Annotated in this window: 689 protein-coding genes, 25 tRNA genes, 19 pseudogenes, 2 CRISPR repeat arrays, 1 riboswitch and 1 other annotated feature (2 of these 737 only partly in view); of the genes and pseudogenes, 317 read left to right on the forward strand and 416 right to left on the reverse strand. The window is 41.4% G+C overall.

Going from position 1 to position 922746, the window contains the following annotated elements; genetic code table 11:
- Positions 1-272, forward strand: the end of a protein-coding gene (locus FD724_RS27225; protein ID WP_179074759.1) for an AAA family ATPase. It extends 5962 nt beyond the left edge of the window; the window shows 272 of its 6234 coding nt (coding positions 5963-6234); the start codon falls outside the window, past its left edge; its stop codon occupies positions 270-272.
- On the opposite strand, the gene FD724_RS27230 is transcribed toward FD724_RS27225, so the two are convergent.
- Together FD724_RS27230 and FD724_RS27235 are read right to left on the reverse strand one after the other, a co-directional pair.
- A complete protein-coding gene (locus FD724_RS27230) occupies positions 241-4371 on the reverse strand; it encodes a PAS domain-containing protein (protein ID WP_179074760.1) in 4131 nt (1376 codons plus the stop codon). The two genes, FD724_RS27225 and FD724_RS27230, sit on opposite strands and share 32 nt — an antisense overlap.
- Positions 4372-4606: 235 nt before the next feature.
- Positions 4607-5473 carry a WYL domain-containing protein gene (locus tag FD724_RS27235; protein WP_179074761.1) on the reverse strand — a complete coding sequence of 289 codons (867 nt, stop codon included), beginning with the start codon at positions 5471-5473 and terminating at the stop codon, positions 4607-4609.
- A 100-nt stretch (positions 5474-5573) separates the two neighbouring features.
- On the opposite strand from FD724_RS27235, the gene cas3 reads away from it, so the two are divergent.
- The 7 genes from cas3 to cas5d all read left to right on the forward strand — a co-directional run bounded on the left by cas3 (position 5574) and on the right by cas5d (position 14631).
- Positions 5574-7751 (forward strand): type I-D CRISPR-associated helicase Cas3', encoded by a 2178-nt coding sequence (cas3, locus tag FD724_RS27240; RefSeq protein ID WP_179075640.1) that lies wholly within the window; start codon positions 5574-5576, stop codon positions 7749-7751.
- Positions 7752-7995: 244 nt separating this feature from the next.
- Positions 7996-8247, forward strand: a complete 252-nt coding sequence (locus tag FD724_RS27245) for a hypothetical protein (RefSeq protein WP_179074762.1) — start codon at positions 7996-7998, stop codon at positions 8245-8247.
- Between the two features lie 57 nt (positions 8248-8304).
- Complete coding sequence (locus FD724_RS27250; RefSeq protein WP_179074763.1) at positions 8305-8535, forward strand: DUF433 domain-containing protein; 231 nt, start codon at positions 8305-8307, stop codon at positions 8533-8535.
- Entirely contained in the window at positions 8532-9551 is a 1020-nt protein-coding gene (locus FD724_RS27255; RefSeq protein ID WP_179074764.1) for a YhcG family protein, read from the forward strand. The genes FD724_RS27250 and FD724_RS27255 overlap by 4 nt, the downstream gene beginning before the upstream one ends.
- 17 nt (positions 9552-9568) lie before the next feature.
- Entirely contained in the window at positions 9569-12859 is a 3291-nt protein-coding gene (cas10d, locus tag FD724_RS27260; protein ID WP_179074765.1) for a type I-D CRISPR-associated protein Cas10d/Csc3, read from the forward strand.
- A 48-nt stretch (positions 12860-12907) separates the two neighbouring features.
- Positions 12908-13924, forward strand: a complete 1017-nt coding sequence (gene cas7d, locus FD724_RS27265) for a type I-D CRISPR-associated protein Cas7/Csc2 (protein WP_179074766.1) — start codon at positions 12908-12910, stop codon at positions 13922-13924.
- A complete protein-coding gene (gene cas5d / locus FD724_RS27270; protein ID WP_179074767.1) occupies positions 13924-14631 on the forward strand; it encodes a type I-D CRISPR-associated protein Cas5/Csc1 in 708 nt (235 codons plus the stop codon). Before cas7d ends, cas5d begins: the two co-directional genes overlap by 1 nt.
- On the opposite strand, the gene FD724_RS27275 is transcribed toward cas5d, so the two are convergent.
- Complete coding sequence (locus FD724_RS27275) at positions 14632-15042, reverse strand: hypothetical protein (RefSeq protein WP_179074768.1); 411 nt, start codon at positions 15040-15042, stop codon at positions 14632-14634.
- A gap of 109 nt (positions 15043-15151) precedes the next feature.
- Here FD724_RS27275 and FD724_RS27280 point away from each other — a divergent pair, with 109 nt between their 5' ends.
- From FD724_RS27280 to cas2, 6 genes are all read left to right on the forward strand, one after another.
- Positions 15152-15772, forward strand: a complete 621-nt coding sequence (locus FD724_RS27280) for a 2OG-Fe(II) oxygenase (RefSeq protein ID WP_179074769.1) — start codon at positions 15152-15154, stop codon at positions 15770-15772.
- A complete protein-coding gene (gene cas6 / locus FD724_RS27285) occupies positions 15762-16619 on the forward strand; it encodes a CRISPR-associated endoribonuclease Cas6 (protein WP_179074770.1) in 858 nt (285 codons plus the stop codon). Before FD724_RS27280 ends, cas6 begins: the two co-directional genes overlap by 11 nt.
- A gap of 147 nt (positions 16620-16766) precedes the next feature.
- On the forward strand, positions 16767-17132 hold the full coding sequence (locus tag FD724_RS27290) for a four helix bundle protein (RefSeq protein WP_069070565.1): 366 nt from the start codon (positions 16767-16769) through the stop codon (positions 17130-17132).
- Between the two features lie 8 nt (positions 17133-17140).
- Positions 17141-17770 (forward strand): CRISPR-associated protein Cas4, encoded by a 630-nt coding sequence (gene cas4, locus FD724_RS27295; RefSeq protein ID WP_179074771.1) that lies wholly within the window; start codon positions 17141-17143, stop codon positions 17768-17770.
- A 220-nt stretch (positions 17771-17990) separates the two neighbouring features.
- Entirely contained in the window at positions 17991-18995 is a 1005-nt protein-coding gene (cas1d, locus tag FD724_RS27300; RefSeq protein ID WP_179074772.1) for a type I-D CRISPR-associated endonuclease Cas1d, read from the forward strand.
- Positions 18996-19053: 58 nt separating this feature from the next.
- Entirely contained in the window at positions 19054-19341 is a 288-nt protein-coding gene (gene cas2 / locus FD724_RS27305) for a CRISPR-associated endonuclease Cas2 (RefSeq protein ID WP_114082624.1), read from the forward strand.
- 268 nt (positions 19342-19609) lie between these two features.
- Positions 19610-20504: direct repeats of the CRISPR family, unit length 37 nt; unit sequence ATTGCAATTCATTAAAATCCCTATCAGGGATTGAAAC.
- 248 nt (positions 20505-20752) lie between these two features.
- Here cas2 and FD724_RS27310 read toward each other — a convergent pair.
- Complete coding sequence (locus FD724_RS27310) at positions 20753-27373, reverse strand: HAMP domain-containing protein (protein ID WP_179074773.1); 6621 nt, start codon at positions 27371-27373, stop codon at positions 20753-20755.
- Positions 27374-27804: 431 nt separating this feature from the next.
- Between FD724_RS27310 and FD724_RS27315 the strand changes: the two genes are divergently transcribed.
- The gene (locus FD724_RS27315) at positions 27805-28494 is read left to right on the forward strand and encodes a Uma2 family endonuclease (protein ID WP_179074774.1); all 690 of its coding nucleotides are present in this window, start codon (positions 27805-27807) and stop codon (positions 28492-28494) included.
- Between the two features lie 426 nt (positions 28495-28920).
- Here the strand turns inward: FD724_RS27315 and bchH are convergent, their stop codons facing one another.
- Complete coding sequence (bchH, locus tag FD724_RS27320; protein ID WP_179074775.1) at positions 28921-32700, reverse strand: magnesium chelatase subunit H; 3780 nt, start codon at positions 32698-32700, stop codon at positions 28921-28923.
- 715 nt (positions 32701-33415) lie between these two features.
- Between bchH and FD724_RS27325 the strand changes: the two genes are divergently transcribed.
- From FD724_RS27325 to FD724_RS27340, 4 genes are all read left to right on the forward strand, one after another.
- Entirely contained in the window at positions 33416-34357 is a 942-nt protein-coding gene (locus FD724_RS27325; protein WP_179074776.1) for an N-acetylmuramoyl-L-alanine amidase, read from the forward strand.
- A 269-nt stretch (positions 34358-34626) separates the two neighbouring features.
- A complete protein-coding gene (locus tag FD724_RS27330) occupies positions 34627-35604 on the forward strand; it encodes an SDR family NAD(P)-dependent oxidoreductase (RefSeq protein ID WP_179074777.1) in 978 nt (325 codons plus the stop codon).
- Between the two features lie 138 nt (positions 35605-35742).
- On the forward strand, positions 35743-38082 hold the full coding sequence (locus FD724_RS27335) for a cation:proton antiporter (protein ID WP_179074778.1): 2340 nt from the start codon (positions 35743-35745) through the stop codon (positions 38080-38082).
- A 387-nt stretch (positions 38083-38469) separates the two neighbouring features.
- On the forward strand, positions 38470-39168 hold the full coding sequence (locus FD724_RS27340; protein WP_179074779.1) for a PEP-CTERM sorting domain-containing protein: 699 nt from the start codon (positions 38470-38472) through the stop codon (positions 39166-39168).
- Positions 39169-39346: 178 nt separating this feature from the next.
- Here FD724_RS27340 and FD724_RS27345 read toward each other — a convergent pair whose 3' ends face one another.
- Positions 39347-44899, reverse strand: a complete 5553-nt coding sequence (locus FD724_RS27345; protein ID WP_179074780.1) for an ATP-binding sensor histidine kinase — start codon at positions 44897-44899, stop codon at positions 39347-39349.
- Between the two features lie 528 nt (positions 44900-45427).
- Here FD724_RS27345 and FD724_RS27355 point away from each other — a divergent pair.
- Positions 45428-46477 (forward strand): molybdopterin-dependent oxidoreductase, encoded by a 1050-nt coding sequence (locus FD724_RS27355; protein ID WP_179074782.1) that lies wholly within the window; start codon positions 45428-45430, stop codon positions 46475-46477.
- A 20-nt stretch (positions 46478-46497) separates the two neighbouring features.
- Here the strand turns inward: FD724_RS27355 and FD724_RS27360 are convergent, their stop codons facing one another.
- From FD724_RS27360 to FD724_RS41135, 4 genes and pseudogenes are all read right to left on the reverse strand, one after another.
- Positions 46498-47247: a hypothetical protein gene (locus FD724_RS27360; protein WP_256874372.1), complete on the reverse strand. Its 750-nt coding sequence runs from the start codon at positions 47245-47247 to the stop codon at positions 46498-46500.
- A 1603-nt stretch (positions 47248-48850) separates the two neighbouring features.
- Positions 48851-51574, reverse strand: coding sequence for a CHAT domain-containing protein (locus FD724_RS27365; RefSeq protein WP_179074783.1), 2724 nt, complete (start codon positions 51572-51574; stop codon positions 48851-48853).
- 263 nt (positions 51575-51837) lie between these two features.
- Positions 51838-52551, reverse strand: a complete 714-nt coding sequence (locus FD724_RS27370; RefSeq protein ID WP_179074784.1) for a hypothetical protein — start codon at positions 52549-52551, stop codon at positions 51838-51840.
- Between the two features lie 1146 nt (positions 52552-53697).
- Positions 53698-53847 (reverse strand): annotated as a pseudogene (locus FD724_RS41135) (aldo/keto reductase); the annotation flags it as partial.
- Positions 53848-53945: 98 nt separating this feature from the next.
- On the opposite strand from FD724_RS41135, the gene FD724_RS27375 reads away from it, so the two are divergent.
- Positions 53946-54572 carry a DUF1802 family protein gene (locus tag FD724_RS27375; protein ID WP_179074785.1) on the forward strand — a complete coding sequence of 209 codons (627 nt, stop codon included), beginning with the start codon at positions 53946-53948 and terminating at the stop codon, positions 54570-54572.
- A 121-nt stretch (positions 54573-54693) separates the two neighbouring features.
- Here FD724_RS27375 and FD724_RS27380 read toward each other — a convergent pair whose 3' ends face one another.
- Positions 54694-54834: a hypothetical protein gene (locus FD724_RS27380; protein WP_179074786.1), complete on the reverse strand. Its 141-nt coding sequence runs from the start codon at positions 54832-54834 to the stop codon at positions 54694-54696.
- 344 nt (positions 54835-55178) lie between these two features.
- Here FD724_RS27380 and FD724_RS27385 point away from each other — a divergent pair, with 344 nt between their 5' ends.
- A complete protein-coding gene (locus tag FD724_RS27385) occupies positions 55179-55442 on the forward strand; it encodes a hypothetical protein (RefSeq protein WP_179074787.1) in 264 nt (87 codons plus the stop codon).
- Positions 55443-55511: 69 nt separating this feature from the next.
- Here FD724_RS27385 and ggt read toward each other — a convergent pair whose 3' ends face one another.
- Positions 55512-57344 (reverse strand): gamma-glutamyltransferase, encoded by a 1833-nt coding sequence (ggt, locus tag FD724_RS27390; RefSeq protein ID WP_372726530.1) that lies wholly within the window; start codon positions 57342-57344, stop codon positions 55512-55514.
- A gap of 912 nt (positions 57345-58256) precedes the next feature.
- On the opposite strand from ggt, the gene FD724_RS27395 reads away from it, so the two are divergent.
- Complete coding sequence (locus tag FD724_RS27395; RefSeq protein WP_179074788.1) at positions 58257-61337, forward strand: calcium-binding protein; 3081 nt, start codon at positions 58257-58259, stop codon at positions 61335-61337.
- Positions 61338-61557: 220 nt separating this feature from the next.
- Positions 61558-62187 (forward strand): Uma2 family endonuclease, encoded by a 630-nt coding sequence (locus FD724_RS27400; RefSeq protein ID WP_179074789.1) that lies wholly within the window; start codon positions 61558-61560, stop codon positions 62185-62187.
- A gap of 142 nt (positions 62188-62329) precedes the next feature.
- On the opposite strand, the gene FD724_RS27405 is transcribed toward FD724_RS27400, so the two are convergent.
- From FD724_RS27405 to FD724_RS27425, 5 genes are all read right to left on the reverse strand, one after another.
- The gene (locus FD724_RS27405) at positions 62330-63232 is read right to left on the reverse strand and encodes a glycine betaine ABC transporter substrate-binding protein (protein ID WP_179074790.1); all 903 of its coding nucleotides are present in this window, start codon (positions 63230-63232) and stop codon (positions 62330-62332) included.
- Positions 63232-63864 (reverse strand): ABC transporter permease, encoded by a 633-nt coding sequence (locus FD724_RS27410; RefSeq protein WP_179074791.1) that lies wholly within the window; start codon positions 63862-63864, stop codon positions 63232-63234. Before FD724_RS27410 ends, FD724_RS27405 begins: the two co-directional genes overlap by 1 nt.
- Positions 63861-64619 carry an ATP-binding cassette domain-containing protein gene (locus FD724_RS27415; protein WP_179074792.1) on the reverse strand — a complete coding sequence of 253 codons (759 nt, stop codon included), beginning with the start codon at positions 64617-64619 and terminating at the stop codon, positions 63861-63863. Before FD724_RS27415 ends, FD724_RS27410 begins: the two co-directional genes overlap by 4 nt.
- A gap of 105 nt (positions 64620-64724) precedes the next feature.
- The gene (locus tag FD724_RS27420; protein WP_179074793.1) at positions 64725-65120 is read right to left on the reverse strand and encodes a hypothetical protein; all 396 of its coding nucleotides are present in this window, start codon (positions 65118-65120) and stop codon (positions 64725-64727) included.
- 146 nt (positions 65121-65266) lie between these two features.
- Complete coding sequence (locus FD724_RS27425; RefSeq protein WP_179074794.1) at positions 65267-65686, reverse strand: hypothetical protein; 420 nt, start codon at positions 65684-65686, stop codon at positions 65267-65269.
- Between the two features lie 63 nt (positions 65687-65749).
- Here FD724_RS27425 and FD724_RS27430 point away from each other — a divergent pair, with 63 nt between their 5' ends.
- From FD724_RS27430 to FD724_RS27445, 3 genes are all read left to right on the forward strand, one after another.
- Positions 65750-66409, forward strand: a complete 660-nt coding sequence (locus FD724_RS27430; protein WP_179074795.1) for a phytochelatin synthase family protein — start codon at positions 65750-65752, stop codon at positions 66407-66409.
- Between the two features lie 905 nt (positions 66410-67314).
- Positions 67315-67542 (forward strand): antitoxin, encoded by a 228-nt coding sequence (locus FD724_RS27440; protein WP_179074796.1) that lies wholly within the window; start codon positions 67315-67317, stop codon positions 67540-67542.
- Positions 67543-67944, forward strand: coding sequence for a type II toxin-antitoxin system VapC family toxin (locus tag FD724_RS27445; RefSeq protein WP_179074797.1), 402 nt, complete (start codon positions 67543-67545; stop codon positions 67942-67944).
- A 198-nt stretch (positions 67945-68142) separates the two neighbouring features.
- Here FD724_RS27445 and FD724_RS41140 read toward each other — a convergent pair.
- The 5 genes and pseudogenes from FD724_RS41140 to FD724_RS27465 form a co-directional block, all read right to left on the reverse strand.
- A pseudogene (locus tag FD724_RS41140) lies at positions 68143-68565 on the reverse strand (Clp protease N-terminal domain-containing protein); the annotation flags it as partial.
- Between the two features lie 612 nt (positions 68566-69177).
- Positions 69178-69816, reverse strand: a pseudogene (locus FD724_RS41145) (caspase domain-containing protein); the annotation flags it as partial.
- Between the two features lie 278 nt (positions 69817-70094).
- Positions 70095-72026 (reverse strand): ABC-F family ATP-binding cassette domain-containing protein, encoded by a 1932-nt coding sequence (locus tag FD724_RS27455; RefSeq protein ID WP_179074799.1) that lies wholly within the window; start codon positions 72024-72026, stop codon positions 70095-70097.
- Positions 72027-72097: 71 nt separating this feature from the next.
- Complete coding sequence (locus FD724_RS27460) at positions 72098-72514, reverse strand: DUF1824 family protein (RefSeq protein ID WP_114085940.1); 417 nt, start codon at positions 72512-72514, stop codon at positions 72098-72100.
- A gap of 174 nt (positions 72515-72688) precedes the next feature.
- Positions 72689-73537 (reverse strand): prohibitin family protein, encoded by an 849-nt coding sequence (locus FD724_RS27465; RefSeq protein ID WP_179074800.1) that lies wholly within the window; start codon positions 73535-73537, stop codon positions 72689-72691.
- A 212-nt stretch (positions 73538-73749) separates the two neighbouring features.
- Between FD724_RS27465 and FD724_RS27470 the strand changes: the two genes are divergently transcribed.
- Complete coding sequence (locus FD724_RS27470; protein WP_179074801.1) at positions 73750-75291, forward strand: NAD(P)/FAD-dependent oxidoreductase; 1542 nt, start codon at positions 73750-73752, stop codon at positions 75289-75291.
- On the opposite strand, the gene FD724_RS27475 is transcribed toward FD724_RS27470, so the two are convergent.
- From FD724_RS27475 to FD724_RS27490, 4 genes are all read right to left on the reverse strand, one after another.
- Positions 75278-75946, reverse strand: coding sequence for a hypothetical protein (locus tag FD724_RS27475; protein WP_179074802.1), 669 nt, complete (start codon positions 75944-75946; stop codon positions 75278-75280). The two genes, FD724_RS27470 and FD724_RS27475, sit on opposite strands and share 14 nt — an antisense overlap.
- Before the next feature lie 500 nt (positions 75947-76446).
- Positions 76447-76908: a hypothetical protein gene (locus FD724_RS27480; RefSeq protein WP_179074803.1), complete on the reverse strand. Its 462-nt coding sequence runs from the start codon at positions 76906-76908 to the stop codon at positions 76447-76449.
- Between the two features lie 27 nt (positions 76909-76935).
- A complete protein-coding gene (locus FD724_RS27485; RefSeq protein ID WP_179074804.1) occupies positions 76936-78774 on the reverse strand; it encodes a bifunctional serine/threonine-protein kinase/formylglycine-generating enzyme family protein in 1839 nt (612 codons plus the stop codon).
- 319 nt (positions 78775-79093) lie between these two features.
- Positions 79094-79822, reverse strand: a complete 729-nt coding sequence (locus FD724_RS27490; RefSeq protein ID WP_199346144.1) for an ABC transporter permease — start codon at positions 79820-79822, stop codon at positions 79094-79096.
- 771 nt (positions 79823-80593) lie between these two features.
- Here FD724_RS27490 and FD724_RS27495 point away from each other — a divergent pair.
- A complete protein-coding gene (locus tag FD724_RS27495) occupies positions 80594-81679 on the forward strand; it encodes a glycosyltransferase family 4 protein (protein ID WP_179074806.1) in 1086 nt (361 codons plus the stop codon).
- 156 nt (positions 81680-81835) lie between these two features.
- Here FD724_RS27495 and FD724_RS27500 read toward each other — a convergent pair whose 3' ends face one another.
- Positions 81836-83467 carry a DUF655 domain-containing protein gene (locus FD724_RS27500; RefSeq protein ID WP_179074807.1) on the reverse strand — a complete coding sequence of 544 codons (1632 nt, stop codon included), beginning with the start codon at positions 83465-83467 and terminating at the stop codon, positions 81836-81838.
- A 218-nt stretch (positions 83468-83685) separates the two neighbouring features.
- On the opposite strand from FD724_RS27500, the gene FD724_RS27505 reads away from it, so the two are divergent.
- On the forward strand, positions 83686-84855 hold the full coding sequence (locus FD724_RS27505; protein ID WP_179074808.1) for a cysteine desulfurase family protein: 1170 nt from the start codon (positions 83686-83688) through the stop codon (positions 84853-84855).
- A 225-nt stretch (positions 84856-85080) separates the two neighbouring features.
- Complete coding sequence (locus FD724_RS27510; protein ID WP_179074809.1) at positions 85081-86169, forward strand: DNA methyltransferase; 1089 nt, start codon at positions 85081-85083, stop codon at positions 86167-86169.
- Here the strand turns inward: FD724_RS27510 and FD724_RS27515 are convergent.
- Both FD724_RS27515 and FD724_RS27520 read right to left on the reverse strand, forming a co-directional pair.
- Positions 86135-87052: a hypothetical protein gene (locus FD724_RS27515; protein ID WP_179074810.1), complete on the reverse strand. Its 918-nt coding sequence runs from the start codon at positions 87050-87052 to the stop codon at positions 86135-86137. The two genes, FD724_RS27510 and FD724_RS27515, sit on opposite strands and share 35 nt — an antisense overlap.
- A complete protein-coding gene (locus tag FD724_RS27520) occupies positions 87049-87312 on the reverse strand; it encodes a helix-turn-helix domain-containing protein (RefSeq protein ID WP_114084025.1) in 264 nt (87 codons plus the stop codon). The genes FD724_RS27515 and FD724_RS27520 overlap by 4 nt, the downstream gene beginning before the upstream one ends.
- Before the next feature lie 190 nt (positions 87313-87502).
- Here FD724_RS27520 and FD724_RS27525 point away from each other — a divergent pair, with 190 nt between their 5' ends.
- Positions 87503-87679 (forward strand): hypothetical protein, encoded by a 177-nt coding sequence (locus FD724_RS27525; RefSeq protein WP_179074811.1) that lies wholly within the window; start codon positions 87503-87505, stop codon positions 87677-87679.
- Positions 87680-87863: 184 nt separating this feature from the next.
- Positions 87864-88598: a DUF1995 family protein gene (locus tag FD724_RS27530; RefSeq protein ID WP_179074812.1), complete on the forward strand. Its 735-nt coding sequence runs from the start codon at positions 87864-87866 to the stop codon at positions 88596-88598.
- Positions 88599-88727: 129 nt separating this feature from the next.
- Here the strand turns inward: FD724_RS27530 and FD724_RS27535 are convergent, their stop codons facing one another.
- On the reverse strand, positions 88728-91724 hold the full coding sequence (locus tag FD724_RS27535; protein WP_179074813.1) for a zinc-dependent metalloprotease: 2997 nt from the start codon (positions 91722-91724) through the stop codon (positions 88728-88730).
- Positions 91725-92563: 839 nt separating this feature from the next.
- Here FD724_RS27535 and FD724_RS42150 point away from each other — a divergent pair.
- Positions 92564-93196: pseudogene (locus FD724_RS42150) on the forward strand (pentapeptide repeat-containing protein); the annotation flags it as partial.
- On the opposite strand, the gene FD724_RS42155 reads toward FD724_RS42150, so the two are convergent.
- Complete coding sequence (locus FD724_RS42155; RefSeq protein ID WP_372726531.1) at positions 93103-93336, reverse strand: hypothetical protein; 234 nt, start codon at positions 93334-93336, stop codon at positions 93103-93105. The pseudogene FD724_RS42150 and the gene FD724_RS42155 overlap by 94 nt on opposite strands.
- Between FD724_RS42155 and FD724_RS42160 the strand changes: the two are divergent.
- Together FD724_RS42160 and FD724_RS42165 are read left to right on the forward strand one after the other, a co-directional pair.
- Positions 93227-93628 (forward strand): annotated as a pseudogene (locus tag FD724_RS42160) (pentapeptide repeat-containing protein); the annotation flags it as partial. The gene FD724_RS42155 and the pseudogene FD724_RS42160 sit on opposite strands and share 110 nt — an antisense overlap.
- A gap of 15 nt (positions 93629-93643) precedes the next feature.
- Positions 93644-94024 (forward strand): pentapeptide repeat-containing protein, encoded by a 381-nt coding sequence (locus FD724_RS42165; RefSeq protein WP_372726532.1) that lies wholly within the window; start codon positions 93644-93646, stop codon positions 94022-94024.
- 18 nt (positions 94025-94042) lie between these two features.
- Here FD724_RS42165 and FD724_RS27545 read toward each other — a convergent pair whose 3' ends face one another.
- Positions 94043-94219, reverse strand: coding sequence for a hypothetical protein (locus FD724_RS27545; RefSeq protein WP_179074815.1), 177 nt, complete (start codon positions 94217-94219; stop codon positions 94043-94045).
- A gap of 217 nt (positions 94220-94436) precedes the next feature.
- On the opposite strand from FD724_RS27545, the gene FD724_RS27550 reads away from it, so the two are divergent.
- From FD724_RS27550 to FD724_RS27560, 3 genes are all read left to right on the forward strand, one after another.
- Positions 94437-95507 carry an LOG family protein gene (locus tag FD724_RS27550; RefSeq protein WP_179074816.1) on the forward strand — a complete coding sequence of 357 codons (1071 nt, stop codon included), beginning with the start codon at positions 94437-94439 and terminating at the stop codon, positions 95505-95507.
- Between the two features lie 560 nt (positions 95508-96067).
- The gene (locus FD724_RS27555; RefSeq protein WP_179074817.1) at positions 96068-97390 is read left to right on the forward strand and encodes a D-alanyl-D-alanine carboxypeptidase; all 1323 of its coding nucleotides are present in this window, start codon (positions 96068-96070) and stop codon (positions 97388-97390) included.
- A gap of 471 nt (positions 97391-97861) precedes the next feature.
- A complete protein-coding gene (locus FD724_RS27560) occupies positions 97862-99079 on the forward strand; it encodes an HhoA/HhoB/HtrA family serine endopeptidase (protein ID WP_179074818.1) in 1218 nt (405 codons plus the stop codon).
- A 200-nt stretch (positions 99080-99279) separates the two neighbouring features.
- Here the strand turns inward: FD724_RS27560 and FD724_RS27565 are convergent, their stop codons facing one another.
- The 6 genes from FD724_RS27565 to FD724_RS27590 all read right to left on the reverse strand — a co-directional run bounded on the left by FD724_RS27565 (position 99280) and on the right by FD724_RS27590 (position 105167).
- Positions 99280-100185: an MBL fold metallo-hydrolase gene (locus tag FD724_RS27565; protein WP_179074819.1), complete on the reverse strand. Its 906-nt coding sequence runs from the start codon at positions 100183-100185 to the stop codon at positions 99280-99282.
- An 11-nt stretch (positions 100186-100196) separates the two neighbouring features.
- Positions 100197-100580: an aspartate 1-decarboxylase gene (gene panD, locus FD724_RS27570; RefSeq protein WP_012409102.1), complete on the reverse strand. Its 384-nt coding sequence runs from the start codon at positions 100578-100580 to the stop codon at positions 100197-100199.
- Positions 100581-100716: 136 nt separating this feature from the next.
- Positions 100717-101229, reverse strand: coding sequence for an inorganic diphosphatase (locus FD724_RS27575; protein WP_114084032.1), 513 nt, complete (start codon positions 101227-101229; stop codon positions 100717-100719).
- Between the two features lie 361 nt (positions 101230-101590).
- Positions 101591-101779, reverse strand: coding sequence for a hypothetical protein (locus FD724_RS27580; protein WP_114084033.1), 189 nt, complete (start codon positions 101777-101779; stop codon positions 101591-101593).
- 906 nt (positions 101780-102685) lie between these two features.
- A complete protein-coding gene (locus FD724_RS27585) occupies positions 102686-103657 on the reverse strand; it encodes a DUF362 domain-containing protein (RefSeq protein ID WP_179074820.1) in 972 nt (323 codons plus the stop codon).
- An 88-nt stretch (positions 103658-103745) separates the two neighbouring features.
- Positions 103746-105167 (reverse strand): aspartate ammonia-lyase, encoded by a 1422-nt coding sequence (locus FD724_RS27590; RefSeq protein ID WP_179074821.1) that lies wholly within the window; start codon positions 105165-105167, stop codon positions 103746-103748.
- 144 nt (positions 105168-105311) lie between these two features.
- On the opposite strand from FD724_RS27590, the gene pgsA reads away from it, so the two are divergent.
- From pgsA to FD724_RS27605, 3 genes are all read left to right on the forward strand, one after another.
- Complete coding sequence (gene pgsA / locus FD724_RS27595; RefSeq protein ID WP_114084038.1) at positions 105312-105839, forward strand: CDP-diacylglycerol--glycerol-3-phosphate 3-phosphatidyltransferase; 528 nt, start codon at positions 105312-105314, stop codon at positions 105837-105839.
- Entirely contained in the window at positions 105823-106059 is a 237-nt protein-coding gene (locus tag FD724_RS27600) for a type II toxin-antitoxin system HicB family antitoxin (RefSeq protein ID WP_179074822.1), read from the forward strand. Before pgsA ends, FD724_RS27600 begins: the two co-directional genes overlap by 17 nt.
- 131 nt (positions 106060-106190) lie before the next feature.
- The gene (locus FD724_RS27605) at positions 106191-107108 is read left to right on the forward strand and encodes an LD-carboxypeptidase (RefSeq protein WP_179074823.1); all 918 of its coding nucleotides are present in this window, start codon (positions 106191-106193) and stop codon (positions 107106-107108) included.
- A gap of 42 nt (positions 107109-107150) precedes the next feature.
- Here FD724_RS27605 and FD724_RS27610 read toward each other — a convergent pair whose 3' ends face one another.
- From FD724_RS27610 to petH, 3 genes are all read right to left on the reverse strand, one after another.
- Positions 107151-107861 (reverse strand): class I SAM-dependent methyltransferase, encoded by a 711-nt coding sequence (locus tag FD724_RS27610; protein ID WP_179074824.1) that lies wholly within the window; start codon positions 107859-107861, stop codon positions 107151-107153.
- A 173-nt stretch (positions 107862-108034) separates the two neighbouring features.
- Positions 108035-109321, reverse strand: coding sequence for a homoserine dehydrogenase (locus FD724_RS27615; RefSeq protein WP_179075643.1), 1287 nt, complete (start codon positions 109319-109321; stop codon positions 108035-108037).
- A 146-nt stretch (positions 109322-109467) separates the two neighbouring features.
- Positions 109468-110781 carry a ferredoxin--NADP reductase gene (gene petH, locus FD724_RS27620; RefSeq protein WP_114084042.1) on the reverse strand — a complete coding sequence of 438 codons (1314 nt, stop codon included), beginning with the start codon at positions 110779-110781 and terminating at the stop codon, positions 109468-109470.
- Between the two features lie 1208 nt (positions 110782-111989).
- On the opposite strand from petH, the gene FD724_RS27625 reads away from it, so the two are divergent.
- Both FD724_RS27625 and metK read left to right on the forward strand, forming a co-directional pair.
- Complete coding sequence (locus tag FD724_RS27625; RefSeq protein WP_114084043.1) at positions 111990-112994, forward strand: phosphoribulokinase; 1005 nt, start codon at positions 111990-111992, stop codon at positions 112992-112994.
- Between the two features lie 349 nt (positions 112995-113343).
- Positions 113344-114618: a methionine adenosyltransferase gene (gene metK / locus FD724_RS27630; RefSeq protein ID WP_114084044.1), complete on the forward strand. Its 1275-nt coding sequence runs from the start codon at positions 113344-113346 to the stop codon at positions 114616-114618.
- Between the two features lie 382 nt (positions 114619-115000).
- On the opposite strand, the gene FD724_RS27635 is transcribed toward metK, so the two are convergent.
- The 3 genes from FD724_RS27635 to FD724_RS27645 all read right to left on the reverse strand — a co-directional run bounded on the left by FD724_RS27635 (position 115001) and on the right by FD724_RS27645 (position 120305).
- Positions 115001-116407, reverse strand: coding sequence for a family 2B encapsulin nanocompartment shell protein (locus FD724_RS27635; protein ID WP_179074825.1), 1407 nt, complete (start codon positions 116405-116407; stop codon positions 115001-115003).
- A 140-nt stretch (positions 116408-116547) separates the two neighbouring features.
- Positions 116548-117954 (reverse strand): family 2B encapsulin nanocompartment shell protein, encoded by a 1407-nt coding sequence (locus FD724_RS27640; protein ID WP_179074826.1) that lies wholly within the window; start codon positions 117952-117954, stop codon positions 116548-116550.
- A 116-nt stretch (positions 117955-118070) separates the two neighbouring features.
- Positions 118071-120305: a family 2 encapsulin nanocompartment cargo protein terpene cyclase gene (locus FD724_RS27645; protein ID WP_179074827.1), complete on the reverse strand. Its 2235-nt coding sequence runs from the start codon at positions 120303-120305 to the stop codon at positions 118071-118073.
- Between the two features lie 1411 nt (positions 120306-121716).
- Between FD724_RS27645 and FD724_RS27650 the strand changes: the two genes are divergently transcribed.
- Both FD724_RS27650 and FD724_RS27655 read left to right on the forward strand, forming a co-directional pair.
- On the forward strand, positions 121717-122274 hold the full coding sequence (locus tag FD724_RS27650; protein ID WP_179074828.1) for a helix-turn-helix domain-containing protein: 558 nt from the start codon (positions 121717-121719) through the stop codon (positions 122272-122274).
- On the forward strand, positions 122261-122776 hold the full coding sequence (locus FD724_RS27655) for an IS630 family transposase (RefSeq protein WP_256874611.1): 516 nt from the start codon (positions 122261-122263) through the stop codon (positions 122774-122776). The genes FD724_RS27650 and FD724_RS27655 overlap by 14 nt, the downstream gene beginning before the upstream one ends.
- 83 nt (positions 122777-122859) lie before the next feature.
- On the opposite strand, the pseudogene FD724_RS27660 reads toward FD724_RS27655, so the two are convergent.
- Both FD724_RS27660 and FD724_RS27665 read right to left on the reverse strand, forming a co-directional pair.
- Positions 122860-123159, reverse strand: a pseudogene (locus FD724_RS27660) (DUF4231 domain-containing protein); the annotation flags it as partial.
- Positions 123160-123270: 111 nt separating this feature from the next.
- A complete protein-coding gene (locus FD724_RS27665; RefSeq protein WP_179074829.1) occupies positions 123271-123879 on the reverse strand; it encodes an SLATT domain-containing protein in 609 nt (202 codons plus the stop codon).
- Positions 123880-124673: 794 nt separating this feature from the next.
- Between FD724_RS27665 and FD724_RS27670 the strand changes: the two genes are divergently transcribed.
- The gene (locus FD724_RS27670) at positions 124674-125843 is read left to right on the forward strand and encodes a homocysteine biosynthesis protein (protein ID WP_114084048.1); all 1170 of its coding nucleotides are present in this window, start codon (positions 124674-124676) and stop codon (positions 125841-125843) included.
- A gap of 203 nt (positions 125844-126046) precedes the next feature.
- Here the strand turns inward: FD724_RS27670 and FD724_RS27675 are convergent, their stop codons facing one another.
- Positions 126047-127084, reverse strand: a complete 1038-nt coding sequence (locus tag FD724_RS27675; RefSeq protein ID WP_179074830.1) for a hypothetical protein — start codon at positions 127082-127084, stop codon at positions 126047-126049.
- Positions 127085-127462: 378 nt separating this feature from the next.
- Between FD724_RS27675 and FD724_RS27680 the strand changes: the two genes are divergently transcribed.
- The gene (locus FD724_RS27680) at positions 127463-128356 is read left to right on the forward strand and encodes a lipopolysaccharide assembly protein LapB (protein ID WP_179074831.1); all 894 of its coding nucleotides are present in this window, start codon (positions 127463-127465) and stop codon (positions 128354-128356) included.
- Between the two features lie 160 nt (positions 128357-128516).
- On the opposite strand, the gene FD724_RS27685 is transcribed toward FD724_RS27680, so the two are convergent.
- From FD724_RS27685 to FD724_RS27700, 4 genes are all read right to left on the reverse strand, one after another.
- Positions 128517-129137 (reverse strand): TMEM165/GDT1 family protein, encoded by a 621-nt coding sequence (locus FD724_RS27685; protein ID WP_114084050.1) that lies wholly within the window; start codon positions 129135-129137, stop codon positions 128517-128519.
- 387 nt (positions 129138-129524) lie between these two features.
- Positions 129525-130487 carry a protochlorophyllide reductase gene (locus FD724_RS27690; protein WP_163931646.1) on the reverse strand — a complete coding sequence of 321 codons (963 nt, stop codon included), beginning with the start codon at positions 130485-130487 and terminating at the stop codon, positions 129525-129527.
- Positions 130488-130722: 235 nt separating this feature from the next.
- Positions 130723-132450 (reverse strand): succinate dehydrogenase/fumarate reductase flavoprotein subunit, encoded by a 1728-nt coding sequence (locus tag FD724_RS27695; protein ID WP_179074832.1) that lies wholly within the window; start codon positions 132448-132450, stop codon positions 130723-130725.
- Between the two features lie 177 nt (positions 132451-132627).
- Entirely contained in the window at positions 132628-132945 is a 318-nt protein-coding gene (locus FD724_RS27700; RefSeq protein WP_114084056.1) for a hypothetical protein, read from the reverse strand.
- Positions 132946-133381: 436 nt separating this feature from the next.
- Here FD724_RS27700 and FD724_RS27705 point away from each other — a divergent pair, with 436 nt between their 5' ends.
- Positions 133382-134227 (forward strand): hypothetical protein, encoded by an 846-nt coding sequence (locus tag FD724_RS27705; protein ID WP_179074833.1) that lies wholly within the window; start codon positions 133382-133384, stop codon positions 134225-134227.
- A gap of 77 nt (positions 134228-134304) precedes the next feature.
- On the opposite strand, the gene FD724_RS27710 is transcribed toward FD724_RS27705, so the two are convergent.
- From FD724_RS27710 to pds, 4 genes are all read right to left on the reverse strand, one after another.
- Positions 134305-135627: an ABC transporter substrate-binding protein gene (locus FD724_RS27710; RefSeq protein ID WP_179074834.1), complete on the reverse strand. Its 1323-nt coding sequence runs from the start codon at positions 135625-135627 to the stop codon at positions 134305-134307.
- A gap of 182 nt (positions 135628-135809) precedes the next feature.
- A tRNA-Ser gene (locus tag FD724_RS27715) sits at positions 135810-135901 on the reverse strand.
- 126 nt (positions 135902-136027) lie between these two features.
- Complete coding sequence (gene crtB, locus FD724_RS27720) at positions 136028-136960, reverse strand: 15-cis-phytoene synthase CrtB (RefSeq protein WP_012409300.1); 933 nt, start codon at positions 136958-136960, stop codon at positions 136028-136030.
- Positions 136944-138383 carry a 15-cis-phytoene desaturase gene (gene pds, locus FD724_RS27725; RefSeq protein ID WP_163931636.1) on the reverse strand — a complete coding sequence of 480 codons (1440 nt, stop codon included), beginning with the start codon at positions 138381-138383 and terminating at the stop codon, positions 136944-136946. The genes crtB and pds overlap by 17 nt, the downstream gene beginning before the upstream one ends.
- Positions 138384-138745: 362 nt before the next feature.
- Here pds and nagZ point away from each other — a divergent pair, with 362 nt between their 5' ends.
- Positions 138746-139834 carry a beta-N-acetylhexosaminidase gene (gene nagZ / locus FD724_RS27730; protein WP_179074835.1) on the forward strand — a complete coding sequence of 363 codons (1089 nt, stop codon included), beginning with the start codon at positions 138746-138748 and terminating at the stop codon, positions 139832-139834.
- A 102-nt stretch (positions 139835-139936) separates the two neighbouring features.
- On the opposite strand, the gene FD724_RS27735 is transcribed toward nagZ, so the two are convergent.
- The 21 genes from FD724_RS27735 to FD724_RS27835 form a co-directional block, all read right to left on the reverse strand.
- A tRNA-Lys gene (locus tag FD724_RS27735) sits at positions 139937-140007 on the reverse strand.
- A 154-nt stretch (positions 140008-140161) separates the two neighbouring features.
- Positions 140162-140244, reverse strand: a tRNA-Ser gene (locus FD724_RS27740).
- 7 nt (positions 140245-140251) lie between these two features.
- Positions 140252-140325 (reverse strand) — tRNA-His (locus tag FD724_RS27745).
- 6 nt (positions 140326-140331) lie between these two features.
- A tRNA-Ala gene (locus tag FD724_RS27750) sits at positions 140332-140405 on the reverse strand.
- Between the two features lie 5 nt (positions 140406-140410).
- A tRNA-Ala gene (locus FD724_RS27755) sits at positions 140411-140487 on the reverse strand.
- A 5-nt stretch (positions 140488-140492) separates the two neighbouring features.
- Positions 140493-140565: transfer RNA gene (locus tag FD724_RS27760), tRNA-Arg, on the reverse strand.
- A 6-nt stretch (positions 140566-140571) separates the two neighbouring features.
- A tRNA-Val gene (locus FD724_RS27765) sits at positions 140572-140647 on the reverse strand.
- A gap of 124 nt (positions 140648-140771) precedes the next feature.
- Positions 140772-140844, reverse strand: a tRNA-Thr gene (locus FD724_RS27770).
- Between the two features lie 8 nt (positions 140845-140852).
- Positions 140853-140933, reverse strand: a tRNA-Met gene (locus FD724_RS27775).
- Between the two features lie 11 nt (positions 140934-140944).
- Positions 140945-141019: transfer RNA gene (locus tag FD724_RS27780), tRNA-Leu, on the reverse strand.
- A 146-nt stretch (positions 141020-141165) separates the two neighbouring features.
- Positions 141166-141240: transfer RNA gene (locus tag FD724_RS27785), tRNA-Asn, on the reverse strand.
- 6 nt (positions 141241-141246) lie between these two features.
- A tRNA-OTHER gene (locus FD724_RS27790) sits at positions 141247-141344 on the reverse strand.
- 25 nt (positions 141345-141369) lie between these two features.
- A tRNA-Arg gene (locus FD724_RS27795) sits at positions 141370-141444 on the reverse strand.
- Positions 141445-141448: 4 nt separating this feature from the next.
- Positions 141449-141538 (reverse strand) — tRNA-Ser (locus FD724_RS27800).
- 4 nt (positions 141539-141542) lie between these two features.
- Positions 141543-141644, reverse strand: a tRNA-Tyr gene (locus tag FD724_RS27805).
- Positions 141645-141652: 8 nt separating this feature from the next.
- Positions 141653-141723, reverse strand: a tRNA-Glu gene (locus FD724_RS27810).
- 77 nt (positions 141724-141800) lie between these two features.
- Positions 141801-141872: transfer RNA gene (locus tag FD724_RS27815), tRNA-Trp, on the reverse strand.
- 3 nt (positions 141873-141875) lie between these two features.
- Positions 141876-141951: transfer RNA gene (locus FD724_RS27820), tRNA-Met, on the reverse strand.
- A gap of 10 nt (positions 141952-141961) precedes the next feature.
- A tRNA-Cys gene (locus tag FD724_RS27825) sits at positions 141962-142035 on the reverse strand.
- Between the two features lie 3 nt (positions 142036-142038).
- Positions 142039-142115 (reverse strand) — tRNA-Glu (locus FD724_RS27830).
- A gap of 4 nt (positions 142116-142119) precedes the next feature.
- Positions 142120-142193: transfer RNA gene (locus FD724_RS27835), tRNA-Asp, on the reverse strand.
- A 509-nt stretch (positions 142194-142702) separates the two neighbouring features.
- On the opposite strand from FD724_RS27835, the gene FD724_RS27840 reads away from it, so the two are divergent.
- Positions 142703-143551 carry a polysaccharide deacetylase family protein gene (locus FD724_RS27840; RefSeq protein ID WP_179074836.1) on the forward strand — a complete coding sequence of 283 codons (849 nt, stop codon included), beginning with the start codon at positions 142703-142705 and terminating at the stop codon, positions 143549-143551.
- A 31-nt stretch (positions 143552-143582) separates the two neighbouring features.
- Here FD724_RS27840 and FD724_RS27845 read toward each other — a convergent pair whose 3' ends face one another.
- On the reverse strand, positions 143583-143972 hold the full coding sequence (locus FD724_RS27845; protein ID WP_012409304.1) for an alr0857 family protein: 390 nt from the start codon (positions 143970-143972) through the stop codon (positions 143583-143585).
- A 16-nt stretch (positions 143973-143988) separates the two neighbouring features.
- Positions 143989-144495, reverse strand: a complete 507-nt coding sequence (locus tag FD724_RS27850; protein WP_114083778.1) for an HNH endonuclease — start codon at positions 144493-144495, stop codon at positions 143989-143991.
- A gap of 456 nt (positions 144496-144951) precedes the next feature.
- Here FD724_RS27850 and FD724_RS27855 point away from each other — a divergent pair, with 456 nt between their 5' ends.
- The 3 genes from FD724_RS27855 (at position 144952) to FD724_RS27865 (ending at position 149067) form a co-directional block, all read left to right on the forward strand.
- Positions 144952-145287, forward strand: a complete 336-nt coding sequence (locus FD724_RS27855; protein WP_012409307.1) for a hypothetical protein — start codon at positions 144952-144954, stop codon at positions 145285-145287.
- Positions 145288-146428: 1141 nt separating this feature from the next.
- Entirely contained in the window at positions 146429-148450 is a 2022-nt protein-coding gene (locus FD724_RS27860) for a GAF domain-containing protein (protein WP_179074837.1), read from the forward strand.
- An 8-nt stretch (positions 148451-148458) separates the two neighbouring features.
- Entirely contained in the window at positions 148459-149067 is a 609-nt protein-coding gene (locus FD724_RS27865) for an SRPBCC family protein (RefSeq protein WP_114083736.1), read from the forward strand.
- A gap of 81 nt (positions 149068-149148) precedes the next feature.
- On the opposite strand, the gene FD724_RS27870 is transcribed toward FD724_RS27865, so the two are convergent.
- Positions 149149-149221, reverse strand: a tRNA-Glu gene (locus FD724_RS27870).
- A gap of 327 nt (positions 149222-149548) precedes the next feature.
- On the opposite strand from FD724_RS27870, the gene FD724_RS27875 reads away from it, so the two are divergent.
- Entirely contained in the window at positions 149549-151459 is a 1911-nt protein-coding gene (locus tag FD724_RS27875) for a sodium:proton antiporter (RefSeq protein WP_179074838.1), read from the forward strand.
- Positions 151460-151580: 121 nt separating this feature from the next.
- Here FD724_RS27875 and FD724_RS27880 read toward each other — a convergent pair whose 3' ends face one another.
- Together FD724_RS27880 and FD724_RS27885 are read right to left on the reverse strand one after the other, a co-directional pair.
- Positions 151581-152240, reverse strand: coding sequence for a cytochrome b N-terminal domain-containing protein (locus tag FD724_RS27880; RefSeq protein ID WP_179074839.1), 660 nt, complete (start codon positions 152238-152240; stop codon positions 151581-151583).
- A 225-nt stretch (positions 152241-152465) separates the two neighbouring features.
- Positions 152466-153164 carry a triacylglycerol lipase gene (locus FD724_RS27885; RefSeq protein WP_179074840.1) on the reverse strand — a complete coding sequence of 233 codons (699 nt, stop codon included), beginning with the start codon at positions 153162-153164 and terminating at the stop codon, positions 152466-152468.
- 619 nt (positions 153165-153783) lie between these two features.
- Between FD724_RS27885 and FD724_RS27890 the strand changes: the two genes are divergently transcribed.
- Complete coding sequence (locus FD724_RS27890; RefSeq protein WP_179074841.1) at positions 153784-155295, forward strand: hypothetical protein; 1512 nt, start codon at positions 153784-153786, stop codon at positions 155293-155295.
- A 573-nt stretch (positions 155296-155868) separates the two neighbouring features.
- Here the strand turns inward: FD724_RS27890 and petJ (FD724_RS27895) are convergent.
- The 6 genes from petJ (FD724_RS27895) to FD724_RS27920 all read right to left on the reverse strand — a co-directional run bounded on the left by petJ (FD724_RS27895) (position 155869) and on the right by FD724_RS27920 (position 159992).
- On the reverse strand, positions 155869-156213 hold the full coding sequence (gene petJ / locus FD724_RS27895; protein WP_179074842.1) for a cytochrome c6 PetJ: 345 nt from the start codon (positions 156211-156213) through the stop codon (positions 155869-155871).
- Between the two features lie 245 nt (positions 156214-156458).
- Positions 156459-156878 carry a plastocyanin gene (gene petE / locus FD724_RS27900; protein WP_179074843.1) on the reverse strand — a complete coding sequence of 140 codons (420 nt, stop codon included), beginning with the start codon at positions 156876-156878 and terminating at the stop codon, positions 156459-156461.
- 316 nt (positions 156879-157194) lie between these two features.
- Positions 157195-157686, reverse strand: coding sequence for a photosystem II cytochrome c-550 (psbV, locus tag FD724_RS27905; RefSeq protein ID WP_114083743.1), 492 nt, complete (start codon positions 157684-157686; stop codon positions 157195-157197).
- A 132-nt stretch (positions 157687-157818) separates the two neighbouring features.
- Positions 157819-158034: a hypothetical protein gene (locus FD724_RS27910; RefSeq protein WP_012409317.1), complete on the reverse strand. Its 216-nt coding sequence runs from the start codon at positions 158032-158034 to the stop codon at positions 157819-157821.
- A gap of 225 nt (positions 158035-158259) precedes the next feature.
- Positions 158260-159087, reverse strand: a complete 828-nt coding sequence (locus FD724_RS27915; RefSeq protein ID WP_179074844.1) for a carbohydrate ABC transporter permease — start codon at positions 159085-159087, stop codon at positions 158260-158262.
- A complete protein-coding gene (locus FD724_RS27920; protein ID WP_179074845.1) occupies positions 159084-159992 on the reverse strand; it encodes a carbohydrate ABC transporter permease in 909 nt (302 codons plus the stop codon). The genes FD724_RS27915 and FD724_RS27920 overlap by 4 nt, the downstream gene beginning before the upstream one ends.
- A 542-nt stretch (positions 159993-160534) precedes the next feature.
- Here FD724_RS27920 and FD724_RS27925 point away from each other — a divergent pair.
- Positions 160535-162802: a 26S protease regulatory subunit gene (locus tag FD724_RS27925; RefSeq protein ID WP_256874374.1), complete on the forward strand. Its 2268-nt coding sequence runs from the start codon at positions 160535-160537 to the stop codon at positions 162800-162802.
- 170 nt (positions 162803-162972) lie between these two features.
- On the opposite strand, the gene FD724_RS27930 is transcribed toward FD724_RS27925, so the two are convergent.
- The 3 genes from FD724_RS27930 to FD724_RS27940 form a co-directional block, all read right to left on the reverse strand.
- Positions 162973-163272 carry a type II toxin-antitoxin system RelE/ParE family toxin gene (locus tag FD724_RS27930; RefSeq protein WP_179074847.1) on the reverse strand — a complete coding sequence of 100 codons (300 nt, stop codon included), beginning with the start codon at positions 163270-163272 and terminating at the stop codon, positions 162973-162975.
- Positions 163269-163490, reverse strand: a complete 222-nt coding sequence (locus FD724_RS27935) for an addiction module protein (RefSeq protein WP_179074848.1) — start codon at positions 163488-163490, stop codon at positions 163269-163271. The genes FD724_RS27930 and FD724_RS27935 overlap by 4 nt, the downstream gene beginning before the upstream one ends.
- A gap of 202 nt (positions 163491-163692) precedes the next feature.
- On the reverse strand, positions 163693-164913 hold the full coding sequence (locus FD724_RS27940; protein ID WP_179075645.1) for an ABC transporter substrate-binding protein: 1221 nt from the start codon (positions 164911-164913) through the stop codon (positions 163693-163695).
- Between the two features lie 375 nt (positions 164914-165288).
- On the opposite strand from FD724_RS27940, the gene FD724_RS27945 reads away from it, so the two are divergent.
- The gene (locus tag FD724_RS27945; protein WP_179074849.1) at positions 165289-166701 is read left to right on the forward strand and encodes an MFS transporter; all 1413 of its coding nucleotides are present in this window, start codon (positions 165289-165291) and stop codon (positions 166699-166701) included.
- Between the two features lie 140 nt (positions 166702-166841).
- Here the strand turns inward: FD724_RS27945 and accD are convergent, their stop codons facing one another.
- From accD to leuB, 4 genes are all read right to left on the reverse strand, one after another.
- Positions 166842-167792 carry an acetyl-CoA carboxylase, carboxyltransferase subunit beta gene (gene accD / locus FD724_RS27950; protein ID WP_114083749.1) on the reverse strand — a complete coding sequence of 317 codons (951 nt, stop codon included), beginning with the start codon at positions 167790-167792 and terminating at the stop codon, positions 166842-166844.
- Positions 167793-168320: 528 nt separating this feature from the next.
- Entirely contained in the window at positions 168321-169211 is an 891-nt protein-coding gene (locus tag FD724_RS27955; RefSeq protein WP_179074850.1) for an A24 family peptidase, read from the reverse strand.
- Between the two features lie 144 nt (positions 169212-169355).
- Complete coding sequence (locus FD724_RS27960; protein WP_012409327.1) at positions 169356-169616, reverse strand: hypothetical protein; 261 nt, start codon at positions 169614-169616, stop codon at positions 169356-169358.
- A gap of 90 nt (positions 169617-169706) precedes the next feature.
- Positions 169707-170795: a 3-isopropylmalate dehydrogenase gene (gene leuB / locus FD724_RS27965; RefSeq protein ID WP_179074851.1), complete on the reverse strand. Its 1089-nt coding sequence runs from the start codon at positions 170793-170795 to the stop codon at positions 169707-169709.
- Between the two features lie 249 nt (positions 170796-171044).
- Between leuB and FD724_RS27970 the strand changes: the two genes are divergently transcribed.
- The 8 genes from FD724_RS27970 to FD724_RS28005 all read left to right on the forward strand — a co-directional run bounded on the left by FD724_RS27970 (position 171045) and on the right by FD724_RS28005 (position 179438).
- Positions 171045-171899 (forward strand): mechanosensitive ion channel family protein, encoded by an 855-nt coding sequence (locus FD724_RS27970; protein WP_179074852.1) that lies wholly within the window; start codon positions 171045-171047, stop codon positions 171897-171899.
- A 205-nt stretch (positions 171900-172104) separates the two neighbouring features.
- The gene (locus FD724_RS27975; RefSeq protein WP_179075646.1) at positions 172105-173055 is read left to right on the forward strand and encodes an ABC transporter ATP-binding protein; all 951 of its coding nucleotides are present in this window, start codon (positions 172105-172107) and stop codon (positions 173053-173055) included.
- Between the two features lie 44 nt (positions 173056-173099).
- Positions 173100-174869 carry an ABC transporter permease subunit gene (locus tag FD724_RS27980; protein ID WP_179074853.1) on the forward strand — a complete coding sequence of 590 codons (1770 nt, stop codon included), beginning with the start codon at positions 173100-173102 and terminating at the stop codon, positions 174867-174869.
- A 103-nt stretch (positions 174870-174972) separates the two neighbouring features.
- Entirely contained in the window at positions 174973-175455 is a 483-nt protein-coding gene (locus FD724_RS27985; RefSeq protein WP_163935504.1) for a pentapeptide repeat-containing protein, read from the forward strand.
- A 65-nt stretch (positions 175456-175520) separates the two neighbouring features.
- The gene (gene purT / locus FD724_RS27990) at positions 175521-176684 is read left to right on the forward strand and encodes a formate-dependent phosphoribosylglycinamide formyltransferase (protein ID WP_179074854.1); all 1164 of its coding nucleotides are present in this window, start codon (positions 175521-175523) and stop codon (positions 176682-176684) included.
- A 76-nt stretch (positions 176685-176760) separates the two neighbouring features.
- The gene (gene cysK / locus FD724_RS27995) at positions 176761-177723 is read left to right on the forward strand and encodes a cysteine synthase A (RefSeq protein WP_179074855.1); all 963 of its coding nucleotides are present in this window, start codon (positions 176761-176763) and stop codon (positions 177721-177723) included.
- A gap of 15 nt (positions 177724-177738) precedes the next feature.
- Positions 177739-178440: a J domain-containing protein gene (locus FD724_RS28000; RefSeq protein WP_179074856.1), complete on the forward strand. Its 702-nt coding sequence runs from the start codon at positions 177739-177741 to the stop codon at positions 178438-178440.
- A 125-nt stretch (positions 178441-178565) separates the two neighbouring features.
- Positions 178566-179438: a 6-carboxytetrahydropterin synthase gene (locus FD724_RS28005; protein WP_179074857.1), complete on the forward strand. Its 873-nt coding sequence runs from the start codon at positions 178566-178568 to the stop codon at positions 179436-179438.
- 162 nt (positions 179439-179600) lie between these two features.
- On the opposite strand, the gene FD724_RS28010 is transcribed toward FD724_RS28005, so the two are convergent.
- The 3 genes from FD724_RS28010 to FD724_RS28020 are packed head-to-tail and all read right to left on the reverse strand — an operon-like array spanning position 179601 to position 182072.
- Positions 179601-180158, reverse strand: a complete 558-nt coding sequence (locus FD724_RS28010) for a Uma2 family endonuclease (protein ID WP_179074858.1) — start codon at positions 180156-180158, stop codon at positions 179601-179603.
- A gap of 32 nt (positions 180159-180190) precedes the next feature.
- On the reverse strand, positions 180191-181159 hold the full coding sequence (locus FD724_RS28015) for a PrsW family intramembrane metalloprotease (RefSeq protein WP_179074859.1): 969 nt from the start codon (positions 181157-181159) through the stop codon (positions 180191-180193).
- Positions 181152-182072, reverse strand: a complete 921-nt coding sequence (locus tag FD724_RS28020; RefSeq protein ID WP_179074860.1) for a class I SAM-dependent methyltransferase — start codon at positions 182070-182072, stop codon at positions 181152-181154. Before FD724_RS28020 ends, FD724_RS28015 begins: the two co-directional genes overlap by 8 nt.
- Before the next feature lie 255 nt (positions 182073-182327).
- Between FD724_RS28020 and FD724_RS41155 the strand changes: the two genes are divergently transcribed.
- Both FD724_RS41155 and FD724_RS28025 read left to right on the forward strand, forming a co-directional pair.
- The gene (locus FD724_RS41155; protein ID WP_256874375.1) at positions 182328-182462 is read left to right on the forward strand and encodes an MscL family protein; all 135 of its coding nucleotides are present in this window, start codon (positions 182328-182330) and stop codon (positions 182460-182462) included.
- Between the two features lie 10 nt (positions 182463-182472).
- Positions 182473-182760 (forward strand): MscL family protein, encoded by a 288-nt coding sequence (locus tag FD724_RS28025; RefSeq protein WP_256874376.1) that lies wholly within the window; start codon positions 182473-182475, stop codon positions 182758-182760.
- Between the two features lie 76 nt (positions 182761-182836).
- Here the strand turns inward: FD724_RS28025 and FD724_RS28030 are convergent, their stop codons facing one another.
- Positions 182837-184516 (reverse strand): DUF3352 domain-containing protein, encoded by a 1680-nt coding sequence (locus FD724_RS28030; RefSeq protein ID WP_179074861.1) that lies wholly within the window; start codon positions 184514-184516, stop codon positions 182837-182839.
- A gap of 553 nt (positions 184517-185069) precedes the next feature.
- Here FD724_RS28030 and FD724_RS28035 point away from each other — a divergent pair.
- The 4 genes from FD724_RS28035 (at position 185070) to FD724_RS28050 (ending at position 191694) form a co-directional block, all read left to right on the forward strand.
- Positions 185070-187709: a M1 family metallopeptidase gene (locus FD724_RS28035; protein ID WP_179074862.1), complete on the forward strand. Its 2640-nt coding sequence runs from the start codon at positions 185070-185072 to the stop codon at positions 187707-187709.
- 637 nt (positions 187710-188346) lie between these two features.
- Entirely contained in the window at positions 188347-190071 is a 1725-nt protein-coding gene (locus FD724_RS28040) for an AarF/ABC1/UbiB kinase family protein (RefSeq protein WP_179074863.1), read from the forward strand.
- 26 nt (positions 190072-190097) lie between these two features.
- Entirely contained in the window at positions 190098-190472 is a 375-nt protein-coding gene (locus FD724_RS28045) for a hypothetical protein (protein ID WP_114083765.1), read from the forward strand.
- 337 nt (positions 190473-190809) lie between these two features.
- Positions 190810-191694, forward strand: coding sequence for a hypothetical protein (locus FD724_RS28050; RefSeq protein WP_179074864.1), 885 nt, complete (start codon positions 190810-190812; stop codon positions 191692-191694).
- Positions 191695-191746: 52 nt separating this feature from the next.
- Here FD724_RS28050 and FD724_RS28055 read toward each other — a convergent pair whose 3' ends face one another.
- The 8 genes from FD724_RS28055 to FD724_RS28090 form a co-directional block, all read right to left on the reverse strand.
- Positions 191747-192784, reverse strand: coding sequence for an Npun_R2821/Npun_R2822 family protein (locus FD724_RS28055; protein ID WP_179074865.1), 1038 nt, complete (start codon positions 192782-192784; stop codon positions 191747-191749).
- Between the two features lie 16 nt (positions 192785-192800).
- Positions 192801-193691 (reverse strand): Npun_R2821/Npun_R2822 family protein, encoded by an 891-nt coding sequence (locus FD724_RS28060; RefSeq protein WP_114083768.1) that lies wholly within the window; start codon positions 193689-193691, stop codon positions 192801-192803.
- 3 nt (positions 193692-193694) lie between these two features.
- The gene (locus FD724_RS28065; protein WP_179074866.1) at positions 193695-194675 is read right to left on the reverse strand and encodes an Npun_R2821/Npun_R2822 family protein; all 981 of its coding nucleotides are present in this window, start codon (positions 194673-194675) and stop codon (positions 193695-193697) included.
- A 3-nt stretch (positions 194676-194678) separates the two neighbouring features.
- A complete protein-coding gene (locus FD724_RS28070) occupies positions 194679-195638 on the reverse strand; it encodes a glycosyltransferase family 10 domain-containing protein (RefSeq protein WP_114083770.1) in 960 nt (319 codons plus the stop codon).
- A 48-nt stretch (positions 195639-195686) separates the two neighbouring features.
- Positions 195687-196922 (reverse strand): glycosyltransferase family 4 protein, encoded by a 1236-nt coding sequence (locus tag FD724_RS28075; protein ID WP_179075647.1) that lies wholly within the window; start codon positions 196920-196922, stop codon positions 195687-195689.
- 4 nt (positions 196923-196926) lie between these two features.
- Positions 196927-199248 carry an ABC transporter ATP-binding protein gene (locus FD724_RS28080; RefSeq protein WP_179074867.1) on the reverse strand — a complete coding sequence of 774 codons (2322 nt, stop codon included), beginning with the start codon at positions 199246-199248 and terminating at the stop codon, positions 196927-196929.
- A gap of 310 nt (positions 199249-199558) precedes the next feature.
- Positions 199559-200722, reverse strand: coding sequence for a glycosyltransferase family 4 protein (locus tag FD724_RS28085; RefSeq protein ID WP_179074868.1), 1164 nt, complete (start codon positions 200720-200722; stop codon positions 199559-199561).
- A gap of 18 nt (positions 200723-200740) precedes the next feature.
- Positions 200741-201583: a hypothetical protein gene (locus FD724_RS28090; RefSeq protein WP_114083773.1), complete on the reverse strand. Its 843-nt coding sequence runs from the start codon at positions 201581-201583 to the stop codon at positions 200741-200743.
- A 406-nt stretch (positions 201584-201989) separates the two neighbouring features.
- On the opposite strand from FD724_RS28090, the gene gloB reads away from it, so the two are divergent.
- The 3 genes from gloB to dnaB all read left to right on the forward strand — a co-directional run bounded on the left by gloB (position 201990) and on the right by dnaB (position 206240).
- The gene (gene gloB, locus FD724_RS28095) at positions 201990-202763 is read left to right on the forward strand and encodes a hydroxyacylglutathione hydrolase (RefSeq protein ID WP_179075648.1); all 774 of its coding nucleotides are present in this window, start codon (positions 201990-201992) and stop codon (positions 202761-202763) included.
- Positions 202764-203017: 254 nt separating this feature from the next.
- The gene (gene rplI, locus FD724_RS28100; protein WP_114083775.1) at positions 203018-203476 is read left to right on the forward strand and encodes a 50S ribosomal protein L9; all 459 of its coding nucleotides are present in this window, start codon (positions 203018-203020) and stop codon (positions 203474-203476) included.
- Positions 203477-203639: 163 nt separating this feature from the next.
- Positions 203640-206240, forward strand: coding sequence for a replicative DNA helicase (dnaB, locus tag FD724_RS28105; protein WP_179074869.1), 2601 nt, complete (start codon positions 203640-203642; stop codon positions 206238-206240).
- Between the two features lie 75 nt (positions 206241-206315).
- Here the strand turns inward: dnaB and FD724_RS28110 are convergent, their stop codons facing one another.
- Positions 206316-206837 (reverse strand): FKBP-type peptidyl-prolyl cis-trans isomerase, encoded by a 522-nt coding sequence (locus FD724_RS28110; protein WP_041565406.1) that lies wholly within the window; start codon positions 206835-206837, stop codon positions 206316-206318.
- A 78-nt stretch (positions 206838-206915) separates the two neighbouring features.
- Complete coding sequence (locus FD724_RS28115; protein WP_012409359.1) at positions 206916-207239, reverse strand: phasin family protein; 324 nt, start codon at positions 207237-207239, stop codon at positions 206916-206918.
- A 135-nt stretch (positions 207240-207374) separates the two neighbouring features.
- Between FD724_RS28115 and FD724_RS41160 the strand changes: the two are divergent.
- Positions 207375-207521, forward strand: a pseudogene (locus tag FD724_RS41160) (TIGR03792 family protein); the annotation flags it as partial.
- A gap of 253 nt (positions 207522-207774) precedes the next feature.
- Here FD724_RS41160 and FD724_RS28120 read toward each other — a convergent pair.
- From FD724_RS28120 to FD724_RS28175, 12 genes are all read right to left on the reverse strand, one after another.
- Entirely contained in the window at positions 207775-208185 is a 411-nt protein-coding gene (locus FD724_RS28120) for a 2TM domain-containing protein (RefSeq protein ID WP_114083777.1), read from the reverse strand.
- Positions 208186-208584: 399 nt separating this feature from the next.
- A complete protein-coding gene (locus FD724_RS28125) occupies positions 208585-209676 on the reverse strand; it encodes a T3SS effector HopA1 family protein (RefSeq protein ID WP_179074870.1) in 1092 nt (363 codons plus the stop codon).
- A gap of 79 nt (positions 209677-209755) precedes the next feature.
- Positions 209756-210937 carry a phosphotransferase family protein gene (locus FD724_RS28130; RefSeq protein ID WP_179074871.1) on the reverse strand — a complete coding sequence of 394 codons (1182 nt, stop codon included), beginning with the start codon at positions 210935-210937 and terminating at the stop codon, positions 209756-209758.
- A gap of 196 nt (positions 210938-211133) precedes the next feature.
- On the reverse strand, positions 211134-211346 hold the full coding sequence (locus FD724_RS28135; protein ID WP_179074872.1) for a hypothetical protein: 213 nt from the start codon (positions 211344-211346) through the stop codon (positions 211134-211136).
- Between the two features lie 311 nt (positions 211347-211657).
- Positions 211658-211924: a hypothetical protein gene (locus FD724_RS28140; protein ID WP_179074873.1), complete on the reverse strand. Its 267-nt coding sequence runs from the start codon at positions 211922-211924 to the stop codon at positions 211658-211660.
- 126 nt (positions 211925-212050) lie between these two features.
- Positions 212051-212317, reverse strand: a complete 267-nt coding sequence (locus FD724_RS28145) for a hypothetical protein (protein ID WP_179074874.1) — start codon at positions 212315-212317, stop codon at positions 212051-212053.
- A 120-nt stretch (positions 212318-212437) separates the two neighbouring features.
- Positions 212438-212704, reverse strand: a complete 267-nt coding sequence (locus tag FD724_RS28150) for a hypothetical protein (RefSeq protein ID WP_179074875.1) — start codon at positions 212702-212704, stop codon at positions 212438-212440.
- A 120-nt stretch (positions 212705-212824) separates the two neighbouring features.
- Positions 212825-213085, reverse strand: coding sequence for a hypothetical protein (locus FD724_RS28155; protein ID WP_179074876.1), 261 nt, complete (start codon positions 213083-213085; stop codon positions 212825-212827).
- Positions 213086-213205: 120 nt separating this feature from the next.
- Positions 213206-213472, reverse strand: a complete 267-nt coding sequence (locus FD724_RS28160) for a hypothetical protein (protein ID WP_179074877.1) — start codon at positions 213470-213472, stop codon at positions 213206-213208.
- Positions 213473-214290: 818 nt separating this feature from the next.
- A complete protein-coding gene (locus FD724_RS28165) occupies positions 214291-214521 on the reverse strand; it encodes a hypothetical protein (RefSeq protein ID WP_190960615.1) in 231 nt (76 codons plus the stop codon).
- A gap of 261 nt (positions 214522-214782) precedes the next feature.
- Complete coding sequence (locus FD724_RS28170; RefSeq protein ID WP_372726495.1) at positions 214783-216300, reverse strand: M16 family metallopeptidase; 1518 nt, start codon at positions 216298-216300, stop codon at positions 214783-214785.
- A 45-nt stretch (positions 216301-216345) separates the two neighbouring features.
- A complete protein-coding gene (locus tag FD724_RS28175) occupies positions 216346-217950 on the reverse strand; it encodes a pitrilysin family protein (protein ID WP_179074879.1) in 1605 nt (534 codons plus the stop codon).
- Between the two features lie 332 nt (positions 217951-218282).
- Between FD724_RS28175 and FD724_RS28180 the strand changes: the two genes are divergently transcribed.
- A complete protein-coding gene (locus FD724_RS28180) occupies positions 218283-218897 on the forward strand; it encodes a TetR/AcrR family transcriptional regulator (RefSeq protein ID WP_114082517.1) in 615 nt (204 codons plus the stop codon).
- Between the two features lie 129 nt (positions 218898-219026).
- On the opposite strand, the gene FD724_RS28185 is transcribed toward FD724_RS28180, so the two are convergent.
- Positions 219027-219473, reverse strand: coding sequence for a DUF4332 domain-containing protein (locus tag FD724_RS28185; protein ID WP_179074880.1), 447 nt, complete (start codon positions 219471-219473; stop codon positions 219027-219029).
- A 269-nt stretch (positions 219474-219742) separates the two neighbouring features.
- Between FD724_RS28185 and FD724_RS28190 the strand changes: the two are divergent.
- Positions 219743-220207 (forward strand): annotated as a pseudogene (locus FD724_RS28190) (DUF29 domain-containing protein).
- A gap of 7 nt (positions 220208-220214) precedes the next feature.
- On the opposite strand, the gene FD724_RS28195 reads toward FD724_RS28190, so the two are convergent.
- Positions 220215-221015 (reverse strand): PhzF family phenazine biosynthesis protein, encoded by an 801-nt coding sequence (locus FD724_RS28195; protein WP_114082514.1) that lies wholly within the window; start codon positions 221013-221015, stop codon positions 220215-220217.
- Positions 221016-221533: 518 nt separating this feature from the next.
- Between FD724_RS28195 and FD724_RS28200 the strand changes: the two genes are divergently transcribed.
- The 3 genes from FD724_RS28200 (at position 221534) to FD724_RS28210 (ending at position 223869) form a co-directional block, all read left to right on the forward strand.
- Complete coding sequence (locus tag FD724_RS28200) at positions 221534-221770, forward strand: hypothetical protein (RefSeq protein ID WP_179074881.1); 237 nt, start codon at positions 221534-221536, stop codon at positions 221768-221770.
- Between the two features lie 34 nt (positions 221771-221804).
- Positions 221805-223187, forward strand: coding sequence for an aminopeptidase P family protein (locus FD724_RS28205; protein WP_179074882.1), 1383 nt, complete (start codon positions 221805-221807; stop codon positions 223185-223187).
- 196 nt (positions 223188-223383) lie between these two features.
- Complete coding sequence (locus FD724_RS28210; protein ID WP_179074883.1) at positions 223384-223869, forward strand: hypothetical protein; 486 nt, start codon at positions 223384-223386, stop codon at positions 223867-223869.
- Positions 223870-223876: 7 nt separating this feature from the next.
- Here the strand turns inward: FD724_RS28210 and FD724_RS28215 are convergent, their stop codons facing one another.
- Positions 223877-224521 (reverse strand): DsbA family protein, encoded by a 645-nt coding sequence (locus FD724_RS28215; protein ID WP_179074884.1) that lies wholly within the window; start codon positions 224519-224521, stop codon positions 223877-223879.
- 28 nt (positions 224522-224549) lie between these two features.
- A complete protein-coding gene (locus FD724_RS28220; protein WP_256874377.1) occupies positions 224550-225230 on the reverse strand; it encodes a Uma2 family endonuclease in 681 nt (226 codons plus the stop codon).
- A gap of 164 nt (positions 225231-225394) precedes the next feature.
- On the opposite strand from FD724_RS28220, the gene ffh reads away from it, so the two are divergent.
- The 5 genes from ffh (at position 225395) to FD724_RS28245 (ending at position 229504) form a co-directional block, all read left to right on the forward strand.
- Positions 225395-226861, forward strand: a complete 1467-nt coding sequence (gene ffh, locus FD724_RS28225) for a signal recognition particle protein (RefSeq protein WP_114082505.1) — start codon at positions 225395-225397, stop codon at positions 226859-226861.
- A 214-nt stretch (positions 226862-227075) separates the two neighbouring features.
- On the forward strand, positions 227076-227336 hold the full coding sequence (gene rpsP / locus FD724_RS28230; RefSeq protein ID WP_012409382.1) for a 30S ribosomal protein S16: 261 nt from the start codon (positions 227076-227078) through the stop codon (positions 227334-227336).
- Positions 227299-227733, forward strand: coding sequence for a KH domain-containing protein (locus FD724_RS28235; RefSeq protein WP_114082506.1), 435 nt, complete (start codon positions 227299-227301; stop codon positions 227731-227733). The genes rpsP and FD724_RS28235 overlap by 38 nt, the downstream gene beginning before the upstream one ends.
- A 255-nt stretch (positions 227734-227988) precedes the next feature.
- Positions 227989-228942 carry a PhoH family protein gene (locus tag FD724_RS28240; RefSeq protein WP_114082507.1) on the forward strand — a complete coding sequence of 318 codons (954 nt, stop codon included), beginning with the start codon at positions 227989-227991 and terminating at the stop codon, positions 228940-228942.
- Between the two features lie 157 nt (positions 228943-229099).
- Positions 229100-229504, forward strand: coding sequence for a ChuX/HutX family heme-like substrate-binding protein (locus FD724_RS28245; RefSeq protein ID WP_179074885.1), 405 nt, complete (start codon positions 229100-229102; stop codon positions 229502-229504).
- A 39-nt stretch (positions 229505-229543) separates the two neighbouring features.
- Here the strand turns inward: FD724_RS28245 and FD724_RS28250 are convergent, their stop codons facing one another.
- Positions 229544-230659, reverse strand: coding sequence for a toll/interleukin-1 receptor domain-containing protein (locus FD724_RS28250; protein WP_179074886.1), 1116 nt, complete (start codon positions 230657-230659; stop codon positions 229544-229546).
- A 280-nt stretch (positions 230660-230939) separates the two neighbouring features.
- Here FD724_RS28250 and FD724_RS28255 point away from each other — a divergent pair, with 280 nt between their 5' ends.
- From FD724_RS28255 to FD724_RS28295, 8 genes and pseudogenes are all read left to right on the forward strand, one after another.
- Entirely contained in the window at positions 230940-231740 is an 801-nt protein-coding gene (locus FD724_RS28255) for a DUF6816 family protein (protein ID WP_179074887.1), read from the forward strand.
- Between the two features lie 88 nt (positions 231741-231828).
- On the forward strand, positions 231829-233649 hold the full coding sequence (locus FD724_RS28260; protein WP_179074888.1) for an ABC transporter ATP-binding protein: 1821 nt from the start codon (positions 231829-231831) through the stop codon (positions 233647-233649).
- A 355-nt stretch (positions 233650-234004) separates the two neighbouring features.
- Complete coding sequence (locus FD724_RS28265) at positions 234005-235147, forward strand: VWA domain-containing protein (protein WP_179074889.1); 1143 nt, start codon at positions 234005-234007, stop codon at positions 235145-235147.
- A gap of 19 nt (positions 235148-235166) precedes the next feature.
- Positions 235167-238550, forward strand: a pseudogene (locus FD724_RS28275) (tubulin-like doman-containing protein).
- A gap of 38 nt (positions 238551-238588) precedes the next feature.
- Positions 238589-240238 (forward strand): hypothetical protein, encoded by a 1650-nt coding sequence (locus FD724_RS28280; RefSeq protein ID WP_179074890.1) that lies wholly within the window; start codon positions 238589-238591, stop codon positions 240236-240238.
- Positions 240239-240462: 224 nt separating this feature from the next.
- Positions 240463-240849 (forward strand): IS630 transposase-related protein, encoded by a 387-nt coding sequence (locus FD724_RS28285; protein ID WP_179071816.1) that lies wholly within the window; start codon positions 240463-240465, stop codon positions 240847-240849.
- A 59-nt stretch (positions 240850-240908) separates the two neighbouring features.
- A complete protein-coding gene (locus tag FD724_RS28290) occupies positions 240909-241409 on the forward strand; it encodes a transposase (RefSeq protein WP_179071815.1) in 501 nt (166 codons plus the stop codon).
- Positions 241388-241942, forward strand: coding sequence for a flagellar motor protein (locus tag FD724_RS28295; protein ID WP_179074891.1), 555 nt, complete (start codon positions 241388-241390; stop codon positions 241940-241942). Before FD724_RS28290 ends, FD724_RS28295 begins: the two co-directional genes overlap by 22 nt.
- A 59-nt stretch (positions 241943-242001) precedes the next feature.
- On the opposite strand, the gene FD724_RS28300 is transcribed toward FD724_RS28295, so the two are convergent.
- Positions 242002-242958 carry a hypothetical protein gene (locus FD724_RS28300; RefSeq protein WP_256874378.1) on the reverse strand — a complete coding sequence of 319 codons (957 nt, stop codon included), beginning with the start codon at positions 242956-242958 and terminating at the stop codon, positions 242002-242004.
- A 676-nt stretch (positions 242959-243634) separates the two neighbouring features.
- Between FD724_RS28300 and FD724_RS28305 the strand changes: the two genes are divergently transcribed.
- Positions 243635-245746, forward strand: coding sequence for a M3 family metallopeptidase (locus tag FD724_RS28305; protein ID WP_179074892.1), 2112 nt, complete (start codon positions 243635-243637; stop codon positions 245744-245746).
- A gap of 147 nt (positions 245747-245893) precedes the next feature.
- Here FD724_RS28305 and FD724_RS28310 read toward each other — a convergent pair whose 3' ends face one another.
- The gene (locus FD724_RS28310) at positions 245894-246307 is read right to left on the reverse strand and encodes a hypothetical protein (RefSeq protein WP_179074893.1); all 414 of its coding nucleotides are present in this window, start codon (positions 246305-246307) and stop codon (positions 245894-245896) included.
- A gap of 423 nt (positions 246308-246730) precedes the next feature.
- Here FD724_RS28310 and FD724_RS28315 point away from each other — a divergent pair, with 423 nt between their 5' ends.
- Together FD724_RS28315 and FD724_RS28320 are read left to right on the forward strand one after the other, a co-directional pair.
- A complete protein-coding gene (locus tag FD724_RS28315; RefSeq protein WP_179074894.1) occupies positions 246731-247297 on the forward strand; it encodes a PadR family transcriptional regulator in 567 nt (188 codons plus the stop codon).
- Positions 247298-248680 carry a carotenoid oxygenase family protein gene (locus FD724_RS28320; protein ID WP_179074895.1) on the forward strand — a complete coding sequence of 461 codons (1383 nt, stop codon included), beginning with the start codon at positions 247298-247300 and terminating at the stop codon, positions 248678-248680.
- A 134-nt stretch (positions 248681-248814) separates the two neighbouring features.
- Here the strand turns inward: FD724_RS28320 and FD724_RS28325 are convergent, their stop codons facing one another.
- Together FD724_RS28325 and FD724_RS28330 are read right to left on the reverse strand one after the other, a co-directional pair.
- Positions 248815-249522 (reverse strand): CAP domain-containing protein, encoded by a 708-nt coding sequence (locus FD724_RS28325; protein ID WP_179074896.1) that lies wholly within the window; start codon positions 249520-249522, stop codon positions 248815-248817.
- A gap of 551 nt (positions 249523-250073) precedes the next feature.
- Positions 250074-251201, reverse strand: coding sequence for an acyltransferase family protein (locus tag FD724_RS28330; protein WP_179074897.1), 1128 nt, complete (start codon positions 251199-251201; stop codon positions 250074-250076).
- Between the two features lie 118 nt (positions 251202-251319).
- Here FD724_RS28330 and FD724_RS28335 point away from each other — a divergent pair, with 118 nt between their 5' ends.
- On the forward strand, positions 251320-251778 hold the full coding sequence (locus FD724_RS28335) for a peroxiredoxin (protein WP_114082494.1): 459 nt from the start codon (positions 251320-251322) through the stop codon (positions 251776-251778).
- 128 nt (positions 251779-251906) lie between these two features.
- Here the strand turns inward: FD724_RS28335 and hpf are convergent, their stop codons facing one another.
- A complete protein-coding gene (gene hpf, locus FD724_RS28340; RefSeq protein ID WP_179074898.1) occupies positions 251907-252551 on the reverse strand; it encodes a ribosome hibernation-promoting factor, HPF/YfiA family in 645 nt (214 codons plus the stop codon).
- 618 nt (positions 252552-253169) lie between these two features.
- Here hpf and lipB point away from each other — a divergent pair.
- Positions 253170-253862, forward strand: coding sequence for a lipoyl(octanoyl) transferase LipB (gene lipB, locus FD724_RS28345; RefSeq protein WP_179074899.1), 693 nt, complete (start codon positions 253170-253172; stop codon positions 253860-253862).
- 246 nt (positions 253863-254108) lie between these two features.
- Positions 254109-254246, forward strand: a complete 138-nt coding sequence (locus tag FD724_RS28350; protein WP_372726496.1) for a hypothetical protein — start codon at positions 254109-254111, stop codon at positions 254244-254246.
- Between the two features lie 95 nt (positions 254247-254341).
- On the opposite strand, the gene FD724_RS28355 is transcribed toward FD724_RS28350, so the two are convergent.
- Complete coding sequence (locus FD724_RS28355; RefSeq protein WP_114082490.1) at positions 254342-255106, reverse strand: amino acid ABC transporter ATP-binding protein; 765 nt, start codon at positions 255104-255106, stop codon at positions 254342-254344.
- 77 nt (positions 255107-255183) lie between these two features.
- On the opposite strand from FD724_RS28355, the gene FD724_RS28360 reads away from it, so the two are divergent.
- The 5 genes from FD724_RS28360 to FD724_RS28380 all read left to right on the forward strand — a co-directional run bounded on the left by FD724_RS28360 (position 255184) and on the right by FD724_RS28380 (position 261147).
- Positions 255184-256689: an ABC transporter permease subunit gene (locus FD724_RS28360; protein WP_179074900.1), complete on the forward strand. Its 1506-nt coding sequence runs from the start codon at positions 255184-255186 to the stop codon at positions 256687-256689.
- 601 nt (positions 256690-257290) lie between these two features.
- Positions 257291-258175 carry a lipid kinase gene (locus FD724_RS28365; protein ID WP_179074901.1) on the forward strand — a complete coding sequence of 295 codons (885 nt, stop codon included), beginning with the start codon at positions 257291-257293 and terminating at the stop codon, positions 258173-258175.
- A 78-nt stretch (positions 258176-258253) separates the two neighbouring features.
- On the forward strand, positions 258254-258859 hold the full coding sequence (locus tag FD724_RS28370; RefSeq protein ID WP_179074902.1) for an exopolysaccharide biosynthesis protein: 606 nt from the start codon (positions 258254-258256) through the stop codon (positions 258857-258859).
- Between the two features lie 776 nt (positions 258860-259635).
- Positions 259636-260193: a hypothetical protein gene (locus tag FD724_RS28375; RefSeq protein WP_179074903.1), complete on the forward strand. Its 558-nt coding sequence runs from the start codon at positions 259636-259638 to the stop codon at positions 260191-260193.
- A 177-nt stretch (positions 260194-260370) separates the two neighbouring features.
- Positions 260371-261147, forward strand: a complete 777-nt coding sequence (locus FD724_RS28380; RefSeq protein ID WP_179074904.1) for an SDR family oxidoreductase — start codon at positions 260371-260373, stop codon at positions 261145-261147.
- A 215-nt stretch (positions 261148-261362) separates the two neighbouring features.
- Here the strand turns inward: FD724_RS28380 and FD724_RS28385 are convergent, their stop codons facing one another.
- From FD724_RS28385 to FD724_RS28415, 7 genes are all read right to left on the reverse strand, one after another.
- Positions 261363-262142, reverse strand: coding sequence for a photosystem II S4 domain protein (locus FD724_RS28385; protein ID WP_114082484.1), 780 nt, complete (start codon positions 262140-262142; stop codon positions 261363-261365).
- 266 nt (positions 262143-262408) lie between these two features.
- On the reverse strand, positions 262409-262915 hold the full coding sequence (locus tag FD724_RS28390; protein WP_179074905.1) for a hypothetical protein: 507 nt from the start codon (positions 262913-262915) through the stop codon (positions 262409-262411).
- Positions 262916-263391: 476 nt separating this feature from the next.
- Entirely contained in the window at positions 263392-263769 is a 378-nt protein-coding gene (locus FD724_RS28395) for a hypothetical protein (RefSeq protein WP_012409408.1), read from the reverse strand.
- A 479-nt stretch (positions 263770-264248) separates the two neighbouring features.
- Positions 264249-266438 (reverse strand): TolC family protein, encoded by a 2190-nt coding sequence (locus tag FD724_RS28400; RefSeq protein ID WP_179074906.1) that lies wholly within the window; start codon positions 266436-266438, stop codon positions 264249-264251.
- 103 nt (positions 266439-266541) lie between these two features.
- Complete coding sequence (kaiC, locus tag FD724_RS28405) at positions 266542-268104, reverse strand: circadian clock protein KaiC (RefSeq protein ID WP_114082481.1); 1563 nt, start codon at positions 268102-268104, stop codon at positions 266542-266544.
- A gap of 261 nt (positions 268105-268365) precedes the next feature.
- Positions 268366-268680, reverse strand: coding sequence for a circadian clock protein KaiB (kaiB, locus tag FD724_RS28410; protein WP_114082480.1), 315 nt, complete (start codon positions 268678-268680; stop codon positions 268366-268368).
- A gap of 108 nt (positions 268681-268788) precedes the next feature.
- On the reverse strand, positions 268789-269370 hold the full coding sequence (locus FD724_RS28415) for a KaiA family protein (RefSeq protein ID WP_179074907.1): 582 nt from the start codon (positions 269368-269370) through the stop codon (positions 268789-268791).
- 673 nt (positions 269371-270043) lie between these two features.
- Here FD724_RS28415 and FD724_RS28420 point away from each other — a divergent pair.
- Complete coding sequence (locus tag FD724_RS28420; protein ID WP_372726497.1) at positions 270044-273394, forward strand: ATP-binding protein; 3351 nt, start codon at positions 270044-270046, stop codon at positions 273392-273394.
- A gap of 79 nt (positions 273395-273473) precedes the next feature.
- On the opposite strand, the gene FD724_RS28425 is transcribed toward FD724_RS28420, so the two are convergent.
- The gene (locus FD724_RS28425; protein WP_179074908.1) at positions 273474-275405 is read right to left on the reverse strand and encodes a glycosyltransferase family 39 protein; all 1932 of its coding nucleotides are present in this window, start codon (positions 275403-275405) and stop codon (positions 273474-273476) included.
- A 491-nt stretch (positions 275406-275896) separates the two neighbouring features.
- Positions 275897-276133: a hypothetical protein gene (locus tag FD724_RS28430; protein WP_179074909.1), complete on the reverse strand. Its 237-nt coding sequence runs from the start codon at positions 276131-276133 to the stop codon at positions 275897-275899.
- Positions 276134-276346: 213 nt separating this feature from the next.
- On the opposite strand from FD724_RS28430, the gene FD724_RS28435 reads away from it, so the two are divergent.
- Positions 276347-276715, forward strand: coding sequence for a Dethiobiotin synthetase (locus FD724_RS28435; protein WP_114082476.1), 369 nt, complete (start codon positions 276347-276349; stop codon positions 276713-276715).
- Between the two features lie 100 nt (positions 276716-276815).
- Here FD724_RS28435 and FD724_RS28440 read toward each other — a convergent pair whose 3' ends face one another.
- Together FD724_RS28440 and FD724_RS28445 are read right to left on the reverse strand one after the other, a co-directional pair.
- Positions 276816-277427, reverse strand: coding sequence for a hypothetical protein (locus FD724_RS28440; RefSeq protein ID WP_179074910.1), 612 nt, complete (start codon positions 277425-277427; stop codon positions 276816-276818).
- A 627-nt stretch (positions 277428-278054) separates the two neighbouring features.
- The gene (locus FD724_RS28445) at positions 278055-278441 is read right to left on the reverse strand and encodes a hypothetical protein (protein ID WP_114082473.1); all 387 of its coding nucleotides are present in this window, start codon (positions 278439-278441) and stop codon (positions 278055-278057) included.
- Between the two features lie 471 nt (positions 278442-278912).
- On the opposite strand from FD724_RS28445, the gene FD724_RS28450 reads away from it, so the two are divergent.
- Positions 278913-280817, forward strand: coding sequence for a chloride channel protein (locus FD724_RS28450; RefSeq protein ID WP_179074911.1), 1905 nt, complete (start codon positions 278913-278915; stop codon positions 280815-280817).
- 69 nt (positions 280818-280886) lie between these two features.
- On the opposite strand, the gene FD724_RS28455 is transcribed toward FD724_RS28450, so the two are convergent.
- On the reverse strand, positions 280887-281300 hold the full coding sequence (locus tag FD724_RS28455) for an AbrB family transcriptional regulator (protein WP_114082471.1): 414 nt from the start codon (positions 281298-281300) through the stop codon (positions 280887-280889).
- A gap of 394 nt (positions 281301-281694) precedes the next feature.
- On the opposite strand from FD724_RS28455, the gene FD724_RS28460 reads away from it, so the two are divergent.
- From FD724_RS28460 to pyrR, 3 genes are all read left to right on the forward strand, one after another.
- Positions 281695-282135, forward strand: a complete 441-nt coding sequence (locus FD724_RS28460; RefSeq protein WP_012409421.1) for an Rrf2 family transcriptional regulator — start codon at positions 281695-281697, stop codon at positions 282133-282135.
- Positions 282136-282514: 379 nt separating this feature from the next.
- Positions 282515-283486, forward strand: coding sequence for an adenosylcobinamide-phosphate synthase CbiB (gene cbiB, locus FD724_RS28465; protein ID WP_114082470.1), 972 nt, complete (start codon positions 282515-282517; stop codon positions 283484-283486).
- A gap of 63 nt (positions 283487-283549) precedes the next feature.
- Complete coding sequence (gene pyrR, locus FD724_RS28470) at positions 283550-284086, forward strand: bifunctional pyr operon transcriptional regulator/uracil phosphoribosyltransferase PyrR (RefSeq protein ID WP_114082469.1); 537 nt, start codon at positions 283550-283552, stop codon at positions 284084-284086.
- An 80-nt stretch (positions 284087-284166) separates the two neighbouring features.
- Here the strand turns inward: pyrR and FD724_RS28475 are convergent, their stop codons facing one another.
- The 4 genes from FD724_RS28475 to FD724_RS28490 all read right to left on the reverse strand — a co-directional run bounded on the left by FD724_RS28475 (position 284167) and on the right by FD724_RS28490 (position 290685).
- Positions 284167-284550, reverse strand: a complete 384-nt coding sequence (locus tag FD724_RS28475) for a nuclear transport factor 2 family protein (RefSeq protein WP_114082468.1) — start codon at positions 284548-284550, stop codon at positions 284167-284169.
- Positions 284551-284665: 115 nt separating this feature from the next.
- On the reverse strand, positions 284666-286555 hold the full coding sequence (locus FD724_RS28480; RefSeq protein WP_179074912.1) for a response regulator: 1890 nt from the start codon (positions 286553-286555) through the stop codon (positions 284666-284668).
- Positions 286521-286985 (reverse strand): response regulator, encoded by a 465-nt coding sequence (locus FD724_RS28485; protein WP_372726533.1) that lies wholly within the window; start codon positions 286983-286985, stop codon positions 286521-286523. Before FD724_RS28485 ends, FD724_RS28480 begins: the two co-directional genes overlap by 35 nt.
- A gap of 349 nt (positions 286986-287334) precedes the next feature.
- The gene (locus FD724_RS28490) at positions 287335-290685 is read right to left on the reverse strand and encodes a PAS domain-containing protein (protein WP_179074914.1); all 3351 of its coding nucleotides are present in this window, start codon (positions 290683-290685) and stop codon (positions 287335-287337) included.
- 753 nt (positions 290686-291438) lie between these two features.
- Here FD724_RS28490 and FD724_RS28495 point away from each other — a divergent pair.
- Both FD724_RS28495 and FD724_RS28500 read left to right on the forward strand, forming a co-directional pair.
- A complete protein-coding gene (locus FD724_RS28495) occupies positions 291439-292701 on the forward strand; it encodes a DUF4912 domain-containing protein (protein WP_179074915.1) in 1263 nt (420 codons plus the stop codon).
- A 197-nt stretch (positions 292702-292898) separates the two neighbouring features.
- The gene (locus FD724_RS28500; protein ID WP_179074916.1) at positions 292899-293825 is read left to right on the forward strand and encodes a phosphodiester glycosidase family protein; all 927 of its coding nucleotides are present in this window, start codon (positions 292899-292901) and stop codon (positions 293823-293825) included.
- Positions 293826-294059: 234 nt separating this feature from the next.
- Here FD724_RS28500 and FD724_RS28505 read toward each other — a convergent pair whose 3' ends face one another.
- On the reverse strand, positions 294060-294428 hold the full coding sequence (locus FD724_RS28505; protein ID WP_256874379.1) for a hypothetical protein: 369 nt from the start codon (positions 294426-294428) through the stop codon (positions 294060-294062).
- 527 nt (positions 294429-294955) lie between these two features.
- Here FD724_RS28505 and FD724_RS28510 point away from each other — a divergent pair.
- Both FD724_RS28510 and FD724_RS28515 read left to right on the forward strand, forming a co-directional pair.
- Entirely contained in the window at positions 294956-295111 is a 156-nt protein-coding gene (locus FD724_RS28510; RefSeq protein WP_179074917.1) for an XRE family transcriptional regulator, read from the forward strand.
- Positions 295112-295492: 381 nt separating this feature from the next.
- Positions 295493-299728, forward strand: coding sequence for an ATP-binding protein (locus FD724_RS28515; protein ID WP_179074918.1), 4236 nt, complete (start codon positions 295493-295495; stop codon positions 299726-299728).
- Between the two features lie 270 nt (positions 299729-299998).
- On the opposite strand, the gene FD724_RS28520 is transcribed toward FD724_RS28515, so the two are convergent.
- From FD724_RS28520 to xseA, 4 genes are all read right to left on the reverse strand, one after another.
- The gene (locus tag FD724_RS28520) at positions 299999-300472 is read right to left on the reverse strand and encodes a response regulator (RefSeq protein WP_179074919.1); all 474 of its coding nucleotides are present in this window, start codon (positions 300470-300472) and stop codon (positions 299999-300001) included.
- Positions 300469-302727 carry an ATP-binding protein gene (locus FD724_RS28525; RefSeq protein WP_179075654.1) on the reverse strand — a complete coding sequence of 753 codons (2259 nt, stop codon included), beginning with the start codon at positions 302725-302727 and terminating at the stop codon, positions 300469-300471. The genes FD724_RS28520 and FD724_RS28525 overlap by 4 nt, the downstream gene beginning before the upstream one ends.
- A 184-nt stretch (positions 302728-302911) precedes the next feature.
- Entirely contained in the window at positions 302912-303145 is a 234-nt protein-coding gene (xseB, locus tag FD724_RS28530) for an exodeoxyribonuclease VII small subunit (RefSeq protein WP_179074920.1), read from the reverse strand.
- A 42-nt stretch (positions 303146-303187) separates the two neighbouring features.
- Complete coding sequence (gene xseA, locus FD724_RS28535) at positions 303188-304423, reverse strand: exodeoxyribonuclease VII large subunit (RefSeq protein ID WP_179075655.1); 1236 nt, start codon at positions 304421-304423, stop codon at positions 303188-303190.
- A gap of 148 nt (positions 304424-304571) precedes the next feature.
- Here xseA and FD724_RS28540 point away from each other — a divergent pair, with 148 nt between their 5' ends.
- Positions 304572-304820 carry a helix-turn-helix domain-containing protein gene (locus tag FD724_RS28540; RefSeq protein ID WP_179074921.1) on the forward strand — a complete coding sequence of 83 codons (249 nt, stop codon included), beginning with the start codon at positions 304572-304574 and terminating at the stop codon, positions 304818-304820.
- Positions 304821-304864: 44 nt separating this feature from the next.
- Positions 304865-305851 (forward strand): site-specific DNA-methyltransferase, encoded by a 987-nt coding sequence (locus FD724_RS28545; RefSeq protein WP_179074922.1) that lies wholly within the window; start codon positions 304865-304867, stop codon positions 305849-305851.
- A 17-nt stretch (positions 305852-305868) separates the two neighbouring features.
- Here the strand turns inward: FD724_RS28545 and FD724_RS28550 are convergent, their stop codons facing one another.
- On the reverse strand, positions 305869-306462 hold the full coding sequence (locus FD724_RS28550) for a restriction endonuclease (RefSeq protein WP_179074923.1): 594 nt from the start codon (positions 306460-306462) through the stop codon (positions 305869-305871).
- A 366-nt stretch (positions 306463-306828) separates the two neighbouring features.
- Here FD724_RS28550 and recA point away from each other — a divergent pair, with 366 nt between their 5' ends.
- Positions 306829-307908, forward strand: a complete 1080-nt coding sequence (recA, locus tag FD724_RS28555) for a recombinase RecA (RefSeq protein ID WP_179074924.1) — start codon at positions 306829-306831, stop codon at positions 307906-307908.
- A gap of 219 nt (positions 307909-308127) precedes the next feature.
- On the opposite strand, the gene FD724_RS28560 is transcribed toward recA, so the two are convergent.
- From FD724_RS28560 to FD724_RS28590, 7 genes are all read right to left on the reverse strand, one after another.
- On the reverse strand, positions 308128-308850 hold the full coding sequence (locus tag FD724_RS28560; protein ID WP_179074925.1) for an FHA domain-containing protein: 723 nt from the start codon (positions 308848-308850) through the stop codon (positions 308128-308130).
- A gap of 588 nt (positions 308851-309438) precedes the next feature.
- Complete coding sequence (locus FD724_RS28565; RefSeq protein WP_114082453.1) at positions 309439-311043, reverse strand: serine/threonine-protein kinase; 1605 nt, start codon at positions 311041-311043, stop codon at positions 309439-309441.
- A gap of 403 nt (positions 311044-311446) precedes the next feature.
- On the reverse strand, positions 311447-312277 hold the full coding sequence (locus tag FD724_RS28570) for a squalene/phytoene synthase family protein (protein ID WP_179074926.1): 831 nt from the start codon (positions 312275-312277) through the stop codon (positions 311447-311449).
- Between the two features lie 511 nt (positions 312278-312788).
- On the reverse strand, positions 312789-312932 hold the full coding sequence (locus tag FD724_RS28575; protein WP_163937745.1) for a hypothetical protein: 144 nt from the start codon (positions 312930-312932) through the stop codon (positions 312789-312791).
- A 110-nt stretch (positions 312933-313042) separates the two neighbouring features.
- The gene (locus tag FD724_RS28580) at positions 313043-313195 is read right to left on the reverse strand and encodes a hypothetical protein (RefSeq protein WP_179074927.1); all 153 of its coding nucleotides are present in this window, start codon (positions 313193-313195) and stop codon (positions 313043-313045) included.
- Between the two features lie 273 nt (positions 313196-313468).
- Complete coding sequence (locus FD724_RS28585) at positions 313469-317407, reverse strand: S-layer family protein (protein ID WP_179074928.1); 3939 nt, start codon at positions 317405-317407, stop codon at positions 313469-313471.
- Positions 317408-317591: 184 nt separating this feature from the next.
- Positions 317592-317732, reverse strand: coding sequence for a hypothetical protein (locus FD724_RS28590; protein ID WP_179074929.1), 141 nt, complete (start codon positions 317730-317732; stop codon positions 317592-317594).
- 509 nt (positions 317733-318241) lie between these two features.
- Between FD724_RS28590 and FD724_RS41165 the strand changes: the two genes are divergently transcribed.
- The 5 genes from FD724_RS41165 (at position 318242) to FD724_RS28610 (ending at position 326011) form a co-directional block, all read left to right on the forward strand.
- On the forward strand, positions 318242-318364 hold the full coding sequence (locus FD724_RS41165; protein ID WP_256874380.1) for a hypothetical protein: 123 nt from the start codon (positions 318242-318244) through the stop codon (positions 318362-318364).
- Between the two features lie 231 nt (positions 318365-318595).
- Positions 318596-319642: an RNA 3'-terminal phosphate cyclase gene (gene rtcA, locus FD724_RS28595; RefSeq protein WP_179074930.1), complete on the forward strand. Its 1047-nt coding sequence runs from the start codon at positions 318596-318598 to the stop codon at positions 319640-319642.
- 932 nt (positions 319643-320574) lie between these two features.
- Positions 320575-321729: an NAD-dependent epimerase/dehydratase family protein gene (locus FD724_RS28600; protein WP_012409445.1), complete on the forward strand. Its 1155-nt coding sequence runs from the start codon at positions 320575-320577 to the stop codon at positions 321727-321729.
- 334 nt (positions 321730-322063) lie between these two features.
- Positions 322064-323194, forward strand: coding sequence for a glycosyltransferase family 1 protein (locus tag FD724_RS28605; RefSeq protein WP_179074931.1), 1131 nt, complete (start codon positions 322064-322066; stop codon positions 323192-323194).
- Between the two features lie 237 nt (positions 323195-323431).
- Positions 323432-326011 carry a GAF domain-containing protein gene (locus FD724_RS28610; RefSeq protein ID WP_179074932.1) on the forward strand — a complete coding sequence of 860 codons (2580 nt, stop codon included), beginning with the start codon at positions 323432-323434 and terminating at the stop codon, positions 326009-326011.
- 107 nt (positions 326012-326118) lie between these two features.
- Here the strand turns inward: FD724_RS28610 and FD724_RS28615 are convergent, their stop codons facing one another.
- Positions 326119-326394 (reverse strand): hypothetical protein, encoded by a 276-nt coding sequence (locus FD724_RS28615; RefSeq protein WP_114083870.1) that lies wholly within the window; start codon positions 326392-326394, stop codon positions 326119-326121.
- A gap of 700 nt (positions 326395-327094) precedes the next feature.
- On the opposite strand from FD724_RS28615, the gene purC reads away from it, so the two are divergent.
- The 7 genes from purC (at position 327095) to FD724_RS28650 (ending at position 335981) form a co-directional block, all read left to right on the forward strand.
- The gene (purC, locus tag FD724_RS28620; protein WP_114083869.1) at positions 327095-327832 is read left to right on the forward strand and encodes a phosphoribosylaminoimidazolesuccinocarboxamide synthase; all 738 of its coding nucleotides are present in this window, start codon (positions 327095-327097) and stop codon (positions 327830-327832) included.
- 176 nt (positions 327833-328008) lie between these two features.
- On the forward strand, positions 328009-330504 hold the full coding sequence (locus tag FD724_RS28625; protein WP_179074933.1) for a BamA/TamA family outer membrane protein: 2496 nt from the start codon (positions 328009-328011) through the stop codon (positions 330502-330504).
- A 190-nt stretch (positions 330505-330694) separates the two neighbouring features.
- Entirely contained in the window at positions 330695-331543 is an 849-nt protein-coding gene (gene lpxC, locus FD724_RS28630) for a UDP-3-O-acyl-N-acetylglucosamine deacetylase (RefSeq protein ID WP_179074934.1), read from the forward strand.
- Positions 331544-331634: 91 nt separating this feature from the next.
- On the forward strand, positions 331635-332165 hold the full coding sequence (gene fabZ / locus FD724_RS28635; protein WP_179074935.1) for a 3-hydroxyacyl-ACP dehydratase FabZ: 531 nt from the start codon (positions 331635-331637) through the stop codon (positions 332163-332165).
- Between the two features lie 306 nt (positions 332166-332471).
- On the forward strand, positions 332472-333287 hold the full coding sequence (gene lpxA / locus FD724_RS28640) for an acyl-ACP--UDP-N-acetylglucosamine O-acyltransferase (RefSeq protein ID WP_114083880.1): 816 nt from the start codon (positions 332472-332474) through the stop codon (positions 333285-333287).
- A 144-nt stretch (positions 333288-333431) separates the two neighbouring features.
- Entirely contained in the window at positions 333432-334616 is a 1185-nt protein-coding gene (gene lpxB / locus FD724_RS28645; RefSeq protein ID WP_179074936.1) for a lipid-A-disaccharide synthase, read from the forward strand.
- A 99-nt stretch (positions 334617-334715) separates the two neighbouring features.
- A complete protein-coding gene (locus tag FD724_RS28650) occupies positions 334716-335981 on the forward strand; it encodes a DNA cytosine methyltransferase (RefSeq protein WP_179075656.1) in 1266 nt (421 codons plus the stop codon).
- Positions 335982-336012: 31 nt separating this feature from the next.
- On the opposite strand, the gene FD724_RS28655 is transcribed toward FD724_RS28650, so the two are convergent.
- From FD724_RS28655 to FD724_RS28670, 4 genes are all read right to left on the reverse strand, one after another.
- Positions 336013-336978, reverse strand: a complete 966-nt coding sequence (locus FD724_RS28655; RefSeq protein WP_179074937.1) for an aldo/keto reductase — start codon at positions 336976-336978, stop codon at positions 336013-336015.
- Between the two features lie 149 nt (positions 336979-337127).
- The gene (locus FD724_RS28660) at positions 337128-337361 is read right to left on the reverse strand and encodes a hypothetical protein (RefSeq protein WP_179074938.1); all 234 of its coding nucleotides are present in this window, start codon (positions 337359-337361) and stop codon (positions 337128-337130) included.
- Positions 337362-337581: 220 nt separating this feature from the next.
- Complete coding sequence (locus FD724_RS28665; RefSeq protein WP_179074939.1) at positions 337582-338922, reverse strand: hypothetical protein; 1341 nt, start codon at positions 338920-338922, stop codon at positions 337582-337584.
- Positions 338923-339115: 193 nt separating this feature from the next.
- Positions 339116-339637, reverse strand: coding sequence for a hypothetical protein (locus FD724_RS28670; RefSeq protein WP_179074940.1), 522 nt, complete (start codon positions 339635-339637; stop codon positions 339116-339118).
- Positions 339638-339870: 233 nt separating this feature from the next.
- Between FD724_RS28670 and nfi the strand changes: the two genes are divergently transcribed.
- The 9 genes from nfi to FD724_RS41170 all read left to right on the forward strand — a co-directional run bounded on the left by nfi (position 339871) and on the right by FD724_RS41170 (position 351099).
- Entirely contained in the window at positions 339871-340536 is a 666-nt protein-coding gene (gene nfi / locus FD724_RS28675) for a deoxyribonuclease V (RefSeq protein WP_179074941.1), read from the forward strand.
- A gap of 107 nt (positions 340537-340643) precedes the next feature.
- Positions 340644-341183 carry an FHA domain-containing protein gene (locus FD724_RS28680; protein ID WP_179074942.1) on the forward strand — a complete coding sequence of 180 codons (540 nt, stop codon included), beginning with the start codon at positions 340644-340646 and terminating at the stop codon, positions 341181-341183.
- Positions 341184-341272: 89 nt separating this feature from the next.
- Entirely contained in the window at positions 341273-343231 is a 1959-nt protein-coding gene (locus FD724_RS28685) for an FHA domain-containing protein (RefSeq protein WP_179074943.1), read from the forward strand.
- Between the two features lie 872 nt (positions 343232-344103).
- A complete protein-coding gene (locus tag FD724_RS28690; protein WP_179074944.1) occupies positions 344104-348090 on the forward strand; it encodes a magnesium chelatase subunit H in 3987 nt (1328 codons plus the stop codon).
- Between the two features lie 53 nt (positions 348091-348143).
- The gene (locus FD724_RS28695) at positions 348144-348719 is read left to right on the forward strand and encodes a Uma2 family endonuclease (protein ID WP_179074945.1); all 576 of its coding nucleotides are present in this window, start codon (positions 348144-348146) and stop codon (positions 348717-348719) included.
- Positions 348720-348740: 21 nt separating this feature from the next.
- Entirely contained in the window at positions 348741-349748 is a 1008-nt protein-coding gene (locus FD724_RS28700) for a HEPN domain-containing protein (protein ID WP_179074946.1), read from the forward strand.
- A gap of 249 nt (positions 349749-349997) precedes the next feature.
- Positions 349998-350216: a hypothetical protein gene (locus FD724_RS28705; RefSeq protein ID WP_256874381.1), complete on the forward strand. Its 219-nt coding sequence runs from the start codon at positions 349998-350000 to the stop codon at positions 350214-350216.
- On the forward strand, positions 350200-350529 hold the full coding sequence (locus FD724_RS28710) for a type II toxin-antitoxin system PemK/MazF family toxin (protein ID WP_179074947.1): 330 nt from the start codon (positions 350200-350202) through the stop codon (positions 350527-350529). Before FD724_RS28705 ends, FD724_RS28710 begins: the two co-directional genes overlap by 17 nt.
- Complete coding sequence (locus tag FD724_RS41170) at positions 350530-351099, forward strand: addiction module protein (RefSeq protein WP_256874382.1); 570 nt, start codon at positions 350530-350532, stop codon at positions 351097-351099. It abuts the gene before it with no gap.
- A gap of 59 nt (positions 351100-351158) precedes the next feature.
- Here FD724_RS41170 and FD724_RS28725 read toward each other — a convergent pair whose 3' ends face one another.
- Positions 351159-351311 carry a hypothetical protein gene (locus FD724_RS28725; protein ID WP_179074948.1) on the reverse strand — a complete coding sequence of 51 codons (153 nt, stop codon included), beginning with the start codon at positions 351309-351311 and terminating at the stop codon, positions 351159-351161.
- Between the two features lie 56 nt (positions 351312-351367).
- Between FD724_RS28725 and FD724_RS28730 the strand changes: the two genes are divergently transcribed.
- Both FD724_RS28730 and FD724_RS28735 read left to right on the forward strand, forming a co-directional pair.
- The gene (locus FD724_RS28730) at positions 351368-351628 is read left to right on the forward strand and encodes a type II toxin-antitoxin system HicA family toxin (protein ID WP_174711983.1); all 261 of its coding nucleotides are present in this window, start codon (positions 351368-351370) and stop codon (positions 351626-351628) included.
- On the forward strand, positions 351628-351963 hold the full coding sequence (locus FD724_RS28735; protein WP_199346326.1) for a type II toxin-antitoxin system HicB family antitoxin: 336 nt from the start codon (positions 351628-351630) through the stop codon (positions 351961-351963). The genes FD724_RS28730 and FD724_RS28735 overlap by 1 nt, the downstream gene beginning before the upstream one ends.
- A 136-nt stretch (positions 351964-352099) precedes the next feature.
- On the opposite strand, the gene FD724_RS28740 is transcribed toward FD724_RS28735, so the two are convergent.
- The 3 genes from FD724_RS28740 to FD724_RS28750 all read right to left on the reverse strand — a co-directional run bounded on the left by FD724_RS28740 (position 352100) and on the right by FD724_RS28750 (position 354801).
- Positions 352100-352252: a hypothetical protein gene (locus FD724_RS28740; RefSeq protein WP_245246002.1), complete on the reverse strand. Its 153-nt coding sequence runs from the start codon at positions 352250-352252 to the stop codon at positions 352100-352102.
- Between the two features lie 270 nt (positions 352253-352522).
- Positions 352523-353437, reverse strand: coding sequence for a VOC family protein (locus FD724_RS28745; RefSeq protein WP_179074949.1), 915 nt, complete (start codon positions 353435-353437; stop codon positions 352523-352525).
- 44 nt (positions 353438-353481) lie between these two features.
- Positions 353482-354801, reverse strand: a complete 1320-nt coding sequence (locus FD724_RS28750) for an acetyl ornithine aminotransferase family protein (RefSeq protein WP_179074950.1) — start codon at positions 354799-354801, stop codon at positions 353482-353484.
- A 324-nt stretch (positions 354802-355125) separates the two neighbouring features.
- Between FD724_RS28750 and FD724_RS28755 the strand changes: the two genes are divergently transcribed.
- Positions 355126-355455, forward strand: coding sequence for a hypothetical protein (locus FD724_RS28755; protein ID WP_179074951.1), 330 nt, complete (start codon positions 355126-355128; stop codon positions 355453-355455).
- A gap of 203 nt (positions 355456-355658) precedes the next feature.
- Here the strand turns inward: FD724_RS28755 and FD724_RS28760 are convergent, their stop codons facing one another.
- The 4 genes from FD724_RS28760 to FD724_RS28775 all read right to left on the reverse strand — a co-directional run bounded on the left by FD724_RS28760 (position 355659) and on the right by FD724_RS28775 (position 360769).
- Complete coding sequence (locus tag FD724_RS28760; protein ID WP_179074952.1) at positions 355659-356876, reverse strand: M20 family metallopeptidase; 1218 nt, start codon at positions 356874-356876, stop codon at positions 355659-355661.
- A 98-nt stretch (positions 356877-356974) separates the two neighbouring features.
- On the reverse strand, positions 356975-357877 hold the full coding sequence (locus FD724_RS28765; protein ID WP_114083845.1) for an undecaprenyl-diphosphate phosphatase: 903 nt from the start codon (positions 357875-357877) through the stop codon (positions 356975-356977).
- Between the two features lie 475 nt (positions 357878-358352).
- Positions 358353-359033, reverse strand: coding sequence for a dethiobiotin synthase (gene bioD, locus FD724_RS28770; protein ID WP_179074953.1), 681 nt, complete (start codon positions 359031-359033; stop codon positions 358353-358355).
- A complete protein-coding gene (locus tag FD724_RS28775) occupies positions 359033-360769 on the reverse strand; it encodes a serine/threonine-protein kinase (RefSeq protein ID WP_179074954.1) in 1737 nt (578 codons plus the stop codon). The genes bioD and FD724_RS28775 overlap by 1 nt, the downstream gene beginning before the upstream one ends.
- 917 nt (positions 360770-361686) lie before the next feature.
- On the opposite strand from FD724_RS28775, the gene FD724_RS28780 reads away from it, so the two are divergent.
- Complete coding sequence (locus FD724_RS28780; protein WP_114083842.1) at positions 361687-362703, forward strand: ribose-phosphate pyrophosphokinase; 1017 nt, start codon at positions 361687-361689, stop codon at positions 362701-362703.
- A 173-nt stretch (positions 362704-362876) separates the two neighbouring features.
- Here the strand turns inward: FD724_RS28780 and FD724_RS28785 are convergent, their stop codons facing one another.
- The 4 genes from FD724_RS28785 to rsmI form a co-directional block, all read right to left on the reverse strand.
- Positions 362877-366512 carry a response regulator gene (locus FD724_RS28785; RefSeq protein WP_179074955.1) on the reverse strand — a complete coding sequence of 1212 codons (3636 nt, stop codon included), beginning with the start codon at positions 366510-366512 and terminating at the stop codon, positions 362877-362879.
- Between the two features lie 965 nt (positions 366513-367477).
- Entirely contained in the window at positions 367478-368371 is an 894-nt protein-coding gene (locus FD724_RS28790; protein WP_179074956.1) for a hypothetical protein, read from the reverse strand.
- A 58-nt stretch (positions 368372-368429) separates the two neighbouring features.
- Complete coding sequence (locus tag FD724_RS28795; RefSeq protein ID WP_114083839.1) at positions 368430-368708, reverse strand: GlsB/YeaQ/YmgE family stress response membrane protein; 279 nt, start codon at positions 368706-368708, stop codon at positions 368430-368432.
- A 241-nt stretch (positions 368709-368949) separates the two neighbouring features.
- Positions 368950-369810 (reverse strand): 16S rRNA (cytidine(1402)-2'-O)-methyltransferase, encoded by an 861-nt coding sequence (gene rsmI, locus FD724_RS28800; protein WP_179074957.1) that lies wholly within the window; start codon positions 369808-369810, stop codon positions 368950-368952.
- 87 nt (positions 369811-369897) lie between these two features.
- Here rsmI and FD724_RS28805 point away from each other — a divergent pair, with 87 nt between their 5' ends.
- The 3 genes from FD724_RS28805 to FD724_RS28815 all read left to right on the forward strand — a co-directional run bounded on the left by FD724_RS28805 (position 369898) and on the right by FD724_RS28815 (position 372375).
- Positions 369898-370794, forward strand: coding sequence for a sugar kinase (locus tag FD724_RS28805; protein ID WP_179074958.1), 897 nt, complete (start codon positions 369898-369900; stop codon positions 370792-370794).
- Positions 370795-370821: 27 nt separating this feature from the next.
- Entirely contained in the window at positions 370822-371694 is an 873-nt protein-coding gene (locus FD724_RS28810; RefSeq protein ID WP_179074959.1) for a 3'(2'),5'-bisphosphate nucleotidase CysQ, read from the forward strand.
- Between the two features lie 366 nt (positions 371695-372060).
- The gene (locus FD724_RS28815; RefSeq protein ID WP_012408942.1) at positions 372061-372375 is read left to right on the forward strand and encodes an RNA-binding protein; all 315 of its coding nucleotides are present in this window, start codon (positions 372061-372063) and stop codon (positions 372373-372375) included.
- A 283-nt stretch (positions 372376-372658) separates the two neighbouring features.
- On the opposite strand, the gene FD724_RS28820 is transcribed toward FD724_RS28815, so the two are convergent.
- Together FD724_RS28820 and FD724_RS28825 are read right to left on the reverse strand one after the other, a co-directional pair.
- The gene (locus tag FD724_RS28820) at positions 372659-373615 is read right to left on the reverse strand and encodes a HEAT repeat domain-containing protein (protein WP_179074960.1); all 957 of its coding nucleotides are present in this window, start codon (positions 373613-373615) and stop codon (positions 372659-372661) included.
- 19 nt (positions 373616-373634) lie between these two features.
- The gene (locus FD724_RS28825; protein WP_012408944.1) at positions 373635-373862 is read right to left on the reverse strand and encodes a ferredoxin family protein; all 228 of its coding nucleotides are present in this window, start codon (positions 373860-373862) and stop codon (positions 373635-373637) included.
- Positions 373863-373961: 99 nt separating this feature from the next.
- Between FD724_RS28825 and FD724_RS28830 the strand changes: the two genes are divergently transcribed.
- The gene (locus FD724_RS28830) at positions 373962-374504 is read left to right on the forward strand and encodes a transposase (RefSeq protein WP_199346325.1); all 543 of its coding nucleotides are present in this window, start codon (positions 373962-373964) and stop codon (positions 374502-374504) included.
- 270 nt (positions 374505-374774) lie between these two features.
- Positions 374775-375005 (forward strand): annotated as a pseudogene (locus FD724_RS28835) (ISAs1 family transposase); the annotation flags it as partial.
- A 240-nt stretch (positions 375006-375245) separates the two neighbouring features.
- On the opposite strand, the gene FD724_RS28840 reads toward FD724_RS28835, so the two are convergent.
- The 4 genes from FD724_RS28840 to FD724_RS28855 form a co-directional block, all read right to left on the reverse strand.
- Positions 375246-375824, reverse strand: coding sequence for a class I SAM-dependent methyltransferase (locus tag FD724_RS28840; protein ID WP_256874383.1), 579 nt, complete (start codon positions 375822-375824; stop codon positions 375246-375248).
- 48 nt (positions 375825-375872) lie between these two features.
- Entirely contained in the window at positions 375873-376574 is a 702-nt protein-coding gene (locus tag FD724_RS28845; protein ID WP_256874384.1) for an HAD family hydrolase, read from the reverse strand.
- 6 nt (positions 376575-376580) lie between these two features.
- Entirely contained in the window at positions 376581-378290 is a 1710-nt protein-coding gene (locus FD724_RS28850) for a fumarate reductase/succinate dehydrogenase flavoprotein subunit (RefSeq protein ID WP_179074961.1), read from the reverse strand.
- Between the two features lie 132 nt (positions 378291-378422).
- The gene (locus tag FD724_RS28855) at positions 378423-379493 is read right to left on the reverse strand and encodes an Mrp/NBP35 family ATP-binding protein (RefSeq protein WP_179074962.1); all 1071 of its coding nucleotides are present in this window, start codon (positions 379491-379493) and stop codon (positions 378423-378425) included.
- A gap of 540 nt (positions 379494-380033) precedes the next feature.
- Between FD724_RS28855 and FD724_RS28860 the strand changes: the two genes are divergently transcribed.
- The 3 genes from FD724_RS28860 (at position 380034) to FD724_RS28870 (ending at position 384528) form a co-directional block, all read left to right on the forward strand.
- On the forward strand, positions 380034-381032 hold the full coding sequence (locus FD724_RS28860; protein ID WP_179074963.1) for a formylglycine-generating enzyme family protein: 999 nt from the start codon (positions 380034-380036) through the stop codon (positions 381030-381032).
- 88 nt (positions 381033-381120) lie between these two features.
- Positions 381121-383457 carry an arylsulfatase gene (locus tag FD724_RS28865; RefSeq protein WP_179074964.1) on the forward strand — a complete coding sequence of 779 codons (2337 nt, stop codon included), beginning with the start codon at positions 381121-381123 and terminating at the stop codon, positions 383455-383457.
- A 195-nt stretch (positions 383458-383652) separates the two neighbouring features.
- The gene (locus FD724_RS28870; RefSeq protein WP_179074965.1) at positions 383653-384528 is read left to right on the forward strand and encodes a bile acid:sodium symporter family protein; all 876 of its coding nucleotides are present in this window, start codon (positions 383653-383655) and stop codon (positions 384526-384528) included.
- Between the two features lie 144 nt (positions 384529-384672).
- Here FD724_RS28870 and FD724_RS28875 read toward each other — a convergent pair whose 3' ends face one another.
- The 4 genes from FD724_RS28875 to FD724_RS28890 all read right to left on the reverse strand — a co-directional run bounded on the left by FD724_RS28875 (position 384673) and on the right by FD724_RS28890 (position 388817).
- A complete protein-coding gene (locus tag FD724_RS28875; protein ID WP_179074966.1) occupies positions 384673-385233 on the reverse strand; it encodes a DOMON-like domain-containing protein in 561 nt (186 codons plus the stop codon).
- On the reverse strand, positions 385230-386348 hold the full coding sequence (locus FD724_RS28880) for a phosphotransferase enzyme family protein (RefSeq protein WP_179074967.1): 1119 nt from the start codon (positions 386346-386348) through the stop codon (positions 385230-385232). Before FD724_RS28880 ends, FD724_RS28875 begins: the two co-directional genes overlap by 4 nt.
- Before the next feature lie 417 nt (positions 386349-386765).
- A complete protein-coding gene (locus FD724_RS28885; RefSeq protein WP_179074968.1) occupies positions 386766-388076 on the reverse strand; it encodes a Tudor-knot domain-containing protein in 1311 nt (436 codons plus the stop codon).
- Between the two features lie 507 nt (positions 388077-388583).
- Entirely contained in the window at positions 388584-388817 is a 234-nt protein-coding gene (locus FD724_RS28890; protein WP_179074969.1) for a hypothetical protein, read from the reverse strand.
- 52 nt (positions 388818-388869) lie between these two features.
- Here FD724_RS28890 and FD724_RS28895 point away from each other — a divergent pair, with 52 nt between their 5' ends.
- On the forward strand, positions 388870-397065 hold the full coding sequence (locus tag FD724_RS28895) for an SdiA-regulated domain-containing protein (protein ID WP_179074970.1): 8196 nt from the start codon (positions 388870-388872) through the stop codon (positions 397063-397065).
- 444 nt (positions 397066-397509) lie between these two features.
- Here the strand turns inward: FD724_RS28895 and FD724_RS28900 are convergent, their stop codons facing one another.
- The gene (locus tag FD724_RS28900) at positions 397510-398952 is read right to left on the reverse strand and encodes an MlaD family protein (protein WP_179074971.1); all 1443 of its coding nucleotides are present in this window, start codon (positions 398950-398952) and stop codon (positions 397510-397512) included.
- A 114-nt stretch (positions 398953-399066) separates the two neighbouring features.
- The gene (locus FD724_RS28905; RefSeq protein ID WP_163928668.1) at positions 399067-399849 is read right to left on the reverse strand and encodes an ABC transporter ATP-binding protein; all 783 of its coding nucleotides are present in this window, start codon (positions 399847-399849) and stop codon (positions 399067-399069) included.
- Positions 399850-400606: 757 nt separating this feature from the next.
- Between FD724_RS28905 and FD724_RS28910 the strand changes: the two genes are divergently transcribed.
- Complete coding sequence (locus FD724_RS28910; protein WP_179074972.1) at positions 400607-401650, forward strand: low specificity L-threonine aldolase; 1044 nt, start codon at positions 400607-400609, stop codon at positions 401648-401650.
- 101 nt (positions 401651-401751) lie between these two features.
- Here the strand turns inward: FD724_RS28910 and FD724_RS28915 are convergent, their stop codons facing one another.
- The 4 genes from FD724_RS28915 to FD724_RS28930 all read right to left on the reverse strand — a co-directional run bounded on the left by FD724_RS28915 (position 401752) and on the right by FD724_RS28930 (position 405944).
- Entirely contained in the window at positions 401752-402192 is a 441-nt protein-coding gene (locus tag FD724_RS28915; protein WP_256874385.1) for a thermonuclease family protein, read from the reverse strand.
- A gap of 82 nt (positions 402193-402274) precedes the next feature.
- Entirely contained in the window at positions 402275-402838 is a 564-nt protein-coding gene (locus FD724_RS28920) for an HD domain-containing protein (protein ID WP_179074973.1), read from the reverse strand.
- A 96-nt stretch (positions 402839-402934) separates the two neighbouring features.
- On the reverse strand, positions 402935-404203 hold the full coding sequence (locus tag FD724_RS28925) for a GAF domain-containing sensor histidine kinase (protein WP_179074974.1): 1269 nt from the start codon (positions 404201-404203) through the stop codon (positions 402935-402937).
- Between the two features lie 631 nt (positions 404204-404834).
- Positions 404835-405944, reverse strand: a complete 1110-nt coding sequence (locus tag FD724_RS28930) for an S-(hydroxymethyl)glutathione dehydrogenase/class III alcohol dehydrogenase (protein ID WP_179074975.1) — start codon at positions 405942-405944, stop codon at positions 404835-404837.
- A gap of 356 nt (positions 405945-406300) precedes the next feature.
- On the opposite strand from FD724_RS28930, the gene FD724_RS28935 reads away from it, so the two are divergent.
- On the forward strand, positions 406301-407584 hold the full coding sequence (locus FD724_RS28935) for a valine--pyruvate transaminase (RefSeq protein WP_179074976.1): 1284 nt from the start codon (positions 406301-406303) through the stop codon (positions 407582-407584).
- A gap of 128 nt (positions 407585-407712) precedes the next feature.
- Positions 407713-408441: a ribosome maturation factor RimM gene (gene rimM, locus FD724_RS28940; RefSeq protein ID WP_179074977.1), complete on the forward strand. Its 729-nt coding sequence runs from the start codon at positions 407713-407715 to the stop codon at positions 408439-408441.
- Between the two features lie 62 nt (positions 408442-408503).
- Here rimM and FD724_RS28945 read toward each other — a convergent pair whose 3' ends face one another.
- Positions 408504-409418 (reverse strand): hypothetical protein, encoded by a 915-nt coding sequence (locus FD724_RS28945; protein WP_179074978.1) that lies wholly within the window; start codon positions 409416-409418, stop codon positions 408504-408506.
- Between the two features lie 223 nt (positions 409419-409641).
- On the opposite strand from FD724_RS28945, the gene FD724_RS28950 reads away from it, so the two are divergent.
- The 3 genes from FD724_RS28950 to FD724_RS28960 all read left to right on the forward strand — a co-directional run bounded on the left by FD724_RS28950 (position 409642) and on the right by FD724_RS28960 (position 416672).
- Entirely contained in the window at positions 409642-412023 is a 2382-nt protein-coding gene (locus FD724_RS28950) for a phosphoketolase (RefSeq protein WP_179074979.1), read from the forward strand.
- 338 nt (positions 412024-412361) lie between these two features.
- Complete coding sequence (locus tag FD724_RS28955) at positions 412362-414029, forward strand: DUF1565 domain-containing protein (RefSeq protein ID WP_179074980.1); 1668 nt, start codon at positions 412362-412364, stop codon at positions 414027-414029.
- 426 nt (positions 414030-414455) lie between these two features.
- Positions 414456-416672, forward strand: coding sequence for an FUSC family protein (locus tag FD724_RS28960; protein ID WP_179074981.1), 2217 nt, complete (start codon positions 414456-414458; stop codon positions 416670-416672).
- Between the two features lie 78 nt (positions 416673-416750).
- Here FD724_RS28960 and FD724_RS28965 read toward each other — a convergent pair whose 3' ends face one another.
- From FD724_RS28965 to FD724_RS28975, 3 genes are all read right to left on the reverse strand, one after another.
- Positions 416751-419189 (reverse strand): hypothetical protein, encoded by a 2439-nt coding sequence (locus FD724_RS28965; RefSeq protein WP_179074982.1) that lies wholly within the window; start codon positions 419187-419189, stop codon positions 416751-416753.
- A gap of 287 nt (positions 419190-419476) precedes the next feature.
- The gene (gene fghA / locus FD724_RS28970; protein ID WP_179074983.1) at positions 419477-420364 is read right to left on the reverse strand and encodes an S-formylglutathione hydrolase; all 888 of its coding nucleotides are present in this window, start codon (positions 420362-420364) and stop codon (positions 419477-419479) included.
- Between the two features lie 59 nt (positions 420365-420423).
- Positions 420424-421215, reverse strand: a complete 792-nt coding sequence (locus tag FD724_RS28975; RefSeq protein ID WP_179074984.1) for an ion transporter — start codon at positions 421213-421215, stop codon at positions 420424-420426.
- Positions 421216-421303: 88 nt separating this feature from the next.
- Here FD724_RS28975 and FD724_RS28980 point away from each other — a divergent pair, with 88 nt between their 5' ends.
- Complete coding sequence (locus tag FD724_RS28980) at positions 421304-421729, forward strand: nucleoside deaminase (protein WP_179074985.1); 426 nt, start codon at positions 421304-421306, stop codon at positions 421727-421729.
- 523 nt (positions 421730-422252) lie between these two features.
- Here FD724_RS28980 and FD724_RS28985 read toward each other — a convergent pair.
- Positions 422253-422426 (reverse strand): hypothetical protein, encoded by a 174-nt coding sequence (locus FD724_RS28985; RefSeq protein ID WP_179074986.1) that lies wholly within the window; start codon positions 422424-422426, stop codon positions 422253-422255.
- Positions 422427-422452: 26 nt separating this feature from the next.
- On the opposite strand from FD724_RS28985, the gene psbA reads away from it, so the two are divergent.
- A complete protein-coding gene (psbA, locus tag FD724_RS28990) occupies positions 422453-423535 on the forward strand; it encodes a photosystem II q(b) protein (RefSeq protein WP_159402515.1) in 1083 nt (360 codons plus the stop codon).
- A 309-nt stretch (positions 423536-423844) separates the two neighbouring features.
- Here psbA and FD724_RS28995 read toward each other — a convergent pair whose 3' ends face one another.
- On the reverse strand, positions 423845-426145 hold the full coding sequence (locus FD724_RS28995; RefSeq protein ID WP_179074987.1) for an FAD/NAD(P)-binding protein: 2301 nt from the start codon (positions 426143-426145) through the stop codon (positions 423845-423847).
- A 347-nt stretch (positions 426146-426492) separates the two neighbouring features.
- Between FD724_RS28995 and FD724_RS29000 the strand changes: the two genes are divergently transcribed.
- The gene (locus FD724_RS29000; RefSeq protein WP_179074988.1) at positions 426493-427212 is read left to right on the forward strand and encodes a hypothetical protein; all 720 of its coding nucleotides are present in this window, start codon (positions 426493-426495) and stop codon (positions 427210-427212) included.
- Positions 427213-427448: 236 nt separating this feature from the next.
- On the opposite strand, the gene FD724_RS29005 is transcribed toward FD724_RS29000, so the two are convergent.
- The 3 genes from FD724_RS29005 to FD724_RS29015 all read right to left on the reverse strand — a co-directional run bounded on the left by FD724_RS29005 (position 427449) and on the right by FD724_RS29015 (position 429672).
- The gene (locus FD724_RS29005; RefSeq protein ID WP_179074989.1) at positions 427449-428336 is read right to left on the reverse strand and encodes a hypothetical protein; all 888 of its coding nucleotides are present in this window, start codon (positions 428334-428336) and stop codon (positions 427449-427451) included.
- Positions 428337-428385: 49 nt separating this feature from the next.
- Positions 428386-428892, reverse strand: a complete 507-nt coding sequence (locus tag FD724_RS29010; RefSeq protein ID WP_179074990.1) for a hypothetical protein — start codon at positions 428890-428892, stop codon at positions 428386-428388.
- Positions 428893-429321: 429 nt separating this feature from the next.
- Positions 429322-429672: a histidine triad nucleotide-binding protein gene (locus FD724_RS29015; protein ID WP_179074991.1), complete on the reverse strand. Its 351-nt coding sequence runs from the start codon at positions 429670-429672 to the stop codon at positions 429322-429324.
- A 500-nt stretch (positions 429673-430172) separates the two neighbouring features.
- Here FD724_RS29015 and FD724_RS29020 point away from each other — a divergent pair, with 500 nt between their 5' ends.
- Together FD724_RS29020 and FD724_RS29025 are read left to right on the forward strand one after the other, a co-directional pair.
- Complete coding sequence (locus FD724_RS29020) at positions 430173-432119, forward strand: APC family permease (RefSeq protein ID WP_179074992.1); 1947 nt, start codon at positions 430173-430175, stop codon at positions 432117-432119.
- 618 nt (positions 432120-432737) lie between these two features.
- Entirely contained in the window at positions 432738-432962 is a 225-nt protein-coding gene (locus FD724_RS29025) for a hypothetical protein (protein WP_179074993.1), read from the forward strand.
- Here the strand turns inward: FD724_RS29025 and FD724_RS29030 are convergent.
- The 5 genes from FD724_RS29030 to FD724_RS29050 all read right to left on the reverse strand — a co-directional run bounded on the left by FD724_RS29030 (position 432930) and on the right by FD724_RS29050 (position 440104).
- Complete coding sequence (locus FD724_RS29030) at positions 432930-433772, reverse strand: hypothetical protein (protein WP_179074994.1); 843 nt, start codon at positions 433770-433772, stop codon at positions 432930-432932. The genes FD724_RS29025 and FD724_RS29030 overlap by 33 nt on opposite strands.
- A gap of 373 nt (positions 433773-434145) precedes the next feature.
- Positions 434146-434775, reverse strand: a complete 630-nt coding sequence (locus FD724_RS29035; protein WP_218651483.1) for a response regulator transcription factor — start codon at positions 434773-434775, stop codon at positions 434146-434148.
- A 6-nt stretch (positions 434776-434781) separates the two neighbouring features.
- Complete coding sequence (locus tag FD724_RS29040; RefSeq protein ID WP_179074996.1) at positions 434782-437568, reverse strand: PAS domain S-box protein; 2787 nt, start codon at positions 437566-437568, stop codon at positions 434782-434784.
- Between the two features lie 786 nt (positions 437569-438354).
- Entirely contained in the window at positions 438355-439134 is a 780-nt protein-coding gene (locus FD724_RS29045) for an SDR family oxidoreductase (protein WP_179074997.1), read from the reverse strand.
- Positions 439135-439264: 130 nt separating this feature from the next.
- Complete coding sequence (locus tag FD724_RS29050; RefSeq protein ID WP_179074998.1) at positions 439265-440104, reverse strand: nuclear transport factor 2 family protein; 840 nt, start codon at positions 440102-440104, stop codon at positions 439265-439267.
- Positions 440105-440188: 84 nt separating this feature from the next.
- Here FD724_RS29050 and murG point away from each other — a divergent pair, with 84 nt between their 5' ends.
- Positions 440189-441262, forward strand: a complete 1074-nt coding sequence (gene murG / locus FD724_RS29055) for an undecaprenyldiphospho-muramoylpentapeptide beta-N-acetylglucosaminyltransferase (RefSeq protein WP_179074999.1) — start codon at positions 440189-440191, stop codon at positions 441260-441262.
- Positions 441263-441300: 38 nt separating this feature from the next.
- A complete protein-coding gene (locus FD724_RS29060; protein WP_179075000.1) occupies positions 441301-442617 on the forward strand; it encodes a hypothetical protein in 1317 nt (438 codons plus the stop codon).
- 76 nt (positions 442618-442693) lie between these two features.
- On the opposite strand, the gene FD724_RS29065 is transcribed toward FD724_RS29060, so the two are convergent.
- Both FD724_RS29065 and FD724_RS29070 read right to left on the reverse strand, forming a co-directional pair.
- Positions 442694-443347: a response regulator transcription factor gene (locus FD724_RS29065; protein ID WP_179075661.1), complete on the reverse strand. Its 654-nt coding sequence runs from the start codon at positions 443345-443347 to the stop codon at positions 442694-442696.
- Positions 443347-444612 carry a sensor histidine kinase gene (locus FD724_RS29070; protein ID WP_179075001.1) on the reverse strand — a complete coding sequence of 422 codons (1266 nt, stop codon included), beginning with the start codon at positions 444610-444612 and terminating at the stop codon, positions 443347-443349. Before FD724_RS29070 ends, FD724_RS29065 begins: the two co-directional genes overlap by 1 nt.
- Before the next feature lie 376 nt (positions 444613-444988).
- Between FD724_RS29070 and FD724_RS29075 the strand changes: the two genes are divergently transcribed.
- The 4 genes from FD724_RS29075 to FD724_RS29090 all read left to right on the forward strand — a co-directional run bounded on the left by FD724_RS29075 (position 444989) and on the right by FD724_RS29090 (position 447167).
- Positions 444989-445507: a Spy/CpxP family protein refolding chaperone gene (locus tag FD724_RS29075; protein ID WP_179075002.1), complete on the forward strand. Its 519-nt coding sequence runs from the start codon at positions 444989-444991 to the stop codon at positions 445505-445507.
- Positions 445508-445574: 67 nt separating this feature from the next.
- Positions 445575-446096 (forward strand): Coq4 family protein, encoded by a 522-nt coding sequence (locus FD724_RS29080; RefSeq protein WP_256874386.1) that lies wholly within the window; start codon positions 445575-445577, stop codon positions 446094-446096.
- Between the two features lie 213 nt (positions 446097-446309).
- Positions 446310-446552, forward strand: a complete 243-nt coding sequence (gene sipA, locus FD724_RS29085) for a regulatory protein SipA (protein ID WP_114085219.1) — start codon at positions 446310-446312, stop codon at positions 446550-446552.
- Between the two features lie 57 nt (positions 446553-446609).
- Entirely contained in the window at positions 446610-447167 is a 558-nt protein-coding gene (locus FD724_RS29090; RefSeq protein WP_114085211.1) for a peroxiredoxin, read from the forward strand.
- 327 nt (positions 447168-447494) lie between these two features.
- On the opposite strand, the gene FD724_RS29095 is transcribed toward FD724_RS29090, so the two are convergent.
- Positions 447495-451502 carry a DUF2157 domain-containing protein gene (locus FD724_RS29095; RefSeq protein ID WP_179075003.1) on the reverse strand — a complete coding sequence of 1336 codons (4008 nt, stop codon included), beginning with the start codon at positions 451500-451502 and terminating at the stop codon, positions 447495-447497.
- Positions 451503-451959: 457 nt separating this feature from the next.
- Positions 451960-453543, reverse strand: coding sequence for a glycosyltransferase family 39 protein (locus FD724_RS29100; RefSeq protein WP_179075004.1), 1584 nt, complete (start codon positions 453541-453543; stop codon positions 451960-451962).
- 1294 nt (positions 453544-454837) lie between these two features.
- Between FD724_RS29100 and FD724_RS29105 the strand changes: the two genes are divergently transcribed.
- The 3 genes from FD724_RS29105 (at position 454838) to FD724_RS29115 (ending at position 458417) form a co-directional block, all read left to right on the forward strand.
- The gene (locus FD724_RS29105) at positions 454838-456949 is read left to right on the forward strand and encodes a TIGR00300 family protein (RefSeq protein WP_179075005.1); all 2112 of its coding nucleotides are present in this window, start codon (positions 454838-454840) and stop codon (positions 456947-456949) included.
- Positions 456950-456990: 41 nt separating this feature from the next.
- Positions 456991-457515 carry a DUF2085 domain-containing protein gene (locus tag FD724_RS29110; protein ID WP_179075006.1) on the forward strand — a complete coding sequence of 175 codons (525 nt, stop codon included), beginning with the start codon at positions 456991-456993 and terminating at the stop codon, positions 457513-457515.
- A gap of 107 nt (positions 457516-457622) precedes the next feature.
- Positions 457623-458417, forward strand: coding sequence for an IS5 family transposase (locus FD724_RS29115; protein ID WP_179075007.1), 795 nt, complete (start codon positions 457623-457625; stop codon positions 458415-458417).
- 34 nt (positions 458418-458451) lie between these two features.
- Here FD724_RS29115 and FD724_RS29120 read toward each other — a convergent pair whose 3' ends face one another.
- From FD724_RS29120 to FD724_RS29130, 3 genes are all read right to left on the reverse strand, one after another.
- Positions 458452-459660, reverse strand: a complete 1209-nt coding sequence (locus FD724_RS29120; protein ID WP_179075008.1) for a NupC/NupG family nucleoside CNT transporter — start codon at positions 459658-459660, stop codon at positions 458452-458454.
- 225 nt (positions 459661-459885) lie between these two features.
- A complete protein-coding gene (locus tag FD724_RS29125; RefSeq protein WP_179075009.1) occupies positions 459886-460743 on the reverse strand; it encodes a hypothetical protein in 858 nt (285 codons plus the stop codon).
- Between the two features lie 89 nt (positions 460744-460832).
- Positions 460833-462254, reverse strand: coding sequence for an amidohydrolase (locus FD724_RS29130; RefSeq protein WP_179075010.1), 1422 nt, complete (start codon positions 462252-462254; stop codon positions 460833-460835).
- An 81-nt stretch (positions 462255-462335) separates the two neighbouring features.
- On the opposite strand from FD724_RS29130, the gene FD724_RS29135 reads away from it, so the two are divergent.
- Together FD724_RS29135 and FD724_RS29140 are read left to right on the forward strand one after the other, a co-directional pair.
- Complete coding sequence (locus FD724_RS29135) at positions 462336-463115, forward strand: cysteine hydrolase family protein (RefSeq protein ID WP_179075011.1); 780 nt, start codon at positions 462336-462338, stop codon at positions 463113-463115.
- Between the two features lie 272 nt (positions 463116-463387).
- A complete protein-coding gene (locus tag FD724_RS29140) occupies positions 463388-463843 on the forward strand; it encodes a cupin domain-containing protein (protein ID WP_179075012.1) in 456 nt (151 codons plus the stop codon).
- Between the two features lie 281 nt (positions 463844-464124).
- Here FD724_RS29140 and FD724_RS29145 read toward each other — a convergent pair whose 3' ends face one another.
- Positions 464125-465780, reverse strand: coding sequence for a B12-binding domain-containing radical SAM protein (locus tag FD724_RS29145; RefSeq protein ID WP_179075013.1), 1656 nt, complete (start codon positions 465778-465780; stop codon positions 464125-464127).
- Between the two features lie 330 nt (positions 465781-466110).
- Here FD724_RS29145 and modA point away from each other — a divergent pair, with 330 nt between their 5' ends.
- Positions 466111-466905, forward strand: a complete 795-nt coding sequence (gene modA / locus FD724_RS29150; protein WP_179075014.1) for a molybdate ABC transporter substrate-binding protein — start codon at positions 466111-466113, stop codon at positions 466903-466905.
- 249 nt (positions 466906-467154) lie between these two features.
- On the opposite strand, the gene FD724_RS29155 is transcribed toward modA, so the two are convergent.
- The gene (locus FD724_RS29155; RefSeq protein ID WP_179075015.1) at positions 467155-467298 is read right to left on the reverse strand and encodes a hypothetical protein; all 144 of its coding nucleotides are present in this window, start codon (positions 467296-467298) and stop codon (positions 467155-467157) included.
- Between the two features lie 13 nt (positions 467299-467311).
- Positions 467312-468259, reverse strand: a complete 948-nt coding sequence (locus FD724_RS29160) for an NAD-dependent epimerase/dehydratase family protein (RefSeq protein ID WP_179075016.1) — start codon at positions 468257-468259, stop codon at positions 467312-467314.
- A gap of 574 nt (positions 468260-468833) precedes the next feature.
- Between FD724_RS29160 and FD724_RS29165 the strand changes: the two genes are divergently transcribed.
- Together FD724_RS29165 and FD724_RS29170 are read left to right on the forward strand one after the other, a co-directional pair.
- Positions 468834-469331: a quercetin 2,3-dioxygenase gene (locus FD724_RS29165; protein WP_179075017.1), complete on the forward strand. Its 498-nt coding sequence runs from the start codon at positions 468834-468836 to the stop codon at positions 469329-469331.
- A 350-nt stretch (positions 469332-469681) separates the two neighbouring features.
- Positions 469682-470696: pseudogene (locus tag FD724_RS29170) on the forward strand (transposase).
- Here FD724_RS29170 and FD724_RS29175 read toward each other — a convergent pair.
- The gene (locus FD724_RS29175; RefSeq protein WP_179075018.1) at positions 470686-471042 is read right to left on the reverse strand and encodes a hypothetical protein; all 357 of its coding nucleotides are present in this window, start codon (positions 471040-471042) and stop codon (positions 470686-470688) included. The pseudogene FD724_RS29170 and the gene FD724_RS29175 sit on opposite strands and share 11 nt — an antisense overlap.
- A 305-nt stretch (positions 471043-471347) precedes the next feature.
- Between FD724_RS29175 and FD724_RS29180 the strand changes: the two genes are divergently transcribed.
- Complete coding sequence (locus tag FD724_RS29180) at positions 471348-473330, forward strand: amylo-alpha-1,6-glucosidase (protein WP_179075019.1); 1983 nt, start codon at positions 471348-471350, stop codon at positions 473328-473330.
- 30 nt (positions 473331-473360) lie between these two features.
- Here FD724_RS29180 and FD724_RS41175 read toward each other — a convergent pair whose 3' ends face one another.
- Positions 473361-473915 carry an ATP-grasp domain-containing protein gene (locus FD724_RS41175; protein ID WP_256874387.1) on the reverse strand — a complete coding sequence of 185 codons (555 nt, stop codon included), beginning with the start codon at positions 473913-473915 and terminating at the stop codon, positions 473361-473363.
- Positions 473916-474017: 102 nt separating this feature from the next.
- Positions 474018-474281, reverse strand: a complete 264-nt coding sequence (locus FD724_RS29190) for a hypothetical protein (RefSeq protein WP_179075020.1) — start codon at positions 474279-474281, stop codon at positions 474018-474020.
- Positions 474282-474719: 438 nt separating this feature from the next.
- Between FD724_RS29190 and FD724_RS29195 the strand changes: the two genes are divergently transcribed.
- Complete coding sequence (locus FD724_RS29195) at positions 474720-476153, forward strand: cell wall metabolism sensor histidine kinase WalK (RefSeq protein ID WP_179075021.1); 1434 nt, start codon at positions 474720-474722, stop codon at positions 476151-476153.
- A 3-nt stretch (positions 476154-476156) separates the two neighbouring features.
- On the opposite strand, the gene FD724_RS29200 is transcribed toward FD724_RS29195, so the two are convergent.
- The 3 genes from FD724_RS29200 to FD724_RS29210 are packed head-to-tail and all read right to left on the reverse strand — an operon-like array spanning position 476157 to position 478987.
- Positions 476157-476384, reverse strand: a complete 228-nt coding sequence (locus FD724_RS29200) for a hypothetical protein (protein WP_179075022.1) — start codon at positions 476382-476384, stop codon at positions 476157-476159.
- A gap of 19 nt (positions 476385-476403) precedes the next feature.
- Positions 476404-478743 (reverse strand): heavy metal translocating P-type ATPase, encoded by a 2340-nt coding sequence (locus tag FD724_RS29205; RefSeq protein WP_179075023.1) that lies wholly within the window; start codon positions 478741-478743, stop codon positions 476404-476406.
- Between the two features lie 49 nt (positions 478744-478792).
- Positions 478793-478987, reverse strand: a complete 195-nt coding sequence (locus FD724_RS29210; protein WP_114084902.1) for a heavy-metal-associated domain-containing protein — start codon at positions 478985-478987, stop codon at positions 478793-478795.
- A 389-nt stretch (positions 478988-479376) separates the two neighbouring features.
- Between FD724_RS29210 and FD724_RS29215 the strand changes: the two genes are divergently transcribed.
- Together FD724_RS29215 and FD724_RS29220 are read left to right on the forward strand one after the other, a co-directional pair.
- Positions 479377-480840: an RtcB family protein gene (locus FD724_RS29215; protein WP_179075024.1), complete on the forward strand. Its 1464-nt coding sequence runs from the start codon at positions 479377-479379 to the stop codon at positions 480838-480840.
- 2946 nt (positions 480841-483786) lie between these two features.
- Positions 483787-484242 carry a response regulator gene (locus tag FD724_RS29220; RefSeq protein WP_012408171.1) on the forward strand — a complete coding sequence of 152 codons (456 nt, stop codon included), beginning with the start codon at positions 483787-483789 and terminating at the stop codon, positions 484240-484242.
- A 32-nt stretch (positions 484243-484274) separates the two neighbouring features.
- Here the strand turns inward: FD724_RS29220 and FD724_RS29225 are convergent, their stop codons facing one another.
- The 4 genes from FD724_RS29225 to FD724_RS29235 all read right to left on the reverse strand — a co-directional run bounded on the left by FD724_RS29225 (position 484275) and on the right by FD724_RS29235 (position 487818).
- A complete protein-coding gene (locus FD724_RS29225) occupies positions 484275-485399 on the reverse strand; it encodes a hybrid sensor histidine kinase/response regulator (protein ID WP_114084900.1) in 1125 nt (374 codons plus the stop codon).
- Between the two features lie 35 nt (positions 485400-485434).
- Entirely contained in the window at positions 485435-486769 is a 1335-nt protein-coding gene (locus FD724_RS29230) for a hybrid sensor histidine kinase/response regulator (protein ID WP_179075025.1), read from the reverse strand.
- A gap of 123 nt (positions 486770-486892) precedes the next feature.
- Positions 486893-487027 (reverse strand): hypothetical protein, encoded by a 135-nt coding sequence (locus tag FD724_RS41180; protein ID WP_256874388.1) that lies wholly within the window; start codon positions 487025-487027, stop codon positions 486893-486895.
- 404 nt (positions 487028-487431) lie between these two features.
- Entirely contained in the window at positions 487432-487818 is a 387-nt protein-coding gene (locus tag FD724_RS29235) for a hypothetical protein (RefSeq protein WP_179075026.1), read from the reverse strand.
- A gap of 320 nt (positions 487819-488138) precedes the next feature.
- Here FD724_RS29235 and FD724_RS29240 point away from each other — a divergent pair, with 320 nt between their 5' ends.
- Complete coding sequence (locus FD724_RS29240; RefSeq protein ID WP_174710515.1) at positions 488139-488861, forward strand: response regulator transcription factor; 723 nt, start codon at positions 488139-488141, stop codon at positions 488859-488861.
- Positions 488862-488925: 64 nt separating this feature from the next.
- Here FD724_RS29240 and FD724_RS29245 read toward each other — a convergent pair whose 3' ends face one another.
- On the reverse strand, positions 488926-490290 hold the full coding sequence (locus FD724_RS29245) for a lipid-A-disaccharide synthase-related protein (RefSeq protein WP_179075027.1): 1365 nt from the start codon (positions 490288-490290) through the stop codon (positions 488926-488928).
- Between the two features lie 234 nt (positions 490291-490524).
- On the opposite strand from FD724_RS29245, the gene FD724_RS29250 reads away from it, so the two are divergent.
- From FD724_RS29250 to FD724_RS29260, 3 genes are all read left to right on the forward strand, one after another.
- The gene (locus tag FD724_RS29250) at positions 490525-492606 is read left to right on the forward strand and encodes an outer membrane protein assembly factor (protein WP_179075028.1); all 2082 of its coding nucleotides are present in this window, start codon (positions 490525-490527) and stop codon (positions 492604-492606) included.
- 413 nt (positions 492607-493019) lie between these two features.
- Positions 493020-494042 carry an NADP-dependent oxidoreductase gene (locus FD724_RS29255; RefSeq protein WP_179075029.1) on the forward strand — a complete coding sequence of 341 codons (1023 nt, stop codon included), beginning with the start codon at positions 493020-493022 and terminating at the stop codon, positions 494040-494042.
- 87 nt (positions 494043-494129) lie between these two features.
- Positions 494130-495524 (forward strand): collagen-like protein, encoded by a 1395-nt coding sequence (locus FD724_RS29260; protein ID WP_179075030.1) that lies wholly within the window; start codon positions 494130-494132, stop codon positions 495522-495524.
- Positions 495525-495527: 3 nt separating this feature from the next.
- On the opposite strand, the gene FD724_RS29265 is transcribed toward FD724_RS29260, so the two are convergent.
- Positions 495528-496088 (reverse strand): nitrate transporter, encoded by a 561-nt coding sequence (locus FD724_RS29265; RefSeq protein WP_179075031.1) that lies wholly within the window; start codon positions 496086-496088, stop codon positions 495528-495530.
- Positions 496089-497085: 997 nt separating this feature from the next.
- Entirely contained in the window at positions 497086-497661 is a 576-nt protein-coding gene (locus FD724_RS29270) for a TIGR04376 family protein (RefSeq protein ID WP_179075032.1), read from the reverse strand.
- Between the two features lie 149 nt (positions 497662-497810).
- Here FD724_RS29270 and FD724_RS29275 point away from each other — a divergent pair, with 149 nt between their 5' ends.
- The gene (locus FD724_RS29275) at positions 497811-499355 is read left to right on the forward strand and encodes a DUF3131 domain-containing protein (RefSeq protein ID WP_179075033.1); all 1545 of its coding nucleotides are present in this window, start codon (positions 497811-497813) and stop codon (positions 499353-499355) included.
- 89 nt (positions 499356-499444) lie between these two features.
- On the opposite strand, the gene FD724_RS29280 is transcribed toward FD724_RS29275, so the two are convergent.
- Positions 499445-499987, reverse strand: a complete 543-nt coding sequence (locus FD724_RS29280) for a Uma2 family endonuclease (protein WP_179075034.1) — start codon at positions 499985-499987, stop codon at positions 499445-499447.
- Between the two features lie 157 nt (positions 499988-500144).
- A complete protein-coding gene (locus FD724_RS29285; protein ID WP_179075035.1) occupies positions 500145-501008 on the reverse strand; it encodes a GIY-YIG nuclease family protein in 864 nt (287 codons plus the stop codon).
- 149 nt (positions 501009-501157) lie between these two features.
- Between FD724_RS29285 and FD724_RS29290 the strand changes: the two genes are divergently transcribed.
- From FD724_RS29290 to FD724_RS29300, 3 genes are all read left to right on the forward strand, one after another.
- Entirely contained in the window at positions 501158-503959 is a 2802-nt protein-coding gene (locus FD724_RS29290; protein ID WP_179075036.1) for a DUF3131 domain-containing protein, read from the forward strand.
- A gap of 508 nt (positions 503960-504467) precedes the next feature.
- Positions 504468-506474, forward strand: coding sequence for a glycosyltransferase (locus tag FD724_RS29295; RefSeq protein WP_179075037.1), 2007 nt, complete (start codon positions 504468-504470; stop codon positions 506472-506474).
- A 68-nt stretch (positions 506475-506542) separates the two neighbouring features.
- A complete protein-coding gene (locus FD724_RS29300; RefSeq protein WP_179075038.1) occupies positions 506543-507250 on the forward strand; it encodes a PIG-L deacetylase family protein in 708 nt (235 codons plus the stop codon).
- 40 nt (positions 507251-507290) lie between these two features.
- Here the strand turns inward: FD724_RS29300 and FD724_RS29305 are convergent, their stop codons facing one another.
- The 5 genes from FD724_RS29305 to FD724_RS29325 all read right to left on the reverse strand — a co-directional run bounded on the left by FD724_RS29305 (position 507291) and on the right by FD724_RS29325 (position 513456).
- The gene (locus tag FD724_RS29305) at positions 507291-507656 is read right to left on the reverse strand and encodes a Lin0512 family protein (RefSeq protein ID WP_179075039.1); all 366 of its coding nucleotides are present in this window, start codon (positions 507654-507656) and stop codon (positions 507291-507293) included.
- A gap of 155 nt (positions 507657-507811) precedes the next feature.
- The gene (locus tag FD724_RS29310; RefSeq protein ID WP_179075040.1) at positions 507812-508180 is read right to left on the reverse strand and encodes a cyclic nucleotide-binding domain-containing protein; all 369 of its coding nucleotides are present in this window, start codon (positions 508178-508180) and stop codon (positions 507812-507814) included.
- Positions 508181-508759: 579 nt separating this feature from the next.
- Positions 508760-509878 carry a hypothetical protein gene (locus FD724_RS29315; protein WP_179075041.1) on the reverse strand — a complete coding sequence of 373 codons (1119 nt, stop codon included), beginning with the start codon at positions 509876-509878 and terminating at the stop codon, positions 508760-508762.
- A 295-nt stretch (positions 509879-510173) separates the two neighbouring features.
- Positions 510174-511307 (reverse strand): ISAs1 family transposase, encoded by a 1134-nt coding sequence (locus FD724_RS29320; RefSeq protein ID WP_179072797.1) that lies wholly within the window; start codon positions 511305-511307, stop codon positions 510174-510176.
- A 400-nt stretch (positions 511308-511707) separates the two neighbouring features.
- Complete coding sequence (locus FD724_RS29325; protein ID WP_179075042.1) at positions 511708-513456, reverse strand: tetratricopeptide repeat protein; 1749 nt, start codon at positions 513454-513456, stop codon at positions 511708-511710.
- A 316-nt stretch (positions 513457-513772) separates the two neighbouring features.
- On the opposite strand from FD724_RS29325, the gene FD724_RS29330 reads away from it, so the two are divergent.
- Complete coding sequence (locus FD724_RS29330) at positions 513773-514153, forward strand: endonuclease domain-containing protein (RefSeq protein ID WP_179075043.1); 381 nt, start codon at positions 513773-513775, stop codon at positions 514151-514153.
- 145 nt (positions 514154-514298) lie between these two features.
- Here FD724_RS29330 and FD724_RS29335 read toward each other — a convergent pair whose 3' ends face one another.
- Entirely contained in the window at positions 514299-514541 is a 243-nt protein-coding gene (locus FD724_RS29335) for a hypothetical protein (protein ID WP_179075044.1), read from the reverse strand.
- A 182-nt stretch (positions 514542-514723) separates the two neighbouring features.
- Between FD724_RS29335 and FD724_RS29340 the strand changes: the two genes are divergently transcribed.
- From FD724_RS29340 to FD724_RS29350, 3 genes are all read left to right on the forward strand, one after another.
- On the forward strand, positions 514724-515161 hold the full coding sequence (locus FD724_RS29340) for a hypothetical protein (protein WP_114080966.1): 438 nt from the start codon (positions 514724-514726) through the stop codon (positions 515159-515161).
- A 292-nt stretch (positions 515162-515453) separates the two neighbouring features.
- Complete coding sequence (ileS, locus tag FD724_RS29345) at positions 515454-518330, forward strand: isoleucine--tRNA ligase (RefSeq protein WP_179075045.1); 2877 nt, start codon at positions 515454-515456, stop codon at positions 518328-518330.
- Positions 518331-518759: 429 nt separating this feature from the next.
- Entirely contained in the window at positions 518760-519914 is a 1155-nt protein-coding gene (locus FD724_RS29350; RefSeq protein ID WP_179075046.1) for a histidine decarboxylase, read from the forward strand.
- A gap of 74 nt (positions 519915-519988) precedes the next feature.
- On the opposite strand, the gene FD724_RS29355 is transcribed toward FD724_RS29350, so the two are convergent.
- Complete coding sequence (locus FD724_RS29355; RefSeq protein WP_179075047.1) at positions 519989-523372, reverse strand: EAL domain-containing protein; 3384 nt, start codon at positions 523370-523372, stop codon at positions 519989-519991.
- A 234-nt stretch (positions 523373-523606) separates the two neighbouring features.
- The gene (locus tag FD724_RS29360; protein WP_179075664.1) at positions 523607-524491 is read right to left on the reverse strand and encodes a ParA family protein; all 885 of its coding nucleotides are present in this window, start codon (positions 524489-524491) and stop codon (positions 523607-523609) included.
- Between the two features lie 245 nt (positions 524492-524736).
- Between FD724_RS29360 and speY the strand changes: the two genes are divergently transcribed.
- Positions 524737-525909, forward strand: a complete 1173-nt coding sequence (gene speY / locus FD724_RS29365) for a deoxyhypusine synthase (protein ID WP_179075048.1) — start codon at positions 524737-524739, stop codon at positions 525907-525909.
- 115 nt (positions 525910-526024) lie between these two features.
- On the opposite strand, the gene FD724_RS29370 is transcribed toward speY, so the two are convergent.
- A complete protein-coding gene (locus FD724_RS29370; RefSeq protein WP_179075049.1) occupies positions 526025-528376 on the reverse strand; it encodes an adenylate/guanylate cyclase domain-containing protein in 2352 nt (783 codons plus the stop codon).
- Positions 528377-529113: 737 nt separating this feature from the next.
- On the opposite strand from FD724_RS29370, the gene FD724_RS29375 reads away from it, so the two are divergent.
- Entirely contained in the window at positions 529114-530277 is a 1164-nt protein-coding gene (locus FD724_RS29375; RefSeq protein ID WP_179075050.1) for an endo-1,4-beta-xylanase, read from the forward strand.
- Between the two features lie 187 nt (positions 530278-530464).
- Here FD724_RS29375 and FD724_RS29380 read toward each other — a convergent pair whose 3' ends face one another.
- The 10 genes from FD724_RS29380 to FD724_RS29425 all read right to left on the reverse strand — a co-directional run bounded on the left by FD724_RS29380 (position 530465) and on the right by FD724_RS29425 (position 542919).
- Positions 530465-531289 (reverse strand): WecB/TagA/CpsF family glycosyltransferase, encoded by an 825-nt coding sequence (locus FD724_RS29380; RefSeq protein ID WP_179075051.1) that lies wholly within the window; start codon positions 531287-531289, stop codon positions 530465-530467.
- Positions 531290-531433: 144 nt separating this feature from the next.
- On the reverse strand, positions 531434-532585 hold the full coding sequence (locus FD724_RS29385) for a glycosyltransferase (protein WP_179075052.1): 1152 nt from the start codon (positions 532583-532585) through the stop codon (positions 531434-531436).
- Positions 532586-532699: 114 nt separating this feature from the next.
- Complete coding sequence (locus FD724_RS29390; RefSeq protein WP_179075053.1) at positions 532700-533593, reverse strand: glycosyltransferase family 2 protein; 894 nt, start codon at positions 533591-533593, stop codon at positions 532700-532702.
- Positions 533594-533669: 76 nt separating this feature from the next.
- The gene (locus tag FD724_RS29395) at positions 533670-534686 is read right to left on the reverse strand and encodes a hypothetical protein (RefSeq protein ID WP_179075054.1); all 1017 of its coding nucleotides are present in this window, start codon (positions 534684-534686) and stop codon (positions 533670-533672) included.
- Positions 534687-534715: 29 nt separating this feature from the next.
- Positions 534716-535993, reverse strand: a complete 1278-nt coding sequence (locus FD724_RS29400) for a glycosyltransferase family 4 protein (protein WP_179075055.1) — start codon at positions 535991-535993, stop codon at positions 534716-534718.
- Positions 535974-537248: an O-antigen ligase gene (locus FD724_RS29405; protein ID WP_179075056.1), complete on the reverse strand. Its 1275-nt coding sequence runs from the start codon at positions 537246-537248 to the stop codon at positions 535974-535976. The genes FD724_RS29400 and FD724_RS29405 overlap by 20 nt, the downstream gene beginning before the upstream one ends.
- Positions 537249-537280: 32 nt before the next feature.
- Positions 537281-538207, reverse strand: coding sequence for a glycosyltransferase family 2 protein (locus FD724_RS29410; protein WP_179075057.1), 927 nt, complete (start codon positions 538205-538207; stop codon positions 537281-537283).
- A 56-nt stretch (positions 538208-538263) separates the two neighbouring features.
- Positions 538264-539586, reverse strand: coding sequence for a flippase (locus tag FD724_RS29415; protein WP_179075665.1), 1323 nt, complete (start codon positions 539584-539586; stop codon positions 538264-538266).
- A 94-nt stretch (positions 539587-539680) separates the two neighbouring features.
- Positions 539681-540652 carry a glycosyltransferase family A protein gene (locus FD724_RS29420; protein ID WP_179075058.1) on the reverse strand — a complete coding sequence of 324 codons (972 nt, stop codon included), beginning with the start codon at positions 540650-540652 and terminating at the stop codon, positions 539681-539683.
- A gap of 62 nt (positions 540653-540714) precedes the next feature.
- Positions 540715-542919 carry a polysaccharide biosynthesis tyrosine autokinase gene (locus tag FD724_RS29425; RefSeq protein WP_179075059.1) on the reverse strand — a complete coding sequence of 735 codons (2205 nt, stop codon included), beginning with the start codon at positions 542917-542919 and terminating at the stop codon, positions 540715-540717.
- Between the two features lie 596 nt (positions 542920-543515).
- Between FD724_RS29425 and FD724_RS29430 the strand changes: the two genes are divergently transcribed.
- From FD724_RS29430 to FD724_RS29455, 6 genes are all read left to right on the forward strand, one after another.
- Complete coding sequence (locus tag FD724_RS29430; RefSeq protein WP_147262465.1) at positions 543516-543722, forward strand: hypothetical protein; 207 nt, start codon at positions 543516-543518, stop codon at positions 543720-543722.
- Positions 543723-544186: 464 nt separating this feature from the next.
- Positions 544187-544609, forward strand: coding sequence for a hypothetical protein (locus FD724_RS29435; protein WP_179075060.1), 423 nt, complete (start codon positions 544187-544189; stop codon positions 544607-544609).
- 87 nt (positions 544610-544696) lie between these two features.
- A complete protein-coding gene (locus FD724_RS29440) occupies positions 544697-545116 on the forward strand; it encodes a deaminase (RefSeq protein ID WP_256874389.1) in 420 nt (139 codons plus the stop codon).
- A 187-nt stretch (positions 545117-545303) separates the two neighbouring features.
- Positions 545304-545564: a DUF3172 domain-containing protein gene (locus tag FD724_RS29445; RefSeq protein WP_179075062.1), complete on the forward strand. Its 261-nt coding sequence runs from the start codon at positions 545304-545306 to the stop codon at positions 545562-545564.
- A gap of 627 nt (positions 545565-546191) precedes the next feature.
- Positions 546192-547211, forward strand: coding sequence for an RNA polymerase sigma factor, RpoD/SigA family (locus tag FD724_RS29450; RefSeq protein WP_012408212.1), 1020 nt, complete (start codon positions 546192-546194; stop codon positions 547209-547211).
- A gap of 84 nt (positions 547212-547295) precedes the next feature.
- Positions 547296-547793 carry an ureidoglycolate lyase gene (locus tag FD724_RS29455; RefSeq protein WP_179075063.1) on the forward strand — a complete coding sequence of 166 codons (498 nt, stop codon included), beginning with the start codon at positions 547296-547298 and terminating at the stop codon, positions 547791-547793.
- Positions 547794-547922: 129 nt separating this feature from the next.
- Here the strand turns inward: FD724_RS29455 and FD724_RS29460 are convergent, their stop codons facing one another.
- A complete protein-coding gene (locus tag FD724_RS29460) occupies positions 547923-550742 on the reverse strand; it encodes a CHAT domain-containing protein (protein WP_179075064.1) in 2820 nt (939 codons plus the stop codon).
- A 264-nt stretch (positions 550743-551006) separates the two neighbouring features.
- Between FD724_RS29460 and FD724_RS29465 the strand changes: the two genes are divergently transcribed.
- Positions 551007-552629: an IS1634 family transposase gene (locus tag FD724_RS29465; RefSeq protein ID WP_179072411.1), complete on the forward strand. Its 1623-nt coding sequence runs from the start codon at positions 551007-551009 to the stop codon at positions 552627-552629.
- A gap of 132 nt (positions 552630-552761) precedes the next feature.
- Here FD724_RS29465 and FD724_RS29470 read toward each other — a convergent pair whose 3' ends face one another.
- The 3 genes from FD724_RS29470 to ctpB all read right to left on the reverse strand — a co-directional run bounded on the left by FD724_RS29470 (position 552762) and on the right by ctpB (position 557881).
- Positions 552762-554756, reverse strand: coding sequence for an EAL domain-containing protein (locus tag FD724_RS29470; RefSeq protein ID WP_256874390.1), 1995 nt, complete (start codon positions 554754-554756; stop codon positions 552762-552764).
- Between the two features lie 646 nt (positions 554757-555402).
- Entirely contained in the window at positions 555403-556392 is a 990-nt protein-coding gene (locus FD724_RS29480) for a glycosyltransferase family 2 protein (RefSeq protein ID WP_179075065.1), read from the reverse strand.
- 148 nt (positions 556393-556540) lie between these two features.
- Complete coding sequence (gene ctpB, locus FD724_RS29485) at positions 556541-557881, reverse strand: carboxyl-terminal processing protease CtpB (RefSeq protein ID WP_179075066.1); 1341 nt, start codon at positions 557879-557881, stop codon at positions 556541-556543.
- A 310-nt stretch (positions 557882-558191) separates the two neighbouring features.
- Between ctpB and FD724_RS29490 the strand changes: the two genes are divergently transcribed.
- Positions 558192-558890 carry a YdcF family protein gene (locus FD724_RS29490; protein ID WP_179075067.1) on the forward strand — a complete coding sequence of 233 codons (699 nt, stop codon included), beginning with the start codon at positions 558192-558194 and terminating at the stop codon, positions 558888-558890.
- A gap of 398 nt (positions 558891-559288) precedes the next feature.
- On the opposite strand, the gene FD724_RS29495 is transcribed toward FD724_RS29490, so the two are convergent.
- The 9 genes and pseudogenes from FD724_RS29495 to hutH form a co-directional block, all read right to left on the reverse strand.
- Positions 559289-561055: an ABC transporter ATP-binding protein gene (locus tag FD724_RS29495; protein ID WP_179075068.1), complete on the reverse strand. Its 1767-nt coding sequence runs from the start codon at positions 561053-561055 to the stop codon at positions 559289-559291.
- Positions 561056-561376: 321 nt separating this feature from the next.
- Entirely contained in the window at positions 561377-563107 is a 1731-nt protein-coding gene (locus FD724_RS29500) for an ABC transporter ATP-binding protein (protein ID WP_179075069.1), read from the reverse strand.
- Positions 563108-563393: 286 nt separating this feature from the next.
- Positions 563394-563987 (reverse strand): hypothetical protein, encoded by a 594-nt coding sequence (locus FD724_RS29505; protein ID WP_179075070.1) that lies wholly within the window; start codon positions 563985-563987, stop codon positions 563394-563396.
- Between the two features lie 69 nt (positions 563988-564056).
- On the reverse strand, positions 564057-564662 hold the full coding sequence (locus FD724_RS29510; protein WP_179075071.1) for a hypothetical protein: 606 nt from the start codon (positions 564660-564662) through the stop codon (positions 564057-564059).
- Between the two features lie 81 nt (positions 564663-564743).
- Complete coding sequence (locus FD724_RS29515) at positions 564744-565871, reverse strand: 3-oxoacyl-ACP synthase III family protein (RefSeq protein ID WP_179075072.1); 1128 nt, start codon at positions 565869-565871, stop codon at positions 564744-564746.
- Positions 565868-567631, reverse strand: coding sequence for a thiamine pyrophosphate-binding protein (locus tag FD724_RS29520; protein ID WP_179075073.1), 1764 nt, complete (start codon positions 567629-567631; stop codon positions 565868-565870). The genes FD724_RS29515 and FD724_RS29520 overlap by 4 nt, the downstream gene beginning before the upstream one ends.
- 48 nt (positions 567632-567679) lie before the next feature.
- Positions 567680-568729: a methyltransferase gene (locus FD724_RS29525; protein WP_256874391.1), complete on the reverse strand. Its 1050-nt coding sequence runs from the start codon at positions 568727-568729 to the stop codon at positions 567680-567682.
- Positions 568730-568947: 218 nt separating this feature from the next.
- On the reverse strand, positions 568948-570480 hold the full coding sequence (locus FD724_RS29530; RefSeq protein ID WP_179075074.1) for a class I adenylate-forming enzyme family protein: 1533 nt from the start codon (positions 570478-570480) through the stop codon (positions 568948-568950).
- 94 nt (positions 570481-570574) lie between these two features.
- Positions 570575-572419, reverse strand: a pseudogene (hutH, locus tag FD724_RS42170) (histidine ammonia-lyase).
- Positions 572420-572754: 335 nt separating this feature from the next.
- On the opposite strand from hutH, the gene FD724_RS29545 reads away from it, so the two are divergent.
- The 4 genes from FD724_RS29545 (at position 572755) to FD724_RS29560 (ending at position 575454) form a co-directional block, all read left to right on the forward strand.
- Positions 572755-573330, forward strand: a complete 576-nt coding sequence (locus FD724_RS29545) for a filamentous hemagglutinin N-terminal domain-containing protein (RefSeq protein ID WP_179075075.1) — start codon at positions 572755-572757, stop codon at positions 573328-573330.
- 62 nt (positions 573331-573392) lie between these two features.
- Positions 573393-574550, forward strand: a complete 1158-nt coding sequence (locus tag FD724_RS29550) for a transposase (RefSeq protein ID WP_179075668.1) — start codon at positions 573393-573395, stop codon at positions 574548-574550.
- A 112-nt stretch (positions 574551-574662) separates the two neighbouring features.
- Entirely contained in the window at positions 574663-574833 is a 171-nt protein-coding gene (locus FD724_RS29555; RefSeq protein ID WP_179075076.1) for a hypothetical protein, read from the forward strand.
- A 42-nt stretch (positions 574834-574875) separates the two neighbouring features.
- The gene (locus tag FD724_RS29560) at positions 574876-575454 is read left to right on the forward strand and encodes a Uma2 family endonuclease (protein ID WP_179075077.1); all 579 of its coding nucleotides are present in this window, start codon (positions 574876-574878) and stop codon (positions 575452-575454) included.
- A 39-nt stretch (positions 575455-575493) separates the two neighbouring features.
- Here the strand turns inward: FD724_RS29560 and FD724_RS29565 are convergent, their stop codons facing one another.
- Positions 575494-577221, reverse strand: coding sequence for a ShlB/FhaC/HecB family hemolysin secretion/activation protein (locus tag FD724_RS29565; RefSeq protein ID WP_179075078.1), 1728 nt, complete (start codon positions 577219-577221; stop codon positions 575494-575496).
- A 361-nt stretch (positions 577222-577582) separates the two neighbouring features.
- Positions 577583-577969, reverse strand: a complete 387-nt coding sequence (locus FD724_RS29570) for a hypothetical protein (RefSeq protein WP_256874394.1) — start codon at positions 577967-577969, stop codon at positions 577583-577585.
- Positions 577970-578772: 803 nt separating this feature from the next.
- Between FD724_RS29570 and FD724_RS29575 the strand changes: the two genes are divergently transcribed.
- Positions 578773-579468: a response regulator transcription factor gene (locus FD724_RS29575; RefSeq protein ID WP_114081066.1), complete on the forward strand. Its 696-nt coding sequence runs from the start codon at positions 578773-578775 to the stop codon at positions 579466-579468.
- A 578-nt stretch (positions 579469-580046) separates the two neighbouring features.
- On the opposite strand, the gene FD724_RS29580 is transcribed toward FD724_RS29575, so the two are convergent.
- Entirely contained in the window at positions 580047-580331 is a 285-nt protein-coding gene (locus FD724_RS29580) for an Npun_R1517 family heterocyst differentiation transcriptional regulator (protein WP_069070488.1), read from the reverse strand.
- Between the two features lie 881 nt (positions 580332-581212).
- Between FD724_RS29580 and FD724_RS29585 the strand changes: the two genes are divergently transcribed.
- From FD724_RS29585 to FD724_RS29600, 4 genes are all read left to right on the forward strand, one after another.
- The gene (locus FD724_RS29585) at positions 581213-581578 is read left to right on the forward strand and encodes an NAD(P)H-quinone oxidoreductase subunit M (protein WP_012408226.1); all 366 of its coding nucleotides are present in this window, start codon (positions 581213-581215) and stop codon (positions 581576-581578) included.
- A gap of 512 nt (positions 581579-582090) precedes the next feature.
- Positions 582091-584376, forward strand: coding sequence for a protein phosphatase 2C domain-containing protein (locus FD724_RS29590; RefSeq protein WP_179075079.1), 2286 nt, complete (start codon positions 582091-582093; stop codon positions 584374-584376).
- A gap of 278 nt (positions 584377-584654) precedes the next feature.
- Positions 584655-586232, forward strand: a complete 1578-nt coding sequence (locus tag FD724_RS29595) for a CHAT domain-containing protein (RefSeq protein WP_114081063.1) — start codon at positions 584655-584657, stop codon at positions 586230-586232.
- Positions 586233-586379: 147 nt separating this feature from the next.
- Complete coding sequence (locus FD724_RS29600) at positions 586380-587027, forward strand: hypothetical protein (protein WP_179075080.1); 648 nt, start codon at positions 586380-586382, stop codon at positions 587025-587027.
- A 342-nt stretch (positions 587028-587369) separates the two neighbouring features.
- On the opposite strand, the gene FD724_RS29605 is transcribed toward FD724_RS29600, so the two are convergent.
- From FD724_RS29605 to FD724_RS29635, 7 genes are all read right to left on the reverse strand, one after another.
- Positions 587370-588740 (reverse strand): PrsW family glutamic-type intramembrane protease, encoded by a 1371-nt coding sequence (locus FD724_RS29605; protein WP_179075081.1) that lies wholly within the window; start codon positions 588738-588740, stop codon positions 587370-587372.
- A gap of 789 nt (positions 588741-589529) precedes the next feature.
- A complete protein-coding gene (locus FD724_RS29610; protein ID WP_179075082.1) occupies positions 589530-589982 on the reverse strand; it encodes a nitrate reductase associated protein in 453 nt (150 codons plus the stop codon).
- A gap of 251 nt (positions 589983-590233) precedes the next feature.
- Complete coding sequence (locus FD724_RS29615; RefSeq protein WP_114081059.1) at positions 590234-590692, reverse strand: phosphate-starvation-inducible PsiE family protein; 459 nt, start codon at positions 590690-590692, stop codon at positions 590234-590236.
- Positions 590693-590977: 285 nt separating this feature from the next.
- The gene (locus FD724_RS29620) at positions 590978-593263 is read right to left on the reverse strand and encodes a molybdopterin oxidoreductase family protein (RefSeq protein WP_179075083.1); all 2286 of its coding nucleotides are present in this window, start codon (positions 593261-593263) and stop codon (positions 590978-590980) included.
- A gap of 230 nt (positions 593264-593493) precedes the next feature.
- Positions 593494-594996 carry a NarK family nitrate/nitrite MFS transporter gene (locus FD724_RS29625; protein ID WP_179075084.1) on the reverse strand — a complete coding sequence of 501 codons (1503 nt, stop codon included), beginning with the start codon at positions 594994-594996 and terminating at the stop codon, positions 593494-593496.
- Between the two features lie 23 nt (positions 594997-595019).
- Positions 595020-595304 carry a hypothetical protein gene (locus tag FD724_RS29630; protein ID WP_256874395.1) on the reverse strand — a complete coding sequence of 95 codons (285 nt, stop codon included), beginning with the start codon at positions 595302-595304 and terminating at the stop codon, positions 595020-595022.
- Positions 595305-595323: 19 nt separating this feature from the next.
- Entirely contained in the window at positions 595324-596913 is a 1590-nt protein-coding gene (locus tag FD724_RS29635) for a ferredoxin--nitrite reductase (protein WP_179075085.1), read from the reverse strand.
- A gap of 465 nt (positions 596914-597378) precedes the next feature.
- On the opposite strand from FD724_RS29635, the gene FD724_RS29640 reads away from it, so the two are divergent.
- From FD724_RS29640 to FD724_RS29660, 5 genes are all read left to right on the forward strand, one after another.
- The gene (locus FD724_RS29640; RefSeq protein ID WP_179075086.1) at positions 597379-597789 is read left to right on the forward strand and encodes a ubiquinol-cytochrome c reductase iron-sulfur subunit; all 411 of its coding nucleotides are present in this window, start codon (positions 597379-597381) and stop codon (positions 597787-597789) included.
- 17 nt (positions 597790-597806) lie between these two features.
- Positions 597807-599105, forward strand: coding sequence for a HEAT repeat domain-containing protein (locus FD724_RS29645; RefSeq protein WP_179075087.1), 1299 nt, complete (start codon positions 597807-597809; stop codon positions 599103-599105).
- Positions 599106-599192: 87 nt separating this feature from the next.
- Complete coding sequence (locus FD724_RS29650) at positions 599193-599357, forward strand: type II toxin-antitoxin system HicB family antitoxin (RefSeq protein WP_179075088.1); 165 nt, start codon at positions 599193-599195, stop codon at positions 599355-599357.
- 95 nt (positions 599358-599452) lie between these two features.
- Positions 599453-600400 (forward strand): LysR family transcriptional regulator, encoded by a 948-nt coding sequence (locus FD724_RS29655; RefSeq protein WP_012408241.1) that lies wholly within the window; start codon positions 599453-599455, stop codon positions 600398-600400.
- 85 nt (positions 600401-600485) lie between these two features.
- Positions 600486-601559 carry an anthranilate phosphoribosyltransferase family protein gene (locus FD724_RS29660; protein WP_179075089.1) on the forward strand — a complete coding sequence of 358 codons (1074 nt, stop codon included), beginning with the start codon at positions 600486-600488 and terminating at the stop codon, positions 601557-601559.
- A gap of 18 nt (positions 601560-601577) precedes the next feature.
- Here FD724_RS29660 and FD724_RS29665 read toward each other — a convergent pair whose 3' ends face one another.
- Entirely contained in the window at positions 601578-602996 is a 1419-nt protein-coding gene (locus tag FD724_RS29665; RefSeq protein WP_179075090.1) for an LCP family protein, read from the reverse strand.
- A 286-nt stretch (positions 602997-603282) separates the two neighbouring features.
- On the reverse strand, positions 603283-603768 hold the full coding sequence (locus FD724_RS29670) for a hypothetical protein (protein WP_256874396.1): 486 nt from the start codon (positions 603766-603768) through the stop codon (positions 603283-603285).
- Between the two features lie 109 nt (positions 603769-603877).
- Here FD724_RS29670 and FD724_RS29675 point away from each other — a divergent pair, with 109 nt between their 5' ends.
- Positions 603878-605044, forward strand: a complete 1167-nt coding sequence (locus FD724_RS29675) for an AI-2E family transporter (RefSeq protein WP_179075091.1) — start codon at positions 603878-603880, stop codon at positions 605042-605044.
- 24 nt (positions 605045-605068) lie between these two features.
- Here FD724_RS29675 and FD724_RS29680 read toward each other — a convergent pair whose 3' ends face one another.
- Both FD724_RS29680 and FD724_RS29685 read right to left on the reverse strand, forming a co-directional pair.
- Positions 605069-606400, reverse strand: coding sequence for a serpin family protein (locus FD724_RS29680; RefSeq protein ID WP_179075092.1), 1332 nt, complete (start codon positions 606398-606400; stop codon positions 605069-605071).
- 506 nt (positions 606401-606906) lie between these two features.
- Positions 606907-608499: a S8 family serine peptidase gene (locus tag FD724_RS29685; RefSeq protein WP_179075093.1), complete on the reverse strand. Its 1593-nt coding sequence runs from the start codon at positions 608497-608499 to the stop codon at positions 606907-606909.
- A 191-nt stretch (positions 608500-608690) separates the two neighbouring features.
- Between FD724_RS29685 and rpe the strand changes: the two genes are divergently transcribed.
- Positions 608691-609398 carry a ribulose-phosphate 3-epimerase gene (gene rpe / locus FD724_RS29690; protein ID WP_114081048.1) on the forward strand — a complete coding sequence of 236 codons (708 nt, stop codon included), beginning with the start codon at positions 608691-608693 and terminating at the stop codon, positions 609396-609398.
- Positions 609399-610259: 861 nt separating this feature from the next.
- Here the strand turns inward: rpe and FD724_RS29695 are convergent.
- The 3 genes from FD724_RS29695 to FD724_RS29705 all read right to left on the reverse strand — a co-directional run bounded on the left by FD724_RS29695 (position 610260) and on the right by FD724_RS29705 (position 615184).
- A complete protein-coding gene (locus FD724_RS29695; protein WP_242060672.1) occupies positions 610260-610601 on the reverse strand; it encodes a HetP family heterocyst commitment protein in 342 nt (113 codons plus the stop codon).
- Positions 610602-610770: 169 nt separating this feature from the next.
- Entirely contained in the window at positions 610771-610977 is a 207-nt protein-coding gene (locus tag FD724_RS29700; protein ID WP_147262464.1) for a hypothetical protein, read from the reverse strand.
- Between the two features lie 1780 nt (positions 610978-612757).
- Entirely contained in the window at positions 612758-615184 is a 2427-nt protein-coding gene (locus tag FD724_RS29705; RefSeq protein WP_179075094.1) for a GH116 family glycosyl hydrolase, read from the reverse strand.
- An 870-nt stretch (positions 615185-616054) separates the two neighbouring features.
- On the opposite strand from FD724_RS29705, the gene FD724_RS29710 reads away from it, so the two are divergent.
- Positions 616055-617272 carry a peptidase gene (locus FD724_RS29710; protein WP_114081044.1) on the forward strand — a complete coding sequence of 406 codons (1218 nt, stop codon included), beginning with the start codon at positions 616055-616057 and terminating at the stop codon, positions 617270-617272.
- A 195-nt stretch (positions 617273-617467) separates the two neighbouring features.
- Here FD724_RS29710 and FD724_RS29715 read toward each other — a convergent pair whose 3' ends face one another.
- The 3 genes from FD724_RS29715 to FD724_RS29725 all read right to left on the reverse strand — a co-directional run bounded on the left by FD724_RS29715 (position 617468) and on the right by FD724_RS29725 (position 622889).
- The gene (locus tag FD724_RS29715) at positions 617468-619504 is read right to left on the reverse strand and encodes a serine/threonine-protein kinase (RefSeq protein WP_179075095.1); all 2037 of its coding nucleotides are present in this window, start codon (positions 619502-619504) and stop codon (positions 617468-617470) included.
- 557 nt (positions 619505-620061) lie between these two features.
- A complete protein-coding gene (locus FD724_RS29720; protein WP_179075096.1) occupies positions 620062-621114 on the reverse strand; it encodes a serine/threonine-protein kinase in 1053 nt (350 codons plus the stop codon).
- 641 nt (positions 621115-621755) lie between these two features.
- Positions 621756-622889 carry an ISAs1 family transposase gene (locus FD724_RS29725; RefSeq protein WP_179072797.1) on the reverse strand — a complete coding sequence of 378 codons (1134 nt, stop codon included), beginning with the start codon at positions 622887-622889 and terminating at the stop codon, positions 621756-621758.
- A 611-nt stretch (positions 622890-623500) separates the two neighbouring features.
- On the opposite strand from FD724_RS29725, the gene FD724_RS29730 reads away from it, so the two are divergent.
- A complete protein-coding gene (locus FD724_RS29730; RefSeq protein ID WP_372726498.1) occupies positions 623501-623818 on the forward strand; it encodes an STAS domain-containing protein in 318 nt (105 codons plus the stop codon).
- Positions 623819-624034: 216 nt separating this feature from the next.
- On the opposite strand, the pseudogene FD724_RS29735 reads toward FD724_RS29730, so the two are convergent.
- The 5 genes and pseudogenes from FD724_RS29735 to FD724_RS29755 form a co-directional block, all read right to left on the reverse strand.
- A pseudogene (locus FD724_RS29735) lies at positions 624035-625196 on the reverse strand (transposase).
- A 325-nt stretch (positions 625197-625521) separates the two neighbouring features.
- Positions 625522-627750, reverse strand: coding sequence for a glycoside hydrolase (locus FD724_RS29740; protein ID WP_179075098.1), 2229 nt, complete (start codon positions 627748-627750; stop codon positions 625522-625524).
- Positions 627751-627828: 78 nt separating this feature from the next.
- Complete coding sequence (locus FD724_RS29745; RefSeq protein WP_012408256.1) at positions 627829-628059, reverse strand: NifU family protein; 231 nt, start codon at positions 628057-628059, stop codon at positions 627829-627831.
- A gap of 496 nt (positions 628060-628555) precedes the next feature.
- Positions 628556-630343, reverse strand: coding sequence for an ATP-binding protein (locus FD724_RS29750; protein ID WP_114081039.1), 1788 nt, complete (start codon positions 630341-630343; stop codon positions 628556-628558).
- A 172-nt stretch (positions 630344-630515) separates the two neighbouring features.
- The gene (locus FD724_RS29755) at positions 630516-630752 is read right to left on the reverse strand and encodes a hypothetical protein (protein WP_012408258.1); all 237 of its coding nucleotides are present in this window, start codon (positions 630750-630752) and stop codon (positions 630516-630518) included.
- A 617-nt stretch (positions 630753-631369) separates the two neighbouring features.
- Between FD724_RS29755 and lepA the strand changes: the two genes are divergently transcribed.
- The 3 genes from lepA to FD724_RS29770 all read left to right on the forward strand — a co-directional run bounded on the left by lepA (position 631370) and on the right by FD724_RS29770 (position 637643).
- Complete coding sequence (lepA, locus tag FD724_RS29760) at positions 631370-633181, forward strand: translation elongation factor 4 (protein ID WP_012408259.1); 1812 nt, start codon at positions 631370-631372, stop codon at positions 633179-633181.
- A 383-nt stretch (positions 633182-633564) separates the two neighbouring features.
- A complete protein-coding gene (locus tag FD724_RS29765) occupies positions 633565-636231 on the forward strand; it encodes a PAS domain S-box protein (RefSeq protein ID WP_179075099.1) in 2667 nt (888 codons plus the stop codon).
- A gap of 224 nt (positions 636232-636455) precedes the next feature.
- Entirely contained in the window at positions 636456-637643 is a 1188-nt protein-coding gene (locus FD724_RS29770; RefSeq protein ID WP_179075100.1) for a glycosyltransferase family 4 protein, read from the forward strand.
- A gap of 373 nt (positions 637644-638016) precedes the next feature.
- Here the strand turns inward: FD724_RS29770 and FD724_RS29775 are convergent, their stop codons facing one another.
- The 4 genes from FD724_RS29775 to FD724_RS29790 all read right to left on the reverse strand — a co-directional run bounded on the left by FD724_RS29775 (position 638017) and on the right by FD724_RS29790 (position 641671).
- On the reverse strand, positions 638017-638823 hold the full coding sequence (locus FD724_RS29775; RefSeq protein ID WP_179075101.1) for a pentapeptide repeat-containing protein: 807 nt from the start codon (positions 638821-638823) through the stop codon (positions 638017-638019).
- 10 nt (positions 638824-638833) lie between these two features.
- Complete coding sequence (locus FD724_RS29780; protein WP_012408263.1) at positions 638834-639475, reverse strand: microcompartments protein; 642 nt, start codon at positions 639473-639475, stop codon at positions 638834-638836.
- Positions 639476-640097: 622 nt separating this feature from the next.
- Positions 640098-640295: a hypothetical protein gene (locus FD724_RS29785; protein WP_179075102.1), complete on the reverse strand. Its 198-nt coding sequence runs from the start codon at positions 640293-640295 to the stop codon at positions 640098-640100.
- Between the two features lie 104 nt (positions 640296-640399).
- Positions 640400-641671: a glycosyltransferase gene (locus FD724_RS29790; RefSeq protein ID WP_179075103.1), complete on the reverse strand. Its 1272-nt coding sequence runs from the start codon at positions 641669-641671 to the stop codon at positions 640400-640402.
- Between the two features lie 161 nt (positions 641672-641832).
- Positions 641833-642047: riboswitch (cyclic di-AMP (ydaO/yuaA leader) on the reverse strand.
- Positions 642048-643031: 984 nt separating this feature from the next.
- Between FD724_RS29790 and FD724_RS29795 the strand changes: the two genes are divergently transcribed.
- Positions 643032-644030, forward strand: coding sequence for a DUF1350 family protein (locus FD724_RS29795; protein ID WP_179075104.1), 999 nt, complete (start codon positions 643032-643034; stop codon positions 644028-644030).
- Positions 644031-644200: 170 nt separating this feature from the next.
- Here the strand turns inward: FD724_RS29795 and argC are convergent, their stop codons facing one another.
- Positions 644201-645169, reverse strand: a complete 969-nt coding sequence (gene argC, locus FD724_RS29800; RefSeq protein ID WP_179075672.1) for an N-acetyl-gamma-glutamyl-phosphate reductase — start codon at positions 645167-645169, stop codon at positions 644201-644203.
- A 1018-nt stretch (positions 645170-646187) separates the two neighbouring features.
- Here argC and FD724_RS29805 point away from each other — a divergent pair.
- The gene (locus tag FD724_RS29805) at positions 646188-647474 is read left to right on the forward strand and encodes an MFS transporter (protein WP_179075105.1); all 1287 of its coding nucleotides are present in this window, start codon (positions 646188-646190) and stop codon (positions 647472-647474) included.
- 4 nt (positions 647475-647478) lie between these two features.
- Here the strand turns inward: FD724_RS29805 and glpK are convergent, their stop codons facing one another.
- The 3 genes from glpK to FD724_RS29820 all read right to left on the reverse strand — a co-directional run bounded on the left by glpK (position 647479) and on the right by FD724_RS29820 (position 652537).
- Complete coding sequence (glpK, locus tag FD724_RS29810) at positions 647479-648993, reverse strand: glycerol kinase GlpK (RefSeq protein ID WP_179075106.1); 1515 nt, start codon at positions 648991-648993, stop codon at positions 647479-647481.
- Between the two features lie 130 nt (positions 648994-649123).
- Positions 649124-650293 carry a PAS domain-containing protein gene (locus FD724_RS29815; RefSeq protein WP_179075107.1) on the reverse strand — a complete coding sequence of 390 codons (1170 nt, stop codon included), beginning with the start codon at positions 650291-650293 and terminating at the stop codon, positions 649124-649126.
- A gap of 951 nt (positions 650294-651244) precedes the next feature.
- Positions 651245-652537 (reverse strand): hypothetical protein, encoded by a 1293-nt coding sequence (locus FD724_RS29820; protein WP_179075108.1) that lies wholly within the window; start codon positions 652535-652537, stop codon positions 651245-651247.
- A gap of 754 nt (positions 652538-653291) precedes the next feature.
- Here FD724_RS29820 and FD724_RS29825 point away from each other — a divergent pair.
- Positions 653292-653606, forward strand: a complete 315-nt coding sequence (locus tag FD724_RS29825) for a hypothetical protein (protein WP_179075109.1) — start codon at positions 653292-653294, stop codon at positions 653604-653606.
- A gap of 352 nt (positions 653607-653958) precedes the next feature.
- On the opposite strand, the gene egtC is transcribed toward FD724_RS29825, so the two are convergent.
- Positions 653959-654747, reverse strand: a complete 789-nt coding sequence (gene egtC / locus FD724_RS29830) for an ergothioneine biosynthesis protein EgtC (protein WP_179075110.1) — start codon at positions 654745-654747, stop codon at positions 653959-653961.
- 1 nt (position 654748) lies between these two features.
- Between egtC and FD724_RS41185 the strand changes: the two are divergent.
- Positions 654749-655651, forward strand: a pseudogene (locus tag FD724_RS41185) (DNA polymerase beta superfamily protein).
- Between the two features lie 189 nt (positions 655652-655840).
- Here the strand turns inward: FD724_RS41185 and FD724_RS29845 are convergent.
- The 3 genes from FD724_RS29845 to bchM all read right to left on the reverse strand — a co-directional run bounded on the left by FD724_RS29845 (position 655841) and on the right by bchM (position 657734).
- Positions 655841-656221 carry a DUF423 domain-containing protein gene (locus FD724_RS29845; RefSeq protein WP_114081098.1) on the reverse strand — a complete coding sequence of 127 codons (381 nt, stop codon included), beginning with the start codon at positions 656219-656221 and terminating at the stop codon, positions 655841-655843.
- Positions 656222-656315: 94 nt separating this feature from the next.
- A complete protein-coding gene (locus tag FD724_RS29850) occupies positions 656316-656804 on the reverse strand; it encodes a hypothetical protein (protein WP_114081027.1) in 489 nt (162 codons plus the stop codon).
- A 243-nt stretch (positions 656805-657047) separates the two neighbouring features.
- Positions 657048-657734: a magnesium protoporphyrin IX methyltransferase gene (bchM, locus tag FD724_RS29855; RefSeq protein WP_179075111.1), complete on the reverse strand. Its 687-nt coding sequence runs from the start codon at positions 657732-657734 to the stop codon at positions 657048-657050.
- Between the two features lie 417 nt (positions 657735-658151).
- Between bchM and FD724_RS29860 the strand changes: the two genes are divergently transcribed.
- Positions 658152-660233 (forward strand): cation:proton antiporter, encoded by a 2082-nt coding sequence (locus tag FD724_RS29860; RefSeq protein ID WP_179075112.1) that lies wholly within the window; start codon positions 658152-658154, stop codon positions 660231-660233.
- 66 nt (positions 660234-660299) lie between these two features.
- On the opposite strand, the gene FD724_RS29865 is transcribed toward FD724_RS29860, so the two are convergent.
- The gene (locus FD724_RS29865; RefSeq protein WP_179075113.1) at positions 660300-661304 is read right to left on the reverse strand and encodes a DUF4351 domain-containing protein; all 1005 of its coding nucleotides are present in this window, start codon (positions 661302-661304) and stop codon (positions 660300-660302) included.
- Between the two features lie 423 nt (positions 661305-661727).
- Here FD724_RS29865 and sbcC point away from each other — a divergent pair, with 423 nt between their 5' ends.
- Positions 661728-664754, forward strand: a complete 3027-nt coding sequence (gene sbcC / locus FD724_RS29870; protein ID WP_179075114.1) for an exonuclease subunit SbcC — start codon at positions 661728-661730, stop codon at positions 664752-664754.
- Here sbcC and FD724_RS29875 read toward each other — a convergent pair.
- The 3 genes from FD724_RS29875 to FD724_RS29885 all read right to left on the reverse strand — a co-directional run bounded on the left by FD724_RS29875 (position 664751) and on the right by FD724_RS29885 (position 668596).
- On the reverse strand, positions 664751-666232 hold the full coding sequence (locus tag FD724_RS29875) for a peptidoglycan-binding protein (protein WP_218651484.1): 1482 nt from the start codon (positions 666230-666232) through the stop codon (positions 664751-664753). The two genes, sbcC and FD724_RS29875, sit on opposite strands and share 4 nt — an antisense overlap.
- A gap of 184 nt (positions 666233-666416) precedes the next feature.
- On the reverse strand, positions 666417-666965 hold the full coding sequence (locus tag FD724_RS29880) for an SH3 domain-containing protein (protein WP_179075115.1): 549 nt from the start codon (positions 666963-666965) through the stop codon (positions 666417-666419).
- Between the two features lie 119 nt (positions 666966-667084).
- Positions 667085-668596 carry an AAA family ATPase gene (locus FD724_RS29885; RefSeq protein ID WP_179075116.1) on the reverse strand — a complete coding sequence of 504 codons (1512 nt, stop codon included), beginning with the start codon at positions 668594-668596 and terminating at the stop codon, positions 667085-667087.
- A 64-nt stretch (positions 668597-668660) separates the two neighbouring features.
- Between FD724_RS29885 and FD724_RS29890 the strand changes: the two genes are divergently transcribed.
- On the forward strand, positions 668661-669359 hold the full coding sequence (locus tag FD724_RS29890) for a HEAT repeat domain-containing protein (protein WP_179075117.1): 699 nt from the start codon (positions 668661-668663) through the stop codon (positions 669357-669359).
- Between the two features lie 62 nt (positions 669360-669421).
- On the opposite strand, the gene FD724_RS29895 is transcribed toward FD724_RS29890, so the two are convergent.
- The 9 genes from FD724_RS29895 to FD724_RS29935 all read right to left on the reverse strand — a co-directional run bounded on the left by FD724_RS29895 (position 669422) and on the right by FD724_RS29935 (position 675005).
- Entirely contained in the window at positions 669422-670009 is a 588-nt protein-coding gene (locus FD724_RS29895; RefSeq protein WP_179075118.1) for an SMI1/KNR4 family protein, read from the reverse strand.
- A gap of 347 nt (positions 670010-670356) precedes the next feature.
- Positions 670357-670875, reverse strand: a complete 519-nt coding sequence (locus FD724_RS29900; protein WP_179075119.1) for a DUF177 domain-containing protein — start codon at positions 670873-670875, stop codon at positions 670357-670359.
- Positions 670876-671138: 263 nt separating this feature from the next.
- A complete protein-coding gene (locus FD724_RS29905) occupies positions 671139-671666 on the reverse strand; it encodes a R3H domain-containing nucleic acid-binding protein (RefSeq protein WP_179075120.1) in 528 nt (175 codons plus the stop codon).
- A complete protein-coding gene (yidC, locus tag FD724_RS29910; protein WP_114081016.1) occupies positions 671663-672814 on the reverse strand; it encodes a membrane protein insertase YidC in 1152 nt (383 codons plus the stop codon). Before yidC ends, FD724_RS29905 begins: the two co-directional genes overlap by 4 nt.
- 206 nt (positions 672815-673020) lie before the next feature.
- On the reverse strand, positions 673021-673413 hold the full coding sequence (locus tag FD724_RS29915; RefSeq protein WP_012408289.1) for a PH domain-containing protein: 393 nt from the start codon (positions 673411-673413) through the stop codon (positions 673021-673023).
- Complete coding sequence (gene rnpA / locus FD724_RS29920) at positions 673400-673822, reverse strand: ribonuclease P protein component (RefSeq protein ID WP_114081015.1); 423 nt, start codon at positions 673820-673822, stop codon at positions 673400-673402. Before rnpA ends, FD724_RS29915 begins: the two co-directional genes overlap by 14 nt.
- A 26-nt stretch (positions 673823-673848) precedes the next feature.
- The gene (gene rpmH, locus FD724_RS29925) at positions 673849-673983 is read right to left on the reverse strand and encodes a 50S ribosomal protein L34 (RefSeq protein ID WP_012408291.1); all 135 of its coding nucleotides are present in this window, start codon (positions 673981-673983) and stop codon (positions 673849-673851) included.
- A 104-nt stretch (positions 673984-674087) separates the two neighbouring features.
- Positions 674088-674600: a DUF2808 domain-containing protein gene (locus FD724_RS29930; RefSeq protein WP_114081014.1), complete on the reverse strand. Its 513-nt coding sequence runs from the start codon at positions 674598-674600 to the stop codon at positions 674088-674090.
- Between the two features lie 228 nt (positions 674601-674828).
- Positions 674829-675005: a hypothetical protein gene (locus FD724_RS29935; protein WP_159402450.1), complete on the reverse strand. Its 177-nt coding sequence runs from the start codon at positions 675003-675005 to the stop codon at positions 674829-674831.
- A 361-nt stretch (positions 675006-675366) separates the two neighbouring features.
- Here FD724_RS29935 and FD724_RS29940 point away from each other — a divergent pair, with 361 nt between their 5' ends.
- The 4 genes from FD724_RS29940 to FD724_RS29955 all read left to right on the forward strand — a co-directional run bounded on the left by FD724_RS29940 (position 675367) and on the right by FD724_RS29955 (position 679260).
- Positions 675367-676533 carry a Re/Si-specific NAD(P)(+) transhydrogenase subunit alpha gene (locus tag FD724_RS29940; RefSeq protein WP_114081013.1) on the forward strand — a complete coding sequence of 389 codons (1167 nt, stop codon included), beginning with the start codon at positions 675367-675369 and terminating at the stop codon, positions 676531-676533.
- A 31-nt stretch (positions 676534-676564) separates the two neighbouring features.
- Entirely contained in the window at positions 676565-676858 is a 294-nt protein-coding gene (locus FD724_RS29945; protein WP_012408294.1) for an NAD(P) transhydrogenase subunit alpha, read from the forward strand.
- Positions 676855-678261, forward strand: a complete 1407-nt coding sequence (locus FD724_RS29950; protein WP_179075121.1) for an NAD(P)(+) transhydrogenase (Re/Si-specific) subunit beta — start codon at positions 676855-676857, stop codon at positions 678259-678261. Before FD724_RS29945 ends, FD724_RS29950 begins: the two co-directional genes overlap by 4 nt.
- A 249-nt stretch (positions 678262-678510) precedes the next feature.
- Positions 678511-679260: a hypothetical protein gene (locus tag FD724_RS29955; RefSeq protein ID WP_179075122.1), complete on the forward strand. Its 750-nt coding sequence runs from the start codon at positions 678511-678513 to the stop codon at positions 679258-679260.
- A 128-nt stretch (positions 679261-679388) separates the two neighbouring features.
- Here FD724_RS29955 and FD724_RS29960 read toward each other — a convergent pair whose 3' ends face one another.
- The 5 genes from FD724_RS29960 to petN all read right to left on the reverse strand — a co-directional run bounded on the left by FD724_RS29960 (position 679389) and on the right by petN (position 684100).
- Positions 679389-679838 (reverse strand): type II toxin-antitoxin system VapC family toxin, encoded by a 450-nt coding sequence (locus FD724_RS29960; protein ID WP_179075123.1) that lies wholly within the window; start codon positions 679836-679838, stop codon positions 679389-679391.
- Positions 679839-679844: 6 nt separating this feature from the next.
- A complete protein-coding gene (locus FD724_RS29965; protein WP_179075124.1) occupies positions 679845-680171 on the reverse strand; it encodes a hypothetical protein in 327 nt (108 codons plus the stop codon).
- 389 nt (positions 680172-680560) lie between these two features.
- Complete coding sequence (locus FD724_RS29970) at positions 680561-683689, reverse strand: GAF domain-containing protein (RefSeq protein ID WP_179075125.1); 3129 nt, start codon at positions 683687-683689, stop codon at positions 680561-680563.
- 152 nt (positions 683690-683841) lie between these two features.
- The gene (locus FD724_RS29975; RefSeq protein ID WP_012408301.1) at positions 683842-684003 is read right to left on the reverse strand and encodes a hypothetical protein; all 162 of its coding nucleotides are present in this window, start codon (positions 684001-684003) and stop codon (positions 683842-683844) included.
- Positions 684004-684010: 7 nt separating this feature from the next.
- Positions 684011-684100 (reverse strand): cytochrome b6-f complex subunit PetN, encoded by a 90-nt coding sequence (petN, locus tag FD724_RS29980; protein WP_012408302.1) that lies wholly within the window; start codon positions 684098-684100, stop codon positions 684011-684013.
- Between the two features lie 275 nt (positions 684101-684375).
- Here petN and FD724_RS29985 point away from each other — a divergent pair, with 275 nt between their 5' ends.
- The 5 genes from FD724_RS29985 (at position 684376) to FD724_RS30005 (ending at position 690825) form a co-directional block, all read left to right on the forward strand.
- The gene (locus FD724_RS29985; protein ID WP_179075126.1) at positions 684376-686262 is read left to right on the forward strand and encodes an ATP-binding protein; all 1887 of its coding nucleotides are present in this window, start codon (positions 684376-684378) and stop codon (positions 686260-686262) included.
- Between the two features lie 159 nt (positions 686263-686421).
- Positions 686422-687687, forward strand: a complete 1266-nt coding sequence (locus FD724_RS29990; protein ID WP_179075127.1) for a response regulator — start codon at positions 686422-686424, stop codon at positions 687685-687687.
- Positions 687688-687808: 121 nt separating this feature from the next.
- Positions 687809-688243 (forward strand): hypothetical protein, encoded by a 435-nt coding sequence (locus FD724_RS29995; protein ID WP_179075674.1) that lies wholly within the window; start codon positions 687809-687811, stop codon positions 688241-688243.
- Between the two features lie 480 nt (positions 688244-688723).
- Positions 688724-689857, forward strand: coding sequence for an ISAs1 family transposase (locus FD724_RS30000; RefSeq protein ID WP_179072797.1), 1134 nt, complete (start codon positions 688724-688726; stop codon positions 689855-689857).
- Between the two features lie 404 nt (positions 689858-690261).
- Complete coding sequence (locus FD724_RS30005; RefSeq protein WP_179075128.1) at positions 690262-690825, forward strand: 3'-5' exonuclease; 564 nt, start codon at positions 690262-690264, stop codon at positions 690823-690825.
- Between the two features lie 74 nt (positions 690826-690899).
- Here FD724_RS30005 and FD724_RS30010 read toward each other — a convergent pair whose 3' ends face one another.
- Positions 690900-691289 carry a hypothetical protein gene (locus FD724_RS30010; protein WP_179075129.1) on the reverse strand — a complete coding sequence of 130 codons (390 nt, stop codon included), beginning with the start codon at positions 691287-691289 and terminating at the stop codon, positions 690900-690902.
- Positions 691290-691967: 678 nt separating this feature from the next.
- Here FD724_RS30010 and FD724_RS30015 point away from each other — a divergent pair.
- The gene (locus FD724_RS30015) at positions 691968-692765 is read left to right on the forward strand and encodes a superoxide dismutase (protein WP_306297076.1); all 798 of its coding nucleotides are present in this window, start codon (positions 691968-691970) and stop codon (positions 692763-692765) included.
- A 113-nt stretch (positions 692766-692878) separates the two neighbouring features.
- Here the strand turns inward: FD724_RS30015 and FD724_RS30020 are convergent, their stop codons facing one another.
- Positions 692879-694192 carry a hypothetical protein gene (locus FD724_RS30020; protein WP_256874397.1) on the reverse strand — a complete coding sequence of 438 codons (1314 nt, stop codon included), beginning with the start codon at positions 694190-694192 and terminating at the stop codon, positions 692879-692881.
- Positions 694193-694301: 109 nt separating this feature from the next.
- Positions 694302-694943: a hypothetical protein gene (locus tag FD724_RS30025; RefSeq protein WP_179075130.1), complete on the reverse strand. Its 642-nt coding sequence runs from the start codon at positions 694941-694943 to the stop codon at positions 694302-694304.
- 997 nt (positions 694944-695940) lie between these two features.
- On the opposite strand from FD724_RS30025, the gene FD724_RS30030 reads away from it, so the two are divergent.
- From FD724_RS30030 to FD724_RS30060, 7 genes are all read left to right on the forward strand, one after another.
- Positions 695941-696369, forward strand: coding sequence for a hypothetical protein (locus FD724_RS30030; RefSeq protein WP_179075131.1), 429 nt, complete (start codon positions 695941-695943; stop codon positions 696367-696369).
- Positions 696370-696738: 369 nt separating this feature from the next.
- A complete protein-coding gene (locus tag FD724_RS30035; RefSeq protein WP_179075132.1) occupies positions 696739-698097 on the forward strand; it encodes an APC family permease in 1359 nt (452 codons plus the stop codon).
- A 125-nt stretch (positions 698098-698222) separates the two neighbouring features.
- On the forward strand, positions 698223-698882 hold the full coding sequence (locus FD724_RS30040; RefSeq protein ID WP_179075133.1) for a class I SAM-dependent methyltransferase: 660 nt from the start codon (positions 698223-698225) through the stop codon (positions 698880-698882).
- A gap of 391 nt (positions 698883-699273) precedes the next feature.
- Complete coding sequence (locus FD724_RS30045) at positions 699274-700083, forward strand: glucose 1-dehydrogenase (RefSeq protein ID WP_114080999.1); 810 nt, start codon at positions 699274-699276, stop codon at positions 700081-700083.
- A gap of 64 nt (positions 700084-700147) precedes the next feature.
- A complete protein-coding gene (locus FD724_RS30050) occupies positions 700148-701551 on the forward strand; it encodes a glycoside hydrolase 100 family protein (protein WP_179075134.1) in 1404 nt (467 codons plus the stop codon).
- 386 nt (positions 701552-701937) lie between these two features.
- Positions 701938-702240, forward strand: coding sequence for a hypothetical protein (locus tag FD724_RS30055; protein WP_012408314.1), 303 nt, complete (start codon positions 701938-701940; stop codon positions 702238-702240).
- 105 nt (positions 702241-702345) lie between these two features.
- Positions 702346-702819 carry a hypothetical protein gene (locus FD724_RS30060; RefSeq protein WP_179075135.1) on the forward strand — a complete coding sequence of 158 codons (474 nt, stop codon included), beginning with the start codon at positions 702346-702348 and terminating at the stop codon, positions 702817-702819.
- A gap of 57 nt (positions 702820-702876) precedes the next feature.
- Here the strand turns inward: FD724_RS30060 and FD724_RS30065 are convergent, their stop codons facing one another.
- Positions 702877-703059: a hypothetical protein gene (locus tag FD724_RS30065; RefSeq protein WP_118166523.1), complete on the reverse strand. Its 183-nt coding sequence runs from the start codon at positions 703057-703059 to the stop codon at positions 702877-702879.
- Between the two features lie 123 nt (positions 703060-703182).
- Positions 703183-706212, reverse strand: a complete 3030-nt coding sequence (locus FD724_RS30070; protein ID WP_179075136.1) for a UPF0182 family protein — start codon at positions 706210-706212, stop codon at positions 703183-703185.
- Between the two features lie 776 nt (positions 706213-706988).
- Between FD724_RS30070 and FD724_RS30075 the strand changes: the two genes are divergently transcribed.
- The 4 genes from FD724_RS30075 to FD724_RS30090 all read left to right on the forward strand — a co-directional run bounded on the left by FD724_RS30075 (position 706989) and on the right by FD724_RS30090 (position 712956).
- Complete coding sequence (locus FD724_RS30075) at positions 706989-709052, forward strand: serine/threonine-protein kinase (protein WP_179075137.1); 2064 nt, start codon at positions 706989-706991, stop codon at positions 709050-709052.
- A 442-nt stretch (positions 709053-709494) separates the two neighbouring features.
- On the forward strand, positions 709495-709794 hold the full coding sequence (locus tag FD724_RS30080; RefSeq protein ID WP_179075138.1) for a WGxxGxxG family protein: 300 nt from the start codon (positions 709495-709497) through the stop codon (positions 709792-709794).
- Between the two features lie 770 nt (positions 709795-710564).
- Positions 710565-711776 (forward strand): O-antigen ligase, encoded by a 1212-nt coding sequence (locus tag FD724_RS30085; protein WP_179075139.1) that lies wholly within the window; start codon positions 710565-710567, stop codon positions 711774-711776.
- Positions 711777-711795: 19 nt separating this feature from the next.
- On the forward strand, positions 711796-712956 hold the full coding sequence (locus FD724_RS30090; RefSeq protein WP_179075140.1) for a glycosyltransferase family 4 protein: 1161 nt from the start codon (positions 711796-711798) through the stop codon (positions 712954-712956).
- Between the two features lie 265 nt (positions 712957-713221).
- Here the strand turns inward: FD724_RS30090 and FD724_RS30095 are convergent, their stop codons facing one another.
- Positions 713222-715846, reverse strand: a complete 2625-nt coding sequence (locus FD724_RS30095) for a chloride channel protein (protein ID WP_179075141.1) — start codon at positions 715844-715846, stop codon at positions 713222-713224.
- 196 nt (positions 715847-716042) lie between these two features.
- Complete coding sequence (locus FD724_RS30100; RefSeq protein ID WP_179075142.1) at positions 716043-717356, reverse strand: TldD/PmbA family protein; 1314 nt, start codon at positions 717354-717356, stop codon at positions 716043-716045.
- Between FD724_RS30100 and FD724_RS30105 the strand changes: the two genes are divergently transcribed.
- Positions 717355-717522 (forward strand): hypothetical protein, encoded by a 168-nt coding sequence (locus FD724_RS30105; RefSeq protein ID WP_159402452.1) that lies wholly within the window; start codon positions 717355-717357, stop codon positions 717520-717522. The two genes, FD724_RS30100 and FD724_RS30105, sit on opposite strands and share 2 nt — an antisense overlap.
- A 121-nt stretch (positions 717523-717643) precedes the next feature.
- Here the strand turns inward: FD724_RS30105 and FD724_RS30110 are convergent, their stop codons facing one another.
- On the reverse strand, positions 717644-718504 hold the full coding sequence (locus FD724_RS30110) for a Tab2/Atab2 family RNA-binding protein (RefSeq protein WP_179075143.1): 861 nt from the start codon (positions 718502-718504) through the stop codon (positions 717644-717646).
- Positions 718505-718848: 344 nt separating this feature from the next.
- Here FD724_RS30110 and glsA point away from each other — a divergent pair, with 344 nt between their 5' ends.
- Positions 718849-721287: a glutaminase A gene (glsA, locus tag FD724_RS30115; protein WP_179075144.1), complete on the forward strand. Its 2439-nt coding sequence runs from the start codon at positions 718849-718851 to the stop codon at positions 721285-721287.
- 280 nt (positions 721288-721567) lie between these two features.
- Here glsA and FD724_RS30120 read toward each other — a convergent pair whose 3' ends face one another.
- Together FD724_RS30120 and FD724_RS30125 are read right to left on the reverse strand one after the other, a co-directional pair.
- Positions 721568-722212, reverse strand: coding sequence for an HAD family hydrolase (locus FD724_RS30120; protein WP_114080555.1), 645 nt, complete (start codon positions 722210-722212; stop codon positions 721568-721570).
- 200 nt (positions 722213-722412) lie between these two features.
- The gene (locus FD724_RS30125; protein ID WP_179075145.1) at positions 722413-723606 is read right to left on the reverse strand and encodes an NAD(P)/FAD-dependent oxidoreductase; all 1194 of its coding nucleotides are present in this window, start codon (positions 723604-723606) and stop codon (positions 722413-722415) included.
- Positions 723607-723788: 182 nt separating this feature from the next.
- Between FD724_RS30125 and FD724_RS30130 the strand changes: the two genes are divergently transcribed.
- Genes FD724_RS30130 through FD724_RS30140 form a run of 3 tightly spaced genes read left to right on the forward strand, consistent with a single transcriptional unit; the run spans position 723789 to position 725848 of the window.
- Positions 723789-724412 (forward strand): 4Fe-4S single cluster domain-containing protein, encoded by a 624-nt coding sequence (locus FD724_RS30130; RefSeq protein WP_179075146.1) that lies wholly within the window; start codon positions 723789-723791, stop codon positions 724410-724412.
- An 18-nt stretch (positions 724413-724430) separates the two neighbouring features.
- On the forward strand, positions 724431-724811 hold the full coding sequence (locus FD724_RS30135) for a hypothetical protein (protein WP_179075147.1): 381 nt from the start codon (positions 724431-724433) through the stop codon (positions 724809-724811).
- Complete coding sequence (locus tag FD724_RS30140) at positions 724811-725848, forward strand: iron ABC transporter permease (protein ID WP_179075148.1); 1038 nt, start codon at positions 724811-724813, stop codon at positions 725846-725848. The genes FD724_RS30135 and FD724_RS30140 overlap by 1 nt, the downstream gene beginning before the upstream one ends.
- Positions 725849-726356: 508 nt before the next feature.
- On the opposite strand, the gene FD724_RS30145 is transcribed toward FD724_RS30140, so the two are convergent.
- Positions 726357-726677: a multidrug efflux SMR transporter gene (locus FD724_RS30145; RefSeq protein WP_179075149.1), complete on the reverse strand. Its 321-nt coding sequence runs from the start codon at positions 726675-726677 to the stop codon at positions 726357-726359.
- Between the two features lie 513 nt (positions 726678-727190).
- Between FD724_RS30145 and FD724_RS30150 the strand changes: the two genes are divergently transcribed.
- Complete coding sequence (locus FD724_RS30150; protein WP_179075150.1) at positions 727191-727640, forward strand: Hsp20/alpha crystallin family protein; 450 nt, start codon at positions 727191-727193, stop codon at positions 727638-727640.
- Between the two features lie 241 nt (positions 727641-727881).
- On the opposite strand, the gene FD724_RS30155 is transcribed toward FD724_RS30150, so the two are convergent.
- The 6 genes from FD724_RS30155 to FD724_RS30180 all read right to left on the reverse strand — a co-directional run bounded on the left by FD724_RS30155 (position 727882) and on the right by FD724_RS30180 (position 736367).
- Positions 727882-728181 (reverse strand): 2Fe-2S iron-sulfur cluster-binding protein, encoded by a 300-nt coding sequence (locus tag FD724_RS30155; RefSeq protein WP_012408330.1) that lies wholly within the window; start codon positions 728179-728181, stop codon positions 727882-727884.
- 103 nt (positions 728182-728284) lie between these two features.
- Positions 728285-729139, reverse strand: coding sequence for a uroporphyrinogen-III synthase (locus tag FD724_RS30160; RefSeq protein ID WP_179075151.1), 855 nt, complete (start codon positions 729137-729139; stop codon positions 728285-728287).
- 94 nt (positions 729140-729233) lie between these two features.
- Complete coding sequence (locus FD724_RS30165) at positions 729234-732578, reverse strand: filamentous hemagglutinin N-terminal domain-containing protein (RefSeq protein WP_179075152.1); 3345 nt, start codon at positions 732576-732578, stop codon at positions 729234-729236.
- Between the two features lie 100 nt (positions 732579-732678).
- A complete protein-coding gene (locus tag FD724_RS30170; RefSeq protein ID WP_179075153.1) occupies positions 732679-733410 on the reverse strand; it encodes a DUF928 domain-containing protein in 732 nt (243 codons plus the stop codon).
- Between the two features lie 226 nt (positions 733411-733636).
- Entirely contained in the window at positions 733637-735529 is a 1893-nt protein-coding gene (locus tag FD724_RS30175; RefSeq protein ID WP_179075154.1) for a CHASE2 domain-containing protein, read from the reverse strand.
- A gap of 127 nt (positions 735530-735656) precedes the next feature.
- Complete coding sequence (locus tag FD724_RS30180; protein WP_163931303.1) at positions 735657-736367, reverse strand: response regulator transcription factor; 711 nt, start codon at positions 736365-736367, stop codon at positions 735657-735659.
- Between the two features lie 379 nt (positions 736368-736746).
- Between FD724_RS30180 and FD724_RS30185 the strand changes: the two are divergent.
- Together FD724_RS30185 and FD724_RS30190 are read left to right on the forward strand one after the other, a co-directional pair.
- A pseudogene (locus tag FD724_RS30185) lies at positions 736747-736902 on the forward strand (transposase); the annotation flags it as partial.
- 308 nt (positions 736903-737210) lie between these two features.
- Complete coding sequence (locus FD724_RS30190) at positions 737211-737747, forward strand: DUF1772 domain-containing protein (protein WP_179075155.1); 537 nt, start codon at positions 737211-737213, stop codon at positions 737745-737747.
- A gap of 139 nt (positions 737748-737886) precedes the next feature.
- Here the strand turns inward: FD724_RS30190 and FD724_RS30195 are convergent, their stop codons facing one another.
- From FD724_RS30195 to FD724_RS30210, 4 genes are all read right to left on the reverse strand, one after another.
- Positions 737887-738498 (reverse strand): HEAT repeat domain-containing protein, encoded by a 612-nt coding sequence (locus FD724_RS30195; RefSeq protein WP_179075156.1) that lies wholly within the window; start codon positions 738496-738498, stop codon positions 737887-737889.
- Positions 738499-738560: 62 nt separating this feature from the next.
- Positions 738561-740540, reverse strand: coding sequence for a DUF4157 domain-containing protein (locus tag FD724_RS30200; protein ID WP_179075157.1), 1980 nt, complete (start codon positions 740538-740540; stop codon positions 738561-738563).
- A 301-nt stretch (positions 740541-740841) separates the two neighbouring features.
- Positions 740842-742581 (reverse strand): DUF4157 domain-containing protein, encoded by a 1740-nt coding sequence (locus FD724_RS30205; RefSeq protein WP_179075158.1) that lies wholly within the window; start codon positions 742579-742581, stop codon positions 740842-740844.
- A gap of 182 nt (positions 742582-742763) precedes the next feature.
- A complete protein-coding gene (locus FD724_RS30210) occupies positions 742764-742916 on the reverse strand; it encodes a hypothetical protein (RefSeq protein WP_179075159.1) in 153 nt (50 codons plus the stop codon).
- 73 nt (positions 742917-742989) lie between these two features.
- On the opposite strand from FD724_RS30210, the gene FD724_RS30215 reads away from it, so the two are divergent.
- Together FD724_RS30215 and FD724_RS30220 are read left to right on the forward strand one after the other, a co-directional pair.
- Positions 742990-743646 (forward strand): DUF2301 domain-containing membrane protein, encoded by a 657-nt coding sequence (locus FD724_RS30215; RefSeq protein ID WP_114086217.1) that lies wholly within the window; start codon positions 742990-742992, stop codon positions 743644-743646.
- The gene (locus FD724_RS30220; protein ID WP_179075160.1) at positions 743646-744335 is read left to right on the forward strand and encodes an ElyC/SanA/YdcF family protein; all 690 of its coding nucleotides are present in this window, start codon (positions 743646-743648) and stop codon (positions 744333-744335) included. Before FD724_RS30215 ends, FD724_RS30220 begins: the two co-directional genes overlap by 1 nt.
- A gap of 114 nt (positions 744336-744449) precedes the next feature.
- On the opposite strand, the gene FD724_RS30225 is transcribed toward FD724_RS30220, so the two are convergent.
- Complete coding sequence (locus FD724_RS30225; protein ID WP_256874398.1) at positions 744450-745529, reverse strand: alpha/beta hydrolase; 1080 nt, start codon at positions 745527-745529, stop codon at positions 744450-744452.
- A gap of 223 nt (positions 745530-745752) precedes the next feature.
- Here FD724_RS30225 and dprA point away from each other — a divergent pair, with 223 nt between their 5' ends.
- Positions 745753-746868 carry a DNA-processing protein DprA gene (gene dprA / locus FD724_RS30230; RefSeq protein ID WP_179075162.1) on the forward strand — a complete coding sequence of 372 codons (1116 nt, stop codon included), beginning with the start codon at positions 745753-745755 and terminating at the stop codon, positions 746866-746868.
- A 478-nt stretch (positions 746869-747346) separates the two neighbouring features.
- Complete coding sequence (locus FD724_RS30235) at positions 747347-747538, forward strand: hypothetical protein (protein WP_179075163.1); 192 nt, start codon at positions 747347-747349, stop codon at positions 747536-747538.
- Here FD724_RS30235 and FD724_RS30240 read toward each other — a convergent pair.
- Positions 747529-749094, reverse strand: a complete 1566-nt coding sequence (locus tag FD724_RS30240; protein WP_179075164.1) for a serine hydrolase — start codon at positions 749092-749094, stop codon at positions 747529-747531. The two genes, FD724_RS30235 and FD724_RS30240, sit on opposite strands and share 10 nt — an antisense overlap.
- A 173-nt stretch (positions 749095-749267) precedes the next feature.
- On the reverse strand, positions 749268-750008 hold the full coding sequence (locus tag FD724_RS30245) for an RNA methyltransferase (protein ID WP_163931278.1): 741 nt from the start codon (positions 750006-750008) through the stop codon (positions 749268-749270).
- 305 nt (positions 750009-750313) lie between these two features.
- Here FD724_RS30245 and thrB point away from each other — a divergent pair, with 305 nt between their 5' ends.
- Positions 750314-751228: a homoserine kinase gene (gene thrB / locus FD724_RS30250; RefSeq protein ID WP_179075165.1), complete on the forward strand. Its 915-nt coding sequence runs from the start codon at positions 750314-750316 to the stop codon at positions 751226-751228.
- Between the two features lie 43 nt (positions 751229-751271).
- Positions 751272-751781, forward strand: coding sequence for a hypothetical protein (locus tag FD724_RS30255; protein WP_179075166.1), 510 nt, complete (start codon positions 751272-751274; stop codon positions 751779-751781).
- A gap of 379 nt (positions 751782-752160) precedes the next feature.
- Here the strand turns inward: FD724_RS30255 and FD724_RS30260 are convergent, their stop codons facing one another.
- Together FD724_RS30260 and FD724_RS30265 are read right to left on the reverse strand one after the other, a co-directional pair.
- Positions 752161-752595 carry a hypothetical protein gene (locus tag FD724_RS30260; RefSeq protein WP_179075167.1) on the reverse strand — a complete coding sequence of 145 codons (435 nt, stop codon included), beginning with the start codon at positions 752593-752595 and terminating at the stop codon, positions 752161-752163.
- Between the two features lie 118 nt (positions 752596-752713).
- Positions 752714-754369, reverse strand: a pseudogene (locus FD724_RS30265) (IS1182 family transposase).
- A gap of 283 nt (positions 754370-754652) precedes the next feature.
- On the opposite strand from FD724_RS30265, the gene FD724_RS30270 reads away from it, so the two are divergent.
- Both FD724_RS30270 and FD724_RS42175 read left to right on the forward strand, forming a co-directional pair.
- A protein-coding gene (locus FD724_RS30270) for an IS5 family transposase (RefSeq protein WP_179075168.1) occupies positions 754653-755476 on the forward strand; the annotation gives its coding sequence in 2 pieces (ribosomal slippage) (positions 754653-755052 and positions 755052-755476; 825 coding nt in all).
- A gap of 722 nt (positions 755477-756198) precedes the next feature.
- A pseudogene (locus FD724_RS42175) lies at positions 756199-756342 on the forward strand (reverse transcriptase N-terminal domain-containing protein); the annotation flags it as partial.
- A gap of 225 nt (positions 756343-756567) precedes the next feature.
- Here FD724_RS42175 and FD724_RS30280 read toward each other — a convergent pair.
- From FD724_RS30280 to FD724_RS30290, 3 genes are all read right to left on the reverse strand, one after another.
- On the reverse strand, positions 756568-757986 hold the full coding sequence (locus FD724_RS30280; RefSeq protein WP_179075170.1) for an aldehyde dehydrogenase family protein: 1419 nt from the start codon (positions 757984-757986) through the stop codon (positions 756568-756570).
- 123 nt (positions 757987-758109) lie between these two features.
- On the reverse strand, positions 758110-759153 hold the full coding sequence (locus FD724_RS30285) for a nitrilase-related carbon-nitrogen hydrolase (RefSeq protein ID WP_179075171.1): 1044 nt from the start codon (positions 759151-759153) through the stop codon (positions 758110-758112).
- Positions 759154-759178: 25 nt separating this feature from the next.
- The gene (locus tag FD724_RS30290) at positions 759179-759940 is read right to left on the reverse strand and encodes a red chlorophyll catabolite reductase (RefSeq protein ID WP_179075172.1); all 762 of its coding nucleotides are present in this window, start codon (positions 759938-759940) and stop codon (positions 759179-759181) included.
- Positions 759941-760046: 106 nt separating this feature from the next.
- On the opposite strand from FD724_RS30290, the gene FD724_RS30295 reads away from it, so the two are divergent.
- Positions 760047-761060, forward strand: a complete 1014-nt coding sequence (locus tag FD724_RS30295) for an NmrA family NAD(P)-binding protein (RefSeq protein WP_256874399.1) — start codon at positions 760047-760049, stop codon at positions 761058-761060.
- Positions 761061-761191: 131 nt separating this feature from the next.
- Here FD724_RS30295 and FD724_RS30300 read toward each other — a convergent pair whose 3' ends face one another.
- Complete coding sequence (locus FD724_RS30300; RefSeq protein WP_179075173.1) at positions 761192-761968, reverse strand: red chlorophyll catabolite reductase; 777 nt, start codon at positions 761966-761968, stop codon at positions 761192-761194.
- A gap of 588 nt (positions 761969-762556) precedes the next feature.
- Here FD724_RS30300 and FD724_RS30305 point away from each other — a divergent pair.
- Positions 762557-764161, forward strand: a complete 1605-nt coding sequence (locus FD724_RS30305) for a sensor histidine kinase (protein ID WP_179075174.1) — start codon at positions 762557-762559, stop codon at positions 764159-764161.
- Positions 764162-764517: 356 nt separating this feature from the next.
- Here FD724_RS30305 and pbpC read toward each other — a convergent pair whose 3' ends face one another.
- On the reverse strand, positions 764518-766926 hold the full coding sequence (gene pbpC / locus FD724_RS30310; RefSeq protein WP_179075175.1) for a penicillin-binding protein 1C: 2409 nt from the start codon (positions 766924-766926) through the stop codon (positions 764518-764520).
- A gap of 536 nt (positions 766927-767462) precedes the next feature.
- Here pbpC and FD724_RS30315 point away from each other — a divergent pair.
- Positions 767463-773141, forward strand: a complete 5679-nt coding sequence (locus tag FD724_RS30315; protein ID WP_179075678.1) for an alpha-2-macroglobulin — start codon at positions 767463-767465, stop codon at positions 773139-773141.
- A gap of 190 nt (positions 773142-773331) precedes the next feature.
- Here FD724_RS30315 and FD724_RS30320 read toward each other — a convergent pair whose 3' ends face one another.
- Positions 773332-773574, reverse strand: a complete 243-nt coding sequence (locus FD724_RS30320) for a hypothetical protein (RefSeq protein WP_179075176.1) — start codon at positions 773572-773574, stop codon at positions 773332-773334.
- A 73-nt stretch (positions 773575-773647) separates the two neighbouring features.
- Between FD724_RS30320 and FD724_RS40430 the strand changes: the two are divergent.
- Positions 773648-774768, forward strand: a pseudogene (locus FD724_RS40430) (ISAzo13 family transposase).
- Here FD724_RS40430 and FD724_RS30330 read toward each other — a convergent pair.
- The 8 genes from FD724_RS30330 to FD724_RS30365 all read right to left on the reverse strand — a co-directional run bounded on the left by FD724_RS30330 (position 774749) and on the right by FD724_RS30365 (position 785118).
- Positions 774749-774919 (reverse strand): hypothetical protein, encoded by a 171-nt coding sequence (locus tag FD724_RS30330; RefSeq protein WP_179071159.1) that lies wholly within the window; start codon positions 774917-774919, stop codon positions 774749-774751. The pseudogene FD724_RS40430 and the gene FD724_RS30330 overlap by 20 nt on opposite strands.
- Before the next feature lie 456 nt (positions 774920-775375).
- Positions 775376-777397: an ATP-binding protein gene (locus FD724_RS30335; RefSeq protein WP_179075177.1), complete on the reverse strand. Its 2022-nt coding sequence runs from the start codon at positions 777395-777397 to the stop codon at positions 775376-775378.
- A gap of 427 nt (positions 777398-777824) precedes the next feature.
- Positions 777825-779033 carry a precorrin-6y C5,15-methyltransferase (decarboxylating) subunit CbiE gene (gene cbiE, locus FD724_RS30340; RefSeq protein ID WP_179075178.1) on the reverse strand — a complete coding sequence of 403 codons (1209 nt, stop codon included), beginning with the start codon at positions 779031-779033 and terminating at the stop codon, positions 777825-777827.
- Between the two features lie 167 nt (positions 779034-779200).
- Entirely contained in the window at positions 779201-780409 is a 1209-nt protein-coding gene (locus FD724_RS30345) for a 4-hydroxy-3-methylbut-2-enyl diphosphate reductase (protein WP_179075179.1), read from the reverse strand.
- A gap of 131 nt (positions 780410-780540) precedes the next feature.
- The gene (locus FD724_RS30350) at positions 780541-781407 is read right to left on the reverse strand and encodes an SGNH/GDSL hydrolase family protein (protein ID WP_179075180.1); all 867 of its coding nucleotides are present in this window, start codon (positions 781405-781407) and stop codon (positions 780541-780543) included.
- A 200-nt stretch (positions 781408-781607) separates the two neighbouring features.
- Complete coding sequence (locus FD724_RS30355; protein WP_372726534.1) at positions 781608-783035, reverse strand: ammonium transporter; 1428 nt, start codon at positions 783033-783035, stop codon at positions 781608-781610.
- Between the two features lie 594 nt (positions 783036-783629).
- A protein-coding gene (locus FD724_RS30360; RefSeq protein ID WP_256874324.1) for an IS630 family transposase occupies positions 783630-784684 on the reverse strand; the annotation gives its coding sequence in 2 pieces (ribosomal slippage) (positions 783630-784289 and positions 784292-784684; 1053 coding nt in all).
- Between the two features lie 110 nt (positions 784685-784794).
- Positions 784795-785118: a YnfA family protein gene (locus tag FD724_RS30365; protein ID WP_114083153.1), complete on the reverse strand. Its 324-nt coding sequence runs from the start codon at positions 785116-785118 to the stop codon at positions 784795-784797.
- Positions 785119-785329: 211 nt separating this feature from the next.
- Here FD724_RS30365 and FD724_RS30370 point away from each other — a divergent pair, with 211 nt between their 5' ends.
- The 4 genes from FD724_RS30370 to FD724_RS30385 all read left to right on the forward strand — a co-directional run bounded on the left by FD724_RS30370 (position 785330) and on the right by FD724_RS30385 (position 792658).
- Entirely contained in the window at positions 785330-790060 is a 4731-nt protein-coding gene (locus tag FD724_RS30370; RefSeq protein WP_179075182.1) for a GAF domain-containing protein, read from the forward strand.
- Positions 790061-790376: 316 nt separating this feature from the next.
- Positions 790377-790799 (forward strand): DUF4363 domain-containing protein, encoded by a 423-nt coding sequence (locus tag FD724_RS30375; protein ID WP_179075183.1) that lies wholly within the window; start codon positions 790377-790379, stop codon positions 790797-790799.
- Positions 790800-790933: 134 nt separating this feature from the next.
- Positions 790934-791209: a peptidase gene (locus tag FD724_RS30380; RefSeq protein ID WP_179075184.1), complete on the forward strand. Its 276-nt coding sequence runs from the start codon at positions 790934-790936 to the stop codon at positions 791207-791209.
- A 450-nt stretch (positions 791210-791659) separates the two neighbouring features.
- Positions 791660-792658, forward strand: coding sequence for an RNA polymerase sigma factor, RpoD/SigA family (locus FD724_RS30385; protein ID WP_179075185.1), 999 nt, complete (start codon positions 791660-791662; stop codon positions 792656-792658).
- A gap of 106 nt (positions 792659-792764) precedes the next feature.
- Here FD724_RS30385 and FD724_RS30390 read toward each other — a convergent pair whose 3' ends face one another.
- The 11 genes from FD724_RS30390 to FD724_RS30440 all read right to left on the reverse strand — a co-directional run bounded on the left by FD724_RS30390 (position 792765) and on the right by FD724_RS30440 (position 805568).
- The gene (locus FD724_RS30390) at positions 792765-793403 is read right to left on the reverse strand and encodes a ThiF family adenylyltransferase (protein ID WP_179075186.1); all 639 of its coding nucleotides are present in this window, start codon (positions 793401-793403) and stop codon (positions 792765-792767) included.
- 33 nt (positions 793404-793436) lie between these two features.
- Positions 793437-794270, reverse strand: coding sequence for a hypothetical protein (locus FD724_RS30395; protein WP_179075187.1), 834 nt, complete (start codon positions 794268-794270; stop codon positions 793437-793439).
- 155 nt (positions 794271-794425) lie between these two features.
- Positions 794426-794481 (reverse strand) — a sequence feature (23S ribosomal RNA rRNA prediction is too short).
- 243 nt (positions 794482-794724) lie between these two features.
- Entirely contained in the window at positions 794725-795591 is an 867-nt protein-coding gene (locus tag FD724_RS30400; RefSeq protein ID WP_179075188.1) for a MerR family transcriptional regulator, read from the reverse strand.
- A gap of 112 nt (positions 795592-795703) precedes the next feature.
- Entirely contained in the window at positions 795704-797137 is a 1434-nt protein-coding gene (locus FD724_RS30405) for a vWA domain-containing protein (protein ID WP_179075189.1), read from the reverse strand.
- Positions 797138-797817: 680 nt separating this feature from the next.
- Positions 797818-797891, reverse strand: a tRNA-Leu gene (locus FD724_RS30410).
- A 32-nt stretch (positions 797892-797923) separates the two neighbouring features.
- Positions 797924-798646 carry a hypothetical protein gene (locus tag FD724_RS30415; RefSeq protein ID WP_179075190.1) on the reverse strand — a complete coding sequence of 241 codons (723 nt, stop codon included), beginning with the start codon at positions 798644-798646 and terminating at the stop codon, positions 797924-797926.
- A gap of 471 nt (positions 798647-799117) precedes the next feature.
- Positions 799118-799318: a hypothetical protein gene (locus tag FD724_RS30420; RefSeq protein WP_179075191.1), complete on the reverse strand. Its 201-nt coding sequence runs from the start codon at positions 799316-799318 to the stop codon at positions 799118-799120.
- A 212-nt stretch (positions 799319-799530) separates the two neighbouring features.
- Entirely contained in the window at positions 799531-799767 is a 237-nt protein-coding gene (locus FD724_RS30425; protein ID WP_179075192.1) for a hypothetical protein, read from the reverse strand.
- A gap of 237 nt (positions 799768-800004) precedes the next feature.
- A complete protein-coding gene (locus FD724_RS30430; RefSeq protein ID WP_179075679.1) occupies positions 800005-801501 on the reverse strand; it encodes an aldehyde dehydrogenase family protein in 1497 nt (498 codons plus the stop codon).
- Between the two features lie 272 nt (positions 801502-801773).
- Entirely contained in the window at positions 801774-802496 is a 723-nt protein-coding gene (locus tag FD724_RS30435; RefSeq protein ID WP_114083167.1) for a cyclase family protein, read from the reverse strand.
- Between the two features lie 270 nt (positions 802497-802766).
- On the reverse strand, positions 802767-805568 hold the full coding sequence (locus tag FD724_RS30440) for a PAS domain S-box protein (RefSeq protein WP_256874400.1): 2802 nt from the start codon (positions 805566-805568) through the stop codon (positions 802767-802769).
- Between the two features lie 877 nt (positions 805569-806445).
- Here FD724_RS30440 and FD724_RS30445 point away from each other — a divergent pair.
- The 3 genes from FD724_RS30445 (at position 806446) to FD724_RS30455 (ending at position 813379) form a co-directional block, all read left to right on the forward strand.
- Positions 806446-808986, forward strand: coding sequence for a proteasome protein (locus FD724_RS30445; RefSeq protein ID WP_179075193.1), 2541 nt, complete (start codon positions 806446-806448; stop codon positions 808984-808986).
- Positions 808987-809173: 187 nt separating this feature from the next.
- Complete coding sequence (locus FD724_RS30450; RefSeq protein ID WP_256874401.1) at positions 809174-812149, forward strand: molecular chaperone; 2976 nt, start codon at positions 809174-809176, stop codon at positions 812147-812149.
- Positions 812150-812287: 138 nt separating this feature from the next.
- Positions 812288-813379 carry a hypothetical protein gene (locus FD724_RS30455; RefSeq protein ID WP_179075194.1) on the forward strand — a complete coding sequence of 364 codons (1092 nt, stop codon included), beginning with the start codon at positions 812288-812290 and terminating at the stop codon, positions 813377-813379.
- A gap of 100 nt (positions 813380-813479) precedes the next feature.
- Here FD724_RS30455 and FD724_RS30460 read toward each other — a convergent pair whose 3' ends face one another.
- Both FD724_RS30460 and FD724_RS30465 read right to left on the reverse strand, forming a co-directional pair.
- Complete coding sequence (locus FD724_RS30460; RefSeq protein ID WP_069071239.1) at positions 813480-813659, reverse strand: high light inducible protein; 180 nt, start codon at positions 813657-813659, stop codon at positions 813480-813482.
- A 185-nt stretch (positions 813660-813844) separates the two neighbouring features.
- Positions 813845-814573 carry a cytochrome b/b6 domain-containing protein gene (locus FD724_RS30465; RefSeq protein WP_179075195.1) on the reverse strand — a complete coding sequence of 243 codons (729 nt, stop codon included), beginning with the start codon at positions 814571-814573 and terminating at the stop codon, positions 813845-813847.
- Between the two features lie 366 nt (positions 814574-814939).
- Here FD724_RS30465 and FD724_RS30470 point away from each other — a divergent pair, with 366 nt between their 5' ends.
- Complete coding sequence (locus FD724_RS30470) at positions 814940-815821, forward strand: DNA adenine methylase (RefSeq protein WP_179075196.1); 882 nt, start codon at positions 814940-814942, stop codon at positions 815819-815821.
- An 81-nt stretch (positions 815822-815902) separates the two neighbouring features.
- Positions 815903-816970: an anthranilate phosphoribosyltransferase gene (gene trpD, locus FD724_RS30475; protein WP_179075197.1), complete on the forward strand. Its 1068-nt coding sequence runs from the start codon at positions 815903-815905 to the stop codon at positions 816968-816970.
- Here trpD and FD724_RS30480 read toward each other — a convergent pair.
- Positions 816900-817940, reverse strand: coding sequence for a TIGR02281 family clan AA aspartic protease (locus tag FD724_RS30480; protein WP_179075198.1), 1041 nt, complete (start codon positions 817938-817940; stop codon positions 816900-816902). The two genes, trpD and FD724_RS30480, sit on opposite strands and share 71 nt — an antisense overlap.
- 245 nt (positions 817941-818185) lie before the next feature.
- Here FD724_RS30480 and carA point away from each other — a divergent pair, with 245 nt between their 5' ends.
- The 5 genes from carA to FD724_RS30505 all read left to right on the forward strand — a co-directional run bounded on the left by carA (position 818186) and on the right by FD724_RS30505 (position 822489).
- Positions 818186-819352, forward strand: coding sequence for a glutamine-hydrolyzing carbamoyl-phosphate synthase small subunit (gene carA / locus FD724_RS30485; RefSeq protein ID WP_012407939.1), 1167 nt, complete (start codon positions 818186-818188; stop codon positions 819350-819352).
- 142 nt (positions 819353-819494) lie between these two features.
- Positions 819495-819860, forward strand: coding sequence for an STAS domain-containing protein (locus FD724_RS30490; protein ID WP_083782327.1), 366 nt, complete (start codon positions 819495-819497; stop codon positions 819858-819860).
- 579 nt (positions 819861-820439) lie between these two features.
- Entirely contained in the window at positions 820440-820919 is a 480-nt protein-coding gene (locus tag FD724_RS30495; RefSeq protein ID WP_179075199.1) for a Mini-ribonuclease 3, read from the forward strand.
- Between the two features lie 95 nt (positions 820920-821014).
- The gene (gene rlmB, locus FD724_RS30500; RefSeq protein WP_179075200.1) at positions 821015-822100 is read left to right on the forward strand and encodes a 23S rRNA (guanosine(2251)-2'-O)-methyltransferase RlmB; all 1086 of its coding nucleotides are present in this window, start codon (positions 821015-821017) and stop codon (positions 822098-822100) included.
- Positions 822101-822186: 86 nt separating this feature from the next.
- A complete protein-coding gene (locus FD724_RS30505; RefSeq protein ID WP_114083179.1) occupies positions 822187-822489 on the forward strand; it encodes a DUF1816 domain-containing protein in 303 nt (100 codons plus the stop codon).
- A 134-nt stretch (positions 822490-822623) separates the two neighbouring features.
- Here FD724_RS30505 and FD724_RS30510 read toward each other — a convergent pair whose 3' ends face one another.
- Positions 822624-823472 carry an alpha/beta fold hydrolase gene (locus FD724_RS30510; protein ID WP_179075201.1) on the reverse strand — a complete coding sequence of 283 codons (849 nt, stop codon included), beginning with the start codon at positions 823470-823472 and terminating at the stop codon, positions 822624-822626.
- Between the two features lie 161 nt (positions 823473-823633).
- Positions 823634-824518 carry a tRNA pseudouridine(55) synthase TruB gene (gene truB, locus FD724_RS30515; protein ID WP_179075202.1) on the reverse strand — a complete coding sequence of 295 codons (885 nt, stop codon included), beginning with the start codon at positions 824516-824518 and terminating at the stop codon, positions 823634-823636.
- Positions 824519-824787: 269 nt separating this feature from the next.
- Between truB and FD724_RS30520 the strand changes: the two genes are divergently transcribed.
- Entirely contained in the window at positions 824788-825300 is a 513-nt protein-coding gene (locus FD724_RS30520) for a hypothetical protein (RefSeq protein ID WP_179075203.1), read from the forward strand.
- 70 nt (positions 825301-825370) lie between these two features.
- Here FD724_RS30520 and FD724_RS30525 read toward each other — a convergent pair whose 3' ends face one another.
- The 3 genes from FD724_RS30525 to FD724_RS30535 all read right to left on the reverse strand — a co-directional run bounded on the left by FD724_RS30525 (position 825371) and on the right by FD724_RS30535 (position 830270).
- The gene (locus FD724_RS30525) at positions 825371-827122 is read right to left on the reverse strand and encodes an ATP-binding protein (protein ID WP_179075204.1); all 1752 of its coding nucleotides are present in this window, start codon (positions 827120-827122) and stop codon (positions 825371-825373) included.
- Positions 827123-827401: 279 nt separating this feature from the next.
- Positions 827402-827875 carry a response regulator gene (locus FD724_RS30530; protein ID WP_114083184.1) on the reverse strand — a complete coding sequence of 158 codons (474 nt, stop codon included), beginning with the start codon at positions 827873-827875 and terminating at the stop codon, positions 827402-827404.
- A gap of 52 nt (positions 827876-827927) precedes the next feature.
- A complete protein-coding gene (locus FD724_RS30535; protein WP_179075205.1) occupies positions 827928-830270 on the reverse strand; it encodes an ATP-binding protein in 2343 nt (780 codons plus the stop codon).
- 308 nt (positions 830271-830578) lie between these two features.
- On the opposite strand from FD724_RS30535, the gene FD724_RS30540 reads away from it, so the two are divergent.
- Positions 830579-830821: an AbrB/MazE/SpoVT family DNA-binding domain-containing protein gene (locus tag FD724_RS30540; protein WP_114083185.1), complete on the forward strand. Its 243-nt coding sequence runs from the start codon at positions 830579-830581 to the stop codon at positions 830819-830821.
- Positions 830815-831258 (forward strand): type II toxin-antitoxin system PemK/MazF family toxin, encoded by a 444-nt coding sequence (locus FD724_RS30545; RefSeq protein ID WP_179075206.1) that lies wholly within the window; start codon positions 830815-830817, stop codon positions 831256-831258. Before FD724_RS30540 ends, FD724_RS30545 begins: the two co-directional genes overlap by 7 nt.
- A gap of 111 nt (positions 831259-831369) precedes the next feature.
- Here FD724_RS30545 and FD724_RS30550 read toward each other — a convergent pair whose 3' ends face one another.
- Entirely contained in the window at positions 831370-833073 is a 1704-nt protein-coding gene (locus FD724_RS30550) for an alpha/beta hydrolase (RefSeq protein ID WP_179075207.1), read from the reverse strand.
- A 430-nt stretch (positions 833074-833503) separates the two neighbouring features.
- On the reverse strand, positions 833504-834427 hold the full coding sequence (locus tag FD724_RS30555; protein ID WP_179075208.1) for a DMT family transporter: 924 nt from the start codon (positions 834425-834427) through the stop codon (positions 833504-833506).
- A gap of 284 nt (positions 834428-834711) precedes the next feature.
- On the opposite strand from FD724_RS30555, the gene FD724_RS30560 reads away from it, so the two are divergent.
- Complete coding sequence (locus FD724_RS30560; protein WP_179075209.1) at positions 834712-836808, forward strand: cytochrome c peroxidase; 2097 nt, start codon at positions 834712-834714, stop codon at positions 836806-836808.
- A gap of 265 nt (positions 836809-837073) precedes the next feature.
- Here FD724_RS30560 and eis read toward each other — a convergent pair whose 3' ends face one another.
- A complete protein-coding gene (gene eis / locus FD724_RS30565) occupies positions 837074-838252 on the reverse strand; it encodes an enhanced intracellular survival protein Eis (RefSeq protein ID WP_179075210.1) in 1179 nt (392 codons plus the stop codon).
- Positions 838253-838451: 199 nt separating this feature from the next.
- Here eis and FD724_RS30570 point away from each other — a divergent pair.
- The 3 genes and pseudogenes from FD724_RS30570 (at position 838452) to ptsP (ending at position 843221) form a co-directional block, all read left to right on the forward strand.
- Positions 838452-838925 (forward strand): annotated as a pseudogene (locus FD724_RS30570) (hypothetical protein).
- Between the two features lie 491 nt (positions 838926-839416).
- Entirely contained in the window at positions 839417-840613 is a 1197-nt protein-coding gene (locus tag FD724_RS30575) for a phosphodiester glycosidase family protein (RefSeq protein WP_179075211.1), read from the forward strand.
- Between the two features lie 88 nt (positions 840614-840701).
- Positions 840702-843221, forward strand: a complete 2520-nt coding sequence (gene ptsP, locus FD724_RS30580; RefSeq protein WP_179075212.1) for a phosphoenolpyruvate--protein phosphotransferase — start codon at positions 840702-840704, stop codon at positions 843219-843221.
- Here ptsP and FD724_RS30585 read toward each other — a convergent pair whose 3' ends face one another.
- Both FD724_RS30585 and FD724_RS30590 read right to left on the reverse strand, forming a co-directional pair.
- On the reverse strand, positions 843222-843611 hold the full coding sequence (locus tag FD724_RS30585) for a hypothetical protein (RefSeq protein ID WP_114083196.1): 390 nt from the start codon (positions 843609-843611) through the stop codon (positions 843222-843224).
- Between the two features lie 296 nt (positions 843612-843907).
- Complete coding sequence (locus FD724_RS30590; protein WP_179075213.1) at positions 843908-844063, reverse strand: hypothetical protein; 156 nt, start codon at positions 844061-844063, stop codon at positions 843908-843910.
- Positions 844064-844122: 59 nt separating this feature from the next.
- Here FD724_RS30590 and FD724_RS30595 point away from each other — a divergent pair, with 59 nt between their 5' ends.
- Together FD724_RS30595 and cysC are read left to right on the forward strand one after the other, a co-directional pair.
- Positions 844123-844458 carry a hypothetical protein gene (locus FD724_RS30595; RefSeq protein WP_179075214.1) on the forward strand — a complete coding sequence of 112 codons (336 nt, stop codon included), beginning with the start codon at positions 844123-844125 and terminating at the stop codon, positions 844456-844458.
- 64 nt (positions 844459-844522) lie between these two features.
- Positions 844523-845101: an adenylyl-sulfate kinase gene (gene cysC / locus FD724_RS30600; protein WP_114083199.1), complete on the forward strand. Its 579-nt coding sequence runs from the start codon at positions 844523-844525 to the stop codon at positions 845099-845101.
- A 237-nt stretch (positions 845102-845338) separates the two neighbouring features.
- On the opposite strand, the gene FD724_RS30605 is transcribed toward cysC, so the two are convergent.
- Positions 845339-845635, reverse strand: coding sequence for a hypothetical protein (locus FD724_RS30605; RefSeq protein WP_114083200.1), 297 nt, complete (start codon positions 845633-845635; stop codon positions 845339-845341).
- Between the two features lie 190 nt (positions 845636-845825).
- Positions 845826-847907 (reverse strand): TonB-dependent siderophore receptor, encoded by a 2082-nt coding sequence (locus tag FD724_RS30610; RefSeq protein WP_179075215.1) that lies wholly within the window; start codon positions 847905-847907, stop codon positions 845826-845828.
- Positions 847908-848154: 247 nt separating this feature from the next.
- Between FD724_RS30610 and FD724_RS30615 the strand changes: the two genes are divergently transcribed.
- Positions 848155-848781, forward strand: coding sequence for a Uma2 family endonuclease (locus FD724_RS30615; protein ID WP_179075216.1), 627 nt, complete (start codon positions 848155-848157; stop codon positions 848779-848781).
- An 11-nt stretch (positions 848782-848792) separates the two neighbouring features.
- Here the strand turns inward: FD724_RS30615 and FD724_RS30620 are convergent, their stop codons facing one another.
- The 10 genes from FD724_RS30620 to FD724_RS30665 all read right to left on the reverse strand — a co-directional run bounded on the left by FD724_RS30620 (position 848793) and on the right by FD724_RS30665 (position 863289).
- Entirely contained in the window at positions 848793-849716 is a 924-nt protein-coding gene (locus tag FD724_RS30620; RefSeq protein WP_179075217.1) for a tetratricopeptide repeat protein, read from the reverse strand.
- A 286-nt stretch (positions 849717-850002) separates the two neighbouring features.
- Entirely contained in the window at positions 850003-850338 is a 336-nt protein-coding gene (gene petJ / locus FD724_RS30625) for a cytochrome c6 PetJ (RefSeq protein ID WP_179075218.1), read from the reverse strand.
- Between the two features lie 496 nt (positions 850339-850834).
- Entirely contained in the window at positions 850835-856696 is a 5862-nt protein-coding gene (locus FD724_RS30630) for an AAA family ATPase (RefSeq protein ID WP_179075219.1), read from the reverse strand.
- Positions 856697-857616: 920 nt separating this feature from the next.
- Positions 857617-858345, reverse strand: coding sequence for an ABC transporter ATP-binding protein (locus FD724_RS30635; RefSeq protein ID WP_012407914.1), 729 nt, complete (start codon positions 858343-858345; stop codon positions 857617-857619).
- Positions 858346-858648: 303 nt separating this feature from the next.
- Positions 858649-858873, reverse strand: a complete 225-nt coding sequence (locus FD724_RS30640) for a ferredoxin family protein (RefSeq protein WP_012407913.1) — start codon at positions 858871-858873, stop codon at positions 858649-858651.
- Between the two features lie 176 nt (positions 858874-859049).
- Positions 859050-860261: an ATP phosphoribosyltransferase regulatory subunit gene (locus tag FD724_RS30645; protein ID WP_114080719.1), complete on the reverse strand. Its 1212-nt coding sequence runs from the start codon at positions 860259-860261 to the stop codon at positions 859050-859052.
- Entirely contained in the window at positions 860261-861229 is a 969-nt protein-coding gene (locus FD724_RS30650) for a J domain-containing protein (protein WP_179075220.1), read from the reverse strand. The genes FD724_RS30645 and FD724_RS30650 overlap by 1 nt, the downstream gene beginning before the upstream one ends.
- A gap of 80 nt (positions 861230-861309) precedes the next feature.
- Entirely contained in the window at positions 861310-862122 is an 813-nt protein-coding gene (locus FD724_RS30655; RefSeq protein ID WP_179075221.1) for an inositol monophosphatase family protein, read from the reverse strand.
- A 140-nt stretch (positions 862123-862262) separates the two neighbouring features.
- The gene (locus tag FD724_RS30660; RefSeq protein WP_199346343.1) at positions 862263-862931 is read right to left on the reverse strand and encodes a thermonuclease family protein; all 669 of its coding nucleotides are present in this window, start codon (positions 862929-862931) and stop codon (positions 862263-862265) included.
- The gene (locus FD724_RS30665) at positions 862921-863289 is read right to left on the reverse strand and encodes a 2Fe-2S iron-sulfur cluster-binding protein (protein ID WP_114080715.1); all 369 of its coding nucleotides are present in this window, start codon (positions 863287-863289) and stop codon (positions 862921-862923) included. Before FD724_RS30665 ends, FD724_RS30660 begins: the two co-directional genes overlap by 11 nt.
- Before the next feature lie 107 nt (positions 863290-863396).
- On the opposite strand from FD724_RS30665, the gene FD724_RS30670 reads away from it, so the two are divergent.
- The 3 genes from FD724_RS30670 (at position 863397) to FD724_RS30680 (ending at position 865295) form a co-directional block, all read left to right on the forward strand.
- Positions 863397-863481, forward strand: a tRNA-Ser gene (locus FD724_RS30670).
- Between the two features lie 491 nt (positions 863482-863972).
- Complete coding sequence (locus FD724_RS30675) at positions 863973-864653, forward strand: HEAT repeat domain-containing protein (RefSeq protein WP_114080714.1); 681 nt, start codon at positions 863973-863975, stop codon at positions 864651-864653.
- A 75-nt stretch (positions 864654-864728) separates the two neighbouring features.
- Positions 864729-865295, forward strand: a complete 567-nt coding sequence (locus tag FD724_RS30680) for a phycobiliprotein lyase (RefSeq protein WP_114080713.1) — start codon at positions 864729-864731, stop codon at positions 865293-865295.
- Between the two features lie 93 nt (positions 865296-865388).
- Here FD724_RS30680 and FD724_RS30685 read toward each other — a convergent pair whose 3' ends face one another.
- Both FD724_RS30685 and FD724_RS30690 read right to left on the reverse strand, forming a co-directional pair.
- The gene (locus tag FD724_RS30685; RefSeq protein ID WP_179075222.1) at positions 865389-866591 is read right to left on the reverse strand and encodes an MFS transporter; all 1203 of its coding nucleotides are present in this window, start codon (positions 866589-866591) and stop codon (positions 865389-865391) included.
- A gap of 399 nt (positions 866592-866990) precedes the next feature.
- Positions 866991-868514: a site-2 protease family protein gene (locus tag FD724_RS30690; RefSeq protein ID WP_179075223.1), complete on the reverse strand. Its 1524-nt coding sequence runs from the start codon at positions 868512-868514 to the stop codon at positions 866991-866993.
- 172 nt (positions 868515-868686) lie between these two features.
- On the opposite strand from FD724_RS30690, the gene FD724_RS30695 reads away from it, so the two are divergent.
- Together FD724_RS30695 and FD724_RS30700 are read left to right on the forward strand one after the other, a co-directional pair.
- A complete protein-coding gene (locus tag FD724_RS30695; protein WP_179075224.1) occupies positions 868687-869421 on the forward strand; it encodes an MBL fold metallo-hydrolase in 735 nt (244 codons plus the stop codon).
- Positions 869422-869572: 151 nt separating this feature from the next.
- On the forward strand, positions 869573-875938 hold the full coding sequence (locus FD724_RS30700; protein WP_179075225.1) for an AAA family ATPase: 6366 nt from the start codon (positions 869573-869575) through the stop codon (positions 875936-875938).
- Between the two features lie 338 nt (positions 875939-876276).
- On the opposite strand, the gene FD724_RS30705 is transcribed toward FD724_RS30700, so the two are convergent.
- The 8 genes from FD724_RS30705 to FD724_RS30740 all read right to left on the reverse strand — a co-directional run bounded on the left by FD724_RS30705 (position 876277) and on the right by FD724_RS30740 (position 883659).
- Positions 876277-877227, reverse strand: a complete 951-nt coding sequence (locus FD724_RS30705) for an amino acid ABC transporter substrate-binding protein (RefSeq protein ID WP_256874404.1) — start codon at positions 877225-877227, stop codon at positions 876277-876279.
- A 151-nt stretch (positions 877228-877378) separates the two neighbouring features.
- Positions 877379-878746, reverse strand: a complete 1368-nt coding sequence (locus FD724_RS30710; protein ID WP_179075227.1) for an NAD(P)/FAD-dependent oxidoreductase — start codon at positions 878744-878746, stop codon at positions 877379-877381.
- Positions 878747-878790: 44 nt separating this feature from the next.
- Positions 878791-879036, reverse strand: a complete 246-nt coding sequence (locus FD724_RS30715) for a hypothetical protein (RefSeq protein ID WP_179075228.1) — start codon at positions 879034-879036, stop codon at positions 878791-878793.
- A 37-nt stretch (positions 879037-879073) separates the two neighbouring features.
- The gene (locus FD724_RS30720; RefSeq protein ID WP_179075229.1) at positions 879074-879739 is read right to left on the reverse strand and encodes a heme-copper oxidase subunit III; all 666 of its coding nucleotides are present in this window, start codon (positions 879737-879739) and stop codon (positions 879074-879076) included.
- 92 nt (positions 879740-879831) lie between these two features.
- On the reverse strand, positions 879832-881514 hold the full coding sequence (locus tag FD724_RS30725) for a cbb3-type cytochrome c oxidase subunit I (RefSeq protein WP_179075230.1): 1683 nt from the start codon (positions 881512-881514) through the stop codon (positions 879832-879834).
- The gene (locus tag FD724_RS30730) at positions 881504-882418 is read right to left on the reverse strand and encodes a cytochrome c oxidase subunit II (RefSeq protein ID WP_179075231.1); all 915 of its coding nucleotides are present in this window, start codon (positions 882416-882418) and stop codon (positions 881504-881506) included. Before FD724_RS30730 ends, FD724_RS30725 begins: the two co-directional genes overlap by 11 nt.
- 168 nt (positions 882419-882586) lie before the next feature.
- Positions 882587-883168 carry a DUF2231 domain-containing protein gene (locus FD724_RS30735; RefSeq protein ID WP_179075232.1) on the reverse strand — a complete coding sequence of 194 codons (582 nt, stop codon included), beginning with the start codon at positions 883166-883168 and terminating at the stop codon, positions 882587-882589.
- Positions 883165-883659: a DUF2231 domain-containing protein gene (locus tag FD724_RS30740; RefSeq protein ID WP_179075233.1), complete on the reverse strand. Its 495-nt coding sequence runs from the start codon at positions 883657-883659 to the stop codon at positions 883165-883167. Before FD724_RS30740 ends, FD724_RS30735 begins: the two co-directional genes overlap by 4 nt.
- A 624-nt stretch (positions 883660-884283) precedes the next feature.
- Here FD724_RS30740 and FD724_RS30745 point away from each other — a divergent pair.
- The 4 genes from FD724_RS30745 (at position 884284) to FD724_RS30760 (ending at position 890746) form a co-directional block, all read left to right on the forward strand.
- Entirely contained in the window at positions 884284-885096 is an 813-nt protein-coding gene (locus tag FD724_RS30745; protein WP_179075234.1) for an SDR family oxidoreductase, read from the forward strand.
- A 258-nt stretch (positions 885097-885354) separates the two neighbouring features.
- Complete coding sequence (locus tag FD724_RS30750; RefSeq protein ID WP_179075235.1) at positions 885355-886293, forward strand: cation diffusion facilitator family transporter; 939 nt, start codon at positions 885355-885357, stop codon at positions 886291-886293.
- A 75-nt stretch (positions 886294-886368) separates the two neighbouring features.
- Positions 886369-888765 carry a glycoside hydrolase family 15 protein gene (locus FD724_RS30755; RefSeq protein WP_179075236.1) on the forward strand — a complete coding sequence of 799 codons (2397 nt, stop codon included), beginning with the start codon at positions 886369-886371 and terminating at the stop codon, positions 888763-888765.
- Positions 888766-889120: 355 nt separating this feature from the next.
- Positions 889121-890746, forward strand: coding sequence for an alpha/beta hydrolase (locus FD724_RS30760; protein WP_372726535.1), 1626 nt, complete (start codon positions 889121-889123; stop codon positions 890744-890746).
- A gap of 36 nt (positions 890747-890782) precedes the next feature.
- Here FD724_RS30760 and FD724_RS30765 read toward each other — a convergent pair whose 3' ends face one another.
- A complete protein-coding gene (locus tag FD724_RS30765; protein ID WP_179075238.1) occupies positions 890783-894082 on the reverse strand; it encodes an ATP-binding protein in 3300 nt (1099 codons plus the stop codon).
- Between the two features lie 614 nt (positions 894083-894696).
- On the opposite strand from FD724_RS30765, the gene FD724_RS30770 reads away from it, so the two are divergent.
- The 3 genes from FD724_RS30770 to FD724_RS30780 all read left to right on the forward strand — a co-directional run bounded on the left by FD724_RS30770 (position 894697) and on the right by FD724_RS30780 (position 896940).
- Positions 894697-895812 (forward strand): response regulator, encoded by a 1116-nt coding sequence (locus FD724_RS30770; RefSeq protein ID WP_179075239.1) that lies wholly within the window; start codon positions 894697-894699, stop codon positions 895810-895812.
- Positions 895813-896145: 333 nt separating this feature from the next.
- The gene (locus tag FD724_RS30775; RefSeq protein ID WP_012407782.1) at positions 896146-896325 is read left to right on the forward strand and encodes a chlorophyll a/b-binding protein; all 180 of its coding nucleotides are present in this window, start codon (positions 896146-896148) and stop codon (positions 896323-896325) included.
- Between the two features lie 291 nt (positions 896326-896616).
- On the forward strand, positions 896617-896940 hold the full coding sequence (locus FD724_RS30780) for a hypothetical protein (RefSeq protein WP_114080697.1): 324 nt from the start codon (positions 896617-896619) through the stop codon (positions 896938-896940).
- Between the two features lie 366 nt (positions 896941-897306).
- A CRISPR array of direct repeats spans positions 897307-898131; the repeat unit is 37 nt; unit sequence ATTGCAATTATCTTAAATCCCTATTAGGGATTGAAAC.
- An 80-nt stretch (positions 898132-898211) separates the two neighbouring features.
- Here the strand turns inward: FD724_RS30780 and FD724_RS30785 are convergent.
- The 4 genes from FD724_RS30785 to aroA form a co-directional block, all read right to left on the reverse strand.
- Entirely contained in the window at positions 898212-899828 is a 1617-nt protein-coding gene (locus tag FD724_RS30785; protein ID WP_179075240.1) for an alkaline phosphatase, read from the reverse strand.
- 225 nt (positions 899829-900053) lie between these two features.
- Positions 900054-900620, reverse strand: a complete 567-nt coding sequence (locus FD724_RS30790) for a PEP-CTERM sorting domain-containing protein (RefSeq protein ID WP_256874405.1) — start codon at positions 900618-900620, stop codon at positions 900054-900056.
- 452 nt (positions 900621-901072) lie between these two features.
- Entirely contained in the window at positions 901073-902695 is a 1623-nt protein-coding gene (locus FD724_RS30795) for an IS1634 family transposase (protein WP_179075241.1), read from the reverse strand.
- 277 nt (positions 902696-902972) lie between these two features.
- Positions 902973-904253 carry a 3-phosphoshikimate 1-carboxyvinyltransferase gene (gene aroA, locus FD724_RS30800; protein WP_179075242.1) on the reverse strand — a complete coding sequence of 427 codons (1281 nt, stop codon included), beginning with the start codon at positions 904251-904253 and terminating at the stop codon, positions 902973-902975.
- Between the two features lie 341 nt (positions 904254-904594).
- Between aroA and FD724_RS30805 the strand changes: the two genes are divergently transcribed.
- From FD724_RS30805 to FD724_RS30820, 4 genes are all read left to right on the forward strand, one after another.
- Positions 904595-905425, forward strand: coding sequence for a DUF928 domain-containing protein (locus tag FD724_RS30805; protein WP_179075243.1), 831 nt, complete (start codon positions 904595-904597; stop codon positions 905423-905425).
- 5 nt (positions 905426-905430) lie between these two features.
- A complete protein-coding gene (locus FD724_RS30810; RefSeq protein ID WP_179075244.1) occupies positions 905431-907659 on the forward strand; it encodes a CHASE2 domain-containing protein in 2229 nt (742 codons plus the stop codon).
- A 271-nt stretch (positions 907660-907930) separates the two neighbouring features.
- Positions 907931-908236 (forward strand): hypothetical protein, encoded by a 306-nt coding sequence (locus FD724_RS30815; RefSeq protein WP_114080691.1) that lies wholly within the window; start codon positions 907931-907933, stop codon positions 908234-908236.
- Between the two features lie 662 nt (positions 908237-908898).
- Positions 908899-909255, forward strand: a complete 357-nt coding sequence (locus tag FD724_RS30820) for a hypothetical protein (RefSeq protein WP_179075245.1) — start codon at positions 908899-908901, stop codon at positions 909253-909255.
- A 262-nt stretch (positions 909256-909517) separates the two neighbouring features.
- On the opposite strand, the gene FD724_RS30825 is transcribed toward FD724_RS30820, so the two are convergent.
- From FD724_RS30825 to FD724_RS30835, 3 genes are all read right to left on the reverse strand, one after another.
- Positions 909518-909865, reverse strand: a complete 348-nt coding sequence (locus tag FD724_RS30825; RefSeq protein ID WP_179075246.1) for a cupin domain-containing protein — start codon at positions 909863-909865, stop codon at positions 909518-909520.
- Positions 909862-912756 (reverse strand): glycerol-3-phosphate acyltransferase, encoded by a 2895-nt coding sequence (locus tag FD724_RS30830; protein WP_179075247.1) that lies wholly within the window; start codon positions 912754-912756, stop codon positions 909862-909864. Before FD724_RS30830 ends, FD724_RS30825 begins: the two co-directional genes overlap by 4 nt.
- A gap of 352 nt (positions 912757-913108) precedes the next feature.
- Positions 913109-913285: a hypothetical protein gene (locus tag FD724_RS30835; protein ID WP_159402606.1), complete on the reverse strand. Its 177-nt coding sequence runs from the start codon at positions 913283-913285 to the stop codon at positions 913109-913111.
- A 513-nt stretch (positions 913286-913798) separates the two neighbouring features.
- Here FD724_RS30835 and gatA point away from each other — a divergent pair.
- Entirely contained in the window at positions 913799-915259 is a 1461-nt protein-coding gene (gene gatA, locus FD724_RS30840; protein WP_179075248.1) for an Asp-tRNA(Asn)/Glu-tRNA(Gln) amidotransferase subunit GatA, read from the forward strand.
- Positions 915260-915445: 186 nt separating this feature from the next.
- On the opposite strand, the gene FD724_RS30845 is transcribed toward gatA, so the two are convergent.
- The gene (locus FD724_RS30845; RefSeq protein WP_114080686.1) at positions 915446-915925 is read right to left on the reverse strand and encodes a helix-turn-helix transcriptional regulator; all 480 of its coding nucleotides are present in this window, start codon (positions 915923-915925) and stop codon (positions 915446-915448) included.
- Positions 915926-916290: 365 nt separating this feature from the next.
- A complete protein-coding gene (locus FD724_RS30850) occupies positions 916291-917025 on the reverse strand; it encodes an SDR family oxidoreductase (protein WP_179075249.1) in 735 nt (244 codons plus the stop codon).
- A gap of 162 nt (positions 917026-917187) precedes the next feature.
- Here FD724_RS30850 and FD724_RS30855 point away from each other — a divergent pair, with 162 nt between their 5' ends.
- Positions 917188-918123, forward strand: a complete 936-nt coding sequence (locus tag FD724_RS30855) for an AraC family transcriptional regulator (RefSeq protein ID WP_179075682.1) — start codon at positions 917188-917190, stop codon at positions 918121-918123.
- Positions 918124-918469: 346 nt separating this feature from the next.
- Complete coding sequence (locus FD724_RS30860; RefSeq protein WP_179075250.1) at positions 918470-919096, forward strand: PadR family transcriptional regulator; 627 nt, start codon at positions 918470-918472, stop codon at positions 919094-919096.
- Positions 919097-919148: 52 nt separating this feature from the next.
- Here FD724_RS30860 and FD724_RS30865 read toward each other — a convergent pair whose 3' ends face one another.
- Positions 919149-919835 (reverse strand): HAD family phosphatase, encoded by a 687-nt coding sequence (locus FD724_RS30865; protein ID WP_179075251.1) that lies wholly within the window; start codon positions 919833-919835, stop codon positions 919149-919151.
- A gap of 195 nt (positions 919836-920030) precedes the next feature.
- Here FD724_RS30865 and FD724_RS30870 point away from each other — a divergent pair, with 195 nt between their 5' ends.
- Positions 920031-920813 (forward strand): glucosamine-6-phosphate deaminase, encoded by a 783-nt coding sequence (locus tag FD724_RS30870; RefSeq protein ID WP_179075252.1) that lies wholly within the window; start codon positions 920031-920033, stop codon positions 920811-920813.
- 191 nt (positions 920814-921004) lie between these two features.
- A protein-coding gene (locus tag FD724_RS30875) for a TrkA family potassium uptake protein (protein WP_179075253.1) crosses the window boundary here: on the forward strand, positions 921005-922746 show its 5' portion. It continues 322 nt past the right edge of the window; only the first 1742 of its 2064 coding nucleotides appear in the window; it begins with the start codon at positions 921005-921007; the stop codon falls past the right edge of the window.

The raw sequence follows: 922746 nt of genomic DNA on the forward strand, positions 1-922746 counted from the left end.
TAACTCCTACGATTACGATTAGCACTTGCCTGGTAGAAAGCAAACAAGTTGTCATTAAAATTGCAGATAATGGCCCCGGAATTCCTGCTCATATCAAGCAAAAATTATTTGATCCATTCTTTACGACAAAAGCTGTCGGCAAAGGTACAGGAATGGGACTTTCTATTAGTTATCAAATTGTGGCTGAAAAACACAAAGGCACACTACATTGTGTTTCCGAACCGGGACAGGGAGCCACATTCATTGTGATGATTCCGATTTGCCAATCTTGATCTGTGCGAGTGCTACCACAGCTTGAACTAACTCTTCTGGATCGAGGGGCTTGGTAACGTGGCGTTGATAGCCACTGGTTATAGCTCGCTGGTAATCATCAACTCTGGCATAAGCAGTCAAAGCGATCGCGGGAATTTGTCCGCCTTTTTCGGGGGTTAAAGTTCGGATCTGTTGAATCAAGGAATAACCATCGACTTCAGGCATCCCAATATCACTGACTAACACATCGGGTTGAAAGGACTCCAGGTTTGCTAACACTTCTGCGGCAGAAGCAACAGTCAAGACTGTAGCTCCGTATTCAGTAAGCAATACTGTTAATAGCTCACGGGCATCGGGGTCATCATCCACTGTCAGAACTCGAATTCCCGTGAGTTCAAGTCCTGGTTGTGGCAACTCATCTGTCTGCTTGATTTCTGGTTGAAGATTCAGCAGTGGCAACTGGACTGTAAAGGTGGCTCCCAAGCCAACACCCGGACTGTCAGCCATGATGGTGCCGCCGTGAGCCTCAACCAACTGCCGGACGATCGCTAATCCCAATCCTAACCCGCCATACTTGCGAGTAATTGAAACATCTTCTTGACGGAATGACTCAAAAATATACGGGAGAAACTCAAGGTTAATGCCTTTACCAGTGTCACGGACGATAATCTGTGCCTGCTCATCTACTTGCTCTAATCGGATTTCAACCCGTCCTCCCTTGGGGGTAAACTTGATAGCATTGGAAAGTAAATTCCAAACGATCTGTTGTAAGCGGTTGGAATCTCCAGAGACTTGCCCAATATTTGGCAGCACCGGATGCAACGAAATTGATTTGGCAATGGCTGCTGTAGTTACCGTATCGATCGCAGATTCAATAATAAATGCCAGATTCACAGGTGCAGCATCTATGGTGAGTTTGCCGCGCAGAATCTTGGCAACATCCAGCAAGTCATCAATCAGTTGAGTTTGCAGTTTGGCATTGCGTTCAATGGTGGCTAAAGCTTCAGCTGTTTTGGTTTCACTAAATTTACGGGTTTGCAGCAGTTTTGTCCAGCCGAGAATTGGGTTGAGAGGCGATCGCAATTCATGGGAGAGAACCGCCAAAAATTCATCTTTGATCCGATTGGCGCGTTCGGCTTCTGCTCTGGCTGCTTGTTCTAGCTGAAATAGGCGATCGCGTTGGATTTCAGCTTGTTTGCGATCGGTGATATCCTGTACATTACCCACCATCCGTACCGCATTGCCCGCAGCATCATAGAAAACTTGACCTCTAGCCGCTAACCAGCGAATGCCATCAGGATGTATAGTGCGGAAGTCATCTTCATAGTACTCTTCCTGTTGCTGGATGGTGCGACTCACCCCTTCATTAGCTGAGATGCGATCGTCTGGGTGCAGGAGACTTAACCACAGTTCATAGGTGATTTCCTTTGTGGTTGGGTCAAGCCCAAACAGATTGACGTACTCTTCAGATACATGAGCGCTATTGTGGATAATGTCCCAGTCCCATAATCCCGATTGCGTCGCTTTGTACGCCAATTTTAACCGGGCTTCGCTCTCCTGCAAGAGGAGTTCTATCTTTTTGCGATCAGTGATGTCTCGTGAAATCAACAAGATTCGTTCTAGTTGCCCGGAAGCATCCAGAATCGGGCTAACGACCACTTCCCACCATTTGGGAGTGCCTTTTACAGTTGGGCAGTATCCGCGAAAAATGTTGACTTCACCTGTTTTAGCGGCAGCGAGTGCTTGCTCTGCTTGTTGTTGATAGCTGCCTTTCCAGAAACAGAGCCATTCAGTATTGAGATAGGAATTTAAGTCGTCAATTTCCATCAAACATAGTCCACCTGTATTCATATACAGCAGCCGCCCGTCGAGGCTTAATACTTTGATACAGTCAGAACTACTATCTAAAATACGGTTCTTAAATTCTTCACTCTGGCGCAAAGCAAGCTCTGCCTGTTTGCGATCGGTGATATCAAAATGGATGCCTGCCATTCGGAGTGGATTGCCCTGTTGATCACGCAAAACCACTTTTCCGTGGTTGGCAATCCATTTCCACTCCCCAGACTTGGTTAACATCCGATATTCAAATTTGTAAGACACTGAATCGTCCTGAAGATGGGCATTCAACCGTTCCATCACCCAAACTTTATCGTCAGGATGAATCAGTCGCTCCCAACTGTTAAAGTGCCCAGGTAGCTCTCCTTGCTCATATCCCAGCATTTCCAGCCATCGTGAACTTAAATAATCTTCATTGCTAACAATGTTCCAATCCCATAGACCGCCACCAGAACCTTCCAATGCCATTTGCAGGCGTTCTTCACTGTCTCGCAGGGCTTGTTCTGCCTGTTTCCGTTCGCTGATGTCTTCGGCAATACCTGCAAAACGATAAATCTCTCCTGTTTCATCTCGAAGCCCAAAACAGCGATCGTGAACCCAGCGAATACTACCATCGGGTAAAATAATCCGGTATTCTTCATCAAAGTTACCTGCGACAGCTTTTTCATGAAACGCTCTGTCTGTCGCTTCTCGATCTTCTGGGTGGATACGATCGACCCATGCTTGTTGTCCTTGATACAATTCCTGGGGGTTCAATCCCCACAGGCGTTTATATGCAGGACTAACATAGCTGACTCGATTTTCCAACACTTCTTTGATCCAGAACACCACATCAATATTTTCTGCAAGCTGCCGAAAACGTTCCTCACTCTCACGCAGAGTTTCGGCTGACCGTTTGCGTTCGGTGATATCTAGATCGATACCCGCCATCTGAATCGGTTGTCCGTGTTGGTCGTAGAATACCTTACCCTGGCTGAGTGCCCACCGAATCGTACCATTAGGATATACCACTCGAAATTCAATGTCATAGTCTTCTCCGGTGGCGATGGCACGAGCGACGACTGCTAGAACGCGATCGCGATCGTCAGGGTGGACTCGCGCGGCAAACATCTCGAATGAGCCGTCAAACTCTCCTGGCTCCAGTCCAAATGAGGCTTCCAGGTTATCCGACCAGGAAATTTTTCCCGTTTGGATATTCCAGTTCCATGTTCCCATCCGAGAAGCTGATAGTGCTAATCGCAGCTGTTGTTCGCTTTGGCGTAGTTCTGCTTCTACCTGTTGACGTTCTTTTAGCTCACGCTGGGCCTGCTGATACAGTTCTGCCTGTCGTAAGGCGATACTCATCTGAGTTGCCAACTCTTTAAGCAAGTCAATTTCTAAGGGCTGCCAAAATCGCGGGGAGGTACAATGATGAGCAATTAGCAATCCCCAAAACTGGTTGTCTTGCAGAATTGGTACAACCAGATGAGCTTTGACTTGAAACTGTGCCAACAATTCACCGTGGCATGGGTCAATACTGCTGTCATGAATGTCCGATGCTGCCGTTACTTGCCCCTGATAATAGCCTTCGATATAATTCTTGATAAAGGCGGGATCGTAGCTGACAAGTTGCGGTCGATTGGAGGTGATGTAGGTCTCAGCTAAGAAGGGATCTTGGATAGTAGAGGAAAGAAGCGATCGCCACTCTGTCCCAACCGATTCTGCCACTACTGTCCCATCCCCACCAGAATTTAACCGAAAAATCAGGACGCGATCTGTGTGGAGAAACTGCCGCACCTCGGCTACTGTTGCCTGAAGAATTTCATCCAGATTCAGAGATAAGTGAATTTGCTGGGTAATTTGCGCGACTACGCGCTCTCGTTCAATACGCTGTTGCAGTTGGGTGCGTAGCCGCACTGTTTCAATTGCCCCATTGATTGCTATTTGTAGCCCTTGTGCGGTAATTTGCTCTTTGACAATATAATCTTGTGCGCCGGCTTTCATCGCCTGAACTGCGATCGCCTCATTGCCCTGCCCTGTGACAACAATCACAGGTAGGCACTGATTTTGAGTTGAGGTTTGCAATTTAGCCAGAAATTCTAGTCCGTCTATGTCAGGCAGTCGATAATCAAGTAAAATGGCATCTGGTTGGTGTTGCTGGAAAAGTTCTAGCCCTTGCTGTCCCAGGGTTCCTTCTAGGAAAGTGTAAGAATATTCGCGATCGCGCAACAAATACCGCCGATATAGCTCTCGATCTTCTGGGGAATCATCGACAATTAAGAGGGTGCGCTGTTGCTGAGACATCGTGAATTAATTGAGCGGATAGAGTTCAAGCCCACATTCCGCAGGTTATCATAGAGAGATAACTATTTTTGAAATAGCGCTAAAATCCTCATCCATGTAAGAATTTTACCATACCCTCTATTTTATGACTTTAGGAAAAGTCTATGATAAAAGGGCGATTACATATAATACTCCTTCTGTTAGTAGTTTACTTGGACTTGTGTGTACACCGTAGCCGACTCGGAGAGGGAAAGAGTTAAGACCTGGTTTCGATATCGTATAACTGGCATAGGGTGAGGAGTTTTTGTTTAAGGCGATCGCGCACATTTTCAGGTAATATCACAACACAATCTGGCGCATACTGCATAACTTCCCGTATAAACCAAAATGTACTAGATACTCGCCTAATCACTCGTCGAACTTTTGGTTTATCTGGTAGCCATTCATGGATATCATCTTCTGGTTTAGCTTGATAAGCAAAAGCCAAATTTGCTAATAAGTGCATTTCTACTTTTATCTCATCCAAATTAGTACGCCACTCACCGGAAATTGAAATCACCGCCGCATCCGTAATTCGGTCTAATCGTAAACTCCAGTTGTGAACCAGTTCTGGGATATCAAAGTTTCCTTCTGTTTCTTCACACCAGCAATCAAGATATTGTCGCTTTTCGTGGGGTGCTACTTTGGCGTGGCGAACCGTAAAGTTTAATAAACGTCCAGTTGCATCTTGATAGGAAAGCTGAAAGGGCTGTTCGCGCAAGATGTAGCGGTCTATTTCTAAGCGCCAAGATGGGGGCAAATTCTCTAAGAAACGTTCGATTTCGCCTCGCAACGGTAATGATAGTTCGCTGCGTTCGAGAAGTAAGTTTGCAATGATTTGGGCTTGTTCAATTTGCCCGATGTCTGTCAACGCATTGATACATCTGTGTAATGCCCTGATGCGTGGTTCTTTCCAATCGTTATTGTTACCGATGAGTAACTTACGTTGAGCGATCGCTTTAATTAACTTAGAGATGTTAGGGTCTTCTCCCCACATCATACCGAATTCACGAGCGATCGCTTCTAGCTCGGCTTTATCACGTTCTGATATCGACAGTGTAATAGATTGACCTTTTCGACTCATTCAAAATGTCCGTATACTTTGTACAGATTTTCTCTTGTCAACTTCTATTTTGCGTGCCACTATGGATTTTAACAACCAGTTACGGACACTATTTAAGTGTATGTCCGAAAATTACAGAATTACTCTCAAACCTGTTTACTCCCAAACCGTCCCAACACCTGACGGGGTTAAATTACCTAAAGATTGGTTGCTTTCTTGGCATCAAGCCGCAACTTTAGAAGCATTGCGCGATCCAAATATTGATGTCGTGTTCAACACTGCGATGACTGGTGATGGTAAAAGTCTAGCGGCTTACCTAGAAGTTCTTCAGGGTGAATTTTCTGCGATCGGACTTTACCCAACCAATGAACTCGCCCGCGATCAAGAAACGCAGATTAAAGGATATGTTGAGAAATTTCAGCCAGAGAATCAGCCGCGTGTAGTGCGCCTCAGTGGGGCTGATTTAGAGATTTATGCTGAAAATGAAGGATTGAAAAAAGGAGCTGCGATCGCAACTCTCACTAACCAAAGAGAAGCATTATTAACTAACCCTGATATTTTTCACTACCTGCATAGAGGTGCTTATATAATTCGCGGCGATAGTCCAGATAAGCTATGGGGCAGAATTGATAAAGATTTTGACTTATTTATTTTTGATGAATTTCATGTTTTTGCTGCTCCACAAATTGCTAGTGTGATTAACACAATGTTGTTAATTCGCTGTACAAATCGCCGCAAGAAATTTCTGTTTCTCTCAGCCACACCAGATACAAACTTAATTGGGCGATTAGAAAAAGCAGGATTTCGTTGTCAAGAAATTGATCCTCTAAAACAAAATAAATATCAGTTTCCCGATACACCAGAACAAGGGCAGCAACTGCAAACACAGGGCTGGCGACAAGTAGCACGAACAATTACATTGAATTTTATTCCTTTGGAACCGTCCTTTAAAGCTTCGGAAACCTGGCTAAAAGAAAATAGTGATTTGATTTTGGCTCAGTTTCAGCAGTATCCAGGAAGTAAAGCCGCAATCATCCTTAACTCTATAGCAGCAGTCAAACGCCTAACTCAATTTTTTCGGGAAATCTTACAGCCTTACGGATTGAAAGTTGGAGAGAATACAGGGCTATCGGGAAAAGGAGAAAAGGAGCGAAGCCTTTCTGCTGACTTGGTTATTGGTACTAGCACAATTGATGTAGGGGTTGATTTCAAAATCAATTTTTTAATTTTTGAATCATCCGATGCAGGTAACTTTATCCAACGTTTAGGACGCTTAGGAAGACATGACGAATATGAGAAAGATGGCCAAAAAATTAAGTTTGGGAACTTCACAGCTTTTTCTTTAGTTCCTAACTTTTTGGTAGAGCGCTTGTTTAAGGGGGATACTCCACCATTAGAAGTGAATAGTATTTGCGATCGCCCCTTTTTTCACAATACAATTACTGAGAATTATCGACAAATCAACGATTTTCGTGGTTATTATCGTCGATGGGGCGCTGTGCAATCATTTTGGCTGTTTTATCAGTTGAGCGATCGCACAATTAAACAACAGTATGCCCAAAGCCGAGACAAGTTTCAAGAAGCCTGTGAACAAGTATTTGAAACTAGTCTGAAGTCTGCGGCTGGACGTGTTTCGGGATGGGCGAAAGATTGGCAAGCGCTTTCTGGTAAATCAGCAAATCCTATTGCTGAGGATGCTGCTAGTTTTCGAGGTTCAAGTCCTTTGCAATGTGGTTTATATGATTTAACGGAAGACAACGAGGCAGATAGGTTTAAAACCTACGATTTACCGGGTATTTTGGGAAATTTAGAAATTGAAATATGGACAGAAGCGGCATTTATACGGACACTCAAAGAAACCGCAGAACGCACGGGACAACCTATTGCCAAAGGTAGATTTGCTCATTGTCTAGCATTTATGAAGTTGCGTTCTTACCGAGAGGAACGGCTGAACTGGAAGTTTACCTATTCTGGCAACTTGCAGCCAATTGCTGACGCTTGGAAAGTTCAGGTTTTGACAGGTGTGGAAATTTGGCAACCTGATAACCATTGGGTTGGGGAAATTAACAAACGCCTAAAAAAGGAAGGTTTGGTTTGTTACGTGATTCGCCGTCCTCTTGCTGAAGTGCGGATGCGGCTAAGGCTACCGATGAATTTTCAGATTTATGGCATCAGCGATCAGTATAGCTTTCATGATGCTACTGCACCGTATGCGATCGCTTTTGGTCACTCTGCGCTGCTGCTGGATACGCTTGCTTATACGTTTAAAAGCAAAGGAGATGAGATATGGGTTGTTTGAAAATTTTTTAGGAGGGTTTCAGACCGCAAATAGTAGGTCATGTTTCAATCCCTAGTAGGTATTAGTATTATTGCTCAAAATTATGTTGAGTAGATGGCTTACCCTCCCAGCTTTAGCATACCAGAGTAGCAACAGAAGGCTAATTTATTAAATATAAATACTCAAAAATATTTGAGCGCTTTTGCTATGGTCATGACTAACTAATTGCATTACCATGTGAGTAATCCTTGTAAGGTAACTCACCATGCCCAACGAAAACAATAACCCTAATCAAATCATTGTGGTAATAAATGCAGAGTGCAACCAGATTAGTGTGTCGCTGTCTATTCCTCTATCCAACGAGGTGAATCTAGTACAACAGCACAATGCCATTCAAGACCATCAGCTATCTGATCTTGAGAATCGCATCAGTGCTTTAGAGACAAATTTCGGACACCAAGTTTGTCGAAATGAGGATTTACAGGACATAGTGAATTTTTGTTACCCACAAGATTAGGATGCTGTTTGGAGTGTACACACCATAAAACAACCTACCGTCACTACATAGCTAAACATGGACGAACAATATCTAATCACAGTCAACCCTAAAATCTTTGACGGTAAACCAATTATTCGAGGTCGTCGCCTTGCAGTTGAACATATTTTAGAGATGCTGGCGGCGGGAGATACTATTGAAACCTTGCTAGAAGCTTATCTCTGGTTAGAACGGGAAGATGTACAAGCCTGTTTGATCTATGCACCTCGGCTAGTTAGTCATGAACGAGTTGAACCTTTTCCGTTATGAGTAACCCTATTTCAGACAATTACAGACATTTGCTAATGGAAATAAAACAGCGTATTCGTTCAGCCCAGTACGAAGCACTAAAAGCAGTTAATCGGGAAATGATTAACCTCTACTGGGACATTGGACAGATAATTGTTACTCAACAGCAGGGCGCTAGTTGGGGAAAATCCGTAGTCGAACAGTTAGCAAAAGACTTACAAGCAGAGTTTCCAGGAATTAGTGGATTTTCTGCTGCTAACCTCTGGCGGATGAGGCTTTTTTATGAATCCTATGTCAACAATGAAAAACTCGCACCAATGGTGCGAGAAATTGGATGGAGTCACAATCTAGTCATTGTAGAGAAGTGCAAAGATGACCTAGAACGGGAATTCTATATCAGAATGACTCGTAAATTTGGCTGGACAAAGAATGTTTTGATTCACCAAATTGAAAATCAAACCTATGAAAAGACTCTGTTGAATCAGACTAACTTTGATAAAACTGTTCCAGCAGAAATCCGTAACCAATTAAAACTAGCCGTCAAAGATGAATATACTTTTGATTTCTTGGAACTAGCAGATGAACACAGTGAACGCCAGCTAGAACAGGCAATTTTAACAAGAGTTGAACCATTCTTGCAAGAAATGGGTGGGATATTTGCTTTTATCGGTAGTCAATATCGGCTAGAAATTGATGAAGAGGAATATTTTATAGATATTTTATTATATCATCGCCGCTTAAAGTGTTTGGTAGCGATAGAACTGAAAATTGGTAACTTTTTACCTGAATATGTAGGCAAGATGCAGTTTTATTTAGCTGTTTTAGATGACACGGTAAAGCTACCTGATGAAAATCCTTCCATTGGAATTATTCTTTGCAAGTCTAAGCAGAGAACGATTGTTGAATATGCGTTGAGGGAATCTAATAAACCAATTGGTGTAGGTACTTATCAAGTGGTTTCAACATTGCCTCAAGAATTAAAAAATCAGCTTCCGGCTCCAGAGCAAGTTGCCAAGTTGCTAGAAGGCGTGGAGTAAAAAAATGGAGTTTGAAAATGTCTAATGATGATTGGTTATCAGGTGATTTTGGTTTTGATGGTGATTCTTCAGACCGCACTATTGAAACCGAAGGCGAATTATTAACACTCAAGCTATTACGAGAGGCAATTCAGGCTCAAAATCCAGATGATAAAGTAATGGCAGATTTTGGTGAATATGTTTTACCAAATCTGTTGCGGATAGCCATTGGCGTAACTGCAAAAGGCGGTAAGTTTTTTGATGAAATTGACCAACAGCGAGAAGCTGAAGGAAAAACTAAAATCAGACGAGATAATGCTGCTGATCAATCCCTTAATACTCACTTACTCAATGGATTATTCCCAGCAAATTTAATTGAGAAACGTTTAGAAAAACTTAATACCACAGTGCAGCGAGTGGTGAAAGAGCGAGAGCGCAGGTTAGTAATTGCTGGATTTATTTTACATGATTTTGAAAAATTTCCTGATGTACCTGAAAACTGTCGCAAGCTACCGTTAGCAGAACATCGTGAAATTATTGATAAAAAAGTTCATCAGTTAGGACTAGATAACTTTATAAATCCAGAAAATACTGAAGCTTATCGAGAATATCTAGATGATTTGTTGTGCATGGCTTATAATGCTCAACGTCGCTGGGATACTAACTGGAATTTTTCTGAATTTGGGTTGAATCCTCTTCTCAAAGACCGCACGCTTCGCAGTTTATCTGATTTAACTTGTTTGGCTGATTCTCTCGCCTCAATTGTTAAACATCCTCAAGATGCAGAACATCCTAGACTCAAAGAAATCATCCACAGCCTCAGTGATGGACAATTAAAATTTACCTATCACAGCATTGCTGAGAACCGTGGTGTTTTAACTAATGTGGTGAATAATGCTTTAATTCAGGCTCATACTAGTCTTAATACTGATGAGCATACTTACTATGAACCTTTGTTATATCTGCCAACAGGCGTAATTTACTTGGCTTCGCGCAATGCTCCAGCTATCTCGCCGGAAGATTTACCAGACCGTGTAGTTAACAGTATTAAATCGCTTTGTGCAGGTCAATTACGCCTCAGACAAACAGGATTTGGTAGAGATGGTAAAGGCATGAAATATGCCGAATATTACAACTTATTTTTTGATGACATAGGCTTGATGAAAGTAGCCTTAGATGCTACATTACGCATCTTAAACCCTAATAAAGGCTCTGTTGCTAAAAGTCGCAGCGAAAATCTGAATAAGTTTCAGCAACAAAATGTTTTATCTGCGGATTATGACTTCAAATTTGAAGACGATATTCGCATTGACCAAATAGCAGAATTTGGTGATTTAGTTAGCCGGAAGATTTGGGAAGAAACAGTTAATCGCGTTGATTCTGCTCGTAAGAAAGATAAAAAGCTGCCAGCAGTTCCCGATTTTGATTTAACTCACAAAGTTGCAGAATTTTGGAATTTAGCAGAATATTTACCCCAAATTAGAGAAATTCAACACATTAATGAAAGTCTGAAAGAAAACAAGTTAAAGGGGAATACTGGAGGAGTACCTTATGAATGGTATTATCTGGCGGCTAAATATTTAGAACATCATCCAGGAATTGAAGATGTCCGCGAAGCTTGTCAGCAAGTCATTGACTATTTGACAACCTTAATTTCTCCAATAATTTCTCAGTATGAATTACCTGATGGTTGGGATGATTTAAGGATGTGGGTAAAACGAGTTGTGATGTTACCAGGCACTAATCAAGAGCCATCTGTTAAAACTCAAGTTGAAACATTTCTAAATGAGTTAGACAATTACAATGCTGCGAAAAAAGCAGGGCGAGGGAAACAATTAATCTGCTCAATTTCTCATTCTGCTTACACGGTTACTGAGCAAATGGAATCAGCAGTTTTATTTACGCCACAAGTTTATACAAATAAACAAATGTTAGGAGGTTCTAACGCTAAACGCAATATCTCCAGTATTGCAGGTGTGGAGATGATGCTGAGGCAAATCTTGATGAATCAAACTCAAGCTGTAGGTAAGCGATTTGAAGATGGTAAATATCGCTATCTCTACTTTTATCCTACTTATTACTTTACTCCAGAGACTAATAAGTTTTTGCAGAAAGCATACAATGGTATTGCTCAAACTCGCTTTGATACCAGCGTTCGCAATCATTTTATCAGTAAAGATTTACAGGCGGATTTGGGGCGCGATCGCTACCAAAGTGTAGATAGTTTCTTAATCGATGAAAACCTCCAGCGTGATAAGGATCGCACGTTTAAACTTTCCTATCCTGAAGACCAGCCTTTAACATTTTACTTCATGGCACTGCCGCCAGGAAGAGACAGCACCGATACAGAATCATGGGTAATGCCAACTTGGTTAGCGTTTGCTTTCCCGATGATTTTAGATGTTAAAACTGTGGTTTCTGAGTCACCGATTCCACCTTTTAATGATGGGGCTGAGTTTGAGGAAAGCGTTTTCCTTGATAGTGCGCCTCATGCTTTCCGGGCTTTAGTAAGGCGCGATCGCTTCCGTCTTGACTACATCCTCGAAGGCTGGAATGAAAACGGTATTCAATACCCAGCACCTTTAAATGTGCTTACCGCCGCTTATGCCATTCATTTAGATGTGAATGCGCGACAGGGTAAGTCTGGTTACGATGCCAACTGGGGAAGATTTACAGAACTGGCTAAAGATTTTGAAACTAGTCCGTTGTACGTCTTTTCTTATCTCAATCGCTGGGTACGTAACCAGGGTTCGGAAACAGCGCGAATCGAGAAAATTCGGCTTTATGCCTATCATTTTTATCCTTGTTTTGACCCTTGTGTGAAATATGACACTAATATGGAGCAATTAATTGTGGGAGAAGCATCAAGTCTGAATCATCCTAAGAAATTAACAGATTTATACCGCAGATTTTACCGAGCTAATAAGCGTTATAATCCTAAGTCTAATGCTGTGTTGAAACCAGTTGATATTGCGGCTGAAACTATACTCAAAGCTGAGTCAAGTGTGTTTCAGGGAGAAACATTAGTTGTGGCTGTTGCAGCAGAAGTTTTTAAACTCATGGATCGCGTTCATTCTTCTACTGCTGAAGGACGTTGGATTATGAGCAAACGAGAGGAAGAACGGCAAGCTGTTCTAGATTTTGCCAAGTATTTTGTAGTGGAGGTATTTGATAACGCATTTGCAGGCGATCGCGCTCGTTTAGCAGGCCGTCAACTCAACTTAATTAGGGATACTTGCGAATTTCTTTATCGTCTTGAAGATGACAAAGAAAATGCAGGAAAAAATGAAAATATTCCTGTAATAGATGATGTTAAGGAACCGGAATAAATTCTTCTAGAAGTAAACAAGTAGTAAACAATTTTTTGGAGATAAATCATGGCAATTTTAAAAACTGTTGAATCCAAATTCTTTCAAACTGAGATTCCTTACAAACCAATGGGGAAATATGTTCATTTCTTGACTATTCGCATTACTGAATCTTACCCTCTATTTCAAACAGATGCAGAACTGAATAAAGCACGGGTAAGAGCAGGAGTTAAAGACAAAACTACAATTAGCCGTTTGTCAATGTTCAAGCGTAAACAGTCTACTCCAGAGCGTTTAGTTGGTCGGGAATTGCTGCGTAACTATGGCTTAATGACTGCTGAAGAATGCGAATACAATGTAAATTTTGCAATGGATAATCCTGATTGCATCATTTACGGATTTGCTATTGGTGACTCTGGTTCTGAAAAATCGAAAGTTGTGGTAGACACGGCATTCTCAATTACAGCTTTTGATGAATCACACGAAACATTCACCCTCAATGCTCCTTATGAAAATGGTACGATGGCTTCCAAAGGTGAAAATGGTTCTAAACCTGGTGAAGTTACCAGTCGGATCAATCAACAAGACCACATTAGACCGCAAGTTTTCTTTCCTAGTATTGTCACCTTGAAAGACCCCACTGAAGCTAGCTTTCTTTACGTTTTTAATAACATTCTGAGAACTCGTCACTATGGAGCGCAAACTACCCGTACAGGTCGTGTCAGAAATGAGTTAATTGGTGTTGTATTTGCTGACGGAGAAATTACCAGTAATCTGCGTTGGACTCAGGCAATATATGACCAAATGAAGGCTAATAATACTTTGAATGCTCCCGATCCACTAGATGAAGATGATGTGATTACTGCTGCAAAAAATGCTATTGAGGCGTTAATGGCTGATGAGTTTATTGTTCACACAGATTTCATTGGGGATGCTTTTGTATCTCTAATTAATGAAGTCAAAACTTTGACAGGAAGTGAAAAAGGTATTCAGGCAATTTTACACAAAGCTGATGCAGAAGCTAAAGATTACGCCAAGAAGCATATTAGTAAGAAGAAAACGGCTGCTAAAGCGGGGAAGGAGTAATGGTATTTATTTATCGCTGTCAAATAGAACTACATGACAGTCTTTATTACGCAACTCGTGAAATCGGGCGATTATATGAAACAGAGCCAATAATTCATAATTACGCTCTCTGTTATGCACTGGGTTTAGTTGATAGCAAAATCTACTCTACTACTGTTGCTGAAGAACATTCTTATCGCTACTTTTGTCCTGAACAAGTGCCAAAATATGAGGAGCATTTAACGCCGCTCAATCAACAAGGAATTTACGTAACTCCGGCGCGATCGCTCAATCATTCTTCTATCCTCAATACCTGGAAGTATGCTAACAACAACTACCACGTTGAAATGGAGAAAACTCAGAAAAATATCCCCAGTTTTGGGAGAGCGAAAGAAATAGCCGCAGAAAGTAGATTTGAGTTTTTTGTTATTTCCCAAAAAGAACTCAAACTACCAAAGTGGATTCGGTTGGGTAAATGGATGAGCAAGGCTGAAGTGACGGTTGAAAAATTACCGAAACATAAAATTTCTGAAGGTATCTTCACTTGTACACATCCATTAAATCCTTTAGATGTGATGTTCACGAATCAAGTGATTAGCTATGATGTTGTGAATATGCCTCCAGTTAGCTTAATTCAGAATGTCCAAATGCGAGGTCAATACTATCAATTTAATGGCATTCAAAACTTAAAAATTCCAGTTCGGATAGAATATCGGTTTCGGAATTAATCACTTCCCAAAACCTTTACTACGGTTTTTGGTTTTTCGAGGCTCTATCGTCATTAACTCGGCTTTAAAACCTCTAGAATCTTGCAACATTAACTTACGTATTCGCTGACGTTGATAAGTCTGCACTTCAGCAGCTAGAGGATGAGTAGGATCAATCTTTAGGTGAGTAATAGAAGAAACATATTGTTCTTTACTTTCGGGATTATTTGGCTCTTTTAGTCCGCACATAATCCCGCCTTCATCTCCTGAATAACCAACGAAATCAATTTCAAATTCTCTGTCTGGATCGGCGTTTACTCCTTTTTGCTTTAATGTCTTCAAAAACTCCTTCCCGGCTCGTGCTTTAATGGGTAAGTTCTCTTTCAGTTTTTCAGTTAGTGCCTTTGCTGCATTGTAATCATCAATTCTCATTGGTCTTTCTCTCTATGTAGTTTTTCTAACTTAGAAGAATACTACTATCATCACTCGACAGTCTTTAAAATTTTAGATACCACATTCAGCGATCGCTCCTCTATCCCCAGTGAAACACTATCAACAACAAACCAACGCCTTCCCCAGCGAATACCTAAACAACTTGTGGGGAGAAATCCAAGCTTGTCCTTACTTTGCTATCAACAACCTCAACCGCGATTTTGTCGCCACTAAAGGATTTTCTGTAGTATTTCAACGTTCTGGATTAGCAAAAGTAGAACAGCAGTTTCCCTACTTCAAACCTTACCTAGATTTAGCTCTCCAGCCGAATTGTAATGCTTTTTACCTCAATCCTTTACAACTAAAAGAAGGCTCCCGCGTCGATCCGCATATTGATCGCTCCTTACGTTCCTACTCCAAAACCATTGAACCGCCTGCGGTTGTCAGTGTTCTCTATGTGCGAGTACCTGCGGATATGGAAGGGGGAGAACTGGTATTGCGATCGCACAAACGCCAACTTGGGCAAATTAAGCCCCAATTCAATACTTTAGTTTATTTTCAAGGTGATTTAACCCATTCGGTTAACGCAGTCAAAACCCCAGGAAATCGTCTAAGTCTCGTTTGTGAACAGTATAGTTTGAGTGATGCTGAACTCCAGGAAATCCCTGAGTTCACTGTAGAGTCAAGAAGCACTCAGTCTACAACAAAAAAAAGAAAGTATGCCTCATAGTTTAGTGTTGAATTTGCTACCTCAATCGCCCATCCCCCCACAATATCTCACAGGTAGACATCTCCACGCCTTATTTTTAACCCTCGTTAGTTCTGTAGATAGCACATTAGGCGATCGCTTGCACGATTCCACCGCAGATAAAGCTTTCACCCTCTCCCCTTTACAAATTAGTAATACAAACTCTCCCCTTTTAAAGGGTGGTAAAGGGGGATCTAAATTGCAATATTCACATCAACAACCTATTCCCGTCGGAACTCCTTGTTGGTGGCGTATCTCTTTATTAGATGACACTTTATTTGGCAAACTTACCCAACTCTGGCTAAATCTGAATCCCAATCGCCCTTGGCATCTTGGCCCGGCTGATTTGTATATTACCAGCATTCAAGGGACACCCCAATCTATTCAACCTTGGGCGAATGCCAGTTCTTATGCTCAACTATATGAAGAAGCTAGCGATCGCAATTCTTCCATCAACCTTAGCTTTTCCACGCCTACCGCCTTCCGTCAAGGACAGTATGACAGTACCCTTCCTACCAGAGAATCTGTCTTTAATTCCCTACTTTCGCGCTGGAATAAATACAGTGGTATAGAATTCTCTCAGATTGCGATCGAGTCAATATTTCCCTCATTTGTCAACATTCACACAGAAATATTAGCCGACTCTCGCAGCAAATTTATTGGCATTCTTGGCGAAGTTACTTATAAAATTTTAGGGGCAGTTGAACCAATACAAATTAAGCAGATTAATGCTTTAGCTGACTTTGCTTTGTATACTGGTGTCGGCAGAAAAACAACAATGGGTATGGGAATGGCACGTAGGTTACAGGGAGCAGGGGACAGGGGATAGGTTGTAAATAAATCGAAACAATGCCTTAGCCAAAAGATCCCGACACAGAACAGTAGATAGGCTATAAATGATGTACTAAATATAACTAGACGTAATCTGTAACCTATCACCTGTCCCCTGTCCCCTATCACCTCTTTCCTATCACCTATGAAAATAGAATCGCATCGAGATTTGATTGTTTGGCAAAAATCAATGGATATGGTAGTGCAGATATATCAATTAACTGCTAAATTTCCAGCAACAGAAACTTATCGATTGACTTCGCAAATCACTAGAGCAGCAGTATCAGTACCAGCAAATATAGCTGAGGGTCATGCACGAGGAACGAAAAAAGATTATGCAAACTTTTTAGCGATCGCTAAAGGCTCGTTAATGGAAACAGAAACTTTTTTAATGCTGACTGTAAGATTGAATTATATACCTCAATCACAAGCAAACTCCACTTTATTTTTGATTACAGAAATCAGTAAAATGCTTACTACTCTTCGTAATCGACTAATCAATACGCAATGAGTAAAAATATGAAAAATTTTCTGTCCCCTATAACCTCTCACCTATCCCCTTCATTAGAATATATTTCTATTGCGGCATTGAATCAATATGCCTATTGTCCGCATCGCTGTTGGCGGATGTTCTGTGCAGGAGAATTTACCGATAATCAATATACAATTGAAGGCACAACTTTACACGATCGCGTCCACACTACAAGCGATGTACAGCGAGGAGAAACTTGGCAAATTAGAGCAATTTGGTTGAAGTCTGAGCAATACAAACTTATTGGCAAATCCGATTTAATTGAAGCAGAATCAGGTCAAGTTTATCCAGTGGAATACAAACGAGGACGTAAAGGCGAATGGGATAACGATGAGTTGCAAGTTTGTGCCCAAGCCTTATGTTTAGAAGAGATGACAGGAAAACCAGTTAACACTGGATATGTCTATTATGCCCACTCCCATCAACGGCAATTAGTAGAGATTAATGCAGAGTTACGAGAAAGTGCGATCGCAACTATTCAATCTGTCACAAATCTCCTAGAAACAGGAGCAATGCCAAAACCAGTTTACAGCAAACGCTGTCAAGGATGTAGTCTTTATTCGCAATGTTTGCCCAAAGCAACCGATAAAGTCAAAAGTTATCAAGAAGTAAATTAAATCATCCTCTAGTAACTTCTAGTTGAGGACGTATTGACTTTCAACATTGTTCAAATAAGATCCCCCCGCCTGTGGCGACCCCCTTTTTAAGGAGGTAAAGGAGGAAGACAAAGTAGATAAGCCCCCCTTTTTAAGGGGGGTTGGGGGTATCTTTATGTAGTAAATAAGCTAACCAAATTGTATTGAGTTTGATAATTTTCAATTAATTAAGGATTAAATCATGGGAACACTTTACGTAACACAAGCCGATGCTTTTATCGGCAAAGTTGACGAACGCCTCACTGTCAAAGCTGAACAAAAAACTATCATGGATATTCCTTTAATTAAACTAGAAGGAATTGTAGTACTAGGACGGGCTACTATTTCTCCTGCCGTCGTCAGTGAACTTTTAGAACGTCATATCTGTTTAACATTTCTCACACAAAACGGACGATATTTAGGGCGCTTAGAACCAGAAGCTACTAAAAATATCTTTGTTCGTAAAGCCCAATGGCAAGCTGTGGGAGAATCAGAACCAGCAATACATTTAGTCAGAGGATTTGTGCGGGGTAAATTGAAAAATTACCGCCATAGCTTACTTCGCACTCAGCGAGAACATCCTGATACTGAACTGAATAATAACATCACTCGATTGGAAAATGCGATCGCACCAATCGAAAAAACTAACAGTATTGATTCCCTCAGAGGCTTAGAAGGTGCGGGTAGTGCAGCCTATTTCGGTTGTTTTCAACAGCTAATCAAAACCCCAGAATTTCGCTTTGAAGCCAGAAAACGCCGCCCACCAACCGATCCGGTTAATGCCCTACTGAGTTTTGGGTATTCATTGCTACGTCATGATGTGCAAAGCGCTTTAAATATTGTCGGTTTCGATCCTTATCTAGGATACTTACACGTCGAGCGTTATGGTAGACCTTCCCTAGCTTTGGACTTGATGGAAGAATTTCGTCCTTTAATAGTGGATGCTGTAGTGTTGTCGCTGATTAACAAGCGATCGCTAACTTTAACTGACTTTACCACCGAACCGCTCAGTGGTGCTGTGTCTTTAACCAAAGAAGGACTGCATACATTTCTTCGCGCCTACCAACAAAAGAAACTATCGAGTTTCAAACATCCAGTCATGGGAAACAAATGCACCTATCAAGAATCTTTTGAAATTCAGGCAAGGTTATTAAGTAAATACCTAATGAACGAAATCGATAAATATCCCCCTTTAATTCTCAAGTAATTATTCATTCTCCCCCATCTCCCTCATCTCCCTCATCTCCCCACTCCCCACTCCCTTCATGTATATTGTTGTCAGCTACGACATTCCAGAAGATAAGCGTCGGACAAAAATCCATTCGATTCTCAAGTCTTATGGACAATGGATGCAACTGAGTGTGTTTGAGTGCGATATCACTCCTACTCAGTATGCTAAACTGCGATCGCGTTTATCTAAATTGATTAAACCCGATACCGATAGCGTTCGTTTTTATTTTCTCTGTGGCTGCTGTCAGCGAAAAGTCGAACGTATTGGCGGAGAACAGCCACGAGACGAAACAATTTTCTTTGCTGAGTCCCCTTCTGGCTAGGTTTCTGTATTTCAAATGCGCGGAAGGGTAGGTGTACAAATTCCACAGGTCTAAAAAAGTGCTTCTATCCCAAGTACAGTAAGCCTTTCAACCCATTCTTTACCTAATCATCATCCGCGCAATCTCTGAAATGCTTATCAAAATACGATTTCAGCCTTTAAATTTTCTTGGCGCTCTTTCCAAACGAATTCTCTAATGCTATGATTGCCCTTGAATCGCGCAACCGTACCTTGAAAACTAAATACAGCTTGGCTTTCAGCGTCCCGCTATTGCAATTCATTAAAATCCCTATCAGGGATTGAAACAAGTTAGCTGGTGGCATATATCCAGGGCCATATAATTGCAATTCATTAAAATCCCTATCAGGGATTGAAACAAGGATTTTCGGATTGCAAATACTAGGATTTATTTATTGCAATTCATTAAAATCCCTATCAGGGATTGAAACAGTATCTAACAGGCTCAAGAACTTGGGAATCAAGCATTGCAATTCATTAAAATCCCTATCAGGGATTGAAACAACATCCCAAAATTGATTGGACATGATTTTATTAAATTGCAATTCATTAAAATCCCTATCAGGGATTGAAACGCATAAGTTTACCTAGCCTGCCTGATATCGCGTATTGCAATTCATTAAAATCCCTATCAGGGATTGAAACGCGCCATTGTTCGTGATTGCATAATCGGGATAACCAAATTGCAATTCATTAAAATCCCTATCAGGGATTGAAACGCTAGCTTCTTCTGGTGCTGTCGGCATCGGCGCACACATTGCAATTCATTAAAATCCCTATCAGGGATTGAAACCAGCTAACACGTAGTACCCAACAGGGATAGCCCTATTGCAATTCATTAAAATCCCTATCAGGGATTGAAACCACAGTTATTGCAGATGTAGAAAAACAAGCAACATTGCAATTCATTAAAATCCCTATCAGGGATTGAAACTCATAATCATTAAGATAATGAGCGACAATTTGGGATTGCAATTCATTAAAATCCCTATCAGGGATTGAAACTACGCCACTTGCAAGGAATACCTCAAGCTTGCATTGCAATTCATTAAAATCCCTATCAGGGATTGAAACAGAACTGAATTGGAGCAAACTTGCCAGGATATTGAATTGCAATTCATTAAAATCCCTATCAGGCAATACAGTTCAGTTAAGCATCTCTTTCTTCTCTCTGCGTTCTCTGCGCCTTGGCGGTTCGTTAAAAAAACGACTTTGGTAACAGAGTTTTAGCCTTAACTGAACCGTATTGCCCTATCAGGGATTGAAACTATTCCAATGCGAAAACCTATCAGAGGGATACGTAATTGCAATTAATCAAAATCCCTATTAGGGTTGAAATAGTTGCAACGGCTACCTGTCCACTGTCCCCTGTCCCCTGCCTCCTTTAATTTAGCTTAACGGTATAGCCAAACACGCAAGAGTGAAAGCAGTTGTTCAGTATCTACGGGTTTGGTGATGTAGTCTGATGCACCCGCTTCAATACATTTCTCGCGATCGCCTTGCATGGCTTTAGCTGTCAGTGCAATAATCGGCAAAGATTTAAATTGCTCGTTTTGGCGGATTAAGCTTGTTGTTTCGTAACCGTCCATTTCTGGCATCATTACATCCATCAAAACGACATCAATATCTGGTGTATTTTGTAACACGTTAATCCCCTCTCTGCCGTTTTCAGCGTATAACACTTGTATTTGATAACGCTCCAGCATACTTGTCAGCGCGAAAATATTACGCACATCGTCGTCTACAATTAGCGCTTTCTTGCCAGCGAGTAAGTAATCTATGGAATGCAATTGTTCAAGTATTTGTCGTTTGGGTGCAGGTAAATTTGCCTGGACTCGGTGTAAAAATAATGCTGTTTCATCAAGGAGACGTTCGGGCGATCGCACATCTTTAATGATAATTGTTTCGGCAATACGTCTAAGTTCGGTTTCTTGAGCTTTGCTAATGTCTCTACCTGTGTAGACAATGATGGGCAATGTTTTGCCGTGAGGTAGAAGCTTAATCTGGTCGATCAATTCAAACCCGGTCATGTCGGGTAGCCCTAAATCGAGGACGAGGCAATCAAAATGCTGGGTGCGGATGGCTTCTAGGGCTTCTGCACCTGTGGCAACAGCAGTAGTATAAACATCGTTGTTGCCAATTAACTCGACAATACTATGCCGTTGAGTGTCATCATCTTCGACTACCAGTAAATTTTTTACCTGGCGCTCAACAAAACCTTTAATTTTGACCAATGCCTCGGATATGATCTCGCTGCTTAAGGGCTTTTGCAGATATGCGATCGCACCTAGTTGCAAACTGCGTTGTTGCCCTTCTTCAACGGTCATAATGTGTACAGGAATGTGGCGGGTATTTGGGTCATGTTTGAGGCGATCCAATACCGTCCAACCATCCATTTCTGGCATTCGGATATCTAGCAAAACGGCTGAAGGATGGAATTGCTGCGCTAATGCTAAACCTGTACTGCCATTTTGGGCTGTTATCACCTTAAATCCATGCTGTTGCGCCATATCTATGAGGATACGGGCAAAATTCACGTCGTCCTCGACGATTAACAAGACGCGATCGCCCATGCCAATAGTAGCGCGATCGTCATTAATTAGTGGTATTAGCGGTAGCGGGGCGTTTAGCCCGTGCTGAGTGCTGAGTGGGGAGTGGGGAGTGGGGAGTAGGGAGTAGGGAGTAGGGAGTTGTGTTGATGCAGGTTCAGGATTCAATTGGGGGAAAAAGAATGTAAACGTGCTACCTTGACCGGGTTGACTTGTTAGTTTAATTTCGCCGCCAAAGAGACGGGCGATTTCGCGGCTAATTGATAAGCCTAATCCAGTACCGCCATATCTCCGACTGGTAGAGCCATCGGCTTGCTGAAATGCCTCGAAAATAACTTTTTGCTTATCGGGAGCGATGCCAATGCCTGTATCGCTAACTGAGAAGGCGATAACATTTTGAGCGCGATTTAAAGTTACTTGGTCGTTGCTCCATCCCTGTTTCGCCACCGCAATCTGCAACCGGACTTCCCCTTGCTCTGTAAATTTAAAAGCGTTGGAGAGGAGATTTTTTAACACTTGTTGTAAGCGTTTGACATCTGTATAGATGGTTGTGGGTAAGTCGGGAGTAAATTCAATTGTGAATGCAAGTCCTTTGCTCTGAGCGATTTGCCGGAAGGTGCGCTCAATTTGTTCGCCCAACTCTACCAAGGGCATTTGGGTCATGTCAATTGACATGGTTCCCGATTCAATTTTAGCGAGATCCAGAATGTCATTGATTAATGCCAACAAGTCTGTACCGGCTGAGTAAATTGTCTGGCTGTATTCAACTTGCTTGCTGGTGAGGTTGTGATCTATGTTATCTGCTAACAACTTCGCCAAAATTAACAAGCTATTTAGCGGTGTCCGCAGTTCGTGAGACATATTGGCAAGAAATTCTGATTTGTATTTTGAAGAAAGGGCGAGTTGTTCAGCCTTGTCTTCTAAAGACATTCTTGCTTGTTCGATTTCTCGATTTTTGCGCTCGACTTCTTTCTTCTGCATAGCTAACAACTCTGCCTTTTCTTCTAACTCAGCGTTGGTTTGTTGCAGTTCCTCTTGCTGTCCTTTGAGTAAATCTTCTGAAGTTTTGAGCGATTGGGCTTGTTGTTCTAAGCGCTTGTTGGTTTCTCGGAGTTCATTTTGCTGGGTTTGGAGTTCTTCAGCCAAAGATTGTGATTGCTTGAGTAATTCTTCAGTTCGCATGGAAGCTGCGATCGTGTTGAGGACGATCGCTATACTTTCGGTAAGTTGGTCGAAGAATGTCAGATGAATTTCGCTAAAGCGGCGGAAGGATGCTAATTCTATGACTGCTGTCACCTGTCCTTCAAAGAGTACAGGTAATACCACAGCATTAAGTGGAGACGCTTCTCCTAAACCAGAGGCAATTCTGACATAATCACTTGGTACATCTGTCAACAGAATTCGCTCTTTTTCTAAAGCGCATTGTCCCACTAAGCCTTCACCCAAGTGGAAGCGGTTAGCCAAATGTCTGCGTTCGCGGTAAGCGTAGCTACTAATTAGTTTCAAAAACGGTGTATTTTCCCCAGACTCCATCAGGAAGAATACGCCGTGTTGCGCTCCTACCAAGGGTGCTAGTTCTGAGAGAATCAATTTAGATACGGTTTCCAAGTCTCGCTGCCCTTGCAGCATTCGGGTAAATTTAGCTAGGTTAGTTTTCAACCAATCTTGCTCAGTATTTTTCTGCGTTGTCTCCCGCAGATTGGCAATCATCTGGTTGATGTTGTCTTTGAGTATCGCTACTTCCCCTAATGCTTCGACGGCAATTGAACGAGTTAAATCACCTTTCGTTACAGCTGTAGCAACTTCTGCGATCGCTCGCAACTGAGTTGTCAGTGTAGCAGCAAGTTCATTTACATTATCCGTCAAATCTTTCCAAGTTCCAGCCGCGCCAGGGACTCTCGCTTGTCCGCCTAACTTCCCTTCAATTCCTACTTCCCGCGCTACTGTAGTTACCTGATTGGCAAATGTCGCTAGAGTATCAATCATCTCGTTGATTGTCTCTGCCAAGGTTTCAATTTCTCCCTTAGCATCTAACATCAGTTTCCGTTTCAAGTCTCCGTTAGCAACTGCCGTTACAACTCTGGCAATACCGCGCACTTGTGCCGTCAAGTTCCCCGCCATCGAGTTTACGTTATCTGTTAAATCTTTCCAAGTACCCGCAACACCTTGGACTTGCGCTTGTCCGCCTAACTTCCCTTCAGTTCCCACCTCACGGGCTACTCGCGTCACTTCACTTGCAAAGGAACTGAGTTGATCCACCATTGTGTTGGTGGTGTTCTTCAAGTCTAAAATTTCGCCTTTGGCATCGACGGTAATTTTCTTAGATAAGTCGCCATTCGCTACCGCTTTCGTAACTTCCGCGATGTTGCGAACTTGTCCGGTGAGGTTCCCCGCCATCGAGTTAACGTTATCAGTTAAATCTTTCCAAGTCCCAGCAACTCCTCTGACGTAAGCCTGTACGCCCAATTTACCTTCCGTTCCCACCTCACGGGCAACCCTGGTAACTTCTGATGCAAAGGAATTTAGCTGATCCACCATTGTGTTGATGGTGTTTTTAAGTTCCTGAATTTCACCTTTCACATCGACGGTAATTTTCTTGGATAAGTCGCCGTTTGCGACGGCTGTCGTAACTTCAGCAATGTTCCGCACTTGTGCCGTCAAACTTCCCGCCATGAAGTTTACGCTGTCGGTTAAATCCTTCCAAGTGCCGGCTACACCTTTAACTTCTGCTTGTACGCCCAGCTTACCTTCAGTTCCCACCTCACGGGCAACCCGCGTCACTTCACTTGCAAAGGAATTGAGTTGATCCACCATCGTGTTGACGGTATTTTTCAACTCTAAAATTTCACCTTTAACATCAACGGAGATTTTCTTAGATAAGTCGCCATTAGCTACAGCTGTGGTAACGGCGGCAATATTTCGCACCTGTGCCGTTAAACTTCCCGCCATGAAGTTTACGCTGTCGGTTAAGTCTTTCCAAGTGCCAGCCACGCCGCGCACATCTGCTTGCACGCCTAGTTTACCCTCACTTCCCACCTCACGGGCAACTCGCGTCACTTCACTTGCAAAGGAGTTGAGTTGATCCACCATTATATTGATGGTATTCTTGAGTTCCAGAATTTCACCTTTGACGGCAACAGTGATTTTTTTGGATAAGTCACCATTTGCGATCGCAGTTGTCACTTCGGCAATGTTCCGCACCTGCGCCGTCAAGCTTCCCGCCATGAAGTTCACACTGTCGGTTAAATCTTTCCAAGTTCCAGCAACGTCTTTGACTTCCGCTTGTACGCCCAGCTTACCTTCAGTTCCCACCTCACGGGCGACTCGCGTCACTTCACTTGCAAAGGAACTGAGTTGATCCACCATTGTATTAATGGTATTTTTCAACTCCAGAATTTCACCTTTGACATCAACAGTGATTTTCTTGGATAAGTCGCCAGTTGCAACCGCCGTAGTTACTTCGGCAATATTCCGCACCTGTGCCGTTAAACTTCCCGCCATGAAATTCACGCTGTCGGTGAGATCCTTCCACGTACCCGCCACGCCGCGCACTTCTGCTTGCACGCCCAGTTTACCTTCGCTTCCCACCTCACGCGCAACTCTTGTTACTTCTGATGCAAAGGAATTTAGTTGATCCACCATTGTGTTAATGGTATTTTTCAACTCCAGAATTTCACCTTTGACATCGACGGTGATTTTCTTGGATAAGTCACCTGTTGCAACCGCCGTAGTCACTTCAGCAATATTCCGCACCTGTGCCGTTAAACTTCCCGCCATGAAGTTTACGCTGTCAGTTAAATCTTTCCAAGTGCCAGCCACGCCGCGCACATCGGCTTGCACACCCAGTTTACCTTCACTGCCCACCTCACGAGCAACCCTTGTTACTTCACTTGCAAAGGAACTGAGTTGATCTACCATTATATTGATGGTATTTTTGAGTTCAAAAATTTCACCTCTAACATCGACGGTGATTTTTTTAGATAGATCGCCATTTGCGATCGCAGTTGCAACTTCGGCAATATTTCGCACCTGTCCGGTAAGATTACCCGCCATTAAATTAACGTTATCGGTTAAATCTTTCCAAGTCCCCGCAACTCCCCTGACTTCTGCTTGTACGCCCAACTTCCCTTCAGTTCCTACCTCACGGGCAACTCTTGTAACTTCACTTGCAAAGGAATTAAGCTGATCCACCATTGTGTTAATAGTGTTTTTCAACTCCAGAATTTCACCTTTCACATCGACAGTGATTTTCTTGGATAAGTCGCCATTTGCCACAGCCGTAGTTACTTCCGCAATATTCCGCACCTGTGCCGTCAAGCTTCCCGCCATGAAATTCACACTATCGGTAAGGTCTTTCCACGTACCCGCTACCCCGCGAACTTCTGCTTGACCGCCTAATTTTCCTTCTGCACCCACCTCACGGGCAACCCTTGTTACTTCTGATGCAAAGGAATTAAGTTGATCCACCATGATGTTAACGGTGTTTTTCAACTCTAAAATTTCGCCTTTGACATCAACAGTAATTTTCTTAGATAAGTCACCGTTTGCTACCGCCGTTGTCACTTCCGCAATGTTACGGACTTGGGCTGTTAAATTTCCTGCCATCAAGTTAACGTTGTCAGTCAAATCCTTCCAAGTACCTGCAACTCCTTTAACTTCGGCTTGAACGCCTAACTTACCTTCAGTTCCCACCTCACGGGCAACTCGCGTTACTTCTGATGCAAAAGAATTAAGTTGATCCACCATTGTATTGACGGTGTTTTTCAACTCCAGAATTTCGCCTTTCACATCCACAGTGATTTTTTTGGATAAGTCACCATTTGCGATCGCAGTTGCAACTTCGGCAATGTTGCGAACTTGTCCGGTGAGATTACCCGCCATTAAGTTAACGTTATCAGTCAAATCTTTCCAAGTGCCAGCCACACCTTGCACTTCGGCTTGAACGCCCAACTTTCCTTCAGTTCCCACTTCACGGGCAACTCTTGTTACTTCACTCGCAAAGGAACCAAGCCGGTCTACCATCGTGTTGACGATATTAGCAGTTTGGAGAAACTCACCTTGAAGAGGTCTGCCGTCAATTTCTGTTGCGATCGTTTGGGATAAATCACCATTAGCAACCGACCGAATTACCCGCGTAGTTTCAGCTGTTGGTTGAACTAAATCTGTAATTAGAGTATTGACAGAAGTAACGCAATTTGACCAAGAACCACGAACATCTCCCAGAGAAGCACGTTCAGCAATTTTGCCTTCTTTGCCGACAACGTTACCAATTCGCTGTAGCTCCGCCGCCATCCGCTCATTTTGGTCAATAATATCATTGAGCGTGTCAGCTATTTTCCCCGCCACACCAGTATGATCTATGGGCATCCGAGCCGAGAAGTCACCTTGCTTAACAGCATTCAGCGTTCTTAGTAGCTGATTTAAATCGAGATTGTCGCTGTCTCTAGTTAACTGTTCGGTTGCCATAGCCGTATCCTTAATCTTAATTCTTGAGTAATTTTTTGTATTTTTTGCACCCCGTACCTAGTGAGATAACTTTTAGGTAATGCGGATCATAATACAGAGCAGGGAATAGAAAATGGATCAAACTAATTTTTATGGGTGCGAGTGTAAGCAGTTGATAAAGACTGCTAACTAAACGGTATTACCGTCGATGTATCTGGCATACCACTTTACCACTTAGCTAATGATAGCTAGTTGGACGCTGTTATGCAGCATCAATTGTGGGCGATGTCTAACTTGGGCGAGTAAGCGATCGCACAGTAGAATACACGGTGACAATTAACATCACGTTTTTTGATTTTTGGAATTTGAGGCAAGAAGCAAATCAAGAAATTCTAAGTGATAACTGAGGTTTGCTAAAGTCAGAAATATCCGGCAACTCCAAGGATTGGCAAATGGTTAGAGAGTACTCAGCCCAGAAACATCTGCCTCCGCTTGAAAGTGGCGATCGCCTAACTCGCCCTGAATTTGAACGGCGTTATGCGGCTGCACCCCATATCAAGAAAGCAGAACTGATTGAAGGAATCGTTTACGTGGCATCTCCATTAAGACACGAGCAACATGGCAAACCCCACAGTCGGATGATAACTTGGTTAGGAGTTTACCAATCACTGACTCCTGGCGTTGATTTGAGTGATGCCCCAACCGTCAGACTAGATTTAGACAATGAACCCCAGCCAGATGTAGTGCTGTTTATTGAACCAGACGCAGGCGGACAAACCCGTTTAAGCAGCGACGGTTACATTGAAGGATCTCCCGAATTGATTGTTGAAATTGCAGCGAGTAGTGCCGCTATTGATAGAGGCAGTAAAAAGCAGGTTTATCGCCGTAATGGGGTGTTGGAGTACGTAATCTGGCAATCTTACGAGAATAAAATTGAATGGTTTTGCCTAATTGATGGCGACTATCAATCGCTATCTCCCGGTGCAGATGGAATTATTCGCTCTCAGGTGTTTCCGGGTTTGTGGTTAGCGGTGGAGGCGCTGTTAAACAATCAGATGGTGCGAGTGTTGGAGGTAGTGCAAGCAGGGTTGAAGTCGCCGGAACATAATGCGTTTGTGCAGCAATTGAACAAACAGGAATAAGCTGTTCCACATTTAACTTGCATAAATAGGGCGCTCATGTTGCCCACCCCACAAGAAAAGATAAATTCATAAGTTCATTACAACAATTGCTGCAATGATTTAAGCCTTTCTTATATATGGAAGAGTATTTGTTGCAAAGTATTAAACAATTGCTGCAACGGCTTATACATTTGCAAGAAAGGCTTAAGCATTTCTTATACATGGATGAGTATTTGTTGCAAAGTATTAAGCATTTGCTACAACGGCTTATACATTTGCAAGAAAAACTTAAGCCTTTCTTATAAATGAAGTAACATTAGCTGCAAAGGTTTAAATTTTTACAACCTCAAGCGTAAGAGAGATCGTTTTCAATACGGTTCGGTTAAGCAAAGACGCGATAAATCGCCGTCTCTACAATAATTTTTATTAATGGAACGCATCTACTTTCTAAACTGTCACACCCTCCAACTCTTCATCTGTCAACTCATACAACTGACGTAGTTTATCTAACTTATCAGCATCAGCTTCCCAGAAACCCCGCCCATGCGCCTCTAACATTCTCCCTAAAATATTGCGAAAAGCTTCAGGATTTGCCTTCCGTAGCTTATCCGCCATCTCTGCGTCTAACGCATAAGTATCAGCCGCTTGGTCATAAACCCAATCATCGGTAAAATCGGCAGTACCACCCCAACCAATCAACGCCGTCATCCGTTGGGAAATTTCAAAAGCACCACCAGAACCTTGATTTGCCATCGCTTGCGCCCATTTAGGATTTACCAACTTAGTGCGATACTCCATTCGCAGCAAATCATCTAAATTGCGGGGTGTAGTATCCTTCGAGAAACTTTCCACAAAGCTGGTTGTAACCTTCTTACCGCTTTGTTTTTCTGCTGCCTTTTTCAAACCGCCCGTATTGGCGTAATATTCTTGAATATCAGTTAAACCATATTCTACCGAATCGATTTCTTGAACAATGCGATCGCTAGTTTTTAACAAAGTATTCAAAATTTCCGGTCTAGCTTGACCTTTATCCTCTCTCCCGTAGCTGAATACATTGCGGCTTTGCCAAGTATTTCCCAACTCCTCACCAGATTCCCAGTTACCATCAACCACCCTATCATTGACCAAAGAACCAAAATCACCCGCCGGATTAGAAAACAATCTCGCCGAGGCATTTTCCACCCCTTGGGCTTTTAAAGCCAAAGCGTGTTTCCTAACAAAATTCTCATCTTCTGCTTCATCAGCATCAGCCGCCCGTTGAAATAAATCATCCAACAATTCGATAATATTTACAAAACTATCCCGGAAAATCCCAGACAAATTACCCAACACATCAATCCGGGGATGTCCAACCTCCGCCAACGGCTTCAACTCATAACGAACAACTCTACCAGTTCCTTCCTTAACAGGTTCAGCCCCCACCAATTCCAAAAGAATCCCCAAAGATTCACCCTTAGTTTTAATCGCATCCAATCCCCAAAGCATCACCGCCACCGTTTCAGGATATTTCCCATATTCCTCCAAATGCTGGGCAATAATTTTTTGACCAATTTCCCGTCCCCGTTCATACGCAGCAGGTGAAGGCATCCGATAAGGATCTAAAGCATGAATATTCCTCCCCGTAGGCAAAACACCAGCCCCATCCCTTAACAAATCCCCCCCAGGCGCAGGCGGAATATACTCCCCATTCAACCCCCTCAACAAATTCGTCAACTCATCCGTAGATTGCATCAACAAATCCCTTATTAACCTTTCTTCTTCTTCTCTTTCTTCTTTGCGTCCTTTGCGCCTTTGCGGTTCGTTTATTCCTTCCTCCCCCCCAAAATAAGCCTCCAAATACGACTCCAACTCCTCCTCACTCGGCTTTTCCCCCAAAACATGCAACCCCGAAGAAAACAACCGATTTTCTAAAACCTGCAAATATTCATACAACTCCACCAAATAATCATCAAAAGCATGACCGCTAAACATCCGAACATTCTCCGGCGTAAACGCAATCCCCAACTTCTTCGCATCCGCAAACGGACAATCTGCATCCAACCCAGAGTCCACAATTTTTTTACAAATCCCTTCCTTCAAAACATAATTCTTCTGCGGATCTTCCCGATATTCCGCAATCAAATCCCGCAACGCCACCAATTCCTTATACAAACCTGCACGACCATAAGGCGGTACATTATGAGAAATCAACACACCATAACCGCGACGTTTCGCCAACATCGATTCAGACGGATTATTTGCCGCATATATATATAGATTAGGCAAATTTCCTAACAAAATATCCGACCAAGAATAACCCGTATTCCCCAACGGAGAACCAGGCAACCATTCCACCGTCCCATGCATTCCAAAGTGAACTAAAGCATCAGCTTCAAACTCATTTTGCAGCCATTTATAATAAGCAGCATATTGTGGATGTGGCGTTAAATCCCGTTCAAACATTAAGCGCATCGGGTCGCCTTGTATTCCCAAAGGTGGTTGTACACCTATCCACACATTGCCTAATTGCACACCACCAATCTGAAATTCGTCGCCATAAGTTTTAATACCAGTTCCCGTTAAAGATTTCCATTGTTTTTCAATGCGGGAAGTTTGCAGATATCCCAACCATTTTTCTAGAGTACGGAAATTTACAGTACTTGTGGGGTGGGCATCTTGCCCGCCATTATCTAGGGGCAGGCGAGACGACTGCCCTACAAGAGGATTAGCTTCATCAGCTTCTTTCACCCAGCGAATCAATTCTTCGCCATCATCAGGTAAATCCCCAACGGTGTAACCTTGTTCTTTCAGTGCATGGAGAAACTTCAGCAAACTACGCGGCACATTTAATAATGCAGCCGTCCCCGCAGCACCATAACCTGGAGGAAACCCATATAAAATAATGGCAATTTTGCGTTCCGAAGCAGGTTTTTGCCGCAAAGACACCCAGCTTTTCACCCTATCAATTAATCGCTGCACCCGTTCAGGAACCAAATAAATATTTTCGCCCACCAACCCACCGAGAGGAATGGTATCAATAGCCCCATCTAATTCTGGTAAAGCGTACAACACCACACTTTGCAATCCGCCAACACCTTGGCGCGTCCACGAGTGAATATCTTGAATTAATAGTGGTGCAGCAACAATATAAGGTACATTCTTGGCAGTCAGGATGCGCTTTGCTACTTCTATTTGGCGGCCTGCTTCCATTGAACCAGCCGGGCCACCCACGAGAGGAAAGCCAATTGTTGAGACAATCGCATCTACTTTAACTGCTTCACTAGATAGTGAGGGAGTCTCTATATTACCTAGTTTTCGTTGCTGAATTTCATAGTCGGTTGTCATCAAATCTCGTACCGCCACGTGTCCTTCTACGCCGTTGATGAAGATGGGTAAAGGAGTTAAGCCAGCTTCTTCAAAACTGCGAATTAGTTGGGGAATGTAGGGTAGTTTGGTGATGACGTGTTTGCGGTAGAGGAGAATACCGACAACGGGATTTTTACGTTTAGATCCCCCCAACCCCCTTTGAGAAGGGGGGCTAATATTCCTCCCTTTGTAAGGGGGGCTAGGGGGGATCTTCTCATACCATTCCAGATATGCTTTTGGCGATTCAAAAAATCCTGGATAATCGGGATGGAGTAATCCGATGTTGGGGGTTTCGATTAACGGGGGAATGTCGCCGACTTTTAAATTTAAGTATTTTTCTGCCAGTGTCCAGAATAATGAGGCGACGTTTTCTGGGCCGCCAGCATTCCAATAACCATAGATAATTAACCAGTTGCGTAAGTCTTGGACTTTTTGCACTGGGACGTATTTCAGTAGTTTGGGGCCAATTTTTAAGAAGCTGATGTAACCAGCGAGTTTGTCTTCTTCTCGTCCGTTGCTAAATTTGTCAAGAATGAATTTAACTGGTTTGGGCATTCCTTTGGGTTTGTCGCCAATGGCAAAGTCACCCAGCTTGGTTAAACTCATCAATTCCAAAGCTGACTCAAAGACTAGGCGAATGGGAATTTGGGAAACGCGATCGCGCAGCCACATAACCTGGTCATAATCAAATAGTAGACTACCGAAAAATATATCAGCGTTATCAAGTGCTGCTTCTACCTCGGCGCGTTGACTGGTAATATTGCGATCGCTAAATACCCGAATATCCAACTCAGGACAGCGAGAGTTAGCCAAAAAAGCTGCTTTCCTGTACAAGTCAGCGTTGAATGATTCAAACCCAGCAACCAAGACGATGCGTTTCATGCCTGTAAGCTACGAAATATTTCTTTACTTAAATCTTAAACGTGCTTTCAGGTTGATTGTCATATATCTACCCACAGATTCCGGTCAATAATTTCTTGAGGTAGCTAGAACTTCACCATCACCAACGCCTTTAGTACCTCTACACAGCGAACAAATTTCTTGTGCTAACAGGTTTGTGAATGTATGCAACTCGATAATATCTAATCTTCCACAGGTGTGTAGAAAATATCACGTATTCTTTAATACTGTAAAGTATTATGTGTTAAGCTGCTCAGGGTTAACAGCAGAGTCTGTAAATAGTTTACGACTTTATAAGCCCACGTTCATATCAGGAGGTGCGTCTGTTTAGGGATTTGGATATCTAACTAGGTATGTTTTTTATGGCTTTCTACTTTTATAAAGCGCTATTATCTGAATAGTGAAGGCAATTTCTGCATTGAAAATTATTGCAAAAATTAACTTGTTATTCTCGATTTTGATAAATTATAATGGTTGTGTTTTTGGTGACAATCTACCTTTTAATTAAGGTATTTTAGCATATAAATTTGCTGTTCAGGTTCGCAGGAAAACTTATTTTGTCTGCTAGCGTAGTAATGCTTAAAATAATGCGGACATTGCGAACAAGTACTTCAACAAATTTATTAACAAAACTTTGTCTATATAATTGGAAGAGTTTTGAACGAGTGTAAAAAGTAAGTAATTTGAGGATAAAATCATGAAATTTGGAATTGATAGTGGGCACAACTGTCCACCAGACACAGGAGCCAGTGGGATTAAATTTGAGGATAATTTAACTCTCGATGTCGGTAATAGAGTGATAGCGAAGTTAAGAGCTTTGGGCAATGAAGTCGTAGTATGTAGACCGAGTAGTGCCCGTACAGTAACTGAATCACTCTCAAAAAGATGTTCTACAGCCAATGGCAGTAAAGTAGATATTTACGTCTCGATTCATTTTAACTGTTTTAATGGACAGGCTAATGGCACAGAAGTATATGCAACTAGTGAGACAGGGAGAAAAATCGCTAAACCTGTATTAGATGAAATCGTCAAGTTGGGATTTTTTAATCGCGGTGTTAAGAGTGGTTCCCATTTGTATGTTCTGAAAAATACAGATATGCCTGCAATTCTTGTAGAAGGTTGCTTCATCGATTCGCAAAAAGATGTAAATCTTTTTAATCCTGAAGCAATGGCTAATGCGATCGTCAAAGGCTTAACTGGGAAAGTGCCAACTACTCCTGTTAACCCTGTACCAGATGAAGAAGAGAATGTAGATGCTACGATTCTCAGACTGCAAAAATCCTTAAATCGACTCAAAATAGTTGATAAAAATGGTAAGGCGTTAGTAGAAGATGGCTTCACTGGGGCTAACACCAAATCTGCCGTCGAAAAATTTCAGGCTATTATCGGAGTTCAGCCAACTGGAGTTGCCGACGAAGCTACATGGAATGCCATAAATCTAATTTTGGCAAAACGAATTATCAGACCAAACCATGCGGGTGGTGCAGTTGTTAGATATTTACAATACCGTTTAGGTGTTGAGAATGATGGTGTTTACGGGCCGCAAACAGAGGTTGTAGTCAAGAACTTTCAAAAGCAAAATGGTTTAGATGCCGATGGGATTGTTGGGCCTGCTAGCTGGCAGAAATTAATTGGTTAGTAGGTTGGCGCAATTAAAGGTAACTAGCTAGGGCTGTCATTTATCCTTCGTCATTTGTTATTTGGCATTAGTGGGGGTTTTAAGCCTATTTGCGTTTTGTAACATACTTGGTTTTTTCGTGCCAACTTACTTAGATTGAGTGGTAGACATTATTTGTAGTTGTAGATCCTCTAAATCCCCCTTTGCTTAGGGGGACTTTGAGAGGTTTTTGCCTTTTTTAAGGCTGGGTTTTCCGGCTTTAAATAAATTAACCACAGGGAAAAGCGATCGTGAAACACCTTGAGGGAAGAGTGGCATTGGTAACAGGTGCTACGCGGGGAATTGGTAGGGGAATTGCTATTGGTTTAGCTGAGGCTGGGGCAACTGTATACGTCACGGGACGCAGCCTCAACAACTCCTCCAGTGATGCGGTTTCAGGAAGTCTTGGTGAAACCCAATCAACTATAGAAGAAGCTGGTGGTGTGTGTATTCCCGTCCGAGTAGACCACAGCGATGATGAGCAGGTGCGTTTATTGTTTGAGCGCATCCAACATGAGCAGGATGGACAACTTGATCTATTGGTGAATAATGCTTACTCAGGAGTTGAGGCAATAAAAAACGCTTTTGGGCAGCCCTTTTGGGATTGTGAACTAAGTCTGTGGGATGCAAGCAACAACGTTGGTCTTCGTAGCCACTACGTTGCAAGTGTTTTTGCTGCGCGAATGATGACCAAGCGTAACTCTGGACTAATTTGCACCATTTCCTCGTGGGGCAGTATGTCTTATATCTTTAATACAGCTTATGGTGTTGGAAAAGCAGCTTGCGATCGCCTAGCGGCTGATATGGCTGTTGAGTTAAAACCCCATAATGTCGCTTCTGTTTCAATTTGGCCAGGTATTGTTGGTACTGAGCTTTTTTCCCGTTTTGCTGATGAGATGAATCAAACCAATGCTACTGAGCAAAAAAACTCATTAATTAGCGATCGCTACAACTGGGAAACTCCTTTATTAACTGGACGGGTAATTGCTGCACTTGCTTGTGAACCAAATTTAATGCGCCGTACAGGACGTGTGCAGATTGTTGCCGAACTAGCTGATAAATATGGAATTGTCGATGAAAATGGCGATCAGCCCGCATCGCTACGCTCTTTACGTTTTGTGCTACCGGCTGCATTGCCTATATTGAGAAACTACTCATGGCTCATACCCAATATTAAAATGCCGTGGTCACTCCTATTACTGAGTGCCCTTAGCTCACCTAAAATTTAATGGGCATTGGGCAGCAGTTAAAAAACTTCTTGCCCCAATTCCCAATTTCCCATACTCAATTCCCAAACAAGCTGTTTGAGATCGTAAAACTTTGTATCCTGAATTAATAGGTCTTAATAAATAGTTCTTTTAAAACTGGTGCAAGAAGATTTTAGGCTAATTGTTGATTTAGTTTTAGTTTTGGGCGTTGCAGCCTGTGGTGGATTGTTGGCGGCACTTTTACGACAACCCGTGCTGCTAGGCTATCTCATCGGCGGGATAGTCATTGGGCCAACTGGACTGGGATTAATTAAAGAAGTTATTCAAGTAGAGACTCTGGCACAGTTTGGTGTTGCCTTTTTGTTATTCGCCTTGGGTGTAGAATTTTCCTTTGCGGAACTCAAGAAGGTAAAAGCGATCGCTCTTGGTGGAGGTGGACTCCAGATTGCTTTGACAATTTTGGTAACAGTTGTGGTATCAGGGTTAAGCGGGGCCTGGGGAACCTTACCCGCTAAGGGGATGTTTTTGGGATGTATTCTATCCTTGTCTTCCACTGCGGTTGTCCTTAAATGCTTGATGGAACGCAATGAAACAGAAACGCCTCATGGACAAGTGATGTTGGGGATTTTGGTAGTCCAAGACTTGGCACTGGGACTGATGTTAGCAGTTCTACCAGCCCTAAACCAACCAGCAGAAACCATTGGCATCGCCGTGCTAACAGCGCTACTGTGGATTGCTTTATTTGCTGCTGGTGCAGTGGCTGCGGGGATGTGGCTGATACCGCCTTTGTTGCGACTGTTAGCCCGTACTGAAAGCCGAGAACTATTTTTATTAGGAGTTGTAGCTTTATGTTTGGGCATTGCCCTGTTGACAGAGCATTTGGGACTGTCCATTGAAATGGGGGCATTTGTCGCGGGTTTGATGATTTCTGAGGTGGAATACGCCGATCAAACCCTAACTTATGTCGAACCACTGCGAGATATCTTTGCCAGTTTATTTTTTGCAGCCATTGGGATGTTAATTGATCCAGTGTTTTTGTGGAACAACCTGGAATTAATTTTGGGGCTGGTAGCACTAGTTTTCATAGGTAAATTCTTGATTATCACGCCCCTAGTGAAACTATTCCGCTACCCTTTAAAAACAGCCATAATTGCTGGTTTGGGACTGGCGCAAATTGGGGAATTTTCCTTTGTTCTCGCCAGTGAAGGGCAGTCTTTAGGGCTAGTGTCCCGACAGATATACTTATTAATTTTGGGAACCACCGCAGTTACTCTCATGCTGACTCCCTTTGTCTTGCGGTTAGTCCCATTTTTATTTAACTTTGCCGAATCAATGCCTTGGTTGAAACCGTACTTAGAAGAACAAGAGGCGCTGGATGTATCAGAAGATTTACCATTCAAAGACCATGTAGTAGTCTGCGGTTATGGGCGAGTTGGCAAAAATTTAGTGAAGTTGTTGCTGCAACACAACCTGCCTGTGGTGGTAATCGACCAATCAGAAAGTAGAATTCAGCAGTTGCGTGAGGCTGGAGTGTCCTATGTCTATGGCAATTGCGTGAGTTTACACGTTTTAGAAACCGCCGGAGTGAATCATGCCAAAGGAATGGCGATCGCACTTCCAGACCCGATGAGTACTCGTCTTTGCTTGAAACGCGCCTTAGAATTGCGCCCAGAATTAGATTTAGTTGTCCGTGCTACCCAGGATAAAAATATTGAGGTGCTGTATCAATTGGGAGCTAGAGAAGTGGTACAGCCAGAGTTTGAAGCCAGCTTAGAAATGGCAACCTATTTATTAACTGGCTTAGGCTTGTTGTCACCAGCAGTCGTCCAACGGGAAATGCAGCAAATCCGCAACGATCATTATTTAGATTTGCGGCCAGAGCGTTCTGCAACTGAAGTTGCTCGTGATTTGCGCCAAGCCACCCGCGATTTAAATCAGCGCTGGTATCCTCTCCCAGCAGATTCGCCCTTAATTGGTATGAGTATAGAAGAGGCAGATATGCGCTACTTAACAGGAGCGAGTTTGATGGCAATTCGTCGCGCTAACGGCGATGAAATCGATTATCCCAATAATCAAACCAAATTGGAAGATGGCGATCGCTTGCTAGTAGTGGGAGCAGATGAAGAACTGGCAGCTTTGGCAGAATTCGCCAAGGGACAAGCTGCTGTTCCTGGAGAAAATAGTGCTTGCCAGTGGGTTACAGTTAATGCAGATACGCCAACACTAGGTAAAACCCTTGCAGATTTAGATATCAACAAGCAATTTGGAGTACAGGTACAGGCGATCCGGCGCGATGGTAAATTTATTCGCTATCCTGATGGCGGCATGGATTTGCGAATTAGCGACCAAGTATTATTATGTGGTAGCTTGACAGGTCTGAGTCAACTAGAACAATTATTTGCGATCGCAAATTCACTACCCCTGTCTCTTCCAGTATTGAAGGCTGCTCAGGCAGAAGCACTCAAAGAGTTTCTACCTGCGGATAATGTGACTGATTAACTATTCTGGCGTGAGTCCATCACTGAATTAGATATAAACCAATACTGTATAGGACTAGTTTACCCACTACAGGTAGCGATCGCTGTTTACCAATTTTTCCTCTAATAATTTTTTAGGTTGAAGCGATCGCTTTTCGTTCCTGTCTCCGAAAAAATGAAAAATATCAATGATGCCTGTGGTTCTTGCTAGCCTACGTAATGCAGTTTATTTGACCCCATTACTCATGCTCATTTCTAGAAAACAAAAAATTTATCTTATCGCTAAACATTAGTATATATTTTCTTTTTATCTGTATAATTAACATTTTTTTATTATAAAAATAAAAATATAATAATCATGTATTATTTTAAATAACATAATTCGCCTCAAATAATTATAGTTAAAAAAATGAGAAAAATAACAATTGCCACCTTTGGAGCTATTTCAATTTTAGGTATAGGAAGTATTTTTCCAGAATTAGCAAATGCAGCTACTGTAGGAATTTCTTCTTATGATATTACTAATACACAACTGTCAGGATTTGGTTCTTGGAACCATAATTATAATGGAATAATTAACAGTAATAGCAATGGAACCTATAACTACTCTGATGGCTCTGGAACACTAAATGATAGTTTTATAGGAACTGATATAGATAACACTCATCTTTTTTTAAAGTCAGATAACTCGACAATTACTACTTTCCTTGACCAAAAATCAGCAATTGCAAACATCAAGTTATTTTCATTTGGCCCTACTGAAAATGGTATTCCTGGCAACATTGACACTGTAAATATAACAATCAATGGAATAACTGAGAACTTTTCTACTATAGGGTTTGAGCCAGAAGGAATACCTCCTAATAATGTTAATGGACTAGTTAATGAACTAATTGATTTTTCTAATTCAATATTTGCAAACGTTGTAACTGATAAAGTAACCTTCTCCAATTTTCAGACAAGTGGTAACTTCCCAGAGTATTACAGCATTTCAGAAATTGTTTTTGAGCAAACTGCTACTTCTGTCCCTGAACCTATTAGTATGGGAGGCATAGCTGTTGCTGGTGCAATGGGATTGTGGATGAAACGCAAAAAGAAGGCATTTTAAACGGGGGCATCCCAATTTGGAAAAAATATACGGCTCTAATTTTACATCCTCTCACCGCTATATCAGTTACTCTTGATATAGCGGGGGATTCCAAAGAGCGATCTTTGGATTTCCTCTCTGGCTAGTGTAGTGAAGCGGAACTGCGACAGTTACCACACCAAAAACTTTACCAAAATACTCAATGTAAAGGGATAGAAAGAGAAAACTCCGCTCCTTTTCCCGGTTCGGATATTACACTTATTCGTCCCCGATGTTTTTCTACAATCGAGTGGCTAATTGATAATCCTAAACCTGTTCCTGTGCCTATAGGTTTTGTTGTAAAAAATGGGTCAAATAGGCGCTGTTTTACCTCGTCAGACATCCCAGATCCATTATCTGCAATTTGAATAGTTACTGTATCAGCATCAGTCATTTTGGTACGAATTTGGATAGTGGGGATTTTTTTTTGTCTATCCTCATTTGTGAATGATGAATCCAAGGCATCAATAGCATTGTTCAGAATATTCATGAATACTTGATTGATCTGACTGGCGTAGCAACTAACTTCTGGCAACTGTGCATATTCCTTTATCACATCGATTCCGGGGCGGTGTGCTTTCTCTTCTAGACGGTGGTGTAAAATTAACAGGGTGCTGTCAATGCCTTCATGAAGATTGACACTTTTCATTTCAGCCTCATCCAAACGCGAGAAATTGCGGAGAGAAAGGACAATTTCACGAATGCGCTCTGCCCCCACTTTCATTGATTGCAGCAATTTTTGTAAGTCTGGTTTGAGAAAGTTTAAATCTATTGCCTCTAGTTCTTTTTGAATCTCAGGAAACGGTTGAGGATAGTAGTGTTGATAACGCTCAACCAGATGTAGCAAATCTTGGCAATACTCATTGGTATAGGTGAGGTTGCCATAGATAAAGTTAATTGGGTTGTTAATTTCATGGGCAACACCTGCTACCATTTGTCCCAATGAAGACATTTTTTCAGTTTGAATCAGTTGGCTTTGAGTGTGTTGCAGTTCCTCTAAAGTTTCCGAGAGATGCTGATTTTTATCATTCAACTCCAGAGTTCTCTGCTCCACCTTTTGCTCTAAAGTATGGTTGTAATCTTCTAATTGAGCTTTTGCTACAGCTAGATTGTTATACAACATGGCATTTTGCAGCGAGATGGCAGCTTGTGCTGTGAGCAACCGCAAAACCTCAAGACGGTTTTGGGTAAAGGCTCCAGTTGTCAAACTGTTTTCTAAGTATAGGATGCCAATTAGCTGGCCACGATTGTGAATAGGTGTACATAGCAAGCTTTTGGGTTGCCATAGAATTATGTAGGGATCGTTGGCGAAGGTAGTTTCCTTGCGAGCATCATCTAACACTAGGGTTTCGGTGGTGCGCGATACATAATTCACAACCGCTTTGGGAACATCCTGACTCGCTGAAAGAGGGAGGGAGTGCAGGTTTATTATCCCCAAGTTTTCATCAGTAGGCGTAGGGTGTGGCAGAAATTGCTCTTCTTCAAAGATCGCTTGGCTAGTTTTTTGAGCCACAACAACCCAATTATCCTCTTGAAGCAGCAGAAGGACTGATTTATCAGCCCCGGCATTTTCGATTACAACCTGCATTAGGGTTGTCAACAGCTTTTCTAACTCAATTTCTCCAGCCAGTGCATGAGAGGCTTTCATCACCGTTGCTAAATCTAATGCTTCAGTCCCAGTGGAACTACTTTGGTTGAATCCGATTGTAGTAGTAAGGGTTGAAGAAGTAGTTTCATCCTGCTGAAACACCTTAAGCAATAATTGAGAATATTGGCGTTCTAACTGGTTAACTTTGGCGATCGCTCCCCAGCTCAGGTAAATGTAATAGGCATTTTCTAGGTAAATTTGTGCGATCGCTTCTTTGTTCCATTCTAAATAAAATCGGGCAGCCAGTTCATTGGCGAGAGCTTCTTCCTGAAGATATCTATTGGCTTTTGCCTGTGCGATCGCGCGATCGTAATGATCCACTGCCTGGGCCATCCGTCCCAACACTCGGCACTCTTCGGCTTTCACCAGTTCAAATTTGTGCAAATAATTCATCGGTGCGTGGTGCGCCCATGTCTGCATTTTTTCCTGGTTTTCTGTAACCCGTTCTAATAATGTTTCTTGGCGAGAGGCTATAGCTGTGCGATACTCTGCTAAAGCCGTCAGGGAATCATAAAAATAAAACATCGGCACAGTGGCATAGCCCGTTCCCGCAACTAGATATTCTCTAGCTTGGGCGGCTGTTTCCACTGCTTGAGAAAGGTTTTCAAACAGATAACAGAGAATCAATTTGTGGAGGAAGAAATAGTGAAGCCCTGTCAATTCATTGGCTTGAACCAGTTGATTCACAAATTCGGCTTCGTTGAGTGCTTCGCCTGTGATAATACAGGGATTCTCAGCTTTGCCAAGTAAATTCAAAACTGTTTGCCAAAAGATACGACAATAGTTTAGAGTCGTACCTTGCTTAAAATTTTCCAAAACATGACAGTAAGCTCGGATGTCTTCCTCTAACGAGTTCAATTCTCGACCGAGGAAATAGGAATATTGGCAGATATCTTTGGTATTGAAACCTACGTAGTATACATTTCCAGTTTCTAGAGCAATCTTGTAACCATCCAGCATTAACTGCAAAGATTTTTGCAGTGGAGACTTCAAATAGGTGATGAAAGCACCTACCACATAAAATACTGTGGGTTTGATGTCGCTAATATTAAATTTGTCAGTTAGTGCCAAGGCAAGATTGCCAACTCGATCGGCTGTTTCAATATCCTGAAGAATTCCGCTCAACAGAATGCCATAACAGCCATAACAAAAGGCAGAAAATGGAGCATTGCCATACTCAATAGATGCTTGGACTTGAGACAAAACCAGTAGTGGAAACAGATTAGGATCGGCAATGTAAACGGCTGGAGCAACGTTTGCCACAATTCGGGTGACAGCTAGCTTCTCTGCGGCTACCATCACAGGTAAGTCAAGTAATTCTGCAATATCACGACCGTTAATCAGAGTAGCAGTTTCTTGCAAGGCTTGTTGAATGTCCTGTGGGGTAGGTGTTTCGGGGAAAACCACACCGAATTTACTCATTCCCTGAAGCGCGATCGCGATCGCCCCCAGCACATCATTTTTAGCTGTATACGCCTGGATTTTGGTTTCGTAAATGCCGACTTGATCCAGTGGAGTTTTAGCTTGCTGGATGACTGTTTGAGTCAATTGCTCCATCTGTTCATACGCGCCACTAAGATAAGCAGCATCGGCGGCTGATTCGTGCAATGCCAGAGTTAATTCATACTGACTTTGCCAACAGTCACTTCTCAATAAACGAATCCCAGTAGTTAAATATTCAATTGCTACCTGGTAAGCTGTGGAAGATTTGGCTTTTTTTCCTGCCAGCAGGTTGAGTTGTGCCAGTCGATCGCGATCGGATTGAGATGCGATCAGTTCTATGCCAATATTCAATTGATTGACAATTTCAAAAATCAGCAATTCTTGCTCAGTTTCCGGGGTATTGCTCAACAGCAATTGACCAATCTTTAGGTGAGTTGCTGGTTTCTCATAGTCTGGAATTAGTGAATAAGCGGCTTGTTGAATGCGATCGTGGAAAAATTTGTAGGTAATAATTATTGGTGTGTTGTCATTTGTCAAATCATCCATGACAACAGACTCATCCTGAAAAAATGTATACCCTTCCCCACTGGGTAAGATCAATTCATCCTTGAGGGCTGGCCACAAATCTGCTGCTGTTTGAACTGGAGATTTTTCATAGACAACTGATAGGGTTTCTAAATCAAACTGATTGCCGACACAAGCAGCCAGTTTGAGAACATTCTGAGTCTGCTGTGGTAATTTGTGGAGTTGCACCGCCACAAACTCGACAATATCTTCTGTAAAAGATAGCGCCCGGATTTGAACCAGATTGCACTGCCAATCTCCCGTTCTGCTAGCAAAGGCGATTAACCCATCTTCATGCAGCGACTTGAGAAACTGGTTAGTGAAAAATGGATTACCTTTAGTCCTTTGATACACCAGATTGGCGATCGCAGTTGCTTGTTCTGTTGAATATTTTAGGGTATCTGCAATCAGTTGATTTAGGTCGGTTTCGGTAAGGGCAGAAAGAACAATACTACTAACTGTAATCGCTTCTTGACGCATTTCCTCAATGGTCAACATTAGGGGATGGGCTGAGGAAACCTCATTATCCCGATATGCTCCAATCACTAATAAATAAGAGTTGCTGGCTTCACTCATCAACAGATGCATCAATTTTAAAGAAGCCGAGTCTGCCCATTGCAAATCATCAAGGAAAATAACTAGGGGATGTTCTTGGGTTGTGAATACTTGAATGAATTTCTGAAACAGCAAATTGAAGCGGCTTTGGACAGCAGTACTCGATAATTCCGGTAGTGAAGGCTGTTTTCCAATGATTTTTTCGAGTTCTGGAATCACCTCAATAATTACTTGACCACTTTCACCCAAGGTAGATAAAATTTGAGTCTTCCACTGGTCAATTTGAGCATCACTCTCTGTCAGGAGTTGTGCCATTAAGTCCCGAAACGCTTGTACCAAAGCAAAAAAGGGAATATTCCGATTAAATTGATCGAATTTGCCCTTGATAAAGTATCCGCGCTGACGGGTGATTGGTTTGTGAACTTCGTTGACAATTGCCGTTTTTCCAATGCCAGAGGAACCTGCCACCAGCATCATTTCAGAAGTTCCCTGGCGCACCCGTTCAAAAGTTGCTAGCAGCATAGCCACTTCTACTTCCCGTCCATAGAGTTTTTCGGGAATCGCAAAGCGATCGCAAACGTCCCTGTGCCCTAGCTGAAATGGGATAATATTTCCACTTGACTGCAATTGCTCCAAACAAATTTGCAGATCGTGCTTTAGCCCTAATGCACTCTGATAGCGGTCTTCAGCATTCTTCGCCATCAGTTTCATGACGATATCACAGAGAATTTGGGGAATCTCTCCTCTATCATTTAAAAGTGGTGGTTGTTTTGCTATGTGACAATGCACCAATTCCATCAAATCATCCGATTGAAATGGCAATTGCCCAGTTAAGAGTTCATAGAAAGTGACTCCGAGAGAATAGAAGTCAGTGCGATAATCAATCCCCCGATTCATTCGCCCGGTTTGTTCGGGAGAGAGATAGGCGAGGGTTCCTTCTAAAACAGTCGGGCTAGTTGAAAGTTGGTTAACTCTTGGCAGCAGTGAAGCAATGCTAAAGTCAATGATTTTAACCTGCTTTGTGGTAGGGTTTATCAGGATATTGGCGGGTTTAATATCCTTGTGGATGATTTCGTGATGGTAGAGATCAGCCAGAATATCGGCAAGTGCGATCGCAATCTCTAAAAACTCAGTCAAAAAATCAGGATGCAGAGATGAGGGATTTTCTTGATTTCCTGTCTCACCGAGTCCTTTCCTTCTAAAAACAGTGTACTCCTTCAAAGAAATTCCGCCAAAGTCTTCTAAAATCAGGACAGGTCGATTTTGACAACTTTCCAGACTATAGATCCGAACAACCCCAGGAACATTTAAGATTTTCGTAATTGAGTACTGATTCCTGAATTGAGCCAACTCAATCACACTGGGATAAGAATTTTTTAGAAGTTTGATCACAACAGGAGTTTGATCGGCCTCTCGCCAACCTCGGTAAACCAGGGTGCGAGTGCTGGTGTAAATTCTTTCACCAATCCCATAACCGGGAACATCGACTCGATTTTCTACCATAAAACTTGCGACTGGATAACCTGAGTTCAGTTTTCCCTAATTAACTCGAAGTATCACAATTCATGATGTAATTTTCTGAAGGTAAAAAATTGAGAAATTCGGTTGATTTAGCTCAACCCGGTATAGTTCAATACGGTTCAGGTAGCTACAATACTCTGTGGGTTCGCCTTTGGCATTCTTGCAGAGTAGCCGCTTTGCGTCTACTGCGTGTATTTTTATATAAGTACTATTTTGAAGAAGAATTCAGAAGTCAGAATGAAGACGCTCGTTCCTCTCTACGAGACGCTGCGCTATCAGTGGGGGATTCAGACTCGCCACTGAATTATTGCACCACTAAATATGCAGATTTAGTGGGGTCTTAAGGTGATTTCTGATGAAAAAAATACCTATGTTGACGAGTTTCGGCTACGCTCAACTACCGATATTCGTTGTGTCGCACAAAATACCTTTCCTGAATTCTGGCTCCTGACTCCTGAATTCTGTTTCGATAAAAAATGTTTGAAAAATCGTTAATGGCAGGTTGCTTAAATGAATGAGTTCGATCAAACTTTAGAAGATCAGAGCATGAGCTATGTGGGAATGATTGCAAAGTTTCCACTGGGTGTTCACGATCTCAAGTCTTTTATTACTCCTGAAAACCATCTGTTCGTTCTTTGTCATCTGGGAATCCCAGACATTGACATAGAGCAATGGAGGTTGAAAATTTCGGGATTAGTAGAGAAAAGTCTTGAGTTGTCATACCAACATTTGTTGAGTCTAGAATATCGTGAATTAACTGTTTTCCATCAATGTTCAGGTAATCCGCTTGAACCGAAAGTCCCGACAAGAACCATTAGTAATGTTACATGGGGTGGAGTTTCCCTTAGAGAAATTCTTAATCAATTGCAAGTTAAACCCGAAGCCCGTTATGTCTGGTTTGTCGGAACTGATCGCGGTGCTTATGAGGGAGTTGCTAGCGATTCATATATTAAAGATATTCCTATAGAAAAAGCATTGGATAATGATGTACTGCTGGCGTACAAGCTGAACGGTGAATTTCTGTCAGCAGAGCGGGGTTTTCCTTTGCGGCTGGTGGTTCCAGGCTACTATGGCACGAACTTTGTCAAGTGGCTCTCACATATTTATGTCACAGATCAGCGATCGCCAGGGCCCTTTACAACAACTTTCTATAACGATCGAGTTGGAGGCGATGATGCGACTTTAAAACCCGTTTGGGAAGTTGCACCGGAGTCTGTAATTGTTCATCCTTCCCAAAAAGAAGTATTATACCTTCAACCTCAAACACTTTCGGGCTGGGCCTGGGCATCCAAGGGTATCCAGTCGGTGGATGTTAGTACAGATGGTGGTATCACCTGGCAAGCTGCTGAAGTTGAATCACGGTTGCAATATGCTTGGCAACGATTCACGTTTCAATGGACTCCACCAACGCCAGGACAATATAGCTTAATGAGCCGAGCCACTGACTATGATGGAGTAATTCAACCAATTCAGCAAGAGCGCAATGCTATTTATACAGTAGCTGTCACTGTTAAAGAAACGACGATAAAAGGCTTTGACTCTTTTACCGTCGCCGAATGAATGAAAATTGAGCAGATAGCTTAGGCAGATGCTACCGTTCGCTCTGGTTCGTACACTTTAGAAAATGGTTCTTGATAAGAATGAGTCTTAATATAAACTAAAAACTCATTGATCAAGTCTGTAAAATACACAAACGCCACATCAATTAATTCAAGTGCTTGTTGACGAATTTCTTCCGACACCTCAATTTCTTTCATGATTTGCAAAGAAGAGGGAGTATGAAGAGTGTGGGTATTTTCTATATGGTTATGACGCATACCAAAGTAACGGAACTCTGTTTGAGTCATTTCTTGCAGTTGCAAGGCCGCAGACATGGTTGAACGGAAAAAAACATTCGCCGTCACCTCGGATACCTCAATGGCAACCAATTTGATGATAGGATCTGCTCCCCGAGTATACCGCTCAAAGATAGGAAACATCGAACGAGAAACCTTGGTATGATCGCTCCAAAGGAATCGCACGGCATCACTAAACCGCATAGGATAGTCAATCCCCATTTTCTCCATATCTTCTAGTAACCATTGCCAGTGAAAATGTTCTTCGTGCGTGTGCAGATTTACCATCTCTTGAATGTAATTAGTCGTTGGCTCATCTCTAAGAACTCGTTTGCATAACTCACTGAACTCCAGTGCCAGTGGAGCAATCACAGGTGCAAATGCTAGTCTCTGGCGTGGATCAATGGACTCGTCTTTCATATACTCAAAGAACGGTAACTTGGCATATTCCTGGTTCTTCTGCTCAATCAACTCAAGAATTGATTTCATTTTCATTTTCATTTTCCTAACGATAGACAAATGGGTTTGTAACCGACTTGGTTATCCAGTCAGCCATAGCACTACTCAGGCAAAAACCTGAGAGAGTGCTTATTGAGAAAGTCAGAAAGTTTATTAGCTTAAGATGCTGCCACAGCGATTGTAATTGCTATCAGAATAAACAATACAGCACTTCCGGCTATTATGCAATACAGTTTTTCTCCTTGCCCTCTCCTATCAAAGCTTTCAGATTTGAGGATGTACCTTATAGCTGCCGGAAGTGCTGTATACCTCATAAACTATGGCAGAAAATGTTCTGACAACTCTCCTCACATTTGTGTAAAGAGCTAACAAAAACTTAAGCTAAACTATTTTTCGATGGCGCAATAAAGTACATATAAATGTACTGTTGCTTTTACCACCTTGGGTAAGATCGTAACTTTAAATATTAGTCATTAAAAACCGTAAAATTACGACTTAAATAAATTCTTTCTTTGAATTTTATTATTCAAAACTGCTGCAATCTCAGTAGTTAATTTTAAGGGAATGTTTTTATAGCTGGACTTCTTGAAGTAAAGATGGAAATTATTACTGTAAGGTTTTAAGTATAGAAATTTACTTTAAATATCTGTAAAAAAAGAATGTCAGTAATGCTGTAATCACCAGTATAACCATATGGAAAGTTTCACAATATAAATATATTTATGTGGTAATTCAGGTGATTCGGACAATAATAAATGTATCTGATGGCATATTGCAACAGATAATTATTAAAATTTCCTTATTTTTGAGCTAATGTGATAGCTACTTGCCAAAGTTGTAGTATTTTTCATACCTTCATGAGCTTTTGAAATAAGTCAGTAAATCATGTGCAAGTAATGTATCAGTAGCATTTTTCCAATACCGCTATTTGCTCCTGTCACCACAACAATTTGATTAGTGAATTGACCGATCATTTTTTAAACCTCATCTATGTTGAAACCTAGAGTTTCTTAAAAGATATATTCATGTAGGTTGGGTGGAGTGAAACGCAACCCAACATTACCACCTTATTTATGTTGGGTTACGCGATCGCTGCACCCAACCTTGATTTCTCACTTGTGAGAAATCAAGGAGTGTGGGAGGTGTGGGAGGATGGGGAAGAAATCTGACCCCGCACACTTCCTACACTCCCCACACTCCCCAGGGCGAACGCACGGGATTTCTGAAACCCTTGCTGGGCAAGGATCTTGATGAAAAAATAGGCTAAATTAAAAAACGCCAAAACCCTTGCTATTAAAGGATTCTTATACTTTAGATGCGTTTGCCCTGCCACACTCCCCTGCCTACAGTATCGTGAGAAATCCGGGAAAACTACGGTTCTCAAGGTAGACGAGGTTTAGATTATGATGTGTTTTTATTTTTGTTTGGGGACTTTCAGTAATATCATGTCCGTTTAAAGACTTATCATAAAGTCCACAGGGGGCAGGGGGAAAGATAATCATGACTAATTAACCAGACATGATATAAAAAACATCCCATCCCTGCGTTGGGGTAGGGGCGCAAGACCTTGCGCCCCTACTGGAGTCAGCAGCCTTTAATCAGCTATTCCCATGCTCTATATGAGCCAAAAGTGCCTAAATTACAACCAATTGCCAATCAACACATAGGCAGACCAAAAGCTTGGTGCTTTGTAGTTAGGGTGTTGTAACAGTTGTAGCTGGGCACGGTGGACAGCTTCGGCTTTAGTGATTTTGCCACTCTTGAGTTCTCGATAGAAGGCACTAACAAACATTGCCGTTGATTCATCATCAATCTGCCACAGTGAGGCGATGGTACTGCGTGCGCCAGCCCGGACAGCTGCTCCTGCAAGACCCAGTGCTGCACGGCTGTCTCCTGTTGCTGTCTGGCACGCACTCAAAACTAGTAACTCTACTATAGTTTTACCCTGACTGCGAAAAAGAGTATCAAAATCTTTGACATTGATCTGACCATCGAAATCCAAAATAAAAGTGTCTTCAAGGCGAGAACTAAACTGACCGTGAGTTGCTAAATGCACTATGTTGAATGAAGCAGCATTAATTTCACCCTCTAAATTCTTTTTCTTAAAATCTCCATCTAGTAGGCTCGTTGTCGAAACTCCTGCTTTGGTAATGCCGTCAAATTCAGATTTGATCGCAAGCAAAGGAGCAAACTTAGAAAAACCTGGTGGTGGCTGAGTCAGTCCTGCGGTTAGCGCTCTTAGCTGCTGTTTTACCAGTGGTTTAGGATCGAGGAGTTGCAAACCCACACTTAGAGCAATTGCATATTTCTCTACCAAGTATTGCTTGCCATCATATAGAGCTGCCATTGGTAAATTGCGTAAGGGGCCATCCAGGACAAACACTAGGGTATCTACCCCACTGTTTTGCAATTTTGACTCAATGGGTTGAAGCAGCCAATTGTAAACTTCATGCGCCTGGGTTTGGATGGCTTTGGTAGCGGTGGGGTTGACAAGATTTTTTCGCAGTTCTACTAACAATTTCTCTACTTTTGTATGAGAAATCTGAGTAGTGTAGCTTTGCAGGGGTTGTTTGGGAATTTTGACAATTACCTGAAGTTCGTCAGGAAGAATAATTGGATAAAGGATAGCAGCCGTGGGATTATCTTTATCCACCATTTGATCGAGGGCTACTCTCTGTCCTTGTAGGCAAGCTTCTCGAAAGAAGTCGTCCAATTCTGCTAGTTGGAGTGCTTCAATGCGTTGGCGTGCTTTCTCCAATATTGTTTCATCTGGTTTTCCTTCTTGGGATTTTAGCAGTAACTCTACTGATTCTCGGTAGATGGGTTCTACGCTGTCCCGAAAGTTGAATTGTACATCTTGGTTAACTACGTCTTTATTGACTACTAAATCTCTGCGAAGAGACTGGAGAGTGTCCACAGCAGAATCATAGGCTGCGATCGCACCATTCATATCTTTTTCTGCCCGCAGTAATCTACCTAACTGCCACTCTAAGGTGTAGGTGATTTCTGGTGCATTGCTGCTCTGTGCTAAAGCTAATCCTTGCCGAGTAAGCTCTTGCGCGTATGACAATTGTCCGGTTTCTTCATACAAGCCGCCTAAACTCTTTAGTGAGTATGCTTCTGCCCGCTTGTCCCCTAAACTGCGGGATTGTTCAATGGCGCTGGCGAGTAATACTGCTGATTCTTTGGTGCTGAATCCTGAGTAGTAATGCTGACTAGATGCTTGTAATATACCACCCTTGACTTTTGCCAAACTTTGGGAAAAGTTAACATGAGCGTAAATGCTAGCACGGCTAGGAGGAAGTTGAGCCAGTTCGGATTCAATCAATGGTAAGAGAGTTTGAACATTTGCCCATTGTTGATCTTGAATCAGTAGGCTCAGGTGATTGAGTTGGGCTTGGACTTTTATTAAAGGTGGGGGAGATGCTGCAACTGTTTTTTGATAATAGGCGATCGCTAGTAGGTTGTTTTTTTGTTTACGGGCATTATTCCCCAGGCTGAACAGACTAGCTGCAATATCTGCGTTTGATTGCAGATTTTGAGCAATTCTCAGACTTTCTTCTAGCGCCAGGCGTGACTTTTCCAAATCGCCCACTACTAAAAGAGCATCACCGAGCGATCGCAAACTCACTGTCTTTTCTATCGCATCTGGTTGAGATTTTAATGTCTGACTTACCCGATCGAGTGTTTTGACAGCACGGGGGTAAAATCCTTGAGTTCGCCACGCCTGTGATTGATTGATTAGCGATCGCACCACACCACTTTGATTATCTGCTCGTCTGTAAATTTCTTCTGTCTGCTGCCAAGTCGCTAAAGCTGCCTCGGCTTGTCCCATTCTCAGTTGAAGACGACCTTGAATATCCAGTGATTGGGCCAAGATTTGGAGATTTTGGTTTTCATCTTGTCCTTTGAGCAAGTTTAAGCTCTCTGTAATTGCCTGCTGTGCTTGACTCCATAAACCAAGTTGCTGGTAAGCTAGGGAAAGATTACTCAGTGTCGCTGCCTGTCTGAGGCTTTCTCCTTGCTGCTTATATGTTTGGACAGTCTGTTGTAATACTTCTACTGCCTTGGCAAAGTTACCAGAATTGTATAAAAATTTTCCCTGTTCTAGTAGCGAACCTGGGTCATTAACTACAGCCAGCGATGGCAAATTGTTAATTTGTGATTGAGATGAAGAATTAATCGAGCCAGGAACTTTTGCTAGCACGGGTGAACCCAAGATGCATAGCAAAGCTATTAGGAAGTACAAAGGCAAACGTAAAAAGTGAGCCAGTGTGGTTTTATGCCAACGCCCTGGCTGCTTCTGTCTTTTAACTTTTACAGAATTCGCGCCAAAAATCCTAGTTGTTTTAGTCATAACCATGACAGGAGGTAATTGATAACCAGGAACGCACAGGATTTACTGTAGTTTGGGCTACCACAGTAATGTTACCATTCACATCCATTACTCATGCCTGAGCTTCCACAATCTTATTTATCATGGCTTGGATAAGGTTTTACTATCTAAACTGCATTTTCACTGATTCTACATAATTTAGATATCTCCATAAATTAAATATGCGTTGTCCAGAACCCTTGTAGAGATGTATTAGCGTAGCGGGGTCCAATTCAATGCAATAAATCTAATCACTTAAGAACGGATGACTTAATTTCTTGCTCTATCTGATTACTAATAATCTCAGATCCCATAGCAGGTTTATCTAAGTTAACCCTAATAAAATTAGTTTTATCTTTTCCTGTAAATTTTTTATCATTATCTGAGTCTTTGATAATTTTTATAAAAATTGCATTTTGACTTGGAACAACAACCCAATTGATGATTTGAGTATTGTTTGGGGTAATTTGCTGGAGATTCTTACCTGATAAATCAGAAAGATAACCAACAGTAGCATCTTCGCTGTTGAGCTTTGTATCTATGTTTGTGTCTTGTTCAAGGATTTTATAAAACCAAACCCTTGTAGGCGGTTTCTCTACAGCTTTTATCTCTAATAAATCAAAGGAGGCGATAATGGCTTTTTTATTTAATAAAATATGAGATTCACCATCTTGCTTTCGATAAAAGATGATGTTAGACAATTGGTTATTTCTTTCATAAGAACGTGAAAGGCTTAAATCAGTTTTTTTATCTTCATTTTGCTCTGGAAGAACAACGGGAATCATTATATAATCTGATTGTTCTTTAATAATTAAATCTCCATAGACAAGATTCGGATCGGATTTCGATTTATCTGTTGCTTGTGCCTGTTCCGCTTTTGTACTAATAGAAGACTTACAAGAAAAAGAAAGGAGCGTGATAATAATAGCTGTAGTAATTTTATTAAAAAGTCTATTATATTTCATCAATTTTTTTAATCACGATACATTGCTATTTTATTTTCCTCGTTACTTGGAAATTAGTTAGTTAATTTGAGTTTAGAGGTTGTTTGAAAAGTAGTTAGCTGTGATTTTAGGTACTTATTTATCCCCCCTAACCCCCCTTAAAAAGGGGGGAACCAGAATCAAAGTCCCCCTTTTTAAGGGGGATTTAGGGGGATCTAAAACATTTTGCTACCGATAAGAGGACTTTTCAAACATCCTCTTGTATTTTAAAAAACAAGCCCATATTAGTAGGCTTTTTTATATATACAAAATAAATAAAGTAACCCAATCAAAATGTTTTACATTTATTGGACACATTAACTAGCTTTTGTTAAAAAGACTTTAGTTTCCCAACTATCTCTTTAAGCGTCAATTCCTGTGCTATCTGCCGTACCGAAAAAGTATATCACAATAAAATACCAAAAACCTGATCAGGGTTGACCAGGTTTTATCGAGTTCACAGATTTCAAATTGTTAAACTGATTAAGTAATTGAAGGTTAATAACTAGGGTGGACTAGACAACTAACAAACTCAGCATTCTTGCGTTTTTCCGCTTTGGGATTTGGCTTTGCCTTTTACATTAGGTTTTTGCCACTTTTGTCATCTTGATATGCTGAAGTTTGCTTGGGTTGATGACAGGGGACACTAAGTCATTTACCCTTTTCTTTTGGTTTTATTTTGTTTGGTGTCCTACTATTTAAGTTATCACTTCAGTTTCTAAGTTGCAACTCTTAGTTTACTAAAGTTGATGTTTTGTTAAATTTTGCAATCTTGCTCCAGAGATTTGATCCCTGGCTGTCTTTTTAAGATATTTGAGGGGATCTTCGAGAGTTCAGCATAGATAATCAAACTGCATTGTCATCAATTGCACATAATTTGACTGTAATCCAGACAATTGCTAAAAATACGTCCAATTGCCTCAATTTTTACCAATTGACCAGGATAAAGCTTAATTTGGGCGGCTAATGCGTTGTCTAGTACAATACGGCGGAAATAAACCGATCATTCCAAATCAACGAAACCCTTATGCTGTATTCATTTTTAACTTTTAACTTTTAATTTTTAATTCCGCCTTGCGGTACTAGTGCTTGTTGGGGATAACGCGTCCTTGCAATAGCCTTAATTTAAGGTTGGGCAATTAGCCACGGCAAAGCTAACTGAGCAGGGGTACAATTATAAATAAGGGCTATGGGACGTAATTTTTGTAGCGCTTGTTGAGCATGTTCAAAGTTTTCGCATTGAAACAGTTTATTTTTAGTACGATTATCTGCTGGGTTGCTAGCGATCGCTTTTTTATAACTGCTTTCTAATTCATTCCCTTGGACAGTTTCACACTTTATCGGTCTTAGCTTGAATTAAATCAGAGTTACAGTAGATGCTGATGGAATTGACTACAACTTTTCATGCTCTCAAAGAATGGGCAGTCGCCGTAAATGCCTTGGAGAGTGGCAAAACAATTATGTTGCTCCGCAAAGGGGGTATTCATGAACGAAATGGACATTTCCAAGTTGCCCACAAGCAAATTTTGCTTTACCCGACTTATGAACATCAACAAGCTTTCATGCTCAAACCTGAGTATGCTAATCGTGTTTATCCAGTAACATCAGGTTGGCATCCAGAGACAGTTCGCATCGGCAGTTGGGCTGAAATTACAGATATTTTGCCAGTTAGTGACGAATTTCTTGTCAACGCCTTGCTTCCATTCCATATTTGGAACGAGCATTTTATTAGCGATCGCCTGAAATGGAAACCACGTCAGCCCCTTTATATTCTCCTCCTGCGGACATATAACCTAACCCAAGAGCAAGAAATTCCTTATTACCCTAAATACGGCGGTTGCAAATCATGGATTGATTTAGATCAATCATTTAACTTGCAAGAAACAACGCCAGCTTTGTCTGACTTTGCATACACCCAATTAGTACAGACAATTCGCGGCATTGTCGGCGACAAAATGGCCACAAAGATTGATATGCTCAATCACAACTCGACCTTTTGCTAAACCTCGGTTGTATTGCTGCTAAGTTTTTCAATTTACAGAGAAGGCTATGGTATTTGGAAAACCCGATCAAAGCCCAATTTGATCGCAAAAAAAACCCGCCCACCAAATATTTAGAGTTTTTCTACAGCGATCGCACGCTACACTGTCCGCTAATCCCAAGGGGAGTGTGCGGAGTGTGCGCGGTCAGATTTCTTCCCCATCCTCCCACACTCCCCACACCTCCCACACTCCCCACACCTCCCCCACCTCCCACACCTCCCACACCCCCACACCCCCCACACCTCCCACACCTCCCACACCTCCCACACCCCCCACACTCCTTCAACGTAATCAGGAGCCAGAATTTATAACTGAATTTTGGCTCCTGACTTCTGTTTGTTAAAAATAGAGCAGATTGCAAATTCCTAACCTACGCTGAAAACAGTAGTTATTGTTACACACGATCGCAAAAAACGCGGATAACATTAGAAAAATCTCACCCTAATACATAAGGTGAGGCAAATCTGTTTATCTGCCTGTCCAAAAATAGCTCACAAGGGTGAGAAGTAACTTGACAAAAGTCTGATATTATGCGTTAGTTGTTAGCTAAAAGCAAAGGAGTTTGCAATGCATCGACAAATGTGCTGGTTATCTAAGTCTGGTGGCGACGGCGAGAAAATCTTGTATTTGCAGACAGAACCCAATCAGCCTTGGCGACCCTACACGGCTTTTGGACATTTAGCAGTCCCAGATTATCAAATACCAGGTGGTTCTAAAGGTTGGGCAACTTATCAAAAACTTCTCAAAGCAGGTTGGACATTAGTACCTAGCGCACGCGCCAATGAGTTTGGCAGCAGTAGCTACGTAGAGTCAACAATCCAAAATCAATAGTTATTGGTCATTAGTCATTTGTTATTTGTTATTCTGTGCATCCCTATGTCTCGCCAGTCCCTCACTCGCTCATAGACCTCTGGGGGAACCTTCGCCGCGAGGATCTGCCGCGCCTTCTAGAGTTCCATCAGATGTAACCGCGATCGCGTTACCATTACCCCAAGGAGTAGTTTCCTTAATTTTATGCCCCCGACGGCGTAATTCTTGTAGAGTCAGAGCATCTAAACCCCAGGATTCTACACGCAACTCATCTGGAAGCCATTGATGATGTATGCGTGGAACAGAAACAGCTGCGCCAACATCCATGTTGTATTCCAGCACATTTAGGATGACTTGCAAAACCTGAGTGATGATAGTGCTACCACCAGGCGCACCTGTTACCATCCGAAAATGACCATTTTCTGTGACAATTGTGGGAGTCATGCTGGATAAGGGAGTTTTGCGGGGTGCAATACTGTTGGCATCGTTACCAACTAAACCAAAGGCATTAGGCACTCCTGGCGCAGCAGCAAAATCATCCATCTCATTGTTGAGGATAATTCCAGTTCCCGGTGTCACCACACCAGCACCAAAACTGAGGTTAATGGTGAAAGTCAGACTTACAGCGTTGCGTTCTTCATCCACAACAGTAAGATGACTGGTTTCAGTGGATTCATACCGCGTCGTGTGTAGTTTAAGAGACTGATGAGATAAAGGAAAGGTATTTTCTCCTAAACTCCGATTATTAGCCTGACTAAAACGTTGTAGTGTCTTTCTATCTACTGGCTTGACCTTGGTCGAGGGTCTAGCCACTTGCATATTAATCTCTTGACGGCGTTCTTTGGCGTAAGCTGGACTGAGTAGTTCTTGTACAGGAACTTTGACAAAATCAGGATCGCCTAAATATTCTGAGCGATCAGCGTAAGCAATTTTCATTGCCTCTACCATTAAGTGGATAGCGTCAGGATGATGCCATCCCAAAGATTTTAAATCAGTGTCACCAATAATATTTAAAATCTGCAATAGGTGAACACCTCCCGATGATGGGGGTGGCATTGAGCAAACTTTAGCTTTGCGGAAATTGCCACAAATAGGAGTCCGCCAGATTGGTTTGTAGGCTTTCAGGTCTTCTAGAGTAATTAAACCACCATTTTTTACCATATCAGAAGCGATCGCACGAGCAATACTTCCGGTGTAAAGATTTTGGGGATTTTCGGCAACTGCTGTTAAAGTGCGTGCCAAATCATGCTGCACCAATTTCTCCCCTGGTTTATAAAATTCACCGTTGTGAGTGAAAATTTCCCGCATCCCTGGATTTTTGAGAAGTGCTTGCTTGGCGGACTCATTTGTTTGCAAAAAACGCCAAGTTGCAGCATCGCCAAGAATAAAGCCATCTTTAGCGAGTGCGATCGCAGGTTTCATCACCTCTTGCCAAGAAAGCTTACCATAGCGACGATGCACTTCATAAAGTCCCGACACCGTTCCTGGTGTCGCCACTGCTAAATAACCTTTAATACTTGCATTGGGACGCACCTTTCCTTCTGCGTCAAGATACATATTTCTTGTAGCTTTCAGGGGTGCGCGTTCACGGAAATCTAATGCTTTGATGTCGCCAGTTTTTTCAGAGTGCATCAGCAAAAATCCGCCGCCACCAATTCCGGCTGAAAAAGGCTCAACTACAGAAATTGCAAAGGTTGTGGCTACAGCTGCATCCACTGCATTCCCACCTTTGCGTAACATCGAAATTCCCGCTTCACTCGCTAGGGGATGGGCTGAAACCACCATTCCCTTTTTGCTGCGTAGGGGTAAAGTTAAAGCAGCCGAGGCGACTTGGCTATAAACAAAGAGGGTGAAAGAAAAGACTGCGATGGCTGCGTGCGTCGCAGGCATCGCAACTGGCTTGGCTTTAGTAACAGTAAGCATTTTTATACCATTTTTCATAAAAACTTATACATATATAGCATCTGAGTGTACTTAATTTATCAGATTTTGATTACCATTGTTTGCGTAGCTTGCCGCCGTAGGCATGGCTCTCCCCCTTGAAAAAGAGGCAAGGCAGGGAGCAGGGAGCAGGGGGGAATGGTTAGAGCCTATTTATAAAGCAATACAGTTCAGATAAGACCAAAACACTTGTAGAGACGGCGATTTATCGCGTCTCGAAAACCCACAATTTTGTACACTTAGCCCTTAACTGAATCGTATTGATTTATAAAGTAAATATTAAGTAGGGTGTGTTACCTCTGTGTAGGAATTTGAGGGTTTGAGAAAGTCTAATTTAGACGTAACGCACCATATTCCCAGGTGTCGTACTCTCAGCGATAACGCACGCTACAATTTAACATTTACTTTTTAAATAGTCTCTTACAAATATAAAGAGTATGCAAAGATTTTTTTAAAAGATAGACATCTAAGTAAATATTCGATATTTAGTAATTGTTGGGTTATTTTGATGTTTGCTATTTTACAGATAGAAATTCAAGGGCGATGCCTACGGCGGCAAGCTACGCCGACAAAAAATGCATAAAAATTCTCTTTTTTATGCCATCTAAAGTTTTCCCTATTTTTAAACTAGTAAGACTTATGCATTGACAAAGCAACTAAATTTTGTACAGTGCTTAAGACTTAGATAGTTCTCAATCCTGGGATAAGTAATGTTTGAAAGCGAATTAAAGGGGAAATCTTTAATGAACAATTGGCGAGTCCATCTATCTAAAGAGTGAATATTCTATGCCGAAAGCTTTAACTTTTGGCAGATTATTTGTGCCATCAAACAGCACTAACTCGATTATTGACAACTGAAGTTACTCCAAAAATCTATTCAATCAGGAAAAACTTATGGCAATTATCATTGGAACCAGCGGTAACGACACCCTACGGGGCGCTTTTGATTACATCGATTACAACGACACCCTAACTGGTGGCGGTGGCAACGATATATTTTTTTTTGACGGCGGCTCAAACTACATTAATACGATCGCCGATTTCGGTGGAGTAGATAAAGGAACAAACCCCACAGCAGCAGTCATTGCCGAAGTGGATACCCTAAGTTTCCAGTTCAATAGTGCCTTTACTGCCCAAAACTTGCTCCTCACCCAGAACGGCACAAGTTTGGAAATCGGCTTTCAAGGGTTTGGTAGTTACAAATTCATCCTGGAAAACTTTGCCCTGGAAAACCTGGATAACCTCAGCAAATCCACTGGAGCCACTGTAGACTTGGGCAATATTCTATTTTATGGGCAAACTACTATCACCGACAGTTTTGATGTCTTCAATGCCAACTTCACCCAAAGCACTGTTTTTAGAAAAAACACAGTCACATTCTTAAACGAACTCGACAACAATGTTAGTGGCTTTGACAATTCAAATGATGTCATCAATGGTCAGGGAGGTAATGACATTATTGAAGGCTTAAGTGGCAATGACATTTTGAGGGGTGGCGCAGGTAATAATACCCTCAACGGTGGTGTTGGTGACGATAGTCTGTATGCTGACTCCCGCTCAAGCAATAATCTGTTTAATGGTGGCGATGGCAATGATTTTCTCTCCATCTCTGGCGGAGACTACTACAACTCCTACGCACCAGAGTACAACGATCGCTCTTTAGGCAATAATACCCTCAACGGTGGTGCTGGTGATGATACTTTAAATGCTAGCGGTTCATTAGGCGATAACCTCTTAGATGGGGGCGATGGCAATGATTCTCTCTCTATCTCTGGGATTGTAAGGGGTGAGCAGTACACATCGTCTGACTCTGGCTCAGATGGCGATAACACCCTCAATGGTGGTAATGGTGATGATATCTTGAGTGCTAGTGGATCATCAGGCGATAACCTGCTTTTTGGAGGCGATGGCAATGATTTTCTAGACATCTCTGGCTTTTTGTCTATATATCAAGACTCCTACTTCAACTCTATCTCCTCAGGCAATAACCTCCTAGATGGAGGCGATGGCAATGATACTCTAACAGCCTCTGGTGCCACTGGTAATAACACCCTTAACGGTGGTAATGGCGATGATAGCCTCACAGGAGGTAATGGCAATGATAGCCTTACAGGCGGCGGTGGTAAGGATAAATTTGTTTACGACGGCTTATACGACAACGACAACAGCCTATACAGCGACACCATTAATAATGGCACTACTACGATCGCCGATTTTGATGGAGTAGGTAAAGGAACAAACCCCACAGCAGCAGTCATAGCCGAAGTGGACACTCTGATATTCCAGGACGATAGTAGCTTCACTGCCGACAATTTACTTCTCACCCAGAATGATACAAGTTTGGAAATCAGCTTTCAAGGGTATGGTGATACCAGATTCATCCTGGAAAACTTTGCCCTGGAAAACCTAGAAAACCTCACCAAATCCACTGGAGCCACTGTAGATTTGGGCAATATTCTGTTTTATGGGCAAACTGCCATCACCGACAGCTTTGATGTCTTCGATGCCAACTCCACCCAAAGCACTGTCTTTAGAAAAAACACAGTCACCTTCCTAAACGACCTATCCAACAATGTTAGTGGATTTGAAAATTCAAATGATGTCATCAATGGTCAAGGGGGTGATGACATTATTGAAGGCTTAAGTGGCAATGACATTTTGAGGGGTGGCGATGGCAATAATACTCTCAACGGTGGCGATGGCAATGATACTCTCAATGGTGGCACAGGCAATAACACCCTCAATGGTGGCAATGGCAATGATTCCTTAAATTTCCACTCCCTATCTACGTTAGTCACTCAAACAGTAGACGGGGGAACAGGTAACGACACCTTGTCTTTCAGTTATAGCAGTGCTACCACGGGAATTACTTCGACTTTCAATCCTACTACTAATATTGCAGTTATTTCTTCGACGGCGGACACAACAGTGTTTAGCTACAAGAATATCGAACAATTAAATATCACAGGTACAGACTACGATGATTATCTTGTGGGAAGCAATGGTAATGATACGCTCCGCTCAGGTAATGGTAACGATACAATAGATGGCGGCGCTGGTGAAGATTTCTTGGATATTAGTCTTTCGACAGGGGATCACCTTCTCAATGGAGGCAATGGCAATGATTCTTTACAGGCCTTGAGTTTCATTTACGACGAATTCGGTAATTACGTTGGGGGTAGCATATCTGGCGATAACACCCTCAACGGTGGTGCTGGTAACGATACATTGAATGTTTACGGTTCAACAGGCGATAATTTATTAGATGGGGGCGATGGTAATGATTTCCTCTCTGCTGTTAACACCTCTGGTGAGTACACCCTCAACGGTGGTGTTGGTAACGATACATTGAATATTTTTTCAACAGACGATAATTTATTAGATGGGGGCGATGGTAATGATTCCCTGATAGCCTCTGGTAGCTCAGGCAATAACACCCTTAAAGGTGGTGTTGGTAACGATACATTGGATGGTAGCTTTTCAGAAGGCAATAATCTATTAGATGGGGACGATGGTAATGATTCTCTGATAGCCTCTAGTAGCTCAGGCAATAACACCCTTAAAGGTGGTAATGGTGATGATACCCTCAGAGGTGGCGATGGCAATGCTATCCTCATCGGTGGCAAGGGTAATGATAGACTCTTTGGGGAAGGTGGCACTGATACCTTTGTTTTCAATAGTTTCAATGAAGGTCTCGATCTGATAAGTGACTTCGCTACCATTAATGAACTTAATGAACTAATTCAGGTGTCGGCTGCTGGTTTTGGTGGCGGTTTATCAGCAGGTGTACTTAAGACAAGCCAGTTTACACTTGGAGAATCTGCAACCACTAGCACCCAGCGATTTATTTATAACTCCACTACAGGTGCATTGTTTTTTGACCAGGATGGTAGTGCAGGCGCATTTACTCAGGTACAATTTGCAGAATTATCTGCTGGGTTGTCACTAACGAACAACAATTTTGTGGTTGTTTAATCGTTATTAGAGTTCCATCACTTGGCCACAGAGGACAAGAATAAGACTTACGCACTAAAACCTAGATCCCCCTAGCCTCCCGATCAATTTGGGCGAACTTCTAAAGCCCCATTTTTAAGGGGGTTGGGCAAGCTGAGTGCGTAAGTCCTAGAATTTATGAATCCTGCGATCGCCTATCATCCATGTAATACGATCGGCAATATCTACAATGTGAGCTAAGATGGATACCGTAATTACACCACAAAGAATTGAGTTACCACCTGGCGCGGTATTGAAACTGTTAGGAAACTGGCAAGACTATCAAGTATTGAGTCAGCAATTAGGCGATCGCTCTTCGCCTCGCATTAAATATCGACCTGGGGAAATTTTGCTAATGGCACCGCTACCAGAACACGGAAGAGATGCGAGTTTGCTGGCAGATATTGCTAAGGTTTTGCTGGATCATTTAAACCGCATATACGAGTCATTTACGCCCATTACCATGAGCTTGCCAGAAATTAGTGGTATTGAACCAGACTATTCCTTTTACATTGAAAATTGTAGAGCAGTTGTCGGTAAAAAAAGAATTGATTGGGAGTCAGATCCACCACCAGATTTAGCAATTGAAATAGACGTTACAAGCTACACCGATATTAATGATTACTTACCTTATCGAGTGCCAGAAGTTTGGATATTAAAGAATAATCGCCTATTAATTTATAGATTACAGACAGAAAGTTATGTGCTTACAGAAAGTAGTTACTTTCCTAACGTCAGAGAAATTGTGCAGCAATGTCTCCAAATGGCCAATGAACAATCAACAAGTGAAGTCATTAGGTGCTTAAAGAACTTTTTGCATGGACAACATTAGTACAATGTATAACGTAGTTTTAAAAGTTTGTAGTAAGCACTTTAGTGCTTAGAGGATAAGGAATAAAGTCCTTACTACGAACAATTTAAACTTGACAGACTAGTAGGGTGCGTTACACTAACCCTTAATTACGAATTACGAATTATTTTAATCCCTTCGATTTGCGAAACTCCTGGACAACATCTTTAATATCACGTAATTCACCCTCAACCAGATAGTTTAACTGCCGCATTTCATCTGCCGAAATCTTTCCAGCGAGTGAAGCGATCGCTGTTTTTAATTGGGGATATTTTTTTAATATTTCTTGCCGAACAATTGGCACAGTTTCGTAAGGTGGAAAATAATGTTTATCATCCTTTAAGACAACTAAACCCAACCGAGAAATCTGCCCATCAGTGGAGTTACCCGCCACCATATCTACTTGTTTTTGAATCAAAGCACGATATATCAAACCCAAGTCCATGATTTGAGGAGATTTGGCAAAACGTAAATCGTAAGTTTTAGCTAATCCAGGGAAACCATCTTCTCGTTCTAAAAACTCGTAACCAAAACCACCGCGCCACTGAGGTGTATATTGAGTAGCTTCTGAGAGAGTTTGAATATTGTAGCGTTTGGCATCATCTCCCCGAACAATCATCGCAAAAGTATTTTCAAAACCCAAGCTTGGCATCACTTCCAAATTGAATTGCTGAGAGTATGCTTGTTTTAATTTTTCATAAACTTCTTTAGGGTCATTAACTGCTCTTTGCTTTAAAATTCCAGTAAAAGCTGTACCTGTGTACTCAATATAAGCATCAATTTTGCCAGTAGTAATCGCGTTATGACAAACAAAAGAACCACCCAAACGGGGACGACGAGATACTTTTAAATTAGTTGTTGCTTCTATTTGCTGTGCTAGAAGTTCACCTAAAATATCTTGCTCAGTAAAATCTTTAGAAGCAACAATAATATTGCCATCACTGCTGCTATTTACATTTGGTGTACAGCTAGTGATGACTAATAACAAAGCAAAAGTTAAAAAGCAGGATGCTAAAAATCTTTTCATTAACTTTTAATTTTTAATTTATTCTCCAACCAGCCAATTACAAAGTCAGCTAATAATGCAATTACCGCCGCCGGAACTGCACCAGCTAAAATTAACTGATCGTTCACTACTGATATACCGCGAAAAATAAAGACTCCCAAGCCACCAGCACCGATCGCAGCTGCAATGGTTGCAATGCCGATAGCAATTACCGTTGCGACTCGCACACCTGCTAAAATTACCCCCATTGCCAAGGGAATCTCAACTTGCAATAACAATTGTCTATCCGTCATTCCCATACCTCTCCCAGCCTCTCGAATTGCTGGATCTACACCAGTAATCCCTGTGTAAGTGTTACGAATTATCGGCAGCAAAGAATATACAGTCAGAGCAACAATCGCTGGTACAGCACCAATTCCGCCAATTATAGGAACAGGAATAAGTAAACCAAAAAGAGCCAAACTAGGAATAGTTTGCAGGATATTCGCTATGCCGAGAATTGGTTGGCGGAGATAAGTTTTACGTGTAATTAAAATACCTAAAGGAATGCCTATAAGTATGGCAATTCCAATAGCGATGCCTACTAAAAACAAGTGTTCTAGAGTATGCTGAAGAATTTCTGGGGCATACTTAACAAGGAAGAAATTTTTCATAAATTGTCTTGGAAGGAACGCAGACATTTAAGAAAGGCTAGGCTTTCTGGGTGTTGCGATCGCATAAATTCATCTGTTGTCCCCAATACTACCAATTCTCCGCCATACATTAAACCAATTCTCGATGCCAAAACCAAGGCTTCTTGAATATCGTGGGTGACAAACACAACCGTCTTACCTAACTCTTGCTGCAAACGCCGAAACTCTTGTTGCAGTTCTAAGCGCGTAATCGGATCGAGTGCGCCAAAGGGTTCATCCATCAACAACACAGGCGGATCTGCTGCTAAAGCCCTGGCTACCCCGACTCTTTGTCTTTGCCCTCCCGAAAGTTCGTGCGGGTAACGCCCTGCAAATTGTGCTGGTTCTAAACCCACTAATTGCAACAACTCATAAACCCGCGTTTTTATTTGTTTCGATTGCCAACCTTCCAAAGCTGGGACTAAACCCACATTGCGTTCAACTGTAAAATGGGGAAATAAACCAATTTCTTGAATGACGTAACCAATTTTTCGCCGCAGTTTAATTTCATCCCATTGAGTTGTGGGAATACCATCAAATAAAACTTCGCCTTGTGTAGGTGTGAATAGGCGATTAATTAACTTCATTGTGGTGGTTTTGCCGCTACCACTGCGCCCAAGTAATACTAGTGCTTCTCCTTGGCGGATGTTGAAGTTGAGATTTGACACCAAGGGGCGATGATTGCGGCTAAAGGTAACATCGCGGAATTCAATGGCGGTTTGGTTATTTTGCGGCATTAGTAGCTTTTGGTGGACGCTAGCCTTTTATTGACTATATGTATTATGTGCTGATTTTGCTAGCGTGCTAACGTCCAATTTGTCAAACAACAGATTTAAGCCCCTCTATGCAGTTTTAGCATTCTCATCTGATGCTTGGTCTGCAACATTTTTCAAGCGGCTTGATCTGATTTTGCGGATGCGATCGCTATTTCGAACACCACCCGCCATCTCATATTCGCGGCTGTCTTTGCCGTACTTGATTGCAACCACCATCAGCATCTTCTCAGAAAGCTGACTCAAGTTTTTTTCCATCTCTTCAATTTCAGTTTTAGAAGAGTCAACCACAGACAGAGCAGTATTATAAACATCAAGTTTGTTGCGTAACTGCTCAATTGACTCAATCAGTTTTTCCAGATTATAATTTTCGTCAAATTTGATACTTGGAACAATCGATTTCAGTCCGGCGGATCTTAACTGAGCTTTTTCTAAAATGCGGGATGTGCGTTTTTGACGAGACATAAAATTACTCCTTTAAGATGCTGCTAAAGCTAGCTTGGCTTAATTAAACTGCGTTTCGGTTCAGCAGAACTCGCAGTTTTTGCTTATAAAATTTTCAGGTTATATCAATAATTTTTCGGTATTTAATTAATATAAAAAGGTAAAATTTAAACCACTCCCAACACAAGGAAGACCGCTCCCAGCACGAGGAAGACCGTTCCCAGCACGAGGAAGACCGTTCCCGGCACGAGGAAGACCGCTCCCAGCACGAGGAAGACCACTCCCGGCACGAGGAACACCGCTCCCAGCATGAGGAACACCGCTCCCGGCACGAGGAACACCGTTCCTGCCACGAGGAACACCGCTCCCGGCACGAGGAACACCGCTCCCAGCACGAGGAACACTGCTCCCAACACGAGGAACACCGCTCCCAGCACGAGGAACACTGCTCCCAACACGAGGAACACCGCTTCAGTTTGTTGGAGAGTACGTACATGCAAAGCAAAGCGTCTAATGGATGCCTCAAAAATTTGCTTAACTGTCTTAACTGTCCTTGCGTCTTTAATGGCGAGTCCTAGATAATACAAGCACGGTTTTCAAAAAAGCTGTAAATCCTGAGTTAATCGATATATATAAAAAAAGGCGGAAAAATGGATCTTGATAATTTAGCTCAAATTTCTAAACGAGATTTGGAAATCATTCAACTACATCAGTTTCAACAACCCATCTACTGTTGTAATGTCACTGCAATTGCCTATGCCTTTACCGCATTGGGATATCTGACCACTGTTGATGAGATTTTCTATGCTACCCAACTGCCGATCGCATCGGTTTTAGATGATGGCATGACGTTAGCAGAAACCTACGATACTTGTCGAACTTATCTTGAAAAAAAAGGAATACCTGTGTCCATTCGGGTAGAGCATTTTGATAAACCGAGTATGACGCTCGAAGCATTCACCCGTGAAGTTGAAGCTGCCGTTTGTGATGAAACTGATGTCCACATTCTTAACTTCAATACCCGTATTGCCCATGAAAATCCCAGTTTAGAAGGTGGTCACTTTTCCTTATTGGCAGACTATGACCCGAAAACTCAAGAAATAACTATTGCAGATACAAATCCTAAACGGTATACTCGCTTTTGGAAATGCCCAATTCAACGTATATATGCCGCTTGCGTAGATAAAGATTCCTCATCGAATCGCTCTCGTGGCATGATCGTGCTTCGCCGGCTGGAGAAAGCCAATTTAAAAGATAACGGAGTGGTTCACCCCTCAGAAATCGCCTTGAATGCTCTCCATTCTGAATAATTAGTTAGAATCACAGCTAATCATTTTTAAAATAACTTCTGACCAGTGCGTTGGGGGGGTTCCCCGGCTTGTACCCCTACGGGGAAGCAAGCTACGCTCTCAAGCGTTTCCGCAGGGTAGTAACTGGTGCAACACGGAAAAATGAGAGTTTGAGAGAGATTTTGCCTAAGTCTTGTTTTAGTCAGGCTGAGTGGAATCGAATTCGATTTTTTGTGAAACCGCCTCAGTTTGTTGGGGGTGCATAGACGCAAAGCGACTTATTGATGATGAATATGGCTGCGTAGGAACTTTTGTAGGCGATGCCTACGGCGGTAAACTACGCAGTTTTTGAGAGATAGTTAGTAAGGTGTTGTAGAAGTGCGATCGCAGTTTAGACAAATCCAATTGCTGCGCTGACCCCACAAGCGTGAAATACAACCTAAAGACTTTGGGCTTGGCAAAAATATAACTGTTAAAATCAGCATAATGGTGTCAAAATGCGAATAAAACACACCCAATAGGAGAAAAATGCCAGCCATTGTTAAACTACAACCTCCTTAGAAACTTTAGCAGAAGCAATATCTTCTCTTGATTTAACAGAAAAACGTCAACTTCAAGAACTAATTGAGCAACAAATTTTTGAAGCCGAAGAAGCGTTGTATGAAGACGACGCAGAAACACTGGCAGAAATTCAAGCAGTTCGCGCTGAGTATAGCGATGGTGAATCAGTGACTATAGAGGAATATCTTGCTAATCGCTCAGAGCAAAGATAATGAGTTATGCGATCGCTATTTCAAAGTCGGTACAAAAGCAGATTGACAACTTACCAAATAATATTATTGAGCTTGTTATTAAAAGTGTATGACATATAATGGGGAGCGCTATAGTTTAACGATGAGCAACTGCAACAGAATAACAGTAAGATAATGAACACCGCTAAAATCAGCACTGATGGCACTCACCAAGTTGTTATTTTGCCCAAAGATTTTCAACTCACTGGCACAGAAGTCTATATCAAAAAAATTGGTAACGCTATTGTTCTCATTGCCAAAGATAACCCCTGGCAATCTCTCATTGAGAGTCTAGAAAATTTCTCTGATGATTACATGACTACTAGAGACCAGCCACTCATAGACACCAGAGAGAGTTTGTAAATGCAATACCTGCTTGATACCAACATCTGCATTTACATCATCAAGCAAAAACCTCAAAAAGTGCTAAATAAATTTCAAACCCTTAGCATTTCTGATGTGGGTATCTCCTCTATTACTGTTGCGGAACTTGAATACGGAGTAGCCAAGAGCGAACAGCAAGAGAAAAACTGCAATGCCCTACTACAATTTTTGCTACCTCTAGAAATTGTTGATTTCAATCAAGCATCTGCGACAATTTACGGTAGTATTAGAAGCAATCTTGAAAGTAGAGGACTCATCATTGGTGCAATGGATATGCTCATCGCTGCTCATGCTTTAAGTTTAGGAGTTACTCTTGTCACCAATAATATCCGAGAATTTTCTCGTATTCCTACGCTGTTATTAGAGAACTGGGCTGAGTAATTTATTAGGATAACACTTCCTGCGTAGGCGATCGCAGTTTGGAAGAGACAGAGCGATCGCACTTAAATCAACAGCGATATAATCGTCGGCAAAACACTGTCATTGCAAGCAAAGTGTTCGCGCAGCGTTTTGTTAGGGAAGCCTCTTGCAAAGAAGAGAAATAATTGCAAAGGTGTTGGGATTGCTATATTTGGTTTATGTAGATTGTATATTTTTATTTTCAGATAAGTGAATCGTATGCAAAACTTGTTCTCTTAAGTTCTCTAAATTAACACCTAAGTTTTCCAAAACCCTTACTGCTACGCCTTCTTCTAATCTAATAGAACCCAAAAGCAGGTGGCCAGTACTAATATAACTGTGATTAAGTGCCCTAGCTTCTTCTAAAGATAACTCTAAGACTCTTTTTGCATTTTTTGTAAAGGGAATTTCTGGTGGTACAAAACCACCACTACCACGTCCAATAATTTTTTCTACTTCTGTACGGGTATCTGCCAGCTTAATGCCTTTCAATCTCAGCACTTGAGCAGCAACACCAGTTCCTTCTCCAATCAGTCCTAAGAGTATTTGTTCTGTACCAACGGAATTATGACCAAGACGGCGCATTTCTTCCTGCGCTAACATTATTGTCTTAATCGCCTTCTCTGTAAAACGTTCAAAGAAACCTTCGTCTTTGTACTCTGCCCGTTCAGCTAGTTCTATTTCTGTAGATTTAATATCTACTAATTGATTTTTTGCTTCTTTCTGTATTAAGGTCTCAGTAGATTTTCGGCGTGGAGATTTAGATTGTTTGATTGTGTCTTTTTCTATTGCTACAGGCACTTCAATCAGATCGATATCCTCATCTCTAAGTTGCAACAGTTGCTGTAAGCGCTTCAATTCCTCCAATGTATGCTGGCTCAAAATCCCTTCATGTTGTATCGCCTCAGCCAGCGCTTCTTCATATTCCTTGAGATTTTCTTGATACTTGCGGTAAGGTTCCAAAACTTCGTCTTCAATTTGGGTTGCTATCTCAATTGACAAACCCAATTCACTTTGCCGACGTTTGAGAATGCGGCGACCCACAGATGAAATCTTACCATCTCTAGCCCATCGCTCTACTTCTTTACGGTACTCTAATTGAGGATCGCCTAAAGGAGCTTTTGCTAACTTAATTTTAAAGCCTTCTCTAACAGCATAAATTTCTGGCTTCATTGCTGGGGCTGCTTCCTGCACTTTTTTACGGGCATATTCATGCAGTTCATCTACAGAAATCATGCCATCGTTATCAGTGTCAGCCGCGCCTTTCTCAATACCTTCCACAATGTAGCGGGTGTAAACCGATAGGTCTGATCCTACTTGTTCAAAAGAATACTGGGTAGACGTGGAAGAAGTTAGTACCGCTCGTCCCTCGCCTCCTAGTTGATTCTTGATATCTACGCTGTTATCATCTTTTGCTTTCATACCTTCAGCAAAAGCACCGCTAAAGCAACAGTCAAGAATAATTACCTGTCGCCGAGAACGGCTTTTTTCCATCATCCCATGTATAAGGGTGGCAGTAGTAGCGGTAGTTTGAATGAGTTCGCCTTTAAGGTTCTTACGGGTTTGGCTATTTGTCAAAGATAATCTGCCAGCCTCATCTTTAACACCGTGTCCTGAGAAATACAGCAATACTAAGTCATCTTTTTGACGACCAGAAAACAAAGTTTCAATTGCTTCTTCCATTACTTGGCGTGGGGGATTTTCCAGTACTGTAATATCAGCATCGGCAAAACCACCCATTTCTGAGTGCTGTAAGACTCGCTGCATTGCTTTTATATCTTGCACAGCGCCAGGTAAAGCATTTAACCCTGGTTGATAGTCACTAATTCCAATCAGCAATGCTAGCTTTGCCATGTACCTGATAAGTGCGAATAAAAATAACTATATTTCAATGAGGAAGAGGAAAGAAAGATAATCTTTAGTCTTTTGGCTTCTTCGTCTTTTTCCTCTGTATCTAAAGCGAATAGAATTCGCAGCTACACAAGCATAGACGCTTTGCGGCTTCCCGCAGGGTAGTCCGCCTGCGCGGACTAAGAAAAAATTGAGCGTTTGAAACCCACGTAGGTGGGTTTTGTCTGTATAGCCGCGATTTCTAATCGCCCGGTATATTTGCAAACGTGAAATGCTTACTATTAAGACTCCATCTCAGCCAATTCTAACCACCGTTCAGTCGCCACATCGATCGCGTGCTTGAGCTTTTCCACATGATCGTATAATTTCTGAACTTGGCTATAATTCCCCGGTGAGACATTCGCTAGGGTTTTCTCGGTTTCTTCTTTCTCAGCCTCTAACTCGGCAATTTTACCTTCCAACTGCTCAAATTCTTTTTTCTCCCAATTGGATAATCTACGCCGCTTGGTATTCTCTCCATCCTTGGGTGAAGCCGCACCATTATTTTGGACTTCGACATTTTTCGGCTTCTCCTTAGCGTTCGCAGCTTGTTGCTGTGCCTCTTCAGCCTTCTTATAGTCCAGATAAATCGAGTAATTACCTGGATATTGCCGGAGATTACCGCCTTCCTCAAAGGAAAATACTGTGTCGATGGTGCGATCGAGAAAGTAGCGATCGTGAGAAACTACAATCACACAACCGACAAAATCCTCTAAATAATCCTCTAATACTGCCAATGTCTGAACATCTAAATCATTTGTCGGTTCATCTAAAATCAAGACATTGGGCGCACTCATCAAAACCCGCAACAGAAATAAACGGCGTTTTTCACCACCCGAAAGTTTATTAATTGGGGCATACTGTTGATTACCAGGAAACAAAAACCGCTCCAACATTTGCGAAGCAGTAATTTGAGTCCCATCGGTAATTTTGATAAATTCTCCTTCTTCTTTGATGTAGTCAATCACGCGCTGATTTTCGTTTAAGGCTGTGAGCAATTCTTCCGAATGCTGGTCAAAATAACCGATATGAATTGTAGTCCCAATTTCTGCAACACCTGAATCTGGCTGAATCTGACCAGTGATAATATCCATTAAAGTGGATTTACCAGCACCATTCGCGCCGATAATGCCGATGCGGTCTTCTGGACTAAATTCGTAGGTGAAATTATTAATTAGGGTGCGCCCATTGTATGCCTTAGAAATGTTATTTAATTCAATAACCTTTTTGCCAATGCGACGACCAACTGTAGAAATATCAACTTTACCCTGAACTTCTTTAAATTCAGTATCCCGCAGAGCATGAGCGCGGTCAATTCTAGCTTTTTGCTTAGTACTTCTAGCTTTCGGCCCTTTTTTGAGCCATTCTAACTCGCGTCGCAATAAGCCTTGATGTTTTCGTTGACTACTGACGGCAGATTCTTCAGCTAAAGCTTTCTTTTCGAGGTAATATGAGTAGTTACCTGTATAGGTGTAAATGTCGCCTCGGTCAATTTCCACGATCCGATTGGTGACACGATCTAGAAAATAGCGATCGTGGGTGATCAGGAAAAGTGCGCCGCGATAGCGATTTAAATAACTTTGTAACCATTCTACAGAAAGAGCATCAAGATGGTTTGTTGGCTCATCCATAAGCAAAACATCGGGTTCTGCTAGCAATGCTGATGCTAAAGCAATGCGCTTGCGATAGCCTCCAGATAAAGTGCCTATCTTGGCATCAAAGTCAGAAATTCCTAATTTTGTGAGGATGATTTTAGCATTAGTTTCTAGTTCCCAAGCATCATTTGTATCCATCTTTTGCATCACCGCAGAAAGGCGAGACATCAGTTGGTTATCATCTGGATAGTGAGCTAATTTATCTGATAGTTCTTCATACTCACGCACCAAAGCTGTATGTTCACCACTGTCAGCAAAAACTTGCTCTAAAACTGTGTGATTTTCATCTAAATCTGGCTGCTGGGGTAAGTAGATGATTTTAGAACCGGAGTTAATTATAATTTGACCGCTATCAATGGATTCTAACCCGGCAATCATTTTTAATAGGGTTGATTTTCCTGAACCATTAGTACCAATTAAGCCAACTTTATCGGTAGCATCAAGGCTAAAGCTGGCATCTTTTAAAACTTCTTTGATGCCAAAGTCTTTTTTAACCGACTGGAGTGTAATAATACTCATAAAATCTAGTAATTTTTCATTGACCGTTAGTTAGTAGGTAAAGCACATACTCTACCTACATTCGCCGAATTCTATACAAATAAATCCAAAGGTAGATGTCCATACATTTCGTTGATTCCGTCTTCGTGGTAAGACTGACAAGATACTAATACTCCACGATGATGTCCAGCATAAGAATCAAGATAGCACAAGCCATTTTTACCGTTTAATTTGATATAAACTGGCCCTTCAGGTGTCAGCAAATTGTTTGGTGGTTCATAACCCAAAGCCAAAGAATAGGTCTTCATAGCCAGTATTCCTTCTTCTGCTGTATCGGCACAAATTCCTAAAATTTGATAATCAGCAAGTTTAGTTACCAAAATTAGGGCATCACGAATTACTTCTTTTTCTGATGGCTTGAGAATAGGCGCGATGTCTAGACAGTTAAATTTATTCAGTAATTTTTTCGCTTCTTCGGCGGTGAGATTGTGAGGATTGGAGGTTGACATAAACTTTGATTGATGAGCTTGTTGGTTTTTCTGTTGTGTTTGAGTTGGGACTAGCCCAACTTATACTATTTTGGATTTTAGATTTGAGATTGCAAATCGTCCAAGTATTGCAGAATTTGTCTGAAAGTCAGAGCAAATTCCATAATAGAGAGCTTGTTATCTAATGCCAACTCCTTATGGTTGATTTGGGACATTTCCCAGGTTGAATATGAAGGGTACACCGCTTTTTGAGTCTCCACCCATAACGAGGACTTTGGGCATTTGAGCGCCGCCACTTCTCCAAGCTTCAATTGCTTCTTTTTGTAAAACTAACTGTCCTCCTTGCGCTTTGAGTGTCTCTGCTAAAAGCCTTTGAGCTTCTGCCCTACCTTTGGCGCGATTCACATCTGCTTGTGCTTCTTGTTCTGCTTCCCGCGCTACATAAACGGCTCTTTGCGCCCGTTGTTCAGCAATTTGTTTTTCTTCCACTGCTCTGGCAAATTCTGGTGAGAATGCTAAATCAACTACGCTAGTATCTAACACAATTATCCCATATTTGTCTAAGCGATCGCCTAACGCTTGATCGAAGTCTTCTTTTAATTCACTTCTTTTAGTAATTGCTTCTTCTACTGTTCTTCTGGCGGCTGCAATTTTAAATGCTTCTTGCGTCTGAGGTGCAATTATTTTTGATACTATATTTGCTAAGGTTCCTTGTTTTCTTCTAACTTCAACTACCTTAATAGGATCGAGACGAAAGTTGATCGCAAATCTCGCAGATAAATTTTGCAAATCTTTTGTAGAACTCTCGGCTGGCACTTCAAATTTTTGAACAGTTAAATCATACACATCTATCACTGAGATAAAAGGCGGTTTCATGTGAATCCCTTCTAATAAAGCGCCATCTCTAGCTTTACCCAAGATGCTGATGACTCCTGCTTCCCCTGGGTTAATAATAATAAAGGAATTTAGTCCCAAAATCACTAGTGTTGCTAACACAATTCCTAAAACTGTGGTTTGCCAATTTCCTAATTGCTGATTTTTCAAATTCCTTTCTCCAATATGAATTTGTCATTTGTCATTGGTCATTTGTCATTGGTCATAATTATTCCCCTTCTCCCAATTCCCCATTCCCCATTCCCCATTGTCCATCCTTAGTGATGATATTAACCAATTAGAGCGGTTTCTGGATGGGGAAGCGAATGATATTATCCAAGTTTCCACAACTGTTTTAATTTATTGTTGCAAACATCAGGGATATGCAAAACACAGATATAGTTGTTATTGGTAGCGGTATTGGCGGTTTGAGTTGTGCTGCTCTTTTGGCACGATATGGCTTTGATGTGATAGTCTGCGAAAGCCACTCCATTGCTGGGGGCGCTGCTCATGGTTTTGAACGCAATGGTTTCAAGTTCGACTCTGGCCCGTCTCTCTATTCTGGACTATCTTACAGCCCCTCTGCTAACCCTTTGCGACAAGTGTTAGATGCAATTGGTTCTGAATTGCCATGCGTCACCTACGATACTTGGGGTTGTTGTCTACCAGAAGGTGATTTTGACACGGCGGTTGGTGCAGAGCAATTTTGTGAAGTGCTGATGAAATTCTGTGGTGATGATGCTGTTGCTGAATGGCGAGAACTCCAGCGCGTTATGGAACCATTTGCTAGGGCTGCAACTTCCATACCACCGGCCGCATTACGCTTTGATTTTGGTGCAGCTAGAACTGTGGGCCCCTTTGTGCCATCTCTGACAAAAAATGTGGCGAATATAATCAAGCTGACAGGCCCCTTCAGCCGGATTATGGATGGGGTTGTTAAAGACTCGTTTACCCGAAACTGGCTGAATTTGCTGTGTTTTCTCCTTTCTGGATTGCCCGCAGATGGTACTAGTGCCGCAGAGGTAGCATTTATGTTTGCAGACTGGTATCGCCCAGATGCAGTTCTGGAATATCCCATTGGTGGTAGTGGTGCTTTAGTTGACAGCCTTGTACAAGGGTTAGAGCGTCACGGTGGGAAGCTGATGCTAGGTGCTCATGTGGAAGAAGTGCTTGTAGAAGGTAATCGTGCGGTGGGTGTGCGTCTGCGCGATCGCTCCGAAATTCGCGCAAAACGAGCAGTGATTTCTAACGCCTCGGTTTGGGACACGCTGAAGCTCTTACCAGAAAAGGCAATACCCAAACAGTACCGCAGCAAACGACAAGCCACCCCTGAGTGTGATAGCTTTATGCACCTGCATTTAGGCATCGATGCTCAAGGATTACAGTCAAATTTGCGGTGTCATTACATCGTAGTTAATAACTGGGAATTAGGCGTAACAGCACCTCAAAATGTGGTGGTTATCTCCATCCCTTCAGTTCTTGATCCATCTTTAGCGCCAGCAGGTAAACACGTGATTCATGTTTATACACCTGGTAATGAGCCATACTCTATCTGGCAGGGAATGGATAGAAGGAGTCAAGAATATGCCGAACAAAAGCGATCGCGTTCAGAAGTAATGTGGCAAGCTTTAGAGCGGATAATTCCAGATATTCGCTCTCGTTGCGAAGTCACACTTGTCGGTACACCTCTAACTCACGAGCGTTATCTCCGCCGTCACCAAGGTTCTTACGGCCCAGCAATTCAGGCTGGAAGTGGGATGTTTCCTGGCCCCAGCACACCCCTACCAGGATTGATGTGCTGTGGCGACTCAACATTTCCCGGTATTGGTTTACCAGCAGTCGCCGCTAGTGGGCTGATTGCTGCCAATACCCTTGCGCCAGTTAATAAGCATTTAGCTATGCTTCAGGATATCAAGTGTATTTAATTTTATAAAATCTAGTTGCCAAGAGAGCCGCACCCACTGCCAAAACTGCTAGTACACTATCAGGTTCGGGTACGGCAGCAACTTGAGCATCAATTCGTGCAGTTCCAGCAAACAAACCTGTCAATTCAGGTTTTTGCAGTATTTTTGCAAACTCTGGAGAAACCAGCAATTTAACATCAGGAATGGTTAAATTTTGACCATCAAATACCGCAGGTTCTGGAATACTCAAATCAAACAAAATCGTATCTAAAGAAAAAGTGTCTCTTAAAACAAATCCGCTAGCATCTTGAACGGTACGTCCTGGAGCAAAACCAATTGAAAAATCACCAACAGTAATTTGATTATTAAAGGTAACAGTACCAGTATGTTCGATTGTCCCTGATAGCGGAGTAAAGCCGCCCTCGTCGCTAAAGGTAAAGTTAGTAGCTGAATCGATGTCAAAGCCGACTAAATAATTGCTGGGAATTGGTGAAATTGTATTATTGTTGCCTGTCAAGGTTAGCCCGATACTTTTAAGAATATCTTCGTGATCGCGATCGATGCTGGTGACTCCTGATATCACTTTAAAAGTTGCAGCATCTACCTGCATGGGTGCAATTGACATAAAAGCTGCGATCGTACAACCAACAACCCCTGTAAACTGAGAAAAACGCATATATATTCCTGATGATATTTATACTTTATTTTATCGAAAAAACTCTCTTGTTTAATCTAAAAACTTAAGAATTACTGTTAAAAAACTACACTCAAAGTATAAAAACATAGTTTTTGAAAGTTTATATCAAGTTAATACGTACATTTAAGTTTTATAGTTACAAATACAAATTTAATTAGATGGGTAAAAATAAATATCACTGCTCATAATATGTCAGGAGGTATGAGGTATAAGCCATTAGACATAAAACACGAGAAAAATATAGTTACGTTTAATTATGTCGAATGAATTCCAAAACCTCGTTTCCAGCCGAGGCTGGAAATGCTAATCATTGCAGTTCTGCCGCAAGTCTTGAAGCGGAGCATTACATTAAGCATTCCCAGTCGGAGACTAAGAACGAGATAATTCTGTATAGCTTTCATGTTAATTTGAAACCAATAAACTCAGTGGCTCTTGCAAAACAGATAGTTTAATTTATTTTTGCTGACCTACCTACTGCTTCACAAGCTTGTTCTAATCCACCAGCTTATTTTCTCTAAATTAGAATCTATTTCCTGCCAAAAGCTTGCTGATGAGTCTGCTTCTCTTGTTACTGTAAATATTTTATCTATAACGTCAAAGTTTTTTTGGATTACCTGCTTATCTAATTTAGGAATATCTAATTTAAGATATTTCAGACGGTTGGGTAGCTCTACCTTCTCTTTTGCTGGCAAGTTAGTAATCTGTTCAACTTGTTCTAGAATTTTGTCTATTGATACAATTACTTCTTCAATACTCGGCTTTTTAGTTTGTAATTGTAAATCTTTTTCTTCAAAGTTTTCTTCTTGATTACCTAACTTCACTATTACTATTTTCACAAAGAAAATATTGTAATCAACTCCACTAACTTCCCCTACTTGATTATGATATTTTCCAATTTTATTAATAATTACTATGTCACCTTTCTCAATTTTGTCTTTCATAATTACTACAGCCTATAAATTAAATTGCTAAATAATCTCCTCTACAGAAAATACTACTCTAAAGCCACAAACTCTTAGCCCACCGTCTGACTCATTCCAGCTACGGCTGGCGCTGCGACACAGTTCGGCATTGAAACTCCAAGAACCACCACGTAGCACTCGGCGATTAATATCACCGCCAACTTCCCAGGCTGTTCCATCTGAGGGTGCATCGCTGTAATTGTTGTGCCACGAGTCAGCGCACCATTCCCAAACTAGCCCGTGCATATCGTATAATCCAAAGGCGTTGGCGACTTCAAAACTACCGACGTTAGTTGTTTCTCTACGAAATTTGCTTGTTGTTTCGATAGTGCAACTGACTAACTCAGAAGTAATGGTTTCGCCAAAGTGGAAGGATGTTGTAGTTCCAGCCCGACAAGCATATTCCCATTCAGCCTCACTCGGTAAACGATAGTCGCGTCCAGTTCTTTCTGATAGTCTGAGACAGAATTCTACAGCCTCATACCAAGATACATTTTCTACTGGTCTATCTAAACCTTTGAATTTTGACGGATTGGGATTTAAAGCTTGTTTGACTTTGGGTAAAGCTGCGACTACTCTCCACTGTGCTTGAGTTACGGGAAATTTCCCCATAAAAAACGGTTTGACGGTAACTTTATGTCGAGGACGTTCATCAGCATCTCCTTCACATTCCGGTGAACCCATCATGTAAGTACCGCCAGGAATAGATACCATTTCTAAGGTGACAGATTTACCCAATTCTTCGGCAAAGAAGTTGGCATTACCACTCATGCGGTTTACTTCTCTACCACCTGTGTCTACTGTCACTACGTCAAATTCAAAGGTTTCTAAGGGAGGTAATGGTACTATTACTTTCTGTGGTAACGGCGGTAATATAGGTTGAGACATCGAAACAATTTTCAGGGCAACCGGTTCAATGTTCGATGTTGCAAATTTCAAATCGTTGATAACTTCTACTGCTGTTTGATATCTTTCACTGGGTAGATGTTTTAGTAATTTTTCTAAAATTCTCTCTAAGTCTTCGCTGATAGTAATACCTTTTTCTTGTAATCGTTCGCGCCACAACCATTTAGCATTCATGGCATCATAAATAGGGTCATTAACCTGTCCAGAAGCATCTTGCAAAGGCAAACATCGAGTTAAAAGACGCACACAAGTTACACCCAAAGCATACAAATCACTGCCGTGACAAGCAAATCCAGCCATTTGTTCAGTTGGGGCATAACCAAGGGTATAAATTACTGTAGCCTGTCTTCCTAAACTGGTTTGTGTTACTTGTTTAGCACCACCAAAGTCAATTAATACGGGTTTTTCATCACTTGCACGGCGGATAATATTTTCTGGTTTGATATCCCGATGAATGACGTTATGGGTATGAATAAATTCCAGTACTGGCAATAAATCAGCTAAAAGTTCCCAAACCTGTTTTTCACCATAGATTTGCTGCTGAACTTCTTGTAAGAGAGTTTTTCCTTGAATGAATTCTTGGACAAGATACAAACTAGCACCTTGCTCAAAATAAGCTAGTAATCTAGGAATTTGGGTATGATTTTCTCCCAGTTCATACAACCGAAAAGCCTCTTCTTTAAAAAATTCTGCTGCTTTGGTGCGTTGTCCGGTTCCCTGAAATTGAGGGAAAAATTGCTTGATGACGCAAGGCGCGTTTAGTCTGTCTACATCTTCTGTAGCATAGGTTCTACTAAATCCACCTTCACCTAAGAGTCTTAATACGCGGTAACGGCTTCTTAGAAGTTTGCCAAAGCTGCTTTGTCCGCAACTCACGCAAAATCTATTGCTATCAGAGTTGAATGGATTTGAGCAATTGGGATTTTGGCAGATTTGCATAATGAGGGGGAAAGAGCATTTTCTCCAAAGTTAGCCCCAATATTATCTAATTGAAAACAGTTATGTTGAGAAGCGAACACGAAGTTTATTCATGTGCTTAAACTTCTTTTAACATGAGAACAAGAAGATGAATAAATTTTATATATTTATTTATGTTGGGACGTTTTTAACTATGGGTAAATACAAATACATAAGTATGAAGAATGTAGAGGTGTTTACATTGCAACGTCTCTTTGAATATAGCTTTTTTTGCCATCCAAAAAAGTTCATGGAGAACCAAGTTATCCATAATTTTGATTATTAATTACAAGTTTTATTTTTAGCTTTTATTTTCTCCAGAAGCGCGAATTAATTCAGCTATAAATGCAACGATCGCAGATACTGAAATCAACATGACGCTCAAAGCGTTAATATCAGGCTTGACTCCTGTTCTAATCCGGCTAAAAATTTCCATTGGTAGGGTGTTAGAACCGCTACCGGCAGTAAAGCTGGAAATCAGAAAGTCATCTAAGCTGAGGACAAAAGCCAAAAGACAACCAGCCAAAATACCAGGCATTAGTTGAGGTAATAATACTTGCATGAAAGCTTGGATTGGTGTAGCACCTAAATCTAGTGCTGCTTCTTCTAAGTGGGGATCTAAATTGGTAAGTCGGGAAGCAACTACAAGTCCGACATAAGCTAGACAAAACACGATATGCGCTGCAACTATCGTCCACAAACTCAAGGGTATGGCAAAGGCGGCTAAACAAACTAGGGTTGCCACTGCGATCGCAATATCGGGAATAATCAATGGTAAGTAAGCAACACCCCGATACAATTTCTTGCCAGGAAATTCGTAACGCGCTAACCCAACGGCCATCAAGGTTCCCAGCACGGCTGAAACCCCAACTGCACAACCAGCAACGATCATACTGTTTTGCAAGGCTGATAAAATGCGATCGTCGCTGAACAACTTGCGATACCAATCGAGAGTGAATCCTTGCCAAGTTGCGCTATAGGGCGACTGATTGAAGCTATAAAAGCTAAGTACCAGTATAGGTAGATACATGAACACAAATATTACTAGTGAGAAAACCGCCTGCCATGAGACACGCGGTTTTTTGAGAGATGGAGAGATATTCACGTTTATATATATGATTTTTATTGATAGCAATACAAAATATCATATTTAATGTAATAAGTCAATGATTTAACTCTGTTTTCTCCCTTTGGACTACTAGGGAATCTAACTCATGGAGGTAGAAAAATTAAATTATCGTGACTTCTTATTGCCTTTAAATAAGGTTAATAGGAACAGAATTGATTGTTACCTTGAAAAACTTGGATAGAACTTCTAACAAAATTGCTGTTTTTGATTTCAAAATACCTAATTTATCAAAATCTGTCTTTTGGACGGCTACAGTTTATCTTTTAGAGTACGGAAAGCCGCCCAAAGAGTACCTACAGGTTTTATTATTTAATTAATATTTGTAAATTCGAGAATTGATCAGCGAAATTGGATATTTATCGCCTAATATCACTATTAAAAGTGAGTCTTATCAATTTTATAAAATTATTATTCATCAAAAAATCTATATTAAAAATTACACTAAACAACCAAAAATTAAGATATCGGAATAAATTTACCTCTTTAGGAGTGGGTAATTTCCGTACTAAGATAGACAAGGACTATAAAAGAAAGAGCATAAGATTTAAAGGAAATTGTTAATAAATTTAGTATCTGAAGTTACTTTCTGATGCCAAGTCAATCAATTACAAGCACTATGACAACAGAAATAAAAAACTTCTAATTCTAGCTTTATTTTTTAGGAGGTTTGTGATGAGAATTGCTCAAGTAGCTCCATTATGGGAAAGAGTTCCACCTCCAGCTTATGGTGGTATAGAGTTAGTAGTGGGGTTACTAACCGATGAATTAGTCCGACGCGGACACGAAGTAACTTTATTTGCATCGGGAGATTCTATCAGTCTGGCAAAACTTGTATCAGTTCATCCCCGTGCCCTCAGACTCGATAGCAGTATTAAAGATTACAGCGTTTATGAAATGCTGAATCTCGCTTCGGTGTATGAACGCGCAGAAGAGTTTGATATTATTCACTCACATATAGGATGTGGGGCACTGGCTTATACAAATCTCGTCACAACCCCTACGGTTCATACGTTGCACGGTATTTTTACCTCTGACAACGAAAAGATGTTTAGTTTTGGTAAAAAACAACCCTACGTCAGTATTTCTGATGCACAACGAGAACCAAGGTTAGGGTTGAACTATCTAGCAACGGTCTACAACGGAATTGATGTCAGCAGTTATAATTTTCACGCCCAACCAGAAGATCCGCCTTACTTAGCGTTTTTGGGTCGGATGTCTCCTGAAAAGGGAGCGCATTTAGCAATAGAAATTGCAAAACAAGCAGGTTGGTGCTTGAAAATGGCAGGTAAGGTAGATGTTGTTGATGTGGAATATTTTGAGAAGGAAATCAAACCGCACATTGACGGAGAGCAAATTCAGTACTTGGGTGAAGCTAATCATGCTCAAAAAAATGCTCTCATGGGAGGTGCAGTAGCAACTTTATTCCCCATCACTTGGCGGGAACCCTTTGGATTAGTGATGGTTGAGTCAATGGCTTCGGGTACGCCAGTGATTGCGATGAACTTGGGGTCTACTCAAGAGGTAATTTCCCACGGTAAGACGGGTTTCCTCTGCAATAATATTCAAGAGTCCATCAGTGCTATCGATCGGGTAATAGAGTTAGACCGTTATACTTGCCGTCAGTATGTCGAAAACAGTTTCAGCGTTGAGAAAATGACTGATGGCTATGAGGCAGTTTATCAAAAAATAATCGCAGAACGATTTTCTCAAAATGGGCATTCACGCAGTTTGGTTGGTTTAGCTAGCGATCGCATTTAATTTGTGTGCCTCAGAGGTTGTTTGAAAAGAAGTTGGCTGTGATTTTAGATACTCATTGATCCCCCCTAACCCCCCTTAAAAAGAGGGGGGAATCGGAGTCAAAGTCCCCCTTTTTAAGGGGGATTTAGGGGGATCTCATTTTTTAAACAGAGACTGCTACCAAATCACGCGATCGCGCCATTTTTCCAATGTCTTCGCTTTAACCCCTGGAACTCTTTCTAAGTCTTGTAAAGATGTAAATTCTTGCTGTTGACGGCTAAGAATTATCCGTTGTGCTAACTTCTTACCCGCGCCAGGGAGAGTTTCTAATTCTGCCAAATTTGCAGTGTTAATATTTATTTTTTTAATTGCTTGTAGTTCACTAGATGAAGAACTTTTTATCTGGGGACACCGTGTTTGCTCTAATTTAACTTTTTCTTGAATTGCTGGTGGTAAGCCGGGTTTAACTTTGGCATAAAGACGAGCAAATTCTCGCACATAATGAGCCGCAACTATGGGATTTTCAATTACTACAAGTGTCTCATCATTGCCATTATTGGCAGCATCTGACCAATTATGAGAACCCGTAATTACTGTTTGGCTATCTATTACACCAAATTTGTGATGCAATAAATCGCCTTTGGGTAACACAGGTACACCTACAGTAGTAATGGGATTTTGCCAAGGATGGTTATCAACTTCATATTTACATTTATTACTGAGAGCAACTCCCATCATATCTAAGGCTTCACTGTAGGGACGATAGGCAAATTGTGGTTCAATTAAAGCGCGAATTTGCACATTTTGTTGATGGCGAATTTCTAAGATATTGGCAAGTCGCTGATCGGAAAAGACAAATAAGGCCATGTCAACAGATTTGGTTGCTGAATCTAAAGTTTTACCAATTAAGCCATTACTACTGTTACTCCAAGATTGAGTTGGAGAAGTTGGCGAAAATTGCACAGTAATTGTGGTTTGATTTAATGTAATTTTTTTAGGCGATCGCATAGGTTTTTGCAAACCAAATCGACTATCTGGCTTACCTCCTGGCCCATCTCCCCACATAATATTAAACTCTTCTGTAAATAAAGATGCTAATTCTGGGCTGTCAATCTGCAATAAGTTATTGGCATTGCCTAAAGTATTGGAATTTGTAAAATCACCAGATGTATCACTTAGCGTAAAATTCGCTGAAGTGATAATTACAATGCGATTATCTACAATCACAAATTTATGGTGCATCAAGCTGCTACCTGCTGAACCATCTGCTCGATCGTCTATCCAGGGAATTTTAGCATTCTGCAAAATTATTAAAGCATCTCTTTGATTGATTTCTGCTGGGCTGAGTTGATTATCTTGGTTAATATCGATAAATTTGCGAAATTCGTTGTAGCGTTCCTGTTCTCTTTTATCTAACTTACTTACTTCAGCAGATGTTAAACTACTCCAAGGTCTGCTGTAGGTATTTTCTAAAATTATCCTGACTTTTACCCCAGCTTTTTGTCTCTCAACCAGTGCTTGGGCAACTTTGGGTAAACGTAATTCTTGCACCGCCACATCGATCGTAGATTTAGCGTGCATAATAGCATTGACAATTTCTTTTTCTAAATCATCCCCCAAGCGAGTTTGCTGACGGTAAGCTTCTTTGTATTCTGAAGACTCAGAATGGTTAAAGTAAACTTGAACTAAAGGGTCTTGTGGTAGAGGTGCTGGACGCTGATTGAAAGACTGGACTCGTTGACAACCAGTGAGGGAGAATATTAGTAAAAAGATATATGAAAAATATCTTTGTCTAGAGATAAGTTGCACTGTAATCTGTTAAAAGTGGATTGGGAGTGGACAGATTTATCATTCCCAAAATTTTGTATTCTAAATTAATTAGAAAAATAACTTTCCAAACAAAGGGAAAAATCCACTCCTAGAAGCAGAATTACAAAGATTTTTTTCAGGATTTATCCAGGTAAACTGCATCTTCTGAAAAGATCGCCAGCCTATTACCAAAGTGTGTTCTCACCATTATCGGCTATATGCAAATTTATCTAGATTACAGCGCTACTACTCCCACACGAAAAGAAGCGATCGCAGTTATGCAAACAATCCTGACTCAACAGTGGGGCAATCCCTCCAGCTTACATGAGTGGGGACAACGGGCGGCAACGGTTGTAGAACAAGCCAGAGTTCAAGTTGCTGGTTTAATTAACGCTGCTAGTCCTGAATCGATCGTTTTTACCTCCGGCGGCACTGAAGCAGATAATTTAGCGATTATGGGTGTGGCTCGGTTGTATGCTGTTCCTCAACATCTAATTATTTCCAGCGTCGAGCATTCCGCAATTTCAGAAACAGTAAAGTTGCTAGAAATGTGGGGTTGGGAAGTTACGCGCTTGTCTGTAGATGTTAAAGGTAGAGTCAATCCCCTAGATTTAAAGGCGGCGTTGCGACATAACACAGTTTTGGTTTCCATAATTTACGGTCAAAGTGAAGTTGGGACTGTGCAACCGATCGCAGCATTGGGTAAAATTGTGCGATCGCATGGTGCTTTGTTCCATACAGATGCGGTGCAAGCTGCGGGACGTTTATCTATAGATGTGCAACAACTTGCAGTAGACTTAGTTAGCCTTTCTAGTCATAAAATCTATGGCCCCCAAGGTGCGGGGGCGCTGTATGTGCGTCCTGGTGTGGATTTGATGCCGTTACTAAGTGGTGGTGGGCAAGAAATGGGACTGCGTTCTGGTACGCAAGCAGTACCGATAATAGCGGGGTTTGGTGTAGCAGCAGAATTAGCAGCGCAAGAATTGGCTACAGAAACACCACGATTAATTGAGTTACGCGATCGCGCCTTTGCCCAATTAGCTGAGATTCCTGGTTTAATTCCTACAGGGGATGCTTGCGATCGTTTACCTCACCATGTGAGTATGTGCTTAGAAAACGCCGACGGGAAAAAACTTAGCGGTAAAGCCTTGGTACGACAGCTAAACCTTGCTGGCATCGGCATCAGTGCTGGTGCTGCCTGTCACAGTGGCAAACTTAGCCCTAGCCCAATATTGTTAGCGATGGGTTATTCCGAAAAAGCCGCCTTGGGGGGAATTCGCATCACATTGGGGCGTGATACCACTGAAGCTGATATAGATTGGACAGTGATGGTGTTGAAGCAAATTTTGCAAAGGCTGACACCAGATTTATCTTTAGTTAAGCGTTAAATTATTGGCAACGCTACTAAGTTAATAGTTAAATTAAACGCGATAAATGACGTACCTCTGGAAACAGTTAAGGTTCCTGAATCGTTCCAATTGGACAAGGTATATTTAGAAAATATTGCTTATTGAGTATATTTCTAAATAATTTTAGTGTCTATCACTACAAAAATATCCCAAAACGGGATAAAATAACACATAGTCAAGTTTCAGAGCCACACAAAGCAATAAATGAGTCTATCTAACCCAGAACCGATTTCCCCCAAGACTTTAAAAGGCAAGGCTACCAGTACAGTTGGTAGGGGAAAAGTAGTCAACCTCAATACCAAATTAAATTTTTTTGAGTGGAATGATGAAAGTGTTTCTCTATATCTGGGTGATAGTCTCGAACATTACAACAATTGGGAGCAGCCTACAGTAATCGTTTCAGATGGAGCTTACGGTGTTCTTGGTTTTGAAGGAGACACTTCAGATCATATTGATTTACCTAATTGGTATGAGCCTCATATTGAAGCATGGTCAAAAGCAGCTATACCATGCACAACACTCTGGTTTTGGAATTCAGAAATTGGCTGGGCTGTTGTGCATCCAGTTTTAGAAAATTATGGTTGGCGTTATGTTAATTGTAATATTTGGAACAAAGGAAAAGGTCATATAGCAGGAAATGTTAATACAGAGAAAATTCGTAGATTCCCTGTAGTTACAGAAGTGTGTGTTCAATATGTAAGAGAAGTTAAAGTCAACAAACTCACCTTAAAAGAATGGTTGCTAAAAGAGTGGAAACGTTCTGGATTACTACTACGACGGGCAAACGATGCTTGTGGTGTAGCTAATGCAGCAACTAGGAAGTATTTCGATCAAGGACACTTATGGTATTTCCCTCCTCCAGAGATGTTTGAGAGGTTAGTGAACTATGCAAATGAGCATGGTAATCCAGAAGGAAGACCTTATTTTTCTTTGGACGGGAATGAATCTTTAACAAGGCAAGAATGGAGTAAGATGCGCTCTAAATTTAGATGTCCTCATGGTTTTACAAATGTTTGGGATCGTCAAGCTTTACGGGGCGATGAAAGAGTTAAGATTCCTTCTGGAAAAGCACTACATCTCAATCAGAAGCCTCTTGATTTGATGAGCGTTATTATTGAAGCATCAAGTGATGAGAGGGATGTTATATGGGAACCTTTCGGAGGACTATTCAGTGCATCTCTAGCAGCACATAAACTGGCACGGAAAGCTTACTCTTGCGAAATTGATCCAGATTATTTTTACTATGGAGTTCAAAGATTTAATCAAGAAGTTCATCAATACTCTCTTCTCTAATCTCTAGATAATCTTGTAGATATTTTTTTATGCTGTCTTCTCGACGGCTTGATAGAAGCTTATTCCATTGACCAACTGTAATACCAGAAACTTCAATATTATAGACACGCTGCTTAAATTTTTCAATACCTGGATGGACAATTCTATCCATCTTTGCAAAATTAGTATCCAGTCTGTATTTGTACCGGATCAACAGTTCACGCAGAAGATGCTGATATTCTCTAGTTGGTTGATATATTTTTCCTTCGACCCCCCATGAATCAACTATTTTTTGAGCTTCTAACAACTCTGCAACAGAACCTTGAAATTTATAACCGCTAGTGTTTGTTTGCTGTAAATTTGCTGTTCTTTGAGTTGTATCTTCTGGCTCCAAAACAAGATAATCTGGCGGATTATGATAATGTGTATCTCTAGCTAATGCTACTGACAAACCAGAGACAACACATACATCAAGAATACGAGGTTTGCCGTAGATAATTTTTTCAGGCAACCATGCCAGCATCGCAACATAAGTCTGATCGTACTTAAAATGATTTTGGCTATCTTTAAAGCGTGCTGTTATTTCTGTTGCTAAGGGAAACCATGCTTTAATCTCTAATCCTGGTGTCGGTTGAACTCTTCCCACAAAAATAGTATCTGGAAAGCCCGGATCTTGCCTCTGCCATTTCCCAAACTCAGAAAATTCATTTTGTTTATTCAAAAATTCAACTGTGTTAAATTCGATTAAATTTCCGAGTAAGGGTGAAAGCTTTGAGATAACTTTAGCCAAGTTTACTGCTGCATCTACAGTTACAGGCTTAGATATATTTAAAACGTCGAAAGTATGACCTGATAAGTTATCTAAATACTGAGATGCAAGCCTGATTACATCCTGTGTATTCATACCTCTTCCTCACAAGATGCTTCAGATATTCCTTGTTCAACTTTTCTGAGAAGATCGCAAGGATCTACACCGATTAAGCGAGTAACTAACAGAAACTCAATTACATCTAACCGCCGTTCACCGTTTTCATATTTGGCTACGAAAGATTGTGGCTTTTTCAAGGATTTAGCAAGCGTCTCTTGAGTCAGTTTTGCTTCCTTACGAGCCGCAATCATACAGCGACGGAATATTTCATAGTCCTGGCTGAAAACAAATTTCATTGTGCCTTGGCTTTAGCACTATGTATACATTGAACACAATAAACCCATTTTAGGATAATCCCAAAACAGGATATTAAAAGTTATCCCAGCTTCGGTATTGTTAAACGAGTTTTTCCCAAAAGGTAATATTTTGAGTCATAAAGGAGTTCAAGCATGACTTAATTTTTATGACTTTTGAGGCTTTTATTGAATGAATAAATTCATCATTGGGATTGGGATGTTCATTGGCTCTACGATTGGCAGCTACATCCCTGTATTGTGGGGTGGAAGTTTGCTATCGTTCACCTCAATCTTCTTTAGCGTTATCGGTGGGATTGCAGGGATTTTGCTTGCGTATCGCGTATCAAAATATCTAGGTTTTATCTGATCGGCGCTCTATGCGGTTATCGCTGAAAGTTTTAAACGAGTCTTTTTACAACAGGTAAAATTTTAAATGTGTCTTCTATGCGATCGCACTCTAAATTTGGAATGTAAAACAGCTTTGTGTTTACTCCCTCAATCATAGCCAATACTGGAACAATGGAAGTAATGCTAAAGCGACACAAAAAACTATGAGTGAACTTCCTAATACCCTTGAAGATGCGATCGCCCAATCTCGTACAGCCGTCCAAGCTGCCCTTGCAGATGGTTGTACTCGCATACAGGTTGAGTTCCTGTTTCCAGAAATCAAGTTTATGCCGGTGGCGGAACAATTTCTGCCACTGTTTATAGAATATGATTCCCGTTTGAAGATTTTCTTTGCTGACGCGGGGGCTGCGGCTTTAGCCCGCCGCAATTGGATAGATGCACCATTTCAAATTTTGGATATTGGTACGGGAAGGACTGCTTCCTTGCAAACAAAAATTCAGCCAGAGGATGAAATTTTCTTATTCATTGCCCCCACTTCCGTAGAAGTACCGCAGGTGGAAAAGCTATGTCAAGAAATAGGCGATCGCCCTGTAGTCTTTTTAAATCCCCGTTTAGAAGATTCTGGAACTGTGGGCATTGGTTATGCAGCAAGGCAAACTCGCCTGCGTTTCACTAATACCATTGAATCTTGTTATTACCTGCGCCCCATAGATGAGCAAAGCGCCCTATCTCGCTGCTATCCCGGACAGTGGGAAGTTTGGCTGGAAACCGACGGCGAATATCAAAGAATTGCTGAATTACCCACAAAACCATCGGGTGATGATTTGGATCAGATCCTTTTAAAAGGACAACCGCAAACAACAACGGACGCTGCACCTGCGAGAAAGCCCAATGTATTTAAGAGTTTACAACGGTTCTTAAAGGCGTTGAGTAGTTAGGAGAAAGCAGAGGTAGCAGGAGGAAACTCGCTCATCTGCTACCTCATTTTGAGTTTTTTATTTCTAAAACAGAAACTTGATATATTTTGCCAAAGAGACGCGATTAATCGCGTCTCTACAACAACTTTTTTAATTCGCTTGCAACGGTGCATTCAAGACTTTCTCGATGCGATCGCGTGTTTCTAATAAATGCGCTTTGGTGTATTCATCCTCAGAATTAACTCCCTTGAGTTTCTCATCTAGTTGTTTGAGTTTATACCAAGCCAGAGTCCGAGCATCTTCTGGGACATATTCTTTTCGCAACACCATATTAGTCAAAATGTCCAGGTATTGGCGCTGCAACCCTCGCCGTAAACTGGCAATCTTCATTGGTTTACCTTTTGGTTTGATTACTTCTGTCCAGATACCTGATTGCAAAGTGTCAAATAGTTCTGGTAGAGTCAGTGCATTTTCTGCCTTAGTTTTAAGTTCAATATCTTTGAGACGAGAGAGGCGATCGCCTGAGAGTAAATCTCGCAATACAGAACCCTGCATGAGTAGCACTAAGTCATGAATAGGAAAATCCAAACGACCAACTTGGGGAGAACTACCCCAATGTCGCCAACGGGAAGGTGCTAATTTATTCAGTAGTTCTGGTGAAAAGCTCAGAGCATCTTCTGCAAACAAATACTTTTGCAAGGTTTCTAAAGCTTGTCGTTGTTCTTTAACTGGTACTGCTTCAAATGGTAATCGCTTTTGCCCAACTCCAGAGGGGATTTCGCTAGGGTGAATGCGATAAAAAGACTGTCCGCCGATGTATTTAGTGGTGTAATATATTTGCTGAAAATAGTTACCCAATACTGTGCTAAAACGCTCGCTGACATCGCTGTAACTATCACCAGCTAATGGATAACGCTTATCGAGACGCTCCCACATCACCCGCGAATTATTCAACTGCCACTGAGAATAAAGCAGCACATTACCACTGTTATCCCAAGCATCAGCAGTTGGGTCAAGGTCATAGACATCTTCATCCGTAGAATAACTCAACTCTGGCTTATAGGATTGGGCGGCAATTTCTTCCAAAATTGGCTTTTCTGCTATGGGAGTTGATGTCTTAATTGGAATGTAGCCGTACTTAATCGCCCATTCATCATAAGGCCCTACCATACTAGGAAAATAATCTCCCTGTTTTGTCCCTTGAGGGGCAATATTTGGGGGGATGTAGTCCATTACGGAAGTTGTCAGACCTTTATTTTTGGTAATTTCCGTATTATTCATCTCCTCTGGTGCTAGCAGAGTACTACCACGAAAGTTATGACGTAAACCAAGAGTATGTCCAACTTCGTGAGCGATGATTAAACGTAAATATTGATTGATATATTCTTTCACCTGCTCTGGAGTGGCCATGGTATCTGGCAATAGTGACATCGCCAGGGAACCAAGGGCAAACTGGTTAGCAGCTTCCATCCCATAGCATAAATCGTACTCGCCTGCCATTTTAGATAAACGGTTCAACAACTCTTGTTGCCCTGGCATCTGCTTGGGTACAGCATTATTTTTGCCATCTAAACCATTGGCGCAAAGTAGACGATTTTGCATCAAAGCTGATAAGGTCGTCTGGCTTTGTGCTTGGCTGGGTTGGACAATTTTGCGATACTCATTCTTAAGCGCCCGGACAAAGCTGGCATCTACGAGAATGTCTGCATCTAAAATTTCTCCAGTCAACGGATTAACGCGGGATGGCCCCATTGCAAAATAACCATCGACTGTGTTGATCCAGCGAATTGTGTTGTAACGAATATCTGCTGGGTCCCATGTTGCATCATCTGGCATTTGGCGGACTTCAATTGCATCCTTGAATCCTGCTTTCAGAAAGGCTTTGTTCCACATTAGGATGCCTTCTTTCATCGCATCGCGGTACTCTAAGGGCACAGCGTTATCAATCCAGAAGACAATCGGTTTTTTGGGGCGAGAAATTAATGCTTTTGGGTCTTGTTTTTCTAAATCCCAGCGATTTATGTAACGGACAAAAGAATCGCCGCGATCGTCTTTGGATAAATCTTGGTAGGCGGTGATGAAATAGCCAATGCGATCGTCAGCAAGGCGCGGTCGATAATCTTTTTCAGGTAGCTGGGAGAGACTATAGTGGACGCGCAAGGTATAGCCACGGTTATCAGCTAGCGAACCGAAACTTGGTGTTTCACTGTCAGGGGTACCGCCACCAGAGAAATTTAAAACTGACTCAATTTCTAAGTTTTGCGGAAAAGCTTTAGCAGTACCAAAATAGGACTGATCTGTGGTTGCTGGGACTCCTAAACTTGCGGATAATCCGCCTAAATCTGTCAGTAATAAATCGCCCAAATCGATGAGAAGAGTTTTGCGTTGGGGATGAATGCTTTTTATGGAAATGCTGTAGAGTACAGAATCACTAAAAGACCGAGCTAGCGATCGCACTTGAGGATCTCCCTCACGAGTGCGAAAATTGACATTACGGATGACAAAGTTTAATTTATCATCTACCCGTTGGAAATAAAACAAAAAATCTTGTAGAGGCATACCACTGTAAATACCCCGTTCACCAATGCCCGATTCTAGGGTTGCCGTAGCGAGGTAATTTTTATTAAGTTGCTCTGGCTTAATTTCTAGATAAATTTTATTCTTTTCTTTATTGCGATAAAGAGTGAACAGCCCCCCTGACTTTTGGGTGTCTTTCACTACTTCATCAAAAACCTCTAAATCATCCTTTGCTGCTGGTGTTTTGGCAGGCTTAGGCTTTTCTGCGGGTTTTGCAACTTGCAAAAATGGTTGCTGTCCTGCTTTTTTAGAATCTTTTACTACCCAAATAAACGGTTGAGGCTGTACGTGTTTATTTTGATTAACCACCCACACTTGCCCTGACGGTAGCCTCTGTCTCTGAGAAATATTGATACTATTTAGCGATAATGCTGAGATTTTAGTTGAAGAAGTTTCTGCCGTTAACTGATTATTGGCTGTAACTACGCCTTTTACAACCGCCACAGCCTTATGGTTCGCTGAAAACTCTGGAGCAATTCCATTGACAAATGGTGATTTGGCGTTAGCTGTTGTTATTCCTAAAAATAAACCATGTAACAAAATCATATAAAAAGTTAATCTGTTGTTCATCGCATCAATCCCCCAATAACGATTCGGTAGTTAATTTTTAACTTTTGCAAAGTTATGTAGCCTGTTTTTTGCTGATTCTTTTAGCTGCTTTATCTAAAGCAGTAAAGTTTAGACTTCAATTTTAGTTGCCATTTTTCCGCAATGTTCACGCTGTTGTACAGATGGATTTTTCCTAACAATTGCGTCTATTACGATGAGTAAGTATTATTTTTACATCAGACTAGTAAATATCTGGGGAAAAAAGTATAACAAATAAACCAAAATCGGAAAATTACTTGATTTTTGAAAGAATTTTTCCGATCACACTTATTTACATCAAGAGAAGAAGCTTGACGTGACTAAGGGTTAGCGAGAAGCCACCCTTCAAAAACGCCGTCAGTGTAGCCCATCATAGATATCGACAACGCATGATATTTTTCGTGTAGTATTTATTGATACTATTTATTTTTCGCAATGATAAGCAAAGTAACAAAGAAAAAATTTTAGTTCCAGATTATCAAAACAGTAATTTAAATGTAACAACGGACACAGAAATGTCAACATATTTATCTCAAGTTTGGCAACTGCTGAGAAATTATGTGAGGGATATAAGCTTACAAGAGATGCCAAAGACTACATCGGTGGAAACTAAAGTCGGTTTATCTCAAGGAAAAAGTATTAAAGTAAACAAAAGCGTTAAATTTGCTCAAGGTAATTTACAGGAAGATTTATGGTTTCAAAGACTGCAAGAAAGCTTAGAAAAATGGACAATATCAAATAGCAGTTTGACTTCTAAGATAGGCGATCGCATATCGGGCCCGCTAGCATCAGAGTTATGCTTAAGAGTGTGCGATCGCCAGATGCATGAAGAGATTTATGATTTACTAGGCAATGGAGCGCTGAAATCAGAAATAGTCAACCAAATAATAGAATTGGTTGTGACTAGTCAAAAGATTGACCCAGAAGTGCTTTTCTGGCGGCTAGAAGATTTTTATCGTCGCTGGTGTCAGGGAGAATTTATTGATGCTACACCAGATGATAACCTGCCTCAGAAAACAAAATTAAAGCTAGCAACTCAAAATATTGCGATCGGGCTGAGACAGGTAGACATCTATACAGGATTGAACGTACTGATTTTACTGTTAGAGTTACACCGCTACGCTCAAGAGCAAGATGAACTCAAAGAAAAAATTACCTTCTATCCATCAGCCCAACCAGATACAGACAATTTTTTCACATCCCAACTGCTGCGGATCATTAACTATAGCGATGCCCTAGACATTGGCAACTTTAGCAGTATAGTTGGGCAATTCCTCAAAGGTGGTAACTTTCGTAGTGCTTACTTGGGCGATGCCAACCTCACCGGGGCAGACTTTAGCGGTGCTGACCTCAGCCTTGCTTATCTCGGCGATGCCAACTTAACTGGCGTAAACTTCATAGATGCTAACCTTAGCGGTGCCAACTTCGGCGATGCCAACCTCAGTGGGGCTAACCTAAGTGGTGCTAACCTAAGTGGTGCTGACCTCAGCAGCACTAACCTCAGTGGTGCTAACCTTAGCTGTGCCAACCTTAGCCGCGCTGACTTGAATCGCGCCGACCTTAGCAGTACCAACCTCAGCCGCGCCGACCTCAGCCGCGCCGACCTCAGCCGCGCTGACCTCAGCAGCACTAACCTGAATCGCGCCGACCTCAGCAACGCCATCCTTTTTGGTGCGAATTTAAGTGAAGCCAACCTCAGCAATGTCAACCTTAACCATGCTGACCTCTGCCGCGCTGACCTCAGTGGTGCTGATTTGAGTCATGCCATCCTCAACGGTACTAACCTCAGCGACACAATTCTTTTCAGCACCAATCTTAGTGATGCCATCCTCATGGCTGCTGACCTTAGCTATGCCAAACTTAATGGTGCCAAACTAAACAATGCCAGACTTAACGGTGCAATGTTCTTAGGCGCAGACCTTAGCGGTGTAGACCTGAGTCGGGTAAGCCTCAACGAAGCCGACCTCAGTGGGGTAATTCTCAGCGAAGCCGACCTCAGTGGTGCCGATCTCACCGACGCGATCCTTTTCGGTACAGACTTCAGCTATGCCAACCTTAACAGCGCTAACCTCAGTGGCAGTAACCTGAGTGGTGCAATCCTCAATGGCGCGAATCTCAGCCACAGTAACCTAAGTTACGCCATTCTCAGTGGTGCAGACCTCAGTGATGCCAACATGGAAAAAATGACTTGGGGTAAAAAACAGCAATGGGAAGGTGTGCGGGGATTAAAGACAGCAGTTAATGTCCCGGAGGCATTGAAAGAAGAATTGGGGTTGAACTGAGGGAACGTGGTGATATCTTTATCCTTGATTTCTCACAAGTGAGAAATCAAGGAGTGTGGGAGGTGTGGGAGGTGTGGGAGGTGTGGGAGGTGTGGGAGGTGTGGGAGGTGTGGGAGGTGTGGGAGGTGTGGGAGGTGTGGGAGGATGGGGAAGAAATCTTACCCCCCACACTCCCCACACTGCTCTTCTCCCCACACTGCTCTTCTCCCCACACTGCTCTTCTCCCCACACTCCCCTGCCTACAGTATCGTGAGAAATCCGGGTTTATTTATGTCCTTTGCGTCCTCAGCATCTCTGTCGTTTTTAAATTATTCAGATGCTACGGGATATTGATATTCAGGGGGCTATTATTCCGCTTGCTAGAGTGTAAGTCATTCACGTAGAATATAATGCCATTGTTGCGGCAGTTCTCATGACTTCATCTGCGTCGTTTGACACATTAGAGTCTTTACAGGCGGATATCGCTGAATTGGTCGTTCGTCTACCGACATTAAAAAATCGGCAATTTATTCAGCAAGCACTTGCTACTATTGTTCGTCTTGCTGATACCGAAATTGAGCGTCTCGATTGGAAAATATTGTCGGCTGCGTTAGCAGATATGGAGCGAGGTTTCCAGCTTTTTTATGATTACCGACACGTTCGCAAAGTCACCATCTTCGGTTCTGCTCGTCTAGCGCCAGATACGCCAGAGTATCAAATGGCCCTTGAGTTTGCTCGCGCTGTTTCTCAATTAGGATTTATGGTGATGACCGGCGGTGGCGGTGGAATCATGCAGGCGGGTCACGAAGGTGCTGGACGAGAAAATTCCTTTGGATTAAATATTCAATTACCCTTTGAACAAGAAGCAAACCCTTTTATAGAGGGCGATCCCAAGCTAATTATTTTCAAATATTTCTTTACTCGTAAGCTTTTTCTCCTCAAAGAAAGTGATGCTGTAGCCTTATTTCCGGGAGGCTTTGGCACTCAAGATGAAGCTTTTGAATGTATGACATTAAGCCAGAATGGTAAGTTTGGCCCAGTACCTCTAGTTTTAATTGACCATCCTGGTGGTGATTACTGGCGGTCTTGGAGCGAATATATTGATAAGCAATTAGTCCAAAATGGTCTTGTCAGTCCTGAAGACCCTAGCCTTTACACGGTGACAGACAACCTGGATGTGGCTTGTGACGCTATTACTCGTTTTTACCAGGTTTATCATTCCTGTCGATATGTAGGTGAGCAATTAGTCATCCGTCTGAAGACAGATATATCAGACTATCTTGTAGAGCAACTCAATGCTGATTTCAGTGACATTATTGTTAAAGGACGGATTGAAAAAACTCAGGCATTACCTCAAGAAGCACAAGATGAAACGGTTGAACTACCCCGGCTCATTTTGTACTTCAATCAACGCGACTTGGGGCGTTTGTATCAGATGATTGCCACAATTAACCAAATGGGTAATGTTTCATCAGAAGATGCAGCACACCCAGAAAGAAAGTAGAGTTTAGGGGTGGATTTCTCCACCCGTATCCCAATATTTTTGACAGCCTTCACAGGCTTATTGCCAGTTTAATATCTTTGGGATCGCTAAAGATTTGACTCTATGAGAGCGACATAATAACGCAGGTGATCGCAACAAACTTCTCACCACTCCAATGTCCTTTTTTCAGTTTATCTCAGGCTAGATAGACGAAAAAAATGTTGGATGATTTTGATGTCTTCATAATTTAACTTACTGATATGTCTGCTTTAGGATGACTTTGAAAGAGGTATTGAAGAGAAATTTCCAATGTATCTAAATTATTATCAATTTTTTAATAAAAAGTGATGAAATATGAAGAGTCAATTCGCTTTGCCTCCTTTATACTGGCTTTCAAGAGACGTGGCTTTTAGAGTCAGTGTTTTTTTGTAAAAAGTATAACGAAAATCATGTGATTCACCTTACTTTCAGATGTCTAATGCACTAGTTATTGTGACTCAATGCTGATCTGCATAAAAAAGCGTGTATATTAGCACAGGAAATAATATAGAACATCCTAAACACATATAGAGGAATAAAATATGCTGGAATTATTGGGTTCAGGTTTGGTGTCACTCTGGCTGGAAATGGCCGGGGTACAAATCAAGCCTCTAGATGCCTTAGATGCTTTAACTTGGCAAAGTAGCCCTGGTTTAGTTCTTGCCCCCGATCCCAATCCAACTGGGGCAACTACGGTGCAGGAATATCTGAAAAAGCTCATCACATCAAAAGTGGTGGCGCAAAATCTGGCTGAAAGTCAAGGCATTTGGATGCAGTCGGGCCCAATGCTGATGGCAAATCACCAAGGTACGACACCTCTCCCTGCTGCCTCTTTAACCAAAATTGCCACTTCACTAGTTGCTTTGAAAACTTGGGGCCCAGATTACCAATTTGATACTTTGGTGAGTATCACTGGGCCAGTGGTAAATGGAGTTGTGCAGGGCGATTTGGTGATTACAGGCGGTGGCGATCCTTTGTTTGTTTGGGAAGAAGCGATCGCTCTTGGTAATACTCTCAATCAAATGGGCATCAAGCAGGTAAAGGGAAATTTAATCATTAATGGCACTTTTGCCATGAATTTCCAACGGCAGCCGATGCTGGCAGGTATGATGCTCAAGCAAACACTAAATCGTGCAACTTGGGGCCGCCCCGCTATTTATACACACTCCATCATGGCTAAGGGAACGCCCAAGCCTCAAGTAGTCATTTCGGGTACGGTGAAAGTTGAGGCACAACCAAACCCCCAACAAACTTTGTTACTGCGTCATCGCTCGTTACCCTTGAAGCAACTAATCAAGGAAATGAATGTTTACAGTAACAACGATATGGCAGAGATGCTAGCAGATTCAGTGGGAGGAGCAGCTGTAGTCCAATCCACTGCTGCTAACCTTGCGAGGGTGCCACAAGTGGAAATTCAGTTAATCAATGGTTCTGGACTAGGCCCCGAAAATCGCATTTCCCCCAGGGCTGTTTGTGCGATGTTTATGGCCATTCAAAGTGAGGCATCTGCCCATCAGCTAAATCTGAGTGACTTGTTCCCCATGTCTGGGTTTGATCACCGAGGAACAGTACACAGCAGACACATTCCCCTTGCTACTGTGATCAAAACTGGCACTCTTAGAGATGTGAGTGCTTTAGCAGGAGTTATGCCCACACGCGATCGCGGTTTGGTTTGGTTTGCTATTATCAATCGTGGTACAAATGTTTGGGGTTTGCGGACTGGACAAGACCAACTACTGCAAAGTGTTGTAAAACAGTTACAACTACCTTTAACCGTTCCTACTGCTCTCATTCCCCACTCAGCAATCAACTCTTTACCCCAGCTAGGTGCAATCAGTCGGAATGAAATTTTATTCAAAAGTTAGTTCATCATCCGATCGGGTTTTGAACCAAAAGTGAGTATGGGTGTCCCACATCTCCTTTTATCAGTGTCACTACTTTGAAACTTCTAGTTTTATTAGCAATCCAAAAGTTTTATTGATGGGTAAAAACCGAACTTGTAAAGGGTGAATGTCCATAATAGCTTTTGGGTTAAATTTTCCATTAACTTGATTATAGGTAAATCGTAAAATGCCATAACCACACTATTCCCGAATTTCTCACGTATTGTGTGGTTCGGGTGGAGAGTGTGGGAGGTGTGGGAGGCAATGCAGCGTTCATTGATGTGCAGTTATTCAATTCCTCCTCTTTCTCCCCACACTCCCCACACTCACGCTCATTTCTCACTTGTGAGAAATCCAGGAATTGGGAAGGCAGGCGAAACCTGAAGTAAAAATAACTGTAAATAGATTTGTCACGACTAAGCAACAATTAAGCTTATAAATTAGGTTGTGATTATGCGATTTCCCAAATTACCCAGATCCATACGTCAACTCAGTAGTTATGTTTTAGCGATCGCGCTCGGAGTTGTGCTAACGGTTAGCACATTGCAGGTGTTGCCCTCCCAAGCCGAACCCGCACCCCCAATAACAGATGCAGATACTTCACAACTGATTGCCCAACGACAATCACCAGCCACAGGTGCGATCGGTAGTAGTAGCTTTGTCACCGCAGCAGTGAATCGTGTCGGTTCAGCAGTTGTTCGCATTGATACTGAGCGAACAATTACTCGTCGCGTTGATCCATTTATGGAAGACCCATTTTTCCGTCGGTTTTTTGGTGACGGTTTCTCTCAACAAATGCCGCCTTCTGAGCAGTTACGCGGTTTAGGCTCAGGTTTCATTATTGACAAGAGCGGCTTAGTTATGACTAACGCTCATGTGGTCGATAAGGCTGACAAGGTAACAGTCCGACTCAAAGATGGCCGCACCTTTGAAGGGAAAGTTCAAGGCATTGATGAAGTTACAGATTTGGCAGTAGTCAAGATTAACGCTGGTAACGATTTACCAGTTGCACCCTTGGGTTCTTCCACTAATGTCCAAGTCGGAGATTGGGCGATCGCAGTTGGTAATCCTTTAGGATTTGATAACACCGTTACTTTGGGAATTGTCAGTACGCTCAAACGTTCCAGTGCCCAAGTTGGCATTAGCGACAAACGCTTAGACTTCATTCAAACTGATGCCGCTATTAACCCAGGTAACTCTGGCGGGCCGCTATTAAATGGCCAAGGTGAAGTAATTGGCATTAACACAGCAATTCGTCCCGACGCGATGGGTATTGGGTTTGCCATTCCTATTGATAAAGCGAAAGCGATCGCAGCGCAACTGCAACGTGATGGCAAAGTTGCTCACCCCTATTTAGGCGTGCAAATGCTAACTTTAACACCCGATCTTGCCAAGCAAAATAACACCGATCCCAACTCTCCGATTCAAATACCAGAAATTAATGGTGTTTTTGTCATGCGAGTTGTTCCCAATTCTCCAGCTGCATCTGCCGGTATCCGGCGCGGGGATGTAATTCTGCAAGTTGATGGTAAAGCTATTACCAGCGCTGAACAATTGCAGAACGTTGTGGAAGACAGTCGTCTTGGTCAAGTATTACAGGTGAAAGTGCAACGGGGCAATCAGACACAGCAGCTTTCAATCCGTACAGCCGAGTTGCAAAATGCTTCGTAGGAGCAATAGTTAAAAGGGCGGTTATAAACCGCGTCTACACAAACAAAACCCACCTCCGTGGGTTTAAAGCCTTAATTTTTTCTTAGTCCGCGGAGGCGGACTTTGCCTGTGTAGCCAAGCCATTGCGTTGGGCGGCTCTGCCGACTTGTTCGCGCAGCGTCTCCGACAGGAGAAGCAAGTGGCGCGCGAATTCCATTCGCTTAAAGCTTACCAACAGCTAAAACTAGACCTTCATGGGCTAATACTGCTTCAGGAAAGGCAGATTTAATATCGACTTGAACCCTATCAAGAAAATCATCATGGTCATCTGGGTGATGATGAGAAATAGCTAGCCGTTGCACACCAGCATTCAAAGCTGCATTCACCGCAGCTTGCCAGAGTAAATCAGCAGAGTCATGGTTGTGAGACGTAGGGGGAGTGTAAGTGGCATTGGCAATCAGCAAATCAACGCCTTTAATAAACTCTAAAATCCGCTCTCGCTCTACTTGATCGGCATTTTGGTGCAAATCCGTGACGTAGGCAACACTATAATCTTGCCAACTAACTCGGTAGCCAACTGAGCGCTGAGTTTGATTGATTAATGCGGTTGTAATGATGACATCATCTAGCTTTACATCACTGTCTGGAGTCAGATTGTAAAACTGCAACTCCGACTGCATTACCTGTAAAGGATAAGGAAAGTGGGGCTGGAGCATCTGATCGTACAGACATTGTTTGATTGAGGCACTATTTGAGGCAGCTGTGCCGTAAATATGAAAGCAATTTTCTCCAATAAATGCAGGAGCAAAAAAGGGAAACCCTTGAATTCGGTTTGATTGGCAGTTGGTAAAAAATAAATGGGCTTGTATTGGCTGTTGTAGTTCTTGCCAAGTTTTACCCAATATGCGTAAACCAGTGCCACCATCAAAAATCAAGCGTTTTCCACCTACAGCCATTTCTACACAAGCAGTATTACCACCATAGCGGTTGGTGCTGGTGTCTGGGGTAGGAATCAAACCCCGTACACCCCAAAATTGCACAATAAACTCACCTGCTGGGCTACTTGGCAGGGTAGCAGATTTTTCAGGTATGTAGCTTTGGGAATCCGACAACTCAAAATTTGACATTTTCCTTCAAATTAGACCTTAACGAGCAGGTCATCGTAGCGCCGAACTTCCAACAGCCTGTTTTTTTCGTCCACAATGACTACCGTAGGAGAGTAATTTTTTAACTCTTCTGGAGTGAACTGCCCGTAAGTCATTATAATCAAGCGATCGCCAATAATGCCTAGACGTGCCGCACCCCCATTTAGCTCAATTACTCCTGAATGGGCTGGAGCCGGGATCGCATAAGTAATAAAACGCTGACCGTTGGCACTATTAACTACTTGCACTTGCTCATAAGGTAAGATCCCAGCTTTTTCCAAAAGGATTTCATCGATGCTGATACTACCCACGTAGTTGATATTCGCCCCCGTAAGGGTGCAATTATGAATTTTTGCCAAAAGGAGAGTACGCTGCATTTTGGTTTAGGATTTGGTGGCAGTTTCGTAACAAATGAAATTGATGAGTAGAGACGCGATTAATCGCGTCTGTAAAGGAGTTAGGATTGAGGAATAAAAATTTATAACTCTTAACTCCTAACTCCTAACTCTTCTATTATCCTCTATAAGCTTTGACGGATTTTTCTACTAAAGCTGCAACCTTGTCCACATCTTGCCAACCGAGAATTTCAGTCACCTTTTTTTCCAAATTTTTATAACTACGGAAAAATTCGGCAATTTCATCTAAGCGGTGTGGCGCTACGTCTTTCAGGGATTTTACCTGAGTGTAGCGGGGATCTTTGTCAGGAACACAAAGGATTTTTTCATCGCGATCGCCACCGTCAATCATCTCCAAGAAGCCAATTGGTCGCGCAGCAATAATACAGCCTGGAAAGGTTGGCTCGTCAATTATGACCATACCATCCAGAGGATCGCCATCTTCAGCCAAAGTATTGGGCACAAAGCCGTAATCATAAGGATATTTTACCGAGGAATAAAGTACTCGGTCTAGAGCAAAAGCTTCTAGTTCCTTGTCGTATTCGTATTTATTTTTACTTCCGCCAGTAATTTCAATCAGAACGTTGATTAAACCGGGTTTCGGTTGGGCAGGAATACGAGATAAATCCACAAAAAAGTCCTCTGATAACAGTGAATCATGGGGGCACTCAGTCAGCTTCGCTCCCCGTGTAGAATTTTAGGGCAATATGGATCTCTGATGGGGAATTGGGAATGGGGAATGGGGAATAGGGAAGAGAATTGTTCAATAATTCTTCGTCTCCCTTGTCCTCCTCATCTCACCACCCCTCTGAAAAATGGAAAAAGCGTTGCGAAGTTACTTCGCAACGCTTTTTCCAAGAGGGTATTATTTTCTCCCGCCCTTGATTGCTGTTGGAGGGATTTCTGCCCCTACTCTGTCAAGACACCTGAAACCTGGAGTCACACGATACAAATTCAGGTTATTCCTGATGAAATGCTACTGGAAAACTTTATCAATCTTTACTTCCTTGTAGGTTTTGGATCAGGGGTTGCTGGTTATTTTGAACATTAGTTGAAGAATAGTGGGCGATGACAAATACGGGTAGGGTAAGAGTCAACAGAGCGATCGCAGTTCCCACAATGTCTGCCAAACGTTGGGAATATGTGTCGGTAGAATTGGCAGACTGGCTATTTGAATTCATACAAAGTTGAAGTTATTCGTAACACTGTGTAGGTCTACTCTCTAATTGAGAGTCTTAATGCTATGTTAGCTATTTTTAAACTGTAAAATGTGTAGCATCCTACAATCTAAACCAGTTATACAACTGTCATAATAGCCTTTTTATACAGGGAGTTCTTAATACAAAGTTACAACTAAACAAATCATGTTTTATTTTGTAATTAATATTTTCAGATGTTTCCCTGTATGGTGTAATGGTTTGCATACGCAAAACCAACTTTGACAGCATCATAAATTACATTTTTTCGCTGCTTAAAGATTAATTAGCAAAACATATTTGTCTGATACTTCATGATTATAACATCCTAAAATGCCTTTGATAAGGTCATTTTACTGGAATTGTTAATTTGTGATACAGGACACAAAACCGCGAAAGCACTGAATATCTATCAATGGTTTCGATTATTATCCGGTAGTTATACACACAAATATTTGACACTAAAGAAGAAATGGTAGGAATGTTTTTTATAACCAATCATAATTACCGAATAAATACAGATACATTAACTGTGTTAGGCTGCATAGATTCAGTGATAACACTAAACAAATATTTCAGAATTTAAATTTTCAAATCTGTGTAATATCACTGCATTTTTGTCAATCTATATATAGGTAGAGTAAATAATATTTTAGAAGGTGGCGTATCAGCTAAAAAAACCGCCACTAAATATAATAGGGCGGTCTGGTTAAGCAATCGGAGGGTAATTACAGATTACTCTGCTAATAATTGAAATTGCTGTAACGAAGTTTGCATTAGATTGGGCATTGGGCATGGGAAGAGGCAGAGGGAAATGAAGAAGCAGGGGAGCAGGGGGAAAAGGGGAAACTTTCTCCCCTGCTCCCTTGCTTCTTCCTCAGTTACCAGTTCTTAGTTCCTTCCATAAACACTAATTGGTTCTTTGATAAATCGGGTGTAAAGATGCTTAAAGGTAGACTTAATTACACGAGGCATACCAAAATCAATGGGCATCAACTTGTCTGGTAGCCGCCAATCTTCTATTTTTAATAAGTCAGGATTTAAATGTGGAAACTCGATAGCAGCAAGTTCTGGACAAACTCCTAGCCTTTGAGAAGCTGCAACTGTAGGTACTTGTTCAGGAGGAACATTGAGAATTTCTACCATTGCCCGATCTAAGGCAAATATATCTGATGCGGCTGCTAAAATTCCTAGTTGGCGAGGTTCACCATTACTAGGGCCATTTCCTTCATGACCAATGATCCCATCTAATATGGTTAAGTTAGGGTTAATAGCCCTAGCAGTTTCTACTAACATTTCACCAAATCTATTCGCATCTTTTCCGGCTTCCATGTGCCACCAAGCTTTCATTTTGCCAGGGACGCAACCAAACAAGTTTTTTACACCCAGTGTTAATGTCAACTGGGCATGGGATTTAACTTTAGGTAGATTAATTACTACGTCTGCTTCCATTGCTTCTTTAGACAGTCGCAGATGGTTAAAGTTATCACTAATTGTTTGGTAACGCTGACCTTGAAAATCGATGATGGGAAGATTGAGTTCTTTTAAAATAGGCAGATAGCCATTTGCTATTGCTACGCCCTTGGCACTACCAAAAGCAGGACTATCACCCAAAAAGGGCTTACCGCCAACCTCAATTACCATCTGAGCAACTTCGTAAACTAGTTCGGCACGGGTGATACACTCTTTACCAGGACGTGACCCTGTAAGTAAATTAGGTTTGAGTAAAACGCGATCGCCTTTTTTTACAAATGCTGCTATTCCTCCAAAAGGTTCCAGCAGTGTAACTAAAGATTCTCGTAAAGCCTCTCGTTCGTAGGATGTAGCCCGAATGAGACTAACAGATGGTTTTTGAGTCTGCATAGTATGGGTAGGGGATAGGGAATAGGGGACAGAGGACAGGGAACAGGCAATAGAGGCTAGTAACCTGTAACCTGTAACCCATAACCTATTATTCTGTTTTGAGCGGTAAGATACCACTCATTTGTTCTAGATTTAACACTGTGGCTAAGTCTGTTTCACTCATTAATCCCCGTTCTAGAACAATTTGCCGCAGGGATTTACCAGTTTCTAAAGATTCTTTGGCGACAGCAGCAGCGTTTAAGTAACCGATGTGGGTATTTAGTGCGGTTACTAAAGCTAAACTGCCTTCGGCATAAGCTAAACAGCGTTCTTGATTTGCAGTAATTCCCTCGATGCAGCGTTCGGTGAGTGCAGCGATGGTATTGCCGAGAATTTCGATGCTGTGAATTAGGTTATAAGCAATCAGTGGCATCATCACATTTAATTCTAATTGTCCGGCTTGTGCGGCTAATGCGATCGCACTGTCGTAGCCCATCACCTGAAAACACACCATTGATGTCATCTCTGCCATGACTGGGTTATATTTTCCTGGCATAATCGAAGAACCAGGTTGCACTGGAGGGAGTTGAATTTCTTTCAAGCCTGTTTTTGGTCCCGAATCCATCAGCCGCAAATCGTGAGAGATTTTGACTAAATCCTGCGCTAAGTTGCGTAAAGCACCGGAAACATTTACAAATGGAGCCATACTCTGCATGGCTGCCATAAGATGAGGCGCAGGTTCTAAAGGAGTATCAATCAATTCTGAGAGAACTTCTACCACACGGGCGCGATATAGAGGATGAGTATTTAACCCCGTTCCGGCTGCGCTACCTCCCAAACCCAGAACCATTAAATCACCAGAGGCGGTGTAAATCCGGTTTTGATGTTCTGCAATAATTTGCGCCCATGCGCGAAAATTTTCGCCCAAACGCACGGGTACAGCGTCTTGTAAGTGGGTTCTGCCAGATTTGACGATATCTTGAAATTCTACAGCTTTGTTTTCTAAAGATGCGATCGCACTATCTATTGCTGGGTGTAATGTCTTGGATAATGCCAATAATCCACCAATGCGTATTACCGTCGGAATCACATCATTGGTAGACTGCCCATAATTAACGTGATCGTTAGGACTAACACGTTTATAATTGCCCTTTTCTTCACCAAGAATTTCTAAGGCGCGATTTGCGAGAACTTCGTTGATATTCATGTGGTGGGATGTTCCCGCACCAGCCTGATAAACATCTACGACAAATTGATCCCGGAATTTCCCAGCTAGGATTTCATCAGTTGCTTGCACAATAGCCTGACTAATATCTTGGGGAATGCAATTCAGTTCTCCATTCACAATTGCTGTAGCTTTTTTAATGATTAATCCAGCATCTACGTAAGTAGCTAAAGGCTTAATGCCGCTAATAGGAAAGTTTTCGATTGCCCGTAGCGTTTGAATGCCGTAATAAACGCTACTAGCAATTTGGCGATCGCCCATCGAATCGCGTTCGATGCGGAATTGAGAGTCTGTGTGTTCAGTCATAGTATTGTTTTAAGAGAGCTACAGAAAACAGATTTTCCCATGCAGCCACACTCAGATACACTAATCTGCATAGATTTTGCATATTTGCTTGACTGTTTGTTGCTTTACAGTTGTTAATTTTGAAGTTTGATTTTTGAATTCCCTATGACCATACCCAACTGGATTACCTTCTCTCGCCTATTGGGGATACCATTTCTGCTTTATGGTTTATATAATCCCACACCTCAAGCTCAGTGGATATGTTTGGCGATTTTTCTCGTTGCGGCGTTGACTGATTGGTTAGACGGCTATTTGGCGCGGAAACTCAACCAAATTAGCGAGTTGGGTAAGTTTCTCGATCCCTTAGTGGATAAACTTCTGGTACTTGCGCCGTTGCTGGTTTTTATTGAACTAGGAAAAGTGCCGGCTTGGGGAGTGTTTTTGATTTTAGCGCGGGAATTAGCGATCGCTGGTTGGCGGGTGAATCAAACGACGATTACCGGGGCGAATATTTGGGGTAAACTCAAAACTGTTAGTCAAATAGTTGCGATCGCACTTTTGATTGCGCCTCTAGGTGAAGTGTGGCAAACTCCCTCTTTGCTTGCCTTTTGGATTTCTGTCGCCCTGACTTTAATCTCTGGGGGTATTTATCTTTTGCCCCAAAAAGCTAGGACTAATGAAACGGCAATATAGTATTGTAATTCAGTGGTCGATGGAAGATAAAAAGTACATTGTCAGCCTACCTGAGTTTGGCCCCTATGCACACACTCATGGAAATACCTACGCGGATGCTCTCAATAATGGTGAGGAAGTGCTGGAACTTTTGATTGAAGATTACCAAGCGCAAGGAAAACCATTACCAGAGCCTTTGACTGCTAATGTTTACTTTCAGTTTGTGCAATCCTCACCGTAATTATAGGAACACTCGGTAATTTCAAAAATGATTTCAATAAAATTTGATCGGAGTTCTAAGGTATAGTCTTTATTCTTAACCCCTTGTACAGACGCGATGAATCGCGTTTCTGCTCACCCCCAAATATTTTCATGCCATCCAAAATCTTACCACCGCCCCTAAAACCTGGAGACTTACTACGAGTAATTGCCCCTAGTGGTGCTTTGCGAGAATTTGAGGCATTTGAACGAGGTATAGAAATTTGGCGATCGCGTGGTTATCGAGTAGAAATCAGTCCTCAGATAGATGAAAAATGGGGTTATCTCGCCGGAACAGACGAAAGCCGCCGTCAGCAATTAGCAGCAGCATGGCAAGATCCTGATTGTCGCGGTATTCTCTGTTCTAGAGGCGGTTTTGGCAGCACCCGCATTTTAGAAGATTGGAATTGGCAACAAAATTCAGCCCTTCCCAAGTGGCTTATAGGCTTTTCCGATATCACAGCTTTATTATGGAGTCTTTATATAGCAGGAATTTCCGGCGTTCATGCTCCTGTGCTGACAACTTTGGCAGATGAGCCAGATTGGTCAGTTGAGCGATTATTCGATTTAGTAGAAGGTCGTCCTCTCGCACCTCTCAAGGGTCGCGGGTGGGGTGGCGGCGTAGTAAGTGGTACTTTGCTAGCAGGTAATCTCACCGTTGCCACTAATCTTTTAGCTACACCAATCCTGCCACATCTGGATGGTGTAATACTGGCGTTAGAAGATGTCACAGAAGCACCTTATCGCATCGATAGAATGCTGACACAATGGCGTTTGAGTGGTGTTTTATCTCAAGTCTGCGGTATTGCTTTAGGCGGTTTTACTCGCTGTGAAGCGCCGCCAACTGTGTCTAGCTTTAGTGTAGAAGAAGTATTGCGCGATCGCTTGGGTGATTTAGGTATTCCGATTGTCTCTGACTTACCTTTTGGTCACGATAGTCCCAATGCAGCTTTACCAGTGGGTGTAGAGGTAACTTTAGATGCTGATGCGGGAATATTAGCGATGCCTACGGCGGCAAGCTACGCGCCATAAGTGAACGCTAATATTATCCTTTAAGTTCTCATCCAGATTAATCTACTTCTGTATTACAACTAAATAATCCCGATCCAAATAAAAGTTCTTTCCATTTGGACTGGACTCTTTAATTACTTTAAATTGCGCCTTTTCTATTAACCACTTAATTGCTTCTGGTGAAGTGGGCTGATACAATACCTCATCATTATCGTATGCAGCAAACCTTGCCCAACCATTTGGTGTAGTTATATTAGTGGTATGAATAAAAGCTTTTCCACCTGACTTGAGAGTTGCATAAATACCATTTAAGTATTTCCAAATTGTTTGTAAATCTAAATGTACAAATACATCGAATGAATATACAAAATCAAATTTTTCGCTAAACTCAGGTTCAAATTGAGAATTTTTTATTAAACGAAACTCTATTTGAGGATATTCCATAAGCGCTGCTTCAGCATTATCTAGCATTTCTTGTGCTATGTCGAAACAGTATAATTTTTTGACGTTTTTAACCACTTTTGCCGCAATCCTACCACCACCAACACCTATTTCTGCAACTGTACTGTCTTGAGAAATAAACGGTGTAATATACTCACTCACAATATTGACTGCATCTTCTACTGTCGCCCATTCATCACCTAAATAATTGACGTAATTATCTCTTTCATCATCTGTAATTTTTTGATTACCTAGAATAACTTGAGATTTATCCCATGTTTTGGCATAATTGTTCCAGAATTCTTTATTAATTTCAACGTTGGATGGCTGCATTGGTAAATCCTGTTAGTTGTAGCGGTAATATCTAAAGTCATAGGGCTAACCTCACGCATGAGTGAGGTTTGTTCTTGATTTTAGCAAGCACAGACGTAAAAAAAGAGCTAAAAAAATTGCGTATTCTAGCTTATGGGAACCCCTGAAAGCGATCGCTCGCTAAAATATTAATCTCAAAGTACACGCAGTAAGCTGGGAATGCTTTCAATCGCTGACAAATCCCGGATTTCTGCCAAAGCTTGCCTAAAATTGCCTTCCCTCACATCATGGGTAACAACCACAATTTCTGCTAGTTCCCCTTGAAAGCCAGTTTGGACAATTGACTCTAAGCTAACGCCATAGTTACCAAAGCAAGTCCCCAATTTCCCGATAACTCCCGGTTGGTCATTGGTAAGGAAACGGGCATAAAACCGAGTTATCAATTCTACCATCGGCGCAATTTCGCAGTATTCCTGATGCCGACAAGTTAATAATGGATTTGCAACTGCTGTATTGGTTTTGAGGACAGCAACTAAATTCAAAATATCTGATGTCACAGCACTGGCGGTTGCACCAGCACCAGCACCGGGGCCAAAAAACATTACTTGCCCGATGGGTTCTCCTTCGACAAGAATGGCATTATAAACGCCGTTGATGCTAGCCAAAGGGTGAGCTTGGGGCACTAAAGTCGGATGAACTCTGACGGAAAGTGGTGATGAGGGAGTATCACGTTTAGCGATCGCTAACAATTTAATCACAAATCCCAATTTTTCGGCGTAGGCAATATCTGTTTTGCTAACTTGCCGAATGCCTTCAGTATAAACATCTTGTAGGTTGATGCGTCCACCAAAGCTTAATGATGCGAGGATGGCAATTTTATCTGCTGCGTCTAAGCCATCAACATCGGCTGTAGGGTCAGCCTCAGCATAACCCAAACGTTGGGCATCAGCTAACACATCGCTGAAGTTGCTGCCTTCTGTTTGCATCCGCGTCAGGATGTAGTTAGTTGTACCGTTCACGATGCCTGTGACAGTGTGAATGCGGTTAACACTCAAAGACTGCTTTAGGGGTTGAATCACCGGAATCCCGCCACCCACAGCAGCTTCTAGCATGACGTATACGCCAGCTTGATTGGCAGTTGTGAAAATTTCTGCCCCAAAGCGAGCGATCGCTGCTTTGTTGGCGGTGACTACGTGCTTACCATTACTCAAAGCTTTGAGAATTAGCGATCGCGCCGGCTCTAGCCCGCCCATCACCTCGACAACTATATCTACCGCCGGATCGTTGACAATGGATTCTAAATCTGTAGTTAAGACTTCTGTAGATAATTCTACTGCCCGATGTTTATCGAGCGATCGTACTCCCACCCGATAGATTTCTATCTCTTGTAACAACGGGTGCCGTCCAGCCTTATCTTGCAACAACTGCACTGTTCCCGTTCCCACAGTGCCTAATCCGAGTATTCCTAGTTTCACACCCACAATTTTTGCACCCAATTTCACCAAGAACAATTGTAGGTAGAGCGTTTGCCCTACCTACTGATTATCCTGCTTCCTTTGCCATTTGTCCTTCGTCCTTCGTTCTTTGTCTAAAACTAATGACTAATGACTAATGACTAATGACTAAATTAGTAAGTTTCTACGTGCCAGCGACCGGCTTTCTTGAGTTGCTTCTGGTAATCACTCCAGGTTACGCCTTCCTTAGCAGCAGCAGCAGTTAAGGCTGCATCAATACCTTCTTCCATACCCCGCAAACCGCAGATGTAGGTGTGGGTTTTTTCATTTTTAATCAACTGCCACAATTCATCAGCATGTTCTGCTACGCGGTCTTGAATATACATTCTACCGCCTTGGGGATTTTTCTGTTCGCGGCTAATGGCAGCAGTTAGGCGGAAGTTATCAGGATATTTTTGTTGAATTTCTTCCAGTTCTTCCTTATATAAAAGGTTTGGAGTTGTTGGTACACCAAATATCAGCCAAGAGAATCCTTTAAATTGGTATTCTGGGTTAGCGGCTCTTTCCGCATCTTTAAACTGCCGCCACAAGTAAGCCCGCATGGGAGCAATACCTGTTCCGGTTGCCATCATGATGACATTAGCTTCGGGATCTTGGGGTAACAACATTTCCTTACCCACAGGCCCGGTAATTTTTACCTCTTCCCCTGGCTTGAGGAAACACAGGTGCGTAGAGCAAACCCCGTAGACTGTTTCGCTAGTTTCTGGGTGCTTATACTCCAACTGGCGGACGCACAGTGATACTGTCTTATCATCCACATCATCGCCATGACGAGTTGAGGCGATGGAATACAGTCTCAGTTTTTCCGGCTTGCCGTTCTTGTCTACTCCTGGTGGAATAATCCCAATACTTTGACCTTCTATATACTTCAAATCCCCACCAGATAGGTCAAATTTAAGGTGTTGAACAATACCAATACCACCTTCTTTGACTAGCGGTTCATTAGATATTACCTTGCCAATAAACGGAGCATTGGGACGGTAAGTGTTAACAGGAACGTCACCGTGGTCTTTTTTGGCTTTCGCTTGAGTCATGGTGTTGCCTTTCTTGTCCTTGTTCTGTTCTTCAGCACTATGAGCATTTACAGGTGTGGCTTTACCATTCCCTTCACTGTTAGCAGTTTCCCCAGATTTAGCTAATTCGCTGACAACGCTTGTAGCATTCCCAAATGAGGCTTTACCATTAACTGGCTCTAGAGCAGTTATAGGCTGGATGCTAACAATTGTGCCGCCTAGACGAGTGATACGTCGCATTTCTTGATTCATGCGGTTGTAAGGCACTCTGATGAACACACTGCCACTTTTCCGAATTGGGTAGTTAGTTTGATCAGTTTCTTCGCTCTGACGCAAACCCACTACTTCATAAACGAAGATGCGGCTACCTAATTCTGTGTTGGCAGCACCCTCAACAGCACCTTGATTGTACATTCTTTCTACCACTCCGATAATTTACTTAACCGTTTTTCAAAAAAAACTATTCCTATCCCATGCCAGCTTTAGTTTACCGGATTTTCGTTTCACAAAACTGGCTCTCAAGGAAAAACGGCATCATTAAATTAATGCCTTGCTAAGTACACTCACCAAAGACATGCAGGCATAGCAAAAAACACACCTGTTCACCTTTTAAGGTAAATGATAAGTCTTGTGGAGAATGTTAATAATGAGTCAATTTAATCTTTTTTTTGTTAACTACCACCCGCATTAGCGAGATAGTTTTTTACTTGACTACCCAACGAGCAACTCACAATAGCAGATATTGATAGGAGAACTAGTTTGATTGCTGGAAGCTACCACTCAGTTGACCTCCAAAATTTGCCGTTGTGTTTACTTACTTCGAGGACTTAAATCGGGGAATACCAATACCGGAAAGTTTTCTTTTCATTGGTTTTGCTTCACCAAATCTACTGCTCTCTCAAAATGTTGTTAGCTATATTTTATGACCTATTTAAACATAGTTACATGAATATTACAGCTTCAGCTACAAACATAGCAATAGAGAGAAGCGTGATTTAACCAACTATAATCAGTTTTACTTGATGTGAAAAATCTGTCAACCTCTATTCAGTACTTTGCCATAACCCAAACGCTTGTATTTGAGCATATACATAAATTTACAGCCAATAATTTGACTAATGCAAGTTCTTGGCTCATTCGTTGGGTAGATTTTGGCTTTGAATATCTTAAGTATTGTCGAGTAGGAATTACAATTTAAGAAAATTAGGAAATTCGCGGCAATAATAAATTATACCTTATAGTCTTAATTATATAGAGTCACAAGTAGCAGTCTAATAAAGTTGCAACGCTGATGGGCGGTACTGATCCCCATTTTTAAATTAACAACTAAATCATCTAAAAATGATTCATGAACCACGCTAATTCTTCTCGACACTAATCTTGTATGGGATACCCCCTTCTGTTAAAATCAAATATACCACTAGGATTAAATACTTACCGGCACCAACATTCAGGCTAGTCCGACGAGTAGCAACTTAATTACTTTGTTGCCTACCCGCTTGGTGTCTTATAGATGTGCTAGGTAGCAAGAACGCAGGATAAACCAAAGGGGTAAACTCCTGGCTTCAGAATCTGCTGTGTGAAAAAATATTGACACAATTTTAGTATTTTAGAGGGGATTTATGACAAGTAAGCCGGAACGCGTGGTACTGATTGGAGTAGCCGGAGACTCTGGGTGCGGGAAATCTACGTTTTTGCGTCGTTTGATAGATTTGTTTGGTGAAGATTTGATGACAGTCATCTGTTTAGATGATTATCACTCCTTGGATCGCAAACAGCGTAAAGAAACTGGGATAACGGCACTAGACCCCAGAGCGAATAATTTTGACCTAATGTATGAGCAAATTAAAGCGCTCAAAAATGGTCAAGGGATTGATAAGCCGATTTACAACCACGAAACAGGCTTGCTCGATCCGCCAGAGCGGGTAGAGCCGAATCACATTATAGTTGTTGAAGGGCTGCATCCTTTATATGATGAGCGGGTGCGATCGCTAATCGACTTCAGTGTTTATTTTGATATTAGCGATGAAGTCAAAATCGCCTGGAAAATCCAGCGAGACATGGCTGAACGCGGTCATCGCTACGAAGATGTCTTAGCGCAAATCAATTCCCGCAAACCTGACTTTGAAAAGTTTATCGAACCACAAAGAGAATTTGCCGATGTAGTTCTCCAAGTATTACCCACCAACTTGATCAAAAACGACACCGAGCGTCGAGTCCTACGAGTACGTATGCTCCAACGGGAAGGTAAGGAAGGCTTTGATCCAACCTACCTATTTGATGAAGGCTCAACAATTAATTGGACTCCCTGTGGACGCAAGCTGACCTGCTCTTATCCTGGTATGCAACTATACTACGGTTCAGATGTTTACTACGGTCGCTATGTCTCAGTACTAGAGGTAGATGGTCAATTTGACAACTTGGAAGAAGTAATTTATATCGAAACCCATCTCAGCAATACATCCACCAAATATCAGGGTGAATTGACTCATTTGTTACTCCAGCACCGTGAGTATCCAGGTTCTAATAATGGTACTGGTTTCTTCCAAGTACTTACAGGTTTAAAAATGCGTGCTGCCTATGAGCGTTTGACAGCTACGGAAGCAAAGCTAGCGGTTCAGGTTTAAAAGCAGCAGTACTTGTGTCAAAGTTTGTGGGGGCGCTTCTGGGTGTCCCCTTTTTTTGTGTTATTAAATACATTTTGCCCACGAAATAATTACCATAAATTTATTTTTTTTACAGATACTTAGCTTATAATGAGTGGTTTTTATCAATATCAACAAGATACTAACTACTGAAGTATAAATATTGTTATGATTTCATAAATTAATGTGAGTTCGACGGCTCCTAGGAAACTAAATTGTTTCTCTCAAGGCATAACGAATGCCGTTCGTTGGAAGCACACGTTAAATTTAGGTAGTTGAACTGAATACCATATTTAGTCAGCAAAAAAACTCAAGTCAGGAGGAATTTGCTTTGTCTCGTCGATATTTATTTACCTCCGAGTCAGTAACCGAAGGTCATCCAGATAAAATCTGCGATCAGATTTCTGATACCATTCTGGATGCCCTACTGACACAAGACCCTAGCAGCCGTGTCGCTGCTGAAGTAGTAGTTAACACTGGTTTGGTGCTAATCACTGGTGAAATAACCACCAAAGCAAATGTGAATTTCGTCAATCTCGCCCGCAAAAAAATTGCCGAAATTGGCTATACCAATGCTGATAATGGCTTTTCTGCTAACAGCACCAGCGTTCTGCTGGCTTTAGACGAACAATCACCTGATATTGCCCAAGGTGTTAACACCGCCCAAGAAACCCGCCAACAAGATAGTGATGAGCTATTCGACAAAATTGGTGCGGGCGATCAAGGTATAATGTTCGGTTTTGCCAGTAACGAAACACCAGAACTGATGCCCTTACCCATCAGTCTCGCCCACCGCATTGCTCGCCGATTGGCAGCAGTTCGTAAAACAGGCGAATTGTCATACCTGCGTCCTGACGGTAAAACCCAAGTAACTGTGGTCTACGAAGATGGGCGACCAGTAGGTATTGATACTATTCTAATTTCCACCCAGCATACAGCTACTATTGGGGAAATTACGGATGAGGCGGCTGTACAAGCCAAGATTAAACAAGACCTCTGGTCGGCAGTAGTCGAACCTGTTTTTGGCGATATTGACATTAAGCCTAACGATCAGACGCGTTTTTTAGTTAACCCCACTGGCAAATTTGTCGTTGGTGGCCCTCAAGGAGACTCTGGTCTGACAGGACGGAAAATAATTGTTGACACCTACGGTGGTTATTCACGACATGGTGGCGGCGCTTTTTCTGGCAAAGACCCCACGAAGGTAGACCGTTCTGCGGCTTATGCGGCTCGCTATGTGGCGAAAAATATTGTCGCTGCTGGGTTAGCAGAAAAAGTTGAAATCCAGCTATCTTATGCTATTGGTGTAGCGCGACCAACAAGCATTTTGGTAGATACCTTTGGCACTGGCAAAGTTGATGAAGAAACCTTACTGGAATTAATCAACAAACACTTTGAACTGCGTCCAGCAGGGATTATCCATACCTTTAACTTACGCAACTTACCAAGTGAACGAGGCGGACGTTTTTATCAGGACGTCGCGGCTTACGGTCATTTTGGGCGGGCTGATTTAGACTTGCCTTGGGAACAGACCGATAAAGCCGAATTGTTGAAGCAAGCAGCAAACGAATCTCTTTCGGCAGTAGTTGCTAAAGCGCTAACTTAGACTCATACGCGACTACAAAAACTTAGTTTATATATCTGAGGGTATAGGCAATTTATGAAGTTGCCTATACCCTTATTTCTCTTTCAATTGTCGCACGAAAGGCGGGAGTATCCCAACCGTTTTATTTTCAAAGCAGGTTTATTGTGTTGCGTTCAGACAAAAATGAGAGAATGAACAAACGAACCACATTCGCGCAGCGTCTCGTTAGAGAAGAACGCAAAGGTAAGAGGTTTGTAAAGAGTTTTTGCGTCAATTAAGTGGTTTTTGGAAAAATTGGATGCTCTCCGAAATCTGAAATTAATCATGTTAAGGTTTTAAGCTAGCACCTTGGATGCTAACTGGTTTTTGGTCATCTCCTTAGTGTCTATATGCCCGATTCCCCTCAGCGACCGATTTCGACATCTTCGAGGATGCCGAGTGCATCAGGGACAAGGACAGCTGCGGAGTAGTAGTTTGTAACGAGGTAGGAGATAATGGCCTTTTCGCTGATGCCCATGAATCGGACAGACAAACTGGGTTGGTATTCGTCCGGGATACTAGTTTGATGTAAGCCAATCACACCCTGATCTTTCTCACCAGTGCGGAGTACAAGGATAGAACTGGTCTGGTTCTTGGTAATCGGAATCTTGTTACAAGGCAGAATCGGTACATTGCGCCACGTGATTATTTTGCTCCCATCCATATCGATGGTGTCTGGATAGATGCCTTGACGGTTGCACTGGCGACCGAAGGCTGCAATAGTCCGGGGATGAGCTAGGAAGAACCTCGACTTCCGGCGACGAGTGACTAATTCATCCAAGTCATCAGGAGTAGGGGGGCCAGTGCGGGTGTAGATGCGCTGTTTGAGGTCGGCGTTGTGCAACAATCCAAATTCGCGGTTGTTGATCAACTCGTATTCTTGACGTTCCCGCAATGCCTCAATCGTCAGCCGCAATTGTTCTTCCGTCTGGTTGTACGGTTGATTGTACAGATCCGCAACACGAGTATTCACTCGCAACATAGTCTGAGCAATGCTTAACTGATATTCGCGGGGTGAGAGTTCGTAGTCAACAAATGTTCCCGGTAATGTCGTCTCAATGCTATGACTGGTTGATAACGCGATCGCAGCTTCTCCGTATTTGTTTTGTGGAAGTCCTGCGCGAGTTCGAAACTGCTCAACCTGAGCCTGTAACGCTTGCGACTGGTTGAGCAGTTCCCGAAATGCCTGTTGTGGTAGCACTAATACGGTGCATCGGGTCACAGCTTGGACTGTGAACTTCCAATTGCTTTCTGAATCCACCAACACGCGATCGCCAAAATAATCACCGTCAGCTAGCATATCCAATAGAGGCTGCTCGTCATACTTGCCAATACCAATCTTGTTCGCTTTGCCATGTGCGATCAAGAAAAGCTGATTGGCTGGCTGACCTGACTGGACAATGATATCACCAGGTGCGAACTCCTGCTGAACAAACCGACTTGCCAACGCCCTCAGCACCTCGGTGTCGTCAAATCCTCGCAGCAAGGGCAACTCACCAAGTTCCTGGGGAATCACCTGTACCTCGGCTCCGGTGTTAGAGAAACTTAACCGCCCATCACCCACCGTATAGGTCAACCGACGGTTCAGCCGATAAGTGCCACCCTTCGTCTGCACCCACGGCAACATCTTCAACAACCACCGCGAAGTAATTTCCTGCGTCTGCGGTGCAGATTTGGTGGTCGTGGACAAATTACGCGCAGCATCTTTACTCAAACTCAGTTGAGGTTGTCCACTCTCAACATTTAAATTTGATTCAATAAAATCCGTCATCACCCCATCCTCTAGTTACTAATAAAAGTGCCATTCAGTGCTGAGTGCTGAGTTAAAAGACCACCCACTTTTTTGCAGGGTATCAACAGTCAGCCCTAATTTTTACTCACTCAGCACTCAGCACTCAGCACTCCTGATATTTAGCGCCCGATTTCAACATCTTCGAGGATGCCAAGTGCGTCAGGAGTGAGGACGGCTGCGGAGTAATAAGCAGTCACGAGGTAGGAGATGATCGCCTTTTCGCTGATGCCCATGAATCGAACAGACAAACTGGGTTGGTATTCATCGGGGATACCAGTTTGATGTAAGCCGATTACCCCTTGTTTTTCTACACCAGTGCGGAGCAAAAGGATAGAACTGGTACGGTTATTGGTGATGGGGATCTTGTTGGAAGGAAAGATGGGTACGCCTCGCCAAGATGTAACCTGAACCCCGTTCACATCTACACTTTGTGGATAGAGACCCAGGCGGTTGGCCTCACGACCAAAAGCAGCGATCGTCCGGGGGTGAGCCAGGAAGAATCCTGGCTCCTTCCATACTGTCGCCAACAGTTCGTCCAAGTCATCAGGGGTAGGTGCGCCACTACTGCTGTAGATCCGTTGTTTGAGGTCGGCGTTGTGCAGCAACCCGAATTCGCGGTTGTTGAGCAATTCGTGTTCTTGACGTTCCCGCAATGCCTCAATAGTTAGCCGCAGTTGTTCTTCTGTCTGGTTGTACGGTTCGTTGTACAGATCGGCTACCCGCGTACTTACTCGTAATACCGTTTGAGCAATGCTCAACTCATATTCTCTAGGTTTGAGTTCGTAATCGGCGAAGGTTCCCGGCAACTCAGCCTCTTGGGGATGATTAGCTGCTAGCTCAATGGCAGCTTCACCTTGAGGAGTCTGTGGTTGGTTCAAGCGGGTGCGGAACTGTTCAACATGGGTTCCCAACGCCTCAGACTGAGCGATCGCCCTTTCAAAGGCCGCTTGAGGTAGTGACAAAACGATGGTTCTAGTAATCGCCTTGAGGGTGTACTGCCAAGTATCCTCCGACTGCACCACAGTTTCATCGCCGAAATGGTCGCCGTCAGCTAGCACATCGAACACGATCTGCTCGCCATACTTGCCAACACCAATCTTGTTTACCTTGCCACGAGCAATCAGAATGACGCGATCGGCAGGCTGGCCAAGTTCGACGATTACATCATCTGGGGCATACTCCTGCTGAACAAACTGGTTTGCTAACCCGGTCAATACGTCAAGGTTGTTAAACCCTCGCAGTAACGGCAACTCAGTCAGTTCTAGGGGAATCACCTGCACCGTTGCTCCAGTATTGGTGAAAGTCACCCGCCCATCACCGACGGAATAACTCAACCGACGGTTGACCCGATAAGCGCCACCTTTTGTCTGCACCCACGGCAATAACTTCAATAACCACCGCGATGTAATTTCCTGAGTCTGCGGTGCAGATTTGGCCGTTGTCGCCAAATTACGCGCCGCTGCTGTACTCAAGGTTAAATGGGGCTGCTGATCTTCTACCAAATTGGGGTCGTTAGAATACGTCACAACTTAATCCTCCACTTTTTAGTTACTAAAAAAACCGATCTCACGCGATCAAACACTGACCTTGAAAACTCTATTCACAGACAAAAAAACCTGACTTTATTGACCGAGTAATTACCTTAAACCCTCACCGATCCAATCCGCCTAGCAGAAGTACCCAGCCCTCTGGGCCCGCTAAGTAGCCTTCCTGCTAACGAATTACGCAATTCAAACTCCTTATAGCGGTCTACCGTTATATGCCACTTGAGTACACCGCACATCCATTGCTCTAGTTTCTTGACGTATCCGAGCAGTTTCTCGCGGGTACTTGCATCCAGGTTGAAATCATCGAAAAGAACTGGCAGTTCGGTGGCGACGATGAGTTGAAACTGGAGCGCCCTAGAGGTCATCAGATTGTTGACAACTTCAACGGCCTGCGGCAAATTGCAGTTAAGGAAATTCTGAACCACCAGCACACAGTTATGGATTTCGCCCTCGAATTCGATTTCTTTCTGATAGGAAAAGATATCGTTGGTTAAACAGGCGAAGTCGGCGGCCGAGTTATCCAGCGATCGCATCGTTCGGGTGCGGTAAATCTCCTGCGGGATCTCGCTCCCCTGAGCTAGTCGTGACAAGCTCATGGTCAGATCCGAGCCAAAGGTCTTACGGCGCATCTCAACATAATCTATCGGGTCGGGAATCCGATTTTGGATCTGGTTGGCGAGTTCCCACACCCAGCTGTCAGTCATATCCTGGATTGCGCGGCGGAACTGAGTCCGCGCGTTGGCAGACATGGGGCCAGCTGTGCGAGACCAAATATCTGCCAAGCCCGCTTCTACCGGATTGGTCGGAACCTCGCTGGGGGTGGAGTCATCCAGAGGCATAAACGCCGACAGTCGGGCATTGAACACTTTCGCACCAGCCATGTTGCGGTTATTCCCGTAGAGTGCCGGGAAGTAATCGTCGGCATAGGTTCCCCAAACAAGCCAGCACGCGGTCAGATTCAGCTCAGGGCCAGACCCATTCGGATGGATCAACGCACCACAAAGCGCTACATCGGCAACATCAAACTTGTGGTCATCCCAGATGACGGCATCAGGAATCCCAGGTAATGATTCCAGCATCCCCATCTGACGCGCCCATTCCTTGGAATGCTTCCGCGCGGCATCTAGATGGGGATTCAAGCTTGTAGTGAAGGGCATGTAAAACTTCGGCAGTGTTACTGGCCCGACATCCTGGTATGGAACGTGAGTAAAGCTTTTGAACCTTCCTAAACCCAAGGCGGCGTATAGCGATCCAATCCGCGCAGCCGATGTGCCTAGCCCTGTGGGGCCTCCCAGAAATGGCGTGGATGTCTGAGAATTGTCTCCTCCCTTGTTCATGTAACGGCTCGATCGCATATGCCACTCGTGACCGCCCGACTGCCAGTCCTGGAGTCCTTTGATATAAAGGAGAACGTTCACACGAGCCACTGGGTCTAGTCCATACTCCTCAAAGAGGGGGGGCAACTCGGTGACGGCAGTGTTATCAAACTGGTATAACCGCGAGGTTAGCAGTTCGTTGGTGAGGTTAGCCGCCTCCTGGGTACTCACATTCAAGAAGCGCTCCAAGACCAACACGCAGTTGGCATTTTCGCCTTCATCTTCCACTTCTCTCTGGTAGGAGAACAGATCGTTGCGAAGATGTACTCCATCGGCAAATGTGTCTTTGAGTACACGCATCGGTCGAGTAGAGGCAATGTCAGCCGGAATCTCTATAAACACGGCGTGTTCGACGAGATCCGCTGACCACGGAGCGCCGCCAACCTTGCGGCGCATTTCAATGTATTCGATGGGGTTAGCGACTCGATCCTGGTTGATATTGGCAAGTTCCCACAGAGACTCTTCCAGGAGGTTCTTGGTACTCTCAAAGAATCGAAGTCGCCAGTCCACAGATTTAGTAAACGCGGTGCGAGACCACAGGTCGGCCAAGCCGCACTCCACGGGGTTGGTAGGTGCTGGGGGGGTTTCGGTGGGGTAAATTGGCATGAACATTGGTAGTCTGCCGAGATACTCCTTTGCCCCAGCCATGTCTTGGGTACGCTTATAGATTTCAAGGAAGTGATCGTCGAAGAAAAACACCCAAACATACCAGTCGGTCACTAGGTCAAGCTCTGTCCCTGGCGCATCTGGATGGGTATAGGAGCAAAGCAAGGCGTAGTCGTGAGCATCAAATGTGCGCTCGTCCCAGATAACCGAGCTTTCCGCTTCCTCTTCTGAGCCAAGTATCCCCATCTGGTAGGCCCAAGCTTTGGAATGCGATCGCGCCGCTTCCAGGTTTGGGTTCAGCCGCGCGGGCCAAGGCATGTAAAATTCTGGCAGTTCAAAGGGTTGCATGATCTGCGCGTAACCTCCTCTGGAGTCTTCTTGCTGTCTTCATTTCGTGGCTGAGATTGGCAATTGATGAGCATCTTCACCAATCGCACTATGTCCCCACGTATAGTTTTCTGGTGGTGGCTTGTATCAAGAGAATAATTTGAAGAAGAATTCAGAAGTCAGAATTCAGGAGCAAAGCCCAAGATACTCCGCCTTTGGTCATAATCAATCAGTAAGCAATTCAAACCTGCAACTGATAGCGTAGTTTCTCGTAAAAAATTCAAAATGAATTCTAACTCCTGAATTCTGTTTCGATAAAATGCTCTTAGTCCAAATAAAGAACTATGTGAGTTTTAGCTCAAGTTCTCTATACCCAAAAATAGGAGATTTGAAAAATCTGTTTGAGTTATTACTCATTTCAGATGATGGCAAATGAATGTTTAGTAATTTATGGTGTTCTCATAATCTTTCATGGTTATAGAAAAAAAGCAATACGTAGGCTAAAGCATTTAAACAGATAGTTAAATTAAAAATTGAACAATTAGAAGACAGTTAAGACAGTTAAGCGGATAATTAAATTAAAAATTGAACAATTAGAAGACAGTTAAGACAGTTAAGCGGATAATTAAACTATTTAAGACAGTTATTAAACAATAATTACTGATTGTAAATCTTTGCAACTAAAGCGATAAGGCTCGGTTCATCCCCAAACCAAGTAGAAGCTCTAAACCCAAACCTACATAAGTCAGCCCAATGATGATATAAACCTCATCTATGTTGAAACCTAGAGTTTTTTAAAAGATATATTTATGTAGGTTGGGTGGAGTTAAACGCAACCTAACATTACCACCTTATTTATCTTGGGTTACGCGATCGCTGCACCCAACCTACAAAACTACGGTTCTCAAGGTAGACGAGGTTTATATGAAAAAACTGTGGTTTCGCTAGATGCTTTGGACGTGATGTCTTTCTATTAAATTTTGTTTTTGTTTTAGTACACAGAAAGCAAAGAACTTTAAAAATCACAACTGCGATCGCTGCTAGAATCAAAAAAACATTGTAACCAGAACTTTTAACCACAAACCCAGCTAGCAGATTAGATTTATTACATAATTCAGCAAAATGGGAAAGGGCTTTTTATTAACCCTTTCTCTCTCTTGCAAAAGCTGTAATTGTGTGAAATAAAAATAAGATTCCCCGCTTTTTTAATAAGTTGGGAATCTTAGCCTTTTCAGTTAGTCTGAAGAAATCCTATTTGACAATACGGTTCAGTTAAGGACTTCTTTCTTATCTTTGCATCCTTCTCTAACGAGACGCTGCGCGAATGCGGTTCGTTAAAAAAATTGACTTGGGCAAAGAGTTTTAGCCTTATACCAATTTAATATGAAGCTGCATATAATAGAGGAAACAAACTCGATAAATTAAAAGAACCATGAGCCGCCCTTTTAAGATTGAAATCGCAGAGAGCGAAGAAGAACTTAAAAAACGTTTACAAACAGCGAATTTAGGAACCCAGAAAGAAAAGCTTATTATGCTGTGGTGGATAAAAAGCGGGCAGGTTAAAGAGCAGCAAGATATTGGAAAACGCTTGGCAAGAGATACTTCAACGGTCACGAGATGGTTGCAGAAGTACAAAACTGATGGGATATCAGGCTTATTAGAAATCAAAAAAGCACCAGGAGCAAAACGGAAAATCGATGATGCTGCGATCGCAGCACTTGAGGAGGAGTTAAAAACAGGAAAAGGCTTTAGTAGCTATGGTGCAATAGTTGAGTGGTTAAAAGAAGAACATGGACAAGATATAGAGTATGCAACGGTTTATGCGTGGGTTCGATATCGATTGGGGGCAAAACTAAAAGTGCCTCGCCCTCAAAGCCATAAGCAGGACGAAAAGTTGGTATCTGAGTTTAAAAAAACTCGGTATCATACTCAATTGTCTAGAAGAACATTTAGCACCCGGCAAGTGTGTTCGCTACCTGTGCCAGGATGAAACTAGGGTTGGACTCAAAACTCTTACAGGAAAAGTGATTACAGCTTTTGGAGTCAAGCCCACTGTTAAGGTGATATGGCCGAGGGAAAACTTTTGGATTTATGGTGCAATTGAACCATTAACTGGAGACCACTTTCTTTATGAATATCCAAAACTAGATGGCGAGTGTTTTCAACAGTTTTTGGACTGGCTATCTGTGCAATTAGGCTCGGATTATGCAATTTTACAGATTGACCAAGCTACCTACCATACAAGTTCAAAACTCCGTTGGCCAGAAAATATTATTCCTTTGTTTCAACCACCTTCAGCCCCTGAACTCAATCCCATTGAAAGACTTTGGCAACTCCTCAAAAAACCACTCAAAAATCAACTTTTTTCTTCTTTACAAGCTTTACGCGAGCGCATCCAAGAAATATTCGACCAACTTACTTTTGAGCAGGTAATTTCTGTCTCTTCTTACAACTTTATCCTGGAAGCTTTATTCTATGCAGCTTCATATTAAATTGGTATTAGCTGAACTGTATTGTCCTATTTGAACTAATACTCGACTGATTTGCGATCGCAATTAACTAATCAAGTATCTTTCTACTTCGTTACCTCTGCTCGCGCTTTGTTTGACTCATTAGATGAAGAAGTAGATTCTGTCTTCTCTGATTGCGTTTCACTCGTTTGTTGCAATTGGTTGAGATGAATGTTGTTCACTTGAACAACAAAGTATTCTAATGCTTGACTTGCCTTTTGTTGCTGTTGGCTTTCGTCAGAAACATCATAACAACGATAAGGTGGAGTTACACCCAATATAAATTTTTCTTGTTCAGCTTCTAACAATTCAACTGCTGTGTTAGCAGCAAGTAAATTCTTCTGAAAAGGAAAAGAGGTAACTATACAGGGCGAACGCACGGGATTTCTGAAACCCTTGCTGGGCAAGGATCTTGATGAAAAAATAGGCTAAATTAAAAAACGCCAAAACCCTTGCTATTAAAGGATTCTTATACTTTAGATGCGTTTGCCCTGGGTAACTATACTAGCAACTATAGAAGCAATAGCTGGGCAGAGTACAGGCAGCCATTTGAGCCAAGCTTGTCCTGCTTCTAATTTGTCTACCAGAACTAAAATTGGTGTGACTCCTGATAAAATCACTGTCGCAATTTGCAAACTATAGTAAAGGTTCCTTGATACACCCCTAATTTTTTTATAATCGTCAATCAAGTCTTGGCTGTATTGTAAAGCCTTTCCTCTTGTTAAAGTCAGTGTTTCTTTATCCCAAGAATTAGGGTTAGTTAATAGATAACTATACAGTTCAGCTTTTTTGGTGAGTTCTGACTGATAAGCTGCCTTCTTATAGCTCTGGAATACTTGTCTATTGATGAGCAACAAAAAAAATAAGAAAGTTAGAGCTACTGCCCCAGAAATGACAACTGTTTTATCTTCTGAAAGAAAAACAATAAAGAGTGCAGAAGAAACAAAAGCTGCAAGTAATAAATATTCAATTACCTTCAAATTAAATAACTTTTTTTCATCTGATGTCGAGGATAAATTTTCAATCCTATTGGAAACTTTATTTTGGTTTTTTTGATTAAGATTAGGTAATTCAGAAGTAGTCATTGTCATTGCCTCTTACTCAATTCGTTATTGGGTGAAATGTAGCATTGAAGAAGAACTCAGAAGTCAGAATGGGCTAAACCTTAGCTATCCGCTAACAGGAGTCAGAATCAAGACGCGACTCGAAAATACTCGCTATCACGGACTTACTCTAAGAGTTGCTATGCCGCAGGCTTTACGCTGCGCTATCCACCAGTCGCACAGAATACCCAACTGAATTCTGGCTCCTGACTCCTGAATTCTGTTTCGATAAAATGAATAGCAATAAATAGAATTAATTGTGCTGAGGTGTAGAAGTCAGGACAATTTCGCAAATATATAGAGTTCTAACTTTTGCTTAGATATCCGTTGTATAATTGCTCTTAAGTAGCTTCTCCCTTAGCAAAACCTTCTAGCATATACTATTAGCTCCCATTTTGTGATTGACTAGTTGGCTGGGATGCTTTACAAAAGCCAGAAATGTTTCTTTCTGTTCACGTAAAATTATCTAGACCCAGAAAGTCTAATTAATTCTAACCATACATACATTTGATTGATAATGCAAGGCTTTTTTGATAGTAATTTTACGTAGCTGTTAAATTTTTTAATACAGTTGGCGTACTTATCCCAAAAAATATATGATTTGGACTTTGCAATAGTCGAATTGTTTTTTGGGGAATTTTAAGCCTATCGGGGGTGTTAAGCTGTCGTATCGACATTAGCAGACAACTATTTCGACAGGAAATTATGCAAGATTCTCTGATTTATCAAGATATCCTTCAGAGAGGAAGATAGCAGGAAGCGCTAGCACTGATAAGATGCGAACAATTGCAGAAATTAACGAGAAAATCATCCGCCAACGTGCGGTAGTGTTGACAACTGAAGAGTTAAAAGCACGAGTTGTAGAAATTGGTGTTACTAAAGCGGCTAAAGAAGTTGATGTAATTACCACTGGTACATTTGAGCCGATGGAATCAAGCGGTGCAATTATCAATCTCGGACACACTGACCCTCCGATCAAAATTCGTCGTTGCTGGTTAGATGGCGTACCAGCATACTCTGGTTTTGGAGCAGTAGATTTATATTTGGGTGCGAGTTGTGCTGTGGAGACGACGGACGGAGAAGAAGTCCGAGAACGTGGCGGCGGTCATGTAATCGAAGATTTGATCGCTGGTAAAGCTATACACGTAAAAGCGCAAGGACAAGTAACAGATTGTTACCCCAGAGCAAGTTTTGAGACTACAGTTACCCGTGAAACGATAAATCAGTTTTATTTATTCAATCCACGTAATCTTTATCAAAATTTTATTGTTGGTGTAAATGGTGGCGATCGCCCCCTGTTCACCTATCTGGGCCCTTTACAACCGCGTTTGGGGAATGCCGTTTACTCTAATCCCGGTGCTATTTCACCCTTACTCAACGATCCCGATTTACAACTCGTTGGTATAGGGACTCGAATTTTTTTAGGTGGCGGTATTGGTTATGTTGCCTGGGAAGGCACTCAGCACTTCCCCTTACAAAAACGTTTAGCTAATCGTACACCGATTGGGCCTTCTGCGACTTTAGCTTTAATTGGTGATGCCAAACAAATGGATGCTCATTGGGTGCGGGGTTGTTACTTTAAAAGTTATGGCCCCTCATTGATGTTAGGCGTTGGTGTTCCACTCCCTGTATTAAATGAACAAGTAGTTGAACACTGCGCTGTACAGGATAAAGACTTAGTAGCCCCAATCGTAGATTTTTCCATTCCCCGGCGCGTTCGTCCCACTTTTGGTTTGGTGAGTTATGCCCAACTCAAATCTGGGAGGATCACTATTGAGGGCAAAGCTGTACGCTCTGCCCCCTTAGCGAGTTTGTTTTTTTCTAGGCAAGTCGCCCTAGAGTTGAAAAAGTGGATCGAAGCAGGGACATTTACCCTCACAGAACCAGTTTCTCCAATTCCGATGGAGCGATCTTTTCTACCCCAAGACCGTCGAACGGATTTTTGATATTGGGGAATGGGGAATGGGGCAGGGAAGCAGAGGGAGAAGAGGAGTGTGGGGAGTGTGGGGAGTGTGGGGAGTGTGGGGGGTAGGACTTCTTCCCCATCCTCCCACACTTCCCCATCCTCCCACACCCCTTGGATTTCTCACTTGTGAGAAATCCAGGCTAATGCCGAATTCCCAATGCCCAATGCCCAATGCCCCATTCCCTACTCTTGAGTCGGTTTCGGTCGCTTGATGGGTTTAGGAGCAGGCGTTTTTGGTATAGGTTTTGACACCACAGAGGTGTCTCCGCCTGTACCTGTTTTCTTGATGGGACGCGGAGTTTCGCCGCTGCGTCTGGGGGGGAATGGTCTTCTACCACCAGCACCAGCACCACCACCACCGCCACCGCCAGCACGAGGGCCACCTCTGAATGGTGGTTTGCGTTTTTTGGGCAAGTCAGCGATCGCTTCAGCTTTTTCTACGATCAAAACATCAGCTTCTCGCTTGGCTTGGAAATCCCAGAACTTTCCTACCGCTTTGGTGGTCAGGACACCCCTCAATTTCAACTTGAAATACTTGGGTTTGTCAGTTGGTTTGCGTGCAGCCTGCCTAATTTTGACTACCAAACTCTTAGCGTCAAAAGATTGGTATACTACTTCACCACGAACAGAAAAACCACCATCAGCTACTTCTGATGAGGGGATCGTGGGAATTGTGCTTAATTCAGAATTTTCGGATAAGCCATCATCGGGTGTCTGTGACTCTTGCAACTCTAAATCTGATTCGTCCTCATCTGTTGAGCTTTTAGCCAGATTTTCTGGCTCCCAAACTCCGACGATTTGGATGTGCAAGGTGTCATTTTCTTGTCTTGTACGTGGATATACTACCCACAAATGTTCTTTTTCTAAGTCTAGATGATTCTTGACTAAGCTCATAATCCGGCCTAGGAGGACGGCATTGAGTTCTACACCATCTGTGGTTAGTAGCGTACCTTGAGTAAATTGTTCGCTGCTAGCATGATAGCGACCCCGGACTAATCCGATCGCTCGGTACTGCATCGGTTCGCTGGGAGGTGGAATCGGTTGCTGTCGATTGACTAAGTTCCCATTTGAGTCAGTCTCGCTGGGGTTGACAGGCGAATTTTCAAATTTAGAGGGCTTGGGTACTATGTGAACATTAGAGGCAGCCTCTATTTTATTTGGGCCCTGGTTAGAGGCAGAAGAATTGGAGGATTCAGGCAACGGCATCAGGTCGGAATTCATAAAAACTCCTTGCGGCGGAGACACATCCCATTGTGGGATTTTATAAAGGTAGCTGGAAAGAGCATTTGTGCGATTGATGAAAGTATATTGGCTTTTCACAAATTCACACTAGAGTACTCTATACAATCCTAAAGGCGCTAAATTTAGTGTTTGTACATTAAACGTGTAATTTAGCGCCTTTACACTAGTTTCGGAAGCATATCATAGCTACAATTCTGACGGCTCCTCCTAAAGTCATCACTTACTTTAGCAGTGTAAATAGTTAATTGTTATAAAATTCACAGGCAATTGGCGATATTCCGCAAAGTTTTGGAAATTTATAACTTTACGATTTGTGTAAATGATAATGTCATTAGAGTTCAGGAGAAAGACAAAACTGTGTCTCAACCACGCAATCGCTGGATAGTTCAAGTCGTATTGGCGCTGGCAGTTCTTGCTTTTGTGGGTGTTTCGGTGATTCCCATAATTGGAGCATTTAATAATACGCCACCCTCAAACCAGAATACCGCTAGCACCAGAGGCACTTTGCCCTCTGCTGACCAAAAATCAAAATTGGAAGATGAAGTACGGGGTTATGAACTGGTTTTGCAAAGGGAACCAGAAAATCAGACTGCGCTTAAGGGCTTATTGCAGGCGCGTCTACAACTACTGAGTCAAAAAGAAAAAAGTGAGGTTAAACCAGCTGATATCCAAGTTGTCATTGAACCTCTGGAAAAGCTAGCCAAGCTAAATCCCGAACAGTCAGAATATTCAGTGCTACTAGCTCAAGCTAAACAGCAAATAGGCGATCGCGAAGGAGCCGCTCAAGCTTATCGCACAATTTTGTCTACAAAACCTGGCGATTTGAAGGCTTTGCAAGGAATGGTGGCTTTGTTGATCAGTCAGCAACGCCCAGAAGCAGCTATTGGTTTACTGCAAGAAACCCTCTCGAAAGCAGCCCAAGCAAATACAATTCAGCCTGGAAGTGTAGATACAGTAGCCGTGCAGGTGTTGTTAGGTTCTGTTCATGCTTCCCAGAAACGCTACGCTCAAGCTAGCTCTGTATATGACCAAGCAATTAAGAAAGATCCTAAAGATTTTCGCCCCGTTGTGGCAAAAGCGATGCTCTTGAAACAACAGGGCAAAGACGCAGATGCAAAACCCTTATTTGATAGTGCCGCAGCTTTAGCACCTGCTCAGTACAAAGACGAAATTAAAAAGGCAGGAATGACTTCCCCAATTCCTAATTCGGCCGTATCTCCCACGCCTTCATTGAAAAGTACTCCGAAGTAATGGGCATTGGGCATTGGGCATTAGCCTGGATTTCTCACAAGTGAGAAATCCAAGGGGTGTGGGAGGATGGGGAAGTGTGGGAGGATGGGGAAGAAGTCTTACCCCCCACACTCCCCACACTCCCCACACTCCTCTTCTCCCTCTGCTTCCCCTGCTCCCCTTATGCTCCTTCAATGGCAGCTACGACACCAAAGACTAAAAACAGGCATCCGCCAACAAAGGTGAGTTGACGCTCAGAAATGCGTCCGGCAATCATTTTGCCACCAATAACTGCGATCGCAGCACAAATGGCATGTCCTAAAATTGCACCTATTGTCACTCCAATGGGATTATTACCTGCGGCTAGGGCAATAGTGGCAATTTGCGTGCGATCGCCCCACTCTGCCATAAATGTCAATATAAAGGCTTCTATGACAATTGCTAAGGAAGTCTTTTTCTTTGGTAACTCCAAATCTGCTTTTTTCACCGCAGCTTCGGCTTCTTCTATAACTTCCGTATCACAAGCAGCCGAAGACATCTTACTCGCGTCATATAACAGCTTGATACCAAAGGCAAGAAACAAAAATATTTCGGCGTAATGAATATAAGCTTTTGGCAATAAAGATACCGCTTGTCCAAATAGCACCGAAAGGATGGTCATCGCAGCCAAAGCAGCTGTCACACCTATAAATACCAGCCGCCGTGGGTGGTGCATTGCCAAAATCACAGCAATAAAAAATGTTTTATCGCCTAATTCGGAAACTGTAATTAATAATAAACCTGCGGTAAAAGCTGTTAACACTCTCTCAAGCTCCTGAAGAATCCTTTACCGATGTGAAGCTTGATGAGAACCAAAAGACCTCACCAAGTTTACACTTTTCGGTGTGAACTTAGTGAAGGTCTCGCTTTCAAATATTTATTATTCGCCATCTGAACCAGGCTCATCGCCAGTATGTTGACTCAGATGTACTGGCTTTTATTTTTTTGCCAGCAGCTACTCCCCTTCAATGCGAATCTGATTTTACATCTGTTATAGGTAAAAGTCAAGAGTGGGGAATGGAGAGATATAACTTTAGAAAAGCGGCACATACAGCCCGATTCAGGATTACTTTGGTAAAAACCCCTCATCTGTGACTGCTGGACACGATAAGAAGACTCATGCACAAGGATAACGCCAAATCATATCCCATTATGCAAGTCCAACCAACTTAGCACTTAGTTGCCACATGCGATCGCCTTTGTCGTCATCACGGGCTTGAGGAGAAACCTTTTGAACAAAGGATTTACCATCTTCCTTCTGGCGATTTCCCCAACTCCAATACACACCGGATTGATTGTACTCAGGATCGGCAACCACCGCCGCAACTCGTTCTCCCGCCAACTCCTGAGACACATATCCCTTAGTGATGTACTTCTGGAATAATGGGAAGATTTTCTGAAATAGGGGATAGTGGTTTCTAAATAATGGCGTTTCTGCAACACATCCCGGATAGAGAGAGTTGAAGACGATACCAGTTGACTCGTGATAGCGCTGATGCAGTTCCCGCATCGTCAGCACGTTACAAACCTTGCTGTCTTTGTAAGCTTTGACTGGTTCAAATTTTTTGCCATCAATCATTGAGATCGGCTCTTTAAACCCTTCTGCAAAGCCCTGCAAATCGCCCAAATCTGGACGCGGCGGAATCTTTCCACCCAGTTCGTCTGGATTGTGGGTAACAGTTCCCAAAATTACGAGCCTTGGCTCTGAAGATGACTTCTTCAGATCCTCTAGCATCAGGTTACACAAAAGGAAATGTCCCAGGTGATTTGTGGTGACAGTTAACTCGTAACCTTCTGGACTGCGTAAAGGCTCTTTTATTAAGGGCATATAAATTGCGGCGTTGCACACCAAAGCGTCTAGGGAGTGGCCGCTTGCTCGAAAGTTATTCACAAATTGTCGAACGCTATCCAAAGAGCCAAGATCGATATGCATGATAGTGTAGCTGCCCTGATGCGGGATTCCCACAGATTGGGCTGCCAGTTGAGCTTTGGCTACATCCCTACAGGCCATCACTACATACCATCCCCTTTCAGCAAGAGCCTTGGCAGCGTACAAACCGACCCCTGAAGAGGCACCTGTGATTACAACCGTTGACTTCCTATCCTGTACCATTGCTATTCAGACTCTGTTAATCACCTTTTTCTCTCTTCAGGATTTTACATCACTGAGTCACCACCTCTGTTATGGTTGGCGATCGCTTCTCACTAAATAACAGGTTATTTCAAATCTATAGCTGTGATTCAAATACAATTAGGCTCTAAATTAATAACTTAACTATTTATATTTTTAATCGAGGTAGACAAACTTTTTGTAGTCCCCTCGATTTCCCATATAAATTTACCTTTAGCTAATACTTCCGCTCTTTTGGCTCAAACATAGTAATTGCCACCGGACGATATTGAATATCAATTCCGGCTGGTGAATAGTAAGCCATTGTATGTTTCAAAAAGTTTGTATCATCTCGCTCGGAATAATCTTCGCGGAAATGAGCGCCCCGACTTTCTTGACGATTCAGCGCTGATGCCAAAATAGTCTGTCCCACTATCATCAAACTTCGCAATTCCAAAGCTTCCACAAGTTCTGTATTCCAGCAACTACCTTTATCATCTAAATAAATTTGTGGATATCGCTGTTGGATTTCTGCTAATTTGTGTAACCCTTCACTCATTAATGCCTCAGTGCGGAAAACGCCACAGTACTCAGTCATACAATCCTGGAAGGCTTGACGGACTTGGTTAATGCGATACTCTCCTGGTTGTTCTAGCAAAGCTTGGATTTCTTGCTGGGCTTGCATTACATAGCGTTGCTCATCTACAGAGGGCAACTTACGTTTTTGGACAAATTTGGCGATCGCAGCTCCAGTTCTCTTGCCATAAACGACACATTCCAGCAAAGAGTTACTACCAAGGCGATTCGCACCATGTACGGAAACACAAGATGTTTCTCCAGCCGCAAAGAAAGCATCAACTAAACCATCACCACTACTGCGGACTTGCCCATCAGTATTAACTGGAATACCACCCATACAATAGTGAATTGTCGGGCGGACTGGCATCGGTTGAGTTACCGCGTCAACACCCACTAAGCGGTGTGCTTCTTCCCAACAGAAGGGGACGCGACTCATAATTTTTTCTTTACCCAAATGGCGGAGATCCAAATAGACAAAGGGGCCACCGGCGCTACCGTCGAGATGAATACCACGACCGGCGCGGATTTCATAAGCGATCGCGCGTGAGGTAATATCACGAGGAGCTAGTTCCATGCGGCTGGGTGCATAATTCGCCATAAAGCGATCGCCTTCACTATTAATCAGATACGCCCCTTCACCCCGTACCGCTTCTGAAATTAGCACCCCTACGGGATATAAACCAGTGGGATGAAATTGGACAAATTCCATATCTTCGAGGGGCAAACCTGCGATCGCAGTCATTGCCAAACCATCACCTGAAGAGGCGTAATCATTAGAGGTTGTATTATAAACGCGACCATAGCCCCCAGTGGCAAACATCACCGCCTTGGCTCGCACCACCTCTATATGTCCATCCAAAAGATGGAACATCACCACACCTTTCGCCTCATTCTCTTCCAAGATGAGACGCATCACATACCATTCTTCATAAACTTGCACTCCATAACGCCGCAAATTGTTAACCAATTCGTGCAAAATCGCGTGACCGGTCTTATCGGCAGCATAACAAGTGCGGTTGTGGGAATGTCCGCCAAAAGCTCGTTGGGCAATGCGACCATCGGGTAAGCGAGAGAACAAAACGCCTAGATGTTCCAAATCAATTACCACATCTGGCGCTTCTTGGGTGAGAATTGCTACAGCATCTTGGTCTGCCAAATAATCAGAACCCTTGACAGTATCAAAAGCATGTGCTTCCCAACTATCTTGGGAATCAACATTTTTTAGCGACGCAGCCATACCACCTTGAGCCGCCACCGAATGAGAACGAATTGGGTGTGTTTTCGCAACCACAGCAATATTTAAACTAGGATCAGTGCGAGCAATTTCCACCGCCGCACGACATCCCGCCAATCCACCCCCAACAATAATTACATCGTGTTCCAGCATAATTAGTCCCCTGATTGCAAAGCACTGCTGTTCTATTGTAGAGATGTGATTAATCAGGCAGTGCGTTGCGATCGCTGTGGCATCTCTACAAAAAAATTCCCTGCCTATAGACAGGGATGTTATTACAAATTTTTAAATTAAAAGCGAAGAGTTAGGTCTTCATTCCTAATTTTCTCTTTAGCTAGCTGCTTGCACAGGTTGTTGCTGAGACACATTACCTGGTATGGGTTCCATTTTAGTTCCCGGCCCTACAGGAGTGACTTCAATATGATTTAACAAGGTCGTGACAAACGCAAACAACAAGAAAGGTAGCGATAGCAGAACGACCAAACCCGCAGTTGCTAAAGCGTACACAGGACGCTTCGCACCCATCAGCGCCAAGGCAGATGCCAAACTTAGGGTAATTGTAATTAACCAAACAATTATTTGACCGTAGATATCACCAAAAGTCAGCGTACAGACAAACCGATACTTTTGAATATTATTTCCGCTCATCACATTTGCCTCAAGTCTCTCCTATATAGGTTCTACGTTAGAACCATGTTTGCTTTGTAGACAATTTCTAAATATTTTTGCAAAATTCGTAATATTGCTTCACAATTCACTTTTTTTGTTACAAACCGCAATTCATAGTCCTGCATGGCGTAAATAGACCAAGCATACTCGACGGTAAGCCCTTTTCCTATATCTCCATGTTCCCTGTACTACGGTGTATACATAAGTCCTAAAAACCTAGTTTTGTAGGGTGTCTTATCCCGTAGGTTAACGCACTATTCTAGATTTTTGGTGTGTTATGACCATAGATAAATCCAGCAAAGTAAGGATGTGAAATCCGATTTTTTGGTGTTAAATTTTGAGTATTGCCGGAATTTGTTGACTTAAATCAACAAAAATCTTTATTTTTCGTGGCAATGTTGTTTTAGGAGTGAACGTGAATACTATTTTTCTTCGTAAAGGTGTTTTTTGGTTGCCAGGTATAGCTGCTCTTGTAGTTCTGAGTAGCGGCTTATCTGCAAGTGCCCAGACAGTAGACAAGGTAAGCAGTCAGGCATTAACTGACTCTCCCGCAACCGTAGCGTCTCCCAATGAGTTTAGTACAGAACTAGACGCTGTAAGCCAAAATCTTTCTACAGAAACAACTGAAACATTTACAGCCACAAATTTAGCTGAGGTACAGCAGAGCCAAAATCCTGTAATACAGGAAAATAGCAGTGCAACGTCTACACCAGTTCCAGGGACAGTGGCAACCTCGTCTGCGACTCTCACCTCTGAGTTTGTCCAACCGACTTCTCAAACGACTGCTCAACCAGCTGCTACCAAAGTGGCACAATCGGATATTGATTTAGGCAGAACAACCCGTGGTGGCAGTAGCTATATTGGCGTTGCTGCTAACATTGGTTTGAGTGGTGATGGTAGCTCGTCTTTGGGCGATGGTAACTTCGCCGTAGTTAGTAAAGTCGGACTGACAAATTCTATATCGGTACGTCCCTCAGCCGTATTTGGCGACAACACGACAATTTTGCTTCCGATCACCTACGATTTTACCTTCAAATCAGCAGATGCTTTTAGCGAACCGTTAGCGATCGCACCTTACGTTGGAGTTGGTGCAGCTTACAAAACTGGTAATGATTCGCAATTTGCCTTTTTGGTATCTGGTGGCATTGATGTGCCTCTAACTCCTCAATTCACAGCAACAGCCTCTGTCAATGCGGGATTTTTTGATCAAACTGATATTGGCTTATTGTTAGGAGTTGGTTATAACTTCACTGGATTATAAGAGTTAGGAGTTATGAGTTAGGAGTTAAGAGTTAGTAATATTTCATTAATAGCTCTTAACTCCTAATTCCTAACTTTCTACTTGGGGGTAACTTTGTCAATTACTTTGATTTTGCCATCGTCTCCTACTGTCCAAACGTCATATACACCAACGACATCGCCGTTAGCATCAACATCTACGTTGCCGCTAGCTCCTTGATAGTTAATCTTTTTACCATCTTTTAGTAACTTCAGTCCCTCGCAGACATCGGTAACTTCTGTGCCAGGGCCATCAGCTACTTCACGAATTTTACCAGCTATTCCAACGCCTGTATTTTCTTTAGCAGCTTGTGCTGCCAATGTCAATAAAGCAGCCGCATCCCACGCTTGAGGGGCGTATTCCCCTGGTTCATTACCCTTTTTATCCTTCCACAGTTTGTTGAAAGCTGCTAATGCTTTACCATCGGAACCGGGTACTGTACCGATCGCTCCAGTTAAAATATATTTGCCATCACTGCCTTTGCCAACTTGTTCTGGGAAAGTAGGTGATTTCACTCCATCTGTGAGCAGAATCTGCACTCCCTTAGCTACACCTTGCTGATACGCAGCTTTTAAAAACAGACTGCCAGTTTCGGCGTAAAGTACAGCTAGAACTGCATCTGGTTTACCAGCAAAGGCAGCCGCCGCTTCTGTATCAAATGTCTGCGCTTTCGGGTCGTAGCGGACAGGCTTATCTTTATTAACGATGGTTCCACCCAATTTTTCAAAAGTTTGCACAAATGCTTTTTCAAAGCCAACGCCATAGTCGTTATTAATCACGACTGTAGAAACTCGCTTGAAACCTTTTTTTCTGGCAAGTTGAGCTAATGCTAGTGCTTGGTAAGTATCAGGGGGAGCAGTACGCGCCCAAAAGCCTTTAAAGTCGCCTTTCTGTGCTTTTTCAGTAAATACGGGACTGGTACTACCAGGGGAAACCAGCATGACTTTATTCGGCGTGGCAATGGAGACTGCGGCACTAGAAACGCTACTGGCAAAGGAACCAACTACACCTGCGACTTTATCTAAAGTTGCTAGCTTGGTCATACCGGCTGCACCAGCTTTCGGATCGGTTTGGTCGTCTACTTGCACCAAGTTAACTGGTTCACCATTCACCCCACCGCAGGCGTTGACCGTATCGACAAGTAAAGGGACAGAACCTAGCATCTGCTGTCCGACAGAAGCCAAATCGCCTGTTGTCGGTAGTAGGGAACCAATTTTTAGCCCTTTATCACTGCTTGTTGTAGTTGAGTTTGCTGCTGGGGTCGCACTACTTCCGGTGGTAGCTGTACCATTGGGGGTACTACTATCACCACAAGCCCCAACTAGGAATCCTGTTGCTATGGCAGCTAGACTCAAGGTTAAGGCGGCACTAATTTTTATCATAAATCACTTTCACTCCTCAAATATCTAGGAGCCTAAAATTAAGATTCAAACTAAGTTTGTAAGTTAGTTGGATCTTATCAAGACTCCAAAGGATAAATCATATCATCCATCTTTGGGAGTAGAAATATTTACGCCTATATTAGTTTACACAGAAAATATTCTGTGTATTAAAAGCTGGAAAACGGAGAGGGAGGGATTCGAACCCTCGGTACGGAGTTGCCTGCCGTACAACAGATTAGCAATCTGCCGCTTTCGACCACTCAGCCACCTCTCCTGACTCACGAATATCAATGTTACCAGACTTGCTCTTAAGAGTCAATAGTCATTTGTCATTTGTCATTAGCCGTTGGTTATTTATAAACCACTAAGGACTAAGGACTAGGGACAAATGACTGATTTTTTAAAGAACTTGCGATCGCATCCAAGCTAAGGGCAAGGTGCGTAACTTTTTCCACTGGGGAACGAAAGCCCGCCGACTGAACACATCGTAATCGTTGCGTTCAATCACCTCCAAAATCTGGCCGTACAGCATTGATGCTGCCCATACAGGCCAACGGGCATCGGATGCTAGATAAGTTATTCCCTGGTTTGACGTGGTATAGAATTGGCGGGCCCGTTCAATTTGAAAGCGCATCAGCGCCCGCCAGCGATCATCTACCACACCTTTGAAGAAGTCTTGCTCGGTGTAGTTGAATTTTTCCAAGTCCTCAAGGGGAATGTAGATTCGCCCCCGTTTGGCATCTTCTCCCACATCCCGCAGGATGTTGGTGAGTTGATTGGCAATTCCCAGAGCGATCGCTTCTTCTGTGGGAAGATATGGTTGTTTGTTCTGATGCCACGGAGCGGTGTATAGGGTGCTATCTACACCCATCACTTCTGTTGACATTAAGCCAACAGTGCCAGCAACGCGGTAACAGTAGAGGTATAAATCCTCAAAGGTTTCATAACGACTGCGATATAAGTCCATACGCTGACCGGCAATCATATCCCGGAAGGGCTGAATGTCCATCGGAAAGCGCTGGAGGGTATCAACTAAAGCGACATCGTAATTTTCTAATGGTCGTCCCGCAAAAATCGATTCCAGCTGCTGTTCCCATAGGTCTAGGGTTTCTGGCGTGGTAATAGCAGATGCGGGCCCATCCACTAATTCATCTGTACGGCGACACCAAGCGTAAATTGACCAAATAGATTGACGTTTTACCGGACTCATGAGCAAAGTACCCAGGTAAAAAGTCTTGGCATACTTTGCTGTGAGATGTCGGCAAAGTTTGTATGACTCGTCTACAGAGACCAGCGTTTTCATGCGCGGGGGGGAATCAGGCAGTTGCAGCATTCGTTGCGGGCGGTCGGGTGAGCGTTTGCAGGTTTGAGGAATTTGCTACCGGGAGAGCCTCAGAAATTGCCTGCGCTGTCAGCTTACCAGAAAGTACGGCACCTTCCATACTGCCTAAGTAGCGTTGCATGGTATAACTTCCGGCGAGATAGAAGTTGGCAATGGGCGTAACTTGTGCGGGACGGTACTGTTGACGACCAGGGGTCGCTTTGTAAACTGAACGCGGCGTTTTCACCACATGAGATTTTAGCAATGTTGCTGGATTGTCTCCCCCAAAGTGGTCTGGGAAAAGTTTTTCCAATTCAGCAAGCGTTGCAGCCACAATCTCCTCATCGGATTTGGCAATCCAATCTTTTGCCGGAGCTAGAACTAATTCCAGCATTGAGCGATTGGGGTTGGCGTATTCACGGCAGGTATTGCTCATATCAGCATAAACGCTTAGGAGGGGCGATCGCGAAAAAAGTAGGTGATCAATTTCTGTAAGTTTCCGGTCAAACCACAGATGGAGGTTAATCACTGGTACTCCTTCTAAACCTTCTAGCTTTTGAAAAAACTCCATCAGCTTCCAAGGTTTAGGCAACATGACCTTCAAAGGGTCAACTGAGATGGCAGATACATACGAATCAGCTGTAATAACTTCATCTTCTGCCCCATTTAACCCTCGAATCAAGTATCCCTTCACCGTGCCATCGGCGTTGAGCAAAATTTCTTTCAAGGGGGCATTTAGCCGCACTTCTCCACCGCGTTCTGTAATGTAATCTACAATCGGGCTGCATAGACGTTCTGTGGGAGAACCATCTAAAAATGCAATCTTGGAGCCATATCGTTCTTGCAGAAAACGATTTAGTGCAGTTAAGAGAATTGTTGCGGAAACTTCATCAGGATTGATAAAGGTGAGTGCTTTACATGCGGCGATAAAAACGTCACTAGTTACCCGCTCATCAACACCTTGCCTTTTCAACCACTCTAAGAAGCTATATTTGTCCATCTCTTCGACATACTTCTGTCCCCGAACCACTGCGGGAAGTAGACCAACGGCAAATCGAATCTTCTGCTCCCAAGTCAACATGTCTTTGTTGCGAAGAATCGATGCTATGACGTTGAAAGGAGATGGAATATCTGGAACATCAAAACGTGAGAGTGTTCCAGGCTTGTCTGGTTGATTAAAAATCAGTGTATGCTCTTTCCACTGGAGTCTATCTTCAATGCCCAACTCCTTGAGCAATTGGAGCATATTAGGATATGCCCCAAAGAAGGCGTGTAACCCGGTTTCGTACCAGTCGCCGTCAGAGTCTTTCCACGCCGCAACCAGACCACCCAGTACGTCCCGGCTTTCCAAGACAATGGGTGTGTGACCTGCGTCCGTGAGATATTTCGCGCAGGAAAGTCCTGCTAGTCCCGCTCCCGCGATCGCTACTCGCATTTAACCCTAATGCCCTTCAATATTTCTTAACGGTTTTATCGTTCTCATTATACGTTGCAATCTGTTACATTTGACGGTTATTGTGCGATCGCTTCCCCAAAAAACTTTGATCAAAGGGAATTTTACCTACGCACAACTGCCCAACAAAATTACTAATACCATTGTTGGCAATAGGTTTTAGCAAGTATTTTATCTAGATTTAGGTACAGAAAATTTAACGAGACAAAAGTAATTCCTTTGACAGGAAATAGGTAATCTCAAAAGTAGTTGATTTCTTTGGGAATCCGTGCATCTAAATCTGAGAAAATATCTAGGGTACTGGTTATAGATTGCTATTAAACACCTCAGTTAGGTAAAAGATTATGAGTGGTTCACAGGAGCTAAAACACTTTGGAAATCACCTGATTTTAGGTATTTCCGGCACTACACTAAGCGATGACGATAAACGCGTACTCAGTGAATTAAAGCCGATTGGGGTAATATTTTTTGCTAAAAACTTTTTGGATGGCGCTCCATATCAAGTTTGGCTAGAAAGCTTCAAGGATTTAAACAGCCAGATACGAGAATATGCTGAACGTGATTCAATGTTTATGACTGTGGATCATGAAGGAGGTCGTGTCATTCGCACACCAATGCCAATTACGCGATTTCCTCATGCATTGTTGTTGCGATCGCACGCCCGCGAAGTAGCAAAAGCCACAGCTACAGAACTAAAATCATTGGGAATAAATTTATCCTGGGCTCCTGTAGCAGATGTTTTTTCCCATCCCCACAACCCTGTTATAGGGCCTCGCGCCTTCGGTAACACTCCCGAAATAGCCGCAAAAGATGCCCGTGACTACTACCTTGGACTTCAAGAATCAGGAATTTTGGGATGCGCTAAACACTTCCCCGGACATGGAGACACTAGCAAAGACTCTCACATTGAGCTACCAATACTGGATTTAACTTTAGAAGACCTGCGACTTCGAGAACTCATACCTTTCAAAGCCCTAATCGAAGTACAGATTCCTTTAATCATGACTGCCCATATTTTGTTTCCTAGGATAGATGCAGATTTACCAGCAACACTATCCCAGCCTATTCTCAAAACCATACTTAGGGAAGAACTTGGCTTTCAGGGAGTGGTTGTATCTGACGACTTGGATATGAAAGCGATCTCAGATATGTTTATGAAAGCTGGTACTGTGGCGCGATCGTTTCATGCAGGCTGTGACCTGTTCATTGTTTCGCGCAATATCAATTCATCATCTATTGAAAGAACCTATCAAATTGCTGAAGATTTCGTCGATTCTCTTAGCAAGGGTAGTTTAGACGAATCAGTAGTGGAAGCAGCCAGAGAAAGAATTGAGAAACTACTAGCAGTGACACCGCAATATCCCGTAGAAATTTTGGATAGAGATATACTATTGCAACATGCTCAATTAGCGATCGCTAGTTGCTATTCATAACCCAAAACGCATTCAAGTTGCATATTAGCGATTGCCAAAAGGCTAACTAAGATTGCATTTCTTAATTTTGAATTTTGAATTTTAAATTTTTAATTGTTTTAGTGGGTGGTATAGGGGTCGAACCTATTTCTGCGAGTTAAAAGCTCGCTGCACAGCCGATATGCCAACCACCCTAGTTAATTTAAGAAATGAGCAAGTGCGATCGTATATTTTTTACATCGCAAGCCCTACATCAACACTAGATATAAATCCACCAGGGAGGTACTGCCCCTCCTATTTCTGTGTTATCAGCACAGCGCCTCGCTTTTCGGCTCCAGGTGGAAAAAGAGGAAGATGGAGGAATCGAACCCCTACAGTTGCCTGTACTCCAAGGTTCAAGCTTGGTTGCCGTCCATTCAGCAGCATCTTCCATTGAGGGGTATCTGACGGGGCTTGAACCCGCTTTGACTGGTTCCACAAACCAGCGCCTTGACCACTTTGGCTTCAGATACCATCAGTGGAATCAATGGGAATTGAACCCATAACCTCCTGCTTGCAAGGCAGGCGCTCTATCCATTTGAGCTATGACCCCATATTTGGTGGATACTGGTCGGAATCGAACCGACATTTTTCTAACAGCCAGTTAGACGCTTTACCAATTAAGCTACAGACCCATAGACGGGAGTGGTGGACTTGAACCCGCAACTTTCGAGGTAGAAGCTCGAAGCTCTATTCCATTGAGCTACACTCCCAAGATTTGGTAGTCCTGGCAGGATTTGAACCTGCAACCTCTTGCTTGTAAGGCACTTGCTCTACCGTTGAAGCTACAGGACTACGCAAGCGAGTGGAGGGAGTTGTTCTCGTAGCGTTCTCGTTCGCGGAGCGTCCCGGAGGGAAGAGTACACACGTACTGAGTATGGCGTACTCAGATGCTACCGATTACATCACACCCGCATCAAGCTGGTAACAGGAATTGAACCTGCAACCTACTGATTACAAGTCAGTTGCTCTGCCAATTGAGCTACACCAGCACTATTTTTGGTGACAGGGGCAAGGAAGGAGTCGAACCTGCCGATATTCAAGTTATGAGCCTGATGAGCCACCGTTGCTCTATCCCCGCATATTCACCAATACCCCTGACTGGATTTGAACCAGCATCCTCTTTACCCTAAATAAAGTGCCTCGTACCAATTGGGCTACAGGGGCAAAAATTAAAGAATATCAATCACATCTAAAGCTTGGAATATTGTTTTTTTGCCCAATAACCTCTAGGCGGTTTTTCAATACCGTAAGCTTTACACCATTTTTCCACCGCCTTGTCACTTACACCAAAATCTTTTGCTATTAATGAATGGCTGCCTCAGTAGGACTCGAACCTACAACCGCACGGTTAACAGCCGCTTGCTCTACCATTGAGCTATGAGGCAACGAAGCCCCCCAGGTCGGAATCGAACCGACGACCTCCTGTTCTTGTCTTTCAGACACGCTACGCGAACAAACAGGCGCTAACTACCAACTGAGCTACCGAGGGATAGAAGAAGAGATCATGTAACGAGCGAGAGCGGAGGGAATCGAACCCTCAAATCTTCAGTTTCGTAGACTGAGATGTTATCCAGTTACACCACACTCTCAAAACGGAGAGAACAGGATTTGAACCTGCGACGGGTATTAATTACCCGCTTCCTCTTAGCAGGAGGACGCTTTTAGCCACTCAGCCACCTCTCCATAGTGGGTCGAGCAGGATTTGTAGATTGCTTCCCGCAGGGTACCTGCGTGCAAAAAAGAACAGTTTTACGGACTGTCGCCTTCAACCAGACTCGGCCACCGACCCATAAATCATTCCCTCGACGAGAATTGAACTCGCATCTGTGCTTTGAAAGAACACTGACTTAACCATTCGTCCACGAGGGCATAATTGACTGAATTTTAGATTTGGGATTAACTTTTTTAATCTAAAATTGGCAATCTAAAATCCAAAATTGTCTGACACAGGGACTAGGATTTGAACCTAGAACATCGGATTTGGAGTCACGATGTGTTGCCGTTACACCATCCCTGCATTTGGTGGCAGTGGCGGGATTTGCACCCGCATATACCAGGGTATGAACCTGGGGCTTTGCTGGTTAAGCTACACTGCGATCGCACCAGAGGTCAGGGCGGGATTTGAACCCGCGCTAATCGGTTTTGCAAACCAACGCCTTCGACCACTTGGCTACCTGACCATTTGGGAGTCCCGACGAGATTTGCACTCGCAATCTTCAGTTTGAGAAACTGACGGCTTAAACTATTCGCCTACAGGACTACAACCAGGGTGACGGGATTTGAACCCGCAACATTTCCGCAGACAACGGAACGCTCTAGCCAATTGAGCTACACCCCGATTTTTGGGAATCTGTGCCTAAACTTTGAGATTTTTAGGCACAGATTTTGTTGATGAACTTGCCCATTTCTTATTTAGTTTTCAAGGTTCAGAAAATTGACTTTTTACTGTTAAAAACTGTTAGGAAAACAACCGAAACTCTAGGTAGCAAGCCTGTTATGTATTACGGATGTATTCAGTGGTTTTGATGAGTGCAAACTTAGAACTTTTTTCGTTTCTTGCCTCTACTACCGATGGTGTGCAAGTAGAAACAGCTTTTTTGACTGGGGACTTTGGATTATTCCAACGCCTGTCCTTTAGTTGTATGTAGAACATAACTTTGACTCTTGAGAAACTTGTTTTCCGCTCCACTACATTCATACTACAAAATACTACAAAAGGTGTCAAGGGGTTTCAGAAAGTTTTTTTGAAATTGTCTAGAAGAGTTTCTGCACCTAGGTTTGAACTTACTTAGCCCCTCTGAAAATTCAAACTACAGTTATGCTTGGGTGAGTTTTTAAAAGCCTGACGTGACAGACAACTACCTCAAGCGACAAAAAATAATTAGTTTTATTGCGATCGCCTTTAGTATTACAGCTTGTAGTATTGCTCCAGGCACTTCCCCACAATTGGGGTTGAACCAGCCAGTTAGCAAAAGCCACACTGCACAAGTTCAAGATCCAGCAAAGGGCCTAGTTAATGTCCAACTACCGCCATCAGCTAAAGTAGAAAACCCTACATTTACAGTCCCAGCTAAATTTCAAGGAAAAACAGTTTATAAAGTTCAACTCAGCAGCAACGAAAAGGTTATTGCTCTGAGCATTGATGATGGGCCTTGGCCAAAAACAACCCTAGAAATGCTAGATATCCTCAAGCAAAATGATGTTAAAGCAACATTCTTTTGGGTAGGACAAGCTTTGCAAGCAAATCCCGACCTAGCCAAACAAGTGGTAGCCGAGGGACACGCCATTGGCAACCATACTTGGCATCATTGGTATCGGCAAATGGATGAAGCCACAGCTAAGAGTGAGATCGATCGCACATCTGACCTGATATACAAAACTACAGGAGTGAAAACTGCTCTGTTTCGTCCTCCTGGAGGTTTTTTAAACAACGGATTAGCTGCTTATGCGAAAAGCCAGAAAAATGCTGTCATTATGTGGTCGTTAACTTCAGCTGATACCGATCCTCACGCCAAACCGCAAGCATTTGTAAATAATGTCTTGAAAGGCGCGAAACCAGGTTCTATTGTTTTGATGCACGACGGTGGTGGCGATCGCCGAAGAACAGTAGAAGCTTTGCCACAAATCATCAGTGGACTCAAACAGCAAGGCTATCGATTTGTGACAATTCCCGAACTGCTACAAATGGCGCAATAAAGGGTGAGAATTTCTCACCCTACTATTTCGTTTATTCACTCATGACAGAAGCACAAGCTTGAGCTTCCTGCCAAAGTTTGTGCAAAAAGAACTCAGCGCGATCGCTCATAGTGGTGAAAAACACACCTACAGCATCCTTAGAACTATCTGATAGCCAAGAACCTTGCAGAGTGACTTCCATATATTGGGTATCAGAGGCACAGAGAGCAATGATTTCTCTGTCATCCCTTTTTACCTCAGCCTTAAGCACTTCTACTCCTGGCAAATCCACAGGGAGCAAAAAGGAAGCAGTACTGGGTTCAATGCACAAACTTTGCCCAACTCGCAGGGCCAAAATCACTCGCTGCGCTACCCATTCTTCTAGCGACAGAGTGAGACATTCCAAATCAAAACTGCTTTCTGTGTAAGTTAATTTCAGCATTCCTTATGCTCTCCTGCTATTCCAGGCTTCCTTGCATATCTATCCAAAACTGTTCTGCAAAAGAAATCGCGGGGTGAATTGGCGCTTTTGGTTTGGTACGTAATTGCATACCAGACTCAAATAAGGTGCGATCGCCTTTACGGGAGTTACATCTCTCACAAGCTGTGACTACGTTATCCCAAGTGTGAGAACCGCCTCTTGAGCGCGGCATCACATGATCTAGTGTTAGATGCTTGCCGCTACCGCAATATTGGCAACTGTGATGATCTCGCCGTAAAACTTCCCGCCGATTCACTGGCGGAACTTTCCACATCCGCTCATTAGAAGTGATTGTTAAGCGAATATGTTTTGGCACATCAATTACCAAGTTGGGTGAGTGAACTCGCCATCCGCTTTCTGTGGTAAAACCTAACGGTTGAGCTTTGTTGGTTACTAACAGCACAATCGCCCGCTTGATATTGATCCGACACAGTGGCAAGTAATTTTGAGAAAACACCACTACAGATTGCTCTAACACTTGCATTGCGTTCGCACCGCGCATTGTTCGCGTAGCGGACGCACCAGAAGATATCGTCACAGCTTCACTCCTTATAAAAAACCCCCGCTTCCTGTTTGGGTGAAGCGGGGGTTATAATTGACCGGAAAACTTTCTGGTCTCATATTGGTACAGCATTCCTTTGCCTGTACCCCCCGCTTTCTTCATCTAGTTGTGGTTTCGCAATCAACCCACTTATGCTGAGATGTCTAAAATCATAATTACCCTCTGTGATTTGCCCATAATTTCGGCTACCATCGCCCATAAATAAATACTCCACTTCCATAGCAGCTGATTCCCAACTGGCTCGGCAATTGGTAGGGCACAAAATTGAAGTAAATATGGGGAAAATGGATTTCACAGAAAATTTCACCTATTGAACATTCCTTTAAACATACTACACTTGTATTACTATCCTGTCTATAGTTTCAAGGAGAAATAGTGATGCATACGATCGCCCGCACCCCAACCACCGATATGGAAGTTACCAGCATCCGCCTAGAGCGAGAACTCAAAGATAAGCTCAAAGAAATAGCTGGAAATCAGGGATATCAAGCTCTGATTCGAGATATTCTTTGGAATTATGTCCAACAAAAATCAGGTGAATGGAAGCCTCGATTTTCCCGAGCGGACATTCGAGCTAGCATAGCAGCCACAGCCCAGCAAGAAGAACGTTGTGTACTAACAGGTCAACTAATTCAACCCCAAGAACCAATGCTGTTAGGGCTGACGAGAAATGGCGATATGGTTCCTCTGAGTGTCGAGAGTTTGGCTGGATAGTCTTAAATATTCAGGCAATGCAGCCTAGTTATTTTATTTAAGGCTGACGTACAAGAGATGCTCCAACCCCCTTAAAAAGGGGGCTTTTAAGATACCCCCTGTTTAAGGGAAGCCAATTGCTCAACTTAGGATACCCAAGTTGAGCAATTGGTGTTTGTTAGGGGGTAGTGGGGCTACGCAAACGAAGTTTCAGCTTTTCAGTACGTAAGTCTTATTACTGAATAATTGGGCTACATTCAGAATTTAGCTTTATTTTCTCTAATCAGTAAAACTTATTGTTAAGATTTGTAGCTTATTGAAGAAGAATTCAGAAGTCAGAATTCAGGAGTCAGAATAAATCAGTCGGGGATTCAGACCCGCGACTGATTAAAGACCACCAAATCGTAGATTTAGTGGGGGTCTTAAACCCGGCTATTCAGACGCTCGTGGACTCGCTTTAAGCGAAGCCATGCCGTTGGCGCAGCCTCTCGTAGAGAAGGCTTTACGCTGCGCTATCCGCCACTCGCACAGAATTCATTCTGAATTCTGACTCCTGAATTCTGTTCGATAAAAGGAAATTCTGAGGGGATACGAATTTTATATTTTAGATTTTTTGGTTCATACCCCGCTCTGAGCTAAGAGAGTAGTCTCTTTCAATCCAAAATCCCAAATCCAAAATTGGTTTGACGCTCTGGCTTAGTTATATTTGATTGAAAGCAACACAGAGCAAAGGATAGCTGCTTAAAGGACTAAAATAAAAACAAAATTTTACAAAAATCTTAAAATCAATCCAGTGTTTTTACGGTCATGACTGGGGGATTTTCCTGAGATTCCAGAGAATTTACGGTTTATGTATACTTACAGACAGGATATTCTAAATCAAAGTTAGTTAATTATCTCAATATAGAGAAGATAAAGCAGCCAAAAATAATCAGGCTGGGTCATTTTAGAATATCCTAAGTATCTCACTACCTATGTAGCAATTTGCTTTATATAGCAGCAACTTGGCCATCTGCCATAGAAAAGGGCTATAACAGGTGAGAGAAAGTATTCATATAAGATTTGTCAATTATCAAGGTGTCGCAACACAACTAACGGTGAAGAATATGCCAATGGGTTGGGTGCAAAAACAATGGATTTATTATCCAAGGGCGTGCCAAGAATGAAAAAGCCTTTATGGTCGCCGACACAGTACGTAGATGACATAGATCGACTACAAACTTACAAAGTCAAGCTGATGCAGCATCAGGAAGAAACTGCCCACCAGTTGGTACAAAAGATTAACCAAATCATTGCCAATACCTCATCTACGGCTTTGATGTTGCAAGATATTGCCCAATTGCTAGGAACTGCTTTTGAAGTAGATTGTTGCTGCTTAGTTTCAGTAACGAGTGAAACATCTGACGAAGCAAGTACTATGAATTGGTGTGCCGATCAATATATGGGGTTGCCACATCCAGAAGAAATGTTTTCGATGGAACAATTGCTTATGCACTCGCCAGTGCTGCAATGTGCTGCTGAACCATTGACTATTGAAGATATTTCCATCATTCAGAAGAGTTTGGTAATTGGCTGTCAGTATTTACCCCTACCCATAAAAGCTGTTTTGGCAATTCCCACCAGGTTTGGTGGAAATAATAATGGGGTGATTAATCTGATTAAATTCCAACCTTATGATTGGAGTGAATCAGAAAAACAACTGCTAAAAGAAGTAGAGTCTGCTTGTGCGATCGCTTTTTCTCAAGTGGCGCAAGCTAAACTAATTACTCATCAACAACAATATCTTCAAAAAGGCGATCAGTATCAAAGCTTGATCAAGCAATTAACATTACTGAGTCGCAGTAACTTAGAGCTTAATCAAATGCTCCAGTTAGTTATCGCCTCTACTGCCGAATCTCTACAGGCAGATCGAGGTTTACTTATACTACTAAAATATACTGATCCACTATTTAGGACTCAAGCTAAAAAACAAATTCCGAAAGCGAAAGCTAGAGTGGTTGGTGAATGGGCGAAGGCAACACAAATTTGTCGCACTACTAAACCAGAAACCTTAGAACAGCAGTCTTTTTTGCTTTCGGAATGTGGTTTGTGCCAGCGTCCCTTCATAGATACTGGAAAAGCAGTAATCTTTGATAACTATACAGAGCAAAATGATACTTCGGTAGCTGCTCCATTATTTGCGATCGAGCAATTGCCTGCCGTCTTATTAGTGCCGTTAGAAAGTCAAGGTAAAATCTTAGGATTTTTGGTGCTACAGCAAGCTACTACTCGCAGTTGGCAAGCAGCCGAATTAAATCTTGTGGAAATGGTTTGCGCTCAAGTAAGCAACGCCATAATTCAGTCACAGACATTGCGTCAAGTACAAACTTTGGTAGATGAGCGGACAGCGAAACTCCAGAGTAGTCTGGAACTCCAGGCAAAGTTGCATGAAAGAACCCGGCAATATGTTGAGCAACTGCGGAAACTCAATGAACTCAAAGATGAATTTTTGAGCAACATGAGCGATCGCTTGCGCTATCCTTTGACAAATATGCTGATGTCCATTCGGAACTTACGTTTGCCAGGAATCGCACCAGAGCGTCAAATTAGATACATGGATATCCTAGAGCAGGAATGCACAAAGGAAATCAACTTGATTAATGACTTGTTGACACTCCAGAAACTAGAGTCGCCTCACGAAGCTCCACAATTAGAATCTATAGATTTAAATACTAGAATTCAGGATATAACAATAGCTTTTGAGAAGAAACTCGCAGAGAAGGGATTAAAGATTTCTGTAGATTTACCAGAAGAATCGCTAAAACTGCAAACGGAACTGGAGAGTTTTGACCGCATCCTGCAAGAGTTGTTAACTAATGCCTGTAAATACTCGCAGCATGATACCACCGTCCATTTAGAAGCTGTTCACCGAGTCGATCAACAAATCGATCAAGTTATCATAAAGGTGACGAATACAGGACATGCCATCTCCCAAGAAGAAGCAACCTACATCTTTGACAAGTTCCGTCGCGGAAAAGGGCGTTGGACTCCAGGGACTGGCTTGGGACTTGCTCTAGTCAAGTCTTTAGTGCAGCATTTGAATGGAGCGATCGCAGTTGAGAGTCTCCCAATCTCGGATTCTGAACAGAGCGAAATTTGCTTCACCCTGACTCTGCCCCAATTTTCTGACGAAAGCAAACCATAATTCTTAATGTGACTAAAGAACAGAACCCAACAGAGAACCTTGATTTCCAGTCTCCTAGTGATGACACCAATCTTGAAGGAGATTTGAGCGCTGATCTAGTCGCTTTGGCAGCTAAGGTAGAAGTTCAAATTCAGAAAATAGCAGAGCGACAGCGACAAATCAGCGCCAAAGTCCAAATCCCCCAACCGGTGGAAAAAATTTGGAAGGTTTTGACAGATTATGAAGCCTTACCTGACTTTCTCCCCAACCTCGCCAAGAGTCGTCTAATCGAGCATCCCAATGGTGGAATTAGACTGGAGCAAGTAGGCTCCCAGCGCTTACTAAATTTCAACTTTTCGGCGCGGGTGGTTCTGGATTTGGAAGAATGCTTCCCCAAAGAAATTAATTTTCGGATGGTAGAGGGAGATTTTAAAGGTTTTTCTGGTAGCTGGTGTTTAGAGCCTTATTCCCTTGGTGAGTATATAGGAACAAATCTTTGCTACACAATTCAAGTTTGGCCTAAACTCACCATGCCAGTGGGAATCATTGAAAACCGCCTGAGTAAAGACCTACGGTTGAATCTTGTGGCTATTCACCAACGTGTAGAAGAGTTAGCCACCAAAAAACCGTATATATAATTAAACGCTCGTTCAGAAATAATCCTGAACGAGCGTTTTAATTTATCAACTTGTAGAAAGACACGCTTCTACTTTTTTAAGTACCCCCAGGGGAATTCGAATCCCCGTTACCTCCGTGAAAGGGAGGTGTCCTAGGCCTCTAGACGATGGGGGCATCGGACTCAGACCTTTTATAAAATAACTAATTTCCTAGCTGTTGTCAACAGCTTTTGCGAAAAAAAGTTTTTGGCAGCTAAACTGGGTGGTGGCTAAAGCTTGAAAAGGATACAAAGAGATGGAGAAACAAAAAGGATTTCGTAGAAGCTCCTGTGGGAAGCCGCAGGGTGCATCAACGTCTGGTGCTGGTAACTTCGAGAGAAGCTCAGATAGAAAAAACGGTAAATTCTGCCAAGGACAAAAGGGTATGATGTTGTACCCTGTAGAGTTAATATCTACGATTTTTTACCAAAGATTTTGAAATAAATCGCTCAAAATCTACAACATGGAAGCATCTTTTGAAATTACCCTACAGATGGCGATCGCTGTTTTTGCAGGCATTAGCGCTCAAGTGCTGGCTGCATACTTTCGCATACCCAGCATCGTCTTGTTATTGCTGTTAGGCATATTGTTCGGCTCTGATGGCATAGGGCTATTGCATCCCCATTTGCTGGGCACTGGAGTGGAAGTTATTGTCGCCCTAGCAACTGCAATAATTTTGTTTGAAGGCGGACTTAATTTGGATCTGCGAGAGTTAGGCAGGGTTTCAGTCAGCTTACAATTGCTCGTCACTCTCGGAACGCTAATCACACTACTTGGTGGCAGTATGGCTGCTCACTGGCTGGGTGAATTTCCTTGGAATATAGCTTTTCTCTATGCTTCCATCATTGTGGTGACAGGCCCAACCGTCGTTGGCCCTTTGCTTAAACAAATCAATGTAGATCGGCAAGTAGCAACACTTTTGGAAGGTGAAGGGGTTTTAATTGACCCTGTAGGAGCGATTCTCGCCTTCGTTGTCCTCGATACCATTGTGAACGGTGATGCCGATCCAATTAATGCGATCGTTGGTTTATTAATACGCCTGGGTGTTGGTGCAGCAATTGGTGGTGCTGGCGGTTATCTGATGAGCTTGATTTTCAAACGCGCCAGTTTTCTGTCATTCGAGCTAAAAAACTTAGTGGTGTTGGCGATACTTTGGGGTTTGTTTGCCTTATCGCAAATGATCCGCAGTGAATCGGGAGTCATGACAACAGTTGTTGCAGGAGCAGTCTTTGCTAACTCCTCAGTTCCAGAAGAACGTCTGTTACGGAGCTTTAAGGGTCAGCTAACAATTCTCAGCGTCTCGGTGCTATTTATCTTATTAGCTGCCGATCTATCTATTGCCAGTGTGTTTGCTTTGGGCTGGGGTAGCTTATTCACTGTTTTGGTATTAATGTTTGTCGTTCGCCCGATTAATATTTTGTTGTGTACCTGGAACAGTGATTTAAATTGGCGACAGAAACTATTTTTAAGCTGGGTTGCTCCTAGAGGAATTGTTGCGGCTTCTGTAGCTTCTTTTTTTGCAATCTCCCTTACCCAGCGTGGCATTAACGGCGGTGATTCCATTAAAGCTTTAGTTTTCCTGACAATTATCATGACTGTTGTCTGCCAAGGGCTAACAGCTGGCTGGGTTGCCAAATGGCTGCAAATTACCTCCAAGGACGTAACTGGGGTAGTGATTGTGGGTTGTAACCCATTGAGTCTTTTGATTGCCCGGTTCTTTCAAGAACGGGGAGAAAATGTGGTCATGATTGATACTGACCCGGAATGTCTTGTTCAAGCTGAGGCGCAAAATCTGCGAGTGATTGCCAGCAGTGGACTGGATGCTGCTGTTTTGGAAGAGGCGGGACTTGCTTCGATGGGCACTTTTTTGGCGATGACAAGTAATGGCGAGGTGAATTTTGTTTTGGCTCAACGAGCAGCCGAGGAATTTAAGCCGCCGCGCGTTTTAGCTGTTTTCCCCCGCGATCCGCAAGCGAGTATTTCGGTTAGTAATAAAGTTAATCAAGCTTTTATCCCAGACTTAGCGATTAAAACTTGGAATGAATATTTAAATGATGGGCGAGTCAAACTGGGGACAACTACGCTAAATGAGCTAGAATTTTCCACTCAGTGCGATCGCATTCAAGAAAAGATTCGGACTGGGGTGTTGATACCGTTATTGGTAGAACGAGAAGAACGCTTACAGGTAATGCCAGTTAACCAAGATTGGGAAATTGGCGATCGCATTATTTACCTATTACATGACCCCAGACCTAGCCTTTTAAAACGTTTATCTGGTGCTACCCAATCCACTCCCCTCTCTCTAGAAAAGTTAGCGGAGGTTGAAGACCTATCCCTCGTTCAATTGTCCGCTAGTGAGGCTCCTGGGGGATGAGGGAAGAGGACAAGGGGACAAGGGGACAAGGGGTGAGAACTTGAAACAAATCTTTCCCCTTGTCCCCAATTCTCCTTGTCCCCAAGTCCTCTTCCCAATACTCCTCTTCTTTGACCCTTTATTAACTTTGGGAAGGAATAAATTCGCCTTCTGGTGGTTGTTGCAAATTACCAATTTCTGGTCTTGGCGCTTCTTGATACATTTGCCATTCCTGCCACAGTAAAGCAGATAAATGCACGATGGCAAGAATTAGCGTCGCCACCGAAATGAGATAACTATGTATTGTGTAAAGGTGTTCGACAGTAACTGTATTAATCGCTCCACCCCCAGTTAGGATTTCGCGCAGTTGTCCACCAATAAAAGGAATAGCTTCGATGGTTCCCAATTCAATGTTAAAACGCCAGTATCCTTCCTGAGTCCAATCTAGGATCATCGCTGTCCAGTCCAGCCCGATCGCACTTAAGGTCAACAAAATCCCGCTAATCCAAGCAGTCAGCCAACTCTTGCGGAATTGGCGACCTAAAAACATCACCACAATTTGAATTAGAGCGATCGCAATTACCGCATTACCAGCAATGTTATGCGCTCTCCAAAATAACCACCCGTATGGCACTTGTGTATTAATCATCTTTAAGGAGTTATAAGCACCGCCTGCTGTCGGTTCATAGTAAAAAGAAAGCAAAACTCCCGTAGAAACATAAATTAAGCACAAAGTCAGAATCACGACTGACAATATCGTTGCCATTCGTCGCATAATCCTATCGAACTGGGTGCTTTGCATAGCTCACCCCTCCTGTTCTTAACTAGGTATTTATTACTTTCTAATTTTAACTACGAAATATTAATATATGTTGCACTTTTCAAAGAAAAATAAATTTTTTAATATTTCCGATAAGCTAACCAGCTCAATACCTTTCATGAGTGCTGAGTAAGGAGTAAGGAGTAAGGAGTGTGAAGGGATAAACCAATTCTCAATTCCCAATAACTAATGACTAATGACTAATGACTAATGACTCAAATATTGCACCCAAGCTTTTAAGGGTTCTGGTGAGCCATACCAAATTCCAGGACTTCTCGGAGAATGTCTCACACCTTCAATTACCAGATTTTCTGCACCTTCCAGGTGAGCAGCTTCAATTGGTGTGATGCCATCTCCCCAAGTGTTGCCTTTACCACAGGTTAATTGGTAACTACTGTAAGCTAACCAGCTACCACGCCGCCTTTCCCCAAAGATAGTTTTGCCAGCCACACAAACGTAACGAACGTTTTTATAAAAAGCTCCTGGGTAGTTATTGGTGACAAAATCTAGATTTGAGCGTGTCCAGCGTTCTTGGCTAATATGGGGTGTACCCAAGGTGATGAGAGTTGCAACCAAAGGATGCGCTTTCCAAAGCGAGGGTTTAGCGTTACTGCCTACCATATAAGGCTTTTCTCCCATGTAGATGCGGGATATCCAACCTCCGGCTGAGTGACCAATTAAGTTAACTTGGGTAGCATTATATTGCTGCAATGTATGCTTGATTGTCAGGTCGAGTTTTTGTAGAATCGGTGTTACAGGTCTTCCGCCAATAGTTGGTAGCCAGTCGCGCCGTCGCAGTGGAACTGTAACCGTGGGAAAATCTAACTGTTGTAAGGATTGTTCTAGTTGGCGGTAAGCGATGGCGCTTTCTAGATATCCCGGTACAATAACTGTCGGTAACGGCATTTTAAATTTTTGAGGCAATGATTGAAGGTTTGAAACTTTTTTACAAAGAAGTAGTCAAAAATCAAAAGCTATAATTGCGATCGCACAGATGAACTCCTTTTATAAAAACCCAAATAGCTTTGGTGGGGTTTAAGACTAGAATGTCAATAAAATTGTACAATTTACAACAGTTTTCGGGTCTGCTGATGTGGTAGTATTCTCACATAGGGACTAGTCTCGGACAAGCAAATGTGCCATCTGTTACAGAAGCCTAGTTGACTGGAAAAGCGTAAAAAAACAAGGTGACTTCAGCAGATGTTTTGATGTACTCAGACTTGTATCTTGACTTAAACTTTAATAAATATCCCAGATATTAATTTTAATTGTGTGCGTCATAAAAATAACAAATCAAAAGTAGTAATTTTTCAAATATCTCTTTAGCAAGCTTAAATTTGAAGATATGAACCAGCGTTATTAAACAATTACAAACCTGAATAAATGGCAATTTTGGCGTTTTCGTTGCCATGAGCGGAAATTATTATTTCCTTAGAGGGATGCATGTATTGCGATATTTTGCAATATAGTCGGGAAGAGAAAATCGTTAGTCAACTGCAACTGAGCCGAGTGAACGATAACAACTATGTCTTACGTCTCCTTGTTTAAAAATATACCAGAACTGTTAAGCCAGCCAATTGGGATAGCAGCTATAGCTTCTCTTGGCATCCACGGTGCGATCGCTATGATTGTGCCATTGATGCCTATGGATTCTAGCAAACCCAAAGATACAGCATCATCAAAAAGCGTCGGGCTTTTGGAATTGAGCCAAGCGGATCAAAGTCGTTTACCAGAAAGTACCCCCAAAATTGGTTTACAACAACTTCCTCCAATAGCGCCACTTTCTGCGTCTAACTTTAGCACCCAAGCTGGATTGTCCCCATTGGTAGCACCGCCATCCGGCAGCCAGCTAGTACTGCCTCCGCTACCCCCATCATCGAATAACTATCGAGTCTCCTCATTGCCTACAAGACAGTCTTTGCGGATGATTCCTAGTGATAATTTGCGATTTGATGCTTCTAAATTTGACAACTCTAAATTCAATAGCAGCCCCAAATTTACTCCATCAGTTCCTCGTGTAAATGTCACTGATACCAAATACGAGGCATCTAAGCCGTTAGATGTAAATAGGTTGCCGATATTGCAGTCGCAGCAAATACCTAATGATATTCTGCAAAATGCTCAATCTCAGAACCTGTCTAACACTAACCCTATTACACCAGTACAGGGAAATATCGCTCCGCAAATAACGCAGCCGGTTAATAACGCGTCTAAGCCTATGGCTCAAAACCAGCTCATAAATTCTTTAAAACAAGCTCCAAGGGCTGGGGATAGCTTAACCCTAATTAGAGGAACCACGTCACAAGCACCTGATTTATCTCGAAAAGGGACTGAGTTGGCGATCGCACAGCTAGATTCATACGCAAACCTGAGAAAAGAAGTTCAGCAACAATACCCCAACGCAGAACAAAAACCAGTCATCCGCCAAACATTACCCACAGATAAGCCAAATCTTCAAGGCTCTGTTTTGGGTGTATTAGTGGTAGACCCTGATGGTAAAGTTCTAGATATCAAGTTTCAAGACAAGCTAGTTTCCCCGGAATTGCAATTAAAAGCTAGGGAATACTTCAACAAGCAATCCCCCAAGGGAGATAAACGGATCAGTTCCTATCCATTTAACCTAGATTTCCAAAACAGTACTAGCAACAGCAGTGGGACTACTCCATTATCTACACCTGGCATCAATAACAATCAGCTTACCCCTTTACCAGCAGCTACTTCTAAACCATTTCCCGATCTGCGAATCAGAAATAACCAGATATCGCCTTCATCAACAAGTATTCTTAAACCATTAGCTGCACCGGGAGTAAATGGCAATCAGCCTGTCTTAACACCTGCAGCTACCCCCAAACCATTATCTGAATTGCAAATCAGAAATAACCTCACACCTTCATCGGCAGCTAATACTTCGAAACCCTTAGTGCTACCGAGAGTCAATAAGGTTCAGGCTACACCCTCTACTGAATCCGATAAAAAACTAGTAGAACGGTTGCGTGAAGTCAAGGAAAACAGAGACAAGTCTAATCCAGAAAAATAATCACTTGCTGGTGATTTGGGATTAAAAACTAGGTAAAGGGGTGGTTATAAACCGCATCTATACAAATAAAACCCACCTCCGTGGGTTTCAAATTTTCTTTAGTCTGCTTCCTGTAGCTAAGTTTGTGTAGCCGCGAGTTTTATTCACTTTGGTTCTAAGTTGACACGTATGAGTATTGCTGTGCCCCTAAGAGGTTGTTTGAAAAGTATTTCGCTGTGACTTTAGACACTTTTAGATCCCCCCTAACCCCCCTTAAAAAAGCAGGGCTGATTCATTCCCCAAAGAGCTTTAAAAATCAAGGGTTCTAGCGATTAAAAATTAGTTATTTTGTTACTGGCGTGCCGATGAAACCAACTATTTTACTGATATTTCAGTGCTTAAATGTTCATCTCTTCGTCACACTTACTTACAATTTTCTTGCTAACCATCTTGACAAATCCTGTTTGAAATGGAATGAATCAGCCCTGCTTTTTAAGGGGGATTTAGGGGGATCTAGAATGTTTTGCTACCAAGAAGAGGACTTTTCAAACATCCTCTAAGAGTGATCTATATTCCATACAGTTGAGAGCTAGCTTACCAGCCTTGTTCTGCATTCTGAAAAACGTAAGCAGCTACCTCCAATATCTCTTCAGCACTTAACTTTCCTTTAAAGGCAGGCATGGCATTTTTACCATTTTGGACTTGGTGGATAATCGCCTCGATTGAGTCGCTATCATAATTTTCTAGGTATTTTGACAATGCTTCCTTTTTCAAGGTTTTCTGGCTAATAAGGATATTACCGCCACCTATATGGCAAGAAGCGCAGTTAGCCTCGAAAATTTTAGCACCGTTGGATGTTTCGGCAGCTAGTGCTGGACTAATGAATGTCAATTTGAATAGAGCGATCGCTATCATTAAGATTAATAAAAGTATTCTCAAGAGAATTTCCTCGCAACAAGCCTCCAGCAAGAGTATAAACGTGATTAATCCCTGATTAAGTCAAATTTGATCAAAATTGGCGGTAACGAATTCATCCCTCAATCGCTACAGATTGTTTAGCGTTTTAGGGGACGATAAGACTCGTTACCGCCATTTATCCATTGTGTGCGTCACTCTAGGAGCGTGGCGTGTTGCTATGAGGTAATTTCATACAGAGAAATCATCTTCTGTCAACGAGGATGTTTCTAGCCTTGGACAGTAATTTTACCAACCATGCCAGCACCACGGTGAGGTTCGCAATAGAAGGTGTAGTCACCAGCAGGTGCGTCTGCGGGGAAAGTGGTTGTTTCCTTTTTACCAGCACTCATCAGCAAAGTCTTATGAGAAAGAGATTTTGCTAAAGCGGCATCCTTTGCAGGGTTTTTGGCAGAGTCAAACACAACGTTGTGGGGAGGAACTTTATTGTTCACCCATTCAATTGTGTCACCTGGTTTAATTGTCAAGTTTTTCGGTTCAAATGCTAGTAGTCCTTTATCGCTACCCAATTTCACCTGGTAGGTTTCAGCAGAAGCGCTGGGAGTAAAAACTGCAAAACTACTAACAACTAAAATGATTGTCAACACAGCTAAACTAAAGCGTCGCAAGCTTGCCGAAATCAATTTCATGGCTCTCTCCTAACAAACAATTTTTTTTCCTTTCTCATTTTAAATAAAATCAACACCAAATATGACAATCTGTCATAGATACAATTTTTTTTTAATAAATGGGGAGCAATTTATTGCAAAAAGCTGTGAAATCAGTAGGGAATGGGGAATGGGGAAGGGAGCAGGGAGCAAGGGGGAAAAGGGGACAAGAGGTGAGAACTTGAAACAAGTCTTTCCCCTTGTCCCCAATTCTCCTTGTCCCCAAGTCCTCTTCCCAATGCCCAATGCCCAATGCCCTATTCCCAATGCCCTATTCCCAATGACTCAGTTCCAGGATTTAGTAATAGATTTTTCCGCCTCCCCACTTAGTGCCAACGATTTTGGGTTGTATGAGAATATGACCAGCGATCGCTTCCAAGTCTTCATCCGTCAGATTTCGCATTGCTGTGAAAATATCTGCACTCTTGATACTGGGGTGGATTTCGGAAATCTCTTCTTCCCCATCGTAAGTAGTAGGATTTTTGAGATAATCCACCAAGCCTTCAATGTTATTACGGTTGGGTGTTGCCAGTGCCAGATCGTCTGGAGTAAGTCCAACGTTCTGGTTTGTCTTGGTAACTCCCCCAGCATGACATTGGGCACAAGCGTAATTAAATAAGCGTTTGCCTTCTTTTACTTGTTTCAGGCTAAGTACGGTGGTCTCACCCTGAGCATTTAATGGCACTGTTCGGGTAGCTTTGTCTAGTTCCACTGCTGTCGCGCTACCGACAAGCAACTGAAACGAGAGTAAAACAGTGGCCACAACAACGCCAATTAGTCTTCTAAACATGTTTCCCCTTAAAATTTTTGACGCTCAACACAGCTAAGAAAGCGGTTCTCAATCTCCAAGCTGCTAATTGCTAATGACTCATTGTTTTTTGTCATTAGCTATCAATGATTAGCTAAAGCCCAAGATCACCCGTTAGGTGTCCTCGTCATCACCCACCAAGTCGCTAGTACCTTTTGGGTGTGTTTCAAACGATATTTGGGAAATAATTGCCTTTGCATCTTCTAACGCCAAACGGGTCTTTTGGTGTTTGTAGGCGATTCCCAGTTGGTTGCACAGAGAAAACACTTTTTCTACAGGTATACTGTAGTCGGCTGCTATCTCTGCGATCGATAGGTCTGCAAAACCCATAATGCTTGTTAACTGATAGATAGAGATTGAGTCGCTGTAATACCAATATCACGTTAGGAGTGCAATTTGTTGCCCAAAATACTGTTTGGGGAATGGGGAATGGGGCAAAACAGTTCCGAGTTCCGAGTTTCGAGTTCTGAGTAAATCTCAGTAAACAAGTAAGATTCCCCACTCAGCACTCAGCACTTACTACTCAGCACTCCTGAAGGGCATTGGGAATGGGGTTTAACCTTTTCCCCCAGTGAAGGTAACGCTTTGAATAAAGTAACGATTAAAAAAGGCGTAAATACCTAAAGCTGGCAGGGTAAAAACCATAGAAGCTGCCATAATGTAGTTCCAATAGCTAATGTATTGGCCTTTGAAGGTATTCAGCCCCAAAGGGAGGGTAAACATTTCTGGGTCAAACAGGATAACTATCGGCAGTAAAAAATTATTCCAACTTCCCATAAATACAAAAACTGCTTGTGCTGCTAGTGCTGGTTTTGCTAGAGGTAAGACAATATGTCGGAAAATTCCAAAGGTATTTAAGCCATCGAGTTGAGCCGCTTCTTCTAGTTCTTTAGGAAAATTAACAAAAAATTGCCTCATCATAAAGATAAAAGTGGCATTCACCATGCTAGGCACAATCATGCCTTGATAAGAATTCAGCCAGCCGATCGCTTTTAAAATCAAAAATGTCGGAATTAGGGTGATTTGCGCTGGTACTGCCAGCACAGCCAAGATTAGAAAGAACCAAAAGCGCTTACCCACAAAACGCAGTCTTGACAAGGCATAACCAGCCATTGAATTTAACAACAAGTTTAAAAACGTAACGCTGACGGCAATTACCACACTGTTGAACAACCAGCGCCAAAATAACGGTTCTTGGAGAAAGATTTGTCTGTAGTTGTCAAGAGTAAAATTCTTGGGGAGAAAGTTGGGTTCACCACTGACAATCTCTGTTAGCGGCTTAAATGATGCTGAAAGCGCCCAGAGAAAGGGAATTAGGGTAACGATCGCATAGAGTGTCAGCAAGACGTATAGCAAGACTTTTAAGCCAGAGATTTTAGTCAAATCCGTTCGCCTCCAAAAAGTCGCCGTTGAATCAAAGTGATGGCAACGATCGCAGCTGCTAACAAAAATGCGATCGCAGCTGCATATCCCATTTGTAAATTGCGAAACACAGCTTGGTAAATTAGCAGCACCACAGTTAAGGTAGCGTTATTTGGGCCGCCAGTACCCCCAGAAAAGATGTAAGACTGGTCAAAAAGTTGAAAAGTCCCAATCACCCCCACAGCTACCACAAAGAAGGTTACAGGCTTAAGCAAGGGAAGAGTAACGTGGATAAATTGCTGCCACCCATTTGCGCCATCGAGTTCCGCCGCCTCATAAAGTGTTTGGGGTATATCTTGCAAGGCGGCCAGATAAATCACCATGAAAAACGGCGCAGTTGACCAAATGTTCATGATCATAATGCCTTTGAGCGCAACATCTGGATCGCCCAACCAGTTATAAGTAGGTAGCCCTACAAAAGCAAGAAAATCATTTAGTAGCCCATCAGTGTTATAAATCCACATAAAGATCAGCGTCAGCACTGCTGAAGAGGTGACTGTGGGCAAAAAGTAGAGGATGCGCCACCAGTTTTTACCGCGAATCCCAGAATTCAGAGTTACCGCCAGAATTAAAGCTAAGACTGTTTGAGTTGGCACAACAATGGCTACGTATTGTGCTGTGTTTCTTAAAGCAATCCAAACCCTTTCATCTTCAGCTAATCGTGTGAAGTTCCGAAAACCGATGAACTCGTACTCAATACCGCCGAGAAGTCGGACTTTTTGCAAGGAAAGAAAAACGGCGTAGAGAATGGGTAAGACTACAAAAGTCCCCAAAACTAGAATGGTGGGCATCATGAACATATACCCAGCCAAGTTTTCTGTGATATTCCACCTGGGGTTACTCCGCCGCCTGTTGATTGCAAGCACTACAGAACCTCCGTTTAATCCCGCACTACCCGGATTTCTCACGAAGGGGAGTGTGGGGAGTGTGCGAGGTCAGATTTCTTCCCCATCCTCCCACACCTCCCACACCTCCCACACCTCCCACACTCCTTGATTTCTCACTTGTGAGAAATCAAGAACTAACCCGGCTGTAGCGATGGGTTGTGCATGATTATTGATCCTACTCCTGTAATTAAATTAAGTTTCTATTTTTGGAAAGCCTAGACGCAAAACGGCGATTTACGAGATATCAGTTGTATGAGTTAGCTGCTTATGTAATTTAGGGAACTATATATCTAGCTTCCTTGGGGATGCTAATTAACCCGACTCAAGCAAGAGGATACAAAATGTCATATACAGCCTACTTACGTTCGATTAAAAGTGAACTCCAGAGAACTGATAAAACTCAAAAAAGCCTACGGGTAAAAACTATCATAGAACAGTTTGGCTACCAGCGTAGAAGTCAATCATTCATAGATAATTTTAATACTGCTCTTGATGAATTGGGACTTTGTGCAAATCCTTGCTTGGATTTGTATATTCCGCTAGATACAAAAATTGCTATTTCTATTAAAGGTGTAGAAGCAATCAATAAAGTAGCTGAATCTGAATCAATTTCAGTCAAACTACAAGAGGCAATCTCAGTCAAACATGATTTTTTCTACTACTTGTTTGATTTTGGCTCAGAACAAGAATATGAACGATTCCAAGCATGTTTAGATTCTCATCAGCCAGTAGGTATTTTTTTAATTCCACAAGTAGAAGATTTCTTCTCTGATATTGTTGTCAAAATTTTTAATTATGAATTAATTAGAAAATATCAATACGGAGGATATACTAGTACTCCAAAATCTGCCACTAGAAAAATTCCTACAAGTCTTGCCTCAGATAAAGATTGTGACGATGAACAGGAGAGTTCCATTTCTGATGCTAATATTTTTCAGTTTCATCGAGCAACTATGACCAGTATTATACTTGGCAATACTGGTTTAGAGTTGCTTGATTCCGAAAAATTCGATCAGCAGTTTGAACAGATATCTCTATCTGCCAATAAATATAATTCTGAACAGTTTTTTATTTTATTTCATTGTCCATCAGTATTAGAAATCCAAGCTCATCAGCAAGAAGATGCTTTAGGATACTTGGTAGATAGAGTTGCCAGTAAAATTCCTTTTACTTTTACTCTCAGATGTAAATACCCAAATGAAGCCTCTCTTGAGCATAAAGAAGAAGTATATGCTCATTTTCGTCTATTGCTAGAACTTCCATATTATCAAATAGAGGAAGATGATGTATCTTTGCGAGATTATTTTGTAGATTTGCAAAAAGCTCAGATACAGGCTGAATCACAGTTATTTTTAAAGATAAAACCCGAACATTTTTACAGTCTGAAATGGCAGCAAGAAAGTAAAGAATATATCTATCTCAAGTATTTTGCTATTAAAACCTTAGAAAATCTAGGATATGAATTGTCTAATATTGGCTGTGAAGTTGAGTTGACTTCTAAGGATGAAGAAACACCAGATGAAGATACATCAGATGATTATGAAGAGTATCAAAGTGAAATTATAGAAGTCTATGTAAAAAATCAGGTAGTAGTTGAGATAGAAACTCTCAAATACCAAGAATTTCAGGATAACAATCTCTTCTTAGATCCCCTGAAAAGAGTTTTGAGGAAATCAAAAGTATGGCCAAATAAGCTAGAAAGTCTTTGGTTGGTAATTCCCGGTTTTGAGATTGCCCGCAACTATTACCAACTAAAAAAAGCTAAGGAAATCTTAGAATATAAGTTATCTGGATATTATGGCGATCGCTTCCAAGTTGTAATCATGGCTCCTGATTATGAAAAACACCAATTAGTCCCAGTCTCATTTGATTCTATTGAATATCCATCTTTTGAGTATGGGGTTAAAAAACCTAGTTTATTACAGGCATATCCAGTTACTAACCGCGTTAAAGAATTTAAGCTTGACTTTAGCCAAGTAAAAGGACTAAACGAAGAAAAAGACAAACTAGATAAACTTCTCAAGCTGCAATCTAAGGGACACAAGGGTTCAATTGGTGGAATTCTTTTCTATGGATTACCTGGATGCGGTAAAACTCTACTGGCAAATGCTTTTGCTAATGAGTCTGGCAGATATTTCTTTAAATTCTCTCCTGCTGATATTGTCAGTGTTTGGATAGGTCAAAGTCAAAAAAATATTCGAGATATTTTTGCTCAAGCTAAGAAAAAAGCTCCTTCAGTTTTATTTATTGATGAGTTAGACAGTATTGGGTTTAATCGTAATGAAGACAACGCCCACACAGACCAAAAAGCAACTATTAATCAATTGCTCATAGAACTAAATAATCTTCAAAATAGTGACGTGATTGTAATAGCTGCTACTAATTATTTGAGTGGTATTGATAGTGCTTTGAAACGTTCTGGTAGATTGGATTGGAAGATTCCTATCTTTCCACCGTCTCAAACAGAAAGAATAGAACTATTCATACACTACCTGTCAAAAATTGATATGAATCAGCTAGTTAACTTTGAAATGCTGGCAGAGAAAAGTATGAAGTTTACGTCATCAGATATCGAGTTAGTTTGTCGAGAAGTTAGAAATGCTATTCTTCTAGAAGAAATAAGTTCAGCTTTAACAACTTCAGATGTGATTAATTACATCAATAATCTACAAGATGGTGGTTTAAGTCTTAACCAAGAACAAGTCAAGGAATTTATGGAAGAGTGTAAAAGAATGAGTGTGAAGAATCCTAAGCTAGAAACTCTGAAATTAGAATGGGATTTGTATTAGCAATAGCTCAATAAAAATGGCGATCGCTATTTCTACACCCTAATTGATCGTAAAAAATCACCCTGCGTCCGGTTGTGGCGATCGCTTGAACCTGAATTGAGTTAAGTCTCTGGTTTAAGAAAGCGATCGCTTTTTATTGTGTATGGTTTTATTGAGCGATCGGCAGACTTTCAAATATTTCTATTCTGCCATTGTTTAGGGTCACGTTTGACGTGAAAGCAGGCGATAATAGTAATTACATTTTCTTCCACAATATACATCACTCCATAAGGAAATCTACGTATTAAAACTCGTCGTACTTGTCGATAAACTTGAGGATAAGCTAAAGGGTTGCGTCCGATTAATGCCAAACTGCTATCGACAGCACGTACAAATTCTGAACCTAATCCAGAAGTACGTTGCTCGTACCATTCAAAACCATCTTGGATATCAAGCTCTGCTTCTGGGCTAATAATTAACTGATAAATCATTGAGAAAAACCCAGTCTTTGCTTAACCTCTTCCCAGGTTGAACCGTGATTTGGGTTTTGACGATGTGTTTCTAAACGTCTATCCAATTCTTGTTTTTGCTCTTCGCTCAGAATTACTGCATTAGTATCAGTCAGAATGCTATCCCATAAATCCTCTGCAAGTTGTATTCGTTCGGATACGCTTAATTGGGAAATATCAACGTTTAATAGGGGATGCATAGTTATTTACTATTGTTAACTAACATTTACAATTTTAAGTCAATTTTTTGCAAGTTGTTTTGTTTGCTTCATTATGTATCTTCGGTTGAGATAGAGTTATTAATCCCGATTTTAAGTCATTGCTCATTCAGATCCCCAGATTTCTAATTTCTGCAAGAAGTCTGATTTTGATTCGTTACGAGTAGAAAAAACTTGCTATGCATTACTCCATCGCCTTAATTTGCTGATTAGCTTCATTCTGTGCCTTCATCATCGCCTGCTTTAATGGTTGTTGCCCCAACAAGGCGCTGACAAACTGGTTCTCAAAGTTATTGACGATCGCACCTGGATATTTCCCCACCTGCCACGGTGTAGCATAATCCACTCCCGCCACTAATGGCGATCGCAGTGCATCTTGGTCATAGCCCAAATTCTTTGCCACTGATTTACGTGTTGGCAAAGCAAACCCTGTTCCTGTCCACTTCTGCATTCCTTCTTTACCTGTGAGATAAGAAATCAACTCCCAGGCTTCGGCTTTGTGCTGTGCAAGATTATTCATCACGTAAGCAACTGTAAAAACCATCGTGCCTTTTTTGCCATTAATCGTAGGCACTGGTGCAGTCGCAAACTCTACTTGGGGAAAGGTTTCAGTTAAGTAAGGAATTGCCCAATTACCCTCAATCACCATTGCCACTTTACTCTGACCAAACATTTCACTACCTGAGTTTGTCCCTACATCAGATTTTTGGGCAGAGGAACGGTCTTTTTGATACTGGTCTACTACTAACTCTAAACCCTTTAAACCTGCTTCACTGGCAAAGGTAGCATAACCATTTTGATCGATGAGTTGCCCACCAAAGGCTTTGATTTTATAAGCCTGACGTGCCAATTCGGGAATTTCCCCAAAGCCGTATTTGTTAAGTTTGCCTGTCAATTGTTTCGAGTAGTTACGTAATTCATCCCAAGTAGCTGGCGGATTACTCAACCCGGCGGCAGCAAATGCTTTTTTGTTATAAAACAGGGCAAGGGTGGAATAGTCTTTGGGAAGACCATAAATATGATTTTGATATTTGAAACTATCGAGTAGGGTATCTTCAAAATCCGTTAGGTCAAATTCGGGGGTAATGTAACTTTCTAATGGTTCTAGGACATTCTGACTCATCAAGAAAGGAGCTTCTAGCGCATCGAGATAAAAGACATCTGGCGCAGCTTCCCCAACTAAACGAGTTTTAATTACATCCATGTATTGGTCGGAAATTACCTCATATTTGACCTTAATAGTTGGATGTTGTACCTCAAACTCTCGCAATACCTGTCTCAAGAGTTTTTGCTCAACAGGAGAACCTCCCCAGCCACTAAGTTTGATACTAACTGCGTTAGATGCTAAGGGTTTGCTTGGCAATTGTAGACTTTGACAAGCAATAATAGCGATCGCGATCGCCATTACCAATCCCAAAAAATTAAATAGTCTTTTTTTGATCACTTGTACCTTCTGTTGTTAAGGAGTGATATTTTACTTATCTAAAATTTTTGTTGAAAATTGCAAGCTAGAATAACGAAAACTTATTAAAAATGCTATTAAAGAAGAATTCAGAAGTCAGAATTCAGAAGTCAGAATGGGCTAAACGCCCCGCTATCGCGGACTCGCTAATGCTGTGCTATCCACTCTTTCGTGACGCTCGTAGACTCGCTATCGCTGCGCTATCAAAATTCATTCTGAATTCTGGCTCCTGACTCCTGAATTCTATTTCGATAAAAGCATACTGAGTTCTTCGACAACCGGATTTATATCAGGATGCTTTACTCATAAACATACATTATGGATTTTGTTCAGGTTGAAACAACTGCACCACTGGCTCTGGAAATTCCCCAGATTTCTTTACCACCAACAGCACTTTCTCCAACCTCTCGAATTCCCAAGGATGCGATTCGCACAAGTTTAAAAGCCTCCACTGCGGATTCTGTCTTAGCAGCAGTTTACTCTCTTGGAACTGGCGGAATTTTACTCAGCAATTTCTTGGTGGAACTGGGTGCTAGTCCAGTAGTATTTGGGATGCTTTGCTCTATCCCCATGTTGGTCAATCTGATTCAGCCGTTGGGTGCTTACTTGTCTGAACGTAGCACGAGCCGCTTTCAATATTCTCTTCGGACACACGGAATTGGTCGGCTGCTATGGCTGGCTCTAGTAATTGGTATTGTAGGCGTAAGTTTAGAAGCAATCAATACTCACCAATTAGTGATATTGACACTTTTGATTGTCCTATTCAGCAATCTTTTGGGAGGACTAGGAACCGCATCGTGGCTAAGTTGGGTTGCAATGATAGTTCCCCGACGATTGCGAGGCAGGTATTTTGGGACACGCAATAGTGCTGCTAACCTCACTAATTTGGTTTGCGTACCAATGGCTGGTCTAGCTGTATCACATTGGTATGGTGGAACACTGCAAGGCTATGGGGTGATTCTGCTAATAAGCATTGTGTTGGGAATTGCGGGATTGGGGTGTCAGTATTTCCAAGTGGATATGAATCCGCGATCGCAAAATACTTATTATGACAAGTTAACTCAAACAGGTGAGATTCAGCCAGAGGTTGCAAAAGATGAATATTCTGAAGTCACTCAATCAATACAAAACCAATTAACTAATAGTGTTTGGAAAAACTCTAACTTTTTAAGATTTTTGCTGTATTTCAGCTTCTGGAATCTTGCTGTGAACCTCAGCGCTCCTTTTTTCAACCTCTATATGCTAGACACGCTGGATTTGGATGTCAGTTACGTGACTATCTACAACAGCCTTCAGGCCGGGGCAACTTTGTTAATGCTTATTTTGTGGGGAAAATTAGCAGACAAGATAGGCAATCGTCCCATCCTCATCTGTATTGGAATTTTGGTTGCAGCCACACCACTACTATGGCTAGGAATTGGTGCCAATCACCTTGATATCTGGTTGTGGCTACCTCTGTTACATATCTTGGCTGGAGGTACTTGGGCGGCGATTGATTTGTGTAGTAACAATATACAATTGGCGATCGCACCAATTAAAAATCAGTCTATCTATTTTGCGATCGCAGCTGCCGTTGCTGGAGGGAGTGGTGCTTTAGGCGCAACTATAGGCAGCTTCATCGTCCAATTTGCTCAGTTTGGAGGCTTGCTAGGGTTGTTTGCCCTCTCTAGTCTATTTCGACTAGCAGCACTTGTTCCACTCATTTTTGTCAAAGAGCCGATGAGAGGATAAGGGAGCAGGGGGCAGGGGAGCAGGGAGCAGGGGACAAGGGGACAAGGGGACAAGAGGTGAGAACTTGAAACAAGTCTTTCCCCTTGTCCCCAATTCTCCTTGTCCCCTTGTCCTCTTCCCAATTCCCCATTCCCCACGTTCTATTCTGCGGCGGTAGAAGTTAAGGACATTGTTTCCCACAACACCATGTGAGGTGGTGTTAGTACAGGCTGGTGTAGAGCAATTAGCTGGGCTAGGGTGGTCTTTAATTGAGTACGGGGTACGATATCATCAACAAAACCATGCTGGAGCAAATCTTCAGCAGTCTGAAAATTTTCGGGGAGTTTTTCTCGTAGGGTTTGCTCAATCACTCGCCGACCGGCAAAACCAATGGTTGCCTTGGGTTCTGCCAAAATAATATCGCCCAACATTGCAAAACTTGCGGTAACGCCGCCCGTTGTGGGATTGGTCAAAACGGGAATATATAATAGTCGCGCGTCTTTATGACGCTGTAGGGCTGCGGAGATTTTCGCCATCTGCATCAGGGAAAGCATTCCTTCTTGCATTCTCGCGCCGCCGGAGGTGCAAACGATCACTACAGGATACCGCCGTTGAGTGGCTTGCTCAATCATCCGGGTGAGTTTTTCTCCCACAACCGAACCCATACTACCACCCATGAAGCGGAAATCCATAACCCCAAGGGCAATGGGCAAACCATTGATTTGACCTAAACCAGTGTGAACTGCGTCTATTAAGCCAATTTTATCTTGTGTTTCCCGCAGGCGATCGCTGTAGAGTTTGCGATCGCGAAATTCTAGCGGATCAGTTGGACGCAAATGCTCGTCTAGAGGTTTCCAGGTATTATTATCTATCAATTGGCGAATGCGCTCATCGCTGTCTACCCGATTGTGATGACCGCATTCGGCACAAACCATCTGATTAGCTTTCAGGTCTTTTGTATATGCCAAGACACTGCACTTAGAACATTTATGCCATAAACCATCAGCAATTTCACGTTCTTGTCGTTCAAGGCTGGTAGATCCTGATTTCCGTCGATTTGCAAACCAATCAAATAGAGACTTTAAACCACGTGATTCTTCGTTGTTAGCCATTTTTTATTTTATTTTAAGTGGGTATGAGGTCGAAAACATATCAAACCGTATTGGGTTGTCCTTAGTCACGAGTCATTTTTTTTTACTAATGACTAATTACTACATCGTCAAACTACGCTTTTAAGCAATTCAGACCTTAATTTTCATCTTTGGTTGCCAGCTTAACGAAAATACTTATACCAATACAAGTCTCCTGCTCTTTATTTTCAGCAGACTTAATTATATTGACGTACTGACAAAGCCATGAGAATACCAACCTCCAAATAAGATGCTCTTCCTCTCCCACCCAAATCAGTGATTCGTATTGCTAGGTTATGAACGATCGGCATCTGTTGCAATAGTTGTGCTTGCTAACGGTTAATCGTCATCAAGAGGGTAATACAAGTCACAAGCAGAATATTATCAAAATATGAAGGGGCGATGGGGTAATGTTGGTTACAGTCACGAATTATAAATTTTTCTTATGAAAGGGCATTCGATATGGGTTACTCCCCTTATCCCCCTTCTCTCCATACTCGCGACTGCAATTCAAGACGCTGGAAAAAATAACCGCAGATAGGTAGACAAAATTGCTTCGCCACTAAACAGGGTAATCAGAGATCCTAAAGCGAGAAAAGGGCCAAAAGGCATCTTTTGTCCTAACCTGTGTGTCGATGTCTCTTCATTAGCGGCTCCTCTACCAGACGCTGCGCGTAGCTTGCTTCGACCTAAGAGTATCCGTTTATGCATAATAAGACCACTGCCAATTAAGGCTCCCAGCGCACAGGCAATAAAACTAGCTAAGAGCAAATATTTCCAGCCTAACCAGGCTCCCATCATGGCTGCTAACTTAGCATCACCCGCGCCCATTGCAGTTTTCCCAAAGGCAATTGAACCCAATAGGGCGATCGCATTAAATAGCCATAAGCCCAAGACTGCACCTACTATGGCCATCATAAGGTGATTTACCAATGCCACAGAACTTCCTTCTGGTAGATAACCAACCACCATTTGGAATAAAATTCCTACCACTAAACCAGACTGAGTAAGTGGATTAGGTAAGGTCATTGTATCCAGGTCAATCAGCGATAGTGCCAATAACCAACTACAAAAAGCCCAATAGCCTATTGTGAAAGTCGAAACTTGAAATACTAAAAAAACCGCTAAAAAAATTATGCCCGTCACCCCTTCTACCACGGGATAACGGACAGAAATTTTGCTTTTGCAATATCGACACCGCCCTCTTAATGAAATCCAGCCAAATACTGGTACATTGTCGTAAGCTTTTAGCTGGTTTAAGCATTTAGGACAACGAGAAGGCGGCCAAAGAATTGACAATCCAGCAGGTAGCCGATAAACAATAACGTTGAGAAAACTGCCAATAGATGCACCCAAAGCAAAGACCATTACACTCGCTGAAATAGCGAACAAAATGTCCATATAGTCATTAGTCCTTTGTCATTAGTTCTGTGTCATTTGTCGTTTATCTTTTGTCTTTTGTCATTAGTCCTTTGTCGAGAACTAATGACTAATGACCAATGACTAATGACCAATGACTAATGACTAATAACTAATGACCAATGACTAATAGATATGTGATTCAATTTGACTTAAGGGTACAAAACACTCTTGAGGTAAAAGAACTGGTTGGTTAGTAAAAATAACCTTACCTCGATGATTAACACGATTAATTGCTACACCGGAAGGTTGACCCGCGATTTCGGGATGAACTTCACAGTGAGTATAGTATATCTGCCCAGCAGCTCTGATTACAGCAGGATCAATCAAAGGCGATTGGTTCTTTGGGGCGGTGAAATTTACTGGATTCTGTCGTAATGCGTACACTATCGACTGTTATTTGATTGCTAGATTTCCCTTTAGTCTACCCGAAACTTATGGCAAAGGTTGCCAAATTGGCCAGGTTGCACTTTAAAATTATTTTTGTTCAAGAGCCTTAATGAGTGAGTCTCCCATAGCGCGGCAACCCAGGAGGTTTTTTCCTGGAGAAATTATATCCCCAGTGCGATCGCCTTGTTCTAAAACTTGCAATACAGCTTGTTCGATATGATCTGCCGCTTTTGGTTGATCTAAGGCGTAGCGTAGCATCATCGCTGCACTCAAAACCTGTGCTAGAGGATTGGCCTTATCCTGTCCTGCAATATCTGGGGCGGAACCATGAACTGGTTCAAATACACCAGGCCCAGAAGCACCCAAACTCGCTGAGGGTAACATCCCAATACTACCCGTGAGCATGGCAGCAGCATCAGAGAGAATATCGCCAAACAAATTGCCTGTAACAATGGTGTCGAACTGTTTGGGAGCGCGTACTAACTGCATAGCAGCATTATCTACATATAAATGAGAGAGTTCGATATCTGGATACTCCTCAGAAAGTTGGGTGATGCGATCGCGCCACAACTGAGATACTTCTAATACGTTTGCCTTATCCACCGAACAAAGTTTTCCACCGCGTTTTCGGGCTGCTTCAAAGGCCACCCGCCCAATACGTTCAATTTCCGATTCGCTGTAAACCATTGTATTTACACCGCGTTTCTCACCGGTTTCTGTAGCAAAAATCCCTTTAGGTTTACCGAAGTAAATTCCACCAGTGAGTTCACGCACCACCATAATATCCACCCCTTCTACAACTTCGCGTTTCAAAGTCGAGGCATCGATTAGCTGGGGCAAAATTTTCGCTGGGCGCAAATTGGCAAATAAGCCCAAACCTGCGCGTAGCCCTAACAAACCTGCTTCTGGGCGTAAATTGGATGGCAGAGAATCCCACTTGTAACCACCAATTGCTGCAAGTAATACAGCATCACTGTTACGGCAAGTTTCTAGAGTGGCAGATGGTAGAGGTTCGCCTGTAGCATCAATTGCTGCACCACCGATAAGTGCTTCTTGGAATTCAAACTTCAGATCAAATTGCTTCCCTACGACTTTCAGCACATCTACCGCCACTGCCATAATTTCAGGGCCAATGCCATCGCCGGGGAGTAGAGTAATGCGGTAGTTCTGGGTCATAGCTGGTTGTTATTGGGTAAATGCTTGCAGATTAAATATCATACCGAGCAAGTGTACCAATGGAGTTGTTAATTTATTTGCGAGTCGGGAAATTAATCTGGCAAATATTTCGATACTCAGCAAGTATGAGAACTTCTCTCAAAAACTCAGCTATAGAATCTAAAAATTAAAAAAAACTATCTATAGGAATTTTTTGTTGAAATTAGTTGTATGTTTTTATGTTATTAAACGCAAACACAAAACTGGTTTATGAATTTTAATCAAATAGGTCAAGTTGCCCTTCAACTGTTAACTCTGTTTGGACTTAAAGTTTTAGGCGCAATTCTTATATGGCTGATTGCTCAACGCTTGATTGATTTTGCATTGAAGCTAGTACGACGTGCTTTCCGAAGCCAACAAATTGACCCGACACTAATTAACTATCTTCTGAATATCATTGGTGTAACGCTGAAAATTGTTCTAATTGTGGCAATTCTCGGCTTCTTTGGGGTTGAAACAACTTCCTTTGCCGCATTGTTAGCAGCAGCTGGCATTGCAATTGGTGCAGCATGGGGAGGACTACTGGCAAACTTTGCAGCAGGCGCATTTTTAATTGTTTTTCGACCCTTCAAAGTTGGTGATTTCATCACAGCTGGAGGTGTCACAGGCACTGTTACAGAACTTGGACTGTTCACAACTGGTATTAATACACCTGATAACGTCTTGACGATTGTTGCCAATAATAAAATCTTTGCTGATAATATCCAGAATTATTCCGCCAATCCTTACCGTCGGGTTGATTTGGTGGCTCAAATCCATCATGATGTGAAACATAACGAAGCGATCGCACTTTTAAAAGCGAAAATTAGCCAAATTCCTAATGTCCTCGAAAATCCAGCGCCGGATGTAGAAATTCAGGATTTCAACTTTGCAGGGCCTGTACTAGCAGTACGTCCTTATTGCAATAACGATCATTACTGGCAAGTTTATTTCGACACTAATAAAGCTATCCGTGAAACCTTTAGCGAAGCTGGATATCCAGTTCCCGAATACCGTTATGCAATTAGCGGTTCATCTGCTCATGGAATTAATAACGTCATCCCACCACTATCCGAAATAACTTGATACTAGAGCAAAAAGTCAAGATTGTATTTGCAAAGTTTTCCTAAATAGCAGAATAAGAATTAATAAGTAGTTAAGGTTTATGCCTTACCTACTTTTTTATGTCGCCAATTTCCTGAGAGTCAGTTTCAATTTCCGAAACAAGCCTGACAGAAGTTGTAGAAAGAGGTTACGTTAAGTGTTAATTACAAGCCGCACCCCAGCAGCAATGGTAAAAGAATTAGCAATTTGCACCCGTGGACTAACTAAGCAATTTGACCGACACGTTGCTGTCAATGATGTGGATTTAGAAATCCAGGCGGGGGAAGTATATGGACTGATTGGGCCCAATGGCGCAGGTAAAACAACTCTCATCCGCATGTTGGCAACTGCTGAAGAACCAACTACGGGTGAGATTTATATTAATGGCGATCGCCTACTCCGTGACAAGAGTAATCCCAAACTTAAGCGTCGTCTAGGCTACTTACCCGATGACTACCCACTATATGAGGATTTGACAGTCTGGGATTACCTAGATTATTTTGCGCGTCTCTATCGCTTGCGAGAACCGCGCCGCACTCAACGTCTACATGAAGTTTTAGAACTCATCCAACTTGGAAATAAACGCAATAGCCAGATTTCTACTCTGTCGCGGGGGATGAAACAGCGCTTAAGTTTAGCGCGAACCATTATCCACGAACCGATTTTACTACTACTAGATGAGCCTGTTTCTGGGCTTGACCCCATCGCCAGGATGCACTTCCGCGAAATCATTAAAGCTTTGCAAGAAGCTGGGATGACTGTAATTATTTCTTCCCATGTTCTCAGTGATTTAGCGGAACTGTGTACATCTGTGGGAATTATGGAACTTGGCTTCTTGGTAGAAAGTACTTCCCTACAGCAACTTTACCAACGTCTTTCGCACCAGCAAATTGTGATATCCACTCTGGGGAACCTGGAGACACTTTTAAGGGAATTGAAACATCATCATTTAGTAGAAGAGTGGGAGGTGATATCAGGAAAAAACAGCGTGCGGGTAAATTTTTCGGGTAAAGAAGAAGATAGTGCTGAGTTGTTGCGATCGCTCATTAAAGCAGATATTCCTCTGACTGATTTTCACTGCACCCAAGAAGACTTAGAAACTATTTTCTTAAAATTAGGTCACAAACAAGCATCTTAATTTGCCAACAAATATAACTCCCCATTTTTGGAGAATTTTTTCTGATGATGCCCAATTTTATAGACAAAATCGGCGATTGGAATCCGCAACTATTGCGGGAACTCAAAGGAAGGCTGAAATTTTTTAATGTTGCGATCGCAGTTGCAACATCCTTACTACTGCAACTGGTAGTTTTTTTATATCAGTTACGCGAGTTTCCTGACGATCAATACTCACTAACAAACACATATTGTCGTTTAAGTCAAGTATATCAACGGCAACAAAACCAAACTTACCAGCAATCAGATCAATATCAAATTCCTAACTTAAATGATTTACTCACAAAGAATATTTGTCCCCAAAATCAAATTGATTGGCAGTTGTGGTGGCGAGATCATTGGGAATATATATTCCTGACTTTGAGTGTAATTTTTGTATTTACACTATTAGTCGCAGGAACTTATTTATTAATCAACGATTTAGCCAAAGAAGAAAGTCGCGGTACATTGAATTTCATCCGTCTTAGCCCTCAATCAGAAACTAGTATATTAACTGGAAAATTACTAGGAGTTCCGAGTTTAGTTTATCTCGTCATCTTAGTTGCAGTTCCCTTACATCTGTTGGCTGGACGTTCTGCCGAAATTGCCTTTAGTTACATTTTGAGTTACTACGCTATTCTTGTTGCTAGCTGTATTTTCTTCTACAGTTCCGCATTGCTATTTGGTTTAATTAGTCGTTTGTTTAGCGGTTTTCAGCCTTGGTTAGGTAGTGGTGCAGTACTGCTTTTCTTGTTCACAGTAATGGGGTTTGCATCATCGTCTTCTAGCAACATTTTAAATAATTCAACTGCTTGGATAAGGCTTTTCGCTCCTTGGGATACAATAAATTATCTGTTTCCTAACTTGTTACGTGTATACAATGGTTCTCAACTGAAAAACTTAGAGTTTTTCTATTTACCATTAGGGACAAATGTTGTTAGTATTGTTGGTTTACATTTATTAAATTTGGGAGTGTGCAGTTACGGAATCTTACAAGCTCTGAAACGTTCATTCCGTAATCCTCAAGCCTCAATTATTAGCAAGGGACAAAGTTATGTATTAGTAGCTTTTTGTCAGGTAATGATGTGGGGCTTTACCTTACAATCTTGGAACAATAATTCCAACTTTTATGAACAGGTTGGGCAAAATTTAGTTTTTCTGGCAATATACAACTTGGGGTTACTTTTCAGTTTGATTGCCATTATTTCCCCTCATCGTCAAGATGTACAAGATTGGGCAAGATATCGACATCAAGAAGCTTCTAGCCGCAAGAGTGTTTGGCGGGATCTAATCTGGGCTGAAAAAAGCCCTGCACTTGTAGCGATCGCTATTAATCTGGCAATTGTTACTATCCCTTTGCTAGTCTGGATTTCAATTACATCTGTTTTCGATACGGACTATAGCCATAATGGGGCGGGTGACAATTTTAACAGGTTAAAAGTACTTTCATCTGTAGCTTTGTCTATCAGCATAATCATGATTTACGCTACCATTGCCCAATTAATACTTTTGCTGAAAACTCCCAAACGTTCTTTCTGGGCAATAGGTACTATAGGTACGGTAACGTTCTTACCACCGATGATTCTAGAATTTCTTGGCATCTCCTCGTGGAAACATCCTACTGTATGGCTGTTTTCACCCTTTCCGTGGTCAGCGATCCAATATTCTGGGGTGACAACAATTTTTATGGCATTCCTGGCTCAGTTGAGTGTTTTAGCATTGTTAAATTTCCAGTTGACAACGCAGGTAAGATTAGCAGGTGAATCTGCTACGAAAGCATTGTTAGCAGGACAATAAGTAACTTTTTATACATGAGAGCCCCGATTTCTGTGAGAAGTCGGGGTTCTTGTATTAAGGTTAAACTTTTAATTAGCACAAGTATAGTAATAACCTGACAATGATGCTAAATCTGCCGACTCAAGACCTACGCCATACAGCCATCCAGTTTTTAGAACAAAGTCCCCTACAGCGTCTACAAATTCTTAAGCAACTGGGAATTGCTCGTTATGAGTTTTTAACTAAAATCCGCCTAAATGAAGCAAATATCATCTGTATGATGCGGTTTTTTAAATATCCAAGTCAGCTAAAATTTCCAAATCTAATAGGAGCAGATTTATCTGGCTTAATTTTAGATGATGTAAACTTCATCCGAGGAAATTTGTCTGGAGCAAATCTACAAGGTAGTAGTTTAGTCAATGCAGACCTCTTATTTGCAAATTTAATGAAAGCCGATTTGAGAAATGCAGATTTGCGAGGTGCAACTTTGGATGAGACTATTTGGTTAGAGACTCTAGTAGATAAGTGTCACCTGGGTCTAGGTACTGGTTTAACTCTGCTACAACGTCAAGATTTACAACTGCGCGGGGCTAGATTTAACTCCTGAAAAGACGTTAATTGAAACACAAAAAATTATAAGATTATTTGATCGGGATTGGTCTGGATAAGTTGATGAATATTAAGTTGCCCCAAAAATTGATGCTGCTAGGTTCAGGAGAACTAGGGAAAGAATTTGCGATCGCGGCTCAACGTCTTGGTAATTATGTGATTGCCGTTGACCGCTATCCCAATGCTCCCGCTATGCAAGTTGCTGATGCATCTGAAGTGATTTCTATGCTCAGTGCTGATGATTTAGAAGCTGTAGTGACAAAGCACCAGCCAAATATTATCATACCAGAAATTGAAGCTATTAGAACAGAAAAACTGATCGAATTTGAGCAGCGAGGGATTACAGTTATACCAACTGCGGCTGCCACTAACTATACAATGAACCGCGATAGAATTAGGGAACTGGCGCATCAACAATTGGGCATCAGAACGGCTAAATATGGTTATGCAACAACCCTAGAAGAATTGATTACAGTTTCTGATGAAATTGGGTTTAGTAATGTTGTTAAACCTGTGATGTCATCCTCTGGTAAAGGTCAGTCTGTAGTGCAGGATAAGAGTGAAGTTGAGAAAGCTTGGAATTATGCGATCGCAAATTCTAGAGGAGACAGTCAAAAGGTCATCGTAGAAGAATTTATTAATTTTGAAATCGAGATAACATTATTAACAATTAAACAGTGGAATGCACCGACTATTTTCTGTCCTCCGATTGGTCATCGCCAAGAACGAGGAGATTATCAAGAATCGTGGCAACCCGCACTAATTTCTGAAGATAAGATATTAAAATCTCAAGAAATAGCAATAAAAGTTACTGATGCTTTAGGAGGAGCCGGAATTTTTGGCGTTGAATTTTTCATTACCAAAGATGAAGTGATTTTTTCCGAACTTTCTCCCAGACCGCACGATACGGGAATGGTGACATTAATCTCACAAAATCTCAATGAATTTGAACTACATCTAAGAGCAATTTTAGGTTTGCCAATTCCTCATATAGAACAGCTAGGAGCCTCAGCTAGTGCGGTAATTTTAGCTTCGGAAAAATCTGATTCTATTGGTTTTACAGGTGTAGCCGATGCTTTGTCAGAAAAAGATGTCGATATTAGATTATTTGGTAAACCTAATGCTCATCCATATCGACGAATGGGAGTAGCTTTAGCCAAGGGTCTGAATATCCAAGAGGCTAGAGAAAAAGCTACTAAAGCCGCAAGGAAAATCAAAATTATTTAATCAAAAGCTGATGCTCTGCTTCTAAAGCAATAACAAATGACAAATGACAAATGACTAAGGACTAAGGACTATAATTATGCGAATTGCTCGTAACATTACAGAACTTGTTGGTCGTACCCCCCTAGTTCGGTTGAACCGCATTCCTCAAACAGAAGGATGTGTTGCGGAAATTTTGGTGAAACTGGAAAGTCTCAACCCATCGGCATCAGTCAAAGACCGGATTGGGGTCAGCATGATTAACGCCGCCGAAGAGGAGGGACTGATTACTCCTGAGAAGACAATATTAGTAGAACCCACTTCTGGAAACACAGGAATTGCCCTAGCAATGACAGCAGCAGCTAAGGGTTATCGATTAATTTTGACAATGCCAGAGACCATGAGTGGTGAGCGTCGGGCAATGTTGCGGGCTTATGGAGCAGAACTGGAACTAACGCCAGGTATGGAAGGCATGAGTGGGGCAATTAGACGAGCGCAGCAAATAGTTAATAGTACGCCAAATACCTATATGTTGCAGCAGTTCCGCAATCCAGCTAATGCAAAAGTGCATCGGGAAACTACAGCTCTTGAAATTTGGGAAGATACTGATGGACAAGTAGATATAGTTGTGGCGGGTGTGGGCACTGGTGGTACGATCACTGGGGTAGCAGAAGTGATTAAAGCACGCAAACCTAGTTCTAAAGCGATCGCAGTTGAACCAGCCAATAGCCCAGTTTTATCTGGGGGACAGCCAGGGCCACACAAAATCCAAGGAATTGGCGCTGGGTTTATTCCCCAAGTTCTCAAGATAAAATTGATAGATGAAGTGATTACCATCACCGATGACGAAGCGATCGCTTATAGTCGGCGTTTGGCAAAAGAAGAAGGGCTACTATCTGGCATTTCCAGTGGAGCCGCTTTATGTGCAGCAATTTGCGTTGCTCAACGTGAAGAAAACAAAGGGCGTTTAATTGTGATGATTCAGCCCAGCTTTGGTGAGAGGTATCTGAGTACACCGTTGTTCCAAGACCTGGAGGCAAGGTTGCCCGCTAGCGTTGGTTAACGATACATTGAATTAATGGTCAATTCTAAGCACGTTTCTAACCATTACGAAACTCTCAAAGTTAGTCCAAGTGCCAGCCTTGCGGAGATTAAGCAAGCTTATCGCCGCTTGGTTAAGTTATTTCATCCTGACAGTAATCAGGATACAGCCGATCGCGATCAGATTATTCTCATCAATGCAGCTTATGAAATCTTAGGTGACAACCATAATCGCCGCAATTATGACCAACAACTGCAAAATGATTCTCAAAAATTAAATAGCGATCGCCAACAGCGTACAGCATCGGCGCAAAAGCATTACCAGACAAAACGAAAAACCGGACGGGAAGCTGACGAGCAAGTTGAAGAATGGCTGCGTCGAGTTTATCAACCAGTCAATCATCTACTTGATGGTATTCTCTATTCTCTAGAGGAGCAAATAGAGCAATTAGCTGCCGATCCTTTTGATGATGAGTTGTTAGATGAATTTCAGGAATACTTACAAACCTGTCGAAATGACCTCAAACAGGCACAAATTACTTTTCGATCTCTGCCGAATCCTCCTAATTTAGCAGGAACTGCGGCTAACCTCTATTACAGCCTCAATCAAGTAGCAGATGGACTTGACGAGTTGGCTTATTTTCCTTTGAGCTACGATGAGCGTTATTTACACACAGGTCAAGAACTATTCCGCATAGCTACGAGATTACATTGCGAGGCACAAGCATCTGTTATATAGTCATTGGGCATTGGGCATGGTCAAATAACAAATGACTAATGACTAATGACTACTGACAAACAAATTAGTTTATGCTGGAAACAGAAAAAGATTAAGAAATTTTAAATTCTGCTCATAGTGTACTCATGCAATGTATTGTGAATCGCCGCGCCCAGTTTTCGGCAAGTCATCGCTATTGGTTGCCAGAACTGAGTGAAGCCGAAAATATTGAAAAATTTGGTGCTTGCTCTAAATTTCCTGGACACGGACATAACTATGTCTTATTTATCTCCCTTGCGGGGGAATTGGATAAGTATGGTATGGTGCTGAACTTGTCTGATGTCAAACACGTAATCAAACGAGAAGTTACCAGTCAATTGGATTTCTCTTATATCAACGATGCGTGGACAGAATTTCAACAAACTTTACCCACCACTGAGAATATTGCCCGGATTATCTGGCAGAGGTTAGCACCGCATTTGCCTTTAGTCCGTGTGCAGTTATTTGAACATCCTGAACTTTGGGCAGATTATCTAGGAAACGCAATGGAAGCATACCTTACTATCAGTACTCACTTTAGCGCCGCCCATCGGCTAGCTCATCCTCATCTCAGTAACGAAGAAAACACTGAGATTTATGGTAAGTGCGCCCGTCCGCACGGCCACGGACACAACTATCATCTAGAAGTCACCGTCAAAGGAGAAATTGACCCACGCACTGGCATGATTGTCGATTTAGGGGGTTTGAATCAAGTCATAGAAGATTATGTGGTTGAACCATTCGATCACACTTTTTTAAATAAAGACATTCCCTACTTTGCCGAAATTGTGCCCACTGCTGAGAATATCGCACTTTACATTAGTAATTTATTGCGATCGCCCATTCAAGAATTGGGGGCTAAACTTCACAAAGTGAAACTGATTGAAAGTCCCAATAACTCCTGCGAAATTTACTGTACGGAGTCAGAATCAGATTCAGTCAGCGCAGATGTGAATCAGCCAGTATTAGCACGAGTTTAGGTAATTGAAAATCCCGGCATAGGACATTTTTAATAATTCGTAATTCGTAATTATTAAAATTTATTTTATTCTCTTCGGTTCTCTGCGGTTTAAAAGTGATTTATTTAACCGCAGAGGCACAGAGAACACAGAGTAAAGAGGATAATCGAAAAGAATCCAAGTCTAGAAAAGTTTACTCACTAAGCAGGTGAAACCATTTAGCAAAGGACTTGTCAATTCATCTTGACTAAATAAAGTAACTGCTAACTTTAATGCAGCCTGTTCACGACGATAAACTTCAACTTTCTTCTGTATAGAATCGCAAATCCAATATTCCTGAACTCCTTGCACTGAGTACAGCTTTAACTTTGTTTCCTTGTCGCGTTTCTCGTTTTTTTCACCAGGTGAGAGAACCTCTACTACTAACTCTGGTGCGCCCGTGAGGTGTCCAGCTTCATCTAGTAAGTATTTCAACCGTTCATGACTTGCCCACACCACATCAGGGATCACATTGTCAGAATCTGAGAACATAATTCCAGGTGCAATCGCAGCTTTACCTAAACCAGTTTCATCTGACCAATTGTTAAGAACTGTAACAATATTGCCACAGCTTGATTGATGATCCCAACTAGGTGATTTAGTCACAAATAGTTCTCCATCAATAATCTCATAACGATTTCTGCGATCGCCAGCGAATAACTCTAGGTCATCTGTCGTCCAACGCACTGGAGTTGTTTGCATAGAAACCCCCTAGCATTTTCTTAAATCATATTTTAAAAATACCGACGACGGGCGGAATGTCGCAAATAGCGATAAATGCCCCAAGCTAAAATTCCAAAAAAGAGATTTAGCAAAAAGCGACTAAATATAAACCACAAAATATAACTGTCCAAAAGCTTTGACGGACTCAAAGGAATAATTTTATTGGCTAAGAGAAACAGCCCAAAAATAGCATTTCCACCCAGCACGAGGGCAAAAAGCACTAAACCCCTCTGCCAGTAACGGCGTTGGGGTGTACGTTCTGAAATTAGGGTAATTACAGGTTTACCTTGCACTTTTCGCAGTAATTGTTCTAGTCGCCAAAACATCCACAATAAAAACGGAAATAAACCATAATTAAGGAAACATAGCGCTCGTGAGTAACTGCAAGCACTAGATAGAATATTAACTAAGGCATGACAGATTACAGAATTCAGCCAAGCCCAAAGAATGAACTTCCTGTCTTGATGTAACCGATTCTTAGACGAAATATACATTGCCAAGGCATATCCCCAAGGCGCAGAGAACATGGCATGGACTGGCGTGCTAATAGTACGCCCAAGAATTGATCCTGTATTGTGAAAAAGATAAATCCAGTTTTCTTCGGCGGTAAATCCAAGGGCAACGGCTATGGTGAAGAGGAAAACGGTTGAGGGAAGTAATCGATACGTGCGTTGCAAATAGTAGGTTGGCACAACAACCCCTGCTAACTTGCAGCCTTCTTCAATTGAACCTACTTCTACAAGCTGCCGTAAGATTGCACCAGGGAGCGATCGCTTGATCCGTTCCCAGTCTACAACCCAATTGACTACAGTTTCAAAATTCCATTCAAGTCTAAGGGCTAAAAGACCAGATATTGCCCCGATGCCAAAGAACATCAGTAACTTTAACAGAGGTGGGGCAAATGGTACTCGATAGTAGTAGTAGCCTAGCAGCAGCAAGGGTGGTATTGCTGACCACAGCAGTAGAGAAAAATCAACCACTCACCTGAGCAATTACTGTGCGGTGACGGTGGGTATTGTTGGTAATAGTGGGAGTTTGGAAACCTGCCTCAACAAAAGCTTGCTCAATATCCAAAGCAAAATATTCATCTAAATACGGTTCAGTACTTTTGAGCAACGTCAAAATATAGGCTGGCATTTTCTGGTAAACTTCAGACTTGGGATTCATATCCATGATTGCCAAGTAGCCACCTGGACGCAGCACGCGCCGCATTTCAGCAAAAATCTGTCGGGTTGCTGACTGCGGTAATTCGTGACACATCAAGAAAATTGAGACTAAATCAAATGAGGCATCTGGTAGCCCAGTAGATTCTGCTTGGGCATGAAGCCAGTTAATTTTAGCTTGGCGTTGTTGGGCCCGGTAATTGGCAACAGCTAAGAAGTAGGGAGATAAATCCAAGCCTGTAATTTTGGCATGGGGATAAATTTCTTGCATGGTAAATGTACTTAAACCCACACCACAGGCCAAATCTAGGATTTCTTGGGGTTGATTGGGGATTTGCGCTTTGAGGATATCGTGGTAACTTTGGCGCAGTCTAGCATCTCCTTCTGCTCCAGCATCCTGCCAAATTCCAGCATGGACAGTACGAGCAGCAACTTCTAATTCGCAAGCAGCTTTCCAACTGAGGTTTCCACCTTCGTAGGCATGGAATGACCGCAAATAGTATTCTGGGTAGGAAAGCTCAGGATTTTGTACTTGAGCTAGATCAGCCTTCCAATCATGCGCTTGTAGTGTTTCGACTTCTTGCGTCCAAGGTACGCCAATTCTCTCCGCACGTTTAATCATCATTTGACGGGCTTGATGTTTGGCTAGGTTGGCTAAAGGCTTGATTGCCAGTACGCCATTTACCAAGCGGGAAGCGAAGCCAGGAGTAGTTTTTACAGTAGCAGTCATAAATTAATTTGCGTTCACAGCTTTTTTACTTATGACATAATTGCTGGACGGCAGTCTAGAAATGAATTGAATTATATAACGATGTCATGGAATTTTGATATGGAAAATTTTGGTGTGATTTGTTTTTCCAGAGAATCATACTGTTCTCCAATTTATACACTTCATTGAAGATTGACAAAATCTATCTCAACAGAGAGGGAAAAAAGTTGAGTGCCATATAAAAAAAGACTACAACTAACTTATTGAGTCTCAAGTATGGCAAGAGCAAGAAGAACAAGTGGCTTTTTAAGGGATTTTCAAGAATTTGCTTTCAAAGGCAATGTAATTGACTTAGCGATCGCAGTCATCATCGGTACTGCCTTCAGCCGGGGTTATCACCTCCTTTGTTGAGGATGTGATTATGCCATTGATTAACCCTTTGATTAGCGTGAGTGGCAAAGAATGGAGAACAATCGCCATAGGCCCAGGAATTGCGATCGGTCAATTTCTTGGCGCAATCATTGACTTTTTAATCATTGCCTTGATCTTACTTGTAGCAATTCGCACCTTACAAAAATTGAAGAGGCAAGAGGATGTTCCCGTAGAATCCCTACCATCAGACGCTAATGTCATAGCTCAGCAAAGGCTGACTGGGGCGTTGGATAGACTGAGCCAGACATTGGAATCTCGGAATCATGAAGTGTTGTAAGTGGGAGCAGGGAGTAGAAGGGAAAGAGATAATTTTTAATTCTCCCCCTTGCTCCCTGCCCCTTGTGCCCAATTTCCTATTTTGCAGAAGGCTTGAGAGCTAACAACATCTCTAATTCACTGGTGGATTTATCGGGGCTATTAGCAGTAAAACCAAGACCACGAATGGAATTGAGGATGGTGATGGTATTGGCATCAGATGAAATTAAACTATTGACCAGGGGCACAGTTTTAGTTTTATCCATATCCAAGTAGAAATAGCCGCCGTTGGGCTTTTGCAAAGAACCAGTAACGGCTTTGAAAGCGTCGCTATTATTAAGAGATTGATTCTTGCGATCGCTGATTGCGTCAGCAATTGGGCCACCAAGAGCCACAAATACAGTATCTTGATCCAGCCAACCATGCGCCAATAAAGCTCCCTGTTTAGGGATTTGCCATTCAGTTACGTCTTTACCACCAATATTTCTATTGGCAATGTTGATTTGTTGTACTTTGGCCAAAGTATCCAATTTTGTCAAGGTGGCTTCGGCTGTTTTGCGATCGCTAGTGTCAAATACTAAAGCACCGCCAAAACCAACACTGGCTAACACTCCTTGATTGGATGGAATAGCACCAAAGGCAAATTCCCCATTCATCCAACCAAAAATATCTTTATCCAGGTCAATATTGGCAATTTTCACTTGTCCTCGTGCTTGCTCCAGGGCCTGCTTCATTTCTGGATAATCTTTTGACTGTTCTACTAAGGTTTCCCAGCCACGGCTGATGCCATTGCCGCTAATCAGAGCAAAGGTATCAGTCGGAAATTGCCCGACTATATTTCCCGGACTTGATTGATACTGGAATTTATTCAGCTGCGGATCTAAATTAGCGATCGCTTTTACCCGCACTCCCGCATCATCAACACCAACACCCGCTACCACAGATTTGATCTGCTTCAGTTGCGCCAAGGCTTGTGGAGGTAACTGCTTTGCTTGCTGATTTCCGGCAGTTAACTGCTGTACCATACCTGCATAGTCTGGTACATAAATTTGGGCGAGGCTATTTTTAACATCCACTCCTTTACTGAGAATGCTACTTGCACCTTCTTTACTGGCAAAAGAAGACTGTCCCTTAAAGGTGTCAATTGCTTTTTCTACAGCTTGCTTTTCGGGGGCTAATATCAAGTGACTATTATTTAAAACTACGCTATATGTCGGTTTGCCATTTTCTGTAGTTTCAAGAATTTTTTGACCTTGGTAGTCAGATTCTTGGGATTTCACCCCTTTCTGTGACTTCAATTTGTTAGCAAAATTCAAGGCACTGATTTTATCCTTGATTCCCACTACTATCAGGATATTTGATTCCTGCTGTAAATTTGTTGGTACATTAGGTGCGCCGGAGGGCACTTTTAGCTGTGCAGGTTTCACAGAATTTGGTGGTAGTACAGCAATCATCACACCACCAACCCAAGGCTTTAGGTCTTTTTCATAAGAAACGTTACCGTCACTGAACATTTGCTTATTGAAATCTTCCAGACCTTTTGCCACTAACTTTTGTGCTTCTGGAGTGCCAAATTGCTGTAACTTTGCCCAAGCTTGAGGGTCAGTAGTAATATAAGTTGCCATCAATGCTGTTGAAGGTACTAATTTGGCACTGCCGAGAGCGTCTGAGCTACTTCCTGATGGGCCTTTCAAATACATATAAGCCGCGATACTTCCTGCTACAACGAGAGCAGCACCAACCGCAGGAATGAAAAACTTTGATTTACTTTCGGGCATTTTATTATCCTCTTTTGCTCAGATTGTCACCGAGATTTATACAAGTGTCACTGTAGAGTTTTCGGATTTATTAATAATTTCCGCTCATCGATCGGTATTTACTGATAAAATTAGTAGTCCTATAAGCTAGCAGTCTCAAATAATTACCCTAAAAAAGACTCCAAGGGAATGAGGAGCGAATCCGCAAATGATATGCTGTTCATCTCAAATAAAATAGCCTGCTCAACAGCAGCAAGTTATCCTAAGTTATAAGAACAATTAGGAGTATTTGTACTTAATGAGAATCTATCGAGGTGCAAGAGACACTTGACTCGATGACAAAAAAGTGCAAAACATCAGTAAAAGGAAATGCGGGAGGGATATGGAAAAAAGTCCCAGGATCGATAGTCGATCTTCGGAAACTTGGGTGAGATTAATTTCAATCCTCCAATCCCCAATGGGAATCTTAACCCCCATACTGCCCTATTGATTTGGGAAATACAGATACCGCTATTTTGCTTAATTACATCTAGCCAAGCCAGACTTTTCAGGATTACAAGGTCAGTAAGGATCAATGTCGAAGTCTTATTTTGATACAGATAATAACGGACACAAACCTTTTGAGTTACCGGGAGCAAGACCACACTACAATCCCGATCGCCCCGGACAGGTGGAGCATATTTTTCTCGATCTCAGCTTAGATATCCCTAAAAAAAGCTATCAGGGCAGTTGTAGCATTCGCCTCTTGCCAATCCGTAATGGCATTGACCGTTTGACTTTGGATGCTGTCAACCTGAATATCGAGTCTGTGCAGGTGGACGATGTGCCACAAAATTTTGACTACGATGGGGAACAGCTTTCTATCCAACTTTCTGAGACGACTCAGATTGGTAAACGCTTGCTGATTGCGATCGCCTACTCGGTGGAAAAACCACAACGCGGCATTTATTTTATCCAACCAGATAAGCACTATCCAAACAAGCCTACTCAAGTTTGGACTCAGGGAGAAGACGAAGACTCTCGCTTTTGGTTCCCCTGTTTTGACTATCCAGGACAATTGTCTACTTCAGAAATTCGCGTTCGTGTCCCCAACCCTCTGGTGGCGATTTCCAACGGCGAACTGATTGACACCATAGAAGATGGTGATTATAAAATCTACCATTGGTTACAGCAACAAGTTCATCCTACCTACTTGATGACTTTGGCAGTAGGTGACTTTGCCGAAATTCAGGATGAGTGGAAGGGTAAACCAGTCACCTACTACGTAGAAAAGGGGCGGGAGGAAGATGCTAAACGCAGCATGGACAAAACTCCGCGCATGATCGAATTTTTGAGCCAAAAGTATGGTTATCCATATCCTTTCCCGAAATATGCTCAGGTTTGTGTAGATGACTTCATCTTTGGCGGGATGGAAAACACCTCCACAACCTTGTTAACAGATAGATGTTTGCTGGATGAACGCGCCGCTTTAGATAACCGCAACACCGAAAGTTTAGTCGTCCACGAACTCGCCCACCAGTGGTTTGGTGATTTGGTGGTGATTAAGCATTGGTCTCATGCTTGGATTAAGGAAGGAATGGCTTCCTATTCTGAGGTGATGTGGACAGAACAGGAATATAGTCTAGAAGAAGCAGCTTACTATCGTTTTTTAGAAGCTCGTCGTTACATTAGTGAAGATAGCAGCCGCTACCGTCGCCCGATGGTAACACATGTTTACCGCGAAGCTATTGAACTTTACGATCGCCATATCTACGAAAAAGGGTCTTGTGTTTATCACATGATTCGCGCCCAATTGGGAGATGAATTATTTTGGCAGGCTATTCAAACATTTGTCCAAGATAATGCCCACAAAACTGTAGAAACTATAGATTTACTCAGGGCGATTGAAAAAGCTACTGGACATAATCTTTTGTTCCTCTTTGACCAATACGTTTATCGTGGTGGCCATCCCGATTTCAAGGTAGCTTACTCTTGGGATGGAGATGCTAAGTTGGCAAAAATTACGGTAACTCAAACCCAAGCTGCTGAAGGTAACAATAGCAGTAAGGATTTGTTTGATTTAAAAATACCTATTGGTTTTGGCTATACCCAACCAGAAGTCAAAAGTGAGGAGTTAGGAGTTAAAAATAATTCCAAACTCACAACTCCTAACTCACAACTAAAAATCTTTGTAGTACGGGTAAACGAACGAGAACAAAGTTTCTATTTTCCCCTAGAAAATAAGCCCCAATATATCAGCTTTGATGTTGAGAATAATTACCTAAAAACAGTAGCTTTAGAGTATCCAATAGCAGAGTTAAAAGCACAATTAGAATCTGATCCCAACCCAATTTCGCGCATCTATGCAGCAGAAGCTTTAACGAAAAAAGGCGGGTTAGAAGCAACAAAAGCACTATCTGCGTCCCTCAAAAATGACCCATTGTGGGGTGTGCGTGTGGAAGTGGCAAAACAACTAGCCAAAATTAATTTAGACCAAGCTTTTGATGGCTTAGTTCTGGGATTAAAAGATAAAAATGCTTACGTGCGACGATCTGTAGTGGAAGCACTTGCTCAAATCAAAACTGCTGAAAGCTATAAAGTTGTAAGAGGGTTGTTGCAAAAGGGCGATCCTAGCTACTACGTGGAAGCAGCAGCCTCTCGTGTGATTGGCGCGATCGCATCTGCAAACTTGGAAGAAAAACCCAAGGAAGATAAGGTACTAAAGCAACTCAAGGGCATTTTAGAAGAAAAGGCGGGTTGGAATGAAGTAGTGCGGAGTGGTGCGATCGCTGGTTTAGCTGAATTCAAAACCTCGGAAGCAGCTTTAAATCTACTACTCGAATACACCAAAATCGGTGTACCACAACCTCTACGTTTAGCCACAATTCGCGCTTTAGGAAAGATTTCTGTAGGTCAAAGTCCGGTTAATTTGGAACGGATTTTAGAAAAACTAGCAGAACTAGCCAAAGAAACCTTCTTTTTAACGCAAGTGGCGGTAGCAGCAGCATTGGGACAAATGGAAACACCTAAAGCAGTCGGAATTTTGCGATCGCTAGCTGAACAAACAGCCGATGGGCGTGTCCGTCGCAATGCTGAAGAAGAAATTTCCAAGGTGCAAAAGAACATCGGTTCAGAAAAAACCCTCCGTCAATTGCGTGAAGATTTCGACCAACTCAAACAACAAAACCAGGAATTGAGAAGCCGTTTAGAAAACTTGGAGGCCAAATCTAAATAGCAGCAGATGATAATTAAAAGTTGGTAATTGGTAATTGTGGTAAAACCACTACCAATTACCAAAGTTGTATTTAACGTTCTAATTTTTATTATTCAAAAAGCTTCTTAATATACACTCTCTTACAAAAATCGATTTTACTTAAACAGTTATTTTTTACACATATAACCTGATAATTTTCACTTAATTCGATAGGTATAAATAAACATAATATCAAGATTCATGACTTTCCCACATAAGTCGTGAATCCTTATCCTGAGAGGTTTATGTTTAATTTAAGTTTATCTACTTACTACTGTGATGTGTAGCTGAAAGCAAACATGGTTACGGATTTCTCATATCCTAACCAAATTTACAGATACAGGTAGATATTTATATTTATATAAAATAAGGTTAAGAAAAGATAAAATCATCGAAAAGATGGATAAGTAGTTGTAGTTTTATAAAGTATAATTAAGAAAAAGATAAACAAATCTAGGAAGTAATTTAGGCTAAAACTGTCTCGAACAGTACCCCAGAAAGGCAGAGTTCGAGTTGTTTCAGATAAAAAACTACCGCTATCTTTTGCCTACAACTAACTTGTGGGTTTAGTAGAGAAACAATCATTGTAAATTTTTCAGTTGAAGAGGCAAATAAAGGCGTGGGTCAGTATCAACCTACTCAGCTAAAGCTCTATAATCCAGATGCGATCGCTCGCTATTATAGTTACCGTCCTTGGCTAGCCTGGGGGCGACTGCTGAGAATTATCTCCTCTTTTGCAGTATTTATAATCAGTCTCAAGTGGGACGAATGGCAAGACAAAGTTGAGCAGAACAAGGGTAAACGAGCTATCCAGTTGCGAGAACTGCTCACCCGCCTCGGCCCGACTTTTATTAAAGTTGGTCAAGCCCTCTCCACCAGACCTGACTTAATACGTAAAGATTTTCTAGAAGAACTGATCAAGTTACAAGATCAGTTACCACCTTTCGATAATGCGATCGCTTACAAAATTATCGAAACCGAGCTAGATCGTCCAATTGATGAATGTTTTAGCGAACTCTCACCTCACCCAGTCGCAGCAGCTAGCTTGGGTCAAGTATACCGTGGTCGTCTAATCAGTGGCGAAGAAGTCGCAGTGAAGGTGCAACGCCCAAACTTACGCCCAACTCTTACCCGCGACCTCTATTTATTGCGCTGGGGTGCGAGTTGGGTAGCTCCTTGGTTGCCTCTGAATCTCGGTCACGACCTCACTTTAATCGTGGACGAGTTTGGCACGAAGCTATTTGAAGAAATCGACTATATAAATGAAGGCCGCAACGCCGAAAAATTTGCCAGCAATTTCCGTAACGACCCACAAGTTAAAGTTCCAGGAATTTACTGGCGTTATACCAATACCCACGTTTTAACCCTGGAATGGATTAACGGCTTCAAGCTGACGGATACTAAGAGCATCCGCGAAGCAGGTTTAGACCCAGAAGCGATTATCCAAATTGGCGTGACTTCAGGATTGCAACAGCTCCTAGAACACGGCTTCTTTCATGCTGACCCCCATCCGGGTAATTTATTTGCTGTACCCGATGGCCGGATGGCTTATATCGACTTCGGCATGATGGATCAGTTGGAAGAAAACACCAAAGAAACACTGGTAGATGCGCTAGTGCATTTGGTGAATAAAGACTATACCGACTTAGCCGAAGACTTCGTAAAATTAGGATTTCTGACTCCAGACACAAATATTTGCCCGATAGTGCCAGCATTAGAAGCGGTGCTAGGAAATGCCATTGGCAAAAATGTCAAGGATTTTAACTTCAAAACTATTACCGATGAATTTTCGGAACTGATGTACGAATATCCTTTCCGAGTTCCGGCGAAGTTTGCTTTGATTATTCGTTCCTTGGTGACTCAAGAAGGTATTGCCCTGAGCCTCAACCCAGATTTCAAAATTGTGGAAGTGGGTTATCCCTACATAGCACGGCGGTTACTGACAGGGGAATCGCCTGAGTTACGGCGGCGATTATTGAATGTGTTATTCAAAGATGGTAAATTTCAGTGGCAGCGTTTAGAGAATTTAATTGCGATCGCTCGTAGCGATAACAACTTTGATGTATTGCCCACAGCCCAAATGGGTTTCCAATTTTTAATGTCGGAAGAAGGCAAGTTTCTGCGGCGACAGCTGGTGCTGGCTCTCACTGAAGATGACCGCCTCCACACCGAAGATGTCCAACGCCTGTGGAACCTAGTTAAAGATGACTTAAAACCGGATCGTTTATTAAATGCAGCGATCGGCATTTTAACTAATTTATCTAGAGAAGGCGCGGCGGCTATTTTGCCAAAAGCTACATTTCTAGTGCCTTTTACTGGAAACCAGTCAGCAATTAAAAACTAAAAAACTATAAATCAGGAGTTTTAATAATGTACTATTTTCCTTTACAACCACCCTATTTCCTCTTACTCGTTGGCTTTTTGACAGCATTAACATCTGGTTTGGCATTATCTGGCACTTTGAAAGTAATTGTGCAGAATTGGCCAAGCGAAAAAGCAGAAAATACTGAACCACGTTCTTCTCTAAAACAATTACTTGTGCCATTTATCGGTATCACTGGCGGGACTTGTCTATTTCTGTCTTCAGGCTTAGAGATATTTGGCTTTCCCTCCACGTTGGCTTTAGGAGTCGGTCTACCAATTAGTTTGTTTACTTGTTTATTAGTTTGGTTGCAGCTGGGAAGTATGATGACCTTTATAGAACGAGAAGGGATGCAATCTTTAGATTTAGATTCTTTTTCTTAGATTGATAAAATATGTTTAAGTTATTGTTAACTGAACTGTCTTGATATAGGAATAAACTTAAATGCTCACCATAGCTGGTGAGCATTTATACTTTTGTAGTCAGCTTTTTTCAAGGCTTTAGTATAGATGCAATTAATTCATGTCTTAAAATCTTTTAGGGATTGCATAGAATTTTAGTAATTAGAGAAAAATAGGTACTATTACAGTAGTCAGCCCCTATATTATATATGTGAACATAGTGTTTGATTTAAATCGAAACAATTTGCATGATTCTTCTGTCTCTAAACAAATTTTTAATATTAGTCTCAGCCAAATTTTATTTCAACAATAAAATCTTATGAACCAAGAAAAATCAGACATTTGTTTTTGCACTTTAGCTTTAGGGAAAAGATACCGCTGTCATGCTTTCCTATTAGCTCAAGATATCGAAAAACATTCGCCAGGAGTATATTTAATTGTCCTAACAGATAAGCCAGAAGAATTTAAAATATATCCTAACGTTCTAGCATTTCAACATGAACAACATAGCATTGGTTGTTACCACGATAAAAGGTTTGTAATTGCCAAAGCAATATCACTGTTTAATACTTGTATATTTGTCGATGCAGATATCAGAATATTAGATAAGTTACAACCAGATATAAAATGGCTTCCTGGCATAACAGCAAGAAGTTGTACCAGTATTGTCAAACACAATCAAGAATATATTAATTCAGCAAATGATGATTTCAAGGCAAATAGAGTTAGAGATTTGACCATTCTGAGCAAACTAGCACAAAAACTAGACCTGGATTTAGAAGATACTAATATTCAGTTTGTCATGGAAATGTTATTTGTAGTTACAAGGCAAGATGGGCGGGAAATCGAATTTATTAAGCAATGGGAAACTATTGCACTTTACTGTGAGTTAAATGGTTTTTATAGTGCTGAGGGTTATGCAATAGGATTAGCTGCTGCTAAGGCGGGATTACCAGTTCGATGGGATGCTATGGACGGTATTGTTTATTTCAAGGATTGGGTAGAACGGCAGAAAATCAAAAAGGGACAAGCAAATCCAGATAAAACGCTGATATATTTTCAACAGCACGAAGCGATTGAATACCACAAAAATTCACTTTTCCAAAAGCTATTGCATAAGCTAAATAAATTTATTGGTTATTACTATCGGTACTTACGTTTAAGACTTGCGGCATTGAGTAATTTTAATTTTTATCACCGATGAAAATTTTAAAAAATCAACAAGCTGATTTAATTGACATATCTTTGCTGAGTTATTAATAACCACTAATTCTATCCTTGAAGTTACGATACTTTAATTTAATATTGTTTACTCTTTGCTGAATAAAACTACTAGTAGATTTTTGCAAAAGCATTATCTGGCTTGGGCGGGTAAAACTTTGAGGCCGTTTTTCAGGTGATTTTAAATAGCGATAATATAAGAAAACATCACGGTAAGGAATATCTACATCTTCACCTCCACAAAGCCGCACAAAAGCTGAAGAAGACACACTCATATAGTGTAAGTAGGTCAATCTCCGCCCTTGGTCATAGAGGATATTATCTACCACATCAAATTTAGAACTCCAGTGATTACCAGTTGCCTGCTCGCAGTCATCAAAAGCAAAGTTATAATAGGAAATACCACTTCTCAACACCATGTAGTTAAATAAAGATTGGTCAGGTGCTAAAAAAGCCATGACATCTGCCTCACCCGATATTAATTTGCCCATTAAATCGGCTCTTATCGCTGGAGAAAAAATATTTTTCTTGGTTGCAAACCAACCAGCACAAAATACTTTATCTTGCAAGTTTTCTGAATTGAAAATTTGCTGTATTTGCTCTGGTGAACCATCAAAAATAAATTTTAAGTCAGATTTATATTGAAAATCATTGACTACCCAATCAGATGTATCTAATTTTTCATATACATAATCTACTGGCCCCATTAACAAGGTATCTGCATCAAAATAAATAAATCTATCAAAGGGGCCATCCACAGCACAAAATTTGCGGTGCATTGGTAACTCATAGAGTTCTGAAAAACCCCACTCTCGCCAAGTTCTTTGCGCTCTAGGATAATTTTTCCATATCTGAGTCGCAAAGTTATCCCAATAAGCTATGGAATCAGAATCTTCAAATAAGCTAACATTATCTCTAGATGCAATCTCTGCTTTCACCTTATCTAAGCGCTGATTATATGGAAGTATACAAATAGGAATTTTCCTACCAGCATTAGCTTCTATACTGTTGAGCAATGCTACTAGTTGGTCATAGACAACATCATTGGCTAGGATGTAAATACCATCAATCATTGGGATACTCCTAATATTAAGTGCGGGCAGCAACAAAAGGAAATAAACGGCGAGTCAGTTTAGAGATGAAAGCAAATTTACCCTCATGGAGATAGCGATAGTGTTCCCACAATTGCCAATAGGGACTACCAGTTTTCATCCGTGTACCAGCCCAGTGGAGATATTTTAGTCGTTGTCCTCGGTCATAGAGGGCATAATCTTGCTGTTGGAAACTTTGTGAACCCGCCCAGCTACCAGGCCCACCACCAGGAATTTTGACGAGATTTCCTCGTTTGGCAATCAGTTTGAGAACAAGATAATTTAAAATTGGTTGGTCTGTAACTCCTTCAGAAAAATCGAAATATTCACGATGCGCTGCACACTCGCGCAAAGCTTCATCCATTTGTTCTTCGGTAATAACTCCTTTTCTCGAAGCCCAAAAGCCACTATTAAAAACATCTTGAAGTTGAGCATCAGAAAAAATTTGCTGCTCTTTCACAAATGGGGAAAAGATATTTCGTAGTTTGTCATTGGCATGATGGTAATCACAACAGAAGAAATCGACTTCTGAAAGTTTGTCTAAATTGTCGGCGATTTTTTCAAAAACGACAATATCTGTATCAATATAAATAAATTCATCTAAAGGGCCAAACCACGCCACCAGTTTACGCATTTTGTTTGGTAAGGCGAGGAAATCTCGATCAAAAATTTCTCCGATGCGTTTGGTAAATTTATCAATAAGTTCCAAATCGGGGAAAATTTGCACTTTGTGTAAGGTAGAAAGCTGTTCTGCTACCTTGTGATAATTTTCGTTAAATGGTATCAGATAAATGGTTACTTCTGGATCATAGTAACGAATACTATTTAGTAAAGCGATCGCATTATCAATAACACGATCGTTGGCAACAATATAAATTCCCCTACTCATAAATTATCCTTGGTTAATTAACTTAAGTTTTCGCAAAGCTCTTGTAAGTAAATTTGGTACTGGAGCGTCATTATAATTCTTAGGAGGGTTTTGAAAGATGGGACGCTTATCTGGTTCGTTTAAGTAACGATAGTAGAGAAATAAATCTCGATAGGGAAAATCAATATTTTCTCCAGCACAGACTGCTTGATTAATATTAGGAGGGATACCAATATAATGAAGGTAGGTTAGCCGATTCCCTTTGTCATAAAGAAGGTGTTCTCGTTCCTCGAAGTGCTTAGATGTGGCAGAACATCCTGTCTTTGCATTATCTGGTAGTTGACGAGCAAAGTTATAAATAGAAAGATTAGACCTCATTACCATGTAGTTTATCAGTGGTTGTTCTCCAGCACCGCCATACAAAATTTCCGCTTCACCATTTTGTAAATGCGATATCAGTAAATCTCTTTGTTCTGAGTTAAATATTCCTCTTTTTGCGCCATAGAAACCGGAGCAAAAGATTTCAGAGTCAATCCGCTTTTGCTCGAAAACTTCTAGTAATTTTGGCGAGTTAACATTATATATCTTACTAACGTCTTTAAATTGGAAATCATAGACAACAAAATCATAAGTATCTAGCTTTTCAAATACCGATGCCAGAGAATTCATCACCAAGGTGTCTGCATCTAAATAGATAAATTTATCGAATGGCCCATCAAAGGCGCAAAAACGGCGGTGAGCGCCATACAACCGTGATTTACTCCGATTCAATCGCTCTGGTGCTGCTGAGAGCATAAATTGATCCCAACGGTTGATTGATTCTTGATTCTCGTAAATAAATACATTAGGGCGTTTAGCTATTTCATCAGAAATTCGCTGTGTCTGATCGTCGAAAGGATAGATACAAACAGGAGTTTCTGAACCTAAGATAACATCAATACTGTTGAGCAAAGCCACCAGTTGATCGAAAACATAATCATTGCCAAGGGTACAAATACCATTCATAATTTATGAGTGTTGATCAACAAAGTTTGATAACCAGTTAAGTAAGTTTAATTTATGTAAAATGATTTGACGTGCTTCTGCGATCGCATCTTTGGCAGCATACCAAGCATCAGGTGTAGCTGTCACTTCTTTGATGTAGGCAATACCTTTTTCATCTAAACTGGGCAACCGCAAAAAACTACCCGGTGGCAATAATTTATCAGCAGCCGGGCCACCATAGTAAATTGGTAGACACCAGGCAAGTAAACTATCCCAAAGTTTCTCACTGACATACCAATTATTATCAGCATAATTTTCAATTGCCAAATTGTAATAGTATGGTGCCATCCCATACCATTTATTACCTAGTTCTCCCGATTTTTTAGCCGATTCTGGTAAATTACGCCCATATAAATCAAATTTTATGCCACTAGATTGTAGGGACTGCAAAAAGTCTAAACGCTGGCGATGTTTGGCTGTACGACTGATTCCCGAAGTAATCCAACTACATGGGGCAACCTTTTGAGGTGGTGGCATTTCATTTAAATCTTGAAATGAATTTGAATGATACCAAATAGCAGGCATATAGTCAGGAGTTGGGGCAAAATCATCGGGGCCAGAAATGTAGCCGCAATACTTCTGGGCTTGTTGATAATTATGATTAGTTATTTCGACAATTTCATCTAAAGGTGGTTCTCTTAGCAAATAAATAATCCGCTCTTTGTTGACACCACGCAGTAGAGAATCAACATTTACTACTGATTTTTGCTGCCGTTTGCGAAAGCTATCTAACCAAGATTTTTGTGGCGCTGCTTGGGGAAAATCAAATTGATACATCAGTAGAAAATCTGGTTTGGTTGCTAGCGCCTGCATTTGCATATTGCCCCAAACTCCAAATTGATGGGGGGTTTGTTGCCACAGCCAATCGGCTCTAGTTTCTAAACCTCGATAGCCACTAATCATACCTACAGTTTTTATAGTCATTTTAGCTATTTGTCATTTGTCATTTATCACTTGTCTTCTAGATTCTTTTTATGCGATAAATAGGGGTAGCAGAGATTCATCAACATAACTAAGAATTTTTGCGGCTCGATTTTCCCAAGAAAACTGCTTGACAAATTCGATACTATCTGGATAACCTTCTATTCTTCTAGGATGAGTTTCTAAAACCTGCTTCAGACTTTCGGCAAATTTGCTTGGGTTATCTGGTTCACACCAAGCAGCGATGGCTTCGCCAACACCTCCGGTGAACGCTTTTGTATCTTGAAACTCAACTAATGAAGGAATTTCCGTCGAGACAATTGGAGTTCCAGAGGCGAAGTAATCAAACAGCTTTAAAGGAGATGTGAAAGTTGCTGCTTTTCCCGAACAATGAGGGTGAGCTAAAACATCTGCTGCTTGTAGCAAAGATGCTAACTCATTATGCAAGACATAGCCCAAAAATTGAATATTATAAACCTGTTTTTCTTTCACCAATTGCTGATAATATTCTACTTCTGCTGGCTTACCACCTGCACAGACAAATTGCACATTAGGCATTTCATTAGCCACATCAATTAGTACATCAATACCTTTAAATTGCTGTAACGCTCCCGCATAAACTACCAATTTTTGGTTTTCATCTCGCAATAGTTTTTGTCGCCATTCTGCGGCTTTCTCTGGTTGCCTCTGCATAAACAAGCGATTGAAACCATTGTGCAGCTTAATTACTTTTTCTGGCGGCATTCCATTTTTAATCATGCTTTCACGGATTGTTTCTACAACGGTGACAGCTATTTGTAAAAGTGGATTTGTAACAATTTCTTGCTCAAATGGTTTCTCTTCATGGTGATGGTGTTCATAAATTGCCGGAATGCCGTTTTTGACGGCAGCTTTGACAAAATTCCAGTTGCGGCTATGGACAAGTTTAGTAGTTGGAAGTATATGAAATGGTAAATAATACTTGCTTGCAATGGTGTTGGAGTCAGTAAATTTGCTCGCAAAATGGTCAATCGGCCAAGGCATCGGTAATGGAGCAACTTTTAACTTGTCATGGAGATTGTAATATTCAATAAGTTCTGTTGGTGTTTTTCTCGGTTGAAAAGGACGCAATAAATTAATTGGGTTATTAGCTTTCGCTCCTTTTTCAGGGTATACCAAAACTGTTGAGTATCCTAAGTTAGCGGCAGCATTAGCAGCATTGGTAGACTGTACTAGGTGAGCCTCTGGCTGGGGTAATTCTTCACCAATGAAAAAAATGTAGTGTTTTTTTAAAGTATTATTTTTCATAATTTTAGACATTAATACTATCCTCAAATTTTTCTAAATTATTCAGAAGACATATAGTAGATTCATAAGTTTCACTAATTAATTCATTTGGCTCTTGGGGAGTGTCTATCAAATTATCTGCTAGAGAGCGGAGAGAGCTAAGTATGAGATTAAGAGAAGTTCTAAACTCAACGGAGAGATGATTAAAGTTTTGATAATAGTCGCTGATGATATTTTGATTTTGGTCAGAAATTGAGAGAATCTGCCCCCTTATTTGTAAGTTCATCACATCCTCAAAAACATCAATGGTGTTGAGAATTCTCCAGGCTGATTTGTAAGAGTCTTCAATTAATTTGTGCCGTTCTTGAGAATCGTTTTCCAGATCATCAAGCAATAAGCGCAGTAATCCAATCATTGAGTTCAACTGTGTCCGAATTTCGTGAGAGATACGGAGCAAGCTTTGATTGTGTTTAGTAGCGGCTTCAGGACGATCGACAAATTTCTTTGAGTTTAGGCGCATTGCCTTAATAATTTTTGTCTGAATCAAATTTTTATTAGGGCGATCGCTAAATTGCATTGAGTACAGGCGTGAGTAGTAAGCACCTTTTTGCAAAAGTTCTTCATGGGTTCCCACTTCTACTACCTGTCCTTGATCTAACACAGCTATTTGATCGGCTTTTTGGACTGTAGAAAGGCGGTGAGCAATTACTAAGGTGGTGCGATCGCGACTAAGATCGTCAAGTGCAGATTGTACTAATCGTTCGGAAACGGTATCTAAAGCGCTGGTGGCTTCATCTAAAATCAGAATTTCGGGATTTTGGAGGAGGGCGCGGGCGATCGCTAATCTTTGTCTTTGTCCACCAGACAACATTACGCCGCGATCGCCAATTAGGGTGTCAAATCCTTGAGGCAATTTGCTAATAAACTCATAAGCATTTGCCCGCTTTGCTGCCGTTAAAATCTCATCGTCAGTAGCCTCTGCTCGCCCATAGGCGATGTTATTTTGCACCGAGTCATTAAAAAGAAAGGTATCTTGACTGACAATCCCCATCCGCTTCCGTAGGGATACTAGCTCGAACTCCCGTAAATCGGTGCCGTCAATGGTAATACTGCCAGCGATCGGGTCATAAAATCTGGGTAAAAGGTCTGCCAAAGTAGATTTACCAGCCCCAGAACCGCCTACCAATGCTAAGGTCGTACCACGCGGTAAATATAAATTTACATCTTTGAGTACCAACTTTTCATGACCAGGGTAGGCAAAGCAAAGAGAATTAAAAGATACTCCCTCTTCTAATTTTGTGTAGGGAATCTTACCTTTCTCCATGAACGGCTTATCATGCAAGCTTAAAAACTCATTCGTCACATCCACACTAGCTGCGGTACTAGCAAAGTTGCTGCGAATAGTATTTAACTGAGAAATCAATGGCAGCACTCGCAGCAGCACTAATAAATATGTCAGGAGTACGGTAGAAAGAGAAGAAACCTGTTGAGCAAAGAAGGTTTTGCTCAAAAGTACAATCAGCAGTAAAGCTGTAATACCCATTACCTCACTTAGAGGTGTAATGGCTTCCGAATTAACTTGAGATTGGAAATCTGCTAACTCGCGATCGCGAATTAGTTTTTTAATCCGTTGATATTCTTTTTCTTCATTTCCCGTCGATTTTACCAATCGAATTCCGTTCAGAGTTTCCAGTACGGAAACTGAATATGCTCTAGACATCTCACTCAGCTGCTTCCCAAAATTTCTGGACCGGGAAATCGCATACTGATTTACTAACGTCACCAACGATAACAAAAGCGTAGCAGCAATTGTCAACTGCCAAGAAATTGACAGCAACAAACTGACAAAAACTAAAATTGTGATTGCCAGGATAACTATCTTGACGATACTACCTATAGAACTTGCAGACCGGCCAATTTCTCCACCAAGACGGTTGATTAAATCACCAACCTTAGTTTTGGCATAATAATCTATATCAATTTCTAGTAATAGCTTTAACCCAGTTTCGCGCATATCTGATGTTAGCTTTCGGGTTAAAGAACTCGATGCTAAGGAACTGGCATAAGTAGCTAAATTCTTTAAAATAATTGTGAAGATAATTGCTCCAGCCATTACTCCTATTCGGTAAGGTTCTGGAGTATTATCAAAGGGAGATATCATCGTTTTTAGGATAGGAGGAGCAGTACTTAAATCTACTTCTTGTCCCACGATTTTTAAAACCACCGGCACAATTAAAGCGGTGCTAATCCCATTAAATAAAGCTCCAGAAAATCCTAACAATATTGTCAGTATAATCAAACCTGGATAGGGTCTAGCGAATCGTAATAGCAGTTTTCTGGTAGACATTGGGTATTTCTATGCAATTTTCAATTATTAATATTATTCACAAATTACTTGCCAAAATTGATAATATCAAATAGACAAACTAAATAATTTTCAATATCCCAACAAAAGAGGCAGTTATTGCTGGAAGAATATTGCCCTCTCATAGGGGGAGATTACAAGAGCGATTTTTTCCTGCCGCCATCAAAGTGAGCTTGTGATTTGAGTCTTCACAACTTTTGCGTGGTCTCAATTTATCCAAGATTGAACCCCCATCTGAAAAGTTCCTCTACCTCCTACTTTCTTCAATTTACGCTTCCTTACATATTAATATTTACAACCGAGAAATTACCGATTTTAACACCGAAGCCATAGCTTCTATACTATAGTGTTCTACACATCTTTTTCTGGCGTTGATACCTTGCTGGTTTGCTGACTCTAAATTCTGAAAAATCCATTGAATCTGTTCAGCAATCTGTTCAGGACAAGCAGGCTCGACTAAATAACCAGTATCACCTAATATTTTGGGAATATCTCCAACGCGCGTTGATAATACAGGTTTAGCCATTGCCATTCCATCTGTCAACTTCAGGGGAAATTGAGCGCGAGTTTCTGGGGTATCTCGTTGGGGAACAACTACAATGTGAGCTGCTGCTACTAAATCAGGCATCACATTCGCTGGATACTTTGGTAATTTGATAATCCAGCGTCCCCACTTTTGTTGAAGTTGCTGATCGTAATCATCATAAGGACTGCCACCTACAATCACTAGTCTTAAGTCTGGTTGATTGATTTTATCGAGCGCTATGAGAACATCTTCTAGACCTTTGTAGGGTCTTGGCGCACCAGGAAACATTAAAATACGATATTCAGATAAACCATAACGATTTCTGCTGGACTCAGCATCATATCGAGCAGGATCAAATAAAGCCGTATCCTTACCATTGGGAACAAATGTACCCCCAAAACGCTGCTGCAAAAAGTTAGTATGCACCGTCACCGCATCAGCGCTACTTACCAAACCTTCCATCCATTTCACGTACAAAGGATGATAAGGATTCCTGAGTGCGCCATCTGATTTCAACAAATCTCTGGCTAATTGTTTGGGTGTGAAATGATAATGCCAGTCATCGCCACCATACCAACTGAGTTCCCAATCATCTATGTCTAAAATTAAGGCTTTTTGGCTAAATAGTTTCTTTAATAAGGCAACTCCAAAACTCGCTATTTGTGGTTTTATTGCATAAATGATATCTCCATTAATTTTTGGTAATATTTTGTTAATTTCTCCGAAAAAATCGGGGAAATTTTTACCTGGTAAATTATAAACGTTTAATTCTGATGGTAAATTTCGATATAAGTTGTTTCCAAATAAAAACCCCATGATTTCAACTTCATATTCTAAGTTTCTTAGGGCTGTTGCTATTAAGTATGCACGCAAAATAGCTGCACTTGATAAATCTGAAACCAACAGCGATATCTTGGAAAAATTTTTCACTGTTTTTATACTTAATTTTTATTTAATGCGCCAAGGATTTGTAACTTGATTCGGTAAAAATACTTTAGCGAATCTGTCAAAAACCCTTGTATATAAGGAACGACTAATATCTTTAGCATATTGAGGACGATAAGGATAAGTACAGTGAAGAACTTTAATTGTATCCTGAATATCATAAGCATCCTGCCACTTGCTGAGATAATTATAGGTTGGTGGTAAGATTTTTTTATGAGGTTGTACAGATGCGATCGCAGAAGCAAAAGCCCCTTGGTCTTTTAAAAGTAATTTATCTTGATTATTTTTGACAATCTCAAAATAACGTTTAAATTCGTCAAAAAATATCTTGGTTACTTCTGTTTTCCGAAAAGCCATAAAACCGCCATTATACTGCACACTATCTGCTTGTAATGGCAATCCTACCGATTGCAAAATTGGCAAAACATTTGGCAAAAGGTCTTCTTGTTTACCACGTAATAAGTTTGTAGCCTTAAGAATAGAAGGTTGTACATCTTCCGTTAGTAAAAACTCATATTCATCTAAATAGTCAAATACATCATTGATATCCGTAAGTAAACAAATATCCGAATCTAGATAAATCGTTTTATCAAACTCAGAAGCTTCATATAGAGCCAATTTTGCTTGTCGCGATGCCAAAACAGTATTTTCGTTTGCAGGTGCTGGTTTTAAAATTACATTTTTGAATGCCTTTAGCAAGGGATAAAGAACTATTGGAACTTGGTCAATTAAAATAATAATCGGCTCTTGATGAAACTTTCTGACTGCTGCTAAAAAATGAATACAATCTTGAAACGAATAAAGCCCAGTTAGAATTGTAATAAAACCTTTAGTTGGTGTTGACATAAATCAAATGAATAATTTTTGTTGACTTGGAAAATTAGATAGGTATTTATTGTCATAAAATCTTACTCTAGTTTGAGTTATAGTCAAATTCGATAGAGTAGAGATCAGCAAAATATGAATTTGAATATTGATTATGTTTAAGCAAAAAAATATTAAAATAAATTTAACTTTATATTTATAACTATTTCCAGAGAAAATTCACTGATAAATTCATCTAATTTTTACTTTATTTAAGTAAAAATACTGTGTAAACACAGAAGTATAATATCATAGGTAATATTGCACTACAGCTATAATAAACAAAGTATAAACACTTGATATAGCTTGTGAATGTAGCACTATTATTCACTGGAATCTAGGATTGCTACTCAATACCAAACATTTATGTTGTAAGGGAGCAGAGGTAATGCAGGTAATCTGTCTGGAAGCACTCTCAGACAACTACATATTCTTGTTATATGACGACAAACGCAATATCGCGGCTGTTGTCGATCCAGCAGAGGCTCAACCAGTATTAAAGAAACTGGCAGAGTTAAAAGCTGAGTTGGTAGCAATTTTTAACACGCACCACCATAACGATCATGTGGGTGGTAATAAGCAATTAATCGAAAAATTTCCCCAATTGATAGTTTATGGAGGAGCCGAGGATCGTGGTAGAATTCCCGGACAACAGGTCTTTTTGCAACAAGGCGATCGCGTCGAGTTTGCAGACAGCATAGCTGAAGTTATCTTCGTTCCTGGACATACCCGCGCTCACATCGCTTACTATTTTCCACCTCAAAAAGGTAGTGAGACAGGCGATTTATTTTGTGGTGATACCCTATTTTCCGGCGGTTGCGGTCGTTTATTTGAAGGAACACCAACCCAAATGGTAGATTCTTTAAGCAAACTGCGTTCTCTACCTGATAATACACGCATCTGGTGTGCCCACGAATACACCTTAAAAAATCTGCAATTTGCTTTAACTGTGGATGGCGACAACGCTGACTTACAAAGACGCTTCAACGAAGTAAAAGCTTACCGTAGTCGAGGAGAAGCTACCATCCCTTCATTGCTGGGAGTGGAGAAACACACCAATCCATTTTTACGTTGGGATCAGCCATCATTACAATCAACTGTTAAGAGTAGCGATGGAGTGCAAACTTTTGCGCGGATACGGGAAATGAAAAATAACTTTTAGGGATTGGGAATGGGGAATTGGGAATTGAGGAGAATAGCATTAGCTCTTCCCCCTCTGCTCCCTGCCCTCTGCTCCCTTGCTTCTCCCCCATTCGCCATTCCCTTCAACTTTTTAGTGAGAATAGTTGCGATCGCACCCTTCCTTTCGCTACGATCTGTAAGCTTTAGGGTGTAGGCAAAGAAGCTTGGAATACAGCAGTGACATTGTGAGCTATCAAGCCTTACCCAAATTAATCAGATTTTACAGGAAAAACGATGGCGAAACGCGTACAGTTAGTTTTAAATCAAGATATCAGCAAGCTGGGGAAATCTGGCGACTTAGTGGAAGTAGCTCCCGGCTACGCTCGTAATTATCTGATTCCCCAAAAATTGGCAACTAATGCCACTCCTGGTATTCTCAAGCAAGTAGAACGCCGTCGTGAGCAAGAGCGTCAACGGCAATTAGAACTAAGACAACAAGCTCTTGAGCAAAAAGAATCTCTTGAAAAAGTTGGTAGCTTGACAATTGCCAAGCAAGTTGGTGAAAACGAAGCGATTTTCGGTACTATCACCACCCAAGATGTTGTAGATGCAATTAAGGCAGCTACTGGTCAAGAAATTGATCGGCGTGGAATTACCATCCCCGATATTAACCACCTTGGTACTTACCAAGCCGAAATCAAGCTGCATTCTGATGTAGCGGCACAAATCGATATTCAAGTCGTCGCTAGTTAACTCAGAAGGGGGACGAGGGAGCAGGGGTAATAATTCCTAACTCTGCCAATTTTAGATTTGGAATTTTGGATTTTTGATTGAAGAAAAAATCTAAAATCTAAAATCTAAAATTGCATAACTCCCATACTCCCGGCTAGCAAAATCGTCAAAACTAAAATCGTTTATGGCTGAAGAACTGAATTTTAAAGGCGATGGTAGCGATCGCCTCCCCCCACAAAATATTGAGGCCGAAGAAGCGATTTTGGGGGGTATTTTGCTAGATCCAGAAGCGATTAGCCGAGTTAGCGATCGCCTCCTTCCCGAAGCTTTTTACATTAGCGCCCATAAAGATATTTATCAGGCAGCTGTGAGGCTCCACACCCAAGGTAAACCCACAGATTTGCTTTCAGTCACAAGTTGGCTGACTGACCATGAGATGCTTACCCGCATAGGCGGCAGAAATAAATTAGCAACTCTGGTAGACCGCACAGTGTCAGCCGTGAACATCGATGCCCTCGCAGGGTTGGTGATGGAAAAATACCTGCGGCGGCAGTTAATTAAAGCTGGCAATGAAATTGTACATCTTGGTTACGAGACAGAAACCGAGTTACCAACTGTTTTAGATCAGGCAGAACAGAAAGTATTCGGCGTAACCCAAGAGCGTCCCCAATCGGGTTTAGTTCACATTTCTGATACTCTAATTAATAATTTCCAGGATATCGAGGATCGAAATCAAGGCATCGCCTTACCTGGTGTTCCCTGCGGATTTTACGATTTAGATGCCATGACCAGTGGCTTTCAGCGTTCTGATTTGATTATTGTCGCGGGCCGCCCATCAATGGGGAAATGCCTTAGCCATGATTCAGAAATAGTTTTGGCAGATGGAACAATTACCACAATTGAAGAATTATATAAACAACGTCATGCTTCATTATTGACGTTAAATAATGACTGGAAATTTACCTTTACTCAACCCTGTGCATTTGTAGATGATGGTATCAAACCAGTTTTTCGGGTAACAACTCGCTTAGGTAGGTCTATTGAAACTACAATCACCCACCCGTATTTGACTATTAAAGGCTGGCAAAAACTAGAAAATTTGAAAGTTGGTGATAAAATCGCTATCCCGCGAAAAATAGATGTGTTTGGCTCACATTCTATGCGCGAGTGCGAAGTCAAGTTATTAGCTTATTTAATTGGCGATGGCGGATTAACTAACTGCACTCCACGATTTACAAATAGTAATCCGTTATTGCAAACCGATTTTTTGCAAGCAGTTGCGGATTTTGGTGGTTTAACAGGCGAAATTTTACAATTAGAGTCAGAAGAGTTTGTATCTCATGGATTTGCCTGTATGAGCAAATCTCGGAAGAATTCGCTAACGCTTTGGTTAGAAGAATTAGGTTTGTGGGGCAAAGATGCTCATTCTAAAACTATACCAAGCATCATTTTTAAGTTAGAGCGATCGCAAATAGCCTTATTCCTTAATCGTCTCTTTGCTACTGATGGATGGGCTGCACTGCTTACTAGCGGACAATCACAGTTAGGCTATGCAACAGTCAGCGAAAAACTAGCAAGACAAATTCAACATCTTTTATTACGATTTGGCATTATTGCATCTCTCAAAAAACGGTCTGTTAAGTATAAAAATACCCGCAGACCAGCATGGCAATTAGATATTACTGATGCCTTATCTATTAAAACTTTTATCGCAGAAATAGGTATCTTCAGCAAAGAAGAAGCAATAGAAAAAGTTGCAGCAGCAATATCTCAAAAAAGATATCAAACTAATCGTGACTTGATACCTGTAGAGATTTGGGAACAAATAGCATTAGCAAAAGGTAATGAAACTTGGAGTAGTTTAGCTAGACATGCAGGGATTCAAGGCTATACAAATATGCATGTTGGTAAACGTGCCCTAAAGCGGGAAAGACTTTGGATACTAGCTACAGCTTTAGATAATTTACCACTTCAACAGTTAGCAACCAGTGATGTTTATTGGGATGAAATAGTTGCGATTGAGTCGGTGGGTGACAAGCAGGTTTATGACTTAACAATTCCAGAAACACACAATTTTGTTGCTAATGATATCTGTGTACACAATACAGCCTTTTGTTTAAACCTTGCTCATAATATCGCCGCTTCTTATAAATTACCAGTTGCTTTTTTCAGCTTGGAAATGTCCAAAGAGCAATTGACACAACGTTTATTAGCTAGTGAAGCGCAAATTGAAAGTAGTTATCTGCGGACTGGTCGCCTCAGTCAAACACAATGGGAACCTTTAAGCCGTGCTATTGGTATCCTTTCCGAGATGCCAATTTATATTGACGACACGCCGAATATTACAGTTACACAAATGCGTAGTCAATCAAGAAGACTGCAAGCGGAAGTTGGAACTGAATTAGGATTAATTGTAATAGATTACTTACAATTGATGGAAGGAGCAGGCGATAATCGAGTTCAAGAATTGTCAAAAATTACGCGTCAACTCAAAGGTTTAGCGCGGGAATTATCTGTACCAGTTATTGCTTTATCTCAGTTAAGTCGAGGGGTGGAAGCGCGTACTAATAAGCGTCCGATGTTGTCAGATTTGAGAGAATCAGGTTCGATTGAACAAGACGCGGATTTAGTAATAATGTTGTACCGCGATGAATACTACTCTCCCGATACTCCCGATCGCGGCATTGCAGAAGTAATTATAGCTAAACACCGCAACGGGCCTACAGGGACAGCGAAACTTTTGTTTAATCCACAGTTTACAAAGTTTCAAAATTTAAAAATTTAGCCGTTGAATTGGGGACTGGGGATTGGGTACTGAGAAAAGCCAATGCCCCATGCCCAATGCCCAATACCCCAACCTTTATTTAACTCCTAGCAATTCCACATCAAAAATTAGAGTTGCATTGGGTGGAATCACGCCACCAGCACCACGAGCGCCATAGCCTAACTCCGATGGGATGATTAACTTACGACGACCGCCTACTTTAATCGTGCTAACTCCCTCGTCCCAACCTTTGATTACCTGTCCTACGCCAATTTTAAAGCTGAAGGGTTGGCCGCGATCGCGTGAACTATCAAACTTAGTACCATCTTCTAGAGTGCCGACATAGTGAACTTCAACCGTTTGTCCTGGTTGAGGAGTCGCCCCAGTCCCCTCTTTTAACTCCACATACTTCAATCCAGAAGGGGTGGTTACAGCATTAGCGTCAGACATAGTATTACTCGCAATTAAGATATTGTTTTCAGTTACAGTTGTGGCCGCTGGCGGCGTTTGGGTTAACTGGGCAGCAATGGCAGTATTCTGTTTACTGCCTACTTGCCCCACAGCCAAAAGCACAACACACACCAGCATGAACGCCACGCTGAGGAAAATTGGTTTCAAAATCAGTTCTCCTTACTTAAGTATCCTGGCAAAAAGATTACCAATAGGACACAATTAGTTTAAATCAGAAAGGACATCTTAACGCCAAAGCTTATTTTCCAAATCGCGCAATTGCCGCTCTAAACGGTCAATTCTACCCCGTAGTTCGTCCACTTCCGACTGTCGAGCTACGCCTAAATCTTGCATCATATTTCGCATTTGTCGTTGCATTTGGACATCCCAGTTTCCCTGCTCCGACTTTAACTGCTGGGCAATATCATCTATAACTGCCTTTGCTTGCTCAGGATTGAGCTTACCATCTTTAACCAAGTCATCGCTGACTTGGCGCAGTTTTTCTGCTACTAAAGACGTTGTGCCAAGACCCATCATCATTAGCTGTTGTAACCAGTTGTTGTTATCCATATTCCCTTCCTCTTACTTGTGTCAAAGCAGCTGACCCTTGCTCCTGAGTGTAGGCAATGAAGCTATGCGAAAAGCGTAGTATCTTCTAGCCTACATCTCTATTTTGGCAAATTAGCAAACACAGGATCGTAGGGTGTGATTATAGAACTACTCAAGTTTGAGGTTGCCCCGCATTTAAGGGAAAATTTTATCCAGAAGGACACGCAAATTTGAACAACAGCGTTGGCTCAATATCCTGGCTTTCTCGGCAAAGAGGTCTGGATCAACCTCAACTATCCTACATAAGTTATGGCGAACAGTCTCAATTAACCAAAAAAAGGGGCAAAATCCCCTTGTTTGAAGGTAAGTAAAATTCCGTCACAGTCACTAATGAAGTACAGGTAAATTCAGCCACCATCCCAATTAACTAGACAAGTAGGGGCAATACCCTGCGAAAGCCGCTTTGCCCCTACTTGTTAAGGGTAGTTCAACTTTTGTCACAGTGACTAGTGAAGCGATCGCCCCAAAAATTCTCAGAATCCGACTTGAATTTTAGTTAAATTTGTGAACGCCATTTCTGAAAGGCAATCTCGTAATCCTCTGATTTACTCTGATAAACGCCCCACCAATGAAAAAATAATCCTAAACCCCATCCTAATGCTGGGAAAATAGCCCAAAAATAACCAGGACTAGTGATTAAATTCAAGAGAATGAGGAATAAATTCACTGCCAGGAAGGAAACACAATGCCCCAAAAAAGCTCTGCGTCGGAAAGTATTAAATGTGCGTCGTGACCGTTCTTCTTCTTGCTGAACTAACCACTTTTTTTCAGTTTTTTCCAAAATATCAGAAGAAATGCCTAACTCAGATGCCATTTCTATAAGCTGTTCTCGTGAAAATTCACCTTCCTGTTTCCGGGTGAGTGCTATTTCAAGGATTTTTTGCACATCTTCTGAATCGTAAGTCATTTTAACTACCTTATAAGTTTGTGTGTAAATGCGCTTTTGATTTCACGAAGTTTTCAATAGGCTTCGTTCAATTCAGTTAGCGAACGTCTCCACATTTTGCACCCAATACTTAGTGACATTCACAACCTTATTATTTTCTCATAACTGATTTATAGCTACTGTATTTGTCAATACCTAAACCCTTATTTTTGCGTAGGAGCAATTCATGAATTGCCCCTACAACGCATGGTTTTGTGTTGATAAAAGAGGAATAAAACTAAGTGTATTAAGAAGACTTGGAACTTAAGCCCCTTATTAAGAGTTAATGCTTAAATCCCAAGTCTTATTATTTGAAATCTAAAATTCAGTGAGCGAAAATATGATTTTCAATCAGAAATCATGAGTATCATATTCGGCAGTTCAGAGATTTAAGGAAGTGTAGATATCATCCGAGTTTGCATTAAGGTAAGGACGTTGTAATTCAATTTCCCATAATGAGAAATGCCGCAGAATTGCTGCTATCCTATCTTCTGGCGTATTATTCCCTAGATGCCAAGCCTCAAGCAAACCATTAGCAACAATTTGGCATCGATGTGTACCAAAACTTTCTTGGTCGCCAAACTTACGGTCTGGTTCTTCAGCGATCGCTAACCCTGGTGCTATAAGCTTGGTAAATAAAGGTACTTGCTGCTGAAAATGCACTTGATTTTCTTTATATACCCTCTCTAAGACTGGACGAACAAGTTCATAGTCTTTTTTGTCAAAATAAAGCACTGCTGAGTCGTAACGCCCATACTCAGAAGGGTTATATAATGCTTTAAATGAGAAAGCAATCGGTATAGCATTGAGTTGGGTAGTCAAATCGTTCATGACTGCAACTGAGCCTTCAGGAGTCAAATTGAAGTAGACACGTACCAGAGTTTGATAATTTCGAGCCATAGCTGCATTAGCAACTGCCATATAAAATCCGTTTTGTACCAGATTCTTAGGCATTTTGATTGCTACCGAGTCACCGATATTAGCCACTTGTTGTAAGCTATCGGGTTCAATGTGCAGCTTTAAATCGTTCTTATACACTACCAAAGTACCATCGATGTCTTCTTTTATAACCAGCCAATCATGACTCCAGTAGCCTACACCTCTGTTATTTTCATGCAAGCGATCGTAAAAAGCTATATCTACGCCAAATAATGTATTGTTTTCGAGATTTTGATTCAAAGCCAAATTCGTTGCTTCTGCATTGGATGACAAAATACTTTTCGATGAGCCGTTGTAGTAGAGGGCGTAAAGCAAACTACGTAGTTGATAACTCAAAAACTTATTTTGAAAATCTAAAGATAATTGCTGAAAGTGAGAAACCAATGATTCTGGTACTTCCACTAAACCAAAATCTGGATGTCTAATACAGTGGTGAGATTGGATTTCAACCTTATGAGCGATATCTTGTAATGATGTCTGCAATAACTCTGGAATCTCTGACAGTTGATTTCCCAGCGAATCTAATAGTTGCATAAAAACTTGCCTGTCAATAATGTGGAGAGATAGGGACAGACAAACAAAAAATGTTTGCGTCCCCTTGTTGACTTGGAATTTATTTTGAAGCTGGAGATAAGTTAATGGGAGAGAGGGCTGATGCATCTACACCAAAAATTGTTGGTATCGACGCTTCTGGACGGCATAATAAACTCTTAGCAACCTGGAGTATGCAAATACCCTTATTACCAAAAGTTTTTTCGTGCTGGAGTTTAGCTTGAATAGATTTAATCAAAGCGAAACCGCAAAACTGCATAACTCTCTGTAAAAAATCAGGACGATGTTCTATAATTTCGGGGAAAACAGAGAAGTAAGCAATCACCAACTCTCTAATGGAAGGTTGCAGCAAATGTAGAGGAGTTGTTGCTAGACGTAAAGACTCTTGAATCGCCATTGTTTTACTAGTAATCATACTGTGTAGCCAAAGTTGTAGATAGCTGGCTATCAGTGTTCCTAAATCACTAGCTGGATCTCCCCAAGCGCCACGTTCCCAATCAATCAATCGAATAAGACTATCATCTGAGGACGATTCATTAAAAGCAGCTTCTTCCCAACTCAGAGATAGGAGAATATTGTTTAGTTTCAGATCGTTATGGGTTAAACAACAGGGAGTAAATGCATTACTCAACTCTGCGATCGCCTGTCCTAAGCTATCATAACGTTGATAAAGAGACAAAAATTTTAGTCCATCGGTGGGCAACTTGCCAAAAACTGCCGGGGTAACTCTATCTATGCCAAGATTCAGGTTAGGGGTTCCTTGGCTGAATATTTGGAAAAACTCCTGATAGTCTTGACGGCCAATAGATAGGCGATGGACTGATGCTAAAGTAGTTCCAACTACCCTGGCAATCTCTACGGGAAATAAATTCAAATTCTTTTCCACATAAAAATCCATCAAATCCCGATAGTTAGTTAGATAATTGAAAACAAAGATTGAATTTTCAGGATCAAAATGTACTGCATCCGAAAAATATGAGCGAATGTCGGTTAGTTCTGGGAAAGTTTGCAAAAAATTGTGAACTCGCCATTCTTTGAAAAATTCACCAGCAGTCCTTCCCTCTCGTTTGTAAGGCTCTTGCTTAATTAGGAGTTTCCGCTCATCTGGTAAGCTAATTAATAAGTTAAAGTTTTTAGCAGGTTTTAGCTCTATTTTGCTTAAAGACTTTTCATCTTGAGTACATAACCCCTGAAGAATCAGGTAATCAAAAGCATTTTGAGAACTCAATAAGAATGATGTCATAGCTTCAGTTCATCGTCAAAATTAACAACTAAAAATTCTCGCGTAATTAGAAGACATTCTTAATAGATTGATCATCTATTATGTCTACATTGCTATGTGTGTATTTTCATACAATACCTATTGTTTCCGGATGTACGAATCAATCAATAAAATCTTAAAGCAACTCCAGGAGTTTTGCATTTTTTGAATCGATTCACTATTGAGTATTGAATGATTTTGCTAACTCTGCAACTTCATGAATAGTAAATGCCAACAATGCAAATTGAAGATTTTTCAAACCATAGTTAAGAATCTGAGCAAGATCGTCATCTGCACCAGCATATATAGATATGTAATCTATGTTGCTAATATCTATGAGTAAACCTTCTGAATCATCGGCATGAAGATCAGAAATAGTAATTCTTGACATGGATTTCAATTCCCAAAAACATTGATCAATTAGTCAATATGAGCGTAATTAAGCATCAATGACTTAATCATCTCACTCGTAGTCAGGAAAAAATTAATAAAATTGATCAACTACTATGATTGATATTGATGAAGCTGTAAATTGCTTAATCCGATCGGCTATCCTTATTTTTGGTAATAAAGAAAGCTGATTATTAATCATATCGGTTTATTCAAAGCTATTTATTACAGCAGAATCTGGCAGCGATTAAGCTGTGTAGTGCTTAATCGCTAATTCAAAAGTTCTACTGAGCTACATTGCTCTGTAGTCAATTAAAAATGAGTATCAACGTCGCTGAAGGACTTGACGATGTGTGCAGTCAAGCTAGCTCCAAAGGCTAACAATGCAAATTCTTGTCCCTTAATACCGTAAGCTAAAAGTGGGTCTATACCTTCGGCAACACTGGAAACATCACCACCATGACCACCACCATAAATAGTAATGGAATCTACATTGTTCAGGTCGTTGAGGAAGCTTTCAGAATCTTGGAACAGTTCAGAACCAGTGTTATTTAGCTGCGAAAGAGCGATACTAGCCATAATTTTCTCCTAAACCTAAAATAGTTGTCAAAATTGAGCAGATTTGACAGCGATTAAGCTGTGCATTGCTTAATCGCTAATTCAAAAAGTTCCACAGAGCAATGTAGCTCAGTAGTAAACTACAAATTAAAAATGAGTATCACTGTCGCTAAATGACTTGACGATGTGTGCAGTCAAGCTAGCTCCAAAGGCTAACAATGCGAACTCTTGTCCCTTAATACCGTAAGCTAAAAGTGGGTCTATACCTTCGGCAACACTGGAAACATCACCACCATGACCACCACCATAAATAGTGATAGAATCTACATTGTTTAGGTCGTTGAGGAAGCTTTCAGAATCTTGGAACAGTTCAGAACCAGTGGTATTTAGTTGTGAAAGAGCGATACTAGCCATAATTTTCTCCTAAGATAATTGTCACAATTCAGCAGATTTGACAGCGATTAAGCTGTGTATTGCTTAATCGCTAATTCAAAAAGCTCCACAGAGCAATGTAGCTCAGTAGTAAACTACAAATTAAAAATGAGTATCAACGTCGCTGAAGGACTTGACGATGTGTGCAGTCAAGCTAGCTCCGAAGGCTAACAATGCGAACTCTTGTCCCTTAATACCGTAAGCTAATAGTGGGTCTATACCTTCAGCAACACTGGAAACATCACCACCATTACCACCACCATAAATAGTAATGGAATCTACATTGTTTAGGTCGTTGAGGAAGCTTTCAGAATCTTGGAACAGTTCAGAACCAGTGGTATTTAGTTGTGAAAGAGCGATACTAGCCATAATTTTCTCCTAAGATAATTGTCACAATTCAGCAGATTTGACAGCGATTAAGCTGTGTATTGCTTAATCGCTAATTCAACAAGTTCCACAGAACAATGTAGCTAAGTAGTAAACTACAAATTAAAAATGAGTATCAACGTCGCTGAAGGACTTGACGATGTGTGCAGTCAAACTAGCTCCGAAGCCTAACAATGCGAACTCTTGTCCCTTAACACCGTAAGCTAATAGTGGGCCTAAACCACTGGCAACACTGGAAATATCATTACCACCACCATAAACAGTGATAGAATCTACATTGTTTAGGTCGTTGAGGAAGCTTTCAGAATCTTGGAATAGTTCAGAACCAGTGGTATTTAATTGTGAAAGAGCGATACTAGCCATAATTTTCTCCTAAGATAATTGTCACAATTCAGCAGATTTGACAGCGATTAAGCTGTGTATTGCTTAATCGCTAATTCAACAAATTCCACAAAGCAATGTAGCTCAGTAGTAAACTACAAATTAAAGCCAAGGATCAGTATCGCTGAAGGACTTGACGATGTGTGCAGTCAAGCTAGCTCCAAAGGCTAATAATGCAAACTCTTGTCCCTTAATACCGTAAGCTAATAGTGGATCTAAGCCATCGGCAACGCTGGAAACATCACCACCATGACCACCACCATAAATAGTGATAGAATCTACATTGTTCAGGTCGTTGAGGAAGCTTTCAGAATCTTGGAACAGTTCAGAACCAGTGGTATTTAGTTGTGAAAGAGCGATACTAGCCATAACTTTCTCCTACAATAATTCGTCCCATTTGAAGAGACTTTGGCAGCGATTAAGCTGTGTCTTGCTTAACTGCTGATTCCATTTTTATTCATAAAATTTAGAAAGATCAAGCTTGTAAGCCTGATTTGTAAGACATAAATAAATGGGTTGCGTCTTTATTCATGGCTTTATTTTTATTCAAAAAATGTTTATAGCGATTCTCAGTTACGTGAGGTACAGATAATATTTTGAAACGCAAAGGGACGCAAAGTAAAGCGCAGAGGTACGCAGATATTTGTACCTCAGCAGACTAGAAAACGCTATAGAAAACATGCTATATTTTTTGTAAAAATTAGCGATCTAAAGATTACCAACTTCTTTGATAAGTCGAGAGTCTAACTTTTCATAAATTAATACGCTTGGGTTAAGAAGAATAGTAAGTTGGGTTGAGCAACAGTGAAACCCAACATTATCAAGGCTTTCTTGGGTTTCGTTTATCAACCCAACCTACACCATTTTTAGTTTTTAGCCTTAACTGAACCGCATTGGTAGCTGATTAGTATATTTCAAGTTTGTGAAATACAAAAATACTCCACCTGCTCTGTCACGAACCTTGGAGATGAGAAGGGTGTATTTCATCAAAGTACCGTATGAAAATTTTCAGACTTGTGAAATCTTGTGTAGATAGGCATGATATTCGGCAGGGCTAGACTTACTTTAATCGAAGCATATAGTTATGTATTCAATCAATTGCCAAAATCTGTAAACAAAAATCGTGCGCTCTTAGATTAATCAAGAGCGCACGAGCTTAATGACTATAAAATTCTGATTGTTCACAATTATTGTAAACCAGTTAGTTGTTGTCGTAGGTCTACTATTTGCTGTTCTATATTGCTTAACCAATCATTAACAGTCTCTTTTATATTGTCTTTTGAAAGCATGCCAGAAGTATCTTCATCCTCTCTTCTTGATCTTCTTCTTCCACCCTCTACAGTTCTCATTTCCCAATCGGTTAGTTCGGTGAGCAGATTCACGTCACTATTAGGATGCAGGTTAGATATTACGATCATGATTATTGATGTACCTCACAAAATCTAGCGATATTAATTGATTTAGTCTGAGATAACATTAAGCTAAAAATCCAGACTCCATCATTTGTATTTTGCAATAAAATCTTAGTCATTTAACTTTTTAAAGCTAATTTTCAAGACATAACTAAAGGATTTTCGTCTTTAAAAGCGATGATTTATATTCTGATCTTGTTTGTCTCCCTAAATGAGTAGAGACGCGAGATATCGCGTCTCTACTTATCGTTACGATCGCAATTTGGATTAATTCTTCGCCTGTGGTTGCGAACCAGGAATGGTTACATCTATTGGTGTCACCGTTGCTGCTAGCTGCGTCAATGGCGGTTGAATGGCGGTTTGATTCCCCACCACTAGAGTCACAAGCTTTTCTGGCTTGAGGTATTCTCGTGCTACCCGTTGCACGTCAGCAGCTGTAGTGGCGGCGACGGCTTTTTGATAGCGAAAGAGAAAATCAGCCGGATAGCCGTAATATTCGTATCGCATCAACCGTGACAAGGTTTGGCTGGGGTCTTGAAAGTTGAATACAAAGGAGTTGAGTGTAGATTCTTTGGCAAAAGCTAGTTCTTTTGCTGTCACTCTTTGGGTTTGAATGCGTTTGATTTCAGCTTGTAAGGCTTTGACAAACTGCACGGTAGCATCCGATCGCGTTTGTCCACCAGCGACAAACATGCCAGGATAGTCGTAGCGGGGACTCCACTGGCCATAAACAGAGTAAGCTAAACCTTGGCGCGATCGCAATTCATTAAATAAGCGTCCACCAAATCCATTTAACACTCCATTCAAGACATCCAGCGCCGCATAATCGGGACTGTCAAACCGTCCGCCTAAATGGCCGAGAAGCACACTACTTTGAGTTAATTGTGGCTGATTGACAAAAAAGACTCCACCTGTATTAGCTGGTGAAACTGATGGTAATTTGGGTTTGGCAATACCTGGGTTGCGATTCCAGTCGCCAAACTTAGCTTGAATGAGCGATCGCATTTTCTTAGAGTCAAAATCCCCCACAATCCCCAAAATTATATTATTGGGGTGGAAATATTGCTGATAAAACTTGAGCAAATCCTCACGCTCAACTTGATCCACCGTTGCATACTCTATGGTGCGAGAGTATGGACTATCTTTCCCATAGATCAATTTCTTAAATTCTCGATTGGCAATCCCATCTGGGTTATCATTACGACGAGCAATACCACCCTTCGCTTGCGTCTTAGCCAAGTCTAGCTTTTCTTGAGCAAATACTGGCGATCGCAGCACCTCGGCAAATAGCCCAAACACCGTTTCTAAATCTTCACTCAGCGCATCAAAGCTAGCACTACCAGAACCTTCGCCAATACTAGCTTCTACAGATGCCGCCCGTTGTTCCAACATCTCATTGAGTTCATCAGCCGAATGTTGCTTAGTTCCCCCAGTTCGCATCACCGCGCCTGTAAAACCAGCTAACCCAACTTTCTCCATTGGTTCCAAGCGATTTCCTGTTCGCACAAACGCCGTCCCATTCACCAACGGCAATTCGTGATCCTCCATCAAATAGACAACCAAGCCATTTTGAAGCACAAACCGTTCATATTTCGGTATCTTAATCTCAGGTAGCGCTGGCAACTGCAACTCACTATAATGCTTTGCCTCAGTCGTCGCCGCCAGAGAAAAATTACAAGTTAAAAGTAAACACGCAAAAACAGCAACCAAAGCATAAATTAACCCCTTCCCATTTTTGATTTTCAACGCCATCCGCCTTTTACCCTTCACCTTGTACCTCTTCATATCTCTCTTCCTCTGCGCCCTTTGCGCCTCTGCGGTTCGTTTCTCTTATCCTTCTTTCGACAACAACTTACCAATCGTGCGATTTCCCGGCGTAAACGTCTCCTTCGCCACTCTTTGAATATCAGCCGTCGTTACCGCCGAAATATCATCCAACTGCTTAAACAAATTCCGCCAAGAGCCAGTTTTCACCTCATATTCCAACAACTGTTGAGCCATCCCCATATTTGAATCGAGGGTACGCAGCAAACCCGCCCTTGCTTGGGTTTTCACCCGTTCCAAATCAACCGCCGCGACAGGCTCAGTTTTTAATTTGTCAATTTCTTGGCGCAAAGCCACCGCCACTTCATCAACTGTATGACCAGGAGCCGTGAGAGCATAGAAAAAGATCAGATTTGGATACTTATCTCCAGGAAATCCACTGTAACCTTGAGCATTTAGCGCCAAACGCTGTTTTTCTACCAAAGACTTATACAAGCGCGACGTGCGCCCATCACTTAATAAACTACCAATGATTTCATAGGTTGCATTATCTGGATGGGTAACTGCCGGACGATGATAACCTTCTAAATACCAGGGTTGAGAAGGTAGTTGTAAACTAACTTCCCGCGTTTGTTTTTGTGGCGGTTCCACCGGGATTTGTTCAACAGCTTTGGTTTTTGCTTTATAGCGACCAAAATAAGTTTGCGCCAGTTTTTTCACCTCAGCCGGGTTAACATCTCCAACAATAGCGATCGCTAAATTACTTGGTACGTAATGAGTATCAAAGAAATTCTGGACATCATCTGGTGTCAGATTGCGGATATCTTGGTCATAACCAATCACCGGACGCTTGTATGGATGGACTTTGTAAGCAGTACCGATAAACTTTTCCACCATTTGTCCAATGGGTGAATTCTCTATCCGCATCCGTCGTTCTTCTAAAATTACATCTTTCTCTTTGTAAAACTCACGACGAATTACCGGATCAAGAAATCGTTCCGACTCCAACGACATCCACAGTTCCAGCTTATTGGCAGGAAAACTGTAAAAATAACGGGTAGCTTCGGTTGAAGTATTGGCATTTAAACCCACACCTCCCGCTTGTTCGACAATTTGCCCCAATTCGTTTTGCTTGACAAGCTTGCCTGCCTGTGATTCTACTTGCTTAAACTCAGTTTCTAACCGCGCAACCTCATCTTTTTTGCCATCGGCTTTCGCTTTTTTAATTTGAGTATCTAACTGCTGCAATCTCTCTAGTAGCGGTTTTTCTGCTTTGTAGTCTTGTGTACCAATGCGCGTTGTACCTTTAAACGCCAAATGTTCCAGAAAGTGAGCTACACCGGTTTTACCATCTGGCTCATCCACACCACCAACATTTGCATAAGTCAGAAAGGAAACCACAGGCGCTTGATGCCGTTCTAAAACAAGGAATTTTAGACCATTGTCGAGGCGAAACTCCGTTAACTGTTTAATGACTCGATCCAGATAAGGTTGGATCGAACTTTGAACTGGTGGAGTTTGAGTTTTGGTTTCTTGAGGAGGTGCAATTTGAGTTTGAGCTAGAGCAATTTCTGGTAGTAATCCCCACCAGAAAACGACCAAAGCCAACAAAGTGACAAACAACCGCCGTAATATGACAGATACAGAATTTACACAGAAGAGATCCCCCAACCCCCTTAAAAAGGGGGCTTTTGAGATCCCCCCCTTTTTAAGGGGAGCCAGCGCGGTCTTGGGGTCTCCCCAAGTGGAGCGACTGGCGTGGGTTAGGGGGGATCTAAGTTTTAGGCTTTGAGTGCGTAAGTCCTGCAAAATCCCCAATCTAAAATCCAAAAATGACCGACTGATCTGGTTCATAAGCAAAAATTAAGATAAAGTTACACTACCTAAGAAACAGGATACTTAGCAAAAGGACGTTAATGTTGTATTAAGCTTGTTGAGCTTTTTTACTTGACGTTAGACAATAATGCTACAAATCGTGTTCCGCACATTTCACCATAACTGTTATGCGAGTTTTTAATTCTTCCCCACCCTCAGAGGCTCAGACGCGCACCCGAATTTTACAGGCAGCACAACGGTTGTTCGCCTCTCAAGGATTTGACGGCACTACCACCCGTGATTTAGCGCAGGCGGCAGGTGTAGCTGAAGGCACTCTATTTCGTCATTTTCCCAATAAAAAAGCAATTTTAGTAGAAGTAGCCACAAGTGGCTGGGTAGAAATTTTAACAGATTTGCTAACAGAATTAAGTGAAATGGGCAGCTATAAAGCTGTAGCTCAAGTGATGCGTCGCCGGATGTGGAACTTTCAAAAAAATGCCGATTTGATGCGCGTTTGTTTTATGGAGGTGCAGTTTCACCCCGATTTGCGCGATCGCATTCAATTAGAAGTCATTACCAAAATGACTGATGTGGGCGAAGCATTCTTCCAAACAGCAATGGATAAAGGCATCTATCGCAAAACGGATGCAAAGCTAGTTGCTAAAGTTTTCTTGGGAATGTTTGCGATCGCAGGTTTTTCTAACAATACCCTCATCGAACCTGACGCTTCCCCCCAACAAATGCAGGAAATGGCTGAAGGACTCGCTGATATCTTCCTTAATGGTGTCTTGGTTAAAGATTAGGGGATTGGGCATTGGGCATTGGGAAGAGGACTTGGGGACAAGGGGAAAGACTTGTTTCAAGTTCTCACTTCTTGTCCCCTGTCCCTTTGTCCCCTTGTCCCCTTGTCCCTCCGCCCCCTGCCCCATTCCCTATTCCCCATTCAGCAATATTTTCGCCTGCTGACTCCACTGTTGTACTAGCTCAATTGCTGGACACAAGTCTCGTCGCTGCATTGTTGCTACTTGCAAGCGCATAATTTGTTGGTGCAATCGGTGAGTGGGAGTCTGTGCTAACTGTGTCACGGAACCAATACCTGCGTGGAGCAATAAACCACAATATTGTATGCCTACACTAGGAATACGCGCCAAGTCAGCTAAAGCCATCCATTTATTTACATACTGAAGATGAATCTGTAATTTATTTGCTAACGCCAGCCGTGCCTCTAGAGTCTTTCCTTGTTTGACTAGCGCTATTGTGGTATCAATCCCACAATTTTGCAGTTGTGATTGTTCCTCGTGGCTGAGTCCAGGTAATTGCTCGATTGGCCAGTCACGAGATGCGACCAGATTTCGATTATTTGCATTTTTAGCAGACATTTTAAAACTAAATATAGGCTTGTTCACTCACATATACAGCAATCCTAAATCATTCATGAACAACAAGATACCCTCCTTTGATTAGAAGTCGGGTATCTAAGCCTTAAAATTTTGGCGTTTTTTCCTGCCACCCTATGGGAATATTTCATATCTAAATGTGACCTACTACAATGGCATTCTATTGACTGACAATGGCATTGTATCGACTAACATTAAGATGGGCGTAATTGTTAAAATCTAACTTGTTCATAGTGGATTGCAGAAAGCCTATGACACCGATTCCGAAAAGCGCAGCCCAGTTGTATGAAATAGACTTTGTAGCATGGACAGAAAAGACTGTACAACTTATTCGTGCTGAACAATTTGAACAGGTAGACTGGGATAGTGTGATTGAGGAAATTGAGAACTTGGGACGGTCTGAACGGCGGGAATTGAAAAGCCGTTTGTAAGTATTATTACAGCATTTGTTAAAGTGGCAATATCAGTCTAGTTTGCGGAGTGGCTCTTGGTGAAATACGATTAACGAGCAACGTAATCGGATAACAGATTTGTTACAAGAGAGTCCCAGCCTCAAATCATATCCAGAAGAAGTTTTAGCCCAATATTACGATCGCGGATTGAAAGCTGCTAGTAATGAAACTGAACTACCAATAAATACCTTTCCAGTAGAATGTCCTTATCTCATTACCCAAGTTCTCGATGCTGAGTTTTTGCCGGATGCGATTGATTTGTAATACAGGCTTATGTAGTAAATAACTCACCTCGCAGAACAGTTACCGCTTGTCCGGCGAGAAAAACGCGATCGCCTCCGGTATAGCGTACTTTTACCACTCCACCGCGACGGGATGCTTGATAAGCCAATAACTCATCTTTGTGTAAGCGATCGCGCCAGAAGGGAGCAAGACAGCAATGGGTAGCGCCAGTTACAGGGTCTTCATCAATTCCTAAACCCGGTGCAAATAAACGAGAGACGAAATCATATTCAGAATCAGAGTCGGTAAGGCTGGTGACAATGATCTCAGAAATAGGCAAAGTTTTTAATATTTGAAAATTTGGCTGTACTTGCCGTACCAAATCTTCAGATTCCAATTCCACTAAATAGCCAAAAGAATTTAAAAAAACAGATTTGTATGGTACACCCAAAGCAGCCTTAAGTTCTCGTGGGGCGATTGTTTCTTGTGAGTGATTCACAGGAAAATCTAACTCAATCCACTCATCTTGCAAGTTAGCAATCAGCAATCCGCTTTTGGTGTAGAACCGCGCAACTTCATTCTCCGACAAATGCCCCTCTGTCCAAAGTACATGGGCACTAGCTAAGGTTGCGTGACCACAAAGAGGCACTTCTATCGTCGGCGTAAACCAACGCAGATTGAAGCCATCATCCTGTTTAACTAAAAAAGCCGTCTCAGATAAATTCATCTCCTGCGCCACATTCTGCATCCAGCGTTCATTGTGGCGAGTAGGCAAAACACAGACAGCAGCAGGATTTCCTGCGAAAGGTCTATTGGTAAAAGCATCAACTTGAGTAATGATTTGTCCCATTAGAGTCACCCTAAAAATTTAGATAGCAATATACTTATCAGGAGTGTGTTAGAAATTTATGCCGATAGTTAACATTATTTTTAAGCCCATTGCTACGCGTCTATAGCGCACTAAAGTTCATTTAAGCATTTATTGTTTCTCTCTGTATCCTCTGCGCCTTGTTGCAAAAATTGACTTTGACAAAAATTTATAGCTTTAACCCAAACCTATTAGTCTATAGGGATTTTCGATGTGGAATACAGCCACTGGTTTATAAAGACAGACTGCCATGCTGTTACATCAAAATGGAAATCGCCATATACAGTACCTTATAAATTAACGTGAGTTCGACAAGTCTTATTTGACCTCTCCCCCAATCCCTCTCCGACACGGAGAGGGGAGCAAAAAGCTGAATTTTTCGTTGCTCCTCCCTCTCCAAAACGGAAAGGGAGGCTGGGAGGGAGAGGTTCATCGAACTCACGTTAAATTAGGAATACAATCTCCAAAAACTAGGGTCAATGTTCAAGCAAAACGGAAATATGGGGATAAAAATCTTCAAAAGCATCTTTGCTGCTGTCAACTTAGCGCTAATTTCTGGAGGATTAGTTAGTTGTGCTGTTGAAGTACCACAGCCACTTGCACCAACAGAGCAACAAAAACCAGTCGTACAACCTAACCAACAGCCTAACCAGAACGACAAAGATGATGATGACAAAAATAGCGATCGCAAAGATGATAAACACGATGAGAAAGACGAGAAAGATGATAACGACTAAATAAAGGCAAAACTATAACCTTGGATTTCCATTTATGCTTATCCCACAAACTTCTACTTCCTTCGTCGATTGTTTACGCCTCCGCCGGCAAAAATTAGCAAATCTCATTAAGTTTCCCGTAATTCTGTGGTCAGGTAGCAACAGTCCCCGCAACTTTCCAGCAAATCCCTTTCCATTTCGCGCTAACAGTCATTTCCTCTATTTTGCCGGACTACCATTATCAAATGCGGCAATTCGTTTAGAAGGGGGCAAGCTAGAACTATTCATGGACGATCCATCACCTAGTAGCACCCTTTGGCATGGAGAAATGCCAACGCGCAATGAAATAGCCCAGAAGATTGGGGCAGATGTGGCAGGGCCAATGGCAGAATTAGAGTCTTGGGTGGAAGATGCTGTCACACTTGCTGTACAAGATGCAGCGACATGGACGCAACAATCGCAGCTATTAAATAGATGGGTTTTACCCCAAAGTCCTCCGCAAGGAATTGACTTAGATTTAGCTAAAGCGATCGCTTCTATCCGCCTCACTCACGATGAAGCTGCATTAACCGAGTTGCGAAAAGCTGCTGCTGTCACTGTTGAAGCGCACAAAGCTGGGATGGCAGCAACATCTCAAGCCAAACTAGAAGCAGAAGTTCGCGCCGCGATGGAAGGGGTAATTATTGCCCACAATATGACCACCTCTTACAACAGTATTGTCACCGTTCACGGCGAAGTTTTGCATAACGAACACTATCACCACCCCTTGCAACCAGGTGATTTACTACTTGCCGATGTTGGTGCTGAAACTGAGATGGGTTGGGCAGGTGATGTCACTCGTACATGGCCAGTTTCCGGCAAATTTTCATCTACCCAGAGAGATATTTATAATGTAGTGCTGGCGGCTCATGATGCTTGCATTGCCAGAATACAGCCTGGTGTAGAGTATGAGGATATTCATGTATTAGCTGCAACGGTTATAGCTGAAGGTTTAGTAGAGTTAGGCATTTTCCAAGGGAATCCCCAATATTTAGTAGAGATGGATGCCCACGCGCTGTTTTTCCCTCATGGTATCGGTCATCTACTGGGTTTAGATGTCCATGATATGGAAGATTTGGGAGATATAGCTGGGTATGAAGAAGGACGTGAAAGGAGCGATCGCTTTGGCTTAAGCTACCTCCGTTTAAATCGTTCCCTGCGTCCAGGAATGTTGGTAACAATTGAACCTGGTTTTTATCAAGTGCCAGCTATTTTAAATGATGCCAATGTTCGCTCAAAATATCAAAATGTGGTGAACTGGCAACGTTTATCTGAATTTGCCGATGTGCGCGGAATCCGCATCGAAGATGATGTTTTAGTTACGGCAGAAGGTAGCGAAGTTTTAACAGCTGCATTACCGAATGATGCTGATACTATAGAAAATTTAGTAGGTCGTTAATCTAGCCTTTAAAAGTGGTAAAAATTTTGGTCAATAACTCTTTACTCTGTGTCCTCTGCGCCTCTGTGGTTCAAAAAATTATAGAACCGCAGAGTCACAGAGAGCGCTGAGAAAAAATAAGAGATTTTACGAGTCACCTTGAGAGGGCTAGCCGCTAATCTGTCCATAATGCTTTGTTAAGTCAAGATGTTACCTAATGATAAAAAACCCTACAGGATTACTACTCAACGGAGTTATTGTCAGCTTCGGACTATTGCCATTATTAGCTCAAGCACAGCAGCCAGTATTGGTTTCTGATACCCAAGTTGCAGCGATGGTAGAGGCATTGCGACAGGCTGCACCGCAGACAAAAAATCCCAACGATGGATATTACAGCGAATGGCAAGTTAAACCAGAAACCCTCAAAGGCTGGTCAAGAAATTGTCTCAAACGAGAACTAACACCGACGCAGTTTGAAAACAATCCTGCGATCGCTCGCCAAGTTGTCTCTTGCATTACCCGCCGTGAGTTAACCAATCAGTTTCGCGCTACTAATAATAATGAAATTGCATCTGTGCGTGGTGCAGCTTGTTGGTGGATGACTGGTAGCTATAGAGGTTGTAACAAAGGCTTCACTGCTGAGTATGTGCAAAAAGTTGTTCGCTTTTATCAACAACAGCGTTCAAAACCGACGACTCGTTGAGAAAGAGTTAAGATAATTGCTTTACCTTTTCGACAACCCAATCAACGCGATCCTTTCCCCAAAATCTCTCACCGTTGACTACCCAAGTCGGGACTTCGGGACAGCCAAACTGTTCGTATTCAGCCAAAGCTGCCACTGCTGCTTGTTTTGCTGCTTCGTCGTGGATTAACTCAAGAATGCGATCGCCATTCAACCCAACATCATTTGCAATTTTCCTAATCACAGACTCATCGTTAACATCAAGAAGATCGATGTACGACGCTCGAAAAAAAGCTGCATCAAGCAGATGCTCCTTCCCAGTTCCACAAGCAGCGTAATACGCTCTTGCAGGAAGTTCTTCCCGACCAAATTTCATTTTTTCCCAGCGCTTGACCCATCTGCCAAATTCTTCAAATTCCTTGAGCCGAATTTCAATGCCGTACTTTTTCGCCCACCGCAAACAATCTTCTTTGTGATACGAAGATAAAAGGGCGCTTTCACTTCGTCCTTGTAAATCAACTACCTTTATACCTCGCTCTTTCGGTATGTAGATTGGTCTTCGTTCAATATCAACAGGCAAACCCTGCAATGCTTTTTCCGCAAGAGCAATACCAATGTATGAATTTGACGAGTGGTATATTGAGTATGAATATACTTTAATTCGTTGTGACATCTATCTAAATTAACTCGCAATTTCAATATCAAATTTGGCTTTTAACCCATTGGCGAAATTCTTTAACTAATTCCAAATAATCTTTTTCTCCCACCTGCTCTAAAAAATTAGAAATCTCTGTTAATGGCAAATTAGGAAACGCTAAACTTTGGTCAACAGCTATATATTGGTCATTTCGTAAGATATTTATACTAAAAATAGTGCCATCATAACGCCAAATCTCTGGTACACCCATATCAGCATAGACTTGAAAACGATTTTTGGAACTGCTGGTAATATCAATTTCCACTACCAAATCTGGTGGTGGATCTTGTTGCAAATTAATTCTTTTTTTCCCCTTAATGAACTTGACATTTTTAATGTAAAAGCATTCATCTGGTTCTGCACCACTCAGTTCTGGACGCTTGAAAGTAGTAGAACCAAGGGGTTGAATCCTAACTTCTAATTCTTCCGCTAGAGTTTCAACAAATCGACCCAAAACTTTTTTATAATTCTCATGTTCAGGTGAAGGAACCATGATTTCTAAAGTACCTCGATTGTAAGTAAGCCGGAGGCGGCGACTAGCACTAAGTTCAGTTAGCAAGTTTTCGTATGTTTGCCAACTGATACCCGATAGGTGGATGATTTCTGTGGGTTGAAGCAGTGTGTTGCTGGTCATAGCGATATGTAGTGTAGGTTCTCGCTGTCCAATAGCCCTTCTTCGCCTCATTGTACTTTAAGCTCAATCTTCTATAAAGGTAGGTATCTGGTTGCTACAGTCGCCGTGAAAACTACTAAGCTGGTAAATAGCACGTTTAAAATTTAGCGGAAATTCCGAATCGCATTTATCGGCGGTTCAAGATTCCTCATTGGCGAACTACCTGTAATTACATTATGTTTGATGCTCTATCTGACCGTTTAGAAGCCGCCTGGAAAAAACTGCGGGGACAGGACAAAATTTCTCAATCCAACATTCAAGATGCATTGCGCGAAGTGCGCCGCGCCTTGTTGGAGGCAGATGTCAATCTCCAGGTAGTCAAAGATTTTATTAGCGAAGTCGAAGCCAAAGCCCAGGGAGCCGAGGTAGTTACCGGGGTGCGACCTGACCAACAGTTCATCAAAATTGTTCACGATGAACTGGTGGAGGTGATGGGAGAAGAAAATGTTCCCATCGCAGAAGCTAAGGAAAAGCCTACTATTGTGTTGATGGCTGGTTTGCAAGGTACTGGTAAAACCACCGCGACGGCTAAGTTAGCCTTACATCTGAGAAAATTAGATCGTAGCTGTTTGTTAGTGGCGACAGACGTATATCGCCCAGCCGCGATCGACCAGTTGCTGACGTTGGGTAAGCAAATTGATGTACCAGTATTTGAACTAGGAAGCGACGCAGATCCGGTAGAAATTGCTCGACAGGGCGTAGAACGCGCTAGGGCAGAGGGTGTAAACACAGTAATTATTGATACTGCTGGTCGCCTGCAAATTGACGAAGATATGATGGCGGAATTAGCCCGCATCAAAGCAACCGTCCAACCCCACGAAACTCTGTTGGTGGTGGACGCGATGACTGGTCAAGAGGCAGCAAATCTGACCCGCACCTTCCATGAGCAGATCGGAATTACTGGGGCGATTCTCACCAAAATGGATGGTGATAGCCGTGGTGGTGCAGCGCTTTCGGTGCGAAAGATTTCGGGAGCGCCGATTAAATTTGTGGGCGTGGGTGAAAAAGTCGAGGCACTGCAACCCTTTTATCCCGATCGCATGGCATCCCGAATTTTGGGAATGGGCGATGTGCTAACTCTAGTAGAAAAAGCCCAGGAAGAGTTCGATTTAGCCGATGCTGAGAAAATGCAGGAGAAAATCCTGTCAGCAAAGTTTGACTTTACTGATTTTCTCAAGCAGTTGCGGATGCTGAAGAACATGGGTTCTCTGGGAGGCTTCATCAAGATGATTCCAGGGATGAACAAGCTCTCAGACGACCAACTCAAGCAGGGAGAAACCCAGCTGAAACGCTGTGAAGCGATGATTAACTCCATGACTCGCCAAGAACGCCATGACCCAGATTTATTAGCCAGTTCTCCCAGTCGTCGGCGGCGGATTGCTTCAGGCTCCGGCTATAGAGAGTCAGATGTGACTAAACTGGTGGGTGATTTCCAAAAAATGCGATCGCTCATGCAGCAAATGGGTCAAGGTGGCTTCCCTGGAATGCCGGGAATGTTCGGCGGTGGCGGCGGCATGGGCAACGCCTTCGCAGGTGCAGGTAATCGTCCCGCAGCCCCCGGATGGCGGGGTTATGGTGGTGATGCAGGCACGAAAAAGAAAAAAACCAAAGAGAAAAAGAAAAAAGGGTTCGGCAATCTTTAATTATTGGGCATTGAGCATGGGGCATTGGTAATTTACAAATGACAAATGACCAATGACTAATGACTAATAGCAGCAAATGCTAGGCAGTGCTAAAATTAGCATTTCGACCTCAGAATTTATCAGCAGAAGAAACTAACCCTCCATTTCTCGGCAACAGCCAGATTGAGGTTACTTCTTCGGCCACTATATCTAAACAGGAGAATGATTCTTCAACATGATCAAACTGCGCTTGAAGCGATTCGGTAAAAAACGGGAAGCAAGTTACCGCATTGTCGCCATTAACAACCTCGCTCGCCGTGATGGCCGTCCCCTAGAAGAATTGGGATTTTATAACCCCAGAACTGATGAAGTGCGATTAGACGTTCCCGGTATCGTCAAGCGACTACAACAAGGCGCTCAACCCACTGACACCGTACGTCGCATTCTAGTAAAAGCTAATGTTTTTGAACAGGTCAGTGCAACAGCCGCATCATAATTTCGGAACAAAATTGCCAACAGCCAGTCCCAACTATGTTGATCTGGTTCGGTTTTTGGTGCAGCCATTTTTGGAATCTCCAGAGACTTTAAGTGTCGATTGTGAAATTTCTCAGGCCCTCAACCGGGTTTGGGTTCGCATCGCCTTTGAAAGCACAGATAAAGGGAAAGTGTTTGGTCGAGGGGGACGCAATATTCAGGCGATTCGTACAGTAATTGCCGCAGCCGCAGCCGCAGCTGGGCAATCAGCATACCTGGATATCTACGGCAGTACCACTCCGGGCCGCGAAGGTATGTCTTTTGATGAAGACACAGAAGAGCGATCGCCACCGCCAACTAGAAGAGAACCGCGTGGAAATGATGGGCCTAAACCCATTGTTAAACCTCGCCTCCGCTAGGTTAAAACTAGAGAGCAAATCTGAGCGGTTGTAGTTACCTCCGCTCAGAATTTTTGTAAAGATAGAAAGTAGCAAAAAGATTTTTGGATATTTTTTTGAACTATTTAGAACTAGGGACGTACAGATTTACGCCTCTACGGCCGATTCATTTGTTGCAAATATTTTTCTAAAATGTAAGTAAAAAGCGTAATTTCGTTTTTAGCGAAAAAATATTAACCTTTGTCAAAAATAGATCCTTACGAATTAAAAAATACTATGGCAGGTGCTTTCACAATTCAGCTGCCGAACGTTTCCAGTGCGATCGCTCTTGGGGGGGATGGAGAAGAAAATCTCAAAATCCTATCTCGCCAAACAGGAGCCAATTTAGTGCTACGCGGACAGGAATTAGTGATTTCTGGTACTCAAGAGCAAATTGATCTGGCTTCTCGATTAGTGCGATCGCTTGAAGAACTCTGGATTAAAGGCAATACCATCACCAGTGCCGATATTTTAACAGCCCGTCAAGCCATAGATAGCGATCGGCAAGGGGAACTGCAAGATTTACAGCGAGATGTCCTTGCCAAAAGTCGCCGGGGCGAAGAAGTCCGTGCTAAAACCTTCCGCCAGCGTCAATATATCGACGCACTCCGTAGGCGCGATCTCACCTTTGGGATTGGGCCTGCTGGTACTGGCAAAACTTATCTCGCCGTTGTTGTCGCAGTACAAGCACTCTTGGCTAATCAAGTTGAAAAGCTGATTTTAACTCGCCCTGCCGTCGAAGCCGGTGAAAAACTTGGTTTTTTACCTGGAGACTTACAGCAGAAAGTTAATCCCTATCTTCGCCCACTTTACGATGCTATTTATGAATTCATCGACCCAGAAAAAGTACCCAGTTTAATGGAACGCGGTGTGATTGAAGTCGCGCCACTTGCCTATATGCGGGGACGCACCCTCAATAACGCCTTTATCATTGTCGATGAGGCTCAAAATACTACACCCGCTCAGATGAAAATGGTTTTGACTCGTTTGGGCTTCCGTTCGCGGATGGTGATTACAGGCGATATGACACAAACTGATTTACCACTTCACCAACAATCAGGTTTAGGAGTGGCTTTACAAATTTTAAAACACGTTGAAGGTATTGCCTTTTGCGAATTTTCCCAAAAAGATGTCGTGCGCCATCCTCTAGTTCAGCGCATTGTTGCTGCTTATGAACAATACGAAAAATAGGGATTGGGAATTGGGAATTGGGCATTAGTTAGGACTCATCGTTTAACCAACGACAAATAACAAATACTTCGGCTTCTCCTAACGGAGACGCTGCGCGTTAAGCGAAGCTATGCCGTAGGCTTTACGCTCAGTACAAATGACAAAGGACAAATGACAAATGACCACAACATTGAAAGAATTTTTAGAAGCTTGTGAAACTCTTGGAACCTTGCGTTTAATTGTCACTAGCAGTGCGGCTGTATTAGAAGCACGGGGCAAGATTGAAAAGCTATTTTATGCAGAATTACCAAAAGGTAAGTATGCGAATATGCACACTGAAGGCTTTGAATTTCACTTGAATATGGATAGAATTATTCAAGTGAAATTTGAAACTGGTGAAGCGAAAAGAGGCAACTTTACAACCTATGCTATTCGGTTTTTAGATGATAAACATGAGCCTGCTTTAAGCCTATTTTTGCAATGGGGTAAACCAGGAGAATATGAACCAGGCCAGGTAGAAGCTTGGGAGACTCTAAAAGAAAAGTATGGAGAACTTTGGGAACCTTTACCAGCAGAGATTTAATATAGATAAATGGTAATTGGCGAAACCGTCAATCACCATTTATTTAGATAATACAATGTCACGAAATTGAATATCTCTAAGCGATTTAGGTGATTCAAATCCTTCTGCCTCAATATTAAGTACTTGTATTTTATTGACTTGTAAAGGAATTTCGATAAAACTCACACTCAACCTAACATTAGCATTTTGGATAAGTTGTGTACTAACATAATAATTATTTTTAATTGCATCAATTTCAACTGAGTCAGCAGGATATGTAATACCCTCTAAATCCAAAAACTTGCTTCTTTTAGAGGTATAATTACCATATAATCTGAGTTCTCTATCCTTGAGGGTATTTGTTATTAATACATCACATTTTACATTTTCATTTAATCTTTTGCAGCTTTTAAGTTTAAAAATAAACCCTTCTACTTCGACCGATTGTTGAGATCCTATTTCTTGTTGAATACTTGGGTTATTCTTGTCAGTGAGTGTAGGCGCAGGAGTTTTATTTGGTAAAGGATTTTCAATAATAGGCTGAGGTGTTGGTGTTGATTTAATCGGATTTGGCAAATCAGTTTCAGTAGGTGATTGTGAGGTAACTTCAGAAGATTTTATAGTTTTTTTGCTAGATGTATTTTCGGAACATTGGAGTTTGAAAAAACATCTAACTTCTGGAGTTGTAATAGCAATAATTACACTTAATCCTGTTAATACTAGACCTAAAATAGCGATAAATTGATTAAATCCTACTTTTTTACTACGATATTTCAGAACTTTGTCTTGGATGAGTCTCCAAAGTTTGACAATTTGTTCATTTTCGTGATCTCCATCCCAATTTAATAGATAAGCTGGTTGAATATCTAAAAATTCTCCAGGGATTTTAATATTTTCAATTAATACAGGAATCAGAATCTTATTATTTTTTTTTGCTTCTGAAGCCAAGCTTTTTAATAAGGCAGATTTTATAGAATTATTTGACCATAAAACTATGACAAATTTAGCTTTATCTAGCATTTCTGTTGTTTGATTTATGATTTTACTTCCTATAGAAATATTTTGTGCTTGCCATACATTAATACTATAATAATTTAAAGCATCTTCTAGGAGACTTGCTATAGCTTTATCCGATTCAGAGTAGAGCAAACAAACTTCATTTTGACGTGCGTTCATTTATTATTTTCCTAATTTTTCAAATTACCTAGCTCTCACCAAAATTTATGTTATTGATATAATATAAATTAAATAATCAGCATTTTATGGAATTGTACACTAGCAATAATTTACTTTTCAAACACTCAATTATGATAATTGAGCTGAAAATTTTACATACTAGATATCATAGCTCAATATGTGATTAGCTAGCTGGATAATGAGTAATACCTTAAATGCTTTATTTTCCTGGATATAAATTTTTATTCCATAAAAAATAAATATTAAACAAACACTACCGATGCTTACAAAGAAGGCGATTTGGAGTTTTTGCTTAGTTGTTTCGTTCCTACTATGGAGTAGCGAAGCTCTTGCAGGAGAGTTATCTGAACGGTTAGCAAATTTTCCCCAGTGGGAAAAATTAACCTCTGTGCAACCAGCTTCGGGTGATTTAGTTTACCCTGAATGGATGGCTGGTGATTGGCAAGTTACCAGTACTTTAGTAGATTTAGCCGCACCTTTAGCACCAGATATTGTCACACCTGGATTTGAAGGTAATCGCCGACAATTAAATCAGCCTGTGAGTTTTGTAGTAAGATTTGTGAAAGAGAAACCACCTATTACTAGGTTAAAAATATTTCCTCAGATAGATAAAAAATCCCCAATTTTAGTAGCAGATAGAGCGTTTAATAGTTTGAACTTGGCACGGGCTTATTTAGGGGATGAAGCAGTGTTATCAGTCAAAGTAGATCCAGATTCACCTAATCGTCAGATTACATTCTTGCGTAGCAGTCGCCAACTAGTTTCCATTGTGACTGCACGGGCTACAGAAACTCTTCCTGATGGCAAGTTTATCACCACAGAAGTGTTTCAACAATTATTCAAAGGTGGCTCACGCCCCTATTTGAACTCTGTAGAATCTACCACTGCTTATCATAAACTTCCAACAGCTAATCCGGCGATTGAGGGAGATCAAGTTACTGCTGTCTATCTTTCATCTCAAGATCCAGATTACTTTAAAGCTGATTCTCGACCAGTTGCTCTCTATCGCTATCGCCTAGAATTTATCCCAGCACAAATGCTTACTACTCCAAAGGAGTGATTTAAATCTATAGCCCTTGACTACTTTGTAATACGCTTGTAGTATATAAATTCCAAGCTCACGATCGCGCTCTTGGACGGTGTGCATCATGGCCAAATTTCAAGATATTGTCAATTACTTTCGCTCTGACTGGAAGCTGAGTGTTTTCAGTATTACAGCATCTGGCATTTACGAAGTTATTGATTTAGTTGTTCCTTACGCGATTGGGCAGATTTTAAACGTTTTGTCTAATCAACCTTTGGATAAACCACTTCAAAGTGCGATCGCAACTTTTTCTGACATCACCAATTACCCTATTAATAAAACTCTATCTTTGGGTGTATTACTGGGTTTAGTTTTCGTTGTCACCGTAGTCAAAGCGCCAACCCAACCTTGGTTAACCCATTGGTTTCACTGGGATATATCCTTAAGGTTGCGTCGCCAGAAAGCCCAAACAGCCATAGAAAAAATTCTCACTCTCCCACTAGAATTTTATGATGAAAATAACCCAGGACGAATTGCTGGAAGAATAGCAAGAGGTATTTCTAACCACACTTTTACGTATCCTGAAGTTGCCGGACAATTAATTCCTAAACTATTTCGGGTACTGGGAATTTTCTTGTTTATATTGGTGATTGAGTGGCGAATTGCGATTTTATATTTGATTTCCTTTGTAGTTATTCTTGGCTTTAGTTTGAAGGATTTAAAGCACCTGATTTGGCATGAAACTATTCTGGATAAATATTCAGAAGATACGGAAAGTCGTAATTCTGAACTGATCACCAACATAAAAACGGTAAAAGCATTTGCTACTGAAGCTCATGAACTAAAGCGGCAAAAACAACGTTTGGATCGTGAGCTAATGGTGGTTGAGTATCGCGTTCACAAAGGTTATGTGAAACTGGCTACTTGGCAAAGGACTGTAATTCAGTTTTGCGTTTTTACTATCCTGGGTTTGACTTTAGCAGCAACAGTAGACGGTAGAATTTCTCTTGGTCACTTTGTCATGACATTAACTCTTTCTAGCATGGCTTATGCCGAATTAGAACCTATTAGCACATTGGGAGAAATTTTTGCCCGTCGTTATTCTTCTATGCTGCGGTTTCACGAATTTCTCCAAGAGCCAATTCCATCTGATTCAGCTAGTCTTTTAGAAGAGAGCAACCAGACAGAATTACCTTATAAATTTACTGGAAAAGTTGAGTTGTCCCACGTCAGTTTTGGATATGATGCCAACCGTCAAGTTTTGCAAGATATTAACTTGTTGATTGAGCCATATCAAACAGTGGCATTAGTTGGGCGTTCTGGTTCTGGTAAGTCTACTCTAGTTAAATTACTGTTGCGATATTTCGAACCTCAACAAGGCCAAATTTTGATTGATGGTCGAGATATTAGCACTTTGAATGTGGGTAAGTATAGACGAAGGCTAGCGATCGTTCACCAAGAAGTAGACGTTTTCAACGGTACTATCTTGGATAACCTCACCTATGGCAGGCGGGATGCCAGTTTAGAGCAGGTTAAAGAAGCCTGTAGAATTGCCAGAGTCGATGAAGTAGTGCAACACTTACCCCAAGGTTATTACACCGTTGTGGGTGAACGAGGTGTCAGATTATCTGGAGGACAAAGACAACGGTTAGGAATTGCGAGAGCGTTGCTAGTGGAACCAGATGTGCTGATTTTTGACGAAGCCACTTCTAGCTTAGATTATGAATCTGAGCGTTCAATTCAGCTAGCGATGCGATCGATTCAGGGTACTTGCACCACTATTGTGATTGCTCACCGTTTAAGTACAGTGCGGGAAGCAGATAAAATTGTAGTTCTGGAGCAAGGAAAGATTGTAGAAGTGGGTAGCCACGATGAACTCTTGCGTCACGAGGGCATTTATCGCCGCTTACACTCCCTGCAAGAAACAGGAGAACTTCTAAGTTAGGGAACATAGACATTTTGGATTTTGGATTAACCCCATAAATCAATTCCTGTGATTAAATCGACCTTATTGTATTGTCAATAAGGTCGATTTTTTCAATTGTCCCCAACGGTATTTTGTACAAGAATAGAAATTCTGAACCACCAGTCATAATGTATACAATATGTGATAATAGATTTCAGATAAAAATTATAGTCCACTGAACTCTGTCCGCTTAAGTAATGCAAGAAGCGAGGCTTGTAATTTTCGTGTGTTAAGTATATAAACTGAATCTTGCTATTGTCATTTTTATATGGGGACATTTGCTAGGTATCTATGCAATAAGTCTTATTAATTATTTAATTAAATTATATTATTTGTGAATATAACTAAAATTACTCCTGGACAAACACTTACTTCTACACAAAAAGTTGGCTTAGATTTAGTTGCTGTTTTGGATGGCGGACGAGATGTTGTCTTGGCGATTGATTTAACAGAAAGTGTAGGCTTAAATGATGAAGGTCGTATCCGCTTACGTCAGATCATTCAAGATAGCCTTAAGCCTGGAGATACTGTCTACATTATTCCTTTTGCTCAAGATGTAGTTTTAAGTGAAGTTAAATCGGGTGTAAATCCGTTGGGAACACCCATCTACTTTATTAGTAATAATCAAGAAAATATTGACCAAATCTTAGCAAGAATACCTTCGCCAAATTCAAAATACTATGGTACAGATATTCAGCAAGCTGAATTTACTATCTATCAAGGTCTAGCTCAGATTAATCAAAATCGTCTACAAGAAAACCAATCTATAAAACCACAATCAGTAGTTTGGGTTACAGATGCGCCATTATTTACCGAACCAGGAATTACATCGCAAATTTGGATAGAAACACCTGCTGGTAGTCCTTTTCGGATCGCAGATTCTCCCGAAAGTCAACAGCGACAAGCTTGGATTAAAGATTTGCCAATTCAGAAGCGATCGCTATCAATTAAAACACAAAATAATCAAGAGTATAAAATCACAGTAGTCGATATTGCTCCTACAGTCCAAGAATTTTGTACACCAGCGCCAGGTAATCAAGAAACTTGTTTAGTCACACCTTATTTAATTAGAAAATTATGGTTGCCTGGACTAACTTCAATATTAATCCTAATAGGTCTATTCTTAGCTGGACTAAAATTATATCGTCTCCGAAAAAAATGGGAACTTATAGTTGATTTTGAAGCAACTGCAAAACCAGAATACCAGAAATGCAGCTTGCCAAACAATAAACGAATTGCAATTGGTGAATATGACTCTACTTGTGTAGATTCCATTGATTGCCCAGGTGTAGAAATCAGAGGATACTTAGAACGTAAAGGTGAGAAGCTATATTTAGTACCAACTAATTTAATACCCATTTATTACAACGATCAAGAAATTACATCACGTAAACTTATAGATAAATATAAATTTCGGCTCAATTGTCCAGATTCTCGCAAGCGCGATTACGAGATTATTATCAAACTCAAAAAATAATATTATTCAGGTGCATAGGATGAGTCAATCAACTACAAATGAACTTCAATATCGGGGAATCAACCGCACAATTTGCATAGGTTTAGGCGGTACTGGACGTGATGTTTTGATGCGAATCCGGCGATTAATTGTTGATCGTTATGGAGATTTAAGCAATCTCCCAATTGTGAGTTTTGTTCACATAGACACAGATAAAGCCGCAACCCAAGTCACCGGTATTCGTACAGGAAGTACCTATCATGGTGTTGACCTCAGTTTTAAAGAGGCGGAAAAAGTCAGCGCTACAATGTCCTCCAACGAAGTTACCATGTTTGTCGAAGGATTGGAGCGGCGGTCAGAATATACTCGTCATGGCCCATACGACCATATTGGCAGATGCAGGGCAAACGCATCTAAAGTATAAGAATCCTTTAATAGCAAGGGTTTTGGCGTTTTTTAATTTAGCCTATTTTTTCATCAAGATCCTTGCCCAGCAAGGGTTTCAGAAATCCCGTGCGTTCGCCCTGTTGGCAGATGGTTTCCACCACAACTATTGCGAAATATTAAAGCAGTTGAAGAAGGTGCAAAAGGCATTAGACCTGTAGGTAGATTAGCTTTTTTCCACAATTATCAAAAGGTAAAAACAGCAATTGAAAGCGCAGAGAGACGCACCAGAGGACATGATTCTTTATTGCTGAAAGCTGGCTTAAGAGTCGAACCAGGACTAAGCATTTTTGTTGTCGGTTCTCTTTGTGGCGGTACAGGTAGCGGCATGTTTCTGGACATTGCTTATAGCCTCAGACATCTTTATAGCGATCAAAGCGCCAAAATATTTGGTTATTTAGTGATTAGTCCAGAACTGTATGGTAATGCTCCTAGCATGAGCGCTAATACTTATGCTGCTCTCAAAGAATTAAATTATTACAGTACACCAGGTACAAAATTTGAAGCATTTTATGACTTACAAAATTTAGTTTTTATCCAAGAACAGCGTCCACCATTTGACTATACCTATTTAGTATCAAGTCAAACAGGAGGTGAATATTCAATCTTGGTTCAAGGTAAATTATATAATGTTATTGCCCATAAGATTGCTTTAGATTTTTCTAGTGAATTAGCACCAGCAATTAAAGGCAGTAGAGACAACTTTCTACAACACATGATTCAATGTGATAAGCACCCGCGTCCCAATAGTCAACGTTATTTAACATTTGGATTGGCGGCTATCTATTTTCCCCGCGATACTATTGTACAAATAGCTTTAAACCGCGTTAGTTTAGAGCTAGTAAAATTTTGGCTAAACGGCAAAGGTCAAAGTCCAGATCCCGTAAAATTAATTGAACAATTCCTTATTCAGTATCATTGGCACAACGATCCAGAAAATAAAGATAATTTCACAACAAAACTAGCAGAATCAGTTCAAGAGAATAATAAGAGTTTTCGGAATACTATTAGTACTTGGAGAAATAAATTAGAGCGGCAAATTTCGGAATGCCAAAAACGCGAGAATCGCAACGATATTCGCGGACAGTTACCAAGAGAATTTAGAGAGCAATTCCGCAAAGTTCAGCCAGGTGAAACTGAAAGCACTAGAGGGATTTGGCTCACTAGGCTACTACAAATTTCTCCAAGCACTACTAAGGAACTAAAGACTAATATTGATGATTATCTAAGTCAATTACTCACACCCACAGATTCTAATTTCTCCATTAAAAGTACCCGTGACTGGCTAGATGGTTTGCAACATGAATTGCATAACTATCAACTAAACTTGCAAGAAAAAATTACTGCCCGTGGTGGCATGAAAATCTTGGAAGATTTAGAGAGAAAATGGCGAGATACTGAACAAACAATCGAAGATATTGAGCAAAAACCTAGTATTCCCCTCCTAAATAATAAAAATAGCCAATTCCAAGATGAAGCCAAAAAATCAGTACAGGAAATCTGCAAGATTATTCAGCATAATTTTGATGTCACAGTCGTTCAAGAATCCCTAAAAATTGTTAATAACTTACAAAAGCATGTTCAAGAGAGAACAACTCAAGTTGCTGCCTTTAATAGCTTAGTAGAAGATTTACAAAGTTTTTATGAAAAGCAAGATAGGGACTTAAGACAATTAAATTTTGATGAAATGAGTGGTGAAGCAATATTTGATGGTGAGGATATTGACCGATGTTATCAAAATATTTTGCCAGAAGAGGATTTACGTCGCCAGTTTGTGTTAGTTAGTTCGACAATTACAGAACAAACTGGTAGAGGGCAATCTTTGGCAAGTTTTATAGACAGAGAACGCACCACTCCAGATCAGTTACACAAAGAAATTGACTTGAAAGTTGATAAATTATTTGCTTCTCGGAGCATTAATATTGTTAATTCTGTGATTAAACGTTTTATGCAAAACTACTCTTTAGCAGTACGTTCAACTCGTTTAGCACAAGTTATGCAAGAAGCTGAACCTCTCTTGCGTTTGAATTTAAGTGACCCTTATTTTCGGGAAGATCCTGCCAAAAGTAGTAAATTAGTTGGTTTTAAGGATACAGATGAATTAGAAGTACGGCAGTTCAAAACTTTGCTTACACAAGATATAGGAGTGGAACCAAGTGTCTTAAAAGCAACCCAAGCTGAAGACGAAATTTTAATTGTGAATGAGTATGCTGGTTTTCCTCTCAGACTAATTAGTAGTTTATCAAGAATGAGAAACCCCTACCTACGCGAACAGCATTCTGCAACATCTTTTCTTCATAACGACTATAATCTTTCATTCCCTGATATTATTCCACCTGATGCCAGAAAAATAGAAGAGCTGGAAGATATTTTTTATCCTTGTTTAGCATTGGCTTTATTAGAAAAAAATCAGGGAAATCAACAGCTAGAATTTCAATATCACGATCCATTGCGCGATAGTTATACTATTGCTTCTCTAAGTCCAGAGTGGAGTCAAGCTTTGGAGGAACTTGCTAACCGTAAGGATATGACTGAAGCTTTACAACAGCTTTTAGATGATGAGATTGCTGGAATAGAAAGACAACCGGAACTTTGGGAAAATAACTATTTAGTTAAACTGCGGCAATTTGTCAAAGAAGTTGATGAATTTCCAGAAGATAGTGCTAATTATCCATACAAAGCAGCAGTAGTTGGAACTCCTACAAGTACTGATCCTGTAGCTAAAGAGGGAATTATCAATCGTTTTCGGAGAAAGATGAATGAGCGGTTTAAAAGTTCCCAAATTCAAACCAGAGATATAGGAAATAAAAAATCTATTGTTGGTGAGATAGTTGTTGATTTTCCTATAGAATCTACTGATAATTTAGCAAAAAGGCGCTTAGAATTGGAGCGACTAAAACAAGATTTAGCTGACGATTTAATGAGTGAAGAAGAGTACGATCGCCAGAAGCAAAAAATCTTTGCTAAATACCCAATTTAGTCTTTATTAGGAAAAAATATACTATCAAGGTGTTTTTGATGCCACCAATACCAGGTTATTTAATATTTATTACTCTTGTACTCGTAGTTCTCCCATCTATAGCAACGATTCTTATCCGCTTGGCTCTGTATCAACATATATTTTTATTGGAAGAGAAGGTAAGAAGGCTAATTAATAGACAATCACCTGGACAGAAACCAAAAATTATAGAAGAACTAGAACGAAGGTTTAGAGAAACTAGTAAAAACTTAGATCAGGTTAATACAGCAGCGTTAATCGATCAAGTTTATAGCCAAGAAAAAGTTTGGGGATTTACCTGTGAACAAATCGATTACTTTTGTCGTATTCTTCCTAATTTACTCTTAGCCTTTGGCTTACTTGGTACTTTTCTAGGCATCACACTTAATTTAGGCGTACTCAGTCAAACTATCAATCAAACTAATACCAGCAATGTTGGCAACTTAGTTGCTGAATTAAAGAAACCACTAGAAGGAATGAGTATTGCTTTCACTACCAGTTTAACTGGACTTTTTTTTAGTACCTCATTAACACTATTTAACTGGTTGAAAAATACTAGTTTTGCCAAATATAGACTTATTTGTTCTCTTGAAGATTACTTAGATAATATTTATCATCCCCAGATTCAAGGTGATACTCGCCTCGATAAAATCGTTAATAAAATGGTATCTCAGCAGGATGAGTTTTTAACTCGCTTTGGCGATACTGTGCGGGATGCAGTGGAAAAATCTATAGGAAGTGTGGCAAAACAAATTGCTGAAGGGAATAAGGAAGCTACTGATTTAGCCAAACAAGTTTATGAAGGCTTTTATCAAGCTGCTGGCACTATATCTGGTGCTGCTAATGAATTTGAACACACTATTACTGAACTAAATACAAAATCTCACATATTTAAACAGTCTGCTGAAATATTTGCTAATAGTCAGTTTCCTCAGAAATTATCAATAGCTACAACCAACTTGACTACCATGCAAGAAAGATTTTCAGAATCTGCTGCAAGTTTGGCACAGACAACCAAGATAATTGAAACATCAGTGATAGAAGTTCAGCATTGTAGTCAAGAATTGATTAATTTGGCAGGTGATATAAAAAAGGCTAATCAAACTTCAACTCAAGTTTTAGAGTTACATCAAAATAATCAAAATTCTCTTGCTGAGATTATTCCTCAACTCAAGCAAGGAGCTAGTAGTTTTTCAAAAGCGATTAACAAACTGGATAAATTAGAGCAAGGGATTGCTAGTAAAGCTAATAGTTTGACAGAGTTAATAGAAGTTGTTAAAAGCTATACAGAGCAACTTAATTTAGCAATTGAAGCTTTAGGCGAACGCTTGATTTTAAACTTATCTCAGCAGATGGGTTCTAATAACCAACAAGTTAAGGCTGCTATTACTAACTTTGAAGAATATACTAATCAGTTAGGTATTAAATTAGATATGTCTAAGTCAGATTTTATAGATGTCATCCACAAAGATAATGAAACTTTTAATAATGAATATAAAAATGTCAGCGCTCTCATTGTTAAAGGAATTATTCAGCAAACAGAAATAAATAAAAAAGGACTAGAAATGTTAATCAATAATATTCAGGAATTTAATCACGATGTAAATAATATCAAAGATGAAATTTATCGATTGAGGCAGGGAATGGAAAAGCAAGTAGAAAAACTCTAACTAATTACCTTGAATTATTTGAAATTAAAATATTAAATTATGGCTCGTCGTTCACAGCATAGTGACTACAACGAAGATTTAAATATTTGGCCTGCTTTCACAGATTTAATGTCTAATGCTTTCATGATCTTGTTACTATTATTATTAATAGCTACCACAAAGTATACGATACAGCACTTCCGTCTGTTATAAGGTACACTAGATTAAAATATAAATACTTTTAAATGAAGTCATACTCTGTCGAGCTTCGAGAAAAAATAGTTGCGGCACATCTTCAGAAAAACATCTCAATCAGGAAAGTAGCTAATATATTTTCCGTCTCAAATAGTTTAGTCCAAAAGCTTGTAAAACAACAAAAAGTTGAAGGAAATTTACAATCCAAGCCGCGAGGAAAGCCACAATTTAGTCATCTAACAAATGCTGACATAGAGTTGACAGAATTAGTTGCATCACATCCAGATGCAACATTAATAGAATTGTGTGAATTATTTGCAGACAAGACTGGCAATTTCGTAGGTCGAAGTGCAATGTGTCGTGCGTTACAGAAATTAGGATTAAATCGGAAAAAAAAACAAAGCGGAGTACCCAAGCAGGCACGGAGAGAGTCCTGAATTTAAGATTAGATTTTTGGGAAAAGGTCAAACATATAGAGCCAGAAAATTTAGTATTTTTGGACGAAACTGGCGTTCTACTTGGTTTAACAAGGACTCATGCCCGTTCACAAATTGGAACAAGAGCTTACTCTCTTAACCCCTTCTATCGGGTATCAAAAGTTACAGTAATTGGAGCAATTAGTATTAAAAAAGTAGTCGCATTAATGACAATGAATAATTCAATGGATGGCGTTGCAAATGATGTATTTATTGAGAAGTTTTTAGTACCAGAGTTATGGTCAGGAGCAGTCGTAGTGATGGATAATTTATCCGCGCATAAACTCGATTCAATTGTGCCAATGATTGAAGCTGTCGGCGCTTCAGTTCTTTGTTTATCCCCATATTCTCCCGATTTTAATCCAATTGAATTATGGTGGTCACAACTCAAATCTTTCTTACGCAGTTTTGCTCCAACTACAACAGAAATGGTTGATAAACTAATATCAGTTGCACTCGACTTAATAAATCCTCAACATTTAAGAAACTGGTTTGCTAATTGCTGCTACTGTACCTCATAACAGCCGGAAGTGCTGTATCGCAAATATCTAATCCAGGTACACCACCAATTTTGTTGATTAAAGATGAAAATTCAAGGTTTGATCCAGGTAGCGCAGTAATTCCAACGACAATGTTGGATTACATCAAAAATAAACTCGTACCTGATATAGAGAAAAATACAAAATCTTACAACATTAACACTGTTGAAATTATTGGACATACTGACGAGCAACCTATTGGTATTATCAGCAGCAATTTAGACTCTAATTTAGAGCTAGCTGCTAGTCAAGGTGGTTCAGTTAGTACACTTAAGGCAGGTTCTAACGCTGATTTAGGATTGATGCGTTCCCTTGCAGTAGTTAAAGAACTGCTGAAAATCCAGCAACAAAATAAGATGCCAGGAGTTCAATTTCGCGCTTATTCTGCGGCACAATTAATATTACCAACTGGTGAATTTGCTCCTATTCCCCAAGACAAGCGTCACCCAGAATCGAAGCGGCGACGCATTGAAATTCGTTTTACGCGCTTGGGTGAAGTGCGAGAAGTAAAGTAAATAATCTATTCACCACTGCTAGAACACTAATTCAAGAATCGAAGTCTTCTAAAAAAAAACTAAGATTTACTCTTATCTGCTTCTTTTTGTGCCGCCTCACTATATTTCTTATATAGTTGAGTCCGAATTTTAGCTTCCTGATAACGGCTGTGGTTTTGTGGCACTGTACCCATTAAATCTGAAGCTCGTTGCCACTTAGCAGCAATCTCTAGCCACTGAGTTGAGCTTGTGGCTGTTTTACCAGATGCAGAAGCTTGGTTGGCAATTCGCACAGATATTGAAAATGGGTCATCAGATGGCTCATCAAAGCTATTGCTAGGAACACGAGATGGTGTTTGGGCTTTTTTCTGGTTAGTATTTTCTGTAGTTAAAGATTTGGAAGTTTGTGGTTGCATTAGGTTTTTCAGTTTATCACCTAACTGGGCATAAACAATCCAACTAAGTAACAACAGTGAGCATAAACCAGCTGCTGCTAATACCTTGGTTTTAGGTTTATTACTGTGTTTTTCTTTGTTAATAAGTACCAAAGGACGAGAGACTTGAGTTTTAGGAAAATTTGGTTTTCCCAGGTCAGCTTGAGCCTCTGTAAAATCTTTAATTAGTTGCTTTACAATATTAGGCTGAATTAAGGCGATTTCCTGTGACCAGAGCAATTGGTTGTCGCGATCGCTATCTATCTCTTTTAACCATAGTAATTGTTGTTCTCGAACAATCCGACTGTTGATATTGACTCGGCGAATGTGGCGCGGAGCAATAGACTCAAGAATTTGCTGGATTTGTTCTACGAGGGGAGATTGCTCAAGTTGCTCTATCCTAGCCGCCTCACACAGAAGTTGTAAAACACCATCAGAAAAAATGGCTCTAGTTCTGACACCAGATTTGGCTAGCTTTTCATTTAATAACTGAATAATCGCAGCAACGCTCCCTTGGTGAGCTTGCCAACCTATATCGTTTATTCGGTCTACCATCTGAGGTTTGGTGATAACTCTTCCACCCTGACTGATTAACGTATTCATTAATTTAGGGACTCTTTTCTACTGACCTTGATCTTGTCTTCGATTTTACGAGTAAAAAGATGAGTTGCCAAATAAAATCATAAAAGTCAAGCCTCCCTTCTCGGTTCGGTAAAGATGCTCGATCGCGCTCAGTTAATTTAACACTCCCACGCTTAAAAAGTGTAGGATTCTTGAACTGAAACAGCACTTTCAGGTTAACGCCGATGCTGGCGGACGAGCTACCTGTTTGACATACTACATTATGATGTCTTTTGGCGATCGCATAAACTCAAGTTAAGTTAGCTAAATAGTATCAGGATCAACACCAAGGGATGTTTAATGTCTAGCCGCTTCTCTGTAAGAGGCTACGCCGACTCCAACGCCTCTACACAACTAGTTTCTTCAACCTTTACACCTGCGATTCTGCATATCTTGCTTGCTATTGGGTTTATTCCCTCGCTAATCTTTCGTGTTTCAGAGACACTTTCGCTGATATTTCTGGAACTGTCATTCTGTCAGATATCATTCACAAAGGAAACAAAATAGCTGGATGAGGATAAATTTGTCAGTCATTCTCGCTTTTTTTGCCTTTTTATCAGAATGGCAAGACTATTTAGTACAGCGATCGCTACATTAGAAGATATATATAAATAAAAATCATTGTTGATTTTTATTCGTTCGCAGTTCACACAAAACCATGAGTGCAAGTACCATTATTTCCGAAAATCCCTTACTCCAAGGCGTTGGCTTACCTCCCTTTGCAGAGATTAAACCAGAACGAGTAGTACCAGCCTTCAATCAGCTGTTGGCAGAACTTGAGCAGCAACTTGCCACCTTAGAAGCTAGTGTACAGCCTACTTGGAGTAGTTTAGTAGAACCTTTAGAAAAGCTGACAGAACGGCTTACCTGGAGTTGGGGGGTGGTGAATCATTTAATGGGTGTTAAAAATAGCCCGGAACTGCGCGAAGCTCATGAAATCGTACAGCCGCTAGTTGTACAATTTATCAACAAGCTCGGTCAAAGTCAACCTATCTACAATGCTTTTAAAGCACTCCGTACCAGTGACAATTGGGCAACTTTAGAATTAGCCCAACAGCGCATTGTAGAAGCCGCCATTCGAGATGCAGAACTTTCTGGTGTTGGCTTACAAGGAGAGGTAAGAGAGCGTTTCAATGCCATACAGATGGAGTTAGCAGAACTTTCTACCAAATTTTCTAACCATGTACTTGATGCCACGAAAGCCTTCAGCTTAACCCTGACAACACAAGCGGAAATTGAAGGTTTACCACCAAGCTTAGTGAGTCTAGCAGCCCAAGTTGCTCGTGCAGCAGGCGAAAGTAACGCCACACCAGAAAATGGGCCTTGGCGGATTACTTTAGACTTCCCCAGCTATGGCCCTTTCATGCAGCACAGCACCCGGCGAGATTTGCGTGAAAAGCTTTACAAAGCTCATATCACCCGTGCTTCTGCTGGCGATTTGGATAACAACCCCTTAATTGAGCGCATTTTGAAGTTGCGCCAAGAACTCGCAGATATATTAGGTTTTAAAAGTTTTGCCCAATTGAGTCTGGCTAGTAAAATGGCTCCTAATGTTGAGGCAGTCAACGCTCTTTTAGAAGAACTACGCCACGCTAGTTATGATGCTGCTGTCAAAGACTTGGTAGAACTCAAAGCTTTTGCCGCAGCACAGGGAGCAGCAGAAGCTGAGGATTTAAAACACTGGGATATCAGCTTTTGGGCAGAACGCCAGCGAGAAGCAAAATTTGCCTTTACTGCTGAAGAATTGCGTCCCTACTTTCCACTTCCCCAAGTTTTAGACGGCTTATTTGGACTAGTCAAGCGGCTGTTTGGTGTTACTGTCACTTCTGCCGATGGTCAAGCCCCAGTCTGGCATGAGGATGTGCGTTATTTCCAAATTGCTGACGAAACTGGTTCTCCCATAGCCTACTTCTACTTAGATCCTTACAGCCGTCCAGCCGAAAAACGCGGTGGTGCTTGGATGGATGTGTGCATCAATCGGGCTAAAATCACTGAAAATGGTGTCACTGCCATCCGCTTACCTGTAGCTTATTTGGTGTGTAATCAAAGTCCTCCCGTAGATGGTAAACCTAGTTTGATGACCTTCTATGAAGTAGAAACTTTGTTTCACGAGTTTGGTCATGGATTGCACCATCTGCTTACTAAGGTTGATTATCCCGGAGCCGCAGGCATCAATAATGTGGAGTGGGATGCTGTGGAACTACCTAGTCAGTTTATGGAAAACTGGTGCTATGAGCGACCCACTTTGTTTGGTATGGCGAAGCATTATGAAACTGGTGAAGCCCTACCGGAGCATTATTATCAAAAGCTGCTAGCGGCGCGTAATTATATGAGTGGTACTGCTATGTTGCGGCAGATTCACCTAAGCAGTCTTGATTTAGAACTACACTACCGCTATCACCCTGATAGTAATGAAACTCCGTCAGATGTGCGTCATCGCATAGCCAAGACTACTACCGTTTTACAGCCACTTCCAGAAGATGCAATTTTATGTGCTTTTGGACATATTTTTGAGGGTGGTTATGCGGCAGGTTACTACAGTTACAAGTGGGCTGAGGTACTGAGTGCTGATGCTTTTGCCGCTTTTGAAGAAGCTGGTCTAGAAGATGAAGAGGCTATAAAAGCTACAGGTCGGCGTTATCGGGATACGGTACTCGCACTTGGTGGTGGTCAGCATCCAATGGAGGTGTTTAAAACTTTCCGGGGTCGTGAACCAAGTACGATCGCTTTACTCAGGCACAATGGTTTAGTCAGTGCTGCTGTAAACTAAACAATACCACTGTAGGGAGGTTGCAATGCAATCTCCCTACTTGCGTCAAATCTTTGTTATCTAGCATCTAGCGATCGCAAAGCTCGTTATTCTGATACCAGTAGATTTTATCTCAAGTCATGCCCTGTCGGAGTGACAGGGAATGACTTAAACTTTAGACATGAGAAACCTTGATATTTCTGCATGTGCCAACACAGCAGATGGTTCGCGCTGGAGAGCATTGTAATACTTTCTCTCGAAGGTATTACCTGTCTCTAAAGGTACAATCAGCGTGCGGACATCAGTAATCAACTTTTCAAAATCTTCCAAAGATATCGGTTCATCAGCTTCGAGCATTTCATCAACTTGCACAACTACCTCAGAAATGCGATGTAGCCAAGCAAATTGTTCATGAGCGATAACTAACTGAAGTAATTCTCCGCTTGATACTCGTCCACTAACCTGTTCATAGGCAATGCGTTCTGTTTCCAACAACATCTTATGAAGGTGGAGTAATTTATTTCGTAAATCACGCAGATATTGATGTTGACGTATTCTTTGTGAAAGTGTGTTAGAAGTCAATGTTAATCATCCTCTCGTTACAATAGCCTTCAATGGCTTAAATAATTGCTGCATCAGTATTGATCGCCAATAGACTGTAGCGAACAACTGGCTTGTTGAGTGATACCGTAGCGATGCGTAGACGCTTGCCGCTTCAACTTTCTCTTCACGACACTCTATCTAGTAAGATTCCCATCTGGTTACAGGCTCAACACTCAACATACATCGCCACTTCCGCACCGTCTTGTACAAACAGCACCATTAACCATCTGCCCAATCTCAGTTCATGTATTCAGTTTCCTTGTTAAGACGTATGAAAATCAACATATCTTTTTATAAAAGTTGTATCTTATATTGGATTAATCACATATTAGCATAAACTTATAAGAAGTAGATAGTTATAGAACCTAGTGAGAAAATGTCAATTATGGGAAAACAGTCTTAATGTCCCTAGCATACGTAATTCTAGGTCTTCTTCAGCAGCAAGAAATGACGGGCTACGACCTCAAAACCAGCTGCTTTGATCAATGTATTGCCCATTTGTGGCCAGCAGACCAGGCACAAATTTACAGAACTCTCGATAAGCTAGTTGAGCAAGGCTGGATTACCTGTACGGTTGAGATTCAGCACGATCGCCCCAATCGCAAAGTTTACACTGTGACGGAGCTAGGGAAAGCCGAATTTGCCCAATGGCTTGGGACTCATCAGCCGTTACCAACTTTACGAGAACCAATGCTAGTCCAGTTGCATTTTGCAGATCAGTTATCGAATGAAGCAATCATTCACCTACTGGAGCAACAATTGGCGGCTCGAAGCAAAAAGCTTGCTGAATGCGAAATCATTGATTTGCCATCACTTGGTGATGATTCTGCCAACCGTGAGCAGGTAATGCAAAGGCTGGTGCTGGAGTTGTTAATCAGAAGAGAACAGACTTATATTAATTGGTTGAAGACAGCGATTAATGTTATCGCTCACCAAAAACCATATCCATCACATTACCAAATTTTATAAATGCCAACAATAGCAGTAAATCCTTATCTTGATCGCAATTTTGCTCCAATCCGTGAAGAAATCACCACCGACAAATTGCCAGTCATCGGTGAATTACCCCTTGATTTATCAGGGATGTTTGTACGGAATGGCCCTAACCCTCAATGGACACCTATCGGTCAATATCACTGGTTTGACGGAGATGGAATGTTACATGGTGTGCAAATTAGCAACGGCGTAGCCACTTATCGTAACCGCTACGTCCAGACAGCCGGATGGAAAAAAGAACGAGAAGCGGGTGAGGCTCTGTGGAGTGGGTTTTTAGAACCACCACGAATGGATAATCCCCACGGCCCCCGCAAAAACACCGCCAATACTGCCTTAGTATGGCACGCGGGTCAGATGTTGGCGCTGAACGAAAGTGGTAAACCTCACGCCATCAAGCTTCCTGAATTGGAAACCATTGGCGAGTATACCTACAATGGGAAACTAATTTCTGCTTTCACAGCTCATCCCAAGGTAGACCCGGTGACGGGCGAGATGATCTTCTTTGGCTACTCTGTATTTACGCCACCATACCTGCAATATAGTGTTGTCTCAGCACAAGGCGAACTTTTGCGGACAGTGCCAATTGACCTGTCCATAGGAGTGATGATGCACGATTTCGCCATCACTGAAAACTACACCATTTTCATGGATTTGCCTCTGACTTTTAGCGCCGAGCGATCGCAACGAGGAGAACCTGTGATGATGTTCGAGCGCGATCGCCCCAGTCGTTTTGGCATCCTACCACGTCATGGTGACAACAGTAATATCCGATGGTTTGAGAGCCCCTCTTGCTACGTCTTCCATACCCTCAATGCTTACGAAGATGGAGATGAAGTAGTGCTGATCGCCTGTCGTATGAGTTCTACTACCGTGTTGATTTCTGATGATTCGCAACCCGATCCAGAAGGAAATATCCCGCGTTTGTATCGCTGGCGATTTAACCTCAGCACGGGGACAGTGCGTGAAGAATTGTTGGACGATGTAACTTCAGAATTTCCCCGCATCAACGAAAATCTATTGGGGCGGCAAACCCGATATGGCTATACTAACAAAATTGCAAATAGTCCCGTACCATTATTTGAAGGTATAATTAAGTACGATTTCAGCAGTGGAAATTCACAAACCCACAAATTCGGACAGGGACGCTATGGTAGTGAAGCTGTATTTGCGCCGCGTCCTGGTGCAATTGCTGAGGATGATGGCTGGCTTGTGACTTTCGTTCATGATGAGAATTCAAATACTTCAGAATTAGTAGTGGTGAATGCCCAAGATGTGACGGCTGAACCTGTAGCGCGGGTGATAATTCCTCAACGAGTGCCTTATGGATTTCATGGTGCTTGGGTTGCAGGGGAATAGCCGTGTGGGATGTGTGGGAAGTGTGGGAAGTGTGGGAGGATGGGGAAGAAGTCTTACCCCCCACACTCCCCACACTCCTCTTCTCCCTTTGCCTACACTATGCATGAGAAATCCGGGATTAGTGGAACCCACGTTTACGTTTTTTCCCTATAACCTCCAGCGTAGTCAATTACGCAGATTGTTCTATATGATTTGTGAGTTCCATAAGCAACGCCAGACACTTTAAAAGCACCGTTAAATATATTTTTTCTATGGCCGCGATCGCGCACGCCATCATCAATAATTAATTGCATGACGATATCTTGGGCAGTGTTTGGGCCATAGCTGATATTTTCGCCTGCGGTTGTTTCCCATCTACCATAGCGGTTGATGCGATTAAAGGGATTGCTACCATCGCTACCATCATGACCTGTAGCACCTTTTGGCCCTTGGTCTTTAACATGGTCTTTTGCTCCTAAAGACATACCTTTAGAGGCACTCAACGCTCCTACAGGACGTGCAGATTTCAAAAATGCGATCGCTTCATCGACTGCTTTAACTCCTTCTTGAGTTCGCAAATAGGTATTATTAGAAATTTTGACTCGGTTCCCTTCAAAGCGCTTCCTATAGTTTTCTAGAATCGGGAGATATGATTTGGGATTTGTTCGTACCTTATTTGTTTCAATAATTACCTGTTGTTCCAACGGTGAAAGATAACTCGCCGTTGCTAATAAAGTTGGGCTGGTTGGTTGAACTACTGCTGGATTCGAGTTTGCCACAGATGGGCTAGATTGAAACAGTTGATTTGAGCAACCCAATATCAGGGTAACTGGCAAAAGTACCCAAAGTTTAATGCGATGCATTCATTACCTCACAATTTTTTTATGGATTAATTTAGTGAATTAGGAGAAATAATAATTTTCAACACACAGAAAAGTTTCTAGACGCTTCTTTATTCGGAATTTTAGAAACGGCTTGTTGTCAGACATCAGAATTTCTATCAGTTGCCTAATAAGAACGAAAATGAGTTTATTAAGAGTTATAGATAACCCTGCGATCGTCTTTGTTCCTTGAGTGTTAAAAAAGGATTACTTAATACCTGTTGTAACCTAGTTAACACTCAAACGTAAACTACAAAAAAATATTTTTACTTTATTACGGCTGCTTTGAAGTAAATTAATTCAGAATATTGGCTAGTAGAAAATATAAGGCAAATCAAAAATTTGCATATTTGCGTTTAACAGTAAAACGCAGAGTTGATATTGTGTCCGCTCAAACAAGTGTTCTTGCGATCGCTTTTTCTCAGTATTTTCGTAGGCTAGAGTAGCAAACCTAAAAAAACCTGGCGATGGCGTAGGCGATCGCTAATTTTAGTCGCAATTAACTAGTGACGTGTGATTTACCAGATATAGTATTACACTTTGAGAAACCAACGTTGCCGATACATCAGAACACCAACACCCCACCACAACAACACGGTGACTAAGGCAAACAACAGGGAACCATTCAGAAGTCCCGCCCAAGATGCGAAAAAATTCTGGTAAATCCAATTGTAGGTACTGGGAGCGTCTTTAGCTGTGCCGATAGTGGTTTTCACTAAGATTTTAATCAACAAAACCGATGGAACGAAAAGTGCGATCGCATTTAAGCCCATAATTTCAAAAGGTTTACTCCAGCGACGATTCAGCCGGACTTCGATGAGTTCATAACAAGCTGCTAGCAAAATTAACGCCCAACCGCTAGTAAAGACTACATAAGAACTTGTCCACAGCTTTTTATTAATGGGAAATGTCCAGCCCCACGTCCAACCGATAATTAAACAACCAACTCCAAATAATCCTAACCCGATGCTTGTGCGTGATTGTACAGGTTGGCTGCGTATCCATTGACCGGTGAAGTAGCCAGCGAGGACGCTTACTATCGCGGGAATAGTACTGAACAGTCCCTCTGGATCTCCCATAAATTTGAAACCATCTCCTTTATATAGATGTGCTTTGGGAATAATCATCCGGTCAATATAAGCGCCCAAATTACCTTCTCGTGTTAGAACTCCCGCCCCATAATCTGGCACTGGTAGATACATCATCATTAGCCAGTAGCCAATGAGTATCACTGCTGCAAGTATCCATTGACCTTTGCGCGGAAGGTTGAGAACTATCAAGGAAGCCAGGAGATAGGTAATGCTGATGCGCTGCAACACTCCCATGATTCGGATGCTACTCAAATCAAAAGTCCAAACACCTTGATTCCAAAAGCCATTTAGTAACAATCCCAAGGCAAACAGAATAGCGGCGCGGCGGAAGATGCGCCAGTAAATAGCTGAGGTGGGTTTGTTATCTTCGGTGTACTTTGACAGCGAGAAAGTCATCGCTACACCAACAATAAAGAGAAAGAAGGGGAATACCAAATCAGTTGGCGTGCAACCGTGCCAATCGGCATGGGCTAAGGGAGGATATACATCATCTGCGACTCCCGCCATATTGACGAGAATCATAGCAGCGATCGTAATGCCGCGAAAAACATCCAGTGAAGTCAGGCGCATAAAGGGAATTTTTTCTTTGATGAGTATCTAAGCTACCCCGCCTGATGCAGCTAATCAAGCAAAATTTATATACTCGGATACAAGGTAAAATTTTGTTAAGTAATTACCACCACTTGTTATGCCAGTCAAAGTTGGAGATACTGCTCCTAATTTCACTCTACCTGCTCAAAACGGTTCAACAGTGAGCCTCCAAGATTTTCGTGGCACAAAAGCTGTTGTCCTATATTTTTATCCCAAGGATGACACACCCGGATGTACGGCTGAATCCTGCGCCTTTCGCGATCAATATGAAGTGTTTAAAAGTGTTGGTGCTGAAGTTGTCGGTGTAAGTGCTGACTCTAGCGAATCTCACCAAAAATTTGCTGCGAAATATAATCTCCCTTTTACCCTGTTAACTGACAAAGGCGACCAAGTACGGAAGCTATATGGCGCAACAGCAGCCTTTGGCTTATTCCCTGGTCGCGTTACTTACGTCATTGACCAACAGGGAGTTGTGCAATACGTGTTTGATTCAATGTTGAACTTTAAAGGTCATGTTGAGGAAGCATTGAAAACTTTGCAACAAATTGCAAAATAGGGAAATGGTAAATGGGAATTGGGAAAAGGACTTGGGGACAAGGAGAATTGGGGACAAGGGGAAAGATTTGTTTCAAGTTCTCACCTCTTGTCCCCCTGCTCCATTCCCCATTCCCAATTCCCAATTCCTTATTTAGAATGCAACTTTTCCGGCATGACAATATTATTGTGGCTTGACTTGCCATTCTTGCCGTTAGTATGACCGTTACCATTGCGGGGATGAATCACACCATAACCGCCGTGGTTGCGTTCGTAAATTACATTAATCTCTCCAGTTTCAGAATTGCGGAACATATAAAAGTCGTGTCCCACTAGTTGCAGTTGTTCCAGGGCTTCTGCAAGGGTCATCGGTGGCATGGAAAAGTATTTGGTGCGGACGACTTCGTTAGGCAATTCGGGAGTGCGATCGCCAATTAAATCTGGGACTACCGACTCTGCAACAACTACTTCTACTGGTTGGGACTGAGTTTTCTGATCTTGACGGCGTTCTTTATATTTCCGCAGTTGACGGGCAATTTTATCTGCAACTAAGTCAATGCTGGCATATAGATTTTCACTACTTTCCTCGGCACGGATAACGCTACCATTAGCGTAAATAGTTACTTCAGCTGCTTGTCTAGTATTAATTCGAGGATTACGGGCTACGCTAAGATGCACATCCACTTCATTTGTGATGCTCTGAAAGTGACTAGCTGCTTTTTCAATCTTTTGATGTACATATTCCCGAATCGCATCGGTGATTTCAATATTTTTGCTGTGGATGACAAGCTTCATGTAAACTCTCCCACTGAATATTTGATGTGTGAATTTGCTTTGTATGAAAAGAAATTGCGGTAAGGTCTATTACTCCCGCCAAAACAAATTGTGAACTGTTTCTATCTACTGCTGGTAAGCTATTTTTAAGCTTACTGCATCTAAGTTTTTGCTCATTATACCCTTAATTTTCCTCCTCATCTCTGCGCTGATATCCAATTGGATTTCCACATAGAACTATTTGGTGAGGAAATTTGAGCGATCGCTCTCGTAACTGTCTTCTCTATTAAAACAACGCTTACAGAACTGTTGATAGTTGCTCCTTCTGTGTCCGGTTGAGGTTTACTCTCTGTTGATCGACAACACGAGTATTTATAGAAGTTCATCTTGCTTTAATATGCAAACAAGATTATTAGAGTCATCAGCCAGTGCATCCTTCTTAATTGTCTTGGCATGATGCTTATTGCAGAGAATTCCTCCTAAAACCTATTGAGGTTGTATATTCAAACTAGCACTTTGTATTTTCTAATGCATGTTCCCTTGACTTTCCTTTAAAATCCTTTGCAAATCTTGACACTTTTGGACTGCAATCCTGTAAATCGCAATATATTTTATTCCTAATACCAGTTGATTTTTGGCATGATCCGTAGTAAAGAACCACACAACAATCATTGTTTGCTGTATAACCAAGGATTAATGCCTTACTTAGATGCTCATAGATGGCAGCGATCGCTCCTCAATGAACGCATCCATGACCCTAGTCTAGATGACGTGTTAATTTTGCTAGAACATCCACCTGTTTACACTTTGGGGCAAGGAAGCAACTCAGACTTTATCAAATTTGATATTGATCAAGGTGAATATGATGTGCATCGAGTTGAAAGAGGCGGCGAAGTTACTTACCATTGTCCCGGTCAACTAGTGGGGTATCCAATTTTAAATCTGCAACGTTATCGTAAAGACCTGCATTGGTACTTACGCCAACTCGAAGAAGTCATAATTCGCGTATTGAGAGTTTATGGGTTGCAGGGAGAAAGAATTCCGGCTTTTACTGGTGTTTGGTTACAAGGGCGGAAAATTGCGGCTATTGGGATTAAAGTCAGCCGTTGGATTACGATGCACGGCTTTGCATTAAATGTTTGTCCAGATATGAAAGGCTTTGAGCGCATTGTACCCTGCGGTATTTCTGATAAACCTGTAGGCAGTTTAGCCGAGTGGATTCCAGGTATTACTTGCCAAGAAGTCCGTTTTTATGTAGCACAGTGCTTTGCTGAAGTATTTGGAGTGGAATTAGTCGAATCACAGCCTCAAGACTTTTTCCGGTCTGAGTAAATTCAGTCTGTATTTATGTAATAAATACTATAGCAGCCCTATGGAAATTATGAGACACTAATGAGAGTAGCCTATATCTAAGAGTATCAAAATAACTATTTAACTACGGTTGTCAAACCTAAAATCTGATTATTTACAAATTTCTATACTAAATTTTTACGGCTGTCAAGCACAACTTTGCGCGTGAATTACTCAAATAATTTCCAGGTATATACCCCATCGTTAACGTCTCTGAGAGAACGTGATTTGACAGCTTTGATAGAACTATTTGATAGAGACGATGGTGATGAAATTGAAGCCGACATCAGTGCTAGTTTGTTTTGGCTGATACCTGAGCCTTGTTGGGAAGACGATCCCTTTGATTTCTTGCGCGAGTATCTTTAATTAGTGCTGTTAGCGGTAGCGGGGCGTTTAGCCCGTGCTAAGTGGGAAGTAATGAGTAGGAAGTAATGAGTGAGGAGTTTAAAGGAAGCCTTTAATTACGAATTACGAATTACTTGAAGACGACTGAGGAAAATACGCAGGCGATCGCTTTGAGGATTAGTCAGTACTTCATAAGCTGAACCTTTTTCTGTCACAATGCCTTTGTCTAAAAATATCACTTGATGGGCTACTTCTTTTGCAAATTGCATTTCATGGGTGACAACCACCATTGTCATTCCCTCTGCTGCCAATTGTTGCATCACTTGTAAAACTTCGCCGACGAGTTCGGGATCTAGGGCGCTGGTGGGTTCGTCAAATAGCATGATTTGGGGATTCATACATAAGCTACGGGCGATCGCTACTCGTTGCTTTTGTCCGCCAGAAAGTTGTTCGGGATAAGCAGATGCTTTGTCGTGTAAGCCAACTTTCTCTAAATACAATCTCGCTAGTTGGGCGCTTTCCTTGGGTGTTTTACCCAGAACTTTACGCGGTGCAAGTGTCATATTTTCCAGGACGCTGAGATGAGGAAACAGGTTGAACTGTTGAAAAACCATACCTACCTGTGTCCGTAGTTGGCGCAGTTGATTATAGTTGACAGTGGGCCGGGATAAGTTGATACCGTTGATTATTAAACGCCCGTTGTCAATGGTTTCTAAGCGATTAAAGCAGCGTAATAGGGTACTTTTACCACAGCCGGAGGAACCGATAACTGCAACAACTTCTCCCCGGTTGATTTCGCCTGTGATTCCTTTAAGGACTTTTAGGGAACCAAAATTTTTTTCGATATTATCAAAAATAATTGCGGGGATGGTATTGTTCATTACTTGTGCCAAGCTGCTCTACAGTTGATTGTAAGGTTTTAAGGAACCGCAGAGGCGCAGAGGTAAGAGAAAATAATATGGCTAAGTTTGGTTTTGGGGGTTGGCTGCGCTGGTGTGTGGTTGTTAGTTTTGGTTGTTTGTTATTAGCTAGCTGTGCTGTGAACTCTAGTGCGGGGAAAACTTTGCGGGTTGCTACAGAACCAGCATTCCCACCTTTTGAGTTTAAAAAACAAGGTGGTGAGTTACAGGGTTTTTCCATTGATTTGATGAATGCGATCGCAGTTGCAGCTAAATTTAAAGTCGATTTTCAAAGTATGCCTTTTGATGGTATGATACCGGCTTTGGCAGCCAAAACGGTAGATGCGGCGATTAGTTCGATCACGATTACAGAGGAGAGGGCAAAGACAATTTCTTTTTCCCGTCCTTATTTTAAAGCTGGGTTAGCGATCGCAATCCGTGCAGACGATCAAAATATTACTGGCTTTGACAGTCTCAAAAATAAAAAAATTGCAGTTCAAATTGGGACAACTGGAGCTGCAAAAGCTAAGAGTATTCCTGGAGTGCAACTTCGTAGTTTTGATTCAGCACCTGTAGCCCTACAAGAATTGGCCAATGGTAATGTGGATGCGGTAATCAATGATGCGCCAGTGACTTTATATGCTATTAATACGGGCAATCTTCAGGGAATAAAAATAGTACAGCAATTGCTGACGGAGGAGTTCTATGGCATTGCTACAGCTAAAAATTCGCCAAACTTGGCATTAATAAATGATGGTTTGGAGAGAGTGTTAAAAAATGGCACTTATTCTCAAATTTACCAAAAATGGTTTAAAATCAAACCGCCATTACTACCAGCTAAATCACCATTTGAAAACCAGAATAGTACTAGCTCACCTAAAATATTTACTTCAATTGCTGTAATTTTGCAGGCTTTTCCGACTTTATTGCAGGGAGCATTAGTAACGTTACAATTAACGGTAATTTCTGTAGTTTTTGGTTTAATTGGAGGTTCCCTAATTGGTATTGTCCGACTTTCTCGGATTGCACCTGTGCGTTGGCTAGCGAGAGCCTATGTAGATTTTTTTCGGGGAACACCTTTATTGGTGCAAATTTTTATGATTTACTTTGGTTTACCAGCAATTTCGCAAGAACTTGGTTTTACATTTACTTTTGATCGCCTAACTGCTGGAATAATTGCCTTAAGTTTGAATAACGCCGCCTACACTGCCGAAGTTGTGCGTGCAGGGATTCAATCGATTGAAACAGGACAAGCAGAAGCAGCACAATCATTAGGATTGAGTTCTATACAAACGATGAGTTATGTCATTTTTCCCCAAGCTTTTCGCCGAATGATTCCACCTTTGGGTAATGACTTTATCAGTTTGTTGAAGGATACTAGTTTAGTTTCTGTAATTGGGTTGGAAGAATTACTACGTAAAGGACAGTTAATTGTTGCTGATAACTATCGCGCCTTTGAGATTTATGCAGGTGTAGCGGTGGTTTATTTATGTTTAACGTTACTTTTTTCACAGGCATTTAGTCACTTAGAACTGTGGATGAATCCAGTTAAACGGCACAGGTGACTTTTTTATTCATTCGCTCGCCAGTCGTACAGAATCCTTCTAAATTCTGACTCCTGAATTCTATTTTGATAAAGTCTAGTTTAAACAATGTTTTAAAGGGATCTTTTGCTGTCATTCTGTTCTCGTAGCGTTACCGCTTAAAAACTAGAGCTTTTTTCAACAGTCATCTGAGATATGTAGCTTTTGCTATATAAAGTTTGCAGCCAATACTGTAAAAGCTAATGGTTTCAACCTGGATAAAATTTATTTCTATAATTTAATCTATAAATATGTATCTATACAAATAATAAATCTTGCATTGTTTGTAATTATGGTCTGGTTATTATAAAATTGTCATAAATATCGTACTAACAATAAAAATACTCAAATACAGTCATTTAGTGAGTAACAATCATATCTACTGAGTATCAACCCAGCAAGGACTAATAGAGATAAACTAGATAAAAGAGAAATTAAAAGTTGCTTACAATAACATAATAAGTATTGAAAAAATAAAATTTTGATGAATATCATAACAATTTAAACACTTTTTTAGAGCCAACTTAAAGCAGAATACATAGATGCGGATAATTGGACATATCAACTACAAAAGGTACTACCCATGAGTTCCCGCGCCCTGCTGTTAATAAATCGTCATGCCCGCCAAGGGCAAAAGAGTCTGTCGGAAGCGATTGAATATCTGAAAACACTCGGCTTTGATTTAATTGAGGAGTCTACAGAAGACCCAAAACATCTTACTGAAGTTATATTTCGCTATCAGCATCAAGTTGATCTAGTAATCATTGGTGGAGGAGATGGCACTCTCAATGCAGCAGTCGATGCTTTAGTTGAGACTCAGTTGCCCTTGGGAATCTTGCCTTTAGGAACTGCCAACGACCTAGCGAGGACTTTGGAAATCCCGAATTCACTCAGCGAAGCTTGCCAAATTATTGCAAATGGAAATTTACGTCATATCGACTTGGGTTGGGTGAATGGCAAGCACTTCTTTAACGTTGCCAGTCTAGGATTGAGTGTAAAAATTACCCAGCGACTTACCAAAGAAGTCAAACGCCGTTGGGGAATCTTTGCTTATGCCGCCACTGCATTGCAAGTCATTTGGGAAGCTAGACCTTTTACTGCGGAGATTGTAATCAATGGTGAATCAGTTCGTGTAAAAACAGTACAAATTGCTGTAGGTAACGGCCGTTATTACGGCGGTGGTATGGCAGTGGCTGACGATGCCACAATAGATGACCAAAGGCTAGACCTCTATAGCTTGGAAATTAAACACTGGTGGCAGATTATACTATTACTTCCTGATATGCGAGAAGGGCGACATATACATTGGGAGAGTGTACGTTCTCTTCAAGGTCAAGAAATAAAAGTATATACTCGCAAACCCCGGCCTATCAATACAGATGGTGAAATCACTACTTACACACCGGCTCATTTTAGGGTTATACCTAAAGCTATAGCTGTTTTAGCGCCTCCAGAAATTAGGAGTTAGGAGTATTCTCCCTCATCTCCTCCACTTACTGTATTTCCCTCTGCTAAAAATGTGGGAAGTTGCATCAACTCACACCAAATGCATCTGAGATTTTCTCAAGATATAAAGTCCCTGTTACAACGCCTAGCGGAACAACCGCTTACTCTAGGTGATGTTCTGGCAGAAACCTCAGAACGAGGATTCAGCCTGGTGATTACATTATTAGTTTTGCCCTTTTTATTTCCTATGCCACCGGGATTAACTGGCCCTTTTGGTGGTGCTTGTTTACTGTTGTCAGCGCAAATGGTTTTAGGGAGGCGATCGCCTTGGCTGCCGAAAAGAATCGCTAACTACAAGTTTCCTCGTCCCTTTGCTGAGTTACTTTTACAAAATTTGGGACATCTTACCAAAGTTTTACAGAAAATCGCCCGTCCCCGATTGGCCAAAATAGCCCATAATCCTTTGATTTGGCGAATTAATGGGTTTTGTATCTCTTTATTAACAATATTTTTAATATTACCAATTCCGTTTACAAATCCTATCCCCACTATAGGTATTTTACTTTTGACTGTTGCCACCATCGAATCTGACGGTTTATTAATTTGTATCAGCTACGCCGTTACTGTCTTAATTACCTTGCTATTTGGATTTATTGGTTATGCAGTATGGTTAGCTCCTGGTTTGCTGCCATCTATATTTAAATAATAAAAGCCCATAGCGTTAAGCTAAGGGCTGTAATTTATTAGGGTGCATCTACCATTTATTAATCCGCTTTATTAATTCCTATATCCGGGGAAATTAGGTTTTTTAACAGATTTATTTTATCGACACATTAAAAACTATAAGTAACAAAAAAGCCCATAGCGTTAAGCTAAGGGCTGTAATTTATTAGGGTGCATCTACCATTTATTAATCCGCTTTATTAATTCCTATATCCGGGAAAATTAGGTTTTTTAACAAATTTATTTTATCGACACATTAAAAACTATAAGTAATAAAAAAGCCCATAGCGTTAAGCTAAGGGCTGTAATTTATTAAGGTGCATCTACCATTTATTAATCCGCTTTATTAATTGCTATATCCGGGTAAATTACTTTTTTAAACAGATTTATTTTATTTTAAAATTATAAATTTAATTAAAAAAAGCCCTCAACTAAAAGCGGAGGGCTATGATTTAATTAAGGTGCATCTACTATTTATATATCCGCCTTAATTCTTGCTGCATCAGGAAGAATTGAAAAAAATGGATAACTGTGGAATTGATTTCGTTAGCTATAAAACTAGTACTAGTCTGAACGAGACCAACCTGCGGTTTTTGACTAGATAATCATTGACTAACTTCACATTAATTTTATAATTAGCCCCAATTTTACCTAAATACACAAAGTTTTTGTTAATATCTCTGATGCTATATCCGCAATAGTACGAATATAGTTTATTAGTTGGGTATATGACTATGAAAGTTAGACGCACCCAACTTCATGAAGCGATCGCCATTTCTATTAGCCCTTGCTAGCCTTTGTATTGTCGGGGGAAGCTTTTTTATCAGAACAGCTTTTAGCAGTACTAGCGAGCCTAAAATAATAACTGATACATCACGCTACAAAGAAATTCGTAATCAGCTATGGTCTGATAATGATCGAGTAAAACATTTTCCTAATCAGATTCCTACTGATGCCAAAGATGTTCGTATTGCTTACTCTCCAGAATTTTTGCAAGGAAATACTTTTTTTCAAATTAGGCTGAAACAGCCACCAAATAAGATAGAAAAATTACTGTCACAATACAGAAATAGTGCAAAGTACAAATATAGAGGTGGTAACACAAACGACCACATAAATCAACTTAACGGTGTACCGACAACTTTTTTCTACACCAGTGACTCTTCTACAGAATCTTTTCCAGCTACTTATGAAATACTAGTATTAAATGCAGACGACAAAGGCAGACCTGGCTTCAAATGGAATCATGGAGATAGCTATGGTGTCGCTATTAATAGTTCCGCCTCAGAAATAATCTATTGGTCTGAAAAATGGTAGCTAGTAATTCAAAATAAATTTGAATCGCTATGAGAAAAATAATTATTTGGGACATGACCCTTATTCATTACTAAGTGATGGTTTTACCCTTTTGGGTATATCACTTTAGGTAGTTAAAAATTATAGCCAGCATAGTTAAGATTTATAGGCTGATTAAAAACTATCTAAATATTTAGAATGCCAACTGCTTTAATTACTGGTGCCTCTAGTGGTATTGGTAAAGCTTTTGCCCAGGAACTAGCTGCACGCAAGACAAATCTTGTACTCGTAGCTCGTTCCAAAGAGAAACTAAGTCAATTAGCTAAACAACTAGAAGAACAACACAAAATTCAAGTAGACGTTATAATCCAAGACCTCACGGAATCTAATGCAGCTGCTACTGTATTTGATGCCACTAAAGCAAAGGGATTAACTATTGACTTATTAATCAACAATGCTGGTTTTGGTTACTATGGCGACTTTGCCGAAGGGGATGGAGAAAGACAAATTAAAATTGTACAATTAAACGTTTTAGCATTGGTAGATTTAACCCATAAATTTCTACCCTTGATGCGGCAACGACGGTCTGGAAGTATTATTAACGTATCCTCTATTACCGCATTTCAACCAATACCATACCTTTCTGTTTATGCTGCCAGTAAAGCTTTTATTCTTAGTTTTAGTGAAGCACTATGGGCAGAAAATCGTCAATATGGTGTCCGTATTTTGGTTACTTGTCCAGGGCCAATAGAAACAAATTTTTTTGCGGAAGCTAATTTTCCTCCAGCGCTGGCAAGTAGTACGGATAAAGTGTATTCTTCCGAAAAAGTTGTCTGGGAATGTTTAGATGCTTTGGAAAAAGGCTACCCAACTGTTATTAGTTCTGATACTAGCACTCAAATTAGAAGCAAATTATCTCGGCTCGTACCGCGCAAACTTCTGCTGAATATATTAGCAAAACACTTTAAAGCTTAAGAGGTTGTTTTAAAAGTGGTTACTGAGGTATCCAAAACTTAAGATCCTCCTAGATCCTCCTTAAAAAGGAGGACTTTGAGAAGGTTATTGCACCCTTATTAAGGAGGGATAGGGAGGATCTGAATATAAGGGTAGACTTTTCAAAAATCCTCTTAGGAGTTAAGAATTGGGGGATAAAGAAACTGGTGAATTTAAAACTCTTAACTCCTCACTGATTACATATACCTTGTTAATTGAACTCGGTAACGGTCTTTTTTTGTAACTGCGATTTCCCCAACTTCTAAACGCCCTTTAGAGCGAATGGCGATTAAGTCACCTGATTTGACTTGAGAACTAGCTTGTGTAACTTCCTTCCAATTAACGCGAACATCACCAGCATCAATGAAGTCAACCATTTTGCTGCGGGACATACCAAAACCAGCAGATGCGATCGCATCTAACCGCAAAGAAGCCTCCACAGTAGTTAGTTCTTTTTTCTTTGGTTCCCGAACCCTTAATTCAGTTATCTCAATTCGCTGAGTCTTCACAGGAACCGATCGCACCTGCTTAAGACTCATTTCCAAAAATTCTACTAACTCTGGGGCGACAATCGCCTGGGCCCCTCGTTCTCCCAAGACAATAACGTCTCCTGTCTTTTCACGAACAATTCCTGTTCCCAACATTGCGCCTAAAAAGTCGCGGTGAGAGGCGGTATCAAACAAGAAGTTACCAGCAATTTCCACGGCGACAAGGCTGACTTGAGATTGATCTAGGGGAAGTTCTGAACGAGCGATCGCTATTCTTTGGCGTTCAGCTTGGGGATATCCGCCCCACGCAACTAATTCCACTTCTGTTAATCGGTTAAACACCCGTTGAATTTCCGCTAATTCTGGGGGAGATAGAAAATCTGTCAAAACCACTTCCCAAGTTTTGATAGCTTGTTCCGCTTGATCAATTACACGAGCTACACTATCTCGATTTTCAACACCCTTTAAAAGTTCTTCTCGTGGCAACATTCTTAAAATTTATGAGTTAGGAATTGAGAATTAAACTGCTATAACTGTCTTGATTCTAACTTTAATTCCCATTTCAGCAGGTTCCCATTGCTAGGAATTTGTTGCATTCCTAGTTTTTTCAAAATTCAAATCGAGGCAACACGATCGTCTAGAGAATGAGCGATAATTCTTTTAAGTTCTCGCCCAGTAAAGGCAAAATTGACCAGTACTTTTACCGCTTCAAAAGTAAATCCTGTGTGTTGTAATGCGTAAACCAGTATTTTTTGTCACACGCTACTTGTGTCAGCATAACCTTGGATATTTTCTGGATCAAACTGACGTAATATTCGGGTCGCTTGCCGAGTCAGAGTTTCAGAGCCTTGAACGGCAACTAAGTATTTACCCGCGTCTAAGCGGTTTCGATAAGGCAAGGCATCACCACCACCGATGAGTAAACCGACTCCACCACCCACAACCACACCACCCATAGCACCACTAGCAGCACCCAGCAGTCCGCCAACGATGTGATTGCCAACTTCACCCGCCCAGGCAAAAGTATCTAAACCAGTGATGAGGCTGAATGTAAAACCTGCAAAAAAGCCAAATGGTATCAGCCAGGTTGCCATCAGTTGTGCTTGCTTTTTGGCTTGGTCTTTGGGGTCAATTAAGCCAAACTCGTCAGCCGTTTTATAGCCCTTCCCAAGGATAGTACTGTTTATGCCTTCTTCTTCTAAAGCTAAGTAAGCAGCTTCGGCTTGAATGCGGTCTGGTAATACGGCAACAAGGTAATTCATTGATTTTACAATTTGTCTAATATAAGTTTTGCCTTAATTAACAGCGTATCAGTCTTGGTCGAATCGATCTTACATTGGGTAAGAGTTTGGAGTTGGGAAAGGCTTTGATTCTTACTCCAATACTTTTCGGATAAACCCAATAAGGGACTTGCGTAAAAATAAAGTACCAGTAAACCGAGTTTCGACTGCGCTCAACTCTCGATGGCTGAGGGTTGAGCGCAGTCGAAACCCGTCTAGTTGGGATACTATTAACCCGCAGATCCCTAATCTCTCTTTTGGTCTGAGGAAAGGTAAATTCAAACCCTTTGCCTTTCCCCTTTCCCCCAAAACCCAAAAAGTATTGATGCTTACTTCCCTTCCATTGTAGAGAAGGGATTGGGGGTTAGGTCTGTATTAAACTCAACTGCAAATCGCGTAGGCGTAGCCCGCCGCAGGCATCGCGCAAGTTAAGCATTAGTTAAATATATGTGGGCTGCTCACTTGAGCGAATCTAGTGGCTCACAAAAATTGTTTACGCCTTGTTTGAGGACATATATCAAAACTGGCGTTGCCAAAATCTTGGGAAATGTCGGCATTGCTTTTAGATGTTCCATCATCTTTTGAGGTGAAGTATTAAGCAAATCTTCCCGGTATTCTTGTTCGCAAATAACCACACGCCATTTTCTAGCCAAGGCATCTAACCACTCAGAATTTGCTCTTTCTGGTTGTTGTCCTGCTCTAATAGCTAGCGTCATCGCCGCATCTTCTAAATCTCCATCACAGTCTTCAATCAAATCCAGCGCTTCCATATCGCTAGGATCGTCAGCCAATTGAGAGCGAAACTGTGCAATTTCTTGAGATGTTACTTTAGTCATGAGTCTTTGACAAGGCTAGCGAGCGAACATTCAGTTATGCTACATCATTTCACAAAATTCCTGTTATGCGTTTTCGCGGCACTTTCAAAATTCAAAATCCCTGTGGGAAAGTTCAGTTAAGAATTAGACTGTGCCATATTTAATTTTCATCTAGAGAGCGCTCATGTTGCCCACCTCAAAAAGACTAATATTTAATTAAGTTATGCAATTTAACGTGAGTTCGACAAGTCTATTTGACCTCTCCCCCAGCCCCTCTCCGACACGGAGAGGGGAGTAAAAAGCTGAATTTTTCTTTGCTCCTCTCTTTCCGTTTCGGAGAGGGAGAGGTTCGTCGAACTCACGCCAATTTAAATCACTTTCAGATGATCGGTGGGAATTTTAGGCGTGTAGAGAGTTAAAATTCCGGTCTTTTTGACTAAAAAGCCTCATCTTTCAATGAGGCTTTCAGAATTTTTAATTAAGAGATGAAGTCAGCAGTACTAGCGTAGCGCTCTGAGGGTAACAGACCGTTGTAACTGAGCTAAAGCACGGTTGTAATCCAAAATTGCTGTGACTCGATTACCTTCAGCCCTTGTGAGGTCGTTTTCAGAGTTAATGACATCAGTTTGAGTTCCTACACCAGCTTGGAATCGCAAACGCGCTAAACGTAGAGCTTCTCTAGCTTGTTCTAAAGCGGTGTTAGAGGTTTGAACATTCTCCAAACTAGATTGCTGGGTAGAGTAGGCTTGTTCTACCTGAAAGCGAATTTGGTTGCGCTGTTCAGCAAATTGAGTTTCTGCGATCGCAATATTAACACTAGACTGAGCTGCTCTTGCTCTTGCCGCTCCCCCATCATATAAATTGATGGTTGCTCTAACTCCCAATGAATAACCATCAGTAACGCTGACACTATCATTGAACTGGTCTAGTAGGTTGTAACTACCTACTAAACTAACTTGAGGGCCCAGTTCTGCAAGAGCCTGTCTACGCTGTTGTTCGCTGATATTGCGTTGTGCCAACTGCTGTTGCAATTCTGGACGATTTTGATAAGCCAGCACAATACTTTGTTCTAGCGTTGGGTTCCAAAGACCAGCTAATTGTACAGGGTCGGCGGCACTGATATTTATTCCCTGCGGCAAACTTATCCGAGTTGCTAATTGACGACGGGAAATTGCCTGCTGGGATCTAGCATTAGTCAAATCTTGTTGGGCATTTGCTAAATTCACCTGCGATCGCAACACATCGAACCGCGTACCAACCCCAGCTCGCTCTAAAGCTTCCGCATCACGCAAACTAGCCTCGGAGTTTTGCACAGCCGACTGAGCAATACGTACTTGTTCATCCGCCTGTTGCAGATTGTAGTAGTCAGTGGCAACATTCAAACGGATTGTCTCAGACTGAGTTTCTACAGCCAATTCATTGAAACGTACCTGTTCTTCAGCCGCTCTGATGCTAGCTTGCACTCTCCCGGAAGTGTAGATGTTATATGACAGCTGTGCTTGACCGGAAAAAGATGTACCAGCTTCATCTGGCGATGAGATACCCGTCTGTTGTTCTTGGAGTTTCGACGAGAGCTGACTACTGGCAGACTGACTACGAGTAATATCAGCGCTAATTCCTAGAGTTGGCAATAAAGCAGCTTGTGCCTCACGTAGAACCGCTCGATTCCGTTCTAGCTCCAAAATAGACACCTGTAAATCCCGATTGTTACGCCGTGCTAGCTCCAGAGCTTGTGCCAAAGTAATCGGCTGATTTCCCTGAAGTCTCACTTCCTCCGGTTTTGTAGGAAACTGCAAGGGATTTGAGCTAGGAATCAAGTTATCGGGAACTTGCACCGGCCCTGATGGCACAGGAGTTGTGGTTCTCGGCACAGTGGAAGGTTGTACTGAATCTCCTGGTGCAGGAGTTACGGTTCCTGGTACAGTGGGAACCTGTGTCGAATTTGCCGGAATTGAGGTATTATTCTGAGCAATGCGGCCAATAGCATTTTGTTGTAAACAGCTGTTTGAAGCCAGTAGCAAAGCCGCTGAGGAATTAGTCTTGCTTTTCCCTGATTCCTGTGGGCATCTTGTTGCTGACAACAGTTTTGCTGATTCTCCACCTGTAGCTGAAGTTTGTAAAAATGTTTGCAACTCAGTAACAGCATTTTTCTTTTTAACCACTGGCTGCTGTGCAGAAGACAGGGGTAAAATTTTTCTTTGGACAGAAGAAGGTTTTGAAGTGTAGTTGGGAACTACTATGCTCTCTGATTTCTGCCCAGAAATGCTTGAGTTACTCTGTTTTTGGTTATTTTGAGCAGAACGGCTAACATCTAGCTGTTGGGAAGAATTAGAGGTAGGTGTCAAACTGACAAATCTACCTTCATCTTTCTTAAGTACTTGTTTTATTGGCACAACAGTATTTCCAGCCGTAAATACTGGAATACTGTTATTACTTAAAGGCTTCATACTAAGTTTGGTAAAACCAAAACCAGGTAGTAGGGTTGGAACACTAACATTTGCACCATGCGGCAATTGCGTATTCATCATATCCACAACCGAGCTTTGACCATAAGTAGAAGTCAAAACACTAGGAGAAGAAGCCAGCTGTACCCCAGTTAGTTTTACAGTACCAGCCCAAGCAGGCTGAGTTGTTAAAACCGCTGCCGTGACACCAGGCAAGAAGCTATAGAATAATTGCTGTCCTTTCACCGCATCCCTCACACGAAAATCAATCTAGCGGCAGAAAACCTTTCTTCACCACAGAATATAGCACGATACTAAATTTAGGAAAGAATATACTACGATACTAAATTTAGGGTTCGGAACTCTGTTTGTCTTCAAAACGTCTAACAATGCGAGAAAGTTCCGCCTTTTCATCGATACTAACGCGAGTAGGAGCACCGCTGATAATCCGTTCGTAGTTTCTGAAAGAATCTTTAATATCGGGCCCGTCAGCAGTGATATTATACTCGCGAATGCCCTTATCATGCCAAGATCCGCGCATTTTAAATACGTTAATTGCCCGCGACATTTCTCCACGAATTTCTACGTACTGTAACATTAGAATTGTATCGGTAATCGTAGATATATGAGAGTCAGTAATCGAATGCGCTCCTAAAAATTGGTCAGTTGTGTTGGTAAAGAAACCAGTAATTTCTTCTTGTTTAGCATAACCCGTTACACCAATTACAAACTGCCTAAATGCATTATTGCTCACTCCTCTAGCTAATGCTGATAATGAATCAATAGCAATCCGAGCTGGTTTAAAGACAGCAATTTCTGATTTAATAATTTGTAAATGGTCTTCTAAACCAGTTGATTCAGGATAGGTACAAATTATTTTTAGTAAACCTTGCTCTTCTAATTCTTCAAAATCAATTCCCCAAGAAGAAGCATTACGAGATAGTTGGGCGCGTGATTCTTCGTAAGCAAATAATATTGCCTGTTCTCCATTCAGGCAGCCATCTTGAATAAACTTACTTACTAACAAGGTTTTACCAGTACCTGTGGCTCCTGTTGCCAAAATAATAGAATCTTTAAAGAAACCACCACCGCACATTTCATCTAAGGTTTTAACACCAGAAGATACCCTGATATTAGATGAACGCTGAGTTAAACGCATTGCTCCTAGAGGGAAAATGTTAACTCCTTCATTAGTAATTGTGAAGGGATACTCGCCTTTCATGTGAGTTGTGCCACGCAATTTGAGAATTTCAACTGTGCGACGGCGGCGTTCTCCTTCTAAAACGTTGCGAACAATTACTACATTATCAGAAACAAATTCTTCCACTCCAAAAGAAGCAACGGGGCCATATTCTTCACTGCGTTCAGTGGTAATTACAGTGGTGACACTCAGTATTTTGAGACGTGCTACCAAGCGAAAAATCTCGCGTCGTACTACTCCCATCGCTTCATACTGCTGAAATACTGCTGTCATTGAGTCAATTGAAACTCGTTTAGCTTTGTATTTGCGAATGGCATATTGCAAGCGTTCAATGAGTGCAGAAAGATCAAAATTACCAACGATATCTTGACCTTCTGGATCGGGAGATGCATCAAGAATAAATAACTTGCCTTCTTCGATTAGGCGGGGTAAATTCCAACCAAAAACATGGGCGTTTTTAATAATATCACTGGGTGATTCTTCAAAAGTAACAAATACACCTGCTTCATCGAAATAGGTAATACCGTTATACAGAAACTGAAGAGATAATAAAGTTTTACCTGTACCTGAAGTACCACTGACCAAGGTAGTTCTACCAATTGGTAAACCACCATGACTAATATCGTCAAACCCTTCAATCATCGTGCGAATTTTTTCTACACCCCCATTTTTTGGTGTCTTCTTGGGTTCTACTTGCTCGTTTTGACTCATTGCTTGATAATAAAAGGGTATTAAAAACTGTTGTTTTATTAGTAAAATTTGTACTCAATTTTTCCAGACTAATTATAAACTAAATGTTAAGCAAGTAGGGTGTGTTAGGTAACAATCTGACAAAAAAATAGCAAAAATAAATATTTTGCTATAATGCTCTAGGATAAAGGGTAGTAAAGCTATCTGAACTAGAGCAATATAATGGCTACCCTACATAGTTAAAATTTACTTTATAAACGCGATCTTGTATCATTAATTATTTTACTCTTCAAAATCTGCTTCACTCAGTTCTTCATAAAGCAAATCTAGTCCAATCAATACTCTTTCTCGATCTGAGAGATCGCCAATAATTTTGCGAACGGGTGGAGGCAAAATTTTGGATAATGTTGGCGTTGCCAATATTTTATCTTCTTCTGCTAGTTGTGGGCTTTTTAATACATCGATCACTTTTAAAGCATAAACACCTTCAAACTCCTGTTCTAAAATATTTTTGAGTGTTTTCAATGCCCGAACTGAATTAGGGGTATTCCCGGCTACGTAAAGCTTGAGAACGTAGGTTTTTTTGGCTTTAATCATATATTTACAGGCTAGTTACGATAGTAGAAAGACAAGATGTGTTCGCACGTTGGTAATAACTAACAGTGTTAGCTTGTTCTAAGTTAATTATTAATAAATAAACTTATTTTATTTAGGAATCGAACTCCTATAGACTTCACACAAGTGAGCCAATATATCTATCAACGTCAGGCGGTAATCAAGTAAGGTTTCATTGCTTCTTCCTTCTAATTTTAGCTGGATAGAAAATTCTTCAATTACCTCCATGTGAATTTCGATGATTTGGGGCACAGGAATATTAGCATAAAATATAGTATTGATAAATTTATCAATTTTTTCTTTGAGTGTTTTGTCTGTGGTAAAATAATTTAAAAGTATTAGACTGTAATCTGATTTAAGCTGTCTTAATAATCTTTGCCTTTCGGCTGGATTCATCTCGTTAAAATGCTGTTGGCTTTTTTGCATCTGGCTGGCAAATACATAGACGTACTTGCTAGTGTATGCCTTACTTAGGTTTTGTTGCGGCCAATTTGGTAAATAGTTGATTGTTGCAGAGGTCGTTGCAGTAACAGGTAAATAGCAAAATTGGGCGATAATCCCATCAATAAATTTCCATACCCAAGCAATCCAATCTTTTTGCTTGACTAAGTAAACTAGATTATTTAAACATTTGTTAATATCAGGTCGCAGAATCAATATTGGTAATAACATTTACTCTTTAATCTATCTCCTTGATCGCCTTGACCAAGAAACGTGGGCTGATAAGTTTGGCTAACGCTTCTAGGGAAATACTTCTTGATGTGCAGTAAACTGGCGACTTTACCCCAAAATAATGCTCTGTGTTCACAAATACTGCAAGAAGGCAATTCTTGCTGGAGGGGGAAAGTAAGAAAGCTTATGCACTAAACTTAAACTTTTTAGCTTTTTTCAACTGGATATTTATTTATGCCTGCTTGTGCTAGCAACTCAAAAGCTTAATTCAGCGACTAAGTGTTAAGACTTAGTAAATTTTTGATGATGAGGTATTTGTCGCCATAAACAGACACACTACCTAATTTATTGTTTGCTTATCTGTATTTATGTATATAAATAGATATATTTTTTAATTTTTCTCCTTGATAAGATACTTAAACGAACTTAAAGGATTGTCCGATTCTAAATCATTATAATTCCTCAAGGTTCTAAAGCGAATCTTTGGGGCCATAATTGTTGTAGCCGTCACTATCGATCGGGAGTTTAAATACCAGTAAGACGCTGGGGAGGCTAGTTGCTATAAATCAGAAACGTCGCCTCTTGGAAAAATGCACTCGTCCACAAGCAAGTGTCCGTGAGGGGAAATCCCGTTGTTTTATTTAATGACGTTGAAATAACCAGAGTTGCTTATATGAGTCTTCTTAGAGGATATGGCTTCAGGCGAAAAGACCATCAACAGTTGGCAGATGGAGATGCCGGAGGTTCCCACAGGAAGAATGACCCCCAAAGCCCTATGTTAATGCTAGATTACCCGCTTTCTGACTTTCAGGCAACCGTAGCTAGCTGCCTCCAAACATCTTCTTTGGCAGTAGTGCTGGAGATTTTTGAGCAAGAGCAGTGCGATCGCTTGGTAGTAGTGAATCAGCAGCAATGCCCCGTTGGATTGCTGTATTCTGCCCGTTTAATCCAAAAATTATTAGCACATAGTGACAATAAAAATCTAAATTTACATCAACCACTCTCTACATGGGGTCAAGGTCTCATTGAGCCAATACAGACAATATCAGCTTCTGAGCGTGTAGAGCAATTAACCTTGCACTTGGGTTATCCACAAGCCGAAAAACACCAGAACTTAGATTGGGCGCTGATTGACTCTGATGGTCGATATTTGGGTCTGCTGGATAGTTCCCGCCTGTTGCGATCGCTGGCTAAGGAACGCATGGTTGGTTTACAAAGCTCAGGCATCCAGAGGTCGCGCCATGAGCATGATGCTGATGTACAGCCGCCAAATAAAGCAAAATCATTGGGACACCAGCCACTGATACTGTTACTGGAAAGATTGCCTTGGCCTTTAATGTTGCAAACGTCTACTGGCGAAGTGTTAGCCCGAAATCCCGCCTGGTGGCAACAATTAGGAGCCTTAAAAGATCCAGAAGGAGTTAGGCGACAAGTGGAAGCAATACTTGTCCCTAAGCCCTCCGAAAAATCTGAATATGTCACCCAACGAGCAATCAAGGTTCATCCCAATGGCAGGGAGAATGAATATGGTGGTGAAGAGGAACTGACTCAGCAAGAAGCATCACCAGATGCTGTATACAGTCGCTGCTATTTGGATAGTCAAGTGGGTACTTGTACCTGTGTTGTGGAAGTGCAAAATGGTCAGGAGCGAATCTGGCAGTTTGCCAAAATTCCTTTAGATAGTCCTGAGTTTAAAGTCATGAGTGCTGAGTCAGAGGTTTTACTCAGCAATGATTTGTGGTTAGTTTTAGCTACTGATGTAACTGAACAGCAGCAGCTTTGCAAAGAGTTAGCTGCAAAAAATGCCGATTTAATTCAACTAAATCGGTTGAAGGACGAGTTTTTAGCTTGTATTAGTCATGAACTCAAAACTCCCCTAACTGCCGTTTTAGGATTATCGCGTTTGCTGGTGGATCAGCAGTTGGGAGAACTTAACGAGCGTCAAGCCCGTTATGCGGGACTAATCCATCAAAGTGGCCGCCACCTGATGAGTGTGGTTAATGACATTTTAGATTTGACCCGAATGGAAACGGGGCAAATGGATTTGACGCTGACACCAGTGAAAATTAGTGCTGTGTGCGATCGCGCCCTGTCGGAAGCCAAAGCCATCCACACTCAAACTACTAAAACAACATCCCAAACTCAAGAAAGTGCCCGTTCATCTGCTCCCCAATTCTGCCTTTCCATTGAACTAGGTTTAGATGAAATGGTGGCAGATGAGTTGCGCTTGCGCCAGATGCTAGTACACCTACTTTCCAACGCCTTTAAATTCACTGAAATATCCGGCGAAATTGGGCTGCGGGTAAGTCGTTGGGAAGGATGGATTGCCTTTACAATTTGGGATACAGGTATTGGCATTCCAGAACACCAGCAACACCTGATTTTTCAAAAATTCCAACAACTAGAAAATCCTCTCACCCGCCAATTTGAAGGCACTGGTTTGGGGCTAGTATTAACTCGGGCCCTAGCTCGGCTCCACGGAGGAGATGTCAGCTTCTTGTCTCGTGAAGGAAAAGGTAGCCAGTTTACACTACTTCTGCCGCCCAGTCCCCCGAAAACAGGCTTTTCAGAGCCAGATATGGTAATCAGAGCAGACGAGAAGACACGACACCAACAGACACGGGAAAACACCGCAGCCACTCGTCAGCAGATCGTTACGCCTACACAGCATCATCCCGCGAGTTCCCAACGGTTGGTCTTAGTAGTCGAGGCTGTAGCCAGATATATTGAAGACTTGACCGAAAAACTCAAATCTTTAGGATATCGGGTAGTAATTGCGCGATCGGGGACAGAAGCAGTCGAAAAAGCTCGGCGCTTGCAACCAATAGCGATATTTTTGAATCCGTTGCTACCCCTGCTCTCAGGCTGGGATGTGTTGACTTTACTAAAATCTGACACTGCAACCCGTCATATATCTGTAATAGTTACCGCAACGGGGGCCGAAAAGGACAAAGCATTTGCTAACCGAGCCGATGGTTTCTTAAGTTTGCCAGTGGAGCATCAGGTATTGGCACCAGTTCTCGAAAAATTATGTGCTGCCCAAGTAGCTCCGCAGGTAGGGTTGGAAAATAGCGCCATTATCCCACCTAAAACCCCACTACGAATTCTCAGGTTGGTGAATCCCCAGTTGGAATCGGTTAATCCTCACCCTTCACTTCGAGAACATCGGGTGATTGAAGTAGATGATTTAGATCAAGCAGAACTTTTGGCACGGGTATGGCAATTTGATGTCATTTTACTAGATGTCGAAAGTACCACCGCCCAAATTTATCTGCAACAACTAATCCAGCACCCACGTTTGGCGGCTCTACCATTGGTTACTTGCGATGTTGCAACTACCTTAGTGGCTTCTAAAGTACCAGGGTTATCTGTATATCCTTACTTAACACCATTTACCAAAGACAACGGTAGTCGCATCGAAAAAACAGATGCCTTACTATCAGTACTACAAATTGCTTCTGGTATTTGCTGCCCTCCTAACATCTTGGTTGTGGATTTGACAATGCTGCGTGATTTTCCACAGGTAAGACGTAAGCCAGCTAAGGGTTATCGGACAGCAAAAAATTGCTCAATTAGTAGTGAAACTGCTGAAAGGGGGTCTGAGTGGTTCCAAGCTTTAATTCAGTATTTACAAACAGCAGGCTTCAAAGCGGCGATGAGTCCTTGTTGGGCAGAAGTATTACAACAAATTCGCCACCAAAGCGTTGATTTACTACTAATTTGTTTAGGAGAATCCGCTATCCACAAAGATGTGCTAAAAGCCCTGAAAACATTGGGAGATTCACCAGATAAATTACCACCAATTTTGGTACTAAATCAGCGATTAAATCGCCCAGACACCAGTTCTTCGGTTGGGGTAGCTTATAAGGAAATTGACAAGCAGAAGAAGAATAGCTTGGAATCGATAGAGACTGTGGTTGGTGCGATCGCTACCCAAATATTACCGCGATCAATATCAATGGAAGACCTATTAGACCAGATCAATCAAGCCTTAGCAGTCAATGGTTACAATGGCAAATGTTAATTGGGTCATTGGTCATTAGTCATTAGTCATTAGTCATTGGTTATTCGCAAAGGACAAAGGACAAATGACTAATGACAATTTAAGATATGTTTATTTTTTCATTTTTCTTTTTCTTAAAAGGAACCCGAACTAGGTTATAAGCACCTTTGGTAGATAAACTTTTGTAATCATCTGGCTGTAATTCCATTTGTAAAAACTTTTTCTGTTCAGCCAACAGCAACAGTGAAGGAGGTTGTAATCCCTTAGCAGCCTGGTTTTTAATATGCTCTATAGCCTCTTGAGGAAGTCCTAAATAATTTACATGAATGTGGCTGTAAAATACCACACTGGGCTTTTTGAAGCCAAGCATGATCAATTCTTCATTTGGTTGTTTTGCTTCTAGAATGACCGCAGATAATTCCCTTAAGGGTAATTGACGTTCTCGATCAATAAAAAACGAAGCAGGCGTTAAGACAAAAATTATAAACGCCACCAGCCCTAGTAAATTAATTCCAATAATGTAGTTCCATCGGCGGCTCAGTAAGAAACCAGCAACTAAAATTGCACAAATCAACCACATTACGCCAGCTATTACTGGTAAACCAGATTTTTGAATTAGTTCGTGAAAGTTACTGATAGCTGGGTCAGTACCTAATATATGGGTTATGTTAAACAGTGCTGTTGCTAGAACTGATAAAAACATTACATTCAACCAACCACTCACTCGGAGAAAAGTAGGGGAAAGGGGAGGAGTGGGGGAGGAAGAAACACGAGATGTTTGTCTGTCTTCTGTATCCTGGAAAAAGTCGCTCCATAAAAGCGTCACTAGGATCGCTGCTGCTGGCATTAAAGGCAAGACATAACTAGGCAGTTTGGTGACAGCAATGCAGAAAAAGCCAAAGATGCTAGCAAACCAAATCCAGGCGAATAAACCAAACTGCTGAAAACGTTCAAGGGATCGCCAGTGCGATCGCTGCCAAAACTTTAGTCTGATTATAGAAATAGGTAAATACACGGAGTATGGCGCAAAACCCAGCAACACTACTATAAAGTAAAAATACCAAGGTGCTGAGTGACCATTAACTACTTCTGTAAAGCGTTCCAGGTTGTGATAACCAAAAAAGGCATTAATATAATTCCAGCCATTGCGCCAAATTACTAAAGCATACCAGGGCACTGACAAACCTAGAATTATCAGTATACCCACGAAGAGGCGCATTTCCCGCAATACCTCTCTAAACCTTCCCACGTAAAGCAAAAATGCACCAACAATTAGCCCTGGTAAAACAATTCCCACTGGCCCTTTAGTCAAAATTGCGCCAGCAATTAGCACATAACAAGCCAAGTACCACTTATTAGGGAATAGGGCATGGGGCATTGGGGATTGTGCATTGGTTATTAATTCTGCTCCCCCTGCTTCCCCTGCTCCCCTGCTCCCCTGCTCCCTGCTCCCTTCCTTCCCCGCGTAACCTAAAAAGAAACACAACAAAGCTGATGCCATACATCCGGTGAGCAGCATATCTGAGACACCCGTTCTTGCCCAAATAATAGTTTCGGGATTGAGTGCCATGAGCGCTGCTGCGATAAAAGATGTTAAGTAGCGGCGAGTAGGACGTGAAACTTGCTCTAATTCATCTTGTTTAGCGAAATACCACTGTACGGTGTAAAAAGCTAAACAAATTAAGCCAAATGCTGCGATCGCAGAAGGAAGACGTACTGCCCACTCATTTACCCCAAGAATGTAATATGCGATCGCCTGACACCAGTAAATTAAAGCAGGTTTATCGAAACGAGTTTCACCATTGAAAAATGGGGTTATCCAATCACCTGTGACAAACATCTGGCGGGAAGCTTCGGCAAAAAGTGGCTCTGTCTCATCAATCAAGCCAATATTGCCCAAATTCCACCCAAAAGCTATCCAGCCAACCACCATTAACCACAAAACCGACACCGTGGCACTAAGGGCTGGATTCTTTGCTATTTTGTTGAACCACTGATCAACAGTGTGCTTAACACTCAATTTCATGCTCATTAGTCAATAGTCAACAATCACTACTCAATAGTCGTTGATTATCTATCTTTTGTTCTTCCAAGGCTCAAATTCAAATTTTTTTTATTTAACGCTTAACACTTAACACTCTACACTTCTTCGGCTTGGAACAATACCAGTTGCTCGAAGCTGCTAGAAAAACCCAAGAGGTTAACAAATTATCACCGTGGAGCTTGCTCCTAAGTCCTATTTCAGAATTTATTAATTGACAAATTAGACAATAAATGCACTACTGAAAGCAGGATAAAAATAAGCGTAGCTCAACCTGGGCTACGCTTACTCTAGTCGGCAGTGACTTGAAAGACGGATAATTTACGTAATTAGGATTACGCATCAAGTACAAAACCCCGCTTTCAAGAGCAGGGGTTATCTTAACTAGTAACTTCTCAAACATCCTCTAAGCGATCGCTCACCCATAACTTGTATATTTGACTTTTTAAATCTGGCAAACTCATAATTTTTACTTTTACGTATCAGAGGATTTCAGAAATTGCAAATTCATCATTGATTGCAGCAATTTCTGTTGAAATCTTTAGCTCATCAACCATTAATTGCAGTTTTTCTTCCTGATTTGTGACATCAGCAAATTTATCTTTTGTATATTCACTTTCTCTGATTTGTCTAGCAATGCTTTCTAGTAGCCAAAGTTGTTCTTCTACAGACAAGGCACGGATTGAGCGCTCAATTTCTAGTAAATTCAGTGATATCATTTTGCTTCTGATTCCAAGCGGGGCGTATTTTTCAAAGATATTATTATATGTCAGTCTATCTGGTTAACCTATAGCATCGCAAATTCTCCATCATTTTTCCCAAGCTTATCTTTTCACAAATCAAATGAGATTGCTATAAATAACTAGAAGCCAATTTTATGACTTTTTAATTAGGTATTACTGCTGAAGCAAAATGTACGCTAAACTGACTACATGAATTACGAAACAGCTCGGAAACTCCTCATAGATCAGACAATCACAACCGAGGAAAACCCAGATGCGCTGTTAATGCGTATGAAACAGGGGAAACCGCCGGTACCCGGTCAGATCACTTCAATTTTGTTGGCATTGAAAGTGGTGTTTGAAGCCCTTAAAGATGCAAAGACCCTAGACCGAGAACTGGCTTTAGCTCTTTATCAGTTAAGCATTAAGGCACAACAGCTATTTGCCGCAGGGCGTAAAGCTGGCATAGATTGGCCACCACTACTAAAGGAAGATTTGCTACGAATTTCCTTAGCATCTGAAAGTATCTTTTCAGGTATATGGCAAACCCTAGCTCCCATCAGCCTAGGGAAACTATAGAACACCATTTCAGTAACTTGTATGTGGAAAATCAGGGGCAGAGGAAGATGAGGGAGTGAGGAAGAATAATTAATGCCCCATACCCAATGCCCAATGCCCATTACCGAATTTGCAGTTCACCTTCTAACTTGTCTAAGTCAGTTTTGAGCAAAACCGTCATTTGCCCGGTAAAAGCTTTGCCACTCTTGGGTTGAGCAATTTCCACCCAATATACATAGCGATCGCCTACTCGTAATTCTCCCTTTAAAGCTTCCCGAATGGGAGTTTTGGCTAGACGCGCTGAGTTAACTACCTTCTGGTTGGGATACTGGTAAACTACCTGGGCGCGATCGTAGTCTTGATAAATCTCCAAGCCATAAATCACCCGCAAGGATTCCTGGAGACGCGCAAATGTCATGCCGTTAATGGCATCATACATAGAAATGCGCTCACTACGAATTGTGCCACGGTCTTTAGAAAATTGCACCCTACCAGGGGGCAATACCGACGCTTGAAAAGTGAATCGTTGAGCAGCAGTATCAGTCTTTTGCACAAACAATAACTCCCCACTTCTGGGGCGGAGTGTAGGATGTGCTTTAATCCAAGTGCCTACTTCCTCTGTACTTTGCCCTGGTAAAGCATTGACTTGGGAATCAAAAAGCGTTCCCACGCACAGCCAAGGTACTAGAGAAAAAGGCAAAATCAAACAGTTAAGCAGAGATTTTTTCAGCATTTTTCTATTCACGACTTTCATGGAAATTTCTCTATTAGGGAGTAACCATAGTCTTCCCGTTTTTCAGCAAGATTATTTCAATGGGTCGCAGCGATCGCCCAGCAAAGCCAAATCTTTTCTGTTGGCGCTAGCGAGTCATCAAGTATAACGAGTGTTATCAGCGTCGGAGTCTCCGCCATAGCGCTATGAAGGTGCTGGAAGGAACCCCGCTTACTAAAGAAAGTGTGGTTCTATTCAGTAGAAGATCAAGCTTGGAATTATCTGTAGAAAATCTTGTCTTTTAATGTTTGAGCTATTGATTTTTTGGGAACCATACACAAAGCAATTTAGGATGCTGGTAATAGTAAATGTATAAGGCTATCTACCCAGAAAGTGGCATTTTAATACCCAAACATATCAAGCTATGAAAACAAAAATAATTACACGTTCAGCAGCTAGAAAAGGCTAATATCAGTAAATAGAAAAGAGAGCGATCGCCAATATTTTGGTAAATTGAAATACATTTTTTGCTGAAATATATGTAAAACCGCGTCCTATTTGGGGCAATAAGACACGGTTTCATAAAAGTATTTAGTTATAATATTACAAAAATCAAAGTAAGATTTGATTTATACCAAACTAATCCATTTACTGAGATTTATTTCCTGGTTGATTAACTTTCTCTGTTGTAGGAGAGATTTGGCGCTCGTAACTTGTCTTTTCTTGAGTTAGGGCGATCGCACTAAAGAAAATGGCACTTCCTACAGCCAAGGCTACCATCGGACGCTTGAGCAAAACAAAATCTCTGATAATCCTAGCTAAAGGTCGGCTTTGACGACGTAGCGACGAAGCAATCATCAGTTGTCTCCAAGTAAATGGATCGCGGACATAATGACCGCTTTGGCAAACTACTAGCCTTTCCTGGCAATAGGGACAGCAAAACAAGCCCATGCGCGTTTTAACTGGTTTGGGAGTGGCATTTCTTTGGCAAATTGGGCAAGTAACATAATGATTATCAAAGGTGTGTATATTCATTTACCTCGTCCGCCTAGTCCATTTACTCGCTCTATAAGAATAGCTATATTGAATCGATCAATACTTAGCAGACTTCCAAGTATGGTCTGACAACAGCCATAAATCATACATACATTGTATTACTACCAAGGATGGCTCAATGGTCGCAACACGAGTATAGCTAGATTTAGGCAAGGATGACTCCTAGTTAATGTTTGCAGGTGTACCCACCCAGACCACAAAAACTTTGTTGTCTCTAGAAAAAATAGTGTTGGCGCTCACTCGCACCCCACCAGGGATCTTTGCCCCTCAAATAACAATTGTCTCCCATTTAACCATTCTCCCCACAAAAATTTTGCACAATGACATTTTTTGCTAAAGCTTTGTAAATTAAGCAAATAAAGTCTACTTGTCTGGTTGCTAAATAATGGCTCACAATGAGAAGTAACAGATAAAAATTTAAATTTTTTCTTACATTTACCCCGCCTCTCAATGACTCTCCTGCCTCCCACTCAACTGAGGAAGGTAACGGAACAACCTGCATTTCCTACACCTTCTGCTCATTTAGCTCACCTAATTAATCGTTTTCAACCATCCCCAGAAACAGTTGTCCTGTTTTTAGCCATGCTCATTGGCGGTGGTACGGGTATGGGTGTAGTCACCTTTCACTATTTAATCCAGTTGATTCACCAGTTGATGCTGGAAAATTTAATGGGTCAAATCGGTGTCTGGGGTGCTTGGACTTTAGCCTGCGTTCCCACCCTTGGCGGGTTAATCGTTGGCTTGATGCGCTGGCGCACTCAAGACTTTGGCCCTGGACTTTCATCTCTCATCGCTGCCTCTCAGGGGACAGAGATTAAGCGACCACTACGACCAGTTACGAAAATGCTGGCCGCATCTGTTTCTTTGGGGAGCGGTGCTTCTTTGGGGCCAGAGGGGCCGAGTGTAGAAATTGGCGCAAATTTTGGGATGTTGTTCTCTGTAATCCTCAATGTATCTCAAGAGCGACAACGTTTGTTGTTGGGTGCTGGCGCGGCTGCTGGACTGGCGGCGGGATTTAATGCTCCCATTGCTGGAGTATTTTTTGCCTTGGAAGTGGTGATGGGAGCGACATCTTTCGCTACTTCTGCGGTGAGCGTGGTGCTATTAGCGGCGGTGGTAGCAGCATTAATTGCCCAAATTGGTTTGGGGACACAACCTGCTTTTGATTTACCTGCTTACCAAGTTCGCAGTCCTTTGGAATTACCCCTTTATCTTGGTTTGGGTTTAGGGGCCAGCCTTGTTTCTCTGGCTTATACTCAATTAATTCGTTTAGCAAAAGCCTGCTTTGCCGGAAAGGTTCGAGGTTTTGCCTTTTTGGGACGAATTCCTGAGCCAATTCATCCAATTATTGGCGGTGTGATAATTGGCGCAGTTGCTTTGCATTTCCCACAAATTTTGGGTGTGGGTTATGAAACTGTAGAAGCAATGCTTCAAGATGTGGAGTTTCCACTCTCCCTGTTGGTGGTGCTGTTAGTGGTGAAACTACTGATGACTGCAATTAGTGCGGGTAGTGGTTTCATTGGCGGTTTGTTTGCACCAGCCATGTTTTTAGGTGCTTCTTTTGGTTCAGCGTATGCCAAACTTTTAGCTGTGGCATTCCCGACTATTTGCGATCAAATGGCGGCTCCCCCTGCTTACGCAATGGTAGGAATGGCAGCAGTACTAGCTGCTAGTGTCAGAGCGCCGTTAACGGCTATTTTAATGCTGTTTGAATTAACCCGTGACTATCGCATTGTTTTACCGTTGATGGCAGCTGTGGGTTTGAGTGTTTGGCTAGTAGAAAGGATTAAACCAACTTTTAACTCTAACTCTAATCTACAACAAATTGGTCTTTCGGAATTGAAAGATGAACAAGCGGAAATTGTGCAGAAAATTTTGGTAGAAGATGCTATGCACCCCTATCCAAAAAAATTACCTGCAACCCTTGGAGTTTTAGATGCAGCTGTAGAAATGATCCGCGATCGCACCCGGAGTGCTTTAGTAATTGATGCAGCCGAGCAATTAGTTGGTATACTCTCTCTAGAAGATATTAACCGTGCCCTTGCTCTTTGGCAAAGTTACCCGAATTCACTAACTGAAATTCCAGATAATTTATCCAGTCAAACTCTCATAGATATTTGTACTACTGAAATTCTCTATGCATGGCAAGATGAACTATTATCTGAAGCTTTAGATCGTATGAGTCTTCGAGGTTTACATCAATTACCAGTGGTAGCACGAGACAAACCCGATCGCATTTTGGGTTTACTAGAAAAAGAGCAAATTGCCTTAACCTGCAATTTAGCAGTTACGCGCAAGGCACTTCGCCACTATTTACCAGTCTTACCCACTACAGATATAGTTATTAGTCATTAGTGATCGGTCATTGGTCATTAGTCATTGGTTTTCACAAAGGACAAATGACAATTGACTAATGACCATTTATTAAGCTGTGGCTTCTATGGCTTCATCACCTTCCCGATCTTCTGGATCTACCTGTCTCAGACGAATGTGTTTTTTGCCTAAAGTGATGATAAATTCATCTCCTGGTTTCAGATTCATCTGTTTTGTATAAGCTGAACCTATAAGTAAGTTACCATTCGATTGCACACTAATTCTATAGCTAGCACTACGTCCACCACGCCCATTAGCACTTGGTGTACTGTCCAACTGAATTCCTTCAGCATCAATTAGGGCATTTAAGAACTTCATCATATTGACGCGCTCTATACCATTTTTAGTAACGGTATAGTAGCCGCACTTCTTGGCTTTGTCTTCTTTGCTCTCGCTCTCTAGCTCTTTGACTTTTTTGAGCAGTTCTTCACCGAGTAAGGGTTCAATTTTTTTCTGTTTAGGCATCAACTTAGATCAGAAATGGATGTTTGAAGTGTTGGAATCGATTTTATTTTAGCTGAGGTTGAGCTAATAGGAACATAATCCTTTAGTTTTTATCTCAACCTAGCCAAGTATATTACACTCAGATGCACAATTGTTATGCCATTAACAATATTGTCAAGACAATCTATTTTAGAGAATGCTGGCAATGCTGATCGCTATATATATAGTTTGTAAATCACTGCTAAACTATACTTGTTTAAGTTTTCTAAACTAACGCTCAAAAGGTTGTTTATTTGCTGAGGATGATAATTGAGTTACAGAATGATAAGTAAAACTGATCCTTAGTTATTGGTCGTTGGTTATTGGTTATTTACAAAGGACAAATGACAAAGGATAAATAACAAAGCTTGCCAAAATGAAATTAACTACCAGAGGACACTATAGTGTAAAGGCGTTGCTAGATTTGAGTTTACAGCCAAAATATGGGCCTGTATCTGTAAGAGCGATCGCTAAACGTCAAGATATCCCTGCTCCTTATCTCGAAAAACTACTAATAGAAATGCGTCGTGCATCAATAGTTAAATCAATTCGTGGCAGCATCGGCGGATACCAATTGGCAAGAGAGCCTGCACAAATATCTATAGGACAAATTTTAGAAGCAGTTGGCGAGACTAGCCATTTACCTCATCACACCCCAGCACCTACACAAGCTGAAGATTGGGTAACATTTAGCCTTTGGCAAAGACTCAACCAAAAGCTCAAAGAAGCTTTGTACAGTATTACTCTGGCAGACCTTTATTACGATGCTCGTAGCTGGCAAGCTTCACTTGGGGAAGAAGCTAGTTTTGTGGTTTAGTCAAGAGCGGAGCCAGAGACGCTCCGCCTCCGGTCAATAGTTTAAATATTGACTAGGAATTTTAGATTTTTTGGTTGATACCCCACCCGGTAATTAGTCCCACAACGCTTTCGTGAGGGGAACAAATCGAAAATTCTCAATTTCAAATCCGACGCTTCTATGGATGCTCATTCCTCTCTACAAGATGCTGCGCGTAGCTTCCTTCCCCGCAGGAGTACGCTACCGCTAACGCTGCACCATCAGAGCCAAGTACTTGGATTTTGTACGGCTACGTTAACGTGGTCGGGGTCAATCTAAAATCCAAGTTGCTCTGGAAGCGCACCAAAGGTGCGACCCAAAATCCAAAATCCAAAATTGATTGACCCTTGACTCATGACTTATGACTGATAGCATCTATATCTTAATAATTGCTGCATTTTTAGATTACTTAATTGGCGATCCTTGGGATTGGCCTCATCCAGTACAAATTATGGGGTGGGTAATTTCTCGCCTAAGCAAATTTTTTCTCCAATTGTGTAAAAATCCTCTTACACAACGCCTAGCTGGAATTGTACTAGGGATTATTTTAATAATTGGTAGCGGTCTTGTTGGTTTTTTGATTATTCAAAGTGCCAGATGGGTTCATCCGTGGTTGGGAATTGCAATTGATTCCATTCTTTTAGCTAGTTGTTTTGCTGGTAGAAGTTTGCGAACCGCAGCAGTGGCTGTTTTACAACCTTTAACAGCAGGAGATTTGGAGAAAGCTCGAAAGATTTTAAGTAATTACGTTGGTCGAGATACCCAAAACCTCTCACAAGCAGAAATTTTGCGAGCCGTTTTAGAAACGGTTGCAGAAAATGCTACAGATGGAGTCATGGCTCCGCTTTTTTATGCAATTGTTGGTGTCTTTGTGCCAATTGTGGGGCCAACTCCCTTAGCTTTAGCATACAAAGCCAGCAGTACCCTTGATTCAATGGTGGGATACCGAGAAGCACCCTATACTTATTTGGGATGGTTTTGTGCGCGGTTAGAAGATTATTTAACTTGGCTACCTTGTCGGTTAACAGTCGTGACTCTGGCGCTGTTATCGGGTAAACCAATGCAGGTTTGGCGAATTTGTCGTCGGGATGCAATTAACGATCCTAGTCCCAATTCTGGCTGGAGTGAGTGTGTCTATGCTGCTTTTTTGGGTGTGCAGATGGGAGGTACAAATTGGTATCGTGGGGTAGCTAAGTACAAACCACTGCTAGGAGATGCTATTTATCCCATTACTGCAACGTCTATTCAAAATGCTTTGCAGTTAACTCGATATTGTTTTTTGCTATGGTTAGGCATAGCGATCGCAATATTCTTAATACTCCCAAACAAGTAAATTTAGGAGTTAAGAATAAAAGCTTCTAACTTTTAACTCATCATTCCTAACTTATTATTCCCTATGTCTGCCAAAGTCGTTGAAATTCTCTCATCCGAAGAAATCCGTCGTACCTTAACTCGCCTCGCCTCTCAAATTGTGGAAAGGACACGTGATTTGTCTCAACTGGTGCTTCTTGGTATTTATACCAGGGGTGCGTTATTAGCCGAATTGTTGGCGCGTCAGATTGAGACGCTGGAAGGTGTAGCTGTGTCAGTTGGCGCTTTGGATATTACATTTTATCGAGATGACCTCGACAAGATTGGATTGCGGACTCCAACGAAAAGTGAAATTCCTTTTGACCTTACGGGGAAAACGGTTGTACTCGTGGATGATGTGATTTTTAAAGGACGGACAATTCGCGCTGCTTTGAATGCAGTCAACGATTACGGTAGACCAGAGGTGATTCGTTTAGCCGTGTTAGTAGACAGGGGCCATCGAGAATTACCAATCCACCCAGATTTTATTGGAAAGAAGTTACCTACTGCTAAAGAGGAAGTTGTTAAAGTTTACTTACAAAATTACGATGGACGAGATGCAGTAGAGTTGATTAGTCATTAGTCATTAGTCATTTGTCATTTGTCATTTGTCATTTGTCTTGGGTATTGTAAAACTCTTCTCTAGTCCCCATTCCCCATTCCTTAACGCAAAACTGGACTGCCATGATGATGAACTAAATACCACTTTCCACTAAGAAAGTGAAATATATTTGTAGCTGTTGATTGTGCTTCAAGTCTTCTGCCAGCTACTACTTGGAATACATTTTCTCTCAGCACAACATAAGCAATATTGTCAACTATTTCTGTAGCAATTATATCTGTGTTTATTTCGATATAAGCGGTGTTTTTAAATATCTGCTCCCAAGAGATGCGAATCTCCTTCCAACCTCGTAGTATATTACTTCCAGGATGAATACAAAAACTACCAGTTCCTTGTGACCATACGGCACTCATTATCTCAATATCTTTTCTTTCAAAAGCTCGATAAAAAGCTGCATTAGCCGCTAAGACTTCATCCTTTGTCATGGGGAATTTAATAGTTAGGAGTTAGAAGTTAGAAGTTAGGATTCACTAAATTATAACTCTCAAGTTTGACAAATAAATTAGTAATGCCCAATGCCCCATGCCCAATTTGCAATTCCTAAATCTTTTGAACTGTGCTAATAATTTGCAGTAATTGACTAGCTGTATAAGGCTTGGATAAAAAGGCTTTAATACCCATATCATAGGCTGTATTAACTTTATCAGTCGAAGTTAGTCCGCTGACGGCAATAATTTTGACATCTGGATTAATTTTTCGCAGGGTGCGGATAGTAGTTATCCCATCCATAGACGGCATGACCATATCAGTCAAGACAAGAGATATTTTATCTCGATGTTCTGCATATAAGGCTATTGCTTCAATGCCATCACTAGCTGTCATTGCTTTATAATTATGGCTTTCTAAGGATGTTTTTGTCACGTCTCGAATGGCAGCCTCATCATCTACAACTAAAATTAATTCTCCTTGTCCTGAAGGTAGTCTTTGGTCTTCTTCTTCTATAGTTTCCGCCGCTTCTTGTGCTGGCAAATATACCTTAAATTGGCTACCTTTTCTATGTTCGCTACATACGTTGATAAAACCGCCGTGGCTTTTAATAATGCCAAGGACTGTAGAAAGACCAAGACCAGTACCTTTATTGAGTCTTTTGGTAGTAAAAAATGGATCAAATATCCGATCTAATATTTCTGATTTAATGCCAATTCCTGTATCAGTAACAGTAATAACGACATGATGACCAACTTGAGCTTCGATATGCATCTTGGCGTAATTTTCATCAATTAAGAGATTTTCCGCCGAAATTTTCAAAGTTCCACCATTTGGCATAGCGTCACGAGCATTAACACATAAATTCATCAGTACCTGATGCAGTTGGGTGGCATCACCAGATACAGTCCAAAGATGTTGCGAAATTTGAGTGGAAACTTCAATGGATTTGGGAAATGTTTCTCTAATAATTTGCTGAATTTCTATTATTAAATGCTTTAATTGCAATATTGTGCGCTCGCCTTCAAGCCCACGAGTAAAAGATAATACTTGCTTGACTAAATTTGCCCCGCGTTTAGTGTTTGTAATCAATATTGGCAACAGTCGCCGAGAACGCTCATCATGGACTTGTGCTTCTAAGAGTTGGGCTGTCATCAAAATGGGCGCAAGAATATTATTTAAGTCGTGGGCGATACCACTGGCTAAAGTACCAATGCTTTCCAATCGCTGGGCGCGGAGAAATTGCGCTTCAAGTTGTTTTTTTTGTGTGATATCAGTGTTAACAACGAGAAAAGATTGTGCTTTATTGCCGAATTCATGCACTAGTGTCCAACGGCTTTCGACAATAATTTCTTTACCTGATTTTGTTTTTTGCTGTAATTCGCCCTCCCAAGAGCCATTTTTCATCAAAACACTGAGTGCTTCTTGAACTTTAGACGGATATTTTTCATGCCAGAGAGATCGTGTCTTCTTATTAATTACTTCTTCTTTTTTCCAGCCGTACAGACTCTCAGCAGCTTTGTTCCAAAATAAAATTTTATCGTCTAAATCACGCACAAAAATTGCATCGGTGGCAACATCTAGTAAAGCGGCTTGTTCGCGGATTTTCTGTTCTGTCTGTTTGCGCTCGATGGCGTAGCGGATAGAACGCTCTAACAAAGGTGCAGTCAACTGGCTTTTTTCAAGATAATCTGCGGCTCCGGCTTTCATCGCTTCGATATCTATTTCCCAGTCGCCCTGACCAGTTAGTAAAATTATGGGAGAAGAACAGCCGTTGGCAATTGCTTCGCGCAAAAGTTCCAGTCCATTGTGTGGCCCCAAACGGTAGTCTACAAGATAAACGTCATGTTGGTGGCGAGCGATCGCATTTCTTGCTGCTTCATAATTATTCACCCACTCCAACTCGCAGTCTGCTACGTGAAATTCACTGAACCAGTAACGAGTCAAAATATAGTCATCTTCGTCATCATCAATGAACAAAACTTTGATAGGGCTGTTGTCCATGTTTTTCTCCCACTGCTTCTAGTGGTAGTTTCACGATTTCAAACCAGTATTTGACTAGAGTGTCCATGACCTCGACTAATGAGGCAAAAGGCGCTGGCTTAATGATGAAGGAGTTCGCACCTAAGTGGTAAGTATTATATATATCTTCTTCTCTTCGTGATGTTGTCAGTATTACAACTGGAATTTGCCGCAGTTGGGGGTCAGATTTTATCTGTTTAAGTGCCTCAAGACCGTTAATTCTCGGTATATTCAAATCTAATAAAATCAAACCAGGATGTGGTAAATTTCTCCTGTTTACATATTGACCACGATGGTACAAATAATCCATCAACTCTTCACCATTACTCACGATGTATAGTTCAATTGGCAATTGACTCTCTGCCAATGCCTCACGAACCAAGATGCCATCGTCTTCATCGTCATCAGCCATTAAGATGGTGAGATTTCTTTTTCGACCCTCCACATCGTCTCCTTTGCAGTAATTTATTATGAATCAAGTTATTAAGCTGGCATAGATGGTAACTCTTCCGTTGACAAAAATCATTACTTATGCAATTTATTTGTTTAGGATCTGAAAGTTTTATTTCTTTGCTAATAGAAGGCGATGTCTAACAACAAATAGCTGTGGTGGTAGCCAATAGCCTGAAATAATCGAATCTTATTAATAATTAACATTATGGTTGATTTGTACAATACATCAGTCTTAGAAATTACGAGTGGCAATTGTACAATTAAGCTAATTTTGGGATTTATTATTAATCCCTCTCTAGGAATAAAAATCAAGAATGGGAATTAATTGACAATATGATTGTAAATTTTGCTCCTTGCCCAGGTTTGCTTTGGGCTGTGAGATGTCCATGATGACGCTCAATTATTTTTCGGCAAATCGCTAAACCTATACCAGTGCCTTCGTATTCAATGCTACTATGCAAACGTTGAAAAACATTAAAAATCCGGTCGAGATATTTTTCTTCAAAACCAATCCCATTGTCTTCTACGATGATTTGGCAAAGTTCAGAATTACTAGATATGTTATCTGCTTGATTGTTTAATATCTTACTATAGATTTTGATAACTGGTGGTATTTGTGGGCGATGGAATTTGAGGGCGTTACCAATCAGATTTTGCAACAATTGACGCATCTGTATAGGATCAGCTTGAATGGTGGGTAACTGTCCTATTTCTACACTTCCTCCAGTTTGCTGCACATAAATTTCTAAATCAGACAATACCTCATGGGCAATCTTTGTCAGATTTACTGATACAAAAGGTTGCGCTCTGGTAGTAACTCGTGAAAGTGTTAACAAGTCTTCAATTAATATCTGCATTCTTGATGCAGCATTTTGCATTCGTTCTAGATAGTCACGTCCTTGTTCGCTTAAGGTGTCGCCACAGGTGCTTTTGAGCCGATCACCAAAAGTTTTAATTTTACGCAGTGGCTCTTGCAAATCGTGGGAGGCGACAAATGCAAATTGTTTTAGTTCTTCATTAGAACGCGTGAGTTCTTCTCTGTGCCGAGTTTCTTGTTCTAGGATGAGGCTCTGAGTTGAGGCAATGCCTATTTGATCTGCTAGCTGTCGTAAAAGTTCAATTTCCCAGCTAGTCCACTGGCGGGGATGGGCGCACTGATGGGCAATTAGCAGTCCCCACAGCTGATTTTTGAGGAAAATCGGGACTACAAGGTTGGCTTTAACGGCAAATCGTCCCAGTAATTCGACGTGGCAAGGTTGGATATCAGCTTCTTTGATATCGTTAATGACATTAATTCGTCCTTGGCGGTACTGCTCAATATAATCATCGCGAAAGCAAGGGTCGATGATTTGCTGCCCCAGTACAACAGGTAAACCAGGAACTATTGCCTCTTGAACCGCTATGAAAGAGCCATTTGGCTGTAGGCGCAAGATTAATACTCGGTCGGCAAGCAGTAGCTTTTGCACTTCTTTGACACTGGTTTGCAGAATTTCATCGATTTGTAAAGACTGACGAATTTTCAGGGTGATATTAGCGAATAGTTGCGATCGCAAATTTTGGAGTTCTAATGCTGCTTGGGCACGATCGCGATCGCGCAGTACGGCTTGCCGTTCGCTGATATCCATCATCGCGCCCATCATCCGCACTGGTTTACCTGTTTGGTCATGAACGACATAACCGCGATCGAACATATAGGCATAAGAACCATCGCTGCGACGAAAACGGTATTCATTTGACCAGAATTTTTCACCGCTATCTATCAGTGTCCGCGCTTGGGAGGCGATTCTCTGCCTGTCGTCTGGATGTATATGTTCATACCACCAATTAGCGGTAAATGTTATTTGCTCTTTCGAGTAACCCAGAAGTTTTTCTAAAGCTTGATTCCACCACACCTCATCAGTCAGCAAATCCCAGTCCCATAAAAGATCGTTGGTAGCAAGGGCGACTATTTGGAAACGTTCTTCGCTCTGACGCAGTTGTTCTTCTGCCAGTTTCCGTTCAGTGATATCTGTATGGCAACTTGTCATTCGCACAACATTACCATCTTCATCCCACACTGCCTGACCGCGATCCAAAACCCATTTATAGGTGTCATCTTTGCACCGGACTCGATGTTCGCTGATAAAAAACGGGGTAATCTTAGCAAAGTGATCGGCGATCGCTTGTCTGACAAATCCAATATCATCTGGATGTACTCGTGTTGCCCATTCGTCTAAATGATTGGAAATTTCATGTTCTGCGTAACCCAACATTTCTTTCCAGCGAGTTGAGAAATATACTTGATTATTTTTAACGTTCCAGTCCCAAATGCCATCATTATTGCCCTGCACGGCTAACTGGCAGCGTTCTTCACTTTCTTTGAGTGCTTCTTCCACCCGTTGGCGCTCAATGGCTGTAGCGAGAACATTGGCAACAGCTTGGAGAAAAGAAATGTCATCTTTGGTAAAAATGTGGTGTCTGGTTGTGTGTGCCCCAAAGACACCAAAAGGTCGCTCTTTGCCATAAATCACTACGCTAATACCGCTCACCACTTGATGCTGATGTAGCAGTGATGGCCCATTGAATCGCGTTTCGGCACGGAAGTCATCAACAATCACTGGTTCATCGCAAAGCAGAGTGTAACCAGCTTGAGAATTTATCTCCCCGCTCACGATCGCCTTTCCCACAAGTCCAGGTTGCCAACCGACTCCAGCACGTAGCAGCAATTTCCGGTTATCTGGCAGGAGTTCCAAAATTTTGCAAAACTGAACTTTGAGGCATTGGGCAACAATTGTTACAGATGAGTTCATTAGTGTAGTCAAATCTGCACCAGCTAAAGCCATTTGACTTAGTTCTGCCACCATTACTTGCTGGTTAGCATGAACTTCTAGGGCCTCCTCCGCTTGCCTGCGCTTGGTGATATCCATGTATACCCCAGATATTTGCACAGCTGTACCAGACTTATCTACAACGACAACTCCTTTGTTTGCTAAAAAACGAATTTTCCCATTGGGTAAAATAACTCGAAATTCAATTTCATATTTGGCTTTATCCTCAACAGCTTGCTGATGCGATCGCCTGACGAAATCGCGATCGTGGGGATGAATGCAGTGGAGAAAAGTTTCATAAGTGTAGTTGAAAGTGCCTTTCTCTAAGCCAAAAATTGCTTCCAGATTATCTGAGCAAGTAATTTTGTTCGTCAACAGATCCCAGTTGCAGATGCCCATACGAGCAGCATCTAATGCTATCCTGAGTTCGACTTCCCGCAATTGTGCCTGTGTAGCTTGCTGTCTTAATTCCTGTATGGCATGATTAGCTTCCAAAAGACGGCGCAATCTTAGATGTAATATTGGCCATTGAATCGGCTTAGTAATAAAGTCAGTTGCACCCAAAGCAAAAGCTTTATCTACGGTTGCCTGATCGGAAAAAGCAGAAATCATTAACACTGGTGTGTTTTTGCCGTTGGAAAGTGCTTGCAGTTGAGCGCAGCAACTAAACCCATCAATCACCGGCATCATAATATCCAACAGTACTATATCTGGTTGGAGGCGAGTATAGATAGCGATCGCCTCTAGCCCGTTACTTGCTTCTTCCACCTGATACCCTGCATCTGTCAATTGCTTACACAGACGCATTCGCATAAAATTGTCGTCGTCTACAACCAGAATCAGTTTAGTCATTTGAGTTTATCCTGGGAGCGATCGCCCTTCGTTTCACTTTTTCGCATTACTGGGAGGATGTCAACTGATTGTAGCGAGGGGACAGGGGGAATTTAACCCAGCTTGTTGAAGTAGCGGACTCAAACCCATCTTCCGGTTCCATAGCCTACGGTGTACACACAAGTCTGAAAAAGTTCACTCATCTGAGTTTAAGCGTAAGTTTTACCCCTCCCTAACCCTCCCCAATACATACGGGGAGGGAACTGTATTTCTAGTTTCCCCCCTTTCCAAGGGGGGATTAAGGGGGGTAATTCGACTTGTGTGTACACCGTAGGTTCCATAGCAGGAGTCATTTCCCTCTTCCCTCTGCTCCCTTGCCTACAGCTAAATGTCATGGAAACTTGATATTTGTACTAGAGGGCAACACTGTGCTAGCAATAAATGTCATAAAACCATGACATAGCGATCCCAGAAAAGCTTATAAATTCGTAATATAGTCAAAAAAGCTATAGAAAACACTTGATCCCTAGATATGCTTAGTGGTTAATATTGACTTAACAAACAGAACTTCTTCGATCCCAAAGAAATGCTAATTTTGGCATAACCAGGAATTGCCTAGAAGTTACCTCAATTTAAAAACAGATTAAAAAACTTAAAACTGGGCAAAACCAGGAGTCAGGAATAAGAAATTCATCTGGATGTGGATGACCTTTTATATAGCATTCTTTAACCAGGGGAAATCATTTACCGCTTACACTACTGGAGGCCAAATTAATGGCAAAAGAACGCCCGCCCCTAGAGGAGATGACCTTACGGCAACTACGAAGAGTTGCCAGCGAATATAGCATCTCTCGCTATAGCCGAATGCGTAAATCACAATTGCTGGCATCAATTTTAGAAGTCCAGCGAAGCAAAACTTTGCTCAGTCCATCTCGTTCATTGGAGGCACAGGAAACCGTGGAAGCTGCTAAGTTTGAATTAGGTCAGGAAGATCGTACAGGTGGATCTCTAGCTGATGTTGATGAAGGACTCGCAGATTTGCCTTCTGGCTATGGTGAAAGCCGGATTGTCCTCTTACCACGCGATCCACAGTGGGCTTACACTTACTGGGATATCCCCAATGAACATAAAGAGGAACTACGCCGCCAAGGTGGACAACAACTCGCACTACGGATTTATGATGTTACCGACATCAATATCGAATACCAAAGCCCTCACAGCATTCAAGAATATCCTGCTGATGAACTAGCTAGAGAATGGTATCTACCAGTTCCAGTTAGCGATCGCGATTATGTGATAGATATCGGCTATCGTGCTGCTGATGGTCGCTGGTTAGTACTAGCTCGTTCTGCTAGAGTACACATTCCCCCCGTCTATCCTTCAGACTGGATTGAAGATGTCTTCATCACTGTCAACTTTGAAGAAGATTTGCGCGGTAAGACTCAGTACGAACTAGTTCCCCCAGCCAAGAAGATTGCAGCTACAGCTACCGCCAATGGTGGTGTAAACACTAACGGCAATCCTATCTACGACCAAATCTTTGGTTTAGCCGAATCTGCCGAAGCGCTACGAGTTGCTGGTTCTATCTTCGGTTCTCAGCATCAAGTACCAGGTTCAGCGCGTCCTGAACAAGCCCTTAGTTCCTACATTTTCCCATCTGGTGTGGGTATGTGGGCAGTTCCCACTGTCTCAGGCTTAACCGCTTCCGGTGCAGGAATGTCAGGTGCTGGCTTCTCCGCTTCTGCCGTTCCAGTGCGTCCACGTCAGTTCTGGTTAATTGCCGATGCTGAATTGATAGTTTACGGTGCAACCGAACCCGACGCTACCGTAACCATTGGCGGCCGTCCAATTCAGCTAAATCCAGATGGAACATTCCGCTTCCAAATGTCCTTCCAGGATGGTTTAATTGACTATCCAATTCTGGCTGTAGCTGCGGATGGTGAGCAAACTCGGTCAATTCAGATGAAATTTAATCGTGAGACACCATCTCGCAATACTAACACTAAAGAAGAAGCTGTTTTAGAATGGTTCTCTTAAGTTGTAGTTATTCAGATTAATTTCAGACTGAAATTTTAAAGCAAGAATTCAGAATCCAGAATCCAGAAATCATAATTAAGAAGCCATAATATCCTTGATTTTCTAATCATTCTGGATTCTGACTCCTGACTTCTGAATCCTTACATTTTAAATTATTCCCCGCTATAGTAATTCTGTAGCGGTTTTTTTGCATTATTATGTCAACCAAAAAATTATTTTTGTTATTTATCTCGATAATTGGTGCAAGCTTGTTATCAGGTTGTCAACAGATTGAAGCAAATCCAGTCCCCAAAGCATCTAAAACTTGCCCTGGCAAAGATCCTAAATTCAGTATTGATTTTTTTAAAACCAATAATCAAGGTAAAAAAAATTCCAGAGGTATTAACAATGTGATTATTTTTAATCCCAAATCAGCAGAATTAGATTTCAAAGTTAATGTTGGTCTATCTCATCAACTTTACGCCAAAGATGTCAGAGCTAAGCTGCGTAAAGAATACATTCCAAAACAGTTTCATGAACTCATCGGCGATGAGAATGCCAAATTGAACGGACAGCTACCCATTGCCGCAATTAATGCCGACTACATAGATACTGATAATAAGCCACAAGGTTTAAATGTCTCTCGTGGTATAGAATATTCAGGAGCGTTTAAAAATAAACGTTCTTCCTTTGGGATATCAGGAGGTACACCTAACCAGAGGCAGGCTACTATCCAAGCTGGTAGAAGAAAAAACGATATTCTCAATTACAATTTAGTAGGCGGTAATGGCAGATTCTATCGTCAGGGTAAGTTTAAAGATATTTGTCAAGATTTGGGAGAATTTGCTTGTAAAAATGCAACTAATCGCTCTCTGGCTGCTATCACTAATCAAGGCTATGTAATACTATTAGTTAATGACTTGAAAGCTAATTCAGAGATTGAATTATCTCAACTTAATCAAGAGTTACTGCCAGATATGTTTGATAATGTCCTCCAAGGCATTGCTAGCAATAACTGTTTAGGTAATATTCAAGAAGGAATTTTATTTGATGGAGGTATGTCTCCAGGATTGTATTATAACCAGAAAACTTATGTAGAAAATCTTGGGCCAATTGGTTCGGTTTTTTTGATCTATAAAAAATAAAACATTAGAAAATTATTACACTATGGTATGAGATTGGTAGGGGCAATTCATGAATTGCCCCTACCTCTATTATTAGTTGAGATGATAGATGGATTTACGTCTTGCTGTAGTAGGTTTTCTTCCATATAGCTAAAACATTACTTACACAAGATCATGAAAAAACGAACCGCAGAGGGCGCAGAGGACAAGGAGAAATAAGAGTTTCAGAGAGTTATTGCGTAAGTCCTATAAATTTTAAAATACTGACTCTTTGACTTTTTTCAAATTCTCAAGCTTATTTGGATTTACCCAACGATTGACAAATTCGTGGTTATGTTTGTATACCTTGATTTGTACTTGCTTAGAACTTAACTGAACTACTTCGGCAGGAATTCTTTGAACATCGCTAGAATCTGCACGAGCCTTGTAAAGCCAAATGACTTTTTGCCCTACTTGAAAATAGTCAGGATTGTTATTTGAAGAAGGCGTTTTTTCTGCCCAAGAAGGGAAAGCAATTACTAAGTTGATTAAAAGTACTAAGACTACTAGAGTAATTTGGAAAAGTTTCATGATCATTGCGCTTGTCTTGGGTCTGCTGGGGCAATCAATCTGCTGATCTAGCATTTAACAATTCTCCTTATTTGTTTTATCAAAGTTAAAAGATAGGTACACCAAAATTTTTTTGGTAAATTTAGCGTTAGTTTGGTATTTAAATTTTGGCAAGACACGTACTTTTATATCTCATACGCAAAACTACACACTATACGGATAATTACTGCGGGTAGCTTATCTGTTTCTCTAGGTTCCCTACGGGAGGCTACGCAAACGTACACGTGTTGCAGACAGACACTCCGCGTAGCTTGCTTCGACCTAAGAGTATGCGTCTACATAAATTGCCCCTACTGAAAAGAAAGATTTTCAGTATTGTTTGTGTAAGTCTTGTAAAGTTCAAATCTCTACTGATTTCAGGATAAAGCGACTTATAGAATAAAATCAAATAGTCTTGTTTCTTAAAACAATAAATTAAAATTATGATAATGTTGTGATGCTCTGATTTGAGTTCACAATCTCTATCTCAAGAGCAGTAGACGCAAAATAAGATTTTGTCGTAAAAATTGTTAATATATGGTGCTTTATGAACCTTAATATATATGACTCATAGTGTAAGCCGACTTGTGGCAAAGCAACCTAATATTGGCAAACTAATTCGTGCCCTGCGGCAAGAGTTAAATATGTCTAAAGAAAAGTTGGCTGCCGAATTTAGTATTAAGTTCCTAACAATTAACCCTTGGGAAATGGAGATGTAAGACCTTATCCCTTAAGAATAGAGCGAATTAATAATCTACTCAAGGAGTTAAGTGAACGATGTTAAATTCTTAAGAAAATAGACTCCCTAAAAGAAGAGTAGGCATTGTGAGTTATGAATAAAAACTGACCTTGCTTGATAGCTTGGAATATCGGTCATATAAAGTTGACAATAGAAGAGAGCCAAAACAGCAACTTGCCCTAAAAGACGATTTAAATGCTTTGAAAAGTCACGGCAGAGCCTGTATTTAATTGTATATACCTTTGAATATCCTCTAAAATGACTATTTAGGAGCATCAACGTCTAATTTAGAGGGGATTTTGGCAAAAAGACGACCACAGATATAGCCTTTAACCGACGCATGACCAACCGAGAGGAATTAATGAAGAACGAGTCAACGTCAGCAAGCAACGCCGACGTAAATTTCCTTATCGGCGGGGGTGAAATGGGTGCTAGGATGCGAGAATGGGACTGGTCAAAAAGCTCCCTTGGTCCAACACAGCAGTGGCCACAGAGTTTAAAGACTGCCGTGCGAATTATGCTGACTTGCCGCCAACCCATGTTTGTTTGGTGGGGCGAAGAACTCATAAACCTTTATAATGACCCTTATAAGGCTATTATTGGCGGCAAACATCCAGAAGCACTTGGTCAGCCAGCTTCCTGCGTGTGGCGGGAAATATGGGATCAGGTTGGCCCGCGAGCAGAATCAGCGATGTTGAAGAACGAGGGTACTTATGACGAAGCGCTGCTGCTAATTATGGAGCGCAACGGCTATCCAGAAGAAACCTATTATACTTTTTCATACAGCCCAGTTCCTAATGACCAGGGCGACACAGGCGGGATAATCTGTGCCAATACAGACGACACTCAGCGCATTATTGGTGAACGTCAGTTAGCACTTTTGCGCGAACTCGCAGCTAGGACGGCAGACGCGCGGACATTCGATCAAGCCTGTACACTAAGTGCAAATTGTCTGGAAAGCAACCCTTACGATTTGCCTTTCGCAATGATTTATCTGGTTGATCCAGATCAGCAACAAGTTTTTCTGGCTGGAACATGCCGCATCGGGCAGAATCATGTAGCAGCACCTGAAATAGTCGATCTCGATTCTGATTGCGTTTGGCCCTTTGCGGAAGTGATCGAAACGCATCAGGCAAAACTAATTTCTGATTTGGAAGTGTCTTTTAGTAGCTTACCCTGTGGTGTTTGGGAGCGATCGCCCCATCAAGCGATCGCAGTACCAATTGCAGCATCCGGTAAGACGGGAAAAGCTGGTATATTAATTGCTGGGTTGAATCCCTTCAGGTTATTCGACGATAACTATAGAAGATTCATTGATTTAGTTGCGGCTCAAATTGCAGCCAGTATTGCCAACGCCCAAGCTTACGAGGAAGAACGCAAACGCGCCGAAGCCTTGGCAGAAATTGATCGCGCTAAAACTGTATTTTTCAGCAACGTCAGCCACGAGTTTCGTACCCCTCTAACCCTGATGTTGGGGCCATTAGAGGAAACCTTAGCTAATTGTGCCAGCCTACTGCCAGCCCACGAACGAGAGCAGTTAGAAATGGTGCAACGCAATGGACTCCGCCTGCTAAAACTAGTTAACAGTCTGCTAGATTTCTCGCGCATCGAAGCCGGACGGGTTCAAGCTTCTTATGAACCCACCGAGCTGGCCACTTTCACCGCAGAACTAGCTAGTGTATTTCGTTCAGCAGTAGAACGCGCAGGGATGGAATTATTAGTCAATTGTCCTTCCCTTCCAGCACCAGTGTATGTAGATCGGGAAATGTGGGAAAAGATTGTTCTTAACCTGCTCTCCAATGCCTTCAAGTTCACGATGACTGGAAAAATCGCGGTAAGCTTGCAGTGGGGAAACGACCATATTGAGTTTGCAGTCAAAGATACAGGAATTGGTATCCCAGCAGAAGAAATTCCCCATCTTTTTAAACGATTCCATCGTGTCAAAGGGGCGCAAGGACGAACTTTTGAAGGGTCAGGAATTGGATTATCACTGGTGCAAGAATTGGTGCAAATGCATGGTGGAATAGTCAAAGTAACCAGTGTTCTAGGAGCAGGTAGTTGCTTTACTGTATCAATTCCAACGGGATATGCTCATTTGCTTCCAGCCCGGATTAGCGCCCCTCGCACCTTAGCTTCAACTGCATTAGGTACAACCCCCTATCTAGAAGAAGCTTTGCGTTGGCTACCTGAAGAAGGGAATAGGGAACAGGGAATAGGCAATAGGGAGGAATCTTACCTGTCACCTGTCACCTATAACCTGTCACCTTCTTCTCCCCGAATTCTCCTGGCTGATGATAACGCAGACATGCGCGATTATGTTAAGCGGCTGTTAAGTCAGCAGTATGAGGTGGAATCAGTGGCGGACGGTTTAGCGGCTTTGGATTCTGCCCGTGGGCGTGTCCCAGATTTGGTATTGACGGACGTAATGATGCCTGGATTAGATGGCTTTGGACTGCTGCAAGAATTACGGGCCAATCCGCAAACGAAAAAAGTTCCCATCATTCTGCTGTCAGCGCGGGCGGGGGAAGAGGCACGGGTGGAAGGTTTAGAAGCGGGAGCCGATGATTACTTAATTAAACCGTTCTCGGCTCGGGAATTGTTAGCACGGGTGGAGGCAGCCCTAAAAATGGCTCGTCTCCGTGAGGAGGCAATGCAACGAGAGCAAGGGCTACGCATTGAAGCTGAGGTGGCAAAAGCACACTTAGAAACTGTCCTTGCTGGCATCCAAGACCAATTTTTTGTGTTGGATCGGGAGTGGAATTACACCTTTGTCAACGATCGCGTAGCAGAAGTTGTGGGCATCCAAAAGGAAGAGTTGCTAGATCGGATGATTTGGGAAGTGTTTCCAGATATGGCCAAAAGCGAGTTTTATACCCAGGTTCATTGGGCGATGGCAGAACAGACGGTTGTTCAGTTTGAATACTTCTATCCTCCTTGGCAACGCTGGTTTGAGAAGCGCGTCTACCCCTTTGGTGACGGAGTAAGCATCTTTGTTACAGATATCAGCGATCGCAAACAAGCAGAGAAAGCACTTCGTGAAAGCGAAGAACAGTTCCGCAACATGGCTGACAATGCCCCCTTCATGGTTTGGGTAACAGATACCAATAACTATTGCACCTATCTGAGTAAAAGCTGGTATGACTTTACCGGTCAAAGGGAAGAAACGAGTCTAGGATTTGGCTGGTTGAACGCCGTACATCGAGAAGATTACAATGAGGCTAGGAATATTTTTCTGGAAGCTAGCAAGCGTTGTGAGGCTTTCCGCATGGAGTACCGCTTGCAGCGCAAAGACGGCGAGTATCGCTGGACAATCGATGCTGCTAATCCTTGGTTTGGGGTGGACGGTCAATTTAAAGGTTATATTGGCTCAGTGATTGACATTACAGAACGCAAGACAGCAGAAGCCGAACGCGATCGCCTCCTGGAACTTGAACAAGCTGCCAGAACTGAAGCCGAAACAGCCAACCGGATTAAAGATGAGTTTTTGGCGGTGCTTTCCCATGAATTGCGATCGCCTCTCAATCCCATTCTTGGTTGGGCAAGACTCTTACAAACCCGTGAATTTCAGCCAGCAGAGATCAAAAAAGCGATTGCAACCATCGAGCGGAATGCTAAATTACAAGCTCAACTAATTGAAGATTTGCTTGATGTTTCTCGGATCTTACAAGGCAAGCTTAACCTGAAGATGTTTCCCGTCAACCTAGTACTGGTGATTGAGGCGGGATTGGAGACAGTACGTTTGGCAGCAGAGGCTAAAGATATTCAAATTCAGACAATGCTAGATGCTTCTTTGGGGCAAGTTTTGGGTGATTCCGATCGCTTACAACAAGTAATCTGGAATCTTTTATCAAATGCCGTCAAATTCACTCCTGAAGAAGGAAAAATTAATATTCAACTAGAACGAATTGATTCTCAAGCTCAGATTACCGTCAGCGATACAGGTAAAGGGATCAGCCCTGAATTTCTCCCTCATGTATTTGAATATTTTCGTCAAGCTGATGGCACAACAACCCGAAGGTTTGGTGGTTTGGGGTTAGGATTAGCAATTGTCCGTCATTTGATAGAACTACATGGTGGCAGGATTTGGGCAGAAAGTTTAGGGGAAGGGCAAGGAGCTATTTTTAGAGTTAGGCTACCCCTGATCAAAAAAGAGTTAACCTCAAAACAACAGATAAACATTGATCCTTTAAATGCTTCTTCTACAACTGAAATTCTTACAGGCATTCAAATATTAGTTGTAGACGATGACGATGATACCCGTGAGTTTCATACATTTGTCCTAGAACAGGCTGGGGCAAATGTAATTGCTGTAGCATCAGCAAAAGAAGCACTGCAAGCATTGGCAGAGTCAGAACCAGATATTTTGCTCAGTGATATTGGAATGCCAGAGACAGATGGCTATATGCTAATGCGCCAAATTAGAGCATTGCAGCTAAAGCAAGCTAAACAGATTCCCGCGATCGCTTTAACTGCTTATGCGGGAGAAATCAACCAGCAACAAGCGATCGCATCAGGATTTCAAAGGCATCTGTCTAAACCCGTTGAACCAGATGAGTTAGTCAAGGCAATTGCAACTCTGATTGGTAGGAATGGCTGAGTTCCTAACAAGCAGGGGGCAGGGGACAAGGGGACAAGGGGAGAGGGGGAGAGGGGGGAGTGTGGGGAGAGAGGGGAGTGTGGGGAGCCAGATTTCTTCCCCATCCTCCCACACCTCCCACACCTCCCACACCTTCCTCAGACAAAGGTTTCACGTTTTCTTAGTGACATTCGGGACAGGGGGAAAGACACTACAGTTCAGATAAGACTAAAAGACTTGTAGAGACGGCGATTTATCGCGTCTCAAAAACCCAAAATTTTTGCCTTATGACTAATCCTCTAGGAAACCAGGCAGCGTTGTCACTTCAAACCAATATTCCACTAGCATCTGAATATCTCGTTTCAGTTGAGCAAAATTGATTGGCTTAACAATATAGCTGTTGACACCGTATTGATAACATACTTCAATATCTTTGGGATTGTTAGAGGTAGTAAACACCACCACCGGAATCATTTTTAAGCTGTCATCCTGTTTAATCCGGCGCAACACTTCTCGTCCATCGGTTCCGGGCAGGTTCAAATCAAGGACAATCAAGCCGGGACGGGGCGCACTTTCGCGCTCAATATACCTGCCAGTCCGATAAAGAAATGCTAAGGCTTGTTCCCCATTCACACACCGTTGGATGGCGATCGCAACGGAAGATCGTCCGAGAAATCTTTGCAGTGCCTCAAAGTCTTCGTTGCTATCCTCCACAATTAAAAGTAGGGGCGTTTGCTGGATTGGGGAGACTGAAATGCGAGTCATCTATTTGCCTCCGCCGACAGGGTAAAGTAAAATGTGCTGCCAAGAGTTGGGATAGATTCCACCCAAATTCTACCACCGTGCCGTTCCACAATTTTGCGGGCAATGGTTAACCCTACGCCAGTCCCACCTCCAAAGTCGTCCCGCCCATGTAAGCGGCGGAAGATTTGAAAGATTTTGTCAAGATGTTCTTCTGGAATGCCAATGCCGTTATCACGAACGTAGAAAGTCAGAGAAGTGGGAGAAATTTTGCTTTCGCCATTTCCTTCAACGCAACCAATTTCAACCCACTTTTGCGGTTTATCATTGTACTTAATGGCGTTGCTGATTAGGTTGCTGAAGAGTTCATTAATCTGAGCGCGATCGCATTGAACGCTTTTCAGAGGTTGAGGAATGCGAAATTCGACTTCGCTTTGGGGTCGGGCCATGGTCAAAGTGCCGATTACCTGTTGCACTACGTCATTCAGATTCACTGGTTGCCGAATCAGTTCGGCGCGTCCCAAGCGGGAGAAATGGAGGAGTGAGTTGATCAAGTCTTCCATTCGCTGCGTCAGGCGCACCAGAGTTTGGAGTTTGGCAATTCCATTGTCATCCAATACGTCTGCATAGTCTTCCATTAAAAAGTTGGCATAATTGTGAATGCCCCGCAGAGGTTCCTTCAGGTCATGAGAGGCAACGTAGGCAAAGGAATCGAGTTCTTCGTTACTCCGTTGTAATTCAAAATTCATCGATGCTAGTTTGTCTGCTTGGCGCAACACAACACCCACAACCAGGCTTCGCAGTTCAGTAACCGCTTCAACTTCGCAAGGTTTCCAAGGTAGGGCACATCCTTTCACCGTTTCTTGCCACAATGCAAAAGATTTGCGAGGAGACATCCGTAAACTGCCATCTGAGAAAACTTCTACAGGTTTGTTGGGGTTGCCGCCCCAACTCACGCTTTGAATTACTTCTGGACGAAACCAGAGAATGTAATTGTGATGAACTCTAGAAATTTCTAGGGCTAAAACTCCACTGGCGATCGCTTGATATGACTCGGCGGCAGGATAATTTTTCGTGAGCGATCGCGTCTCAAACAAGTTATGATAAAGATGCAGTTTAATCCAATCAAGTAAGGCATGAACCTCTTCTTCAGAGGGCGTTTTACCCACTCGAATACACTGGTCGCCACTGCATATCGCTGCTCCCGTGGCTGTAACCAGATTAAGTAATTGAGATTTTAGTTGCACCATACCATCCAGGTAATACTCAGCCTGAGATAACTCTTCAACAAATTGAGTTTGCAATGATTTCAATTGGCTTTTGTAATCAATGTCTTCACTCGCTTCTTTGTTTGCCAGTTCCACAGACATCACCTGTCCAATGAACTCGCACACAGTGCGAATATTGTAAGAAATATATTTGGGCGAAGAATGATGACAGGCAATCAATCCCCAAAGCTTTTTTTCGTGCATCAGAGAAATAGACATAGAGGCAGTAACGCCCATATTTTGCAGATATTCTAGATGAATCGGAGAAACACTCCGCAACACCGATAGACTCAGATCGAGCGGTTGATTTGTCAAAGGATTGTTCGCTGGAATTAAGGCGACAGGCTGGTAACTGGCATCTGGAATTAGCCGCAGCCAGTTAAGAGTGTATAGCTGTCGGGCTTGCTTGGGAATGTCAGAGGGTGGATAGTGCAAGTCCAGATAGGGCGTTTCCTGATTGGTGTCTTCAGCGATGACGCTGCCTGCCCCTTCTTGATCAAATTTATAGACCATGACGCGTTCAAAGCCAGTGATTCGCCGGACTTCTGTCACCACAATCTGGCACATTTTCAGTAGTGTGGGTGCTTTTTGAATGCGGGTTATTGTTCCTCTTACCTGTTGATAAAAGTTAAAAAAGCTTATTTGTCCCTTCGCTTGTTTCGGCTCCAATTCCAGAATAATGATATTATCTAAACGATGTACAATACCATCAAAATAGATTGATTTGTTTAGGCGCTTGATAGACAAATTGAGGGGATTGATGCTCTCAAAATCTTCCGCCAGACATTGTTGAATCAGCTTAATCTGCTTGACATTGAATAAGTATGACAGAGGCTTGCCCAGCAATTCTTCTGGTTGACGGGCAACAACTTCCTGGCTATTGCTACTTACCTGAATGATTTCCAGGGTGGGAGCTTGCAAAACCAGTAAAACTCCGTGAGGCTGGATCAGATTTGGAATGTGGATCGGTTCGCGATCGCAGTTCGTTAAATCAATCGTTTCATCAGTTATTCTCAACTTCTCAAACTCCTGGTTATAACTCTGAATTGGGTATTGGATATTGGGAAGATTTAAATATGAGTGAAAACGGAGATTTACTAAAAAATATTGATAATAAAAATTATTTCTTTTTAACTAGTTTAGCTGTTTAATTATATTTAAATTCCTAAATAACTTACACTAAAAAGTCTGGCTTCTATTCTTCACTTAATGTTTCTATCAACAAATCCACCTGCTGCTGTCGCTGCTGCAAAAAAGTTTCACACTGACGCAAATACTCAACAGCACTGGCAAATTGGTCAAACACCGCTTCCAATTCTAACTCACCCGCCTCAATGCGAGTAATAATTCCCTCGATTTCAGCAACCTTCGCCTCATAATTCCAACCTTCCATCGAATCAGAACTAGAAGCACTTTTACGTTTAACCATTAATTTCTCCGTGTCCTCTGCGCCTCTGCGGTTCGTTTACTTCTACGGTTCGTTTACTTCTACAACCTTCACTCTAACCCCACCCTGCCCCAACTGAATCAACAAATCTTCTCCCACAGCCAACTCCGCCGCCGAACGAGCGATCGCCCCATCTTCCCTTCTCACCACTGCATAACCACGCTGCAATACAGCTTTCGGGTTAAGAGTTGCCAACTTTTGCCGTAATAATTCTAAATGCTGCCTTGCTTGCTGCGATCGCCCCGTCGTAATTTGCACCAAATGCTGACGCTTCCAAGTTAGCTTTTCCACCTCTTGCTGCACTTGCCGATCTAACCGCAAACGTCGCAAACGATTACGTAATACTTGCAGTTTATTCTTGGCATTTTCTCTAAAGTCATGCACCACCTCATGTAAAGCGACAACTCGCTGCCGATGTTCAGTATACAACTCTGAAAGTGATGGCACAACCATTTCTGCTGCCGCAGTGGGTGTATGCACACATACATCTGCAACTAAATCCGCCAAAGATTCATCTCTTTGATGTCCGATACCAGTAATTACCGGGATAGAACAACTAGCCAGTGATCGCACCACTCGTTCATCATTAAAACAGGCTAACTCTTCCACCGCGCCGCCACCCCGCGATAAAATTAGCACTTCGGCGCGTCCATCTTTTTCCACTCGCTCAATTGCCTTCACGATAGATTCAGGCGCTTGCTCACCTTGTACCGTCGCTGGAGAAAATAAAACGTGTAAACCTGGATACCTTTGATTGAGGGTTTTTTGAATATCACCCCAAGCAGCAGCCGTTGGGGAAGTGACAACAGCGATCGTTTGAGGGTGGATGGGGAGCGATCGCTTTCTTTGCGCGTCGAACAACCCCTCAGCCAGCAAGCGATTTTTGAGTTGTTGATAGCGCAACGCCTGTAAACCAACACCAGCAGGTAGAGTCTGCCAAACTGATAACTGATACTCTCCCCGTTGTGGATATAGGCGAATACTACCCAAAATAATTATTTGCTCACCGGCAACTGGCATTTGGGCGAGTTTTGGCAATTGGCTATTCCATACCACACATTTAATTCCGGCGGTGCGATCGGTATCTTGCAGCGTAAAAAATAAACCACTGCGATGGTGGTTAGCACTGGAAACTTCACCAGTTACCCAAACTTGCCGCAATTGTTCATCTTGCTCTAACAGCAAACGGATATAGTCAGTTAATCCAGAAACTGAAAGCGCTGTATCAAGAATCAGAGAGTCGGGAAGGTCGAAAGTCATCAAAGATGCCTGAAAGCATTTGTGCTGAAGAGATTCTAGCATTTTAATGAAAACCAAAGCTTAACCCAGTAAACGCTTCAATCTTTTGTAGACATCATCATCATTGCGCTTACCGACTAAAATGTAAATCTTGCTCAAGAAAACATGTATGACAGACTCTGCTTCTAACAACAGTTCTGAATTAGTCTCTGTAGCTCAAACTGCCAATTTACTTGGTATAACCCGTCAGCGAGTACACGACTTAATTAAGAATGGTCAGATTATAGCCTGCAAACTAGGGCGTTATTATTACATAGAAGTTGCTGAAGTAGAGAGATATAAGAATCAGCCTATTGGAAAACCCTATCAACCCCGTAGTACAACCTCTCAGAAAAATTCTATTGACAATTGTCAATAGAATTTATAAACTCAAGCTACAATAAAGTACTAAAGGTAAAATTAATGCTCCCTTTTCAACTGATTGCGACTGATGTTGCAACTCAACAAGGATTGCAACAGATTTATAAAAGTGAGTATGGAATTCTCTATCAGGGAGATTGTGTTAAACTCCTTTCAGCATTGCCTAACGAATCTGTGGATCTGGTATTTGCTGACCCACCTTTTAACCTTGGTAAAGAATATGGTGAAGGTGTAAGCGATCAAATGGAGGCAGATAAATATTTAATATGGTCGCAACAGTGGCTTAGTGAGAGCATTCGAGTCCTTAAACCCGGTGGAAGTCTATTTGTATTCAACTTACCCAAATGGTGCATCGAGTATGGTGCATACCTCAATAGGCAAGGGATGTGTTTTCGGCATTGGATTGCTTGTAGAATGCCAAAATCTTTTCCAAGAGGTAAGAAGATGTCTCCTGCTCACTACGGACTAATTTACTACACCAAAGGAGAACCAGCAGTCTTCAACAAAGTTTACACACCCATTCAAGTTTGTCGACATTGCGGTGGAGAAATTCGTGACTATGGTGGACATCGCAAAAAACTTAATGAGAAAGGTATCAACTTAATGGATGTTTGGGATGCGCCAGAAGAAGTTTGGGAAGATGCTTCTGAAGCTGACTCTACTGAAGTTTTATGGACATTAACAGAGGAAATATGGGCTGACATTCCACCAGTTCGGCATCGTCGGCACAAAAAACGAGTTCCCAACGAACTTGCCCCCATTATGCTAGAACGAATTATTGCAATGGCATCTAATCCGGGTCAAATTGTGGTTGATCCATTTGGAGGCTCTGGCACTACATTTTACGCAGCAGAAAAACTACAACGTTACTGGATTGGCTCAGAAATAGGCGATACACATCCAGCACTAGAACGATTAACTGATCTAGCTAATGGCATCATAGAACAATGGGAATCGGCAAGAGGAAGCAAGAAATTAAAACAAAGCAAGCCAACTGCGTTACAACTTCCAATTCCTTATTCTACATAGAATGTATGCAGGAAACTTCAGACCAAGGCACGACCATCAGTACCTTTAGTAAGTGTTGGTACATTGCTATCTAAGCGATCATGTTCAATTACAAAGATTATAAGAAAACCCTCTTGAATTTGAACTGCCCGCCAAACATCAAAGTATGGCTCTAACTCTTCGTAATTCCCAATTCGATCTGTTAGGTAAGGGTAAAGTTTTCTGCTAGGGAGTACCAAGGCAGCACCTAGAAAAATACCACGTAGTAATCCGAGAATCATTTTATTGACTGCTCGATGGCTTGAGGAAATATTACCAGTTTCCCACTCAAGAGCGAAAAGATAATTGTCAATGACCTTTGTTGCATCAACCTTTCCTGGTGATTTAGTTGCATATTTAATTCGAGTTTCAAGACTCCATCCAAACCGATCTCTTAAGGCAATCATGCAAGCTTCTTTAATTGGCTTGACACCATTACCATGCCTTGTTGGATTGATTGTAAAGCTGGATGTACCGGGAGGATAGACAATTAGAGAGATAGCATCACGAATTTCAGTACGAATGATATACCAATCGCTTGATTCTTCAAAACTTCCAACACTAATTAAAGAAACTTCCTGAACAATCTTCATCACTAACTCTCAATTGACTTTTTTCCCACCACTCTAGAAGCCATCTACATCTTCCCTTTACCCGATGATGCTCCTGTCCTATCGATGATATGCTGAATACCATTGCCTGTGTTGCTTAAATAATTTTTCTTTGAAAACCCTTGCTTACCCAGCCAAAAAAAGCTATCTCTGAATGCAAGTTGGTATCATTGTGCAAAACTACCCTAATCTGGTAGCGATCGAGTTACGATCTTGTCACACCCTTTTTTGATTTGAGAAGTCCTATTCCAGAATTTTCTGGTTAAAATAGTATATCTGTTCTACTCAAACTTCGACACCGACACTCCTTAAAACCATATATTTAGATTAGAGGCATTAGAGGCAGAAATGGCTATCAACACCGATACTTCCGGCAAGCAAAAAGCACTGACTATGGTGCTAAACCAGATTGAGCGCAGCTTTGGTAAAGGGGCAATCATGCGCCTGGGCGATGCTACCCGGATGCGGGTGGAAACAATTTCTAGTGGAGCGCTTACCCTAGATTTAGCATTGGGTGGTGGTTTACCCAAGGGGCGGGTCATAGAAATTTATGGGCCGGAAAGTTCCGGTAAAACTACAGTAGCGCTACACGCGCTCGCCGAAGTGCAAAGAAATGGCGGTATTGCTGCCTTCGTTGATGCTGAACACGCCCTTGATCCTACTTATGCTGCGGCATTGGGTGTAGATATTGACAATTTGCTGATTTCCCAACCTGACACTGGCGAATCAGCTTTGGAAATTGTCGATCAGCTTGTACGCTCTGCTGCGGTTGATATTGTAGTCATTGACTCAGTAGCAGCACTGGTTCCCCGTGCTGAAATTGAAGGCGATATGGGTGATATTCACGTTGGTTTGCAAGCGCGGTTGATGAGCCAAGCTCTGCGTAAAATTACGGGCAACATTGGTAAATCTGGTTGTACAGTAATTTTCATTAACCAGTTGCGGCAAAAAATCGGTGTTACCTACGGTAGCCCAGAAACCACGACTGGAGGTAATGCATTGAAATTTTACGCTTCGGTGCGCTTGGATATTCGTCGAATTCAAACCTTGAAGAAAGGTACAGATGAATTTGGTAATCGCGTTAAAGTCAAAGTCGCCAAGAATAAAGTAGCGCCGCCCTTCAGAATAGCGGAATTTGACATAATTTTTGGGAAAGGGATTTCTACCTTGGGTTGTATTGTAGACTTGGCAGAAGAAACTTCCATTATTGTCCGCAAGGGGGCTTGGTATAGTTACAACGGCGATAATATCTCCCAAGGAAGAGACAACGCCATTAAGTATCTAGAAGAAAAGCCTGAATTCGCTGAAGAAATTAAAAAACTGGTGCGTGAAAAGCTAGATAAAGGCGCTGTTGTTTCTGCTAACTCCGTAGCTAAAGCCAGTGAAGAAGATGAAGAGGAAGATGTCGATTTAGAACCAGAAGAATAAGGAATGTGGATTTATTTATCTGCAATTTTGAATGTGTAATGGGTTACAAAAACAGCTAACCCATTTTTTGTAAAAGGTTGATCAGTTATTCGTTAGGCATTTCTAGTTCTAATCAGGTAAAAGTAGGGGCACAACAATTAACATTGTTGTGCCCCTAAGAATTGTATATATTTCACCCAATTGAAAATTATGGCAATTTTCAATTTTTTAACTGGGATTTTATGGTATTTGTCTGCTAAAAAAGCGGTCTAAAATTTCTGATTTCTGTTCTGAACTAAAGTTGTCATAATAATGTTCAAGCTTCTCAAATAGCCGGGAATTTCGGAAAATCTCTAAATTCTCATCTACTTTCTCAGGTATATATTTTTGTTTATCACGCGGAAAAGAAAGTATTTCTACTTGATTGTCATTTTTACGATGCACAAGCTGCATCAATAACTCCATTGCTACAGTTGGCAAAACACGGCACGTATAATTCACAAAAAAATCAAAAGTCATATTGCCTAGACGGATGCGATCGCCATCTTCGAGCTTGATCGGCTCTAAAGCGCGATCGCCATTCACAAATGAGCCATTGGTACTGTTGAAGTCTATGAAGTAGAAGCCTTGATCATCAATATATTGAATAGCCGCGTGGCGACGAGACATATAGTTATCAGCAATGCAAATACCACTGTTCTGATTACGACCTATTGTCCATATCTGCTGTGGCTGTCGTAAACTTTGGGTCTGATTGTCACACAAGTTAGTCATCAAATAAACAGTAGACGTATCCACTACACCATGTACGTAACGTACCTTCATCTTTTTCAACGACGGTTGAGATAGGTTTTCTAGCTGAAGAATTTCATCTAAAAGGCTGCTGTGGTGTTCATACAATTTAAGGAATACTTGATATAAAGTTAATCGCCGTTCTATTTCTGTTTGTGCAAAGTCAGCCATGATATATAAACCTTGTATTGCCTGATTTCGGTTGTGACTATTCTGCTTCAGCCTACAATCAGGGATAATTAATTAATTTTTCACTTTCTACTGCCATCTGAAAACTTGAGTGGCTTAAGAGCGTTAGATTTTACAGCTTTTACTTACCAGAACCCCTGTCGTTTATAGCAATAAAGAGCATATAAATACTAAGGAAAAACTATTGTGATACTTTATTGTTTATTGTAAATAATCATTTGTTATTTGTAACAGATGATTATTATAAAGATTTGATTAAGAATTGCCAATCATCACCGTATTTTTGCTAGACAATGGGATATTTCTTAATATTTGTAAGAGTGATGGCTATCGAACAAAGCAACTATAAAAATTCTGAGCTGTTCATAATAAGACCAATACGCGCTCTGAATAAATCTAAGTTTTATCAAGAAAAATAAGAGTTAATTTATCATGCCAATAAGAAAATCAAAGCCTTGTGAAACAATATAGTTTCAACTAAGACTTGCTCCTCTTTAAACCTCATTAAAAAGTAGGCAAATAGTCTGGAAACCAGTGGCTTGCTCTGGCTCCAAAATCTCAACTTTCAACTTACAATAAGCCTCGTTTACCATTGGGGCGGATGGTCATCCAATTTGTTTTTGCTAGTGCTAGCTGCTCATCAGAAATTTTGGCACTAGTGAGATTAGCACCACATAGATTAGCTCCTCGCAGGTTAGCATTGCTGAGATAAGCATTACTGAGGTCTGCACCTCGCAGGTCTGCCCCTTCTAAATCAGCATGGTTAAAGTATGCTTTGGTCAAATTAGCATCCTTGAGATTTGCTTTACTAAGGCTGGCTCTGCCAAAGTCACTATTGTGAAGATTAGCTCCCTGGAGATTAGTTTTTTGGAATTGAGTGGAATGGAAATTTGTTCCTGATAAGTCAGCACCTTGCAGGTTCAACAAACTTAAATTGTGAAGAGCAAAATCTCGTCTTCCCTTTTGATAGGCGGTTAACAAACTTTGGGTATCTAACTTACGCTCAACTTTAGAATTTTGAACTTGCAAACCATTACTGTTGCTGTTAGCTAAAGTGGTTGATTTGCCCATCCCAGAACCCTGGTGTGATCCAGCAGCTTCTGCTGCCTTAGCTCGTCTGGCACGAATTGCTGCCGCTACCTGTGCCACTCCTGCACTGGTGGCAGCAACAGAAGAGTTGTTACATAAAACAGCAGAATTTTCCAGATAGTTGTGTGTTCGCTCTTTAGAACCAGTATCTGATTTAATCAGTAAACCCTTTGCTAAACTTTCTAAGTATGGTTCTATTTCCAATGCTCTAAGAACTTCTGCGGCTGACTGATAGCGATTACGTACAGAAACTTCTAACATCTTTCGTAATACATTGCTCAAGTGATCGCTCACTTGCACAAGTTGCTCCCACATCATCTCGCCAGTGTTGGGATTGTAATCTAAATCTTTAGGAGTTTTGCTAGTCAGTAAATAAATACATGTCACCCCCAGAGCATAAATATCACTGGCATAGACTGGACGCATAGCCATTTGCTCTGGAGGTGCAAAACCAGGAGTACCAATCGCATAAGCAGTTAATGCTGTTTGCCCTGATTGACTGATCGCGCCTTGAGTGACTTGGTTTTTGACGGCACCAAAATCGATAAGTACCATCCTGGCATCTTGAGTGCGACGAATTAAGTTGGCTGGCTTGATATCACGATGGATCACCTTTTGCTCGTGAATGTATTGGAGGAGTGGTAGAATCTCGCTTAAGAATTGCTTGACTCCAGTTTCGGTCAAGATGCCGTTAAGTTTGACCTCCTCCTGCAATGTATCACCACTGATATATTCTTGAACTAAGTAGAATTGTTCATGATCTTCAAAATAGTCTAGCAACCTTGGTACTTGGGGATGATTGCCAATCTTACCTAGAGTTTTGGCTTCTCGTTCAAAGAGTTCTCTGGCCATCTGTAAAACGTGTGGGGCGCTTCCTGATGGGCGTAATTGTTTGATTACGCAACTCGGTTCTCCTGGTAAGCCTTGATCGTTGGCTAAGAAGGTAGCTCCAAAGCCACCTTGACCTAATGGTTTGATCACCTGATAGCGATCGCGCAACAGTAGTTGCGAGCCACAAGACTGACAACTTTGGCTATTTACCAAATTTTCTGGATTGGGACAGATAGGATTTAAGCAGTAGCTCATGCACTGTCAACTCGCTGCACGAATAATCACGGGGAGCGTTACACTCTCTTTTAATTATTTAGACATTAATCAATTCTTGCCAGGTAATTTTTGCTGGAAATCCTTTGAAGAGTTCCTAAAGTTTACCTGGTATTACGTAAATAGTCGCAAAAATAATGCAATTGATTATACTTGTATTAATAAATGTTTGAGTTACTTGTTTACATTGCTAGAACAGAGTAAAGTCTCAGACTTTGAATTTAAAATCCCAGTTGCACTCGAAACACACCAAAGTTGCCATCCAAAATTCAACCAAAATTGGTATTAGAGGGCAGTGCCCATCCTACAAAAATCGCTGTAGGATTTTGGATGCCCGAATTTGGAGGCAATTTAGAATTATCTCCATTAGTTTTTAACAGACTATTTAGCTGGCTTTCATATTCACACTAATTAGCTGTTCGATAAGTGCAAAAACATCACTGCGGCTGAGTTTCTCTTTACCATTAGCAAGAGCATCAAGGGTGCCATTAGCCAAGGTTAAGGGAATTTGGCAAAAATCTAAGGCTGGGCCGGTAGGAAGGTCTTTGGTGTAAGCTTCTGCCAGAGCTAGATTGCGCCGCGCATACTCTTGCATATTTTCTGCACTCCAGCCTTCTGGAAAAAAGTCTACCCCACGCCTTAAATCTTCAGTGTGGTTACGCAGGATATTAACTGCTTGCAAACCGCGACCAAACCCAATCGCCTGGGTACGGTTCGTTTGTGTTCCATCGTACCAAGTCCATAAGTCCGAAAGTAACAATCCCACTGCGCCTGCAACCCCAAAAGTATAACGATCCAAATCAGATTCTGTATAAATTTCCCAGTTTCTTTCTGCCCAGTAAGCCATTCGGTCTGACATTGCAGCAGTGGCATCCCAAATTCGAGGTGCAATAGTCTCAGGTGCTAGCAGCAACCATTCTCTAATTCTCAGAGTAACTTCTTCTAAGGTATTTTCATACCCATTAAATCCTGTAAAGAAAGCCTCTACTGCGAAGCCATCAACTCCTGCCTGTAATGTCAGGCTAATGCTTCTTAACAGCTTTGCTTTAGTCGCATTATCTATTTCGGGATGATCTTCAATTTCATCAATGGCACGCATACACAAATATGCTGATGCTACTGCTTCTTGTAATCCTGGCGGTAAAAGACTAATTGGGATATAAAAAGTTCGGCTAGTTTCCTTGAGGATTTGCAATGCATCTCTACGTAAATTCATGTTTCCACTCCCCGATTGATTTTGCACCACATGAAGTTTGCAGTTTTTTTGATGATACTGGATATAGTTTTAACTAAACTTTAAAAACTATAGACTATAAGATACGCTAGTATTTCATCTAAAAATTAATAGTTTTTGGTGTTGCAATTAACAAAACTCTCAAATTTATCAAAGTCTAGTCTAGTATATAGGCTTTTGGTTGCAAAAATATCTAAGTGTTCTTTGATATAGCTTTCATAAAGTTTTAGTGTAGATATAAAGAATTATGCTAATATTTGGTTGATGAGCATCAAATTTTCTCCATGAGCAAACATCCCTTTTAGGGATTTATAAAGTGTTTTAAGTCTGCGTTAATCTGACTAACTCAGTGGCTCAAATTGTCCTTGTCTGGGAAAGTGTAGACACACACCTGGATCAAAATCGGTCAACGGTGCTTTCTTCAGGATTTCTACGTTAGTTAGTCTACCCAGGTGTAATACTTCTAACTCCTGCTACATCTTATCTATTGATTTTAGGTCTGGAGGAAAAATATAGCTGTCAAGTAGTTCCAAGTCGCAGTTAATGTTTTCTTGGGTAGCGATCGCCTCTCTTCTGTAGTATCAATTACTGTTGTATAATTTTGGGCAACAAGTTTTACACCCTCTTTGCCTTGCATTTGCTCTAGCTAGTGGTAGCAATAATTCAGTAACCTCGATAAGTGGGCCGTTGCTCTTGCTGTTTGACTGCCATCAATAGGACTATCATCCAGCACGACCATTGATTATTTTACCTGCGTCGGTTAAAGCACTTTGACATCCATGCTATCCCAGCACCGACAACGCACACATCTGCATGAGTATTTTCGGTAAGCACAGCTTGAACTAGGACTGCTGCCGTTGTCATCCCAACATAAATAATTTTACCAGCGTCGTTTTGCATATTTTTTCTGAGTTTTAAGCCTAACTTATCTGCTGTAAATACAGTTATAAAGGTCAGAGTAATGAAAAGGTAATCTTAAACCAAATAATTCTGCACACTTCATTTTGCTGTACTCTACACCGTATTTTTTTTCGCCTTGTTACTGATGGTATTTGGTATTTAAATCGCAAAATTGTAAGGGCACAAATATATTGCGCCCCTATGTGTGTGATCTATTTAATTGAAAGTCGATTAATGTTTGGATTACACTTTCACTTAGTTTACCCAACCCAACTATGCCTGAATGATGAAGTCGGAGGCAGTAAGAGTGGGCGCACCAGTAAGTTGTGCAAATTGACCACCAGTGCCGAAACCAGCAGCGCTACCATTTTGATTGTATAGTAACTGTCCAGTCATAGAGTCGTAGACAATCACAGCATTGCTAAGTGCCCCTAAACTGGTGATTTGAAAATTACTAGCGTTACTAAAACCCGTTCCTACAACAGAAGTAATGGCACTAAAGGTGGTCTTAGACAGGATAATTTTGTCACCTTGAGAGCGATTAAAATCAGCAATGGTATCAGTACCTATAGCAGCACTCGCAAAAGCCGTATTACTGTTGTAGACGAAAGTGTCAGCACCCATACCACCCACAAGAATATCATTGCCTTCTCCACCCACAAGAGTATCATTGCCTTCCCCACCAATAAGAAGATCATTACCTTTACCACCAATGAGAAGATCATTGCCAGTACCACCCCGCAGCAGGTCATCACCGCTTTTCCCATCGATGATGTCATTACCCCCTTGACCGTTAATCACATCGTTGGAGTTGTCAAAACCAACGATGTTATTGTTCAAGTCATTGAGGAAAGTAACGGTGTTTTTGTTGAAAATGCTACTTTGAGTGGAGTTGGCATTAATTACATCAAAGCTGTCAGAAACACTTACTTGTCCGTCGAATATGATATTACCGACGGCGGATTGTGTTGTCGATGCAGCTAAGTTCTCCAGGTTTTCTAACTGAAAGTTTTGCAGAGTGACTTTGGTATTAGCCACATCTTCAAAGGTGACTTCTAAATTATTGCCATTTTGAGTTAATTGCAGATTTCTCGCAGTCAAGCCAGCCCCAATAAATTGCAAGGTATCTACTTTGGCAATTACCGCAGCCGAAGGATTTGAGCTAGTACCTACACCACCAAAATCGCTGATGATGTCATTGCCATTGTTTTTTCGGGTAATAAAGATGTCATTGCCAGCTGTACCATTAATAACTCTGGGTTTAACTACGCCATTAATAGCAAAGTCAAAAGAGCTTTCATCACTATCGTTGTTGCTTAAAATCAGAGTGCCACCATAGGTTCCAGGTGTAGTGGTGTTGAGTGCCACCGTAATCGCGGTGGAAGCATTTGCAGCCACACTTGTTGGCAGAGTTCCCACCAAACTAAATCCGTCGGGAAGTTTGAGATTACTGAGGTTGAGTGCAGCTGTACCTGTGTTCTTGATGGTAAAGGTTTTGCTGAGAGTATTACCAGTAATGACATCACCAAAGTTAATCGCAGTAGTACTACCATCTGCAATGTCAACTGTGCCGTTAAGAACTTGAATTTCGGGAGCAGGAACAGGTTTAACTATGCCATTAATAGCAAAATCAAAAGAGCTTTCATCACTATCGTTGTTGCTTAAAATCAGAGTGCCACCATAGGTTCCAGGTGTAGTGGTGTTGAGTGCCACCGTAATCGCGGTGGAAGCATTTGCAGCCACACTTGTTGGAAGAGTTCCCACCAAACTAAATCCGTCGGGAAGTTTGAGATTACTGAGGTTGAGTGCAGCTGTACCCGTGTTCTTGATGGTAAAGGTTTTGCTGAGAGTATTACCAGTAATGACATCGCCAAAGTTAATCGCAGTAGTACTACCATCTGCAATGTCAACTGTGCCGTTAAGAACTTGAATTTCGGGAGCAGGAACAGGTTTAACTATGCCATTAATAGCAAAATCAAAAGAGCTTTCATCACTATCGTTGTTGCTTAAAATCAGCGTGCCACCATAGGTTCCAGGTTTAGTGGTGTTGAGTGCCACTGTGATGGTGGTGGAAGCATTTGCAGCCACACTTGTTGGAAGAGTTCCCACCAAACTAAATCCGTCGGGAAGTTTGAGATTACTGAGGTTGAGTGCAGCTGTACCTGTGTTCTTGATGGTAAAGGTTTTGCTGAGAGTATTACCAGTAATGACATCGCCAAAGTTAATCGCGGTAGTACTACTATCTGCAATGTCAACTGTGCCATTGAGGACTTGAATTTCGGGAGCAGGAACAGGTTTAACTATGCCATTAATAGCAAAATCAAAAGAGCTTTCATCACTATCGTTGTTGCTTAAAATCAGAGTGCCACCATAGGTTCCAGGTGTAGTGGTGTTGAGTGCCACCGTAATCGCGGTGGAAGCATTTGCAGCCACACTTGTTGGAAGAGTTCCCACCAAACTAAATCCGTCGGGAAGTTTGAGATTACTGAGGTTGAGTGCAGCTGTACCCGTGTTCTTGATGGTAAAGGTTTTGCTGAGAGTATTACCAGTAATGACATCGCCAAAGTTAATCGCGGTAGTACTACTATCTGCAATGTCAACTGTGCCATTGAGGACTTGAATTTCGGGAGCCGGAGCAGGTTTAACTATGCCACTAATAGCAAAGTCAAAAGAGCTTTCATCACTATCGTTGTTGCTTAAAATCAGCGTGCCACCATAGGTTCCAGGTGTAGTGGTGTTGAGTGCCACCGTAATCGCGGTGGAAGCATTTGCAGCCACACTTGTTGGAAGAGTTCCCACCAAACTAAATCCGTCGGGAAGTTTGAGATTACTGAGGTTGAGTGCAGCTGTACCTGTGTTCTTGATGGTAAAGGTTTTGCTGAGAGTATTACCAGTAATGACATCGCCAAAGTTAATCGCAGTAGTACTGCCATCTGCAATATCAACTGTGCCGTTAAGAACTTGAATTTCAGGAGTGGCAATGGTGTTGTGGGGGGCTTCGTATGCACCAATATCAATCACTGCCGTGCTATTCCCATCGCCATCTTGAGGAGTTTTATTAGTTATACTATTGAAAATATTGGAACCAGCATCAATTGCGGGACTACCAGGTTGGAGACTAAAGTTACCATTGGTTGGATTAACAAACAACGGGTCTTTGTTTAAAATATTCCCTGAACCTGTAACGTTCAAAACTCCGTTGTAAGCAAGGTTATTGTTGAATGTAAGATTAGTAGACTTATTGCTGACAATAAGAGACTCCCCCTTGCTTCCATACAGAATATTGTTATAGACTCGAACATTTTTAGCATAGTTAAGGAAAATTTCTCCGTCTGAAAGTACTTTTGAATTTTGGTAAATTGTATTATTAACAATGTCTACAGGGTTTTCTCCTTTTAAAATCTGAATACCTGCCCCGCCATTGTTGTAAGTTAAGTTGTTACTGATTAAAGCTTTACCAGCGTAAGCAACATCTCCAACATAAGAAGTGTCAAGCATTATTCCATGACCTTCAGTTATTTTTCCTACTACCTTCCAAGGAACTAATGATTGATTATCAAAAACAGTATTGCCTTTTATAATTACTTTGTAATCTGTTGTGTTGTTATCGGAATTCCAAAGGTTAAGCATAGTAATACCTTGTGTACCATAAGGTGAGTACCATGCATTTCCAGTAACGACATTATTTTCTACTGTAATGTAGTCTGCTTGTGTTGTTGCAATTCCTCCTCCTGGAAACTTGGAAATATTATTATTACTAATTGTGATATGACTTGAATGTTGATTTGGATTGTCACTGCTGACGGTAACAAAAATACCATTTCCAGATGTTGCTGGATTATTTAAATTGTCTTTTTGGTTAAGTGCATCTTCTAATTTAAGATTGTCCCGATTTCCTACCAATGTTAAGCCTTCAATTGCTATGTAGGTTGAGCCTGTAATTGATATAGCCTGCCAATTTTTTGCGTTTGCTTCTAAAACAGGTGTGTGCCCAGGTAGTGCCTTAAATGTGATCGGTGCATTAGCCGTACCCTGCTTATTTGCAATACTCAAGATATTGGCGTAAGGCGAGGTGTAAGTACCATTCATCACGTAGACTGTATCACCTGCCTTCACCAAGTCGGCAGCTTTTTGGAGGCTGCGAAATGCATCTCCCTGGCTCAAACCATTAGATTTATCATTGCCTGTTCCAGAAACGTAATATGTAGCCATCTATTTACTCCGAATGGGTGTAGGTGGGAATTTGTAGTACAATCTCAGCAACTTTATTCAGTTGCTAAGTAGTTATTTAAATGAGTAATCTATCTAGACTTTTCAGGACAGTCACAGTTGTTCGATCGCAACTGGAAATCGCGTCGATTATAGAAACGCTGTTGTAAAACTGAAATTTTTTCTGTTAACCGTTAATGGTTAAATCGGGGATGTAGATACCGTTGATTATTAGTGTTTTATTAAGAGGAATCGGACGATTAGCACATGAATACGTGGCACAAAGACTGAGATATTTACTATCTTCTTTGAGCTTGTTATTAGACATTCTGTAACTGCTAGAGTTGGATTCGGATTGAATCGTATCTTCATCTATAGCAGCTGCGATCGCTGCTCTTTATGAGCTAGCTTTACTTATCTGCTATATTCAATACAACGATCATAAATTGGCATAATAATTCCTCTAAACTTTATCCGTTGTCTGAGGTCAGGAGGTTGCTAAATGGGTATGGTAAAATGTACCCCTGGCTGATAACTGGGGACTTAAAGTTATAGTGGTCAAAGTTGAATTGGTTGAAACTTCAGTGAGTTGAACCCTTAACTTAAGGGGACTAATGTAACAACTGAGCCGAACCTGTTCTAAGCGGTGTAACTCAATCCTTGTGAACTTGTTTAAAATTAACCTTTACAAATAGTACTTGGTATCAGTAAATGTCCTGAACATAGTAAGTTTTTTTACAACAAATTCAAAAAAACTATGGAGATGGAATGGTGAAGTCCTGTTAATTTGCAGTGATATGGGAATGAAAAGTGCTTTGTGCGAGGATATGATGAAGTTTGTCTAAATATTCGGCAGGCTACGCTTACACCAAAGAACGATTATCTAGTAAACAGGGTAAATCTTTGTTGTTGCGATCGCACATGAGGGAAGAGGGTTTTTCTAAATCGCCAAAATATTAACTAAACTTGCTTATTATTTATAGCGATGATGCCTTTTCTACCGCCTTCACTGCCCGAATATAGTCCTGATCGCAGTTTCTACTGTTGATAAGTCAAATTACTTGGGTACGATTGATTCATAGTTCTCGTAACGCTGTCATACTTTAAGTATTTTTTCTTCTGAGAAGATACCGTTAATGTGGACTCGTTTACTTTTCGGATAACCCAAAATTCAACATCTCCAAATCGCCCATGATTGAAATTGACGGTTCCTACGGAGAGGGAGGCGGACAAGTTCTTCGCACTTCCTTAAGTCTAGCCGCCATTACTGGTGAACCTATACGGATTGCAGGCATTCGCGCTGGACGCAAAAAGCCAGGATTAGCAGCACAACACTTAACAGCCGTTCGGGCTGCGGGTAGAATTTGTAATGCCCAACTACGGGGTGATGCTTTGGGTTCAATGTTGCTGGAATTCATTCCAGGTAGTGCTGTGCAAGCTGGAATTTACACCTTTGATGTGAGTAAAGCACAAGAAGGTGGTTCTGCGGGTGCGATCGCTCTTGTTTTACAGACAATTCTCTTACCTTTAGCACTAGCAACGGGTAATTCTCAGGTAACGCTAAAGGGTGGAACTCATGTAAACTTTAGCCCGACTGTAACCTACATTGAGCAAGTTTATCTGCCAATACTGCAACGTATGGGAGTAGAAGCCCAAGTTAAGTTAGGCGCTTGGGGGTGGTTTCCTCAAGGTGGGGGAGAAATAGAGTTGCAGGTGATTGGTGGTACTCAACTCGGCGGGATCAACTTGCTGGAAAGGGGAGAGTTACAACAGGTGCGAGGAATAGCAGCAGTAACGGAACTACCTTCTCATATTCCGCAACGGATGGCGAATCGTGCGGAGAATTTGTTACGGGAAGCGCATTTGAAAGTTCGTGTACAGACTTTACGAGAAAAAGGTGTGGCACCTGGAGCAGGTATTTTTTTAACTGCTGAGTATCAGAACAGCTTAACTGGCTTTGGTGGATTCGGGCGTTTGCGGTTGTCGGCAGAGACAGTTGCAGAGATTGCTTGTCAGCAACTGCTTGAATTTCATCATACTGGTGCAGCAGTGGATGAACATTTAGCAGATCAGTTATTATTGCCAGCTACTTTAGCGTCACAAGAAAGTCAGTATCGGGTGGCTGAAGTAAGTAGACATTTGACTACGAATGCCGCAGTGATTGAACAGTTTGGGCTAGCGCAAATTACGGTAAATGAAGCTGAGAAGATAGTATCTGTAAAGAGTTTGATTAGTTGAAACAAGTGAGATTATTTTAGTAGTACTGGATAATAAAGTACTTTATAGTACTAACTTAAAATCAAAATTAATACTGTTATATCTTATCTTTTCAACTAAAAACAGCAACGTTGAGCAGATAACTTTAATAAATATAGGACTTACGCAAACAATAGTCAAAACCCTTATTTTCAGGTAGGGACAATTCATGAATTCCCGTTAACGTATGTAGTTTTACGTAAGTCCTAAAATATTAAAAACTACTTTTAAAAAATCGTAAATGTAATCAAATTTGCAATAAATAATAATAAAGTTAATAATTTCAATGATTTTTACATTACTTAACTTAATTTCATTTATTCTCACCTACTTACTTTATGTAGAAAGTTGCATTTGTTGCAATAATAAGCAACTGACCAATTTACAAGGTGACTGCAAGTTTCGTTGAAAATAAGTTCAGTCGTTCCTAATACTTATTACTTACCTAACATAATCGGAAGAGTGGTATCACAAAGATGAGAAGGCGTTTTACACTACCTGCTTTTGGCCCATTCTTCACCCCTGAAGAGGAAGAGTTTGCCCGAACTGGTATTTTCACAGAAACGGCTTAAACATTAATACAGTAATACATTAGGACTTACGCAAAACTACAGCCGTTAGGGGCAATTCATATAGACGCAAAGCGGTGGACGGGTTCGACATCAAGGAACTGGCGATCGCGTACCCTGCGCGTAGGGCTTGTTGCCCCTAAAATAAAATTAGGGTTTCGGCTATTGTTTGCGTAAGTCCTAATCCAGTTCAATTAAAAAATTTGCATAATCGATAATTTGGTGTAGAGACGTTATGTTACAACATCTCTACAGCTCCCTAAATTTACATCTCTCCCAGAATGATGATTGAGAGGGTACAGAAACCTGGTAGATTTAGCTATCAGCGAGTAAAAACTGGTGAAGATGAAAGTCCTGGTTATTGGTGGTGATGGATATTGCGGTTGGGCAACTGCTCTTTACCTTTCCAATCGAGGTTATGAAGTTGGAATTTTAGATAGTTTGGTGCGGCGGCACTGGGATAATGAACTAGGTGTCGAAACTCTCACTCCGATCGCACTAATTCAACAACGTCTCCAGCGCTGGCAAGATTTGACAGGTAAATCTATCGACTTGTTCATCGGCGATATTACAAATTACGAATTTCTTAGCAAAACCTTACATCAATTTCAGCCAAATGCCCTAGTGCATTTTGGTGAACAGCGTTCGGCCCCATTTTCCATGATTGACCGAGAACACGCAGTTCTCACCCAGGTCAATAATGTAGTTGGTACGTTGAACTTGTTGTACGCCATGCGGGAAGATTTCCCCGACTGTCATTTGGTGAAGCTGGGAACGATGGGTGAATACGGTACACCCAACATCGACATCGAAGAAGGGTATATCACCATTGAACACAATGGACGCAAGGATACCTTACCTTATCCCAAGCAGCCTGGTTCGATGTACCATTTAAGCAAAGTTCATGATAGTCATAATATCCACTTTGCTTGCCGGATTTGGGGATTGCGAGCAACTGATTTAAATCAGGGTGTAGTTTATGGTGTCTTAACCGAAGAAACGGGGATGGACGAACTATTGATTAATCGGCTGGATTACGATGGTGTGTTTGGTACAGCACTAAACCGCTTTTGTATTCAAGCAGCAATTGGACATCCCTTAACTGTCTACGGTAAAGGTGGACAAACTCGTGGGTTTTTGGATATTCGGGATACAGTACGATGTGTGGAATTAGCGATCGCTAACCCTGCACAACCTGGTGAATTCCGCGTATTTAACCAATTTACCGAACAATTCAGCGTCGGTGACTTGGCATTGATGGTGAAAAATGCTGGTAACGCTATGGGATTGAAGGTAGAAATCAATCACTTAGATAACCCCAGAGTTGAGAAAGAAGAACATTACTTCAACGCTAAAAACACTAAATTGCTCGATTTAGGTTTACAGCCTCACTTGCTCTCTGATTCTCTACTCGATTCTCTGTTAAACTTTGCTATTAAGTATCAGAAACGAGTCGATCACAAGCAAATTATGCCCAAAGTCTCTTGGCACAGAAATTAGGTAAACCCCAGTAAATCGTGGGTCTAAAATTGGTCGTTATATCTTAGCACAATATGGCGACCAATCAATTATTATTTATCAGGCGCATCATCCAGCTATTAAGCTGTTATATATTTAAATTGCATAAACTGGGCGCTTATGTTGCCCACGCCACAAGAGTTATGTTTAATTCGATTATGCGAATTAGATTCTTTATAGCTTACTAAATTTTCCGTTTAGCACAGTTATTATGACTGTGCAAAATTGATTGCAGCACACGAGACAGTTTATTCTGTGTTTAATCGCAAAATGCACTCTGAAGCTGAGATTATCTGCCTGTACTGAATAGTTTTTTATGAGAATTGCCCTATTTACTGAAACCTTTTTACCCAAGGTTGACGGCATTGTAACACGCTTGCGCCATACTGTTGACCATCTACAGCGTAGTGGTAATCAAGTGCTGGTGATTGCCCCTGATGGAGGCATCACTGAACACAAAGGCGCTAAAGTTTACGGTATTACTGGCTTTCCTCTGCCATTGTATCCAGAATTGAAAATGGCACTTCCCCGCCCAGCCATTGGTTATGCTTTAGAAGAGTTTAAGCCAGATGTGATTCATGTTGTAAATCCAGCCGTTTTGGGTTTAGCTGGCATATTCTACAGCAAAATCCTCAAAATACCCTTAATAGCCTCTTACCATACCCATTTGCCCCAATATCTTCAACATTACGGCTTGGGGATGCTAGAAGGTTTTCTTTGGGAACTGCTCAAAGGCGCTCATAATCAAGCAGCGTTGAATCTGTGTACCTCCACAGCAATGGTGGAGGAACTTACAGGACATGGGATTGAACGTGTAGATTTATGGCAGCGTGGGGTGGATACAGAATTATTTCATCCCGATTTAGCTAATGTAGAGATGCGATCGCGCCTATCCCAAAATCATCCAGAAAGTCCATTGCTACTTTACGTTGGGCGGCTTTCTGCTGAAAAAGAAATTGAGCGCATCAAACCAATTTTAGAAGCAATTCCCGAAGCGCGGTTAGCATTGGTTGGAGATGGCCCACACCGTCAAGCACTGGAAAAACACTTTGCTGGCACAAATACTTATTTTGTTGGATATCTTATGGGACAAGAATTAGGTTCTGCCTTTGCGAGTGCTGATGCCTTTATCTTTCCTTCCCGTACAGAAACACTAGGCTTAGTACTACTAGAAGCGATGGCTGCTGGTTGCCCTGTGGTAGCAGCCCGTTCGGGGGGAATTCCTGATATTGTGACAGACGGGGTAAATGGATATCTTTTTGAGCCAACAGAAGATGTTAAAGGAGCGATCGCTGCTACTGTTCGCCTCTTAGAACAAAAAGAACAACGAGACATCATCCGTCAAAATGCTCGCCAGGAAGCAGAAAGTTGGGGTTGGGCAGCTGCCACCAATCAGCTACAAGATTACTACCAAAAGATAATATTTACTGAAAAGTTGACAAAATAAAAGGTAGGGAGTTGGTAGATGAGGGAGCAGGGGAGGCAGGGAGCAGAGGGGCAAGGGGGTAGGGAGCAGGGGGAGAAGAATTTAATAACCCATGCCCAATTCCCAATGCCCCATGCCCTATGCCCTATGCCCAAAACCTAAAATTCCCACAACCGAAACAGACTCATAATACAAGCCCATTTATTTATGGGGATTATTAATTTTGAATTTTGAATTTTTAATTCGGAGCGAAGCGACGTGACACTCCCCAACCCTGGCAGCGTCTTGGCTACATTAACTGAACTGACTCAAGTTAATCGGACTCACGCCTTATTACGTCGCGTAAAAGATTTATCTGTTAATGAATTTGTTTGCCTACTCGACTTCATAACTGCTGAGTTCCAGCAATTTCTTAGAGCTATTGAACTAATCAATAATGAAGCTCTAGAAACTATGTTAGAGAAGGTACTAGAAGCTATCACACTTAAAATAGGTCAAATCCTGCAAGCAGAAAACACAGCCATTTTTTTAGTTGACCATGACAAAGGTCAACTATGGTCAAAAGTTCCTCAAGATAATAGCCAAAAATTCTTAGAAATTCGTACTCCTATGACTGTGGGTATCCCCGGTCATGTTGCCAGTACAGGTCAATATTTAAATATATCTGAAACTTATACTCATCCTTTATTTAGCCCAGAACTTGAAAAACAAATGGGCTACAAAATCCATAATATTTTATGTATGCCTGTTATCAGCAGCAAAAACCAGATTGTTGCAGTAGTTCAACTGGCTAATAAAACCGGGAATGTTCCGTTTAATCATGATGATGAAGAACGTTTTCGAGACTTCGCCGCTTCTATTGGTATTATTCTGGAAAGCTGCCAATCTTTTTATGTAGCCGCTCGGAATCAACGAGGCGCAACGGCTTTGTTACGGGCAACTCAGACATTGGGGCAAAGTCTCGATTTAGAAGCAACTTTGCAAATAGTCATGGAACAAGCTCGAATTTTAATGCAAGCAGATCGCAGCACGCTGTTTTTATATCGTAAAGAGATGAGCGAACTCTGGACAAAAGTTGCGGCGGCGGCAGATGGCACAAACTTGCTAGAAATTCGTATTCCCGCTAACCGAGGCATTGCTGGCTATGTGGCTTCTACTGGTCAAGCCTTAAATATTTCCGATGCCTACAAAGACCCCCGCTTTGACCCAAGTACAGATAGAAAAACTGGTTATGTGACTCGCAATATTCTATGTTTACCAGTATTTAATTCTGCAAATGAATTAATTGGCGTAACCCAATTAATTAATAAGCAACAAAACAGTTTTACTGCTTCTGATGAAGAGTTTATGCGGGCTTTTAATATTCAGGCAGGAATTGCCTTAGAAAATGCTCGTCTGTTTGAAAATGTATTGTTAGAAAAACAGTATCAAAAAGACATTTTGCAAAGTCTGTCAGATGCGGTGATTTCTACAGATATGGCAGGTAGAATTGTCACGATTAATGATGCAGCTTTGGAGTTATTGGGTTGTCCCGTAAAAAACACCAATACCAAAATTAACAAGCTTTTGTGGGAACAAAATTTGATTGGTCGCTTAGTTTGGGAAGTTGTGCCGATTGAAAATCTCCAAATGCGACTCGAAGATAGTTTAAAAACTGGAGCTAAACATTATGTGCCAGAGCAAACTTTGATGGTGGGAATTTCTCTAGTTAAGAATGCTGTTAGCGGTAGCGGGGCGTTTAGCGCTCAGTACTCAATTTTAGCACTGTGCGATCGCACTAACCCCAATGTGTTCATTCCCTGGAATCTCCCCCTCACACCTGAATCTGAGTTTTTTAGCCCTGATGAGGTGCAAACATTAGAACGCAGTACAAATCTCACTGTCAATCCCCTAACTAACCCAGAAGGCGGCGTTCGGGGTGGTTTGGTGGTGTTGGAAGACATCAGCCAGGAAAAACGGATGAAAACTACCATGTCCCGCTACCTAACGCCTCATGTAGCCGAACAAGTTATGGCTCTGGGAGAAGATGCTTTAATGGTGGGTGAGCGTAAGGACGTAACCATCTTGTTTTCTGATATCCGAGGCTACACAACACTTACAGAAAATATCGGTGCAGCTGAAGTATTATCCTTACTCAATCAGTATTTTGAAACGATGGTGGAGGCGGTTTTTAACTACGAAGGCACGCTCGATAAGTTTATTGGTGATGCGTTAATGGCGGTATTTGGTGCGCCGCTACCTCTGACAGAAAATCATGCTTGGAGGGCTGTGCAGTCAGCGTTAGATATGCGACAACGCTTAGAGGAATTTAACCAGCGACGAATTATCCAGGCGCAGCCACAAATTCGTATTGGCATTGGCATTAGTTCTGGAGAAGTAGTTTCGGGTAATATTGGTTCCCGCAAACGCATGGATTACACCGTAATTGGAGACAGCGTAAATTTGAGTTCGCGCTTGGAAGCGGTAACTAAAGAATACGGGTGTGATATTATTTTAAGCGAATTTACTTACCAGATGTGCAGCGATCGCATTTGGGTGCGCCAGTTAGATAAAATCCGAGTCAAAGGGAAACACCAAGCAGTTAATATCTACGAGTTAATTGGCGATCGCAACACCCCTCTAGATGCCAACACCCAAGAGTTTTTGTATCACTATCATACTGGACGCGCTGCTTATTTATCGCGCGACTTCTCCCAAGCGATCGCTTGTTTTAAAGCCGCCAAATACATCCAACCCAAAGACCAAGGTGTTGATATCCACCTAGAACGTGCGCGTAATTATTTACAAAATCCGCCCCCAGAATCATGGGATGGTATTTGGACAATGCTTACTAAATAGTTATGGGGCATTGGGAATTGGGCATTGGGCATGGTGCATGGGTTATTAATTCTTCTCCCCCTGCTCCCTGTCCCCTTGTCCCCTTGCCCCCTTGCTCCTCCGCCTCCTCAACCTTCAACCTCCCCCTGGTCATCCTGAAACGGATCTTCACCAATTCGCAGTTCTTTCTTTGAGTGTTTCAACTGTTTCCATAGATCCCTTATTTGTTTGTAAGCTTCACCTGGAGGCAGCTTTCCACCTGTTTCTAAGTTGCAAATGTAGCTTACGCGTTGGGCAAATTCCTGTAGATTCGCATTAAAAACCAGGTTTTCTGGCTTTACCTGACCGTAGTAGCGACCACGAGGGTAGAGAAAATCATCCTTATTCACTATTTTGTTCTCCATTTATTAATTCACCTTCTATTTGAATGTCTGAAGCGAAATCACTAGCTACCTTAATATTTATTACTTTCTTCAGACTGGGGAAAAGCAAACCATCCAACTCTTTTTCCAATTCGTTATGCAGGAATTAGTTGATTCAGATTATGAGACTAGAGGATAAAGCTTGAAATGCTTTTGTTGTAAATGTTACAGAAAAAATGTCTCTTAAAGTAACTGCTGCTAAAGTAACTAGAGAGAATGTTTGATTTTCCTCCCGGTCATCAATTGATCTCATCTTAATTTATGAAGTTCAAATTGTAATTAACTTCAGTCCAAACCCTGAATTAAAAACTATTAAAATATATAAGTATATCTCACTAAAGAAGTTTTGCAAAAATAGTTACGTTCTGAACGGTGATACTACTGACAAGAGGATACTAGAACCAGAGTCACTTGTCCTCTGTTAAAAGTTAGAGATTCAATTGTTAATATTTAGCAACTGGCTGATGAGGGCATTGAGTATTGAAAAGATACAGAGGGGCGGAGTGCTGCTCTTGCTGAGGGCAAAATTCTCCCTTGTTTACCTCATACTTTTCTGCTCAATTCTCCGCATCCTTACATCCTCTTCAAAAATCACCGATGGCTAATAGTTAATAACTAAAGATAAAATGGTTAAGCCCGAAAGGACAAAAATCGTCCATCGCCTAGAACTTTAACTGCCACCATGTCTGTGAATTCCAAGTTATACGAAGGCAAAGCAAAAATTCTCTATACAACGGACGATCCGGAAGTCTTGTTGGCTGATTTTAAGGACGATGCCACGGCGTTTAACGCCCAAAAACGTGGCAGTATCCAAGGAAAGGGAAAAATAAATTGTAGCATTTCCAGCCAGCTTTTTAAACAGTTAGAGGCTTATGGTATAAAGACTCACTTTATCGACAGCCCTACCCCGAATCAGATGCTGGTGAAGGCAGTAAAAATTTTACCCTTAGAAGTAGTTATCAGAAATATTGCAGCTGGCAGTCTGTGTCAACAAACAGGCTTGCCAGTGGGTACAATTCTGAAACAGCCTTTGGTTGAGTTTTATTACAAAAACGATCACTTAGGAGATCCTTTGCTCACACGCGATCGCCTTTACCTGCTAGAACTAGCTACTGCGGAACAAGTAGATGCAATTACACATCTAGCATTGCAAATCAATGAATTTCTCAATAAATTTTGGCAGCAATGCGGCATTACCCTAGTAGACTTCAAGCTAGAGTTTGGTTTGGACTCACAACAGCAGTTGCTTTTGGCAGACGAAATTAGCCCCGACACTTGCCGTTTGTGGGATACCACAGAAGAGGACTCAAATCGCCGGGTAATGGACAAAGACCGCTTTCGCCGAGACTTAGGAAATGTAGAGGATGCTTACCAGGAGGTTTTACAAAGAGTGCTAAAAGCAGTAGAAACTACAACTTAAACAGGTAAAAACCAAAAGGTCAGAAGGAATTATATTTAACTTTTGCCTTTTGCCTTTTGCCTTGTAAAGTAAAAAAGCAAAAGAAAAAAATTATATTTTGAATTTTACCTTTGGCATGAGGGCATTATTGCCTTGTGATCGTGTGTGTGTGGTCGTGAAGAGGAATCATAAGTAAAATGCGTTTATCTCCCGTATTGCTGGCAGCAATAGCAATTACAGTCCCTTTGGGCGGCTCATTGAGTGCAAAAGCAGAAACTGCCAAAACTTCAAAACAGACAACAGAAGTTTTGACACTAGAAACAAATCAGCAGCCAGAAAAGGACACTAGTCAGCTTGACTCTAGTAAAAATCTCAAATCTCGATCTAATCTCACAGGGATTATAGAGGCACAGAAATCTCGGATTGTCGCAGTTTACCCTGCTAATCCGACACCAGGGGTAATAGTGCCAACCTCCACAACGCCAAAAACTGCACAACAAACCCCTCAAATCAATCCCAGCCCAACTCAACAGCCCTCTCCAGCCCCAGACATCCCACCGCCAGAAATTCAACAACCAACGCCTTCCCCAACTCCTGAGACGACTCCAGTCCCAGAGAACGTTAATCCACCGACAACAGAACCTTTATTACCTACAACTCCAGAACCATCTACCGCTCCAGACGTTCCATTTCCAGATGGTCAACAACGAACACCTGCTCCAAGACCAGGTGCTACACCCAGTCCGCAGAATGTTAACCCGCCGACAACTCCAGAAAGTACTCAACCCAACACAGTCCCGGAAGCCAATGACCCCCGCGTACTGGTGTCGGAAGTACTCATTAGATCCCAGTCTGGGCAACTATCACCAGAACTGGAAGAACAAGTTTACAGAGTAATTCGTACCCAACCAGGACGAACAACAACTCGCAGCCAACTGCAAGAAGATATTAACGCCATCTTTGGTACTGGCTTCTTCTCCAACGTCCAAGCATCGCCAGAAGATACCCCCTTGGGAGTGCGGGTGAGCTTTGTTGTACAGCCTAACCCCGTCCTGAGCAAAGTAGAAGTGCAAGCCAATCCTGGCACTGGTGTTCCCTCTGTACTCCCACCTACTACTGTGGATGAAGTATTTAAGGAGCAGTATGGCAAAATCCTCAACTTGCGTGACTTGCAAGAAGGCATCAAGCAGTTAAACAAGCGGTATCAAGACCAAGGTTATGTTCTAGCCAACGTCATTGGAGCGCCCCAAGTCTCTGAAAACGGAGTTGTTACCCTACAAGTAGCAGAAGGTGTAGTAGAGAATATTAGAGTCCGGTTCCGCAATAAAGATGGTCAAGAGACAGACGAGAAGGGACAACCAATTCGCGGACGGACACAAGATTACATCATTACCCGAGAATTGGAGTTGAAGCCAGGGCAAACATTCAACCGCAACACGGTGCAAAAAGACCTACAGCGCGTGTATGGACTAGGGCTATTTGAAGATGTGAATGTCTCCCTAGACCCTGGTACTGACCCCAGCAAGGTGGATGTAGTCGTGAATGTAGCGGAACGCAGTAGTGGTTCTATTGCGGCTGGGGCAGGGATTAGTTCTGCTAGCGGACTTTTTGGAACAGTTAGCTATCAACAGCAAAACCTGAACGGTAGAAACCAAAAACTGGGCGCAGAAGTGCAGGTGGGAGAACGGGAACTGTTATTTGACGTGCGATATACAGACCCTTGGATTGCGGGAGATCCTTACCGCACTTCCTACACAACCAATCTTTTTCGCCGCAGTTCCATTTCATTGATTTTTGATGGCAAAGATGAAGATATTAGGACTTTTGACCCAAATAATCCCAGTAATACAGATTCTCAGGATCGCCCCCGCATTCTCCGTCTAGGTGGCGGTGTCACCTTTACCCGTCCTCTTTCCAGCAATCCTTACAAAACTTCCGTTTGGACTGCCTCAGCAGGTTTACAGTATCAACGAGTTTCCGCCCGTGATGCCGATGGCAATCTCAGAAAAACAGGAGCGGTATTCAATGATAATGGAGTTCCGCTGGACGAGAATGGAAACCCCACCGCCACTGGTCAACCACTAGAAATTCCACTTACCTTGTCTCCGGGAGGTGAAGACGATTTACTACTGCTGCAACTGGGGGCACAGCGCGATCTCCGTAATAACCCATTGCAACCCACTAGCGGTTCTTATCTTCGCTTCGGGTTAGATCAGTCGGTTCCTATCGGACTAGGAAACATTCTCCTCACCAGATTGCGGGGTAGCTACAGCCAATATTTACCCATTAAGCTGATTAACCTTACCAAGGGGGCGCAAACCTTAGCATTTAACCTGCAAGCAGGAACCATCCTTGGTGACTTGCCCCCCTACGAAGCCTTTACTCTTGGGGGTAGCAACTCCGTCCGGGGTTACGAAGAAGGAGCATTAGGTAGTGGACGCTCTTACGTGCAAGCATCAGTTGAATATCGGTTCCCAGTTTTTTCAGTAGTCAGTGGCGCACTATTTTTTGATCTCGGCAGCGATCTGGGAACCAGTACCAGGGCGGCTGAAGTATTGAACAAAAATGGTAGTGGCTACGGTTATGGTCTTGGCGTTCGCGTCCAGTCTCCACTGGGGCCAATTCGTATTGACTACGGTGTCAACGATGACGGAGATAGTCGGATTAATTTCGGTATTGGCGAAAGGTTCTAGTTTGTCATTAGTCAGTTGTCATTAGTCATTAGTGGATCACAAAAGACAAATGACAATTAGCTTGCTAATTTTGACATTTACCTCAATACTGTTCCGATAAAGGGATTAATGACTTTTTTAGGGGAATATCAGGGACTTTACCAAAACAGACGATGAACAATACTAAACAAAATATATTGACTTTTCGGCTATGCAACAGCACACTCTAGCAGCCGAAATCACCCAAGTAGGGGTGGGATTGCATAGCGGTGTGAATACCCAGGTGCGGATACTACCAGCTGAAACGGGAAGTGGACGCTACTTTGTGCGGGTGGATTTACCGGATTTGCCGATTATTCCAGCCCAAGTTGCGGCAGTTAGTCACACTGTTCTCTCAACTCAGTTGGGAAAGGGTGAGGTATATGTTCGCACGGTAGAACATTTGTTGGCAGCACTTTCGGGTATGGGTGTGGATAATGCCCGGATTGAAATTGATGGGCCAGAAGTCCCGCTTTTGGATGGTTCCGCAAGTGTGTGGACAGCCAATATTTCCCAAGTGGGCCTAGTATCACAACCCGTTAACAACCAATTTCCCTTGACTGTTACAGAACCAATATGGGTCTATCAAGGGGATGCCTTTGTATGTGCCCTCCCAGCACCAGAAACTCGTTTTAGTTACGGTATTGATTTTGACCTGCCCGCTATTGGTAATCAATGGTATAGTTGGTCACTAACCACTGAACTAGAAAAAGCTTCTGCTAGCTTTGCTGCCGAAATTGCTCCTGCCCGTACTTTTGGATTACTGCATCAAATTGAACACTTACAAAAAACTGGGTTAATTAAAGGTGGTAGTTTGGATAATGCACTTGTTTGCGGGCCAGAAGGGTGGCTAAATCCCCCCTTGAGATTTGCAAATGAACCAGTCCGTCATAAAATCTTGGATTTAGTCGGAGATTTGAGTTTATTAGGAGCTTTTCCTCAAGCTCATTTCTTAGCGTACAGAGCCAGCCATAATTTACACATTCAACTGGCTCAGAAGATTTTGGATTTTAGATTTTGAATTTGCTCTAAAGCTTAAAATTCAGGATTATTAAGGTTTCGATCTACGCTTGCCTGCTAGACTTTCAGATGAAAAATTAACTATAGGGCCAATGTCAATCCTCACTGAAGTGAATACTATCGATCCAACTACATCTACATCTACCGAACTACAGGGTATAAATGAGACTGCGATCGCCTCTGAAATAAAAACAACTTTCACATCTGAAGAAATTCAAAAATTATTACCCCACCGCTACCCATTTTTACTTGTAGATAAAATAATTGACTACGTTCCAGGTAAAAAAGCTGTTGGCGTTAAAAATGTTACTATCAACGAAAACTATTTCCAAGGACATTTCCCCGGCCGTCCACTGATGCCAGGGGTGCTAATTGTCGAAGCAATGGCACAAGTTGGGGGCATTGTTCTCACTCAAATGTCTTCGGTAGAAGGCGGGCTATTTGTTTTCGCTGGTATCGATAAAGTTCGCTTTCGCCGCCAGGTCGTACCGGGGGATCAACTAGTCATGACAGTGGAACTGTTATGGGTAAAACAACGTCGTTTCGGTAAGATGCAAGGTCGTGCCGAAGTTGACGGTCAACTTGCTTGTGAAGGGGAATTAATGTTTTCTCTAGTCAACTAAAAGTTTGCTTTCGTGGTGTGGGCATAGCCGTGAAATGCCCTTACTGAATCCTACAAAAGGATAACAGTAAAAAAAAATCCACAACAGCATCTGATAATTTCTTGATTTTCGATGCCCTCTCTACGAGATGCTACTCGAACACACTTAACTTGCTTTGCCCGACACTTTCGTTCACTGAAATACTTCACGCTCTACCAGTCGCCTTGATGGGGCGGTAGTTTGTATAAATCTCTTAACCAGATTAACACGCTGCCTTAGAAACCCTATTTGGCGCTGACTTATCAAGACAGTTCTGGAGATTCACCCTTGAAAACGCTAATTCATCCAACTGCTGTAATTCATCCGAAATCGGAACTCCACCATACAGTGCAAGTCGGTGCCTATGCTGTGATTGGAGCGCATGTCAAAGTGGGCCCTGAAACAATAATCGGCGCTCATGCTGTGTTAGAGGGGCCTTGTGAGATTGGGGCGCAAAATCAGATTTTTACAGGTGCAGCCATCGGTATGGAACCCCAGGATCTCAAGTTTGTGGGAGAACCAACTTGGGTCAAAATTGGTGATAACAACTTAATTCGTGAGTACGTTACTATTAACCGCGCTACTGGTGCTGGTGAAGCAACAGTAATTGGCGATGGTAACTTGCTGATGGCTTATGTCCATGTGGCTCATAACTGCGTAATTGAAGACCAGGTAGTAATTGCCAACTCTGTAGCGTTGGCGGGTCATGTGCATATTGAATCACGCGCCAGGCTGAGTGGGGTTTTAGGTGTCCATCAATTTGTGCGTATTGGTAGACACGCAATGGTGGGAGGTATGGCACGTATTGACCGAGATGTAGCCCCATATATGCTAGTAGAGGGAAATCCGGCGCGAGTGCGAACCCTCAACCTTGTGGGACTCAAACGGTCTGGTATGGACTCAGCAGATTTGCTTGCGCTGAAAAAAGCCTTCCGCATTCTTTACCGTTCTGATTTGTCCTTTAAAGATGCCTTGGAAAAACTGGAACTTTTAGGGGATAGCGAACAATTACAACATCTGCGTCGCTTCCTGCTACTTTCTCAGATGCCAGGTAGACGTGGCTTGATTCCCGGTAAAGGGAAAAAAAGCACGAGTGATGAATAATCGTGAATTATGAGTTAGGAGAGACGCGATTAATCGCGTCTCTACAGGAGTTATCAATTGATGAATTAAATTTTTAACTCCGCATTCCTAAATATTCACTACTAACTATTTATTCCTAAGTTTTTACTAATTACCAATTATCAAATGCGGATTTTTATCAGCACTGGCGAAGTATCTGGCGATTTACAAGGGTCGCTGCTAATTACAGCGCTGAAGCGTCAAGCTATGGCGATTGGGTTGAAATTAGAGATTGTGGCGCTGGGTGGCGAAAAAATGGTGGAGGCTGGGGCAATCTTATTGGGCAATACTAGTAGTATCGGCTCAATGGGTATTCTAGAAGGGTTGCCTTATGTTTTACCGACTCTCCAGGTACAACGTCAGGCGATCGCTTCTCTAAAACAAAATCCACCTGATTTAGTAGTGCTGATCGATTATATGACTCCCAATCTGGAAATTGGGACTTATATGAAACAGCAGTTACCAGATGTGCCTGTGGTGTATTATATTGCTCCCCAAGAGTGGGCTTGGTCATTAAGTTTACGTAGAACTAACCGAATTGTTGGTTTTACAGATAAGCTGTTGGCAATTTTCCCACAAGAAGCCCATTACTTTCGTGAGAAAGGAGCAAAAGTTACTTGGGTAGGGCATCCTTTGATTGACCGAATGCAAGACGCTCCCAGTCGCCAAGCAGCGCGTGCAACACTGGGGATTGCGCCAGAACAAATTGCGATCGCACTTCTCCCCGCCTCTCGCCGCCAAGAATTAAAATATCTTTTACCAGTAATTTTTCAAGCCGCCCAAACTATTCAAGCTAAATTACCCGAAGTTCATTTCTGGATTCCCCTATCTTTGGAAGTCTATAGACAGCCAATTGAGGAGGCTATTAGGCGTTACGGTTTACGGGCGACAGTTCTATCAGGTCAACAAATGGAAGTTTTTGCTGCGGCTGATTTAGCCATTAGTAAATCTGGTACTGTCAATTTAGAACTTGCTCTGTTAAATGTGCCCCAAGTTGTAGTTTACCGCCTCAGTCGCCTGACTGCTTGGATAGCTCGTAAAATCCTCAAAGGTTCTATCGCCTTTGCATCGCCACCAAATTTAGTTGTGATGAAGCCGATTGTGCCAGAATTTTTACAAGAGCAAGCCACAGCAGAGAATATTATCCAATCCGCGATGGAACTACTACTCAATCCCAGTCGCAGGGAGCAAACTTTGCTAGATTATGAAGAAATGCGGCAAAGTTTAGGAGAAGTTGGAGTGTGCGATCGCGCTGCTCAAGAGATTTTGCAAATGGTGGCGGGGAGTAGGGGACAAGGGGACAAGAGGTGAGAACTTGAAACAAGTCTTTCCCCTTGTCCCCAATTCTCCTTGTCCCCAAGTCCTCTTCCCAATGCCCAATGCCCAATGCCCAATCTTTTTAGCGGTGTCATGGCTTATGAGATGAGAAAACAAAGAGCGATCGCAGTTGATTTGTTCGCTGGCGCGGGTGGTATGACTCTTGGCTTTGAACAAGCTGGTTTTGACGTGCTAGCGTCTGTAGAAATCGACCCTATCCACTGTGCAACACATGAGTTTAACTTTCCTTATTGCTCAGTGTTATGTAAGAGTGTTGTGGATACAACCGGTGAAGAAATTAGGAGTCGGTCTAAAATTGGCGATCGCGAAATTGATGTGGTAATTTGTGGCTCACCATGTCAAGGATTTTCTCTAATTGGTAAACGGGTTGTTGATGATCCGCGAAATTCTTTAGTGTTTCACTTTCATCGCCTGGTTTTTGAGCTAAAACCAAAATTCTTTGTAATGGAAAATGTTCGAGGGATAACGGTTGGTGAACATAAACAAATCCTTCAAACATTAATTAGTGAGTTTAAAATTTACGGTTATAAAGTAGAAGAAAATTACCAAATTCTCAATGCTGCGAATTACGGAGTACCACAGTCACGTGAGAGATTGTTTCTTATAGGTGCAAGGGAGGATGTAGAATTACCGAAATATCCTCAGCCGATTACAAAACCAGCATTACCAAATAATTTAAATTCTAAAAAAATATCTGATATCCCCTTGAGTCCTACGGTATGGGATGCGATTAAAGATTTACCTGAAATAGAAAACTATCCTGAGTTAGTAACAAGAGATTGGGTTGCAGCAGAATACGAAAAGCCTAGTAATTATGCTCGTGTACTTCGCGGTCTTAAATGCCTAAAAAATGATTATTCTTATAAACGTGAATATGATTTGCGAATCCTTTCTTCAAGTTTAAGAACAAAACATTCTGCGGAAACTATTCAACGTTTTCAAGAAACTGAACAAGGTGAAAGAGAAAAAATTAGTCGTTTTCATAAGCTACATCCTAATGGTGTCTGCAATACTTTAAGAGCCGGAACAGATAAGTATAGGGGTTCTTTCACATCTCCTAGACCAATTCATCCATTTACCCCTCGTTGTATTACAGTCAGGGAAGCGGCGAGATTACATTCTTACCCAGATTGGTTTAGATTTCATGTAACTAAATGGCACGGTTTTCGGCAAGTTGGTAACTCTGTACCACCGCTACTAGCCAAAGCTGTGGCGAGTGAAATTATTCGTAGTTTGAATATTTCGCCTTTTAAGCCGAGTTTGCGATACAAGTTGGGAGACGAGAAACTACTACAGTTTAAGATGTCGCAAGCGGAACAATATTATCAACGTGAGTAATAATACACTTTGTAATATGTGCAAGGTTGGGCTAAGTCCAAGCACGGAAAAATGTACTATCTTCCCAGATATTAGCAGTGCGTTGAGCGATCGCAGTCAATTCTTCCTTTTTCAGAGGCACAAAAGCCCGCGCTATCTTGACATTATTCTCTAATTGTGAAACAGTCTCTGCCGCAATTACACAACAATGAACTCCAGGCTGAGACATTGTGTAACCTAAAGCTTGCTCCATACCTGTCAATCCACCTGGTTTAAATAGTCGACCATAAGCTGGGACTTTCATCGCAATCACACCGACATTTTTTTCTTGAGCAACTGGTAGAACCACCGGGATAAATGGATGTGGGTGGTGTTTGTCGGCGGCATTCACAGGTATAAGTGTAGTGTGGAAAGGATAGCGGCGTAAGCCTTCAGCAATCACTTGAGGATCGTGATGTCCGGTAATACCTGCGAAGCGCACCAGTTTTTGTTGTATGGCTTCTTCTAAAGCTTTAATTGCGCCAGATGGACTAAAAATGGTGTCGAGTTCTTCAGAAAAAGAAACGTGATGCAACTGCCACAAATCGAGATAATCTGTATTGAGACGTTTTAGCGATCGCTCTAATTCTCGCCAAGCTCCATCCCGATCTCTTTTATCAGTCTTACTTGTTAGAAACACCTTTGAGCGATGGGGTGGTAGCACTTTACCTAAATAATCTTCACTCGGCCCATAACTAGCGGCTGTATCAAAGTAGCGGATGCCAAGTTCCAGCGCTCTTTGAATAATTGCTGTAGCATCACCCTCTTTTCCTTCCCAGGATAACGGGGTTTGGCCTGCTCCTCCTAACCCGAATATCGGGAGTTTTACTTCCGTGCGTCCCAGTAGCCGTTCTGGCATAGTTGCTGGCGGTGTTGCGGTGTTGGTACTATTTTGCTGTAAAGCATTAGTTGCCACAATCCCTCCAGTTACAGCAATGCTGGTAATTAAGAAATTACGCCGTGTCTTTCCTTCTTTCATGATTGGCTTGGAGGCGAAATTACTTTTATTATCAATTCTAGCTAGGGGGGATTAATGTCAGAAAGCAAAATTACTGATAGTTTAGGAACACTCTAAAGCATAGATCCAAATACTAGTATCGAGGTATACTTGTGTTCCTTGAATAGCATCTAGAATTCCCATGCATCTCGTTCTTGGCGAATAAACTTATCCACTTTTTCCGGTGTGGCAAAATTGCCTTTAACAGATCCGATAAAGCTAGTTAGAGGTTTTTCAGAATGCTCTGGGGATGGTTCCATAAGTACTATTACCTCGACAGTTGCACCTGCTGGAAGTTCTGGAAAACGGATTTTTACTATACCGCCAGGTTTGACTATTGCCTTTTGTCTGAGTCCATTAAGCATGATAGTTTATCCTCGTTAGTGCCGGAATATCGCAGTGCTTTTTCTAGTTTAGCGCTGAGGTGCGATCGCGTTACTTGCCACCGACGGCATTTTTCTGAGCGTAGTTAATATTTTTCTGATACTCTATGATTTTTTGTTGAGCGATTGCATAATTTGGGCTGGAAGATGGCACAGTTTTCATAAGTGCGATCGCAGCTTCCCATTGACTTACAACTGTTTTCTACTCATCTGGAGATTTTGCTAATTGAGTTAATTTGGCAGCACTGATTGCTTTATTAACAGCATCTCTGAATGTATTAGTTTGAGGTATCAGTGCTGCTGAAAATGGAGTTGGCGAAGTAACTTGAGAAGCTATAGAAGTTGTTGGTTGTTCTTCCATTTTTGAAATTGTTGCCAATAAATATATTCCGATCGCAACCAAGGGAATTAACATAATTATCAGCAGCTTTTTATTTAAATTTTTAGGCGTTTGGTAATGATATTGAGATAGTGATTTTATGAGCAAATGCTGTTTTTTGCCTTTCTTTATTTGGGTTAGACCCATATCACCACGCAATCTGTCAATTTCTAAATCTGTGCGATCAACACTGTAGCTTTTAGGTCTAGTTTGCAAGCTTTGTAGTAGAACTTTCAGCTTAGGAATGAAGCGTTTTATTACCAAATGTTCTAATTGATATAGATATGCGGCAGTAAAGATCCAAATCATGAACCAGCGTTGACTCAAAAAATGATTATTTTCAATACTGTAAAAAATTCCGTTTGTTGCGCGTCCTGTTAAATGTCCTGTACAACCATTGAAGTACTCCGGTATTTTATTGTAAAAGTTGCAACTAGAAAAAGCTAATTCTGAAAAGATAGCTAGGATTAGCATAAAAGATAATCCCATTACTAATGTGCTATAGAAACCTGCCCATAAGCTATTGAAAGTAGGCATCCATTTTGGTAATTTATTAGATGAGTTAGGCTTTTGCCAAATAAACCAGAAAATATGATAGACAAAGGCTAAGAAAGCTGTTGGTATTAATAAGCCGAATAAAATAGAAAATATTAATAATATAGGGCTGTTACCGATAACTGATATAAATACTCCAGCCAATCCAAAGACTATTAAACGTGTGCCAGGAAATGCTATGGGAACTAGAATAATTGCCCTGAGCCAAGAACTAGGATAAGGAAACCAAACTGGCCATATTTTAGAGAGAGTTTCATATTTTCCCTGTTTAGCTAGTTCGAAAATACTAGAATGTTTTTTAGTCTCATCATTTACTGAATTCAAATTTAAATTATCTATCCAACTTACTGAGGTGTGTCCTTTCTTTTTCCCATATATTTTTACAGACTTAATAGGTGGAGCTTCCAACTTAATTATTAGTTTATAAATGAAAGTAACTGATGATTCTTGCTCCGGTACTTGAAAAGATTCGAGGATTATCTGTAAGCAGCTATCTTTCAAGATTGCTTTGGCACTAACACCTTTTGGTTGCAAAAGGTAATTGATTACTGAAGCAATTGCTTGTGCATCTCCCTGTTTAGCAAGTTCTAAAAGATTCGGCTGCATCATAACCAATAAATCTGAAAAACTGATAAATTATCGTCTATCTCAGGGTTCCCAATTTATACACAAAAGCAACATTTTTAGAAAGTTCCCAGCCCTACATATCAAACTTGCTTGAATTTATTATATTTTTTACAAAAACCCTAGCTTTAAACTTTTCTTCTGTACCTATGTATCTCTGGATCAGGAAATTTAAATACTAACGTTCTTTTGTAATCACAGAGCTACCATTACTAATACTTACTTTTTGAATAAAAACGTCAGTACAAGATGATAAAATATCAGAGCTTATTTTATTAGCAATAGATTCAAAATCTTGGTTTGTTAATTCCCGCGCAGTATCACCACTTAAATTAATAAAAATAGTTAGAAATTGAGGTTCACTAGAAGACTCTTCATTATCTGCTGCTTCTAGTTCATCTTCTACTATGCCTAGATTAAACTCCTTACTCCAAGCTGGAAACTTCTTACCCGTTTGTTGTCCGTAAATTTTCACGTTTTCAATAGATGCAGCCCCTAAACCAGTTAAACCTTTGCGAATAAATGCAACTAAAATTTGCTGATTTGGTACTTGGGCAGATTCTAGCGTTACCTCTAACCAAGCATCTTTAAAGGCAACTTGTGCAGTGATCCCTTTGGGGTGTAGGTGGCGGTTCATTAGAGATGCGATCGCATCTACATCTCCCTGTTTTGCAAGTTCCAGAATATTCGGCTGTGTCATAACCACTAAAAGAGAAAGTCTAGGAAAATAAACTTATATTCTTAGAATTCCCTCTTAACAGCCTTAAGTAACATTATGATGCAAAATATCAACTAACTTAGGTTAAAATATTTAGTATAAAGATAGTCTTTCATAGACTTTTGTAAAAAATATATTTCCCTGGATAAACATCGGTTTTTGCCCTTGCCAAATTAACAGGATTAATATTAATCAATTTAATTCCCATTTTGAATATGAAGTTTTATCGAGATCATGCTTGGCCTTCAACGCTGGAAGAAGCCATAGTTATCCAAGAAAAGCTGCGAGATCAAGTAATTACTGAAGATCAACTAGAAGAACCGATCCAGTACGTTGCTGGTGTGGATATGGGTTTTGAAGCTGATGGAACAATTAGCCGGGCAGCTGTCGCAGTACTGAGTTTTCCTGATTTGCAAGTAATCGAGACAAGCCTAGCACACCGCCCTACGACCTTTCCTTATGTTCCTGGGTTCCTCTCATTTCGGGAAATTCCAGCTGTTCTCGATGCCCTGGAGAAAATTCAAACAACGCCAGATATTATCCTGTGTGATGGTCAAGGAATTGCCCATCCTCGCAGATTAGGTATAGCTAGCCATTTAGGGTTACTTATAGATATGCCAACAATTGGTGTAGCTAAGTCCAGGTTGGTAGGTAAGTATGAGGAATTGGCAGAAGCCAAAGGCAGCACGCAACCACTGATATATGAGGGTGAAACCGTTGGGGTTGTTTTGCGATCGCGCACCGGAGTAAAACCTCTCTACATCTCCAGTGGCCATCGAATTAGTTTACAGACAGCGATTGACTATGTATTACGCTGTACGCCCAAATATCGACTGCCAGAAACTACACGTATTGCTGATAAATTAGCGTCGGATAGATAAAGCTTGTTGAAGTTTTTTCTAAATACTTGCTTGCGCCTACTTAATCATGTTAGGAATCGCACAGAAAGAAGTTGAAGTAGCTAAATACGATTTACGAAGTTAGAACAATGAACGCACTAACTTTACAGTGGCACGATGCAGGTCAAGATAAAACTCAGAACATTTACGAACAACAACCAAGTCAAAATCCTGGTACTGTCCGCATTGGTCGCGATCCCCTCCGGTGCGATATTATTTTGAGTCATCCTACTGTATCTGGTCTGCACGTTGAAATCTTTTTTCATCACCAGCAACAGCGCTTTTATATCAGAAATTTGCGATCGCAAAATCCCCCCCTTGTCGATGGACGGCAATTAGTCCAAGGTGAAATGCCGTTAACAGAGGGTACTAGTATCTCTTTGGGACAAATAAAACTCAACGTTACTAAAGTTTCCACAGGCAGCATTCCAGCAACAATTTTAATGCCACCACATCCCGGACATCATCACCATTCGCCAACACCTCCCGCGCCAGCGCTAGGAATTTATGGTTTAGAATGCCCCAAATGTCATAAAGTTTCCCCAGGAGAGAATCTGCAAATTGGCTGTCATTGGTGTGGAACATCTTTGGCTGCGGCAGTGAGTGTTTTAGTAGCACCGGGTAGTTAGGAACAAGGGAGATAAGGGAGACAAAAGGGAATTATTGAACAAGTCTAATGACCAATGACAAATGACCAATGACCAATGACAAATGACAAATGACAAATGACTTGCAAATCCAATTAAGTTGGGAAGAACCAGCGACAGGAGAACGGCGAGAACCAAGGTTGAATATACCGATCGCTTTTGGTCGAGAATTCCCTCGCTTACCTGCCGAACTCAGGGGGATGCGCGTTTCTCGGATGCTGCTTAACAGTAACGAAGTTTCTCGCTACCATGCCCTAATTGACAGGGAACAAGACCGGCTAGTGGTGATTGACCAAGGCAGCGTTAACGGTGTATATGTCAACGGTAAACCACAAACGCGCAGTGTTTTGACTAATGGCGATACATTGCAAATTGGCCCTTATATAATCACAGTGAAATTTGGTGCTAGCGCCTCTGAGCCAGATACCAGCCCACCTTCAACGATTCACTTCAACGCAAATACAAATCTTCCAGACCCTACATTACCTGTTGCCCAGCCGCTAACGCCCTTGGCAAGTAATTTCCCGCCACTAGCGTTTCAAGCGGAAAATGTCGCCGTGCAAGCGCTTCATGCTACAGGTCTATCAGTAGATGAATCTGATTATCTAGCGATCGGGGCGGGATTGGGTAGCTTTGTTTGGGCTGATTTACTGCGAATTAGTGGTGTGCGTCCTGACAAGATTGTAGCTTTGGGATTGGAAGCAGAGCCTTATGCTCGTTACAAGCGCCTTTGTTTGAATTCGCAAATTCCCTTATATGAAAGACTGCGTTCTAATTCTGACTCTTGCCCTGATAATATTTGGGGCTGGCCTAGTTATGCCTTGCGTGAGGCTTGGCGTGATTGCAGCAAGGGACAGATAAACTCAGCATTGAAGTATTTATGGCAAGTATTTGCTGAACCAACATTTGCCGAAACTTATACACCCCGTGCGGGTAATGTCTTTGATTCCATAGACCGGGAAGCGAAGCGCATTGGCTGGAATCAAATTTATCGCTATGGGCGAGTTCGGGCAATTCGCAAAACTGATGATGGCAGATATTGCGTAGCCTATTCTCGCGCCCCAGGAAATTATGCTTTTTTAGTTACTCGTTATTTACATTTAGCTACTGGATATCCAGCAATTCAGTTTCTTCCAGATTTGCAAGCTTATAGAGAAAAATATCAAGATTTTAAATCTGTCGTCAATGCTTATGAAGCCCACGATCATGTTTATGAGCAACTAGAGCGACAAGGTGGTACGGTATTGATTCGGGGACGGGGAATTGTGGCTTCGCGGATTATTCAGCGCATTTATGAAGCCAGAAAGCGAAATCGGAATATTGCAGTTTTGCATTTAATGCGATCGCCAAAACCTCAAGGTAACAAATTTCAAAATACCCAGCGCCTAGTCAAAAATCATTACGAATTTCAACCCTTTAACTGGCCAAAAGCCTGTTGGGGCGGCGAACTCCGGGCAATGTTAGAAAAAGCCACCCCCGATGAACGCAAGCGTTTATTAGCAGACTGGGGTGGAACTACCACCGCCGACCGCCAGGACTGGCAGCAAATTACTGCCCAAGGCATCAGCGAAGGCTGGTATCAAATTACCTTTGGTGAGGTGCTAGATGTAGAACGAGATGCCCAAAACCGAACTATTACCAGTATCCGAGAGCAAAGCTTTGGCGAAATAAAATTGCTAGCTGACTTTATTGTTGATGCTACTGGACTGGATGCGAAAGTAGATGCCAATCCTCTGATAGCAGATTTAGTAAAACATTACAATCTTCCAGTGAATCATCTGGGGCGATTGACTGTAGCAAACAATTTTGAACTAGTAGAAATGCGTAGTGGCAAAGGTCAAATGTATGCTGCTGGGGCTATTACTTTAGGTGGCCCTTATGCTGCCGTTGATAGTTTTTTGGGCTTGCAATATGCTGCATTAGTCGCCATTGATGGACTCGCCGCCACCCGTGCTACTGGAGTCCATCGTTTGAATACTATAAATTCCTTTAGCCAGTGGTTGAAGTGGGTGTTAAATCAGTCACCTTAGTTTAATAATGCACTAGGCAGGAGAATTGAAGGAGGCAGGAGGCAGAAGGTTTTACCTCAGTTGGGGATTCAAACCCCTCCTGAAAAAGAGCCACCCTTCGGGTTCGCCAGTCCAACGCCAGTCGCTCATGGGGGAAACCCCCTTGGCGCTAGCCTCTCCCTTTGGGAGAAGACCGCGCTGGCTCCTCTTTGTTGAAACAACAAGACCGGGCTGGCTCACCAAATTTTCAATTTGGAGTTCTTGTCTTAAACCCAAGACCCTATGGTCGCGGCAAGAGGCACCAGCGCTGTTTTCCTCCAGCAAGAGCTGCCCGACGCTCACGGACTCGCTCTAAGCGAAGCCATGCCGAAGGCTTTACGCTCCGCTATCTGCCTCCTGCCTTCCTTGATAAATTATTTAACTGTTGAAAGTTTTGCTGCTTGAAAATTTTTGAGGGGAGATAAGAACGATCCGAAGAAGATTTTGAAAAAGTTAGAAGCTAAACTTTATTCTTAATTAAGAAATTATAGTAATTAGGCGATGTCTACAATCCTCTACGCCTAAGCATTTCGCCAAACATCAAAATTTTACAACCCGCTTGTGCGGGTTTTGTTTTTTAGCTGCAATAATATAGATAAATAGCTATTTAACTATAAAAATATATTACAAAAAGTTTACAAATTTGTGAGCAAGTACTTTTATGTAAAGTCAACAATTACAAAGAAATATTTCGTTTTTTATATCGATTTGTGTCATATAAGGGATAAAATGCCTACTGGGCAAGCGTTTTCTGATAAAAAACAGATATTGCCTAAAGATCACAAGTTACCTGTGGCTGATGATGCCGCTAGGAACTTCCTTCAGAGAACACGCATCAAAGGAGCCGAAGAAGCATGTTCACACACGTCAAGTCCACCATTAGACACATTGCGCCTGATAACTTACGCGGACGTAGTTTAATCAAGGTGGTCTATGTCGTGCTTGAGTCCCAGTACCAGAGCGCATTGTCGCAAGCAGTTCGCACGATTAACGCGAACAATCCCAACTTGGCGATTGAAATCAGCGGGTACTTGATTGAGGAACTCCGCGACCCCGAAAATTACGAGGAGTTCAAACGAGAAATTGAGAATGCGAATATCTTCATCGCTTCCCTCATTTTCATCGAAGACTTAGCACAGAAAGTAGTAGCAGCAGTAGAACCACACCGCGATCATCTGGACGTTTCTGTTGTCTTTCCCTCCATGCCAGAGGTAATGCGCCTGAGTAAAATGGGCAGCTTTTCCTTGGCACAGTTGGGTCAGTCAAAAAGTGCGATCGCCCAATTCATGCGGAAACGCAAAGAAAAATCCGGTGCGGGATTCCAAGATGGGATGCTGAAGCTTTTGCGAACCCTACCGCAAGTTCTGAAGTTCCTTCCAATGGACAAGGCACAGGATGCCCGAAATTTCATGCTCAGTTTTCAGTATTGGCTAGGTGGTTCTCCAGAAAACCTGGAAAACTTCTTGCTGATGCTAGCTGATAAATATGTATTTAAAGGTTTAGAAAAACAAAATTTTGCACCTTCTACATACGAACAGCCGGTGGTTTATCCCGATCTAGGGATTTGGCATCCTTTGGCTCCCAGTATGTTTGAAGATGTCAGAGAGTACCTCAATTGGTATACAGCTCGTAAGGATATTTCTAGCGATCTAAAAGATCCCCTAGCTCCTTGTGTCGGGTTAGTATTGCAACGCACTCACCTAGTTACAGGCGATGATGCCCATTATGTGGCAATGGTGCAGGAGTTGGAAGCACTAGGCGCACGGGTACTACCTGTGTTTGCTGGTGGTTTGGATTTCTCCAAGCCTGTTGAGGCTTACTTTTATGAACCAAATACCAACACACAGTTGGTAGATGCAGTGATATCGCTGACTGGTTTTGCTTTAGTGGGTGGCCCAGCCAGACAAGACCATCCTAAGGCAATTGAAGCACTCAAACGCTTAAATCGTCCTTACATGGTGGCGTTACCCTTAGTATTCCAAACCACAGAAGAGTGGATGGATAGCGATTTAGGGTTACATCCGATTCAAGTAGCTTTGCAAATTGCGATTCCTGAATTGGATGGGGCAATTGAGCCAATAATTTTATCGGGTAGAGATGGGGCTACAGGGAAAGCGATCGCACTGCGCGATCGGGTTGAAGCTGTAGCCGAACGCGCCTTAAAATGGGCTAACCTCCGCCGCAAGCCGAAACTGGATAAAAAAGTCGCCATCACCGTTTTCAGTTTCCCGCCAGATAAAGGCAACGTGGGAACCGCCGCTTACTTGGATGTATTCGGTTCCATCTACGAGGTAATGAAAGCCCTTAAAAATAACGGCTACGACTTACCCGAATTGCCAGAATCAGCCGAAGCGTTGATGCAAGAAGTCATTCATGACGCTCAAGCGCAGTACAACAGCCCAGAACTGAACGTTGCTTATAAAATGTCGGTTCCAGAGTATGAGGCGCTGACCCCATACTCTCACCGCCTAGAGGAAAACTGGGGCCCACCTCCTGGACATCTCAACAGCGACGGGCAAAACTTGCTAATTTATGGTAAGCAATTCGGTAACGTCTTCATCGGTGTCCAACCTACATTTGGTTACGAAGGCGACCCAATGCGGCTGTTATTCTCGCGTTCAGCTAGTCCTCACCACGGTTTTGCTGCTTACTACACTTACCTAGAGCAAGTTTGGAAAGCTGATGCTGTACTGCACTTTGGTACACACGGTTCCTTGGAATTCATGCCCGGTAAACAGATGGGGATGTCTGGAGACTGTTATCCAGATAACTTGATTGGCTCAATTCCCAACCTGTATTACTACGCAGCCAATAATCCGAGTGAAGCGACAATTGCCAAACGCCGGAGTTATGCCGAAACAATTTCTTACTTGACACCGCCGGCAGAAAATGCTGGTTTGTATAAAGGTTTGAAGGAACTCAGCGAGTTAATTGCTTCCTACCAAACCTTGAAAGATAGTGGACGCGGTGTTTCCATTGTCAACAGCATCATGGATAAATGCCGGATCGTGAATCTGGATAAGGATATTCACCTGCCAGAAACCGATGCCAGAGACATGAGTGCTGATGAGCGGGATAATATTGTTGGCAACGTCTACCGCAAGTTGATGGAAATCGAGTCTCGCTTGTTGCCTTGTGGTTTGCACGTCATTGGTAAACCCCCAAGTGCAGAAGAAGCGATCGCAACTCTCGTCAACATTGCTAGTCTAGATCGTCAAGAAGAAGGAATTCAAGGCTTGCCGGGAATTATCGCTAACAGCCTTGGGCGTAACATTGACGATATTTACCAAAATAACGACAGAGGCATTTTAGAAGATGTCCAGTTATTGCAAGATATCACTTTAGCAACCCGTGCAGCAGTTACCGCCCTTGTCCAAGAGCAAATCGACGCGGAAGGACGAGTTTCTTTAGTTTCCCGGTTGAATTTCTTCAACATGGGCAAAAAAGAACCTTGGGTAGAATCATTGCATAAAGCAGGTTATCCCAAAGTCGATAACGCCGCCCTAAAACCCCTATTTGAGTATTTGGAATTCTGCCTAGAGCAAGTTTGTGCCGATAACGAACTCGGAGCATTACTCAGAGGCTTGGAAGGTGAATACATCTTACCTGGCCCTGGTGGCGATCCCATCCGCAACCCGGATGTATTACCCACAGGTAAGAATATCCATGCTTTAGATCCGCAATCCATCCCAACAACAGCAGCAGTCCAATCAGCTAAAATCGTCGTAGACAGGCTTTTGGTACGTAACAAGGCAGAAAACGATGGAAAATGGCCAGAAACCATCGCCTGCGTCCTTTGGGGAACCGATAACATCAAAACTTACGGTGAATCCCTAGCGCAGATTATGTGGATGGTGGGCGTGCGTCCAGTTCCCGATGCCTTGGGACGGGTGAACAAGTTGGAATTGATATCTCTAGAAGAGTTGGGACGACCCAGAATAGATGTGGTAATCAACTGTTCTGGTGTATTCCGCGACTTGTTCATCAACCAAATGAACCTGCTAGACCAAGGCGTGAAGATGGCAGCTGAGGCGGATGAACCCTTAGAAATGAACTTTGTTCGCAAACACGCCTTGCTGCAAGCTGAGGAAATGGGGATTAATCTGCGTCAAGCAGCAACGCGCGTTTTCTCCAACGCTTCTGGTTCCTACTCGTCAAATATCAACTTGGCGGTAGAAAACAGCACTTGGGATAGCGAAGCCGAGTTGCAGGAAATGTATCTCAACCGGAAATCCTTCTCCTTCAATTCCGATAACCCCGGAATTATGGACGAATCCCGGCAGATTTTTGAAAGTACATTGAAAACTGCTGATGCAACTTTCCAAAATTTGGATTCTTCCGAGATTAGCTTAACGGACGTTTCCCACTACTTCGACTCAGATCCCACAAAGCTGGTGGCAAGTCTGCGGGGTGATGGTAAAAAACCAGCATCTTATATTGCAGATACAACCACAGCTAACGCCCAAGTGCGGACATTATCAGAAACCGTGCGTTTGGATGCGCGTACCAAATTGTTAAATCCCAAATGGTACGAGGGGATGCTGTCTCACGGTTACGAAGGTGTGCGCGAACTCTCCAAGCGGTTGGTGAATACAACAGGTTGGAGTGCAACAGCCGGCGCTGTGGATAACTGGATTTATGAGGATACTAACGAAACCTTCATCAAAGATGAAGAAATGCAGAAGCGGTTGCTGAACCTTAATCCCCATTCTTTCCGCAAGATTGTATCAACTTTGTTGGAAGTGAATGGACGCGGTTATTGGGAGACTAGCGAGGATAATTTAGATCGTCTGCGCGAGTTGTACCAAGAAGTTGAAGACCGGATTGAAGGGATAGACTAGGATTAATGGGCAGGCATAAAGCCTGCCTTAACTTTTCAATCTGAGATATGACTATGAATGCTTTAACCGTCAACCTTCAATCAGTATTGGAACTGACAGATGAGCAGTTTTTTAATCTATGTCAGGCAAACCGTGACTTGAGGTTTGAACGCACTGCAACCGGAGAATTAATTATCATGCCACCAACCGGGGGAGAAACCGGAAATCGTAATGGTAGACTAAATCAACAATTATTTAATTGGTCAGATACCGATTTGACTGGCATTGCTTTTGATTCTTCTACTTGTTTTAAATTACCTAATGGTGCAGATCGTTCACCTGATGCTTCTTGGATAAAATTAGAACGATGGGATGCTTTAACTGAAGAAGAAAAACAAAAGTTTCCCCCCATTTCTCCTGATTTTGTAATTGAGTTACTTTCGCCAAGTGATAGTTTGAAAGTTGCTCAGGAAAAAATGAGGGAATACATAGATAATGGTGTGCGTTTGGGTTGGTTAATTAATCGGAAATCGCGGCAAGTGGAGATTTCTCGGCAAGGACAAGAGGTTGAGGTGTTGGAATCGCCTGTTACTTTGTCAGGAGAAGATGTTTTACAGGGGTTTATTTTAAACCTTGAAGCGATTTGGTAACTGAAAAGTAAAACAAGAGTTATGACAAAATTAGACCCCCTAGCACTAGAAATTATTGATGAATTTCTTGCCAATACTGGTTCTGATGTAGCTTCAGACTTAATGGATGATGAGAAAATAACAGGTTTAATATCTATTAGTGGTTCAACGGGTTGGGGATTTGAGACCTACCAAATTGCTGAGTCCTGGTTTATAGAACCTAAAAAAATCAGTTTTTATGCTGATATTTATTTAGATTCAACACCAGATGATGAAACATCAATTCTAGGAACATCAATTTTCGCAGAGATCCATGGCAAAGCTGTTAAAGAAGACGAAAATTGGGAGATATCTGAGTATGAAATAGTAGAAGCTGACTTCTACCCACCTAATGATTATGATGAATACTATTCTTCAATAATTCTATCAAATACTGATTTTCATAAAACTTTTCAAAAAGATTTAGAAAAAATTGAAGCTTTACTTAACGCTGAAGTAACTGCCAACAAATTAGAACCTTTACATCAGATGAGAACACTTGATAAGGATGAGGTACAGCAATATTTGTTTAGATTGCTCTATATCAATGTGATTACCGCTTTAGAGACTTTTTTATCAGATGCTTTTATTAATACGGTTCTAAAGGATCGTGTATTGATTAGAAAATTTGTTGAGTCGAATCCAGAGTTTGTAAAACATAAATTCTCTTTAAATGAGTTATTTGTTAAGGTTGATAATATTGATGAGGAAGTCAAGAAATATCTGTCATCACAATTGTGGCATAACTTGAAAAAAGTTAAACCAATGTACAAAGACACTTTTAATATAGAATTTCCAAAAGATTTGAAGGAGCTTTTTAAAGCAATTGAGAATAGACACCATTTTGTGCATCGTAACGGGAAGTCAAAGGACGGAGAAGAAATAACACTTACTCAGAAGAATATAGAAGAATTAGTGGCAGAGGCTCGAAAGCTTGTAGACGATATTGATAAGCAATTTGGAGACAACAATATAATTGAAAACAACAATATAAATGGTTTTGATTTCTAAAATACAGAATAGGCTGCCTAACAATTTAGTCGCAGTGGACTGTTGAAAGCCTCCAGTAAGCTACGCTAACCCTCCACTCTTCCACAACAGGCGATGTCTAACGACAAGCTGCTACGCTTATACACTTTATTTTTGAGGTTTTCTGCAAGGCGATCGCACTCACTCTTCCACAACAGGCGATCGCTTTATTTTTGAGGTTTTCTACAAGGCGATCACTCCTCATCAACTATAGAAGCATAAAATTAAAGCATGACTATTCATAAAACAGATATGCTAAAAACGCTTTGGGCTACTATTCGGGAAGGAAAAATTGAATTGCTGGAGTCAGAGGAATTACCGGAAGGGACAAGAGTGTTAGTGACGCTGCTTCCTGATGATGAAACTGAATTTTGGCTTCAAACCAGTCAAACATCACTCTCATCAGTTTGGGATAATGCTGAGGATGATATCTATGCCGAACTACTCTAAAAATGACATCATTTTGGTTCAGTATCCCTTTTCAGATTTGTCCAGTTCAAAAGTTAGACCTGCTGTTGTTGTAAGTGCGCCACACGTTTCTCAAGACATTTTAATCACGCCCTTGACGAGCAAAACTGGAGCATTGCTAGAAGGTGAGTTTGTCTTGTCTGAATGGGCAGCAGCAGGGCTAAACGTGGCTACAGCAGTCAAGAGAGGTTTATACACAGTGCATAAAAGCTTAGTTGTAAAAGCAATCGGCAAGTTAGCTGATGCTGATGCTGAATTGTTAGAGCAATCTTTGCGGTGTTGGTTGGGGTTGTGAATGGACAAAATCTTGTCCGCTATATTTAAGGTGTACCAGTTGCTTCCTCACTCCAAGTTAATCAGTATAGATATCACAGCTACTTTGAACGAAATTGCAACTCTCAGTGTTGAAGATAGAATCCGTATTGTACAAGCAATTTGGGATAGCATCGCAGCAGAGCAAGTTTACCCTGATTTAACCGATGCACAGAAGCAAGAGCTTGATCGTCGAACTGCTGACTATGATTCAAATCCAGATAATGTGCTGACTTGGGAGGAAATCAAAGCATCAATTAAGGGGCAGCAACGAATTATGTCCTGGTGTTTCGCCCAGAGGTTCGAGAAGAACCCAGCGGATGCACACAGTTGGTACGAGAGTCAGAAACCCGGTTTGGGTGACGAGTTTTTAGACTGTGTAGACGAAACGGTGAATCTAATTTGCCAGATGCCAGAATCCTATGCAGTTACCTACCGTGATGTTCGACGAGCAATAGTAAGACGATTTCCCTATGCTGTGTACTATCGAATTGTTTCAAGTCGAGTAATTGTCACAGCAATTTTTCATGGTCGCAGAGATCCAAAATCTTAGCAGATGCGAACCTAACAGTGCAAGTTAGTGGACAGACGAAAGCCGCTACGCGTCTAAGCTTAGTTTTTGAGGTTTTCTGTCAAGCGATCGCACTTTGGGAAATTTTGCAGATGTACTATACCCCAGCTACGCCCGTCGTAGACATCGCTTATTGCAAAGTAAGGATAAGCGATCGCTTCTATATTTTTAACGATATCATAATATGATATCATTATATCTGTGGCTATATTCAACTTAACTGTAAGATGGCTGTAATTGTATTGGTTAAATGGATCTCAATAACAAACAACGTCAGATTTTAGAGTTAATTTTTACAAATCCTGTACCATCTAATATTCTTTGGAAAGATATTGAAAGTTTATTTATAGCTCTCGGTGCTGATATTACTCAAGGTAGAGGTTCGCGGGTTCGTGTGAAATTAAATGATGTGAAAGCTGTTTTTCACGAACCGCATCCTCAAAATGAGACAGATAAAGGAGCAGTCAAATCTGTTAGAGAATTTTTAATTAAGGCAGGAATTGAAATATGATGACTTATAAAGGATACACAGCTAGTATAGAAGTAGATGTAGAAGCGGGAATACTTTTTGGCCAAGTCCTAGATATTAATGATGTAATTACCTTTAAGGCAAAAACTGTAGACGAAGCGCGTCAAGAATTTCAAATTTCTGTTGATGATTATCTTGCTTTCTGTGAAGAATTAGGAGAGGAGCCTGATAAACCATTCTCTGGTAAACTTCCATTCCGCACAACTCCAGAACACCACCGCAAAATATTTATTGCTGCTAAAAAGGCTGGCAAAAGCATAAATGCTTGGATGGATGAAATATTAACTGGTGCTGCGGATAAAGTAATCAATACTTAGAGTCAATAATTTTAAATATGTTCTTCAGGAGTTAGGCTTTGAGCTTGCAGATTACCCCACCAACGGCTTCCGTCCGCTACTCTGAAGTGTAAGGTAGCTGGCAACATCAATTGGGATAAAGGAATACCGTTGTGCGTTACGCATAGTCTTGAGTTTTAGCAGCTTGTAGCACTTTTAACATAGTATCTGCGGCTTCAACTGCATTATAAGGCGACCACACAGGATAAGACTGATCGGGCTTAATCAGATCGGTTTCCTGTTGGGCTAACTCTGAGATTAAAACCTGCATAATGTAAAACTTATCTGCTCGACTAAGTTATCGCAAAGTAGAGATTAATTCTGCTGAAACCATGCAAAGTACTCCAGTAAATCAAGTCTGCTTCTCGAGCATAGATTATTCGTTGGGTTTCACTGCGTTTACCCCAAGCTAATCGCATTGTCTTTGAGGTTTTCTGCAAGGCGATACCTACGGTGAGCTACGCTAACGCACTTGACATTTAAGACAGTCGCTACATAAATATATCTTTTAAAAAACTCTAGGTTTCAACATAGATGAGGTTTATTTAGATAGACGAGTCATTTCAAACAATTGCTGGGCATTACTTCCTAAAAAAGCATCGAAAAGTATCTGCTTTCCAGGCTCGATTTCGACTAGATAACGCTGGGCAATTTCATAATAAGCGTAAGTCCAGGGGATCTGAATTTCTGCGCCACTGTTATCATCTAGCACTGTCACCATTTCTGTTACAGCTTGAGTTGCAGTTTGTCGCAAACCACAGGCAACATTTCCCTCTATCTCTGCTTTCATTGGTACACCCAGATGAGCCAAACCACTAGCAGTAGTATCAATGTCTGGATATTTTGGGGTGTTCTGTCCGTTGACGTAGCCTGTAAAATGGTTGACACCATATCCGTGCAGCAACACCCAAGCCCCATACTGAGTAACCTGATTGACCTCTTCGACAACAGAATGCCTGGGAGGTAGCCAAGGACGGGTGAAGACTTGCTGAAGTTGTTTGGCAATGGTTTCAATCTCCGCGTCTTTTTTGAGAAGAGTAACGGGTGAGGTTAGTTGGTGTGGGATTGCAGATACTGTTTTAGAGATGAGTTGAGCAATATTAGCAGGCAGTTCATCAACAATCAACTCGCTAATAAAGAGTTTGGGTAAGTTAAATTCCTCTTGTTGTGGATGGCGATAATGACGGGCATATAGATGAGTTTGAGCAAAATTATACTCTCCAGCCGCCACGTAACCCAAAGCTTCTGCAAATTGTGCGAGATAGTCAATTCCTAAATTAACTTGACCTTGCGGACTATCTACTAATAAACGCAAAGACCGAAAGGCGATGTGGTCGTTGGCTACAATTCCACCCGCAGCAGTTATCATTTGCTGGTAGGTACGGGCATGATTTACTCTGGCGCTGTATTTTTGCCAAAGTAATTTCCATAAATTTAAGGCTATTTCGGGTTTCATATAAATTTTTCATTTTTCATTTTTCATTTGTCATTTGTCATCTTTTAAGAACTTAAAATCTCGCTAATAATCTGAAGGGCGATTTGGATTTGTTCGCTGTCGATAACTAGAGGGGGACAGAAACGAATTGCCGCTTTACCGCAACCTAGTAATAATAAACCGCGTAAAAAAGCTTCTTGAATAATGCGATCGCGCAATTTATGATCGAGATTACCCTGTTCATCCAATAAATCCACGGCTACCATCAAACCTTTACCTCGTGGCGGCGATACTCTCGGAAATCTTTGATGCAACTCGGTAAGACTAGCTTGTAAGAATTCTCCCATCTGGGTAGCGTTGGTCATCAAACCACTTTCCAGCAATTGCAATGTGGCAATACCAGCAGCACAAGCTACGGGATTACCGCCAAATGTAGTAGCGTGAGAACCTGGAGGCCAAGTCATTAACTCTGGTCTGGCAAGTATCGCTCCTAATGGCAGACCACTGGCGATACCTTTAGCAGTAGTAATAATATCAGGCATCACACCCCAATGCTCGATCGCAAATAAGCGACCAGTCCGCCCCATTCCCGCTTGCACTTCATCCACTACCATCAGAATACCGTGGCGATCGCAAATATCCCGAATCCGTTTTAAAAAACCATCCTCTGGTACGATATATCCACCCTCTCCTTGAATCGGCTCAACTACGATCGCGGCTACTTCTTGCGGTGGTAAAATTGTCCCGAATAGCTGTTGTTCCAGGTAATCTAAACTGGCGTGAGTGCCGTAGGGGATATGAGTTACCCCAGGAACTAAAGGCCCAAAATTCGCTCGCTGCACTGCTTTAGAACCCGTGAGAGACATTGCCCCATAAGTGCGTCCGTGAAATGCACCTAAGAAAGCCACAATTAGCGATCGCTTGGTGTAATATCGGGCTAGTTTAATTGCTCCTTCGTTTGACTCTGCCCCGGAATTGGTGAAAAATACTTTTGCTGGGAATGCACTGTTACTCTGTGGTTGAGGAAAAGGGGCGCGAATCGCTAATTGTTCCGCTAATTCCACCATCGGTTCATAATAAAAATCCGTCCCTGACATGTGCAGCAGACGTTCGGATTGTTCTTGAATTGCTTTGACGACTTCCGGGTGGGCGTGTCCGGTGGCGGTAACAGCAATACCTGCGGTCATATCCAGAAATACATTGCCATCTACATCTTCTACCATGCAGCCTTGTCCGCGAGATACAACTAACGGGTAATCGCGGGTGTAAGAAGGGGAAGTTACCGCGCGATCGCGTTGTACAATTGCTTGAGCGCGAGGTCCAGGTAAAGAAGTTATTAAACGGGGTATACGAGGTAAATTTAAGTTAATAGGTATACTTAACATTATTTTTGCAATTTTTTAAAGATTACTGATGATTAAACGCTAAAGCTTGATTGGTTACAGTAGCATTTGATGCCATTGGTATGAAAATTACGCATTTACCGAAAAAGCTTTACAGTAAAAGATTTTTGTATTTTGTAAGACTTTGCCCGTTTTTATAACACAACTTTTGCGATCGCGTCATATTATATTTTTTGAAGCATAACAGCTTCACTATTTAGATATCAGGGTGCAAGCTACAGAACATTTGTTGAGAGAATCTGTATTACGTCCACAGGAGAATTGCTATATGCAAAAATTAATACAAGTCTCTGAGATAATCAACTAATGACTTGGGCATCTGGACAAAAGGCCTGCTACGCCTACGCAATAGTTAGATCAGCAGTCGCATTAGTAGCTTTTGTGACTCCAATAGTTAGTTTTCAAGTCGCATTAGTAGCTTTTGCGACTCCAATAGTTAGTTTTCAAGTCACATTAGTAGCTTTTGCGACTCCAATAGTTGGTTTTCAAGTCGCATTAGTAGCTTTTGCGACTCCAATAGTTGGTTTTCAAGTCGCATTAGTAGCTTTTGCGACTCCAATAGTTGGTTCAGCAGTAGCCAGAAGACCTCAATCTTCCTCTCTGCACCTCTGCGTGAGCTTAGGGACTTCCAAATAAAAAAATATCCCAAAGTCGATAGCAAAATTCTCTCTATTTCCCTTCACTCTGTGTTCTCTGCGTCTCTGTGGTTTGTTTATTTGGATAATTTATTTCTTGGAAATCCCTTATTCAGCTTAAAGACGTGATAAATCGCGTCTCTACATCAGGATTTTGGGCTTATCTGAATTGTATTAAATTAAAAACAGCTAATATACACCCACTCAACTAAAAAACTTCTCCACGCATCTAACAAATATTTCCACACCCATTCCCAACGCCGTTTCGTCAAAATCAAACCGGGGATGATGATGAGGATACGCCAAATCTTTCTCTGGATTCGCAGAACCTAAAAAGAAATAGCAGCCAGGAACCTCTTGCAAGAAAAATGACATATCTTCAGCAGCCATAGTTTGGCATTCTGGTACAATACCCAACGGCGTTTCTACCACTTCTTCTGCTACAGTTCGCACCAATTCCGCTATCTTAATATCATTAATTACTGGTGGATAAAGTGCCCAATATTCTAAGTCATAACTCGCACCATGACTTTGACAAATTCCAGCAATAATCTGCTCAACACGCTGGTTGAAAAAGCCTTTCAAACTAGGATTAAAATATCTAACAGTGGCACTCATTCGCGCTGTATCAGCAATCACATTGCGCTTGGTTCCAGCATGAAGTTCGCCCACTGTCACCACAGCCGAATCAATGGGATTCACATTCCGGGCGACAATGGTTTGCAAGGCATTTACAATTTGGGCAGCAACTACTACGGAGTCAACAGTTTGATGGGGTAGTGCGCCGTGTCCACCTTTGCCCAAAATTGTGCAGTTAAAGCACTCCACAGCTGCCATCAACGCCCCAGCCCGCACGCCCACTGTTCCCAAGGGTAAATTATTCCACAAGTGCAAACCAATAATCGCGTCAACATCAGGATTTTTCAGAACTCCAGCTTCAATCATCGGCTTTGCGCCTCCTGGTGATTCTTCTGCTGGCTGAAAGATAATTTTTACGGTACCGGAGAAGTCTTGACGATGCTGTTGCAGATAGTAAGCTGTACCTAATGCGATCGCAGTATGTCCATCATGTCCACAAGCGTGCATCACTCCATCATGCTGCGATTTGTACGGCACTTCGTTGAGTTCTTGGATTGGCAAAGCATCCATATCCGCCCGAATCGCTAAAACTTTCTCTGCACCTAATTTGTTACCCTTGATAGTGGCAACAATGCCAGTGTGAGCAATGCCAGTTTGATGCTCAATTCCCCACTCTTGCAGCTTTTGTGATACGAACTCAGCAGTCAGTTTTTCTTGAAAACCCAACTCTGGTTGTTGATGCAATCGCCGCCGCCACTCTACCAATTGCGGTTGCAATGAGCGAATTGCCAACCGGATGCGAGATAGATCAACAGAAGAGGAATTGGGAAAGGTAGAAACCATTATGAAGACAAGCTAGTTTAATTACAGCTAACTTAGTCTATCGTAGGAAATGGCGAAGAATCATCATCAGAATCTTCTTAGCCAGTTACCAGGTAAAATCAATTCTGCAACCAACCAGCCATCACAGCAACTATCAAAAATAAACCCATCGCCAAACGGTAGAAAACAAAAATCAAAGTGCTGTGTTTTTCTAGGTAGCGCAGGAGTCCCCAAATTGCAGCAAAAGCGGAAATGCTAGCCGAGATTAAGCCTACCAACAAAGTCAACCAACCAGCTGTACTCAACCCTGCTTTCGTAAGAGTATGGAGTTCTACAGCACCTGCCAAAATCACGGCTGGTAAGCCCAACAAAAAAGAAAATCGGGCTGATGTCTCCCGTTCCATACCCAAAAATAACCCAGCCGTGAGGGTGGAACCAGAACGAGAAACGCCAGGGATTAGGGCAAAAGCTTGAGCAACTCCTACCCAAATGCCATCCCAGAGGTTGAGGTTGTCAAAAGTGCGATCGCGTCCTCCACGTTTTTCGGCGATCGCTAGCAATCCTGACATAATAATTGAAGCTGCACCAATAACTACTAACCCTCGCATCGGTGAGTTGCAAGCGTTCAGAATTGGTTTGAGTAGCACACCAGCCACAGCAATGGGCAAGGTTCCGATCAATAAGCCCAACATCAGTTGCAAAGAACTAGATTGATAATCTTGTCCGCTAATTGCTCTAACTGTCTCTCCTGTTAATTTTTTTAAGTCTTGCCAAAAATAGACTAAAACAGCAGTCAAGCTAGCTAACTGCATTGCTGCTGAAAAAGCAGATCCTGGATCTTTCAGTCCCAGTAGAGTTGGTACTATCCGCAAATGAGCAGTACTGCTAATTGGTAGTAGTTCTGTAATTCCCTGAACGATGCCTAAAATAATCACGTCAATCCAGCTAAGGTTAGCAAAGTCTAGATTCACTTCACTACCGTTGCCACAGACGGCACTCGCCACCACAAAAGAAAGCATCATGATATCAGGCGTAAATAATTTACTTTTAATCAAACACCGACAAAGTAACTTATGTTAGTGACGCTTCTGTGACTAAGACATGGCACTTGGATGACATCTAAATACAAATAAAAATCTCGTGTGTTCGCGCAACGTGTCGTTAGGCAATAAATACCATTTTGTTATTTTAAAAACATCTTTAAATAATCATATTTTGCACATAATAAACCTACTCATGAAGTGTTATTTTAGTCCAAAAATTTAAATAAGGCAGGTAAATCCTGCCTTGTGTGTCACCAAAGTTAGGTTAGCTTCACTTCTCTTACCATTGCACGTCTTATTGACAAAGCTATTACCAAGTTATGTCAGAACTGTGACTGCACCATTTGTAAAAAGTGATTGAACATTCATTCGCTACTTTTTCCCCAATGCCCCTCATCAGTGCTGAGTGAGAAGGGATAGACCAATGCCCCATGCCCAATTCCCAATTCCCAATTCAAAGTGTCAGTGTTTCCCAATCTAAATCTGACGCTATTTGAGCAAGTTTATCTAAATCAGTCAGATTATCTAAATAGGGCAAACAACCTAAAACTGGCGTGTTAGTGAGTGATTGAATCAATTGCTGTGGTGTCCAATCGGCTATTTCTGCATCTGTTCGAGGTTGTATGCAGTTCAGAATAATGCCTTTGAGATTAACGCGCGATTGCCTAGCTAATGCGACGTTTGCCACTGCTTGAGCGATCGCACCCAATCTAACTGGTACGACCAATACCGTTGGTAAACGCCATTCTCCCGCTAAATCCGCTACCGTTAACTCGTCAGTTACAGGCGAACCTAAACCTCCCAAGGCTTCTACAAGTACAAAATCACGTTGCGATCGCAACTTAGACAAAGCTTGCCAAACTATTGCTAAATCGACTTGGCGATTTTCTCGTGCGGCGGCGATGGGAGGGGCTAAAGGTGCTTCAAAGTATAACGGTGTAATTTCCTCTGAAGATTGTTCTAGCGCAAATAGCTTTTGATACCACTCGCGATCGCCAATCCCCGATTGAATCGGTTTCATGATTCCCCAGCTACGCTGCGGGTAATATTTTTGCCAATAGGCTGCTAAGGCTGTTGTTAAAACAGTTTTACCAGCTTCGGTATCAGTTCCAGTAATCAGTAGTGTGTTTAACATTAATTTCTTTGACCAGAAAATGGTTGTGTTTCATTAACTGGCGGCAAGGTTGGCGTTTCACCAGTGGGCGGAGTTGGAATCGGTTTCTCTGTGGGAATTGGGAAGGGTGTTTCTGTAGGAATTGGGAGGGGTGTCTCTGTAGGAATGGGAATCGGTGTCTCTGTGGGAATTGGGAAGGGTGTTTCTGTGGGAATGGGGAAGGGTGTTTCTGTAGGAATGGGGATCGGTGTTTCTGTGGGAATTGGTTTGACTGATTTTTCTAATGAAACATTGAGGTTGTAATTACTTTCGGCAACTCCCGAAGCCAGTGTTAACTCAATAGTATATCTACCAGTAACTAGCAATATGCCTTCATAAGCTGTTATTGGCTGGGTATTCTGAGCAAGTGGTTGTTCATTGGGACTTAAAACTGTGAGCAATACGCTGCTTGTTGGGTCAATCAACGCAGTTAACTTGTCACCTTTCTGCCCAAAAAAAGTATACCGGATGATTTGATTTGTTTTGAGAGTATCTGTAACTGTGGCTGTGTTATTTGCTCCCAGATTGAGCCGCCTAGAAATAGGTTGCTCAGTGGTGGGTGTGGGTGTGGCTGTGAATGTAGTACCACCAGAAATAACCGGTGAAGGGAAATTTTGTGGAAGCGTTTCAGTTGGTGATGGTTTCGACTGACTGCGGATGGAACTTACCAGTGCCCAAGAACCAAATCCGGCGACAAAAACTACAGTAGTTGCAATTGCCGCGATCGCTAACGGATTATCCAAGACTGAACTAGTGGGACTTGGTGGAATCACAGGATCGGGTTGTTTCTTCGGCGAAGCTGGTGGTGGTACTGAGTCAGGACGGCGGCTAACAGCCATTGTCTGCAAATTAGACGCATTCAGGGGAGGAAGACTAACTTGTTCTAAAGGTTGTAGTGCTTGAGATACACTAACAGCACTCTGATAGCGATCGCTCGGTATATGATTCAACATTCGATTCAAAACTTGAGCAAATCGCGGACTCACCTTTACCCATCGCTGCCAATTCCAAATTAGTTGGTTTTCGTCAAATAGATCCCTTGGTTCTTTACCAGTCAGCAAAACAATCGCGCTTACCGCTAAAGCATACAAGTCACTGCTAGGGTAAGCTCCCCCTGTTTGCATTTGTTCGCTAGGAGAGTAGCCTAATTTTCCCACAGTGGTTTCGGGCATGGCGCTCTCTGGCGATCGCAAACGTGTTGCTAGTTCCTTTACCACCCCAAAGTCAATTAACACAGGTTTAGCGTCACTATCGCGCAAAATAATGTTTTCTGGCGAGATATCTCGGTGAATGATCCCTCGGCTGTGAATATGCTCTAAAACAGGCAACAACAACTGTATCAGCTGCAATACTTCCGCCTCTGTGAAGGTTTTACCAACAGCTTGACGTTCAGCCAGCATCGCTCGGTAGGTTTGACCTGCAACATAGTCCTCTACCAAAAATAAGCGTTGGTCTTGCTCAAATCTTTCCCGAAATTTGGGGACTTGTGGATGTTCGATTTGATATAAAATGGCAGCCTCTCGGTGAAAAAGCTCCTTTGCCTTTTCCCAAGCCGAAGCCTCCGTTGCTGTTGAAATCAATTCCTTGATCGCGCACAGTTCGTTAAAGCGTCTCTGATCTTCTGCCAGATAGGTTCTACCAAATCCTCCTTGTCCGAGAATTTGAATTATCCGGTAACGGTTTTGCAAGACAGTGCCAACTGTAATGGGTGGTTGCATGAGCGATTGATTGAGTGTAGGAGCAATTGAGGAAGAAGTCACCCACCAAGATTAAGTCCGAGAGGCGACACAGTTACATGCAGCGATATTCTACCTTACCTAATGGGTATACCCCCAGTTAGGAGTATACGCAAAGTCTCGTTTCAAGTGTCTTATGCAACTTTAGGAACTGTCCACGATATAGGGGGCAGGGGAAGTGTGGGAGGTGTGGGAGGTGTGGGAGGCAATGCAGCGTTCATTGATTGATGTGCAGTTATTCAATTCCTCCTCTTTCTCCCCACACCCCCCACACTCACGCTCATTTCTCACAAGTGAGAAATCCAGGCTACCCTGTTACCCATCTCACTGTTAGAGCATTGCTCCCCAGAAGATGGCTGGGGGAAGAAGAACAAAAATTATCGCAGCTTGGTGCTGTCAGCCTTGCACGAAAACCACACCTATGAGAGTTTGTTTAAATACAACTATTCTGGAATTTTATTGTGTGAATTAAAACTTAAAATTAAATCTGCCAGTTTACTTATTTATTGCTAGTATCGTAGAATATAATAGGATACAACTTAAACACTTAGTTCCAAATGCTCCTTGTCTAAGAACAAACTTCAATACCACTTAAAGTTATAAATACTTTACTGTCAGTAATAAATGATGTATTTAGAAGAAGCAATCTAGTACACCAATCTTTGATAGCTTGAGGTTGTTTGTCTCAACTCAAAAATTTGAATTATACATTTACTGGACGGACTTGATATCAGTTAAGCTATCAATGGTTTGCTTCCAAAGAAAATTAGACAGTTAGCGAATGATAATTTTATGGAGAAATGCTTAAATTTTGTATGGAAGCTTTAATAAAACTCACAGATGTTTTTTTTAGGCTATTTCTCAGTTAAATCTATTAAATCTCTAATGATAATATTGCTATGAATTCAAATAGAGGATCTGCTGTTCTTAGTTCTGCAACTTTCAAAGTGCAAGCATCTACAACAGGAATGACTGATAATCATCGCTTGCGGCTGTTTTCGGGCTCTGCCAATTTACAGCTGTCTCAAGAAGTCGCTCGTTATGTCGGGATGGACTTGGGCCCAATGATTCGCAAAAGATTTGCGGATGGAGAACTTTACGTTCAAATCCAAGAATCCATTCGGGGTTGTGATGTCTATTTAATTCAGCCATGCTGTCAACCCGTGAACGATCATTTGATGGAATTATTGATTATGGTTGATGCCTGTCGTCGAGCTTCGGCGCGACAGGTGACGGCAGTAATTCCCTACTATGGCTATGCTCGTGCCGATCGCAAAACGGCAGGACGAGAGTCTATCACTGCCAAGCTGGTTGCTAACTTGATCACCGAAGCAGGTGCCAACCGCGTTCTAGCAATGGATTTACACTCGGCGCAAATTCAAGGCTATTTTGATATTCCTTTTGACCATGTTTACGGTTCTCCAGTATTGCTGGATTATCTAGCAAGCAAGCAATTGCCCGACCTTGTGGTTGTTTCCCCCGATGTTGGCGGTGTAGCACGAGCCAGAGCATTTGCCAAAAAACTAAATGATGCTCCCCTGGCGATTATTGACAAGCGTCGTCAGGCACATAATGTTGCAGAAGTGTTAAATATCATCGGCGATGTTAAAGGCAAAACGGCAGTGTTGGTGGATGACATGATCGACACTGGCGGCACGATCGCAGAAGGGGCGCGATTATTGCGTGAAGAAGGAGCGCGTCAGGTATACGCCTGTGCAACTCATGCGGTATTTTCCCCACCAGCGATGGAGCGATTATCCAGTGGTTTGTTTGAGGAAGTTATTGTCACCAATACGATCCCCATACCAGAAAACAATCGTTTCCCTCAACTAGTGGTGTTGTCAGTAGCTAATCTCTTAGGAGAAACTATCTGGCGGATTCATGAAGATACTTCAGTCAGCAGTATGTTCCGCTAAACTGTCATTTGTGTTACAGGCATAAATTACCCACGCTGACCCCTTGACCAGGTGCAGTGTGGGCTTTTAGTCGTTTAAAAATTTCTGTACTGAGATTACTACACAAATAGTTTGAGCTTCCAAGCTGGTTTACAGAAAACTTTTTCTCCCCTTATTCACTGCTCCCTGCCTCCTTACCGATACAGCCAAACCCGGAGTAGTGAAAGCAATTGCTCAGTATCTACAGGTTTGGTGATGTAGTCAGAAGCTCCAGCTTCGATGCACTTTTCGCGATCGCCTGGCATAGCTTTAGCAGTCAAAGCAATTATTGGTAGTGAGCGAAACTGTTGTTGCTGGCGGATGGCGCGGGTGGTTTCGTAACCATCCATTTCCGGCATCATGATATCCATCAATACTATATTAATGTCAGGATTATTTTGCAGCCTCTCTATGCCATCTCTGCCATTTTCAGCAAACAGCACTTGCATTTGATAGCTTTCTAAGAAGCTGGTCAGGGCAAAAATATTCCGCAGGTCATCATCTACAATCAAAATTTTCCGATTAGCTAGCACCGGATCATTTTGATGTAGTTGCTCTAGCATTTGACGCTTTGGTTGCGGCAAATTTGCTTGCACTCGATGCAAAAACAGGGCCGTTTCGTCTAATAACCGCTCTGGCGATCGCACATTTTTAATGATAATTGTCTCTGCTAATCCCCGCAGTTGGGTTTCTTCTTGGCGGCTGAGTTCTTTGCCGGTATAAACGATAATTGGCAGTTTTAACAGCCTGGGTTCTTGCTTGATTTGCTCAATTAGTGCAAACCCGCTCATATCGGGCAGACCAAGATCCAGTACCATACAGTCAAAGTGCTGCGATCGCAAAATCAACAGCGCTTCTGCTCCCGTACCCACTGCTGTACTCTGGACATCACCATTACCAATCAATTCGATAATACTTTGGGCTTGTACGGGATCGTCTTCTACGATCAGGAGATTTCTTACCTGACGCTCAATAAAACCTTTAATATCAGTCAATACCTGAGTTAGCGCTTCTGGAGAAACAGGTTTTTGTAGGTAAGTAATTGCTCCTAGCTGTAATCCCCGTTGCTGTCTTTCATCTACGGAAAGTATATGTACTGGTATATGCCTAGTATCTGGCTTATGCTTCAGACGATCCAGCACCGTCCAACCATCCATTTCTGGCATATAAATATCTAGCATAATTGCATCGGGCTTAAACTGTTGCGCGAGTGCTAGACCTTGTTTGCTCTGTAAGGCAACTATAACCTTAAAGCCCTGCTCACGAGCCATATCTAGTAAGATGCGGGCGAATTTATCATCATCCTCGATAATTAGCAAAGTGCGATCGCCAGGTTGAATTATTTCCCGGTCATCTGGAATTTCGTGGGGAGAGGTGGTAAGTACTTTTGTGCTTGGAGAAGTGTCCACAGTTGTGGGTCTGTTTTCTACCAAAGGCACTTCTTTTATAGTCGATGCTTGGCGGATAGTGATTGGTTGAGGGGGTGTAAAAGTACTTTGACTATTCTTTTCTTGTCGTCTGGGTAGGTAGAGAGTGAAGGTGCTTCCCTGCCCTGGTTTGCTGACTATTTCAATTCTTCCTCCCAACAGTTGAGCCAATTCGCGGCTGATGGACAAACCCAAGCCAGTGCCGCCATACTTGCGGCTGGTTGTGCCATCTGCCTGCTGAAATGCCTCGAAAATAATCTTCTGCTTCTCGGCTGGAATGCCTATACCCGTATCGCTAACTGCAAAAGCAATCATCGGATTATCAATTTCGGCTGCGTCAGAATACATACTAATTTCTAACTTCACGCCTCCCTGTTCAGTAAACTTAAAGGCGTTAGCTAGGAGATTTTTCAGCACTTGTTGCAGACGTTTAGAATCGTTATAAATTGTCGGTGGTAACTTACTATCCAGTTCAATAGTAAAACTGAGTTCTTTATTGTGCGCTACTTGCCGGAAAGTCTGCTCTAGAGATGTCGCCAAATCTGCAAAAGCAATTTGCTCAATATCGAGCGACATCGTACCCGACTCAATTTTTGCTAAATCTAGAATGTCATTGATCAATTCCAGCAAATCAGTGCCAGCCGAGTAAATAGTCCGGCTGTACTCTACCTGTTTATCGGTCAAGTTGTTAAGAGAATTATCTGCTAACAGCCTGGCTAAAATTAACAAGCTATTTAAGGGTGTCCGTAATTCGTGGGACATATTCGCCAGAAATTCCGATTTATATTTGGAAGACAAAGCCAGTTGTTCAGCTTTTTCTTCCAAAGACTTCCTCGCCCGCTCAACTTCCTGGTTCTTGCGAGCGACTTCCCGATTTTGAACTTCTAAAAGTTCTGCCTTTTCTTCTAATTCCTCATTTAGTTGCTGTAATTCTTCGTTAGACTGCTTGACAAGAAATTGTGATTCCTCCAACTCGTGCGCCTGTTCTTCTAAACGTTGATTGCTCTGTTGTAGTTCTTCTTGCTGGGTTTGCAGTTCTTCTGTCAAAGCAACTGACTCTTCAAGTAGTTGCTGGGTTTGCAATTGTGAGGCGATATTATTTAAAAATACACCCAGATTTTCACTCAATTGCTCTAAAAATGTCAGATGCAGATGGCTGAAAGCCCCAAAAGAGGCAAGTTCAATCACGGCACTCACCTGCGTCTCAAAGAGTATAGGCAAAACAATAATATTTAGCGGTGGTGATTCTCCCAAGCCGGAACTGATGCGGATATAGTCACTAGGAACTTCTGTGAGGAGGATTCTTTGTTTTTCTAGGGCGCATTGTCCCACCAATCCTTCGCCCAAGCGAAACTGATTTGCTAAGTTTTTTCGTTCTTTGTAAGCATAACTACTCAACAACTTCAGTACTGGCTGATCGTCTATAGAGGCCATTGCATAAAAAACGCCCTGTGATGCCCCAACCAGTGGCGCTAAATTCGACAATATCAAGCTAGACGCAGCTTCCAGATTTCGCTGCCCTTGGAGCATCTGGGTAAATTCAGCTAAGTTAGACTTTAACCAGTTTTGCTCTTCATTTTTTTGAGTTGTATTTCGCAGATTAACGATCATCTGGTTGAAGGTGCGCGTCAACACGCCAATTTCATCGTAGCGATCGCTATCTGGTAAACTCACCGATAAATCCCCATCCGCCATTTTTTCTGCCAAACCAGAGACTTGCTTTAGAGGTGCTGAGATATGTCTGGTCAAGGCAAATCCGATTAAACCTAAGATTAAAGAAAATAAAGGAATACTATAAATAATACTGGCGATCGTTTGTCGGGCAGCTGCTCTTGCTCTCTCAGAGCGCTGTTTCAGGAGTGCATTCTCCTCAGTTTTCATCGCCTGGATAACTTTCTGAATCTGATCCATTAGCTGTTTACCCTGGTCTGTCAGGACAGCTTTCTGAGAAGCTTCTAAACCTTGGCTTTCCCGTAGCTCAATTACATCTTTCATTACAGCCATTCTCTGAGTTAGTAGTGGCTGCAAAGTATCAAGCCGATTTTGTTGGTTGGGATTATCTGCTGTTAACCTTTGAAGTTCCTTGACTTTTTGATTCAATAATTCAATTGCAGCGTTATAAGGTTCTAAATAGCGCTGTTCGCCCGTAATAATGTAACCGCGTTGCCCAGTTTCAGCATTTGTCAGTTGCAGATTGAGGTCTTCAAGCTGACTTAGTACCTGGTAGGTATGGGTTTCTTTGCGCGAAGTTTCAATTAGATCGTTGGTGCTTTGGTAGGAGATCAGACCAATGGTGGTCAGAGTTGCCAAACTCAGGGCAAAACTTACTCCAATCTTGGTTCCAATCTTCAAACGGTTAAACATTATTCCAGGCAAGTATTTAAACTATTTCTGTTTTTAAGACTATTTCGATTATGTTCTAATTATCCAAACTAAATGTATGCTGTTTGGTTGATCTGGGATATGCCTAATTTTTGGCACGCTAAATATTAGCACTTCCAACCTATATATATTTATAAATGTAACGTTATTTTAAATAAATCTCTAAATAAATAATTTTTTCTAACGTTTTTATATTTTAACAAACCTTAAACTTTGAAATAGCATAACCTTTTTCAAAAGAAGCAACCACTTTTTTGGCAATTTAATCTTGCGGTGGATATTTAAACGGTTGTTCTTAGATTATAAATTTAACATCAGACTTTACAAAAACAGGGTGAGTTTTATGATTGCCGTAATTGACATAGCAAGACCAAAATTCTACAAAGGGCAAAAGGTAGAATTTATTGGTGGATTGGGAACCATAAGAGAATGTCATCCTAACTCTGGACACTGGTAGTATCTTGTAGAAATGGAAATGGGCTCAGAACCAAAAATGGGTAGGATTGGTTATGAGACGACTATTTTACTATTTGAAACAGATATTATTTTACTCTAAGGATAACCTCTTGTTGTCGCTTAGATTTAATTTGACATCACCTTTTTATCAAAAAAGCTTGGAGGAAATTAAATAATTTCAGCACATTTTATATTATCTAGTGAAACTTAAAACACTTGGATAATACAATTAAGTAGATAGGATAGAGCAAATGAACTTCATTTTCTATAAACGCTAAACATAGTACTTTTTGCGGATGGATAAAATACAATTACTATTGTACACCACTATCAAGAACAACCTTAACCTTAGTGATTGTAAGCAGTATTATGTTAGAAAGTTAGAGTTTTACAAGGCAATAAATACTTACGTAAAATATTTCATCTATAGAAAAAATATACTTCTCCGATAAATTTCAGGTTATTGAGTTTAACTAGAAGTTAGTAATACTCTAGCGATCGCTTCTAGCCAGATCAAGTTCAGATTGGCTATGTATACTAAAATCTTGGATATTGTTACTCTCTAAAATCGCTCTTGCACCTGCTATGTAGATATCAGTGCCTTTTATGACTATTAGATAATGTCCGCCTGCGACCTGATGCTGATAATATCTGGCGAGATCGTTAGGAATTCCTAAAGTGGGGTAGATATCTTGAGAACTGCTGATATTCACGTCAAGAATATAACTTATATTGCTGGTGATTTTAGCAATTATTGATACTTGACTCATAGGAAAACCAGCAGTTCTCAGTTCAGTAAGCGCTCTTTCTACATTATGATGCGTATAAAAAACACCAATAGCGTTCTTGTAACGACTTTTTGGGGTGGAGTATGGCTCATAAACACCCCAATGTTGAAGATCGCGGCGATTAAAAATCCTCTTGGCTAGACGAATTTCTATGTCTATGCCGGTTATCATCACCAAATGATAACCTTTACACACTAGATCGCTGTAACCCTCTGCTTGCTCTTTAGGAATTCCTAAACTTACCAATACATCCGGTAAACAACTTGCTAGATTGCTAGCGATCGCTATTGCTTGTGCGCCGGCTATCATGACTTGGCCTACACCAGGAACTACCCAGAAGACTAGACCAGCTAATAAGTCATTCAAATCGCCTAAAGCACTACCAGTAAAAGCTCGATCGGTGTCTTCTGAGGATGTATTGCTAGTGCTATCTTTAACTTCAACACCAGCAATATCACTTTGTTCTTCTGCATTTTTTGCAATTACAGAAACTTTGTGCATTGGAAAATTAGAAGCTTTTAGTTCCTGAAGTGCCAATTGTGCGTCGGAACATTTAGCGAAAACTACTATAGTTCTTCGCTCTTTTTCTAATGTCATTTTATCGGTTTATTGCAGTTAGAAGTGATTCCCAAGATTATTAGCTAATTGAAGGTAATTATACAGCTCGGCGAGTCAGTAAACCCCACAGGAAAATCAGCAGCATAGCACCCAGAACAGCAAATAAAATGCTTCCTAAAGATAAAGCTCCTACAGATGCGGCGGCTGCTGAACTACTCCCTAGTAAAACTTGACCCAAATAACCACCGACTACGGCTCCAAGTATTCCTAATATAATTGTGGAAAGAATACCGCCACCTTGGGTTCCTGGATAAAATAACTTAGCTAACGCGCCTGCAATTAAACCCAAAACCAGCCAAGCAATAATGTTAGTCATTGAATCTTTCCTTTGTGAGAATGTGCTTTGTCGTTTCCTTTCGACTATTTCATATTAAAGTTTGCCTCTAAAATTACCGATCTATCTAGAGAACTAAAATCAAAAATCTTTAGATATCATTTGAATATTTACTGATTCTCCGGTAGGGTAAATACCCTACGGAAAGCGTCTCTGTATCTACATAAATCGCCCCTACAGGGTATAATTTTGCGTAAGCCCTAGTAGTATTTTTATTAGTGTTTCAAGACTCAGGAGTAACGACTAAAGAAAGAGCTAGTTGATAAAGTTGGCGACGGGGAAGGGAAGTAAATTTTGCTAACTGACGGCTAGCTTGCGATCGCGATATTCCCTGACTAATTAACATTTTCAATTCGGCTTTCAATTCCTCTTCTGTCAGTTGAGTCTGACTGGCTGGAATTCCTGCCACGACTAATGTATATTCACCTTGGGGTTCTCGTTGGCTGTAGTGAGCGATCGCTTCGGCAATCGTCCCCCGCCAAAATTCCTCATACAATTTTGTTAACTCCCGTCCTAGCACAATTTGGCGATCGCTCCCCCAAACAAAAGCTAAGTCTTGTAAAGTATCTCGCAAGCGGTGAGGCGATTCGTAGAAAATCAATGTGCGAGATTCTGTTTGCAGAGATTCTAAATATTCTTGTCTCTGTTGAGTTTTCGCCGGCAGAAAGCCTTCAAAGACAAACCGATCTGTTGGTAATCCAGATGCACTCAAAGCGGTAATTGCTGCACTAGCGCCAGGAATGGGAACTACTGAAATCCCCGCCTCAATGCAGGCTTTCACCAGTTCATATCCAGGATCGGAAATACCTGGCATTCCCGCATCAGTCACAAGTGCGATCGCTTTATTGTTAACTAAATGCTCTAATAATTCCGGGATGCGACTGGTACGATTGTGTTCGTGGTAACTCACCTGGGGAGTTTTAACTTGAAAATGCTGTAATAATTTCCCTGTGTGCCGGGTGTCTTCCGCAGCAATGATATCCACAGTCTGCAAAATTCGCACCGCCCGAAAGGTTATATCTTCCAGGTTGCCAATGGGTGTACCGACAACGTAAAGTGTTCTTGGTTTTGGATCGGTTTGCATGAGAGATTAGGAGTTTTTGTAGAGACGCGATTCATCGCGTCTGTGCAGGAGTTAAAAATAATTATTTATGCAGCTATACGAACATATATGACAAATGGATCATCGAAAATTCAAAATCCAAAATCGGATCATGGGTTATTTGTCGGTTTAGTAACTTTAGATTTGATTTACCTTGCTGAATCTGCCCCCAAAAATAATCAGAAGATTGTCGCTACTGACTATACTGTAGCGGCAGGTGGCCCAGCAACAAACGCAGCTGTAACTTTCAGGCATTTAGGTAATCAAGCTACAGTCTTAGGTGTAGTGGGTTCTCACCCAATGACACAGCTAATTCGAGGTGATTTGGCAAATTACAAAGTTGCGATCGCAGACCTTGAGCCTACCACTGATTTAGCACCGCCTGTCTCCTCAATCATTGTCACCCAAGCCACAGGTGAAAGAGCCGTGGTTTCCATCAATGCTGTCAAAACTCAAGCCAGTAGCGCATCTATCCCTTCAGATATTTTACAAAATGTCAACATAGTACTAATTGATGGGCATCAGATGGCTGTAAGTTATTTCATAGCCCAAGCAGCTAAAGCCAAAAATATCCCAGTAGTAATCGATGGTGGCAGTTGGAAGCCTGGATTTGAGCAAATTTTGCCGTTTGTAGATTATGCCATCTGTTCAGCTAATTTTTATCCGCCCAACTGTCAGACTGGAGAAGACGTTTTTGCCTATCTGTCCGGCTTTGAGATTCCTTACATTGCCATTACCCACGGACAAAAACCAATTGAATACTTGAGTTGCACTAAAGCTGGTATCGTAGATGTGCCGCAAATATACGCGGTTGATACATTAGGGGCTGGAGATATTTTCCACGGTGCTTTTTGTGATTACATTTTAAGGGAAAGTTTTACTGATGCGCTGGCACTGGCAACTAATATTGCTGCTGATTCTTGTAAATTTTTTGGCACTCGGCGCTGGATGGATTTAAAGTGCTGAGTAATCAGGTTAATAAAGGCAAATTTAATGAAAGACTTACAAGAAATATTAGCGATCGCTCGTGAGATAGGTTGGGGTGCAGCAGATATACTGCGATCGTATTACCACGGCACTGCAAAGGACCCTAACTTGGATGTACAATATAAAGAAAATGAGCCTGTTACCGTTGCCGATGTAGCTGTGAGTCAATATATCTTGCAGAAGCTACAAGGAGCTTTGGGTAATGAAGATTTTGCTTACATCAGCGAAGAAACCTATCAGGCACCAACTACAGGCGCACACCCTTCCGCCCCTTGGGTATGGATAATTGACCCTTTAGATGGTACACGAGACTTTATTGAAAAAACTGGGGATTATGCAGTTCACATTGCTTTAGTCAAGGAAACACGCCCAGTTTTAGCAGTAGTGGCAGTACCAGAGGCAGAAAAGTTATATTACGCTACCAAAGGTGGGGGGACATTTGTAGATACCAGTGATGGCTCTGTTCCTTTACATGTGTCGTCAGGTAAACCAATTGAGGATTTAACCTTAGTGGTTAGTCGCTCTCACCGCAACCAGCGCTTAGATTACTTGCTACAAAATTTACCCTGTCAAAATCAGAAATCTGTGGGTAGTGTCGGCTGCAAAATCGCCACTATTGTCGAGCAACAAGCAGATATCTATATTTCTCTTTCTGGTAAGTCTGCGCCCAAAGATTGGGATATGGCAGCACCAGAACTGATTTTAACAGAAGCTGGTGGTAAGTTTACCCACTTTGACGGCGCTCCGTTGCAATATAACACTGGTGATATCAATCAATGGGGAGGTTTGCTGGCGAGTAATGGTGAATATCACGAAGCACTGTGCCAGCAAGCAGAAAAGATTTTAGCGCAGTTTGACCATAGCGAATTGAGCATTTGAGCATGAATATTTTTTAATTTGCTTTTAAAACAGCTAGTCATGTTATGATTGCACCCACTACCGATAATAATCTTTACCTCTAAGTCCACAGCTTAATTTTCAAAACACTAAATACCTGCGCGATCGCAGATTCAAAGTGTAACTTTTATAGTACAAGTAACAAAAGCCAGCCAATTGAGAAGTCTGCAAACCTGCATAAAGGGTTTGATTTGTGAATAAAATTCACTATTAGACAATATTCAAAGGCTGAAGGCTGTGCTAAACTCATGGACATAAAGATTATTTTCGGTTGAGTAACTAGTTTTGATTTCTAAAAACCGTCTCTCCGAATTTAACTCTCTACACTCCCTGAATTCGGAGATTTCTATGTCAATTTACGTCGGGAACCTGTCATATCAGGTTACAGAAGAGGACCTAAAGCAGGCTTTTGCAGAATACGGAACAGTAAGTCGTGTTCAACTACCCACAGATCGGGAAACAGGCCGGCCTCGTGGGTTCGCTTTTGTGGAAATGGAATCAGACACACAAGAACAAGCTGCCATTGATGCACTTGATGGTGCTGAATGGATGGGACGTGACTTGAAAGTGAACAAAGCTAAACCTCGTGAGGATAGAAGCAGTTCTCCTCGTGGTAGCTGGGGTGGTGGTAATGCCCGCCGCAACAATAACAATCGCTACTAAAGTCGATTCCTAAAAGTTTCACATTTAGAGTCTCCAGCAGATAAAGCCAAAAGCTGCCCTCTGCTGGGATATTTTTTGTATCTAACCTTAAACCATTCATCTATTGCAGCTTCATAAAAAATGGTATTAGCCCGGATTTCTCACCACACCTCTTAAAGCCTGTGCAAGTGCCGGAGAGAAGTAATAAGTAATGAGTAAGAAGTAAGAAGTTTTTACTCATTACTCATTACTCATTACTTCTCTTCTGCTCCATCAAACGCCTGGAGCTTGTGAGAAATGCGGGTTAGGGAAGAAAGTTTTTATCTACTTGAGCCTTTTGAATTGCGCGTTGCGCTTGGATGGAAACTTCTCTATCGGGATCATCTAACGCTTGTTGTAAGGGATTAATAGCATCAGGATGAGCTAAATTACCAAGTGCAATTACTGCTTCTTTGCGTACATCTGCATATTCATCTGTTAATGCTTGAATTAATCTCGGCATAACTTGAATATCTGGGATTTTTTGCAAAGCTTGTGCTGCTGATTTTCGCACTTGCCAATGTTCATCATTTAAAGCTATTTCTAATGCTGAAATTGCTTGATGATTCTCATGAATAGCGAGAGATTTAGCTGCATTCCGACGAACTTGCCAATCACTATCATTTGTGAGTGCTTGACAAAGTATTGTAATCACTTCTGCATCTTGTAAATGTTCTAAAGTTAAAGCAGCAGCACGACGTACACTTGCTTCTCGATCAAAAATTAGATTTAAAGCTTGGGGACATTTTTCTAGTTGATTGATATATCGCAGTGTGGTAACGGCTGCTTCTCTTAACTCAGGATTTTTTGATTCTAAAAATGGTAAAACGTAGGGTAAACATTGAATATCATGTATTTTCCGCAAAAGCACTAAAATATTTAATTGGAGATTTACATCATTATTTTGCAGTTTATCTAGTAAAAGTAACAATTCATCTTGTGTTATTAACTCACTTAATGCTGATACCGCTTCAGTACGAATATCTGTATCCGATGAACTAAGGCATTCAATTAAAGCAGGTATTGCTACAGGATTAGCAATTTCCCAAAGGGCGGATATCGCTATTTTTTGAACAGTAATATGTTCATCTTTCAAAGCTATGATTAAAGCATCTATTGTTTCTTCATCGCCTAAATGCTGCAAGGTTTTTACAGCTACTATACGATCATTTATATCAGGCGATCGCAGCATTTCTAGCCAATGTTTGAGATCATCATTCATTAATTTTTACCACAAATAGTTAACGTAACAAAAAGGGAATTTGCACAGTAATGGCATTAGTTGGACATTCTTTCTCACAAGGTAGACAAAACCAACATTCATCATATTTCATGTAGGCTTTGCCTGTTTCTGGATTTTTTGCCAACACATCCAAGGGACAAACCTCAATACAGGCTGTGCATTTTTCTAAACATTTCGATTCATCAACGATAACAGGAACATCTATTCTTTGATTGATTAAAGCCATAAAATAACTCCATGATTTTGTACTGAAACTGCTAAACAGTAAAACAATTGGGTAAGCTTATATGAATAATTTCACGATTTTAAGTTGTTTATAGGCATTATGGAATATCGCAGAGCCAAGATAGAAGGAGGTACATTTTTCTTTACCGTTGTTACTCATAACCGTCGAGAGTTTCTTTGTAATGCAGAGAATATTTTGCTGTTAAGAAAAGCATTCAGAGAAGTAATAAGCAAATCTCCATTTATTATAGATGCCATTGTCATATTACCAAACCACATACACTGTATTTGGACGTTACCACCAGGGGACAGTAATTTTTCAGTTCGTTGGCGATTAATAAAAAATTATTTTACCCATTATTGTGATATTAAATATCAAGGGAAAATCTCTGTATCACGTCGAAATAAGGGTGAAAAAGCTATTTGGCAACGCAGATTTTGGGAACATCAAATTCTAGATGAAATTGATTTCATTCGTCATGTTGATTATATTCATTATAATCCTGTAAAGCATGGATATGTTAAAGCACCTAAAGATTGGAATTATTCAAGTTTCATGTTGTATGTAAATAAAGGAATTTACGATATAGATTGGGGTTCAGGACTAAAGATAGAATTTGCTGAAGATGTAGGGAATGAATAATCTCTTCGTAGGTTGGGTGGAGGCGCAAGTTAGGAAATTAGCAACACAATGAACAATTTATATTGCGCCGTAACCCAACATCAGGCGATATACATCTTAGTGAGTAATTAAATATATAACATAGGTTTGACATTGATTTTATTCAATAAATTGAGAGATTATGATAGTGTTAATATTTTCTGTTTTCCAGATATCATGTGTTGGGTTCCACTACGTTACACCCAACCTACAGGAGAGAGCGATCGCACTAGACAGTTCGGTAATTCTATTCGCAGTCATTGGGGAATTGAGAATTCATTACATTGGGTATTAGATGTCGCCTTGAGGGAAGATGACTGTCGGATTAGGAAAGATAATGCTCCACAGAATTTTGCAATTCTCAGACATATTGCAGTCAATCTTTTAAATCAAGAGAAGCGTATTAAACGTGGAATTAAAAATAAACAATTTCTCGCTGCGATGGATAACAATTATTTAGCAAGAGTTTTAGCATTAGCTTAAACTCATATATCAAAAGTGGAATTTGAATTTTTAGGAGAAGTGTCTCTTCTTTGCTGATAAACATAGTTTTATAGACTCGAATTTTGAGCTATTTTAGTAATAATAAATAGCAATTCAGCTTCAGATAAGCTAATTCATGATTTTCTGAAATGCATCATTTGCTTTATTTATCATTTTACAATTATCTATATCATTTTGAAATTCCTCTTAGTTTTTATTAGTAAATAAGGTGCGTTTTCCCTACCAGTCTGCTGCTGCGAATAAATCAGATAAATCGTATGGTAATAAAAGGGGTATGGCTTCAACACGCCTTTTAGTATTACTCTGAATTAAATTAATCTGTTCGTTAAGTGGTAAAAATCGTAATGCATCTTCCCACAAAAACGGAAAATATTCATAAAGCCATATCTTCTGAGCTAATCTAATATCAAAAGTTAACAAAATTATTGCCCCATCTCTAATTATTCTGTGCATTTCCTGAAAAGCTTTTTCGAGATGAGAAAAGTGATGAGTTGCCAGGATACTTACAACAGCATCAACAGACTTATCTGGTATAGGTAAATTTTCTGCATAGCCAGTAAACCACTTAATTTGCTGATGTTCTACTGCTTGTTTTTGCATAACTACAGAAGGTTCAACAGCATTAACAAGAAATCCTTTATTAGCTAGCGCTAGACTGTAACCACCAGTACCAGCGCCGATATCAGCAATAATGCTACCTTTGGGTAAATTGAGTAAATCAATTAATTTATTGACAATACGCATATCAGGAACGCGAGTTTTTGAGTATTTTTGACCAATTGAATTATATATAGACATATTAGAAAATTCTTAAAAATAACTTTAGATGAATAAATCAAAAACCTGTTAGTTAAACAATTTCAGCAAATTTAAGAGTTCATTTATCATAAACTTTGGTTTTGCTTCTTTTGGTAAATTTTGATTTTTCCTGTTGTAATAGCAAAAATCAATATTGACTTGTGTTGCTCCTGCATAGTCGTGCTTTAGAGAATCTCCAACATAAATAACTTCTGCTGGTGTTAAATTCAACCTAGATAAAGCATGATGGAATATCTCAGGAGATGGTTTCGCAAAACCAATTGCTTCAGAAATTACAACTTCTTCAAAAAAATACTCAATTCCAGCAGCTTGCATTCTCGATAGTTGCGCTGATACAAACCCGTTCGTAATGACAGCCAAACGATAATTGTGTGCGAGAACAGTTAGCACTTCATTTACATCAGGTTCCATTACGCTCGAATGATTAAAAATATGCCAAAAACTTTGACTAAGATTGCTGATTTGATCTGTTTGTATATCTAATTGAGCAAGTGTACTTCGATAAGACATCTCGATTATCTCACTAGGAGAAAAGATATCTCGCTGTCTCCAATACTTGGAATTATAAGTTTCAAAGACTTGAAGGAAAATAGTCTCACTGACTCCATTTAAATCTAAAGATACTGCACAATCTTCCAATGCTCCTAGAATAGCTTGGCGTTCACATAGCTCAAAATTCAACAGTGTATTATCGAGATCAAAAATTATTGCTTTATAGAGCATTTTCATGGACATTCATTTAACAGCAACATTGTAGACTTCTTTGACTGCATCTACTTCCACGATGTAAGGCTCTACAGGACGCTTAAACAATACCATTTGCTCTAATTTATCTTTCTTTAAATTGACATGACAAAACCATTCTTCATCATTCTTTTCTGGATAATCTAAGCGGTAATGATAAAGGCCCCAACGAGTCTCTTGACGATATAATGATGCTCTAGCTGCCATTTCTGCACAGTCCCGAATAAAGTGAACTTCTAGACTACGCATCAATTCATGAGGGTCACGAGCGCCCATTAAATCTAATGTTTCTTGATATTGCACAAAATGTTTTAAACCAATCTCTATTTTATTGCCTGATTTTGGTGGTTGCAGATAATCATTAACTAAGCGTCTTAATTTATATTCAACCTGGGTATGAGGTACACCATTAGGGCGAGTTAATGGGGCATAAATTCTCGATTTTTCTGCTTCTAAAAAATCTACATCTGGTTCGATAAAATCTAAATCTTGAATATATTCAATGGCATGAGTTCCGGCTATGCGACCGAAAACAAATGCCCCAATCATATAATTATGGGGAACACTGGCCATGTCTCCGGCTGCATATAAACCAGGGACGGTTGTTTGAGCATTTTCATTTACCCACACACCAGAGGCACTATGACCACTACATAAGCCAATTTCGGAAATGTGCATCTCTATGCCGTGAGTGCGGTAATCTTCTTTTCTGCCTTGATGAAAGCGTTCTCTACTCGGTCGTTCATTTGCCCAAAGTATTGATTCAATTTCAGCAATGGTATCTTCATCAAGGTGGGTCATTTTCAGTTGGACTGGCCCTTTTCCAGAGTTTAATTCTTTCCAGATTTCCAACATCATTTGACCACTCCAATAGTCGCAACTAATGAAGCGATTTCCTTCGGCGTTGGCAGTATGAGCGCCAAAAGGCCCGGCGACATAAGCACAAGCAGGGCCGTTATAATCTTTAATTAGAGGATTAACTTGAAAGCATTCAATATTGCTGAGTTCTGCTCCTGCATGATAAGCCATTGAATAGCCATCTCCGGCATTGGTAGGATTTTCGTAAGTGCCGTAGAGATAGCCAGAAGCAGGTAATCCTAATCTGCCGCAAGCACCTGTACACAAGATCACTGCTTTGGCTTGAATGACAATATAATCACCGTTCCTGACATCAAAGCCTACTGCACCAACAGCACGACCTTCTTTAACTAACACCCTTGTTGCCATGACACGATTTGTCACTTTGACTTTGTGGCGTTTGACTTGGCGGGTGAGAATGGTTTTTAAGTCTTTACCTTCTGGCATGGGTAAGACATATTTACCCACGCGATGCACTTGTTTTAAATCATAGTTGCCTTGGACATCTTTTTGAAATTTCACACCCCAACTTTCTAATTCTTGGATGACTTCATAACCTAATTTGCCTGTTTGATATACGGCTTTTTGGTTGAGAATACCGTCGTTAGCTAAGGTGATTTCGCGCACGTATTGTTCTGGGGTAGAATGACCAGGAATGACTGCGGTGTTTACCCCATCCATACCCATTGCGATCGCACCACTCCGTCGGATGTTAGCCTTTTCTAAAATCAGCACCTCTGCATCGGGATTCGCTTGTTTGGCTTTGATACATGCCATTGTTCCGGCTGTACCGCCACCAATGACAAGTACATCAGTTTTTATCCGTTGGGTATTGATGTCCATAAGCTTTTAGAAGTGGGGAGGAACTTTAAGGATTTATTACCGTTCCAAACGATGTCTTTGACCTTCAGAACTATAAGCACATTCAATACTACGCTAAAAAGAGCAATTTACCGTACTTTGCTGATAAAATATTTACATAGAACCAGAAAAAGTAGCATTTAACGCCCCAGCAATTTGCACAAATACTTGACTAGCTTTGGAGTTAGGGTCAACGAGTGTTAGGGGTTCTCCGATATCGCCACCGTTACAGATGAGGGGATCAATGGGAATCTGCCCTAAAAGAGGTGCTTTGAGTTCTTCTACTAACTTTTGACCGCCACCACTACCGAAAATCGAAATTTTTTCGCCACCATTCCCCATGAAATAGCTCATATTTTCGATAATCCCGATAACAGGAACCCCAACTTGGCGAAACATATAAACGCTGCGACGGACATCCGAGATTGCCACATTTTGGGGAGTTGTTACCAATATTACCCCGCAAATCGGGCTTTCTTGCACGATAGTAATTTGAGCATCACCAGTACCAGGAGGAAGGTCAATTAATAAATAATCCAGTTCTCCCCACTCGACTTCATGGATAAACTGGGTGATGATTTTATGTAAAACTGGGCCGCGCCAAGCTAAAGGATGGTCTGCTTCAGCCAATAGTCCTACAGACATAACTTTAATACCGTGAGCTTCTAATGGCACAAACCTTTGACCTTTGGGAGTATCAATAACTTTCACTTCAGATTTACCCAGTCCCAGCATTTGGGGAACATTGGGGCCGTAAACATCAGCATCCAACAGACCGACTTTTGCCCCAGCCAATTGTAAAGCTGCTGCTAAATTAACCGCAGTGGTAGATTTCCCCACACCCCCCTTACCACTAGAAACTGCTAGAGTTGTTCTTACTCCTGAAATGGTGCAGAGTTGAATGTAAGTTTTTTTGCTCCAAGTTAGGGATGATAATACAGTTTGAATCTCGGTTTCTAATTGATGTTGATGGGAACCAATATACAAACGCAAATATATATAATCATCAACTATCCGCAGATTTCGTACCATCCCCAGACTAATAATGTCATTTTTTAGGGTGCGATCGCTAATTTGCTTGAGAAGTTGCACAACTTCTTGTTTCCGGGCGATGGTGAGGGAGTCGCCAGAAGAAGCTTGTACTTCTTCATCGGAACGCTGGAAAGGTAATTGATGGCTTGACATGAAGAACTCCGCAAAGATAATCTATCAAATCTGGCGTGCAAATGAAATATTTGACAGCTTGGGTGCTAGTTTTGTGATGCACATAAATTTTGGACAAGTCTGATTGGGAATACTCCCTCCTATAGGATTGAGCGCCCTGACAATGAACGCGCTACGAAGAGAACTAAGCTATGGACAAGTATTAAATTATGGGGTATTTTGACTCTAAATTTTGAGAAGAAATCTTTGCTGAAATACTTGTTTTTTAGTAAAGACTATGGAATACTCCTGATATAGTACAGCAAATCAATCGACAATTAGTATTTTAACGCTGGTAAGCTTGCCAGTCAAACAATTGGCGTTGCTGAATTCAGGTATGAAAATGATTTTGCGTGATTTGAAAACCTTATATAGAGACGTTCTATTGCAAAGTTTCTCCACCAAGATTTATATATCTAATCAGCAACGCTAAATAATTTAACTAGTAGGAGTGAGTTTATAATTTTACTTTGCAACAGAGATTTTTACGTATTTTGGGTTTAACAGTTTTATCGGCGTAAAATGCGAAAAAAACATTGCTTTTTAACGCTACTGCTGATTCAGCTAGTTGCACTCATATCACTATTGAGCAATTTATCCGCATTAGCAGTTACCGTTAATCTCTGTCCTCCAGAGATGGTACTCATTCCTGGAGGTATTTTCAATATGGGAGCGGATAATTCGGGTTTTGTGGAAGAGCGAACAGCGAAAAATGTTACAGTTACCTCCTTCTGCATTGATAAATACGAGGTGACAAACGCCCAATTTGCTGAGTTTGTCAAATCAACAAAGTATGTAACAGTTGCACAACGCCCTTTGTCAAAAGAACAGTTTCCCGACTTACCAGATGAGCAGAGATTACCAGGTTCTCTGGTGTTTCATCAGCCAAAACAAGGTGTTAAGCAAGTCCAATTTCTCAGTTGGTGGCATTGGACACCTGGCGCTAACTGGCAGCATCCCTTTGGTAGCGATAGCACTGTTGTAGGTAAAGAAAACTACCCAGTTGTGCATATTGCCTACGAGGATGCCCAAGCTTATGCAATATGGGCAGGAAAATCCTTACCAACAGAAGCACAGTGGGAATATGCGGCTCGTGGTGGCTTAGATGGCGCAACTTATACCTGGGGTAATCAATATTCGGAGAAAAAAGCCAACACCTGGCAGGGGATTTTCCCTTTTTTCAATACCAAAGCTGATGGTTATATAGGAACGGCAAAAGTAGGCTCTTTTTCGGCCAATGGTTATGGACTTTACGATATGACCGGTAATGTTTGGGAATGGACTTCCGACTGGTTCAGTTTAGGACATGACAACAACGCTCACAGTGTCAACCCCACAGGAGCAAGTAAAAGTTTTGACCCAAAAAAACCTACAGAGATTGCTCTTCATGTAATCAAAGGCGGCTCTTATCTATGTGCGCCGAACTATTGCAGCCGCTACCGTCCAGCCGCACGAGAATCTCAAGCCCCCGATACAGGAACTAGCCATATCGGGTTTCGCTTGGTGAAGAACCTGGTTTAAAGCAATTTTCATTAGATTGCATTCTTAAGTCCTTTGGAGTGCCTCTGCGTCTCTGCGTGAGAAAAAAATAGCTATAAAAGGTTATTGTATGTTGAGTTTAATTTTTCGGGCAATCGCTCTATCTCTGGTCATCACCTTGTTGATAGTTAGTAACCCTGCCCTAGCAGCTACATCAAAGGTTCTCCCTATTCGTCCACCGTCTTTTGAAGGTGAAATTGGCACAACTTACAAAGAGTCAACACCCGATTTTCCCGCCCCAATCACCGCTCCTAAAAATGCTCCTAATGTCTTATTAGTACTACTGGATGATGTGGGTTTTGGGCAGGCAAGTACTTTTGGTGGTTCTGTAGAAACCCCCAATCTGACTCGTTTAGCGGAAAAAGGATTACGCTACAACCAATTTCACACTACAGCCCTTTGCTCACCTACCAGGGCAGCTTTGTTAACTGGGCGCAATCATCATTCTGTGGGTACAGGTGTAGTGGCAGAGTTAGCAACCGGTTATCCAGGTTACACGACTATTTTACCCAAGAGTGCGACCACTGTGGCGGAAGTACTGCGTCAAAACGGTTATAATACTGCGGCTTTTGGCAAATGGCACAATACACCAGATTATGAAACCAGTGCAGTGGGGCCTTTCGATCGCTGGCCGACAGGTTTAGGATTTGAGTATTTTTACGGTTTTATGGGTGGTGATACTAACCAATGGAGTCCGGCTTTGGTAGAAAATACCAAGCGGGTTGCACCACCAATCAATAATCCTGATTACCATTTAACTCCAGATTTAGTAGACCATGCGATCGCCTGGATTCGTTCTCAACAATCCATTGCTCCTGAAAAACCTTTCTTCACCTATCTGGCTACCGGTGCTACCCATGCACCCCACCACGCCCCCAAAGCCTGGATTGACAAGTATCAAGGCAAATTTGACCAAGGCTGGGATAAATTGCGGGAAGAAACCTTTGTCCGTCAGAAACAACTAGGTGTAATTCCTGCCAATGCCCAGCTTACTCCCCGTGCCAAAGAATTCCCCGCTTGGGATTCTCTATCTCAAGATGAACAAAGAATTTATGCCCATGAAATGGAGGTGTTTGCAGGATTTTTAGCACATACAGACTATGAAGTCGGACGGTTGATTGATGCTATAGACAAACTTGGGGAATTAGATAACACCTTAGTAATCTATATCGTCGGTGATAACGGCGCTAGTGCCGAAGGTGGTTTAACTGGTAGCGTCAATGAACTGAAAGTCTTTAACAGAATACCGGAAAGCCAAGAACAACTTTTAGCTTCCTTGAATGACTTAGGTAGTCCCAAAACCTTTAATCATTATCATGCAGGCTGGGCTTGGGCAGGAACTACACCCTTTCAATGGACAAAACAAATTGCCTCTCACTTTGGTGGTACTCGTAATCCCTTAGTTGTTGCTTGGGGCAACCAAATTAAAGATCGTGGTGGACTCCGCAGCCAATTCCATCATGTCATTGATATTACACCTACAATTCTCGAAGCGACAGGAATTACTGTACCGACTGAAGTTAACGGTGTGAAACAACAGAAAATTGAAGGTACTAGCCTAGTCTACACATTTGATGATCCTGATGCTTCTTCTCAACGCAAAACCCAGTATTTCGAGATGTTCGGAAACCGAGCTATTTATAATAACGGATGGATAGCTGCGGCTCGTCACCCGCGCTTGCCTTGGCAGGGGACAATCAATGCTGATTTCGAGCAAGATCCTTGGGAACTATACAATATTGAGGAAGATTTCAGCGAGGCAAATAACCTAGCAGATAAAAATCCAGAGAAACTGGAAAAACTGCAAAAGTTGTTTTTATCAGAAGCCCGTAAACACAAAGTTTTACCATTAGACGATCGCGTTTCTGAACGGTTTGATGTCAAAATTCGCCCCTCTCTAGACGCAGGACGCACCACATTTATTTACTATCCTGGTGCAGTACCCATCCCCGAAGGTAGCGCCCCAAACCTCAAAAACAGATCATTCACCATCAAGGCTGATGTAGAGATTCCAGAAAATGGTGCTGAGGGTGTCTTGTTAACTCAAGGTGGACGCTTTGCTGGTTGGGGCTTTTTTCTTGAAGATGGTAAACCAACTTATACCTACAATTTTGCAAATGCAGAGCGATACATTATTCAATCTCCTGAAAAGTTACCCCCAGGGAAAGCAACAATAGGATTTGATTTTGATTATGACGGTGGTGTTGGTGCAGGAGGAACTGGAAAATTGTTCATCGACAATCAACAGGTAGCTCAAGGTCGAATTGAAAAAACTATACCTTATCGTGTGGCTTTAGATGAAACCTTTGATGTTGGTCGAGATACAGGTACACCTGTAGTTGACACCTATCAAGTACCGTTTGCTTTTACAGGTAATTTACAGAAAGTTACCCTGAACCTGAAATAAGTTTAGGGGTATAGACGTTACTAGGAACGTCTATACAATACTTCTCGGTTAAGGGGAAAAGGGGAAAGGGAAAAGGGAAAGTAAAACCTTTAACCCTTACCCGATTCTGAGTTAAAAATGTAAAAAACGAGAAGTTTTGCCTCTACATGTACTCTTACAAGATCCATAAAAACGATCGCACGAAAGCAAAAAATTATGAATGAAATTATCTCCATACTTGACAAAATCGCATTCCTGTCGTTTGTCGTTGCAACTATGTTTGGTACAGGGTTGAAGTTAACTTTACAGCAGATTTGGGAACCACTCCGCAATATCCGTTTAGTTATTTTATCACTGGTAGCAAATTTTTTAATTGTACCCCTTTTTATCTATTTACTGTTGCAAGTAGTACCTGTAACTGAACCAGTGAAAGCTGGTTTTATCATTATGGCGTTAGCATCAGGCCCTCCAGCTTTACCTAAACTGGCTCAAATAGTTAAGGGTAATTTAGCTTTTTCCACAGGGTTAATGATGTTACTAATGTTTGGCACAGTATTTTATATGCCGATTGCACTACCGTTAGTTTTACAAGGTGTACAAGTCAATTCTTGGGATATTGCCAAACCTTTAATATTGTTGATGTTAACCCCGTTAGGAATTGGGTTAGTTATTAAGACAAAATCTGAAGACATAGCTGTCAATTTTCAAGCAATTACGTTCAAAATATCTAACTTTGGATTACTTTTAGGTTTAGTAGTAAGACTAGTAGTCCACTTCAACGAGATTATCATTTTATTAAAAACTGGTGTAATCTTTGTTTGTGCTATTTTTATTATCTTCTCTTTTACTGTGGGTTATTTACTGGGTGGGCCTGGTATTGATACTCAAAGAGTTTTAGGAGTAGGAACGGCTCAACGTAATTTTGCTGCTGCTTTATTAATAGGTACGAGCAATTTTGACGATCCTAATGTGGTGAGTACTATTATGGTGACAAGTTTATTAATGATGGTTTCAGTTCTGATTTTGGGGAAAAAGTTAACAGAAGTAGACCAAGGCCAGGGTGCAAAAATAGAGTCGGTAGAAATTTCGTGAGTAACTCTCCATTGCTCCCACTACCAAGTTGAGTAAGCTGTTAAGCATTTAATTTGCACATTGAGATTGCAGGGGGGCAGGGAGCAAGGGAGAGGGTTTGCAGCTTTTATTACCATGAAAATGATGCAATTTAAATTATAGTATTTACAACTCAATGATAAAACTGTCTCGCAGATGAAAGTCAGCCTCTGTGCCTCGATGAGTTAACGCCCAGTAAGTTACTTCACCATCTCTATCTTTAATAACGGTAGTAATGGCAACTTCAATTGCTTGCTCCATAAAAATGATTTTATCTAAATCAATATTTAAGGCTAGTGCTAAACTGTCAGATTGATTTTGAACATTAAAAGGGAGATTTTCAAAAGCTGTTTCCTCTTGCATTCCTTGACGATACGCATCAAGACGATAAACATTCCAGTGTCCACCTGGGGAAAGGTTAAATTCCCAATACTGTTGATAATTTTTGATGCCAAGGAAGAACTCGAAGCAGGTGTCTTTCCACAATTCATGCTTACGTGACGGTGTATTTGATGGTTGGGCAATACCTCCGGTAGGCTTTGCCAACGCAATTTCTTTTAAATCGCCTTCAAGCATATAATGGATGGCAAATTGATTACCATTTCGGCTGATATTGCCTGCAATTTTCAAATTAGGCAGCGATTTAGTAGAAGGGAAGGGTTGTAGAGAAAATGTCTGGTTGTTCATTTCATGTCTTTGATAATGTTACGAATCTGCGTTTCTTGAGATTCAATACTTTCGGTAAGCTTAAACTGTACGATCGCTCTTGCCAAGTTATGTTCTGGGTGCTTAACTTTAAAGTAGACATTCCCGGCTAAATAATCAGCAAAAAATCTCAATCCTAATTCAAAGGCAATGAGACGGATAGCATCATATATATATGCATAGTCATTCTCGGTAAGAAACGCCTTTGCCACAGAGAGATAGCCTTGTAAGATTCCCTGGCAGAGGTCAGTATCGAAATGAACACTTTCCCAATTCTCTGTTTCTTCTCCAGCTTGATTGCAGCCCGATCGCAAACAATCGCCAATATCGTAATGTACCAGACCGGGTTTAACGGTGTCGAGGTCGATGACGCTGACAGCTTGCTGGGTAACAGTGTCGAACATAACGTTATTAATTTTGGGATCGCCGTGCATCAGACGCAGAGGTAGTTTACCCTCAGCTTTGGCATTTTCTAGGATATGTGCAAAGGTTTGGCGATCGCTAACAAACTGTAAACAATAATTAACTTCCGAAGATTGACTCGCACTAGTTTTCGCCAACACTTTTTCGTAATCCTGGAGGTAAAGCGGTGTAATATGGAATCCTTGAAGAGTGTCAGCGAGTTTTTCTGGTGGCAAATCACTGATTAAATTGTGGAACATCCCCAAGGCATAACCGATTTCTTTCGCTTGTGAGCGATCGCGCATAGTATCGAAAGACTGAGAGCCTTCAATAAAGCTAATCGCCCGCCAAAAGGAGCCGTCTGCATCCTGACAGTGGTCTTGAGCATCCTTAGTTAATAGGACGCGCGGTACTTCCCAGCGACGATTGAGGGAGATATGCTGTAACTGTTTATGAACATGCTCAGTGAAGGTACGCATATTCTGCATAATCAGTTTTGGCTGACGAAACACCTGTGTATTGATGCGTTGCAGGACAAAATGTTGTTCTTTTGGGGAATCTAGAGTGACTAAGAAGGTGTCATTGATATTACCACTTCCAAAGGCTTTAACGTCTGTAACCTTTCCCTGTTGGGCAAATTGATCTGCGATCGCAATCAAATTCTCTGCACGTTGTGTATTAAATTCTTCTGTCATCTGTTTAACCTGCTACTCCTCACATACATTGCACGAAGGCAATAGGGGATATGGTAGCGCGTCAAAATAATTCGTAATTCGTAATTCGTAATTCGTAATTTTTAAAGGTAATAATGCTAGCACAGGGTGCGACACCGATAGCGAGTATTCAGCAAGCTACGCGCAGCGTCTCGTCGAGAGGGTAATAACCGAATGGCACTAAGTTAATCGCAAAGCTCTGACATAACTTGCTTTTTGAGTGTGGGGAGTGTGGGAAGTGTGGGAAGTGTGGGGAGAAAGAGGAGAAATTTAATAACTGCATATCAACAAATGCTGCATTGCCTCCCCATCCTCCCACACCTCCCATACTCCTTGATTTCTCACAAGTGAGAAATCAAGGATATTGCTCTTGTCGGCCCTGTGCTGCTAATTCAGTAGTTAAGAAATTTCATCGCTATCAACCCACTCATCATAGGATGAGTCATAACCAATATAGTGAACAAAGTATTGCTGATTTTGGATTTGCTGAATCGTTGCAGAATACCAAGCTTCTTGGTCTTCATCCCAACATTTTACTTTTTGACCAACTGCATATCCATTGTCATCCGCAGCGCGAAGATCGCGAGTCCGAATGTCATCTTCGCCCACCCACTCGTCATAAGATGAACCATAGCCAAGGTAATGAATAAAAAATTGGTCATCTTGAACTTTCTCAATTGTTCCCTGATACCAATCTTCGTCTTCACCATCCCAGACTTCTACTGTTTTGCTGACTTCATACTGAATTTTATCTGACTTGACAGCAGAAGCTGACGAAACATCTTGAATAGGCTTTTGTTGCTCTTGTTTAATTTCCTCTTTTACGAAAGTGTATGCTTCCAAAATCAAGCCGCGAGCGACGCTTTGAGTTCCGGTATGCTCGTAGTAATTGGTAGTTTGATCTAGGAATACTGCGACAAAATCTAAATTATCATCAGCAATCTGAATAAAACTACCTAAATTACTAGAAATTGATTGCGGGGTTACACCTGTCTTAGATACTAAGTTATTCATCCAACCTTGTACTGAGTTAAAACCCTGACTGATAAAACCAACTTTATCAGAGGGATTACTACCTGGCAAAAAGTTATTGACAGCTAAGAAAACCGGATTTTGAGTTATTGCACCAGCATCAGTGCCACTAATAACTCCGTGAATTTTGCTGAGAAAGTCGGGGCCTAATGGCAGAATTCCATCTATACAAACTAAAGCTACCATCCGTATTAAGGAGGCATTTTGATAGTTGTTAGCAAGAGAATTAGCAAACTCTTGGGGGTTAGGTTGAGGAATGCCATTTAGTTTGCAAAAGGCGATGATTTCGACAGCGATTTTTAGCGCCAAGTCAATAGATTGAGTTACATCAGCTTTGGGAGTAATGTTGCCTAAAAAAGACAGAAAGCCGATTTTTTCACTAACTTTATTCGCTAAAGCTGCTGCTGCCATAGCTGTGTCTGCTTTATCAATTGTTTGATAAAGCTTGATTGCGAACTGGTAGCCTTTTTGAGGATCTTCGTATAATGCGACAGCGCGATCGCGGATTCTCTGAATTACCTTAGCATCGGTTTCCCCAGTGATGCTGCGAATACTATTTTCAAACCCCGTCAAATTGCTCCACTCACCTGGCGCTACATAATCAAGAGCCTTTAAAACTTTGACAGTGATATTGTCAGTTGGTAATTCGTCAACCAACTGAATAATTGATTTATCCATCAGCCGATCCTCAAAACTCAAAGTTATGCTTACAACACAGTTCAACTAAAACCACAACAAGTAATACCAGTTGCTTACCTTACGGGAAGCCTTTCTCTGGTCAATGCTGCGCGAATTACTGAACCGTATTAATAGAGTTCCCCGACTTGACCAAAAAATAACAAGTGGCGATCGCTACCAATATTTTTCGGTTAAGGGGGAAAGGGGAAAGGGAAAAGGTTTGAATTTACCTTTCCCCAGACCACACCAGAGATGGAAAGTACTTATCCGAGAAGTATTGGATTGCCTCTTATCTGCTGACTTTTCAATCAGCTGAGTCTAACTCCATGCCAAATATTTGTTTTTTTAACCTTTTGCTAGCTGTTCCTTAAACTTACCGGGATAGGTTGAAGTTGATGAGTACGAATTAATACTAATAAAGTATGTAGCTATTTTTTGCTAGTTACTTCGGTCTTTCATGCCGATCTTGTCTCATGTTCGCCCAAATACTGAAGTAAGTTTTTGCATCTATCCTTTTGTAGTTATGGGAGCGATCGCCCCACAAATCAGTGTGATCTCTCTTTTGGTCTGGGGAAAGGTTAAAGGGCAAAGGGGGAAAGGTAAATTCAAACCCTTTCCTTTTCCCCTTTCCCCCTTAACCAAAAAATATTGGTAGCGATCGCTTTTGGACTGTTTACGAAGTGCGGACAACTTTGGATAAATCCCAAGAGCGATCGCACTTAATACATCGCTTCGGATCATTTGGTTGATTTTTTGAGAATCTGAAACAAACTAAAGAGGTTAAATAATTCCTATGGCTTTAACACAAGGGGATATTGCTTTTATATCCTTCAATGCCGATGAAGATGGCTGGTCTATTGTTACATTTGTAGATATAGACCCGAACACGACGATTTATTTCACTGATAATGAAGCTACTAGCACGACAGCTTTTAACACTGGTGAGTCTTATTTTCAATGGATATCAGGATCTAGTACGATAAATGCTGGTACAGTAATTCGCTTTACTGGAGTTGATGTTGCCACCCTTGCTGCATCAGTTGGAACTCTCTCTCGTGCTACGGTATCAGGTAGCAGTAACTACGGTATTTCTACAAGTGGTGACGTTATCTATGCTTTTCTTGGCTCTAGTGCAGCTGCTCCAACTACGATTTTAACTGCGGTATCATCAGGAGATGTTGTAACATCTGGTGATCCAATTGCAAATGCAGGATTAACGGTTGGAGTTAACGCAATAGTATTAAGAACTAGTGCTGACTATGGTGAATATAGTGGCTCTAGAACTGGACAATCTAGCTTTGCAAACTATAAATCTTCAGTCTTTAATGTTAACAACTGGACGGTTGATCAAACTGATGGTAACTATACTACAACTGCTCCAAATACCACAAATTTTACGATCGCCGCATCAACCCCCACTGTCACGATCGCAGCCCAAGATGCCAACGCCGCCGAAGCTGGTAGTGACCCTGGCATCTTCCGCATCTCTCGCACAGGCAGTACCACCGATGCCTTGACGGTAAATTACAATGTTGCCACAGGTGCTGGACAAGCTACAAGCGCAGATTACACACCAACCCTAACAGGCACAGCAATCATCGCTGCCGGAGAATCTTTTGTCGATGTCACCATTACACCTGTAGATGATCCGACAGTTGAAGGAACTGAAACTGTCACTCTGAATCTGAATAGCAGCGTCAACTATACTCTGGGTGCTACTGCTACCGCAACAGTGGCGATCGCTGACAACGATACGGCGGTAAGTTCCATCGATCTCTCCACCTACGTCCGCATCGGACGTTACGACCTACCCGAACCGACCCGAACCACTCCGCCAACAAACAGCTTGCTGGCTCAAGAAGTCTCGGCAGTTACCTATAATAAGGATACGGACACGCTGTTCGTTGTCGGCGATGGCGGCAGAGCGATCGTGCAAGTATCGAAGACGGGACAATTAATCGATTCAATGACGCTAGCTTCTGGCAGCAGTCCCCAAGGAACGGAATTCTATGATACAGAAGGACTTACCTATGTTGGTGACGGTAAGTTTGTCTTAATCGAGGAGCGAGACAGACAGGCTAATTTATTTACCTATGCTCCAGGAACCACCCTTACCAGAAGTAATGTACAGACAGTAAAACTCGGTACAACGGTTGGAAATATTGGGATTGAAGGTATCTCCTATGACCCACAGACTGGTGGCTTCATCGCAGTTAAGGAGATTACACCCGAAGGAATTTTTCAAACTAATATCGATTTTGCGGCGGGAACTGCAAGTAACGGTTCGCCCACCACAGTCAACTCTACCAACCTTTTCGATCCAGCTTTGGCTGGGCTTGCAGACTTCGCGGATGTTTTCGCATTGTCGAATCTATCAGCCTTGAACGGGCAACCTGACTCCAGCCGCCTGCTGATCTTGAGCCAAGAATCGGGCAAAATCGTCAACATCGATCGCACTGGAAATATCTCTAGCTCATTAACGATTGTCTCCGATGCGGGTAATCCTTTGTCCGTTGTGGATCAGGGGAATGAAGGAATCACGGTGGACAAGAATGGATTGATTTATGTCGTTAACGAGAATGGTGGAGGTGATATCGATCACCCTCAACTTTGGGTCTATGCACCATCCTCATTTACATATACTAATCAAGCCCCTGTAGCCGTCAGCCTTGCAAATACCGTCACCAGCTTGTCAGAAAGCACCAGTACTGCAACTCCCTTTAAAGTCGGCAACATTATCGTCAGTGATGACGCTCTGGGAACAAATACCCTCAGCTTGACTGGTGCAGATGCCAACTCCTTTGAGATTACGGACAATGCTTTGTTCCTGAAAGCGGGAACCACCCTAGATTTTGAAACTAAGACCAGCTACAACGTCAGCGTCAATGTAAATGACACCACCGTTGGCAATAACCCAGACGCAACTACGGCATTTAGCTTATCAGTAACCGATGTAAATGAGAATCCCACCACCAGCAGTATCTTCATCACTGAAGTAGCTCCCTGGAGTAGTGGCAATTCGCCCGTCGCCGCAGACTGGTTTGAACTTACCAACAAGGGTTTGAGCGCCGTGGATATCAACGGCTGGAAAATTGACGACAACTCCAATAGCTTTGCTGCATCTGTCGCCTTGAGCGGTATTACAACTATCGGTGCAGGCGAATCGGTAATCTTCCTCGAAGGAGCTACCGTCAATCCTACTTTCCTATCCAACTGGTTTGGCGCGAACCCACCAGCTGGGTTGAAGATCGGCAACTACTCTGGTTCGGGCGTGGGCTTGGGTACAGGTGGTGATGCCGTAAATATCTATAATTCCACTGGTGCTTTACAGGCTAATGTCGTCTTTGGAGCATCTCCAGCCGCAGCCCCATTTGCCACCTTCGACAATGCCGCCTTGTTAAACAATGCCACGATCGCAACATTGAGCGCTGTGGGAGTTAATGGTGCATTCGTCGCTGTAAATTCAAACGTGGAAATCGGCTCTCCAGGGACTATTGTTTCGTCTCTACCTACAATTGCGATCGCAGCCCAAGATGCCAATGCCGCCGAAGCTGGCAATGACCCTGGCACTTTCCGCATCTCTCGCACAGGCATTACTACCAATGCCCTGACGTTAAATTATACTATTGCCACGGGTGCTGGACAAGCCACAAGCGCAGATTACACACCAACCCTAACAGGCACAGCAACGATCGCTGCCGGACAATCCTTTGTCGATATCACCATTACACCTGTGGATGATACGACAGTTGAAGGAACTGAAACCGTTACTCTGGCTCTCAATAGCAGCGCCAATTATACTCTGGGTACTGCTACTACTGCAACAGTGGCGATCGCTGATAACGATGCCGCTTTTAACTTTAGTAACGCCAACTACAGCGTTATCGAAGGCAATACCCCTGGCTTTACCACCAATGCCACTGTCAGAGTAACTCGTACAGGCAGTACCACTGATACAAACACAGTGCAACTGCAATTGACTGATGGTACAGCTAAAGGTAGTGCTGCTGCTCCTATCCAAGATACAACCAAAGGGCCGAGCAGTTCTGCAACCCCTTACATAATCCCCGCAACATCAGGGTCAGGTGTCAGTTTGACCTCGATCTTGAGCGTAGGTGACAGCATCGGTGGTTATAAAATGGCCGGGATTCCCGATGGTTTGGGAGCTTTCGACAACGGTAATGGTACGTTCACCTTGTTGATGAGCCACGAAATTAGCAATACGCTTGGCGTTACCCGCGCTCACGGTGGTAAAGGTGCATTCGTTTCTAGTTGGGTAATCAACAAGTCCGATTTATCGGTCGTCAACGGTGGCGATCTGATCAAGAACGTCTACAACTGGAACACTGCAACCCAAAGCTCTAATACCACCACCAGCACGATTGACTTTAGCCGATTTTGCTCCGCTGACCTTCCATCTGTGACAGCCTATTACAACGCCGCTACAGGACTCGGCTCTCAAGAGCGTATTTTCATGCACGGTGAAGAAGGCGGTGCTACTGGTTATCAATTAGCCACGATCGCCACTGGTGCTAATAAAGGAAATAGCTATGTCCTTGGCAAGTTCAATCTCAGTACCAATGCCTCCGGTCTTACTGGCGTTGGTGGTTGGGAAAACGCCCTTGCCAATCCCTTAGCCCAAGATAAGACCATTGTCATCGGCAACAACGACGGTGGCACAGGCATTATGAGCCAAGCGGTTGCGGTCTATGTCGGCACTAAAACAAACACTGGCAGTGAGATTGACAAAGCAGGTTTGACCAATGGCACGCTCAAGTTTGTCAATGTAACTGGCAACACTGCGGAAATTGCCAACACCACTACCCGCGCTACAAATATCACTAATGGCGCTGCTTTTACACTTAGTGGTACAGCCTCAACCGCCTTCTCACGTCCCGAAGACGGCGCATGGAATCCCCTCAATCCTAGTCAGTACTTTTTCGCCACCACAGACCGTATTGACCAAGTATCCGATGGCGTTGGTACTCAGGTTGGCCGTAGCCGCCTCTGGCGCTTGAATTTCACCGATATTACCAACCCGGATGCAGGGGGCACAATCGACCTCCTGCTCGATGGTACTGAGGGTGGCAATATGTTTGACAACATCACCCCAGATAAATTTGGTAATATTCTGCTCCAAGAAGATGTGGGGGGCGCTGCTCACAACGGCAAAATTTGGCAGTACAACATCGCTACTGACACCTTGAAACTGCTGGCTAAACACGACCCTGCCCGTTTTGGTGATATTGGCGTTTCTGCAACTGCACCATTCACTAACGATGAGGAGTCCTCTGGGATTATTGATGCTCAAGATATCCTGGGGCCAGGTTGGTTCTTGCTTGACACCCAAGCTCACTACAGCATTCCCGGAGAACTGGTAGAAGGTGGGCAATTACAAGCACTCTTTAATCCAGACACCTACAAAGCTTACCAAGCTGATTACAACAACACCCCAATTACCGTTACCTTCAATCCCGGTGAAACTTTCAAGGATGTACAAATTCCTGTTGCTGGGGATACCAATGTAGAAAGTAATGAAACAGTAAACCTCACCTTGGCTAATCCCAGTGCTGGCACTGTATTGGGAACCACCCAGCCCAACGCCGTGCTGACGATTCAAAATGATGACGCAATTCGGATTCACGACATTCAGGGAGCGGGGCATATCTCATCCTTGAGAGGTCAAACCGTTAGCAATGTAGCGGGAATTGTCACGGCTACAGCTAGTAACGGTTTTTACTTGCAAGACCCCAACCCAGATAGCGACGTTCGCACTTCTGAAGGTATTTTCGTCTTCACCTCAGCAGCACCAACTGTATCCGTTGGCGATTCCATATTAGTCAGTGGAACAGTCACGGAGTTTCGTCCCGGTAATAATGCCAATAACCTGACGGTGACAGAAATTACTAGCCCCACAATTGTCACCATTTCCACTGGCAATGCTTTGCCAACTGCGACAATTCTGGGTAATGGCGGCAGAGCTATCCCAACTACAGTCATCGATAACGATACTACTGGGAATATCGAAACTGGAACGACCACCTTTGACCCTGCTCAAGATGGCATCGACTTCTACGAAAGCTTAGAAGGAATGCGAGTACAGGTTAATAACCCGATCACTACTTCACCCACTGCAAGCTTTGGTACATCGCAGGAAATTTGGGTATTAGCAGACAATGGGGCAAATGCCACTGGACGCACAGCTCGCGGTGGTAGCCTAATTAGTGCCTCAGATTTCAATCCTGAGCGGATTCAGATCGATGATCTCAACAATGCCTTAGTGCTACCTGAAGTGAATGTTGGTACGCAACTTAGCACTGTTACTGGTGTCGTTAACTACGACTTTAGCAACTATGAAGTTTTAGTATCGGCTGCTCCCACAGTAGTACAGAACAGTACCCTGCAAAGAGAAGTTACTAATTTAACTCCCACCACTGACCAATTGACAGTTGCTACCTTCAACGTCGAAAATCTTGACCCAAGTGATGGGGCAACCAAGTTTAACAACCTTGCCAGCCGCATTGTCAATAATTTGAAATCACCAGATATCATTAGTCTGGAAGAAATTCAGGACAATAACGGGGCAACGAATAATGGCGTAGTTGATGCCAGCACCACCTTCCAAACATTAATTAATGCGATCGCTGCTGCTGGTGGCCCCACATATCAATATCGCCAAATTGACCCAGTAAACGGTACAAATGGCGGTGAACCTGGGGGAAATATCCGAGTGGGCTTCTTGTTTAATCCTGCTCGTGTCAACTTTGTAGATCGCCCCGGTGGTACTTCCACCTCCAGCACCACAGTCACCAACGTCTCTGGTGTTCCTACTCTTTCTGATAGTCCTGGTTTGATTGACCCCACCAACTCGGCTTTTACTAGCAGTCGCAAGCCGTTAGTTGGTGAATTTACTTTCAAGGGTGAAACTGTTTATATAATTGGCAACCACTTCAATTCTAAAGGTGGCGACCAACCATTATTTGGCGTGAATCAACCGCCAACTCTCACCAGCGAAGTGCAGCGTCAGCAACAAGCTACCTTGGTGAAAAACTTTGTCCAAAGTATTTTAGCGATCAACCCTAATGCCAATGTAGTAGTAGCGGGTGACTTGAATGACTTTGAGTTTTCCAACCCTGTCAGCACCCTAGAAAGCGCTGGATTGACTTCTTTAATTGAAACTCTGCCAGCAAATGAGCGTTACACCTACAACTTTGAAGGCAATGCCCAAACACTTGACCACATTTTAGTCAGTAGCAACTTACGCAGTAAGCTAGATGCCTATGATGTAGTTCACATCAACTCAGAGTTTGCCGATCAGGATAGCGATCACGACCCTAGTGTGGCTCGATTTAATTTAAATGATGCTCCCACTGAGATATCATTGAGTGCTACAAATGTCAATGAAAATGTGGCTGCCAATACTGTAATTGGTACATTTAGTACTACAGACCCGGACACCGGCAACACTTTCACTTACAGCTTAGTTTCTGGAACTGGTGACACTGATAACGCGGCCTTTGCGATCGCAGACAACACCTTAAAAATCAACGCTTCCCCGAACTTTGAAGCCAAATCTGCTTACAACATTCGGGTACGCAGCACCGATAATGGTGGACTTTCCGTTGACAAGGTGTTGACTATTCAAGTTAACGATGTCAACGAAGCACCTACAGCCGTAGTTGATACAATTAACGTTGCCGAAGACGCAACTACACTTAATCTCCGTAGTATTTTACTGGGTAACGATACTGACCCTGATGCTGGAGACACTAAAAACATCATTGCTGTTAACACGACAGGCACAAAAGGGACAGTCACCTTTAACCCAACCACACAAAACCTGACTTACACAGCCTCCAGTTTTAACTCTCTACCCCAAGGGCAGACTGCAACTGATAGTTTTAGCTATGCGATCGCAGACAGTCAAGGTTTACAATCTACGGCGATCGTTAACGTTAGCGTCACTGGTGTCAACGATGCTCCGACGGTAGTGCAACCCCTTGAAGACAGAATCATCTCCACAAGCAAGCTTTTCTCTTTCAACGTCGGTGACAAATTTACTGACATCGATCAAGGCGACACCCTGACCTACACTGCTACGGGCTTACCCACTGGATCTGATATCGCTAACACGGGTCTGATATTCGGCAATATCTCCCAAGCTGGCATTTTTGCCGTCACTGTTACCGCTGCTGATGGCAAAGGTGGCAGTGTTAGCGATACCTTTGACCTGACTGTTGCCAATAACAAGGCGACATCTGGCAACGACATTATCTTTATCGACCAACTTGTTGGTGTGAGCGTATTCAATGCTCTAGGTGGCAACGATCGCGTGATCGGCACTGATGCCAATGAGACACTCAGTGGTGCAGCAGGCAATGATTACATTGATGCCAAGGGCGGTAATGACTCTCTCTTGGGGAACGATGGCATTGACACACTTTTAGGTGGGGCAGGTAATGACATCCTCGATGGTGGAGCAGCTGATGACATCCTTCTAGGTGAACTTGACAATGACACACTTCTCGGTGAAGGAGGTAATGATAGCCTCGATGGTGGAGCAGGTAATGATAACCTCAATGGTGGAGCAGGTAATGACACCCTTCTAGGTGGACTTGGCAATGACATCCTGGCTGGAGGTGGTGGCAATGACCACCTAATTGGTTGGGGAGGTGGTACAAACGAAATTGACCAACTCAACGGCGCTCAAAGTGCAGATACTTACATTTTGGGTGATGCTAGTTCAGTTTTCTATGCCAAATCTGGCAATGGTGACTACGCCGATATTGTTAGCTTCAAAGCAAGCGATCGGATTCAGCTGAAAGGATCTGCTGACAATTACTTCTTGGGGTCAGCATCAGTATCTGGATTTAGTAGTTCATCTGTGGGCATTTTCGCCAATAATGGGACGCAATTAGAATTAATTGCGGTTGTGGAAAGCGGATTAAACCGCAATTTGGCAACAGATACTCGGTTCGTGTTTGTCTAACTCTACTTTTTCTAAGATAAAAAGGTGCGTTATGCCTTTGCTTAACGTACTGTGACAGGCTAGATCAAAATAATGCGTTACTTCGTTAACGCACCCAATAGCGCAATACTCAAGTTTAAGTCTGTCCCTTTCTGAGTTGGAGAGGGACAGATTTTCCAATACGGTTCGGTTAACGTTTTAATATTTTGAAGATCCGCCCAACCCCCTTAAAAAGAGGGCTTATGACCCTCTTCTACCCCCTTTTTAAGGGGGTCGCCGCAGGCGGGGGGATCTTAACCGAAAGGTATTGGATTTTCTGTAGAGCGATCGCTCAAGAGGCGCGAGGGGTAGTTCAAGCTCACATTAAATTAAAATCTGGTGAAAAAGAATGTAGAGACATTGCAATGCAACATCTCTACAAAAGTTTCAAGTCACGCATCATTAATTTCTGGAGATGTCTGTTGCCTATTTTTCCGTCTCCAGTTGCTCTCGTTGTTTACCATACTCCCGCAGCTGTTTTAACAAAACTTCTTGGGATGAGTTAGGAATAGACGGACTGGGGGTTGGTTGAAGGTTAATATCACTACTTTCAAAATTAGCAGGTGAAGGATTAACTTCATGGACGGGTAGTGACTTGTCATTAGACATTGCTTGTTGGGTTGGTGCTGGGGTAGGAATTATTAGATTATTTGGTTTTCTCACAGCAGCTTTGACCGAATCTAGAGTAGTAGCAACTTGTACTTGTTGCTGCATCTCTTGTGTAGAAGAGACTAAACCACTTAAACCATTCACCAATTGCCGCAAATTTTTTCGGAAATTAGGATCGCCTGTCAATTCATCCAAATCAGATGTAATTTTTTGGGTATTTTCAAAGGTGACTCGTGCTGAATCTAAAGTTTGTTGCAGCAGCACCGCATTTTTGGGATCATTTAAAGTTTTAGAAGCATCGCGTAAATTAGCTGAGGCTTGCGCTGCATTTGCTGAAAGAGCTTCTAAATTGTTGAGTAATTCTCCTTGAGTCAATCGATTGACAGATGGTGATAAGCTACTGACTGTAACACGTAGTTGGTTGCTGGTTTCGGTGATATTATTTAAAGCGCCAACCAGCGAAGAACGATTTGTTGTCAACAGATTATCCAGGTTGTTGAGCAAACGATTTGCTTGAGTTGCAGTTGCACCGAATTTATTTACTGTTTGATTTGCAGATGTATTAAGTTGGTTAGTCGCTCGTTGTACTGAATTAGCAGTGGCTGAAAATGTATTTAATTGTTGTCGCAAGCTTTTAGTCAAACCTTGTAAATCCTGACTTAGCTCAGTAAAACTGGATGCTGCACCTGTGGTAGTTTCTAGAACCCTATTGACATTTCTATAAAATTTGGGGTCATTGTATGATGAGGCCAGATCAGTTGAACTGCGAATTAATTCATCAACACTGATGCCAATTTGACCTTTTAAGCGAGAGCCATTACAGACAATCAGACTGGAATCGCAACTTTTATCTAGGGGTCTAGCAATTACAACCCCAGCAGGTAAAGTTGTTTTTGGTGTAATGTCAATAATACTTTCGCTAATTAATCCACTTTGATTAGCTTCCACCACGACATTCCGGGGGATAATTAAGTCAGTTTGGGCAATTTCAATTTCTATATCAATCGCATTCGCTTTTGGTAGAACCTGAGAAATAGTTCCTACTTTAACACCTCGATAGCGAACTATTGCTCCCTTTTGCATTCCGCCAGCGTTAGCAAATTCCACAATAATTTTGTATGAACGGCCAGCAGCAGTAAATCTATTTAACCACAAAAAGAGTAACCCAAATACTCCTAGTCCTACCAGGAGCAACAACCCCACAGAGCCTTCTCTAAATGTTCGCCCAGACGCGAAGCGGCTTGTCATAAGACCTCGCATATTTTTCCTCTACCCAATAATTAGTTATGAGTTGGGAGTTATGAGTTAGGAGTTATGAATTGAATTTAACTCTCATTCCTCATTTTTCACTCCTCACTTTTCACTTTTCAGTTTCTAACCGACGACTTGAATCGGCCCTTGCACGCTTCCACTCATAAATTGTTTGATCAAGGGATTTTCTGTGTTGTATATCTCACTAACTGTACCCTGCCACTGCACTCTACCTTCATAGAGAAATATAAGTCTATCAGCAGTACGGCGAATAGTACTGTCTTGATGGGTAACAACAGCGTATGTACTACAAACTCCATTCAAACATTGCAAATAGCGGATTAAATCTTCAATTACAGTTGAGGCAATAGGATCGAGTCCGGCTGTTGGTTCATCGTATAATAGAACTTCTGGGCCTTCTGAGGGATTATCGGGGTTAGACATGATTGCACGGGCAAAACTTACCCGTTTTCGCATTCCCCCGGAAAGTTCGGCTGGGTAAAGGTGGCTTATTGATGGCAAACCGACCATCTCCAATTTTTCTTTTACCAAATCTCGAATGCGCGATCGCGGCAGCTTTGAATTTTGATAAAGTAAAAATCCCACATTCTCCTCCACCGTCAGCGAATCAAATAGCGCCGCCTGTTGAAACACCATACCAATGCCAACTGGCTGTCCACCATCCTCAATCAAACCGTCCCGCCGCACTCCTTGCACATAAATTTCTCCTTCATCAGGAGCAAGTAACCCCGCCATTACCCGTAGAATTGTTGATTTACCAGTCCCTGATGGCCCAATAATCCCTAGTGCTTCTCCCCGGTAAATGGTCAAGTCTACATTATCTAGAACTTTATGGCTACCAAAGGACTTAGAAACACCTTTTAGTTCAATCAATGGTTCAGTCATTAGTTATTAGTCATTAGTCATTGGTGAGCCGGTGCCTTGGGCAGGTTCCCCAATTTGTACCCTTACAAGGAAGCAAGCTACTGGCAGGGCATTGTATAGTACATTATAAGTATATGATTGGCATTCTAATTGGCAAACTTTATTTTTTTAGCATAATATTTACTTATTTGCCATTTTCAATGTCCCAAAATTTCCTCAACCCCAAGCTGATAAATACACCGTAGTAACTTAATGTCTCAGTAAAGGGAAACTAAGACTCCAGTTTTCTGTGGACATTAGCAAATCCATTTAATAGTATATTCATCCTATTAGAGGCTATAACTACTCAAACAAAAGCCAATAAATAATTAACCGTTTAATGTAAGATATAACAATTTTATTTTTGAAAATCAAATTTTGCGAACTACTAAGTTATCTTGAAAGCTAGGCTTATAGTTATTTAAAAATAATTTACAATTGCTCTACAAATATAGCGGTTATTGCTTGGGTGCAGTACAGTTTTTACCTCTCTCCTAAAAGGAGAGAGGCTTTGAATCTTACTCCCCTTCCCTTCAAGGGAAGGGGCTGGAGGTTAGGTCTATATTCCATGCAATTGGGAACCGCTATATTTAATTAATTACCATCTGAAGTTATTACCATTAGCAGAGTTATTATCTAATTTGAGATATTCATATTTTTCCTAAATCTTGTAGTTGTCAACTACCAAAATTATTTACTAATATTGTAATAATTACGAAAAAAAATCAAAGTAGAGATTATGAGTAGCAACTTAGAACAGTTTGCAAGTGATAATTCTTCTGGTATTTGTCCAGAAGCACTGGAATATATGATTAGAGCAAATCAGGGTAGTGTTCCAGCTTATGGGAATGATGAATGGACTCAAAAAGCAACAGATTATTTTCGGGAACTCTTTGAAATTGATTGTGAAGTATTTTTCACCTTTAATGGTACAGCCGCAAATTCTTTATCTTTAGCTGCCCTTTGCCAGTCATATCACAGCGTGATTTGCCATGAAACATCTCACATAGAAACAGATGAATGTGGCGCACCTGAATTTGCATCTAATGGTTCTAAACTTTTACTCGCTCAAGGGAAAAATGGCAAGTTAACATCAGAATCTATAGAGGCAATTGTCACTAGACGCACTGATATTCATTATCCAAAGCCTAAAGTTATTAGTATTACCCAATCAACTGAATTAGGAACTTTATATTCTATTGAAGAACTTCTAAAAATTAAAGAAGTAGCGAAAAAGTATAATTTAAAAATTCACATGGATGGCGCTCGTTTTGCAAATGCAGTTGCCGCTATGAATAAAAGCCCTGCTGAAATTACTTGGAAAACTGGAGTAGATGTATTGTGCTTTTGTGGTACTAAGAATGGAATGGCATTAGGTGAAGCAATTCTTTTCTTCAACAAAGAGTTAGCAGAAGATTTTGATTATCGATGTAAGCAAGCAGGTCAGTTAGCTTCAAAAATGCGGTTTATTTCTGCTCCCTGGTTGGGTTTATTAGAAACTGGTGCTTGGCTAAAAAATGCTAGACATGCTAATCAATGTGCTGAATATTTAGAAAATCAACTGTTAAATATAGAAGGCGTTGACTTAATGTTTCCCAGAGAAGCCAACGCCGTATTTGTGAAATTACCTGAACAAGTCATTCACACCTTAAAAGCAAATAACTGGCAGTTTTATACATTTATTGGTGTGGGAGGAGTACGTTTTATGTGTTCTTGGAACACTACACAATCAAGGATTGATGAATTGATTGATGATATTAAAAAAGCAATCATAGCTATCTGATTGGTAAAAATTCGTATTATCCAGATATCCGATTTCTTTAAAAAGTCGGGTATCTGATATCAATTACATCTGGGGTTCCTCCCGAACAACCTGATTTGATATTATTTTTCATGAAACTTCAATTGCATCTTTGATTGCTGCCACAATCCCAGGTGCTTATTTTTAGCATTGGCTTCTGCAATTAAATATTGGGTTTTGCTTTCGTAGCAATTTTGTAAAGATTCTCTGTCAACGACAGCATTACCTGACTCTACCAAAAGGAGATTTACTGACCGATTATCCACAAACACTTCACCAACTGTACGACCATTTTCGAGTTGTTCTATGCTTCTAATCACAACAGGAGTTTTAGGTGGTAGTAGCTGTTTTAACCTTTGTGTCGCTGCTAAAGTATACACCTGTCCAACCGCCTTTGGTGCATTAATGCACGCTAGCTTGACTGGAATTGTTTGTCCGACATTATTTTTAACTAAAATTGTGTTTCCGTCTGTAACACCAACTACTGTAGCTAGCACCAACATTAGTTCAAGTAATTCCATCATTTTGTATGTAAGAATTTATGCATGAATATCATGTTATTGCAGTGCTTAGGTTGCTAGTGTGATTTGACTCACAAAAGACTATTTAATTGATAAATGCTTTGTAATCTTCAATTAATGTTGCCAAGCGGGAAGCAAGAAATGGGCTTGCATCCTGCAAAGCTTCATAAATCTGAATACCTTCTTCTCGATATCGAATAATTTTGTCTTGAGTCCAATAATGTGGTGGTGCTTGCAGGTTAGTAATTCTATCTGCTAATTTCACCATCCATATTTCTTTTGGTTGCTTTTTTATCCTTTGTAAACTATCTGCCATTTGGAGATTTTTTGCTAAATTTTCATCTTTAGTCAGTGCAAGTACACCATTAGCTACTGATTCACCAAATTCAATTCTGATTTCCTCAAACGTTGTATTAGTATCTTCGATTGTGTCATGCAAAATAGCACATTGAATAGCAAGATTTCCATCATGTTCTGTTTCCACACTTAGGGCTGCAATTACTTCCATACTCACAAGATTCAAGTGCATAAGGTAAGGTATTTCTGAACCTGCCATTTTTTGACCTTGATGTGCGTATGCTGCTTTCTTTAAGGCTTTAATGTAAATTTCTTGTGACCAGTTTTTTGGGCTGAGTTGATATTTTTCCATTTATCGATTTTTCTCATGAAGTGATGCAATGCTATGTATCACAATCCTAAATAGGATAACCGTAGCAGAAGAAGTACTTAATATCAATCAAAAGCTCTAAAAAGGAACTACAGGTAATTGAACACTAACGGTAGTGCCTGTTAAGAGGTCAGAACAGATTGACAGTTCTCCATTATGAGCATTGACAATGCGTTTGGTAATAGCAAGCCCTAGCCCAGTTCCACAAGCTTTTGTGGAGAAGAATGGCTGAGAAAGCTTGCTTAGAAATTCTGATGGAATTGGTTCGCCGCCATTGTGGACATTAATATAGACTTTATTTATATGGGAACAATCGACTTTACATTTAACAATATCTCCTGGTGCAACTGCCTCACAAGCATTACGAATAATGTTAATAAATACTTGTTTAAGTTTGTCCTTATCCCCTAAAACTTTTACTATAGGTAACACCGGAACAAATTCAATTTTTCGTTCCAGAGCTTCTGGCATTTCATGAATGTATGCCAGCAACTCATGAATGAATTCATTCACATCTAATTCACAAAGCTGCAATACTTGAGGCTTGGCATATAGCAAAATTTCACTTAGCAGGCGCTCTAAACGACTAGATTCAGTCAATGCCAACGCCAATCGCTCTTGAGCAGATTCTGTTAAAATGCTTTTTCGGAAATACTTTAATCCCATAATCATTGTAGTCAAGGGATTACGAATTTCATGCACAATCATGGCAGCGAATTCACCAATAGCTGCCAATCGTTCCTGTTCTAAAAGCTTGGCTTGGGTTGCTTGTAATTCTGCGGTGCGTTTTTCTACCTCAGCTTCCAAAATATGATTAAATTTGCACTGTTGTTGATAAAGATGATAGTTATCAATTGCTGTTGCGGCTCGTTCAGCAAACAATTCCGCAATTTGAATATCTTCTTTTGTAAAATCACGTGGTTGGTGATTAAAAGAACAGATAGTGCCAATTACCTTGTTTTCAGCAATCCGCAGTGGTATCCCTAAATATGCACAATAACCTTCTGGAGCCTGTCCATATTCTGGGTGTTTTTGAGCATCTTTCACAGCTAATGAGTGACCCATTTGAATAACAGTACCAGTTAATAAACCATGTAGTGAATAAATATGTTCACCCTCGCCCATTTCGAGACTACTGGCTAGAACCGTTTCAAACCCCTCCTGGCAAAAGGTAACAACTGTCCAATCAACTCCAATAAGTTCGCTGACTCCACAGGCAATATTATGCAAATAGCTACCTATTTCACCAGTTCGATAGTTTAAAGAAGACAAACGGATTATAATTTGCCGCTCACGCTGCCAAGTTTGGTTGTGCAACAATATTTCGTCATCACTAGTTTTACTCATGGATACTTATTGCAGGGGTTATGAAAATAATTTCAAAAATCGACTGGATAGTTATTTTGACCAAGCTGTACTATTTTGAGAGAAAGATTCTACTAGACACATTATGCTATTTACATACAACCAACTGATTAATTTTTAGTTGAATAAATGCAAAAATATACAACAATGATATATTGAAAAATAAGTGATGTCATCGTGAGTAAAGTCAAACAATCTCAGAGTGTTATGTAGCGTAATCTATCGGAGATATCGCTTGGCTTGAGTTTACTCGATTTACGATGATATGGTTAAGTTTATTTATATCTAAACCTCATCTATGTTGAAACCTAGAGTTTTTTAAACGATATATTTATGTAGGTTGGGTGGAGTGAAACGCAACCCAACATTACCATCTTATTTATGTTGGGTTACGCGATCGCTGCACCCAACCTACAAAACTACGGTTCTCAAAGTAGACGAGGTTTAGCTCAGAGTTGTTAGCGAAAAAATAAGCTTTAATTTTGGAATTTTGAAATTTTATTTAGGCTAAAACACAAGACAAAATCTTGTGTTTTAGCTTAAGTTAACACAACTGACAGATATACTTCCCTACTGTTAATTTTATTTTGAGAAAAAGCTTTGAATCTAACAGCTAAAAAGTCACTACACTCCGAATTGATTCACCTTTATGCATCAATTCAAAAGCATCATTAATTTGTTCAATCGGCATCACATGGGTAATTAAATCATCAATATTTATTTTGCCTTGCATATACCAATCAACAATTTTCGGCACATCTGTACGCCCTCTCGCACCTCCGAATGCTGAACCTTTCCAAACGCGCCCAGTTACTAATTGAAAAGGACGAGTACTGATTTCCTGTCCAGCGCCAGCAACACCAATAATCACGCTGACACCCCAACCTTTGTGACAGCATTCTAATGCTTGACGCATAATTTTGACATTACCGATACATTCAAAACTGTAATCAGCACCGCCTTTTGTTAAGTCAACCAGATAGGGAACTAAATCACCCTCTACTTCCTGGGGATTGACAAAGTGCGTCATCCCAAACTTTTCCGCCAAAGCGCGTTTGCTGGGATTAATATCCACCCCGACAATCATATTCGCCCCTACCATCCGCGCTCCCTGGATGACATTTAAGCCAATACCACCCAAGCCGAAAACCACTACATTTGCTCCTGGTTCCACTTTGGCAGTATTGATAACTGCGCCAATACCAGTAGTAACACCACAGCCAATGTAACAAACCTTTTCAAATGGGGCATCTTCCCGAATTTTTGCCAGGGCGATTTCCGGCAGCACCGTATAGTTGGCAAAGGTGGATGTACCCATATAATGATGAATCATCTGCCCGTCGATGCTAAAGCGACTGGTGCCATCGGGCATGACACCGCGTCCTTGAGTTAAGCGAATGGCTTGACAAAGATTAGTTTTGAAGCTCAGACAATATTCGCACTGGCGGCATTCGGGAGTATATAGGGGAATCACATGATCCCCTGGTTTGAGACTGGTGACACCAGTGCCTACTTCCACTACTACACCAGCACCTTCATGCCCCAAAATAGCCGGAAACAAACCTTCGGGATCTTCACCAGATAGGGTAAAAGCGTCGGTATGGCAAATCCCACTAGCTTTCACCTCAACTAACACTTCGCCAGCTTGTGGCCCCGATAGTTGAACGGTTTCAATCGTTAACGGCTTACCTGCGCTGTAAGCCACTGCTGCTTTAACTTGCAACCTCAGCCCCTCCTATATATAGTTAATAGTTATTTGACGTTCTCCACCGTGGTTGAAGACGGGAATTCTTTCACTTTTAGGACTTACGCAAAACTACACGCGGTAAGGCAATATCCTGCGGGTACTCGTTGGAGAACTCGTAATGTAGCCGCTTTGCGTCTACATGAATTACCCTATCGGAAAATAAAAGTTTAGGCTATTTTTTGTGTAAGTCCTGACTTTGTTAAAATATCATTCTCTCGCTAGATTGGTTAAGGCGGCGACAGCTGTTTTGGCAACGATGTAAACTAGATGTCAGCAGTAACCCCCAAATAATTTGTCCACCTCTCGATTAATACATTATTTTGTCACAGCTTATGAACCCTGCCCTAACTCAAATTGGCGCTCAAATGTCCAACCTGACTGGCGTAAGAGCAATCATGAAGGATATTATCGAGACATTAAGAGGGGGTGCAGGGCAGCAATTTATTAATTTGAGTGCTGGTAATCCGTTGATTTTGCCAGAAGTAGAGCAGTTATGGCGGGATTGTACTGCACAGCTTTTGGCTAGTCCAGAATATGGTGAGGTAGTTTGTCGTTACGGTTCAAGTCAGGGCTATGCACCATTAATTCAAGCGATCGCTAACGACTTTAACAAACGCTACGGGTTAAACTTAAGCGATCGCAATATTCTCATCACCCCCGGTAGTCAAACCCTCTACTTCTACGCTGTGAATAGCTTCGGTGGCTATACCCCTAGCGGCGAGTTAAAACAAATCGTTTTGCCCCTCAGCCCTGACTACACAGGTTACGGCGGCCTCTCCTTAGTTCCAAAAGCTTTAACTGCCTACAAACCGACTCTCGATATTGATGAAGCCGCCCACCGATTTAAATATCGCCCCGACTTCAGCCAACTGTCGATTTCAGAAAATACGGGTTGTATCCTCTTCTCTCGCCCTTGTAATCCCACTGGTAATGTCCTCACTGAGGATGAGGTGAAAAAGATTGCTGCCCTAGCTGCGCCTTACAATCTGCCCGTGTTAATTGACTCAGCTTATGCGCCTCCCTTTCCAGCATTGAACTTTACCGAAATGACACCAGTGTTTGGTGATAACATCCTCCACTGCATGAGTTTATCGAAAGCCGGATTACCAGGAGAAAGGGTTGGTATTGCCATTGGGGATGAAAAGTGGATTGAGGTACTGGAGTGTTTCCAGGCAAATATTGGTCTCCATTCTTCACGTTACGGCCAAGCGATCGCAGCTTATGCAATCAATTCTGGTGCTTTAGTAGAAATTTCTCACACTGTCATCCGTCCCTTTTACCAAAATAAGTTTACCGTTTTAGAAACCAGCTTAGAACAATCGATGCCCAAGGATTTACCCTGGTTCCTTCATCGCGGTGAAGGGGCAATTTTTGCTTGGTTGTGGTTACAAGATTTACCCATGAGAGACTGGGAATTTTACCAGCTAGTTAAGCAAGTAGGTGTGATTATTGTCCCAGGAAGTAGCTTCTTCCCCGGTTTAGATGAAGAGTGGGCGCACAAGCATCAATGTTTCCGTATCAGCCTCACAGGTACAGATGAAGAGATAGCCACTGCTATGCAACGTTTAGCAAAAGTGGCTGAAGAAGCTTATAAAGGTGCGGCGGTGACTGCCTAGTACTGCAAGGCGGAATTAAAAATTAAAAACTAAAAACTAAAAACTAAAAATGAATACAGTGTAAGCATTTCATTGATTTAGAATGGGTGGTTTATTTCCGCCGTGTTGTACTAGTAGGAAAAATGGAAATGAAACACGAAGAAGCTAATAAAGAGATTGGAGGCAGAGGTGCAGAGGAGCAGAGGACAGAAGGCAGAAGGCAGAGGGGCAAGAGAGTAGGAGGAAATTCAAAAATTCAAAATGTCCAATCTCCAACCCCTAATCCCCAGCCCGTAGTTCCCAGTAACCAATCCCCAGTCCCTAATCTCGATAGTTGGTTAGAAATTGGTAAGATTGTTTCCCCTCAAGGATTGTCTGGAGAATTGAAGGTTTATCCTGTATCTGACTTTCCCGAAAGATTTGAGGTGCCGGGAAAACGTTGGTTGTTGCGTTTAGATGGCACAGAACCACAACCAATCGAATTATTAACAGGACGTTATATCAGTAACAAAAACTTGTATGTAATTAAATTAGCTGGTGTGGAAACTTGCGATCAGGCGGAGGCGTTGCGTGGTTGTAAACTAATGGTGCCAGTGAGCGATCGCCCCCAATTAGGCGAAGATGAATATCATGTCCTCGATTTGATTGGCTTGGAAGTCTTCATGCAAGCATCCGGCGAACTCGTTGGTACGGTGGTAGATATCATCCCGGCTGGGAATGACTTATTAGAAGTAAAGTTGCATGAATCCTTTGCTACTGACAAAAAGCAAAAGACTGTTTTGATTCCATTTGTGGAAGCGATCGCACCAGTTGTAGACTTGAAATCTAATCGGATTGAAATTACGCCACCGCCTGGGTTATTGGAAATTAATAATTAGGTCATTCCGTGATCTGCCTCCATAGCCTCTGATGACCGACCAAGCGACAGATTGATTTGTATTTACTTACGGAAAAATTTGGAACACTTTTTGTTTATATGGGTTTGTAATCTGTCTTTTCTAATACCTTGCTTACAATAAGGACACGAAACATGATTATTTGGCTGATTAAATTTAGTAGAAACAATTTTCTTCTCGTTGGTAATTGCATTTACGCGACTATTTTTTACTACACACTTATTTTTGATGTGTTCTTCTAATCGATCGCTTCTAACATTATGTTTACAATATCGACATGAAACACGGTCATATGGAGATGGAATAAGATTATTTGGTTGATTAGATTTATGAAAAAAAGCTTGCTGCTGATTATTAATTGTATTTGTTTTAACTTTCGATTTTATTATATCTTCTAATTCTTCATCTGAAAAAATCTTGATCCCAGTAGTTTCTTGAATATATAAATGTCCATAAAGATTTCTCAGATGTTGTATAGGAATTTTCATCTGTTTTGCTAGGGATTCTTCTTTTATTTTGTAGATGAGAAATTCTCCAACTATGACATTTGGAATTTGGCGAGCAGCCCCTACAAGTATTAATCGTTTCTGCTGATTGGCTGTCATACCAAAGAAGGCAGATAGTTGATTAATTTCAGACGAGTTTGAATTTGTTTTTAATGAAGCTTTCTTATTTTCCCAATACCTCTTAAAACATTCATGGACTTGCCAAGGATAGCCTAAGCTATCAAAGTAAACCGAATCACCAAACCCGTTGGTATGGTAGAAAACGCTTGCTTTACACCACGGACAGGAAACTGGAAATGTTTTTGCTTCCTCATCTTTTAAAATATTTGAATTACGGCTGCGATTTATCACATTTCCAAGGCTAGGTGAAAGCAAGTTTCCATCGCCGTGAGTCCCATAGGCTCCCCCCCAGCCACAATCACACCCAGGAGCATGATTCCACCCATTACACATATAACCTAATAGCTTATAAAAATATTTACTTATTATAGCAAAGTATCTTTTAATGCTTCAACATAGAGGTAGAAAACAAAATCTTTGTAGAACTCTGTAAAAGACAGAAATTTAGCCACAAAGGCTGAAAAAATCATCATGGGTAGATGGCCATCATTTGGAAAACAAGTATAATTGCTTACTGATGAACCCATCAAAAACCTTTTTGTAATGGAGTGTCGAAATGACATTAGCAACGACTCCACAAACAAAGCCTTTAACAGATGAAGAATTACGGAAGATAAACGCCTACTGGCGTGCAGCTAACTACCTTTCAGTTGGGCAAATATATCTACTAGATAATCCGCTACTAAGAGAACCACTAAAGCTGGAACACGTCAAACCCAGACTCTTAGGGCATTGGGGAACAACGCCAGGGCTGAATTTTATCTATGTTCACCTGAATCGAGTCATCAAAAAATATGACCTCAACACAATCTATATTGCTGGCCCCGGTCATGGAGGCCCTGGACTAGTAGCCAACACTTATCTAGAAGGCACCTACACCGAGTATTACCACAACATCTCTCAGGATGCTGAGGGAATCAAGAAACTCTTTAAACAGTTCTCTTTTCCCGGTGGTATTCCCAGTCACGTAGCACCGGAAACTCCTGGTTCGATCCATGAAGGCGGGGAATTAGGTTATGCACTCGTCCACGCTTATGGTGCTGCCTTTGATAACCCTGACTTAATCGTTGCTGCTGTTGTCGGTGACGGTGAAGCTGAAACAGGCGCTTTAGCAACTAGCTGGCATTCCAACAAGTTTCTTAACCCGGTACGTGATGGCGCTGTACTGCCGATTCTGCACCTGAATGGGTATAAAATTGCTAACCCAACTACACTGGCACGGATTAGCCATGATGAGTTGGAGAGTTTATTTGTAGGCTACGGCTACAAACCATACTTTGTAGAAGGTGAAGATCCCGCAGATGTTCACCAGCAGATGGCGGTGACTCTAGAAACAGCGATCGCAGAAATTCAAAGTATCCAAAGGGAAGCCCGCGTACATGGTTTCACCAAACGTCCTCAGTGGCCGATGATTGTCATGCGAACCCCCAAGGGTTGGACAGGGCCCAAGGAAGTGGATGGTAAAAAAACCGAAGGTTATTGGCGATCGCATCAAGTTCCCTTTGGCAACATCGCCAAACAGCCAGACCACCTGAGACTCCTAGAAGACTGGATGAAGAGTTACAAACCAGAAGAACTCTTCGACGCTAACGGCACACTGATTCCTGAACTAGCAGAACTAGCCCCCAAAAAGCATCGGCGCATGGGTGATAATCCCCACGCTAACGGCGGTATTTTGCTGCATGACCTGAAAATGCCCGATTTTCAAGACTATGCTGTAGATGTTGCTGAACCAGGGAAAGCGATCGCAGAAGCTACCAAAGTGACCGGCAAATTCCTGCGGGATATCATGCGACTTAACCAAGAAAGTAGCAATTTCCGCATCTTCGCCCCCGACGAATTAGCATCGAATCGTCTAGATCCTGTATTGGAAGTTACAGATCGGGTTTGGGAAGCCGAGATTTACCCCGAAGATGTCCACCTTTCCCCCGACGGTCGGGTGATGGAAATTCTCAGCGAAACTTCTTGCCAAGGATGGTTAGAAGGCTACCTTCTCACAGGTCGCCACGGATTTTTCACTTGCTACGAGGCATTCATCCACATCATTGATTCCATGTTCAACCAACACGCCAAATGGTTGAAAACTACCAAACATATTCCCTGGCGTAGACCGATCGCTTCTCTCAATTACTTACTCACCTCTCACGTTTGGCGACAAGACCACAACGGCTTCTCTCACCAAGACCCTGGTTTTATCGACCATGTACTTAACAAAAAAGCCGAGATTGTTCGCGTCTATTTGCCCCCCGATGCCAACACTCTGCTGTCGGTAACTGACCATTGTCTCAAAAGCCGCAACTATGTTAACGTCATCATTGCTGGAAAACAGCCAGCACTGCAATATCTCAACATAGATGCAGCCATCAAGCACTGCACCAAAGGCATCGGCATTTGGGAATGGGCAAGCAACGACGAAGGCGGTGATCCAGATGTAGTGCTAGCTTGTGCTGGGGATGTTCCAACCTTAGAAACCTTGGCGGCTGTAGATATCCTGCGTCAGCACTTCGCAGATTTAAAAGTGCGGGTAGTGAACGTAGTCGATTTGATGACACTCCAGCCAAAAACCGAACATCCTCACGGTTTGAGTGAAAAAGACTTTGACACAATTTTCACCACCGACAAACCCGTTATCTTTGCCTTTCATGGCTATCCCTGGCTGATTCATCGCCTAACCTATCGCCACACTAATCATAAAAACATCCATGTACGTGGCTATAAGGAAGAGGGAACTACCACCACTCCCTTTGATATGGTTGTTCTCAACGATCTAGATCGCTTCCATTTGGTAATTGATGTAATCGATCGCGTACCCAAACTAGGATCTAGCGCAGCTTATGTTAAACAGCAGATGCAAGATAAGCTGATCGAACACAAGCACTACATTGAGAAGTACGGCGACGATGTGCCAGAAATTCGTGACTGGAAGTGGCCCTATTAAGAGGAAATAAGGGGAAAGAGGCAGAGGAGAAAATCTTCTCCCTGCTTCTTGCTTTTTTACGATTTCTCTAGAAATTAAATAATGCGTTATCCAGAACCCTTGTAGAGACGTAGCAGTGCTATGTCTCTACATTCATTTTCGTCATCCCACCTCAGAACTCTTAACTTTCCACTCTCCACCCAGGAATTTTGGGTTGTCGAGTACCAGTGAAACCCAAAAATACTGGCATAATTTTTAAACTTTGCAGTGAGAAGTACTTTAAGTTACTTAATGCATCAATCGCTACCCACCTTTATAGTTAGCGCTAAGATAGCTATGTATTTTTTGGAAGTATAAATATGGCTCAAACTTTTTATGTAAATCCAGTATCAGGAAGCGATACCAACGCTGGTAGCCAACAAGCCCCATTCAAAACTATTACGCAAGCCCTTAAGGTAGCTAATGTTGATACCAAGATTCAACTGGCAGATGGTAATTACAATGCTGCTAGCGGTGAAGTCTTTCCGCTAACGGTTCCATCTGGTGTGACAGTGCTGGGTAATGAAACAAACACTGGCAAGGGGATTTTGATTGAAGGCAGTGGTACTTACTTGAGCCGTACTTTCGCTGGTCAGAATGTCACATTTGTGTTGTTGGATAAAGCCGAACTCAGGGGGGTAACTGTAACAAATCTGGCTAGCCGTGGTAGTGGTGTCTGGATTGAATCAACTGCTCCTACTGTTGCTAATAACACTTTCACCAACTGTAAGCGGGAGGGAGTATTTGCTACAGGTGAGGCGAACCCAATTATTTTAGGTAATTTTTTCAGTGAGAATGCAGCCAATGGAATTGCGATCGCTAAAAATTCCAAAGGTCAAATTCAAGGTAATACCTGCGTCAAAACAGGTTTTGGCATCGCAATTAGTGATACTGCATCACCCATCCTTCGAGATAACAAAATTTACGAAAACCGTTCTGGGATTGTCATCTCTGGTAGTGCCCGTCCTCTATTACGTAACAATGTCAGTGAAAATAACACTGATGATGGTATCACAGTAATTGGAACTGCCCTACCGGATATCGGCAGTACTAATAACTTAGGAGGTAATACTTTACGCAATAACGGTAAATTTGATTTGCAAAATGCCAGTTCCAACAAGCTGGTTTCTATAGGAAATAAAATAGATGCGTCTAAAGTCGCGGGAAGCATAGAGTTTGCAGATAGTTCGGTTCCCACGCCGACACCAACGCCAACACCCACTCCGACCCCAACGCCAACACCCACTCCGACACCAACGCCAACCCCAACGCCAACACCAACCCCAACACCCACACCAACACCAACCCCAACGCCAACGCCAACGCCAACCCCAACACCCACACCAACACCAACCCCAACCCCAACACCAACCCCAACCCCAACACCGACACCAACCCCAACACCTACTATCGAATTAACCGATATTAGTAATCATTGGGCAGGTGGGTTTATTCGAGAATTAGTCAAATTGGGGATAGTTAATGGTTTCCCCGATCGCACATTTAAACCCGATGCTACGATGACACGGGCACAATACGCCGCATTATTGGTAAAAGCTTTCAACCCATCGCCAAACCGTCCCGTGGTGAAATTCAAAGATGTACCCGCAGATTTCTGGGCATCTAAGGTTATTCAGCAGGCATATCAAGGTTTATTTCTCTCTGGTTTTCCTGACAATACTTTCAGCCCGAACAAGAATATTCAGCGCGTGCAAGTGATTGTCTCCCTAGTGAATGGGTTGGGGTTATCTGCTGATGGTACAGCATCTATTAAAGCTTTCGATGACCAAGCCAAGATTCCTGAATATGCCAAGGATGAGGTAGTGAAAGCTATAAACAAGGAGATTATTGTCAATCACCCGAACCTCAAACAACTCAATCCTACCCGTGATGCTACACGCGCTGAGGTAGCGGCGATGGTATACCAAGCTTTGGTAGATGCTGGTCGTGTAGCGGCGATCGACTCGCCTTATATTCTGACTGCTTGATTGTTCAACTAATTTATTTTGCACAATCAGATGATTTTTTTAGGGGCAATTCATGTAGACGCATTTGCAGTTACATGAATTGCCCCTAAAAAATGGTTTTAGATTAGAGACAGATCAAATTCATACTTAATTTCAAAAACGCGGTTTTTAGTTTCTACTCAAATGGGGCAAATTATTCGGGTTACATCAAATTATCTAAAGCATAACTTTGGCTAAAAATGGTTACACAGCCTTAGCAATTTCTGGGACATACACCTGTGAAGCTTAGTTAGCAATCATTCTGTCAGTGATAAATTAGCAAAAGGTGAATCCTAATATTAACTTTCTCGAAAAGCTCTCACTTGCCCACGATGAATTAGAATAAATCTAAATATATAAGAATATTAAAAAAATCCAAATAAAAATTTTGTTTTGTTAACAAAAACAATGCAGTTGAATCGAAGTAATTTTCTCAGGTCTCTGATCCAGCCAGAGCCAGGAAAACCAGCAATATCCAACGGCTTGCGAGCTGCATTAGCGTTGGGAGTTCCGATGCTAATTGGGCAAATCATCAACCAAAGGGAAAGCGGATTATTTGTCGGTTTAATGGCTTACTTTGTCAACTTAGCAAATGTTGGTGGTCCTTACCAGATCAAAGCTAAGGCTATGGTGGCGGCTACTTTGGGAATGGCTGTTTCGGTATTTGTGGGTACTCTAGTCGCTAAAATTCTAGGATTATCTGTAGTACTGACATTTCTTTGGGGACTTGCTTCAGGTTTTGCGTCGATGTATGGTAACGCTGGTGCAAATGTCGGTCTGGTTGTAGGGGTATCATTTATTTCGACGATCGCACAGCCAGGAAATCTGGAAGCTGCACTCATGCGATCGCTGCTATGTCTAATTGCAGGTGGATGGGCGATGTTACTTTCTTTAGTAATGTGGCCTTTTAGACCTTATGACCCGCTACGGATAGCTTTGGCTGGCTGCTTCAGTGGAATCGCCAACTACATTCAGGCATTTCTCGGTAAAGTTACAACACCTGAAAATATTCTCGAAATTAGACAGGCGTTAGAGACAGCACGGACTATTTTAGGTACTGGACGGATCGGAAAGCCGGCTCGGAGTTGGATGGATGAGCAGTTATTGGTACTAATTCAGGATGGCGATCGCTTGCTTGGCTCGGTTATTGCCTTAACAGAGTTACTAGAAACACACTTCAAACAACAGCAATATCAGGCAGTTCAGCAATTAGTAGACGATGCACTCGAACAAATATCAGTGATTCTGCAAGCCATAGCGAAAGTCATATCTCGCAAGCCTGCTAGCATCGATTTGGGAAATCTTAACCGCATTTATGAGGCACTAAAAGAACAAGAAAGTCTGCAAAGAAAAGCAATTGCTGGGAGTGAGACAGACTACACAACCCTCGTTGCTTTCACTAACCTGGTGCTGATGATAGAAAAACTGATTAAGCAGTTGCAATATACAGCTCAGACAGTTAAATCTCTGGTAGAACATAACAAGATGAGTCGCCGAGATGTAGATAAACTTCTTGTAGTTGAAGATGAACAGCGATCGCTCTTAAGTTTACTCAAAGAAAACCTCACTTTAGACTCAGCAATCTTTCGTCATGCTCTCCGCATTAGTGTAACTCTCACTGTAGGCGTAATCCTATATAGCATTACTAATTTACCAATGGGGTATTGGGTGACACTGACAAGCATCCTAGTCCTCAAACCGAACTTGGGTGCAACTTTCCAGAGGTTTTTCCAGCGAGTTGGCGGGACGATCTTGGGAGCCGTGTTAGCAGCTGTTCTAGTCGCAACCATCACCAGTAAGACTGTGTTAGACATCATCATCGTGCTGACAGTATTTTTTGGCATTTCCCTAATCAGTGTCAACTATGGCTATTCAGTGATTTTCTTATCAATATTTGTCTTACTAATTATCGATATTGGTAATCCCATTGGTTGGCAATTTGCTGGCTTTCGCGTCTTGAATACATTAATTGGGGCGGGACTGGCTTTTGCAAGCCATTACTTTATATTGCCAAATCGGGAACGCGATCGCTTACCCAGCCAACTCGCCACTGCACTGCGAGAATGCCACAAATACTTTCAAGATGTGATGGCTGTTTACCAGGGAACAAAAGAGCATGACTCCACCATTATCAGTCAACGGCGACAAACGGGATTGGCAATTGGCAATGCTCAAGCCTCATTTCAAGGATTGCTGCGCGAACCCCAAATGCCCAAAGAATTAGTAGAACCAGTGATGACGCTGTTGGTGTACATGGGACGTTTTACTAACTCCGTGACAGTTTTAGCAGTGCATCTCGAACATTTTCGAGGAACAGTACCACTGCCGGAATTAGAAACTTTTGTCCGCCAAGTTTCGCTAATGTTAGAGCAGTTAGCTGATTCAGTACAACTGGAAATTACCCCACCACCCTTACCTGGCTTGGAAGAAACACTGCAAAAAATCCAACCGCACCTGCAAGCACTACGTACAGCGCGAATACAAGAACTAGCTGTAAATCAAGAGCATACACCTGTTCGTCAAGCAGTCATTGATTACAGCATATTAGATTTGGAGATTGATCAGATTGTCCGGCGGTTGACTACTATGCACTCAGCGATAGAACGGCTAATTTCAACGAAATAAAGCACATTTTTCTCTGCAAGTCCCTATTTTTCCCAAATCAAATAAGACTGCTATATTATTTTGTTCCTTGCTGATGTTTCAAAAATGGATTAATGGCAAAAATTTCATAATGTTTGTTACTTTCCTTAAAGTTTTTAATTCTGGGATATCTGCTTTTAATTGTTCTGCGATCGCTAATTTTTGTTCAGCTTGTGCAGGTTGAAAGTCATATAAATAAACAACAGCTAAATAAAGCCATGCGTAAGGATTTTTAGCATCATATTTAGTTAATTCTATTAAATTTTGGATTAATTCTGGGACTTGGCGCTGTAAAAGTTGTGATAAGACTAGAGTGTAACGCCAATTTAAGTTATTTGGCTCTCTTTGCAGATGATAATTAGCCGCAAATCCAATCTGTTTTAAATAATCTTGAGTAGGATCGTATAGATTGAAATTATCTATCTGTGCAAATATATTATTTAATTTACCCTGTTGTAACTCTTGTGCTAGTTGTGAAGTTCGAGTAACGAAATCTAGAGGTGGGGATTTTTCTGCTGTTCCTACATCTGTCACATCTACAGTAATATCTGGAATATTTAAAGATGTGACTTTATTGGTTATTCTATCTAAATATAGTGCTGATAGCTGATATTTTCCTACTGGTAACGTTTTAGGAATAAATGTGGCTAAGGATTCTTTCACCTGGAAAGTTCCTTCAGGATGACATTTGATACCACAGTATAAATTTCCCAACCCAATGGCATGATCGTGATCCCAAGATGATTGGGTATTTTGCCATTTTAATAGTAAAATACCATTTTGCAAATCATCCCATGAACCTGTTATTTGATATGTTACTGGATTATTTTTATCTAAGATTAATTGTTGAGAAATCGCAACCTTTTCTAGACTAATTACAGACTCAGTATTGCTGATTTTTTGAACAATTACATAAGGATTCTTGCGGTTATATAATCGAAGTTTATCTCCATTAGGCAATATCCAATCGCCCTGTAATTTCAAATCAGTATAAGATTTAACTAAAGAGTTTAGTTTCCGTTTAATCTCTCCATTATCTCCTGGTTGGTTTGGTTCATTATCTCTAGTGACATACCAAGAAAAATATTGTAAATCCTCCTCTGCCTGAGATAAATTATATGTGAATTTTCTGCCATATACGCGGAAATCTGCTAATGCGCCAAAATAATCTAAAGTAAACTCATTTATTTGAGATGTAGAAACAGGAATTACCCCTAAAGTTGACCTTAAATATATATTTTTTTCAATGATTTTATTTATCAGTTGATCCAAGGGATATTTGTTGCCATCATTATTAGGGAAATGTTTACCACCCCATGCTTGAATTATGGGTAAGGGAAACAAATTATTGACTAACAATATACTACTTAATACCAGAGTTGCTAATCTCAGTCTATCAAAATATATATTTTCAATTAAGTTAAATAAATCCGCCAATATTAAACTAATTATAGGGAAGCATGGCAGAATAAATCTAATGTCTTTATTTGTACCTAAAGTACAAATTATATAGCTACTTACTAAGGTAACTAATAACCATATTCGAGCCGATTTATGGAGAGATCCGGGAATTAAATCATTAATAAATTTATATTTAATAAGATAAACTAATAAAATGCCAATACTTACAGATAATATTGGTAAACCAACGCTTTCTGGGATCATCTTTGGATAGAATAACCATCCAGCAATAGTTGTGGCCGAAGGATCGCCTTCTCCTTTTCCGACTTGGTTAGCGTTTAATGCCGATGTAATAATTGTTAACCAATTTAAGCTATACCAAGAACCACAAATTAACCAAGCTATCATCAAAGATAAGCAAGTTTGTATTAGCTTGATAAATTTACGTTTTCTAATAAAGGTAATTAATGTCCAAATACTAGGAACTAAAATAAAAATAAACCCTGTAGGTTTAGTCAACAATATTAAACCTATACCTATGCCCAATATGATAGTTAATCCCCATGATAAAAACCCAATATAACTATCTTTCCAAATTGTCAAAATTGTGAAAGTTACTATAACAATTGCTGTTAGCCCATAATCTAATAAATAATCTGTCCGGATCATTCCTAAAATAGGAAATAACAGACAAAATATGCTGGCAGTTATGCTAGTTTTTCGATTTTTAAATAAAAAGTTACCTAAATGATAAACTGAAAGTATAATCATTGCAGTATATAATAAGTTGACCAAGCTTGCCTGATCATATCCACGCCCAAACAACATCAAGAATGGTACGGTGCAAATATATAAAAAAGGAGCGCGATAACTTGGAGTTAATTGCCACAGAGATAACCACCAATTTCCTGAGAAGATATTAAAGTTTTGAAAAATCCTATAATGATGTAATGCTGTCGTTAAATGTGCGCTTTGATCGTAGGATGGAATCGAATCATCTAATAAAAACCAAGTTCTATCTATAGCTAATGCTATCAGCCAAATTATTAAGAGGATGATATAGTCTTTTCTCCTCTGAGAAGTCACAAAATTATTCATATTTATTGCTCAAAAATAAAGCTCAACTAATTATATATCTGTCATGTATCGCCGTTTAACTAAATATTATTGCCGCTTAACTACTTATTAAATGCCAAGAATACCCCTTGATCCTAGGAAGGATTAAGAGATGGGGTGCAATAATTGTGGGAATCATAACTGCTCTTTTAGAGGATGTTTGAAAAGTCCTCTTGTCGGTATCAAAAGCTCTAAATCCTCCTAAATCCCCCGATAAATTGAGGGACTTTGATTTCGATTCCCCATTTTCTCGTATTCTTGTTCAAAAATCAAAATAGAAACGTGGGGTTTAAATAGATAAAAACTGCTGTAATCAATAAAGCGAACGCATGGTGACGAATATGATCTTCAATAAAACTGGCGATGAAATAATAACTGTGATCATAGCCTTCTTGGTAACGTAAGTTTAGCGGCTGCTTAACATCTGCACAAGCTTTCTCAAACACTTCCGGTAGTAATTGTTCTGCTAAAAATTTATCAGCAGTCCCTTGATCAATAAGAATTGAACTGTGATATCCTACTTGTTTGACTAATTCACTAGCATCATAAGCACGCCAACTTTCTTGATTTTTGCCAAGATAACCACCAAAAGCCTTTTGTCCCCAAGGACAACGCATAGGTGCTGTGATAGGTGCAAAGGCTGATACTGATTTGTAAAGTTTTGGGTTTCTCATTGCACAGACAAGCGCCCCATTTCCCCCCATTGAATGACCAAAAATACCTTGTTTTTCAGGTTGGGTGGGGAAATTTGCGTTAATCAAAGCAGGTAGTTCGTGGACGACATAACTATACATTTGGTAGTTTTTACGCCACGGTTCTTCTGTAGCATCAACATAAAAGCCTGCACCTGTACCAAAATCCCAGTCATCATCCTCGCCTGCAATGCCAGTATTACGCGGACTTGTATCTGGCGCAACCAGCATCAAGCCGTACTCAGCCGCCAAGCGTTGCACTCCCCCCGCCTTAACCATGAAATTCTCTTCCGTGCAAGTCAACCCAGAGAGAAAATAGAGAATTGGCACAGGTTTATGATTTGCTTGTGGTGGTTGATAAACAGCAAAACGCATTTCACCATTACAGGTTGAGGAGAAATGACTGTAAAAGCCGAGTTTGCCACCGAAGCTTTTATATTCCGAAATGACGTTGACGTTAGGCATTGACTATATTCTCGAACTACCCGGTAATTAGCACTATATACCGCCATAGGCATCGCATTTCAATCAACTCTGTGACTAGGTAACTTAGTCCCGCACCTTTTACAAAACCCAGCATCTATATCATGAAAAGCCAATCCACAGTTGGAACAAACCATTTCTACCTGATTAGCAGTTTTCACAACTTGCTTAATTAAATCCCCCACTTGCCAGGGAATCAGTGCAATTCCTGTGAAAATCATCAATACCGTTAGCAAACGTCCTAATTCAGAAATTGGAATAACATCGCCAAATCCCACAGTTGTCATTGTGACAACAGAGAAATAGAATGCATCCAAAAATGTCCCGTAATTTTGAGGATTAACCGGATGCTCTACTTGATATATTAAGCCAGAATAAATAAAAACAATTGCAAATAATGTAAATAATATCCGCGCAAAGATCATGCCATCTTCAGTGCTGATAGTAGCGAATAAAAATCTTCTATCTATAAACCTGATTAATCGTAAAATCCGAAACCATCGCAGTAGCCGGATAAAGCTAATATCCACCATCCCTATAAAAAATGGCAAAATTGCCATTAGGTCAATAATCGAGTAAAAGCTAAAAACATACTGAATTTTGTTTTCTGCACTCCACAAACGGAGTAAATATTCCACCGCGAATATGATGACGATCGCAGTATCGACTAGATGTAATTGAAATCGCACATAATCAGGAATGTTATAAGTTTCTGCGACAAAAATTCCTGATGATAATAGTACCAAAGCGGCAAGTGTTAAATTAATTGCCTTACCTATTGGTGTTTCTAGGTCTTTTAAGTAGAATTCTGTTTCTTGTCTGCTCAATAACATATTTGACTATTAACTAATCTTAATTCCCAGTTATAGCATCAGAAATACGATATTATTAATCACTATCCTTATATTAACCTCACTTTCTATGATTCCAGAATATTTTATGCGTTTAGCTTTGGCGCAAGCAAAAAAAGGAGATACACCTTACGGTGCTGTGATTGTTAAAGATAACGAAGTTGTTGCCGTAGCTCATAATACTGTTATCAGAGACAACGATCCATCAGCCCATGCTGAAATCAATGTTATTCGTAGTTTAACAGCTAAACTTAAAAACCATTTTTTAGAAGGTTATAGTATATATACAACTTGCGAACCTTGTCCCATGTGTGCAACTGCTTGTGTTTGGAGTGGTTTATCAGAAATTGTATATGGTGCTTCAATTCAAGACTTAATCTCGATAAATCAATCACAAATTAATCTATCTTGTGAAGAGGTAATCGCTAAATCATTTAGAAGCATTAAAGTCACCAAAGGCATTTTAAAAAATGAATGTTTGGAGTTATTTAAATAAACTACAACACATTTATAGGAATCCGGTTTGATTCCTGAATTTACTTACGTGGATTGGGAATTGGGAAGAAAAGAGGGATACATCTGTACTGAGTCTTGTTCAAAAATCAAATAGGAGTCCCATAGCTTTTTCATTAGGTAAGCGCAAATCATTGTGGCGATTGTCTTGAAAACCTTTATGGGCATTGCTTGGAATATTTTTTGTCCCCCACGCCGTTATATATAAGGTTGTAATACCCTTGGGACGGTCTACCACTTATTCTAAGATACAAGGTTGAGTTGAGGAACGAAACCCAAGATACGCCAGTTTTAGTTTTTAGTCTTAACCCAAGCGTATTGCTATATAAGCGGCTTCAGCCCCTTTACATTAGACATCTCCAGAAATTAATTATGCTTTACCTGAAACCTTTGTAGAGACGTTGCATTGCAACGTCTCTACAAAGGTTTCGGAGATGTCTAAATATCAAGGTTGGTTTTGTGCAGCTTCATATAGAAATAGTATAAGTAACCGCAATATTGCAGATTTAGGCAAGCGATCGCGGAAATTCATATAAAATCCTCTCGCTTGCTCGTAACTTGGATTTGTGATAAGCAAAGCTGATGAGTTCCATCAGGTTTACAAAAGTGAAATAGTTGATGAAAAATTGTAAAGCATTGTAAAGTGTATTCACAGGCAAAGACAAACGAGCCTGATTCATAAATCACTAACCGCACTTATAAAACAATGACAACAACCTTACAACAGCGCTCAAGCGCTAACGTATGGGATCGATTCTGTGAATGGATCACCAGCACCAACAACCGCATCTATATCGGTTGGTTCGGCGTAGTAATGATCCCCACCTTGCTAGCAGCCACAGCTTGCTTCGTAATCGCTTTCATCGCTGCTCCTCCAGTAGACATCGATGGTATCCGCGAACCAGTAGCAGGTTCCTTGATCTACGGAAACAACATCATCTCTGGTGCAGTAGTACCTTCCTCCAACGCTATCGGCTTGCACTTCTACCCAATTTGGGAAGCAGCATCCTTAGACGAGTGGTTGTACAACGGTGGTCCTTACCAATTGGTAATTTTCCACTTCCTGATTGGCGTATTCTGCTACTTAGGTCGTGAATGGGAACTATCCTACCGCTTAGGTATGCGTCCTTGGATTGCGATCGCATATTCTGCTCCAGTCGCAGCAGCAACCGCAGTCTTCTTGGTATACCCCATCGGACAAGGTTCATTCTCTGACGGTATGCCTTTAGGTATCTCAGGAACATTCAACTTCATGATCGTGTTCCAAGCAGAACACAACATCTTGATGCACCCCTTCCACCAACTAGGTGTAGCTGGTGTATTTGGTGGAAGCTTGTTCTCTGCAATGCACGGTTCACTAGTAACATCTTCACTAGTTCGTGAAACAACTGAAACCGAATCACAAAACTACGGTTACAAATTCGGTCAAGAAGAAGAAACCTACAACATCGTTGCAGCTCACGGCTACTTCGGTCGTCTAATCTTCCAATACGCTTCTTTCAACAACAGCCGTTCACTGCACTTCTTCTTAGCAGCATGGCCTGTAATCGGAATCTGGTTCACCGCCTTGGGTGTAAGCACAATGGCGTTCAACTTGAACGGTTTCAACTTCAACCAATCAATCATTGACTCTGAAGGTCGTGTGATTGCAACTTGGGCTGATGTAATCAACCGCGCTAACCTGGGTATGGAAGTAATGCACGAGCGTAACGCTCACAACTTCCCCTTAGATTTGGCATCTGCTGAATCTGCTCCTGTTGCTCTTTCTGCTCCTGCTATCAACGGTTAATTCTCAAGCATTAACTCTATTAGCTAAATAAGAAAGCGCTCTCCCACTTCGGGAGGGCGCTTTTAATTTAAGTTAGCGACAGATGAGGTATTTACTGGATACCTCACTAAAAGCTGAAACCTCAAAGATTCAGCAGTATGGGTATGGGTAGTACTCAAGTCAGTATGAGCGGGATATCAGATTAGCGAACAACTTTACAACGGTTCAAGAAACCTGGTTTATTGCGGATATAAAGAGACTGACCAACAGCCTGTAGTCATCAAGCTGCTGAAAAACCCTTATCCCAGCTTCACAGAACTCTTGTCGGCTCTAGATATACATAGCAAAGTAATCATTGTAGATTTCCGTATTAGTCATAACTGTGATTTCTATTTGTTTCTTTTCTTCATCTGTAGCTAGACTCATGGCCGGGTTTAAGCTATCTTGGGGGATAAAATCACCACAGTATTCATTAGCCGGTACTGTTGCATTCATCTTTTGGGGATAACTTAATTTGAGATTATTCATGATTGTAATGAATTGACTACGGCTGCGATCGCTAAATCTAGGATTAAAACGCTTTTCTTCGCCAATGCTGGAAACTGTGCGTCCTTTGTAATCATGGGCGGGATATACCAAGGTATCATCTGGCAAGGTGAATAAGCGTTGTGTCACCACATCATATAGGATTCCAGGATCGCCACCTTGAAAATCTGTGCGTCCACAACCACGAATAAATAAGGCATCACCAGTTAATAAGTGGGTTTTGTTTACCAAATATGCTATGTGACTAGCACTGTGACCTGGTGTGAAAATTGCTTCGATCGCTACTGATCCCACATCGATGATTTCGCCACCGACAAGAGAGCGATCGGCTTTCGTGACAGCAGCATTCTGGGGAACGATCACCTGACAGCCTGTTTGTTGCCTAAGTTTGCCTGCTCCTGTGATGTGATCGGCATGAAGATGAGTTTCTAGACAATAGCGTAGCTTTAATCCTAGTTCATCTAATGATTGCAAATCGCGGTCAACTTGCTCTAATACAGGGTCAACTAGAACAGCATCTCCTGTCTGTCGATCGCCAATCAGGTAAGTATAACTACTGGTTTCAGGGTCAAATAATTGCCGAAATAGTAAGCTTGACTGGGGTATCTGTGAGCCACCATCGCCTGTTTCCCTATTTAACAAAAGCATCGTGGGAATCGGACGCACACGTACTGGCAGCGACTGCAATAACGCTTGAGATAATTCCTGCGCCTGTAGCCGTAATTCTGGAACAGCAACAGTTTCCCACAAGTCGCCTTTGCGAGGAGTTCCCAAGGTATAAAGCAGCGTCGAAACATTACTGTCTGCCGTATATAAAGCCCCGTGGGGATCTGCATCTAATCCTAAGCCGATGGCATTGGGGCGAATTAATCCTTGCGATCGCAAATCAGCAATTAGGGGGTGAGGCGATCGGCGATAATCTGCTGCTACCCCGGTACAATTCACTACACAGTTGACGTGTAAGACAGTATTAGCATGGGTTTTGCGCTGGCATACAGTTACGGCTACACCGTCCGGCAAAGCTTGATATTCCCGAATCCGTCCGGCGGAAATGTTAAGTTGACCAGAATCCAACATTTCAGTGAGAACATCTGCCACTTTGGGGGCAATGCGGTGACGATGTACGTCCCAATAGGCTGTTAGATGACGCAAAAAGCGCTGCTGTTCCTTGGTCGGTAGTTTTTGCCAAATTTTCTGAATTATGGGACGCAGAGAATCAATTACCGATCGCCAGTCATAGCCTTGGGCAGCGGCAACTTCCACCTCGGCACGCAGGCGATGCAACCAGCCGCGCACACTTTTTGGTGAAGTCTCTGGGTTCACAAAGCTAGGATAAGGTTTAGCTGCTTGATGTTTTTGGGGAAATAATCCTCGTCGAGATATAGCATAAATTTTGCCCCGATGTTGGCGATCGTGCAGAGATAAAACCATATCCACCATCGTCAGTCCTGTACCAATTAGCAGCACGGGCGCATCAAGATTAAGGTCTGCTAGGGCATCGGCTGACCAGGCATTCCGCAGATAACTTTCATTATTGCTGTCTGCATTTTTGATTGCGGGTGGTGTAGAAGGCGAGTTTCCCAACGCCAACACAACTTTATCTGCGGCAAAACAGCGACCACTACGCAGAGAAACGATCGTCCCTTTTTCTTCAGGCTGTATCCCCACGACTTCATCGGTCAAACGTTCTAGTCGTACATCACTAGGTGCTGTGGCTTCTGCTTCTGCCAAAATCGACTGAATGTACAAACCATAGACCTTGCGGGGAATGAAGGTACTAGCATTGACTTCTTCAGGAAAAAATGCAGCTAATTCGTTGCGATTGTACTGAAGCCAACGCAGCAGATGTCCGGGATCATCAGGAAATGCACTCATGTTTCCGGCCGATACATTCAGCAAATGACAGTTGGTATTGGTGCTGTAAGCAATTCCCTTCCCCATTTGATGACTGCGCTCAATCAGCTTAATGATGAGAGGTTGGCTGGCAGTTTTCAATAAGTGGGTAGCAACTAGAGAACCGCTAAAACCTCCACCAACAATAGCGATCGTGGTTGGAGTCTGGGCAGTCAAAAAACTAGGGTTCATGGCGATTTTAGTTAGAATCGATAATCCCGCCGATTGAATAAAGTCTATTTACTAAGATTAAACATATTTGCAACTCAGATGAAATAATTAGACTTTACTTAACTTTACTTAGTATGATTTTCTATAATACCTTGCTTTCAGGTATTTAACGCCTGGTTGACTGACAAAAGTCTGAGGTCAAGAAATTGAAGCAGAGAAAAAAGGAGGCGCAGACTTCCAGAACAAATAATTTCGTCGGACTCTAACTGTTAGCTAAACACAGATAGAGGAATACAAGCGACCTCCCCCTGTTTAACGTATTGTAGATATCGTTAGTCTGCCATCTTTGACTCCGGATAATCAATAAAATGTTAAGACTTTATCATTTATTACTAGGTTCTATTTTGCTGGTGTCAATACCAGTGGGAGCAAAATTTGTTCTTCCCCAATTTTCTCCACCCAAAGAGGTAAAGTCCTCTGCTGTTGTAAAACTTCCCAACTCTAATGAGGGTAATATCTGGCAGAAAATTCTGGGAAATACTGCTGCTCCAACTAACTGGCAAGTTGCCGCTTGTGAGGGAAATGCACCCCTGTTGTGTATCTCCTCTAAAGGGAAACGTTTGGGTACAGTTGAGATTAACATTTACCCACTAACAAACAATGAGGATTTCCGAAAAAAACTCTTAGCAGCTGGTATTCCAAGTGGTTCTCAAGTGGACTACCAAAGTTCCCAATACCAAACCCAGGTATTACCAGTACTCAAGGCTTGGGTTGCAGACCACTACGCTGCATTTGCGAAAGACCGTCAGAGTGAATATGGAAAAGAGATTACTTTCTCAGCCTACCCACCCCAACCAGTACCGATTGGTAAGCTTCAGGGAATCCGCTATGGATTCGCTGGACTCAAGGAACAAGGTGGAGTAAAAGAGCAACATATCGGTCATGTTGCCTTTGATGGCAGTAAACTTTACGTAATTACCACTGCATTTGATCCAGGTACGCAGACAGGTAAGTTTGAGCAACTGGAAAATTTGGCTATTTTTCAACCTTACTTATATGCGATCGCATCCGATCTGCGTTTACCCTAATGGTCATGGGGTGAAAAGAGGCAGAGGGGAAGGGTGCAAAGAGCAGAGGGGACAACTCTTCTCCCTTGCGGGAAGCAATGCGATTTTGTGAGATGGGTAAGCAGGGGAGGCAGGAGACGAGAAAGAAATAAATGTATAAGCAATCTGTTTCAGTAGTAAAAAGTACTAAAAATGCCTCCTTACTGCCCTACTCCCCCTGCCCCCTGCTCCCTGCCCATTCCCCAGTCCCTATCAACCTAAATCTCAGCCACCGCCCGTTCAATCAAGCGACGTGCTAAAGTTTGTGTGCCAGTGTGTTCATAATAATTTGTAGATACATCCAAGAATGCAGCCAGGTAGTCTAACTTATCATCTGCAATATCGACAAAAGTGTGTAAGTTGCTAACTACCTTGTGTGGCGTTAAATTATTCGCACTGACAATACCACTCATCCAACCTTTAACTGAGTCAAAACTTTCGCCGATAAAGTTGAGTTTACTACCAGCATTGTTGCCTGGAATCACATCTTTGATATTTTGGAAAGTTGAGTTCTGTTCTAATTCATTGGGACTTGTTTGATTAATCCCAGATATGGCTTTGCTGATGAAGTCTGGACCTAGAGGTATTAAACCATCAACACAAACTAATGCCACCATGCGGATGAGTGACTCACCACTATACTCACCTAAAGAGGCGACAAAATCGCCAATGCTGTCTCCAGGAATGCCGTTAATTTGACAGAAAGCTACTAACTCAGCCACTAACTTTAATGTCAAATCGATAGTTTGGGCTTTGTCTGGTTTGGGAGTGACAGAGTTTAAAAAACCCAATAAAGGAATTTTCTCGCCAACTTTGTTAGCTAAAGCGGCTGCACCAAGGGCTTTATCTGTACCATCAACGGTTTGATATAACCACAAAGCTGTTTGGTATCCTTGGGATTTGTCATTGAATAGATAAATCGCTCTTTCACCAATTTGTTGAATTAAATCTTCGTCGTCTTCGCCAGTGACGGTTTTAATGGTGTTGACAAAGCCGACGGTATTTTGCCACTCCCCAGGAGCAACAAAATCGAGGGACTTCAACATAGAAATAGTCAAGCCACCGGTTGGCAATTGATCGACTAAATCAACAATCGATTTGCTCACAAAAATCTCCTTACTTAGGTTTTGTTATCTTCAATCTTGGCAATCCGGCTTATTTCAGTTTAGCCAGACCATTAAGATTAAACTTCTCTAGCCAATCTGCGCGATCGCTAGCTGTAAATGACGAATCGCGGGAAAGTACTTTTACTTGGTACTTACCTACCAAAATTGCAGTTTGCGTCTTACCAACTTCTACTGCGGGATAACCGCCAATTTTCTTGGTGCTTTTCGAGAACTTTGCTGCTGTACTAGGTGTGCTGGTAGTATCAGAAATAGACAGCAATGCTACATCTTTACCACCTTTTTTCAACTTCGCTTCTGCAAAGCCTTTTTTCTCTTGGGTAAAGACACGCTGGTAGCCATCACCTGCACTAGGGAAAAGTTTATTAAACTCGCTACCCTGAGTTGCATTCTTAGCCACCGCAACGTTTTTTTGTTGAGTGCTTTCTTTTTGCGCCTGGTCAAAACGTCCAGGTGCTTTTGGGCTACAGGCTGTTGTCAGTAGTACCACTGACAGCAATAAAGCAGCTACCACCCTACGCCCACGGTTTAAAATCATTCTTGGCTTCTCCCTATACTTGAGCTTTGAGGCAATTATCTGCGCTGCTAGCAATTATTACTCGTAAAATTTACTTTTTGATAATTATTGCTTAAGTGCTTAACATACCAATAAACTCAACGCAAAAATGCTCCCTTTCGGACTACGGTGTACACGCATCTCTATACGAGATACACAACAATGTTAGATCCTCCTAAATCCACCTTAAAAAGGGGGTTAGGGGGATCTAACATTGTTGTGGGACAACTTTAAAAGACTTGTGTGTACACCGTAGCCCAAAGGGAGAGGCTAGCACCAAGCAGGTTCCCCCATGAGCAAGTGGCGTGGATTTAGGAGGATCTAATGTGGGACAACTCTAAAAGATTTGTGTATACACCGTAGCTCTTTCAGGAGAGTGTCTTTGATTTATAGATAAGCATTCAGGTTTGATTAACCAGGGGGCCAGTCTAATTGCCGTCCTCCCAAAATATGCAAATGTAAGTGATAGACAGTCTGACCACCATTATCGCCAGTATTGATGACAACTCGATAACCGTTTTTCAGCCCAGCTTCTTCTGCAACACGTTTGGCTGTTAATAAAAGATGCCCCAACAGAGCATGATCCTGAGATTCAGCATCAGCTAGTGTGGGAATGGGTTTTTTAGGAATGACGAGAATGTGTACAGGCGCTTGGGGGTGGATGTCTTTGAAGGCCAGGGCTAAATTATCCTCATAAACAATATCAACGGGGATTTCCCGACGAATGATTTTGCTGAAAATCGTTTCTGTAGTTTCACTCATACCATCTACCTAATCATCTGCTAGAGATTTTAAAGGTTTTTTTCCCAAAAACCCGATAAGTATTGGTACAGTATCCACCTTTGCTCAGATGAAATTTTGCCTCGTAAAGCGTTAAGTAGAGAAAAAGACATCACCTTTACAAGAGTATGAATATAGCAATTTGGGCGCTAAAAAGCCGTAATTACACTGAGGCTAGCGCCTCAGTACTTTCTATCTTCGGTATTCGTAAATCCATCAGCACCCTTTTTTAGAACTGATGCAGATCAAAAATGCTAAGGGTACGAAAACTTTAATTCCAAAATGTCCGCATACGATATTAATTTTTCCCAATACCGGAAGCTAAACTCGATCTTCATCCACTAGACAACTTATATATTTTGTAAATCGGACAGGATGCTTAACCTACAATAATAATGCTATATATTTGTAGTTAAAAATTTTAATAAACCACGAAGGCTTAAAAATCACAAAGCCGGACTTTTGCAAAACAAGCATATTTGATGAGTAAATCAATTGTTTCAACAAAACGGCTCGGCAGTCAGTTAATCCTCTGGTTGCTTGAAGAAGATCGACGAGAGAAGGAAGGGCCTTACCGCAAGGAAGAAGCACATCGCCAGCATCCTTGGTGGCAGGTAATGTGCTTGACTGGTGTAGATTATTTCTCCACCCTTGGCTATCAACCTGGGATTGCAGCACTGGCGGCTGGCGCTCTTTCTCCTATCGCTACCCTGATTCTAGTTTTGCTGACGCTCTTTGGAGCATTGCCAATCTATCGGCGGATTGCTGCCGAAAGCCCTCATGGTGAAGGGTCGATCGCAATGTTAGAGCGTTTGCTCCCTTGGTGGCAAGGCAAATTACTTGTGCTATGTTTACTCGGCTTTGTGGCAACCGACTTTATTATTACCATTACGCTGTCGGCTGCTGATGCTACAGCCCATATTATCGAAAATCCGCTTACTCCACATTGGTTTCACGAGCAGACGATCGCAATTACTTTAATATTAGTTGCATTACTAGGCGCAGTTTTCTTGAGAGGTTTCCGAGAAGCGATTGGGATTGCAGTAGTTTTGGTGGCAGTTTATCTGCTGTTAAACTTCATTGTCGTTAGCGTCGGTGTGTTCCAGATTTTAACTCACCCAGGAGCGATCGCTAACTGGCAGACTGCACTTTTTGCCCGCCATTCCAATCCTTTTATGTTAATCGGTATAGCTCTTTTGATATTTCCCAAGCTAGCACTGGGATTATCAGGCTTTGAGACTGGCGTAACCGTGATGCCTCTTGTCAAAGGTAACAGCAGTGACACTCTCAAATATTCCAAAGGGCGGATTAGGAATACACGCAAGCTGCTCACCAGTGCTGCTCTAATTATGAGCTTCTTTTTGCTCACCACTAGCTTTATAACCACTCTACTGATTCCAGTCGCAGAATTTGCATCTGGGGGCAAAGCTAACGGACGGGCTCTTGCTTATTTAGCACATTTGTATCTAGGCAACGCCTTTGGCACGATTTACGATCTAAGTACTATTTCTATTTTGTGGTTTGCAGGTGCATCTGCAATGGCGGGACTGCTGAATATTGTGCCTCGCTACCTACCACGCTATGGCATGGCTCCCAATTGGGCACGGGTAACGCGACCTTTGGTGTTAGTCTACACAGCGATCGCATTTGTTGTCACAATTATCTTCAGGGCAAATGTGGAAGCCCAAGGTGGGGCTTATGCAACTGGTGTGCTTGTATTAATTACCTCAGCAGCCTTTGCTGTCACCTTATCAGCCCACCGTCACAGAGAGAAGCGGGCAAAACTGGTTTTTGCTACTATTACACTGTTATTTTTATATACCACTATTGTTAACATCATCGAAAGGCCAGAGGGGATTAGGATCGCTGGGTTTTTCATCGGTGCAATCATTTTTACCTCGCTGGTTTCTCGTGTTTGGCGTTCAACGGAACTGCGAGCAGAGCGGATCGAAGTTGACGAACTTGCTGCCCAATTCCTTGCTGAAGAGAGCCAAGGAGCAATCCGACTGATTGCAAATCGGTTGAATACGGGTGATGTCCTAGAGTATTTTATGAAAGAGAAAGAGGTACGCGAAGATAACCATATTCCCCCCAACGATCCAATCCTTTTTCTAGAGATTCAGGTATCAGATGCTTCAGAATTTGCAGATATCATCAAAGTAAGAGGAGTGCAAGTTGGTGACTATCGCATCTTGCGGGCTGAGAGTGCAGCAGTTCCCAATGCGATCGCAGCTTTACTACTCTATATTCGTGACCAAACAGGTAAGATTCCCCATGCCTACTTCGGTTGGGTTGAGGGCAACCCCATACAATACTTACTGCGTTTTATCTTGTTTGGAGAGGGCGATATTGCTGTAGTTACCCGTGAAGTACTCCGTCGGGCTGAAAAAGATCCCCACAAACGTCCTGGCGTTCATGTCGGGGGTTGAGTAAGGTAACTCGCCGCTTTTGCCTAGTCTTCAACTTCGCTTAGATGACATTCTGCCTCATTAAGTGTAAGTGCAGAAGAAGAGTGAGAAGCTTAGGCGTAGCTCGTCTTAGACAATCGCCTTTACCACAGCTATGAATATTCGGGAGGCGAGATCGCCTGCTTTAACCCTATCACCAGTAGTGCGTGACATAAAGCGGTGAATCAAGAGATATCGCCTCTACGAGAGTTATGTATATAGCAATTTTGGCAGCGAGAAACCGTAATTATGCGTTTTGCGATCGCCTTGATTAGGAAATGAAATAACCTGTAGAAATGCAATTTAGATTTTGGGAAACCCGATCAGAGAACTGGGGAATAGAGCTACGATTGATTTATATAGCTAGATAAGAGAATTTAAAGATGTTGAATGCAGTAGAGTTTTAAGCAAAGATTCAAAATGGGTTAATTCAGATTCTTGATGAGTACAAACAAGAATTTGGAGAAGGAGATGATATTAAAGTAATTGCTTTGGTAAAGAAAAAATCATTTCCAAAAAAGAACATAATTGATGAGTTGGCTGAAAATTCCGTTCAAGTGAATGCTATACTTACCATGAAAAAATTTACATTCGCTAGTTATGACTGATAATACATATTTTCTTGATACAAATGTTTGGCTCTACCTTTTATTTGATGGCAAAAATATAGAAGTGCCAGAAAGAGACAGAAAGCGTAATATTGCTATTTCAATTACATCAAATGAAGAAATAATTATCACTAAGCAGGTTCTAAATGAGGTTTCTGCTAACTTGCTGAAAAAAGCAGCTTTATTACTTTTTAGAATGAGGATCAACACAATATAAGGAATAAGGATCTTTATAATTGTGATGAGTTGGTTTTATTCTGTTTGTCTTTTTTTGTTTCGCTTTGCTCTCGCAATAGGGTTCTAATTTAATGTCTATGGTATATTGATTTCTTCCTTGAAAAGTTTGAGAGTTACCTCCCTTTTTTAGGATTTCGTAAGAACATACCCATCGAAATACAGGGTAAACGTCCTTTTTATTTTCAAGAAGCTTCGGAGCTTTTGGTATGATCTCATCACCTTTTTGATAGTTTCCTTCACTTCTTCCGTGTTCTTGCATTTGTTTAATAATTGTTTCATGAGTACATACATCTTCTAAATTAATTTTTTCTTCAAACTCCTTATTAATATCATTAGTTAAATCAGGAAATAAAGGGTTAAGCTCTATAGAAATTTCTTTGGAACCTAAGTTTTTAGTACCTTCTATTACTGTGTAATCACAAGAAAATGGTAACTGACTTATGCTGCTATTATTCTTATTGTCTATGGGAGCTATCTTGCTTATTGTTTCATTTTCATCCCCTTCGATTTTTAACCTCTCCAGTACCAATTTTTGATAATTCCCACAGACTTTCATTTTGAAATCTTCGTTCATATCTTGAGCGTTTAAAGTATCTGAAGACACTTGTCGAATAATGACCAATGTAAGAGATGCTAATGGTGTTAAGATGAATACAAGGTTGAAAACCAAGGGAGAAATCGTTACGAGATTGGCAAGTTTATCACTAGTTATCAGTATGATAAACTTTTTGAATAAGTTTTTTATATCAAAAGGATTATTGGGTGGAGTAGGAGAGGAAGAGTTTGACATAGAATAACTCAAACTAAGAAAAAAATTAACTATGCTCAACTTTAAAGATTGTCTTGAAAATGGTCGTGTAGCTCACCGATTATTTGCATTATTTTACACAATTATTAGCGTTTACTATAATTTTTATTAAATAAAATTCATAATTCTAAATTTTGTTATAATTTATTATTTTATTCTGGCTAATAAGGCAAAAAATAAGATTTACCATCACGCCAAATTAATCCAGCCTAAATAGAGTGATCGATGCCACTCCTCACAGGTATGCCAATCAAAACTAAGTGAATATTCTGAGCATAGAAAACTATCTCAACTTTGTCACTAGCGAAATGTTGGGTTTTAAACCTATCAAAATGTGAGGTCGAGAAGCTGCAAACTACAGCCTGACAATCCCCCGATTCAGGGCGGTGACTAGGGCTTGAGTCCGATCGCTAACGTTCAACTTGCCGAAAATATTATTGGTATGAAATCTGACGGTACTCTCAGCAATATTAAGGACATTACTAATCTGCTGGTTATTCTTGCCCTTGGCAATCAGGCGCAGCACTTCCAACTCACGATCGCTCAATTCCTCACTACCCATCCGCTCGGCTAGCTTGGCTGCTATAGTGGGCGGAATATACCTTTGTCCTTTATAAACAGTGCGAATCGCATCCAAGAGTTCGTTCGGTTCAGCGCCCTTGAGGAGATAGCCCTTTGCACCCGCCCGTAATCCCCGATAGATATCTTCATCACCATCAAAGGTAGTCAATACAACGATCCGAGCGTGTTTAAACTTAGCACAGATGGCTGCGATCGCATCAGCACCTTCCATCTTTGGCATTCGCAAATCCATTAGCGCTACATCAGGTTGATGTTGGTGGAAAAGTTCTAACGCTTCTCGCCCGTCGCCAGCATGGCCGATTACAGTCATGTCTGGCTCACATTGAAGAAACATTGTTAAAGCTTGTCCCAAGATGGGATGATCGTCAGCAAGCAGGATGCGAATGACATTGGATTGGCTCATAATCATTTACTCTCGGTAGACTAACACTGAAACTTCTGTTCCCTGTCCTGGCGAACTCTGAATTGTTAGTTTTGCCCCAATGCGTTCAGCCCGTTCGCTCATAATTAAAAGACCAAAGCTGTTGATAACAGCTACACTGCCCATGTCAAACCCTTGTCCATCATCTTTGATCCGCAAGCTGCACTGGCTTTCTTGATACGCCAGTTCAATTTGGATTTCTCCAGCTTGGGCATACTTGAAGGCATTGGTTAATGCTTCTTGTCCAATGCGGAGTAGGTTATTTTCAACATCTGGAGACAAGGGGTATATCTCGCCTATTAATTGGCAGACAATATGTGTATTGGTAGAGGAAAACATCTGTGTGGCGAAGCGATTGAGAGCATTAAAAATGTCGCCGTCCTCCAATAATTGCGATCGCATTGCTTTTATCGAACGGCGTGCTTCAGTTAGCCCAGAATGAGCTAAGTCTCGCCCTGCTTTGATTAATTTCTGTGCTAGTTCTATATCTGTTGTCAGTTTTCGTGAGGCGGTGTCTAAGTGGACAATAACAACGGTGAAGGCTTGTGCTAAAGTATCGTGAATTTCCTGTGCCAAGCGGTTACGTTCTGCCAATACGGTTGCTTCTTCAGCCTGCTTGCGACTAGTGATATCCTGTATTGCAGCCATCCTGATGGTACGCCCACGATATGACATGACTCTGGCTTTGATCTCAGCCGGAAACGTGCTTCCATCCTTACGCAGACAAACGGTTTCATAAATTCCTTCATCTCCTGAGCGAATCTTCTGCATCACCTGTTCCCGGTATTCAGGAGCAGTAAAATCCATGACACGCATACCAACTAACTCAGAAAGTTCATAACCAAACATCTCAGCACAGGTTTGGTTAGTATCTAAAAGTATGCCTTGCTCGGTAATAGCGATCGCTTCAAATGTTGCCTCTGCCAATAGCCGAAATCGCGTCTCGCTTTCTAAAAGCGCTACTTCTGCCTGCTTGCGTTCAGCTATTTCCCGTTGTAGTTCCAGAGTACGTTCAGTAACCTGTTGTTCTAAAATCGAATTATAATCAGCTAGAATCTTCTCTGCTTTTTTGCGTTCGGTAATATCAATACAAACGGTAAGCGCATATATTACTTTCCCTGATTCATCAAAAATTGGGGTGCTTAAAACTTCTACAGGGATAGTTTTATTCGGGTGGCGAAACTCAAGATTATCAACATGGACAGTTTTACCAGCTAAAGAATATACAATTGGCAGTTCATCCGCAGGGCATAACTGGTCAGTTCCCGCTAGATAAATTTGATAATATTCTGCTATTTTTTCGTATTGGATAGATGGTAATAACTCTACGTTGACTAACTGTTGTGAAGCTCGATTAGTATAGTAGAGTCGCCCACTACTATCATCTATCGAAACACTCACAGGTATAGCGTCAAGAAATTGTTTCAGGCGGGTTTCACTTTGCAATAAAGCTTTGTTTAAATCCTGCATTTCCGAAAATTTTTCTTGGAGTTGATCCGCCATACTATTAAATGACTTGGCTAATTCCCCCAATTCATCGGAACGCTCTATTTCTATTCTTTTTTCCCATTCACCTTGAGCAAGCGCTAAAGCTGATTTTTTTAAAGCTAGAACTGGTTGAGTAATCCACCGTAAAATTAAAACACCGACAGCTACAGCCACTATCAAAGCAACAATGCACAAGAAAATAGTTGTGCGAGTGTTAGCATTAATTTCCTGCATGAAGTCATCTTCTGGGACTACTACCACAATTAACCAGTCAAGCCCTCGATTATCTTGGAAGGGTACAACTTGAATAAACTGCCGCTTACCATCTATCGAAAAATATAATTGCTTTGAGCTATTAATTGACTTAAATTCATTAAATTTATTTTTTAAATATTTACTAGTAAATTGTGTTTTTTTATCATTACTATCTATAGCCAAAAATGGCTTAATTCTATTTTCTGCTAATTGTGTTTCTAAATTATTTGAGCGGAAGGGCTTTTCATTAGTTGAAGTTGCTACCAATTTTCCAGACTGACGCTCAACAATAAAACTTATTCCTGTTTTACCAATTTTTAAATTTTGCAGAAAAGTGCCAATTTTGGATAAGTTTAAATTTGAGAGTAATACACCTTGCAAATTTCCCTGTTTATCGTAAGCAGGCTGACTAGCAGCGATGTACAAAGCAATTCCAGAATTATGAGGATAAATTTTACTCCAAATTGGTCTTTTTTCTGCTATCGGTTTGTTATACCAATCACGTCTTTGAGTATCATAAGGTTTACCAAAATCCTTTATTCCCGTGCGTGTGCCTTGTTTATTAGTAGTATAAGTCCGTAAATTATATTTAGTTGATTTACCAGATGCTCTGATTGTCAAAGAGCCATCAGGAAATATTTCTGCTGAAATAAACTCTTTGTTTTTATTGGCAAACCCAATTAGACTTACTTGATTAAATATTTTTAATTGCTCAAGAAAATATTTTTCTAAGATAGGAAAATCTTGTATGTTTAATTGGCCAATTTTAATAGTATTAGCATTATTCTGATTAATTTGCTGGGGAGTTTCAAGAAAAGTATGCAGATTCTGCTGAACACGCTGGCTAATTTCACTTAGTAGCCGTGTGGCAATATTATTTACTGCTTTTTGCCCATTTTTGAATGAGAGATAACCCGTTAAACTCACCACCGCTAAGATTTGCAGAATAAAGGGAATAATCAGAACGGTTCGCAGAGAAGGTTTAACGGGAAGAGAAAGAAAATATTGAAGATATGATATTTTGTTAAACAATAAAATATTCCTTTTATTGTCAAAACTATAAAATTTACTTAAGAAATTAAACTTCAGAAAGTTTTAAGTGTCTGAAGCAGAAGTAGTTCAGGCTTTTTTAACTCATCCTGCATTCACTACAGCACTTTTATTTTGATTATGTATAGTCAGCACTTTCCTTTGGATAACATATATGAATTTTATGTAGGAGTAAAAATCATTTTTGCATAATCTAGTTCTAAAAAATGCATACAGAAAGATTAACCATAAAAAATATATCTTAGGATAGATGCTTATTTTATTTTTTAATAAGCAGAAACTATATAACTACAAGACAATTAAAACAATTTCCGCAATCATCTACAGCCAAAAGCTATAAGTTTTTGAGGAAATTGTAATTTCCCGTATTTTCTCAGATTTTCCAACTAGCCTTAAAGGATGTTTGAAAAGTAGTTGCTTGTTATTCCAGGCTCTTATTGATCCCCCCTAACCCACGCCAGCCGCTCCAGTTTGCGAGACCCCTTGGCGCTGGCTCCCCTTTTTAAGACAATACAGTTCACATAAGAGCAAAACACTTGTAGAGACAGCGATTTATCGCGTCTCAAAAACCCACGATTTTGTACAAGTAGCGCTTTAAACCGTATTGCTTTTTAAGGGGGATTTAGCAGGGTAATTTCATACGAAAAAAGAAAAATACATTTAATAAAGTATTTTTAGTAACATCAAAATATTCCAAATCTAACCAACGGTTTTTTGGAAATGACCGTATTACAATTTTCAAAATATGTTTAACCTTCTTAAAATGAATTACTTTTCTGTTCGCCGATTAACCAACGTAGCGCTAGCTTGGTCAACAGGCATCAGCACAACTTCGTTAATATTGACATGGGGCGATCGCGTCACACAGAAAAATATCACATCAGCCACATCATCTGCTGTCAGTGGGGTAACTCCCTGATAGACTGTTTTAGCGCGTTCAGTATTTCCGTGAAACCGCACTTCGCTAAATTCCGTTTCCACCATACCAGGGTCAACGGAAGTTACACGTACTCGCGTTCCCAACAAGTCTTGTTTTAAACCTTCAGAAATTGCTCTCACAGCAGCTTTAGTTGCACAGTAGACATTGCCACCGGGATAAGTTTGATGTCCGGCAATAGAACCTAAATTTACCACATGGCCGCGATCGCGACTCACCATTCCCGGAACAACATAACGGGAAACATAAAGTAAACCCTTAACGTTAGTATCAATCATGTCTTCCCAGTCTTGAAAGCTGGCTTCGTGCAACTTGTCTAAACCACGACTTAGACCAGCATTGTTAATCAGAATGTCGATGTCAGACCAGGCAGGCGGTAGAGTAGAAATGGCAGATTCGACAGCATTGCGATCGCGCACATCTAGCTGTAATAAATGAATTTCAATACCAAATTCTTTAACGAGAGCATCTGCTAGCTGCTGCAAACGTTCTAACCGTCGTGCTGCTAGGATTAGTTTTGCACCCGCACCAGCGAAGATTCTTGCACAAGCAGTACCAATACCACTACTTGCGCCAGTGATTAAAATGATTTGATTTTGTAGAGAAGTCATTAGGATAGTTAGGAGTGAGGAGTTAATAGTTATGAATTATGAATTAGCACAAGTTTCATAGTTCATAATTTATCACCAGTCGCTCCTAACTCCTAACTCCTGTACAGACGAGATTAATCGCGTCTCCTAACTATTTCTTCACCACTTGTAGACGCTGAGTTACCATCGTCATCCCATTACCTCGCAGGATGACAGCAGAAACCCATTGGCTACCAGGGGTGGATGGTGCTTGTCCCGTTTTAAACAATCCACCGGATGTTAATAATTGCAAATCTACGGGTGTGGGGTTGAGAAATTTCTCTGGTTGGATGGTTTCCTCTAGCGCCGTTCCTAGTAGAAAATCATCGCCAAGTGGCTCTTGGACGATCGCATCAAAATTATACTTCTGACCAACCAGTACCTGTTCTGGTAATTTAATATCAATTTTGGGTGGCTTGCTGCCAGAGGTAAGTAGGGTACGTTCTGCCAAAATGTCTTGGCGGACGATTTTACCGCTTTCAATGCGCTGACGCGATTTAATTGTGGCATCGAGAGCCAAATTATTCCCGCTACCGGAGGGTAATCCAGTTATTTTCGTCTCTGTTTCGGCAATAATCCCATTGCCTTCAGATTTTGAAGATAGCAGTTTAGTACTGTATTGTAATTTAGGATATCGTTGCCAAAGTGAAACCAAAGACTTTTCTAGGGTTTGGAGGTTTAATCCATCCCCATGAGTGAAAGAGGGGCTGTAGAACTGCAACACCCCTTTGACATCACCCTTGCTGGCAGCTGCATCGACTTGTGTCAAAAGGTTTTTTAAATCTGTTGGTGCATTTTGAACTGTACCAGTTTGGGCTAATTGCTGTGGTGTCGTCGCTTGAGTGCGTTGCCAACCACTTGTTAAACCAAGGGTTAGCAGGAACGAAACCAGCCAGTATTTGGCTGGAAATTTGAGTTGTTGTTTTACGAAAGCAGTAATAATTTTAGTCATTTGCAAGAGTTTACTGATTTGATGAGAGAAAGTCAGGAAATTGTTTTATCTTAGTTAAGCTAGACGCTAAACGGTAGAGGTTTGATGGCAAACGCACCGATACGATTATTAATAGCTGCCAGTGGCACTGGTGGACACCTGTTTCCAGCGATCGCACTGGCAGAAAAACTTCCAGATTATCAAATCGAATGGCTGGGAGTACCCAATCGGCTAGAAACTCAACTTGTCCCTAAAGAGTATCCCTTGAATACTATTGCAGTTGAAGGGTTTCAGCAAGGGTTTGGACTCTCCTCCATTCGCATTCTGGCTAAACTCGCTGGTTCGATTATAGAAGTCAGACGAATTCTCAAACAGGGAAATTTTCAAGGGGTGTTTACTACCGGGGGTTACATTGCCGGGCCAGCCGTCATTGCGGCACGTTCTCTCGGTTTACCCGTGGTTTTCCACGAATCTAACGCCTTACCAGGTAAAGTAACTCGCTTTTTTGGCCCTTGGTGTAGTGCGGTAGCCTTGGGATTTGAAGTAGCTGCTAAGTATTTGCCTCGTGCCAAAAATGTCTGTGTTGGTACTCCTGTGCGATCGCAATTTCTCAATGGGGAAATTAATTCACCTCTGGATTTAGCCATTCCTGATGGTGTTCCCTTAATTGTCGTCTTTGGTGGTAGCCAAGGTGCAGTTGCGGTTAATAAGTTGGTGCGCGAATCTGCAAAGGCTTGGCTTGATGCTGGTGCTTATGTAGTACATTTAACTGGCGATCGCGATCCCGAAGCAGATAGTCTCAAACATCCACAGTATGTAGCCTTACCTTTTTACAACAATATGGCGGCGTTGCTGCAACGAGCAACTCTTGCCATTAGTCGTTCTGGTGCCGGTAGCTTGACAGAATTAGCAGTGTGTGGAACACCAGCGATTTTGATTCCCTACCCCTTTGCCGCAGAAGACCATCAATCTTACAATGCAGACGTATTTACCAAAGCTGGTGCGGCGTTGACACTGAAACAATCGCAGTTGACGGCGCAAGTATTGCAAAGTAATGTGTTGAATTTGTTGCAGTCACCGCAAGAGTTAGCAAAGATGGGTGAAAACGCTCATGCGATCGCAGTTCCCGATAGTGCCGAAAAATTGGCGCAATTAGTGCGTGAGGTGGTGGAAACATAACGTCGATTATTTAGTATTAGAAATTTAATTTCCAAGTTATGAATATCTTATCCAGCCCAAAATTTCGCTTCATAGTAGGTTGTGCTGCCTTATTATTTGTCAGTTTAGCTAGTAGCCATCTATATAGTCAGTCAAAAAATAAACAGCTAGCCCAACAAAATCAGCCCTTTACTCAGCAAGAAAATTCTGCCCCAGTTCCATCACAGATTTCTCTCACTGCAAATTTTCAAAATCCTTTTGTTGCTCAACAAATATCTGATGAAGTTATCGATAAGCAAAAGGCTTTTTTCTCTCAGCAAAATTTGCTAGCTGCATCTGCACCCTATCCAGTTGTCGATGAGTTCAAAAAATATAAATTTAGTATTAATGGCAGCCAAGTTGTTACCCCAGGAAAACTGCCAAGTAGTAAGGTTAACTTCAACCAAGGAGATTTATTAACTGTTCTAGTTAATACTAGAAAATATTTTCAAGATTACTCTTCAGAAGACCCAGATATTCTCCGTACAGGAATGCTTGCGACTCAAGGAGTAACTATACCAGATGTTCTCAACACTTTGAATTTCATGATTGCTGTCTTAAAGGAGGATATCGCTAATAATCGAGCTACTCGGTTGCAAGATCCTAACTTTATCAATACCAATTTTCGAGTTATTAAATGGTCTCCTTATAACCCAAAGAATAAACAGCAAAAACAATTACGAATTACCAAATATGCTGTCTTTACTCATCCCGGTTCTCGGAAGAAAACCTCTACTTTTAATACACCAATTTATAGCTTAAAAGACAACGCTAATAACGACAAATTCTATACAAAATACACCAAGCAGGATGTTTTATCAGGTATTTATGAACCAGGTGGTAAAGAATTTGGAAAAGTTACCAGTCTCGCTTATCTAACCAGAAATGGTTTAGAAGAAGCAATTATGGAAGGAACAATATTAATTAATTTTACAGATGGTTATAAGGCATTTTTTAATGTAGACAGAAATAATGGAATGTCTTATATTCGCGGATTGAAAGCAACAGCACAAAAACGTTATTGGTATTTTAGAGAAGTTGATGCTATTAAAGGCTATGGATATAAAATAGATGCAAAAATCTCTATCAAACCCGGAGTTACTTTTGCTGGAGATGTTTTGAATATTGGTTTAGGTAAAGTGGTTGTGATTGAGCATACTCAAGGTGGTCGCAAACATCTGCGAATGGGAGTCATTGCCGATACAGGGGGAGCCTTTTTACCCAATCTTTATCAGCTAGATTTTTTGGCAGGTGTATTTAATAATAAAAAAGAATTTGGTCAGAAAATCAGCCAATTGCCTGACTATGCTACAGCATATTTTTTAATTAAAAAGTAAGGTAATTCCAAACAATAGATTATCCAGTAGCTATTGTATTAGAAGCCAATCACAAATTACGAATTATTTAAGTTGGCTAATTCAAATAGGATAAATATGTATTTGCCCAAATCGCCGCTTGAGTGCGATCGCGCAGATTTAACGTGTTTAAAATATTTGTCACATGATTTTTTACCGTCCCCTCAGAAATATAGAGTTCTTGAGCAATTTCTCGGTTACTAGCACCTGTAGCAATTAACCGCAAAACCTCTTTTTCTCTAGGAGTAAGTTCAGTTAAAGTAGATGGTACAGGTGTTGAATGGGTTGGTGTACCATTAGAAAACTGAGTTAACAGCTTTTTAACTATACCTGGGCCTAATTGGGTATATCCTTTATAAACAGCACGAATAGCAACAGCTAATTCTTCTGAGGGCGTATCTTTTAATAAATAACCCATTGCCCCATTTTGTAATGCTGCTGATACATATTCATCATCATCAAAAGTCGTCAGTACTAAAATTTTAGTTTTAGGAAAACGTTTTTGAATTTCTTTCGTCGCTGCAACTCCATCCATAATAGGCATTCTGATATCTAGCAATACTACATCTGGTTGAAATTCTGCAACCAAATTAATCGCCTGTTCACCATTTTCTGCTTCTCCCACGATCTCTAAATCTGGTTCTAATTCTAATAACGCTCTTAATCCTTGACGAATTAAACCTTGGTCATCTACTAACAATACTTTAATCATCATCTCAACCTCATTAAGGGAATATTAACTGTAATTTTGCAACCAGAACCAGGAGTGCTATTAATATTAAAGTCACCCCCTAATGCTAAAGTGCGATCGCGCATACTATGAAGCCCAAAACCAGTAGTATTTTGCCCTAAATCAAAACCTCTACCGTTATCCTGAATTATCAATCGCAAATTTCCTCTGATCGTAGCGAGTTCCAGTTTAACCTCAGTCGCATAAGCATATTTAGTTATATTTGTCAAAGATTCTTGAGTAATTCGGTAAATAGCAGTGTTGATTTCAGGTGGTAGAGGATATTCGAGGTTGATTTGGCAAATTGGTAAAATGCCATTGGAGCGATGAAAATTTTCTGCAAGGCTAGCGATCGCACGTTCTAAAGATTGCTCTTGTAAAGGATTAGAACGCATAGTAGAAACAGATTGGCGGACATCTTTTAGTGCTTTTGAACCTAATTCCTTTGCTGTTGCTAGAAATGTTTCAGCCTTACCTGGGTTAGATTGCCATAGTTTTAAAGCAGTTTCTAATTGCAGATTTAAAGCAGTGAGAGAATGTCCTAATGAATCATGAATTTCACGAGCAATGCGGTTACGTTCTTCTAAGGTAGCTTGATTTTCAATCCGCATCGCATATTCACGGAGTTTTTCATTAGCGATCGCTAGCTTTTCTCGACTGTGCCGTTCAGATAATACCGCATTCATCATTAACAACACAAAAACCAAACTCAAGCCAAATACTAGCGACCAATTCAAGGTAAGAAATCGAAATTTTTCTTGTGCTTGTGATGATGCTTGTAAATTGAACAGTTGGTATTTTAGTTGTGTCGTAAATAGAAATAATGCAAAGGATAGAGATGTAACAAATAAACGCCCCGGCAAGTTAAAGATTAGGCAACTTCGAGTAACTAAAATTATATAAAGGAAAGGAAAAAGACGAGCAAATCTTTCACCAAACAGCCCAGTTATTAAAATTAATAAAATTTCAATAACTGTGTATATCACCTTATAATTCTGGCTACTTCTGGGTAATCTTAAGCCCATTAATGCAAAAAGAATCAAACTATAAATCGATAGTTCAGGTAATAAATTACAAATTGACAAGTCTGGAAATAAACTACAGATTGTTAGTTCTGGAAGTTTAGGACGAAATCTCCGTAAGGGAGGTGGTATAACTGCTGTCAATGCAGTGATTGCCAGTAGTATCCACTCCAGATAAAGTAGAGATGGAAAAGGATGTTTTTTAATTTGAATTGGATAATTCATTGTGGTTTACCTCAAGTTATGGATAAATTATAATTTTGGAGGTAGAAGTTAAAAAGGAAGAATTAAAATTTTGAATATTTAAGTGTGGATTTCGCAGATTTAACTTTTCGTTAAGTCAAAAATTGATAGTAAAAGTTGGCTAGGTAAAAATATGCAATTAGCTAAATAAGGATTTGCAAATCAATCATCATAGAAATGTTCATTATTTATAATATATAACTCCTAACTTCCAACTCCTCACTATTTATTGTTAATCAAATTTGTCAAAATTCAATCATGACTAAAGTCATGGGTAGAACCATGACTTTCTCCTCATGTAACTAGTAAAGATAAGTTCTTATGATGGTGACAACCAACCAGGAAAAACCCACAAGAAATGAAACTCAAAGCATTCTCGCTAGTCGCTGGAGCGATCGCTCTAACTTTAACTGCAACCTCCTTCGCTGTTAATGCCCAAACAGCCTCTCCTTCACCCGTGTTACTGGCACAAACTCCACAAAAAGAAAGAGGCCCTTGGAAAGACTTGGGTTTGACAGATACCCAAAAAACCCAAATTCAGGCAATTCGCCGCGATAGCCGCGCCAAATTTGAAGCAGTTTTGACCCCAGAACAAAAGGCAAAATTAGAAGCAGCTAAACAAGCGCGTCGGGCTGAGTGGCAAGCGCGTAAGGCTCAGGGGCAAACAGGTCAAGGTCAACGCCAACCAGGTCAACGTCGAGGAAAGGGTGGTTATGGTGACTTAAATCTGACTGAAGCACAGAAAACCCAAATGCGACAAATCCGCGAGTCTGAGAAACAACAGATTCAAGCAATCTTAACCCCTGAACAGCGCCAAAAAATAGAGCAATATCGTCAAAACGCTCCTTCTCGTCGTCAACAAGGCAATCCTCAATAATAATCTTTTAAAAAATAATAATTTTGAGATGGACAGCATTGCCCATCTCATTCAACCAAAATAAATTATGATGCAACCCTTGGTCGCTTCTCCAAATCCCGCTCCTCACCTGCAACACGTTTTAGATTTAATCGATCGCATTGCTGTAGCACAAGGACGAGATGTTCCCCAAATTGTGGAAATAGAAAAATTACGTTTCCTCCCTACTGACACTTTTGGCAGAACTTGGGCAAATTTTCTTAATGAACACAATTTTCAACCCTTTACAACTGGTAGCCGTCGTAAACAACTACATGATGGGATTCACGTCCTTACAGGCTATGGTGCTGACTTAATTGGTGAAGCAGAAGTACAGGCATTTTTATTAGGAACAAAATTTAGCATAACTAATTTGATGTTGGGATTAGGACTGTTGCGAGTCATCCATAAAAACCTAAGTTCTCGACAACAATTTAGCTGGGCCAGACTCTGGCAAGCGTACCAATGCGGTTGTAATTCTCAATTTAACCCAGATACTTGGCAACCAGAATTACTATGGCACTTACCGTTGACTAATGTTCAGTCCTTATTTTCCATAGTCAAAAATTAACAAGCTTCTTGCAGAAGATGCGGAAAGGGGAAAAACTTCATCCCCTTTCCCTTTCCCTATTTTAAGACTTACGCATTGACAGAAAAGACTACATCGTAGTGGCAATACCCTACAGGAAGCCGTAAAGCTTGCCACTACGAAAGATGCCCGATTTACTAGACTTTCAAGATAGTTATGAGTTATGAGTTAATCAAAACTCCTAGCTTGATTAAGATGTCTCAAGAATTTGCAATTGGTAGTAAAGTCCGTGTTGTGGCACTACCACCCTTCGTCAAAACTGCTGAACCTATGCCTATGCTGCGTCCCCCTGATGTTATTCACATTGGGGAAGAGGGTATAGTCCTTGACCGCCGTCCTGGTGGATATTGGGGTATTCGCTTCACTAAGGGAGCTTTTCTCTTAGATAGTCAATACATCGAAAGCATAGATAAACCTAGCGAATCTGACTCTAAGTGATATTTGGAGCGACTAAGAATTGTAAACTTGTGTAAAGTTGTAATTCTGGTTTGCGCCATGATTTCCCGCCGCACTTTTTTAAACATATTATTTGCCAGCTGTATTTCTTTCATCAGCTGGCTGAACTTTATACCTGCTGCTGATGCCCTTGGTGGTAAACTTCCGGCAATTAATCAACCCGCACCAGAGTTTACTTTGCCAACTAACACAGGTGATGGCAAAATTTCCCTCTCTGACTTGCGCGGTAAGTGGCTAGTTCTCTACTTTTATCCTAAAGACTTCACCTCTGGTTGTACTATAGAGGCTCGCCGTTTTCAGCAAGACTTACCCCAATACCTCGAAAAAAATGCCCAGATTATTGGCGTAAGTGCTGATGATATTGATTCTCACGCCAAATTTTGTGATTCTGAGGGACTAAAATTCCCACTTTTAGCTGACACTGATGGTTCAGTGAGTAAAGCTTACGGTTCGTGGCTCGGCTTTTTATCGATGCGCCATAGTTTTATCATTGATCCTCAAGGTGTTTTGCGCGAGACTTTTGTCAAAGTCAACCCAACTGTTCATAGTTCAGAAGTGCTGGCACGATTAGAAAAGTTACAGTCTACAGCTTCTTAGATTTCAATAAACGTTAGTTCGGCGAAGGTAAATAGACCACGCTGTAGGGGCAATTCATGAATTGCTCTTACAACAGATGTGCTTCAAATACATGAAAACTGCTGTAACCCAAGCGTATTGTCTCTTATTCCTAAAAATTAATGGGACAGCCCACTAGTAGTCTGTCCCATTAATTTTGCTAGGTTTGTAGTAAGCACTTTAGTGCTTGTAGTGAGGACTAAAGTCCTCACTACAAGCGTATTTACCCCTCAAATTTAATGGGACAGACCACTAGATACTTGTTATCTGATCCTTTAAAACACACAAAAAATTGAATCAATCCTCTCTCTATTGCCATGTTTGAAATTCATCAATGGCGCTACGAATTAAGGAAGTTATTTGAGTGCGACGGGTTTCAAAGTTGGCGGCAATGTAAATCAGGAGGATGCCAACTAGTAAGCCTACAACCCATTTTAAAAAGGAATACTGCAAACTAAAAATTACCGATTGATAGATTGTAGTAATTAAAAAAGTGGCTGTACCAATGTAGAGAAAAGCCCGCACTCGTAAAGCTAATCCGGCAAAAATGGCGATGAGGCTGAAAATTCCAGGTATCCAGGCTGTGTTTTGATTAAATAAAATTGCCCATCCACAAATTAAACCACTACCTAGCAATCTCAAAATATGGCGAGGTGCTTTGTACTCTGGTAGCCTCAGTTGGGTATCTACTTGAGCAATATAAAGCAGTGATAATCCAATTGGCGTTACATACCATAAAATATCAGTCAGGCGTAAGGAATCAAACCATCGGTAAAGTGCCCAATCAATCAACGCGACACTAACATAAGTAAAACGGATGTTCTTACCAATCTTTGCGAGGAAGATGTAGAATCCAGCTGCGAGTACCAAGGTTATGGGGTAAGTTTGCAGCCTGGTTTCCCATAAAATTATCAGTGGTATGATGTAGGCGGCTTGCTGCCAAGGTTTTTTAGACCAACCCCAACTTTCCCAAGGTAGGATGTACAGAAAATAGGCTACCACACAGGCGATCGCACCGTTCCAAGGAACTAACGGCCCAGCCCAAAATTTTCCTACTGCTGTCTCGCGCCAATAAACCCTCATACCGGCTACCTCTAATAAGCCAAGGTAAACCCACATTTCGGCTATGGTGATTCCTCCCAAAATACTGGGGGAAGTGCGCGAATTTCGTCCTTGAAAGATGGCATAACGAATCAAAAATACCCCTGTTGCTAATCCCACCAAACGATTAATTCCAATGGGAAGAGGAATGGCAGCCATTAATAAGCAGCTACTCCAAGCCCAATGAATATGGGCAATTCTTTTCAATTCTTGGGGAGTTAGGCGTAAGTAGTTTACCAGCCAAGGTGACAAAATACGGTAAGCATACATGATACTAGCACCAAGGGCAGACATGGCAATCAATCCATCACCTAATGCTCCTCCTGAAGCTTGTGACATTTGATAGAACAAAAGTTCATAGGCAGAAATCGATACGCCAATAATTCCCAAGTACAGCAGGGGTTTAAAGTTCTCGCGCCGTCGCCCTACGCCAATGATGATTAAAGCTACACCAAAGGAATATAAACCAGTCCACTCGGTAAAGGTGTTCAAACGCAGCAACACACTGAATGCACCATAAATTAAGGGCAAAATGTGAAGGCTGCTAGGAAGTTTTTCTAATTGATGTCTTCGCCGCCACCACTCGCCGACAAGTTGAGTGATTAAACCTAAAGCGATATTTGCCATCGCAATTTTAACAGTTGAGTATTCCCCAAATCCCAACACTTGGGCAATTAACAATTCTAAAGACCACCCGATGCCATAGAATGCCCAATTTGTCGGTTCTCGCCAACTGCGATAAACAATAGCTGTCAAGGTGATTAAAGTAGCAGCTAAGTACAAAAATCCCGAAGTGATAAACCCTGAGTAAATCAGCACTGAGTGTAGTGTCAAACTAAACAACTCAAAACCACACAATGCGATCGCCCATTTATCACTGGCGGCTGCATAATTAAGTGCTAATTCATTTCCGCGTCGGCTCAAAACTGTCCTGGCTAACCATAGAATTAGGATTGCGATCGCGCCTACGAGAAACCAACCTCCGAGAACGAGGTGAGGTAAACCAGGTACACCCGTCCACAGCAGCGCCACAATGAAACTCAGAGCAAATCCTTCTGTAATTACCGCAGATAGTTGGTTTCGTAAATAGCGCGTATTTACGAACATTAGTCCTGTACCTATTGCCAAACCAATTAATCTGGTTCCTGGTAACTGTAGAGTAAGTAGCTGGGCAACTCCCACAGCCAAGACGCTCAAGTAACGGGTAGTAGTCCGACGTTCTGTAGTTGTGCAATTTGCAACACCCGTGAGAGCTATAGGCGTAACTAGCCATAAGGCTCCCAAATAAGCTTGGCTATCAGCGACACCATACCAAGATGATTCTGCATTCATCCACAATAGAAAAAAACTAGCGGCGGCTAGCCCTAAACCGACATCCCAAGCACTACGTTGCCATACTCCTACTTCTACGCTAAATCGCCATTCTGCAACCATCAGAGCTAATAAAATACTTGCCCAGACTTGTTGACTCAGGGTTGGTGCCAGCCAATGAATGGTAGAGCAAAATGTCAGCACCCCGGTGATGTGAGTTAGATATACCAGGGGAAGGGATGCTAAGGAACGGCGTTGAGTAACGAATGCCAGAGTGATGGTAGACAATAATAGATTTAGCGATCGCAATACCGGATTGACAATCGCGATCGTTGTTAAAAAGGCTCCCAGTAAGAGGGTGAGCAGTTCGCCAAATTTAGCTAATTCTCGCTTTTCGGTGCGATGTAGGCTATCTGTAAGCGCCACCATCAAAATTATGTAGGGAAATAAAGCTATACCCAGCAAAGCCCAAGGTTCATTTTGAGAATTAGTGAGTTGAGTACCAGTTGCGATCGCTAATTTCTGTAAGCTATCAGGTACTAATCGCCAACCTAGCCAAATCGTCTGTAAACCGATGACGAAAACCGCAGCGAAGTCTAGCTTTAAACTGTGCCGCCGCAATCGACTTCCCACAAACCACAAACCTAAACCACTTACAGCTATTGCTTGCCAAGGATAATTTACTACCGAAACCAGCCAACCCAAAAACAGTAAAATCCCACCAAGTTTTTCCCAAAGGAAAAGAGATGAGGGGAATGGAGGAGATGAGGATGAGGGGTATATTACAGTTACTTCCTCTGCTCCCCCTGCTCCCCCTGCTCCCTGCTCCCCTGCTTCCCCTGCCCCCCTGCTCCCCTGCCCCCTGCCTCCTCTCTCCTGTACTAGCCAAGTTACTAGCCAGCCGCAAATGCCAATAGCTAATCCCAGCTGAGTGACATTTACCCCAGCAACAAAAATCGCCCGCACTAGCAGCACTATCAAAGCATAAATAATTACGGCGGCAGGTAAACTAATACTTAAGCTGCGGCGTAGGCGTAGCCCGTCGTATACATCGCTTCTATCTTCCCCACTGACAATATTAGGCTGTTGGTAATTGTGATAAATAGTAATTATAGTTGTGCCAATCATTGCCACATAGACGGCAATTAAGGGGAATCCTGGCAATTGCCAACCCCAATGCAGATAACTCAGCCCTAGAATATTGACTAAAGGTAATTTGCCAGTACGTAAATTAGTAAAAATAGTCCGATTTTTGGAGAGTAAGACAGTTATAGCAGTGAGGGTAGGCCAGGCGATCGCAACTGCAACCAAATCCACAGGATTTTGCCACAATTGAAAGCTATCCATTGCCCAAAAGTTCACTGGAACTAACAAAAGGGTGACAATCAGCAAAGTTTGAGCCGTCAATCTCAGGTTGTTTTGCCTAGTCGCCCAAAAGCTTAATCCCCAAAAACTCAGAGTATAAGCAAACAAAACTCCATACTGTCCAGAAGCAGGAAACCTTTCCCACTGACTCGCAGCCAGTACCCCAGAGGATACCACTACCAAAAATACCCCTAGAAAAAGCAGCCAGCGTACACTCAGTTCTGCCCCCAAAGACTGCAACATTGTACTGACAAAGTTGGGTTCGACTGTTTTTTGTTGTTGTCTACGGCGGCTAGATTGTAAAGCTGCTACGGGTAACTCCTGCACGGGATCAGAAGTTAAAAAAACTACCTTTTTTTTAGCTTCAGGCTGGGGTGGCAACACCACCGAACACACCAGAAACTCTTGGCATAGCTGCCTAACTTGGGTATCGGATATTAAACCTAAACGCAGCCATATATCTAGTCCTTCTAGTAACTGAGGATGCGACGATGGCAGTCTAATTTCAAATTTTAGCGGGCGCTCAAGGGGCGATGACATAAGCGGCAGCAGTATCAGTATATACTTTCAGTAGATTTTAATTAAAGTATATTTTGGTTCTAATTGTGCCACTTCTTAGGCTAATTGATGTTAACTTTTAACCTACTAACGATATTCAAATACTAAGGGACTTGCGTAAAAATAAAGTACCAGTAAACCGAGTTTCGACTGCGCTCAACTCTCGATGGCTGAGGGTTGAGCGCAGTCGAAACCCGTCTAGTTGGGATACTATTAACCCGCAGATCCCTTAGCTTTAATTGCACCAACCTAATTAACTGTCTGCTTTTAAAGCCTAGCCCGGATTTCTCACGCATAGTGTAGGCAGAGGGAGAAGAGGAGTGTAGGGAGTGTGGGGGGTAAGACTTCTTCTCCATCCTCCCACACCTCCCACACCTCCCACACCCCTTGGATTTCTCACTTGTGAGAAATCCAGGCTAGGTGCGATCGTTTCCTTGGTTTAGGTGGATTTTGTTAATTTCCATAGTAAGTGGTTTATCTGCTGTAACTTTGAGTTATAAATTTTCTCAATTCCCGCTTTTAAATAATCAGAGCAATTGAACAAGAATATGTCAGTAAAACCATTAGTAACTTCAGGTAAGCTATTCTTTTTGACAATTTGAAACTGCACCTTGGGATCAACTAAATGACCAAGTATTTGAATTGGTGGAATTATGCCACCATCACTAATTAAAAGCGGTTGATTACTTTGACTAATAATGTTAGCTGTTTTCGGATATTCTTGGTATCTTTCAGGGAATTGATTCCACCAAATCTTAGCTTGCGAGTTGAGACTACAAGATATCACTCCGCTCGTAATTATCATAAATAGAACAAGTAGCCAGAGCTTTCTTTGCCAAACTTTAGGAGAAATAGAAGTTAATTTAGTAGTAAGTAAGTAAGCAACAGCTAATTGTATACCTAAAGTTAAGGGAAGGGTATATCGAGTAGTAGCGTAACGCTTTTGAAAGACAAAATCCAATATGAATAGGGGAAGCCCTAGCGATCCAATCAAGGTTAAGACAAATAACCAAACTTTTTTAGGTGTGCTTCGACAAAGAATATAAATTGAATAGAAAATTAGAGCAAAAATAATTATAATCAATGGAATTAATGCAAACTTAATTTTTCCTGAATCACTAGGACTAATACCCAAATCAAGAAACGTGCGGCTCAAGATACCAGCCCATCTTGCAACTGATCCAAATAACGTTTGTTTAGCATTTGCCCAATCTACTGCTTGTGGCTGAGGGTTGGTAATAATAATCCAAAGCCAAGGTACAAAAGTTATAAACCCTGCAAAGAATGAAATTAGGTAATCAATTGTGGTTTTACTCCATCGAAAGCGTTCGATTGTAATTACATAAATTCCCTGTGCAAGAGCAACCAAGGTAAAAAATATATGAGTATAAAACCCTACTACTAATGTTGCTGCATAAATCCACCAACTAACCTTTGTTTTAAGGCGCATGGCTCGCAGCATTGCGAAGCTCGACATTAAGATGGCTACTATCCATAAACTGTATGCTCGTGCTTCTTGTGCATACACGACCTCAACAGGTGAAACAGCTACCAAAGCGATGGCCATCCACCCGATTAGTGAAGACCCAAATAATTCTTCACATAGCAAATAAATAAAAGGAAAAGCGAACAAACTAGTGAATGCCGAAAAACTTCTTACTGCTGCTACAGAATCACCAAAGTGTTGTACCCAAAACCTAGTCATTAAAATGTATAGCGGCAAAATCTGTGAGTCTTCTACAATAATCCCTTTAATTGTATCAATTGTATTTTTTTCAGAATTGGGATATTGGTATTTACTCAAATCTTTTATAGTAAGCAAACTACCATTACTTAACTGCTCATTCATTTCTGACTGCATATAACCCGATATACGTAATGAGGAGAAAACTTCATCACCCCAATAGACTTTTTTGTCAATATTGACGAAACGGAAAAATACACCTATTACTAATAGGATTATGATTAAAAAACGTAACCAAAATAGAGAAGTTAGCCAGCTTTTTGACAATTGCTTTCTCATGTAGTTCTCGATCTCCTCAAAGCATGAATGAACGGGGATAAAATTTTATTCTTATCGCGATAAAAGGTTCCATCTATGTTGAAATCTAGAGTTTTTTAAAAGATATATTTATGTAGGTTGGGTGGAGTGAAACGCAACCCAATATTACCACCTTATTTATGTTGGGTTACGCTATCGCTGTACCCAACCTACAAAACTACGCTTCTTAAGGTAGACTAGGTTTAATATTCAGCTATTAAACTAATAACAAAACTGCCAAATATTTTATTTTTCCTTTTTTACTATTTGTTTTGAACATCTTAGATATAAAACCAACAGTAAATATCTAGATATCCTCTCACAAACTAACACTCAATTAGTGTCAAACAAATTGTTTATAAATATATAAGCTAAAAGTATCCTCTATCCATAGAATGAACTTTAAAAATTTGGCAGATTTTAGCAACAAGATATCATAACAAATGCAATTGGTTATCTTTTGTTTTATAGTATAAATTAAATAATATAGAAATATGGATACAGAGCATCATAGATTTTTAAATTTACTATTGCGCTGCATTAGGACAAGAATAAGAGAATGGATAAACGTACTACATACTCCTAGGTTGAAACAAGCTACGCTCAGTGTCTCGGAGAGAACTGGATTTCCACAAAGGGAAGACATTTATAAAGGGTTTGTGTCTCAGTTTCGTGAATTTTTAAAAAATTGGGATGCTCCCTATACATATATAGCAGTCTGCTTTGATTTTTGAAATTTATTTGCGTGGTGTGCGTTCGCGTTGGCGGAGCGTGTCGCAGACAAGCCTCTCGTAGAGAAGCGCAGCGCAAGAGTTAATAGGCAAGAGCAAAGAAGGCTCTTTAACTTGTACTTTACTTTGCAAAAATCAAATAGGATTCCTACATGATACTTGTAGCGTAGATGTAAAATACTTGTATGAAAAATAAAAATATTTAATAAAGCTAATATTAAGATATTATAAATACACCTTTGAGTAGGATTGAAACCAAAGAGTAGGTTAACGTTTGTTTAAAGCCTCCACATCTTTGGTAAAAACATACTCACTCAGGACTACTGAAACATTTAAGGCCGCCAAAACTATCCTAATTTTGCCACCGACTCTACTTATTACCATCTTCCAGTAATAGAATTAAGGACGAAGCCTTTGTAAAGCTATCAACTATCACAAAGATAGAAGCTGTAGTAGCAAGATTTGGTCAAATGTCAGGAAATCCAAATCTGCATCCCAAAATAGGCCCTTAGTATAGTAGCATATAAAACGCTTGTAAGATTTTTATGACTTCCCGTATTCGCTTTTTGATGTGTCCTCCTGACCACTACGATGTAGACTATGTGATTAACCCCTGGATGGAAGGGAATATTCACAAATCATCGCGCGATCGCGCCGTGGAACAGTGGCAGGGATTACACCAGATCCTTAAACAACACGCCATTGTAGACTTAGTACCACCCCAAAAAGGTTGGCCTGATTTAGTTTTTACCGCCAACGCTGGTTTGGTACTGGGGGAAAATGTCGTACTCAGTCGCTTTTTACATAAAGAACGTCAGGGAGAGGAACCTTTCTTCAAAGAATGGTTTGAGCAAAATGGTTATACAGTCAATGAACTACCTAAAGATTTGCCCTTTGAAGGTGCAGGAGATGCACTGCTAGATCGAGAAGGACGCTGGTTATGGGCGGGATACGGTTTCCGTTCAGAATTAGATTCTCACCCTTATCTAGCAAAATGGCTGGATATTGAGGTTCTCTCTCTGCGACTCATAGATGAACGTTTCTATCACCTGGATACCTGTTTTTGTCCGTTAGCAAATGGCTATTTGCTGTACTATCCAGGCGCTTTTGATTCTTACTCCAACCGCTTAATTGAAATGCGAGTCGCACCAGAAAAGCGAATCGCAATTGCTGAAGCCGATGCAGTTAACTTCGCTTGTAATACAGTGAATGTGGACAGCATTGTGATCATGAACAAAGCGAGTGAAGCTTTGAAAACCCGCCTTGCAGATGTGGGTTTCCAAGTTCTGGAAACACCACTGACGGAATTTCTCAAAGCTGGTGGTGCAGCTAAATGTTTAACCTTGCGGGTAACGGAACCAGTTAGGGATGAAATTCATGCCAATGTCTCGGTAGAAAGCCGTGTCATTCGTATGGAAGGACACTTACTTGATGCTGGCTTAATTAACCGCGCCTTGGATTTGATTATAGATGCCGGGGGAAGTTTCCAAGTTCTGAATTTCAACTTGGGAGAACAACGGCAAAGTACCTCCGCCGCCGAAGTGAAGGTATCAGCACCATCTCATGAGGTGATGGAAGAAATCATCTCTCTATTGATTGATTTAGGTGCAGTAGATTTACCCCATGATGAGCGAGACGCGATCTTGGAACCTGTAATCCAAGATGGTGTAGCGCCTGATGATTTCTACGTCAGTACAATTTATCCTACCGAAGTCCGAATTAATGGGCAGTGGATCAAGGTAGAAAATCAGCGCATGGATGGCGCGATCGCAATTACTCAAACCCCCTCTGGCTTCGTAGCTAGGTGTAAAATACTACGAGATTTAGAAGTTGGCGAACGAGTAATTGTAGATGTACTAGGTATCCGTACTATTCGCAAAACGGAATCGCGCGAACAACGCAGTACCCAAGAATTCAGCTTCATGTCGGCGGGCGTTTCCAGCGAACGGCGCGTGGAATTGGTAGTTGAACAAGTAGCTTGGGAATTACGTAAAATCCGCGATGCTGGTGGTAAGGTAGTTGTCACGGCTGGGCCCGTGGTGATTCACACTGGTGGCGGCGAACACTTGGCCCAACTGGTTCGGGAAGGATACGTACAAGCGCTGCTGGGTGGAAATGCGATCGCAGTTCACGACATCGAGCAAAATATCATGGGCACTTCCTTGGGTGTGGACATGAAGCGGGGTATCGCCGTTCGTGGTGGACACCGCCATCACCTGAAGGTAATTAATAGTATCCGTCGTTATGGCAGCATTTCCAAAGCTGTGCAGGCGGGGGCAATTAAGAGTGGCGTGATGTATGAGTGCGTCCACAATAATGTACCTTTTGTGCTTGCGGGATCGATTCGGGATGATGGGCCTTTACCTGATACCCAAATGGATTTGATTCAGGCACAGGAGGAATATGCTAAACACCTAGAAGGTGCGGAAATGATTTTGATGCTGTCATCAATGCTGCACTCCATTGGCGTGGGAAATATGACTCCGGCGGGGGTGAAGATGGTGTGTGTGGATATTAATCCAGCTGTGGTGACTAAGTTAAGCGATCGCGGTTCTGTAGAATCAGTGGGTGTGGTGACGGATGTGGGATTGTTCCTGAGTCTGTTGATTCAGCAGTTGGATAAGTTGACAAGTCCCTATGTTAATAAGGTAGGTTAAGAGACGAACCGCAGAGGCGCAGAGGACGCAGAGAAAGGGAGATGACAAGAGTAGCTTTTAATGAGGAGTTGCAGGTTAATTGGATCAGTTTAATTGCTGATTTCTTGTTAGTAGGGATGGTTTTTGGCCCGCCAATTGCTCCCTTTTTGGCTGCGTCTGGAGTGTCTTTGCTTCCTGGGATTGCGGACATCATTTATTTCATGGGTAATCATGTGTGTCCGCAACCAACTATGGGGTTAGATTTGGCACCACCATATATTATGGCTGTGTGTATGCGCTGTTACGGCACTGTCACGGGTTTGCTGATTACTCGCCTGCTGTATGGGGTAACTGGTGGTAAAGGATTTTACTGGTTAAGCCAGTATGGATGGAGTGGTATGGCGATCGCTAGTGTGCTGATGATGGCTTATCCTTTAGAATTGGCAGCACAGATTTTCGGTTTGTGGAGTTTTAATAATTATCTGGTTACGCCTTTTGGGTTGATTACGGGTTTAGCGTGGGGATTGTTTACTATGCCCATTTTCCACGGTTGGCGGGTTGCTAAAACTGGCTTGAATCGATTTTAGTCTGACTCCTAAGAGGCTATTTATAAAGTAAATCTAAAAGCCAGGAGAAAGGAGTTATGATAACGATAAAATACTTCATGTGCAGTGTATTTACATAGATAGTCGGTATGGCGCGAAAGTCTTACCCCACAGATTTAACTGATATAGAGTGGGAAATCTTGGCTCCCTTGATTCCACCAGCTAAAGAAGGAGGGCATCCACGCACAACAGATATGCGTGAAATATGCAATGCCATCTATTATCATTTGAAAACTGGATGTCAATGGAATATGCTTCCGGGGGACTTCCCGCCAAGCTCAACGGTATACAGCTATTACCGTAAATGGCAACGCAAGGGAGTTTGGGAAAAATTAAACCATACACTGCGCGATCAAGTTCGCATAAAATTAGGTAGGTCAACACAACCAAGTGCGATCGCAGCAGATAGTCAGTCGGTAAAAACGACTGAAAAAAGGGGGGATGTGTACGGCTTTGATGGTGGCAAGTTAGTCAAAGGAAGAAAACGCCAAACAATCGTTGATAGCCTTGGGCTATTGCTCAAAGTGATTGTGAGCGAAGGCAATGCTCCTGAAAGAGTGCTTGCAGCGTATGCCTTGATGGAACTGGTGGAAGAACGCCCAGAATTATTGGAAAAAGTTGAAGTCATGTGGGTTGACTCGGGGTATGACGGCGATAAGTTTGCGCTGGCTGTTTGGTTGATGATTCAAGCTCATGTTGAGGTCATGCGCCGTACTAATAAAGAATTTGAAGTTTTACCCAAGCGTTGGGTAGTAGAAAGAACATTCGGTTGGTTTAACCAGTACCATCGTTTGAGTAAAGATTACGAACGCCTGACTGAAATGAGTGAAGCTGCCATATATGCCGTTATGACTCGTATTATGTTACGTCGTCTAGCCGTCTAAAGATTTACTTTATAAATGGTCTCTAATTTCTTCTTCAAATCAGCATCCCAGCAATGCAAGCGGTGATAAAACCCGCCAATGATCCGCCAATCATTGATCTTACTCCCATACGAGCTAAATCATGTTGGCGATTAGGTGCTATCCCAGTAATGCCGCCAATGGTGATGCCAATTGAACCTATATTTGCAAAGTTACATAAGGCATAAGTCGCAATAATTACTGCACGTTGGGAAATTTTGCCACTTTCAATTAGTGCCTTCAAATCCAAAAAAGCAATAAACTCATTGAGAATTGTCTTTGTACCCAACAAAGCCCCCACTTGCTGACAATCAGCCCAAGGTACGCCCATTAACCACGCTACAGGAGCCATAAAAATAGACAAAATCAACTGTAATGACAGTTGCGGTAAACTCACAAATGCGCCCAACCATCCCAGCAGTGCATTTAAAGCAGCCAATAATCCTAAAAAAGCGATAATTATTACCCCAACATTAACCGCTAGCTTCACGCCATCAATTGCTCCGGCTGTAGCAGCATCAATTGCATTTACATAATTGGTTTTTACATCTGCCTTTACTTCACCAAGTGTCTCTGATACTTCTGTTTCTGGATACAGCAATTTTGATACTACCAATGATGTGGGAGCAGTCATAAAAAAAGCAGCAATTAGGTGTTCTGCTGGTATCCCAAAAGAAAGATATGCCCCTAGTACTCCACCTGCAATTGTGGCAAAACCACCCGTCATCACGGCATGAAGTTCTGATTGCGTCATCTTCGCTATATAAGGTTTAACCATCAATGCTGACTCTGTTGGCCCTAAAAAGATGTTACCCGCACAGGATAAAGATTCAGAACCCGATGTTTTCAACGTCTTCATCATTACCCACGCCATCACATTTACCACTCGCTGTAAAATGCCGTAGTAATATAAAACACTGATAAAGGCAGAGAAAAAGATAATTGTCGGCAGCACTTGGAAGGCAAAGAAATGATCCTTAAAATTTTCTCCAAAGACAAATTTGGCACCAACATCAGAAAATGCTAAAAATTTGCTGACAAAATCTCCCAGAAATTTAAACACAGTCAAACCCCAAGGAGTTTTAAGAATCACCAGCGCCAATACAAATTCTAATCCCAAACCCCATGCTACTATGCGCCAACGCACCGCTTGACGATTAACCGAAAAAGCGTAGGATATACCGATAAAAACTAAGATTCCTAACGCAGAGATGGCGCGTTCCATATTTACTCCCAAAAAAGTATCGCTAAGGCACTTGGACACAAAGCATACACAAAAATCTGCCTAGTTTTGTGACTTTGTAGTCAATGACTAGAGTTTTGATGCTGTAAACAAGAAATTAGCGATCGCAAATTCATCTTTTGTTACAAAATTATCTCCCAAGCCTTAGAGAAAACCCTGATTGGTTGCAAGTATTTATTCACATTGCTTTGCAAATTGTCTCTAAAATTACCCTACTCTCCGTGGGTAGCCAAAGCTGAGATGACTACCAATGAGTGTGTAGAAATCATTTGGCGCATGTGCTGCACCCCCAGCACAACTCGGAACCTTGCACTTATCGCTAACAGTTTGAGCGATTTTGTCAAGCTTGGTAACGTGTGGTGTCATGTCCCATCCTTCGCCACCATAGCTGCTTGTGATTTTTTCAAAATTATGCAAGACTAACACTTCCAGCTGCCAGCCATTGATTTTGCACTCGCCCAAGCGATAAATTTTAGACAATGCTGGATCTGATAAAGCTAGACGTAACTCTCTTTCTATTTGCACAAAGTCAGGCTTTTCCGGCCTCATCTGCAAGTAAGCAAGCAGTTCTGCGGCTGATGTGCCAGTTCTAAAAAACACCGATGAGTAACCGTCTCCCCCAGAAACGACTCTCCAATCAACTAAGATGAGTTCTGGTGACTGCGCCAGCGCCATAATCAATGAGGTGTCAGCTTGATTATGTGTACCAGTTATCCCACCATAACCACACTCAATGCCAAATTTGCGATCGCAAACACCAATGATTTGCCAGGTATACTGTGCAACAGTAACTATAGGTTCATCTCTTTGTATACCCGACATAACTTCAGCATAATTGCTCTGGTCAACATACAAATCGTAAGAACCTGGAGTATTGGCATCTCCACATGGTGCATTGATTAATTTGCCAACAAAATGGCAGTGTTCAAAACCACAGAGTGGATGCTGGCGCACCAAAGCAGCAAGGTGTTCAGCATCAGATGGAGCAAAAGTAGCGTTGAAATAGTAATGAGGCCCTTGGCCGCACTCATTGATTTCCCAAAACCAATCTTGAAATATACCCATACTAAAGCATCATTTTTTATCAATATAAGGACAAAAAATAATTACTAAAAGTACGAATTTTTTGCCGCATTTCTGCATTTATTTGTCTTTCACAAACCCATAACCGTGCGATAATGCGCTTCAATTTGCGCGACGGTTTCAGACTTGCGCTTTGTCTCCCATTGACTGCGGTTAAATAGTTCTTGCCGCAATTCATCAACATTAATTGTGGTAACTTTACCATCGGCAACAATTTGCTTGCCGTTAACCCAAACACTATCAACAACATTATTAGGACGACCTAAAACTAATAAACCAATAGGATCTGTACGCGGAAGCAATGATAAATTGGTGAGGTCATAAAGTACTAAATCTGCTTGTTTTCCTACAGTAAGGGAACCGAGTTTGTCTGCCAAATTCAGTCCCTTTGCACCTCCTAAAGATGCCATCTCTACTGCTTGCCGGGGTGTAATCCAGTGTTGATAATCTGAGTCTGTAACGTTATGTAAGATAGAACCCATTTTAATGGCTTCTAGCAAATCTTGAGAGTCATTACTTGAAGCACCATCGCAACCAAAAGTTACATTTACTCCAGCTTGGCGATATTTTAAAATAGGGGCGATGCCACTACCTAAACGTAAATTACTTAAAGGATTATGAACAACTGTAGATTGAGTTTCGGCGAGGATGGCGATATCAGCATCATTTAACCAGACGCAATGAGCTAGAGTTGTGCGTTGGCGTAGCCCGCCGCAGGCATCGCTCAAAAACCCGATTCTTTTCAAATGTTCCACAGCAGTACAACCGTACTTTTCTTGAGCGAGTTTTTCCTGTGCCCTAGTTTCGAGTAAATGGGAGTGACGACAAAGATGATAGCGATCGCTTAACTCGATACATCCCGTAAATAAAGCGTCAGTACACAATTGTATTCCCGTTGGTGCGACCAAAATATTTACACCTTCATCTGGGCGATGAAACTGTCTCACCGCCTCTTCGATAATTTCCAATGTTGCCGCAGTTGAGCGATGATAAGGTTCATGAGTTCTTACTGATTCTCCAGATGGAATCCCTGCGCTAAGAGATTCATCTTGAATTAAGGGGGCGATAAAGGCGCGAATCCCAACTTCTCTGTAAGCGCGGGTTGCAGTGGCGATCGTTTCTAACTCAAGCCCTGGAATTAACACCAAGTGATCTACTACACTCGTACCACCAGAAAGTAAGGTTTCTACCGCAGTACCCAAGGCGCTGAGATAAACCTGTTCAGTGTCGAGGGGTGCAAAATCATACAGTTCCGCCAACCATAATTCTAAAGGAAAAACTGACATGATTCCCCGTTGCCACATCTCTGATGAGTGGGTGTGGGCGTTGAAAAAACCAGGTAGCAGCAGTTTATTTTTGCCATCTATGACAGTGCCGATTACTGGTAGATTGGGGGCAATGGCTGCGACCGCCCCATCTACAATATGTACATCTACCGTCGCATAATCATCACTGGCGGCAATTAAAACATTCTGAATAGTGAAATTTACCATATTTAACCTTAATTAAGTAATTGTATTTTCAACTGAATTTCAAGTTACAAGATAGAAAATGGTGTAGGGTATTACAATTTTATGAATTTGCCTTTTCGGACATTGGGAGTCTCACCAAATGCGTGGACAGTGAATGATGCGATCGCAGATATCACTCGTCCTCAAAAACCCCCACAACCCGTTATTTTATCAACAGAAACTAAAACCCTGCGTTTAGACTTGGCAAAAGCCGCTATCCTCGTCATTGATATGCAAAACGACTTCTGTCACCCTGATGGCTGGTTAGCGCATATTGGTGTGGATGTAACTCCAGCGCGTCAGCCGATTAAACCTTTGAATAACCTACTTCCAGAACTTCGTGACGTGGGTGTTCCAGTCATTTGGATAAATTGGGGGAATCGTCCCGACTTGCTCAATATTAGTGCTGGTTCGCGTCATGTCTATAACCCCACGGGGGCAGGCGTGGGATTAGGCGATCCACTACCAAGTAATGGTGCTAGAGTCCTAATGGCGGGTAGTTGGGCTGCGGCAGTAGTAGACGAACTAGAACAGATGCCTGAAGATATTCGTGTAGACAAATATCGCATGAGTGGGTTTTGGGACACTCCATTAGATAGTATATTGCGGAATCTGGGAACCACAACATTATTTTTTGCTGGTGTTAATGCCGATCAGTGCGTGCTAGCTACCTTATGTGATGCCAACTTCTTAGGATATGACTGTGTGTTAGTTAAAGATTGTAGCGCTACTACTTCGCCTGAATATTGTTGGCTAGCAACGTTGTACAATGTTAAACAATGCTTCGGTTTTGTCACTGACTCCCAAGAGATTTTAACAGCGCTGCAAAAAAGTGAAGAGTGATTAGATTTTAGATTTTTCCTTCAATCCAAAATTCAAAATTGGTTGAATGAGGAGTATTTGGTGTTTAACAATTAGTGATTTTTTCATTTATACAACTTAAAGCTTACGCCTAACCCACGCGGTAGGGGCAATTAATTCATGAATTTTTCCTACCTGAAAATCTTTCTTACTGGCTATTGTTTGCGTCAGTTATGACAACTCACAACTTAATATTCAAGACTTGGATTTTAGGAATTTTCATACCCATCGATAACTTTAGAGGGGATAAATAAATGTACGCTACTCGTTGTGTAATTCCGGTTATTAAATCTCCCAAAGATTACCAAGTATATCGCATTAGTCCCAACGACTCTAATCGATTAGCAATTATTTTCGATTCGACAAATGCTAATACTTCCTTAACTTGCTGTATAGAAATTTTTGATGTCGGTGGACAAACACCGCCAAATCGCCATCAATGGGCGGTGGAAATGTTTTTTGTCCTCAAAGGGGAAGCGATCGCTATGTGTGACGGCAAAAGTGCTACGATCAAGGCTGGAGATAGTTTATTAGTGCCTCCGACTGGGACTCATTTGATTAAAAATACTGGTTCTACTCGCTTGTATACGTTGACTGTGATGGTTCCCAACGAAGACTTTTCCGAATTGATTCGCAGTGGCATTCCGACGGAGTTAGATGCAGAAGATATGGCTGTACTGGGGAGATTTAATACTTTGATGCCCTGTTAAAATAATTCGTAATTCGTAATTCGTAATTCGTAATGACACTCGAATACTCGCTAACGCCGTGTGCAACTTTCTCTCAAACCTAACCCCCAACCCCTTCCCTACAAGGGAAGGGGAGAAAGAATCAAAGCCTCTCTCCCTGTGGGGGAGAGGTTTGGAGAGGGGTTCTAAAAATAAGTTGCACATTGCGTCGAATTACGAATTATTTATCGTTAAAAAACTTTAGTTTATTAACCTAGCTCAATGGTTTAAGTCCACGTCACAAAACGTAATTGTGAATTGGTTTAACTACGAACTTTTGTGAGGATTTTTTGCGAATAAAACGAGGCCGATTCTTCGTTTTTGTAACAATCTTGTGCGAACTTAATCAAATGATGCCCGACAAGTCCAACGTGAATCAAGTTTTCAATATCACCTGCTTTCAGTGCTGGCTTGGCCATTTTCCAGAAAGTCTGACGATAGTTACTAAATAAGCCTATCCGCAGCAAAATATTAGTTAAATAAGTTAAACCTTTACGGATATTAGCCCCAGAAGTGCGAGCAGGACTGTTAGGTACTTCGATGCGATTTGGATAGGTGTGTTCCATATTGTAAGCAAACCGCTCATATAAAAATTCCGGCTCATAAGCAGTTGTGATGCAGCGCCGCCACATCTCGACAACTTGCTCGTAGGGCATCAAAAACTCAACATTTGATTCGCGGTTTTCATCAAATACGAGTCGTCCTTCTGCTTCTAACCTCCGCCATAACGGAGTTCTCGGCAAAGCATGAAGTAGATTAATTGTCAACATGGGAATTTGAGATGCCCGAATAAATTCAATAATTCGGTCTGCTGTTTCTGGTGTATCTGTATCTAACCCAATGATGATTCCTGATACTACTTCCATGCCATAGCTATTTAAAACTTGAATTGCTTTTAAGATTGGCATACTCAGATTTTGATCTTTGGAAATAGCATGGAGAGCATCTGGCTCAGGTGTTTCGATACCGCAAAAGATCGTGCAGAAATAGGCTTCGCGCATCATCTCCAGCAGTTTTGGACTTTGGGCTAGGTTGAGAGTTGCTTCACATGCAAACTGGATGGGGTAGCCATTGCGTTTTTGCCAGTCAATCAGGTGAGGAAGTAACTTCATGGCAGCGCGGCGATCGCCAACAAAGTTATCATCAACAAAATACACTGCCCCCAAATTGCCAGATTGTCGCATTGCATCTAGCTCGGCAACCACTTGCTCTGGTGTTTTCATCCGGGGACTGTTGCCATAGAGTTCGGGAATATCACAAAACTCGCAGCGATAAGGGCAACCACTAGAAAACTGCACATTTGCTAAGAAATAATCATCGATATCCAGCAAATGATAAGCTGGAGTTGGAAACTCTGTTAAAGGTAAACGTTCCTTCGTTTCAAAGCGGATTTGCCTTTGAGGACGTTCTAAGTTTTGGTCTAGATACTCGATCATGCGATCGCTAGCATCTCCCAACTCACCCAAATGTAAAATGTCAAATTCAGGATAATATTCTGGACACCCAGATACTGAAGGGCCACCCACCACTGTGATTTTACCGGCTCGATGGGCAAGTTCATTAATTTGATTAATCTGTGGTTTTTGGATATGCATTCCACTCACAATTACCACATCAGCCCATTGGTAATCAGCCCTGGTTGCTGATTTTACATTCTCATCAATAAACCGCACTTCCCATTTTTGAGGTAAGTAGGCAGCCACAATTAAAATACCTTGGGGTGGCATAAAAGCCCGGACATTACCCATCAGTGGGTAGGCGTAATGAAAAGTACCAAAGGAGCGGCTGTACTTAGGAAAGATGCAAAGAATACGTCGATGGTTCGAGGGAACGTAGCTGGTTCTCTTAGTGTTAGAAGCGGTTTTGGAATCGGCCGCTATATAAGTTGGATTCTCTAAAGACTTAAGATTTACGGTCATCGCAAATTTCACCCCAGAAAACTGAGCAGTTAATTTGACAATTTATTGACACAATTCAGTGATAATTCCAACTAGCTTACCGCGATCTTTCAGCAGTTTTTAACTGTAAAATATAAAATTCCTCCTAGAGGGGTATGATTCGCCCTTTCTCAGAATGCAGCTTTGCAATTATGGATGCGTTTGAGTCGCCAGATTCTGGCTTATGAGTTAATTCATCTAGAATGCTTAGGAAAAAAGCAATTACCGATATAGTTGGTTATAAGTTGGTATGTTTGGTATTATTTTACCTAGCATCAATTTTATGGAAGAAATTTCTCAAACGCCTTTTCTATGAAAAGAAGACAAATTTTTGGCTTATTGGGTATAGCAGTTGCTGGTTTGCTCCTGGCAATTGGTTTACCGTTAGTTAATCCTTCTCCGGTAATAGCACAGTCAAACAGCACTATCCTCGTCTCCGCAGCCGCCAGCTTAAAAGAGGCACTAGAAGAAATTAAGCCTTTGTACCAACAAAGTAAATCAGATGTCAACATTAATTATAATTTTGGGGCTTCTGGTGCTTTGCAACAACAGATTGAGCAAGGTGCCCCAGCAGATATCTTTATTTCTGCTGGCAAAAAGCAAGTGGATGCCCTAGAACAAAAAGGACTTTTGGTAACAGGTAGCCGTGCTAACTTGGCAAATAACCGTCTAGTCTTGATTGTGGCTCAGGATGTTTTTGGCATCACTAGTTTCTACAATTTAACAGATAGTAAGATTAAAAAAATTGCGATCGGTGAACCTAGAAGTGTACCCGCCGGTCAATATGGGGAGCAAGTCTTAAAGAAATTGAAACTTTATAATCAGGTAAAGCCCAAATTAGTCTTTGCTAACAACGTGCGTCAAGTTTTGGCAGCAGTAGAAAGTGGTAACGCTGAAGCGGGTTTAGTTTATGCTACTGATGCCAAAATTTCCAACAAGGTAAAAGTCGTAGTTGCTGCTGACGATAAGTTTCACTCACCTATTGTCTATCCAATGGCAGTAATTAAAAGCAGTAAAAATATTCCAGCAGCCAAAGAGTTTATCCAATTTTTATCTGGCAGTGAAGCCAAGACAGTACTCAAAAAATATGGGTTTCTTGTAAGTTAGCAAGAAGCTTAAGAGTTCATTTGAATAAGTTAGGACTTACGCAAGAGTTACGGAATAACTAACCACAGAGGCGCAGAGGACACGGAGAAATAAGAGTTTGAGAGATATTTTGCGTAAGTCCTATAAGTGTTTCGCTGTGACTTGAGGCACTTTTAGATCCCCCTAACCCTTTTTAAAAGGGTTGGGGGATATTTTGTACGTAAGTCCTAAAGGAAAATAACCAATGCCCCATACCCGAATGGCACTAAGTTAATCGCAAAGCCCTGATATAACTTGCTTTTTGAGTGTGGGGAGTGTGGGGGTAAGACTTCTTCCCCGTCCTCCCACACCTCCCACACCTCCCACACCTCCCACACCCTGCCCTGACCAGGTTTCAGCTTTTCTTAGTGCCATTCCCCCATACCCTTTAATACAACGACTTAATCCACTGCCATTCCTGCGTTAAACCCTCTCTTAGAGAGACTTGTGGCTGATATCCCAGAATTTTCTGCGCTTTAGATACATCAGCAGCAGTGTGGCGTGCATCTCCCATCGCTTTTTCTATGTGGTTTCTTTTGATTGGTTTCCCAACGATTTCTTCAATCGTATCTAAGACTTCTGCTAAAACCACCCTGCTACCACCACCGATATTAAAAATTTCTCCCACTGCTTGGGGTGTGGAAGCAGCCGCTAAATTGGCGGCGACGATATCACCAACAAATGTAAACTCCCGCGTTTGCTGTCCATCACCGTAAATAGGAATCGCTTCATCCTGCAAAATGGATTTAAAGAACTTATGAAATGCCATATCTGGGCGTTGTTTAGGGCCATAGACTGTGAAATACCGCAATGATACAGATGGCACACCAAAGTTTTTGTAATACAGTCTGCACAAAGTTTCAGCCGCTAGTTTAGTAATGCCGTAAGGAGAAACAGGTTCAGGACAAATTCCTTCGTGAGTGGGTAAAGTCTCTGCATCACCATATACACTTGACGAAGAAGCAAACACTAATCTTTTCAATTGTTTTGCATCTTTAGCCGCTTCTAGCAGAACTTGCGTAGCATTAATATTTCGTTCTGTGTAACCTCGAAAAGCCTTACCCCAGCTTGCCCTAACACCTGCTTGTGCTGCTTGATGGTAAACGACATCAACATCTTTTAAGAGTTCCTGCCAATCTAAAAACTGAATATCTGCTTCAATTAATGTAAAACTAGGTGAGCTATGTAAGTGTGCAACATTCTTACGCTTTAACATGGGATCGTAATAATCATTGAATTCATCAATCCCAATTACTTCTTCCCCTTGTTGTAGCAAGATGTCTACAAGGTGAGAACCAATAAAGCCGGCTGCTCCAGTAACGATAATTTTAGCCATGTTACCTATTTTTTGCTATTTTCATAAATTTCTATATTCACAGGTTAGTACTTGTAATCAATAATCGTCATTACTTAAGTTTGATTTTTTAATTCATTGTTGTACTGTTTTAAACATAAGCATTACTTAAATAAATATACTTATAATCTAATTAATGAAAGTATATTTATTTGGTTACTGTATGACAAAATTGACTAAGCAAATATACTAGTTGACAGAATTTAATCTTGAGAATGAACGCAGTTGAAATTCCAACCACGAAATGGTCTTAAAACCCAATACGGTTCACTTAGCGATATAAAACCTTAAGCTGCGTAGGTTTGGTTGAGGAACGAAACCCAACATTACCACCTTATTTATGTTGGGTTATGCTATCGCTGCACCCAACCTTGTATCTTAGAAATAGTAGTAGACCGTCCCAACCTTGGTCATTATAGACCGCTTTGTAGCATGGGTCACTACAACAATCTTCTAGACAGAACTCGAACAGTCGCCGGGGTCAAAGCTTTAAAGACTGGAAAATTAGATTTTTATGAGAAATTTGTAATAGAAAACATCTCAAAAGGGAATAACTATGACAGTCAATCTACAAGGAATATTACAGCAACCGGGACAAGGTTCTTCATACTGGGTGCTTGGGGATTTGTATACTTTTAAGGCAGTGGGTGAAGAAACTGGTCAAGCTTATGCTCTAGTTGAGATTACCGTTCAACCACAAAACGGTACACCTCCCCACATTCATAGTCACGAAGACGAAGCTTTTTATATTCAAGAGGGAGAATTGGAATTTCAGCTTGATGAGCAAATTATCTTAGCAACTCCTGGAACTTTTCTTCACTCTCCCAAAGGTCAACTCCATAGGTTTTCAAATATTGGTGCAAAGCCAGCAAAATTACTTTGTTGGTTCACACCAGCAGGGTTAGAGAAGTTTTTTATGGAAGTAGGTGTGCCAGCCTCAGAGAGAATGCAATTACCTAGCGTTAGTCCCCCAGATATGGAAAAAGCGGTGGCAGCTGCTTCAAAATATGGTCTTGAAATTATTCCGCCGTCTGCTGTATCTTTGCAGGTATAAGCGAAATATAACTACAAGCGATCGCAGTTAGACACCAAACATGTTGGAAAGTTTCAGAGGAGCGATCGCTAACTAAGCTAATCTTTCAATATGAAAACGCTTAAATGCTCTAGCTGCTTCTGGAATTAGCTCAATATACCAATGCCCATTGATTTCATCTGCAAACCAACTAATTCAGGACTTACGCAACTGGCACAGTGTGATCGCATTTTTATAGTAGTTATGTACTAGAAGGTGGTGGTGTACTCAGAGAACATTGCTGAAATTAGTAACAGTAATCGGCTGTATTAAGTATTCATCAAATCATGAGAAGATTAGCTGAGGAGGCATAAAATAAATCCTGTAGCTTTATGAGATTTACTAAACTTAACTATTGCCAGTACTTGTTAAGTAGTCAGATTAATTATACGCTGACAAATTTGGCAGAGCATTTAGAGCAGATCAGTCATGATAAAATCAACCGTTATTTAAAGAACGAAAAATTAACACCTCGGATTCTTTGGGATAACGTGAAAGATTTAATAGAAATAAATGATAACGCCTACTTGGTTTTTGATGACACAGTAATTGATAAACGATATGCTATTGAAATAGAGTCAAGTAAACGCCAATATAGTGGCAATGAGCATGGTGTAATTCAAGGGATTGGGCTAGTAAATTGTGTATATGTAAATCATGAACTCGGAAAGTTTTGGGTAGTTGACTATCGCATTTATGACCCAGAACGAGAAAAGAAAAACAAAGATAGACCATGTGATGGAGATGCTGCAAAACCTTGTGTATAATAAGGTTTTACCATTTCAAGCTGTCTTGATGGACACTTGGTATGCGACAAATAAATTGATGTTATATATTGATGGATTAGGAAAATATTATTATTGTCCTCTAAAACGTAATCGACTTGTTGATGATACAGCAGGTGAAGAAGATTATCAAAAAGTTGAATTGTTATCTTGGAATGAAGAGGAGTTGAAATCAGGTAAAATAGTTAAAATAAAAAAGTTTCCTCAAGCGAAAAAAGTGAAACTGTTCCGGGTAATTGTCTCCACCGACAAAACGGATTTTATCGCTACAAACGATTTATCTCAAGATTCTACGGACGTTGTACAAAAAGTGTGTAAGGTACGATGGAAGGTTGAGGAGTTTCATAGAGAATTAAAACAATTGACTGGTATTGAATCATGCCAATGTCGTAAGGGTCGTATTCAAAGAAATCATATTGCCTGCGCTATTTTAGTTTGGCTTAGGCTCAAAAATTTAGCTTATAAAACTGGTCAAACAATCTATCAAATTAAGCATGGATTGTTATCAAATTATTTAGTTCAGCAACTAAAACGTCCGAATGTTCCCATGTTTATTGCCTAGTTGTTTGGCGCACGGCGCGGCTACACCGCGCCATTGCTTGTGACAGTTGCGTAAGTCCTGTAATTATTGCAAGTGCTGGTTGCCCAAATTCATCATCTTTTACTCCAAAAAATTGGCTGAACTTTTCACCTAAGTGACCAATTTGACCAGAAGAGTCATCATCATATCCCGCCGCTTCAGATAACTCCCAAGTGCGTAATCTGCGATTGTCTTCCATAAAGTAACAATGCTGATACAACTTATTCAAGATAGCTTTGTGTCCAGGAGTCAATTCTTCATAAATTGAGTGGAATGCCTCTAAATATTTTTCCTCTGAAGGAATATAACGTTCAACATCTTTCAACACTCTATTCTTCCTCTTTTGATTTGAAAATTCGCTGGCAATGAGTAAAATATTATAGTTTGCGCTCCCTAATTCCTTGAGGGTGGGTGCTTCCGCAATCACGTTAAAGAATCGTTTAGAGGCATTTTAGCCTCTACTTGCAGAAATGTCTTACCAAGAATACCTGTATTTAATATTACCCAATACAATGTATTTTATTTAACCGCGATCGCCAGTTAAGATTTTAGAACTCTTTATACCATTCTCAGCACACTAGAGGATTCATAATCCATAATCCAAATATTGATCCCAAGAAAAAGTGTTGACTTATGTGTATAGAATTTGGGCGGGAAATCTGCGGCAATCTTGACACGGCAGAGTCACGCGAATGGTTAGTTACTAACGGTATTGGTGGTTACGCTTCTGGAACTGTGGCTGGTTTATTGACGCGCCGCTATCACGGACTATTGGTAGCAGCATTGAAACCACCTTTAGGTCGTACCTTACTGCTAGCAAAACTAGATGAAACTATCCTGTATGACAATCGCTCTTATTCTCTAGACACCAATCGTTGGGCTGATGGGACTGTCAGCCCTCACGGTTATCAAAATATTGAACGTTTTTCTCTGGAAGGTACAATTCCCTTATGGCGTTTTGCTGTTGCCGATGCCTTGTTAGAAAAACGGGTGTGGATGCAACAAGGTGCTAACACAACTTATGTCCAATATACTTTGCGTCGTGCCACGCAACCTCTGAAGTTGACCCTCAAAGTAATGGTCAACTACCGCGATTATCACAGCGATACCCAAAGTAATGGCTGGAAGATGTCTATTGAGGAAGTCGAACAAGGGATTTGTGTAACTGCTTATCCGGGTGCTGTACCAATGTATTTACTGAGCGATGGTGGTAGTGCATCTGTTGCCGACAATTGGTATTATGGCTTTGACTTGGCTGTTGAGCGCTATCGGGGATTGAGAGATAGAGAAGACCATCTCCACGCTGCGACTTTTGAAGTTACACTAAATCCTGGGGAAGCTCTTGCATTTGTAGCCAGCACAGAAAAGCAAGCAAATCTCAATGCCGAGGCTGCACTTAAGTTACGTCGCGCTCAAGAGCAGAAGCTAACAGGAATTTGGAAAACTAATCAACCTCTCAAGACGAAGGACTCACCTATCTGGATCAAGCAATTAATACTGGCTGCTGACCAGTTTATTGTTGACCGTCCAATGCCAGAAGACCCCTACGGTAAGACTATCATCGCTGGTTATCACTGGTTTAGCGACTGGGGACGCGACACCATGATTAGTCTACCTGGTTTGACAATTTCCACTGGTCGCCCAGAGGTAGCACGCTCAATTCTTCGCACTTTTGCCAGATACGTAGACCAAGGAATGTTGCCAAATCGCTTTCCCGATGCGGGCGATCAACCAGAATATAATACTGTCGATGCCACTCTCTGGTACTTTGAAGCAGTCCGCGCCTACTACAGCGCTACGGACGATGATACTTTGCTTGGTGAACTCTTTCCCATACTTGCAGACATCATTGATTGGCACTGTCGCGGTACACGCTACAACATCCATCTCGATCCGGCCGATGGCTTACTGTTTGCAGGCGTTGCAGGTGTACAACTGACCTGGATGGATGCCAAAGTTGATGATTGGGTAGTTACGCCCCGAATTGGCAAACCGATTGAAGTTAATGCCCTCTGGTATAATGCTTTAAGGACAATGGCAAAGTTTGCCCGTCACCTTGGTAAACCACACCAAGAATATGAGGCAATGGCAGACCGGGCTAAGTATAGATTTTCTCGCTTCTGGAATGACGAGACAGGTTATTGCTATGACGTTCTAGACAGTCCTGATGGTGATGATGCGGCGTTGCGACCTAACCAAATATTTGCTGTTTCGCTACCAGAAAGCCCGTTAACACTTGCCCAGCAAAAGAGTGTAGTGGAAGTTTGCGGGCGATCGCTGCTGACTTCTCATGGATTGCGATCGCTTACCCCTGACCATCCCCAATATCAGGGTAAATACGGTGGCAATCAGTATCAACGTGATGGCGCTTACCACCAGGGCACAGTTTGGGGTTGGTTGTTGGGGCCATTCGTTCTAGCACACCTGCGCGTCTACAAAAACCCTGAGCAGGCTCGTCAATTTTTAGAACCAATGGCTAATCATCTTACTACACACGGTCTTGGTAGTCTCAGCGAAATTTTTGATGGTGATGCCCCGATGACTGCACGGGGATGTATTGCCCAAGCGTGGACAGTAGCAGAGGTTTTACGCGCTTGGTTTGCAACAGAGAGTTGATGTAGGGAATAACTATCGACTGCTTATCCATCACCCCACCCAAAGTTGAGCGAAACGTTCAGCCGTCCATCCTACAATATCTGATACCTGCCCATCACCAATTTCTACGATCCTCTTAGTACCGTCTCTACGCTCTATTACATCCACAGAAAAAAATTGGCTTCCAATCCGCTTTGCACACTCTTCAACAATCTCTGGAACTTCTTCATCTGGTAAAGCAGCAAAAGCTTTACCAGATACAACAAAGTAACGCCTCTCCGTTTCGGACACAAAATCTTCAATCCGCCGCACACAAATACCTCCCTCAATACTGCCTCGAAACTTCTGCATTTCAGACACTACTGTTCCTATTTCCGAAGGTTTATTAATTATGGAACCAACTGAGGTTTTGAGAGATTTGACATAATCTTTGATAAAAAATCCGTTCCAAGCAAGTCTGTTCAACTCATTCTCTAAATCATCATCAACAGAATAAAATTTAGTCTCTGGAGTTAAATCAGCAATCAGAGGATACCAGTTAGGGAGATAGTGTGTGGCTAAATACTCAGCTTTAGAAGTTAAGAGACTTGCCCCCGTGCTGCCCACAGGGCAAACGCATCTAAAGTATAAGAATCCTTTAATAGCAAGGGTTTTGGCGTTTTTTAATTTAGCCTATTTTTTCATCAAGATCCTTGCCCAGCAAGGGTTTCAGAAATCCCGTGCGTTCGCCCTGGTGCTGCCCACGACCCCAACTAATAACTCATAATCAGAGGGTGAGATTATCCAACCCCGATAGACCACTTTTGAATCTGGATAGGGGACTGGAATAATCTTTGATGAACCAGATGCCAGCAACTCTAAAGAAACAACAGAAGTTGCAAATCCTGCATCTTGCATACAAGCAACTTGTTCCAGGTATGCTGCATCCGCTTTCTTGGGATTAAAGTAGTCACTAGGAAAAAGAAATCTCATAATACTTCAACTGAATGTAAAGCTAACTTGTTATTATGGGAAAAAACTCTGTAGCTCCACTGGCATCAAAATTTTTACCTCCTATGTCTATTAAACAGCAAGAGCTACTTTCCGTCATTGTATTTTTAAAAGAATACAAAGAAAAAACATATAAAAGTACAAAATTTTAAGGTAATTCTCATATTAAATTAATTTAATCAACAGTAAATTAATTTAATTTATTATTAGAGAAAGATTTGCAGGGTTGAGAGGGCGATTAAAGAAAAATCTTTCGCAATTTTTCTGGAATGGCTGCACTTTTCATTGTAGGTATACAACAAAGATAAGTTAAAATCATCTGTAACTAAAAATTTAGCGGTTAATAGCAACTTTACATTTAGCATTCTGATTTTTTTTATTAAAATATCTTTATTAAACACCTAAAACGTACCCATAAAAGTGAAGCAAATCAGAAAAGTTTGGATAAATATAGACCCATTTTCCTTACAGTCACGCCTCACAATTGGTATTGCTGCATTCTCAGGTTTGGTATTAGGTAGCCTTGCTACATGGACTAGTTGGAAAATGCAGCAAATCTTAGTTGATAGTCATAAGTACAATATAGAACAAATCGCCAAACGCTTGCCGCAAGATGTACAAATTTATAGTGAAATGATGCAACCTGAAACCGGGTTGCAAAAGGCGATTAATAACTTGGCAAATACCAACATATTATTATGGTTAAAAAGTCCTGATAATAAAATTTTAGTAAAATCTGCCACTTTAGATTTGGTATCTGATACTAAAGTAGCTGAGTTAATGTCCTTGACTAAGATGCCGATTAAACCACAAGTTTATCAAGTCAACGAAAGCTATTTTGTTTTATGTGGTAGTTCTGTACAAGTGCAGGGTAAGTTATTGGGTGAGTTATTTGTAGTCAAAGATATTACCCGCGAACAGAAAATGTTTCTGGGAATGGTGCAGAGTTTAACTATTATTAGTGTTTTGGCAATTATTATTTTAACTGCTGCGATCGCATTTTACATCCAGCGTTCTCTGCAACCTCTACGCCAGCTAAATCAAATGGCTTCTGTGATTTCGGCTGAAGATTTAGAACAATCGCAGCTATCGGTTGAAAATGCACCCAGCGAAGTTAAAGAATTAGCTCAAACTTTAACTATGCTGTTATCGCGCCTCTCTCAATCTTGGAAGCAAGAACGAGAATTTGTGAGTAATGTTTCTCATGAATTACGCACACCTTTAACCATTGTACATGGTTACTTACAAAGCGTTTTGCGAAGGCAAAATAATTTAACACAAACCCAACAAGAAGCTTTAGAAACTGCGGCATCGGAAGCTGAACGCACTATCCGTCTGCTACAAGATTTACTTGATTTAGCACGAGCAGATAATGGTTACTTATATTTTCAAATGAAATCTTATGTGCTAAATGACTTGGTTGAAGAAGTGGTGGTTATGGCAAAAAAATATAGCGATCACATAATTAAAATTGAGTCCAACGTTGATCGAATTGAGGTGAAAGCAGATTACAGTCGGCTAAAACAAGTATTATTGAACTTAATTGATAATGCTATTAAGTACTCTGAAGCTGATACACCGATACTTTTGGAATTAAATCAACTTGAAGATCGGGCAATTATTCAAGTTTGCGATCGAGGCTATGGAATTCCTTTGCAACAGCAAGCACGGATATTTGAAAGATTTTACCGCGTAGATGAATCCCGCTCTCATACTACCGGGGGTTGTGGTTTGGGTTTATCTATTGTCAAGACACTTGTAGAAGGTATGGGGGGTAGTGTTAGTGTGCAATCAAAGTTAGGGGAAGGAAGTACATTTACAATTAGTTTACCGACGTATAGCAGTGCTATCTGAATTTCAAGAATCAGGGCTTTTATAGAGAAGGAACCACCACAACTCTAGTCCAATAAAGGCTAAACCAGCGATCGCAACACCAACTTTCAAGCCCAAAGGTTGTTCTATGTGGTTAAACTGGGTAGTTTGCTCTGACGAGTGGGCTGGCATTTCTGCTAATGTTACACTTGGTGTCCCGGTGAGAAGCGCTAAAGCTGTAAGGCTTCCCCAAAGCATTTTTTTACTGAACATTTCCTAATTTAACCTGCAATTATGAAGTAGCTTTTGGTTGAAAGTTACGCAATCTGAGGGCATTGCTAACAACAGAGAGTGAAGAAAGAGCCATCGCAGCCCCAGCGATAATTGGATTGAGTAACCAACCAAATATCGGGAACAAGATTCCAGCCGCAATGGGAATACCAATGACGTTGTAAATAAAGGCAAAGAAGAGATTTTGCTTGATATTGTTGATGGTGGCATGGCTGAGTTGAATTGCTGTGACAATGCCTTGCAAATCTCCAGAAATTAGGGTGATATCGCTAGCTGCGATCGCAACATCTGTTCCCGTACCAATAGCAATTCCCACATCAGCCTGCGCTAGGGCTGGTGCATCATTTATACCATCGCCTACCATTGCGACAATTGAGTGCTGAGTTTTGAGTGAGAATTTACGAGAATTCTCTCCCCTTACTCCTCTGCCCCTCTGCCCCTCTGCACCCCTGCCCCTCTGCTCCCCTTGTAGAGATTGGATAATCGCCGCCTTTTGATCTGGACGCACTTCGGCAAAGATTCGCTCAATGCCAACTTCTGCTGCGATCGCATCAGCCGTTTTCCGATTGTCTCCAGTAAGCATCACTACTTCTAAACCTAACTTCTGTAATGCCTTCACCACTGCTGCTGATGAAGGTTTCAGGGCATCGGCAATACCCATTATTCCTTGTAGTTCCCCATCTACAGCAATCAAAATTACTGTTTTACCAGCAGTTTCCCAGGCATCTTTATACTGCTGAAGAGCAATAATGTTAATTCCAAGTTCTGTTAACCAGCGTTGTGTACCAATTTGCACAAGCTGACTTGAAACAACTCCTTGGACACCACTACCTGCATTAGCCTGAAAATTCTGTGCCTCTGTTAAACTCACCTCTTGAGACTGGGCGTATTTCACCACCGCTTCAGCTAAAGGATGCTCAGAATTCCGTTCCACCGTTGCTGCTAACTGTAAAAGCTTGATTTCATTCCCATTAGCTGTACCGTTAACAGTCACAAAGTCTGTAACTGTTGGTTTCCCCTGAGTCAAAGTGCCGGTTTTATCTAGAACGATGGTTTGAATTTTGTGTGCTAGTTCTAGGCTGTCTGCACCCTTAATCAAGATGCCATTTTCTGCACCTTTGCCGGTTCCCACCATTACAGATGTGGGGGTAGCTAAACCTAAAGCACAGGGACAAGCGATAATTAGTACACCCACCGTTGTCATTGTTGCGAGGGTGAGGTTGCCAGTGAAATTAAACCAAATGACGAAAGTGGCGATCGCGATCGCAATCACGCCTGGTACAAACCATCCTGTAACTTGATCTGCCAAACGTTGAATTGGTGCTTTAGAGCCTTGGGCTTGTTGCACTAATTTGACGATTTGAGCCAAAAACGTATCATTTCCGACTCGTGTCACCCGAAACTGAAACGCACCTGCACCGTTAATCGTCGCCCCAATCACCTCATCTCCTGGCTGCTTTTTGACTGGCAAACTTTCACCAGTTACCATCGCTTCATCTACTGTCGAAGCGCCTGCAATCACCTCGCCATCGACTGGAATCTTTTCACCAGGACGTACTAAAATCACATCGTTGATTCTGACTTCGGCGATGGGAACATCAATTTCCACACCATCACGGATAACTCTGGCATCTCTGGCTTGCAATCCGATCAGTTTGCGGATGGCTTCAGAAGTTTGTCCCCTAGCGCGATTTTCCAATAACCGCCCCAATAAAATTAAAGTAATAACAATGGCTGCAACTTCATAATAAACATGAGGTATCAAGCCCTGGGCAATAAAAAATTTCGGGAAAACAGTCACAAACAAAGAATATAGATACGCTGCACTTGTACCCAAAGCAATCAGCGTGTCCATTGTCGCCGTATGGCGCTTGAGGGTTTTCCAGCCATTGCGGTAAAAAGAACCACCACACCAGAAGATGACAGGTGTTGTCAACGCTAACTGTACCCAAGGATTTTGCAAGAAGCTGGGAATTAAGGGGAAGTTTAGCCCAGTCATCATGGGCAACGACCCTAAAAAGAGGAAAATGCTAATTACACCTCCCACAATTACCTTGAGGAAAAGTTCGCGTTGTAATGCTTGTCTACTCGCTTTTTCGGCATCATCTTCTTCAGAGAGCAATTCTTCCTGGAGTGAGTCAGAAGAATATCCCGCAGCTGCGATCGCAGTTTGAATTTTCTCTAAATTTGCTAGAGAGCGATCGTACCTAATGGCGGCTTGTTCTGCTCCAAAGTTAACGTTGCAGTCAATTACCCCAGGAACAGAGCGAATTGCCTTTTCGATGTTGTTGGCGCAACCAGCGCAACTCATACCTCGAAGTTTGAGTGTGAGAGTATCCATAACTAGATGAACCGAACCCCTGTGATTGATGTGGGAGGATCTTTAAAGATTAAGCAACTGGATAGCCAGCAGCAGCCAACGCTTCCTTAATTTCTGTTTCTGATGCTTGAGTTTCTACACTGACAAGCTTGGTTGTTGGATCAGCCTGAACGCTTGCATTGGCATCGACTGCTTGAAGTGTTTTGGTGATAGTGCTTGCACAAACAGAACAAGACATATTGGGAACTGTGAGTTGGAGAGTCATAGATTTACGGGATAAAAATAAACAACCTAGCCAAACCAAGTTGGATGACTGAGGGATAACCGTCAACAATCAGAAATTTCTGGTTGAGAGTCCCCTTGAATTCATACTAGACTCTCTAGTCGGCTGGAGAGTCTAGAGAATTTTAAAAGTTTTTAGCTAAAGTTCTAATTTCTTTACAGATGTAGTATATAAAATGCAAAGAATACAAAATACTACAAAACACTTGTTTTCCAATGCAAGTGTGTGTTATCAAAGCTATATAACCTGTTGTTTTCCCGACAATTCTGGGGAAATAACCCTCCGCACCACTTGAGACGCGGCTGCTGAACCCAAGTCTCCTACTCTCTTCACAACCAAGAGTCTTTTTTAAGGCTCAATTTGGAGTTTTCATGCAGCCAAAAAATTTAAAACGTCTCCTGCGTGCTTTAGAGCGGCAGGGTTTGGATGTAACTTACGATAATCGCACTTATTCTGTCCGTTTAGTTAATTCTCCTGATGCCCCTGTAGCAGAAGTGCTACTGCCAGAAGGCTTCCCCGTAGAAGCTAAGGCACTGAAGCAGCTAGCGAATTTGGCAAGCGTCCGCCACCCATCTGGTGGATGCGTTTGCCGTGCCTGTGCTACCCCTGACTTTCACCCAGGTGATGCGGGTGTTGCCATTGGTTCAATTGTCGAAACTGTGGGTCAGGTTATCCCTGGCGCTGTCGGTTCTGACATCAATTGTGGAATGCGCCTGCACGTTGCTGATTTGACAATCGACGAATTCATGGCAAAGCGCGACCAATTCGTCGAAAAAATGAAGGGGGATTACTTCTTTGGTACGCGTGATGTGACAATGACTGCTGAGGCAATGCGATCGCTATTTCAATACGGAATTCCCGGTTGGCTGGATGCCATGCTAGATCGGCCTACTGGAAGTGTAGTCAAATCTGATTTGCAGCAACTACTCCAAGAGGGCGATGGCTCCGCCAACGCCAGGGGCGAACGCATCTTCTTAGGTGGTTCAATGGATGGTGACTGGAAACTTGCACCTGAAGAATTGGTTCCCGATGCTGGAATGGTACGCGATGGCGGACTGGCAACCATTGGCGGCGGCAATCATTTTGTAGAAGTGCAGCGAGTTGATAAAGTTGAAAATCGCCCACTTGCCCACGCTTGGGGAGTGCGCGAGGGACAACTGGCTTTTATGATTCACTCTGGTTCTCGAAACGTGGGTAAGTATATCGGGGGAATATGGCGAGATAAAGCTAAGGCGACTTGGCAAAAAGGTCTGAAGTACCCTGATTCTCAGATTTTTCCTCTCTCTACCCATTCTCACCCAGAATTAGTCGCCAGTTACCTGCAAGCTGAGGCAACTGCTGCTAACTATGCTTTTATTAATCGCCTGCTATTAGCAGAACTGCTACGTCTGCGTTTGCGAGAAGTATATAAAGATGTGGAAGCACCTCTAGTTTATGATTTGCCGCATAATATCACCTTGCCGGAAGGTAAAGGATGGGTAACACGCAAGGGCGCTTGTCCAGCCCATGCAGGGCAACCAGTGATTATCCCTGGTTCAATGGGTGCTTATTCTTATCTGATGGTGGGTAAAGGCAATCCAGCCTTTTGTAATTCGGCCTCACACGGCGCGGGAAGAATTCGTTCTCGCTTCGACCTCAATCGCAGAGGTGCATCTCAAAATGAGGCAGAACTGGGATTAACCGGGATAGACTGCATTACCTTGCGTGAAGAACGCCGCATTGAAGAAGCACCAGCCGCCTATAAACCGATTCAGTCTGTAATTGATGTGCAGGTTGAGGCAGAAATGGTGGACGTTGTGGCGCGATTGAGTCCGGTATTGACGTTTAAAGCGTAGCCCCTAAATAAAAAGCCCCTGGTCAACGCCAGGGGTATCCATCTTTATTCCCTAACATTTAGAATCGCATCTGTGAAGCTATTATAAATCCGTACCAATGCAATTAACGCATAAGATTGATGATTATTTTGCAATTAATTAGATGGAATTTACCCAGTGTCATCAATGCTACGGTGTACACACAAGTTAGATCCAGTTTTAGTTTTATCCCAATACGCTTGGGATAAGCCAGAAAGCCCTTCTCCGAAAATGAGTGTAGAGACGTAGCAGTGCTACGTCTCTACAAGGATTCTGGATAACGCATATTTAATTTCTGGAGATGTCTAATAAATACTTTATGTATTTTTCTTTTTTCGTATGAAACTGCCCAGCGTAGCCTGCCTCCGCAGGGGTACGCTATCGGCATCGCTCCTTTCTCTTCACTCGATCAGAAAATAGGTTTAGCTCAGTGCTAAACCTATAGATTTAGTGCTTAAGTAGACATTTCAGATTAATTTAGACTGACTTTTTTAGCAGTTCATCTTCCTATAGACTGTATCCAAAATTCTTGAAGACTTGTACATAATAAAAGGCTTGGTTAAACCAAGCCTCTATATATACCAAGCATTTACTACACCAAGATTAATTTAGACTGACTCTTACTTTAGTTCATCTTCCTATAGACTGTATCCAAATATTCTGAAATCTGATAGTACACTTCCTGGTTACTCGTAAAAAAAAGGTTTGGCTGTGAACCAAACCTCAATAATTGCTGTGCTTAACAACGTACAAAATTAATTTAGTTCTACTCTGTACTACAGTTCATCATCCTAGAGGATGTGTATAAATATTCAGAAATTTGGTATTTCATAATTTGATAAAAATCTTAACTAATTTTTTGAAAAAATACACAAAAAATCTACCTAAAGTTAATCCTGTTTAAAGATTTCTGGATTAGGCTAAAGACTCTAATCACCAAGATAGATTCTGATATATCCCCTCTATATTTTTTCTGCTCAACCAGTGTATAAAAATATCGCCCATCAATTTACTTCTAATCTGACGAAAGTCTATCTTTTACTTATAATTTTTCAAAAAAAGACCCTGGAAGAATATCCAGGGTGCATACACGTTTTTCAGGCATTAACAGGCTGAATAATAACTTTGTAAAATAGTTATTTCTACTATCTATAGAATGATACGAATATTGATCTATATATGGTATTGATGGTTTTTTGTTGCTTGTTCTATTGATATATAGTATTTAATAACACCAATAGGCATATTTTGATGAGCTTTTCTATTTCTTTAGGATCATGTTAAACAATGTTTAATATGATATGGATATATTATTATTAGGAAGTTAGAGGATATTTTGAAAGTAACTTTTGATTAATACTCATACATCAAGTACGAAATCTAGGGGCAATATCTTGCGAGTACTCCGTTGAAGAACTTGTAGATCCTCGCCGATGCCTTAGAGAGGATACGCGATAGCATATATGGGCTATTTTTTGCCTCATTAACTGTATGTTTCAGTTGGTTAGTGCCAGTCACAAAAAAGGCATGGCTAAAAGCCATGCCCTATATATACCAAGTGTTTACCATACCTTGCTAATTTATAATTACTTTGATTTCAGTTCATCTGTCTAGAGTGTGTTGACATACTCTAACGATAGGCATGAAAAAAGGTTTAGCACTCAGCTAAACCTTCATTGAAAGCAGTTATTCGACACACCAAAATTAATTTAGAGCTACTCTTAATTCTGGTCATCTTCCTCTAGGATGTGTACAATAATTATAAAATCTGGTACTGATATATATTGATAACATAGAAATTATTTCAACCCCCTTTAGATAGATAAATATTTTAATAGATGTGATTAAAAATAAAATTGATCGTAGATAAAATTAATAGGCATCAATGGTCTAATTTAACAAAGCTTAAATGAAATTATTCTCAAGCTTTTGGTTGTATTAAACTGAATACGTTTCAGTTAAGAAGAATAGTAGTAGTGGTCTGTCTCATTAATTCTGAAGGTTTATAAAAGTTCGTAGTAAGGACTTTAGTCCTTGATTTGAGCGATAAATCGCTCACTACAAACCTAGCAAAATTAATGCGATAGACCAGTAGTAGCGCAGCAAGCTTAATTTGTTGGGTTGAGCAATCATAAAATAATTTTGTTTACGACTTTCTATATTTTTGAACCCAATGTTTTAGCATTGACATGTTAGTAGTGGTTTATACTTTGTAATTACTCAAATGCTTGTCACATATAGCTTTTAGCAGTTTTATACCTGATTTCTATCAGACTTTGTGAGAAATACGGGCCAACCTACGCCAGTTTTAATTTTTAACCTTAACCCAAGCGTATTGACATTAAACTTCAATAAATAATCTAGAAACAAATTTCTGCATAGGTGTAGCCTGTCATAGACATCGCGCTATACTAAAGTAGTAGATAGCCTTGGACAAAAGATGAAAAGCTACTTCTTTTCAGGAATATATCAAAAATAATCTCTTGGTTTAACCTAAACAATCGTGTCTGTACAACTAATAAAGAGTGTGTCTAAATTAGATTAAGCACGTAAACTTCAGTACAAAATTTAACAGTTAATAACTTGAATTACTTGTTTATTTAGTATCTTTAAAATCTCCAAGCATACATAGTTCAAGCCGATACTGTTTTAAATCATCATCTGATCTTTTTATATAAAGTTATGGTGAATTTATTAAGAAAATATTCTGTAATTTTGCGTATAATCGAAAAGTATCCGCTAAACCTCTCAGCTTGAGGTTTTCTTACCTCAGCAATTTTTGCGTGGTTAAGAATCATCAAATAGGCAAAAGTAAAACACATTAGCTAATTCTGACCGAGTACTATTCCATAAGTTCGCGCGAAGCTTCGTCTGTATCTCCCTAATAGAGACAGACGAGGAATCCTAATAAAATCTTCTGGAGAAGAGATGTATTTGGCACATTCATTCATGAGTGATGAAAAGCAGCAAAACTCTCACCAGCCTTTGATTTTGGCAGTGGAAGACCATGATGATAGTCTTTTGCTGATTAGTTATGCTCTTGAGTTAATGGGTTGTAGATTTATTTGTCAAACAGATTGTTCTGCAACAGTGCTGGTGGCTAAAGAATATCAACCGGACTTAATTTTGTTGGATATTTTGTTACCAGGTCTTAGCGGTATCGATGTTGTGCGTCATCTAAAGCAAGAACCCTTAACTTCCAAAATTCCAGCGATCGCAGTCACGGCTTTAGCTACCACGGAGGATAGAGAGCGTATCCTCAAGGCAGGATTTGATGATTATATCAGCAAACCCTATATGATTGAGGACTTAGAGGCTATAATTCGCCGTGTATTGGGAGGAAAATTCTCTCCTTACTCAGCTTTTGAACTTTGTCAAGATTAGCAATCCAGCAGAAAAATGTCCCTGTAAAGAAGTTAAATGTTCTTGGGTAGTTGGACAGTGAACAAAGTACCTTTACCTACTTCAGAAGCAACCTGGATAGTTCCTGCGTGCCCTTCTACAATCCTGTGGGATAAATGTAGTCCTAAGCCACTACCTGAACGTTTATGTTTGCCTTGGCGAAATCGCTCAAAAATTGTTGCCTGATCTTCGGGTGCAATTCCATATCCTGTATCTTGTACCTCAATTGTTACCGAATCTTGATTTCCTGGAAGAGGTGATGTTTCAAAAATGCGGATTGTGATCCCTCCTGTATCCGTAAATTTGATGGCATTGGCGATCAAATTGTTTAGCACTCGGCGTAGTTCTAAGCGATCGCCCATAATAACCCCAGCATTTTTATCCAATGGATCTAATTTACTGGTGTCTGTTGTCAGGGTCAAACCTTTTTCATTAGTTAGAGGGCTTAGTTCGCTCACAACTTCTTCAGATATCTCACGTAAATCACATACTTCCCAATTCAACGTTTTTTTACCTGCCTCGAAGCGATAAACTTCTAGGAGGGTGTTTACCATGTCCATCAAATTTTGGTTACTGCGAATCATAACTGCGATCGCCTGTTTCATTTCCGGCGAGATTTTGCAGAATGTTTCCATTTCAAACAAACTCAACATCCGATCGGCAGCAACTAAAGGAGTTCGCAAATCATGAGTCAGACGGGAAACAAAGTCTTCCCGTTGGCGGGTCATTTTTTGTTGTTCGTCCAGACTGTGCTTGAGACGTAATAGCGATCGCACTCTTGCCAGTAGTTCATCCGTATCAAATGGTTTACGAATAAAATCGTCAGCACCAGCATCTAAACCTTCGACAACGCTAGATTCATGAAAAGCAGTAATCAGCAGAATTGGAATATAACTAATTGCTGGGTTATTCCGAATCCGACGCGTGACTTCATAACCATCCATCCCCGGCATCATTACATCTAACAAAATCAGATCGGGTGGAGATTTTTCAACTTGTCTCAAAGCCTTTATTCCATCTGAAGCCAAATCAATTTCATATCCCTCACTTTCTAAAATCGCTTGAACCAAAATAAGATTATCTCGAGTGTCATCAACTGCGAGAATACGATAAATTTTATTATTTTCAACTACAGACATAATTTATAAATTTTTCTCAGTTTTTTGGAAGTAATTTATAGTTTAAATTTAGGATATCCTATCGGTGCTTGCCTAGCTTGAGAAGATGACTGATGGGGATTTTTTGCTCTACCAAAAATTCCGTCGCTGTCTAATTGTAAATTGGGAGGATCATCTGCCACATTTTGTAATGTGATTTGACGCGGCAATTCAATTTTAAACATTGAACCAATGCCCAATTTGCTCTCCAGAAAAATTTTGCCGCCCATCATTCGCACCAATGAATCTACAATTGCCAAACCCAGACCAGTCCCTGGATATTTGCGAGTAATAGTTTGATCGACTTGCCGAAATGCTTCAAAGATACGTTTAAAATCTCTGGATGCTATACCAATACCTGTATCCCTAACAATAATTACCACTTTATCTGTAGGTAGTTCCTTAACCTCAACCAAAATCTCACCAGACTCTGTGAACTTAATCGCATTGGAGAGTAGGTTAGTTAAAATTTGTCTGATCCGAATAGGATCGTTAAATATAAAAGGATTTTGCAAATCGGTTTGCAGTAACAATGACAGCTTTTTAGCATCAGCGAGTGAACGCATTTCACCTACAGCGAGATTTATGACCTTTGATACATCAAATATTTCCGCCTTTAAGTCTAATCGTCCTATCTCCAGCTTCGAAAAGTCAAGAACTTCATTGAGTAGCATCAGTAAATGCTTCCCATTATTTAAGATGCGCTCAACCATATCTGCTTGCTGGTTACTTAGTTGACCGAACTTAGGACGCAGCAGTATTTGCGAAAAACCAATAATCGCATTCATCGGCGTTCTGAGTTCGTGAGACATAGTGGCCAAAAAATGTGATTTTAACCGTGATGCCTCCAACAGCTTAAAGTTTTGTATTTGAATCTGTTCTTGTTGTCTCTCCAATTCTTGGTTCTTACGAATGAGTTTTTCATTACTTTCTCTAAGCTGCTCTTTTGCCAAAGCTGCCTGCATTTCAGCCCGATAAATCCGAATTGCACTCCGCAAAACTTGTGCCAAGTTTTCTGATGATATCCTAGACTTAGAGAGATAGTCTGTAGCACCAGCTTTAATTAATTGAACAGACATTTGTTCATCTTTTTGACCAGTCAAGACTACTATAGGAACTTGAATTTCCGAAAAACGTAGCCGTTGAATCAAGGTTAGTCCATCCTGGTTTGGTAAATCATAGTCGAGGAAAACACAATCATAAGCAGTAATGCTTAAGGCAGAAAACGCATCATTGCCATTGCCGACTTCAGACAGTTCCATCTGAATACCTGCTATCGTCAGGCCCTGACGGACTACCATCCTGTCTACTTCGTCATCGTCTACAACCAAAATTTTCAGCGTCTCTTCCATCGTTTTTAATTTTTGCCGCCAAACATAGGTTGATGTATAACATTTCTCTTTTGAGATTATCCAATTAAAAAAAATATAAGATTTTCGGAGATTTAAAATCTGTAACTTGATTAACTAAGGCGTTTAGCACAATATCCAATACTTGTTTTGCGTTGCCATCATCTTGACATTAGGCAAGATGAAAGGCTTGAGGATATGTCTGGCTAGATTTAAGTCATCAGCTTTCACTCGGTGTTGATCTTGATTTGAGGTTGTCATTACAATTACAGGAGTTGCTTTTAAAGCTAATTGTTGGGTTAAATTTAGTCTGTTGTATTTTTAATCTGTTTAGTTTGCCAGACTATTGAAATTAAACTCCTAGCAAACTACCAATGGCTTTCAAAAAACTAGCAATTAACAAATCGAAAACTATTGCTCTAGGCACAACAGACAGAACTGATATAAAGTAAAATAAAATACTTTACCAAGCTTAAACCAATTGTAAATGAGTGAGCAAGCGACCGTCGTCAGCCATTGGTGAGAGTTGCATACCATTATCGTGTACCATAAGCTTGAGCAGTTTTAACCATTAGATTTGGTTAGACCAGGTAAATAAGAAAGTGCTTCCTATACCTATTTGTGAATCACAAGTAATCCTACCTCCTGCAATTTCAACAATTTTCTTAACGATCGCAAACTTTCACAGTTTGGAAAATTCCCAAAACCTCCTCGCAAACTTTAGGAAGAATACCAAGTCTTTCTAAGCCTTTTGGCATTAAAAAGATTACTTGCCCACTTTGACTGGCGAAGGGTTTAACTTTTGAGCCATAAGTCGCCCACCATCTGGATGCACGAGTAATTACCCCATGCAGTTGTAGTTGAATTCCTTTTGAGATTGTCCACCATTGAGCCTGACTTTTCACGTGATAGGGAAAACAAGAGGCGAAACCTAAACCCCAAGTCCTCAAACCTTGTAGGGTTGGGGGAGAATTTAAAATCTCTTTCCTATAAGGAAAAAGGAATGGAAGTGAGGTTTTCCAGATCCCGTTAAAAGTCAGAACTTCGTCCATTTTTATAAGCTTTGTTCAAAGCTTTGTACAAGATAATAGGAAATAACTAATGAAAGATGGCAACTAAAAGCTGAATTCTGAGCAAAAGAGAGCAATTTGGCATTCATCTCAATATTTCATACTTTTTGTGCAAGTATCTATATATCTCCAGCTAGATATGTCCTCTATCTAAATATAAAAAAAGAGAAAATTTATTATTTCTAGCGATGGATGCAGACTGGTTAAAATATCATCTATCTTTGGTTTGGGGAAATAAGAGAAAGCGCTAAACGAAAGGTAATACTTTGAAAGATGCAAACAGCGTAAGAGCGGGTATAGCGATGAATGAAATTAGCATTATTTTAATTGAAGATCATGACTTAACACGAATGGGGCTAAGAGCGGCATTACAGTCTCACAGCGCCTTGAAAGTAATAGGCGAAGCAGCAAATGCGACTCAAGGACTAAAACTTTTGGAAACGGCAAAGCCAGATGTAGCTGTTGTAGACATCGGTTTACCTGACATGGATGGCATTGAACTCACCCGTAAATTCAAACGCCATCAAGCTGAAACTGGTCAGACGACAACGAAAATTCTGATCCTAACAATGGATCACACTGAAGACGCTGTACTTGCAGCTTTTGCAGCAGGTGCTGATTCTTATTACATGAAAGAAACAAGCATCAGTAAATTAACTGAGGCGATTCAAGCAACTCACGGCGGTAACTCTTGGATTGATCCGGCGATCGCCAATGTGGTATTGCGGAAAATGCGCCAAGGCATTCCTGGAGAAAGCCAAAGTTCTGATAAGCCGAAGACTGTAAAAATTGAGGCGCTAGCGTCAGAATACGAGCAAGTTTTAGAAACATATCCCCTGACTCAACGGGAATTGGAAATTTTAGAATTGATTGTAGCTGGATGTAGCAATGGGCAAATTGCCGAGAAACTCTATATTACAGTTGGTACTGTAAAGACTCATGTTCGTAATATTCTAAATAAATTATGTGCTGATGATCGTACCCAAGCTGCCGTCAGGGCCTTACGTTCTGGGTTAGTAGCATAAGGAACTGGAAACGAGGGAGATCAGGGAGATTAATTAATAACCAATGCCCAATTCCCAATTCCCATCAACTCAATCGTTCCTGTAAACATTCTGCAATGCGTAGTGCGGCCCCTGGTTTGCCCATACGCCGCAGGCCATTTTCGGCAATAATTTGCAAAATATCAGGATCTTTGAATAGAGACTGGACGATCTCGGCCACTTCAGCTGGTTGCTCGACTAAAATCAAAGATGATCCTAAATGACGGCTTTGAGCTTCAGCAAAGGTAGGGTTATATTGGGGGCCATTGCCGGGAATAGCGATCGCAGGTTTCCCTAAACCGATAAACTGTTCTGTGGCTGTACCTGCCATTGCGATCGCAAAATCTCCCAAATGTAAGCAGTCATTATAGGATTGTTGAGTCAGCAAAAGATACGCATTTCTTTGTTTAAATGCCAATACATTTGGATCGGGAAGTTGGATAGGACATACCGATTCCGCTCGCCAACCTTGGGATTGCACGCTTTGGGATAAAATATTAGAGTCTAAACCAGGAGCGATCGCACCTAAAAATATCACTGTGCCAGAAGTGTAAAACACCGAATCTCGCTCCTGAAAACTTGCCATCAGCGCAGATACAGCAATCATAATTTTTTCCCAGTTGGTGTATGCCTCTGGCGGACGGGAACCAGGAAGAAGAGTCACCATCAAAGGTCTAACCGTTTCTTGCTGATGACTATCCCGACTATAAAATTGTTGGCGTGAAAAGGTCGGTTGTAGACCATCCATCATGGGATTACCCAAATTAAAAGCGGGAATTGGCCATTGTTTTAATGTTTCCGTCGTCAGCACATCTCTAGGAAACACTGCCTTACAACGGCGACGACTCATTAACCAACGTTCCCAAGGATGGTAGACTGAACCAGAAAAGTTTTCCCAACGCGCGTCTTTGGATTTCCGTGGTAATAATCCAGCTTCATCGCGCACATAATATTCAGATTTCGCCGTACCCACAAAGGCATAATTAGCGCCACTAAAAGTTGCAAACAACAGGGGGACAATATCTCCCACAGCTAAAATCGCTCTTTTATTACCTAATTTTTTTTGAGAACTCACCCATCGCCGGACAGCTTTAATCTGGCTGAGGGTAAGTTGTAATAAACCACCGCGTACATCCCGCGCCAACTGGCGGCCATCCATATAAATAAAGCCACCAGAAGGCATAGTGCGAACTGAACCGATAAGAGGGATATCCAACTGTTGGTAAGCACGTCCTTCACCCACCAGAGGTAAAGCAAATATCTCTGGTGGGTTTGATTGTTGTTGGAGTTCTTGCAAAATCCGAACTGCAATTACATCTTCCCCATGACCATTACTTAATACAAGTAATCGTAAAGGAGAAGTTGCAGGTTGGGAGTTAGAAGCTACAGATAAGCGGGATGAATTACTCATAAGAAACAAAATATCAAAATTAACTGTCGTTTGGGTAAGAGGTGTAAATAGGGGAAATCGGCAAATAAGCTGGAAGTTAGTATTATCGCTATTTCTTTGCTTTCCTACAACTAATGCCAAATTCTCAAAGGATGTGTTGTTTAAAATTATTGGAAAAGCTTTTTAATCAAGTCTTTTAATCTAAAATCTAAAATCCAAAATTGTTATAACTCCCTGTTAATTAGGTTAAATATTATGCAAGTTTCTGCTACTGCAATTTTTACTTTAGCTACTTTAGCTGCTGCCAATGTCACTCAGCAAGCAACGGCTGCATCCGCTAAAACCGTTACTCCAACGGCAAAAGCTGGTAACTTGGTAGTGCCGATAATTGAAGACACTCCCACACGGATAGAGACAATTGCTTCTCCAGAAACTATAGTTGCACAACAATTTTCTCAAAATCCCGCCGCCGCACAAACAGGTGCAAGCAAAAATTCTCCAGTAGTCTTAAAGTCAGCGAAAGAATTAATTTCCCAAGCCATCCTCCCTGCCTCCCCTGCTCCCAAAACCCCTGCTACTGAGAGCAATTTGGTAGTCACAGCTACAGACGTACAGGTAGTGGGAGCCAATCAAGAATTGCAGGAGATTATTCGTAAAGTCATTAAAACCCAGGTAGGTGGAGAAACCAGCCAAAGTCAGCTACAAAGAGATGTCGCTGCAATATTGGATACAGGTTTATTTAGCAATGTCAGTGTGAATAGCTTTAGCACACAGGCTGGATTGAATGTAGTTTATCAAGTGCAACCAGTAATTGTGCGTAGGCGCAGCCCGCCGCAGGCATCGCTGCAATTATCTGGCGCTAAAGTCCTCACCTACCAAGTGGCTCAACAAAAGTTGCAATCTCAGATTGGAACCACCATCAGTCCCGTAGCACTCCAGCAAGCAGTAGCACAAATTAACAAGTGGTACGCCGACAATGGTTATAACTTAGCGCGGGTGCTATCAATTAAACCCAGTTCTCAAGGCATTCTGACTGTGAATGTTGCTGAAGGCTTGGTGAGTGATATCAAATTTCGCTTTGTCAACGACGAGGGTAAAACCTTTGATAGCAAAGGCAATCCCGTCGGGGGACGCACCAAACCAGATTATCTACAACAGCAACTCAAGCTAAAACCTGGTCAAATCTTCCAAGAAAATGTCGTCAAGCAAGACATCCAACAGCTATATCGCACTGGTTTATTTGAAACAGTGAATGTTGCCTTAGAAGGAGATGCGACAAAACTTGATTTAGTCTACCAACTCAAAGAAACTGGGGCGCGTGGTGTTAACTTGGGTGGTAGTTACAATGCAGATCAGGGTTTAGTAGGCACAATCAGCTATCAAGATCAGAATGTTGGCGGTGTTAACGATACATTAGGTGTGAATGTTGGCGTAAGTAGCCGAGACTTGCAATTTAATAGCAAATTTGTCAGTCCTTATCGGGCAACAAACCCCGATCGCTTGGGGTACACTGTGAATGGTTTTCGTAATCGGGAACTTTCGGAAACCTTTGATGACAAGATTAAGCTAGCTAACGGCGACAAAGTACGGGAAGGTCAAATTGGTGGGAGTGTCAGCTTACAGAGACCAATTGACAACTGGAATACCTCATTAGGATTAAACTATACCCGAACTAGTATTCGCGATCGCCAAGGTAATATTACCCCAACTGATGCTCAAGGCAATCCTCTCTCTGCGAGTGGAACTGGTGTTGACGACCTAACTACGGTATCCTTCACCGCCACCAAAGACCAACGAGATAATCCCCTCAACCCAACTCAAGGTTCCGTTTTGAGTTTGAGTACAGAACAATCTGTGCCCATCGGTCAAGGTAATATTTCTCTAAATCGCCTCAAAGCCAATTACAGCCAATATCTACCAGTCCAGTTATTTAACACCAAACAGCCACAAGTATTTGCTGTAAACCTGCAAGCTGGTACCGTCATTGGTAATTTACCGCCTTATGAAAGCTTTAATTTAGGTGGTTCCAACTCAGTGCGCGGTTACGATTCCGGCGATGTGGGAAGTGGTCGTAGTTATGTCTTAGCTTCCGCAGAATATCGTTTTCCAGTTTTACCAATCATAGGGGGTGTATTATTTGCCGACTTTGCTTCAGACTTAGGCTCAGGTGATACTGTATTAGGAAATCCGGCGGGTGTGCGAGACAAACCCGGCTATGGTTTTGGTTATGGGGCTGGAGTCCGCTTAAATTCACCACTAGGCTTAATTCGGGCTGACTATGGCATTAATGACCAGGGAGAAAGCAAAGTGCATTTAGGCATAGGTCAGAGGTTTTAAGTATATTCAAACTTTTTTTGTAAGGCTGCGCCAGATTTTTTGACCTACTCTTTCCTGACTTTTCACGGCATCTGGAAAACCTCTCTCTAAATCTCTCTCCTTTTAGGCTACGGTGTACACACAAGTGAATTAGACGTAGGTTGGGTGAAGCGGAGCGCAACCCAACATATATCAGAATGTTGGGTTTGGCAAAGCCTCCAACGCCACTTGCTACAACGCGGGAAACCCGCGCAACGCAGTGGCTCCCCAACCTACTGGTCTATCGCATTAATTTTGCTAGGTTTGTAGTGAGCGATTTATCGCTCAAATCAAGGACTAAAGTCCTTACTACGAACTTTTATAACCCTTCAGAATTAATGAGACAGACCACTACAATTTTTTGCAACATTTTAGGATTTAGAGGAAAATAACTGATGTCTGATTTAATGAACAAACAAATCATCCTCAAAAGTCGTCCAGTCGGCGAACCAAAAGAGAGTGATTTTGCTTTAGTAGAAACACCAACTCCCGAACCGGGTGAAGGCGAAATTCTTAGCCGCACCATTTATCTATCTCTCGACCCTTATATGCGTGGTCGTCTTAGTGCAGGTGAGTCTTATGCTGCATCAGTAGAATTGAATTCTGCGATCGTGGGTGGTACAGTCAGCCAAGTAATTAAATCAAATTATCCTCAATTTCAAGTAGGGGATTTTGTTCTGAGCAATAACGGTTGGCAAACTTATGCTGTATCTAAGGGTGAGACACTGCGTAAACTTGATCCCACTCAAGCACCTTTATCTTATAGCTTAGGTGTACTGGGTATGCCTGGTCTGACTGCTTATGCTGCTTTGCTTGATATTGGTCAACCGAAAGAAGGTGAAACTGTTGTGGTTTCAGCCGCCTCTGGTGCTGTCGGTGCAGTAGCAGGCCAAATTGCCAAAATTAAAGGTGCTAGAGTAGTGGGAATTGTTGGGAGTGACGATAAGCGGGACTATATAGTTAAAGAATTAGGCTTTGATGTTGGCATTAACCGCAAAACCCAAGAACTTGATTCAGCACTCAAAGAAGCTGCACCTAATGGAATTGATGTTTACTATGACAATACAGCAGGTGTGATTTTAGAAACTGTATTGCAGCAGATCAACCTTGGGGCAAGAATTCCACTAGTAGGTTTAATTTCGGAGTATAACGCTACATCTACTCCATCAGGGCCTAATTTAATGTCATTACTAATCAAACGAGCTTTAATCAAAGGTTTCTTAGTTTCCGATTATCAACATCGGTTTAATGATTTTTTGCGTGATGTTTCTGGATGGTTACAGTCTGGTCAGCTTAAGTATAAAGAAGATGTAGTTATGGGTTTAGAAAATGCTCCTCATGCATTCATTGGTTTACTTCGAGGTGATAATTTTGGCAAACTGATTGTTAAGGTAAACGACGATCCAACAGCCAAGTAAAAGGCACAGCACTAGAGACAAGGGAGCAAATTATTAAAAGTCAGCGTCAGTAGTAGTTGAATTAACTCAAGTTTTAGGTGTAACTAAATGCACAATGGTTTTAGGAGTAAACTACCACTACTGCTGACATTTTGCTTATTTACGAGCTTTTTGCCTGCCTCTGGTTCAGTTTTATGCCCAGCTGTTGCCTCTGACGAATATTATAGAGTAGCCAGAAATAATGGCAGAGATGGACGTACAGGAACCGATGGGCGATCGGGTAGAAGCGGTGAAAACCAAAATATTTTTGTTAATGGTTCACCCGTTAATCTTGATTTGTCTGGTAAAGATGGTGAAGATGGAGAAGATGGGGAACATAGCGATCGCCCTGACTGTGGTTATCAACGCAATCACGTCAGCCATGATATAAATGCAGCAAATGGTGGCAATGGCGGTAACGGCGGTAAGGGAGGAGATGGGGGAAATGGTGGTTCCCTCACAGTGTATTACAGCAATTTAGCAGATTTACGAAACATTTCTGTTCGGGCAACTGGTGGGCAAGGTGGACGTGGCGGTAGAGGTGGCAACGGTACGCAGGGTTGTCGCTGTCACAAGCGGAGTTGGGAAGTGAAAACCTGTAAAGGAACTCCCGGTAGCCCGGATTATAAGTGTACTGAAAAGGTTTATCGATGTAGCGACGGTAGCGATGGGCGAGATGGCAGCGATGGTAGTGACGGTAGCCAAGGGCGCTTAGGAACTTTAAGTATTGTAAATAGCAAGGAAGCTTTGGCAGGTGATAATCCAACGGTGCAGCTAGCAATTTCGGAACTGACAAACAAACCGGTAAACCTTTCCAAGAACAAATGGAATCTTCGCAAAGGTGCAGTTTCTCTACTTGCGCCTGGTTCTGCGATCGCAGATGATTACCTTGAGTTTGAACAGCGTCTAGAAGAAACTTTTCAAATAGTTTGGCAAGAAAAACAACCTATTACTAGCTTTGGCAATCAAGCTGTAACACTGAATTTAACTGACAACAAACAAGTAGAAGTTACTTTTGCTGAGGACTTATGGGTTGATGGTAGCATCAAGAATGAAGCTAATTTAACAACATTTACCGTTAACCATGCCATTCCCAAAAAAGATGTCACCCGGTTAGCTGTAGCAGAGTTTGCCGAAGCAGGACAAAACCTCAACTTAAAAATAGTTGATTTGGCAGCGAAATCTGATGCTATTAATACTCAGTTTCGCATCAAATTCCGCGCCCAGGATAACTTGTACGGCTTTTCTGGCTACAAAACTGAATATGAAGGGGATATTCCCAACGAACTTGTGACTCGTGACTACAACCGTTTTACTCTAGCTTTAGGCAAGCTCAAAATTCCTGATTCAGCTTTACGTCCTGGTGTCAACGTTGATATTGAAGTCGTAGCAACTCGTTCCTTGGGAATACGTTCTGCCAAACAAACTATTAGCTGGCAGGGTGCAATCCGCAAGCCTAGATAAAATTTAGGAAGATTTTTTCCCATCTGAAACCATTTGCGAAAGAATATAAGCTGCAAAATCTAGTAACTGATCCAGCAAAAAGCCAATGATACCAATGTAGAGTATCACCTGGATCATATAATCAGCATTGCCAGCTTTATAAGCTTCCCAGAGAGTAAAGCCAAGTCCTTTTGGGCCTGTTAACATTTCTATAGAAATAACTATAAACCAGGCTACCCAAATACTAACTTTCAAGGCATGAAATATATGGAATATAGCTACTCGAAAGTTATTATTCTGCCTACGAAAATGTTGCATACCAATTGCCGTATTAATAATCATCGTCCAGAGAGTTCCTAGAAAAACTACTGTAGTAGCAGCCGAGTCGCTCTCTTGAAACACTATTAATGCAATAGGTAGCAAAGCTATAGGAGGGATACTATGTGGTATCTGGAATATCAGCCTAAATAACTGATAAACCATGCTATTTATGCCTATTAGGTATCCGATAAAACTACCTAACACTGCGGCAGGAATGTAACCCACAAACAACCGTTGCAGGCTAGCTAAAATGTCTAAAAACATATATTCTCTCTGCCTCAGTTCTCATGGAAAAGATTTAGAAAATACTGTGGCAACAACACAAAATAGCAAAGATAAAAATGTGTTAAATTACACGCTCTCTTTGAAAAATATAAGATTGTTTCTATCTTCTCCTTGTTGGGAATTAGTCAAGAAAAGTTAGGTATTATTACGATGTTTTGGTCGTAATGTAAAGAGGGGTAAGGCTTGACTTTAGTAAACTTTATCAGAAAAATAAATCCTGATTAGTAAATTAAATACAATTTCCAAATTTTAATTGTTTGATGATTGTAGTAAGTATGAATATGTAAGATTTTTAATATTACATAAATAACAAAATTTGTTATGAGCAATACAGAATATTTATAAAATATAGCGCTTACCGATCTGGTGAGGTACGTTTTCAAAGCTACTAACCTTACTAACCAAGATTTGGGTGTACCTCAGTTGCTTAGTAAACGCTATAAGGAGTGTCGATATACTTTATTAAGTAAAAACAAAATTACTGTAGGGAAGCCAATGCGTTGCCCGGATTTTTTACCACTGAAAAATCCGGGTGTCTATTTCTTCAAAAATCAACTCTTGTCAGCGTTATTTCAATGCAAACAAAAAGAAAGACATGATTGGCATTCATATAGCGCTGCGATTGGTTATACCATTTCAATCGATGTATGATTACTGTAAAACAAGTAATTATACATTTACGTTATAAATTTCAGGTGTCCTTTTTATCGAACAGAATTCAGGAGTCAGGAGTCAGAATTCAGAATGAATTCTGTGCGAGTGGCGGATAGCGCAGCGTAAAGCCTTCTCTACGAGAGGCTGCGCCAACGGCATGGCTTCGCTTAAAGCGAGTCCACGAGCGTCTGAATAGCCGCGTTTAAGACCCCCACTAAATCTACGATTTGGTGGTCTTTAATCAGTCGCGGGTCTGAATCCCCGACTGATTTATTCTGACTCCTGAATTCTGACTTCTGAATTCTTCTTCAACCAGATGCGATTATTTCCCTAGATTGCGCTTCATTTGTTCTAATTCATCTTGGGTTTCCCAGCTACGGAACTTTTCTTCTAAGTCATCAAACCCACTAGAATAAGTGCTAGTTTTATTTGACCAGCCACTGGTTTCAAAACGCTGTTGAGTTTGTGCTTTATCACGGGCTGTTTGTGCTTCGGCTGCTTTAGCTTGAACCTCTTGTCGCCGTTGCTGGATTTTTCGTAATAGTTCTTGAGATTGGTTAATGCGTTCTTTCAGCCCTTGCATGTGTCCCCAGCGCTGATTTCCTTCGCGCAACAGGGCTGCTTCTCGCTCACCCGCCGCAGTCGCTAAATCTTCTCTGCCGGCGTTTTTGGCTTTTTGAACACGGATATGCCAACGCTGAATTTCTTGAGCGGTGGAGAGAATTTCTTCTTGCGATCGCTTCTCTTGCAATTGTAAATCTGCGATCAGCTTTAATGTGTCTTCTTCTTGCTCACGCAGCTGTTCTAGCAGCGCCTCTAACTCCAAATGTGGATTGTTACGCAAGAATTCTTCTAAACGGTTTTCTAAAAACCGACTCAAATCATCAAATAAGCCCACTGCTAGAACTCCAGAGATCGGGTGCGTGACTATTTTATTGTAGTAGTCAGATGAGCTTCTGGGTGTTAGTTAGATTTCAAAGTTGGGAAGAATGTATGTGGTGAAACTACGTAAACAACGCTGACTTACAAAATAAGGCTTTAATCAGTATGAGTTCTGATTTTCAACCGCCACCTAAGAACTTGTCCATACTAGCTTCTGTAGGAGGGGTAGTTACAGCTGTAATAGCGATCGCAATTTTAAATAGTTGGTCTAAGCAACTTTCCCAGGCTTCCATAGAAAAACCGGAAATCTCAACATCTGAAACTGCTTCACGCCAGTTGGTACAACCAAAGAAACTCCAAAACCCTGCCTCTGCTGCTGAAGCAGCTGAAATCATTGCCCGTCTTGATGCTAAATCTGTAGTTTTACTAGGTCAAGCTATTCCTAAAAACCAACTCACAGTAGCGATAATTCCATACATTGCTCCGGGAGTTGGGAAACTAACTCCACAGGAAATGACAACGGCACGTATTGCTTGGTCATATTTCCAGCGCAACTGGAATGATGAAACTGGTTTGGTAAATTCCGTTGATGGCTTTGCCTCCGTCAGTATGTGGGATCAGACAGCAGCGATCGCAGCCTTAGTTAGTGCTAAAGAACTCAATATCGTGCCTGCGGCTGAATTTGAAGCCAAAATGAGCAAAATGTTGAAAACACTGGCATCAATGCCTTTATATAAAGGGGAACTACCCAACAAGGTTTACAATGCCAAAACCCTCGTACCCGTCAATTATGGTCAACTAGAAAAACGCGAAGAAATTGGTTGGTCAGCTATTGATTTGGGAAGGATGGCAATCTGGTTGAAGATTGTCGAGGCAAAGTATCCAGAAATGCGATCGCTTTCTACAGACGTTTGGAAACATTGGCAAGTCAAGCGTATTACCAAAAATGGAAAAATGTACGGGACTGCGGTTATTAAAGGTAAAGAACAATACAATCAAGAAGGCCGCTTGGGCTATGAGAATTATGCTGCCTACGGATTAAAGCTTTGGGGCTTGAATGTTACACAAGCATTGGATTATCAGTCCAATGTTGCCTTTGTTGATCTTTACGGACAGGGAATTCCTTATGATCGCCGCGACTATAAAAACTCTGGAGCCAATAACTACGTTCTTAGCGAACCCTATATTTTAGATGGTATCGAAACTGGGTTTCAAGCTTTGCCTAAAGCATACGCCGATCGGATTTTAGCTGCTCAAGCAGGGCGTTATGAAGCGACAAAACAATTAACCGCCGTTACCGAAGACAACTTAGATCGTCCTCCATACTTTGTTTACAGCAGCTTGTTTGTCAACGGAGAACCTTGGGCAACCGTCACAGATACCCAACAAAAACACAACGATTTGCGGTTTCTCAGTGCCAAAGCTGCGATCGGCTGGCACGTACTTTATAATACTGATTACACGCAGCAGTTATTTAATTTCGTCCAAGCTAACCTTAACTCTAAAGATGGTTGGTACAACGGCTTTTATGAGTCTATGCGTCAGCCAAATAAAACTCTCACTGCCAACAATAATGGCGTGATTTTAGAGAGTTTGCTGTATAAACAAGTTGGACAACCACTTACCGTTTGGGCAGGAGTTAAAAGTCAGAAGTCAATCAAAAGGGCTATCAGAACACCACAAGTTACAGCTAAGATTATCAGACCATGAAAAAATTGGCGTTGCATGATAGAAGTTATCTACTGTGCAATGTCCATACCGTGTAACTACGGTAATTTGCAATATTAAGTAACGCCACTTTATGGCAAAAGTCTCTGAACAGACACTGAAATATCTGCGAATGCTAATGGTGTAACCGTTCCTTGCGTAAGAGTAAATTCTTCAACATACTTACCATTTTGAGGATTTCTGAACACAATCATCTGTTTAGCAGATAAATTTAAAACCCAATATTCTTGAATCGCAGCCTTAGCATAAATCGCAGCCTTGATCTCCAAGTCCTTGTTTAAGCTGGTTTTAGCAACTTCTACAATCCAGAAGATATCTTGAGGAGCAGGATGGCGATCGCTGTAAGATGACTCTGGAAGTCGAACAATTGCAATATCAGGTTCGGGTTCAGAGTCGGATAGTGTAATGGGCCCATTGAAACGAACATCAGCTTTACCTAATAGCAACTCTTCTAAATATTTTGCACCTCGTTTTGCTGTGGTGTAGTGAATTGGGGTTTCTGGACTCATCTCAACAATTTCGCCTGCTAGCAATTCCAGATGACGACCACGCAGAATGCCCGCCTCAACCATACGGTGATAGTCGTCTACAGACCATTTAGCCAGGGTTTTCATAGCAGAATTGCTCACATTCTTGTGATAGACCTAGTTCAATTTTATGGGTTCTGAGTTGATAAAGTTTATCAAAAATCTAAACTTAACGACTTTAACATCAACAAGCAATCTTAATATGCTTCTGGGGCTGTTTTGCAGGCAAGTCAACTTCTTCATACTACCTTACATCCCCTTGCCCATCAGATTGTTGTGACCTATGTAGCTCCATAAGTTCTCCCAGCTTGAAAAACCTTATGCCATCCTCAGAAATATTTGGCTTGATAGGTTCAACCTCATAACCTTCTTTACTTGGGATTCCAACATCTTCTAAAATCAACTCGTCATAGCCTGAATTACTTACTTCTGGATCATCTCTATAATTTTGGCTGTCAAGTATTATATTGTAGCCAACCTCATATTTATAGGATTTAATAACTAGACTATGTACAATACCGGGCTGATTACGCCATAAAACACGTGTACCGGGAGGATAGTATACTACATTATTTAGTGGTGGAACCTGCTCGATAAAATTCTTGTTTTCTAAAATTTCAATTAGCTCTTCTAGCTTTTCAGGTGGTAACTCAAACCACTCGCTGTTTTCTACTCGATATTCGGCGAAAGCTTCATGTAAAAGCTTTTCAAATCTTGGTGCATCTTCAAAAAAAGAAGAGCAAACAAATAAATGTTTAACTGGATCGCCTGTTTGTAGTTCTCGCATCCTTTTTGCGACATCCTTAGTAATACCTATTTTGTAAGATTCTGTCGACTTTAGAACATAAATAAATCTATTTGAATTAGTTACTTTTTCATCGGATTGAGTATAGAAGGGTAAATGGTTCCAAAACCAGGATTCTCCCTTCTCATCTGGGGGAAATTGGTCAAAGTACTTACCTACAACATTCGCGCATTTTCCCCAATGTGCAGAGACTATTGTACTAGGATATACACCTCTCGAAAAAATACCACCTGTCCCTTTAATCCAATAAGTTCCTTTATTGTCTTTAATCGGTTCTCCACAGAGGTAGCAAATAGGTTCCAATCACTTACTCCTTTGTTGCTAGCTTAAGTTTCAATTGCAATTTGGCGTATCTTCACGAACACAACACCAATCGGTAGTTATTTGCATCCTTACGAATATAACTGTAAAGACGCGCTATGCGCTCCTAACTCCTAATTCCTTTTTTGCGTATGATATACAAACTCCGTCAACAAAAGCTGTTGAGATGGATTGCATTGTTCCTAGTTGGGACATTTCTGCAATTGTTGTTTTACATCCCGACACCAGTCTTATCCCAAAATTCCAATAGCTGTAGCAATATTACAGCCCCTCTGATACCTGAAGAACAAACTTACGCTCGTGGTGCTTGGCAGTATTTTGTCAAAAACTATCAGCCGGCAACAGGATTTACCAATTCTACAGGGGGTTATCCTTCTGGTACACTCTGGGATATGGGTAACTACCTGATGGCGTTGAATGCTGCACGGTGGTTGAATCTCACTGATCAAGCAGATTTTGATGCTCGTCTCAACAAATTTTTAACGACTCTCAGCAGCTTAAAGTTATTTGAAGATGCTTTGCCCAATAAAGTCTATAACGCAGCCAATGCACAAATGGTTGATTATGGAAATAATCCACTGGAGCGAGGTATTGGTTGGTCTGCTTTGGATGTCGGGCGAATCCTGGCGGCGTTTGATGTCATCCGTACCTGTCATCCGCAATATAATGATTGGCTTAAAGGAATTGTCGCGAAGTGGCAAGTGGCGCGATCGCTCAAAGATGGACAACTTTTTGGCGCTACTGTTCTCCCAGACAACAAAACGTTGTTGGTGCAAGAAGGACGACTCGGCTACGAAGAATACGGCGCTAGAGGTTATGGACTTTGGGGTTTCCCCGCACCCAAGGCTATTTCTTTAGAACCGTTTAAGTTAGTCGAAATTAATGGTGTGCAAATTCCTGTTGATACCCGTGACTTTAAAAGCACTAATGCTAATAATTACGTTGTTAGTGAGTCTTATATCCTTGAAGGGATTGAGTTTGGCTTGCAAGGTGAATTAGCTGATTTTGCTGCCAGGGTTTTAGATGTACAAAAACGGCGTTACGATACCACAGGGCAGTTGACTGCGGTTACAGAAGATAATATAGATCAAGCGCCTTATTTTCTCTACAACACCGTCTACGCCAACGGTGCAAACTGGGCAACAATCACGGATGCTAATCAACCTTATCCACAGTTTCGTAGCATCAGCACCAAAGCTGCTTTTGGTTGGCGCTATCTTTTTCCAGAGAATGCTTATGCTCAAAAAGTTTTTGATGCTGTCAAGGATCTCCGCAGCCCTGATGATAGTGGTTACTATGCTGGTATCTATGAAGAATCCAAACAGCCTAATAAAGCTTTGACAGGTAATACTAATGGGCTGATTTTAGAGATTTTATACTACAAAGCTAAGGGAAATCACCCTTTAATTGCTTCTGGTTCTGCGAGTGTGTCTACTGGCAAACCCAGTGAAAACAATCAACAGAATTCTACTGTTACGCCTTCGGCTAAAACATCCTCAAATCAACCTAATTCTACTGTTACACCTCCGATCGCAACGCCTGCGAATACTCCTAAACCAACAGAAGTAACCGTTGCACCTATTCCACCAGTGGATAGTCCCCAATCATCATCTAACCTCAAACTAGATCGATCGCTGTCGGTGATTGAACGGCGTTATGCAGAAGCGGCTTGGCGATACTTTCAAGCGAATTATCACTCCAAAAATGGGCTGATTGACGATCGCAGTGATTTCAAAGGTGCAACCCTCTGGGGACTAGGAGATTACCTCGCAGCGCTCCATGCAGCGCGATCGCTCGATATAATTACTCCCAAGGAATTTGACCAGCGCACCCGACATCTTTTAGGAGCCCTGACAAAGTTACCATTGTTTGCTGGAGAGTTACCCGGTCGGGGTTATGATACGCGATCGCTCCAACCAGTAGATTACGGTGGAAATCCAGCCCCAGAAGGAAACGGCTGGTCAGCTTTGGATTTAGGTAGAATGCTGGCAGCACTTTACAACTTAAAAACTTGTCATCCAGAATACACGGCTGCGGTAGATAAAATTGTGCTGGATTGGTCATACTTGCGTGTGGTGCGCGAGGGTATTCTCTCCAGTGCTACCGTTATCAAAGAGCAAGAGGGGCGATCGCTGATCCGCGTCAACCCAGAAACCCGCTTGGGATATGAAGAATATGCAGCTAGAGCTTTTCAATTATGGGGATTTAATGTTAATGGTTCTGCTGTTGGGGGAGAATATCAAACTGCCTCAGTAGAGGGAGTGAAAGTGCCAATTCAACGCCAACGCATAGATACCAACTCAAAAGTTAACCAATATACAGTTAGTAATCCTTTCTTACTCTATGCACTGGAGTTTGGACTAGATCCAAAAATGCGATCGCTCTTTGAACCAATTTTTCAAGCACAAGCTGAACGTTATCGTCGCACCGGCAACCTCACAGCCTCAGCTACCACCTTGATTGATCGTAAGCCTTACACTGTCCACAGCACAATTACTGGAAAAGGTGAGTCTTGGGTAGCTTTAGGAGATGACGGTCAACCTGTACCAAAGGGGCGATTGGTGAGTACAGCAGTCGCTTTTGCCTATCATGCCCTGCTTCCAGAGAACAAGTACAGTCAAGAGTTACTCCAAGGAACGACTGACTTATATAATCCATTAGCTGGATTTTATGAGGGTTTCTATGAAGCCACAGGTAAAACGGCAGTTGGTTTCACCAGCAGCACCAACAGTATGATTTTGCAATCCTTGCTGTACAAGGTAATGAATCAACAACCTCTAATTCGTCCGACAAATGACATGAAATCTCCCTGGTGGCAAGAAGTTAGTAAGGGAAATTCTGGGCGAGGTCTACCCAACACTGCCACACAACAAACCAAGTTAATTTCTGATAGTTCTAGCAGTTACTGGGTTTCAGCTAGCGATCGACATTAAGATAAGCAGACGCAGAAATGCAAAGATGCGTGCCTGCGTCCTCTAGCAGTAATGTTGGGTTGGTAATAGGTTGTTAGTAATGAATTCAACTAGGGAATACTTATTCTGAAGGAATGCAGATAAAGTGGGAAGCTCCGTCTAGTCTATACGGCAGGGCTTCCCATTTCATCGGGAATAGCCTCCAGGACTCCCTAGTTCTATTGGTCTAACTTTTCCTCCCTTGTCAGAATCCCAAGACCCAAATCTTTTTCTTGCAACATATACCTATCAGCTTGGTTCTCACTTATGGCATTAGACTTCTTGCAGAAGTGGGGTAAAGGGTAAGGGGTAAAAGGGAAAGGGATAGAATTTCCCCAAACCCAGTAACCTTTACCATGCACCCCAACATCTTGGCATTTGTTACTTTTGCAAGATGTCTATTGATGGTTACTGAGCGTAGTCGAATCTAAAATCCAAAATCGTTCGACTGAACGCTCACGACAAGTCCAAAATCTAAAATAGTACTAAGATGAGTTCAGTTTCTATTAGTGATAATTCCTCAAAGTTTTCTGGTAATAGTCGCTCATTACTCAAAAAAAGAACGCTGTTATTTCGCTATCTTGCAGAAATAAATTTAATTTTTGGTATCTGGTATTTGCAATGGCGCGTCACCCATTCCATCAATTTTGATGCACTGTGGATCTCTATTCCTTTGTTGATAGCAGAAATTTATAGCTATTTCGGCGGTGTGATGTTTGTGATTGGGTTATGGCGACCTTTAGTGCGACAGGTTAAGTCTCTCGACCAGATGACCCCACCTTTACCCAGATCGAACTGGCCAACAGTAGATGTCTTTGTAACCTGCTACAACGAACCGCCGAAAATTGTAGAGGAAACTGCCAAAGCTGCTCTGGCAATGGATTATCCGCCAACAAAGTTACGAGTTTATGTTCTAGATGATGGTAACTCGGCTGATATGCGGGCTATGACAGAAAGATTGTGTATTGAAGATTTGCAGTCACCACAACTACAACAAGAAGCAAATCGGATTGATGCAGAACACTCTTCTTTATTGCAGCGCCTAAAGGAACTAGAAAATCTCACACCTAATACTCAGGCCGCAGAACAATGGTTGCAAACATCATCAGAACCCGTGGTTAATCAGTTGGCTACGGAATTTGTGCAAAGCCTGCGACAATTTATTCTTTGGTTATCTCCGGCTCATGAAAGTATTAGTAATTCTTCTGGAGAGACGCTACGCGATCGCCTCACTACCGAACGGAAAGCCCTAGAGGAAACTATTCGTAAGAAAGAACTTGAACTTTTGGAACTCTCTCGGTTTCGGTATATCGCTCGTCCCAAGACACCTGGTGTAGCACATCATGCTAAAGCAGGCAACATTAATTACGCAATTTTTTCTGGACAAACGGCAGGAAATTTTATTGTTACTCTAGATGCCGACCACATTCCCAAGCAAAATTTTCTGAGGCGAGTTATACCTTATTTCTATACATATAATCTTTCAACAGGAAGATACGACCAGAATCAAATTGCTTTTGTACAGACTCGCCAGGATTTTTACAATATTCCTCCAGGCGATCCTTTTGGACATCGATCAAATTTATTTTATGGGCCACTTCAACAAGGTAAAGATGGCATGAATGCTGCCTTCTATACAGGCACAAATGCGATATTGAGGCGTGAAGCACTTGTTAGTGTAGGACTGCAAAATTTTGCTGATGAATTTGCCAAAGATGAAAAACGTTTAGATGAATTTGATTTAGTTGGTGGGGTATCGAGTAATAGTATTACAGAAGATATGAATACAGCTATGCGTCTGCATAGTGCTGGCTGGAAATCTATTTATCACAATGAACTTTTGGCAGAGGGTTTAGCACCAGATGAGCTGAGTTCTACTCTTAAGCAGCGACTACGCTGGGCACAAGGAACGATCCAAGTGCTAGTTAGGGAAAATCCACTCACAAAATCAGGGCTAACATTTTGGCAAAGATTGCAATATTTTAAGACGATGTATAGTTATTTCTCTGGTTTTGCAACTCTGGTGTTTATTTCTTGTCCTATTATTTATTTTTTTACGGACATTGTTCCAGTTAAAACCTACGGATCTGACTTTGCTATACACTTTTTCCCAGCTTTTATTATCAACCGTCTCACCTTCTTAGCAGCTACCTGGGGCATTCCAGCTACAGAAATTTGGCGTTCTGAACAATATGCGATCGCTTTATTCCCCCTGCTAATCCAAGCTGTATGGAGTGTATTCACAGGACAAAAACTCAATTTTCAAGTCACACCTAAGCAGAGGCAGTCTGGTATTTATCTCAGGCTGGTTTGGCCACAGTTAGTTATCTTTATCCTCACTATTCTGGGAATATTATGGAGTCTTTATCGCTTTGCAATTGGTCATCTAAATAATCCTTTGGTTCACCTACTCAATGGTGCATGGGCTATCTATAATTTGTTACTTTTGTCTGCTATCATCCGCGCATCCGTTTGGCAACCTCCAAAAGAAACGTAAGAGAGACATAGGGAGAAGGAAAATAACTCTTAACTCCTTTATAAATTCAATGTAAAAAGAAAACACTAATGAACATTAATTCAGACTCAAAAAACTTTGGTCAACGAACTGTCTTAACAATTTATGCTCATGCTGATGATGAAGTTCTACCTGCTGCTGGTACTCTCAGTCTGATGTCCAAAGCAGGATGGAATATTCGTTGCTTAATTTTGACTGATGGCAGTCTTTCCAGTTCGCCTATTAAGGGTACACGTCATCAAGAAGCGGATGCAGCAGGTAAAATCATCGGTGCAACTTACGAGTTTTATGCACTTGAGGAGTATAATTTTTCAACTCAAGCAGTGATTAAAGTTACTGAAGAAGCTATTGGGCGTTGGCAACCGGATCTAATTATTACTCATGCACCACAACCTGAAAAATATGGACATAGAGATCATGAAGTATGTGCAATAGCAGTTTCTAATGTTGCTACGCGCAAAAACATAACTTTGTGGTATTCAGCCCCGCCTGTTTTTTTGCGTGGTTTTGAACCCAACTTTTTTGTGGATATTACTTCTGTAATTGAGGAAAAAGTTGCAGCTATTAATTGTTATGAATCAGAGGTAAACAAAGCATTTATGCAACTTGATGCCATACTGGTTCTATCTCGTTTTTGGGCACGAGAGTTAGGTCAAAAAGATGGTTACTTTGAAGCTTTTGAAATTTCCCGACAATGTGTAGATGCTAGCTTTTTTTATGCAATAGCTAATAATCACCAAGTAATTAAACACAGCTAATCGTCATTTGATTAAATAAACGTTGCGGTTTTTATCTCAACTACTCATTTTCGATCAAAACTGTAACAGCTGCGATCGCAATCAACATTTCATCATTTTTATCGTTGAGTTCGGGAATCGCCCGCCCTTGGACTATCATCCCCCCAGATTCTACGGTAAGAGTTTTCCGACCAAATGGTAGGACAGCTAGTACCTCTTCTTCTCTAACTTGTTCTGGATATGGCACTGCTACCTGAACTTCTATAATCATTTCATTGGGATGGCTTAAACCTGCCACTTCCCAAACACCAGGTAAGGCATTGTGAGCGATCGCATTCCTTACTGCCCTAGATGCTGCTACTGTTGGTTCTTGTCCATGCTGATCTATTCCCATTCCCATCTCAATAATCAACCGTTTACGCACCATTACTACCTACGGTAAATTCTCCACTTTTCACCACCAAAGGCAGCTATAGTAAGGACAGAAGGCTCAGTTGGAATACTGCATTTCTTCCTTACAAGACCCTTCACGCAGAGTCCTACGATGAGAGCCAAACTTCTGCCTTCTGCCCCCTGCCTTCTTTAGACCAGACGTTGTAAGCGACTAAGACGCTCTGAGTAACTTTTCATCACCTGTATGGCAAACATAGGTGTTTCCTGAACGGCAAAGAGAAACCCTTCTTCATCAAGAAAACCTAGTTTAGTATCCACCTTGGCAATAGCTGTGTAATTTCTATTTTTTATTCCTACAAGTATTCCAGCACCAAAAACTTCGCCCTTCTCAATGGTTTCTACAACCTTGTCGTTGACTACTATATCTACCTCTCCTTCCACAATGCCGTACATACTATCACCAGGCTGTCCTTCTTCAAAGATTACTTTACCTGCTGAAAATGCTTTAGGATCGGGTTGTTTTTGAAAGATACTGACTGTTATTACAGGACTTAGCATTAGAGCGACCCCAAAATTTTTGGTTTTTAGACGAAATTTGTTGATAGCTTTAGACGAACCCAGAAAAGTATACTACTTTATGTCGATTAACTCTCAATCTCCGCAAAATTCCTGATTAGTCTCCTAATCGCCTAAAAACCTTTCCCTGGTTTTACTAGGCAGGCAAAACCGTCCCTCTCTGAGTCGGAGCTACGGTGTAAGTAGAGCGGCGTTAATAATTCAAGGTTTGTAGTGAGGACTTTAGTCCTCTTATGAGGGCTGTTCGCGGAGCGTTCCCATAGGGTAGCCCTCACTACGAACTGATATCAATATACTTAATCTAGTTTGATTTATTCCCACCGACTTACTTATACACAAGTTATCGAATCACCTCACCCTAACCCTCCCCTTATCAAGGCTACGGTGTACACACCAGTCTTCTAGAGTTGCGCCACAGGCTTTTGATTCCCCCAACCCCCCTTAAAAAAGCAGGCAAAAAGCTCTTAAAGTCCCCCAATTTATCGGGGGATTACAGATCAAGTTTTGTAACTGTTATGTGGTCATGTCTTTGATTTGCATCGTTTCTCCGAAAAATTTACTTTATTTACGTTTGGTAATTAGCCAACCTAAAGCGATAAATACCACGGTAGCAATGATGCTTAAAGTTAACGATGCGTAAAGGGGATGTTTTTGTACTAACGGTAGATTAATTTTATCAATGTGTGTTGTGAATACGCCAGAGGCAATCGCACCACCGCCAAAGCCGATACCTAATATCTGGATTGTGTTTTCTAACGAGCGATCGCGCTCAGTTTGTTCTGTTTCTACTATACCTCGAATAGTATCAACCAATTGCCCAAACAATTCTTGACCTGGAGTCAGATAGTTAATATCTGTTTGTATTTGTTCTTGCCATTTTTTACAGTCTTTCTTAATAAAATCTTGCCAGGATTGGGGGCTATTTCCGCCATCAATAGTTTGAATCTTTTCTAAACAAGTTGTGTAATTAGTAATATTCGTAGTAATTGTTGTGTGGTGCGTTTGTAAATCTTGCAAGCATCTGGTGTAATCAAAGCTTTTTTTGGGGATTTCTCCCATTAAGCTTTTTAAGCCAGATAATTGTGTTTGATTTTCAGATATCAGGCTGTTAAATTTTTGAATTTTATTTTCTAAATTACTATAAATTGTTCTCGCTTCTCGGTAGCGTTGACGCGCTAGTTGATAAATGTAAAGTATTTTATGGTAGCTACATAGTAAATTTAGCAACCAGTCATAAGCTTCTGCTGCAAGTCTTGCTGTTGCAACTTGACTATTATTCATGACTATTAAAATATGGCATTGTTTGGCAGGATTATCTGGTTCACCTGGGTCAAGTGCTTGGTATTCAAATAAAAGACTACCAAACAGTTCTCCTTGTTGCGATTGTACAGGATTTAAATTTGTGCCAGCTACTAAGGCTATGGCTAATTTTTCAGCTAGTGTATCACAATCTTCACTTGGATCTACTTCTCCATAAATCGATAATGTTTGTCCTAAAGATGCTTGAATATTAGATGGTAGTAGGGAACTTGGTTTAAAATGTTGCAGTTGTGGTATGTCTATGGAAATATTTGGTGATTCTGAAACCAGAGTTAAATCAACTGCGTAGCTATCGTTAAGCAAGAAAGGCTGAAGATTAGCATTAATTTTAAAGCCTTCTGGTGTGGGGAGACTACCCAAATCTAAATCTTGAGCATCAATTAACCGTTCTGGTATTCTTCCAGGGCAAACGCATCTTATTTACTAATAAAAACTAAGGGAGATTCCAAAATGACATAGATAATTGCAAAAATCGGTGAAATGATAAATAAAATAAATCAAATATTTTTCAAAATTTGAATTAGCTTATCTTCAACTGAATGACTAATCGTCAATACTAAAATAATTCAATTATGAGCTACATAAGAATATATTTACTTAGAGAATAAATAAAACTTTTATGTAAAACATTCAACTCAAGTTTTGATGTACTATTTTAAGCTAACGCTAAAATACTTAGTAAGTATTTGTTATCCATCGCCGCGAGAAACTGTTTATTTTTGATTCCACGTTTGACACGCTTCTCTTGACTTAAAAGATTGACTGCAAGATGTCTGAGAATTGCAAAATTATGTGGGGCATTATCTTTTCTAATTCGACAGTCATCTTCTCTTAAGGCAACATCCAATAGCCAATGCAATGAATTTTCAATTCCCCAATGACTGCGAATAGAATTACCAAACTGTTTAGCATCTGACTCAAGGCTACTGATAAAATACCGAGTTTCAACCGTTGTTTCACCATTGAATGAACGGACAGATTCTACCATGCCAACACTATTAAAATTTGACCAAATTGAATCTGGGTTAAGCCGAGATTCAATTTGAGAGAACATTACGTAATTGCGGATTTCATGACGACCATGCCCTGTTTCTTCTGTTTTATACGTGCTATGTGCAATCCCCTCAAATCCTGTAGCTATGCCTGAAGAGAATAGTTTTTCTACTTCATCATAAAGATTTCCTTGATTCTTCTTTAACCCAATTACATAATCTGCATTTTGCTGTGTGATTAGCTTCACAATCTCCTTCTGGCAGCCAATTGCATCAATGGTCACAATACATCCTGACAGTTCTAATACCTTTAATAATTCTGGAATTGCTGTAATTTCATTTGATTTTTGATCTACTTTTACTTGTCCCAGCACTAATTTATTTGTAGTTGCCCAGGCACTTACCATTATAATTGCGCTTTGGTCACTACTTGTATCATAAGAACCACGTAAAGTTTTCCCATCAAGCGCGACAACTTCACCATCAGTTATCTTCTGTATTGATTTCATCCAGCTCAGAAAACATTCCTGGAACTGTTGAGGATTTATTTGTGCAAATACTCTTGCAAATGTATCGTGGGACGGAATCCCATTTGGTAATTCTAAAAATGTTTTTAACCATTCATACTTTGCACAACCATAAGTCTCTACGGCTACCCAACCATCCGCACCACAAATCACAGCACATACGGCAATGGTCATGATATCGATTAATTTATGTCGTTTGGTGCGATCTACTCGTGGATCTTGTATCACCGCAAAATGGTCAGCAATCGTAATTTTGGGTTTCAGCTTCATAGAGAGGAGAATAAGAACGTAATTCTTCTTTCTGATAAATGTGAGAATACCACGTTCAATGAAGGCCAGCCGTCCTCACTTTCACAGCATCTGTAAAAGTCACTTTGATCGGAAGGGCGATGGTGTAACCGTCCTTCCCGGCGGCGATCGCATAAATTGAGCTTTTCTTTGTGCTGATCTTCTCATAATTCCTAGTCATTAATCTAAAACTATTGAGAATCAGACTGTGAGAAAACCTACGCTAGAAGAGTGGAGAACTGACCGTGAAAGCTCAGGCAGCCGTCGGCTGCCTCTAACTCCCCCCTCGTAATGATTATCATTTTTATAACGAGTGAGATTTAATTTCCTCAAAGCCTTATGTAGTTTGAGTCTTGGTGTATTTCGCCCTGATTCAGGCTCGTCAATATTTAGATGCGTTTGCCCTGACCATGCATCGATAAAGTTGATTCCATTCTTCTGCTTGTTTGCGCTTGGCTTCTTCGCCAGAAACAATTTCACCGCGCAAAGCTTCTACTGTTTCTATTGCCGCAACAAAGGTATTGTAAGCTGAGTCAAACTGTTTTTCGTCTTGGTATAACCTGCCGAGATTTAACAAAGTTTCTGCATGGTTTTGGGGAAAGGCACTCTTGGTTGTAACTTCCAGAGCAGCAGAATAAGCAGCGATCGCCAATTCAATATTCTCGGCTCGTTCTCCTAAAATTCTGTCTTTGTAAGCATTCCCCAGATTATTTTGCGTCGTTGCCCAATTTTTAGGAAAGGCGCTGGAGGTTCTAACTTCCAGTGCAGCAGAGTAAGCAGCGATTGCTAATTCAATATTTTCGGCTCTGTCTCCTAATATTCTCTCAAGGTAAGCATTCCCCAGATTATTTTGCGCCCTTGCCCAATCAAGAGGAAAGGCATTGCGGGTATAAACTTCTAGTGCAGCAGAGTAAGCAGCGATTGCTAATTCAATATTCTGGGCTTTGTCTCCTAATATTCTCTCACGGTAAGCAGCCCCCAGATTATTTTGCGAACCTGCCCAATCAAGAGGAAAGGCATTGCGGGTATAAACTTCTAGTGCAGCAGAGTAAGCAGCGATTGCTAATTCAATATTCTTGGCTCTGTCTCCTAATATTCTCTTAACGTAAGCAATCCCCAGATTATTTTGCGAACCTGCCCAATTTTCAGGAAAGGCATTGCGGGTATAAACTTCTAGTGCAGCAGAGTAAGCAGTGATCGCTAATTCAATATTCTCGGCTCTGTCTCCGAATATTCTGTCCTTGTAAGCATTCCCCAGATTATTTTGCGCCATTGCCCAATTTTCAGGAAAGGCATTGCGGATATAAACTTCTAGTGCAGCATAATAAGCAGCGATCGCCAATTCAATATTCTCGGCTCTGTCTCCTAATATTCTCTCAACGTAAGCATTCCCCAGATTATTTTGCGCCATTGCCCAATTTTCAGGAAAGGCATTGCGGGTATAAACTTCTAGTGCAGCAGAGTAAGCAGCGATCGCTAATTCAATATTCTTGGCTCTGTCTCCTAATATTCTCTCAACGTAAGCAATCCCCAGATTATTTTGCGCCATTGCCCATTGTTCAGGAAAGGCGCTACGGGTATAGAGAGTGACAGCGATTTCGTAACAAGTGATAGCAATTTCCATCTTGTTGGCTTTGCTACCCAAAGGAAAATTGCTAATCTGATTACTCAATATAAGCATCACGTAAGCAACGTCTTCTGCTCTATCTGGTTCCGCTTCTCTCAACATATTTGCTGCCCAATGGCGCAATAATTGAGCAAAAATTTCATTGAGTTTATCGGTATTTGCTGCCAGCAATGGGTAAATTAGTTGAGCATCGCCGTTGCTCTCTATGCTCTCTAGTATTGCTAGCAGCACCTCTCCTAAAAATTGCCTGTAAATCTCTATATCTTCTTGAGTGATGGGGGTGGTTTCTGCGGTAGTGAGATATGTTGCTAAGTTTCTCAACCACTCGGCAGTATTTTCCTCTCCCTGCTGGGCAAAATGCTCTGCTGCTGCTACAACAACCTGCACAAAGTCAGCATCTAGCAATTCTGTATTCGCTGCTAATATCTCTGGTTCTTTCCCGCTAGGGCAATCTAGCAGGGTTTGAATTAGCTGATTATAAGCGTGTAAACGCTGTTCGTTCATGAGCAAGTGTGAGTTAGACGCATCTTGATGAAGCTTCAACAATATTATGCTCAATTTCGGAAAAATTAGGGGTAAAAGGTTTTAGATTCTTCTTAAAAAGGCTACGGTGTACACGCAAGTCGAATTACTACCAGTCCTCGAATTACCCCACCCTAACCCTCCCCTTGTAAAGGGGAGGGAACTAGATAGATTTCTTTTTCCCCCCTTTCTAAGGGGGGATTAAGGGGGGTAATTCGACTTGTGTGTACACCGTAGCTCTTTATAAGGGGGGTAATCCTGGGAATAATAAGCGCAGTCTAGGGATATGAAAACGCTGATGACAAAGCTGTATAACCAAAGCTCAGAAAAGCAAAAACGGCAAACTCTCAGAAACAATATGCCCCCATGTGAAAAAATAGTTTGGGCAAAACTTAGAAATCAACAAATTGAAAGCTATAAATTTCGCAGACAATACAGTATTGACAGATTTGTAGTGGATTTTTATTCTTCAGAATTGAGACTTGCCATAGAAATTGATGGTGATAGTCACTATCAAGATGGAGTTCCAGAATATGACCGCGATCGCCAAGCTTTTTTAGAATCAAAAGGTACGAGGTTTTTGAGATTTACAAATCAAGAGGTTTATCAAGATATTGATGGTGTGGTGGAGAAGATTAGGGAAGTTATTTGTTGCTTGAGGGAAGTTACCCCACCCTAACCCTCCCCTTATAAAGGGGAGGGAACTAGATAGATTTCTTTTCCCCCCTTTCTAAGGGGGGATTAAGGGGGGTAATTCGACTTGTGTGTACACCGTAGCTTATAAAGGGGAGGGAATTAGATGTTCTAGCTTTCCCTTTCTAAGGTTAATTTGGCGTTCGCATTTGTTGATTCGGAGTTCGCATTTGCTGATATGGGGTTCGCATTTGTTGATTCGGAGTTCGCATTTGTTGATTCGGAGTTCGCATTTGCTGATATGGGGTTCGCATTTGTTGATATGGCGATCGCATTTGCTGATATGGGGTTCGCATTTGTTGATTCGGAGTTCGCATTTGCTGATATGGCGATCGCATTTGTTGATTCGGAGTTCGCATTTGTTGATTCGGCATTCGCATTTGCTGATTGCACTTATTCTCAAACAACAAATCGATATGAAAATGAGTAAAAATACAGACAAACTCGTAATTATTTCATTAAAAGTTCAACTAAATAAATCCACAAAACTACCCATCTCAGGCAAAAGGATACTCCACTATGTTGAAAAAGGAATTCTTAAAAAAAAGGATATCTCATGTCTTTAAGAACTCGTGGTTCTGCTGCTGTTGACAAAGCCCAACTTCGTCTCGCCTTGCTTAAATCCATTGATGAGAATCTGGATTTAGGACATGGATTAACCATTGAAGCCTACAACCACCTGGTTAATACTACCCGTGCGACGGTAGAAGCTCACAACACGCTTGTGTCCAATCTTGAAGAATCGCGTAAGACAGTAACCCAGATGGATAAAGCCCTCTCTGAAATGTCTGAACGAATGCTAAGTGGAGTTGCAACTATCTATGGCAGAAACAGTATAGAGTATTCCAAAGCTGGCGGCTCTAATGGAAAAAGAAATAAAAAATCTAGTTCAAAAGTTGCTCCACTTGTAGCGGTTCTTGCTACTCAACCGGCTCAAGCTGCAATTGCGAATGCGTCAACTAACGGTAAAAGCACAACTCCTTTGCTGCAATAATCCGCTTGATTGCATAAATCTAGTGCCGTGTCAAGCTTAAAATTGTGCATTAAATGTAGGTTGGCTTTCGTTACATCAATCCAACCTGCGTTTAATCCATCTGAATTTTAAAGTGGCGATGTCTACGCCTACGCTCTTGTGGAAAAGTCCTATCTTTATATTTGCAACTTTATTAACGAAAATTCAAGGTAGGGAGAGGTCTATCAAACTCGCGTTCAAAAAGCGAATTTTGGTTTTCCTGGCATCTCCTATAATTAATAAAACCTGCACACCTAATTCTAGGCATGAGACTGTGACCGAATCAGGAAGTTACAAAGATACTGTAAACCTACCCAAGACTAGCTTTGATATGCGGGCAAACGCCATCAAGCGCGAGCCTGAAATCCAAAAATTTTGGGAAGAAAATAAAATTTACGATCGCCTTTTTGAAAATAACCCCGGCGAATTATTTATACTGCACGATGGGCCTCCCTACGCTAATGGCTCACTCCATATTGGTCATGCCTTAAATAAAATTCTCAAAGATATTATTAATCGCTACCAAATGTTACGAGGGCGTAAAGTTCGCTACGTTCCTGGTTGGGATTGTCACGGTTTGCCAATTGAGTTGAAAGTTTTGCAGAATATGAAGTCAGCAGAACGGCAAAATTTAACGCCTTTACAACTGCGGCAAAAAGCGAAAGAATTTGCCCTAGCTACGGTAGATAACCAGCGCCAAAATTTTAAACGCTACGGTATTTGGGGTGATTGGGACAACCCTTATCTAACTCTGAAGCCGGAATATGAAGCGGCTCAAATTGGCGTATTTGGTCAGATGTTCTTGAAAGGATACATCTATCGCGGTTTAAAGCCGGTTCACTGGAGTCCGAGTTCTAAAACCGCTTTGGCTGAAGCTGAGTTGGAATATCCTGAAGGTCACGTTTCCCGCAGTATCTATGCAGCTTTTGCAATCACAAGTTTGTCCGAAGCTGTAAAACCACTGTTGGCGGAATATCAGTCAGATTTGGGTGTGGCTGTTTGGACAACTACACCTTGGACAATTCCGGGGAATTTGGCGGTCGCGGTGAATGCAGATTTGAACTATGCAGTGGTGGAAGTTTCCCAGTCAGAGGCGCAGAGTAATTTCAAATACCTAATCGTTGCTGCTGATTTAGTAGAACGTTTATCTTCAACCTTGGGAGTTGAGTTAACTCTCAAAGCCACCTTTAAGGGGAATGACTTAGAACATACTACTTACCGTCATCCTCTGTTTGACCGCGAAAGCCCAATTGTTGTCGGCGGTGATTATATCACTACTGAATCTGGTACTGGGTTGGTACATACCGCACCCGGTCATGGTCAAGAAGATTACATTGTTGGTCAGCGCTATGGCTTACCCATTCTTGCACCAGTGGATGACAATGGCAATTTTACTGAAGAAGCGGGAGAATTTGCGGGGTTAAATGTTCTGGGTGATGGGAATCAGGCGGTGATTGATGCACTGGCTGCGGCTGGTTCTTTGTTGAAAGAAGAAGCATATCCCCACAAATATCCTTATGATTGGCGGACAAAGAAACCGACGATTTTCCGCGCTACTGAACAATGGTTTGCTTCCGTAGAAGGATTTAGAGAAGAAGCACTAAAAGCGATCGCAACGGTAAAATGGATTCCAGCCCAAGGTGAAAATCGCATCACGCCAATGGTGGCGGAACGTTCCGATTGGTGTATCTCTCGTCAACGCGCTTGGGGTGTACCCATTCCCGTTTTCTACGATGAAGCCACCGGAGAAGTACTGCTGAATGAGGAAATTATCAACCACGCTCAAGCAATTATCGCTGAAAAAGGTTCCGATGCTTGGTGGGAATTATCAGTTGAGGAGTTATTACCCGAATCCTATCGTAATAATGGCAAGTCTTACCGCAGAGGTACAGACACAATGGACGTATGGTTTGATTCTGGCTCATCTTGGGCAGCTGTCGTCCAACAGCGTCCAGAGTTACGCTACCCGGCTGATATATATTTGGAAGGTTCCGACCAACATCGCGGTTGGTTCCAGTCAAGCTTGCTGACCAGTGTAGCAGTGAATGACATTGCACCTTACAAAACTGTGCTAACTCACGGCTTCGCTTTGGACGAACAGGGCCGGAAGATGAGCAAGTCAGAAGGAAATGTAGTTGACCCAAATACAATCATTGAAGGTGGGAAAAATCAAAAAGTAGAACCGGCTTACGGTGCAGATGTCTTGCGATTGTGGGTATCATCGGTTGACTACTCCGGCGATGTCCGAATTGGCAAAAACATCATCAAGCAGATGAATGATGTCAGAGGCAAAATTCGCAATACAGCGCGGTTTTTGCTGGGTAGCTTGGATGATTTTGACCCAGAAAAAGATACAGTTCCCTTTGAGGAATTGCCAGAACTTGACCGTTATATGCTGCACCGCATCACCGAGGTATTTGAGGAAGTAACGGAAGCCTTTGATAGTTTCCAGTTCTTCCGCTTTTTCCAAACTGTGCAGAATTTCTGCGTGGTGGATTTATCCAACTTTTATTTGGATGTTGCCAAAGATAGGCTGTACATCAGTGCAAAGGATGCTTTCCGCCGTCGCAGTTGTCAAACGGTGCTGAAAATAGCTTTAGATAATTTAGCACGAGCGATCGCACCAGTGTTATGCCACACCGCCGAAGATATCTGGCAATATCTCCCCTATAAAACACCTTACAAATCAGTGTTTGAAGCCGGTTGGGTAAAGGTTGAAGAAAAATGGCGTAATCCTGAATTGGCAGAATTTTGGGAAGCACTACGACAACTCCGCACCGATGTTAATAAGGTGTTAGAACAAGCCAGGATAGAAAAACTCATTGGTTCTTCCCTGGAAGCGAAAGCTTTGATTCATATCCCTCATAAACAGTTAGGCGATGCTATCAAAGCCTTTAACCCGGTTAAGGGTAACGGTATTGATGAACTGCGGTATCTATTGCTGACTTCCCAAGTGGAATTATTAGATTCTGCTGAGGGTTTGCAAGGATTAAAATATACGGCGCAGACAGAAGACTGGGGAATTGGTGTAGTAAACGCAGAAGGGCAAAAGTGCGATCGCTGTTGGAACTACTCCACCCATGTGGGAGAATCAGCAGAACATCCGTTAATTTGCGAACGATGTGTTGCAGCCTTAGCCGGAGAGTTCTAGTAAATATACTTGAGTTCAACGAACCTCTCTCTACCTTGAAATAAAGTTCAAGCCTTTCCCTCTCCAACTCTGAGAGGGAAAATTTTGTGTACTAAACCAGAGAGAGGTCTTTTCTTTTAGGTAATTATATAGACACTATCTCATCCGTATAATTCACGCTAAATCAGGTTGTAGTCACCGCCTGAAAAAGATATTTTACGTAATACACATTATAGCTATTTTGTAAAGTAAGTAATTTCTAAGGGTAATATACTTGTAAGCAAAAACTCAGGTGTTTTTACTGAAGCCTGCTAAGTACTTTCACCATATCCTTTTCATGTATAGAGCCGAATTACAGTATTGTGAAGAAAACATAAAGGTATGGATTAATACGTAAATTTTCGATTAAAACATCCATTAACTTAATCAAAATTCAAGAGATACAAAGATATGTCAAGTAAAGTTGCTAAAGAGTTGGCAGATTTTTTGCTGCAAATAGAACAGCGATCGCAGTTTCATGCAGGCTATCCCTATAATTTAAGTTGTGATTACAGTGCGATCGGGAAATTTTTCAATCATCTGTTAAATAATGCTGGAGACCCATATATTGAGCCAGATTTTGGTCTCCATTCCCGTAAGTTTGAGCAAGAAGTATTATCTTTTTTTGCTCAACTCTATAAAATTCCAGAAAATCAGTTTTGGGGTTATGTTACAGCTGGTGGAACTGAAGGTAATTTATATGGAATGTTCTTAGCAAGAGAAATCTACCCTAATGGGATTCTTTACTCATCACAAGACTCTCATTACTCAATTCCCAAAGCCGCGAAATTATTCCGCATTCAACATAATGTTGTGAATTCGCAAATTAATGGAGAAATGAATTATGACCATTTTGAACAACAACTTAGCGAAAATCGTCGTTATCCAGCCATCATAAATTTAAATATTGGCACTACTGTCAAAGGTGCAATTGATAACTTAGACAAAGTTCTAGAAATTTTAGAGCGCAATCAGATTAAAGATTACTACATTCATTGTGATGCTGCGCTTTCAGGGTTAATATTACCGTTTCTAGATGGCGCTCCGCAAGTGAATTTTCAAAAACCCATAGATAGTGTAGCTATTTCTGCTAAATTCATTGGTTCTCCCTTACCTTGTGGTGTAGTTTTAACTAAGAAAAAATGGGTAGAAAAAGTTGAAACAGAAATTGAATATATTGGTTCAAAAGATACAACTATTCTGGGATCTAGAAATGGTCATACTCCCCTAATTCTCTGGTATGCAGTACAAACAAGAGGTTATGATGGATTAGCTAAAGAGGCTAAGACCTGTATTCATAATGCTCAATATCTTTTCCAACAACTTCAAATCAGAGAATATCCATGTATGTTAAATAATTTTTCAAACACAGTAGTTTTTCAAAAACCTTCTCAAAGGTTAATTAAAAAGTGGCAGTTAGCAGTTTTTGAAAACTCGGCACACATGATAGTCATGCAGAATATTGGTCGGGAGAAAATTGATATTTTTATTAATGAACTATTGTTAGAAGAAGGGTTAGTTAATAACGCAGAAGATTTTCAGCTACAGCCAGTACTACAACACTAATGTAGATCCTCAAGTATAATTGCTTTATCAATTTTACAAAGTGTTTCTCCAAACATAATTCGATACCAAACAACTTATCTCTTTAAAAAGTTTTTGTAACACAAGTTAGCCGCAAGTAGCATTTCTACTTCTGCGCTTTCCATCGGTGGTAAGAAAAAATACCCTTGTCCGTAATCACATTGTAACGCCTTCAATTGTGCTAATTGTTCTACAGTTTCTATGCCTTCTGCTGTAACAGACATATTGAGATTATGAGCTAATGTCACAATCGCTCTGACAATTTCTAAATTTTCTCCTCGACTACCTATATTAGTGACGAAAGAGCGGTCAATCTTCAGGGTTTTGATAGGTAGGCGGTGTAGATAACTCAAGGATGAATAACCAGTTCCAAAATCATCCATGTGCATCTCGACATTTAGCTCTGTTAACTGAGAAAGCACGGTGGTAGCTAATTCAAAATTATCCATCAACAGGGTTTCAGTAATCTCTAACTTCAAACTGCATGGCTCTAGTCCAGTTTCCTGCAAAATATGTTTAACTTGTTTAAACACATCGGGTTGCGTTATTTGTTTCCCAGAAAAATTTACGCTAATTGTCAGAGATAGTGAGCTAGGAAATTGTTGATGCCATCTGTGCATTTGCTGACAAGCTTCAGAAAGCACCCATTGCCCAATACTAACAATCATTCCAGTTTCCTCAGCCAGAGGAATAAACTCTTGAGGGGAAATAAGACCTCGTTCTGGATGATACCAACGTATCAGGGCCTCAAATCCAATAATTTTGCCAGTTATAAGTGAAATAATTGGCTGGTAATCAAGGCGAAATTCTTCTTGTTTGAGCAGTGCATTTCGCAGAGCAGTTTCTAACTCTAATAGCAAAGATGCACCCTCGTACATCTTTTGGTCAAAGACCTCATAGCGTGCTTTACCAAGTGATTTGGCACGGTACATTGCAACATCGGCATCGCGGAGAATATGCGCTGATTGTTCATAATCTGGCTTACTTAAAGCGATGCCAATACTAGCATTAGTAAATACCAGATGCTCATTTAATTGAAATGGTAAAGCTAGCACCTTTTTAATTCGCTCGGCTACCTGTATGGCGATGTCAATATCCTCAATGTCCTCAATTAAGATGGTGAACTCGTCTCCACCAAAACGGGCAACTATGTCTCCGCCTCGCAGAACTGACTTTAGCCGATGGGAAATTGCAATCAAAAGTTGATTTCCCAGTAGATGTCCCAGACTGTCGTTAACAACTTTAAAGCGGTCTAGGTCTAAGAAGAGTACGGCAAATAAATAATTATTGTGTTGTTTGGTACGTTCTATTGCTTGCTGGACTCGCTCCATAAATAATCGTTGATTAGGTAATCCAGTTAGCCCGTCATGAAGACTATTGTGAAGTAATTGCTCTTGTGCCTGTTGGCGCTTGATAATGTCTTGTTCTAGTTGTTGATTTACTCTGATAAGTTCAACAGTACGTTCTAGAACTAGTTGCTCAAGCTGATAACGATATTGGATTAATTCTTCCTCTACTAACTTCCGCTTAGTGATGTCACGGATAATAACAACATACTCCCGTAGCTGAGAATTAAATGGCTGTGAAATAGTTGATTCAACAATTCTTAGACCTTGGTTTATTTTTAAAGTTTGCTCAGTTCTGATAGACCATTGCTTTGGTTTGCCGTGATAACATACCAAGAGTTGATTCAAGTTTTGCCCAAGCAACTCTTGAGAGTGTGTTTGAAATAATTCTTCAGCCGCAGCATTAGTCTGACAAATTTTACCGTTTTCATCTAAGACTAAAACAGTATCTGGAACGGTATCGAGAGTAGTGATAAATAGGCTTTTTGCTTGTTTGCGTGCTTCATCAATAGCAACGATTTGTGGTAGAGTTGTCCAGCAAGCGATCGCTACTCCAATTAAAGAAAGGGTTACTAACAGAATAGCTAGTAAAGAATTTTGAGGATTATCAGAAACTTTACCTAATAAATCGCGGATAACCCAACTGCTTGTAGCAGTAATACAAATTAATGATACTAGGACAATCACCTGTAGTATCAGAAAGTCTGAATTGTTTGTGCTAGACCGAGTATAGTAACGCTGTGTCCACCATTCCAACTCTAATGGCGCAAATCTTAAGCGACGTAGCCCGACATCTCCTATCATCAGAACAATGGGTAATAATAATCCCACTGAAAAATCTCTCCAATTCCAAGCTAAACCTCCTACTATTAGAACTACCGCTTCTAAACAGAAAAAACCAAGTGACCACCAAGGCCATAACACATGGGGTTTTCCTCGACACAGCCATAATCCCAGATGTAATCCCATAATGGACATTAAATAACAGGTGCCTGCTACTGTGACAAGTTGAGATACATTTCCCAAATTTAGACACAGCAAACTGATTAGAAAGGTTAGGAAGATAGCAGGTCCAAGGACACCTTGACGGGAAACTAATGCAAATATGGGAGAAATCTGTCTGTCCAAGGCAAGTTGATATAATATCCGAGGAGAATTGGAAACTGCCGTAGCAGAACTTAAAAGGCAAGATACAGTAATCAAAAGTGTTGCTAGAAAAGAGGCAGATTCACCCCAAAAAGGCTTAGACGCTGCTACCAAATTTAAGAACGCATCGTCACCTATTGTAGGATTTTGACCCGAACACATTAATACCCAAGAACCACCTAAAAAGACTGGAGGAATTAGCCAAGCAGCTACGGTTAAGAAGCTTAAAGTTTTATAGGGATGATGGCTATCAGCTACAAAAGAAGAAGTGGTTTCACAAGCATAAATTGAATAGCTAGCCAGAAAAAACCACTTAGCCCATTCTTCAAAACTCAGACTATGTGTGCTAGTTGGGATAAATTTAAAACTAGCATTTGAGAAGACTAACCATAAAACGCCTTCAATAGAAAACAAAAGCAGTAATAAAATTGCTGGAAATACAAAAAATAAATGCAAGAGCGCTAAAGCACGAGTGCCACTGAACGCTAAAATAAAAGGAATCGCTGTAAATAAAACTTTTAATAAAGTTTCTGGACAAGAAATACCTAATGTTCCAAAATTGACTTTAATTAAGTCTGTGAGAATAATCGCATACAGTGCCGGTGCTGCTGCCCAGCTAAAAAAGTATCCTAATGCTATGTAACGACCTAAACTAGGAAAATTTTTTAATAGCCTTGTGGTATAATTCGGTGTTCCTCCAGCGACATCTGGCCAATGTCTACCTAGACTTTGCACCTGCAAGTTCAGTAAGAAGGAAATGATCGTGCCAACAAACCAAACTAAAATCGCTTTAGGCCCTAACGCCGCATGAATAATAGGGGCAGTACCAATCCATCCCACATGACCCGTTAAGCCAAAGCCCCAGGTTTCGAGATAACTCAGAGTCCGTGGTAAACGTATTACCAAGTTCTGATTTTTCTCTGTCGGTATAGAATTTTGAGTAAGCATTGTTTCTTAGTAAGATTTACTGACCTTTTCACTCAATAGCCGAATCTCGCTGCATATAGCTTCCGTATAAGTGCTGAACTTATAGAAAAGATAACTTACTTATAGCAATACTATCTAATTTATGAAAATTCGTGCTGTCCAGATCCCCGGCAACTTTTATGAAGTCGGGGATCTAATCTTTAATGAATGATTTAGGACTGCTATATTACCCTCATTAGCTTACTGTTTAGGTCTTTATAGCTTTTGTAATAACTCCTGAGTTAACTGAAAAAACGCTTTTGAACCAGCTGATTGGGGAGCATTTAAAACAGCTGGCATAAAACTATCAACAGCCTTAGCAACATTGACATCAACTGGTATTTGTACTTTACAAATTTTCTCTACCCCGAAATCTTCGACAACGCGGTGCATCACTTGTTTATAGTATCTGCCAGTGAGAAGATTAGCAGTAGACATACTGAATACAATTCCCAGCATTTTTATATCTATTTTGGTTTCATGTCCATGACTATCTTTCAATTGGGCGATGCGTCTTTCTAGTAGTTGAATACCCACCACAGATAAGGGTTCTGGTTTTGCCGGAAGTATGTAGAAATCGCTGGCAGCTAAAGCGCTACGAGTCAATAAATTATATCCAGGGGCACAATCGAGAAGGATAAAATCATATTCTTGACGGACTGGTTTTAAAATGTTATTAATCAGGACTCTTTCAAAGCGATTCCAAATAGTTTCAAAGTCCTGTTCTCCTAACGCAGTTGCTTGTTGATGTAGCATTTCTGATACAACAAATTCATCATACAAGTCTATATCTCCTGGTAATAAATCCAGCCCGGTAAGATTACAAACCTGGGATTGAATGATATCTTGAATTGTGAGTTTTGCTTGTGGATCTGGATTTATAACTTCATCAATCAGATACCTAAATGTCTTGCTTTGTTTACGACGCTTGGCAAAATCTAAAGGCGACATCAAACTGAGTGTGGCACTAATTTGGCTATCTAAATCAAGCACAAGTACCCGCTTGCCATGATTTTTAGCTAAACAGGTAGCTAAGTTGACGGTGAGGGTGGTTTTACCAACGCCACCTTTCATGTTTGCAGTAGCAATTACATATCCCATTGGTTGAGTCCTCTGTTGACGCATTCTTCACATCTAGGTAGCGTACACCTCTCTCGATTTATTAAATCTTCCATTAAATTTAATATTTTCGGAAACTCAACGAACAAGCAGGGGGAAGGGGGAAATAACTACTTCTTCGTGCCGTGGGTAGATTTACCTGCTGCTGTACTATTTAAATTGCTATCACTTTGGTTGAAAGCTAGATAACATTAGATTCGGCGTGTTTACTGTTCGGGAGTGCCAAAATGTCTAAACAGCTGGGTCAAAAAATTGCACCTACACCTATATCAAATGATATCAATGTAGTGGATTTGATCGATCAATATTTCACTGCTTACAACTCAGCGCGGTTGCGGGAAATCTGCCAACTTCTGAGTCGTGATGTGCTAACCGAAGGTGTTACTGTCGGAGTTAGCCTTTCCGGTGCGATGACACCAGCAGGATTTGGGGTTTCAGCGCTTGCACCCTTAATTCGTAATGGCTTTATTGATTGGATGATTAGCACTGGTGCAAATCTTTACCATGATATGCACTACGGTTTGGGTTTTGAACTCTTTGCTGGTAATCCCTTTTTAGATGATGTGAAACTGCGTCAGGAAGGGACTATTCGCATTTATGACATTATCTTTGGTTACGATGTGCTACTAGAAACTGATGCGTTCATCCGCAAGATTTTACAAGGGGAAGCGTTTCAGAAGCGGATGGGAACTGCTGAGTTTCACCATTTACTAGGTAAGTATGTTCGGGAAGTAGAAAAGCAACTGGGTGTGCAGCATTCCTGCTTGCTGGCTACAGCTTATGAGTATGGCGTGCCTATATATACGTCTTCTCCAGGAGATAGCTCTATTGGGATGAACGTGGCGGCTTTGGCTTTGGAAGGTTCGCAGTTGGTGTTAGATCCATCAATTGACGTAAATGAAACGGCTGCGATCGCATATAATGCCCGTGAGTCAGGCGGTAAAAGTGCGGCTGTAATTCTCGGTGGCGGTAGTCCTAAGAACTTTTTACTACAAACTCAGCCGCAACTTCATGAGGTATTAGGCCTAGAAGAACGAGGACACGATTACTTTGTGCAGTTTACCGATGCACGTCCAGATACAGGCGGTTTGTCTGGAGCAACCCCATCAGAAGCCGTTAGCTGGGGTAAGATTGACCCGGAAGAGTTACCTAACACAATTGTTTGTTATACCGATAGTACGATCGCTCTACCACTGGTAACAGCATACGTCTTGAATAAGTGCCAGCCTCGTCCCCTGAAGCGTGTTTACGATAAGCGAGAAGCTATTTTGGATAAACTGCAAAAAGACTATCTAGCAGCCAAAAGCCAACCATCGGATCAGGTTCCCGCAGCAGTGGCTGAAAGTGCCCAAAAGCAAACAGCGACTTATCCCTGTGGGCGGCTGATTCCCAATATGTAGGGAGTAGGGGACAAGAAGACAAGGGAGGGGATAAGGGGACAAGGGGACAACTTGCAACAAGTCTTTCCCCTTGTCCCCAATTCTCCTTGTCCCCTTGTCCTCTTCCCCATGCCCCTCATCCCTTTTGTCCAACCAAAAAATAAGTTGTCATTTTCCCTTTCCCTTTAACTTCAATTTCGCCCCGCTTTTGAAATAAAAATTCATTACACAAGGACTTATAAGTATCTTCTGTAACCTGGATTTTACCAGCAATACCTTGAGATTCCATACAGCTAGCGATGTTTACCGTGTCTCCCCACAGATCGCAAGTAAATTTGTCGAGGTCAATTACTCCCGCTACTACGGAACCACTATGGATGCCAATACGAATATTGAAGTTTTGGTTATTCTCAGTATTAAATAGAGCGATCGCAGTTTGGATATGTAGTGCCATAAGAGCGATCGCTTGAGCATGATCTGGGCGGCGTGTAGGTAAGCCACCAACTACTATATAAGCATCGCCAATGTTCTTGATTCTCTCTAAACCATATTGTTCGGTGAGGCGATCAAAAGTTGAGAAAATCGAGTTAAGTAAGTTTACCACTTGAATTGCACTCATAGAAGCAGCAATTTCGGTAAAGCCGATAATATCTGCAAATAAAACTGTGACATCAGTAAATTCTTCAGCAATGTTAGCTGATTCTTCTTTCAGTTCCTTGGAGATTGCAGTTGGCAAAATATTCAGCAATAAACGTTCGGTTTCTTCTTGCTGATGACGTAGCGCTTCTTCTGCTGCTATTCGCTGGGTGACATTGCGAAATATGCCACGAACTGCAACTGGATGACCTTCAGAAAATTTACAGTTAATATTACCTTCTAAAAAAATTGTTTGACCATCTTTAGTAACGAATGCCGCTTTCACTTGATCGAACTTTTCTCCTGACAGTACGCGATAAAACCTTTGCCAACATTCTTGTTTAAACTCTGGATGTATAATATCGAAAATGGTCATATTCGCAATTTCAGCTTCGCTATATCCTAAAGTTTCTTGCCATGCAAGATTGACATACAAAAAACGACCATAGACATTGACAGATTGAATCAAGTCATTAGCATTTTCAAATAAATCCCGATAGCGTTCTTCGCTTTCTATCAGAGCATCTTCTGCTTGTTTGCGTTTGATAAACTGGGCAATTTGGCTACCAATAGAACCCATCATTTTCAATAGGTCTTTATCTTTTGGTTGTACCTCACGGCTAAAGAAAACCATCACTCCTAAGATTTCACTATCGTCTAAGATAGGGAAACCAAAGGCTGCGTGCAATCCAGCTTCAGCCGCAGGTTGCGATCGCCTTGTGTCTCCATCTTCTGTGATATCTTTAATCCACAAGGGCAAACGTCTAATCCAAATTCGACCAGGTAAGCCAATACCGGGAGTATAGGTAGTTTGCCAGGTGATTGCCTTAAACTCTCGCACAGAAATTACTCGACTTGACCAAATTTCCACACACCTTAATATTGCATTGATGCTGTGTCCCTGTACCGAAGTGCCAATATATTGACTTGGTGCCCAAAGTTCACCTAAATGCCATCCCAAGTTCTGACAAATTGACTGCAAAATTTGCGGAATTGCCTGCTTTACACTCTGGGATTCTGATAATATGCGAGTGATAGCATACTGGGTACTTGTACGCTGTTCTCGGTATTGTCGAGCCGTAATATCCCGACCAATGTAGACAATATCTTCTAATCCTTGTATTTTTTTCGGAATTACTGAACAAGAAAAAGCAATCAACCGCTTTTCTCTAGTTTTAGTTCGACAAACTACCTCTAAATTCTGAAAATTTTGCCGAAAATAATAATTTTTAAAAATTGATTCTATTAAAAAATGGTCGTCATCCATTATCAGAGATAGTGGACGATTAATTAATTCTTCTTCACTAAAACCAAATAATTCTTGAGCAGCATTATTTACTTTTTTAATATTGCCTTTGCTACTAGTTATTAACAAAGCATCTGGCATTGAATTAATAATTTTTTCCATATAAGTATTGTATGCTGTTAAAGCATCCTTTCGCAGTTTTTCTTCATAAGTTTGTTGTGCTAAATTTTGCTTTAAAATAAATTTATTTGTAACATCTTCAATGAAAACGATTAATTTATTTCTAAATTTATTTTCATTGTGATTGCCGAGAATATATATATTCATGTATATATATTTCTGATTTGAACGTCGTCCAATTGCTTCTAAATCAAATAGTTGCTGCTCTCCTCGCAAAATAGCTTGCAAAATCTTTTCAAGTCCGATAAACTCAGGAAAACTTAGCCGGATATCTTTTCCCTGGATCACCTCTTCAGGACTATCTGCAAACCGTTGCACTTGCTCTGATTTATTTATAATGCAAAAATGATCATCCAGTTCCAAATGTTCAAATTTATCTGGTAATGAAGGTTTGTTGAAAATCCGATCTAGTAGTTGGTCTTTCATTGTATTTTTATAAAAAAACTTGATATTTATCTTTAATAGGAAGAGCAAAAAAGGATATTTCAGGGTGTAAAAATAAAAAATTCCAATTAATTATTACTATATAACAGCATAACTCTGTCAATAACTCAGAAATCATAAGTTAGGAATAACAATTGGTAATATAACATCACTGATTAATAATTACCTTAGCTGTGGTTTCAAATGTTTGCTCAGAAGACAAGTCTGTCTAATCAAGATTTGTAGAAGTTGTTAATACTCAGTTTTTTTAATGATATTAATATTAATTTATCAAATATGAGATTTTCATGACTTAACTAAGTGTGGTTGAGCGAAAACGGCTACGAGTAAGCTTTTGATTTGATTAATCAGAATTAAGTAAGCATCAATAATATATGTTATATCTTTTGGAGGATTGACAATTGAATAAAGTTTTGTCTTCAGCAGTTTATACTCAAGAACGTAGTTTATAAGCGATCGCCAGTTTAACAAAACCACTCACAATATGGTTAAGTTCAAGTTTTAATACCCTTTTAAGCCTTGTCGTTACCCACATCTGGGGATATGACATTTTTCTAAAGAGGACTAGTATTTAGATGATTTCAGTCCACTTAAATGGACTTTGGCTATTAGCCTTGCACTTCAGTTTAGGGTGGAATGTCGAGCAAGTGCGATACTTTAAAAAGTATAAAAAATTATTCTGTAATATAATAAATTGTGCTTTTTATTAAATATCGTTTATGCCTTATCGCAGAAAATTTTTAAAAAGAGCAGGATACACAACCCTTTCTGCCTTATTGACTATGGGGTTTTTACAAAAGGATAGGCAGAAGGAAGATGGTACCACAAATGCTGCTACGGCAAATTATCTAAGTGCAAGCGCAAATGTCAATTCTCCCCTTCGACAATTAGCAGCAGCCAAAGGAAAGCGTTATGGCGCAGCAGTTTCTAGTGAATTTTTGCTACAAGAGAAGGGTTACGCTGACCTAATTGCTCGTGAATGTTCGATAGTGACACCAAATGGTGAATTAAAATGGAACGCCACTGAACCACAGCCAGGAAAATTTACTTTTGAGTCAGCAGATGCGATCGCTGGTTTCTGCCAAAAGCATAATATACAATTGCATGGGCATACCCTTTTCTGGCACATGGGAAAACCAGACTGGCTACCTTATCCCCCCACTCTTAAAATGCTCGAACGCCATGTTAAAGGAGTTATGGGACATTATCGCAATAGCCCTGTTTTAAAGTCTTGGGATATTGCCAATGAAATTATAGCTGATAGTGAAAATGAAACTGATAATCCTACCTACGGTTTGCGTAAAGGGGTAAAACGAGAATTAATTCGAGATTTGTTTTTAATTGCGGCTTCAATTGATAACACCAAGAAATTTTACTTAAACGATTTCGGCATCGAAGGCGCTACATGGAAATCAGATCGTTTCTTAAAAATGATCGAATATCTGAAGAATAGTGGCGTTAAAATTGACGGCGCAGGTATCCAATCACATCTATGGTTTTCTACTGCCTATGGTTTTGACCAAAAAGGATTTAATTCTGTCTTAAAACGGCTTAATGATCTTCAAGTTAAACCAATAATCACAGAATTAGATATTATCATTGATGCCCCACTACCTGATAGTATCAAAAAGCTAGACCAGATGGTAGCCGACAGTTACAAGCGATATCTTGACCTCTGCTTTGCGGGTGGAGTTGATACTGTAATTACATGGGGAATTACCGACCGTCATACCTGGATACGTCATCCCGACTGGATGCCAGGAAAAACCTTTAGAAACAATCCAAGTCTCTGGAAATTCCTGCGTCCACTTCCCTTCGATGAAAACCTGCAACCTAAACTTGCTCGCAACGCTATTGCCCAGGCTTTTCAGCAAGCAACTTAATACTTCACCCAGACGTAAATAGCACTTTTAAATGTTATTCTCAACGAAGTATGTGGAGATATTATTCATCATTTACGATGATGAAATATAAAGTGTCTTGAAGTAATTAATGATTAAGCCTTAATACAGTATTTCATAAATTCGTGACAAGTTGAGTGACGTACTGGTGAGGCTTGGCGAAACTCAATCAGGCTACAAACTTGTGGAATCTTGTAGTGAGAAATAGCAGCATTCTATTTTTTTTTTGTTGGCTTGGCATACTCCAAATTTCTCGCAAAAATAATGTAGCTACAAACCAAGGCTCAAGCAAGTAACGTCTCCAAAGTCTTTTCGGTTCAGATAACAAGCGATACAACCATTCCAAGCCAACCCTTCCCATCCAGCGAGGAGGAGTAGGTACTGCTCCTGCTACATAGTCCATACAGGCTCCACTAGTCAAAATAGTGTTGGCATGAATATATTCCAGATTTTCCGAAATCCAATGCTCTTGGCGTGGCATACCCATCCCCACCATTAATACATGAGGTTTGTAAGCATTAATTGCAGCCAGAGTCGCGAGATTTTCTTCACTATCTTTATCCATATCAATATAACCATGAGCGCAAGCAATCTGTAAACCAGGAAATTTCTCGCGCAAAATACTTGCTCCTTGTTCCGCCACTCCTGGCTTTGAACCTAAATAGAATACACGCCAGTCTTTACTAGCGGCTTCTGCCATCAGAGGCCATACCCAGTCAGCATAGGTTACTCTTTGTTCTCGTTTCATTGGAAAACCTAACAACTTTCCAATAAACAATAAAGGCATACCATCAATATGAATATATTCAGCCTTGGCATAAAACGCTTGCATTTTTGGATCGTTATGAAAGATATAAAGACTATGCAAGTTGTGATTAGCAATAATCCATTTCTCGTTTTTATCAATAGATTCTTCAATTAATAAATTTAACTCTGGGATAGAGAGTGCATCAACTTTAACACCAAGAAGTTTATAAGAAAATCGATTTTTCATGACTTAAAAAATTTTTATTTTTAGAATTATGAGAGTTAATTTCAGAAGAAAGGCGATTATTTAAATATTTCAAATCTTCAATACTAAAAAAACTTAAATTTAAATTTTTTAGACGGATATATTCTTTGAAATAAATAAATTTAACTAAGAACAACTTACTTCCATGATAATTTGCGCGATGTTCTGCGCTCTTGCATTCCAAGAATATTTCTCTGTAATTAAGGTATATGCTGTATCTACAATTGATTGATATTTATCAAAATTTGAAGCTGCATCTAGCACTGTATTAGCGACTTCTTCAGTAGAGTATCCTGTTACTAAAAGATGTTCTAAGTGCCGGAATTCTTCTAAACCTCGCAATCCTTCTGGTGTTGATACAACTAATTTTCTACTAGCGAAATAATCTAACGCTTTATTACGAGCGCCACCTGCTACTGCTTGCTTAGAGAATGGCAGCAAAGCAATATCTGCATATTTAACATGTTTAACAAAATCCTCTCTTTTAGGGAAAAATCCCAAAAAAGAAATATTAGAAGGTATTGGTTCTGAAATATCACTGCTATCTCTACCTATAACAACAAAATGTATTTTCTCCTGATGATTTTCAATATGTTTAGCAATCTGAATAGTCATTGACACAGACATATCATTACTTGGAAACTGAAATGTTTTAGGAGCAATAAGAACCACTATCTTTGCTGGTCTAAATGCTTGATAAGGGTCTTGGCTCAAAAATAATTCAGTATTTAGTAAGTCTTCAGTAACTCCATTCCCGATACTATAAATCTGCTGTGGAGTTTTACCATACCACTGGTAAATTAGTTTAGGAATTGAGTCGCCTGCTGCAATAATTGGACTACCAGAAAATATCAGAATTCCCTGAGCAATATATGTCTTAATACATTGTACAAACTCCTTGAAAGGATTGGCAACCGAAAACAAGCGCATCCAATATTCATACGCTGAAAATGTATGAAAATCTAAGACAAGAGAGGATTTTCTGCGTTTTCTAAGCCTCAACGAAATCAAAGCAGCTAATCCAGGTAAAGTTTCTTGAGCATAAACGATATCTGGACAAAACTCATCGATACATTTTTCTATAGTTTGAATATATGACTTTAGGCTTCTTGAGCCAATAGAAATAGAAGGTGCATAATTAACAGATGAACAATCTAATCCTAGCTGAAAAACATCAAAATATCTAGTTAGATATTGTCCTAGATAAAAAGGTCTAGTAAATGCACCAAATGGTTGACTAGAATCAAGTGTTGAGACAATTAGTAAACGTTTGCCCATAATCTATTGATGATTTGAATATTTAAAGAATTGATTGTTGAAAATACATTTTTCACTTATTTAGATAGCTATGAATTATCCAAATATCATTAGTTAATCATCCTGGCAACAGAATCAAACTTCTGAGTTACTTTGGTTAATATCTTCAGAAAATGTGGGAGAAATTGCCAAATTTTTGTAACCAATAATTGCTCTTATATAGGGTAAAAACCAATAAAATATCCATAACGGCCCAGAGTGTCTGATACAAAATATAGTCCAGGGTTTTAATGGAAATCCTTTAATTTGCAACGCCTTTTGTAAGCGCTGTAATATACTTAAATTAGTATCTACCCAACTGTTACGGATAGAGTTTTTAGTACAAGTACCAATATATCCAGGAGCTACCCATATTTGACAACCCAATTTACGCGCTCTGAGGGCATAATCTAAATCTCCTAAACTGTGAATAAAAGCTGTATCAATATTGCCAACTTTTACAGCAACAGTTTTAGGGATTAGTACACAGTTACCATACATAGCATCGCATTTTTGAATAACCGAACTTGGTTCTAAAAATTCAAATTTGTTAGAATACCACTTTTTAGATTTTACTGCTCCTCCATAGGTTGCTTTTCCTGTCATTGGGTCTTTAGTTGAACCAACTACAATGGAGTCTGGATAACCTTGTGCAGTCAAATCTTGATGAATCTGTAATAATTTGCTGACAGCATTGGGTTCTAGAAATGTGTCATCATTCAACCATAGATAATAATCATATTGATTCTTTATCGCCTCATCAAAGGCAAGATGCATTCCTCCCACCCAAAATAAATTACCATTACCCTGAAGAATATGTACGTCTGGATATTCTGCTTTAATAGCTTGTGCAGTCCCGTCAGAGCTACCATCATCAGTTAGGTAAACATCACAATGATGTTTTTGCTCATATAAAGTATGTAGACAGGCAAGAGTTGTATTTCGCCTGTTATGACAGGTCATAACTACAGCTATATTTGCTTTTTTCATCTTATTTACCTCACGTAATTTATATGGAAATGAGCAATACAAATAATAAAGCTATACGTAATTATTTCCATTACGTTTAAAGTTTCGCCATTTTTTCTATCCAGCTACTCAAATTAATATCTAAATTAAAGTTTCGTAATTTTTGTTCCATTCTTCTAACTACCAACATATATCTGTGCAAAACTGATACACGAGGCATTTTTAGTCTGACAACCTCTTGACACAACCATAGATATTTTTCAGAATTGATGTTAAGCTTTCTCAATTTTTTGATTTGTGTATTCCAATCGTTATAGAAGAATAGGTTGAAATAATGAATCGATATAATATCATTCCAATGTTTAATTTGTAATTCTGTTGATAAACGGTTATGTAAAGGTAATGGATAACTATAATTAGCAGGAAGATGTTCGACGTTTTCTTCCAAGGCACATAAAGTTACAGACAAAACAGACTGCTCAACAAAATAAATACCTTGGGGAGGAGTAATATCAAGGCGCATGACTTTTTCAAAGTTCTCTTTCCAAGCTGTAAATATACCCGCACTCCTTCTCACAACGACCAAACCAGAATTCCAGTAAGCTCTAATCCTTTTTTTCCCAATTGGTGTTTCAACAAATACCTCACGTTTTACCCCCAGCACTTCATATAATTTTTGCCAGTACCATTCTTGAGAGTCTCGAAAACCTGTAGAACCAATTCCTTGACCATACTCAGGACGTAAACGAACGTTGCAATTAACAGGCAATAAAAACTCTTTTGGTGCAGAAAAAAAGCATTTGTCACTGTCTAGAAAAACTAATATTTCTGCATCAATATTTTGTTCTGCATAGGCACACGCCAGGGGCTTATTTGCTAAATAATATTCATGGAATTCTTGATTGATAGGGACTTGTTGATGATTTACCTGCAACGCTTCAAATGCTTTTTGGGTTTGCTTTGATATTGGTTCACCTACTCTAGGATGAAAACTATATATAGGTGTATCTTTCAATTCTCCACAGAACTTACGAATACTTTCTGCAAGCATTAACGACTGAGCTTCTAAGCGCCCAGGTTCTGTACAAATTATAAAAGCTATAGGTATTGACATATTATGAAGTATTTATTTATTTACTAAAATTAGTTACTAAATGGAAATGGAGATTTTTTGGCTACCATCAATATTTCCTCAAATAAAGCTGAATAACGACGTGCTTGAAGTTCTAGGGTGAATTCTTGTTCTGCTTTCTTGCGAGCATAGAATGACAGTTTTTCTAACCTCTGCTCATTTTCAAGTATCCAGGCAATTCCTTTGGCGAAATCGTCAACTTCATAAGGGTTCGCTAAATAGCCATTTTGCTGATGATCGACAATATCTTTTAAGCCAGTAGAATTAAATGCAACAACTGGAGTACCACAAGCAAGTGATTCAGAAGCTGTCTGTCCAAAAGATTCTTGCAGAGATGGCACAAGCATCACATCAGCTGCCGAGTAAATAGTTGCTAAAGATAGATCATCATATAAATGCCCTAAATAGTATGTTTTAAAGCCTAAATCGGGTGGGTTTTCCGGTTGAGATGCCCCAAAAATAACCACTTCAAAGTTGTCCTTCCATCCGGCCTTACTCAATTCTTGTAGAGCTGGCTGCAACAAATGAAATCCTTTATTTCGATCGCTTGTTGCTTCTATAGCTCCAAAGAGAATCAGCTTCTTATCTTGAGGTAACTTCAGTGTTTCTCGGGCAAAATGTTGATTAATAGGTCGATATTTTTGAGTATCCAATCCGTGAGGAATCACCTCGATTTGCAAATTCTGGAACAAAGAACTGGAACGAGCGCACTCTGCTAACCAAGAACTTGGGGAAACCAGAGTTAAATTAATATTTTTCCAAGCTTTTACTTTGCGCCGCCATACCCAACGGGATAAATCCCACTCATTAATACTGTTGAGTTGAGGGCAAGCTCCACAGGATACTTTGTAGCGATCACATTCTCCAATAACGTGGCACCCTCCAGTAAACCCCCACATATCATGGAGAGTCCAAACTAGAGGACGCTTTAGCTTAGAGAACGTTTCTATTTGCATAAAAGCTCCGCTAATCCAATGCAAATTGATTATATCTGGATTAATCTGAGCAACTTTAGGAATAACTCTATCTGGCAACCATTGAATAAAAAATGGAGTATTTTTCTTTTGAGTATAAAGCTTTAATGGTAGGCTTTCAAATGTCAATTTAGCTTTGGCGATACCTTGAAACAGTCTAATTTTAGGGGCAATTACTGTTTTATCATTACTAGATTTTTCCTGAACTAGCATTTGTGACTGTAGTCCTATATCTTGCAAACCTGTGTGCAAACGATAGGCAGCCCTTGCAGCACCTCCACCAATATCGTGAGTACTAAGATGTAAAACTTTCATTTTTTTTAACTTCGTAATTACTAACTAAAATATTTTTATGATTTCGTTCATATTCAAGAGTCAAAGATAGCGATGTAGTTACATACATTAACCAATTCCAACTGGGAGTTAATAATCTTGCTTCTGAAAAATTTACTATTACAATGATAATTAGCATCTGCATTGGCCAATAATCTTCCGGCTTTTTAGCAACAGAAATAATTCGAGTTAATGCCATTACAAAGAACCGGAAAAAGCCTGCTGCAAAAGTCAAAAAACCTAAAAATCCTAATTCTAACAATAGTTCTAAAAAACCATTGTGAGCATTACTTGCCCAATCATAAGTAGCTCTTAGATTAGATGCAGAAGTACTAGTCCAAAATCCAGAAAATCCATAACCTAGCCAGGGTCTTTCCCAAATCTTGGACATCACTAGCTCCCAGAGATCAGAACGTCCATTAAAGGTAAGGTCTTTGCCAGAAGTACCAACTACGGTATCGGCATTATTGATAAGTAACATTAAACCGATAATGAGTAACATTAAAGTCGAAGTAATTAGAATAACTTGTAATTTATAATTAGTTTTTTGAAATGATTTATAGACAGGTAAAAGTAATATCATTGTTAATATAATCGTCAAAGATGTTGTGGAACGTGAGAGGATAATTAGACATATAGATATCCCACATATTCCCCACATCAACCAACGATATCGATTGCTACTAAGAGCAAGGTGCAAAAAAACTCCTGTACTCCAAGCCATCATATATCCTAATTCATTTTTATGACCATAAATTCCGCTCCACATACCTACTAATTCTGGTGATTGATGAATATAACCTGGTATGAATGCAGAAAATATCATAGATAATAATGCAGATACACCAAGCGCCCAAGCGATTAGTCTCATTTGTTCGCGGAGAGAATAACGCATTGCCAAATAGATTGCCAGAAAATATAGTCGGATTAAACCTCTCATATAAGTAAGACTAGAACTTAAGTCTCCTGACCACAAAAGAGAAAATATAACTATTGTTATCAAAAGAAACTGTAATGGACTTTTAGTAGTTACATAAAGAAAACCTTTCCAGTATAAAAGTAGGAAATAAAACAGAATTAAATATGAAACTATATTGAATATAGTATCTAGCTTATCGCCTCCAAGGGTAGATATAGAAATTTCTTGTGCAGGGTGTATGGTCAATGCCCCTACAGTAATGAGTAATAGTAAGACAGTTAGTATTTTTTCTGTTAATTTTACCTTAATTTCTGACATTTCATCTGTCTATTAATTTACTAGATGGGTTACTATTTTTTGATTGTTGAATAATTTAATTTTTTCTTCAATTCTTCTTTGAAAATATCCAATGCAGTTGCTTTATAGACTGTTTTCTGCGTAAAAATATCTGCCTCTATATTCCTCACAATAAACGGTGGATGCTTTAAAGGAAACTCTATTGCTTCCATTGACATATTAATGAAAGAAAATTCTTGCTTGGAATTGAAATGAGTTGCGTCTGCACCAACACCAACATTAGAAATTAAATTGACATTGGGAATAATGCTTAAGCTACCCTGCATCCAGCAAGCAAAAGTCCATTGATAATCCCAAGTTATACCTGTAGGATTGTTATAAATAGACTGAAATATTCGTCGCCAATAATTTACTGCTTTTGTATCTATAAGAATGTCGTGTAAAAGGTTTTCTGCTTGCACCTCTTTCCAGAGTTTCATAGTCAAATCATAATGTTGCCAAGCACGTCTCCAACTTGCCCAACCCCAGCAGTGGTTATAACGAGAAAAATAGTAACTGTAATTTGTACGTTTTCGTCCAAATTGAACATTTTGGGCAGATATGGTGCCAATTCTAGTATCATACCTATATTTTTCCAGTAGTTCTTCACTAAATCTGAAAAAAGTCGGGTGAGGTATACAATCATCTTCTAAAATAATTGTTTCTTCAACATTATTAAATACCCAATCTAAACCACTAGATACTCGTTTCGCACAACCTAAGTTGATATCAGCATAATTCTTAATAACTTCACATTCCCAATCAACTCTCTCAATAATTGCCCTAGTTTCTTCACACTTTTCTGCCTCACCTTCGCGGTTGCTGCGGGGGCCATCTGCAATGACAAAAAGCTTTTTTGGCTTGGCTTGGCGAATAGCTTCAAAAACTTTTTCTGTTTTTTGTGAGCGATTAAAAATAATAAAAGTTATTGGTGTTTGCATATTAAATTAATTTTGCTAATGTCAATTTATAGATAAAGGCTAAAGATAGATAATAATCAAAATTTATAAAAAGGAAGTAGCGATCGCATCTGAATTTTGAATATTTTTTGTGTTCTTTTATCAAACCCATTGCATATAAAAGCAGCAGAAGCTTGAGATATTATTGTTGCGATCGCAGCACCAAATCCTGCATATTTAGGAATTAACAATAAATTAAGAATAATATTCAATATTGCCCCAAATAAAGTTTTACCTAAAGAAACATGATTCAAACTTTCAGCAATAAACCACGGTGATGTTGCAAGACCCATAAATACAAATAAAGATGTCCAAATATGAACTGCTAATATAGGCCCTGCTTGTGCATACCCACTTCCAAACATCACCATAATTATCTTGTCAGATAGAAATGTCATTGGCAGAGCAATTGCAAAAGATATATATGTGAGGAGACGGAGTAATTGTCCTATTCGCTGATAATAAAGACTTTCTGATTTTTCCTTAGCTGCGTAAATTGAGGGACCAACCGAAGAGACAATAGCCGCCGGAATAAAATACCAAATTTCAGAAACACGAACCGCAGCAGAATAAATTCCAACCTCCTTATCTCCGATCATTTGACCTAACATTACCTGATCGATTCTCATAAAAATCATGATGGCGAACCCTGAAAAAATTAGAGGTAAACTCTCTTTTAAAAGAGTTTTAGCAGCAGTAAAGTTCCAACGCCATAACAACACCGAGGTACCTCTGGCTTGGTAAACAATCAGCAAGCCAATTGCACTCATTGCAAATTCTGCTAATGTTACCCAGGCAAAAGCTAACAATGGTGCTTTTGTTAAAATTAGTGCTATTTTTATGAGAGTATTTAGCAGAAAAGCTATATTTTTAGCGATTACACTATATTTTGACTGCACCTGTGATTGAAACCACAGTTCAATAGTATCAGCCGCCCTAAAAATCCCTGCCATTCCTAAAATTGCAACTAGCCATATCTTCAGTGTTTCATGCTCACCTAAGAAGAACATACTGCCAACCGCCAATAAGACAGAGGCAATTCCACCGAGCAACTTTAGCCAAAAAGTGGTTCCTAAAATTTCTTCTTTGCTTGATGATTGACGGACAATATGGCGAACTACTACATCGTCTAGTCCAAGAGTAAAAATCGGACTAAATAAGCTAACAAAGGCTAAAACATAGTTAAATAGACCATACTGTTGTACCCCTAAATAGCGTGCTACCCATACTCCTACTACCAAGCTTGCACCCATACGGAGAATGCGGTCAGCAAACAACCAACCTGTATTAGCAATAATTGCACGTAAGCCAGAACGAGATTTTAATTGTGAGAAGCTTTTAAGTCTTAATTTACTTAGCATTACTTTTTTTAACCATGGGACACTATTTATAACAATATGCAAATTTTTACTAGCTTGCTAAATTCATCAAAATAGATTGAATTAAATTAGTGTTTTACATAATCATTGATTGGCTACTATTTTTTAATTTCCCAGCCATCAAGATTTTTAAAAAGTAGTTAAATAACAAAATCATGCCCTTAATTTTCCAATAAATATTAGACTCAAATAAAAATATTATTTTCAAATATGAAATAAAATCTGTAAGTTTCGGACATGGTATTGTTTTTAGCTCATCAAGAGAGGTAAAAGCCAATAATAATGGTAGGCTAAAATGATTTGTTTGAATGATGTAATTAAATAAAGAATTGCGTTTCCAAAATCTTTTATATTCATAGTTTTTGTCTATATCTAAAAATTTCTTATTATGATACTGGTTATTCTGATGTATTCTATACATCACTAAAGGATTAGACATATAAAACTTTTTAGCCCCTACCAAAGAGGCTCCCCATACCAGGCAGTCATCAGCTCTTACACGCCAATCTTCTGTCTTTGGAATAGGTAAAAATTTTCTAATTATTTCTCGGCGTATTGACAATGTTGAAGTTATGGAGCCAATCCATTCACCATTGCATAAAGTTCGGATTACTGAATAACCCAAATCTAAATCAACTTCATCAGCTTGAAATGTTCCTTCTTCTGCTCCAAATTTTTTATATGCACAAAAGAGGAAGTCACATTCACTACGTCTCTTATAAAAATTTAGGGCAGTTTCTAAATATTGAGGTTCATAAATATCATCGGCATCTAAAAAAAATATAATTTCTCCAGTTGCAGCTAAAAAACCTTCGTTAAAGGATGATAATTGTCCTTGATTTTTTTCTTTGAAGATACATTTAACATTCTCTATTTGAGTAAATCTAGCAAGGAGTTCCGCAGAATTATCTGTTGATGCGTCATCAACAACAATAATCTCATCAAATTTAACCGTTTGATTTAAAGCACTATCAATTGCATCTGAAACAAATTCAGCATAATTGTAGTTATTAATTAAACAAGATGTTTTGATTTTGTTTTTATCCATATAAAAATGCCTCCCAAATGCAAAAAAAATAAATTAAGATACTTGCAGTGACACTTATACGATTAATGCTCTTTGGTAAATTTGGTTAAACTGCTAGATACTAAATCTTCTTTAATTTGTCGTTTTTTGCTTTCAGGCAAATAATTATTAGACTCATTTTTAATATTCACACCATTAATGACTATCCCTAACACCTTCTGACCTGACTGATTTAAAAATTCTTTAGCTGCATTGGCACTGTTCAAGTCAACTACTCCAGGGCGAACGACTAATAGGATACCGTCAGTGAGGGTGCTTAAAACAGCTGCATCTGCTATTCCTGACAGAGGTGGTGTATCAAAAATAACTAAGTCGTAATCTCTGCTAAAGTTATTTATCAATGTTGCCATCCGTTGAGAATCTAGCAGCGCTACTGGATTGGGAGGCAAAACTCCAGAAGTAAGAACTTCTAGATTAGGCATCACTTCTTGAACAACTGCATCTAAAGAAACTTGACCAACAATGACATTACTTAGTCCAACTGTATTGTTTAGACCCCAGACATGATGCTGTATGGGATTACGCATATCTGCATCCACTAATAAAACTCGACGACCCGCTTGAGCCATTGTCACAGCTAAGTTTGCAGATACGTCAGACTTTCCTTCTTTACCAACAGAACTGGTGATTACAACGCTTTTGAGCGGTTTATCAGAACAGAGGAACTTCAAGTTTACTTGGAGTATTTGGTAGGCGTTACCAAGAGGAAAATAAGGAATATCTCTGCCAATAATTTTGGGAATAGGTCTATCAATTCCTGCTATGGAAGAATGAGTTTTAGGATTTTTGCTCTGTGTAGGAATTACTCCTAAAACAGTGTATTTCAAGACTTCTTTAGCCTCTTTAACTGTCTTCACTGAGCGGTCTATCAAGTCTAAACTAAAGGCGACAATGATACCCAAGAAAAGACCAACTGCTCCTCCACCAACAATAAACAGGATTTTGCGAGGCCCTTCTGCTTTATCGGGGACTAAAGCTAGAGAAATGACACGAGCATTAGGAATCTTTTGGTTTTGTGCAATATCAATTTCTTGGCGTTTCTTTAAGAGGGTTTCGTAAGTCGTTTGAGCTGCTTGCAGTTTTCGTTCTAGCTCTCGTTGAGTCTGTTCTAGTCTTGGCAAATTATTTGCTCGTTTGATGTAAGCATCTTGCTGTCGCAAGAGGGTGGCAATTTGTCTTTCTAGACCAACGCGTTCTGCTTGAGCGCGAGTAATATCTGCAATTAAGCTTTGGCGCAGTTGCCCAAGCTGTAAACTTCCCTCTGTTATCTGGGCTGTCCCAGCAACTTGTCCTGTCCGCTCTTTCAACAAGTTCTTAAGAGCTACGACTTTTTCTTCTAAGCTAGTAATTGTAGGGTGTTCAGGTGAAAAACGAGTCCGCTCTATTGCTAGTTGACTTTCCGTTTCTTGGAGTTGGATAAGCACTTTTTGAACCCCAGGTGCTTGACTCAAGTCAGATGCGATTACACCTTGCCGTGAATCTAACTGAGCTTCACTGCCTAACTGTTGTAAACGACCTTTGACATCATCTAGTTGAGCTTGAGCTTGAGAAATTTGATTTCCTAGCTTGGAAATTGTATCGACTGCTGCGGTTGCTTCTTGTTGCAGGACAACAACTTTATTTTGTTCTTTAAATACCCGCAGTTTTGATTCAGCTCTCCTGACGACTTCTTCAGCTTTGGGTACTTCTGTTACAAGAACCCCTTTGGCTGTCTTTGCTTCATCCTGATTAGCCTGGATATTTAAATCGATATAACTTTTGATAACTTCATTGACGATTTTGGCAGCCAGTTCAGGATCGTTGTTTTTATAAGAAATTTGTACAACATCAGTACCTTTAATTCCTTCTATTTTTAGTTGGGTCGCTAAGTCGCGAATCGACAGCATTTTGCCTTTATTATCTTTGAGGTTGAGGGTATTAATTGTTCTGTCAATAACTGGATTTGAGCCAATAACTCTCACCTGGGTTTCCAGGGGATTGTCGTTTATATTCAAAGCTTCCAAGCGTCCTATGTCGTCCGGTAAACCTGTGAGTGAGGAAGAGCGATTTGTTTTAATCATCAAACTTCCTTCTGCCTTGTATGAGGGTTTTAGTGAAAAGGCATACAAGCATCCCAAGGTAACAGCTATGCTAAAAATTCCGACTAGAGGTAGCCAACGCCGTTGAATAACTTCTAAGTATTTCTGAATATTTACTTCTTCAAACTGTGGTAAAGATTCCATCGTCATAATAAAAAAGTTTTAAAATAATGACTATTTGTATGTGTAGTAGATTTTTCTCAGTATTTTAGCGCACTAGTACTATAGATTACTTCGTTTTGCTAATGTTTGCTGTATCATATTGATGATTTTGTTAATGTTCAATTGTTTTAAAACCAAAGTATTGTCGGATATACTGTCTTACGGAATATACTCTGACTAAACGACGCACAACCTGTTCGCTGCATATATATTAGAGAGCTTAATAAGTAGCGATTTTAACTTACAGGTATTTATAGTATCCTGGGAAAAACAACAGGATAATTCCTAATTTTCTTCGTAATTTATTTAGCTAGTGTTCTTTTTTTTGGTTAACTCACTTTTGTGTTGATACCGATGTAATTATTGATTAGTAATCTAACATTCAATATCATATTATGTAAGAACACTTAATTGAAGAACTTTACAAAAAATTTATATAAAATACCAGTATATTCCCTGCACATTCGCTAATTTTAAAAAGATGAGAAGAATTAATACCTTAAGGGTAAGGAATATACAATTTTCCCAGCCTACAAGCAATGTAAGGACTTCAGAGGTAGGCTTTTCGTAGTGAAAAGAGACAATTGGAAAGATTGTATGGATATTTACGTAAGCTTTTAAAAAGCTTTCAGCAACAATTAATTCTTACTCTGAATAACAGTAATTTTGGCAATTATCCAGGACTGGCAATACTAAGATTATGTGAGTTGAGTATTGAAGTTGTAATAACTCGTACTTATGTTCAATTTGCCCAGACTGATGAAGCTTTGTTGATGTGGCTTGAGGTGTGAAAATTACAGCACAGTTCCCATCCTTGGGTTTATATCCCAATATTTTAGATTTAACTGTAAACTTGCAATCACCTTGGTTATATTCTGCTATTGATGCAAAATACGCCTTCTAAGATTTATCTAATAGTTTGGATTTTGTCTTATCAGTGTAACTGTATGGTAACACGCTATAGAGATAAACGGCTAGTAATACGGGTAACGAAATATTAATTAGTACAGTTACAACGGAAAATAGATAACACGGTAGTGTCAAATTCAGATGTGTTAGAGGGAGGATGGATTGCTTAACCACCCTCTTCTGGATAAAAATCTATGTACACTTAGACTCCACTATATTTTTAATGAAGTTTAGCCATACTCCATAGTACCTGTGTTAATCTGGAGTACTCAAACTAGACTGCTATTTTTGGGTGTTTGTGTCTAGCGAATTGTAATTATTAGACTGAACATTAAGAGATTGAATTATGAAATCCTCTTTTATCACCTTAGTGGTTGTAATTAGCGCACTCTTTCTACCTCAGAGTGTCTATGCTAATCAAGAGAATGTTCCAATTGTAACAGTTGATGCTGATGCTCCAGAGGAGCCGTTTCACGATCGCAATCAGGCTGGAGTTTTATTGACGGAACCAGCGACGATTACCACTACATGGAGTAATTTTACGGGACAGACCAATAATCCTAAACAAACTGCTGAATCAGTTTCGCTAGTGCAGGAACGAGGATGCCAAAAGATGAGTCCGCTTGAGTTCATCAATAATCCAGACGCTTTCTTTAAGGAATGTCAGAAGCCAACAAATACCCAAAGTTCTCAAACTACTGAACCAATTGAGTATTTTAAGGTTCCTAAACTAGATTCTGGAATTAGTGTGACAGTTACTAAATTTTGATGTAGGAATTTTTTGAGCCAGAGATAACTAATTTTTGGTAGTGTGATTTATCTAGATAATTTACGCTAAAACATGGATAATATATTTATGTTGGCTGCTTTAGCTCAAAGCAGAAAAGCTTTGCCGCAATGTTTGCCAAACCCACCAGTAGGTTGTGTAATCGTAGATGTCCAAGAGATAGTAGCTCAAGGATACACGCAAATACCAGGAAAACACCATGCTGAGGCTGACGCACTTAAACAGATTCAAGGCAAAGCTTTCAAGTTTTTGAAAATGTATGTAACTCTTGAACCTTGTTCTTTTCATGGACGCACACCTGCATGTGCTTTAGCGATCGCAGAAGATTGTCGTATACATGAAATATATGTATCTATAGTTGATCCAGACCCTCGCAATAATGGTCAAGGATTAGACATTCTCAGGAAGGCAGGTAAAACAGTCTATGTCGGGTTATGCGCCAATGAAGTCAATACTTTTCTTAACCAATATCTACTAAGTGATGTTTGAATAGTTCGGTTCAAATTGCAACTTAGTATTATTTTGCTGAAAATCTTTGCGACAAGTCAATCATCTATCTTGATACACGAATATGTAATTGTGTCAAGGAGGTTAGAAAGCTTCAAGATGTTTTCTCCTTAAGAGTCTTCGATGATTTCCGACTGATTGGATAAGTGGAGAATCTTGTTGTTTTAGTATGTTATGCAAGAATCAACTACCCACCTCTAAACGTAAATCTTTTCGTTTCAATAAGATATTAGTAGCGATCGCAGGTGCTACTGTCTTGCCAAGTACTATCCTTGGTGCTAGTGTTACCACTGTTACTACTTTTATTCCAAAAAATGTCTCCAAGAGCAATCAAATTGATGATACCGCATTCAATGCAGATGTCTGCGTGCAGTATGACACAAGTACAATTGTCACAAATACCTGCGTCATCGTCATCCTAAATCCCTAATTATAAATATTGAACCTGACTCCTAAAGGAAGCTGTTCTTGAGCAGGATAAATGCATTCGTTTATATTTCAAAATCGGCTGCTATGTACTCGGCTGGAGATGGTTTTATTATCTAATAAAAAATAGAAGTAAAAAAGGGATATTTTGTATTTAATTAATTTCACTTAATGGGAATTACATAGATGTAAATCCAGACTATGAGAATTTTAAAAACTTTGTAATTTAATAATTCAAAATTGTGTTGGTATTTACTGTTAGTGATTTATCTTGTGGGGATGAAATCGTTGCTCGGTCAAGGTTTCATTTTTCCGTTAACTCCATTGGATAATTTAAGTAGACATAATTGTGTTTGAAAATATGCAATTTTTCAGAATAAAATAGTGGGATTATTTCAAAAGATATAGTGATAATACTTTAGGGTAATTGATTTGTGACTGGTGATAATGTTAGTATTATGGGGTGGGTTGATTTTGGGTTTATTATCTCCAACAATTGACTTGTAATGTATCATAGACCAGAATTCATCAGTATTGCCAATTGATTGATTAGCAGTGTGAAATGGTTGTGGGTCTGAATATCTAGACTTGATACCACTAAATTGATGAGGTTACAGAGGAGCAAATAACCATGAGCAACTTAACATCTCCACCTACCGAAGTTCAAAAAACGAAGAAAAAAAGTTTAGCCGCAGATAAAAAACCTCGAGCTACAGATGATATTGTGCGTAGTTATCTGCAAGAGATCGGGCGTGTAGATTTGTTGACTCGCGAACAAGAGGTTATTTTTGCCCAACAAGTGCAGCTGATGATGAATTTACTAGCTGCTAAAGAAGAATTAGCTGTGAAATTAGACCACGAACCCACACTGCAAGAATGGGCAGATCGAGTGGAGTTAGGTGCTGAGGTGCTAGAGCTACAGTTAAGTCAGGGCCACCAAGCCAAGCAGAAAATGATTCAAGCTAATCTCCGGTTAGTGGTAGCAGTGGCGAAGAAATACCAGCACCGCAATCTGGAATTTATGGATCTAATTCAAGAAGGTACTTTGGGTTTAGAGCGAGGGGTGGATAAATTTGATCCTGCTCTTGGCTATAAGTTTTCTACCTACGCTTACTGGTGGATTCGTCAAGGAATCACGCGAGCGATCGCTCAACAAGGACGGACAATTCGCTTACCGATCCATGTCTTTGAGAAACTGAACAAAATTAAACGGGTACAGCGAGAATTATCTCAACAGCTAGGTCGCGTTCCCACTACTGCTGAAATTGCTAATGCGTTATCTTTGACACCTAGCCAAGTTAGAGAGTGTTTATACTTGGCTCGTCAACCTTTCTCGCTAGAGGCGCGAGTTGGTGAACAACAAGATACAGAATTGCAGGATATCCTAGAGGATGACGGCCCTTCTCCTGAAGACTATGCAGTTGAAGAATCTCTCCACCAAGACTTACAAGACTTGTTGGCAAAGTTGTCTCCGCAACAGCGAGAAATATTAACCTTGCGATTTGGTCTGACTGATGGCTATGAACTTTCTTTAGCACAGATTGGCGATCGCATGGGTATTAGTCGAGAACGGGTACGTCAGATTGAGCAAAAAGCTCTCAGTCTCCTCCGACGACAAAAGGAACAAGTACGTAGTTATTTAGCTAGCTGAGGTTATTTTTCCACAATTTAGAGCAATAAAATTTGGTCATTTTGGGGGAAAATAAACCTAAGCAATCTCTATCAAAGATTTGATATGGGCACATCAAAAACAGTGCAAGAATTGCAAGCGCAATGGGTGAGTTCTGAAAACTTTCGGCGTTATGGACAAGTAATTTTTGCTAGTCTTGATGGCAAAAGTTACGATGTGGAAGATGCCCAGTTAAACCTGCAAAATGGGATTCCACGATTTTATATCATGCGGTTGGAGAAGAGAGGGCGAAAGTTTCACAAAATTACTCGCCATGTACAATGCACTCAATGTCTAGGTTCTTTGGAAGGGAAGGATTGGTTAATTGCTGTTTGTCCTCCTCATAATGATGTGAATGAACCAGTACTAGAAGAGATTGCTGCTTTTCGCATTCCGGGGAATTGTTTTATCAAGCTACATGAGGGTACTTGGCACGCTGGCCCCCATTTTGACCATGAAGCTGTGGATTTTTATAATTTGGAATTAGCTGATACAAATGTGGTGGATCATTTCACTCATGATTTTTTTAAGAGTCATCAATTAGAGTTTGAGATGGTTTCATAAATGTGGTTCTCTTAAACTTGCGATCGCTTCTTGTTTCACTTTCCAAGTATTCGGCAATAAATCTAGAATCGTTGCAGTGCATCCTCTATTCGCCAACTTTATCCTCAAAGGAGTTGGTGATTTGGGCTTTCAAAGCCAATTACCGATCGCAATCATTGGTGCCCAATACGCAGGATTGTCATAGCTGGGATTCATCCCCTCAGATGATAATTTCTTAGCATGAATCATTCTAATTTGAGCTTGTTGCAATGCTTCTGCAATACTCATGCCAGCGTTGCGATAGTTGCTGTAAAATGTTTTGACTAGTTCGGATGTTGATTGATCGCTGACGCTCCACAAAGATGCGATCGCACTTTTAACCCCAACTTGCAATGCAACTCCAGCTAATCCTAGTGTGGCCCGATCGTCGCCAACTGCGGTTTCACAGGCAGTCAATGTGAGTAATTCGACGCTATCCGATTTGCTGGTGAGGTTTCGCAGTGAGTTTTCTAATTGACTAATGGTAAGTTTTTGGTTTTTGCCTGTGACGTTTTTGCCTGTGACAATGAAGGTGTCTTCAGGAATGATCCCAAATTGGGCATGGCTAGCTATGTGGACAATAGGATATGTGGTTTTATCAAGTGTTTTCTCAAAATTTTCAGGGGAAAAGTTTTCATCAATAAGGTCGGTATGATTAGGAAATATACTTTCAACTGCGCTAACTTCATTGGGAACAGCAAAAAGTTGATCAAAAGTCTTCCCGTCAATTGTGGCTTTTTCAGTTAAACCCAAAATTAACGCCTTTTGTGTACTGCGATCGCGGGTTTTGGGTGTGGTAAGTCGTAAACTAGGCGTTGTGGCAATTGCATAAGTTTCGACTAAATATTTCTGTTGTTGGCTGTCGTAAAGCGCTGCCATTGGAACGCTACGCAAAAATCCATCTTGAATAAATACCAGGGTTTTGACTTTCTCCGGTTTGATATCCTCAGCAAAGGGGCGAATTATCCAATCATAAAGCTGTGCCGCCGTTGTTGTATCGTAGTTAAATTCTTCTTGTCCTTTAACTAATCCTGTGCGAAACTCGGCAATTTTTTGCTGTAGGGTGTTGCTGCTAACTATTTTAGTTATACCTTGTTGATTCGGGTCTTCAATCCACTTAAATTTAGTGGCCTGATTGGGTAATTGCAATAACATCCCAGTTTTGCCTTCTAAAATTATCGAACTCAAAAACCCAGTATTCTTAAAGGCTACACTATTATCCTTGAGGAGTTCTCCCACCTGTTTGGGATTCAAGGCACTTAAAATGCAATCATTACCAAAATAATTCTGTAATTCTGCTAGTTTCAAAGCATCGATGGTTTTAACTACTTCTGATAATTCCTTGGCGCGTCGTTCATCGGCGATTGCACCAACTCCTAGCAAATCGAGCCGCGACTGTGCCAAGGTACGATACAATGGTCGCACAACATCGCGGAAGTCAAACTGTACATCTCGTTCGGCGGTTAAAATATCGCTGCGGATATCTTCGAGGGTATCAAATGCTCGTTGATAGGATGCGATCGCTTCTTCTTTTCGATTCTGTCGATCTAAAATTCGTCCCGCTTGCCACTCCCACAAATACAAGCTATCTTTTGCATTCAACTTATTATCTGCTGCTACTATTGCAGTTTGAGTATATTTTAATGCTTCTGTTTCTTGCTTTGATTGGCACTCCCAGAAATGACCCAAAGCGCCGTTAGAATAAGAAAGTAGACGATTATCTTGTAAATTTTGACTTGCTGATACTGACTTTTGTAGCAAGCTTAATACATCTGCATTGGGTAAAATAAATTTATTTGGACAGTAAGTAAAAGGTGAAGTTCCTTTAGCATCTGATTGCAAGTATGCTAAATCAATTGCTCCATAGACTTTTGTCGCTGAATCGGGTAAGAGTTCAAGAACCTTCAAAGCATCGTTAACGGTTTGGTTAAACTCCCGATCGTTAATAACTTTGTTCTTATTTGTCTGGGAACCCAACTGAATTAAATTTAACAATCCTCGCATCTCTGCTAAAGTTTGTTTTTGGTCGCTGGCGAGTTTTGCACTTTTCTGAAAATATTGATGAGCTTGGTTATAGTCTTCTATAGACTTTTGAGTAAATTCATTTTCTTTACTATAAATACCAGCTTTATTTGCAGAATCTGCTTGTAACTCTCGCAATTGAGCGCGACTTTTGTAAGCATTACCCAAACTATTTAACACCAAAAAGTCATAAGCTGGATAAAGTTGTTGTGCTACGTGCAAATACTTAATTGCTTGGTCATAATTGCCGATTAAGCGATATGCTTCACCGAGAATCCCCAAAGCTGCAACTTGACCGCTTTTGTCGTTGTATTTGGTGGCGATTTGTGTAGCACTGTCTAAAGTGCATTCTATTTTTTGACTTTTATCGGCTAGTTGACCACATAAAAGTGCGATCGCTTTGCGGGGTTGTCCCAAATTGCTGTAAACTTGGGCTAGTTCTGACTTCATGCGTCCCACTTGCTGGATATTTGCTACAGCACCATAGTCACGAATTGCTGCTGATAAGGATGCGATCGCTGCTTTATTTTCTCCTAGTTGTTGGTAAGCACGCGCCAAATTTTCATTTACAACCGCCGCAGCTGCTGAATTATTTTTATACTGAATTAATGCATCTTCCCAGTGTTTTACCGCAGTGTGAAAATTTCCGGCATCATAGTCTTTAATTCCTTGTTCAACTAATGCAGTCACATTTGGAGTTTGTGCAGATACGACTTGTCCAAACAAAAGATATGTTAGTAAAGTTGTCAAAAATAATACTTTAATAAATCTATGATGCAGATTTGGTTTTTGGTGTCGCTGAGTAGAGAAATAAATTAGCCTTTTGCAGAAGTTTCCAACCTTCAGCAACATCTGCATCCACCAACGCGCAGAGAATAATATTTTAAGATATTTACTTTTAGCTTTCATATTTTTCCACATAGATAAAATGTTTATTTAGCTTTTATTGTTTAAATTACCAGAAATTAGCAGAAAAAACTGAATTTTTTAAAAGTGTGCAGTTTTCTGCAATTTATCTAAAACAGCAATAAGATTCAGACTTTTACAGGTTTTACTATTGCTCAAGCTAATCTACTATTCTTATTAAATTATTATTCAACCCAGATTCCGCAGGTGCGCTCATAAATGCGGTATTTTTGAGAATGACCTAAATGCTTGCTGCATTTTAGAAGCATGACAGCATCACCATTAGATATCAGGGTACAGGATATTGACCACTGCGGCATAGTCGCAGGCATCTGTGATGAGATGAATCTAGTAGAACAAATTAACCGACTGTTGGGAACTCACTCTCAAGAAATCATTAGTGCAGGTCAAGTTGTCAAAGCAATGATTTTAAATGGATTAGGGTTCGTGAGTGCGCCATTATATTTGTTTGAAAAGTTTTTTGTTGGGAAAGCTACAGAGCATCTGTTAGGAGAAGGAATACGTCCAGAACACCTAAACGATGACCGTTTGGGTCGAGTATTGGACAAATTATATGAGGTCGGACTAACTGAAGTATTTGTGACAGTTGCGCTTTGTGCAGCACGTAAATTCGGGGTAAAAATGGACAGTTTGCACCTCGATTCAAGTTCATTCCACGTTGATGGTGATTACATCAACAAGGCAACACAAGACAAGGCCGAACCAGGAGGAATCGAAATTACCTATGGCTATTCGAGAGACCACCGCCCAGACCTGAAACAATTTATCATAGACTTGATGTGCAGTGGGGATGGAGATATTCCCTTGTACTTAAGAGTCGGAAACGGTAATGAATCGGACTCGGCGATGTTTGCGACCATAATCGCGGACTTCAAACGCCAATGGCAAATAGATGCTTTATTTGTTGCAGATGCCGCACTTTACACCGAAGAAAATTTGCGACAAATGAAACAATTGCGTTGGGTATCGAGAGTCCCAGCTACTCTAACTGCTGCAAAAATGCTGTTAGAAAACATACCAGAAGTTGCATTTAATAACAGCGCAATGCCTGGATATCGAATTGCACCAAATTGTAGTGAATATGGTGGTGTACGACAGTCCTGGTTAGTTGTTGAAAGTCAAGCGAGAAAAGAATCTGACCTCAAGCAGTTGGAAAAACGTTTGATTAAAAAGTTATCACTTGCCCAATCTGAACTTAGGCAGTTATTAAACCAAGAATTTGCTTGCTCAAAAGATGCTCTGATTGCTGCACAACGGCTCAGTTCTAAATTACCCTTACATCAACTGGCTAATATTCAGGTTAAGGAGTTAAAAAAACATACTGGACGTGGTAGACCTAGTATTGATTCTTCCCCCACTTTTTACTACCAAGTTGATGCAACGCTAGAACCCAGGGAAATAGCTATCGACATCGAAACCAAACGCGCTGGAAGATTTATTTTAGCTACCAATGTCCTCAATATTGAAGAACTCAGCGATGACGATGTTTTACGTGAATATAAAGCACAGCAGTCTACTGAGCGTGGTTTCCGATTTCTCAAAGACCCTTTATTTTTTACTTCCAGTGTCTTCCTCAACTCGACTGAGCGAGTTGCTGCATTAGCAATGATTATGGGTTTGTGCTTGCTTGTTTATAGTCTGGGTCAAAGAGCTTTACGTCAAGCCTTAGAACGGGCAAAAAAAACTATTGATAATCAGTTGGGTAAACCAACTTCTACTCCCACCTTGCGTTGGGTGTTTCAATGTTTTATGTCAATTCATTTAGTTACCGTCGCCCAAATCAAGCAAATCGTCAACTTAACCCATGAAAGGCAATGGATTCTCCAGTTTTTGGGCGCTCCTTGTCGAAAATATTATCTTCTTTCTTAACTAACCTGCGGAATGTGGGATTCAAACTTAATTTAATTCAATGGAAAAAAGGCGACCTGATTATTGAACCTTTTTTGGAGTGTAGAATAAGTCGCCCAAAAAGCCAACCAATTTTATTTTCTTTAATAACCGTTACCAATGAGGATTTGCTATTATTAATGCCTCTGCTGATGAACTATTTAATGGAACTGAGAAAAAATGTCCCTGACCATATTCACATTTCAACTTTCTTAAAAATGCTAGTTGCTCTTTTGTCTCTACTCCTTCGGCTAGAACATCCACGCCCAACTTGTGCGCTAACGTGACAATTATTTCAATAATTTCTATATTCTTTTTATTTGCGCTCATCAAGCTGATGAAAGAACGATCAATCTTCAACACACTAATTGGAAAGTTATAAAGATGACTTAATGAGGAGTACCCTGTACCAAAGTCATCAATTGATAACTTAATACCCATCTCTCGAAGTTGCAAAAATGTAGCAGTTACCTTGTCGTCATTCGCCACAATTACGTTTTCAGTAATTTCTAGTGTTAGCGTGTCAGCATCAAGACCAGTTGAGTGTAAAATTTGCCCAATCTGCTCAATCAAATCTGGCTGGGAAAATTGCTTGAGTGAGAGATTGACACTTATTTTTTCTAGCAAGTTGGAATCATGGCACATTCGCCAAGCTTGCATTTGGCGGCAGGCTTCATGCAACACCCATTTCCCAATGTAGAAAATTAGTCCAGTTTCTTCTGCCAGGGAAATAAAATCTGCTGGATTAAGCAAACCACGCTCTGGATGCTGCCAGCGCAACAGAGCCTCAAAACCCAAAATAGAGCCTTTGGTGAGCGAAACAATCGGTTGATAATAAACTCGAAACTCTAGGCGTTCAATTGCTCGGCGTAAATCAGTTTCTAACTGCAATTTCGCCAGAGCATTAGCATACATATCTGAGTTGAATAGTTTATAACGCGCTCTACCTTGCATCTTAGCTTGGTACATTGCTGTATCTGCATCCCTCAATACTTCCTCTGGATGTTTATAATCTAGTGTCGAACTCAAGGCAATACCAATACTTGCTGTTATGAACACTTCTTGTCCTTCAAGCTCAAAGGGTAATGCCAACTCTTGTTGAATCCTTTCAGCTACTATGATGACATCTGACACATCTTGGATTCCCTCAAGCAGAATTGTAAATTCGTCTCCTCCAAGGCGTGCAGCTGTATCTATAGAACGTACACATACTTGTAGCCTACTTGCAGTAGCAAGCAGTAATTGATCTCCATTTAAGTGTCCAAGACTGTCATTGATCACCTTAAATCGATCTAGGTCGATAAATAGCACAGCAAATAAATAATTTGAATGCCGTTTTGAATAATTTATTGCATGGCTTAGGCGGTTCATAAATGCAGCGCGGTTTGCCAGACCTGTCAGTATATCGTGAAACGCCAGGTGCAGCAGTTGTGACTCGGCTCGTTTCCGCTCTGTAATTTCAGTTAGCAATTTCTGATTTGCTTTTACCAGTTCCGCTGTCCGTTCTGCTACTCGTATTTCTAACTCATCGTAAGCTTGATGCAACATTTCTTCAGTTTTTTTGCGTTCACTGATGTTGCACAACAGCCAACGCCAGCCAACCTGCTTCCCTTGGAATTTGTACGCAGCAGATGCCTTAATCATCGCGGGGAAAGGCTTTCCGCCCCGTGGTTGTAGGTTAAGTTCCCAATTCAGTAGCTCTTGAAAATTGTTCATCTGAGAGCAAAAGAACTGACGGTCTTGTTGAGCAATAAATAGAATTAATGGTTTACCTACTAGATACTTTTGATTGACACCCAGTAAGGTTGCTGCTGCATGGTTAGCCTCTTGGATTGTACCTACGATATTAGTTACCAAATAACCATCTGGGGCGAACTCAAACAAATCTTGGTAACGCTGGCGCTCTTTCTCTACTTCCGCTCGTGTTACCTTTAATTCTTCTGAGGCTGTCAATAATTCTTCTATTGCGGTGTTAAGTTCCTCGAAAGCCTCTGTTATGATCTCCTGTTCTGAGTTTGGCTTAGTTGTATTGCATTGCAATAGTTTCTGTATCTGTGAATGCAATTTTTCTATCTGTTGGCTAAATACATCCACGTTCATATTGCTCATTAGAGGATGTTTTAAAAAGGTCTTTTGCTGCCACAGTTAGCACAGAAAGGTATCTCAGTTCTAGGTAAAATCTTGATTTTTTGTTGCAGTCAAGCCAAATCAGAACTACAAAATTATATTTTTTGAAACTTTTTAAACATGCTTTTAAATGCAATTTATTACAGGTAATAGTTTATGCATAATAGCATATTTTCTTTCTGTGTTTTTTAATATACTTCTTAAGATAGATTCAGTAGTTGGATAACTTAGTAAATTTTTAGGGTTCAACCAATGCTATTGGGCTGAGAGGAGCATTTCTTTATCAGTGAAACATCCCATCCGCAATACCTTGATTTTGTGATGTTTTCCGGCGCTGCAATCAATTATGGGTTAGTAGCTCAAGTGGGTTGAAACGCACAGAAATGAAAGAAATTAAGATGGATTAGATATGATGGTTTAGACTACCTCTAAATTTGCCAACAATCTCATATTATATTGATGATTTTTGCGAAGCTAGGTACAAATCAATGAGCCTTCTTTCTCGTTTTCTGTTAAGCCAAGTAAATATGGCTACACCACGCTGCTCGAATAGAAATCAAAGCGGGTTTCTATATGATATGTAGATATGGAAAGAATTGCAGTTATCCTGGCAAACTCCCTAGTATTTTTACAGCCGATCAATTATCTTGGCATTTTCTGGTAATTTGGAGTCTTGTTGCCCAGCAGTACGTGCCCTCGCTGTGAACAAACCAATGGGAGTATTTAATAAATCTACAAGGGTGGCTTGACTCGCGATGCCTGCGGTGGGCTGCGCCAAGGCCTTTTTAATATCTCGTGGTACTTCCTTCAATAACCAACGTGCCAAACGATAGCCACATTCTTTAAGTGTAATTTCTCGCATCAAATCTACGCCGTGTAGTTCGTGCAGATAGCGATTTGAGCGTCCATAGCGCCGCCATTGACTTTGCAGTTCCTTAAGTGTGGCGCGGTGGCGGTGCTGAACGATCGCATTTGGGGCAAATTCCAAACGCCCGATGTTTTCCCCCAAAATCCGCCAGCAAATATCGGCATCGCCACCAGTGGTAAGATAAGGACGAAATAAACCCGCTTTTTCTAAGGCAATGCGTCGAATCGCCAAATTAGCGGTTTGTCCATAAGGACGAAAGGCATGGTTAAGGGTATGCTTTTGCGATAAAGTTTCTTCACGGTCTGCGTGTTGTTCTAGTAGAGTTGTACCTGGTAGCGGCAAAATTTCACCAGCGACAATTACTACTTCTTTATTGACGAAAGGCTGAATTAATGCGTCTAACCATTGAGGTTGTGGGCGACAATCTGCATCGGTAAAAACTATAATTTCGCTCACAGCAGCGCGAATCCCAGTATTACGAGCAGCATAAGAGCTTTGAATTTGGTTTTCGCTCAAGGGGCGAATTGTAATTGGGCAGTTTACGGCAGATGTTTTGAGGATGGTGAGAGTGCGATCGCTACTGTTATTGTCTACCAATAAGTACTCTACCCGGTCTTTTGGGTAAGTTTGAGATAACAGACAATTGATTAACTCTGGTAAATCCGCCTCACCGTTATAAATAGGAACAACCACCGACACCATTGGTAAAGGGCTGGTGGCGGTGGTTGCATCAACTGGCTGATGATTCATAAATCTGAGATTTGAGAGATGGGATTACTAACTAGTATTCCCAAACCAAAATCCTAGAACGGTATATTAAGCAGTTTTCGTAACTCCAAAAATCTGGATTTGGGAATACTACTATATAAACACCTGCGAAGAAATCATTTGCATCAATTTAAAATTTCAGGTTATCGGCGCGGCTCATGGGTCGAGTGGGCTGATTTGCTGGCGGCTGGGCGAAGTTGTTATTTGATAAAATGGCGATCGCTCTGGCATATTGCGGATCGCTCTTAGTCCCGATTAAATCTGGATTAGAAGCTAACTGCCGCTCTTGTGCCTCTGTCAAGTCTAGTTTGACATCTGGGGCAATCCCTTTATGGTTAATATCTGTTCCCGCCGGAGTGTAGTAATGGGCAATGGTGACAGCCAAGCCGGAACCATCTGCAAGTTCATGAACTGATTGGACTAGGGCCTTACCAAAGGTTTGACCACCTACGACTACCGCCCGCTTATTATCCTTGAGTGCCCCTGTGAGAATTTCACTAGCACTAGCTGAATTACCATCCACTAATACTGCCAAGGGACGATTTGTTAAAGCAGTACGATTAGCTTTAGTTTCTTCAGTGCCGCCCACACGGTCTACTGTTTTGACAATTCCGCCGTCATTATACCACATCCGAGCAATTTCAATACTCGCTTGTAACAACCCGCCAGGATTTCCCCGCAAATCTAAGACATAAGAATCAACTTTCTTAGTGTTCAAATCGCGGATGGCTCGTTGCATTTGCTCTGCGGCGTGGGCGCTAAATTCCCGCAAACGGATATAACCAACGCGGCGATTTCCTTCTTGTCTGAGGGTATAACGTACCGTTGGTACTTCAATACTTGCTCTTGTCAGTTTCAACTCGAAGGCATTTTGCCCTGCTCGTCCCAGCCGTAGTTTGATGGGAGTACCCGCTTTGCCACGAATTAACTTAGAAGCGTCATCCACTTTCATTTTGAGAGTGGATTTGCCGTCAATTGCCAAAATTTCATCGCCTCCTTTGATCCCAGCTTTCAGTGCTGGAGAATTTTCTATGGCTTCGACGACAGTTAGGCGCTGAGTTTTTTCGTTTACTTCCATCCGAACGCCAATACCAGAGACTTCCCCAGATGTTTGGCTAGTTAAGGCTTCAAACTGTTTGGGGTCCATGAATCGAGTGTAAGGATCTCCCAACTTTTGTAAAGCTTCGCGGATGGCAGTGTATGCTTCTTCCCGGGAAGAATAGTCTTTGCTCAACAGGCTTTGTCTAGTTGCTTGCCAATCTTGTTGATTAAATTTACCATCAACATATTCATGATTTACCAGTTGCCAAACTTGGTCAACTATCATTTTCGGGCTGTCTTGTAGAGCTAAGGCGGCACGGACACCACGAGTCCAAGCGGAGCCGAATACAGACATCGTAGCAGTCGTAGCGATCGCTCCACCAATCAAGGCTACTTGGAGCGGTGAGTAACTTTTCGCAGATTGGTTCATGTATATTAACTGGAATAATTGTGTTGTTGACAGTTTAGCAATCAGGCTTTCCAGAAATTTTTAAGTTTTTATACCCCAAACTAAGCTATGCTTTCTTCATCATTTTTATCGTTGTAATGATGCCGAAAATACTGCATTATTAACAACCATTTCTCAGCTTTTTAGCCGTCTCCGGAAGGCTATACTGAAGATGTGACACTTTGATTAGCGTCATGTTTGTACTGATTCATTACTTTTATAAGATAGCACTTTGATCGCTTAATTGCAGCCTTGTTAGACAGCTATTAAATCAGGTTTTCTTACCGAAGTCATGAAACGTAAATTTACCATCAAATCGTTAATTTCTATTAAAAAAAAAATTGCTAATCTGTGGCAATTGTTACAAAAACTAACTGGTGTATTGTACTTTGTCTTAGGCACTTGGCTGATTTTTACTACTATAACCTTAGTTTTTGCTTCTTCACAGCCAGTAGATGCCTTCTTCGTGCTTGGTGGCAGTATTCGTCGAGAAACTTATGTGGCCCAACTAGCAAAACAATACCCGCAAACCCCAATTTTAATTTCTCATGGTTCCCCAGACCCTTGTATATGGTTAATTTTTCAGCCGCAATTAGTAGAGTTACAAAACGTTTGGTTAGAAAAGTGCGCGAATTCTACCTTTGAAAATTTTTATTATGGTATTCCAATTTTCCGGCGTTGGGGAGTGCATAAAGTCATGTTGATTACTTCGCCAAGTCACTTACCCAGAGCTAAATGGATGGCACAGATTCTCTTGGGCGCTCATGGTATTTGGGTAGAGCCTGAAATTGTTGAGGAGTCGGGCATTCCTGGTAATAATGAATCTTGGGGCAAAACTGGATTAGATTTAACGCGTAGCCTATTGTGGGCAATTTTAAGTCAAATTATTCAACCGGAATGCTCAAATGTGACAAAGCTTGCTGAAGTAGATATGCAAGCTTGGGAGCATAAAGGTTTTCATTGTGAACACCAGGGGGGATTGGGGAGATGAGGGCGAAGTTTAGTTTAAAGGGTGAAGGAACGAACCACAGAGGCAAGGCAGCGCGGTCTTGGGGGTTTCCCCCATGAGCGACTGCCGCACAGAGAACACAGAGTTGGAGAAAAAATGAGATGTTTAAGGGCTTTAGTCCTTATTTTCTAAGCACTTAAGTGTTTGGTACAAAATCTAGAAACTAGCTTGACTGAATACTAATTCCTAGAACCTATTTTCAAGCTAGTTTTGATATTATTTACTAGTTGTAGAGAATAAAGGTTTGCATATACTCCCCTTTGCTCCATCAATTGTGTATGTGTACCTTGTTCGATGATTTGCAGGGCAAACGCATCTAAAGTATAAGAATCCTTTAATAGCAAGGGTTTTGGCGTTTTTTAATTTAGCCTATTTTTTCATCAAGATCCTTGCCCAGCAAGGGTTTCAGAAATCCCGTGCGTTCGCCCTGCGATGATTTGTCCTTGCTCAATGACTAATACCTTGTCTGCGTTAGTGACTGTAGCCAGACGATGGGCGATGATAAAGCTGGTGCGACCTTGAAGTAAATTAGCGATCGCTTGTTGAACTAAGTTCTCTGTTTGGCTATCAATGTTACTCGTTGCTTCGTCCAAAATCAAGATGCGTGGGTTTACTAAAACTGCGCGGGCGATGCTGATTAACTGTTGTTGTCCTTTGCTGAGATTTATCCCCCGTTCTCCTAATTGCGTTTCATAGCCTTGGGGTAAGGTCAAGATAAAGTCATGAATATTTGCAATCTTTGCCGCCGCTTCAATTTCTGCCGTTGTTGCTTGGGGATTGCCAAAGGCAATATTTTCGGCAACGCTACAGCTAAAAATCATAGTGTCTTGTGAGACAACGCCAATTTGACGACGTAGGCTTGCTTGTGTAACTTTGCGGATATCTATATCGTCAATTTTTATAGCACCGCTTGACACATCATAGAAGCGGGATAGTAGGCTAATTATAGTAGTTTTTCCTGCCCCAGTAGCTCCAACTAATGCGATCGCTTGTCCTGGTTCAGCGTCAAAAGTTACATTTTCTAAAACTTTTTGGCCAGGTTTATACTCAAAATTGACAGATTCAAATTGAACTTTACCCTGAATTGGTGGCATTGCGATGGCGTTGTGCCCACCGGAGGTGATCGCGTCTGTGGTATCTTCAAGTTGGACTGGCTCATCCAAAAGTAGAAAAATTCTTTCTAATCCGGCTAATCCAGATTGTGCTTGAGTATAGAAGTTAGTGATAAGTTGGATGGGTTGAAAAAATTGCTGGACGTAAAACAAAAATGCGGTAACAGCTCCCACAGTCATGATATTTTTATAAACGAGAAAGCCACCATAAGCTAATACAATCCCCCAAGTAAGTGTATTAAATAAGTCTATTGTTGGCAGGAAAGCAGCAGTAATTGCTGTTGCTTGGATATTAGCATTTCGGTTATCTGCATTAAGTTTTTTAAACTCTTGAATGTTGATTTCTGCGCGGTTAAATGCTTGAACTTCTTGAATATTACTAATATTTTCTTCTAATTTAATTGAAAGTTGAGAAATTGTTTGTCTAGTAACGCGAAACTTTACCCTCGCTAATCTGGCAAAAAACGCAGTTGTTAAGAACATAATTGGCACAATCAGGTTAGTAATTAAACCCAATTGCAAGTTGATGGAAAGCATGAATATTGCACTTGCTAATAAGCCAAAAAAGCTTCCAATAACTTGCGGTAGCATAGGGCTAAATACTTGATTTAAAGTATTAACATCACTCAGCAGGCGACTCATTAAATCACCCACTTTACTTTTATCATAAAAGCTAAGGGGTAATGTTTGTAATTTGTTCATGATATCTTGGCGTAATTGCGCGAGTAAATGCTGCATAATTACACCAACTTTAACAATCAAAGTCCGATTGGATAAAAACCCCGTAAGGTATACTATTGTTAATACAACTAGCATCCATAACAGTCCTAACCAATTGCCTTTAAGTATCAAGTTATCTATCGACCAACCAGTAAGCAAAGGTGCTATTGTTTGGGTAATAGAGCTAATAATAATTATTCCCAGAATGATGGGAATCTCTTTGATATATGGACGAAAATATTGACTGAAGCGGCGGATAACAGGTAATGGTGCCAGGGCAAACGCATCTAAAGTATAAGAATCCTTTAATAGCAAGGGTTTTGGCGTTTTTTAATTTAGCCTATTTTTTCATCAAGATCCTTGCCCAGCAAGGGTTTCAGAAATCCCGTGCGTTCGCCCTGGTAATGGTGCATTTACTTGTGATACCGATTCAAAAATATTAATTTTTCTGTTCATGGATGGCAATTTTATGTTAGAGAGTCTAGCAAGGTTGATTTGAGATATAAATAATTTTATAGAGATCAAAAAATAGCATTTCTATAAATAAGCTAATCGTCATTCATTTTTCCAGACTGATTCGCTTGTAGTAAGAGCTTCATCCCTGGTGTTATGCAACTTAAATGCTCATTAGCTTAACTAGTTTTTTAAGATGGCATTTTCAATCAGCTCTGCACCAGAAGATATTTTAACTAATTTACCTCGATCAATTATGAAAATTTGGTCAGCATCATTTACCATATTATTAATCCGTTGAGTGAGAAAAATTATAGTAAATTGACGCTGTTCCATCAGAGCTTTGAAGGCTTCTTGAATTAATGCTCCTGTCTTCGCATCAACAGCAGAAAGACTATCATCTACAATCAGAATTTTGTAATCATTTAGCAATATCCGAGCAATAGTAATTCTTTGCTTCTGCCCTCCCGATAAGCCGATTCCTCGTTCGCCGATAACAGTATCGTAACTATCAGGGAGGCTAATAATAAAATCGTGAATTTGAGCAAACTTAGCTGCTTCAATCACCTTTGAAAGAGGTGCATCTGGTATTCCATAAGCAATATTTTCACGGATAGTTCCAGAAAATAAACTTGCTTCTTGAGAAATCAAACCAATGTGAGAACGTAAACTGACTAAATTTAAAGAGCGGACATCATACCCATCAACCTTTACTATTCCGTTTGTTGCATCATAAAAACGTGGAATTAATTTAGCAAGTGTACTTTTACCTGCTCCCGTCGTACCTAAAATTGCCACTGTTTGCCCTGGCTGGATTTCAAATGAAATACTATTTAAGGTATTATCATTTACTTCTGGGTAGCGAAAATCAACATTTTCAAAAGAAATTTTTCCTTCGCATCTTTGCAAAAAGACTGCATTGGGAGATTCTTTGATGGCAATTTCTGCATCTATCACCTGATAAACTCTAGTGGCTGATGCTGATGCTTGAGCAACAGATTGAAATGCAAAAGTCGTCTGAAAAATTGGTTGGATGATAAATGCTAAATAGGAATTAAAAGCAACTAGTTCGCCAATAGAAAAGCTGTGGCTGATTACCTCTAAACCCCCGTATCCAAAAATAGCAACTGCAAGTAAATTGCTCGCTAAAAAAATTATGGGAAATGTATCTCGCAGTGCATAAATTGTTTTGATACTTGTTGTGCGGAAATCTTCATTAGCAACGGCATAGCGTTTTATTTCTGTTTTTTGACGCACAAAAGCTTTGACTGCACGCACACCGAGTAAATTTTCTTTTAAAATTGCGTTTAAATCATCTAGCTGCCTCTGTGCTTGAGTAAACAAGTAAGTATTTTTTTGAAAAAATCCACCTAATAAAATGAAGGAAATCGGGATAATTGCTAATGCTATAAGTGCCAACTTCCAATTCATGAGTAGCAAAATTGTCGCACTACTGAATAATACGATCGCAGCACCAAAAATTTGCAGCAAGGTTGCGCCAATAAAAACGCGAATTTGTTCGATGTCATTATTAATACGTGTGAGCAGTTGTGATGTGGGCGTGCGATCGTAGTAGCTTAAATCTAAATGCTGGGTTTGACTAAAAAATTTATTCCTGATGTCATAAGCGATACTTTGAGATACTATCTCTGAAAAAAAACTTTGTCCAAAATTGAATAATCCCCGAATTAAAGCCACCAAAACCATCAATCCCCCACAAGTCAAAATCACTTGTAAGTTATTTTTGGCAATACCAGCATCAATTCCCCAGCGTATAATTTGAGGTGCAGCGATATTAGCAACTATCGTCATTAATAAACTAGCGATCGCAGCTAATACCATTACTGGGTATTTTAGCAACATTGTCAAAATTCGCTTTAGTGCATCAATAGGCACATCTGATTTTTGCTTCATATATAATTTTACGTATTTAATGTAGTGAGTGAGCTAATCTGTTGCTGGTAATTGCTAATCGTGCGATCGCATCTCGTCGTGCTTGTGTAGCCAGCATAATATCTACAATCGGCGTAGATTGAGCAATTAAACGGCTAATTATACCAATTTCTTGTTTGTAAATAGGAGTAGTAAAATCTAAGCTGCGTTGTATACTAACATTTTCTGCCGAGAAAAAACACCTAAGCTGAGAGTCGCAAAATTACTAATTGCTTGCACTAACACCACCATATTGATTTTTTGGCAATTAAAAAATATCTTCAATTAAGGTGTTAACAGGTTGTTCAAATTTGACTTTCCCCATAGTTATAGGAAAATTCCAGTAGGGGTGAACAGACATTAATGCCTGATTAGGCACATTTTTTGGTTGAGCTACAGAATTTTGAAAGGTGTTTTCAGGATAGCGAAATCTCACTGATAGCGCATATTTTGATTGACGGGCAACTTTGGGTACAAAAAGGATAAACTCATCATCTTGTGGAGAATCTTTCGGAAGATTGGGAGAAGCTTTGACTAATTCAGGACGGAGTAAAGTTACAATAGTTCGAGCTTCGTCGTGGGTTGCTCTTTCAGGACTTTGAGAACCTTGTTCTGATATTTCATCGCCAATATTTACCGCATATTCAACGACAGAACCGTCGTACTCACTCAACATATCTGGACGAATTGGTGCGCCTCCTCGGATTGAATCATCAAAGATAAAATAGCCGTTGGCTTGCTCGCCGTTAAAACTAAATTTATGTAGGGCTGCATGGGCTGGGAGATGATCAATTATTCCCTGAGTGAAAAAAACTGCGACAGTCAAGATGGATATAATTATTAGTTTCTTCCAAAAGTTCATTATTTTGTCTTTTTTTACAAGTAATAGTTATCGGCTTGTAAAGACGTTGCTATACAACGTCTATACATCTTAATCAGATATCTTTTCTATCTTGGTTTGTACTGATGCTTTAACCAAAGCTTTACCTAATGTTTTGGGAAAATCTACTTTGGAAAATACTTCTATTTCAGCATTTAGGGGAACCTCTGTTGGTAGTCTTGTAGAGCCATTGAAAGTTTCTTGAGGATACTTAAAATAGCTAACTAGGGAATAACTTGACTTTGGCTGTCGTTCAAAGTTACGTACTTGTAAAAGAAAGAGATCGGCAGGTAATAAAACGTTATACTCGTCATCTTTGCCATATTGTTTATCGTGTTGCGCTCGGATTTTTGCTAAGACTTTATCTTCCTCTCTGGGCAAAAAAACAATGGCATTACTAACTGTGCCTTGAAATAATCCTTTGTCTCCTAAATCGACTTTATAATCGCGCCCTCCACCGTAATATTGAGTCATGTAGGGCGATTTTGTTTCACCTTTGGCAGCAGTATCATAAATAAAGTAACCGTTGGCTTTTTCACCAGTGAAAGTGAATTTGTATGTAGCAGCTTGAGCCGAAGATGTGCTGATTGTTCCTTGAAATAGGAAGATTGCGATCGCAATCACAAAGACAACCGATATTTTTTTCCAGAATTTCATAAAAATCTCGCAAATTTGATGAGTATCTGATAGATGAGGGCGCTCAGATCCCCGACTTCTTGAAGAAGTCGAGGATCTCAATTAACTAGGAATGAGAACTTTCTGATTGTGTAGGGAAAGGCTCAAGGGGGGAGCGGGTGGAGTTCCTAAAGCAACATCGCCCCAACGCATGACGCTAGCACCTGCATTGGATGAGGAACCCATTGTATAAACGAGAACTAAATCGTTCTCACGGATTTTACCTGCTTGGGCGGCGTGGTAGAGATTGGCTACGGGGAAAGTAGGGCCGATATTGGCGTAGAAGGGATTCAGGTTAATAGTCCGTTCTGGATTAATCCCTAATGCACGGGTACAAACCTGCGAATACCAAGCGCTGGGTGTGTTAAAAGCAAAAAAGTCAATTTGATCTAAGCTGACATCAGCAGCTGCGATCGCTCCATGACAACATAGACGAATAAATTTCACGGTTGTCTCGTTAAACATCTTACTTGCGCCCTTACCTCCTCGGATGAACATTCTGATGTTCCCCTGTTCATCGGTGGTGAATTCGTTATAAAAGGCTCCACAAGTGGCGGCGGTATTGGCAATTTTAGTTCCCAAAATTCCTTGATTGGGTTGGAGTTCACCCACAATAAATGCTCCAGCTGCATCGCCTGACAAGAAGGCGAGGGTATCATTCTCATCGGTATAACGGGAATATGTAGAGGAAACAACCACTAATACATTGCGATACTCTCCCGTTCGGACTAAAGAACAGGCTGTTTGGAGGGAAACTAATACAGATGTGCAGGTTGATTCTATATTCCAGGCGGCGCTGGTTAATCCTAATTTACCGGCGAGAAAGGCTGCATTTCCTGGTGTGACTTGTTCGGGAAACAACGAAGTTACAAGCATCAAGTCGATATCTTCGGGCTGTAGTTTTGCTGCTTGCAGAACATCAATCGCTGCTTGATATTCTAGAGATAAAGAGGTTTCATCTGGGCTGACTACTCGCCGTTCAACAGTACCGCGAAAGGGATCGGACATATAAGGGGCTACTTCCTGTGACCAGATATCTGTAGAATTATCTGTGACAAACAACCTAGCCAAGGTTTTTTGTTCAGCTTCCGCCACCATCTGGGGAAAATTATTTCTGTAATAATCGTTGGTGCGGATGGTGCGAGGAAAATTCAGGGCGATCGCTCGAATGCCAACTGGTTGTAAAATCATGATTGTTCTCCTTTAGATTCGATTGCTCCTTGTTGAATGAGGCTGCGAATTCTACCGCCAATGGGAGCAGGTTGTTTGGGGTCTAAATTGATGTCAACAACGAAGGGAACAGTAGCCGCCAAAGCTTTTATTAACGCTGCTTCCAATTCCAATTCTGTGGAAACGCGGATACCGTCTGCACCCATTGATTGGGCAAGTTTGACAAAATTGGTACTCGGTATTTCCGTATCTACGCCTTGAAATCCTTGTAAATTCATGCCTTGGGCACACATATTGTAGCGTCCGTCATTCAGTACAATCCAAACGGCGGGAATGTCGAATTTAACGGCGGTGCTAACTTCGCTATTCATTAACATCGCGCCATCTCCCACAATGGCGATCGCTTTACCATTTCCTCCCCAAGTCGCCCCCACGACTCCAGTCACAGCATGACCCATCGCCCCCACACCAGTACTAATGCGGTAGCGTCCTGGTTGAGTAAAGCGCAGTCTGTTAGTCGCCCAAGCGAAGGAATTACCAGCCTCAGCTAGGATCACAGCATTACTATCTTCAACAATGATTTTTTGAATTGCATCCATCAAAACTTCTGGTCTGACTAAACCATCTATATAGGGAGAAGGCGGTTGTAACTCTGGATTGGGCAATATTGGGGAATTCCCTCGACGTTGGGGAAAGTATGCTAGTAGGGACTTGAGGAAAGCTTTTACTTCCGATTGAATTGCGAAAGTTGGTACAGATGGATAGGCTACTCCCGGTACTTCTGGATCTATATCTACATGGATGAAGCCACCAGAAGGAATCATCAAGGGATTCCAGAAAGAAGTTGGTTCACCTAAACGAGTTCCCAAAACTAGGATGCGATGAGGTTGCTGTGACTGCATATATTTGAGGACAGAAGCATGACCACTGAACCCGGTAACGCCGATAAACTGGGGATGATTTTCGGGAAAAATGCCCTTAGCGCGGGGCGAACACATCACCGCAGCCCCGGTGCGTTCTGCTAATTGGCAAACTTCGGCGGCGGCTTCTCTAGCACCAAAACCTACCCAAATGGCAAAGGGTTCTTGAGAAAGCAACCGCACTGATTCAGCGATCGCTTCTTCGCTGGTAACTGACACCGCACGAGTAAATCCAAATTGCGATCGCGCTGTGCATGGTTTGGTTTGAATTGGGGTAGGAATACTGATATGGGCGACAAAACCGCCTGGTTGGGATAATCCTTGCGCCAGTCTGCGGGAAATTTCTGGGATTTCCTCGCCAGTTTCGACGATGGTGGCGTAATTGAATAATACACCTGGGGTAAATATACCTGAAATCGGCAACGTATGAGCGCTGGTTTCTTGACAAGCCCAGCGTCCACGATTTCCAGATGCGGTGGTTGCAGATAATAGAATTACCTTTGCACCTTCGCCTCTGGCAGCCAGCAATCCGGTGAGGGCATTGGTAATACCGGGGCCAGTAGTGACAAACACAACCACTGGGCGATCGCTAGCAAAGTGGGCTTCACAAGCTGCAAAGGCTGCTCCCGATTCGTGGCGAAAGTGTAAAACTTGAATTTTGCTACGGTTGAGGGATGCCCACAGTGGCCCAATTCCACCACCGGAAACACCGAATGCAGATTCGACTCCCATATCTTCTAACATCTTGACTACAGTTTCTCCAACGGTGAGTTCGGTTGATGTTAATTGGGTCAGTTTGCTGTTTGTAGGTGGTGAAAAAATGGAAGATCCAGATATATTTGTAACTGTTTTTGTGTTCATACAAGTAAATTTGATGCGTATAAGTTGGGCAGGATTTCTTGAGCAAAATTAGGGTTTACGACCAGTAATGATGCTCCAGTAACTCGAAGCTGATTTAATTTCAATGTCAATAAAACCTGCTTGTTCCAACATCATTGATAATTCCTGGCCTGAATATTGTTGACCTCCCAGCTTTAAGGATATATTTAGGTTTTTAACTGCTACTGGGAAAGGGCCTGTTTTTTGTTCGTTAAATAGCATTTCATGGAGGATAATCCGCCCTCCACTCAATAAGCTATTAAAGCTTTTTTTTGTGAGGATTTGGCATTTCTCTTGTTGCCAATGATGATAAATAGCACTATAAAAATGAAGATCGCCTACGGGAAAAGGATCACTCCACATATCAAATTCTTGTGTTGCAATCCGATTCTGCAAGCCATAATGTATGATAAATTCCTGAGCTATTTCGCATACTGTAGGTAGTTCGAGAACAATGGCTTGCAAATTCGGCCATTTTGACGTTGCACCAATTGAATGAGCCGCCGAACCTCCACCAATATCAATAAACAATTTATATTCAGATAAATGAATGAGTTCTGGCCAAATTAATGCAGCCGCCATACTTGGCCCATGCATACTAGAGATAAAGCTACGGATAAATTTAACATTATTACCAAAAGTGATAGCACGCATAAAATCATGATTTTTACTCAAAGATTCCATCACCTTTTTACCAGGAAGATTATTGGTAAATAAAGATTTTTTTAAAGTATCAAACGAGGATATATGCTTGCGTTCATCAAAGATCATCATTTCTAATAAAGCACCGAAATAGGTGGGACTACTTTCGACCAAATAGTCTTTGGCAAGAGGAGTAAGTGAGTAATAATTATTTTCTATTTCTACTAATTGAATAGATGCGAGAACTGCTAAAATAGCTTCTGCTGGACGTTGAAAAATTTTTAGTTCCTGACAAATTTCTGCTAAGGTGCATGGTTTTTGAGATAGGAGAGGGAATAGTTTGATGTCATAAGCAACAAGCAATACTTGACGACCTGTATCTGCAAAAATAAGATTCCATAATAGTAGTTCGTCAGTTTTGGGTTTTTGAATTGTCATAGATGTAGTTGTATTCATGATTTTTGGATGTGTTTGATGAGTTAATTGGAGTTTTAGGTAAAGTAGCAATCCTGTCTGATGTTTTTTAATGAACCGCAGATGTATAGATAAACCAGTGCATTGGGCGGGTTCCCTGACTTGAAGCAACTGGAGCGACGCAGAGAGAAGAATGAGGAGAGGTTTCAGTGAATAATTGAGAATTGCTAGATTTATCTTAACTATGTGGGAAAACTTAGAAATTTATTGGATGTACTGGTAAATTCTTCGTCACGTAAAAATCGCTTCATCACCTTGCCTGTAGGATTTTTTGGCAGTGAATTTACAAATTTAATTGTTTGGGGAATCTTGTAAGTTGCTATTTGTTGAGAGCAGAATTTCAGGATTTCTTCTTCTGTAATTTTGTGACCATTTTTAACTACAATATTGGCTTTGACTATCTCTCCTTTTATGGGATCGGGAAGTCCATAGATAGCAACTTCAGCAACAGCATGATGTTTATAAATGATATTTTCTACTTCTGTTGGATATACCTTAAATCCACAGACGTTAATCATATCTTTTAATCGATCGGCGATGTAGAAGAAGCCTTCTTCATCCATACGACCAATATCACCACTGTGCAACCAACCATTTTTAATTACTTTTTGCGTTTCTTGAGGATGATTCCAATAACCAAGCATCACATTGGAACCTTTGATTACTATTTCACCCAATTCTCCTGCTGATACTTGATAACCATTAGCATCTACAATTCGCATTTGGACATTTGTAATTGGGACACCAATGGAACCAAACTTATATTTTAAATTGTGGTTATAGCTAGCGCAGGGTGAAGCTTCGGTTAAACCATATCCTTCATGAATCACCTTTTTATACTTATCTTGCCAAGCTTTGGCAATTTCTACAGGCATTGGGGCAGCAGCGCTAAAGTAATAACGCAGGCTGTTAAAGTTATATTTAGAGGTGTCTTGATTCAGTAATCGAATAAATATAGTCGGTACACCAAAAAACATAGTGGCTTGATATTTTTCGATGCTTTCTAAGACTTGATCTAAATCAAATCTCCTTTGCAAAATGATAGTTGCACAAACATTTAAACCAGCATTGAAAATCGCATTTTGACCAAAGCAATGAAACAGTGGTACATACAGTAGCAATCTATCAGTTCGACTCATCTCGCAACAACGATTGTGTGCAGAGATATTAGAAATGATATTACCGTGGGAAAGTGTTGCACCTTTGGGGAAGCCTGTAGTACCAGAAGTATAGACAATACTAGCTGGAGAGTTCCATTCCATCTCCATAGCGCGAGTGATGGGAGAAGCGTTTGAAATCAAATCTGCAAAATCTATGTCGTTATTAACTGCACCCTCAGCAATGAGAATATGTTGCAAATGGGGTAAATCAGCCTCTGTTAATTGCAAACGACCCGATTCTGTGGTGACAATAGCTTTAGCAGCACAATCATTGAGAATGTAACTAACCTCAGCAGACTTCAGCATGACATTTAGTGAAACTGCGATCGCACCAATTTTCAGAATCCCCAAATAAGCGATCGCAAACTCCGGTATATTGGGTAAAAACAACGCCACGCGATCGCCTTTTACAATGCCCAATCCACGCAAAGCATTGGCTGTACAATTCACTAAACGGTCAAGTTGCCTGTAGGTATAAGACTTATCTTCGTAAACTATGGCGGTCTTGTTAGGATATAGCCGATGACCGCGTTCTACGTGATGTGCGATATTCATAGCTAGGGAATGGGGAATTGGGAATTTGATACTCAGAAAATGCAAAATCTCTCTTAAACTTTCTTCCTTTGCGTCCTCTGCGGTTCGTTTATCTTTATTTCTTCAAACTAGACAAAACTCGACTAACAGCAGTCACAATTTCTCCACCAGCCGCAATATCAACCGCAATCTTACTTATATGTAAATCCAGAGCTTGTTCGTTGTCATCCCATACATAAGGACGCTCCTTAGATGGCGATCGCCCCACCACATTCCGCACCGCCATATATAAATCCCTAGTTGCGGGAGACAAAGTTGCACGCGCATCATAATGTCCTGCGATCGTGTATGTACGCAAATCCACTGATTGCACCCCAAACATCAAAGCCACAGCCATATATTGTTGAAAAACTTCTACACTGGTTCGCGCTAAATTCGCCGAAGCAAACCCTTGACTATTAATATTCTGGTTGTATTGTTCCGCATGGGTAGGATATCTATCAGCAATAGAATTTCCATAGAAAGTTAATAGGGGCATAATTGAATTGCCAGTAATTTGTAACCCCTTCAAACCCATATTTACACGGCGTTGTTGATTCCCAACTAACGACGGGGACAGTCCATTATTAAACTCTGGTGCGACTAAATAAGCGATTTGCACATCCAAATGTTTCGCCAACATCCCAATATAATAACGCAGTCGATCCATTCCTACGCCAATATATTGCCCTAAAAAATTGCCGCCATGATAACTCGCTTGATTCTCAACATCAATCAACGGATTGTCAGTCACAGAGTTGATTTCTACCTCAACCTGTTTAGCAATTTCCTCAATCCCATCCACAATTGGCCCCATATACTGCGCTAAACAACGCAAGGAATAACGGTCTTGAATTGGATGCTCATCTCGATAATTATGGGAACCATCTAACTCATCACGAATTAAATGTGAACCTAATAATAAATCTAGCATTTGTGAAGCAGTCCAAACTTGCCCAGAATGAGGTTTGAGTTTGTGAATGAATGGATGAAACGATTGATTAGTAGCTGATAAACCTTGAATTGCTAAAGCATGGGTAGCTATACTTAAGGCTAATAAAACTTTTGTTTGTTGTACACAATTAGCTGCAATTCCAGTCATTACCGAAGCAGGGCAAACGCATCTAAAGTATAAGAATCCTTTAATAGCAAGGGTTTTGGCGTTTTTTAATTTAGCCTATTTTTTCATCAAGATCCTTGCCCAGCAAGGGTTTCAGAAATCCCGTGCGTTCGCCCTGATTACCGAAGTCCCATTCATCATTGCTAACCCTTCTTTTGGAAGTAATTGCAATGGCTCTAAACCCAACTTTTTCAATGCTGTTGGTGCATCCATTTCTTCACCGTTAAAATCTACGGTGTAGTTAGAATTTAAACCAATCAATGCCCCAGTTATATATGCTAAAGGCGTTAAATCACCACTCGCACCGATTGAGCCAAATTCGCAGACATGGGGCGTAACACCAGCATTTAAAAATACTAGCATCCGCTTGATGAGTTCCAAACGAATCCCCGATGCACCAGTAATATGGGAATTTGCACGGAGAAGCATCGCAGCACGGACATCAGCCAGAGGTAATTTTTTTCCTGCACCCACCTTGTGATACCACATCAAATTATTTTGCAGCAAAGCCGCAGATTCAGGAGAAATCACTACGTTAGCCATACCACCAAAACCAGTTGTCACCCCATAAATCGGCTCGCCAGATTCAACCGCATCGTGAATAAAATCACAGGATGCTTGGACATTGGCTAAACTTTTGAGGTTGTCAGTTAAACGTACCTGTGCCCCATAACGCGCTACACTAATTACTTCTTCGATAGTGAGATAGCGATCGCCTACAAGCACAGCATCATCAGAATTGTGTACAAAAGGAAATGCAGTTTTACCAGCAGTGTTTTTACTTAAGCGAAGCGTATCCATATTTCTGAAAGTTGTGACTAATGAATTGATAATTCAGGCTAAAATATGCAATTAACTTGTAAAAACTTTAAGTTGTGTAATTACTTAGCCTAAAAAGCAAGGGACTAATTAGCGTTCAGTAGTTTTACTGTTGCCGATGAGTTACACAATATCCGACATCTTCATGCTACACATCCACTTTTTCTGCTTGTTTGTGTGCAGTTTTAATACCTGAAGAATGCAGAAATGCGATCGCACCATTGCAGAAAACTGCATAATTAACGAATATTCGCTTATTGATTATCCAAAGGTGCAGTTTTATTAGATACTCAAATAATCTATATAAATAGCACCCAATGACGATCAAATACGGATTAAACAGGTGTTTGCAGTTCGGATTAGCAGGGTTGCTGGGCTGCTTAAGTGTAAGTCTCCTCACTAGCAAAACCCAGGCACAACAAAGCAATATCGTGCCTGACAACACACTTGGGGCTGAGTCCTCTCAAGTTATAGGCAACTTGAACTTACAGGGACAACCGACTGAAGTAATTACAGGTGGTGCAACTCGCGGAATTAATCTTTTTCAAAGCTTTCGAGAATTTAATGTCAGCGAGGGACGTGGGGCTTATTTTTTCAGTCCCAGCGCAGACATTCAGAATATTTTGGCACGGGTGACAGGTAGTAACCGTTCAGAAATTTTGGGGACACTCGGTATATTTAGTAATTCTAGCCCGAATTTATTCTTGATAAATCCCAATGGCATTGTGTTTGGGAAAAATGCCAGTTTAGATGTACAGGGTTCCTTTGTGGGGACAACTGCAAACGGTGTGCAGTTTGGTAATCAAGGGGTTTTTAGTGCCACAAATCCCCAAGCCGTGCCCTTAGTGGTGCAGAAAAGTCCTGAAGGCTTGATATATGGGGAATTTTACTAAGACAAGGGTGACAGAGAGGGGGAAGACATGGGATGCTCAAGTTTCCACACAAAAACTACTCCATGTCAGTCCCCCATCTTTATCGTCAACTGCAAGTTCAACTAAGTCAATGGATTTGTCCCCAAGATCAACGACATCTGCAAGTCTTTTGTGAGAATGTCGCCGCCATTTTGCAAGCTCAAAGCGCCTGTCTGAGCCACTGGTTGCCCTATCTGAGTCATAGGGAGTGCAAAGCTCGCAGCCACATGGAGCGCTTAAACTACTTTGTCCATAATCCCAAAATCACTGCCGAAACCTTCTATTTTCCTATGTTGCAGCAGTTCTTGAACTCCTGGGAGGGCATGGCGATGACACTAACACTTGATACCAGTATGTTATGGGATCAATATTGCTTAATTGAGATCTGTTTAGTTTGGGGTGGACGCTCTATTCCACTTGGTCAAACGGTATTGGAGCATGGCAGTGCCACCGTGGGCTTTGAGGACTACTGCCCCGTGTTAGAAACGACGTTAAGGCTGCTGCCGGCAGAATGTCATGTGACGTTGTTAGCGGATCGAGGATTTGAACATGGTGCGTTGATCCGGTGGTTACGGGAGCATCAATGGTCGTGGTCTATTCGGGCGAAATCGGACTTGAACATTACCCTCTCCAATGGTCAAACGGCTGCGGTTGCAAACTTGCTTCCCCAAGAGGGCGAAGCTTATCTGTTTCGAAAAGTCAAAGTTTTGCAGGACATTGAGTGTCATCTCGCCACCGCTCATTTAGCTCTGGCAAGTGAGGCTTGGGCTGTCCTCTCCGATGTGCCGCCGTCCTTGCAGACTTTTGAGGTTTATGGTCAGCGATTTGGCGGCATTGAGCCACATTTTAAGGATTATAAGTCCGCCGCTTTTGAACTCATCCGCTCCCACTTGCGCGACCCTCAAGCGCTGAATTGTTTGTTGATGTTGCTAGCGCCTGCCACCTTAATTGCTATTGCTGTTGCGGTGGTGGTGGTCGGTGAAGGTCGGCGCAAAATGCTGGATTGGCACAGCCAGAGGGGATTGAGTTTCTTACAATTAGGATTACGCGAAATTGAACGGTTGTGTTATCAACGCCTCCCAATTCCTCTATTAGCTACCTTACCTCGGAAGAGTCCCCCATCTGCCACTGCTTCACTTAAAAAACGAACGCAGATAGAGCAACAAATTGAGTTCTCCCGTGTCACTGTGTTCTCAACTTGAGACTTCGGAAAGTTTTCTGCACCACTAAGCCAATGCACTCATCGCCAATAGTTGCATTTCACGCGGTACTAAACGACAAGAAAACTCTTTTACCATCACAGGTTCTGGTGCTTTGACCCCTAATCGTCCTGGGGTTTTGGTTTCTAACTACACAACTGGCGAGGTGAGAGGTGTTGAAACTACATCCCGTCCTTGGAAGAAAGGCGATGCAATTATCGAACCACAAGGATTATATCGGCTGAATAATGGACAATTGCTATTGAGTCGAGAATGTTCTAATTAGTGTTGATTCGCTAAAATCAAAACAAACTGGAAAAATCTGAATATGGTAGCCATCCCCCAGCAACCTCCAAAAATGACCATTGAGGAATATTTTGCATGGGAACTCCAGCAAGAACTTCGTTACGAATATGTCAACGGCGAAGTTTTTGCAATGACTGGTGGTACAATTCCCCACAATGATATTGCACTTAACTTTTACAGAGCCTTATACCCACATTTACGGGCTAGAGGTTGTCGAGTAAATGTGTCGGATGTGAAAGTACAAGTTACTCCTCAAAGTCCTTATTATTATCCTGATGTTATCGTCAGCTGTGACCCTCAAGACCTGAATGCCCGCAAATTTATTCAAAACCCGAAAATTATTGTCGAAGTCCTCTCCCCCAGTACAAGCGAGAAAGATAGGGGCGAAAAATTCACCAATTACCTGAAAATTCCCTCTTTACAAGAATATTTATTGATAGATTCGGAAAAAATTTCCGTCGAACGCTACTGTCGGGGAGAGGGCAAAATGTGGCTTTATTATCCCTACACTGAGGGAGATATGATTACCCTATCCAGCATCGAATTTGAGTTGGCGATCGCACCACTGTATGAAGGTGTTATTTTTGAAGCAGAAGAATAGCTTGATTTATAGTGCGATCGCTTTTTCTGTAGATGTGGTTCAAAATGGTTGATAGCGGACTGAAAAATTAAAGCCATTATCTTGCAGTGAAGTACCGCGATCGCTTGTGCCCATAAATGGTATACCATAGTCTGCACGCAATACCAAACCGTTTAAAGGTTGCCAGTTTAAGCCTAAACCCAGGCTAGCAATGGTTTGTGGGTCGGCATTAATACCGCGATTGTTCCATGCTGTGCCGATATCAAAAAAGGGTATTAGCTGTAAAGTTTCCACATTCGATGCTAGGGGAATCCGAACTTCCACACCTCCAACTACCCCATTGTCAGCAACAATTTGATTTTGACTATAGCCGCGCACTGTATCTACTCCGCCAATACTTATTTTTTCTAGCGAAAGTAAGGAATCAGGAGTAAGTTGAGTGTTAACTTTGGCCAACATCAAAATGCGGGGAGATAGCCGTTGCACCCATTGAAATTGTCCTACCCAGGAGAAAAAACGCCCATCAGTACCACTATCGTTGATAGTTGGATCAAAAGCATCGATGCCAAAACTAAATTGCGATCGCGCCGCTAAGACACTGTTAGCATTACGTTGTAACCAATCTTGCGAAAAGCGAATTACCGTAACTCTTGATTGCCCATCTTCGGGCCCTTCTGTAAACGAGAAGGGAATATCATTGAGGATGTAGGTTTGACTGCGCCGTAAATCGAATGCGAACGAGAGAGCAAATTCGTTGTTTGGCGTGTGGGTTAGCGGTTGGCGGATGTTAAAAGAAAGGGTTTCGGCTTCGCTGCGAATATTTAAATCACGAAATTCGCTTTCAATAATCCGGCTAGCACTGTTACTATAGCGGACACCAATAGTTCCATCTAGGGCGTTAAAGGGAATAGAATAATTGATATTGTAAATATCTAACCCTTCACTAGCAGCATATTCAGCACTGAATTTATCTCCAAACCCTAAGAAATTATCGTGAGCAATAAAAACACTCCCTTGTTCTGAACCAACGCTAGGTGATTGATTATTTGCAAAGTTCACCCCAGCATGGAATGGTGGGGATTCGGTAATTGTCACCTGTAAAATATTGCTACCTGGGGTGCTACCTGCGGTTAACTCAGCATTGACTCGTTCAATTACGGGGTCAAGTTGTAATAATTGCAGTGCTTCTTCGAGACGTTTTTGGTTTAAAGGCTTACCCGCCAGCCGTGCAATCCGGGAATGCACGTATGCAGTTTGCAATCTTTGTAACCCTAAAATGGAAATTCCTTCAAGTTCGCCTTCTACAACTTGGATTTGCACAACACCGCTAGCGATATCTTGATTGTTGGGAATAAATGCACCACTGCTGATATAGCCATTATCAACATAGAGTTTGGTGATTTGCGATCGCAGTTGCAATAATTGCTCAAATGTAATATTTGTATTTTCTAAGGGTTGTTTTAACTTGATGATTTCATCTTTTAAAACAGAATAGCCTGTAATTTGGACTTCTTTGACAAAGAAACTTTCGCCGCTAGGAAAAGTGTTATTAGGTTGATTTTCCTGCTGGCGTAATGGGAGTATAGGAACAGTTGGTGCAGGTGGAGTGGGAGCAATACTTGGTGATGGTGATGGTTGAGGAATGGTTTCTTCCACTTTCCCTGGAATATCGGGGGGAATTGTGATTCCAGATGGGGGTGTCGATTGGGCAAATACTGCGATTGGAGTGATGTTTATGCAGGAAAATAATATGAAAAAAAGCTTTTGAAATCGAAGGTAGGAACCCATTGTTTATATAATCTGTAAAAGATAGTGTCTAGTGGAATGGCACTAAGAAAAGCTGAAACTTCGTCAGGGCAGGGTGTGGGAGGAGGGGGAAGAAGTCTTACCCCCCACACTCCCCACACTTCCCACACTCAAAAGCCAGTTAAATCATAGGTTTGCGCTTATCTTAGTGCCATTCGTGTCTAGTGCTATATCCGACTTCTGTTTAATAAGTAATCAAGCAGACATGATACTAGTAGAGCCTCTATAATTGTGTTCCCAGACCTCAGCGTGGAAGAGAATATTATTATTTAATTAAAATACCATAATAGATTTCTTGATGATTGCATAAAAGTGCAATCATCAAAATACCATTGGGAAATTCCTAATATTCTTGATAGTCGCCTCCATGACCGTAAAAAGTTATTCCATAGGTGCTGCAAAGATTAGCTTGACGCATGAGATCATAAGTGCCATCGCTATAAATGGCTTTAACATCATAGGTACATTGATTGCTGCTATTGCCAAATGTAATCATATCAAATGAACCGTTAACAATATCTGAATTGAGAATATTATTACCCCAATATCTAGATTTTGCTGATGATACATATAGTTGAGTAATTTCTAACTCATTGTTGTTGTAGACCAAGAAATCACGGATATCATTTCCAAGAGCATTTTGACTGGCTAATGGTACTATTGGGAATGCTAAAGTTGTTACTAAAACTGTATTGCGAACTACCTTAGAAAACATGATTAGCCTCTTCATCTGAGTTAATAAAGATTACAAAATTTTTATCAGAAACGGTTAATAAATTTATGCTTTTTGTGTTTTTCGATTTATGAACCGTTTCTTTAATACTCAGATTAAGGGAAATGATTAGGTAATGCATTCACAATTTATGCACATATACATGCCTAATTTGTATGGTGCGATCGCATAATAGTACCTGCTATTTTGCAGAAAACTGTATGTAGTATTTTGTAGGGTTGCCCATCAAAAATATAAATATGTCTCACGCAGTCGTTCCCGCTTTCTTCGCTCGACTTTATCCAAAATTAAGAACTCGGTTTTCTTTATCCGGCAAAAACCCTGGCTTTTTGGCAAATACTTTTTCCACATAATTATCCAATCTTGTGGGGTGGGCAACATGAGCGCCACATTAACTGGGCGCTCATGTTGCCCACCCCACAATCAATAATTGTATTTTTTTATTTGGAAGTCGCTAAACTTTGCAGTCAGCCCGTCCTTATGAAGGGAGGATGATTACAAAGGTTAAAGGGGTGAAGGAGGCCAAGATGGAATGGCACTAAGATAAGCGCAAACCTATGATTTAACTGGCTTTTGAGTGTGGGAAGTGTGGGGAGAGGGGGGAGTGTGGGGGGTAAGACTTCTTCCCCGTCCTCCTACACCTCCCACACCCTGCCCTGACGAAGTTTCAGCTTTTCTTAGTGCCATTCGGCCAAGATGTCAACTTTAGAAGTTTTAGGGGCTGTAGAGATAAATTCAGAATGTTCAATGACTGTCAACTTTCGCTAAATTGGAAAAAGGAAAACTCAAGGAAATCTTAAATGTCAGCACAATTGTTACTGGTGGATGATGAACCAGGGATACGGGAAGCCGTGAAAGACTATTTGCAAGAGAGCGGTTTCAGCGTTCAAGTCGCCAGTAACGCCCTTGAAGGTTGGGAATGGATGCAGATGAATACACCTGATTTAGTGATATCCGATGTCATGATGCCCCAAGTAGATGGCTATCAGTTCCTCAAGCAGCTGCGAGAAGACCCACGCTTCCAAGCACTGCCGGTAGTATTTTTAACTGCTAAGGGTATGACTGGCGATCGCATCCAAGGCTATCATGCTGGTGTTGATGCCTATTTACCCAAACCCTTCGATCCTGATGAGTTAGTGGCTATAGTCGAAAATTTACTAGCCCGCCGCGATGCTAAGGCTAAAACTACAGGAGATGACGCTGAAACCCCCGATCTTGCTGAACTAGCCAATCAGATTGCCCAAATTAAAGCATTATTAACCCAAAGAAATGCCATTTCCCAATCGCCAGCCCCTTTTAAAATTGATTTGACTCCCAGAGAACAAAGTGTTTTAAACTTGGTCGCTGAAGGGTTGATGAATAAAGAAATCGCCCGTCGTTTGGAAACCAGCGTCCGCAATGTAGAAAAGTACGTCAGTCGTTTGTTTAGTAAAACTGGCACTAATAGCCGTACAGAGTTAGTTCGTTTTGCTCTAGAACACGGTCTGGCTAAATAGGCATTGGGCATGGAGCATTGGGCATGGGGCATGGGGCATTGATTATATTGTTTTCTCCATCCACCTCATTCCCCTCTGCTCCCCTGCTCCCTGCCCTCTGCCTCTAGGTAATTAGTAATAGGTAACTGGCTGCTAAACCATAACCTAATACTGGTAATAGATAAAACATAAGTATTTCGGCAAATCAGGCACTTAGCTAAAGTAAAAAGCTAAAAGCTAAAAGCAAGGTTATTTATGTTTACTTTGGTCTTTTAGGTTTTCATTGGATTTGCGCCTGTTGTCCAATTCCCCATCTGTAAAGACACAGGTTTTTTCTTCCTGCAATTTTTTGATAAAAACTCGGTAAAATGCACCCGGTTGAGTTGACTCTCAGATTCTACCAGTACCCTTTGCTACAAAGTTTTTTAATAGAGGAAACTGTTCCTGGGACTTTGTGCTGCTAAATAAGACTTTCACAAAGTAGAAATCACAATATTTGATGAATTCTACTTGCTGCTTAGTTTTTATTGCAACGCGGCTATAGGATCAACATTTGATTTGATGACCAATTCATGCTTCTCACTACTTAAATTACACTTTTAAGTTTGTGGATTTTCAGCAGCATTACGCAAGCGCATAAGCTGACGGCGCATTTGAGGTGAAGCTTTAAACTCAGACACTTCCTGTGCTTTAACGGACGCTTGTAGCGTCTCTAGAAAGTCATCAGAACCTTCGGTTAAAGCATCAAGTAGCACTTGTAAGAGTTGTTCGCGATCGCTCAATAGACTCTTTTCCTCAATCAACCGGAACTTGAGATGGATTTCGCACTCATAAACACCTACTTCGAGATTATTTATCTGGCGTGGTAATGCTTTGGAGTTCATAACTATTGAGATTCCTTTACTTGGTTGTCATGAGGGTAAGGAGGTAGATGTCCAGCAAAAATTCTTTATATCTCTTTTGAATCCAAAGTGCTTGAATTAAGAATTTTTCTTCATCAATCACTTTTGTAATCCATTTCACTCTCCTGTGTTTTATTTACAAGCTAAATTTTCACTGTCTAGATTTTGATGTTCCTGTGCCAGATGTAGCTTATGGTAAGCCATAACTATTATTCAGTTTTTAAGATTCTACACAATAAAGTTTCTGTAAGAAGTTGTTCAACCTTTTTAAAGCTTTTTACATCAACTTTATGTGAACGTCAATAACAGTTGGACTTGTTACTTTAATTTTGGTGTTTATACGTAAGTAAAATCGCTTAATTTTTTTGAACTTATTACAGCCAGAGGTCGATGTAGCACTATTCAGTGAAATTACTTGATGTACGTTTTTTGCAATAGAAAATTCCGAAGAAATTCGTCAGCAGAATTATTAAGGTAAAAACTTTTGTTCTCCATAAAAAAATGTACACAGATCAAATTATTCCTTGTGAGTGCTTCACCTTACTGGGTTTTAGGCTTTATAAGTAAGAAAATCCTAGCAGTAGTTAAGATTCACACACCACTTTGACTTGTTTGTATACCCTAAATGAAAAAGTAATTTTTACAGAAAAATAATTGGACTACTGACAGTACTAGCTGCTAAATGTGTCTTGAACTCATAACAGAAGGAGTAAGTTAATTCAGTACAGGTGATATTTTTACTTATGCCCATTCAATATACCCTTTTGAAACTGGGTTCAAAGCTTGTAAATTGAGAGCATTCAAGCTTGAATATAGCGTTTACAATAATTTCAGTGTAATCCACCCAAATCTTACACCCTTTTATGGATAACCCGATGCTGCTCAAGTCCACAACCCGTCATGTCCGCATTTTTGCAGGCGAAATTGACCGGGATGGCGACCTAGTTCCAAGTCAACAGGTCTTAACGTTAGATATTGACCCAGATAACGAATTTAACTGGAATGAAGACGCGCTGCAAAAAGTTTATCGAAAATTTGATGAACTAGTAGAAGCATCCAGTGGCGCAGACCTCACGGACTATAATTTGCGCCGTGTGGGGTCAGACTTAGAGCATTATCTGCGATCGCTCCTGCAACTCGGCGAAATCAGCTACAATCTGTCTGCCCGCGTTACCAACTACAGCATGGGAGTCCCCCAAGTTGCAATTGACGACAAACAAGTAAGCTAAAAAGTTGCTAGGAGTCTGGCTGAACCCTTCTGACAATTCAAGCAACTCATCAGCAAAATCCCACGAAAATCCCCCTTCCCGACGTAGGAAGGGGGAATTCATCCGGTACTTTTGCCAAAATTATATTTGCTATTCTTAATTCTTAATTAAAGTTAATTGTTGCTATCCTACTTATAAACTAAATAAATCCCAATATTCTCTGCCTCTTGATGATGCGATAATTCAGCAAAAGCTTGGGGTGCAGTTATGCTTGGGTTATGCTTTGTTAACAGGGTTGGAGCTAGTTGCTTTGGCGATTGAGAGTCACAGAGCAATAGAAGCTATGATGAGGCTGGAGGGTTGACTTAGGAGCGTGTTTTTTAGATAAGTTAAGTATTAGCACCTGCTGATATCCGCCAGCTAAAATCATCATCTAAAGTCTGGGTATGTCAATTTTAAGAAAGATGAGCGGTCTAGATTGTCCCTACTAATGCTGTTAAAGAAATTGCCAATCGCTGATCGGTGCGAAAACTATGGAAAATGACGCGGCAACGCTCTACTGTCCAAACGAAAATTGTCAGGCTGCCAACCCCCTGACTCACAAGTTTTGCCAGCGATGTTCCACGCCCTTACCCAAAAATTATCTCTGGGCTGTGGTAGATGGCCCAAGTGTGGGTAGCCCTGGAGAAATATTAGCCGATCGCTATTTAGTCGTTGATAAATTTATTCTTTTAGACACGAAACCTGGTTTCTTAGCGCTAACACCTGAGTTAGAGAATTTACAGCCTCTAAGAGCTTACCTGAGACTCATTCCCTATCGCTTACACGTACCACAGGTATATGGAGTCATTTTTATAGCTGACGGTTCTTCCCATGAAAGAGAAATATTACTCTTAGAAAAACCGCCACTATTTAAACCGCCATTATTAGTAGATGACACAATCCAAGTGTATTTGGGCAGCGAGTTAACCACCGCTTGGCGTGATGCAACATCGATGCGCCAACTCAATTGGTTATGGCAAATAGCTCATCTGTGGCAACCTCTGGCAAGTGAAGGTGTCGCTTCTAGCTTGCTTGACTCATCTGTATTACGGGTAGAAGGCTCGTTAGTCCGGTTGTTGGATTTGCGTTTCGACAGCGAAATATCACCAGAATTGCCGCAGTTAGGTGAATTTTGGCAGCAGTTGGTTAGTGATAGCAAACCAGCCATCACTGAATTTGTTGAGCAGGTTAGCCTTTCTTTAATTCAGGGAGAGATTAACTCAACTGACCAATTGATTACAGTTTTAGACCAGGGACTGGCACAATTAGGGCGATCGCAAACACCCACGATCAAAATTATCACCAAAACCGACACTGGCCCAAGTCGCCAACGCAATGAAGATGCTTGTAGCCCTCCCAGTGGAACTCTGATCAGCAAACCACCCCAGCCAACAGCTTTAGCAATCGTCTGTGATGGCATCGGTGGTCACGAAGGTGGCAATGTCGCCTCAAATTTAGCCATTGAAACGATCCAGCAGCAGGTACAGCAATTAACAAAAGTTCCCTACGACCACATAGACCCCTCACTACTGCTGAATGACCTAGAAAAAGCAGTGGCAATTGCCAATGACAAAATTAGTCAGCGCAATGACAGTGAAAATCGCCAAGGGCGGCAGCGTATGGGCACGACTTTAGTCATGGCATTGCCTGTTGCACACGAAATGTACATTACCCATGTAGGTGATAGTCGTGCTTACTGGATTACCCGCCAAGGCTGTTATCAAGTTACCCTTGATGATGATGTCGCTTCCCGTGAGGTGCGGCTAGGCTATGCCATTTACCGCGATGCTGTACAACAAAGTTCTGCTGGCTCTCTCGTCCAGGCTTTGGGTATGGGGCCCAGCACTTCATTGCATCCCACCTCGGCACGGTTTATGCTCGACGAAGATGCGATTTTTCTGCTCACATCCGATGGTTTGAGTGATTTTGATCGGGTGGAGGAATACTGGGAAACAGAAATTTTGCCGATTCTACTTGGGGAAGCAAACATCGCCACTGTTGCCGATAGATTAATCGAAATTGCTAATACTAAAAACGGACACGATAATGTCACCATCGCTTTAGTCCATTATCAAGTCCAATACTGGGAACCAGAAATTACGATCAAAGCCTTCATTCCAGAGAGTTATTCTGCCAAAACTGTTGATTTTGCATCCAGGGCAACAGATGCAAGCCTTTTAGGTAGCCCAAACCACAAAACTCAGGTGATTCCCGACACTGAGCCTGCTAAAAATCGCCAATTACCGCTACAGTGGATTGTTCCTTTAATATTTGTGGTGATAGCAGGCTCTTTAGGACTGTTCGTGAAGGAATTGCGATCGCCATCAGGCTTATTTCCATTTCTTCCCAATCCCACAGCAACTCAAAAGCCTACCACCCAAGCAACACCCGTAGCGCGATCGCTTGATAACCTTTCTCCTGGCTGGGTAATTCAAACCACCAAGGAAATCCCCTTGAGAAATAAATCATCGCTTCCTCCTGGAGCATTTTTACAAGTTATCAACACAAATCCAAATCCCAAACCTGCTTCTGGAAATCTTTCGGTTTCTATGCGAGTCTGTCCAAGCAAGAACACGCCAACTCCAGCTAATACCAATAAACCAGCAGTAACTTCCTCAGTTCCACCCAATTTGAAAGCTTTACCGGAAACAGTATTGCTGGACTTATCCCAACTAAAAAGCTTTGGTGTATCTGTTTTACAATCAGATGTACCAAATCCCTGTCCAACCGTTACGCAACCGCCAGCTACTCCATCAGCTAGCACCAGTCCAACTTAATTAAATACTCGATAAACTGGTAAAAACCTGGAATAATAACAAGTAACAATCAAAGTAAAAAACTTACAAGGTCAAAAAATAGAAAATTTTCACCTTGAAGAATTGTTATTTTAAATTATCAAGAAAGGCAGGAGGACGTTCGGCGATCGCTCAGTCGAGCCGCAGAGGGCAGTTCTTCCTGGAGAAAAACTACCTGATGTTCGTGGACTCGCTTGCCGCCGGCGCTATCCTACCTCCTGCCTCCTTCCATTGTTTTTAGCTTTGAGTTTTATGAATCCATGCCATCCCTGAATTTGGCGATCGCCCGTCTCTTAAACACTGGCACTGATAACTTCGCCATTTGGGTGGTCAAGGCTCCCTATCCCAGTGGCTACGTTTTACGTGACTGTGTATGGCCTGTTGAACTCAATCAAGTTTGGCAAGAATGGCAGCAGATGTTTGCTGGCCATAGTCGGCTAGATATTTCCCCAAACTCAACATCTCAAAAGTCGCAATTCTCCATAGATTGGATTTCGCCCTCTTCTGGTCAAACCACTGGGCCTTACAGCAGTCGTCTAATGCAATACTTGGGAATGAATTTATGGCGCTGGGTATTTGACGGGCAAATTCTCGGTAGTCTAGAACGCAGTCGTGGGATTGCTATGGGTCAGCATACACGTTTACGCTTTCGGCTAGAAATTCGTGACCCGGATCTCATCGCTCTCCCTTGGGAAATTATGCAGCGTGAGCCTGGTCAATCGGCAATGTCTCTCTCCCAAGATTTGCTATTTAGTCGTACCAGCAGTGAAGTTGACCCATTACCGTATTTGCGAACTGACCAAGCTTTAAGTATTTTGCTGGTTTTAGGTCATGATGAAAAGCTGCAACTAGAACAAGAAGCGGCTATTTTACAGCAAAGTCTTGTAGATACACCTGTGGGTGGTAATTCTCAAAGATATGCACCTTGTATAGTAAATAAACTCATACAACCAACTCCACAAGAGTTGATTCAAGAATTAGAAACCAAAGCATACAACGTTTTCTTTTACGCTGGACATGGTTTGCCAGGAGCAGACGGAGGATTACTGTTTTTGCGACCAGATATGCCCCTGAATGGGATAGAATTGGCGCAAGTATTGACCCGTACTGGTGTGAAACTAGCACTTTTCAACGCCTGTTGGGGCGCACAACCAGCTGCTATTAATCATCAAGCCATACCTGCCAGTAGTTTAGCCGAAGTACTGATTCGTCATGGAGTGCCTGCTGTTTTGGGGATGCGCGATGAAATCGCCGATCACGAAAGCCACAGTTTTATTCAAGCGTTTACCGAAGCTTTGCGATCGCACAAACCCATAGATGAAGCCGTATCACTGGCTAGGCAAGAGTTATTAACACTGTATAAATTTAATCAACCAGCTTGGACTTTGCCTGTTCTCTACCTGCATCCGGATTTTAATGGTGAACTCATTAAGAATCTAGATGAAGGGATTACCGAACTACCAGACACAGCCATTCCTGATATCGGTTCACCGCTTCCGACTGCTTCGTTGCGATCGCTCACTCCAAAAGGTAAAACCTGGTTGTTGCGTTATGGAGTCACCCGCATTGGCCGGACGAAAGATAATGATATTATCATCGCCGAACCATCTGTATCCAAACGCCACGCCGAAATCTTCTGCCGTAATACTCTTACCGATGCTACATTGGTGCGAACTTATTATTTGCAAGATTTTTCCACATACGGTACAACCTGGTTTTTAGGCCCTAATGGATGGCAACAAATCCTCCGAGAGGAAGTACCCCTGAAATCGGGAATGCAGTTAAAGTTTGGAAGTGCTAGAGGCGAAACCTGGGAGTTTATTATTGAAGACTCCTAGTATAGCTATTGCAGAAATGAATTTTCATGTTTAACATCAGCTTTTAAAATCTATTTTTTCTCTGGAAAAAATCATCTGTTTTTGCGGAAATCTCTTGTAAGGAATTGTAGTTGTCAATACCACCAAATAATCCGGAGAAAATAAAAAATGGCTAAAAAAATTAATGGCTCAGATACCTTCTCTTCTTTGCCATCTCAACTGGATTTAGATTTATTAGAAGCGCTACTAGAACCAGACGATGCTACCTATCCCTGGAATCCAGCTGATGAAGAATCAGAAGCTTATTTTCAGGAATTAGAACAACAGTTCGGAATGCAAGATTTACTTGAGGAAGAACTAACGACGCGATCGCAAGATTTTTATAGCAATCTGGATACACTTTGGTCTAATGTCTCCTTTACGTCAAGCTATAATGACAATCACCAACAGGTATTAGTGCTGAATCTTCAAGAAAGACTACGTACTACTTTTGCCGCATGTGTCCCCCAAACATTGCTCAATACCATCGCCCAGAAAGCTGCTGAGATTTTTGCTGCCCAGCAATCAATTGGTGAACAACTAGTTGAGTGCGTTCAGACAGTACTGCCAACTTGGGGAACTGAGGATCTTTTAGTTTTAGCTCGTCCTTTTGCTTACGCTATGCGAAGTAGCGAATCGAAAAACGCGGCATCTGCCATAAGTAATCTTAACAATAGCGAGTGGACAGCTTTATCAGAAGTAGAGAAAGCAAAGGTCACTTTAGCGATCGCTTCTTATGCTTTTACTCAACTCAACCAGTCTCAGCCTGAACTATAAAATCGGGAATCAGTGACAGTTGATCGGTAACGGGCAATAGAAAAAGTAGAGAAAGCCAAAATTTTCATCATGCGCTGTGTTCGCATAGCCCACGCTTGGTAATCGCTATACGTTTAGAGTCATCTCTTGCAAAGATGTTGATTTACATTATGCAGAGGCGCAAAAAAAGAGTCGAAAATCAAGACTTTTGCAAGAAGTTAAATGATTTTTATTTTTTAGGCATAGTTACCCCAGAATAAATTTACAGTACGCTTATTTTCTAACTACGCCATCTATCCAAAGATATAAATATTCAAATTATTCCCTTGCTCCTCTGCTCCCTAATTCCAGCTTCTTCATCTCTTATTTTGGGCCTAGAAATCGGGTAGCGAAATTTTGCGATCGCGTAGGTGATAGCGCCCGTGCCTTGAGAATTGCCGCCATCAAAAAGGCGTAAGATAACACCCCAACAACTACCAACAGCAAGGCATTAATAGATCCTGTCGCATTCCACAGAGCATGGAGCGCAGCAGCACTAAGATAACCAATAGAAAGAATTTGCCAACTTCTACTGGGCTTGAGAACAGCCAACCCGATAAAATAGCCCAGGTAGCCACTATAAGCCATGTGTCCTGCTACAGAGCCTAAAATTCTCGGAATTAGCAGTTGTAAACCCGCTAGTTGACCAGCAGCGCCTATGCCTACTTGTTGTGCAATATCGGGCACATATTGTCCAAGAGTTTCCAATAGAGTGAAACCCACAGCAGAAGCCGTTCCCAGGAGAATCCCATCTAGGGGTTCCCAAACGCCAATCTTTTCCCGCCAAGGTGAAGATAACATTCTACCGATGGCAAATGCCCCTAACACAGGTAATGCCTTAAGTAATTCCTCCATCAACCCAGCACCAAAAAACATCCGTACCAGTAACTCTGTGAAGGTGGTCGATTCTTGGGGTGAGGGCAAGTTTCCCGGAAGAATACCGCGAAACACGAAAATAAATACATCCAATAGTGGACTGAGTAAAATCAACGTTGTACTCAATGCCGCAGCCATTAGCACCCACCAAGGCTTTTGTTTACCGCAAAGTTGGTAAACAAAATAGTAGGCAGCGAAGGCGATATAAGTTGCAACGATAATTTGATTAGCTTGGGGCTGACCGACTGTAGCAAACATTAATACTACAAAGATTACGGTCAGTATTCCCGGTACGAGGTAAGCTTTCCGAGTTAAATCTTTACCAGTGGAAATAATGGGGAAAAGCTGAGTGAAGCTAACAGAATCTGGCTGCTTTAATTGCGTGTGGCCGTGGTAATTTGTTGCCGAAGGTAATGGTGTAACTTGGTTAACTGTTGTGGCCGGAGCTTGATAAGTATATTCGTACTCAAAAACGTATTGCGGGCCATCAGCACCTAGAGAAATGCGATCGCCTGGGTGCAATTCCTGACATTCATACAAGCGTTGTCCATTCAAATAAGTACCATTAGCACTATTTAAATCACAAAGCACCCAGCTGAATTTGCTATCTGGCGATAAAGAGAGGGGACGAACCACCGCATGACGACGAGATACCATCCGGTACATCATGGCATCCAAGACAACTTGGCAGCTGGGGTCGCGTCCAATTACCATCTCTTTGCTGGGGGGCAGGGAGTAGCGAGATTCTGATCCAGAAGCTGCCCCATTACCAGACACTAGCCGCAGAAATGCATTATGTCTTGCGTTTTTGCCTGTCATCGAGTTAGTGTGCGTTTCTAAACTAATTCTTCTTCATATAATTTGGCAGCAGGACTAACCTTAGCCACATTAACAGCAGCATTGCTAAATCCACTATAGCTTCACTTACTGCTAAGAAATTTAAAATTCTAGAAGGGAAATTTCAAATTGTTTCACCTAATGTTAATAAGTATTCCATGTACTGAGAGTTTGTCCTAAATAAGCTTGTCATGGGGATGAATCAGACTATATGATTTGTCTGCTTTTGACATCCTAGCGGTAAATTTCATCCAAAGCAATTTATCCAAAAACAGTAGTTTTTACTGCATTTAGTTTCATTTAGAAAATATATAATTTCTGGTGGTCTGTTGCGAGCTAGTATGCTCTTCTTCCAAAGGGAGACGGCTAGCGCTTTTTCTTCTCTACGAGAGGCTGCGCCCTAAGCGGAGCTATGCCGCAGGCTTTACGGAACGCTTTGCGAACGCAGAGCGTCTTGCAAAGAAGGGAGTTTCCCCATGAGTAACTGGCCTTAGCAAAGCGGTAGCGAGTAATCAAGCGTTTGTAGGAGCGTCACCTGGAAGGTCAGTTGTTTTTGCCACAGTCTATTTGAAGCACGGAGTAGGTAAAGAAACGTATAGAATCAATATTTATCAGTTGTTTATAAAATAAATATTAATTTAGAGTTGAGTCTATTAGGCGTGAGCAGATCCACGAATTTTTGACACATTACAGCAATAATTCTGCGGTAATGTATCATTTCATGGTGGCAAGTTAACAAAGTGTAATGCACCGAACACATCTGTTCTTTAATTAAAGCAGATTAAATTCTGCGATCGCTATGGGAAAGTTTTTGCTTTCATGTCCTGGGCGGCTGAGTTTAATTAAGGCAAAACGCTGTAAGGGCGTTAAAGCTTCCCAATGTTGCTGTGTCAGGTTTACACCTATTTCTTGAGCTTTTTCCTGGAGGCTAGTTGGTACAGTGCTAGAGTCTAGCCATGCAGGATGTAGCTCAATGGGTAATTCTGTAGCTGGTATACCTGTGCGTTGTAAAATTAATTGTTCGATATGTTCGCGGTAAGACTGAATTTCCGTTTCTGTTGTGCAAGGTAAATCGACTAAAGCTTGACGCTCAGCTGTAGTCATTTGATTCCAATCAGACAATTTTAGCTTAATGCCACAAGTATCTAAATTGCAGCGCACCTGCATGGGGATACAACGCAGCGAATCAACAAAGTCTGCTTCAAATTGAAAAAAATATGTCATAGTCTATTATTCAAAATTCGATTATTTAAAATTAACGATTTTAAACCATCGATAATTTTTTAGATTTTCAGTTACAAAAATTGGTAATTAAAAATAAGACTTAAGTAGTGATCACACACTAATAATTTATCCAAAATGGAGTTTTGGTTGTTCTTAATTATCCAGTATACTCTATTATTTTTGGGTAGATTTAGACAAAACTATATCTCCCTAAATATTATACCCAAAAACATCTTAATCAAGCTCTATTGTTAACGAGTATTTCTGTCATTACTGAGACGAATTATTAAGTAACTAATTGAGAGGGCGAGAATAGCAATTCCTAAACCAATTATATCAATACCTGAAACTTTTTCTAAATCAAGAATGATAATTTTTCTGGCAACAGCAATTAAAGAAGTCACAATAACTAATTCAACTTGAAAAACGTGTTTTCGCAAATAAGCTGTGATATTTTCTAAGATTTCTAAAGCGATTAGAATATTCAAAAATAACCCGAAAATCTTATACAAGGTTGTGTTAAACTTAGCGTAAGGAGCTGTTAATAACTCTTTAAAAATAAAAGCTGCTAAGTCTCCGATCGCAACCAAAATTACAACTACCATAAAAATAGATAGAACTTTAGAAACTAGCACCTCTATATTTTCAATGATGTGCATGAAGTTCTCATCTTTGGTAGCTCCGAGAATTCGCCTCATTAACTTTTTCATTTGTTGCACCTGATTTTTAAATAAAAGAAAATCCCATAGATAAATCTAGAGGATTAAAAAAAGATGATTTGTAAGTTTACTATCTGATTTTTATTCTTTCCCATAGCTTAACTTGGCGCTAGTCAAACCTCTGCTTACTAGCAATTTAGCCTCTTTATATATGGTAATTGCTATGAGTCAAGAGTAGAGAGCCATAAAAAATGATAATAACTATTGGTTATTTATTATTGACTAAATTACTTATTAGTGATTGTTAATTACCTCTTGAGAGATACACTTTGCAGCTTACCATTGTGATGACTGGAATTGATAATCTTTGACTGCAACTTCTACAGAAATTGGAATCAGCTGCACAGCACAGGCTTTTAATTCTGGTTGCAGCGAATCGGGGCAAGATTCTGGATGGGTGAGGGCGTTAGCTTCGGCATTATCAGCCCACAGTGAACCCCAGTGCATGGGGACAAAAACTGTACCAGGTGCGATCGCTTTTGTAACTTTAGCAGGAAACTGAGCTTTACCCCGACGCGATCGCACTTGTACACACTGATTATCTAAAATACCTAACTTCGCAGCATCACGGGGATGAATTTCGATAAACGGTTCGGGGTGCATTTTGCAAATTTTTTCAATGCGACCGGTGCGTGTCTGGGTGTGCCAATGTCCGTAAAGTCTCCCATTAGTTAGCACAAAAGGATAATCTGGGTCTGGTGGTTCTGCCAATCCCTTTGAGTAATATGCCCCAAATTGAGCGCGTCCATCAGGGGTATGAAAGCGTAAATCAGTGTAAAGCCGTTTTCCCATTCTGAGCGTATGGTACTTACGCTTCTTCTCAGCTTCTTTGTCAGAAAAAGTTTCTTCTTCTTCTGGCTGAAAACTTAAGAGTCCTGTTTCAGTATCGATAAATACTGACTCTTCTTTCTTGGCTGGGTAAGGCCATTGAGTCGGGCCTTGTGTCAATTGCTCATGACTGATACCCGTCATATCGCAGGGGCGATTTTGAGTTAATTGGACGAATTCAGCATAAACCTCAGCCGAGTTAGCAAAGGCGAACTCTTTTTCAAAACCTAATCTGCGTCCAACTTCGGCAAAAATTTCCCAATCTGCTTTAGCTTCTCTTGGCGGTTGGCGGAATGCTTGACACAAAGTTACCACCCGTTCGGAGTTTGTCATCACACCAGTTTTTTCACCCCACTGGGCTGCTGGTAGCAAAACGTGGGCGTAAGCAGAGGTTTCTGTGGGATAATAAGCATCTTGGTAAATGGTAAAAGGCGATCGCAACAATGCCTTCTTAGTTCGCTCCAAATCTGGCATACTTACAGCTGGATTAGTAGCCGCAATCCACAATAACCCGACAGCATCATTTTCCAAGCCAGTAATCATATCCCAAGCAGTCAAACCGGGATTGGGTGAAATCTGCCCTGGCTTGAGTCCCCAAAACTCCTCAACTTCTGCCCGATGCTGGGGATTTTTCACTACCCGATAACCTGGTAATAAATGCGCCAAACCTCCGGCTTCCCTTCCTCCCATCGCGTTTGGTTGTCCGGTGAGGGAAAAAGGGCCAGCCCCAGGTTTGCCGATTTGTCCAGTCATCAGGTGCAGGTTGATGATAGTTCTTACCTTGGCCGTCCCTTCTGACGATTGATTCACACCCATTGACCACAAAGACAGTACCCGCCGAGATTCACCCCAGTAGCGTGCTGCTGTTTCTAAATCTTCAATACTGATTCCGCATTGACGGGCCACGACTTCCGGGGGATAGTGGCGAATCACCTCAGCATAAGCCGGAAAGTTGCTGGTGCAGTCGTCCATGAACATGGTATCGATGTAATTCCAGCGCATCAATAAGTGGGCGATGCCGTTTAACAAATCGATATCTGTACCGGGACGAATGGCTAAATGCAAGTCGGCGGCTTCGGCGGTTGGTGTACGCCGGGGGTCTACCACAATCATTTTGACCTTGCGGTTCTTTTTGTGATATTTCTCCAGTCGGTTAAAAACGATGGGATGACATTCGGCTGTATTAGTGCCAATTAAAAATGCACAGTCAGTTAACTCTAGGTCTTCGTAGCAACATGGCGGGCCATCTGCGCCAAAGCTTTGAATGTAGCCAGCCACAGCACTAGACATACATAAACGTGAGTTGGCATCAAAATTATTAGTACCCAGACAGCCTTTCATGAGCTTCTGGGCTATGTAGTAGTCTTCGGTTTGAAACTGACCCGAACCATACATACATAATGCTTCTGGCCCTTGAGTGAAGCGGACTGTTTGAATACGCTGCGTGATAAGACTAAAAGCTTCATCCCAACTAACGCGCCGAAACTCTTGATCTAAAGAGTCTCGCACCATTGGGTAATGTAATCTATTTTTATCTAAAGATTCTGCGATCGTTGCGCCTTTGACACAAACCATTCCTTGGCTAGATGGATGGGCTTTATCGCCGCGTACTCGCCAAGTGGGATTTCCTTGACCATCTCGATTAGTTGCTTTGCCAAGTTGGGCTGGAGGTGAAACTTCTAGTCCACAGCCAACACCACAGTAAGGACAAAGAGTTTTGGTAAATTCACTCATGGCAGTTGTACCATTTTGTTATTTGAATTGTGCAACCTCAGATTTAGCGACTGTTTGAGATATTTGTGTGTTATGCAAAAAGCTTTTCTTTTTATCGAACCGCAGAGACGCAGAGAGCGCAGAGAAAAGAAAAAGAGATTTTCATGAATTAGGATTGCTATAGAAGGATGAAGTGTAAAGTTCCCTAGTTCAGATTTGATAGTGAATTTTCTACTTCATCCTTCATCTGTTTATTCTTCAGTTAAGAAGATAGGGTTTTTCGTTGCGGTTTCTGGTAATTCACCTTCATAAGCGGCGGCAAAGGAACCTTTTGGTTCTTTGAGGAAGAAGGCACACATAAAAGCACAGATTAGTGCAGCTATACCCATTGTGCTAAATAGTGTGGGAGCGTCGGTTAAGCTAAAAATTGTTAGGTAAACCACACCACCAAAATTACCGTAAGCTCCCACATTACCGGCAATTTGTCCAGTGGCTTCCTTCTTAATCATCGGTACGATGCTGTAGGTTGCACCACAACCAGCTTGAGCAAAGTAAGCGGCAAACATTGTAACTGCGATCGCTACCGGAATCGGCCAGCTACTATTAATAAAATGTGCCATCAAATAACTAACACCGATACCAACGCTGATAATTGTCATTGTCCATTTACGTGAGTTAAATTTATCAGAAATTAAGCCACCACTAGGACGAGAAACCAAGTTTAAGAAGGGATAGGTAGCGGCAATCATCCCAGCGACAACATGCTCTAAACCAAAGGTTTTCTCAAAAAATGCTGGGAGCATAGAAACGGCTGCCAGTTCGCTGCCAAAGTTAGTTATGTAAGTGAATTCGAGTAAAGCTACTTGACCAAATTGAAAGCGTTCAGATGCAGGGTAAGTTTTCTTGCCAGTGAGAAGTTCTCGGTTTACCTGCCAAGCTTTATAACTTTGGTAAGCAAACAATCCTGCTAATACCAACCAAGTCAAATACATTTGACTCAAAGTTAAAAAGTGAATTTTCTTTTGTTCTAAGCGCCAAGCTAATAAACCCAAGGCGAAAATCAAACCAAAGTTCGAGAAAATCAGCGCCCAGAAGCTTTTAATACTCGTCACTTCCAGAGAACCATTCTTTTTAGGTTTATTGTAGACTTTGCCTATGGGCGTATCTTGGACAGTGTTGTAATAAATTACGCCATAGATAGCTGCAATGATACCTGTGAGTGCGATCGCAAATCGCCAGTTAGAAGCGCCACCAGAGAAAAAGCTAGTAGAAATTGCAAGTATCGGTAAGGCAAACTCTGCGCCAAAAGCCCCGAAGTTGCCCCAACCGCCATAAATGCCTTGAGCAATTCCCATTTCCTTCGGCTGGAACCATTCTGCCACCATGCGGATACCGACAACAAATCCAGATCCGACAATTCCCATCAGCAAACGACTGATGACTAGTTGATTAAAATCTTGCGCTAGCGCTGTTGCTAAACAAGGAACAACCGCAAACATCAACAAGATTGAGTAGGTGATTCTAGGGCCAAAACGATCCAGAAGCATCCCAATAATTAGCCGTGCAGGGATTGTAAGGGCAAGGTTACAGATACCCAAAGTTTTGATTTGCTCTGGTGCTAAATGTAGTTCTTTGCCAATAGTTGTAGCGAAGGGGGCAAAGTTAAACCAACAAACAAAAGTGAGAAAGAAAGCAAACCAAGTCTGATGTAAGATGCGGTAGCGATCGCTAAATGAAAATAAGTTTTTAAGCATTCCAATCTTTCTAATTGAATAAACTACGGAGAAGATGAGCCTTTTATCTCGGAGGTTGAGCCTTTTATCTCGGAGGTTGAGCCTTTTATCTCGGAGGTTGAGCCTTTTATCTCGGAGGTTGAGTCTTTTATCTCGGAGGTTGAGTCTTTTATCTCGGAGGTTGAGTCTTTTATCTTGAAGGTTGAGCCTTTTATCTCGGAGGTTGCACCTTTTATCTCGGAGGTTGCACCTTTTATCTCGGAGGTTGCACCTTTTAACTCGGAAGTTGCACCTTTAAGGTTGAAGTATGAATTTTGCCCAATGCTCAATGCCCCATACCAATAAGTACTAGCAGTTACTAACTAGTAAGGCTTCTTGCTTGAGTTTTGCCCCAAAGTTTTTGATTAGTAAATCTTGCAATAATGGCTGTAAGTCTTCGCAGGGTATGCCTTTGATAACGCAAGTTCCCAAATGGGCATCTTTGCCGACTTTACCGCCCATATATATATCAACACCTTCCAAGGTTTTGCCATTTTTACGAGTTTTGGTTCCCATCAAGCCGATGTCTGCAACTTGGGGCTGGCCGCAAGAGTTAGGGCAACCTGTCCAGTGAATTCGGACTGGATTGATGAAGGTTAACTCTTCTTCTAAGGCTTTAATCATTGCCAGGGCGCGGTTTTTGGTTTCGATGAGAGCGAAGTTGCAAAATTGTGCGCCTGTGCAAGATACTAGCGATCGCGCCAACAAACCTGGATCAATAGAAAACCTTTCTAGCAACGGTTCTGTTAAAAATGTTGCTAACCGCGAATCAGAAATGTTGGGGATGACGATGTTCTGCTCAACGGTAAAGCGGATCTCACCACTGCCAAAAACTTCCGCTAGACGAGCAATCTCAAACATATCTTCGGCATACAGTCGCCCGACGGGAATATTTAAACCTGCGTAATTTAGCCCCGGTTGTTTTTGTTTATATACTCCGATGTGGTCGCGTTTTTCCCAGTCGATCTCATCTTTTGCGGCTGCGGGTAATAACGATTTACCCAAACGGCTTTCTACTTCTGTCCGAAACTTATCTACACCCCATTCATCAATTAGCCACATCAAGCGGGATTTTTGCCGATTAGCACGCGGGCCATGATCACGAAAGACTTCCAAAACTGCTCTACATACAGCTACCACATCTTCTGGAGCCACCCAAGCATTTAGAGGAATCGCCGCCTCACAACGTTTAGCTGAGAAAAAGCCACCCACAAGGATGTTAAAACCAAATTCTTGCCCTATCCCCTGTCCCCTATCCGCTGTCCCCTCCTTAAATGCTGGAACAAAAGCTAAATCGTTAATTTCAGCGTGAACTGAATTGTCTCTTCCACCTGCGATCGCAATGTTAAATTTCCGTGGTAAGTTGCTAAACTCTGGGTTTCCTTCACCGTTGTTGGTGAGCATATCTTGAATTTGTTGTATCAACTCTCGCGTGTCGTACAACTCATCTGCATCCAAACCCGCCACCGGATCGCCTGTAATATTGCGGATGTTATCCATCCCTGATTGGATAGTGGTTAAACCAACTGCGTGAAATCTATTAAAGATATCTGGTAAATCTTCAATTCTGATTCCCCGTAATTGGATATTCTGTCTGGTGGTAATATCGGCGCACCCATCATCCCCGTAACGCTGCACCACTTGGGCTAAAACACTCATCTGACTGCTGGTGAGAATACCATTAGGCATCCGTAACCGCATCATAAACTTACCTGGGGTAACTGGGCGGAAAAACACGCCTACCCACTTGAGCCGATGATCGCGATCTGTTTCGTCCATTGCTTCCCAGCCCAAGGCGGCAAATTTCTCTATCTCATCCCTGATGGCGAGTCCATCTTTTTGCGCCTTGAATTTCTCGAATTTATTGAGGCTGGTAGTCGTAGTTGTTGTGTCTGTCATGAGGCTGACTCTCGTGAGAATTTGTGCTGCTAATTGCCCTATATAAATCAACCCGTAGTTCCATCAAGTGGTGTATCTACGAGGGTTAGGGAATAAAAATTTAATATTCGATTACGGCTGATTATTGTTACTCAAAAGTATTCCAACGTGAAACTTCAAAACCGTGGTTAGTTAAGGAAAACTTGTCTCCATATACATCTTGGAAATTGTCAAGCAGGTTTAGATAATGTTCATGTAACAATTTCGATACTCATAACTTAAGACGAGATTTCTGTTAAAATCGTATAAATTGTTACGATTTTTTAGTAAAATTGCTGAAAATGGATACGTAATATGCATTTTTTGCATCAATGTCGGCTAATGAGCCACTTAAAGCGCTTGATAAAGAGTGTTTGACATGATCCAAGTGGTTTTGGATTGCCATAAATTAATCCAAAATCCAAAATCCAAAATTGAGTGGCAATTATGAAACGTCGTGATTTTATTAATTGGGTAGGTTTGGGTTTGATAGCGAGTTCTCTACCTGTAGCGATCGCAGCTTGTTCTTCTCAAACACCTTCTGCAACTGGAGATTGGCAAACAGTAGGCACTTCGGCAGAATTAGATAAAACTGGTCAATTGTTGGCTAAAAACTCACCTGCTGGGCCTGTGTTGGTAGTCGGCACATCTAAAGCCGCAATAACAGCTGTCAACCCTACCTGTACTCACGCAGGTTGCACCGTAGCATGGAAAGCTGAGGCAAAAAAATTCGCTTGTCCCTGTCATGGCTCAGAATATGGGGTTGATGGTAAGGTGCTAAAAGGGCCAGCGACAGAAGCGCTTAAAACTTACGCCGCCAAAATTGAAGGTAATTCAGTTGTAGTCAAGCCAACTTAAACAATATAATTCAGGGTATGGTGAGTAATATCAACCAGCTTTTGGTGCAAGCCCAGACAGCATATAATGCAGCTGATTGGTCATCACTGATTCAATATTTACAACAATTAATTTTAGGGTCAGACTCACAACATCCAGAGGTAGTTAAAAATCGAGAATATCTGCTGACATTAGCAATTTCAATGTTAGAGATGGGAGATTTTCAACAACGCTGGGAAATCACCAAAGTTTTGACTCACTTGGGAAATATTGCTATCCCACCACTCATTGACATCTTAGAAGATGAAGATGCAGAGGAAGAATTACGCTGGTATGCAGCGCGAACCTTGGGCGAATTTCAGCACCCAGAAGCGATCGCACCCTTAGTTGAATTGTTGAAAACTGATGAGGATGAAGAACTCAAAGCGATCGCAGCCACAGCACTAGGACAAATGGGTACTGTTGCTATTACTTCACTAACTGAACTTCTAGCAGATGAAGATACACGACTTTTAGCAGTGCGATCGCTTTCCTGTATTCCCCAAACAGAAACCATTGCACCGCTATTGAGTGTAGTACAAGATCCACAAGCCACAATCCGCACTGCTGCAATTGAAGCCCTCAGCAGTTTTCATGACGAACGTATACCACCAATCTTGTTAAATGCTTTGGATGATATTGCTGCTAAAGTTAGGCGTGCAGCAGTGCTTGGTTTAGGTTTTCGCCCCGATTTGCGCGAAGCATTAGATTTAGTGACGAGACTGCAACCCAAGCTTTACGACTTTAATCTTGATGTTTGTTGTGCAGCCGCAGTTTCCCTTTCTCGGATGGGTGGTAATGACGCTGCAAAACATTTATTTGATTTGTTGATTTCACCTCAGACACCAACAAAGCTGCAATTAGAAACCATCCGCGCTTTAAGTTGGGTGGGTACACCATCTAGTTTGGAATATTTGCAAACAGCATTTAATCAAATCACTTCAGAGACACTTTGGCAAGAAATTGTCACTGTTTTGGGGCGAGTCCAAAAGCCGCAAACTACACAAGCAGCAGAAATATTATTGCAAATATTACGCTCGCAACATCCAGCCATAGAGATTGCTAATGTAAAAAGTGCGATCGCCTTGTCTTTAGGACAGCTAGGCGAAATACAAGCAGTTGAACCATTGATTTCACTGCTAGCTGATTCTAATGTATCGGTGAGACTACACGCGATCGCTGCACTCAAAAATTTGGATGGGGAAGTTGCACATCAAAAATTGCAGCAGTTAGCAAATAACGCTGCACTCACACCAGATTTGCAACAAGGAATAGCGATCGCTTTAGCTGAGTGGTAATTTCGTCAAATTGGAGGTCAGATTCCTCTACTATTAACAAGTGATTGTCCGGCTATGATCTAAAGCATATTGCCACTGACCAACTTTATGAAAACCTTTACTGCAATAATTGAGCGAGATTCTGATACTAATCTCTACGTTGGTTATGTGCCTGGATTTCCCGGAGCGCATTCTCAAGGAGAAACCTTAGATGAGTTACAGGAAAATCTACGCGAAGTGATTGAGATGCTTCTAGAAGATGAAGACATGTAAATTAGATAAAAAATACTGTAACAAACTATACTAAATTGCTGATAAAAAACCGTTAACTTAATGAAACTGATAAATGTAATTCAGGCTACATAAAAATGCGCCTAGAGCAGTTGCAAGCCTTTCTAGCGATCGCACAAACCGGCAGCTTTCAACAAGCAGCGCGAACATCTGGTGTTACCCAATCGACGATTAGCCGCCAAATCCAGGCATTAGAAGCAGATTTGGGTGTTGAACTTTTTCATAGAACTACTCACGCCAAATTAACGCTGGGAGGTGAATGTTTACTACCCCGTGTCCGTAAAATTTGCCAAGAATGGGAGACAGCTACACAAGAATTAGCTGATTTAATCGCCGGAAAGCAACCAGAACTTTGCATTGCCGTGATTCACTCATTATGTGGATCTTACTTACCGCCAGTGTTGCAAAAATTTTGTCATGCATATCCAGATGTACAATTGCGCGTGACTTCATTAGGAAGCGATCGCGCCCTGAAAGTCCTCAAAGATGGATTGGTAGATTTAGCAATTGTGATGAATAATCGCTTTTTAACCACTGCTAGGGAAATGGTGGTAGAAGTACTTTATGATGAACCGATAGAAGTTCTCACCGCAGCTAATCATCCCCTGGCACAATATGAATGTGTCCCTTGGTCGGAGCTAATTCTTTATCCCCAAGTGGTTTTTAAAGATGGTTATGGGATGCAGCGCTTAATACAAGATAGATTTGAGCGAATGGAAGCTACACTCCAGGCGGCTTTAGAGGTAAATACCCTAGATGCTTTTCGGGGAGTGGTGCGCCAAGGAGAATTAATCGCTTTGCTACCTCAATCAGCATTACTGGAAGCACGTCTTGACCCTACTTTAGCGGTTCGTTCCTTAGAGAACAATAATATTAGTGGTTTAACAGATGGTTCAAGTTTGACTCGGCGGGTAGTTATGGTGACAACTCAAGACCGACTACAAATTCCCCCCATTAAGTACTTTTGGCAACTCGTGCGGGAAAATATCCCATTACAAATTGACCAGCAGCGATCGGCTTCTTGAGTGTCATTAGTTATTAGTCATTGGTCATTAGTCATTTTCAGAAAGGACAATGGACAAATGACAGTAGACAAAGGACAAAGGACAAATGAGCAATGTATTTAGGGAATTACTGAAAAAAGTAGGTAGCGGAAACCACACAGGCGAAAACTTAACTCGCGCCGAAGCAGCCAGCACCACTAAAATGATGCTGCTGGGTGAAGCTACACCAGCCCAAATCGGAGCGTTTTTGATTGCTCATCGAATCAAGCGTCCTACGGGGGAAGAGTTAGCGGGAATGTTGGATGCTTATGATGAATTGGGGCCAAAGCTGCAACCATTCGACTCTGAACGACCAGCGATCGCTCTTGGCATCCCTTATGATGGCAGAACCCGCACAGCACCAATTAGCCCGGTAACAGCTTTAATACTCGCCGCAGTTGGACAACCAGTGATCATGCACGGAGGCGATCGCCTGCCAACAAAGTACGGCTTACCCCTAATAGATATTTGGCAAGGTTTAGGAGTCGATTGGACTAACCTACCACTGGCAAAAACCCAGCAAGTTTTTGAGCAAACGGGAATTGGCTTTATTTATTTACCACAGCATTTTCCCTTAACTACAAGTATTTGGGAATACCGCGACCAACTTGGCAAACGCCCACCCTTAGCGACAATGGAGCTAATTTGGTGTCCTTATGCTGGGAATGCTCATGTCATTGCTGGATTTGTGCATCCGCCAACAGAAGGGATGTTTAAGATAGCTCTGGGGCTGCGGGGTATAACGAAATTTACATTAGTAAAAGGACTGGAAGGTAGTTGCGACTTACCGCGCGATCGCACTGCAATTATCAGCTTATCTCCATCCCTAGCATCCCAAGAGGTAGAAAGATTGCACCTCGTACCGCGTGATTACGGGTTTACTACCAAGAACGTATCCCTTGGAACTACTGAAGAATTGGTGGCAGATATTCAGGATGTTTTAGCAGGTAAACCAGGCGAACTAATGCAAACAGCCTTGTGGAATGGTGGATTTTACTTATGGCGGAGTGGTATTTGTTCAGATATGCCAGAGGGTTTAGCTAAAGCAGAGGAATTATTAACCAATGGTGCAGTAGCAGCTAAACTCCAAGAACTCAGCCAGTCAGTAAATTCCCTTTCAGCAGCATTTATAACAGTGTAATTAATTACAAATTACGAGTTATTTACTCAGCGACTTCTCCAAAATAGATTTTTGTTGTAACCAATCTTGACCTACTTGAATACTGACATCCGAGCCAAGGTTGCCAGTACTTTCCACACGCACTTCGCCAAATCCCAAAGTTTCACGAATTGATTCGGCGCTGTCACCATCTCCTTGCTGGGCGACGATGTGAGTTACCTCTAAAGGTTCACCCCATGCTTTAGCTATATAAATGTTGCGATATCCAGATTTTTCCAAGGCTCTAATTAATGGTTGGAGATTAGAGCGATCGCCACCTGTACTATCTTGAATTGCTACACGTAAAGAACGTGGATCGGTTGCCTGCTGTTCCTGCTCTGATTCCAAGCCAAAATGTTGAGCCATCAGTTTAGCAATACCATTTTTACTGGGCAACCAATAGCTAGCATCAAACTCGCCTTTCTCGCTAAAGCGACCTGGCAACATTAACATTTGCATATTAGAACGATTAGTCCGCACGCCAAAACCCATTAGCGCCACTAACTCTTCAACCGTCAAATTGGTATCGATGTGGTCTTTAACTACATCCAGAACTTTAGGTAATTGAGCAACAGTAGCTGGATTGAGTGTTTGATCCATCAAGGCCCGAATGACCATTTGCTGGCGTTGAATCCGACCAATATCACCGAGTTCGTCATGGCGAAACCGCAGTAATTGCAATGCCTGCTCACCGTTTAAATGCTGCTTACCCGCCTTCAAATTGATGTACAAATGTTGAGAATCATCTTGATACTTCATATTTTTGGGGACATAAACTGTTACGCCACCCAAAGCATCAATTAGCTTGGCAACTCCTAAAACGTTAATTCGGATATAGCGATCAATTCCCGCCCCACCTAAGAGATTACTGACGGTTCTGGCAGTCAAAGCTGGCCCACCTTCAACATTAGCAGAATTAATTTTTTTCACTCCATACCCCTCTATTTCTGTGCGGGTATCTCTGGGAATGGAGAGCATGATTATTTTTTTCGTCTCTGGATCAAATTTGAGTAAGAGCATTACATCCGAAAGACCATCAAAGGAGTTTACCTGGGGCAGGTATTTGAGGTTTTTGGTGTCTTGGGGAGGGTTTTGGATATCCGGGGGAAGTACGCTCATCCCCATAACCAAGAGATTCACTGGGCGAGTTAATTGTGAGAATCGCATCACACCTCCAGAAATGCGATCGCCATCAAAGGCTGCCTCCTCCTGTGGACTTAGCTGGGCTTGTTGCAAAGGTGTACTGGTTAAAGACACCGCCAAAAGTGCCCCTGCTGTTGCTGACACCATTGCAATCCCACTCATCCCTACCCAAAACCACAGCCAACGCCCAGATTTCGAGTTCTGAGAAATTTTTTTATTGGACTTTGAGGCTTTTCCCGACTGGTTTTCTTCCGCCGAACTTCTTTGAATGGTCACAGACTTCCTCACACTTACTCAATAATCAAATTTGGTAAATTTGCAGACTAAAAATATCCAAACAAATCAACCCATAATAGCTAACTCTTAATTATCAGTGCTAACTTTTTTAATGTAGTGTCAACCACAACACTTATAGCAGCATTTTTTCTGCTTTTGGGTCAACCTAGAGATGTTTTACTGAAGTATGGCAATAATAAACTGGATTTGACTAGATATATAGAGAAATCAACCATAATTTTTTAGGAAATAGGTAAAACTACTGAAAAATCTCCATCCTAAAAAATTAAGATAAGTACTTACTAAACACTCGTTCTGCTAAAGTACTAAAGCCTGGTAAACGTCCAGATTTGCCCTGCATTAAGCGCAACATCAACCAGACACTCACTATAAAATAACCCGACGTGAGAAAACTATTCAGGATAAATAGACGTAGCGAAAAAAAATCTGAAGTTGTGGCTCCGGTACTTAATAATAAATATCCCAACAGCCAAGTAAGTGCCAAAGTGATAGACAGACGGCTAACAGCAAGTTGTTCCCGGCTGGCCTGTCCCCCATAGAGAGTCCACAAAGATGGAAAAAAGCCGATAATCGGAATCAAATATAAAAGCAACTGGGTTTTGGGGATTGGGCATGGGGCATTGGGGAGGCAGTGCGGTCTTGGGGTTTCCTCAAGTGGAGCAACTGCCGTCATGGGGCATTGGGCATTATTATTCTCCACCTGCTCCCCTGCTCCCCACTCCCTGTTCTCTTTTGATTCAAAATTCTCCATTGGGGTTAGTATAACTCCTAAACTAGAAGGATGAATAAGACTCATATAGTTAGAGATAATAAGCTGTAAAGAAAGATTTAACTTAGTTCTATCCCGCAATTAGCTCAAAATGCAGACACGCAAGCTACTCGACTGGTGGCAAACATTCACACCAATAGCGCGAATCGGGGCGATCGCGTTATTCGTTCCACTGCTAGTTCTAAATGGTTGGGCACTTTCGGTATTTTTCAATTATTTCCATTCTCTCATAGTCATTTTAGTCGGAGCCTCAGTCTTAGCATTTCTGCTCAACTACCCCGTGAGTTGGATGGAACATCATGGTGCTAAACGAGAGCAAGTTGCTATCCTAGTGTTTCTCTTGGCTTTATCGATTTTATTGGCGTTGGGTGTGACGCTTGTTCCGTTAGCCCTTACCCAAGCTCAACAACTGGTGGCTCGGTTGCCAGAGTTGATCGACTCTGGACGCTCTCAGCTAATGATATTAAACGAAAAAGCGGAGACTTTTGGCTTACCGATTAATCTCGATGCTCTGGTAGTACAAATCAACGATCGCGTCAAAGGACAATTACAAGCGATCGCTGGGCAAGTTTTAAATCTGGCGGTAGTTACAGTCACTAGTCTGCTAGATATCCTCTTGACGATGGTTTTGACTTTCTACCTTTTACAGCATGGGAGTGAACTCTGGGAAAGTTTAGTAGAATGGCTACCCTCTAAATTTCGCGCTCCTTTCTCTCAAACAGTCCGCCTAAGCTTTCAAAATTTCTTCATCACCCAGTTGATTTTATCTACCTGTATGGCCTCAGCCCTCATTCCTACCTTTTTGTGGCTGAAAGTACCATTTGGACTGCTATTTGGGCTAACTATTGGTCTAATGGCTCTCGTCCCCTTTGGTGGTTCTGTGGGCATTGCTCTGACTACACTATTGGTAGCACTGCAAGATTTCTCAATGGGTGTGAGAGTTTTGATAGCAGCAGTAATCGTACAGCAAATTCTCGAAAACTTAATTGCCCCCCGAATTTTAGGCAGTTTTACGGGTTTAAATCCAGTTTGGATTTTAATTTCAGTTTTAACAGGGGCAAGAATTGGCGGACTGTTGGGTGTAATTGTGGCAGTACCCACCGCTGTTGTCATTAAAACCGCTTTAAGTGCCTTGCGTCTTGGTGGCGAGACAAATGATAGCGGCACGGGGGAAGTAACTGCACCCGTTGCAGCAAACGAGTCCTCGAAAGCAACCGCTAACAACACTCTGAGTATTTCTGAAGCGACATTACCTTAAGGAGGCAGGAGGTTTTCTGCCTCCTCATTGTGGCTCAATGATGGAACCCATAAACAAAACGTTTCCCGTCTGATTATCCCTAATAGTGCAGAAGAAGGGACGGTCAACAATCATTCGGAATGGTTCTGGTTCATCTCTCAAAGATGTTGCGACTATTCCCACTGAAGTAGCCGCAGCCGCTTCGGTTCCTTCTTCGTTTACTTCGACAAAAGTTTTATGCTTAACTTGGCTAATGGCAAAATTTTTACCCATGCCAGAAAAATTGGCTTTGTTACTGAAAGCCTCTTCCATGCCTAAACTTTTCAAGGCATCATTGAGTGTAACTTCATAATCTGTTTTGAAGCGAGGTAGACGAATAAACCCTTTTTGTTTGTTGAACTGAGTCATCCATTTTTCCCAGTTTTCAACATTCAAGTTCTGATAAAAGGCTTTGAGGTTAGAGTTCTGTTTGGGTAGAAAGATATAAAAACTGATTTTCCCATCTTTACCGTAAGGTAAACTAACCGCCTGAAATTGTTCGCTTTCATAGTACCTATAGTCACCTTGTTGTGACATCATTGGGTGTTGCTTTCGCTTACCAGATGTAATGTAAAAAGGGTATTGAGCAGTTTGACTTTTGTCAAATTCGTTACTCCAATTACCTTTAAAATATATGGCATTAATCAGAAACAACACTTGATTTGGTTCAATCGTTTCAACTATTTTAGTAATTTTGCCCTTAGTATTTTCTTTTACCCAGTTATTTATAATATTAGATGCGGCGGCATCTTTAAAGTTTAAATTGCTGACCTTAGCTTGATAGAAATCCTGGGTTCTCTTGAGAAAGTCTGGTGCAAAGCTAACATCTTGATTTGCCCAAAGCGAGTTAGCAATACTCAGTTGGACTTTCGCATCTGGATTTTCTAAAAGCTGCTTTAATACCGCCGCGTAAGAAGAGTTGATTTCTGGTAGATTCATTCCCTGTAATTCCAGGGTTTTTGCCATTGCTTGTTGAGTTGAGCCACTAGCGCCGTTGTAGGTCATGGCTAGAGCGATCGCGACACTCGAAGGTGAGATAAAAATATTATTCTCACCTTTATTATCTTTCAGAACTTCTGAAAATAGTTTGAAGCCAAACTTATTGCTAGACTCAACTATTCTTGTATCAGTGTTGACTGTTTTTTTTTGCAATGGAGTTTCTGGCTGAGGTAAACTAGATTGGGCGAGGGCACTTTTGTTACTCTCGACTTGAGAACAACCTAATACACTGAATAGAACAACACTTGCAGCTGCCAAAGCATAACGTCTGCCCAGACTCACACCATAACGTCTTTGCAGAAAATTTTCTTTTGCATCACTAAACTTTTGCCGATTCATTCTGCTACCTCACTTGCCAAAGATTCCCGATCTGTGCTTATGGTTGACGCAGACACTGTGTCAATGATTTACTATTGCATTTGATCCAATAGAAAATAAGACTGTTACAGTTTTTGTAACAGCAAGTTAATAGTTCAGAGGAATAAAACACAACTCATTAAAGCTGCTAATTCTTACTTGAGGCGGCTATGCAGACGAATTATGAAAAATCTCAATTTTGAGGAACTTTTCTATTTATCAATAACAGTATTGTAGACTACCTAACATAAAATAACCACTTCTATTGGGTTTTTATAGATATAGGATTTACGCCAAACTACAGGAGTTAGAGGTAATTCATCAAATACCCCTAACAGAAAATTTTTCTTTTCGGCTATTGTTTTGCAAGTCCTGAGATAGAATAACATTTTTAGTTGCATGAAATACAGAACTTTCATAGGGACGCACGTCTATGCGCCCCGATAGGAGAGTATTGTTCAAATAGATGAAAATTATGCTGACCTATTTTAATTGATAGGTACACTCCACCAAGCTAAACTATAGGGTTGAGTTGCTTCATTAAGCTTTTGACGAAACTGGACGCGGATTTTGTAATTGCCAGTATCAGGAATGGGGCAGAAAATATGTTCTACACCATCGATTTGGCTGATTGAAGAGCAAACAGCACCAGCATCTGATTGGGCATCAGCTTTTACTAAGTATAGGTCGAGATTATTCAAACCGCGATCGCGAAAATTTTCGCCCACATCATATTGTTGATTTGTATTTTTATCGTTGAGTTCTACCAATCGATCCCAGCTTAGGGTGACAGCAACAAAACTTCCCTGCTTTAACGGTTTTGCTAACACATAGTCAACAGATGCTCCAACATCCACTTTGCGATAATCCCAACCAATAGCCGGCACCGCAGCTGATGGCTGCCATTGGCCAGCACTCAATTGCTGATAAGCGCGAAATGTATTTAAGTGACCTGCTCCCATTTGAGCATCCAAGGGAATCTTTGGATCTTTATAAGCATCAGAATCTAGCCAGTTTTGATTTTGTTTATCAATTAGTGTCCGGCTCATTCCCAACCGCAAGCCATCGCCACTATCTTGGATTTTGTCTGCTGAATTCAGCAATACAGCTTTCATTACTTGATGATGCCGAGAATCAATGCTCCAGTGGGGTTGTTTTGTACGTATCTGTCGGTCAGCAAATTCTTGTAATAGAGCAACAGTAGCCGTAACTTGAGGTGCGGCAAAACTAGTACCTGTAACCTTGTTCAATTTGCCATCTGGATTGAGTAAAGGAATATTATTCCCAGGAGCAACTAAACTGATAGCGCGGCGGCCACCAAGATTAAATTCTCTTCCAGCTAGCCTGCCACTCACTCCTTGGTTAGCACCCGCCAGATTAGCCACATCTACTTTGTTAAAAACTCCCCCACGACGGGATGAAAAAGCCACATTCATTCCGTTAAAATTATCTGTAGGAATAGGAATACCACCTTTACCTTGATTACCTGCGATCGCATACAAAACATCATGAACACGGCTAGACCAGTCAACACATAAAGTTAGTAAAGCATTGCCGTCTAAAATAGCCTCTGGTCTAGGGTCACGACTGAGAGGTTCACCAAAGCTAAAATTAATGGCACGGACATCGCCACCATTTTGTAGCGCTATGTGCTGGGCCGATAAACACTCTTCTGGCTGACCCATGCTTTTAGTAGAACCCACCGCAGACGAATACAATCTCGCTCCCGGAGCAATTCCCGGCAAAGCTTTGTCTTTACTTACCATTACACCAGCAACATTGTAGGCGTGAGGGTCAACACCGCTATTAGACTTAGCTGGCCCATTGCGTAAGAATACTCCCGCTAAAGATATGGCGCGATTTTTAGACACCGCCTTATCCCACCCAAACATTCCCGGCCGACCAATTTCCACTTGACCAATAGCAATCTTACGACCGATTAAATTATAAGGAGCTTGGTGCAGCTTCAAAGCATCAATACCGTTAGTTCCCAAAGCAGATTCTAAAGCCGAAGCAATTACTGGCGCACTCAGACAAGAAGCACTTAATCCCCAAATTATCCAGGTTAGTTTTTTAGTCATTTGTTATTTGTCATTTGTCATTGGTAATGAAATTAGGGGAGAGGTTACAGGTAGCAGGTGATAGGGAATCTGTACCCTGTAACCTGTACCCTATTCCCTATCTTCCAAAAAAGCCGGGATCAAAGTTATGAGTCTTGCTCAATGTTTTGTTACAATGCTTACAGACGAGGACGCTTAAAAACCCACTAGCCATGACCCAAAACCTATCTCAAAAGCCCATTGTAATTTCTCCATCTATCCTATCAGCCGATTTTAGCCGTCTGGGTGACGAAATTCGCGCCGTAGACGCAGCCGGAGCAGATTGGATTCATGTTGATGTAATGGACGGTCGTTTTGTACCTAATATTACGATAGGCCCTCTGATTGTGGAGGCGATTCGTCCGGTTACAACCAAGCCCCTGGATGTCCACTTGATGATTGTGGAGCCAGAAAAGTACGTAGAAGGATTCGCTAAAGCGGGTGCTGATATTATCTCCGTACACTGCGAACATAATGCTTCTCCACATCTGCACCGTACCTTGGGGCAAATTAAAGAGCTTGGTAAGAAAGCTGGAGTTGTACTTAATCCTGGTAGTCCTCTAGAGCTAATTGAATACGTTCTAGATTTGTGCGATTTAGTACTGATTATGAGCGTCAACCCTGGTTTTGGTGGTCAAAGCTTTATCCCTGGTGTGTTACCCAAAATCCGCAAGCTGCGTCAAATGTGTGATGAACGCGGTCTTGACCCTTGGATTGAAGTGGATGGAGGGCTGAAGGCAAATAATACTTGGCAAGTTTTAGAAGCAGGAGCTAATGCAGTTGTCGCCGGTTCAGCTGTATTTAATGCTAAAGATTATGCTGAGGCTATTACATCAATTCGCAACAGCAAGCGTCCTACCCCAGAATTAGCTAAGGTTTAATTCATTGCTGGATTAACCATTCTCTACAAAAAATAGGGTGGGCAAATTGCTCACCCTATTTTTATTTACACATAAAAATACTGAAAGCTCTTCAAGTTTTGAACTTCCAGTATTTAGTATATAAATTGAAAATTTAGAAAGCAGAGATAATCCAGGTTGGGAGGACTAGGATTAAAATAGTTGAAAGAGAAGCGTATGACCTACTAGTTCCACCAGCCAAGACAACGATTTCACCATAACTTTCCTGTTTCTGTCCCTGTTATTGGTGTTAAGCGTTTGCTTTATTAAATAAAGCAACACCAATCACAAGATAGAAAGTTTTCTAAGCATTACTCACATCGTCTGCAGTCAATGAAAGTTGTGTAAAATTTGGATTGGGGGAATCCACCTCCTCAAATTCTTTTCGCTCAGACTTCCTCAGAACAAGAACCACCATTAGCAACGGTTGCATCATTTGCCTTGGGATAGGAGTTATTTACTCCATGAAATGCTGACTACTTTTGTAATCAGTTTGATTTATTTCATAGTCAGAACTAATCATTGATTTTATGTTTTTAAATTAACTTGCTTGCTGCCAATCACCTCTATTGTGGTTGAAATTGCCGTTGTTATTAGTTTACCAATGTCGTCAGTATATATTTGCCATTTTGGCAGATTTTTGCAAAAAAATATCAAATTAATCACTGCGATAGAAAACCTACCATGCAATCAATTTTAAATTAGCATGGCAGGCTTTCAGATACTCAATCAACTCTAGGGCAGAATTTCTTGATTCCAAATTATTTTTTAATTGGCTCCACAGCCTTTCAAGGATATATCTTGAGTTAATGGCGATTTCCTTGATTAATGTTTGTTAATTTTCTATCCCAATTTCTGGTCTAAACTAACGCCGCGGATTTCTGTTTTTTGCTTTCCAACTACTTCAAGATAAGCAGGCCTTGAATCATTAGAATGTTTCAGCATTTTTAGATTTTCACTTTGCTGTTGTTTTGTTCTGTTGGTTTGAGAGTTTTCTTTCAGTAATCGGTTGTAGGTACGGTACGGAATGTAATGGAGAGGATTATAACCAGCAAAACGTAGCATTAAAACACATGCCCAGGAGTACTTTCCAGCAATAATTGCTTCAACTACTTTATCAAATTGTTGAGCCTTTACTGTTGTATCTAAATTACTACTAATACCAGCAATGTCTTGATTCATCATAGTGTTTAATTATTTTGGATGAAGTAAACTAGTTCAGTTTCTGCGATTGTTGTCGTTTCAATTGAGGTTTACAAACTGCATTAATCTTTTTGCAGTTGTTAAATCGCTTTCGGGAAATTATCAGCAATTTGGCGGTGTTGGATGTTGACGAAGGCTAAAAATCCATCTATCAACAGATGCGTACATAACTTTCCCAAGCTCTGATTAGCTCCCGCAGCTTTGAGCGGTAAAGATACAGACTGAAAGTTCTCTGCTGTTTGAGCTTTACCTTGGCGCTATTAAGCAGAGTTTTAGTAATTTTGGCTGATAACTCCCCTAGTAAACTAGTTTGAGCAAGAGCTAGCTTGTAGTAGGGATACAAATTATATAGATTCATTGCTGAACTGTCCCCTTGGCTTGAGGTTTCGACTGCATTTGACCTGATGATTATTTTCATGAACTAACCTTTGATTAAAAACAATCAAGTTTTTAAGCAAGTTTGTTGGCTGCTCATTCCTAATTATCCAGATTCCATCCGATGAATTGAGGAAACTGTAGCTTTTACTTGTTAGTAACTGAAAGGGAAAAATTTATCTTTTGTCTTCTCATTTGACTGGTAGGACAAAAGTCTAGGCGTAGCTCTGGGTAGATGCAGTTTTATCCTCTGAAACTTTATCGACTTTTAATTCAATCAATTTTCTCTGTTAAAACGCCTGTATTTCTTACTACTGGTTAATTAAGCAATTTCCGGCAAGTTTTCATATTTTTTTGAGTAGTGGAAAAAATTTATTTATCCTAGAGCTTTAACAACGTCATTCGTATATATACTATTTTTTGTCGTTAATGTCATCTACTAAGTTAGTAGATTTTTAAGTTAAATTTACTGAATGTATTTCGATACGTACTTGCCTATTGTGCAACTTTTAATTTTGTCCTCCTTTGCTAATTTATGAGGGGTCTGACCCCCCACACAATCTCAATTTAAACCCTTTATTATTGTCGAGTCTCTAGAAAATACTACCATTAACTATGATGTAAAACAACTTCTAAAAATAGTAACTGCTAAAGAATAAAAACATTCGCAGCCATAGCCTTGAGCCTATTTTCTTAATAAGTTCAATTAGTTAATGATATTTATTATTCTGATGGTTCTTGATTTACAAGAACTAGAGATTTAATGTATCTAAATAAAATCGCTGTAAACCAATCGTGAATATTTCATGATTATTAGCTATTAATAACAGCTAGCCTATAGCACCCATATTTTATTTTTGAAAAACTCTTTCCTATTACTTCTTGCCTAACCATGCAAGGAAATATGACTACGCCATGCTGCGCGAACAAAAATCAAAGCGGATTGCTATAGTTTTAATTATTATCAATTGAATAATGCAAAATATCTGTAGTAAGATGCTTTAAATAAAAATATGTATTAGGTTAAATATGTAAAATATTAGAAAGTATAATATTGTCAATTTTATTCAACAGTAACTTCTCTAAGTCTTTATCTTTAAAAAATTTCTCAAGTAGAGATTACGGATGCTGTGACACTTGGGCTAAATGCTAGTAAAAACCATCAATTGCCATGAGTTTGTGATGAGTGCTTTGCTCAACAATAATACCTCGGTCTAGAACAAAGATATAGTCGGCATAGGGTAGTCTAGAGTTCTCACTACTTCAACTCTTACCATTACTGAAATTTTCCTTTGCTTCCGGAAACAGTCGGAAAATAAAATCACAAATTTAAACTCTGCTTTCTCAGATAAAGACAGGCTAATCCTGGCAACGTATATACTATAGCGGTTCTCAATTGCATCGAATACAGACCTAAGCCCCAGTCCCTTCTCCTTGAAGGGAAGGCAGGGTGGTTTCATACGAAAAAAGAAAAATACATAAGTTTTTATTTCTTGTTTTGTGGCATGGCTTTTTACCCCTCTCCAAACCTCTCCCCGAAAGGTCAAGAGGCTTTAAAATCCGATTTTAGTTTTTCTCTGGTTGTATGAAACCACCCTGCTTCTCCTTGAAGGGAAGGGGAGTAAGATTCAAAGCCTCTCTCCTTTTAATAAAGAGGTTTGGAGAGAGGTCAAAGTATATTGCATCCATAGACGCGTAGCGGCTACTCTTACGAGAACGCTTTCAGCGAATCCGCAGGGTATGAGAACCGTTTTGATAGCTAATCAATTAATAACTAAGTAAATGCCCCAGATTGCCATTGCCCGTAAGTAGGTGCTAGCGCGGAAAGTACCAGCTGCGGTGATAGCTTCAGGGGTGCGAAATTGCAGCCCATTTTCATAAATTTGCTCTACTACAGCCTGTGTTAACCTCAACGCTTCATCTTTCATTCCCATTTGCACAAGAAAAGCCGCTAGCCCAAAGTTTATCCCAGTCCAAACTTCTAGGGGATGAGTAGCTTTAGGGTTTTCTGGTGAACCGTCAGGACGAACACCATTCGCAGCACCAAACTCTCCATTGCAGAATTTCAAAAAGCACGCATCATAAACAGTTTTTAGGGCAGAAAGGGCGCGATCGCTCGGTACAATATCTGGTAAGTCCAATAGTCGGGCGTAGAATTGTCCACACAACTGATCTGCCATCACCACATTGGAACCACTTTGACTATCAAGTTGGTAATATTGCCCATTCCAAAGTTTTTCTTGGTAAATAGGAAGAGATTGTGCCAACCAAGCTTCATAAGTGGACTTTTGCGCCGCCAACTCTGCTGTGTTACCTGTCTGGTAAGTTAATAAAATATCGCTAATTGCGATCGCAGCCTCTAGCGCTGCTAACCACAACCCACCACAATAGGCGCTGACACCCTGTAACCGCCAATCATCAAAGGTTTGGTCAGGCGCACCAGAATTTTCGGGAATCCCATCACCATCAAGGTCAAAGGTTTTCAGATAGTCGAGGGTTTGAACGATCGCAGGCCAGCAATCTGCCAAGAATTCTACATCGTCAGCACCCGTAAGCAGAAAATCCCGGTATACTTGCAAGACAAAATCACTACCCAAATCTTTCCACAAATTGCAGTCTTGATAGCTGGTGTAATTGGTTTTCTGCCAAACGTGTTCATTGGGTGCGCCTAAATCGTGGGGTGTTGCACCGACGACTTTGCGAACTGCAATTGGGCTTTCAGCTTTGATTGTCATGTAATAGCCGATGATTCGGGGTGTATCATCACCTTGAGGAATCGCCCGTGCAAATGCCCGCATCACCGACTTCTCCAGTTCGGGAAACAGCATCAACAAGGCAAAAGAGCCATATAATCGCACATCTAGACTTTCATACCAACGATAATCTAGACACTCCAGCACCGAAAACTGACCGATGGGGTCAAGTTCTGATGCTGCACTCCAGAGAGTACCGCCGCTAGTGAGGTCATAAAGCTCATTAAATAGAGCCATTTTAAACCAGTTAGGTAAATCTTCCCGGTCGAGAATGGGTTGTTGCCAACTTTGAATTTGCGATCGCCAGGTTTGGTATTCTTGGAGGGCAGTGGATGCGATCGCCCAAGCATTATTTCCACTTCTATCAAAAAAGTCTGTATATCTGCGATAATAGTTGACTCCGGCGGCAAATTCTGTAATGGGCAAATCCCAAGCGAGGACAAAGGGGATTTCAAGAGTTTCGCCTGGTTGGAGAGTGAAACGGAGTGCGATGCCTGCGGCCGGCGTAGCCATCGCAGCCCCTAACTGTTCACCTTCTCCGACTGGATTAGCATCTATATAATTGGACAAAGAACCATCTTTGGCAAAGCTTTGCCACACCTCATCACCAGTTCCTTCAGCATTCCAGCGAGTGTGGTGAAATACTTCCACTTGAGGATGCTTCAGCGTCGCAATACACCAAGTTCCATCACCTTCTTGCAAAGCATCACTACCAACCCGACTTAAAAGACAGCCAAACTGTTGTGGATTTTCAACTATTTGATTATAGTTTCCTTGACTTTCGCCCCAACGTGGTTGGTATTCGTAAACCGGACTACCATCATCACGCACCCGCACTTCGGGAGATTTGAGGGCATTTGTAAACCAGCCCACCATATTTTGCCAAGTGAGCATAATGCTGAGAGTGATTGGTGCATTTGTGGGGTTGTGGGCATTCCAAAGGAATATTGCTACAGGGTAGCTAGTTTCTTGATAATTACCTGCCCAAACTGGGGAAAATTGCTCACAAGTCAACTGTGCTTGGAATACATTTTCGTACACAAACCAGCTACGTGGGTATAGGGCGTGATAATTACCCGTCCCCTCAGTACTGGGAAGCGTTGGATACCACTGCCAAGCTTTGAGAGTGCCATCATCGGGCCCTTGGGTGGATAAAGCGTAGGCTTGGGTAGATGTGCCATTAGATTCAAATACACTGAATTGACAAGCGGGGACGTTTTTGAAGGTATGCTCACCGCCGTCGATGTGCCACAGGTTAAAATCTCCCCGTGAAGAACGACCGATGCAACCTGCACCAAAGCCACCTAAAGGCATACCATGCCAAGGGCCATCATCGATATTACTTGCGTAGCGGACAGTATAAGGTTTGTCCCAGCCTAAACCGATGGGACGGCTCCAAGTACAAGAGGGAATTTTCGGAGAGAGTTGATTTGTCATCGCCTAATGTTACAGCGTGCAGTTACGTCCATGAAGACTAGCGCGATGTGCGATTTTTCTCAAGGGGCACAAATATCAATACTGGTCGGGTTTTGGGGGAAAGGGAAAAGTTTAAAAGGGAAAAACCTTATATATCAACTCTTCCACTAATTTTGCCCACAAATATGCCTTCTTGATTCAGTAGTCTAAGTAAGTTGGCACAATAAAATCAAACTAGGCTAAAACCCTTATTGCCTATTTCCTTATCCCGCCGATAATTATTTACGCCCACTTACTTAGTAGCATCTGGCTCAGTTTAACAAAAATATCTCGGCAAAAATCCGAAAAGCAGCAATTTCAGCTTGTAGCTCAGTATATACTTACAAAATTAATATTCACTCTAGTACAGCTGCTACCATATCAAACAAGACTTAGAGGATATTTGAAAAGTCCTCTTGTCGGGATCAAAAATTTTAGATCCCCCTAAATCCCCCTTTTTAAGGGGGACTTTGATTCCGGTTCCCCCCCTTTTTAAGGGGGGTTAGGCAGGGTGGATTAATTGTGCGGAGAGAAAATTTGTAATCCCCGTAACCTCGTCAGCCTGCTAACAGGGGAACTGGATTTATGAACGCAAGAATGAGGGTTTTAATTTTTCTCTCTAGACAATTAATCCACCCTGCTTTTTAAGGGGGGTTAGGGGGGATCTCAAAGTGCCTAAAGTCACAGCAAAACACTTTTCAAACAACCTCTTAGAGCAAAATCCTCTTGTTTGATATGGTAGGCAAACTTCCACCACAGTGTATTATGAGTTTCAATAGGAATATAATTTTTTGACTTCAAATTTGTCTATCTGTTAAATACGAAATTATCCGCAAAATTAGGAGCGTAATTATGCTACTAGAAACCAAAAACTATCGCCACAAATTAAGCCGCATTTTAATTTGTTCCTTGGGTAGTAGTTTGTTGATCGCGAGCAATGTGCTACCTATAAATGCTTTGGGGAAACCTCAACATTCTCAAGGCTTCATAATTGCTAAATCACCAGATGAGAGACAACCAGAAGCAGTAAAAAAAGGAATTGAGCAGCTTCCTGCTTCTCAAGCATCAATATCTCCAAGAAAGAAGACATCTTCTGTTGAGTCGCCAATCCAGACTCGTCCTATATCTTCTAATACAGAAACTTCCCAGCCAACCTCGGACGCTTCAAATGATGACTCTACTTCTAGATCATCTAGACGTAGGACTTCTAACTCAAATTCTAATCGTTCCAATAGTAGTGCATCTAGATCGTCTGGAGGTAGGGCTTCTAATTCAAATGGTTCTGGGAGAGTTCGCAAGCCAAGTTCTAATGTAGCTAGAAGTGGCAACCAAAATATCGATCGTCCGGCAGTTTCTGCACCTGCAACACCTACTTATAAAGAGATTAACTTTGTAGATGTCGCATTGGGTATTTTGAGTAAGAGTGACTTTCAATCTCAAGGTAGATATTTTCATTTCTATGAGTTTGAAGGTAGAGAAAATCAACTAGTTCAAATTAGGCTTGTTGGTAGTAAAGATACACGCAGATCAAATAACTTGAGTTTAAATCCTTTGTTATTTCTGCACGATCCTGATGATAATATCATCGTCAAAAAAGGCACTTTGGAAAAAAGCAGTGATGGCGATGATGCCTTCATTTTTGCGCGATTGCCTAAGAATGGCACTTACAAAATTGCAGTTACTAGCCGAGATTCTGGTGAGATCGGTCGCTATAGTTTGGCTTTGAGGAATGACAGAGCTAGCTATACCTTAGATGAAGCAGGACAACTAAGCGCCAATAGCTCAACCTTGAAACAAAATGGAGGCGCTTACAATGTATCTAATTTCCAAGGAAGAAAAAATCAGCTTGTAAGTATTCGTGTAGATAGTGTTGATGAAGAATTTTCTCCTTACGTAGCTTTGCTAAATTCAAAAGGACAGACGATCGCTATAGATAAGGATAAAGATAAAGCTGGCACCTACAGCGCTTTAATTGACCGAGCTAGGTTGCCTGAAGATGACACTTACTATGTAGTTGTCAGTTCCAAAAATCCACAGGAACGCGGTAAATATAGATTGACTATCTTCTGATAATTTAGGTTGTATGAAAACCTCTGCCTGATTTTAATACGCAAAATCCTTGATTTCTCACTTGTGAGAAATCAAGGAGTGTGGGAGGTGTGGGAGGTGTGGGAGGATGGGGAAGAAGTCTTATCCCCCACACTCCCCACACTCCTCTTCTCCCTCTGCCTAAACTATGCGTGAGAAATCCGGGGGGAGAAATTTTTACTGAGACAACCGCCAAATCTTAATGGTGTTGTCTTCACTACCACTGACAAGGGTTTTACTATCAGGACTGAAGGCTACGGATGTAACGGTGTTGGTATGCCCTGTTAATGTGAGAATTTCTTCTCCTGTGGCCGAATTCCAGAGTTTGATGGCGCGATCGCGGCTACCACTGGCAATAATTTTACCATCGGCGCTGAAGGCTACGGTTGTGACTGTGTTGGCGTGTCCTGCCAGTGTGCGAATTTCTTTTCCCGTCAGTAGATCCCAAAGTTTAATGGTGCGATCGCGGCTAGCACTGGCTAAAATTTTCCCATCTGGGCTAATAGCTACAGCTGTTACTGTTTGATAATTTCCCTCTAGTGTGCGGATTGAGTACCCTTTTGTGAGATTCCAGATTTTGATCGTCTTGTCAAAACTGCCACTAGCAAGAATCACGCTATCGGGACTGATGGCTAGCGATCGCACCCAAAATGTATGCCCGACCAATGTCCGAATTTGCTCTCCTGTGGCTAAATCCCAAATTTTGATGGTGTTGTCATCACTACCACTCACCAAAGTCTCGCTATCAGCGCTGATCGCTAGGGCCCGAACAGAGTCAGAATGCCCTGTAAGAGTGCGAATTTGTTTTCCTGTTGCTAAATTCCAAATTTTGATGGTGCTGTCATCACTGGCACTTACCAAAGTTTTCCCATCTGGGCTAATTACTAAGGTATTCACCTGCTGAGAATAGGCGTTTAGTGAAGAAATTTCTTTCCCGGTGGCGAGATTCCAAAGTTTGATTGTGCCATCGCCGCCACTGCTAGCAATGGTTTTACCATCAGGGCTGATGGCGACGGATAAAACCGAGTTTTCATATCCTTGGATGGTGTTAGCTAAGGAAACCCTACCCAAAGTAATCTTTGGTGGTTGACCTAAAAGCACGTCATCTTTGCCAGAATTATTATGCTGACTCAGCCTAGAAACTAAACTGGTTTGAATCCGACGAAAATGTTTATACCAAGATTCCTGGAATCCGAACAATAGAATAAAAGCACTTACCAAAATTAAAGTTCTCAGTAAGGGATAACTTTTTGGCAAAGATGGGGCTTGAGTTGCGGGGATTTTTCCAGATGACTTACCGGCTGGTGGTAGGGCGAGGAGTTGTTTTGGGGTTAAGTCCTTAAGAACTTCATCGGCTGACTGGTAACGTTCATGGATATCTTTTTTTAAAAGTTTGTCGATGACAAAATCCAACTCGGTATTTAATGGACTCCGCAAATATTCCCGCCAATTACTCACCCACGCGTACCCCGATTCCATCCACAACTGAAAGGGGGAAGTTCCCGTTAGTAGATGAAAGCAGGTAGCGCCTAAACCGAACAAGTCACTGGCAGGAAAAGCTTTACCATCTCTAATTTGTTCTAAGGGAGAATAACCATGTGAACCAATGGATGTGCCAGACTTGTGCTGAACTTTGGCGGTGAATTGCTTTGAGGAACCAAAATCAATCAGACTTAATCGCCCATCACTTTTATGACGGATAATATTTTCTGGCTTGATATCCCGATGAATGACTTTGCGATCGTGGATAAATTTCAGGATGGGCAATAAATCTAGCAAAATAGATTGAATATCCCTAGCGTTATAACCCTTGCGCTGTTGCAACTCCTTTAACAAATTATCGCCATTGATAAACTGCTGCACTAAATATAGGCAGCCATCTTGCTCAAAGTAAGCTATTAAAGTTGGAATTTGGGGATGTTCCCCAAGGTCTTGTAGTCGCTGCGCTTCTTCGGCAAACAATTCCATCGCCTTTTTTTGCGACCAAGTTCCTTGGAACTTTGGAGCTAATTGCTTGATAACACAGCGTTCATTGAGTTTATCGACATCTTCTGATAGATAGGTTCTGCCAAATCCCCCCTCATCTGAAAGGACTCGGATGACACGGAAGCGATTTCTTAAAAGTGACACCAACGGGGTGCTACAACTTTGGCAAAACTTCTTTCCATTGGAATTCAGGGGATTTAGGCAATCGGGATTTAAGCAGCAGATCATGATCTGACAGGCGCGACTGCATAACAACTTAGGCTAAGTTTGCCCCGAACTGTCCCTGAAGAAAATTGACTCTCGCTTACTTGTGGTAGAAAACCCTGTTTTGGGGATTGGGGAATTACTTAATATAGTTAGCGTTTGTAAATAGTAGTCAGTCTTCCTTTTCTGTGGAAAACTACGAGAGCCATAAAATTAATTATTCTTCCGATTATATAATAATCTGAATAGAAATATTTCTCTAAACTGCTACCCCTAGTAATTGTGCTTGTATATTGACAAGCACAAATTGACTAAGTATTAAGTAAAACCCTGATTAATTAACCATCACTGACGATGAAATGTAGTCGCAATGGTTACTAGATTTGTTTTTGATATTTTCAATTGCCCATGATAATTGTTAATTTGATACTTTAGGCAATAAAAGGTTATTTGAAAAGGATTTTGCTGTGATTTTAGACACTTTCAAATTCCCCTAATCCCCCTTTTTGATGGAGATTTAGGATAATCTACAATTATTTGATACATCACAAATAACTTTTAACTTAATTTTGCTACCTTGTTTACTTAAGTCTCGCTCTCCATTTCCGAATAGCATTAGCAGTTCTGGTAACTGGTGGCATGTAGACATCTGGAGTTTCGTTAAAGTTTTCGTATTGTGTAATACTTTTATTATTTAATTTTTGGGTAGTTAGACAGTTAGCTAAGGTAGGCAAATAGCTTTCATAACTTAAAGCTTTTATTACTTCATCGACATTCTTAAACCGATCGTCTAATGTAATCTTCACCATTTTGCCTAAAGTTTTGGCGAAACTATCGGTAATATTTACTTCTTTTTGCCAGCATATCTCACCAGTATTTGGGTGGTAATCAAATTCTAAAGGACTTTTACCAGTCAACATATAAATACAAGTTACACCCAGTGCATAAATATCACTGGCATAAACTGGGCGAAGAGAATACTGTTCTGGTGGCGCAAATCCCCTAGTTCCAATAAAGTTGGTATTCACAGCTTGATTGGTAGAGTTTTCACAAGCATCAACTACTTGCTCTTTCACTGCACCAAAATCAATCAGCACTACCCGCTTGTCATACTCACACCGCAATAAATTCTGGGGCTTAATATCCCGATGAATCACATGATGTTTATGAAGATACTGTAATACTGGTAATAATTCCTGTAAGAACTGTTTCACCGAGGCTTCACTTTTGGGCCCACCTCGCCGCACTTCTTGGGCTAAAGTCAAACCCGGTACGTATTCTTGAATTAAAAAAAACTCCTCATTCGCCTGAAAGTAGTCTAGCAGCATGGGAATTTGCGAATGACTACCAAGTTGACCTAAAGTTCTTGCTTCTTTTTCAAAACGCGCACATGCCTTTTGCCAACTTTGGGGACTAGTCACTTTCGGGCAAAGCTGTTTAATGACGCATAGAGGATGCCCAGGTAATACGGCATTTTTGGCTAAAAAAGTGATGCCAAAACCACCTTTACCTAGAACTTGCAATATTTGATAGCGATCGCGGAATAGCTTCTTGGAAGCACACATCTGACCAAGTTGAGTTTGCTGTGAAATGCTCTCTTGAGAATTCGTTATTTTCTGAGAAAAGCGATTCATTAGTATAGAATATCTGCTCTAAAATGTCTCTAATCCTACGACAAATATTCCTTAATAACAGTAATATTACTGGAACTTTGCTAAATCATCATTATTCTTCTTATGACTTACGCAAAAGTACACACAGTATCTACGGTACTCCTCTGGAGAACTCATAGTGAGAGTAGCCGCTTCTCTACGAGACGCTCCGCGAATGCGTCTACATGAATCCCCCTACATTTCTTGATAGCGATTTATGACCGAAGAAGGCAGGAGGAGAAAGAAAAACTGCTTCCCCTGCTCTCTTCGTTGACGGTCGATATTTTGGGGTTAGTCTTGCGAGTCTTTGTTATGGCTGTTAATGTGGATAAGCGCGTTAGCCTTGCAGCAGCTAACTAGGGCTTAAATCAGGGCAAACGCATCTTATTTACTAATAAAAACTAAGGGAGATTCCAAAATGACATAGATAATTGCAAAAATCGGTGAAATGATAAATAAAATAAATCAAATATTTTTCAAAATTTGAATTAGCTTATCTTCAACTGAATGACTAATCGTCAATACTAAAATAATTCAATTATGAGCTACATAAGAATATATTTACTTAGAGAATAAATAAAACTTTTATGTAAAACATTCAACTCAAGTTTTGATGTACTATTTTAAGCTAACGCTAAAATACTTAGTAAGTATTTGTTATCCATCGCCGCGAGAAACTGTTTATTTTTGATTCCACGTTTGACACGCTTCTCTTGACTTAAAAGATTGACTGCAAGATGTCTGAGAATTGCAAAATTATGTGGGGCATTATCTTTTCTAATTCGACAGTCATCTTCTCTTAAGGCAACATCCAATAGCCAATGCAATGAATTTTCAATTCCCCAATGACTGCGAATAGAATTACCAAACTGTTTAGCATCTGACTCAAGGCTACTGATAAAATACCGAGTTTCAACCGTTGTTTCACCATTGAATGAACGGACAGATTCTACCATGCCAACACTATTAAAATTTGACCAAATTGAATCTGGGTTAAGCCGAGATTCAATTTGAGAGAACATTACGTAATTGCGGATTTCATGACGACCATGCCCTGTTTCTTCTGTTTTATACGTGCTATGTGCAATCCCCTCAAATCCTGTAGCTATGCCTGAAGAGAATAGTTTTTCTACTTCATCATAAAGATTTCCTTGATTCTTCTTTAACCCAATTACATAATCTGCATTTTGCTGTGTGATTAGCTTCACAATCTCCTTCTGGCAGCCAATTGCATCAATGGTCACAATACATCCTGACAGTTCTAATACCTTTAATAATTCTGGAATTGCTGTAATTTCATTTGATTTTTGATCTACTTTTACTTGTCCCAGCACTAATTTATTTGTAGTTGCCCAGGCACTTACCATTATAATTGCGCTTTGGTCACTACTTGTATCATAAGAACCACGTAAAGTTTTCCCATCAAGCGCGACAACTTCACCATCAGTTATCTTCTGTATTGATTTCATCCAGCTCAGAAAACATTCCTGGAACTGTTGAGGATTTATTTGTGCAAATACTCTTGCAAATGTATCGTGGGACGGAATCCCATTTGGTAATTCTAAAAATGTTTTTAACCATTCATACTTTGCACAACCATAAGTCTCTACGGCTACCCAACCATCCGCACCACAAATCACAGCACATACGGCAATGGTCATGATATCGATTAATTTATGTCGTTTGGTGCGATCTACTCGTGGATCTTGTATCACCGCAAAATGGTCAGCAATCGTAATTTTGGGTTTCAGCTTCATAGAGAGGAGAATAAGAACGTAATTCTTCTTTCTGATAAATGTGAGAATACCACGTTCAATGAAGGCCAGCCGTCCTCACTTTCACAGCATCTGTAAAAGTCACTTTGATCGGAAGGGCGATGGTGTAACCGTCCTTCCCGGCGGCGATCGCATAAATTGAGCTTTTCTTTGTGCTGATCTTCTCATAATTCCTAGTCATTAATCTAAAACTATTGAGAATCAGACTGTGAGAAAACCTACGCTAGAAGAGTGGAGAACTGACCGTGAAAGCTCAGGCAGCCGTCGGCTGCCTCTAACTCCCCCCTCGTAATGATTATCATTTTTATAACGAGTGAGATTTAATTTCCTCAAAGCCTTATGTAGTTTGAGTCTTGGTGTATTTCGCCCTGATTCAGGCTCGTCAATATTTAGATGCGTTTGCCCTGATATTTAGATGCGTTTGCCCTGGGGCTTAAATGGGCTAAATAGTCTCAAAAACAAGCAGATATATCATTTGAGAACTATCGCTCCTTTATGGCAAATTTGACGGTCAGCCTTATTCCAAAACTCCTAAATTATTTCAATCAAAATAATATTGAAAAAACATGAAAGTGAGCATAATAGTACTACAATTGTCAGGAATTTTAGATAATGTCAGAGGTAATGAACTACGTCGTCAAGTTAGTGGACTTATCACAGGAGGAGCCAATACTTTTTTGCTTGATATGAAAGAGATAAAGCTTATTGATAGCTCTGGTTTAGGTGCTTTAATCTCAGTAATGCAAATAGTGCAAAGTGCTAATGGTAAACTTTTTATCTGTTCTATCAGCGAGCAAGTCAGGATGTTGTTTCAACTTACTAAAGTAGATAGAATTTTTCAAATCTTTGCCGATCAAGAGGAATTCAATCGCCAAATATTGGCAACCTTGGAGGTGGACAAAAAGGGCTAAGATGCAGACAAAATAGTCAATATATAGAAATTCTATTTGATTGCGTGAAAAAACTCCGTACAACTCAAAAAGCCTTCTTTTCTATTGCCTATAGGACTTACGCAAATTATCTCTCAAACTCTGATTTCTCCGTGCCCTCTGTGCCTCTGCGGTTCGTTATTCTGTAACTCGTGCGTAAGTCCTAGCCCTTAGTGGTGCAGAAAACTTTCCGAAGTCTCAAGTTGAGAACACAGTGACACGGGAGAACTCAATTTGTTGCTCTATCTGCGTTCGTTTTTTAAGTGAAGCAGTGGCAGATGGGGGACTCTTCCGAGGTAAGGTAGCTAATAGAGGAATTGGGAGGCGTTGATAACACAACCGTTCAATTTCGCGTAATCCTAATTGTAAGAAACTCAATCCCCTCTGGCTGTGCCAATCCAGCATTTTGCGCCGACCTTCACCGACCACCACCACCGCAACAGCAATAGCAATTAAGGTGGCAGGCGCTAGCAACATCAACAAACAATTCAGCGCTTGAGGGTCGCGCAAGTGGGAGCGGATGAGTTCAAAAGCGGCGGACTTATAATCCTTAAAATGTGGCTCAATGCCGCCAAATCGCTGACCATAAACCTCAAAAGTCTGCAAGGACGGCGGCACATCGGAGAGGACAGCCCAAGCCTCACTTGCCAGAGCTAAATGAGCGGTGGCGAGATGACACTCAATGTCCTGCAAAACTTTGACTTTTCGAAACAGATAAGCTTCGCCCTCTTGGGGAAGCAAGTTTGCAACCGCAGCCGTTTGACCATTGGAGAGGGTAATGTTCAAGTCCGATTTCGCCCGAATAGACCACGACCATTGATGCTCCCGTAACCACCGGATCAACGCACCATGTTCAAATCCTCGATCCGCTAACAACGTCACATGACATTCTGCTTCTAAGCAGCAGCCTTAACGTCGTTTCTAACACGGGGCAGTAGTCCTCAAAGCCCACGGTGGCACTGCCATGCTCCAATACCGTTTGACCAAGTGGAATAGAGCGTCCACCCCAAACTAAACAGATCTCAATTAAGCAATATTGATCCCATAACATACTGGTATCAAGTGTTAGTGTCATCGCCATGCCCTCCCAGGAGTTCAAGAACTGCTGCAACATAGGAAAATAGAAGGTTTCGGCAGTGATTTTGGGATTATGGACAAAGTAGTTTAAGCGCTCCATGTGGCTGCGAGCTTTGCACTCCCTATGACTCAGATAGGGCAACCAGTGGCTCAGACAGGCGCTTTGAGCTTGCAAAATGGCGGCGACATTCTCACAAAAGACTTGCAGATGTCGTTGATCTTGGGGACAAATCCATTGACTTAGTTGAACTTGCAGTTGACGATAAAGATGGGGGACTGACATGGAGTAGTTTTTGTGTGGAAACTTGAGCATCCCATGTCTTCCCCCTCTCTGTCACCCTTGTCTTAGTAAAATTCCCCATATATCAAGCCTTCAGGACTTTTCTGCACCACTAAGGTCCTAGCCTATTGCCTCTTGCCTTCCCACGCAAGTAAGTATGGCTACGCTCCCGTGAGGGATACAAAAACCAAAGCGGATTCCTATATTAGTTCTATAGGCACATAAAAATAATTAACCATAGATGAAAGATATATCCTCGTAGTGGCGTACAGATGTACGCCACTATTCATTCAAATGAGAATGGCTATAAAACCAAGGGTATTGAGTTCTAAGGCACTTCAATAGGAATCAAAGCATTTTCTGGCAAGTAGTTGCAAAAACGCCCTTCATCTGCAAGCACCAAAATCAGACGCAGGGGATAATCTGGCGGAACCTGCAAATCTGCCCACGGTACTGCCAACTCTAAACAACTATTTATTGCTACTTGAGCGCGACTGAAACGGGGCTGCCATTGATAATTGTCTCCAGCTTCCCGAAACTGAATCGATTGCGTCAGTAAGTTAACTTCTAGAAGATGGTGGAAAAGATAATTAAGCGGGGCTGCATCTGGTACATCTGCCAAGGGAACTGGGCTATTAACCATTGTTTTTTCTGGGTAAAACCACAGCAAATTCAACTCTGTAGGAAAATCCCTCCCTGGTGCAACGCCACCTTTAAAGTCCAGCCGCACATAGAAATTGAGGTGATCTACGCCATACCAAAGTCGCTGGATGACACTGCTATTGTGCATCGTCCCCCGCGCCCCGCCGATTTCTATGCGTCCAGCTTTGTCCCAATCTTGCTCATCACCCTTACCATCGATAACAGGATGGATAAATCCTTGTGGGGTGTGGCTTCCCTGTGCTTCGTGGATTTCCACTGGTTGCTTGAGATAGGGCGGTACAGGTTCATTTAACGCCTTGTAAATGCCAAACAGGTGTTCTCGAAATAACTGATCAAATATGGCATCTTGATTTGAAGAATGTCCTGCACCAAACCACCAAAACCAATCTGAACCCTCTGCGGCATACAATGCTTCCCATGCTTCTGGGTTGTTTTCTTCCGTTGCTTCGGGATGACTTGCGAGCATTTCTCTTGCTTCTGTTAAGTAATCCCAAGCCCGATTTTTGGCGCGATCGCCGATCCAGGTGGTGAAGCTGCCATCTACCCAAGAACCACTATGTAGTTGTCCTCCGGGAATGGTGGCTGTGGCGGGGAATTCTTCGAGAAATTCGGAGACAGTGACGAGTTTGAGGTGGGGTTCATCACTCAAACTTTGATACAAAGCTTCTAAGAAGGGTTTGCCATCTTCGGGATAAAATTCCCAACAATTCTCCCCATCCAAGGCGATGGTAACTAGCCAAGGTTGCTCACTTTGACTATCTCTTTGCATTTTTGCGATCGCTTGCAAATGTCCCACTAAGTCTGCTGCTGCCTTTTTTGCTGGCATCGCACTGTAGGTAAAGCCAATCAAATCTGATAATCTGTGGTCACGAAACACAATTGACAAATCACCCTCTGCGGTTTGCAACCGATAGGGTCGGTACAACAGTTCTGGTTGCTGCACATTCCCCGCCCCATCCCGATGAAAAAAGTGTTTCAGCGTCCATCCCAAGACAGCTTCATCTGAGCATATCCACTTAAATCCTTGGTTAATAATGTGTGGAAGTGTTGCCGGACTGACTGACTGTTCTGAAGGCCACAAACCACGAGGTATTTGTCCAAAGCGGTCTTTATAAAAGTTCCAAGCTTTCCGTAAGTGACGAGGAATATCTTCTTCCCACTGAAAGCGCTGCTTAGGTAGTGTCATATTGGGCACAGCTACCCGACCGGAGTTAGTATCAGCGAGTAAGGGTAAAATCGGGTGAGTGTAGGGCGTAGTGGTAATTTCTAGCTGCCCAGCCTCCTGCATTTTGCGATGTTGGGGGATGATGCGGCTGAGGATTTCTCGTTGTTTGGAATAAATGCGCTGGCGATCGCTTAAAGTAAAATTCCGACCCTGTTTTAACCAAGTAGCAATTTCCGGGTCATCCCAAAACAGTGGATCGATCCAAGCTAAATTGTGCCAAGCTAGCAAATCACCATAATCAGGCAATTCCCAATTTGCTAAACACCAGGCTTGCCCCTTCTCCTGCCTTTGCTGATACAACTCGCTATAGCGGGGATGGGGGTCAATCAGCGTATGGTGATTGGCATCGAAAAAGTGTTGGATAACGAATTCCCTCTGTTCCTGGCTGAGTTGTTCATCCGGTGTCAAGCAGGCTGTGAGGTAAGGGTCAAAAGCAGTCCCAGCAATATAATCTTCAAGTTGTAATATCAGCGATGGAACTAAATTCACCGTTTGGTGTAACTTAGGATACCGCTCTAAGAGCAATACCAAATCCAAATAATCTTTAGTCCCATGTAAACGTACCCAAGGTAGGCGGTACTGCTGACTGGGAGATAGGGCACTACCAGGAGATTTGTACAGAGGCTGATGTTGATGCCAGATAAAAGCGATGTAGAGAGGATGGGACATAGGAATAGTTAGGAGTTAAGAATGAGGAGTTAGGAGTTGATTCAAAACTCATAACTCCTAACTCCTAACTCCTAACTTTTACACCACTTGTTCAATTTCCGCAATTTCAGGAATCATTTCTTTTAGGCGGCGCTCAATACCCATTCTCAGGGTCATTGCAGAACTGGGACAAGAACCACAAGCACCTTGCAGGCGCAGCTTTACAACAGGCCCATCGAGTTCTACAAGTTCCACATTGCCGCCATCAGACATGAGATAAGGGCGCATTTCATCTAAGACTGTTTCAACGTTGTCAATTGTGAGTTCCATAGTTTTAGACCTGCTAAGTTAATGGTGGGCATTGGGAATGGGGCATGGGGCATGTGGCATGGGACATTGAATAATAATGATTCCTGTGCCAGATGCGCTATTACTCGTTAACTATTATCCAAAATCTTATTTTCCATGTTGTCTGAACAAAGTTTTCGTGTGAGCCTCCTACTTTACTTTAGCTTTTAGGTTCTGCTTTGCAGTCAGACGGAAGACAGGATTTAATTCTCCAAGTACACGTCACCGTAAAAAGGAGTCAAAAATCTATTTTTTGTAAATTTTGAGTAAAGCGGAGCAAAAGTCAACATTTAGGCGTTTGTTGTGTTCTGTTCTTCAACCCAGCCCATAATTATACAATTTTGTGGTCTAGAGACGGAATTATTTCCAATCTTCCATGCCCAATTTTGTTATTTATTGAATAATAATTACTAAGAAAATTTAAATTATAAAACTTCAAACCCAGTATTGGTAATGTTCCAGATGACCAATGACAAACTCATAACGGGCTAAATGCCCCGCTATCGCTAACAGCACTGTCTGTTGAATCGCTATCAGTAGACGAAACCATGACTGGCTGTTGATATAGTGGCACTGTAAATGTCACTGTTGAACCAAGTCCTTCACCCAGACTATAAAAATGTACCTCGCCGCCCATTGCTTCCACTAGCTTCTGAGATATTGCCAGTCCTAAACCTGTGCCACCATACTGGCGAGTGCGTGAGCCATCCACCTGAGAAAATAATTGAAACAGTTTATCTTGTTTGTCTAGGGAAACACCGATGCCTGTGTCTGCCACACGGACTCTTACCATGCCAGGAAATTGCTGGCCTTGAAGCTTCGATTTTTTGAGTACTAAATCGGCGCTGACGGTGACACCGCCTTCATGAGTAAATTTGATGGCATTACCTAGCAAATTGAGCATCACTTGGAGCAAGCGTTGGTAGTTGCTTTGGACAATGATTTCATCCGAGGTAGCAGGCATTTGCATCCGAAAGCTGAGGTTTCTCATTTCTGCTTGGGGACGCATGAAACTTTCTACATCACTAAATAGCTCATTTAGCTTGACTGGAGCGTAAGCTAGCTCCATTTTACCAGCTTCGATTTTGGCAATGTCCAAAATGTCGTTGATGATATTTAGTAGATGTATCGATAAGTTGTGAGCTTCTGCCAAAAATTGGTTTTGTTCTTCTGGGTCATCTGCCATCCCTTCCAAAATTAGCTTTAAGAAGCCAATCATGCCATTGAGGGGGGTACGAATTTCATGGGATACATTAGCCAGAAACTCGCTTTTGAGACGGGAAGCTTCTTCGGCTTTTTGACGCGCTACTTCTAATTCTTCATATAAAGTAGCATGTGCGATCGCAGTTCCCAATTGATCTGCTGCTTCTTTTGCTAGCTCTAATTCCGATTCTGTTAATGTATAGCATTCATCCTGCCAATTCAAGGCAACCAATCCATTGGCTTGGTCTTGATAGCAAGTCGCAACCACCAAAGTTTTCTGCCGCCCAGACTCTGTGCATCCAGGCACTTCCATCACAACTGGTTCTAGGGTTGTCAAAGCCTGAGCAAAGGCAGGCTCAGAAGCTACATCTATTTCTGAGCCTAGCATTGATCTGAGTTCTGGCTGGCGATACTCAGCCTTCACTTTTACTTTTGAGCTAGAGGGCTGATAAGGACAAATAATACAGCGCTCTAGCCGCAGTGCTTTTCCTAAACTGTCAACTGTTTGCTGCCAAATAATATCTAAATCCAATGTCCGACGAATATTTCTGGTAATCCGATTTACCAGTTTTTGATGTTGCTGTGAACGTAAAGCCAACTCTATTTGTGTGGGCGTTTTGGATGCCACACGCGCTTGTTTTTTGTTGAGTGTCGCTTGCACTAAGCGTCCCATAACTAAAACTGTAGTGGCAGTTGTTCCCAGACTCGGCATAATCGGACTAATCACTAAGTCCAACTCAAATAATTCCTGATGGTAGCTAAACCAACACTGAAACCTTTCTGGCACCAAACTTGTCAAAATTCGGTGCAATCGTTCCACATAATTAACCTTATCCACAGGGGCAAAGGTTTGCGTCTGGTTCAGCTCGTCAACTATTTTTTCGGTATTTAACCCCAGGAGTTCGCTGTGCTGCCAATGAAAGGTCAGATAGCGCCCTGCCCCATCTTGTGTATACACCAACTCGGCTCCTAGAGTTGGTAATGAGCCATCAGTTTTACTGGCAATAGATTCCAGATTTTGGGAAAATACATTCGGCAATTGGGAATTGGCAGTAATAGTCATTAATTGAGTTGGATAGACAAAGGATATCCGACCGTAATTTTACTAAAGCTGCTAAAATTTATACATAATTTTTTACAGCTTTTTTGCTTTTATTGGGTATTTCTTGGTGTTCTGAAATCCAGCTTGGCAAACTTCACCTTTTTTAACTTGCATTAACAGATGACTGATGGCATTAATCGTTCCATTCACCGCGAGGAGGGACGGGGGTACGCACAGGGGTGCGCGTCAGTTCGTCATCTCTGAGGATTTCACCACGCAACCACTGGCGAATTGCTACCTCAATCACTTTACTTGGGTCATTGGTGAGATGCTGAATTTGCTCTAGTAACTCGGAGTCCAGGCGGACGGCAATTTCTACCTTATCGGCTCGTGTGTTTTCCGCTTCGGTAGTTTTCTCTTGCATATTCATAGGTTTGATATACTCTGAATTGGTTTTGTCTAAAGCTTTGTAAAGTAGTTATATTCATCATTTGGGCTAATTCACTGAAAAATCTTCAAGGGGACATTTACATAGTTCCCCGAAATAGCACCAAAGTAACAGCTTTAAGTTTCAAATCGCATTTTTCATATAACTGACTAGACAATGGCTCTAGAAGTTTTGCCGATAAATCAGTGATTATGAGTAATTACGGGTCGTAATTGCCCAAGATCACTACATGATCCCTACATGTACTTATTTACATTTATTGTACGCTCCTAGCTGTTGAATACTAGCAGCGACAAATAGACTTTCATAATATTCTTAAAAGTCCACCTATTTAGATCGAAAGTTAAAGATGGGGTGAAGAGAGCAGGGGAGCAGGGGGCAGGGGGGCAGGGGAGCAGGGGAGCAGGGAAAGAATAATAACTCCTAACTTTTAACTCTTAACTTTTGACTCCTAACTCAGCACGGGCTAAACCCTAGCTATCCGCTAACAGCACTTGGAACTCAGCACTAAAAACGGAGCGTCTTGGCTAAGAAAGCATTAAAATACATTAAGTAAATTGCTCTTTTAACTTTGGTTGCTGCTAAGGCAAAGATAGTATATGACTGACGTTCCCGCAGTTCGCATTCGCAATTTTTGTATTATTGCTCACATCGACCACGGGAAATCAACCCTCGCCGATCGCTTGCTACAAGCAACTGGCACTGTTGAAGACCGAAAGATGAAGGAACAGTTTCTCGACAACATGGATCTGGAACGGGAGCGCGGCATTACGATTAAGCTGCAAGCTGCCCGGATGAACTACACAGCTAAGGATGGTCAGCAGTATGTGCTGAACTTAATTGATACTCCTGGACACGTGGATTTTTCTTATGAAGTCTCCCGCTCTCTTGTTGCTTGTGAAGGAGCGCTATTGGTAGTAGATGCTTCCCAAGGTGTGGAGGCGCAAACTTTGGCAAATGTCTATTTAGCCTTAGAGAATAACCTGGAAATTATTCCGGTTTTGAATAAAATTGATTTGCCTGGGGCAGAACCAGAACGGGTAATTGGCGAAATTGAAGAAATTATCGGTCTAGATTGCAGTGGTGCGATTCTGGCTTCTGCGAAAGAAGGACTTGGTATTGATGAGATTTTAGAAGCAGTTGTCGAGCGGATACCGCCACCGCCCAATACCATAAATGAACGATTACGAGCGTTAATATTTGATAGCTATTACGACAGTTACCGAGGAGTAATTGTGTATTTCCGGGTGATGGATGGCACTGTCAGAAAAGGCGATCGCATTCATTTAATGGCATCCGGTAAAGAATTTGAAATTGATGAGTTAGGTGTGCTTTCTCCCACTCAAAAGCAAGTTGAAGAACTCCACGCTGGGGAAGTAGGCTATTTGGGAGCTGCAATTAGAGCAGTAGCTGATGCACGGGTGGGTGACACAATTACCCTTAGTAAGGCAAAAGCTGAGTCACCCTTACCAGGGTATGCAGAAGCGAACCCAATGGTTTATTGTGGGATGTTCCCCATTGATGCTGACCAATTTGAAGACTTGCGGGAAGCATTAGAAAAGCTGGAACTTAACGACGCAGCCCTGCATTACGAACCAGAAACTTCGAGCGCGATGGGGTTTGGCTTCCGTTGCGGGTTTTTAGGCTTGCTGCACATGGAAATCGTCCAGGAACGCCTAGAGCGGGAGTATAATCTCGATTTAATCATTACAGCCCCCTCGGTGGTTTATAAAGTGATTACTCTCAAAGGAGAGGAACTGTACATCGATAATCCTAGCCGTTTGCCTTCTCCCAACGATCGCCAAAGAATTGAAGAACCATACGTCCAAGTAGAGATGATTACGCCGGAAACTTATGTCGGCAGCTTGATGGAGTTGTCACAAAATCGCCGGGGCATCTTCAAAGATATGAAATATCTCGCCCAAGGACGAACCACCCTGACTTACGAACTCCCCTTGGCGGAAGTTGTAACTGACTTTTTCGATCAGATGAAATCGCGATCGCGCGGTTATGCTAGTATGGAATATCACCTCATTGGCTACCGTGAGAACCCTCTGGTGAAGCTAGATATCATGATTAACGGCGATCCTGTGGATTCCTTGGCGATGATTGTGCATCGAGACAAAGCTTACAACGTTGGGCGGGCAATGGCAGAAAAACTCAAAGAATTAATTCCTCGCCATCAATTCAAAGTCCCAATTCAGGCATCTATTGGCAGTAAAGTTATTGCCAGCGAACACATCCCCGCCTTGCGGAAAGATGTGCTAGCCAAATGCTACGGTGGTGACATCAGCCGGAAGAAGAAACTCTTACAGAAGCAAGCAAAAGGTAAAAAGCGGATGAAATCTGTAGGTACTGTAGATGTACCGCAGGAAGCTTTTATGGCAGTACTGCGCTTGGATCAAAGCTAATAGAATTCAGGAGTCAGGAGTCAGAAGTCAGAAGTCAGAATGAATTTGAGTCCTAATGGCGGATATCGCTACGCAAAGCGAGTCCGCATACTCCTGCAAAGCAGCAAGCTAGCAAAAGTGTCTGAATCTACTATTTTCAGTCCCCCACCAAAATTTTTTATTCTGAATTCTGAATTCTGAATTCTTTTTCAATATCTGTTAATTTTAATTACAAAGGCTGTCAACAGCAGCCTCAAGCGTAAGAGTTTCAGCCTGCTGCTGGTAGGTTTAGCTTTCAGAAAGCCAGAGACTAACTAGCCATTGGCTCAAAAATCCTTGAGCGTGCCTCTAATGCAGGATTTCTAACAGCAAAATATATATTTATTGTAGAAATTCAAAACATCATGAGTCGCAAGCAAGCCCAAGAAGAACTCTCTGAGGCAGAGCAAAAATACCGCACTCTGGTAGAACAAATTCCGGGCGTTGTTTATATTTTACCGATTAATAGCACTGCTCAAGAAGCTTATATTAGTCCGCAACTGCAACAATTGTTAGGCATTGCTCCCGAAGATTGGCATCACGGTTTTTTTAACAGTTGGTTAAATTACACTCATCCAGACGATCGCGATCGCTATTGGCAAGCTGTAAACACGACAATCACCACCGGAGAGCCTTTGAGGGTCGAGTATCGAATGATGAGGCGCGATGGTAGAACAATTTGGGTGCGGGATCAAGCTAATCTTGTTCTCTGTGCGGATGGACAAACTCAGGTACTTCAGGGTTTAGTGTTCGATATTAGCGAACGCAAACAGGCAGAAGCCGCATTGCAAGAGAGCGAAGCGCGTTATCGTGCCATCCTCGAAGATCAAACGGAACTGATTGCTAGAGGCTCACCAGATGGTATTGTTACCTTTGTTAATGAAGCTTTCTGTCGATTTTTTGGGCTGAAGCGAGAAGAGATTATTGCCCAACACTACGAACCTGTTGTCTTTGAGGAAGACCGGGAACGTGTGTTTAGTCTGGTAAATTCCATTAGTTCCGAAAATCCCGTGATTGCCATTGAAAATCGGGCCATAGCAAGCCTTGGCGTGCGGTGGACGCATTGGATTATTCGAGGCATATTTGATGATCAGGGTACTCTTGTAGAACTTCAATCTGTTGGGCGAGATATTACTGACCGCAAACAGGTAGAAGAAGCATTAAGTGAAAATGAGCAAAAATTCCGAGCGATTTTCAATCAAACCAATCAGTTTATCGGATTGCTTCAGCCCAATGGAATTGTATTAGAAGCTAACCAAACAGCACTGGACTTTGCTGGGATTACTCGAGAAGAAGTAGTCGGGAAGCCATTTTGGGAAGCAAAATGGTGGACAATTTCTTCAGAGACACAAGCACAATTAAAAACTGCGATCGCAGCTGCTGCTAATGGTGAATCTATTCGCTATGAAGTTGACGTTTTGGATCGAGACGATGGAGCGATCGCAATTGATTTTTCACTACGTCCCATATTCGATGAAACAGGGTGTGTAACATTACTTATTTCTGAGGGACGAGATATTAGTGAATATCAAGCCGCGCTGTGCGAACGTCAAAAAGCTGAAGAGGCATTGCGCTCAAGTCAAGACTTTCTCCAAAAGGTTGCTAATACCGTACCGCATATTTTGTATTTATTTGACCTCTTAAAAGGAACAAGCATTTATCTTAACCAAAAAAGTCTTAGTATTTTAGGCTACTCTCCAGAGGAATTTTGTAACGCAGATCCGCAGTGGTTCCTAAATTGCTTTCATCCAGACGACCAACACCTCTGCTATGACGTACCAAGTCGCTTCGTCAACCTTAGCGACAACGAAGTTCTTTCCACCGAATACCGATTCCGACACAAAAATGGGGAGTGGCTTTGGCTGAATACACGAGAAGTCGTATTTGCCAGAGATGCTAGCGGCACTCCAATACAGATTCTTGGCTCGGTAGAAGACATTAGCACTCGCAAACAAGCTGAAAAATTGCTGCGACAACAGGCAGAGGGGGAACGGCTAATTACTGAAGTAACTCAACAGATTCGGCAATCACTGAATTTGGAGGAGGTTCTGAATACAACAGTCAACAGTATTCGAGAGTGTTTGGGTTCAGATTCCGTAGCAATCTACCAGTTGGAATCTGACGGAAATGGCTATTTTGCGGCAGAATCGCTGAGTGATGACTACCCGCAGAGATTAGAGCAGACACTGCACCCATTTTCGAGAACACGAGATTTTAGCTACTATTATCAGGGATTACCCACAGTCCTGCATAATATTCAGGAGTCTGATCTTTCAGCCGATGTTTTTGAGTTATTACAACTCTATCAAATCAAGGCTGCGATGGTAGTACCGATTTTGAATGGGGAGCATCTGTGGGGTTTACTCATTGCTCATCAGTGTAGCGCACCTCGTTACTGGCAAGCATTTGAAGTTAATTTGTTGCAGCAGTTAGCCAGTCAGGTAGCGATCGCTATTCATCAATCAGTACTCTACCAGCAATTACAAGCTGCCAATGAAGAACTGCAAAGATTGGCCACGTTAGATGGCTTGACTCAAATAGCCAATCGTCGTCGATTCGATCAGTATCTTGAGAATGAGTGGCATCGACTCAAACGCGAGCAAATGCCGTTGTCTTTAATCTTGTTCGATGTCGATTTTTTTAAACGCTACAACGATACTTACGGGCATTTAGCAGGAGATGATTGTTTGCGGCAATTGGGGAGTGCGCTTAAAAGTGTTATTAAGCGTCCAGCCGATTTAGTAGCTCGTTATGGCGGCGAAGAATTTGCTGTGATTCTGCCTAATACAGAGATTGAAGGAGCAATTTCTGTAGCTCAAACTATTCGACAAGCAGTCTATGACTTGACCATTCCCCATGCTCAATCTAGTGTGTGCGATCACGTTACTGTCAGTCTAGGTGTTGCCAGCATTGTGCCAAATTCCGAAACTTCGCCGCAAGACTTGATTAATGCTGCGGACAAATCACTCTATATAGCCAAACAGCAAGGACGCGATCGAGTTCATACTGTTTGCGTCGTTACCCCTTCTTAAAGCCTGAGTTACAAAACGGGCACTCAAGTGTTTTAAATTACGAATTAGCATCATACATTGCTTCCTATCGATAGCACACAGTTGATAACCTTTGATAAGCTTTAACAAAATAACTGTTAAAAAATCTAAAAATTTAGTAAAAGTACTCACTGCATTCGCCAGACTTGTATTTTTAGGTAAATGTAGTTGTTTAGATATTTGTAAAGTGTCGGGGAGTCTAACAGATGAAGATATTGGTATTGAGTTGGGAGTTTCCGCCAAGGATTGTTGGGGGAATTGCGCGACATGTAGCGGAATTGTACCCGGAACTGGTAAAGCTAGGACATGAAGTCCATCTGATTACGGCGGAGTTTGGTCACGCATCGATGTATGAGGTGGTTGAAGGAGTAAAGGTACATCGGGTGCCAGTGGCACATAGTAACGACTTTTTCCACTGGGTAGTGAATCTCAACTTGAGTATGGGAGATCACGGTGGTAAGTTGATCTTGGAGGAAGGGCCCTTTGATTTAATTCATGCTCACGATTGGTTAGTTGGAGATGCTGCGATCGCTCTCAAGCATAATTTTAAAATACCACTAATTGCCACAATTCATGCTACAGAATACGGACGCTATAACGGTATTCACACAGAGGTTCAAGGCTATATAAATGGCAAAGAAACCTTGCTAGCTTATAATGCTTGGCGAATTATTGTTTGTAGCGACTATATGCGCCAAGAGGTAGAACGAGCATTGTACAGTCCTTGGGACAAAATCGATGTTATCTATAACGGTATCAGAGCCGAAAAGAAACAGCATCACGTAGATTTTCATGCACTAGATTTTCGCCGCCAATTTGCTACAGACAATGAGAAAATCGTTTACTACCTCGGTCGCATGACCTACGAAAAAGGTGTACCGATATTACTTAATGCTGCACCCAAAATCCTTTCGGAAATGGGAGGTAACGTTAAATTTGTCATCGTTGGTGGCGGCAATACTGACCATCTCAAGCGCCAAACCTGGGATTTGGGAATTTGGCATCATTGCTATTTTACAGGTTTTCTCTCTGATGATTACTTAGATAAATTCCAAACTGTTGCTGACTGTGCCGTTTTTCCTAGTCTTTACGAACCCTTTGGAATTGTAGCTTTAGAAAGCTTTGCTTCTCGCGTGCCTGTAGTGGTTTCCGATACAGGTGGTTTTCCCGAAGTAGTGCAACATACCAAAACAGGCATTGTTACTTGGGTGAACAATTCCGACTCTTTAGCTTGGGGAATTTTGGAAGTGTTGAAAAATCCAGGTTATCGACAATGGCTGGTGGATAACGCTTATGAGGATTTAGAGCGGCGGTTTAGCTGGCCGAAATTAGCTAGGCAAACTCAAGAAGTATATCAGCGAGTTGTGCAAGAGCGATCGCAAATTTCCTGGTAAGAGACTTCCAAGAAATAAATTATCCAAATAAACGAACCACAGAGACACAGAGAAGCCAGTGCGTTGGGCGGGTTCCCCGACTTGAAGCAACTGGCGCAACACAGAGGGAGAAGAGATAGAGAGAATTATTTGCGTTAGTTTTGGGATATTGTTTTATTTGGAAGTCCCTAAGAGACTTTTCACAGAGGCGATTTCTTCAATAAGTAGGACTTACGCCCAATAGAGCCTCAAACCCTTTGTAAAGGGGAAGGAACCGGATTTTTCATTTGCCTTTATTACTGCTCACGTCGCTTATATCTCAGTACTGAAGTGACTGAGCTTTACGCTTACCGCCAACCTTGTAACAATCAACACAATTACCTTTTGTTCCTAACTAATCGTGCTTTGAAGCGTCAGGCATAATTGCCTCCTGAAGATTTACGCCACTGAGGTTAGCTCCCCTTATGTCGGCTCCTCTCAGGTTGGCTCCTCTGAGATTTGCCCCTGCCAAATTTGCGCCTCTCAGGTTAGTCCAACTCAAGTCAGCTTGACTCAAGTCAGCTTGACTTAAGTTAGCCCGCAACAGGTAAGCACCACTGAAGCGAGCCTTATTCAAATTAGCTTTGTATAAGTCAGTTTTATAAAGATAAGCCCCCAATACTTCCGCTTCGTACAAGCTTGCTTCGCTGAGGTCAGCCTCAATCAAGTTAGCTTCAATCAGGTTGGCAAAAGATAGATTCGCCCGTATTAGCTTCGCTGCACCTAAATCAGCATCTCTCAAGTTAGCGCCTTTTAGGTCAGTTCCAATTAGATTAGCATGAGCGATCGCAGCGCCTCTCAAATTCGCCTCACTCAAATCGGCTCCAATCAAATTAGCCTGGCTCAAATCTGCCTGCGTAAGTATAGCACCACTCAAGTTAGCAACACTCAAGCTAGCATCACTCAAGTTAGCTTCAATGAGAAACGCTTTGCTGAGGTTGGCACTACTGAGGTCAGCACCACTGAGGTTTGCTCGCACCAGTAAAGCATTACCTAAATCTACCTTTCTCAAATTTACCCCCTGGAGGTTTGCGCCTCTGAGGTTATGCCCTTGCAGATTTGCAGCACTGAGGTCTGGTTCAATCTGAGGATTTCTCTTTCTCCATTCAATCCATGTCACTGCACCTGCTTTGAGTAAAGCTAGATGCTCTCGATTTGCCATTTTCTCTCCTTTACTCCTGACGACCACCTAGAGGATTTGCTCGGCCAGCTACACTTTCAATGGCCGTTAAAGCTCCCGCCGCACCTGCTAGAATATCCTGTTCTTGCCCACCTAAGTAAAGTCGTCCAAAGCTACCTACAGCTTGAACTTCAAGAATGTTAATCCTCGCCGCTTTCTCCGCTTCATTGGCAGCTAGTGCGGCGTAAGCAGCAGGTTCCACTTCTAATACATATAGTGTTTGTCCTGCTAGTAGTAGCTGTCCCCGGCGCGTGCGATTAATCAGTTGTGTTTGATAAGCATCGATGTTGCGGATAATCTGACTAGAAATAACACGCGGTTTCAGACATTCCTCTCTTTTGACTCCTAGTGCCGCCAAAATTGCTTGACCAGCAGCTCGCGTTTCACCTTGGGAGCTAGAATGAACTTCCAATAGTCCGTATAGTCGTTCAACTACCTGTACTCCCGGACGGACAGAGGCAGATTTCAGGGCTATATCCGTAATCTTATTGATTTCGATACCAGGAGAGATTTCAATCCACAGTGATGTATCCCCTGGTAATGGTAAGAAGCCTTGGGCTACTGTTCCCATATATGCTGCATGTTGAGGTTGCAGGTTGTCGAGAAATACGAAACTGCGTAGTTCTATTCCCAAGATTTTGCTCTCCAGTCATAAGGGTAAAAGTTATCTATTGCAAGATATGAGTGCCTAACTTGGGTAATTTTTGCCACAAGTGAAGCATGAAAAAATACAAAGTAGAAAAATTTTGCTGTCGATAAATTTTACACCTGAGAAGTATTCTGGCAGTAAAAACCGCCTTGATAATTGTACAAGCTTTATTACGCACAAATCGCTGCCTGCAATGTCTAAATCGGGCAATGCTTGTTTTGATTTACCGATCGAGTTAATGTGACAAAAAAAGTCTTTAGCTAAACTGAAGCGGGAAAAGTTCACTAAACTTTTCCCGCTATCTTCAAAATACTGCCAAAACCGCAGCCAATTAAATTGACAATGCTACTACTTGTCTATCGCATTAGTTATGAGTGGTAAATACGTTTGTAGTGAGGACTTTAGTCCTCAAATATTCAAGCACTAAAGTGCTTACTACAAACCTATCAAAACTTTTGCGATAGACAACTAGATTTGTTTTTCTGCGTTTAATAGAAAAACAAATCTATTTGTTTAGGGACTTCCAAAAAATAAATTATCCCAAATTATTTGTATGTACGCACAGTTGTGATATTCGGAGATGGGATGTTTTTTCGCTGTAAGTCCCTTATTCTGCCTCTGCCAGTATCCATCTGGAGTAAGCATCTTCGAGAAATCTGCTTTGACGACGAGTTCCTTTATGCTTGCTCACTCTGACTTTGAGGGTAGTTATGTACACTCCATCCATTACCTCATGCCCATAACCGAAAACTTGACCAATTTGCCCTGTTCTTTGATGCAAAGCATAATCCCCGATATGCAACATAATTCTGACTTCCTAATTAACTAGGTTGAGTAGTTTGTCGTTGGCTATTTGGGCGCGGCAAAATCACTCTGATGATATTAGTTCCGCGCACAAAGCTGTAAAAATTAAGCTGCAATTCGGAGTTGGGTATTGGGTGCAGTTTGAGCCAACAAACGAGTGTAAAGCTGAGTCAGTCGGAATCCGACACTGTACCAACTAAAGGCAATTTCTGTCCGTTGTCGAGCCGCTTCACCTAATTGGTCTCGCCAAGCTGGGTTGACAAGAATGCGGTCTATAGCAGCAGCAAAAGCTACTTCATCTTTAGGAGGTGCAAGTAATCCTGTAACTTCTGGTACAACAGTAAACTGTAGCCCACCAACATCACTAGCTACGACTGGTGTCTGACTAGCCATTGCCTCAATAGCAACTAAACCAAAAGGTTCATAGTGGCTAGGGACTACGCAGACATCAGCGGCGGCGTAGTAGAAGGGGAGAGCAGTTTCATCTAGGCGACCGGCAAAGGTTGTACAATTTTCTAATCCGAGTTCAGTCACGATGCTAGCAATGCGATCGCGTTCTATTCCATCACTCTGACCGGGACGGCTACCACCACCAATAACTAGCTGGAGGTTAGCTTCACCTCTTAAACTAGACTTGGCAACGGCTCTTACTAAGGTTTCAATTCCTTTGCGGCGGTCAAAACGACCAACATAGAGAACCATTTTGGCATCTGGGCCAATTCCCAACTTTTCTCGCGCCGCAGTTCGCTGAATTCCCCCAAATTTGTCAGTATCGGTGCCACAGGGAATCATTTCAATGTTTCCCTTGCTAGAAACAAGTACCCGCATGTGTTTCTGCTCTTGCGGACTGGTTGCAACTACACAGTCTATAGTTTCCAAGCAGGCTTTTTCTACAGCTAATCGCTGGGCTGCAATTACGGGAACATCACCAATACTTCTGTATTTAACGGCTCCTAAAGAGTGGTAAGTATGTACCTGAATCAGGGGTTGCTGCTTTTTCAATTCCATACCCACCCAAGATGATAACCAGTAGTTGGTATGAATTAAGGAGTAATGAAACCCTTGGCGCTGCTGAAATTTCTGGAATTCTTCGATGAATTCAGGTAAATGGTCGAACAAGTTATCTCGCCCGATAAACTCAGCTGGGCCAGCTTTTAACCGAATAGTACGACAGTTTGGGCTATGTTGAGCGATCGCAGATTGTTCAGGATTACTACGACGAGTGAACATATCCACTTGCCAACCCTGCTGGGCTAAGGCATAACCTACTTGACGCACATAAACATTTTGACCCCCAGCTTCTTCTTGACCAATTTCAACAGCAGGGTCGCCATCAACAGAAATTAGGGCAATGCGATGTTTCTTATTCTGGAACATAGCTGATTTTCACCTCAAGGCAAATAATCCTGCCTCAAACGCCAGAAATCAAGATATTATTATCCTCTCTCAAGGCCGAGGGCAGGCACAACGAACCGCAAAGTTACCAGCCAAAGGACACTGACGAGAACAAGGCATTACTTGTTAAGAATGCTGCTCGTTCAGTCTCTTCTCAATGCCGACGAAGTTAGCTGACGGGCTAGGACTGAGAGATGTCCTTCTTAAGAAAGTTATGAGTTGTGAGTTTAGTAACTTTTAACTCCTTACTATTAACTATTAACTTTCTTCAAAATACGCCCCAGGTTTGGTTCCTCCGCTCCGGTTTACCCTTTACAAATGTTTGTTGGGAATATAGTGGATTAGGCAGACTGATTTATTTTTCTTAAAGTTTTATAACCTTTAGTCATCAACTATGTCAACAGTATGAACAAAAAAATGGTGATGCTAATCACTTCAAAGCGCTTTGTAACTAGCTTTGAAGAATCAGACTGTAGGGGAAAGTTAGTGTTATTGAGAAGCTCTCAAAAAGATACTTACTGATGTTGATTGCTACATTTTCTTTAGTTTCTGGGAATGAAATAATTTTGAGAGTTTCCAAGAGTTAAATATAGCAATGGCGTACTATTTTGCTAAACCAAGCATCCAACCAGGAAAACCAGCAACGTCAAAATATCGATTTGAGCCAACAGCTTGATACTTCAGGATCATTTTTAATCCATTAGTGCTTGGTTGGGATGTCAAAGTATTAGATTTAAAAGTAACTTTTTTGACTCCTTTGACCAAAGATTCATGTAAAACACGACCCAATACGGTTCGGTTAAAGGGTAAAGGGAAAAGGTTTTGAATACATCCTTTCCCTTTTACCCAGACCACAAGGAAAGTGAAAAATGCTTATCCGAACTGTATTGAAACAAGACCTATAAGTTCTCCTTGATGGGGAATATTCAAATTTAAAATCTTAGCTAAGGTAATAGCCACATCAGCTTGTAGACCAGGTGGCATCATCTAAATTTGGCAATATCAATATTTATACTGGCTATGAAGATATCAACTCCTTGAAGTCTTATAAGTAAATTTTATTAGAGAATCGTAATATCTCTCTTTCATAAATGGTTTGAGAGGTACAAACCTTTACTATGTTATTGAGCCGAGTATCTCAGTTTTGGGAAAATATTTTTTAAAGAATCCGAAAAGCAGCAACATCAGTTTGGAGATTAAGTATAGGACTCCGATTTGATTTCTGAAAACATCCTGAGACTGAAAAGCCTATTTTATCAGGGTTTTATCTGAAATCTTGTTCAAAAATCAGATATGAGTCATATATACACCTATCAAAATGAGATGAACTCGTTGCTAAGTCATGGTTAATACAAATTTAAAACTGAGATTTAAACCCGTTTCTCACAGTTGGGTTGCTCTGCATCCACAGCCTAAAGGAGTAATTCAATTTATTGCAGGGGCTTTCTTTGGTACATTTGGCCCCATGCTTTTTTATCGCTATCTACTTCAGTCTTTATTTAATCAGGGATACACGATTATTCTTCTGCCGTTTAATTTTACTTTCAACCATTATGTAGAAGCTGGTTTTTTGATGAGAGAGCAGTATGAGATTTTGCCAGAGCTTGTAAGGATGGCAAGTGTTGAGAGATATGATTATGAAGCCTATCTAGATGATAAAAACTTTTCTTGGATTGGACATAGCCTTGGCTGTAAATATATTTCCCTCTTAGAAGGATTTACTGCTCTGCCAGATGATATTAAAAAAAGAGAAACTTTTATTCGGAATCTGCTATCTCATACTTCAGATAAGTCCCAAATAGAAAGTGTAATTAAAGATATTAACATTCTCGTTGAGGAACTTAAACGAAAAATTATAGAAGATCAGAAACTAATTTATAGTTACGTAGGTCGGGAAATTAAAATTAATAGTGTCTTTATTAGAGGGCAAGTTTCTATCCTCTTAGCTCCTGATATTAGCGATACAGCCAGCGCAATTCGCCCTCAATTTTTAGCCGATATCATCGATAATCTTGGTTGGGGTGTGAAACCAAACCCTGAAGAAACCAAGAATTTAATCAAGGATAGTGGGTTATTTAATATCATGGGTTTAGTCTGTTTTAAGTCTGATAATATTGCTAAGTTAACCTGTGAATGGTTTACTGATATTTTGAAAAGACCGCCTCAAAAATTTATCGAAACTTTAGACGGTGGGCATTTAAAACCTTTAGGTATTCAATTAGGTAATACTGTCATTAATCTTTTTGATAAACCTTTAATTGAGTCAGTTCAAGATCGAAATAGAGACTTTGAGCATCATGTAATTGAATTACTTGAGGCACTCAAAGAAGAATCAAAATAATGGGCATTGGGCATTGGGAATTGGGAATTGGGAATTGGGAATTGGACATTGGGCAAAACAGTTCCGTTAGCGATAGCGGGGCGTTTAGCCCGTGAAGAGTTAGGAGTTACGAATTCTACCCCTGCTCCCCCTGCTCCCCTGCTTCTTCCCCATTCCCTAATGCTTTTTCATCACAATCCCAATTCTTCAGGAAAGCCCAGCATGATGTTTAGGTTTTGGATTGCGGCTCCTGATGCGCCTTTGCCCAAGTTGTCGAGACGAGCAACTAGCAATGCTTCTTTGGTGGTGTCATTGGCGAATACAAAAACCTGAACAATATTAGTGCCGTTCACTGCAATCGCATCCAAAAATATTCCGTCTCGCAGCAGAGTAGAATCTTGGAATGGAGCAACCTGCACAAACTTTTCACCTTGGTAGTAATCAGCGATCGCTTCATAGATTACCTCACCTGATGGTGGATTATCCAAAGTTCCTAACGGCAAAGGCACTTGAACTAGCATCCCTTGCTCAAAATCCCCTACTGAAGGGACAAATAGTGGCGGCGATGCTAACCCTGAATAATAATGCATTTCCTTGACGTGCTTATGTCCAAACTGCAAACCGTAGATTCCATAAGGATATAGTGACTCACCCCCGGCTTGCTGTTCATGGAAGGTATGGTATTGTTTGATAAGATTCTTTCCGCCACCTGAGTAACCTGATACTGCATTCACGGTGATGGGAAAATTATTTTTTAAAAGTCCCTTAGCAATCAACGGACGGATACAGGCTAAAAATCCTGTGGGATAACAACCTGGATTGCTGACAAACTGAGCGCTGGCGATTTTCTCTCGCTGTCCTGGATTGAGTTCGGGGAACCCATATATCCAGCCATTAGCTGTCCGATGGGCACTACTAGCATCAAGGATTTTAACCGTAGTACTACTTACTAAGCTAACAGCTTCGCGGGCTGCATCATCAGGTAGGCAGAGAATAATAACATCAACGGCATTGATTAGTTTAGCTCGCTCATTTGCATCTTTACGTTTAGATGTCTCAATGCTAACTAACTCGATATCATCCCGTTGATTAAGACGTGAATAAATTTGTAAGCCTGTGGTTCCTGATTCGCCATCAATGAAAATCTTAGGTTTAGTAATCATGCGGGGAGTATCCTTAGATGTCAGTAGTATTTTAAAACAGCTATTAGTTATCAAAGTTTAAGATGGGAATTTACACCCCAAATCAAACTTACCACGCAATAGTTCTGGGGAACTCTGACTCGCAACTGTTTACTCTGCACTTTCTGAAGGATCTTCAAAAAGGCTTTAAATGTCTCTTCTCCTATGCAGAAAACGGATGGTTTCAATCCTTTAATTTATAAAGTGGTAAAAAATTAGATAATTACCGACTGAAAAACTCCGCAGACTTGGCATTAAGAAGTCACACTTTCTTCCCATACTTGGGCTTTACACCAGTATTTTATCGCTTTCTATCTTTTGCGATCGCACGTATGAGTACCACCTCAACTTGGCGTATTCTTCATCTTCACCAGGAATAATTTCCCAAAAGCCTTGTTAATGCAAGGCTTTCAGCTTACCAAGCGTGCCATTCAACCCTTTGATGATCTGTTTCCAAGTTCTACTTTGCCCTCATCCTACTGCTAAATACACCTGGACAATACCTGACTTATTCTCCCCATCTCTCAGTACAATCGCGGTTTACAGTATTTATTCCAAATTGTTGGAGTGTAAATTGCTAAAAACCTTGCAGATTCATAACTTGAGATTTTTTACAAAAATATTTTCCAATTGATGATTTAAGTGCGGCATCTGGGAACAATCTATGGAACTCAGATTTTTGTTCGGTACTTAGCACTTACTAAGCGCTTAAGAAAAGAACATAAACCTGTTTAAAATACTGTCCCAGTTTACCAAAATCACCCGTGAGTAAAAAACTAGAAAATTTAAAAGTATTTATCCTATTTTAGAGAAACAATACCCGAAATAATCTGAACTAAAACAGTAATAAATAACACAGGTATTTATCGCTCTTTCAACTGAGATATAGATTTCTCATAGCTTTATTTTCCCAATTTTTAACACTCTAAATGCGGATTTTTCAAGCCGGATTTTGGTATGGAATAAAAACTTACCTACACTTGCAGTATCTATAAAAATGCCTAACTCTAAAATTCAAAAAGACCTTCGTCATAACTTGACCGTCAATGTTGTTGAAAGTGCATTTTTTGGTTTAGGAGCTGGTTTTGCCTCCTATATCACGATTATCCCTCTATTTGTTAGTGGTTTTACAAATTCTGCATTGCTCATCGGTCTGATCCCAGCTATTCCGCGTTTAGGTTGGCAACTACCTCAGCTATTAACAGCTGATAGAATAGCTCGATTACAGTATTACAAACCAACTGTAATGTGGTTGACAATTCACCAAAAACTTCCTTTTTTAGGATTAGCACTAGTTGCTTTATTAGAGCTACAACTCAATCACCAAACTATCTTATATTTGACATTCGCCATCCTCATTTGGCAGGGACTAGGTAGCGGATTTAGCGCTCCTGCTTGGCAAAGTATGGTTGCTAAAATTGTTCCATCGGGAAGGCTTGGCATTTTTTACGGTGCTTTAGCTGCGGCTGCTAATCTGATGAGTATCATTGGTGCTTTGAGTGCTGGTTTACTACTCAAGCAAATTGCCCAGCCATTTAACTTTGTTCTCTGTTTTTTGTGTGCCAGCGTTGCGATGGCTCTATCTTGGTTTTTTATGTCTAGGACGCGAGAGCCAGTAAACAACTCATTATCGACCATTGAAACTAGACGTGAATTTTGGGACAGTCTTAATGTGATTCTCCGGTGCGATAAGAATTTCCGTTACTTTGCGATCGCACGTATGCTTTCACAATTAGCCCTAATGCCACTTCCCTTTTATACACTTTATGCCGTACACCATCAAGGTATGGGAGAAGCATCTATTGGGTTAATTACTGGCGTGCTGATGGGAACGCAAACTATTGCTGGATTGGTTTTGGGTTGGGTAGGCGATCGCTGGGGTAACAAGTTGGTCTTGGAAGTTGGTTCTGTTGTTTGTGCTTTCAGCGCGATTCTAGCTGGGCTAGCAACAAATGTAAACTGTTTTTACTTGGTATTTATAGGAGCGGGAATAGGTATGAGCGCTCTGCAAAATATTGCTGCGGTAATGACCTTAGAGTTTGGTAATCAGCGTCAACGACCAGCCTATATTGGTCTTGGTAATACCCTTGTTGCCCCTGCTACAATGCTTGCTCCCCTTTTAGGTGGATGGATAGTGGATAATATTGACTATAGAACTGCTTTCTTGGTGGCAGCTATAGGTGGATTAGTTACAGCACTAGTTTTGCACGTAGGAGTGCGCGATCCACGTTATCTGGAACAAAATTTTAATAACCATTCAGTTGAAGTTTTGCCTGAGCAGTAAGCATTTACTCCTCCCAAGCCAGAGTGCGTTTCACTGCTTTTTGCCAAGTATCAAAGTTAGATAATGGCTTATCGCTCCTCGGTTCAAACACACGCTCAATTTGCCGTTGCTGCACCAGCGCTTCGTAGCTCTCCCAAAATCCTATAGCTAAACCTGCTGCAAATGCTGCACCCTGAACGGTCGTATCGCGCATTATCGGCCGTTCAACTGGAATACCTAATACATCAGCCTGGAATTGCATCAAGAAATTATTCTCGCAAGCACCACCATCTACGGTTAATCGACCAACGGGAGTACTGCTAGATGAATTAATCGCCTGTACTACTTCCAGAACTTGATATGCGATCGCTTCCAACACGGCGCGTACTAGATGCTCTGGTTGAACACTGGCGGTAATGCCGAAAAAAGCTCCCCTAGCACTCATATCCCAATATGGTGCGCCCAGTCCACTAAATGCAGGCACAAAGTAGACTCCGCCATTATCTTTCACCTGATTTGCCATCGTTTCACTTTCAGCAGCAGTTTTAATCAGCTTGAGGCGATCGCGCAACCATTGAATACAAGCTCCACTGGTAAACATACTACCTTCTAAGGCATAACCTACATCCAATGCTCCGCTTGGATTTGCTTGTGTCCATGCCACCGTAGAAATAAGTTGATCGTGCGATCGCACAATTCGATTGCCTGTGTGAGCTACCAAAAAGCTACCAGTTCCGTAAGTACATTTCATCAAACCGGGGCGATCGCAACCATGACCAAATAAAGCCGCTTGTTGATCCCCCAATATCGCAGTAATCGGAATTTCAGCGCCCAACAAAGTTGCATCAGTAACTCCAAATACTCCTAAACTCGGCTGAATCTGGGGCAAAATATGAGCCGGAATTTGAAACAGATTTAGTAGATTTTCATCCCAATCACAGGTTTTGAGATTCATCAACATTGTCCGGCTGGCGTTGCTGTGGTCAGTAGCATGGACTTTCCCGCCTGTGAGGTTCCATAGTACCCAGGTATCAATAGTGCCTGCTAAGACATTGTTTAGATCAACATCCGTAAACTTATCTAATAGCCACCTAAGTTTTGTAGCAGAAAAATAGGCATCAATGATTAATCCGGTGCGATCGTAAATTTCATCAGCATAGCCTTGCTCTTTTAACTCGTGACAAAGGGGAGCAGTGCGACGATCTTGCCAAACGATCGCTCTATGGAGTGGTTTACCAGTAGTTTTGTCCCAAATCAAGCAGGTTTCACGCTGTACAGTTAGTCCTAATGCTGCGATCGTAGATGGAGAAATCTGGGCATTCTTAATGGCGGTTTCTATCACCCAACAGGTATCTTGCCAAATTTGTTGAGGGTCATGTTCTAACCATCCAGGCTGAGGATAATACTGAGTTAGTTCTTTGTATGCCTGCCCAACAATCTTACCGTCTGCGTTAAACACAAAGGCGCGGTTGCCTGTTGTACCTAAGTCCAGTGCTAAGATGTAGCCCGATGATAAAGTTGTGTTGCCAAGTGTGTGCATAGCTGCTTTGACATACTGCGTAGGTGTAGCCCAACCTAGGCATAGTGATTTTAGAAATGCGTATTAAATCACATATACATTATTTTGTGTACATTTAGGTCATCTTTTCTCACCAGATCCCCATCTGTAATTAATGGAAATCTCTCAAGATAATGTGTTTTTTTGAATCAAAACTGATAATACCTTCTTCTTGTAATTTGCCCATCAATCGTGTAATTGTTACCCTGGTAGTACAACAGGTGCTAGCAATATCTTCGTGAGTAAAGCGAACACTTAGGCGAGTTCCCTCCGGCACAGTTTCACCCACTTCTCGTTTCAAAAGTTCTAATAGATAGTGCAAGCGCTCTTGTACTCGTCGCCTTCCAGAAATAGCTAAAAAAGATTCTGTTTGCCGTAACCTCTGATTGATTTTTGGTAAAAGCGTATGGCTCAGATTTGGAGAAGCCTCTATCTCTGCCGCATAAATTGATACTAATTTTACATCAGATAAAGCTGTTGCTTGGTAGATATTTAAAGAAGTCAAACTAGAGCCAAAAACCATTCCTGCTGTTGCCAATCCTATCAACACTTCTTCACCCGTTTCACAGTAAGTATTGAGTTTGACCAAACCCTGAGAAACATACCAAATTACTAGTGGATTGAGTGGAATAGTTTCTCCTTTGGAATGTTTATGCACTTGACGATCGTTGAACAAATCGCCGTCATTATTGACTATTCCTGATTCTAAATACTGACGGTCACTAATATTACGCATTATCCAACGCAGAGAGATTGCCTTACCTTGCTGATTGCGGACAACTGTCACTGTCAAAGCTGCATCAAAAAACTCACCATGACGTTTTTGCAAGCGTACCAATAACTCTTTAACTCTGTCTGATTCAGATAACTGGATGAGTTCGCAGCGAACCTGTTGACGTTCTCCTAGAGGAACAAAGTTCATCATTGGTTTACCCACCAAAAAATGCTTTGAAACATTGAGCAACCTCGCTGCGGTATGGTTAGCTTCTTGAATCATTCCTTCTGTATTAGTTACTAAATAGCCGTCCGGCGCAAACTCAAATAAGTCTTGATAATGTTGGCGTTCTGCTTCTAGCCTATTTCGTGTTTCTAATAGTTCCTCATTTTGCTGATACAGTTCTTGTGCCGCTAACTGTACTATCTTTAAGGTGTTATAGAGTTCCTTTAAAGCTTGCGGCAGTAGATCCGTTGGAATCCAAGGTAATACACTAGCAGTTTGGTATAAATCTGCTAAACGCTTGTGCAATATTTCTGTACGTTGGATAAATTTTTCTATGTTCACCTTAAATTGCCGCTACTTATTTGCAGAGGTTGAGCAAAAAAAATCTATTAGTAAGAAATTATAGAGTGTCTATTGATACTTGCAAACATTTGAATACTTTGATACAATTAAGCTTACGGTATTTTGCTAGTTATTACGTCTACCTTTGGTGGGACAATTCGGTAAAATCATCCAATAAGAGAGCCTAACTTGCTGACCTCAAATTAGGCTCATTTATAATCAAGCTAATAAGCCAGTAAAAATTAGGACTAGTATACAAACTTAGATAAGACAGCATAACCAGAAAAACCCCGTTCTCAAACTGAATTTTTCACTATTGTTTAAGCCACTTTGTCATTCCCCCAATGAATGATTTAGTGTTAATGATAATTGTTTTCAATATTACCTAGAATAACTGATAATATTTTCCCCAACTTCCATCACAAGAATCAAGCTACTACTACCAAAGACATATAATCTAAGTTAAGTTTGTTTGTGCTTATAAATACATTTATTGATAACAAATTTCACAACAAGATTTCCAACTTCTGTAAAAAGTAGGGAATCAAAGTCTTTCGATCTTAAAATCAATTATAGAATTCTTTAGCACAGGGCAAAGGAAAACTGAAGTTTGCCAGTCATATAAAATACCAAACGGAATTCTAATTACTTAATTCTGTTTGGTAAATTAAAAATAGGCGTATAGGAAATCACATAACAACTTAACAATTATCCGCCTCTTTAGTTAGAGGATAAATGAAGCTGTCAGCTGATGTAATTTAACAATGCGTAACAGCTAATCAACGCGCAAGTTATGAGGAGTGATGGGTGAGGTGTCAATACTATAAAATCTCGTCACTCCCTTTTATTTGCTTCAATTTACAGCGCTTTTCAAGTAATTGAACTGCACTGTCCGATTCTCAACTCCTCGTCTCAGTTGTGGTGTAAATACCTAAAATATGCTGTATTAACTTAACGGATGCCATCATTATCAATAGCGCTGTAGCTATCGCTGGGGAAAAGCCCTAACCAGGGGTCAGAACTAGGAGTTAAAAAAAGTTGGGCGTATACTTGCTCATTTAGGGCTTCCACACTGCTTGTTTGCTTTGCTTGCATAAACCATTGATGAATTTGGCTGTGTAGCATATATTCATTTCTGACTGTATCTAAAGCCATCGTGGTTTCAAATTTTTTCACTATTATCGGCAAATTATCTTCTTTCGTGTTGACAGGCTGAGACTTTTTAGCTCTGATTAAAGAGATGCTATTTTGATCTAGCTTGACATCGGTGGCATAGAGTTGAGCAATTTTGTTCCAAACTTCCTGGTCGGTAATTTCAGCTAAAGCATTTTGATTCCGTTCAACATCAGACTGAAAAGCAATCAGCATTGGCGTTTCAACTCTCATCTTAGAAACTGCTAGAGAACTTGCTCTTTCTGCTGTAGGTGGCTGACTGGGATTGCTCGGAACTTTCACCAACTTAGGGGGAGACTTAATACCCAGGCGAGATAAATCTGCAACCCATTGGGCTTGGATAGAGTTTAGACGCTCGCTGTGGTATTTTCTTAAAAAAGCCTCGCGATCGCTTTTTGCAAGTTTACTATAATCTTTTACCGCTACTTCAGCCTGCTTTAACTGAAGTAAAAATGCTTTGGGACTATATAATCCTGGAATTGCGTCGATTGGACGACCCGATGCATCTAATATATAGTGAATGCTATTGCCTGTAATTGTCCGCTCCAACTTGCGTCCATCGCCAAAATCAATAGTTACTTTAGGTACAGGGCGCACCGATTGCCAGTGCAAGATAAAGTGGTCTTGAAGCAGCTTAGAAATTTCACTATTAGGATACAGTGCTACCCTGAAAAACCTACTATTGGCACAACTCAAATCCTGATCCAGTCTGCCCAGCAACCGCAGAGATAAAATAGGTTTACCACTAGTTCTAGCAGCAGCTTTGGCTTGTTCTATATCAGTGTACCAGTACAGACGAGAGGCATAACAATCTCGTTGTTGACAGAGTTCATCTAAAGCTACCCGGAGTGCAGATGAAGGTAGAACCGCATCTGAAGAATTAATATTTAACTTATTCGCATGAGATTTGAGAAATAGTTGTAACCCGCTTGGGCCTTGTTTCCGAAGTACAGAAACTTCTTGAGATAGCTTGGAAATTTCAGCTACAGGAGTTTGAGCATCAGCTGTCTGCAAAAAACTGAAGCTGACTAGCATGAGTGCGAAAGGATATTTGAAGGTTCTAAATTTCATATATTTTCAGAAAAATAGGGGCGTGGGTATTGCTATTCCTAACTAGAGAAGTCTAGTCTAACTTGTAAGAATCCCCAGATGCTCTGAAAGTTTCAGATGGGATCGTAAAGCTTAAAATATCGACATAAGCTCAAAAAAATCTCACTTGATTGTTGGCTGGTGAACGGGATGCGTCTTTAGGGTGTATGGAGATAAACAAATAGTATCTATTACTGAACGTATACACGTATTTATTTACATAAGCTACTTCATAAAGCTCAGGTTTTATTAAAAGTTCATATACTTTCTGCTTTAGTTACTTAAATATGCGAGTTAAGAGTTGATCTCCTATAAACTAGCTTTATTAAAAAATCAGTAGTATTCCTCTTTTATTAATAGGTGAAATACAACTAAAGTATAAATGGTTGTGCTGGCTTAGTTGATGAACAAAAACGTCAGCTATTTCAGGTGTATCTATTTGCTATCTCTCTAACAGACTGATTCAGCAGTCTTGAAATAGCCATTCTCTTTTTATTAAAGAGAAATCTACATCACCCTTAATTTATAGGGTATTTAACTCGGTACGCTTAAGCTTTTTCAGATAATTAATTTGCTAGTAAGTGCTAGTACTCATTCACTTATGAAACCCCAAAATCAGGTTTTATAGGACAACATTTCCATGATTTACATCCTATAGCTACGGTTTATTTATAACTAGGAGCAAGCACAACTCCTTGAAAATTTTAATATTTACCAACCCATTTTGCAAATCTCCATGCAACAATATTTTTCTCATTTACTCATACTGGCATTAGGAACAACTTCGACTTTGATGATTACTCCATGTCAAGGTCAAACTCCGGTAAAGCCCAACAATCAAAATACTGAGAATATTAGTTCTGTATCTTCAAATTCACCTTTGGCTATTCCATTGAGTGATTCTCCCAATTCTACTAATAACAAACCAACTATTCTCTCTGAGGTAAGCAATAACTCTTCTGCTGTTAATGCAAATATAGCTGCAACGAAGCCAAAGCCACGGCTTCCTATATTCAGCAGAATTTTTCCCACACCTTCGATGCAGCAATAATCAACGGCTAATATTTACAGGACGTTCAAATTTATTGAGTGAAAATATGACTCCAGCAACAGAGATTCTAATTGTTCTCTTTTGCTGGGGTGAGAAGCATCTCATCAATAGCGGTTCTCGTTTGTATGCAATATACCCTGACTACACTTCCATTTCCCTCTTCTAAAAGAAGAGAAGATTTGAGTGTTATCCCTCAACATAACAAGGTTGGGGCTATGGTCTATATTGAACTCAACTGAGAACCGCTATATATGTTAGGCATACCCTACTTTCCAACATATCTGCATACGCATCAATCAGCTAGTATTGCATGGATAGCCTAGATAAGGTTTGAAAAATAGCTTCTTTTATACTAAATTTGCTCGATTTGGATCTCACAGTCTGCTCCCACAGTAATTATGCTATTTTCTGGAAAAGCATTCCAGTTACCTATAAATAGAGGTTCAGACGCAATAATTACAGAATTTGAAAAAGTCGGATCGTCTCGAATCCAATAAAGAGATGGAGCCGGAGAAGTTGTAGCAAATCGAGAAGCTATTAGGCGATGCCCGTCACTAAAGATTACATTGATTGAGGCTTCTACTTGATAGCGCTTTGCCATCTCTAATAGTGTTAATAATGTAGTACGTAAAGCATACTCTGGAGGCCGATGTTTGTTAATTTGACTTTGTGAAAGTAACAATGCAAAAATGTGTTCAGAGTCAGTATTACCATTAATTTTTTCGTAAAAATCTTGAGTCAAAGTGCTGCGGATTTTTCTGTGTAATGTTTTGTGGAAATTTTCAATCCTTCCATTGTGAATAAATAGCTGTTGTTGATGTTTAAAGGGCTGACAATTAGCAAAATCTACGGCTTGTTCGGATGTAGCACTGCGGACATAAGCAAGCACACACTTGGATTCAATGTAACGGCTGAGACTGGGTAAGTTTATATCATTCCAAATAGGTAGGGTATTTTTGTAGGTAAATGGTTCGATATCTTTTTGGCTATGATACCAACCCACACCAAAACCATCTGCATTTACTACCCCAGAAGTCATTTCGCGGGGTTTATAACCCTGAACTATGAGTGAGTGTTCTGGTTTATACAAAAGATGCTCTAAAGAAACAGGCGAACCAAGGTAAGCAAGTAAACGGCACATGATGAATATTCCACCTTCTATTAACACAATTATTGGGCAACAGCCTTACCCGCTTTTATTCGCCATCATTAGTGGTTCCCACTTATATGGTTTTCCGTCACCTGATTCTGATTATGACTTGCGTGGGGTGCATATTTTACCAGTTGAAAAAGTTGTAGGATTAGAAACTGGGAATGAAACTATTGAAGTTTCAGAAATTCGCGAAGCTTTAGAAATTGATTTAGTAACTCATGATGTCAAAAAATTCTTTTTAATGCTGCTTAAAAAAAATGGTTACGTATTAGAACAGGGCGAACGCACGGGATTTCTGAAACCCTTGCTGGGCAAGGATCTTGATGAAAAAATAGGCTAAATTAAAAAACGCCAAAACCCTTGCTATTAAAGGATTCTTATACTTTAGATGCGTTTGCCCTGCGTATTAGAACAACTATACTCACCTTTAGTATTAACAACTTCACCCGAAGCCGAGGAATTAAAATTTATTGCCAAAGGTTGCATTACTCGTCACCATTATTACCATTATATTGGTTTTGCTGCAACACAATGGAAGCTTTTTGAAAAAGAACACACGTATCGCTTAAAGCCTTTACTTTATGTTTATCGAGTTTTATTGACAGGAATTTATTTGATGCAAACAGGTATAGTTGAAGCTAATCTAATGAAATTAAATGAGGTTTTCAATTTACCATATATTCATGATTTAATTAACCAAAAGCTAGCAGGAAAAGAAAAGTCTGTTGTGTCAAATGTTAATGTAGATTTTCATCAAATAGAATATGAACGTCTGCGTCATAAATTGCAGGAAGCGTACGAATCCAGCCTATTACCTGAAGTGCCTTCAGCGAATGCGGCTTTACATAATTTGCTAGTACGTCTGAGAACTAATGTAAAATTACAGAAATAAGTTTTATTTGTAAATCCTGTTTAAAAATATTCTTCTTGCTTTCAAGACTTCCAACTAAAAAAATATCCAATTTGTAGGATGCGTTAGATAGAACGAGGTAATACACCGCGATATGTAAACTAAAAGCACCCTACAAATATCGGATAATTTATTTTTTGGTATTCCCTTAACTATTAATTTCTAACTTTTTTACAACTTCAAATTCCAAGCAGCAAAAGCTAAGGTACCCCAACCAGCGAGAAAGGCTGCCCCGCCTAGTGGTGCGATCGCTCCCAAGGACTTAATACCAGTTAAGCTAATGGCATACAAGCTACCTGAGAAAATAGCAATGCCAGCGAGAAACAGCCATCCACTAGCGATGAGAGTGGGTTGAGGGGACTCAGCACGACTAATTAGTATTGCTACTAGAAAAAGTGCTAGAGCATGATACATTTGGTAACGAGCGCCAGTTTCAAAAATTTCTAGCGATCGCTCACTAATTTTTTCCCGCAAGGCATGAGAAGCAAAAGCACCAGCAGCAACTGACAAACCGCCTAAAATGGCAGCTATGCTCAAAAAAATCTGCGTCATTAGACCTAGCCGTAAGTTGGTAAAATAGTCATTGGTCATTAGTCATTGGTGAATAACAAAGGACAAATAACAAAGGACTATTGACAAATGACAATTAGACATCAAAATGATATGATACTGCCCCTTCTTCGTTCACCTTAAAGTTTGCATTGAATTCTTTAGCTTTTTCGTCTAAATACTGCCTAGCATGGGCTGCGGGTAGTTGTGACTTCATTGCAAAGCCTAAAACAGTTACACGCCCATGATTTTCTTGTAGCATCCCATAAAAAATCGATTGCAGGCGATCGCTAACTTGTTGATTAAGCGCCTTTTTTTCTTGCCGACTTTGACGATATAATCCCAATGCTAACCATGTGCCCAGCGTTAGGCTAGGAACACCAAAAATTAGACGTTCTACCGCAGTATTATCAATTACAGGGGTATCTGTTGGTGCTACGAACTCAATCGAGCCATCCCAGGATAAGGGTAGGGTAATTGATTTTTCCATAGTCGTTTTATTAAATACCTCTGCTGCTGATAGCATTACAAACATAAATCCAAATGTCAGTAGCCAACCGGCAGCCAATTTTTCAGCAGTTTTCATAGTTCCACTTCAAATTTGAACTTTGCTAGCGATTTTAACCTGACTTTCGTAAAGGTTCTACTATATAAATCTACTCCCGGCGATGGTTTTTTAGCTTTTGTAAGGGAATTTTTGCATACCTTGCTAGTGGTAGCCTGTCAAGAAACAACCGAAAGATACGGCTTGTTCGTAGTTTGCGCTGTCTTTGCTAAGTGCAAACTACGAAACTATCAAATTAAATTTGACAGACTAATAATATTTATCTTACTTGCGTGTAGCTTCTAGTAGGCGAGAAAAATAGAAGCGAGTCTTCGTCATCGCCTTTCGTTGCAATGAAAAACCATTGCTTTCCAAGATTCTCACCACATCAGCTTCACGATGCAAATATGCACGAGTCGCTTTACTTGGCCCAGGAAAGAAACTGCCAATTTTCTTGAGTATAGTCAGGGCACAGGTCTTTGGCGCAAAGCTGAGAATTATCCGTGACTGTGTTAAAGAACAGAGATGAGATATCATCTCATCGGCTTTTTCTTGGGGATAGTGAATGAGAACATCCAAGCAAATAACGGTATGGTAACTACCGCTCAACGATTCCAAATCCTGCACGGCAAAAGTGGGATTTTCCTCATTTCCCAAGGTTTGCTTGGCTCTATCCTTGCCTTCTTCCACCATTTTTTCAGAGATATCGGTGGCATAGACTTTGGCTCCATCTACTGCTAAAGGGATGCTGAGACTACCGACACCACACCCAGCATCGCAGATTGATAGCTCTGGTAAATTGTTATCAGCCTTTAACCAGCTGATAACTGTATCTACGGTTTGCTGGTGTCCATTGCGAATGTCTAATTGGACTTTGTTGACTTCGCCATCGCCGTAGATTCGCTTCCAACGGTCAAACCCTGTGGAATTGAAATACTCACGAACAATCGTTTTATCGTCGGCTGCGTTCATAAACTCTGATTTTTAGGGGTTCCCAATGCTTAAAATTATCATTGATAGGAACTCATAAGTACGGTCTTCCAGATTTTTCTAGATATGGTGCAGAAAAGTAGGGACACAAATATGTGCGCCTCTAATCATTTAAACGAGAACTGCTATATTTGAGTAAATATTACCGTTTTATGACTCATTAACACCATTTACTACTATTTAAACATTCATTCTTTTCTTTACTATAAATTTCATTCTTATTTCAACCTGTAGATGTAGACAACCCCTTCTTTAGGTAGAGTCGTGATTGCGATCGCAACATTTATGCTGTTAACGATTTAGCTTTTTGTAACCAATAAAACTGAATCATAGAAAAGTTTTAAGTAAATTTTCTTAGAGCTATTGTATGTTTTCTATTTAGTCTTAATTATTTTAGACATGGCACTGAACTCGTTAACAGACAGCCCTATTGTTGCATTTACAATTCTCCTAACAGTAATCTTTACTGTACCCCCTATATTTGAGCGACTAAGACTACCTGGATTAGTGGGGTTGTTAGTCGCAGGTATATTATTAGGACAAAATGGACTAAAGTTGTTAAACCCTGAATCTGAAACTATCAATCTGCTCTCGGATATCGGCAAACTTTATTTGATGTTCGTGGCAGGTTTAGAAATTGACTTAGAGCAGTTTCGTAAAACTAGAAATCGCTCAATTGGGTTTGGCATTTTAACATTTTTAGTTCCAATGATTGCTGGTATTGCTACAGGACGATTATTCAATTTTGGTTGGAATACTTCCGTCCTCATTGGTTCTTTACTGGCTTCTCATACTCTCTTAGCATATCCAATTGTGAGTCGTTTGGGAGTGGTCACGAATGAAGCTGTAACCGTCACGATTGGTGCCACAATTTTTACTGACACAGGTGCTTTGCTAGTATTAGCAATTTGTGTTGGAATTCACGGAGGAGAATTCTCCGCCATGAGTTTAGCGATTTTATTGGGAGGATTAGCAATTTACACTGCTGTTGTCCTGTTTGGCTTTGACTGGGCAGGAAAAGAGTTTTTTCGCCGCTCTGGGGATGAACAAAGTAACCAGTTTTTATTTATATTGCTAGCATTATTTTTGGCATCTGTCGGAGCGCAGGTAATTGGAGTTGAGAAAATTGTTGGTGCTTTTTTAGCAGGTTTAGCTGTCAACGATGTTCTAGGACGTAGCCCAGTCAGAGAAAAAATCGAGTTTATTGGTAGTGTTTTATTTATCCCTTGTTTCTTTGTGGACATGGGATTATTGATCAATATTCCTGCATTTATCAAAACCCTCAGTTCAATTTGGCTGACTCTGGTAATTGTAGTAGCTTTGATTGGCAGCAAATTTATAGCAGCATTCTTAGCCAAATTACTGTATCGCTACAACACGGCGGAATTGCTAACGATGTGGTCATTGTCGCTACCACAGGTAGCAGCCACACTAGCAGCAGCCTTAGTTGCATATCAAACGGTAAATCCTGCTGGTGAGCGCTTAATCAGTGAAGGTGTCTTAAACAGTGTGATTGTCCTCATGCTGGTGACTGCTATTTTAGGCCCAGTGATCACATCACGATTTGCTCCTTCCCTACAGCTTTCTCAGACAGATTTTGAAACAGATAGTTTGACAACTTGGTGGCAAGGTAATGAAGATGAGCAAGTAGAAAAAAATCAGTATCCATTTACTGTAGTAGTGCCAATATACAACCCTCAAACCCAGCGCTATCTAATAGAAATGGCAGCACTACTGGCTAGTCATGAATCTGGAAAAATTGTGCCATTGGCTATTACTAGAGCGCATATTCAGATGGATGATCCGCAATTAGTAACTGCACTCGACCAAAGTCGAGAAAGATTGAATTTAGCTAAAGAAATTAGTCAAGAATTTGAGGTAGAAGTATCACCAGCAATTCGGATTGATGATGATGCAGCATTGGGAATTAGCCGTACCAGTCGAGAACAAAACGCTAGCTTAGTAGTGATGGGTTGGTCACGGACAACAGGTTTGCGTGCCCGCTTATTTGGTAGTGTAATTGATAGCGTTTTCTGGTCTTCTCACTGTCCAGTAGCAGTAACACGCCTCTTGAGCAGTCCTAAAACAATCCAAAGAATTCTTGTACCAGTTGGAGACTTAACACGCCAAACCATTGGTGCTTTACGGTTGGCCCAAATTTTGGCTGACGTTAATCAGGCTGAAGTTGTGCTGTTACACGTATGCGATCGCAAAACACCTCAGATTCGAGTAGAAAATTTTGTATCTCAATTGTCTGATATTACCTCTAAAAGCCAATTAGAGGTGAATACAAATATCCAAACAATCAGGGGTGATGATATTGCTAGAGTGATAATTCGGGAGGCTCAGGCGTTTGATTTAGCGGTGTTGCGTTCCGTTCGTTATCGCACAGCCGGCGGATTAGCCGTCAGCGAAGTGACAACGCAGTTAATTCGAGAATTGAAATGCTCAATTGTATTGCTTGGAGAACCCCACTCATGATGTGGGGAGTAGTGTGGGCTAATCTTCATAAATTAATGAAAGATGCGATCGCACGCACTAAACTGTTTAATGAGCTTGTAGCCAATTAAGCAAATCAGCGATCGCACTAAAATCTAACAAAGCCTCACCCAGTGCTTCCAACTGTTCAAGAGAAAGACTTTGAATTCGTTCCCGAACTTCGTCGGGTAACTCTCCTACCCGTTTTTGTAGCTGTCGTAAGACAAGTGCTTGCTCACCTTCCCGTTTTCCTTCCTGTTTTCCTTCCTGTTTTCCTTCCTGTTTTCCTTCCTGTTTTCCTTCTTCCTTTCCTCGCTCGTAGCCAATGCGCTCGCCTGTAGTAATGTAACTCATGGTACGCTCCTGCTCGAATAACTTAAATTCTTGCCAAAATTCTGCTTCTAACGCTTTTGGTAAAATCATAACCCAATCGATAAAACGATAGAGGTTGCGAATATCCCTTTCTTGCAGCCCTTGTTCATATAGTCGCCGAATTAAGCTAAATTTCCAATTTTTCCGTTCTCCTGGCTGTTTACTAGTTTGCTGGGTTTTCAAATGTGCCATTACCACCGTTGCAAACGGATTATCGCTATTCTCTAACTCTGTCCATTGTTGTTGATAATCCAGCAGTTTGATAGTTCCAAATCTAAAATTCAGACCACAATCGGGATAATTGTAGCTGTATTGATTTGGTCTCCAAGTAGAGTCAGCATCACACAAAATTGCTAGGCTAATGGCTGGTTGAGCAAATTTGTCAAAAATTCGCAGGTTGTAAGAAAACATCCTTTGAGCAAAGTCATCTTCCGATTTGGCCTGAACTTCGACATGAATCAACAGCCAAATTTCCTCTCCTTGAATTTGCCAGACTTTGACTAACTTATCTGCATATCTTCTACCAAGTTCAGCGTCCCGTGCTATTTGTTGAAATTCCTTATCGAGAAACTCATGGGGACGTTCCCAATTAATTAATGCTGCTGTTTGGGGGAAGAAAAACTGCATTGCTTGGGGAAAGTAGGCTTCTAAGATTTCTTTCCACGGCGAATCGTTATCGGCTCTTTCTCGTTCCTCGATCATCAGTTGATTGGTAAATTTATGTTCTTAATAGTAAGGTCTGAGCAGCCAATATTTTTCAGGCAGGTTAGAAGTTCCTCTTTTGCGTACATTCCCTTTAGCTTGTAAATAAGTCAAAATGAGACTTGATGCTTAAGATTGTTTTTGGTGCGATCGCTCATCGTCTTTCGAAAATTAGCCACAGTCCTGATAATGTTTTCACCGCAGACGACAGGGAGAAATAACGATCGCTCTCCACGGAAGTTTCATTTTTCTCCGGAAATAGCAAAAATTTTTCATCCAACAAGAGAAATTTGCTCATTTTATTATTAATTTTTGTAAAATTGATGTCTTCAAGACTAGAAACCTGATATCTAGATAGCTAAACTAACAAACAGTGCATCTGTACTGTTAATTATTAAAAGTAGATGTGGCGCTATAGGGTGAATGATCCCAGTACAACTTATCCTCAAAAACTTTCTTAGTTACCGTGATGCAACTTTAGATTTTCGTGGTTTGCATACGGCTTGTATTTCGGGTTCCAATGGTGCGGGTAAATCTTCGCTTCTGGAAGCAATCACTTGGGCAATTTGGGGTGAAAGCCGTGCCACTGCTGAAGATGATGTCATCTATTCTGGCGCGAAAGAAGTTCGGGTTGATTTTACTTTTCAAAGTAACCAGCAAAAATATCGGGTGATTCGTACCCGAATTCGGGGAGGTACTAGCGTTCTTGAATTTCAAATAGAAATTCCATCTGGGTTTCGCTCACTTACTGGCAAAGGGGTAAGAGCAACCCAAGATTTGATTTTAGAACATATCAAGCTCGATTACGATACATTTATTAATTCTGCTTACTTACGTCAAGGCCGTGCCGATGAATTCATGCTCAAACGCCCGACAGAACGTAAAGAAATTTTAGCGGAGTTATTGAAACTCAATCAGTACGATGATTTGGAAGAACGGGCAAAGGAATCTTCTCGTCAGTTCAAAGCACAGGCAGTAGAGTTAGAGCGTTCTTTGGAGTCGATCAAAATTCAGTTGCAACAACGCGAGACAACCCAAGCGCAAAGAGTCGAGTTAGAAGCTGAACTCAACCAACTGCAACAGGTGCAAGCCTTTGATAATATTCAATTACAAAGTTTGCAAGTTGTCCAGCATCAGCGCCAAAATTGGGAACAACAACTTAGTTTTGTAAAGCAGCAATACCAAAATCTTACCCAAGATTGCGATCGCCTCCAACAAGAACAATCAGCTATTGGCTCTCAGCTATCAGATTTAGAAAAAATATTACACCAAGAAGCTGAGATTAAAGCTGGGTATGCCCAATATCAAAGTCTCCAATCTCAAGAAGAAGCCTTTGCTACCAAATTTGAAGAATACACCCGCGCTGGGCAGACTCGCCAACAAAAACAACAACAGCTTACCAAACAAATTCACGAAATCGAACGGCAACTGCAACAAGCCCAAGCGCAGTTAGAAGCTTTGCAGCAACAAGAGCGAGATATTCAACAAACTCTAACTAAATCAGGTGAAGTCGAAGCTGCTTTGGCACAATTAACCGCAGCTCGTCACCATGTTGCTCGCTTAGATGAACTGCAAATGCAAGTGACTCCGTTGTTGCAACAACGATCAACTTTACAAAGCCAACTGGATCGCACTCATGCTGGTTTAGTCGCGCGACTCGAACAACTCCAAAGTACTGAGAACCAATTGCAACGCCAGCAGCACCGCCAACCGCAACTACAACAAGCGGTAATGGATGTGGCAATACAGATTGAGGAACTGGATAAAAAGCGGGTTTATCTGCAACGAGTCCAGGAAAAAGGGCATGAAAGGCGACACTTTATTGAACGTCTGCAAGCTCATCAACGTGACTATGAAAAGCTATTGGGAGAATTAGAGCAGAAATTACAAATGCTGCAAAATCCTGAAGCTCTTTGTCCATTATGTGAGCGTCCTTTAGACGAACATCACTGGAGCCGAGTGGTGGAAAAAACCCAGACTGAGTTAGAGGATACCCAAGGGCAGTTTTGGGTAGTCCGAGAACAAATGGCTGTGTCTGACAGAGAAATTCAGGTACTTAGGCAGGAATATCGGGAAATATCTCAACAATTGGCGGGCTACGATGGTTTACGCGAACAACGGGGACAGTTAGCAGCCCAGTTAGAAGCTACAACTGATGTCCAACAACAGTTACAACAAATTGCTGCGGAAAAGCAACATTTAGAGCGATCGCTCCAAGCTGGTGATTATGCTCCCGATAAACAAGCCGAACTCCGACAGTTAGACCAATATCTGCAACAAGCTAATTATAATGAAAAAGACCATGCCCTCGCCCGGAGCGAAGTTGAGCGGTGGCGATGGGCAGAAATTAAACAAGGGCAGATTAAAGATGCTACTAAGCGGCAAGCGCAACTATTAGCCCGAAAACCAGAATTACAATCCCAAATTGCTCAATTACAAGTCAGAATCCAGCAGGATCAGACAGATTCTGAATGTGCTAAACAAATTGCGGCTCTTGAACGTCACATTACCGAAATTGGCTACAGTTCCGAGCAGCACAATAATTTACGTCTGGCTGTTCGCCAAGCTCAATCTTGGCATTTGCGGTATCAACAACTGCTGTCAGCCCAGCAGCAGTATCCCCAACTCCAGACGAGATTGCAAGAGTTAGAGGAATCCAGAAGCGCCAGAGTAACGGAGCGGCAAAAACTCGGCGGACAAATCGAAAGCATTATCCAGCAACTACAAGCAACAGCTAACCCATCTGCCCAAATTCAAGCTTTAGAGCAGCAGTTAGCAATCCGCAGACGGCAACTCGATGAGCAAATAGCCAAGTTGGGGCGTTTGGAACAGTTGGCGCTTCAACTGGAAACGCTGCAAATTCAGTATGAACAACAGCAGCAGCAATTACAATCTTGCAAGCAGGAATATCGTGTTTATCAGGAATTAGCGCAAGCTTTTGGTAAAAATGGTATCCAAGCACTGATGATTGAGAATGTGTTACCGCAACTGGAAGCCGAGACAAATCAATTGCTTTCGCGGCTGAGTGGTAATCAGTTTCATGTCCAATTTATTACTCAAAAAGCTGGACGTAGTGCTAAGTCTACCAAGAAAAATGCCAAGCTGATAGACACCCTAGATATTTTAATCGCCGATTCTAGAGGAACGCGATCTTATGAAACTTACTCTGGTGGAGAAGCTTTTAGAATTAACTTTGCCATCCGTTTAGCTCTAGCAAAATTATTAGCGCAACGGGCAGGAGCAGCTTTGCAATTGTTGATTGTGGATGAAGGTTTTGGTACACAAGATGCCGAAGGATGCGATCGCTTGATTGCAGCGATTAATGCGATCGCTTCCGATTTTGCTTGCATCCTTACTGTCACCCACATGCCCCACCTCAAAGAAGCTTTCCAAGCCAGGATTGAGGTGAATAAAACTCAAGAAGGTTCGCAGTTGAGTTTGTCAATTTAATTGAATTTTACCCGTGCATCCAGACCATAGGAGCGAAGCATTTTCGTTAGGGTTTCTGCTTGAGCGCGATCGCTAAATGCCCCAGCATTCACATAATCCCCTAGATGGGATTGCTCTGTAACCGCATTGGGTATATATTGTTGCACCTTACTTAGAGTATCGTTATTCGAAATTGGTATTATTACTCTATAAGGATTACTAGCAACTAATGTGTTGCCATTAGTCCCAGGTACAGCATAGCCAGTAGCAGGAGGTAATACATAGCGATTATTTTCAGGTGTAGCATAGCCAGTATTAACAGGTACTAGATAGCGAGTTTCAGGTAATACAGAGCCATTAGCTTCAGTATAATTACCCCTAGTTGAGCTATCCAACCCTAATGCTTGCCAAGTTTGCCAATCTACATTTCCGGTAGCATTAATTCGAGAATATTGCTGGAATGCAATCACGGTTTCTTTGGTAGAATTGCTGAAAAAGCCATCAGGATTGGTATTAGAGAAACCCAACTGCGATAAACGCTCTTGAACTAATGCGACATTATCTCCGCGATCCCCTACAGTCAGATAATCTCTGCTCGGTTGTTGAGTAATAGATCCACCAGTTGAGACTCTACGCACTGCATCTAAAACTTGAGCATTGGCAATGCCATCAACAGGTAGACGATAATTTCGCTGGAATTTGATTACAGCATCTCTAGTTATTGGGCCAATCTTGCCAGTAGGACTAGTATTAAAATAACCTAGCTGCTGCAAACGCCCTTGTAGTTCTCTCACTTGTTGAGTCGAGAGACTCGATCTAGCCTGAGTCGGAGACGAACCTAGTAGTGCGTTCCAAGTTTGTCTATTTACAATTCCGTTCGCAGCTATGCGATAATTTCGCTGGAATTTGATCACAGCATCTCTGGTCATTGGGCCAAAAGTCCCAGTGGCATTAGCATTCAAGTAGCCTAACTGCCGCAGACGCTGTTGTAGCTTTGTGACGGCTGCACCAGTCTTGCCTTGAGAGAGAACAGGATATTGACCACTTGGCGATGCCTGGGTTGGGCTGCGCCTACGCGATGCGCTACTAGTATTCCTACTTTGACATGCTCGTTGTAATGCTTGTTGCGTATTAATACCTACAACCCCATCAGCAGGTATTCTGTTCGCTTGCTGAAATTTAATGACAGCGTTTTGAGTCAAACTAGCAAAATTACCACTTACTGGGCCGTTAAAGTAGCCTAACTTTTTTAAACACCTCTGGCTACTGGTTACTTCCGGCCCATTACTTCCGATTTTTTGAAGTGCCAAAGATTGCCCTGCAATACTCAGAAGCCCCGTAATTATTGCCGCAGACAAAAGACGCATCGTCGCACCGCTAGATAACTTTTTCCAATTCAAAAATTTGAAATTAGCTACGGTAGGAACAACCTTGACGCTTTCAGATGCCTCATAGACTGAGGCAAGCTTGGTTAAATAGCTATCTACCCCTGTTTTCACTTGCTTTTTTTCAAGTTATGACCATACAAGATTATACTGCTTTCTCTGTGTCATGTTTGTTATTTGTATGATTATTTACAAGTAATTTTTCAGAAGAAGCAGGAGGTAGGGGAACTGCTCTGAACAAGGGAGAAAGAATTAATAGAGCCATCACGGTTCCAGAGCAACAAAATTTATGGAATTTTTATTGCTCTGTTTTTTGTGTATCCTCTGGTTTTTCAGGCTTTTGTTCATCAACTTTTTCAGTATTACCTGCTTTCACCCAACCTTCTTGTTCGCTATCTTCCAAACGGATCTTTTGCCAACCTTTGTCCTCGCTTTCTTCCAAAATAATAATTTTTTGATTAAAAGCAACCCCACCAATTTTCTCAGCCTCTTGATTTGGTTGCGATCGCAAACTCAAGCCTTCAGCCCAACTAACACGCCCTCGGTAAGCTCCCGATGGCAATGCTTTTGGTGATGGGGTAGCCTTTGGTGATTCTGTGGGAGTAGGACTTGATTTTGGAGACGATTTAGTAGATGTCCCAGGTGTCAGGCTGGGTTTAGCTCCTCCAGGCTCAGTTCCTTTTGGAGCTTGGGCTTTCACCGAGGGACTATCGTTGGAATAAACAGGTTTGGCAGGGGGTATGCCGGTGCGATTCATAAAATAGAGTGCAATTGCAGCGCCGCCACCTATTAGCACAGCGATCGCTAAGAAAATCCCAAGTATAAATTTTGTTAAGCCAGACAACATAGTTAAAACCCGATCGCCAGTGGTAAATAGTCAATAGTCAATAGTAATTCATGATTAACTGTTGACTATTGACTCAGCAATTATTAACTGATCAATTATTGTAGCTACTGTTAAAGCGTTCACGTAGTGCGCCGGAGGCGTTCGCTTAAAGGATTATGTTTCGACGCTAAACGCGCTCTCCCAGCCGCCGCCCATTCTTGAAGTTGCTGAATTTGCTCTACAGCAGTTCGCGCCAAGGGTACAATCTGACTCGCGGCTTCTAAAATATCGTCAGTAGCAAAGTCGCGGTTTTGGCTAAATCCAATATGCATCGCTTCAATTAAAGTTTGCTCAATTTCTGCCCCAGAAAAATCAGGCGTTTCATAAGCTAACCTTTCGATGTCATAACTTTTCAAGTTATGGGGGCGCAATCGGGATAAATGAACATCATAAATTGCTTTTCTCTCTTCTTGGGTGGGCAATCCCACAAAGAAAATTTCATCAAAACGCCCTTTACGCAGCATTTCCGGCGGTAGGGCTTGGATATCGTTGGCAGTGGCAACGACAAAAACGGGTGAGCTTTTTTCGGCTAGCCAGTTAATAAAAGTACCAAACACACGGCTGGCTGTCCCTGCATCACCTTTGCTACCAATTCCGGCAAAGGCTTTATCTATTTCATCAATCCACAAAATACAGGGAGCAAGGGCTTCAGCTACTTGGATCATTTGCCGAGTCCGAGATTCTGATTCACCTACTAAACCACCAAATAACCTGCCCACATCCAAACGTAGCAAGGGTAAATGCCAGTGATGAGCGATCGCTTTTGCCGTTAACGATTTACCAGTTCCCTGAATACCCACCAACATTAAACCACGGGGGTGCGGTAATCCGTACTGTCGCGCCTTATCTGTAAATGAGCCTCCCCGACGAATCAGCCAGTCTTTCAAGTTATCGAGTCCACCGATATCAGAAATTTGCTCAGTGGCGGGGTAGAAGTCCAAGATTTGGGTTTGGCGGATAGTTTGGCGCTTTTCTTCCAAAACCAGATCCACGTCTTCTGGTTGCAATTCGCCGTGGGTAGCGATCGCTTTTGCCAAAACCCGACGAATCCGTTCCATCGAAAGCCCTTGACAAGAACGCACCAAGTCATCTAAAACTTTGCCAGAAAGTGAGTTACCAGTACTTTGTAGTAAGCGTTCTATCTCAGTTTTAATTTCTGGGGCGGCAGGTAAGGGAAACTCGACGACTGTCAAAACTTCGGTTAAATCGTCAGGAATGGCGATGCGTGGCGACAATAGGACAATATTTTTTGGTTGCGACTTGAGGAGTCGGGCGAGGTTGCGGAGTTTGCGAGCGATCGCTACATCATCTAAAAAGCGATGATAATCTCGGAGAATTAATACCGCAGGTGCGGAAGCTGGTAATTTTTCGATAAATTCTAAAGCTTGCAACGGGTTACGCCGCCCAAACCCAACATCATTGGGGTTTCCCTGGTAGCCATCGACAAAATCCCAGGTATACACTGGGCGATTGCCCTGATTGGTTGCTTCTTCCCGGATAGCTGCTTCTACCCGCTCCTCCTCATAAGTGGGAATATAAATTAAGGGGTAACGGGCGCGTAGCAGCAGTTTAAACTCTTCACGGAAGTTCATATATAGCTGTTATTGGTTAGTTTCTCTTGAACGCAATGTACAACTTTCTTGGTTCAGAAAGCCAATGAGTAACCAGCAAGAACAATACAATATTGCTTTTCTCGTTCAGCAACTATGCACAAGTCAAGATAACGCTATTCTCAAACAGACTGCTAAACATTTGGGGTTTATTGGTGCTAATAACCCGGATGTAATAGCTGCCTTGATCCATGTAGTACGTACCACAATTGATGAACCAACACGCTGGGCAGTAATTCAAAGTTTGAGCGAAATTGGTACTGATAATAATGATGTTATCCAAACTCTGATTGAGCAACTCAACACTGCTCGTATACCTACCCGCAGGATAGCAGCTCAGAATTTGGCAAAAATTGCTGTTGGTAATCAATATGCAATTACTAATGTAATAAGTTTGGCACAAATAACTGAAGAAGAACATACTCGCCAGTATGTTGCTTATAGTTTAGGAATTATTGCAAAAGGTAATAAAGACGCTGTTAATGCTTTAATTGATTTAATATATAAAAGTTCAGATGAATATACTCACAACTTGTGTGTTAACGCTTTTAAAAATCTTCCTGAATGGAATAAAAATATAATTAATGCCTTAATATATGTAGACCAAACAGCAGAATTTCACACTCGTTTGAAAATTCTTATGATGTTAGAAAAAAGAGGGGTAAATATAAATGGTTATACTTCGTATTCTTCATTTCGTCCATTATTAGAACAAATGAAAGAAGAAATTAAGCAACCTGAATAACAGGTCTGACTTTTCACGGTATCTGAAAAAACTCTCCTCTTGTGGGTTAGGTTTCGCGTAATTTATGCTAAAAATTCTGGGTCGTTTAATATTTCCTCCATCATTTCACAAAATGATGAATATCTTGTCGCATCTCCATATTTAGAATCAAAGTACCAAGCTTCCCATTCACCATCACTTTTAATAACTTGAGGATTAAGTAAAACACTCATCCGATAGTCTTCAGTACTAATTTCCAAACACGTTTGTAGATGTTCTACACGAATATGAGATTGTTCATTACCGTAAATAAAATATTCTTCGTCTGGTACTGGTTCAAAATCTTGGTACAGTTCTATCAAATTATCTATAGAGCTTTCTTCGCCTATAATATACCACTCAATCTCTTCAACCGAATAAAATCTGAAGCCATACTCTGAAGTAGAATGCAACCCATTGGAAACTTTGAGAAACTCTCTGTAAGAAGACGGAAAGGTTACACCTAATCTAGCTTCAGCAGCAGAAATTTGCTCTTCAGTTGCGCCTGGATAGCCTAAATATCCAGATTCAATAACTTCTGAAGGCAATTTTTCTTGCTCATACTCTTCAAGTGCTTCTATTCGTTGACGGCTCCATTCTCTAATACGACTTTCCCAGTCAAAAGTCTTCATTATATGATTTCTTATTGAAAGTTAACTAATCAGCAGTTTAACAAAGCAAGCTTTAATAGCATTAACTTATAAATTTTGATGTTGAAAATTAAACATAAGTTAAAAAACTATTAATTTATAAAAACAATCGATATTTTTTATTACATAATGCTTGAAAAATAGATTATTTAATATCTTTAATTAGTTTTAGTAATTGATAAAATACAAGAATTTTTGATATATTTCAGATAGAAATTATGATTATCAACTCATACCAGAAGTATTTAATAAAATATAAAACAATAAGCCTGTGTAGACAGGCCTAGTTAGTGTAAGCGCAGACTTCAGTCTGAGGAATTACCGAATTACTACCCTGGAAGTTGCTTTTTCAGTGCTTCTAGAGAAGCCCAACGGTTATCAACTGGAGTTTCAGGACTATCAGGAGTATCAACAGTACTACTTACAGGAATACCTGGACAATTGCGATCGCACAATTGGCGCTGAGGTACTGCCAAACACATCTGCTCATACAGCCATTCGTTGGGATAAAAATGACCATCGGGTGGCAGGGTTTCAAGCAACTCTTCCATAATCACTTCCCTTTCTAGAGGCAAGTCATTTACTTGATTTGCAGTTTCATCTAACCAGATGATTTCTTTGGTATCAAGCCCTAAGCGGCGATTGTATTGCTGCAAGCAGCGATTGCAGGTACAAGTAATAATTGTTTCTGCCTGAGCAGATACTTCCAGGTAACTGCCATGATGCTGCACGCGCACATGACCGCGAACTGGTGTTAACGTTTCCAGACCAGGCAGAAATTCCTCAACTTGAACTTCCTCTGTCCGCTCCGGGGCTTTAGTTAGCTGCGGAATATAAATTGCGTCCATAGGATTTGTGAGACATCCTCACGAAAATTAATGGTGATTACCAGCAATAATACTGATACTACATCTTTATTTTAGCTTTTAGGAACAAGAGAAATTTTGAAATTATATTGAGCTTTCAATTAACTCCTAACTCCTGTAGAGACGCGATTAAGCTAAAAATATTTTAATTTGCATCCTCAAAAAAATGAATCTTTTGTGGGGTGGGCAATCTTGCCCGCCCTGGTTGTGCAAATTAAATACGCGACAGCTTAATTACGTCTCTCCTAACCCCTAACTTCTTCCAGCGAAGCTGGTCGCACAACCAGATGACGATGCGGCTCTTTACCGCGACTGAAGGTTTCCAAATCTCCAAATTCCTTCAAGAAGGTATGGATTTGTCGCCTTTCAGCAGAACTGAGAGATTTGATTTCCACTTCTCTACCAGAAAAGCGCACTTCATCGGCTGCTGCTTCTGCTAATGCGCGAATTTCAGCTTCTCTTTTGACCCGGTAGCCATTCAACTCAATAGTGTAAGAGGCTTGTTCCTCTGGGGGCTGGCTCAGGTTTAAAACCGAATTTGCTAGATACTGAATCGCATCTAGCACAGAACCATCAGTACCAATTAATATCTGGATTTGTTCTGTCGTCAAATTTGTTTGATCGATTGTCAACCAGTAATTATCTGGTTCTGGGGACTCGCTGTCTTGAGATTGGGGAGTTTCTAAATGACCCTGAATCTCAGCAGGTACTCCAGTGAGTTCCAGCAGGGTTTTTAACCACTGCTGACCTCGCTGCATCGAAATATTGCTCATGATCCCCCTGTAGCCTTTTTCTTAGAACTTTTCGGTTCAAAAGGCAATGCTTTTTGTTCGATGACTGTTGCTTCTTTCTCTTGGGTTTCTACAATTTTTTGCAGTTCTTCTGGTAGAGGTTCGCGGGAAAGAAGATAAGTTTGTGCAGTTTGGAAAATGTTACCAATCACCATATACATCAACACCCCGGCTGGTAGGGGGAAGAACAAAAACATCCCAGAAAATATGACTGGAGTGATTTTGTTAACTGTATCTTGCTGCGGATTGCCACCACTGGAATTCTGCCCAGAAAGCATTTGGCTAACATAAAGGCTGATTCCAAAGAAGACTATCATGGCGACAATATCCCAGTGGATTGTGCCATCTGCATCTTGTGCGCCAACTCTGCCTAAAGCATCAATGAATAGAAAGCCTTTTTCTGCTGCTAGTCCGGGAATTGTTCCTTGAATGCTAACTTCTCCTGGCTGCAAGGCTTCTACATTGCCATCAGCATCAATTTTTATCCGATCTTCGCCTTTGGTTATTTTCCAATCAGGAGTTAGCTTATTTTCTGGGTGTTCTGCTAAAAGTACCTGAAATGGTTTGCCCTCAACAGTCTGATATTGGATCTTAGTTTGTTCTCCCACAGCTAGTTTGTTACCACTGGGAAGGATTGCAGCTACTTTAACGTGTTCCCCATCTGCAACATAAATATTTTGAGGAGCAGTAGCAAAGGCTTGCGGTTGAATCTGCTCGATTTGTTCTGCGGGAACGATTTGCAGGTTAACGCTGTAGTTTGCGCTTGCAAAAGGCGAACCCCGCAAAGTGGCAAACAGCGCTAATAAGACCGGCATTTGCACTAATAACGGAAAACAGCCTGCTAAGGGGTTGCCAAATTCTTTTTGGACATTGACCATTTCCTCTTGCTGCTTTTGCGGTTCATCCTTATAACGCTCTTTAATTTCTGCCATCCGCTTCTGCATCAGAGGTTGTACAATTCGCATCTTCCGCATGTTGCGAATTGAGCCAGCACTCAGGGGATAGAGCGCGAAGCGGACTATCAATGTCAAAGCAACGATCGCCAATCCGTAGCTAGGCACTATACCATAGAAGAAATCTATGATTGGCAGCATCACGTTGTTCGAGAGAAAGCCGATACCAAAATCCATTATTCTGAATTCAACCTGAGGTACTGTAAACTGACTGAATCTAATTTATCTAAATCATAAATTATGTGCGACTACCCTTCGCTACGGATAGCCGCACATGCCAAAAGTAGGGGAGTAGGGAGTGGTATGTATTTTTTGGTAAGTGCGAAGTTCTGAATTTTGTATTTTATCTGAGCAAATTCTGCATTCCCTATTCCCTACTCCCATCACTTATTAGCAGCTACCGTATATTCGGGATTTTTCGCAGCAATTCTTTCGTTAATGTAGTCATAGACTTCCCGAAATTTGGGAATTGCACGCAATTCGAGACGACTGCCGTTTTTTAGGGTTAGTACCATATCTCCCCACAAGCCAATGCCACGCGGGATTGTGACAACTTTGACAATTTCTGAGTAAATTATGTCAGTGCGATCGCGCCCCTGCCAACCTCCAATCACGGTAACTCGGCGATCGGTGATGCGGAAACGCAGCCACAATGCTCTGACAATTGCCCCGACTGTTAATGGTATCCCGACAATGGTTAGCCCAATTAGCACGTTGACAATTAAATCCCCAATATGGGGGCCACCTTCATAATAAACATCTTCACGAATTCCCATCGAACACCTCAGCTTGTGCCAACAACTGCTCTAATTCTTGCAGAAATTGTGGGCTTACGCACTTAGATTCTGCTGCTGTAGGTTTGACAATGAACACTAATCGCCACCCTGGTGATAATTTGGGCAGCAAACTATATAAAGCAGAAGTAATTTGCCGTTTGATTCGGTTGCGAACCACTGCCCTTTTGCTGACTTTTGTGCTTATAGAAATGCCAATGCGTATGCTGGAAATATGCAGTGAGTCAATTGGTTGTGTAGTCTGAGTGGCAGTGTCCAAAGAAGGTTTTCTTGAAGACAACGGCTTTAAGGCTCTCAATGTTAAATAAGAGCCATTACGCCGAATTCCTTCCCGGAAAACTGCCTGAAAATCCTTGCGGGATTTTAGCCGATTTGCTTTAGGCAAAGCCACAGATACTCTTTTAGCTTAAATATGCCCTAAACGCTCAAACGGTGACGGCCCTTTTTTCTCCTAGCTCTAATCACGTTTCTACCATCTGGTGTCCGCATTCTGGCGCGAAAACCAGAGGTTCTTTTTCTCTTACGGCTAGTACCGCCTAGTGTTCTTTTCATACTGTTCTCCTCTTAGGTGATTTTTATAAAAACTCACAATCTCTAATTGTATCACTTTTTTAGTGAATTGGGAACTGGGCATTGGTTACACCCAATCAGCACTCTTAATTGATGCTCAAAATCCATGTTCCCATGTAGCGCAATAATGGCACATCACCAGGGGAAAGCACTTGACAGTTAAAGTAGTAAACTCCGCCAAAGGATGGGTTTTTCACGTTAGATAAGACTACCTCAACTGCACTACCTGCTGGTACTGGCTCTTGGGGAAAAATATTAATTAGCTTACCTTCTTTGTCCCACTTCACCTCAGAAAGGGGAACTGCTTTGCCTTTGACTCGAACTTCAATTTTGTTCTGGTCAAAAGTTCCTTTGTAATATTCAGGGTAGGTAATGGCAAATTGACCAACAGCCAATTTCATTCTTTGGGCTGGAATCCTTAATATATATCGATCCCAACCATTGGCTTGTCCACCAAAATCTAATCGGAAGGGCAGTTGATTTTCGGCTTTAACGCCGCTAAACAGCGTAAATCCAGGTAAACTTTGTGCCCAAGTCAGGGCTGGAAATCCAGTCACTAAACAGCTAGTCACGGCTAAAGCGGAAAGTAAACGTCGCATAATTGAGCTTCCTCTACCAAAAAATAAATCTGTTATCTAAAATAACCGTGTGTTAGTATTCGTTACTAAAGTTTACTACTCACTTCCTGACAATTGACGTTCAGTAACAACAAAAAGTGCCATCCTCCCTGATGTTTAGACGGCAGTAAAATTACTTAGCAATAAATTTTACATGCAACCAACTTACTTCATTACCCTTATAGAGTAATGATTTGATGACTAGGTTGGTCAAATTTTTAACTCAATAGAAACACCGTTGGGATTGGATTGTGTTTCTAAATATGTATAAGTGTATCTAAATTTGAGAATTTTGTTATAAAAATTGAGGCGTGCCATCAGCGATCGCCAGTTAAGTTGGGCTAAATTGATTAAAATAAGTTGGATTGGAATCAAAGTCGTAATCATTAAAATTTGATTTGGAAATTATAAAGCCTTCAAAATTGGGTCAATATTACTCTATAAGACAGAAATACCAAAATTTCTCAATCCCGAAAATAAGCTGAAGATAAAGATGCAAAATTTGGGAATCAATTTAGGATGTGCAATACGTAACCCTGTTTGCAACTATCTGAAAATATGACATCTGCGAACGGCAAAGTCAGGCATTGCCTGAACAGCTAAGAGTTGGAGAGGAAAGTTTCAAGGTTCAATCTACAAGTAAAAGTCATAGCTGATGTTCCTGCCTAAGTACTATGAATACGGGATATCCCTCATCTAGACAATCACTTACTGGGCAGAGATTAGGTATTTATCTTCAGGAGATTTCATGAGAATAGCAGTTGCTAAAGAAATTGAAGTTTGTGAACGTCGTGTGGCATTAATTCCTGACACCGTTGCTCGATTGGTAAAACAAGGTTTGGAAGTCTGGGTAGAAAAGGGTGCAGGAGAGCGATCTTTTTTCAGTGATACTGACTATGAAGCCGCAGGAGCTACAATAATTGGCGATACTGCCAAATTATGGGGCGAAACAGATATTCTTTTGAAAGTCAGCCCACCACAAGAACGAGAAGATGGGCGCTCAGAAGTTGATTTGTTAAAGGAAGGGGCTGTATTACTCAGTTTCCTCAATCCTTTAGGAAATCCTGTTGTAGCACAGCAACTAGCAAATCGGAAAATTACAGCCTTGAGTATGGAAATGATTCCCCGTACTACCAGGGCGCAAAGTATGGATGCTTTGTCCTCGCAAGCTTCATTAGCAGGTTACAAGGCTGTATTAATTGCGGCAGCTGCATTACCGAAATATTTCCCGATGTTAACCACAGCCGCAGGTACGATCGCTCCAGCGAAAGTATTTATTATGGGCGCTGGTGTAGCCGGATTGCAAGCGATCGCTACTGCCAGACGTTTGGGAGCAGTAGTAGAGGCCTTTGATATCCGTCCCGCCGTCAAAGAAGAAGTGCAAAGCTTAGGGGCAAAATTCGTTGAAGTCAAATTAGACGAAGAAACCGTCGCCGCAGGTGGTTACGCCAAAGAAATCTCTGAGGCTAGCAAACAACGTACCCAAGAAGTTGTCGCCGAACACATTAAAAATTCTGATGTCGTAATTACCACCGCCCAAGTGCCTGGGAGACAAGCGCCACGGCTCGTCACAGAAGAAATGGTGGCACAAATGAAACCAGGTTCAGTGATTGTGGATTTAGCTGCTGAACAGGGTGGTAACTGCGCCTGTACAGAACCCGGTAAAGATATTGTCTGGAATGGCGTAACAATTATTGGCCCCATCAATCTCCCATCATCGATGCCAATTCACGCCAGCCAATTGTATGCCAAGAACGTAACTTCGTTGATGCAATTGCTAATTAAAGACAAAGCTTTGCAGGTGGACTTTAGCGACGACATCGTTGATGCAGCTTGCGTTACCCATGCTGGTGAAATTCGCAATCAACGAGTGCGGGATGCGCTACAAGCCTTGAGCGGCGTTGGAGCAGGTTAATAGCCAAATTACCATAAGGAGTTTTGATTTCATGACAGAGGCATTACTTGCTGCTTTGTTTGTATTTGTGTTGGCATCATTTATCGGCTTTGAAGTCATCAACAAAATCCCACCGACTCTACACACGCCCTTAATGTCAGGTTCAAACGCGATTTCTGGGATTGCGGTACTGGGAGCAATAGTTGCTGCTGGTGCGAGAGATACGAGTGTGTCAGTAATTCTCGGTTTGATTGCTGTGGTATTAGCAACAATCAACGTTGTGGGTGGTTTTTTAGTGACAGACAGAATGTTGCAAATGTTCAAGAAGAAGGAGATTAAGGCGTGAGCGACTTTTTACCAACTGGCATTCAGCTGACGTACTTAGTCGCTGCATCGTTATTCATTCTGGGCTTGAAAAAGCTGGGATCGCCTGCTACAGCGAGAAATGGTAATATCGTAGCGGCTGTGGGGATGCTCCTGGCAATTGTGGCGACAATGCTCGATCAACATGTGTTGAATTACGAGATGATATTGTTGGGCTTGGCGATTGGATCGGGAATTGGTGCGATCGTTGCCTACAAAGTCCAAATGACCGAAATGCCCCAAATGGTGGGTTTACTCAACGGTTTGGGTGGTGCGGCTTCGGCATTAGTAGCCGTTGCCGAATTCTGGCGGTTATTAGATAGTTCTCAGCCGATACCCCTAGATGTAAACATTTCCATGTTATTGGACGTGTTAATCGGTGGTGTTACATTCACCGGTAGCTTTTTAGCCTTTGCAAAATTGCAAGGTTTAATTAGCGGTTCCCCGATTACATTTCCATTCCAGCAACCATTTAACCTCTTGCTTTTGGGTGCTTATATAGTAGGTAGTGCCTACTTAATCATCACACCCGATAGCTTACCCATATTCTTGGGAGTGGTTGGCGTTTCTTTAGTGTTGGGTGTGATGTTCGTCATCCCCATTGGCGGTGGCGATATGCCAGTAGTAATCTCGCTGTTGAACTCGTTGTCAGGTGTGGCGGCGGCGGCGGCTGGGTTCGTAGTGATGAACAATATGTTAATCATCGCTGGTGCTTTGGTAGGAGCATCCGGCTTAATCCTCACCGAGATTATGTGTAAAGCGATGAACCGCTCCTTATTTAGTGTGCTGTTCAGCGCTTTTGGTACAGGTTCTAGTTCTGGTGGTGGTGGTGCTAGTGGTGGTGCAACCGATCAAAGCGTCCGCAGCATCGATCCTGAAGAAGGGGCGATGATGTTGGGTTATGCCCGTTCTGTGGTAATTGTGCCTGGTTATGGTATGGCAGTTGCCCAAGCGCAACATAGCGTCCGGGAATTGTCAGATCAGTTAGAAAAAATGGGCGTTGATGTCAAGTATGCCATTCACCCCGTTGCTGGGAGAATGCCGGGGCACATGAATGTGTTACTTGCAGAGGCAAATGTGCCTTATACGCAGTTATACGACATGGATGATATTAATCCCCAGTTTGATCAAGCGGATGTGGCTTTAGTAATTGGGGCAAATGATGTTGTAAATCCGGCGGCGCGGAGTGATACAAGTAGCCCGATTTATGGTATGCCGATTTTGGAAGTAGATCGGGCGAAGCAGACGATTGTAATTAAGCGCGGGATGAGTACGGGTTTTGCCGGTGTAGACAATGAGTTGTTCTACAAGGATAAAACGACGATGCTTTTTGGTAGCGCGAAGGATATGGTGGCGAAGTTGGTTTCGGAAGTGAAGCAACTTTAACGAACCGCAGAGGCGCAGAGAGCGCAGAGTAAAGAATTTAGAGAGTTGGCTTGCCTTGGGGGTGTGATGCTTCTGAGGCAAGTTTTTAGTGGGAAAATTGCCTCATACAAAGGCGCAAAGAATAGAAAGTTTATTTATGAATTGATAATGTCTGAAAATTTTCACTTTAGTTATTTAACTTGACATTCCATGTATGCTCAATTATTTTTGATGAACAAGTTTTAATTTTCTAATTAAAATAATAGAGTTATGTTCAGTCAAGATTTTTTTAATGATGAGCTTCTAGAAAAAATAGTTGATGCATTTTATGGATATGGTAATTATCAAGGAAATTATTGGTTTATTGGTATGGAAGAAGCAGGAGGAGATTTTAACGAAATTAATAACAGAATAAAGAAATGGTCAGAGAGAGAACAGAAGGAAATAGAAGATATTGCAGAATATCATGAAGCTATCGGATATGGGGCGAGTTTTAAACCAGGTGCAAAATTGGATGTGCCAGTCTGGAGGACATTAATTCGTATTATATTGAGTGCTAAAGGAAAAGATAATATTGACCTAGAAGATATTCGTAAATATCAAATAGAGGAACTAGGTAGAAAAGATAAAGAGACTTGTTTATTAGAATTATTACCTTTACCCTCACCATCTCTTAAACATTGGATATATGGTGAATATTCTAAGCTTACTTTTTTATCTAATAGAGATACTTATGAAAAGTATTGTCTTGAAAAGCGAATAAATCATATTAGTCAAAGAATAAAAGAACATCAACCTAAAGCTGTTGTTTTCTATGGTATAGGATATGAATCTTTTTGGAGAAGAATAACTGAAAAAATACCTGATGTTGAGTTTTCACCAAGTTCAGAAGGTTTCTTAATTTGTAAAAATAGTCAGACTGTGTTTGTTATAGCTAAACATCCTGTAAGTAGAGGTTTAACAAATGAATATTTCCATAATATTGGTAGATCAATTGCCGCTAAAATAGCAGAAGAATAATTATTTGTGTAGTTTGTGGTTCCTTAAAAAATGCTCGCTAAAACTCCACAGTGCGATCGCCCTCTTTTTCCTCTGTGTTCTCTGCGCCTCTGTGGTTCGTTAAAAAGAGCGATCGCTCGGTTCATTTTCTAAATTTCTTGCCATTCTCTAGCATCAATAAAAATAGATAGATGTTTTTTATTGCTTGTGGCAATAATAACCTCATGCCCATAATTAGCAACTAAAATAGATTGAGATGCCAAAATTACATCACCATCTAAAGCTTTATTATCTGCTGTAGATTTTCCTTGATTTCTGACTTGTGCCCATAACTCTGCTGCTTTCAACATCACTTCTGTTGTAATAGGAAGATAGAGAATTTCTGACTTTAGTTGATTAAGTTTTCTAATTCCTGATAATTTATTTGCCCTTAATAATTCCCGTCTAATTTCATAATCTATAATTTCTGGTAAAATTACTTCATATCCTCTCTCAAAGAGCGTATAAAACCATTCTTGACATTGCACAGCTAGAGGCGTTGCTTTTGGATTAGTAATTAATCCCACAGGTGCAGAATCTAAGATAATAACCTTACTCATTCTATTTTAAATAGAAATACCTTTCATAGATTCAATAATTTCTAAAGTTTGTTGTTGTTCTTCTTGTTCATCTAACTCATTCCATGAGTCAAATATTTTTTTTATATTTTTTTTTCTTTCTTGTTGTTTGGCGGCATCACTCTGATTAATTTCATTAAGAGCATTTTCCCAGTTATTTAATGATGTCTGTTTCATCGTTACACTTTGACGAAATAGACGTACAATTTGTAGTAATTCTGGTACATATTCTTCTGGAGTTTGTTGAATCTCTAATAATAGTTCAGCGCGGGGTGTAGTTGATGATTGTGCTGTGAGCGGTTGATTATTGTTCATAAATACCTTGCAAGTAGATAATTTAAAAATAACGAGTCAATATTAATCAGTTTTAACACTGGTAGTTATATTATATTTTAGCGTGAATAGCTATTTTAGTTTACTGAGAACGTCCCGCCGCTTACATGGTATTGAACTGATCAAGAATCGGTTCCTAATCGAGTGCGCCTATTCGTGAGATAAAAAAGCGATCACTAACTTTGTATTGAAATGCTTAGGTAAAGCCCGCCACAGGCATCGCCCTCTTCTAACTCTGTGTTCTCTGCGCCTCTGCGGTTCGTTAAAAAGAGCGATCGCTAAAGCTCCACAGTGCGATCCCCACCTTTTTCTCCTTCCTCTATGTCCTCTGGCGTAGCCTCTCGTAGAGAATACATCGCCTGGTTTTTTCCTTAACTAACTATCCCTTTAATCGGAATTTCTATCCAGAACTCACAGCCATTACCAGGTTCAGAAACACATTTGATATTACCGCCGTGTTTTTCTACAATAATTTGGTAGCTAATAGATAACCCCAAACCGATCCCTTGTCCAGGTTGTTTGGTGGTAAAGAAAGGTTCAAAAATTCGCGATCGCATCATCTCTGGAATCCCACAACCATTGTCGGCAATCCAAATCAGAATACTATTCCCTTCGATTATTTCTGTACGAATCCAAATTTTAGGATTGTCAATTTTTTTTCCACAAGTTGCTGAGTTTTCTAGTGCATCGATCGCATTGTTGAGAATATTCATAAACACCTGATTCATCTGCGCTGCATAGCAGACTACTGGGGGCAATTCACCATATTCCTTAATTACCTCAATAGCAAAAGAATTAGTCTGTGGTTGCAGTCGATGTTGTAAAATTAGCAAAGTACTGTCGATACCTTCATGAAGGTTAACGGGTTTTATTCCTGTTTCGTCAAGTCGAGAAAAAATTCGTAACGACAAGACGAGTTGAGAGATTCGCTCTGCCCCCATCTTCATGGAAGTCAAAATTTTGGGCAAGTCATCACTAATAAAATCTAAATCCATTGCTGCTGCTTGCTTTTGAATTTCTCCTGTTCCCTTAGGATACTGTTTCTGATAAAGACGGAGTAATTTAAATAAATTTTCGGCATGTTCCGTAACATAGATTATATTGCCGTAAATGAAACTAATCGGGTTGTTAATTTCATGTGCTATACCAGCAACTAACTGCCCTAAACCTGCCATTTTTTCACTTTGAATCAATTGGCTCTGAGTGTTTTGTAATTCTTTAAGAGTCTGAGTAAGTTCTTCTTTTTGACGTTGAGTTTGTTCAAGTAATTCCGCTTGCTGAAGTCCTACCCCTAATTGAGTACCAATTTGCATCAGCAAATCTACCTCATCTTTTTGCCAATCACGCGGTTTGAGATTTTGATAAGCTGCTAGTAATCCCCAAAGTTTGTCGCCCTGAAAAATCGGCACAATTATATATGCCCTAGCCTCCATTAGCTCAAGCAGAGTAATATGACAGATAGAATAGTTGGCGCTGTAAATATCTTTAATAGCAATACTTTCACCATTAGCAAAATTTCCACCTTGGGTTTGTTGCAAGTAATCATCTGCAACTACAGGTAAAATTTCCTTTACTGGTGTCCAACCTTGGGCTAAAGACTCAGCAACAAATTCGCCACTCCAATCAGTCCTGAATTGATAGATTGTCACTCGATCAACTTCCAATAGCCGTCGGACTTCTTCTGCACTGGTGGCAAAGATGGTATCAATATCAAGAGACTGGCGAATTTTCTCCACTGTCGCAGCTAGGGCCTTTTCCCTTTCGGCTGCTTTCCGTTCTCGTTCGGCGGCTTTAGCCAGTTTTTGGGCTTGTACCTGCATCTGTTTCAAAGACTCAGCTTGCTGTAATGCTACCCCCAATTGAGCGCCAACTTGTGCCAATAAGTTGATTTCCTCATCTTGCCAATAACGGGGCTGGGAGTTTTGATAAGCTACTAACAATCCCCACAGCTTCTCACCCTGAGAAATTGGGACAAAAACTTCATTGCGTGCATACTTACCCGCTTGCTTTCCTTGCACAAGAACGCCTTCTGTCACAGGCTGCGGCTTAACCATTGGTGTCCAGCCATCAACAATAGAATCAGCGACAAACTCGCCACTCCAGTCAGGATAGAAGCGGTAAATTGCGACTCGTTCCACTTCTAATAACCGACGAACTTCTTGAGTTGTGGTTTTAAAGATGGCTTCAATATCAAGAGACTGACGAATTTTTTCTACGGTGTTTGCTAATGCCCTTTGCCTTTCAGCAGCTTTGCTGATATCTGCTGCTTGAATCTGCATTTGTTGGATAAATTCTGCTTGCTGCAAAGCCACACCTAGTTGAGTGCCAACTTGGGTAAGCAAGTAAACCTCATCTTTTTGCCAATCACGGATTCTGGCATTTTGGTATGCTGCTAGCAAGCCCCAGAGCTTCTGACCGTGGTAAATGGCAATAATCACATAAGCTCTTGCTTGATATATCTCTAAGATTTTAATGTAGCAGTCACTAAAGCCTGAATTATAAATATCATTACAAACACGATAAACTTCACAGAGGCTGAAGCTACCACCCTCTGTATCTTGCAAGTAGGTATCAGCGACTGGAGGTTTAGCTAAATCTTTGGCGCTACATTCACTGACATTTTCACTCAATTCCGGTCGCTGTAATTGTTCATCAATGAGGGAAATCCAACCCTCTGCCACTGATTCAAACACGAATTCACCACTCCAATCGGGATTGAAGCGATAAATAGCCACGCGATCAGCATTTAGCAACTGTCTAAGTTCTGCGGTGCTTGTGTGGAAAATGCTTTTTAAGTCTAGAGACTGACGAATTTTCTCAATGGTTATGGCTATGGTTTTCTGCCATTGGGCTGCTTTTTCTCTGGCTTTTGCTTGTGCTAGTTCTGCTGATTGTAGTTTTACTTGTTCTAGGTAGTCTGCTTGCTGTAAAGCAACCCCTAGATGTTCGGCGATTAATTGCACAAACTCAATTTCTGATGCTTCCCATTGTCGAGGACTAGCACACTGATGAATACACAACAATCCCCATAAATCTTTACCTTTGATCAAGGGGGCAGTTATATTGGCACGTACTTGGAATTTTTCTAGAATCTGGATGTAGCAATCACTGGCATTAACTTGATAAATATCAGCCATTGCTTTAATCCGGCCTTGCTGATATAGTTCTGCGAACTCCTCACTAAAGCAGTGGTCGCGCAGTTTGGCTGCTAATGCCGAATCCCATTCTGTTGCCACATCTTCATAGATAAATTCCCCTTCCCATGCCAAATCAGGATAAAAACGAAACACGCCAACTCGATCGCTTTTTAGAAGTTGGCGAACTTCAGTGACTGTAATTTTGAAGATAGTTTCTATGTCTAGAGACTCCCGAATACGGGCAATAACTCCAGATAAGGCTTTTTGTTGCTCATTCTGACGCAAGGAGTATGTCACATCTGAATGAGACTCTTGCTGTTCTGAATTTGGTTCTATGGGTTGAGTAGTAGAGGAGTTTTCCATTCCCAGTGGGACTTTAAATATTGAAAGTCTTCTATCTCATGATTCCCGTTGCGATCGCAAAGGTAACAGTTCTTTCCTGAGAATGCCAAAAAACAATATAGGGACACGATACTATCGTGTCCCTACAAGAACATTTTTCAACCACGAGAAAATTATCGCCGCTTGGGAGTGGCGCTGCGGCTGGTGCGTTTCTCTTCATCTCGGCGACGGCGATCGCGCCAATCTGCCACGGTTAAATAACCAATACCACCGGTGACTACTACAAGCAGCAGTACGGCAACTAAAGCTAAAATACTCAAAAATGGACTTTCCACAATGCCTCTACAGTCCGTTACGTCCCCAAACTACCATTGCAATTGACCAAGTGAACACAACTAACAGTGATACCCAACCTAGTGTCAAAATCTCCATAGTCCCGCTTTTCAAATAATTACAAAAGGTTTCTAATATTTATCATACAGGGATTGGGCAGGCTGAGATTTTTTTATAAATGGCATTGTAACTTTGGCTGTCGATGTCTACGACGGGCTACGTCTACGCAAAATATACACCATTTTTCTTGGTAAGCTAGCACTTCAAGCATTAATAAAGACGAATGTAAAAAAATAGCGATCGCGCTTTCCTACTAGATGGTTTGGGAATACTAGGTTTACGGGTATATTTCAAATCCAACAACCCCTAGTATTATGCCGACATTTTTCAACTATTCTTTCCAATCCAACGGTTTTATTCCCCACGGACATTGTTATCTCTGGCAAAGTGGGTTAGTTTGGCTCCACATTATTTCTGATGCCACGATCGCTCTGGCTTATTATTCTATTCCCTTTCTACTGATTTACTTTATTTACAAGCGCAAAGACGTTCCTTTTAATGGAGTTTTTTTGTTATTTGGTGCTTTTATCATTGCCTGCGGTACTGGACACTTAATGGATATTTGGACGCTTTGGTATCCAGACTATTGGATTGCAGGTGGTTTAAAAGCTTTAACTGCTATTATTTCAATATACACGGCATTTGCGTTATTTTACCTCATGCCTCAAGCTCTGACACTACCCAGCCCAGCCCAGTTAGAGGCTATTAATCAAGTCCTTTCAACAGAAATTGTCGAGCGCAAGCGTATTGAGAAAGAACTACGTCAAGCAGAAGAAGTTGCTCAAAACTCCAGCCAAGCTAAGAGTGAATTTCTGGCCAACATGAGTCATGAACTACGCACACCTCTTAACGGCATCCTGGGCTATACACAAATTCTCCAACGCACAGAATCTTTAAGTGAAAAAGGACGCAAAGGACTCAGCGTTATTTATCAATGTGGTTCTCATCTTTTAACCTTAATTAATGATGTCCTGGATCTCTCCAAGATCGAAGCCCGAAAGTTGGAATTGTATCCTGTTGATTTCTATTTGCCTGCTTTTATAGATAGCGTGACTGAAATTTGCCGCATCAGGGCAGAACAAAAAGTCATCGCATTTCACATTGAAATCGATCCTGATTTACCAACGGGTATTCATGCTGATGAAAAACGCTTGCGGCAAGTATTGATTAACTTGCTTAGTAATGCCATGAAGTTTACTCATCAAGGCAGTGTCACTTTCAAAACTCAGGTTATTAATCAAGAATCAAATACTAATGGAAAAACTAACTACAAAATTCGCTTTGAGGTAGTAGATACTGGCACTGGCATAACCCCTGAACAAGCCGAAAAAATCTTCCAGCCCTTTGAGCAAGCGGGAAGTCAGAAACGACAATCTGAAGGTACAGGCTTAGGATTAGCAATCAGTCAAAAAATTGTTTTGTTGATGGGTGGTCAAATTCAAGTGCAAAGTGAATTTGGCAAAGGTAGCACTTTTTGGTTTGAGGCAAACTTGTCAGAATCTAAAGACTGGGCAAAGGTTTCTAGAGTAGTTGAGCAGGGAACTATTATTGGTTATCAAGGGCAAAGGCGCACCATTTTGATTGCGGATGATAAATGGGAAAACCGATCGGTAATTGTAAATTTACTAGAGCCGGTTGGGTTTACTGTTGTAGAAGCTAGTAATGGTCAGGAGGCATGGGTACAGTCTCTAGCCCACAAACCGGATATGATTATCACTGACTTAGTGATGCCGATATTGGATGGATTTGAGTTAATTAGTCGTTTGCGCCAGTCCGGGCCATTTAAAGAGATTCCTGTCATCGCGTCCTCAGCAAGTGTATTTGCAGTAGACCAGCACAAGAGTATTGATGTAGGTGCAGATGCCTTTTTACCAAAGCCTGTAGAAGCTGAAAATCTGCTGGAAATGCTACGACAGTTTTTGCAACTAGAATGGATTTTTGACGCTAAGGTAGATGCTATCAAAAAAATCTCTAAAGATGGTTCTAATCAACAAAATGAGATGATTCATCCTAGCAAAGATGTTTTGCAAGAGTTACTCGAACTATCACAAGACGGCGACATTCAAAATATTTTAGAACTGGCTGAAAAACTTTCTGCATCTGATGAGAAGCTAAACATGTTTTCCCAGCAGCTCATGCAGCTTGCTAGTAATTTCCAACTCAAACGTTTGGAAACTTTTATTGAAAAATACATCAATTAAGTAAGTTGGCGCAATTAAAGCTAATTGGCAAGGGCTGTCATTTGTCCTTTGTCATTGGTCATTAGTAAGAACTTTCAGACTATTTACGTTTTTTAACATAATTTGGTTTATTTCTACCAACTTACTTAATTTCAGTTAAATTCCAATTTCCAATTCATCATGATCAAACTTCTAGATAACGGATTTATTTTAATTGTGGATGATAATCCCACAAATTTATCTGTCCTGTGTGCAGCGCTTAATAGTGAGGGTTTTCGTTTCCGTGTTGCAGTGGATGGAGAAACTGCGATCGCTCAGGCTGAACGCAATCAGCCAGAGTTGATTTTGCTGGATGTACAAATGCCGGGTATTGATGGATTTGAAACTTGTCGTCGTCTCAAAGCCAATCCTGCCACCCAAAACATTCCGATTATTTTCACCACTGCCTTAGCGGATACGGAAAGCAAAACGAAGGGATTTTCCCTTGGCGCAGTAGATTATATCCCTAAACCGTTTGCACAAGAGGAAGTCATTGCTAGAGTGCGCGTACATTTGCAACTCAAAAAATTGACTGAATCTTTGGAACAACAAGTTAGCGATCGCACCAAGGCTTTGCAACAAGCTCAAGTCCAACTGGTACAGCAAGAAAAACTATCAACACTCGGAGAGTTAATCGCTGGTATTGGCCATGAAATCAACAACCCCATCAATTTTATTTCCAGCAATATTCCACCCTTGGAAGAATATATTGCAGGAGTAACCGAGTTGCTCCTACTGTATGAACAAGAGTATCCTAACCCAACAGCTAAAATTACCACTGCGATTGAGAACTTGGATTTGAACTTCGTTCTCGAAGATATGGTAAAAATTGTGAACTCGCTCCAGCTAGGAAGTGAACGAATTCAAAACCTTTCCAATTCACTCCGCAACTTCTCTCGCTCGGATAGTGATATAAAAATACCTGCTGATTTGCACCAAGGACTAGATAGTACACTAATGATTTTACAACACCGCCTCAAAGCTAACGGCGAGCGTCCCGGTATTGAAGTTATTAAAAGTTATGGAGTATTGCCAGAGGTACACTGCTATTTAGGTCAAATGAATCAAGTATTTATGAACATTCTGGCAAATGCAATTGATGCCCTTGATGAAGCTATAATGCAAGGCAAAATGAGCAATCTAATTCCTGAGATTAAAATTGCAACAGAAATAGATTCTGAACAATTGGTTATAATTCGGATTGCTGATAACGGGATTGGTATTCCTGAACGGCTTAAACAACGCTTGTTTGAGCCGTTGTTTACCACAAAAACCGTTGGGAAAGGCACTGGACTTGGCTTGTCGATCGCTTATGAAATAGTTGTAGAAAAACACAAAGGTGTATTAGATGTAAATTCTCAACCAGGTAAGGGAACCGAATTTATCATCAAAATTCCCATAGAATAGAAACATTTAATTAATTACAAAGTTGCTCTAGCATTTATCATACTGGAGACAAGGAAAAATTTCTCCAATACCTAATCACTAATTTATATATAGAGTGAATCCAATTTTAGATCCTCAATTAATGGCAGAACGCATAGAATCCCTCAAAGCTGGAATACTGGGAGGTTTCTCTGTGTGTTTTGCTTTTGTACTTGTCAGTCTTTTGAATACTTTTGTACTAGCAAAGTATTTTCAGATCCTTGCAAGTCTGCACAGTGATATTAACTGGCACTTGTGGGTGAGTGGTGCAATCGCAACTTTTAGTGGCTTACTATTTGGTGTCACCTACCGCTATATCATCCGCTCAGATAAAAATCCCCAACTTAAAGCTGGTGGGGTTCTGGCCTTTGGTTTGGTGCGTGGATTGACTCAGATAGAGCTTGGGTTGAATTTAGACATCACAATTTGGTCTTTTTTGGTATTAGCGGCAGAAAGTTTATTGTGGTTTGCATTTGCTGCGATCGCTCTTGATCTTGCGATTAAACTCCGTTGGGTTAAACCTTTTTCATCAATCTAAATTTCCTTTCTCTAAGTATAGTAGTCGCATATAGATGTGAAATCCTACAAGGGATCAGGGCAAACGCATCTAAATATTGACGAGCCTGAATCAGGGCGAAATACACCAAGACTCAAACTACATAAGGCTTTGAGGAAATTAAATCTCACTCGTTATAAAAATGATAATCATTACGAGGGGGGAGTTAGAGGCAGCCGACGGCTGCCTGAGCTTTCACGGTCAGTTCTCCACTCTTCTAGCGTAGGTTTTCTCACAGTCTGATTCTCAATAGTTTTAGATTAATGACTAGGAATTATGAGAAGATCAGCACAAAGAAAAGCTCAATTTATGCGATCGCCGCCGGGAAGGACGGTTACACCATCGCCCTTCCGATCAAAGTGACTTTTACAGATGCTGTGAAAGTGAGGACGGCTGGCCTTCATTGAACGTGGTATTCTCACATTTATCAGAAAGAAGAATTACGTTCTTATTCTCCTCTCTATGAAGCTGAAACCCAAAATTACGATTGCTGACCATTTTGCGGTGATACAAGATCCACGAGTAGATCGCACCAAACGACATAAATTAATCGATATCATGACCATTGCCGTATGTGCTGTGATTTGTGGTGCGGATGGTTGGGTAGCCGTAGAGACTTATGGTTGTGCAAAGTATGAATGGTTAAAAACATTTTTAGAATTACCAAATGGGATTCCGTCCCACGATACATTTGCAAGAGTATTTGCACAAATAAATCCTCAACAGTTCCAGGAATGTTTTCTGAGCTGGATGAAATCAATACAGAAGATAACTGATGGTGAAGTTGTCGCGCTTGATGGGAAAACTTTACGTGGTTCTTATGATACAAGTAGTGACCAAAGCGCAATTATAATGGTAAGTGCCTGGGCAACTACAAATAAATTAGTGCTGGGACAAGTAAAAGTAGATCAAAAATCAAATGAAATTACAGCAATTCCAGAATTATTAAAGGTATTAGAACTGTCAGGATGTATTGTGACCATTGATGCAATTGGCTGCCAGAAGGAGATTGTGAAGCTAATCACACAGCAAAATGCAGATTATGTAATTGGGTTAAAGAAGAATCAAGGAAATCTTTATGATGAAGTAGAAAAACTATTCTCTTCAGGCATAGCTACAGGATTTGAGGGGATTGCACATAGCACGTATAAAACAGAAGAAACAGGGCATGGTCGTCATGAAATCCGCAATTACGTAATGTTCTCTCAAATTGAATCTCGGCTTAACCCAGATTCAATTTGGTCAAATTTTAATAGTGTTGGCATGGTAGAATCTGTCCGTTCATTCAATGGTGAAACAACGGTTGAAACTCGGTATTTTATCAGTAGCCTTGAGTCAGATGCTAAACAGTTTGGTAATTCTATTCGCAGTCATTGGGGAATTGAAAATTCATTGCATTGGCTATTGGATGTTGCCTTAAGAGAAGATGACTGTCGAATTAGAAAAGATAATGCCCCACATAATTTTGCAATTCTCAGACATCTTGCAGTCAATCTTTTAAGTCAAGAGAAGCGTGTCAAACGTGGAATCAAAAATAAACAGTTTCTCGCGGCGATGGATAACAAATACTTACTAAGTATTTTAGCGTTAGCTTAAAATAGTACATCAAAACTTGAGTTGAATGTTTTACATAAAAGTTTTATTTATTCTCTAAGTAAATATATTCTTATGTAGCTCATAATTGAATTATTTTAGTATTGACGATTAGTCATTCAGTTGAAGATAAGCTAATTCAAATTTTGAAAAATATTTGATTTATTTTATTTATCATTTCACCGATTTTTGCAATTATCTATGTCATTTTGGAATCTCCCTTAGTTTTTATTAGTAAATAAGATGCGTTTGCCCTGTACAAGGGATTGTGGCGCAAATAGATAAAAAGCTGGAAGCATTACGCTTTTGTAGTATACTTAATACAATTAGATCACAAGTACTAATTGTGTCATTTTTCAAAAACAAGTATAAATAATTACTAATATTCCCCGAATTTGTTACTTAATATGCAAACTCAAATATCCCACTATTATTTGATAGTCGATCTGGAGGCTACGTGCTGTGACAAGAAGACTATTCCTCGTCACGAAATGGAAATCATTGAAATCGGTGCGGTGATGCTCAATCGAGCAACATGGGAAATTGATTCTGAGTTTCAGCAATTCATCCAACCTGTGAGACATCCACAACTGACAGATTTTTGTACCGAACTGACTAGTATTCGGCAGCAAGATGTTGATGAAGCACCAAAATTCATTGAGGCAATTTCTCGATTTAAAGAATGGATTTATTCATTTCCCAATCATATTTTTTGTTCTTGGGGTAATTATGACAAAAAGCAATTTATTCAAGATTGCGCGTTTCATAATTTCCCTTATCCTTTTACTTCAGAACACATAAATATCAAAGAGGAATTTTCAGAATATCTTGGCGTATCTAAAAAATTTGGTATGGCACAAGCTCTCAATGAGCTAGGGATAGAATTGAAAGGTACACATCATCGCGGCATTGATGATGCTCACAATATTGCATCTATCTACAGACAGATTAAAGGCATCAAAATAAACTGAATAATAGAAAATTCGTAACATACCATCTTAAAGTGTTGCGGTAGATTACGAAGATTGTTACTACAAAATTATATCTAGTCAAAAGGATTTTTGGAGGAACCTTTTTTGCTATTGGGTGAGTATTCAGAACAATTCATGGCTTCTCCGGTAAGAACAACAGAAGGATTGACTGCACATTTTAGATAATGATTATTTGAATAAAATCGACACTTTTTACAGGGAAGTTTGTGTAACCCGTTAATAGATATAACCATTTTTTCATCTAAAAATGCCCGGATTTTTTGCAATATTAGAAAAAAAACTACCCAACCAATTAGAAAGCCAACAGGAGATAAGGATATCGCTAGATCGGGGATGCTTAATTCATGCGTTTGTGCTTGCTCATTTCTTGCTTCACTCAAGTTTCTTTGATGTAAATTACTATTGGCTACTACAGTTTTTTGCAAAATTAGATCGTGATACATATTATTTACCTTTTCCTATATGTATTTACTAACTTGATTTTTGATAGTCGGCTAACTAGAAATTTAGAACCATAACAAACTTAAAAATTATCCATATTTGTTCATATTAGATATGTAGATATCAAAAATCTTTGAACAATAAGGGTATTTATGGATTAGATTGTTTAATGTGTATTTTAATTAACTAACAACCACTACACAACTGTCAGTAGCACATATTTTAATGTTTACAATGGTTTAATTATAGGTGTAGCAAAATAAGACTTCGCCTATATCTGCCAAGAGTTTTGCTTGTTATTTTAAGTTATATACCCAAGGGAATAAATTAGAGAATGGACTTATAACTGGATATTTCTATGTTAAGATAAATATAAAAATACTCTTAAAATTTTCTAGACATTAAAGCTATATCACTTTCCAGTTATTTTTTTATAAAAATCTTGAATGCAATGATGGTTGTATTAGAAATTTATTTATTAAATAATTTTCGCTGGCAATGGAGATTTTGAGTTGTGTTAAATAGCCCTATACACTTGTAGTAATTAATTCTATTATTTTGATAATTTTTTGCTCTAATTACCTGATAAAGTAGTATATGTATCTGGGTTAAGTGGGCTATTAAAGAATAGCCTCTCATCAGATTGCAAGCCAATAATATTGATTTTGAGGCTACAATTTATGATAAGATTTTTGCGAAAAAAAATAGTTTTTTTCTTCACAACAATTGTGCTGGCAATTCTGCTAATTTCTCATCAACCAGTACTAATAGCTGAGGCACAATCTTCTACACCAACACCAACGCCTGCTAGGTCATTTCCCCCTGTAGCTTATCCTAATAGGTCACTAAGCGCTTTTCCTGCACAGCTACCACCATTGCCTTATGGTTATGGGGCATTAGGAAAAGCTATTGATACTGAAACGATGAAATTGCATCATGATGCACACCACGCTAGCTACGTCAAGAACTTAAATGATGCATTAAAGCAGTACCCAGATTTGCAAAAAAGAAGTGTTGAAGCTTTATTAGTGGATTTGAATAGTGTACCTGAAGATATTCGGACAAAAGTACGTAATAACGGTGGTGGTCATCTCAACCACACGATTTTTTGGCAACTGATGAGTCCCGACAGTGGTGGACAACCAACGGGAGCGATCGCTCAAGAAATTAACCAAACTTTTGGCAGTTTTGATGCCTTTAAAAAACAGTTTAACGCAGCAGGTGCCGCTCGCTTTGGTAGTGGTTGGGTTTGGCTAGTACGCAATCCTCAAAATCAACTCCAGATTGTTACTACAGCAAATCAGGATAACCCAATAATGGATGGTTTCTATCCGATTATGGGTAACGATCTATGGGAACATGCTTATTACCTTAAATATCGCAACCGTCGGGCTGAGTATTTGAATAATTGGTGGAATGTTGTGAATTGGCCGCAGATTAACAGGCGATGGCAACTTTCATCACAACAACCTCGTTAGCAATACCATCAAGGATATCAAACCGCTTATAGAAATCTTTATAAAGCTACCTCTAGAGGTAGCTTTATTCATAGCGCTGCTACCCCTATACATTCTTTTTTACAGATGTCTAATTATGAATTACGGATTTTTAAAGACCGATGTTTAGAACGAACTATGTATAGTAGAACGATTAGCAATACAAGCGCTTTGATCATTGATGGCTCCACTACCTTCTTCACTTCCGTAGGGGGTTTAGGAGTAACATTACACGGAATCTCAATGATCTGTGTGTGATCGGAGCCACTACCACTAGGAGTCAGATCGCATTCGCCTTTGCTGGTGAGAGACAAAGGTGTAGGTGGAGGTGTAAGTGTAGGTATAGGTGTATTTTCTGGAGGAATAGATGTTTCGCCTGAAGAAGTATCGCCCATTAATAGAATCATCGCTATAACAAGAGCTCCAATTCCTAGTGGCCAGAGTGGAAAGGAATCAGGGCTGTCTGCTACGAAGACTTCTCCCTCAGAGCCAGGGATATCAAAGGCTATTGTTTCTCCATCCAACGGTACTGGACTGTCACTAACCAACATATCTCCTGGGATATCTTCTCCCAAAAGCTGATTAAATTCTTCTGGAATCGCGTTGTTGGGTCGTCCGAGTTCCCCACCATCTTCGGAGTATGGGTAGGATAGTAGCTCAAAAACCCTCTTTTCGAGTTGGTTTGGATCTCCAGAATTCAACGCATCTAAGCCTGTAGAGATTTTATTTATATAAAAATTCGTCATCTCTGGCGACAGACCTAAAGATTGAATTTGCTCCTTAATGTTGGAAATTTTTGAGGCTTCTTCAAACAGCAGTCGTCCGTATGAGAATTTCAAGTCTAGTAGTCCATCACGGAGGCTGACCGAGTTATTGCCTCCTGAGTATGGAGACCAGTAGAACTGGTTTGTTACCAGTCCGAGTCCTTCTACTGGATTGCGACCAAAATGTTGTCCAAGAAGGTATTGAGAGCTATCCATGATTGCGGGGGATTCGTTTCTCCAAAAAGAGGCGAAAGGTACCGCAGAGAGATTGGGATTGTTACCGTAAAAACTAGCGAAATTCTGGAAATTTTTCTCCCCACCGGCTGCTCGGATCAGGAGGTTTTGATAAGTACTCCCACCATTTAATTCCACTAATCGTTGGATTACCGATCCAGTTTTATTGCAGGTCAGACCAAATCCCACCTCACATCCAGGAATGACTCGCATCTGGTTCAAATTCTGGTTATTGATTTGGTACTGGAGATACTCAGGCTCCAATCCTTGTTGGATACCATAGCGTCCAATATTGAGTTGTCCAAAAGCAGACTGACACGTAGTGAGTCCTACTGCAAGAGATGAGAATGCGATCGTTGCAAAACGAACCGCTTTCGATATTGCAATTCTTTGAAAAATTGATTTAGGCAAGATGCACCTCCAGTAAACACAGCAATTTAATTGGGTTGAGAATTCGGTATTGGTTCTTCTCCCCAATCTCCAGTCCCCAACCCTAAGTCACGAATCCCCACACCCGAATTCAACTCTTAGGTAAATAAATGTTGATCGTGATTCCGGTACCTTTGAGATTTCCTGATGAGAGTGTGTGATATAAGACCATTCCCCGATTTGGTTGATCGAAAAGAAACGCACGACGTGTAGGTTTGATCTTCCCTTGCTTTACTAAGGAAACGAAGGCTTCTAAATATCTACGTATACCTTTGCGGTTCTCTTGAGTCGTATTCAAATGATGCTCGATCAGCATCATAAAGAAGTTCAAGCTACGATTTTCTTGCCCCTCAATCAGACTGCCCTCATCTAGAAAGGAACTTGCTATGAGCCTGTTATCAACTCGTTTAACCTTAAACAGAGTAAAGTAACGCCCTTCTTTTTTCGGATCGTTCGCATAACAGACCCAAGAACCCTCTTTATTTTGGGTAAAACCTTGTTCAGCAAGGTAAGAAAGCAAAGAATTATTGCCCTTAGTCTGTGGTGGAGGTAATAAATCTTCAATGGGATCTAAAGAGCAAATCCTCTGTGTTGTTTTCCGTTGAGACACAGCAGCAGCCTCCTGGATACGGAGGCGCAGGGGCTTGTCAGCAGACATTGCCATGCTAGACATTGCAGCCAATACAGACGCTTGGAGAGCGATCGCTCCAATCAAACGAACAATGATATTCATGTTTTACCTGTTACTTTTACTTACGTTGTCAATAATCAAGTCGTTACTAAATCAGGATTGATTTAGCAGTCCTAAACCATTTGTTAAATTTAAGTGTTTGCTTCATTTGATCGAGGTCGCTTAAGTTTTCACCAGTCAAATAGGAATTTTATATATAGGTAACTAAACACAAAGATAATCAGTATCTAAAGAAAAGACACAATCTTAATGTTTTCTTGGCAACAAAAAATTTGCTTTCTGTTACTTTTACGTATACAAAAAACCCTTGACATTGCGTCAACACTTTTATATTTACTGTTGTCTAAATTTTTGCCGATGCTAAGAGGTTTTTATGCCTTCTTCACTGGCTATCATGATTCCTAAAAAAGGGCTTTTTTAGCTCTTTAGTATCTTATATAAGCAGAGTTTCAAAAGCTCTGTGCTTTGCACATTGATGCTTTTGGTGATTTCCTTGCTGGGTTGAATAACTTTTTGTTTTTTGGAGGTAGCACGCCTGACTAGCTGTTTCAGCATGGTCGTAAGTTGATGTATAAATAATATCTCCTGACAGTAAAATAATATTACCATGAGCTTGAGACATGCAACTGTATTGTGGACAGTTATCAAAGTTGTACACAGTGAATCGTAACTACCTCTCTATGAAATTTCATCGCAAATAGCTGAGAGTCAAAGTCCATTTACTTATATATCGTTAGTATTTTTAAAATATAGTACTGTTGTTCTTAGACTATTCAATTTTTTGTCTTAAATATAACTTGTATTTAAAAGGCATACGTATATCAAGATATTCTTATTGCTGGATAAGCTTGATTATCTGAACTTTAAGCTAGAAGCGATCGCATCATATCCTGACTTTTCACGGCATCTGGAAAACCTCTCTCCTCTTAGGAGAGAGACTTTGAATTTTCCCCCTTCCCAATACATCAAGAGGAGAAAAAAAGCGTATCTTTGACTACAATTAAGATATTAACTTGGTATTTTTATAAGCCTTGACAGTATGAATGTGGAATTTTTTAACAGGATTCCTTTTATGCCTTTAGTATTACTATGGCTAGCTTACACTCTCCTGGGATGGTATCTTGCTGCTAATCATATTGTTTGGTTAGTAGGAGCTTTTGTGGCTGCTATGGTTATAGTTATTGTGCGAAAGAGTACTTCTTGGTTAGAGCGTTTAGTTGAATTTGGATCTCAAACTTTAGCTGTCATATTATTTTTAAGTATATCAATTGCTTTTGTAGCAACTTGGTCACTATTATTAAGGCTTTTTCTCATACCTTTAGCAACTACTATTTTAGCTGATTTGGAAATGCGCTTTTCTGGCTTTAACAAGCTAGATTCTTTCTGGATTTTAACAGTTATAGCAGTATTAGGTTTGGTTATAGGTGAATTAATCGATATTCTACTTTTTCCCAGTAGTAGATACTAAAAAATTAAGAGTAAAAAAATATTTTTATGATTTATTTCTCGCTAATCCCTACTAATCTCAAATTTTAGGTGATTACTAGATCATCTACCTGCTTATCGAAGCAAGGCATGATTAACCACTATTAGTCAATCATTCTCTAGATTAATTTGACATTCTCCCCACCTTGCTATGAAAAGCAAAATTGAAGCGATCGCTGTAGGTATATTGATCTGAATGTGGCGAGATGGATATTACCGCTTGAAGACATATCACTGATGATTGTCATTTTTGAGTCACATTTGTTTTTAACCATAGAGATATAGGTAAAACAGTGCAAAAAAAGATGAAACAAAGCGGAGAGTTCCCACTCAACACTAGTAAGGAAGTGACGTGAGTAGACGTAAAGACTACAGTTTGCTTCAGCAGACAGCAACAACTGAAGTAGCAACACCCAAGCCATCGTTGACATTACCAGATGCAGTGGCTCTGATTGTCGGTATTGTCATCGGGGCAGGGATTTTTGAAACCCCGGCTTTAGTGGCAAATCAAGCAGGTAGTAATATTGCTGTACTGCTTTTTTGGCTAATTGGCGGTGTGGTATCTCTGGTAGGAGCGCTGTGCTATGCAGAGTTGGCAACTGTCTATCCCGATGTTGGTGGTACTTACTATTATTTGAAACGTGCATTCGGGCGGGGAGTTGCCTTTTTATTTGCCTGGGCGCGGATGACAGTAATTCAAACTGGTTCCATTGCTCTGTTGGCATTTGTTTTTGGCGATTATGTTTCTCAGATATGGCGGCTAGGAACGTTTTCGTCTTCTATTTATGCAGCCATCGCGATCGCACTTTTAACTGCTTTGAACATCATCGGTTTGCAGCAGGGGAAGTGGACGCAAAACTTGCTAAGTGCAGCAAAAGTTCTGGGTTTGTTGCTGGTAGTGATTCTTGGGCTTACCGCCATTCCTAATTCTGTTCCCCCTGTAGAATCTGCATCATCAGGAACCTGGGGATTAGCGATGGTGTTTGTGTTGTTGTCTTACGGCGGTTGGAATGAAGCGGCTTACATCTCGGCAGAAATTCAAGATGGACGACGTAACATTGTGCGATCGCTAATGTGGAGTATTGGGATCATCACAGCCATTTATTTGCTAATCAATCTGGCTTACCTACGGGGACTAGGATTAGCAAACATGGCCCAGTCGGAAGCAGTAGCCGCAGATTTAATGCGCTCTCTTTGGGGCGCACCGGGAGCCTTGTTTATTAGTGTATTGATTGCGATCGCTACTTTAGGAGCAACCAACGCCACAATCTTTACCGGAGCGCGTACCAACTACGCACTGGGACAGGATTTTTCGCTATTTGCTTTTATGGGACACTGGAAACAGCGTCCAAGTAGTCCCACCTATGCCTTATTCTTGCAAGCAGCGATCGCTTTAGCACTGGTTCTTTTAGGCACGCTCACCCGCAAAGGTTTTCAAACAATGGTGGATTATACCGCCCCAATATTTTGGTTCTTTTTCTTGCTTTCTGGCATATCTCTGCTGGTGTTGCGAATCCGTGAACCCCACATAGCACGACCATTCCGTGTGCCATTTTATCCTTTTACACCATTGCTCTTTTGTGCCGTCTGCGGTTACTTGCTTTATTCCAGCTTGGTTTATACAGGCGTGGGAGCAATTGCAGGTGTTTTAGTTGTCGCAGCAGGTATCCCCCTGTTGTTCTGGAATAACTATCGCCAAGGTAGGACTTAATACAATTTTGGATTTTGGGTCGCACTTTGGTGTGCTTCCAGCGCAACTTGGATTTTCGATTTTGCAACCTAAATCTGATGTGAGTTGTTTTACTAACTACAACTACTGAATCAAGGAAAAAACTTATGAACTTCAAAAAAATTCTGGTTTTACTGGTTACAGGCGTTAGTATCAGCAGTTTGGGAATTGCTGGGTGTACGCCAACACAGCAAGATTTGGAAGCTGGGATACAACCTTCTACTTTAACGGGTCAGACCGAAACTGAAACACCATCTGCAACAACTCCTACAACTCAACCACAAGAACGCCCCGGCGATGTTCCTTATGTACCTACACCACAACCAGTAGTAGATGCAATGTTGCAAGTGGCAAAAGTGGGTAAGAATGATGTGCTTTATGACCTTGGTAGTGGTGACGGAAGAATTGTCAACACTGCGGCACAAAAGTTTGGTACGCGTGGTGTTGGCATAGATATCAATCCTGAACGCATTAAAGAAGCTAATGATAATGCTCAGAAAGCAGGAGTAACCGATCGCGTCAAGTTTGTGCAACAAGACTTGTTCACCACTGATTTTAGTGAAGCAACAGTAGTTACACTTTACTTACTGCCAGAGGTTAATGCTAAACTCCGTCCGAAGCTGTTGAAAGAACTCAAACCTGGTAGTCGCATTGTCTCCCACGCCTTCGATATGGGCGATTGGAAACCACAGCAGACTCTAAATGTAGAGGGAAAAACTATTTATTACTGGGTAGTTCCTGAACAAGTACCAGCGAATTTGCGATAGGAACTAACGAATTCGTAATTCGTGATTAAGAGGCATCAGATTCAAGTTGAGTTTCTATTTCTTGGATCTGTAGCCTAATTTTTAAGAATTGATTTCTTGAAGAAGAATTCAGAATTCAGAAGTCAGAATTCAGGAGTCAGAACCAAGACGCTCGTTCCTTGCTAATAGCGTTGCTATGCCGCAGGGTTTACGCTGCGTTATCCACCAGTCGTACAGAATACCCAACTGAATTCTGGCTCCTGACTCCTGAATTCTGTTTCGATAAATTCAAATTTTTTTAACTTTAAATTACCTCCATTAGGGGTTGACAAAACAATTTTAGATATTTAAAAGAATAATCTAAAATTCAAAATTGTTTGACTAAGTTCAAATTCAAGCAAGGTCAGGAAATATGATAGGGTTAAAGGGAAAGAATGCTTTAATTACAGGTGCAACTTCAGGAATTGGTCAGGCGATCGCTATCAGACTCGCTCAAGAAGGGTGCAACATCGCCATCAATTACCGCAAAAGCCCAGAAGCGGCGGTAGACACAGAAGAAATGGCATTGCAAAAAGCCTGCGGAAATATCGAAAATTGTGGTGTGAAGTCACTACTACTTCAGGGTGATGTCTCCCAAGAATCAGACATTATCGAGATGGTCAACACCGTAGTAAAGGAATTTGGCAGTTTAGATATTCTAATTAACAATGCTGGCATTCAAATAGAAAGTCCATCTCACGAAGTTACGACAGCAGACTTTGACCGAGTAATTGCAGTCAATCTCCGGGGTGCTTATCTCTGCGCCCGTGAAACTATTAAACACCTCCTATCTCTAAATCGTTCGGGGGTGATTATTAATATTTCCAGCGTTCACGAAATTATTCCGCGACCGATGTATATCAGTTATTCCATTAGCAAAGGCGGTATGGAAAACCTGACTAAAACCTTAGCTTTGGAATATGCCAACCGAGGTATTCGTGTCAATGCTATTGCCCCCGGAGCAACAATCACACCAATAAATCAAGACTGGATAGATAACCCTGAAAAAAAGGCGATTGTGGAAAGTCACATCCCAATGGGACGTGCCGGCTCTTCAGAGGAGATGGCAGCCGCAGCAGCTTTTTTAGCTTCGGATGAAGCCGCCTACATCACTGGACAAACGCTATTTGTAGATGGCGGATTGACTCTATATGCTGACTTCCGGGAAACTTGGTCAGCTTGAGGTTAGGCTGGCGCGTGCTTTCCACAATTAAGCCGATACATACCATTAGTGGAATTAAATACCCATGACTAGCGCCATCGATAAGAACAGTCAACTGGAAGCAGAAGCTTGGGAATTATTGGAAGAGTCGATAATTTATTACCAGGGAAAACCCATTGGGACTGTAGCCGCTCACGATCCAGAGGCAGATGCACTCAATTATGACCAGTGCTTTCTCCGCGATTTTGTCCCTTCTGCCTTAGTGTTTCTCATGTATGGGAAACCAGAGATTGTGCGTAACTTCTTAGTAGAAACACTGAAATTACAAAGTCATGAAAAGCAGATAGACTGCTTTGAACCGGGAGCGGGATTAATGCCTGCCAGTTTCAAAGTACATTCTAGGGGGAATGAGGAATTTTTGGTCGCTGATTTTGGTGAATTGGCGATCGCTCGTGTTCCCCCAATTGATTCTTGTATGTGGTGGATTCTCTTGCTACGAGCTTATGAAAAAGCTACAGGCGATTTGTCACTAGCGCGTCAGCCAGATTTTCAAGCCGGAATCAAACTAATTTTGGATCTTTGCTTAGTACATCGGTTTTCCATGTACCCAACAATGTTAGTTCCCGATGGCGCGTTTATGATTGACCGTCGGATGGGAGTCTACGAACATCCTCTAGAAATTCAGGTGTTATTTTATGCGTCCTTGAGGGCTGCTAGTGAATTGCTTTTACCAGATGGAGATGGCGATAGCTACCTTAGCAAAGTCAATAGGCGATTGGGATCTTTGAAATATCATATCCGCAACTATTATTGGCTAGACTTGAAGCGATTGGGGGAAATCTATCGTTACAAAGATAACGAATTTGGTAAAGAAATTGTTAATAAATTCAACATCAATTCAGAATCAATTCCTGGTTGGTTGACCGAGTGGTTGCCAGAAACGGGAGGATATTTAGCGGGAAATCTGGGGCCGGGACGGATTGATTTTCGCTTTTTTGCTCTGGGAAATCTGATGGCAATCTTAACTTCCTTAGCAAGCGAAAAAGAATCTCAAAGCATTATGAATTTATTCGCCCAACGTTGGCAAGACTTGATCGGCTATATGCCTGTTAAAATTTGCTTTCCCGCTTTAGAAGGGTTAGAGTGGAGAATTGTTACAGGATGTGACTCTAAAAACAGGGCTTGGTCTTATCACAACGGTGGCAACTGGCCAGTTTTACTGTGGTTATTTGCGTCGGCGGCGCAGAAAGCAGGTCGAACAGAACTTGCTCAAGCTGCGATCGCTATTGCCGAAAGGCGTTTATTGAAGGATAAATTCCCTGAATACTACGATGGCAACAATGGCCGTTTAATTGGCAAAGAAGCCAGAATTTATCAAACTTGGAGCATTGCTGGATTGCTAGCTGCTAAAAAGTTTGTAGAAAATCCAGAGTATTTGGAATTAATCAGTTTTGCAGAAGGTCTTGAAGTTCCAGGCTGTAGCCTGTAGGTATTTACCCGAATTTCTCACGTATTGTGTGGTTCGGGTGGGAGGTGTGGGAGGCAATGCAGCGTTCATTGATGTGCAGTTATTCAATTCCTCCTCTTTCTCCCCGCACTCCCCACACCCCCCACACTCACGCTCATTTCTCACAAGTGAGAAATCCAGGTTTAGCGGTGTCATTATCAGGGTGTCTCTACTAACTATTTTCCCAGTCCCCAGTCCCCAGTCCCCCCTAAACCTCTTATCTAAATCATGAGAACGGATAAGTAACCTCAAATTCTCAAAGACTCGATAACTGATACACTATATTGTAAGAGGTATCTGAAGTGTCATACTTAGTAATATCATCAGATAGTCTTTGCATCCTTAACACGTTTTAACGTGTATAACACATGAAAACTACTTCAGATTTAATTTCAGAATTTGAACAACTATTCAGACAAAAATTACAACTAAATAATTGTAAACTCAGAAAAAAAAGACAAGAGAATAATTATGAAATTATTACTCCAGCTAAAGACATTTTTTTGATGTATTGGTCTGAATTCCCAGAAGTAAGCTTAATATACCAGGCTGTAGGTGTACGCACTCAGCAAACTAGTGTTTATGAACGTGCTATCCGCTTGCACATTAGTTCTTGTTTGAGTAGTATTCAAGAAAATCCTACCTCTGAAACACCATTATTGGTGAAATAACTAATACTTAGATAATCCACATAATATTTACTAAACTCTCGCCAGTTTTTATAATATAACTGACGAGGGTTTTTCACCCAAAATCTGTTGATCGTAGAGATAAAAATGCAATCTGAAAAAAATCAAGATCCAGATCAGCTAGATTATAAAACCTTGTTAGCCAATGCAAAGCAAGCCTTAAAACTTGAATATCATAAATCAGCCGCATTAGCGTCCCAACTGCAAACCATAAAAACTCAGTTAGAGCAAATTCAGGCTGAAAACAAAATTCTCAGGGAAAGTGCTTATGAAGATGTAGTTAAGCACTTTGAGGCGCGGACTCAAGCAGCAGAAGCACTCGCATTAAAAACAGAAGTACACCGAAGATTCCTTGAAGCCAATGGTTGCAAGGATGATGAGAGCTTTGATACTCTATGGGATAGCATTAAAAATAAGATTCAGATCCAAGACGGCGAAGTGAGAATCGTTGCTCCAAATGGTACTCCCAAATTCACCTTAACGGGCAGCATGATGAATTTGAGGGATTTTATTGAATCCCTCAAAAAAGACCCAATCTCTGAAAAATTTTTCTTGAGCTAGAGAGCCAAATTAATCAAAGGCGATCGCTATAAGTAGACTAAAAATTGTAGCAGAAAGCTATTCATCTTCGTCTCCTGGCGGTCTTTCGCTCTCGCTTTGTTGGGCATCCCACTCCAAAATAATCCGTTCTAACATTTCAGACTGCGTACAGTTATTAACATCCGCATACATTTTAATCAACTGCCTCACTTCAGGACTAATGTGGCGGATTTCTAGTTGGTTATTTTGTAGCATGTCCATTAACTTTTAGTGTCTATTACATTATGTTGAACCATTAAACTATGTCTGTTGCAATAAATTTTGTTAATGGCGATCGCTGTCTATCCCCTGCTATGTAATTATTTTTACTTTATAAATAACCTCTTAACCAGGAGGGGCTGCTTCTTCAAAGGGACGAATAATTGCAGGGGCTGGTGTAACTTCTGGTTTAAAAATTCCCTGTAAGGCTTGTTCTAAGGTTTGGGCCATGACAATCCGGTTTTCGTAAGCCACAACTACCCGCACCAGAGTTGGTAGACTATTCTGTGTGGCTTCTAGATAGATTGGCTCAACATAAAGCAGCGATTGCTCAATGGGAATTACTAATAGATTGCCTTGAATGGCTTTCGATCCTTGGCGATTCCACAGGGAAATTTGCTGAGAAATTACCGGGTCTTGGTTGATCCGCGCCTCGATTTGCTCTGTACCGTAGACCAGCCTTTCTTTTGGAAAAGTATATAACAATAACTTACCGTAATTAACACCATCCGATCGCGCCGCTAACCAAGCGATTAAATTAGTCCGTTGCCTAGGAGTATAGGGTAGAAACAGAATAAACTCTTCTGTACGAGAGGTTGCGCCAACAACAGGTGCAGTGGGTAGACTAGTAATCAAATAGTATGGCTCTACCGGACGAGTTTCACTGCCATAGATTTCATTAGGAATCTGCCACTGGTCTTCCCGATTGTAAAATACCTGGGGATCGGTCATGTGATAGGTCATCAACCGCTCAGATTGAATTTTGAAAAAATCCACCGGATAGCGGGTATGACTGCGGAGATTAACAGGCATTGTACTGAGCGGTTTAAACATTTGGGGAAATATCCCCGACCAAGTGGCAATGATTGGATCGCTTGGATCGGCAATATAAAAATTGACAGTACCGTTGTAGGCATCAATTACTACTTTGATAGAATTGCGAATGTAGTTGATCCCATCGCTACCAGTATCTGAGTAAGGATAGTGATCGCTCGTCGTGTAGGCATCAATAATCCAGTAAAGATAACTGGGATTACTGGGGAAATCTTCATTAGCAGCAGCAGCTACTAAATAGGGATCGCTGTCAAATTTCAAAAAAGGTGCGATCGCTTGAATTCTTTGCTTGACATTTCGCCGCAGTAGCAATTTTGTCTCTGGTAAAAAGTCCTGCGTCAGCACCATCTGCCAATCTTTCAAATGCATGGCAAATAACCACCGTCGCCATGCTGAACCGATTTCAATCCCACCTAGACCCTCGTAAGAGTTGTAAACATTATCACTACCACTAGGGTAATCTAACTCTCTAACTCTTGTGCCAGTCATTACATAAGTATTGTCTATTTCACCATAATAGATTCGGGGTTGCCCAATGGGAATACTTTCCCGAATGGCTGGACTGGAAGTTGTGAGGGCGCTACTATTACCACTAATATCTTTGACAAAATATTCTGGTAGACCACCCGGCCCAACTGTATTAACTGGGCTAACAGTAAACCCGAAACCGTGGGTATAAATTAAATGACGGTTAACCCATGTTTGAGCTTCCTGTGGTACGCCAGTGTAGTCTAATTCTCGTGCGGCAATCAGTACCTGCCGCCGTTCTGTTGCTTCATCCGCTTCCTGCTTAGGTTCTGGTGGGTTTTGCGGCGCTGATGGTCGCCGTGAAGTTACATCTGTTTTTAGAGTATACCGATCAATATCGGCATCGGGGAACCGATAATATGGCCGAATTTGTTGCAGCTGACGGTTAGTTTGTAACAGAGGTCGCTGATCCCAAAGGCGGATATTCCGAATTGTCAAGTCATTCTTTTGAATATCAGCTTCAGTCAGTGTTCCTTGAGGGTTGAAGCCTCTAGAATCGATCGCTTCTAAATCGAATGCTTGACGAGTCAAGGCGATAGTCCGCTGAATGTAGGGTTGCTCTCGCTGCAACTCATTAGGTTGGACAATTAAATATTGGACTATCGTTGGTAAAACAACGTCAGCCGCTACGACTAATATTAAATAAATCCCCAACCCGTAAAATACCAAGGAACGATACCGAGATTTGGGTTTCCAGAAAAGCGTTCGCCAAAGTAGATAAAATGCGATCGCTACAGCCACAACACATAAAAAGGTATAAGCTGGCAACTGGGCTGTCACATCTGTATAGCTAGCACCATAACTTACACCACGGGTAGAATACACAAGTTCATAGCGACTTTGCCAATAACTCAGAGCCACTACCAGCATTAATAAACCACCCATACCGAATAAATGACGCTGCTGCTGGGGCGAAAAACCAGGAAAAATCCCCTGACTTAAACTATCCGCCGACAAAAGATAAGTAAGGGTAACGGCGACGAAACCATACAAACATAATCCCATCAGCCACAGTTCTAGCAGTTCCCAAAGGGGTAAAGAAAATATGTAAAAGCTGATATCTCGACCAAATAAAGGGTCAGTGCTGTTGAAAGGGGTGGGGTGGAAATATTGCAGCACCTTTGGCCAGTGTTGGAATAGGATGAATGCAAAAATGGGGCTGAGTATAAGCGCGATCGCAGTTAATAAAAATTGGGGATAGATTAAGATTGCGATCGCTACTCCCCCCATTAAACCGAGATACCAAACTTGAGATAAAATCTGCCTCAAGAGTTGCCAGATTGTCTCTGGCCGAAATAGGGCGGGAATGGGTAGACTAGCTTGATTAACTGGAGAATTCCAGTAAGAAAAAGCAATTTGACCATAGTGAACCAACATCACCCCGATCAACAAGCTTAATATCAGGGTTAGGGGTAATAACCCGCGCAATCTCAATTTTTTAAAGCGTTGCGGTGTAAGTATCCGGGTTTCGTCGCGTCTTGAATAATGAGGGCTGAGAAAATTGGTTAATTCACTTGTGAGTTTTGCTTCTTCACGCCTAACTTCCTCAATCTTCAGAGACTGGGAATATTTGAGCCGTTGTGCTAAACCCAGATTTAGCAGTAGATAGACAGCAGTTATCCCAGCGACTGCTACCCACAAAACACCACGAGTCATCACCCTCAACAAAAATACTTGCAGGTAGCCGACTTCCTGAAACCAAAAAATCTCTGCCCCGACGCGGGAACCGAGATCCAACAGTAACCCCAGCCCCAAGAATAAAATTAATAGTCTAAAGCCCCATTTCCAGATCATTCCTTGGCAGCCAAACTATCTGCAAAGCCAACCTTACCGCATCAACGAAGGTATTTGATGCTTTCCCAAAAATTATTACTACTTTCCACGATAGCTGAATTCAGCGACACCTTAAAATTTATATCAGAAAGTCAAAGTTTAGTTTACGCACTTTACAAAAGAATCATGTTGTGTATAAGGAAGTGGGCGTAAATAATTGTCGTTGGGATAAGGCAATAGGCAATAAGTATAAGGCTTTTAGCCTAGTTCATTTTTTTAAAACCCCTCTCCAAACCTCTCCCCGAAAGGTCGATAGGCTTTGATTATTGCTCCCCTTCCTTGTAGGGAAGGGGTTGGGGGTTAGGTCTGAGAGAAAGTTGCACACGGCATATTTTTTGATAGGAAATACACTCAGGCGCTAGAGGTAATTCATGTAGATGCAAAGGGGTGAGCCATTTAGGTGAACGGGTTCTTTGGCATCAAGGAACTGACATTAGCATACCCCTGCGCGTAGGGCTTACCGATTGCCCTGACGACAAATATGATTTTAAAAATCATCCATATTTGGTATTTCCTATCAATGCGTAAGTATTATATTATTGTTTATTTTATGCAAATAAATTCTTCAAAAGGTATCGCTTAAGCACAACTTTTTTCAAATTATTTAAATTCTTCAATACCTGATGAGGTAAGGAAATTGGGGATATGTATAGGTTCTTAGTGAGATTAACTAAGAACAGAGATAATACTGCATGACTTAAGATGAATATATACTCCCATTCAAATGGATTCCCAGTATGCTCTGTTGCGTGAATCCCGATTGCCAAAAACCCCTAAATCCTGATAAAAACAACTATTGCCATAGTTGTAGAGCAGAATTAATACCCCTGCTGGGAGGTCGCTATCGTCCCACTCAGGTGTTATCAGATGAGGGCGGATTTGGTAGAACCTATTTGGCAGAAGATGTACACAAGCTGAATGAATGCTGTGTTGTTAAGCAATTTGCCCCAAAACTTCAGGGAACTGGGCCACTAACAAAGGCAATTGAACTATTTAAACAAGAAGCAAGCCGGCTCCAAGAACTCGCCGAACATCCACAAATTCCAACTTTATTGGCTTATTTTGAGCAAAATGGCTATCTGTTTTTAGTACAGCAATTTATCGATGGGCAAAACTTGCTTAAGGAATGGGAAAGGCGCGGAAACTATAATGAAACAGAGATTCGCGAACTTTTGCTAGATTTACTGCCCGTACTGAAGTTTATCCATCTTCGGGGAGTGATTCATCGGGATATCAAACCACAAAATATTATTCGTCGTCAAAGTGACGGGCGATTAGTGCTAATTGATTTTGGAGCCTCTAAGCAGCTGACAGCAACAGTACAGACTAAAATGGGTACTGTTATTGGCTCACACGGTTACACTGCACTTGAACAGATGCAAGATGGCAAAGCTTACCCAGCCAGTGATTTATTCAGTTTGGGGGCGACTTGTTTTCATCTACTGACTGGGGTTCGCCCATCTCAACTGTGGATACAACAAGGCTATAGTTGGGTTGGGTCTTGGCGACAATATGTAATCAGTCCAGGTAGGGATGGGGTTTCTGTGTCTATAGAGTTGGGTGAAGTTTTGGATAAGCTGTTGCAACTAGATATCCAAAAGCGTTACCAATCGGCTGATGAAGTCATCGCTGACTTGACACCTGGGCTATCATCATTTTCATCACTGCCCGTAACTCTACTTACACCAACATTTGCATCTACTCCAGCAAACAAAAGGCCAGTTTCACCAAAACTAAATAACACGTTAAAAAGTCAACTGCTGTTAATTTCTAGCATTTTGGTATTCGGATTGGGGGGAGTTTGGTATTTCCAGACTCGCCCCCATACAATGAGCGAATATTCTCCGTCTAATTCTCCGCCTACTTCTTTGCCTATTTCTTTGCCCTCAAAAAGCGATTTTCTACCCAAAGCCTTCAAAGGGCATTCCAGCGATGTGAATTCTGTAGCTTTTAGTCCTGATGGCACAACTCTTGGTAGTGCCAGTGATGATAAGACAATCAAGCTATGGAATCTGGCCAGTGGAGAGGAAATCCACACTTTAGAAGGACATTCCAATTGGATTTGGACTGTGGCCTTTAGTCCCGATAGTAAAACCCTTGCCAGTGGTAGTGCAGACAAGACAATCAAACTGTGGAATGTGGAGACAGGAAAGTTAGTCCGCACCCTAGAGGGAAATACCGACGGAGTTACTTCTGTAGCTTTCAGTCCTGATGGCAAAACTCTCGCCAGTGGTACTGCTAGTAAGGATATAAAAATCAAACTGTGGAATCTGGAGACAGGAAAGTTAATCCGCACTTTAGATGGACATACTGATGGTGTTCCATCTGTGGCTTTTAGTCCTGATGGCAAAACCCTAGCTAGTGGTAGCTGGGATAAGACAATTAAATTGTGGAATCTCAATACAGGAAAGGAAATCCGCACTTTAAAAGGAAATGCAGAGTCGATTCTTTCAGTCGCTTTTGCACCTGATGGCAAAACCCTTGCTAGTGGCAGTAAAGACAAAACAATTAAATTGTGGAATCTAAATACAGGAAAAGAAATCCGCACTTTAAAGGGACATAAAGATAAGGTTAATTCTGTTGCCTTTTTGCCCAGTGGAACTCAAAATGGCCTTACCCTTGTCAGTGGTAGTAGTGACAAGACAATTAAACTGTGGAATCCTTTAACAGGTAAGGAAATTCGCACTCTAGATACAGGTTCTGGATATATTTATGCGATCGCCATCAGCCCCGATGGAGAAACTATTGCTGGTGGTGGGAGTGGTGAAAATATTCTCAAGATTTGGCAGCCGATTCACTGAAAAATGCAATGATTTGTAGAGCAATTGATAGATAACGCAATACAAGTTTTAGTATAAATATTAATTATGGGTATGCACATTTGCCACATCAAATTCCCACACAAAAATGCCAAGTAAAATCTATAAAATCATCACCCATTTATTTATTAAGCCCACCACTGACCAGAATTACTGTATTTTCTGCCTTTAATATCAACATCTGTCATAGCTGAAGAGGTAATTTTTTCTTCTGTAATCGAGCTAGTTTTAATGCGATCGCTGACTTTATTATTGTCTAATTTAATAGTCTCGGTAATATAACCTATACCAAAATGCTTATTTAATAAATCGCAAATGCAACTTTAAGCTGATTTATATTTGCAGCTAAAGATTGATGCTGGCGTTGTCAAAAATTAATATGCTTTAACTATTAGTTGTAGAAATTCAATTGAGGAATGTGATCGTGAAACGCTTTAATGTCTCTAAAATTATAGGAAGTACTGTTCTAGCTCTAAGTTTGGCTACTTTACCCACAGTTATACCTGCTTCTGCTCAGACAACAGCAGCTCCTGATGGTACTGCTACAAATACTACTACAGACCGTGCTGCTACCGATCGAAATTATCGAGATGGGGATTGGGGTTTGTTGGGCTTGCTCGGTTTATTTGGTTTATTGGGTCGCAAGAACCGCAAAGCTGATGATAATGTAGCTTATCGTGATCCTAATGTGGTAGGTACCCCTGGCTCCCGTTCTAACTATTAATAATAAGTTGCATTCTAATTTTGCATAAGTCTTAAAAATTATTACGGGTAAAGCCTGCTGATGCAGGCTTTGTTTATATGTTTATAAGAAGAATTCAGAACTCAGGAGTCAGAATGGGCTAAACCTTAGCTATCCGCTAACAGAATTGAATTCTGTACGAGTAGATGATAGCTTCGGCGGCAAGCATAGCCTGCGTACCCCTACGGGGAAGCAAACTACGCTTTTAGCGTCTCGTAGAGAGCGTCTGAATATTGGTTAAAACCGTACTTCGTCCCGCTACGCGCTTTCGCCCGTAGTCAAGCGAAAAAAACTAAAATATTCTTGCTTTTAAACTCTATCCCTTTATGGGTAGAGTATTCTGCATTTTTTTAGCGTAGCGGGGCGAAGCCCATTCTGAATTTTGACTCCTGTTTTATATACAGCACTTTGCAACTAAATGAGGTACAGAAGCAAGGATTCAAAAATCAAATTATTCTTCTCCCTCCTGCCTCCTGCCTTCTGCCTCCTGCCTCCTGCCTCCTGCCTCAAAACCAGTGACTTTGTACCTCATGCAAAAGAAAACTGCTGTAAATAGCACATTTTGGTTGGCTGAAATCTCAGCTTACTCATAGCTTTAAGACATAATATTGTCAACGACAGTAATTATGATAATATTTTTTATGTGTTTATAATTTTAGCTGGAAAAAATATCAAAATCTCTGCTTAGACCTCAGATTGTGGGTTTAATCTAGGTTTTCTGTTGTCAAACAACTGTCCCTAACTACAAAGTTATGATTAATATATTTTTCCTGCTCATACTATTCTCTTCACTTTTAGGACGAATTAAATTTCCTGGACTCAATATTGGTATTCATTATTTATTACTTCCTGCATTTAGCCTTGGTGTAATTACTTTATCTGTAAAATCAATCCCCGAAGTTTTAAAAAAGCATAGAATCATTTTGATATCTATGGCTTTAATTTATTGTGGAATGTGGGTATCCTCATTGATTAGCCCATTTCCAAATACCGCTATTGCTTATAGTATAAAATATACTACTTACTTCATAATATTTTTTGCTTTTTTAGTTTTAACTTTTAAACAATCACAAAAACCATTTTTAATATTTTATTATCGTTGTATATTGTATCTCTTACAAATAATTGGGGTCTTTGGTTTTTTAGAAGCTTTATCTCCCGATAGTTGGATTTTTAAATTATTAAAATTTCCAAGTTATTATCCTCAAATTGGTTCAATCATGCAAAATCCTAATCAGTTTGGGGTAATAATATCTGTGGGATTATGTTTAAGCCTGATTTTAGAAAAACAGAAAAATATAGCTAAACTGGAATTATATATAAGCGAATTTATTTTTTTTATTTCCCTAGCTCTGTCTGCTAGTAGAAATTCTTGGTTAGTTTTTATTCTCGGAATGTTTCTTTTATTAATATATAAAATTATTAGTATTAGACAAATGATTGCGATCTTGAGCGTCTGGCTTTTATGTATTATATCCATACCGGTATCTACATATAGAATTGGTTTAGGAAATAGTAAAATATTTCCCTTAATTAATTTATTTTCAACCAATCCCAGCGAAATAGTGCTTCCTAGCCCTGTAGGTACAGCCTTATCAAGGTTCGCGCTTTGGCACGCAGCTATTATTGAAACTATTAAAAGACCGATAATTGGTATAGGTGTAGGAGTTTTTGCAGAACATATAGGAGTAAAAGTTTTTGGAGTGAAAGGTTATCACGCCCATAATATATTTTTAAATGTGTTAGTAGAACAAGGCGTTACTGGATTATTCCTATTTATAAACTTTTTAGTACAAATAACATATAAAGTTAAATATGCTAATCCCGTAATTATCATTCCGATTATTATGTTTTTAGCATCTCAATTGCCAGATGTTTTTGTTGAAGACTATACTTTCACAACTATTGAGTTTTATTTTCTGGCAGTAGCTATCAATTCTCGGAAAGATGTTGTCATGCAATGATAAGCTGAGATTATTTACTATGTTCAAAACATCTGCAATAAATAAAGGTCATTTTTACTTAATATTTCCGAATATATTTGATTTTAAGGGAGGTATTCAAGTTTACTCAATGTTTTTGCTCAAAGCGTTACAAGATGTATATCCTGAAGCTGATTATGATGTATTTCTCAAGTATGATAAGCAGAATTTAAAAACCCAGCAAAACTTACAATTTTTAAGTTCAACAAAATTTCATTATTTTGGAAACTTGCCAAAATTATTGCAAACAATTTTATTTGCTGCTAAAATAATTATCTTGGCTATTTTCCAACGCCCGACTGTAGTTATATCAACTCACGTTAACTACGCTACTGCTTGTTATATTTTAAAACTTCTAACTGGGATTCCTTATTGGGTAGTTGCTCATGGCTTAGAAGTTTGGGAAATAGAAAACAATTTTATAAAACTAGCATTACAAAAAGCAGATAAAATTATTAGTGTTAGTAATTATACCCGCCAGCGTTTGCTTGAAGGCAAAAATATTGATTCAGAGAAACTATTTGTTTTACCTAATACGTTTGATGCTAATCAATTTAAAATAAATCCTAAACCTAGTTACTTACTCAAGCGATATAACTTAACAAATGAACAGCCTGTAATTCTAACAGTAACGCGCATGGGACGTATGGCAAAATACAAGGGTTATGACCAAATGCTTCATGCTTTAGTTAAAGTACGGTTGTGTGTTCCTGATGTTCATTTCATTCTCGCAGGTAAGGGAGATGATATACCTAGAATAAAAGCTTTAGTTGCTAAGTTAAATCTCCAAGATTGTGTGACTATTGCGGGATTTGTCCCAGATGAAGAATTGTGCGCTCATTACAATCTCTGCGATGTTTTTGCTTTGCCTAGTAAAGGAGAGGGATTTGGAATTGTTTATCTAGAAGCTTTAGCTTGTGGTAAACCTGTATTGGCAGGTAATCAAGATGGTTCTATAGATCCCTTGGCTGAAGGGAAGTTGGGATGTTTGGTTGATCCTGATAACGTTGAAGAAATAGCCTATAATTTAATAAAAATCCTACAAGGCGATTGTTCTAATCCAGTAATTTACCAACCAAAATACTTGCAACAAAAAACTATTGACGCTTTTGATTTTAATCAGTTTCGTGCAAACTTAGTAAAGTTAGTTAATGGTCATTAGTTATAATTTAAATAAAAATGGAAGACTCAGTATTTATTATATTTCTTTCCTTTGGGTTTATTTGGGTTTTGATGGGAGTTGTAGGTTGGATTGCGTTTCTAAAATCTGAGGGTGAAGAAATTAAGTTTGGAAAATGGGGACTGATAGTTGCTATTCCAATCTTAATTCCAATAATTTTTACTTTGATTATTGGTGTTCTTTATTATAGGTAAAAACAGTAATTCTATCGTAATATTTATGTCAACCGCAGGTAAGCCTAAGTAGTTCACTTGTGAATTGCACCCCTGACCAAAATCACTGTACTTTCTACACCAGAGGCGATCGCTTCGGGAATATTACCTTGAATTGCCTGCTGCAATAATCCCTCGCGTGATGCTCCCAAAACTACAACATCGTAACCTTCGGTTTTCACTAGGTTAATCACACCTTCCGCTACTGAATCAGCTTGCACTGGGAGCGCAACTACAGTACTAGATAATTTTTGCCGTCGCATCAAATGGCGAATAGCTTGTTCTGAAATTGACATATCCGGCTTGAATTCAAATGCCTTAAACACCTGTGTCAAGTGAATTTGCGGTTCATTCCCCAATGTAATTAAAGCAGGTAATAACTTAATTGCTAGCGGAGAATTGGGGCCACCAGCCATTGGTACTAACCAGCGATTGAACTGGGGGCTGGAAATTAGGGAGTGCCCAGTTGTGCCTAATTTTACTAACACGACTTCGCAGGTGGCTTGGCGAATTATGTTGTCGACAACGCTGCCAAAAATCCGACCAGGGGTAGATGTGTTACCTTTCCATCCCATTAGAATTAGGTCGATGTGTTGTTCGTTGATTGTTTCTAAAATTGCTTGGGCGACATCGTGGGTAACTCGAATCTGCGTGTGCAAGGGGATTTTCCACTTTTTTGCTAAAACTTCTGCCTGTCTTAGCAAGCGGCGACTTTTTGCCGTTCTTACCTGTGTTTCTGATGGGGAACTGTGGCGGGGTATGAGCATAACTTGCACGCAATCTATTTCATAATGGCGATCGCGGGCAATAGCTGCTGCCATTTGTAATAAAATACCTGCGGTTTCGGGATTAGCTACTGGTACTAATAATCTACCGCTACCGGTGCTAGGCGATCGCGTTTGGTAAACTATGTATGAAGGTTCTGGTTGCAGCTTAGGAGTTCCATTTCCACAATTGAGATGATCTACTTCCGCCCGAATAATATCTGCACGGGTAATAATCCCGATCAGTTTCCGTCCATTCACCACTGGTAAGCGACTGATTTGATAGCGATCGAGTAAATACAACACATTGGCCAGAGTGTGAGTCGGTGTTACCGTCATCGGGACAGGTGTCATAATTTCTTTTAAGAAAATATCGGCTAAATTGCGATCGCGGAGCGTGTGCTTTGCACTCTCACGAATTTTCAGCAAATCTGATTGCGTCACAATCCCTACTAACTTGCTATCTTCTACCACAGGAAAACCGCGATGATGGGAACGAGCAAAGGACTGCATGGCTTCTTCTAAGCTCATCTCTGCATCCAGAGTTTCCACTCGTTCTTGCATCACATCTTTTGCAGTTAACTTAGTTAATGCTCCCTCCATTGGAAGTTGTTTGGTGAGAGTAATACCTTTTAACTCCAAAAGTTTCTCATAAAGCGAACCAGGTACTACCTTATCCGCAACCAGATAAGCTGCTACAGAAACAATCATTAAAGGTAGTACCAGATTGAAATCTGTAGTCATTTCAAACACAATCACAATTGCTGTGATTGGCACTTTGGAAACGGCGCTAAAAAATCCCCCCATCCCCGCTAGGGCGTAAGTAGTTGGAGAACCAACTCCAGTGATATATAACTCAGCTACACCGATGATATGTCCTAAACAAGAACCCAAAATCAAACTGGGAGCGAATAATCCCCCCGGCGCTCCCGAACCAAATGCTATGAGTGTGAGGATGAATTGGGCGGTAAAGGCGATCGCTGCTACTGTAGGTTGTGAATCTCCAGTAATGAAGGACTCCCGTAATCCTGTATTATCACGGAAGGATGCAGGGAGCATAGCCACGACAACACCAGAGATAAATCCAGCTAAAGCTACCCGCAGGGGTAAGCTGATGTGTAATCTTCTATAAAATTTAATACTAAATATTAAGCCACTATGAAAGAATGCACCCAACAACCCTGCCAAGATCCCTAACAGTACGAAAAAGGGTATTTCTGGGATAGAAAATTGGCTGGAAGATTGCGTTAATTGCAGGTTAAGGTCAAAAGAGCCACCACCTAAGAGTCGGGATATAACTCCACCAATAAAGGAGGCGATAATGGCAGTTCCCAGAGTTAATCCTGATAAATCTTGGAGTAACTCTTCAACGATAAATAATACACCTGCGATCGGAGCATTGAAAGCAGCAGCCAAACCCGCACCCGCACCGGCTGCAATCATTTGCCGTCGATGATCGGGCGAAGTGGGAACCCAACGACTCATCCCTGCTGCCAAACCTGCCCCTACTTGGACAGTAGGGCCTTGCCGTCCGAGAGTCATGCCCGAACCGATGGCGATGATAGCACTGAGTAACTTTACACCTGCTACCCGCCAGGATAAATTCACAGGCACATTGGCTAGACTTGCTTTGACTTGCGGAATACCGCTACCAGCAGCCTCTGGTGCCAATCTATCCACCATCCATCCAGCGAGAAATCCCAGGACAAGACCAATTACAGGTAATACCAGCCATGCCGGAAAAAGGTGGGTTGTATGCACTCGCCATGTCCCCAGCCATCCCGATCCTACTTTTAGGAACACCGCAGATAGGGCAGCAACCAAACCGATAACACAAGCTTCGGCGATCGCTAAACCTCTTCTAGGCTGCCACCAGGTGCGAAAACGCTGATTCATACCAATTTTGGATTTTAAATCTTGGATTACAAATCTTTCCTAAAAAGCTGTTTAGTGGAATCTTAGAGGATGGTTTAAAAGTTTATCTCAAGGCTCATATCTCCGACTTCTTTAAGAAGTCGGGGATATTGTTATTCACAAATAATTTAGGATCGCTATACAAAAGCACTCTCCCCAATTACGAATTACGAATTATTTAATTGCTTCTCCCCGTGGTGGATAGCCCTTCTACTATCAGAGATGGAGTATAACAAGAACCATTCCAGTCACCATCATTGCCCAGTGCAACCAATTGCCTCAGGGCTGTGTAAACATTACCTGCAACCATAGTATCCTTAACGCGCCCAATTACTTGACCATTTTGGACGCGGTAGCCTAAATCGACATTGATCGAAAAATCTCCAGAAATACTGCCACCATCACCCAGCATTTGATCCACAATCAAGCCATCATCTAGTTGTTGAATCAAATCTGGTAGTGATGCCGAACCTGGCTGGATGAGAAAATTAAATAAACCAGGGGTGGGATAGCTGCCTAAACCAGGGCGAAAACCATTTCCAGTAGTGTCAGTACCCAGTTGGCGGCCGGTGGTGCGATCGCCATAGAAATGCTGTAAAATCCCATTTTGGATAAATACTAAAGATTGAGTCGGAGTACCTTCATCATCAAAAGGGCAACTGTAAGGGCCAGCTTCTGGATCTTGGTAGAGAGTGAGACTGGGGGCAACAACTGGGTTCCCTAAACGTTCTGCCCAAGGTGAAGATACTTCTAAGACTTGCTTACCATTCAAAGCGGCTTGCACAGTACCCCAAAGCATATCAGCAGCTTTAGAAGTGAACAAAATTGGGACACGACCAGTAGGGGGCGAGACATTTTCTCTGGCCCAAATTAACCGTTGTAAAATTTGGTTAGCTAATCTCTCAGGGTGAAGTTCTCCCCGCTTGGTTTGACCATCAGCAACACTTAAAAAATCATCGCCACGTACCCATTCTGCTGATACATAGCAGTTGAGGGTAGTATCAGTGTAGTAACAATCTAAACCTTTAGTGTTGACTATTCTGGTAGTTTCAATATCACATTCCCAGTCACCATTGCACACAACATCGGGATAGACATCGCGGATGAGTGCGATCGCTTCTTTGCCCCAGTCTACCAAAATCTCTATCGGTACACTTTCTCCTAAATCTGGGTAGGAGGGCTGAAAGTTAGAGCCTAATTCTACAGTTTCCGGTTCATTCAGATGGCTTAATGCCAGAGCTTTTTCCACCATCACTTCGGCTAAGACAGAACCGTAAGCCACCGTCAGCCCCGGACGACCGTTTCGCCAAAGCCGTAGTGCTGTACCTTCAGATTGGTTGGTTTCTAGCTGTTTGAGTCGGTTTGCCTCAAAAAACACTGGACGAGAAAGCGATCGCGACTGATACACCTCAGCAGCTTCTGCTCCAGATTTTATAGCTAGTTCCAGCAACTGTTCGGCTAGTGTATCTTGTGACAAATTTTCAGAACCCATGACCCTTAGTGAATTGTGGATTTTGAACCGCATATCAACGCACCTTGGAGAAAGTGCGATCGCTAAAAACCAACGATCGGGCTTTCTGCCAATGGACGCAGATAACTATCCAAAAATCATCAGCGTTTCCTTACAGTTACGATTTGGAACCGCAGATCAAAACTGATGGACGCAGTTAATTATCCCAAATCATTGTCATGTCTCAACGGATCTAGTCATTTGTCATTTGTCATTTGTCATTAGTCCCCAATTTCCAATTCCCAATCACCCATTCCCAATCCCCATCTTCAAAGATTAACCTCTTGCAAAAGCCAAAAACCAGCAAAAGATTCTGCTTTGGGATCAGACTGTATACCAATAAAATGCACTCCGTTAGCTTTTTGCTTGGCTTCTTCAAAACCTTTAGCCTCTGCCAAGACTTGAGGTTTTTTGATATTTGCCACAATCCAGCTTTCATTAACACCCGTTTCTAAAAGCAATCTCGGCTCTTCACTGGTGTCAAATCTTAAGAAAGCTAACTCCAAACCAGACATCCAGCCAGCCAAGGGTAAGGCTCTCGGTGAGAAAACCAAAATACCAGGAATACGGGCTTCGGGTGAAACTTTTGCCAATTCTAAAGGGAAAGCTTCACCAAAGCCAATTTCCCACTCTGGCATTTCAGCCAAATCCGCAGCATCCAAGGTAACAAATACCCACTGTTGCCCTTCCAAAGCATCTGGTAAACGTTGCGGCAAAGGTTTCTCCAAGCGGACTGAGGGATTAGTCCCCCCTTGATACCCCGGTTCTTGAGGATACACTTCCTTCATCCGCTCTTCTAGCCATTGGTTAAGAACCAGAGTGCGGCGGCTAGGCTGGGCGGGAATGCTTATATCTTGACAGGCTTTTGTAATCATGTTGTTCATTTGGCGGCGGAAAAAGCGGATTTTAATTGGTGCTTTTCCAGCTTGGTTAATAGCCTCTTGCAATGCTGTCCGCAACCAGCCCGAGTTTACCTGGGTACTGGGACAATATTGAGCATAGCGAAACAAAGAATCTGGTTTTGTGTCAATATCCAAGGGGCTTTCGCAGACTAAGACTTCCCAAATTTTTTTCTGATTATCGTCCAAAATCGGACGGGAGTAAAAATCGATTTCCCAAATACTGCCCATGTTTTGCGGTAAAAATCTGGCTGTTATGTTTTCCTGATATGTTGATCATACGAGTCTTGGGGCAGCATGGAGAAATGGTGAAGACAAGAAGGAGATGAATCGCAAGACAAGCTAAAGGAATAAATAACTATCAGCCCATACTAGGCTGGAACACATTGCTAAGTTTGCCTTAGAAATTAAGCCCTTAATTGAGGGTGGAGCGATGTCAGGCAATAAAGTTAGTTTAAAAAAATGGCCCTACACTAATTCTGATTACCGAATTCAGTGAGGCTTAGGGCGAAATAGTTAGTTAAAAGTGGTAATTTTATCCCTGAAACTCCAAATTTCTTAACCGAGTATCGCAGATGACAAATGCTGAGAAAATTCTTTGCAAGCAGTGGCAAGGTGGATATGAGCTTTACGGACGAGACGGCTTTTTGAGCGGGGAAGCTGCGGGTCGTATTGTTCGTGCCGTGCTTGACCTTCCCTGCACGTTTACAGACTTCGACTGTAAGACACCCAGTGACCCACTCTCCTTTGAGCGTTTCGAACGCATTGCCGATCGCATCACCAGTCGCGCGGTGGGGGTTGACCCAATTCTCAAAGAGATATTTGATACAGTTGGCGGACAGCCAGACTCACTATTTGTCACCCCCCACCAAATTCGCCAAGCCATAGAAGCTGTCGGAATTCGCCCCGATGACCCACGTCTTGGCGACCTCGGCACCCGATTGGTTAATGGCGACCTTGACGAACGGCTCTCTCCGTCTCGCTTTCTCGCACTAGTAGCATCGAATGTTTTTCTGATCAGCCGCATTCTCCGTCGCGATCTAGCCGTACCCGATTTTGATGAATTCCGTAGAGACTTGGATAGCCTCTATGAGCTAGTTGAGCCAAATCACTCCGGTGCTAATGCCGATTACATTCCCGTGCTGCGTGACGCTGATCCAGAGCGGTGGGGAGTTGCCTTTTGCTCGGTAGACGGACAGCGATATGCACGCGGTCACGTCAATGATTTTTTTTCTATTCAAAGTACCTCTAAACCAATCACCTACGGTTTAGCACTGAGGGAAATTGGTTCTGTCCGCACTCATGAATGGATTGGCATGGAGCCAAGCGGACGACCCTTTAACCACCCCGAACTACTGCCAGATCAGCGACCTTACAATCCGATGGTCAACGCTGGCGCAATCATGAGCTGCTCGGTACTCGCTTCAGCATTTGAAGGTGTCTTACCCAGGGAAATCATTGATTATGTCGCTAGCATTTGGGAGCGGATGTGCGGCTCCTTAGTGCGGTTATCTGAAGAGACGATGCTTTCGGAAAAAGCAACTGCCGATAACAATTTTGCTTTAGCCTACCTGATGCGTGGGCGTAAAGGGCTGCCCGCACCACTGGAAAACACGCTCGATATCTACTTCGGATTGTGTTCGTTAGAGTTAACCTGCGATTCAATGGCAGTCGCAGCCTCAACGCTAGCTAACGGCGGTGTTTGCCCAATCACAGGAGAGCGCGTTTTCAGTGCTGAGGTTGTTAAGTCTGTACTGTCGCTCATGGCTAGCAGTGGTATGTATAACAACGCGGGCGAATTCTTTTACCACATCGGCATCCCTGCTAAGAGTGGCGTGAGCGGCGTGGTGATGGTCGTGATACCCAATTTCGGCGGCTTCGCTACGTTTTCACCCCGACTGGATGCCTTTGGCAATTCGGTGCGCGGCGTGGAGTTCTTCCGTAAACTTGTAGCTAACTTTACCTTTCATACCTTTGATAATATCAGTGGCGGATTCAACGGCTTCAAGAAAGATCCAACCCGCGTTGGTTCGCCCCAAAATAATAGCCGGTTGATCCGTTGGGCTGCCGATCTGGGGGATATCGAGATGCAAAAGCTGCACGCCCTGTTTGTGCGATCGCTGGCTGCGGTAGCATTGACCTGCGGCGGCTTAGATGAGGCAGGTGTTCGTCGGGTGCAAACAATCTACGCTGGGTGTATGTGCGGTTTCCTCACACGAGACGAACTGACCGCCTCTGCCGTATTTTCCAATTCTGTGACTGCGATTGATGAGTTGTGCGAGGAGATAGCCAAAGCACGCGATCGCTTAGATACGAGAGCTGGTGAACTGCTGTTTGAGGGCGCGTTGCTGCTGCTGTCGCGCACAGGTGCAAAGGTGAGTGAGCAGGCGCGACTGCTGCAACGCCTCGCTCACAGCTTTGATTTGTCTGAGGAAACAACGGAGTTTCTTGTTGCTCGGTGGGACAAAATGAATCTTGAAGAAGTTCTCGCTGCACGCGGTGTTGATCTCTCGACTCCGGTAGAACCTGAAGTGAGCGGTACGGACGAGATGGTAAACAAAACTAACACTGACAAATTGCATTTGTCGCGGGAAGAGATGGTTTTCTATGTCCGCGACTCATGGGAATTTGCTAGCCGCCACCGGGAACAGGTAGCCAAGCAAATGTATGCACGCCTGCTGTGGACGGATGAATCGGCGGCAGTACTGTTCATTCGCACTGATATGGAGCAGCAGTCCGCGCTGCTGACGCACATGCTTGATGTTGCAGTGTCTAAACTTGATGTTCTTGACGAGATTACCGACACGGTGCGCGAACTGGGACGGCGGCACGTCTCCTACAGCATCCTCCCCGAACACTACTCGACGGTGGGAGCAAGCTTACTTTGGGCGCTGGAGCAGACGCTAGGGCCGCAACGCTGGACAGATAAAGTCGAAGCAGCATGGAAATCAGTTTACACAATACTCATGAGCGTGATGCTTGAAGGCGATCAACAAGCTCGTGATGGGGTGTAATCAGCCAAAAACACTTATTGCTTAACCGTTAGCAGTGACTGCTAACGGTTGCCGAATCTGAAGAGCAAAAAATTTCGGGGTGTTTGGGCGACAATTCAATAACCTTTTAAGCCGTTTGGTGTGGTGACATAAAATTAGTATTACCTGATATATCCGATCATCATTTACTAGATCAAGACCTATAACTTGCTCTAATAATTTGTGAAGAATACGAACCGCAGGCATCGCGTCCATTTTAGGGGCGATAAAAAATAGTGCGATCGCTAAAGTATCTCCTTAATTAACCACGATTGATCCAAACACCTCTGAGTCCTGCTGCTTTAGCGGCGTAGTAGTCTTCTACAACGCTATCGCCAATATGCCATGCTGCTGAAGGGGAACATTTATGTTTATCTAAGGCAATAGCAAAAATTTGAGGATCGGGTTTAGCTGCACGTACCTGGGTAGCAATGGTGACGGAGGTAAAAAACTCTCTCAATCCCAAACTTTGCAATACTGAATAAATCCGGGAATCAAAATTGGATAGCACCCCCAAGGTAACTCCCAACCGCCGCCAGTTGATTAAAGCTGGTAAGACATCGGGATAGACAAACCACGGTTCGCCAGTGCCAAAGTGAATGTAAAGTTCGCTAAAAAAAGCCGAAAAGTCAGAAAATTCCTTGAGAACACCTGCACTTTCAAAAGTGTTCAGGGCAATTATCCGCCACCAATCAAACTCGCGTTGGGGAATATCTTGGAGTTCTGCATCTGGAAATATCGGCGGCGGGGCTGCTTTAAAGCTTTTGATGAAGGCTGTATTTAATGTTTCGGCTGGAACCGTCACACCAAATTCCTCGGCTATCTGACTATAAACTTTACCCACACTGCCTTTAACATCGAAGAGTGTACCCACAGCATCTAAAAAAATAACTTTCGGTTGTTCCATCGAAGTTTGAAGATTTTGAATGTTAGATTTTGGCTCGTTAGAGAGGTTCTGTGGGTAGAGTCTAGCATCTGCTAAGTAGCTTGACGAAAATAAAGTAAATCATTGTCATTTGTCATTTGTCATTTGTCATTGGTCATTAGTCTCCATCCCCTATTTCCAATTCCCCATTCCCAATTCCCAATTCCCAATTCCCAATTAAGTTACTTAGAAAGTGTCTCGATGATTGGACGCACTAGCCAATTAAAACCAACTTTGAGTTGATGGTCTAAAGTTGGCAACCTATATAAATAGGCAATCCGACGGGCGACGGATGCCAAGGGGCCATCTAGTTTAATTCCCAAACCAGTAAGGGTGGCGTTGTTTTTACCCAATGTCATCATTTCTCCTAACTGTTGGTAGTGGAAGGGAAGGAGAGGACGATTAGTGAGACTTGCCCAAATATTCCAAGCAGTATAATCAGCTTGTTGAAAAGCTGCTTGTGCAGTGGCGGGGACTTGCTGTCCTTCAACATCATGAGAGTCTGCTAAATCTCCCAAGGCAAAGATTTCTGGATGATCAATCACTTGTAAATTAGATGTAGTGCTGATTTGACCGCGCTGATTTTGCTTGAGGGGAAGAGATTTCACTACGGGCGCAACCTTATTTCCCACAGTCCAAATAACCAAATCTACGGGAATCGTGTCTAACTGGTTTTTGTACTCTAGGGTGATGCTATTTTGCTCTATTAATTCGACTTTGGTTTCTAAATCTAGAAATACGCCACGAGCTTCTAGAGCTTTTTTTGCTGCTTCGCGGTTAAATTCTGGAGAAGTACGCAAAATTTGATCGGCGATTTCAACGATCCGAAAGCGTCCTCTTTCACCGAGTCTGTCGGCTAACTTACAGGCTAACTCTACACCACTGTAGCCAGCTCCAATAATTGCCACCCGAATTTTATCAGCATCCGATTCTTCTAAAAATCGCAGGCGTTCTTCCAAGCGATAGGCATCAGAGATGGTGCGGAATGGGTAGCCGTAGGTTGCCGCACCGGGGACTAAATCTAGCGGTGTCTCACCTCCTAGTGCCAGCACTAAGCGATCGTAAGGGATTTCTGGCCCTTCATGTATATTTACCCGTTGCTGGTCGATGTCAATTCCAGACACAACTCCTTGATAAAAACGCACCCCTGTGCCTTGTAAAAGTTCTTCAAAGGGTGGGGCAATTTCCCAGGTTTGCAGTTCGCCAGTGAGTAATTCGTAAAGTAAAGGGGAGAATAGGAAGCGATCGCTTTGATCTACCAAAACAATTTCGGGTTTTTGCGTAGATTCCCAAGGTAACTGGCTTAAGCGTAAGGCTGTGTAGAGACCACCAAAGCCTCCGCCAAGGATACAAATTCTAGAACTTTGTTCAGTCATCGATTTTATCTATAAAAGGATCAATACAAGCTGGGCAACTAACTTCAGTCTAGTCAGTTAAAGCGGACTTTTCAAAATCACATCAAGTTTTTGAGAAATTAATCATTAATGGTCACAGTTATCTAACGGTCGATTCGCTATATTTAACGGTTAACAGGCAACGGCTAAAAGGAGTTAAAGAGATGGAAATTAAGCCAACTGACCCATCGCTAGCACTCATGGAAATTCCCCCTGGCTATCTCAACATTATGGGTTACGTCGATCAATCAGAAGTTAATGGCCCTGGTTGTCGTGCAGTCGTCTGGGTACAAGGTTGTCTTCGTGAGTGTCCTGGCTGCTTTAATACTAACTCTTGGTCATTTGAGGCTAACCAATTGATTGCTGTTGATACCCTTGCCGAGAATATTCTCAGCAATCCCCACAATATGGGTGTAACATTCTCTGGTGGAGAACCATTTTGGCAAGCAACTGCACTAGCGTCTTTAGCTCGTAAAGTAAAAGCTGCTGGGTTAAATGTAATGTCTTTTTCTGGGTTCACTCTCAAGCAACTACAGTCTCAATCTGCACCTCCAGGTTCCCAAGAATTGTTAGAACAACTTGATATCTTGATTGACGGGCCTTTTGTCCAATCTCTGGCAATTAATTCTCCTAACTCTCCAGTTTCTTCTAGTAATCAACGGGTTCGTGTCTTAAATCCGGCTTTCGAAGACCAGATTACTTGGGCTAGCGATCAAATAGAAGTCCACATCCTCAAGGATGGTGGCCGCATTGTCACTGGTTATCAAGGTGGGCTGGAATTAACGTAGGGAATTGGGAATTGGGCATTGGGCATAAAAAATTTAGCCTCAGAAGATCAACGTCCACCTTCTGAGGGTCAACGTCCACCTTTTGAGGGTCAACGTCCACCTTTTGAGGGTCAACGTCCACCTTTTGAGGGTCAACGTCCACCTTTTGAGGGTCAACGTCTACCTTCTGAGGCTCAACGTCTACCTTCTGAGGCTCAACGTTCACCTTCTGAGGTTCAACGTCCACCTTCTGAGGTTCAACGTCCACCTTCTGAGGTTCAATGTTTACCTTCTGAGGGTCAACGTCTACCTTCTGAGGCTCAACGTTCACCTTCTGAGGCTCAAATTTTACTCTCCCGCTCACTCATCGAAGAAAAACTATATGTAAATGCAGCTTTGTTTGGGACAGATTACATTTAATGAAAATACTAGACCGAAATTTGACTAAACCATTTAAGACAATTTTTACTGAACACCGCGTACTTTGGGCTGTTTTACTCCTGAGTGCAGCACTGATGATAACGCTAGTGCTGTCGCTTTCTCAAGGAGCAGTACCTTTAAGTATGTCGGAATTTTGGCAAGCCATACTCCACAAAGGCGATCCGGTTAAACAGACAATTCTTTGGGATTTACGTCTCCCGCGCATTACGGCTGCTCTCATTGTCGGCGCGGCTTTGGGAATGTCAGGAGCATTACTGCAAGGGATGTTACGCAATAGTCTTGCCGATCCATTTATTTTGGGCATTTCTGCGGGTGCTGGATTAATTGTGATTGTGATGATTGTGTGGCAAATATTCCCGATCGCAATTCCTTTAGCAGCGTGGATAGGGGCAATTTTGACTTCTGCGATCGTTATTTTACTCGGTCGTGCGGGGTCGGGAATTTCGGTTGAAAGGTTAATTTTAGGCGGTGTGGCGGTAAGTTCTTTATTTGGTGCTGTACAAAGTACATTGCTGCTTTTAGCTGAAGACGGTCAAATTCAAATTGCGCTCAGTTGGTTGGTTGGTAGTCTTAATGGACGCGGTTGGCAAGAAATTTCGACGGCTGGCCCGTATATCATCGTTGCATTGATTGGGGGATGTTTGCTGGCGCGATCGGTAAATGTGCTGGCTTTGGGCGATTATTTGGCTGTGGGTTTGGGGGTTTCGTTGACGCGATCGCGTTTGTTAATTGGTGGTGTCGCCACTCTCTTAGCCGCAGGTGCAGTCAGCATCAGTGGTTTGATTGGATTTGTTGGTCTTGTTGTCCCTCACGGTGTCCGCCTCATTGTTGGTACAGATCATCGCTTTGTTTTACCGCTTTCCGCCCTTGCAGGTGCATGGTTACTGACTTTTGCAGATTTACTCTCTAGATTAGGAGCGGTAGAACTACCAGTAGGTTCTGTCACCGCGTTGCTGGGTTCACCGCTATTTATCTGGTTACTTTATCGTCGTTCTGCTGGGTTTAATAAATTTTGAGCTAATCCGCTTGGATTAAAGCCAAAATTGTTTTTTAGTTTACAGCTATTTTCAGGTAAATAGACCACGCGGTAGGGGTCAATACTGCTCGGTTTTTGAATTTTTAACTCGGAATCGGGTTTGGGGAAAAGCTTAAAGGGTAAGGGTTAAGGGTTTTTTCTTTCCCTTTTCCCTTTCCCCTTTATCCCCTTAACCGAGAAGTATTGCGGTAGGGGCGCAAGGCCTTGCGCTATAAAATAATATTCTTTAAGGCTCAGTGTATAAAAAACCTGCCAAATTGGCTATATGAGTTTGGTTGTCTCTGGTAAAGTATTAAAAGTAAATTACTTGTGGGCTATATTTACCGAGGTTTACTATACTTTTAAAAGCATTTAACTAAGTCCGCTCATTTTGCTTTGCTAACGGAATAATAAAAATTGCTGGTGTATTCACTACAACAGCAACAAGCAGAATGATCAGTTTTGGTTTCTTTACCTCGTCTATTTTAAAATAGACGAGGTATTTTTATTTATTCACTTGCATTTATACCAATTACACCCAAAATTATGAGGGCGATCGACAAAAGTTTGATAAATGTAGCAGATTCACGAAACCAAATAATACCAATGATTGCAATTAGGACAGTTCCCAACCCAGCCCAGACAGAATAAGCCACGCTTACTTCAAGTCTCTTGAGAGCAAGAGTTAAAAAACTAAAACAAAGTCCATAAAAAACAAATATTAATACTGAAGGGACTAATTTAGTAAATCCTTCTGATAACTTCATGCAAGTTGTGCCTGAAACCTCAAAAAGTATTGCTGCGATGAGATAAATCCAACTTGTTGACATGTCTTTTATGAGCGGTTTATTAGCAGTCTTTTATTATCTCTATGAAAACAAGAAAATACAACACTTTTAATTGATATTAGTGATTGAGCAAATACCCTAATGGCAATTATTTGTGAAACTGCACAGAATAATCTGGTTCAAAATTGCGGCAAAATCACCTTATTCAGAAAAAATCTAAAATGTAATCGATATATTATTGTTCCTGATAAATAGTTTAGTAATTCCGATGCCTGGCTTCTCAAATAAGCTAGGTATCTATGTATTTAATATTAGCTTACAGGCATATTATAGAAATTATAAATTAGAGAATTTTTAAATTCAAGTCTCTATTGTCAAGTTTACCGAACCTCACAAGTTCAGATTACCCTACATTTATTGTGGTTCGGTAATCATCATAAATCATGTGATAAAAACCGAATTTACACCACTTTTATTTTTAAATATTATGAAAAGCAAGGAAATAAATCCTCAATTAGTCGAACAGCAAACATACTGATTATACGAGGTAGAAAGATGACATTAGTACGTTGGAACCCTTGGCAAGAATTGAACACAATACAACGTCAAATCAATCATTTATTTGATGAAGAAACTTTGCCATCTGCCTTTTTAGAGAGAGGCTACTCTAGAGTTCCTGCTGCTGAGTTAAAAGAAACTGAAGATGCAATTAATCTAAAATTTGAACTTCCGGGAATTGAGGCTAAAGACCTGGATTTGCAAGTTACAGAAAATGCTGTATACCTCAGTGGCGAGCGGAAGTCTGAAGCTAAATCTGAAGAGAAAGGTGTAATCAAGAGCGAATTTCACTACGGTAAATTCCAACGTGTAATTCCTTTACCTACTCGGATTCAAAATACTAACGTCAAGGCAGATTATAAAGATGGCATCTTGAACCTGACGCTACCCAAAGCTGAAGAAGAAAAGAACAAAGTCGTCAAAGTTAATCTAGCATCATCTGGCTAATTTCTGCTTTATATCTGCTAGCTATTTATTAAACTAAATAAAAAGCGCTCCCTTTTTAGAGAGCGCTTTTTAGTGTGAATGACTCAGGCTATATAGATTTTTTAGGAAAGTGCAAAATTCTAAATCTTGTAGAGTGTGTTATCGCCAAGAGTACGAGATCACATCAGATTTTAGGTGCGCTAGGACGAATGTTCTAACGCACCCTACAATATTTGCTCTTGATTAAATCTACATTCCTTAGTTAACCGTTAAGCTCATCTTCTTGATTGGTTAGGATTACACAGTCAGAAGTTGGCTTGGCAACGCAGGTGAGAACCCATCCTGCGTCTATTTGATCGTCGTCTAAAAAGTTCTGATCTGATTGGTCAACTGTACCTGAAATCAGCTTACCAGCGCAGGTTGAGCAAGAACCAGCATTACAAGAATAAGGCAAGTCCATGTCATTTTCTTCGTTAGCGATCTCTAAGATGTAATCATCTTCAGAAACCTCAATTGTTTTTTCTTCATCTGGAGTCTTTAATGTGACTTTATAAGTTGCCATGTAACAATCCCTAGCTAAATGTGAACTACATTGTTGATCCTACGGGTTTATGTGCTGCTAGTCTAGAGTTAAATGTGGTTGATTACTCTACATCCTGAAGTGCTTAGGGTGAATTGGAAGTGAGAGTAAAAAATTCTGCGATCGCTTCAGCAAATCCCTCAAATGAACTATAATCCCTAGACACGATGGAGACATTCACACCCAACTTCCGCGCATTAGCAGTTGTATAAGGGCCAAAACATGCAATAATGCAACCTTCATAGTCACTTTGCGAGTTGACCATTGTCAAAAAGCTTTCTACTTCCGCCGTGCTACTAAAGGCAATGACATCAATCATTCCTTGATTTATCAGGTTTAATTCAATACTGTAGATACTTGTGTCTAAGCCCTGTGTAATATATGTGGGTACGCGAATTACTTCTGTGCCCAATTGCTGCAAATCCGTAATTAAATTGGGTACAACATCAGGCTCAGGCAAACCAACAACTTCTGGTGCAGGTATCAGCACTTTTTTGTCATGAATTTGCGGAATTTTCGCTAATTCCGCCATAATTCCGGCTGGACTAGATTCTGTTGGAATTAAATCTACCTTGCCACAAAAAGACAATAGGCTTTCTGCATCTTTTCCCAAAGCACATAATTGACATTTTTCTACCACAGATACAGGAATATTTAAATCATTCATCCGGTGAAAAAATGCAGTGATGCCATTTCTACTTGTGAAGATAATCCAATCAAATTCAGCTATGTGGTTGAGAGCAGTATCTAACTTAGTGTAGTTTGATAAATAGCAGGTTTCGATAGTAGGCATGAGAACAGGTAAACCACCTTGTTTGATAATTTGTTCAGATAACCTATAAGCATAATTTCTCGGTGCTGTTACTAAAATTCTCTTGCCATATAGAGGTAACTCTCTAGATGGAGTGAGTATGTTGAGTTGTTTTGATTGGCTGTGCATTTGTTTATCAATAAATGATATAAGCTCAACCTTATCCAAAATAAGCATTGGGATTTAGATGGGGTTGACAGCAACAGATAAATTCCTGACTTCTTCACCGACATCCTCGACTGAGTAGCAACTTTCCATTAGCTAGTCGATAAAGCCCTTCTGCTTCGATAATAGGGTCGCCTTTTTTCCAAGCACGTGATATTGGTTCAATATTACGCACTTTACCAGTGGAATATACTGAAATTAATCCATTCCCTGGACTATTACGTAAAGCGCCAGAACCAGTTATGAAGAATGTACCACCTTGCTTGGAACTGCTGCGTGAAATGCAACTATTGGCGATGAGTGCATTGGTATCGATGACGTTTGGAGATGCTCCAGTGAAGCTATTTTGAATGGAATTGGTATCAGGTGCGTTAATATCTGTGATCCCTGAAATACCTAATTCGGAACTTGCAGTAATATCGCTTTTATCGCTTGGCTTTGTTCGTGACTCAATACCGAATATACCTTGCGAGTTAATTTGAACTCTTCCACCGGAACCAGTGTATGCATTGGCGCTGATGTCGCTGTTTTCTTCGGGGATGGCGACGATAAATTTAGAGTTGATATTGATGTTACCGCCATTTCCACCAGCTTGGCTCCTACCTGCGGTGGTGGAAATTAAACCGCGATCGCGCAAAAATAATAAATCAGCGATATCGAGGTTGATGTTACCACCATTACCTGCATTCGTGAAAGAAGCAATACCGCTACCTTTACCAATAATTTCCAGAAAATTAGCCTTAATTTTAATATTTCCAGCGTCACCCGTACCGATGCTGCCGGAGACAATTTCAGCATCATCACGTACAATCAGGCGATTGGTAGTAATATCTATATCGCCACCTTTACCATTAGCCCCTTCGTCAACTGATGATAGTAATCCATCTGCAAACTCACTATCTGAACCAGTCAGGATAATGTTATCAGCTTGTACTGTTAAATTCCCCGCGTTTCCATTTCCCTGAGTTGCTGATGATATCTGTGATTCTTCTTGTACATTTAATAGTTGAGTTTTGATGCTGATATTGCCTGCATTGCCTTTAGCTTCACTGTCAACCTGAGTTCTGACACTGCTACTTCCACGTAAATCAATAAGATTAGCATTAATCCCAATATTTCCCGCATTACCTTGACCGAATGTAGAGGCAGAAATTTGTCCGTTATTGCTGAGGTTTAAGCGTCCTGTTATAACGTCAATGTTTCCCCCAGAACCAATTCCTCGCGTTTGTAATTCGGCAAATAAACCTGATGGTGCTGAACCATTTAATCCTTCTCCACCAACCCCACTAATATCAATAGAATCAGTGGCATGAACCACCAAATTACCCCCTTGTCCCTGTCCCAATAACACTGAGGTTGATATATTTCCACCATTACTCAATTGCAACCTTTCTGTGTCAATAGTTATTGTGCCACCTCGGACATCGGTATTACTTCCAGTAACATTCGAGGATAAGTTACTTATCTCATAAAAACCCCCGAACCGAGACAGAATTTCTTGTGTTAGAGGCTCAGACAAAAATTCTTCCGCAGCAGCTTGGTCTAGTCTAGCCAACAACTGTTCTTTAGGTACGAAAATAAACCCATCCAATTCTACATCTTTGGAGCGGATAGTAATATTCCCGGCATTACCACTGCTTCTAGTGGATGTGCTGCTTATATTTCCTCCTTGCCTGACAGTGACTCGCGGTGTTTCAATCGCTACATTACCTCCATTTCCTGAGCCAGAAGATGTACTGCTTGATACATTGCTAGAGAAACCGCTAATCTCTACGTATTCACTAGCTTTAATAAAAATGTTAGCTGCATTTGCACTGCTAGAAGTATCTGTACTGATATAACCCGCATCTCTGAGATTGAGTCGCTGGGTTTCAATGGTAATATCCCCTGCTGTTGATTGAGTTGTACTTCCAAATGGTGTAGCAATACCTGTAGATATATTACTTTTAGTCACCTCAACGGCATTCCGAGCCTGAATGAAAATAGAACCGACATTTCCACCACCAGATCCAGTTGCTGTTACTCCCTCCCCTAATAAATTATTTTGAAGTCGCAAAGTGCCTGTTTCAATCCGCAGATTACCTGTTGAACCCGAACTTAAGCTTCCGAGTCTTAAAGAGCCTTTATCAGTGATATTGACAGCATCTGTTGATCGCACAGTCAAGTTTCCTGCATTACCTGCACCTCCAGACCCAACAGAGACAAAGCCACCATTGATATTAACCGAGTCCGTAGCATTTAAAGTCAGGTTCCCTCCACTGCCTTGACCAAAACTCAATGCAGAGAGAATACCGCTATTTTCTGCTATTCCATCTCCGGTAATTGTAATTTTCCCAGCATTGATAGTAATATCCCCGCCCGAACCTGTGGCTGAAGCGCTGCTAGCAGATAAAATCAGACTGCTGTTAGCAAGAGTTACTGCATCGCTAGCTTGAATTTGAATATCACCACCTTTCGCTACACCAGAAGTAGCATTCTGAATTCCAGCGCCGTTATCTAAATTAAGTTGAGTTGCATCAACAAAAATTGAGCCGCCATTGCTACCAGAAATAAACGAACCGTTTAGTCCAATCTCGCCCCCAAATAGTTCAATTGCACTATTGCCACTTGCAATGATGAAGCTACTATTCGTTAAGTTGATGGGTGCGCGTCCGAAATTTTCTGGGAACTTAAAATCCAATGAAGAGCCATTGACATTTAACCCAACAGTTGTATCCCCACTGATTGCTCCCAATTTAACTTGTCCATTTTGACTGAACAAATAACTACCATCCAAGGTGATTTCACCTCCCATAAGTGCTAGTGTGCTACCAGAGCCAACACGTAAAGCATCAACAGCATTTCCCTGTGAATCCCGAATCACTGTTTGACTAGTAATACTTCCAGCTTGCGAACCAAACTGTAAACCAACAGGTACATTGATAGCCAATAACGGCGGTGCTTGGGGATTTGTAGCACTAAATTCTACCCCATTGGGAAAGACTAAACTATTTGCTGTTGTCCCCAAAAAAGAACCTTGTATATCCAAACTGGCATTTTTTCCAAATAAAATGCCATTAGGATTTAGCAAAAATAAATTTGCACTACCTAATACTCCCAATCTCCCGAAAATATTCGATGAGTTACCACCAGTAACGCGAGAAAAGATATTTGTTATCCCTTCTGGATTGGCGAAATAAACGCCTCGACCAACGCCGACGTTAAAATCTTGAAAGCTGTGAAATAGATTAGTGCCACGAGCCGCACCGCCATCGATAATGTCATTATTTTGATTAAAAGTAATGACTTGCGATCGCTCTTTCCCCAGGCTGTCATCGGGAGTTAACTGAGCAAAAGCAGGATGAATAGAAACTGCTCCCACGCACCCCAACCATCCTGCGACGCTAAACCGCAAAATTTTCATAATTTCGATCGCCCTATTTTTCTATTACTGCCCAGATCCCCAAAAACTTTTACGAAGTTGGGGATCTAAATCATCATTTCTATTCGCCGGATTTTTTCAGTTAGCGATCGCTAGCAATCTTCTGGAGGTATTCGATGCGTTGTTGAGTATTTTTCTGTTCTACGTCGTTACCTATCAATATTTCTGACTCTGCAAGGTTTTTAACTAAAGTTGCCCCACTCTCCCCTAGTTTACCATTATCAGTTCCTTTCAATGCTTCTTGGAGCGCTTCATACCATAGATCGTTTTCAGCATAATAATTTACGCTTTCGGAAATGCTAGTAAATTGGTTTTTAGCAAGTAATTGAGGCTGGATAACGGTAAATTCTGCACGTCTAACAATCGGGCTATTTTCGCAGTCAATTGAGATTTGCCATAAATATGTTTTGCCCACTGTGAGTTCGGGGTAGTCGTGGGGAAGTTCTAGCTTGTTAATCCCGACTATTGTGGGTATTTCTTGAACTTTGCCAATTTGTTTAGGGTTGTTGTCTGAATCAAATTCAGCCAATCGGAATCGCACATTTTGGGAACTTGACATATACCAAGCTAACATTGGACGAGTGGAAGTGGTTTTACCGATATATGTTTGAGGTGCAAGCGGTGTCAGAGGGATACTGCCGTTACTTGCACATCCACGGGAACCACCCGCACGGGAATGTCCGCTAGCTGGTTTGCGATCGCGTGGTTTAAACTCAGCAAATGCTGGGAATGCTGTCATTAGAAAAACCATGCCCACAACTAAGCTTGTAAGTCTGCGGTTATTTCGCCAAAATCCAATATGTTGATGACTCATGGTAGATGTTGTTGATTGTAGGGTTATCTGAAACTTTTGAAATTCTTAATTTTTTACCATTTCTATGAGAGATTGTTTTAAAAGTTGCTAGTTATGTATCAAATATTTTTAGATCCTCCTAAATCCTCCTTAAAAAGTAGGACTTTGAGTGAGGGATATAGGAGAGATAGTGATAGAATCTGGTGCTTTTCAAACATTCTCTGAGCCGAATCATGAATATAAAGTTTTAAAACTCAAATTCTCTCTTAAGTTTCCAACTAAGTTCACAGATAGTTCCGCGAGGAGAAAGTGATTCGCGTAGAAACTCTCCTCTTAATTGTTGAGCAAGTATTTTAGAATGCTTTGTGCCTTTATTTTCTAGTTTTGATGTGATTCCCGAACCATTATCTTTGACGGACAATTTATAGTTATTTAAACTACAAACACCTGATGCTTCTACACGCTTGACTCCTTGAGCATGTTTGCCAACATTACACAAAGCTTCTTCCAAAAAAAGACAAACTCCCCGTTTGTCTTCCATACTTAAATATTTATCATCAATTGGGTCAAAATTGCGAATTTTAACTTTTAATGTTTTAAAATTTTCAAAATCCTTCCGTTCTAAGGTACTAGAATAAACTTCATATAACAAATCGTGAAGTGGTCGATTCAATTCAAGAATTAATCCGCTACCTAAACGTAAACTCTCTTCTGTGGTTAATGCTTCGAGTTTGAGAAATTCGCCAATCTCTCTAATCTCCCGATCGAGTTTTTCAAATTGTCCCAGCAATTGCTCGTAAGAGATATCTTTAGCACGTAGATGCTTTAATCCATAAGCGAGGGTTTGCAAAGGGCCATTATGAATTACGGTAAAAGTGTGTTGAATGGTGTTTTGACGTTCGTGAATTTGCGATCGCAAGAATTTATCATGCTGGTAAAATGCAAAAGCACTCAAACCTACGCCATTCACGGCTAATACAAGCAAACCCGGTGTTACAGGAATCCATACACCCCACACCCACAACATCATATACCCGCAGCTAAACAGACAAAATGCCGCTACACTCACACTCAGTATATTTTTCCAAACAGATTGGGTCAGCCGTCCGATCATAATCGGCAAAAACCCCCAAATCAATATCCATGTATACTCTCCAATATCTCCCCAACTATGCAACATTGGGCGACCATCCATTACAGTACTCAAAATTTGACTGATCGCATGAGCGTGATAGTCAATGCCATAAATTTGACCGCTTAATTTCAATCCAGGCAAGGCAGATGTATAAATAGCATCCCCTGTACTCAGATTGCGGTTGCCAATTAACACAATGCGATCGCGCAGCAATTCTGCATCAACTTGACCATTGAGAATATCGCATAGCGACACAACATTAAAAGGTTGCTCATTGTTGCGAAAGTTCATTAAAATTGACAATCCCCCATCATCGACCCTGACGTATCCGCCAAAATTATGGGTAATTCGGGGTAATTCAATCCCACGGAATTTGATTGTATTCGGGTCATTTTTTCCCGTTTGTAACTCAATTTCTTTTGCATCTAAATACTTAGTAACTAACCGCAATGCTAAAGAATATTTATCTTCGTTGATATTTTTAGGATTCGGCGTATACAACAAATAGCGTCGATTTTTGCTATCCTCATCATTAGGTAAATCAATAAACCCAACTCTTTCAGGTGGCAAGCTCTGGGGTGGTGAAGTTTCTCCGGGTGGTAAAATTTTTTCAATGCCAATAATATTAGAATTTGACCGTAATACCTGCGCTAGTTGTTCGCCACCAGGTTCAACAGGAACATTTTTGAAGATATCCAAACCAATAGCTAGGGGTTTATAAGTTTCCAGCTTGGTAAGCAACTCTGCAATCTTCTCATCTGGAATTGGATACTGCTTAACCCATGCAATATCCTTTTCGTCAATACCCACAATTACTATATGTTCATCTCGTTTTTCTAGCGGACGTAGACGCAACATGGTATCGAGAAGCATCCATTCCCAAGATTGCATTCCCCCAGCTATTCGGATCAACATCACCACAAATAGAACTATAATCCCTGGAGGTGCAGCCAGCGACCACAACCCAAATTCTTGGCAAATACGATTCCAGATTCCCCTTCTCATTTAATTTAGGATTTCTTTTCCCTATATTTACAGCATATTTAAGGATGTATTCAAAACCTTTCCCCTTTAAGCGAACCGTATTGCTATGCCTCTAGCGTGTGGTCTATTTAGGTGAAAATAGCTGTAATTAATCAATTAAACCTTCTTCACGGGAACGAATTTCGGTGAGGATTCGCATATTCTTACCACTTTGTTTGCAGTCTTCAGGATACACCCCCAAAACATCCTGAATCTTCGTCCAGTAAGTACGTACTGCTCGTTCCGATTTATACATTCTGTCTGCGATCGCCTTATCTGTCAAACTCTCTTCAAAGGCCAAACGCAATACATCCAACCATTCCGGCTTGAGTTCGATTCCTGTTTTGATGTCTTTTGTGTGAGTTGCACCCTGAAGTGCTAAATTAACCCGCATGAGCATTTCATCTTCGGGTAATCCTTTATCTGCGATCGCAAACCCACCTTGATGATTATCAATCTCGTGTTTAATTCTGATTAACGCCTTCACATAACTAGTTTGCACTATGAAATTCTGATGGGGATATTCTTTAAGTAAAGTTTGCAACAGCTTAATTCCGGTATCAATTTCTGCTGTCTCCCCTTGGCGATCGGGAATTGATAAATCCATCACAATCAAGTCAAACTGGTAACATTGCACTTGAGAAAGTGTATCTTTTGCCGTCTGAGCCTTGATAATAGTAGCTTCAGGATACTTTCGATTTAAGACATCAAGAGTACCAGTCAAAATTAATTGATGGTCATCGACAACAAGAATACCGAGCTTCTTTTCCACTGCTAAATGCCCATAAACTTGATGTTCTTTCAAACTTTTCATCACCATATTTTTATCCAAATTAAAAGTTTTTTAAGCTTTACTACTCAATACTTAGCCATTGTAGGTAAGATTTAAAATCAGCACTCTTTTAAATGTCCTCTTTAAAGTCTCCGCCTATTTTAATTGGAGATGAATGTCCTACATATACAGAAAAGTGCAAATAATGCTGATAGGAGATTGTTCATCACTACTCAATACTTTTCGGTTAAACCCAATAATCTCTCTTTTGGTCTGGGGAAGGGTTAAAGGGCAATGGGGAAAGGGAAATTCAAACCCTTTCCCTTTCCCCCTTAACCGAAAAGTATTGCATCACTACTAGCTTATTTTCAATTCATGCACTGAGAAGGTTCTGGGGATCTGGATATTGTAGTATGATTTTTTGACGATGACAAAACCCGCAGATGTCAGCACCAAACGCTTAATTAGCCTTGCACCCGACAACTGGGTGAGATGGGTAACTCAAATTCCCAACATTACAGTTGAAGAAATTCTCAACTCAGAATTTCAATGGATAAGTAGGGAAAGTGATGTTTTAATGAGGTAAAAAAACTTATGGACTGGATAGATTTTTTTCTAGTAGTCTGCCAACCCAAAAATGCTGCGTGATGCCTGGGGAAAGGGTAAGGGGTAAGGGGTAAGGGATTTGAAACCTTTCCCCCTTCCCCTTTCCCTTTACCCCGCCAAGTTCACTTGGCGAACTACTAGCCTGGTTAGCAAACCAATATTAGGGCTATCTTTTTTTACATTATCATTAGTAAGTGTGGAGCAAAGGCACTCGTTTCCCATACAGATAGAACAGGTGATCGTCCTGCAAGGACGGGGCTTCATACCCATTTTTTCGGTGAGGCGATGCTGCAACATCTGATAACTCAACAATATTATTTCGCATTAAAGCTTTTCTCGGCACTGGGCTGCGGGCTGATAGCCGGAGTTTTCTTCGGCTTCTCGACTTTCGTGATGAACGCCCTTGCTCGGCTGAAACCGCCACAGGGCATTGCCGCTATGCAATCCATCAATATCACGGTAATCAATCCATTTTTTATGACAGCGTTTTTGGGAACGGCTGCGGCTTGTATCTTTCTTTTAATCTCCTCGCTATTAAAGTGGCATCAACCCGGTGCCGCCTACTTGCTTCTCGGCAGCTTGCTCTACCTCGTTGGTACATTAGGCGTGACAATAGTTTTCAATGTACCGCTCAACGAAGCCCTGGCGAAAGTCGAGCCGGATAGTACTGAAGGTGCGAGCCTATGGTCTAGCTACCTGACCAACTGGACAATCTGGAATCACATTCGGACAGTAGCGGCGCTAGCAGCAGCAACATCGCTCACCATCGCGCTTTGTTTGGGTTCAAGAATCGTAGAGGGAATCGATAATACGGTTAGGTAACTCCGCTACTAATGGGTAAAGTAGGTCGGCGAAATTAAAGCTAACTGGCTAAGGCTGTCATTTGTCATTGGTCATTAGTAAGGGTTTTAAGCCTATTTACGTTTCGTAGCAGACTTAGTTTTTTGTGACTAATTAGTAATTATTTGCTCAACCATTCCTGCCATTTTTGAGCAGCCTTGTCACGTTCTGCTTTTTGGCCTGCGGGATCATAACTTCCCAAACTCTGCCATAACTGATTCCAGTCTTGCCCTTGGGGTAGCTTACTCACTACAGCCTTAACAATCAAAAAAGCCCGCTCACGAGTGAGATCGTTTGGTGCTTGTAAAAGAGGAATTACCAAAGGTAAAACTTCTTTCCCGCCTCGCATTAAAGGATACATCGAAGCTGTGTAGGGATTGTGCAGAATGTCAGGGTAATCATCAAGGGTAGCGACCAAAGCGGGCAATGAGCGTTTATCTCCTAATTGGTGTAGGGCAGTGGCAGCACGGGCACGCACTTCTGGATTAGTGTCATGGGTGGCTTGGAACAAAGCATCGGCACTAGCGGGATCGGCAATTTCGCTCAGTCCCTCGGCTGCAAGCCGACGGGTACGGGGGTTGGGATTAGTCAAGGCTTCCAACAAAATCGGGGTAGCTTTTTTGCCTAAACGGATCAATTCACCTAGTGCTAAAGCGCTGGTGTCTTGATCTGTGGAGTAGAGACGTGTTTTGATCTGCTCCATAGGTGTCGCGGTAGCGTCTTGATTATTCATATACAAATTTCCTCCGATGGCCAGCATCACAACTATCACGAATATTCCTATTGTTCTCAAGATCAAGGTGTCCCTCCTCCCCCTGCTGGTGCTGCTGGTGCTGCTGCTGGCACATGCTGAAAGCTCAAGACAACTCGGCGATTGCCCCGACGATTCGCTTCTGTATCTTGGTTAGTAGTGGCATCAGGGGTAAAGTCTTCGGTTGAACCAGAGCCAATAGTAACAGCACTAATTTGAGCTTCAGCTACACCCTTAGCACGCAGGGCTGCTCCCACTGCCTGCGCTCTGCGTAAAGATAGATCCAGATTATGCCCAGATGCGCCGCCGCGCCTGTCAGCGAAGCCTTCAGGAGTTACTTTTACATCAGGGAATCGCCGCAGGTAATCTAAGAATGTATCAATCTTACCTGTTTCGCTGGAACTCAGTTGGTCGCTGTCGAAATCAAAGTAAAAAATGACTGGTTCGTGTACGTAAAAATCTTGATGCTTCTGCAAAGCTGCATCGAAGGTAGCAGATTGAGCATCCTGTGCTGATGCATGATCGTTCTCAACTTTGCCAGCACGGATTTGGAAGCCCCAATGAAGCGCTCCGTAAGTTGTCATGGTGTCTTCTCCCTTAGCCACCGTCTGAAAGTCGAAGTTGAACTCACCAGCCCCTCCGGGAGCATCGGTTAGTTCTGCTGCTTTGATATCAGTGGGGTCATCGGAGCGTTTGTAACCAATAGTGGCTCCACTTGCACCACTAGAAGAGGGTCGTGAAAGTCCAGGGGTTGCGGGATTGGGTTGGGCTGGGTCGTTACCAAAGGGGTACTGGGCAGGTAATGCACTTCCGGCTGCGGCATTGGTTCCTGTACCACCGTGGGCAGGTGCATCATTATGCAGCGCATCAGTAAAATATCCGCCCTCAACTCCCGTGGTGGCATCAGCAGTGGTACGGAGGCTAGCACCACTAGCAGCAGGTAAAGACTGAGGTTCGACATTTGTACCTGTAGCATTTGTCAGACGCACAATCTGAATCAGTCCAATCTGGTTAGAGTAGGGAGCGGTGGTTTTGGGTTTAAAACGAATAGTAATCGGTAGACTCGCGCCATTTGGTGTGGCATTTACTTCAAAAATACCGTGCGTCAGGTCGAATGTGGGGTTAATTGCCCGTTGAATCAATTTTCTCTGGGCTGTCCCTGTCTGCTGCACCACATGAGTCAGTTCATGGGCGGTTAATGCATCATTACCTGGTGACTTACCCGCACCAAAGAAAATGTTTTGCTGGTGGGTAAATGCCTGGGCATTTAAATCCTGATTCATTTGCACCGATTGAGTGCCTGTATGTACCCGTACTTGACTAAAATCTGTACCAAAACGTGGTTCCATGAAAGAACGCACTGTATCTGGTAACGGGCTTCCTCCACCTTCACTGCTGTTTAGCCGACTCTCAAAGTTGTCCCCAGTTTGGAAGCTGTCATTGGTAGCGAGTTGTAGCGATCGCTTAGTTTGTAATTCTTCTTCTGGTAAAATCTCTCTTTGGATAGGTGCATTAATAAGTTTCGTTTGTAGTTCCTCTTCCTCTTCTGGCATTGCCTCCCGTTGCACTAAGGGAGTTATGGCAGAGGCTAGAGGCTTAGTTTGCACTTGGTCTTGAGTCTGTGTATCCTGCAAACCTATTGGCTCTGGTTCAGCCATTCGCATAACCTGATCGGCAACTTGATCGGCTTCCTGCTCATAATGGTCGTCTGGCGCACCAACCGTGAGTTTTGCCTGGGGACGATGCAAAGATATGCGACTAATATCATGACTAAGGGGCTGTTTGACGGCTTCTGGTTCCAAGAATTGCTCATCAGCAGACTGCACTTCTTGAAGCTCTGTTGATGCCTCAGTTAGTCTTTGGATTGGAGGATTATTTGTTTGTAAACCAAAGCCACGCATTGGAGAAGCCAGTGTGGGAATAGTTGATAAGGCAAGGGACGGATTTAGAACAGTGGATATACCTGCTTTTTGGCGCTGAACTATGCGTAGATGCCCAGAAGCTTGTTGTCCGTCATTGCTCATATCACCCTTCCTTCATTTATGGTTCAACCAAGGCATATTGATAACACACATCATAAAATTTATCTGATTGCGATCGCTATGGACTTAAGTGGAAATTATCTCTTCCATACGTGAAGCTTAGATGGCTTTAATAAGCTGCAATCAAGTGACCATCACATAGCATCATAATCATTTGTGAAAGTTACAGATCCCAACTTCTCAAAAAAGTCGGAAATCTGTGACTGTCAATGAAAATTCCTTCTTCACTATTTAGCAATTATTTTGAGCGTTTTAGGAACTTTTCTGCTAGGTAAAGTCAAACCTAAAAATAGGAATTATCGTCCGGCGTACCGTTCCATTTTGCAATATTAAATACAGGTGTTCCATCGACTAGAATATACAGAGGAAAATCTCCTTGTGTTGTATTGCCATCCCAATTCCAGTCAGTAGAGTAAATGTGTTCTCCATGACCATTGTTGCCCGCATGGTTAATTGTCGGGCCGCTACCTGTCAAATTGATGGATAACGAATCACCGTAGCCAATGGACATTGAAGAACCCCGACGCATACTTCCACCTCGGAATTGTCTAACATCCATCTCTTGACCCCTACTAGGCGGATCTAAGTTCGGGATTTGAGCTGCATCACTACTTAATTGCAGAGTTTCCTTGATAAAAGTTCCTCTAATATTGCTAAACCCAACTGCTCCAACAGTACCAATTGTATCTGCGGTGTGATCTCCACTGTCTGACCAAATAAATTCTACATTGTCTGTTGTTTTTTGGTTTGTATTAAGTAGTGTTTCAATCTGCAACTGAACTTCTGCCTTTACAGCTTCCAAAATGGCTAAATCCAAAGTGCCACCAGATTGATTAGGTGAATCTGATGCAGTTGGTGCTGGAGCTGCTGGGGTTGGGGTTGGAGCTGGCGTTGGAGCTGGGGCTGGGGTTGGAGCTGGGGCAGTTCCTTGGGTCGGTGGAGCTAGGGGTACATCAGGATGCTGTCGTTTCCAGTGACTCACATAAGCATTAATTAAACGATATTGGGTAATCAACTGTAGTTTTTGTTTGTCTACAGGTGACATATATCCATTATCTAGTTGAACGCTTTGAACACCGCTTTGTCCAGGAGCAAGCGCACTTCCTACCTGTGCAGCAGCTTGTCCTGCTTGAATGGTTGCTGCTGCTATGGTTGCTGCTGCTGCTCCTGATTCAGTTGCCAGACTAGCACCCCAAGCACCGATCGCACCAATTACTGGTAGAGCATTTTGTACAATTGGCTTTTGCTGAACTGCCTTGCTTACAGTTCCGTCTATTTTCTTGGTTTGAATAGACTGTTTCGTGATTGCATCAGGGCTTGCTGCTGCCTTATTACCTAGTACATCAGCTTCTGCTTCCAAAGCTTGGTCTTGCACAACTATGGAATTCCCTTCTCCAGGTAGTTTTGGGATATTAACCCGTCCCTGTCGTTGTTGTACTACATGGCTTAATTCATGTCCAATTAGAGCTTGACCAGATTGACTTTCCGGATCGTACTTTCCCTGAGCAAAATGTAAATTATTACCAGATGCGAAAGCCTGAGAACCTAGCTTTTCTGCTTGACCATCTGTATGAATTTTTACATCTGATAAATCTGCATTAAATGCTGTCTGCATCTTTGCTAGGACAGGTTCTGGAAGATTTTGTCCACCACTAGGAGTCACAACGTCGGCTCCATAAGAGGCGTTTTTTATACCACTTCCCTGGATAACTGCATTTTCTAATCTATTAATCACGCCTTCGGTGAATGCTTTTTGTGGACGCAATGACATACGACTAATGTCATGACTCAGAGGCGATTGTTTGATTGGTTCAGATTTTATTTGTTGCTCATCAGCAGACTGCACCTCTTGAAGGTCTGTTGATGACTTACTTATTGTTTGGGAGCCAAAGCCGCGTATCGGGTTCGCCAGCGTTGGAATACTTGGTGAGGGAAGGGATGGATTCAGAAAAGTGGATGTATTTGCTTTCTGATGTCCAGCCGTACCGGGACGCAAAGTGGCTTGTCTTTGGACATTGCTCATCTCAACTTTCCTCCATCAATAGCCTAACTACAGCATAATGCTAAGACACAGGATACAATTTGTCTGTATCAAATCCTTATGGACTTTAGTATAAATTTCCGATTCTATACTTGATATCAATCCTGTCCATATCCATTGCCTTCCCTCATTCTCAAGTATATTTTTGAGTCAAATCATACAATTTAATGATTGCGATCACGTAGTGTGCCGTAGGCAATCGCTATGGACTTAAGTGGAAAGTATTCTGTAATGCGATCGCTCATCTCACTTTTAGCTATACTAATACGACAAAAATTGCTTAAAACTTTGTGATTGTGCCACAAAGTTGGTTTCATTATCGATAATAAAAGTAACCCTTCAGCAATTTCCCATTGTACTCTATTAGTAAATCGTAACAATATTTTAACTATGACTACGCAAACACTACCTCCACCAGAAGTTTATCAAGGTCAGTTTGGGGAATTTACAATTACTCAGAGCGATCGCACTGGCGTAATTATCTACCGTGCTGGCTTAATGGTAGCAGCAGTCAGCTTTGCGATAGGCAGCGCTTTGATTTTGTTCAACAATAACCCGACTGTTGTAACTGCACTTACACCTTTATATGCTTGTTTTAGTCTCGCTCTTGGTGTAAGTTTATTTACCATTCATATCTACATGGCATCACTGCATCGAATGTTGCAAATTTTTTGGGCGATCGGTAGTATGGCATCAGTTATTCTGGCAATCTCTAGTACTGAACCTTTAGCTCTGACTGTTTACAATCAGCCTCTTACCTTATTTGGGGTTGGTTTTATTTTCGTTGCTTTGACAGGGATTTATTTTAAAGAGGCTTTTTGCTTCAATCGTTTAGAAACTAAAGTATTAACCCTAATAGTACCGCTACTGTTATTAGGACATTTGGTGGGAATTTTACCAACTCAGGGCGAAAGTGTTTTATTAGGAATTTGGGCAACGTTGTTTTTGGTATTTGCCCTGCGAAAGACAGTGCAAGCAATTCCTGCTGATATTGGAGATAAATCTGTATTTACTTACTTGGAAGAACAACGTCTAGCTAAAATTTAATGCAGGCAAAAAACCGTCGGCGTAAAAATTTTCCAAAAATCAAACTAATAAAACGCCAAGAAATGTGGACACTTACGGCTCAGGGGTGGGCGATTGCGATCGCTTTGATTGCTTATTTAATATTTTTCGTTATTACTCATGTACACTCATTTCTCGCCGTGACTTCCCCTATCAAATCAGCAGAAGTATTAGTTGTTGAAGGATGGCTACCAGATTATGCCATACAACAAGCTTTAACTGAATTTAAAAACGGTTCTTATAATCTAGTAATTACTACAGGAGGATCGATAGAAAAAGGAAATTATCTTAGCGAATACAAAAGCTTTGCAGAAGTATCAGCCGCTACCTTTGAGAAACTCGGTTTAGAATCGGAGAAGGTAGTAGCTGTTCCGACACCAAACGTAATAAAGGATCGTAGTTATGCATCTGCTGCTGAATTTGATCGCTGGCTATCCCATTCCAATTTAAAGCTAAAATCAATTAATGTTTTTTCTTTGGATGTTCACACCCGTAGAAGTTGGTTCCTATTCAGAAAAATACTTACACCTCAAGTCCAAGTTGGTGCGATCGCAGCTAGAACTCATGATTACGATCCAAACAAATGGTGGGTTTCTAGCCAAGGTGTGCGGACAATTCTTGATGAAGGCATCGCTTATATTTACGCGCGATTTTTGAATTGGAAAGCCTAAAGGTGATAATTCGTAATTCGTAATTCGTAATTTCGAGTTACAAACTACGAATTATGTTTAGATAAACGTAACTTTGGTAGGTGGTTTTACTATGGAAAATTAGACGACATTATATTATTTTTCCAGGATTTGTAATAATGCTTGTCGATAAATTTTTAGACCCTCAGCATTGAGATGGTCGCCATCGCTCGTCAAATTCTCTTTAAGAACATTATTCTCATACAATGGTGCTAGCCCTGCTGCTGCAACTGGCACTTTTTCTTTTTCAGCAACTTGATTAATCAGAACATTAATTTGTTCAACTTTAGGAAGTGGGGCTGATACAGTTGGATCTAAGCTGGCTGCAACTGTTGAATAAAAAGCCGGAATCAGAAAAATCTCTTTATTTCCCATTGTTCTAACAAGTGCGATCGCTTCTTGGAGATTTTTGCTAAACAATTCATCACTAATTCCATACCAAGCATCATTCCCACCTACGGCAATAATAGCTTTTTCGCATTTAACTTTAGTAGGAATTAAACTTTTCAATTGTTCCAGTAAAGAGATTGTGCTTAAGCCATTTAACCCAAAATTAAAAGTGCCACTCCCAAGGGTATTACCAAGCCCCGCCGAAATAGAATCGCCAAATAAACAACCTGAAAACTGTTTATCTTGGGCGGCGAGTATTTGATATTGCAGTGCAATTTTCCCAAAAGGTGAAGAACTTACATTATCTTTTGGTAGTGCATCAGCAGAATTAGAAGAGGAATTTGCCAGTCCAACTAGCTTAGAAATTTTTGACACATCAACAACTAGTTGATTACTAGGATATGCTTCTAAAAAGCTGATTAATCCTAGACCTTCTGGTGATTTTGCTCCGATGATGAGGGCAGAACGTAGGGCTTGTGTACTGGCTTGATCGCGACGAGCGATCGCACCAGAAGCAAAAGATAAAATTTGCTTGCCCATTCCTGTATTTATCAGCTTATCTAAAGCCACAATATCAAGCGACATTTTCACTTGAAGGGCTTCTTGAAACTTCTCTTTCTCTTTAGCGCTGAGGTAATCTAAGAAAGATTGCAAATCGCTAGAAGCCTTTTGTTTCTCGCCATAGTTGCGTATATCTGCCACCGGGATTGATTGCTCAAACAACCCGTATCTGACAGTAACTTTCTCGGCTGCCAAACTAGGCAATAAACCAAGGCCACTATGCACCAGTAAAAATATTAAGCACCCAGATAGGCTTATTAAAAGACGATAAAAATATTTCATCACAGAAGATCAGAAGATAGATAGTCAATAGTTAATAGTCAAGAGTCAAGAGTCAAAAGTCAAGGGGTTAGTCATTTGTCATTAATTCTTCCCCTGCTCCCTCATCTCCCTCAACAGCCAAGCCCAATTTGGGAATACTCAATCCAGTGGGCGTGAGGACAGAACGGTGGTGGAAGAAGGCGCATATTGGATAGCTTGGGCGCAAATTTCGGGAATTGGCCCGGTATTATTGCGACGGCTGCAACAGCATTTTGGCACGCTGGCAACAGCTTGGAACGCTACCAAGGTAGAGTTAGGAGAAGTGGAGGGTTTTGGTTTTCAGACACTAGAAAAAGTAGTACAACAGCGATCGCGTTTGCACCCAGAACAACTATTCACCAAGCATCAGCAGGAAAATTCCCATTTCTGGACACCAGCAGATGCAGATTATCCCCGCTTACTGCTGGAAACTCCCAGTCCACCGCCGATTTTGTACTATCGCGGTGAAGTCGAACTTCAAGAAAATCTCGGACAAAAACCGATGGTTGGGATTGTCGGCACACGCCAACCTTCAGAATATGGTATCCGTTGGACTCGCCAAATTAGTACAGCTTTAGCTAAAAATGGCTTTACAGTTGTTTCTGGGATGGCAGAGGGAATTGACACAGAAAGCCACAGTGCTGCAATGAAAGCAGGTGGACGCACGATCGCAGTTTTGGGAACTGGTGTAGATGTGATCTATCCACATAAAAATCGGGATTTGTACAAGCAAATTTTGACGGCTGGTTTAGTTGTGAGTGAGTACCCCACAAAAACCCCACCCGATCGCACGCACTTTCCCCGCCGCAACCGGATTATTGCAGGTTTAAGCCGCGCTATCTTGGTAATGGAAGCGCCATTAAAATCTGGTGCGTTAATTACTGCAACCTACGCAAATGAATTTGGCAGAGATGTCTATGCCTTACCTGGAAGAGTGGACGATCATCCATCTCAAGGCTGCTTAAAGTTACTGAGTCAGGGAGCTTCTTTGATTGTCAAGGAATTGGATGAACTGTTAACAATGCTGGGAGCAATACCACAAATTGATGCAGTCGAGGCTTCCACAGCGCCAGAAAAGTTAATGCCAACTTTATCGCCAGAATTGCAAACGGTAATGGATGCGTTTACAAGTGATGCTTTACCCTTTGATTTTATTGTCCAACAAACCGGCATGGCTGCTGGCTCAGTTTCCGGTGCTTTGTTGCAGTTGGAACTTATGGGTTTAGTTTCGCAATTACCAGGGATGCGGTATCAAAAAAGTTAAGAGTTAAAATTTCCTAATTTTGTCCACACCCAACCTTTAGGCAATTCTATTAATTTAAATTTAACTTCTTCCTCCGTGTCCTCTGTGCCTCTGCGGTTTATAAATCATTTATTCAACCACAGAGGCGCAGAGAACGCAGAGAAAAGAGATTAAACGAGACAATATTCATAATCTAAATCAGCAACGTAAAAAAAGAATTCCCATCAGTCAGAACTATAGAGATAAGTATCATGGTTTCCTGCCGCATCAGCAATGCCGAAGTCTAATGACCAATAACTAATCAATTCATAAGTTCATAAGAACAATTGTTGCAATGATTTAAACGTTTCTTATACATGGAAGAGTATTTGTTGCAAAGTATTAAGCATTTGCTACAACTGATTATACCTTTGCAAGAAATACTTAAGCGTTTCTTATATATGGAAGAATATTTGTTGCAAACGTTTGAATTTTGACAATTAGTGTTTGAATTTGAGCAATGACTATTTGGTTGATAGTTTCGGGTATAGCAATCCTATTTGATTTGCAAACAGAAATTGTCACTTCAATTGCGATCGCCAGCCTCTACGGACTATACTTTGTGGTTTTAATTCAGTGCAACGCCTGCATACCGCTAGTTCTCCCAGCCCCGTATGTTATCCCAACGATACGCCGACCTACTTATCTTTGAGGGTAATACTGAGGATTCATAACTGGAGACTGATAACCATTTGCCGGTACAGTACTTCCTATCCCATTAGGTACAGGACTGATAACAGGGGGCTGATAACCACTCATGGGTACAGTACCTGTGGTACTGTTGGGTAAAGCAGGATTCCCAATCTGGGGTTGATAACCATTTGCGGGTATAGTGCTTGTGGTACTGTTGGGTGTAACAGCATTTTGGCTAAACTCTTGGTAGGCAGCACGAGAAATTGAGCTAATCAGTTTTTCGGCGCGAGGGTCGTTTTCGGGGCGTTGTACCATGACGGTAGCTATATAGCGCTTGCCAGTGGGAACAACAATTAAACCTGTATCTGCCAGCATAGTCCCGATATCGCCCGTTTTATGGAATGCTCTTGCGCCTGTTCCCAAACCCGATGGTAGTAGAGTGTCCCTTTGGGTGCGACGCAAGATATCGAGCATGAGATCGCGTGATGGCATACTGACTAAATTTCCCTGACTCACAATAGCCATCAAATTCGCCAATTCTTTGGGACTAGTAGTATTTGTTCCTTGCAAATCTGGGAGAATATTACGAATTGTTGTGGTTGTCAATCCCCAAGTGCGGAAACGCTGGTTTAACGCCTCCATCCCTCCTAGCCGAGCAATCAGCATATTTGTCGCCGTGTTGTCGCTGATTGTAATCATTTTAGTGACGACTTCCAGGGCATTGTACTTGGTTCCGGCTGGTTTTGACCCCATATCTCCAGAACCGCCAGCTACCATATCCTGTTGCATGGTCAGCATTTCATCAAGGCGAATTTTCCCCGCATCCACATCCTGGAAAAAGGCAAGTAGAATCGGCACTTTAATTGTGCTAGCTGCTGGAAAACTGGTAGAGCCGTTAACATCCACGTAATTACCAGTGTCCAAATCTACCAAGAAAACACCGGGTGCAAGATTTGGGTAGTTCGCTGCCAAATTTTGCACGGCATTTTTCAAGGAGATAATTTCCTGGGATAGGTATAGGCCGGAAGATGCAGTTGGGGGAGCTTGGGTAGGTTGTGGCTGCGATCGCGCTACATTACTATTAGATTGAGGTGTAGAAGTTGTACTGATGCGATTAGCTGGGTCTAATACTGACAACACCGTGCCCACAATTGCACCCATTCCAACACCCACTATCAACAAGCGCACAACATACAACATAGTTTTGGCCATTGGCTTTAATCGCGTTTTCCGCGATGAACGCAGGCCTCTTTTTGGCTTTTCCATCCGCACTGTTTTCACCATTACAGCACCTGGTCGAAAGGGAGGAATTTTCCCCTTTACAGTTGGTATTGGTTTTACTGCCGTTGGCATGACTAATCCCGATTTTACCCTACGTGTAGCACCAGGGGTTGGGGGGGGAGCAACGCGATTTTTGGAGCGTGCTAGCGCCGCTTCTCGTCCATTGGCAGCTTGCTGCTGGCTATTAGCTTTAACTTTCTTTTGCGCCACTTTTTGAACTTTTTGTGGACGTTGGCGGCGATTTAGGGGTTGTCGCCGCGAGAAAGCTGTTAGTTCGTCACTTGACTCTGACACAGTTACTCCTTGTGACCGACTTGACTGTTTTCTTGCAGACTCCTGACCCAAAACTTAATCTTTAAGCAATATTAATACTCAAATTCCACTTTGCCACTAAGTAGCATTTTTGTGTTTAGTTTAAGCCATATTAAATATTTGGGGGGGTGATTGCGTATATATTAAACGAATAATTATAAGTTTTCACCATCCCTCTGGTTTTTCAAAGCCCATTCTACCTGCTGCAAAATTCCTCGCAGCATAGCTACTTCCCTAGTTTTCAGGTGAGCGCGATTATATAGTTGGCGAAATTTTCCCATGCGACTAGCTGCTGTATGGGGATATACATAACCAATTTTCAGTAATAGTGATTCTAATTGTTGGTAGTATCCCTCTAAAACATCTAAGGGTGCAAGTTCCGTTTGGGTTATGGTCTGAGTGTCAAATTGTTGGGCAGATTGTGACAATTCATAACAACAGATTGCCACAGCAGTAGCTAAATTTAGGGCTACATAATCTTGACTAGTGGGAATACCAACAAACCTCTGGGCATAATTTAATTCTTCATTGCTTAATCCCCGGTCTTCCCTGCCAAAAATCAGGGCTGTGGGCTTTTCTGGTTCCTCTAGTAACCAGGGTAGTGCAGTGCGGGGGTTTTCTAAAGGTGTTTCTAAACTGCGAACGCGACCGGTTGTAGCGATCGCTCGTACACATCCATGCAATGCTTCTGGTAGGGTTGCCACTAATACGGCAGATTCTATAATTTCCTGAGCGTGAACAGCCATCATCAAAGCTTCCGTCGAGAGCGGATCGCATTGGGGGTTCACTAATACTAAATTATATAACCCGAAATTTTTCATTACCCTGGCGATCGCCCCGATATTTATCGGCCCAGCTGGTTCTACCAACACAATTCTTAATCCAGCCAAGCCCATTTTTTGCCTCCTGCGATCGCACCATAAAATATTTTTAGGCTAACTCTCAGCGTTGTAGTTCTGCTGAAGAGTTTTCTTGAAATCATTTTACCTGTTTGACGCACTCACACTTTATAGGGGTGGAATTCAACCACTTATCCCGGATTTCTTACGCATAGTGTAGGCAGAGGGAGAAGAGGAGTGTGGGGAGTGTGGGGAGTGTGGGGGGTAAGACTTCTTCCCACACCTCCCACACCCCTTGATTTCTCACTTGTGAGAAATCAAGGTTATGTGAGATGCTGATTGATGATTAGTGAGTTTTGCCAATGTCTGTTGTTTCTGCCATCACTGTTACTGTTCCCGCCACAACTGCTAATTTGGGGCCTGGTTTTGATTGCATCGGTGCAGCTTTAAAGCTGTACAACGAGTTCAAATTCACTCGCCTAGAAGAAGGTGGGCTAATTATTCATGTCACTGGTACAGAAGCTGAACGAGTCCAAACTGATGAAAGCAATCTCCTTTACCAGGCGTTTGTCAAATTCTATCAACATATAGAGCAAACGCCGCCAACTGTGAAAATAGAGATTAAGTTAGGTGTCCCACTGGCGAGGGGTTTGGGTAGTTCGGCGACAGCGATTGTGGGCGGATTAGTTGCTGCAAATCAACTTGAGGGTGCTACTCTTTCTCAGTCGCAGGTGATGGAGTTAGCGATCGCAATGGAAGGGCATCCTGATAATGTAGTGCCAGCTTTGTTGGGAGGATGTCGTCTGGCTGCTACCAGTGGCACAGCTTGGGAAATTTGTGATGTTCCTTGGCATAAAGATGTTGTACCAGTTGTAGGTATTCCTAATTTTGAACTTTCCACTTCAGAGGCGCGGGGCGTTTTGCCAACTGAGGTGAGTCGCGCTGATGCAATTTTCAATACGGCACATTTGGGGTTACTGTTGCGTGGCTTGGAAACTGGTAACGGACAATGGTTAAAAACAGCTTTGCAAGATAAGCTGCATCAGCCCTATCGGAAAGCTTTGATTCCTGGTTATGATGCTGTCAACATTGCCGCTGTTAGTGCTGGTGCTTATGGTATGGTAATTAGTGGTGCGGGGCCGACACTGTTAGCTTTGGCGGATAAATTACACTCAAAGGCTGTGGAGGCGGCGATGTTAGCTGCTTGGCAAGAAGAAGGAATTACAGCCGAGGTGCGATCGCTATCTCTCGATACCCAAGGCGCAAAAAGCTTTTAAGATTTTATTCAGCACTTAAAACTCAGCACTTAAAACTCGATTTATGGAGCAAATTCAGGCTGAAATGGCGGCGCTTAACTCTCAAATTGAAATTCTTTTAGAAGAACGCGCTGCACTCACTATTAATAATGTCATCTCTAGCGAGAATGATTCACCCCAGGCAATGGTTGAAGCATATCGCCGTCAAGCCAGGGAAAATGCCCAGTTATCAGTTGAACTCCAGGGCATTGATGCTGCGATCGCAGCTTTGGAAGTCCAAATCAAACAAAAACAAAATAAATTAGTGCGTTGGCAAGTTGAATCAAAACAACTTACCCAACAACAGCAGCTAGAAGAAGCGAAAGAAGTGGCACAGGTTCATGCTCAACGCATTAATCAACTGGCTGGAGAATTGGCGGCAGAAGTCCGTTTTCTTAAGGCTTGTGCCAATGAACTGAGTCCAATGTATTGGCAGATTTATTACAAGCCTTTCATTACTGGGTTCAAAACAATCTCCGTTCCTTATGTCCGCTCTGATTTAGAAGTGTGGACAATTGTCAACCGGATTGTTTAATTCTGTGAGCTACAGCATTAAGCGAAAACACCTCTAATTTGCATAACCAAATTTCATCAAACTTTTGTGGTTTATACCAATTTAATATGAAGTTGCACATATCTTGATGCCCCTAAATCCCCCTTAAAAAGAGGGACTTTGATAGATGTTTTTCCGGTTCCCCCCTTTATTAAGGCTACGGTGTACACACAAGTACTATCTGAAAGGGTTTCAGGCGTTATAGACCCCTTAAATTGTCATTACAAGCGCAGTGATAACGGAGCGAAGTAATCACATAATCCCCTGGTTAAAGCGATTGCGTCGTCGTTCCTCCTCGCTCTGGAGAGGCTTCAAGAGCGATCACCTCCGGCGGGATACCGTTGGCGAATTCCCCAAACGGCTAAACTGAACCGATTAGTTCAATAATGAAACGATTGAGAGCCTTCTGAGCAGTTTTATACCCAGTAGCTTGCTTACCTAACTTCAGTTGGGACAAAATGCGATCACGTAAAATTTCAAGTTCCTCTATCGCTAACCCAACAAACTGTTGTGCTGACTTATCAGATGTCCGATGAAACTCACTCTGCGGTGTAATACTCGGTTGGGGTTCGGTTTCTGGTGGAGTGTCAGCTAAAAATTCTGAATTTTCCCGTGTAATACTTGGTAGAGTATTATGCCTAACAATGTGTTCTAAATAATCAGCACGGGTTAAGCCAAAACATTCAGAAGCAATACCAATAGCTTTCCAAGTATCATCTGTTAGTCGCAAAGAGCGCACTTCACGATAGTCATCATTCTTAAGCGCAAACTTTCCTTGAATATCCCGTTTGAACATCAACTTTACCGTGTATTACATCGTAAGTTTAACCGAGAAAGGCGATAATTAACCATGTATTACACGGAAGAAGAGACATTTTTCTTGACGTTTGAGCAACAAGTAATCACGGGTATGCCTAGCACACAGTAGCGTCTGCCAGCCTTGCAAAGTGTGAGGAGCGAGTTTTAGCCCTTGGTATCTTCTCCAACCACGCAAAAACTCGACTTAGATTAATAGCAGCATCTGTGAGAATATGCTGTAGATGAGTTTTCGCTAGCCCAATGTAACGAGAATCGCGCAGCTTCATTTGCTCGGACTCCTTGAGAGATAGTTCCTTCAATGCCGGAGCGCAGTGCATACTGTTGTTGAAACTGTTTAGTTTTTTGCCGCTCTCTAGCTTTCTGGAGAGCTTCGTAATCACATTGCACCTGTATTGTTAAGCCTCGTGCCTGAGTTTTTGCACGAGTACACTGGGAGCGCACAGGACAAACTAAACAATCTGTGGTACGAAAGCTAACACGAATTATTGGGTTGCCATCAGCGTTTTGAGTTTGTTTCCAACGGCTACTCCTCTTGCCTTGAGGACAATAGGCAGTTTCTTGGTTCCAGTTGATTTGAAAATGGGATAAATCAAATCCCAAACCTGCTTTTGATTGCCATCCGACATCAACAGGTACTGGACCCAACAGATCAATGTCATAGTCCTGTTGGGAATGAGAAAGCAACTGTCCACTAGTGTATCCTTGATCTACTAAATGTTGCTCAGGTAAAAGTTCTTTCTCTGCGAGAGCTTGATGGATTGAGGGTATCACTGTTTGGTCTGGACTAGTAGCGGTAGTTGTGACTACATGAGTGATGATTTGTGGCCCATCTTCATCACAACTTTCTGTCAGATGCACTTTATACCCTGTCCAGTTAGTAGCGCGTTTAGTGCTATTACGTACATCTAAATCATAAGCCGACCAAATTCTCACAGATGAGGGTGGACCATCTTGTTCATTGCGTAACTCGATTTTATCCGTGGGCGCATGATATTGTTGTAACCAAACAAGACGTAGGACTTCTATTGCTGGCAGCTTTCTGAGAAACTGTGGGGATGTTTCTGTATAAATGGCATCAAGTAAACGAAAGCCATCAGCCCCCATTAGAGTAGCCAATGCTTCTCTCTCTGGTGCGGTTTTTGGCAGTCGATATTCTTCAAAACGTTTTGTATATCGGTCATACCACTCAATAGGAGCGATGAATTTTAGCCAACTTGGGTCAGCTTCTGCCACCGCATTAAGTGCATAACGTAGGGTTTCACCTAAATGTTCTAATCGGTTCGACGCTCTGACTGCTGCCACAACATGGGTAGAGTCGGTGCGTTGTTTTCCCCTTGCTGAAAGCAGTTTCATGTCTTGAAATCTCGTGAGCATTTTATCTAGTATTTGCTGCTCGATACCCCCACAGATTAGTCGGTCGCGGAATTCACTTAAAACACTAAAATCAAAGCCTGAGTCCGTTAATTCTAACGATAAAGCATATTTCCAATCAATCCTTGCTCGTACTGAAGAAGCTGCTTGTCTATCAGACAGGTTTTCTAAGAATTGCATTAACAGTATCATTGCTAGTCGCCAAGGTGCTTGTGCTGACTGCCCCCTTAGAGGATATACAGATTATTGTCTTCATCCTGAAACAAGATTCCCAGTTCGTCGCGCAGGCGCATATATAAATTACTTTTTGGAAATGCGGTCTTAGCTACACGTACCGTTTCATCGGGAATAGGAGGAATTTCTTCAGGATGTAAGCACATATACTACCTCCACAAGTATTTCTTCTAGTTTATTGATAATTGATGCAGCTAACTTAAATTTTTTCTTACCGTATATTACACGGGCAGGTTGCCTAGTCTCGCCATGTAATACATGGTAAAATCAGCGTTTTTATGTTAAGTAATGTTTCGCCAACAGTATCCGGCGGGCGGGTACGCCATCGCACAATCCTATTGCTAGATGACGAAACCAAAGAACTCTTGCAAAAGTGTTTTGTGGTATAATTAGGGGTTTGGCAATTTGTGATTAGGACTTTGAGGAGCAGTGAAAATAGAGAAAGCCAAGCAGCTTACTGCAAAAAAATTTAAGCGAATGACTGGAGTGAGCCGTAAAACCTTTGAATTAATGGTTGATGTAGTTAAAGCTGATGTTCAAAAGAAGAAGAAGCCTGGTCGCCGTCCTAAATTAATTATTGAAGACCAAGTTTTAATGGTCATCCAATATTGGAGAGAGTACCGCACTTACTATCATATTGGATTAGATTTTGAGCTTTCAGAATCTGCGGTTTGCCGAATAGTTTTTAAAATCGAAAATATTTTAATTAAGTCCAGAAAGTTTAGTCTACCAGGGAAAAAACAATTATGGAAAATATCATCTGAGGAAGGTTTAGTCGTAATGGATGTTACCGAGAGTCCAATTGAAAAACCTCAGAAAGGTCAAAAAGGATTTTTAGCGGAAAACAGGGAGAACATACTTTAAAAACGCAGGTAGTAATCTACCAAAAAAGCAGCCAAATCATCTGTTTGGGGCATGATAAGGGAAAAATCCATGATTTTCGCTTATTTAAAAATAGTGGAATAAAATTTGGAGAATTAGTTAAGGTAATAGCGGATAAAGGCTATCAAGGAATTGCTAAAATTCATCAATTAAGTGAAACACCAATTAAAAAACCGAAAGGAAAAAAGTTGACGAAAGAACAGAAAAAATACAATCGGGAACTCAATCGATTAAGAATTGTTGTTGAACACGTAAATCGTCGTTTAAAGATATTTAAAATTTTGTCTGATAGATATCGAAATCGTCATCGACGTTTTGGGTTAAGATCGAATTTAATTGCGGGAATTTATAATCACGAATTAGCCATATAAATCGGATATAAATTGGATAAAAAAATCGAATTAATCCAATAACTTCAGTATTAATCAATAACTGAAGTGATGTTTACTGCCATCTTCTTGACTAGCGGTAAGCAAAGCCATGCCGTAGGCTTATCGCCAGATAATACTTGTTAGAAGAAAATCATAATCTCTTACTATTTTAATGTCCCTAAATTGAAAATAAAAATAACCCTTAATTATACCACAAAATATTTATGCAAGAGTTCTTGTCACTAAAGGCTGAACTCTCGGTCAGATGCAAGTGTAAGTCTTGCCATTCAGACTCAGAATTGACTCCTTATCTGCCCACACCGAATAAGCTCGGTTCTTGTAGAGTGAAGCTGGGAACAGGGTGCAATCAGACGACCGTTGCGGGTTGACACTGGTGCTAACAGGGAGTTCCCAAGGTGAAACAGAGCCTAGAAAAGCAACTTAGCCAGGAATAGGGCGCAACATAAAAACCCTAACTTCATTGGAAAATCCCGCCGCATTCTAGAGGTGATAGCGGCAAGAGTCTAGGGAATCCAATAGTTGAAATGGCTACACCTAACGGAACAATCAATCTCTCCGAGGGAACGAATAAAAACTAATTGTGGGTCTTGAGACAGTCGAATCTCAGGTAGACCAGACGAGCGGAGGAATCCCCACAGTTAGGGTAGGACAGTCCGTAATTAGACTGAGGTGTTCAGAAAATACAAACTAGAGAAGAGAAAATGATTAGACACAGTTACCAAACTAGTGAATCTTGGAAAGCCTTACCGTGGAAGAAATTCCGCCGAAATCTTTTCCGCCTTCAAAAGCGCGTATTTAAAGCGGTTCAAGTTGGAGACAAGCGGAAAGCGCGGTTTCTCCGCAAACGCGGAATGCAAGTAAGCCAAAAGAAAACCAAAATAACCGCTACGACAGATGGTTTTGACTTCCTCGGCTGGAACCTTAGAGTTCAGAGCAACGGAAAATTTAGAAGCACTCCATCAGTGGGTAACTTTAAAGCCTTCCGTAAGAAAGTAAAAGCTATCGTTAAATGAACCGTATTGGTCTATGAGTTTTCGTAACGTGCATTAACCATTAGTTGTTGACAATATTTATGATTCATTATCAAACCACCAAGGGTCATTAGTCGCATTAGTTTTAATTAAAATAGCTTTTTTTCGCATGAACCGTTTTAGCGCTGCTGCACCCATGCGCGATCCTCCCATCCCGGAGAATTTAAAGGCGTTTTTCTCTCCCTCGTGCATGATGGCAGTGAGTGCAGCATCGTTGATACTAATAGCACCTGCTTCTATCTGCTGGGCAATTTCTAAGGCTTCAGCTTCCGAGGCAAAAACAGCAGCACTTAATCCATAAATTGAATCATTTGCTAAAGACACCGCTTCCTCAACTGTGGAAAAAGGCATTATTGGCATAATGGGGCCAAAAGTCTCTTCGGTCATCACTTTCATGGAATGATTAACCTGGGTAAGCACTGTTGGACGACACCACCAACCCCCACCCAAGTCTTCAATTACGCCGCCGCAGTGAATGACTGCCCCATTTTCTACTGCATCTAGGAGATGATCGCTAATAATTGCGGCTTGTCTTTCGGCGATGATGGGGCCAATTTCTCCACTTTCGACAGTGGGGTAGGCTAGCCCAAGGCGATGTGCTTTGGCTACTAATTGATGGTAAAACTTTTCAAATATGGATTCAGCAACATAAATCCGCTCAATTGATAAGCACGACTGTCCAGTGTTGACGACGGAACCCCACAAGATTGCTGAGGTTGCTAATTCTAAATTGGCTGATTCTAAAACGATCGCAGGATCTTTTCCTCCTAATTCCAAAAAAGCTGGAATAAACCGTTTAGCAGCCGCTTCTGCCACTTTTCGCCCTGTGGCTACACTGCCTGTAAAGCACACTAAGTCTACATTGTCAATTAAAATAGATCCGGTTGCACCTGCTCCTTCAACAAAAGTTAAGACATCGCGCAATTTAGGGACGGCGTTGAGTGCTGTTGTCAGTGGTGCAACGAAGCGGGGAGCGATTTCACTGGGTTTAACAATGACAGCACAACCCGCCAACAACGCCGGAATGGTATCAATAGTTGAGAGCAACAGAGGAAAATTCCACGGGCTAATGATCCCCACTAGGGGGTAAGGAACGGATGTTTGTTGCAAGGCGATAAATGGAATTGCTGTGTTTTTTGCAGAGTCTTGCAGCAATTCTGGTGCTAACCTACACCACCGATCAATGCTAGAGAGGAAAGAGTCTATTTCTAATATTGAGGTTGATAATCTTCCCGTATCATTTACCAGAGCTTCCGTTAAGCGATCGCGCTCTGATACTATCGCTGCCTTCCACTGCTGTAAAGCTTCAATTCTCCCCTCTAAACCCAGCTTTTGCCAGTTAACTTGTGCCCGCCGCGATCGCTTGCATTGCTGTGCTAGCAACCTTGGGGGTGGCGGGATAATTACGTAATCAAATTTGCCATTTCGGGGATTGCGAACTTCTATTGGTTTTGTCATTGGTCATTTGTCATTGGTCATTTGTCATTGGTCATTTGTCATTGGTCATTGGGCATTGGGCATTAATCAATAATTCTCCTTCCCCATTCCCTATTCCCTATTCCCCATTCCCCATTCCCCAATTCAAATTATCCCCAGTTGGGCTAACCGATCAATTGTGGCTTGCTGGGTTTGCAAAAAGTGTTTGCGGTCTATTTCTCCCTCCAGCATAGTATTAGCTGGGTAAAAGTGTGATTGGTGATAACTTTCGGCGTATAGTTCAAAGCGTTGGCGAGCAAGTAAATTATGTAACCCCGGTCGGCGGCGATCGCGGCGTAAGGCTCCTAAATCAATCTCGGCAAACGCTGCCATGCTCTCACCTGCACCTGTCTCGGCTAAAACGATTCCGCGATGATCGATGATTTTAGAACCACCATCAGCCGAAGCTATGGGGATGGCAATATTAGCGATACCTGCGGTATTGGCTGAAACCACGTAAGCCATATTTTCGACGGCGCGAGTGATTTTTGCCGCGTCTTTGGGAGTGAGGTTTTTGTTGTATACTTCCGAAGTGGAATGGACAAAAATCTCTGCTCCTCGCATCGCCAGACATCTTGCCACTTCTGGATATAAAATTTCTTCTGATGCTAAAGCTGCTAAATTACCGATCGCAGTTTTGGCTACTGGGAAAACTCCCTCTAAACCATAACAGTCAAGATATTTATCCCAAACATCATGAGGAGTGGGAGCAAATAAGGAATTTAGCCGCCGATATCGCAAGACGATTGAGCCGGAGGGGTCAAGAATAAAGCAGGTTTGGAAGTACAATCCAGGAAAGTTGGGATCAACTTCGTAGGCGTTACCAGCTAAAAATATTTTATGCTTTTGGGCAATTTTACCCAGCGCCTCATACTCTGCACCAGCCATTTCTATACAGGCTTTTTCTGCCCATCCTCCGAGACTATCTCCCATTGGAAAACCTGTGAGGAAATATTCTGGCAGTACAATTAAACGACAATCAAAGCCAATGAAAGCGATACTGGCAGCAATTTGTTGAGCTAGGCGGTTGATAGTGTTTTGCATGAGTGATCGCGCTTCGTGGCGATCGCTTGTTTGATTGACTGCATGACAGGTAACTTGCAGCGCCAAAGCCCGGAATGAGTTGAGATTATCAGTATTATCTGCCATGCTGTATCCAAATTTTTTTACTACCTTATAGAATACGCTCGCCACCCCAGAGCGATCGCACTAATTTATCCGTCATTTCTGCCCCAAATAGCCGCACAGCAATTTGGTTGTCTGGGTCGCGTTCTGCAACAGTACGGCGCACAAATAAGTCACGCTCAGATAAAGCAGTCCGTTCTGATTCTGCTACTAGTTCAGCTTCATCTACCCAACCTAGCCAACGATCTATCATCTCATGCGCTACCGTGTGGACACGAGCAAGTGTCTCTTCTGTAACTGGACTGGTGTAACACAAACTAGTATGAGATTGTACCTGACGGATATACAGCGTTTTGCTAATATACTGCTGAAAACGTGAATCTTTCAGGAACGCCAAATATGTCTGGTTCACAGGTTCGTAGTAACGATCCAAATAGTCGAGGTCAGTGAATAGATCAGTGCGAGGGACGTAATCTATAAAAAAGAACAGTTCTGGAACCGTGGCAAAGACAATAGCCAAATGAGGAACACGAATCTGCGACTTGAGCCAAACAGTTAGGTGCATATTGCAAAAGCCAGATTTAGGTTCGCGCAACCATGAATGCACAAGCCAATCAATTTCTGGGCCAGAGAAGGTATTGAGTGAGCCGTGCGCTTCTCCAATCAAGGCAGAGTACTTTTGAAAGTTTTCGGTAGACGGATCTGAATGTAATTCAAAAAAAGCGTCTATTTTCTCACGGAGTTCATTTGTCCAACCCCACAACTGCTCAAATAAGGCTGTATTGTCTACATTAATTTGCTGCTCAAGCATTGTTTGTACCCTTTTAGATAAGAATGCAAACAAACATAATATAAAAGCAAAAAACCAGCATCTAGCTTCTGCCAGAATTCTTTCACTGAGCCAGAACAACTGTAAAATGGCGTGGAATTATTGTTTGCTTCTCCTGTCTTTGGATAAACTTAATTTAAACAAAAAACTCCAGGTAGAAGAGAGAATGTCAAATTTCCGCGATCGCACAGAGTCAAACACCGATAAAGTTTTACTCATCGGAGTTACTGGCGGCACAGGTGGAAATGTCGTCAAGGGATTTCTCGAGCAGGGAGTTACCAACCTGCGAGTCATCACTAGAGAAATTGACTTTAATCGTCCAACTCTTGCAAAGCTCAATGATGCCGGAGTTGAACTGGTAAAAGCCAACCTCGACGATGAAACTTCTCTCATAGCAGCCTTTGCAGGAATTTCGGCTGTTTACTGCCACGCCACTTCTGCGGACTCCGCTAAAATTGACCCGCTAGAGGTAGAGAGAGCAAGGCGAGTTGCACAAGCTGCCAAGCAAGCTGAAATTAAGCACTTTGTCTACAATTCCGCAGGTGGGGCGGATAGAAATTCAGGAATCCCTCGCATTGAACAAAAGTATCAAGTAGAGAAAATTCTCAAAGAAGCGGGCTTACCGACTACCATGTTGCGAGCTTGCTTGTTTATGGAGGAGTTTTGGAAGAAGTACACGCGACCTTCTATTCTCAAAGGTAGTTTTCCGTTTTCAATTCAGCCAGACAAACCCCTTCATCTAATTACAACTAAGGATATGGGCCGCGTTGCTGCCTATGTAATCAAACATCCTACCAAGTATATTGGTCAAGAAATTGAGCTAGCTGGTGATGTGTTGACTCCAAAGCAAATGGCAGAGGCATTCTCTCAAGCGCAGGGGATAAAAGTTGTCCATAAAGAGACACCTGCTTGGATTTTCTTACTCCTGCTGCAAAAAGAACTGTTCGATTTGATTCAGTGGTATCGCAAAAAAGGTTATCAAGCCGATGTCCAGCGTTTACGAGAAGAGTTTCCTGGACTTCTAACAACATTTAGTGAATTTTTGGCAGAAACTCACTGGTCAAATGCGGAACTCACCTATGAGAGTCTGCGATCGCATTAGTACACTGTGGCAAAAGTTTGCTTACCTTTAACAAGTTGCTCAGAGCAACTGATTAAGCTAGGTGAGAGGTAACTTGCAGTGCCAAGATCCGGAATGAGTTGAGATTATCAATATTATCTGCCCTGCTGTGTCTAAATTTTCTTAACGATTACACCTCCCCAGAGCGATCGCACAAGTTTATCTGCCAACTCAGAACCAAACATCTGTGCGACAAATTTATTGCCTGGATCGCGTTCAGCACTGGTACGCCTTACCAACAAATCACGAGTTGCCAAAGCGTTGCGTGCATCTTCTGGTAAGGGTTCAGCTGTATCTATCCAAGTTAGCCAGCGATCGAGGGTTTCGTGTGCAAGTGTGCGAGTTAGTTCGAGGGTTCCCAAGGTGGGTGCGCCTGAGTAGCACAATTTAACAGGCGATTGAAATAATCGAAGATACAGACTTTTGCTGGTAAATACCTTGAGGCGCGAATCTTCCTGTAACTTTAAGAATGTTTGATTAACTGGCTCATAGTAGCGATCGAGATATGCCAAATCGGTTAAAAGCTCAGTTCGAGCAATGTAATCTATATAAAATAATATATTTCCATTTGGAAGTGTGCCAAACTCAAAAGCCAAATGAGGAACCTGAATATGCGACTTCAACCAAGTGGTGAGACGCATAGTGCTAAAGTTTGATTTTTCCGGGTTTCCTAGCCACGAATGCACCAGCCAGTCAATTTCTTCCCCAGAAAAAGCAGTCAGTGAACCCTTCATATTGCCATCGAGACTGCTGTATTGCTGTAAATCTTCTACAGAAGGGTCTGGATGTAAATGGAAACGAGCCTCTAGTTTTTGGTGGAGTTCTTTTGTAATTCCCCACAACTTTTCAAATACAGCCTTATTGTCTAGATCGCTTGGTTGCTGAGTCATAGTTTGAGTTTGCGGTTTTTCTATAAACTTTATTTTAGTTTGCCACTTTTTGGTATCTAGCTAGTTGCCAAAATCAAGTAACGTATTCATCAAATTTAGGGCTGTGATAAAAAGCCCATTAACTGAAGCATGATAAAGCTATTTCAGCAATCTGTATCAGCCGATGATTCTTCATTTGGCTCTTAATTTAGATGAATATTTTCAAAGAGATATATAGAAATTCGGTTTGATTTATGAAAAGATACGTAGGCTGTATTAACAATTGTGTAGCACACGCAAGCCTCGATAATGATGCGTTACAAACTTCCTTCAAACACACTCTACAATACCTAATTATGTTCAAAAATCTAATAGTAATTCTAATAATCAAATATTTTTCAACAGCAAACTTATGAGAATTTAGTTTACCTAATTAGCCAAAAAATGATTTTGAAACTTTGTTAATACATTATTTTAATACTCTCTTAATGCTGCCTGAAAAAGTTTTTCCAACTATTTATTCGGTATTAATACTGAAAAAAAGGCTTATGGGAAGTGTTAATTTTAGTTAATACACAATTATAATCTCTCTAAAAAAACAATATAAAAATGCGCCTGCCTTACAAACTGAGATTTGTTTCTTCTCAACTAGTAACTGTAACAGTACTGCTGACATTACTCTTGTTTATTCCTCAAATTTGGCTTAACTGGCAAGTATACTATAACTTCAATAGTATTATTAAACATGAATTTAAACTACAAACGCTAAGTGATGAAATTACTTATCTTGATGAAGTATTAACGATGTCAGCTCGGATGAATGCTGCTACAGGAAACTCTATCTGGGAAAAACGATATCGCCAATTTGAGCCTAAACTCGATATTGCTATTAAAGAATCTATCAAACTGGCTCCTAAAGCATATCAAAATGAGGATGCCCAAAAAATTGATGTTGCTAATCAACTTTTGGTCACAATGGAATATAAATCTTTTGAGTTAGTTAACAAAAATCAAAAAGAGACAGCACAACTACTACTTTCTAGCCGAGAATATGAAACTCAGAAACACATTTATGCTGATGGTGTTGCCAAAAGAAATAGTAATATATTAGTTCAGTTACAGCAGAAGGTTGATGAATATTATAAAAGAATATTTTGGGCAGTTTTAGAATCTGTTATAAGTTTAGCACTACTGATTCCAGCATGGCTTTTAGTATTGAATTTATTGCAGCAATATTTAAAAGATAAAAAAATTGCTCAAGCCGCCTTAGAAGAAACAAATTGTAGCTTGGAAATGCAAGTGGCGGAGAGAACGGCAAAATTAGAACACAAAAATATTCAACTAGAACAGACACTACAAGAATTACAATACACTCAAGTACAACTTGTTCAAACCGAAAAAATGTCCTCATTAGGTCAGTTAGTTGCTGGTGTTGCTCATGAAATCAATAATCCAGTTAATTTCATTTATGGAAATCTAATACATATTAGAAAATATAGTCAGCAATTACTAACTTTAATTAACCTGTATCAGCAAGAAAATTGTAATTATAATCCAGAAATAACTAGTTTGATTAACAAGATAGATTTAGAGTTTATTCTTGATGATTTGCCAAAAATATTATCCTCAATGGAAATTGGTACTGAGCGCATTTGTGAGATTGTGCTAACTTTGCGGAACTTCTCGCGTCTTGATGAAGCAGAAATGAAACCTGTTGATATTCATGAAGGAATTAATAGCACGCTAGTAATTTTAGAGCATCGCCTTAAAGAAAATCATAAGCAGCAAGAAATTGCAATAATTAAAAATTATGGTGATTTGCCTCTTATTGAATGTTATGCAGGAGGATTAAATCAGGTATTTATGAATATCTTAAGTAATGCTATTGACGCTTTATATGAACAGCAAGAAGACTATTTAAAAAAAGATGTTACAAAACATCTGAATTCTATTATTATCCATACTAAAGTTAAAGATGAAGATTTTGTAATTATTAGTATTAAAGACAATGGGATAGGAATATCAGAGAAAGTTAAGACTAGATTGTTTGACCCTTTTTTTACTACTAAACCTGTAGGTAAAGGTACTGGCTTAGGATTATCTATTAGTTACCAAATTATAGTAGAGAAGCATAAGGGAAAAATCAGCTGCATTTCTGCACCTGGGAAGGGTACAGAATTTGTAATTGAGATTCCCATCAAGCAGATGCAGTAAGGAAATATAAACTCATTTGGGATTTTCTAGGTTTTTAGGGCTAACCCAAGCGTATTAATTTATAGTCATATCTTTGACATAATCTCGCAATGGTTTTGTCAATATGCTCTGCAATAATTCACTCATTAAACTGTTTAACGGAACTAGGCAGGTAATTCCTGCCTTTTTTAATCAATGCCTTCTAGCAAGGTAAGGCATTAAGCTGTTACGCAAATAAGATTGCACATCAACTGGTGAGGTTGTCCTTTGTCCTTGGTAAACACTTTTGACAAATGACAAATGACAAATGACTAATGACTAATGACGGTCTACACGGAAAATATTGCAATATGTAGGCGCGTTAGCTTACTCTTTAATTATGGGCGATTTCCCTTTACCTGAGAATTACTGATAGAAAATCCTCGACGGGTAGGTTTAATATTAGCTAATTCCACCTTAAAACTTACCTTATCAGTCATTTCACCACTTCTCGCTTCCAAATCCCACTTTCCAGGGCGCAAATTCCAAAATAAAGAATTAGCTGAATTTGTATCTAATTTTTCCCCATTTAGCCACCATTCAACAGACGCAGATTTATTTCCCGCTAGCTTAAATTCGAGTTTTTGCTTCGTTTCTTCACCTGGATAGACTAAAAATAAATCGCCATGATGCGGGGACAAAATTCTCAAATTGGTAGAAACAAGACTCGATTGCTGTTGTTTTGCCAACCACTCGTTATACTCTGGTGGTAAGTTAAATTGCTTGTCACTTTCGTAGGCAATTTTATCTTCTGGATAGAAATATTCTTGCACCACTGAAGTACAATCTGGTGTTGGTCGTAATCCCGAAATTGCACAAATAGGTAATTGCACTAAACCTTCTGGAGGCGGAAAAGCTGCTGGTTCTTGATGTTCGTGCAGGTGTAGCATAATCCGATTCCACAAAGGTGCAGCGCCTGTCACACCTGAAACTTGTCGCATCGGTTCCCCGTTGAAATTGCCTACCCAAGTAGCGACGGTGTAATCAGTAGTGAAGCCAACTGTCCAAGTATCACGAAAATTGGAAGAAGTGCCAGTTTTAACAGCAACAGGAAAGGGTAAATTTAACACAGAGTTTACACCAAATGCTGTTGCACGAGCATGATTATCACTGAGGATATTAGTAATTAATTGCCATATCGTAGTTGAATTTTGGATGTTACATCGCATATTTGGTGCGCTTTCAGCGCAACTTTGATTTTGGATTGGAGAATCGGAAAATGTGCTTACTAAAGGGATAGACTCTCCAAGTCGTGCCATAGTAACGTAAGCTCTAGCTAATTCCCATAAACTGACTTCGCCGCTACCGAGAGTTAACCCTAAACCGTAATGTTCTGGGGTTTGATTGAGATTTTCAAACCCAAGTTGATGCAATCGTTCTAAAAAAGTTTGCACACCTACTTTTTCTAAAACCCTGACTGCGGGTACATTTAACGAATTTGCTAAAGCGATTCGCACCCGCACAGGGCCAAGAAAGCGTTCGGTGTAGTCGGTTGGGCTATAAAGTCTCGCGCCGGGAATTGCATAACGGGCGGGGACATCTGCCAAAATGGTATTTGGGCGAATTAAACCTTTTTCTAAAGCTAATTCATAGACAAAAGGCTTGAGGGTAGAACCAGGTTGACGTAGCGCTTGCACTCCATCATTGCGTCCTAGTTTTGCTTGATTAAAGTAATCAGGTGAACCGACATAAGCCAAAACTTCACCAGTGTGGTTGTCAATCACCAACGCAGCTGCATCATGAACATTATTAGCGGCGAGAGAAGAAATCACCTGCTGCACCTGTGCTTCGACAAACTGCTGTAAAGGCCGATTTATAGTTGTGCGAATAACGGATTGATCCGCCCTAACCCCCCTTAATAAGGGGGGGATTAAGCCCTGCTTTTCAAGGGGAGTTGGAGAGATTTGATTGGCTAACCAAAATAAAAAGTGTGGTGCGGCGATAATTCCCCGTGGGCGAGATTGAAACACAACTTTTTCGGTTTGTGTTCGGTCTGTGTTCGTCGAAGACGTTGGCGCAGCCATCGCACCACTAATATATTTTTCCTCTACCATACGATTAAGGACGTATTTTTGTCGCTGCTTTAACCGTTCCCAATGTTCATAAGGGTTAAAGTATGTGGGATTATTGGGGATAGCGGCCAACAAACTGGCTTGAGCAAGATTTAACTCACTCGCTGGGATGGAAAAATAAGTCTGTGCGGCTGCTTCTACACCATATATATTCCCGCCCATTGGTAGCCGATTAATATATGCAGAGAGAATTTCATCTTTATTCATCCCTGCTGTTAACCGCCAAGATAGCCAAATCTCTTGCAGTTTACCAGAAAAGCTGCGGGGGACGGGATCTAACATCCGCGACAGTTGCATAGTAATAGTGGAAGCGCCGGAAACAATTCGTTTCGCGTGGATGGCTTCTTTGCTGGCGCGGATAACAGCTTTCATATCCAACGCGCCGTGATGGTAAAAGCTGCCATCCTCGGCGGCTAAAATAGCATGGATAAACTGGGGCGAAACTTGATTTAGCGGTACAACTGATGTATGTTCTTGGTCACGGGTGAGCAATGTTCCTAATGGTAAACCATTGCGATCGCTAAATTGCATTGCCAGTTGATTTTGGGCAATATCTGCGGCTCGAACGGGCGCAAAATAGGGTAATAAGCGTATAATCAGGCAGATTACCAGCACAGCTAGGATAAATTTGCTACTGTGCTTAATTTGGAGTAGCGATCGTAAAATTAGTTTCATCAGGGAATCCCTGTCAAGAAAACCTACCTTAATTTTGACGCAGCGATTACATCTATATCAGTAAATATGTCAAATCCTTAATAATTTATTTGAAATCACTTAGCAGATGTAAATTAATATTTGCAGAAGTTAAATACTGATTCATAGTTAAGAATTGTAGTGATTTTTCGGAACAATCACACAGAATTAGTTATCTATGTAAATAAACATAGTTAAATCCAAACTCTAGGTAAAAAATAGTCATATAGCATCCTTTATTTGTCTTGGCATTGCCAACTCAAGAAGATATGCAAAGTTTTGTTAGCTATAACTTGTGAATTTTTTATTTTAAATTACTAAAAAATATGATTATCAGATTTTTACTCCGTTTGCACTATAAAATTGTCTATTTCTTCCTTAGCGTCCTTGGCGTACTTGGCGGTAGCCTGCGGCAAGCCGTTCGCGTAGCGTCTCGTAGAGAAGCGTCTACGTTAAAAAAAATTAGCCATTCCTCACGCCAGAAGAGAAGGATACAGTTTCTTCTTCTCTTTACATTCATGCTAGCGATGACAGGGTGTAATTTTTTTGGTATCAACTCAAGTAAAGAACAACTCCCAGCAGTATCCCCACTTACACCACCAAAATTACCAGACTGGATTGAACAAATTAGTCCTATTGGCAATGCAAAACCTCTCAACCAAATTCGCATCCGTTTTAAAGAAGCTTTAATTCCAGTTGAAAGTCTTGATAGTCAAGAACAACAGAAAATATTAGAAAAATTTGCCCTTTGGCCGCCTTTACCCGGTCAATTTCGCTTTTTAACACCGCGTATGGTAGGTTTTCAAGCTGAGAAAGCATTGCCAATAGCGACAAGATTTCAAGTCACTCTCAAAGCAGGTTTAGCTGATTTAAAAAATCATCGCCTAGATAAAGATTTACCTTGGACTTTTAATACTGAATCTATCAACCTGACTAATTTACCCGGTGTCAATCCCATTGAGAAGGCTGATATTGAACCCATTGATTTACAACCAAAGCTACAGTTTACTTCCAACGTAGAATTAAATTTAGCTTCTGTACAAGAAAAATTACAGTTAATTCCCGAAGGGAAAAATAAGGGTGTAGGCTTCAAAGTCGAATTAAATAAAGAAGAAAAACCAGTAAAAAATGAAGAAGATCCTTTAGAAAAATTTGACCCTTCAGCCCGCAATTGGATTTATAATCTTATTCCACAGCAAAATCTCGAAAAGGCAACCCCTTATCGCCTAGTCTTTTCTCCCGGAATACGTCCTGCTTATGGCAATCTCCCTACAGAGAAAGAATTTGCCAGTAAGTTAGTCACTTATTCACCTTTAGCATTTCAGAAAATTAACTTTTACGGACAGCCAGATTCAGGTGGAACATTCGGACGATTTATTAAAGGCAGTCCCCAGCTAGAATTTAATAATGTCTTATTGGCCGATTCAGCTAAAGAAAGTATTACTATTAATCCAGCACCAAAAGACATTTCGAGAATCATCCAAATAAATGATGAAGATAAAATTGTCGGCATCAATCCTTATGCGCTAGAACCAGCTAAAACTTATACAATTACTATCAGCGAAAATCTCAAAGATAAGTTTGGGCAGACTTTGGGTAAACCTGTAACACTTAAATATGATACTGGAGATTTAGCCGGGGATATCTGGGTACCATCAGATTTGAATATTTTCCCCACAGATAAAAATTTACAGTTAAATATTACTACCGGAAATCTGCCAGAATCTAAATATAAAGCAGCTTATCGAGCAGTTAAACCGACAGATTTAGTTTATTTTAATAATAGTAGTGATTTATTACCACAACCATCTGATTGGCAAAGCTTTAAGGTATCGGGTAAGAAGAATCAATCAGTTGATATTGCTGTTCCTCTGCGGGAAAAAATAAGTGCAGCTACAGGAATGTTAGCTTATGGAGTGCAAGCCCGCACTAATAAATATCAGGAAAATGGTAAGGAACTGTGGCGAGAACCTACCACTTATGGCTTAGTTGAATTGACGAATTTGGGCGTATTTACTCAGTGGTTCCCTGATTCAGGCTTAATTCGCGTCAATCATCTGACAGATGGTTCGCCAGTTCAAGCGGCGGCTGTGGAAATTTATCAATCAAAATTACAAGCAAAATCTCGCCCAGAACCAGTACCTTGTGCAACTGGTAAAACTGATGAAAATGGAATTTTTAGAATTGTTCGTGAAGGATTACAGCCATGTTATTCTGGCAATGAAAGTTCTAGCAAATCACCACAATTATTAGTAATTGCCCGTGAAAACCAAGATTGGGCATTCGCTAGAACGGAAGAGTATAGCGGCGTTTATGGCTACGGTATTGATGCAGGTTGGCAAGATAGTAAGCCAGAATCACGCGGGGTAATTTTCTCAGATAGGCAGTTATATCAAGCAGGCGAAAAAGCTTGGTTTACTGGTTTTGCTGGCTTCTTGCAAAATGGCACAATTCAACAAGATAAAAATGCCATTTACCAATTGACTTTAGTAAATCCTGATGGACAAAAGACCAGCTTAGGTACACAAACTACAAATGAATTTGGTACATTTTCTCTGGAATTGCCAATCAAAACTACTCAGCGCTTAGGCTACCATACAATCCAAGCGAAGGGTAAAAATGGACAAGAACTTTCTGGTGAATTTCGAGTGGCTGAGTTTAAGCCACCAAATTTTAAAGTCGAACTGAACTTAGATAAAGAATTTGCTTATATTGACGATAAAGTTGATATTAATGCTACCAGTAATTATTTATTTGGTGCGCCTGTAGAAGGTGGAGAAGCAAAATATTTTATTACTCGTCAACAGACTAATTTTATACCCAAAGGTTGGGACGAATTTACTTTTGGTCGGCAGTGGTTATGGCCAGAAGAATCTCCTAGTGTCTCTAGTGATGTGTTGCAAAATAATACCCAACTAGATGCTAATGGTAAAAGTAGTCAAACGGTGAGTGTGGCTAAAGATTTGCCATATCCCATGACTTACCAAGTAGATGTGCAAGTTGCAGATGTTTCTAATCTGTCTGTAGCGAATTCCAAAACTTTTACAGCCTTACCGAGTAATCGTCTAATTGGGTTAAAAAGTAATTTTATTACTGATGCTGGTAAGGCTTTTCCTATTGATGTGGTTGTTACCGACCCTACAGGAAAACCGATAACAGGTCAACGAGTACGCCTGGAACTACAAGAGATTAAATACAGCAGTGTCACTCAATTAGTTGAAGGTAGCCGAACGGCAAAAAATCAAGTTGAATATAAAACTGTCGGACAAGCAGAAATTACATCTGCTAGTAATCCCCAATCGGTAAATTTGACAGCACCGGAATCTGGTTCATACCGGATTAGAGTTAATTTTAGCGATGCAAAATCCGAATTAAGTGCCACAGATTTACAAATTTGGGCAACTGGAGAAAATCCTGTATTTTGGGGTTCGAAAGAAAAAGATGTCTTAGAACTTAAATTAGATAAACAAGAGTTTAAACCTGGTGAAACTGCTACTGTACTAATTCAATCTCCCTATCCAGATGCAGAATTGTACTTTGCGGTGATTAAAGACAAACCCCTTTATCAACAAATTACCAAGGTTCAAGGAAGCGCACCACAAATTCAGTTTAAAGTTACACCAGAAATGCTGCCCAATGCTGCCATTGAAGCTGTATTAGTAAGACAAGGTAAACCCATCAGCCAAGTAGAAGTAGGAACTTTAGATAACTTGGTGAAGATTGGTTTTGCACCTTTTAAAGTTAACTTAGAAGATAAGTATTTAAAACTGCAAGTTAAGCCAGTGCAAGCATCATTAGAACCTGGTGCAGAAGAAACAGTACAACTGGAACTGAAGGATAATCAAGGAAATCCCACCAAAGGACAGTTTACAGTCATGGTGGTAAATGAAGCGGTGTTACAACTTTCTGGTTATCGTCCGCCAAATTTGGTGGATACAGTTTATGCAGAACAGACAATATCTACCCGCTTTAACGATAATCGCGCGGATGTTATATTACAACCGCAAGATGTAGCTAAACCAAAAGGTTGGGGTTATGGCGGTGGTTTCTCTACTGGTGCAGCGAATACTCGCACTCGCACCGATTTTAAAGCCTTAGCTTACTACAACGCTTCTGTTCTCGCCGATGCAAATGGTAATGCACAGATAACTTTTAAACTCCCGGATGACTTAACTACATGGCGGGTGATGGCTGTAGCCACTGATGGAAATCTGCGTTTTGGCAATGGGGACGCGACGTTTATCACAACCAAGCCACTGTTAACTAATGCCATCTTGCCACAGTTTGCCCGTCCAGGCGATCGCATTCTCGCTGGTTTATCTGTCACCAACAACACCGGGAATACAGGAAATCTCTCAATTAATGGCGAACTTAGCGGTACGGTGAAGTTTGCTGACAAAAACCCCACAACGACTGCATTGCAAACCAAAGCTGAATCTGCAACTCATGCTTATCGCTTTCCAATGGTGGCGGATAGCGTCGGAGTTGGTAAGGTTCGCTTTACCACTCAGCTAAATGGTACAGCTGCAGATGCTTTTGAAGTTCCTTTAGAAATTAAGCCAGTTGAAATTACAGAACAAGTCGTTGAAACTGGTGTCACCGAAAAAGAGGTGAAAATTCCTCTGAATGTTGATAAAAATACCTTCCCTGATGCGGGAGGTTTAGATATTCAGTTGGCGAGTACTTTAATACCGGAGATTCAAGCACCAGCAAAGCAGGTTTTAAAGGATAATGATTTGCCGTTTACAGAACCTGCTGCAAGTCAATTAATAATTGCGGCTAATTTGCAAACTATCGCCCAAAAATATGGCCAAACTTTCGCAGAATTTAATCCTAGCCAACAAGCTAATTTAGCAATCGAACAATTACAAAAACTCCAAATAGCCGATGGTGGTTTTGCTGCTTTCCCCGGACAAGAAAAATCTGACCCTTGGGTTTCTGCTTATGCGGGTGAATCTTTGGCTAAAGCCAGTCAGGTGTTTCCTAATTTAGTCGATTCTGGAATGCTGTCTCGCCTCAAAACTTATCTGCAAAAAGTTCTAGCGAATCCTGGAGAATACGATTTTTGCAAACAACTACTCTGTAAAAGGCAACTGCAAATTAATGCTTTAATCGCCTTATCAGATTTAGGAGATAAACGCAATACTTTTCTCGCAGATATTTATGAACAGCGCAATAATTTTGATTTAGTAACTCAAATTAAACTAGCGCGATATTTATCTCAATTCCCAGAATGGCAAGATGAATCTCAACAATTAGTAAACAAGCTGCAACAGAATATCTCTGAAACTGGCCGCACAGCAGTTGTGAGTTTACCCAGCAGTTGGGGATGGATGAGTTCATCTACGACGACGCAAGCGCAAGCTTTACGCTTATTTATTGCCAAGAAAAGTAAACCCGAAGTTATAGATAAGTTATTCCAAAGTCTTCTCGCATTGCGCCGGGATGGTACATGGCAAACTAACTATAACAATGCCCAAGCATTAACAGCTTTGGTAGATTATAGTCAACTGCAACCCACACCGCCGAATTTTGTTGCCACTGTGCAATTAGCAAGTAATAAGTTAGGAGAAAATCGCTTTGATGGCTACAAAAATCCTAGCTTACAACTAATTGTGCCGATGAATCTATTACCTCGTGGTCGTAATGATTTAACGCTGCAAAAAACAGGTAATGGCACTTTACACTATCTGGTTGCTTATAATTATCGCTTGCAGGGAAATCAACCAGGCAGATTTAACGGGTTACGCATAACGCGAGGAATTAGTCAAGTAAATGAAGAGAAAGTTTTACAAAAAACGGGGATTTACGCTTTCGATAAACCCTTGACTTTAGCTTCTGGACAGGTGTTTGATATTGGTTTAGAAATCATCGCCGATCGCAGCGTGGATCATATAGTAATTAAAGATCCTTTACCAGCAGGTTTTGAGGCGGTGGATGCAAGTTTCCAAACTACTACGGCTGCATTACAAGCAAAAGCCGATAGCTGGGAACTTGGGTTTAAGAATGTGTACCGCGATCGCATTATCGCCTATGCTGACCACCTGGAACCAGGAGTTTATAGCCTGCATTACTTAGTCCGTTCTGTCACCCCTGGTACATTTTCCTGGCCTGGTGCAGAAGTTCACCTGCAATATGCACCAGAAGAATTTGGGCGTACTGCTGAGTCTACATTGATATTGGAGGATGGAAAATGAATGATTTTTAATCATTACATTGTAATTGAAGCATGAAAATTTGAAAGGAGCGATCATGCGATCGCCCACACCAACCACCTAAAACCAGGTGTATATTGGCAACCTGTTATACAGTAGATGCTGCGCTGTTAGAATAATGGAAAGTTCACCACATAACAAGCAGCATCTGGTATTACCTTTATGAGTAATTTCAGGATTTCTCTGGTGGTTCCTCACCAATGAACAATGCTTTTTTACTGTGCTTCAACTGTTTCCAAAGTGCTTTAATTTGTTTGTAAGCATCTTCTGGTTCAAGCTTTCCAGATGTTTCTAGACTGGTAATATAGCTAAGGGGCTTGCAAGAAAATAAAATACCAGTCATTCTAGAAGAATAGGAGGCGCGGATCTGCCCGCGTTTGCTCTGAATTTCTAGAATTGGAATCACAGGGTTCATGCTTACCGACACCATAAAATCTACCTTCAAAGATGCAGCCAAGAAACTAACTGGCAGCTGTAAAAGAGACTTCATGGCAAAAGTTACTGAAGATTACTTCGATAGTTCAGCACGCATTGCAGAAACAGTTTTAGGATGGAATCGCTCCTGTGTACAACTTGGCTTGCATGAACGGCGGACAGGGATAGTCTGTGTGGATAACTATCATGCAAGGGGACGACATAATAGTGTTGAGATTCTGCCCAATTTAGAAGCAGATATTTGTTCTTTGGTAGATGCTCAAGCCCAAGCAGATCCAAAATTTCAATCGACCTTTCTATATGCTCGTATCAGTGCCAGAGCGGTACGAGAAGCATTAATCAGTGAAATAGGTTATGACCACAGTCAATTGCCGTCTCGTCAAACTCTGGGGAAGATTCTTAATAGCTTGGGGTATCGCCTAAAAAAACACAAAAAACAAAGCCCTTGAAAAAGATTCCGCAAACAGATGCCATTTTCGACAATGTGTTTCAGGAAAATCAGGCATCGGATGAGAATCCCAAATCGTTGCGAGTCTCTATCGATACTAAAGCCAAGGTGAAGATTGGCAATCTTTCCAGAGGTGGTAAAGCTCGGACACTGGAAGCAAAAGCTGCGGATGACCACGATACACAGTGGGAGGCAGTCTTAGTTCCTTTTGGCATTCTCAACACACACAGTGAAAAGCTTACGATTTACTTAGGTCAGTCGGCTGAAACCAGTGATTTTATTGTCGATTGTTTAACTGCTTGGTGGTATGAGAATCAACAGGATTACCAAGATTATGATGAATGGGTGATTGACCTTGATGGTGGTGCAGCAACTCGCAGTAACCGCACACAGTTTATCAAACGTATGGTTGAACTGTCTCAAGCAATTAATTTAAGAATCCGACTGATTTACTATCCTCCGTACCATAGCAAGTACAATCCCATAGAGAGGTGTTGGGCAGCCCTAGAGAACTATTGGAATGGCGCAATTCTGGATTCGATTGAAGTTGCCATCAAGTGGGCTTCCAATATGACTTGGAAAGGGATTGCACCCATTGTTCACCGTGTTGAAGCAACCTATGAAAAAGGAATCAAGGTTCTCTCACAAGAGTTAGAACACTACCAAACCTTCTGGCAACCTTCCGAAACTCTACCTAAATGGGATATCACAATTTTCCCCGTTTAATTGGTATCTTATTTTCTTGCAAATCCCTAACTTTGTGAGCAAATTCTTGAAGGTTGGCATTAAATACTAAATTCTCTGGCTTAACTTGACCATAATAGCGACTACGAAGGTAAAGAAATTTGTTTTTGTCGTTAATATTAGACTCGTCCATTACTTCACCCCCAATAAGTGACTTTTAGCAACGATAATCACAACAAAGATCGCTTCAATGAAGAAATTGCCGCAATTATTGTGAACGATGAGTGAGTCTAAAAGGGAACACAAAATAAATTATACAGCAACTAGCTATTTATTAGCTGTGATGATAGTAAGACTTTTGAATCATGCACATTAAGCTTAGACTATACCAGTTTCTGGTAATAATGTTGCAAGATTGATTGGCTCTAAGCTTTCTATGTCCTCTGGATTAGCCTACAGCAAGCCGCTTCTAGGGTTGAAGTTGCTCATGAAATAATATAGGCGTAAACTAAATTCCCCTGCTTAACACTGGGGAATTATGTTAGGGCGATGTCCATCTCTCTCCTACCACCATTTGCCCAATCATCGCTGCAATAACTCCAGCACACCGAAAGAACATCGGTAGTTATACAAGAGATACAACCCAACTTTAAGGTAAAGAGTCAGTTGATGTTATTCCTGACTGCTGAAAATTCTGAATAGGAATTTCAATTTGAAATTCAGTTCCCTTACCTAATGCAGAGATACAATTTAGTTTTCCCTGGTGCTTTTCGACAATAATCTGATGACTGATTGATAACCCTAAACCAGTTCCTTGACCAACAGGTTTAGTAGTGAAAAAGGGATTAAAAATCTGTTCCTGAATCTCTGACTTCATACCAGGGCCATTATCTTTGATACTAATTAAAAGCCTCTCGTTGTCTACAACTAAAGTTTTTATTTGAATAGTTGGTATCTTATTTGCAGACTGCCAAAATTGCATATTATCCTTTAAGGCATAAATTGCATTATTGATAATATTCATAAAAACCTGATTCAACTGGTTGGCATAACAACTAATCTTAGGCAGTTGACCATATTCTTTAACTATCTGAATATCAGGTAATTTATTTGGTAGCGTCAACTGATGATTTAGAATCATCAATGTATTATCTATGCCTTCATGAATATCTACAGATTTAATTTTTGCTTCATCTAGTCGTGAGAAGTTGCGTAAGCCCAGAACAATATCTGTAATTCGCTCACTACCTGTACTCATAGATGCCATTAACTTAGGCAAATCGTCACACAAATACTCTAGTTCGATAGATTTTATTTTGGTTTCTATGGTGGGATTTATTTGGGGATACTGCTCTTGAAAAACCGCAATTAAATCTAGTAAATCATTGATATACTGATTTGCATATCTGAGATTACCAGCAATAAAACTCACTGGATTGTTAATCTCATGGGCAATGCCTGCTACCATTTGTCCTAGACTTGACATTTTTTCACTATGAACCAGTTGAGCTTGTGTTTTTTGTAAGTCTAGCAAAGCCTTTCTTAATTCCGATGTTCGTTCTAAAACCTTTCGTTCTAACTCATTGTTAGCCTTTTGTAACGCTGCTGCGGCTCTGTAGGTTTCTGTAGCAATACTGGCAATATGGGTGGCAGTTTTCAGAATTTCTAGATGATGCTGAGTTGGATGACAAGGAAATTTATGAGATATAGCAAATGTCCCTAAAACTTCACCAGTTTGCGAAGTAAAAGGTGATGACCAACAAGCTCTGATGTTATAACTCAAAGCGAAATCTCGGAAATCAGCCCATAAAGGATCATTAGCAATATCGGTAGCAAATACTGAATCTCCTCTATGAGCAGCAGTACCACAAGAACCACAACATTCACCAATCATCAAACCATCAACACCCTTAGCAAATTCTTCTGGGAGAGTAGGTGCTGCTCCTCCCCGTAACTGCCGCTTGTCTTCATCTACAACTAAAATGGAGCAATATGCCCCAGGTAATTGTTGCTCTAGCAAGATACAAAGATTGTTAAAAATTTCATATAGGTTGACTCCAAACGCAACTTGTTCTAAAACTTGGCTTTGAGTGTAAACTAACGCTTCTGAACGCTTGCGTTCAATCGCTGTTGCTAAAATATGGGTTATAGATTGTAAAAAATGAACATCATCTGAAGAAAAAGTTCTGGACTCAGTAGCATAGACTTCTAGCAAACCTAAAGGCTTACTCTCACCCGGAATTAGCACACTCAAACCAGTAACGCTATCTGGCGGAGAAGGAATAGTTAAATCATCGATCTGACAATTGGGTGTGTTACAATTAACAACTAGCTGAGTATTATCCAATAATTTTTGTACTTGCTGATTAGTTGTGACATTAATATCAGCAGAGTCTGTTTCTAAAGGTTTCTCCCCAACACTAGCTACTTGACGCAAAGCATTACTATCTGAAAGTACTTGCCAGATTCTACTGTATTTAACATTGAGTATTTGAGCAACTAAACTAACTGTATCTTGGAACAAATATGATAATTCTAGTCCTGACAGTGCTTTTTGCCCAAGTGCATTTACTGCGGATTGATAGCTGAAATTCATCGAGGAATTATCAAAATCATGCCAGTTATTGTTTGACTGAGTTGTTTTGCTTGATGTCTGTAAATTTAAGTTCATAAACGGATATATTATTTGTTCTGCGTATCTAATAGTTCCCTAAAAAACTTAGAATATCTATCTACTTTTCAAAACTTTAAGATAATGGAATATTTATAAATCAAAGATAAAGTAGGTTAAGCACATCTAAAATAATCTTGACAAAAGCATTTGCTCATGTGTGAAAACAATAATCAGATTTATCTTTGATAAGCTGTTCCACATTTAAATTGCATATACTGGGCGGGCAGGATGCCCACCCCACAAGAGTTATATTTAATTCGATGATGCAAATTAGATGTTTTTTAGCTTATGATGTCCGGTTAATTACTGTTGATATGTTATTGCTTTTGCCCTTGGCCTATCTTCTCCGCAATAAGAAGGGTACAAAACAAAGTAAGCAGTTAAAGATTTAGCTGGCACATTTTCAGATTCCGCACAAATCATATTATTTTACAACTACCCATTGCGTGACAGGTGCCATTGCCCGCCAGCCCAAAAATTTCCCAATAGGTTCTGCCCGTTGAATAGCAACACGAGTTAAATCGCCACCGACTTGTTTATGCCATTGAAATAAAGTTTGCTCACCCTCTACCGTCACCACATTTGCCACCAAACGCCCACCTGGCCGCAGTGCTTCCCAGCAAATATCAAAAAGTCCCGTTGCTGTCACTCCACCACCAATAAAAATGGCATCTGGTGCTGGCAAGTCTTTCAGGGCATGGGGCGCTTTCCCTTCAATGATTTGCAGATTTGGAGTACCAAGAGTGGCGGCATTATCGGCAATATAGAGTAGTCTAGATGAATTTTGCTCGATCGCGATCGCCCGACATCGAGCATTACTCCTCATCCATTCAATAGAAATTGAGCCACAACCCGCGCCAACATCCCACAACAACGCTCCCGGTGTGGGTGCTAAAGCTGCTAGGGTAATTGCCCTAACTTCACGCTTTGTTAACTGTCCATCGTGGTGGTAGGCGTTATCTGGTAATCCTGGTAATCTTGGTAAAGGAATAACCCCAGCATCAGCAATACAATAAACTGCGATCGCATTCAACGCAGCAATTTCAGTTTCACTCCAAGATGCAGCCGTACCTTCTACAATTCTTTCATGATTGCCGCCCATACGCTCCAAGACGGTAATTTTGCTGCCACCATAGCCGCGATTTGTCAAAATTTTCGCAACAATGGCGGGTGTGTCCTTCCCTTCGCTCAAAATCAATAGTCGCGCTTTTGGGTAAATGTAAGACTGGAGTAGGGAGGATGGACGACCATTCAAACTCAAGGTTTCTACCTCAGTTAAAGACCATCCCATCCTGGCACAAGCAAGGCTAAAAGCTGAAGATGCGGGGATAATCGACATTTCAGAAATGGGAATTCGCTGCATCAAGGTGATACCAATGCCGTAACACATCGGATCGCCGCTTGCGAGTACGCAGATTGATTGACCCCGACGCTGGATGATTTCTTCTACAGAAGTGCTAATGGGAGATGTCCAGACTAGTTTCTCACGCTCATCGTCTGTAGGGAGCATGGATAAATGGCGATCGCCTCCGACGATTACTTTAGCTTGATCGACTAGAGAACGAGCGATCGCGCTTAACCCCTGTAATCCATCTTCCCCAATGCCGACGATAGAAAGCCATTTCTCTGCCATACTAATTCATGATTAATCCTTTATCGATTTATTGAATTTCTCATAAATTTTAAAAATAGTGAACACTACTACTTTCTTAAGCTACTTTTGAGGGTTAGTAGTAAGGACTTCAGTCTTTATTTTTCAGCACTCAATTCCTTACTAATAACTTGCTTACTTGATCACTGTTAAACGAGCGCTGCTGTTGCTTTCACAGCAAAAATCTTCTCAATCACATCTTCTACAACCTTATCTGGCGTGGAAGCACCAGAAGTGATTCCCACGACAATTTCACCATCTGGCAACCAGTTTTTTGTACTGATTAACTGTCCATTTAGTTGTCGATGTTCTATAGAATCTCCTGATTTAATCCGATCAACAGTATCAATGTGATAAGAAGGTATTCCTCGCTCAAAAGCAATTTGTTGCAATTGAGTAGTATTGGATGAATTAAACCCACCAATTACTACCATTAAATCCAAGTTATGTTCCACCAATTCCAACATTGCATCTTGGCGTTCTTGGGTGGCATCACAAATAGTATTGAAGCTTTGGAAATGCTGATTTAACTCTATGGGGCCATACTTCTGCAACATAGTCCGCTCAAAAAGCTTCCCAATTTGCTCAGTTTCGTCTTTAAGCATCGTAGTTTGGTTAGCAATCCCAACTCTTGCTAAATCTTGATCGGGGTCAAATCCTGCTGAACAAGCTTTAGCAAATTTTGTCAGAAATTCTTCACGGTTGCCACCATTGATAATATAGTCAGCAACATATTGTGCTTCTTGCAAATTCAAAACAATCAAATACTTGCCAGCAAAGGAACTAGTAGCGACTGTTTCTTCGTGCTTATATTTACCGTGAATTATTGATGTATAATCGATTTTTTTGTGTTTTTCTACTGTATTCCAAACTTTAGATACCCAAGGACAAGTTGTATCAACAATTTTGCAGCCTTTATCGTGAAGGATCTGCATTTCTTGAACGCTAGCCCCAAAAGCGGGTAGTATCACTACATCACCAGTGCCAACAACAGAAAAGTCTTTATTCTTTCCTTCAATGGGGATGAATTCTACTTCCATCTCCTGCATTCGCTGATTTACAGAAGGGTTATGGATAATCTCGTTAGTAATCCAGATGTGTTCTGTGGGAAAGTGCTGACGAGTTTCGTAGGCCATGGCCACAGCCCGTTCTACACCCCAGCAAAAACCGAAGGCTTGTGCTAGTCTGATCGTCACATCACCCCGTTGCAGGATGTAATTGCGATCGCGAATTTCTTGAATCAAGTTACTCTGATATTCAGATTGCAACTGGGTAGCAACTTCTGCTTGATGACCAAAGCCCTTGCGATTGTAATTTTCTGAATGTTGCAGGCTGCGCTTAAAAGCTTTTGTATCCATTAGATTTGTCTACTTCAACCACTATTTTTTATTTTCTCGCGCCCAGACGAGATTTATACACAGTTGTATTCAAAAATATTATCAGAGAGGGGGAAAGGGAAAAGGATAAGAGGTAAAAGGATTTAATACCTTTACCCTTTACCCTTTAACCTTTTCCCCTCTTCTTCTTGCTGGGATTTTAATTCGATTTCGCCATAAATCTGCAATGCAGAACGCCAAACTATATAGCCTTCGGGACTTAAATGTAAGCCATCAGTAGTAAATTCCCGGCGGAGATTTCCTTCCTTATTGGTAAACAGGGGATATAAGTCAAGATATTTGACACCTTTTTTGGTAGAAATACTTTGCAGTTGCTGATTCAACCCCTGAATGCGACTATTGGCAACAGCTAGAAGTTTATCTCGTCCTTTCCAGGTTGCTTCCTCTGCCCCATGTGGCAAAATCGATTGCACAACAATTTGCGCGTTGGGATGCCTCTTTCGGAGGTAATTGATAATTTGCCGCTGATTATCTAAAATTTCCTCGTTGCTCACTCCACGAATTAGGTCATTAATGCCAATCATCACAAAAATGACTTCTGGTTTGCTGCGGTCAAATATTTTCAACCTGTTTAAGAGTCCATTACTGGTTTCGCCAGAAATCCCTTGATTGAGCCAAGTTTTACCTTCGGGTAATAACTCAGGGGGAAACCATAAACTCAGAGAATCACCCGCCAGGATAGTTAAATGCGGAGGACGTTGGTCAGCAGCGACCTTGGCTTCTTGCTTGAGAATTTCTACCCACTCTTGGTAAGTGAGTTGATGACGGCGACCCAAATCAGGTGTAGCAATTTGGGTTGAGTTGTTCAGGTTAATTTGTTCTGGGGATGTAACTATCCCAAAAAAAGCGGCCAATTTCTGCTGTTGCCAAATTAGCAGAATGACCGCCAACATTAGGATGCCGTTGGTTAACAGCGAGAAAAATGCCCAGATAGGAAAGGTTTTTGCAGAAGTAGACACGACTAGCGAAATTTACCAATTATTTGAATCAAATTTTAACGCTAGCGATCGCAAATTACACAATCTTAAATTCGGGAGTGGGGAATGGGGAGCAGAGGGAGACAAGGGGACAAGAGGTGAGAATTTGAAACAAGTCTTTCCCCTTGTCCCCAATTCTCCTTGTCCCCTTGTCCTCTTCCCTATTCCTTATTCCCACTAAACTAAGTCGGACGATCGCCAAATTCGGAGTTGTAACCCTCTTCGCCGTGTTCGTTGATATCCAAACCTTGCAATTCTGCTTCTTCTTTGACACGCAGACCGACTGTAGCATCGATAATCTTGAGAATAATCCACGTACCAACACCTGCGATCGCGTAAGCAATGGCAATTGCTACTAGTTCAATTCCCAATTCACCAAAATTACCACGTAGCACTCCGTCTTTACCTCCGCCGTTGACTTGAGTTGTGGCAAAGATGGCCGTTAAAATTGCCCCCACTGTACCACCAACGCCATGCACAGGATAGGTATCTAAAGCATCATCAATTTGCAGCTTATGCTTGAAACTCACAGCATAGAAGCAAACAAAGGCGGTAATGAAACCAATTAAAATCGCTGATAGCGGTGTCACAAATCCGGCGGCGGGAGTGATCCCTACTAAACCAGCAACGGCTCCTGTAGCCGCTCCTACGGCTGTCGGTTTACCTCGTAAAACTGCTTCCATAATTAGCCACATTAAAGCTGCTGCCGCCGCCGCCGTATTGGTGGCAACAAAGGCTGTTGTTGCTAAATTTGTTGTTAAGTTACCAGAAGTTCCACTAGCAACACTTAGGGCACTCCCAGCGTTGAAACCGAACCAACCAAACCAGAGCAAGCCAGCACCCAGCAAAATGAAAGGAACATTGTGCGGCGGACTAAGGCGATCGGGATGGGTTTTCCGAGGGCCAAGGACGATCGCTGCTACTAGAGCAGAAACCCCAGAACTAATATGAACCACTGTGCCACCTGCAAAGTCGAGGGCACCTAATCCACCAGCTAAACCCAAGAATCCACCTTTCGCCCATACCATGTGGGCTAGAGGGGCGTAAACAAAGGTTGACCACAGCAGTACAAACAGCGAATAGGCGCGGAAACTCATCCGCTCAACGAGCGCCCCAGAAATTAAAGCTGGGGTGATAATGGCAAACATGGCTTGATAAATCGTGAATGCCTGGTGGGGAATCGTTCCGGCATAAGAGACTACATCAGCATATTTGGGGTCTGCTGCTTTGAGCGCATCTTCATAAGGCAGGTGCGGCAAGTAGCCTTGAGTCTCTAAACCGACACCGTTCAACCCAAACCATTGCAATCCACCGATGAAAGGCAACCCTGGTGCGAAAGAAAGACTATAACCCCAGAGAATCCAGGTAACTCCCACGATCGCCATCAAGACAAAGCTCATCATCAATGTGTTTAGGATATTGCGCGATCGCACAAATCCACCATAGAAAAACGCCAATCCTGGTGTCATTAGCAGCACCAATGCTGCTGAAATCAGCATAAATGCCGTGTCTCCAGTATCAGCAGCAGGCGGGGCAGCAACTGGTGTTTGGGCAAAAGCATTACCCATTAGCGGCCCTGCCAAAAACAGTAGGGTGATAGCCCCAATCATCACAACTTTCTTCAACACTTCTTTTTCTTCCTAAGCACCAACGATTTGTATCCTTAACTACATTTGATTACTTTTGGCTACACATTTTTGTCTTAAAAGTTACTTAACTTTTATTTTCTGGAAATGTTAACAAAAATATAATCCTGATTGTAGTTGCCAAAATAGAAACAAGAGTGTAACGATGCAATGATTGCATCTTTTTGTGCAGGATAGCATTTTATGCAAGCGCTACAAAACTCCAAATTTTTAGTTACTTACTGTTACAAAACAAGATACTTGTAAAAATTGATAATTATTATCAATTTTCAGAAAATTTGTACAAATTTATCATGAATTCTCTTTATCTCTACGCATTTACGCGGGAGATATACAGATTGTTGCTTATCTTCGGCTGGTTATTAAAAACCTTGGCGATTTTTTGTCAGCTTATTATGTGTTTAGGGAATTCCAGCAAAAGAAACATCCCATCTCTAGATAGCACAGATGTGCTATCCAAACAAATGTATAAATAATTTTGGATAATTTATTTTTTGTCAGTCTCTGAAAAGCGGGTAAGTAGGTAGGTGGGAAAATTTACAACTATGTAACGAAAGTTTAACCAGAGCCATTAGAGCCAAATTTAATACGTTTTGTACTGTGGTTGCCTTTTTCTCCCCTAGCTTTAACGCCATCAATCACCGCGTAAGCAAGGTCTAACTCATCATCAAATATTTGCCCACATAATTCATCTTTTTTCAGGTGCTGCCACTCCAATTCAATTGGATTCATCTCGGAGCAGTATGCAGGCAAAAAGAAGATGTACAAACCCATCTGTTCCCACTTTAACCATAGTTTTTGCACTTCAAGACATCGGTGTATCGGTCCGTTATCCTGCACAATTACCCTAGTGCGCCCGGTTTTTTGAGCTTCCGTCGCTTCAATTTCCATCATTTGAATGTAAGATTTACGACTAACACCACCAATAACTAGACCGTAAATAAAGCTGATTAAAGGTTGAAGAAACCCGATAATACTTAATCTCCGACCACGACGCTTGGTTTGCTCTAAGCGTTTTTGCTCACCTCTAAAGTAATAGGTGTAACCTGGTTCACTCCACACACAGAATCCTGATTCATCTAGATACTTTAGGTCTATTTCTCCGGTAGCTGCGGATAATTCCAACATATCTAGGTCTGCTTGTTTCTTCGCTCTGACTACGGGGTCTTGTTTTCTCTTGTGGCTCTTCTTGGCTCGCTTCCAATAGACCCCCTTTTTTTGAGTACCCGTCTTAATCTGTCGGGACTCAATTTTATGTGGCGCTCGCTTTCTAATTTCCGGGAGAGTTGAAAACTATTGTATGTACGTGGTTCTTCTCTGAGGCATTTTTCCAACAATACTATGTCCTCCTCCTTCCACTTCGGTTTTCCTCCTCGACCTGGTAATTCCCAAAGCCCTTCTATACCTAACTTCTGCCATTTATGTAAGACTTCTCTTACTGTTTGAACACTCCAGTCAAAGTGAGCAGCTATTTTTTCTACGTACCAACCATGCGCGTTTAATCTGATTGCCTCTGCTCGATCTTTAACTTTCTGTGGTACATCCACAGTTCTCAGGTTTAACAGGGTTTGGTCTTGCTCACGCGTGAGGAATACCCTTAAGCGAGCGCCCATAACATTTGTTACCTCTGTAAGTACATTTTCCGTATTTATTTATCTTAATATAGTTGGGTTTTTTCCCACCCACCTACTTATTAGAAAATTTATTAATCTAGAAGTTCTACTTAAGGTCTGGGTGCAAACATGATAATGAGAACACTCACTAAAGCTAAACATGCTCCTATGAGGTCGTAGCGGTCTGGAGTTACACCGTCTACCTTCCAACCCCAAAACATTGCTATTGCGATAAACACACCACCGTAAGCAGCATACACTCTGCCAAAATTTGCCGATTGAAGAGTTGCAATAATCCCATAGAAAGTTAAAGCAATTCCCCCCAATATGCCCCACCAGAACGGCTTACCTTCGCGCAGCCACAACCAGATTAGGTAGCCTCCTCCAATTTCAAATAAACCAGCCCACAAAAAATACAGCAGAGACTTAATCATTTGACAAATTTATCCATCAGCTAGAACTCAGTGAAATTACGCTAACGCTTTTAACTAAACTATTGTCATTAATTGAAGTAAGTTTATTGACCTGGGCATTGGCATTGGATATTAGGTATTAGGCATGGTGGGCAATCTCCTTGTCTCCCCTTTAATCTCCCTCATTTCCCTGCTTCTTCCCCAGCCCCCAGAATGTAGATAAGGCTTAAGGATGAAAGCACCATTACCTAATAACGAAATACAGAGAATTGAGACACTTTTGGAGTATAAAATTCTCGACACACCATCTGAAGCTGCCTTTGATGACCTCACCCGTTTAGCCTCGTATATTTGTCAGACTCCTATTGCCTTAATTAGCTTAATTGATACAAATCGCCAGTGGTTCAAGTCAAAAGTCGGTTTAGATGTCTTAAAAACACATCGAGATTTTGCATTCTGTAGCCATGCTATTTTACAGCCTGACGTTTTTGTTGTGCCTGATGCAACAGATGACAAAAGGTTTGCTACCAACCCACTGGTTATATCTGACCCAAATATTAGATTTTATGCTGGTGTACCTCTGACTAACCCTGAAGGATATACTCTAGGAACCCTGTGTGTAATTGATTATGTACCACGAGAACTTACTCCAGAGCAGATAGAGGCATTACGAATATTAGGTCGTCAAGTCATCAAGCAACTGGAATTGCGCCGAAATTTAGCAAGTTTGGTACTTGTTACCAAGAAAAACAAACAGACGCAGAAGGTAAGCAAACAATTTTTTAAAAAGATTGCAGCAGGTTTTGGTATCGCGTCGGTAATTTTAGTTTTGATTGGTGTAGTTTCCTATCAAAATACAACAGTATCTACTATTAATCGCAGTATATTAAAAAATACTTCTCAAAAACTCAACAGTTTAGAAGAACTACTGTCTCAAATAAAGGATGCGGAGACTAGGCAACGTAGTTACATTATTACTGGAAAGCAAACTTATCTAAAACCCTATCAAGAATCACTTGCCAATGTCGAGCAAGAAATTGCCAAACTAAAGAATTTAAGCACAGAGCAACCAAACCAACAAAAACAAATTGCAACGCTTGAAATTCTAATTGCAGATAAACTTATTGAACTAAACCAGACTATCAACTTACGCCAAAAAAAGGGAGCAGAGGCGGCGTTGCAGGTAGTACTGACAAATAAAAGTCAAAATCTTATGGATGATATCCGCAAGGAGATCAATGAGATAGAGAACGAGGAAAGGGAGCGGCATCAGCAACTTTCACAAACAGCAAAAGCTTGGACTCGCAAAACAACTGTGACAATTGCGATCGCTATTTGCCTAAGTTTTATTGTTCTGACTGTAGTTTACTACTTCATTTATCATGAGGTAACAGAGCGCAAAAGGACAGAAGAAACCTTAAATCAAGAACGCAACTTTATCTCAGCAGTTGTTGATACAGCCAGCGCATTAGTAATAGTTCTCGATTCTCAAGGGCAAATTGTTCGTTTCAATCAAGCTTGTGAGCAAATAACAGGTTATTCCTTCGATGAGGTGAGGGGTAGGTATTTCTGGAACTTGTTCCTACTTCCTGAAGAAGTGGATTCAGTTAAAGCAGTTTTTGAGGAATTGCTAACTGGTAGAGGCTTTCTGGAGCATGAGAACCATTGGGTAATGAAGGATGGCAGTCGCCGACTGATTGCTTGGTCGAATACCTTCTTAAAAGACTATGAAGGATTGGTGGAATACATTGTTGGTACTGGCACTGACATCACTGATAGCAAACGAGTACAACAGCATTTAACTGCACAATATACTGTAACCCGCGTTTTGGCAGAGTCTACCACAATCAACGAGGCTAACCCCCGAATCCTGCAAGGAATCTGCGAGAGTTTAGGATGGGATTTAGGTGAAATTTGGATGGTCGATCGGCAAGCAAATGTACTGCGTTTTCTTTCCATCTGGCATAAAGCATCCCTTGAAGTGCAAGAATTTGAAGCACTGAAGCGGCAAACCACTTTTATAGAAGGAATTGGACTACCTGGGCGTGTTTGGGCTAGTTCTGAAGCTGTTTGGCTTACTGATGTCGTCACGGATCTGAATTTTCCTTATTTTAAAATCGCGGCTCAATTAGGACTACACTCAGCTTTCGGTTTTCCAATTCGGACTGGTAACAAAATTCTGGGCGTGATTACTTGCTTCAATCGTGAAATCAAACCTCATGACCAAGATTTAGTCAACACGATGAATTCTATTGGTGAGCAAGTGGGCCAATTTATTCAGCGTAAGCGGGCTGAAGAGGAATTACAACGCCAAAACTTGCGATCGCAACTTTTTACCGAAATCACCCTCAAAATTCGCCAGTCTTTGCAAATCGAAGAAATTCTCGAAATCACTGTCAAGGAAGTGCAAAAGATTCTCCAAACTGACCGAGTTTTAATCTATCAGCTTTTACCAGATGAGTCTGCAACCTCCGTTGTTGAAGCAGTAATTTCTGGCTTACCAGAAATCAAAGAGCAAAATATCACCGCCCCTTATTTACGAGCAGAATACCTGCAACAGTACTATCTACAAAAGTACCGTCAAGGAGAGATTTTAGGACTGGCTGAGTTAGATTTACTCGAAGTCCAACAAAGTGACCTCAGATTAATCCAACAGTTTGGGGTCAAAGTCAACTTTGTTGTACCTATTTTAGTCAAAGAAGAACTTCGCGGTTTGCTCATAGTCCATCAGTGTGATGATTCTCACCAATGGTCTAGTTTTGAAACTCATCTCTTGCGGCAAATAGCTGACCAAGTAGGCATTGCTTTAACCCAAGCTCAACTTTTAAAAGCAGAAACTCGTCAGCGAGAAGAACTTGAAATTGCCCGTCACCAAGCGGAATTAGCTTCTCAGACTAAAAGTGCTTTTTTGGCAAATATGAGTCATGAAATTCGCACTCCCATGAATGCTGTCTTGGGAATGACCAGTTTGGTTTTAGATACTCCCTTAAATCCAGAACAACGAGATTTTATTGAAACAATTCGGATTAGTGGAGATGCCCTTTTAAGTTTAATCAATGAGATTTTGGATCTTTCCAAACTTGAGGCCGGAGAAATGGTTCTCGAAGCTCTAGATTTTAACCTATCCACTTGTGTTGAAGAGGTGGTGGAATTATTGGCTCCATCAGCCCATAGTAAGGGGTTAGAAATTGCTGCACTACTTTATAGCAACGTCCCTACCCACCTCAAAGGCGATGCTAGTAGGTTACGGCAAATTCTGATGAACCTAATTAGCAACGCTATTAAGTTCACTAACGTTGGTGAAGTCGTAGTGCAAGTAGAATTGCGATCGCCTTTGGCAAAGCCATCGCTTTCCTCCACAACAACCACTATCCATTTTGCCATTACAGATACAGGTCTTGGCATTAGCCCTGAACACCAACACAAAATCTTTACGCCATTTACCCAAGTGGATGCTTCTACCACTCGCAAGTATGGTGGTACCGGTTTAGGATTAGCCATCTGCAAACAACTGGTGACTTTGATGGGAGGAGTCATTGGTGTGGAAAGTCAGAGGGGGAAAGGATCTAAGTTTTGGTTTGAGGTGCCTTTTGTCAAACAACTTGAACCTGTTTTGCCAAACTCCGATAGCTTCTTGCCTGCAACACGTTACACGAAGGTCAAGAGCGAAAGCGGATTTTTGAACAATCGCCGCTTGTTAGTGGTAGATAGTAATGCTACTAATTGCAAAATTATCTATCATCAAGCTACCGGTTGGGGAATGCAGGTAGATCAAGCTGACAGTATTGCTGCTGCCCTCGAAGCTATTCAGGAAGCTTGTGAGCGTGGTAATTCTTATGATGTCGTCTTGGTTGATATGCAAATGGCTCAAACTTCTGGCATAACTTTAGAAGAACAAATTAAAGCCAATTCTGCAATTGCTAAGATACCTTTGATTATACTCACCTCTATTAATCAACGCACCCAATTGCAACGAGCGCTCAAAATAGGATTTGCTGCTTATTTAGTCAAACCCGTTAAGCCGTCTCGACTCCTTGATACCATTATGACTATTCTAAAAACTCAGCCTCAACCAGAAGAAGGGGCTAAAGGAAGAAGGCTAGAGGCTACCACAAAAATCTCAAGTACAGAAACTTCCAGCATTCTTACTTCCTCTGCACCTAACCCCTCTACTCAATTCCAGTTAAGAATTCTCTTAGCTGAAGATAATTTGGTGAATCAAAAAGTCGCTCTGAAGCAACTTCAGAGTTTAGGCTACAAAGCCGATGTTGCTGCCAATGGAGAGGAAGTTTTGCAGCTATTAGAAAAAATTCCTTATGATTTGATTCTAATGGATTGCCAAATGCCAATTCTTGACGGTTTAGAAACCACAAAAGAAATTCATCGTTGGCAAGAAGACGCTTTTGCTCTGCGTCGTCGTCCTGTGGTGATTGCGATGACGGCCAATGCGATGAAAGAAGATAAACAAATGTGTCTCAATGCAGGAATGGATGACTATCTGAGTAAGCCAGTGTTTAAAGAAAAATTGGCTACCACTCTAGAGCATTGGACAGGCGTTATCCTCTCAAAACAAGAGCCAGTTGTTGAAGAACAGACAGTTTCCACCACAAACAACGACACAATTAACCTAGCAATTGATTGGGAACACTTGCATCGGATATCGGAAAATGATGGAGAATTTGAATTAAATCTATTGCAAATATACCTTAAAGATGTTGAACCCCGTTTAGAGATAATGAGTGCAGCGATCGCATCTGATGACTTTGGGCAAATTGCGCGAGAAGCTCATCACCTTAAAGGTGCTAGTGCCAATGTTGGAGCCACAGCTATGTATCTAGCAGCTGACAAACTAGAAAAGTTAGCTTACGAGCAAGAGCTTAGAGATGCTACTAACTTAGTTTTAGAGTTAAAAGAATTTGTCAACTCTATGCAAGACTTTTTAACAAGAAAGAGTTCAGTCTGAATTCTGTACGAGTAGCCGATAAATATGTGAGTTTAAGTCCTACACTAAATTAATTTTTAATTCTACATTCTTTTTAATTATAAATAAAGTAACAAATAACACCTAACTTACTTATCAAAAATAATGAGGTATTAATTCCAAATTAATATAGAAAAACAGCCTTGATACAATCGTACCAATAAAAAATTGTATAAAAAACTTTAGCATTTACAGAGAGAAAGCTAGCATACAATCTTCCTACATCTCCAGCAACTTTAGCTGATATAGTAGCGGATACCGTCATTACTTGGCGACTTATCATTATTCAAGAGGTCTTATGAAACGCTTAATCTACATCATCCCTGTTACTGCAATTAGCTTACTGACATTGGTAGGATGCAACAGCGATCAAAAATCCACCACCCAAACTCCTGCTACCACAGAAACCACTAAGGCGACAACAGGATCTAAAACCCCTAGTGCTACGCAGGGAGGTTTTGATACTTTGGCCGGTGTCGTTACAAATACAAAAACTGCGGTGCAAGCCGGAAACTTTGACAAAGCTCAACAGGAATTTAATAAGTTTGAAAATTCTTGGTCTAAAGTTGAGGATGGTGTCAAAACTAAATCTTCAAAAACCTATAATGTCATCGAAGATGCTGCGACCCAGGTGAAGGGTTCGCTAAAAGCAAAAGATAAAGCGAAATCTCTTAAAGGGTTACAAACACTTGAGACAAACATCGCCACTGTTTCTAAGTGAGGTAAAACTAACATAGAGCAGGAGTTAAAAGACAAGAGACACCAAAAAAAGTCTTTATATCTGGCTTTGAGACAAATAGTTCTGTAGTTTATCAAGTTGCAAACTGCGATAGTTTCCACTGGAGATTTTGGATAATGCGTTCATTTCGCAAATATCACCGGACTCTGGCGATTATTTTGGCTTTACCGCTTGCTGTAACATTGTTAACCGGTATTGCAGCTACCCTGGTAGGTGAGTGGTCAGCTAACATTGGAGTTCCACGTAGTCTACTACTTTCGATTCATCGTGGTGAAATCTTGGGTTTACAGGGAATTTACCCGATTTTGAACGGACTAGGGCTATTAGGGTTGTTGGTTACTGGATTAAGTATGACTAGTTTGTTTAGTAGAAAAAGGTCAAAATCTGTGTAAGGATTAATCAAAAGCGATCGCAGTCTTTTAAGATATCAAGTCAGTTCCACTGCGATCGCAAATAGTGAAATCAAACTATAATCCATTGTCTCCAGTGCTGTAAAACTAATTGTAGAAGCACTTCCAGAGTTATTGCTCCTGCTTCAGAACGGACTAGAATTTGGACAGACATAACTTTTTCAATTCTTTGACAAGCTCCTGTAACATCAAGCTATTAACTTAAAAAATATTGCTTTTAACAAAATAACGATCCGTAGCAACTAACTAAAAAATATTTCAAATTTCTTGACTTTTAAGTTACTCAGTACTGAGTGCTGAGTAAAAAGTAAAATTAGGACAAAGGCGAAGCAAGTAGCCTGGATTTAAGGGAATACAAAAGTTTTGCTACTGCCAAGAGGATTTTTTAAACATCCTCTAAACCAACAAATATTTTTGAAGGTTCAAATAACTATGAATAATCTATCTTACAAGTATCTAGAAGAAAGTAATAAAAAGGAGAAACTTTTATATACTGCTGATACAGTGCGTACTTATCTTCGCGAGATTGGACGGATACCTTTATTAACTTATGAGCAGGAGATTAATTTCGCCAAGCAAGTTCAAAAAATGATGGCTTTACTAGCTACAAAAGAAAAATTAGCTATTCAATTAAAACGTCAACCAACCCAACAAGAGTGGGTTGAAAATATAAATATTGGTGAAAAATCACTGCTACAACAGCTACATCAAGGGCAACAAGCCAAGCAGAAAATGATTCAGGCAAACCTGCGACTTGTAGTATCTATTGCTAAGAAATATCAAAGACATAACCTAGATTTTCTCGATTTAATTCAAGAAGGAAGTTTAGGCTTAGAGCGAGGAGTTGAGAAATTTGACCCAACTAAAGGGTACAAGTTTTCAACTTATGGCTATTGGTGGATTCGCCAGGCAATTACACGAGCGATCGCCGAACAAGGACGTACTATCCGCTTGCCTATTCATATTACAGAAAAGCTGAACAAAATTAAGCGGATTCAACGTGAACTAACTCAAAAATTAGGTCGTACTCCTACCACAGTTGATATCGCCGAAGAACTATCTTTAGATCCAAAACAAATTCGAGATTATTTACTTTTAGCACGTCAACCTGTCTCTCTAGAATTACGAGTTGGCTCAGACAAAGATATAGAATTACAAGATATGTTGGAGGATAATGGACTTTCCCCAGAATTATACGCTGACCATAAGTTTCTCCAACAAAATATTCAAAATTTATTGTCAAAATTAAATCCCCAGCAGCGACAAATATTAACTTTCCGTTTTGGTTTAACAGATGGAAATGAACTTTCTTTAGCAGAGATTGGTCAACGGATGGGTATTAGTCGAGAGCGAGTGCGACAGATAGAGCAACAAGCTTTGGGTAGTCTAAGAAGACATAAGGATAAGATACACAGCTATCTAGCTAGTTAATTCGTAAGCCGAATGTTTTGTTATTTGCTCTTTACTTCAATCCGCAGAGTTCGATAAATCCTGATGTGCGATGCCTGCGACAAGCGGCTAAGAGCGTCTAAGCAATCTACAAAAACAGAGATTGAATAGTCAGATCCTTCTGGGTAATGCTGAAGTTATGTTGTTCTGCTGTCGCAATGAATGAAACGATCGCTTCACAGGCCACTGCAACGGTTAACATCACCAGGTTTCGTGCCAACGGATAATCACAGACATCATCATTAACCTCAGAAGGAACGCGATAAACGCCATTCCAAATCACTTCTGCATAATCAGCCGATAGCCCAGCATGAAGACAAGGAATTTTTAATTGTTCAGCATAATTTTTCACTGCTTGACGTGCCACACTATTATCAAAGACATCGATAATTAGCTGGCTGTCTTTGAGTAATTGAGTTGTATTTGCTGATGTCAACTCCTTTGTCTTCGCATCAACTTTAGTACCAATTGCTCGATATAAATTATTCGCTAAAATCTTCGCCTTGAACGCTCCAACATCAGAACGGTAGTAAGGCTGAGTCGAAAGATTACGCTCCTCAATGCGATCGCGATCAATCACTGTAAGTTTATCAAAACCAGAGCGAGCTAAGTTTTCCGCTATGTTAGCTCCTAATGCTCCAGCGCCACAAATAGTTACAGGATAGTTTTTCAACTTTGCCATCACAGCATTGGTGCGGTAAAGCTGTTCGTGAAAAAAGATACTCATAATAATTCGTAATTCGTAATTCGTAATTCGTAATTAATACTCTTGTTGTTCCATGACACCCACTAAGGATTGCAAGTCAAAATCGCGATCGCGTCCACTTAGGCAAATGCCAGAACTGACAACAGTCAAATCAGTTTTAGCGATCGCACTACTATGGCGAACTCCATCAGCAGTTGTCCAATCGACTGTCCAATAATCGCTGCGATCGTGGAATTGATTTAAGGTACCGCCACCCATTTGCAATGCCTTTCTCAGTCGCTTTTCATCCTGTTGGGGTTGAGTAAATCCCTCAATGCGCCGAGTTGCTAATTCATACACTGTGCGAATTTCTGGAGTCATCCCCTTAAACTGTAATTCCTCAGCAGGAATGAGTTTCTTGAGGGCAGATTGCAGAGTTTCAACAATTACCGGATCGGTACGGCGATCGATTTCCTCAAACCAGCATGAATGTCCATTCCAACGGGCAATGATTTGCTCAAAGGTAACGCCCTCAGTAACTAAGTGGACTGCGATCGGCTTAACTAATTTCAACCGTTGACGCATATCTGCTTCATTTACAGGGTATGCTAACCAAGTTTGTTTTTGCAGTTGATGTGCTAACCGTAGCCGTATTTGGGGAAAGTGTTGCAAGTATTCCGCAATCTGGGGTAAGTCTGCTTCTTCTACAACCGTTGCTGTTTTTTCATTCACAGCCTGAAAGATGCCCCAACCTTCAAATTTATTAGGCTTTGGCGTGAAAGTGTAGATCATCCCAGCTACCCGTGTGCGAACTCGTCCACTTTTGACACAGGGCGCAAGGAATTGGGTTGTAGACAATTGTGCTTCTGCGATCGCAATTTGGTTGATTAGCTTAAATATGTTAGTCATAACTAATACCAATTTTCAAAAATAAGGCTACCAATGCAACCCTATAAAATCTGACTTTATTAATTACGAATTACGAATTACGAATTACGAATTAATATAATTCTGCGTGCAAGTTAGTGGAGCATTGCGTGTTCTCAGTTACTAGAGGGACTCCTCTGGTGAGTTGTTACACACTCTTTCAAGGATGGCTACTTTTGAGCCTACCTCCCAGGTTCTTCGCACTCCCCGTTCACACACGCCCACTGCATTTGGCAGTGTTACCTTTCCTCTCGTACTAGTATGTAGGCTCCAAGAGTTGGGGCATGCAGGATGTTAATATAATACAATATACTACACAGAATTGGAAGAGATGGAAAGAGAGATTGTGAAGTTGAGCGATCGCTATTACTTCATACGCCTTCTTCATGTCGCTTTATCACCTGCTTGGGTTGAGCGATCTACTTGCTCATATCAGTCAAGGCAGTCTTGTATTTAATCTTGTGGTGATTATCTGTTCAAATAAATTACAAAGGCCATTCAATATTGTTTTCAATTGATAAAAGTTAATCCATTTCTCATTACCTTCAGTACTGAAAACTATTGTATCTGCATATCTAAATGAAGTTGATCTTGGATCGGCGTTGTGAAAATCAATTAACCGATTTTTTGCCCAATCTGGTAGCGCATTGCCATATTTAGCTTCAAAGTTTTTTAATAGATCAAGAATACTATGAGCAGCATTATCTCCTCGTTCCAATTCATACTCAGTTACTACTTTTAGATAAGATTCAATTGCATGTCGGTAACTAAATAAAATTGGATAACCTAGCTCATGAGGTTCAGAGCTTTTCAAGGCTTGCTCCATCAAAGCATCACCAGCAGCTTTATAAGCCCTCGCAACTTGCACAGGGTCAGGCTGTGCCATACCTCTAACTAATACCCCATGTGTCCAAGTTTCGTCTATTTCTTCGGGCACATCTTGAAAGATTGGCGTATTCAAGTAAGCGAACTCACGAAACAAATCATCATGATGGCAACCTTGATTAAGCAAGGAATGTATGTACTCGTAGTCTAGATCATCTTTCCAATAGCAAGAAACTAAAGCGAAAACTTTAATATCGGACTCGCTGTACCAACGAGTTTTTCCTTTAGAAGGATTTGCTGAAACACTCAAGAAATCTGCAAATTCCGTTCCCCATTTCTTGATTAGGCTAACATTTACTCCAAACAATCGTGCCGCTTCTGAAGCCCCTTTCATCGTATTAGCTGATTTTTGGACTGAGCTATCAACTAAGTTTTTTTCAGATTCAGAATGGCTTTTTAACCAGGATGGAAGTTCCATGTCCATAATATTTTCTATGCTAGTTCAGCTTCAGAAACGAGGCTCAAAGTCAACGCAGTAGAGTAGAAAAGGCATGACTCAGTAGAGCTATGATTCATGCCACATTCTAACCCTACTTATCCTCTCTTACAGGCAACGGCATATCCAGAATCTCCATCAGCAAATCCAGACGAGAGGGGCGCGTTAAAAGTGGGACGAGATTCGGCAAGCTGTAGTAATCACCCGCAAAAGTGAATGTATCTACAGGTGCTTGCTGCTGCTTCAGTTGAGTCTCCACCCAGTCGTAATGAGTACCTACGCGGACAATCACCACATTGGGCATTATCGCCAACTCACGGCAGTAGTTCTTGTAAACTTCACCGAAGTAAGGAGCAGCATTTTCGCCCTCATCCGTCACTATGATAATCTGGTCAACCACCTGCTTTTTCCGCCGCATTGCTTCCAATGCACAGCCGATGCTAGTACTACCGCCTGCATTGATGTGCTGGAAGGCACGCTCCCAGTCGGTCAACTCCTTGCCTTTTGCTGTAACAGCGTAAGGAATGGTGTCGAAGGCGTAGACAAACAGTTCTGCCTTTGTGATACCAGAAATTAGGGCAGCGAGTTGTTTACCGATCGCGATCGCATTTTCCATTGAACCAGACTTATCCACCAATAAAGCAGTTGGACGAGCGATCACACCATGCCGCTTCACCTGTTCGTTCGTCACCTTTTCCAGTTGGGCAACGGTGTCTGCGTCAAAATCTCCTGCGTCTGCGGCAATCTGTGCTTTGAATGCTGAGACACGCCCACTCTTAGACGCTGCTTCCAGCTTGGAATCAATCAGCTTCTTAACTTGTGGATGATCCATTGCACCTCTAGCCTGGAGAGACTTGAGGTTGTTGATCGCTTCTTGAGGAGTCATGCTGTTGATTAACGCCACCAATACAACTGGTGTAAGTTGCTTGATTGCACCAATTGCGATCGTGTATGGAATTTTGAACTCCACAATCAGCCGTGCCTGTTCTACGGCATTTGTTGCCTTAGCCAGCTGCTTCAGCACATTTGCTAAGGAACCCTCTGGAGGACTATCGCAAAACAGAATCGCATTTGCCCGCTCATTTGGCTTGATGTGCAGTGAAGCATATAAGTGCTTCATTGCTTTACGACCTCTCAGCGCGGCGCGATCGAACAGAGCCGGATTGCTCTCCCGTGTCTTCAAGTAACGTCGTACCGCAGTCCGGGCGGAACGAGGCAGTTTATTCTGCTGCTGCTTCATGAAGTCCACCACACGAGCCACCTGATAGGGTGGAAACTCTTGCAGCATCATAAATCCAGCATCTCGGTGTTCAATTAAATTGCTGGTTAGTAAATAAGCTAGGAATACTTCTTTATGGTCGCGGACATCACCATGACGCTGATACCAGACTGCCAAATGTCCGTAGAAGATGGGATCGAGTTCAACAATTAACTGATGAATTTCTGCGACTTGCTCAAGCTTGCGGTGAGGAGTTGTCAGCAAACTGTTGAGCATTTCCAAACGCAGGTCACGTTCTGCGGTATTCATTATAAACCTCCTCTAAGAATTTTGGATTTTAGATTTTGGATTTTAGATTGCAACCTAAAATCCAAAATTGCAGGAGGCAGATGTTGCACGCGGGGCGATAAAGTCACCGCGCAAGTTGTAGAAGCATTGTGTATAACTTGTGCAAAATTATGTAAGCTTCTGCGATCGGGGCGCGGCAACAACTGCCAGTTTTGATGTAAATCGAAATCGTTAGTACTACTCCCTAAAAGTAGCAGGGCGAACGCACGGGATTTCTGAAACCCTTGCTGGGCAAGGATCTTGATGAAAAAATAGGCTAAATTAAAAAACGCCAAAACCCTTGCTATTAAAGGATTCTTATACTTTAGATGCGTTTGCCCTGCTAAAAGTAGTAGCTGCGTAAGCTGCCATCATATCTGCCGCTATTGCGACAGCACTTCTTGAAAGCAGCGACCAGAACCGCAAAGACAAAGGTCATTGTTACCAAGCTTTTCCTGTAGTTCCTTGTCACCATGAACAAGGCGATGGCCACGTTTAACAGCTTTTTCAGATGGGTAGCCACGACGACGTTTGCTCAAGGGTTCAAAAGCAGAAATCGTCGAAATCTTCAGGCTCGATGTTGAAAGAATTAATCTTTTTCATCGTTCTCACCTCCATATTGAAATGAAATAAAATCACCTCATGCAAGTCGAAAAAGCTGTTGGTTCACACACGGGATTTGAACCCGTAGTTGCTTGATCTTAAGTCAAGTGCCTTACCATTCGGCTAGTATGTAAGCTTTTTCAGTTAGGGCACGAAGTGAAAATTTTAGTTTTTAGAAAGTTGATTTAAAATAAATCGAATTTCTTTCTTATTACACTGCTTTTTACTAACAGCGTAAATCGTTTGACCTCTATATGCCACAGAACTATGAATTATACCTTTGACAGCATCCGTCACATAATGAGTGGGTGGCAATGGCAAATCTTCAAAGGTAATTAAATACCAAATCTCGTTTAGCTTTTGGTATTGATGATAATTATCAATGATGAGAATATCGGTTTGTTCCGGCTTTTGCTTCTGCTTTCGAGGTATTTTCTCGACTGCACAAAGAATTCCGGTTTCAGGATGGATATAGAAGCGATCGCGGTGGTTTGTATTTAGCTGCATTCCATACCCTTGGTAAGGCTTGCTGTAAAAACCACCATCAATTATTTCCACATACCGTTCAACGTAGTCCCACACATGATCGATAACATGCTGTCCTGCCATTGTGCTAGGATCTAATCTTTGACACAGTTGGCTGTAAACCTCATTCCAAGGCTGTCCAACTTGCGATCGCAAAAACCGACGCAGAGGGCCGAGATGATCTGAAAGATACTTAGATTTATTTATTGGTTTAATCAGGTAGGGATTCAACAATCCATCCTGAATTGCATCGTGGGTGATTTTGTTTAATTGCTTCTTAAAGCCAGTCACTTTTTTGAGGCTAATTCTCCTCCCACCGCGAGGACGCTCAATCACAATCTCGCTCAAACGATGTTCGCTCATATCTCACGTTGTTTAAATTCAGTTGTTCTAATTGAGTTGTTATTAAACATGAGTTAGCTAACATCATTGAACTCACCTCCGTATTGGGTAAAGATTATAAATAAATACGATTTAAATAATTGAAATTCCGCGCAAGTTAGCAAAGCAGTTTTCACGATTGCCTTTACCAGTTTGGCTACGCTCCCATTAGCGGGAGCGGCAGGAGTCGAACCTGCATTCCGTTGCCGGAGTGTGTGTAGACTTCACAAGTTAGGGCGCGAAATTAAGTCTTAAATCATTCCGTGCAAGTTCAAAAAGCTTTTTACAGCTACGGCCGCTCTTACCAAATATTGGCAGTGGGCACGCACGCTAAATCTGCGAGAGACTTAGAAATCATGCTTCGCTTATTCGATCGCTCGAACTTTACTACCTTAGAGCCGTTATCAATGTGTATGTATGCTTCTTCTGTTAGGGCACGGATGACTAGGAAATTCAACCATAGACAGCTTCAGGGCGGACGATCAAATCACCACTAGGACGGCGATCGATTACGTAAGCAGAAAGGCGATCGCTATTCACATCTAAATGCCGAGCAACGCGCTCCTTCACCGCCACATCATTCATCCCTGCTGCAATTCCCAATTGGGTTTTTGGGATATCAACAGAACGTCCTTCAAATCGAATATGAACCATTCCAATCACCTCTTGTTTTAATTATGAATTACGAATTACGTAGCTTGCTTCTCGCTTTTGGCGAGTATTACGAATTCGTATTAGTGGATCTGATCGGGATTGAACCGATACCCTCCCTGTGAGAGTTACACTCACACCTCATGCAAGTTGAAAAAGCTGTGGTAACACCGCAGGAATTGAACCTGCAACTTATCGTTTTAGAGACGATCGCTCTACCATTGAGCAAGTATGTAAGCTTTTTCTGTTAGGGCACAAGTGACATCCGGGATCTCTACCGTTAGAGCTACAGACCCAAGTTTGAATAATTGCAATGGCTTGATTGAGGTGATCGCAACTTCAATCAAAGTCAAGGCAAATGGAGCCGTCGGGAATTGAACCCGAATCCTGCAACCGTCCGTTTGTTGGCTTCGGAGCAGTCGAACACCAATCGCGGCCCCAAACAGTAGCATCTATGCAATTGTCTAGCTTCTGATAGGTTTTAGTTTTGCCTTTGAGGAGGCTTTTCTTTTCATACTACAAATGTAATACAGGCTCTACATAATGTCAAGGGGATACTACAAATTTTGCAATCCAATGCGTGCTATTTAGATTCTCTCTTCTAAAAGCCTTACTCCCCTTCCCTACAAGGGAAGGGGCTGGGGGTTAGGTCTTTTTTCTACTCAACTGAAAATCGCTGTATTACTAAATTAACTGCGGTTATCTATCTGAGCGCGTTGCAAACTTCCAGAAAAGTCAACATAAACACTTTTCCATTCTGTGAAAACATCCATTGCAGTAGTTCCAGCTTCGCGGTGTCCGTTACCGGTTTGTTTCACACCCCCAAAGGGCAAATGTACCTCTGCGCCGATAGTAGGGCCGTTAATATAGGTGATACCTGCCTCGATGTCGCGCATAGCAGTAAAAGCCCGGTTGATGTCGCGGGTGTAAACTGAAGAAGAAAGACCGTAATTGCTATCATTGAGAATTGCGATCGCTTCCTCAAAGGAACTAACCTCAATTAATGCCACCACTGGCCCAAATATTTCTTCACGGGCAACTCGCATATCGGGAGTTACATCATCCAAAATAGTTGGTTGAAAGAAGTAACCGTTTTTCAATGAGCCTTCATTGGCAATTTTTCCACCAATTAAAACCTTTGCTCCTTCCTCACGGGCGATATCCAAATACTTGCTTACCTGTTGGAGTTGTTTTTCATTGATAATCGGGCCAATATCTGTGTCGGTATCAGTGCCAGCACCCAAGCGTAACTTACTAGTACGCTCGTAAAGCATGGCGGTAAATTTTTCTTTGATATCACGATGCAAAATCAGGCGACTAGTAGCCGTACACCGTTGACCGGTTGTTCCAAAAGCACCCCACACCGCACCATCTAAGGCAAGTTCCAAATCGGCATCTTCCATCACTATTTGGGCATTTTTACCACCCATTTCCAGACAGACACGTTTGTGAGTGCGTCCGCAAGTAGCGCCAACAAAAGCACCTGTTTCTGAAGAACCGGTAAACGATACCAAATCTACATTGGGATGCTCAACTAAAGCTTTCCCCGCTTCTTCTCCTACACCATGCACCAAGTTAATTACTCCTGGTGGCAAACCTGCTTGTTGGAAAATTTCAATCAATTTAGTTGCACAGGCGGAGGTATCTTCGGCAGGTTTAAGGATGACTGTATTACCACATACCAAAGCTGGCATAGCTTTCCAGCAAGGAATTGCCACAGGAAAATTCCAGGGAGTAATTAACGCACAAACTCCGATAGGCATTCGCACAGTCATAGCGAATTTATTAGACATTTCCGACGGTGTAGTTTGCCCAAATAGTCGCCGTCCTTCGCCAGCACTGTAAAAGGCACAGTCAATACCTTCTTGCACATCTCCCCTAGCTTCTGTCAGGGGTTTACCCATTTCCCGACTGATTAACTGGGCAAGTTCTTCTTTATGCTGGAGTAATATTTCCCCAACGCGAAAGATGTATTCAGCCCTAGCTGGGGCCGGGACTGTGCGCCAACTGCGGTAGGCTTTACGGGCTGCGGCTACTGCTGTATCTACATCATTAACTTGCGATCGCACAAATGTGGCAACGATTTCGGTTTTGTCCGCAGGGTTGCGACTTTCTAAAGTTCCTTCCCCTATAGCATTCAACCATTGACCGTCGATGTAATTGCGGCAAGATAGCGGAGTTGTCATCTTAAAAATCCCCGGCTGATGATCGAGTGAAACTTGTGTACTGATAACCACTTCTATATGAGAAACGAACCGCAAAGGACGCAAAGGACGCAAAGAAAGAAACAATAAGCCAAGAAAATTTGGCAAGACTCTGCGTACCTTTGCGTTGACTTTGCGTTCCTCTGCGTTAAAAAACGCTAAGATTTGACACAAAGCTGTACTAAGTTTGCTTGCTTTCTAGGTTATCCTCAAGTTTAAAAAATTGGTGTGAGAAGCAAATATCGATATAAAAATTAAGGCACTAACGCCAAGACACCCACAGGAGAGCCAGAACCACCACGCAACCGCAGAATCCCGATCGCTAGAGTAGTACCTTTGGGTGGTAACTGATCCAAATTGGTGAGATTTTCCAAAACAATACGCGGTTTTTCCAATACCAAACGATTAGTAGCAAAAGTGTTATCCTGTCCTGGGTCTACACCATGAGTATCAATCCCTACCCCAGCAATTTGCCGTTCCTTCAGTAAGAATTGAGTTGCATCGCTACCAAACCCTGGAAAATGAGCAATACCTTGAGCATCATGATTTAGAAATGCACTTTTATCAAACCACTTTTTTTGCCAACCAGTATTCAGTATAACTACGCAGCCTTGAGAAATCTCACCGTATTCTTCTTCCCAAGCCACAATATCAGCAATAGTCAGGGCATAATCAGAATTCACGGCTGTGGCTTGACGAATATCTATGACCACCGCAGGTACAACCAGAGATTGGGCGGGATATTGGTCAATTCCCATACTATAGCTATGGAAGCTGTTAGGAGCGTTGATATGGGTAGCACTATGTTCCCCCAAGGCTAAACGTCGGAGGTAATAGCCATCATTATTTAGTTCAGCCACAGTTTCAAATTCTACTGTGGGATCTCCAGGCCACTGGGGAATATCTATGTCAATCACGTGACTTAGATGAATAACGCGTGTGTAGGTGATACTATTTTGACCTTGGGGTTGTATCATCCCAGCCTTCTACTTTACTTATATTCAGGGATTTTTTTAAAGGTGCTATCGCCTGGGTTGGGCTATGCCGACGCAAAGATAGTACTACCATTACAGAGTAATTAAAGTGTAATATTTCTAGCCCTAACCCCCCATAATAGTACAAATAATCCCCCCAATTCCTGTAAATTTTAGGTTTTTGGGGGGTCAAATGTTGCAGCAAAAAGTGAATTAATCTTAGTTAACAACCAATAGGTTAACTTTTTGGTTAAGAAAAGATTAAAGTTGTATTTATGTTGAAGGTTGCTCATGTAGTGGAATCATGATGATAAACTCCGCACCTTCTCCTGGTGCTGAAATACACTGGATTTGTCCGCCATGTTTTTGGACAACAATTTGGTAGCTAATTGATAATCCCATACCCGTGCCTTTACCCACGGGTTTTGTAGTAAAGAAGGGGTCAAATAAACGTTTGCGTACTTCTTCAGTCATGCCTGGGCCATTGTCGGCAAAGCCAATGATTACACGGTCTTCTTTGATAAGGGTACGAATGCGAATCTGAGGAGAAGTCATTTGTCCTTGGTCGTTTGTCCTTTGTTTAGAGTTATTTACTAATGACAAATGACTAGTGACAAATGACTCTTCTAAAACATCGATCGCATTTGCCAGCAAATTCATAAACACCTGATTCATCTGTCCAGCGTGACAGACTACTGGTGGTAGGTTGCCATAGTCTCGGATTACTTGGATTTCGGGATATCCTGGTTTGGCTTTCAGACGATTTTGCAACAGCAGTAAGGTGCTATCAATACCTTCATGAAGATTTACTGCTTTCGTGCCGTCTTCATCAAGGCGAGAAAAATTGCGTAAAGATAGGACTATCTGCCGAATGCGTTCGGCTCCCATATTCATAGAATCCAGAATTTTAGGCAAATCTTGCTTGAGAAAGTCTAAATCTATGTTGTAGATTTGTTCGTGAATTTCTGGTGTTGGTGGGCAGTAACTCTGTTGATAAAGTTCTACCAAGTGCAATAAATCTTTGGTATATTCACGGGCGTGGCTAATATTGCCGTAGATAAAATTGACGGGATTATTGATTTCGTGGGCAATACCTGCAACCAATTGTCCCAAACTGGACATTTTTTCGGTTTGAATGAGTTGCGCTTGAGTGTGTTGAAGTTCTAGTAATGCTGCTTCTAGTTGCTGGGCTTTATCTTGGGCTGTTTGAGCGGCAATGCGACTTTGGGTGTAGAGTTTAGCTTGGTCAATAGCGATCGCTATTTGCACTGTAACTGCCTGTAGTAATTCTACTTCGTTGTCTAGCCAAGGCCGGAAGCCACCACAAGAACCACAGCTAAATGTGCCTATTTCGCCAGATTTGGTGTGTACAGGTAGTGACATAAAGGCAGTGAAACCAAAATCCTGCAAAAATAGTTGTGCAGTGCAATCGCTTACAGTCTCAACATCATTAATACGGATAATTTCTCTATTCAAGGTTTTGGCTGCGATGAGTTCGATTTCTGCACTAGTTGCTTCTTGATCGTCAAGCAGACAGGGTAAAAAGGAACTTTTCGCTTCGTATACTTTTTCCCAATGGGTAACTTCAGTGTCTTGCCGATACCAAAAGAAGGCGCAGCGATCGATCTGGAATAAGTCACGGATCTCCCGCACTGCGGTTTCCACAATGTAATTGAGATCCAAGGAAGCTCGAATCTGGTTAGAAAGACGATTGAGTAATGCTTCCCGTTGGGCACATTCTCTGAGTGCAACTTCTGCTTGTTTGCGATCGGTGGTGTCATAGCAAATACCAACGAAGTTTACAACATTACTATTAGTATCTCTAATAGCAGATGAGTTGCTTGTATGCCATCGCCAACTACCATTTTTGTGTTTTACTCGATATTCAATTGCGTCTTGCTTTTGGGTTGTTGTCGCAATTCTTTGGAAATAATCTACACAAATAGGTACATCGTCAGGATGTACAAAGGGAATAAAGGATTGACCTTCAACTTCTGCAACCTCATGCCCAAGAATTTCAGTCCAGTTAGGAGAAACGTAAGAAAATATCCCTTCAAGGGTCAGTGCAAAAATAATGTTATTGGCATTTTCAATAATGGTGCGAAACTTGGTATCGCTTTCTATTAATGCTGCTTGTACTTTGTCGCTGGTGTCGCGGACTAGAACTATGATTTGCTGGTCTGGTAATGGTAATAACCTAGCTTCAAAATTAATCTTCTCTTGTGGAAGCGGTAAGGTATATTCAAAACTGACTGAAGATTGAGTTTCCAGTACTTGAGTTATTGCTTGCTGGAAGCGATCGCAGATAGCAGTCGGTAGGCATTCTCGCAAACTCTTGCCCTGACAATCTTCTGTTGAAATATACAGGTTCTCAATCTTTCCTGGTTTGTAATCCAGAATACTTCCATCAGCATTGATACGAAAGTACAAATCAGGAAGTACTTGCAAAATCGCTGTAAATTCTGATGTTTTTTGGCGTAACTGTGATTCAACTACTTGGCGTTTTGCAGTTTCGGCTTGTAGTTGCTTTTGTGCTTTTTTTAATTCTGCCGCCTGTTTTTGTTCTGTTAATTTGCGGAGACGACGAGATGAATTTGTAGATGCCGAGCAGTCTTCTTTCAGGGTAGGTCGCACTTCTGTTACATCCACACAATAACCGATGTAACCCGCAAAGCTGCCATCTGCTGAAAATCGTGGCGCAGCTGTATCTAAAATCCAGCGATATTTGCCATCAGACCGACGCAGGCGATATTGCCTCTGGAAAGAATTATATGTTGCAAATGCTTTTAAGTATATATTTTTACATCGTTGTCGATCTTCTGGATGGATGCTACCAGCCCAGATATTGCTTATCTCTTCTCGCCGAGCAGATGCAGGCCCGCCTTTTCTTAGATGGGTTCCAGTAAATTCCAGCCAATTTGAATTTAAGTAGCAATAAAGTGCATTGCATCCAGCCATCCAAATCATCAGAGGAGAAGTGTCTGCCTGCTGGCAAAATACTTTTTCATCCTGTTGTATTACTTCCTCTTGAACTATGATTTGGTTAATGTAGCTCTGCACCTTTTTGGAAAACACTTTTGCCTGCCTGCTCTGCCTAAATTATTAAGGTAATATGTCTGAAAATAGAATTTGTTAATAAAGGGATATCATCTTGATTGCGGCCTGTTATTTTATCTTAATACTTTATTTATTTTTATATCTCCAACAATTGCTTTTCTCTTGTAAATAAATTAAAAAAATGCTGAAGTTATCATTAAGATTAACTTCATGATTTTTGGTGAAATTTAAAATATTCATCTGTCAGGAAAATTATTTAACTATGTTTATTCTTAAAGTTATCTTTAAATTCATCTAAGCTATGTAATCACATAGCTCAAAACCTTATTGAGCTTCACAAAAACTATATAAGTCGCTATGAGGCGATTACATCTTTATCAGAAATTCATAATAATCGGTAATTTCATATCAAATAAATATTGATTTTTTATCAAGAAGAATTCAGCATAAATTAGAGTCTTGAAGACTATACAGACAAAAGCGACTTCCGTAGATTTGAAATTTTTGATTTTTTATGTCTTCCGTATAGGTAAACTTTACTTGTGTAGTAGCGGATTATATTCACCTAATGTTTTTCAGGAATTCTCTTAAAATCACTGGTTTAAAAGGATTTAATGTCCACATCCATACTAAGCAATTTCTAATCATTTTGTGTATAAAAATTTACGTATTTTATTCTGTTTTCTGGGTTCTGACTTCTGAATTCCTTTTCAACTTTCCCTGAAAAACCCGATTTTTCAAAATTGTCTTGACCGTTCAAAATGCTTCATTCCAAAATCGCAAATTAAATGAGAGAGATGCTAAATGTGATATCAACACGTTATAACAATGGCTAGCGATCCTATTTTATATGTTATAAAGCTCACAGAAATTCATGTTAGGCGGGAACTACTTTATGGAACCAGATAAGCTGGGCCGTTTTAAGGAGTACGGCGAATTCATCCTCCGAAAGATAGATTCTGTGCCCCAGCACCCTTCAAAACAAGAAGATTGGGTTCCAGCTAGTCTTGATGACTGTCTCCTACGTTTGCGGTCAGCGGCCCAGAAAACTGTAGACCTGGCAACTTCACCTGTCAAAATTGGGGTGATGGGGGAATTCAGTAGTGGGAAAACTTTACTTTTAGGCAGTCTAATCGGATATGCAGATGCTTTACCAGTCAGTGAAAACCCTACTACAGGTAATGTTACCGCAATACACATCATCCCGCAAGACGACTTTGCAACTACCCAATTAAGTAATTTCACTGTAGAGTATCTTTCTCACGAAGGGGTACATGAGTGTCTACGCTTCATGCTAGGAGAAGCCCATAAACGCACGACAGCAGCAGGACTTCCTCCGATACCAGTATCGAAACTCAACTCTGGCAAAGATATTATTAGCTGGTGTGAAGAGGCTTGGAATAGTAGTAACAATTTGGAGCTACGTTATTTACTCCGGGAGTTGGTATTATTCCTGCGGGCTTATCAAGCTTATGGGGAAGTGATGTGTGGTGGGCACTACCAGATTGATGCTACCACCGCCCGCGAAGGGCTACAACTGATCGAACAGCCAATGGCAATCCAAAATCTGAAATTTGAGGATTTACCGCCAGCGCATATCCGATTACCAAGTCCACCCCAGAGGCTACCAACAAAGTTATTGCAGAATAGCTTTCCACTCATCCGTCGCGTAGATATCGATGTGAAAATCTCACGGGAAATTTGGGATTTTACAGGTGCAGCAAAATTTATTCTCATCGACTTTCCAGGATTGGGGGCTGCTAATTCGGGAGCAAGGGATACCTTTTTGTCACTGCGGGAACTAGCAGAAGTACAAACAATTTTGGTATTGCTAAATGGTAAATCTCCTGGGAGCGATCGCGCCAATAAAATTTTCACTATGATGCAGCAGCAGCGACCTGGACAAGACCTGAAAGATTTAATTCTCGTAGGTGTAGGTCGTTTCGATCAACTCCCCCTAGACAGTGAAGGTGGCGAAAGAGAACTTGACCATTTGATTGAAGATAGCCATTTAAAAGAGGAAACCGTTTTCCAAAAACTCAAAGTTCTGCAAACTACCATTGATGGTGCAGAGGCATTTACAACCCAAAAAGACCGCATCGTTTTACTATCGCCACTGTTGGGACTCGCTGAATTAGCAAAACGTTCTACTACAGTCAAAGCAGGCTCACCAGATTTTTTGGCTAACTTGGACTATCCTGATTACTTAGATCGGTCTAAACGCCTACAAGATAAATGGGAGCTATTAAGTGAACGGCTGTTAGAGACAGATCCCCGCAGTAATTTAGGCAAACAGCTAGGTTACTTTGGTCAAGATGGGGGACTTAGTAAGCTGCGGGAATTGATTCAAACCCACGTAGCGACTCATGGTTTGAAGCAACTGTATGAAGATACTCGCAGAGCAGCTGATGTTGTGAGCCAGCAACAAGATCACTTGAAGGACATCATAGATGAAATTCACGAGCAAGGCATCCCCACAGGAGACAGTCCCGCCTTTATCGAGTTGCGCTATGTGGTCGAAAGCTTGGATAAAATCTACAGGAATTTTCAAAAAGATTTAGGGACAGAACCACTTAAAGATCGGCGCGGTGTTGTCGTCAGCGATGTAGTTAAAGACGAACTCACTTTTAGAATCCTCAATTGGAACCAGTGGACTTTACTCTTCAACAAAGCCAACAATGGAGCGATCGCTCTGGCAGAATCTAAAGGTGCAGCCGGGAAATTATTTGATCGAGGAAACCGTGTAAATACTTCCCTTCCAACTAAAAGCGATGATTTTTATCCAGTATTTGAGAAAACCGTTAAAGAAGTAGAAGATTTTGCCCGCGATCGCATCCATCAAGCAGTGGTAGATTTGTTGAACCAATTGTCAAATTATGTCGCCCCAGAACGCGAACAATTGCAGGTATTTTTCCATCCAGATATGGAACAACAAATTGAAGAAAAATTTGGTTTTGAAGATGCCGATCTCTTTTACAAATTATTATTAGGATGCGATCCTAACGAATGGAAGGAAGCAATCATCTCGGAAATCACTAGTAAAGATAAAACAGTTGCACCTGAAAGCATCTTTCCTCTAGCGCGTCAAGACGAGAAACACAACGTTGGTCAAATCTTTGACTGGGCACCAGAAAAAAGCCAAGGTTTATCTAGATCGAGCAATCACCAACTTTTAGTACTGCGGCTGCGAGATGAAATCACTGCTAGCGCTAGTCTTCATCTTGTACAGTATGTTAGCGAAGTTAATCAGCAAATTAATTCAGAAATAGCAGGCATTTTGGATCAAATTATTCCTAGTTTGCAAAACCTTTCAAAAAAAGAAACTTTGCTGAGATATTTGGCGGCTGGGGACTTACCACCTGAGATAGCGATTCCTACTTGGTTGCAGATTATTTCAGAACTTGCTGCTGTTTCTTACTTAGATGATTTGAGATAAGCTAACTCAGAGCCTACGCCCTTTCATATAAAAGCGTAGCCCGACGTAGATATCGTGCCAAATAAAAAAGCCAGTGCTAAAGAGAATCAATGGTACAAGACCAAAGATTCTCTAAATTTGTAATTTTATGATACAACATTACAATTTTTAGCCAGCTATAAAACATACAACAGAAAGTGATACTATAATGAACCCTTTTCAACTCAACAAATATAGCGATCGCGAACCAAGCGAGAAACAACAAAAAAGATTTCCCGGATGGTTTGCTTTAGATTTTGGTACATCGAATTCCACAGTTACACTCTTCGATCCAATTGAAGTACCGATCGCAGAAATTCTACCAAAAGAACAAGAAATGCGGTTGCGCGATCGCTTATCACAATGGCTGAGTTCTCCCGCCTCGGTCGCTTTACCAGATGTTAGCGATGATGATTGGGCAAAATTCATCACAGAAATTAGTAAAAATCTGGATATAGATCCAAGCAAATTGAGTGAAGTTTTTGAAAGTGACAATAAAGAGCGATTTTTGGAAGCAATTCGTCAAATTGAGCTTTCTTTAGGAAACAGCGAGAGGTTTCGTCGTGCTGTCAGCAAAAAACTTTACCAAATCTATCATGAGGTGTTTCGCGTTCCTACTCTAGAGTCGCAAAATCTGATCCCAGTTGTGCTGGATATCGATCGCCGCGATACGGAAATTCCCAGCGAGTTGGAAATTTCGCAGTTAGGGGACTTAAAACTGCGGATGGGTAGGGAAGCTAGAGATAATCGCAAAAAAGCGATCGCTCAAGGCACCAGCAGTTCTTTAAAGGAAATTATCAGCAGGTTTCACCATTCACCCAAGCGCTATTTTGGTCAGGAGCGATCGTTTTCGGTTATTTTGGATGGTAAAGAAGAAATAATTACCGCAAATCAACTGATTCAATCTGCTTGGGCGCATTTAATCGAGTTAACTGAAGATTACCGCCAACGCGCCCAACGTAGATTTTCAGAAGGAACTTTTTTGACAGCAGTTGTTACCTACCCCACCGTCGCCCCACCAGTTGTTCGCAAGGAAGTTAAGGAATTTGTTGAGCAATTGGGGATCGATGATGTCCAAACTGCTTATGATGAAGCCGTTTCTGTGGCGATATTCTTTTTATGGCGAGAATTTGGCGGTAATCTGAATATTGGCATCGAGTCATTCAAAACCCGTTGCCGTCAAGTAGGAAATAAATGGTCACAAAATGTCCTCGTTTTGGATATCGGCGGCGGAACCACAGACTTAGCTTTAATTGAACTGACTTTAGAAGATAAAACCCCTACTTTTGCTGATTATGAAGATCGAGGTTTAGGAGGACGTTACTATAAACTCACTCCCAAACTATTAGGTTCATCTGGTCATTTACAGTTAGGTGGTGAGTTAATTACGCTGCGGATTTTTAGATTATTAAAAGTTGCGATCGCAGACTTCTTATTGACAGCAGTAACAACAGGTGATGTTGAAAGCGAAAAGCTAGAAGATTTAATTAGCTCTGAATTAAACGAACGCTTTTTAGAACAAGGTAAATTCAAAAATGGCAGTCTTTTAAAATGTCTAGATAAAGAAAATCCAGAAGGTGATATTGCTTACAAAGATGCCCTAGATACTGCCGAGAAAGTATTACCCACTCGTTGGCAACAAACACCCCAACGCCTGCAATCCTTTTATATCCTTTGGGATCATGCAGAAGCCGCTAAACTTAAACTTGGGCAAAAAGCACCAGCAGATAATTCTCTATTAACCTTCACACTTTCTGAACAACAAATTTCCGAACTGCTCACTCAAAGCGCCGTCAAATTGCAAGTCAAAGATCCAAATAGCATCTGCGTTACTCTAGATAACCACCAGTTTGAACGAGCCACCGTTTCAGGAATTAAGGAAGCAATTGGTATTGCTAAAGGATTGATGGAAAGTCGCTTACGTCCTGATGATCTCACCAAAGATTCTTGGAATTCCCAAAAAGTTGATTGGTTAATTTTGTCTGGAAAAACTTGTAATTTAGACATAGTGCAGCGCCAAATCTACCAAGAATTTAGTAAATCTCCATATTTTGTGTGGAATCCAGAACGAATTACTTTTGTGTTGGAATTTACCAAATTAGCTACCTCTGCCGGTGCTTGCTATGCCGAAAAACTACGAAGATTGAGATTCGATCCAGAAGAGTCTAAAAGCTTGCTGCGTAAGGGAGCCAATCAACTAGAAATTGATGTCAAAAACCTGTTTTATTATTTGCCTTGCAACTTCAAACGCAAAACCCAAAGTAACGATTTACTAACCATATTTAAAGCTGGACAAGAACTCTATCAACTCGCACCTTGGGAAAGTGTCGCCAAGGTTCGTACTGCATGGCAAGGAATCCAATTAACTAATATTATTTACCGTCAAGACTACGAAGATGGAGATTTACGACTATGGGGTAGCTTTGACGGCAAAAACCTCATGAATAAACTGGGAATGCAAGAAGCCGAGTTTCTGAAAAAAATTAAAGTCCAGTTTGAAATTGACCAAACCCTTGAATTTAATGTGTTGCTTTGTCAGGGAAATCCTCATTATTTAATTGATATCCCAGGCATTGATTTGGAATCGGTTGTTTCAGAAACATCACCGTTATTTGCTGATGGTAAATTAAACTGGAATATTGCCGTTGAGGGTTTAAATAAAGATTTAAATGATGGTGATATTGCCGTCAATGTTATTGAGTCGGCAACTGTCGATCAACCAGATGCTTATCATCTTGTCTTTGAAGTAGGAAATGATGGTAGTAAGTTGTTCCAAAAATTTCACTATCTGCGCGATGGTGTGACGGAACCAGGAATTGGGTTAATTAGTAATCCTTTACCTCCCTTCCCACAAACAGGCCAACACACCTTCTATATTTATCAAACAGATGCGGAAACCAACAGCAAAAAATGGATACGAATTGGCGCACTCAGCAAGCCAGATGTGACAACAGATTACCCTTGCCAATATCGTGTAACTCTAGACGATCAAGGTATCCTACGGATGCACGCTGGTGAAGTACCTTACTGGACATCAAACAGTCAGGAATGCCTAAAAGAAGAGGGATGTATTTATATTGCTGAATTAGAATTGCAACCCAATGAAGTTGATAAAGAACGCGATCCATTTTGCGGTATACATTAACTCTTGCATTAAACCTTTGCGTTCCTCTGCGTTGAAAAAATTAAGATTTTTAAACGCAGAGGGGCGCGGAGTAAACGCAAAGGTACGCAGAGGTTTGCCAAGTTTAATTCGCTATAAAAATATTTGGAGGTGAGATTCATGCAGCACTTGCGTCAATTATTAGAGATAGAAAACTCACAGTTAGCCCAGTTACTGCGGTTTAGTTTGTATGGACTAGAGGCGACTTTAAATCAGGCTCGCACAGAATTACCACTAGATCCAGGATCTAAAATATGCGATGAGGTGCTGCAAGAACTTCATAACCTGTTGGAACCTGTACCCCCACAGCAAAATACTGGTTGGGAAGATGCGCCAGATGATTTAAAACTAAGTCACCTGCGGGAAGTTTTTGATTCCGACTCAGAACTTAATTATTATCTGGGTAATTCCCAACTGCAAAGCACAACGGATTCTGATTTATGGAATGAGATTCAACGCAAGCTGCTGCGAGTACCAGAAGATTTAGCTGCAACTTGGCGATCGCGCACTTTAGATTTAGCTCAAGAAGTTGGTGCGATCGCAGATAATTCTAATCTCTTTCAGCTTCCCTTTATTCGCGACGAAATTATCTACCCCGGCCTTAGTGGTACTGTTCAAACTCAGGGATTGACTTTGTATCAACAGGCACTTTCAACTTCTAAAATTCCCCAAGGTAATGTATCCGATTTACCAGCAGCATTCCTATTTTTATATATGAATTTTATTGAAATAGACCCCGATTTACATCATGCTTTAAAGAGCGTTTTTAGCTTCGATGTCATTTCTTTACACTCCAAAGCAGAACAGCGCGATCAATATATTGATGCTTTAAGCGATCGCTTCCAACGCACCCAAAAAGCTGAGAAAAACACTGATCCCCTGTCAATTCTTCGTGCTTGGATTGACATGGATGAAGCAATACATTCCTTAGTATTCGTACCACCGGCTGAACGCTATTCTTGGTGGGGGAAGCTACAACATGAATCACGGCGCATCCTGAAGAAAGTTGTTGATGAGGCAATTAATGCAGGTAATGAAGTGCGAATTCGCCAATTATCAGGGCTTTATGCAGATATCTGTGCTTCATCCAAAGATGATTTACAACTAGACTGTGGTGGTATTCCTGGCGAAGTCTTAACTTGTCTGCGAGTATATGCGCGAATTAATCAAGAAGAATCTCCTGGTCGTGTAATATTTCGCTCATCACGGTAGTTGCTGGAGAGTTTTCTAATTCTTGAGATTATCAGGCAAGGCAGACAATTTTACTATCCCGCCTTGCCTCATAATCTAATGAAGGTAAAAACGTTTAAATCTAAAGGATGCCCCAGAAGTGTAAAATCCCCTGACCAGAAAATACTTCAAGTGCAACAGCAGATAAAAAACCAATCATTGCAAAACGACCGTTCCAGTTTTCGCTCTGAGGAGTGAAGCCCCAGCGCAAAGCATTAGGATCTTCTGAAACTGAAGGCGTAGTCTTCTTAACATCTGCCATAAATAATACTCCGAGCTTTATGTTGTAACAGTTATAACTGCATGTAAAGTAATGTAACAGATTTTTACGAGAATGCAACATAAACTCGATATAAAATTCAGTAATATATATTACGGGTGCGTAATTTTGTGTTAGTAGATTTGCGATCGCCTACAGTGGCAAGCTACGCACCAACAGCCAATTAACTATGACTCACTACCGGGAAAAAATATAGGTAAGACAAACGCTGTCAGAATTCCACCCAGCACAATCACCTCAATAATTCTGAGGTAAAAATTGTTTTGCATAAAATTATTCATTACCGCACCAAAGTTAGCCTGTAAGCTAGTCAACCAACCACGGAAACGACTAGACCATTTAGCAGGGCTATCTTCTGGGCGAAACTTCCACAAAAACATTGAGAGTAACAACGGCGCACCACCGACCTTGGTAGACATCAAAACATGAATCGCCACACAGCAAACCATCACAACCCAGCCACTAAGGTGAAGGGAGTACCAAATATGATCTAGCTGCCCTGCTGGAAGCCATTCTTCCTTCATCATCCTGCCAGAGTTCACAGCCAAAATAGCGGCGATGAGCATGAGAGTATTTGATAGACGTTGCAAGCTAACCCACCAAATCGGCTTGCCAACCTGGGTTAGTTGCTGCAAAGAATCAGATTGAAGCAAACGCTTTTGTCCAGCATGAAAGCTATAGAGGGCAAAAGCAGGGAGAATAAGCAAGAAAAATAATGCAAAAGTGCCGTGAATACCCTGAATATCCCCAATTTGAGGAAATGGTATTTTACCAAATCGGCGATCGTATGTGTTGTAAACCAAAAACCCGGTAATGATTGCCGCGATAACTAAAATTCCACTTAAGCCGTGAAGAATTCGCAACAAAAAAGGTTGATAGGGCGCAGAACGGGACATAACATTAATCCTTAGTAGCTTACTTCAAAAAATTGTAACCAGTAAGGAGGAAATTAAGTCTTGCTTGATAATTTATATGCTTTAATAGCCAATACTGAACTAAATTATCACAAAGATAAATATTGATACAAGTTTAAAAATATGCCAGAAGTTCTGCATTTTACAGAATTTCTCAAGGTAGTGATATATAAAATTCATGTTCCAGATGTATCAGCAGAAAAACTAGAATATTTTTTGGAAGTTAATATTTAAATTTTTAATAAGCTTCAAAAAGTAATTATCAAAAAATTGGCTTTAGAAGCTCAAAATAATCAGAAACTTAAAATAGAAGTATCCAGTAATTTTTAAATATTATAATTTTTGGTTATGATCAAAAGTCCTCTGCGATATCCTGGTGGTAAGTCAAAAGCAATAAATCAGATAGCTGAATACTTACCAGAGAGCTTTTCGGAATTTCGAGAGCCTTTTGTGGGTGGTGGCTCTGTATTTATTTATTTAAGACAAAAGTTTCCTGATATCAAGATTTGGATTAACGATTTAAACCGCGAACTCTTTTTATTCTGGAAATTTGCCCAATCTGATATAGCTCAGTTAGTTAAAGAAATTCGGCATATTAAAGTCAAATATAGAGATGGGAAATTACTCTTTACAGAATTAGCTAGTGTAGATGTCAATAGTTTATCTGATTTAGAAAGAGCAGTTCGGTTTTTTGTACTCAATAGAATTACCTTTTCAGGAACTGTAGAATCAGGTGGTTTTTCCCAAGAAGCTTTTCATAAAAGATTTACTGATTCTTCAATAGAACGGCTAGAGAAGTTAGAAAGTATTTTGTCAGAAAATGTCCAAATTACTAATTTGGATTACAGCCACTTATTAAAATCAGAAGGGGAAGACATATTTTTATTTTTAGATCCACCATATTTTAGTGCTACAAAATCAAAGCTATATGGTAAAGACGGTGACTTGCACACTTCTTTTGAACATCAGAGATTTGCTAACCTTTTGCAACAATGTCATCATAACTGGCTAATTACCTATGACAACTCAACGCAAATTCTAGAAAATTTCCAATGGGCTAATATCTCAGAGTGGGAATTACAGTATGGCATGAATAACTATAAGCAGAGTGGTGCGGCTAAAGGAAAAGAGTTATTCATTACTAACTACGAAGTTAAACTTGATTTGGAAAAAAAATCACAAGTTCAGAATCTTGGTAATCCAGCTTTGCAATTAAGCCTTGAGATTTAAACCTAACTTTGATAGGCTTCCAATTTTCCGGTAGGATAACCCCATAGCTCTCAATATAGCTACAACATACAAACCTTAGCTATGATAACTTCCCCAATCCCTGCTCAAGAATCCTCTGCTAGCTGGTATGTCCTGCTGCAACAATTAATAGATGGCCAATCCTTGTCTCGTACTCAAGCTGCTGAATTGATGCAAGGTTGGCTCAGTGAAGCGGTTCCCCCAGAGTTATCAGGGGCTATTTTAACAGCGCTGAACTTTAGAGGCATTTCTGCCGATGAATTGACTGGTATGGCTGAAGTCTTACAATCTCAATCTTCCCCACTCAATACTCACCATTCATCGCTCACCACTGTAATAGATACTTGTGGTACTGGTGGAGATGGTTCATCAACCTTTAATATTTCTACAGCCGTTGCTTTTGTTGCCGCAGCATCTGGCGTACCAGTCGCCAAACACGGCAATCGTTCAGCTTCAAGTCTCACGGGGAGCGCAGATGTATTGGAAGCCTTGGGTGTAAACTTGAGCGCATCCAGTGACAAGGTGCAAGCCGCATTACAAGAGGTGGGGATCACTTTCTTGTTTGCACCTGGTTGGCATCCAGCACTTAAAGCGGTTGCCCAATTGCGGCGAACTCTCAGGGTAAGAACGGTGTTTAATTTGCTGGGGCCGTTAGTAAATCCTTTGCGTCCAACTGGGCAAGTTGTGGGGCTATTTACTCCCAAACTTTTGACGACTGTTGCCCAAGCATTAAACAATTTAGGCAAGGAAAAGGCGATCGTTTTGCACGGGCGAGAAAAACTTGATGAGGCTGGGTTAGGAGATGAAACTGACTTAGCGGTTTTATCAGATGGAGAAGTGCAGGTAACTACCATTAATCCCCTAGATTTGGATCTAACACCTGCCCCCATAGGTATGCTTCGGGGTGGCGATGTCCAAGAAAATGCAGTAATTCTCAAGGCGGTATTGCAAGGTAAGGGAACTCAGGCACAACAAGATGCTGTTGCCTTAAATGCATCGTTGGCGCTGCAAGTAGCAGGTACGATCGCACTCCTCGACCACGCCCAAGGGATTAAAATCGCTAAGGATATCCTACAAAGCGGGGCAGCTTGGACGAAGTTGGAGCAGTTAGTTGAGTTTCTGGGGAATTAATTTGCGATCGCGATTGCGGGCGAAATTCTACGACATTACGCTTGATGGTGACATCGTAGTTGCCAAAAAAGTCATGGCCTAAAAGTCCAGTTTCTAGTTCCGCACCTGCGATCGCTACTGGTACTTTATTCACTATTACTCCACCAAGTGCCATCGAATTAACATAGCCCACAGGGAATTCTACAGCCCTAGAACTAGCGGTATTTGCCTTAGCTTTCCCTACTGTCACGACTCCCAAAGCATTAGCCATCTCTTGGGTGATGACAGTGCCACTGGCTCCCGTATCCACAATCATCTCAAATTGTCGCTGTCCATTGAAAGTGACTTCGACAATCGGCGTTCCACCAATTCGCCTTTTAATCGGCGCTGTAAATACTTCCTGATCTGGAATCACCACTGCTGATGAGGGCAAACCTGGCTCTATTGGTAACGGCTTTGTTTCTTGTGGAGGCGAGGTATACTTTGGTGTAATTGTTGTTTGGGGAACCACAACCACTATCCTCTTCGGTTCGGCAAGACGCACAGGGCGAGGAGTAGCTTGTTGTTGGGCATATTTAATTTGGCGGCGATATTCAGTAATTTTGGTTTGAGCGATCGCAAATTCTGGGCTTTGTCGTCGGACTCTTTGCATCAGCGCGATCGCATCCTGGTACTGATTCGCCACCAAAATCCAATCACCTGGAGATTGAGCAGAACGGCTGATACTCCAAGCGCCAACCGCTTTGTCTAGCCCCTGTTCAAAAAGACTTGGTTCGCTTTCAGACGGCTCTAGCGACTGTACTTCTGGGGTAACTGCTGGTGTTGGTGATTCAACGGCAGGTTTTACTGATGCCAAATCCCCAATTGGCGCGGGTTGCTCATTGCCACCAGTCACAGTGTTCCGTTTGTCTTCACTACAGGCAACACACAAAACCGCAAGAGCGCTTGATACTAAAATTAGGGTTGCACGGGATAAAAAAGACTGAAGCATAATTAATTTTAACCACCCAAGCTTTGTCAAATCCACTCCCGCCACTTTAAATTCCCACTTTAATTTTAATTAACTATCCAAAAAACTCCTAATTGCTCAACTCATGGGATAATTAACAATCGCAGTATTGAAGAATAGGTAATGGGAAATGGGGAATAGCCAATGGGGAAGAGTTTAGTACCAGCCCAATCCCCAATTCCCAATTCCCAATTCCCAATTTCCAATTCCCAATTCCCCAATTTACTATGCCCCTGACTGACGCAATACCTGCTTTACTTGTCTTGGCAGATGGAACTACTTATCGCGGTTGGTCTTTCGGTGCGACGGGAACCGCGATCGGAGAAGTGGTGTTTAACACTGGCATGACCGGATATCAAGAAGTTCTGACTGACCCTAGTTACTGCGGTCAAATTGTCATTTTTACCTATCCTGAATTAGGCAATACTGGTATCAATCTTGAAGATGAAGAATCAGATGGTCCCCAAGTGCGGGGTGCGATCGCCCGAAATATTTGTCAAAGACCAAGTAACTGGCGATCGACACAATCCTTACCAGACTACCTCAAACAAAATCAAGTACCAGGGATCTACGGCATCGATACCCGCGCCCTCACTCGCAAAATTCGGATGTTTGGAGCCATGAACGGCGGCATTTCCACAACCATTCTTGATGAGGCGGAATTGCTAGAACAGGTACAGGCAGCTCCCAACATGGCGGGATTGAATCTGGTTCGAGAAGTCACCACATCAACGGCTTATGAATGGTCAGATCCCACAATTCCAGCTTGGGAATTCAACTGTGAGGCTGCGGAAAATCTTGGAGAAGCCTTTACCGTTGTTGCCCTTGACTTTGGCGTAAAACGCAACATTTTGCGTCGCTTAGTAAGTTACGGTTGTCGGGTAATTGTTGTGCCTGCTGATACGCCACCAGAAGAAATCCTCAATTACAATCCAGATGGTGTGTTTCTTTCTAATGGGCCGGGCGACCCGGCTGCCGTCACTGGAGGGATTGCAACTGCCAAAGCGCTTTTGTTAAGTCAAAAACCCATCTTTGGTATTTGTATGGGGCATCAAATTTTAGGTCATGCGTTAGGGGCAGAAACCTATAAACTAAAATTTGGTCATCGTGGTTTAAATCAGCCTGCGGGTTTACAACAACGGGTAGAAATTACCAGCCAAAACCATAGTTTTGCTATTGACCCAGATTCTTTACCTACGGCAGTTGTGGAAATCAGCCATCTGAACTTAAACGATCGCACCATTGCCGGGGTACGTCACAAATCTCTACCTGTATTCTCTGTACAGTATCACCCAGAAGCCAGTCCTGGCCCACACGATGCCGATTACTTGTTTGAGCAATTTGTTCAAGCCATGCAAGCAGCACGTCAAGCCGCAACAGCCGAGGTTAAGTAAAAATAGGGAATGGGTACTAGCTAGGGACTAAGAAAAAGTTTTTCAATGCCCAATGCCCAATACCCAATGCCCCAAAAGATTGTAGACAACATGCTCAAAAACCATCTATACTTGAGCGTTCACTTTAACTCATGAGGAGGGAATTATTGCTGAGCCACTGAATCTAACCGTTAGCCTGAGGGGTACTCGTGAAGTCCGGGATAACTGCCAGCTATTCCGCCTCACAGGTTTGTTAGATGCCTTTTCTGAACCCACATTTCGCAAAGTGCTTGGCAGCAAGATTGAAGAGGGCCCTAAGCACATTATTTTGGATCTCTCACAAATCGACTTTATTGATAGCTCTGGCTTGGGCGCTCTGGTGCAGCTAGCCAAGCAGGCTCAAACTGCTGAAGGCACTTTGCAAATTGTCACGAATGCCCGCGTAACTCAAACGGTCAAGCTTGTTCGTCTAGAGAAGTTTCTCTCCCTGCAAAAATCAGTTGAAGAAGCTCTAGAAAACGTCAAGTAGTCTTGGTTGCTTGAACCGAGAGACTAATTCAGCTATCCAGATTCAATATCGGGTAGCTTAATTTTTAAAACTTCTGGCAGAAAACCTCTCTCCTTGTGGGAGAGGCAATAAGCCAGTTGCGCTATTATCTTTAAAGTAGAGCAATCAAAAAAATATATATACCAAGTGATTGCTGTGTAATCGCTTACTAGAACATTCGGATAAATAACCAAGTCTGAAAAAGTTGTAAAAAATACAAATTTAGCAGATTTGTCTATAGATAAACTTGACTTGATACTGTATAGTTAAAAATTGTCACTTACTAAGTAAGCATAGCAATGCTATCTAGTAACGGGGTGTATTTGATGTTCAGATTTTACCCTATCTTAGACACAGACTACAAGAAGTAGGCGAAATTTGGTTTACAAGGCGTTGACATCAGGGTAATTTTAAATGCCAACTCTCAATCAAAAAGATGAAATTAAAAAGTAACTTTGATAGTATTGATTATGCTAAGTATACTATCATGGCATACTTCAAAAAAATCAGTCTTTGCGAAGAATGCCTGCCAAATCTAGCCCGTCAAGGAATGATTTATTTGTGAAGTCACAGGAGGAAGAGCTATTAGATGGACAAGATCAAACTCCCAAGCAGAGTTTATCTTGGACTGAAGCACTCTTGGCAACCACAGGGCCATTCCAACAGATTTCCCTCTCACAAGTGCAACAAATTTCTCCTACTGCTTTAGCATATTTGGGGGATGCAATTTATGAGTTGTATGTTAGAATGTTCTATCTGCTGCCATTGCAGCGGTCGGGAATTTACCATAGTCTGGTAGTGGAGCAGGTAAGAGCAGAAACACAAGCGCTACATTTGCGATCGCTAACTCCTCATCTGAGGGACACCGAATTAGAAATTGTCCGACGGGGTAGAAATGCCGCTACAGGCCGCCCTAAGCGACTTAATCCCGAAATTTATCAACAGGCAACTAGTCTAGAAACCCTAATAGGCTATTTATATCTCACAGATTACCAGCGTCTAACCGAACTGTTGCAAATGCTTCATGTAGAAAAAGGGTGAAAACTCAATTTCACAACAATAGGTACAGCAGTAGATTAGGTTCCAGAAACTCCGGTAATCGGTATGTTCAACCATAAGCTATATCCATAAATCAAATGCAGAATAAACCGAGAAAAATCATCAACAACACTTCTACCGGCGAACCCAATCGTGGTAAACCTATAAAAATTAAGGGTAAGCGTGTTGTTAGTAATCCCACGCGCAACCCCCGGAAAATAGATAGTAACCCTACCTCTGTTGCTAATCCCACTCGTAATCCCCGGAAAATAGATAGCAACACCATTTCTGTTGCTCCCATTCGCAATCCCCGGAAAATAGATAGCAACCCCATTTCTGGCAATTCTCGACAACGAAATAGCAGCTTCTCTCAGCCGCCTGTATCTACACAACCGATAGAAGAAGATAACGATCTCATCTACGGTCGTCATCCAGTATTGAGTGCGTTGCAAAATCAACGCAATCTTAACCGCATCTGGATTACTACCCGTCTGCGGTACGATCCCAGCTTTCACCATTTTCTGCTGCAAGCTAAGGAAAATGGCACCGTTATTGATGAGGTTGAACCCAAGCGCTTAGACTATCTTACCAATGGGGCTAATCATCAAGGTGTGGCAGCACAAACTGCTCCCTACGGCTATATCGAATTGGCCGACCTCATTGAACAGTCTAAATCTGTAACCGATCCCGTTATTGTAGTGGCTGACGGAATTACTGATCCCCACAACTTAGGAGCAATTATTCGCACCGCCGAAGCAATAGGCGCTCAAGGATTGGTAATTCCCCAAAGACGAGCATCTGGGATCACTTCCACTGTCATGAAAGTAGCAGCAGGCGCTTTAGAAAACTTTACTGTATCTAGAGTTGTTAACCTCAGCCGTGCCTTAGAAGAATTAAAAGAAGCTGGCTTTTGGATTTATGGTACTGCTGCAAGTGGAAGCGAACCCGTGCATACTGTAAATTTCAAAGGCCCAATCGTTTTGGTAATCGGTTCAGAAGGCGAAGGTCTGGGTATGTTGACTCAACGTTCCTGTGATTTCTTGGTATCGATTCCTCTACAAGGTAAGACTCCCAGCCTGAATGCTTCTGTAGCAGCAGGGATGGCGCTTTATGAAATTTATCGTCAGCGATCGCTAAATACGCTGTACTTAGATAAGTTACAAAAAATTTCTTTGAAAAAATAACAGTAACAGAGTATAAAGAAATGTAAAAGATAATAAAGCACCATATCGTTTAACACCCTGTAGACGTTTATAAATCGGCGAAAAACATGAAAACCCTTTGGCATAACCTCAAGGAAGTGTTGATTAACACATTCGACTCCATCGGCCTGGCTTGGTGGGTAGAGATTGTGACGCAAAATCCCCGGTGTACTTACTACTTTGGGCCATTTCTGACTTCTTCTGATGCAAAATTTTCAAGCATTGGATACATAGAAGATTTAGAAGTCGAAGGAGCTACGGGAATTACTGTGCGTGTCAAACGTTGCAAACCTAATACCTTAACAATTGCTGAAGACTTGGGGGAAAGATTTGACCGCAAAGTACAGCCTGCCTTTGGCGGTCAGATTTAAGTTAGGCGAAAATTAAGATAATTCGTAATTCGTAATTCGTAATTCGTAATTCGTAATGGGCTTCTCTACGAGACGCTAACTTAATTTCGAGTTCTAATTGCGAATTATGTGGTTCAGAGGTAAAAACTCTGGGACTATTGAATACCAATTACCTGCGGATGTTCTTCCAGCCAATGGTCAATGTCATTCAGCACCTGCTGGGGGACTTCCCACGGGAAAAGATGGGCGGTATTTGAATAGCACTGCCACTGAGAATTTTGGAGGTGTTGAGCAGTTTCTAGGCTCGAATCAGATGTGATGTGGCGGTCTTGATCGCCAGCAAGTACCAAACTAGGACATTGTATTTGTGGCAAATCTGGAAGCCGATTGTATCCCGATTGAATGGCGCTATAGAGGGCACGAGTAGCAGCAGGAGAGGTTTGCAGATAAGCTGGTACTGCTTCTTTGGCGATATAGTTGTAAGTTGTGGATGTATGTTGTTGAACTAAGTAGCGGAAAAGCGATCGCTTGCCAAAAGTTTCAATATTCCATCGCCAACTCGGTTTTATATAGTTTAATAGACCAGCAATGCCAGTATATAAATTATCCTGCCAACTTATGGTCGGATGACTACCACGGGGTTTTGCAGCTGTCGCTACTAAAATCAGCCCAGTAACGCGCTCTGGTAAACGCAATGCCAGTTCCATTGCCAGAATGCCCCCAAGTGACCATCCCAATACTAGGCATTTGTCAATATTTAAGCGGTCTAGCAGCACTTCTAAATCAGTTAAATGGTCATTCATAGCAAAATTGCCATTCCACCGACTTTTGCCATATCCGCGTAAATCAGGGGCAATAGTTTGATAGCGTTTTGATAAATGATTGGTGAAGACAGAAAGACTACGACCAGTACCAGGATGACCATGTAAGCCCAAAATGGGGAATCCTTGACCTTGGATGTAAACATTGAGACGTGCAGCAGTGGTAGGATAGCGATCGCTCATTACTTGCCATTCTCCCGTCTAGCGAACACAGCGATCGCTTCAGTCCTTTGTGCTGTCCGCTCTATAATCACCTCAATCTGGCCTAACCTTTCTTGCATAGTAGTTCGTTATATTATTCTTCTTGACAAATGACAAATGACAAATGACCAATAACTAAGATATTAAGAAATTGGTTCAAAAACCATTTGAGGGATCAACACTTCGTCTTGTAATTGCCCAATACCTAAAAAGCGAGTCTCTTCATCATAAACTCGCACTATTGTAGGGACATCAAAAGTTAGAGAAATTCGCTGACCTTGACACCACTTTTGAGCAGATGTTGCTGGTAAAGTAACAGATGATAGATGTTGTAAAGCTGCATCTGGACAAACGGGTTGAAATATTCCAGCTTGTAGTTGTGCTTCTAAATCAGTCAATGTAAGACTATCGGTTAAATTAAAACCACTACTTTCTGTACGGATTAAAGCCGCCAGAGTGCCACCAGTTTCTAAGTTTGCACCCAAGTCACGAGCGATCGCTCTAATATATGTACCAGAACCGCAAGCGATCGCCACATCCAATTCTGGGAAATCTCCTTCTCTCCAGTCCAAAATATCTATCCGAAAAACTTCCACTGTTCGCACTGGAACTTCTACTGTTTTCCCTTGGCGTGCTAAATCGTAGAGACGCTTACCATCCACTTGGATTGCACTGTAAATAGGTGGTATTTGCTCAATCTTGCCTTCAAATTGTGCTAATGCACTTTTCACTTCTGCCAAACTCAATCCAGCACAAGGTTGAGAAGTGATGATTTCACCTTGCAAATCATCGGTTGTGGTACGCACACCCAGGCGAATAGTAGCTTTGTAAGCTTTGTTTTCTGGCAGATATTGCAATAATCTTGTGGCTTTACCAAGGGCAATTGGTAAAACCCCTGTTGCGGCTGGATCTAAGGTTCCCGCATGTCCGACACGTTTGAGGCGCAACAATTTTCGCACCCGCGCTACACAGTCGTGGGAAGTCCAGTCAAATGGTTTGTTTAAGTTGAGAAAACCTTGAAATAACACAAAATCAATACTTACAGCTTCTAAACTCTATTAAATACTTATTTAAGGCTCAAAGCATTAATATTTGGTAATTAAAGCTTTCTCAAGCATTAATTTATACACATTAATCACCTTCAAGATATCCTGTAAGCACTTTACCGAAAAATACACACAAAATGCAGATAACGCCGAGTATGTACAGTAAATACCACATTGTCACTTATAAGTGACAACACATAAAATACTTTTACCAAAATAATCATCGATAGGGTTTTATAAACATAAATTAAATGAAAAAAGCAATTTTCACTACTACAATGTTAATTCTTTCTTCTATGTTGATTGCAAGTTGCGGTGATGGCAATAGTACTTCTCAACCAAATAAAGTTAATCAAGCAAATACTGCAACAACTACTCCAGCTAATTCTGAATCTATTTCTGCAAATAAAGAAAAGCTAAATAACATCGAAGTTGGTAAAACAGCTAGTAATCCAACATCAAATGAAAAAACACCTATTAAAAATAACAAAACTAATGAAATTCCTCACAATAACCCGATATTGGGTACTATCAAAGATATGCAGAATGGAGACTTAAAATGCTACGTTAGTGTTGTTGATGAAAAAGGTAAATTATATGAAGGTGTCGGGGCAAGATTTGAGGTTTGCGAACCAGAGAAATACGTCAATAAAAAAGTAAAGATGTCTTATGGGCTAGAGAATGTCAGTGATTGCCAAAGTTCTGAGCCTTGCGGTAAAACAATCGAAGAATGGCTGATTACCAACATAGAAATTCAAGAGTAAAAATCACAATATTTGTTTTTAAAATTTTAATTAATACAGATAACCGATAAGTGCTATATACTTCTACAAATCAAGTTGATGATGGGGAAACTTGATCGATTGGGAATACCTTTGGTAAGCTGACTGTAACTTTAGTTCCTTGCCCCACTTCACTAAATAAGGTGATATTGCCACCATGTAATTCTACACAACCTTTAGCGATCGCCAATCCTAAACCCGTGCCAGGAATTGTATCAACGTTACTTCCACGACAGAAGGATTGAAACAAATTTTCTTGATCTTTAATCGGGATACCAATTCCTCGATCTTGGATGTAAAAAATCACCTCTGATTCTTTACCGATCAGGTGGAACTCTACAGCACCTCCATCTGGAGAGTACTTAATTGCATTAGACATTAAGTTAATAAAAATTTGCTGCAACAGTCCCCGATCGCCCCAAAAGCCTTGGGTATGCCCAGTAATTTGAAAAATTAATTCGTGGCGATCGCCTGTTGTTTCTCGCTCTTGTTCTATAAGATCAGAAAAAAATTGCAGCAAATCTAGTGGGATTGGCTTAAATTTGGGTTTTTCTAGTTCAAATTGGTTAACCAGAAGCATATTATCAACAAGTTTGGACATATACCTTGTTTTCTGTTCAATAATTCCTAAAAACCTTTGTTGTTTAGACTCATCCAGTTGCTGACTATATTTTGCCAAAGTTGATGCAGCCGCCAGAATTGAAGTTAGCGGCGTTCGATATTCATGAGAAACTGTTGCAATAATTTGGGATTTAAATACATTGAGTTGCTTTTCTTTCGCAAGGGCTGCTTGAGTTTGGGCTAGCAATTCAGCTTGTTGGATAGCGATCGCTAATTGTACCGAAACTTCATTGAGCATTTGGGCATCATCAGTTTGCCACTGTCGTTCTCCAGAATTTTGGTGAGCAATCAACAAACCCCAAAGCTTGGGAGTTGGGTTCCCATTGTTACTCAAATTAATGGGAACTACTAGATTTGCATTAGTATTAAATTCCTCTTTCAGGCTGACACAATTACACAACCCAAGCTCATAAATATAAGGGATTGGGGATTGGGAATTGGACACAAGAGGCAGAGGGGCAGGGTGCAGGGTGCAAGGGGGAGAATGAGTAATTAATTTACCTTTTTCCTTCCTCTGATCCCTGCCCCCTGCTTCCTGCTCCCCTGCTTCTTGCCCAGGCGCGACGCGATCGCACAATACAGTGCGGAATGACTCAACTGATGAGGCAACTATTTTACCGTCAGTATCTGGGGTGAACTGATATACCATCACGCGATCGCACTTTAGAAGTTGCTGTACCTCTGCTACAGCTGTATTCAAAATTTGCTCTAGGTTAAGAGACTGGCGAATTCGTAAAGCAGTTGTAGCAATTAAGCGCTGTCTTTCCTGAGTTTTGCTGAGTTGGGCTTGCAAGTATGATTGCTTAATAGCGTTTCGGACTGCTAATTGCAGTACATCCTGTGTCAGATTATGCTTCACCAAATAATCCAGCGCACCCCGTTTCATGACTTGCACAGCCACTTCTTCATCGCCTCGCCCTGTCAACATAATCACAGGGACAGAAGTCTTAAATATCTCCTGCTGCATTTGATCGAAGAGTTCTATCCCACTCATATCAGGTAGGCAAAAATCCAGCAGAATGGCATCGCAGCGGATTTTCTGGCACAAAGCAAGTCCTTCTTCTGCACAGTCTGCCTCAAATATCTGGTAGGACTGGTGCGGATCTTTCAACAGATATCGGCGATAGATTTTCCGATCTGCTGCACAATCATCAATGATGAGTAGCGTCCATGTATCCAACATATACAAGTATGAGGATCGGGGAACTATGTAGATCCCTTTTATCCAGATTGGTTTTTATTGCATAATTCTAAAAATAATATAAAATAAGTATAAATAAAATCTAAATTCTTTAGTAATCCTAAAGAAACATCAAATACTCGAAAAACAGAAAAATGGGGAAAAGGAATCTAGCAGAGACAAACAGACACAGTGACTCAAAGAAGGAAATGTCTCTGTGCCCTTTGAACCGTCTCCTTTATTATCCTTTCCCTACTGCCTCATCAACAGGCAATAAAAAAATTAATCCAAGACTGGCGGCATATTGGCTTCAAGCCAGTAATCCACAAATGCCTGGATCGTCTTTTTTAGTTCCTGAGCATCCATCGGCTTTACCAGATATCCATTTGCGCCCTTTTGGTAGCACAACTCAATATCCTTGGGGTTAGATGATGTGGTAAAAACAACGATGGGGATTTCCTTGAAACTCTTGTCTTGCTTGAGCCGATCTAAAATGTCACGGCCATCAATACCGGGCAAATTCAGATCGAGCAAGATCACAGAGGGTCGTAATGCTACTTTAGAGTTGGGTAAGTTTTCGCCTTTGCTATGGGCATCACTGTCCTGTTGATACAGGAACTCTAAAACCTCATCCCCATTAGTACAACGATGTATGGGGTTCTGGACGGACATGAGCCGCATCAGACGTTGTAGCATCCGAAAATCTTCATTGCTGTCCTCAACAACAAGCAGAGGTTCATGAAGTTTTTTTGTCATTCGTGGTCTTAAAAGAGCTTAACAAAAATATATATTTGGTTATTATCTTAAACTATTCCAGCGTGAAATAGAAAATAGAGCCAACACCTACGGTAGATTCAACCCAAATTTGGCCGTTATGAAGCTCAACAATCTTTTTAACAATAGCTAATCCTGCACCTGCTCCTCCACCGTACTTTTCCTGAGAGTGCAGCCGCTTGAATAATCTAAAGATAGTTTCTAAGTGATGCTGTGGGATGCCAATACCGTTATCTCGGATATAAAAGATTGGGCATGGGGCATTGGGGATTGGGGACTGGTAAATAATCGCTTCCCCTGCTCCCCCTGCTCCCTGCTCCCTGCTCCCTGCTCCCTGTCCCCTGCTCCCTGCTCCCTCTTCTTGAGAAAGGTAGCCAATCTCAACCCATTGCTCTGCTTTATCGTTGTATTTGAAGGCATTACCAAGGAGGTTACTGAAGACTTCATTAACGAGAACTCGATCGCACTGAATTGTTGGTAAAGGCCGAGGAATGCGAATATCCACAAGCCCACAGCCTTGGCGACTAGCATGAAAGACATTAATTACTTGGTTGAGCAATTCGTTGAGATCGGTTGCTTGCTCTCGGAGATGTGCTTGTCCTAACTGCGATAGTCGCAGCAAAGCATTAATCAGAGTTTCCATGCGTACAGATAAGGACACTACTGTTTGCAAGCACTCAATGCCGTCATCATCTAATACTTGGGCATAGTCTTCTAGCAGCACCGTCGAGAAGTTATAAATGCCCCGCAAAGGCTCTTTAAGATCGTGAGAAGCAGCGTAGGCAAAGGATGCTAGTTCTTGGTTACTGCGTTCTAACTCCAGGTTGATTTTCGCTAATTCATCCGCTTTCGAGAGGACAATACCAACGATCGCATTACTCAGAGCGATCGCACTTTCAAGTTCACACCCTTTCCAAGGTAAAGAAGTTAATCTAACCGTTTCTTGCCATTGTTCAAAAGATTTTCGGGGAGACAGGGTATAGCTACCATCTGTTTGAGCTTGAATGGATTCCTGTGGATTTCCTGCCCAGTGTACTGTTTGGATAACTTCAGGACGAAACCAAAGAATATAATAACGCCGGACTTTAGATATTCGCAGCAGCAATAAACCACTGGCAGTATCTTTAAATATGAGTGCTTCTGGATAAAGCTTCGGCAGAGAATCTGTAGAAAACAGGTTGTCACTAACTTGAGTATCTGCCCATTCAATTAACCCTCGCACCTGATCAATATTTGGTGTGGTTCCCACAAGGTTAATTTCATTATCCAGACAAACAGCCGCTCCAGAGGCACTGACAAAATCTAGCAAGCGGATTTCCGGTTTGATTAAGGCATCGATAAAGTTGTCTGCTTGGGAAATGGACTCAAGGAACTCAGACTGTAGCGATTTGAGTTTTACCTTATAGTCCCATTCCGAAGAACTAATTTTGTGCGCTAACTCTGAAGATACGATTTGTCCCAAAAATTCGCACATCTTGCGTACTTCGTAGGAAATATACTTTGGTGTTTGATGATGGCAAGATATTAATCCCCAAAGTTTCTGCTCTTGAATCAGCGAAATCACCAAAAGAGCCTTCACTCCCATATTTTGATGATATTCAGCACAACACCAATCAAAACTCCGTAGCACAGAGTAGCTTAAATCAAGATGCTGATGTGTTGTCGGATTTTGCGTTGGAACTAGCTGGACAGATTCGGCCGTCAAATCGGGAAGAAATCGCAGAAAGCATCGTGTGTATAACTCCCTAGCCTGCGCTGGAATATCCGTAGCGGGATAATGAAGTCCTAAATAAGGTGATAAATCTTCCCGTTTTACTTCTGCAACAACAGAACCCGCTTCCGACTCATCAAATTGATAGACCATTACCCGATCAAAACCGATGATTTTTTGGACTTCTTCAGCCACTAAGTGCAAAAATTCTATCAGGTTTGATGTGCTTTGCATTTTTGCGATCGCTTCACCTGCCAAAGCATGAAAGCCTAGAAAACTCACCTCAGATTTTGAGTCAGTCGGTTCTAACTCCAGAATCACAGCCTCTTCTGTACGATGAGCGATCGCATCAAAATCTCGTACCCCATCCGAAGTATTTATTGATACTTTAAAAGTATTGGGACTGCCAATTTTTTTTACCAAGCACTGCTTTACAGCTTCTACTTGTTGAGCTTTTAATAAATAGCTCAATGGTTTACCAAGCAAATCTTTTGGCTCTTTACCTACATAAGCTTGGGTATTGTTGCTAACTTGCAGTATCTCTAACTGAGTACTGAGTGCTAGTAGTACACCATGAGGTTGAATAGAGCCAGGTATATGAATAGGTTTGCGATCGTGGTTAGTCAGAGCAGTCGCTTGGGTAGTAGTATTTTTAGGCTGGCTCATAAATCAACTTATGTAAAGCTGAATTTTACAATAGCGCAATTAATTGTCACATTTCTTTAAAGTATATGCCGATAAGGATGAATGCGATCGTATATCATTTGTGCTTCTTACGGTTTTTTGAGGTAAGTAGGTAAGGGCAAATAATTAAAAGATCGGGTAGAGTATATTACCGCTTCCATAACGGACTGAAAATACAGATTATGGTATATTCAAAGTAGATACGCATAAGAGTCTAAAGTAGATGTGTCAAGCTCCGAAAGTTTTACGTTTGGGCGTGTAATTCTCTAAGAAAGTATTTAAAGGTAGCTATGACCACAGTTGTTGCTAAGTGGGGAAACAGTCTAGCTATTAGACTTCCGAAAGCTTTAGCTGAACAAGTTAATGTAAAAGAGGGAACAGACATAACTTTCAGCGTTTCAGGCAATAGTATTGTCATCACGCCGCAGCAGCGAAAAAAATATACGCTTGATGAATTATTGGAAGGTATGACTCCAGATAATTTCCATTCTGAAATAGATACCGGATCTGCTATGGGGAATGAAGTTTGGTAATTAAACCATACGTTCCAGATAGAGGCGATATTGTCAAGTTAGACTGTGGAACTACAACGCAAATTACGGCTGATTCTATCCGACGTGTATTAGCATTAAGAACATCAGGAATATCATTTGAAGATATTGCTAAAACACTTAGTGCAGAACTAAAACCTCAAGGGCGTGAGCAGATGGGCTATCGTCCTTTTTTAGTTATGTCGCCATTAAAATACAATCAAATGGCTTCCATAGTTCTAATTTGTCCAATTACTAATCAAAAAAAAGGTCTTAACTTTGAAGTTCCGCTTCCTGATGGAATGATAACCAGTGGCGTAGTGTTAGCCGATCAGATCAAATCACTAGACTGGAAAGTTAGAAAAGTTTTGTTTGTAGAGAGAGTTCAAGAGGATCTAATTGAAGAAGTGCAAGCAAGAATTGAACCTCTGATTTTATAAAGGTGCAAATAAACTCTACAGACGTAATTTATTACGTCTGTATAAATCAAACAAAAATCATTACATGGAGCAATGCAACACCAATATCCAACATCCAAAATCCGAAGCTGACTATGGTGTTGGGAACTTTTTTTTTACGGTTTTGGCTCCTTGCATATCCAGTAATTGAGCTAATTCGGTTGTATTCAATGACTTGACAAGACTTAAACCAAGAGACTTACTAGAAATGCTTTGAGTGTAGGCGGCGTTCAGGTAAGGGGTGTATTGTGGTTTTCCTGCAATGTATGTTTGGAAGAAAGGTAAACTTAAAACATTCATGTAACGACGCGCTTGCGAAGCATCGCCAATCATATCAGTAGGTAATGCTACTTGTTGATTTGCAGGATTGCCATTACCAATGGTGGAAAAGTGAGTACCACCTACAAGCATGACGAGATACTTTTGGGAATTCGCAAACCAGGAGAAAGGTAAAATTTGCTCAGATAAAGCTGGTGCAACTGTATCATCACTACTGCTGACAATCATCACTGGAGTTTTGATTTGACTTAAGCCAGCTTTGCCGAAAATAGAACTAGTAATGGGATTAACTGCGATCGCAGCTTTTACTCTCTCATCCCGCAGGTTATAATCCTTGCCAGACTTGCTGATGCTCAATTCTAAAGCGCGACACTGGAGCAGTAAAGACATATTCCAGGTTTTTTGCAGTGCTGCTGGTTGACAGTCTTGTTTTAGCTGCTCAAAGTTGATTTTTGCGCCTGCTAAGGCTAAGGCTGTGTAGCCTCCCAAAGATTGACCAAATACTCCGACTTGTTGCAGATTTAAGCGACCTTTAAACCTTGAATCAGATTGATTACCTTTTTCCAATTGATTCAATATATATGTGACATCCAAAGGTCGGTCTTGAAATTCACCTGGTTCTGCTACTTCATTCGCATGTCCCTTTAGCAGAGAACGTAATTGTTTAGCATCGCTACCAGGATGATTAGGAACGACAACGGCAAATCCATAAGAAGATAGGTGCGTAGCTAAATATTGAAAGTTGCTGCTATCTAAACCCAAGCCGTGAGAAATCACAATTACGGGTGTAGTATTTTGAACATTGGGAATGTAAACATCAGTTAATAAAAGCCGGTTGCGCTTTGAGTCAAAAAACTTTAGGGTGTATTTTTGCGACTTAAACTTGCCAGGAACCTTTAAATCAGGCAATTGCGAGAGATTTGGTTGTGGAGTGGTAGCAGCTTCTATTTTAGACTCTTGGGAAACTGCTGCGATCGCACTATGGGTTTGGCTAACAAGTTTCTCTAATTCCGTAGCTATTTCTAAAGTCTCTGCAACATCAAGACGAATGCTGCTGCTGGGATATTTACGCAAAACATTCAAAAGTGTCAAGCCTCCCGATTCAGCAGAGGCTGAAATTAGCGCCGAACGCAAATTACCAAATCCTGGTTGACTGGTTTTAATGACTTGCGCCAACCGATGCAGCAAAAATTCTCCTTGCGGTGTATAGAGAAGTTGCGAAAGTACTACCGGACTAACTTTCACACGATTAAGTAAAATCCGTCGCAATTCTGGAAGCTGTTGTAGAGGCAAATATTGCTGATACGCTGCCAAATCTTCGTTAATTACACCTGTTTTGGCATAGTTTTCTAAAGTGTTGACTGAAATGGAAAGCTCTAAGGCTGAATAAGATGCATAAATCCGCTCTGCTGCCAAGACAGAATTGCTAATTCCAAACGTTGGCAGCAGTGTTGAGAGAACCAGCAATAGGGAATTTTTTCTGAGGCTGCTGGCCCAATTACCAAACAAACTATTCATCGCTCAACTGTTTCGGTGGTCTGGTTTTATCAGGTGTTGGCTTTGGTAGTTATTCGGACACCCTGCTTGGTTTACTTTAAGTTTTTAGCCTCAATTTTATCAAAACAGAATTTAGGAGTCAGCCGTTATAATTCAGTATGAATTTTGTATGACTTGCGAATGTAGAAAGCTTTATCTGACTCCTGAATTCTGATTTATGAATTCTTCTTCAAGAATTTTTCTCTGGGCTAGAAAGTCAAAAATCAGATCCTACAGTGTCACACAGATGGGTAAAGTATCCATCTTATAATGGGTGACTCCCGTAGTTCGCCTTCACTATCAAATCATAACAAATAAAAAATACTGTGCCTCAGTATTTATGTTGTAGCTTTGAATATTGCACGGATTTTATAGATAAAGAAAACAGTAAAAATCCTGAAAATCCTTACTACTAATCAGCTTTCCCTAATGCGATCGCTACTGAACCTGTAACTACTAAACCTGCTCCCAATATTGCTACGAAACTGAAGTGTTCTGATGGTATCCAATTAGGTGCAATAACTGATACAACTGCAACTGCTATTAATGTCACAACGGGAGCTAAAGCTATTACGGCACTTACTCGTGATGCTTCCCAATGTTCTAATGATTCGGAAAAAGCACCGTAAGCAATTAAAGTATTAAAAGCACAAAAAAGCAACATTCCTAAATGGAAAGGATCGAGTATCAAAAGTGATTTTACTTTGGCTAGAGGAGTGAATAATAAAGCACATCCTCCATAAATAATCAGCATGATGCTGGCAGAAGATAAAGATTGTAATAACTGCTTTTGTGCTAAAGCATAAATTGCCCATGACGTTGAGCCTAGCGCTATGAAAACACTACCTAGTAGATATGTGCCATGCGCTGTAATTAGATTCGTTAGTTGTTCACGAAAAAATAAAACATAACCGCAAATCATTACACTGACACCAATCCATTGATACAGCCGATAACGTTCTTTAAAAATTACTAACCCTCCGAAACCTAATAAAAGGGTAGATAATTGAATCAAAACTTCAGCGTTAGCAGGTGATGTTAGTGATAAACCTTGGGTAAAAAAGAAGTAATTAATCCCTAAGAATAGTGTAGCGATCGCTAATAATTTCCAAGAAGCAGAACGCAGTTGTTCTAACTTTGGTAACTTGCCGCGTATTCCTAAATACACAGCTAGTAGTAAAAATGATACCGAAAATCGAAACCAAACGACGGTATAGACATCAAGTACTTGCAGAATTACTGCCAGAGCAATAGGTAAAATTCCCCACAATAAAACCGTTAATAGCGATAATACTAGCCCTAAGCGCCAGCGACCAGAACTTTGATGTAGTGACATTCAAGTATCCTACTCAAAGTAGGGCTGATGAGAAGTTAAAAAATATCTAATTTGCATATCTAAATTTTACAATCTTTTATTGATAATCTATCTTAATAGCTTAGTGAAAAAATTAAATGTAGAACGGCTTATCGACCCTACTCAATTTATTTTTAGTGCTAAATCGTGGCGTTTCTTGTTTATAGAAAATTTGTAAATTGCGTAGTTACTTTACATGAATATTAAAATTCAGAGTTCCACATAAACGTATAATTTGTTTCAGTTTTATCTTAGTACAAAGCATTATGGGGTTTATACCCATCTTAAGCTTAGTAATTTCTATTACAGGCTTATCCATTTACTTACTACTGACCTCAAAAAGTCGATTTTTGCTCAAATCTATGGTGACAAAAATAAAGCGCCAAGAGTGGAGATTCAAATATGGCAAGCTTAACTACCTGAGATCAAGATTTTTAAAGACTATAACAATTGCTGTCATTATTATGGCAGCAATAATAGCTGGAAATACTGTCTCAGCCCAGGTTACGCCATCGCCTCTACCTTCGCTCAAAAGCATATCGGTTCCACAGCCGGACAATCTTGGAGACTTCGTAAAAGACAAAGTAGCCGCCGTAAAGTTAGGAAAAACTCTTTTTTGGGATATGCAGGTTGGGAGCGACGGCGTAACTGCCTGTGCTAGTTGTCACTTCCATGCTGGGGCCGACAATAGATCCAAAAATCAGATTGCTCCTGGACTTTTACGGATTAACCCTGATGGTACGGAGAATCCAGATGCAGTTTTTAATGTTGGTGGACTACCAAACTACCAACTCAAACCAGGGGATTTTCCTTTCCACAGTAACGATGTCAGTTCTTCTCAGGGCATCTTCAATAGTAAGTTTGTTGATGTCACACCTGGTAATGCAGAAGACAAAGTAACAAACGAGCCAGATCCAGTGTTTAACGTGGGAGGCATTAATGTGCGCCGCGTCGAGCCGCGTAATACTCCAACCGTGATTAATTCAGCATTCAACTTCCGCAACTTCTGGGACGGAAGGGCACAAAACATCTTTAATGGGGTGAATCCTTTCGGTTTAAGAGATCCTAATGCTGCGATCGCTAAAGCAGCAAACCCAAATAAATTAGAATTTGTCAAAGTTAGTCTGAAGAATTCATCTTTGGCATCCCAAGCGGTTGGCCCGCCACTCAGTTCCTTTGAGTCATCTGCTGATGGTCGAACTTTTCAAGAGATTGGTGATAAGTTCGGGCGAATTGACAGAAGATCCCTCAGCGCTGGTAAAGGTAAAAAGCTTCCCCGAAAACTTGCGAAAAAGTTATTACCTCTCAGACCGCTAGGTAAGCAGGTAGTACATCCCCAAGACAGCGTTTTAGGTGCAGATAGTAGATCGCCCAAACCCGGACTTAAAGATAAAACTTATGGGCAGCTGATTCAAGATGCTTTTAAGCCGGAGTGGTGGAAGTCTAATCAACTCATCCAAGTTGATGCTGAAGGTAGAAGGACTTTTGTCAAAAAGCCCGATCGCTCCTTGGAGACTAATGAGTACACATTAATGGAGTACAACTTCTCGCTATTCTTTGGGCTGGCAGTTCAGTTGTACGAGTCTACACTCATTGCCAATGATACGCCCTTTGATCGCTTCTTAGAAGGAAACACTAATGCCCTAACTTCTGAGCAGCAACAAGGGAAACAACTGTTTGAGGGCAAAGCTTTCTGTATTGCTTGTCACGTTGGATCGGAATTGACAGCTGCTTCAACAAGCAATGTGACTAAAGAAGGACGAATCAAACGTGCGCCCTTCCCGCCAAACTCCCCTGAAGACACTGGCTTCTTCAATATCGGTGTCACACCTACTACAGAAGATCCTAGTTTAGGTAGTAAGGACGCTTTCGGTAATCCGCTTTCAGAAGCACGATTGGCTCAGTTAGGGAAATTTCAGCTTCTTCTTGGCGAAAATCCTCCCACCTTGAATCCACCGTTGAATCCTACTGAAACGGTGTTTGCAGACGGAGCCTTCAAAGCACCTGGACTTCGTAATGTGGAACTTACTGCTCCCTACTTCCACAATGGAGGTCACGCAACCTTAGAGCAAGTGATTGATTTTTACAATCGGGGTGGTAACTTAGGGCTTCTTCCCCCACTAGGTCTCTCACCGGAAGAAAAACAGCAATTGGTCGCCTTTTTAAAAGGTCTGACTGATGAGCGAGTTCGGTATGAGAAAGCGCCTTTTGACCACCCGCAACTGTTTGTCCCCAATGGACATCCATCAGGTAGCTCTACAGCCGTTATCAATGACGGTACTGGCAAAGCTACGGATAGTCTATTAGAAATTCCTGCTGTTGGTAAGAATGGTGGTAGTGGTACTCCAAATTTCTTGAGCTAACTAGCCATTTTCTATTACCTTAATCAAAGAAAATCATAAACCTTTATTTTTAAAAGGTTTAGGTTGGATTGAGGAACGAAATTCAACACCAAAAACTACTTTTAACAAGGGGTTTAAGACAAAGGGCTTAAGCCCCTTGTCTGTTTAAGTAAGTAACTCTTTGTTAAAGTCAATTTTTTTACGAACCACAGAGACGCAGAGGGCACTGAGAGAATAAAGAAATGCTTAACTGAACTGTATTGCCCAATGCCCAATGCCCAATTCTTTAAAAGAAATCAGCCATCCAAGGCGAAGCACCGGCAAATATTTGCGTAGCTGCTAAAATAGCCGTTTCTGTACCATTCAGTTTTCCCGCTATTTGCAAATCGTAGGGGGTAAACAAGCTTGTATATAATGGCGCTAATTCCCGAATATCTAGCTGCAATTCACCTTTTCCACCTTTTGTGACTTCACCACGTCCGTTGGCGACAGAAAGAATAAATTTACCATTATTTTCAGTTAGCAAATTATCTTCAATTTCTAAGTGCAATTCGGCTTGGATTCCCGGTGGATAACCACGCAATTCCAGTGCCTTGACTGCATCTATTATCCGCAGCAACCAACGACTTGTAGTCTTAATCTTGGCAGTTTGCTCTGGTAGCAGCAATGTCAGGGAATCAATTGCAGAACTCTTCCATCGCACCTGTTGAATTTGAGAGCGATGACTTGCTAGAAAAGACCAGAAAGTTTGTGCAGCATCAACTGTAGTCAGTACCCAATCTTTAACGATGAGGATTTCACCATTGTTTGTTCGCTCTTGAGTAAAGATGATATAGCCTTGGGGCTGGTCTTTAGTACCAATCAAATAGGTATAGACTATTTCCTTATCATTTGGTTGAATTATTCGTTCCCAAATTGCTGGATGTCGGTCTAAATATCCATGCGTTTGTCTTGCCTGCTGCTGATATAGCTCATGAAAGACTTCATGATTGATGCTTGCTACTAATTCTAAAGGTAGGGGTTGCTCCCGTACTTGGATATTCTGGGTAGCAATCTCCCAAATACACCAGCTACCCCCCTGCTCATAACCTACTTTTCGGTACAAGCTTTGAACAGCTGGATAAAGGGCGGAAATTGCTATACCTCTATCGTAAAGTTCTTTGAGGGTGTGCTGCATAAGAGCGATCGCAGCCCCCGAACCCCGATATTCTGGAGCAATGCCCACTACGGCAATTCCTGTCATTGGTACACGTTGACCACCCCACCACTGACCCATGTCGAGAGTTGCTAATCCACCAGCTACTTGCTCTAATCTCCGAATAATACGGAAATTTTCTACGCCAATCATGTTGATGTAAGCTTCTTCACCACCAAGGGCGCTGATGAAACACTGTTCAAGGATATGTTCCAACTGTTGGATATCCTGTGGATGGGCGAGAGTGCTGTATTCAAATTGAGCCATCATCTCTGATACCACTAGTATTACAAAACCATCCGCCAGTTATACAGAATTCATTCTGGATTCTGACTCCTGACTCCTGAATTCTGTTTGATAAATATACTATGCGATCGCGCGGTTCGGACAAGATAGGAATACCATATTGAAATTTAATTTGTATAGCTGGGCACTCTAGATTAAAGAAACATACTGGAGACTTATTCTTATGTCCACGACCTCAATTAGTGCAACACTGGCACAAACACAGAGAGATGCTGTGTTCCAAGCGATCGCTACAATTAAAGAAAACTTACCATTTTTAGTTGATTTGAGTGCAGATGACCGAAAAGCTTTACCCAAGATGGGAGATAAAAGTCGGGCGTTTGTAAGCAAAGCATTAGAAGTAGCGACGCAAAACCCAGAGTTCTTGCCGCGATCGTTTGACATAGATGAGATGCGGAAAGATGTGCAGTTGTTTTAAGCGTTGTATCCACTATTGCTCTCGTTGACACAATTGCAAGATTTGGTAGATGATACATCCTTGGCAGTAGGCAGCGAAGCTTATGCAGCCGCTTTGCAAGTATATAACTATGCTAAAGTCAGTGGTCAGGGGACAGGTTTAGATACGATGGTTGAAGAAATGGGGCAACGATTTTCTCGTAAAAATCGGAAAGTCAAGTCTCAACAGGTAGCACCGTAGGAAATAACTCATCAATTGCACTGTTGAAGTGCAAGTTTAAACCTCAAAGCTTGAACGTTCGAGCAAAAAGGTCGGAGTTTCGAGTTCAAAGGCTCAACGTTCGAGCAAAAAGGTCAAAGTTCCAAGTAAAAAGGCTCAACGTTCGAGCAAAAAGGTCGGAGTTTCGAGTAAAAAGGCTCAACGTTCGAGCAAAAAGGTCGGAGTTCCGAGTTCAAAGGCTCAACGTTCGAGCAAAAAGGTCAAAGTTCCGAGTTCAGAGGCTCAACGTTGAGATTTTGAGAGCGATCGCAAAAGCATTTAAAATACAGTTCGGTTAAGATCCCTGATGGATCTGGTTTTTCAAATCATCTATACTTGGTTTTTACTGTCAATGTAGAAGTTCCATAGCAATCCTAAATGATCTCCAGATCCCTGATTTCTTGAAGAAGTCGGGGATATAATTTTAATTTTTAACGAATGATTTAGAATTTCTATAACTTAATCAAATACTCATGAATGTTGTAATAAATTTATTGCTTTTTTTGCTGCCAATTCTGAGTAGCTTTTGGATTGCCCAAACTTTCAACCCTTTATCTTCTTATCAGCCTCTCCATGCTATAGACGGAGCGGCTTTATATAAAAAAGAATTACCCAATGGGAATGAAGCCTATTTACAAGTTATCAATCTCCGCAAAATACACATAGACCAAATTATCGGAGAAGTAGATAATATGGGTATAAATGAGGGTAAATATTATCAGGGGGAAAGTAAATATTACAGTCCTTTTTTCAAAAGACATTTGTTTTCTGAAGTTGCAGAAGAATATAAGAAATTTTACTCAAATAACGTTTTTTCAATAATTAATTGTTCTTTTTTTGAGCAATACGAGTCTAGTACTCAATTATCTTTTCCAATTAAATTAAATGGTGTAGTCATCAGTGGTGGTAATAGCCCTTATGGGCCAATCAAACAACCAAAAGATAAATACTACAGTAATATTCGTCTCAAAGCTCTAGTCTGGGATAATAAGCAGGCATACATTACCGATTACAACCAGGTTAGCGGCGCACCTCTCAACCAAAATAGAGTCAAAAATGCAATTGTCACTTACCGATACAGCGATCATCCAGCAAAAGTCTTAGCCCAAAACCAAGCAAATAAGTATCAAGTCATCGGGACTCTAGACAAAGATGGTGTTAAAGGTGACGAGTTATTGTTGATTATGACGGTGAACAAAGCAACTCTGGATGAGGCAGCCGATTTATTACGTAAATTAGGAGTTAAAGGCGACATCATTACTGTTGACGGCGGCAGATCAACTTATTTGTTCAATTCCCAGAACGGAAATATTATTGTTCCCCAACTGTCTAATCCGCAAGAAAATCCTGCTTTCCGAAACCTTCCTCATTATTTGGGATTCCGTAAGACAACTAAAAATCAGGTTCCACCAAAAATACTGATTGGTCAGCTAACTGCTAAAGTACTTCCCAAGAAGGATCAGCCCTATTTAATCTTGTGGCAGGATAATTTTGATAGCGATGTCTCGATTAAGCTGTACGATGGAGACAAACTTATCCAAAATATTTCTTCCCGTACCGCTAGCGATGGTGTTTATGAGTGGATACCACATATTTCTGTAAAAGAAGGCTATTTTATTCGTATTTCTAGCTGGAAAGACCGGAATATCTTCGGGGAATTGCAATTGTAATCAAGATAAACGCTGTTTTTAGCGGTGCGGAATGGGAGATTGGAATGGATAACGAGCTAAACGCAAACCTCTTAACAAGTTTGGCGGTATGGCAGCGATCGGAATTGTTATCGTCTCTCACAGTAAACAACTAGCTCTAGGTGTGCGGGAACTCGCCGCGCAAATGGTTCAGGGCCAAGTTTCCATCGCTGTTGCAGCAGGTATTGAAGATCCTGAAAATCCATTGGGTACAGATCCGATTCAGGTTTATGAAGCGATCGCTTCTGTTTTCTCTGATGATGGTGTTTTAGTATTGATGGATTTGGGTAGTGCTGTGCTGAGTGCAGAAATGGCCATTGAGTTTTTGCCAGAAGCACAGCAACAAAAAGTGTATTTGTGTGAAGCACCTCTAGTAGAAGGTGCGATCGCTGCTGTTGTTGCGGCGGGGGCTGGTAAAAACATTCACCAAGTCATGGCGGAAGCACGCGGCGCACTCCTAGCAAAAGCAACTCAATTGGGTGTAATTCCGTTGCCAGTTATCAGTGACAATATCGAAGTAAGAAATTCACAATTTCCCGTCAAAGAAATCCGGTTAATTGTCAGCAATCGCTTAGGATTACACGCCCGTCCCGCAGCCCAGTTTGTGGGAACCGTCGCCCGCTTTCAATCCCAAATTCTGGTGCAGAATTTAACTAGAAATACTGAGCTAGTTCGGGGTGACAGTATTAACCAAGTCACCACTTTAGGAGTGCGTCAAGGACACGAACTAGTGATTACTGCCACAGGTTCGGATGCAGATGAAGCGCTGGCGGTATTACAGACGTTATTCGAAAATAATTTTGGTGAAGATAATGTTGCCTTGAATTCTCCACCAGTATTTCAGCATGAAGTTAGCCCAGCAACTCACGGCGAACTTTCAGGAATTGCCGCTTCTCGAGGAGTAGCGATCGCACCTGTGGTTAATTATCAACCCACTCACATTACGATTACGGAATATCATGTAGACGATCCTGAATCAGAGTGGCAAAGAGTACAAGCAGCAATTCAAACTGCTCGACAAGAAATCCAAGCAGTTTTTTCACAAGCATCTCTGCAAATTGGTGACGCTGAAGCCGCCATTTTCGATGCTCAATTACTATTTTTAGAAGATCCAGTATTGTTGGAAGCGGCTCATCAGCGTATTTTAGACCACCATATAAATGCTGAAGCAGCTTGGCAAGCCGTAGTCGATGAGGTGGTGACTTCCTACCGAACACTTGAAGATGCTTATCTGCAAGAGCGAGTTGAGGATGTTGTCGACGTAGGGCAAAGGGTACTACGATTACTAGCTGGGAATGCCCCTGCTAACTTGCATCTTTCGGAACCGGCAATTTTAGTGGCAACTGATTTAACCCCCTCAGATACCGCTAGACTAGATCCGAAAATGGTGTTGGGTATTTGTACAACTTTTGGTAGCGCCACTTCCCACAGCGCTATCATCGCCCGGACATTGGGTATTCCCGCAGTTTTGGGAGTGGATTCCCAGGTGTTGCACTTGGCAGATGGTACACTCATGGCGCTTGATGGTGAAAGTGGCAAAGCTTGGGTAGAACCAGAATCACATATCCTAGATTTACTGGAGGCAAAGCGAGAGGCTTGGCAAACTGCCCAACAGGAAGCACAAGCTACAGCACACCAGCCAGCAATTACTCTTGATGGTCGGCAAGTTAGCGTTTTCGCCAATATTGGTAGTATAAATGATGTGCAATTTGCTGTGGCTAGCGGTGCAGAAGGAGTGGGATTACTCCGCACAGAGTTTCTTTATCTCGATAGGACAAGCGCCCCTACAGAAGAAGAACAACTTGAAGTTTATCAGGCGATCGCCCAAGTTTTAGATAATCGTCCGCTAATTATTCGTACCTTAGATGTCGGTGGTGATAAGCCACTTCCTTATCTGAGAGTCGGGTTTCCAGAAGCAAACCCTTTCTTAGGCTGGCGGGGAATTCGTTTCTGTTTAGATCATCTGGATTTATTCAAAACTCAGTTACGGGCAATTTTGAGAGCCAGTGTAGGACACCAAATTAAGATCATGTTGCCGATGATTGCCACTGTGACAGAGGTACGTGCAGCTAAGGTAATTTTAGGTGAAGTGCAGGCTGAATTAAATCAAGCTGGTATCCCCTTTGATGCAGCGATGAAAGTGGGGATTATGGTGGAGGTTCCGTCAGCAGTTGCGATCGCAGATCAGTTAGCAGCTGAAGTAGACTTCTTTAGTATAGGTACTAACGATCTGAGTCAGTACGTCATGGCTAGCGATCGCACTAATCCCCGCGTGGCAAATTTGGTTGATGCACTACATCCAGCAGTGCTGAGAATGGTGCAGCAAACTATCAAAGCTGCCCATACTGCGGGCATTTCGGTAGGATTATGTGGAGAATTGGCAGCAGATACTGTAGCAACACCAATTTTATTAGGTTTAGGGCTGGATGAGTTGAGCGTCAATCCTCAAAGTATACCTGGAGTGAAACAGGCGATCGCTCGATTAAGTATAGTTGAGAGTGAAGCGATCGCGGCATCAGCATTACAACAAGATTCCGCAGTTCATGTCAGAGAAATAATCTCAACTTCAATTATTCCCCCTACGAATTAGTTAAAATCTGATTCCCAATTGCCCGTTAAAACCACGAATAGAATTATAACCAGCACCAACAAAAACGTTATCAGTAGCACCCACCTGAACACCACCGGAAACTGCAACACCTTTATCCTCTGAATAAAGTCCAACTCCTACATAGGGTGAGATGACAGGCAAACTGATAAATTTCAAAACATCTACTCCCGTAGCGCCATCAGGGCCAGTTCCTACTTCAACCCCAAAATTTAAAGCTCTAGCGCCTACAGCATAAGTTACATCACCATCTTTTCCACCAACTGAAACCCAAGGTTGGGGTATAAGTTGAGCCGATGCTTGACTTGGAGCAAATAAAGCTAATAAACCGATAGATGTAATTAATGTTTTCGCAATAATCGCTATTTTCACATTATTCTCCTCCACTAACTGGTGTATCTTAATTGTCTTCTTACAACTACCCTTGCTTCAGCACTACTGTTAACTAGGGTTTGTCTATGATGGCTAATCGTGACGGATTGAAAGTCATTTGAGTGCCCGATGAGTGCAAGTTGCTTACTAAATGCTGTAAAAGTATAACTAAGTACAACAGTATTTGCGTAATTAAATAGGAAAAGTAGGATGTTTTATAAGAACCCTTGATTAACCTGTTGATAAGCTGTAGATTGGTGCGTAGTAGATAGTCAAGATAAAACTATACAAGTAATTTAGAAAGCGTAAGGGTTTGGGATTGCTTCTCTGCGAGATGCGATCGCAGAAATAGCAAATGCTGTCGCCGAAATAGCAAATGCTGTCGCCGAAATAGCAAATGCGATCACCAAAATAACAAATGAGTTCGCCGAAATAGCAAATGCGGTACTCAATACCTAATGAATAATCGCAGTTATTGAATAGTTAAACAAAAAAACAAAAGGTAAAATCTATGACACTGTATCAAGTCACTCAAACCACCGACAACGGAAACGGTGACACAGTAGGCACTCTCAGCTATGCTATCTTCCAAGCCAACGAATTCGATCGCCGACTCAATACACATGGATTGCATCACGTGCGCTCCAAAGTCGAGTTTCAACCTCGTGCAACCGTTTTACCCCCTGATTTATTCGCTCAATATGAGGGTTTATCTTTCTGGGAGACTCCCACCAACAGTAGTCTAGCGAATGTGATTGTTGCCCAGCAGCTACAGATTCCCCTAGCGCCCCCGCTAGAGGTGGGAAACAAGGCAAACGGATCTAGTGTTTTTTCAAACTTGAGATGATTTTAACCCTTAGCGATCGCTAATAACTAAAGGTTCAAGACTGTTGTTAAATATTAAATAAAACATGAAACAACAAGGTATGGTCCTCTGGCTGACAGGCTTAAGTGGTGCAGGAAAAACAACTATCGCCCACGGTGTAGCCCAAGAACTGCAAAAGAGAAATCATCGCTTAGAAGTGCTAGATGGTGATGTCGTTCGCACCCATCTTTCACAAGAATTGGGTTTTAGCAAAGAAGACCGAGATACAAATGTGCGTCGTATTGGCTTTGTTGCGGAATTACTTAGTCGCAATGGCATAATTGCGATCGTTGCTGCAATCAGCCCCTACCGTGATGTTCGAGATCAACTCAAACAGACAACTACTAATTTTGTCGAAGTTTATGTAAATACTCCACTTGCAGTTTGTGAATTTCGTGACGTAAAAGGACTTTACGCCAAAGCAAAGGCAGAACAAATCAAACATTTTACTGGTATCTCTGACCCTTATGAAGAACCATTAAATCCAGAAATTATCTGTCAAACGGATAAATTCACTATTGAGCAATGTGTTAACCAAGTACTTCACTATTTAGAACACCAAAATTTGATCGTTGCTGATAAAAATCTCATGCCAACTTCCTCACAATACATGAGAAAGGGATGATTTAATTATTAAAAATTGATGATTTATAATTTAAGATAAAACTTTAATTAATCAAGGTAGATTAAAACTATGATTACCTACCTATAGGACTAGTACAACACGGCGGAAATAAACCACCTATTCTAAATTAATGAAATCCTTACGCTGTATTCATTTTTAATTTTTAATTTTTAATTCCGCCTTGCGGTACTAGTAGCCTACTTTGAGACTTTGCGTCCCTTACTCACAGCAGCAACTCTACTCAAAAGTAGACACATCTCGCAGCAAACTAGGAATTTCCCCTTGAGAGAAAGGAAACTCCAGTAAAGTTTCTCTAAGACCCAAATACCCAGATTCAGCAAAAGATAACAGCATTCTTGAAAGTGCTAGCCAAACCTCCGGTTCGTATTCCCAATCACGATAACGCGAAGCATGAGCGGCAATTGAACGTAACGCCCAAAAATAAGAATTCCGCACCACCGAACCACCTTTCTTAAACTCTGGTAAATCTTCGTGGTGGATAAAAAGTATTTGATTGTCAATTCTAGCTCTCATCGCAATTTTGGATTTTAGATTAAAAGTAAATCTTAAATAGGGTGCATTACGGCTTTAGCCTAACGCACAATGTTGTATAGTAGTGCTACCAAAAAACTCGTCTTTTCTCTGTGTTCTCTGCGCCTCTGTGGTTCAATAAATAACTTTTAAACCACAGAGTCACAGAGAACGCAGAGAGGAAAGTAGACACCTAAAAATTGGCGCTTAAACCCACACGAAAAGTAAATCCAGGGCTATAAATGCGATTAACTCGCTCATATTGCTCACCGAGGAGATTTTCTAAGTAAACTGTCAATCCTACATTGCTAGTTACAGGTACACGACCGCTCAAATCTAAATTTACGAAAGAAGGCGAAAAATCTGTAATCGTGTCACCAGGATTTGTAAAGAAGGCTCTGCGAGTGCCACTGTTGTAGGTAACATACAAATTAGCCTGCCAACCTGAATTTTGATAACCCACACCAGTTTGCAGTACAGAGTAGGGAATCAAACCTAACTGTAAACCTCTCTCTGAGCCTGTTTTTATTTGAGCATCTGTATAAGTGTAGTTGAGGAAAGTTGACCAGCCAGCCGCAATTCTTAATTGCAATGCAACCTCTAAACCATTGGTATCTACTAGTCCAATGTTTTCCCATCTGCCGGCGATGACTCCCAAGCGATCGCCTATACTACTACCAAAGTAAGTAAACTGTCCAATCAAATTTTGAGAAAAATTGACATCTACTCCCGCACTCCAAGTTGAGCCAGTTTCTGGTCTTAAATCAGGGTTTGGTTCCCAACCATGAACTGTATCATAAACATACAACTGATCTAACCCAGGATTGCGTTGTGCCCCTGCCCAACTTCCACGCACTGCTACTATTGGTGTGACGGCATAACGTAACCCAGCACTAGGGTTGAGATAATTTCCAAACTGGCTGTCAAAGCTTTGCCTTAGCCCTAAATCTATCAGAAAATCATCGCTAATATTCCAAGTATTCACAGCAAATAAAGCTGTATTAAACAAACTTCTATCTTCAGTTTCATTAGTGGCAATCCTACTAGGATTCGTACTCAAAACATCACCGTTTAAATCGGTGTTTTTCAAATCTAATCCCCAGCGCAATTTATTATTGGAAGTAACTTTCCACTCATGGTCTACCCTGGCTGTCAGTTGTTGTGTATCTAAAGTTCCTGTACGGTAAAATGCTCCTGTAGGGCCATAAGTGCTGAAATAATCTTGGTTATAACCAATTGAGGTAGTAAGATTAGAACTTTCGCCATTACCTAGTCGAGTTTTCCAAGATAAGCCAACGTTTAAACCATCGTGGTCTAATCTATCTCTTTGCAGAGGAAAACCAAAATAAATTAAGCCGCGACGACTGCTGAGTGCAGTAACATCTAAATTCAACGAATTTTTTTTATCTAAATCTAGTCCAATGCTACCGAAGTAGGTACTTGTAGCTGTATCTGCATTTGATAAAAATCCCTGTTCATCACGATTTGCTGCACCTACAGGCACGCGATAACGGTTATCTGTAAAGAATCTTTCAAAGCTAAAGTTATATTTGACATTATTGGATGAACCACCATAAGTTACTTGTTGATTATTTAAACTCAATGAGCCAAATTCTGCACTAGCGCTCAATTGAGGTTTACCATAACCTTCCTTGGTAATGATATTCACAACTCCCCCAAAGGCTGAGGAACCATACAAAGCGGAGGCTGTACCGCTATATAATTCCACTCGTTCAATCGCCTCTACAGGAATGCTATTTAAGTCAGTTCCACCATGATAAGTGTTGACATTATTGTTAATTGGTCTGCCATTAATTAGAAATACAGACTGATTAATTGAGGCTCCGCGATAGTATGTACCTGTGTGAATATCTGCACCATGACCTACGTCATTGATTGCAAAACCAGGCATTCTTTTTAAGATATCCGCTAAACTTGTAGCGCCCTGCTTTTGAATTTCTTCTTTATCAATTACGTAAGTTGGTGTAGATTGAGGTAGGTTGTCTGGTTCTGCGATCGCTTCTATAGAAATGTCTGCATCATCTGTATAATCTGGCTGAGTTTCTGGATTAACTTCACTCGGTGCAGATTGTTGAGTTAATAATTCGGCATTAGTGGCGGGTAACTCAACTTCACTCAAACTCTGAATATCGGAAATGACTTCGGTTGATTTATCAGTATTTCTCTGCTCAATTTCACTCTCAGCAGCAAAGCTAGGAAATGCTATCAGTAAACCCGGTAAAGCAACTGTTAGCAACAAAAAATCTTTTTTCACGTTCTCTTTCACACCAAGTAAAAATAGTCACCACGTAGTATTCTTGCTGTAAAAGTAAAATCGTGTCAAAAGACACGCTGTCATATTTCCACAGATTTAGATTCCCAACTTTCCTAGACAATTGGGAATATTGTTGTTAAAAAATGAGTCAGTATTGCTATATAATTTGCTATTACGTACTAATTATGAATTACGTTAGCATTAAGAAAACTGGACGCTTCATAAACAGAATAAAAAGCAATAATTTATGATTCAAGCCTTACGCAAAGTAGTTACATTTGACGAATTCGTTGCTAAATATCCTGACAACACAGGAAAACGTTATGAATTGCATGATGGAGTAATTGTAGAGATGCCGCAACCTACAGGGGATCATGAACAGATTATCGTATTTTTAGTTCAGAAACTTATTCTAGAATATAGTCGCATCAACTTACCTTATGGCATTCCGAAAACAGTACTTGTAAAACCGCTTGAAAGTGAATCGGCTTACTCACCAGATGTACTGATATTAAATCTTCCTAATTTGGTAAATGAACCTCTGTGGAAAAAAGAATCTACTGTAAGCCAAGCGGAATCAATATCCTTAGTAATTGAGGTGGTAAGTAGCAATTGGCGTGATGATTATTTAAAAAAAGCTGCTGACTATGAGGCTGTAGGCATATCAGAATACTGGATTGTAGACTATGCGGCTTTAGGCGGTAGGCGATTTATTGGCAACCCCAAACAAGCAACTGTCTCGCTCTACACTTTAATTGAGGGAGAATATCAAGTCAACCAGTTTCGAGGTAGCGATCGCATTATCTCACCCACTTTCCCAGAGTTAAACTTAACCGCCGAACAAATTTTTCAAGCTGGTGGATACCCTGTATAGTCTTTACAGTCTTACAAAAGAGCGATTTCCGTTGCAGATGAAATTTGTTGTCGCAAATTATTCAGTAAATCTAAAGTTTTTTCGTAGGCAACTCTCTTTCCTTGGTTGTCAAAGTACTCAGATGCTTTTTGTAAATCAGATATAGCTCCTAAATGATATCCTAAGCGATAACGAGCTACTCCCCGATTAACGTAAGCCAGGGCATTACTGGGGTTAAGTCTGATGACTTGAGAAAAATCACGCACTGCACCAAAGTCATCTCCATTTCGTCCGCAAGTACAACCCCGGTTAAAGTACGCTCTATAATCGTTAGCGTTGAGACGAATTGCTAGATTAAAATCGAGCATCGCGGCTTGGATATCTTGCAAGACAAAATGCGCCAAACCTCGGTCATTGTAGATATCTGCAAGCAGTAAGCTAGTAATTCGGGGAATTTGAGTTAAAGCTAAATTAAAGTCAAGAATTGCCTCCGAGTCTTTCCCATCTCCTGCAAAGGCTAACCCTCGGTTGTAATAAGCTCGAAAATCGTAGGGTTTAAGTGCGATCGCTCGATTATAATCAACGATGGCATCGGAATAATCCCCTTGTCTGTAAAGTGCCAAACCCCGGTTCAAATAAGCCTCAGAGTCATTAGGTGCAAAATTTATAGCTTGGGTACAATCTGCGATCGCTTGATGGTAATCTTGTAATTGAAGATAAGCAAGACAGCGATCGCTGTAAGCTACAGCAAAATCTTTCTCAACTTCAATTGCCTGATTAAAACTCTCTATTGCTTCCTGGTAATTACCGCGACGCATCTTATCTACACCTAATTCCAAAAAATTACTCGCTGTAATTTGGGTAATGGAAACGGGTGCTGAATGTGCAGATAAAGTCAAAAAAGTGAGAGAAAAAGCAATAATTACACCGATAAATAATCGCCATAAATTACTCATAGTACCAAATTAGGATAGGTAATAGTGTTTGATGTTCTTGGAACAGTCTTTTTATCAAGACTATTAATACAAAATTGGTATAAACATCCTATTTTACAATTTCGGCAAACCTAAAATTAGCGAGACAAAAAGCCCCGCTAATTATTAATTTTTGAAGTTATACCAAATTCTATGTGAGACTGCACTTTATTCACGTAGGAGCAATTCATAAATTGCTCCTGCAATCTGTAGTTTTACGTCAATCTTCTAAGCGCATCTTCATAGAAAGATGGTATTAGATATTAATCTACTTCCAGTCCTTGTCTGCTTGTGAAAGCACGTAAGCAGCTACATTTTCAATTTGGTCAGCTTTCAAACGTTTGCCGAAGGCAGGCATAGCATTTTTACCATTTGTAACTTGGGCAATAATTGCCTCTGCTGAGTACAAACCATACTTTTCCAAAGCTTCCTTCTTCAGGTTTTTTGCTGCTTGAACTAGATTCTTACCTCCCGCATGACAAGAAGCACAATTAGCACTAAATACTTTAGCTCCACTAACGGCATCTCCTGCAAAAGCTGGGCTACTGAAGGCAAAGGTGAAGATTGCTATGCCTAACAGTATGACTTTAATCATTTTTTTCATTTGGTGTTCCCTCTACAATAATGGCTTATTCGGTGCAATATCCTCCATAATTGTCAGTTGAGCCGCTCTTATAGTCAAACGACATCCTGTCAAACTTAGTTTTAAAGCTTTGGGTTTTTAAAGGTTTTGGATTCTAACACAGAGTTATATCTAGCTCAATACGGTTCAGTTAAGCATTTTTTCTCTTCTCTCTGTTTCCTCTGCACCTCTGCGGTTCGTTAAAAAAGTTGACTTTGACAAAGAGTTTTAGCCTTAACTGAACCGTATTGATATCTAGCTACAAATTATTTTTCATTTTTTTCAGAAAATCTGAATCAGTTTATCTTTGACTTAATATGTCTTTATTAAGACGAGAAAAACTGATTAATTAGGTACAAAAAACTAATTTATCTCGATGAGTATTTGTGCAAAATTGTCAATTGCTAAATTCTTAAAACTTCTAGATTGAGTATTGCCAGATATCTGTAGTTATTTGTAAAGAAATAACTTTAAAATTTTACACCGGTAGTTCAATGACAAATACCGTGCCTTCACCAATAACCGAGCTACAACTCAATTTGCCACCGTGGGTTTCTTCAACAATCTGCCGAGCGATCGCCAGTCCCAATCCCGTACCTTTTCCGACAGCTTTCGTAGTAAATAAATGGTCAAATATTTTTGATTTTACTTGATCATTCATCCCCTGACCATTATCAGTAATGGCAATTCTCACGAGATTATTTTCTACTGAAGTTGTAATTGTAATGCAGTTAGGATTCGCTTTAATTTCTTCAAAAGATTGTCCGGTATTAAATTCATCTAAGGCATCAATAGCATTGGCTAAAAGATTCATAAATACTTGATTTAATTGACCAGGGAAACATTCTATTTGAGGTAAATTACCGTAATTTGTGACAACTTCAATCGCGGGACGTTGTTCATTCGCCTTGAGACGATGTTTGAGAATAAGAATGGTGCTATCAATCCCTTGGTGGATGTTGAAAGGCACTTTGTAATCTTGGTCTGCACGGGAAAATGTACGTAAACTAGTGCTGATATTTTTTAACCTCTCGCACGCCATAGACATAGAATCAATCATCTTGGGCAAGTCTTCTATACTATAATCCAAGTCGATTTCTTCGGCGTGGTCAAGAATTTCATCGCTTTTGTTGGGGAAGCTTTCTTGATATAATTTTAAGTGTTCGGTAATCTCACTAAGAGTGGGTTTAGCTTGTTTGAGACTAGCAGCAATAAAACCAAGAGGATTATTCATTTCGTGAGCTACACCAGCAACTAAGTTGCCTAGTGCAGACATTTTCTCACTTTGCACTATTTTTAATTGTGCTTGTTGCAGGTTTTGTAAAGCAGTTTCTAGCTCTTGTGCTTTTTGTTGAAGTTGAGCTTCGGCAACTTTGCGTTCGCGTAGCGCAGCTTGCTGTTCCGTAATATCATCTGCTAGGGAAGCGACTCCGATTAACTCGCCATCTGCACTCACAAGTGAATTATTATACCAAGCACAAATAATAATATTACCATCCTTTGTCACATTTTCATTGATACTGTAATTACCGCCCTCCTGCGATATAATATCAATGCTAACTCGCTCCATTTGTGCTTGAATTGTTTGAGGAATGATGAATTGGAATTGGCAACCTAAAGCCTCCTGTTTGGTGTAGCCAAAGATTCTTTCTGCTGCTGGGTTCCAGTCAATAACCTGAAAATTCGTATCCCACTCTATGACTGCCAGTGGAGTTTGCTGAACCAATAGCTGGAGTCGTTGCTGAGATGCTTGCAAGCCAGACTGGGCGACACTCAACTCATTAAGCGATCGCTCTAACTGTTGGGAATACTCTAGCGATCGCTCATAAAGTCGGGCATTTTCCAGAGAAATTGCTGCTTGAGCGCAGAGCAAGTTGAGCAGTTCAACGCGATCGCTGGTGAACGCCCCCGTTGCTAAATTATTTTCTAGATATAAAATGCCCAGCAACTTCCCTTGATGCAAAATCGGGCTACACAAGATACTTTTCGGCTGCTGACGGATGATATAGGGGTCATTGGCTAAGGTGCGATCGGCACTCGCATCAACTATTACAGCAGTTTGCTTGTCATGCAAGACTTTGTAAATCAGTCTGTGGGGAATGTCCTGGCTATCTTCAATGAGAATACGCTGCAAGACAACTGGCTTTGAACCTGTGGTAATTGACCCTTTGATTAACAGGCGCGAGTCTCGCAAGAGCATGAACACGCATTTATCAGCCCCCGCATTTTCAATGACGATCGTCATCAACGATGAAAGTAGATTTTCCAGTTCGATTTCACCGGAAATAGTATGAGAAGCTTTGAGAATAGTAGCTAAATCTAAAGCCAGAGAAACATTACTACTGGATATGGCCGAACTTGTGGAGGTGACACTACCCAATGTGAACAGAGTTTCGTGAGTGGAGAGAGGAGAACGGGTTTGCTCTAATATAGGTCTAAGTAGTTGCGGATAGCGAGCTTCTAGGTCAGCAACTTTGGCTTTTGCACCCCAACGAGCATAGGCATAGTAGGCTTCAATCATGTAGTCCCCAGCAATGCGCTGTCTGCCCCAATCTAGGTAGAATTTTGCTGCCAGTTCGTTAGCAAGTGCTTCTTCTTGGGTATATTCGTTGGCTTTGGCTAGAGCGATCGCCTTGTCGTAAAACTCAATTGCTTCGGCTTTTTGTCCTAATACTCGACATTTTTCTGCCTCTACCAAATCAACTTTATGTTGATAATTCATGGGTGCATGATACGCCCATTGCTGTAACTTGGTTTGATTTTCTATGACACCCTGCAATGCTTCTGATGTTTCATCTAACTGTGGATTTAATTGTGCCAAAGTTAGCAGAGAATCATAAAGATAAAATACTGGTTCGCTGACTAATCCCGCACCAGCCATAAAATAGCGCCTGACTTCAATAGCATGATTTTTCGCTGGCTCAATTTCTCCAAATAAGAAACAAAGCATTAGTTTATACAAATGGAAAATATACAATCCATATCCATCTTTGGCAGACTGTAGCTGCTGGAGAAATTCCGTTTCTTCAAGGGCTTTCCCAGACAAAAGGGTGGTATGTTCTGCAAGACCTAGCAGATTTAAAACAGGTTGCCAATAGATCCGACTATAATTTGCGGTTGTCAATTGATTTAATTGCATCAAACTATGGCAGTAGGCGCAAATATCCTGCTCTAAGGTAGCCAAGGATTGACTGCTCCAAAAAGAATTGAGACAAAAACTGTGACCATTGTACCCAGCAAGTACCAAGTTCCCAAATTCTATGGCAGTAGTGTAACCTTCTTGCAAGAGGGGTAGTGTTTCTTTAATGTGAGATTTGCGGTGTACAACAAATAACCCCAACATCATCAAAACATCTGTTTTACTTGCTTTGGCATCGAGTTTTGAAATAATCTGGAGTGCCAGGGAAGCAAATTGCGATCCTGTATCCACGACTTGGAAGAAATTGCAGAGAATATTGGCATAGTTCGCATAGCCGAAAGCAGAAGTCGATGTGTTACCGTACTGAATTGATAGTTTAACGGACAAAGTATTCAGCAATGGGTACAGCGCAGAGCCAGTGAGGTAAGCTGCTGGGCTGATGATATTGACAATTTTAAGAGTACCAAGTTTTTCTGCATCGGTCATTTCAGGCAAGTGAACCAAATCAGCGATTTCCCGATCTCCAATAAGTTCCTTAATCTGTTGGATTTCCTGTTGAATATCTGATGGTGTCGGTGTTTCAGGAAAGGTGACACCAAGCTGTTGTAAGATTGGTTGGGCGATCGCGATCGCTGATGTCAGTTTACTTTGGGAAATATGAGATTGAATTCTAACGCAGTAAACATTGACTTTTTCAGGTAAGGAGCGTGCCTGTTGAATAACAATATCAATGAACTGTTCCATCGCCTCAAAGTTACCATTTAGCATTGCCACTTCCGCAGCTAATTCATGCAAGGCGAGGGTCATTTCATACTGCTGCTGCCAAGTATTTTCTGCCAACAAAGACAATCCCACTGTCGCATATTCACGCGCTGCTTGATAGGCGGTTGAAGTTTTAGCTTTGCGACAGGCAATTAAATTGAGTTGGGCTAATTCTTCTCGTTCTGTTGGTTGGGTAATTAAAACAGTTCCGTGATTTAATTGATTGACGATTTCAAAAATACGGTCAACTCTAGCTTGTGCGGAAATCTGTTGTAGAAGCAGTTGTCCGATTTGGTAATGAGTCGCCTGTTTTTGGTCGTTGGGAATTAGGGAATAGGCTGCTTGTTGAACGCGATCGTGCAAAAATTTGTAGGTAACATTTTGAGAATTTTCTGAAGTAACGGCTTGACTTTCTGCCCCTACATAAAATTTATAAATATCACCGATCGGTAAAATCAAACCTTCTTGCAATGCTTTCCATAGATTGGCTGCGGTTTCCACTTCTGAGTGTTCTGAAACAATTGCTAATGTTGCTAAATCAAAAGAGTTGCCAATACAAGTGGCTAACTTCAGAATATTCTGGGTTGCTAAGGGTAACTTCTCTAACTGCAACGCCATAAATTCTACAACATCATCGGTCAATGCTTGTTGATTAATTTTAGACAGATGGCATTGCCAACAGCCTAACTCCAAGTTAAACTGAATGAAATTTTCTTCGTGTAGGGCTTTGAGAAATTGGGTGGCAAAAAATGGGTTGCCTTTAGTTTTTTGATAGACTAATTGTGAAAGGGGTAATGCCAAATTTTCTGTACTTTTTAGGGTATCAGCGACTAATTGATTGATTTGGGATTGACTCAGGGGTGTTAAACTAATAGTATTAATGGCTGCTTGGTTTTTTTGAATTTCGCTCAAAGTCAGCATTAATGGATGGGCTGGATTGACTTCGTTATCCCGATAAGCACCAATGATGAAAAGATGACCTGTATCAGCCATTAATAGCTGCATCAACTTTAATGATGCTGAATCTGCCCATTGCAAATCATCTAAAAACATCACTAATGGATGTTCAGCACTGGTAAAAACTTGGGTAAACTTTTGGAACAATAAATTAAATCTATTTTGTGCGGCAGTTCCTGATAATTCTATTGCGGCTGGTTGTTCGCCAATAATTCTTGATAATTCGGGGATAACTTCAATAATTACTTCTCCATTTTCTCCTACAGCCTCTAATATTTGGTTTCTCCATTGCTGAATATGTGCATCGCTTTCGCTTAACAATTGCCCCATTAAATCTCGGAAGGCTTGCACAAATGCACTGAAGGGAATATTCCGTTGAAATTGGTCGTATTTCCCTTTGATAAAATAACCCCGTTGCCGCACAATTGGTTTATGAACTTCGTTGACAACCGCAGTTTTACCAATACCCGAAAATCCAGCTACCAGCATTATTTCTGTTGCACCAAGGCTAACTCTCTCAAATGCTTGCAGGAGAGTTGATACTTCGGCTTCTCGTCCATAGAGTTTATCAGGGATAATGAAGCGATCGCACACATCCCGTTGTGCAATTTCAAAAGCCTTTATAATATCAGTTTCTCGTAGCTGATGTAAACAATTTTCTAAATCAAATTTCAGCCCGAAAACACTCTGATATCTGTCTTCAGCATTTTTCGCCATCAATTTGCTGACAATATCACAAAGGACTTGAGGAATCTCTTCCACCCTCTCCCTTAAATTGGGTGCTGCTTTAGCAATGTGGCAATGTACCATTTCCATCAGATCGTTTGATGAAAATGGTAACTTTCCTGTGAGTAATTCGTAAAAAGTTACACCTAAAGAATAGAAGTCACTGCGGTAGTCAATCCCTCGATTCATTCTTCCTGTTTGCTCTGGGGATATATAACTAAGTGTTCCTTCTAACACATTGGGATTGACTAGTGTTTGCGTTTCTCGTGGTAGTAAGGATGCAATACTAAAGTCAATTAATTTAATTTGTTTGGTTTGGGGATTAATTAAAATGTTGCTGGGTTTAATATCTTTATGAATAATCTGCTCTCGATAGAGAATATCTAAGGTATTGCAGAGTGCGATCGCTATTTCTAAAAACTCTTGTAGAGACGCGATATATTGCGTCTCTACAGAGGTGAAATAATCCTTTAAAGAAATGCCGCCAAAATCTTCCATTACCAGCGCATAGCCATTCTGATAGGGTTCTAAGCTGTAGGCGGCAATGATTAGAGGCGAGTTAAGATTTTTGGCGATGGTGTACTGATTACGAAATTGCACCAGTTCGCTGAAACTGGGATAAGGATTTTTCAGCAGTTTAATGACAACAGGTAATGAGTCATTCTCTCGATACCCTCGATAAACCAGGGTTCTGGAACCATTGTAGAGTTCTTGACTTAATTTATATCCGGGAATACTGATAAGAGTGCTAACCATGCTGTTGAATCCTGATTCTTTGTGGATCTAGTGTTCCCGAATCAGCGAGGTTGTCAAAGGACAGCAGCAGAAATTTATACTGGAATTTCAATGAGAAATTCTTTACTCTCACCCAGAACCAAGTTAAAATTCTCTCTTTTGGTCTGGGGAAAGGTTAAAGGGCAATGGGGAAAAGGAAATTCAAACCCTTTCCCCTTTTCCCCAAAACCCGAAAAGTATTGCACTATGTGTTTTCTGTTTGATTTCTAGCCAGTTGTGATGAAGCGATGACGCTTGCTCTGCTTGTTTACTGCATCCACCATTTAAGGTAGTTTACAGAGCGTGAGCGTCAACAACTGGCCATTGGGTGGGATTTTTGAGACGGGAATCGATCCCTTGTAGAAGTTTCTCAATGTCCCAGTAACCCTGCTTATATATCAATTAAAACTGGAATAGAAAAATTTTGGATGCCAAATTGCCAAAAGCACTCAATCAATTTTGATTAGGGTAAACATAGACGTTTTTATACAATAAAAAACGCCCCAGATTCCCTCTAGAGCGACTTTGCAGTAGTTATTTTGACTCAGAATTATATCAAAAAGTGATGCAGAGCTTTATATATAGGAAGTTTAGTACGCCCTCTTGTTCAATTGGGGTTCTGGCAAATCCGGTTAATTTGCATTTTTATAATTTTTCCTGAATGAATGTCCTGTTTTCCCTTTTTACCTGCTGTAGATGTGATTAGAAACGCAAGGATTATTGGGGAGAATTCTTTGAGCATCGAAAACGACGGTCGCGGCAGTGGCAGGAATTGTTATAGCTTTTGTATTAGTTTATAGATAGCGTAGGCGCAGAACGCCTTCGACATCGCTATCAGCTCGTGAAGTTTCCTTATTTAAAGTGGTGTTATGTTGAATGGGGGCAAGAGTGATTAAAGATGGTTAATGTCTTTTACCTGCTCCCAGATATAGTTCACCCACTTTAGGATCGTTCAACAGTTCTTGACCAAGACCCGATATAGCATCGCGTCCAGACTCCAGTACATAGCCGCGATCAGCCATCTCTAAGGCTTTACGGGCATTTTGTTCTACTAATACGATCGCAGTTCCCGCCTGATTAATTTGTTTAATCTGCTCAAATACTTGTGTCACTAAGATCGGGGATAAAGCAGCAGATGGTTCATCTAAAATCAGCAAACTAGGTTCCAACATTAAAGCTTTACCCATCGCTAGCATCTGGCGTTCTCCTCCAGAGAGAGTACCAGCCCGTTGACGACGGCGATCGCTCAGTTTGGGGAACATGGTAAATATTTTATCTTTAATTGGTTTCAGAGGAACATTAAGTACAAAAGCACCCATCTCCAAGTTCTCTTCAACACTGAGAGAGGGGAAAACATTGGCGATTTGCGGTACATAGCACATTCCTCGTTGAACAATTTCATTGGACTTTAGCCCCACGATATTTTCACCTTTGAAGGTAATTGTGCCTGTGTGGGGGATCAAAAGTCCAAAAATTGCTTTTGCCAAAGTAGATTTACCTGCACCGTTGGGGCCAATCACTGTTACCAATTCTCCTGGGGCAACCAGGAAATTCACACCTTGCAGGATATCTACATCTTTGATGTATCCAGCATGGACATTCTGAACATCTAGTAAATAGTCATTTGTCATTTGTCATTTGTCATTTGTAGTTTGTCATTGGTCAAAAAGAGTAAAAGGGGCAGAAAGTGGGGAGCAGTGGGAGAAACCCATAAATTAAATTTATGGGCTTGAGGCAAGGATGTATTATTTCTTGTGGCACTTTCCGCTCAAAATAAATATTTTTACTTTTGAGAATAAATAAATTTATTTGCTCTGAAACCCTTGTATCAGTATATTTCCAGTATCTTCCCCCTGCCCACTTCCCTCTGCTCGCCTGCCTCTTCAGTCAACAGTCAAGTCAAAAAATAACTATTGACTGTTGACTATGGACTATTACGGAGTTTTTTGCAACTCCGGTCGTTCTTCTGCCAGAATCGCCCCTTCTACTGGGCAAACTTGGAGACATATACCACAGTCGATGCAAGTGGCAAAGTCAATCCAGTACCAATCTGTTCCCTTGGCATTTTTGCCTGGGCCATCATGAATACAAGCTACTGGACAGGCATCTACGCAGTCAGCTACGCCTTCACAGACTTCTGTAACAATTGTGTGCGGCATTTTCTCGATTCCCTCTTTTCTGTATCGGCTATTTCTAGCCTAGCAGGGGAGGCTGGGGAGTAGGGAGCAGGGGACGAGGGGGACAAGGGGACAAGGGGACAAGAGGTGAGAACTTGAAACAAGTCTTTCCCCTTGTCCCCAATTCTCCTTGTCCCCTTGTCCTCTTCCCAACTCACTTAACGCAATGACTCAATTTTGGGTGAACCATCAGCTTTAATCCAAGCAATTTGGGCTATGCTGCGATCGCGTGCATATTGGCGAATAGCGTCTGCATCCCTTCCCCCTAAATCAATTTCTACCCGCACTAAATGGGTGGAATCTCTAAGTTTTTGCGCGTAGGCAAAGGCAGGGGCGTTAGCACTCGCCGTCTCTGGTACTACTAACCAGTTACTCGCTGGGGTTACTTGCGGTAATTGTTGAGTAGATAACAAAATTTGGTATAAATCTTCGATATTGAGTCCAAAACCAATTCCGGGTATATTTTCTCCTTGGGGATGATATAGACCCAAAAGCTGGTCGTAGCGACCACCACGCCCTAAAACTCTGGCTTGAGATTCGGTGTCGTTGACAACTTCAAAGACAATACCAGTGTAGTAATCTATGGTCTGGATCAGGCTGAGATCGAGGATTAAGGGGAATTTTTTCTCTGATTCTAGTAATTCTACTAGGGATTTGAGGTTATTCACTGCCTCTCGCTGTTCTTCGTCTAGATCCAAACTACTAACTTTTTGTAACACGTCTGCACTGGGGCCGCGCAAATCCAGCATGATTCTGGCGCGATCGCGTAGTTTGTCACTCAAGGGTAAAGTATCTATGGTAATGCGGTCGAGATGAGCGATCGCACTGCGAACTTTATCCTGTAAATTAGCCGGAAATGCACTCAGGAGCGATCGCGTAATTCCCGCTTCACCTAAAATTAAGTGCCATTGTCGCAAACCTAATGCTGCTAAACAATCCGCGACTAGCAGCAGTACTTCCGCATTCGCCAGCAATCCGCCAGCACCTAACAACTCCACCCCAGCTTGATAAAACTCTTGCTGGCGATTATGCCTACTTTCCCACGTGCGGCGAAACACATTGGCGTTGTAGTACAACCGTTGCGGATAAGTTGCATTTGCCATGCGAGTGACAACAGTACGAGCAATGGATGCTGTTAATTCTGGACGTAGCCCTAATTCATCATCTTCGCCATTTTGTAGTTGAATCACCATCTGGCGCTGAATTGCTTCCCCTGCCATCAAGGTATCCATACGCTCTAAAGTTGAGGTGATAATCCTGTGATATCCCCAACGATGAAACACCTGCTGTAACCGATCTTCAATCCAGCGTTTTTTCTCCACATCCAAGGGCAATAAATCCCTGGCACCCGATGCTGGTTGATACACCATTATTTTTTCTTCCCACCAAACAAACCACCGAACAAACCACCACTACCAGATTTATCTGGTTGCTTATCTCCATTATTGGCGGATGAAGTCACCTTATGATCGCTAGGGTGTTGTGCTAATGCCTTATCTATTTTAGGTTTCCATTGCAGAGCCATTTCGTCACTGGGATCTAGCTTTAAAGCGTTTTCAAAGTGGATTTTTGCCATTTTTAGCTGATTTTGCCTCAAATACACCATTGCAATCAAGCTATGACAGCGACTATTTTTAGGTTCTAGCTTCAGGGCATCTTGCAACTCTACTTTGGCTTGGGCAAATTGGTTTTTGTCAATCAAAGATTGAGCGCGACGAACATACTGTTCTACAACCGTGTCTTCTTTTGGTGGCGCTGGTGCTGGTGCTGGTTCTGGGAGTGTATTTTTTGGTGTACTTGGTTGAGGTGTAACTGATTGAACTTTGGGTTGAGCAGGTGGCGGCGGCGCGGCGGATGTTTTGCTTGCACTCCGCATTAAATAGACTAAATTCAACTCACTAATTTGGGCAAGGACTTGCTGCACTTGGTCTAAAGAATCATATTGGCTTTGAGCTAGTTTAGCGATCGCACTTTTATAGACATGATCGAAATTAGGCGACTTAGCTAACTCTTTAGCCAAATCGGTGGTGAGAGTTAACGAAGCAGACTCTTGTAACAAGCGCTTGCCGATTTGCGACAAAATTAAAATATATTCCGTGCGAGTGCGATCGCCAACAAGTTTTTCGTAAGCCGGGTTAACCAACTTTGATAACAATTCGTTTCCTAGCTGTTTTTGTTCATCACTTTCAGTAAACCTACTATCCGGGTGTAAGCGGCGGGCAATTTGGAGATAGCGTTTCCGAATCTCTTTGACATCCGCATCAACTGGAACGCACAATATTGCGTGATGATCTATGAAATCATATTTAAATAATCCACGATCTATTTTGAAAGACATATAGACTTTTTGCACCAAAGGAGCAGTTAGATTCCTTTTAGTTTACCCAAAGTCGAAGGGAAAGCCCCCACCTCCACGTGCTATACCCAGGCTGATAGTGGCGGAACCTGTAACAGTTCGTTACTTAGGGAGTCGTGAATATAACCATTTGTGGCCAGAATTCTACCTGACTCAATTTTGACAGGAGTGCCATTGTATGAGGTGACTTTACCCCCGGCTTCTTGCAGCAAAATTATCCCGGCGGCAATATCCCAAGGAGAAAGCCCTCGTTCCCAGTAACCATCGACACGCCCACAGGCAACATAAGCCAAATCTAGCGATGCTGAACCGCTACGTCTAACCCCTTGCGTAAGGTGGGTAAGGTGACTAAATTCTGCGTAGTTGTTATCAGAGGTTTCACGGCGATCGTAGGCAAATCCAGTTACTAGTAGGCTTTTACTCAGTTCAGATGTTGCCGAAACATTGATAGGACGACGGTTTCGCGTTGCTCCCAAGCCAGTAGCCGCACTAAATAGCTCATTGTGGAATGGGTCATAAATTACACCCACTTCTGGAACGCCATTAATTAACAGCCCAATAGAAACTGCAAAAAACGGGTATTGATGGGCGTAGTTGGTTGTGCCATCTAAAGGATCTATTGCCCAGAGGTATTCATTTTCTTGATTACCTAATTTGCCTGATTCTTCAGCGAGGATAGAGTGCTGGGGAAAATGGCGACGCAAAATTTCTAAAATCAACTCTTCTGAAGCTTTATCAGCAGCCGTAACTAAATCACCAGGGCGACCTTTTTCAATAATTGCGTCTTCTAACTTACCCAAGTAACCTTGCAAAATAGCACCAGCAGCTAAGGCTGCTTCTGTAGCAATATCTAGAAAAATTTGTATATTGGTCATTTGTTATTGGTTATTTGTCATTGGTTATTTGTCATTGGGCATGGGGCATGGGGCATTGGGCATTGCTTATTAATTCTTCTTCACTCTCATCCTCAGCACGGGCTAAACGCCCCGCTACCGCTAACAGCACTCAGCACTCATTAAAGATTTTGGCGGCGAAACTCGGCGGGAGTGAGGCGCATGGGTTTCTCTGGGTTCCAGATTCCTTGGCCCATGAGTCTAGCCCATTGTTGGGCACGTTCTAAACGCTGGTCATATTTGTGGTTAGGCGATCGCCCAACAAACATTGCATTGCCTTGTTTAACTAATTCTTCATTCAATAACACCTTATTTTTCCATACATAAGCTAGAGTTCGCCCGATTTTATCTTTTGCTTCTAAATCAAACTCCAGTTCGACCAATTCTTCTGCACCACCAATAAGATTCTCTAACTGTTCTTTTGCTGCTTCTCCCCAAGGTCTCTGTCGCAAATCTGGTGCATCAACGCCAACTAACCGCACTTGGGAAATCAAATTCGGTTGTTCAGCCATTCCTAACACTTCCAAACTTTGCCCACTAACTACCCGCGCTACTTTCACCTGAGCCTGATTATTTGGTAACTGGTTTTTACTTTGGCAACTCACCAAGAGCAATAAACAAACCAAAATAGTTATTTTTCGTACCCAGTTACCAATACTCCCAACCTTCACAAATTCTCCTATGGTCGCTGCTGCGCCTACTGAGCAGAACCTCTTGCCTCCTGCTCCCTGCCCCCTGCCTCCTGCCCCCTGCCTCCTGCCTCCTGCCTTCTTCAATTGTTTATTCCTCATCTAACGGTAAACCCGCTTTAACTTTCCCCCTAGCAAAATAGCGTCCAAACTGGAGTTCGTAGACTTCATCTTCGTCTTGTGTCTCTACTTCCAAGTCAGAACGGGGATAACTCACACACAAAAGGGCATAACCTTGCTGACGTAAATCTGGCGACAATCCGATCGCCTCTGGTTGATAAATTTCTCCCGACAATACCCTTACAGCACAAGCGGTGCAAGCCCCGTTGCGACAGGAAAACGGTAGTTCCACACCTTGTTTTTCACCAGTGTGCAGGATATAGCGGTCTTCTGGCACTTGTAGGGTGTATGTTTTGCCAGTGGAGCGATCGCGAACTTTAATTGTGTATGTACGAGACATCTGGATTTGCGTTGTAGAATTAGGACTTTCAGATTCAATCTAAGAATATCTTTCTTTATCTTTGCATTTTCTGGGATTCTATAGTATGATCGTAACTTGTGGCACCTGGAGAGGTGGCCGAGTGGTTTAAGGCGCAGACCTGGAAAGTCTGTTTAGGGAAACTTAACGGGGGTTCGAATCCCCCCCTCTCCGTTCTGAAACCTAGTCTAAATATATAATTTGAACCAGACTTCTACAAATGGTCGGGTCAAATAAATCGCGGGATCTTGCCAAAGATATTCTTAAAATTGCTTTGAAAGTGAGTCAGCGTTCCGCAGGAAAGCTGTATTAAAAACCAATGTCATTCAGTTAAGGCTAAAAACTGAAACTGGCGTAGGTTCGAAAGCTACTGCGCCCTTGCGGTTTTTACGACTTGTTCGCAGCTAGTTCCAAGCGAGAAACAAGTGGCTCCCCAACCTACAATTTTGTTGCTGCCCTCTGCCCCCTGCACCCTCTTGTAAAAATTATATTTTCTTCCTCCTGCCTCCTGCCTCCTGCCCTCTGCCTCCTCTTGTAACATTTATTTATTTTTCATTCATAATTGAGCCATTTTGTAAAGTCGCCAAACTCCTACTTCACGATGGCGACAGCCTGATGAAAGGATCGAGTAAATTAAGATAAGTAAAGAAAATGCTTTGAACTACATGACAGCTCTCAGCTTACAAGAAATTTCTACTCAGTTAGAAAGTCCGAACTTACGCGATCGCATGGTAGCTCTTGCTAATCTGCGTCATGTTTCTCCTGAAGAGGCAGTCCCTTTAATTAAAAAGGTACTAGACGACGAATCTTTGCAACTGCGATCGATGGCAATATTTGCCCTTGGAATCAAGCCAACGCCAGAATGTTATTCAATTTTGGTCAGAATTCTCGAAAATGACCCCGATTATGGCATCCGCGCTGATGCTGCTGGTGCTTTAGGATATTTGGGCGATGCCAGAGCTTTTGAAGTGCTTTCACGGGCGTTTTATGAAGATACTGATTGGCTAGTACGCTTTAGTGCAGCCGTTTCTCTTGGTAACATTAAAGACCCCCGTGCCCGTCAACTTCTTCTTCAGGCATTGGATAGCAAAGAAGTAGTGTTGCAACAAGCTGCAATTTCTGCGCTCGGAGAAATTAAAGATATTGAGTCTGTCGATCAGATTCTACGCTTTGCCCAATCAGATGATTGGTTAGTCAGACAACGTTTGGCAGAAGCTTTGGGTAATCTTCCCACTCCCAAGAGTGTCTCAGCTTTAAAATACTTAGAAAAAGACAATCATTTCAACGTTGCTGAGGCAGCCAGAATTGGCCTCAAGAAGCTTGAGGAAATAGGCAATCAAGCTTAATAATATTAGATCCTCCTGCTACCTTTTAATAATTAAGTGGGAATTTTAGCATTTTGATGCAGGGTAATTTCATTCATGAATATTGAAGAGTTTTTTCAGTTAAGTGCTGGTAAATGGTTTTCTCATCGGACTAGTCAACATTTGGCTTTGAATGAATCTGAACATAGCAAGTCAGACATTATCATTGAGACGCTGGCAGTAGATCATCCAGAAGCGACCAAACTGTGTCAACAGTACGAAATTAATCCTAGTTCCGCCTCCTGTGCTATCAAAATTAACTGGAATGGCACAATGGAAAAGGAGCAAACAAAACATAGTGGTTCAACTGTGTTAGTTTCAGTACCCGATGCAGATAATCCGTCTGAAGGCAAGTTACTGCGGGAAATAGTTGATGCTGAGAAAACTCCAGTTGCTGGACACTACAAATTTGACAGTGACGGTGCTTTAATCCTAACTATAGAAGATGAAAACATCTGGTCAGAGGAGCGCCTGTGGTTTGCTAGCCCCAATTTGCGAATGCGGGTAAATGTCCTCAAGAGTTTTGGTGGATTTAGCATTACTTCCTTCACTTCTGAGATTCGCATGGGTGGTTTTCCACCTGCTGCGAAAGCTTCCGAGGCGGCTAATTCAGTATCGAGTTAGTTGTAGCGTATTTTCCGTATTTAGGACTTACGCAAGACTATACGCGCTCAGGGGCAATTCATGAATTGCCCCTACCTAGAAATCAGGGTTTAGTTAAACTGTGTCCTGGCTAGGAATTGCTTCTGGCAAACTGCTTGAGGTATTAACGTGTAATTTCACCCAAACAAAAAAAGGAATTGCTAACAGTTGAGTTGTGGATGAAAATACAATTAGGGCAGTAATTGATCGATCGTATAAAATGCCCATTAAAGCGCTACCTAAAAACCAAGATAAACCATAGCCAGTACTAAAAATTCCATAAGCTGTAGCGCGCTTATTTTTTGGAACCATCCCAGCGATCGCAGCTTTCAAAATTGATTCTTGCGCTCCCATCCCTATACCCCAAAATGCTATTCCCAAAAGAGCAAGTTGGGTATTTCCTAAAAACACCAATGGGGCAAATAAGGATGAAACGAAAGCTGCAACTATCAGAATAGAAATACCAGTCCGGTCAAATAGATATCCAAATATTAGCGCTGCGATCGCATCCACTCCCATCGCTACAGCATAAAACAGAGGAATTGTTTGTCCAGAAGCGATATCCTGCTTTTGGAAATGAAAAGCAATGAGGGGAAAATCGGCATATCCGGCAGCAATAATCGCTACCGCACCTAGATAAATCCAAAATATTCGCGGCAATTTTTCTTCTTGATTTATCTCTGTTTCTACTTCAAAATCACTGGGATTTGGATAAATAAATTGTAGAACAATCAACACAAGCAATCCCAAAACGGCAGGTACGATCAAAATGGTAAAAGCATTGCGATACTCTCCTTGGAAATAAACCATTGCAGCTACAGCCAAAGGCCCCATAACTGCACCAGTTTGATCCATTGCCTCATGTAATCCAAAGCCAAAACCTCTACCGATTTGACTCGCACCGTGAGAAAGTAGGGCATCACGTGGCGGAGTACGAATTGCTTTGCCAGTGCGTTCAGCCATCATCAAACCTGCGGCAACTTCCCATCTCCCGGCTAAGGCTAAAAATGGCACAACTGCGGTGTTCAAAATGTAACCTAAAGTTGTGATTCCCCAATATTTGCGTGTCTGGTCACTAAGATAACCGATCGCTAGGCGTAAGCTATGACCAATCAATTCTCCAAACCCAGCTACCAGACCTACCACAGTACCGCTAGCTCCTAAAACTTGCAGATAAGCTCCCGTAATACTACGTGCGCCTTCATAAGTTGCATCAGCACAAAGGCTAACAAAACCAAGTAAAATCACAAACTTTAAAGCTGCTGCTTTCTGCGGCATAGTTCCTTATTTATCATTTGTTGATTCCATATTGAAACATGGGATTCTAGAAAAAACCAGTTAACATTGAACATTGAAATTAGTGAAGAAGAATTCAGGAGTCAGAATAAATCAGTGACTAGTCTGAATCTTCTACTGATTGAAGACTAGCAAATTGAAAATTTCGTGGGTCTTAAACTTCTGAAAAAGATTGTAGAGACGTAGCACTGCTACGTCTCTACAATGGTTATGGATAAAGCATAATTAGTTTTTAGAGATGTCTATAATTCATTCTGAATTCTGAATCCTGACTTCTGAATTCTAAATTCTGAATTCTGTTTCAATAAAAAATACCAAGCTATGGTTAATTCCATAGTTGGGAAAAATATATCTAGATTTTTATGGCTGCGTTGATACTTTTTAAATTTGCAAAAAGTTAGCGATCGCTTGCGGTAATGGCAAAATAATTACAATCAACAAAGCCATTGCCAGTAATCCCCAAATATCACGTTTGTTGTCCAATTCAGTGACATCATTCAGTGCAGGCTCATCAATCAACGGCATAAATAATAAGATAATCGCCCACATCAAAAATTCTTCCCGGATTAACGAAAGTAATAGCAACAGGAGGCGAGCCACTTGACCAATCATAATTGCAACTCGTTGTCCAAACATTGCATGGACAATGTGGCCTCCATCAAGTTGTCCCACAGGCATTAAATTTAACGCCGTCACAATTAGTCCGATAAAACCAGCTACTGCAACTGGATGCAAATCAAGGGCTGATTTTGCTGTTAACTGACTTCCCAAGGCTAGCTTCGACAGTAGCGCTAGTAAGATGGAATATTTGGGATTAAGAGCATCAGGATTCAAAAATCGGGCTTTTTCTTCAATCAGGGGAACCACGTCAGAATGAGCCAAGCCCCATATTAATAATGGCAAGGTAACAACAAAGCCTGCAAGCGGCCCAGCGATACTAATATCAAATAATGCTTTACGGTTGGGAATGGGACTACGCATCTGAATAAATGCACCAAAAGTTCCCAAAAAGAAGGGCATTGGAATAAAGTAAGGCAATGTCGAGCGAATTTTGTAGAATTTAGCCGTTAAATAATGCCCAAGTTCGTGAATACCCAAAATAGTCATTAACCCTAAAGCATAAGGTAATCCTTTAAATAGGACATCTGGGTTAGATAGAACTTTGAACAAAGAGCCAATTTCCCATAGAGGCGGAAGAGAAGTACCAGCAATTTCCACTCCCACCAAGGTAGTAGTTATCAAAGTCGCTACTAGTAGTAGAAGTGCTAATCCTGGCCGAGTTAAGCGTTCTTGGTCGCGTCGGGGTGTATTTCTCTCTTTAGCAGCCTGAATATTAGGAACCAGCACAAAGAAAGGTTTGTCATTTAAACCTTCTTGAAAGATCAACACGAAGCGATCGCCAAATTGTGCTTCAATATTAGTCTTAATCTGCTGGTAAGCGTTGCTGGCTTTAGTTCGTAACTGACCCCGGCAAATTACGGCTTGTGGTCGATACTCAATATTTTGAACGTAATATACAGACCAAGGAAAACAATTTCGCAGTTGAGTTTCTTCTGTTGGCTCAATGGGACGCACTAGTGGTTCTGGGGTAGGCTGGATAATTGGCTGTGATTCTGAGGCTTGGGCTGGAACTTCGGTTTGTGTATCTCTTGGCACTCGCCGCCCCCCTAGAAACAATATCCAGTACAACACTGTGCAGACAAATAACGACGAAACAATCAGCCCTGGTGGTGGAGGTTGTTTCGCCCCATATATCAGTGTCCATCCACTTAACAACAATGCTGGTGTCATTAAAACCAGCCACAACAACCATACTGGCGTTCGAGTGATGTGAGCGACACTGTGCTGCACCATTAGATAAGTAGCTAGCCCCAGTAGGAGGATAAACAGAAACCAAAATGCCATGTTATCTTCAGTAATTTTGACAAAACGCCCTACCTAGTAGCTTCAGCACCATAGCATTAACTACGAGGCAGACTTCAAATCCCAATTTTTTCAGATGGTTACAGTTCAATTCTTCAGAATTTCTACACTGTAACCAGATTGTCCACAACTCCTCAGTTCCGGTTCTTTGATTATGTGCCCTTTACCTCAACAGCCAAGTCATACAACTAAGCCACCACGGGCTGTCTTTCCTCAAGAAATTCCTAGCGGAAGTTCCTTGCAATCGGACTTCGCACAAGATAGCATTTTTGCTTTCCCACCCAATCGGGACACGTTAGGGGGAACCTCTTATTTTATTGTAAGAAATGAAGGCAATATCCTCATAGATTGCCCTGCCCTAGACCAAACAAATCAAGACTTTTTGGCGGCGCATGGAGGCGTGCGTTGGTTATTTATCACCCATCGAGGCGCTATTGGCAAAACTGCTGAAATTCAGAAAGCCTGGGGTTGTGAAGTTTTGATGCAAGAACAAGAAGCTTATTTATTACCAGGCTTACCCGTAACTACTTTTAGTCAAGAATTTACTCTTGATGCGGCAGTCAAAATTATTTGGACACCAGGTCATTCTCCCGGTTCATCATGCCTATACTACAGTAAGCTTGGAGGTATATTGTTTTCTGGTCGCCATTTGGTTCCTAATCAGAAGGGCGATGCAGTACCATTACGGATAACTAAAACCTTTCACTGGCCACGACAAATCAACAGTGTTCAGTTATTATTAGAACATTTTACACCAGAAACTCTCAGGTACATTTGTCCCGGAGCTAATACAGGTTTTCTTAGGGGCAAGCGTTTTATAGATCGAGCTTATCAACACCTCGCCTCTCTGGATTTAGCAGCTTTGCTGCGGATGCAGCCCCTTATTTAAAATAAAGACTTCTTCACGAGTATAAAAAACTTACCCCAATACTTAATACTCAATAAAAAATGGTTCTTTTTGATACTGATATAAAATATAATTTAAGGAAGATACTGTCTGGGGAATTCTAGCGTTAGACAAGGAATTCTGGTAAAAATTTATGAGTGCAAAAGTTGATGGAACTGTAAGGATCGCTGGCTACCAAATTATAGAGCAACTTTATTCTGGTTCTCGGACTCAAGTGTATCGGGCAATACGAGAATGCGATCGCCAACCAGTCGTCATCAAGCTCTTAAAACGAGAATATCCAAGTTTTAGCGAATTAGTACAGTTTCGCAACCAATATGCGATCGCTAAAAACCTAGATATTCCCAGCATCATTAAACCTTACAGCCTAGAACCCCATCACAATGGCTATGCCCTAGTTATGGAAGACTTTGGTGGCATCTCCTTGCGACAATTTACCCAAAGACGACCACTGAGCTTAGAGGAATTTTTACCCATTGCCTTGCAACTGATAGACACTTTACACCAGTTGCATCAACAGCGCATCATTCACAAAGATGTCAAGCCAGCTAATATCCTGATTCATCCTGAAACCAAAAAAATTAAGCTAATTGACTTCAGTATTGCCTCGCTGCTACCACGAGAAACCCAGGAAATTCAAAGTCCCAATGGACTGGAGGGAACCCTAGCGTATTTGTCGCCAGAGCAAACTGGACGGATGAACCGAGGCATTGACTACCGCAGCGACTTTTATTCATTAGGTGTAACTTTCTTTGAACTGCTGAGTGGACAACTGCCTTTTACATCTCACAATCCGATGGAGTTGTTACATTGTCATATCGCCAAACAGCCTGACTCTATCTGTAATCTCAACCCAGAAATCCCCTTGATGTTGGGAGAGATCATTTGCAAGCTGATGGCAAAGAATGCCGAAGACCGCTACCAGAGTGCTACGGGACTCAAACATGATTTAGTATTTTGCTTAGAACAATGGCGAAAAACAGGTAAACACACATGGTTTGATTTAGGACAGCACGATATCAGCGATCGCTTTCTCATCCCGGAAAAACTCTACGGACGAGAGGAGGAAATAGAAAGCTTACTGGAGGTATTTGGGCGGGTTGCCAATGGTGCAGTGGAACTAATGCTGGTGGCTGGCTTCTCTGGCATTGGTAAAACTGCCGTGGTGAATGAAGTGCATAAGGTGATCGTTCGCTGGAACGGCTACTTCATCAAAGGAAAGTATGACCAGTTCAACCGCAATATTCCCCTGTCTGCTTTTGTGCAAGCTTTCCGGGATTTGATGGGACAGTTGCTCACCCAAAGCGACACCCAGTTGGAACAGTGGCGAAACAAAATTCTGTCCGCAATCTCTGAGAGTGGACAGGTGATCATTGAAGTGATTCCAGAATTAGAACGGATTATTGGCACGCAACCGCCAGTACCAGAATTATCGGGTAGTGCTGCACAGAACCGCTTCAATCTGCTGTTTGTGAAATTTATTCAGGTATTCGCTACAAGAGAGCATCCGTTAGTAGTGTTCCTCGACGATTTGCATTGGGCAGATTTGGCATCTCTGAATTTGATGAGGCTGTTAATGGGTGAAACCTTAAAGGGTTATCTATTAATTATTGGTGCATACCGTGATAATGAAGTGTTTGCGGCTCATCCCTTAATGGTAGCCCTGGAAGAAATTGAGAAGGGAGTCACCGTCAGCACCATTACATTAGATCCTTTGAGTCAAACAGATGTGAATCGTTTGATTGCGGATACATTAAGTTATTCAACAGAAATTGCTCTACCATTAACCGAGCTAGTTTATCAAAAAGCCAAAGGTAATCCGTTTTTTACAACCCAGTTTCTCAAGGCATTACATGAAGATGGACGAATTACCTTTGATTGGGATACAGGTTTGTGGCAGTGTGATGTGGCGCAAGTATCCAGACGCACGGCAGCTTGTCTTCAGACATCGCTTTCTTTAACGGATGATGTCGTTGAGTTTATGGCAATTCAACTACAAAAGTTGCCGCTCGAAACTCAGGAAGTTCTAAAATTGGCAGCCTGTATCGGTAATCAATTTGATTTGGCGACATTGGCGATCGTTTTTGAACAGTCTCCAACCCAAACGGCAGAAGTTTTGTGGAAAGCGTTGCAAGAAGGGTTAGTTTTACCACATTGTGATGTCTATAAGTTTTATCAAGAGTCAGAAGCAATAATAGAATCTTCTGACTTGGGGATTCTGGATTCTGGTTCCTGTGTTTACACATTTCTGCACGATCGCGTCCAACAAGCGGCATATTCTCTCATCCCAGAGGAGAAAAAACAGGCAACTCATCTAAAAATTGGCCAGTTACTCCTGAGTAATACCCCCGAAAGCAACCGGGAAGAAAGCATTTTTGAAATTGTTGGTCAACTTAACGTTGCGGCTGAATTGATTGCCCAACCCGCAGAACGTCAAGCATTAGCGCAATTTAACCTGATGGCAAGCCGCAAGGCCAAGGCAGCGATCGCCTACACTGCTGCCTGCAAATATGCCCAGGTGGGCATTGGGTTACTCGCCCAAAACAGTTGGCAGCATCAGTATGAGTTAACCCTAGCACTCCATCAAGTTGCCACAGAAGCTGCCTATCTGAGTGGTGATTTAGAGGAGATGGCAGCCAATGCCCATCTTGTCCTAAATCACGCCAAAACTCCATTAGATAAAATCAGCGTCTATGAGGTGAAAATTGAGGTATTCACTGCTCAGGGTTATTTTGCCGAAGCGATCGCAGCAGCACTTACCATTTTGAAGCAATTGGGAGTGGAACTACCTACAGAGCCTACCCAGGAAGATGTGGCAGTGGCCTTGAGTACCGTCTTAGATGTAATTGGAGAGCGATTCCCTGCCGAGTTGCTCAACCTCAGCGATGCAAAGGATGCAAACATCCTGGCAGCAGCTCGAATTTTGACATCAGTAGCACCCTGCGCTTATCTGTCTCAGCCACAGCTGTATTTACTGGTGATTTTAAAAAAGGTTTATTTATCTGTCGTCTATGGTAATGAATCAACCTCGACCTTTAGCTATGTCTCTTATGGAATATTGATGTGTGGTGTATTCAAAAACGTCGAATTAGGTTATGAATTCGGTCAGTTAGCCCTCGACCTGCGATCGCGTTATCAAAATTCCGAATTGAAAGGGAAAACTTTATTATTAGTCTGTGTGTACACAAGGCATTGGAAAATGCACCTGCGGGAGTTATTACAACCCTTGCAAACTGCCTATTGTAGTTGTTTAGATGTAGGCGATTTGGCTTTCGCGGGTTACTCTGCGTATAACTACAGTTTTTACTCCTATTTTGCAGGACAGAATTTAACACAGCTAGAGCCGGAAGTTGCTGGTTATTGCGAAGCGCTCAAGCATCTCAAGCAAAATCTAGCTCTGAACTATTCCCAATTGATTCGACAAATTTTGCTGAATTTAATGGGAGATGCGGATGACGTTGTAGTGTTGAGCGGTACAGCCTACAATGAACAGCATCAACTTCCATTACATGAAGCAGCAGGCGATCGCACCGGATTAGCATTGCTATGGATTAACAAACTGGTTGTATCCTATCTGTTTTCCGAGTTTGAACAAGCCGTAGAACAAGCTAGGCAAGCGAGACAATATTTAGATGCGATCATTGCTTTTTTATATGTACCCATCTTTCATTTTTATGATTCTTTAGCCCAACTAGCATGGTTTGAGCAACTCTCAGCCTTAGAACAGCAGCAAATGAAAGAATACATTACTGCTAATCAAGAAAAACTTAACTACTGGGCTACCCACGCACCAATGAATTTTCGACACAAATTTGATTTGGTGGAAGCCGAGCGGTATCGAGTCTTGGGCAATCGGGCAGAAGCAATTGAATATTATGATCGCGCCATTATTGGAGCCAAAGAACAAGGCTATATTCAAGAAGAAGCACTAGCCAATGAATTAGCAGCCAAATTTTACCTCGACTGGGCCAAAGAGCAGATTGCTCAGTCATACATGACTCAAGCCTACTATGGTTATGCTCGTTGGGGTGCGAAAGCCAAAGTCGTCGATCTAGAAAAACGTTATCCCCAATTACTCGCCCCCATTCTTCAGCAAAGTCCTTCTCCTCTCTCAACTAACGAAACTATCTTTGCCTTGGGGAGTGTTACCTCCACCAGTTCTGCCAATTCCAGTAGTAGCAGCATTTCTGTTGCTCTAGATTTAGCTACCATTCTCAAAGCTTCCCAAACCCTATCTGGCGAAATCGAACTGGAAAAACTGCTTTCAGTATTGCTGCATATCGTCATTGAAAATGCTGGAGCAGATAAGTGTGTATTCATGCTTTTGGAATCAGGGCGTTTGCTAATTCAGGCGTTAGCACAGCTTTCTCTTGGTATCGTATCTGTAGAGAACAAGAAGGGAATTACTCATGTTGATTTTTACCCAAGATTGCTGAATCCACAACCCATTGAAGACTCTCAGGATGTGCCAGTTGGCTTAATTAATACCGTCAAACGCAGCTTAAAACCAACAGTAATTATTGATGCCACAGTGCATCCTCAATTCATCAACGATCCTTATATTCAGCAACAGCAGCCCAAAAGCATCTTGTGTAGCCCAATATTACATCAGGGGAAGTTGCTGGGCATATTGTATCTGGAAAATAACCTAGCAGCCGGAGCCTTTACAAGCGATCGCGTCGAACTGCTAAACTTGCTTTGCGCTCAAGCGGCAATTTCTCTAGTGAATGCCCGACTTTATCGAAATTCCCAAAACTATGCTCAACAGTTGACGCAATCTCTAGCAAAATTACAGGCTAGTGAAATCCGCTTCCAAAATTTGGCGAATAATATTCCTGGGATGGTGTACCAATTCCGTTTGGCAGCCGACGGTTCAACTTCAACACCTTACGTTAGCTCTGGCTGTTTTGACTTGTATGGATTAGAGCCAGAATTAGTGATGGCAGGGATACACAGCCTTTACGATATGAATCATCCTGACGATCAACCAGCTATTGCAAAAGCGATCGCTTACTCTGCCCAAACTCTGACACCATTTGATCAAGAATGGCGCATTATCCTGCCTTCAGGAGCCGTGAAATGGATTCAATCTGTGGCTCGGCCAGAGCGACAAGCCGATGGTGCAATCTTATGGGATGGGGTGGTAATTGATATTAGCGATGTCTACGACGAGCTTCGCTTACGCAAAGAGGCCGAAGCATCTCTAGCCAAAGAACGAGAGTTCTTGAATGCCATTATTCAAAATATTACAGATGGGATTGTTGTTTGTGACCCTAATGGAAATTTGGTCTTATTCAATAACGCAACTCGTGAGTTTCATGGTTTACCAATAGAATCATTACCACCAGAGCAATGGGCACAACATTTCGATCTCTATCAAGCTGATGGTCAAACACCCCTATCAACAACAGAAATTCCTTTGTTTCGCGCCTTGCAAGGGGAAATAGTTGAAAATGCAGAAATGGTAATTGCGCCGAAACATGGCTCTAAGAGAATTTTGTTAGCAAGCGGACAAGTGATCGTCGATTCTTTAGGCAACAAACTTGGTGCAGTAATTGTGATGCGAGATATTAGCGATCGCAAACAGGCAGAACTTACTCTACAGCAAAAATCACTTGATTTGCAACAAGCGCTAAACGAGCTACAAAACGCCCAATTACAAATAGTCCAAAGTGAAAAGATGTCTGCGCTGGGTAACTTAGTTGCTGGTGTCGCTCACGAAATGAATAATCCCCTGGGTTTTATTGCTGCCAGTCTCAAACAAGCTAAACCTACTATTGCTGATATTATCGAACACTTGAAACTCTATCAAGAAACTTCACTCAACAAGAACGATCAAATCAAAGATCATGCGGTCGAAATTGAATTAGATTATACCTTAGAAGACTTGCCCAAGATGATTGATTCAATGTCTATGGCCTGTGACAGATTAAAAAAAATCAGCACCAGTTTAAGAACTTTCTCTCGTGCGGATCAAGACTACAAAGTGTTTTTCAATATCCACCAAGGCATTGATAGCACAATTTTAATTTTGAAACATCGTCTAAAGGCTAATGAACTACGCCCTGCTATTGAAGTTGTCACAAACTACGGTAATTTACCTCAAATTGAATGTTTTCCAGGGCAGCTAAATCAGGTGTTTATGAATATTTTGGCAAATGCGATTGATGCCTTGGATGAGTCAATTATTGGGCGGAGTTTAGCAGAGATTCAAGAAACTCCTAACCAAATTATAATTACAACCTCAGTCGAGAATCATCTAGTTAAAATTGCCATCTCTGATAATGGTAAGGGAATGAGTGAACAAGTTAAAGAAAAAATATTTGACCATTTATTTACTACAAAAATTGTTGGTAAAGGGACTGGGTTAGGGTTGGCGATCGCTCGGCAAATTGTCGAAGAAACTCACGGTGGTAATCTGACCTGCACTTCTGTACTGGGTCAAGGGACAGAGTTTGTCATTACCTTACCAGTTAAAACGGTGACATTGGATTCATAACAATAAAAGAGTTTTGCCAGAGGTCTAATATCCTCTCAAATTTCTTCACCATCAATACTAAGCTGTTACGCAAATAAGATTGCACATCAACTGGTGAGGTTATCCTTTGTCAATTGTCCTTTGTCCTTGGTAAACACAAATGACAAATGACAAATGACGGTCTACACGGAAAATATTGCAATACATCACTTTGCAACTAAATGAGGTAAGGAACCAAGGATTCACAAATCAAATTATTCTTCTCCCTCCTGCCTTCTGCCTCATGCCTCAAAACCAGTGGCTTTGTGCCTCATGCAAAAGAAAACTGCTGTATGTAGGCGCGTTAGCTTAACTACAACCTACAAATCTTTCTGAGGAATATCTTCGTGAAACTCTATCATCAATTGCATGGTTTCCACAGCTAAATCACGTAAGTCTCGATTTAGAAATACAACACCTTGAGAACCAAACCAACGATCAAAAATCGCAACATATTTGGGGTTATCGTTGACAAATCCTTGCATAAACTTGACGAGGGAATAGTTAACTGAATCGAGGAATTTAGAGTTATTCTCAGGAACCATACAAGCAATTCCTTCTCGTGAATAGGGACGAGGAGGTGCGATCGCAAAACTATCTTGATTTTTTGCTGTTTGTAACCATCCCTCTAAAAGAATGCTATCGGATGCAAAAGCGTCAATTTTACCCTGTTCCAAAGCCGCAAATCCTTCTGCTCTAGTCTTAAAATATACAAGTTTAGCTTGGGGTTGTATTTGCTTGATGGCTTGTTCATTGGTAGTTCCAGCCAGCACACCCACACGCTTGTTAATGAGAGATTCAGGCGAACCTAAATTGCTATCCTTCTTAATTAAAATTTGCGTACCTGTGACACCATAGCTGATTGAAAAATCAACCTTTTTATCTCGTTCCCAAGTAAAACTACTAGCATCACAGATAATATCAACTTGTCGGTTAATTATCTTAGGAATTCTTTCTGCTGGGGTAACTCCAACTAATTTAAGTTGAATTTTCTTACCTAATTCTTTTTCTAACTGCTTCTGGATCAAAGTCAGCATATCCACAGAATAACCAATCAATTTTCCTTGACTATCAGAATATGCAAAGGGTAAAGCATCTCTACTTGTACCTGCCGTTAATACTCCTGTCCGTGCTACTTTTTGCATCACAGTTTCTGCCCCTGCAACACCAGGTAGGGATGCTGATAATATCAAACCGAATATCGCACTATATATCTTCGACTTAGTAAAAGCAGGTAAACACGAGAGATTTATTTTAGTACTAACAAACATATTCAAATATTTGGGCATCCACAGTATCAAAGTAAAAAAATTATCTCTGTGAATTGCCAAGTAAGCAGTTCTAGAAATGATTCTTCACATTAGAGACTTAAAGGAAACCTTTGTACTGGCAATTTACCTTGTATTAAAGGAGATTCCCTACCTACTCTTTTTTATCCTCATCTCCCAACATTTTCAGTAATTTTCTCGCAGCTAGAATACCTACAACTCCTGCGCCGACTATTTCCGCTGCTTGCACCACTTTTTTACCGACATCATGAGGGTCAAGGTGGTGATGGAAAATCTCTTCATCCACCCATTCCGTTGTTGCTTTAAAGTCGTGAATTGGTGTTGGCAATAGCGTTAAATAAGTGCCTTGACGGATTAAATGCCCAGATTCGCCTGCAACTTCAAAAACATTGAAAAGGTTAGCAGCAGCATCATTTATCCCCAATTTCAAAAGGGTTCCCCGGATGTTAACCTTAACAGGTTTGAGTTCTTCTCCTAGAGCGATCGCTTTCAAATTGTGAGCAATATTGGCTCCTTGCTGATAAGCCACTTGAGCCGTAGGCGGTAGCGAATTATCCTGAACTGCTGCACAATCACCACCGACAAACACTTCTGGGAAATCGAGTAATTGTAAGGTGGGAGTAACTAAAGGGCGATCGCGACGATCTCGATGTTCTTTAGGAATTGGCAAATCTTTAATCAGTGGATGGGTAGAAGTGCCAGCAGTCCAAACTGTAGTATGGGTGGCTAACGTCTCAATTTGATCGTTACGCTTATATTGAATTGAGGTGGAACCAATAGCAGTAGCTTCTGCTTCCACAATCATCTCTATTGGCACAGCACGTTTATTCAATTCCCGTTCGGCAATTTCACGCAATGGGTTATTTATATCGCCATCAAGGATTTCTTTACCATGATTGAGTAGTACTACACGAATTTCACTTGAATTTCCTCCCAAAGCGCTATACCAATGTGGGAGAAAATCAGCTAGAGTTGCTGCCATTTCCACACCACTTGCACCACCACCAACGATGACTACTGTTAATAGTTTTCGGCGTTGTTCTAAATCTTCAGTTTGGACGGCTTTGTGCAAACAGTCACGTAAATGTCGCTCAAGAGCGATCGCATCTGCTTGCGTCCAGAAAGGAAAGGCATTAACATTCGCACCTTCAACTTGATGATAGCCAGTAACGCTGCCCAAGGCTAATACTAAATTGCTGTAATTGTAAGAGTTTCCCGAAGTTAATTTAACTTCCCGTTGATGCAAGTCTATCGATTGCACTGTATCTTGCACAAAGATGACTCCACTACCTTTAAGTAGTTCTGAAAAACGTGGGACTACCTGAAAGGTATCCATTTCACCATCGAAATATTCATATAATAGCGGCTTAAAGCAAAAGCGCTCGTCTTTATCAATCAAGATAACAGAACGAGGATAATGTTCGTGAGCTAAATGTAAGGCTGTAAATAGCCCTGCAAAACCACCGCCGACAATCACAGTTTGATAAACTGGGCTGTTCATAAAATCCCTCGCAAATCTTGTTAAATCAGATAATAAAAGCTTTACTAGATGAATAAAAACAAAGCTATCAAAATAGCACTGAGGAACACAGCAAATGCAATAGCATATTCAACTCTTTGACTAAAAAATCCGACAGCAGCAATCAGAGCGATCGCTAGCCCAATAATGCCAGCATATTGCTCTTTTTGTAATCCGCGTGCAATTAATGGATCTTGGACTGGTGCTGGAGTTTCTTGATTTGTTTTTATGGTACGTTCTGAGGCTGGTATTTCTTGCAAGAATAGATTCATCACATTACTCCTTAAAATACTGGAATTTCTGAATTTTTTATGCCCGCCAAAGGTAGAGAAGCGAGAAAAGAAAGACCCAAACTACATCAACAAAGTGCCAAAAAAGAGTAGTCGCACTTGTCCCGAAGTGAGTTTTATTATAGTTGCCTGGGATGAATGAACGAATCAGCATAATTATCTGAAGCACAACACCAGCCAGGACGTGTAGACCGTGGAAGCCTGTTAGTAAGTAAAATGTCGAACCAACTAACCCTGTAGTAATCTTGAAATCGAGACTTTTCCACTCAATTAACAGACCAACTAAGAAGTAACTTCCCATTGCGATCGTTATTAACCATAGCCAACGAAATTTCGTGAGTTGATTACGCTTGAGGGCATTTTCTGCTGGTTGAATGACAAAGCTACTAGAAAGTAATACTACCGTATTAATAACCACAATTGTAGACAATTCTGGACCCGAAATACCGGGTGGCAGCCAATTTTTATTAGTCAGTCGTAGAGCAACATAAGTAAAGATAAAACTCAAAAAGATGATGCTTTCTGATAGCAGGAACACGGTAAATCCGAACATTCCTTTTCCATGATGATCTTCATGGCTACCGCCACCACTTGGTAAGAAGCGCTGTAACCAATTTGGTAAGCGTCGCCGCCATAAATCAAAACGGATTGGACTTTCATCTATATGAATAGTGCGACGTTGCATAATTCAATTGGGGAATTGGGCATTGGGCATTGGGCATTGGGATTAGAGATTGAAGAATTGATAACTATTTCTCAGTCTCCAGTCTCTAGTCCCTAGAGAGACTCACCATTATTAGAATTTTCTATTACTGAGTATTTTGGATTGCCGTAGTCATAAGGAGGTCTTGTGACAATTGGAATCTCTTCAAAGTTATCTCGCGGAGGTGGTGAAGAGGTTGTCCATTCCAATCCACTAGCGTGCCAAGGATTATCAACTGCCCTCGGCCCGTAAAGCCAAGAGCCTACTATGTTAGCAATAAAAGGTAGGGTGGATGCTCCTAGTAAAAATGAAGCCAAGCTAGCGATGACGTTCCATCCTTGATACTGTGGGTCGTAGGAAGAAACTCGGCGTAGCATCCCTTGTAAACCTAATGGGTGCATGGAGAAGAAGGTAATATTGGCAGGAATAAAGGTTAGCCAAAAATGTAACTTGCCCCAACCCTCAGCATACATTCTTCCAGTTATTTTGGGAAACCAGTAGTAAATTGCCGCGAAGATTGCCATTGTGATCGTGTTAAAAACGATGTAGTGGAAGTGTCCCACAACAAAGTAGGTGTTATTAACGTGGATATCAAATGGCGTGGCAGCAAGCATTACACCAGTAACACCACCAAAAATAAACATGGCTGCACCTCCCATCGCAAACAGCATTGGTGTCTCTAGATGTAGCTTGCTTCTCCAGATGGTGGCAGTCCAAGCGAAGGCTTTAATACCAGTGGGTATGGCAACTAACATTGAGGTAGCCATGAAAGTCATCCGCATCCAACCGGGGGTAGCACTGGTGAACATGTGATGTGCCCAAACGAAAATGCTGATCGCAGCAATACCCAAGGTGGCGATCGCAACTGACCGATAACCAAATAGGGGATTGCGAGAAAATGCAGGCAGAACCTCAGCAAAAATACCGAAGGCTGGTAGTGCCATGATATAAACTGCTGGGTGAGAGTAAAACCAAAATAGATGCTGGTAAATGATCGGATCGCCATTCCCATCCGGTTTAAAAAACTGTGTACCAACGGATAGGTCAAGCAACAGCAGGATCAATGCACCCGTCAAGGCAGGTAAATTAATCAGTTGCAATAACTGGGCACTGAGAACCGACCAAACAAACACAGGCATCCGAAAAAATGTCATCCCTGGGGCCCGCATCCAAAAGATGGTTGTCATGAAGTTGACAGCGCCCATGATGGAAGAAATGCCGATTAAAACTAGGCTGACTATCCAAATAAATTCACCGTTAATCAGTTCACCACCTGGAATTTGCAGACTAATTGGCGGATAAGACCACCAGCCAGATTGTGCAGTGCCGTTTGGGAGGAAGAAACTAGATAGTAGTAAAAGACCTGCGGGTGGCAAAATCCAAAAAGAGATGGCGTTGAGCAAGGGAAAAGCCATATCCCGCGCTCCAATCATTAGCGGCACTAAGTAGTTAGAAAGCCCTGCATTAAAGGGAATAATCCACAGGAAAATCATGATTGTCCCGTGCATGGTGAACAAACCGTTATAAAGCGGGCGATCGACCAGATTTGATTCTGGGGTGAGCAATTCAGCCCGAATGAGCATCGCCAACAGCCCGCCAATCAGGAAGAAAATGAAGGTCATCACCATGTACTGAATTCCAATCACCTTATGATCGGTGTTGAAGCTGAAATATTGCCGCCAAGTATTACCCTGCTGGTTCTGGTAATTTTTCGATTCTCGATCCCCGGTAATCTCTTCACTAAAATCATGTGTCATTATTTTGCTTCCTTTTATTGGCAATGCCAGGTTGAGCAGGTGTGACGGTATACCAGCCGCTATTAAACAATGTTTTTGGTGGTTGGATATTTTCGGCAACTGCCTGATTTACAGGAGTTTGTTCGCTACTAGCAGTTTGCGTGAGCCACTGATTATATTGATTGAGGGATTCAACGTATACATCCGTTTCCATTAAGGCAAAGTAAGTACCGCTAAATTGAGAATCTTTCAACCGATATTTGCCTGCACGAATGGGTGTTAGCACAAGATCAATGTCGCGTCCTGGAATAATATCCTGCTTTAAGCGAAACTCAGGGACATAGAAACCGTGAATTACATCCTGCGCTTGCAGATTTAAGCGAGTGCTGCGATTGATCGGTAGATGCAGTTGATTGCTAGTAACATTATTTGGATAACGAAAAGACCAATCCCACTGCTTAACGAAAACATCAATAGTTTCAGATGCAGGTTTGGGGCGATCGCTAATGGTTGCGGCGGAGGCAGATTCTAGGGGTGTGTGCAAATGAACGATTTGCTTTAGACCCAAAATATTTAACTGCTGATAAATATTGAAACTTTGGAAAGCAATCCACACTACTAACAAAGTTGGGGTTGCTGTCCATAATATTTCTAGCCTCGTATCACCTCTAGAGGGGTGTCCCTCGGTGTAGTCTTCTGGAGGAGCGCGATGGAATGCGATCGCATAAACCATAACGCCAATTAGCCCAAGTAAGATAAATGCTCCAATTGAGACTAAGAAGCTAAATAAATCATCTACCCGTTGTGCTTCTGCTGTAGCTTGGGGAGGCATCCAAGAAAACGCCTGTTGGCCAATCCACCGACTGACGACGAGTAGAACTGCTACATAAACCGCTATCAATATATATTCAAAAACACTAAACATAAAATTCAATAAATTCTCGTTTAATTATTTGTTGTAAACATTTTTGGCAATGGTATTAAGTAACTAGGCGCAAATAAATTAAAGTTTGTAGTCGGGGCTTTAGTCCTGATGATAATCCTTGTTTTGAGCGATGAATCGCTCACTACGAACTAGGATTTTATTTGATGTTTAATTATGCCTACCTAACTTAGCAGCAGTAACATGAATCCCAAATTCTTCTCCCAATTGCGCCCCCAATGTTCCGTGAACGAATAATATGCCTAATATTGCAATCCCTGCTAACAAGTAACTCCACTGCACTTGTCTGGAAGCATCCTTCCGCCAGCGATAGCGTTGTAAACCTCTCCATACAGTCATGGCGACAATAATCCCCAACAGCAAAACGCCACCCAAGCCATGTAAAAGCATTGTCCAACCAGCATTTAGCCCCCAAGCACTCTTTTGATCGACTGGTGGATTTGCCAAAAGTAGCTCAAAAAAACCAGTCGCAACCGTGAAAAATGTGATACCTGCTGCTGCTATCAGGTTGTACCAGCCGACATCAAAAAAGCTAGAACGGATGGCGGCCAATCCCAAAAATTTGAAAATAGGTTTTTCTAAAGAAAACAGCACTCCAGCTATGTCAAAAATGATGGCAATGATAAATAAACCGAGGGTTAGATGCACCAACTGCGGATGTATAGGAATCTCATAAGGTAATCCGTTAGCGCCCAACCGCAATCTCAACTGCTCAATCAGTTGCGGGTTCATTGTGAAACTCCCTGTTTCATAGCTTGAACTACAGGTTCGACGTGCAACCCATACACCCAAAACAGTTTACTCCCCAAATACACTTGCAAAAATACTAGGCACACTAAAAATGTTGCAGCCCCAAGGTAAGCTGGTGGTACTTTTCGGGGGCTGCGGTTGCGAATCACAAAACGCCAAGCTGCGATCGCCGCAACAATCGCTCCCAGTGACCAACCCAAGACGGTATGATAATTCAGCGTTGACTGGGCTGCTTTTTCAGCTTGTGCTAGTCCTGCTTCAAACTGGCCAAAGATAATCGCGATGAAAATTGCGATCGCAGCAACAAACATATTCCAAAAACTCACCTCAAATAAACGCACGTTACGGGTGAAATAGCCTAGAACATCGCACACGAAAGAAAAAAGCACCATTGCGATTACAAAGTGGACAATGATGGGGTGCAAAGGGTCAGGGTATGGTAGATTTTGGCTATTCAGAGACAGAGCAGGCATCGCTTTTTACCTTATAAGTCTAAACATGTAGATAGATGCTATCCACCTAACGCATCATTCATATTGTCAAGAATGCTAGTGCTAAAGCCGCAGATCAAGTAATTAAAAAAGATTTAAAAATTGTGATGCACTTAAAATTTTAAAGTAAATTCCAAAATCAGATTTCTTTCGTATCTACTATTTTTTAGTAATTATTATTTAAGCATAAAAACTAATCAAAATAGCTAGAATTTTCGTTTGTTTAATATACCAATCGATATCAACTAAAACTGATAAGCCAGGTTTCTCTGAATATACCATAAATTATGGTTCAGATTGAAATAGCCTTGAAATCTATAACTTAACAAATCTTACAAATAAAGACATACTATTGTCACAGGAATGACAACTAATTAAAATATTGGCCAGTAAAACAATATACCTTTTATCTTTCTCTGGATAGATTAGGAAAATACTAGGTTCACTTAAGATACTAAAAGATTTTGTTTGTTTAATCGATAATTTAAAGATTTTGATAATGTAAATTTGCTCAGTTAATACTACACGAAGCAAGCAAAATTCTCATATCATGCAAGTCTTCAGTCACTTACAAAGAATACACTTTTTAAAAGTATTGAAAGCATTATGAGCTATTTCCCTTACCTGCTTAAAGGTCAAAAAGCGCTGGTGACAGGTGCTAGTTCTGGGATTGGTGAAGCCATTGCTCGCAATTTGGCTACATCAGGTGCAGCAGTAGCCATCAACTACCATTCTGAAGCTGAATCAGCCCACAAAATTGTTGATGATATCAAAGCTAATAATGGAGAAGCGTTCGCTATTCAAGCCGATGTCAGCAAAGAAGACCAAGTAAAGGCGATGTTTAGCAAAACGCTTCAAGAATTTGGCACTATTGATATTTTAGTAAGTAATGCTGGCATTCAAAAAGATTCAGCATTTATTGATATGACCATTGAGCAATGGAATGCAGTTATTGGGATAAATCTGACGGGACAATTCTTGTGTGCTAGGGAAGCTGCAAAGGAATTCTTACGTCGAGGTGTGAAGCCTAATATTTCTTGTGCAGCAGGTAAAATTATTTGTATGAGTTCCGTGCATGAAGTAATACCTTGGGCAGGTCATGTTAATTATGCTACTAGCAAAGGTGGTATTAATATGATGATGAAAAGTATTGCTCAAGAACTAGCTCCCCACAAAATTCGCGTTAATAGTATTGCTCCTGGTGCTATCAAAACCCCAATTAACGAATCAGCTTGGGATACTCCCGAAGCAGAAGCAAAGTTACTAAAACTGATTCCGGCGAAACGTGTAGGAAATGTTGAAGATATTGCTAAAGCAGCAGTTTGGTTGGCTTCTGATAACTCCGATTATGTTAACGGTACAACACTATTTGTAGATGGTGGCATGACCTTGTATCCAGGATTTACGGAAAATGGTTAAAGGTAATACCAATTTAATGTGAAGCTGCACTAAATGAGTAACTCTCTATTCTTGGCGCTCTTCTCTTCGAGACGCTTCGCGTTCACGTAGTGTCTCGTAGAGAAGGCGTACTTGGCAGTTCGTTTAATATTCTGTGCAATGAGTCTCATAGTAAAGCTATCTTATACCTTCTGATAGTTTACTTTTAACTGTCAGACACGAGATTGTATGTGGGATGCACGATGCACCTAAGTTTCTGGATAGCTCTTATTTACGCTCATGGCAACTGATTCATCTAAAAAAACAATCTTTGCAGCGATAGGGTCTAATTTAGCGATCGCAATTACTAAATTTATTGCCGCCTCCATTACTGGCAGTTCCGCCATGATCTCTGAGGGGATTCATTCAGTTGTAGATACAGGCGACCAACTTGTACTTTTGCTAGGACTGCACAGAAGTCAAAAACCAGCAGATGATAGCCATCCCTTTGGATATGGTCAAGAACTTTATTTCTGGACTTTTATCGTTGCTATCCTGATCTTTGCAATTGGTGGCGGGATGTCAATTTATGAAGGAATTACTCATTTAATTAACCCCAGCCCTTTAGAAGATCCAATATGGAATTATATTGTATTGAGTATGGCAATAATATTGGAAGGCTTTTCTTGGACTGTAGCTTTAAAAGAATTTTTGCCGACTAAGGGTAAGCAAAATTTTTGGCAAGCAATCAAAAATAGTAAAGACCCAACAGTATTTACAATATTATTTGAGGATACTGCCGCAATTTTAGGCTTAATTGTGGCCTTGATCGGAATTTTTTTAGGGCATTTATTTAATAATGTTTATTTTGATGGCATTGCCTCTATTATTATTGGTATTATCTTGTCTATAGTAGCAGTCTTACTAGCTAGAGAAAGTAAAGGATTATTAGTTGGTGAAAGTGCTAATCCTCAAACTATAGCCAATATCCGTTCTTTATCAAAAACAGAACCAGGGGTACAAGAAGTTATTCGGGTACTAACAATGCAACTTGCTCCACAAGAAGTATTACTCAACTTGGAAATCCAGTTTTCTAAAAATCTCACAGGCGAAGAAATAGCATTAACTGTAGAACGTTTAGAAATAAAAATTCGCCGAAAACATCCTGAAATAAAACAAATTTTTATTGAAGCAAAGTCTTTAGCTGCTACTCGCAAATATTCTCAACCTTTCAATTGAAGGACAATTTTGTTTCGATAAATATCAACTACAGCGTTTCCAAATAGCACTCAAAGCTTATCGGTACAATAAATTATGGTAAAGATTATTGGTCAAGAACAGGCTTTTGGTTCACCAGGTATCGAGCCTCGATGGACTCATGCCAATAAAGAAGCAGTCGGAACAGCTTATTCTACCTCTAGTCGCGTTTGGTTTACTGTTTGCAACGGTGTTGTGACAGAAGTCTACCACCCCACAGTAGACAGACCCCAAATTCGAGATTTGCAATATCTAATTTCTGATGGCAAAAGCTTTTTCCATGACGAGAAACGCCATCTCGAATCAAAAGTTGAACAGATGTGGACTCATGGTTTAGGATACCGCGTCACTAATTCCGATCCACAAGGGCGTTATGCTGCGATCAAAGAAGTGATTGCTGACCCCCATTTATCCTGTATTTTACAACATACAAAGTTAACAGGAGAGCGCGAGTTTATCTCGCAACTCCAGCTATACGCATTGTGTGCGCCACATTTGGAAGTTGGCGGCAGAGGTAACAATGGTTACGTCATAGAAGTTGCTGGACATCGAATTCTAACGGCCGAGAAAGCAGGAAGATGGATGGTGCTAGGTGCAACGGTTCCCTTTACCCGTCTTTCATGTGGTTACGTTGGTCAAAGTGATGGGTGGACAGATTTAGCTGATAATTTTCAGATGGATTGGGAGTTTGACAGTGCTTTGGATGGCAACATTGCTTTGACTGGACAACTAAATCTAGATGAGAGTCACGAGTTCACTTTGGGAATGGCATTTGGTACAACTCTGCACAATGCAATTTCCACACTGTTTCAGTCGCTAAATATTCCTTTTCAACAGCAGAAGCAACATTATATCGAACAGTGGAAGCGATCGCGCCAAGGCATCAAACCATTAGAAAATATTTCATTCGATGATGGCAACTTGTATCACCACAGCATTAGTCTGCTTTTGGCCCATGAAGACAAAACTTATCCAGGTGCTTTAATTGCTTCCCTGGCAATTCTTTGGGGTGAAGCCAAAGACGACCAAGACCAAGGGGGATATCACCTTGTCTGGACGCGGGATATGGTTAGCAGTGTATCAGGTTTATTGGCTGCTGGGGAAACTGAAACAGCAGTGCGATCGCTCATTTATCTGGCCACGAGTCAGCAGGAAGACGGCGGTTTTGCCCAAAATTTCTGGGTTAATGGGGAACCTTACTGGAAGGGTATTCAACTAGATGAAGTGGGATTTCCAATTTTACTAGCATGGCTACTGCACCAACATAAAATACCACTGACCTTTGATATTTATCCCATGATTTTACGGGCAGCAGGTTATTTAATTCGTCATGGCCCAGCCACCCAACAAGAACGTTGGGAAGAAAACAGCGGCTATTCACCTTCTACACTGGCATCTAATATTGCCGCTTTAATCTGCGCTGCTCAATTTGTTCGTGAACGTGGGGATAAAGCAACAGCACAATTTATCGAAGAATACGCCGATTTTTTAGAATGTCACGTTGAAACTTGGACAGTTACTACCGAAGGTACTCTTGTTCCTGGCATCAATCGCCATTACATCCGCATTACTCCTACAGATATTAATAATCCTCAACCCAGCGAAAATCCTAATCAGGGAACTCTTTTGATTAGCAGTCGGCCTCCTAGTGAACCAGCAGAATTTCCTGCGAAAGAAATTGTGGATGCAGGCTTTTTGCAACTAGTACGCTATGGAATTCGTAAACCTGACGATCCGATTATTGTTGATTCCGTCAAAGTAATTGATGCAGTCTTGAAAATAGATACACCCGTTGGGCCTTGTTGGCATCGTTACAACCACGATGGCTATGGACAGAAAGAAGATGGCAGTCCTTACACTGGTTGGGGTAAGGGACGCGCTTGGCCTCTCTTGACAGGAGAAAGGGGACATTATGAATTAGCTGTTGGTGGCGATGTCAAAACATATATCAAGGCAATGGAAGGATTTGCTTCAAACACTTGTTTGCTACCAGAACAGGTTTGGGATGAAGCGGATAAACCTGAAAGCCATTTGTATTTAGGAAAACCAACAGGTTCCGCCATGCCTTTAATGTGGGCGCACGCAGAGTATATCAAGCTGCTACGCTCAAATCATGACAATCAGGTGTTTGATTTTATTCCAGAGGTGGCGAATCGCTATTTAGGCGAAAGACAAGAGTGCAAATTATTGGAAATGTGGAAGTTTAACCGTCAAATAGACAAAGTTAAAAAAGGTTATACATTACGAATTCATGCTTTAGCTTCTTTTCGGTTGCATTGGTCGCAGGATAATTGGCAAACCGTAAAAGATACACCTTCGACTGCCACAAAATTAGGAGTAGACTTTGTAGATATTTCTGTTTCAAATAACCAACAACAGCCAATAAACTTTACCTTTTTCTGGATTGAAACTAGTAAATGGGAACAGCGAAATTATACAGTTTTAGTTGAGTAATTAATATTTTCAGAAAACATAATTAAAGCTAACTAGCAAGGGCTGTCATTTGTCCTTTGTCATTGGTCATTAGTAAGGACTTTAGGACTATTTACGTTTCATAGCATAATTTGGTTTGTTTCTACCAACTTACTTATTATATGGCTAATATTTAATTTTTTAAAAAGACCTTCTTCGTACAACTCAAAAAGCCTTCTTTTCTATTGCCTCTTGCCTTTCCACGAAAGTAACTTAAAAAATCAAAGCGGAAATTCTAGAAAATTTTCCTCAACGATATCAAATTTTATTATCAGCTAATTTTCTCGTCGCGTAATCAATGTAGTATCTCAAGTGTTGTGTAATGACTCATCATCTTATGGGTAAACAAACTGTTTGGCAGAAATTGGCTTTAAGAATTTTTAGTATGGTGTTGCTGCCTACACTAACTACTTATCCCGCTTTCGGTGCAGAGCGCCTAAAATTTAATTATGGTGTTTTAGAAAGGTCTATCCCCATTAGTTCGCTGGAAAACTATGCTAAAACAGGCAATGTAGATGATGATTTTGCTGGATATAGTAAGTATGTAGACAAAAAACAACTAACTCAACTGCGGAAAGTTTTACTAACTCGCATTCCCTTAAATGAAGTAGAAATTTCACAGTTTCTTTATACACCAATTGGTGAGCGATTATTACAAAGATTGGGGAAAATTATTCAGACAGAATCTAGATTATCAGGCTTTTATGCAATTCGCTCGGCACTAATTTTATCAGCAGCAGATCAAAAAGATTTTACCCTCTTAAATATATTACAAAAGTTTCCTGCAAGCTCAATTTCAATAAACTTAAACCAGACCTTAGAAATAGCAGAGACATTACAAGATTTAGTAAATCAAACTCAAAATGCAGTAGCACTTATTAATGAAGAATCTCAACAAAATGTAATCACTGTTTCTAAGGTTGAGTCTATTCCCTTGATGGATTTAGGAAAAACCGGAAGTTTTCGTTTCTTAAAGCAAACTATTACCCTCAATGACCTTACACGTAATAGAAGATTCTTAGCTGATATTTACCTCCCAGTTGCTCCAACTCCTCGGAAGATAATTGTTATTTCGCATGGACTTGGTTCTGACAGAACAAGTTTTGCATATCTAGCTGAACATCTCGCTTCTTATGGTTTTGTAGTTGCGGTTCCAGAACATCCAGGTAGTGATTCAAAACAACTACAAGCGTTATTAAAAGGTACAACAAATCAAGTTACTAATCCTAGAGAACTTATTGACAGACCTTTAGATATTAAATATTTACTAGATGAACTCACTAGGTTATCTAAATCTAATCCAACCTTTCAAGGACGTTTAAATTTAGATCAAGTTGGTATCATAGGGCAATCATTTGGTGGATATACAGCGTTAGCATTAGCTGGTGCAAAGATAAATTTTGAGCAATTGAAAACTGATTGTCCAGCTTTGGAAGATACGTTAAATGTTTCGCTATTACTTCAATGTTTGGGTGTTAATTTACCAAATTTTCAATATAATTTATCGGATACAAGAATAAAAGCAGCAATTGTCATTAATCCAGTTGGTAGCAGTATTTTTGGTCAGGCTAGCCTTAGCCAAATCAAAATCCCTGTAATGATTGTATCTGGCAGCTATGATACTGTTGCTCCGGCTTTACTAGAACAAATTCAGCCTTTTACTTGGTTAACAACTTCAAATAAGTATTTAACGCTGATCAATGGCGGAACACATTTTTCTACTATTGCCGAATCACCTAATGCAACTATTCCTATTCCTATACAAGCAGTCGGTTCAAGTCCAGCCTTGGCACGTCGCTATGTTAAAGCTTTAAGTGTTCCTTTCTTTGAAACGTATATTGCTGGACAGCCAAATTACCTTCCATACTTGAGTACAGAATACGTTAATAAAATTAGTCAGCAACCACTACCATTAAGTCTAATTACATCTCTGACATCTGAAGAACTAAAAACATATAAATAACCTCTAATAAAGATGAAGCAAATGTGCTTTGTGCATCTACATTTTTGGATTATTTATTTTTTTGGTAGTCCCTAATGCAATAATTTCTTCAAAGCAGAAGCAGTCTACAAGATTGGTTAGTGCCACGATCAGATGAGCGTGTTGCTCAGGAATTTGCTTAATCAGCATAAGAATTTCTTTAGCATTTATTCGGAGCGCTGCCTGATGCAGTTGCTCAATCCAGTCGCTAGGCATGACGCTTAAATCTGCAACCGTTAATTTAGGTGTGATGAATGAAGCGTTAGAAGGCCAAGATGCTTTTTCCTGATTTTCTAGTTCATCAGCATAAACATAACGAACACCCAAATATTCAGCCATCTTTTCAAAAATTACGGTTGTCCGAAATGGCTTACGCACAAAGTCATCAAAACCTACGGACAGCGCTGTTAAGCGGTCTTCCTCAAATGCGCTTCCGGTCAACGCAATGATAACTGGGGTTTGAGCGCCTGCTGCTTTAATATGTTTGGTTGCCTCAAATCCGTTCATAATTGGCATCCGTAAATCCATCCAAATGAGGTGAGGCGACCAATTTTGCCAAAGTTCGATCGCAGCTTGACCATTTACCGCTTCCCGTACCTCAAAGCCAACGGGCGTTAATAATTCAACTAAAAGCTGCCGATTTTCTAGTTTATCCTCAACAATCAGAATGCGATAGCTGGGTTGTCCCTTTTCTAAACCGATAACTTGCCGACTTGGTGCAGGCGTTGGCAAGGTATCCATAATTACTGCACGAGTTCGGATATCAAAGGTAAAAATTGAGCCTTTTCCGAGCGTGCTATTCACCCTGATATCTCCGCCCATGAGCCGCACAAATCGCTGGCTGATGGGTAATCCAAGTCCAGTACCTTCCTGAGCTTTTTGTCCCGCCTCTGTTTGGACAAATGGCTCAAATAGACGATTAAAGTCAGAATCAGCAATGCCGCAACCCGTATCTTCGACGCTGAAGTTCAGGGTGATGGGTTCATCTGGTGTGATGTTTTGGTTAGGAGTTTTTACCCGCAAGGTTACTTGACCGATGCGCGTAAATTTAATTGCGTTTCCTAATAGATTAACTAGAACTTGGCGTAATTTACTCTCATCGGCACAGATGTATTGGGGAATGGCTGGCGATCGCTCCAAAATGAGTTGTAATCCTCTAGATTGGGCTTTCAATGCAAACATCTGTTGCAGGCGATCCAAAAGCCCGTACAGGTCAAAATTTGTTTCACTGAGGATAACTCGACCTGCTTCAATTTTGGACATTTCCAATACATCATTGATTAAGGTCAGTAAGTCTTCGCCACTGCGGTTGATCGTGTCAAGATATTCCTGTTGCTGTGAGTTGAGCGATCGATTTCGCAGCAGCAGTTGGGTAAAGCCAAGGATGATGTTAAGAGGAGTCCGCAGTTCGTGGCTCATATTAGAGAGAAACTGGCTTTTGGCGAGGTTGGCAGCATCTGCGGTTTCTTTGGCTTGCTTGAGCGCGGCTTCGGTTTTTTTCAGCTTGGTGATATCACGAGCCACCCAAAGTACTGTATTGTCTGACAATGGCGAAACACTAGCTAAAAACCAAGTTTCTCGATTCTTGTTAGCTAAGTGGTATTCAACAAAAACATTCTTGCGACTTCCATCAGGGTTTCTGGGTTCTTCTTTTAGATGCAGAGCTTGCTGAATGGCATCGAGTATTAAATTGGCGATTTCTTTCGGTAAAACTTCATCAACTTTTTTGCCAATGCGATCTATATCAGGCTTATAAGCAAAGGATTGTGTTAGCACATACTTTGTTTGCACATACTTTTGGTAACGTCCCTCTGCATCAAAAACCACTACCATATCAGTCATAGCAGCGAACATTAACCGGAGTTCTGCTTCGGATGTTTTTAGTGCTGCTTCTACTTTTCGGCGATCCCTTTGGGCAGCTTCGCTAACGCGAATTTCCCTTTGAAGTTGGGCATTTTTCTCTCCAAGTTCTCTGGTGCGTTGCGTGACTCGGCTTTCTAATTCTTCGTTGGTTCGTGCTAGGGCTAAAAAGGATTCACGCAACTGATGGGCCATAAGATTAAAAGACTCTGCCAAAGAGTTTAGCTCGGTTGTACTGTTCACAGAAACCTTTTGGTCTAAGTTGCCGGCGGCGATCGCTTTGGCTGTACTTCCCAGTCGGAGAATTGGCTGTGTAATCCAGTGAGCTGTCAGAATGCCCAATCCAGTTGCAAGTGCAAAGGCACATAAACAAAGCACAATTGTGGAACGAGTATTCGCATTAATTTGATCCATGAAATCCCGTTCTGGGACAACCACGACGATTAGCCAGTCCAATCCCTGCTGATTCTGCATTGGTACAATTTGTAAAAATTGCCGTTGACCCTCAATGTCAAAATCTAGTTGTTGTTTTTCGGTAATCTGGGTTAAGTCTACAAAGTGTTGCTGCAAATATTCAGCAGTGCGTCGCGTCAAAATATCATTACTGGCGATCGCCTGAACTCGAACTGGATTCTGATCTGTGAGTGGGGTTTTTGGATTTGTAATTATGTAGGGTTGTTGAGTGGCAGAACTCCCAACCAGTAATCCTGTTTGGCGTTCTAGAATGAAAGTTTCGCCCGTTCGCCCGATTTTGAGAGTCCGCAGATATTGACTAATCCCAGTCAGTGAAAAATCGACAGCAGCAACGCCGAGCAGATTGCCGCCATCATCATAGATTGGCAAGCTGGCATTTAGCACATATTTAGGTGTGGCAAACAGTTTATAAATTCCACCCCAGCTAGCTGTCTTAGACTTAACTGCCGATTGATACCACGGACGAGTCCGAGGATCGTAATTAGGCTTGGATCTTAAAATTTGAGTGTAATGTCCTGGTTGGTCTGCGGCATAAATCCGAATTTCATTCCCAGTAGACTTACCTGAAAGTTTCACCTCAAACTGACCATCATCCGCCCTTTGAACTGCAACGTGTTCACCATATTCTGACCCAACGTAAACTGCTGTCACTGTGTCAAAGGTCTTCAGTTGATACCAAAGGTGTTGTTCTAATGTTAATAATTTTTGGATATTAAGTTCACCCAGTTTAATGGCATTAGCATTTAGTTGATTGATTTTATGAGGCGTTTCAATATATACCTTTAGGTACTGCTGGATTCGAGCCGTGATTTCATTTCGGAGTTGGATTGCAACTTCATTGACTGCTCGTTGCCCATTATGTATTGATAGCCACCCAGTTAGCCCTACGGCTAGAGAAATTTGCAGTACAAACGGCACTACGAGAATGTGGCGCAACTGCACATTTTTAGTCAGCTTTGAAAGTCGAAGGGTGAAAGAAGGCATATCCGAATTCCTGAAATTAAACAGCAATGTTGGGGTAATAATATTTACACAAAAGCCTCTTAATTTTGATGAATTATATTTGGCATAATTATAGAAGATGAACTGTCTCAGATGATATTACCCTCTTGGGTAATATTGAGAATTAATACATTACCTTATTATGTGAGAGTTTGAATTTATCTTTTTCTTAAAAAGTTCAGAATCTCCTAAGTCCTTCTCCTTTAAGAAACGCTACATATAGCTTGCTTGTACCGAGCTAACTCTGGTACATTGCCTAGCTACTCAACCTTGAAAAATCAAGCTAAAAAACGGATAATAATAAGGTTATAACTTGATTTAAAACTGTGAGAAAATTATGTAAAGTAATTAAAATGGAAAATTTTTACGTACTCAATTTATTTTTAATTACTGCCAATAAAAATAACTTAAGTAGGTAGACGGATATAAAACAATAATATAAATAAATGTAAATTTATCAGTGCCTTGGCAATTACCAATATCATCAATAGATTTGTTACATGGATGGAATTTATTATCACTTATAATCCATAATTTATTTACATTACGTTACCACTAGCTTGATAATTAACGACTCTCTTAGCCCTTTGAGAAGTATGGAATTAAGCCAATCATCCAAGGGAGATATTCTCATAGTTGATGACACTCTAGATAATCTTCGCCTTTTATCAGCAATGCTTACCGAGCAAGGATACGAAGTGAGGAGTGTTACCAATGGTTCTATGGCGTTAATTGGCATACAAGCTCAACCTCCAGACTTGATTCTGCTCGATATTACCATGCCCGGAATGAACGGCTATGAAGTATGTCAAAGACTCAAATCTAATCCTCAAACACAAGAGATTCCTGTCATTTTTATTAGTGCGTTGAATGAGGTATTTGATAAAGTGAAAGCCTTTTCGGTTGGAGGCGTTGATTTTATTAACAAACCTTTTCAGATTGAAGAGGTGGTTGCTCGAATGGAGCATCAACTCAACCTTTGCCGCTTACAAATGCAACTCCAGGAGCAAAATCGGCGCTTACAGGAGACAGAAGCAGAACTAAGGCGATCGCTAGAACATCAGAAAGCGCTGAATCAACGCATTGAGGAAATGGTGGCGCTAGAAGAACGCAATCGCATTGCGCGTGACATCCACGACTCTCTAGGACATTCCCTCGTAGCGCTAAATGTGCAAATGGAAACAGCATTAACCCTTTGGGAAACCGATCCTAATCGGGCGCGATCGTTTTTATTAGCAGCGAAAAAATTGGGTTCTGAAGCCTTGCAAGAGGTACGGGAATCAGTTTCGGCAATTCGCTCCGATCCACTCCACGGACAATTGCTCGAAAATGCGATCGCTAACCTTGCAGAGGAATTCTATCACCTCACCGATGTCTTACCATACTGCAAAATTGATTTGTCACAACCGCTTTCCGATTCAGTAAATCATGTTGTGTATCGCATTATCCAGGAAGGGCTAACCAATATTTATAAACACGCCAACGCCACAGCTGTTCAAATTAGAATTCAAACAACGGCGGCGGGGCTATCGTTGATACTCCAAGATAATGGCAAAGGCTTTGAATGCGATCAATCTGTTGCCGGATACGGACTCCAGGGAATGCGAGAACGAATGGCTACAGTAAATGCCCAGCTAGAAATTGTCAGTAAACCGGGTGCTGGTTGTCGAATTGTTGCTAACTTTGCCAGAGATGAGGGAGGAGGAGGCTGACAGGTGTAGGTTTTTTATTTGTGCATGAGTGGGCACTCTTAAACAGAGTTCTAAACGTGGTTCAAATAACGAAATTTCGTTCTTGGGTGGGAAATCAGAAATTAAAATTTGAGTTCTCAACCAACGGAAAAATCCTATTCCAGCCACATTTGTTAAATACCTACACCTGTCAGCCTACCTCTTCTCCCTGCTCCCTTCCCCCTGTCTCTTCATTGAGCAGATTTTTCTTCAGCTTTTCTTTATTTACCCAATGTTGCATTTTTTTAAACATCTGTTACATTACTTTACAGACAGTTACAACTGCTACAACACTTGAACTTTGGAGTTTTACTCATGACAGGTTTTAAGAATCCTGCGCCTATTGTTTCAGAAGATCCTAATGCTGTGCGTTTTGGCTTCACTCCTCAAAGTGAAAATTGGAACGGTCGTCTTGCAATGATTGGTTTTTTATCTGCGATTTTGATTGAAGCTTTTTCTGGTCAAGGGTTACTCCATTTCTGGGGCATCCTCTAAATTGATCGTAGTAGGGGTACACGGCTGTCATTAGTGTTTACTGAGACCAAAACCCTTTTAAAACCTCATTTCCAGGTTAAACCTGGATGGGCTGCAACTGCTTACTGGCTTTGACTTGAAGTTGACATCAATGCACAGTTATGACCCCTGCTAACCGTCTAGATTCCACGCACATCATTCGTTGCTAATGTATTGCGGCTGTTGAGATTGGTGCAAAATACCAGATTTTTCCGGTTAAGCCAAAATATAAGTGAATAACTACTTTACATTGAATATGTATAGCTAAAACTCATGGAAATACCCCAACGCGTATCTGTCCGCTACAAAGACGCGTCCTTCAATAGCAACGAGATCCGCTTAAGAACCTTCCGGCTTGGGTTACAAATATGGGAAGAACAAACCAAACCGAGAAAAACAGAGCTTTATCAGTTTATATCGTCTTGCTTGAAACAAGTTGATCGGCAAGATCGTTTTATGTTTTCTCTACTGTTCATAGAATTAACAGACATGATACGTAATTCTTCGCTGGAAAGGGGAACGAAAGAGGTTTTGATTAAAACAGCTTTTAGAGAGTTTGCTTGTGCGATAACAGACTTTGAAGACGTTGGCAAATAAAGTTAATCATGGGGGTGCTGGTATTCTGTAGATGTAGCCCACCCCGGCATCACTCTAACTAATCGAGTAGGGTATTTATAAGTAAGCAGCTTTCCAATCAGATTAGTTTTTTTGCTAAATGCGCGGATGGGTAGGTGTTGGGGAAGGGGTAACTAGAAAAATGGCTGAACTGTGCTATATGCAAGAACTTGGGAGCGATGCCTGCGGCGGGCTACGCCTACGCATTTCAAACCATCCGCGCACCTTATGGAGACTAGTTTTCAGCCATTTGCCTCTAGCAAAATCACAATTCATCGTGTTATCATTTCAGCATTCGCGCAACCGAACCTTGAAAACTAAATAGGGCAAAGCTTTCAGAAGCCAGCGATTGCAATTATCTTAAATCCCTATTAGGGATTGAAACAAATTAGTGTAGAAGAAGCCATCCGTCGCTACAACATTGCAATTATCTTAAATCCCTATTAGGGATTGAAACTGAGAATTTTGCTCTGCTTAATTTGAGTAAAAATTGCAATTATCTTAAATCCCTATTAGGGATTGAAACGTCGAGGTTGAGTGGGAAAGATTCTGAGAATATCATTGCAATTATCTTAAATCCCTATTAGGGATTGAAACCATGAACACATTGGGATTAAAGTTGTCTAGTACCATTGCAATTATCTTAAATCCCTATTAGGGATTGAAACAGCCTTGGTGGGGGATACAAGTACAATCGCTCTTATTGCAATTATCTTAAATCCCTATTAGGGATTGAAACAATTTGCAGAAAATTTCTGCTTTGGGCCGATAACATTGCAATTATCTTAAATCCCTATTAGGGATTGAAACATTAGATAACCCTCTAAATCTGCCTCATGCTCGGAAAATTGCAATTATCTTAAATCCCTATTAGGGATTGAAACGGAAGTCTCAGAGCGCACAACACACTATGAATTGCCATATTGCAATTATCTTAAATCCCTATTAGGGATTGAAACCTTTTTGAAATGGGAACAGATGCGGATTGAGTGCGATTGTAATTATCTTAAATCCCTATTAGGGATTGAAACTCTTTGATAGGTTTGTCCCTCACAATCATTCCACATTGCAATTATCTTAAATCTTTATTAGGGATTGAAACTGTATTTTATCAATTTCAGGGGGAAACAACTCTCATTGCAATTATCTTAAATCCCTATTAGGGATTGTGAAAATGAAAACACAGATGAACACTGATAATTTATCTGTATCCATCTGTGATTATCTGGTGTCAATACCTGGGAATTAAACCATTAGACTTGTTGTATTTCGGGACGACCATCTTCAACCACAAATGAAGCCCGCTTACTAATCGTGCCAAATGGGGTTGTGACATTTGACATAACCAAATAGTCTGTCTTCCAGTTTGTGGGAGTCAGGGAACAACGAACATAGCCCCGTTGATTATTGAAAAACTTAATGTGTGGGTTATCGGGTAAATAAGCTTCAACTGCGGGGGTGGTGTCTGATCCATCTCCACCGGAGCTAATTGAAGAACAGACGAATTCACTGCCAACTGTGGCGGATTGTGGATTATCAAAGTTAGCTTTGAGATTCATCGCCCAGTGGGAATGTACATCGCCTGCTAAGGATACTGGATTAGAGGGCTGGCGCTGTCCGAGGAAAGCCATGAGGCGATCGCGCGAAGCCACATAACCATCCCATTTATCCATGCTGTAAGTTCCGCCTTCTCCTGGTTTCATGTCTCGTTGAGCAATGGGAACCTGCTGTGCCAAAACATTCCATTTCGACCGTGAGCTATTTAAACCATCGAATAACCACTGCTCCTGTGCCTTACCGGTAATGGTTGCATTCGGATCTAAATTCTCTGGGCAACGTTCTTTAGTACCATCACCACAGGGCTGATCGGTGCGATATTGGCGGGTATCTAAAACATGAAAGGTTGCTAAATTACCAAAGGAAAGCCGACGGTAAAGTTGCATATCGGGGCCAACGGGACGCGATAAGGGGCGCAGTGGCATGTGTTCGTAGTAAGCCTGATAAGCAACAGCCCGCCGTTGCAGGAAAATTGCTCGATCCTGATCTGGTTCAGTATCAATTTCTGAAATATTGTTGGCGTAGTTGTTTTCTACTTCGTGGTCATCCCAGGTAACAATCCAAGGAAATGCTGCATGGGCTGCTTGGAGATTGGTATCGGTTTTATAAAGGGCGTGACGGTTGCGGTAATCTTCTAAGGTGAGAATTTCTGTACTATTGTGCTTTCTGGGACTAGTAGTTGAGATTCCCCCTTCATAGATGTAATCACCAACATGCACTACTAAATCGAGGTCGTCCTGTGCTAGATATTTGTAGGCAGTATAGAATCCCTGCTGATAGTTTTGGCAGGAGACTAGACCAAAGTTAAATTTACTCAAATAGCTATTTGCTAAAGGTGCTGTCCGAGTGCGGCCAATAGGGCTAGCATCTTGACCAACCAGAAATCGATACCAATACCAAGTATCAGATTGGAGTCCTTCTACCACAACTCGCACTGAGTGAGCTAGTTGTGGAGTTGCAAGTACCGTACCTCTAGAGACAATGCGTCTCATGTCAGAATCAGTTGCTACTTCCCAGCGAATTGGCACATTCACTGGTGGCATTCCACCTCCCTCTAAGGGTTCAGGAGCGAGACGAGTCCAAATCACTACGCTGGTAGGATAGGGTTCGCCGGACGCTACACCCAAGGTAAAAGGATAATTGGAAAATCTGCCTGTAGCGTAGACGTGTAGCGGCTTGTCGGCAGACATCGCTCTTTGAGGAGAAAATTGGTTAGCGATCGCTAAACCAGACAATGCTCCTGCCCCGATAATTAAGTTGCGTCGTTTCATTCGACTATGCAAGAACTGCTCAAAATTCCGGTAATCTACCATTCTCTACTCCTGAGTAACAGGTAAGTTAAAGCACAGCAACAGCTAACACAAAGAAGGCAGGGTAATCGTAGGCAAACTTCATAATTAATTCCCTTACCAAAATCAGGTTTTGATTCCCAAGCTTTCTCTTATTATCAATGTGTTAGATGTTATGTTTCTACAGAAAAGCCTACTAATAAGAGATTAATTCTTGGCAAAGAAAGCGTTAATATCAACTTAACTGAGTTAGACTTTAACCTTTTTTATTGATGCTACTTTTCTCTTCATCATCAAGCCAAAGCTACAAGCAAAGAGAGCGCCAAATAAAGGTGTAGATTCAGGTACTTGTGTATAGGAAACTTTACCTGATATGGGTTCAGCATCTGGAGAAGTTCTAGAGAAAATTGTAAAATCTTCACCGATGATTTCGTAACTGATAGAACTGGCAGGATTAGATTTATCGTCGAACAAATAATCTAATGCAAAAGATGTTTTTTCTGTTAAAGATGTGGTTTGAAATACAACAGGGAAGTCTGGGTAATTCGTATCATCTTGTTCTGTGTAAATAGTAGAATCACCATCAAATTGAAAAGAGAGTGACTTAATAGTAGCTTCGGGAGTATAGTCATTACTCAGAGTTGAGTCGTCAAAGCTAAAAAAGCCATTTCCTTTAGTTATAGGACTATCAACTGTGAAAGCGTAATTAATAATTGCAGCAGATACAGATTTTGCATCTACAGTTGCAAAACCTAAAGTCAGGGTAGCAGTAGCAAGAACTAACTTTGAAACTAATTTCATCTCAATTTTTCTCACAATAAACTTCTGTAAGCAATACACACTGCAAGCAAGATATAGAAGTAGTTTTTTCTAACTTACTTATTTCCCAAATTGGCATTTATTACTGCTTTAATCCAATACGGTTCAGTTAAGGGTAAAAAATAAAAGTTGTGTAGGTTGGGTTGAGGAACGAAACCCAACATTATCAAAGCATTGTTGGGTAACGCTTACGCTCCACCCAACCTACTATTCTTCTTAACCCAAGCGTATTGTGTTCTAATCAGTAATAAAAATGAAGGATTTTTCTCTTTTTAAGAAGAGGGAATAAGTCTCCAAATATTTGGAATCACCTTATATTAGAATCCTGAGTTTAAGTAGACTTTAATTAGAGGTAAAATAACATCAAATTTAAGTTTGCAATATAAATGCTCACTAAAATAACCAAAATATTTTTATATAATGATTAAAACCCACATTCCGCAGGTTAGTTAAGAAAGAAGATAATATTTTCGACAAGGAGCGCCCAAAAACTGGAGAATCCATTGCCTTTCATGGGTTAAGTTGACGATTTGCTTGATTTGGGCGACGGTAACTAAATGAATTGACATAAAACATTGAAACACCCAACGCAAGGTGGGAGTAGAAGTTGGTTTACCCAACTGATTATCAATAGTTTTTTTTGCCCGTTCTAAGGCTTGACGTAAAGCTCTTTGACCCAGACTATAAACAAGCAAGCACAAACCCATAATCATTGCTAATGCAGCAACTCGCTCAGTCGAGTTGAGGAAGACACTGGAAGTAAAAAATAAAGGGTCTTTGAGAAATCGGAAACCACGCTCAGTAGACTGCTGTGCTTTATATTCACGTAAAACATCGTCATCGCTGAGTTCTTCAATATTGAGGACATTGGTAGCTAAAATAAATCTTCCAGCGCGTTTGGTTTCGATGTCGATAGCTATTTCCCTGGGTTCTAGCGTTGCATCAACTTGGTAGTAAAAAGTGGGGGAAGAATCAATACTAGGTCTACCACGTCCAGTATGTTTTTTTAACTCCTTAACCTGAATATTAGCCAGTTGATGTAAGGGTAATTTAGAACTGAGCCGTTGTGCAGCAATCAGAGCATCTTTTGAGCAAGCAAATTCTTGGTTTAATAACTGCCTAAGTTCAGATTGGGCAAGTGATAACTTTTTAATCAAACGTTTTTCCAACTGCTTGAGGTCAGATTCTTTTCTCGCTTGACTTTCAACAACTAACCAGGACTGTCGTACACCACCATATTCACTACAATTTGGTGCAATTCGATATCCAGGCATTGCGCTGTTATTAAATGCAACTTCTGGTATGTTTTCTAACAGCATTTTTGCAGCAGTTAGAGTAGCTGGGACTCTCGATACCCAACGCAATTGTTTCATTTGTCGCAAATTTTCTTCGGTGTAAAGTGCGGCATCTGCAACAAATAAAGCATCTATTTGCCATTGGCGTTTGAAGTCCGCGATTATGGTCGCAAACATCGCCGAGTCCGATTCATTACCGTTTCCGACTCTTAAGTACAAGGGAATATCTCCATCCCCACTGCACATCAAGTCTATGATAAATTGTTTCAGGTCTGGGCGGTGGTCTCTCGAATAGCCATAGGTAATTTCGATTCCTCCTGGTTCGCCCTTGTCTTGTGTTGCCTTGTTGATGTAATCACCATCAACGTGGAATGAACTTGAATCGAGGTGCAAACTGTCCATTTTTACCCCGAATTTACGTGCTGCACAAAGCGCAACTGTCACAAATACTTCAGTTAGTCCGACCTCATATAATTTGTCCAATACTCGACCCAAACGGTCATCGTTTAGGTGTTCTGGACGTATTCCTTCTCCTAACAGATGCTCTGTAGCTTTCCCAACAAAAAACTTTTCAAACAAATATAATGGCGCACTCACGAACCCTAATCCATTTAAAATCATTGCTTTGACAACTTGACCTGCACTAATGATTTCTTGAGAGTGAGTTCCCAACAGTCGGTTAATTTGTTCTACTAGATTCATCTCATCACAGATGCCTGCGACTATGCCGCAGTGGTCAATATCCTGTACCCTGATATCTAATGGTGATGCTGTCATGCTTCTAAAATGCAGCAAGCATTTAGGTCATTCTCAAAAATACCGCATTTATGAGCGCACCTGCGGAATCTGGGTTAAAAATGGAAGATTATTGGATTTCTCAAAAACGTTTTTATCTTAAAATGTTCGTTTGTATTAAGCCCCAGCGAATGGAATTCGCGGCTACACAAACAAAGTCCGCCTGCGCGGACTAAAAAAAATTGAGTGTGTGAAACCTACGGAGGTGGGTTTTACCTCGTGTAGATGCGGTTTCTAACCGCCCATTTAACTCAATGTCTTATTGTTCTAACATTTGAAAGAATCTGGTAAAGTAATCTGGAAAAGTTTTCGCTGTACAGCCAGGATCTTTAATTACAATTCCTGGAACCTTCAAACCAGTGACAGCAAAAGCCATCGCCATTCGATGATCGTGATAGGTTTCAATTGCTGCTGGGGTAATGGGGCCAGGCTCAATTTTTAGTCTATCTGGAAATTCTTCAACCTCAACTCCTAGCCGACGCAACTCTGTGACAACAGCTTTAATTCGGTCGGTTTCCTTATAGCGAATATGTTCTACGTTACGAATGGTAATCGGTGAACTGGCAAAAGGCGCGATCGCACCTAATGTTTGCACCAAATCCGAGATATCATTCATATCAATATCTATGCCTTGCAATTGCTTCGGCCCTGTCACTTCGGTGTAATCATCCGAAGCTTTAACTTCGCAACCCATCTGTTCTAAAACATCTAGCCAGAGAATATCACCCTGACACGATTGTTTCGTCAAATGTTTGACGCGCACTCGTCCCCCCGTGACGGCGGCGGCGGCAAAAAAGTAAGAAGCATTTGACGCATCGGGTTCTACTGTGTAATGTCGAGCTTGGTAACGTTGACCCGCTTTGATCTGAAATTGATTATCGCCGATTTGATTCACCTCCACGCCAAAATCTGCCATCAGACGACAGGTCATTTTGATGTAAGACAGAGAAACCAGTGTACCCTCAACCTCAAAAATCGTATCCTGTTGAGCATAAGGCGCAATCATCAGCAATGCCGAAAGTTGCTGACTTGTTTGGTTAGCTTTTAAACGAAAATTTCCGCCAGCGAATCCTTGGCTATAGACGGTGTAGGGCATAAACCCAGAGTTTCCCTCAAAGTTAACGGTTGCTCCACCCGTTTGCAGCACCGTCAGCATGTCGCCCATCGGCCGTTCTCGCATCCTGGGAACCCCATCTAGGCGATATTCACCGTTACCTAATGCCACCAGCGCCGAGATAAACCGTGCTGTAGTACCTGATAAACCCACAAATAGATCTGCCTGTTTCGCTGGGATATCGCCTCCCCTTCCTGTAACCTGAATCTGGGCCAGATTAGGATTCAGAGTTATGGGAATACTCAATTCCTCTAAACATTTGGCAAAATACTCGCTGTCTTCACTAAATAAGGCATTTTCTAAAATGGAGTCACCTTGTGCCAAAGCAGCCACAAGCAACGCCCGATTGGTAAGACTTTTAGAACCGGGAATTTCTACCGTGGCATCCACTGGCCGATTTAGAGCAGGAATTGCAATGGTATCCACGTTAAACCTCTACGTAGGCGGTTAGCTACAACTTTATATATTCCCATATTGTGACCAAAAGGGGGAGGGGGCGGGAAGAGGTAGGGGAGCAGGGGAAGCAGGGGAAGAATACTAACTTCTGACTCCTAACTCAGCACTAAAAAAGGAGCAAAGAGATGGAATTTTCCCTTACCTTTTAACCTTTTCCCGACATCTTGCAAAAGTTCCTTTTGTAAGATGTCTATTAATTATTGACCCATGACCAATTTCCAATGGTTCGTAGTTGAGTGAAAAATTTGATCTTGCTTTTGGGAATACTTAATTTATTCACTTGAATAATTTAGAATTCAGGCATTATCAATATGAAACGGATTAAACCATTCCTATATTTTCTAGCCTTTTCCTTACCTTTGGGTTTGCTTTCTGCTTTAACAGCACAGGTACACGCTCAGTCGTACCATCCCAACAAAACTTGGCAAATTAGTCAGGCATTTAAGCCACCACAGCGAGGAAAACCTCCTGCAAGTGCAGGAGGTTCTACCCGTGGCGGCTCTTGCCTAATAGGGAAAAAACTAATAACTCCCTTAATACCTCCAGATAAAGTAGGGCTGACATTTGCTCAACATCCAACATTTTTCTGGTATGTACCTCCATTTCAAGTTAAAACAGCTAAGTTTGTGCTGCTAGCTGAAGACCAGAATGTATTTTATGAAACGTCTTTTAAGCTTCCTGCTAAACCTGGAATTATTAGCTTCAAACTTCCTGAGAGTTCCCCCGGACTTACTGTAGGTAAAACTTATCATTGGTATCTAACAATTGTTTGTAATACTCAAGACTCCAGCGACAATCCGACTGTAGAAGGTTGGGTGGAACGCACTCAACCAGGCTCATCGTTGTCGGAGGCATTAGCAAAGGCAAATGTGTACAAGTTACCCACCATCTATGCAGAAGCTGGGATTTGGCATGAAGCGCTGACTAGTTTGGTGCAGCTACGCCGAACTGAGCCGAATAATTTTAAAGCGAGGCTGGATTGGAGACAATTTTTCAAGTCTGTAGGTTTGAGTGCGATCGCTTCAGAAGCATTGATCGATTGTTGCACATCTAAGAGAGAAGGGCATGGAGCTAAAGCAGAATTTCCAACTCCCAACTCCCCATTCCCAACTCCCCGCTCCCTATTCCCCACTCAGCACTAAATCTTATGTGGGCAAAGCTGAAATCGCAAATCTGGCAATGGCGTGGTGTTTTACTTGCTGTTCCCAATATTACAGCCCTGGTGATTGCACTACGCTTGACTGGATTACTGCAATTGTTGGAATTGGCAGCACTAGATCAATTTTTTCTCCTCCGTCCACAAGAATCGCCTGATACCCGCATCGTCATAGTTGAAATTAATGAGGCAGATGTCCGCAAGCAGGGACAGTGGCCTATGTCTGATGGAAAACTTGCCAGTTTGTTAGAGAAAATCAGACAACAACAACCCAGAGCGATTGGTTTAGATATTTATCGTGATTTACCCGTCAATCCTGGCCATGAAGCTTTACTTAAGGTGTTTAAATCTACTCCAAATTTGATTGGAGTCCAAAAAGTCTCTGATACTGTTGATAGTTCGGCGGTTGATTCGTCTCCAGAACTAAAGCGACTCGATCAAATTGGGTCAAATGATTTACCCATAGATGGGGATGGCAAAATTCGGCGATCGCTATTATACGTAAATTTAAATAATGATGAGATTCTGGAAAGCTTTGGGTTAAAGCTGGCATTGTTGTACTTGAAACCTGAAGGCATTACCGCCAAGCCAGCAGCAACTAACTCTAATTATTTGCAGTTAAATCGTGGCGTTTTCCCGATTTTTGAAGCTAATGATGGGGGTTATGTCCGAGCAGATGCGGGAAGCTACCAAGTGCTGTTGAACTATCGAGGACGGATACAGCAGTTTACTAAAGTTTCTCTGGGCGAAGTACAAGATAAGCCCATTCCACCAGACTTAATGCGGGACAAGGTGGTGTTAATTGGTGCTACTGCTGAGAGTTTGAAGGATCTATTCTATACGCCTTACAGCAGTAATGTCTTGACTGATCCAGAACGAATGGCGGGTATAACAATTCATGCTAATTTGATTAGTCAAATTTTAAGTGTGGCAATGGATGGTCGTCCGTTGATTAAGTGTTTACCTGAGCCGCTAGAATGGCTATCAATTTTAATTTGGTCAATTATTGGTGCTAGCTTGTGTTGGCTACAACGCCACAGTAGCAACCAGAAAACCCTTATGGCCGTTAGTGTTTTGCTAGCAGGTGGCGGTTTAATTGGTGGTAGTTTTCTAGCGTTTTTGGCTGGTTGGTGGATTCCCGTTATACCTTCATTGCTGGCATTTGCTGGTTCTGCGATCGCACTTACTCAGTATATTGCTCAAAGCGCTACCGAGATGCGAAAAACTCTCGGTCGCTATCTAACTGATGAAATCGTCGCCAATATCCTAGAAACTCCTTCTGGGTTAAAGCTAGGGGGAGAACGAAGAAAAGTTACGGTTCTTGTGTCTGATTTAAGAGGATTTTCGGCTATTTCCGAACAATTGCCACCTGAAGAAGTAGTAAAGATTTTGAATCTTTATTTGGGAACAATGACAGATGTGATTAATCAGTATAAAGGCACGATTAATGAGTTTATGGGTGATGGCATTTTTGTGATATTTGGTGCGCCAATTAGCCGCATAGATGATTCTCAAAGAGCGATCGCTTGTGCTATTGCGATGCAATTGGCAATGCAGCAAGTAAACGAAAAAAATCAACAAATGAATTTCCCGATTCTCGAAATGGGAATTGGGATGAATACAGGGGAAGCCGTAGCCGGAAATGTAGGTTCTCAAAAACGCGCTCAATATACAGTTATTGGCAGTCATGTTAATTTGGCTGCTCGAATTGAATCTTATACAGTGGGAGGACAGATTTTAATTTCTGAAAATACCTGTAAAGATGCCAATATTGACCTCCAAATTGCTGGACAACTACAAATAGAACCCAAAGGGATGAGACACCCTGTGACAATTTGTGAAATTCGTGGCATTGGCGGTAAATATAATTTATTCTTGCCTGAAGATAATGAAGAAATAATCATTCTCAATCAAGAAGTACCTGTAAAATACACCATTTTGCAGGGAAAATATGCAGTGGGCAAAGTATTTCTGGGAGCATTGATTAGCCTCTCGGAAAAAGGGGCACAATTGCGATCGTTAGATTCTTTAGAAATATTGAGTAATCTCAAACTCAAGCTATTGATTGAAGCAGAAATGGCTACAGAAGAAGAACATATCTATGCCAAGGTGATCCAACAGTCTAATGTTGACAAGCATCTTTTTCTGCTTCGGTTTACAGCCGTTCCGCCAAAAGCGATGGCAATGCTCAATGCACTGCGTCAGCCTGAGTCAGGTTAGGGCATCAATATTTAAATGGTAACGAAGGGAGGTGTATATAAATCAGGTTAACTGAAAAAGTAGGTAGTTCAGATTTTTTTAAAACAGTAGCAATTGTTGCTGATGCAACCAAGCGATCGCGGTAAGATTTTGGACTTAAGCCCGATCCAACTCCAATAACTCCTTAATAATTCGTAATTTTTAATTTATGCTATAGAGCAACTAAGTTGAGTTATGGAGATAAAAATATGATTTTTTCTAAAACTGAAATTCAATTACATCCAAAGGACAAATGACGAACATAAACAACTTTCAAAGACTTGTAGAACTTGCAAACGAATATGGGATTATTTGCCAGCCAACACCAGAAGAATGCTTAATTGCATCCTTGCCTGGAGATGAAGATTTTTTATTAGCTTTTACTTGGTCTGGTGCAGTTGAAGGAGAGCCGCCAGAGCATGAATTAATAGCAATTAGTGTACAAGATATAGTTAAAGAAGTTACTGTTGCAGCTTGGCAGATTCCTATTTATTTATTCGGAAACGTTTTAAGACAGGCTCAAATGCTTGTTGCTGCACACAAAGATTTTTTTAGCTAGCAGATAAGCCTCAATATTTTTTGCCCTTCGAAACCAAAAAGTTTTGAAGGGCAAATTTTCGGGTTTTTAGGTAGGGGAAATTCATGAATTGCCCCTACCAGAGAAACTTGTTAAATTTACTAGAATTGCTGTAGTTAAGAAAAGCCCTTTCAATATATAGATATAAGAGGTTGTTTGAAAAGTAGTTGGCTGTGATTTTAGGCACTTATTGATCCCCCCTAACCCCCCTTAAAAAGGGGAGAAATGGAATCAAAGTCCCCCTTTATAAGGGGGATTTAGGGGGATCTACAGGGCGAACGCACGGGATTTCTGAAACCCTTGCTGGGCAAGGATCTTGATGAAAAAATAGGCTAAATTAAAAAACGCCAAAACCCTTGCTATTAAAGGATTCTTATACTTTAGATGCGTTTGCCCTGGGGGGATCTAAAAGGATTTGATACATCACTAAGAACTTTTCAAACATCCTCTAAAGTTTTTCGTTGATTAACAGAAGACGGAGATCGGAAAAAGCACATGGTTCACTGGGAACTATTTACCGCAGATGATATCCAGATGAACTTCCCCAGTGCTGATATCTTAGTGATATTCCTGATAGACTTTACTTGCACTGTAAGATTTAATCGGATAACCTGAGCGATCGCAATTGTTTTCTAAGAAAATCAATGAACAAATTCCTACTGAGTTTGCTTTCTTCTCCTGTGCTGATTAGCTCCATTCTCTCTATGGGAGTAATGCTGAATCAAGCACAAGCTATAGAGCCACAATCAGCAACCCAAACCACAGACCGTCTATCTTGTATCCGCAATAAACATAAAGTGGGTTTAGTATGTGCCAGGGCTTCTGTATTGGCTCAAATTCCTAACTATCAGCGTGAAATAGAGTTTTCTAAAGAAGATGCTCCCATGTTGGAGTTCAATAACGAAGAAAGCGATATGGCAATCGACTTATTTGGTTGCGACTGTGCTGCTTGTATAAATTCTTTACGTCAGATGCGTGGCGCAATGCCTTTGGTATATTAGGATTCTACAAATTTATCTTTGTTTTAAGCAATATCCACAAGCTTTAGTGAGGGCACAACATTGTTGAACCCTCACTAAAGCTTTTGATATTTCAATATAGCCATTTTCAATCCGGTGAGGTACAAGTATGCAAATAGACCTAACCCCCTAACCCCCTTCCCGAAGGCGGGAAGGGGGAAAAATTCAAAGCCTCTCTCCTTTTAGGAGAGAGGTTTGGAGAGAGGTCAAAATTGTACTTCACGCTTGTCGATAACCGCTATAATTACGCTGATTTTTCCACACGCAAACCAAAGTAGGTCAAAACAAGCTCAGTTGAGCCAGTATTGACAACTTCATGTACCTCTCCCACTTCTATCGCCACGCAATTCCCTGGAAGCAGGGGGTATTCTGTACCATCAATATGAATTACTCCTGAACCAGCTTCCACAAAGAATACTTCGCACATATCTTGATGCGCGTGTGCTGGTGCGGTTTGTCCGGGAGCAAAACGCGCTTGAGAAAAGTTAGTTAGGTGAGGCAAATCGCCGAAGCGTAACATTACCTTTTTCTTGATTTCGGGATTGTGAGAGACAGACTCTTCTGGCAAGTCTTTCAGAGAATTGGTAATCATTCGGGTCTTAAATCGTTAGATAATTCCACAATACCCCTAGACCCATCAATCCTTACCCGTTGACCATCTTGCAAAAGCCATGTAGCACCCCGAACATCCATCACAGCAGGAATACCGTATTCACGAGCCACGATCGCACCGTGAGAAAGCCGTCCACCAACTTCGGCAATTAATCCCCCAGCCCTTAATAACAAAGGGGCCCAGCCGGAATCTGTGTAAGGTACTACCAGAATCGTATCTCGATCAATCTCCGGCACGTCTTGTAAATTTCGCAACACCTTCACCCTGCCTTCAGCTTGCCCGTGACTGGCTCCAATCCCTTGTAAAATTTGGTCAGAGTAGAGTGCAGAAGGAGCTAAGGGGTGGGGAGGTGTATTGCCGTAAACTAAAAGTGGAATTTGAATGAACTCGCTATCTTGGACGAATTGCGATCGCCTCGATTCCACTAACTTATCTAACTCTTCAATCAGCCTAGAATCGTCACCCTCGACTAAACGCCGCACTTCATCAAAGTTGAGAAAAAAGATATCTCCTGTTTTCTGGAGTAAGCCGGATTTTAACCAAATCTTCTCTAAAGCTACAAAACTCCAACGCAATTCAGCTAACAACCGTGAATAAACTTCGGTAACTCGCCCCTTAATATCCACACGCCGTTGGACAAAAGAACGTTTGCGTTTACCAGCAAAGATGCTATTAATCGCATCTTTAGCGCCCGATTGTGGTTCGTTCCCCTGCATTAATTGCACAAACATCTGCTTAATCATCTGGGGATTTTCCCGCCAAGTAGGAACGGAGATATCAGTTCCCACTTCACTTAAATAGCCGTAATCCTGAAGCAATTCGTCAAATTCTTGCAGGATTTTCTCTCCTTCTGGGGTTTGCTTTAACTGCTCAAATACCTGCTGTGGTTCAAACTCAAGCAATACTTGCTTGGCATCTGTGGCTATTGCACTGAGCGATCGCAATGCCGCCACTTCTGGAGTCACGCTATTATCAATTTGGCCATCCTTCACCCGAAAAATCGCCTGTCGGAGGGCAGCACTTAAGGGGGCTAAAATGCTGTAATATGTCCCGTGGCGCAGCAACTCCAGAATAAAGTCAATTCTGATTAGCAGCTTGGCTGGTTCCAAACTCTCTACATTTTCTTGCGCCAACTGCGACAACCCAGGAATAAACCGTTGGTGATAATCCTGTTTGAAGTCTTTTTCTAAATTTAATTCCCGCTTCAGCAACCTCCCTAGTCCTGGCAAATTCTCCCAAGTTGACTGCAAGGACGGTTTACTTAATTTAGCTCCTCTGGTTAAAAATTCCAGACTTTCCGGCGGCAATCCCATGCGGAGAAAGATATTTCCTAAGAGGGATGCGTTAAAATAAGCTCTGGAATAGTGCAAAGTTGCTGTTTCATTAAAATCTAATCCCAAAGCGCGATCGCCCAAAACTAGAGTAAAAAAGTCTCCCCAAACTCCACAAGTTAAGGGACGATTAATTGACCATGTTAAGGGGTGAATTACTCCAGGAATCACTTCAGCAGCGATTTTGCGTGTCCATATTGGTAGTAAAGTGGTGATCGGTCGAGATTGCAACACCCACAGCGTTTGACCGTCGTAACTCCATTCAATATCTTGAGGAGTGCCATGATAACGTTTTTCGAGTCGGTAAGCTAAATATGCAACTTGCTTAATTAATGCTTGGGGAACTCGTCCTTCACCCTCTAATTGCACAGAGGAAGATTTTTCTGTTTCAACGACAAAAGCGCGATATTGTTCCGGTGTGACTTTTCCCGAAACGATTTGCGTTGGACTCCCTGGAAGGGCTTCAATGATGATTGCATCACCTTGCTGAGTAATGGGATCGCGGCTGAAAGCAACGCCGGAATATACACTTTGGACTTGTTGTTGAATCAAAACAGCCATTGCTGTATCACTTGAGCCGCGATCGCGCCGATACTGTACAGCAGATGGATGATTGTAAGAAGCTTGAACTTGCGCGATCGCTTGCTGTAATGCCTCTGGGCTAGTAACATTTAAAACTGTTTCATATTGTCCAGCCGCAGAAGCCTGTTCTGAGTCTTCGCCAATGGCGGAAGAACGCACCACCAAAGGGGATAATTCTGATGGCTGGAGAAATTCTGTCAACACTTTTGGATCGTCGATTGGCGCTAGTACCCATCCCTTCGGCACTGGATAGCCCCAGCGCTTAATTTGGGATAATGTAGCCGCCTTTTCTCCGACAATAGCAGCATCCAACTCTTCATCTAAAGAAACCATCGCGCTATCGCCCCGTAAAAATTCCAACATCGCTTGCGATTCTGTTTGTGCCTTTTGAACTGGTAGGTTCATATCATCTGGAATGTTTGCATAAATCCAGGCCATTAAACCAGCTAAAGCCACAGCAGCAAGCATTCTGGGGATATCGCTTAGATGCAAAATTGCTACAAACAGTGGAAAGAGAAGCAAAACCCCAAATTTGACTGCCTGTTTTGATGGCAGAATTGTAAAGCTAATACCTGCAAAGAAAGAAACAAATATTGCCACCAGGGGATCGTGTACGACAAATCCCCAGACGACATTTGTTGTACCTGCTCCTCTGCCTATCCAGTATCTACCAATTACCAGAGCGATGAGGGCAATCAATTCCCAAAACGATCCCTCTGGGAAGAAAAGACGGGTGAGGAAAACTGCCGCAATTCCTTTAAAAGCTTCTGACAAGACTGCCAGAATTCCGACAAACTTACCACCGTGATAAAAGGCAGCTGATACACTAATGTTTCGTGTACCAACTTGTGATAATTGCTTACCCGTAAGCGCGTAAGCTATCCATGCAATCAGGGGTAATCCGCCCAAGAGGGGGCAGATAATTAAAATAACTAAAACACCCCAAGGTTCAAACATTCTGGATTTTGGATTTTAGATTTAAATTTTCCATCTAAAACCTCAAATCTAAAATCTAAAGTTTTTCTGAAATTTTTGATGGTAATTAGGGCGCTTTTAATAGAAAGAATTCAGGATTCAGGAGTCAGAATTCAGAATGGATTCGAGTATGGCACAGGGATGAACACAGGGGTTTAAAACGATCAAAATCATAGATTTAGTGGTCTACGATTAGGTAGTAGTTTGAATCATCAAAGGAAAAGCATTCTGAATTCTGGATTCTGGATTCTTCGTCAATTATTAGTCATGGAATGGACACTTGGCTAAGACGGAAACCGTTTAAGACAAGTGCCCTTCTAGACTATTAATGGTTTTAGTTTAGCGCATAGGCAGCTTGCAGCGCCCAGATGATGAGAGCAGCGATCGATCCCAGAAGCAACACGGTAGAGATAGTGACTACTTTTGGGGAATCTGCACCCTCAAACTTCATAATTCCTCGATTTAAGTCGGACATAGCTTTGTAATCCTCTCTTGTTGGAGCATGAAACATTTGTCCGTTTTGATTGTAGTCCCTCTATTTACGGATGATGTTAAATTCCTTATATTATTTTGTTTAAGTCTCGCAATTTTTCCAACCCCACAATTACTTATTTCTTGAGAGGTATCAGTCTTATTTATGAATAGTGGGGAGTAGGCAAGAACAGGAGACAAGGAGACAAGGGGGAATGGCACGCTTGAAAAGCTGAAACCTCCTTGCTGGCGGGGTGTGGGAGGTGTGGGAGGATGGGGAGGCAATGCAGCATTTGTTGATATGCAGTTATTCAATTTCTCCTCTTTCTCCCCACACTTCCCCCACTCCCCACACTCAAAAAGCAAGTTATATCAGGGCTTTGCGATTAACAAGCGTGCCATTCGGGAGAAGGGGTGAGAACTTGAAACAAGTCTTTCCCCTTGTCCCCAATTCTCCTTGTCCCAAAGTCCTCTTCCCCATTCCCCATTTCCCATTCCCAATCTCAGTCAATATGTACTAAAATCAATGACTTGAGTCACAAAGAGAGCAATCATGGCATCCATCCGCGAGTTGCACCAACAACTAGTTAAAAAAGAACGTTCTGCCGTTGAAATTACCCAAGAAGCTTTAGAGCGCATTGAAGCGTTAGAGCCGAAATTACATAGCTTTTTATGTGTTACCGCAGAACGGGCATTAGAGCAGGCGGGTGCTGTGGATGCCAAAATTGCTGCCGGGGAAGAAATCGGGCTACTAGCAGGCATTCCTGTTGGGATTAAGGACAATTTATGTACTAAGGGAATTCCTACCACTTGCGCCTCCCGAATTCTAGAGAATTTTGTGCCGCCTTATGAATCAACGGCGACGCAAAAACTGGCAGATGCTGGGGCGGTAATGGTAGGCAAAACCAACTTAGATGAGTTTGCAATGGGTAGTTCCACAGAAAACTCTGCCTACCAAGTCACGGCTAATCCTTGGGATTTGTCACGAGTTCCAGGTGGTTCTTCGGGGGGTTCGGCGGCGGCGGTGTCATCCCAAGAGTGTGTAGTTGCTCTCGGTTCTGATACCGGTGGTTCAATTCGTCAACCTGCATCTTTCTGCGGTGTGGTGGGGATGAAACCAACTTATGGTTTGGTTTCTCGTTATGGTTTAGTGGCTTACGCTTCGTCTTTGGATCAAATTGGGCCATTTGCAAACACAGTAGAAGATGCGGCAATATTATTAAATGCGATCGCAGGTCACGATCCTAAAGACTCTACCAGTCTAAAAGTTGCCATTCCCAACTATGCCAGCAAGTTCAAACCAGACTTCAAACCCAGAGGTCAGCTAAGGATTGGGATCGTTAAAGAAACTTTTGGTGAAGGTTTAGATTCTGTAGTGGAACAAGCTGTTACCAAAGCAGTAGACGTATTACAAAGTTTGGGAGCAGAGATTCATATAATTTCCTGTCCCCGCTTTCGATATGGCTTACCCACTTACTACATTATCGCCCCGTCTGAAGCGTCAGCAAACTTGGCTCGTTACGATGGCGTTAAATATGGCTACCGCGCTCCTGATGCCGATAATCTACTATCAATGTATACTCGTACTCGTGCCACTGGTTTTGGTACAGAAGTCAAACGCCGGATTATGATCGGCACTTATGCCCTTTCTGCTGGCTATTACGATGCTTATTACCTGAAAGCGCAAAAAGTCCGCACCTTAATTAAGGAAGACTTTGAAAAGGCTTTTGGCTTGGTTGATGTGTTAGTTTGTCCCACATCTCCCACTACAGCATTTAAAGCAGGGGAAAAAACTACTGACCCCTTGAGTATGTATTTAACTGACTTGATGACTATTCCTGTGAATCTTGCTGGTTTACCTAGTTTAAGTTTGCCATGTGGTTTTGATGACCAGGGTTTACCAATAGGATTACAGCTAATTGGCAATGTACTCCGAGAAGACCAATTGTTTCAGGTAGCTTACGCTTATGAACAAGCTACTACTTGGCATCTGCGTAAACCACAAATATCTTGAATTTGTCATTTGTCATTTGTCATTGGTGATTAATTCTTATCCTTCACTCGCCACTTCCTCTAAGTAAGTTAGCAGAAATAAACCAATTATGTTACGAAACGTAAACAGGCTTAAAGTCTTTACTAATGACCAATGACAAAGGACAAATGACAGCCTTGCCAGCTAGCTTTAATTGCGCCAACGTACTTACTTTTCTGTCAATTTGTTAGTATTGCTGACTATTGACTGTTGATTATTGACTTCTGGAGTCAGAGATTCAGATGTAATTTGTGGTGGATTAAGTATATGTAAAAGACCAGCAGATGCAGCTACTAATAACAGAATGTAGGTAACGACAAGAGGTATGTATGTATTTGGTTTGTTGTCAGAATTATTATGATCGTTCTTGGGGTCTTGGCGGACTACTGGATTGCTTATAAGAGTATGTGATAAAGCATTTCCATCCAGTCCTAAAGCATCTCCATAGCGACGGATGAAGCCTTGAAGAAAAATAGGCTCAGGTAATTCTTCAAATCGTTCTTCTTCTAAAGCGTGCAAAACACCTGCTCTAATCAGTGTTTGAGCGGCAATTTCTTCTATGCGTATGGCTTTTTCTTGCCTTACTTGTCGTAAATGTGTGGTTATTTCCTTTAGCTGCTCTACTTGAGCTTGGTTTAAGAGTGTCACTGTCTTCTCCTCTATGGGCTAATTCTACTATTCATATAGTGAGAAGACTTAAAATGGCATACGTATTTTTACTAGATATTTGATTTTCGTGAATTTTTTAAGAAGAGTTGAAATCTAGACTTAAAAATGCTATGGCTGCCGAGACTGATATATTTTATGTTATAAAATATACTTTTTGCTAAATAAAATAGGGCATAAAAGTTAATAAGCTGCAATTTATAATACAAGTATTTTCTAACTACTACTCTGGGCTGGGATAATTGCCGCGATCGCTCCAAGAGAAGGAGCAGGGAGAAAATTCCCCTCCTCTGCACCCTTCCCCCTGCCTTCAATACCCACATTCCCTTTCACATACGTTCCTAGCCTTAGAATGGGCTTGCCGTCGGGCGAACAATCACTTCATTGATATCAACATCATCCGGTTGGGATACAGCATATAATACGGCTCTAGCGATCGCATCTGGGGTGAGTGCGATTTTCCGAAGTTCTTTCAAGAAGCCTGTTGCTGCTTCGTCTGTGATATCAGAACCGAGTTCAGTTTCAACCACGCCAGGGGATATTATTGTCACGCGAATATTTTTCGATTCTTGACGTAATCCATCGGATATGGCCCAAACAGCAAATTTTGTTGCGGAATAAACCGCACTGGTAGGCCCCACCATGTGCGCGGCGATGGAGGCGGTATTGATAAACTGTCCACCGCCTTGCGCTTCCATGATTGGTAAACCAGCAGCAATACCATTCAATACGCCGTGGATATTCACATTAATCATGTTGTCCCACTCCTCGACTTTCAAGGCATTCATCGGCGATAGAGGCATCACACCTGCATTGTTGAAAATGACATCGACACGACCAAACTTATCTTTGGCGAAGTGAATGAACGCTTTCATATCCTCACGATTCGCAACATCCACCGCTTTGAATTCCGCTATGTAACCCTGGTTACGGATCTCCTCGATAATCTTTTCTAGCTTTTGGGTGCGCCGTGCCCCTAAAACGACTTTTGCACCATTTTTAGCGAGTAACTTAGCGGTGGCTTCACCAATGCCGCTACTGGCCCCAGTGATAGCAATGACTTTATTTTCTACGTTTAACATGGTTATTTTTCCCTCTGTTGAGGTTAATTTAAATTTTGGATGTGTTCATCGTATGAGTAAGTGCAAAGGTTTGGAATACACAGACCTCGCGCTTTATTGCCTAATTCTCCAAATCGATGTTCTACAATGCCTACAAGACGATGATTAAATTAATCGAAGAACATTGTGACGATCAAAATCATCAACCAAGTCATAAACCAAAGTGCGATCGCTCATCAATGTCAAGAATTGGCGGCACTAGTCACTCGTCACACTGATGGCAAAGGGGACGGTTTTCATAAAACAGCTATTGAACAGCTGGAATTTCAGCGAGAATCTTCTGCTTCCACCTCACTACAAGGTGTCTGCGAACCTATCTTCGCCATCCTTGTTCAGGGCAAAAAGGAAGCGTTGCTGGGTGAGGAAACCTATCGTTATGGCGCGGCTCAATATCTGGTAGTGTCGGTTGATTTGCCATTGAGCGCATTTATCGTTGAGGCAACCCCAGAGCAACCCTATTTAGGATTCAAGCTGAATCTAGATCCACGTCAACTCTGCGATATTATTACTGCTCAAACCAGTGAGATTGAGGAGAAGAAGAACTCTGTCAGAGGCTTATTTGTCAGCACCATCGATGCACCGTTGCTCGATTGCGCTATGAGACTGACACGGCTTTTGGATACGCCCCAGGATATCCCAATTCTTGCGCCGATGATTATCCGCGAAATCTATTATCGCCTTTTAATGGGTGAACAGGGCGAAGCTGTCCGCCAAATAGCGACATCTGGCAGCAATATGCAGCGTATCGCCGAGGTAATAAAACTCATCAAGACTGATTTTACAAAGCCGATGCGGGTTGAGGAGCTAGCTGGGCAGGCAAGTATGTCTTCTTCATCTTTCCATCACCATTTCAAGAAAGTGACATCGATGAGTCCGCTTCAATATCAAAAGCAATTAAGACTATTAGAAGCACGTCGTCTAATGCTTGCCGAAAACTCTGATGCAGCGAATGCTGCCTATCAGGTGGGTTATGAAAGCCCCTCACAGTTCAGCCGCGAATATTCCCGTATGTTCGGTGCGCCGCCGATCAGGGATATTGAACGTTTACGCACAGCCTAAGAGACGCGATCAATCGCCGTCTCTACAAGTGTTTTGGTCTTATCTGAACTGTATTGATAGCAACACTATGAGCGAGTCTTCTCCCTTTGGAAGCTTTGCCCCGCATTTCTCACAAGCTGCTTTGCGTATAAGTAATAAGTAATGAGTAATAAGTAATAGGTTAAGAATTTTACTCATTACTCATTACTCCTTACTCACTACTCCTCCATTCAAGGTGTGGTGAGAAATCCGGGTTTGCGTTGGCACAATTGCTTACTTCAAAAATCTTCATCAAAATTCTATTCCGATATATCGTGATATATTCCGATATATCGTATATTAGAGAAAGTTGATTTGAGATTGATTTATGTTTAGAGACTTTCGTTCACGCTTTGGTACACCTGCATGGGCAGGAGTTAACGAAGACGATTTCTTGCTTGTCAGGTCTTGGTTTGGGCATGGTAGACATCATGGTAGAGATCATGACAAACACTTTGGTAATGAAATGTTTGGTCGTGGTTGGGGAGATGAACATCGGACTCGTCGGGGTGACATCAAGTTCATCCTGCTGGAATTGTTATCCGAGCATCCTAGTCATGGTTACGACCTGATTAAAGAGATGGAAACTCGTTATGGTGGTTTCCGTCGCCTTAGTCCTGGCTCAGTGTATCCCACACTCCAATTGCTGGAAGAAGGGGGTTATCTCAAGAGCGCGCAGGAAGGTGGCAAACGCATTTACACGATTACCGATGAAGGTAGAAAATTATTGGCAGAACGTGCCCAACAAGAAACTTCAGATACTCCTTGGGATACCGTCAAAAGTTTCGTGACAGGTAAGCCCCAAGAGTTTATTGAGTTGCGGAATGCTGCAACAGAATTAGCTGCTGTTGTAGTGCAAGTTGCTCGTAGTGGCAATGTGGAGCGAATAAACCGGGTGCGTGAGCTTTTAGAGCAAGTTAAACGAGAAATTTACGCGATTTTGGCGGAAAAATAAGTAAAGACGCAAAAATTTGCATCTCTACTCTCAATATTCTCAGATTTTGCGTTTACAGGTTAGAAGCGATCGCACTTAAATCTGGCTCAATGAGTGAGTTGAGCAATGTCCACAACTGCAAATCAGTAAAATCTGGAATTGCCATAAATGCACCGACTTCTTGTAAAGCTTGCGGATCATGGGTAGAAGCGATGCCAATAGTGCGGATATCTGCGCCCACCGCCGCCCGAATACCAGAGGGAGAGTCTTCTAATGCGCTCGCTTCCTCTGCTGTAATTGCCAATTTATTCAGGGCGACTTGGTAGGGTGCAGGGTCAGGTTTACCTGCTACACAATCATCCGCTAAAACAACTGTATGGAAAGCTTCTTTTATTCCTAATACTTCTAGCATAAATTCTGCATTTAACCTAGGTGCATTAGTTACTAATGCCCGCTTTAATTGATGTGTCTTTGTCCATGCTAGTAGTTCAGAAAATCCATCCAATGGTTTAAGATTCGAGGCGAGTTTGCGGAAAAACGCCTCTTTTTCGTCTGCAAATTTCTGCCCTTCTGCTGTTGATAATTGTGGCAAAATATCCTTAACAATTTCTGGATTTAGTCGCCCACTAATTCGGGATTTATAAAATGTTTCGTCAATTTCTATGCCATAATTTAACAGCATTTCCTGCCAAGCTCGGTAGTGTATGGGGTCAGTATTGACAATAGTGCCGTCGAGGTCAAAGAGAATTGCAGCTAGCATGATTTTTTGGTAAAATGTAAATAATTGTTAACTTAATTTAAATAGTTTACATTGTTTTTTTGCCTTTATACAGCGCAAAAAGCGATAAATTAATCTGCTAAATCCTAAAATCTATACTGGATAAGCTATGTCAAGGTAGACAGGTAGAGCTTCTCAAAAAACTACCGTATAATTGATAACCTTCTATGTAAGCAAATGCTAGCCGCTACAAACTTTTTTCGCGTTGATGATTTACTGGTGCAGATTTACAACTCTGAAGTCGAAATGGCCCAAGATGTTGCCGAAATCGCCCAAAAGCATTTACAGCAAGTTCTCAAACAACAGGATACAGCTGCTGTATTGTTAGCAACAGGTAACTCCCAACTCAAATTTCTCGATGCTTTGATTGCATTGGGTGGTGTAGATTGGTCACGGATTATTCTGTTCCATCTAGATGAATATTTGGGAATTCCTGCTGACCATTCTGCCAGTTTCCGGCGCTATATGCGAGAACGTGTAGAGAAGCGGGTTGTTCCTAAAGTATTTCACTATATAGAAGGTGATACACTGCAACCAGTAAACGAGTGCGATCGCTACACCAAACTATTGCAAGCACAACCAATAGACTTATGCTGTCTTGGGATTGGCGAAAATGGACATTTGGCTTTTAACGATCCAGCAGTAACAAATTTTCAAGATCCTTATAGTGTGAAACTAGTAAAACTGGATACAGTGAACCGTCAGCAACAAGTAAGTACAGGTCACTTTCCAAATCTAGAAACTGTCCCACAATATGCTTTTACTGTCACCATCTCGGCGATTTGTTCAGCTAAAAAAATTATCTGTCTTGCTCCAGAAAAACGTAAAGCGAATGTGGTAAAAGAAATGTTGCAAGGAGCTATAACTACAGATTGTCCGGCTTCTATTCTCCGTCAACAATCCCAAGCTACGTTATTTTTGGATGTCAATTCTGCTAGTGGTCTGTCTCATGAAATTTGAGGGATAAATACGCTTGTAGTGAGGACTTTAGTCCTCAAATATTCAAGCACTAAAGTGCTTACTACAAACCCTCAAAACCAGCTTGTCGTGAAGATGGATTAGGGACTAATTCAAGCGCTTACGTGAATGGTGAGATATAATTCTACCAAACATGTACTGTTAGCAGTATTAAATGCTGCCATCAACAGAAAGTGTATCCCCCTGCTAGCACCAATCCCAAAAAACCCCAAGACCTTTTCTTAGTATGCGGACTCCAAAGTTTAGGGCAGCATTGTGTTGCAGTCCTAAAGGAATATGATGTTAAAGTTAACGCCATTGACGATGTACAACTCGAACATTGGGAAGTCCCAGAAGTACCAAGCTTACTAGAAAAATTAATCATAGGAGACTGCCGCCAGCCAAGTGTTTTAGAGCAAGCAGGTATAAGGCAATGTCGTTCAATACTTTTAGTCACAAGAAATGAGCGGATAAATATAGAAGCAGCGTTTGCAGCACGGCGACTTAATCCCCACGTTCGCCTGATTGTACGTTCTGACAAGCAAAACTTCAACAAACTTTTGTCCGAAAACCTAGGCAATTTTGTTGCCTTTGAGCCTACCCATCTCTCTGCTCATGCCTTTGCTTTAGCATCTCTCGGTTCTGAAGCGATTGGTTACTTTACCATAGAAGGACAACTATTGCAAGTAATCAAGCACCAAGTACAAGCGAAGGATAGCTGGTGCAATGGCAAGCCAGTACATAGACTCAATCTCACAACTCGCCGCATTTTGAGTCACACAACCGTTTCATCCGATCCCCTCAAAGAATTGTTTGGATGGAACCCAGAAGCAGAAGTGCAGGTAGGAGACACACTCGTTTACATTGATGTTGCATACGAACTGGCTTTTTCTGAGCAATATACAAATAAATCTCATCGCCAAAGTTGGCAGTGGCAAGAGTTTCTTCAAAGTATCACAGCGAAGAATCTTAAGCAAAAAATATTACAATTTTGGCAATCTTACTACCAAAGCCAAAATCAAATTCGGCGAATTGCAACAATTTATGGGATTACCGTACTTATCCTATGGTTCGTTGGAATAATTCTTTACCGCTTGTATTATCCTGACATCACCCTGCAAGAAGCTTTCTATGCAACAGCAGTGTTGCTCTTGGGAGGATACGGTGATTTATTTGGCGGTGTTGAGTTTAGATCGCAATCTGAACCTTCAGATCATATCCCTTGGTGGTTGCGGTTCTTTAGTCTGGGACTCACGTTGACAGGTCAAGCTTTCGTGGGAGTATTATATGCACTGGTAACTGATGCTCTTGTCACTTCCAGATTCCAGTTTTTCAAGTCTCGTCCTCCCATACCACAACGCAACCATGTAGTGATTATTGGCTTAAATCGCTTGGGACAGAAAGTTGCTGCTCTTTTGCAAGAACTCAATCAGCCGTTAGTAGGAATTCATACTACCACTCTCGATCCAGGCACTTTACCAGATATGCCCCTGATTATTGGCAATGCTACCGAAGCACTAGCTAAGGTGAATCTCTCCCATGCTAAAAGCATCATTTTAGTGGGGGACGATAATATGGAAAATCTAGAAATTGGTTTGATGGCTCATGCAATGAACCCCGCCACAAGCTTGATTATCCGCTCTCAAGATCGCCATTTTAGTGATAATATCGCCCCTCTGTTTCCCTATGCCCAAGTTTTATGTGGCGCGGCTTTATCTGCGGAAGTCTTTGCTTGTGCTGCCTTTGGGGAAAATGTTTTGAGCTTGTTTCACTTGAGCGAGCAAATAGTCATGGTGACAGAATACAAGATTGAAGAAGGTGATACCCTCAATGGGTTGCTTCTATCTGAAATAGCATCTGGCTACAGTGTTGTGCCGATTCTCTACCATAAATATCGGCGAGACAATTATTCCTTGATGCCCTGGTATGATGTTAA

The sequence above is a fragment of the Nostoc sp. C057 genome (assembly GCF_013393925.1).
Classification (GTDB): Bacteria; Cyanobacteriota; Cyanobacteriia; order Cyanobacteriales; family Nostocaceae; genus Nostoc; species Nostoc muscorum_A.

What these genes read in the sequence shown, in the direction of transcription:
- FD724_RS29135 (WP_179075011.1), top strand. Translation starts at nt 462,336, where the DNA reads ATGAATTTGCCTTTTCGGACATTGGGAGTCTCACCAAATGCGTGGACA.
- FD724_RS30575 (WP_179075211.1), top strand. Translation starts at nt 839,417, where the DNA reads ATGAATGTTGTAATAAATTTATTGCTTTTTTTGCTGCCAATTCTGAGT.
- FD724_RS29205 (WP_179075023.1), bottom strand. Translation starts at nt 478,743, where the DNA reads ATGGATACTCTCACACTCAAACTTCGAGGTATGAGTTGCGCTGGTTGC.
- FD724_RS30860 (WP_179075250.1), top strand. Translation starts at nt 918,470, where the DNA reads ATGTTTAGAGACTTTCGTTCACGCTTTGGTACACCTGCATGGGCAGGA.
- FD724_RS29955 (WP_179075122.1), top strand. Translation starts at nt 678,511, where the DNA reads ATGTTCAGTCAAGATTTTTTTAATGATGAGCTTCTAGAAAAAATAGTT.
- FD724_RS27370 (WP_179074784.1), bottom strand. Translation starts at nt 52,551, where the DNA reads ATGAAATATAATAGACTTTTTAATAAAATTACTACAGCTATTATTATC.
- FD724_RS27315 (WP_179074774.1), top strand. Translation starts at nt 27,805, where the DNA reads ATGGTTAGAGAGTACTCAGCCCAGAAACATCTGCCTCCGCTTGAAAGT.
- FD724_RS28785 (WP_179074955.1), bottom strand. Translation starts at nt 366,512, where the DNA reads ATGTTTAACCGTTTGAAGATTGGAACCAAGATTGGAGTAAGTTTTGCC.
- FD724_RS29755 (WP_012408258.1), bottom strand. Translation starts at nt 630,752, where the DNA reads ATGAATATGCAAGAGAAAACTACCGAAGCGGAAAACACACGAGCCGAT.
- FD724_RS28580 (WP_179074927.1), bottom strand. Translation starts at nt 313,195, where the DNA reads ATGCAAAACGACGCTGGTAAAATTATTTATGTTGGGATGACAACGGCA.
- FD724_RS27250 (WP_179074763.1), top strand. Translation starts at nt 8,305, where the DNA reads ATGGACGAACAATATCTAATCACAGTCAACCCTAAAATCTTTGACGGT.
- FD724_RS30285 (WP_179075171.1), bottom strand. Translation starts at nt 759,153, where the DNA reads ATGGCAGATAATACTGATAATCTCAACTCATTCCGGGCTTTGGCGCTG.
- pbpC (WP_179075175.1), bottom strand. Translation starts at nt 766,926, where the DNA reads ATGAAACTAATTTTACGATCGCTACTCCAAATTAAGCACAGTAGCAAA.
- FD724_RS27525 (WP_179074811.1), top strand. Translation starts at nt 87,503, where the DNA reads ATGAATAAATTCATCATTGGGATTGGGATGTTCATTGGCTCTACGATT.
- FD724_RS28900 (WP_179074971.1), bottom strand. Translation starts at nt 398,952, where the DNA reads ATGCGAGGTCTTATGACAAGCCGCTTCGCGTCTGGGCGAACATTTAGA.
- FD724_RS30365 (WP_114083153.1), bottom strand. Translation starts at nt 785,118, where the DNA reads ATGATTAAGTCTCTGCTGTATTTTTTGTGGGCTGGTTTATTTGAAATT.
- FD724_RS29225 (WP_114084900.1), bottom strand. Translation starts at nt 485,399, where the DNA reads ATGTCTGTAGTTGAAAATAATAAAATTTATCGTATTCTCGCAGTTGAT.
- FD724_RS29480 (WP_179075065.1), bottom strand. Translation starts at nt 556,392, where the DNA reads ATGAATCATCAGCCAGTTGATGCAACCACCGCCACCAGCCCTTTACCA.
- FD724_RS30525 (WP_179075204.1), bottom strand. Translation starts at nt 827,122, where the DNA reads ATGTTGGATACATGGACGCTACTCATCATTGATGATTGTGCAGCAGAT.
- FD724_RS28325 (WP_179074896.1), bottom strand. Translation starts at nt 249,522, where the DNA reads ATGCATCGCATTAAACTTTGGGTACTTTTGCCAGTTACCCTGATATTG.
- FD724_RS30870 (WP_179075252.1), top strand. Translation starts at nt 920,031, where the DNA reads ATGCTAGCCGCTACAAACTTTTTTCGCGTTGATGATTTACTGGTGCAG.
- FD724_RS28780 (WP_114083842.1), top strand. Translation starts at nt 361,687, where the DNA reads ATGAATTCAAATAGAGGATCTGCTGTTCTTAGTTCTGCAACTTTCAAA.
- FD724_RS29590 (WP_179075079.1), top strand. Translation starts at nt 582,091, where the DNA reads ATGGAAAATGACGCGGCAACGCTCTACTGTCCAAACGAAAATTGTCAG.
- FD724_RS29275 (WP_179075033.1), top strand. Translation starts at nt 497,811, where the DNA reads ATGAGTTCTGATTTTCAACCGCCACCTAAGAACTTGTCCATACTAGCT.
- FD724_RS30145 (WP_179075149.1), bottom strand. Translation starts at nt 726,677, where the DNA reads ATGTCAACAAGTTGGATTTATCTCATCGCAGCAATACTTTTTGAGGTT.
- FD724_RS28155 (WP_179074876.1), bottom strand. Translation starts at nt 213,085, where the DNA reads ATGGCTAGTATCGCTCTTTCACAATTAAATACCACTGGTTCTGAACTA.
- FD724_RS30070 (WP_179075136.1), bottom strand. Translation starts at nt 706,212, where the DNA reads ATGATCTGGAAATGGGGCTTTAGACTATTAATTTTATTCTTGGGGCTG.
- FD724_RS29300 (WP_179075038.1), top strand. Translation starts at nt 506,543, where the DNA reads ATGAACATTAATTCAGACTCAAAAAACTTTGGTCAACGAACTGTCTTA.
- FD724_RS30540 (WP_114083185.1), top strand. Translation starts at nt 830,579, where the DNA reads ATGACCACAGTTGTTGCTAAGTGGGGAAACAGTCTAGCTATTAGACTT.
- FD724_RS29250 (WP_179075028.1), top strand. Translation starts at nt 490,525, where the DNA reads ATGCAAGTTTCTGCTACTGCAATTTTTACTTTAGCTACTTTAGCTGCT.
- FD724_RS29785 (WP_179075102.1), bottom strand. Translation starts at nt 640,295, where the DNA reads ATGTTGCATATCGGGGATTATGCTTTGCATCAAAGAACAGGGCAAATT.
- FD724_RS30635 (WP_012407914.1), bottom strand. Translation starts at nt 858,345, where the DNA reads ATGACAAATGACTATTTACTAGATGTTCAGAATGTCCATGCTGGATAC.
- FD724_RS30455 (WP_179075194.1), top strand. Translation starts at nt 812,288, where the DNA reads ATGCAGCACTTGCGTCAATTATTAGAGATAGAAAACTCACAGTTAGCC.
- FD724_RS28375 (WP_179074903.1), top strand. Translation starts at nt 259,636, where the DNA reads ATGAAGCGATCGCCATTTCTATTAGCCCTTGCTAGCCTTTGTATTGTC.
- FD724_RS30380 (WP_179075184.1), top strand. Translation starts at nt 790,934, where the DNA reads ATGCGTTCATTTCGCAAATATCACCGGACTCTGGCGATTATTTTGGCT.
- FD724_RS29580 (WP_069070488.1), bottom strand. Translation starts at nt 580,331, where the DNA reads ATGAACTCCAAAGCATTACCACGCCAGATAAATAATCTCGAAGTAGGT.
- FD724_RS29905 (WP_179075120.1), bottom strand. Translation starts at nt 671,666, where the DNA reads ATGAGCAATATTTCGATGCAGCGAGGTCAGCAGTGGTTAAAAACCCTG.
- FD724_RS29015 (WP_179074991.1), bottom strand. Translation starts at nt 429,672, where the DNA reads ATGAGTGAAACTACAGAAACGATTTTCAGCAAAATCATTCGTCGGGAA.
- FD724_RS28745 (WP_179074949.1), bottom strand. Translation starts at nt 353,437, where the DNA reads ATGAAACCCGAAATAGCCTTAAATTTATGGAAATTACTTTGGCAAAAA.
- FD724_RS28150 (WP_179074875.1), bottom strand. Translation starts at nt 212,704, where the DNA reads ATGGCTAGTATCGCTCTTTCACAACTAAATACCACTGGTTCTGAACTG.
- FD724_RS28090 (WP_114083773.1), bottom strand. Translation starts at nt 201,583, where the DNA reads ATGTCAACACCAACTAAAGGTTTTATTACAATTCTAACTGGGCTTTAT.
- FD724_RS28935 (WP_179074976.1), top strand. Translation starts at nt 406,301, where the DNA reads ATGAACCCTGCCCTAACTCAAATTGGCGCTCAAATGTCCAACCTGACT.
- FD724_RS29940 (WP_114081013.1), top strand. Translation starts at nt 675,367, where the DNA reads ATGAGAATAGCAGTTGCTAAAGAAATTGAAGTTTGTGAACGTCGTGTG.
- FD724_RS41180 (WP_256874388.1), bottom strand. Translation starts at nt 487,027, where the DNA reads ATGACAACCTCAAATCAAGATCAACACCGAGTGAAAGCTGATGACTTA.
- FD724_RS28435 (WP_114082476.1), top strand. Translation starts at nt 276,347, where the DNA reads ATGAATTACGAAACAGCTCGGAAACTCCTCATAGATCAGACAATCACA.
- FD724_RS28445 (WP_114082473.1), bottom strand. Translation starts at nt 278,441, where the DNA reads ATGAATATACACACCTTTGATAATCATTATGTTACTTGCCCAATTTGC.
- FD724_RS29025 (WP_179074993.1), top strand. Translation starts at nt 432,738, where the DNA reads ATGACTGATAATACATATTTTCTTGATACAAATGTTTGGCTCTACCTT.
- FD724_RS29305 (WP_179075039.1), bottom strand. Translation starts at nt 507,656, where the DNA reads ATGGTGCGTAAACGGTTGATTATTGAGATGGGAATGGGAATAGATCAG.
- panD (WP_012409102.1), bottom strand. Translation starts at nt 100,580, where the DNA reads ATGCAGCGTACTCTCCTTTTGGCAAAAATTCATAATTGCACCCTTACG.
- FD724_RS29140 (WP_179075012.1), top strand. Translation starts at nt 463,388, where the DNA reads ATGTACGCTACTCGTTGTGTAATTCCGGTTATTAAATCTCCCAAAGAT.
- FD724_RS29000 (WP_179074988.1), top strand. Translation starts at nt 426,493, where the DNA reads ATGTTAAGACTTTATCATTTATTACTAGGTTCTATTTTGCTGGTGTCA.
- FD724_RS30675 (WP_114080714.1), top strand. Translation starts at nt 863,973, where the DNA reads ATGACAGCTCTCAGCTTACAAGAAATTTCTACTCAGTTAGAAAGTCCG.
- FD724_RS29425 (WP_179075059.1), bottom strand. Translation starts at nt 542,919, where the DNA reads ATGACGATGGAATCTTTACCACAGTTTGAAGAAGTAAATATTCAGAAA.
- FD724_RS28865 (WP_179074964.1), top strand. Translation starts at nt 381,121, where the DNA reads ATGTTGAGTTTAATTTTTCGGGCAATCGCTCTATCTCTGGTCATCACC.
- FD724_RS28710 (WP_179074947.1), top strand. Translation starts at nt 350,200, where the DNA reads ATGCCGAACTACTCTAAAAATGACATCATTTTGGTTCAGTATCCCTTT.
- FD724_RS29295 (WP_179075037.1), top strand. Translation starts at nt 504,468, where the DNA reads ATGAGTTCAGTTTCTATTAGTGATAATTCCTCAAAGTTTTCTGGTAAT.
- FD724_RS30195 (WP_179075156.1), bottom strand. Translation starts at nt 738,498, where the DNA reads ATGAATAATCAAGACGCTACCGCGACACCTATGGAGCAGATCAAAACA.
- FD724_RS28965 (WP_179074982.1), bottom strand. Translation starts at nt 419,189, where the DNA reads ATGAATAATTTTGTGACTTCTCAGAGGAGAAAAGACTATATCATCCTC.
- egtC (WP_179075110.1), bottom strand. Translation starts at nt 654,747, where the DNA reads ATGTGCCGTTTACTTGCTTACCTTGGTTCGCCTGTTTCTTTAGAGCAT.
- FD724_RS30640 (WP_012407913.1), bottom strand. Translation starts at nt 858,873, where the DNA reads ATGCCGCACACAATTGTTACAGAAGTCTGTGAAGGCGTAGCTGACTGC.
- FD724_RS41155 (WP_256874375.1), top strand. Translation starts at nt 182,328, where the DNA reads ATGGCAAGAGCAAGAAGAACAAGTGGCTTTTTAAGGGATTTTCAAGAA.
- FD724_RS28475 (WP_114082468.1), bottom strand. Translation starts at nt 284,550, where the DNA reads ATGACAAAGGATGAAGTCTTAGCGGCTAATGCAGCTTTTTATCGAGCT.
- FD724_RS29525 (WP_256874391.1), bottom strand. Translation starts at nt 568,729, where the DNA reads ATGACAATTCAAAAACCCAAAACTGACGAACTACTATTATGGAATCTT.
- FD724_RS29585 (WP_012408226.1), top strand. Translation starts at nt 581,213, where the DNA reads ATGGATAACCCGATGCTGCTCAAGTCCACAACCCGTCATGTCCGCATT.
- FD724_RS30050 (WP_179075134.1), top strand. Translation starts at nt 700,148, where the DNA reads ATGACTAGCGCCATCGATAAGAACAGTCAACTGGAAGCAGAAGCTTGG.
- FD724_RS28850 (WP_179074961.1), bottom strand. Translation starts at nt 378,290, where the DNA reads ATGGACATCAATACCCAACGGATAAAAACTGATGTACTTGTCATTGGT.
- FD724_RS28130 (WP_179074871.1), bottom strand. Translation starts at nt 210,937, where the DNA reads ATGACATCATTCTTATTGAGTTCTCAAAATGCTTTTGATTACCTGATT.
- FD724_RS29605 (WP_179075081.1), bottom strand. Translation starts at nt 588,740, where the DNA reads ATGACAGGCAAAAACGCAAGACATAATGCATTTCTGCGGCTAGTGTCT.
- FD724_RS28115 (WP_012409359.1), bottom strand. Translation starts at nt 207,239, where the DNA reads ATGGATAACAACAACTGGTTACAACAGCTAATGATGATGGGTCTTGGC.
- FD724_RS27505 (WP_179074808.1), top strand. Translation starts at nt 83,686, where the DNA reads ATGCAAATTTATCTAGATTACAGCGCTACTACTCCCACACGAAAAGAA.
- FD724_RS27695 (WP_179074832.1), bottom strand. Translation starts at nt 132,450, where the DNA reads ATGCTGGAACACGATGTAATTATTGTTGGGGGTGGATTGGCGGGATGT.
- FD724_RS29710 (WP_114081044.1), top strand. Translation starts at nt 616,055, where the DNA reads ATGCTACTAGAAACCAAAAACTATCGCCACAAATTAAGCCGCATTTTA.
- FD724_RS29660 (WP_179075089.1), top strand. Translation starts at nt 600,486, where the DNA reads ATGAGCAATGTATTTAGGGAATTACTGAAAAAAGTAGGTAGCGGAAAC.
- FD724_RS29725 (WP_179072797.1), bottom strand. Translation starts at nt 622,889, where the DNA reads ATGAAGCTGAAACCCAAAATTACGATTGCTGACCATTTTGCGGTGATA.
- fabZ (WP_179074935.1), top strand. Translation starts at nt 331,635, where the DNA reads ATGTCAATCCTCACTGAAGTGAATACTATCGATCCAACTACATCTACA.
- FD724_RS28895 (WP_179074970.1), top strand. Translation starts at nt 388,870, where the DNA reads ATGGCTTTAACACAAGGGGATATTGCTTTTATATCCTTCAATGCCGAT.
- FD724_RS28995 (WP_179074987.1), bottom strand. Translation starts at nt 426,145, where the DNA reads ATGAACCCTAGTTTTTTGACTGCCCAGACTCCAACCACGATCGCTATT.
- FD724_RS28655 (WP_179074937.1), bottom strand. Translation starts at nt 336,978, where the DNA reads ATGAAAGAAGGAAAGACACGGCGTAATTTCTTAATTACCAGCATTGCT.
- FD724_RS27480 (WP_179074803.1), bottom strand. Translation starts at nt 76,908, where the DNA reads ATGAAAGACAAAATTGAGAAAGGTGACATAGTAATTATTAATAAAATT.
- FD724_RS28890 (WP_179074969.1), bottom strand. Translation starts at nt 388,817, where the DNA reads ATGATCCGAAGCGATGTATTAAGTGCGATCGCTCTTGGGATTTATCCA.
- FD724_RS27600 (WP_179074822.1), top strand. Translation starts at nt 105,823, where the DNA reads ATGAAACGGCAATATAGTATTGTAATTCAGTGGTCGATGGAAGATAAA.
- FD724_RS27565 (WP_179074819.1), bottom strand. Translation starts at nt 100,185, where the DNA reads ATGTCAAATTTTGAGTTGTCGGATTCCCAAAGCTACATACCTGAAAAA.
- FD724_RS29435 (WP_179075060.1), top strand. Translation starts at nt 544,187, where the DNA reads ATGAAATCCTCTTTTATCACCTTAGTGGTTGTAATTAGCGCACTCTTT.
- rimM (WP_179074977.1), top strand. Translation starts at nt 407,713, where the DNA reads ATGAAACACGAAGAAGCTAATAAAGAGATTGGAGGCAGAGGTGCAGAG.
- FD724_RS28035 (WP_179074862.1), top strand. Translation starts at nt 185,070, where the DNA reads ATGTCGAAGTCTTATTTTGATACAGATAATAACGGACACAAACCTTTT.
- FD724_RS27515 (WP_179074810.1), bottom strand. Translation starts at nt 87,052, where the DNA reads ATGAATACACAGGATGTAATCAGGCTTGCATCTCAGTATTTAGATAAC.
- FD724_RS28550 (WP_179074923.1), bottom strand. Translation starts at nt 306,462, where the DNA reads ATGAAGATTGTTCAGGAAGTTTCTTTAATTAGTGTTGGAAGTTTTGAA.
- FD724_RS29130 (WP_179075010.1), bottom strand. Translation starts at nt 462,254, where the DNA reads ATGGTAAATTTCACTATTCAGAATGTTTTAATTGCCGCCAGTGATGAT.
- FD724_RS30005 (WP_179075128.1), top strand. Translation starts at nt 690,262, where the DNA reads ATGCAAACTCAAATATCCCACTATTATTTGATAGTCGATCTGGAGGCT.
- FD724_RS29290 (WP_179075036.1), top strand. Translation starts at nt 501,158, where the DNA reads ATGATATACAAACTCCGTCAACAAAAGCTGTTGAGATGGATTGCATTG.
- FD724_RS28430 (WP_179074909.1), bottom strand. Translation starts at nt 276,133, where the DNA reads ATGATATCACTGAATTTACTAGAAATTGAGCGCTCAATCCGTGCCTTG.
- FD724_RS30280 (WP_179075170.1), bottom strand. Translation starts at nt 757,986, where the DNA reads ATGACAAAACCAATAGAAGTTCGCAATCCCCGAAATGGCAAATTTGAT.
- FD724_RS27580 (WP_114084033.1), bottom strand. Translation starts at nt 101,779, where the DNA reads ATGAATTCAAATAGCCAGTCTGCCAATTCTACCGACACATATTCCCAA.
- FD724_RS29965 (WP_179075124.1), bottom strand. Translation starts at nt 680,171, where the DNA reads ATGAACAATAATCAACCGCTCACAGCACAATCATCAACTACACCCCGC.
- FD724_RS29210 (WP_114084902.1), bottom strand. Translation starts at nt 478,987, where the DNA reads ATGACTCTCCAACTCACAGTTCCCAATATGTCTTGTTCTGTTTGTGCA.
- FD724_RS27970 (WP_179074852.1), top strand. Translation starts at nt 171,045, where the DNA reads ATGAATTTTAATCAAATAGGTCAAGTTGCCCTTCAACTGTTAACTCTG.
- FD724_RS30105 (WP_159402452.1), top strand. Translation starts at nt 717,355, where the DNA reads ATGACCCTTAGTGAATTGTGGATTTTGAACCGCATATCAACGCACCTT.
- FD724_RS29505 (WP_179075070.1), bottom strand. Translation starts at nt 563,987, where the DNA reads ATGAACTTTTGGAAGAAACTAATAATTATATCCATCTTGACTGTCGCA.
- cysC (WP_114083199.1), top strand. Translation starts at nt 844,523, where the DNA reads ATGAAACAACAAGGTATGGTCCTCTGGCTGACAGGCTTAAGTGGTGCA.
- FD724_RS28420 (WP_372726497.1), top strand. Translation starts at nt 270,044, where the DNA reads ATGAGTCTTCTTAGAGGATATGGCTTCAGGCGAAAAGACCATCAACAG.
- FD724_RS30755 (WP_179075236.1), top strand. Translation starts at nt 886,369, where the DNA reads ATGGTAAAGATTATTGGTCAAGAACAGGCTTTTGGTTCACCAGGTATC.
- FD724_RS27885 (WP_179074840.1), bottom strand. Translation starts at nt 153,164, where the DNA reads ATGCCGTTACCGACAGTTATTGTACCGGGATATCTAGAAAGCGCCATC.
- FD724_RS29410 (WP_179075057.1), bottom strand. Translation starts at nt 538,207, where the DNA reads ATGCAAACACCAATAACTTTTATTATTTTTAATCGCTCACAAAAAACA.
- FD724_RS30710 (WP_179075227.1), bottom strand. Translation starts at nt 878,746, where the DNA reads ATGAACAGCCCAGTTTATCAAACTGTGATTGTCGGCGGTGGTTTTGCA.
- FD724_RS29155 (WP_179075015.1), bottom strand. Translation starts at nt 467,298, where the DNA reads ATGGCACTAAGAAAAGCTGAAACCTGGTCAGGGCAGGGTGTGGGAGGT.
- FD724_RS27610 (WP_179074824.1), bottom strand. Translation starts at nt 107,861, where the DNA reads ATGCAGCCATCCAACGTTGAAATTAATAAAGAATTCTGGAACAATTAT.
- FD724_RS28170 (WP_372726495.1), bottom strand. Translation starts at nt 216,300, where the DNA reads ATGAAGAGGTACAAGGTGAAGGGTAAAAGGCGGATGGCGTTGAAAATC.
- FD724_RS30530 (WP_114083184.1), bottom strand. Translation starts at nt 827,875, where the DNA reads ATGACAAAAAAACTTCATGAACCTCTGCTTGTTGTTGAGGACAGCAAT.
- FD724_RS29060 (WP_179075000.1), top strand. Translation starts at nt 441,301, where the DNA reads ATGAATATCTTATCCAGCCCAAAATTTCGCTTCATAGTAGGTTGTGCT.
- lpxC (WP_179074934.1), top strand. Translation starts at nt 330,695, where the DNA reads ATGCAACAGCACACTCTAGCAGCCGAAATCACCCAAGTAGGGGTGGGA.
- FD724_RS27275 (WP_179074768.1), bottom strand. Translation starts at nt 15,042, where the DNA reads ATGAGAATTGATGATTACAATGCAGCAAAGGCACTAACTGAAAAACTG.
- FD724_RS30090 (WP_179075140.1), top strand. Translation starts at nt 711,796, where the DNA reads ATGTTCAAAACATCTGCAATAAATAAAGGTCATTTTTACTTAATATTT.
- cas1d (WP_179074772.1), top strand. Translation starts at nt 17,991, where the DNA reads ATGGGAACACTTTACGTAACACAAGCCGATGCTTTTATCGGCAAAGTT.
- FD724_RS30770 (WP_179075239.1), top strand. Translation starts at nt 894,697, where the DNA reads ATGGAATTAAGCCAATCATCCAAGGGAGATATTCTCATAGTTGATGAC.
- FD724_RS28730 (WP_174711983.1), top strand. Translation starts at nt 351,368, where the DNA reads ATGGATCTCAATAACAAACAACGTCAGATTTTAGAGTTAATTTTTACA.
- FD724_RS29105 (WP_179075005.1), top strand. Translation starts at nt 454,838, where the DNA reads ATGACTTCCCGTATTCGCTTTTTGATGTGTCCTCCTGACCACTACGAT.
- FD724_RS29215 (WP_179075024.1), top strand. Translation starts at nt 479,377, where the DNA reads ATGCAGCCAAAAAATTTAAAACGTCTCCTGCGTGCTTTAGAGCGGCAG.
- FD724_RS28440 (WP_179074910.1), bottom strand. Translation starts at nt 277,427, where the DNA reads ATGCTGAAAAAATCTCTGCTTAACTGTTTGATTTTGCCTTTTTCTCTA.
- FD724_RS29960 (WP_179075123.1), bottom strand. Translation starts at nt 679,838, where the DNA reads ATGAGTAAGGTTATTATCTTAGATTCTGCACCTGTGGGATTAATTACT.
- FD724_RS28755 (WP_179074951.1), top strand. Translation starts at nt 355,126, where the DNA reads ATGACTTGGGCATCTGGACAAAAGGCCTGCTACGCCTACGCAATAGTT.
- FD724_RS29190 (WP_179075020.1), bottom strand. Translation starts at nt 474,281, where the DNA reads ATGAGATTTCTTTTTCCTAGTGACTACTTTAATCCCAAGAAAGCGGAT.
- FD724_RS29595 (WP_114081063.1), top strand. Translation starts at nt 584,655, where the DNA reads ATGCCATCCCTGAATTTGGCGATCGCCCGTCTCTTAAACACTGGCACT.
- FD724_RS29310 (WP_179075040.1), bottom strand. Translation starts at nt 508,180, where the DNA reads ATGCTAAGTCCTGTAATAACAGTCAGTATCTTTCAAAAACAACCCGAT.
- FD724_RS30550 (WP_179075207.1), bottom strand. Translation starts at nt 833,073, where the DNA reads ATGAATAGTTTGTTTGGTAATTGGGCCAGCAGCCTCAGAAAAAATTCC.
- FD724_RS27455 (WP_179074799.1), bottom strand. Translation starts at nt 72,026, where the DNA reads ATGAGTATTATTACACTCCAGTCGGTTAAAAAAGACTTTGGCATCAAA.
- FD724_RS30820 (WP_179075245.1), top strand. Translation starts at nt 908,899, where the DNA reads ATGAACAAATTCCTACTGAGTTTGCTTTCTTCTCCTGTGCTGATTAGC.
- FD724_RS28250 (WP_179074886.1), bottom strand. Translation starts at nt 230,659, where the DNA reads ATGAACGCACGTCAAAATGAAGTTTGTTTGCTCTACTCTGAATCGGAT.
- FD724_RS28840 (WP_256874383.1), bottom strand. Translation starts at nt 375,824, where the DNA reads ATGTCTATATATAATTCAATTGGTCAAAAATACTCAAAAACTCGCGTT.
- FD724_RS27880 (WP_179074839.1), bottom strand. Translation starts at nt 152,240, where the DNA reads ATGCAAAGCACCCAGTTCGATAGGATTATGCGACGAATGGCAACGATA.
- FD724_RS30290 (WP_179075172.1), bottom strand. Translation starts at nt 759,940, where the DNA reads ATGCTTGAGCAGCAAATTAATGTAGACAATACAGCCTTATTTGAGCAG.
- FD724_RS29030 (WP_179074994.1), bottom strand. Translation starts at nt 433,772, where the DNA reads ATGTCAAACTCTTCCTCTCCTACTCCACCCAATAATCCTTTTGATATA.
- lipB (WP_179074899.1), top strand. Translation starts at nt 253,170, where the DNA reads ATGATCCGTAGTAAAGAACCACACAACAATCATTGTTTGCTGTATAAC.
- sipA (WP_114085219.1), top strand. Translation starts at nt 446,310, where the DNA reads ATGTCTCAAGAATTTGCAATTGGTAGTAAAGTCCGTGTTGTGGCACTA.
- FD724_RS29265 (WP_179075031.1), bottom strand. Translation starts at nt 496,088, where the DNA reads ATGTTTTTAGACATTTTAGCTAGCCTGCAACGGTTGTTTGTGGGTTAC.
- thrB (WP_179075165.1), top strand. Translation starts at nt 750,314, where the DNA reads ATGTCTGTTGTTTCTGCCATCACTGTTACTGTTCCCGCCACAACTGCT.
- FD724_RS30150 (WP_179075150.1), top strand. Translation starts at nt 727,191, where the DNA reads ATGACATTAGTACGTTGGAACCCTTGGCAAGAATTGAACACAATACAA.
- FD724_RS30660 (WP_199346343.1), bottom strand. Translation starts at nt 862,931, where the DNA reads ATGAGGAATAAACAATTGAAGAAGGCAGGAGGCAGGAGGCAGGGGGCA.
- cas10d (WP_179074765.1), top strand. Translation starts at nt 9,569, where the DNA reads ATGTCTAATGATGATTGGTTATCAGGTGATTTTGGTTTTGATGGTGAT.
- FD724_RS28880 (WP_179074967.1), bottom strand. Translation starts at nt 386,348, where the DNA reads ATGACAGAAGAATTTAATACACAACGTGCAGAGAATTTGATTGCGATC.
- FD724_RS28945 (WP_179074978.1), bottom strand. Translation starts at nt 409,418, where the DNA reads ATGTGTAATGGGTGGAATCATGCTCCTGGGTGTGATTGTGGCTGGGGG.
- FD724_RS27975 (WP_179075646.1), top strand. Translation starts at nt 172,105, where the DNA reads ATGGTAAAAGAATTAGCAATTTGCACCCGTGGACTAACTAAGCAATTT.
- FD724_RS30245 (WP_163931278.1), bottom strand. Translation starts at nt 750,008, where the DNA reads ATGGGCTTGGCTGGATTAAGAATTGTGTTGGTAGAACCAGCTGGGCCG.
- FD724_RS27485 (WP_179074804.1), bottom strand. Translation starts at nt 78,774, where the DNA reads ATGCAAATCTGCCAAAATCCCAATTGCTCAAATCCATTCAACTCTGAT.
- FD724_RS27360 (WP_256874372.1), bottom strand. Translation starts at nt 47,247, where the DNA reads ATGAAAATGAAATCAATTCTTGAGTTGATTGAGCAGAAGAACCAGGAA.
- FD724_RS30370 (WP_179075182.1), top strand. Translation starts at nt 785,330, where the DNA reads ATGAAAGCACCATTACCTAATAACGAAATACAGAGAATTGAGACACTT.
- psbV (WP_114083743.1), bottom strand. Translation starts at nt 157,686, where the DNA reads ATGTTTAGAAGACTAATTGGCGTTGTTGTGGCCACTGTTTTACTCTCG.
- FD724_RS29805 (WP_179075105.1), top strand. Translation starts at nt 646,188, where the DNA reads ATGCCTAACTCTAAAATTCAAAAAGACCTTCGTCATAACTTGACCGTC.
- FD724_RS28960 (WP_179074981.1), top strand. Translation starts at nt 414,456, where the DNA reads ATGCAGTTGAATCGAAGTAATTTTCTCAGGTCTCTGATCCAGCCAGAG.
- FD724_RS30395 (WP_179075187.1), bottom strand. Translation starts at nt 794,270, where the DNA reads ATGACTAACATATTTAAGCTAATCAACCAAATTGCGATCGCAGAAGCA.
- FD724_RS27440 (WP_179074796.1), top strand. Translation starts at nt 67,315, where the DNA reads ATGAACACCGCTAAAATCAGCACTGATGGCACTCACCAAGTTGTTATT.
- FD724_RS29110 (WP_179075006.1), top strand. Translation starts at nt 456,991, where the DNA reads ATGACAAGAGTAGCTTTTAATGAGGAGTTGCAGGTTAATTGGATCAGT.
- crtB (WP_012409300.1), bottom strand. Translation starts at nt 136,960, where the DNA reads ATGCTGCAACTGCCTGATTCCCCCCCGCGCATGAAAACGCTGGTCTCT.
- FD724_RS27245 (WP_179074762.1), top strand. Translation starts at nt 7,996, where the DNA reads ATGCCCAACGAAAACAATAACCCTAATCAAATCATTGTGGTAATAAAT.
- FD724_RS29750 (WP_114081039.1), bottom strand. Translation starts at nt 630,343, where the DNA reads ATGACTATTACTGCCAATTCCCAATTGCCGAATGTATTTTCCCAAAAT.
- FD724_RS28315 (WP_179074894.1), top strand. Translation starts at nt 246,731, where the DNA reads ATGTCCCTAGCATACGTAATTCTAGGTCTTCTTCAGCAGCAAGAAATG.
- FD724_RS30210 (WP_179075159.1), bottom strand. Translation starts at nt 742,916, where the DNA reads ATGAAACCAACTTTGTGGCACAATCACAAAGTTTTAAGCAATTTTTGT.
- FD724_RS29050 (WP_179074998.1), bottom strand. Translation starts at nt 440,104, where the DNA reads ATGACTAAAATTATTACTGCTTTCGTAAAACAACAACTCAAATTTCCA.
- FD724_RS30235 (WP_179075163.1), top strand. Translation starts at nt 747,347, where the DNA reads ATGACTATTTGGTTGATAGTTTCGGGTATAGCAATCCTATTTGATTTG.
- FD724_RS29705 (WP_179075094.1), bottom strand. Translation starts at nt 615,184, where the DNA reads ATGACAAATCAACTCTCTCCGAAAATTCCCTCTTGTACTTGGAGCCGT.
- FD724_RS28330 (WP_179074897.1), bottom strand. Translation starts at nt 251,201, where the DNA reads ATGCGCCTGACTTCACTGGATGTTTTTCGCGGCATTACGATCGCTGCT.
- FD724_RS28235 (WP_114082506.1), top strand. Translation starts at nt 227,299, where the DNA reads ATGTTTTTGAACAGGTCAGTGCAACAGCCGCATCATAATTTCGGAACA.
- FD724_RS30605 (WP_114083200.1), bottom strand. Translation starts at nt 845,635, where the DNA reads ATGAGAGCTAGAATTGACAATCAAATACTTTTTATCCACCACGAAGAT.
- FD724_RS29390 (WP_179075053.1), bottom strand. Translation starts at nt 533,593, where the DNA reads ATGAAAAAAGCAAATATAGCTGTAGTTATGACCTGTCATAACAGGCGA.
- FD724_RS29385 (WP_179075052.1), bottom strand. Translation starts at nt 532,585, where the DNA reads ATGGGCAAACGTTTACTAATTGTCTCAACACTTGATTCTAGTCAACCA.
- FD724_RS29530 (WP_179075074.1), bottom strand. Translation starts at nt 570,480, where the DNA reads ATGAATATCGCACATCACGTAGAACGCGGTCATCGGCTATATCCTAAC.
- FD724_RS29655 (WP_012408241.1), top strand. Translation starts at nt 599,453, where the DNA reads ATGCGCCTAGAGCAGTTGCAAGCCTTTCTAGCGATCGCACAAACCGGC.
- FD724_RS27850 (WP_114083778.1), bottom strand. Translation starts at nt 144,495, where the DNA reads ATGCAAGTGTTAGAGCAATCTGTAGTGGTGTTTTCTCAAAATTACTTG.
- ctpB (WP_179075066.1), bottom strand. Translation starts at nt 557,881, where the DNA reads ATGAACCAATCTGCGAAAAGTTACTCACCGCTCCAAGTAGCCTTGATT.
- FD724_RS28210 (WP_179074883.1), top strand. Translation starts at nt 223,384, where the DNA reads ATGATAAAAAACCCTACAGGATTACTACTCAACGGAGTTATTGTCAGC.
- pgsA (WP_114084038.1), top strand. Translation starts at nt 105,312, where the DNA reads ATGACCATACCCAACTGGATTACCTTCTCTCGCCTATTGGGGATACCA.
- FD724_RS29090 (WP_114085211.1), top strand. Translation starts at nt 446,610, where the DNA reads ATGATTTCCCGCCGCACTTTTTTAAACATATTATTTGCCAGCTGTATT.
- FD724_RS27430 (WP_179074795.1), top strand. Translation starts at nt 65,750, where the DNA reads ATGGATCTTGATAATTTAGCTCAAATTTCTAAACGAGATTTGGAAATC.
- FD724_RS27365 (WP_179074783.1), bottom strand. Translation starts at nt 51,574, where the DNA reads ATGGTTATGACTAAAACAACTAGGATTTTTGGCGCGAATTCTGTAAAA.
- FD724_RS29010 (WP_179074990.1), bottom strand. Translation starts at nt 428,892, where the DNA reads ATGATTTTAAACCGTGGGCGTAGGGTGGTAGCTGCTTTATTGCTGTCA.
- FD724_RS28005 (WP_179074857.1), top strand. Translation starts at nt 178,566, where the DNA reads ATGCAATGTATTGTGAATCGCCGCGCCCAGTTTTCGGCAAGTCATCGC.
- FD724_RS30505 (WP_114083179.1), top strand. Translation starts at nt 822,187, where the DNA reads ATGAAAACCCTTTGGCATAACCTCAAGGAAGTGTTGATTAACACATTC.
- FD724_RS28765 (WP_114083845.1), bottom strand. Translation starts at nt 357,877, where the DNA reads ATGATGCTTTCTTTTGTGGTGGCGAGTGCCGTCTGTGGCAACGGTAGT.
- FD724_RS28195 (WP_114082514.1), bottom strand. Translation starts at nt 221,015, where the DNA reads ATGGGACAAATCATTACTCAAGTTGATGCTTTTACCAATAGACCTTTC.
- FD724_RS28300 (WP_256874378.1), bottom strand. Translation starts at nt 242,958, where the DNA reads ATGAATACGTTAATCAGTCAGGGTGGAAGAGTTATCACCAAACCTCAG.
- FD724_RS29100 (WP_179075004.1), bottom strand. Translation starts at nt 453,543, where the DNA reads ATGAGAAAGCAATTGTCAAAAAGCTGGCTAACTTCTCTATTTTGGTTA.
- FD724_RS28495 (WP_179074915.1), top strand. Translation starts at nt 291,439, where the DNA reads ATGGCAAAAGAACGCCCGCCCCTAGAGGAGATGACCTTACGGCAACTA.
- FD724_RS30415 (WP_179075190.1), bottom strand. Translation starts at nt 798,646, where the DNA reads ATGAGCGAACATCGTTTGAGCGAGATTGTGATTGAGCGTCCTCGCGGT.
- FD724_RS28045 (WP_114083765.1), top strand. Translation starts at nt 190,098, where the DNA reads ATGTACTATTTTCCTTTACAACCACCCTATTTCCTCTTACTCGTTGGC.
- FD724_RS29125 (WP_179075009.1), bottom strand. Translation starts at nt 460,743, where the DNA reads ATGGGTATATTTCAAGATTGGTTTTGGGAAATCAATGAGTGCGGCCAA.
- FD724_RS27690 (WP_163931646.1), bottom strand. Translation starts at nt 130,487, where the DNA reads ATGGTACAGGATAGGAAGTCAACGGTTGTAATCACAGGTGCCTCTTCA.
- FD724_RS29625 (WP_179075084.1), bottom strand. Translation starts at nt 594,996, where the DNA reads ATGCTTAAAAACTTATTTTCATTTAGCGATCGCTACCGCATCTTACAT.
- purC (WP_114083869.1), top strand. Translation starts at nt 327,095, where the DNA reads ATGTCTGTGAATTCCAAGTTATACGAAGGCAAAGCAAAAATTCTCTAT.
- FD724_RS29510 (WP_179075071.1), bottom strand. Translation starts at nt 564,662, where the DNA reads ATGAAATTCTGGAAAAAAATATCGGTTGTCTTTGTGATTGCGATCGCA.
- FD724_RS29035 (WP_218651483.1), bottom strand. Translation starts at nt 434,775, where the DNA reads ATGAGCCAATCCAATGTCATTCGCATCCTGCTTGCTGACGATCATCCC.
- petN (WP_012408302.1), bottom strand. Translation starts at nt 684,100, where the DNA reads ATGGAGATTTTGACACTAGGTTGGGTATCACTGTTAGTTGTGTTCACT.
- FD724_RS29795 (WP_179075104.1), top strand. Translation starts at nt 643,032, where the DNA reads ATGGTTAATACAAATTTAAAACTGAGATTTAAACCCGTTTCTCACAGT.
- FD724_RS28000 (WP_179074856.1), top strand. Translation starts at nt 177,739, where the DNA reads ATGGTCAATTCTAAGCACGTTTCTAACCATTACGAAACTCTCAAAGTT.
- FD724_RS28735 (WP_199346326.1), top strand. Translation starts at nt 351,628, where the DNA reads ATGACTTATAAAGGATACACAGCTAGTATAGAAGTAGATGTAGAAGCG.
- FD724_RS27550 (WP_179074816.1), top strand. Translation starts at nt 94,437, where the DNA reads ATGACTTCATCTGCGTCGTTTGACACATTAGAGTCTTTACAGGCGGAT.
- nfi (WP_179074941.1), top strand. Translation starts at nt 339,871, where the DNA reads ATGAAGTTTTATCGAGATCATGCTTGGCCTTCAACGCTGGAAGAAGCC.
- FD724_RS28915 (WP_256874385.1), bottom strand. Translation starts at nt 402,192, where the DNA reads ATGATGGAATTACTTGAACTAATGTTGGTGCTAGCTACAGTAGTTGGT.
- FD724_RS30630 (WP_179075219.1), bottom strand. Translation starts at nt 856,696, where the DNA reads ATGGTTAGCACTCTTATCAGTATTCCCGGATATAAATTAAGTCAAGAA.
- rtcA (WP_179074930.1), top strand. Translation starts at nt 318,596, where the DNA reads ATGATTGAAATTGACGGTTCCTACGGAGAGGGAGGCGGACAAGTTCTT.
- FD724_RS42165 (WP_372726532.1), top strand. Translation starts at nt 93,644, where the DNA reads ATGTTCTTAGGCGCAGACCTTAGCGGTGTAGACCTGAGTCGGGTAAGC.
- FD724_RS29550 (WP_179075668.1), top strand. Translation starts at nt 573,393, where the DNA reads ATGTCAGTCCCCCATCTTTATCGTCAACTGCAAGTTCAACTAAGTCAA.
- FD724_RS30680 (WP_114080713.1), top strand. Translation starts at nt 864,729, where the DNA reads ATGAATATTGAAGAGTTTTTTCAGTTAAGTGCTGGTAAATGGTTTTCT.
- FD724_RS27510 (WP_179074809.1), top strand. Translation starts at nt 85,081, where the DNA reads ATGAGTCTATCTAACCCAGAACCGATTTCCCCCAAGACTTTAAAAGGC.
- FD724_RS29865 (WP_179075113.1), bottom strand. Translation starts at nt 661,304, where the DNA reads ATGATCGAGGAACGAGAAAGAGCCGATAACGATTCGCCGTGGAAAGAA.
- FD724_RS28220 (WP_256874377.1), bottom strand. Translation starts at nt 225,230, where the DNA reads ATGAGGCGAAGAAGGGCTATTGGACAGCGAGAACCTACACTACATATC.
- FD724_RS30480 (WP_179075198.1), bottom strand. Translation starts at nt 817,940, where the DNA reads ATGCTTCAGTCTTTTTTATCCCGTGCAACCCTAATTTTAGTATCAAGC.
- FD724_RS27710 (WP_179074834.1), bottom strand. Translation starts at nt 135,627, where the DNA reads ATGATAAAAATTAGTGCCGCCTTAACCTTGAGTCTAGCTGCCATAGCA.
- FD724_RS27410 (WP_179074791.1), bottom strand. Translation starts at nt 63,864, where the DNA reads ATGAAAAATTTCTTCCTTGTTAAGTATGCCCCAGAAATTCTTCAGCAT.
- FD724_RS29350 (WP_179075046.1), top strand. Translation starts at nt 518,760, where the DNA reads ATGTCAAGTAAAGTTGCTAAAGAGTTGGCAGATTTTTTGCTGCAAATA.
- FD724_RS28425 (WP_179074908.1), bottom strand. Translation starts at nt 275,405, where the DNA reads ATGAGCATGAAATTGAGTGTTAAGCACACTGTTGATCAGTGGTTCAAC.
- carA (WP_012407939.1), top strand. Translation starts at nt 818,186, where the DNA reads ATGCCCCTGACTGACGCAATACCTGCTTTACTTGTCTTGGCAGATGGA.
- FD724_RS28215 (WP_179074884.1), bottom strand. Translation starts at nt 224,521, where the DNA reads ATGTCACAACGAATTAAAGTATATTCATACTCAATATACCACTCGTCA.
- FD724_RS29465 (WP_179072411.1), top strand. Translation starts at nt 551,007, where the DNA reads ATGACAGCATCACCATTAGATATCAGGGTACAGGATATTGACCACTGC.
- FD724_RS28380 (WP_179074904.1), top strand. Translation starts at nt 260,371, where the DNA reads ATGCCAACTGCTTTAATTACTGGTGCCTCTAGTGGTATTGGTAAAGCT.
- gatA (WP_179075248.1), top strand. Translation starts at nt 913,799, where the DNA reads ATGGCATCCATCCGCGAGTTGCACCAACAACTAGTTAAAAAAGAACGT.
- FD724_RS30560 (WP_179075209.1), top strand. Translation starts at nt 834,712, where the DNA reads ATGGGGTTTATACCCATCTTAAGCTTAGTAATTTCTATTACAGGCTTA.
- FD724_RS30815 (WP_114080691.1), top strand. Translation starts at nt 907,931, where the DNA reads ATGACGAACATAAACAACTTTCAAAGACTTGTAGAACTTGCAAACGAA.
- pds (WP_163931636.1), bottom strand. Translation starts at nt 138,383, where the DNA reads ATGCGAGTAGCGATCGCGGGAGCGGGACTAGCAGGACTTTCCTGCGCG.
- FD724_RS29325 (WP_179075042.1), bottom strand. Translation starts at nt 513,456, where the DNA reads ATGAACGAACAGCGTTTACACGCTTATAATCAGCTAATTCAAACCCTG.
- fghA (WP_179074983.1), bottom strand. Translation starts at nt 420,364, where the DNA reads ATGCCTAACGTCAACGTCATTTCGGAATATAAAAGCTTCGGTGGCAAA.
- FD724_RS28670 (WP_179074940.1), bottom strand. Translation starts at nt 339,637, where the DNA reads ATGACACAGCCGAATATTCTGGAACTTGCAAAACAGGGAGATGTAGAT.
- FD724_RS29500 (WP_179075069.1), bottom strand. Translation starts at nt 563,107, where the DNA reads ATGAAGCAAAAATCAGATGTGCCTATTGATGCACTAAAGCGAATTTTG.
- ffh (WP_114082505.1), top strand. Translation starts at nt 225,395, where the DNA reads ATGTTTGATGCTCTATCTGACCGTTTAGAAGCCGCCTGGAAAAAACTG.
- FD724_RS28565 (WP_114082453.1), bottom strand. Translation starts at nt 311,043, where the DNA reads ATGAGCTACTGCTTAAATCCTATCTGTCCCAATCCAGAAAATTTGGTA.
- FD724_RS29395 (WP_179075054.1), bottom strand. Translation starts at nt 534,686, where the DNA reads ATGTCAATACCTATAGCTTTTATAATTTGTACAGAACCTGGGCGCTTA.
- FD724_RS28875 (WP_179074966.1), bottom strand. Translation starts at nt 385,233, where the DNA reads ATGAACAACCAGACATTTTCTCTACAACCCTTCCCTTCTACTAAATCG.
- FD724_RS28905 (WP_163928668.1), bottom strand. Translation starts at nt 399,849, where the DNA reads ATGACTGAACCATTGATTGAACTAAAAGGTGTTTCTAAGTCCTTTGGT.
- FD724_RS29745 (WP_012408256.1), bottom strand. Translation starts at nt 628,059, where the DNA reads ATGGAACTCACAATTGACAACGTTGAAACAGTCTTAGATGAAATGCGC.
- FD724_RS29890 (WP_179075117.1), top strand. Translation starts at nt 668,661, where the DNA reads ATGAGTAACCAGCAAGAACAATACAATATTGCTTTTCTCGTTCAGCAA.
- FD724_RS29520 (WP_179075073.1), bottom strand. Translation starts at nt 567,631, where the DNA reads ATGAACACAAAAACAGTTACAAATATATCTGGATCTTCCATTTTTTCA.
- FD724_RS30055 (WP_012408314.1), top strand. Translation starts at nt 701,938, where the DNA reads ATGAAAACTACTTCAGATTTAATTTCAGAATTTGAACAACTATTCAGA.
- FD724_RS27700 (WP_114084056.1), bottom strand. Translation starts at nt 132,945, where the DNA reads ATGAGCGGAAATAATATTCAAAAGTATCGGTTTGTCTGTACGCTGACT.
- FD724_RS29575 (WP_114081066.1), top strand. Translation starts at nt 578,773, where the DNA reads ATGTCAGCACAATTGTTACTGGTGGATGATGAACCAGGGATACGGGAA.
- petE (WP_179074843.1), bottom strand. Translation starts at nt 156,878, where the DNA reads ATGAAATTGATTTCGGCAAGCTTGCGACGCTTTAGTTTAGCTGTGTTG.
- FD724_RS30405 (WP_179075189.1), bottom strand. Translation starts at nt 797,137, where the DNA reads ATGAATACCGCAGAACGTGACCTGCGTTTGGAAATGCTCAACAGTTTG.
- FD724_RS30095 (WP_179075141.1), bottom strand. Translation starts at nt 715,846, where the DNA reads ATGAATCAGCGTTTTCGCACCTGGTGGCAGCCTAGAAGAGGTTTAGCG.
- FD724_RS28385 (WP_114082484.1), bottom strand. Translation starts at nt 262,142, where the DNA reads ATGTTGCCACGAGAAGAACTTTTAAAGGGTGTTGAAAATCGAGATAGT.
- ggt (WP_372726530.1), bottom strand. Translation starts at nt 57,344, where the DNA reads ATGCTTACTGTTACTAAAGCCAAGCCAGTTGCGATGCCTGCGACGCAC.
- FD724_RS29915 (WP_012408289.1), bottom strand. Translation starts at nt 673,413, where the DNA reads ATGGGAATTCGTGAAGATGTTTATTATGAAGGTGGCCCCCATATTGGG.
- FD724_RS30335 (WP_179075177.1), bottom strand. Translation starts at nt 777,397, where the DNA reads ATGAACTTAAATTTACAGACATCAAGCAAAACAACTCAGTCAAACAAT.
- FD724_RS29715 (WP_179075095.1), bottom strand. Translation starts at nt 619,504, where the DNA reads ATGATCTGCTGCTTAAATCCCGATTGCCTAAATCCCCTGAATTCCAAT.
- FD724_RS27670 (WP_114084048.1), top strand. Translation starts at nt 124,674, where the DNA reads ATGCGAACAATTGCAGAAATTAACGAGAAAATCATCCGCCAACGTGCG.
- FD724_RS30100 (WP_179075142.1), bottom strand. Translation starts at nt 717,356, where the DNA reads ATGGGTTCTGAAAATTTGTCACAAGATACACTAGCCGAACAGTTGCTG.
- FD724_RS27490 (WP_199346144.1), bottom strand. Translation starts at nt 79,822, where the DNA reads ATGTATCTACCTATACTGGTACTTAGCTTTTATAGCTTCAATCAGTCG.
- FD724_RS28955 (WP_179074980.1), top strand. Translation starts at nt 412,362, where the DNA reads ATGGCTCAAACTTTTTATGTAAATCCAGTATCAGGAAGCGATACCAAC.
- FD724_RS30025 (WP_179075130.1), bottom strand. Translation starts at nt 694,943, where the DNA reads ATGAATATCATTGTTCGTTTGATTGGAGCGATCGCTCTCCAAGCGTCT.
- FD724_RS27560 (WP_179074818.1), top strand. Translation starts at nt 97,862, where the DNA reads ATGCGATTTCCCAAATTACCCAGATCCATACGTCAACTCAGTAGTTAT.
- FD724_RS29230 (WP_179075025.1), bottom strand. Translation starts at nt 486,769, where the DNA reads ATGGAAGAGACGCTGAAAATTTTGGTTGTAGACGATGACGAAGTAGAC.
- murG (WP_179074999.1), top strand. Translation starts at nt 440,189, where the DNA reads ATGGCAAACGCACCGATACGATTATTAATAGCTGCCAGTGGCACTGGT.
- FD724_RS29165 (WP_179075017.1), top strand. Translation starts at nt 468,834, where the DNA reads ATGACAGTCAATCTACAAGGAATATTACAGCAACCGGGACAAGGTTCT.
- FD724_RS30315 (WP_179075678.1), top strand. Translation starts at nt 767,463, where the DNA reads ATGCTAGCGATGACAGGGTGTAATTTTTTTGGTATCAACTCAAGTAAA.
- FD724_RS30375 (WP_179075183.1), top strand. Translation starts at nt 790,377, where the DNA reads ATGAAACGCTTAATCTACATCATCCCTGTTACTGCAATTAGCTTACTG.
- FD724_RS30425 (WP_179075192.1), bottom strand. Translation starts at nt 799,767, where the DNA reads ATGCTACTGTTTGGGGCCGCGATTGGTGTTCGACTGCTCCGAAGCCAA.
- FD724_RS29045 (WP_179074997.1), bottom strand. Translation starts at nt 439,134, where the DNA reads ATGACTTCTCTACAAAATCAAATCATTTTAATCACTGGCGCAAGTAGT.
- FD724_RS30215 (WP_114086217.1), top strand. Translation starts at nt 742,990, where the DNA reads ATGACTACGCAAACACTACCTCCACCAGAAGTTTATCAAGGTCAGTTT.
- FD724_RS28390 (WP_179074905.1), bottom strand. Translation starts at nt 262,915, where the DNA reads ATGAATTACCTTGTTGCCGTATTACCAGACCGCATTCAAGCCGAAGCT.
- FD724_RS28545 (WP_179074922.1), top strand. Translation starts at nt 304,865, where the DNA reads ATGCTCCCTTTTCAACTGATTGCGACTGATGTTGCAACTCAACAAGGA.
- FD724_RS27645 (WP_179074827.1), bottom strand. Translation starts at nt 120,305, where the DNA reads ATGCAACCCTTTGAACTGCCAGAATTTTACATGCCTTGGCCCGCGCGG.
- FD724_RS28455 (WP_114082471.1), bottom strand. Translation starts at nt 281,300, where the DNA reads ATGCCTAAACAGAAAAAAATTGAACCCTTACTCGGTGAAGAACTGCTC.
- FD724_RS28355 (WP_114082490.1), bottom strand. Translation starts at nt 255,106, where the DNA reads ATGAACAATACCATCCCCGCAATTATTTTTGATAATATCGAAAAAAAT.
- FD724_RS28590 (WP_179074929.1), bottom strand. Translation starts at nt 317,732, where the DNA reads ATGTCTAATAACAAGCTCAAAGAAGATAGTAAATATCTCAGTCTTTGT.
- FD724_RS28320 (WP_179074895.1), top strand. Translation starts at nt 247,298, where the DNA reads ATGCCAACAATAGCAGTAAATCCTTATCTTGATCGCAATTTTGCTCCA.
- FD724_RS28805 (WP_179074958.1), top strand. Translation starts at nt 369,898, where the DNA reads ATGACAAATGGATCATCGAAAATTCAAAATCCAAAATCGGATCATGGG.
- FD724_RS27405 (WP_179074790.1), bottom strand. Translation starts at nt 63,232, where the DNA reads ATGAAAAGATTTTTAGCATCCTGCTTTTTAACTTTTGCTTTGTTATTA.
- FD724_RS30835 (WP_159402606.1), bottom strand. Translation starts at nt 913,285, where the DNA reads ATGTTTCATGCTCCAACAAGAGAGGATTACAAAGCTATGTCCGACTTA.
- FD724_RS29115 (WP_179075007.1), top strand. Translation starts at nt 457,623, where the DNA reads ATGGCGCGAAAGTCTTACCCCACAGATTTAACTGATATAGAGTGGGAA.
- FD724_RS30200 (WP_179075157.1), bottom strand. Translation starts at nt 740,540, where the DNA reads ATGAGCAATGACGGACAACAAGCTTCTGGGCATCTACGCATAGTTCAG.
- FD724_RS27400 (WP_179074789.1), top strand. Translation starts at nt 61,558, where the DNA reads ATGGATACCGTAATTACACCACAAAGAATTGAGTTACCACCTGGCGCG.
- FD724_RS29685 (WP_179075093.1), bottom strand. Translation starts at nt 608,499, where the DNA reads ATGACTAAAAAACTAACCTGGATAATTTGGGGATTAAGTGCTTCTTGT.
- FD724_RS30430 (WP_179075679.1), bottom strand. Translation starts at nt 801,501, where the DNA reads ATGACAACTCCGCTATCTTGCCGCAATTACATCGACGGTCAATGGTTG.
- FD724_RS28205 (WP_179074882.1), top strand. Translation starts at nt 221,805, where the DNA reads ATGCTTATCCCACAAACTTCTACTTCCTTCGTCGATTGTTTACGCCTC.
- FD724_RS29620 (WP_179075083.1), bottom strand. Translation starts at nt 593,263, where the DNA reads ATGAGTGAATTTACCAAAACTCTTTGTCCTTACTGTGGTGTTGGCTGT.
- FD724_RS30170 (WP_179075153.1), bottom strand. Translation starts at nt 733,410, where the DNA reads ATGAGTCATCAACATATTGGATTTTGGCGAAATAACCGCAGACTTACA.
- FD724_RS28370 (WP_179074902.1), top strand. Translation starts at nt 258,254, where the DNA reads ATGCATCTGAGATTTTCTCAAGATATAAAGTCCCTGTTACAACGCCTA.
- FD724_RS28510 (WP_179074917.1), top strand. Translation starts at nt 294,956, where the DNA reads ATGACTCATAGTGTAAGCCGACTTGTGGCAAAGCAACCTAATATTGGC.
- psbA (WP_159402515.1), top strand. Translation starts at nt 422,453, where the DNA reads ATGACAACAACCTTACAACAGCGCTCAAGCGCTAACGTATGGGATCGA.
- FD724_RS30010 (WP_179075129.1), bottom strand. Translation starts at nt 691,289, where the DNA reads ATGTATCACGATCTAATTTTGCAAAAAACTGTAGTAGCCAATAGTAAT.
- bchH (WP_179074775.1), bottom strand. Translation starts at nt 32,700, where the DNA reads ATGAAACGCATCGTCTTGGTTGCTGGGTTTGAATCATTCAACGCTGAC.
- FD724_RS29235 (WP_179075026.1), bottom strand. Translation starts at nt 487,818, where the DNA reads ATGGACGAAGTTCTGACTTTTAACGGGATCTGGAAAACCTCACTTCCA.
- FD724_RS30620 (WP_179075217.1), bottom strand. Translation starts at nt 849,716, where the DNA reads ATGAGTAATTTATGGCGATTATTTATCGGTGTAATTATTGCTTTTTCT.
- lepA (WP_012408259.1), top strand. Translation starts at nt 631,370, where the DNA reads ATGACTGACGTTCCCGCAGTTCGCATTCGCAATTTTTGTATTATTGCT.
- FD724_RS30775 (WP_012407782.1), top strand. Translation starts at nt 896,146, where the DNA reads ATGACAGGTTTTAAGAATCCTGCGCCTATTGTTTCAGAAGATCCTAAT.
- FD724_RS28560 (WP_179074925.1), bottom strand. Translation starts at nt 308,850, where the DNA reads ATGGCTGACTTTGCACAAACAGAAATAGAACGGCGATTAACTTTATAT.
- FD724_RS29240 (WP_174710515.1), top strand. Translation starts at nt 488,139, where the DNA reads ATGAATGAAATTAGCATTATTTTAATTGAAGATCATGACTTAACACGA.
- FD724_RS30740 (WP_179075233.1), bottom strand. Translation starts at nt 883,659, where the DNA reads ATGCCTGCTCTGTCTCTGAATAGCCAAAATCTACCATACCCTGACCCT.
- FD724_RS28660 (WP_179074938.1), bottom strand. Translation starts at nt 337,361, where the DNA reads ATGCTTAATGGACTCAGACAAAAGGCAATAGTCAAACCTGGCGGTATA.
- FD724_RS28025 (WP_256874376.1), top strand. Translation starts at nt 182,473, where the DNA reads ATGCCATTGATTAACCCTTTGATTAGCGTGAGTGGCAAAGAATGGAGA.
- FD724_RS30685 (WP_179075222.1), bottom strand. Translation starts at nt 866,591, where the DNA reads ATGCCGCAGAAAGCAGCAGCTTTAAAGTTTGTGATTTTACTTGGTTTT.
- FD724_RS30255 (WP_179075166.1), top strand. Translation starts at nt 751,272, where the DNA reads ATGGAGCAAATTCAGGCTGAAATGGCGGCGCTTAACTCTCAAATTGAA.
- FD724_RS28570 (WP_179074926.1), bottom strand. Translation starts at nt 312,277, where the DNA reads ATGAATTTACGTAGAGATGCATTGCAAATCCTCAAGGAAACTAGCCGA.
- accD (WP_114083749.1), bottom strand. Translation starts at nt 167,792, where the DNA reads ATGGCTAACAACGAAGAATCACGTGGTTTAAAGTCTCTATTTGATTGG.
- FD724_RS30300 (WP_179075173.1), bottom strand. Translation starts at nt 761,968, where the DNA reads ATGACTCAGCAACCAAGCGATCTAGACAATAAGGCTGTATTTGAAAAG.
- FD724_RS29320 (WP_179072797.1), bottom strand. Translation starts at nt 511,307, where the DNA reads ATGAAGCTGAAACCCAAAATTACGATTGCTGACCATTTTGCGGTGATA.
- FD724_RS30045 (WP_114080999.1), top strand. Translation starts at nt 699,274, where the DNA reads ATGATAGGGTTAAAGGGAAAGAATGCTTTAATTACAGGTGCAACTTCA.
- gloB (WP_179075648.1), top strand. Translation starts at nt 201,990, where the DNA reads ATGCAGGTAATCTGTCTGGAAGCACTCTCAGACAACTACATATTCTTG.
- FD724_RS30810 (WP_179075244.1), top strand. Translation starts at nt 905,431, where the DNA reads ATGTGGGCAAAGCTGAAATCGCAAATCTGGCAATGGCGTGGTGTTTTA.
- FD724_RS30060 (WP_179075135.1), top strand. Translation starts at nt 702,346, where the DNA reads ATGCAATCTGAAAAAAATCAAGATCCAGATCAGCTAGATTATAAAACC.
- FD724_RS30650 (WP_179075220.1), bottom strand. Translation starts at nt 861,229, where the DNA reads ATGTCTTTCAAAATAGATCGTGGATTATTTAAATATGATTTCATAGAT.
- FD724_RS27555 (WP_179074817.1), top strand. Translation starts at nt 96,068, where the DNA reads ATGCTGGAATTATTGGGTTCAGGTTTGGTGTCACTCTGGCTGGAAATG.
- FD724_RS30155 (WP_012408330.1), bottom strand. Translation starts at nt 728,181, where the DNA reads ATGGCAACTTATAAAGTCACATTAAAGACTCCAGATGAAGAAAAAACA.
- cas5d (WP_179074767.1), top strand. Translation starts at nt 13,924, where the DNA reads ATGGTATTTATTTATCGCTGTCAAATAGAACTACATGACAGTCTTTAT.
- FD724_RS30160 (WP_179075151.1), bottom strand. Translation starts at nt 729,139, where the DNA reads ATGCACAGCCAATCAAAACAACTCAACATACTCACTCCATCTAGAGAG.
- FD724_RS27945 (WP_179074849.1), top strand. Translation starts at nt 165,289, where the DNA reads ATGGATTTTGTTCAGGTTGAAACAACTGCACCACTGGCTCTGGAAATT.
- FD724_RS28485 (WP_372726533.1), bottom strand. Translation starts at nt 286,985, where the DNA reads ATGGCTGATGACGATGAAGACGATGGCATCTTGGTTCGTGAGGCATTG.
- FD724_RS30030 (WP_179075131.1), top strand. Translation starts at nt 695,941, where the DNA reads ATGAATGTGGAATTTTTTAACAGGATTCCTTTTATGCCTTTAGTATTA.
- FD724_RS30385 (WP_179075185.1), top strand. Translation starts at nt 791,660, where the DNA reads ATGAATAATCTATCTTACAAGTATCTAGAAGAAAGTAATAAAAAGGAG.
- FD724_RS30700 (WP_179075225.1), top strand. Translation starts at nt 869,573, where the DNA reads ATGAGTGCAAAAGTTGATGGAACTGTAAGGATCGCTGGCTACCAAATT.
- FD724_RS27860 (WP_179074837.1), top strand. Translation starts at nt 146,429, where the DNA reads ATGAAAAAGCCTTTATGGTCGCCGACACAGTACGTAGATGACATAGAT.
- FD724_RS29460 (WP_179075064.1), bottom strand. Translation starts at nt 550,742, where the DNA reads ATGAAAGCTAAAAGTAAATATCTTAAAATATTATTCTCTGCGCGTTGG.
- FD724_RS28885 (WP_179074968.1), bottom strand. Translation starts at nt 388,076, where the DNA reads ATGGATAAATCAATTATTCAGTTGGTTGACGAATTACCAACTGACAAT.
- FD724_RS28505 (WP_256874379.1), bottom strand. Translation starts at nt 294,428, where the DNA reads ATGCTAGATCAGCAGATTGATTGCCCCAGCAGACCCAAGACAAGCGCA.
- FD724_RS27930 (WP_179074847.1), bottom strand. Translation starts at nt 163,272, where the DNA reads ATGATTTATCAGTTAATTATTAGCCCAGAAGCAGAGCTTGATATCCAA.
- FD724_RS28160 (WP_179074877.1), bottom strand. Translation starts at nt 213,472, where the DNA reads ATGGCTAGTATCGCTCTTTCACAACTAAATACCACTGGTTCTGAACTG.
- FD724_RS29995 (WP_179075674.1), top strand. Translation starts at nt 687,809, where the DNA reads ATGGCAGAACGCATAGAATCCCTCAAAGCTGGAATACTGGGAGGTTTC.
- FD724_RS29765 (WP_179075099.1), top strand. Translation starts at nt 633,565, where the DNA reads ATGAGTCGCAAGCAAGCCCAAGAAGAACTCTCTGAGGCAGAGCAAAAA.
- FD724_RS30120 (WP_114080555.1), bottom strand. Translation starts at nt 722,212, where the DNA reads ATGGAACAACCGAAAGTTATTTTTTTAGATGCTGTGGGTACACTCTTC.
- FD724_RS30260 (WP_179075167.1), bottom strand. Translation starts at nt 752,595, where the DNA reads ATGTTCAAACGGGATATTCAAGGAAAGTTTGCGCTTAAGAATGATGAC.
- FD724_RS29640 (WP_179075086.1), top strand. Translation starts at nt 597,379, where the DNA reads ATGAAACGTCGTGATTTTATTAATTGGGTAGGTTTGGGTTTGATAGCG.
- FD724_RS29255 (WP_179075029.1), top strand. Translation starts at nt 493,020, where the DNA reads ATGTCTGATTTAATGAACAAACAAATCATCCTCAAAAGTCGTCCAGTC.
- cysK (WP_179074855.1), top strand. Translation starts at nt 176,761, where the DNA reads ATGCGAATTGCTCGTAACATTACAGAACTTGTTGGTCGTACCCCCCTA.
- FD724_RS29120 (WP_179075008.1), bottom strand. Translation starts at nt 459,660, where the DNA reads ATGGAACGCGCCATCTCTGCGTTAGGAATCTTAGTTTTTATCGGTATA.
- FD724_RS28685 (WP_179074943.1), top strand. Translation starts at nt 341,273, where the DNA reads ATGACAAATGACTTGCAAATCCAATTAAGTTGGGAAGAACCAGCGACA.
- FD724_RS29515 (WP_179075072.1), bottom strand. Translation starts at nt 565,871, where the DNA reads ATGATTTTACAACCAGTTGGCATTCGAGCGATCGCCCTGAATTTTCCT.
- FD724_RS30420 (WP_179075191.1), bottom strand. Translation starts at nt 799,318, where the DNA reads ATGGTTCATATTCGATTTGAAGGACGTTCTGTTGATATCCCAAAAACC.
- FD724_RS27385 (WP_179074787.1), top strand. Translation starts at nt 55,179, where the DNA reads ATGCATCGACAAATGTGCTGGTTATCTAAGTCTGGTGGCGACGGCGAG.
- FD724_RS30320 (WP_179075176.1), bottom strand. Translation starts at nt 773,574, where the DNA reads ATGAACCCTGTGATTCCAATTCTAGAAATTCAGAGCAAACGCGGGCAG.
- FD724_RS29400 (WP_179075055.1), bottom strand. Translation starts at nt 535,993, where the DNA reads ATGAAAGTTTTACATCTTAGTACTCACGATATTGGTGGAGGTGCTGCA.
- FD724_RS28690 (WP_179074944.1), top strand. Translation starts at nt 344,104, where the DNA reads ATGTTCACACACGTCAAGTCCACCATTAGACACATTGCGCCTGATAAC.
- FD724_RS28285 (WP_179071816.1), top strand. Translation starts at nt 240,463, where the DNA reads ATGAAGTCATACTCTGTCGAGCTTCGAGAAAAAATAGTTGCGGCACAT.
- FD724_RS28665 (WP_179074939.1), bottom strand. Translation starts at nt 338,922, where the DNA reads ATGATGCAGCCGAATCTTTTAGAACTTGCTAAACAGGGAGATGCACAA.
- FD724_RS28855 (WP_179074962.1), bottom strand. Translation starts at nt 379,493, where the DNA reads ATGTCAAGCCATCAATTACCTTTCCAGCGTTCCGATGAAGAAGTACAA.
- FD724_RS30645 (WP_114080719.1), bottom strand. Translation starts at nt 860,261, where the DNA reads ATGGTGTATCAACCAGCATCGGGTGCCAGGGATTTATTGCCCTTGGAT.
- bchM (WP_179075111.1), bottom strand. Translation starts at nt 657,734, where the DNA reads ATGAACGCAGCCGACGATAAAACGATTGTTCGTGAGTATTTCAATTCC.
- FD724_RS30850 (WP_179075249.1), bottom strand. Translation starts at nt 917,025, where the DNA reads ATGTTAAACGTAGAAAATAAAGTCATTGCTATCACTGGGGCCAGTAGC.
- FD724_RS29600 (WP_179075080.1), top strand. Translation starts at nt 586,380, where the DNA reads ATGGCTAAAAAAATTAATGGCTCAGATACCTTCTCTTCTTTGCCATCT.
- FD724_RS41170 (WP_256874382.1), top strand. Translation starts at nt 350,530, where the DNA reads ATGGACAAAATCTTGTCCGCTATATTTAAGGTGTACCAGTTGCTTCCT.
- FD724_RS28500 (WP_179074916.1), top strand. Translation starts at nt 292,899, where the DNA reads ATGTCAACCAAAAAATTATTTTTGTTATTTATCTCGATAATTGGTGCA.
- FD724_RS29375 (WP_179075050.1), top strand. Translation starts at nt 529,114, where the DNA reads ATGCCTTATCGCAGAAAATTTTTAAAAAGAGCAGGATACACAACCCTT.
- FD724_RS30400 (WP_179075188.1), bottom strand. Translation starts at nt 795,591, where the DNA reads ATGGAACTTCCATCCTGGTTAAAAAGCCATTCTGAATCTGAAAAAAAC.
- FD724_RS28925 (WP_179074974.1), bottom strand. Translation starts at nt 404,203, where the DNA reads ATGAGTAAAACTAGTGATGACGAAATATTGTTGCACAACCAAACTTGG.
- FD724_RS30040 (WP_179075133.1), top strand. Translation starts at nt 698,223, where the DNA reads ATGAACTTCAAAAAAATTCTGGTTTTACTGGTTACAGGCGTTAGTATC.
- FD724_RS28860 (WP_179074963.1), top strand. Translation starts at nt 380,034, where the DNA reads ATGCGAAAAAAACATTGCTTTTTAACGCTACTGCTGATTCAGCTAGTT.
- FD724_RS27910 (WP_012409317.1), bottom strand. Translation starts at nt 158,034, where the DNA reads ATGGGTTTTGCAGACCTATCGATCGCAGAGATAGCAGCCGACTACAGT.
- FD724_RS28975 (WP_179074984.1), bottom strand. Translation starts at nt 421,215, where the DNA reads ATGTTATTGAGCAGACAAGAAACAGAATTCTACTTAAAAGACCTAGAA.
- FD724_RS27605 (WP_179074823.1), top strand. Translation starts at nt 106,191, where the DNA reads ATGCCATCCAAAATCTTACCACCGCCCCTAAAACCTGGAGACTTACTA.
- FD724_RS30735 (WP_179075232.1), bottom strand. Translation starts at nt 883,168, where the DNA reads ATGAACCCGCAACTGATTGAGCAGTTGAGATTGCGGTTGGGCGCTAAC.
- FD724_RS28305 (WP_179074892.1), top strand. Translation starts at nt 243,635, where the DNA reads ATGAGTGCAAGTACCATTATTTCCGAAAATCCCTTACTCCAAGGCGTT.
- FD724_RS30190 (WP_179075155.1), top strand. Translation starts at nt 737,211, where the DNA reads ATGCTGCAACATCTGATAACTCAACAATATTATTTCGCATTAAAGCTT.
- FD724_RS29370 (WP_179075049.1), bottom strand. Translation starts at nt 528,376, where the DNA reads ATGAAAGACCAACTACTAGATCGGATTTTCAACAAACCTTCATTACCA.
- FD724_RS28920 (WP_179074973.1), bottom strand. Translation starts at nt 402,838, where the DNA reads ATGGAAAAATATCAACTCAGCCCAAAAAACTGGTCACAAGAAATTTAC.
- FD724_RS29895 (WP_179075118.1), bottom strand. Translation starts at nt 670,009, where the DNA reads ATGAAGACTTTTGACTGGGAAAGTCGTATTAGAGAATGGAGCCGTCAA.
- cbiB (WP_114082470.1), top strand. Translation starts at nt 282,515, where the DNA reads ATGACTGATAGCATCTATATCTTAATAATTGCTGCATTTTTAGATTAC.
- FD724_RS27955 (WP_179074850.1), bottom strand. Translation starts at nt 169,211, where the DNA reads ATGGACATTTTGTTCGCTATTTCAGCGAGTGTAATGGTCTTTGCTTTG.
- FD724_RS29355 (WP_179075047.1), bottom strand. Translation starts at nt 523,372, where the DNA reads ATGCTTACTCAAAATTCTATACCGACAGAGAAAAATCAGAACTTGGTA.
- FD724_RS30435 (WP_114083167.1), bottom strand. Translation starts at nt 802,496, where the DNA reads ATGATACAACCCCAAGGTCAAAATAGTATCACCTACACACGCGTTATT.
- FD724_RS27890 (WP_179074841.1), top strand. Translation starts at nt 153,784, where the DNA reads ATGTCTTACGTCTCCTTGTTTAAAAATATACCAGAACTGTTAAGCCAG.
- FD724_RS28080 (WP_179074867.1), bottom strand. Translation starts at nt 199,248, where the DNA reads ATGTCTACCAGAAAACTGCTATTACGATTCGCTAGACCCTATCCAGGT.
- FD724_RS29645 (WP_179075087.1), top strand. Translation starts at nt 597,807, where the DNA reads ATGGTGAGTAATATCAACCAGCTTTTGGTGCAAGCCCAGACAGCATAT.
- FD724_RS29450 (WP_012408212.1), top strand. Translation starts at nt 546,192, where the DNA reads ATGAGCAACTTAACATCTCCACCTACCGAAGTTCAAAAAACGAAGAAA.
- FD724_RS28520 (WP_179074919.1), bottom strand. Translation starts at nt 300,472, where the DNA reads ATGACTCGCATTTCAGTCTCCCCAATCCAGCAAACGCCCCTACTTTTA.
- FD724_RS30555 (WP_179075208.1), bottom strand. Translation starts at nt 834,427, where the DNA reads ATGTCACTACATCAAAGTTCTGGTCGCTGGCGCTTAGGGCTAGTATTA.
- FD724_RS30535 (WP_179075205.1), bottom strand. Translation starts at nt 830,270, where the DNA reads ATGAGCCAGCCTAAAAATACTACTACCCAAGCGACTGCTCTGACTAAC.
- FD724_RS29280 (WP_179075034.1), bottom strand. Translation starts at nt 499,987, where the DNA reads ATGAAAACCCTGGCTAAATGGTCTGTAGACGACTATCACCGTATGGTT.
- FD724_RS28830 (WP_199346325.1), top strand. Translation starts at nt 373,962, where the DNA reads ATGGAATATCGCAGAGCCAAGATAGAAGGAGGTACATTTTTCTTTACC.
- FD724_RS30765 (WP_179075238.1), bottom strand. Translation starts at nt 894,082, where the DNA reads ATGCCTTCTTTCACCCTTCGACTTTCAAAGCTGACTAAAAATGTGCAG.
- FD724_RS27475 (WP_179074802.1), bottom strand. Translation starts at nt 75,946, where the DNA reads ATGCGTTTTTCTCAGTTTACAGGGGTTGTTGGTTGTACGATCGCAGCT.
- rpe (WP_114081048.1), top strand. Translation starts at nt 608,691, where the DNA reads ATGACCCAAAACCTATCTCAAAAGCCCATTGTAATTTCTCCATCTATC.
- FD724_RS28070 (WP_114083770.1), bottom strand. Translation starts at nt 195,638, where the DNA reads ATGACTATAAAAACTGTAGGTATGATTAGTGGCTATCGAGGTTTAGAA.
- FD724_RS29380 (WP_179075051.1), bottom strand. Translation starts at nt 531,289, where the DNA reads ATGAAAAATCGATTTTCTTATAAACTTCTTGGTGTTAAAGTTGATGCA.
- FD724_RS28450 (WP_179074911.1), top strand. Translation starts at nt 278,913, where the DNA reads ATGACTCTCCTGCCTCCCACTCAACTGAGGAAGGTAACGGAACAACCT.
- FD724_RS28415 (WP_179074907.1), bottom strand. Translation starts at nt 269,370, where the DNA reads ATGTTATTACCAATATTGATTCTGCGACCTGATATTAACAAATGTTTA.
- FD724_RS30305 (WP_179075174.1), top strand. Translation starts at nt 762,557, where the DNA reads ATGCGCCTGCCTTACAAACTGAGATTTGTTTCTTCTCAACTAGTAACT.
- FD724_RS29330 (WP_179075043.1), top strand. Translation starts at nt 513,773, where the DNA reads ATGACAAAGCTGTATAACCAAAGCTCAGAAAAGCAAAAACGGCAAACT.
- FD724_RS29935 (WP_159402450.1), bottom strand. Translation starts at nt 675,005, where the DNA reads ATGATTACGACTTTGATTCCAATCCAACTTATTTTAATCAATTTAGCC.
- FD724_RS30785 (WP_179075240.1), bottom strand. Translation starts at nt 899,828, where the DNA reads ATGGTAGATTACCGGAATTTTGAGCAGTTCTTGCATAGTCGAATGAAA.
- FD724_RS30465 (WP_179075195.1), bottom strand. Translation starts at nt 814,573, where the DNA reads ATGTCCCGTTCTGCGCCCTATCAACCTTTTTTGTTGCGAATTCTTCAC.
- FD724_RS30760 (WP_372726535.1), top strand. Translation starts at nt 889,121, where the DNA reads ATGGGTAAACAAACTGTTTGGCAGAAATTGGCTTTAAGAATTTTTAGT.
- FD724_RS29335 (WP_179075044.1), bottom strand. Translation starts at nt 514,541, where the DNA reads ATGCCGAATCAACAAATGCGAACTCCGAATCAACAAATGCGATCGCCA.
- FD724_RS29065 (WP_179075661.1), bottom strand. Translation starts at nt 443,347, where the DNA reads ATGATTAAAGTATTGTTAGTAGATGACCAAGGTTTAATTCGTCAAGGA.
- kaiC (WP_114082481.1), bottom strand. Translation starts at nt 268,104, where the DNA reads ATGAGTCAAAACGAGCAAGTAGAACCCAAGAAGACACCAAAAAATGGG.
- speY (WP_179075048.1), top strand. Translation starts at nt 524,737, where the DNA reads ATGTCTAAACAGCTGGGTCAAAAAATTGCACCTACACCTATATCAAAT.
- FD724_RS30745 (WP_179075234.1), top strand. Translation starts at nt 884,284, where the DNA reads ATGAGCTATTTCCCTTACCTGCTTAAAGGTCAAAAAGCGCTGGTGACA.
- FD724_RS29490 (WP_179075067.1), top strand. Translation starts at nt 558,192, where the DNA reads ATGAAACGTAAATTTACCATCAAATCGTTAATTTCTATTAAAAAAAAA.
- hpf (WP_179074898.1), bottom strand. Translation starts at nt 252,551, where the DNA reads ATGAAGCTTGTCATCCACAGCAAAAATATTGAAATCACCGATGCGATT.
- cas6 (WP_179074770.1), top strand. Translation starts at nt 15,762, where the DNA reads ATGCCTCATAGTTTAGTGTTGAATTTGCTACCTCAATCGCCCATCCCC.
- rpsP (WP_012409382.1), top strand. Translation starts at nt 227,076, where the DNA reads ATGATCAAACTGCGCTTGAAGCGATTCGGTAAAAAACGGGAAGCAAGT.
- FD724_RS28360 (WP_179074900.1), top strand. Translation starts at nt 255,184, where the DNA reads ATGGCTAAGTTTGGTTTTGGGGGTTGGCTGCGCTGGTGTGTGGTTGTT.
- FD724_RS30390 (WP_179075186.1), bottom strand. Translation starts at nt 793,403, where the DNA reads ATGAGTATCTTTTTTCACGAACAGCTTTACCGCACCAATGCTGTGATG.
- FD724_RS29340 (WP_114080966.1), top strand. Translation starts at nt 514,724, where the DNA reads ATGTCTTTAAGAACTCGTGGTTCTGCTGCTGTTGACAAAGCCCAACTT.
- modA (WP_179075014.1), top strand. Translation starts at nt 466,111, where the DNA reads ATGAAAAGAAGACAAATTTTTGGCTTATTGGGTATAGCAGTTGCTGGT.
- FD724_RS30445 (WP_179075193.1), top strand. Translation starts at nt 806,446, where the DNA reads ATGGAACCAGATAAGCTGGGCCGTTTTAAGGAGTACGGCGAATTCATC.
- FD724_RS30795 (WP_179075241.1), bottom strand. Translation starts at nt 902,695, where the DNA reads ATGACAGCATCACCATTAGATATCAGGGTACAGGATATTGACCACTGC.
- trpD (WP_179075197.1), top strand. Translation starts at nt 815,903, where the DNA reads ATGATAACTTCCCCAATCCCTGCTCAAGAATCCTCTGCTAGCTGGTAT.
- FD724_RS30220 (WP_179075160.1), top strand. Translation starts at nt 743,646, where the DNA reads ATGCAGGCAAAAAACCGTCGGCGTAAAAATTTTCCAAAAATCAAACTA.
- FD724_RS28145 (WP_179074874.1), bottom strand. Translation starts at nt 212,317, where the DNA reads ATGGCTAGTATCGCTCTTTCACAACTAAATACCACTGGTTCTGAACTG.
- FD724_RS29700 (WP_147262464.1), bottom strand. Translation starts at nt 610,977, where the DNA reads ATGAATCTATATAATTTGTATCCCTACTACAAGCTAGCTCTTGCTCAA.
- FD724_RS29850 (WP_114081027.1), bottom strand. Translation starts at nt 656,804, where the DNA reads ATGAAAACTGCTGAAAAATTGGCTGCCGGTTGGCTACTGACATTTGGA.
- FD724_RS30715 (WP_179075228.1), bottom strand. Translation starts at nt 879,036, where the DNA reads ATGAATCTATTCTTGCAAGAAATACCAGCCTCAGAACGTACCATAAAA.
- glsA (WP_179075144.1), top strand. Translation starts at nt 718,849, where the DNA reads ATGACAAATGCTGAGAAAATTCTTTGCAAGCAGTGGCAAGGTGGATAT.
- FD724_RS29220 (WP_012408171.1), top strand. Translation starts at nt 483,787, where the DNA reads ATGTATTTGGCACATTCATTCATGAGTGATGAAAAGCAGCAAAACTCT.
- FD724_RS28740 (WP_245246002.1), bottom strand. Translation starts at nt 352,252, where the DNA reads ATGCAGGTTTTAATCTCAGAGTTAGCCCAACAGGAAACCGATCTGATT.
- FD724_RS28680 (WP_179074942.1), top strand. Translation starts at nt 340,644, where the DNA reads ATGAACGCACTAACTTTACAGTGGCACGATGCAGGTCAAGATAAAACT.
- yidC (WP_114081016.1), bottom strand. Translation starts at nt 672,814, where the DNA reads ATGGATTTTGGTATCGGCTTTCTCTCGAACAACGTGATGCTGCCAATC.
- FD724_RS29420 (WP_179075058.1), bottom strand. Translation starts at nt 540,652, where the DNA reads ATGGATAAAAACAAAATCAAAACATCTTGTTTAATTAATAACTACAAT.
- FD724_RS29900 (WP_179075119.1), bottom strand. Translation starts at nt 670,875, where the DNA reads ATGGACGCAATTTATATTCCGCAGCTAACTAAAGCCCCGGAGCGGACA.
- FD724_RS29565 (WP_179075078.1), bottom strand. Translation starts at nt 577,221, where the DNA reads ATGGGTTCCTACCTTCGATTTCAAAAGCTTTTTTTCATATTATTTTCC.
- FD724_RS30690 (WP_179075223.1), bottom strand. Translation starts at nt 868,514, where the DNA reads ATGGCATTTTGGTTTCTGTTTATCCTCCTACTGGGGCTAGCTACTTAT.
- FD724_RS30805 (WP_179075243.1), top strand. Translation starts at nt 904,595, where the DNA reads ATGAAACGGATTAAACCATTCCTATATTTTCTAGCCTTTTCCTTACCT.
- FD724_RS28240 (WP_114082507.1), top strand. Translation starts at nt 227,989, where the DNA reads ATGGCAGGTGCTTTCACAATTCAGCTGCCGAACGTTTCCAGTGCGATC.
- FD724_RS28185 (WP_179074880.1), bottom strand. Translation starts at nt 219,473, where the DNA reads ATGTCTGCTAAAAATGCAAATAATCGAAATCTGGTCGCATCTCGTGAC.
- FD724_RS29200 (WP_179075022.1), bottom strand. Translation starts at nt 476,384, where the DNA reads ATGTTCAGTAAAAAAATGCTTTGGGGAAGCCTTACAGCTTTAGCGCTT.
- FD724_RS30015 (WP_306297076.1), top strand. Translation starts at nt 691,968, where the DNA reads ATGATAAGATTTTTGCGAAAAAAAATAGTTTTTTTCTTCACAACAATT.
- FD724_RS28825 (WP_012408944.1), bottom strand. Translation starts at nt 373,862, where the DNA reads ATGGCTTTAATCAATCAAAGAATAGATGTTCCTGTTATCGTTGATGAA.
- FD724_RS28140 (WP_179074873.1), bottom strand. Translation starts at nt 211,924, where the DNA reads ATGGCTAGTATCGCTCTTTCGCAGCTAAATAACACTGGTTCTGAACTG.
- FD724_RS27845 (WP_012409304.1), bottom strand. Translation starts at nt 143,972, where the DNA reads ATGCTGAAATTAACTTACACAGAAAGCAGTTTTGATTTGGAATGTCTC.
- FD724_RS27530 (WP_179074812.1), top strand. Translation starts at nt 87,864, where the DNA reads ATGAGTGAACTTCCTAATACCCTTGAAGATGCGATCGCCCAATCTCGT.
- FD724_RS28695 (WP_179074945.1), top strand. Translation starts at nt 348,144, where the DNA reads ATGAATGCTTTAACCGTCAACCTTCAATCAGTATTGGAACTGACAGAT.
- FD724_RS27445 (WP_179074797.1), top strand. Translation starts at nt 67,543, where the DNA reads ATGCAATACCTGCTTGATACCAACATCTGCATTTACATCATCAAGCAA.
- FD724_RS30110 (WP_179075143.1), bottom strand. Translation starts at nt 718,504, where the DNA reads ATGGGCAGTATTTGGGAAATCGATTTTTACTCCCGTCCGATTTTGGAC.
- FD724_RS27985 (WP_163935504.1), top strand. Translation starts at nt 174,973, where the DNA reads ATGCTAAATCTGCCGACTCAAGACCTACGCCATACAGCCATCCAGTTT.
- FD724_RS28165 (WP_190960615.1), bottom strand. Translation starts at nt 214,521, where the DNA reads ATGATCGTAATATCTAACCTGCATCCTAATAGTGACGTGAATCTGCTC.
- FD724_RS27935 (WP_179074848.1), bottom strand. Translation starts at nt 163,490, where the DNA reads ATGCATCCCCTATTAAACGTTGATATTTCCCAATTAAGCGTATCCGAA.
- FD724_RS28700 (WP_179074946.1), top strand. Translation starts at nt 348,741, where the DNA reads ATGACAAAATTAGACCCCCTAGCACTAGAAATTATTGATGAATTTCTT.
- FD724_RS27340 (WP_179074779.1), top strand. Translation starts at nt 38,470, where the DNA reads ATGAGAAAAATAACAATTGCCACCTTTGGAGCTATTTCAATTTTAGGT.
- FD724_RS30725 (WP_179075230.1), bottom strand. Translation starts at nt 881,514, where the DNA reads ATGACACATGATTTTAGTGAAGAGATTACCGGGGATCGAGAATCGAAA.
- FD724_RS27415 (WP_179074792.1), bottom strand. Translation starts at nt 64,619, where the DNA reads ATGCCGCAAAATAACCAAACCGCCATTGAATTCCGCGATGTTACCTTT.
- FD724_RS27375 (WP_179074785.1), top strand. Translation starts at nt 53,946, where the DNA reads ATGCTGATGGAATTGACTACAACTTTTCATGCTCTCAAAGAATGGGCA.
- FD724_RS29610 (WP_179075082.1), bottom strand. Translation starts at nt 589,982, where the DNA reads ATGACATATTTTTTTCAATTTGAAGCAGACTTTGTTGATTCGCTGCGT.
- FD724_RS28490 (WP_179074914.1), bottom strand. Translation starts at nt 290,685, where the DNA reads ATGACTAAACTGATTCTGGTTGTAGACGACGACAATTTTATGCGAATG.
- FD724_RS27355 (WP_179074782.1), top strand. Translation starts at nt 45,428, where the DNA reads ATGAATGAGTTCGATCAAACTTTAGAAGATCAGAGCATGAGCTATGTG.
- FD724_RS29160 (WP_179075016.1), bottom strand. Translation starts at nt 468,259, where the DNA reads ATGGCTAAAATTATCGTTACTGGAGCAGCCGGCTTTATTGGTTCTCAC.
- FD724_RS30615 (WP_179075216.1), top strand. Translation starts at nt 848,155, where the DNA reads ATGATTCAAGCCTTACGCAAAGTAGTTACATTTGACGAATTCGTTGCT.
- FD724_RS29560 (WP_179075077.1), top strand. Translation starts at nt 574,876, where the DNA reads ATGGTAGCCATCCCCCAGCAACCTCCAAAAATGACCATTGAGGAATAT.
- FD724_RS28135 (WP_179074872.1), bottom strand. Translation starts at nt 211,346, where the DNA reads ATGTCAAGAATTACTATTTCTGATCTTCATGCCGATGATTCAGAAGGT.
- FD724_RS28075 (WP_179075647.1), bottom strand. Translation starts at nt 196,922, where the DNA reads ATGAAAAATAATACTTTAAAAAAACACTACATTTTTTTCATTGGTGAA.
- FD724_RS30140 (WP_179075148.1), top strand. Translation starts at nt 724,811, where the DNA reads ATGAAAATACTAGACCGAAATTTGACTAAACCATTTAAGACAATTTTT.
- cas4 (WP_179074771.1), top strand. Translation starts at nt 17,141, where the DNA reads ATGAAAAATTTTCTGTCCCCTATAACCTCTCACCTATCCCCTTCATTA.
- FD724_RS30125 (WP_179075145.1), bottom strand. Translation starts at nt 723,606, where the DNA reads ATGACTGAACAAAGTTCTAGAATTTGTATCCTTGGCGGAGGCTTTGGT.
- FD724_RS30510 (WP_179075201.1), bottom strand. Translation starts at nt 823,472, where the DNA reads ATGAGCGATCGCTATCCTACCACTGCTGCACGTCTCAATGTTTACATC.
- FD724_RS27585 (WP_179074820.1), bottom strand. Translation starts at nt 103,657, where the DNA reads ATGCAGACTCAAAAACCATCTGTTAGTCTCATTCGGGCTACATCCTAC.
- FD724_RS28985 (WP_179074986.1), bottom strand. Translation starts at nt 422,426, where the DNA reads ATGAATCAGGCTCGTTTGTCTTTGCCTGTGAATACACTTTACAATGCT.
- FD724_RS28600 (WP_012409445.1), top strand. Translation starts at nt 320,575, where the DNA reads ATGAAAGTCCTGGTTATTGGTGGTGATGGATATTGCGGTTGGGCAACT.
- FD724_RS28870 (WP_179074965.1), top strand. Translation starts at nt 383,653, where the DNA reads ATGAATGAAATTATCTCCATACTTGACAAAATCGCATTCCTGTCGTTT.
- FD724_RS30695 (WP_179075224.1), top strand. Translation starts at nt 868,687, where the DNA reads ATGTGCCCTTTACCTCAACAGCCAAGTCATACAACTAAGCCACCACGG.
- rsmI (WP_179074957.1), bottom strand. Translation starts at nt 369,810, where the DNA reads ATGCAAACCGATCCAAAACCAAGAACACTTTACGTTGTCGGTACACCC.
- dnaB (WP_179074869.1), top strand. Translation starts at nt 203,640, where the DNA reads ATGGCTGAAGAACTGAATTTTAAAGGCGATGGTAGCGATCGCCTCCCC.
- FD724_RS29770 (WP_179075100.1), top strand. Translation starts at nt 636,456, where the DNA reads ATGAAGATATTGGTATTGAGTTGGGAGTTTCCGCCAAGGATTGTTGGG.
- FD724_RS27325 (WP_179074776.1), top strand. Translation starts at nt 33,416, where the DNA reads ATGAAATTTGGAATTGATAGTGGGCACAACTGTCCACCAGACACAGGA.
- FD724_RS29455 (WP_179075063.1), top strand. Translation starts at nt 547,296, where the DNA reads ATGGGCACATCAAAAACAGTGCAAGAATTGCAAGCGCAATGGGTGAGT.
- FD724_RS29740 (WP_179075098.1), bottom strand. Translation starts at nt 627,750, where the DNA reads ATGTCCCATCCTCTCTACATCGCTTTTATCTGGCATCAACATCAGCCT.
- FD724_RS30460 (WP_069071239.1), bottom strand. Translation starts at nt 813,659, where the DNA reads ATGGCAGATGTTAAGAAGACTACGCCTTCAGTTTCAGAAGATCCTAAT.
- FD724_RS29990 (WP_179075127.1), top strand. Translation starts at nt 686,422, where the DNA reads ATGATCAAACTTCTAGATAACGGATTTATTTTAATTGTGGATGATAAT.
- FD724_RS30705 (WP_256874404.1), bottom strand. Translation starts at nt 877,227, where the DNA reads ATGTTTGTTAGTACTAAAATAAATCTCTCGTGTTTACCTGCTTTTACT.
- FD724_RS29845 (WP_114081098.1), bottom strand. Translation starts at nt 656,221, where the DNA reads ATGACGCAGATTTTTTTGAGCATAGCTGCCATTTTAGGCGGTTTGTCA.
- FD724_RS27395 (WP_179074788.1), top strand. Translation starts at nt 58,257, where the DNA reads ATGGCAATTATCATTGGAACCAGCGGTAACGACACCCTACGGGGCGCT.
- FD724_RS30085 (WP_179075139.1), top strand. Translation starts at nt 710,565, where the DNA reads ATGATTAATATATTTTTCCTGCTCATACTATTCTCTTCACTTTTAGGA.
- pyrR (WP_114082469.1), top strand. Translation starts at nt 283,550, where the DNA reads ATGTCTGCCAAAGTCGTTGAAATTCTCTCATCCGAAGAAATCCGTCGT.
- FD724_RS28200 (WP_179074881.1), top strand. Translation starts at nt 221,534, where the DNA reads ATGGGGATAAAAATCTTCAAAAGCATCTTTGCTGCTGTCAACTTAGCG.
- FD724_RS28245 (WP_179074885.1), top strand. Translation starts at nt 229,100, where the DNA reads ATGACCACAACATTGAAAGAATTTTTAGAAGCTTGTGAAACTCTTGGA.
- FD724_RS27675 (WP_179074830.1), bottom strand. Translation starts at nt 127,084, where the DNA reads ATGAATTCCGACCTGATGCCGTTGCCTGAATCCTCCAATTCTTCTGCC.
- FD724_RS28180 (WP_114082517.1), top strand. Translation starts at nt 218,283, where the DNA reads ATGCGAGTTTTTAATTCTTCCCCACCCTCAGAGGCTCAGACGCGCACC.
- FD724_RS30330 (WP_179071159.1), bottom strand. Translation starts at nt 774,919, where the DNA reads ATGGACGAGTCTAATATTAACGACAAAAACAAATTTCTTTACCTTCGT.
- FD724_RS28050 (WP_179074864.1), top strand. Translation starts at nt 190,810, where the DNA reads ATGAACCAAGAAAAATCAGACATTTGTTTTTGCACTTTAGCTTTAGGG.
- FD724_RS29675 (WP_179075091.1), top strand. Translation starts at nt 603,878, where the DNA reads ATGCAGACACGCAAGCTACTCGACTGGTGGCAAACATTCACACCAATA.
- xseB (WP_179074920.1), bottom strand. Translation starts at nt 303,145, where the DNA reads ATGGTTAAACGTAAAAGTGCTTCTAGTTCTGATTCGATGGAAGGTTGG.
- FD724_RS30780 (WP_114080697.1), top strand. Translation starts at nt 896,617, where the DNA reads ATGGAAATACCCCAACGCGTATCTGTCCGCTACAAAGACGCGTCCTTC.
- FD724_RS29145 (WP_179075013.1), bottom strand. Translation starts at nt 465,780, where the DNA reads ATGACCGTAAATCTTAAGTCTTTAGAGAATCCAACTTATATAGCGGCC.
- FD724_RS28030 (WP_179074861.1), bottom strand. Translation starts at nt 184,516, where the DNA reads ATGCCCGAAAGTAAATCAAAGTTTTTCATTCCTGCGGTTGGTGCTGCT.
- FD724_RS28020 (WP_179074860.1), bottom strand. Translation starts at nt 182,072, where the DNA reads ATGACTGCTACTGTAAAAACTACTCCTGGCTTCGCTTCCCGCTTGGTA.
- recA (WP_179074924.1), top strand. Translation starts at nt 306,829, where the DNA reads ATGGCTATCAACACCGATACTTCCGGCAAGCAAAAAGCACTGACTATG.
- FD724_RS30130 (WP_179075146.1), top strand. Translation starts at nt 723,789, where the DNA reads ATGGAAATTAAGCCAACTGACCCATCGCTAGCACTCATGGAAATTCCC.
- FD724_RS28060 (WP_114083768.1), bottom strand. Translation starts at nt 193,691, where the DNA reads ATGAGTAGGGGAATTTATATTGTTGCCAACGATCGTGTTATTGATAAT.
- FD724_RS29415 (WP_179075665.1), bottom strand. Translation starts at nt 539,586, where the DNA reads ATGCTAAGTAAATTAAGACTTAAAAGCTTCTCACAATTAAAATCTCGT.
- FD724_RS27345 (WP_179074780.1), bottom strand. Translation starts at nt 44,899, where the DNA reads ATGGTAGAAAATCGAGTCGATGTTCCCGGTTATGGGATTGGTGAAAGA.
- FD724_RS28980 (WP_179074985.1), top strand. Translation starts at nt 421,304, where the DNA reads ATGATTCCAGAATATTTTATGCGTTTAGCTTTGGCGCAAGCAAAAAAA.
- FD724_RS28820 (WP_179074960.1), bottom strand. Translation starts at nt 373,615, where the DNA reads ATGAATGATGATCTCAAACATTGGCTAGAAATGCTGCGATCGCCTGAT.
- FD724_RS27980 (WP_179074853.1), top strand. Translation starts at nt 173,100, where the DNA reads ATGATGCCCAATTTTATAGACAAAATCGGCGATTGGAATCCGCAACTA.
- FD724_RS27940 (WP_179075645.1), bottom strand. Translation starts at nt 164,913, where the DNA reads ATGGCGATCGCGATCGCTATTATTGCTTGTCAAAGTCTACAATTGCCA.
- nagZ (WP_179074835.1), top strand. Translation starts at nt 138,746, where the DNA reads ATGAGTGGTTCACAGGAGCTAAAACACTTTGGAAATCACCTGATTTTA.
- FD724_RS29245 (WP_179075027.1), bottom strand. Translation starts at nt 490,290, where the DNA reads ATGAGTAATTCATCCCGCTTATCTGTAGCTTCTAACTCCCAACCTGCA.
- FD724_RS29075 (WP_179075002.1), top strand. Translation starts at nt 444,989, where the DNA reads ATGAAACTCAAAGCATTCTCGCTAGTCGCTGGAGCGATCGCTCTAACT.
- FD724_RS28575 (WP_163937745.1), bottom strand. Translation starts at nt 312,932, where the DNA reads ATGCAAGGCAAAGAGGGTGTAAAACTTGTTGCCCAAAATTATACAACA.
- FD724_RS29445 (WP_179075062.1), top strand. Translation starts at nt 545,304, where the DNA reads ATGTTATGCAAGAATCAACTACCCACCTCTAAACGTAAATCTTTTCGT.
- FD724_RS28255 (WP_179074887.1), top strand. Translation starts at nt 230,940, where the DNA reads ATGCTTACAAAGAAGGCGATTTGGAGTTTTTGCTTAGTTGTTTCGTTC.
- FD724_RS29470 (WP_256874390.1), bottom strand. Translation starts at nt 554,756, where the DNA reads ATGAGCAATATGAACGTGGATGTATTTAGCCAACAGATAGAAAAATTG.
- cbiE (WP_179075178.1), bottom strand. Translation starts at nt 779,033, where the DNA reads ATGGCAGAGAAATGGCTTTCTATCGTCGGCATTGGGGAAGATGGATTA.
- eis (WP_179075210.1), bottom strand. Translation starts at nt 838,252, where the DNA reads ATGATGGCTCAATTTGAATACAGCACTCTCGCCCATCCACAGGATATC.
- FD724_RS29970 (WP_179075125.1), bottom strand. Translation starts at nt 683,689, where the DNA reads ATGGAAAACTCCTCTACTACTCAACCCATAGAACCAAATTCAGAACAG.
- lpxB (WP_179074936.1), top strand. Translation starts at nt 333,432, where the DNA reads ATGCGGATTTTTATCAGCACTGGCGAAGTATCTGGCGATTTACAAGGG.
- FD724_RS30750 (WP_179075235.1), top strand. Translation starts at nt 885,355, where the DNA reads ATGGCAACTGATTCATCTAAAAAAACAATCTTTGCAGCGATAGGGTCT.
- FD724_RS30205 (WP_179075158.1), bottom strand. Translation starts at nt 742,581, where the DNA reads ATGAGCAATGTCCAAAGACAAGCCACTTTGCGTCCCGGTACGGCTGGA.
- FD724_RS28365 (WP_179074901.1), top strand. Translation starts at nt 257,291, where the DNA reads ATGAGTTCCCGCGCCCTGCTGTTAATAAATCGTCATGCCCGCCAAGGG.
- FD724_RS27590 (WP_179074821.1), bottom strand. Translation starts at nt 105,167, where the DNA reads ATGACTGAACACACAGACTCTCAATTCCGCATCGAACGCGATTCGATG.
- FD724_RS27875 (WP_179074838.1), top strand. Translation starts at nt 149,549, where the DNA reads ATGGAAGCATCTTTTGAAATTACCCTACAGATGGCGATCGCTGTTTTT.
- FD724_RS29020 (WP_179074992.1), top strand. Translation starts at nt 430,173, where the DNA reads ATGAGTAAATCAATTGTTTCAACAAAACGGCTCGGCAGTCAGTTAATC.
- glpK (WP_179075106.1), bottom strand. Translation starts at nt 648,993, where the DNA reads ATGCACACACTTGGCAACACAACTTTATCATCGGGCTACATCTTAGCA.
- FD724_RS29405 (WP_179075056.1), bottom strand. Translation starts at nt 537,248, where the DNA reads ATGTCAGAAATTAAGGTAAAATTAACAGAAAAAATACTAACTGTCTTA.
- cas2 (WP_114082624.1), top strand. Translation starts at nt 19,054, where the DNA reads ATGTATATTGTTGTCAGCTACGACATTCCAGAAGATAAGCGTCGGACA.
- FD724_RS28120 (WP_114083777.1), bottom strand. Translation starts at nt 208,185, where the DNA reads ATGACTTACGATTCAGAAGATGTGCAAAAAATCCTTGAAATAGCACTC.
- FD724_RS27535 (WP_179074813.1), bottom strand. Translation starts at nt 91,724, where the DNA reads ATGAACAACAGATTAACTTTTTATATGATTTTGTTACATGGTTTATTT.
- FD724_RS28460 (WP_012409421.1), top strand. Translation starts at nt 281,695, where the DNA reads ATGAAATTAACTACCAGAGGACACTATAGTGTAAAGGCGTTGCTAGAT.
- FD724_RS29945 (WP_012408294.1), top strand. Translation starts at nt 676,565, where the DNA reads ATGACAGAGGCATTACTTGCTGCTTTGTTTGTATTTGTGTTGGCATCA.
- FD724_RS28335 (WP_114082494.1), top strand. Translation starts at nt 251,320, where the DNA reads ATGCCAGTCAAAGTTGGAGATACTGCTCCTAATTTCACTCTACCTGCT.
- FD724_RS28260 (WP_179074888.1), top strand. Translation starts at nt 231,829, where the DNA reads ATGGCCAAATTTCAAGATATTGTCAATTACTTTCGCTCTGACTGGAAG.
- FD724_RS29260 (WP_179075030.1), top strand. Translation starts at nt 494,130, where the DNA reads ATGCACAATGGTTTTAGGAGTAAACTACCACTACTGCTGACATTTTGC.
- FD724_RS29790 (WP_179075103.1), bottom strand. Translation starts at nt 641,671, where the DNA reads ATGTTCCAGAATAAGAAACATCGCATTGCCCTAATTTCTGTTGATGGC.
- FD724_RS28125 (WP_179074870.1), bottom strand. Translation starts at nt 209,676, where the DNA reads ATGCAACTATTAGATTCGCTGGGAAATCAACTGTCAGAGATTCCAGAG.
- FD724_RS29885 (WP_179075116.1), bottom strand. Translation starts at nt 668,596, where the DNA reads ATGAACTTCCGTGAAGAGTTTAAACTGCTGCTACGCGCCCGTTACCCC.
- FD724_RS29440 (WP_256874389.1), top strand. Translation starts at nt 544,697, where the DNA reads ATGTTGGCTGCTTTAGCTCAAAGCAGAAAAGCTTTGCCGCAATGTTTG.
- FD724_RS30165 (WP_179075152.1), bottom strand. Translation starts at nt 732,578, where the DNA reads ATGAAAATTTTGCGGTTTAGCGTCGCAGGATGGTTGGGGTGCGTGGGA.
- FD724_RS29080 (WP_256874386.1), top strand. Translation starts at nt 445,575, where the DNA reads ATGATGCAACCCTTGGTCGCTTCTCCAAATCCCGCTCCTCACCTGCAA.
- FD724_RS27230 (WP_179074760.1), bottom strand. Translation starts at nt 4,371, where the DNA reads ATGTCTCAGCAACAGCGCACCCTCTTAATTGTCGATGATTCCCCAGAA.
- FD724_RS27310 (WP_179074773.1), bottom strand. Translation starts at nt 27,373, where the DNA reads ATGGCAACCGAACAGTTAACTAGAGACAGCGACAATCTCGATTTAAAT.
- FD724_RS30000 (WP_179072797.1), top strand. Translation starts at nt 688,724, where the DNA reads ATGAAGCTGAAACCCAAAATTACGATTGCTGACCATTTTGCGGTGATA.
- FD724_RS28515 (WP_179074918.1), top strand. Translation starts at nt 295,493, where the DNA reads ATGAAGAACGAGTCAACGTCAGCAAGCAACGCCGACGTAAATTTCCTT.
- FD724_RS29570 (WP_256874394.1), bottom strand. Translation starts at nt 577,969, where the DNA reads ATGAAGAGGCTAATCATGTTTTCTAAGGTAGTTCGCAATACAGTTTTA.
- leuB (WP_179074851.1), bottom strand. Translation starts at nt 170,795, where the DNA reads ATGACCCAGAACTACCGCATTACTCTACTCCCCGGCGATGGCATTGGC.
- sbcC (WP_179075114.1), top strand. Translation starts at nt 661,728, where the DNA reads ATGATCCCAGTACAACTTATCCTCAAAAACTTTCTTAGTTACCGTGAT.
- FD724_RS30830 (WP_179075247.1), bottom strand. Translation starts at nt 912,756, where the DNA reads ATGTTTGAACCTTGGGGTGTTTTAGTTATTTTAATTATCTGCCCCCTC.
- FD724_RS29635 (WP_179075085.1), bottom strand. Translation starts at nt 596,913, where the DNA reads ATGACAGACACAACAACTACGACTACCAGCCTCAATAAATTCGAGAAA.
- FD724_RS27420 (WP_179074793.1), bottom strand. Translation starts at nt 65,120, where the DNA reads ATGTCTCGTCAAAAACGCACATCCCGCATTTTAGAAAAAGCTCAGTTA.
- FD724_RS30345 (WP_179075179.1), bottom strand. Translation starts at nt 780,409, where the DNA reads ATGGATACAAAAGCTTTTAAGCGCAGCCTGCAACATTCAGAAAATTAC.
- cas7d (WP_179074766.1), top strand. Translation starts at nt 12,908, where the DNA reads ATGGCAATTTTAAAAACTGTTGAATCCAAATTCTTTCAAACTGAGATT.
- FD724_RS29095 (WP_179075003.1), bottom strand. Translation starts at nt 451,502, where the DNA reads ATGTCATCGCCCCTTGAGCGCCCGCTAAAATTTGAAATTAGACTGCCA.
- xseA (WP_179075655.1), bottom strand. Translation starts at nt 304,423, where the DNA reads ATGACTTTCGACCTTCCCGACTCTCTGATTCTTGATACAGCGCTTTCA.
- FD724_RS30075 (WP_179075137.1), top strand. Translation starts at nt 706,989, where the DNA reads ATGCTCTGTTGCGTGAATCCCGATTGCCAAAAACCCCTAAATCCTGAT.
- FD724_RS28010 (WP_179074858.1), bottom strand. Translation starts at nt 180,158, where the DNA reads ATGCAAACAACTCCAGTGCGTTGGACGACAGATGACCTAGAGTTATTC.
- FD724_RS29820 (WP_179075108.1), bottom strand. Translation starts at nt 652,537, where the DNA reads ATGAAATTTAGAACCTTCAAATATCCTTTCGCACTCATGCTAGTCAGC.
- FD724_RS29720 (WP_179075096.1), bottom strand. Translation starts at nt 621,114, where the DNA reads ATGAATCGCTTTTCTCAGAAAATAACGAATTCTCAAGAGAGCATTTCA.
- FD724_RS30665 (WP_114080715.1), bottom strand. Translation starts at nt 863,289, where the DNA reads ATGTCTCGTACATACACAATTAAAGTTCGCGATCGCTCCACTGGCAAA.
- kaiB (WP_114082480.1), bottom strand. Translation starts at nt 268,680, where the DNA reads ATGATTAAAGCCAAAAAAACCTACGTTCTCAAGCTTTACGTAGCCGGG.
- FD724_RS30730 (WP_179075231.1), bottom strand. Translation starts at nt 882,418, where the DNA reads ATGTTTAGTGTTTTTGAATATATATTGATAGCGGTTTATGTAGCAGTT.
- FD724_RS27255 (WP_179074764.1), top strand. Translation starts at nt 8,532, where the DNA reads ATGAGTAACCCTATTTCAGACAATTACAGACATTTGCTAATGGAAATA.
- FD724_RS28750 (WP_179074950.1), bottom strand. Translation starts at nt 354,801, where the DNA reads ATGTTAAGTATACCTATTAACTTAAATTTACCTCGTATACCCCGTTTA.
- FD724_RS30470 (WP_179075196.1), top strand. Translation starts at nt 814,940, where the DNA reads ATGATCAAAAGTCCTCTGCGATATCCTGGTGGTAAGTCAAAAGCAATA.
- FD724_RS27290 (WP_069070565.1), top strand. Translation starts at nt 16,767, where the DNA reads ATGAAAATAGAATCGCATCGAGATTTGATTGTTTGGCAAAAATCAATG.
- FD724_RS28795 (WP_114083839.1), bottom strand. Translation starts at nt 368,708, where the DNA reads ATGACTAACATTATTGCTTGGCTGGTTTTGGGTTTAATTGCAGGCGCG.
- FD724_RS28725 (WP_179074948.1), bottom strand. Translation starts at nt 351,311, where the DNA reads ATGATATCATATTATGATATCGTTAAAAATATAGAAGCGATCGCTTAT.
- FD724_RS28615 (WP_114083870.1), bottom strand. Translation starts at nt 326,394, where the DNA reads ATGGAGAACAAAATAGTGAATAAGGATGATTTTCTCTACCCTCGTGGT.
- FD724_RS28910 (WP_179074972.1), top strand. Translation starts at nt 400,607, where the DNA reads ATGAGTAGCAACTTAGAACAGTTTGCAAGTGATAATTCTTCTGGTATT.
- FD724_RS28790 (WP_179074956.1), bottom strand. Translation starts at nt 368,371, where the DNA reads ATGACATTAGAAAAAGAGCGAAGAACTATAGTAGTTTTCGCTAAATGT.
- FD724_RS28540 (WP_179074921.1), top strand. Translation starts at nt 304,572, where the DNA reads ATGACAGACTCTGCTTCTAACAACAGTTCTGAATTAGTCTCTGTAGCT.
- FD724_RS28650 (WP_179075656.1), top strand. Translation starts at nt 334,716, where the DNA reads ATGGCTTATGAGATGAGAAAACAAAGAGCGATCGCAGTTGATTTGTTC.
- ptsP (WP_179075212.1), top strand. Translation starts at nt 840,702, where the DNA reads ATGGCAGCGATCGGAATTGTTATCGTCTCTCACAGTAAACAACTAGCT.
- FD724_RS30355 (WP_372726534.1), bottom strand. Translation starts at nt 783,035, where the DNA reads ATGATTGGGGCTATCACCCTACTGTTTTTGGCAGGGCCGCTAATGGGT.
- purT (WP_179074854.1), top strand. Translation starts at nt 175,521, where the DNA reads ATGAATATTAAGTTGCCCCAAAAATTGATGCTGCTAGGTTCAGGAGAA.
- FD724_RS29615 (WP_114081059.1), bottom strand. Translation starts at nt 590,692, where the DNA reads ATGAAAAAGTTAATGAGGCGAATTCTCGGAGCTACCAAAGATGAGAAC.
- FD724_RS28625 (WP_179074933.1), top strand. Translation starts at nt 328,009, where the DNA reads ATGCGTTTATCTCCCGTATTGCTGGCAGCAATAGCAATTACAGTCCCT.
- FD724_RS28845 (WP_256874384.1), bottom strand. Translation starts at nt 376,574, where the DNA reads ATGAAAATGCTCTATAAAGCAATAATTTTTGATCTCGATAATACACTG.
- FD724_RS30825 (WP_179075246.1), bottom strand. Translation starts at nt 909,865, where the DNA reads ATGATTACCAATTCTCTGAAAGACTTGCCAGAAGAGTCTGTCTCTCAC.
- FD724_RS29360 (WP_179075664.1), bottom strand. Translation starts at nt 524,491, where the DNA reads ATGGGATATGTAATTGCTACTGCAAACATGAAAGGTGGCGTTGGTAAA.
- FD724_RS29825 (WP_179075109.1), top strand. Translation starts at nt 653,292, where the DNA reads ATGCAACAATATTTTTCTCATTTACTCATACTGGCATTAGGAACAACT.
- cas3 (WP_179075640.1), top strand. Translation starts at nt 5,574, where the DNA reads ATGTCCGAAAATTACAGAATTACTCTCAAACCTGTTTACTCCCAAACC.
- bioD (WP_179074953.1), bottom strand. Translation starts at nt 359,033, where the DNA reads ATGTTAAACACACTACTGATTACTGGAACTGATACCGAAGCTGGTAAA.
- petH (WP_114084042.1), bottom strand. Translation starts at nt 110,781, where the DNA reads ATGTACAATCAAGGTGCTGTTGAGGGTGCTGCCAACACAGAATTAGGT.
- FD724_RS30865 (WP_179075251.1), bottom strand. Translation starts at nt 919,835, where the DNA reads ATGCTAGCTGCAATTCTCTTTGACCTCGACGGCACTATTGTCAATACT.
- FD724_RS28280 (WP_179074890.1), top strand. Translation starts at nt 238,589, where the DNA reads ATGCCACCAATACCAGGTTATTTAATATTTATTACTCTTGTACTCGTA.
- FD724_RS27495 (WP_179074806.1), top strand. Translation starts at nt 80,594, where the DNA reads ATGAGAATTGCTCAAGTAGCTCCATTATGGGAAAGAGTTCCACCTCCA.
- FD724_RS30450 (WP_256874401.1), top strand. Translation starts at nt 809,174, where the DNA reads ATGAACCCTTTTCAACTCAACAAATATAGCGATCGCGAACCAAGCGAG.
- FD724_RS28775 (WP_179074954.1), bottom strand. Translation starts at nt 360,769, where the DNA reads ATGCAACCACCCATTACAGTTGGCACTGTCTTGCAAAACCGTTACCGG.
- FD724_RS29670 (WP_256874396.1), bottom strand. Translation starts at nt 603,768, where the DNA reads ATGGAGAATTTTGAATCAAAAGAGAACAGGGAGTGGGGAGCAGGGGAG.
- rplI (WP_114083775.1), top strand. Translation starts at nt 203,018, where the DNA reads ATGGCGAAACGCGTACAGTTAGTTTTAAATCAAGATATCAGCAAGCTG.
- FD724_RS30065 (WP_118166523.1), bottom strand. Translation starts at nt 703,059, where the DNA reads ATGGACATGCTACAAAATAACCAACTAGAAATCCGCCACATTAGTCCT.
- FD724_RS28055 (WP_179074865.1), bottom strand. Translation starts at nt 192,784, where the DNA reads ATGATTGATGGTATTTACATCCTAGCCAATGATGTTGTCTATGACCAA.
- FD724_RS29930 (WP_114081014.1), bottom strand. Translation starts at nt 674,600, where the DNA reads ATGCGACGTTTACTTTCCGCTTTAGCCGTGACTAGCTGTTTAGTGACT.
- FD724_RS29545 (WP_179075075.1), top strand. Translation starts at nt 572,755, where the DNA reads ATGACGATCAAATACGGATTAAACAGGTGTTTGCAGTTCGGATTAGCA.
- FD724_RS28605 (WP_179074931.1), top strand. Translation starts at nt 322,064, where the DNA reads ATGAGAATTGCCCTATTTACTGAAACCTTTTTACCCAAGGTTGACGGC.
- FD724_RS28395 (WP_012409408.1), bottom strand. Translation starts at nt 263,769, where the DNA reads ATGACTAAAGTAACATCTCAAGAAATTGCACAGTTTCGCTCTCAATTG.
- FD724_RS28065 (WP_179074866.1), bottom strand. Translation starts at nt 194,675, where the DNA reads ATGAATGGTATTTGTACCCTTGGCAATGATTATGTTTTCGATCAACTG.
- FD724_RS27235 (WP_179074761.1), bottom strand. Translation starts at nt 5,473, where the DNA reads ATGAGTCGAAAAGGTCAATCTATTACACTGTCGATATCAGAACGTGAT.
- FD724_RS29860 (WP_179075112.1), top strand. Translation starts at nt 658,152, where the DNA reads ATGGCACTGAACTCGTTAACAGACAGCCCTATTGTTGCATTTACAATT.
- FD724_RS27855 (WP_012409307.1), top strand. Translation starts at nt 144,952, where the DNA reads ATGCATACGATCGCCCGCACCCCAACCACCGATATGGAAGTTACCAGC.
- FD724_RS28950 (WP_179074979.1), top strand. Translation starts at nt 409,642, where the DNA reads ATGACATTAGCAACGACTCCACAAACAAAGCCTTTAACAGATGAAGAA.
- FD724_RS27460 (WP_114085940.1), bottom strand. Translation starts at nt 72,514, where the DNA reads ATGTCAACCTCCAATCCTCACAATCTCACCGCCGAAGAAGCGAAAAAA.
- FD724_RS28480 (WP_179074912.1), bottom strand. Translation starts at nt 286,555, where the DNA reads ATGGACAACAGCCCTATCAAAGTTTTGTTCATTGATGATGACGAAGAT.
- FD724_RS29180 (WP_179075019.1), top strand. Translation starts at nt 471,348, where the DNA reads ATGTGTATAGAATTTGGGCGGGAAATCTGCGGCAATCTTGACACGGCA.
- FD724_RS30655 (WP_179075221.1), bottom strand. Translation starts at nt 862,122, where the DNA reads ATGACCAATATACAAATTTTTCTAGATATTGCTACAGAAGCAGCCTTA.
- FD724_RS30180 (WP_163931303.1), bottom strand. Translation starts at nt 736,367, where the DNA reads ATGGTGATGAAAAGTTTGAAAGAACATCAAGTTTATGGGCATTTAGCA.
- FD724_RS27650 (WP_179074828.1), top strand. Translation starts at nt 121,717, where the DNA reads ATGAGCCGCCCTTTTAAGATTGAAATCGCAGAGAGCGAAGAAGAACTT.
- FD724_RS28760 (WP_179074952.1), bottom strand. Translation starts at nt 356,876, where the DNA reads ATGGTTTCTACCTTTCCCAATTCCTCTTCTGTTGATCTATCTCGCATC.
- FD724_RS27625 (WP_114084043.1), top strand. Translation starts at nt 111,990, where the DNA reads ATGACAAGTAAGCCGGAACGCGTGGTACTGATTGGAGTAGCCGGAGAC.
- FD724_RS30175 (WP_179075154.1), bottom strand. Translation starts at nt 735,529, where the DNA reads ATGAGAAGGGGAATCTGGAATCGTATTTGCCAAGAATTTGGGTTGTGG.
- FD724_RS30295 (WP_256874399.1), top strand. Translation starts at nt 760,047, where the DNA reads ATGGCGTGGAATTATTGTTTGCTTCTCCTGTCTTTGGATAAACTTAAT.
- rlmB (WP_179075200.1), top strand. Translation starts at nt 821,015, where the DNA reads ATGCAGAATAAACCGAGAAAAATCATCAACAACACTTCTACCGGCGAA.
- FD724_RS28705 (WP_256874381.1), top strand. Translation starts at nt 349,998, where the DNA reads ATGACTATTCATAAAACAGATATGCTAAAAACGCTTTGGGCTACTATT.
- FD724_RS29695 (WP_242060672.1), bottom strand. Translation starts at nt 610,601, where the DNA reads ATGATGAATCAAGACATTGCTGGTATTAGTAGTAATTTAGATACAACA.
- FD724_RS29680 (WP_179075092.1), bottom strand. Translation starts at nt 606,400, where the DNA reads ATGAATCGGCAAAAGTTTAGTGATGCAAAAGAAAATTTTCTGCAAAGA.
- rpmH (WP_012408291.1), bottom strand. Translation starts at nt 673,983, where the DNA reads ATGAAAAGAACACTAGGCGGTACTAGCCGTAAGAGAAAAAGAACCTCT.
- FD724_RS29775 (WP_179075101.1), bottom strand. Translation starts at nt 638,823, where the DNA reads ATGGCAAATCGAGAGCATCTAGCTTTACTCAAAGCAGGTGCAGTGACA.
- FD724_RS29880 (WP_179075115.1), bottom strand. Translation starts at nt 666,965, where the DNA reads ATGTTGTCTGGCTTAACAAAATTTATACTTGGGATTTTCTTAGCGATC.
- FD724_RS28585 (WP_179074928.1), bottom strand. Translation starts at nt 317,407, where the DNA reads ATGGCTACATATTACGTTTCTGGAACAGGCAATGATAAATCTAATGGT.
- FD724_RS28810 (WP_179074959.1), top strand. Translation starts at nt 370,822, where the DNA reads ATGAAAGACTTACAAGAAATATTAGCGATCGCTCGTGAGATAGGTTGG.
- FD724_RS30595 (WP_179075214.1), top strand. Translation starts at nt 844,123, where the DNA reads ATGACACTGTATCAAGTCACTCAAACCACCGACAACGGAAACGGTGAC.
- petJ (WP_179075218.1), bottom strand. Translation starts at nt 850,338, where the DNA reads ATGAAAAAAATGATTAAAGTCATACTGTTAGGCATAGCAATCTTCACC.
- FD724_RS30720 (WP_179075229.1), bottom strand. Translation starts at nt 879,739, where the DNA reads ATGCAACGTCGCACTATTCATATAGATGAAAGTCCAATCCGTTTTGAT.
- FD724_RS29070 (WP_179075001.1), bottom strand. Translation starts at nt 444,612, where the DNA reads ATGAATTATCCAATTCAAATTAAAAAACATCCTTTTCCATCTCTACTT.
- FD724_RS27635 (WP_179074825.1), bottom strand. Translation starts at nt 116,407, where the DNA reads ATGACGGATTTTATTGAATCAAATTTAAATGTTGAGAGTGGACAACCT.
- FD724_RS27665 (WP_179074829.1), bottom strand. Translation starts at nt 123,879, where the DNA reads ATGACTACTTCTGAATTACCTAATCTTAATCAAAAAAACCAAAATAAA.
- FD724_RS30520 (WP_179075203.1), top strand. Translation starts at nt 824,788, where the DNA reads ATGAAAAAAGCAATTTTCACTACTACAATGTTAATTCTTTCTTCTATG.
- FD724_RS29650 (WP_179075088.1), top strand. Translation starts at nt 599,193, where the DNA reads ATGAAAACCTTTACTGCAATAATTGAGCGAGATTCTGATACTAATCTC.
- FD724_RS28815 (WP_012408942.1), top strand. Translation starts at nt 372,061, where the DNA reads ATGTCAATTTACGTCGGGAACCTGTCATATCAGGTTACAGAAGAGGAC.
- FD724_RS29985 (WP_179075126.1), top strand. Translation starts at nt 684,376, where the DNA reads ATGCCGACATTTTTCAACTATTCTTTCCAATCCAACGGTTTTATTCCC.
- FD724_RS27520 (WP_114084025.1), bottom strand. Translation starts at nt 87,312, where the DNA reads ATGAAATTTGTTTTCAGCCAGGACTATGAAATATTCCGTCGCTGTATG.
- FD724_RS27470 (WP_179074801.1), top strand. Translation starts at nt 73,750, where the DNA reads ATGCAAAACACAGATATAGTTGTTATTGGTAGCGGTATTGGCGGTTTG.